General features: G+C 66.9%; 789 protein-coding genes, 12 tRNA genes, 1 other RNA gene, 6 pseudogenes and 3 riboswitches (1 of these 811 cut by a window edge). Of the genes and pseudogenes, 345 read left to right on the forward strand and 463 right to left on the reverse strand.

The window, feature by feature from the left end; all coding sequences use genetic code 11:
* Window positions 1-260 precede the first annotated feature (260 nt).
* A complete protein-coding gene (locus C0R07_RS00005) occupies window positions 261-1,652 on the forward strand; it encodes a site-specific integrase (protein ID WP_102787924.1) in 1,392 nt (463 codons plus the stop codon).
* Window positions 1,653-2,263: 611 nt separating this feature from the next.
* On the opposite strand, the gene C0R07_RS00010 is transcribed toward C0R07_RS00005, so the two are convergent.
* Entirely contained in the window at window positions 2,264-3,199 is a 936-nt protein-coding gene (locus tag C0R07_RS00010) for an NADP-dependent oxidoreductase (protein WP_102787925.1), read from the reverse strand.
* Window positions 3,200-3,281: 82 nt separating this feature from the next.
* Window positions 3,282-5,279 (reverse strand): SDR family NAD(P)-dependent oxidoreductase, encoded by a 1,998-nt coding sequence (locus tag C0R07_RS20090; protein WP_102787926.1) that lies wholly within the window; start codon window positions 5,277-5,279, stop codon window positions 3,282-3,284.
* A gap of 100 nt (window positions 5,280-5,379) precedes the next feature.
* Here C0R07_RS20090 and C0R07_RS00020 point away from each other — a divergent pair, with 100 nt between their 5' ends.
* Window positions 5,380-6,255, forward strand: a complete 876-nt coding sequence (locus C0R07_RS00020) for a LysR family transcriptional regulator (RefSeq protein WP_102787927.1) — start codon at window positions 5,380-5,382, stop codon at window positions 6,253-6,255.
* 242 nt (window positions 6,256-6,497) lie between these two features.
* Here the strand turns inward: C0R07_RS00020 and C0R07_RS00025 are convergent, their stop codons facing one another.
* Window positions 6,498-6,854, reverse strand: coding sequence for an MmcQ/YjbR family DNA-binding protein (locus C0R07_RS00025; RefSeq protein WP_102787928.1), 357 nt, complete (start codon window positions 6,852-6,854; stop codon window positions 6,498-6,500).
* A 238-nt stretch (window positions 6,855-7,092) separates the two neighbouring features.
* Here C0R07_RS00025 and C0R07_RS00030 point away from each other — a divergent pair, with 238 nt between their 5' ends.
* Both C0R07_RS00030 and C0R07_RS00035 read left to right on the forward strand, forming a co-directional pair.
* Window positions 7,093-7,551 carry a YybH family protein gene (locus tag C0R07_RS00030; RefSeq protein WP_102787929.1) on the forward strand — a complete coding sequence of 153 codons (459 nt, stop codon included), beginning with the start codon at window positions 7,093-7,095 and terminating at the stop codon, window positions 7,549-7,551.
* A gap of 462 nt (window positions 7,552-8,013) precedes the next feature.
* Window positions 8,014-8,727 carry a helix-turn-helix domain-containing protein gene (locus tag C0R07_RS00035; RefSeq protein WP_167390301.1) on the forward strand — a complete coding sequence of 238 codons (714 nt, stop codon included), beginning with the start codon at window positions 8,014-8,016 and terminating at the stop codon, window positions 8,725-8,727.
* 127 nt (window positions 8,728-8,854) lie between these two features.
* Here C0R07_RS00035 and C0R07_RS00040 read toward each other — a convergent pair whose 3' ends face one another.
* On the reverse strand, window positions 8,855-9,259 hold the full coding sequence (locus C0R07_RS00040; RefSeq protein ID WP_102787931.1) for a winged helix-turn-helix transcriptional regulator: 405 nt from the start codon (window positions 9,257-9,259) through the stop codon (window positions 8,855-8,857).
* Window positions 9,260-9,353: 94 nt separating this feature from the next.
* On the opposite strand from C0R07_RS00040, the gene C0R07_RS00045 reads away from it, so the two are divergent.
* From C0R07_RS00045 to C0R07_RS00060, 4 genes are all read left to right on the forward strand, one after another.
* Window positions 9,354-9,962: an FMN-dependent NADH-azoreductase gene (locus tag C0R07_RS00045; protein WP_102787932.1), complete on the forward strand. Its 609-nt coding sequence runs from the start codon at window positions 9,354-9,356 to the stop codon at window positions 9,960-9,962.
* 29 nt (window positions 9,963-9,991) lie between these two features.
* The gene (locus tag C0R07_RS00050) at window positions 9,992-10,396 is read left to right on the forward strand and encodes a DoxX family protein (protein ID WP_102787933.1); all 405 of its coding nucleotides are present in this window, start codon (window positions 9,992-9,994) and stop codon (window positions 10,394-10,396) included.
* A 194-nt stretch (window positions 10,397-10,590) separates the two neighbouring features.
* Window positions 10,591-11,406 (forward strand): pirin family protein, encoded by an 816-nt coding sequence (locus C0R07_RS00055; protein ID WP_254427750.1) that lies wholly within the window; start codon window positions 10,591-10,593, stop codon window positions 11,404-11,406.
* Window positions 11,407-11,621: 215 nt separating this feature from the next.
* On the forward strand, window positions 11,622-13,250 hold the full coding sequence (locus C0R07_RS00060) for a hypothetical protein (protein ID WP_146027568.1): 1,629 nt from the start codon (window positions 11,622-11,624) through the stop codon (window positions 13,248-13,250).
* A 118-nt stretch (window positions 13,251-13,368) separates the two neighbouring features.
* Here C0R07_RS00060 and C0R07_RS19850 read toward each other — a convergent pair whose 3' ends face one another.
* Window positions 13,369-13,530, reverse strand: coding sequence for a hypothetical protein (locus tag C0R07_RS19850; protein WP_167390302.1), 162 nt, complete (start codon window positions 13,528-13,530; stop codon window positions 13,369-13,371).
* Window positions 13,531-14,404: 874 nt separating this feature from the next.
* On the opposite strand from C0R07_RS19850, the gene C0R07_RS20205 reads away from it, so the two are divergent.
* The 6 genes from C0R07_RS20205 (at window position 14,405) to C0R07_RS00090 (ending at window position 18,315) form a co-directional block, all read left to right on the forward strand.
* On the forward strand, window positions 14,405-14,611 hold the full coding sequence (locus C0R07_RS20205; protein WP_302476387.1) for a LysR substrate-binding domain-containing protein: 207 nt from the start codon (window positions 14,405-14,407) through the stop codon (window positions 14,609-14,611).
* A gap of 149 nt (window positions 14,612-14,760) precedes the next feature.
* Complete coding sequence (locus C0R07_RS00070; protein ID WP_102787936.1) at window positions 14,761-15,186, forward strand: low affinity iron permease family protein; 426 nt, start codon at window positions 14,761-14,763, stop codon at window positions 15,184-15,186.
* A 637-nt stretch (window positions 15,187-15,823) separates the two neighbouring features.
* The gene (locus C0R07_RS00075; protein ID WP_102787937.1) at window positions 15,824-16,321 is read left to right on the forward strand and encodes a ferritin-like domain-containing protein; all 498 of its coding nucleotides are present in this window, start codon (window positions 15,824-15,826) and stop codon (window positions 16,319-16,321) included.
* Between the two features lie 49 nt (window positions 16,322-16,370).
* Window positions 16,371-17,009, forward strand: a complete 639-nt coding sequence (locus C0R07_RS00080) for a DUF6766 family protein (RefSeq protein WP_102787938.1) — start codon at window positions 16,371-16,373, stop codon at window positions 17,007-17,009.
* 1 nt (window position 17,010) lies between these two features.
* Complete coding sequence (locus C0R07_RS00085) at window positions 17,011-17,574, forward strand: isochorismatase family cysteine hydrolase (protein WP_102787939.1); 564 nt, start codon at window positions 17,011-17,013, stop codon at window positions 17,572-17,574.
* Between the two features lie 39 nt (window positions 17,575-17,613).
* Entirely contained in the window at window positions 17,614-18,315 is a 702-nt protein-coding gene (locus C0R07_RS00090; protein WP_102787940.1) for a GGDEF domain-containing protein, read from the forward strand.
* Between the two features lie 15 nt (window positions 18,316-18,330).
* On the opposite strand, the gene C0R07_RS00095 is transcribed toward C0R07_RS00090, so the two are convergent.
* The 9 genes and pseudogenes from C0R07_RS00095 to C0R07_RS00140 all read right to left on the reverse strand — a co-directional run bounded on the left by C0R07_RS00095 (window position 18,331) and on the right by C0R07_RS00140 (window position 26,779).
* Window positions 18,331-19,260, reverse strand: coding sequence for an NAD(P)/FAD-dependent oxidoreductase (locus C0R07_RS00095; protein WP_102787941.1), 930 nt, complete (start codon window positions 19,258-19,260; stop codon window positions 18,331-18,333).
* A gap of 499 nt (window positions 19,261-19,759) precedes the next feature.
* Window positions 19,760-20,662, reverse strand: coding sequence for a manganese catalase family protein (locus tag C0R07_RS00105; RefSeq protein ID WP_102787943.1), 903 nt, complete (start codon window positions 20,660-20,662; stop codon window positions 19,760-19,762).
* 295 nt (window positions 20,663-20,957) lie between these two features.
* Window positions 20,958-21,770, reverse strand: coding sequence for an OBAP family protein (locus C0R07_RS00110; RefSeq protein WP_102787944.1), 813 nt, complete (start codon window positions 21,768-21,770; stop codon window positions 20,958-20,960).
* 40 nt (window positions 21,771-21,810) lie between these two features.
* Window positions 21,811-23,898 (reverse strand): DNA ligase D, encoded by a 2,088-nt coding sequence (gene ligD / locus C0R07_RS00115; RefSeq protein ID WP_428991888.1) that lies wholly within the window; start codon window positions 23,896-23,898, stop codon window positions 21,811-21,813.
* A gap of 75 nt (window positions 23,899-23,973) precedes the next feature.
* Window positions 23,974-24,384 (reverse strand): annotated as a pseudogene (locus C0R07_RS20265) (DNA polymerase ligase N-terminal domain-containing protein); the annotation flags it as partial.
* A 12-nt stretch (window positions 24,385-24,396) separates the two neighbouring features.
* Window positions 24,397-24,573 carry a DUF3606 domain-containing protein gene (locus C0R07_RS00120; RefSeq protein ID WP_102788239.1) on the reverse strand — a complete coding sequence of 59 codons (177 nt, stop codon included), beginning with the start codon at window positions 24,571-24,573 and terminating at the stop codon, window positions 24,397-24,399.
* Between the two features lie 62 nt (window positions 24,574-24,635).
* The gene (locus C0R07_RS00125) at window positions 24,636-24,980 is read right to left on the reverse strand and encodes a hypothetical protein (RefSeq protein WP_102787946.1); all 345 of its coding nucleotides are present in this window, start codon (window positions 24,978-24,980) and stop codon (window positions 24,636-24,638) included.
* Window positions 24,981-25,814: 834 nt separating this feature from the next.
* Entirely contained in the window at window positions 25,815-26,324 is a 510-nt protein-coding gene (locus C0R07_RS00135; RefSeq protein ID WP_102787948.1) for a ferritin-like domain-containing protein, read from the reverse strand.
* A gap of 101 nt (window positions 26,325-26,425) precedes the next feature.
* Complete coding sequence (locus C0R07_RS00140) at window positions 26,426-26,779, reverse strand: response regulator (RefSeq protein WP_102788240.1); 354 nt, start codon at window positions 26,777-26,779, stop codon at window positions 26,426-26,428.
* A gap of 182 nt (window positions 26,780-26,961) precedes the next feature.
* On the opposite strand from C0R07_RS00140, the pseudogene C0R07_RS00145 reads away from it, so the two are divergent.
* A pseudogene (locus tag C0R07_RS00145) lies at window positions 26,962-28,103 on the forward strand (ATP-binding protein).
* A 1-nt stretch (window position 28,104) separates the two neighbouring features.
* Complete coding sequence (locus C0R07_RS00150; RefSeq protein WP_070425411.1) at window positions 28,105-28,461, forward strand: response regulator; 357 nt, start codon at window positions 28,105-28,107, stop codon at window positions 28,459-28,461.
* Between the two features lie 482 nt (window positions 28,462-28,943).
* Here the strand turns inward: C0R07_RS00150 and C0R07_RS00160 are convergent, their stop codons facing one another.
* A complete protein-coding gene (locus C0R07_RS00160; protein WP_102787950.1) occupies window positions 28,944-29,324 on the reverse strand; it encodes a hypothetical protein in 381 nt (126 codons plus the stop codon).
* A gap of 266 nt (window positions 29,325-29,590) precedes the next feature.
* Here C0R07_RS00160 and C0R07_RS00165 point away from each other — a divergent pair, with 266 nt between their 5' ends.
* The gene (locus tag C0R07_RS00165) at window positions 29,591-30,238 is read left to right on the forward strand and encodes a hypothetical protein (RefSeq protein ID WP_146027569.1); all 648 of its coding nucleotides are present in this window, start codon (window positions 29,591-29,593) and stop codon (window positions 30,236-30,238) included.
* Window positions 30,239-30,817: 579 nt separating this feature from the next.
* Here C0R07_RS00165 and C0R07_RS00170 read toward each other — a convergent pair.
* The 11 genes from C0R07_RS00170 to C0R07_RS00220 all read right to left on the reverse strand — a co-directional run bounded on the left by C0R07_RS00170 (window position 30,818) and on the right by C0R07_RS00220 (window position 39,808).
* Entirely contained in the window at window positions 30,818-31,393 is a 576-nt protein-coding gene (locus tag C0R07_RS00170) for a hypothetical protein (protein WP_102788241.1), read from the reverse strand.
* 345 nt (window positions 31,394-31,738) lie between these two features.
* Window positions 31,739-32,401, reverse strand: a complete 663-nt coding sequence (locus tag C0R07_RS00175) for a hypothetical protein (RefSeq protein WP_146027570.1) — start codon at window positions 32,399-32,401, stop codon at window positions 31,739-31,741.
* Between the two features lie 159 nt (window positions 32,402-32,560).
* Window positions 32,561-32,794 carry a hypothetical protein gene (locus C0R07_RS00180; RefSeq protein ID WP_102787953.1) on the reverse strand — a complete coding sequence of 78 codons (234 nt, stop codon included), beginning with the start codon at window positions 32,792-32,794 and terminating at the stop codon, window positions 32,561-32,563.
* An 88-nt stretch (window positions 32,795-32,882) separates the two neighbouring features.
* Window positions 32,883-33,551, reverse strand: a complete 669-nt coding sequence (locus tag C0R07_RS00185; protein ID WP_102787954.1) for a hypothetical protein — start codon at window positions 33,549-33,551, stop codon at window positions 32,883-32,885.
* Between the two features lie 154 nt (window positions 33,552-33,705).
* A complete protein-coding gene (locus tag C0R07_RS00190) occupies window positions 33,706-34,074 on the reverse strand; it encodes a hypothetical protein (RefSeq protein ID WP_102787955.1) in 369 nt (122 codons plus the stop codon).
* A 612-nt stretch (window positions 34,075-34,686) separates the two neighbouring features.
* Window positions 34,687-35,769, reverse strand: coding sequence for an ankyrin repeat domain-containing protein (locus C0R07_RS00195; protein WP_102787956.1), 1,083 nt, complete (start codon window positions 35,767-35,769; stop codon window positions 34,687-34,689).
* A 359-nt stretch (window positions 35,770-36,128) separates the two neighbouring features.
* Window positions 36,129-36,674: a hypothetical protein gene (locus C0R07_RS00200; protein ID WP_102787957.1), complete on the reverse strand. Its 546-nt coding sequence runs from the start codon at window positions 36,672-36,674 to the stop codon at window positions 36,129-36,131.
* Between the two features lie 29 nt (window positions 36,675-36,703).
* Window positions 36,704-36,985, reverse strand: coding sequence for a tyrosine-type recombinase/integrase (locus C0R07_RS00205; protein ID WP_167390303.1), 282 nt, complete (start codon window positions 36,983-36,985; stop codon window positions 36,704-36,706).
* A gap of 40 nt (window positions 36,986-37,025) precedes the next feature.
* A complete protein-coding gene (locus C0R07_RS00210) occupies window positions 37,026-38,486 on the reverse strand; it encodes a site-specific integrase (protein ID WP_167390304.1) in 1,461 nt (486 codons plus the stop codon).
* Between the two features lie 86 nt (window positions 38,487-38,572).
* Window positions 38,573-38,662 (reverse strand) — tRNA-Ser (locus tag C0R07_RS00215).
* A gap of 153 nt (window positions 38,663-38,815) precedes the next feature.
* Entirely contained in the window at window positions 38,816-39,808 is a 993-nt protein-coding gene (locus C0R07_RS00220) for a LysR substrate-binding domain-containing protein (protein ID WP_019184298.1), read from the reverse strand.
* Between the two features lie 126 nt (window positions 39,809-39,934).
* Between C0R07_RS00220 and C0R07_RS00225 the strand changes: the two genes are divergently transcribed.
* On the forward strand, window positions 39,935-40,516 hold the full coding sequence (locus C0R07_RS00225; RefSeq protein ID WP_102787959.1) for an FMN-dependent NADH-azoreductase: 582 nt from the start codon (window positions 39,935-39,937) through the stop codon (window positions 40,514-40,516).
* A 101-nt stretch (window positions 40,517-40,617) separates the two neighbouring features.
* Here the strand turns inward: C0R07_RS00225 and C0R07_RS00230 are convergent, their stop codons facing one another.
* Complete coding sequence (locus C0R07_RS00230) at window positions 40,618-41,220, reverse strand: OB-fold protein (RefSeq protein WP_167390305.1); 603 nt, start codon at window positions 41,218-41,220, stop codon at window positions 40,618-40,620.
* A gap of 380 nt (window positions 41,221-41,600) precedes the next feature.
* On the opposite strand from C0R07_RS00230, the gene C0R07_RS00235 reads away from it, so the two are divergent.
* Complete coding sequence (locus tag C0R07_RS00235; protein ID WP_070470452.1) at window positions 41,601-41,960, forward strand: SH3 domain-containing protein; 360 nt, start codon at window positions 41,601-41,603, stop codon at window positions 41,958-41,960.
* A gap of 125 nt (window positions 41,961-42,085) precedes the next feature.
* Here C0R07_RS00235 and serS read toward each other — a convergent pair whose 3' ends face one another.
* On the reverse strand, window positions 42,086-43,366 hold the full coding sequence (gene serS, locus C0R07_RS00240) for a serine--tRNA ligase (protein ID WP_046273366.1): 1,281 nt from the start codon (window positions 43,364-43,366) through the stop codon (window positions 42,086-42,088).
* A 112-nt stretch (window positions 43,367-43,478) separates the two neighbouring features.
* Between serS and C0R07_RS00245 the strand changes: the two genes are divergently transcribed.
* Window positions 43,479-44,114 carry an energy transducer TonB gene (locus C0R07_RS00245; protein WP_019184303.1) on the forward strand — a complete coding sequence of 212 codons (636 nt, stop codon included), beginning with the start codon at window positions 43,479-43,481 and terminating at the stop codon, window positions 44,112-44,114.
* 148 nt (window positions 44,115-44,262) lie between these two features.
* Complete coding sequence (locus C0R07_RS00250; protein ID WP_102787961.1) at window positions 44,263-44,841, forward strand: energy transducer TonB; 579 nt, start codon at window positions 44,263-44,265, stop codon at window positions 44,839-44,841.
* 162 nt (window positions 44,842-45,003) lie between these two features.
* Here C0R07_RS00250 and aroA read toward each other — a convergent pair whose 3' ends face one another.
* The 4 genes from aroA to C0R07_RS00270 form a co-directional block, all read right to left on the reverse strand.
* Window positions 45,004-46,317 carry a 3-phosphoshikimate 1-carboxyvinyltransferase gene (aroA, locus tag C0R07_RS00255; protein WP_102787962.1) on the reverse strand — a complete coding sequence of 438 codons (1,314 nt, stop codon included), beginning with the start codon at window positions 46,315-46,317 and terminating at the stop codon, window positions 45,004-45,006.
* Between the two features lie 117 nt (window positions 46,318-46,434).
* Complete coding sequence (gene pheA, locus C0R07_RS00260; RefSeq protein ID WP_102787963.1) at window positions 46,435-47,631, reverse strand: prephenate dehydratase; 1,197 nt, start codon at window positions 47,629-47,631, stop codon at window positions 46,435-46,437.
* Window positions 47,632-47,682: 51 nt separating this feature from the next.
* The gene (gene serC, locus C0R07_RS00265) at window positions 47,683-48,768 is read right to left on the reverse strand and encodes a 3-phosphoserine/phosphohydroxythreonine transaminase (RefSeq protein WP_102787964.1); all 1,086 of its coding nucleotides are present in this window, start codon (window positions 48,766-48,768) and stop codon (window positions 47,683-47,685) included.
* Window positions 48,769-48,904: 136 nt separating this feature from the next.
* A complete protein-coding gene (locus tag C0R07_RS00270) occupies window positions 48,905-49,705 on the reverse strand; it encodes an FHA domain-containing protein (protein ID WP_070425432.1) in 801 nt (266 codons plus the stop codon).
* A gap of 121 nt (window positions 49,706-49,826) precedes the next feature.
* Here C0R07_RS00270 and C0R07_RS00275 point away from each other — a divergent pair, with 121 nt between their 5' ends.
* From C0R07_RS00275 to C0R07_RS00285, 3 genes are all read left to right on the forward strand, one after another.
* Window positions 49,827-50,102 (forward strand): polyhydroxyalkanoic acid system family protein, encoded by a 276-nt coding sequence (locus C0R07_RS00275; protein WP_019184309.1) that lies wholly within the window; start codon window positions 49,827-49,829, stop codon window positions 50,100-50,102.
* A gap of 99 nt (window positions 50,103-50,201) precedes the next feature.
* Window positions 50,202-50,696, forward strand: coding sequence for a phasin family protein (locus C0R07_RS00280; RefSeq protein WP_070425433.1), 495 nt, complete (start codon window positions 50,202-50,204; stop codon window positions 50,694-50,696).
* Between the two features lie 275 nt (window positions 50,697-50,971).
* Window positions 50,972-52,012 carry a restriction endonuclease gene (locus C0R07_RS00285; protein WP_102787965.1) on the forward strand — a complete coding sequence of 347 codons (1,041 nt, stop codon included), beginning with the start codon at window positions 50,972-50,974 and terminating at the stop codon, window positions 52,010-52,012.
* A 3-nt stretch (window positions 52,013-52,015) separates the two neighbouring features.
* Here C0R07_RS00285 and hutC read toward each other — a convergent pair whose 3' ends face one another.
* Together hutC and C0R07_RS00295 are read right to left on the reverse strand one after the other, a co-directional pair.
* A complete protein-coding gene (hutC, locus tag C0R07_RS00290; RefSeq protein ID WP_019184312.1) occupies window positions 52,016-52,744 on the reverse strand; it encodes a histidine utilization repressor in 729 nt (242 codons plus the stop codon).
* A gap of 27 nt (window positions 52,745-52,771) precedes the next feature.
* Window positions 52,772-54,148: a formimidoylglutamate deiminase gene (locus tag C0R07_RS00295; RefSeq protein ID WP_102787966.1), complete on the reverse strand. Its 1,377-nt coding sequence runs from the start codon at window positions 54,146-54,148 to the stop codon at window positions 52,772-52,774.
* A gap of 63 nt (window positions 54,149-54,211) precedes the next feature.
* On the opposite strand from C0R07_RS00295, the gene hutI reads away from it, so the two are divergent.
* The 5 genes from hutI (at window position 54,212) to C0R07_RS00320 (ending at window position 61,914) form a co-directional block, all read left to right on the forward strand.
* Window positions 54,212-55,411, forward strand: a complete 1,200-nt coding sequence (gene hutI, locus C0R07_RS00300) for an imidazolonepropionase (protein ID WP_102787967.1) — start codon at window positions 54,212-54,214, stop codon at window positions 55,409-55,411.
* Window positions 55,412-55,434: 23 nt separating this feature from the next.
* Window positions 55,435-56,976 (forward strand): histidine ammonia-lyase, encoded by a 1,542-nt coding sequence (hutH, locus tag C0R07_RS00305; protein WP_102787968.1) that lies wholly within the window; start codon window positions 55,435-55,437, stop codon window positions 56,974-56,976.
* Complete coding sequence (gene hutG, locus C0R07_RS00310; protein WP_102787969.1) at window positions 56,973-57,806, forward strand: N-formylglutamate deformylase; 834 nt, start codon at window positions 56,973-56,975, stop codon at window positions 57,804-57,806. Before hutH ends, hutG begins: the two co-directional genes overlap by 4 nt.
* A complete protein-coding gene (gene hutU / locus C0R07_RS00315; protein WP_102787970.1) occupies window positions 57,803-59,470 on the forward strand; it encodes a urocanate hydratase in 1,668 nt (555 codons plus the stop codon). The genes hutG and hutU overlap by 4 nt, the downstream gene beginning before the upstream one ends.
* Before the next feature lie 311 nt (window positions 59,471-59,781).
* Window positions 59,782-61,914, forward strand: a complete 2,133-nt coding sequence (locus C0R07_RS00320) for a TonB-dependent receptor family protein (RefSeq protein WP_102787971.1) — start codon at window positions 59,782-59,784, stop codon at window positions 61,912-61,914.
* Between the two features lie 42 nt (window positions 61,915-61,956).
* On the opposite strand, the gene C0R07_RS00325 is transcribed toward C0R07_RS00320, so the two are convergent.
* Window positions 61,957-62,688: an SGNH/GDSL hydrolase family protein gene (locus tag C0R07_RS00325; protein ID WP_070470477.1), complete on the reverse strand. Its 732-nt coding sequence runs from the start codon at window positions 62,686-62,688 to the stop codon at window positions 61,957-61,959.
* Between the two features lie 85 nt (window positions 62,689-62,773).
* Window positions 62,774-63,349 carry a TetR/AcrR family transcriptional regulator gene (locus tag C0R07_RS00330; RefSeq protein ID WP_102787972.1) on the reverse strand — a complete coding sequence of 192 codons (576 nt, stop codon included), beginning with the start codon at window positions 63,347-63,349 and terminating at the stop codon, window positions 62,774-62,776.
* Window positions 63,350-63,430: 81 nt separating this feature from the next.
* On the opposite strand from C0R07_RS00330, the gene C0R07_RS00335 reads away from it, so the two are divergent.
* Window positions 63,431-63,970 (forward strand): acyl-CoA thioesterase, encoded by a 540-nt coding sequence (locus C0R07_RS00335; RefSeq protein WP_070470481.1) that lies wholly within the window; start codon window positions 63,431-63,433, stop codon window positions 63,968-63,970.
* A 32-nt stretch (window positions 63,971-64,002) separates the two neighbouring features.
* Here C0R07_RS00335 and C0R07_RS00340 read toward each other — a convergent pair whose 3' ends face one another.
* The 4 genes from C0R07_RS00340 to C0R07_RS00355 form a co-directional block, all read right to left on the reverse strand.
* Window positions 64,003-64,674, reverse strand: coding sequence for an HAD family hydrolase (locus tag C0R07_RS00340; protein ID WP_070470483.1), 672 nt, complete (start codon window positions 64,672-64,674; stop codon window positions 64,003-64,005).
* Window positions 64,675-64,688: 14 nt separating this feature from the next.
* Window positions 64,689-65,012 (reverse strand): hypothetical protein, encoded by a 324-nt coding sequence (locus C0R07_RS00345; protein WP_139146277.1) that lies wholly within the window; start codon window positions 65,010-65,012, stop codon window positions 64,689-64,691.
* A 99-nt stretch (window positions 65,013-65,111) separates the two neighbouring features.
* Window positions 65,112-65,558, reverse strand: coding sequence for a hypothetical protein (locus tag C0R07_RS00350; protein ID WP_070470487.1), 447 nt, complete (start codon window positions 65,556-65,558; stop codon window positions 65,112-65,114).
* 117 nt (window positions 65,559-65,675) lie between these two features.
* Entirely contained in the window at window positions 65,676-68,147 is a 2,472-nt protein-coding gene (locus tag C0R07_RS00355) for a S9 family peptidase (protein WP_102787973.1), read from the reverse strand.
* A gap of 185 nt (window positions 68,148-68,332) precedes the next feature.
* Between C0R07_RS00355 and C0R07_RS00360 the strand changes: the two genes are divergently transcribed.
* Together C0R07_RS00360 and C0R07_RS00365 are read left to right on the forward strand one after the other, a co-directional pair.
* Window positions 68,333-69,109, forward strand: a complete 777-nt coding sequence (locus C0R07_RS00360; protein ID WP_070470490.1) for a HipA family kinase — start codon at window positions 68,333-68,335, stop codon at window positions 69,107-69,109.
* Entirely contained in the window at window positions 69,087-69,479 is a 393-nt protein-coding gene (locus C0R07_RS00365; protein ID WP_019184334.1) for a DUF3037 domain-containing protein, read from the forward strand. The genes C0R07_RS00360 and C0R07_RS00365 overlap by 23 nt, the downstream gene beginning before the upstream one ends.
* Window positions 69,480-69,508: 29 nt before the next feature.
* On the opposite strand, the gene C0R07_RS00370 is transcribed toward C0R07_RS00365, so the two are convergent.
* From C0R07_RS00370 to ligA, 8 genes are all read right to left on the reverse strand, one after another.
* On the reverse strand, window positions 69,509-69,823 hold the full coding sequence (locus tag C0R07_RS00370; RefSeq protein WP_139146278.1) for a hypothetical protein: 315 nt from the start codon (window positions 69,821-69,823) through the stop codon (window positions 69,509-69,511).
* Between the two features lie 121 nt (window positions 69,824-69,944).
* On the reverse strand, window positions 69,945-72,437 hold the full coding sequence (locus C0R07_RS00375) for a membrane-bound PQQ-dependent dehydrogenase, glucose/quinate/shikimate family (protein ID WP_102787974.1): 2,493 nt from the start codon (window positions 72,435-72,437) through the stop codon (window positions 69,945-69,947).
* A 200-nt stretch (window positions 72,438-72,637) separates the two neighbouring features.
* On the reverse strand, window positions 72,638-75,337 hold the full coding sequence (gene gyrA / locus C0R07_RS00380) for a DNA gyrase subunit A (RefSeq protein ID WP_019184337.1): 2,700 nt from the start codon (window positions 75,335-75,337) through the stop codon (window positions 72,638-72,640).
* 217 nt (window positions 75,338-75,554) lie between these two features.
* Entirely contained in the window at window positions 75,555-76,616 is a 1,062-nt protein-coding gene (mtnA, locus tag C0R07_RS00385) for an S-methyl-5-thioribose-1-phosphate isomerase (protein WP_070470499.1), read from the reverse strand.
* A 43-nt stretch (window positions 76,617-76,659) separates the two neighbouring features.
* Entirely contained in the window at window positions 76,660-77,382 is a 723-nt protein-coding gene (locus tag C0R07_RS00390; RefSeq protein WP_019184339.1) for a DUF3011 domain-containing protein, read from the reverse strand.
* A gap of 110 nt (window positions 77,383-77,492) precedes the next feature.
* A complete protein-coding gene (gene epmA / locus C0R07_RS00395) occupies window positions 77,493-78,437 on the reverse strand; it encodes an EF-P lysine aminoacylase EpmA (protein WP_102787975.1) in 945 nt (314 codons plus the stop codon).
* Entirely contained in the window at window positions 78,434-78,919 is a 486-nt protein-coding gene (locus C0R07_RS00400; protein WP_070425456.1) for a GNAT family N-acetyltransferase, read from the reverse strand. Before C0R07_RS00400 ends, epmA begins: the two co-directional genes overlap by 4 nt.
* 14 nt (window positions 78,920-78,933) lie before the next feature.
* Window positions 78,934-81,396: an NAD-dependent DNA ligase LigA gene (ligA, locus tag C0R07_RS00405; RefSeq protein WP_102787976.1), complete on the reverse strand. Its 2,463-nt coding sequence runs from the start codon at window positions 81,394-81,396 to the stop codon at window positions 78,934-78,936.
* Between the two features lie 126 nt (window positions 81,397-81,522).
* Between ligA and C0R07_RS00410 the strand changes: the two genes are divergently transcribed.
* Window positions 81,523-82,644 carry a pyridoxal phosphate-dependent aminotransferase gene (locus C0R07_RS00410; RefSeq protein ID WP_102787977.1) on the forward strand — a complete coding sequence of 374 codons (1,122 nt, stop codon included), beginning with the start codon at window positions 81,523-81,525 and terminating at the stop codon, window positions 82,642-82,644.
* Between the two features lie 28 nt (window positions 82,645-82,672).
* Here C0R07_RS00410 and zipA read toward each other — a convergent pair whose 3' ends face one another.
* The 6 genes from zipA to C0R07_RS00440 form a co-directional block, all read right to left on the reverse strand.
* Window positions 82,673-83,410 (reverse strand): cell division protein ZipA, encoded by a 738-nt coding sequence (gene zipA / locus C0R07_RS00415; protein ID WP_070470508.1) that lies wholly within the window; start codon window positions 83,408-83,410, stop codon window positions 82,673-82,675.
* A gap of 47 nt (window positions 83,411-83,457) precedes the next feature.
* Window positions 83,458-86,961 (reverse strand): chromosome segregation protein SMC, encoded by a 3,504-nt coding sequence (gene smc / locus C0R07_RS00420; RefSeq protein WP_102787978.1) that lies wholly within the window; start codon window positions 86,959-86,961, stop codon window positions 83,458-83,460.
* Between the two features lie 359 nt (window positions 86,962-87,320).
* Window positions 87,321-87,773, reverse strand: coding sequence for a 50S ribosomal protein L9 (gene rplI, locus C0R07_RS00425; protein ID WP_019184347.1), 453 nt, complete (start codon window positions 87,771-87,773; stop codon window positions 87,321-87,323).
* Between the two features lie 155 nt (window positions 87,774-87,928).
* Entirely contained in the window at window positions 87,929-88,159 is a 231-nt protein-coding gene (gene rpsR / locus C0R07_RS00430; RefSeq protein ID WP_002804494.1) for a 30S ribosomal protein S18, read from the reverse strand.
* A gap of 11 nt (window positions 88,160-88,170) precedes the next feature.
* Window positions 88,171-88,611: a 30S ribosomal protein S6 gene (gene rpsF / locus C0R07_RS00435; RefSeq protein WP_070470512.1), complete on the reverse strand. Its 441-nt coding sequence runs from the start codon at window positions 88,609-88,611 to the stop codon at window positions 88,171-88,173.
* A gap of 168 nt (window positions 88,612-88,779) precedes the next feature.
* Window positions 88,780-89,118 carry a HesB/IscA family protein gene (locus C0R07_RS00440; RefSeq protein WP_019184349.1) on the reverse strand — a complete coding sequence of 113 codons (339 nt, stop codon included), beginning with the start codon at window positions 89,116-89,118 and terminating at the stop codon, window positions 88,780-88,782.
* 129 nt (window positions 89,119-89,247) lie between these two features.
* On the opposite strand from C0R07_RS00440, the gene asnS reads away from it, so the two are divergent.
* The 11 genes from asnS (at window position 89,248) to C0R07_RS00495 (ending at window position 98,974) form a co-directional block, all read left to right on the forward strand.
* Complete coding sequence (gene asnS / locus C0R07_RS00445; RefSeq protein WP_102787979.1) at window positions 89,248-90,642, forward strand: asparagine--tRNA ligase; 1,395 nt, start codon at window positions 89,248-89,250, stop codon at window positions 90,640-90,642.
* Window positions 90,643-90,665: 23 nt separating this feature from the next.
* Window positions 90,666-90,971 (forward strand): hypothetical protein, encoded by a 306-nt coding sequence (locus tag C0R07_RS00450; RefSeq protein WP_102787980.1) that lies wholly within the window; start codon window positions 90,666-90,668, stop codon window positions 90,969-90,971.
* Window positions 90,968-91,282 (forward strand): hypothetical protein, encoded by a 315-nt coding sequence (locus C0R07_RS00455; RefSeq protein ID WP_046273331.1) that lies wholly within the window; start codon window positions 90,968-90,970, stop codon window positions 91,280-91,282. The genes C0R07_RS00450 and C0R07_RS00455 overlap by 4 nt, the downstream gene beginning before the upstream one ends.
* 6 nt (window positions 91,283-91,288) lie before the next feature.
* Window positions 91,289-91,927 (forward strand): FMN-binding negative transcriptional regulator, encoded by a 639-nt coding sequence (locus tag C0R07_RS00460; RefSeq protein WP_102787981.1) that lies wholly within the window; start codon window positions 91,289-91,291, stop codon window positions 91,925-91,927.
* 74 nt (window positions 91,928-92,001) lie between these two features.
* A complete protein-coding gene (gene can / locus C0R07_RS00465) occupies window positions 92,002-92,664 on the forward strand; it encodes a carbonate dehydratase (RefSeq protein ID WP_070470518.1) in 663 nt (220 codons plus the stop codon).
* A gap of 24 nt (window positions 92,665-92,688) precedes the next feature.
* Window positions 92,689-93,216, forward strand: a complete 528-nt coding sequence (locus C0R07_RS00470) for a 3-hydroxyanthranilate 3,4-dioxygenase (RefSeq protein ID WP_046273329.1) — start codon at window positions 92,689-92,691, stop codon at window positions 93,214-93,216.
* A 317-nt stretch (window positions 93,217-93,533) separates the two neighbouring features.
* Window positions 93,534-94,811 (forward strand): kynureninase, encoded by a 1,278-nt coding sequence (kynU, locus tag C0R07_RS00475; RefSeq protein WP_102787982.1) that lies wholly within the window; start codon window positions 93,534-93,536, stop codon window positions 94,809-94,811.
* A gap of 30 nt (window positions 94,812-94,841) precedes the next feature.
* Window positions 94,842-96,209 (forward strand): FAD-dependent oxidoreductase, encoded by a 1,368-nt coding sequence (locus C0R07_RS00480; protein WP_070470522.1) that lies wholly within the window; start codon window positions 94,842-94,844, stop codon window positions 96,207-96,209.
* Window positions 96,209-97,648 (forward strand): exodeoxyribonuclease I, encoded by a 1,440-nt coding sequence (gene sbcB / locus C0R07_RS00485; RefSeq protein ID WP_070470525.1) that lies wholly within the window; start codon window positions 96,209-96,211, stop codon window positions 97,646-97,648. Before C0R07_RS00480 ends, sbcB begins: the two co-directional genes overlap by 1 nt.
* Entirely contained in the window at window positions 97,645-98,331 is a 687-nt protein-coding gene (locus tag C0R07_RS00490; RefSeq protein ID WP_019184359.1) for a DUF2461 domain-containing protein, read from the forward strand. Before sbcB ends, C0R07_RS00490 begins: the two co-directional genes overlap by 4 nt.
* A 61-nt stretch (window positions 98,332-98,392) precedes the next feature.
* Entirely contained in the window at window positions 98,393-98,974 is a 582-nt protein-coding gene (locus C0R07_RS00495) for a DUF2939 domain-containing protein (protein ID WP_019184360.1), read from the forward strand.
* A gap of 98 nt (window positions 98,975-99,072) precedes the next feature.
* On the opposite strand, the gene C0R07_RS00500 is transcribed toward C0R07_RS00495, so the two are convergent.
* The 3 genes and pseudogenes from C0R07_RS00500 to C0R07_RS00510 form a co-directional block, all read right to left on the reverse strand.
* Window positions 99,073-100,020 (reverse strand): 5'-nucleotidase, encoded by a 948-nt coding sequence (locus C0R07_RS00500; RefSeq protein ID WP_026069966.1) that lies wholly within the window; start codon window positions 100,018-100,020, stop codon window positions 99,073-99,075.
* 79 nt (window positions 100,021-100,099) lie between these two features.
* Entirely contained in the window at window positions 100,100-100,870 is a 771-nt protein-coding gene (locus C0R07_RS00505; protein WP_102787984.1) for an NAD kinase, read from the reverse strand.
* Window positions 100,871-101,145: 275 nt separating this feature from the next.
* Window positions 101,146-106,041 (reverse strand): annotated as a pseudogene (locus C0R07_RS00510) (NAD-glutamate dehydrogenase); the annotation flags it as partial.
* 374 nt (window positions 106,042-106,415) lie between these two features.
* On the opposite strand from C0R07_RS00510, the gene C0R07_RS00515 reads away from it, so the two are divergent.
* The 3 genes from C0R07_RS00515 to C0R07_RS00525 are packed head-to-tail and all read left to right on the forward strand — an operon-like array spanning window position 106,416 to window position 111,511.
* Window positions 106,416-107,045: a TetR/AcrR family transcriptional regulator gene (locus tag C0R07_RS00515; RefSeq protein ID WP_102787986.1), complete on the forward strand. Its 630-nt coding sequence runs from the start codon at window positions 106,416-106,418 to the stop codon at window positions 107,043-107,045.
* Window positions 107,045-108,322, forward strand: coding sequence for an efflux RND transporter periplasmic adaptor subunit (locus tag C0R07_RS00520; RefSeq protein WP_019184365.1), 1,278 nt, complete (start codon window positions 107,045-107,047; stop codon window positions 108,320-108,322). Before C0R07_RS00515 ends, C0R07_RS00520 begins: the two co-directional genes overlap by 1 nt.
* Before the next feature lie 15 nt (window positions 108,323-108,337).
* The gene (locus C0R07_RS00525) at window positions 108,338-111,511 is read left to right on the forward strand and encodes a multidrug efflux RND transporter permease subunit (RefSeq protein WP_046274306.1); all 3,174 of its coding nucleotides are present in this window, start codon (window positions 108,338-108,340) and stop codon (window positions 111,509-111,511) included.
* Between the two features lie 244 nt (window positions 111,512-111,755).
* Here C0R07_RS00525 and C0R07_RS00530 read toward each other — a convergent pair whose 3' ends face one another.
* Complete coding sequence (locus C0R07_RS00530; protein ID WP_102787987.1) at window positions 111,756-112,055, reverse strand: hypothetical protein; 300 nt, start codon at window positions 112,053-112,055, stop codon at window positions 111,756-111,758.
* 134 nt (window positions 112,056-112,189) lie between these two features.
* A complete protein-coding gene (locus C0R07_RS00535) occupies window positions 112,190-113,374 on the reverse strand; it encodes an acyl-CoA dehydrogenase family protein (protein ID WP_390330509.1) in 1,185 nt (394 codons plus the stop codon).
* Between the two features lie 112 nt (window positions 113,375-113,486).
* On the opposite strand from C0R07_RS00535, the gene C0R07_RS00540 reads away from it, so the two are divergent.
* The 5 genes from C0R07_RS00540 to C0R07_RS00560 all read left to right on the forward strand — a co-directional run bounded on the left by C0R07_RS00540 (window position 113,487) and on the right by C0R07_RS00560 (window position 121,019).
* A complete protein-coding gene (locus C0R07_RS00540) occupies window positions 113,487-114,416 on the forward strand; it encodes an ArsR/SmtB family transcription factor (protein ID WP_102787988.1) in 930 nt (309 codons plus the stop codon).
* Between the two features lie 9 nt (window positions 114,417-114,425).
* Entirely contained in the window at window positions 114,426-115,532 is a 1,107-nt protein-coding gene (locus tag C0R07_RS00545) for a homocysteine S-methyltransferase family protein (protein ID WP_102787989.1), read from the forward strand.
* A gap of 6 nt (window positions 115,533-115,538) precedes the next feature.
* Window positions 115,539-118,280 carry a methionine synthase gene (gene metH, locus C0R07_RS00550; protein ID WP_302476388.1) on the forward strand — a complete coding sequence of 914 codons (2,742 nt, stop codon included), beginning with the start codon at window positions 115,539-115,541 and terminating at the stop codon, window positions 118,278-118,280.
* 90 nt (window positions 118,281-118,370) lie between these two features.
* Complete coding sequence (locus C0R07_RS00555) at window positions 118,371-119,576, forward strand: MFS transporter (RefSeq protein ID WP_019185952.1); 1,206 nt, start codon at window positions 118,371-118,373, stop codon at window positions 119,574-119,576.
* 72 nt (window positions 119,577-119,648) lie between these two features.
* Window positions 119,649-121,019 carry an amidohydrolase family protein gene (locus C0R07_RS00560; protein WP_070470541.1) on the forward strand — a complete coding sequence of 457 codons (1,371 nt, stop codon included), beginning with the start codon at window positions 119,649-119,651 and terminating at the stop codon, window positions 121,017-121,019.
* A gap of 16 nt (window positions 121,020-121,035) precedes the next feature.
* On the opposite strand, the gene C0R07_RS00565 is transcribed toward C0R07_RS00560, so the two are convergent.
* From C0R07_RS00565 to C0R07_RS00590, 6 genes are all read right to left on the reverse strand, one after another.
* Window positions 121,036-123,120, reverse strand: coding sequence for an acyltransferase family protein (locus C0R07_RS00565; protein WP_070470543.1), 2,085 nt, complete (start codon window positions 123,118-123,120; stop codon window positions 121,036-121,038).
* A 67-nt stretch (window positions 123,121-123,187) separates the two neighbouring features.
* A complete protein-coding gene (locus C0R07_RS00570; RefSeq protein ID WP_019185949.1) occupies window positions 123,188-123,880 on the reverse strand; it encodes a DUF2058 domain-containing protein in 693 nt (230 codons plus the stop codon).
* 9 nt (window positions 123,881-123,889) lie between these two features.
* Window positions 123,890-124,129 carry a SlyX family protein gene (locus C0R07_RS00575; protein ID WP_019185948.1) on the reverse strand — a complete coding sequence of 80 codons (240 nt, stop codon included), beginning with the start codon at window positions 124,127-124,129 and terminating at the stop codon, window positions 123,890-123,892.
* Window positions 124,122-125,471: a UDP-glucose dehydrogenase family protein gene (locus C0R07_RS00580; protein WP_070425477.1), complete on the reverse strand. Its 1,350-nt coding sequence runs from the start codon at window positions 125,469-125,471 to the stop codon at window positions 124,122-124,124. The genes C0R07_RS00575 and C0R07_RS00580 overlap by 8 nt, the downstream gene beginning before the upstream one ends.
* Window positions 125,472-125,493: 22 nt before the next feature.
* Window positions 125,494-126,474 (reverse strand): FKBP-type peptidyl-prolyl cis-trans isomerase, encoded by a 981-nt coding sequence (locus tag C0R07_RS00585; protein ID WP_019185946.1) that lies wholly within the window; start codon window positions 126,472-126,474, stop codon window positions 125,494-125,496.
* 84 nt (window positions 126,475-126,558) lie between these two features.
* The gene (locus C0R07_RS00590; RefSeq protein WP_070425478.1) at window positions 126,559-127,167 is read right to left on the reverse strand and encodes a glutathione peroxidase; all 609 of its coding nucleotides are present in this window, start codon (window positions 127,165-127,167) and stop codon (window positions 126,559-126,561) included.
* A gap of 14 nt (window positions 127,168-127,181) precedes the next feature.
* Between C0R07_RS00590 and C0R07_RS19675 the strand changes: the two genes are divergently transcribed.
* The 8 genes from C0R07_RS19675 (at window position 127,182) to C0R07_RS00625 (ending at window position 132,217) form a co-directional block, all read left to right on the forward strand.
* The gene (locus C0R07_RS19675; protein WP_139146279.1) at window positions 127,182-127,442 is read left to right on the forward strand and encodes a hypothetical protein; all 261 of its coding nucleotides are present in this window, start codon (window positions 127,182-127,184) and stop codon (window positions 127,440-127,442) included.
* 190 nt (window positions 127,443-127,632) lie between these two features.
* Complete coding sequence (locus tag C0R07_RS00595; protein WP_102787991.1) at window positions 127,633-127,887, forward strand: hypothetical protein; 255 nt, start codon at window positions 127,633-127,635, stop codon at window positions 127,885-127,887.
* A gap of 2 nt (window positions 127,888-127,889) precedes the next feature.
* Window positions 127,890-128,252, forward strand: a complete 363-nt coding sequence (locus tag C0R07_RS00600; RefSeq protein WP_019185943.1) for a GntR family transcriptional regulator — start codon at window positions 127,890-127,892, stop codon at window positions 128,250-128,252.
* Window positions 128,249-129,124 (forward strand): ABC transporter ATP-binding protein, encoded by an 876-nt coding sequence (locus tag C0R07_RS00605; RefSeq protein WP_070425479.1) that lies wholly within the window; start codon window positions 128,249-128,251, stop codon window positions 129,122-129,124. Before C0R07_RS00600 ends, C0R07_RS00605 begins: the two co-directional genes overlap by 4 nt.
* Window positions 129,121-130,149 (forward strand): hypothetical protein, encoded by a 1,029-nt coding sequence (locus tag C0R07_RS00610; RefSeq protein ID WP_019185941.1) that lies wholly within the window; start codon window positions 129,121-129,123, stop codon window positions 130,147-130,149. The genes C0R07_RS00605 and C0R07_RS00610 overlap by 4 nt, the downstream gene beginning before the upstream one ends.
* Window positions 130,150-130,177: 28 nt before the next feature.
* A complete protein-coding gene (locus C0R07_RS00615) occupies window positions 130,178-131,059 on the forward strand; it encodes a DUF4097 family beta strand repeat-containing protein (protein WP_102787992.1) in 882 nt (293 codons plus the stop codon).
* A 28-nt stretch (window positions 131,060-131,087) separates the two neighbouring features.
* Window positions 131,088-131,696: a DUF2884 family protein gene (locus C0R07_RS00620; RefSeq protein WP_070470546.1), complete on the forward strand. Its 609-nt coding sequence runs from the start codon at window positions 131,088-131,090 to the stop codon at window positions 131,694-131,696.
* 95 nt (window positions 131,697-131,791) lie between these two features.
* On the forward strand, window positions 131,792-132,217 hold the full coding sequence (locus tag C0R07_RS00625) for a hypothetical protein (protein WP_046273903.1): 426 nt from the start codon (window positions 131,792-131,794) through the stop codon (window positions 132,215-132,217).
* Between the two features lie 167 nt (window positions 132,218-132,384).
* Here the strand turns inward: C0R07_RS00625 and C0R07_RS00630 are convergent, their stop codons facing one another.
* On the reverse strand, window positions 132,385-133,797 hold the full coding sequence (locus tag C0R07_RS00630; protein WP_046273902.1) for a class II fumarate hydratase: 1,413 nt from the start codon (window positions 133,795-133,797) through the stop codon (window positions 132,385-132,387).
* A gap of 295 nt (window positions 133,798-134,092) precedes the next feature.
* Here C0R07_RS00630 and C0R07_RS00635 point away from each other — a divergent pair, with 295 nt between their 5' ends.
* The 7 genes from C0R07_RS00635 (at window position 134,093) to lpdA (ending at window position 145,047) form a co-directional block, all read left to right on the forward strand.
* Window positions 134,093-135,415, forward strand: coding sequence for a hemolysin family protein (locus tag C0R07_RS00635; protein WP_070470548.1), 1,323 nt, complete (start codon window positions 134,093-134,095; stop codon window positions 135,413-135,415).
* A gap of 37 nt (window positions 135,416-135,452) precedes the next feature.
* Window positions 135,453-136,820 (forward strand): adenylosuccinate lyase, encoded by a 1,368-nt coding sequence (purB, locus tag C0R07_RS00640; protein ID WP_102788243.1) that lies wholly within the window; start codon window positions 135,453-135,455, stop codon window positions 136,818-136,820.
* Between the two features lie 63 nt (window positions 136,821-136,883).
* The gene (locus tag C0R07_RS00645; protein ID WP_102787993.1) at window positions 136,884-138,287 is read left to right on the forward strand and encodes a cupin domain-containing protein; all 1,404 of its coding nucleotides are present in this window, start codon (window positions 136,884-136,886) and stop codon (window positions 138,285-138,287) included.
* 11 nt (window positions 138,288-138,298) lie between these two features.
* On the forward strand, window positions 138,299-139,207 hold the full coding sequence (locus tag C0R07_RS00650; RefSeq protein WP_102787994.1) for a GNAT family N-acetyltransferase: 909 nt from the start codon (window positions 138,299-138,301) through the stop codon (window positions 139,205-139,207).
* Window positions 139,208-139,391: 184 nt separating this feature from the next.
* Window positions 139,392-142,223 carry a 2-oxoglutarate dehydrogenase E1 component gene (locus C0R07_RS00655; protein ID WP_102787995.1) on the forward strand — a complete coding sequence of 944 codons (2,832 nt, stop codon included), beginning with the start codon at window positions 139,392-139,394 and terminating at the stop codon, window positions 142,221-142,223.
* A 43-nt stretch (window positions 142,224-142,266) separates the two neighbouring features.
* Window positions 142,267-143,475, forward strand: a complete 1,209-nt coding sequence (gene sucB / locus C0R07_RS00660; RefSeq protein ID WP_102787996.1) for a dihydrolipoyllysine-residue succinyltransferase — start codon at window positions 142,267-142,269, stop codon at window positions 143,473-143,475.
* Between the two features lie 135 nt (window positions 143,476-143,610).
* Complete coding sequence (gene lpdA, locus C0R07_RS00665; RefSeq protein WP_019185930.1) at window positions 143,611-145,047, forward strand: dihydrolipoyl dehydrogenase; 1,437 nt, start codon at window positions 143,611-143,613, stop codon at window positions 145,045-145,047.
* Between the two features lie 179 nt (window positions 145,048-145,226).
* Here the strand turns inward: lpdA and C0R07_RS00670 are convergent, their stop codons facing one another.
* From C0R07_RS00670 to C0R07_RS00705, 8 genes are all read right to left on the reverse strand, one after another.
* Window positions 145,227-145,442 carry a hypothetical protein gene (locus tag C0R07_RS00670; RefSeq protein WP_102787997.1) on the reverse strand — a complete coding sequence of 72 codons (216 nt, stop codon included), beginning with the start codon at window positions 145,440-145,442 and terminating at the stop codon, window positions 145,227-145,229.
* 162 nt (window positions 145,443-145,604) lie between these two features.
* Window positions 145,605-151,253 carry a fibronectin type III domain-containing protein gene (locus C0R07_RS00675; RefSeq protein ID WP_146027573.1) on the reverse strand — a complete coding sequence of 1,883 codons (5,649 nt, stop codon included), beginning with the start codon at window positions 151,251-151,253 and terminating at the stop codon, window positions 145,605-145,607.
* A gap of 231 nt (window positions 151,254-151,484) precedes the next feature.
* Window positions 151,485-152,909: a replicative DNA helicase gene (locus tag C0R07_RS00680; RefSeq protein WP_019185928.1), complete on the reverse strand. Its 1,425-nt coding sequence runs from the start codon at window positions 152,907-152,909 to the stop codon at window positions 151,485-151,487.
* Between the two features lie 214 nt (window positions 152,910-153,123).
* Complete coding sequence (locus C0R07_RS00685; RefSeq protein WP_102787999.1) at window positions 153,124-153,684, reverse strand: NADPH-dependent FMN reductase; 561 nt, start codon at window positions 153,682-153,684, stop codon at window positions 153,124-153,126.
* A 166-nt stretch (window positions 153,685-153,850) separates the two neighbouring features.
* Window positions 153,851-155,794, reverse strand: a complete 1,944-nt coding sequence (gene asnB / locus C0R07_RS00690) for an asparagine synthase (glutamine-hydrolyzing) (RefSeq protein ID WP_070470303.1) — start codon at window positions 155,792-155,794, stop codon at window positions 153,851-153,853.
* Window positions 155,795-155,797: 3 nt separating this feature from the next.
* Window positions 155,798-158,077: a thiamine pyrophosphate-dependent enzyme gene (locus tag C0R07_RS00695; RefSeq protein WP_102788000.1), complete on the reverse strand. Its 2,280-nt coding sequence runs from the start codon at window positions 158,075-158,077 to the stop codon at window positions 155,798-155,800.
* 109 nt (window positions 158,078-158,186) lie between these two features.
* Window positions 158,187-158,738 carry a GNAT family N-acetyltransferase gene (locus C0R07_RS00700; protein ID WP_046274182.1) on the reverse strand — a complete coding sequence of 184 codons (552 nt, stop codon included), beginning with the start codon at window positions 158,736-158,738 and terminating at the stop codon, window positions 158,187-158,189.
* Between the two features lie 131 nt (window positions 158,739-158,869).
* Window positions 158,870-159,700, reverse strand: coding sequence for a glycine zipper 2TM domain-containing protein (locus C0R07_RS00705; RefSeq protein ID WP_019185923.1), 831 nt, complete (start codon window positions 159,698-159,700; stop codon window positions 158,870-158,872).
* Between the two features lie 159 nt (window positions 159,701-159,859).
* Between C0R07_RS00705 and C0R07_RS00710 the strand changes: the two genes are divergently transcribed.
* Together C0R07_RS00710 and C0R07_RS00715 are read left to right on the forward strand one after the other, a co-directional pair.
* Window positions 159,860-160,084, forward strand: a complete 225-nt coding sequence (locus tag C0R07_RS00710; protein WP_070470309.1) for a DUF6116 family protein — start codon at window positions 159,860-159,862, stop codon at window positions 160,082-160,084.
* Window positions 160,081-160,842 (forward strand): TatD family hydrolase, encoded by a 762-nt coding sequence (locus tag C0R07_RS00715; RefSeq protein WP_102788001.1) that lies wholly within the window; start codon window positions 160,081-160,083, stop codon window positions 160,840-160,842. Before C0R07_RS00710 ends, C0R07_RS00715 begins: the two co-directional genes overlap by 4 nt.
* A gap of 19 nt (window positions 160,843-160,861) precedes the next feature.
* On the opposite strand, the gene C0R07_RS00720 is transcribed toward C0R07_RS00715, so the two are convergent.
* A complete protein-coding gene (locus C0R07_RS00720) occupies window positions 160,862-161,674 on the reverse strand; it encodes a tRNA threonylcarbamoyladenosine dehydratase (protein WP_070425492.1) in 813 nt (270 codons plus the stop codon).
* A 96-nt stretch (window positions 161,675-161,770) separates the two neighbouring features.
* On the opposite strand from C0R07_RS00720, the gene C0R07_RS00725 reads away from it, so the two are divergent.
* Both C0R07_RS00725 and C0R07_RS00730 read left to right on the forward strand, forming a co-directional pair.
* Window positions 161,771-162,211, forward strand: coding sequence for a cytochrome c (locus C0R07_RS00725; protein WP_070470315.1), 441 nt, complete (start codon window positions 161,771-161,773; stop codon window positions 162,209-162,211).
* A 118-nt stretch (window positions 162,212-162,329) separates the two neighbouring features.
* Window positions 162,330-162,815: a glycine zipper 2TM domain-containing protein gene (locus C0R07_RS00730; RefSeq protein ID WP_019185918.1), complete on the forward strand. Its 486-nt coding sequence runs from the start codon at window positions 162,330-162,332 to the stop codon at window positions 162,813-162,815.
* Window positions 162,816-162,900: 85 nt separating this feature from the next.
* On the opposite strand, the gene C0R07_RS00735 is transcribed toward C0R07_RS00730, so the two are convergent.
* Window positions 162,901-163,104, reverse strand: a complete 204-nt coding sequence (locus C0R07_RS00735) for a cold-shock protein (protein WP_019185917.1) — start codon at window positions 163,102-163,104, stop codon at window positions 162,901-162,903.
* A gap of 232 nt (window positions 163,105-163,336) precedes the next feature.
* Between C0R07_RS00735 and C0R07_RS00740 the strand changes: the two genes are divergently transcribed.
* The 3 genes from C0R07_RS00740 to arsC all read left to right on the forward strand — a co-directional run bounded on the left by C0R07_RS00740 (window position 163,337) and on the right by arsC (window position 165,495).
* Complete coding sequence (locus C0R07_RS00740; RefSeq protein WP_102788002.1) at window positions 163,337-163,822, forward strand: DUF456 domain-containing protein; 486 nt, start codon at window positions 163,337-163,339, stop codon at window positions 163,820-163,822.
* A 153-nt stretch (window positions 163,823-163,975) separates the two neighbouring features.
* Window positions 163,976-165,142, forward strand: a complete 1,167-nt coding sequence (locus C0R07_RS00745) for a phospholipase A (protein WP_070470322.1) — start codon at window positions 163,976-163,978, stop codon at window positions 165,140-165,142.
* Entirely contained in the window at window positions 165,142-165,495 is a 354-nt protein-coding gene (gene arsC / locus C0R07_RS00750; protein WP_102788003.1) for an arsenate reductase (glutaredoxin), read from the forward strand. The genes C0R07_RS00745 and arsC overlap by 1 nt, the downstream gene beginning before the upstream one ends.
* 116 nt (window positions 165,496-165,611) lie before the next feature.
* Here the strand turns inward: arsC and C0R07_RS00755 are convergent, their stop codons facing one another.
* Window positions 165,612-166,001 carry a hypothetical protein gene (locus tag C0R07_RS00755; protein WP_146027574.1) on the reverse strand — a complete coding sequence of 130 codons (390 nt, stop codon included), beginning with the start codon at window positions 165,999-166,001 and terminating at the stop codon, window positions 165,612-165,614.
* Window positions 166,002-166,057: 56 nt separating this feature from the next.
* Window positions 166,058-166,693, reverse strand: coding sequence for a glutathione S-transferase family protein (locus tag C0R07_RS00760; protein ID WP_102788005.1), 636 nt, complete (start codon window positions 166,691-166,693; stop codon window positions 166,058-166,060).
* A gap of 160 nt (window positions 166,694-166,853) precedes the next feature.
* On the opposite strand from C0R07_RS00760, the gene C0R07_RS00765 reads away from it, so the two are divergent.
* Window positions 166,854-167,489, forward strand: a complete 636-nt coding sequence (locus tag C0R07_RS00765; RefSeq protein WP_102788006.1) for a LysE family translocator — start codon at window positions 166,854-166,856, stop codon at window positions 167,487-167,489.
* Window positions 167,490-167,591: 102 nt separating this feature from the next.
* Here C0R07_RS00765 and C0R07_RS00770 read toward each other — a convergent pair whose 3' ends face one another.
* Complete coding sequence (locus tag C0R07_RS00770; RefSeq protein ID WP_019185911.1) at window positions 167,592-169,109, reverse strand: fumarate hydratase; 1,518 nt, start codon at window positions 169,107-169,109, stop codon at window positions 167,592-167,594.
* Window positions 169,110-169,263: 154 nt separating this feature from the next.
* On the opposite strand from C0R07_RS00770, the gene C0R07_RS00775 reads away from it, so the two are divergent.
* The 5 genes from C0R07_RS00775 (at window position 169,264) to C0R07_RS00795 (ending at window position 174,369) form a co-directional block, all read left to right on the forward strand.
* Complete coding sequence (locus C0R07_RS00775; RefSeq protein ID WP_102788007.1) at window positions 169,264-170,163, forward strand: RNA polymerase sigma-70 factor; 900 nt, start codon at window positions 169,264-169,266, stop codon at window positions 170,161-170,163.
* A 32-nt stretch (window positions 170,164-170,195) separates the two neighbouring features.
* Window positions 170,196-170,639: a carboxymuconolactone decarboxylase family protein gene (locus tag C0R07_RS00780; protein ID WP_026070203.1), complete on the forward strand. Its 444-nt coding sequence runs from the start codon at window positions 170,196-170,198 to the stop codon at window positions 170,637-170,639.
* 234 nt (window positions 170,640-170,873) lie between these two features.
* Window positions 170,874-172,745, forward strand: a complete 1,872-nt coding sequence (locus tag C0R07_RS00785) for an ABC transporter ATP-binding protein (protein ID WP_070470337.1) — start codon at window positions 170,874-170,876, stop codon at window positions 172,743-172,745.
* 95 nt (window positions 172,746-172,840) lie between these two features.
* Window positions 172,841-173,620 carry a ferredoxin--NADP reductase gene (locus C0R07_RS00790; RefSeq protein ID WP_019185907.1) on the forward strand — a complete coding sequence of 260 codons (780 nt, stop codon included), beginning with the start codon at window positions 172,841-172,843 and terminating at the stop codon, window positions 173,618-173,620.
* A 203-nt stretch (window positions 173,621-173,823) separates the two neighbouring features.
* Window positions 173,824-174,369 (forward strand): TlpA disulfide reductase family protein, encoded by a 546-nt coding sequence (locus tag C0R07_RS00795; RefSeq protein ID WP_102788008.1) that lies wholly within the window; start codon window positions 173,824-173,826, stop codon window positions 174,367-174,369.
* A gap of 120 nt (window positions 174,370-174,489) precedes the next feature.
* Here C0R07_RS00795 and C0R07_RS00800 read toward each other — a convergent pair whose 3' ends face one another.
* Window positions 174,490-174,972: a glutathione peroxidase gene (locus C0R07_RS00800; RefSeq protein ID WP_102788009.1), complete on the reverse strand. Its 483-nt coding sequence runs from the start codon at window positions 174,970-174,972 to the stop codon at window positions 174,490-174,492.
* A 258-nt stretch (window positions 174,973-175,230) separates the two neighbouring features.
* Here C0R07_RS00800 and C0R07_RS00805 point away from each other — a divergent pair, with 258 nt between their 5' ends.
* Window positions 175,231-177,402, forward strand: coding sequence for a M3 family metallopeptidase (locus tag C0R07_RS00805; RefSeq protein ID WP_102788010.1), 2,172 nt, complete (start codon window positions 175,231-175,233; stop codon window positions 177,400-177,402).
* Between the two features lie 75 nt (window positions 177,403-177,477).
* Here C0R07_RS00805 and cfa read toward each other — a convergent pair whose 3' ends face one another.
* Genes cfa through C0R07_RS00820 form a run of 3 tightly spaced genes read right to left on the reverse strand, consistent with a single transcriptional unit; the run spans window position 177,478 to window position 179,833 of the window.
* On the reverse strand, window positions 177,478-178,596 hold the full coding sequence (gene cfa, locus C0R07_RS00810; protein ID WP_102788011.1) for a cyclopropane fatty acyl phospholipid synthase: 1,119 nt from the start codon (window positions 178,594-178,596) through the stop codon (window positions 177,478-177,480).
* A 14-nt stretch (window positions 178,597-178,610) separates the two neighbouring features.
* The gene (locus C0R07_RS00815; RefSeq protein ID WP_428991882.1) at window positions 178,611-179,507 is read right to left on the reverse strand and encodes a DUF3298 domain-containing protein; all 897 of its coding nucleotides are present in this window, start codon (window positions 179,505-179,507) and stop codon (window positions 178,611-178,613) included.
* A 23-nt stretch (window positions 179,508-179,530) separates the two neighbouring features.
* Window positions 179,531-179,833, reverse strand: coding sequence for a GNAT family N-acetyltransferase (locus tag C0R07_RS00820; protein ID WP_019182900.1), 303 nt, complete (start codon window positions 179,831-179,833; stop codon window positions 179,531-179,533).
* 213 nt (window positions 179,834-180,046) lie between these two features.
* On the opposite strand from C0R07_RS00820, the gene C0R07_RS00825 reads away from it, so the two are divergent.
* Window positions 180,047-180,226: a hypothetical protein gene (locus C0R07_RS00825; protein WP_019182899.1), complete on the forward strand. Its 180-nt coding sequence runs from the start codon at window positions 180,047-180,049 to the stop codon at window positions 180,224-180,226.
* Window positions 180,227-180,418: 192 nt separating this feature from the next.
* Here C0R07_RS00825 and C0R07_RS00830 read toward each other — a convergent pair whose 3' ends face one another.
* Complete coding sequence (locus tag C0R07_RS00830) at window positions 180,419-181,042, reverse strand: rhomboid family intramembrane serine protease (RefSeq protein WP_019182898.1); 624 nt, start codon at window positions 181,040-181,042, stop codon at window positions 180,419-180,421.
* Between the two features lie 7 nt (window positions 181,043-181,049).
* Window positions 181,050-182,612 carry an oligopeptide:H+ symporter gene (locus tag C0R07_RS00835; RefSeq protein WP_070470348.1) on the reverse strand — a complete coding sequence of 521 codons (1,563 nt, stop codon included), beginning with the start codon at window positions 182,610-182,612 and terminating at the stop codon, window positions 181,050-181,052.
* A 177-nt stretch (window positions 182,613-182,789) separates the two neighbouring features.
* Between C0R07_RS00835 and C0R07_RS00840 the strand changes: the two genes are divergently transcribed.
* Window positions 182,790-183,638 (forward strand): endonuclease/exonuclease/phosphatase family protein, encoded by an 849-nt coding sequence (locus tag C0R07_RS00840; RefSeq protein ID WP_019182896.1) that lies wholly within the window; start codon window positions 182,790-182,792, stop codon window positions 183,636-183,638.
* An 80-nt stretch (window positions 183,639-183,718) separates the two neighbouring features.
* Here C0R07_RS00840 and C0R07_RS00845 read toward each other — a convergent pair whose 3' ends face one another.
* The gene (locus C0R07_RS00845; RefSeq protein ID WP_019182895.1) at window positions 183,719-184,330 is read right to left on the reverse strand and encodes a superoxide dismutase; all 612 of its coding nucleotides are present in this window, start codon (window positions 184,328-184,330) and stop codon (window positions 183,719-183,721) included.
* Between the two features lie 266 nt (window positions 184,331-184,596).
* Here C0R07_RS00845 and C0R07_RS00850 point away from each other — a divergent pair, with 266 nt between their 5' ends.
* Both C0R07_RS00850 and C0R07_RS00855 read left to right on the forward strand, forming a co-directional pair.
* Complete coding sequence (locus C0R07_RS00850; protein WP_070470349.1) at window positions 184,597-185,061, forward strand: ribonuclease domain-containing protein; 465 nt, start codon at window positions 184,597-184,599, stop codon at window positions 185,059-185,061.
* Window positions 185,058-185,504, forward strand: coding sequence for a barstar family protein (locus tag C0R07_RS00855; RefSeq protein ID WP_102788013.1), 447 nt, complete (start codon window positions 185,058-185,060; stop codon window positions 185,502-185,504). The genes C0R07_RS00850 and C0R07_RS00855 overlap by 4 nt, the downstream gene beginning before the upstream one ends.
* Window positions 185,505-185,612: 108 nt before the next feature.
* On the opposite strand, the gene C0R07_RS00860 is transcribed toward C0R07_RS00855, so the two are convergent.
* Together C0R07_RS00860 and C0R07_RS00865 are read right to left on the reverse strand one after the other, a co-directional pair.
* Window positions 185,613-187,355: a hypothetical protein gene (locus tag C0R07_RS00860; protein ID WP_102788014.1), complete on the reverse strand. Its 1,743-nt coding sequence runs from the start codon at window positions 187,353-187,355 to the stop codon at window positions 185,613-185,615.
* A gap of 9 nt (window positions 187,356-187,364) precedes the next feature.
* Complete coding sequence (locus tag C0R07_RS00865) at window positions 187,365-187,964, reverse strand: NfuA family Fe-S biogenesis protein (protein WP_019182890.1); 600 nt, start codon at window positions 187,962-187,964, stop codon at window positions 187,365-187,367.
* 90 nt (window positions 187,965-188,054) lie between these two features.
* On the opposite strand from C0R07_RS00865, the gene C0R07_RS00870 reads away from it, so the two are divergent.
* The 3 genes from C0R07_RS00870 to zupT all read left to right on the forward strand — a co-directional run bounded on the left by C0R07_RS00870 (window position 188,055) and on the right by zupT (window position 189,815).
* Window positions 188,055-188,396: a 4a-hydroxytetrahydrobiopterin dehydratase gene (locus C0R07_RS00870; RefSeq protein ID WP_019182889.1), complete on the forward strand. Its 342-nt coding sequence runs from the start codon at window positions 188,055-188,057 to the stop codon at window positions 188,394-188,396.
* Between the two features lie 4 nt (window positions 188,397-188,400).
* Complete coding sequence (locus tag C0R07_RS00875; RefSeq protein WP_019182888.1) at window positions 188,401-188,820, forward strand: energy transducer TonB; 420 nt, start codon at window positions 188,401-188,403, stop codon at window positions 188,818-188,820.
* Window positions 188,821-189,005: 185 nt separating this feature from the next.
* Window positions 189,006-189,815, forward strand: a complete 810-nt coding sequence (gene zupT / locus C0R07_RS00880) for a zinc transporter ZupT (protein WP_019182887.1) — start codon at window positions 189,006-189,008, stop codon at window positions 189,813-189,815.
* Window positions 189,816-189,971: 156 nt separating this feature from the next.
* Here the strand turns inward: zupT and C0R07_RS00885 are convergent, their stop codons facing one another.
* On the reverse strand, window positions 189,972-190,949 hold the full coding sequence (locus tag C0R07_RS00885) for an RluA family pseudouridine synthase (RefSeq protein ID WP_428991883.1): 978 nt from the start codon (window positions 190,947-190,949) through the stop codon (window positions 189,972-189,974).
* Between the two features lie 403 nt (window positions 190,950-191,352).
* On the opposite strand from C0R07_RS00885, the gene C0R07_RS00890 reads away from it, so the two are divergent.
* Window positions 191,353-194,754 carry an Rne/Rng family ribonuclease gene (locus C0R07_RS00890; protein ID WP_102788016.1) on the forward strand — a complete coding sequence of 1,134 codons (3,402 nt, stop codon included), beginning with the start codon at window positions 191,353-191,355 and terminating at the stop codon, window positions 194,752-194,754.
* 276 nt (window positions 194,755-195,030) lie between these two features.
* On the opposite strand, the gene C0R07_RS00895 is transcribed toward C0R07_RS00890, so the two are convergent.
* From C0R07_RS00895 to C0R07_RS00940, 10 genes are all read right to left on the reverse strand, one after another.
* Window positions 195,031-195,900 carry an endonuclease/exonuclease/phosphatase family protein gene (locus C0R07_RS00895; RefSeq protein ID WP_390330457.1) on the reverse strand — a complete coding sequence of 290 codons (870 nt, stop codon included), beginning with the start codon at window positions 195,898-195,900 and terminating at the stop codon, window positions 195,031-195,033.
* 8 nt (window positions 195,901-195,908) lie between these two features.
* Window positions 195,909-199,091 carry a discoidin domain-containing protein gene (locus C0R07_RS00900; protein WP_102788017.1) on the reverse strand — a complete coding sequence of 1,061 codons (3,183 nt, stop codon included), beginning with the start codon at window positions 199,089-199,091 and terminating at the stop codon, window positions 195,909-195,911.
* Window positions 199,088-199,924: a carbohydrate ABC transporter permease gene (locus C0R07_RS00905; RefSeq protein ID WP_102788018.1), complete on the reverse strand. Its 837-nt coding sequence runs from the start codon at window positions 199,922-199,924 to the stop codon at window positions 199,088-199,090. The genes C0R07_RS00900 and C0R07_RS00905 overlap by 4 nt, the downstream gene beginning before the upstream one ends.
* The gene (locus tag C0R07_RS00910) at window positions 199,921-200,802 is read right to left on the reverse strand and encodes a carbohydrate ABC transporter permease (protein WP_019182881.1); all 882 of its coding nucleotides are present in this window, start codon (window positions 200,800-200,802) and stop codon (window positions 199,921-199,923) included. Before C0R07_RS00910 ends, C0R07_RS00905 begins: the two co-directional genes overlap by 4 nt.
* Entirely contained in the window at window positions 200,799-202,115 is a 1,317-nt protein-coding gene (locus C0R07_RS00915; protein WP_254427751.1) for a sugar ABC transporter substrate-binding protein, read from the reverse strand. Before C0R07_RS00915 ends, C0R07_RS00910 begins: the two co-directional genes overlap by 4 nt.
* Window positions 202,116-202,148: 33 nt before the next feature.
* On the reverse strand, window positions 202,149-203,762 hold the full coding sequence (locus C0R07_RS00920; RefSeq protein WP_019182879.1) for a glucoamylase family protein: 1,614 nt from the start codon (window positions 203,760-203,762) through the stop codon (window positions 202,149-202,151).
* A 226-nt stretch (window positions 203,763-203,988) separates the two neighbouring features.
* Entirely contained in the window at window positions 203,989-207,048 is a 3,060-nt protein-coding gene (locus tag C0R07_RS00925) for a TonB-dependent receptor (RefSeq protein WP_019182878.1), read from the reverse strand.
* Between the two features lie 90 nt (window positions 207,049-207,138).
* The gene (locus C0R07_RS00930) at window positions 207,139-208,176 is read right to left on the reverse strand and encodes a LacI family DNA-binding transcriptional regulator (protein ID WP_019182877.1); all 1,038 of its coding nucleotides are present in this window, start codon (window positions 208,174-208,176) and stop codon (window positions 207,139-207,141) included.
* A gap of 148 nt (window positions 208,177-208,324) precedes the next feature.
* Complete coding sequence (locus C0R07_RS00935) at window positions 208,325-208,594, reverse strand: BolA family protein (RefSeq protein ID WP_070470362.1); 270 nt, start codon at window positions 208,592-208,594, stop codon at window positions 208,325-208,327.
* Window positions 208,591-208,890: a YciI family protein gene (locus C0R07_RS00940; protein WP_070425514.1), complete on the reverse strand. Its 300-nt coding sequence runs from the start codon at window positions 208,888-208,890 to the stop codon at window positions 208,591-208,593. Before C0R07_RS00940 ends, C0R07_RS00935 begins: the two co-directional genes overlap by 4 nt.
* A 346-nt stretch (window positions 208,891-209,236) precedes the next feature.
* Between C0R07_RS00940 and C0R07_RS00945 the strand changes: the two genes are divergently transcribed.
* From C0R07_RS00945 to C0R07_RS00955, 3 genes are read left to right on the forward strand one after another with little or no spacing between them, the layout of a single operon-like run.
* A complete protein-coding gene (locus C0R07_RS00945) occupies window positions 209,237-210,142 on the forward strand; it encodes a segregation and condensation protein A (protein ID WP_070470364.1) in 906 nt (301 codons plus the stop codon).
* 15 nt (window positions 210,143-210,157) lie between these two features.
* Complete coding sequence (scpB, locus tag C0R07_RS00950) at window positions 210,158-211,195, forward strand: SMC-Scp complex subunit ScpB (protein WP_102788019.1); 1,038 nt, start codon at window positions 210,158-210,160, stop codon at window positions 211,193-211,195.
* Window positions 211,188-212,957: a pseudouridine synthase gene (locus C0R07_RS00955; protein WP_102788020.1), complete on the forward strand. Its 1,770-nt coding sequence runs from the start codon at window positions 211,188-211,190 to the stop codon at window positions 212,955-212,957. The genes scpB and C0R07_RS00955 overlap by 8 nt, the downstream gene beginning before the upstream one ends.
* A 151-nt stretch (window positions 212,958-213,108) precedes the next feature.
* On the opposite strand, the gene C0R07_RS00960 is transcribed toward C0R07_RS00955, so the two are convergent.
* From C0R07_RS00960 to C0R07_RS00970, 3 genes are all read right to left on the reverse strand, one after another.
* On the reverse strand, window positions 213,109-213,543 hold the full coding sequence (locus C0R07_RS00960; protein WP_019182871.1) for a hypothetical protein: 435 nt from the start codon (window positions 213,541-213,543) through the stop codon (window positions 213,109-213,111).
* 183 nt (window positions 213,544-213,726) lie between these two features.
* The gene (locus tag C0R07_RS00965; protein ID WP_102788245.1) at window positions 213,727-214,533 is read right to left on the reverse strand and encodes an amidohydrolase; all 807 of its coding nucleotides are present in this window, start codon (window positions 214,531-214,533) and stop codon (window positions 213,727-213,729) included.
* Window positions 214,534-214,550: 17 nt separating this feature from the next.
* Window positions 214,551-215,699, reverse strand: a complete 1,149-nt coding sequence (locus tag C0R07_RS00970) for a pyridoxal phosphate-dependent aminotransferase (protein ID WP_070425517.1) — start codon at window positions 215,697-215,699, stop codon at window positions 214,551-214,553.
* A gap of 102 nt (window positions 215,700-215,801) precedes the next feature.
* Here C0R07_RS00970 and ccmA point away from each other — a divergent pair, with 102 nt between their 5' ends.
* The 11 genes from ccmA to C0R07_RS01025 all read left to right on the forward strand — a co-directional run bounded on the left by ccmA (window position 215,802) and on the right by C0R07_RS01025 (window position 224,180).
* Window positions 215,802-216,431 (forward strand): heme ABC exporter ATP-binding protein CcmA, encoded by a 630-nt coding sequence (gene ccmA, locus C0R07_RS00975; RefSeq protein WP_070425518.1) that lies wholly within the window; start codon window positions 215,802-215,804, stop codon window positions 216,429-216,431.
* Window positions 216,428-217,123 (forward strand): heme exporter protein CcmB, encoded by a 696-nt coding sequence (gene ccmB / locus C0R07_RS00980; protein ID WP_019182867.1) that lies wholly within the window; start codon window positions 216,428-216,430, stop codon window positions 217,121-217,123. Before ccmA ends, ccmB begins: the two co-directional genes overlap by 4 nt.
* Window positions 217,124-217,246: 123 nt before the next feature.
* Entirely contained in the window at window positions 217,247-218,011 is a 765-nt protein-coding gene (gene ccmC / locus C0R07_RS00985; RefSeq protein WP_102788021.1) for a heme ABC transporter permease CcmC, read from the forward strand.
* On the forward strand, window positions 218,008-218,193 hold the full coding sequence (ccmD, locus tag C0R07_RS00990; RefSeq protein WP_019182865.1) for a heme exporter protein CcmD: 186 nt from the start codon (window positions 218,008-218,010) through the stop codon (window positions 218,191-218,193). The genes ccmC and ccmD overlap by 4 nt, the downstream gene beginning before the upstream one ends.
* Window positions 218,190-218,651: a cytochrome c maturation protein CcmE gene (ccmE, locus tag C0R07_RS00995; RefSeq protein ID WP_019182864.1), complete on the forward strand. Its 462-nt coding sequence runs from the start codon at window positions 218,190-218,192 to the stop codon at window positions 218,649-218,651. The genes ccmD and ccmE overlap by 4 nt, the downstream gene beginning before the upstream one ends.
* Window positions 218,652-220,565 (forward strand): heme lyase CcmF/NrfE family subunit, encoded by a 1,914-nt coding sequence (locus C0R07_RS01000; RefSeq protein WP_102788022.1) that lies wholly within the window; start codon window positions 218,652-218,654, stop codon window positions 220,563-220,565.
* Window positions 220,566-220,574: 9 nt separating this feature from the next.
* Window positions 220,575-221,186, forward strand: coding sequence for a DsbE family thiol:disulfide interchange protein (locus C0R07_RS01005; protein WP_070425522.1), 612 nt, complete (start codon window positions 220,575-220,577; stop codon window positions 221,184-221,186).
* Entirely contained in the window at window positions 221,155-221,637 is a 483-nt protein-coding gene (locus C0R07_RS01010; RefSeq protein ID WP_428991889.1) for a cytochrome c-type biogenesis protein, read from the forward strand. The genes C0R07_RS01005 and C0R07_RS01010 overlap by 32 nt, the downstream gene beginning before the upstream one ends.
* An 8-nt stretch (window positions 221,638-221,645) precedes the next feature.
* Complete coding sequence (locus C0R07_RS01015; RefSeq protein ID WP_428991890.1) at window positions 221,646-222,659, forward strand: tetratricopeptide repeat protein; 1,014 nt, start codon at window positions 221,646-221,648, stop codon at window positions 222,657-222,659.
* Between the two features lie 73 nt (window positions 222,660-222,732).
* Entirely contained in the window at window positions 222,733-223,845 is a 1,113-nt protein-coding gene (metX, locus tag C0R07_RS01020) for a homoserine O-acetyltransferase MetX (protein WP_102788024.1), read from the forward strand.
* A 50-nt stretch (window positions 223,846-223,895) separates the two neighbouring features.
* Complete coding sequence (locus tag C0R07_RS01025) at window positions 223,896-224,180, forward strand: DUF1294 domain-containing protein (RefSeq protein ID WP_046273308.1); 285 nt, start codon at window positions 223,896-223,898, stop codon at window positions 224,178-224,180.
* Between the two features lie 31 nt (window positions 224,181-224,211).
* Here C0R07_RS01025 and C0R07_RS01030 read toward each other — a convergent pair whose 3' ends face one another.
* From C0R07_RS01030 to cydD, 3 genes are all read right to left on the reverse strand, one after another.
* Window positions 224,212-225,546, reverse strand: a complete 1,335-nt coding sequence (locus tag C0R07_RS01030) for a S41 family peptidase (RefSeq protein ID WP_102788025.1) — start codon at window positions 225,544-225,546, stop codon at window positions 224,212-224,214.
* Window positions 225,547-225,653: 107 nt separating this feature from the next.
* On the reverse strand, window positions 225,654-227,324 hold the full coding sequence (gene cydC / locus C0R07_RS01035; protein ID WP_070470127.1) for a thiol reductant ABC exporter subunit CydC: 1,671 nt from the start codon (window positions 227,322-227,324) through the stop codon (window positions 225,654-225,656).
* On the reverse strand, window positions 227,321-229,051 hold the full coding sequence (gene cydD / locus C0R07_RS01040) for a thiol reductant ABC exporter subunit CydD (protein WP_102788026.1): 1,731 nt from the start codon (window positions 229,049-229,051) through the stop codon (window positions 227,321-227,323). The genes cydC and cydD overlap by 4 nt, the downstream gene beginning before the upstream one ends.
* Before the next feature lie 227 nt (window positions 229,052-229,278).
* On the opposite strand from cydD, the gene C0R07_RS01045 reads away from it, so the two are divergent.
* The 5 genes from C0R07_RS01045 (at window position 229,279) to C0R07_RS01065 (ending at window position 232,523) form a co-directional block, all read left to right on the forward strand.
* A complete protein-coding gene (locus C0R07_RS01045) occupies window positions 229,279-230,868 on the forward strand; it encodes a cytochrome ubiquinol oxidase subunit I (protein WP_102788027.1) in 1,590 nt (529 codons plus the stop codon).
* Window positions 230,869-230,883: 15 nt separating this feature from the next.
* Entirely contained in the window at window positions 230,884-232,038 is a 1,155-nt protein-coding gene (gene cydB, locus C0R07_RS01050; protein WP_019182853.1) for a cytochrome d ubiquinol oxidase subunit II, read from the forward strand.
* Between the two features lie 30 nt (window positions 232,039-232,068).
* On the forward strand, window positions 232,069-232,182 hold the full coding sequence (gene cydX / locus C0R07_RS01055; protein ID WP_019182852.1) for a cytochrome bd-I oxidase subunit CydX: 114 nt from the start codon (window positions 232,069-232,071) through the stop codon (window positions 232,180-232,182).
* 48 nt (window positions 232,183-232,230) lie between these two features.
* A tRNA-Pro gene (locus tag C0R07_RS01060) sits at window positions 232,231-232,307 on the forward strand.
* Window positions 232,308-232,446: 139 nt separating this feature from the next.
* Window positions 232,447-232,523, forward strand: a tRNA-Pro gene (locus C0R07_RS01065).
* A 30-nt stretch (window positions 232,524-232,553) separates the two neighbouring features.
* Here the strand turns inward: C0R07_RS01065 and C0R07_RS01070 are convergent.
* Genes C0R07_RS01070 through C0R07_RS01095 form a run of 7 tightly spaced genes read right to left on the reverse strand, consistent with a single transcriptional unit; the run spans window position 232,554 to window position 245,451 of the window.
* On the reverse strand, window positions 232,554-232,949 hold the full coding sequence (locus tag C0R07_RS01070; RefSeq protein ID WP_070470133.1) for a hypothetical protein: 396 nt from the start codon (window positions 232,947-232,949) through the stop codon (window positions 232,554-232,556).
* A complete protein-coding gene (locus C0R07_RS01075) occupies window positions 232,942-233,460 on the reverse strand; it encodes a hypothetical protein (RefSeq protein WP_139146267.1) in 519 nt (172 codons plus the stop codon). The genes C0R07_RS01070 and C0R07_RS01075 overlap by 8 nt, the downstream gene beginning before the upstream one ends.
* 60 nt (window positions 233,461-233,520) lie before the next feature.
* Window positions 233,521-233,952, reverse strand: a complete 432-nt coding sequence (locus C0R07_RS19680; protein WP_139146268.1) for a hypothetical protein — start codon at window positions 233,950-233,952, stop codon at window positions 233,521-233,523.
* Window positions 233,945-234,373 carry a hypothetical protein gene (locus C0R07_RS01080; RefSeq protein ID WP_102788029.1) on the reverse strand — a complete coding sequence of 143 codons (429 nt, stop codon included), beginning with the start codon at window positions 234,371-234,373 and terminating at the stop codon, window positions 233,945-233,947. Before C0R07_RS01080 ends, C0R07_RS19680 begins: the two co-directional genes overlap by 8 nt.
* A 14-nt stretch (window positions 234,374-234,387) precedes the next feature.
* The gene (locus tag C0R07_RS01085; RefSeq protein ID WP_019182850.1) at window positions 234,388-234,795 is read right to left on the reverse strand and encodes a hypothetical protein; all 408 of its coding nucleotides are present in this window, start codon (window positions 234,793-234,795) and stop codon (window positions 234,388-234,390) included.
* Window positions 234,792-243,647 carry a hemagglutinin repeat-containing protein gene (locus C0R07_RS01090; protein WP_102788030.1) on the reverse strand — a complete coding sequence of 2,952 codons (8,856 nt, stop codon included), beginning with the start codon at window positions 243,645-243,647 and terminating at the stop codon, window positions 234,792-234,794. The genes C0R07_RS01085 and C0R07_RS01090 overlap by 4 nt, the downstream gene beginning before the upstream one ends.
* Window positions 243,648-243,702: 55 nt before the next feature.
* Window positions 243,703-245,451, reverse strand: a complete 1,749-nt coding sequence (locus tag C0R07_RS01095) for a ShlB/FhaC/HecB family hemolysin secretion/activation protein (RefSeq protein ID WP_254427752.1) — start codon at window positions 245,449-245,451, stop codon at window positions 243,703-243,705.
* A 468-nt stretch (window positions 245,452-245,919) separates the two neighbouring features.
* Between C0R07_RS01095 and C0R07_RS01100 the strand changes: the two genes are divergently transcribed.
* From C0R07_RS01100 to pgaD, 5 genes are all read left to right on the forward strand, one after another.
* Window positions 245,920-247,137 carry a CynX/NimT family MFS transporter gene (locus C0R07_RS01100; protein ID WP_390330486.1) on the forward strand — a complete coding sequence of 406 codons (1,218 nt, stop codon included), beginning with the start codon at window positions 245,920-245,922 and terminating at the stop codon, window positions 247,135-247,137.
* A gap of 345 nt (window positions 247,138-247,482) precedes the next feature.
* On the forward strand, window positions 247,483-249,516 hold the full coding sequence (gene pgaA / locus C0R07_RS01105) for a poly-beta-1,6 N-acetyl-D-glucosamine export porin PgaA (RefSeq protein WP_102788031.1): 2,034 nt from the start codon (window positions 247,483-247,485) through the stop codon (window positions 249,514-249,516).
* 10 nt (window positions 249,517-249,526) lie between these two features.
* Window positions 249,527-251,422, forward strand: coding sequence for a poly-beta-1,6-N-acetyl-D-glucosamine N-deacetylase PgaB (gene pgaB / locus C0R07_RS01110; protein WP_070470145.1), 1,896 nt, complete (start codon window positions 249,527-249,529; stop codon window positions 251,420-251,422).
* A gap of 7 nt (window positions 251,423-251,429) precedes the next feature.
* Window positions 251,430-252,677 carry a poly-beta-1,6-N-acetyl-D-glucosamine synthase gene (gene pgaC / locus C0R07_RS01115; RefSeq protein ID WP_046273191.1) on the forward strand — a complete coding sequence of 416 codons (1,248 nt, stop codon included), beginning with the start codon at window positions 251,430-251,432 and terminating at the stop codon, window positions 252,675-252,677.
* The gene (gene pgaD / locus C0R07_RS01120; RefSeq protein WP_019182843.1) at window positions 252,674-253,159 is read left to right on the forward strand and encodes a poly-beta-1,6-N-acetyl-D-glucosamine biosynthesis protein PgaD; all 486 of its coding nucleotides are present in this window, start codon (window positions 252,674-252,676) and stop codon (window positions 253,157-253,159) included. Before pgaC ends, pgaD begins: the two co-directional genes overlap by 4 nt.
* 96 nt (window positions 253,160-253,255) lie before the next feature.
* Here pgaD and C0R07_RS01125 read toward each other — a convergent pair whose 3' ends face one another.
* The 11 genes from C0R07_RS01125 to C0R07_RS01175 form a co-directional block, all read right to left on the reverse strand.
* Window positions 253,256-254,518: a glutamate-5-semialdehyde dehydrogenase gene (locus C0R07_RS01125; protein ID WP_102788032.1), complete on the reverse strand. Its 1,263-nt coding sequence runs from the start codon at window positions 254,516-254,518 to the stop codon at window positions 253,256-253,258.
* A 115-nt stretch (window positions 254,519-254,633) separates the two neighbouring features.
* The gene (gene proB, locus C0R07_RS01130) at window positions 254,634-255,782 is read right to left on the reverse strand and encodes a glutamate 5-kinase (protein WP_102788033.1); all 1,149 of its coding nucleotides are present in this window, start codon (window positions 255,780-255,782) and stop codon (window positions 254,634-254,636) included.
* 13 nt (window positions 255,783-255,795) lie between these two features.
* A complete protein-coding gene (locus tag C0R07_RS01135; RefSeq protein WP_019182840.1) occupies window positions 255,796-256,056 on the reverse strand; it encodes a YciI family protein in 261 nt (86 codons plus the stop codon).
* 69 nt (window positions 256,057-256,125) lie between these two features.
* Window positions 256,126-257,421, reverse strand: a complete 1,296-nt coding sequence (argH, locus tag C0R07_RS01140) for an argininosuccinate lyase (RefSeq protein WP_070470152.1) — start codon at window positions 257,419-257,421, stop codon at window positions 256,126-256,128.
* 74 nt (window positions 257,422-257,495) lie between these two features.
* Window positions 257,496-258,449 carry an N-acetyl-gamma-glutamyl-phosphate reductase gene (argC, locus tag C0R07_RS01145; RefSeq protein ID WP_019182838.1) on the reverse strand — a complete coding sequence of 318 codons (954 nt, stop codon included), beginning with the start codon at window positions 258,447-258,449 and terminating at the stop codon, window positions 257,496-257,498.
* Window positions 258,446-259,045 (reverse strand): GNAT family N-acetyltransferase, encoded by a 600-nt coding sequence (locus tag C0R07_RS01150; protein WP_019182837.1) that lies wholly within the window; start codon window positions 259,043-259,045, stop codon window positions 258,446-258,448. The genes argC and C0R07_RS01150 overlap by 4 nt, the downstream gene beginning before the upstream one ends.
* 5 nt (window positions 259,046-259,050) lie before the next feature.
* Window positions 259,051-260,376, reverse strand: a complete 1,326-nt coding sequence (locus C0R07_RS01155) for an acetylglutamate kinase (RefSeq protein WP_070470155.1) — start codon at window positions 260,374-260,376, stop codon at window positions 259,051-259,053.
* A gap of 73 nt (window positions 260,377-260,449) precedes the next feature.
* A complete protein-coding gene (locus tag C0R07_RS01160) occupies window positions 260,450-261,538 on the reverse strand; it encodes an acetylornithine deacetylase (RefSeq protein WP_102788034.1) in 1,089 nt (362 codons plus the stop codon).
* Window positions 261,539-261,692: 154 nt separating this feature from the next.
* The gene (locus C0R07_RS01165; protein ID WP_019182834.1) at window positions 261,693-262,886 is read right to left on the reverse strand and encodes an argininosuccinate synthase; all 1,194 of its coding nucleotides are present in this window, start codon (window positions 262,884-262,886) and stop codon (window positions 261,693-261,695) included.
* A 131-nt stretch (window positions 262,887-263,017) separates the two neighbouring features.
* Window positions 263,018-264,028 (reverse strand): N-acetylornithine carbamoyltransferase, encoded by a 1,011-nt coding sequence (locus C0R07_RS01170; protein ID WP_019182833.1) that lies wholly within the window; start codon window positions 264,026-264,028, stop codon window positions 263,018-263,020.
* A 360-nt stretch (window positions 264,029-264,388) separates the two neighbouring features.
* On the reverse strand, window positions 264,389-264,961 hold the full coding sequence (locus C0R07_RS01175; RefSeq protein ID WP_070425542.1) for a hypothetical protein: 573 nt from the start codon (window positions 264,959-264,961) through the stop codon (window positions 264,389-264,391).
* A gap of 255 nt (window positions 264,962-265,216) precedes the next feature.
* Here C0R07_RS01175 and cysS point away from each other — a divergent pair, with 255 nt between their 5' ends.
* From cysS to C0R07_RS01190, 3 genes are all read left to right on the forward strand, one after another.
* On the forward strand, window positions 265,217-266,584 hold the full coding sequence (cysS, locus tag C0R07_RS01180; RefSeq protein WP_070470161.1) for a cysteine--tRNA ligase: 1,368 nt from the start codon (window positions 265,217-265,219) through the stop codon (window positions 266,582-266,584).
* A gap of 149 nt (window positions 266,585-266,733) precedes the next feature.
* Window positions 266,734-267,174, forward strand: a complete 441-nt coding sequence (locus C0R07_RS01185; protein WP_070470164.1) for a SufE family protein — start codon at window positions 266,734-266,736, stop codon at window positions 267,172-267,174.
* Entirely contained in the window at window positions 267,171-268,424 is a 1,254-nt protein-coding gene (locus tag C0R07_RS01190; RefSeq protein ID WP_102788035.1) for an MFS transporter, read from the forward strand. The genes C0R07_RS01185 and C0R07_RS01190 overlap by 4 nt, the downstream gene beginning before the upstream one ends.
* Before the next feature lie 66 nt (window positions 268,425-268,490).
* On the opposite strand, the gene dksA is transcribed toward C0R07_RS01190, so the two are convergent.
* Window positions 268,491-269,528 carry an RNA polymerase-binding protein DksA gene (gene dksA, locus C0R07_RS01195; protein WP_428991891.1) on the reverse strand — a complete coding sequence of 346 codons (1,038 nt, stop codon included), beginning with the start codon at window positions 269,526-269,528 and terminating at the stop codon, window positions 268,491-268,493.
* A 506-nt stretch (window positions 269,529-270,034) separates the two neighbouring features.
* Here dksA and yidD point away from each other — a divergent pair.
* The 3 genes from yidD to C0R07_RS01210 are packed head-to-tail and all read left to right on the forward strand — an operon-like array spanning window position 270,035 to window position 272,481.
* A complete protein-coding gene (gene yidD, locus C0R07_RS01200) occupies window positions 270,035-270,292 on the forward strand; it encodes a membrane protein insertion efficiency factor YidD (protein WP_019182827.1) in 258 nt (85 codons plus the stop codon).
* Window positions 270,293-271,639 carry a dihydroorotase gene (locus C0R07_RS01205; RefSeq protein WP_046273205.1) on the forward strand — a complete coding sequence of 449 codons (1,347 nt, stop codon included), beginning with the start codon at window positions 270,293-270,295 and terminating at the stop codon, window positions 271,637-271,639.
* Complete coding sequence (locus tag C0R07_RS01210) at window positions 271,639-272,481, forward strand: M23 family metallopeptidase (RefSeq protein ID WP_167390306.1); 843 nt, start codon at window positions 271,639-271,641, stop codon at window positions 272,479-272,481. The genes C0R07_RS01205 and C0R07_RS01210 overlap by 1 nt, the downstream gene beginning before the upstream one ends.
* Window positions 272,482-272,558: 77 nt before the next feature.
* Here C0R07_RS01210 and C0R07_RS01215 read toward each other — a convergent pair whose 3' ends face one another.
* From C0R07_RS01215 to efp, 5 genes are all read right to left on the reverse strand, one after another.
* Window positions 272,559-273,266, reverse strand: coding sequence for a squalene/phytoene synthase family protein (locus C0R07_RS01215; protein ID WP_070470176.1), 708 nt, complete (start codon window positions 273,264-273,266; stop codon window positions 272,559-272,561).
* Between the two features lie 18 nt (window positions 273,267-273,284).
* Window positions 273,285-273,968 carry a phosphoglycolate phosphatase gene (locus C0R07_RS01220; protein WP_102788037.1) on the reverse strand — a complete coding sequence of 228 codons (684 nt, stop codon included), beginning with the start codon at window positions 273,966-273,968 and terminating at the stop codon, window positions 273,285-273,287.
* A complete protein-coding gene (gene ubiG, locus C0R07_RS01225; protein ID WP_070425550.1) occupies window positions 273,961-274,692 on the reverse strand; it encodes a bifunctional 2-polyprenyl-6-hydroxyphenol methylase/3-demethylubiquinol 3-O-methyltransferase UbiG in 732 nt (243 codons plus the stop codon). Before ubiG ends, C0R07_RS01220 begins: the two co-directional genes overlap by 8 nt.
* 16 nt (window positions 274,693-274,708) lie before the next feature.
* Complete coding sequence (locus C0R07_RS01230) at window positions 274,709-276,052, reverse strand: TRZ/ATZ family hydrolase (protein WP_102788038.1); 1,344 nt, start codon at window positions 276,050-276,052, stop codon at window positions 274,709-274,711.
* Between the two features lie 236 nt (window positions 276,053-276,288).
* A complete protein-coding gene (gene efp, locus C0R07_RS01235) occupies window positions 276,289-276,858 on the reverse strand; it encodes an elongation factor P (protein WP_019182820.1) in 570 nt (189 codons plus the stop codon).
* 126 nt (window positions 276,859-276,984) lie between these two features.
* Here efp and epmB point away from each other — a divergent pair, with 126 nt between their 5' ends.
* Window positions 276,985-277,989, forward strand: a complete 1,005-nt coding sequence (gene epmB / locus C0R07_RS01240) for an EF-P beta-lysylation protein EpmB (protein WP_019182819.1) — start codon at window positions 276,985-276,987, stop codon at window positions 277,987-277,989.
* Here epmB and C0R07_RS01245 read toward each other — a convergent pair whose 3' ends face one another.
* From C0R07_RS01245 to C0R07_RS01255, 3 genes are all read right to left on the reverse strand, one after another.
* Window positions 277,990-280,116 carry a putative bifunctional diguanylate cyclase/phosphodiesterase gene (locus C0R07_RS01245; RefSeq protein WP_070425552.1) on the reverse strand — a complete coding sequence of 709 codons (2,127 nt, stop codon included), beginning with the start codon at window positions 280,114-280,116 and terminating at the stop codon, window positions 277,990-277,992.
* On the reverse strand, window positions 280,113-281,036 hold the full coding sequence (locus C0R07_RS01250) for a phosphate/phosphite/phosphonate ABC transporter substrate-binding protein (RefSeq protein ID WP_026069720.1): 924 nt from the start codon (window positions 281,034-281,036) through the stop codon (window positions 280,113-280,115). The genes C0R07_RS01245 and C0R07_RS01250 overlap by 4 nt, the downstream gene beginning before the upstream one ends.
* Before the next feature lie 61 nt (window positions 281,037-281,097).
* Window positions 281,098-281,871 (reverse strand): RNA methyltransferase, encoded by a 774-nt coding sequence (locus C0R07_RS01255; RefSeq protein ID WP_070470187.1) that lies wholly within the window; start codon window positions 281,869-281,871, stop codon window positions 281,098-281,100.
* A gap of 119 nt (window positions 281,872-281,990) precedes the next feature.
* Between C0R07_RS01255 and C0R07_RS01260 the strand changes: the two genes are divergently transcribed.
* Window positions 281,991-282,818: an inositol monophosphatase family protein gene (locus C0R07_RS01260; RefSeq protein WP_019182815.1), complete on the forward strand. Its 828-nt coding sequence runs from the start codon at window positions 281,991-281,993 to the stop codon at window positions 282,816-282,818.
* A gap of 113 nt (window positions 282,819-282,931) precedes the next feature.
* On the opposite strand, the gene htpX is transcribed toward C0R07_RS01260, so the two are convergent.
* The gene (gene htpX, locus C0R07_RS01265) at window positions 282,932-283,804 is read right to left on the reverse strand and encodes a protease HtpX (protein WP_070470190.1); all 873 of its coding nucleotides are present in this window, start codon (window positions 283,802-283,804) and stop codon (window positions 282,932-282,934) included.
* 93 nt (window positions 283,805-283,897) lie between these two features.
* Here htpX and gluQRS point away from each other — a divergent pair, with 93 nt between their 5' ends.
* From gluQRS to phaR, 3 genes are all read left to right on the forward strand, one after another.
* The gene (gene gluQRS, locus C0R07_RS01270; protein ID WP_102788039.1) at window positions 283,898-284,803 is read left to right on the forward strand and encodes a tRNA glutamyl-Q(34) synthetase GluQRS; all 906 of its coding nucleotides are present in this window, start codon (window positions 283,898-283,900) and stop codon (window positions 284,801-284,803) included.
* A gap of 53 nt (window positions 284,804-284,856) precedes the next feature.
* Complete coding sequence (gene phbB, locus C0R07_RS01275) at window positions 284,857-285,597, forward strand: acetoacetyl-CoA reductase (RefSeq protein WP_070470196.1); 741 nt, start codon at window positions 284,857-284,859, stop codon at window positions 285,595-285,597.
* A gap of 121 nt (window positions 285,598-285,718) precedes the next feature.
* Window positions 285,719-286,258 carry a polyhydroxyalkanoate synthesis repressor PhaR gene (gene phaR, locus C0R07_RS01280; RefSeq protein ID WP_070470221.1) on the forward strand — a complete coding sequence of 180 codons (540 nt, stop codon included), beginning with the start codon at window positions 285,719-285,721 and terminating at the stop codon, window positions 286,256-286,258.
* A gap of 120 nt (window positions 286,259-286,378) precedes the next feature.
* On the opposite strand, the gene C0R07_RS01285 is transcribed toward phaR, so the two are convergent.
* The 6 genes from C0R07_RS01285 to C0R07_RS01310 all read right to left on the reverse strand — a co-directional run bounded on the left by C0R07_RS01285 (window position 286,379) and on the right by C0R07_RS01310 (window position 293,947).
* Window positions 286,379-287,341, reverse strand: a complete 963-nt coding sequence (locus C0R07_RS01285; protein ID WP_102788040.1) for a TraB/GumN family protein — start codon at window positions 287,339-287,341, stop codon at window positions 286,379-286,381.
* Window positions 287,342-287,343: 2 nt separating this feature from the next.
* On the reverse strand, window positions 287,344-288,285 hold the full coding sequence (locus tag C0R07_RS01290; protein ID WP_102788041.1) for a DUF1684 domain-containing protein: 942 nt from the start codon (window positions 288,283-288,285) through the stop codon (window positions 287,344-287,346).
* Between the two features lie 10 nt (window positions 288,286-288,295).
* Window positions 288,296-290,179, reverse strand: coding sequence for a DNA mismatch repair endonuclease MutL (gene mutL / locus C0R07_RS01295; protein ID WP_070470204.1), 1,884 nt, complete (start codon window positions 290,177-290,179; stop codon window positions 288,296-288,298).
* 105 nt (window positions 290,180-290,284) lie between these two features.
* Window positions 290,285-291,895 (reverse strand): N-acetylmuramoyl-L-alanine amidase, encoded by a 1,611-nt coding sequence (locus tag C0R07_RS01300; RefSeq protein ID WP_102788042.1) that lies wholly within the window; start codon window positions 291,893-291,895, stop codon window positions 290,285-290,287.
* 88 nt (window positions 291,896-291,983) lie between these two features.
* Window positions 291,984-292,466, reverse strand: coding sequence for a tRNA (adenosine(37)-N6)-threonylcarbamoyltransferase complex ATPase subunit type 1 TsaE (gene tsaE / locus C0R07_RS01305; protein WP_070470209.1), 483 nt, complete (start codon window positions 292,464-292,466; stop codon window positions 291,984-291,986).
* 2 nt (window positions 292,467-292,468) lie between these two features.
* Complete coding sequence (locus C0R07_RS01310; protein WP_102788043.1) at window positions 292,469-293,947, reverse strand: NAD(P)H-hydrate dehydratase; 1,479 nt, start codon at window positions 293,945-293,947, stop codon at window positions 292,469-292,471.
* A gap of 72 nt (window positions 293,948-294,019) precedes the next feature.
* On the opposite strand from C0R07_RS01310, the gene queG reads away from it, so the two are divergent.
* A complete protein-coding gene (queG, locus tag C0R07_RS01315) occupies window positions 294,020-295,108 on the forward strand; it encodes a tRNA epoxyqueuosine(34) reductase QueG (protein ID WP_019182804.1) in 1,089 nt (362 codons plus the stop codon).
* A 60-nt stretch (window positions 295,109-295,168) separates the two neighbouring features.
* Window positions 295,169-296,509, forward strand: coding sequence for an exodeoxyribonuclease VII large subunit (gene xseA, locus C0R07_RS01320; RefSeq protein WP_102788044.1), 1,341 nt, complete (start codon window positions 295,169-295,171; stop codon window positions 296,507-296,509).
* 30 nt (window positions 296,510-296,539) lie between these two features.
* Here the strand turns inward: xseA and C0R07_RS01325 are convergent, their stop codons facing one another.
* Window positions 296,540-297,442, reverse strand: coding sequence for a M48 family metallopeptidase (locus C0R07_RS01325; protein ID WP_070470864.1), 903 nt, complete (start codon window positions 297,440-297,442; stop codon window positions 296,540-296,542).
* 103 nt (window positions 297,443-297,545) lie between these two features.
* Window positions 297,546-299,441 carry a formylglycine-generating enzyme family protein gene (locus tag C0R07_RS01330; RefSeq protein ID WP_102788045.1) on the reverse strand — a complete coding sequence of 632 codons (1,896 nt, stop codon included), beginning with the start codon at window positions 299,439-299,441 and terminating at the stop codon, window positions 297,546-297,548.
* 228 nt (window positions 299,442-299,669) lie between these two features.
* On the opposite strand from C0R07_RS01330, the gene rnd reads away from it, so the two are divergent.
* On the forward strand, window positions 299,670-300,749 hold the full coding sequence (gene rnd, locus C0R07_RS01335) for a ribonuclease D (RefSeq protein ID WP_070471061.1): 1,080 nt from the start codon (window positions 299,670-299,672) through the stop codon (window positions 300,747-300,749).
* 86 nt (window positions 300,750-300,835) lie between these two features.
* On the opposite strand, the gene C0R07_RS01340 is transcribed toward rnd, so the two are convergent.
* Window positions 300,836-303,067 (reverse strand): TonB-dependent receptor, encoded by a 2,232-nt coding sequence (locus tag C0R07_RS01340; RefSeq protein ID WP_390331215.1) that lies wholly within the window; start codon window positions 303,065-303,067, stop codon window positions 300,836-300,838.
* Between the two features lie 392 nt (window positions 303,068-303,459).
* On the opposite strand from C0R07_RS01340, the gene C0R07_RS20210 reads away from it, so the two are divergent.
* Window positions 303,460-303,582, forward strand: coding sequence for a hypothetical protein (locus C0R07_RS20210; RefSeq protein ID WP_261798213.1), 123 nt, complete (start codon window positions 303,460-303,462; stop codon window positions 303,580-303,582).
* 103 nt (window positions 303,583-303,685) lie between these two features.
* Window positions 303,686-303,761 (forward strand) — tRNA-Ala (locus C0R07_RS01345).
* 69 nt (window positions 303,762-303,830) lie between these two features.
* Here C0R07_RS01345 and C0R07_RS19855 read toward each other — a convergent pair.
* Window positions 303,831-304,001 carry a hypothetical protein gene (locus C0R07_RS19855; RefSeq protein WP_167390307.1) on the reverse strand — a complete coding sequence of 57 codons (171 nt, stop codon included), beginning with the start codon at window positions 303,999-304,001 and terminating at the stop codon, window positions 303,831-303,833.
* A gap of 124 nt (window positions 304,002-304,125) precedes the next feature.
* On the reverse strand, window positions 304,126-305,148 hold the full coding sequence (locus C0R07_RS01350) for an NADP-dependent oxidoreductase (RefSeq protein WP_167390308.1): 1,023 nt from the start codon (window positions 305,146-305,148) through the stop codon (window positions 304,126-304,128).
* Between the two features lie 223 nt (window positions 305,149-305,371).
* Between C0R07_RS01350 and C0R07_RS01355 the strand changes: the two genes are divergently transcribed.
* Window positions 305,372-305,761: a hypothetical protein gene (locus C0R07_RS01355; protein ID WP_070470870.1), complete on the forward strand. Its 390-nt coding sequence runs from the start codon at window positions 305,372-305,374 to the stop codon at window positions 305,759-305,761.
* Here the strand turns inward: C0R07_RS01355 and C0R07_RS01360 are convergent.
* Window positions 305,751-306,551 carry an AraC family transcriptional regulator gene (locus C0R07_RS01360; protein ID WP_254427754.1) on the reverse strand — a complete coding sequence of 267 codons (801 nt, stop codon included), beginning with the start codon at window positions 306,549-306,551 and terminating at the stop codon, window positions 305,751-305,753. The two genes, C0R07_RS01355 and C0R07_RS01360, sit on opposite strands and share 11 nt — an antisense overlap.
* Before the next feature lie 100 nt (window positions 306,552-306,651).
* Between C0R07_RS01360 and C0R07_RS01365 the strand changes: the two genes are divergently transcribed.
* The 9 genes from C0R07_RS01365 (at window position 306,652) to dxs (ending at window position 315,687) form a co-directional block, all read left to right on the forward strand.
* On the forward strand, window positions 306,652-307,833 hold the full coding sequence (locus tag C0R07_RS01365; RefSeq protein WP_070470874.1) for a YbfB/YjiJ family MFS transporter: 1,182 nt from the start codon (window positions 306,652-306,654) through the stop codon (window positions 307,831-307,833).
* A 203-nt stretch (window positions 307,834-308,036) separates the two neighbouring features.
* Window positions 308,037-308,112 (forward strand) — tRNA-Phe (locus C0R07_RS01370).
* A 22-nt stretch (window positions 308,113-308,134) separates the two neighbouring features.
* A complete protein-coding gene (locus C0R07_RS01375; RefSeq protein ID WP_146027575.1) occupies window positions 308,135-308,743 on the forward strand; it encodes a long-chain fatty acid--CoA ligase in 609 nt (202 codons plus the stop codon).
* A 127-nt stretch (window positions 308,744-308,870) separates the two neighbouring features.
* Window positions 308,871-309,587: a hypothetical protein gene (locus C0R07_RS01380; protein WP_019182791.1), complete on the forward strand. Its 717-nt coding sequence runs from the start codon at window positions 308,871-308,873 to the stop codon at window positions 309,585-309,587.
* A gap of 123 nt (window positions 309,588-309,710) precedes the next feature.
* Window positions 309,711-310,250 (forward strand): lipocalin family protein, encoded by a 540-nt coding sequence (locus C0R07_RS01385; protein WP_102788046.1) that lies wholly within the window; start codon window positions 309,711-309,713, stop codon window positions 310,248-310,250.
* A 174-nt stretch (window positions 310,251-310,424) separates the two neighbouring features.
* Window positions 310,425-310,910 carry an LEA type 2 family protein gene (locus tag C0R07_RS01390; RefSeq protein WP_102788047.1) on the forward strand — a complete coding sequence of 162 codons (486 nt, stop codon included), beginning with the start codon at window positions 310,425-310,427 and terminating at the stop codon, window positions 310,908-310,910.
* A 36-nt stretch (window positions 310,911-310,946) separates the two neighbouring features.
* Window positions 310,947-312,740, forward strand: coding sequence for an acyl-CoA dehydrogenase C-terminal domain-containing protein (locus C0R07_RS01395; RefSeq protein WP_102788048.1), 1,794 nt, complete (start codon window positions 310,947-310,949; stop codon window positions 312,738-312,740).
* Window positions 312,741-313,000: 260 nt separating this feature from the next.
* The gene (locus C0R07_RS01400; protein ID WP_019182787.1) at window positions 313,001-313,660 is read left to right on the forward strand and encodes an HNH endonuclease; all 660 of its coding nucleotides are present in this window, start codon (window positions 313,001-313,003) and stop codon (window positions 313,658-313,660) included.
* A 116-nt stretch (window positions 313,661-313,776) separates the two neighbouring features.
* Window positions 313,777-315,687 (forward strand): 1-deoxy-D-xylulose-5-phosphate synthase, encoded by a 1,911-nt coding sequence (gene dxs, locus C0R07_RS01405; protein ID WP_102788049.1) that lies wholly within the window; start codon window positions 313,777-313,779, stop codon window positions 315,685-315,687.
* Window positions 315,688-315,803: 116 nt separating this feature from the next.
* Here the strand turns inward: dxs and C0R07_RS01410 are convergent, their stop codons facing one another.
* The 3 genes from C0R07_RS01410 to C0R07_RS01420 form a co-directional block, all read right to left on the reverse strand.
* Window positions 315,804-316,361 (reverse strand): DUF3011 domain-containing protein, encoded by a 558-nt coding sequence (locus tag C0R07_RS01410; RefSeq protein WP_046273229.1) that lies wholly within the window; start codon window positions 316,359-316,361, stop codon window positions 315,804-315,806.
* A gap of 167 nt (window positions 316,362-316,528) precedes the next feature.
* The gene (locus C0R07_RS01415; protein WP_019182784.1) at window positions 316,529-316,732 is read right to left on the reverse strand and encodes a hypothetical protein; all 204 of its coding nucleotides are present in this window, start codon (window positions 316,730-316,732) and stop codon (window positions 316,529-316,531) included.
* Window positions 316,733-316,850: 118 nt separating this feature from the next.
* The gene (locus C0R07_RS01420; RefSeq protein ID WP_343125359.1) at window positions 316,851-317,891 is read right to left on the reverse strand and encodes a linear amide C-N hydrolase; all 1,041 of its coding nucleotides are present in this window, start codon (window positions 317,889-317,891) and stop codon (window positions 316,851-316,853) included.
* Window positions 317,892-318,173: 282 nt separating this feature from the next.
* On the opposite strand from C0R07_RS01420, the gene C0R07_RS01425 reads away from it, so the two are divergent.
* Window positions 318,174-318,440 carry a peptidase gene (locus C0R07_RS01425; protein WP_174704337.1) on the forward strand — a complete coding sequence of 89 codons (267 nt, stop codon included), beginning with the start codon at window positions 318,174-318,176 and terminating at the stop codon, window positions 318,438-318,440.
* A gap of 12 nt (window positions 318,441-318,452) precedes the next feature.
* Here the strand turns inward: C0R07_RS01425 and C0R07_RS01430 are convergent, their stop codons facing one another.
* The 3 genes from C0R07_RS01430 to C0R07_RS01440 all read right to left on the reverse strand — a co-directional run bounded on the left by C0R07_RS01430 (window position 318,453) and on the right by C0R07_RS01440 (window position 320,806).
* Complete coding sequence (locus tag C0R07_RS01430) at window positions 318,453-318,701, reverse strand: hypothetical protein (RefSeq protein WP_102788051.1); 249 nt, start codon at window positions 318,699-318,701, stop codon at window positions 318,453-318,455.
* Between the two features lie 69 nt (window positions 318,702-318,770).
* A complete protein-coding gene (locus C0R07_RS01435) occupies window positions 318,771-320,135 on the reverse strand; it encodes a sensor histidine kinase (RefSeq protein ID WP_102788052.1) in 1,365 nt (454 codons plus the stop codon).
* Window positions 320,132-320,806, reverse strand: coding sequence for a response regulator transcription factor (locus C0R07_RS01440; RefSeq protein WP_019182779.1), 675 nt, complete (start codon window positions 320,804-320,806; stop codon window positions 320,132-320,134). The genes C0R07_RS01435 and C0R07_RS01440 overlap by 4 nt, the downstream gene beginning before the upstream one ends.
* Window positions 320,807-320,921: 115 nt before the next feature.
* On the opposite strand from C0R07_RS01440, the gene C0R07_RS01445 reads away from it, so the two are divergent.
* The 4 genes from C0R07_RS01445 (at window position 320,922) to C0R07_RS01460 (ending at window position 323,286) form a co-directional block, all read left to right on the forward strand.
* Entirely contained in the window at window positions 320,922-321,710 is a 789-nt protein-coding gene (locus tag C0R07_RS01445; protein WP_102788053.1) for a MipA/OmpV family protein, read from the forward strand.
* Window positions 321,711-321,712: 2 nt separating this feature from the next.
* Window positions 321,713-321,925 (forward strand): hypothetical protein, encoded by a 213-nt coding sequence (locus C0R07_RS01450; RefSeq protein ID WP_046273230.1) that lies wholly within the window; start codon window positions 321,713-321,715, stop codon window positions 321,923-321,925.
* A gap of 38 nt (window positions 321,926-321,963) precedes the next feature.
* A complete protein-coding gene (locus tag C0R07_RS01455) occupies window positions 321,964-322,380 on the forward strand; it encodes a hypothetical protein (RefSeq protein WP_070470891.1) in 417 nt (138 codons plus the stop codon).
* Between the two features lie 135 nt (window positions 322,381-322,515).
* Window positions 322,516-323,286: a transporter gene (locus tag C0R07_RS01460; RefSeq protein WP_102788054.1), complete on the forward strand. Its 771-nt coding sequence runs from the start codon at window positions 322,516-322,518 to the stop codon at window positions 323,284-323,286.
* Window positions 323,287-323,380: 94 nt separating this feature from the next.
* On the opposite strand, the gene C0R07_RS01465 is transcribed toward C0R07_RS01460, so the two are convergent.
* The 4 genes from C0R07_RS01465 to C0R07_RS01480 all read right to left on the reverse strand — a co-directional run bounded on the left by C0R07_RS01465 (window position 323,381) and on the right by C0R07_RS01480 (window position 325,971).
* Window positions 323,381-323,554: a DUF1328 family protein gene (locus tag C0R07_RS01465; protein ID WP_019182774.1), complete on the reverse strand. Its 174-nt coding sequence runs from the start codon at window positions 323,552-323,554 to the stop codon at window positions 323,381-323,383.
* Window positions 323,555-323,650: 96 nt separating this feature from the next.
* On the reverse strand, window positions 323,651-324,106 hold the full coding sequence (locus C0R07_RS01470) for a GNAT family N-acetyltransferase (RefSeq protein ID WP_019182773.1): 456 nt from the start codon (window positions 324,104-324,106) through the stop codon (window positions 323,651-323,653).
* Between the two features lie 371 nt (window positions 324,107-324,477).
* Window positions 324,478-325,323, reverse strand: a complete 846-nt coding sequence (gene panB / locus C0R07_RS01475; RefSeq protein ID WP_070470895.1) for a 3-methyl-2-oxobutanoate hydroxymethyltransferase — start codon at window positions 325,321-325,323, stop codon at window positions 324,478-324,480.
* Window positions 325,324-325,353: 30 nt separating this feature from the next.
* Window positions 325,354-325,971, reverse strand: coding sequence for a LysE family translocator (locus C0R07_RS01480; RefSeq protein WP_019182770.1), 618 nt, complete (start codon window positions 325,969-325,971; stop codon window positions 325,354-325,356).
* A 119-nt stretch (window positions 325,972-326,090) separates the two neighbouring features.
* Between C0R07_RS01480 and C0R07_RS01485 the strand changes: the two genes are divergently transcribed.
* On the forward strand, window positions 326,091-326,552 hold the full coding sequence (locus C0R07_RS01485; RefSeq protein WP_070470897.1) for an Lrp/AsnC family transcriptional regulator: 462 nt from the start codon (window positions 326,091-326,093) through the stop codon (window positions 326,550-326,552).
* Between the two features lie 193 nt (window positions 326,553-326,745).
* Here C0R07_RS01485 and C0R07_RS01490 read toward each other — a convergent pair.
* The 9 genes from C0R07_RS01490 to thrS all read right to left on the reverse strand — a co-directional run bounded on the left by C0R07_RS01490 (window position 326,746) and on the right by thrS (window position 334,705).
* Window positions 326,746-326,822, reverse strand: a tRNA-Pro gene (locus tag C0R07_RS01490).
* Window positions 326,823-326,889: 67 nt separating this feature from the next.
* Window positions 326,890-327,246, reverse strand: a complete 357-nt coding sequence (locus C0R07_RS01495) for a MerR family transcriptional regulator (RefSeq protein ID WP_019182707.1) — start codon at window positions 327,244-327,246, stop codon at window positions 326,890-326,892.
* On the reverse strand, window positions 327,227-327,526 hold the full coding sequence (locus tag C0R07_RS01500; RefSeq protein WP_005410432.1) for an integration host factor subunit alpha: 300 nt from the start codon (window positions 327,524-327,526) through the stop codon (window positions 327,227-327,229). Before C0R07_RS01500 ends, C0R07_RS01495 begins: the two co-directional genes overlap by 20 nt.
* Before the next feature lie 26 nt (window positions 327,527-327,552).
* Window positions 327,553-329,934 (reverse strand): phenylalanine--tRNA ligase subunit beta, encoded by a 2,382-nt coding sequence (pheT, locus tag C0R07_RS01505; protein WP_102788055.1) that lies wholly within the window; start codon window positions 329,932-329,934, stop codon window positions 327,553-327,555.
* A gap of 90 nt (window positions 329,935-330,024) precedes the next feature.
* Window positions 330,025-331,020: a phenylalanine--tRNA ligase subunit alpha gene (locus C0R07_RS01510; protein WP_019182705.1), complete on the reverse strand. Its 996-nt coding sequence runs from the start codon at window positions 331,018-331,020 to the stop codon at window positions 330,025-330,027.
* Between the two features lie 195 nt (window positions 331,021-331,215).
* A complete protein-coding gene (gene rplT, locus C0R07_RS01515) occupies window positions 331,216-331,575 on the reverse strand; it encodes a 50S ribosomal protein L20 (protein WP_017355264.1) in 360 nt (119 codons plus the stop codon).
* Between the two features lie 10 nt (window positions 331,576-331,585).
* Window positions 331,586-331,783, reverse strand: a complete 198-nt coding sequence (rpmI, locus tag C0R07_RS01520) for a 50S ribosomal protein L35 (RefSeq protein ID WP_017355265.1) — start codon at window positions 331,781-331,783, stop codon at window positions 331,586-331,588.
* A 429-nt stretch (window positions 331,784-332,212) separates the two neighbouring features.
* Entirely contained in the window at window positions 332,213-332,752 is a 540-nt protein-coding gene (gene infC, locus C0R07_RS01525) for a translation initiation factor IF-3 (RefSeq protein ID WP_172838068.1), read from the reverse strand.
* A 48-nt stretch (window positions 332,753-332,800) separates the two neighbouring features.
* On the reverse strand, window positions 332,801-334,705 hold the full coding sequence (gene thrS / locus C0R07_RS01530; protein ID WP_070425580.1) for a threonine--tRNA ligase: 1,905 nt from the start codon (window positions 334,703-334,705) through the stop codon (window positions 332,801-332,803).
* A gap of 407 nt (window positions 334,706-335,112) precedes the next feature.
* Between thrS and C0R07_RS01535 the strand changes: the two genes are divergently transcribed.
* The 4 genes from C0R07_RS01535 (at window position 335,113) to C0R07_RS01550 (ending at window position 338,436) form a co-directional block, all read left to right on the forward strand.
* Window positions 335,113-335,409: a hypothetical protein gene (locus C0R07_RS01535; RefSeq protein ID WP_019182702.1), complete on the forward strand. Its 297-nt coding sequence runs from the start codon at window positions 335,113-335,115 to the stop codon at window positions 335,407-335,409.
* On the forward strand, window positions 335,409-335,672 hold the full coding sequence (locus C0R07_RS01540) for a hypothetical protein (protein WP_070470902.1): 264 nt from the start codon (window positions 335,409-335,411) through the stop codon (window positions 335,670-335,672). The genes C0R07_RS01535 and C0R07_RS01540 overlap by 1 nt, the downstream gene beginning before the upstream one ends.
* Before the next feature lie 10 nt (window positions 335,673-335,682).
* Window positions 335,683-337,248, forward strand: a complete 1,566-nt coding sequence (locus C0R07_RS01545; protein WP_102788056.1) for a PepSY-associated TM helix domain-containing protein — start codon at window positions 335,683-335,685, stop codon at window positions 337,246-337,248.
* Between the two features lie 108 nt (window positions 337,249-337,356).
* Complete coding sequence (locus C0R07_RS01550) at window positions 337,357-338,436, forward strand: serine hydrolase domain-containing protein (RefSeq protein WP_102788057.1); 1,080 nt, start codon at window positions 337,357-337,359, stop codon at window positions 338,434-338,436.
* Here the strand turns inward: C0R07_RS01550 and C0R07_RS01555 are convergent.
* Both C0R07_RS01555 and C0R07_RS01560 read right to left on the reverse strand, forming a co-directional pair.
* On the reverse strand, window positions 338,405-340,003 hold the full coding sequence (locus C0R07_RS01555; RefSeq protein WP_254427755.1) for a winged helix-turn-helix domain-containing protein: 1,599 nt from the start codon (window positions 340,001-340,003) through the stop codon (window positions 338,405-338,407). The genes C0R07_RS01550 and C0R07_RS01555 overlap by 32 nt on opposite strands.
* Window positions 340,004-340,053: 50 nt before the next feature.
* Entirely contained in the window at window positions 340,054-341,238 is a 1,185-nt protein-coding gene (locus C0R07_RS01560; RefSeq protein WP_070470907.1) for a glycoside hydrolase family 18 protein, read from the reverse strand.
* A gap of 364 nt (window positions 341,239-341,602) precedes the next feature.
* On the opposite strand from C0R07_RS01560, the gene C0R07_RS01565 reads away from it, so the two are divergent.
* Window positions 341,603-341,986, forward strand: coding sequence for a VOC family protein (locus tag C0R07_RS01565; RefSeq protein WP_216636719.1), 384 nt, complete (start codon window positions 341,603-341,605; stop codon window positions 341,984-341,986).
* A 204-nt stretch (window positions 341,987-342,190) separates the two neighbouring features.
* On the opposite strand, the gene pnp is transcribed toward C0R07_RS01565, so the two are convergent.
* The 27 genes from pnp to C0R07_RS01700 form a co-directional block, all read right to left on the reverse strand.
* Complete coding sequence (pnp, locus tag C0R07_RS01570) at window positions 342,191-344,302, reverse strand: polyribonucleotide nucleotidyltransferase (RefSeq protein WP_019182695.1); 2,112 nt, start codon at window positions 344,300-344,302, stop codon at window positions 342,191-342,193.
* 147 nt (window positions 344,303-344,449) lie between these two features.
* Entirely contained in the window at window positions 344,450-344,710 is a 261-nt protein-coding gene (gene rpsO / locus C0R07_RS01575; protein ID WP_019182694.1) for a 30S ribosomal protein S15, read from the reverse strand.
* A gap of 173 nt (window positions 344,711-344,883) precedes the next feature.
* Entirely contained in the window at window positions 344,884-345,795 is a 912-nt protein-coding gene (truB, locus tag C0R07_RS01580) for a tRNA pseudouridine(55) synthase TruB (RefSeq protein WP_070470908.1), read from the reverse strand.
* Between the two features lie 118 nt (window positions 345,796-345,913).
* The gene (gene rbfA / locus C0R07_RS01585; protein ID WP_019182692.1) at window positions 345,914-346,336 is read right to left on the reverse strand and encodes a 30S ribosome-binding factor RbfA; all 423 of its coding nucleotides are present in this window, start codon (window positions 346,334-346,336) and stop codon (window positions 345,914-345,916) included.
* 75 nt (window positions 346,337-346,411) lie between these two features.
* Entirely contained in the window at window positions 346,412-349,054 is a 2,643-nt protein-coding gene (gene infB, locus C0R07_RS01590; protein ID WP_070470910.1) for a translation initiation factor IF-2, read from the reverse strand.
* Window positions 349,055-349,149: 95 nt separating this feature from the next.
* Window positions 349,150-350,661 (reverse strand): transcription termination factor NusA, encoded by a 1,512-nt coding sequence (nusA, locus tag C0R07_RS01595; protein ID WP_019182690.1) that lies wholly within the window; start codon window positions 350,659-350,661, stop codon window positions 349,150-349,152.
* A gap of 4 nt (window positions 350,662-350,665) precedes the next feature.
* Window positions 350,666-351,256, reverse strand: a complete 591-nt coding sequence (gene rimP / locus C0R07_RS01600; RefSeq protein ID WP_019182689.1) for a ribosome maturation factor RimP — start codon at window positions 351,254-351,256, stop codon at window positions 350,666-350,668.
* Between the two features lie 477 nt (window positions 351,257-351,733).
* A tRNA-Met gene (locus C0R07_RS01605) sits at window positions 351,734-351,810 on the reverse strand.
* Between the two features lie 216 nt (window positions 351,811-352,026).
* A tRNA-Met gene (locus C0R07_RS01610) sits at window positions 352,027-352,103 on the reverse strand.
* A 121-nt stretch (window positions 352,104-352,224) separates the two neighbouring features.
* A complete protein-coding gene (gene nuoN, locus C0R07_RS01615) occupies window positions 352,225-353,685 on the reverse strand; it encodes an NADH-quinone oxidoreductase subunit NuoN (RefSeq protein ID WP_046273236.1) in 1,461 nt (486 codons plus the stop codon).
* Window positions 353,686-353,721: 36 nt separating this feature from the next.
* Window positions 353,722-355,230: an NADH-quinone oxidoreductase subunit M gene (locus C0R07_RS01620; RefSeq protein WP_019182687.1), complete on the reverse strand. Its 1,509-nt coding sequence runs from the start codon at window positions 355,228-355,230 to the stop codon at window positions 353,722-353,724.
* Between the two features lie 23 nt (window positions 355,231-355,253).
* Window positions 355,254-357,446, reverse strand: coding sequence for an NADH-quinone oxidoreductase subunit L (gene nuoL, locus C0R07_RS01625; protein WP_070470912.1), 2,193 nt, complete (start codon window positions 357,444-357,446; stop codon window positions 355,254-355,256).
* A gap of 7 nt (window positions 357,447-357,453) precedes the next feature.
* On the reverse strand, window positions 357,454-357,759 hold the full coding sequence (gene nuoK / locus C0R07_RS01630; protein WP_019182685.1) for an NADH-quinone oxidoreductase subunit NuoK: 306 nt from the start codon (window positions 357,757-357,759) through the stop codon (window positions 357,454-357,456).
* Window positions 357,756-358,412: an NADH-quinone oxidoreductase subunit J gene (locus C0R07_RS01635; protein ID WP_102788253.1), complete on the reverse strand. Its 657-nt coding sequence runs from the start codon at window positions 358,410-358,412 to the stop codon at window positions 357,756-357,758. Before C0R07_RS01635 ends, nuoK begins: the two co-directional genes overlap by 4 nt.
* A 9-nt stretch (window positions 358,413-358,421) precedes the next feature.
* Window positions 358,422-358,910 (reverse strand): NADH-quinone oxidoreductase subunit NuoI, encoded by a 489-nt coding sequence (gene nuoI / locus C0R07_RS01640; protein WP_017355930.1) that lies wholly within the window; start codon window positions 358,908-358,910, stop codon window positions 358,422-358,424.
* 3 nt (window positions 358,911-358,913) lie between these two features.
* Complete coding sequence (gene nuoH / locus C0R07_RS01645) at window positions 358,914-360,005, reverse strand: NADH-quinone oxidoreductase subunit NuoH (RefSeq protein ID WP_102788058.1); 1,092 nt, start codon at window positions 360,003-360,005, stop codon at window positions 358,914-358,916.
* Entirely contained in the window at window positions 360,002-362,236 is a 2,235-nt protein-coding gene (gene nuoG / locus C0R07_RS01650; RefSeq protein WP_070470916.1) for an NADH-quinone oxidoreductase subunit NuoG, read from the reverse strand. The genes nuoH and nuoG overlap by 4 nt, the downstream gene beginning before the upstream one ends.
* Complete coding sequence (gene nuoF, locus C0R07_RS01655) at window positions 362,233-363,573, reverse strand: NADH-quinone oxidoreductase subunit NuoF (RefSeq protein ID WP_019182681.1); 1,341 nt, start codon at window positions 363,571-363,573, stop codon at window positions 362,233-362,235. The genes nuoG and nuoF overlap by 4 nt, the downstream gene beginning before the upstream one ends.
* Before the next feature lie 3 nt (window positions 363,574-363,576).
* Complete coding sequence (nuoE, locus tag C0R07_RS01660) at window positions 363,577-364,104, reverse strand: NADH-quinone oxidoreductase subunit NuoE (protein WP_019182680.1); 528 nt, start codon at window positions 364,102-364,104, stop codon at window positions 363,577-363,579.
* 94 nt (window positions 364,105-364,198) lie between these two features.
* Entirely contained in the window at window positions 364,199-365,506 is a 1,308-nt protein-coding gene (locus C0R07_RS01665) for an NADH-quinone oxidoreductase subunit D (protein WP_070470917.1), read from the reverse strand.
* A complete protein-coding gene (locus C0R07_RS01670; RefSeq protein WP_019182678.1) occupies window positions 365,503-366,255 on the reverse strand; it encodes an NADH-quinone oxidoreductase subunit C in 753 nt (250 codons plus the stop codon). Before C0R07_RS01670 ends, C0R07_RS01665 begins: the two co-directional genes overlap by 4 nt.
* A 32-nt stretch (window positions 366,256-366,287) precedes the next feature.
* A complete protein-coding gene (locus tag C0R07_RS01675) occupies window positions 366,288-366,842 on the reverse strand; it encodes a NuoB/complex I 20 kDa subunit family protein (RefSeq protein ID WP_019182677.1) in 555 nt (184 codons plus the stop codon).
* Window positions 366,833-367,189: an NADH-quinone oxidoreductase subunit A gene (locus C0R07_RS01680; protein ID WP_026069699.1), complete on the reverse strand. Its 357-nt coding sequence runs from the start codon at window positions 367,187-367,189 to the stop codon at window positions 366,833-366,835. The genes C0R07_RS01675 and C0R07_RS01680 overlap by 10 nt, the downstream gene beginning before the upstream one ends.
* Window positions 367,190-367,301: 112 nt before the next feature.
* Window positions 367,302-367,386, reverse strand: a tRNA-Leu gene (locus C0R07_RS01685).
* Window positions 367,387-367,435: 49 nt separating this feature from the next.
* Window positions 367,436-367,876: a preprotein translocase subunit SecG gene (secG, locus tag C0R07_RS01690; protein WP_026069698.1), complete on the reverse strand. Its 441-nt coding sequence runs from the start codon at window positions 367,874-367,876 to the stop codon at window positions 367,436-367,438.
* 55 nt (window positions 367,877-367,931) lie between these two features.
* Window positions 367,932-368,687, reverse strand: coding sequence for a triose-phosphate isomerase (gene tpiA / locus C0R07_RS01695; protein WP_046273238.1), 756 nt, complete (start codon window positions 368,685-368,687; stop codon window positions 367,932-367,934).
* Window positions 368,688-368,964: 277 nt separating this feature from the next.
* Entirely contained in the window at window positions 368,965-369,900 is a 936-nt protein-coding gene (locus tag C0R07_RS01700; RefSeq protein WP_019182673.1) for an isopenicillin N synthase family dioxygenase, read from the reverse strand.
* Between the two features lie 392 nt (window positions 369,901-370,292).
* Between C0R07_RS01700 and C0R07_RS01705 the strand changes: the two genes are divergently transcribed.
* Together C0R07_RS01705 and C0R07_RS01710 are read left to right on the forward strand one after the other, a co-directional pair.
* The gene (locus C0R07_RS01705) at window positions 370,293-371,444 is read left to right on the forward strand and encodes a glycosyltransferase family 4 protein (RefSeq protein ID WP_070425592.1); all 1,152 of its coding nucleotides are present in this window, start codon (window positions 370,293-370,295) and stop codon (window positions 371,442-371,444) included.
* On the forward strand, window positions 371,431-372,285 hold the full coding sequence (locus tag C0R07_RS01710; protein ID WP_102788059.1) for a polysaccharide deacetylase family protein: 855 nt from the start codon (window positions 371,431-371,433) through the stop codon (window positions 372,283-372,285). The genes C0R07_RS01705 and C0R07_RS01710 overlap by 14 nt, the downstream gene beginning before the upstream one ends.
* A gap of 72 nt (window positions 372,286-372,357) precedes the next feature.
* On the opposite strand, the gene glmM is transcribed toward C0R07_RS01710, so the two are convergent.
* From glmM to trpB, 5 genes are all read right to left on the reverse strand, one after another.
* Complete coding sequence (gene glmM / locus C0R07_RS01715; protein WP_102788060.1) at window positions 372,358-373,710, reverse strand: phosphoglucosamine mutase; 1,353 nt, start codon at window positions 373,708-373,710, stop codon at window positions 372,358-372,360.
* On the reverse strand, window positions 373,710-374,594 hold the full coding sequence (accD, locus tag C0R07_RS01720) for an acetyl-CoA carboxylase, carboxyltransferase subunit beta (protein WP_070470925.1): 885 nt from the start codon (window positions 374,592-374,594) through the stop codon (window positions 373,710-373,712). The genes glmM and accD overlap by 1 nt, the downstream gene beginning before the upstream one ends.
* A gap of 138 nt (window positions 374,595-374,732) precedes the next feature.
* Window positions 374,733-375,545, reverse strand: coding sequence for a tryptophan synthase subunit alpha (gene trpA / locus C0R07_RS01725; RefSeq protein WP_102788061.1), 813 nt, complete (start codon window positions 375,543-375,545; stop codon window positions 374,733-374,735).
* Window position 375,546: 1 nt separating this feature from the next.
* Window positions 375,547-376,245 (reverse strand): hypothetical protein, encoded by a 699-nt coding sequence (locus C0R07_RS01730; RefSeq protein WP_102788062.1) that lies wholly within the window; start codon window positions 376,243-376,245, stop codon window positions 375,547-375,549.
* Window positions 376,242-377,468 (reverse strand): tryptophan synthase subunit beta, encoded by a 1,227-nt coding sequence (trpB, locus tag C0R07_RS01735; RefSeq protein WP_019182666.1) that lies wholly within the window; start codon window positions 377,466-377,468, stop codon window positions 376,242-376,244. The genes C0R07_RS01730 and trpB overlap by 4 nt, the downstream gene beginning before the upstream one ends.
* Window positions 377,469-377,563: 95 nt before the next feature.
* On the opposite strand from trpB, the gene C0R07_RS01740 reads away from it, so the two are divergent.
* The gene (locus C0R07_RS01740) at window positions 377,564-378,454 is read left to right on the forward strand and encodes a LysR family transcriptional regulator (protein ID WP_019182665.1); all 891 of its coding nucleotides are present in this window, start codon (window positions 377,564-377,566) and stop codon (window positions 378,452-378,454) included.
* A gap of 140 nt (window positions 378,455-378,594) precedes the next feature.
* On the opposite strand, the gene C0R07_RS01745 is transcribed toward C0R07_RS01740, so the two are convergent.
* The 7 genes from C0R07_RS01745 to prmB form a co-directional block, all read right to left on the reverse strand.
* Window positions 378,595-379,251, reverse strand: coding sequence for a phosphoribosylanthranilate isomerase (locus C0R07_RS01745; RefSeq protein WP_019182664.1), 657 nt, complete (start codon window positions 379,249-379,251; stop codon window positions 378,595-378,597).
* Window positions 379,248-380,021: a tRNA pseudouridine(38-40) synthase TruA gene (truA, locus tag C0R07_RS01750; RefSeq protein WP_046273243.1), complete on the reverse strand. Its 774-nt coding sequence runs from the start codon at window positions 380,019-380,021 to the stop codon at window positions 379,248-379,250. Before truA ends, C0R07_RS01745 begins: the two co-directional genes overlap by 4 nt.
* 146 nt (window positions 380,022-380,167) lie before the next feature.
* Complete coding sequence (locus tag C0R07_RS01755; RefSeq protein WP_102788254.1) at window positions 380,168-382,249, reverse strand: FimV/HubP family polar landmark protein; 2,082 nt, start codon at window positions 382,247-382,249, stop codon at window positions 380,168-380,170.
* An 88-nt stretch (window positions 382,250-382,337) separates the two neighbouring features.
* Window positions 382,338-383,363, reverse strand: a complete 1,026-nt coding sequence (locus C0R07_RS01760) for an aspartate-semialdehyde dehydrogenase (RefSeq protein ID WP_102788063.1) — start codon at window positions 383,361-383,363, stop codon at window positions 382,338-382,340.
* A 161-nt stretch (window positions 383,364-383,524) separates the two neighbouring features.
* Entirely contained in the window at window positions 383,525-384,580 is a 1,056-nt protein-coding gene (locus C0R07_RS01765) for a 2-hydroxyacid dehydrogenase (protein WP_102788064.1), read from the reverse strand.
* Complete coding sequence (aroC, locus tag C0R07_RS01770; RefSeq protein WP_070425600.1) at window positions 384,573-385,676, reverse strand: chorismate synthase; 1,104 nt, start codon at window positions 385,674-385,676, stop codon at window positions 384,573-384,575. Before aroC ends, C0R07_RS01765 begins: the two co-directional genes overlap by 8 nt.
* Entirely contained in the window at window positions 385,673-386,602 is a 930-nt protein-coding gene (gene prmB, locus C0R07_RS01775; RefSeq protein WP_019182657.1) for a 50S ribosomal protein L3 N(5)-glutamine methyltransferase, read from the reverse strand. The genes aroC and prmB overlap by 4 nt, the downstream gene beginning before the upstream one ends.
* A gap of 147 nt (window positions 386,603-386,749) precedes the next feature.
* Between prmB and C0R07_RS01780 the strand changes: the two genes are divergently transcribed.
* Window positions 386,750-387,400, forward strand: coding sequence for an SCO family protein (locus C0R07_RS01780; RefSeq protein WP_070470941.1), 651 nt, complete (start codon window positions 386,750-386,752; stop codon window positions 387,398-387,400).
* Window positions 387,397-388,239 carry an archaetidylserine decarboxylase gene (gene asd, locus C0R07_RS01785; protein WP_102788065.1) on the forward strand — a complete coding sequence of 281 codons (843 nt, stop codon included), beginning with the start codon at window positions 387,397-387,399 and terminating at the stop codon, window positions 388,237-388,239. Before C0R07_RS01780 ends, asd begins: the two co-directional genes overlap by 4 nt.
* 98 nt (window positions 388,240-388,337) lie before the next feature.
* On the opposite strand, the gene C0R07_RS01790 is transcribed toward asd, so the two are convergent.
* Together C0R07_RS01790 and C0R07_RS01795 are read right to left on the reverse strand one after the other, a co-directional pair.
* The gene (locus C0R07_RS01790) at window positions 388,338-388,679 is read right to left on the reverse strand and encodes a ribonuclease E inhibitor RraB (protein ID WP_070425601.1); all 342 of its coding nucleotides are present in this window, start codon (window positions 388,677-388,679) and stop codon (window positions 388,338-388,340) included.
* A 114-nt stretch (window positions 388,680-388,793) separates the two neighbouring features.
* Window positions 388,794-390,398 carry a transglycosylase SLT domain-containing protein gene (locus C0R07_RS01795; protein ID WP_102788066.1) on the reverse strand — a complete coding sequence of 535 codons (1,605 nt, stop codon included), beginning with the start codon at window positions 390,396-390,398 and terminating at the stop codon, window positions 388,794-388,796.
* A gap of 121 nt (window positions 390,399-390,519) precedes the next feature.
* On the opposite strand from C0R07_RS01795, the gene C0R07_RS01800 reads away from it, so the two are divergent.
* Window positions 390,520-392,025: a helicase HerA-like domain-containing protein gene (locus C0R07_RS01800; RefSeq protein ID WP_102788067.1), complete on the forward strand. Its 1,506-nt coding sequence runs from the start codon at window positions 390,520-390,522 to the stop codon at window positions 392,023-392,025.
* Between the two features lie 55 nt (window positions 392,026-392,080).
* The gene (gene greB / locus C0R07_RS01805) at window positions 392,081-392,584 is read left to right on the forward strand and encodes a transcription elongation factor GreB (protein WP_019182651.1); all 504 of its coding nucleotides are present in this window, start codon (window positions 392,081-392,083) and stop codon (window positions 392,582-392,584) included.
* 139 nt (window positions 392,585-392,723) lie between these two features.
* Here greB and C0R07_RS01810 read toward each other — a convergent pair whose 3' ends face one another.
* Together C0R07_RS01810 and rimO are read right to left on the reverse strand one after the other, a co-directional pair.
* Window positions 392,724-393,557 (reverse strand): DUF3025 domain-containing protein, encoded by an 834-nt coding sequence (locus C0R07_RS01810; RefSeq protein ID WP_390330732.1) that lies wholly within the window; start codon window positions 393,555-393,557, stop codon window positions 392,724-392,726.
* Entirely contained in the window at window positions 393,554-394,918 is a 1,365-nt protein-coding gene (gene rimO / locus C0R07_RS01815; protein ID WP_070470951.1) for a 30S ribosomal protein S12 methylthiotransferase RimO, read from the reverse strand. The genes C0R07_RS01810 and rimO overlap by 4 nt, the downstream gene beginning before the upstream one ends.
* A 203-nt stretch (window positions 394,919-395,121) precedes the next feature.
* Between rimO and C0R07_RS01820 the strand changes: the two genes are divergently transcribed.
* Genes C0R07_RS01820 through C0R07_RS19860 form a run of 3 tightly spaced genes read left to right on the forward strand, consistent with a single transcriptional unit; the run spans window position 395,122 to window position 396,398 of the window.
* The gene (locus C0R07_RS01820; protein ID WP_102788068.1) at window positions 395,122-395,799 is read left to right on the forward strand and encodes a dienelactone hydrolase family protein; all 678 of its coding nucleotides are present in this window, start codon (window positions 395,122-395,124) and stop codon (window positions 395,797-395,799) included.
* Window positions 395,796-396,218 (forward strand): HIT domain-containing protein, encoded by a 423-nt coding sequence (locus C0R07_RS01825; RefSeq protein ID WP_019182648.1) that lies wholly within the window; start codon window positions 395,796-395,798, stop codon window positions 396,216-396,218. The genes C0R07_RS01820 and C0R07_RS01825 overlap by 4 nt, the downstream gene beginning before the upstream one ends.
* Window positions 396,219-396,233: 15 nt before the next feature.
* Window positions 396,234-396,398: a LiaI-LiaF-like domain-containing protein gene (locus C0R07_RS19860; protein ID WP_167390309.1), complete on the forward strand. Its 165-nt coding sequence runs from the start codon at window positions 396,234-396,236 to the stop codon at window positions 396,396-396,398.
* A gap of 257 nt (window positions 396,399-396,655) precedes the next feature.
* Here C0R07_RS19860 and dcd read toward each other — a convergent pair whose 3' ends face one another.
* The gene (gene dcd / locus C0R07_RS01830; RefSeq protein ID WP_019182646.1) at window positions 396,656-397,228 is read right to left on the reverse strand and encodes a dCTP deaminase; all 573 of its coding nucleotides are present in this window, start codon (window positions 397,226-397,228) and stop codon (window positions 396,656-396,658) included.
* Window positions 397,229-397,500: 272 nt separating this feature from the next.
* Here dcd and C0R07_RS01835 point away from each other — a divergent pair, with 272 nt between their 5' ends.
* On the forward strand, window positions 397,501-400,542 hold the full coding sequence (locus C0R07_RS01835) for a TonB-dependent receptor (protein WP_102788069.1): 3,042 nt from the start codon (window positions 397,501-397,503) through the stop codon (window positions 400,540-400,542).
* Window positions 400,543-400,617: 75 nt separating this feature from the next.
* Here C0R07_RS01835 and apbC read toward each other — a convergent pair whose 3' ends face one another.
* A complete protein-coding gene (gene apbC, locus C0R07_RS01840; RefSeq protein WP_070425608.1) occupies window positions 400,618-401,475 on the reverse strand; it encodes an iron-sulfur cluster carrier protein ApbC in 858 nt (285 codons plus the stop codon).
* Window positions 401,476-401,679: 204 nt separating this feature from the next.
* Between apbC and C0R07_RS01845 the strand changes: the two genes are divergently transcribed.
* The 5 genes from C0R07_RS01845 (at window position 401,680) to C0R07_RS01865 (ending at window position 415,416) form a co-directional block, all read left to right on the forward strand.
* Window positions 401,680-404,481, forward strand: coding sequence for a TonB-dependent receptor domain-containing protein (locus C0R07_RS01845; protein ID WP_046273250.1), 2,802 nt, complete (start codon window positions 401,680-401,682; stop codon window positions 404,479-404,481).
* A 421-nt stretch (window positions 404,482-404,902) separates the two neighbouring features.
* On the forward strand, window positions 404,903-407,710 hold the full coding sequence (locus tag C0R07_RS01850; protein WP_026069695.1) for a TonB-dependent receptor domain-containing protein: 2,808 nt from the start codon (window positions 404,903-404,905) through the stop codon (window positions 407,708-407,710).
* A gap of 408 nt (window positions 407,711-408,118) precedes the next feature.
* Entirely contained in the window at window positions 408,119-410,932 is a 2,814-nt protein-coding gene (locus C0R07_RS01855; RefSeq protein ID WP_102788257.1) for a TonB-dependent receptor plug domain-containing protein, read from the forward strand.
* Window positions 410,933-411,152: 220 nt separating this feature from the next.
* On the forward strand, window positions 411,153-413,261 hold the full coding sequence (locus tag C0R07_RS01860) for a M13 family metallopeptidase (RefSeq protein WP_174704342.1): 2,109 nt from the start codon (window positions 411,153-411,155) through the stop codon (window positions 413,259-413,261).
* Window positions 413,262-413,403: 142 nt separating this feature from the next.
* The gene (locus tag C0R07_RS01865) at window positions 413,404-415,416 is read left to right on the forward strand and encodes a M13 family metallopeptidase (protein ID WP_102788070.1); all 2,013 of its coding nucleotides are present in this window, start codon (window positions 413,404-413,406) and stop codon (window positions 415,414-415,416) included.
* A 99-nt stretch (window positions 415,417-415,515) separates the two neighbouring features.
* Here C0R07_RS01865 and C0R07_RS01870 read toward each other — a convergent pair whose 3' ends face one another.
* From C0R07_RS01870 to C0R07_RS01895, 7 genes and pseudogenes are all read right to left on the reverse strand, one after another.
* Window positions 415,516-416,190, reverse strand: a complete 675-nt coding sequence (locus C0R07_RS01870) for a rhomboid family intramembrane serine protease (protein WP_070470961.1) — start codon at window positions 416,188-416,190, stop codon at window positions 415,516-415,518.
* 89 nt (window positions 416,191-416,279) lie between these two features.
* Window positions 416,280-416,627, reverse strand: a complete 348-nt coding sequence (locus C0R07_RS01875; RefSeq protein ID WP_083298717.1) for an MGMT family protein — start codon at window positions 416,625-416,627, stop codon at window positions 416,280-416,282.
* 11 nt (window positions 416,628-416,638) lie between these two features.
* Window positions 416,639-417,559, reverse strand: a complete 921-nt coding sequence (locus C0R07_RS01880; protein ID WP_026069690.1) for a DMT family transporter — start codon at window positions 417,557-417,559, stop codon at window positions 416,639-416,641.
* Window positions 417,560-417,821: 262 nt separating this feature from the next.
* Entirely contained in the window at window positions 417,822-419,177 is a 1,356-nt protein-coding gene (gorA, locus tag C0R07_RS01885; protein ID WP_070470963.1) for a glutathione-disulfide reductase, read from the reverse strand.
* Window positions 419,174-419,314 (reverse strand): annotated as a pseudogene (locus tag C0R07_RS20270) (amino acid dehydrogenase); the annotation flags it as partial. The gene gorA and the pseudogene C0R07_RS20270, both read right to left, overlap by 4 nt.
* A 17-nt stretch (window positions 419,315-419,331) precedes the next feature.
* Window positions 419,332-420,579 (reverse strand): DUF418 domain-containing protein, encoded by a 1,248-nt coding sequence (locus C0R07_RS01890; RefSeq protein ID WP_102788071.1) that lies wholly within the window; start codon window positions 420,577-420,579, stop codon window positions 419,332-419,334.
* 83 nt (window positions 420,580-420,662) lie between these two features.
* A complete protein-coding gene (locus tag C0R07_RS01895; RefSeq protein ID WP_019182632.1) occupies window positions 420,663-421,142 on the reverse strand; it encodes an FKBP-type peptidyl-prolyl cis-trans isomerase in 480 nt (159 codons plus the stop codon).
* 111 nt (window positions 421,143-421,253) lie between these two features.
* Between C0R07_RS01895 and C0R07_RS01900 the strand changes: the two genes are divergently transcribed.
* From C0R07_RS01900 to C0R07_RS01910, 3 genes are all read left to right on the forward strand, one after another.
* Window positions 421,254-421,793 (forward strand): C40 family peptidase, encoded by a 540-nt coding sequence (locus C0R07_RS01900; protein WP_019182631.1) that lies wholly within the window; start codon window positions 421,254-421,256, stop codon window positions 421,791-421,793.
* A 131-nt stretch (window positions 421,794-421,924) separates the two neighbouring features.
* Complete coding sequence (locus C0R07_RS01905) at window positions 421,925-422,701, forward strand: C40 family peptidase (protein ID WP_019182630.1); 777 nt, start codon at window positions 421,925-421,927, stop codon at window positions 422,699-422,701.
* Between the two features lie 246 nt (window positions 422,702-422,947).
* Window positions 422,948-424,285 carry a sigma-54 interaction domain-containing protein gene (locus C0R07_RS01910; RefSeq protein WP_070470967.1) on the forward strand — a complete coding sequence of 446 codons (1,338 nt, stop codon included), beginning with the start codon at window positions 422,948-422,950 and terminating at the stop codon, window positions 424,283-424,285.
* 31 nt (window positions 424,286-424,316) lie between these two features.
* Here C0R07_RS01910 and C0R07_RS01915 read toward each other — a convergent pair whose 3' ends face one another.
* From C0R07_RS01915 to C0R07_RS01945, 7 genes are all read right to left on the reverse strand, one after another.
* Window positions 424,317-425,633: a hypothetical protein gene (locus tag C0R07_RS01915; RefSeq protein ID WP_102788072.1), complete on the reverse strand. Its 1,317-nt coding sequence runs from the start codon at window positions 425,631-425,633 to the stop codon at window positions 424,317-424,319.
* 48 nt (window positions 425,634-425,681) lie between these two features.
* A complete protein-coding gene (locus C0R07_RS01920) occupies window positions 425,682-426,446 on the reverse strand; it encodes a hypothetical protein (RefSeq protein ID WP_019182627.1) in 765 nt (254 codons plus the stop codon).
* Window positions 426,447-426,455: 9 nt separating this feature from the next.
* A complete protein-coding gene (locus C0R07_RS01925; protein WP_070471074.1) occupies window positions 426,456-427,142 on the reverse strand; it encodes a C39 family peptidase in 687 nt (228 codons plus the stop codon).
* Between the two features lie 159 nt (window positions 427,143-427,301).
* On the reverse strand, window positions 427,302-428,780 hold the full coding sequence (locus tag C0R07_RS01930) for an adhesin (RefSeq protein ID WP_102788073.1): 1,479 nt from the start codon (window positions 428,778-428,780) through the stop codon (window positions 427,302-427,304).
* Window positions 428,781-428,824: 44 nt separating this feature from the next.
* Complete coding sequence (locus C0R07_RS01935) at window positions 428,825-429,463, reverse strand: hypothetical protein (protein ID WP_046273258.1); 639 nt, start codon at window positions 429,461-429,463, stop codon at window positions 428,825-428,827.
* Window positions 429,460-429,990 carry a hypothetical protein gene (locus C0R07_RS01940; RefSeq protein ID WP_070425617.1) on the reverse strand — a complete coding sequence of 177 codons (531 nt, stop codon included), beginning with the start codon at window positions 429,988-429,990 and terminating at the stop codon, window positions 429,460-429,462. Before C0R07_RS01940 ends, C0R07_RS01935 begins: the two co-directional genes overlap by 4 nt.
* Window positions 429,991-430,421: 431 nt before the next feature.
* Window positions 430,422-431,750 (reverse strand): dicarboxylate/amino acid:cation symporter, encoded by a 1,329-nt coding sequence (locus C0R07_RS01945; protein ID WP_070470968.1) that lies wholly within the window; start codon window positions 431,748-431,750, stop codon window positions 430,422-430,424.
* 149 nt (window positions 431,751-431,899) lie between these two features.
* Here C0R07_RS01945 and C0R07_RS01950 point away from each other — a divergent pair, with 149 nt between their 5' ends.
* From C0R07_RS01950 to C0R07_RS01970, 5 genes are all read left to right on the forward strand, one after another.
* Window positions 431,900-433,612: an alkaline phosphatase gene (locus C0R07_RS01950; protein ID WP_102788074.1), complete on the forward strand. Its 1,713-nt coding sequence runs from the start codon at window positions 431,900-431,902 to the stop codon at window positions 433,610-433,612.
* Complete coding sequence (locus C0R07_RS01955; protein ID WP_070470972.1) at window positions 433,612-434,184, forward strand: hypothetical protein; 573 nt, start codon at window positions 433,612-433,614, stop codon at window positions 434,182-434,184. The genes C0R07_RS01950 and C0R07_RS01955 overlap by 1 nt, the downstream gene beginning before the upstream one ends.
* Window positions 434,185-434,248: 64 nt before the next feature.
* The gene (gene tilS / locus C0R07_RS01960) at window positions 434,249-435,538 is read left to right on the forward strand and encodes a tRNA lysidine(34) synthetase TilS (protein ID WP_046273262.1); all 1,290 of its coding nucleotides are present in this window, start codon (window positions 434,249-434,251) and stop codon (window positions 435,536-435,538) included.
* A 36-nt stretch (window positions 435,539-435,574) separates the two neighbouring features.
* The gene (locus C0R07_RS01965; protein ID WP_019182618.1) at window positions 435,575-435,835 is read left to right on the forward strand and encodes an exodeoxyribonuclease VII small subunit; all 261 of its coding nucleotides are present in this window, start codon (window positions 435,575-435,577) and stop codon (window positions 435,833-435,835) included.
* Entirely contained in the window at window positions 435,825-436,703 is an 879-nt protein-coding gene (locus C0R07_RS01970; protein WP_070470974.1) for a polyprenyl synthetase family protein, read from the forward strand. The genes C0R07_RS01965 and C0R07_RS01970 overlap by 11 nt, the downstream gene beginning before the upstream one ends.
* Window positions 436,704-436,805: 102 nt before the next feature.
* On the opposite strand, the gene C0R07_RS01975 is transcribed toward C0R07_RS01970, so the two are convergent.
* On the reverse strand, window positions 436,806-437,183 hold the full coding sequence (locus C0R07_RS01975) for a DUF4870 domain-containing protein (protein ID WP_019182616.1): 378 nt from the start codon (window positions 437,181-437,183) through the stop codon (window positions 436,806-436,808).
* Window positions 437,184-437,261: 78 nt separating this feature from the next.
* Window positions 437,262-438,629: a metalloprotease PmbA gene (gene pmbA / locus C0R07_RS01980; RefSeq protein ID WP_046273264.1), complete on the reverse strand. Its 1,368-nt coding sequence runs from the start codon at window positions 438,627-438,629 to the stop codon at window positions 437,262-437,264.
* Window positions 438,630-438,697: 68 nt separating this feature from the next.
* On the opposite strand from pmbA, the gene yjgA reads away from it, so the two are divergent.
* Entirely contained in the window at window positions 438,698-439,312 is a 615-nt protein-coding gene (gene yjgA / locus C0R07_RS01985) for a ribosome biogenesis factor YjgA (RefSeq protein WP_019182614.1), read from the forward strand.
* 78 nt (window positions 439,313-439,390) lie between these two features.
* On the opposite strand, the gene tldD is transcribed toward yjgA, so the two are convergent.
* Genes tldD through C0R07_RS02005 form a run of 4 tightly spaced genes read right to left on the reverse strand, consistent with a single transcriptional unit; the run spans window position 439,391 to window position 446,843 of the window.
* Window positions 439,391-440,836: a metalloprotease TldD gene (gene tldD, locus C0R07_RS01990; RefSeq protein WP_102788075.1), complete on the reverse strand. Its 1,446-nt coding sequence runs from the start codon at window positions 440,834-440,836 to the stop codon at window positions 439,391-439,393.
* A 54-nt stretch (window positions 440,837-440,890) separates the two neighbouring features.
* Complete coding sequence (locus C0R07_RS01995; protein ID WP_102788076.1) at window positions 440,891-444,751, reverse strand: YhdP family protein; 3,861 nt, start codon at window positions 444,749-444,751, stop codon at window positions 440,891-440,893.
* A 30-nt stretch (window positions 444,752-444,781) separates the two neighbouring features.
* A complete protein-coding gene (gene rng / locus C0R07_RS02000) occupies window positions 444,782-446,269 on the reverse strand; it encodes a ribonuclease G (RefSeq protein ID WP_019182611.1) in 1,488 nt (495 codons plus the stop codon).
* Window positions 446,262-446,843, reverse strand: coding sequence for a Maf-like protein (locus C0R07_RS02005; protein ID WP_019182610.1), 582 nt, complete (start codon window positions 446,841-446,843; stop codon window positions 446,262-446,264). The genes rng and C0R07_RS02005 overlap by 8 nt, the downstream gene beginning before the upstream one ends.
* Before the next feature lie 130 nt (window positions 446,844-446,973).
* On the opposite strand from C0R07_RS02005, the gene C0R07_RS02010 reads away from it, so the two are divergent.
* Entirely contained in the window at window positions 446,974-447,708 is a 735-nt protein-coding gene (locus C0R07_RS02010) for an SIMPL domain-containing protein (RefSeq protein WP_070427441.1), read from the forward strand.
* A gap of 357 nt (window positions 447,709-448,065) precedes the next feature.
* Window positions 448,066-450,900 (forward strand): TonB-dependent receptor, encoded by a 2,835-nt coding sequence (locus tag C0R07_RS02015; RefSeq protein ID WP_102788077.1) that lies wholly within the window; start codon window positions 448,066-448,068, stop codon window positions 450,898-450,900.
* A 125-nt stretch (window positions 450,901-451,025) separates the two neighbouring features.
* On the opposite strand, the gene C0R07_RS02020 is transcribed toward C0R07_RS02015, so the two are convergent.
* From C0R07_RS02020 to C0R07_RS02055, 8 genes are all read right to left on the reverse strand, one after another.
* A tRNA-Asn gene (locus C0R07_RS02020) sits at window positions 451,026-451,102 on the reverse strand.
* 57 nt (window positions 451,103-451,159) lie between these two features.
* On the reverse strand, window positions 451,160-451,630 hold the full coding sequence (rlmH, locus tag C0R07_RS02025; protein ID WP_019183383.1) for a 23S rRNA (pseudouridine(1915)-N(3))-methyltransferase RlmH: 471 nt from the start codon (window positions 451,628-451,630) through the stop codon (window positions 451,160-451,162).
* Window positions 451,631-451,714: 84 nt separating this feature from the next.
* Complete coding sequence (rsfS, locus tag C0R07_RS02030; RefSeq protein WP_087947504.1) at window positions 451,715-452,083, reverse strand: ribosome silencing factor; 369 nt, start codon at window positions 452,081-452,083, stop codon at window positions 451,715-451,717.
* A 121-nt stretch (window positions 452,084-452,204) separates the two neighbouring features.
* Window positions 452,205-452,870, reverse strand: a complete 666-nt coding sequence (gene nadD / locus C0R07_RS02035) for a nicotinate-nucleotide adenylyltransferase (protein ID WP_102788078.1) — start codon at window positions 452,868-452,870, stop codon at window positions 452,205-452,207.
* A gap of 4 nt (window positions 452,871-452,874) precedes the next feature.
* On the reverse strand, window positions 452,875-453,912 hold the full coding sequence (holA, locus tag C0R07_RS02040; protein ID WP_070425626.1) for a DNA polymerase III subunit delta: 1,038 nt from the start codon (window positions 453,910-453,912) through the stop codon (window positions 452,875-452,877).
* A 31-nt stretch (window positions 453,913-453,943) separates the two neighbouring features.
* Window positions 453,944-454,534: an LPS assembly lipoprotein LptE gene (lptE, locus tag C0R07_RS02045; RefSeq protein ID WP_070470987.1), complete on the reverse strand. Its 591-nt coding sequence runs from the start codon at window positions 454,532-454,534 to the stop codon at window positions 453,944-453,946.
* A 162-nt stretch (window positions 454,535-454,696) separates the two neighbouring features.
* The gene (gene leuS / locus C0R07_RS02050) at window positions 454,697-457,345 is read right to left on the reverse strand and encodes a leucine--tRNA ligase (RefSeq protein WP_070470989.1); all 2,649 of its coding nucleotides are present in this window, start codon (window positions 457,343-457,345) and stop codon (window positions 454,697-454,699) included.
* A 186-nt stretch (window positions 457,346-457,531) separates the two neighbouring features.
* Window positions 457,532-458,143 (reverse strand): DUF998 domain-containing protein, encoded by a 612-nt coding sequence (locus C0R07_RS02055; RefSeq protein ID WP_046273321.1) that lies wholly within the window; start codon window positions 458,141-458,143, stop codon window positions 457,532-457,534.
* Window positions 458,144-458,272: 129 nt separating this feature from the next.
* On the opposite strand from C0R07_RS02055, the gene trxA reads away from it, so the two are divergent.
* The 5 genes from trxA to C0R07_RS02080 all read left to right on the forward strand — a co-directional run bounded on the left by trxA (window position 458,273) and on the right by C0R07_RS02080 (window position 463,952).
* Window positions 458,273-459,136, forward strand: a complete 864-nt coding sequence (trxA, locus tag C0R07_RS02060) for a thioredoxin (protein WP_070470992.1) — start codon at window positions 458,273-458,275, stop codon at window positions 459,134-459,136.
* 215 nt (window positions 459,137-459,351) lie between these two features.
* Window positions 459,352-461,010: a FecR domain-containing protein gene (locus C0R07_RS02065; protein WP_102788079.1), complete on the forward strand. Its 1,659-nt coding sequence runs from the start codon at window positions 459,352-459,354 to the stop codon at window positions 461,008-461,010.
* Complete coding sequence (locus C0R07_RS02070) at window positions 461,007-462,638, forward strand: CHASE2 domain-containing protein (RefSeq protein WP_102788080.1); 1,632 nt, start codon at window positions 461,007-461,009, stop codon at window positions 462,636-462,638. The genes C0R07_RS02065 and C0R07_RS02070 overlap by 4 nt, the downstream gene beginning before the upstream one ends.
* A 70-nt stretch (window positions 462,639-462,708) precedes the next feature.
* The gene (locus tag C0R07_RS02075) at window positions 462,709-463,173 is read left to right on the forward strand and encodes a DUF4442 domain-containing protein (RefSeq protein ID WP_019183393.1); all 465 of its coding nucleotides are present in this window, start codon (window positions 462,709-462,711) and stop codon (window positions 463,171-463,173) included.
* 50 nt (window positions 463,174-463,223) lie between these two features.
* A complete protein-coding gene (locus C0R07_RS02080; protein ID WP_102788081.1) occupies window positions 463,224-463,952 on the forward strand; it encodes a hypothetical protein in 729 nt (242 codons plus the stop codon).
* Between the two features lie 23 nt (window positions 463,953-463,975).
* Here C0R07_RS02080 and C0R07_RS02085 read toward each other — a convergent pair whose 3' ends face one another.
* Window positions 463,976-465,271, reverse strand: a complete 1,296-nt coding sequence (locus C0R07_RS02085) for a hypothetical protein (RefSeq protein WP_167390310.1) — start codon at window positions 465,269-465,271, stop codon at window positions 463,976-463,978.
* A gap of 75 nt (window positions 465,272-465,346) precedes the next feature.
* Between C0R07_RS02085 and C0R07_RS02090 the strand changes: the two genes are divergently transcribed.
* The 8 genes from C0R07_RS02090 to rnfB all read left to right on the forward strand — a co-directional run bounded on the left by C0R07_RS02090 (window position 465,347) and on the right by rnfB (window position 473,460).
* Entirely contained in the window at window positions 465,347-466,024 is a 678-nt protein-coding gene (locus tag C0R07_RS02090; RefSeq protein ID WP_070425632.1) for a DUF502 domain-containing protein, read from the forward strand.
* Between the two features lie 131 nt (window positions 466,025-466,155).
* Complete coding sequence (locus C0R07_RS02095; protein WP_102788083.1) at window positions 466,156-468,072, forward strand: DUF885 domain-containing protein; 1,917 nt, start codon at window positions 466,156-466,158, stop codon at window positions 468,070-468,072.
* A gap of 57 nt (window positions 468,073-468,129) precedes the next feature.
* Entirely contained in the window at window positions 468,130-469,170 is a 1,041-nt protein-coding gene (locus tag C0R07_RS02100) for a serine hydrolase domain-containing protein (RefSeq protein WP_428991892.1), read from the forward strand.
* Window positions 469,167-469,586, forward strand: a complete 420-nt coding sequence (gene gloA2, locus C0R07_RS02105; protein ID WP_070471004.1) for an SMU1112c/YaeR family gloxylase I-like metalloprotein — start codon at window positions 469,167-469,169, stop codon at window positions 469,584-469,586. The genes C0R07_RS02100 and gloA2 overlap by 4 nt, the downstream gene beginning before the upstream one ends.
* 101 nt (window positions 469,587-469,687) lie before the next feature.
* Window positions 469,688-470,131 (forward strand): DUF2147 domain-containing protein, encoded by a 444-nt coding sequence (locus C0R07_RS02110; protein WP_070425636.1) that lies wholly within the window; start codon window positions 469,688-469,690, stop codon window positions 470,129-470,131.
* A 97-nt stretch (window positions 470,132-470,228) separates the two neighbouring features.
* The gene (gene metG / locus C0R07_RS02115; RefSeq protein WP_102788085.1) at window positions 470,229-472,307 is read left to right on the forward strand and encodes a methionine--tRNA ligase; all 2,079 of its coding nucleotides are present in this window, start codon (window positions 470,229-470,231) and stop codon (window positions 472,305-472,307) included.
* 60 nt (window positions 472,308-472,367) lie between these two features.
* Window positions 472,368-473,009, forward strand: coding sequence for an HAD-IB family phosphatase (locus C0R07_RS02120; protein WP_070471008.1), 642 nt, complete (start codon window positions 472,368-472,370; stop codon window positions 473,007-473,009).
* 28 nt (window positions 473,010-473,037) lie between these two features.
* Window positions 473,038-473,460, forward strand: coding sequence for an Rnf electron transport complex subunit RnfB (gene rnfB, locus C0R07_RS02125; RefSeq protein WP_070471010.1), 423 nt, complete (start codon window positions 473,038-473,040; stop codon window positions 473,458-473,460).
* A gap of 89 nt (window positions 473,461-473,549) precedes the next feature.
* On the opposite strand, the gene C0R07_RS02130 is transcribed toward rnfB, so the two are convergent.
* Window positions 473,550-473,897, reverse strand: coding sequence for a RidA family protein (locus tag C0R07_RS02130; protein WP_019183404.1), 348 nt, complete (start codon window positions 473,895-473,897; stop codon window positions 473,550-473,552).
* 195 nt (window positions 473,898-474,092) lie between these two features.
* Here C0R07_RS02130 and mprF point away from each other — a divergent pair, with 195 nt between their 5' ends.
* Complete coding sequence (gene mprF, locus C0R07_RS02135) at window positions 474,093-476,657, forward strand: bifunctional lysylphosphatidylglycerol flippase/synthetase MprF (RefSeq protein ID WP_070471012.1); 2,565 nt, start codon at window positions 474,093-474,095, stop codon at window positions 476,655-476,657.
* A 23-nt stretch (window positions 476,658-476,680) separates the two neighbouring features.
* On the opposite strand, the gene C0R07_RS02140 is transcribed toward mprF, so the two are convergent.
* From C0R07_RS02140 to C0R07_RS02155, 4 genes are all read right to left on the reverse strand, one after another.
* On the reverse strand, window positions 476,681-478,027 hold the full coding sequence (locus C0R07_RS02140; RefSeq protein WP_102788086.1) for a virulence factor family protein: 1,347 nt from the start codon (window positions 478,025-478,027) through the stop codon (window positions 476,681-476,683).
* Window positions 478,028-478,105: 78 nt separating this feature from the next.
* Window positions 478,106-478,693 carry a DUF998 domain-containing protein gene (locus C0R07_RS02145; protein ID WP_102788259.1) on the reverse strand — a complete coding sequence of 196 codons (588 nt, stop codon included), beginning with the start codon at window positions 478,691-478,693 and terminating at the stop codon, window positions 478,106-478,108.
* A 74-nt stretch (window positions 478,694-478,767) separates the two neighbouring features.
* Window positions 478,768-478,947: an oxidoreductase-like domain-containing protein gene (locus C0R07_RS02150; protein ID WP_037553198.1), complete on the reverse strand. Its 180-nt coding sequence runs from the start codon at window positions 478,945-478,947 to the stop codon at window positions 478,768-478,770.
* Window positions 478,948-479,007: 60 nt separating this feature from the next.
* Window positions 479,008-479,613, reverse strand: coding sequence for an HD domain-containing protein (locus C0R07_RS02155; RefSeq protein WP_070471019.1), 606 nt, complete (start codon window positions 479,611-479,613; stop codon window positions 479,008-479,010).
* A 229-nt stretch (window positions 479,614-479,842) separates the two neighbouring features.
* Between C0R07_RS02155 and C0R07_RS02160 the strand changes: the two genes are divergently transcribed.
* On the forward strand, window positions 479,843-480,982 hold the full coding sequence (locus C0R07_RS02160; protein WP_102788087.1) for a tetratricopeptide repeat protein: 1,140 nt from the start codon (window positions 479,843-479,845) through the stop codon (window positions 480,980-480,982).
* Between the two features lie 6 nt (window positions 480,983-480,988).
* On the opposite strand, the gene C0R07_RS02165 is transcribed toward C0R07_RS02160, so the two are convergent.
* Entirely contained in the window at window positions 480,989-481,324 is a 336-nt protein-coding gene (locus tag C0R07_RS02165) for a zinc ribbon domain-containing protein YjdM (protein ID WP_019183411.1), read from the reverse strand.
* A gap of 119 nt (window positions 481,325-481,443) precedes the next feature.
* On the opposite strand from C0R07_RS02165, the gene C0R07_RS02170 reads away from it, so the two are divergent.
* The 3 genes from C0R07_RS02170 (at window position 481,444) to C0R07_RS02180 (ending at window position 483,608) form a co-directional block, all read left to right on the forward strand.
* The gene (locus tag C0R07_RS02170) at window positions 481,444-482,799 is read left to right on the forward strand and encodes an Hsp70 family protein (protein WP_070471023.1); all 1,356 of its coding nucleotides are present in this window, start codon (window positions 481,444-481,446) and stop codon (window positions 482,797-482,799) included.
* Window positions 482,800-483,117: 318 nt separating this feature from the next.
* Window positions 483,118-483,417, forward strand: a complete 300-nt coding sequence (locus C0R07_RS02175; protein WP_080114834.1) for a YkgJ family cysteine cluster protein — start codon at window positions 483,118-483,120, stop codon at window positions 483,415-483,417.
* A gap of 11 nt (window positions 483,418-483,428) precedes the next feature.
* Complete coding sequence (locus C0R07_RS02180) at window positions 483,429-483,608, forward strand: hypothetical protein (protein ID WP_019183415.1); 180 nt, start codon at window positions 483,429-483,431, stop codon at window positions 483,606-483,608.
* A gap of 45 nt (window positions 483,609-483,653) precedes the next feature.
* Here C0R07_RS02180 and C0R07_RS02185 read toward each other — a convergent pair whose 3' ends face one another.
* The 3 genes from C0R07_RS02185 to C0R07_RS02195 are packed head-to-tail and all read right to left on the reverse strand — an operon-like array spanning window position 483,654 to window position 485,646.
* Entirely contained in the window at window positions 483,654-484,535 is an 882-nt protein-coding gene (locus C0R07_RS02185) for a DUF4097 family beta strand repeat-containing protein (RefSeq protein ID WP_102788088.1), read from the reverse strand.
* A gap of 11 nt (window positions 484,536-484,546) precedes the next feature.
* Window positions 484,547-485,065, reverse strand: coding sequence for a hypothetical protein (locus C0R07_RS02190; protein WP_070425647.1), 519 nt, complete (start codon window positions 485,063-485,065; stop codon window positions 484,547-484,549).
* Window positions 485,062-485,646, reverse strand: a complete 585-nt coding sequence (locus tag C0R07_RS02195) for an RNA polymerase sigma factor (protein WP_070471028.1) — start codon at window positions 485,644-485,646, stop codon at window positions 485,062-485,064. The genes C0R07_RS02190 and C0R07_RS02195 overlap by 4 nt, the downstream gene beginning before the upstream one ends.
* A 135-nt stretch (window positions 485,647-485,781) precedes the next feature.
* On the opposite strand from C0R07_RS02195, the gene C0R07_RS02200 reads away from it, so the two are divergent.
* A complete protein-coding gene (locus C0R07_RS02200) occupies window positions 485,782-485,973 on the forward strand; it encodes a hypothetical protein (protein WP_019183419.1) in 192 nt (63 codons plus the stop codon).
* Between the two features lie 80 nt (window positions 485,974-486,053).
* A complete protein-coding gene (locus C0R07_RS02205) occupies window positions 486,054-486,635 on the forward strand; it encodes a mechanosensitive ion channel family protein (RefSeq protein WP_019183420.1) in 582 nt (193 codons plus the stop codon).
* A gap of 76 nt (window positions 486,636-486,711) precedes the next feature.
* On the opposite strand, the gene C0R07_RS02210 is transcribed toward C0R07_RS02205, so the two are convergent.
* A complete protein-coding gene (locus tag C0R07_RS02210; protein WP_019183421.1) occupies window positions 486,712-486,978 on the reverse strand; it encodes a DksA/TraR family C4-type zinc finger protein in 267 nt (88 codons plus the stop codon).
* A gap of 109 nt (window positions 486,979-487,087) precedes the next feature.
* Window positions 487,088-487,642, reverse strand: coding sequence for a DUF2058 domain-containing protein (locus C0R07_RS02215; protein WP_102788089.1), 555 nt, complete (start codon window positions 487,640-487,642; stop codon window positions 487,088-487,090).
* Window positions 487,643-487,715: 73 nt separating this feature from the next.
* On the opposite strand from C0R07_RS02215, the gene C0R07_RS02220 reads away from it, so the two are divergent.
* From C0R07_RS02220 to C0R07_RS02230, 3 genes are all read left to right on the forward strand, one after another.
* Window positions 487,716-488,213 (forward strand): M48 family metallopeptidase, encoded by a 498-nt coding sequence (locus C0R07_RS02220; protein ID WP_019183423.1) that lies wholly within the window; start codon window positions 487,716-487,718, stop codon window positions 488,211-488,213.
* Between the two features lie 81 nt (window positions 488,214-488,294).
* Window positions 488,295-489,005 (forward strand): rRNA pseudouridine synthase, encoded by a 711-nt coding sequence (locus tag C0R07_RS02225; RefSeq protein WP_102788090.1) that lies wholly within the window; start codon window positions 488,295-488,297, stop codon window positions 489,003-489,005.
* Window positions 489,006-489,053: 48 nt separating this feature from the next.
* Window positions 489,054-490,631: a phospholipase D family protein gene (locus C0R07_RS02230; RefSeq protein WP_102788091.1), complete on the forward strand. Its 1,578-nt coding sequence runs from the start codon at window positions 489,054-489,056 to the stop codon at window positions 490,629-490,631.
* A gap of 1 nt (window position 490,632) precedes the next feature.
* Here C0R07_RS02230 and C0R07_RS02235 read toward each other — a convergent pair whose 3' ends face one another.
* Window positions 490,633-491,739 carry an HDOD domain-containing protein gene (locus C0R07_RS02235; protein WP_070471080.1) on the reverse strand — a complete coding sequence of 369 codons (1,107 nt, stop codon included), beginning with the start codon at window positions 491,737-491,739 and terminating at the stop codon, window positions 490,633-490,635.
* A gap of 294 nt (window positions 491,740-492,033) precedes the next feature.
* On the opposite strand from C0R07_RS02235, the gene C0R07_RS02240 reads away from it, so the two are divergent.
* Complete coding sequence (locus tag C0R07_RS02240; protein WP_026069816.1) at window positions 492,034-493,131, forward strand: Glu/Leu/Phe/Val dehydrogenase dimerization domain-containing protein; 1,098 nt, start codon at window positions 492,034-492,036, stop codon at window positions 493,129-493,131.
* A gap of 77 nt (window positions 493,132-493,208) precedes the next feature.
* Here the strand turns inward: C0R07_RS02240 and C0R07_RS02245 are convergent, their stop codons facing one another.
* Window positions 493,209-496,151, reverse strand: coding sequence for an autotransporter serine protease (locus C0R07_RS02245; RefSeq protein WP_102788093.1), 2,943 nt, complete (start codon window positions 496,149-496,151; stop codon window positions 493,209-493,211).
* 176 nt (window positions 496,152-496,327) lie between these two features.
* Here C0R07_RS02245 and C0R07_RS02250 point away from each other — a divergent pair, with 176 nt between their 5' ends.
* The 3 genes from C0R07_RS02250 to C0R07_RS02260 all read left to right on the forward strand — a co-directional run bounded on the left by C0R07_RS02250 (window position 496,328) and on the right by C0R07_RS02260 (window position 498,526).
* A complete protein-coding gene (locus C0R07_RS02250; RefSeq protein ID WP_019183429.1) occupies window positions 496,328-497,503 on the forward strand; it encodes a thiolase family protein in 1,176 nt (391 codons plus the stop codon).
* Between the two features lie 124 nt (window positions 497,504-497,627).
* Complete coding sequence (locus tag C0R07_RS02255) at window positions 497,628-497,969, forward strand: hypothetical protein (RefSeq protein ID WP_019183430.1); 342 nt, start codon at window positions 497,628-497,630, stop codon at window positions 497,967-497,969.
* A 152-nt stretch (window positions 497,970-498,121) separates the two neighbouring features.
* Window positions 498,122-498,526, forward strand: a complete 405-nt coding sequence (locus C0R07_RS02260; protein ID WP_070425654.1) for a hypothetical protein — start codon at window positions 498,122-498,124, stop codon at window positions 498,524-498,526.
* 74 nt (window positions 498,527-498,600) lie between these two features.
* On the opposite strand, the gene C0R07_RS02265 is transcribed toward C0R07_RS02260, so the two are convergent.
* Window positions 498,601-500,232: an isovaleryl-CoA dehydrogenase gene (locus C0R07_RS02265; RefSeq protein ID WP_070471034.1), complete on the reverse strand. Its 1,632-nt coding sequence runs from the start codon at window positions 500,230-500,232 to the stop codon at window positions 498,601-498,603.
* 109 nt (window positions 500,233-500,341) lie between these two features.
* Between C0R07_RS02265 and C0R07_RS02270 the strand changes: the two genes are divergently transcribed.
* The 4 genes from C0R07_RS02270 to pdeM are packed head-to-tail and all read left to right on the forward strand — an operon-like array spanning window position 500,342 to window position 506,046.
* Complete coding sequence (locus C0R07_RS02270) at window positions 500,342-501,349, forward strand: ligase-associated DNA damage response exonuclease (protein WP_046273294.1); 1,008 nt, start codon at window positions 500,342-500,344, stop codon at window positions 501,347-501,349.
* On the forward strand, window positions 501,346-502,950 hold the full coding sequence (locus C0R07_RS02275; RefSeq protein ID WP_102788094.1) for an ATP-dependent DNA ligase: 1,605 nt from the start codon (window positions 501,346-501,348) through the stop codon (window positions 502,948-502,950). The genes C0R07_RS02270 and C0R07_RS02275 overlap by 4 nt, the downstream gene beginning before the upstream one ends.
* Window positions 502,951-502,964: 14 nt before the next feature.
* Window positions 502,965-505,412, forward strand: coding sequence for a ligase-associated DNA damage response DEXH box helicase (locus tag C0R07_RS02280; protein WP_102788095.1), 2,448 nt, complete (start codon window positions 502,965-502,967; stop codon window positions 505,410-505,412).
* Window positions 505,402-506,046 (forward strand): ligase-associated DNA damage response endonuclease PdeM, encoded by a 645-nt coding sequence (gene pdeM, locus C0R07_RS02285; protein WP_070471042.1) that lies wholly within the window; start codon window positions 505,402-505,404, stop codon window positions 506,044-506,046. Before C0R07_RS02280 ends, pdeM begins: the two co-directional genes overlap by 11 nt.
* Window positions 506,047-506,090: 44 nt before the next feature.
* Here pdeM and C0R07_RS02290 read toward each other — a convergent pair whose 3' ends face one another.
* From C0R07_RS02290 to C0R07_RS02325, 8 genes are all read right to left on the reverse strand, one after another.
* Window positions 506,091-506,360, reverse strand: coding sequence for a hypothetical protein (locus C0R07_RS02290; RefSeq protein ID WP_019183437.1), 270 nt, complete (start codon window positions 506,358-506,360; stop codon window positions 506,091-506,093).
* A gap of 256 nt (window positions 506,361-506,616) precedes the next feature.
* Window positions 506,617-507,873: an FAD-dependent oxidoreductase gene (locus C0R07_RS02295; RefSeq protein WP_102788096.1), complete on the reverse strand. Its 1,257-nt coding sequence runs from the start codon at window positions 507,871-507,873 to the stop codon at window positions 506,617-506,619.
* 63 nt (window positions 507,874-507,936) lie between these two features.
* A complete protein-coding gene (gene cspE / locus C0R07_RS02300) occupies window positions 507,937-508,143 on the reverse strand; it encodes a transcription antiterminator/RNA stability regulator CspE (RefSeq protein WP_019183439.1) in 207 nt (68 codons plus the stop codon).
* Between the two features lie 88 nt (window positions 508,144-508,231).
* Window positions 508,232-508,978, reverse strand: a complete 747-nt coding sequence (locus C0R07_RS02305) for an S-methyl-5'-thioinosine phosphorylase (RefSeq protein ID WP_070425660.1) — start codon at window positions 508,976-508,978, stop codon at window positions 508,232-508,234.
* Window positions 508,978-509,532: a hypoxanthine-guanine phosphoribosyltransferase gene (locus tag C0R07_RS02310; protein ID WP_019183441.1), complete on the reverse strand. Its 555-nt coding sequence runs from the start codon at window positions 509,530-509,532 to the stop codon at window positions 508,978-508,980. Before C0R07_RS02310 ends, C0R07_RS02305 begins: the two co-directional genes overlap by 1 nt.
* Window positions 509,532-510,539 carry a beta-N-acetylhexosaminidase gene (nagZ, locus tag C0R07_RS02315; RefSeq protein WP_019183442.1) on the reverse strand — a complete coding sequence of 336 codons (1,008 nt, stop codon included), beginning with the start codon at window positions 510,537-510,539 and terminating at the stop codon, window positions 509,532-509,534. The genes C0R07_RS02310 and nagZ overlap by 1 nt, the downstream gene beginning before the upstream one ends.
* A gap of 67 nt (window positions 510,540-510,606) precedes the next feature.
* On the reverse strand, window positions 510,607-511,299 hold the full coding sequence (locus tag C0R07_RS02320; protein WP_102788097.1) for a DsbA family oxidoreductase: 693 nt from the start codon (window positions 511,297-511,299) through the stop codon (window positions 510,607-510,609).
* Between the two features lie 45 nt (window positions 511,300-511,344).
* Complete coding sequence (locus C0R07_RS02325; protein WP_026069817.1) at window positions 511,345-511,848, reverse strand: CYTH domain-containing protein; 504 nt, start codon at window positions 511,846-511,848, stop codon at window positions 511,345-511,347.
* A 79-nt stretch (window positions 511,849-511,927) separates the two neighbouring features.
* On the opposite strand from C0R07_RS02325, the gene C0R07_RS02330 reads away from it, so the two are divergent.
* A complete protein-coding gene (locus C0R07_RS02330) occupies window positions 511,928-512,539 on the forward strand; it encodes a hypothetical protein (RefSeq protein ID WP_102788098.1) in 612 nt (203 codons plus the stop codon).
* Here C0R07_RS02330 and rlmD read toward each other — a convergent pair whose 3' ends face one another.
* Window positions 512,540-513,874 carry a 23S rRNA (uracil(1939)-C(5))-methyltransferase RlmD gene (rlmD, locus tag C0R07_RS02335; protein ID WP_070425663.1) on the reverse strand — a complete coding sequence of 445 codons (1,335 nt, stop codon included), beginning with the start codon at window positions 513,872-513,874 and terminating at the stop codon, window positions 512,540-512,542.
* Window positions 513,875-514,011: 137 nt separating this feature from the next.
* Between rlmD and C0R07_RS02340 the strand changes: the two genes are divergently transcribed.
* Complete coding sequence (locus C0R07_RS02340; RefSeq protein WP_102788099.1) at window positions 514,012-514,746, forward strand: Hpt domain-containing response regulator; 735 nt, start codon at window positions 514,012-514,014, stop codon at window positions 514,744-514,746.
* Window positions 514,747-514,816: 70 nt separating this feature from the next.
* Here C0R07_RS02340 and recO read toward each other — a convergent pair whose 3' ends face one another.
* The 9 genes from recO to rpoE form a co-directional block, all read right to left on the reverse strand.
* The gene (recO, locus tag C0R07_RS02345; RefSeq protein WP_070471053.1) at window positions 514,817-515,542 is read right to left on the reverse strand and encodes a DNA repair protein RecO; all 726 of its coding nucleotides are present in this window, start codon (window positions 515,540-515,542) and stop codon (window positions 514,817-514,819) included.
* A 31-nt stretch (window positions 515,543-515,573) separates the two neighbouring features.
* Window positions 515,574-516,470, reverse strand: coding sequence for a GTPase Era (era, locus tag C0R07_RS02350; RefSeq protein WP_019183449.1), 897 nt, complete (start codon window positions 516,468-516,470; stop codon window positions 515,574-515,576).
* Window positions 516,467-517,147, reverse strand: a complete 681-nt coding sequence (rnc, locus tag C0R07_RS02355) for a ribonuclease III (protein ID WP_070471054.1) — start codon at window positions 517,145-517,147, stop codon at window positions 516,467-516,469. Before rnc ends, era begins: the two co-directional genes overlap by 4 nt.
* Complete coding sequence (locus tag C0R07_RS02360) at window positions 517,137-517,520, reverse strand: DUF4845 domain-containing protein (protein WP_046273302.1); 384 nt, start codon at window positions 517,518-517,520, stop codon at window positions 517,137-517,139. Before C0R07_RS02360 ends, rnc begins: the two co-directional genes overlap by 11 nt.
* Before the next feature lie 32 nt (window positions 517,521-517,552).
* Window positions 517,553-518,347: a signal peptidase I gene (gene lepB / locus C0R07_RS02365; RefSeq protein WP_019183452.1), complete on the reverse strand. Its 795-nt coding sequence runs from the start codon at window positions 518,345-518,347 to the stop codon at window positions 517,553-517,555.
* A 100-nt stretch (window positions 518,348-518,447) separates the two neighbouring features.
* Window positions 518,448-520,238, reverse strand: coding sequence for a translation elongation factor 4 (gene lepA, locus C0R07_RS02370; RefSeq protein WP_019183453.1), 1,791 nt, complete (start codon window positions 520,236-520,238; stop codon window positions 518,448-518,450).
* A gap of 167 nt (window positions 520,239-520,405) precedes the next feature.
* Window positions 520,406-521,920: a DegQ family serine endoprotease gene (locus C0R07_RS02375; protein ID WP_102788100.1), complete on the reverse strand. Its 1,515-nt coding sequence runs from the start codon at window positions 521,918-521,920 to the stop codon at window positions 520,406-520,408.
* 87 nt (window positions 521,921-522,007) lie between these two features.
* A complete protein-coding gene (locus C0R07_RS02380) occupies window positions 522,008-522,925 on the reverse strand; it encodes a sigma-E factor negative regulatory protein (RefSeq protein ID WP_102788101.1) in 918 nt (305 codons plus the stop codon).
* The gene (gene rpoE, locus C0R07_RS02385) at window positions 522,922-523,542 is read right to left on the reverse strand and encodes an RNA polymerase sigma factor RpoE (protein ID WP_102788102.1); all 621 of its coding nucleotides are present in this window, start codon (window positions 523,540-523,542) and stop codon (window positions 522,922-522,924) included. Before rpoE ends, C0R07_RS02380 begins: the two co-directional genes overlap by 4 nt.
* Before the next feature lie 237 nt (window positions 523,543-523,779).
* On the opposite strand from rpoE, the gene C0R07_RS02390 reads away from it, so the two are divergent.
* The 4 genes from C0R07_RS02390 to C0R07_RS02405 all read left to right on the forward strand — a co-directional run bounded on the left by C0R07_RS02390 (window position 523,780) and on the right by C0R07_RS02405 (window position 528,394).
* On the forward strand, window positions 523,780-525,843 hold the full coding sequence (locus C0R07_RS02390; RefSeq protein ID WP_046273645.1) for a 3-hydroxyacyl-CoA dehydrogenase NAD-binding domain-containing protein: 2,064 nt from the start codon (window positions 523,780-523,782) through the stop codon (window positions 525,841-525,843).
* Window positions 525,844-526,002: 159 nt separating this feature from the next.
* Window positions 526,003-526,866, forward strand: coding sequence for a pirin family protein (locus C0R07_RS02395; protein ID WP_019183458.1), 864 nt, complete (start codon window positions 526,003-526,005; stop codon window positions 526,864-526,866).
* A gap of 113 nt (window positions 526,867-526,979) precedes the next feature.
* Entirely contained in the window at window positions 526,980-527,702 is a 723-nt protein-coding gene (aqpZ, locus tag C0R07_RS02400) for an aquaporin Z (protein ID WP_083298677.1), read from the forward strand.
* A gap of 230 nt (window positions 527,703-527,932) precedes the next feature.
* A complete protein-coding gene (locus C0R07_RS02405) occupies window positions 527,933-528,394 on the forward strand; it encodes a hypothetical protein (RefSeq protein ID WP_070470395.1) in 462 nt (153 codons plus the stop codon).
* Between the two features lie 124 nt (window positions 528,395-528,518).
* Here the strand turns inward: C0R07_RS02405 and C0R07_RS02410 are convergent, their stop codons facing one another.
* Complete coding sequence (locus tag C0R07_RS02410) at window positions 528,519-529,370, reverse strand: pirin family protein (protein ID WP_102788103.1); 852 nt, start codon at window positions 529,368-529,370, stop codon at window positions 528,519-528,521.
* Between the two features lie 227 nt (window positions 529,371-529,597).
* Here C0R07_RS02410 and C0R07_RS02415 point away from each other — a divergent pair, with 227 nt between their 5' ends.
* Both C0R07_RS02415 and C0R07_RS02420 read left to right on the forward strand, forming a co-directional pair.
* On the forward strand, window positions 529,598-531,679 hold the full coding sequence (locus C0R07_RS02415; protein ID WP_070425673.1) for a carbon starvation CstA family protein: 2,082 nt from the start codon (window positions 529,598-529,600) through the stop codon (window positions 531,677-531,679).
* A complete protein-coding gene (locus C0R07_RS02420; RefSeq protein WP_019183464.1) occupies window positions 531,679-531,903 on the forward strand; it encodes a YbdD/YjiX family protein in 225 nt (74 codons plus the stop codon). Before C0R07_RS02415 ends, C0R07_RS02420 begins: the two co-directional genes overlap by 1 nt.
* Before the next feature lie 140 nt (window positions 531,904-532,043).
* Here C0R07_RS02420 and C0R07_RS02425 read toward each other — a convergent pair whose 3' ends face one another.
* The 4 genes from C0R07_RS02425 to C0R07_RS02440 form a co-directional block, all read right to left on the reverse strand.
* A complete protein-coding gene (locus C0R07_RS02425; protein WP_167390311.1) occupies window positions 532,044-533,246 on the reverse strand; it encodes a DUF3103 family protein in 1,203 nt (400 codons plus the stop codon).
* Window positions 533,247-533,445: 199 nt separating this feature from the next.
* Window positions 533,446-534,696 (reverse strand): DUF819 domain-containing protein, encoded by a 1,251-nt coding sequence (locus tag C0R07_RS02430; protein WP_070470401.1) that lies wholly within the window; start codon window positions 534,694-534,696, stop codon window positions 533,446-533,448.
* A gap of 113 nt (window positions 534,697-534,809) precedes the next feature.
* Window positions 534,810-536,105 carry a sensor histidine kinase gene (locus C0R07_RS02435; protein WP_254427759.1) on the reverse strand — a complete coding sequence of 432 codons (1,296 nt, stop codon included), beginning with the start codon at window positions 536,103-536,105 and terminating at the stop codon, window positions 534,810-534,812.
* Window positions 536,106-536,139: 34 nt separating this feature from the next.
* Window positions 536,140-536,841, reverse strand: coding sequence for a response regulator transcription factor (locus C0R07_RS02440; RefSeq protein WP_070470405.1), 702 nt, complete (start codon window positions 536,839-536,841; stop codon window positions 536,140-536,142).
* Window positions 536,842-536,953: 112 nt separating this feature from the next.
* Between C0R07_RS02440 and C0R07_RS02445 the strand changes: the two genes are divergently transcribed.
* The 5 genes from C0R07_RS02445 (at window position 536,954) to C0R07_RS02465 (ending at window position 545,173) form a co-directional block, all read left to right on the forward strand.
* Window positions 536,954-538,681 carry a glycosyltransferase family 39 protein gene (locus tag C0R07_RS02445; RefSeq protein WP_428991893.1) on the forward strand — a complete coding sequence of 576 codons (1,728 nt, stop codon included), beginning with the start codon at window positions 536,954-536,956 and terminating at the stop codon, window positions 538,679-538,681.
* A gap of 101 nt (window positions 538,682-538,782) precedes the next feature.
* Window positions 538,783-539,553 carry a phosphatase PAP2 family protein gene (locus C0R07_RS02450; RefSeq protein ID WP_102788106.1) on the forward strand — a complete coding sequence of 257 codons (771 nt, stop codon included), beginning with the start codon at window positions 538,783-538,785 and terminating at the stop codon, window positions 539,551-539,553.
* Window positions 539,550-541,202 (forward strand): phosphoethanolamine transferase, encoded by a 1,653-nt coding sequence (locus C0R07_RS02455; protein WP_102788107.1) that lies wholly within the window; start codon window positions 539,550-539,552, stop codon window positions 541,200-541,202. The genes C0R07_RS02450 and C0R07_RS02455 overlap by 4 nt, the downstream gene beginning before the upstream one ends.
* 175 nt (window positions 541,203-541,377) lie before the next feature.
* On the forward strand, window positions 541,378-543,372 hold the full coding sequence (locus tag C0R07_RS02460) for a M2 family metallopeptidase (protein WP_102788108.1): 1,995 nt from the start codon (window positions 541,378-541,380) through the stop codon (window positions 543,370-543,372).
* A gap of 271 nt (window positions 543,373-543,643) precedes the next feature.
* Window positions 543,644-545,173, forward strand: coding sequence for a glycoside hydrolase family 19 protein (locus C0R07_RS02465; protein ID WP_217350007.1), 1,530 nt, complete (start codon window positions 543,644-543,646; stop codon window positions 545,171-545,173).
* Window positions 545,174-545,213: 40 nt separating this feature from the next.
* On the opposite strand, the gene C0R07_RS02470 is transcribed toward C0R07_RS02465, so the two are convergent.
* The 3 genes from C0R07_RS02470 to C0R07_RS02480 form a co-directional block, all read right to left on the reverse strand.
* The gene (locus tag C0R07_RS02470; RefSeq protein ID WP_070470412.1) at window positions 545,214-545,600 is read right to left on the reverse strand and encodes a hypothetical protein; all 387 of its coding nucleotides are present in this window, start codon (window positions 545,598-545,600) and stop codon (window positions 545,214-545,216) included.
* A gap of 80 nt (window positions 545,601-545,680) precedes the next feature.
* The gene (locus C0R07_RS02475) at window positions 545,681-546,574 is read right to left on the reverse strand and encodes a siderophore-interacting protein (RefSeq protein ID WP_102788109.1); all 894 of its coding nucleotides are present in this window, start codon (window positions 546,572-546,574) and stop codon (window positions 545,681-545,683) included.
* A 157-nt stretch (window positions 546,575-546,731) separates the two neighbouring features.
* On the reverse strand, window positions 546,732-547,955 hold the full coding sequence (locus tag C0R07_RS02480; protein ID WP_070470415.1) for a multidrug effflux MFS transporter: 1,224 nt from the start codon (window positions 547,953-547,955) through the stop codon (window positions 546,732-546,734).
* 293 nt (window positions 547,956-548,248) lie between these two features.
* A riboswitch (glycine riboswitch) is annotated at window positions 548,249-548,350 on the forward strand.
* A gap of 97 nt (window positions 548,351-548,447) precedes the next feature.
* Here C0R07_RS02480 and gcvP point away from each other — a divergent pair.
* Window positions 548,448-551,318, forward strand: coding sequence for an aminomethyl-transferring glycine dehydrogenase (gene gcvP / locus C0R07_RS02485; RefSeq protein ID WP_070470417.1), 2,871 nt, complete (start codon window positions 548,448-548,450; stop codon window positions 551,316-551,318).
* A 173-nt stretch (window positions 551,319-551,491) separates the two neighbouring features.
* On the opposite strand, the gene C0R07_RS02490 is transcribed toward gcvP, so the two are convergent.
* Together C0R07_RS02490 and C0R07_RS02495 are read right to left on the reverse strand one after the other, a co-directional pair.
* On the reverse strand, window positions 551,492-552,886 hold the full coding sequence (locus C0R07_RS02490) for an amino acid permease (RefSeq protein ID WP_046273974.1): 1,395 nt from the start codon (window positions 552,884-552,886) through the stop codon (window positions 551,492-551,494).
* A gap of 81 nt (window positions 552,887-552,967) precedes the next feature.
* Complete coding sequence (locus C0R07_RS02495) at window positions 552,968-553,678, reverse strand: AraC family transcriptional regulator (RefSeq protein WP_019183477.1); 711 nt, start codon at window positions 553,676-553,678, stop codon at window positions 552,968-552,970.
* A gap of 182 nt (window positions 553,679-553,860) precedes the next feature.
* Between C0R07_RS02495 and C0R07_RS02500 the strand changes: the two genes are divergently transcribed.
* The gene (locus tag C0R07_RS02500) at window positions 553,861-555,951 is read left to right on the forward strand and encodes a catalase (RefSeq protein WP_019183478.1); all 2,091 of its coding nucleotides are present in this window, start codon (window positions 553,861-553,863) and stop codon (window positions 555,949-555,951) included.
* A gap of 36 nt (window positions 555,952-555,987) precedes the next feature.
* Window positions 555,988-556,473: a HupB gene (locus C0R07_RS02505; RefSeq protein WP_102788110.1), complete on the forward strand. Its 486-nt coding sequence runs from the start codon at window positions 555,988-555,990 to the stop codon at window positions 556,471-556,473.
* Window positions 556,474-556,548: 75 nt separating this feature from the next.
* Here the strand turns inward: C0R07_RS02505 and C0R07_RS02510 are convergent, their stop codons facing one another.
* The 4 genes from C0R07_RS02510 to C0R07_RS02525 form a co-directional block, all read right to left on the reverse strand.
* Entirely contained in the window at window positions 556,549-557,337 is a 789-nt protein-coding gene (locus C0R07_RS02510) for a hypothetical protein (RefSeq protein WP_102788111.1), read from the reverse strand.
* Between the two features lie 62 nt (window positions 557,338-557,399).
* Window positions 557,400-558,665 carry a sensor histidine kinase gene (locus tag C0R07_RS02515; protein WP_102788112.1) on the reverse strand — a complete coding sequence of 422 codons (1,266 nt, stop codon included), beginning with the start codon at window positions 558,663-558,665 and terminating at the stop codon, window positions 557,400-557,402.
* Window positions 558,662-559,348, reverse strand: coding sequence for a response regulator transcription factor (locus tag C0R07_RS02520; RefSeq protein WP_070470430.1), 687 nt, complete (start codon window positions 559,346-559,348; stop codon window positions 558,662-558,664). Before C0R07_RS02520 ends, C0R07_RS02515 begins: the two co-directional genes overlap by 4 nt.
* A 3-nt stretch (window positions 559,349-559,351) precedes the next feature.
* Window positions 559,352-560,479 carry a DJ-1/PfpI family protein gene (locus tag C0R07_RS02525; RefSeq protein WP_102788113.1) on the reverse strand — a complete coding sequence of 376 codons (1,128 nt, stop codon included), beginning with the start codon at window positions 560,477-560,479 and terminating at the stop codon, window positions 559,352-559,354.
* 190 nt (window positions 560,480-560,669) lie between these two features.
* Here C0R07_RS02525 and C0R07_RS02530 point away from each other — a divergent pair, with 190 nt between their 5' ends.
* A complete protein-coding gene (locus C0R07_RS02530) occupies window positions 560,670-561,530 on the forward strand; it encodes a PA4780 family RIO1-like protein kinase (protein ID WP_046273976.1) in 861 nt (286 codons plus the stop codon).
* Window positions 561,531-561,625: 95 nt separating this feature from the next.
* Here the strand turns inward: C0R07_RS02530 and C0R07_RS02535 are convergent, their stop codons facing one another.
* The gene (locus tag C0R07_RS02535; protein WP_102788114.1) at window positions 561,626-563,758 is read right to left on the reverse strand and encodes a methyl-accepting chemotaxis protein; all 2,133 of its coding nucleotides are present in this window, start codon (window positions 563,756-563,758) and stop codon (window positions 561,626-561,628) included.
* A 206-nt stretch (window positions 563,759-563,964) separates the two neighbouring features.
* On the opposite strand from C0R07_RS02535, the gene C0R07_RS02540 reads away from it, so the two are divergent.
* Entirely contained in the window at window positions 563,965-564,945 is a 981-nt protein-coding gene (locus C0R07_RS02540) for a L,D-transpeptidase family protein (RefSeq protein WP_070470434.1), read from the forward strand.
* Window positions 564,946-564,949: 4 nt separating this feature from the next.
* On the forward strand, window positions 564,950-565,648 hold the full coding sequence (locus C0R07_RS02545) for a M23 family metallopeptidase (RefSeq protein ID WP_102788115.1): 699 nt from the start codon (window positions 564,950-564,952) through the stop codon (window positions 565,646-565,648).
* On the opposite strand, the gene C0R07_RS02550 is transcribed toward C0R07_RS02545, so the two are convergent.
* Window positions 565,649-565,975: a DUF6966 domain-containing protein gene (locus tag C0R07_RS02550; protein ID WP_102788116.1), complete on the reverse strand. Its 327-nt coding sequence runs from the start codon at window positions 565,973-565,975 to the stop codon at window positions 565,649-565,651.
* Window positions 565,976-566,206: 231 nt separating this feature from the next.
* On the opposite strand from C0R07_RS02550, the gene C0R07_RS02555 reads away from it, so the two are divergent.
* On the forward strand, window positions 566,207-566,617 hold the full coding sequence (locus C0R07_RS02555) for an EF-hand domain-containing protein (RefSeq protein ID WP_102788117.1): 411 nt from the start codon (window positions 566,207-566,209) through the stop codon (window positions 566,615-566,617).
* Between the two features lie 90 nt (window positions 566,618-566,707).
* Here C0R07_RS02555 and C0R07_RS02560 read toward each other — a convergent pair whose 3' ends face one another.
* From C0R07_RS02560 to hflK, 4 genes are all read right to left on the reverse strand, one after another.
* A complete protein-coding gene (locus C0R07_RS02560) occupies window positions 566,708-568,000 on the reverse strand; it encodes an adenylosuccinate synthase (RefSeq protein WP_019183490.1) in 1,293 nt (430 codons plus the stop codon).
* Between the two features lie 373 nt (window positions 568,001-568,373).
* Window positions 568,374-568,562, reverse strand: coding sequence for a DUF2065 domain-containing protein (locus C0R07_RS02565; RefSeq protein ID WP_070471394.1), 189 nt, complete (start codon window positions 568,560-568,562; stop codon window positions 568,374-568,376).
* A 69-nt stretch (window positions 568,563-568,631) separates the two neighbouring features.
* The gene (gene hflC / locus C0R07_RS02570) at window positions 568,632-569,495 is read right to left on the reverse strand and encodes a protease modulator HflC (RefSeq protein ID WP_019186091.1); all 864 of its coding nucleotides are present in this window, start codon (window positions 569,493-569,495) and stop codon (window positions 568,632-568,634) included.
* Window positions 569,492-570,613, reverse strand: a complete 1,122-nt coding sequence (gene hflK, locus C0R07_RS02575; RefSeq protein ID WP_070471393.1) for an FtsH protease activity modulator HflK — start codon at window positions 570,611-570,613, stop codon at window positions 569,492-569,494. Before hflK ends, hflC begins: the two co-directional genes overlap by 4 nt.
* Before the next feature lie 176 nt (window positions 570,614-570,789).
* On the opposite strand from hflK, the gene C0R07_RS02580 reads away from it, so the two are divergent.
* Together C0R07_RS02580 and pilH are read left to right on the forward strand one after the other, a co-directional pair.
* A complete protein-coding gene (locus tag C0R07_RS02580; RefSeq protein ID WP_070471391.1) occupies window positions 570,790-571,785 on the forward strand; it encodes a YhdH/YhfP family quinone oxidoreductase in 996 nt (331 codons plus the stop codon).
* A gap of 89 nt (window positions 571,786-571,874) precedes the next feature.
* Entirely contained in the window at window positions 571,875-572,258 is a 384-nt protein-coding gene (gene pilH / locus C0R07_RS02585; RefSeq protein ID WP_019186088.1) for a twitching motility response regulator PilH, read from the forward strand.
* Window positions 572,259-572,268: 10 nt separating this feature from the next.
* On the opposite strand, the gene C0R07_RS02590 is transcribed toward pilH, so the two are convergent.
* Window positions 572,269-573,165, reverse strand: coding sequence for a DnaJ C-terminal domain-containing protein (locus C0R07_RS02590; RefSeq protein WP_102788118.1), 897 nt, complete (start codon window positions 573,163-573,165; stop codon window positions 572,269-572,271).
* Window positions 573,166-573,415: 250 nt separating this feature from the next.
* Between C0R07_RS02590 and C0R07_RS02595 the strand changes: the two genes are divergently transcribed.
* Window positions 573,416-573,898, forward strand: a complete 483-nt coding sequence (locus C0R07_RS02595; RefSeq protein WP_102788119.1) for a peroxiredoxin — start codon at window positions 573,416-573,418, stop codon at window positions 573,896-573,898.
* Between the two features lie 29 nt (window positions 573,899-573,927).
* Window positions 573,928-574,500, forward strand: a complete 573-nt coding sequence (locus tag C0R07_RS02600; protein ID WP_102788120.1) for a ferritin-like domain-containing protein — start codon at window positions 573,928-573,930, stop codon at window positions 574,498-574,500.
* 226 nt (window positions 574,501-574,726) lie between these two features.
* On the opposite strand, the gene pbpC is transcribed toward C0R07_RS02600, so the two are convergent.
* The 10 genes from pbpC to prpB all read right to left on the reverse strand — a co-directional run bounded on the left by pbpC (window position 574,727) and on the right by prpB (window position 591,229).
* The gene (pbpC, locus tag C0R07_RS02605) at window positions 574,727-577,102 is read right to left on the reverse strand and encodes a penicillin-binding protein 1C (RefSeq protein WP_102788121.1); all 2,376 of its coding nucleotides are present in this window, start codon (window positions 577,100-577,102) and stop codon (window positions 574,727-574,729) included.
* Window positions 577,103-577,152: 50 nt separating this feature from the next.
* Window positions 577,153-582,072, reverse strand: a complete 4,920-nt coding sequence (locus tag C0R07_RS02610) for an alpha-2-macroglobulin family protein (RefSeq protein WP_102788122.1) — start codon at window positions 582,070-582,072, stop codon at window positions 577,153-577,155.
* Between the two features lie 156 nt (window positions 582,073-582,228).
* Complete coding sequence (locus C0R07_RS02615) at window positions 582,229-583,686, reverse strand: bifunctional 2-methylcitrate dehydratase/aconitate hydratase (protein ID WP_102788123.1); 1,458 nt, start codon at window positions 583,684-583,686, stop codon at window positions 582,229-582,231.
* Between the two features lie 20 nt (window positions 583,687-583,706).
* Window positions 583,707-584,891, reverse strand: a complete 1,185-nt coding sequence (gene prpF, locus C0R07_RS02620; RefSeq protein ID WP_102788124.1) for a 2-methylaconitate cis-trans isomerase PrpF — start codon at window positions 584,889-584,891, stop codon at window positions 583,707-583,709.
* An 80-nt stretch (window positions 584,892-584,971) separates the two neighbouring features.
* On the reverse strand, window positions 584,972-585,322 hold the full coding sequence (locus C0R07_RS02625; RefSeq protein WP_254427760.1) for a type II toxin-antitoxin system RelE/ParE family toxin: 351 nt from the start codon (window positions 585,320-585,322) through the stop codon (window positions 584,972-584,974).
* Window positions 585,285-585,542 (reverse strand): type II toxin-antitoxin system ParD family antitoxin, encoded by a 258-nt coding sequence (locus tag C0R07_RS02630; RefSeq protein ID WP_019186079.1) that lies wholly within the window; start codon window positions 585,540-585,542, stop codon window positions 585,285-585,287. The genes C0R07_RS02625 and C0R07_RS02630 overlap by 38 nt, the downstream gene beginning before the upstream one ends.
* Window positions 585,543-585,583: 41 nt before the next feature.
* Entirely contained in the window at window positions 585,584-586,300 is a 717-nt protein-coding gene (locus tag C0R07_RS02635) for a hypothetical protein (protein ID WP_070471374.1), read from the reverse strand.
* A gap of 97 nt (window positions 586,301-586,397) precedes the next feature.
* Window positions 586,398-589,013, reverse strand: coding sequence for a Fe/S-dependent 2-methylisocitrate dehydratase AcnD (gene acnD / locus C0R07_RS02640; RefSeq protein ID WP_070471372.1), 2,616 nt, complete (start codon window positions 589,011-589,013; stop codon window positions 586,398-586,400).
* Window positions 589,014-589,152: 139 nt separating this feature from the next.
* Entirely contained in the window at window positions 589,153-590,310 is a 1,158-nt protein-coding gene (gene prpC, locus C0R07_RS02645; protein ID WP_102788125.1) for a bifunctional 2-methylcitrate synthase/citrate synthase, read from the reverse strand.
* A 28-nt stretch (window positions 590,311-590,338) separates the two neighbouring features.
* Window positions 590,339-591,229, reverse strand: a complete 891-nt coding sequence (gene prpB, locus C0R07_RS02650; protein WP_070425708.1) for a methylisocitrate lyase — start codon at window positions 591,227-591,229, stop codon at window positions 590,339-590,341.
* 157 nt (window positions 591,230-591,386) lie between these two features.
* Here prpB and prpR point away from each other — a divergent pair, with 157 nt between their 5' ends.
* Complete coding sequence (prpR, locus tag C0R07_RS02655) at window positions 591,387-593,009, forward strand: propionate catabolism operon regulatory protein PrpR (RefSeq protein ID WP_102788126.1); 1,623 nt, start codon at window positions 591,387-591,389, stop codon at window positions 593,007-593,009.
* On the opposite strand, the gene pdxH is transcribed toward prpR, so the two are convergent.
* A complete protein-coding gene (gene pdxH / locus C0R07_RS02660; protein WP_070471366.1) occupies window positions 593,010-593,609 on the reverse strand; it encodes a pyridoxamine 5'-phosphate oxidase in 600 nt (199 codons plus the stop codon).
* Between the two features lie 41 nt (window positions 593,610-593,650).
* Here pdxH and C0R07_RS02665 point away from each other — a divergent pair, with 41 nt between their 5' ends.
* Window positions 593,651-594,478 (forward strand): kinase, encoded by an 828-nt coding sequence (locus C0R07_RS02665; protein ID WP_070471364.1) that lies wholly within the window; start codon window positions 593,651-593,653, stop codon window positions 594,476-594,478.
* 27 nt (window positions 594,479-594,505) lie between these two features.
* On the opposite strand, the gene C0R07_RS02670 is transcribed toward C0R07_RS02665, so the two are convergent.
* A complete protein-coding gene (locus tag C0R07_RS02670; protein ID WP_019186071.1) occupies window positions 594,506-594,709 on the reverse strand; it encodes a dodecin family protein in 204 nt (67 codons plus the stop codon).
* 95 nt (window positions 594,710-594,804) lie between these two features.
* Here C0R07_RS02670 and C0R07_RS02675 point away from each other — a divergent pair, with 95 nt between their 5' ends.
* The 5 genes from C0R07_RS02675 (at window position 594,805) to mdtD (ending at window position 599,499) form a co-directional block, all read left to right on the forward strand.
* Complete coding sequence (locus tag C0R07_RS02675; RefSeq protein ID WP_070425711.1) at window positions 594,805-595,347, forward strand: shikimate kinase; 543 nt, start codon at window positions 594,805-594,807, stop codon at window positions 595,345-595,347.
* Window positions 595,344-596,453: a 3-dehydroquinate synthase gene (aroB, locus tag C0R07_RS02680; RefSeq protein ID WP_046272697.1), complete on the forward strand. Its 1,110-nt coding sequence runs from the start codon at window positions 595,344-595,346 to the stop codon at window positions 596,451-596,453. The genes C0R07_RS02675 and aroB overlap by 4 nt, the downstream gene beginning before the upstream one ends.
* Window positions 596,454-596,524: 71 nt before the next feature.
* Window positions 596,525-596,776: a WGR domain-containing protein gene (locus C0R07_RS02685; RefSeq protein ID WP_070471362.1), complete on the forward strand. Its 252-nt coding sequence runs from the start codon at window positions 596,525-596,527 to the stop codon at window positions 596,774-596,776.
* 61 nt (window positions 596,777-596,837) lie between these two features.
* Entirely contained in the window at window positions 596,838-597,911 is a 1,074-nt protein-coding gene (hemE, locus tag C0R07_RS02690) for a uroporphyrinogen decarboxylase (protein ID WP_102788127.1), read from the forward strand.
* A 184-nt stretch (window positions 597,912-598,095) separates the two neighbouring features.
* On the forward strand, window positions 598,096-599,499 hold the full coding sequence (gene mdtD, locus C0R07_RS02695; protein WP_070425714.1) for a multidrug transporter subunit MdtD: 1,404 nt from the start codon (window positions 598,096-598,098) through the stop codon (window positions 599,497-599,499).
* Window positions 599,500-599,557: 58 nt separating this feature from the next.
* Here the strand turns inward: mdtD and C0R07_RS02700 are convergent, their stop codons facing one another.
* From C0R07_RS02700 to C0R07_RS02715, 4 genes and pseudogenes are all read right to left on the reverse strand, one after another.
* Complete coding sequence (locus C0R07_RS02700; RefSeq protein ID WP_102788128.1) at window positions 599,558-603,109, reverse strand: sensor histidine kinase; 3,552 nt, start codon at window positions 603,107-603,109, stop codon at window positions 599,558-599,560.
* 53 nt (window positions 603,110-603,162) lie between these two features.
* Complete coding sequence (locus tag C0R07_RS02705; protein ID WP_102788129.1) at window positions 603,163-606,687, reverse strand: response regulator; 3,525 nt, start codon at window positions 606,685-606,687, stop codon at window positions 603,163-603,165.
* Entirely contained in the window at window positions 606,669-610,175 is a 3,507-nt protein-coding gene (locus C0R07_RS02710) for a sensor histidine kinase (protein ID WP_102788130.1), read from the reverse strand. The genes C0R07_RS02705 and C0R07_RS02710 overlap by 19 nt, the downstream gene beginning before the upstream one ends.
* A 194-nt stretch (window positions 610,176-610,369) precedes the next feature.
* A pseudogene (locus C0R07_RS02715) lies at window positions 610,370-613,917 on the reverse strand (ATP-binding protein).
* Window positions 613,918-614,112: 195 nt separating this feature from the next.
* Here C0R07_RS02715 and C0R07_RS02720 point away from each other — a divergent pair.
* Genes C0R07_RS02720 through C0R07_RS02730 form a run of 3 tightly spaced genes read left to right on the forward strand, consistent with a single transcriptional unit; the run spans window position 614,113 to window position 615,964 of the window.
* On the forward strand, window positions 614,113-614,826 hold the full coding sequence (locus C0R07_RS02720) for a YceI family protein (protein WP_254427761.1): 714 nt from the start codon (window positions 614,113-614,115) through the stop codon (window positions 614,824-614,826).
* Window positions 614,823-615,395, forward strand: coding sequence for a cytochrome b (locus C0R07_RS02725; protein ID WP_019186060.1), 573 nt, complete (start codon window positions 614,823-614,825; stop codon window positions 615,393-615,395). Before C0R07_RS02720 ends, C0R07_RS02725 begins: the two co-directional genes overlap by 4 nt.
* Window positions 615,396-615,397: 2 nt before the next feature.
* Entirely contained in the window at window positions 615,398-615,964 is a 567-nt protein-coding gene (locus C0R07_RS02730) for a YceI family protein (protein WP_019186059.1), read from the forward strand.
* Between the two features lie 81 nt (window positions 615,965-616,045).
* Here the strand turns inward: C0R07_RS02730 and C0R07_RS02735 are convergent, their stop codons facing one another.
* Window positions 616,046-616,264: a glutaredoxin family protein gene (locus C0R07_RS02735; protein WP_070471416.1), complete on the reverse strand. Its 219-nt coding sequence runs from the start codon at window positions 616,262-616,264 to the stop codon at window positions 616,046-616,048.
* A gap of 97 nt (window positions 616,265-616,361) precedes the next feature.
* Here C0R07_RS02735 and C0R07_RS02740 point away from each other — a divergent pair, with 97 nt between their 5' ends.
* Window positions 616,362-617,744 carry an L-serine ammonia-lyase gene (locus C0R07_RS02740; RefSeq protein ID WP_070471345.1) on the forward strand — a complete coding sequence of 461 codons (1,383 nt, stop codon included), beginning with the start codon at window positions 616,362-616,364 and terminating at the stop codon, window positions 617,742-617,744.
* Window positions 617,745-617,950: 206 nt separating this feature from the next.
* Window positions 617,951-618,952 carry an alpha/beta fold hydrolase gene (locus tag C0R07_RS02745; RefSeq protein ID WP_070471414.1) on the forward strand — a complete coding sequence of 334 codons (1,002 nt, stop codon included), beginning with the start codon at window positions 617,951-617,953 and terminating at the stop codon, window positions 618,950-618,952.
* A gap of 118 nt (window positions 618,953-619,070) precedes the next feature.
* On the opposite strand, the gene C0R07_RS02750 is transcribed toward C0R07_RS02745, so the two are convergent.
* Genes C0R07_RS02750 through metX (C0R07_RS02760) form a run of 3 tightly spaced genes read right to left on the reverse strand, consistent with a single transcriptional unit; the run spans window position 619,071 to window position 622,407 of the window.
* Entirely contained in the window at window positions 619,071-620,138 is a 1,068-nt protein-coding gene (locus tag C0R07_RS02750; RefSeq protein WP_070471343.1) for a homoserine dehydrogenase, read from the reverse strand.
* A complete protein-coding gene (locus C0R07_RS02755) occupies window positions 620,135-621,379 on the reverse strand; it encodes an O-succinylhomoserine (thiol)-lyase (protein ID WP_070425724.1) in 1,245 nt (414 codons plus the stop codon). Before C0R07_RS02755 ends, C0R07_RS02750 begins: the two co-directional genes overlap by 4 nt.
* On the reverse strand, window positions 621,376-622,407 hold the full coding sequence (metX, locus tag C0R07_RS02760) for a homoserine O-succinyltransferase MetX (protein WP_102788132.1): 1,032 nt from the start codon (window positions 622,405-622,407) through the stop codon (window positions 621,376-621,378). Before metX (C0R07_RS02760) ends, C0R07_RS02755 begins: the two co-directional genes overlap by 4 nt.
* A 78-nt stretch (window positions 622,408-622,485) precedes the next feature.
* A riboswitch (SAM riboswitch) is annotated at window positions 622,486-622,607 on the reverse strand.
* Window positions 622,608-622,724: 117 nt separating this feature from the next.
* On the opposite strand from metX (C0R07_RS02760), the gene C0R07_RS02765 reads away from it, so the two are divergent.
* The 4 genes from C0R07_RS02765 (at window position 622,725) to C0R07_RS02780 (ending at window position 628,454) form a co-directional block, all read left to right on the forward strand.
* A complete protein-coding gene (locus C0R07_RS02765) occupies window positions 622,725-623,627 on the forward strand; it encodes a M23 family metallopeptidase (protein WP_083298725.1) in 903 nt (300 codons plus the stop codon).
* Between the two features lie 75 nt (window positions 623,628-623,702).
* Complete coding sequence (locus C0R07_RS02770) at window positions 623,703-625,307, forward strand: peptide chain release factor 3 (protein ID WP_070471339.1); 1,605 nt, start codon at window positions 623,703-623,705, stop codon at window positions 625,305-625,307.
* Window positions 625,308-625,413: 106 nt separating this feature from the next.
* On the forward strand, window positions 625,414-626,046 hold the full coding sequence (trhA, locus tag C0R07_RS02775; protein ID WP_051010536.1) for a PAQR family membrane homeostasis protein TrhA: 633 nt from the start codon (window positions 625,414-625,416) through the stop codon (window positions 626,044-626,046).
* A 425-nt stretch (window positions 626,047-626,471) separates the two neighbouring features.
* Window positions 626,472-628,454, forward strand: coding sequence for an AsmA family protein (locus C0R07_RS02780; protein WP_102788133.1), 1,983 nt, complete (start codon window positions 626,472-626,474; stop codon window positions 628,452-628,454).
* A 63-nt stretch (window positions 628,455-628,517) separates the two neighbouring features.
* On the opposite strand, the gene C0R07_RS02785 is transcribed toward C0R07_RS02780, so the two are convergent.
* Genes C0R07_RS02785 through mtgA form a run of 3 tightly spaced genes read right to left on the reverse strand, consistent with a single transcriptional unit; the run spans window position 628,518 to window position 630,717 of the window.
* A complete protein-coding gene (locus tag C0R07_RS02785) occupies window positions 628,518-628,949 on the reverse strand; it encodes a CBS domain-containing protein (RefSeq protein WP_019185106.1) in 432 nt (143 codons plus the stop codon).
* A complete protein-coding gene (locus tag C0R07_RS02790) occupies window positions 628,909-629,928 on the reverse strand; it encodes a glycosyltransferase family 2 protein (protein ID WP_102788134.1) in 1,020 nt (339 codons plus the stop codon). The genes C0R07_RS02785 and C0R07_RS02790 overlap by 41 nt, the downstream gene beginning before the upstream one ends.
* Window positions 629,929-629,967: 39 nt before the next feature.
* A complete protein-coding gene (gene mtgA, locus C0R07_RS02795) occupies window positions 629,968-630,717 on the reverse strand; it encodes a monofunctional biosynthetic peptidoglycan transglycosylase (RefSeq protein ID WP_102788135.1) in 750 nt (249 codons plus the stop codon).
* A 79-nt stretch (window positions 630,718-630,796) separates the two neighbouring features.
* On the opposite strand from mtgA, the gene C0R07_RS02800 reads away from it, so the two are divergent.
* The 3 genes from C0R07_RS02800 to C0R07_RS02810 all read left to right on the forward strand — a co-directional run bounded on the left by C0R07_RS02800 (window position 630,797) and on the right by C0R07_RS02810 (window position 635,846).
* Window positions 630,797-631,693, forward strand: coding sequence for an Hsp33 family molecular chaperone HslO (locus C0R07_RS02800; RefSeq protein WP_102788136.1), 897 nt, complete (start codon window positions 630,797-630,799; stop codon window positions 631,691-631,693).
* A 151-nt stretch (window positions 631,694-631,844) separates the two neighbouring features.
* Window positions 631,845-632,669, forward strand: coding sequence for a hypothetical protein (locus tag C0R07_RS02805; protein WP_174704343.1), 825 nt, complete (start codon window positions 631,845-631,847; stop codon window positions 632,667-632,669).
* A 351-nt stretch (window positions 632,670-633,020) separates the two neighbouring features.
* The gene (locus tag C0R07_RS02810) at window positions 633,021-635,846 is read left to right on the forward strand and encodes a TonB-dependent receptor (RefSeq protein ID WP_102788138.1); all 2,826 of its coding nucleotides are present in this window, start codon (window positions 633,021-633,023) and stop codon (window positions 635,844-635,846) included.
* 140 nt (window positions 635,847-635,986) lie between these two features.
* On the opposite strand, the gene C0R07_RS02815 is transcribed toward C0R07_RS02810, so the two are convergent.
* Window positions 635,987-636,589 carry a TetR/AcrR family transcriptional regulator gene (locus C0R07_RS02815; RefSeq protein ID WP_019185113.1) on the reverse strand — a complete coding sequence of 201 codons (603 nt, stop codon included), beginning with the start codon at window positions 636,587-636,589 and terminating at the stop codon, window positions 635,987-635,989.
* A gap of 139 nt (window positions 636,590-636,728) precedes the next feature.
* Here C0R07_RS02815 and C0R07_RS02820 point away from each other — a divergent pair, with 139 nt between their 5' ends.
* The 3 genes from C0R07_RS02820 (at window position 636,729) to C0R07_RS02830 (ending at window position 640,660) form a co-directional block, all read left to right on the forward strand.
* The gene (locus C0R07_RS02820) at window positions 636,729-637,652 is read left to right on the forward strand and encodes an alpha/beta fold hydrolase (protein ID WP_102788139.1); all 924 of its coding nucleotides are present in this window, start codon (window positions 636,729-636,731) and stop codon (window positions 637,650-637,652) included.
* Window positions 637,649-640,126, forward strand: coding sequence for an acyl-CoA dehydrogenase (locus tag C0R07_RS02825; RefSeq protein WP_019185115.1), 2,478 nt, complete (start codon window positions 637,649-637,651; stop codon window positions 640,124-640,126). The genes C0R07_RS02820 and C0R07_RS02825 overlap by 4 nt, the downstream gene beginning before the upstream one ends.
* A gap of 63 nt (window positions 640,127-640,189) precedes the next feature.
* Window positions 640,190-640,660, forward strand: coding sequence for a hotdog fold domain-containing protein (locus C0R07_RS02830; RefSeq protein ID WP_102788140.1), 471 nt, complete (start codon window positions 640,190-640,192; stop codon window positions 640,658-640,660).
* A gap of 85 nt (window positions 640,661-640,745) precedes the next feature.
* On the opposite strand, the gene C0R07_RS02835 is transcribed toward C0R07_RS02830, so the two are convergent.
* Both C0R07_RS02835 and C0R07_RS02840 read right to left on the reverse strand, forming a co-directional pair.
* The gene (locus C0R07_RS02835; protein ID WP_102788141.1) at window positions 640,746-641,102 is read right to left on the reverse strand and encodes a DUF1304 domain-containing protein; all 357 of its coding nucleotides are present in this window, start codon (window positions 641,100-641,102) and stop codon (window positions 640,746-640,748) included.
* Between the two features lie 31 nt (window positions 641,103-641,133).
* Window positions 641,134-642,468, reverse strand: a complete 1,335-nt coding sequence (locus tag C0R07_RS02840; protein WP_070471327.1) for an NTP/NDP exchange transporter — start codon at window positions 642,466-642,468, stop codon at window positions 641,134-641,136.
* Between the two features lie 200 nt (window positions 642,469-642,668).
* On the opposite strand from C0R07_RS02840, the gene C0R07_RS02845 reads away from it, so the two are divergent.
* Complete coding sequence (locus C0R07_RS02845) at window positions 642,669-644,258, forward strand: GMC family oxidoreductase (RefSeq protein WP_102788142.1); 1,590 nt, start codon at window positions 642,669-642,671, stop codon at window positions 644,256-644,258.
* 165 nt (window positions 644,259-644,423) lie between these two features.
* Window positions 644,424-645,818, forward strand: a complete 1,395-nt coding sequence (locus C0R07_RS02850; RefSeq protein WP_070471323.1) for a serine hydrolase domain-containing protein — start codon at window positions 644,424-644,426, stop codon at window positions 645,816-645,818.
* A gap of 139 nt (window positions 645,819-645,957) precedes the next feature.
* Here the strand turns inward: C0R07_RS02850 and C0R07_RS20275 are convergent, their stop codons facing one another.
* Window positions 645,958-646,536: a histone gene (locus tag C0R07_RS20275; RefSeq protein ID WP_102788143.1), complete on the reverse strand. Its 579-nt coding sequence runs from the start codon at window positions 646,534-646,536 to the stop codon at window positions 645,958-645,960.
* 90 nt (window positions 646,537-646,626) lie between these two features.
* Between C0R07_RS20275 and C0R07_RS02860 the strand changes: the two genes are divergently transcribed.
* Window positions 646,627-646,818 carry a hypothetical protein gene (locus C0R07_RS02860; RefSeq protein WP_020424295.1) on the forward strand — a complete coding sequence of 64 codons (192 nt, stop codon included), beginning with the start codon at window positions 646,627-646,629 and terminating at the stop codon, window positions 646,816-646,818.
* Between the two features lie 655 nt (window positions 646,819-647,473).
* Here the strand turns inward: C0R07_RS02860 and gcvH are convergent.
* From gcvH to nudE, 8 genes are all read right to left on the reverse strand, one after another.
* Window positions 647,474-647,869 (reverse strand): glycine cleavage system protein GcvH, encoded by a 396-nt coding sequence (gcvH, locus tag C0R07_RS02865; RefSeq protein WP_070471319.1) that lies wholly within the window; start codon window positions 647,867-647,869, stop codon window positions 647,474-647,476.
* A gap of 97 nt (window positions 647,870-647,966) precedes the next feature.
* On the reverse strand, window positions 647,967-649,079 hold the full coding sequence (gene gcvT, locus C0R07_RS02870; RefSeq protein WP_019185124.1) for a glycine cleavage system aminomethyltransferase GcvT: 1,113 nt from the start codon (window positions 649,077-649,079) through the stop codon (window positions 647,967-647,969).
* Window positions 649,080-649,165: 86 nt separating this feature from the next.
* A complete protein-coding gene (locus C0R07_RS02875; protein ID WP_070471316.1) occupies window positions 649,166-649,597 on the reverse strand; it encodes an NfeD family protein in 432 nt (143 codons plus the stop codon).
* Window position 649,598: 1 nt separating this feature from the next.
* Window positions 649,599-650,561, reverse strand: coding sequence for an SPFH domain-containing protein (locus C0R07_RS02880; protein ID WP_046272684.1), 963 nt, complete (start codon window positions 650,559-650,561; stop codon window positions 649,599-649,601).
* Between the two features lie 93 nt (window positions 650,562-650,654).
* A complete protein-coding gene (locus C0R07_RS02885; protein ID WP_102788144.1) occupies window positions 650,655-650,978 on the reverse strand; it encodes a YnfA family protein in 324 nt (107 codons plus the stop codon).
* Entirely contained in the window at window positions 650,975-651,787 is an 813-nt protein-coding gene (gene mazG / locus C0R07_RS02890) for a nucleoside triphosphate pyrophosphohydrolase (RefSeq protein WP_102788262.1), read from the reverse strand. The genes C0R07_RS02885 and mazG overlap by 4 nt, the downstream gene beginning before the upstream one ends.
* 16 nt (window positions 651,788-651,803) lie before the next feature.
* Complete coding sequence (cysQ, locus tag C0R07_RS02895; protein WP_102788145.1) at window positions 651,804-652,607, reverse strand: 3'(2'),5'-bisphosphate nucleotidase CysQ; 804 nt, start codon at window positions 652,605-652,607, stop codon at window positions 651,804-651,806.
* On the reverse strand, window positions 652,604-653,152 hold the full coding sequence (nudE, locus tag C0R07_RS02900) for an ADP compounds hydrolase NudE (RefSeq protein WP_070425745.1): 549 nt from the start codon (window positions 653,150-653,152) through the stop codon (window positions 652,604-652,606). The genes cysQ and nudE overlap by 4 nt, the downstream gene beginning before the upstream one ends.
* Before the next feature lie 50 nt (window positions 653,153-653,202).
* Here nudE and bioA point away from each other — a divergent pair, with 50 nt between their 5' ends.
* Both bioA and C0R07_RS02910 read left to right on the forward strand, forming a co-directional pair.
* On the forward strand, window positions 653,203-654,594 hold the full coding sequence (gene bioA / locus C0R07_RS02905) for an adenosylmethionine--8-amino-7-oxononanoate transaminase (RefSeq protein WP_046272683.1): 1,392 nt from the start codon (window positions 653,203-653,205) through the stop codon (window positions 654,592-654,594).
* Window positions 654,585-655,319: a 16S rRNA (uracil(1498)-N(3))-methyltransferase gene (locus C0R07_RS02910; protein WP_102788146.1), complete on the forward strand. Its 735-nt coding sequence runs from the start codon at window positions 654,585-654,587 to the stop codon at window positions 655,317-655,319. Before bioA ends, C0R07_RS02910 begins: the two co-directional genes overlap by 10 nt.
* Before the next feature lie 94 nt (window positions 655,320-655,413).
* On the opposite strand, the gene C0R07_RS02915 is transcribed toward C0R07_RS02910, so the two are convergent.
* The 7 genes from C0R07_RS02915 to pilG all read right to left on the reverse strand — a co-directional run bounded on the left by C0R07_RS02915 (window position 655,414) and on the right by pilG (window position 667,436).
* Window positions 655,414-655,887: a chemotaxis protein CheW gene (locus tag C0R07_RS02915; RefSeq protein ID WP_019185133.1), complete on the reverse strand. Its 474-nt coding sequence runs from the start codon at window positions 655,885-655,887 to the stop codon at window positions 655,414-655,416.
* A 30-nt stretch (window positions 655,888-655,917) separates the two neighbouring features.
* Window positions 655,918-657,204 carry a chemotaxis protein CheB gene (locus tag C0R07_RS02920; RefSeq protein ID WP_428991884.1) on the reverse strand — a complete coding sequence of 429 codons (1,287 nt, stop codon included), beginning with the start codon at window positions 657,202-657,204 and terminating at the stop codon, window positions 655,918-655,920.
* Window positions 657,191-663,949, reverse strand: coding sequence for an Hpt domain-containing protein (locus C0R07_RS02925; RefSeq protein ID WP_102788148.1), 6,759 nt, complete (start codon window positions 663,947-663,949; stop codon window positions 657,191-657,193). The genes C0R07_RS02920 and C0R07_RS02925 overlap by 14 nt, the downstream gene beginning before the upstream one ends.
* A gap of 94 nt (window positions 663,950-664,043) precedes the next feature.
* The gene (locus C0R07_RS02930) at window positions 664,044-666,080 is read right to left on the reverse strand and encodes a methyl-accepting chemotaxis protein (RefSeq protein ID WP_019185136.1); all 2,037 of its coding nucleotides are present in this window, start codon (window positions 666,078-666,080) and stop codon (window positions 664,044-664,046) included.
* A 43-nt stretch (window positions 666,081-666,123) separates the two neighbouring features.
* Complete coding sequence (locus tag C0R07_RS02935) at window positions 666,124-666,654, reverse strand: chemotaxis protein CheW (RefSeq protein ID WP_070471308.1); 531 nt, start codon at window positions 666,652-666,654, stop codon at window positions 666,124-666,126.
* Entirely contained in the window at window positions 666,654-667,016 is a 363-nt protein-coding gene (locus C0R07_RS02940) for a response regulator (RefSeq protein WP_019185138.1), read from the reverse strand. The genes C0R07_RS02935 and C0R07_RS02940 overlap by 1 nt, the downstream gene beginning before the upstream one ends.
* 18 nt (window positions 667,017-667,034) lie before the next feature.
* Window positions 667,035-667,436 carry a twitching motility response regulator PilG gene (gene pilG / locus C0R07_RS02945; protein WP_019185139.1) on the reverse strand — a complete coding sequence of 134 codons (402 nt, stop codon included), beginning with the start codon at window positions 667,434-667,436 and terminating at the stop codon, window positions 667,035-667,037.
* Between the two features lie 259 nt (window positions 667,437-667,695).
* Between pilG and gshB the strand changes: the two genes are divergently transcribed.
* Window positions 667,696-668,646, forward strand: a complete 951-nt coding sequence (gene gshB, locus C0R07_RS02950; protein ID WP_019185140.1) for a glutathione synthase — start codon at window positions 667,696-667,698, stop codon at window positions 668,644-668,646.
* Window positions 668,643-669,530, forward strand: a complete 888-nt coding sequence (locus C0R07_RS02955) for an energy transducer TonB family protein (RefSeq protein ID WP_046272680.1) — start codon at window positions 668,643-668,645, stop codon at window positions 669,528-669,530. The genes gshB and C0R07_RS02955 overlap by 4 nt, the downstream gene beginning before the upstream one ends.
* Window positions 669,531-669,558: 28 nt before the next feature.
* Here the strand turns inward: C0R07_RS02955 and tsaB are convergent, their stop codons facing one another.
* The 4 genes from tsaB to mrcB all read right to left on the reverse strand — a co-directional run bounded on the left by tsaB (window position 669,559) and on the right by mrcB (window position 675,383).
* On the reverse strand, window positions 669,559-670,266 hold the full coding sequence (gene tsaB / locus C0R07_RS02960; RefSeq protein ID WP_070471304.1) for a tRNA (adenosine(37)-N6)-threonylcarbamoyltransferase complex dimerization subunit type 1 TsaB: 708 nt from the start codon (window positions 670,264-670,266) through the stop codon (window positions 669,559-669,561).
* A gap of 5 nt (window positions 670,267-670,271) precedes the next feature.
* Window positions 670,272-672,329, reverse strand: a complete 2,058-nt coding sequence (locus C0R07_RS02965) for an ATP-dependent DNA helicase (protein ID WP_070471303.1) — start codon at window positions 672,327-672,329, stop codon at window positions 670,272-670,274.
* 69 nt (window positions 672,330-672,398) lie between these two features.
* Window positions 672,399-672,926, reverse strand: a complete 528-nt coding sequence (locus C0R07_RS02970) for a hypothetical protein (RefSeq protein WP_070471301.1) — start codon at window positions 672,924-672,926, stop codon at window positions 672,399-672,401.
* Between the two features lie 15 nt (window positions 672,927-672,941).
* A complete protein-coding gene (mrcB, locus tag C0R07_RS02975) occupies window positions 672,942-675,383 on the reverse strand; it encodes a penicillin-binding protein 1B (RefSeq protein ID WP_102788149.1) in 2,442 nt (813 codons plus the stop codon).
* 96 nt (window positions 675,384-675,479) lie between these two features.
* Here mrcB and C0R07_RS02980 point away from each other — a divergent pair, with 96 nt between their 5' ends.
* Window positions 675,480-677,579: a glycosyltransferase gene (locus tag C0R07_RS02980; protein ID WP_070471298.1), complete on the forward strand. Its 2,100-nt coding sequence runs from the start codon at window positions 675,480-675,482 to the stop codon at window positions 677,577-677,579.
* Here the strand turns inward: C0R07_RS02980 and C0R07_RS02985 are convergent.
* Both C0R07_RS02985 and C0R07_RS02990 read right to left on the reverse strand, forming a co-directional pair.
* On the reverse strand, window positions 677,576-679,138 hold the full coding sequence (locus C0R07_RS02985) for a hypothetical protein (protein WP_102788150.1): 1,563 nt from the start codon (window positions 679,136-679,138) through the stop codon (window positions 677,576-677,578). The two genes, C0R07_RS02980 and C0R07_RS02985, sit on opposite strands and share 4 nt — an antisense overlap.
* Before the next feature lie 29 nt (window positions 679,139-679,167).
* On the reverse strand, window positions 679,168-681,321 hold the full coding sequence (locus tag C0R07_RS02990) for a bifunctional (p)ppGpp synthetase/guanosine-3',5'-bis(diphosphate) 3'-pyrophosphohydrolase (protein WP_070471294.1): 2,154 nt from the start codon (window positions 681,319-681,321) through the stop codon (window positions 679,168-679,170).
* A 132-nt stretch (window positions 681,322-681,453) separates the two neighbouring features.
* Here C0R07_RS02990 and C0R07_RS02995 point away from each other — a divergent pair, with 132 nt between their 5' ends.
* Window positions 681,454-681,966, forward strand: a complete 513-nt coding sequence (locus tag C0R07_RS02995) for a hypothetical protein (RefSeq protein ID WP_102788151.1) — start codon at window positions 681,454-681,456, stop codon at window positions 681,964-681,966.
* A gap of 45 nt (window positions 681,967-682,011) precedes the next feature.
* On the opposite strand, the gene hrpA is transcribed toward C0R07_RS02995, so the two are convergent.
* Window positions 682,012-686,115, reverse strand: coding sequence for an ATP-dependent RNA helicase HrpA (gene hrpA, locus C0R07_RS03000; RefSeq protein ID WP_102788152.1), 4,104 nt, complete (start codon window positions 686,113-686,115; stop codon window positions 682,012-682,014).
* A gap of 96 nt (window positions 686,116-686,211) precedes the next feature.
* Here hrpA and C0R07_RS03005 point away from each other — a divergent pair, with 96 nt between their 5' ends.
* From C0R07_RS03005 to C0R07_RS03030, 6 genes are all read left to right on the forward strand, one after another.
* A complete protein-coding gene (locus C0R07_RS03005; RefSeq protein WP_019185151.1) occupies window positions 686,212-686,763 on the forward strand; it encodes a Dps family protein in 552 nt (183 codons plus the stop codon).
* Window positions 686,764-686,923: 160 nt separating this feature from the next.
* A complete protein-coding gene (gene recQ, locus C0R07_RS03010) occupies window positions 686,924-688,729 on the forward strand; it encodes a DNA helicase RecQ (RefSeq protein WP_070471288.1) in 1,806 nt (601 codons plus the stop codon).
* 94 nt (window positions 688,730-688,823) lie between these two features.
* On the forward strand, window positions 688,824-689,222 hold the full coding sequence (locus tag C0R07_RS03015; RefSeq protein ID WP_102788153.1) for a CopL family metal-binding regulatory protein: 399 nt from the start codon (window positions 688,824-688,826) through the stop codon (window positions 689,220-689,222).
* Between the two features lie 104 nt (window positions 689,223-689,326).
* A complete protein-coding gene (locus tag C0R07_RS03020) occupies window positions 689,327-691,120 on the forward strand; it encodes a copper resistance system multicopper oxidase (protein WP_102788154.1) in 1,794 nt (597 codons plus the stop codon).
* On the forward strand, window positions 691,117-692,175 hold the full coding sequence (locus C0R07_RS03025) for a copper resistance protein B (protein WP_102788155.1): 1,059 nt from the start codon (window positions 691,117-691,119) through the stop codon (window positions 692,173-692,175). Before C0R07_RS03020 ends, C0R07_RS03025 begins: the two co-directional genes overlap by 4 nt.
* Window positions 692,176-692,274: 99 nt before the next feature.
* Window positions 692,275-692,787, forward strand: coding sequence for a GNAT family N-acetyltransferase (locus C0R07_RS03030; protein WP_070471282.1), 513 nt, complete (start codon window positions 692,275-692,277; stop codon window positions 692,785-692,787).
* Window positions 692,788-692,805: 18 nt separating this feature from the next.
* Here C0R07_RS03030 and C0R07_RS03035 read toward each other — a convergent pair whose 3' ends face one another.
* Window positions 692,806-693,102, reverse strand: a complete 297-nt coding sequence (locus C0R07_RS03035) for a zf-TFIIB domain-containing protein (protein ID WP_070471280.1) — start codon at window positions 693,100-693,102, stop codon at window positions 692,806-692,808.
* A 152-nt stretch (window positions 693,103-693,254) separates the two neighbouring features.
* Here C0R07_RS03035 and C0R07_RS03040 point away from each other — a divergent pair, with 152 nt between their 5' ends.
* From C0R07_RS03040 to C0R07_RS03050, 3 genes are all read left to right on the forward strand, one after another.
* Window positions 693,255-694,019 carry a CPBP family intramembrane glutamic endopeptidase gene (locus C0R07_RS03040; protein WP_083298724.1) on the forward strand — a complete coding sequence of 255 codons (765 nt, stop codon included), beginning with the start codon at window positions 693,255-693,257 and terminating at the stop codon, window positions 694,017-694,019.
* Between the two features lie 123 nt (window positions 694,020-694,142).
* Window positions 694,143-694,541: a response regulator gene (locus C0R07_RS03045; RefSeq protein WP_019185159.1), complete on the forward strand. Its 399-nt coding sequence runs from the start codon at window positions 694,143-694,145 to the stop codon at window positions 694,539-694,541.
* Window positions 694,542-694,650: 109 nt separating this feature from the next.
* Window positions 694,651-695,316, forward strand: coding sequence for a DUF3011 domain-containing protein (locus C0R07_RS03050; RefSeq protein WP_070471276.1), 666 nt, complete (start codon window positions 694,651-694,653; stop codon window positions 695,314-695,316).
* A 21-nt stretch (window positions 695,317-695,337) separates the two neighbouring features.
* On the opposite strand, the gene C0R07_RS03055 is transcribed toward C0R07_RS03050, so the two are convergent.
* Window positions 695,338-696,006 (reverse strand): lysozyme inhibitor LprI family protein, encoded by a 669-nt coding sequence (locus C0R07_RS03055; protein WP_019185161.1) that lies wholly within the window; start codon window positions 696,004-696,006, stop codon window positions 695,338-695,340.
* A 276-nt stretch (window positions 696,007-696,282) separates the two neighbouring features.
* Here C0R07_RS03055 and C0R07_RS03060 point away from each other — a divergent pair, with 276 nt between their 5' ends.
* The gene (locus tag C0R07_RS03060; RefSeq protein WP_102788156.1) at window positions 696,283-697,758 is read left to right on the forward strand and encodes a S41 family peptidase; all 1,476 of its coding nucleotides are present in this window, start codon (window positions 696,283-696,285) and stop codon (window positions 697,756-697,758) included.
* A 27-nt stretch (window positions 697,759-697,785) separates the two neighbouring features.
* Here the strand turns inward: C0R07_RS03060 and C0R07_RS03065 are convergent, their stop codons facing one another.
* The 19 genes from C0R07_RS03065 to aspS form a co-directional block, all read right to left on the reverse strand.
* On the reverse strand, window positions 697,786-698,388 hold the full coding sequence (locus C0R07_RS03065) for a DUF922 domain-containing Zn-dependent protease (protein ID WP_167390312.1): 603 nt from the start codon (window positions 698,386-698,388) through the stop codon (window positions 697,786-697,788).
* Between the two features lie 97 nt (window positions 698,389-698,485).
* A tRNA-Lys gene (locus tag C0R07_RS03070) sits at window positions 698,486-698,561 on the reverse strand.
* A gap of 72 nt (window positions 698,562-698,633) precedes the next feature.
* Complete coding sequence (gene queC / locus C0R07_RS03075) at window positions 698,634-699,299, reverse strand: 7-cyano-7-deazaguanine synthase QueC (protein ID WP_019185214.1); 666 nt, start codon at window positions 699,297-699,299, stop codon at window positions 698,634-698,636.
* A 75-nt stretch (window positions 699,300-699,374) separates the two neighbouring features.
* Window positions 699,375-700,073: a 7-carboxy-7-deazaguanine synthase QueE gene (gene queE / locus C0R07_RS03080; protein ID WP_046272627.1), complete on the reverse strand. Its 699-nt coding sequence runs from the start codon at window positions 700,071-700,073 to the stop codon at window positions 699,375-699,377.
* A 132-nt stretch (window positions 700,074-700,205) separates the two neighbouring features.
* Window positions 700,206-701,012 (reverse strand): tol-pal system protein YbgF, encoded by an 807-nt coding sequence (ybgF, locus tag C0R07_RS03085; RefSeq protein ID WP_046272626.1) that lies wholly within the window; start codon window positions 701,010-701,012, stop codon window positions 700,206-700,208.
* Window positions 701,013-701,015: 3 nt separating this feature from the next.
* The gene (gene pal / locus C0R07_RS03090; RefSeq protein WP_019185217.1) at window positions 701,016-701,531 is read right to left on the reverse strand and encodes a peptidoglycan-associated lipoprotein Pal; all 516 of its coding nucleotides are present in this window, start codon (window positions 701,529-701,531) and stop codon (window positions 701,016-701,018) included.
* A 64-nt stretch (window positions 701,532-701,595) separates the two neighbouring features.
* Complete coding sequence (gene tolB, locus C0R07_RS03095) at window positions 701,596-702,915, reverse strand: Tol-Pal system beta propeller repeat protein TolB (protein ID WP_046272625.1); 1,320 nt, start codon at window positions 702,913-702,915, stop codon at window positions 701,596-701,598.
* 216 nt (window positions 702,916-703,131) lie between these two features.
* A complete protein-coding gene (tolA, locus tag C0R07_RS03100; protein WP_102788158.1) occupies window positions 703,132-704,193 on the reverse strand; it encodes a cell envelope integrity protein TolA in 1,062 nt (353 codons plus the stop codon).
* Complete coding sequence (tolR, locus tag C0R07_RS03105; protein ID WP_019185220.1) at window positions 704,183-704,611, reverse strand: protein TolR; 429 nt, start codon at window positions 704,609-704,611, stop codon at window positions 704,183-704,185. The genes tolA and tolR overlap by 11 nt, the downstream gene beginning before the upstream one ends.
* Window positions 704,612-704,634: 23 nt before the next feature.
* A complete protein-coding gene (tolQ, locus tag C0R07_RS03110; RefSeq protein ID WP_019185221.1) occupies window positions 704,635-705,414 on the reverse strand; it encodes a protein TolQ in 780 nt (259 codons plus the stop codon).
* Window positions 705,415-705,424: 10 nt separating this feature from the next.
* The gene (gene ybgC / locus C0R07_RS03115) at window positions 705,425-705,868 is read right to left on the reverse strand and encodes a tol-pal system-associated acyl-CoA thioesterase (RefSeq protein ID WP_019185222.1); all 444 of its coding nucleotides are present in this window, start codon (window positions 705,866-705,868) and stop codon (window positions 705,425-705,427) included.
* Entirely contained in the window at window positions 705,858-706,898 is a 1,041-nt protein-coding gene (gene ruvB, locus C0R07_RS03120) for a Holliday junction branch migration DNA helicase RuvB (RefSeq protein ID WP_046272623.1), read from the reverse strand. The genes ybgC and ruvB overlap by 11 nt, the downstream gene beginning before the upstream one ends.
* 264 nt (window positions 706,899-707,162) lie before the next feature.
* On the reverse strand, window positions 707,163-709,013 hold the full coding sequence (locus tag C0R07_RS03125; RefSeq protein ID WP_167390318.1) for a potassium transporter Kup: 1,851 nt from the start codon (window positions 709,011-709,013) through the stop codon (window positions 707,163-707,165).
* Between the two features lie 123 nt (window positions 709,014-709,136).
* Window positions 709,137-709,727: a Holliday junction branch migration protein RuvA gene (gene ruvA / locus C0R07_RS03130; protein ID WP_046274332.1), complete on the reverse strand. Its 591-nt coding sequence runs from the start codon at window positions 709,725-709,727 to the stop codon at window positions 709,137-709,139.
* Window positions 709,728-709,737: 10 nt separating this feature from the next.
* Window positions 709,738-710,259, reverse strand: a complete 522-nt coding sequence (ruvC, locus tag C0R07_RS03135; protein ID WP_019186142.1) for a crossover junction endodeoxyribonuclease RuvC — start codon at window positions 710,257-710,259, stop codon at window positions 709,738-709,740.
* 129 nt (window positions 710,260-710,388) lie between these two features.
* Window positions 710,389-711,120 carry a YebC/PmpR family DNA-binding transcriptional regulator gene (locus C0R07_RS03140; RefSeq protein WP_019186141.1) on the reverse strand — a complete coding sequence of 244 codons (732 nt, stop codon included), beginning with the start codon at window positions 711,118-711,120 and terminating at the stop codon, window positions 710,389-710,391.
* Between the two features lie 83 nt (window positions 711,121-711,203).
* A complete protein-coding gene (locus C0R07_RS03145; protein WP_026070240.1) occupies window positions 711,204-711,836 on the reverse strand; it encodes an esterase/lipase family protein in 633 nt (210 codons plus the stop codon).
* A 110-nt stretch (window positions 711,837-711,946) separates the two neighbouring features.
* Window positions 711,947-712,480, reverse strand: coding sequence for a GNAT family N-acetyltransferase (locus tag C0R07_RS03150; protein ID WP_167390313.1), 534 nt, complete (start codon window positions 712,478-712,480; stop codon window positions 711,947-711,949).
* A 171-nt stretch (window positions 712,481-712,651) separates the two neighbouring features.
* Window positions 712,652-714,409, reverse strand: coding sequence for an aspartate--tRNA ligase (aspS, locus tag C0R07_RS03155; protein ID WP_102788159.1), 1,758 nt, complete (start codon window positions 714,407-714,409; stop codon window positions 712,652-712,654).
* Between the two features lie 171 nt (window positions 714,410-714,580).
* Between aspS and C0R07_RS03160 the strand changes: the two genes are divergently transcribed.
* The gene (locus C0R07_RS03160) at window positions 714,581-715,531 is read left to right on the forward strand and encodes a DUF3011 domain-containing protein (RefSeq protein WP_102788160.1); all 951 of its coding nucleotides are present in this window, start codon (window positions 714,581-714,583) and stop codon (window positions 715,529-715,531) included.
* A gap of 83 nt (window positions 715,532-715,614) precedes the next feature.
* Here the strand turns inward: C0R07_RS03160 and C0R07_RS03165 are convergent, their stop codons facing one another.
* Complete coding sequence (locus tag C0R07_RS03165; protein WP_070471257.1) at window positions 715,615-716,250, reverse strand: hypothetical protein; 636 nt, start codon at window positions 716,248-716,250, stop codon at window positions 715,615-715,617.
* A gap of 162 nt (window positions 716,251-716,412) precedes the next feature.
* Here C0R07_RS03165 and C0R07_RS03170 point away from each other — a divergent pair, with 162 nt between their 5' ends.
* Both C0R07_RS03170 and ggpS read left to right on the forward strand, forming a co-directional pair.
* Window positions 716,413-717,681, forward strand: coding sequence for an MFS transporter (locus C0R07_RS03170; RefSeq protein WP_019186136.1), 1,269 nt, complete (start codon window positions 716,413-716,415; stop codon window positions 717,679-717,681).
* Window positions 717,682-717,743: 62 nt separating this feature from the next.
* The gene (gene ggpS, locus C0R07_RS03175; RefSeq protein WP_102788264.1) at window positions 717,744-719,990 is read left to right on the forward strand and encodes a glucosylglycerol-phosphate synthase; all 2,247 of its coding nucleotides are present in this window, start codon (window positions 717,744-717,746) and stop codon (window positions 719,988-719,990) included.
* 233 nt (window positions 719,991-720,223) lie between these two features.
* On the opposite strand, the gene blaL2 is transcribed toward ggpS, so the two are convergent.
* Window positions 720,224-721,126, reverse strand: coding sequence for a L2 family extended-spectrum class A beta-lactamase (gene blaL2, locus C0R07_RS03180; protein ID WP_102788161.1), 903 nt, complete (start codon window positions 721,124-721,126; stop codon window positions 720,224-720,226).
* 69 nt (window positions 721,127-721,195) lie between these two features.
* Entirely contained in the window at window positions 721,196-722,068 is an 873-nt protein-coding gene (locus tag C0R07_RS03185) for a hypothetical protein (protein WP_102788162.1), read from the reverse strand.
* Between the two features lie 91 nt (window positions 722,069-722,159).
* On the opposite strand from C0R07_RS03185, the gene C0R07_RS03190 reads away from it, so the two are divergent.
* On the forward strand, window positions 722,160-723,020 hold the full coding sequence (locus C0R07_RS03190) for a LysR family transcriptional regulator (protein WP_070471254.1): 861 nt from the start codon (window positions 722,160-722,162) through the stop codon (window positions 723,018-723,020).
* Between the two features lie 107 nt (window positions 723,021-723,127).
* On the opposite strand, the gene C0R07_RS03195 is transcribed toward C0R07_RS03190, so the two are convergent.
* Window positions 723,128-724,984, reverse strand: coding sequence for an ABC-F family ATP-binding cassette domain-containing protein (locus C0R07_RS03195; RefSeq protein WP_070425778.1), 1,857 nt, complete (start codon window positions 724,982-724,984; stop codon window positions 723,128-723,130).
* A gap of 344 nt (window positions 724,985-725,328) precedes the next feature.
* Between C0R07_RS03195 and C0R07_RS03200 the strand changes: the two genes are divergently transcribed.
* Window positions 725,329-727,722 carry a TonB-dependent receptor plug domain-containing protein gene (locus C0R07_RS03200; RefSeq protein ID WP_026070238.1) on the forward strand — a complete coding sequence of 798 codons (2,394 nt, stop codon included), beginning with the start codon at window positions 725,329-725,331 and terminating at the stop codon, window positions 727,720-727,722.
* A 259-nt stretch (window positions 727,723-727,981) separates the two neighbouring features.
* A complete protein-coding gene (gene ybaL / locus C0R07_RS03205) occupies window positions 727,982-729,685 on the forward strand; it encodes a YbaL family putative K(+) efflux transporter (RefSeq protein ID WP_019186130.1) in 1,704 nt (567 codons plus the stop codon).
* 6 nt (window positions 729,686-729,691) lie between these two features.
* On the opposite strand, the gene C0R07_RS03210 is transcribed toward ybaL, so the two are convergent.
* From C0R07_RS03210 to C0R07_RS03225, 4 genes are all read right to left on the reverse strand, one after another.
* Entirely contained in the window at window positions 729,692-730,573 is an 882-nt protein-coding gene (locus C0R07_RS03210) for an AraC family transcriptional regulator (protein ID WP_070471252.1), read from the reverse strand.
* A gap of 247 nt (window positions 730,574-730,820) precedes the next feature.
* Window positions 730,821-732,122 (reverse strand): O-acetylhomoserine aminocarboxypropyltransferase/cysteine synthase family protein, encoded by a 1,302-nt coding sequence (locus C0R07_RS03215; protein WP_102788163.1) that lies wholly within the window; start codon window positions 732,120-732,122, stop codon window positions 730,821-730,823.
* 124 nt (window positions 732,123-732,246) lie between these two features.
* Window positions 732,247-734,832 (reverse strand): ATP-dependent chaperone ClpB, encoded by a 2,586-nt coding sequence (gene clpB, locus C0R07_RS03220; RefSeq protein ID WP_046273851.1) that lies wholly within the window; start codon window positions 734,830-734,832, stop codon window positions 732,247-732,249.
* A 105-nt stretch (window positions 734,833-734,937) separates the two neighbouring features.
* Window positions 734,938-736,254, reverse strand: a complete 1,317-nt coding sequence (locus tag C0R07_RS03225; protein ID WP_102788164.1) for a retropepsin-like aspartic protease — start codon at window positions 736,252-736,254, stop codon at window positions 734,938-734,940.
* Between the two features lie 114 nt (window positions 736,255-736,368).
* On the opposite strand from C0R07_RS03225, the gene C0R07_RS03230 reads away from it, so the two are divergent.
* The gene (locus C0R07_RS03230) at window positions 736,369-737,079 is read left to right on the forward strand and encodes a glutathione S-transferase family protein (protein ID WP_102788165.1); all 711 of its coding nucleotides are present in this window, start codon (window positions 736,369-736,371) and stop codon (window positions 737,077-737,079) included.
* A 158-nt stretch (window positions 737,080-737,237) separates the two neighbouring features.
* On the opposite strand, the gene C0R07_RS03235 is transcribed toward C0R07_RS03230, so the two are convergent.
* The 4 genes from C0R07_RS03235 to C0R07_RS03250 form a co-directional block, all read right to left on the reverse strand.
* Entirely contained in the window at window positions 737,238-738,836 is a 1,599-nt protein-coding gene (locus C0R07_RS03235) for a hypothetical protein (RefSeq protein WP_102788166.1), read from the reverse strand.
* A gap of 203 nt (window positions 738,837-739,039) precedes the next feature.
* A complete protein-coding gene (locus C0R07_RS03240; protein WP_019186278.1) occupies window positions 739,040-740,761 on the reverse strand; it encodes a ubiquinone-dependent pyruvate dehydrogenase in 1,722 nt (573 codons plus the stop codon).
* An 84-nt stretch (window positions 740,762-740,845) separates the two neighbouring features.
* A complete protein-coding gene (locus C0R07_RS03245; protein ID WP_070471242.1) occupies window positions 740,846-741,706 on the reverse strand; it encodes an XAC2610-related protein in 861 nt (286 codons plus the stop codon).
* A 35-nt stretch (window positions 741,707-741,741) separates the two neighbouring features.
* Complete coding sequence (locus C0R07_RS03250) at window positions 741,742-742,224, reverse strand: DUF3574 domain-containing protein (RefSeq protein WP_070471240.1); 483 nt, start codon at window positions 742,222-742,224, stop codon at window positions 741,742-741,744.
* Window positions 742,225-742,470: 246 nt separating this feature from the next.
* On the opposite strand from C0R07_RS03250, the gene C0R07_RS03255 reads away from it, so the two are divergent.
* The 4 genes from C0R07_RS03255 (at window position 742,471) to otsA (ending at window position 749,149) form a co-directional block, all read left to right on the forward strand.
* Window positions 742,471-744,921: a TonB-dependent receptor plug domain-containing protein gene (locus C0R07_RS03255; protein WP_102788167.1), complete on the forward strand. Its 2,451-nt coding sequence runs from the start codon at window positions 742,471-742,473 to the stop codon at window positions 744,919-744,921.
* Window positions 744,922-745,161: 240 nt separating this feature from the next.
* The gene (gene otsB / locus C0R07_RS03260; RefSeq protein ID WP_070427450.1) at window positions 745,162-745,920 is read left to right on the forward strand and encodes a trehalose-phosphatase; all 759 of its coding nucleotides are present in this window, start codon (window positions 745,162-745,164) and stop codon (window positions 745,918-745,920) included.
* An 86-nt stretch (window positions 745,921-746,006) separates the two neighbouring features.
* The gene (locus C0R07_RS03265; protein WP_070471236.1) at window positions 746,007-747,788 is read left to right on the forward strand and encodes a glycoside hydrolase family 15 protein; all 1,782 of its coding nucleotides are present in this window, start codon (window positions 746,007-746,009) and stop codon (window positions 747,786-747,788) included.
* Window positions 747,785-749,149, forward strand: coding sequence for an alpha,alpha-trehalose-phosphate synthase (UDP-forming) (otsA, locus tag C0R07_RS03270; protein ID WP_019183949.1), 1,365 nt, complete (start codon window positions 747,785-747,787; stop codon window positions 749,147-749,149). The genes C0R07_RS03265 and otsA overlap by 4 nt, the downstream gene beginning before the upstream one ends.
* A gap of 71 nt (window positions 749,150-749,220) precedes the next feature.
* On the opposite strand, the gene pgeF is transcribed toward otsA, so the two are convergent.
* Window positions 749,221-750,000 carry a peptidoglycan editing factor PgeF gene (pgeF, locus tag C0R07_RS03275; protein ID WP_102788168.1) on the reverse strand — a complete coding sequence of 260 codons (780 nt, stop codon included), beginning with the start codon at window positions 749,998-750,000 and terminating at the stop codon, window positions 749,221-749,223.
* Complete coding sequence (gene rluD, locus C0R07_RS03280) at window positions 750,000-750,995, reverse strand: 23S rRNA pseudouridine(1911/1915/1917) synthase RluD (protein ID WP_019183947.1); 996 nt, start codon at window positions 750,993-750,995, stop codon at window positions 750,000-750,002. The genes pgeF and rluD overlap by 1 nt, the downstream gene beginning before the upstream one ends.
* A 116-nt stretch (window positions 750,996-751,111) precedes the next feature.
* Here rluD and C0R07_RS03285 point away from each other — a divergent pair, with 116 nt between their 5' ends.
* Together C0R07_RS03285 and C0R07_RS03290 are read left to right on the forward strand one after the other, a co-directional pair.
* Window positions 751,112-751,996 carry an outer membrane protein assembly factor BamD gene (locus tag C0R07_RS03285; protein ID WP_026069896.1) on the forward strand — a complete coding sequence of 295 codons (885 nt, stop codon included), beginning with the start codon at window positions 751,112-751,114 and terminating at the stop codon, window positions 751,994-751,996.
* 141 nt (window positions 751,997-752,137) lie between these two features.
* A complete protein-coding gene (locus tag C0R07_RS03290) occupies window positions 752,138-753,358 on the forward strand; it encodes a lipase family protein (RefSeq protein WP_102788169.1) in 1,221 nt (406 codons plus the stop codon).
* 26 nt (window positions 753,359-753,384) lie between these two features.
* On the opposite strand, the gene C0R07_RS03295 is transcribed toward C0R07_RS03290, so the two are convergent.
* The 3 genes from C0R07_RS03295 to sucC form a co-directional block, all read right to left on the reverse strand.
* Entirely contained in the window at window positions 753,385-755,019 is a 1,635-nt protein-coding gene (locus tag C0R07_RS03295; RefSeq protein WP_102788170.1) for an NAD+ synthase, read from the reverse strand.
* A gap of 337 nt (window positions 755,020-755,356) precedes the next feature.
* Entirely contained in the window at window positions 755,357-756,232 is an 876-nt protein-coding gene (gene sucD, locus C0R07_RS03300; RefSeq protein WP_019183943.1) for a succinate--CoA ligase subunit alpha, read from the reverse strand.
* Window positions 756,233-756,253: 21 nt separating this feature from the next.
* Window positions 756,254-757,423 (reverse strand): ADP-forming succinate--CoA ligase subunit beta, encoded by a 1,170-nt coding sequence (gene sucC, locus C0R07_RS03305; protein WP_019183942.1) that lies wholly within the window; start codon window positions 757,421-757,423, stop codon window positions 756,254-756,256.
* Window positions 757,424-757,756: 333 nt separating this feature from the next.
* Between sucC and C0R07_RS03310 the strand changes: the two genes are divergently transcribed.
* Both C0R07_RS03310 and C0R07_RS03315 read left to right on the forward strand, forming a co-directional pair.
* Window positions 757,757-759,370, forward strand: coding sequence for a sensor histidine kinase (locus C0R07_RS03310; RefSeq protein ID WP_070425791.1), 1,614 nt, complete (start codon window positions 757,757-757,759; stop codon window positions 759,368-759,370).
* Window positions 759,371-759,440: 70 nt separating this feature from the next.
* Window positions 759,441-760,826, forward strand: a complete 1,386-nt coding sequence (locus tag C0R07_RS03315; RefSeq protein WP_019183940.1) for a sigma-54-dependent transcriptional regulator — start codon at window positions 759,441-759,443, stop codon at window positions 760,824-760,826.
* 92 nt (window positions 760,827-760,918) lie between these two features.
* On the opposite strand, the gene pilB is transcribed toward C0R07_RS03315, so the two are convergent.
* A complete protein-coding gene (gene pilB / locus C0R07_RS03320; RefSeq protein WP_102788171.1) occupies window positions 760,919-762,655 on the reverse strand; it encodes a type IV-A pilus assembly ATPase PilB in 1,737 nt (578 codons plus the stop codon).
* Between the two features lie 144 nt (window positions 762,656-762,799).
* Window positions 762,800-763,183, reverse strand: coding sequence for a pilin (locus tag C0R07_RS03325; protein ID WP_102788172.1), 384 nt, complete (start codon window positions 763,181-763,183; stop codon window positions 762,800-762,802).
* A 359-nt stretch (window positions 763,184-763,542) separates the two neighbouring features.
* Here C0R07_RS03325 and C0R07_RS03330 point away from each other — a divergent pair, with 359 nt between their 5' ends.
* Genes C0R07_RS03330 through coaE form a run of 3 tightly spaced genes read left to right on the forward strand, consistent with a single transcriptional unit; the run spans window position 763,543 to window position 766,295 of the window.
* Entirely contained in the window at window positions 763,543-764,802 is a 1,260-nt protein-coding gene (locus tag C0R07_RS03330) for a type II secretion system F family protein (protein WP_102788266.1), read from the forward strand.
* Window positions 764,803-764,809: 7 nt separating this feature from the next.
* Entirely contained in the window at window positions 764,810-765,673 is an 864-nt protein-coding gene (locus tag C0R07_RS03335) for a prepilin peptidase (RefSeq protein WP_102788173.1), read from the forward strand.
* Between the two features lie 10 nt (window positions 765,674-765,683).
* Window positions 765,684-766,295: a dephospho-CoA kinase gene (gene coaE / locus C0R07_RS03340; RefSeq protein WP_070425793.1), complete on the forward strand. Its 612-nt coding sequence runs from the start codon at window positions 765,684-765,686 to the stop codon at window positions 766,293-766,295.
* Window positions 766,296-766,376: 81 nt separating this feature from the next.
* Here coaE and C0R07_RS03345 read toward each other — a convergent pair whose 3' ends face one another.
* The 7 genes from C0R07_RS03345 to C0R07_RS03375 form a co-directional block, all read right to left on the reverse strand.
* Window positions 766,377-767,741 carry a sensor histidine kinase gene (locus C0R07_RS03345; RefSeq protein WP_102788174.1) on the reverse strand — a complete coding sequence of 455 codons (1,365 nt, stop codon included), beginning with the start codon at window positions 767,739-767,741 and terminating at the stop codon, window positions 766,377-766,379.
* Complete coding sequence (locus C0R07_RS03350; RefSeq protein ID WP_019183933.1) at window positions 767,704-768,381, reverse strand: response regulator transcription factor; 678 nt, start codon at window positions 768,379-768,381, stop codon at window positions 767,704-767,706. Before C0R07_RS03350 ends, C0R07_RS03345 begins: the two co-directional genes overlap by 38 nt.
* A gap of 153 nt (window positions 768,382-768,534) precedes the next feature.
* On the reverse strand, window positions 768,535-769,023 hold the full coding sequence (locus C0R07_RS03355; protein ID WP_254427764.1) for a hypothetical protein: 489 nt from the start codon (window positions 769,021-769,023) through the stop codon (window positions 768,535-768,537).
* 250 nt (window positions 769,024-769,273) lie between these two features.
* The gene (rimK, locus tag C0R07_RS03360; protein WP_019183931.1) at window positions 769,274-770,167 is read right to left on the reverse strand and encodes a 30S ribosomal protein S6--L-glutamate ligase; all 894 of its coding nucleotides are present in this window, start codon (window positions 770,165-770,167) and stop codon (window positions 769,274-769,276) included.
* 146 nt (window positions 770,168-770,313) lie between these two features.
* Window positions 770,314-770,709: a YybH family protein gene (locus C0R07_RS03365; protein ID WP_070471221.1), complete on the reverse strand. Its 396-nt coding sequence runs from the start codon at window positions 770,707-770,709 to the stop codon at window positions 770,314-770,316.
* Window positions 770,710-771,000: 291 nt separating this feature from the next.
* Window positions 771,001-771,074: transfer RNA gene (locus tag C0R07_RS03370), tRNA-Gly, on the reverse strand.
* Window positions 771,075-771,198: 124 nt separating this feature from the next.
* On the reverse strand, window positions 771,199-773,028 hold the full coding sequence (locus tag C0R07_RS03375) for an autotransporter outer membrane beta-barrel domain-containing protein (RefSeq protein WP_102788175.1): 1,830 nt from the start codon (window positions 773,026-773,028) through the stop codon (window positions 771,199-771,201).
* Between the two features lie 206 nt (window positions 773,029-773,234).
* On the opposite strand from C0R07_RS03375, the gene thiS reads away from it, so the two are divergent.
* Genes thiS through C0R07_RS03395 form a run of 4 tightly spaced genes read left to right on the forward strand, consistent with a single transcriptional unit; the run spans window position 773,235 to window position 776,874 of the window.
* Window positions 773,235-773,435 carry a sulfur carrier protein ThiS gene (gene thiS, locus C0R07_RS03380; RefSeq protein ID WP_102788176.1) on the forward strand — a complete coding sequence of 67 codons (201 nt, stop codon included), beginning with the start codon at window positions 773,235-773,237 and terminating at the stop codon, window positions 773,433-773,435.
* 38 nt (window positions 773,436-773,473) lie between these two features.
* On the forward strand, window positions 773,474-774,268 hold the full coding sequence (locus C0R07_RS03385) for a thiazole synthase (RefSeq protein WP_019183927.1): 795 nt from the start codon (window positions 773,474-773,476) through the stop codon (window positions 774,266-774,268).
* Window positions 774,268-775,002, forward strand: coding sequence for a tRNA (guanosine(46)-N7)-methyltransferase TrmB (trmB, locus tag C0R07_RS03390; RefSeq protein WP_070471213.1), 735 nt, complete (start codon window positions 774,268-774,270; stop codon window positions 775,000-775,002). Before C0R07_RS03385 ends, trmB begins: the two co-directional genes overlap by 1 nt.
* A 24-nt stretch (window positions 775,003-775,026) precedes the next feature.
* The gene (locus tag C0R07_RS03395) at window positions 775,027-776,874 is read left to right on the forward strand and encodes an SLC13 family permease (protein ID WP_102788177.1); all 1,848 of its coding nucleotides are present in this window, start codon (window positions 775,027-775,029) and stop codon (window positions 776,872-776,874) included.
* Window positions 776,875-777,070: 196 nt separating this feature from the next.
* Here C0R07_RS03395 and C0R07_RS03400 read toward each other — a convergent pair whose 3' ends face one another.
* On the reverse strand, window positions 777,071-777,418 hold the full coding sequence (locus C0R07_RS03400; protein ID WP_102788267.1) for a Rieske (2Fe-2S) protein: 348 nt from the start codon (window positions 777,416-777,418) through the stop codon (window positions 777,071-777,073).
* A gap of 180 nt (window positions 777,419-777,598) precedes the next feature.
* Between C0R07_RS03400 and C0R07_RS03405 the strand changes: the two genes are divergently transcribed.
* The 4 genes from C0R07_RS03405 (at window position 777,599) to C0R07_RS03420 (ending at window position 780,739) form a co-directional block, all read left to right on the forward strand.
* On the forward strand, window positions 777,599-777,874 hold the full coding sequence (locus tag C0R07_RS03405; RefSeq protein ID WP_019183923.1) for a hypothetical protein: 276 nt from the start codon (window positions 777,599-777,601) through the stop codon (window positions 777,872-777,874).
* Window positions 777,875-777,982: 108 nt separating this feature from the next.
* A complete protein-coding gene (locus tag C0R07_RS03410) occupies window positions 777,983-778,690 on the forward strand; it encodes a fumarylacetoacetate hydrolase family protein (protein WP_019183922.1) in 708 nt (235 codons plus the stop codon).
* 58 nt (window positions 778,691-778,748) lie between these two features.
* A complete protein-coding gene (mscL, locus tag C0R07_RS03415; RefSeq protein WP_019183921.1) occupies window positions 778,749-779,162 on the forward strand; it encodes a large-conductance mechanosensitive channel protein MscL in 414 nt (137 codons plus the stop codon).
* Window positions 779,163-779,317: 155 nt separating this feature from the next.
* On the forward strand, window positions 779,318-780,739 hold the full coding sequence (locus tag C0R07_RS03420; protein WP_102788178.1) for a M28 family peptidase: 1,422 nt from the start codon (window positions 779,318-779,320) through the stop codon (window positions 780,737-780,739).
* Window positions 780,740-781,062: 323 nt separating this feature from the next.
* Here C0R07_RS03420 and C0R07_RS03425 read toward each other — a convergent pair whose 3' ends face one another.
* The 7 genes from C0R07_RS03425 to C0R07_RS03455 all read right to left on the reverse strand — a co-directional run bounded on the left by C0R07_RS03425 (window position 781,063) and on the right by C0R07_RS03455 (window position 791,806).
* Window positions 781,063-781,902, reverse strand: coding sequence for a TrmH family RNA methyltransferase (locus C0R07_RS03425; RefSeq protein ID WP_070471206.1), 840 nt, complete (start codon window positions 781,900-781,902; stop codon window positions 781,063-781,065).
* Window positions 781,895-783,412 (reverse strand): alanine/glycine:cation symporter family protein, encoded by a 1,518-nt coding sequence (locus C0R07_RS03430; protein WP_102788179.1) that lies wholly within the window; start codon window positions 783,410-783,412, stop codon window positions 781,895-781,897. The genes C0R07_RS03425 and C0R07_RS03430 overlap by 8 nt, the downstream gene beginning before the upstream one ends.
* 129 nt (window positions 783,413-783,541) lie before the next feature.
* On the reverse strand, window positions 783,542-786,667 hold the full coding sequence (locus tag C0R07_RS03435; protein WP_019183917.1) for an efflux RND transporter permease subunit: 3,126 nt from the start codon (window positions 786,665-786,667) through the stop codon (window positions 783,542-783,544).
* On the reverse strand, window positions 786,664-787,752 hold the full coding sequence (locus tag C0R07_RS03440; RefSeq protein ID WP_070471401.1) for an efflux RND transporter periplasmic adaptor subunit: 1,089 nt from the start codon (window positions 787,750-787,752) through the stop codon (window positions 786,664-786,666). Before C0R07_RS03440 ends, C0R07_RS03435 begins: the two co-directional genes overlap by 4 nt.
* Before the next feature lie 248 nt (window positions 787,753-788,000).
* Window positions 788,001-790,058 carry a TonB-dependent copper receptor gene (locus C0R07_RS03445; RefSeq protein WP_102788268.1) on the reverse strand — a complete coding sequence of 686 codons (2,058 nt, stop codon included), beginning with the start codon at window positions 790,056-790,058 and terminating at the stop codon, window positions 788,001-788,003.
* 70 nt (window positions 790,059-790,128) lie between these two features.
* A complete protein-coding gene (locus C0R07_RS03450) occupies window positions 790,129-790,575 on the reverse strand; it encodes a hypothetical protein (protein ID WP_254427775.1) in 447 nt (148 codons plus the stop codon).
* Window positions 790,576-790,822: 247 nt separating this feature from the next.
* Window positions 790,823-791,806 carry a LysR family transcriptional regulator gene (locus tag C0R07_RS03455; RefSeq protein WP_019183912.1) on the reverse strand — a complete coding sequence of 328 codons (984 nt, stop codon included), beginning with the start codon at window positions 791,804-791,806 and terminating at the stop codon, window positions 790,823-790,825.
* A 238-nt stretch (window positions 791,807-792,044) separates the two neighbouring features.
* Between C0R07_RS03455 and cysK the strand changes: the two genes are divergently transcribed.
* Window positions 792,045-793,004 (forward strand): cysteine synthase A, encoded by a 960-nt coding sequence (cysK, locus tag C0R07_RS03460; protein WP_070471202.1) that lies wholly within the window; start codon window positions 792,045-792,047, stop codon window positions 793,002-793,004.
* A gap of 238 nt (window positions 793,005-793,242) precedes the next feature.
* On the forward strand, window positions 793,243-793,842 hold the full coding sequence (locus C0R07_RS03465; RefSeq protein WP_019183910.1) for an O-acetyl-ADP-ribose deacetylase: 600 nt from the start codon (window positions 793,243-793,245) through the stop codon (window positions 793,840-793,842).
* Here C0R07_RS03465 and C0R07_RS03470 read toward each other — a convergent pair.
* From C0R07_RS03470 to gap, 8 genes are all read right to left on the reverse strand, one after another.
* Window positions 793,733-795,163, reverse strand: coding sequence for a M1 family metallopeptidase (locus C0R07_RS03470; protein ID WP_254427765.1), 1,431 nt, complete (start codon window positions 795,161-795,163; stop codon window positions 793,733-793,735). The genes C0R07_RS03465 and C0R07_RS03470 overlap by 110 nt on opposite strands.
* Window positions 795,164-795,290: 127 nt before the next feature.
* Entirely contained in the window at window positions 795,291-796,295 is a 1,005-nt protein-coding gene (locus C0R07_RS03475; RefSeq protein WP_019183908.1) for a class I fructose-bisphosphate aldolase, read from the reverse strand.
* Window positions 796,296-796,446: 151 nt separating this feature from the next.
* On the reverse strand, window positions 796,447-797,913 hold the full coding sequence (pyk, locus tag C0R07_RS03480; protein WP_019183907.1) for a pyruvate kinase: 1,467 nt from the start codon (window positions 797,911-797,913) through the stop codon (window positions 796,447-796,449).
* Window positions 797,914-798,126: 213 nt separating this feature from the next.
* On the reverse strand, window positions 798,127-798,768 hold the full coding sequence (locus C0R07_RS03485; protein WP_070471195.1) for an HAD-IA family hydrolase: 642 nt from the start codon (window positions 798,766-798,768) through the stop codon (window positions 798,127-798,129).
* Complete coding sequence (locus tag C0R07_RS03490; RefSeq protein WP_019183905.1) at window positions 798,765-799,940, reverse strand: phosphoglycerate kinase; 1,176 nt, start codon at window positions 799,938-799,940, stop codon at window positions 798,765-798,767. The genes C0R07_RS03485 and C0R07_RS03490 overlap by 4 nt, the downstream gene beginning before the upstream one ends.
* A 155-nt stretch (window positions 799,941-800,095) precedes the next feature.
* A complete protein-coding gene (locus tag C0R07_RS03495; protein ID WP_102788181.1) occupies window positions 800,096-801,451 on the reverse strand; it encodes a DUF3999 domain-containing protein in 1,356 nt (451 codons plus the stop codon).
* Window positions 801,448-804,117 (reverse strand): DUF2339 domain-containing protein, encoded by a 2,670-nt coding sequence (locus C0R07_RS03500; RefSeq protein ID WP_102788182.1) that lies wholly within the window; start codon window positions 804,115-804,117, stop codon window positions 801,448-801,450. The genes C0R07_RS03495 and C0R07_RS03500 overlap by 4 nt, the downstream gene beginning before the upstream one ends.
* A 179-nt stretch (window positions 804,118-804,296) precedes the next feature.
* Window positions 804,297-805,298 (reverse strand): type I glyceraldehyde-3-phosphate dehydrogenase, encoded by a 1,002-nt coding sequence (gap, locus tag C0R07_RS03505; RefSeq protein ID WP_046273181.1) that lies wholly within the window; start codon window positions 805,296-805,298, stop codon window positions 804,297-804,299.
* Between the two features lie 200 nt (window positions 805,299-805,498).
* On the opposite strand from gap, the gene C0R07_RS03510 reads away from it, so the two are divergent.
* Complete coding sequence (locus tag C0R07_RS03510; protein ID WP_070471189.1) at window positions 805,499-806,128, forward strand: OmpW/AlkL family protein; 630 nt, start codon at window positions 805,499-805,501, stop codon at window positions 806,126-806,128.
* 123 nt (window positions 806,129-806,251) lie between these two features.
* On the opposite strand, the gene C0R07_RS03515 is transcribed toward C0R07_RS03510, so the two are convergent.
* Window positions 806,252-806,953 (reverse strand): aspartate/glutamate racemase family protein, encoded by a 702-nt coding sequence (locus tag C0R07_RS03515; RefSeq protein ID WP_070471187.1) that lies wholly within the window; start codon window positions 806,951-806,953, stop codon window positions 806,252-806,254.
* A gap of 121 nt (window positions 806,954-807,074) precedes the next feature.
* Here C0R07_RS03515 and C0R07_RS03520 point away from each other — a divergent pair, with 121 nt between their 5' ends.
* Together C0R07_RS03520 and C0R07_RS03525 are read left to right on the forward strand one after the other, a co-directional pair.
* Complete coding sequence (locus C0R07_RS03520; RefSeq protein ID WP_102788183.1) at window positions 807,075-807,890, forward strand: S1/P1 nuclease; 816 nt, start codon at window positions 807,075-807,077, stop codon at window positions 807,888-807,890.
* A 10-nt stretch (window positions 807,891-807,900) separates the two neighbouring features.
* Window positions 807,901-808,707 carry an MBL fold metallo-hydrolase gene (locus C0R07_RS03525; protein WP_070471183.1) on the forward strand — a complete coding sequence of 269 codons (807 nt, stop codon included), beginning with the start codon at window positions 807,901-807,903 and terminating at the stop codon, window positions 808,705-808,707.
* A gap of 47 nt (window positions 808,708-808,754) precedes the next feature.
* Here the strand turns inward: C0R07_RS03525 and C0R07_RS03530 are convergent, their stop codons facing one another.
* The 3 genes from C0R07_RS03530 to C0R07_RS03540 are packed head-to-tail and all read right to left on the reverse strand — an operon-like array spanning window position 808,755 to window position 810,884.
* Window positions 808,755-809,291: a hypothetical protein gene (locus tag C0R07_RS03530; RefSeq protein WP_390329426.1), complete on the reverse strand. Its 537-nt coding sequence runs from the start codon at window positions 809,289-809,291 to the stop codon at window positions 808,755-808,757.
* A gap of 29 nt (window positions 809,292-809,320) precedes the next feature.
* A complete protein-coding gene (locus C0R07_RS03535; RefSeq protein WP_070471179.1) occupies window positions 809,321-810,526 on the reverse strand; it encodes a TonB family protein in 1,206 nt (401 codons plus the stop codon).
* Complete coding sequence (locus C0R07_RS03540) at window positions 810,519-810,884, reverse strand: BlaI/MecI/CopY family transcriptional regulator (protein WP_070471398.1); 366 nt, start codon at window positions 810,882-810,884, stop codon at window positions 810,519-810,521. Before C0R07_RS03540 ends, C0R07_RS03535 begins: the two co-directional genes overlap by 8 nt.
* A 117-nt stretch (window positions 810,885-811,001) precedes the next feature.
* Between C0R07_RS03540 and C0R07_RS03545 the strand changes: the two genes are divergently transcribed.
* Window positions 811,002-811,559, forward strand: coding sequence for a flavin reductase family protein (locus C0R07_RS03545; protein ID WP_102788184.1), 558 nt, complete (start codon window positions 811,002-811,004; stop codon window positions 811,557-811,559).
* 31 nt (window positions 811,560-811,590) lie between these two features.
* The gene (locus C0R07_RS03550) at window positions 811,591-813,543 is read left to right on the forward strand and encodes an acetyl-CoA hydrolase/transferase C-terminal domain-containing protein (protein ID WP_070471177.1); all 1,953 of its coding nucleotides are present in this window, start codon (window positions 811,591-811,593) and stop codon (window positions 813,541-813,543) included.
* A 198-nt stretch (window positions 813,544-813,741) separates the two neighbouring features.
* Here C0R07_RS03550 and tkt read toward each other — a convergent pair whose 3' ends face one another.
* From tkt to C0R07_RS03615, 13 genes are all read right to left on the reverse strand, one after another.
* Window positions 813,742-815,751, reverse strand: a complete 2,010-nt coding sequence (tkt, locus tag C0R07_RS03555; protein ID WP_070471175.1) for a transketolase — start codon at window positions 815,749-815,751, stop codon at window positions 813,742-813,744.
* 151 nt (window positions 815,752-815,902) lie between these two features.
* Complete coding sequence (locus C0R07_RS03560) at window positions 815,903-817,246, reverse strand: dicarboxylate/amino acid:cation symporter (protein ID WP_019183891.1); 1,344 nt, start codon at window positions 817,244-817,246, stop codon at window positions 815,903-815,905.
* A gap of 67 nt (window positions 817,247-817,313) precedes the next feature.
* Window positions 817,314-819,017, reverse strand: coding sequence for a BatD family protein (locus tag C0R07_RS03565; RefSeq protein WP_102788185.1), 1,704 nt, complete (start codon window positions 819,015-819,017; stop codon window positions 817,314-817,316).
* Window positions 819,014-820,765 carry a tetratricopeptide repeat protein gene (locus C0R07_RS03570; RefSeq protein ID WP_070471169.1) on the reverse strand — a complete coding sequence of 584 codons (1,752 nt, stop codon included), beginning with the start codon at window positions 820,763-820,765 and terminating at the stop codon, window positions 819,014-819,016. The genes C0R07_RS03565 and C0R07_RS03570 overlap by 4 nt, the downstream gene beginning before the upstream one ends.
* Complete coding sequence (locus C0R07_RS03575; protein ID WP_070471165.1) at window positions 820,762-821,769, reverse strand: vWA domain-containing protein; 1,008 nt, start codon at window positions 821,767-821,769, stop codon at window positions 820,762-820,764. Before C0R07_RS03575 ends, C0R07_RS03570 begins: the two co-directional genes overlap by 4 nt.
* Complete coding sequence (locus C0R07_RS03580) at window positions 821,766-822,227, reverse strand: DUF4381 domain-containing protein (RefSeq protein WP_019183887.1); 462 nt, start codon at window positions 822,225-822,227, stop codon at window positions 821,766-821,768. Before C0R07_RS03580 ends, C0R07_RS03575 begins: the two co-directional genes overlap by 4 nt.
* On the reverse strand, window positions 822,224-823,147 hold the full coding sequence (locus C0R07_RS03585) for a DUF58 domain-containing protein (protein WP_070471163.1): 924 nt from the start codon (window positions 823,145-823,147) through the stop codon (window positions 822,224-822,226). The genes C0R07_RS03580 and C0R07_RS03585 overlap by 4 nt, the downstream gene beginning before the upstream one ends.
* Window positions 823,148-823,152: 5 nt before the next feature.
* Window positions 823,153-824,175 (reverse strand): AAA family ATPase, encoded by a 1,023-nt coding sequence (locus tag C0R07_RS03590; RefSeq protein ID WP_070471396.1) that lies wholly within the window; start codon window positions 824,173-824,175, stop codon window positions 823,153-823,155.
* Window positions 824,176-824,313: 138 nt separating this feature from the next.
* Window positions 824,314-826,302: a type IV pilus secretin PilQ gene (locus tag C0R07_RS03595; protein WP_102788186.1), complete on the reverse strand. Its 1,989-nt coding sequence runs from the start codon at window positions 826,300-826,302 to the stop codon at window positions 824,314-824,316.
* A 20-nt stretch (window positions 826,303-826,322) separates the two neighbouring features.
* Window positions 826,323-826,859: a pilus assembly protein PilP gene (locus C0R07_RS03600; RefSeq protein ID WP_019183883.1), complete on the reverse strand. Its 537-nt coding sequence runs from the start codon at window positions 826,857-826,859 to the stop codon at window positions 826,323-826,325.
* Window positions 826,856-827,530, reverse strand: coding sequence for a type 4a pilus biogenesis protein PilO (locus C0R07_RS03605; protein ID WP_102788187.1), 675 nt, complete (start codon window positions 827,528-827,530; stop codon window positions 826,856-826,858). The genes C0R07_RS03600 and C0R07_RS03605 overlap by 4 nt, the downstream gene beginning before the upstream one ends.
* Window positions 827,527-828,357 (reverse strand): PilN domain-containing protein, encoded by an 831-nt coding sequence (locus C0R07_RS03610; protein ID WP_070471158.1) that lies wholly within the window; start codon window positions 828,355-828,357, stop codon window positions 827,527-827,529. The genes C0R07_RS03605 and C0R07_RS03610 overlap by 4 nt, the downstream gene beginning before the upstream one ends.
* Window positions 828,357-829,415, reverse strand: a complete 1,059-nt coding sequence (locus C0R07_RS03615; RefSeq protein ID WP_019183880.1) for a pilus assembly protein PilM — start codon at window positions 829,413-829,415, stop codon at window positions 828,357-828,359. Before C0R07_RS03615 ends, C0R07_RS03610 begins: the two co-directional genes overlap by 1 nt.
* A 223-nt stretch (window positions 829,416-829,638) precedes the next feature.
* Between C0R07_RS03615 and C0R07_RS03620 the strand changes: the two genes are divergently transcribed.
* Together C0R07_RS03620 and C0R07_RS03625 are read left to right on the forward strand one after the other, a co-directional pair.
* Entirely contained in the window at window positions 829,639-832,068 is a 2,430-nt protein-coding gene (locus C0R07_RS03620; RefSeq protein ID WP_070471156.1) for a penicillin-binding protein 1A, read from the forward strand.
* Between the two features lie 186 nt (window positions 832,069-832,254).
* Window positions 832,255-832,902 carry a hypothetical protein gene (locus C0R07_RS03625; protein WP_102788188.1) on the forward strand — a complete coding sequence of 216 codons (648 nt, stop codon included), beginning with the start codon at window positions 832,255-832,257 and terminating at the stop codon, window positions 832,900-832,902.
* Between the two features lie 18 nt (window positions 832,903-832,920).
* Here the strand turns inward: C0R07_RS03625 and C0R07_RS03630 are convergent, their stop codons facing one another.
* The gene (locus C0R07_RS03630) at window positions 832,921-833,688 is read right to left on the reverse strand and encodes an alpha/beta fold hydrolase (RefSeq protein WP_102788189.1); all 768 of its coding nucleotides are present in this window, start codon (window positions 833,686-833,688) and stop codon (window positions 832,921-832,923) included.
* A 96-nt stretch (window positions 833,689-833,784) separates the two neighbouring features.
* On the opposite strand from C0R07_RS03630, the gene C0R07_RS03635 reads away from it, so the two are divergent.
* On the forward strand, window positions 833,785-834,561 hold the full coding sequence (locus C0R07_RS03635; protein ID WP_070471149.1) for an AraC family transcriptional regulator: 777 nt from the start codon (window positions 833,785-833,787) through the stop codon (window positions 834,559-834,561).
* A 62-nt stretch (window positions 834,562-834,623) separates the two neighbouring features.
* On the opposite strand, the gene C0R07_RS03640 is transcribed toward C0R07_RS03635, so the two are convergent.
* The 10 genes from C0R07_RS03640 to C0R07_RS03685 form a co-directional block, all read right to left on the reverse strand.
* Window positions 834,624-834,989, reverse strand: a complete 366-nt coding sequence (locus tag C0R07_RS03640; RefSeq protein WP_070471146.1) for a NirD/YgiW/YdeI family stress tolerance protein — start codon at window positions 834,987-834,989, stop codon at window positions 834,624-834,626.
* A gap of 149 nt (window positions 834,990-835,138) precedes the next feature.
* Window positions 835,139-836,506, reverse strand: a complete 1,368-nt coding sequence (locus C0R07_RS03645) for a citrate synthase (RefSeq protein WP_390329452.1) — start codon at window positions 836,504-836,506, stop codon at window positions 835,139-835,141.
* 226 nt (window positions 836,507-836,732) lie between these two features.
* Window positions 836,733-836,993: a type B 50S ribosomal protein L31 gene (locus tag C0R07_RS03650; RefSeq protein ID WP_019183873.1), complete on the reverse strand. Its 261-nt coding sequence runs from the start codon at window positions 836,991-836,993 to the stop codon at window positions 836,733-836,735.
* Window positions 836,994-837,105: 112 nt separating this feature from the next.
* Window positions 837,106-838,041, reverse strand: a complete 936-nt coding sequence (locus tag C0R07_RS03655) for a nucleoside hydrolase (RefSeq protein WP_102788190.1) — start codon at window positions 838,039-838,041, stop codon at window positions 837,106-837,108.
* A gap of 87 nt (window positions 838,042-838,128) precedes the next feature.
* Entirely contained in the window at window positions 838,129-840,240 is a 2,112-nt protein-coding gene (gene recG, locus C0R07_RS03660; protein WP_102788191.1) for an ATP-dependent DNA helicase RecG, read from the reverse strand.
* A 1-nt stretch (window position 840,241) separates the two neighbouring features.
* Complete coding sequence (locus C0R07_RS03665) at window positions 840,242-840,634, reverse strand: RidA family protein (protein WP_102788192.1); 393 nt, start codon at window positions 840,632-840,634, stop codon at window positions 840,242-840,244.
* A 477-nt stretch (window positions 840,635-841,111) separates the two neighbouring features.
* Entirely contained in the window at window positions 841,112-843,271 is a 2,160-nt protein-coding gene (locus tag C0R07_RS03670) for a RelA/SpoT family protein (RefSeq protein ID WP_019183869.1), read from the reverse strand.
* Window positions 843,272-843,428: 157 nt separating this feature from the next.
* The gene (gene rpoZ / locus C0R07_RS03675; RefSeq protein WP_005410877.1) at window positions 843,429-843,728 is read right to left on the reverse strand and encodes a DNA-directed RNA polymerase subunit omega; all 300 of its coding nucleotides are present in this window, start codon (window positions 843,726-843,728) and stop codon (window positions 843,429-843,431) included.
* A 112-nt stretch (window positions 843,729-843,840) separates the two neighbouring features.
* Window positions 843,841-844,506 (reverse strand): guanylate kinase, encoded by a 666-nt coding sequence (gmk, locus tag C0R07_RS03680; protein WP_046274013.1) that lies wholly within the window; start codon window positions 844,504-844,506, stop codon window positions 843,841-843,843.
* On the reverse strand, window positions 844,503-845,363 hold the full coding sequence (locus tag C0R07_RS03685) for a YicC/YloC family endoribonuclease (RefSeq protein ID WP_019183867.1): 861 nt from the start codon (window positions 845,361-845,363) through the stop codon (window positions 844,503-844,505). The genes gmk and C0R07_RS03685 overlap by 4 nt, the downstream gene beginning before the upstream one ends.
* A gap of 120 nt (window positions 845,364-845,483) precedes the next feature.
* On the opposite strand from C0R07_RS03685, the gene rph reads away from it, so the two are divergent.
* From rph to pepQ, 7 genes are all read left to right on the forward strand, one after another.
* Window positions 845,484-846,212: a ribonuclease PH gene (rph, locus tag C0R07_RS03690; protein ID WP_046274014.1), complete on the forward strand. Its 729-nt coding sequence runs from the start codon at window positions 845,484-845,486 to the stop codon at window positions 846,210-846,212.
* Window positions 846,209-846,598, forward strand: a complete 390-nt coding sequence (locus C0R07_RS03695; RefSeq protein WP_019183865.1) for a VOC family protein — start codon at window positions 846,209-846,211, stop codon at window positions 846,596-846,598. The genes rph and C0R07_RS03695 overlap by 4 nt, the downstream gene beginning before the upstream one ends.
* The gene (gene rdgB / locus C0R07_RS03700; protein ID WP_167390315.1) at window positions 846,595-847,188 is read left to right on the forward strand and encodes an RdgB/HAM1 family non-canonical purine NTP pyrophosphatase; all 594 of its coding nucleotides are present in this window, start codon (window positions 846,595-846,597) and stop codon (window positions 847,186-847,188) included. Before C0R07_RS03695 ends, rdgB begins: the two co-directional genes overlap by 4 nt.
* Window positions 847,188-848,405, forward strand: coding sequence for a radical SAM family heme chaperone HemW (gene hemW / locus C0R07_RS03705; protein ID WP_254427766.1), 1,218 nt, complete (start codon window positions 847,188-847,190; stop codon window positions 848,403-848,405). The genes rdgB and hemW overlap by 1 nt, the downstream gene beginning before the upstream one ends.
* Window positions 848,406-848,529: 124 nt before the next feature.
* Window positions 848,530-851,001, forward strand: a complete 2,472-nt coding sequence (locus C0R07_RS03710; RefSeq protein WP_102788194.1) for a DUF1631 domain-containing protein — start codon at window positions 848,530-848,532, stop codon at window positions 850,999-851,001.
* On the forward strand, window positions 850,998-851,348 hold the full coding sequence (locus C0R07_RS03715) for a PilZ domain-containing protein (RefSeq protein WP_019183861.1): 351 nt from the start codon (window positions 850,998-851,000) through the stop codon (window positions 851,346-851,348). Before C0R07_RS03710 ends, C0R07_RS03715 begins: the two co-directional genes overlap by 4 nt.
* 82 nt (window positions 851,349-851,430) lie before the next feature.
* Window positions 851,431-852,759, forward strand: coding sequence for a Xaa-Pro dipeptidase (gene pepQ, locus C0R07_RS03720; protein ID WP_070472637.1), 1,329 nt, complete (start codon window positions 851,431-851,433; stop codon window positions 852,757-852,759).
* A 172-nt stretch (window positions 852,760-852,931) separates the two neighbouring features.
* On the opposite strand, the gene C0R07_RS03725 is transcribed toward pepQ, so the two are convergent.
* Window positions 852,932-854,257 (reverse strand): aminopeptidase P N-terminal domain-containing protein, encoded by a 1,326-nt coding sequence (locus C0R07_RS03725; protein WP_070473681.1) that lies wholly within the window; start codon window positions 854,255-854,257, stop codon window positions 852,932-852,934.
* Window positions 854,258-854,264: 7 nt separating this feature from the next.
* A complete protein-coding gene (locus tag C0R07_RS03730) occupies window positions 854,265-854,813 on the reverse strand; it encodes a UPF0149 family protein (protein ID WP_102788195.1) in 549 nt (182 codons plus the stop codon).
* Between the two features lie 165 nt (window positions 854,814-854,978).
* On the opposite strand from C0R07_RS03730, the gene C0R07_RS03735 reads away from it, so the two are divergent.
* The 8 genes from C0R07_RS03735 (at window position 854,979) to C0R07_RS03770 (ending at window position 859,063) form a co-directional block, all read left to right on the forward strand.
* Window positions 854,979-855,200 carry a TIGR02449 family protein gene (locus C0R07_RS03735; protein ID WP_019183857.1) on the forward strand — a complete coding sequence of 74 codons (222 nt, stop codon included), beginning with the start codon at window positions 854,979-854,981 and terminating at the stop codon, window positions 855,198-855,200.
* The gene (locus C0R07_RS03740; RefSeq protein ID WP_019183856.1) at window positions 855,197-855,496 is read left to right on the forward strand and encodes a cell division protein ZapA; all 300 of its coding nucleotides are present in this window, start codon (window positions 855,197-855,199) and stop codon (window positions 855,494-855,496) included. The genes C0R07_RS03735 and C0R07_RS03740 overlap by 4 nt, the downstream gene beginning before the upstream one ends.
* Window positions 855,497-855,626: 130 nt before the next feature.
* Window positions 855,627-855,811, forward strand: a non-coding RNA gene (gene ssrS, locus C0R07_RS03745) — 6S RNA.
* A gap of 79 nt (window positions 855,812-855,890) precedes the next feature.
* Window positions 855,891-856,490 (forward strand): 5-formyltetrahydrofolate cyclo-ligase, encoded by a 600-nt coding sequence (locus C0R07_RS03750; protein ID WP_070473548.1) that lies wholly within the window; start codon window positions 855,891-855,893, stop codon window positions 856,488-856,490.
* Between the two features lie 13 nt (window positions 856,491-856,503).
* A complete protein-coding gene (locus tag C0R07_RS03755) occupies window positions 856,504-856,980 on the forward strand; it encodes an EVE domain-containing protein (protein WP_070425837.1) in 477 nt (158 codons plus the stop codon).
* A gap of 27 nt (window positions 856,981-857,007) precedes the next feature.
* Complete coding sequence (rpiA, locus tag C0R07_RS03760; protein ID WP_070425838.1) at window positions 857,008-857,655, forward strand: ribose-5-phosphate isomerase RpiA; 648 nt, start codon at window positions 857,008-857,010, stop codon at window positions 857,653-857,655.
* Between the two features lie 47 nt (window positions 857,656-857,702).
* Window positions 857,703-858,155 carry a DUF192 domain-containing protein gene (locus C0R07_RS03765; protein ID WP_019183852.1) on the forward strand — a complete coding sequence of 151 codons (453 nt, stop codon included), beginning with the start codon at window positions 857,703-857,705 and terminating at the stop codon, window positions 858,153-858,155.
* Window positions 858,156-858,217: 62 nt separating this feature from the next.
* Entirely contained in the window at window positions 858,218-859,063 is an 846-nt protein-coding gene (locus C0R07_RS03770) for a SirB1 family protein (protein ID WP_019183851.1), read from the forward strand.
* Between the two features lie 30 nt (window positions 859,064-859,093).
* Here the strand turns inward: C0R07_RS03770 and C0R07_RS03775 are convergent, their stop codons facing one another.
* A complete protein-coding gene (locus tag C0R07_RS03775) occupies window positions 859,094-859,285 on the reverse strand; it encodes a rubredoxin (RefSeq protein ID WP_037553342.1) in 192 nt (63 codons plus the stop codon).
* Between the two features lie 72 nt (window positions 859,286-859,357).
* Between C0R07_RS03775 and thiE the strand changes: the two genes are divergently transcribed.
* Both thiE and hemL read left to right on the forward strand, forming a co-directional pair.
* Entirely contained in the window at window positions 859,358-859,990 is a 633-nt protein-coding gene (thiE, locus tag C0R07_RS03780; protein ID WP_070473550.1) for a thiamine phosphate synthase, read from the forward strand.
* 15 nt (window positions 859,991-860,005) lie between these two features.
* Window positions 860,006-861,295 (forward strand): glutamate-1-semialdehyde 2,1-aminomutase, encoded by a 1,290-nt coding sequence (gene hemL, locus C0R07_RS03785; RefSeq protein WP_070473552.1) that lies wholly within the window; start codon window positions 860,006-860,008, stop codon window positions 861,293-861,295.
* Between the two features lie 107 nt (window positions 861,296-861,402).
* Here the strand turns inward: hemL and azu are convergent, their stop codons facing one another.
* On the reverse strand, window positions 861,403-861,861 hold the full coding sequence (gene azu, locus C0R07_RS03790; RefSeq protein WP_102788196.1) for an azurin: 459 nt from the start codon (window positions 861,859-861,861) through the stop codon (window positions 861,403-861,405).
* A 113-nt stretch (window positions 861,862-861,974) separates the two neighbouring features.
* Here azu and C0R07_RS03795 point away from each other — a divergent pair, with 113 nt between their 5' ends.
* The gene (locus C0R07_RS03795) at window positions 861,975-862,586 is read left to right on the forward strand and encodes an HAD-IA family hydrolase (protein WP_070425843.1); all 612 of its coding nucleotides are present in this window, start codon (window positions 861,975-861,977) and stop codon (window positions 862,584-862,586) included.
* A gap of 32 nt (window positions 862,587-862,618) precedes the next feature.
* Here C0R07_RS03795 and C0R07_RS03800 read toward each other — a convergent pair whose 3' ends face one another.
* Window positions 862,619-863,848, reverse strand: coding sequence for an acetylornithine transaminase (locus C0R07_RS03800; RefSeq protein WP_070473555.1), 1,230 nt, complete (start codon window positions 863,846-863,848; stop codon window positions 862,619-862,621).
* A 65-nt stretch (window positions 863,849-863,913) separates the two neighbouring features.
* Between C0R07_RS03800 and C0R07_RS03805 the strand changes: the two genes are divergently transcribed.
* Window positions 863,914-864,786 (forward strand): ion transporter, encoded by an 873-nt coding sequence (locus tag C0R07_RS03805; RefSeq protein WP_019183844.1) that lies wholly within the window; start codon window positions 863,914-863,916, stop codon window positions 864,784-864,786.
* A gap of 40 nt (window positions 864,787-864,826) precedes the next feature.
* Here C0R07_RS03805 and C0R07_RS03810 read toward each other — a convergent pair whose 3' ends face one another.
* Both C0R07_RS03810 and C0R07_RS03815 read right to left on the reverse strand, forming a co-directional pair.
* On the reverse strand, window positions 864,827-865,792 hold the full coding sequence (locus tag C0R07_RS03810; RefSeq protein ID WP_102788197.1) for a YiiG family protein: 966 nt from the start codon (window positions 865,790-865,792) through the stop codon (window positions 864,827-864,829).
* A 90-nt stretch (window positions 865,793-865,882) separates the two neighbouring features.
* The gene (locus C0R07_RS03815; RefSeq protein WP_070425847.1) at window positions 865,883-866,701 is read right to left on the reverse strand and encodes an SDR family oxidoreductase; all 819 of its coding nucleotides are present in this window, start codon (window positions 866,699-866,701) and stop codon (window positions 865,883-865,885) included.
* A 116-nt stretch (window positions 866,702-866,817) separates the two neighbouring features.
* On the opposite strand from C0R07_RS03815, the gene C0R07_RS03820 reads away from it, so the two are divergent.
* Window positions 866,818-867,489, forward strand: coding sequence for a hypothetical protein (locus C0R07_RS03820; protein ID WP_070473558.1), 672 nt, complete (start codon window positions 866,818-866,820; stop codon window positions 867,487-867,489).
* Between the two features lie 20 nt (window positions 867,490-867,509).
* Here C0R07_RS03820 and C0R07_RS03825 read toward each other — a convergent pair whose 3' ends face one another.
* Window positions 867,510-868,172, reverse strand: coding sequence for a phosphotransferase (locus C0R07_RS03825; protein WP_019183840.1), 663 nt, complete (start codon window positions 868,170-868,172; stop codon window positions 867,510-867,512).
* Window positions 868,173-868,274: 102 nt separating this feature from the next.
* Here C0R07_RS03825 and C0R07_RS03830 point away from each other — a divergent pair, with 102 nt between their 5' ends.
* Complete coding sequence (locus tag C0R07_RS03830) at window positions 868,275-870,278, forward strand: bifunctional DedA family/phosphatase PAP2 family protein (RefSeq protein ID WP_070473560.1); 2,004 nt, start codon at window positions 868,275-868,277, stop codon at window positions 870,276-870,278.
* Between the two features lie 55 nt (window positions 870,279-870,333).
* Here the strand turns inward: C0R07_RS03830 and C0R07_RS03835 are convergent, their stop codons facing one another.
* The 3 genes from C0R07_RS03835 to C0R07_RS03845 all read right to left on the reverse strand — a co-directional run bounded on the left by C0R07_RS03835 (window position 870,334) and on the right by C0R07_RS03845 (window position 873,186).
* Window positions 870,334-870,912 (reverse strand): LON peptidase substrate-binding domain-containing protein, encoded by a 579-nt coding sequence (locus tag C0R07_RS03835; protein WP_070473562.1) that lies wholly within the window; start codon window positions 870,910-870,912, stop codon window positions 870,334-870,336.
* Between the two features lie 12 nt (window positions 870,913-870,924).
* Window positions 870,925-872,289 carry a UDP-N-acetylmuramate:L-alanyl-gamma-D-glutamyl-meso-diaminopimelate ligase gene (gene mpl, locus C0R07_RS03840; RefSeq protein WP_070473564.1) on the reverse strand — a complete coding sequence of 455 codons (1,365 nt, stop codon included), beginning with the start codon at window positions 872,287-872,289 and terminating at the stop codon, window positions 870,925-870,927.
* 333 nt (window positions 872,290-872,622) lie between these two features.
* Entirely contained in the window at window positions 872,623-873,186 is a 564-nt protein-coding gene (locus tag C0R07_RS03845) for an adenylate kinase (protein WP_019183836.1), read from the reverse strand.
* Window positions 873,187-873,327: 141 nt separating this feature from the next.
* Between C0R07_RS03845 and C0R07_RS03850 the strand changes: the two genes are divergently transcribed.
* Window positions 873,328-874,584 carry a 6-phosphofructokinase gene (locus C0R07_RS03850; protein WP_102788198.1) on the forward strand — a complete coding sequence of 419 codons (1,257 nt, stop codon included), beginning with the start codon at window positions 873,328-873,330 and terminating at the stop codon, window positions 874,582-874,584.
* A gap of 141 nt (window positions 874,585-874,725) precedes the next feature.
* Here the strand turns inward: C0R07_RS03850 and C0R07_RS03855 are convergent, their stop codons facing one another.
* Window positions 874,726-875,229 carry a hypothetical protein gene (locus C0R07_RS03855; RefSeq protein WP_102788199.1) on the reverse strand — a complete coding sequence of 168 codons (504 nt, stop codon included), beginning with the start codon at window positions 875,227-875,229 and terminating at the stop codon, window positions 874,726-874,728.
* Between the two features lie 363 nt (window positions 875,230-875,592).
* On the opposite strand from C0R07_RS03855, the gene C0R07_RS03860 reads away from it, so the two are divergent.
* Entirely contained in the window at window positions 875,593-877,620 is a 2,028-nt protein-coding gene (locus C0R07_RS03860; protein WP_019183833.1) for a sodium-translocating pyrophosphatase, read from the forward strand.
* Between the two features lie 62 nt (window positions 877,621-877,682).
* On the opposite strand, the gene C0R07_RS03865 is transcribed toward C0R07_RS03860, so the two are convergent.
* From C0R07_RS03865 to C0R07_RS03885, 5 genes are all read right to left on the reverse strand, one after another.
* On the reverse strand, window positions 877,683-878,411 hold the full coding sequence (locus tag C0R07_RS03865) for an energy transducer TonB (protein WP_102788200.1): 729 nt from the start codon (window positions 878,409-878,411) through the stop codon (window positions 877,683-877,685).
* Window positions 878,408-878,833, reverse strand: a complete 426-nt coding sequence (gene exbD / locus C0R07_RS03870) for a TonB system transport protein ExbD (RefSeq protein WP_070473572.1) — start codon at window positions 878,831-878,833, stop codon at window positions 878,408-878,410. The genes C0R07_RS03865 and exbD overlap by 4 nt, the downstream gene beginning before the upstream one ends.
* A 9-nt stretch (window positions 878,834-878,842) precedes the next feature.
* Window positions 878,843-879,574: a tonB-system energizer ExbB gene (gene exbB, locus C0R07_RS03875; RefSeq protein ID WP_083298821.1), complete on the reverse strand. Its 732-nt coding sequence runs from the start codon at window positions 879,572-879,574 to the stop codon at window positions 878,843-878,845.
* A gap of 114 nt (window positions 879,575-879,688) precedes the next feature.
* Entirely contained in the window at window positions 879,689-880,081 is a 393-nt protein-coding gene (locus tag C0R07_RS03880; RefSeq protein WP_102788201.1) for a YbaN family protein, read from the reverse strand.
* Window positions 880,082-880,130: 49 nt separating this feature from the next.
* Window positions 880,131-880,718 (reverse strand): biliverdin-producing heme oxygenase, encoded by a 588-nt coding sequence (locus C0R07_RS03885; protein WP_102788202.1) that lies wholly within the window; start codon window positions 880,716-880,718, stop codon window positions 880,131-880,133.
* Between the two features lie 165 nt (window positions 880,719-880,883).
* Between C0R07_RS03885 and C0R07_RS03890 the strand changes: the two genes are divergently transcribed.
* Window positions 880,884-881,141, forward strand: a complete 258-nt coding sequence (locus tag C0R07_RS03890; protein WP_019183827.1) for a DUF2789 domain-containing protein — start codon at window positions 880,884-880,886, stop codon at window positions 881,139-881,141.
* A 93-nt stretch (window positions 881,142-881,234) separates the two neighbouring features.
* On the opposite strand, the gene C0R07_RS03895 is transcribed toward C0R07_RS03890, so the two are convergent.
* The 5 genes and pseudogenes from C0R07_RS03895 to C0R07_RS03915 form a co-directional block, all read right to left on the reverse strand.
* A complete protein-coding gene (locus C0R07_RS03895) occupies window positions 881,235-884,150 on the reverse strand; it encodes a TonB-dependent receptor (protein ID WP_102788203.1) in 2,916 nt (971 codons plus the stop codon).
* 192 nt (window positions 884,151-884,342) lie between these two features.
* Window positions 884,343-885,287: a FecR family protein gene (locus tag C0R07_RS03900; RefSeq protein ID WP_070473578.1), complete on the reverse strand. Its 945-nt coding sequence runs from the start codon at window positions 885,285-885,287 to the stop codon at window positions 884,343-884,345.
* Between the two features lie 134 nt (window positions 885,288-885,421).
* Window positions 885,422-885,921, reverse strand: a pseudogene (locus tag C0R07_RS03905) (RNA polymerase sigma factor).
* A 104-nt stretch (window positions 885,922-886,025) separates the two neighbouring features.
* Window positions 886,026-886,502: a hypothetical protein gene (locus C0R07_RS03910; RefSeq protein WP_102788204.1), complete on the reverse strand. Its 477-nt coding sequence runs from the start codon at window positions 886,500-886,502 to the stop codon at window positions 886,026-886,028.
* Window positions 886,499-887,032, reverse strand: a complete 534-nt coding sequence (locus C0R07_RS03915) for a hypothetical protein (RefSeq protein ID WP_254427769.1) — start codon at window positions 887,030-887,032, stop codon at window positions 886,499-886,501. The genes C0R07_RS03910 and C0R07_RS03915 overlap by 4 nt, the downstream gene beginning before the upstream one ends.
* 226 nt (window positions 887,033-887,258) lie before the next feature.
* Here C0R07_RS03915 and ppa point away from each other — a divergent pair, with 226 nt between their 5' ends.
* Together ppa and C0R07_RS03925 are read left to right on the forward strand one after the other, a co-directional pair.
* Window positions 887,259-887,795 carry an inorganic diphosphatase gene (gene ppa / locus C0R07_RS03920; protein ID WP_019183821.1) on the forward strand — a complete coding sequence of 179 codons (537 nt, stop codon included), beginning with the start codon at window positions 887,259-887,261 and terminating at the stop codon, window positions 887,793-887,795.
* A 153-nt stretch (window positions 887,796-887,948) separates the two neighbouring features.
* Entirely contained in the window at window positions 887,949-889,067 is a 1,119-nt protein-coding gene (locus C0R07_RS03925; protein WP_019183820.1) for an HDOD domain-containing protein, read from the forward strand.
* 56 nt (window positions 889,068-889,123) lie between these two features.
* On the opposite strand, the gene C0R07_RS03930 is transcribed toward C0R07_RS03925, so the two are convergent.
* The 6 genes from C0R07_RS03930 to thiC all read right to left on the reverse strand — a co-directional run bounded on the left by C0R07_RS03930 (window position 889,124) and on the right by thiC (window position 898,669).
* Window positions 889,124-889,324: a hypothetical protein gene (locus tag C0R07_RS03930; RefSeq protein ID WP_254427770.1), complete on the reverse strand. Its 201-nt coding sequence runs from the start codon at window positions 889,322-889,324 to the stop codon at window positions 889,124-889,126.
* Window positions 889,325-889,502: 178 nt separating this feature from the next.
* Window positions 889,503-892,361 (reverse strand): TonB-dependent receptor plug domain-containing protein, encoded by a 2,859-nt coding sequence (locus tag C0R07_RS03935; protein WP_026069877.1) that lies wholly within the window; start codon window positions 892,359-892,361, stop codon window positions 889,503-889,505.
* A gap of 69 nt (window positions 892,362-892,430) precedes the next feature.
* Window positions 892,431-893,312: a helix-turn-helix transcriptional regulator gene (locus C0R07_RS03940; protein ID WP_102788205.1), complete on the reverse strand. Its 882-nt coding sequence runs from the start codon at window positions 893,310-893,312 to the stop codon at window positions 892,431-892,433.
* Window positions 893,313-893,425: 113 nt separating this feature from the next.
* Window positions 893,426-895,765, reverse strand: a complete 2,340-nt coding sequence (locus C0R07_RS03945; protein WP_102788271.1) for a winged helix-turn-helix domain-containing protein — start codon at window positions 895,763-895,765, stop codon at window positions 893,426-893,428.
* A 251-nt stretch (window positions 895,766-896,016) separates the two neighbouring features.
* Window positions 896,017-896,694, reverse strand: coding sequence for an ion channel (locus C0R07_RS03950; protein WP_019183815.1), 678 nt, complete (start codon window positions 896,692-896,694; stop codon window positions 896,017-896,019).
* A 97-nt stretch (window positions 896,695-896,791) separates the two neighbouring features.
* Window positions 896,792-898,669 carry a phosphomethylpyrimidine synthase ThiC gene (gene thiC / locus C0R07_RS03955; protein ID WP_102788206.1) on the reverse strand — a complete coding sequence of 626 codons (1,878 nt, stop codon included), beginning with the start codon at window positions 898,667-898,669 and terminating at the stop codon, window positions 896,792-896,794.
* Window positions 898,670-898,782: 113 nt separating this feature from the next.
* Window positions 898,783-898,884, reverse strand: a riboswitch (TPP riboswitch).
* Between the two features lie 287 nt (window positions 898,885-899,171).
* Here thiC and C0R07_RS03960 point away from each other — a divergent pair.
* Entirely contained in the window at window positions 899,172-900,740 is a 1,569-nt protein-coding gene (locus tag C0R07_RS03960) for a BCCT family transporter (RefSeq protein ID WP_102788207.1), read from the forward strand.
* 253 nt (window positions 900,741-900,993) lie between these two features.
* Here the strand turns inward: C0R07_RS03960 and ggt are convergent, their stop codons facing one another.
* On the reverse strand, window positions 900,994-902,742 hold the full coding sequence (ggt, locus tag C0R07_RS03965; RefSeq protein WP_428991885.1) for a gamma-glutamyltransferase: 1,749 nt from the start codon (window positions 902,740-902,742) through the stop codon (window positions 900,994-900,996).
* Window positions 902,743-903,370: 628 nt separating this feature from the next.
* Here ggt and ilvC point away from each other — a divergent pair.
* The 9 genes from ilvC to gdhA all read left to right on the forward strand — a co-directional run bounded on the left by ilvC (window position 903,371) and on the right by gdhA (window position 913,726).
* Window positions 903,371-904,345 (forward strand): ketol-acid reductoisomerase, encoded by a 975-nt coding sequence (gene ilvC / locus C0R07_RS03970; RefSeq protein WP_019183812.1) that lies wholly within the window; start codon window positions 903,371-903,373, stop codon window positions 904,343-904,345.
* A gap of 39 nt (window positions 904,346-904,384) precedes the next feature.
* Complete coding sequence (gene ilvG / locus C0R07_RS03975; protein ID WP_046273524.1) at window positions 904,385-906,118, forward strand: acetolactate synthase 2 catalytic subunit; 1,734 nt, start codon at window positions 904,385-904,387, stop codon at window positions 906,116-906,118.
* Complete coding sequence (locus tag C0R07_RS03980) at window positions 906,102-906,356, forward strand: ACT domain-containing protein (protein WP_019183810.1); 255 nt, start codon at window positions 906,102-906,104, stop codon at window positions 906,354-906,356. The genes ilvG and C0R07_RS03980 overlap by 17 nt, the downstream gene beginning before the upstream one ends.
* Window positions 906,357-906,533: 177 nt before the next feature.
* The gene (locus C0R07_RS03985) at window positions 906,534-907,631 is read left to right on the forward strand and encodes a threonine dehydratase (protein ID WP_070427460.1); all 1,098 of its coding nucleotides are present in this window, start codon (window positions 906,534-906,536) and stop codon (window positions 907,629-907,631) included.
* Window positions 907,632-907,633: 2 nt separating this feature from the next.
* Entirely contained in the window at window positions 907,634-909,181 is a 1,548-nt protein-coding gene (locus C0R07_RS03990) for a 2-isopropylmalate synthase (RefSeq protein ID WP_037553334.1), read from the forward strand.
* A 40-nt stretch (window positions 909,182-909,221) separates the two neighbouring features.
* A complete protein-coding gene (leuC, locus tag C0R07_RS03995; RefSeq protein WP_102788272.1) occupies window positions 909,222-910,643 on the forward strand; it encodes a 3-isopropylmalate dehydratase large subunit in 1,422 nt (473 codons plus the stop codon).
* Complete coding sequence (gene leuD, locus C0R07_RS04000) at window positions 910,643-911,221, forward strand: 3-isopropylmalate dehydratase small subunit (RefSeq protein ID WP_019183806.1); 579 nt, start codon at window positions 910,643-910,645, stop codon at window positions 911,219-911,221. Before leuC ends, leuD begins: the two co-directional genes overlap by 1 nt.
* Window positions 911,211-912,272 carry a 3-isopropylmalate dehydrogenase gene (gene leuB / locus C0R07_RS04005; RefSeq protein ID WP_019183805.1) on the forward strand — a complete coding sequence of 354 codons (1,062 nt, stop codon included), beginning with the start codon at window positions 911,211-911,213 and terminating at the stop codon, window positions 912,270-912,272. The genes leuD and leuB overlap by 11 nt, the downstream gene beginning before the upstream one ends.
* Before the next feature lie 110 nt (window positions 912,273-912,382).
* Complete coding sequence (gene gdhA / locus C0R07_RS04010; protein ID WP_102788209.1) at window positions 912,383-913,726, forward strand: NADP-specific glutamate dehydrogenase; 1,344 nt, start codon at window positions 912,383-912,385, stop codon at window positions 913,724-913,726.
* A 67-nt stretch (window positions 913,727-913,793) separates the two neighbouring features.
* On the opposite strand, the gene C0R07_RS04015 is transcribed toward gdhA, so the two are convergent.
* Window positions 913,794-914,536, reverse strand: partial view of an efflux RND transporter permease subunit gene (locus C0R07_RS04015; protein ID WP_070473601.1) — the 3' end only. Its footprint extends 2,431 nt past the window's final position; only the last 743 of its 3,174 coding nucleotides appear in the window; its start codon lies beyond the right edge, outside the window; it ends in the stop codon at window positions 913,794-913,796.

Below are 914,536 nucleotides of genomic sequence, written 5' to 3' on the forward strand. Positions count from 1 at the left end.
CGAGAAGCAGTACGCACTAAACGGCTGACGACTGTCTACAAAATCCTGGGCGATTCAGAAATCGAACACCGAGAGCACTGAAACGTATAGCGCCTGGTTCAAAATATCCATATAAACAAAGCCGAGAACGGCGCACATTCTGATCCATTGAACTTGCTTACCTTAGGCAATCAGATGATCATTATCTCTGTCTTGTTTGTGCATTGACAGATAACCATTACACCTTATCAACAATCTACCTTCTCCTTTTCGGACTGTAGATGCAATTTCAGCAACCCAAACTTCACCACTACTTGCAGCACCCTAAAGGCCAGCTCGCCATTAAGAGCATTCGCATTGGCAAAGTCGAATTTCACGACATCTTCGTCCAGGACAGAGCTGGCGCGCTTCATCTCCAAGATCTGGTTCAGGCAACCTACGATCACAGCGAAAAGCTCCGAAGACTTCGGCGGAACGGTACGCGCTATCCAGAGCCCCTTCCACTGGCGACCCCTGCCCGTCTTCTCTCTGAAGAGGTCGATGACTTCCTAAAAGACAAAGAGCGGCAGAACCTTCGCACTACAACGATTGATGCCTATCGCCGGACCCTCGCAATCTTGCAACGCGTCTCAGGCAACACCTCTGTTTCGCGCATTGATCACACTTCGATCTACGCGATGTGGGACTTGCTGCGATGGGCACCTGAAGACTTCATGACAAACCCTAAACTCCAAGGCCTCACCGTCCAAGCACTCATCACTCTGGGGCAGCGCCAAGGACGCCCACAGCCGGCCAACGCAACGCTCGAACTGCATCGGCGCTTCCTGGCCTCTTTCTTCAATACCTTAGTCAAAGCGCGTGCCGTGCCGCACTCCCCGATGGACGCGTTCAAGCCTGCTCGCGACGATCTTCTGACTGACCAGGATGCGCCTGAGCGGCTGCTTTCAGAAGAGGAGGTACAGAAGATCTTCAACCCTGACACTTTCGTCCCGTGGGCTAAGAAGTACCCCCACCGGTGGTGGTGCCCGCTCATTGCGCTTTACACCGGGGCACGCATCAACGAGATCGCGCAGCTCAAGGTGTGCGACATCGTCCAAGATCAGGGTGTGTGGTGCTTCTCAGTCCAGAAGACCGTTGACGAAGATTTAGCGCAGAGCACTGGCAAGCGCACGCGGCAAAGCCTCAAGGGCAAGAGCGCCATTCGCAAAGTCCCCATCCACGAGAGCCTTATCCAAGCCGGCTTCCTCGACTTCCTAGCTGACATGAAGGCTTGTGGCCACCCTCGCCTCTTCCCACATCTATCTGCAGGCGTCTCGACCAAGACCGGTGAAGTCAACGGACGCTACAGCCAAGCCTTCGTCAACCAATTCGCGGCCTATTTGAAAGGACTGGGCTTTGGCAAAGGGATCGGCTCCCACGCATTCCGCCATACCCTTGCAACCGAACTTGACGCCAAGGGCGTGAGAGTTGAGCACATTGCGCTGATCACCGGCCACGCCCTCAACAAGAAGGCGCCCGTGCTCCAAGACAATTACGTGCACAAGTCCGCCAGCAATGTCAGGAAGCTCCAGGGAGAGGCACTGGCGCAATATCAACCCTCAGTGGTGCTGCCAACTTACGTGCGCGGACAATTTAAGGAACGACTTAAAAAAGGGGCAAAGATGTATCCGTGAGTAGCCGATGCCCGCGCGTGAGAACTCTTGCCGCAATCGGCGCCTATTGAAAAGTTTGGAAATTTGCGAGCGATTACTCAGGGCTAGCTAGAGCGCTTGCATCACTCGCCTGGCACTGGCGGCGAAGGCTACGCGTGCGGTATTTTTCCAGAGTCGATTGCGAATCGCCGACGAGCAACATTGATCGATGTAGATCGCCGAGAAATCAGTGATAACCGGACGGAACACCCCCGCTACGGCCCAGCGGAGAAGCAAGAGCGAGGACGCCGGAGGCGAGCCATCTCTTGCTGATCAATCGACGGCTCCGTCTCCTACGGCTAGTGCTGGCTCCGACCCTTCGTCTGGCGCGTGCTGGCTTAGCCGCCTCCGAAATGACGGAGCTGACCTTGCCGCGATGTGCGTCTATGCAGGCGGGCCTCAGGAAATCGCCACGATCATCAATACAAACGACGCGACCCAGTCGGCAATAGACTTCTCTGGACCGGGTGGCCTCATGCTGAGCAGATGGCGCCGAGCCCCCCCTCCTCTATTCGCGGGAGAAGAAACGCAAAGAAGGGGGGCCGCGTAGCAGCCCACACTGTTGTTCTATCAGGGCCTCCGAAGTGGATCGTTTAGCGTGTAAAGTCCGCCACCACCTTTCCGATTCGGGGGCCAGTACGGCTGCGCTCGATGGCCGACGGGATGTCGTTGAAACGCACTACGTTACCGATCGTCGAGACGAGCGATCCCTGTGCGATTTCTGCCGCGAGACGCGCCAGAAGAGTCGCGTCGCCCTTGTTCACGAACCACAGGCCGCGACGACCGTCAGGTGTACGCGCAACGATGTCAGGCGTCGCCGCACTGACGATCGCGCCGCCCTCGGCTAGCACGGCCCAGGAACGGTCCACCACATCGCCCCCGACGTAGTCCAGCACCAAATCGATCCGCTCTGCGACCGACTCAAATCGCTGGCTTCGATAGTCAATGACATGATCGGCCCCCAAGCTACGGACGTAATCCAGGCTCGCAGCTGACGCCGTTGCGAAGACTTCCGCACCCGCTTGCTTCGCGTACTGGACCGCATAACCGCCAAGCCCGCCCGCTGCACCATGGATCAGAATGCGCTGCCCCGCAACGATGGCGCCGGCCTGATGCAAGCTCAGCCAGCCAGCCACCGCCGCCACCGGAATTGCGGCGGCCTGCACATCGTTCAAGGGTGCTGGCGTATGCACCAAATTTGCTTCGGCCACAGGGACAAACTCGGCATAAGCACCCAGACGACCCAGCGGACCCATCACGCGGTCGCCCACTTGAAAACGCGACGTGCCTGGGCCGATTGCCTCAACGACACCTGCCAGCTCGATGCCCAGAACGGCCGGCAGTTGCACCTGAAATACCTTCTGGACGAGACCTTCCCTGAACTTCCAGTCGATGCCGTTCACGCCCGCCGCGAGCACACGGACCAGCACTTGGCCCTCTCCTGCCACCGGCTTGGCGATCTCGCCGATCTCGGCGGCGGAAGCACCGCCGTAGGCGCGGACCAACACTGCGCGTTGCATTTCTGTCATGTTGAGGCTCCTCACATTTTGATTGCGATACCTGGGACGTATCGACGAGCCCAAAGCCGCGGCAATACGTCCCGGTGGTCTGTCAGGCCGTCGTGGCGGGATTCAGGCTCGGGTAGTCGGTATAACCCGTGGCGTCCCCGCCGTAGTACGTCGCCTGGTCTGGAGCATTCATCGGCGCGTCGGTCTTCAGGCGTTCGACGAAGTCTGGGTTAGCCAGCACCAGTTGGCCGTAGGACTCGAGTTCGGCCAAGCCCGACACCACATCGCTACCGACCTGTTCGCGAGGGCGCCCCGGACGGTTCAGGATGAGCGTGCCGCTCCAAAGTTTGCGAATTTCTGCGACCAGGGCTTCATTGCCGACGTGCATCACATGCACATAGGCCAGACCCAACTTGGACAGTTCAGTGGTCAGATGGGCGTATAGGGCAAGCGCTTCGGAACCTTCGTCGATACCCCACAGCTTGGCGCCAGGTGAGAGGCGGATCGCCGTCCGGTCCGGACCGATCTCTTCAGCGATTGCCTTGGCAACCTCGATCGCAAAGCGAGCCCGGTTTTCGACGGAACCACCATACTCATCGGTGCGGGCGTTGGCGCTTGGAGCAAAGAACTGCTGGACGAGATAGGCATTGGCACCGTGGATTTCGACGCCGTCGGCACCTGCTTCGATGGCCCGGCGGGCGGCAAAGCGGAAGTCCGCCACCGTCTGGCGAATCTCGTCGGTAGTCAGCGCGCGGGGCTCAGGGATGGGCTGCATGCCCGTCATGGTGAACATCGGCGTATCAGGCGCGATGGCCGACGGGGCCACGGGTTGGCGATGGTGCGGCGTGTTGTCGGGATGGGACATGCGACCCGCATGCATCAGCTGGATGAAGAGTCGCGAACCCTTGTCGTGCACGGCCTGTGTGATGGCCTTCCAGCCTTCGACCTGCGCGTCGGTAAAGATGCCGGGAGTGCACAGGTAGCCCTGCCCGTCTTCGGATGGCTGCGTCCCTTCGGAGACGATCAGGCCAACACTTGCGCGCTCCTTGTAATAGGTGATGGCAAGTGCCTTAGGCGTCCCATCGAATTCGGCGCGGGAGCGCGTCATCGGCGCCATCACGATGCGGTTGGACAGGGTATAGCGGCCCACTTTGACGGGGTCGAAGATCTGGGTCATGGAATGCTCCTTCAGAATGCGGTTGGGGGACTGGGCGGGATTGGAACTACGGGCACGTGCCACAAGGGCTCCGGACTCGGAAAGAAACGCTTCAATGTGTGCGGGGGTCAGCCCTGGCGAGGGAAGGATCGCCTGCGCCTTCCGGTTGAACATCAGACCGGTTTTGCCGTCGAGTTCGGGAGTTATCAGAAGCGGCACGATGTGCTCGGCATACGCTTCTGCAGTTGGATTGAGCAACCCGATCAGCCACTCGATCGTGGCTGACAGCAACTTCTTTCCGCCCAGGAAGTTGCTGCGGATGTCTGTTTTGATCAGGCCCGGATTCAGTCCGAAGACCCCGACGTGCGGCAGCCGCTTCGCAGCGTCCAACACCAGCATCTCGTTGCCGGCCACCGTGTTCATGTGCACGCCCATGGCGCTGTATGACTGCTCTGCGTTGAGGTCGCCGACTTTCCCAGGCTGGCCACTACCGGGATAGCCCATGATGAAGACGCGCGGCCGAGCGCGGCCCGCAGACCGTTTCTGGCCCAACCGCTTCTCGATCTCTTGCAGGATCACCAGTCGACTCAGATAGCTGACCGCCATATCGCGCTCTAGCCCTTCCGCCGTCACTTCGCGTTGGGGGGCCGCAATGATGCCGGTCGTGAACACGACCAGGTCCAAAGACTCCGCGGGGAGCATCGCCGCGACGCGGACGGCTTCGCTCATGAGGTTTAGATCCGCCTCAATGAAGCTGATCCCCGGCTGGTCTGGGTCGCGGAAACTTCTTCCTACGACCGTCACCCGTGCGCCCCGGGCGGCGAGGACCTTGGCCAAGGCACGACCGAGGCCACCGGTGCCACCAACTATCGCGATCTCTTTGCCGGCCACATGCGCAGCCGAGAGACTGAGCTCGGGCAAGCGGAGGGATGGATCAATTTTCATAGCGCACTCTTCCTAAATCGATTCGCTATTGTCCATTGACCCATCTACGCGATAAAGTGGCTCCCATGAGAATGATTGCTTCATACATGGCGCAATAGACATGGAATACCTGAACGACATGGCCCTATTCGTAGAGGTCGTCAAAGCGAAGAGCTTTCGGGGAGCTGGGGACGCGACAGGTGTTCCGAACTCGACCATCTCTCGTCGAATCGGCGCTCTGGAACGATCGTTAGGGCTGCGGCTGCTTCACCGCACTACGCGCAGGATCGAATTGACCGAGGCGGGACAGATCTACTACGAGCGATGCCGCCGCATCGTTGAAGAAGCCCGCATGGCGCATGACCAGTTGGGCGAGATGCTGGCGCAGCCCAGCGGCACCCTGCGGGCATCGCTTCCCGTAGACTTTGCAACCATTTACATGGCGCCTCTGATCGTCGAGTTCGCTCAAAGATACCCAGGCATCAACTTTGAGTTCGATCTCACGCCACGACGGGTGGACCTGGTGGCTGAACCATTCGACGTGGCCATTCGCATGGGAGAGCAAGCGAGTTCGGCGTTGATCGCTCGACAGTTGGCAGAGCTGACACCGCACCTCTACGCTTCACCTGGCTACATCGAGAGAGCAGGAAATCCAGTCGGGCCGGCCGATTTGCAGAAGCATGAATGCCTCGGCTATGCCAAGTCCGGACCTTGGAGGCTCAAGCGCGGAGAGCAACATGTCAATGTCGATGTGGGCCGACGCTTCATCGTCAACAGTGTCGGCATGTACCGTAGCCTGGCTGTCCTAGGGCAAGGCATCGCGCTACTCGCGGAAGGCGTCGTTGCCGAGGACGTCGCCGAAGGCCGTCTGAGGCGAGTGCTACCGGGCTGGCATGGACACCCAATTCCGGTCTATGCCCTGACGGAGACGCGGCTGTTACCGGCCAAGACGCTGCGCTTCATCGAGTTTTTGAAAGAGAAACTGGCCAGTCACTAAGACGGAAATATATGGGCCGCCTCGTAGAGCCGGCCTAACTACGATGTGCGCGCAGCCTTGCAGGATTCAATTCAATGCAATGGCAACCGGCAACGAGTGCGATCAAAGGGCGCGCCGGCCTCATCATGATATGTGCTTTCCGGCCGCTCCGGGCAAAGTCATCGTCGTATTGAACGATGACAGCAGAACAAAGCCGCGATGATTGCGCACACGATTGCGAGGTGAACGCCAGCCCGGTGCGACTACTTCGTCAGCTCGTAGCTCTCGTCCAACAGAGCGTAGATCTCGGAGGCCGACACTGCGCCATTAAGGGCGATGGTCAGCCAGTGCTCTTTGTTCATGTGATACGCCGGGAGAAAGCCGTCGCGTGTACGCAGGTTGCCGACCTTTTCTGCTGCCACTTTGAGGTCAATAATTTCCAGATCTCCATCGCCCTCAAGCCCTAACTTGGTACGGGGCACTACCATCAAAAGCGCGAACCACTTTTCGCTGTCCACATGGCGCAGCACCGCGTAATCGGGGAACCTCTCGAAGGGGTGATCTGGATCTACACCGTATTTCTTCTTTGCGTAAGCAAACACATTATTGTGATTGATCATTACAGGCCTCTCTATTCGCTCAGATATTCATGATTGGCGCTCCATCGCCTAGGTAAACGCCAAATATTACGCTCATCGTTGATCTCTCAAGATGACATTTTTGCGCAAATCGGAAAGCTAATAAAGGCACAAATAGCCCACTCCTGACACTTTTCGGACATCACCACTGAGACTTTTTCTGGCGAATTGGCGACGACATGGTAGGGTTGTCTGGCCTTAACAGTGAGTGGAGATACTGATGACCCCTGATGAAATCACGTCGCTTGTCGAGTTCGAGAAGTCTATCCAGTGGCAGTGGAGCTCGGGTGACCCTACGGGCTACATGGATGCCCTGGCTGAGGACGTCACTTATGTCGATCCGCTCGCCGAACGATTCATCGTCGGGCGCGATGCGGTTCGCGCGCACCTCAAACGCATCCATGCAGATGCGGGCATCATTCGGCAAGAATATCTCAATGAGATCGCTCGCCCGATCAGTGACAGCGAGGCCCTGCTGGTCTTCACGTTCAACACCTATCAGCAAGGTGAGAGCGGAGAGGAAAAGCTGTTTTTGTCGTGGAACATGTCCCTCATCTTCCGCAAAGAAGGCAACGGGTGGCTGATGACGCATGGACACTTGTCGCTGCGTAATGCGTGGGATTCTGAGAGCATTCCGACGCTACGCGATTCATGGCAGCGCACCAGCACCAAGGAATAGCGTCCACGGCAACACCGATAATCGGCAGAACTCTGACCTGCTACCACCCCGTAGCAGGTCGGATAACCGGTCAGCCAACGGCAGACTCTGCCGATGCATCCGCTCTTCCCCGCGAAGTCCGACCACCTTCAAAGGCGGCGGCAGTATCCGAGGCTTTGGATTTTCCACCACGCGGTGGTTTGAATTCGCGAGTTCACGGGCGGCGGACTTCCCGATCCATAGGGGGAAAGTGATGAGATGACCAAAGCGCCAAGAATCCACGTAAAGGAAATCAGTTACCGGCCGGAAGGGTCCTACCCTTACGGGTTGGAGATATTTCGTGTCTCAGACCTGAGGCGAAGAACCAGCCGGGAGGGCATGCGACGTACGTACGGCTACACCTTCCACATGCTCATACTCGTGACCGAGGGCCGGAGCGATCAAGTGCTCGATTTCGAGCCGTGCGCAGACGGAGTAGGCAGCTTGGTCATCGTTCGCCCGGGGCAGGCGCACAGCTTCGGAGAGAATGAGGATTGGGATGGGTGGATACTGCTTGTGCGTCCAGACTTTCTTTGGGCCGCATCATCGCCTGAGGGCATGCGTCTGGGATTCGATATGAAGCGCTTGCCGAGTTGCATTTGCCTCGACGCCGGCGATTTGGAACGCGCAGCAACCGCTATGCAATGGATGAGGCTAGACGCCGCCCGTGCCGAGGGCGCCAGCCTCGAGCCTTTCAGCGATGAACCGGGTGCACCTCCAGAGTATTTTGAAGACTTGCAATGTCACCTGCGATACGCCTTCTACTCTCTGGTTTCCTGGCTTGCGATGAGCAGCGGCGACAAAGGTCCCCGGGATTCGCACGGGCAACCAATTTTGCGTCGGTTCAACCACTTTAAAGGCTTGGTTGAAAAGCATTTGGTTGAATGGAGGAGCATCAGTGCCTACTCGACAGCGATGGGATGCACAGAGAGAAGCCTCACGCGTGCAGCTCTGGAAGCCGAAGGCATAAGTGCGAAGGAGTACCTTACGAGACGGCTTTGCTTGGAAGCTAAGCGCCTCTTAGTTCACACCAACTCGCCCGTTGGCGTCATCGCCGACAAACTTGGCTTCAAAGAGGCCACACATTTCAGCAAGTTCTTCCGCCGCGTCGCTGGATGCACGCCGCAGCAATTTCGCGCCGCGAATGGGCATGGATGATTGCGGCGGATGACTCCGGCAAGGACTGGCGCGTTCCCCCAGGGTCGACATAGCGCTTAACTAGGCCGATAACACAGCGAGGCGCCTCGCTCTGACAGCACCTTGCCGTCATAGCGCGGCTTACTGATCAACGGTCGGCCAGCTCGTCTTCGTGCACTGCCGCTCGTTCATCAAAGGCCGCCCTAGCCGCATCGATATCGGTGATATGACGGCTTGCCCAGAGGCCCAAGGCCGTCACTGGCTCCGTAAGCGAGCGTCCCAATGGTGTCAGCTCGTATTCCACATGTGGCGGCATCACGGCGCGAACTGTTCTCTTAACCAAGCCATCCCGCTCAAGCCCCCGCAAGCAAAGCGTTAGCATGCGCTGCGATATCCCATTGATCGCGCGCTTGAGCTCGGTAAAGCGCCGAGGGCCACCGTCTAAAAACATGATGATCAGAATGCTCCATTTCTCCCCGACACGGGCCAGCACCTGACTGATCTTTTGGCAATCGGAATTTTGTAAATCATGCGGGGGCACGGTTACGTCCATGATACTGGGTTCTCTTTTTGTGCCGTATTGTGCGTCCACAAAGGCGTGGTTACATTGATAGCTCTAGTCACAATTCTATACCGGAGCTCATGAAATGACACTACTTCACATCGACGCCAGCATCCTGAACGATCAGTCGGTCAGTCGGCAGCTCTCAGCCGCAGTGGTCAAGCAGCTAACCGACGCGCAACCCAATGTCCAGGTCGTTCGTACCGACCTTGCCGCACGGCCGATTGGGCACTTGTCTGCTCCGGAGTTCCTGGCGTTTCAGGGTGTTGAGGCTCAGAACGAAACCGACAAACAGCAGATTGCGCGTAACGATCAGATCCTAGGCGACTTCCTTGCTGCCGACGTCGTTGTCGTCGGTGCGCCCATGTACAACTTCTCACTGCCCACCCAGCTCAAAGCATGGCTCGACCGCATTGCGGTCGTAGGAAAAACATTCCGGTATACAGCCACAGGTGTAGAGGGTCTCGCCGGGGGCAAGCGCGTCATCGTAGCGTCCACGCGCGGCGGACTTTATGGCGAAGGCACGCCCGCTGCCTTCCTCGACCATCAGGAAACCTACCTGCGCGGATTTTTTGGTTTCCTCGGCATTATCGACATTACCTTCATTCGTGCGGAAGGTCTGGCAATGGGAGACGACAGCCGTAAAGCGGCCGTCGATTTGGCTGTTGTAGAAATCGAGAAGCTTTCGGCTTAGCACTCCAATACCACAAGAGAATCCATAACATGAGCACGACGTCTTCAGTTTCACCGGCCCCACGAGGCCGAGGCAGCAACGTTCTTTCCTGGACACTGCGAGTTCTGGCTGCCGCCGCATTCTTGGCCGCTGGCGGAGCCAAGCTCGCGGGCGTACCGATGATGGTAGAAATTTTTCAACAGATCGGTGTCGGCCAATGGTTCAGGGTGGTCACCGGCGCGGTCGAAGTAATCGGTGCGGTGGCCATTCTGGTGCCCGCCTCCGCCGCCTTCGGGGGACTGCTTCTCGCCGTTACGATGTTCTTCGCCGCACTCACCCACCTTTTCGTCATTGGTGGAAGCCCCCTTCCCGCAATAATCTTGCTCCTCATCACCGCGACGGTCTCGTGGCTGCATCGCAGCAGCTTGTCCGCCGCCTTCAGGCGCGCCGGTTGAGTTCGCCTGCGCCAAGACCAGCGCGGGCGCAGAGACGGACTGCCGCGCAGGCCCGCGCGTCCTCTTAAGACCACGCTAACAAACACAAGAGATCTGTACAGATGAATGCCCTACCCTCACCGGTCCCCGTCCCTTGCTCACGGCATATCACCCATCGCACCCGAGGTCACGGCCACGGTCCGATCACGCGCTTGATGAGTCCATCTGACCTCGGCCAGGCGATCAAGCCATTCGTTTTCTTAGACATATTCGACGCTGATAGACACACGGTGCAGACGATGGCGGGCATGCCTCTACATCCGCACTCTGGCATTGCCACCGTGACGGTGCCTGTCGAAGGCGCCTTCCGCTACGAAGATCCGGATAGCGGCACGTCCGGCACGCTCGGCTATGGCGCCGTGGAGTGGGCGCAGGCCGGTGGCGGGATGTGGCACGGCCAAGAGCTTTCGGCTGCGGATGTGCCGCGTATTCAGGGATTTCAGCTTTGGCTGGCCCTGCCTGCCGAGCTCGAGAACGGCGAATCCGAAAGCCGCTACATCGAGGCACAGCACATGCGCCAAGCGGGACCCGCCCATGTCATCGTCGGCAGCCACGAAGGCGTAAAAAGTCCGGTGCCTGCGCCAGAGGGCATCACCTATTTGCTCGTCACGCTCAAATCCGGTGAGCGCTGGACCTATCAGCCGCCGACCGGTTACACCGTCGGCTGGCTGGCGCTCGCCAAAGGCAAGCTCAACGCCGGTGCCGACACACTCGTGAGCGGAGGTGAAATGGTGGTATTCGAACAGGGCGAGATCCCGATAACCCTTGAAGCCGCCAGCGATGCAGACGCCGTGTTCGTGCTGGGGTCGGCAGTGCCGCATCCGCACCCGCTACATCTCGGCTATTACTCGGTGCATACCTCCGCCCAGGCCTTGGAAGCGGGAGAACGTCGCATCGCCGAGCTGGGCAAGAAGCTCAAAGAACTCGGAAACCGACGCACCGCTTCTGGGACAATTCCCGTGCTTCGGTGATGTCCTCAACTGGAGTGAGCAATGCCCCGTATTTGGGCGTATCACCCTCTGCTTTACAGCCCATACTTGCCTCCGCGCTTCGCTGCTCAATCGGGCGGAGCTGTGGACAGTTGACCCCGGATGCAGCGCACTTATAGTGGGACCAACGGACATCTGGCGTCATGGCCTTTAAAGCTTGGCACAGCGCAGCCCAACGTCAGAGGAGAGCATCATTCATGGATAGCCAAGACGACGTTGGAGAGCCAATCAGTGCGGAGCCTCGCTCGGAGGCTGGCGCTGACGCATCGTTACGACTGGCGGAAGGCAACCCTGAGGCCAGATGGAAGTGGGCCTCGAAACTAGTGCTAAAGCTGCGCTGGCAGGCCTACTGGTTCGCTCCGAATCTTCTGGCTGGCCTCGACGGAGACGACAAAGCCAGCAAAGCTGCGCGGGACGAGGAGCGAAACAGAGAATCCCGCGTGCCTCAAGACCAAGCCCTGGAAAGCCGAATGGCTTGGGGTGTCGAACTTTACGGGCCAGGAGAGATCGACACCCTCTACGAATCCCTTGACTCTCTGGGATGGTCTGGGATCGGCGGGAGTAGCGCCGAAGGCGATGCGGCATCAAGCGTTCGAAGAATGCGGTCGAAAGGCGGCGGGGCGTGGTTGAACCTGGGCTATGTGTTTCGGCGAGGCTCACGCAAGCGATCCTTCCTTTCAAAGAACTTCACACATCTGCCCGATGACGTAGAGTCGTTAAAGGTCAACGTTTTTCAGATTACCGACTCCATGACGGCGGTGCTGATCGGGTTCTCCCTCAGTGGAAGCCTCGTCGAAGCTTACGCGCGCGAACTCAACAGGGACCGCTCGACCTATTACCAGCGCAAGACGAAGCCAAAGTCTATTGAATGGGTGGGCCCCCTGAATCAGAAGGAAGCAGCGATCGCCCGTAGACGGACGCACCTTCGATCAATGGTGGGTCAGTGGTTCGCAGATCATCTTCCCGGCTTCTTCTCTGGCCTTCAGCAGCCCTCCTCGTTCCCCACTATGGAGTTGGTTGCCGCTAACAGCTCGGCCTTCGTGGCGCTGGGGCAGTCGATGCCTCACTTTGAGAATTGGCGGCGACTTCTCATCAATGTCAGAAGGGATGAGGTTTTGACCGAAGAAGAGCGGCCGGCACTTAAACTCGCCTTTTTTGACAGCCGCGAGATGGATCAAGGCTTGCATATCTTCGCTTCGGTCGACACCACTCTCTACGACAATGCTCCTCTAGACGGTGCAGAGGCTCCTTCTCGGAGGAAGCCTACAATGCATTGCCACGATGTCGCTGGTGGCGTTTTGGTTCACAGCGCGACCCTTCAATACTTGAAGGAGCACATGAAGGACATCCATCGCACACGAGAGCGAATGAAGGAAGCTCGCAGTGGTAGGCGGAGCACCTCGCGAACGATCAGTGAGATCACACAGTTCTTTGATCGGAATATTGGCCTACCCGCGGTTACCCGTGACCTTGCAAGGCACTCAAAGCACGTGCATTGGTATCGCCATGACTGCGGGCGCTTTTCAGCGAAATCTTGGCAGGGCGATAAGACCTATTTCTTCTTTGAGTCCATCCAAAAAAGGTTGCAGTCGCTCTCCGCGCAATTGACAGACGAAGAGGCCGCCATCCGGAGTCATTTCGAGCAGCTCACCAGCATCCTCAGCGTCCGAGAGAGCATCAAGGCACAGCGGAGAATGGAAGTTCTCACTGTATCGGCGCTTGTTGTTGCGGTTGGGTCGCTGGTCGTAGCACTTCCAAAATGGGACAGTATTGCTAAGACGTTGCAGGATGCTTGGCAGGCATTGATGGCGCTCGCTTCTCACTAGCGGCACACCCCGCAAGGGCGCCGACACCAGACGCCATTATGGTTAGCAAAAACGTTAGCCGGCCTTGTCTCGCTGCCACAGAACGTCAATGCCCGGCCTCGTAACGGGGTAGCGCCTTTCACTTCTGGCAGTCACGGTTTGGCGCGAACTTGCTTGCGAACTCAAAGTCGGAATTGACGATTTCGGCATGACCAATGGTTGCCGCTGCGAGCGTTGCTTTCTGGCCAAAGTCGCGTAGCGCATGGCCCATTTTGACAATCGCCCAGAGCAGGCTGCCCACGAGACTGTCATGCCACCCCGCTCCTACTGAATCGGCAACTCACGCGCAGAGTGGATACGAGGCATTAACGGGTTCACGTGTGCATTGAAGCCACCAAAGGGGCTCTCGGATGAAGCGGCACCCCTGAGTGGCTCGCCGAACCCCGCCCCGACCCAACTCTATGACAAATCAGTTACTGACGAGCGGCACCCTGGACGTCAGACATCTGCCTTCGGTGACCTCGCCCACCGCTGTGGCACAGCATGATTTGCAGTAACGGCAAATGTTGCGATTTGACAGAGGCTCTTCTCCCGCTATGTTGGGCCCATGACAAAATCAAGCCCCCTCCCACCCCACTTTATCCCCTGCGACCTGCCTTTGACACCGAGTGAATCCCATGCCCGTCGATGCATTGTCCAGTCGGTGGTCGGTCAGGTAACGCGCGACGGAGGAAAAGTGCCGCAACCCCTACTTGTCCTATTAGAACGGTATGTCAAAGGGGAGCTCGAATTTGTTTCGTCCCGAGACACAAGTAGAGCGCCACAGAAGGTAGCAGCCCGCCCGAACTGCAACGCTCTCTCCGGAGCCAAAGCTCCTTCCAGACAAAGCTAAATGCCTCGCTTGAACCTCAACGGCATACGTTGATCGGTCGGCGCTACGTCGGCTCAAGCGAGTCCCTTCGCGCTTGTCAGCAGTGGATTCGACGCCGCCGTGCATTTAGGGCAGCCGGCTTGGGCGGGTATGCGGACCTAACCGCTTGCGGGAAGTTCCGGTGCCCGTGTGCTACCCCGCCCTGATCAAGGATGCACATCTCACCATATCGCTGGAGACGCTGCCGCGCCATCACCGGCGACAGAGCCCGGAGGCCTGACAGCGCTATGCCAAAGAGACGGGCATATTCCTCTCCCATCCAGCGGTAGGTGCACGCTACGACCTTCATGCGATGTTGATTGAAGCAGCGCTCGCAGGCCTCGGGGTCGCCTTGGTGCCACGCCTCTATGTGGAGACAGAGCTGGCGCAAGGTCGACTCGTTGCACCATGGTCGCAAGGCAAGGCAGTGTCGAAGACGTTCTGCCTGGTGCTGGCCGAACTATCGGTTTGACTGCTCAAAAGCTTGGACGTGATGCGTCCCCCCACCACAAACGCACCGTTCACGCTTCTCATTCACATCCTTGCCAATAGGATAGGGAACAAGGCCACTTGGGGGATATTTCTCAAAATGAGGCACAAACTGTTTTTGCAGAGGAACAAATGAGTAAGAAGACCTTTGGACATTTCGCAGCCGTTACCGCACGCGCCTCCGGCAGCCTGGGGGCGTTTGTTGTAGCCTTGGGCGTGGTGGTGGTCTGGGCGGGAAGCGGGCCGTTGTTCAAGTTCAACGACACTTGGCAACTGGTCATCAACACCGGCACTACGATCGTAACTTTCCTGATGGTGTTCTTGATCCAGCACACCCAAAACGGGGACACGGCGGCGCTCCACATCAAGCTCGATGAGCTGATTCGTGTGACCAAGGATGCGAACCAAGAGCTGCTCAACCTGGAATCTATGGATCCGGCCCAACTTGAGGAGATCCGGCAGCGATACGAGTCGTTGGCGAAGACGGCTGCCGGCATCAAGTCGAAGAAGGAACGCTGCATGCCGTGCCAACCAGACGCCCTCACCGACCCTGAATGATTTAGCGAAGGTCTTGATTGGTCCGGCCTGCCAGGGGATGCGTGAAGGGCCTCCAGAGGAAGATCACCCGTGCCCTCAGACCAACACGTTCCGCCCTACTGCGACCCATGTCCGGCCGTCCATGGTTGCCTTCTGGTTCTCGAAGACGACGATGTGCTTGGGCCCCTGGTTAAAGACGTTCTCACCATGGCCGGCTACGACGTCTTCCTCGCCGGCACCCGCTGGGAAGCCTTGAACCACCTAACCGCCTCGCCGATAGCCGCCACCGTCTTGGACTGGTCCACGCCGGCGGTGGCTCGGTGCCGGTGGCCGATTACCTGCTCGCCCACCGGATGCCCTACGCGATTGCATCGGTGGCGGCCGCGCACCACCTACTCCCCGGCCGCGACCAGTGGGCGCCCTTCCGGCCCAAGCCCTATACGATCACCGACCCTATCAATGCGGTAGAGGCGAGCCGAGCTTCCGAAGTTCCCGCCGAGCGCCCCCTCCTCCCCCTAGAACACCGCGTTTGCCCGGCGATCCCAGGGACCTGGGGCAACCTTAGTTAAGGAAGCCTCAAGGTCAGAGGGCCTGCCTTCACGTGTCTTGGGCGAGGCTGGCGGCAAGGTATTGGCTCACCACAGCAGAGGACCGATAGATGGCAATCAAAACCCTCGAAGAGCTGTTTGTTCACGAGCTTTCTGACATTTACAGCGCTGAAAAGCAGCTCACCAAAGCGCTGCCCCGCTTGGCCCGGGCAGCTGCGAACCCGGATCTCGCAGCTGCTTTCGAGACCCATCTGGAAGAGACACAGGGTCAAATCGAACGCATCGATCAGGTCGTCGAAGTGCTGGGCATCCGCCTTAAGCGCATCAAGTGTGCGGCCATGGAGGGGTTGGTCGAGGAAGGCAAAGAAGTGATTGAGTCGGTTGAGAAGGGACCTGTGCGCGACGCCGCTCTGATCGGCGGCGCCCAAAAGGTGGAGCACTACGAGATCGCCTCTTATGGCACGATCGCGGCGCTCGCCAAGCAGCTCGGTTACAAGGACGCGTTGCCCTACCTCTTGGAAACGCTAGAGGAAGAAAAATCGACCGACGAAAAGCTCACCCTTCTCGCCGAACAGGGTGGCAATCAAAAGGCCGCAGCGGGCAAGTGACCGAACTACAGGCGGGCCCCCGGGCCCGCCTCTGACTTGGATAGGAAGCATGTGGCGTCGAAACGGGTTATCCATCGTCCTGGTAGTGCTGACCGTGCTGTTCTTGAGCGCGCAGGCCGTGACCGGCTGGAACGTCCACAATGAGGAGCTGGCGCAGCATGGGCAAGCCGCCCTGGGCTTTGGGACCTACCTGACCACCGGGCATTTCAGCAGTGCGACCTTTGAGAACTGGGAGAGCGAGTTCCTTCAAATGGGGATGTATGTGCTGCTCACTGTCCGACTGCGTCAACGCGGCTCGGCGGAGTCCCGCCCCCTCGACCCCAGCGAGGAAAAACCCAAACTCGACGCCGGCCCTGCCCCGTGGCCCGTCCGCCGAGGGGGGATGTGGAAGAAAATTTATGGTCATTCTCTCGCCATCGCCTTTCTAAGCCTGTTTGCGATCTCCTTTGCACTCCATGCCCTTGGCAGCTGGCGTGCGCGGTGCGACGAAGCGCGGCTGGAGAATCTGCCTGTCCCTGACTTCCTGGAGCATCTATTCAGCAGTGATTTTTGGTTCGAGTCGATGCAGAACTGGCAGAGTGAGTTCCTCGCCGTATTTGCCTTGGTGGTGCTGACCATTTTCCTGCGTCAGAAGGATTCGCCCCAGTCCAAGGCAGTCGAGGCTCCACACGCCCAGACGGGGGACTGACATGCCGCGCCCGGCCCTGCTCATCGTTGATCTTTTTTCGCGTTTCGACTTCCCAGACGGTCCACAACTCGCCTCACTCGCATTTAAGGCCGCAAAGAAAGCTCGGCGTATTCGGGATGCTTTTGATGAAAAACAATGGCCGGTGATCTATGCCAACGATAATTTCGGCGACTGGAAGTGCGGCTTCCAACAGCTTGCTGAGGTTTGTCGCCACGAACCAGGTCCGCCTGGTGAAATCGCAAAGCTGCTTTTTCCCGGGCCGGACCACTACACGGTGCTCAAGCCGAAACATTCGGCCTTCCTTGCCACGCCATTGGCCGTGCTTCTTGCAAAGCTGGACGTCAGCACGTTGGTGCTCACAGGGATGGCCTTGGACTCTTGCATCATCGCCACTGCAATCGATGCCAACTCCCGAGAGTTCTCCACGGTGGTGGTGTCTGATGCTACGGCCTGCTTGCCGCAACGCAGGCCTTCGGCTCTGACGCTGCTGCGCTCCACTGGCGGAGTCGAAGTGCGCACGGCCCAAGCGCTTCTACGTTCGCTCGAGAGCGGACATGAACGGTGACAGGTAGGTCGGACGTTCCATTTGCCATGCAGTTGCGCGATGGAGGAACGCCTGAGTTCGATGCCGTTCACAGACAACTGGCCCAGACGACTCTACGCTTCCAAGCCGGTCAGGCGGATGCAACTCCAAGCCTATCTGGCCACGATCAAAGAGGAACAGAGCGATTCAGGAGTGATGGAACTTGTCGCCTCGGATGGGTCTCGGCGCTTCTGGGCCTACCACAACGTTCTGGATAGGCAAGCGCAGCCACCCTACGTGTTGGGACATGCCCAGGACATCACCACGCAACACCTGCAAGAGCAACAACTCCAAGAGCTGGCCATCCGGGATCCGTTGACCCGATGCTTCAACCGACGCTATCTCACCGAGCTCGCTCATCGTCAGCTGGACGCTTGGGGCTGCTTTGTCTTCGACCTGGATCACTTCGAGGAGATCAACGACACCCAAGGCCACGCAGAGGGGGACGCTGTATTGGTCGAATTTGCGGCGGTTCTTGAGTCCAAGCTTCTAGACGACGAGGTCGTGATCCGTCTCGGAGGCGATGAATTCCTGGTCTTCGTTCCCGGCGCGACGGGCGAGCGCATGAACCAGTTGGAAGCCTGCTACCGAGATCGCGCGGATGAAGCGCCGATCCGATTTTCCGGGGGTTGCGCCATCAGCCGACCTCATGAGTCGGTAGGCGACACCATCAATCGGGCCGACATAAAGCTCTACGATCGACGGAAGCAAGAGCGTTCGTGAGCCTTTGAGCATCCGTCAGGGGAGCAAACCCAGCAAAGATCGGTGAGCAGCCACGCCTGCTAGAGCCCCTTCCCCCACCGCCAAGGCGATGTTCCCCGCAAACCGGGCCGCATCCCCGCACGCAAACACCCCAGCGACGGTGGTCTGCTTGGCCGAATCGGTGGTGATGCATCCTGCATCCTCTGTCTCGCAGCCCAAGCGCGTAGCCAAGTCCGACGCCAAACAGGTTTCAGGGTGAACGAACAAGGCTTCCACGTCCCGCACGCTCCCGTCCGCCAGGTTCAAGATCGCGTTGCCGGTCACACCGGCCAATGCACTTTCCTCCAACGTCACTCCAATGCCCTCCAGCTCCCCCGAAAGCCTTCGCACGTCATCCTTCGAGAGCGTCCCGGCATGGAACGCGGTGACGGCGCCCCACTGGGAAAGCGCCTTGACTTGGGCTAAAGCCTCCGCTTTTGATGCGATAAGCACCCCGATTTGCGTTCCACAGATCTCATAGCCGTGGCAATAAGGGCAATGCAGGACCGTCTCGCCCCATCGCTCCGCGAGGCCTGGAATGCTTGGCAGCTGATCCACCACCCCGTGGGCTAGGATCAACCGTCGTGCTTGGTAGCGCCAGTCGGAAGCGCAATGGATCGCGAAACCCCTCTCGACCGATCCGGTAGCCTCGATCACCTCGTCGGTTAACCATTGCACTCGATCATAGGCGAGTAGCTGTTGGCGTCCCACCTCAAGGATCTGCGCAGGAGCAACGCCGTCCCAGCCCAAGCATCCATGCGCTTTTGCAGCGCGTCTATTACGTGGCTGTCCTTGATCAATCACCAACACCGAACGGCATGCTCTGGCCAGTTGCAGGGCGGCTGACATGCCTGCGTAGCTCCCGCCGATCACCACGGCGTCGAAAATAGGAAGCTCCTCAGAGGATCTGGCGCTAGGATTGCTCATCTTGGATCGTCGCTCTTTTGGTCGGTGAAGTGATGTGCGGTGGGCCTGTCACGGTTCCACCCAATGCTGCCAGTCGGCGTCTCGACGGGTTGATCACAGTATCGACCACATCCTAGGGCACCCCCACCTCCCGTGGCACCCATGCCAAGTCGCACCCCTATCCATATTTCCAGTTTCGAGGCGGTCTTCAACGCGGCCGGCGGCATCGAGCGAGTAACGGCGTTGACCTTGGACTGTGGCAGCTGTGGCGCCAGGTCCTCGTCCGACGAGCACACATTGGTGCAGTTGCCCGGTGGTGCCCTGTTCAAGTGCCGGCACTGCGGGACCCACCAGGCGGTGAGCAATGCACGGATTGCCGAGTCCGACGGTGCCACATCGCCGCGCCTGCCACACTGACGAAGGGAGTGACGAGGCGGGCTCAGGGCTCTGACCGATAACCCAGCTTGCACTGCCTCTTACACAAGGAAGCCCGCCTGGGGGCGGGCTCTGTTGAAACTGGTTACGGCTCTCGCGGATTGATGTCGACAGCCCCAGCGCCGGGGCCTGCGCCCAGTTCTGCGCCAGTCGCCGGGCGCGCGTCCGGGTCAGAGAGGGTTCTCGCAGCCATGGCTTCCAAGGCGCCTTGCTCCCTTTCGCTGAGGTCCACGTCGCAAGTCCCATCCCCACCGTCCAAGGCCGCTTGAGAGTCCCGATCAGTGACACGCTCCCACAGCTCGCCGCTATTCCAGCTGCCTTCGACATCGCCCTCGCCCTGGGACATGTCCATGTAAAGGTCGGTGAACGCAGGATCCCCGGGCAGCTTGCCCGGTGGGAAATTAGGCTGGATGCTGTAAAGCGCCTTTTCAAACGACTTCTGATGCGCGATCTCACGGGTCATGAGGAACCGGAGAGCATCTTTAATACCGGGGTCATCGGTCACGTTGATGAGACGTTCGTAGACGATCTTCGCGCGTGCTTCTGCCGCAATGTTCGACCGCAAATCCGCCGTGGGCTCGCCAATGCTGTCGATGTATGCAGCTGTCCAAGGCACCCCGCTTGAGTTGACCAGCGCCGGGCCACCGCCATACAGAATCTGCTCGGTGTGGCTGGTGCTGTTCTGGCCCATCAAACGCATATCTTCGGCTTCCATCATGCCTTCAGACTGAATGGCCTTGGGACCACGGTTGAGCATCGCGATGATCGTGCCAATGATCTCAAGGTGGCTGATTTCTTCGGTCGCTATGTCCATCAGGAGATCCTTGCGGCCCGGATCAGCCTCCCCGAGACCCTGCGTGAAATACCGCATCGCTGCGGCCAGTTCGCCTTGCGGACCTCCGAACTGCTCGAGCATCAACGCCGCCAAGGCGGGGTTGGATTCTTTGACCCGAACCGTATACATCAACTTCTTGTGGTGAAGAAACATTTGCGCGTCTCCTTGGGGCTGGCTTTGGCTTGCCTTGGTGAAAACGGGAAGAGTCGAATTCTCTTTCCTCGGCAAACGCATCGTGCGTGCTTCGCCATTGTCTTTCCGTAGAGAGCCGTGACGAAAAGCCCGCTCTATCGCATACGCTCTCCTGATGCGCGCCTAACGTTCGGCGCCACGTCTACCTTTTTTGCGGCGGCGGGAGCCAAGCTCATGTGAGCGACATCCCCTTCTGCTGCACTTGGCGGCTGGACGTTTTGCCAACGGCCGTATAACTGGGCAACCAAGCATGACCTCATCCACCTTCGTCCGACCCCTTGGACGTCGCGTTCTGGTCGCGATTGGAAGGCTCCTTGACCGCATTGCTGCCGCCGTGAGCGTGCACCCCGGTGGAGTCTGGGATTTGGACCGCCCTCCCCTTCTGCCAAGCGTCTGCTCCCGGGTTTATGGCAGGCTGGGGGATGTCTGCGCGACGTTTCCGTTTGTCCTCGCTGCTGACGCCCAGCCGCGCATCTCGAGCCGCAACCATCGCCGGGCTGGCTTGGCCATCGGCCGTAAAACCCATCATCAGCTGCGGCATCCCACGCGGCAGGTCTTTATCCAAATCGGTGTGCCAGGTGTGCCACGTTTTTCCATACGTGTGGATGAGTTTTTCCATGAGCTCATGCTCGGCCACCTCAGGGATCCCTGGTGCGATCAGCTGCCCCGATTTCACTTCGTGGACGTGGCTATGCCAAAGCGCTTTCTCCTGCTCAGGGAGGCCAGCGAACAGCTTCGCACTGATGATGTATTCCACGCCCATCAGTTTGGCGTCTCTCACATTGCCGTCGTAGATCGTGCACTGAATGACATCCTCGTTGAGGAGGGAGCAATAGTGGTGTGCTTCCATCTGAGCGTCCACCCGGCCGTTATAGAAATGGAAACCGTCCAAGTAGGCGTTGATCGCGGCAATCGGCGGGCGATCTTGAAGCAGGGCCGCGCCGGCCTCCAACACCTTGGTCTTGGCGGTCTCCTCGGCCCCCGGGGCTTGCACGCTGGATTCGGTGTTCCCGCCTCCGCAGGCGGTCAAGGCAAGCGCGGCTGTGGCAGATAGAATGGATCGACGCATCGTGCTTACTCCTAAATCGGTTTCGATGCAGGGGCCAAGATCAGTCGTCGTGCGCCCACCGGGCCAGATTTTGCTGGATCGTATTGATGCCCGCCCAAGGATCTTTGCGGCGCCGCTTCAGCTTCTCAGGCACGTCCTTCATGGTGAACGCATCCGCGCGGGTCAGCTTGGAGAGCTGGCTCCAAGCGATGGGCATGGCCACGGGCGCGCCGGGCCTACCACGCAGTGAATAGGACGCCACAGCCGTTGCGCCGCGACCGTTTCGCAGGTAGTCGACAAAGATGCGCTTGTTGCGAAGGCTCTTGGTCGAGGTGGCTAGGAATCGGGTCGGCTCCGTTTGAGACAACGCCTCGGCGAACCCTTTGGCAAACCGCTTGGTCAGGTCCCAATCGCACCCGGGGTTCAAGGGCACCACCACGTGCAAGCCCTTCCCTCCCGACACCCGCAAGAACGACTCCAGCTCTAACTGTTCGAGCAACCTGCGAATGTCCACGGCGGCCTTTTTGACCTCGGAGAACGGAACATCAGGGCCCGGGTCCAAGTCGAAAACCACGCGATCAGCCCGATCAGGCGATTCCGCGTGGCTGCCCCATGGGTGAAACTCCAAAGCGTTGAACTGCACCAGCTCCAGCAGGCTGGCCGCGTCGCGGACCACCAGATAGTGCGCATTGATGCCGCTGTCTTCTTTCAGGCGGACCGAGTCCACCAGCTCCAAGCCAGCGGTGTGGTGCTTCTGGAAGAAACAGGGCTTTCCCGTCCCGCTGGGACACCGAATGACCGATAAGGGGCGATCAATCACCTCCGGCAGCAACTGGTCCATTACAGCCGTGTAGTAATCCCATACGTCCTGCTTGGTGGCCTTGATGTCAGGAAAGATCACCTTGGTAGGGCTGGACAGCTTGGGCGGCGTGCGCGCTTCACCTGCTGACTTGGCCGCCCCGCCCGCTGAAGTTTTTTTGGCTGCCTTCCGGGACGGCTTGAGCTGGGAAGCGTCCGTAGGCTTTTCCGCTGAAGGCGCGCTGTCTGAGTCGGCCAGGTCAGCCACGCCCTTGTCACGCCGGACGGCCTTGAGCGAGGGCTGGCGCAGCAGTTGCTGCCCGCCGATGCCTCGGTAGAACACCTCCACGACGAAGCGGGGCTTAAACCACGTCGCCGACCGTAGATCGGTGTCCTTGGTGGGCACTTGGGCCGTTGGAGTCTTTCCACCGGCCCTGCCGATAAGCTGACTCAGCTCTTTGATGAGTTCATCTGAGAAACCCGAGCCCACCCGGCCGACGTAGAGCCAGCCGTGCTTTTCATCAGGCTTGGCGAGAAGAAGCGATCCAAACCCGGCACGGTTGCCCTTTGGGGAAGTGTAGCCAACCACCGCAAACTCATCGCTGGCCAACTGTTTCGTCTTCTTCCAGTCCTCGCTCCGCCCTCCGTGATAGGGCCGGTCAGCCCGCTTGGAAATAATCCCCTCGAAGTGGCGTTCCCCTGCCAATTGGTAGGCCGATTCCCCGTCGCCCTCGATGTGTGAGCTGTAGGCCAAGTGGTCAGGGTTTTCTTTCAAGAGTTCCTGCAAGAGGTGCTTGCGCTCTGACAGGGGGGCGTCGGCAATGTCAATTCCATCGATGTGGAGGAGATCGAACAAGGCGTAGGCCAATGTCCCTTGGCGCTCTCCGGACAAGGTGGCTTGAAGGAGATTGAAGTCTTCTTTCGTGCCGCTGCCAGCAATGAGCTCACCGTCCAATGCCCCCGACGTGAGTCCTAATGCGGCCACAGCGTCGCGAATTTCAGGGATCTTTGTTGTCCATTCCAACGCATTGCGGGACCAAAGCCGCACCTCGCCCTCGGTGACCGTCGCCAGGATGCGGTAACCGTCCCACTTGATTTCGTGGACCCACTGGTCGCCCTTGGGTGGGGCATCGCCAAGCTTGGCCAGCTGCGGCTCGAACGGGCCCTCGGGCAGTTTGGCCTTCTTTGCCTTGGTCAGCGCCGAGGCCTTCTTTGCCCAGTCAATGCGCCGCCGTTTCTTCGGCAATGCTACTGCGGTGAGCTTTTTCTTGTCGGCCTTACCGGCGCCTGCGCGCTTCAGGTCTTCCGCCGGAGGCGCAGTGACATCGCCGAGCAAATCGTCCGCTTCCACGTCACTGGCGAAGTCGTCGTCATCTTTGAACAGCAACCACTGCGGCTGCTTGGCTGACTTTCCTGACCGGACTAAGTGCCAGCCGCCTTTGAGCTTCGCGCCGAACAACTCAAAGCGCAGATGCCCCTTGGCCAGCTGCGCTTCCGGGTCCCCCGATGTAGCCCATACGCCGTGGTCAAATTGTGCGACGTGACCACCTCCATATTGCCCCTTCGGGATTTCGCCTTCGAACGTCGCGTAATCGACAGGGTGGTCCTCAACCTCCACTGCCATTCGCTTAACCTTAGGATCGTAGCTCGGCCCCTTAGGGACGGCCCAGCTCTTAAGCGCATCACCAATTTGCAGCCGGAAGTCGTAGTGGCGCCGACTGGCATGATGAAGCTGGACCACAAAGATGGCCCGCCGCCCTCCGGGCAACTGCTTCCCTGGCTCAGGCTCTTTTGTCTTGTCGAAGCTTCGTTTACGTCGGTATTCGGTCAGGGACATCCCCACTCCGATTTATTTGCCCAAGTGCTCGCGCACGGCTGTCGCAGTAGGACCCACGGCCTTGACTGCATCCCTCAGCTCTTGGGCGCTGGCACCCAATGCCTTGGTCCAATACTGCAATTCGTAATCTTCATTGACATTGATGCGGTCGCGGTCAGGACTGCCCGTGTTCTTCTTATCATCCGACATCGTTATCTCCTGTTTGTTCTCGCACATAATTTCGCAGAATTGAAAATCACCGACCCACAACGTCATCGGCTGACAAAGGCGCCAGGGTTGTCGAATGAAGAGCTCGGAACTAGAGGGGGGGCGTAGGCCATTTCACCTGCCGCCGCGATCAGTTCCAAGAGGTAAGGCGCCACGGGCCGGACGCCCTTACCCAGACCGGTGAAATGGACCCACAACCCTTCAATCTCGAGGCGAGCTCCGGAAAGCTCTGGGCATTGGCTGACCAACGCTCGAAGGTTCTGAATCCACGTCTCGCACGGAATAGCATCCAATTGGACTGCCGTCGTGTCGTCTCCAACGTAAAGGTTGGCCATCTCCACCCGGGTCACCCGAGGCGTGGCTGCACGGAACTGGGGATAAGCGCTCACTGGGTTCTCCTGACAAGGTTTAGAAATAAATATCCGCCGAGAACCGGGCACAACGCGTCAGCGTCGCGTCAAAGGCTTGTCAAACGAGCAGGCGGCCGCTTACTCGTTCATAAGAGACAAGGACCAAGCCCTGGACGTGACGAAAAACACATCGCGTTGAAGACCACCTTTTTACAGTGTTCATCTTTCCGAGTTGCGGCACACAACGGGAGCTACCATGAGGCGTGAGACGAGCGAAAGCTTTGCCACCGACGCGGCAAACGGAGACTGGAAGTGACCGTGTGGCATAGCCTCTATCTCCTCTGGCTGACTGCCGGGGCGATGGACTTTTGGCTACATAGAACCAGCAGTATCGAGTCCACTTCGGGTCTAGCGGAGTCGAGGTTGCACTTAGCACAAATCGCTTTGCTCGGATTGGCAACAGTCCTTTGGCTCGGCTTTCGCGCATCGCATGGGATGTTCGCGCTCCTTCTAGCCCTGGTATGCCTCCACGCGATCACGGGATACTGCGACACGCGGGTAGCCTATCCAAAGCGAAAAATCAGGCCCGTGGAGCAGCACGTTCACAGCGTTCTTGACATCGCGCCCTGGGTCGCAATCGGTGCGATTTATTGGTCTCTGCCAATCAAGGACGCCGGACCATTTTTGACGCTTGAGCCGGCCCCGGTGCACTTGTGGGCCTTTGCCATTGTGCCTGCGATGCTCTTGGTGGTCTTGCCGGCGCTGCGTGAGTTCCGTCGATGCCTGAGCTATCGGGGAAGGAGATAAGCCGGCATCCTTGCCCCGTCGGAGAGGGGAGACGCTCCGACGGGGCGCCAAGGAATGATTGGGTCTTTACTTCTTGGCCTCAACACCGGGGGCGGCATCGCGGACCAAAAACTCCTCCGTCACTTCCGGCAAATGCGTTGCCAGCCAGTCCGCCATCGCTTCTTCTTGGACCAAGATTTCCTCGCACACGCGCGCCGTTTCCGGGTCGCCTGCGGTCTTGGCTGCCGCGATCAGCGCGGTATAGGAGGCAATTTCAAAGTGCTCGAACACGTAGCCGGCCATCGCCCCTTTCACGATTTCGTCCGATGCCGTCATCCCACCCAGTGCCTGGCCGAACGCGGCCATCTTCCCCATCATATCTTTGATGGTGGAAGGAGAACCGCCGAGGCGCTTGATACAGCCCTCAAGCAACTCTCGCTGTCCGATCGTTTCCTGGATGTGCTCCTCGATCCGAGCTTTCAGCACCGGATAGTGCTCAATGCGGGAAGCCTGCCCCTTCAACATGGTCTCTGCCTGCTGCTCCATTGCATGAGCGTCGCGAAGCCAGTCCAGCAGGTTCTCTTTGGGTTCCGCCATTGAAAATCTCCTCGTTGGGTAGGTGGAAGCTAACCCTATCCAGGAGGCCATCGAAGCGAGGCGATGTCGGGGTGAAGGCGAGGCGAAGCCAGAAGCCGGGGTCAGGCGGAGAGCTTCTCTTGAAGCTCAGTGATCGCGCGATGGATGTCTTTGAGACGGAACGGCTTCTCCATCACCGGAGCGCGCTTGAACCGCTCAGGCAGGGCGGTCTTCCCAAACCCCGTCGTAAAGATAAACGGAATTCCACGCTCCATGAGAACGTCTGCAACAGGAAACGACTCTTGACCATGCAAATTGACGTCGAGCATGGCGACATCAAACGCGACGCTTTTCGCACGCTCTAGTGCCTCCGGTAGATACTCTGCCTTCTCTCCGACGGCGTAGCCCAAGCTCTTGATCGATTCCTCGAGCACATACATCAAGCTCGGCTCATCCTCGACCAAGAACACACTCACTCCTCCAAATCCGTCTGCCATAAGGCTACCCTCCCGCGCTTTGCGTTTTCCATGCAAGCCTAGTGTGAAGGCGGAGCCGTTTAGTTGTGTAAAGAGGGCATCAAAGTGCGCATGACGTACGGTTTTTTACGATTCCTTTACAAACTCTCCCTTAGGGTGAAGCGATCTCGGGGAGGATAGACGTGACTGAGTTGCAGCACCCCAAAGATGTGTTCAATGACGAGTCCCGGCAGTTCGCCCTTCTGATCAACTCCGTCACCGACTATGCAATCTATATGCTGGACACGCATGGCGTAATCCGGACCTGGAACCCTGGCGGGCAGCGAATCAAGGGCTACACCGCCGTGGACGTCATTGGGACGAACTTCTCTCGCTTCTACTTGCCCGACGATGCCGCAGCCGGCGTGCCCGAGCGCAATCTCCGGACGGCAGCTACTGAGGGGCGATGCATCGAAGATGGGTGGCGGGTTCGCCAAGATGGTTCCCGCTTCTTGGCGAGCGTTGTGATCGACCCTATCTGGGTCGACGGCGTCTTGGTCGGATACGCCAAGGTGACTCGCGACATCACCGAGCGACATGACGCTCAAGAGCGGTTGCAGCAGGTCCAACATAGCCTTCTTCAAGCGCAGAAGATGGAAGCGATTGGGAAGCTGACTCTTGGGTTGGCCCATGATTTCAATAATCTATTGACCATCATCGTCAACTGCCTTGATCTCATTAGCGTGCGTGTCAAAGACGGGCCCGCTGCCAAGCTGATTGAGACCGCTCTGCGCGCGGCCGAGCGTGGCGCGCTTCTCTCTAGGCAGTTGCTAACGTTCGGCCGAGGCCAAAAGCTATCTCCTGAGCGCTTGGATTTGACTGCCTCCCTTCGTCAATCCCAAGAATCTTAGAGCGCTCTGCGGGAGAGGCGGTCAAGTTGGTCTTCGACCTCCATGAGGATCTTCCCTGCGTATTCGTCGACAAGGCACAGCTAGAGGCGGCGGTGCTGAACTTGGTATGCAACAGCCGCGACGCGATGCCCAACGGCGGCACAATTACGATTTCGACAGGCGCAAGGGAAGCGCGCGATCCTGCCTCAGCCAATGGCGCCCTCGAGCAGCTCGTCTGCTTGACCGTTGAGGATGATGGCGAGGGCATCCCAATCTCTCATCAGGCTCGCGTTTTCGAGCCGTTCTTCACAACTAAGCCGGTAGGACGGGGCAGCGGTCTAGGGCTCAGCCAAGTCTTTGGTTTCACGAAACAATCGGGGGGCTTTCCCCAACTGAGCAGCGTTCCGGGAGAAGGCACCCGCATCGTGCTCTGCTTTCCTATCCACGAGCCTTGATATGACCATTAATTTGCTGTTCGTTGAAGACGAAGACGATTTGCGCACGGTGGTGGCCCAAGCGTTGTCCGAACAAGGATTCGCGGTCACCCCTGCATCCGATGGAATGGAAGCGATCGCTCAGTTGAGGGGTGGAACGCAATACGCCGTAGTCGTCACAGACGTGAGCATGCCCGGTGGCATTTCAGGCCTGGATGTGGCTGCGCAGGTTGCCGAGACACAGCCCGGCGCCCGGGTTCTGGTGGTATCGGGCCTTCAACGATCCCAGCTCCCCCCCATCCCGGCGTCCGTGCGTTTTTTGCCCAAACCCTATCGCTTTAAACAGCTGGTCACGGCGATCCACGAGCAGCTGGAGTAAGCCGTAAGGCCATGCGCCGACGCCGCGACCACCCTGGTTAAGCTGCCCAACACCAGAGCGCTCGCTGACGGCATACCCTGCTAGTCGGTCAAGACGCATTGTCGGAGGTGCTCCACCTTGCTGTGTCTGGTCACGAGCATGGACGCGAAGAAGCCCCTGCTGCCGTCGGATGGCTCAAAGGCCACAACAACTTCTATCCAAAAGCCCGACGTTATGCCGCTCGCCACATCGAACTGCGCCGCAGGTACCCTCTGGCTCCGCACCAGTCCGTGCTTCGCTAGAAAGCGCTCTAGGTGCGCCCGAGAACGCAAGCCATCCAGTTCCCCACATACCGACATCAGATGTTCTTTGCCCGCGTCCACTTCGTGCATGGGTGACGGCGTCTCCGGCCCAGGGCAGTTGTTAGAAGCCTATCTGGACTCGCTGAATTTTCCAACGGGGTCCATGAGCAAATTAGGCCGGAGCCAGCTTTCCCCATTCGCTCAGGCACCGCTGCCCATGGAGACGGCAACGCGTGCGGTGGACGCGGGCGGAATACGAGTTGTAGCCCCCTCTGCCCCTGGCGAGCCACCACTGCCGGGCTCAAGCCTTTCTTGAACTGCTGCAAGCAAGCGGCTGACTCGCCGGGCAGCGCCCCCGAGGCTCGGTTCCAGTCCCACAACGTAGACAAAGCAACCGTCGAACTTTGCGGAGGCAGACTCAAGCCCTTCCGTGTCGGACATTTCGCGCTTGAGAGCCTTGAGCCAGCCCTTGGGCGGCTCAGACTCCAACTCCACCACGACCGCTGCTTCGCCGAAGTCCAGCGGCATCACCTCGAGCCTCAAGACCTTCGGAATCGACGAAATCTTTGATGAACTGCCCATTGCCGTCCTCCTCTAGAGCAATGGAGGAAAAGTATGCGCAGCCACTGCAAAGGTCGCGTCAAAATTGGGCTCGCGCCCTGCGAGGCGGCAACGGGGATCTCTACGCACGGCCTTAGAAGGTGTGGCTGAGCCACACATTCACCTGTTCATAGATTGTTGGGAGCCAGGCCCGCTGGAGGGAAGCGCTTCACGGGGTGCAAGCGGCTCAAGGGCTAATTTGGCCAGCAGCCTGCTTACATGCGTCAATCCCTGGGAACAACCTCTACGTGCTTCAGAATCTGCTTCATTTCGCGCCCCTGATAACCGCAGCCATGACCTGCGTGACAGCCTTGATCTGGGTCGTCTATCTGAGCTTCTTCCTACGCAGCTATCGCCGGCAGCAGCGACCCTCCATCCTGATCACGTCGGGCGCGGGTAAGGACTTGGATGCGCACTGCTTCGTGACCAACCTGGGGCTAGAACCGGTATACCTGCTCGATGTTGTCATCGATCTGATTGACCCTACTGGCAAGGTCGTGCGCGCGGTCATTCCCGAACGCACAGAGCGCTGGAGCCAAGCTGTTCCCGGAGACGATGATGATGTCCGTCGTGCGACCAACGTCGGGGCGCTCAGCAGTGGCGGCGAAAGAGACCTTGGACGATTCCGGACGCTGATCGAGCGCGCCAGCACGGAGAATCCGGACATCGCCGCCGAGACCGCCTTCACCAGTCTGGAAGTGACCGTGGTGACGGTCACCGCCAGCCAAGCAGAGCTCTGTGGGGCTTCGCGCTGCTATTGCATTGAGCACCGCGAGGCTGGCCAAGCTCGATTGAGAGCAAGAACCATTAAAGCCCGACAGTTGCAGGGGTTCTTTGCGCGTCGAAGCCTGACTCGCTTGTTGACCGCCCAGCTGAAATCCTTGGACACAGCATAACCAGCATCGCAGCCACTGGCGCGACTTTGCCATTTCGGAGGATGTCGAAAAGGCACTGTGCGCTTTGGTCTGCACCGGCTCATTGCTATCGCGGCCTGGTTGCACCTTGGGCGCCCCCTTACGCCATTCGCGCAGGCGAGCAAGACGGCCGCCTGAGACCTGCGCCGAAGTGTTTGCACCGCCTTTTCTGTGCCGACGGGCGATGATGGTGCCCGTGTGGTTGAAGACCGCCACATCGTTGAGGAAAGCGCCGGTGCCCATTGAGCCGCCTGCTGAGACGGGCAACGACGAACTCGCGGCGCCAGCGGACTTGCGTTCATCCACTTGGATAGCCGACGCCGCATCTTGTCCGACGCCTACCGCGGCGAGCTCCCGGACTAAGGGTCGAAGGTGGCAGCGGCTGGGCAGATCAAGCCGAGATCACTGCCCGTGATGCCCGGAGTGACGGCCAAACACAACGACTCCGGAGTCGTTCTGAATGCCAACAGAGCCCGCGCCGGTCGCATGGATTGCACTGACCGGATGGGAGGCGCATTCCGGTCAGAGCGCAGCCACGTCCGTGATCGACGCTGTCCCCTTCTACAAGACAGCGACCAGCAAGCGCCCGCCGGCAACGGACCGACCAACGCTCTCGTTGAGATAGGCCGCTTGCAGCCGGCCGGCCTCCAAAACTGCCCTGAGTTCGAAGCTGTCCGGACGTCCACGCAATGGCTCCCCAGGTGACGCAACGCCGCCGTCCAATGGCTGCACCCGTGCCGGACCACCGTCCGCATCCTTGGCATACACCGTGGCCACCATCCGGCCGTTCTTAGGTGACCACCCGCCCAGAACAAGCTCACTATGCAAGATGTCCCCAGCAATGCCCGCTTCCGCTGCCGCCCGAATATAGTCCGGCCAAAGATGGTCCATGACCAGCCCCAGCTCGGCCATGAGCTGCTCCATGGTGAAGTCGGCACGGAAGCTGGCTCGAAGGCAGAGCTCGTAGATCTTCAAGAAAAACTGGGCGGAGCCGCGACTGGCCAGCACCAGGTTGTGCTGCGGGATGAGCAGCAGCTTGGCGCCCACCGATGGCTTCTGAGTCAGGGCGTCCTCGGCCCATGTATCGACCGCAACAAGTAGTTGGTCGGGGCGCAGCAACACATTGAGAATGCTCATCGGATCGCCCCTGATCAAAAGACGGAGACTATCGCCCACCTAACTTAGCTGTCCACCCGGATCCGCCGACGTCCTCCTATTAGGTGGTATCAGCGCGGCTAGCGACCAACTGAAACCCGTGGAAGAGCACGTTGAGAAAGCACTCATCTGGGGCCAGAGTGAGAAGGCCAAAGGCGGACATAGGCCTTAGGCAAGCTCCTTCTCACGGGAGCGTGCGGCCTCATTTCAGCGCGCCTGGAAAGCACTGCCAGCGATCGGGGAGTCAGGCAGATGTAGGAAGCGTTAGCCTCTCAGCCTCGCAGCAAGAGCACTGGCAGCCCCTCTCACGCGTCTTTTGGGATCCGTTCAAATTCTCCGCTGTGGCAGCTTGTGCCCTATTACTAGAGGCTTGGTGCAATGATCCAACTCTTCCCGGACAGCATCGGACTGCCGAAGTGCTCGGTACGCATCCATGCAACTCCGATCGGTCTCCGTTATCCACCGATCAAATAGCCTCGTATCGCCCCCATCGAAGATATGCACGGCAGCCGGCCACCTCTTCTCGAGCAGCGCGACACGAAACGCGGAGACAAGCGACTTGTTGGGCGGACGATACGCCAACATGATCTCATCGATGAAATCCACAGCCCCGACACTTCCAGCGGCATAAAGTGATTTCACCAACGCAGGTCGCTCAGCGAACCGTGATGCCTCGAAAAGCAATTGGTGGCCGGTCGCGATCTGACTGTCCTTGATCGCTGCCGCCAACGCCCCGTCAAGGGCATCGGCGGCATCGGGAAGAGCACTTTGAATGATCATCGAGGCAATATTGGCATGGCCCAGACCTGCGGCCACTCTCAACGCATGCTGCGCGCTCCTCCCATCCGACAGAGATGCCAGCGCCAGCCTCACAGCAGAACAGTCGCCCCTCACCACTGCAATCAACAGACGGCGGCGTTGTTCCTCGTCTTGGCCTGGCTCAAGATCAGACGGAGTCGCCGATCTTTCGGAATTCGAAGCTTGATCCATTCATCCACGTTAACTTAACGTCCTTAACTGTCAACGTGTGCTGCAGCGCCCTCCTGAAAGCTGCGACCTGCCGGAAAAAGAGAGCCGCAACGCGAGGACATGCACGGCAAGGGCCTTCAATTCAACCCTTGGGACCGATGCGGGCAAGAGCCCTCTCTGTCATTCGTAGTCTTCCACGTTCGCGATGTCCAACTCGTAGTTGCTTGCGATGAGCATGCCATCTTCGCTCAAGCTCTCGATCGTGGGCTTATTCACCCATTCCTCGATGGCAAATGACGCATCCGACAGGACCGCCTCCTTGGCCATCCTCAAGGCGTCTTCCGGACTTTCAGCTTCGACTTCCAAATAGTGCGCGCACTGCGCCAGACCATTGAACTCGACTTCGTACTTCATGGGACTTCTCCTTACCGAGCACCCTGCTCGGCTTCGGAAACAAAGTTACAGTGAGTTGCTTGGACCATCGAGTACGGGCCCGTACCGACTAGCTGACCGTCGATTCAGGCGATATGACCGTTGCTTCATCGAGCTCCTGCCTATCCAAGATCGCTACCATTTCTGCATGAGCTCGGTCGATATGGATTCGATAGGCTTGTCGCCATAGCCGTTTCTCGCGAAGGTTAGTCCAAGGCAAAGTCAATGCTTGATCAACGCCAAGCGCCGCGATCCTGGCGCCGCAGGCAAAGGCCTCTTCTATCGCGTCCAGATCAAGGGTTGTGATGCCGGCATGGGAGACGATGCGGTTGATCTTCTTCTTGGCGTCGCGCATCACGATAAAGGGCGTTCCGCTTAACGTTCTGCCAAGACGGCCTTCCAACTCACCTGAAATGGCGTGCACAGACTTATTCACGCGACCGAACCAGGTCAAAAGCTCGCCCTTGCTGATCATTTTCGGCCGACCCACACTCTCGGCGAACGGGTTGGAATGTGCGCGCTTTAGAGCTTCAAATTGCCGCCGCGGGATGGCCAAGTAGAATTCAGCCATTGACTGCGTGAAGCGCGTGGTGCTTGGCGCCTGATCCAAGAACTGACGGACCGTTTGATGGTCCGACCGCGCAACAACGGCCGACCTTTTTCCAGAGTTGGCAATGATCTCTAAGGCGGAGCGAATGAACCCTTCTTCCAGGCTGTCTTGGTTGCTAACTAAGCTCATCCGATACTCTCTACCGACATTCACAACTGCACGGCCCTACGCTGGCGCAGCACCCGTCAATGGCCAACAGCCTCGGCCTCACCCCAGTGCGAGTTACAACTAGAGAAGACCGCATCTGTAAATTTCTTAACGCTGCGCCAGCACAGTGCCGGCTTCACATCGAGAAAAGCTTCTTCACCTTGTCGTTCTTCAGTTCCACTTCCTTAACAAGCTCAATCAATTGCGACTTCTCGATCACTGAGTCAGTCAGCGTAACTAAGAGCTCATTTCCATCAACCACCAGAAGTTCCGGCATGTATCGTTCATAGGCGTAATCGTGATCAGGATCGTCAGCTTTTTTCTCGACAATTATAACCTCGTAGTTTTGCCCATCACGCTCGTAGTTTCCAGAATACTGGCGAAAAGCTCGCGAGGCATTAAAGATCAAATCGGAATGGGCGTCCTTCCTCACCTGCTTCCAGGTAATCGCCCCCTGATCTGTCTTTAACACGATATCGTCAAACAACATTTCATACTTGTTCATAGGTCTTCCTCGCAGTGAGACTTGTAATCGTGAAGCCCTTCGATGACAAGCGAGATATCGCCGTCCTTGATGGCTCGCCGGAGACTCCGGACAGTCTTGCTTTTTGCCGTCCAAAATGCCCACAGTCCCCGAGGAAGATTGTTCTCCAAAGACTTGAACTTGCTTCTTGATGCACTTGATAACGGTACGGCATCAGGCTGGATAGTCAATATCTCATCAAACAAAAACCTAAGCCGCGCCCGCCTGCGAGTAGCTACAACCGCGGCACGCACCGATTTAATCAGGAAAAAAGATACCAGCGATATGCCAAGTGACAAAATCGACGCCCACGATGCCACGTCAGTTAAATCCATTTTACACCCCCCCTGCACAATCATTGCGCGTCATGCTGATCATAACGCCACTAGCCTTAAACTGTGCGTCTTCACAGAGACAATGTACGTCTTCAGCTTGAGAGTCAACATGAGCAGGGTGCCGAGCGCATACGCTAACCATTTCTTAACACTTGCGTCGGCGTGGCTCTGCCTAGCGCTGAACCCTGCCTAGCCCACTAATTGAAGAAGGTCCTCGATGTCGGTCATGCAGCCCTTGAGCGCTACTCCTAGGGCCTCATCACAGCCGTCGCGCAGGATGCGGCTTCTTAGGAAGACCTCCCGCCGCCGCCTCACACTCTCTTTCCCGACTCTTCTCGTTGAATCGCAGTTCTTTGTTCTGCGCTGCGGCGCCAGCCCTCGCGTTTGATCGATCCAGCCTCACCTCGACATCCTCGTCTGAGATCAGTTCACGCACGTGGTCCAGATTGACCCGGCGAACCAACAGATCAGCCACCTCATCGTGTGCACTGAGCAATGCAGCGCATAGGGCCGCTTCGGGATAGGCAGTCTTATGCGCAAACTCCAACACCGACTTCACCACCTCGGCATGACCGTTCTTGGCTGCAACGAATAAGGCCTCCTGCCCGAAGTCGCGCGGGGCAAAGCCGGTGCGGACAATAGCCCAAAGCAGAGTTCGGACCAACGGGGCGTGCCCCCTAGCAGCTGCAATGGTCAACCCTAGGCTGTACGTATCCTCTGGATCGGGAAGCCCGGCCCCGATCAGGAACTTGATAACGGCCTCATGGTTATGCTCTGCCGCAGCGTCGAATCCCCGCTGCGCGCATTGGATCTTGGACGAGAACGGCAGAAGGTGCCTGACCACCTCCAGATGACCTGCCCTACAAGCAGCGATCAGTGCTCGACTGCCCCTAGCCTTAGCGTCCGAGAACAAAACCAGTTGGAAAACGACGTCGGCGTGGCCATGAAGCGAGGCCTCATATAGTGCTTGTGAGTCGCCCTCCAAAGGGCTGCAAGAGCGCATAAGCAGCTTGACCGTATCAACATACCCATGCCTGGCTGCGAGGACAAGCGCATCTCCGCTTTCGACGTTGCAGAACGGGCTTAGTCTTTCCGCCCACTCCGTCTTGCCTGCTTTAGCCGCCTCGTTCAATGGCTCGCTCTGCCAGGAGCCCGTCAGCAGTGGTAGGAGCTGCTCAATGACATTGTCACGATCCAGTCTGATCGCCAAGACGATGGCACTTCGAGCTGCCTCGTCTACATCTTTTTGCTTCTCGCAGAGAGATACGACGGTGGCTAAATCGCCCTCGTGGATGGCTCTCTTTAGTCCGCGATAGAACTTTTCTCTGGTCTTATTACTCATCCTTTCAACGTATCGCCATAATTGACTTCGTCAAGACTCAAAGAGGATTAACCCTGCCAAGCATTCATACTTGACAGCTGCGCGCTTTACCTTAAACACGGAGAACTTCAACTTCCCAACTAATTATGAACATCGAAGAATTCTGGAACAGTGCATACATCGCCGCACTCACTCGCTTGCCGGCAAGAGACGCCCGCCGAGAGGCAGATCTTGCGACCGAACTCTGCATCGAGCATTGGCGCTCGCATCGGCGGCATTGGGAACCGGCCTACGTGACGATGTGGAAAGACCAAGATGTCACCGAAGCCGTGCCAAACCGTCATCCTGGCAAAGCTCCTCCGGACAATTTGTAGCACGCGTTACAGCTTGAATTGAGAACCCTTGTGGGCGAGCTTGACTTGCTGCTCTCGGTCCAGTCTCTTGGCCACTCCAACAGCATCTCCGAGGCCGGGATAGGCGCCAAGAATGGAGGTCCCGAAGCTGGGTATAACAACAAACTTGCAGCTTGGCAAATGCCACGTCGTACCGATCAATAGACTGATCCGCCTGACCAAAAAACCCGAAGTTTCCGACACGAATTCTGTTTCAGCGACCTCAACTGGATGGGGATCAAACTTTTCGGAGAAAGCGTCCCAGCTACTGACTAAAGTGGAATTACTACCCTCTGGCGAGGACTTTGCTTGATCGAGGCCTTGGAGGGTATCGCCAACCTTTTCTCGTGAATCCGCGTCAATACGATTTCCGTTGACATCAAGGAAAGCGAAGCCAACACCATCTCGCCCCGAAACCGTGGTCGTGGCCGTGGCCGTTAAGCGCATTACTGAGTATTTTGGCGGGAGAGAGGTGCTCGCCTCCCCCTGCGCGCCCAGCCTATCCAACTTTACGATCACAAGCTCGCTGCTCATTACATCCTCCTTGATACGCTCGTTTGGTTCTAGGTCAACACTGCCACAAGCAGTGGGTCTGCACCCAACATCACCCTCTCAATACGCGCCATCTCTTCCAGCAACCGCGCATCGTCCACCTTTGTATAACGGCCGGTGACGTCCCGACTGTTGCGATGATTGAGAAGCCGCTTCACCACCGCATACGAAGCCACTTCCTCGGCCACTGTAGCAAAGGTTCGGCGTAGGTCGTGGGTCCGAAGCGCTTCGATCTCGCCAGCCTTTTTCAGGCCCTGCAAGATTGCCTTGCTATCGAGGAACAGTCCCTGCACAGCTAGGCTGCTTCGAACGTGAATCACCTCTAGCTCGGCACTACGACCTGTTTTGCTTTCGCAAGCGCAACTCATAGGTCAACGCGGCCAAGCCTGGTGAGTGTTTCCCCATGCCGTTGAGCTTCTCTTTTGCGGTGAATGCGCGGCTGTAAGTGGCGTGGTGCTCATCGTCCAACTCATGACCCACGATCTGAGCGCGCAGCTCGGATGCCACACCGAGTGTTTGAAGTTCTTGGATGAAGGTCTTTCGCAACGAGTGGAAGCCGCGTTTTGCCTTTGGCCAGTCCTTGCCAACCACCGACAGATGCCTGCTAAAGGCCTTCGTGATCCAGTTGCCTTGACCATTGAGCGCATCGCCCTTCGCCTGGGGAAACAAGCGCTTGTGCCCTGCCGCTTTGCGCGTTGCAACCCAGTCCATGAAGCCCAGCGCCAGGAAATCCGGATGCAGAGGAACGGTCCGAAGACTGACCTCCGTTTTGACTTTTTGGTTCTCGCCCTCGTCAGAAATTCGAATGCAAGGGAGCTTTCCTTCCAACACGATGTCTGCAATCAAGAGCTGCCCCACTTCCGACGCTCGTGCGCCTGTGTAGAGGCCAAGGAGCGACGCCCATCGAGCATTCTCAGAGAGCTTCTCGAAGTTGCTCGGCGAGAAGATCGTTTGGATCTGATCACGGTCGTACGCCTTGAAGCCAAGCTTGCGTCTGGCACGCTTCTCACGCAGCGAATAGCTCACATGGCCTGTCGCGGGATTGTCACCCGTCGGGTAGTAACCGGACGCGATGGCCCAGTCGAAGAAGCCCGCTTTCCCACCGACATAACTCTGCTTGTTCGTCAGTGTTGGCGTCGAGGCGCCATTGTCACGAAGATGTTGATACCAGCGCGCCAAATCGGGCCTCGTGACCGTGTGGAGCTTTGACTTAGGCCCGAGGAACGCAACGAGCGACTCGACTGCGGCTTTCTTGATCGTATAAGTCTTAGACAAGGTTCGCGGCTTGATGCTCGCCAGCCACGCGTCGCGCGCCTTCTCCAACGAAATTGTCTCGCTGACCTGAGGACGCGGCTCGCGAACAGGCCTAGGCTCGGGATCGAGCATGCCGATCGCCGCCACTTCTGCGGCTGTGGCGAAGGTCTGCGCCTGGCGGAATAGACGGACATCGTCTTCGCTGTCGATCTGCCAGCGTTCCGTGATTGTGCCATCCGCCGCTTGCGTCCGATGCAGCGTCAGATCGCGCCGATCTCCGCCGCCGCTTAGGCGGTCAACGAGGGCGTCCAAGTCTTTTTTACTAAGGCGGTCCACTCGCTGGTCCCTCAGCAGGTCGTAGGCGTGAGCATAGCCTGATGCCAAGACAATCGCGCGAAGCCTGGCAGATGCCATATTTGAGGTTCGAAGCGTTTGCTTGATGAGCTTACGGCCGATGACGACTTGCAAATCGCTGGGCACGCGCTGACGAAAGGCATAGGTGCCTGAGGCGGTGCGGATCAGGTGATGGGGGATGCGCATTCGGGAGATGTGTCCCGATCTGTGTCCCGCTGGCAGACCTGTATATTCGAAATAAGTTAAATAAAATCAATAACTTATATGGAAATTGGCGGAGAGAGTGGGATTCGAACCCACGGAAGGAATGACCCTTCGCCGGTTTTCAAGACCGGTGCCTTAAACCGCTCGGCCATCTCTCCGTATCGGCAGCGCTTCCGCGCCCCGCGTGCCCCGGTCATTGCAACCCGGGCAACCGGCCAGGGATCACCCCGTCCGGCATGGCTCCCCGGCATGGGCCGGGGGTCGCATTCTCGCATTTCAGGTGGGATTTGCCCACCCGCCGGCTGTCGGGCTCAGCCCGCGTCCACCGCCAGGGCACCCAGCGCACTCGCCTTGATCTTCTCCTTGGCCCGCTCGCACGCGCCACCGCAATCCAGGCGCGAAGCCTCCAGCTGCGGCGGCAGGTGCTCGGCCAGGAAGTCGATGAACACGCGCACCGCCGGCAGCAGGCCGCGGCGGGAGGCAAAGACGGCGTGGCAGATACCCTGCGGCAGCGACCAGTCCGGCAGCACCACTTCCAGTTCGCCGTTGCGCACGGCGTCGGCGCAGACGGTTTCCGGCAGCATGGTGATGCCGAACCCGTCCTTGACCATGCTCTGCAGCAGCGGGAAATCGAAACCCGCCACGCGCGGCTGCAGGTCCACGCGGCGTACCGCGCCTTCCGGGCCGTGCAGCTCCCAGCGCTGACGGGCTTCGTCTTCGCTGATGCTCAGGGTGACGTGGTTGGTCAGCTCGTCCGGGTCTTTCGGGCGGCCGGCGCGATCCAGGTACTTGGGGCTGGCCACCAGCAGTTCCTGCACCTGGCCAAAGCTGCGCATCACCAGGCTGCCATCGTCATCCAGGCGCGAGCGCACGCGCAGGGCGACGTCGTAGCCTTCGTTGATGATGTCCACGCGGCGGTTGCTGATATTCAGCTGCAGCCGCACCTTGGGGTACTGCGCCAGGAAGATCGGCAGCAGCTTGGGCAGCTGCATTTGCGCGAGCGAGACCGGCACGCTGGCGCGCACCAGACCGCGCGGCTCGGCGCTGAGGCGATCCACCACCTCTCGCGCGGCTTGAGCCTCGGCGAGCATGGTCTGCGCGTGGCGATGCACGCTGGTGCCGACGTCGGTCACCGCGAAGCGGCGCGTGGAGCGCTGCAGCAGGCGGACGCCCAAGTCGGTTTCCAGCTGGCTGATACGGCGGCTCAGGCGGGATTTGGGGATGCCCAGCGCGCGTTCTGCTGCGGCGAAGCCACCATGATCCACCACCATGGCGAAGTAGTAGAGGTCGTTGAGGTCTTGCATACCGAAGTTCCAGATATAGAACAATACGTGGTATTCAACCACCTTTATTCCAAACAGGCAACAACCTAACCTGATCTCCGTCGGCGGCGCCTTGCCCCGCCCCTCCCCAGATAACAGGTGATTGCCATGAAGCTTCTTCACATCGACGCCAGCGTGCTTGGCGACAACTCGGTTTCCCGCCAGCTCTCCGCCGCCGTGGTCCAGCAGTGGCGCGATCAGGTGCCGGGTCTGGAAGTGAGCTACCGCGACCTCGATGCCCAGCCGGTCCCGCACCTGCGCAGCTCGTCCCTGGCCCGGTCCGATCCGGCCGAAGTGGCTGACGCCGAGCAGGTGCTGGAGCAGTTCCTGGCCGCCGACGTGGTGGTCATCGGCTCCCCAATGTACAACTTCAGCGTCGCCTCCACCCTCAAGGCGTGGATCGACCGCCTGGCCGTGGCTGGGCGCACCTTCAAGTACACCGAGAATGGCCCGGTGGGCCTGGCCGGCGGCAAGCGCGTGATCGTGGCCAGCAGCCGCGGCGGCCTGCACACCGGCGCCCCGACCGACTTCCAGGACCCCTACCTGCGCCAGGTCTTCGCCTTCTTCGGCATCGACAACGTCGAGTTCGTGCGGGCCGAGGGCATCGCCTATTCGCCTCAGCACCGCACCGATGCGATTGCCCAGGCCCTGGCCGCGCTGCCGCAGCCGGAAGAACTCGCCGCAGCCTGAGCCGCGCAGGACCCACACCGTTCCCTCCCCCTCGTCGTGACGGTGTGGGTGTGGCAGAGATGGCCCCTCCAGGGGCCATCTTTTTTGGACGCGGCTCGGCCTTACTGCAGTTCGCAGTCGCGCGTCATCGGTGATCCCAGGATCATGCCGTTGCCCGTGCAGGCCGCGAGCACAGTGTCGCCTTTGCCGAGCGCGCCGGCCTCTTCCCTGGAGAGGCCGGAGATCATCACCTGGTCGACGCTTCCGGCCTTCAGCTGCACCTGCGGCTTATCCATCAGATCCGTCTGGATGCTGGCAACTTCGCCGGTGATCAGCAGCCGCTTGCCTTTGTAGAGGACGTCGGCGGCGACCTCATTGGCCTCGTAGTCCCGATGGAGCTGGCGCGCGCTGATTTCGACAGGCACGACAGGCACGACAGGCGCGATGGTGATGTCCTGCTGGCGGCCCTTGCCCGCATTGGCCTGGGCATCGAGGGCCGGCTGACCGATCGCGCTGACGGTACCGGCGAACACCACGACGCCCACGAGGTAGACCAGCGGGGAGGCGACGAGGGACAGCAGGAGCTGGGCGATGCCTTTGCCGGCGCCGCCCTTGGCCATCGCCACGACAGCCAGGATGAAGGCCACCAGATTGAGCGGCCAGCCGAGGATGAGCCCGAGCCCCGGAAACGGGATCAGGAAGCACAGCCAGGCGATGCCCAGCATCAGCCATGCGGCGATGCCGGCGGGATTGGTGGATGGGAGGGGTGCAGCCGCTGTAGTCACCGTGCGTCCTGTGGAAGTAGATGTCAGTGCCCAGCCTGTCCGCTGTGTGCCGCAGGAAATGGGCATCGATCACACCACCACGTGCGGGCCGTATGGGTCGCCTACCGGATGCTCATCCGCGAAGCCCCGTGCCTGCCGTCTCTGCGGCCTTCCACGCCGAGTGCCGCCCACTCGGCTATCAACCTCTCCCACATTTCATCACGGCGTTTTCTGAGCTGCCTCTCTTCCTCATTGGAAGCCGCATCGCTGACGCAATCAACGCTGCCCCGTCGCGGCGATGGCCGCTAAGCTGGGGGCTCTTTACACATGGCTGATTCCGCATGGATTACCGCGTCATCCAGACCCACCGCAGCGAGTTCCCCCACCCGATCACCCTGCAGCCCGGCGATCCGCTGCAGGTCGGCGAGCGCTACCAGGGGCCCGAAGGCTGGGACAACTGGTATCTGTGCCAGACGCCGGGCCAGGCCGCCGGCTGGGTACCGGCGCAGGTGATCGGCCGCAACGCGCAGGGCGATGCGATGGCGGCCGAGGCTTACTGCGCGCGCGAACTGGACGTGGATGTGGGTCAACACGTGCGCGGTGAGCGCGAGCTCAACAGCTGGGTCTGGTGCGAGCTGGTTGGCGGCACCACGTCCGGCTGGGTGCCGCTTGGCGTGTTGGCGCCGATGACGGACGGGTAGAGCCACCCCATGGGTGGCAGCAGGTGATGCATGACCGGTACGGAAGCCACCCATGGGGTGGCTACCGAAGCACCAACAAAAAACCCGCCTTCCGGCGGGTTTTTTACACGCGTCACAGCACCGGATCAGCCGATGACATCCAGCCCGCCCATGTAGGGCTTGAGCACGTCCGGCACGGTGATGCTGCCGTCGGCGTTCTGGTAGTTCTCCATCACCGCGATCATCGCGCGGCCGACCGCCACGCCCGAACCGTTGAGCGTGTGCAGCAGTTCGGGCTTGCTGGTTTCCGGGTTGCGCCAGCGGGCCTGCATGCGGCGCGCCTGGAAATCACCACAGTTGGAGCACGAAGAGATTTCGCGGTAGGTGTCCTGCGAGGGCAGCCACACTTCCAGGTCGTAGGTCTTGATGGCGGCAAAGCCCATGTCGCCGGTGCACAGCAGCACCTTGCGGTAAGGCAGGCCCAGCTTTTCCAGCACGACTTCGGCACAGCGGGTCATGCGCTGGTGCTCTTCATCGCTCTGCGCCGGGGTACAGGCGGCGACCAGTTCCACCTTCTCGAACTGGTGCTGGCGGATCATGCCGCGCACGTCGCGGCCGCCGCTGCCGGCTTCGGCGCGGAAGCACAGCGAATGGGCGGTCATGCGCAGCGGCAGCTGCTCGGCGTCGATGATTTCATCGCGCACGATGTTGGTCAGCGGCACTTCCGAGGTCGGGATCAGATAGCGGGTGGACTCGCCCACGGCAGTCTTGAACAGGTCGTCCTCGAACTTCGGCAGCTGGCTGGTCCCACGCAGCGACTCGGCATTGACCAGGGTCGGGACGTTGGTCTCTTCATAGCCGTGCTCACCGGTATGCAGGTCGAGCATGAACTGCGCCAGGGCGCGGTGCAGGCGCGCGATCGGGCCACGCAGCACGGTGAAGCGCGAGCCGGACAACTTGGCCGCGGTCTCGCCATCCAGCCAGCGGTTGCGGGCGCCCAGCTCGACATGATCAAGCACCGGGAAATCGAACGCGCGCGGGGTACCCCAGCGCTTCTGCTCGACATTCTCCGATTCATCCTTGCCCGCCGGCACATCCTCGGCCGGCAGGTTCGGGATGCCCAGCGCGATCGCTTCGATCTTCTCGCGCAGCACATCCAGGGCCAGTTCCGAGGCTTTCAGTTCATCGGCGAACGCGGCCACCTCGGCCATGATCGCCGAGACGTCTTCGCCCTTGGCCTTGGCCTGGCCGATGGCCTTGGAACGGCTGTTGCGCAGGCTCTGCAGCTCCTGGGTACGCACCTGGATCCGCTTGCGATCGGCTTCCAGCGACTCCAGCCCGGAGACATCCAGCTCGAAACCGCGCGAGGAGCGCAGGCGTTCGGCAAGGTCGGCGGGCTGTTGGCGGAGCAGGGCTGGATCGAGCATGGCGGCAGAGGGGTCTACGGATTCGGAGGGGGATTATCGCCTGTTATGCGTTTTTCTGCCGCCGGTTCATCCCGGGCGTGGCAGAATCGCGGTGATCCATACGGTATGCCCCATGTCTGCTTCCCGCTCGACTTCTGGCAAGAACATCACTTTCCAGCTGCCCCGCCGCAGCCTCAAGATCGCCGCGATCGCCTTCGGTGCGGGCGTGCTGCTGTTCCTGGTGGTGTGGCTGAGCAGCCGCAAGGACGGCTTCTACAAGGCCGACCCCGCCGCGCAGACCCCTGCCCAGGTGGCCGAGGTCGAGCCCCTGCCCGAGCCGCTGGCCGCTGCGGCCGGCTCCAGCGACATGCCCGACGCCAAGGCGCCGCCGGCCAATGAAGAAAAGCCGCAGCTGGTGGAGACCGCCCCGCCGCCGCCGCCGGCTGCGCCCGCTGCACCGGCCGCGCCTGCTGCGCCTGTGGCGATGGCACCGAGCGACCGCCCGCAGCCGATTGCCGACCAGTCGCCGCCGCCCAGCTACCCGCCAGCCGCACTGCGCCGGGGGGATCGCGGCACGGTCGTGGTCCGCGTGGATGTGGATGCCACCGGCTATCCCTCGGCCGTGACCTTGATTCAGCGCAGCGGTTCACGCGACCTTGATCGTGCCGCGTCCGATGCAGTGCGCCGCTGGCGCTTCCAGCCGGCGCAGAGCAATGGTGTGCCGGTGCCTGGCAGCCTGGAAGTACCGTTCGACTTCACTCCGCAGTGACTCATCACCGCATCACGCGGTGATTTTGCAACGGCTCAGCAAACTGAACCTTGATGGCAATGCAGTCGCCGCGTTGACGGTGCGCTGACACATCCGCAACCGGGTACGCGCAAGACTGCGGGTGTCACATCGACACCAGGAGTCAGCCATGAGTGTTACCCATGCCCCGGACATGCCCCGCTCGCCGCAGCATCAGCGCGACGTGATCGATGAGCCCCACAATCGCCGTACGTCACCCTGGTTGTGGGTGGCGTTGATCGTGGCGATGTTCGCCGCTGCGCTGGTGTGGCTGCGTTATGCCACCCCGGGCGATACCAACGACGCGCCGGTCGGCCAGCGCATGTTGCCCGCCACCGAGACCGCGCCGGTAGCGACGACGCCGGCCCCGGCGGCGCGCCAAGCGTCTCCGGCTACCGAGCAGCGCAAGGCGACCCCGGCCGTGCGCAATCGTGAGGCGCGCCCGCTGGCGAGCAATGCCAAGCCGGCCTACCCGCGTACGGCGCTGCGCAGCGGCGTGCAGGGCAGCGTGGTCGCGAGCCTCAACGTGGATACCCGCGGCCAGGTGACCGATGCCAACATCGTGCAGCGCAGCGGTACGCGTGATCGCGATCTGGACCGTGCGGTGCTGACCACCGTGCGCGACTGGAAGTTCGAGCCGGCCATGCATAACGGCCGCGCCGTCGCCAGCGTGGTTCGCGTGCCGGTGGATTTCCGTACTGAGCGTTAAGCAGCTGCGCTGAGGCGGGAACGAAAAGGGAGGCCAGTGGCCTCCCTTTTTTTTGTTCCGTGAAGTACCGCGACGACGCCAGGTCAAGGCAGTGCCGGGCGCTGCTCGGCAACCACGCATACCGGGCATCTGGACGCAGCAGCGGCAGAACCCGGCATTATCTCAGCCGGCGCGAAGCCCGAAACCTGCGCCGGTCGCCAGACCATCGAAATCCGGGAACGAGGTCGCTACGTTGGCGATGTCATTGACCCGCACCTCGCCCGTGCTGAGCTGGCCGGCAATGGCGAAGGCCATCGCGATGCGGTGATCGCCATGGCTTTCGATGGTGCCGCTGCCCAGCGCCGCGCCGCCATGGATCGTCGCGCCGTCCTCGGTCTCGTCCACCTGCACGCCCAGCGTGCGCAGGCCGGTCGCCATCGCGGCCAGGCGGTCCGATTCCTTGACCCGCAGCTCGGCCGCGCCACGCACCACGGTGTTGCTCTGCGCGGCGGCCGCGGCGACGAACAACGCCGGGAACTCATCGATCATGTCCGGCACCAGCGCTTCGGGAATCTCGGCGCCGTGCAGGGGCGCGTAACGCACCACCAGATCGGCCACCGCTTCCCCACCCTGCTCGGCATGGTTCTCTTCGGTGATGTCCGCGCCCATCAGGCGCAGCGCGGCCAGCAGACCGGTGCGGCGCGGGTTGAGGCCGACCGCGCGCAGGCGCAGTTCGGACCCCGGGATGACGCTGGCGGCCACGAGGAAGAACGCCGCCGAGGAGAAATCGGCCGGCACCACGATATCGGTCGGGCGCAGGCGCTGGCCACCGCGCAGGCGGGCCTTGCCGGGCGAGAACTCGATATCCACGCCGAACGCGCGCAGCATGCGCTCGCTGTAGTCGCGGGTCGGGTGCGGCTCGATGACCGAGGTTTCGCCCTCGGCATACAGCCCGGCCAGCAGCACGGCGGATTTGACCTGCGCACTGGCGACCGGCGAGGCGAACGCGATGCCGCGCAGCGTCTGCCCGCCCTGTACGCGCAGTGGCGGCGTGCCATCGGCCTCGGTCTCGATCTTCGCGCCCATCTCGCCCAGCGGGCCGGTCACGCGGCGCATCGGGCGGCGCGACAGCGATTCATCGCCGACCATCACCGAATCGAACGGCTGCGCGGCCAGCAGCCCGGCCAGCAGGCGCATGCCGGTGCCGGCGTTGCCGCAGTCCAACGGGGCGCTCGGCGCCTTCAGGCCATCCACGCCCACGCCATGCACGATGCGCTGCGACGGCGACGGGGTGTCGATGCGCACGCCCATCTGCGAAAAGATCGCGGCGGTGGCGCGGGTGTCTTCGCCTTCCAGGAAGCCATCGATGCGCGACACGCCATCGGCCAGCGCGGCAAACATCACCGAACGGTGCGAGACGGACTTGTCGCCGGGAATGGTCAGGCTGCCCTGCAGGGGCTGGCCCTTGTGGGCGATCCAGTACGGAGATGCAGTCATCGGAAATCCTATGGGGCGGGGCCGCCGCAGCGGCGATGCAACGGTGTGCGGAAGGGCCGCAGTGCCCATGCGGGCACCGGGCCGGGCGTAGCGCGCAGCGCGGCCACGCCGTTCGGATCAGGGCACGGCGACCGGATAGGAGCCGAGGATCTTGATCTGCGCCGAGTGGGCTTTCAGTTCGGCCAGGGCCGCCTGCATCGCCTCGTCGTCGACATGGCCGGCCAGATCGATGAAGAAGCCGTACTCCCACTTGGCGTTGTGCGAGGGGCGCGACTCGATCCGGTTCATGCTGATGCCATGCCGCGCGAACGGGCTGAGCACGTCGAACAGTGCACCGGGCTTGTCGTGGATAAACACCAGCACCGAGGTGCGGTCGTGGCCGGAGGTGGGGAAGATGTTGCGGCCGATGACCAGGAAGCGCGTGGTGTTGTCCGCATCGTTCTGGATCGGCTTGGTCACCACCTTCTTCAGGCCGTACACATGCCCGGCACTCTCGCCGCCGATCGCCGCGGCGTCATCGGCATTGCGGGCGCGGCGCGCGCCTTCGGCGTTGCTGGAGACCGGAATCTTCTCGGCCTTGGGCAGGTTGGCGCGCAGCCACGAGGAGGTCTGCATGAACGACTGCGGGTGGCCATACACGCGCTCGACATCCTCCAGCCGACCACTGCGCGACATCAGGTACTGCTGCACGCGCAGCTCCACTTCGCCACAGATCTTCAGGTTGGAGGTCAGGAACATGTCCAGGGTGATCTGGATGGTGCCCTGCCCCGAGTTCTCCACCGGCACCACGCCGAAATCGGCGTTGCCCGCTTCCACTTCCTGGAAGACTTCCTCGATGCTGGCCAGCGGCAGGCCCAGCGCCGAGCGCCCGAAGTGCTTGAGCACGGCTTGCTGGCTGAAGGTGCCTTCCGGACCGAGGTAGCCGATCTTCAGCGGCTCCTGCTGGGCCAGGCAGGCCGACATGATTTCGCGGTAAACGTGGACCAGCACTTCATCGCTGAGCGGGCCCTCATTGCGGTCCACCACCATGCGCAGCACCTGCGCTTCGCGCTCGGGGCGGTAGTAATCCACGGCGGCAGCGAGCTTGCCCTTGGCCTTGCCGACCTGGTGGGCGAAGTTGGCGCGCTCGGCGATCAGCGCCTGGATGCTGCGGTCGATATGGTCGATCTTGGCGCGCACGTCCGAGAGCACGGGCGCGGCAACGGCCGGCGCGGCATCGCGCTTGGCGGCCTTGGCCTTCTTCGCGGGGGCAGCCGCCTTGGGCGGGGTCGGCGCTGGCTTGGCAGCCTTGGGCTTGGCGGGTTTGGTGGCCATCTGGGTTCCAATTGCGGTGGGGCGGCGAGCGCCCCGGGAAAAACGAATGCGTCAGCCGTTGCGCTGCTGGAAATCGCGCATGAAGGCGGCCAGCGCCTGCGCGCCCTCCACCGGCATGGCGTTGTACAGCGAGGCGCGGATGCCGCCGACCGCCTTGTGGCCCTTCAGCGCCAGCAGGCCGGCCGCTTTGGATTCACTGACGAAACGCGCGTTGAGCGTGTCATCCGGCAGGAAGAACGGGATGTTCATGCGCGAGCGTGCGGCCGGGACGACTTCATTGCGGTAGAAGCCGCCGGACTGGTCGATCGCCCCGTAGATCAGGCCCGACTTGACCGCGTTGCGGCGGGCGAATTCTTCCACGCCGCCTTCGGCCAGCATCCACTGGAACACCAGCCCGGCCAGGTACCAGTTCCAGGTCGGCGGGGTGTTGAGCATGGAATCGCGCGCGACGTGCGAGCGGTAATCGAAGATGTCCGCGCGCGGCTGGCCGCTGCGCTCGAGCAGGTCGCGGCGCACGATCACCACCGAGACGCCGACCGGGCCGAGGTTCTTCTGCGCGCCGGCATAGATCAGGCCGTACTTGCTGACATCCAGCGGCTCGCTGGCGATCGAGGAGCTGAAATCGGCGAACAGCGGCACGTCACCCACGTCCGGGGTGTCACGGAACTCGACGCCGTGGATGGTTTCGTTGGCGGTGATGTGCACGTAGGCCGCGTCATCGGAGAGCTGCCAGCTGGCGCGCGCCGGGATGTCGTGGAAGCCATTGGCTTCGCTGCTCGCGGCGACGTTGACCGTGACGTAAGGGCTGACCTGCTTGATCGCGGTCTTGCCCCAGTGCCCGGTGAGCACGTAATCCACGGTCTGGCCGGGCTGGGCGAAGTTGAGTGCGAGCAGGGCCTGCTGGGTGGTCGCGCCACCGGCTAGGAACAGCACCGCGTAGTCGTCCGGGATGCCGATAAGGCGACGCAGATCGGCCTCGGCCTGGGCGGCGACGGCCATGAACTCCGGGCCGCGGTGGCTCATTTCGACAATGGAGGCGCCCGCGCCGTTCCACTCCAACATCTCTTCCTGCGCCTGGCGCAGGACCGATTCCGGCAACGTTGCAGGGCCGGCACTGAAATTGAACGCGCGCGTCATGTCACACCTATGGGGCAAGACCCCTAGTATGCCGCAGCGCACCAGCCTTTAGGCCTTGCAGGACAAGGCGAATTTGGTTGCAAACGAATCTAATGGCCCACGCCAGGTATGCCTGGTTGCCGGCCAGCGGCCGGCACTACCTCGCCCCGAACCAGAGCAGGCCGCTGATCGCTGCCGCGAGCAGCAGCGCACTGACCAGCAGCCACGGCCAGCGGCTCACCCGCTTGGGCACGGCCACCGGTTCCGGGCGCTGGCGCGCTTCGAAGCCGTCGTCTTCTTCCTCGACCACGATGCGCTTGCGGCCGTCATGCGGCACCTCGAGCACGAAGCGGTGCTGGGCATCGAAGACCAGCTGGTCACCGGGCTGCAGCCAGCAGTGGCGAACGGTGACGCCATTGACCCGGGTCGACTCACCGGCGCCCAGGTCGCGCAGCAACAGGCGCTCGCCGTGCTGCTCAAGGCGGGCGTGCTGCTCGGCGAAGGCCGGGTCGTCGATGACGATGTCCGCCTCCGGCCCGCGCCCGATCACGCGCGGGCGATCCAGGGTGAAGCTGCGCCCGTGGTGCTGGCCGCCGACGCCACGCAACAGACGCTGGTCATCGCCACCGTCATCGCTGCGCGGCGGTGCGTGCGCAACGGCCTCGCAGTCGCCCTGCACCACCATCTCCACGCCATCGGCGTAGACGGCGTCGCCCGCGCGCAGCAGCGCCATCCGCCGCACCGGGCGGCCGTTGACGTGGATGCCGCGGATGCCGCTGGCGACCTGCAGCCACAAGCCGCGGTCGTCCAGGCAGAACTGGGCCAGCAACAAGGTGCCGGGTGTGTCATCGCCAAGCCGGACAGTGCCCGAAGCATGACGCACGATGCGCTGCACCCCGGGCCGCAGCGGCTGGTCAGGGTGTTGGCGTTGAGTAAAGTGGACTAGCAGGTTCTGCACGCGGCGCAGCCTAGCAGGTTGAATGTCAGGGAAGAAGAAGTGTGACGCAGACCTTGGAGTTGTGCCTGAGGATGCGCACAATGCACGCCCGAATCCGCGCCGTTGTCCGCCAGGAGACTGTATGTCCACCATCGATATCCGTCACGCCCACTCCCTGCCCGCCGAAAACGCGCGCAAGGCCATCGAAGAAGTCGCCGCCAAACTGTCCGAGCGTTTCGGCCTGCAGTCCAGCTGGGTGGGCGACGTGCTGAACTTCAGCGGCTCCGGCGTGGATGGCGCGATCGCGCTGCAGCCCGGCCAGGTGCAGGTCACCGCCAAGCTCGGCTTCCTGCTCTCGGCCATGAAAAGCATGGTGGAAAGCGAGATCCAGCGCGTGCTGCAGGAAAAGCTCGGCTGAACCGACACCCGGCCCGGCGCTGCACAGGCGCCGGCCATCACATCGCTTGAAGCCGGCGATGCATACGATCCAAGGGTGTCCACCCACAGGGATCGCCCCATGAATTCACCCAACGACTTCGACGATCGCATCCCCGGCGAGAAGCCCTCGCTGCAGGATCAGGCCGAGCGCTTCTCGCGCAAGCTGACCGATTCGGCCCAGCAGATCTGGCTGGCGGGGCTTGGCGCCTTCGGGCGCGCACAGGCCGAAGGCAGCCGGGTCTTCGACAACCTGGTCAAGGAAGGCGAGAACATCGAGGCCCGCAACCGTGAGCAGGCCGGCGATACGCCGCGCTGGCGCGACAATGTCGAGGAACACCTCGGCGAGGCCCGTGAAAAGGCCAGCGGCACCTGGGACAAGGTCGAGAAGGCCTTCGATGACCGGGTCCAGGGCGTGCTCAAGCGCCTGCACATCCCGACCGCCGAGGACGTGGCCGCCCTCAATGCCCGGATCGACGCCCTCACTACCCGGGTCAACCGCGCCGAGGCCCGCAATGCCTCCCCGTCGGCCGATCCGTCGCCGGGGACGCACCAGTCGCCGACCTCCGACGCCTGACTGAACTGATCCGACCTCGTTTGTTGCAAAGCAGCACGACTTTGTTGACAATCGAAATCGACCCGCCAATCGCTTCCACCGCCGTTTGTTCCCTCCCCTCACGGCTTTGGATTGGCGGGTTTTTTGTGGGCGCTCGATCGGCCGCACCACCACAAAGTGAGACGGCCGTCACCGACGTGATCGCCGGATGCCCATGCGTGCGACAACGACGCGCCGCTGACGTGCAAAGGCGCATATAAACTGTCTATCGCACTTCCCTGTTCATATCCCCCTGCATGCTCTCCTGGATTCTGGCCCTGCTGTTGGCCCTCATCGCCTGGTTCCTGGCCACGGCCTACTTCTGGCTGATCAAACGGAAGCGCAAGGAGACCCAGCTTGGCCTCAATGCCCTGGCCGGCATGCACTGGCGGGAATTTTCGCTGATCGTCCGGCGTGCGATGCACGAGCAGCGTGGCCTGCAGGACGTGCCCGATGAGGCCGTGGACAGCCGCCAACCCCGCAGCGATTTCCTCATGCACGACGGTCCGCAGCGCTGGCTGCTCTCCTGCAAGCACGGGCGCGCTTACCGGATCGGCACGGCGGCGGTGAATGAGCTGGGCGCCGCCGCGCGCCTGGCCGGTGCCCGCGGCGGGATCCTGATCACCGAAGGCAAGGTCGAGCGCGATGGCCGCATCGCCGCTGAAAAGCAGAATGTCGAGGTTCTGGACGGCCCGCTGCTGTGGCCGCTGCTGCAGCCGTATCTGCCCGGCGACATGGAGTCCCGCGTACAGGCCGGTGCGCGTCGCGAGGCGATCCGCCGGATTTCGATCGCGGCGCTGGGCGCGGCGACACTGGGCTTGATGGTCGGGCTGGGCTCGCTGACCGCGGGACTGGAAAGACAATGGGCCGACGACGAATCCGCAACGACCGCGCCTGCCGCCATGACGCCCGCCACAGCGGTCCCGGCGCCGGCCGATACCGCCCCCACCGCCCCCACCGCCGCACCGGCACCACCCGCGGCAGCGCACGAGGGTCGTCCAGGACCGGCGACCGATGCTCCCGCGGCTGCGATGGACGCCAACCCCGACAACGCCACGCTGGACCGCTATCAGCACGAACTGTCACGCAACGTGGCCACCCGCCCCGGCGTGGCCAGCGGCATCTGGCTGACGCGGCAGACGCTGGCGATCAACCGCACCGGCGAGATTGATGCAATCTGGCCGCTGATCTGCGAGGAAGTGACCCGCTACCCGGCGCTGCGCACCGTGCGCATCCAGCTCAACCCGCGCCCCGGCGTGGATGAGCCGGTCCGCTGGCGGCAATGCACCACGCTGTAACGGTCAGCGCGCGCCCGGCGAAAACCGGGCGACCAGGTCGTAGGCATCGCCCAGGAACATCTGCCGCACGCAGGTGATCGGCTGCTCGCCGCGCCAGGTGAGGCGGTCGATGACCAGGCATGCCGTGCCGGGTTTGACCTGCAGCAGCGTGGCGGCCGCGTCATCGGCGCCCCACGCGCTGATCCGGTGCTGGGCGCGCGTCCACGACACGTTCTGCAGCAGCCAGCTGCCTGGCGCCGTCGTCTCGAAATCCACCTCCAGCACCTCCGGCACGCCGACCGGACTGATCAGGCGATGCTCCAGTGCCAGCGGCCGGCCATCGGCCAGGTGCAGGCAGCGGATCGCCAGCAGTTTTTCGCCGCCGGCCAGGGCGGTTTCCTCCGCGACCTGCTCGCGCGGGCGGCGGTAGGCGCGCTCCAGCAGCTGGTAGCCATACACATGCCCGCGCGCTTCCACCGCCATCGCGATATCGGGGATCTCCAGCGCCACCTGTTCCAGGTGCGGCGGCTGCCGGGCGACGAACGAGCCCGCACGGCGGCGGCGCTCGATCATGCCGCTCTCGGCCAGCGCGGTCAGCACCTTGTTCACGGTCATCCGCGAGCAGCCGTACTGCTCCATCAGCTCGTGTTCGTAGGGGATGCGGAAGCCAGGCTCCCACTGTCCACTGAGGATGCGGCTTTCCAGATCGGCGCGGATGCGCTGATTGAGGGTTGCTGCTTTCTTGCCCGTCACTCTGGATTCCTGCATGGGAGGGTCGGATCAGACCCTCAACAACGGTCGAAGTGCCGCGGCGAACCGTGCGGCCACCGCCTCGCGTTGCGGGTGGCGACCGTCACGAACCAACTGGCGCCCTTGGCGCCATACCGATCGCACGGCGCCATTACGTGCGGCGAACACCCAGCTGTCAAGCAAGGCATCGCCGTCGCGGGCGATCAGCGCCGGGTGATCGGGATCGAGCTCGACCAGGTCGGCAGGTGCGCCGACCTGCAGCCCGCTGGCCACGCCCAGCGCCTGCGCAGCACCGTTCAACGACTGTTCGTACAGCCAGCGGCCGGTGGACTGGCCATCGCCCGGGGCCAGCACGTTGCGCCCACGCAGGTGCAGGCGCTGGCCGTACTCGAGCAGGCGCAGTTCTTCGGCGGCGTCGATCAGGACGTTGGAGTCGGAACCGACACCGAACCGGCCACCGGCGCGCGCGAACGCCTGCATCGGGAACAGGCCGTCGCCCAGGTTCGCCTCGGTGATCGGGCACAGCCCGGCCACCGCGTGGCTGGCCACGATCTGCTGCAGCTCCGCCCCGGTGATGTGGGTGGCGTGCACCAGGCACCAGCGTGCGTCCACCGGCGCGTGTTCGTACAGCCATTGCACGGGGCGCATCCCGCTCCAGGCCACGCAGGCATCGACCTCGCGGGTCTGTTCGGCGATGTGGATGTGGACCGGGCCGGTGTTGAGGGGCAGCAACGCCGACAATTCCTCGCCGGTCACCGCGCGCAGGCTGTGCGGGGCGAAACCGAGCACCGCATCGTCCTGGCCCTGCAGCGCGCGCGTGCAGCCCTTCAGCAGCTCGGCAAAACCATCCACATCGTGGATCAGCCGGCGCTGGGCCGGGTTCGGCGCGGCGCCACCGAAATCGGCATGTGCGTAGAACACCGGCAGCAGGGTCAGGCCGATCCCGCTGGACCGGGCGGCAGCGGCGATGCGCTCGGCCATTTCGGCACGGTTGGCGTAAGGCGCACCGTCCGGCCCGTGATGCAGATAGTGGAACTCGCCAACCCGGGTGAACCCGGATTCCAGCATCTCCACATAGGCCTGCTCGGCGATCGCCTGCATGGCCTCGGGCTGCAGATGCGCCAGGAAACGGTACATCAGCTCGCGCCAGCTCCAGAAGCTGTCCCCGCTGTTGCCACCGATCTCGGTCAGCCCGGCCATGCCGCGCTGGAAGGCGTGGCTGTGCAGGTTGCCCAGGCCCGGCAGGGCGATGGCCAACGCGGTATCACCCGCCTCGGCCGGCACCCCCGGGGTCACCTCGACCAGCATGCCGCCCTGGCTGGCGATGCGCACATCGCGCGCCCAGCCCTGTGGCAGCAGCGCGTGGGTGGCGTGGAAACGGAGGATCGGTGCGGGGTTGGCTGGCATCACTGGACATCCCGGAAGAGGCGCCTATATTGTATAGACATATACACCGATGTGGTTGCTGCCATGCACTGTGACACCCTCTGGTACCACGCCAACCTGATCACCGTCGATGGCCCGGGGCTGGGCGTGATCGAGGATGGCGTCATCGCCGCGACCGATGGGCGCATCGTGCATGTCGGCGCGGCCGGCTCGGCCGATCATCTGCAGCCGGCCCAGCGCATCGACGGTGGCGGGCGCTGGATCAGCCCCGGCCTGATCGACTGCCACACCCACCTGGTCTATGCCGGCAACCGCGCCGGTGAGTTCGAGCAGCGCCTGCAGGGCGTGAGCTATGCCGACATCGCCCGTGCCGGCGGCGGCATCGTCTCCACCGTGCGCGCCACCCGCGCCGCCAGCGAAGCCGACCTGCTCGCCGCCAGCCTGCCCCGCCTGGACGCCATGCTGGCCGAAGGCATCACCACGCTGGAGATCAAATCCGGGTACGGGCTGACCCTGGCCGACGAGACCAAACAGCTGCAGGTCGCGCGCGAACTGGGCCGCCAGCGCGCGGTCGAGATCGTGCCGACCTTCCTCGGCGCGCATGCGATCCCGCCGGGCCGCGAGGCACAGGAGTACATCGACGAGGTCTGCAACGTCATGATTCCGGCCGTTGCCGCCGCTGGGCTGGCCGAAGCGGTGGACGTGTTCTGCGAGAACATCGCCTTCAGCGCTGCGCAGGCCGAACAGGTGTTCGTCGCCGCGCGGCAGCACGGGCTGGCGATCAAGATCCACGCCGAGCAGCTGAGCAACCAGCATGGTGCCGCCCTGGCGGCGCGTCACGGTGCGCTGTCGGCCGACCATATCGAACACCTTGATGCCGACGGGATCGCCGCGATGCGCCACGCCGGCACCGTGGCGGTACTGCTGCCGTGCGCGTTCTACTTCACCCGCGATACCACCCTGCCCCCGATCGCCGAACTGCGCGCGGCGGGCGTGCCGCTGGCACTGGCCACCGATTCCAACCCCGGCACCTCGCCGCTGACCAGCCCGCTGCTGGCGATGAACATGGCCGCCACCCTGTTCCGCATGACCGTGGCGGAGTGCATCGCCGGCTTCACCCGTGAAGCGGCGCGCGCCCTTGGCCGGCAGGACCGGATCGGCCGGCTCGCCGTCGGCCTGGACTGCAATCTGGCCGTGTGGGACATCGAGGCGCCTGCCGACCTCGTCTACCGCATGGGCTTCAACCCCCTGCACGCCCGCGTGATGCGCGGCCAACCCGTCTGAACCTAGTGATGTCTGGAGATTTCATGAGCACTACCCTGACCCTGCACCCCGGCGCCGTCACGCTGGCGCAATGGCGCGCGATCCATGACGGCGCGCGGGTGCGGCTGGACCCGGCTTCGGCCGCCGCCGTGCTGCGCAGTGCGCAGACCGTGGCCGACATCGTCGCCAAGGGCGCGCCGGTGTATGGCATCAACACCGGCTTCGGCAAGCTGGCCAGCGTGCGCATCGAGCGCGAGGATCTGGAAACCCTGCAGCGCAATATCGTGCTCTCGCACGCGGCCGGCGTGGGTGAGCCAATGCCGGCGCCGGTCGTGCGGCTGATGATGGCGCTGAAGCTGGCCAGCCTCGCCCAGGGCGCCTCGGGCATCCGCCCGCAGACGCTGGCCCTGCTGGAAGCGTTCCTGCAGCACGATTTCATTCCGGTGATTCCGTGCCAGGGCTCGGTTGGCGCGTCGGGCGACCTGGCCCCGCTTTCGCACCTGGCCAGCGTGATGATCGGTGTCGGCGAGGCCTTCGTCGATGGTCAGCGCCTGCCCGCTGCCGAGGCACTGGCCAACGTCGGCCTGGCCCCGCTGGTGCTGGGTGCGAAGGAAGGCCTGGCCCTGCTCAACGGCACCCAGTACTCCACGGCCTACGCACTGGCCGGCCTGTTCGCGATCGATACCGTGTTCCGTGCGGCGCTGGTCACTGGCGCGCTCTCGGTGGAAGCGGCCAAGGGCTCGGACACCCCGTTCGACCCGCGCATCCACAGCATCCGCGGCCAGCGCGGGCAGATCGCCACCGCCGCCGCGCTGCGCACCCTGATGCAGGGCTCGGCGATCCGCGAATCGCACCGCGACAACGACGTGCGCGTGCAGGACCCGTACTGCCTGCGCTGCCAGCCACAGGTGATGGGCGCGGCCTTCGACGTGATGCGCCAGGCCGCGACCACGCTGGCGATCGAAGCCAACGGCGTGTCCGACAATCCGCTGGTGTTCACCGATACCAACGAGGCGCTGAGCGGCGGCAACTTCCATGCCGAGCCGGTCGCCTTCGCGGCCGACATGCTGGCCATGGCGGTGTGCGAGATCGGCTCGATCAGCGAGCGCCGCACCGCGATGCTGGTCGACCCGGCGCTGTCCGGCCTGCCGGCCTTCCTCACCCCGAAGCCGGGCTTGAACTCCGGCTTCATGATTCCGCAGGTCACCGCCGCTGCGCTGGTCTCGGAAAACAAGCAGCGCGCCTATCCGGCCAGCGTCGACTCGATCCCGACCTCGGCCAACCAGGAAGACCACGTCTCGATGGCCGCCCACGGTGCGCGCCGCCTGATGGCGATGGCCGAGAACGCGGCCAACGTGATCGGCATCGAGCTGCTCGCCGCCGCGCAGGGCTGCGATTTCCACGCCCCGCTGCGCTCCAGTGATGCGCTGGAAGCGGTGCGCCAGCGCCTGCGCGCACAGGTGCCCACGCTGGAAGACGACCGCTATTTCCATCCGGACATGGTGGCCGCGACCGATCTGGTCCGCAGCGGCGTGCTGGCCGAAGGCCTGGGCGACATCCTCCCGCCGCTGGAGCCGCTGTCATGACCGCGCACCCGGACTGGCTGCAGATTCACCGTGGCGATGCACCGTTGATCGTCAGCTTCCCGCATACCGGCACCGAGCTGCCCGATGCACTGGCCGCGCAGTTCATCTCGCCGTGGCTGGCCCGCCGCGATGCCGACTGGTGGGTGCACGATCTGTATGCCTTCGCGCAGCAGATGGGCGCCACCACGCTCCGCTCGGCGGTGTCGCGCTCGGTCATCGATCTCAATCGCGACCCCAGCGGCACCTCGCTGTACCCAGGCCAGAACACCACCGGCCTGTGCCCGCTGACCACCTTCGACAACCAGCCGCTGTACCGCGATGGCGACGGACCGGACGAAGCCGAGATCGCACGGCGCCGCGCTACCTGGTTCATGCCCTACCACGACGCCCTCGCTGCGGAGATCGCGCGCCTGCGTGCGCAGCACGGCACCGTGGTGGTGTACGACGCGCACTCGATCCGCTCGCACATCCCGCACCTGTTCGATGGCCAGCTGCCGCAGTTCAACCTCGGCACCAATGGGGACACCACCTGCGACAACGCGCTCACCGATGTCGTCGACAACCTGTGTGCGATGAGCGGCATGAGCCATGTGCGCAACGGCCGCTTCAAGGGCGGCTACATCACCCGTCACTACAGCGACATCCCTGGCGGCGTGCACACGCTGCAGATGGAGCTGGCCTGCCGCGGCTACATGCACGAGCCCGAGGCCGTGGATGAGCACAGCTGGCCCACGCCGCTGGATCCCGATCACGCCGCCCCGCTGCGCGCCACGCTGCAGCAGGTGCTCGATGCCTGTCTCGACTTCGCTACGTCCCGGAGTGCTGCATGACCCGTCTCGATTCCACCCGCACCATCCTCGCCCCGACCGGTACCACGCTCACCTGCAAGAGCTGGCTGACCGAAGCCCCGCTGCGCATGCTGATGAACAACCTGCACCCCGACGTGGCCGAGCGCCCGCAGGAGCTGGTGGTCTATGGCGGCATCGGCCGCGCCGCGCGCGACTGGGAAAGCTACGACAAGATCGTCGAGACGCTGCGGCGGCTGGAGGATGACCAGACCCTGCTGGTGCAGTCCGGCAAGCCGGTCGGTGTGTTCCGTACCCACGTGGACGCCCCGCGGGTGCTGATCGCCAACTCCAACCTGGTGCCGCGCTGGGCCAATTGGGACCACTTCAACGAGCTCGATAAGAAGGGCCTGGCCATGTACGGCCAGATGACCGCCGGCAGCTGGATCTACATCGGCGCGCAGGGCATCGTGCAGGGTACCTACGAAACTTTCGTCGAGATGGGTCGCCAGCACTACAACGGCAACCTGGCCGGCAAGTGGCTGTTCACCGGTGGGCTGGGGGGCATGGGCGGCGCGCAGCCGCTGGCTGCGGTGATGGCCGGCGCCTCGTGCCTGGCAGTGGAGTGCCGCAGGAGCAGCATCGAAATGCGCCTGCGTACCGGCTATCTGGACACCTGGACAGACAACCTCGACGAAGCGCTGCGCCTGATCGAAGAATCCTGCACGACGAAGAAGCCGCTCTCGGTCGGCCTGCTCGGCAACGTCGCCGACGTGCTGGACGAGCTGCTGGTGCGCGGCGTCAAGCCGGACCTGCTGACCGACCAGACCTCCGCGCACGACCCGGTCAACGGCTACCTGCCGCAGGACTGGACCGTGGAAGAATGGGATGAAAAACGCGTCTCCGCGCCGAAGGACGTCGAAGCCGCCGCGCGCGCCTCCATGGCCAACCACATCCGCGCCATGCTCGCCTTCCACGCACTCGGCGTGCCGACCGTGGATTACGGCAACAACCTGCGCCAGATGGCACTGGAAGAAGGCGTGGAGGATGCGTTCGACTTCCCAGGCTTCGTACCCGCCTACATCCGCCCACTGTTCTGCCGCGGCATCGGCCCGTTCCGCTGGGCCGCGCTGAGCGGCGATCCGGAGGACATCGCCAAGACCGACGCGAAGGTCAAGGAACTGATCCCGGACAACCCGCACCTGCACCGCTGGCTGGACATGGCCGCCGAGAAGATCAAGTTCCAGGGCCTGCCGGCGCGCATCTGCTGGGTCGGCCTGGGCGACCGTGACCGACTCGGCCTGGCGTTCAACGAGATGGTCGCCAATGGCGAGCTGAAGGCACCGGTGGTGATCGGCCGCGATCACCTGGATTCGGGCAGCGTCGCCTCGCCGAACCGCGAAACCGAAGCGATGGCCGACGGCTCCGATGCCGTCTCCGACTGGCCGCTGCTTAACGCCCTGCTCAACACCGCCAGTGGCGCGACCTGGGTGTCGCTGCACCACGGTGGCGGCGTCGGCATGGGCTTCTCGCAGCATGCGGGCATGGTCATCGTCTGCGATGGCACCGACGCGGCGGCCAAGCGCATCGCGCGCGTGCTGTGGAACGACCCGGCCACCGGCGTGATGCGGCATGCCGATGCAGGCTATGAGATCGCGGTGGAGTGCGCGAAGGAGAAGGGGCTGGATCTGCCTGGGATTCTGGGCTGATGCGGGTGGGCCCCGGCCGACGGTCGGGGCCGCAGCTCAAGGTAGTGCCGGCCGCTGGCCGGCAACCCACCTAAGGGCCTAGTGCCGGCCGCTGGCCGGCAACCCGATCAGGGCGCCATGCGGCGCGGTTGCATGGAGCCTGAGGAGCCGGCCAGCGGCCGGCACTACCGAGTCCGGTCGTCGGCAACACGTCCCCCATACGCCCGACAAGGGTGACGAACACGCCACATCCTGTTAACTTGCGCGCCCCACATGAAGTTGACAGGGTGCCGCGGCGACGCGGGCCGTGTCCGCACTGATATCGCGCACGAATGACTGCCCTCTCGAATCGCTCCACCGCCACTGCCCTGTCGCTGCTCGCCGCCGCCCTGCTGGCCAGCCTTGCCACCAACGGCACCGCCCACGCCGCGCCTGCTGGCCAGGCCGTCACGCTGGACGCGGTCAACGTTACCGCCGCCGATGCCACCGAGGCTGCGCGCCGCGCGCTCGACCGGGTGCCCGGGGCAGGCAACGTCGTCGATATGACGCAGATCGGCCAGGGCCGCGTCGCCGGCACTGCCGATGTACTGGCCTACCAGCCCGGCATCAGCGCGCAGAGCGCCGGCAATGAAGGCGTCAAGGTCTCCATCCGCGGTTCGGGCCTCAACCGGGCGCCCGGTGCGCATGCCTCCGGCCTGTCGGTCTCGCTGGATGGCCTGCCGCTCACCGGTCCGGGCGGCACGCCGTACGAGCTGCTGGAGCCGCTGTGGCTGAGCCGCGTGGAGGTGCTGCGCGGTGCCAACGGGTTCGAGCGCGGCGCGCTGGCGCTGGGCGGTGCGGTCAACTACATCACCCGCAGCGGCCGCGACACGCCCGGGCTGGAGCTGCACTACGAAGCGGGCGCACGCGGTTACCAGAAGCGCGGGATCAGCCTGGGCGGCGTGCGGGACGCGGTTGATTACTTCTTGGCCTACACCGATACCGAGTACGACGGCTATCAGCAGCACGCCGCCGGCAAGGGCAAGGGCGCCGTGGCCAACATCGGCTGGCAGCTCACGCCGGATCTGGAGACGCGCTTCTTCCTGCGCTATCGCGAGACCGATCACGAAACCCCGGGGCGCCTGACCCGCGCGCAGATCCGCAACGACCCACGTGCCGCCAACCCGGCCAACCTGGCCATCGATGCGCGCCGCCCGCAGCCGGGCAGCACCTGGATCGGCAACACCACCACCTACACCATCGATGCAGATTCGTCGCTGCAGGCCGGCCTCGTGTACCACAAGTACTCGATGGACTTGAACGAAAGCCTGTACCGCCAGCAGCTGGACTACGCCAACCTCAACGGCACGCTGGACTACCGCCGCGGGCACGCGCTGTTCGGGCATGACAGCGTGACCACGATCGGCCTGCGCGTGACCCATGATCTGGACGCGAACGTGCGCGAGACGCTGCGCTTTGCCAGCAACGGTTACGCCGCCGGCACGCACACCCGCGACTTCCAGCATTACGGAACCGACAGCGTGCTGCACCTCGGCAACGATCTGGCGCTGAGCGAGACGCTGCGCCTGCAGACCGGCCTGGCCTTCATCCACACCCGCCGCGATGTGCAGGTCACCTGGCCGGCCACGCCGGAACGGCTCTCCGAACGGCAATGGGATTACGCGCCGCGGCTCGGCTTCACCTGGCAGCAGACGCCGCAGACACAGTGGTTCGGCAACCTGAGCCGCTCGGTAGAACCTGCGCACCCGTGGTCGATGATCTGGGGCTCGAACCAGTATTTCGCCGCCGGCAATGGCGCCTCCACCGGCCGCCAGCGCGCGCCAGTGGAACTGGACAACCAGACCGCGACCACGCTGGAACTGGGTGCACGTGGCGACAGCGCGCTCGGCCGCTGGGAGCTGACCGGCTACTACGCCCGCCTCAACCACGAGCTGCTCACTGTGGAAGTGCAGCCGGTGCCGAACCTGTTCATCGCCGAATCCAACGCCAGCCCGACCGTACACCGTGGCATCGAAGCCGGCCTGGACAGTGCGCTGTGGCAGGGCGTCGGCGGGCGGCTGTCATTGCGCCAGGCCTACACCTTCAGCGACTTCCGCTACCGCGATGATGCACGCTTCGGTAGCAACCGCCTGCCCGGCCTGCCGCGCCACTACTACCAGGCCGAACTGCGTTACGACCACCCGGCCGGCTTCTATGCCGGGCTGAACACCGAGTATGCGTCGAAGATGTTCGTCGACTACGCCAACAGCATGGCCGCCGACAGCCACGTGATCTTCGGCACCCGCATCGGCTACGACGCCCCCGGTGGGCGCTGGCAGGCCTGGGCGGAGCTGCGCAACCTGGCCGATCGCCACTACGCGGCCACGGTCACGCCGGGCTACGACGATGCCGGCAAGGATGTCGCCCGTTCCACGCCCGGTGAGGGGCGCGGTGTGTATGCCGGGGTGCGCTGGCGATTCGATTGACGTTATGGCGCCACCTTTCGGCCAGCTGGCTGCCACCGGGTATCAGCGCGCCAGTGCCTTGGTGACGGCCGCATCAGCCAACGGCACCATCCGCGCATAGCCGGCCGGCGTGGGATGCACGCCATCGGTGGCCAGGTCCGGGTCCAGGCCGCCATCCTTGTTGGTCATGGCCGTGTGGTAATCCAGATAGACCAGCCCCTGCTGCTCCGCATAGGCGCGCAATGCCCGGTTGAGCGCGGTGACCTTGCCGGCGGGCTGCACGCCGGGTTGCCACGGGTAGTCGCTGACCGGCAGTACCGAGGCCAGCACCACGCGGATGTTGTGCGCCTGCGCCAGTTCCACCATCGCATGCAGGTTGTCTTCGATCATCGCCTGCGTCGCCGGCCCGGTGTTGCCGGCGATATCGTTGGTGCCGGCCAGGATCACCACCGCGGCCGGCTTCAGCGCGATGACATCCTGCTGGAAGCGCACCAGCATCTGCGCGGTGGTCTGCCCGGAGATGCCGCGGTTGACGTACGGCTTGCCCGGGAAGAAGCGCTCGCTGCCGGTTGGGCCCCAGCCTTCGGTGATCGAGTCGCCGTAGAACACCACGCGCTTGGCACCCGGGGCGACCGGCGGCAACGCCGCGTTCTCGTCGCGATAGCGCTGCAGTTGCGGCCAATCCAGCAGGCGCTGCTGCATCTCCGTGATCTGCGCGGGCGTCGCCTGGTCTGCAGGCACGAGGTACAGCGGATTGATCGCCGGGCGATCCTGCGCCTGTGCCAACGGTTGCATGGCACACAACGCGAGCGTCGCGACGAGGGTGGAACGGATCAAGGCTGGCACGGCATGGCGCTCCGCTGAGGGCAAGCGGACAGTCTCATCGATCGGCGACCAGGGATTCAAGCTGCGCTGCGACGCGATCGAAGGGTCCGATGTCACGCGTGGCCCGACTCATCGCCACGGCGCCCTCGATGCTGGCGATGATCATGGTGGCAATGCCCTTGGCCTGGTCGGGTGGACGGCCGCCGCGGTGCAACGCCTCGGTCAGCCGCGCCTCCCAGCGCGCGAACACCTCGGCGGCCGCCCGCTGCGCGTCATCGGGCGCATCATCGATCGGCTCTTCCACTGCCGCGGCGAGTACCGGGCATCCGACGTGGAAATCCGAGCGGATCAGGCGCTCGCGCCACGCCGCCAGGAACAAGGCCAGCCCGTCTGGCGCTGCTCCCTGCAGGCAGGTATCGAGCAGCGCATCGACCTTCGCGCCCGCCAGCGTGGTGGCCTGCGCCAACACCTGCTGCTTGCCCCCCGGAAAGTGATGGTAGGTGGAACCGAACGGCGCCTGCGCGCGTTTGGCTACTTCGCGCACGCTGGAGGCATTGAGGCCATAGGTGGCCAGCATCTCCGCTGCCGCAGCGACCACGCGTTGCGGGGCATCGGAAGGGCGTGCACTCATGGCCGGACTCCTTGCTAAGACGGGTGTCATAGATTAGCGTATTTGAATTATGACAACTGTTATAGATGAGCGCCCCCGCCCATGAATCTCTGGTTTCGCCTGCTGATCCTGCTGCTGTCCTCGCCGTTCCGTTCCAGGCTGACCGCCCCGCTGGCGGTGTCGCGACTGAACTTCCGGGTGCTGCCCAACGACATCGACAGCAACCTGCACATGACCAACGGTCGCTACTGGACGATCTTCGATCTGGGCCGGCTGGACCTGGTGTTCCGGATGGGCCTGGGCCGGGTCGCGTGGCGCTCGAAGTGGGCCCCCATCGTCAGTGGAGGCAGCATCCAGTTCCGGCGCGAACTCAAGCCGTTCCAGCGCTTCGTGCTTGAGACCCGCTTGGCCGGCTGGGTCGGTACGCGCATCATCATGGAGCAGCGGGTGCTGGTTGGCGACGAGGAAAAAGTCGCCACCCGTGCCCTGCTGATCACCGGCATCTACGACCGTCGCCACCGCCGCTTCGTGTCGACCGACGAGATGATGGAGGCCATCGGTGCCCCCAGCGTGCCGTCGCCGGAACTGAGCAAGGCGGCCCAGGCGCTGCTCGCAGCCGAAGTGGCGATGAAAGAGGATTGAGCCCCGCCCCCATCACGCGATGACGGCAGCGCTCAGGCGTTGCGCCAGGAAACGATCTGCGCCTTGGTCATCATCGTCTGTTCGATCCGCCGCAGGCACGTCTCACCCGGGCTCACCAGGCACCATTGCTCGCTGTTGCGCAGCAGCGGCAGATCGGCGCGATGATCGGTATAGGCCATGCGCCACGGGGGCGGATAACCGCGTTCGGTCAGCATCGGAATCTTGTTCTCGCCAAGACAATGGTACTCGCTGATCCACCCGCCCAGGAACGGCCGCAATGTCGAGGCGACCAGCGGCACGTCCTGCAGACCTTCGCGCTCAAGCAGCGCACGTGCGAGCGGCTCCCAGCAGCCGGTGGCGATGACGACCTCGTCGCCCTGCGCCAGATGCTGACGCAGTCGTTCCACGCCCTGCGCCAGGAACACCGGCTCCGGTCCTGCGAACACCTCGTCGGCATGCGCGACCGCCAGCGCCACCAGCGCCTCACGGCTGCGTCCGAAGGTGGCCATCCAGACCGCAAAGCGCACCGGCCGCCGGCGCGTGCGCGGCAGTGCCCAGAGCGGAACCAGCACCGGCAGTGCCAGCAGCACCCCGGCGATCCGCCATGGCTGGCGCCGCAGCAGCGTTTTGAAGAAACGGCTGGCGGTTTCCCAGCGGGTCAGCGTCAGATCGAAATCGAAGACCACTACGGTACGTTCGGACATCCGTGTCACTCCGTTCAGAAGACGCCCTGCACGCGCAGGTTGCCATCATCGGTGGGCGTCAGTACCAGCCCATAAGCCTCGTTCCTGCGGCTGAATCCTGCCGAGCAGATCGCGTCCCAGCCCTGCCCGCAATCCACCTCCGGATGCGCGGCGAAGACGGGATCGCCGTCGTTGTCGGGCGCTTCGGCGACCCACCCTGCCTTGAGCAACAGCGCTTTGGCCTGCGCGTATGGCATGCCGACGGTGACGCCGATCGCGGTCCACGATGGTGGCAATTCGGACGTTTCCGCCGCGTGGACGTGGCCAGCAGACAACAGCAGCAACAACGCCAGGAACACGGATTTCATCGGCATTACATCGAAGGCGGGGCTGCACAGCATAGAACGCGCGAGCGCCCCCGTGCTGGCAGTGGGATGGCCGGTCTCATAAGTCACGCCTCATCGCCCACCAGGAACAAACCCCACCATCGCCACACCGAGGCAGACCAGGCCGCCTGCCAGCGGCAGATACGTTGCCCATACCGGCGCGCCCTGGCCGAGCGCGAACGCGACGAGCGACTCCCGCACGCTTCGGCCGGTCAGAAACGGCATGATGACCAGCGCAGAGAGGGGCAACAACGAGGCGAGCCCGAACGCCAGGAATGCCGGGCGGTGATCGTTGCTGGCGAATCCACCCAGCGGGTACAAGGCCAGACCCCCCAGCAGTCCCACGAAGAGCAGGATGTTGGCGGTCCAGATCGTGGTCCGGTGACGGCGCCGCAGCGCGGCCCGGGACCAGCCACGGTAGTGCGTCTGCAACCCCCTCGCCCAGTACGCCACCAGCCACGTTGCGATCAGGCCGCCAGCGACACCGCTGACCGTCGATCCCCAAGCGTGGATGTCCATGCTCACGTCCTTGTGCGTTTTTCGGCAGTGTAAGGCTGCGGCCGGCCTTGTATGTAAAAACGGCCGCCCATCACGGGCGGCCGTTACTCTGATGCCAGGCGTTACCGATGCCTCGGCTCAGCGTTTGGCCGGCGGCGCATTCTTCACATAGGTATCGAACCAGTTCAGCATTTCCGATACCAGCTGCTCGTTGGATTCGAGCGCGGTATACCAGTGCGGTTCGTGCGGCAGCATCACCAGGCGCGTGGTGCCGCCATTGCCGCGGATCGCCTGGAACAGCTTGCGCGACTGGAACGGCTCGGTGCCCGGGTTCGCATCGTCCTCGCCGTGGACCAGCAGCAGCGGCAGCTTGATCTTGTCGGCGTAGAAGAACGGTGAGGCCTTCAGGTACACGTCCTGCGCCTGCCACACCGAGCGGCGTTCGTTCTGGAAGCCGAACGGGGTGAAGGTCTTGTTGTACGAACCACTGGTGGCGACGCCTGCCTTGAACAGATCGGTATGCGCGATCAGGTTGGCGGTCATCAGGCCGCCATGGCTGTGGCCGGTGACGCCGATCCGGTTGCGGTCGACCACGCCCAGGTCCACCGCCTTGTCCACCGCGGCTTTGGCATCGGCCTCCAGCTGTTCCAGATACGTGTTGTAGGCGGTTTTGGGGTCGCCGACGATGGGGAACGAGGCGTTGTCGATGATCGCGTAGCCGGCCAGCAGCATCAGCCGGTACGGCGCCAGGCGGGTGAAAGTCTGCTGCGAACCGGACACCTGCCCCGCCTGTGCCGCGTTAGCGAAATCGGCCGGGTAGGCATACAGGATCGCCGGCACGCGCTGGCCCTCCTTGTACCCCGGCGGGGTGTACAGGGTGAACGACAGATCCACGCCGTCGGCACGCTTGTAGGTGACCAGGCGCTTCTTGATCTGGCGCACTTCCGGCGTCGGATCCACCAGGTGGGTCAACGCGGCCGGCTTGGACACGACCTGCGCTTCGCCCGGCTTGGCGTCGGCGACGTCCTCGCCAAGCAGGCGCACGAACGCATTCGGCGCATCGGTCACCGACTGGTGCCACGTGAGCAGGTGGCCCGGGATGGCGCTGAAGCCGATGAACTGCTCGTAGGCATCGGCATCGCTGCGGAAAAGACGCTCCGTCTTCAGGCTGCGGAGGCTGAGCGCATCCAGGAAGGGCCGATCCCCCTGCGGCGAAGCGCCCTGCCCGCGCAGGAAGACCGTGTTGCCTTCCTGACGCACCACGTAGGCGCCGTTGGGCAGGCGCTGGTACACGAAATTGCCCGGGTCCTCGTACAGCTCATCGCTGGAGAGATCCCACAACAGCCGGCCTTCCTGCTTGGGGTTGTCGACGTTGACGATGCGGGTCTGGCGCCAGTGGCGGTTCTCGTCGTTCTCGTCGAGGAAGGCAACGTCCGGCTGCGCGGTCCAGGCCAGGCCTTCGAAACGCTGCGCGGTGCGGGCGATCTCGGTGGGCTTGGCGGTGAACGGGGCTTTGAGCATCAGCACGCGATCACGATGCGGAACCGTGACTTTCCAGTCGCCCTTGTCCAGGGCTTCGGCATAGACCAGCGTGGCCGGATCGGTGGCGCGCCAATCGAAATCGCGCGGGCCTTCCGGCACGCCGTGCACCGGCACGCGGTCGGCCAGCGGCAGGCTGGCGATCGGCGTGCTGCGGCCGCTGGCGATATCCAGCACGGCCACGTCATTGGCGAAACGCTGGTAGGTCACCGCATGCGAGAACGGTGCCTTGAGTGTTCTCGTCAGCACATGCACGCCATCCGGGGCGGCCCCGATGCTGTCCAGCAGCGCCGGGGCACCGACGGTGCGCACGGTGTTGGAGGCGGTATCCACCACTGCCAGCTGCGACTGGCCGTAATAGGCGAACAGCGCTTCATCGTAGGCACTGGTCAGCGTATCGCGGGCTTCGTAGGTGCTGCTTTCGCCAGCCGTTCCCAGCGACTCCTGGGTGTCCGGGCCGATCGCACCTTCGGCGCTCGGCGCCGGTCCCTGCTTGGCCGGCACCAGCTTGACCAGCAGCTGCTGGCTGCCGCCGAGCCACTGCACGGTGCTGCCGAAGATCGGGTTCAGCGCGACGTTGGGCACCTGGCGGACCTGGCCGGTCGCTGCATCACCGATCCACAGCTGCACGCTGTCATCGACCACGTTCTGGAACGCGAAGCGTTGGCCGTCGGCCGACCACTGCGCCATGCCGGCGCACCCGCCGGGCAAGGCGACCTTGGTGGAGCGGCCACTGGCGGTATCGACCACGGTGAAGTCGCCCACGCACGGTGGAATGCCATAACCACCCGGGGTGTCGTGGCGGCTGCGGTTCTTCGGCTCCAGGCGCACGCCGGCCAGCTTCAGATACGGCTGGGCGACGCGGGTGATCGACGGATAGGTCTGCGTGGTGGTCAGCAGCAGGCGCTGGCCGGTCGGGTCGACGCTGGGCGTCGGCGGCGGCGGTGCCTTGAGCACCTTGAGCAGGCTCTCCGGCGGCGTGGCGTAACCGGCAAAGGCCGGTGCAGCGAGCAGCAGCCCGAAGGTGGCAACGGCAACGGCCGCAGCCAGCGAAGTACGACGGATCAGCATCCTTATCCCCTTGCAGTGTCAACGAGTGCCCGCAACAGGGGCATGACCCGAATCTAGCACCGCCGGGACCGGTGTGAATGGGCCGGAAGGGCCAACCGCCCGACACTGCAAAGCGAGGCGTTCCACCGTGCCGGGTAGCGCCCCCTTACGCGTCACGCCCGGCCTCGGCCCGGCTAGAATGCCCCATGCGAACCGTGCACGCCCTCCGATATGTCACCCCGCTGCGCGAAGGCGGCTCCCTGCCCGCCGTGGTCGAGACCGACGACGACGGCATGGTGGTGCTTAAATTCCGTGGCGCCGGCCAAGGACCGAAGGCGCTGATCGCCGAACTGATCGCTGGCGAGATCGCCCGCACGCTCGGCCTGCCGATCCCGGAGATCGTGTTCGTGGAGCTCGACCGCGAGTTCGCCCGGACCGAACCGGACCCGGAAATCCAGGATCTGATCCGTGCCAGCGAGGGCCTGAACCTGGGCAGTGATTACCTGCCCGGGGCGATCAACTACGACCCGGCGGCCATGCAGCCCGATGCCGAGCTGGCCTCGAAGATCGTGTGGTTCGATGCCTTCACCAGCAACGTGGACCGCACCGCGCGCAATCCCAACCTGATGGTCTGGCATCGCAGGCTGTACCTGATCGACCATGGTGCGGCAATGTACTTCCATCACGACTGGGCCGGTGCCGGGGAGGCCTGCAGTAAGCCGTTCGTGCTGATCCGCGATCATGTACTGCTGCCCTTCGCCACGCAGATTGCCGAAGTGGATTCTGCGCTCGCGGTGATGCTGCCCGATGCCGAAATCGAGCGGATCGTCGGCCTGGTGCCGGACAGCTGGCTGGTGGACGAACCCGCCTTCGACAGCCCGGCGGCTTACCGCCAGGCGTATATCGATTATCTGCAACACCGCCTTCGCGTACGCGCGGCTTTTGTACAGGAGGCCGTCCGTGCCCACACTGCACACCTATGACTATGCGGTGATCCGCGTAGTGCCCCGCGTGGAGCGCGAGGAATTCATCAACGTCGGGGTGATCGTGTCCTGCCCGGGCGCAAAGCACCTGGAAGCGGCGATCGAGCTGGATGTGGAGCGGCTGCGTGCCTTCGCGCCGACGCTGGATATCGAGGGCCTGCAGCCGTGGCTGGATGCGATCGTGGCGATCTGCCGCGGTGACGCGAACGCCGGGCCGATCGCGCAGCTGCCTGCGCGTGCACGTTTCCATTTCCTCACCGCCAAGCGCAGCTCGGTGGTGCAGATGTCGAGCACGCACGTGGGCCGTACCGCAGAGCCGACAGGCGTGGTCGAGCATCTGATGCGGAAGATGGTGCGGGTCCCGGCGTAGCACCGTCGGCGCGGCGGCCCCGTCACCATTCAGACCGGCCAGCGGCACCACGAAAACGGATAGCCATGCAGACCGCTGGCCAGCCCCGCCCGCATCGGGAGGGACAGCCAATGCACGCGGTCGGGCATGATGGCCCAGGCGAAAGATTCCGTGCGTCTTTCCGCATCGGAAGCACGCAGCCAGCGCGCGACATCCTGCGCATTGCCGTGATGATGGAACAACGGGAACTGATGGGTGGTGACAGTGGTGACGACGTAGCAGGCATTTGACAGCGGACATCGCGCAGATCGAACGGAAGAACTCGGCATCCGGCCAGCATGACAGCGCGTGCCGTCCAGGCTCACCAGGAGAGAACGCGGCCAGTTGTCAGACTTCCGCGCGAAGCGCTGTAGTCTCGCAACGAGCGGCCGGGCGCTGCCCGCCCTTGCGTCAATGGAACGCCGGCCACATCCGACGCGGCGTCCCTCACCCCTTCGGCAACGCGTAGGCGATCACGTAATCGCCGGCCGGGGTTTCCATGAAGTGATGACCACCGGCCATGATGACCACGTACTGGCGCCCACCGAACTCGTAGATCATCGGGTTGGCCTGGCCGCCGGCCGGCAGCTTGGCATGCCAGAGTTCCTTGCCGGTTTTCAGGTCGATCGCGCGCAGCAGATCATCGGTCGCCGCGGCAATGAAGATCAGGCCGCTGGCCGTGACCACCGAACCACCGTTGTTGGGCGTACCGATTTCGATCGGCAGGCCGGAGCGGATGCCGAACGGCCCATTGCCGCGGGCACTGCCGAACGGGCGGTCCCACAGGGTCTTGCCGGTACGCAGGTCGACCGCGCGGATGCCACCGTACGGCGGCTGCTTGCACAGCAGCTTGGTGAACGGCAGGCGCCAGCCGGCGTTGACGTCGATGGCATACGGCGTGCCCACCTGCGGATCGCCCGCGCCTTCGGCGCCGCCCTTGTCGGCGGTCACATCCTCGCGCGGCAGCCACCCCAGTTTGTCCGCCTTCTCGCGCGGCACCAGGCGGTTGTAATTGGGCATGTCGTTGTAGTTGGCAACGATCACGCCACGGCGCGGATCCACGGCCACGCTGCCCCAGTCCGAGCCCCCGTTGTAGCCGGGATACTCGATGGAATGACGGTCCGCGGTCGGCGGGGTGTAAAAGCCTTCGTAACTGGCCTCGCGGAACTGGATGCGGCAGACCAGCTGGTCGATCGGGGTCATGCCCCACATGTCGCGCTCGGTGAGGTCCGGTTTGCGCAGCGTGTGATACAGCGAGAACAGCTGGGTGGGCGAGCGCTGTTCCGGCTCGACGCCGCCCGTGGGCACCTTGCGCTCTTCGGCTGGGGTCAGCAGCTTGCCGGTGCGACGGTCGAGGATGTACATGTCGCCCTGCTTGGTCGGCAGCAGCAGGGCCGGGACTTTGCCGGCGGCGGTCGGATAATCGATCAGGGTCGCCTGCGAGCCCATGTCGTAATCCCAGACGTCCTTGCGCACCGCCTGGAAGTGCCAGGCCGGCTTGCCGGTGTTGACGTCGATCGCCACCAGCGAGGTGGCGTAACGGTTTTCGTTTTCGGTGCGCGAGCCACTCCAGTAATCGCCGGCCGAGTTGCCCATCGGCAGGTAGACCAGCCCAAGTTCGTCGTCGCCGGTCGCAGTGGTCCACATGTTGGGGGTGCCGCGGGTATAGGTCTCACCCGGCGGCGGTGCGCCGTTGCGCTCCGGGCGGACCATGTCCCACGCCCAGCGCAGTTTGCCGGTGACGGCATCGTAGGCCTGGATCACGCCGGATGGCGCGTCGCGGCGCTGACCGTCCAGCACCTGGTGGCCGGTCACGATCACGCCCTGCACGATCGCCGGCGGCGAGGTGATGGAGACATAGCCGGCCGGGCTGTCGCCCATGCCCACGGTGATGTCGACCTGGCCGTTGTTGCCGAAACCGGCGCACGGCTTGCCGGTGGCGGCATCGACCGCGATCAGGCGGCCATCCAGGGTGCCTTCGATGATGCGCGCCGCACAGGCGCCACGCGGCACCTGGGTCAGCACGGGCACGCCGCTGGGAACGGCCAGGTCCGCGGCCACATCGTTCAACGCGGTGTCCTGCGCGGTGGCGGGCACTTCGTAGTAGGAGACCCCGCGGCAGGCGGCGGTGTACGGGATCGACTTGTCCTTGATCTTCGGGTCGTAGCGCCAGCGCTCGGTGCCATCGGCGGCGTTGAGCGCGACCAGCTGATTGCGCGCGGTGCACAGGTAGAGGCTGTCGCCGATTTTCAGCGGCGTGGTTTCCGCACCCCAGCGCTTCTCCGGCAGGTCGCCAGTGCGGAACAGCCAGGCCTGCTCAAGCTTGGCCACGTTGTCCGGGGTGATCTGCTGCAGCGGCGAGAAACGCGTTGCCGCGTTGTTGCGACCATAGGCGGCCCAGTCGCCGTCCACCGGGCGGTCGGCCGGTTGCAGGGGCGCGTCGGCCGTGGGTGCCAGGCCGGTGCTGGTCATCGGCTCGGGGAAGGCGCCCTGTGCCTCGGTAACACCATGTGGCACGAAGGCCAGGGTGAAGGCCGCCACGAACACCAGCGCCAGCACGCCGGCGATGCCGCGCGAGACCTTGCGCGACACCGGGCGATCCAACGTCGGCAGCAGCAGCGACAGCACGAAGCCGATCGCCACGATCAGGCCCAGGCGCGGCACCCAGCGCCAATAGTTGCTGCCCGACTCCCACCACGTCCACAGCAGCGTGCCGACGAACACCAGCGCGAACCACAGCGCGCCGCTGTAGCGGCCCCGCCACAGCTGCACGCCGGAGATCAGCAGGCCGACGCCGGCCAGGACGTAGTACCAGGAACCACCGAGGCTGGCGAGCCAGGCGCCGCCCGCGGTGAATACAACGCCCAGCAACAGAATGACAATTGCCAGCACAGCCACCAGCCAATGGCGGGGGCGGCGGGTCTGCGTCGTGGTGGACATCGGTTTCTCCTGAAGCGCGAAGATCGCCGACGTTGCCGCCGGCCCCGCGGCTCTTATCCCACCGGGGTCGTGAACGTTGCGCGTTCTTTGCTGCAGCCGCCAGCGTCGGCACAGCCGACGATGAAAGCGTGCAATCTCCCTGCCCCACAACGAAAAACGCCGGCATGTGCCGGCGTTTTCCGTGTCACTGCCGCAGGGGCTTACGCCTCCGGCGGTGCCACCACCGGGCTGGCCTCGACGGCCGCCGGTGCATCTTCTTCCACACCCTCATCCAGCGAGGCATCCATGCGTTCAACCGCCTGGAGCTTCTCTTCCTTGGACAGACGGATCAGGGTCACGCCCTGGGTGTTGCGGCCGACGCGCGAGATTTCCGAACCGCGGGTACGCACCAGGGTGCCACCATCGGAGATCAGCAGCACTTCGTCGCGCGGGCCCATCAGCACCGCACGCACCAGCTTGCCGTTGCGCTCGGTGGTCTGGATGCCGATCACACCCTGCGTGCCACGGCCCTTGCGCGGGTAATCCGGCAGCGGGGTGCGCTTGCCGTAGCCGTTCTCGGTCGCGGTCAGGATGTAGAGCGCGTTGTCATCGTCGGCGCCGTTCTCGATCACGGCATCGCCGCTGTCGATCACGGTCTCGTCGACCTGGCTCTCATCCTCGTTCTCGTCTTCGCTGCCGCCGGCACTCTCGGCCACGATCAGGCTGACCACTTCCTCACCCTTGGGCATCTTGATGCCGCGCACGCCGGTGGCGGTACGGCCCATCGAGCGGACCTTGTCCTCACCGAAGCGCACGGTCTTGCCGTTGGAGGCGAACAGCAGGATGTCGCGCTCGCCATCGGTCAGGCCGACGCCGACCAGCGCATCGCCCTCATCGAGGTTGATCGCGATCTTGCCGCGCGCCAGGCGGAAGGCGAACTCGCTGAGCGGGGTCTTCTTGACCGTGCCGTTGCGGGTGGCGAAGAACACGAACTGGCCTTCGGCGTACTCGCGCACCGGCAGCACGGCCTGGACCCGCTCACCGGCTTCCAGCGGAATCCAGTTGATGATCGGGCGGCCACGGGCGTTGGAGCCGGCCTCCGGCAACTGGTGGACCGGCAGCCAGAACACCTTGCCCGCACTGGTGAAGGTCAGCAGCGTGTCATGCGTGTTGACCAGCCACAGCTGTTCGATGAAATCCTCTTCCTTGGTCGAGGCGGCACTGCGGCCACGGCCACCGCGGCGCTGGGCCCGGTAGGCACTGACCGGCTGGCGCTTGGCATAGCCGGCGTGCGACAGGGTGACCACCACGTCTTCCGGGGCGATCAGGTCGAGGATGTCCAGGTCTTCTTCGCTGTGGCGGATCTCGGTGCGGCGCTCGTCGCCGAACTCCGTACGCACGTTGATCAGCTCTTCGCGGATGACCTGCAGCAGACGGTCCGGATCTTCCAGGATATGGATCAGCCCGGCGATCGTTTCCAGCAGCAGCTTGTACTCGTCGGTCAGGCGGTCCTGCTCCAGCCCGGTCAGGCGATGCAGGCGCATTTCCAGGATCTGGGTCGCCTGGATCTCGGTCAGCTGGTAGCCGCCCGCGAGCAGGCCCACACCCTTGGGCAGATCATCCGGACGCGAGGCTTCGGCACCGGCGGCGCCCAGCATCGAGCCGACCAGGCCCGGCTCCCACAGGCGGGCGAGCATGCGTTCGCGCGCCTCGGTGGGGTTCGGCGAGGTCTTGATCAGTTCGATCATCTCGTCGATGTTGGCCAGCGCGACGGTCAGGCCTTCCAGCACGTGCGCACGCGCACGCGCCTTGCGCAGTTCGAACACGGTGCGGCGGGTGACCACTTCGCGGCGGTGGCGCACGAAGGCCTCGAGCATCTGCTTGAGGTTCATCAACTGCGGGCGGCCATCGACCAGCGCCACCATGTTGATGCCGAACACCGACTCCATCTGGGTCTGCTGGTAGAGGTTGTTCAACACAACTTCCGCCGACTCGCCGCGCTTGATCTCGATGAAGATGCGCATGCCGTCCTTGTCGGACTCATCGCGCAGTTCGCTGATGCCTTCGAGCTTCTTTTCCTTGACCAGCTCGGCGATCTTCTCGATCAACCGGGCCTTGTTCACCTGGTACGGGATCTCGGTGACGATGATCGATTCGCGGCCGTTGTCAGCCACTTCGACCTCGGCCTTGGCGCGGATGCGCACACGGCCACGACCGGTCCGGTACCCGGCGACGATGCCGGCGGTGCCGTTGATGATGCCCGCGGTCGGGAAGTCCGGGCCCGGGATGAACTCCATCAGGCCGTCGACGTCGATCTCGGGGTTGTCGATCAGCGCGATGCAGGCGTTGATCGATTCGGTCAGGTTGTGCGGCGGGATGTTGGTCGCCATGCCCACCGCGATACCGGCCGAACCGTTGACCAGCAGGTTCGGGAACCGGGTCGGCATGACCGTCGGCTCCAGTTCCTTTTCGTCGTAGTTGGGCTGGAAATCGACCGTTTCCTTGTCGATGTCGGCCATCAGCTCATGGGTGAGCCTGGACATGCGGGCTTCGGTGTATCGCATCGCCGCGGCGGAGTCGCCGTCGACCGAACCGAAGTTACCCTGGCCATCGACCAGCATGTAGCGCAGCGAGAACGGCTGTGCCAGACGCACCAGCGTGTCGTACACCGACTGATCGCCATGCGGGTGGTACTTACCGATGACGTCACCGACGATACGCGCCGACTTGAAGTAAGGCTTGTTGGCGTGCGCGTTGAGTTCACTCATCGCGAACAGCACGCGGCGATGCACCGGCTTGAGGCCATCGCGCGCATCCGGGAGTGCGCGCCCCACGATCACGCTCATCGCGTAATCGAGGTAACTCTTGCGCATCTCGTCTTCCAGGTTGACCTGGATGATTTCCTTGGCGGTTTCTGCCATTCGGGTTCCGTTGTCTGGTAGCGGTCCAGTCCGTCACGACCGCCCTTTCGGGGCGGTTGCGCCGGAATCTCGATTAACCGTTGGATTCTACCACAGCGGGCCATTTTCCGCCCGCTTTTACGGGGGTTTTACCGGCAAGAATCAGGAACTTACGGGGGCGTTGGCGGGCGCTTGCGCAGGCCACGACCGTCGGTCGTGGCACGCGCCGCAGCCGGCCTCAGCCGAACGCGGACTGCATGTTGGCCACCGTCGGGTTCAGGATCACCCCACGCTCGGTCACGATGGCGTCGATCAAGCTGCCCGGGGTGACGTCGAAGACCGGGTTCCAGGCGGCGATGCCCTCGGCCACGGTACGGGTGCCGCCCACGCCGTAGAGCTCGCCAGGATCGCGCTGTTCGATCTCGATCTGCTCGCCGTCGGCAGTGTCCATGTCCACCGTGGAGGACGGCGCCACCACCATGAACTTCACGCCGTGGTGGCGGGCGGCGATGGCCAGCTGGTAGGTGCCGATCTTGTTGGCGGTGTCACCGTTGGCGCAGATGCGATCCGCGCCCACGACCACCCACTGGACCGCACCGGTCTTCATCAGGTGCGAGGCGGCCGAATCGGCAATCAGGGTGGCATCGATGCCATCCTGCTGCAGCTCCCACACGGTCAGGCGCGCGCCCTGCAGCCACGGCCGGGTCTCGCCGGCGAACACGCGGGCGATGCGGTGCTGGGCCATGCCGGCGCGGATCACGCCCAGCGCGGTGCCGAAGCCGGCGGTGGCCAGCGAGCCGGTATTGCAGTGGGTGAGCACGCCGCTGCCGGCCTCGATCAGCCCGGCGCCCAGCGCGCCCATGTGGCGGTTGGCGGCCAGATCCTCCTCGGCGATTGCCTGGGCTTCGGCGGCCAGCACCTGCTGCCAGTCGGCACCGGCCGGGGCCAGCGCGCGGCGCATGCGGGCCAGCGCCCAGGCCAGGTTCACGGCGGTCGGGCGCGAGGCGTTGAGGCGTTGCAGGGCCGGCTCCAGCTTCAACAGCGCTTGGGCGCCATCGTCGGCCTGGACCTCATTGGCCGCCAGTACCACGCCCCAGGCGGCGGCAATGCCGATCGCCGGTGCGCCGCGCACGGTCAGCGCATGGATGGCCTCGGCAACCGCGTCGCTGTCGCGGCACTCCACGTGCTCGACGATGAACGGCAGTTTGCGCTGGTCGAGCAGTTGCAGGCTCTCGCCGGTCCACAGGATCGGGCGGATATGGTCGTAACGGGCGTAGTCGATGTCGGTGGATGCGTTCATCGGGCCATTGTAGCGGCGTGCCGATGCAGGCGGAATCGCGCGCTCAGTTGACCGCGAACTCGGCGCGGCAGCCCTTGTCGACCCAGACCCCACGGCTGTCCCAGCCCCAGCTGCTGCCCTGCTCGCAGGGGGTGCCGGAGAGCTGCTTGTTGAGCGTGACACCGTGGGTGATCCCGGCACCACAGAAGCGGCGCTGGCGCGACTTGGATTCGCAGACCAGGATGCGTGGCACGTTGAGGAACCCGCTGCCATCGGCGGCACCGACCTCGAACTCGCCCTGGCAACCGCGGGTCACCCAGATCTCATTGCGGCGATAGCCCCAGCTGTGGCCTTCGCGGCACGGCAGCGAGGTGAGCTGGCGCAGCAGACGCACCGGCGCGCCCTGCAGCACGACCGGGCAGCTCTGCGGGCGCCCGTTGGATTCGCAGCGCACCACCCGGCGCGTGCGGCGTTCACCGTCGGCACGCGGCGCGGCAGCCGCGGTACGCGCGCGGAACTCGGCGCGACAGCCCAAGGTCACCCAGACGCCGGAACGGTCGGTGCCCCATTCCGAGCCTCGCACGCAGCTGTTATCGGAGAGCTGGCGGATCAGATCGACACCGCCTTCGGTGGGGACATCGCAATGCACCCACCCCATGTCGCGCGATTCGCAACGCACCACCTGGCCGGCATAGCCGCCGGCCTGCGCGAGCGCCGTTTCAGGCATCAGCGCAGTCCACAGCAACACCGGCCACAAGGGCATGCCCGCGCCTACCAACAGCTTCATCAACACGATCCCCGCCACGCCTGAACAATCACATGACCCACCTTCGGACATCCGGTGTGATCAGAGCATCATCATGCAGCCCGTGCAAGACGCGGATGCGTCAAAACGCCTCAGGCGTGGGCGAAATCGAAGGCCAGCACATCGGCGATGCGGTCGGTGCGGTTCATCGCCATCAGCAGCCGGTCCACGCCCACCGCCACCCCCGCGCAATCGGGCAGCGCCGGCAAGGCCGCCAAGAGGTGTTCATCCAGCGGGGGCAGCACGTCGCCGCGCGCGGTACGGATGGCATGGTCGCGCTCGAAACGCGCGCGCTGTTCAGCCGCGTCGTTCAGCTCGTGATAGCCGTTGGCCAGCTCCACGCTGCCCAGGTACAGCTCGAACCGTTCGGCCAGCGGGGGCGTGCCCGGCCGAATTTTCGCCAATGCCGCCTGGGTGGCAGGCCAGTCAGGCACCACCGTCATGGTGTCGTCACGGAAGTACGGTTGGATGCAGTGGGTCATCAGCAGATCGAGCCAGTCATCCCGGGTCAATCCGTCCGCATCGATGCGGACCTCGGCCAGCGGTGCCTGCAGGTCTTCCAGGCTGGCCTGGAACGGGTCCAGCCCGACGTGCTGCTGGTAAAGACCGCGGTAATCGATGACCTCCAGCGTCGCCTCGCGCTGAACCAGCTGCAGCGCATCGCGCACGAGGGCGGCGGTCTCGTCGATCAGGCGACGGTGGTCCCAGCCGATCCGGTACCACTCCAGCATGGTGAACTCGGGATTGTGGCGGCCGCCGGCTTCGCCGTTGCGGAACACACGACCCAGTTCGTAGCAGTCCCCCACCCCTGCCGCGAGCAATCGCTTCAACGGGAACTCCGGCGAGGTGCGCAGCCAGCGTTGCGCGGTGCCCGCATCCACGTGCCCGCTGAAGCGGGTATGGAAGCTGTCGATGTTCGGCTCGGTATTGCCTGCTGCGGACAGGATCGGCGTTTCGACCTCGAGCACGTCGCGTGCGGCGAAGAAGCGGCGGATCAGCGCATTGAGCGCGGCACGCTGGCGCAGCGCGGCGATCACGCGCGCGCGTCCTTCAGCCGCTGGGCCAGCGGCAGGGTCAGCAGATCGCGGGTGTCATCGACGTAGCCGGTGGCCAGGTACAGGCGTCGCGCCAGTTCGTTGTGATGGTTCACTTCCAGGCGCATGCGCTCCACGCCACGTGCGTTGGCGCGCTGTTCGAGGATGGCCAGCGCCTGCTTGCCGCGGCCCCGCCCACGCGCGGCATGGCTCAGGTACAGCTCATCGAGCAACGCAAAGTGGCCGCCCTGCTCCAGGCTGAAGCCCATCGCCAGTGCTCCATAGCCCACCACCGCGCCGGCCTCGTCCAGCCACAGCAGCACTTCACCGTTGCGCGGATCTTCCAGCAACGCGGCCAGCGCGTTCCGCACACGGGTGTCTTCGAAGTCGAGTTTGTCTTCGGCGTAGAAATCACGCATCAGCCCGATCAGCAACTCGGTGTCGGCGACGGTGGCCAGGCGGAAATCGAGGGGAACGGTCTGCATGCGGTTTCTCTTGTTCAGTGCTGCGCGAGGAAGGCGATCAGCTGGTCTTCGTCCCAGACCGGCACGCCCAGCTCCTGCGCCTTGGTCAGCTTGGAACCGGCCTCGGCACCGGCGACCACGAAGGAGGTTTTTTTCGACACACTGCCAGCCACCTTGGCGCCGAGCGCTTCCAGCCGGGCTTTGGCCTCGTCGCGGTTCATCTGCGTCAGCGTTCCGGTCAGCACGGTGGTCTGGCCGTCCAACGGGCCGGCGACCTGGTCGGCCTGCTCCGGCGCCAGTGTCAGCAGCTTCTGGCGGTATTCCTCGGCCTTGAGCAGCATCGGGCCGTGGCCTTCGCTGTCGAGCCAGTCGGCCAGCCCGAGGGCTACCTCGTTCGGCAGGCCGGCGGCCACGAACCGCACCGGCTCGGCGTCCAGCACCGAGGCCGCATCCGGCAACATGGCCACCAGCTTCTCCGCGCGCAGCCGGGTGATGCCCGGAATCTCCGCTTCGACCAACAGCTGCGCGAAATCCAGACCGTCCCGCAGCTTGGCGATCGGCGGGTGCACATCGCTGATGCGCACTTGGCCGACCTGCAGCAGCGCATCGATCGCCTCCTGGTTGCCAGCCTGTTCGAAGAAGTGGCCGAGCGAACGCGCCACTTCGCCGCCGATGTCGGGCACGCGCTTGAACAGCGGCCAAGGCAGATGACGGATCAGTTCGAGATCGCCGAACCAGGTCGCCAGGGCCTTGGCGGTGCTCTCGCCGACATGCTCGATGCCCAGCGCGAACAACAGCCGCTCCAGCGTGGTGGTGCGGCTGGCGTCGATCGCGGCGATCAGGTTGTCGGCCCACTTGGTCGCGATCTTCTTCGTGTTCCAGGCGAACGTGGCCGGCATCGCCAGCGCCTGCGCGCGCCATGCCTCGTCGCTGCCATCGAGCTTGAGGATGGCCCTCAGGTACTCGCCGCTGCCTTCCGGCGGCAGGTGCAGGCCGATCTGGCTGGCCAGCGCCTCGGGCGATTCGGCATCCAGCACCAGCTTGAGCTGCAGCAGTTGATCACGCTGCAGGCGGTACAGATCGGCCACGCCGCGCACGATACCGGCGTCGACCAGGGTCTCGATGTACTTGCCGCCCAGGCCGTCGATATCCATGGCGCGGCGCGACGCGAAGTGCGCGATGGCTTCCTTGCGCTGCGCCGGGCAGCTCAGCTCACCCGAGCAGCGCCACGCGGCCTCGCCCTCTTCGCGGACGATCTCCGAGCCGCACACCGGGCACTGCGAAGGCATCTGCCACGGCGTGGTGCCGGCGGGGCGGCGGTCGGCGATCACGCTGACCACTTCCGGGATCACATCACCGGCGCGGCGCACGATCACCGTATCGCCCACGCGCACATCCAGGCGCGCGATCTGGTCGGCATTGTGCAGCGTCGCGTTGGACACGATCACGCCGGCCACGGCGACCGGCGCCAGACGCGCGACCGGGGTCGCGGCACCCGTGCGGCCGATCTGGATCTCGATCGCCTCCACCGTGGTGGTCTGTTCCTGCGCCGGGAATTTGTGCGCGATCGCCCAGCGCGGTGCGCGCGCGACGAAGCCCATCTGTTCCTGGCCGGCGCGATCGTCGAGCTTGTACACCACACCGTCGATATCGAAAGCCAGACCGTCGCGGCGTTCGCCGATGTCGCGGTAATAGGCGAGCAGCCCGTCGGCGCCCTCCACCACCTGGCACAGGTCACTCACCGGCAGCCCCCACGCGCGCAGCTGCGCCAGCGTGGCCGAATGCGTGGGCGGCAGCTCGCCGCCTTCAACCTGGCCGGTGCCGTAAGCGTAGAAGCTCAGCTTGCGCCTGGCGCTCATCTTCGGATCGAGCTGGCGCAGCGAACCAGCGGCGGCGTTGCGCGGATTGGCCAGCACTTTGCCGTCATGCAGGCGCGCATCGGCGTTGTAGGCCTCGAAGTCGGCACGGGCCATGTAGACCTCGCCGCGCACTTCCAGCACCGCTGGCCAGCCCTCACCCTTGAGCACCTGCGGGATCACACTGATCTGGCGGAGGTTCGCGCTGACATCCTCGCCGGTGGCGCCATCGCCACGGGTCGCCCCCTGCACGAAACGGCCCTCCTCGTAGCGCAGGCTGATCGCCAGGCCGTCAAGCTTCGGTTCGGCGGAAAAATACAGCGTGCTGCGACGCAGGCGCTCGCTGATGCGGCGCACGAAATCCTGGACTTCCTCATCACTGAAGGCATTGCCCAGCGACAGCATCGGCACCGCGTGGCGGACCTCGGCGAAACGGGAGGACGCCTTGCCACCGACCTGCCGGGTCGGCGAATCGGCCGCGGCCAGCTCCGGGTGTGCCTGCTCGATCGCCTCCAGCTCGCGCACCAGCAGGTCGTACTCGACGTCGGGGATCATCTGCTCGTCGCGCTCGTGGTATGCCTTGCCGGCCTCCTCGATCTGGCGGCGCAGGACGTCGGCACGTGCGGCGGGGCTGGGGGTCATGCGGGAGGCGATCCTGGTGGGGCATTCAATTTTACCCCTCCCCCCGCTCCTGCGCGCAGTGAAGAACGCTTGCCGCCGATCCGCCGTGGCGCTAGCGTGCGCCGAACCCCTTGTTTTCGGTGCCCCGTGACCCCTGCCCTCGTCGCTTCCCGTCGCTCGTTCCTGCAGCTGGCCGGCGCCGGCCTGGCATTGTCCGGCCTGGGCGTGCTGCCTGCATCGGCCGCGCCGTCGCGTGCACTCCCCGCCAGCACAGGACCGGTGCTGCTGAACTTCAACGAATGCCCGTATGGGCCATCACCGGCTGCGCAGGCGGCGGCACGCGACATCATCGCCAGCAGCGGGCGGTATCTGTTTGCTCTGGCCGGCGAGCTGCGCGATCTGTTCGCCCAGCAGGAAGGCATCGACAAGGATCACGTGCGGCTGTATCCGGGCTCGAGCGAGCCACTGAACCGGGCGGCCGTGCTCTGGACCTCGCCTGGTGCGGGGCTGGTGGTCGCCGATCCCACCTTCGAGGCGCTGGGCGATCTTGCCGCGGCGCGTGGGGCCACGGTGGCCAAGGTGCCGCTGCGCGCCGACGGGGCACACGACGTGCGTGCGATGGCGGCGGCTGCCGCGACGGTCAATGCCGGCCTGCTGTATCTGTGCAACCCCAACAATCCCACCGGTTCGATCACCCCGACGGCCGACATTGCCTGGCTGCTGGCCAACAAGCCGGCCCAGACCCGCGTGCTGGTGGACGAGGCCTACCTGCAGTACAGCGAGCAGCGCTCGGTGATCGGCCAGGTGATGCAGCGCGACGATGTGATCGTGCTGCGCACCTTCTCCAAGCTCTACGGCATGGCCGGCCTGCGCCTGGGGGTGGCGGCCGCGCATCCGGACCGCCTGAAGGAACTGGCCAGCCTGGGCGACAACCCGCTGCCGGTCACCGCGATGGCGGCGGGACTGGCCAGCCTGCGTGATCCGGGATTGATCGCACAGCGCAAGGCGGAGAATGCCCAGGTACGGCAGGAGACCATCGGCTGGCTCGGTAAGCGCGGCTTTAGCTGCGTGCCGTCGGAAGCAAACTGTTTCGTGGTCGATGTGCAGCGCGACGGCGCGGCGTTCTCTGCGGCGATGGCCGAACAGGGCGTGGTCATCGGGCGCAGCTGGCTGATCTGGCCGCAGCGGGTGCGCGTGACGGTGGGCACCGCGGCCGAAATGGCGCGGTTCCGTGCGGCCTTCGACACGGTGGTCAGCCAGAACAGGTAGAGCCGACCGTTGGTCGGCTCTACGGCAATCACCAGCGCGGGGCCTTGGTCAGCGGCGGGGCCTGGTGCTGGCGGTCGTAGGCGCGCAGCTCATCACGGATGTGCGCGATGCGCTGGCGACCCAGGGCATTGCGGCTGTCATCGAGCACGACGCCATCGAGCAGCTCGCCCATGCGCTGCACGGTCGGCAGCATCTTTTCCCAGGCGTCCAGCGCGGTCAGCGGCGCCGGCAGGGTCAGGAAGAAGGCGATCGCCGGGGTTTCCATCTCGCGGATGTTGGCCATATCAAAACTGCCCGGCTTCATGATGCTGGCCATCGAGAAGATCGGGCCGCGCTCGGGGTGGCCTTCGACCAGGCGGTGGAAGACATTCATGTGGCCGAACACCAGGCCGGTCTTTTCCGCAGCAACGACGATGTCCTCGCCACGCAGCTGCTCGCCCGCGCGCGCAGCGACGAACAGCGAGACGATCTTGTCGAAATCCTGCGTCGCACGCTTGCCCAGGTCACTGGCCGGCGCGGCGTCCACGTCCGGCAGGCCCAGCTCGGGCTGGGTGACGCCGTCTTCGCCGACAACGGGGGCAGCGCCCTCGGCCGGGCTCTCGCCCTCGCCCAGCACGGGCTCACGGCGCTGGCCGCTGGTGCTCTCCGCGCCTTCGACGCGACGGCCCTGCGCTTTCTTTTTCGGACGGCCAAACAGGAAGATCGCAGCGATCAACAGCAGGCCGGCGGCCAGGATGCCGATGCGGAGCAGTGCCATGTCGGACATTCGGGGGGGTCTCCGGCTAAATCATTCAGGTACTTAAGGATGGCACGTCAAGCCGCGCCCGCCAATCGTGCGGCTTCCTCCAGGTCGACACTGACCAGTCGGCTGACGCCCGGTTCGCGCATGGTCACGCCGGAGAGCTGGTGTGCAGCTTCCATCGTGGCCTTGTTGTGGCTCACAAACAGGAACTGAACCTTCTCGCTCATTTCCTTGACCATGTTGGCCAGGCGACCGACGTTGGCTTCGTCCAACGGCGCGTCCACCTCGTCCAGCAGGCAGAACGGTGCCGGGTTGAGCTGGAAGATCGCGAACACCAGCGCCACCGCGGTCATCGCCTTCTCGCCACCGGACAGCAGCGAGATGCTCGACACCCGCTTGCCCGGCGGCCGCGCCATGATCGCAACACCGGTGTCGAGCAGGTCTTCACCTGTCAGCTCGAGGTAGGCGTGGCCACCACCGAACAGGCGCGGATACAGCTGCTGCACACCGGCGTTGACGCGGTCGAAGGTGTCCTTGAAGCGGCCGCGGGTCTCGCGGTCGATCTTGCGGATCGCATCCTCCAGGGTTTCCAGCGCGGTGGTGAGGTCGGTGTTCTGCGCATCCAGGTACTCCGAACGCTGCGACGCCTCGCCGTATTCCTGGATGGCGGCCAGGTTGACCGGCTCCAGCCGGCGCATGCGGCCATCGATCTGGTGCACGGCCTGCTCCCAGTCGGTGACCCGCGCATCCTCGGGCAGGCTGTTGATCACAACCTGCAGCACGAAGCCGGCCTTCTCCACCGAGGCCGACAGCTGGTCAGCACTGAGCACCAGTGCCTGCTGGTCGAGCTTGCGCTGGGAAATGCGCTCGCGCTGCGCCAGCGCCTGTTCGTCGCGCTGGTGGCGGGTCTGCTCGAACGTGCGCAGTTCGGCATCGATGCCATCGAGCAACGTACGGGCTTCGCCCAGCACGCGGTCGGCACGCACGCGCTCGCCCAAGGCGTTCTGATGTTCGGCTTCGAGCGCCTTGACCGGCGAATCACCTTCGTCCAGCTGCGAATGCAGTTCACCCAATCGCGTATCCAGCTGCCCACGCTGGGTACTCATGCGCTCCAGCGCCTGGCTCAGCGAGGCGATCTGCGCGCGCTGCGATTCCAGCGTCAAGGCGAGCGAATGCGCCGCCTCGCGCACGTTGCGGGCCTGGTCGCGGGCCTGGTCGCGGGCATCGGTAAGCTGGCGACGCTCGCCTTCCAGCGCGGCGCGGACCGATTCCAGGTCGCCCATGCTGGTGACCGCATCGTCCAGCCGCGAACGTGCTTCGCGCACCTGCTCGCGACCGGCATCCAGCGTCTCCAGCAATTGCACCAGCTCGCCTTCGATGCGGTCGATGCGGGTGCGTGCGGCCTCCACCTTGCCCTGCTGGCTCTGCAGCTGGCCACCGAGCTCGGAAACGCTGCGATGGGCCAGATACAGCTGCCGCTGAGCATCTTCGCGTTGCTGCTCACCGGCCAGCAACTGGTCACGGAAGCCGGCCAGCCGCTCTTCCAGGGCCGCTTCGCGGTCCTGCAGTGTTTCAATCTGCTCGCGCAGGGTGACGATCTCGCGTTCGCGCAGCAGCGCGCCCTGCTTGGCCGCGCCGGAGCGCGACACGCGCACCCAGCCCTCGCCCAGCCGCTCGCCACCGCGGGTGATGACTGAGTCGCCCTCGCCCAGCGTCGCCTGCAGCGCACGGGCGGACGCGAGATCCTCGGCGGCATGCAGGCGTGCCAGCAGCCTACGGATCGCAGTGGGGCCCTGCACTTTCGCGGCCAGCGAGGTCGGCGCGACATCCAGCGCGTCCTGCTCGGCCGAGACCAGCGCGATACGGCCTTCGCCGAGTTCGCCCAGCGCGTCCACGAGCGATGCCGGGGAATCGACCAGCACGCCCTCGATCAGCTGGCCGAGCGCGCTTTCCACGGCGTTTTCCCAGCCGCTCTCCACGGTCAGGCGCTCGCCGACGCGCGCGCCCGAATCCAGCCCGCGTGCCTTCAGCCAGGCCACCGCGGCGCCCTGCTCCTGGCCCAGTGCGGCCTGCTGCAGGGTTTCCAGTGACGACAACCGGCCGCGGGCGGCCTGGGCCTGCTTGCGGATCTCGGCCAGCTCGGTCTGCCCGGCGCGCTGGCGGTCCTGCAGCCCGGCCACGGCATGCTTGCGTTCTTCCACCTGCTCGTTGAGCGTGTCCAGCGAGGCCTTCTGGGTCTCGTGCTGGAGGTGCAGTTCTTCGAATACCTCGGCCAGGGCGTCCAGATCCAGCCCGGCGCGCTCGGCCTGCAGCGACTCGCGGCGGCGATCGGCTTCCAGCACCTGGCGGTCCAGATAATCCACGCGGGTGCGCTCGACTTCGCCCGCGCGTGAGGCTTCGGACGTGCTGCGGGTATGGCTCTCCCAGCGCTGCTGCCAATCGGCCAGCCGGGCCTCGGCATCACGCAGGGCTTCCTGCTTGATCTCATTCTCTTCCTGCAACTGCTCCAGGCGCGGCTCGGCATCGTCCACCGCCTCGCGCAGCACCATCAGCTTGGCCTCATCGCCACTGATGTGCTGGCCCAGATCGGCCAGTGCCTGCTGCGCTTCATCGCGCGCCTTGTTCAGTCGCTGCGACATCTCGCGCTGATGCTGGATCTGCTGCTCCAGGCGGGCCAGCGTGCTGCCGACCTGGTAGACCTCGGCCTGCGCGGTGTTGAGCGCATCGGAGGCCTCTTCGCGGCGCAGGCGGCTGGTTTCGATGCGGGCTTCGGCATCGCGCTGCTCGGCGATCAGCTGTTGCAGGCGGGTCTCCTCGCGCGAAAGTGCTTCGCGCAGGCCGCCCAGGCGGCTATCCAGCCCACGGTATTCCAGCGCCTTCCACTCGGCGTCCTTGACCTTGCGCTCTTCCTGCAGCGCCTGGTACTGCTCGGCCTGGCGCGCCTGGCGCTTGAGGTGCTCGAGCTGTTTGCCGATCTCCTCGCGCAGGTCGTTGAGGCGGTCAAGGTTCTCGCGGGTATGCCGGATGCGGGTCTCGGTTTCCTTGCGGCGCTCCTTGTACTTGGAGATGCCGGCAGCTTCTTCCAGGTAGACCCGCAGATCTTCAGGCCGCGCCTCGATGATCTTGCTGATCATGCCCTGCTCGATGATCGAGTAGCTGCGCGGCCCCAGGCCGGTGCCGAGGAACAGGTCGGTGATGTCGCGGCGGCGGCACTTGGTGCCGTTTAGGTAGTAGTTGCTGCTGCCGTCACGGCTGACGGTGCGCTTGACCGAGATCTCGTTGAACGAGGCGTACTCACCGGTGATGGTGTGGTCGGTGTTGTCGAAGATCAGCTCGACGGCGGCCTGCGAGACGGGCTTGCGGCCGGAGGAGCCGGAGAAGATGACGTCGGTCAGCGAGTCGCCACGCAGGCGGCTGGCGGAGCTTTCGCCCATGACCCAGCGCACGGCGTCGATGATGTTCGATTTGCCACAGCCATTGGGGCCCACCACGCCGGTCATGTTGGTCGGCAGGTGCAGCGTGGTCGGATCGACGAAGGATTTGAATCCGGACAGCTTGATCGTGGACAGACGCATGGCGTGATGGTTTTCCGGGCGAAGGCCTGAAGCGACCCCACCATGGTGGATTACGGAGCGGATTTACCCCTCAAGCCATTGATATTGCAGGACTTCAATGACCCCGGGGGCGACGCGATAGCCTGAGTATAACGGGGCCGGTGTTCAGCGCGCTGCGGGGGCGGCTCCAGCCCGCATTTCCAGCGTGGGGCAAGGCGGGACGGCACGGGCGGGGGTTCAGGGCGCGTCCCGGTCCGGGCTGCCCGGCGCCCTCCCGCCTGTATCGTCACGGCCAAGCCGTTGCGGTTGCCGTTGCCACAAACAAAAAACGGGCACCCTCGCGGGTACCCGTTTCAGTGACGCCCGCCTTTCGGCAGGAATCAGGCCTTTTCGGCTTCCACAACCACCTTGACGGTGGTTTCCACGTCGGCGTGCAGGTGGACAGTCACCTCGTACTCGCCCACGTTGCGGAAGGCGCCTTCGCCCAGGATCACTTCGCTCTTTTCCAGCGGCAGGCCGGCAGCGGTGAAGGCTTCGGCGATATCGCGCGGGCCGACCGAACCGTACAGCTTGCCTTCCGTCGAAGCGTTGGCAGCGATGGTCACGCTCTTGCCTTCCAGCTGCGCCTTGCGGGCTTCGGCATCAGCGTGGATCGACTGGGCCTTGGCTTCGTAATCAGCGCGCTTGGCTTCGAACTCGGCCACGTTGGTCGCGGTGGCCGGAACGGCCTTGCCGGTCGGGACGAGGAAGTTGCGGCCGTAGCCCGGCTTCACGTCGACCAGATCGCCCAGACCGCCGAGGTTGGTGACCTTCTGAAGAAGAATCAGCTTCATGGTGTAGCTCCAAATATGTATTCGTTAGCGAGGCCCAGGCCCCGCAGCGATGGCTGTCCGAATATCCGAACGGCAGATCCTTCACACCGCCCGACGCTTCACAGCGCGGGCGGCGGGATCCGCGAAAGCGGCGACCAACAGGCCGCCCGCCTTCATCAGACGTCGTGGTTGTCGGTGTACGGAATCAGGGCCAGGAAACGGGCGCGCTTGACGGCCGTTGCCAGCTGGCGCTGGTACTTCGACTTGGTACCGGTCACGCGGCTCGGCACGATCTTGCCGTTCTCGGTGAGGTACTGGCGCAGGGTGTTGAGATCCTTGTAATCGATCTCCTTCACACCTTCGGCCGTGAACTTGCAGAACTTGCGACGACGGAAGAACTTGGACATGTCAGTGCTCCTTAAGCGGCCGAAGCGGCGTCTTCGCCGGCATCGGTGTCAGCGGCGGCGGGGGTGGCTTCACCTTCTTCGTCATCACGACGACGACGCTCGCCACGCTCGGGCTTGTCACCCTTCTCGTCCTTGCTCTTCATGATCAGCGACTGCTCGGTGTCAGCTTCGTCACGCTTGATGACGAGGTTGCGCAGCACGGCGTCGTTGAAGCGGAAGCTTTCCACCAGCTCGCTCAGCACGGCCTGGTCGCACTCGATGTTGAGCATGACGTAGTGGGCCTTCACCAGGTTCTGGATCGGGTAAGCCAGCTGACGACGGCCCCAATCTTCCAGACGGTGGATGGTGCCGTTGCCGTTCTCGACCAGCGCCTTGTAGCGCTCGATCATGGCCGGGACCTGTTCGCTCTGGTCCGGATGGACCAGGAACACGACTTCGTAATGACGACTCATGTGTTTTTACCTTTCGGATGTGGCCCTTTGAGGGCCGGACAGCCCCCCGCAGGTGAACGCGGTGGGGCAAGGGTCCTGCCCGGAATCAGGCAGGAAGCCGCGCATTGTGGCAGCAGAAGGGGTCACAAGGCAAGCCGGGCGGGCTGAACAGGCCCGGCACGCGGGCGATCAGGCCTTGTCGGCCTCGGTCGTGAAGCTCTCGCCGCAGCCGCATTCAGCGGTGGCGTTCGGGTTCCTGAACGTGAAGGTCTCGCTCAGCCCGTGCTTGCCGAAGTCGATTTCGGTGCCGTCCACCAGCTCGAGGCTGGTGGCATCCACATAGATGCGGACCCCATCCTGCTCGAAGACGGTGTCGCCCTCGCGCTCATCGCGGGCCAGATCGGTGATGTGGCCCCAGCCGGAACAACCGGTGCGGGTCACGCCGAAACGCAGGCCCAGCGCGCCGGGCGTCTGCTCGACGAACTTCTGCACACGGGCAAAGGCAACAGGGGTAAGGCTTACGGCCATGACAGGCAACTCCAGCGGATCGTGATCATTATAGGCGCCCCGGACCGCAAGAAATGCCTCGCAAGCCGAACACCGCACCCGTTAAACTCCGTGTTCAGAGATCGAGTCGATCAACAGAGGATTCAAGTCATGACGGTGGTCAGCGTTGAACATGCGCTTGCCGGGAAGATCCCGGAAGGCGGTGAGGCAACAGTACGCGGATGGGTCCGCACGGTGCGCGGCTCTGCGGCGCTTGCCTTCGTCAATGTCACCGATGGCTCCTGCTTCGCCCCCATCCAGGTGGTGGCCAATGACACCCTGGCCAATTTCGATGACATCAAGAGCCTGACCCCGGGCTGCTCGGTGATCGCCCGCGGCACCCTGGTCAAATCCCAGGGCAAGGGCCAGTCCTTCGAGATCCAGGCCAGCCACATCGAGATCGTCGGCCTGGTCGAAGACCCGCTGACCTACCCGATCCAGCCCAAGCCGATGAGCCCGGAGTTCCTGCGCGAAGTGGCGCACCTGCGCCCACGCACGAACCTGTTCGGTGCGGTTACCCGCATCCGCAACTGTCTGGCCCAGGCCGTGCACCGGTTCTTCCACCAGAACGGCTTCAACTGGATCAGCACCCCGATCGTGACCACGTCCGATGCCGAGGGCGCCGGCCAGATGTTCCGGGTCTCGACGCTGGACATGGCCAACCTGCCGCGCAACGAAAAGGGCGAGGTGGATTTCAGCCGCGATTTCTTCGGCAAGGAAACCTTCCTGACCGTGTCCGGCCAGCTGAACGTCGAGGCGTACTGCGTGGCGCTGAGCAAGGTCTACACGTTCGGCCCGACCTTCCGCGCCGAGAACTCCAACACCACCCGCCATCTGGCGGAGTTCTGGATGATCGAGCCGGAAATCGCCTTCGCCGATCTGGCCGAAGATGCGCGCCTGGCCGAGCAGTTCCTGAAGTACCTGTTCCGCGCGGTGCTCGATGAGCGTGGCGACGACCTGGCCTTCCTGGCCGAGCGCGTGGACAAGAACGCGATCACCAAGCTGGAAGGTTTCATCAACGCACCGTTCGAGCAGATCGACTACACCGAAGCGGTGAAGCTGCTGCAGAACTCCGGCCGGAAGTTCGACTTCCCGGTCGAATGGGGCCTGGACCTGCAGACCGAGCACGAGCGCTGGCTGACCGAAGAGCACATCGGCCGCCCGGTGGTGGTGACCAACTACCCCGAGCACATCAAGGCGTTCTACATGCGCCTGAACGATGACGGCAAGACCGTCGCGGCGATGGACGTGCTGGCCCCGGGCATCGGCGAGATCATCGGCGGCAGCCAGCGCGAAGAGCGCCTGGATGTGCTGGACGCGCGCATGGCGCAGTTCGGCCTGGATCCGGCGCATTACGGCTGGTACCGCGATTTCCGCCGCTACGGTTCGGTGCCGCACGCCGGCTTCGGCCTGGGCTTCGAGCGCCTGGTGGTCTACGTCTGCGGGCTGAGCAACATCCGCGACGCGATCCCCTACCCGCGCGCACCGGGCAGCGCCGAATTCTGATCGACCTACGGAGGCACTGAACCATGACCCTGTTCTTCGCGCTGTGTTTCGTCGGCGTGGCGATCGCCGGGTTCAGTGCCTTCGTGATCTTCTGGCCGCTGACCCTGGTCCACATCCGCGACCGCCACCCGGCGCTGGCGGATCGTTTCGGCACGGGCGCGTTCCTGCGCCCGGATGCGCTGCGCTGGCTGCTCGGCCGCGACTATCGCCAGAGCACCGACCGCTCGCTGACCGGCCTGGCCGCGCCGGCCTGGCTCTCCCTGCTTACGCTTCTTGCTGGACTGGGCATGGCTGCCCTGCTCTGGCTGCTTTCGATGGTAATCACATGAACGACGACACTTCCCACCACGACGAGTGGTTCCTGGCCAGCCTCGGCAACACCCTGATCTGGGCCCGCCTGCGCGTGCGCCCGGCCGGCACCGCCGAGGTGCTGGACAGCGACGGCAACACGCTGAGCTATGACAGCGAAGACACGGCACGCTCGCAGCTGTTCGACGCCGAGTTCGTCGCCTACGATGGTCTGGATGAAGAAGACGCCCTGGTGCGCGGCTTCTCGCTGCATGAAGTGCAGCCGCCACAGGCCGACAGCGATGACGCCCTGCACGGCCGCATGATCCAGAGCCTGGGCGCCCGCGCGTAACCGACGATGTTCATCCCGTCCGCCTTCGTCGAGACCGACCTGATCTGGCTGGACCGGCTGCTGGCGCGCGATGCCTTCGTCACGCTGGTCACCACCGGGGCCGACGGCCCGCCGCAGGCCACGCGGATGCCGGTGCTGTACCGGCGCGATGCCGACGGCATCCTGATCGAAGGCCACTGGGCCAAGCCCAATCCGCAAGCCGGCCATGCCGGCCCGGCGTTGATGCTGGTGCAGGGCCCGCACGCCTACGTATCGCCTGGCTGGTATCCCGATAAGGCTGCGCAGGCGCGCGTACCGACCTGGAACTACGCCGCCGCGGAACTGCGCGGCGTGCTGGAACCGGTCACCGATGACGAGGCACTGATCGCCATGCTGGACGGCCTGAGCGCGCACTATGAAGCACAGGTCGGTGGCGACTGGGAGCTGCTGCCGATCGAGCCGCGCCAACAGCGCATGCTCGGCGGCATCGTCGGTTTCCGCTTCCGCCCGGCGCAGGTGCAGATCAAACTCAAGCTCAGCCAGAACCACCCCGAGGCCAACCAGTCCAGCGTGATCGACGCGCTGTCGGCACTGGACGCCCCGGCATCTCGCGAGCTGGCGCAGTGGATGCGCTGGCGCCGCGAGGGCGGCGCTGCCGCCGATTGACCTTCCCCGCTCCTGCGACGACGCGGCCACCCTGGCCGCGCCTTGCCCCCACCCGACGTCAGGGACCCCGCACGATGAAAGACATCCACAAGCTGCTGCAGAACAACCGCGAATGGGCGGACCGGATCGAGAAAGAAGACCCGGAGTTCTTCCACCAGCTGGCCAAGCAGCAGCACCCGGAATACCTGTGGATCGGCTGTTCCGATTCGCGCGTGCCGGCCAACCAGATCATCGGCATGGCACCGGGCGAAGTCTTCGTGCATCGCAACGTGGCCAACGTGGTGGTGCATACCGATCTGAACTGCCTGAGCGTGATCCAGTACGCCGTGGATCAGCTGAAGGTGAAGCACATCCTGATCGTGGGCCATTACGGCTGCGGCGGCGTGCACGCCAGCTTGAACAACACACGCGTGGGCCTGGCCGACAACTGGCTGCGGCACGTGGGCGATGTGGCGCAGAAGCATGCGGCGATCATGGATGCGATCGAAGAGCCCGAACTGAAGCATGCGCGCCTGTGCGAGTTGAACGTGATCGAGCAGGTGGTCAACGCCTGCCGCTCGACGATCGTGCAGGACGCCTGGGCGCGTGGCCAGAAGCTGATGGTGCACGGCTGGGTGTACAGCCTGAAGGACGGCCGGGTGCGCGAGATGGGCATCGACGTGGGCGCACCGGAAGAGCTGCAGGGCGCATACGAAAAGGCCCTGTCCTACGTTCCGCGCCACGGTCGGCGCGACTGATTCTTCCTCTTTCGGACAGCGCCCATGCTTGCCTCCCCCATCAATCTGCTTGCCTGGATCGAAGAGCACCGGCATCTGCTGAAGCCGCCGGTCGGCAACAAGATGATCGAGAACGGCGACTTCATCGTGATGGTGGTCGGCGGCCCGAACAGCCGCACGGATTTCCATTACGACGAAGGCCCGGAGTGGTTCTATCAGCTCGAGGGCGAGATGACGCTGAAGGTGCAGGAGGATGGCGCGGTACGCGACATTCCGATCCGCGCGGGCGAGATCTTCCTGTTGCCGGGCGGCGTGCCGCATTCGCCGCGCCGCCCGCCGGGTGGTGTGGGTCTGGTGGTGGAGCGCAAGCGGTTGGCGCATGAGCGCGATGGATTGATGTGGTTCTGCGAGCAGTGCAATCACAAGTTGTACGAGGAGTTTTTCGCGCTGGAGAACATCGAGACGGATCTGCCGAAGGTGTTTGATCGCTATCACTCCTCGCTGGAGTTGCGCACGTGCGATGCGTGCGGGCATGTGGATCCGTTGCCTGAGAAGGTGGCTGTTGAGGGGTGATGGTTCGCTCGCTTTACGGCGTCAGCACTTGAGGGCTTGAGAGGCTGAGGGCTTTAGGGCTTTAGAGCCGGCGGTTGAGGTGCCTGCGAGTGGGCCGGCGGGGGTGGGTTTCCTGGACCCACCCACAGCGGCCCGCACACCGAAACGTCACTCCGGACGCTTTGGCTTTGGCTCCGCTTTGGCGTGTAGTCCGCCTTCCACCTTGAGCGCCAGCTGCCAGCCACCAGCGCACGCCAGATCAGCACAGCAAGCCTGATTCAGCCCACACCCCCACCACCCGGATAAACTGTCGGCTCACTGACACCGCCGGTTGCACCATGTCCGAGATCCTCAGCCGCACCCATGCCGTTGCCCTGGACGCCGCCGATCCGCTGCGCAGCCTGCGCAACGAATTCGTCTTTCCCCAGCACAACCACCGCGACCAGACCTACTTCGTCGGCAACTCGCTGGGCCTGCAGCCGCGCGGGGCACGTGCCGCCGTCCAGGAAGTCATGGACAAATGGGCCTCGCTGGCCGTCGAAGGCCACTTCACCGGCGACACCCAGTGGCTGCACTACCACCGCCTGGTCAGCGAACAGCTTGCCCGCGTCGTGGGCGCCCTGCCCAGCGAAGTCGTGGCGATGAACACCCTCAGCGTCAACCTGCACCTGATGATGGTCAGCTTCTACCGGCCCACCGCCGAGCGCCCCGTCATCCTCATGGAGGCCGGCGCCTTCCCGACCGACCGGCATGCGGTGGAATCGCAGCTCCGCTTCCATGGCTTCAACCCGGAAACCGATCTGGTGGAAGTGCAGCCCGACGAGCCGAACGGCACCATTTCGCTGCAGGCGATCGAGCGCGCCATCACCGAACACGGCCCACGCCTGGCGCTGGTGCTGTGGCCCGGCGTGCAGTACCGCAGCGGCCAGGTCTTCGATCTGGAGGCCATTACCCGCATGGCGCGCCTGCAGGGCGCTCGGGTCGGCTTCGATCTGGCCCACTCGGTCGGCAACGTGCCGTTGCAGCTGCACGACATCGCACCGGATTTCGCCGTGTGGTGCCATTACAAGTACCTCAACGCGGGCCCGGGCGCCGTCGCCGGCTGCTTCGTGCACGAGCGCCACCACCGCGACGCCACCCTGCCGCGTTTCGCGGGCTGGTGGGGCCATGAAGAGGCCACGCGCTTCAAGATGGCCCCGCAGTTCGTGCCCGCCGTGGGCGCTGAAGGCTGGCAGCTCAGCAACCCGCCCGTGCTGGGCCTGGCCCCGCTGCGCGCTGCGCTGGAGGTGGTCGACAAGGCCGGCGGCATCGACGCGCTGCGGGTCAAATCGTTGCGCCTGACCGGCATGCTGGATGCGCTCGTTCGCGCGCGCCTGTCCGGGGTGCTCGAGGTGCTGACCCCGTCCGAACCGGAACGCCGCGGCTGCCAGCTCTCGCTGCGCGTGGCCGGTGGCCGCGAGCGCGGCCGCAGCCTGTTCGAGTACCTGCAGACCGTGGGCGTGCTCGGCGACTGGCGCGAGCCCGATGTGATCCGCATTTCGCCGACCCCGCTCTACAACCGCTACCTCGACCTGCACCACTTCGTCGAGGAAGTGGAAGCCTGGGCTGGCCTCTAAGCCGCCCTCCCCGCCCCCACGGACATTGACTTGATCGCTACCCCCTCCCGCTCGCTGAGCATCATCGGCGCAGGTCTGGCCGGTTCGCTGCTTGCCATCCTGCTGTCCCGCCAGGGCTGGCAGATCACCTTGTATGAGCGCCGCGGCGATCCGCGCGTGAGCGATTACGAGTCCGGTCGCTCGATCAACCTGGCGCTCGCCGAGCGTGGCCGCCATGCGCTGCGCCAGGCCGGTGTCGAAGACGCGGTCATGGCCAAGGCAGTGATGATGCGCGGGCGCATGATCCACCCGCGCGAGGGCGAACCGCAGCTGCAGCGCTACGGCCGCGATGACAGCGAAGTGATCTGGTCGATCCACCGCAAGGACCTCAACACCACGCTGCTGCAGCTGGCCGAGGATGCGGGCGCCACCGTGCATTTCCACCGCCGCCTGCACACCGTGGATTTCGATGCCGGCTACGCGCGCTTCATCGATGACCGCGACGACCAGCCGCACGATATCCGCTTCGATACCCTGATCGGTGCCGACGGTGCCGGTTCGGCTTTGCGCGCGGCGATGAACCGCAAGCAGCCGCTGGACGAGCGCATCGACTTCCTGGATCACTCCTACAAGGAACTGGAGATCCCGCCGACCGCTGACGGTGGTTTCCGGATCGAGGCCAATGCGCTGCACATCTGGCCGCGCGGGCACTACATGTGCATTGCGCTGCCCAACGACGAAGGCACGTTCACCGTCACGCTGTTCCTGCCCAACGAGGGCGACCCGAGCTTTGCCACCACCAACAGCGGGGCCGAGGCCGAGGCGCTGTTCGCGCGCGACTTCCCCGATGCACTGGCGCTGATCCCGAACCTGCGCCGCGATTGGGAGCAGCACCCGCCGGGCCTGCTCGGCACGCTGCACCTCAAGCATTGGCACATGAAGGGCCGCGCGGTGCTGATCGGCGATGCCGCGCACGCGATGGTCCCGTTCCACGGCCAGGGCATGAACTGCGCCTTCGAAGACTGCATCGCACTGGCCGCGCACCTGCTGGAGCAGGATTCGCTGGCCGAGGCCTTCGCCGCCTTCGAAACCGACCGCAAGCCGAACGCCGAGGCGATCCAGCAGATGGCGCTGGAAAACTACCTGGAGATGCGCGACCGCGTGGCCGATCCGCAGTTCCTGTTGCAGCGCGAACTGGAACAGGCGCTGCAGGCGCGGTGGCCGACCCGCTTCGTGCCGCATTACACGATGGTCACCTTCCTGCGCACCCCGTATGCCGTAGCGCTGGCCCGCACCGAGCTGCAGCGGCGCATGCTGGAGGACGCCACCGCCGGGCACGACAGCCTGGCACATATCGACTGGGCCGCCCTGGAGCGCCTGGTCCACGAACAACTGCCAGTCCTGGAGGGCGCGCACTGATGTCCGACAGCTTCCTGTTCTATGACCTGGAAACCTTCGGCCAGGACCCGCGCCGCACGCGCATCGCGCAGTTCGCCGGCATCCGCACCGATGCCGATCTGAACATCATCGACGAGCCGGTCAGCTTCTACGTCAAACCGGCCGACGACCTGTTGCCCTCGCCGGTCGCCACGCTGATCACCGGCATCACCCCGCAGCATGCCCTCAGCGCCGGCGTCACCGAGGCCGAGGCGTTCGCGCGCATCAACGACCTGATGTCGCGGCCTGGGACCTGCACGCTGGGCTACAACACCCTGCGCTTCGACGATGAGTTCGTCCGCCACGGTCTGTTCCGCAACTTCTACGACCCCTACGAGCGCGAATGGCGCAACGGCAACTCGCGCTGGGACCTGCTGGACATGATGCGGCTGCTGCACGCGCTGCGCCCGGACGGCATTGTCTGGCCGCAACGCGAGGGTGGCGCGACCTCCTTCAAGCTGGAACATCTGGCCGTGGCCAACAACGTCCGCCAGGGCGATGCGCACGAAGCATTGTCCGATGTGTACGCGACGATCGGGCTGGCGAAGCTGTTCAAGCAGGCGCAGCCGCGGCTGTGGGACTACGCGCTGAAGCTGCGTGACAAGCGTTTCGTCGGCGGCCTGCTGGATGTGGACGCGATGCAGCCGGTGCTGCACATCTCGATGCGCTATCCGGCCCAGCGCATGTGCGCCGCGCCGGTGCTGCCACTGGCGCGCCATCCCTTCATCAACAACCGCATCATCGCGCTCGATCTGGAGGGTGATATCGAACCGTTGCTCGAGCTGCCGCCGGAAACCATCGCCGCGCGCCTGTACACCCGCGCGGCCGACATGGCGGAGGGCGAGCAGCGCGTGCCGCTCAAGGAAGTGCACCTCAACAAGGTGCCGGCGCTGGTCGCATGGAACCATCTGCGCCCGGCCGACCATGCACGCCTGGGGATCGACCCGGCCGCGATCGAGGCCAAGGCCGAGCGCCTGCGCCAGATCGGACCGGCGCTGGCCGAGAAGGTCCGCCAGGTGTATTCGGGCGAGCGTAGCCTGGCGCCCAGCGATGTCGATGCCTCGCTGTACGACGGCTTCCTGGCCGACGGCGACAAATCCCTGATGTCGCGGATCCGTACCAGCCCGCCGGCCGAGCTGGCCAGCTTCGCCGAGCGCCTGCGTGACCCGCGCATGCCCGAACTGCTGTTCCGGTACCGCGCCCGCAACCATCTGGACACCCTGGACACCACCGAGCGCTCACGCTGGAACGATTATCGTCGCCAGCGCCTGCTCGGCGACGCGTCGCTGGGCGAACAGACCCTGCCGCAGTTCACCGCGCAGCTGGATGCACTGGCCGCAGAGCATGCCGACGATGCCGGCAAGCTCGCCCTGCTGCAGCAGCTGCGCGACTGGGGCACCCACCTGCAGAGCAGCCTATGAGCACGTATTTCAGCCCGGCCACGTTCACGTTCCTGCGTGGCCTGGCCCGCAACAACGACAAGACCTGGTTCAACGAACACAAGCCCAAGTACGAAGAACATGTCCGCCAGCCGTTCCTGCGCCTGATCACCGATCTGCAGCCGGACCTGGCCGCGGTCAGCGAGCACTTCCGCGCCGACCCGCGCACCGTGGGTGGGTCGTTGTTCCGCATCTACCGCGATGCGCGCTTCTCCAACGATAAATCGCCCTACAAGAGCTGGCAGGGCGCGCGCCTGTTCCATGAGCGGCGCAAGCAGGTGCCGGCCCCGTCGTTCTACATCCACCTGCAGCCAGGCGAGAGCTTCGTCGGCGCGGGGCTGTGGCATCCCGAGCCGGCCACCCAGCGCAAGGTGCGCCACTTCATCGTCGACAATCCCGGCAGCTGGAAGGCGGCCGCGCATTCCCCGGTGCTGCGCAAAAAGTTCGATTTCGAGGAAAGCGAGAAGCTGGTCCGTGCCCCGCGGGGTTTCGAGCCGGATTTCGAGTTCATCGACGATCTCAAGCACCGCAACTGGGTGTTCTGGCGTTCGCTGGACGATGCCACGATGACCGGCCCGCGGCTGCGCCAGACCATCGCGGCCGACCTGGTCACGCTGGCGCCATTCGTGGACTACCTGTGCGCGGCGCTGGACCTGGAATTCTGAGCTTCACGTGCGCTGACGTCCGCTGCGGCAAGCTGGGCACCATGACGACAAGGCAGACCCGATGAAGAAACTGCTCTGGTTGCTGGTCACCGTGCTGCTGGTGCTGGCCGGCATTGTGTTCAGCGGGCCCTACGTGACCGTGCACGGCCTCAGCCGCGCGATCGAACAGCGTGATACCGCCAGGCTCGACCGTTACGTGGATTTCCCGATGCTGCGCGCCAACCTGCGCGCCCAGCTCAGCGACTACGTGGTCCGTCGCGCCGGTCCGGACATGCAGTCCAGCCTGTTCGGCGCGTTGCTGCTCTCGGCCGGCGACCGGCTCAGCGCGACCGCCGTGGATGCGCTGGTGACGCCGACCGGCATCGGCGCGCTGCTGGAGGGCCATACCCTGTGGAAGCGGGCCAGCAATGACCTGGACAGCCCGAGCAACGATGCCTACGCGGCGCCACGGCCGGCGCGCCCGCTGAAGGGGGCGACCCACCATTTCGACTCGCTGTCGCGCTTTACCGCCACCACCTACACGCCGCAGGGCGCACCGGTGGTGTTCATCCTGCAGCGTTCGGGTCTGCGCTGGCGGCTGGTGGACATCCGCCTGCCACTCAATCCCGACACCACCGCGCCGTCGGTCCTGCCGATCCGGTAGGTACCCACCGTTGGTGGGTACATTGGCGCCACCGTTGGTGGGTACATCGGCACCACCGTTGGCGGATACCTGGGCCCCACGTGCATCCGGGCCGTGCATCAACCGCCGTTGGCGACCCCGTGCGGCACATGCCCGGCCGCCACGCTCTGGTGCTGCAGCGCGCTGTCGATGTTGTGCTGGGAATCATCGAAGAAGATGTCCGCGCCGAACGCTTCCAGGAACGGCCCCTTGTGGCGGCCGCCAAGGAACAGCGCTTCGTCCAGACGCACGCCCCACTCGCGCAGGGTGCGGATCACGCGCTCGTGCGCCGGCGCCGAGCGCGCCGTCACCAGGGCGGTGCGGATCGGGGCATCCTCGCCCGAGGGGAACACGGCCTGCAGCGTATGCAGGGCCGAGAGGAAATTGCGGAACGGGCCACCACTGAGCGGCTCGCGGGCGTTTTCCCGCTCGTGGCGACCGAACGCTTCCACGCCCTGCTCGCGCGAAATGCGCTCGCTTTCATCGCCGAAGATCACCGCATCGCCATCGAAGGCGATGCGCAGCTGGCCCAGCGGACGGCCCAGATCGACCTGCTCGGCCGCGGCAATCGTCTCGCCCGGCGGCTTGGGCAGGATGGTGGCCGCGGCGATCCCGTGCAGCAATGCGCGGCGCACCGATTCCGGGTTGGCCGACAGGAACAGATCGGTGCCGAACGGCTTCACGTACGGCCAGGTCGGCTCACCTGCGGTGAAGGTCGCGCGGATGATGCCCAGGTCGTAGTGCTGGATCGAATTGAAAATGCGCAGGCCGGTGTCGGCCGAGTTGCGCGAGAGCAGGATCACTTCCACCCGCGGCTGTTCCGGTGACTGGCCCTGGTTGAGCGCCAGCAGCTTGCGCACCACCGGGAAGGCCACGCCGGGGCGCAGCACATCGTCTTCGTGCTTGCGCTGGTACTCGGCATAGGCATCGACGCCTTCGGCCTCGAACAGCGCATGGCCCTCTTCCAGATCGAACAGGGCCCGCGAGGTCACGGCAACGGTCAGCAAACGGGGGGTGTTGTCGCCCATGGCAATCAGCAATCCAATGCGGCCGCAGCGGCCGGCCATCCATTCTCCCACAGAGCATGGCCGCCACGGCCAAGCGCCCTCAGAACATGAACTGCTCGCTCAGGATCCGGTCTTCCAGATTGTGTTCCGGGTCGAACAGCATGGTGACGCGGCGCTCGCGCGATTCGCGGATGGTGACTTCCACCACATCGCGGGTTTCGTGCGAATCGGCGGTGACGCTGACCGGGCGCTTGTACGGGTCGAGCACGCGGAACCGCACTTCCGTGTCGGCCTTGAGGATCGCACCGCGCCAGCGGCGTGGGCGGTACGGGGCCAGCGGGGTCAGTGCGATGGTGTGCGAGCCCAGCGGCAGGATCGGGCCGTGCGCGGAATAGTTGTAGGCGGTGCTGCCGGCCGGGGTGGCCACCAGCACGCCGTCGCCGATCAGCTCGGCCACGCGTTCCTGGCCATTGAGGTCGATGCCGATGTGCGCGGCCTGGCGGGTCTGGCGCAGCAGCGAGACGTCGTTGTAGGCCAGCGAGCCGGTGGTGGTGCCGGACTCGGTCAACGCCAGCATCTCCAGCGGCCGCAGGTTGGCCGGCTCCGCGGCCGCCAGGCGCGCGGGCAGATCATCATCACGGAACTGGTTCATCAGGAAGCCCACCGTGCCCAGCTTCATGCCGAACACCGGCTTTTCCAGCGCACCATAGCGATGCAGCGTCTGCAGCAGGAAGCCATCCCCCCCCAACGGGCACAGCACCTCGGCCTGCTCGGGCGCGTAGTCGCCATAGCGGGCCCGCATCTGTGCCAGGGCGAGCTGCGCCGCTTCGGTGGAGCTGGCCATGAAGGCGATACGGGGGGTGTCGCTCATCGGTGAATCCGGGTGGGGTATGCCGGCAAGAGCATAACCGTTCGTGCCGGTCGCGGGCCGGCACGGACGGAAACGAAAACGGCCCCGCCGAAGCGGAGCCGTGTGTTTCTCATGCAATGCCGTTACCGGCCCCCGCCCATCCCTCTGGAGCAGAGCCCCCCTGAGTCAGGGGGGCGCGCCGAAGGCGCGGGGGTCTGGAAGCATCGTTTGCATGGGGCCCACGGTTTGCAAGGCAAACCGTGGGGCGTCAGCGCGAATGCGCCAACGCACCATGCTTACGCACCATGCGAAGCCAGCTGGCCCAGGCGCTGCACCGCGACCGAAACGGTCGGGTAATCCAGGGTCTTCTGCTCGGCCAGTTCGGCCAGCATCGCCAGGGTGAAGCGCAGGCTGCTGTCATCGCGGCCCATCCAGGCGGCGACCTTGGCTTCGGCGCTGCTGCCCTTCATCGACAGGACCTGGGCAGCCAGGTTGCGATGGTGGGCGGCCAGCTCGTCGCGCAGTACGCCACGGGCCACGGCGTGCCAGCGGCCATTGACCTCCAGCGCGTCGATCTGCTCGAACAGCCACGGCAGCTGCAGGGCATCGCCCAGGCGGAAGTGGACCTTGGAGACGTCCACCGGCTTGAGCTTGCGGGTGCGGGCCAGCTCGATGATGTCGAACGCCGGCTCCAGGAACTGCAGTTCCGAGAGCTGCTGCGACAACGCCGGCGGCAGACCCTTGTCCTTCCACTCCTGCACGCTCGCCTCGTAGGCCGGGCGCTGCGAATCCGGCAGCACGCCCGAGGCGTCGCGGATGTCGTTGAACGCGGCCTGGTAGCGGTTGACGGCTTCGGTGATGCCCGGCATGGCGCCCGGACGCGACAGCAGCCAACGCACGAACGAGCGCTGCAGCTTCCAGATCACTTCCAGTGCGTCGATCTGCACCGACTCCGGCAGCGTGCCGTCGAGGGCGTCGATCTGTGCCCACAGGGCGCGCGCGTCCAGCGTTTCACGGCTGATCGTGTAGGCCTTGGCGACCTCGGCCACGGTGCGGCCGGTGTCTTCCTGCATGCGCATCAGGAAGGTGGCGCCCATGCGGTTGATGGTCTGGTTGGTCACGGCCGTGGCGATGATTTCGCGCTTCAGGCGGTGACGCTCCATCGCGTCGGCGTACTTCTTCTGCAGGGGCGTGGGGAAGTAACGCTGCAGTTCCTTGGACAGGTACGGGTCTTCCGGGATGTCCGACTCGAGCAGCTGCTGGAAGGCCACCAGCTTGGAGTAGGACAACAGCACCGACAGCTCCGGACGGGTCAGGCCCTGGCCACGCGCCTTGCGCGCGGACAGCTCCGCATCCGAGGGCAGGTACTCGATCTGGCGATCCAGCAGGCCCTGCTGTTCCAGCGTGCGGATGAAGTGCTGCTTGGAGCCCAGGCGCTTGACCGCCATGCGTTCCATCAGGCTCAGCGCCTGGTTCTGACGGTAGTTGTCCATCAGCACCAGCGCGGCCACTTCGTCGGTCATCGAGGCCAGCAGCTTGTTACGCTGCTCGACGGTCAACTTCTTGGCCCGCACCACATCATTGAGCAGGATCTTGATGTTGACTTCGTGGTCGGAGGTGTCCACACCGGCCGAGTTGTCGATGAAGTCGGTGTTGAGCAGCACGCCGGCCTGGGCAGCTTCGATGCGGCCCAGCTGGGTCATGCCCAGGTTGCCACCCTCGCCCACCACCTTGCAGCGCAGCTCGCCGCCATTGACGCGCAGCGCGTTGTTGGCGCGGTCGCCGACATCGCTGTGCTGCTCGCTGGCCGCCTTGACGTAGGTACCGATGCCGCCGTTCCACAGCAGATCGACCGGTGCCTTCAGGATCGCGCTCATCAGATCGTTCGGGGCCATCGACTTGATGCCCTCGTCCAGGCCCAGCACGTCACGGACCTGCGGGGTGATCTCGATCGACTTCAGCGTACGCGGATACACGCCGCCGCCCTTGCTGATCAGCTTGGCATCGTAATCGGCCCAGCTGGAACGCGGCACGGTGAACAGACGCTCGCGCTCGACGAAGGTCGTGGCCGCATCCGGGTTCGGGTCCAGGAAGATGTGGCGGTGATCGAAGGCCGCGACCAGGCGGATGTGGCGCGACAGCAGCATGCCGTTGCCGAACACGTCGCCGGACATGTCGCCCACGCCGACCGCAGTGAAGTCCTGGCTCTGGCTGTCACGGCCCAGCGCACGGAAGTGGCGCTTGACCGACTCCCACGCACCGCGCGCGGTGATGCCCATGCCCTTGTGGTCGTAACCGACCGAGCCACCGGAGGCGAAGGCATCGCCCATCCAGAAGCCATGCGCCACGGCCAGGCCGTTGGCGATGTCGGAGAAGGTCGCAGTGCCCTTGTCGGCGGCCACCACCAGGTACGGGTCGTCCATGTCATGGCGCACGACATCCACCGGCGGCACGATCTTGTTGTTGACGATGTTGTCGGTGATGTCCAGCAGGCCCTGGATGAACAGCTTGTAGCAGGCCACGCCGTTGGCGAAGATCGCATCGCGGTCGCCGTTCACCGGCGGGGTCTTGGCGAAGAAGCCACCCTTCGCACCGACCGGCACGATCACGGTGTTCTTGACCATCTGCGCCTTGACCAGGCCCAGCACCTCGGTACGGAAGTCTTCGCGACGGTCCGACCAGCGCAGGCCACCACGGGCCACCGCACCGAAACGCAGGTGCGTACCTTCCACGCGCGGGCCATACACGAAGATTTCGCGGTAGGGGCGCGGCTTGGGCAGGTCCGGCACCAGCGCCGAATCGAACTTGAAGCTGATGACGTGGCCCGGGCGGCCCTCGGCATCGGTCTGGTAGTAGCTGGTACGCAGGGTCGCATCGATCACGCCCATGAAGCTGCGCAGGATGCGGTCTTCATCCAGGCTGGAGACGCGGTCCATCAGTTTGAGCAGCGCGTCGCGCGCGGCATCCATCTGCACGGTGCGGTCGCCCTTGCGTGCATCGACCACGGTCTTGAGCACTTTCAGGGTGGCTTCGTCACCGCCGGCGAGCACGGTCAGGTGCGCGCGCAGCTGGGTCTGGCCCTCGGCGATCGCATCCTTGCTTTCGTGGCCGGTGGCCGGGTCGAAGCGGGCTTCGAACAGCTCCACCAGCAGGCGGGCCAGCAGCGGGTAACGGGTGAAGGTGCCTTCCACGTAGGCCTGCGAGAACGGCACGCCGGTCTGCAGCAGGTACTTGCAGTAGCCACGCAGCATCGCGACCTGGCGCCAGTGCAGGCCGGCAGCCAGCACGAGGCGGTTGAAACCGTCGTTCTCGGCATCGCCGTGCCACACGCGGGCAAAGGTCTCACCAAAGGCGGCATCGACGCTCGGCGCGTCGATCGCACCGGCCACCGATTCCACTTCGAAGTCCTGCACGTACACCGGGGCGTTGTCGACCGTCAGACGGTACGGACGCTCGGAGATCACGCGCAGGCCCATGTTTTCCATCATCGGCAGCGCGTCGGACAGCGGGATGTCGTCCAGCTGGCGATACAGCTTCAGGCGCAGGCCGTCGCCGCTTTCGCGCTGCACCGCCTGCAGGCTCAGGCGCAGATCGTCCGGGCCGGTCAGCGCATCGAGCTGGCTGACGTCGTTGGCGGCGATCTCGGTGCTGGAATCTTCGATGTAACCGGCCGGCAACGCCTTGCCGATACGCGCGGCGATGCGCAGGCCTTCGCCTTCACCGTGGCGGGCGACCAGGGCTTCGCGCAGATCGTCCTGCCAGTTGCGCAGCACCTGGGCGAGCTTCTGCTCCAGTTCGCTGGTGTCCACTTCCAGGGTCTGGCCTGCCTTCGGGCGCACGATCAGATGCACCTGGGCCAGCGGCGACTCGCCGAGCACCACGGAGCTGTCCACGTACTCACCCTGCAGGGCGTCCTTGAGCATGGCTTCGATGCGCAGGCGCACATCGGTGTTGAAGCGTTCGCGCGGCAGGTACACCAGCGCGGAGATGAAACGGCTGTACTTGTCACGGCGCAGGAACAGGCGGCTGCGCACGCGCTCCTGCAGGCCCAGCACGCCCATGGCGGTGCGGAACAGTTCGTCCTCGCTGGACTGGAACAGTTCTTCGCGCGGCAGGGTTTCCAGGATGTGGCGCAGGGCCTTGCCGCTGTGGCTGCTCGGCGCCAGGCCGGACTTGCTCATCACATATTCGTGGCGCTGGCGCACCAGCGGGATTTCCCACGGGCGGCGGTTGTAAGCGCTGGAGGTGAACAGGCCCAGGAAGCGCTGCTCGCCGATGATCTTGCCCTTGGCGTCGAACTCCAGCACGCCGATGTAATCCATGTAACCGGAGCGATGCACGCGCGAACGGGCATTGGTCTTGGTCAGGATCAGTGCGTCCTTCAAACCGGAGGTGGCATTGAGGCCCTGCGCGGCCAGGGTCTTGACCGGGCGCGCGGCGGACTTGTCCTGCCCGCGCATCAGGCCCAGGCCGGTGTCGTTCAATGGCGCCAGCACATCTTCCTTGCCCTGCTTCTCGACGCGGTACTCGCGGTAACCGAAGAAGGTAAAGTGATTATCGGCGGCCCAGCGTAGGAATTCCTGTGCTTCGGCGCGCGAGGCGGCATCGACCGGCAGCTGGCGGCTGCCGAGATCGTCGGCCAGGCTCTGCGCCTTGGCACGCATCGCGTCCCAATCGCGGACGATGGCACGCACCTCGTCCAGCGCCTTGATGATCGCCTTCTCGACGTCGGCCATGGCCTCGGCCGGCTGACGGTCGATTTCCAGCAGCATCACCGATTCGGCGGTGCCGTCGCTGACCGTGGTCAGCTTGCCGGCCTTGTCACGCGCGAAGCGGATGACCGGGTGACCCAGCACGTGCACGCCAACGCCGTGTTCGGCCAGCGACATCGTGACGGTGTCGACCAGGAACGGCATGTCGTCATTGACGATCTGCAGCACCGTATGCGGCGACTCCCACCCGTTGCCCTTCAGCGTCGGGTTGAACACGCGGACGTTGGCCTTGCCGGGCTTGCGCACACGCGCGAATTCCAGCGTGTCCGCTGCCAGTGCGGCCCACTCCTCGGCGCTGTGGTGCGGGAACTCGTCCGCCTCCATGCGCTTGTAGAAGTCGGCGGCAAAAGCCACTGCCTCGGCCTGCCCGGCCGACGGGTAGCGCTTGCGCAAGGCCGTGTACACCGGCTCCAGCGAGAAGCCCACTGGCGAAACAGTCTGCGTATCGGCTGGTTTGGATTTGTTTTTCACGGTCTTGGCTGCTGGTTTTTGCGGTTTCATGACGGAGCGGTGCGTGTTGCTCAGTTGGGAAAATGAAATTGTAGGCCTACCGCACAGAAATACCTTGCTGCAGGACGGAATAAGGTGATTCGGGTTGGGTCCCGTTTACATCGGCGATGTCAATTCGGCGACGTACGGATCAGCGCATCGGCGCTTCCTCCGTCGCAGCATCGGCCGCTTCGGTTGCAACTTGACGTTGGTCATCAAAACGCACCGAAAGACAAGGCTTCTACAATTCTGAACTGGACGGTATAGTCCACCGCGTGACTCCCCCACACCCCGCCGCCAGCACGATGGACGCGCGCGATCATCGCGTGTTCGATGCTGTGCGCGAGTTGCTGGCCAGCCAGGGGATGCAGCTGAGCATGGACGCGGTGGCCCAGCACGCCGGCTGCTCCAAGCAGACCCTCTACAGCCGCTATGGAAGCAAGCAGGAACTCCTGCGCCGGGTGATGCAGCGGCATGTCTGCCGCGCGACCGCCGGGCTGCGCTCACTGGACGGTGATGACCTGCGTGGCAGCCTGCTGCAGTTCGCCAACGATTACCTGGATCACTTCAATCAGCCCCACGTGGTCCAGGCCCGGAGGCTGATCGCGACAGAATCCAGCCAGTTCCCCCAGGAAGCCCGCACCCTTTACCAGGACGGCGCCGGGGCACTGGCGCTTCATGTTTCTGAATGGATGGCAACCCGGTCCGAGCAAGGCCAATTGAGGCATGACGACCCGCACTTCATGGCTGAACTGCTATTGAGCATGATCGCCGGCTTGGATTTCGAAAAACAGCGCTTCCACATCCCCCATCGCGCTGACGCCACCGTGCGGCGCCGCTGGGCAGAATTCTCCGTCGACAGCTTCCTGCGCGCGTTCGCTGCGCCCGAAGCCGCCACGGCTTCGCATTCAAACCAACACCGGAGCTTCTCCTGATGATCGCCCCACTCCGCACCCTTGCCCTGACGTGCGCAGTCGCCCTTGCGTTGACCGCCTGCAAGAAGGAAGAGCAGCAGGCCCCGCCGCCGCCGGAAGTGGGCGTGATCGAGGCCAAGCCCCAGACCCTGCCCCTGCAGCGTGAGCTGGTCGGCCGTCTGTCGCCGTACCGCAGTGCCGATGTCCGGGCCCGTGTGCCGGGCGTGCTGCTCAAGCGCGTCTACCAGGAAGGCTCGGATGTGAAGGAAGGCCAGGTGCTGTTCCTGATCGATCCGGCACCGCTGCGCGCCGCGCTCAACGCCGCGCAGGCCGAGCTGACCTCGGCCCAGGCCACCGCCGCGAACGCCAAGGCCGCGGCCAACCGCGCCCGCTCGCTGGCCCCGCAGGCCTATGTCTCCAAATCCGATCTGGACGCGGCCGAAGCGACCGAGCGTACCGCCGCCGCGGCGGTGCAGCAGGCCCAGGCCTCGCTGGCCAGCGCGAAGATCAACCTCGGCTATGCCGAAGTGCGTTCGCCGATCAGCGGCCGCGCCGGCAAGCAGCAGGTCACCGAAGGCGCACTGGTCGGTCAGGGCGATGTCACCCTGCTGACCACCGTGGACCAGCTCGACCCGCTGTACGTGAACTTCTCCATGAGCGTGGATGAGCTGACCCAGATGCGCGCGGCCCAGGCCAAGGGCGCACTGGCCCTGAGCGGGGACGGCAAGTCCACCGTGCAGGTGAAGCTGGCCGACGGCACCGTCTACGACCAGCCGGGCACGCTGGACTTCTCCTCGACCACGGTCGACCCGGCCACCGGCGCGGTCTCGCTGCGCGCGGTGCTGCCCAACCCGCAGCAGATCCTGCTGCCGGGCGCCTTCGTCAGCTTCCAGGCGACCCTGGGTGAGCGCAACAACGCCTACCTGGTGCCGCTGCAGGCGCTGCAGCGCGACACCACCGGCGGCTACGTGCTGGTGGTCGGCAAGGATGGCAAGGTCATCCGCAAGAACGTGAAGAGCGAAGGCCAGCAGGGCAGCAACTGGTTGGTCAGCGGTGGCCTGGATGCCGGCGACCAGGTGATCGTGGCCGGCGTGCAGAAGGTCAAGGAAGGCGCCCCGGCCAAGGCCGCCCCGTGGAACCCGGCCGCCGGCAACGGCAATGGCCAGGCGCCGGCGGGTGCTGCTCCGGCGGGTGCCGCTCCGGCCGATGCCGCCCAGCCTGACGCCGCTGCCGCCCCGGCCGATGCCGCCGCCACGAAGTCCGACGCCGCTCCGGCTGCCGAACCGAACAAGCAATAACGGGAATCCTCCGTCATGCCTAAATTTTTCATTGAACACCCGGTATTCGCCTGGGTGGTCGCGATCCTGATCTCGCTTGCGGGCGTGATCTCGATCCTGGGTCTGGGCGTGGAGTCCTACCCGAGCATCGCACCGCCCCAGGTGACGGTGAGCGCCACCTACCCCGGCGCCAGCGCCGACACCGCCGAAAAGTCGGTCACCCAGGTGATCGAGCAGCAGCTGACCGGCATCGATCACCTGCTGTACTTCAGCTCCTCCTCGGCCTCCAACGGCCGCGTCACCATCACCTTGACCTTCGAAACCGGCACCGATGCCGACATCGCCCAGGTCCAGGTGCAGAACAAGGTGTCGCTGGCGACCCCTCGCCTGCCGACCGAGGTGACCCAGCAGGGCGTGGTGGTGGCCAAGGCCAACGCCGGCTTCCTGATGGTGGTGGCCCTGCAGTCCGACAGCGCCTCGATCGACCGCGATGCCTTGAACGACATCGTCGGTTCGCGCGTGCTCGACCAGATCTCGCGTATCCCGGGCGTGGGCAGCACCCAGCAGTTCGGCTCCGAGTACGCCATGAACATCTGGCTCAACCCGGAAAAGATGCAGGGTTACGGCCTGTCGGCCACCCAGGTGCTGGCCGCGATCAAGGACCAGAACGTACAGTTCGCAGCCGGTTCGCTGGGCTCGGATCCCTCGCCTGAAGGCCACTACTTCACCGCGACGGTCTCGGCCGAAGGCCGCTTCAGCTCGCCGGAAGAGTTCGAGAACATCATCCTGCGCGCCAACACCGATGGTTCGCGCGTGCTGCTCAAGGACATCGCCCGGATCGCCTTCGGTGCGAACAACTACGGCTTTGATACCCAGTACAACGGCAAGCCGACCGGTGCCTTCGCGATCCAGCTGCTGCCGGGCGCCAACGCACTGAACGTGGCCAACGCGGTCACCGCCAAGATGGACGAACTGGCCCCGAGCTTCCCGGCCGGTGTCAGCTGGTTCTCGCCGTACGACAGCACCACCTTCGTGAAGATCTCGATCGAGGAAGTGGTCAAGACCCTGATCGAAGCGGTCGCGCTGGTCTTCCTGGTGATGCTGATCTTCCTGCAGAACTTCCGCGCCACGCTGATCCCGACCCTGGTCATCCCGGTCGCGCTGCTGGGCACGTTCCTGGGCATGAGCATCATCGGCTTCACCATCAACCAGCTGACGCTGTTTGCGATGGTGCTGGCGATCGGCATCGTGGTCGATGACGCGATCGTGGTGATCGAGAACGTCGAACGCATCATGACCGAGGAGAAGCTGCCGCCCAAGGCCGCCACCCAGAAGGCCATGACCCAGATCACCGGTGCGGTGGTCGCCATTACCGTGGTGCTGGCGGCGGTGTTCATTCCGTCGGCCCTGCAGGGCGGCGCCGCCGGCGAGATCTACAAGCAGTTCGCGCTGACGATCGCCATCGCGATGGCCTTCTCGGCGTTCCTGGCGCTGGGCTTCACCCCGGCGCTGTGCGCGACGTTCCTCAAGCCGACGCACAACGACAACCCGAACATCGTCTACCGCACGTTCAACAAGTACTACGACAAGGTCAGCAACACCTACGTGGGCCACATCACCTCGGCGGTGAAGCATGCCCCGCGCTGGATGATCCTGTTCGTGGTGCTGACCGTGCTGTGCGGCTTCCTGTTCACGCGCATGCCGGGCAGCTTCCTGCCCGAAGAAGACCAGGGCTATGCGCTGGCGATCGTGCAGCTGCCGCCGGGCTCGACCAAGTCGCAGACCAACCACGCCTTCGCCCAGATGCGCGGCATCCTGGAAAAGCAGGATGGCTTCGAAGGCATGCTGCAGGTGGCCGGTTTCAGCTTCGTCGGTTCCGGTGAGAACGTGGGCATGGGCTTCATCCGCCTCAAGCCCTGGGCGGACCGCGACATCACCGTGCCCGAGTTCATCAACAACATGAACGGCGCGTTCTTCGGCATCAAGGAAGCGCAGATCTTCGTGGTCAACCTGCCGACCGTGCAGGGCCTGGGCCAGTTCGGCGGCTTCGACATGTGGCTGCAGGACCGTGGCGGCGTGGGCTATGAGCAGTTGACGCAGGCCCGCAACATCCTGCTCGGCAAGGCGGCGCAGGAAAGCGACCTGCTGACCGGCGTGCGCCCGAACGGCCTGGAAAACGCCCCGCAGCTGCAGTTGCACGTGGACCGCGTGCAGGCGCAGACCATGGGGCTGTCGGTGTCGGACGTGTACAGCACCATCCAGCTGATGCTGGCCCCGGTGTACGTCAACGACTTCTTCTATGAAGGCCGCATCAAGCGCGTGACCCTGCAGGCCGATGGTCCGTACCGCACCGGTGCGGAGTCGTTGAACAGCTTCTACACGCCCAGCACGCTGCAGACCAACGCCGACGGTACGCAGGCGATGATTCCGCTGAGCACCGTGGTGAAGTCCGAATGGGTGTCCGCCCCGCCGTCGCTGAGCCGCTACAACGGTTACTCGGCGGTCAACATCGTCGGTTCGCAGGCGGAAGGCCGCAGCTCGGGCGAGGCGATGCAGGCGATGGAACGGATCGTCAACGACGACCTGCCGGCCGGCTTCGGTTACGACTGGTCGGGCATGTCCTACCAGGAAATCCTGGCCGGCAACGCCGCGACCCTGCTGCTGGTGCTGTCCATCGTGGTGGTGTTCCTCTGCCTGGCCGCGCTGTATGAAAGCTGGTCGATTCCGGTGGCGGTGCTGCTGGTGGTGCCGCTGGGTGTCCTGGGCGCGCTGGCCTTCTCGCTCGCACGTGGCCTGCCGAACGATCTGTACTTCAAGATCGGCCTGATCACCGTGATCGGCCTGGCCGCGAAGAACGCGATCCTGATCGTGGAGTTCGCGGTGGAACAGCGGGCCGCAGGCAAGAACCTGCGCGAGGCGACCATCGAAGCCTCCCGCCTGCGTTTCCGCCCGATCCTGATGACCTCCTTCGCCTTCATCATGGGCGTGGTGCCGATGGCCATCTCCACCGGTGCCGGCGCCAACGCACGTCACGCGATCGGTACCGGCGTGATCGGCGGCATGGTGTTCGCCACCTTCCTGGGTCTGCTGATGATCCCGGTGTTCTTCGTGGTGGTCCGCCGCATGCTGGGCGACAAGCTGGACGAACCGTCCAAGGAGTTCCTGGAACGCCAGGGCGAAGCCAACACGGCGCACCGTCCGGATCGTTAAGGGGCAGGGGCAGCCACGGTTGCCCCACCGCAGGTGACCACCGTGGGTGGTCACGCTGAAACGAAAAAGCCCCGGCGCGAGCCGGGGCTTTTTCGTGTGTGATGCATGACGGGTCACACCATGTGTGGCGGACCGGAAGCGATCCCGGTAGTGCCGGCCGCTGGCCGGCTCCTCCGGTTGCCCGGGAAGGGCCGCCTGGTTGCCGGCCAGCGGCCGGCACTACCTGGCGAGCAGCTGCCGGCGATCAATTCACGCGGATGGCGCCCCATACCGCGCAGACGACCACGATCGCCAGCGACGGCCACTGCATCGGCATGTAGAAGAAATGGTGACGGGCAGGCTCGCCGGGCGCACGCGCACCGTGATTGAGAAATGTCCCCAGCAGCACATTGATGAACGCCCCGATGGCGAAACCGAACAACAGCTGCCGCAGCGACGTATTGCCGTGGTCGACGCTCGGATCCGGCCACAGCCACATCAACAGCAGCAGGGCCGCGATGGGCGTGAGCAGCGTCAGGAACCCTGCGCCTCGATAGATCACCATGGAATCTCCCGCAGAACGGAACCGCACATTCTGCACTACCGCGTGCCAACCCACGGCGGCACCTGCCCGGCTGGCGGCCGCGAGGCGACGGCCGCCGCCAGCAGGCCACGACCGTGGGTCGAGGCCGTCGAACCTCAGCGCAATCCCGTCTCGTTGCGCGCAATCACCAACCGCTGGATCTCCGAGGTGCCCTCATAGATCTCGGTGATCTTGGCATCACGGAAGTAACGCTCCAGCGGCATTTCCTTGGAGTAGCCCATGCCGCCGTGGATCTGCACCGCCTGGTGGGTGATCCACATGGCCGCTTCGGAGGCGGTCAGCTTGGCGATCGCCGCTTCATTGCTGAAACGCTTGCCCTGGCCCTTCACCCATGCCGCACGCAGCGTCAGCAGCAGGGCTGCGTCCAGCTTGCATTTCATGTCGGCAATCTTGGCCTGGGTCATCTGGAAGGTGCCGATCGCCGCGCCGAAGGCCTTGCGGTCCTTCACGTATTCGATCGTCGCTTCATACGCGGCACGCGCGATGCCGATCGCCTGCGAGGCGATGCCGATACGGCCGGCGTCGAGCACGCCCATGGCGATCTTGAAGCCCTCGCCTTCCTTGCCGACGACATCCTCGGCGGCCGCCACGTAATCCTGGAACTCGATTTCGCAGGTGGCCGAGGCACGGATGCCCAGCTTCGGCTCGGTCTTGCCGCGGTGGAAGCCGGCCTTGTCGGTGTCGATCATGAACGCGGTGATGCCACGCGCGCCCTGGTCCGGATCGGTCATCGCAAACAGCACGATGTACTTGGCGACCGGGCCGGAGGTGATCCAGCTTTTCTTGCCGTTGATCACGTAAGTGCCGTCGGCCTGCTTGACCGCCCGGCAGCGCATCGCCGTCGCATCCGACCCGGACTGCGGCTCGGTCAGCGCGAACGCGCCGATGGCCTCGCCCTCGGCGATGGCGCGCACGTACTTCTGCTTCTGCGCTTCACTGCCATGGGTCAGGATGCCGTTGCAGAACAGCGAATTGTTGACCGACATGATCGTCGAATGCGCAGCGTCTCCGGCGGCGACCTCCACCATCGCCAGGACGTAGGCGATCGGGTCCATGCCCGCACCGCCGTATTCTTCAGGCACTTCGATGCCCATCAGACCGTTCTCGCCCAGCAGGCGGATGTTCTCCAGCGGGAACTCGCCGGTACGATCGTGGTGTTCGGCGCTGGGCGCGATTTTTTCCTGCGCGATACGGCGCGCAACGTCCTGCAGCATCAACTGCTCTTCGGTAAAGCTGAAATCCACAACACCCTCCCGGGTACAGAGTGAAAGGGGCCGCAGTGCGCGCGGCCCGGTCGGTCGATTGTACCGGGGGGCGGGGAGAGGACGCCTGACTTGACCGCACCGCCGCCAAAGGACGAAAATATCTCTATATCGCGATAGGTAGATATTTATGGATCTCGAGGACTGGTCCGTCCGGCTGAAAGTGTTCGCCGACGCCACCCGGGTGCGCCTGCTGGCGCTGCTGGAACAGGAAGAACTCACCGTGGCCGAGCTGTCGGCCATCACCACGCTGGCCCAGCCGCGGGTGTCCACCCATCTGGCCCGGCTCAAGGAAGCCGGCCTGGTCCGCGACCGTCGCTCGGGCGTCTCGGCGTATTACCGCTTCGATGACGCCGCGCTGGATCCGGCGCAGCGCGCATTGTGGCATGCCCTGAGCACCGGCAGCGACGATCCGCTGCTGCGCCAGGATGCTGAACGCGTCGCCGCGGTGATGGCCAGCCGCGCCGCCGACCAGAACTGGGCCGACAGCGTCGCCGGCGACATGGAACGCCATTACTCCCCCGGCCGCACGTGGGAGGCGCTGGCGCGCACCGCGCTGCCGCTGCTGGAAACCGGTGACGTGCTTGATATCGCCTCCGGTGACGGCGTATTGGCCGAACTGGTCGCCCCGCATGCCAAGCGCTATGTCTGCATCGATACCAGCGCGCGCGTGGTCGCCGCCGCCAGCGAGCGCCTGCGCCGGCTGGCCAACGTGGAAGTGCGCGAAGGCGACATGCACGCCCTGCCCTTCCCCGACCAGAGCTTCGATCTGGTGGTGCTGATGCACGCACTGACCTACGCGGCGAAGCCGGCCCAGGCCGTCGCCGAGGGCGCGCGCGTGCTGCGCCCGGGCGGTCGCCTGCTGCTGTGCAGCCTGGCCCGTCACGAACACCGTGCGGCCGTGGACGCGTATGGCCACGTCAACCTTGGTTTCAGCGACAAGGAACTGCGCAGGTTCGTGGAGAAGGCCGGCCTGGTCGTCTCCAGCCTGGAAACCGTGACCCGCGAGAAGCGCCCGCCGCATTTCGAAGTCATTTCGCTGATTGCCAGCAAGTCCTGAGGTCTGCCCATGCCATCCCTGCCCTGGCTCCATCCCGACCGCGTGCATGCGCTGGAAGCGGCGCTGGCCCAGCGCATCCTGATCATCGATGGCGCCATGGGCACGATGATCCAGCGGCATGGCCTGGAAGAGGACGATTACCGCGGCGAGCGTTTCGCCGGCGGTTACGACCACCAGCACGGGCCCGGCTGCGACCATGCCGCGCCCGGCGACGCGCCGCAGGGGCATGACCTCAAGGGCAACAACGACCTGCTGCTGTTGACCCGCCCGGAGGTGATCGGCGGCATCCATACCGCGTACCTGGAAGCCGGCGCCGATCTGGTCGAGACCAATACGTTCAACGCGACCTCGGTCAGCCAGGCCGACTATCACCTTGAACACCTGGTCTACGAGCTCAACAAAGCCGGTGCCGCAGTAGCGCGCGCCTGCTGCGATGCGGTCGCGGCGACCACGCCGGGCAAGCCGCGCTTCGTGATCGGGGTGCTCGGCCCCACCAGCCGCACCGCGTCGATCAGCCCGGACGTGAACGATCCGGGTTTCCGCAATACCAGCTTCGATGCGCTGCGCGAGACTTACCGCGAGGCCATCGATGGGCTGATCGACGGCGGTGCCGACACCCTGATGGTGGAAACCATCTTCGATACGCTCAACGCCAAGGCCGCGCTGTTCGCCATCGAAGAAGTGTTCGACGCCCGCGGTGGTCGGCTGCCGGTGATGATCTCCGGCACCATCACCGATGCGTCCGGGCGCACGTTGTCCGGGCAGACGGCAGAGGCGTTCTACGCCTCGGTCGCGCACGGCCGGCCGCTGTCGATCGGGCTGAACTGCGCGCTCGGTGCCAGCGACATGCGGCCCCACGTGGAAACCCTGTCCACCGTGGCCGAGTGCCTGGTCAGTGCACACCCGAATGCGGGCCTGCCCAATGCCTTCGGCGAGTACGACGAAACCCCGGAAGAAATGGCGACCACGCTGCGCGAATTCGCCAGCGCCGGCCTGCTCAACCTGGTGGGCGGCTGCTGCGGCACTACCCCGGCGCACATCCGTGCCATCGCCGAGGCGGTAGCCGATCTGCCGCCGCGCCGCCTGCCCGCACCACCGCTGGAAGACGCGGCATGACCGCACCTGCTCCCCGTTCCCGTTGTCGTTGACCTTCCTCCGCCAGCCCGTGCCAGCCTGCCCATGACGTCTTCCCGCCACACCCGCCTGTCCGGTCTCGAGCCGCTGGTCATCACCCCGGACCTGCTGTTCGTCAACATCGGCGAGCGCACCAACGTCACCGGCAGTGCGCAGTTCCGCAAGCTGGTGAAGGAAGAGCGTTACGAGGAGGCGGTGGAAGTGGCGCGCCAGCAGGTCGCCAATGGCGCGCAGATCCTCGATGTGAACATGGACGAGGGCCTGATCGATTCCGAAAAGGCGATGACGCGCTATCTGAATCTGATCATGTCCGAGCCGGACATCGCGCGCATTCCGGTGATGGTCGATTCGTCCAAGTGGAGCGTGATCGAGGCCGGGCTGAAGTGCCTGCAGGGCAAGAGCGTGGTCAACTCGATCTCGCTCAAGGAAGGCGAAGCGCAGTTCATCGAGCAGGCGCGCAAGGTACTGCGCTACGGCGCGGCCGCGGTGGTGATGGCCTTCGATGAGGACGGCCAGGCCGATACCTGCGCGCGCAAGGTCGAGATCTGCACCCGCGCCTACCGGATCCTGACCGAACAGGTCGGCTTCCCGCCGCAGGACATCATCTTCGACCCGAACATCTTCGCCGTTGCCACCGGTATCGAGGAACACGACAACTACGCGGTCGACTTCATCGAAGCCACCCGCATCATCAAGCGCACCCTGCCGCACTGCCATGTCTCCGGCGGTGTCTCCAATGTGTCCTTCTCCTTCCGCGGCAATGAAACCGTACGCCAGGCGATCCACTCCGTGTTCCTGTTCCATGCCATTGGCGCGGGCATGGACATGGGCATCGTCAATGCCGGCGCGATGCCGATCTACGATGACCTGGACCCGGAACTGCGCGAGCGCGTGGAGGATGTGATCCTCAACCGCCGTCGCGACGGCACCGAGCGCTTGCTGGAGATCGCCGAGCGCTACAAGGGCAAGAAAGGCGAAGTGCGCGGCGAAGATCTGGCCTGGCGCGAGAAGCCGGTCAACGACCGCCTTGCGCATGCGCTCGTACACGGCATGGACGCCTGGGTCGAGCAGGACACCGAAGAAGCGCGTGCGCGCTCGACGCGGCCGCTGGATGTGATCGAGGGGCCGCTGATGGACGGCATGAACATCGTCGGTGACCTGTTCGGCGCCGGCAAGATGTTCCTGCCGCAGGTGGTCAAGTCCGCACGCGTGATGAAAAAGGCGGTGGCCTACCTGCTGCCCTACATCGAGGCCGAGAAGGCGCGCAGTGGCGACACCGCCAAGAGCAACGGCAAGATCATCATGGCCACGGTCAAGGGCGACGTGCACGACATCGGCAAGAACATCGTTGGCGTGGTCCTGGCCTGCAACAACTTCGATGTGGTCGATCTGGGCGTGATGGTGCCGGCGCAGAAGATCCTCGACGCCGCGCGTGCTGAAAACGCGGACATCATCGGCCTGTCCGGGCTGATCACCCCCTCGCTGGAAGAGATGAGCCACGTCGCCCGCGAGATGGAGCGGCAGGGCTTCACGATGCCGCTGATGATCGGCGGCGCCACCACCTCGCGTGCGCACACGGCGCTGAAGATCGACCCGCATTACAAGGCGCCCACGGTGTGGGTGAAGGATGCCTCGCGCGCGGTGGGCGTCGCGCAGTCGCTGATCTCGCGCGAGCTGCGCGATGCCTTCGTGGCCGCCAATGAGGCCGACTACGCCGACATCCGCCAGCGCCACCGCAACCGTGGCGATGCCAAGCGCCTGGTGCCCCTGGCCAAGGCACGCGCCCAGCGCTTCGTGGGCGACTGGGCGAACTACACGCCGCCGACGCCGCGCAGGCCGGGCCTGCATGTGCTCGACGATTACCCACTGGCCGACCTGGTCGAGGTGATCGACTGGACCCCGTTCTTCCAGGCCTGGGAACTGGCCGGCAAGTTCCCGGCGATCCTGACCGATGAGATCGTCGGCCCGCAGGCCACCGATCTGTACCAGGACGCCCGCGCGATGCTCACCCGCATCGTCGAGGAAAAGTGGCTGACCGCCAAGGCCGTGTTTGGCCTGTGGCCAGCCAACAGCGTCGGCGATGACGTGCACCTGCGCACGGACAACGGCCCGGCGGTGCTGCACTTCCTGCGCCAGCAGGTGGACAAGCCGGTCGAACGCCCGGATTTCTGCCTGGCCGATTTCATCGCCCCGGCCGACAGCGGCAAGCAGGATTGGATCGGCGCGTTCGCGGTCACCGCCGGCATCGGCATCGACCCGCACGTGGCCCGCTTCGAGGCCGATCACGACGATTACAACGCGATCCTGCTCAAGGCGCTGGCCGACCGCCTGGCCGAAGCGTTGGCCGAGCGCCTGCACCAGCACGTACGCATGGATTACTGGGGCTACCAGCCCGATGAGCAGCTGGACAATGAGTCGCTGATCGCCGAGAAGTACACCGGCATCCGCCCTGCCCCGGGCTATCCGGCCTGCCCGGAGCACAGCGAGAAGGCCACGCTGTTCCACTTGCTCGATGCCGAGCGCACTGCGGACATGCAGCTGACCGAGAGCTTTGCGATGCTGCCCACCGCGGCGGTATCGGGCTACTACTTCAGCCACCCGCAGAGCCAGTATTTCGTGGTCGGCCGGGTCTCGCGCGAGCAGGTGGTGGACTATGCCAAGCGCAAGGGCGTGGACCGCGTGCAGGCCGAACGCTGGCTGGCCTCCAACCTGGATTACGATCCGGAATGACCGCGTCACCCGACCCACGGTCGGGTGCTACCGGCATAATGCACGGGTAGGCACCCACTGTTGGCGGGTGCGCGCCCTCCGAGACCCTGCATGACCGCCCTCCCCCGCGACGCCGTCCCGGCCGTCCGCCTCTCGTCGTTCTACCTGTTCTACTACGCCGCCCTCGGCGCGTTCACGCCCTACTGGTCGCTGTTCCTGACCTCGCGCGGCATGAGCGTCACCGCGATCAGCGTGATGATGGGGCTGTGGTATGCCACCCGTATCGTCGCGCCGACCACGTGGACCTCCATTGCCGCCGCCTCGCCGCGCCCGATCTTCTGGCTGCGGCTGGGCTGTGTGCTCACGCTGCTGACGTTCTGCGCCTTCCTGCTGCCGTTGCCGCAGCCCTGGCTGTACCCGGCGATGATCGCGTTCTGCTTCTTCTACAACGCAGTGATGCCGCAGTTCGAATCGATCACGCTGACCCACCTGGGCAGCGACAGCCACCGCTACGGACTGATCCGGGTGTGGGGCTCGCTGGGTTTCATCGTGGTGGTGATGCTGTTTGGCTGGATCATCGAAGGTGACGGCGGCGCCGGCAATGCACACCTGCTGCCGTGGCTGATGCTGCCGCTGTTCGGCCTGCTTACGGCCTCGGGCTTCGCCAACCGCTATGCGCGCAACCTGCAGCGCAGCGACGGCGATGCCACTGGTTTCTGGCAGATCGTGCGCAAGCCGCAGGTACTGGCGTTCTTCCTGGCCGCCTTCATGGAGCAGCTGTCGTTCGGCCCGTACTACACGTTCTTCTCGGTCTACATGGACCACCACGGCTACGCGACGTCCACGCTGGGCGTGTTGTGGACGGTCGGGGTGGTGTTTGAAGTCGGCGTGTTCTTCACCATCGGCCGCTTCTTCCGCCGCTATGACGCCAGCTGGATGCTGCTGATCGCCCTGCTCAGCTCCACCGTGCGCTGGGCGATCACCGCACTGTTCCCGCAGAACCTGCCGGTGATGCTGGTCGCCCAGACCGCGCATGCACTGGGCTTTGCGGCCTTCTTCGCCGCTGCGATGCAGATGCTGGCCACCTACTTCCCCGGCCGCCTCAATGGGCACGGCCAGGGCGTGTTGTACGGCTTCTCCTCGGGTGTGGGCGGTGTGCTCGGTGCGTTGATCGCGGGCCAGCTGTGGCCGATCGATCAGGGCCGCACCGCATTTCTGGCGGCCAGCGGATTCGCGCTGGCCGGCGCCCTGCTGTGCTTCTTCGCGATCAGCCTGCCGCTGTTGCGGGCCGCCCGCCGGAAGCCCGGGGCCGTGTAGCGCCACGCCGTGCGTGGCCCTGCCGTCACGTTGGTGCCGGTACGCTCGGGATTCCCCAACCCCGGAGTCCCCATGCGACGTTCCCTTCGCCTGCCGACCCTGTTCACCGCCCTCGTGGCGGCCTGTGCCACCGCGAACGCAGCCCCCCCGATCATTCTCGACAACGCCCGCGTGTTCGATGGCGAACGCGACCTGGGCATCACCACGCTGACCCTGCGCGATGAGCGCATCGCGCACATCGGCCCACCACCGCCCGCACTGGCCAAGGGTGCCAAGCGCATCGACTACCAGGGCAAGGTGATCCTGCCCGGCCTGGTCAGCAACCACATCCACGTCGGCAATACCGACGGCCTGGAGCATGGCGACCGCTTCTACACCCGCGATCACGTGCTCCGCGACCTGCAGCAGTTCCAGCGCTACGGCATCACCACGGTGACCGCGCTGGGCATGAACGGCGCTGCGTTCACCACGATCCGCGCCGAAGTCCGTGACCAACCCACGCTCGGTGCGCAGCTATACGGCGCCGGTGGCGGCATCGGCGCGGCCGCAGGCGCCCCGCCGGCCAAAACGATGGGGCTCGAGCACGACCCCGTGGCACGCCCGACCACGCCCGACCAGGCCCGCGCCGCGGTCCGCGCGCAGCAGCAGGCCGGGGTGGACGTGATCAAGCTGTGGGTGGACGACCTCGGTGGCCGCTTCCCGATGATGGCGCCGCCGATCTACCGCGCGGCGATCGATGAGGCGCACCAGCACCAGCTCAAGGTGGCCGCCCACATCCACGACCAGGCGCCGGCAGCGGATCTGGTCGAGGCCGGCGTGGACATCATCGCGCACGGCATCCGCGATACGCCGGTCGCCCCGGCGCTGGTCAGCGCGATGCGCGACAAGGGCGTGTGGTACATCCCGACGGTCAACATCGACGAGGCGAATTATCTGTACGCAGAGAACCCGCAGTGGCTGCAGCAGCCGTTCGTGGCCAACGCCCTGCCGGCAGCCGTGCGTGAGCGCTGGCAGCAACCACAGTGGCAGAAGGCGCAGCTGGCGGGCGATGGCATCCCCAAGGCACGCGCAGCGGTGGCCATGAACCTGCGTAACCTGAGAACGCTGCACGAGGCCGGCGTGAACATCGGCTTCGGTACCGATGCCGGCGCGATGCCGCAGCGCGTGATCGGCGTCGCCGAGCATCGCGAGCTGGAGCTGATGACGCAGGCCGGTTTCACCCCGGCGCAGGCGTTGCAGGTAGCCACCGCCGACGCCGCACGCCTGCTTGGCCTGGACGATCGCGGTCGGATCGCGGTCGGTCGCCGTGCGGATCTGCTGGTTCTGGGGGCCAACCCGCTTCAGGACATCCGCAACAGCCGCCGGATCGATGCGGTCTGGCAGGCGGGCCAGCAGGTCGCCGGCCCGATCGAGGCCGAAGCAGGCACGGCTGCCCGCGACTGATCGCGGGCGATGGGATTCAGGGGGCGGCGGCCGGCGCCGTCGCCTCCAGGCGCTTCAGCTGGGCCTGGAAATCAGGCAGCAGCAGACGATTGCCATAGCCGCTGAGATGATCGCCATCGAAGAACAGCGGCTTGCCCTCGCGGGTCGGCAGGCACTGCTCGCCGGGGCACAGCAGCGGCATCGGATCCCAGATCGACGCCCCCGGCAGCGCATCCGCCACCTGCTGCAGGCCGGCCAGCACCGGCGCACGCAGCTGCTCGATCTCGCTGCGCGGCAAAGTCATGCCATTGACGCAGATCGGGTTGTGCCGGTTGAACACATCCGAGCAGCGGTACGGCGGCGCGGGCAGTACCGGCTTGGGCGCTTCCAGCACGATGTACACGCCGCGCTCGGCCAGCGGGGTGAGCTGAGCAATCCAGGACGCGACCTCGGCCCGGCGACCGGCATCGGCCGCCTCGCTCAGATGTTCGGCACGCACCTGCGCGATATCGAACACGGTGTACTGCTCGGACAGACGCGGCAGCCTCAGCCCGGCCAGCAACACCGCATCGCCCGGCTGCGCACGGGCCTGGATATCCTCCAGCACGTTGCGCACATACGCATCACACGCCGGATTGGGGCCCTGCCAGGCACGCAACCCGACCAGCGCGCAGCCACCGCTGCCGTACAGCCGGATCGTTGCGCCATCCAGCACGGCCAGGCGCTGCAACATCTCGTGGTAGGCCAGCGCATGCGAATCACCGGCCACGAACAGCTGGCGCGTGGAGGCGGCGCGTCCCGGGCACTGGCCGCGCTCGTAGAGGCGTGCCTGCCCGCCCTGCACCGGCACGTTGCTGACCCGCACGCGGCAGTCCGGGATTTCCTTCTTGAGCCCCTTGGCATAGGGATACCAGTCCAGCGGAGCGCGGCTGACCACGCTGAGCGAGGTGTACTGCTGGGTCTTGACCAGTGCCGTCTGCAGCCCGGCGCCAAGCACCAGCACGGCCACCCCGACCGCGACCCAGCGTGCATTGCTGATGCGCCAGCGTCCGCCATGCCGCAGGGGCTGTTCCACCCAGCGCCAGGACAGCCAGGACAGCAGCGCCACGCACAGCAGCGCGGCCGTGCCGGTGGCCACGGTCTCAAGGCCCACCGTCCAGCGGAACAGCACGAAGACCGGCCAGTGCCACAGGTACAGCGAATAGGACAGGCGGCCGATCGTCACCATCGGCGTGGTCGCCAGCGCGCGGCCGATCCAGCCCCCTGGCGCGCGCTGCAGCAGACCAAGCAGGCCCAGCGTGCCCAGCACCGGCCAAAGCCCGTCGATCCAGGGCGAATGGCCCGGACGCGCGGACCACAGCCCATACCCCAGTGCGCCAACGCTGAGCAGCAACAGCGGCGAGCGCCAGCTGATGCCGCGCGGCGATGCCGTCAGCGGCGTGAACCGGCCGCTGAGCGACAACACCTGGAACAGCAGCACGCCAGCGCCCAGCTGCCAGAACCGCGTGGTGGTCAGATAGAACGCATCGATCTCATGGCCGCCCTGGCGCGCACGGAACACCGCATACCCCAGCGATGCCGCGACCGCCACGCCGAACAGCCCCAGCGATACCCAGCGCCCGCGTGGGCCTTTGGCCCAGGCCAGGAACAACAGCGGGAACAGCAGGTAGAACTGCTCTTCCACGCCCAACGACCAGGTGTGCGTGTACGGGTTGAATTCGGTGCGCGGTGAGAAGTAATCGTTGCCGGTACTGGCCAGCACCCAGTTGCTCAGCCCGACGAAGGCCATGCGCCCGGTCTTGTCGCTGGTTTCGCTGAGCCACGATTCGGGAATCAGCAGCGCACTGAGCATCGCGGTGAACAGCAGGCAGACCACCAGCGCCGGGGCGATGCGGCGCATGCGGCGCGCATAGAAACGGGCCAGCCCGGCCCAGCCGCCCACCGCCGGCAGGCGATCCACCGAGGCACTGACCACGAAGCCGGAGATGACGAAAAACACGTCCACGCCGGTGAAGCCGCCGGGCAACCAGCTGGCCTTGAGGTGGTAGAGGATGACCGCCAGCACTGCGATCGCACGCAGGCCATCGATGTGCGGGAAATACCCGGGACTGCGTTCCTGCATGGCCCTGCTCCTGACATGCAACGGGCGCCTGCCGGCGCCCAGTGCATTCAACAATGGTGGCGTCGGCTTACCAGACCAGGTCGTCCGGCACCTGGTACTGCGGATCGGCGTACGGATCTTCGCCAGCCGGTGCATCCGGATCGACCTTCAGCGCCACCGACGGTGCGAACACCGCTTCGGCCTCGGCCAGCACGGCGGCAGTGACCAGCACGTACCGGCCGTTCTGCTGCAGCACACCGAGCTCACCGGCATTGAGCGCCTTGAGCTGATCGGCGGTGACGTAGATACGCTTGATCTTGCCCCCGTACGGGAAGTGGCGCGCGATGTCGGCTGCTTCGGCGTTGAGGGACTTGCCTTCCAGCAGGACCTCCAGCTTGGCCTTGGCCTCGCGGCGGATACGCGCCTCTTCCTGCTTCAGGCGCTCGGCCTCGATGCGGTCGTCCTTTTCCTTCTGCGCACGGATCGCATACGCCTTGGCGAGATCGATATCCTCGCGCGAGCGCGGCTTGCCAGGCGCGCCCTGCGGCGGGCGGGCGCCGGCAGGACGGCCCTTGCCCGGTGGACGGCGATCACCGTCACGCGCGGGCCGCTGGCCCTCGCCGGGCTTGCCGGCCGGGCGTGCGCCCTGCGGCTTGCCGGCCGGTCGGCCATCGCGGCGCGCATCGGGCCGACGGTCCGGCTTGCGGTCGTTGGTTCGTTCGGGTTTGGGCGCGGCTTTGAAGCCAAGGCCCAGCAGCTGGTCGCGGAGAGTATCGCTCATGACGTCAGATCAGTAATGCGGAGGCGGCGGCTCTTCGGCCGAATCGGAATACAGCGCGGTGCGGACCTTGCCGAGGTCTTCAAGCAGGATGCGGGTCAGGTCGGCATTGCGATTGCCTTCCATGCGCGCATCGGCCAGGGCCTCGCTCAGTTCGGCCAGCGCCTGCTCCTGGAAGGAGACGCGCATTTCCAGCTCGATCAGGCGTGCTTCCAGTGCCTGTTCGCGCTCGGAGGGTGTGGACTCATGCATTCAACGAACGTCCCCGGCCAATGCCGTAGTAAGCCAGGCCCGCGGCTTCGATTTCCTGCGGGTCGTACAGATTGCGGCCGTCGAACACGACCGCATCGCTGAGCATCTCACGCAGGCGGATGAAATCCGGGCTGCGGAACTGCTTCCATTCGGTGACCACGACCAGCGCATCGGCGCCGTCGAGGGCGTCATAGGCATCATCGCAGAACACCAGGTCATCGCGCTCACCGAAGATGCGGCGCGCTTCGTCGGTCGCTTCCGGATCGTAAGCGCGCACCCGTGCACCGGCTTCCCACAGCTGCGCCAGCAGGCGGCGGCTGGAGGCTTCGCGCATGTCATCGGTGTTCGGCTTGAAGGCCAGGCCCCACACCGCGAAGGTCTTGCCGCGCACGCCTTCATCCTCGCCACGGTCGTAGTGGCGCTGGATCAGCGCGTACAGATGGCCCTTCTGATGTTCGTTGACGGCTTCCACCGCGTTCAACAGCTTGGGCTCATGGCCGTACTGCTGGGCGGTCCGGGCCAGGGCCTGCACATCCTTGGGGAAGCACGAGCCGCCGTAACCGGCGCCGGGATAGATGAAGTGCCAGCCGATGCGCGGATCCGAGCCGATGCCCTGTCGGACCTGCTCGATGTCGGCACCGACCTTCTCGGCGATGTTGGCGATTTCGTTCATGAACGAAATCTTGGTCGCCAGCATCGCATTGGCCGCGTACTTGGTGAGCTCGGCCGAGCGCACGTCCATCTCCACCACGCGGTCGTGGTTGCGGTTGAACGGCGCATACAGGCGGCGCATCAGCGCGACCGAGTCGGGATTGGACGCGCCCACCACGATGCGGTCCGGCCGCATGCAGTCGGCGACCGCGTCACCTTCCTTGAGGAATTCGGGATTGGAGACCACGTCGAACGCGATCTCCACGCCGCGCTCGGCCAGCGCCTGGGCGATGGCCTCACGGACGTTGTCGGCCGTGCCTACCGGCACGGTCGATTTGTTCACCACCACCACCGGCGCGGTAATGTGCCGGCCGATGGTGCGGGCCACGGCCAGCACGTACTGCAGGTCGGCACTGCCGTCCTCGTCCGGTGGCGTGCCCACGGCAATGAAGATCACCTGGCCATGCGCGATCGCGGTGGCGGCGTCGGAGGTGAAGACCAACCGCGACGCAGCGTGGTTGGCCTTGACCATCGGCTCCAGGCCGGGCTCATAGATCGGGATGATCCCGTTGTTGAGCCCGTCGACCTTGGCCTGGTCGATGTCGACACAGATCACCTGATGGCCAACCTCGGCCAGGCAGGTACCCGTGACAAGACCGACATAGCCGGTACCGAATATCGCAACGCGCATGGGCGGTGGGGCTCCAGATCCGTTACGGCAGAACGTTCAGCAGCTCGACGTCGAACGTCAGCGTCGCGTTCGGACCGATCGGACCACCCGGGGTGCCCTGCTCGCCATAGGCCAGCTCGCCCGGAATCCAGAAGCGGTACTTGGAGCCGGTCGGCATCAGCGACACGCCTTCGGACCAGCCCTTGATCACCTGGTCGAGGCCGAACTCGATCGGCTGGCCGCGCTGGTAGCTGCTGTCGAACACGGTGCCGTCGAGCAGCTTGCCTTCGTAGTTCACGCGCACCTTGCTGGTCGGCATCGGACGCTCGCCCGAACCCGGACGCAGCACCTGGTACTGCAGGCCCGAGGCGGTGGTCACCACGCCCGGCACGGTCTTGTTCTTGGCCAGGAAGTTGTTGCCTTCCACGCGGTTGGTACCGGCCTGGGCGGCGGACTTGGCGTCCATCTCGGCCTGCTTGCCCTTCATGAAGCCTTCCAGCGTGGCCTTGGCCTGCTCGGCGGTCATCTTCGGGGTGCCGTTGTTGAAGGTGGTGCTGACCGCATCGAACAGCGCGTCCAGGTCCAGATCGTCCTTCAGCGGCGCCAGCGACGGGCCCACGGCGAAGCTGCCCAGCATCAGGCCGACCTTCTCGCGGTCCACCTTCGGCGGCGCGGTGCCCGGGGCAACGCCCGGAACCGGCTGGCCGCTCTTGGCCATCACGGCCTGGCGCAGGGCGGCGTCGGTCTTCTGCGCCTCTTCCTGGCTGATCAGCGGCTGCTTGCCTTCAAAGGCATTCGTCACGCCGCGGCGCAGGGCGGCCAGGTCGATCTCGCTGGAGATCGGACCGAACGAATTGGCGACATCGATACCGATGGCGTAGCCAAGCTTTTCGCGTTGGGTATTCAAAGTGGAAGTCTCCTTGACAGCCGCGCGGGCGGCTGGTTGTTGCGACATCGCGGTACCGGTGGCACCCATCGCCAGAATCAGAACCGACGCCGCGGCGCCGCGCATTCCCATCTTCATTCGCTGCATTCCTGGAAGTGACTGGACGCCGACGTCGGCGCGAAAGCAACCATTGTCGCACGCGCGTCCGAGATGTCGATATCGTCAGTGCTTGTTGGCCGTGACAGACAGTTCACGTTCGATCGCCGCGACCAGTTTCGGGTCGTCCGGCGTCACCTTGCTCGGGAACTGCGCCACCACCCGGCCATCCCGGCTGATCAGATACTTGTGGAAGTTCCAGCCGGGCGACACGCCCGTGGCCGTGGCCAGGCTGCGATACAACGGCGTCGCCTCCGGCCCGGTGACGACCACCTTCTGGAACATCGGGAACTTGACGCCATAGGTCAGCGTGCAGAACTCCTGGATCTGGGCTTCGTCACCCGGCTCCTGGCCCTTGAAGTCATTGGACGGGAAGCCCAGCACCGAGAAACCACGCGCGGCGTACTTTCGCTGCAGCGCTTCCAGGCCTTCGTACTGCGGGGTGAATCCGCACTTGCTGGCGGTGTTGACCACCAGCAGCACCTTGCCGCCGTACTGCTTGGCCAGATTGACCTCGCCCTTGCCGGCCAGCGGGCGATAGCTCACATCCAGCAGATCGGCCGCCTGGGCCGAGGCGCCCACCAGCAGGCCGGCCGCCAGCAACAACACGGACCACCGCGCCCGGCGCGGAATGCGGCCGCAGCGGATGGGCGACAACAAAGACACGTGATGCATCGCGACACTCCAGAGTGGGGAAGAACGAAGGCCTGAATGCGCCCGGCGAGGGCGGCAAGGACGGCGGCGGGCACTATATCACCGGTGTTTTTGCCGCCGGACGCCGTTGGTCCGCCGGCAGGACGTCTCGCCGCAATGCGCCGTGGCCGGTCATGGCCCTGTCGATGCTGCCCGCCGCATTCAGCGCCGTTTTGCCGCGTCTGGCGGTGTGGACCGACAGGCCAAGCTCACCGATTCGATCACCTGAATACGGCACCCACTTGCCATACCATTGACATCAATGAATGTGCGCTGGCCCGCATCGGCAGCCCACGTGCAGACATACGTCTTTATATTCAATAACTTGGGAAACCATGGAGGCTGTCACACGCCCCCTGCCATCAGTTGGGTTGCTCGCCCTGTTGATCTTCGGCGTGCCGGTGTTATAGTTGCATACAACACCAGTCACCTAGACAGGGGAAGCCCATGAACCGCATGCGCCACCACCACGTCGCCAAAGCCGTCACCGCCGCCTCGGCGTTGCTGCTGCTGGGCTGGTTCGGCATCCCCTCCGGTGACGCTGGCAGCCCTGCCAGCGCCAATGTGTTTGAAGGCCCGCAGGACGCAGGCGTCATCGAGGCAGGGACCGCCGACGGCGCCCCCACGCCCCCCCGCCGGCTGCACAGCTCCCTGTCCATGCCTTACTTCTCATTCGCGCAGTCGCTGAACCCACGGAGCTGACCATGAGCGATATTCAATGGAGCGATGGTGCTCCGATCTACCGCCAGCTGAAAGAGCGCGTGATCGCCATGATGCTTGACGGCATCATCAAGCCGGGCGACGCCCTGCCTTCGGTCCGGCAGGTTGCCGCCGAGTACCAGCTCAATCCCATCACCGTTTCGCGCGCCTACCAGGAACTGGCTGATGAAGGCCTGGTCGAGAAGCGCCGCGGCCTGGGCATGTTCATGACCGAAGAAGCGGCCACGCAGCTGCGCAGCAGCGAGCGCGACCGGTTCCTCAATGAAGAATGGCCGCTGGTCCTGGAACGCATCCAGCGCCTGGGCCTGAACCTCGACGAATTGCTGCCCCAGGGGAAATCCTCATGAATGCCGTTGCAAGTGATGTCGTCATTTCCGCTCGAGGCCTGCGCAAGGCCTATAAACAGACCGTGGCACTGGACAACACCAGTTTCACGATCGCGCCCGGCCGCATCACCGGCCTGATCGGCCCCAACGGCGCCGGCAAGACCACCCTGCTCAAGGCGCTGCTGGGCCTGACTGCGGTGGAAGGCGAGCTGCGCGTGCTCGGGCTGGACCCGACCGTACAGCGCAACGCCCTGATGAACGATGTGTGCTTCATCGCCGACGTGGCGGTGCTGCCGCGCTGGATGAAGGTGCGCGAGGCCATCGATTTCGTCGCCGGCACCCACCCGCGTTTCGACCGGGCGCGCTGCGAACGCTTCCTGGCCTCCACCAAACTGCATCCCAAGCAGCGCGTGCGCGAACTGTCCAAGGGCATGATCGTGCAGCTGCACCTGGCGCTGGTGATGGCCATCGATGCCAAGGTCCTGGTGCTGGACGAACCGACCCTGGGCCTGGACATCCTGTACCGCAAGGAGTTCTACCAGCGCCTGCTGGAGGACTACTTCGACGAGCAGAAGACCATCATCGTCACCACCCACCAGGTGGAAGAGATCGAGCACATCCTCACCGATGTGATGTTCATCCGCGATGGCCGCATCGTGTTGACCACCGACATGGAAGACATCGGCGAACGCTATACCGAAGTACTGGTGTCCGCCGATGCCGTGGAGGCCGCACGCGCGCTCAAGCCGATCGACGAACGTGCCCTGCCCTTCGGCAAGACCGTGCTGCTGTTCGACGGGGTGCCACGCGCCCAGCTCACGCCCCTGGGCGAAATCCGCAGCCCGGGGCTGGCGGATCTGTTCGTGGCCATCATGAAGGGAACCTACGCATGAACACCGTCAACCATCCCATCAGCAAGGCCAGTGCGTTCAAGTGGCTGCTCAAGCGTGAGTACTGGGAAAACCGCGGCGGCTTCCTGTATGCGCCGGTGATCGCCGGCGGCATCTCACTGGTGATGAGCCTGCTCGGCATCGTGTTCGGCCTGGTCGCCATGCACCGTGCGGTCAAGAGCGGCGGCATCCACATCGACAACGAAAGCGTCAACATCAACGGCCTGGACCTGAGCCTGCTGACCAGCAAGCTCGATGCCAAGGACCTGCACGACCTGGCCAATGGCCTGGACCTGACCCTGATCCTGAGCTCGGGCTGGCCGCTGATCGTGCTCGCCTTCGTGGTGTTCTTCTACTGCCTGGGCGCCCTGTACGACGACCGCCGCGACCGCAGCATCCTGTTCTGGAAATCGCTGCCGCTGTCGGATACCGCCACGGTGCTGTCCAAGGCCGTGAGTGCGCTGCTGATCGCTCCGATCATCGCGGTGATCGCCTCGGCCCTGACCATGCTCGGCTTCCTGGTGATGATCTCGATCGTGGTGATCGCCCACGGCGGTGATCCGATGATGCTGATCTGGGGCCCTGCCAGCCCGCTGACCATCATCGCCGGCCACCTGTCCTGGATTCCGGTCTACCTGCTCTGGGCGCTGCCGACCGTTGGCTGGCTGCTGCTGTGCTCGGCCTGGGCCAAGACCAAGCCGTTCCTGTGGGCGGTGATGCTTCCGCTGTTCGCCGGCATCATCGTCAGCACCACCAAGGTGATGACCCTGTTCGACCTGACCGGCGGCTGGTTCTGGAAGCATATCGTCGGCCGCCTGCTGCTCAGCGCGGTCCCGGCCAGCGACCAGTTCTACCGCGGTGAGTCCATGTTCAGTGGCAACGGCAACATGGACAACCTGGTCAACGAACTGGGCCCAAGCCACCAGCTGGCCGCCCTGGCCATGCCGGAACTGTGGATCGGGGCTGCGGCCGGCGTGGTGTTCCTGTTCCTGGCCATCCGCCTGCGCCGCCGCGCTGGCGAAATCTGATCCCCCGCCCTTCTTCGAGGAGCCACCCATGATCCGCAAGCTCGCTGTTGCTTCCCTGTTGCTGCTGCCGCTGACCGCGCTCGCCAATGAACCGCAGTGCAAGTTCAACGAACCGCGCGACCTCAAGCTCGACCTGGCCGGTGCCAAGGCCGTGGTGTTCGAAGTGAACCAGCATGACCTGGTGCTGCAGGCCGGCCCCGGTGCGGCCCAGCTCGGCGGGCGCGCCTGCGCCTCCAACGCGGACTGGCTGCGCCAACTCACGGTCACCCAGCAGAAGGTCGGCGACAAGCTCGTCGTCCGCCTGCAGCGCGAAGGGCGCAGCCTCACCATGAGCGGCAGCAGCTATGCCTACCTGGACCTGCGCGGCACGGTGCCGGACACGCTCCTGGTCCAGATGAAGGTCGGCTCCGGCGATGCCAGCGTCAGCGGTGCGCATTCGCTCAGCGCCGATGTCGGCTCCGGGGATATCAAGCTGGAGAACATCAAAGGGCTGGTGACCGCGGCAGTCGGCTCGGGCGATGTCATCCTCGATGGGGCCGGTGCACTGAACCTGCTCTCGGTCGGCTCGGGTGATTTCAAGGCCCGCAACGTACGCGGCGACGCCAAGGTCGGTACCATCGGCTCGGGCGACTTCGAGCTGGATACCGTCGGCGGCAATGTCGAGATCGGCGTGGTCGGCTCCGGCGACACCGACGTGCGCCAGGCCAAGGGCAACGTGCGGATCGGCACCGTCGGCTCCGGCGATACCGGGCTGCGCGACATCGGCGGCAGCGTCACCGTGGAACGCCATGGCTCCGGCGATGTGACGGCCCGTGATGTCGGTGGCGACCTGCGCGTGGCCAACAGTGGCAGCGGCGATATCCGCCACAGCAATGTACGCGGCCGGGTTGAACTGCCGCGCGGCAAGTAAGCCTCTTTACCCTCAACGGATACGGACCATGACAACTCGACTGCTGCTGCCTGCCCTGCTGTTGTGCCTGCCCATCGCCGCCTGTACCGCCCCGGACAGCGGAAAAGGCAAAGCCCCCGCCGACCAGAGCGCCGCCGCCCCGGCCACCAGCGCGCTGGATACCGACAGCATCGGCAAGACCGTGCAGGAGGCCACCGACAAGGCCCGCCGGGAAATTGCCCAGGGCAACATCTCCATCTCCAATGGCAAATCTCCCAAGGCCGAGATCAGCCCCCAGGGCGACCTGCTGATCGATGGCAAGGCGGTGCCGGTGGATGCCCACCAGCGTGCGCTGCTGCAGGACTACCGCAAGCAGGTCGAGTCGCTGGCCAGTGCGGGCATGGAGATCGGCGTGGCCGGCGCCAATCTCGGCGTGAAGGCGGCCGGTGAGGCGATCAAGGGCATGTTCTCCGGTGACACCCAGGGCATCGAAGCGCGGGTGAACGAGGAGGCCAGGAAGATCGAAGGGCAGGCCCAGAAGCTGTGCGGCCTGCTGCCCGGGATGATGGCCAGGCAGCAGGCGCTGGCGGCCGCGCTGCCGGCCTTCCAGCCCTACGCGACCATGGACCAGAAAGACATCGACGACTGCGGCAGGTAAGCGGCCCCTGCCTGCGACGATGCGTCGCAGGCAGGCCCTTCCCGGCGCCGGGGGACTACAATCTGCGTTCCCGCCGCACGCGTTGTTGCCTGCTCATGAAGAAGCTGAGTCTGTTGCTGTTCGCCCTGTTCTGCCTCGTCGCCACCGGTTGCGACCAGGAGTACCGCAATCACCGCGCCGAGCGCAGCAAGCCGAAGATCACCGTCAGCGACGGCATGGTCACCGTGCGCCGCGCACCTGCGCCGAACATCATCATCCTGCCCAACGGGCACATGAAGATCGACGAGATCGAGATCCCGCTCAACGAAGAGCAGCAGGCGATGCTGCAGGGCATGTTCGGCCAGTTGCAGGTGCTGCGCCAGAACACCTTGACCGATGCTCCGCCGGACCCGGCCAAGCGCTCGGTGAAGATCCAGGTGCCCGATGGCATGCAGCCGATCCCGCCGGACCTGACCACGAAGATTCCCGAATTCAAGGATTACACCGAGACCTTCGGCAATCTGCAGGCCGACCGCCACTGACTGAGCCCCGCAGCGGCCGGCAGGCCCCTGGGCAAATGTCCCCCGTCCGCCGCCTGGCAGCGACGACCTCCTCCTTGATTTTGCCCTGGGGCCGACGGCCGCTACGGGGCTCACGCAGAAAAAAACGGGCCATTCGGCCCGTTTTTCGTTTCAGGTAGTACGCGCGCTCAACCGCCCCCGCCGCCGCCGGCGTGGATGCCGCCGGCGGTCAACGCGGCCGGATCGAGCAGCTTGCGCAGCTCGGCCTCGGACAGACCGCTGTCTTCCTTGGCCACCTCCAGCACCGGGCGCTGTTCCTTGTAGGCACGCTTGGCGATCGCGGCGGCTTTCTCATAGCCGATGATCGGGTTCAGCGCGGTCACCAGGATCGGATTGCGATCCAGTGCCTCGCGGACGCGATCCTCGCGCACCTTCAACCCGGCGATCGCGGTATCGGCCAGCAGGCGGGTGATGTTGGCCAGCAGATTGATGCCATCCAACAGGTTCGCGGCAATCAACGGCAGCGTCACGTTCAACTGGAAGTTGCCGGTCTGGCCGGCCACGGTGATCGCGGTGTGGTGGCCGATCACCTGGGCGCACACCATCACGGTGGCTTCGGGAATCACCGGGTTGACCTTGCCCGGCATGATCGAGCTACCCGGCTGCAGCGCCGGCAGTTCGATCTCGCCCAGACCGGCCAGCGGACCGGCATTCATCCAGCGCAGGTCGTTGGCGATCTTGATCAGTGCCACCGCCAACGCGTTGAGCTGACCGGACAGTTCAACCGCATCGTCCTGCGCGGCCAAGCCTTCGAACTTGTTCTCGGCGCTGTCGAACTTGATGCCGGTCTGCTGCTTGAGCTGCCTGGCCACCTGCGCGCCGAAACGCGGGTCGGCATTGATGCCGGTGCCGATGGCCGTGCCACCCAGTGGCAGCCGGCGCAGGCGCTTGAGGCTGTCTTCGATACGCTCCTGGGCAGAGGACAACTGCGCCGACCACGCACCGAATTCCTGTTCGAAGGTCAGCGGCATCGCATCCATCAGATGGGTGCGGCCGGTCTTGACCACCTTGCGCAGCGCGCGGCCACGCTTGTCGATGGTCTTGCGCAGGTGCACCAGCGAAGGCAGCAGCTGCTCATGCACGCCCAGCAGCGCCGAAACGCGCAGCGCGGTCGGGATCACGTCGTTGGAGCTCTGCCCCTGGTTGACGTGATCGTTGGGATGCACCGCGGTCTTGCCCGCCTTGCCGGCACGATTGGCCAGCGTAGCGATGACCTCGTTGGCATTCATGTTCGAGGAGGTGCCCGAACCGGTCTGGTACACGTCGATCGGGAAGTGCGCGTCATGGCGCCCGTCGGCGACTTCGGCAGCGGCCGCTTCGATGGCCTTGCCGATGTTGCGCGGCAGATGGCCCAGCTCGACGTTGACGTTGGCCGCAGCCCCCTTGACCAGGCCGAGCGCGCGGATGAAACCGCGCGGCATGCGCTGGCCCGACACCGGGAAATTATCGACGGCGCGCTGGGTCTGCGCGCCCCACAACGCATCGGCGGGCACCTGCAGCTCGCCCATGCTGTCGTGTTCAATCCTGAAACCCTTGCTCATTGCTTCAACTCCGCACATCTTTCGTGGATGAAAGGGAACCTGCGGCTGGCAACGGGCCTGATTCCCTGGCTGGCGGCTCTGATCACGATACTCCCAAGCACCGTTGAAACCCAACCACGCGGTGGATCGGCTAGACTCGGGATTCGTTTTCATTCAGACAGACTGCCGCCCCCATGGGTGACGATCCCGACAGTAGTACCGGGCGTGCGAGCGCGCACGCACCGATGACCGCCCTCGCCGCCCTGGCGACCGCGGGTGCCGTTCCGCTCCAGGCAGCAGCGCTGCGGGGCCCCGGATGATCGGCAACCTCCTGCTTCTGCTGCTGGCCCTGCTGCTGGTGGTGCTCAACGGCTTCTTCGTGGCCGCCGAGTTCGCCTTGGTGAAGCTGCGCCACACCCAGGCCGTCGGCCTGGCCGAGAACCATGGCTGGCGGGGACGGCTGCTGCTCAACGTGCACTCGCACCTGGATGCGTACCTGTCGGCCTGCCAGCTGGGCATCACGCTGTCCTCGCTGGGCCTGGGCTGGGTCGGTGAGCCGGCCTTCGCACACCTGCTGCAGCCGTTGTTCGACACCTTGGGGCTGACCCCGGAAGCCTCGCGCCTGACGTCCTTCATCATTGCCTTCAGCCTGATCTCGTTCCTGCACATCGTGTTGGGCGAACTGGCGCCGAAATCGATGGCGATCCGTCGCCCCGAGGCGATGTCGCTGTGGACGGCCGCGCCGCTGTACCTGTTCTATTGGGCCATGTACCCGGCCATCTGGCTGCTCAACAACAGCGCCAATGCGCTGCTGCGCCTGGCCGGCTGGGGCGATGTGGAGCACACCTCGCACCGCTATTCGCGCGAGGAGCTCAAGCTGATCGTGGGTCGCCAGCAACCGCTCGGCAGTGCGCCGGACCAGGACCTCACCTTGATGAGCCACGCGCTGGAGCTGCCCGAGCTGGTGGCCGGCGACCTGATGCGCTCCCGCGACCACATGCGCTCGTTCCGCGAAGGCATGCGCCTGGCCGACGTCATGGCCGAGTTCGCCGAAAGCCGCTACAGCCGCTACCCGTGGTTCGACCGCGATGGCGAGGAAGTGCTGGGCATCCTGCACATGAAGGACCTGCTGGTCGAGATCGCTCGAGGCAATCCCACCGACGACCTGCGCCCGCTGCTGCGCCCGGCCAACCTGATCGCGCTGGAAACCCCGGTACCGCTGGTGCTGGAGCGCTTCCGCACCGGCACCACCCACCTGGCGCTGTGCGTGGAAGAGCACGGCCGCATCCTGGGCTACTTCACCCTGGAAGACCTGCTGGAAGTGGTGGTCGGGGATATCGAGGACGAACACCCGCATATCGTCAAGGATGCCCCCACCCGTGGCGCCGACGGCACCCTGCTGGTGGCCGGCTCGACCTCGATCTTCCGGCTGGAGCGGCTGCTGGGACACGACCTGAGCGCGCCGGACCACCTCAATTCGGTCGGCGGGCTGATCGTGCACCAGCTCCAGCGGCTGCCCGAGGAAGGCGAGCAGCTGGAGATCGACGGGCACCAGTTCACGATCAAGCGCATGGCTGGGCACCGGATCCAGGCCGTGACGGTGCGCATGGCACAGGCCGAGGACGCCGGGGCAGCGTAGAATGGCGGCCCCCGCTGCCACCGATCTGCGCCCTGCCATGTCCGAATTCGCCCTGCTCGCCCTGTCCCCGCTCGATGGCCGCTACGCCGGCAAGGTCGACGCCCTGCGCCCGATCTTCTCCGAATACGGCCTGATCAAGGCCCGCGTGAAGGTGGAAGTGGAATGGCTGCTGGCACTGGCCAATGAGCCGGGCATCGTCGAACTGGCGCCGTTCTCGGCTGCCGCCACTGCACGCCTGCGCGCCCTGGCCGACGATTTCGCCCCGTCCCATGCCGCGCGGGTGAAGGAGATCGAGCGCACCACCAACCACGACGTCAAGGCCGTGGAGTACTTCATCAAGGAGCAGCTCACCGCCGATGCGGAGCTGGGCCCCGCGCTGGAGTTCGTGCATTTCGCCTGCACCAGTGAAGACATCAACAACCTCAGCTACGGGCTGATGCTCGAGCAGGCCCGCCGCGAGGTGCTGCTGCCCTCGCTGGACAACATCGCCGGCGTGCTGCGTGCCCTCGCCCATGCCCAGGCCGCCCAGCCGATGCTCTCGCGCACCCATGGCCAGACCGCCTCGCCGACCACCCTGGGCAAGGAAGTGGCCAACGTCGTGGCCCGCCTGGAGCGCCAGCGCCGCCAGATCGCCGCCGTCGAACTGACCGGCAAGATCAATGGCGCGGTGGGCAACTACAACGCGCACGTCATCGCCTACCCGGACGTGGACTGGCCGGCCTTCGCCCAGCGCTTCGTGGAGAGCCTCGGCCTGGTGTTCAACCCGTACACCACCCAGATCGAGCCGCACGACAACGTCGCCGAGATCGGCGATGCCGCGCGCCGCGCCAACATCATCCTGATCGACCTGGCCCGCGACGTCTGGGGCTACATTTCGCTGGGCTACTTCAAGCAGAAGCTCAAGGAAGGCGAAGTCGGCTCCTCGACCATGCCGCACAAGGTCAACCCGATCGACTTCGAAAACGCCGAAGGCAACTTCGGCATCGCCAACGCCCTGTTCGAGCATTTCAGCGCCAAGCTGCCGATCAGCCGCTGGCAGCGCGACCTGACCGACTCCACCGTGCTGCGCGCGGTCGGCACCGCCTTCGGCCATACCCAGGTCGCCCTGGACTCGCTGGCCAAGGGCCTGGGCAAGCTGACCGTCAATCCGGAACGCCTGGATGCCGACCTGGACGCCGCATGGGAAGTGCTGGCCGAAGCGGTGCAGACCGTCATGCGCCGCCATGGCCTGCCCAACCCCTACGAACAGCTCAAGGCGCTCACCCGCGGCCAGGGCATCACCACCGAATCGATGCAGGCCTTCGTTGAATCGCTGGACCTGCCCGGCGACGCCAAGCAGAGCCTGCGCGCCCTGACCCCGGGCGGCTACATCGGCCTGGCAGCGGATCTGGCCAAGGCGATCTGAAGGCATGGGCGCCGCCCTGCTGCGCCCCCGAACTACCGTCTACACGCTCCAAGGATCTCCCCCATGGCCGCACGCAAGATCAAAACCCCCGTCATCGACATCCAGGCCCGCCCCGGCCTGCCGCTGGGCATGCCCGCCGCTACCTTCCTGCGCGATTACTGGCAGAAGCGCCCGCTGCTCATCCGCGGCGCCTTCCCCGATTTCGAGACCCCGGTGCAGCCCGAAGACCTCGCCGGTCTGGCCTGTGAAGAAGGCGCGCTGTCGCGGCTGATCACCCACGACCGCGCCACCGATGGCTGGACCGTGCGTACCGGCCCGTTCCAGGAAGAAGAATTCCCCGGCATGCCGGACCACGACTGGACCCTGCTGGTCCAGGACGTGGACAAGTGGGACGCCGACGTGCGCGCCCTGATCAGCCACTTCGATTTCCTGCCGCGCTGGCGCATGGACGATGTGATGATCAGCTTCGCCGCCACCGGCGGCTCGGTCGGCGCCCATGTGGACCAGTACGACGTCTTCCTGCTGCAGGCTTATGGCCACCGCCGCTGGCAGATCGACGCCAGCGAATCCATCAAGGGCAAGCGCCCGCCGCTGGACTTCCGCGACGACGTCGAACTCAAGCTGCTGCGCCGCTTCAAGCCGACCCACGACTGGGTGCTGGCCCCGGGCGACATGCTCTACCTGCCGCCGAACGTGCCGCACAACGGCGTTGCCGAAGACCCCTGCCTGACGTTCTCCTTCGGCATGCGCGCCCCGGCCTCGGCCGAACTGATCAGCGACTACCTCGATACCCTGATCGAGGGCGCCGACGAGTCCATCCGTTACCAGGATCCGGACCTGAAGGTGCCGGAGGATCCGAACGAGATCGACGTGGTCTCGATGAACCGCGTGGTCGAAGCGCTCAATGCGATCCGCATGAACGACCCGGACAAGCTCGGCGACTGGTTCGGCCGCTTCATCACCACCTACCGCGCCGCCGGGGAGGTGATGGCGCACGGCGAACCGCTGCCGCGCGAGGAGATCGAAGCCGCGCTGGGCGCGGGCGTGGAATTGCAGCGCCACCCGTGGGCGCGCCTGGCCTGGCGCCGTGCCAAGCGTGGCGCCAGCCTGTACTGCAGCGGCCTGGACTTCGCCCTGCCGGTCAAGGATGCCCAGGTACTGGCCGGCACCGAACAGATCGGCGCGGCGCTGTACCAGAAGCTCTCGGCCAAGGGCCGTGATGCCGTGCAGGCGCTGGTCGCCGGCGGCTTCTACCAGCTGGTGGACGATGCCGGCCTGGAGGATGAAGACGACTACGTCGCCGAGTACGACATCGTCGACGGCACCGACGCGGTCGAGGTCATCGATGACGAGGCCATCCAGGCCGACGTGCACGAGGTCACCATCCATGACGACGGCATCGAAGTGATCGTCGATTTCGATGACAGCGACGAGACTGACGGCAAGGACGAGCCCCAGCGCGGCTGATCGCGCCCGCCATGAACGGCCCAGGCTTCCACGTTGATGTGGTCGACTACCCGGCGCAGCACGCCGCGCTGCACCGGGTCCGGTTCACCGTGTTCGTCGACGAGCAGCAGGTCCCCGCCGAACTGGAGATCGACGCGCTCGACCCCCTGAGCGTGCATGTCCTGGCCTGCGACACCGCCGGCACCCCGATCGGGGCCGGACGGCTCACCCCGGACGGCCGGATCGGCCGCATGGCGGTACTGGCGGCCTGGCGTGGCAAAGGCGTCGGCGAAGCCCTGCTGCTGGTCCTGGTCGACCAGGCCCGGGCCCGGGGCTGGCGCGAGGTCGGGCTGCATGCGCAGCTGCCGGCCCGCGTGTTCTATACCCGGCAGGGCTTTCTGCCGGAAGGCGAGATCTTCGAAGAGGCCGGCATCGCCCACCAGCACATGCGCCTGGCCCTGTCCGGTGCAGTCGTGATCGAGCGCGCCGAAGAGGCCGTGGCGATCACCACCGCGTTGATCCACCGCGCCCGTCGCCAGCTGTGGATCCACAGCCGCCAGCTCGACCCCGGCCTGCTCGATGCACCGCCGGTGCTGGAAGCGTTGCGCCGCTACGCCACCGCCCGCCACGACAAACAGGCCTGGCTGATCGTCCACGACAGCGCCGCCATCCGTCGGGCCGGATCACCCGTGCTGAGCCTACTCCAGCGGCTGCCGAGCGTCTTCCGGGTGCGCGAGGTGAGCGATCCGATCGACCGCGCGACGCCATCTGCCTGCCTGCTCAACGATACGGGCGACTACTACTTTCGTCTGAGCGGCCACCGCTTCGATGGCGAGGCCGGGCTGGCCCAACCGGCACGTTCACGACCGTTGCAGGAAGGTTTGCAGCGCGTATGGGAACGTTCGCGTGATTGCAGCGAACTGCGGGCACTCGGCCTGTAGCCCACCGCGCGGCCCCGAACCTGTCTGGGAATGACACCGCGGTTCCCGCACTGGACCGTACGGTGCCCCTTCCTGTCGCGTTGGGGGTACAATTTGGGGCGTTAGATACCGCCCGCGCAGGCTATTCACTTTTCCCTGCCGGATCATCGAAGCCTTACCCCACAAGCGAATCCGACTCTCCATCGTGGACAATCAACTGAAGCAGTTTGCGCAATCTTCGCAGCTCGCCGGCGGCAACGCCTCCTATATCGAGGATCTGTACGAGCAGTACCTCGTTTCTCCGGACAGTGTCGATCCCAAATGGAAGACCTACTTCGACGGCTTCCAGGGCCGCGAAGCCGGTGATATTCCGCATTCGGCCGTCATCGCCCACATTGCCGACGCCGCCAAAAACGCCATCAAGAGCGGCACCGCCGATGGTGCCGGCGACGAGCGCGAGCGCAATGTCGGCCGCCTGATCACCGCTTACCGGTCGCGTGGCCACCTCGGTGCCCGCCTGGATCCGCTGAGCCTGACCGCGCCGACCAATCCGCCGGACCTGGGCCTGCCGTTCCACAGCCTGTCGGAAAGCGACCTGGGCAGTGAGTTCAGCACCGGCGGCGTCGCCGGCCAGCCGCGCATGAAACTGCGTGACCTGCTGGAGCGCCTGAAGAAGACCTACACCGGCTCGATCGGTGCGGAATTCATGCACATCTCCGAGGTCGAGCAGCGCCAGTGGCTGTACCAGCGCCTGGAAATGGCCGGTGGCAACTACAACCTGGACGCAGACACCCAGCGCCGTACCCTGGAGCGCCTGACGGCTGCCGAGGGTCTGGAGCGCTACCTGCACACCAAGTACGTGGGCCAGAAGCGCTTCTCGCTGGAAGGCGGCGATTCGCTGATCCCGATGATGGACACCATCATCCGTGACGCCGGCAAGGATGGCGTCAAGGACGTGGTGATCGGCATGGCCCACCGCGGCCGCCTGAACGTGCTGATCAACACCCTCGGCAAGAGCCCGCGCAAGCTGTTCGACGAGTTCGAAGGCAAGTTCGAGCACGACGACCACGCCTCCGCCGGCGATGTGAAGTACCACATGGGCTTCTCGGCCGACGTCGCCACCGCCGGCGGCGCGGTCCACCTGGCGCTGGCGTTCAACCCGTCGCACCTGGAAATCGCCGATCCGGTCGTGGCCGGCAGCGTCCGTTCGCGCCAGGAACGCCGTGGCGATACCGCCCGCAAGCAGGTGATGCCGATCCTGATCCACGGTGATGCGGCCTTCGCCGGTCAGGGCGTGGTGATGGAGCTGTTCCAGATGTCCCAGGCCCGCGGCTTCGCCGTTGGTGGCACGGTGCACATCGTGGTCAACAACCAGGTCGGCTTCACCACCTCCAATCCGGAAGATTCGCGCTCCACGCTGTACTGCACGGACGTGGCCAAGATGATCGCCGCGCCCGTGCTGCACGTGAACGGCGACGATCCCGAAGCGGTCGTGTTCGCCGCCAAGCTGGCCTTCGAGTTCCGCCAGAAGTTCAGCAAGGACGTGGTCATCGACCTGATGTGCTACCGCCGCTGGGGCCACAACGAAGCCGATGAACCGGCGATCACCCAGCCGCTGATGTACCAGGTCATCCGCAAGCACCAGACCACCCGCGAGCTGTACGCCGCGACGCTGGAAGCCGCCGGCGTGATCGAAGCCGGTGGCGGCAAGGCCCTGGTCGATGCGTACCGCAACAAGCTCGATGCCGGCGAAGTCACCACCGAGCTGGCCCAGGTCGAGAAGACGCCGGCCACCAGCAAGATGTACGTGGACTGGCCCAAGCTGCTCAACGGCAAGCTGTCCGACGCCGTCTCCACCGCCGTGGGCATGGAGAAGGTCAAGCAGCTGGCGCAGATGATCAACACCGTGCCCGAAGGCGTGGAACTGCACTCGCGCGTGGCCAAGGTCTATGACGACCGCCGCAAGATGGCCGCAGGCGAGATCCCGGGCGACTGGGGCTTCGCCGAGAACCTGGCCTACGCCACCATCCTCGACGAAGGCAACAACCTGCGCCTGGTCGGCCAGGACGTCGGCCGCGGTACGTTCACGCACCGCCACGCGATCCTGCACGACCAGAAGACCGACAACTACTACCTGCCGCTGCGCCAACTGGTCGAGTCGCCGGAACAGGCCACCATCATCGATTCGCTGCTCAGCGAAGAAGCCGTGATGGCCTATGAGTACGGCTTCTCCACCACCGATCCGAACACCCTGTGCATCTGGGAAGGCCAGTTCGGCGACTTCGCCAACGGCGCCCAGGTCGTGATCGATCAGTTCATCGCCGCCGGGGAAGCCAAGTGGGGCCGCATCACCGGCCTGACCCTGCTGCTGCCGCACGGTTATGAAGGCCAGGGCCCGGAGCACAGCTCCGCACGCCTGGAGCGTTTCCTGCAGCTGTGCGCGCTGGAGAACATGCTGGTGTGCGTGCCGTCGACCCCGGCGCAGGCGTACCACATGCTGCGTCGCCAGATGCGCATGACCACCCGCAAGCCGCTGATCGTGATGTCGCCCAAGTCGCTGCTGCGCCACAAGCTGGCCGTGTCGACCCTGGACGAACTGGCCAACGGCGAGTTCCAGCACCTGATCGGCGATGCCAACGCAGACGCCAGGAAGGTCAAGCGCGTGGTGCTGTGCTCGGGCAAGGTCTACTACGACCTGCTGGAAGACCAGACCAAGCGTGGCCAGGACGATGTCGCCATCATCCGCGTGGAGCAGCTGTATCCGTTCCCGCGCGTGGCACTGGCAGCAGAGCTGAAGAAGTACGGCAAGGCGGCCGATGTGGTGTGGTGTCAGGAAGAACCGCAGAACCAGGGTGCCTGGTACCAGATCCGTCACCACCTGCAGGCGTGCCTGGCCGATGGCCAGAGCATCCATTACGCAGGTCGCGCCCGTTCGGCATCGCCGGCCGCTGGACACATGGCTGACCACATCATCGAGCAGCAGAAGCTGATCGCCGATGCCCTGGTCAACCCGTTCAACGACTCGGTCGCTGAATAACTCTCCCCCTCATTCTAGAAAAGACAAACCAGGAAGCTCCCGCATGGCCACCGAAGTCAAAGCCCCGGTACTGCCCGAATCCGTCGCCGACGGCACCATCGCCACCTGGCACAAGAAGGTCGGCGATGCCGTCAAGCGCGATGAAAACCTGCTTGATCTGGAAACCGACAAGGTCGTCCTGGAAGTGCCGTCGCCGGTCGATGGCGTGCTGAAGGAGATCAAGTTCGAGGTGGGCGCCACCGTGACCTCCAGCCAGGTCGTGGCCATCATCGAAGAAGGTGCGACCGCTGCTGCTGCGCCGGCCGAAGAGAAGAAGGCCGACGCCCCGGCCGCTGCTCCGGCACCGGCCGCTGCCGCTCCGGCCGCTGCCGCAGCGCCGGCCCCGGCCACCAAGTCCGCTGCCGATTCGCTGCCCCCGGGTGCCCGCTTCACCGCCATCACCGAAGGCGTGAACCCGGCCGACGTGGACGGCACCGGCCGCCGCGGCGCGGTGACCAAGGAAGACATCGTCAACTTCGCCCGCAACGGCGGCGCCGGCAAGTCCGGTGGCGCACGTCCGGAAGAACGCGTGCCGATGACCCGCATCCGCAAGCGCATCGCCGAGCGCCTGATGCAGTCCAAGAACGGCACCGCGATGCTGACCACCTTCAACGAGGTCGACCTGTCCAAGGTCTCGGCCGCGCGCAAGGATCTGCAGGACGAGTTCGTCAAGGCGCACGGCATCAAGCTGGGCTTCATGAGCTTCTTCGTGAAGGCCGCCGCCAACGCACTGCAGCGCTTCCCGCTGGTCAATGCCTCGATCGATGGTGACGACATCATCTATCACGGCTACTCGGACATCTCGATCGCCGTGTCGACCGAGAAGGGTCTGGTGACCCCGGTGCTGCGCAACGTCGAGCGCATGTCCTTCGCCGATATGGAAAAGACCATCGCCGACTACGCCAAGAAGGCCCGTGACGGCAAGCTGAGCCTGGAAGAACTGCAGGGCGGCACCTTCACCGTGACCAACGGCGGCACCTTCGGTTCGCTGCTGTCGACCCCGATCATCAACCCGCCGCAGAGCGCCATCCTGGGCATGCACGCCATCAAGGAGCGTCCGATCGCGCAGAACGGCCAGGTCGTGATCGCGCCGATGATGTACCTGGCGCTGTCCTACGATCACCGCATCATCGACGGCAAGGACTCGGTCCAGTTCCTGGTGGACATCAAGAACCAGCTGGAAAACCCGGGCCGCATGCTGTTCGGCCTGTAAGACCTCCCACCCCTCCGCGCCCGCGCGGAGGGGTTCTGGTTTTACGGCACTGCACCGCACTGCCCTGCTCTCTCCCCCGGCGCCTGCGCGCCACCGGCTTCAAGCGAAGCTCGGGAATGCAACAAGGAACTATCAATGGCTGAACAATTCGACGTCGTCGTCATCGGTGCCGGTCCGGCCGGCTACCATGCCGCCATCCGCGCCGCGCAGCTGGGTCTGAAGACCGCCTGCATCGACGCTGCGCTGGGCAAGGACGGCAAGCCGGCCCTGGGTGGCACCTGCCTGCGCGTGGGCTGCATCCCGTCCAAGGCGCTGCTCGATTCCTCGCGCCAGTTCTGGAACATGGGCCACATCTTTGGCGACCACGGCATCAGCTTCAAGGATGCCAAGATGGACGTCGAGGCGATGGTTGGCCGCAAGGACAAGATCGTCAAGCAGTTCACCGGCGGCATCGCCATGCTGTTCAAGGCGAACAAGGTCACCGCGTACTACGGTTTCGGTGAGCTGCAGCCGGGCAACATCGTCAAGGTCAAGCAGCACGACGGTTCGGAAGTCGAGCTGAAGGGCACCAACGTCATCATCGCCGCCGGTTCGGACTCGATCGAACTGCCGTTCGCCAAGTTCGATGGCGAAACCATCGTCGACAACGTCGGCGGCCTGGATTTCACCGAAGTGCCGGCTCGCCTGGCCGTGATCGGTGCCGGCGTGATCGGCCTGGAACTGGGCAGCGTCTGGAAGCGCCTGGGTTCGGAAGTGACCATCCTGGAAGCGCTGCCGGACTTCCTGGCCGCTGCCGATGCCGAAGTGGCCAAGACCGCCTTGAAGGAATTCAAGAAGCAGGGCCTGGACATCCGCCTGGGCGCCAAGGTCTCCAAGGCCGAGGTGACCGGCAAGGGCAAGAAGAAGGAAGTCGCCCTGACCTACGCCGATGCTGAAGGCGAAAAGAGCCTGGTCGTGGACAAGCTGCTGGTGGCCGTCGGCCGTCGCGCCGCCACCAAGGGCCTGCTGGCCGAAGGCACCGGCGTCAAGATCAACGAGCGTGGCCAGATCGAAGTGGACGCACACTGCCACACCGGCGTCGATGGCGTCTGGGCGGTCGGTGACTGCGTGCGCGGCCCGATGCTGGCGCACAAGGGCTTCGAGGAAGGCATCGCCGTGGCCGAGCTGATCGCGGGCCTGCCGGGCCACGTCAACTTCGACACCATCCCGTGGGTGATCTACACCGAGCCGGAGCTGGCCTGGGTCGGCAAGACCGAGCAGCAGCTCAAGGACGAAGGCATCCCGTACAAGGCCGGCAGCTTCCCGTTCGCCGCCAACGGCCGTGCCGTGGCGATGATCGAGCCGTCGGGCTTCGTGAAGGTCCTGGCACACGCCGAGACCGACCGCATCCTGGGCATGCACCTGGTCGGCGCGAACGTCTCCGAGCTGGTGCACGAAGGCGTGCTGACCATGGAGTTCAGCGGTTCGGCCGACGACCTGGCGCGCATCTGCCACGCCCACCCGTCGCTGTCGGAAGTGGTGCATGACGCCGCCATGGCCGTGAGCAAGCGCGCGATCCACAAGGCCAACTGAGCCAGCGTTGGTGGCGTAACGAAAAACCCCGCTTCGGCGGGGTTTTTTGTGGGCGAGAGGTAGTGCCGGCCGCTGGCCGGCTCCTCGCCATGGGTAGTGCCGGCCGCTGGCCCGCTCCTCGTCAACCCGACAGCAAGAGCCGCCGGCCAGCGGCCGGCACTGCCCGATCCCTTTCCTGTTCAGGCCGTTGCGACGCGCCCGCCACCCAGCAGCCGCGCCGGAAGCATCAACAGCGCACGCAGGAAGGCAAACAGCGCCGAGAACGTGATGCCGACCAGGCGGAACGGCAGGCTGACCAGCCACACCAACGGCCACGCCACCAGGGCCAGGAGCGCCAGCGGCCAGCACAGCACGAACAGCAGGCACCACACGCCCAGCGCGAACAGGGTCTTCATCGTCGGTCTCCTTCGACTCGGGGCAACGTCGCCCACCGGGCCACGTTGCCCCGCGCCGGGGAACGCGACAAGCGCGCTGCGACGAACCACTCCCCAGCGCGGATGAAGCTGCCGCTGCGGCGATGAAACCGGCGTGCCGACCGTGGCCGGCGCGCCGCCCACTCACGGTACCGGCGGTGACTCCACCGCGCCGCCCTGCCCGCCCGAGGTCAGGCGCAGGCCGATGCTGCTGGCACGATCCGCGCCGCGCGCCTGTTCATGGCCAAGCAGCAACGACAGGCTCCAGCCACGCTGGATCGCCAGATCCACGCCGGCCTGCAGCGACAACACATCATCGTTGTAGCTGCGGAGTGCTACCTGGTAGTCCTGCGGCCGTGACCACGTCGCGTAGTTCAGCGAAGCCATCCCGCGGTCCTGCAGCGCGCGCCGGTACTCGATGCTCCAGAACGGACGCAACCGGCTCTCGGCCGATACCTTCGCACTGCCCTCCACCCCGATGGCCAGCGCGCGGTTTTCCACGGTCTGGCGGCCATAGGCGAGATCCAGCACGCCCAGGCCGTGCTCGCGGTAGGCATCCAGAGTGGTACGGCTGGCATTCCAGCGGGCGTACCCGGTCAGCCGGGTTGCCGCCAGCATCTGCTCGTAGCCCAGGCCGAGCGAACCGAACCACTGCGTGCCATCGCGCCGCGCCTGCGCCTGCGCATCGGCATCGGTGCTCCAGCGCTGCAGATCGAACTGCAGGTTGCCGGTGGCGATCATCGCGTCCACGTACAGGTGCGCGTTGCCACGCCACAGTCCGTACAGCGCCAGCGAGCGCTGGTCGGCGCGCAGGCGGGTGCGATCGTCGTCCTGGTCGCTGTCGCTGCGGCCCACGCTGCCGGCCACGCCGAGCAGCGTGCGTTCGCCGAGACGGCGGTCCACACCGACGCTCAGCCCGTCGCTGCGCAGGTCATAGCGGCCACCTGCGGTGGCCCCGCCGCGGCCGTAGCTCGCGGTACCCGCGGCCCAGGTTCCCCAGCCGGCCGGCAACCACGCCGCGCCGGTACCGAGTGCGCTGCCCAGCGGCAGCGATGCGGCGTTGGGGCCGCCACCGCCACTGGACACCGACAACGTGTTGCTGGCGGGGTTGCCGCCGTCGCGTACCTGGCGCAGGCGATCGCGGATGTTGCCCTGTTGCGCGGCGGCGAAACGGACGCTCGCATCCACCTGCGCCTGCAGCAGTCCGGTGACGCCCGGGTCACGGGTCGGGTCAGGGCGCACATTGACCACCAACCGCAGTTCCACGCGGGCGGCGGCGTAACCACCACTGGCGGCCTGCTGTGCGGTGATCACGGCGCTGCCTTCAGCGTGTACCTGGACTGTGCGGCCCTCGATGCTGGCCACCGCCGGCGCACTGCTGTGGAAGGTGAACGCACCGGGGCTGACACTGCTCGGCAGCGGCAGCTCGAAGCTGCCCTGCTCCAGCAGACGCGACATGTCTGCCGCCCAGGCCAGCACCGGCACCGCGGCGGCGATGTCCACGTCCAGGCGCTGCTGTGCGGCGGCCTGGTGGTTGGCGTCGCCGGCCTGGTCGGCGGTCAGGCTGCACCGCCCGGACGCCAGCATGACCACGCGCGGGCCGTCCACGCTGCACACCGCCGGGGTGGTGCTGGCGAAGATGATCGGCTGCCCCGAGGCGCCGCCCTGGGCGCTCAACAGGAAGCTGCCTCCCGCGCTGAACACCGGGGCGCCGGGATCGGCGACGAAGGCGCTGATGGCCTGCGCGGCCTGCGCGACCACGAAGCGGTAGCCGAGCGCGGCGGTAAAGCCATGCGCATCGCGGGCCTCGACCTGCACCTCGAACGTGCCGGCCTGGATGGCGGTGCCCTCAAGCAGCCCATCAGCGGTCAACCGCACGCCCGGCGGCAGCGCGCCGGACAGCAGCCGGAACGCATACGGGGCGACGCCGCCACGCACTGGCAGGCGCGTGCTCACTGCCTGCCCCAGGGCGATCTCCGGCGGTGCAGTGTCGCCGGGGATGATCTGCGGCGCGTCCACCACCAGCACCATGCTGCGGCGGGCCTGGAACGGGCCGTCGCCGGTGCTGCTGTCGGTAACCTCCACATCGACCGCAAAGCGGCCGGCAACCACCGGCGTGCCGATCAGTTGCCCGCCCGGCGTCAGCGCCGTCCCGGCCGGCAATGCGCCCCCCACCAGCGCATAGCGGTAGGGCGCACTGCCTCCGCGGCTGAGCAGCTGCAGCGTGTAGGGGCTGCCGGCGGTGGCCGCGTCGGGCACGATGTCATCGATCGCCACACTCGGCGCGGCCACGGTGATCGTCACGGTCGCCGGTGCGGAGGTGCTGAAGGCATCGCTGGCGGTGTAGTCCACGCTGTCGGCGCCGGCATAACCGGCGTGCGGGGTGTAGCGCAGCGTGGTGCCCTGCACCTCCAGCGTGCCATGCTGCGGCGCGCGGACAACGTCGATGCGGGTGACGGCACCCTGCAGCGTCAACGGCAGAGAGGTAGCCGCTGCGCCGTAGGCGATGCCGATGCGGCTGTCCGCCGCGCCCAGGACCGGCAACGGAGTGACCGCCGCCGAAGGCGCCGAGGCCGCGCCTTGGCCGTGTTCGCTGCGTGCGACCACGATGAAACGATACGCGGTGCCGTTGGCCAGCCCGGTCACGGCAATCGGCGAGCCGCTGCCGGTGGCGCTGATGCCGCCCGGTTGCGCGCTCACGGTGTAGTCGAGGATCGCGCCGCTGCCGGCGCGGGCCGGCGCAACGAAATGCACCAGCACCTGGCCATCGGCGGCCACGCCACGCACATCGGCCGGCGCGCCCGGCAGCTCGACGCCGACCAGCACCGCCACCGTGCTGCCGACACCGTGCAATGCCGTCGCCGCGTCGGTGCCTTGTGCATTGCGCAGGCTGCCTGCAGCGGCCTGCAGCGCCTCCACGGCGATCCCATCCTCATCGAGGTCATCGGCCTGCACGGTGTAGCCAAAGCGCAGCACGGTGCCCTGCGCATCGGCCGCCTGCGCGAGCAGCACGGCCTCGCGCTGCTGTGCGCCGATACGCAACTGAAGTACCGGTGGCACGCCGACCTGCAGCGGCTGGTCGAAGCCGACCTGGAACGCCAGCGTCTGCCCCGCCAGATAGCGGCCCGCTGCAGGCGGAGTCACCCGCAGCACGCGCGGCGCATCGAGCACGGTGAGCGCGTCCGATGGCGCCGAGGCCGCGCCGCTTCCCACGCGGTTGATGGCGGTAACGGTAAAGCGCTGCGCGACGCCGGCAGGCAGGCCACCGATGCGCAGCGGGCTGCCCGCGCCGCGCACGCTCTGCCCGCCTGGCAGCGCCTGCACGAGGTAGCCGGTGATCGGGCTGCCACCGTCGAACGCGGGGGCCACGAAACGGATCTCGGCAGTCTGGCTGGACGCCAGCACGACCTGCACGATCGCTGGCGCACCCGGTGCAACCGCCCGCACTTCGAAGCGATGCGAGACGCGTACGGCGGCACGGGTGGCGGCATCGCCGGGCTGGTCGGCATCGATGCCGCAGGTGCCGGCCGCCAGCAGGGTCAGCGTGCCGTCGGGGCCCACGCTGCACACCGCCGGTGTGGTGGCCGTCCACTGCACCGGCAACTGGCTGCTGGCGGTGGCGGCCAGCCGCGGCGACGTGCCGAGGTCCTGCGGGCCCGGATCGGCGAACTGGATCTGCTGGTCGGCCATCGGCACCACCGGTGCCGACGGCACCGAGGCCGCGCCCGTGCCGGTCGCGTTGCGCGCGGCGACCGTGAAGCGGTACGCCGTACCGTTGCGCAGGTTGGTCAGCACCGCCGGCGATTGTGCCACCGGTACCTGCAGGCCACCGGGCTGCACGGTGACGACGTAATCCAACACCGTGCCGCCGCCGTTCTGCAGCGGCGGATCGAAGGTCACCGTCGCCGTACCGTCGTCCGCACGGACGGCGGTGATGGTCGGCGCATCAGGCGCCACGGCGCCCACGGTGATGCCGGCAGTGGAACCGACACCGGCCAGGACCAGCCCCGCATCGACGCCGTCGGCGTTGCGCAGGGTGCCCCCGTTCAATCCGAGCGATTCGATCGCGATCCCGTCCAGATCCCGCTGGCCGGGCAGTACGGTGTAACGGAAATCAAGCGTGGTGCCGCCCGAGCCGGCGTCGTACTGCGCCGCCACGCGCTCGCTGCCGATCACCAGCACCAGCTGCGGCGTACCCGTCACCTGCACCGGCTGGTCGAAGACAAGCTGGAAGTCGAGCGACTGGCCGGCAACATAGCGACCCGCGGCCGGTACCTGCACCGCGCTGATCCGCGGCACGGTCGGCAGGGTGACCGGGTTGGAGGCCACCGACATCGTCCCCGGACCGCTGGCCGTGCGTGCGCGAACATGGAACGTGTAACGTCCCCCTGCCTGCAGGCGCTCCACCCGTACCGGGCTGGCGGCACCGGAAACCACCGATGCACCTGGCAGGGTGATCACCTCGTAGGCCGTGATCGCGCTGCCGCCATCACTGCCAGGCGGGTCGAAGAATACGTCCACGCTGGTGGCGCCCGCGCGTTCGGCGCGCAACATGGTGGGGGCCGACGCGGTGCCGGGCACCACCATGAAACTGCGCGCCACCGGCGTGGCTGCGGTGATGCCGGCCGTGCCGGGCTGCTCGGCGAGCACGGTACAGGTGCCGGTGCTGAGCAGGCGCACGCTGGCAGGCGCTTCGGCCTGGCACACCAACGGCGTCTGGCTGCTGTACTGCACCGGCAGCCCGCTGCTGGCCGTGGCGGTGAGCGACAACAGGGTGCCGACCGGCTGTGGGGCCGGCAACGGGAAGGTGATGGCCTGGCTGGCCTGGGGGGTGACCGTGTTGCTCGGGTCCGAGTCGACACTCACCTCGGTGCCGTTGTCGGCACGCACGCGGAACTGTACCGGCACGCCATTGGCCAGCCCGGTGACGGGGATCGGCGAGGCGCTGCCGGTGGCCTGCGCGCCGCCGCTGGAGATCACGACGTAGTGCGCGATCGGCGCCCCGCCGTTGCGGGCCGGCGCCTGGAAGCTGATGCTGGCTTCGCCGTCTGCGGCGGAGGCGACCACCCGGGTCGGCGCGTCCGGTACACCCGCCGCGACGCTGCCAGCGTAGCCCGAACTGGCGCTGGCCCTGGTCGCATCGGCCACGGTGATGGTGGCACTGAAGCCACCGGCCTGTTCGGGCACGCCATGCACGCGGCCATCGGGCTCCAGCACCAGGCCGGCAGGCAGTTGCCCTGCCGTGATCGTGAAGGCGTAGGGCGCGGTGCCGCCGCGAACCCCCAGGGTCTGGTCGACGTTACGGCCCACGGTCATCACTGGCGGCGTGGTGGCGTCCAGCGTGAGCGGCGCGGCCGAGGCGTTCTCACAGCGTACGACCGCGTTCATGAGGTAGCCGCCGCGGGTACTCACGGAAAGGTACAGGCCGTTGGCCACCAGGTATCCGGCCGGCGTACTGCCCGTATGAGGGCCTGGCGTCCCGGTGAAACTGCGGTAGTCGTATGCCACCGAGGAAAAGTTCGCCGCACGCAGGATGACGCTGTCCGACTGGGCCAGGTTGATACGGGGGTCCAGCCCGCTGTCGAGGAAGGTGACGGAGACGATGTCACCCGGGAGGAATTTCGTGGGCTGCTGACTGGTCGTCATCGTGACGCCACCGCTCAACGCGTTGACCGCCGCACACCCCGGGGATTCGGCCATGGCCATGCCGCTGCCCAGCACCAGCTGCAGCACACCGGCGCCCATCCAGATGGCGGCCCGCGCCAGCCTGCCCTTCCCTGCCCCTGACAGCATCCGCACTTCCCCTTGCCCGTCCGTTCAGCGCGCGCCGCCGTGGTCCGGTCGGCAACGCCGTCGCTGTGGTGATCGTCGAGATGGGGAAACGCACACGGCCGCACACCGCGTGGCGGTGGCGACATGGCTGGATTCCCCTGGTACCGGGTGCGGTAACGGCCCGGCGCAGGGGATCTTTAGCGGTTTGTGGGCGCCATCACGGTGCAGGCCAATGCGCGATGCCCCGGCCGCTTACTCGAACGAACCCACCGAATCGTGCGACAGATTGTCGAAGCGGGTGTATTCACCGAAGAACTTGAGCTTGCACGAGCCGGTCGGGCCGCCTCGGTGCTTGCCGATGATGATCTCGGCCAGGCCCTTGTCCGGGGAGTTTTCCTTGTTGTAGTAATCGTCGCGGTAGATGAAGACGATCATGTCCGCATCCTGCTCGATAGCGCCGGATTCGCGAAGATCGGCCATCACCGGGCGCTTGTCGGTACGCGTTTCCAGCGAGCGGTTGAGCTGGGACAGGGCGATCACCGGCACGTTGAGCTCCTTGGCCAGGCCCTTCAACGAACGCGAGATTTCCGAGATTTCGGTCGCGCGGTTTTCGCTGTTGCCCGGCACGCTCATCAGCTGCAGGTAGTCGATCACGATCAGGCCCAGGTCGTGCTCGCGCTTGAGGCGGCGGCACTTGGAGCGCAGGATTTCCGGCGACACGCCCGGCGTATCGTCGATGAAGATCTTGGTTTCCTTCAGCATCCGGATCGCGCCGGTGACGCGGCTCCAGTCCTCGTCTTCCAGCTGGCCGGTACGCAGGCGCTGGGCGTTGATGCGGCCATTGGAGGAAATCAGGCGCATCGCCAGCTGCGAGGCCGACATTTCCATCGAGAACACCGCCACGCCCTTCTTGGATTTGATCGCGGCGTACTCGGCGATGTTCAGCGCGAAGGTGGTCTTGCCCATGGCCGGACGCGCGGCCAGGATGATCAGGTCGGTCGGCTGCAGGCCGGCGGTCATCGCGTCGAAGTCGGCATACCCGGTTGGCAGGCCGGTGATGTTGCCGCCGTTCTCGAAGCGGATGCGGAGCTCTTCGAAGGCATCCTTCAGCGCGCCGGGCATCGCCACGAAATCGGTGCGGCCGCGCGCGCCCTGCTCGGCGATCGCGAACACGGACTTTTCCGCGGCCGAAAGCAGCTCGCTGCTCTCGCGCCCTTCAGGCTGGAAGCCGTCGTTGACGATGTCGGTGCCGACCTGGATCAGCTGGCGCAGCACCGCCTTGTCGCGCACGATCTCCGCATAGGCGGCGATGTTGGCGGCCGACGGCGTGGTGCTGGCCAGTTCGATCAAGTAGGCGCCATCGCCGACCAGCTCCATCTTGCCCTGCGATTCGAACCACTCGCCCAGGGTCACCGCATCGAACGGGCGGTCGCGCTCGGACAGCTCGCGGATCGCGCGGTAGATCATCTGGTGATCGCGGCGGTAGAAGTCGGTTTCGGTCAGCTGGTCGTTGACCCGGTCATAGCTTTCCGGGGCCAGCATCAGCCCGCCCAACACCGCCTGCTCGGCCTCGATCGAATGCGGCGGCACGCGCAGGGCGTCGATGCGCATTTCATCGCGATCAAAGCGGTCACCGCGGTCTTTGCGGTCGGAACGGAAACCAGAACGGGCGGACATGGGGGGCGTACTTCCTGCAGTGTGAGGCGTGGGACATGGTAGGCACGCGGGGAGCCCCGCAGCCATGCACAAACCTGTGGATAAGCAGTGGATGAGCTGGGGATACCGGCGCCTGCCGGAACGATCGGCCGGGGCCGTCGCAGTGCGTGCGACGGACGCCATTGCGACGCCCGTCCACGCCATTATCGCAGAAGCGCTACCCTCCCGCAGTGGATCAGTGCGTGCCGCCGTGGGTGCCGACCCAGGCGATGAACCTGTCCACGAAGCCCTGCAGGAAGTCCTTGGTGCCCTCGTTGCTGATCGTGCCCTGCTCGTCGATCAGCCCTTCCTTGAAGTGCAGGAAGGCCTCGGGCTGGCCCAGCACCGGCATGTCCAGGTAGGCCAGGATGTTGCGCAGGTGCTGCTGGGCCAGGGCGGTGCCGATCACGCCGATCGAGGCACCGATCACCGCCGCCGGCTTGCCGGCGAAGGCACTGTCGCCATACGGGCGAGAGGCGAGGTCGATGGCGTTCTTGAGCACGCCCGGCACCGAGCGGTTGTATTCGGGGGTGACGAACAGCACCGCATCGGCGTCACGGATCTGCTGTTTAAGGCGGACGCCCTGGCTGGGGTAGTCCTTGTCGAAATCCTGGTTGTACAGCGGCAGGTCGCCGATCTCCACGTAGGAGAACGCCGCCTTGCCGGCGGCCAGCTTCTCCAGCGCGCGCGCCAACGCCTGATTGTGCGAGCCCTTGCGCAGACTACCGACGAGTACGGCGATCTTGTATTCGGCCATCACGTTTGCTCCGTTGGGGGGGAAAGGTCCAGCCTAGGCGGACCTACCTTCGGCAACGGTGAAGGCGACGTCAGCCACGCATGGCGCGGCGCTACGGCCGACACCACATACGGTAGAGCCACCCCATGGGTGGCTGCCTTCCGTGTCCGGACCCGCACGCGTAGCGCTATGCGCGCGTCACGTCCGCGCGTGCGTTGCGCCAATGCGCCTGCCAGGCCTGGAACATCAGCACGTTCCACAGGTGCGTGTGCCATTTGCGCTCGCCCTGCTTGAACTGCTGCCACAGCGGGGCGACCGCCTCGACATTGAACACGCCCTCCTCGGCCAGCCGCGCCGGATCCAGCAGTTCATCGGCCCAGCCGCGCAGGTCGCCCTTGAGCCACGCGCTGACCGGGGCACCAAAGCCACGTTTGGGGCGGTGCACCATGTCCTGCGGCACGTAGCGGCCCAGCACGCGCTTGAGCAGGTACTTGCTCACGCCATCGCGCTGCTTCATCGCCATCGGCAGCGACCAGGCAAACTCGGCCACGCGCCAGTCCAGCAGCGGTGCACGGGCTTCCAGGCTGACCGCCATGCTGGTGCGGTCCACTTTGCACAGCAGGTCATCGGGCAGGTAGGTGCTGAAATCAGCCAGCATCATCGCGTCGGCCGGCGAGCCAGCACCGTGCAGCGGATCGGCCAGGTCGTAGAAGCTGCCGGCCGCCTGCGCGCCACGTACCGCAGCGACCGGGTCGCGCCAGCGGGAAATCCGGTTGCGGTAGACATCGCCGATGCCGCGCGCGCCCGACTCGGCCAGCAGCGCGGCCAGCCCACCGGTGCGCGAGGCCTCGCCCTGCGTGTGTGAATGGCTGGCCATCCAGCGCCGCAGCGGCGCCGGCACCTTGCCCAGCAGCCGCCAGTTGCGCATCGCCCGCTGGTAGCGGGTGTAACCGAAGAACAGTTCATCGCCGCCGTCACCGGACAGCGCCACCGTCACGCCCTGCCGCGCCAGCCTGGCGACCAGCGCCGTGGGCACCTGCGAGGCATCGGCGAAGGGTTCATCGAACATCGCCGGCAGGCTGGGCACCACGGCCAACGCATCGGCGCCGCTGACATACAGCTCGGTGTGATCGCAGCCCAGGTGCTGGGCCAGCGATTTGGCCAGCGGCGCCTCGTCATGGTCCGAACCGGTAAAGCCGATGCTGAAACTGTGCACCGGCTGGCTCGATTGCGCCTGCATCAACGCCGCCACCACCGACGAATCGGTACCGCCGGAGAGGAACACGCCGACCGGCACATCGGCCACCATGCGCAGCGCCACCGCGTCGCGCAGCACCGCATCCAGGCGTTCTTCGGCCTCGGCATCGTTGCCCGTGAACGGGGCGGCCAGCGCCTGCTGCATGCGCTCGCGCGCATTCCAGAACGGCTGCTGCAGCTGATCCGGACGGTGCGCGGCAGCGCCGGCGGCGACCGCCTCGGCATCCAGCCGCAGCACGCGGCCGGGCATCAGCTTGAAGCAGCGCTCGTGGATGCAGTGCGGCGCGGGAATGTAATCCAGCCGCAGCAGCAGCGTCAGCGCATCGCGGTCGACCTCGTTGTCGAAGGCCGGGTGCTGCCACAGGGCCTTGAGCTCGGAGCCGAACACCAGCGTCTCACCGGCCCAGCCGTAGTACAGCGGCTTCTTGCCGACCCGGTCGCGGGCCAGCCACAGACAGCGCTCGGCGCGGTCCCACAGCGCGATGGCGAACATGCCGTTGCTGCGCTGCAGGGTTTCCTCGAAGCCCCACTGGGTGATCGCGGCGAGCAGCACTTCGGTATCCGAATGGCCGCGGAAGGCATGCCCCAGCGCTTCCAGCTCGGCGCGCAGCTCGGCGAAGTTGTAGACCTCGCCGTTGTAGGCCAGCACGTAGCGGCCATCGACCGAGGTCATCGGCTGATGGCCCAGCGGCGACAGGTCCAGGATGCTCAGCCGGCGGTGCGCCAGCGCGATGCCGGCCGAGGCATCGGCCCATACCCCGCTGTCATCCGGGCCACGGTGCACCAATGCGTCGCCCATGCGCCGCGCCTGTTCTTCCAGTGCTGCCTGCTCCCTTGCCGGAGCGGGCAGCAGCATGCCTGCCAATCCACACATGTATCAATGGTCCTGCGCCAGCGCGAGGGCGGCGTTCAATACCGCATTGTCGCTTGGAAGCACGCACAATGCTGCCCCCGCCAGTGGCGTGTAGGTATCGGCCCCGCACACCCGCTGGATCGGCAGGTGCCCCAGCCCGGCCTCGACCAGGGCGGTGATCACGCCCTCCCCCACCCCGGCGCTGTGCCGGCCCTCATCGACCACCAGCACGCGCTGGGCATCGGCGGCCTGGCCGCTGATGAACCCGGCGTTGAGCGGCACCAGCCAGCGCAGGTCGACCACCCGCACCTGCCAGCCCAGCTGCTGCTCGATCGCCCGCGCCGCACGCAGGCTCATCGGCACGCCGTTGCCATAGGTGAAGATGACCAGGTCACTGGCCTCCGGCGCGTAGACCCGGCCCTCGCCGAGCACCAGTGCCTGGTCCGGTGCCGGATACGGGAACAGCCATTGGCCATCGCCCGGCGCGTGCAGGTCCTTGCTCATGTACAGCGCGATCGGCTCGAGGAACACCGCGACCCGGCCATCGACCGTCGCCAGCGCGGCCAAGGTGCGCAGCATCATCGCCGCATCGTCGCCGCGCGAGGGACAGCCGACCACCAGGCCGGGGATGTCGCGCAGCGCGGCGATCGAGTTGTCGTTGTGGAAATGCCCGCCGAAGCCCTTCTGGTAGCCCAGCCCCGCGATCCGCACCAGCATCGGGTTGCGGTACTGGTCATTGGAGAAGAACTGCAGCGAGCACGCCTCGCCCCGCAGCTGGTCGGCCGCGTTGTGGAGATAGGCCAGGTACTGGATCTCGGGAATCGGCAGCATGCCCAGGTTGGCCAGGCCCTGCGCCATGCCCAGGATCATGGTTTCGTCCAGCAGGGTGTTGAACACCCGGCGCGGGCCGAACGCCTTGAGCAGGCCCTTGCTGACCGTATACACCCCGCCCTTCTGCGCGACGTCCTCACCGAACAGCAGCGTGGCCGGGTACTTGGCCATCAGATCGTGCAGGGCCTGGTTGATCTGGATCGCCAGGTGGCGCGGCGGTTGTGTTTCGGGCAGCTGCGCCGCACCGCCAAACGCAGCGACGCGCGCCTCATCAGCGGCCGTGCGCGTGGCTTCTGCCTGGACGGCCGCCGGCGAGTACGGCGCCAGCGGCGCCACGACCTCGGCCAGATCGGTCAGCTTCGGCCGTCGATCCGCTTCGGCGGCCGCGGCGAAACAGCGCGCGCGCACGCGTTCGTAGAGATCGAGCACCTGCGCGGCGGTCATCCAGCCGGACTGCATCGCGATCGCCGCCGAGCGCAGCAGGGGATCGCTCGCTTCTGCCGCGCACAGCTCCGGCAACGGCCGCCATTCGATTTCGAAATCCGTACCGGCGTGGCCCATCAAACGCGTGGTGCGCAGGTGCAGGAAGGTCGGCCGCCGGGTCTGCCGGCAATGGGCCAGCGCGCGCTCCACCTGTGCATGCCCCTCCACCAGATCCAGGCCGTCAGCGTAGAAATAATCCAGGCCCGGGCGGTGCGCGAAACTCTGCGCGATCCAGCCATCCGGGGTCTTCACCGAGATGCCGATGCCGTTGTCCTCGCAGACGAACAGGATCGGTGCCGGCAGCCGCTGGTACGCCGCCCACGCGGCGGTGTTGAACGCAGTCTGCGCGGTGGCGTGGTTGGCCGAGGCATCGCCGAAGGAGCAGATCACCACGCTGTCGCCGGGAATCGGCAGCGTGTGGCCGATGCGTCGCCCACTTTCGATGGCCAGCGCCGTGCCCAGGGCCTTGGGCAGGTGCGAGGCGATGGTGGAGGTCTGCGGCAGCACCCACAGTGGTCTGCTGCCCCACACCTTGTGGCGCCCACCGCTGGCCGGATCGTCCCGGCTGGCCGCGAACGAGAGCGCCGCGTCCATCACCGGGTCCATGCCCGGCAGCTTGCGGAAGCGCTCGGCCATGAAACCGCCGGAGCGGTAATGCAGGAACGCCGGATCGGTATGCCGCGCCAACCGTGCCACCAGCGCATTGCCCTCATGGCCGGACGAACCGATCGTATAGAAGACCTTGTTCTGCACGCGCAGTACACGCGCCATGAGGTCCAGGTGGCGGCTGATCAGCTGTGATTCGAACAGTTCGGCAAAGCCCTGCGCATCCAGGGTGCTGCCGGGCAGGATCGGCGCGTCGGGTGCCGGCGTCGGCGCGGGATCGCCGCGCCACTGCTGCACGAAATCAATGAAGTTGGCGTCGCAGATTTCGGCCCGGTTGAGGCCCTTCATGCGCGCGGGAATCGGATCGGGAACCACGGCAAACATGCATCAGCCTCCGTGACGTGTTGCGTAGGCGGACAACCGGATGGGGCGGCCTGCCCACGATGCCGAGTCTGGCCTCACCCCATCGCATTTGCCAAGCGCGGGTGCAGCATCACCGCTGCGTGGCCCGACGCTGCTGCCACTGCTGCCGTGACTGGCCCCAGATCTCGATCGGCTTGCCGGCGTGCGGCGGCGGCAGCTCGCCCATACGCAGCAGCGAGCTGCCGAGCTTGCGCGCGACCACCTTGGAGTTTTCGTTGGCCGCATCGATGGTGTGGATGATCTCTTCCCAGCCGAGCGTGTCGAACGCCCAGTCCATGCTGGCCACCGCCGCTTCGGGCGCATAGCCCTTGCCCCAGCTCTCGCGGCGGATGCTCCAGCCGACCTCGGTGCCCGGCCAGTCCAGCGGTTGCCACGGGCCCATGCGGCCAACCCACTCACCGCTGCTTTTTTCGATCACCGAGAACATCGAAAACCCATACAGGTGCCAGCTGCCCACCAGGCAGCTGAAACTGCGCCATGCCTGGGAGGGGGCCTGCACGCCACCCAGGTGCTGCATCACCTCCGGGTCCGAGCAGAAGCGCAGGAAATCATCGAAATCCTCGGCGCGTGGCGGGCGCAGGATCAGGCGCTCGGTCTCCAGCTGGAGGTCGAAAATGCTCATGGCGTCCTCGTCTGTTGCGTGTGTACCGCCATGATCGCAGACGCAGCCACCGGCATGCCGTGCACCGTTCCCCACAACGCAACACGCCGGCAGTTGCCGGCGTGTTGGTGGTGCGTTCGAACGGCTGCGCTTTACTGGTTGTTCGCGCCCAGCGCGGCGGTCTGGGTGACCAGCTGACCGTCGATCACCGGCAGGCGATCGCTGCTCGGCTTGTTGTCCATCTTCACGGTCTTTTCGGCGCCGTCGTAACGGTAGGTCACGTTGTAGCCGGTGACCGCATTGGTGGTGCCCATCGGGATGCGGTTGCCCGGCTTGCTGGCCATGCGCATCGTGCCGGTGGTGCCATCCTCATTGCGGTAGGTGACGTTGTAGCCGGTCACCCGGGTCGACTCGGAGGTCGCGGTCTCGGTGTGGCACTGGCGCTCGGTACGGTTGACCACGCGGCCACCCACATGGCGCTTGTCCACCTGGTTGCCGATCATGCCGCCGGCAACGGCACCGGCGGCCGTGGCTGCCTTGCGGCCATTGCCACCGCCGACCTGGTTGCCCAGCAGGCCGCCGATCACGGCACCGGCGACGGTACCGCCAACATTGCCGTCGCGTTCGGGCAGGCGTTCCTGGACCACCACGTCCTGGCAGACTTCATGCGGCGTCTGCGTGCTGGACGTCTCGCGCACCGGCTCGGTGCCGATCACGGTGGCGTAGGCCTTTTCCTTCCTGGTCAGCGGATCGACCTTGACGATGTCGGCGTACTCGAGCTTGCCGGCCTTGTCTTCGATGGCCAGTTGGTCGGTGCGCGCGCCGTCATCGGCCAGCGGCGTGGTGTCCAGGGTGGGCCGGGTCTGAGCAGCGGTCACCGCGTCGGGCGAGGCACTGCCGCCCTTCATGAAGGCAGCAGTGGCGATCCCGCCGACCAGCAGCGCACCTGCAGCGACCAAAGCAGTAGTAGTTGTACTTTTCATAACCGGCTCCTTGCGGACGATCCGCAACGTTCTTGAGTGAATTCCAGCACGGCCAGCCTGAACGGAATCTCGACGGATCGTGAACATCCTCCCGCCCATTCAGGTTCGGTGAGCCCCAGGCTCGTGATAGCGTTTACAGCATCTGCCCAGGAGTGCCCCATGTCCAATCCCATACTGTTGCCGGTGCTGGAATGGGCGCGTCGGCTGCGCTACCCCACCCTGTTCAAGATCACGGCCGCGCTGTTCGCGGTGACCCTGGTGATCCCCGACCCGCTGCCGTTCGTGGATGAAATCCTGTTCGGCCTGGGCACGCTGCTGCTGGCCAACTGGAAACGACGCGGCGACCCGACGCCACCGCCATTGCCGAGCAAGCGCCGCGCGTGAGGTTGATCGACAGTCATTGCCACCTGGATGCGGGGGAGTTCGATGCCGATCGCGCCGAGGTGATCGCACGCGCCCGCACGGCGGGTGTTTTCGCGCAAGTGGTGCCGGCCGTCACCGCCGCCAGCTGGCCCGGGCTGCGGGAGGCCTGCAGGCTGGCCGACGGATTGCACCCGGCATACGGACTGCACCCGATGTTCCTGGATCAGCACCGCCCCGAGCACCTGGACGAACTACGCGCGTGGCTCGAGCGCGAGCGCCCCTGCGCGGTTGGCGAGTGCGGGCTGGATTTCTTCGTCGAAGGGCTGGACCCGGACACCCAGCAGCATTACTTCCTCGGCCAATTGAGGCTGGCGCGCGAATTCGACCTGCCGGTGATCGTGCATGCGCGCCGCGCGGTGGATGCGGTGATCGCGGCGATCAAGCAGATCGGCGGGCTGCGCGGCGTGGTCCACAGTTTCTCCGGCAGCCCCGAGCAGGCGCGGCAACTGCACCAGCTCGGCTTCCTGATCGGGCTGGGCGGCCCGCTGACCTATGACCGCGCCCAGCGCCTGCACCGCCTGGTGGCCAACATGCCCCTGGAGCAGCTGCTGTTGGAGACCGACGCACCGGACCAGCCGGATGCAGGCATCCGCGGCGAGCGCAATGAGCCGGCGCGGTTGCCGGTGATCCTGGAGGCGGTGGCGCGGCTGCGCGGGGAGCCGGCCGCGGTGATTGCCGCGCAGACCACGGCCAATGCCGAGGCATTGTTCGGCCTGTGAGTGGACCGGTCCGCCCGGATCAAGCCTCGGCGGCCGCTGCACCCTTCTTCGGCTTCATCAACATCTCCAGCGCCTTGCCCACCGCCGCAAACGCGAACGCACCGGTGATGTGGGTGGCCGCGCCCAGGCCCGCGCCGCAGTCCAGCTTCAGCGCCGCGTCCGCGCCGAGGTTCGGGCGGATGCCGCAGACACTGCCATCGGCCTGCGGATACTTCACGTTTTCCAGCGAGTACACCGCCGGCACGCCGAAGTAGCGCGAGGCGTTCTTGGGGAAGTTGAAGTCGCTGCGCAGTTTCTTGCGGATCAGCGCCATCATCGCGTCGTGCTCGGTGCGCGACACGTCCCGGATCCGCACCAGGGTGGGATCGGTACGGCCGCCGGCAGCGCCCACGGTCAGGATCGGCAGCTTGCGGCGGCGGCACCAGGCAATGGTCTCGACCTTGACCCGGAAGCTGTCGCACGCATCGATCACCAGATCGAAATCGCGGTCCAGCAGCTCAACCATGTTGGACACGGTCAGGAACGAGGCGATCGCATCGACGCTGATGTCCGGGTTGATCGCGCGACAGCGCTCGGCCATCGCCTCGGCCTTGTTGCGGCCGTACTGGCCGGCCAGCGCGGGCAGCTGGCGGTTGGTGTTGGAGACACAGATGTCGTCGGCATCGATCAGGGTCAGATGCCCGACCGCCGTGCGCGCCAGCGCTTCCACCACCCACGAGCCAACCCCGCCCATGCCCACCACCGCCACCCGGCGGGTGGCGAGCAGATCCACGGTGCCTACCCCATACAACCGGTCGATGCCGGCAAATCGTTCGCGCAGTACGTCGTTCATGCGGACATTTTAATGCGCGCAGGCCAGCGCCGGTACGCGCCGTGGACAGGACGCGTCGTACCATCGCCGCAGCCACCTCTCAAGGAAGCCTTCACCATGAACGACCCCGTGACGCCGTCCCGCCGCCCCTCCGCCGCCTATCGCTACCTGTTCGTCGGCCTGCTCGGGCTGGTGATCGGCCTGATCGCCACGGTGATGATCTCGCGCGCCATCCAGGCCCGCCAGGATCCCTTCCCGGATGCGCTGATGCACGTGATGAACCGCCAGGTGGAGCTGCTGCAGGCGGCGCAGGCGCAGAACCGCTGCAGCCTGGCCGATACCGTGCCGCGGCTGCAGACCCTGCGCTCGCTGTCCAATGATCTGGACCTGGCCTTTCCCGGCCTGAAGGACAGCCAGGGCTTCCAGCAGCACGCCAGCGCCCTGCGCGCCACGCTCAACGAGGCATTGGCCGCGCCGCCGACCGACTGCCCGGGCATGGCCACGCTGGTGGAAAAGATCCAGACCGACTGCAAGGCCTGCCACCAGGATTTCCGCTGATTCATCTTCCAGCCACGCTGGCAGCCCGGGATTGGCACGCTGTTCACGCAGCACAGGACACGATCTGCCCCATGCGCACCAGACGCATTCGACCACCCCTCTGGCCAGGAGATACACCATGAAGATTCAACTGATCGCCGCCGCTGCTGTTGCCACCGTCGCCCTGGCTGGCTGTGCCACCACCTCGCCGGGCTACGGCAGCAGTGGCTACAACAACGGTTACGGCAATTCCGGCGGCAACTACAACACCAATCGCTGCGCTGACTGCGGCATCGTGACCCGCATCAACCAGGTCGCTTCGGGCCGCAGCGCGCCGAGCGCGACCGGCGCGGTCCTGGGTGGCATCGTCGGCGCGGTCGCCGGCCATGAAATCTCCGACCACACCGGCGGCAGCCGAGGCAACAAGAACATCGCCGCCGCCGCAGGCGCGGTGGGTGGTGCACTGGCCGGCAACCAGATCCAGAAGAACGTGACCAGCGATACCTTCGACATCACGGTACGCATGGATGACGGTCGCACGGTCGTGGTCAACCAGCGCGATCTGGGCGGGATCCGCGAGAACACCTATGTCCGCGTGGTCAACGGCAAGGTGATCCTGCGCTGATCTGCCCCGCACACGGCGTGCAATGAAAAGGGCCCGCTTGCGCGGGCCCTTTTCATGTCTCAACCAGGCAGGACCCGGCGTGCGCTCAGAGCGGCTTGACCTTGTCGGCCTGCAGGCCCTTCTGGCCAGTCACCACTTCGAACTCGACCGCTTGACCTTCCTTCAGGCTCTTGAAGCCCTGGGATTCGATCGCGCGGAAGTGCACGAATACATCTTCGCCGCTCTCACGGCTGATGAACCCGAAACCCTTCGCGTCGTTGAACCACTTGACGGTGCCCTTCTCAGCCATCTCAGCTACTCCCTAACTGTCTTGTTGTTGGATACACCCGTACAGGCGGCTGACAGCAAGGGGGAAGCGAGGTGCAACGATGCAGCGGATCCGGAAGATCTACCATCATCAGGCCACGATCCACGGTGACCTTGCCAAGCTCAGCGCCTGCAACTTAACCCGAGCAAAACGAAAAAGCAACTAGCCAAAAGCTTGCGATGTCAACCCCATTTCAGGAACCATACTGGACAGCATGGACCCTTCATTCATCTTGTATCTGCTAGCCGTCCTGCTGGTGCTGGTCGGCATCGCCGGCATCATCCTCCCTGCCCTGCCTGGCATTCCCCTGGTGTTCGCCGGCCTGCTGCTGGCCGCATGGGCAGATGGCTTCGTGCATGTGGGCTGGCTGCCGCTGACGCTGCTCGGCCTGTTGACGCTGGTTTCCTTCGCCGTGGACATCCTGGCCACCGTGGTCGGCGCGCAACGCGTAGGTGCCAGCCGCAAGGCCCTGTGGGGTACGTTCCTGGGCAGCATCGCCGGCGTGTTCTTCATGCCGATCGGTCTGTTCGTCGGGCCGTTGGCCGGCGCCCTGCTGGGCGAGTACTGGCACACACGCGAGCTCGGGCGGTCCACGAAGGTGGGCCTGGCGACGTGGCTGGGCATCCTGCTCGGATTCGCCCTGAAGCTGGCGCTGGTGATCGCGATGCTGGGCCTGTTCGCCTTTGCCTGGATCTTCTGATTCCCCACGCCCCGCAGACTTTCACACCCCGAGCACACCACTGACCGGCATAAACCCGGTCAGATCGATGGCATCGCGTGCTGGCAGGAATGCCGGGCAGCGGCGACACTGTGCGATCAGACCCATTCATTTTTGTCACGCGGCCCTGCTCCCATGACCCTGCCCTATTCCCGCTCCGCCCTGTTCACTGCCCTGGCCCTGGCCGGCACCGCCCTGCCCGCTGCAGCACAGGAGGCGGCACCGAAGCCGGCGTCACCGGAGGCCTGCGCACTGGTGGACACCGACGCGGCGCGTCTGGCGTGCTACGACACGCTGTTTGGTCGTACGCCGGACGTGACCCTGGCCGCCGATGCGGCGGCCACCGCCGCAAAGCAGGAACGCCGCGAAGAGCGCCAGGCCGCACGCGGGGCCGATGCCGATGCGCCTGCGGCACAGCGGGTGAAGCAGCGTCTTGGCGAGGTGTTCAAGAACGACGGCCATCAGGACGCCTTGGCCAACGCTGGCAAGGGCTCGCTGCTGGACAGCCGCTGGGAACTGGCCCAGGACTCCAAGCTGGGCGCCTTCCAGCTGCGCGCCTACAAGCCGGTCTACCTGCTGCCCGCCTTCTGGACCAGCGACAAGAACCAGATGCCGCAGTCGCCCAATCCGGTCAATACGGTCACCACCTCGCAGCAGCTGGACAGCGCGGAACTGAAGTTCCAGCTCAGCTTCAAGACCAAGGTCGTGGAAAACCTGTTCGGCGACAACGGCGACATCTGGGCCGGCTACACGCAGAGCTCGCGCTGGCAGGCCTACAACGCCGACAACTCGCGTCCGTTCCGTGAGACCAATTACGAGCCGGAAGTGATGCTGATGTTCCGCAACGGCTACTCGATCGGCGGCTGGCGCGGGCGCATGAGCGGGATCAGTGTCAACCACATGTCCAACGGCCGCGCCGATCCCCTGTCGCGCAGCTGGAACCGGGTGATCGCCACCGTCGGCCTGGACCGCGAGAACTGGGCGCTGGTCCTGCGCCCGTGGTATCGCATCCCGGAAGACCGCAAGGACGACAACAACCCGGACATCTCCGATTACATGGGCCGCGGCGACGCCACCCTGACCTGGAACAAGAACGGTCACGAGGTCTCGCTGATGGCGCGGCACTCGCTGCGTGGCGGTGATCGCTCGCACGGTGCGCTGCAGCTTGATTACGGCTTCCCGATCAGCAACCTGCTGCGCGGTCACGTGCAGATCTTCGATGGCTACGGCGAGAGCATGATCGACTACAACCACAAGGCCACGTATGTGGGCCTGGGTGTGTCGCTGCTGGAGTGGTATTGATGGCGGTGACGATCTGGCACAACCCGCGCTGCAGCAATTCACGCGGGGCGCTGGAACTGCTGCGTGAGCACGGCATCGAGCCGGTGGTGATCGAATACCTGAAGACACCGCCGGACCGTACTACGTTGACCGCCCTGATCACGCGCATGGGCATCGCCCCGCGGGCGTTGCTGCGCAGCAAGGAGCCGGCCTATGGTTCGCTCGGGCTGGACGACGCCGCGTTTTCCGATGCCGCGCTGATCGACGCGATGGTCGCCCACCCGGAGCTGATCAACCGCCCGATCGTGGAGACTCCGCGCGGGACACGCCTGTGCCGGCCGCCGGAGACGGTGCTGGAGATCCTGCCGGCGTAAGGCTGCGCCTCAGCTGCTCCGCAGCGGCTGGTACACCGGTTGTTATCCTCGCCGCAGGTCAGTGCGGGCAGCCGGTTGCGGTAACAGCACTGCCGGCCAGCTTTGCAGACAGGCGGTCAGCGCTCCACCATCGTCCCGCCACAGTCAAGTGCACAGAGCTCCCAGCGCTCCCTGCATGGCGAGGTGTTGGCCGTGGGAGTGATGCAGCTCGTGCCGCCATTGGCGGTTTCGCAGCGGTGCCGGTCGCTCTCGCTGGTATACGCCGAACAGCGGCTCGCCAGCCGCTGCTGGCTGAAGGCACACGAATCGCCCTCCGAACGCGCCACCGCCTCTGCCTGCCAGGTGCACTGATCCCGCCGCGCATCGCAGGTCTGCATGCACTGCTGTCCCGTAGCGCTGATCGGGGGCTGGATCTCGTAGCCCGCGCACCCGGCCAGCCCCGCCATCACCAGTAACGGCAACAGCAACAGCAACAGCACGCTCCCTTTTACGCCCATCGCGATCATCCTTGAACGGCACACGCCCGACTTTAGCAGCACTTCTTTCCGACCTGCCATCGACCTCAGCGCCAGTCGGTGATGCCCTCGCGCCGGTAGACCTCGGCGAACGCCGGCCGGGCTTTCAGACGATCGGCGTAGGCCTTCAACGCCGGCCAGGTGTCACTCGGCGTGGGCATGTTGCGCGACCAGCGCATCAGCATCACCAGCATGAAATCGACGACGCTCAACGCGTCGCCCAGCACATACGGCCCGCGCGTGGACAGATGCTCGGCCAGGTGCTGCCACGCGCCTTCCAGCCGCTCGCGCGCCCGCTGGCGGGTCGCGTCCACGTGCTCGGGGCCCGCCATTTCCTGCGGGTAGAACCACGCCCGGTACGCCGGTTGCACGGTATTGGCGCACCAGAACATCCAGCGGTACGCCTCGGCACGGTCGGCAGTCCCCGGGGCTGGCAGCAGGGCCGCTTCCGGATGGCGGTCTGCCAGATGCAGCGCGATCGCTGCCGCTTCGGTCAATACCTGCCCGTCCAGCACCAGCGTCGGCACCAGGCCCGCCGGATTCAAGGCGAGATACGCGGCATCCTTCTGCTCGCGCTTGTCGAAATCCAACAGCACCAGATCGTGCTCGATCTGCAGTTCCAGCAACAGCCAATGGACGACCAGGGCGGCGGTACTCGGCGATCCATACAACGTGGTGCGCATGCTCAGGGCCTCTTGAGGGAGGCGCACAGTATGCGCCCGCGCTCCGTGCCATCACATGGGTACAGAGCACGGGCGATGGGGACGCGTTCTGTCTCTGCCACTGCGCCGCGGACGCTCGCAGAATGCGTCTTCTGCCCCGCCGCCAGCCCAGGATCCTCCCATGCCCGATTCGTCCGCTCTGCTCGCCTTCGGTCTGATTTCGCTGGGCATGGTGCTGACGCCCGGGCCGAACATGATCTATCTGATCTCGCGCTCGATCTGCCAGGGACGCACCGCCGGGCTGATCTCGCTGGGCGGTGTCGCGCTGGGTTTTCTGGTGTACCTGGTGTGCGCGGCACTGGGCATCACCGCGCTGCTGATGGCAGTGCCGCATGCCTACGATGTGTTGCGTTTCGCCGGCGCGGCGTATCTGCTGTACCTGGCCTGGCAGGCGCTGCGCCCTGGCGGACGTTCGCCGTTCCAGCTGCGCACGCTGGACCATGACAGCCCGCGCAGATTGTTCGGCATGGGGCTGTTCACCGCGCTGCTCAATCCGAAGATCGCCGTGATGTATCTCTCGCTGCTGCCGCAGTTCATCCAGCCCCATGGGCATGGCAGCGTGATGGTGCAATCGGTGGTGCTCGGGCTGGTGCAGATCGCGACCAGCGTCAGTGTCAACGCACCGATCGTACTGGCCGCCGGCAGTATTGCCACCTTCCTGGCCGGACGCCCGCGCTGGCAGACGGTGCAGCGCGGCCTGATGGGTACGGTGCTCGGCGCGCTGGCGGTGCGCATGCTGGTGGACGCGCGCCGCTGAGGAGAAGCACTGGCCAACGGTCGGTGCCTGCCCGCCTCAGCCACGAAAAACGGCGCCCTTGGGGCGCCGTTTTCGTGTGCAGCGTTATCGCGACGGGAAGCCTCAGGCGACGACGACCGGAATCTTGCCGATGCGGGCCTGCCACTCGCGCGGGCCGGTCTGGTGCACGGACTCGCCGGTGGAATCCACCGCCACGGTCACCGGCATGTCCTGCACGGTGAACTCGTAGATCGCTTCCATGCCCAGATCCGCGAAGCCGACCACCTTGGCCGCCTTGATCGCCTTGGAGACCAGGTAGGCCGAGCCGCCGACCGCCATCAGGTAGGCCGACTTGTTGTCGCGGATCGCCTCGATCGCCGCCGGGCCGCGCTCGGCCTTGCCGACCATGCCCAGCAGGCCGGTCTGTTCCAGCACCTGGCGGGTGAACTTGTCCATGCGGGTCGCGGTGGTCGGGCCAGCCGGGCCCACCACTTCGTCGCGCACCGGATCGACCGGGCCGACGTAGTAGATGAAGCGGCCCTTGAGGTCGACCGGCAGCGGCTCGCCCTTGTCCAGCATCTCCACCATGCGCTTGTGCGCGGCGTCGCGGCCGGTCAGCAGCTTGCCGTTGAGCAGCAGGGTCTGGCCGGGCTTCCAGCTGGCGACGTCTTCCGGAGTGATCGTGTCCAGATCGACCCGGGTGCCCTTGGAGGCGTCATAGGTGATCTGCGGCCAGTCTTCCAATGACGGCGGATCGAGCATCACCGGGCCGCTGCCATCCAGCGTGAAATGCGCATGGCGGGTGGCCGCGCAGTTCGGGATCATCGCCACCGGCAGGTTGGCCGCGTGGGTCGGGAAGTCCTTGACCTTGATGTCCAGCACGGTGGTCAGGCCGCCCAGGCCCTGCGCGCCGATGCCCAGCGCGTTGACCTTGTCGAACAGTTCCAGGCGCAGTTCTTCGGCACGGTTGGAGGCGCCACGGGCCTTGAGCTCGTTGATGTCGATCGGCTCCATCAGCGACTCCTTGGCTAGCAGCATCGCCTTCTCGGCGGTGCCGCCGATGCCGATGCCGAGCATGCCCGGCGGACACCAGCCGGCGCCCATGGTCGGCACGGTCTTGAGCACCCAGTCCACGATCGAGTCGGACGGGTTGAGCATGGCGAACTTGGACTTGGCTTCCGAACCGCCGCCCTTTGCCGCGACGATCACCTCGACGGTGTCACCCGGCACCACCTTGACGTTGACCACGCCCGGGGTGTTGTCCTTGGTGTTGATGCGCTTGCCAGCCGGATCGGCCAGCACCGAGGCGCGCAGCTTGTTGTCCGGATAGTTGTAGGCGCGGCGCACGCCTTCGTTGGCCATGTCCTCCACGCCCATCGTGGCGTCGTCCCAGCGCACGTTCATGCCGATTTCCAGGAACACGGTGACGATGCCGGTGTCCTGGCAGATCGGCCGGTGGCCTTCGGCGCACATGCGCGAATTGATCAGGATCTGGGCCATCGCCTCCTTCGCGGCCGGCGACTCTTCGCGCTCATAGGCAGCGTTGAGGCTCTTGATGTAATCGACCGGGTGGTAGTACGAGATGTACTGCAGCGCGTCGGCGATGGACTGGATGAGGTCTTCCTGCTTGATCGATGTCACGACTTGCTCGCTTGCTGGAGGCTGGCGGGGGTTGAACCGCCGATTTTAACAACTACCGCCCGGCGGCGTTGAGAATCGCTCGCGGTGGCGGGGTTTGGTGCAAAGTGGGCGCCCCGCCTTGTCACAGCGGCCTGCCCGGCCGCGTCCTCCTGGCATGACCCCGACCGATACCTTCCAGACCCACCGCCCCCGCCTGTTCGCCTTGGCCTACCGCCTGCTGGGCAGCCGCAGCGACGCCGAGGACATCGTCCAGGACGCCTGGCTGCGCTGGCAGGGCGCCGACACCGGCGGGATCCGAGACCCGGAGGGCTGGCTGGTGACGGCCACCACCCGGCTCGGCCTGGACCGGCTGCGCGCCCTGCGCAGCGCGCGCGTGGAGTACGTCGGGCCGTGGCTGCCCGAGCCGCTGGAGATCGCCCTGGACCCGGACCCGCTGCAGGACCCGGCCCAGCGCCATGCCCTCGCCGATGAGGTCTCGGTGGCTTTCCTGGCACTGCTGGAGCAGCTCAAGCCGGATGAGCGCGCCGCCTTCCTGCTCAAGGATGTGTTCGACTACGACTACCCGGACATCGCGCCCCTGCTGGAGCACTCCCCCGCCAACTGCCGGCAACTGGTGCACCGGGCGCGGCAGCGACTGCAGACGGGCGCCCCACGCTTCACGGTCTCGCCCGCCCAGCAGCGCGACCTGCTGGCGCGCTTCATGGCCGCCTCGCAGCAGGGTGATCTGGAAGCGATCCGCGCCCTGCTCGATGCCAATGCCGAGATGATCTCCGACGGCGGTGGCCGCGTGACCGCAGCGATCCGCCCCCTGCTCGGCGCCGAGCGCATCGCGCAGCTGTACTGGGCGATCGCGCGCCGCAACGGCCAGCATCCGGCGCAGCTCGGCCAGGTCAATGGCGAGCCGGCGATCCTGCGTTTCGCGGGCGACCAGCTGCACTCGGTGACGATGATCACGGTCGATGCCGGACGGATCGTGCGCGTGCTCAGCGTGCTCAATCCGGAAAAACTCACCGCCCTTGTCACAGCGCGCGATGCTGGCGCGTCCTCCAGATGAAGACGGCCATTGCGGCCGTCATGGAGTCCCCGATGTCCACCTCACCGCGCGTTCCATACACCCGCCTCGCCGCCGAGGCCTTCAAGGGCCTGCTGGCCACCAGCAAGGCCGTGCACGACAGCTCGATCGATCCGGTACTGATGGAGCTGGTGTTCCTGCGTGTCTCGCAGATCAATGGCTGCGGTTACTGCATGGACATGCATGCCACCACCCTGCGCAAGGGCGGCATCGAACCGCGCAAGCTCGATACGCTGCCAGCCTGGCACGAGAGCCGCTTCTTCGATGCACGCGAGCGCGCCGCACTGGGCTGGGCTGAAGCACTGACCCGGCTGAGCAGCGCGGCGCCGTCCGATGCCGCGTACGACGCCCTGGCACCGCATTTCGATGAGAAGGGCATCAGCGACCTGAGCATGGGCATCGCGGTGATCAACGCCTGGAACCGCCTCGGCGCCGGCCTGCTGCCGCCGCTGCCATAAGGCACGGGTAGTGCCGGCCGCTGGCTGGCTCCGCACGATCGTCGTGCTGCACGGGTAGTGCCGGCCGCTGGCCGGCTCCGCACGATGCTGGATGCCACCTGGAGCCGGCCAGCGGCCGGCACTACCGGGTAGCGGTGTACCAGCTGCACCGTTCTGCGGGGCGTACGCGTCGGCAATCTGCGCAGGCACTGACTTCATGCATCAACCACGGTCACGGCGCGCACAATACCGCCCATGCCCGCCTCCCCCGCTGCCGGTGCACCCGGCCAGAAGAATCCCAGCCTGCGTGAGCGCGTCAATGCGATGCGCAACCTGCCCCCGTTCCTGCGCCAGGTCTGGCAGACCAGCCCCGGGCTGACCCTGGCCAGTCTCGGCCTGCGTGTGATCCGTGCCTTGCTGCCGGTGGCGATGCTCTATGTCGGCAAGTTGATCATCGATGCCGCCGTGCAGCTCAGCCAGCATGATGCCGGCTTCCCGCCGTTCGGCGAGGCGCTGTCCAGTGGCCTGCTCAATCCCCTGCTGGGCCTGCTCGCGCTCGAGTTCGGCCTGGCGATGGCCTCGGACCTGCTCGGCCGCATGGTCAGCTACGCCGATACCCTGCTGTCGGAGCTGTTCACCAACGTCACCAGCGTGCGCTTGATGGAACACGCCGCCGAGCTGGACCTGGAGGATTTCGAAGACCCCGACCTGCAGGACAAACTGGACCGGGCACGGCGCCAGACCATGGGCCGGATGAACCTGATGAGCCAGCTGTTCGGCCAGGTGCAGGACAGCATCACGGTGGCCAGCCTCGCGGTCGGCCTGATCGTGTACGCGCCGTGGTTGATCCTGCTGCTGGCGGTAGCACTGATCCCGGCCTTCATCGGCGAATCGCACTTCAACGCAGCCGGCTACAGCCTCAACTTCCAGTGGACGCCCGAGCGCCGCCAGCTGGAGTACCTGCGCCAGATCGGGGCCAGCGTGGAGACCGCCAAGGAGGTGAAGATCTTCAACCTCCATCGCTTCCTGATCGATCGCTACAAACTACTCGCCGAGAAGTTCTATCTGGCCAACCGTGCGCTGGCCCGCAAGCGTGCGATCTGGGGCACGCTGCTGGCAGCACTCGGTACGCTGGGCTATTACGCCGCCTACGCCTACATCGCCTGGCGCACCGTGCGCGGCGATTTCTCGATCGGCGACCTCACCTTCCTGGCCGGCAGCTTCCTGCGCCTGCGCCAGCTGCTGGAAGGCCTGCTGATCGGCTTTTCACAGGTTGCCGGCCAGGCGCTGTACCTGGACGATCTGTTCTCGTTCTTCCAGATCGAACCGGAAATCCACTCGCGCCCGGATGCCATCGCCATCCCGCAGCCGATCACCCAGGGCTTCGTGTTCGAGAACGTCGGTTTCCGCTATCCCGACGCCGAAAGCTGGGCGGTGCGGCATCTGGATTTCGACCTGCGTGCCGGTGAAGTACTGGCGCTGGTGGGTGAGAACGGTGCCGGCAAAACCACCCTGGTCAAGCTGCTGGCCCGCCTGTACGACCCCGACGAAGGCCGCATCCTGCTCGATGGCCGCGACCTGCGCGATTACGACCTGGATGACCTGCGCGCCAACATGGGCGTGATCTTCCAGGACTTCGTGCGCTACAACCTCAGCGCCGGCGAGAACATCGGCGTCGGCCTGGTCGAGGCGATGGGCGACGACGCCCGCATCCGCGATGCCGCCCGGCGCGGCATGGCCGATGAGGTGATCGCCGGCCTCCCCGGTGGCTACGACCAGCTGATCGGCCGCCGTTTCAAGATGGGCGTGGACCTGTCCGGTGGCCAGTGGCAGAAGATTGCGATCGCGCGGGCCTACATGCGCGATGCGCAGGTCATGATCCTGGATGAACCGACCGCGGCGCTGGATGCGCGCAGCGAGTTCGAGGTGTTCCAGCGCTTCAAGGAACTGTCCGACAACCGCACTGCGGTGCTGATCTCGCACCGCTTTTCCTCGGTGCGCATGGCCGACCGTATCCTGGTGCTGGCCGGCGGCCGGATCGAGGCCAGCGGCACCCATGCCGAGCTGATGACCCAGGGCGGCCGGTATGCCGAACTGTTCGAACTGCAGGCGGCCGGTTACCGCTGAAACCCAGGCACGACAGGCCTGTCCGGCCAGTCAATGAGAATTTATCTCATTTGAGATAAACTAGACCCGACGAAACCGACCAGAACCCCACCCCCATGTCTTCCGCTTTTGGCGCCGAAACGGTGCTTGAGGTCCGTCACTGGACCGACGCCTACTTCAGCTTCACCACGACCCGCGACAGCGGCTTCCGCTTCGAGAACGGCCAGTTCGTGATGATCGGCCTGGAAACCGAAGCGCGCCCATTGCTGCGCGCGTACTCCATCGCCAGTGCCAACTGGGAAGAAAACCTGGAGTTCTTCAGCATCAAGGTGCAGGACGGCCCGCTGACCTCGCGCCTGCAGCACATCAAGCCGGGCGACAAGGTGCTGGTCGGCAAGAAGCCTACCGGCACCCTGCTGATCAGCGACCTGCACCCGGGCAAGCACCTGTACCTGCTCGGCACCGGCACCGGCCTGGCGCCGTGGCTGTCGGTGATCAAGGACCCGGAAACCTATGAGCGCTTCGACAAGGTGATCCTCACCCACGGCGTGCGCTACGAAAAGGACCTGGCCTACCGCGACCTGTTCGAGAAGGAACTGCGCGAGCACGAGTTCCTCGGCGAGATGATCGGCGACAAGCTGCTTTACTACCCGGCCGTGACCCGCGAAGCCTTCCCCAACCAGGGCCGGCTGACCTCGTTGATGGAAAGCGGCGAGATGCAGAAGACCCTCGGCCTGCCGCCGCTGGATCCGGAAAACGACCGCGCCATGATCTGCGGCAGCCCGCAGATGCTGGCCGACCTGCGCACCGTGCTGGACAGCCGCGGCTTCCAGACCTCCCCGCGCATCGGCACCCCGGGCCACTACGTCTTCGAACGCGCCTTCGTCGAAAAGTAATCGCGGCGCTCGGCTCCGCCCGGCTGATCGACCAACCTGCGCGCCAGCCGGACAGAGCCCGGCTCTACGGGGCTGATTCGCCGACCGCGGCCCTGCCGCGTAGAGCCGACCCTTGGTCGGCTCTCGCGGCAACGATCGCATTCACGTTGGGCTATATTCCGCGTCAGCCCGGCAACGGCCGGGCCTGACCTGGAGCCGTACCGATGATCAGGAAGATCCGCCCCGCCCTCGCCTGCCTGCTGCTCGCCATGAGCCTGGCTGCCAGCGCCGCCGCGCCCGCAACGCCCTCACCGAAAGCCGGCGATATCCCGCCGCAGATCCTGGGCAAGGACCGCCAGGGCAATGTGGTGGACCTGGCCAGCCAGCGCGGCAAGGTCGTCATCGTCACGTTCTGGGCCTCGTGGTGCGGACCGTGCCGCAAGGAACTGCCGATCCTGGGCCAGCTGCAGGAGGTCATCGGGCATGACGCGCTGCAGGTCTACGCGGTGAACCTGAAGGAACCGCGCGCCGATTTCGCCGCCATCGCCCGCAGCCGCAAAGCCCCGCCACTGGACTACATCCACGACGCCAAGGGCGAGGTCAGCGACCAGTACGGCATCCAGACCATCCCGCACATGTTCATCATCGGCCACGACGGCAGCATCGCCGGCGTGCATCGCGGCTACTCCGAGCAGAGTCTGCCGAAAATCGTCGACGACATTCTCTCCCTCCTGCCCGAAGACGTGCGCAACCGGAAAGCAGGCGGCTGATTCCACCGCTGCGGTGTAGAGCCACGCCATGCGTGGCTGGAACGTTGGGCGAACCGGTGATGCGAGGAGCCGGCCAGCAGCCGGCACTACCGGGATCACGGAGCCGGGCAGAGCCCGGCGCTACGCCAGCGCCGCCTCAATGTCGCCGCGCAGCGACTCGGGCTTGCCGGTCGGTGCATAGCGCTGCAACACCCGCCCGTCGCGACCGACGAGGAACTTGCTGAAGTTCCACTTGATCCCGCGCGTGCCCAGCACCCCGGCCTTCTCGGCCTTGAGCCACTGCCACAGCGGATCAGCGCCCGCGCCGTTGACCTCCACCTTGTCCGACATCAGGAAACTGACCCCATAGGTCAGCGAACAGAACTCCCCGATCTGCGCCGCATCGCCCGGCTCCTGGTGCCCGAACTGATCGCAGGGAAACCCGATCACCACCAGCCCGCGCGGCCCGAATTCCCGCCACAACGCCTCCAGCCCCTCGTACTGCGGCGTGAAGCCACACTTGCTGGCCACATTGACCAGCAGCAACACCTTGCCCCGATACTGCGCCAACGCCTGTGGCTGGCCCGACAGATCCACGAACGGGAAATCGAAGGCAGTGGTCATGGCAGAGGCTCCGGTGGAAAGGCCTCTCATCTTAGCTCGCCCAGCGTATTCGGCCGGGTGGGCTGAGGAGCCGGCCGGTGGCCCGAGGAGCCGGCCAGCGGCCGGCACTACGCCTCGGGACGGCAACGACCGGGCTGGCTCTTGCAGTGGCCGCACCCTTCGCAATGCCCTGGCCTGGCCAAAACATGCCTTTCGACACAAGCCGCTCCCCAACGGCCCGGGTTACCCTCAAAGACTTGTCTGACCGGAGAATTCCCCTTGACCACCCGTCTTGCCCTCGCCGTCGCCGTGACCCTCGGCCTGGCCCTGCCCGCCTATTCCGCCACCGCCGCCACCCCGGCCGCGACCACCGCCCAGCAGGCCAACCCGTTCTTCGCCGACAGCCCGCTGCCGCTGCACTTCCCGCAGTTCGACAAGATCAAGGACAGCGACTTCGCGCCCGCCTTCGACGCCGGCATGGCCCAGCAGCTGAAGGAAGTCGAGGCGATCGCCAACAACAAGGCCAAGCCGACCTTCGACAACACCCTCATCGCCCTGGAGAAGAGCGGTGAGACCCTGGACCGCGCCACCACCGTCTTCTTCAGCCTGGTCGGTGCCGACACCAACGACGCACGCAAGAAGCTGCAGGCCGACTACTCCGCCCGCTTCGCCGCGCACAGCGACGCGATCGCGCTGAACGGCAAGCTGTTTGCCCGCATCCAGAGCCTGTATGACACCCGCACCCAGCTCGGCCTCGACGCCGAAGGCGTGCGCCTGGTCGAGAAGTACTACGAGAGCTACGTCCGCGCCGGCGCCAAGCTGTCCGAAGCGGACAAGACCAAGCTCAAGGAAATGAACGCCGAGCTGGCCAACCTGGGCACCAAGTTCAGCCAGAACGTGCTGGCCGAAGTGAATGCCTCGGCGATCACCGTCGATGACGTCAAGGACCTGGACGGGCTCTCGCAGGAGCAGATCTCCGCCGCTGCCGAAGCCGCCAAGGCCCGTGGCCAGGACGGCAAGTACGTCATCACCCTGCTCAACACCACCGGCCAGCCGCCGCTGACCAACCTGGCCAACCGCGCCCTGCGCCAGAAGATCTACGAAGCCTCCATCACCCGCGGCAGCCGCGGCGGTGAGTACGACAACACCGCCCTGGTCTCGCGCATCATGCAGCTGCGTGCCGACAAGGCCAAGCTGATGGGCTTTGCGAACTTCGCCGCCTACAACCTGACCAACCAGACCGCCAAGACCCCCGAAGCGGTCAACGCCATGCTCGGCCAGCTCGCCCCGGCCGCCGTCGCCAACGCCAAGCGCGAAGCCGCCGACCTGCAGGCGATGATCGACAAGGAGCAGAAGGCCGCCGGCAAGCCCACCTTCAAGCTGGAAGCCTGGGACTGGGCGTTCTACAGCGAGAAGGTCCGCCAGGCCAAGTACAACTTCGACGAATCCCAGCTCAAGCCGTACTTCGAAATGAAGAACGTGCTCGAAAACGGCGTCTTCCACGCCGCCCAGCTGGAGTTCGGCCTGACCTTCAAGCAGCGTACCGACCTGCCGGTCTACCACGACGACGTCACCGTCTATGACGTGTTCGATGCCGACGGCAGCCAGCTGGCGATCTTCATCTTCGACCCGTACGCACGCGCCTCCAAGCGCGGCGGTGCGTGGATGAACTCGTACGTCTCGCAGTCCGAGCTGACCGGCTTCAAGCCGGTGGTCGCCAACCACCTCAACATCCCCAAGCCGCCGGCCGGCAAGCCGACCCTGCTGACCTGGGATGAAGTGACCACCACCTTCCACGAATTCGGCCACGCCCTGCACGGCATGTTCTCGAACGTGAAGTACCCCTACTTCTCGGGCACCTCGGTGCCGCGCGACTTCGTCGAGTTCCCCTCGCAGGTCAACGAGATGTGGGCCGATGACCCGGTCATCCTGAAGAACTACGCCAAGCACTACCAGAACGGCACGGCCATGCCGCAGGCCCTGCTCGACAAGGTCGTCGCCGCCGCCAAGTTCAACCAGGGCTTTGCCACCACCGAATACCTCGGTGCGGCCATGCTCGACCAGCGCTGGCACCAGATCGGTCCGGACCAGGTCCCGGCCGCCAAGGACGTGATGAAGTTCGAAGCCGAGGCCCTGGCCAAGGACGGCATCTTCTACGCGCCGGTCCCGCCGCGCTACAAGACCCCGTACTTCAGCCACATCATGGGCGGCTATTCGGCCGGCTACTACGCCTACATCTGGTCTGAAGTGCTCGACGCCAACACCCAGAAGTGGTTCCGCGAAAACGGCGGCCTGAGCCGCAAGAACGGCGATCACTTCCGCCAGACCCTGCTTTCCAAGGGCGGCAGCGTGGATGCAATGGAACTGTTCCAGAACTTCGCCGGCCATGCCCCGCAGATCGAGCCGCTGCTCGAAAAGCGCGGCCTGACCTCGGGTGACGGCAAGAAGTAAGCGTCCGCCTCAACGACGTGCGCAACGAAAAACGCCCGGCACCGCCGGGCGTTTTTTTCGTGCCGCCAGCTCATCTCACCGTGGCGCTACGTAGCCTCCAGGCACGCCATTGGGCGACAACACCAGCTGCCACAACTGTGCGTGCCGGCAGCGGAAACTCGCCATCGAACCGGCCAGATAGAACCGCCACATCCGGCGGAACCGTTCGTCATACCACTGCGCATCCAGGCGCGGCCACGCCGCCTCGATGTTGGCCCGCCACGCCTGCAGGGTCCGGTCGTAATCGGTGCCGAAGTTGTGCCAGTCCTCCAGCACGAACACCCCTTCGAACGCGTCGGTCACCTGCGCCGCCGAGGGCAGCATCGAGTTCGGGAAGATGTACTTTGCGATCCACGGATCGGTGCGATGCCGCGACAGATTGCTGCCGATCGAATGCAGCAGGAACAATCCTTCCGGCCGCAGGCAGCGCCGCGCCATCTCGAAGTACCCGCGATAGTTCTTGTCGCCCACGTGCTCGAACATCCCCACCGACAGGATCGCGTCGAAGGACTCCTCCACGTCGTGGTAGTCCTGCAACCGTATCTCGACCGGCAACCCCGCGCACAACTGCCGCGCATAGTCCGCCTGCTCCTGCGAGATCGTCACGCCGACGCCGGAGACGCCATAGCGCTCGGCCGCGAACTTCAGCGCCTCGCCCCACCCGCAGCCGATATCCAGAATGCGCTGGCCGGGGCGCAGGCCCAGCTTGCGGCAGATCAGATCGAGCTTGGCCTCCTGCGCCGTGTCCAGGTCCGCAGCTTCGCGCCAGTAACCGCAGCTGTAGACCAGCCGCTGGCCGAGCATCGCCTCGTACAGATCATTGCCCAGGTCGTAATGGCGACGGCCGACCTCGAAACTGCCGGCGCCGGCCTGCAGATTGAACACCCGCGCCTTGATCGCATCGGCCAGATCGCGCCAGCCGTGCACGCGTTCGTCCAGATGCGCCTGCATCAGATGAAAGAGGAAGTCGTCCAGCGCGCGGGCATCCCACTGCCCGTCCATGTAACTCTCGCCCAGGCCCAGCGAGCCCTGGGCCATGACCCGTGCATAGAAGCGCGGGTCGTGCACCGTGATGTCCTGCGGCTGGTCACCGCCAACGGTGACCCCCGCTTCGTGCAGCAACCCCGTGACCCGTCGTTGCAGCCCAGCGTCCACATCGCCTCCGTCGATCAGCCCCGGGCGAACAACCCCGCGACATCCTGACCCACGTGCGGCACCAGCACGGCGGCCGGGACGTCCACGGTCTGCGTGCCGTCCGAGTACGGCCCTACCTGGTAGGGCGGGAACACGAAGCGTATCGCAGAGATGCGTCCGTCGGAACCGGTCAGCGGCTGGAACTGGCTGAAGTTGTCCGCGCTGGGCCCGGTGCCATCGGCGATCATCCGGCTGGCGTTGCGCAGGGACTCCTGCATCTGCGCCGGCTCCATCTCATCGCCGCTCAGGCGCGTGGCCACGCGTTCGCGCAGCTGGTCGGCCACGTAGTCGCTGATCGCCTTCCAGCCCCTGGCATCGGCCACCAGCTTGTCGGCGGTCAGCATCTGCTGCTGCTCCGGCAGCCATACGAAGCGCGCCACCAGCGGCTCACCGTGGGCGCCACCGGTGTAACGGCTGCCATCGGCGGTCACCACCACCAGCTGCGGCGTCTCCAGCACCTTCTCGAAGGTCAGCGAGAGCTCGTAGGGCATGGTCGGCTTGTCGTTGCCCAGCCCGTCCAGCGCCTGCTGCAGCTCGGCCCGGGCGCTGTCGGCATAGCTGCCCAGCGTCTTGGCCAGGCCCGGATACCGCGCGATGTCCGGCGGATAGGTAATCCCGACCACCGCCTGCGGCGAGGTCTCGATCACGTCGCGCAGCTCGACCGGCGCATCCGGCGTCGCCGCCGGTGCAGCCGGTTCGACGGCGGTATCGGCCGCTGCCACCGGCGCCTGTGCGTCACCGTCGCGCTTGCAGCCTGCCACCACCACCAAGCCCATAGCCAAGGCCAACGCGCTGGTGCGCAGCGCGCAACGGTTTCCTGCGATGTTCATCCTGAAATCCCCTTGTTGTAACCCACCATCATGATCGGCCATCCCTGAAGCATGACCCGCTGCCCTCATCGGACCAGCAGGTCGTCGTACTCCTCGTGCCGCTGCAGGAACGCTTCGGCGTACGCGCAGGCAGGCACTACCTTGAATCTGTGTTCGCGCGCGTAGCGCAGCGCCACCTTGGTCAACTCACCGGCCACGCCGCGTCCGGCGATCGGCTCGGGCACCTCGGTGTGGGTGATGATCATCCGCTTGCGCTTGATCTGGTAATCCAGCAGCGCCAGATGCCCTTTGACCCGGGCCTGGAACCGGTGATGGGCCAGATCGTGCTCCACCTCGTAAGCCAGTCCGGGCGGCGTGACCGAAGCCATGAGCGGTGTCTCCTGCGGCGACTGCAGCGATAGTGCGCAGCCGGCCGCCATGATCGCGTGAAGCCTGAACAGGGGCAAGCAGCGACGTGGCGCGTCACATCCGGCCCTAAAGGCTGGAGCCGCCACGCCGATATCGGATCCGGACAGGGCGTAAGAGCTGGCATGGCTTTTGCGAAGACCTGCCTGCACGCACCCGCTCTTCCGGAGGTCCGCATGGACAACACCGCACCTGCCCCCGCCGCCCACGGCGATGCCGACAGCTCCCTGCTCGAGGGCCTGTTCCAGCTGGCCGTGAACGGCCAGACCCAGGGCTGGGAATTCGACCAGATCAACCATGAGGTCTACGCCCGGCTGCTCAGCACCTATGGCGTGGACGGCAAGAAGGCCGCCTGACGGGTGCCGGGCTCACGACCAACGGTCGTGAGCTACCCCGGCCAGATCCGTCGTCGTAGGTACCGACCGTTGGTCGGTACGCCCCACCCCACGCCAGATACCACGTCGCAGGTACCGACCGTTGGTCGGTACGCCCCACCCCGCGCGAGATACCACGTCGTAGGTACCGACCGTTGGTCGGTACGCGCCGAATCAACCGCCGAGGCGGAAGGTCGGGTTGCTCAGCTCACGCAGGAAGTGGCTGAAGATGCTCGGCTGCATGGCCAGCATGAAGAGCACGCCGAAGGCCGCACCGGCCAGGTGCGCGCTGTGGTTGATCCGGTCGCCGCCACGGCGGTCCATCCAGATGCTGTAGCCCACGTAGAACACCGCATAGATGATCGCCGGGGCCGGGATGAACAGCACCAGGATGATCGACCACGGCTTGATCAGGATGAAGGCGAACAGCACTGCCGAGACCGCGCCCGATGCCCCCAGGCTGAGGTAGTTCGGATTCTTCTGGTTCTTCAGGTAGCTGGGCAGGATCGAGACCAGCAACGCGCCCAGGTAGAACGCCGGATAGGTCAGGTAGCTGCCGCTCAACTGCAGCATCACCTGTTCGATGAAGCCGCCGAAGAAGAACAGCGTGATCATGTTGAACGCCAGGTGCGACAGGTCGGCGTGGATGAACCCGTAGGTGATCAGGCGATCGTACTGACGGTTGCGGTCCACTGCCGGCGGCCACAGGATCAGGCGGTCGGCGAGCGCACGGTTCTTGAACGCCATCCACGACACGATGACGGTGATGGCGATCAGCAGCAGGTTGACTGGGGTCATGTCAGGCTCAGGCGGTGCGGTAGTTGTCGACCATACGATAGCGCTTGGCATACCAACCGAAGGCCAACGCCGCCAGGAACGCAAAGCCGGCGAAGAAGAACATCAGGAACGCCGCCTCGCTCAAGCCGGTACTGGCGATCTGGTGGGTCACCGTGTCGTTGCGCACCGCCGCGTTGGACAGCAGCACCCACAGGTTGCCGATGGTGGTGGTCAGGTTCCAGAAGCTCATCACCACGCCCTTCATGGCCTGCGGCGCCTGGCTGTAGGCGAACTCCAGGCCGGTGGCCGAGACCAGCACTTCACCGAAGGTCAGCAGCGCGTAGGGCAGCATCTGCCAGAAGATGGACATGACGTTGCCGCCATCCATCATCACCTGGATACCGCCGACCACGATCCAGGCCAGGCCGCTGAAGGCGATGCCGGCGGTCATCCGGCGCAGCGCGGTCGGCTCGAAGCCGAAGCGGCGCAGCATCGGGTACAGCACCAGGTTGTTGAACGGGATCAGGATCATCACCAGCAGCGGGTTCAGCGCCTGCATCTGCGAGGCGGTGAACCAGCTTGGCATTGCCATCTGCTGGCCCTGCAGGACCCAGGTCGAGGCCTTCTGGTCGAACAGCGAGAAGAACGGCGTGGTCAGGGCGAAGATCACCAGCACGCGCAGCACCGAGCGCACGCCCTCCACCGCCTCGGCCGGGTGCACGGCGCGGGCGCGGTCCAGCTGGATCCAGGTGCCGCCACCGATGCCGGCCAACAGCAGGACCAGCGCGATGCACAGGCAGATCACGATGCCCAGGCTGCCGACCAGCCCCATCGAGGCCACCGCCAGCACCGCACCGAGGATGGCCAGGGTACGACCCGGACGGCCCTTGCCCGGCACCTGCGCCGACAGCGCGGTACGCACCACGTTGCCGAACGAATGCGGGTCCTTGGGCGGCAGCGGGACCAGCACGTAGCGCTTGCGGCCCATCCAGAACACGAAGGTGGCCACGAACATCAGGATGCCCGGGATGCCGAAGGCCCACGACGGACCCAGGTTCTTCAGCGCCAGCGGAATCAGCAGCGAGGCGAACAGCGAGCCGAAGTTGATGATCCAGTAGAAGGCGTCGAACACGACCTTGGCCAGATGTTTGTTGCTCTGGTCGAACTGGTCGCCCATGAACGAGGCCACCAGCGGCTTGATGCCGCCGGCACCCAGCGCGATCAGGCCCAGGCCGACGAAGAAGCCCTGGCGGCTGTCCTCGAAGATGGCCAGGCAGGCGTGGCCGGCGCAGTAGATCAGGCTGAACCACAGGATGGTGTGGTACTTGCCGAAGAATTTGTCGGCCAGCCAGCCACCGAGCAGCGGGAAGAAATACACGCCGATCATGAAGCTGTGCATGATGTCCTTGGCCTCGCCGGCCCGGCCATCGGCGGTGATCTCCTGCAACAGCAGCGAGGTGATCAGGAACTGCACCAGGATGTTGCGCATCCCATAGAAGCTGAAGCGTTCGCAGGCCTCATTGCCGATGATGTAGGGAATCTGGCGCGGCATCTTTCCTTTGCCGGCGCTGGCGGCTGCGATATTGCTCATCCTGTGGGGCTGTCCTGCGAACACGAAAGGACCAAGATTACCGGAAGCCCCTACCCCAGCGCACGCTGCACAGCTGCATGACAGGGGCCACCGGACATGGCAGGCGGGCCGGAATCCCATCTGCGCGATGGCACCCGTGTCACGGATCGTCGACGGCGAAAGCGTAAACTTATCGTTATGCGCACGCACATCACCGGTGGGACCCGAGGTTGGACAGGCTGGATCCTGCTGCTGTTGCTGGCCGCGCCCGCCGCCGGCGCGCACGCGCGCCAGGCCGAGGACGCCCTGCCCTCGCTGAAGATCGCCACGCTGGAACTGCCGACCCAGGACGATGCCCAATGGCAACAGCGGCGTGACCAGGTGCTGCAGCTGCTGGAGTCCATGCAGCCGGACGTGATCGCGGTGCAGCGGGTGCTGCAGACCCAGGGCCGCAACCCCGCCTGCTGGCTGGCCAGCCGGCTGCGCTACAGCTGCGATTTCGTCACTGCCGATCCGCCCAGCCAGCCGCTGCGCCACGGCAGCGCCATGCTGACCCGGCTGCCGGTGACCGATGACGCCGTCACCCTGCTGCACCCGCCGGGGCAGTTCAGCGCGGCCGGGATGCTGCGGGTCAAGCTGCGCGAGGAACTGATCAACATCTACGTGGCCCGGCTGCGCCCGGAACCGGACGACGCGCAGATCCGCCGGCACCAGACCACCGATCTGATGACCTGGATCGGCGCGACCGCCGACGGCCTGCCTTCGCTGATCGCCGGCGACTTCTCGGCCGAGATCACCGAGCTGGTGGGAAGTACCCCGGGCTTCCAGCCGGCCCGCAAGAACCCCGGCGAACGCGTGGATCCGCCGTCGCTGGCCGGCGCGGCACGGGGCCACGGCCTGGACGTGCTGTTCCAGGTGAAGCACTTCGGCGGCATCCGCCAGGACAGTATCAAGCTGCCGGCCAGCGAGGGCGACGCTGCGGCGATGCGGCTGGGCACCATGGCCACCCTGCGCCTGCAGACGCCGGAAAGCACCAGCGCGCCCTGACCGGCACCGTTCGCGGGGGCGCAACGAAAAACGGCCAGGCATCGCTGCCTGGCCGTTCGTCTGTCAGGTGACCGTGCCGATCAGGCAATGGCTTCCTGGTAACGACGCTCGACTTCATTCCAGTCGACGACGTTGAAGAACGCGCCGATGTATTCCGGGCGACGGTTCTGATACTTCAGGTAGTACGCGTGTTCCCACACGTCCAGGGCCAGGATCGGCGTGTTGCCGTCCATCAGCGGGCTGTCCTGGTTGGCGCTGCTTTCCACCACGACCTTCTTGTCCGGGGTGACGCTCAGCCAGGCCCAGCCGCTGCCGAAGCGGGTCAGCGCGGCCTTGGTGAAGGCCTCTTTGAACTTCTCGACACCGCCCAGCTGCGAATCGATCGCCTTGGCGACGTCACCGACCGGAGCGCCGCCGCCGTTGGGCGACATCACGGTCCAGAACAGGGTGTGGTTGGCATGGCCGCCGCCGTTGTTGCGCACGACGCCCTGCAGGTTTTCCGGCAGCGACTTGGTCTTCTTGACCAGCTCTTCCACCGGCAGGTCGGCGTATTCGGTGCCTTCCAACGCAGCGTTGACGTTGTTGATGTACGTCTGGTGATGCTTGGTGTGGTGGATTTCCATCGTCGCTGCGTCGATATGCGGCTCGAGCGCGTCGTAGGCGTAGGACAGCTTGGGGAGGGTATAGGCCATGTGGTTCTCCTGGTAGCTCACTCACCCGGCAAAGACCGGGCGTTGCGGAGTCGATGATGGGGATGGCCGACAAGCTTACCAAGGGCGATGTAAAGGAAACTTCGTCCTGCGTGGTCGATGGCGTGTCGGGCGCGTTACGCGACAGTGACGGTGTACACCGCTGTGGCGCAGGCCCCGCGGTGCAGCATGCCTGTTCGGCTGGGCCTCACCGTGCCGGGCGGTGATCGCAGTAGAGTAGTGGCCTCGCCCCTTTTCGCTGGCCCCTCATGCGCAAGCCGCTGTTGTTGTTGATCGCCATCGTGCTGCTGGTGGGAGGCCTGGCCGCCATCAAGCTGGCCCAGCGCCCGCCCGCGCCGCAGTTTGCGCCATCGCTGACCCAGCCCGACAGCGCGCCGGCCGCCCCTGCACCGACGGCATCGAGCCGGACGACGCGCGATCCCCTGCCCCCGTTCCTGCCGGCCGAAGCGCGCGACACCATCGCGCTGATCCAGCGTGGCGGCCCGTTCCCGCACCGCCAGGACGGCAGCATCTTCAGCAACCGCGAACAGCGGCTGCCGCAGCGGCCGCGCGGCTATTACCACGAATACACGGTAGACACGCCCGGCGCAGGCAATCGCGGCGCACGGCGCATTGTCACCGGCGGCACCCCCCCTACTGGCTGGTTCTATACCGATGATCACTATGAAACGTTCCGCAGTTTCGACGTTCCACCTGCCGGGAGCTGGCAATGACGCATGACGGATTCGAGTTGGGCCTGCACGACATCAACAACGCCGGTATCTATGCGATCGGCAACGATGATGTCGCCCCGTTGTCGGCGGCGATGCGCGATGCCGGCCTGCGTGTGATCCAGATCGACCTGGCCGGCTGCCAGGACAAGCGCACCTTGCTGATGCGGCTGGCCGCCCGCCTGGACTTCCCGACCGGCTTCGGCGGCAACTGGGATGCACTGACCGACAACCTGCGTGACCTGGCGTGGCTGCCGGCCAACGGCTATGCGCTGTTCTTCAACGACGCCGATGCGCTGCGCAGCGAGGCGTGCGCGGAGTTCGACACGCTGCTGGATGTGCTGGACGAAGCCAGCCGCTACTGGGGCGAGAGCAACGTGCCGTTCTGGGCGTTCGTCGCGCTGCAGGACGCGGACGTGGAACCGGACGCGGACCCCGCACCGTAACGCCCAGCATCCGGTAGAGCCACGCCATGCGTGGCTGCGAGGCGCCGTGACACCCGGCCGAAACCCAGCCACGCATGGCGTGACTCTACCCGCCGCCGAGGCCGCGCCTCATCGGCTGCCGTTGTCTTCCTGCAGTTCCTTCTTGAACGGGATGTCCGGCGGCGGACGCGCGATGGCTGGCTGGTCCTGCATGTTCGGATCGCTCAAGCCACAGCCCCCGCCGAACTGCAGCACGGAGATCACGCAGGAAATCGACGAGCTCGTGCCAGGGATCGGAATCTCCACCGCCTTGATGCCCTTGCGGACCCATTCGGCCAGCAACGATTCGTTGGGCGCCCAGTACTTGTCGAACGAGGTCGGGGTGTAGTCGTACGGCGGGCGCTTGAGCCAGGTGCCGGACTGCGCGATGCGCTCTTTGCTCCAGCCATCTTTCTCGCCGCCCGGTGCGCCGCGCTCGCTGTTGCCGTGACCCTCCTGGCCGGGCACGCGCACACTGCCATCGGCCTTGAACAGACTGCTGCCATTGCCCTGGGTCGCACTGACGGCACGGCCGTTGAGATCGGCGTCCTGCGGATGATTGGCCGCGCCCCAGTCATCGGACCGGTTGGGCGTGGCCCAGCTGCCGGGCGGTGCCTTGGATGGGCTCGCCGGGGCGCGGGTCGCGGTCGGCGACGTGGACGTGCTGGCGGCCGTGCTGGCATTGGCGGCCGCCGGCGCCGTCGTCGTACTGCTCGCCGCGGCCGGTGATGGCGGTGCCGGACGCGGTGCGGCGTTGGGCACCGCGCGTTCGCGCACGGCGACCTCAGGCGATCGGCCCGGTACGGCCACCTCGCGCGTGGGCAGCGTGGCCACGTTCACCGCCGGCGCGGTCACCGGCCGGATCTCGCGTTCGCGCACCTGCACCTCACGTTGCGGCATGGTCGCCTCCACCCGGGGCCCGGCAATGGCCACGGTGGGGGTCGGGGCTTCGACCACCGTGACCTGCCGCTCCTGCACGGTCAGCTCGGGCGTGCGCAATTGCGGTTCGGCCGTGCGCGGGGCCGGCACGGTGGTACGCGGCGTCGGCGCTTCCACCGTGACCACGGTGCGCTCACGCACCGCGATGTCCTGCGGCTCGCGCGTCATCACCCGCACTTCGGTGCGCGGCACGCTGGTCGGCGGCACCACGAAATCGGTCGTGGCCTGGGCCACCTCGGTCGCCTGGACGGGCTGCTCCACCGCCGGCGTCGCGGGCGCCGGTGGCGCCGGTTGTGGCTCGCTTGGCGGCGCCGGCGCCGCGGTCGGCTGCGGGGCCGATGCTGTGCGCGCATCCGCCTCGGCCTGCGCCATCGCCTGCGCATTGGCCATTGCCGCAGCGATCGCCGCGTCCGCCGTGGCCGGCTCGGCAGCGGCCGGTGACGCCCCTTGCTCCTGCTGCGGGGTGCCGCGGCCGACGAACTCCACCTGCACGCGCCCGCTCTCGCCGCCCTGTTCGGGCTCGCTTGGCGGGCGGATCAAGGCCACCCACAGCAACAACAGCGCGAACATCAGATGCAGCAGCGCGCTGATCAGCGCAGAGGTCCAGCGCATCCAGCGCTGATCGCGCGGGGCCGGGTCCCAGCCCTGCCAGAGCAGCCGGCGCATCGCCTGGATGAAACTCAGTTCGGGCAGGCGCCCACCAGCGGGCATCGGCTCACGCTGGGCCAGCTCGGCAAGTACTTCGCTGGCCCGGAACGGCCGCGGCAATGGCGACAACGCGCGCAGCCACAGGCCCCACCCATAAGGGAGGCCCGTGGTTTTTTCGAGAATGCGCTTGTCCGGCTGGCGAGCCAGCAGCCAATCGAGGATGTCGTCAGCCCGGCGCAGTGGCACGCAGCGCGATCAGGCAGCCGTGCCGCGGGGAATGTACGGCGCGTCGCCACTCTCGTGGTCGGTCGCGTCGCGCACCGCAGTGATGCCGGGCACACGTCCCATCAAGGTCTTTTCGATCCCCTGCTTGAGCGTGACGTCGGCCATGCCGCAGCCCTGGCAGCCACCGCCGAAGCGCAGCAGCACCACGCCCTCGGCCGAGACTTCCTGCACTGCGACCTTGCCGCCATGCGAGGCCAGCTGCGGATTGACTTCGTTCTCCACCACCCAGCGCACCCGCTCGACCAGGGAAGAACCTTCCGTCGGCGCCTCGCCCTTGATCTTCGGCGCCTTGATGGTCAGCTGCTGGCTGCCGGTGGCGTTGGTGACGAAATCGATCTCGGCGCCATCAAGCCAGGCCACGCTGGTAGCGGCCACGTAGAGGGTGAAGCCATCGCAGTCCACCGCCCACTCATCACCGAGCAGCTCGCCGGGATCGGCGAACTCCAGGCGGGCATCGGCGCGCGGGGTACCCGCATCGACGGCGGTAAGGCGCACACCCATGCCGGGCACGGCCTCACGCTCGATCAGCTTGCGGAAATAGGATTGGGCAGTGTCGGATATCTGGATCATCGGGCTATTCTAGCCAATCCCTTGTTATGCGCTCATTCGGTTTATACACCGGACCGCGCATTGTTCAGTCATCCAGATGTGGAGGAACCCATGGCCGACCTGATTCCGCTGGCGCAGGCCCATTGCGTGCCGCGCAAAGGCAGCGACCACAAGCTCGGCACCGCCCGGGTCACCGAGCTGCTGGCCCAGATTCCCGGATGGGAGCTGGCCGAGGCCGGCCAGGCGCTGACCCGCACCTTCCGCTTCGACAACTACCACGGCACCATGGCCTTCGTGAACGCCCTGGCCTGGGTTGCCCATCGCGAAGACCACCACCCGGACCTGGGCGTGCATTACGACCGCGCCGTGGTGCGATTCTCCACCCATGATGTGGGTGGCCTGAGCGAAAACGACTTCATCTGCGCGGCGAAAGCCTCGGCCCTGACGGAGTAAGCCCATGAAACTGCAGTACATCGTGCTGTCCAGCCTTGCCGTGGCGGCCTTGGCCGGCTGCAACAAGACGCCCGAACAACCGGCCGCCCCGGTCGCTGCGCCCACCGAGGTCGCCGCGGTCAAGACGCCACCGCCGGAGTACCCCATCGAACTGGCCTGCCAGGGGATCGGCGGCACCAGTACGTTCAAGGTCACCATCGCCGCCGACGGCCAGCCCAGCCAGGTCCAGCTCGCCAGTGGCAGCGGCAACGCCCAGCTCGACGAGCAGGCGCAGAAGGCGGTCCAGGCCTGGCAGTTCAAGGCGGGCACCCGTGCCGGGCAGACGGTCTCGACCACGATCCAGGTCCCGGTCAGCTTCAATCCGCCGCAGCCCAAGCCGGACGAGTGCTTCGCGATCGAAGAACGGCTGCGTCGCGGCGGCTGATCGCCGCAGGGTGTTGAGGTCAGCCGCCGCAAACCGCGCATCATGGATCGTCAAGGCGCCCGTCGGATCGACACGTCGCCACGCGCCCGGTGAACACCGCCCCCACGGAGCTCCGCATTTCAGCGGCCCAGTGGGGAGGTGGGTACCGCACGGCGCACTTTTCTCGTACAAGGACGCGTTGGCGGATGCCTGATATTTCCAGTGAAAACGTATGGATCGCCCTGGCGGTCACCCTGGCCGCCGGCCTGGCCACCGCGCTGGGCAGCCTGATGGTGCTGTTCTCGCGGCGCCCCAACCCGCGCCTGCTGGCGTTCGGGTTGGCGTTTGCCGGTGGCGCGATGGTCTTCGTCTCGCTGACGGAGATCCTCAACAAGGCCATCGATTCATTCACCCAGGCCTATGACGCCCGACTGGGCTTCGCCTACGGCACCGCGGCCTTCCTGGTCGGCGTGCTGCTGATCGTGGTGATCGACCACCTGATCCCGAACCCGCACGAGAGCCTGGACAAGCAGGACCCGCTGTTCCGCGACAACAACAAGGCCTACATCAAGCGGGTCGGCCTGTTGACCGCCGTGGCGATCACCGCGCACAACTTCCCCGAGGGGCTGGCGACGTTCTTCGCCACCCTGGAGAGCCCCTCGGTCGGCATGCCGCTGGCCTTCGCCATCGCCATCCACAACATCCCCGAGGGCATCGCGATCGCGGTGCCGGTGTATTTCGCCACCCAGAACAAGTTCTATGCGTTCGGCGCCAGCCTGCTCTCCGGGCTCGCCGAGCCGATCGGTGCGGCGATCGGCTATGTCGCCCTGTCCGGGGTGCTCAACCATGCCACCTTCGGCTGGGTGTTCGGGATCATCTCGGGCGTGATGGTGTTCCTGGCCCTGGACGAACTGCTGCCGGCGGCCAAGCGCTACGCCAAGGGCCACGAGACCGTGTACGGCCTGGTGGCCGGCATGGGCAGCCTGGCGATCAGCCTGGTGCTGTTCAAGTGGTGATGCCGGGGGCTCTATCCCGGCAACTCCGGGCCCTTTCAACCGGGTAACGTCGGCGCAGGGTCCCGCCGCCCGGTAGTGCCGGCCGCTGGCCGGCGTTTCCCGACGTCGGATGTCGATCGACACCGTAGCGGCCGGCACTACCCTTGTCGGTCGGCCTTATTTGAGCCGGTTCAACACCTCGACCAGCTCCTCGGCCAGCGGCGCATTGATCAGATAAGGGGTCTTGCCCGCATCCAGCGCGAACTCCAGCGAGGCCGCGTGCAGGAACAGGCGTTTCAGACCGATCTGCTCACGAAGCCGCTTGTTGACGTCCGGATCGCCGTATTTGTCGTCACCGGCCACCGGATGACCCAGATGCTGGGCATGCACGCGGATCTGGTGGGTCCGGCCGGTTTCGATCCGCACTTCGCAGTACGAATGGCCGCCCTTGCGCTCCAGCACCTTGAAGTGGCTGATCGACTTCTTGCCGATCGGATTGACCTGCACGTGGCGCTCGCCACCCTGGCGCAGGCCCACGTGCAGCGGGGCGTCCACGGTCATGGTGCCATCGGGCATGCGGCCGGCCAGCAGCGTCAGGTAGCGCTTGCGGATGCCGGCGCCGTGGTCTTCACGCAGCAGCGCCTGCAGCTCGCTCAGGGCCGAGCGCTTCTTGGCCACGATCAGCAGGCCGGAGGTATCCCGGTCCAAGCGATGGACCAGCTCCAGGGTCTTGCCCGGCCGCAGTGCGCGCAGGGTCTCGATGGCGCCGAAACTGATGCCGCTGCCGCCGTGACTGGCCACGCCCGACGGCTTGTTCAGCGCCAGCAGCCGATCGTCTTCGAACACGATGGCATCTTCCAGCCGCTTCATGAACGCGGCCGGCGGGCCAGCCTTGTCGCCCTCTTCGTTGAGACGGACGGGCGGCACCCGGACTTCGTCGCCGCCCTCCAGCTTGCGCTCGGCCTTGGCGCGGCCGCCATTGACGCGGACCTGGCCACTTCGCACGAGCTTGTAGATCAGGCTGCGCGGTGCACCCTTGAGCTGGCCGAGCAGGAAGTTGTCCAGGCGTTGCCCGGCACGGTCGGCCGGAACAGTGATGATACGTACGCTGGTCATGGCTTCAGCGGCTTTGGGGGTGGGCTCGGTAACGGTCATTGGCCTTTTATTCTGTTACACTCGGCGGGCGAGATAAGGGATTGATTTCGTTGGAAGTTGCTCTGGGCCAGAAGCCCGACTTCCCGCGATTCCGGCACAGTGCGCAGCCACCGCCCCCGGGGCGGCCATGTTAGCGGCTCACCGGCGGTCCCGGCCATCGCCGGATGTCTGACACACATTCGCGCTGAACATGTCCCTGTGGCGCTCCAGCCTGGCTGAAAGCTGCCTCCGGCCCAGTTACACCCAAACCAAAACAAATGAAGCGCTCCCGCGGCCTGCCGTGGTGTCGTAGCGCTGGAAACCCAAACCGCCCTCCCCGCGCATGCGCGATGGGCGGTGAAGCGTGACCAGAAGCGAAACCCCATGGCGTTCCGCGCGGTAGCAGCGCGCGAGGAACGCAAGAATGAAGCGAATGCTGATCAATGCCACGCAGGCTGAAGAGCTGCGGGTAGCCATCGTGGATGGCCAGACGCTGTACGACATCGACATCGAACAGCCGTCCAAGGAACAGAAGAAGTCGAACATCTACAAAGGCCGCATCACGCGCCTTGAGCCTTCACTGGAAGCGGCCTTCGTCGAGTACGGCGGTGAGCGCCATGGCTTCCTGCCGCTGAAGGAAATCTCCCGCGATTACTTCCAGGCTGGCGTCGACCACAACAAGGCCGGCATCCGCGAGCTGCTGCGTGAAGGCCAGGAAGTCGTGGTCCAGGTGGACAAGGAAGAGCGCGGCAACAAGGGCGCTGCCCTGACCACGTTCATCTCGCTGGCTGGCCGCTACATGGTCCTGATGCCGAACTCGCCGAGCGCCGGTGGCGTCTCGCGTCGCATCGAGGGCGAAGACCGTGCCGCGCTGAAAGACGCGCTGGACAAGCTGAACATCCCCGACGACATGGGCGTGATCATCCGCACCGCCGGCGTCGGCCGCGATGCCGAAGAGCTGCAGTGGGATCTGGATTACCTGCTGCAGGTCTGGAAGTCGATCGCCGAAGCGGCGCTGACCAAGCCGGCCTCGTTCCTGATCTACCAGGAATCGCGCCTGATCGTGCGCGCCCTGCGTGACTACCTGCGCGCCGATGTCGGCGAGATCCTGGTGGACACCGAGGAGCTGTACGAGACCGCCCAGGAGTTCATGCAGCAGGTGATGCCGCAGACCCTGCGCAAGCTCAAGCATTACAAGGACGACATCCCGCTGTTCAACCGCTTCCAGATCGAATCGCAGATCGAAGGCGCGTATGAACGCAACGTCCGCCTGCCGTCCGGCGGCTCGATCGTGGTCGACCAGACCGAAGCGCTGACCGCCATCGACGTGAACTCCTCGCGCGCCACCAAGGGCAGCGACATCGAGGACACCGCCTTCCAGACCAACCTGGAAGCGGCTGAAGAAGTGGCCCGCCAGCTGCGCCTGCGCGACCTGGGCGGCCTGGTGGTCATCGATTTCATCGACATGGCCTCCAACAAGCACCAGCGCGAAGTCGAGAACCGCCTGCAGAACGCGCTCAAGTACGACCGTGCGCGCGTGCAGCTGGGCCGCATTTCGCGCTTCGGCCTGATGGAAATGAGCCGCCAGCGCCTGCGCCCGAGCCTGGGCGAATCCAGCCAGATCGTCTGCCCGCGTTGCGATGGCCATGGCCGCATGCGCAGCGTCGAGTCGCTGTCGCTGTCCATCATCCGCGTGGCGGAAGAGCATGCGATGAAGGAGAACACCGGGCAGGTGCTGGTCCAGGCCCCGGTCGAGATCGCCAATTACCTGCTCAACGAAAAGCGCAGCGCGCTGCGTGAGATCGAACAGCGCCATGACGCGCCGATCGTGATCGTGGCCGATGAGCAGCTGCACACCCCGCACTACGAAGTGACCCGCCTGCGCGAGAACGAGCTGGGCGAAGAGAGCGGCAAGCCGAGCTACCAGCGCGGCACCCCGCGCAAGCTGCCGGTGCATGCCCTGACCAAGGCCCAGCTGAACATCCCGGTCGCCCCGGTGGTGACCCAGGTCAAGCACAGCCAGCCGGCCCCGGTGCGTGAAGCCCCGGAACCGGTGGCCGCACCGGCCCCGGTCGCCGCCCCCGTGGCCGCCCCGGCCGCCACCGGTGTGGTGGGTTGGCTCAAGCGCATCTTCGGTGGCGAACCGGCCCCGGCCGCCGCACCGCAGCCGAGCAGCCGCCCGGGCCAGGACGGCAGCCGCAACGGTCGCAACAAGGACCGCAACGGCAAGGACCGTAACGGCCGCCGCGATGAGCGTGGCGAACGTGGCGGTAACGGCAATGCGCAGGCGCAGGGCCGTGGCAAGGACCGTGGTGAGCGTGGCGAGCGCGGCCCGAAGGGCGAGCGTCGTGACGAGCGCCGCCAGGACACCGCCGCACCGGCCAATGGCAACGCAGCACAGGTGCAGGCGCCCAGCCAGGGCAAGCCGCGCAACGAGCAGCAGCCGGCCAAGCCGCGCAATGAAGCGCGCAATGACCAGCAGCAGCCGAAGCTGAAGCAGAAGCAGGGCCAGAACGGCCAGGCCAAGCCCCAGCAGAATGACGGCGACAAGCCGGCCGTTAGCGAAAAGCCCGCGCGCCAGCCGCAGGCTGATGCACCCAAGCCGACCACCGCTGCCCCGGTCGCCGCCGATGCCGCGGTGATCGCCGCCGCTGCCGTGGTCGCCACCGATGCTGCTGCATCGGCTGCCCACGCGCAGGAGGCGACCAAGGCCGTTGTGGCCGAGGACGCGCAGGCTGCAGTGAGCGAGGCCACCGAACAGGGTGACGTCCCGGCCAACGCCGAAGACGGTACCGGCGAAGGCGCTTCGCGTCGTCGTCGTGGTCGTCGCGGTGGCCGTCGTCGTCGTCGTGGCAACGGTGAGCAGGCTGCCGGCAGCGATGGCCTCAATGGTGACGAGAACGGTCTGGATGACGAGGGCGACGATCAGGATGGCGATCAGGACGGCGACACCGCCGCCCCGGCCGAGCGCCAGGTCGCCAACCATGGTCAGCCGCAGCCGGAGTTCGAGTTCGACGACGAATCCGGCAACGCGCCGGCCGCCGCCCCTGCCCCGGTCCAGGCCCCGCGCCCGGCGCCGGCTGCCGCTGTCGCTGCTGCCGCTCCGGTGGCGGTGGTCAGCAGCCCGGTCGTGACGGCGGGCCACACCGAGCCGACTCCGGCGCCGGTGGCAGCACCGGTCGCCGAAAAGGCACCGACCCCGGTCGTTGAAAAGGCCGCTGCCCCGGCAGCCGAACCGGTCGCCGAGAAGGCCCCGGCCTCCTACAACGACCCGGTGCCGTTCGTGGAAAGCCCGAAGCCGACCCCGGCCGCTGCGCAGCCGGCTGCACCGGTGGAAGTACCGCGTGTGGTTGAACCGGTGGCTGCTCCGGCGGCTCCGGCTCCGGTGGCTGCTCCGGCGGCTCCGGCTCCGGTGGCTGCTCCGGCAGCTCCGGCCCCGGTCGCTGCTCCGGCGGCTCCGGCCCCGGTGGCTGCTCCGGCAGCTCCGCCTCCGGTCGCTGCTCCGTCGGCCCCGGTCGTCGAGACCGCCCCGGAAGAAGTGAAGGAGCCGACCGCCGCGCCGGTGCAGACCAGCATGCTGGATGCCGTCGATGCGACCCAGGCCCCGGCACAGCCGGCAGCGCCGCAGCCCCGCACCGAATCGGCCCCGGCCGGCCCGGTCGTGCATAACGGCCAGCTGTTCGGTGCGACCGCCAGCGAAGCCCCGGCCACCACCAATGCCGCCGAACAGGCCGCCCAGGCCGAGGCCCGCGAGGACATCCCCACCGATGCCCCGCAGGCCGACGAAGGCGACAAGGCTGACCAGGAAAAGAAAGACACGCTCTGATCCTGGGTGAGTGACGCAACAAGCAGACAGCGGCCTTCGGGCCGCTGTCTGCGTTTGGGCGGTTGGATGGCGGAGCCAGCGGCGCGGGTCAGGCAATCATGATGGCGGCGTTGAGCGTACCCACGCATGGCGTGGATCTACACAGGCCATGGGATGCAGCAAGGGTAGATCCACGCCATGCGTGGATCCCGGATCGGTCGCATCAAGGGCAGATCCACGTCATCCGTGGAGGCAGCGGTAGCGCGCTACACCATCACCGACGACGCGGCGCGCGCCTCAGGGCGTCGTCGCGCCGGCGTTGCCGGTACCCGGCGCGAACTGCAGCCGGGTCCACACGCCGTAGTGATCCGAGGCCCAGCGGCCATCGGCGTACGGCTGATCGAACAGGAGCTTCGCTTCGCGGGCAAGCAGGCGATCCTGCTGGAAGAAGATATGGTCGATGCGCGATGGCGCATCGTAGTAATGGCGGTTGAGCGTGCTGACCTGGGCCAGCTCGTTGTTGACGTGCACGCTGCCGTAGCTGTCGCCGTAGTGATTGCGCAGCTCGCTCAGGTCACCTGCATCCACCAGCGCGTTGAAGTCCCCGGCCACGACCACCGGCGCATCCCCTGCGGTCTGCGCGATGAACGTCAGCAGATCGGCCACCTGCTCGCCGCGGATGCGGCTGCCCACCTCGTCCGAGCGCTCGTTCAAGTGCGTGGCATAGACATTGACCGGCCGACCGTCCACATCGATGCGCAGATGCGCCACGGTGCGGTAGTCGTTGATCGGTGCCAGCAGGTGGTCGTTGCGCGTCAGTACCGGGCGCCGGGTCAGCAGTGCATTGCCATAGCGCTTGAAACGCCCCGGCGGATCGGTGGAAACGAACTGGTACTCATAGCCCAGCTTGCGCGCCAGCCACGCGGCCTGGTTGCGCACATGGGGCTTCTGGATCACCTCCTGCAACGCGATCGCATCGGGCTGCAGGGTCTGCAGCTCACGCAGGATCACCTGGCGGCGGGCCGGCCAGTTTTCGCGGTCGTGGTGCAGGTTGAAGGTGACCATGGTCATCTCCTGCGTGGCCCCTGCCCCGTTGGCCTGCGCCATCGCGACCACCGGCGCGAACGCCAGCACGGCGGCCAGCAGGCCGCGCCTCAACTTCGTCATCTGCCGCATTACAGTGCCTTGCGTTCCGCCCGGCGTACCGATGCCGGAATTTCGATCTCGACTTTGGCCGGCACCTGCATCACCCGCAGCTCGCCGCCCACCCATTGCGCTGGCTCACCGTTGATGGTGGTGGCGCCCGGCTCGCCGCTGTACGGCCATGGCAACACCACCCCACCGGCGGGCGGAATCAGGCCGGCCGACACGGTCAGGGTGAGCTGCTTGTCATTGCGGACCAGTGCGTAGTTGAGCTGACCGTTCGGCGTGCGCAGGCCCTGCACGCCGACGCCCTTGCCTTCCAGCCAACGCGACGGCACCCCGGCGGCCAGCACCAGGCTGTCGTCGATGTCGCGGCTGTAGGCGAACATGTCCAGCGCGGAGCGCACGAAGTCCGAGGCCACCCAGGCGTGTGGCAGGTCGCCCAGGAAGAACGGCTTGCGCGGCGTGCGCGAGACCACTTCGGCCCACTGGTTCCAGGGCTGCGGCGCGCGGTCCTTGAAGAAAAACTCGGTCGCCTGCCAGGCGCGGTCGCGCCAGCCCAGGCGCACGAACGCAGCCACGTTGCGCCACTCGTACGGGGTGTAGTCCTTCCACTCGCGCTTGCCATCACGACGCGCTTCGAACTCGCTCCAGTAGCGCTCGAAGGTGTTGTTCAAGTACGGCTGCGGCAGGCGCCCCTGCTCACCGGCCGGGGCCAGTGCGATGGTGGTCGAGGTCGCGTCGAAATCGCCCAGCTCGGCCGAACCGGGCAGGTAGTCGATGCTGTGCTGCGCGGTCGCTGCCAGCAACGAGGCCTGCAGGTCGTCACGGAACTGATCGCGCGACTCGCTGATCTGCATTGCCTCGGCCTTGCCCAGGGTGCTGGCGATGATCGCGGCATCCTTGTAGCCACGCAGCGCCCAGAAGTTGTCCCAGTAGGAATGCATCGGCTTGGCCGAATAGCCTTCGTGGCTGATCGATACCGGCATCATTCCGTAGAAGGCCGGGTTGCGGGCGCGGTTCTCCTCGGTGCGCTCGCTCAGGCGCAGCTGCTCCATGTACTGGTAGGCGCCCTGCACGTGCGGCCACATCACTTCCAGGAAGGTGGTGTCGCCGGTGTAGCGCCAGTATTCGGCGATGTTGAAGATCAGCTCGCCGTGGCTGTCGTTCTCCGGCACCGGATCGCTGCCGCGCGAGTCCACGCAGCACGGCACCTTGCCGTTGTCGAACTGGTACGGCGCGTACCAGTTCACGTACTGGCGCACCGCATCACTACGGCCCATGCGCAGCAGGCCCTCGGAAATCATCGCGCCGTCGCGGATCCAGCTGCGCGAGTACGAGCGCGTGCCCGGCTGGATGCTCGGCCCGATCCGCGAGATCAGCATGTGCGCCAGCGCGGTGCGCAGGGTATCGGCCAGCGGCTTGCCGGCGGCCGGTACCTGCAGCGTCACCTGGTCCAGCTTGGTCCGCCACATCGAGGCGACCTGCTGTTGCGCCTTGGCGGCATCAAAGGCCTTGGGCATCGTCCAGTTGCCGGTCTGCGGCAGCACGATGGCGACCTCCCGGCTCTGGCCGGGCTCCAGTTTCCAGCGGTACAACAGCGCGCCGGAGGCCAGGCCGGTGCCGTCCTTCACTTCGGTGGTGCCCGGCAGCTTGCCGCTGGCCAGGTGGACCACGTCCAGCTTGCTGTCGAAGGCGGTGGCGAAGGCCGCATCCGGCGCCTGCGCCGGATACAGGCGCGGCTTGCCGTTGACGTCCACATGGGTCGGGTCGACCGACAGGTTGTCGATCCGGCTCACACCGCCAACGGTGTTGAGGAACTGGGTCGGCGGATTGACCTGCCACGGGCGCACCGCCAGGGCCAGGGTGTACTCGTGGGCGACCTTGTCCGGGTTGCGCAGGGTGTAACGCCCGACCAGCTGCGCATTGTCCGGCGTGCCCTGCACGAAGCCGGTGACCTGCAGGCCGGCCTTGTCGTGGGTCCAGCCGACATTGGCGATCGGCAGGTAATCATCCTGCAGCGACTGGCTCGTCTTGACGTCGGCCCAGCTCAGCAGCTTGTTGTCCACCAGCACGAACGGCTCTACGCTGAAGCTGGACTTGGCCACTTCCAGCGCACCGTCTTCGCCGATCAGGGCCTGTTCGCGACCGCCATCCAGGCCCAGCAGCGTCCAGTACGGCTGTTCACCGGTGAAGCCACGCGGCACCGAACCGCGCGGCAGGTCGGCGCCCACCGAGCGGACGAAATCATTCGGGGTATCGGCGAACTCGAGCGGCTTGAGCGTGATGTCACGGATGCCGTAGCGCCAGCTCGGGCCGCCCTTGAGGTCGAAGCGCAGATAGCGCGCCTCGGTATCCGGCAGCGCCAGCCAGTCGCGGCCACCGCCGCCGGCGGTCACCTCGCGGCGCGTGTCCCAGCTGCGCCCGTCGGCCGAGGAGCGCACTTCATACCGCGTGGCCTCCAGTCCGGGCAGCCACTCGATCACCGCCCCGCCGAACTCACGCACCTTGTGCAGGTCCAGGGTGATGGTCTGCTCGGCCACGCCGCCGCTGATCCAGACCGTGTCCGGCTTGCCATCGACGATGCGGTTCTGCAGCGCGGTGGCGGTATCGGCGATCACCGACGGGCTCAGTGAAGAGGTATCGGCCGCCGGCAGTCCCTGCAGCGTGAGCCGGTCGAAACAGACCGTGCCCTTGCCGCCGACCTTGCTGTAGATGGTGAACTCGATCGCGGCGCTGCGCTTGAGCGTCGGGTCCGTTTCCGGCCCCCAGGCCTTGTCGATCTGGCGCTTGCGGTACTGCACCGGCGTCCAGGCCTTGGGGAAGGCATAGCCGGGCCGGTTGACCCACCAGACGTTGTCGCCGCTGGTGTCGATCAGCTTGAACTGCAGATCGTTGGCCGGGGAGTCACCGCGCAGCTGGAAGCCGAACTGGTAGTTCTCCGGGTACTGGATGCCCAGCTCGCGGCGGATGCCGACGTAGCCGGACACGTTGTGGAAGTCGTAGTCCAGGCAGAGCGCGCGCCCGCCGCCGTTGCCGGCGACGCTGCGCAGCGAGCCGCTGACCTGGTCGGAGACGACCAGCTTCCAAGGCGTCATGTCGTCGAAGCTGTCCAGCACCTTGGGTGCGGGCAGCACCGGCGTCGCCGGCGGTGCGGCCGAGGCCGCCAGTGACCAGACCAGACCCAGACCCACCGCGACGACGGCATGCTTCACCCTTTGACACTCCCCAGCAACAGACCTTGGATGTAATAACGCTGCAATGCCAGGAACAGCAGCAGCACCGGAACCACCGTGACCACCGCGCCGGCCATCATCATCTCAACATCCATGATGTGCTCGCGCGAGAGCGTGGCCAGGGCCACCGGGAGAGTGTAGTGCTCCTGGTCGGTCAACACGATCAAGGGCCACATGAAATCGTTCCACGCGGCCATGAAGGTGAAGATCGACAGCGTCACCAGCACCGGCTTGAGCATCGGCAGCACGATCTGGAAGAAGATCCGCAGCTCCCCTGCCCCGTCTATCCGGGCCGCTTCAAGCAGCTCATCCGGGATCGAACGGGCGTACTGGCGGACCAGGAAGATGCCGAACACGGTCGCCAGCGCCGGCACGATCACGCCGCCGAAGTTGTTGACCAGGCCCAGCTGCTTCATCAGCAGGAACAGCGGCAGCATCGCCACCTGCGCCGGGATCACCAGCGCGGCCAGCAGCAGCTGGAAGATGCGCTCACGGCCGGCGAAGCGCAGCTTGGCGAAGGCATAGCCGGCCATGGTGTTGAGCAGCAGCGAGCCGAAGGTGATCGCCAGCGACACCAGCAGGCTGTTGACGAAGTTGTTGGCCATGCCGGTACGGGCGAACAACTCATGGTAGTTCGCGGTCGTCAGCGACGAGGGCAGCAGCGGCGGCGGGAAATGCGCCGCCTCGCCGGTCGGCATGAACGACACCGACAGCATCCACAACAGCGGCGCCAGGCTCAGCGCGGCCAGCACCAGCAGGCCACCATTGACCCACCAGGCGTGCCAGCGCGATTGACCGATTTCACGACTCATACCAACTGCCTCTTGCGGCCGAAACGCAGCATGATGCTGGTCACGCCCAGGATGATCAGGAACAGCAGGAACGCCACCGCGGAGGCGCGGCCCAGGTTCCACCACTTGAAGCCTTCTTCAAACATGAAGTACAGCACGCTGACGGTGCTCTGCAGTGGGTCGCCACGGGTCATCACGTAGGGCTCGGCGAACAGCTGGAAATAGCCGGACACGGTGATCACGCCGACCACCAGCAGCACCGGGCCGAGCATCGGCAGGGTGATGTGCAGGAACTGCTTCCAGCGCGAGGCGCCGTCGATCCGGGCCGCCTCGTACAGGTCATGCGGGATCGCCTGCAGGCCGGCCAGGAAGATCACCATGTTGTAGCCGAAGTTCTTCCACACCGCGAACAGCATGATGGTCGGCATCGCCCAGTTCGGGTCGCCCAGCCAGTCGATCGGGCTGATGCCCAGGTGGCCCAGGCCGTAGTTCACCAGGCCGTAGCTGGTGTGGAACAGGTAGCGCCAGATCACCGCCACCGCCACCAGGGTGGTCACCACCGGGGCGAACAGTGCGGTGCGGAACAGCGCCTTGAAGCGCGCGGCCGGGGCGTTGAGCAGGATCGCCGCGCCCAGCGACACCGCGATCGACATCGGTACACCGACGATCACGAAGTAGGTGGTGTTCCACAGCGACTTCCAGAACATCGGGGTCTGCAGCAGGTCGATGTAGTTGCCCAGCCCGACGAAGCGCAGGTTCTCGCCGTCGGCCAGTGCGTACAGATCGAAATCGGTGATGCTCAGGGCCAGTGCCGAGAACACCGGCAGGCCGAAGAACACCGCGATGACCAGGATGGCCGGGCCGGCGAACATCCAGCCGGCAAGCGAACGCTGCTTCATGGCGCCGCCTCCGTGGCGACCGCGCTGGAGTGCTGCTTGTCGCTCACCCCGGAGGCGTCGCGCCGGTGCTGCTCATGCATCCAACGGCGTTTGGCGAGGACCTTGTCCACGCGTTTGTCCAGTTCTTTCACTGCCACGTCCTGATCCATGCCACCACGCACCACCTGTTCGGTGATGATCCGCATTTCCTGCACGATGCGCTCCCACTCCAGCACCTTCGGCGTGGGCTTGACCCGCTCGAGCTGGTCGCGGAAGGGCCGCGCCAACGGGTCGTTGGCCAGCGAGGGGTAATCCCAGGTGCTGCGCCGGGGCGGGAGGTCACCAATGATCGAATGGAAGCGTTCCTGGATCGCCGGGCGCGACAGGAACTCGATCAGCTTCCACGACGCTTCCTTCTGCTGCGAGGAGCGGAAGATCACCAGGCTGGTTCCACCGGCGATGCCGGCGCCGGGGCCGTCCGGGCCCGGCAGCGCAGCGGTGCCCCACTGCCCTTCCAGCGCCTTGGGCTGCAGCTTCTTGAACTCGCGGATGTTCCAGGGGCCGGACACGTAGAACACGTTGAAGCCACGGAAGAATTCATCCCAGACGTTGGAGATCTGCGTCTCGGACATGCGCGGGGCCCAGCCCTGCGCGAACATGTTCTCGTAGAAGCCCAGCGTCCTGCGGAAGCCGGGGCTGCTGAAGTTGCCGCGGGTATCGTCATCCCGCAGCAGCGGGTCCGGCTGCTGCAGGGCGAAGGACAGCTGCTGCTCGAACTCGTTGATCGGCATCAACACTGCATAGCGGTTCGCGCCCTGCATCTTCTTGATCGCCGCCATCATCGCGTTCCACTCGTCCCAGGTGCGCGGCGGATGGTCATAACCGGCCTTGGCGAGCATGTCCTTGCGGTAATACAGCAGGCGGGTATCGACGTACCACGGCACGCCGACCAGCTCGTCATGGATGACGTTGGTATCCCAGATGCCCTGGAAGTAATCGGCCGGGTCCACGACCTTGGACTGCGCCACGTAGGGCTGCAGCGGGGTCAGGGTATTGAGCTCGGCGAATTCGGGAATCCAGGTATTGCCCAGCTGGCACACATCCGGCAGGCCGTCGGCCGCGAACGCGGTCAACAGCTTTTCATGCGCGGCCGTCCACGGGATGTTCTGCACATCCACATGGATACCCGGGTTTTCCGCCTCGAACTCACGGATCAGGCCGGTGACGACTTCGGCCTCGCGGCCCATCGCCCAGAAACGCACGGTCACGCCTTCCGGTTCTTTTCGGCAGGCACTCAACAACAGGCTGCCGACCAGCAGCAGCAACAGACTCAACCCCAGCTTCGGGCGCGACGACGATGGCACTGCTTACTTCCCCTGCTGCTGGTTGCGGTTCGAATTGGAATTGTTCTTCTGTTCCTGGGCGGCTGCCGCACGCGATTCGGCGATGCCGACCGAGCGGGCCGAGGCCGCCTTTTCATCTTTCTGCAGTTCCATCGGCTGGTCCTCGCCTTCCGGCGTCAGCCAGCCACCGCTGAAGCCGGCGCGCTCCAGACCCTTGCGGATATGCGCGTTCTTCTTCATCACGTTCCAGACGAAATCGTTCCGGTAGTTGGCGATCATCGTCAGGATCGGGCCCTGGTCGATGCCGATGTAATCGCTGGCCACCCAGCCGCGATCCGGGACCAGGCGACCGGTCTTGATCGGGATGTCGTAGTTGAAGCTCGGGTTGAACGAATCCAGGAACCCGTAGCTGGAGTAGATGTAATCGCCATAGCGCTTGTGCATCTCCACCGCGGCCGGGATCACTTCTTCCGGGGCGAACACGATCGAGGAGATCGCGGCGGTCGGTGCGATGGTGCCGTCATCGAAATTCTCGCGCAGGCCCGCGCCGCGCGAGGAGTAATGGCGGAACTGGCGCTGCTCGCCGCGGTATTCCTGGGTGGTGTTCTGCGGGCCGTCGCTGGCGGTCAGGCCCCACACGTTCTGGCCGTAATCCTTCCAGTTCATCGGGTTGGCGATCGCGTATTCGCGCTGCGCCAAGGCGGCCGAGCGGCTGTTGAGGAAGTAGGTGCTGCCCCGCTCGCGCATGTAGGCATCCTGGATGTCGCGGAAGTCCACCCAAACATGCGTGTACTGGTGGCCGAACAGCGGGCCGAAGGACAGGTATTCCTGGCCCTGGTAGACGCCCCAGTCGTTGTCGTAGGTGCGCGTCCAGACCGTCCAGGCGTCCGGGCTGACCGGGTGGGTCGGCGAGCCGAGCGCGAGGATGTAGACCATCATCGCCTCGTTGTAGCCCATCCAGTCGTGATCGATGAAGCCGCTCTCCGGGAACCAGCCCATCGAGATCAGCGGTGCGCGCTGCTGCAGCCAGGGCCAGTCCACGCGCTTGTAGAGCGTGTCGGCGATCTCGCGGATCTCTTTCTCGCGCGCGTCGTCACCGTCGTAATAGGACTGTGCGAACAGCACGCCCATCATCAGCAGCGCGGTATCCACGCTGGAGAGCTCCACCCAGCTGTCGTAGCGGCGGCCTTCCTGCATGTCCAGGAAGTGGTAGTAGAAGCCCTTGTAACCGGCCTTGCCGGTGCGCTGTGGGCCCATCGGCAGGTCGCGAAAATACTTCAGCGTCAGCAGGGTGCGGTCGATCGCCTGGGTGCGGCTGACCCAGCCGTTCTCGATGCCGATCGGATACGCGGTCAGCGCATAGCCCACCGAGGCGATGCTCGCGAACGGGCGCGACGGGTAACGGTCCGGGCTGAGCCCGTTGACCTCATTGGTGGTATCCCAGAAGAACTGGAAGGTGCGGCGCTCGATATCGTCGAACAGCGGCGGCAGTTCCGGCTTCATCGGCCGCGGCGGCACATCCGCCTCGACCAGGATCACGGGCGGCTTGGGCTTGGCCGGCTCCTGCTGGGCCTGCGGCTGACAGGCAACGGCGGCGACGCTGATCGCCGCAGCGGTCAACAGGTGGCGTGCCTGCATGGGCCAACTCCTTCTACGGTGTTCGTGACTGGGAAGCATAACGTCCAATGACCTGAAATCGTTTACAGAACGCCGCTTAAAAAAACCACGCGTGCGTGGTCCGAACAAGCGGGTCATTGCCCAGGCCGCTGCCACCCTCCGTGGCAGCGGCCTGGACAATGGACTGGCCCGAAGGCCAGCCATTGCCATGAAACCGGCCCCGTCCAAAGACGGGGCCGTTGTTGCATCAGAAGCGGAAGCCGACTTCTGCCTTGACCTGACGCGGCGTACCGATGATGTCGCCGGTCTCGTTGTAGCTGGCCTGCAGCTTGCCGTTGGTCTTGACGTAGTTGTAGGTCGAGAAGTTGTCGAAGTTGAACACGTTGATGATGTCGATACGAGCGTACAGCTCGGTCTCGCCCGGCATCTTGAACGTCTTCGTCGCCTGCAGATCGACCGAACGGTAGCCGAAGATCTTGCCACCCAGCAGGAACTTGCCATTGGCATTGGGCACGGCTGCCTGCGGGGTCGGCAGGTTGTAGCCACTGGCCTGCGGCACCGGGTACCAGTCGTTGACGGCGGTCGGGGTAGCCAGGGTGACCTTGCCACCGAAGGTGATGCCCCAGAAGCCCGCGTACGAACCGGTGACCACCAGGCGGTGGCGCGGCGCGCCGTTGGAACGGATGGTCGGATAATCTTCGATCAGGCCGCGGTCGAACGCGTACTTCTCGTTGATGTCACGGTTGTGGCGCGCGGTGGTCCAGGTGTAGGCCACCGAGGTGCCCCAGCCGCTTTCCTGGGTGAACGGCTTCTGCGCCGACAGCAGGACCTGGGTCGCACGGGTCTTGATGCCCTGCTGGCCGATGATCAGGCTGCCGAAGCCCGGCACGTTGCAGCTCCAGGCCTGGCTCAGGCCCGGGTCGGTGCCGCCGCACAGGCGCGGGTCATCGAAGAACTGGCCGGTCGGGTAACGGTTGCCCAGGGTGAAGGCGAAGCCGTCGTAGCTCAGGGTGCGGGAAATGGTGGCATCGGTCAGCCACTCACCGACCTGGTTGCTCATGCCGAAGCTGAACTGGTCCGAGTACGGCACCTTGAGGTTGTTGTTCAGCAGATCGACTTCCAGGCCGGCGTTGCTGGTCGAACCGACCAGGGCCTGCAGGTTGCCGATGCCGTTGAGTAGGTTCGGGTTCCAGTCATAGCAGGCGGCCTGGCCGTCGATGCAGGTGCCGGTGGCCGGGTTGCGGAAGTAGATGGTCGGCTGCGGCAGGGCCAGCTTGGTGGTTTCCAGCTGCAGGTTGTCGAACAGATCGCGGTCATACGAACGACCGGCACCACCGTGGAACACGTGCTGCTCGTCGGCGTTGACGTCATACGAGAAGCCCAGGCGCGGCTGCCAGGCGTCCTTGAACGCCTTGCGGTTGTGGCCGTTGCTGATGTAGTCGCCGATGTTCAGGCCGCCCAGCGCCAGCGAATCGGCGTAGGTCTGGCCCGCGGCCGCGCGCGGATCCTGCGAGTAGATCGCGTCGACCACCTGCTGCGGGGTCACGAAGTCCAGGTAGGACGGGGTCTTCTCGTAGTCCCAACGCAGGCCGAGGTTCAGCTGCAGATGGTCGTTGACCTGCCAGTCGTCCTGGATGAACAGGCCGATCTGCTTGGACTTCGAGCGCACTTCGCCCGACACGCCCGACACGCCGGTCACCGGCTTGACGAACTGCGCCTTGTACGGAATGGAAGACGGGAAGTCCGGATCACCCAGGCTGTAGGTGAAGGTCGGATTGATCTGCGCGGCATCGGATGCGTACAGATCGATCTGCTTGTACTTGGCGCCCATCTTGATGGTGTGGTCACCCTGCCACTCGATGCCGTCCAGGGTCAGGTTGTCTTCGATCGACCAGCCCTTCTGGCCCTTCACCTGCGAATCCAGCGCCGATGCGCCACCGATCTTCACCACGGTGCGGTCTTCGGTGCCGTCCGGTGCGGTGTAGGTGATGCCGTTGGCCAGGGTCAGCGGGGTCGGGTTGTTGAACGAATCTTCGTGGGTGACCATCAGTTCGTTGTAGTAACGCTCGCCGCTGTGGTTCCAGCGCAGGGCGTAACGACGGTCGGTGTTGACCACTTCACGGCCGGCTTCCGGCGAGGTCTGGCCGCTGAACTGCGACTGGGTTTCATCGCGGTCCTGGAAGGTCAGCTCGATGCGATCGTTGTCGGTCGGCTCGAAGTCGATCTTGCCGAAGATCAGATCCTGCTGGAACGGCTGGCTGGCCGGGCCGAGGCCGGCGGCGCCTTCCGGCGGCAGCAGCGCGGCAGCGCGGCCGACCGCGCCGTCCGGCGCGATGGTGACCGGCAGGTCGAAGCGCTTGGCTTCGTAGGTCACGAAGAAGTGCGCCTTGTCCTGGATGATCGGGCCACCCAATGCAAAACCGTATTCCTTCTCGGCCGATGCCTCTTTGCTCTGGCCAGCCTGGCGCTCGGCCGGGGTCTTGGCGCGCATGTCTTCGTTGGTGTAACGGTAGAAGGTTTCACCCTTGAACTCGTTGGTACCGGACTTGGTGGCCGCGGTCACGGCCGCGCTCGACACCTGGCCGTATTCGGCCTTGTAGTTGCCGCTGATGACCTTGTATTCACCGATCGCCAGCTGCGGGAACGGGTTGCCGGCGCTGCCGGACTGGCCGGCCACGCCGCCGCCCTTGACGTAGCTCTTCTGGCCCACGCCGTCGATGTAGACGTTGGTGCCGTCGGAGTTGGTGGCACCGCCACGCAGCGAGGTGTTGCCCTTGGCATCACGGGTGAAGATCAGGCCCGGGACCGCGTCGGCGAATTCCAGGAAGTTGCGCGACACCTGCGGGGTGGTCTGGATCTGCTGCAGGCTGACGGTCTTGCCCACTTCGGAGGTACGCACTTCCTGCAGCAGGGTCGGTGCAATGACGTTGACCGTGTCCAGGTTGGTGGCGTTGGCGGTGCCGCCGTTGGCCGGCGCGCCGCTGAAGTTCAGGGTCGCGGTGGAGGCCACGGTGACCGTCACCTTCTGCGTCTGGCCATTGGCCACGACGTTGTAGGTGCCCGGGTCCAGGCCCATCAGCGAGTAGCTGCCATCGGCACGGGTGGTGGCGCGGCGCACGGTGCCGCTGGCCACGTTGGTGGCGGTGACTTCGGTGCCGGCGGCAGCCTCGGCGACCTGGCCGCGCAGCGACGAGGTGGCCGACTGCGCCATCACGCTCGGGGCGGCGCCCAGCATCAGGCAGGTGACCAGCGCGCTGGACAACAGACTGCGTGCGGGCGCGCGGTTGCGGTGATTGGAATACGTCATGTAACTCTCCGGGTGGTGGTGGCCGTCTTTGCGGCCCCTGTCGTTTTATGTGGTGCGTTTTTTTAGGGCGTCACGACCAACGGTCGTGACCTACTGCTCGGTTCTGGCTCTGCTCGAATCACGCACGATCAGGGTCGGTACAAGCGTCTGCTTGTCGCCGGCCCCTTCTGTGTTGTTGCCATCCATCAACTGCAGCAGGCGCGTCGCGGCCTTATCGCCGAGGTCGGCGATACTCACCTGCATCGTTGTCAACGATGGGTGAACGAAACGTGCCAGCGGAATGTCATCGAAACCCGCCAATGCGACATCGAACGGGACACGGACGCCTGCCTGCGCGAACGCATACAGACACCCCAGCGCCATCATGTCGTTGGCGGCGAACACCGCGTCGGGCAGCGTGCCGGCTGCCAGCAACTCCTGTCCGGCGCGATGGCCGGAAGCTTCGTCAAAGTCACCGGGCAACTCGATCCCTTCGGCAGCATCGCCGAAGGCCGCCAGCGCATCGCGGAAACCGCGCAGGCGCTCACGGGCGTCGTAGTTGAGGTCCGGACCGGAAATGAAGGCGATGCGCCGATGCCCGACGTCCAGCAGGTGGCGGGTCATGGCCATCGCGCCGGCATGGTCATCGATGCTCAGCACCGGATGATCCTGCTCGGGCAGATACGTGTTGATCAGCACCGTGGGCAACGACTGCGGCAGGTTGTCGGTCAGGAAGCCCGGGCTCTCGGCATACGGCGAGAGCACCAGCAACCCATCGACACGGCCGCGCATGGCCCGCAGGGCCGCGCCCTGCTGCTCCTGGTCACCGTGGTAACTGGACACGAGCAGATGCTGGCGACGCTCGCGGGCCACCCCATCGATGCCGCGCATCAGTTCGGAGAAGAATTCGCCATAGAGATCGGGCAACACCACGCCAATGGTATTGGTCCGCCGGCTGCTCAGGCTCCGGGCCGCTGCATGCGGGGTGTAGCGCAGTCGCGCCGCCACCTCCAGCACCAGCTTGCGCACGGGCTCGGCAACATTTTCATGGCCATTGAGTGCGCGCGAGACCGTGGCAACAGAGACACGGGCTTCACGGGCGACATCTTTGATAGTGATCGCTGCCTTGTTCACTTCGCCGCCCTCCACGGCTTAGAGATCTGGGCTTGGCGCGGAATGTAAGCGTTTTCAAACCCGGATGTAAACACTACGTTAGCCTCATGTCGTACGGCGGTAACCAAAAGCTGTCCATGGCGGCCCTTTCCGGGACCGACCAGGACAAGGCGGGACAAGGGTTTCAGCGGTTTTTGACCGGTGTCTCGGCGCGAATGGACAACGCGTGGATATCGGTCTCCATCATCGTCCCCAAGGCCGCATAGACGGCCCGATGGCGCGCCAGCGGGAGCTTTCCTTCGAAGGCGGCGCTGACCACGTGCACCTTGAAGTGCCCCCGACCATCACGCGCGCCCTCGTGGCCGGCATGGCGATGACTGTCGTCCTTGACCTCCAGCAGCTCCGGATCCAGCGCCTGCTGCAGCGCCTCGCGGATACGCTCGACCCGGTTCATGGCAGGACCTTGCGGAACGGACGCACCTGGACGCGCACGTAGACGCCCGACTCCACATAGGGATCGGCGGCGGCCCAGTCCTGGGCGTGGGTCAGCGAATCGAACGCGGCGATCACCACGCTGCCGCTGAAGCCGGCCGGACCGGGATCTTCGCTGTCGATGGCCGGGCACGGGCCGGCCAGCAGCAGCCGGCCTTCATCCTGCAGGGCCTGCAGCCGGGCCAGATGGGCCGGGCGCGACGCCAGACGGGCGGCCAGCACATCGGTGCCGTCATAGCCTTCAATCACATACCACACGGGCAACTCCGAGGTCTTGTTGAATCGATCCCGCGCATTCTAGCGGGGCTGGCTGGACACTGGCGCCCCAACCCCGTAGTCTTAGCTCCATTGCACGTGGCTGGACGCAGCGCCCCGTCGGCCCCCGGCTCCACCGCCAGCCGACGACCGATCCACTGCCCCACACCAGCACACGTAGACGACCTCCCCGTAGTTCTGTCGCTGCCCATCGCGGCGCGCCTTGCTGTTTGAAGTGTGGAACCGCGCCGACCCAGGCGTGTCATGGCTTGCCATCCTGCCGCCCGGGACCGTTCCGGACGCTGGCATGGTGCGGCGACCGGTCCGTTGCAATACTGACGTCTATTTGATGACTGCCGAACTCGCGCCCGACGCGAACCCGCCAACCCGAGTGCCCGCCCCACAGCAGCAGGAAATGCCGCTGGCCGTGGTGCATGGACAGCCGGTCCTGCAGATCCCGCAGGACCTGTACATCCCACCGGACGCGCTGGAAGTCATCCTGGATGCCTTCGAAGGTCCACTGGACCTGCTGCTGTACCTGATCCGCCGGCAGAACCTGGACATCCTGGACATCCCGGTGGCCGAGATCACCCGCCAGTACGTCGAGTACATCAACGTCATGCAGGAGCTGCGCTTCGAACTGGCGGCCGAATACCTGGTGATGGCGGCGATCCTGGCCGAAGTGAAGTCGCGGATGCTGCTGCCGCGGCCGCCCAGCATCGAGGGCGAGGAAGCCGATCCACGCGCCGAGCTGGTGCGCCGGCTGCAGGAGTACGAACGTTTCAAGCAGGCCGCCGAAGACATCGACAGCCTGCCCCGCCAGGACCGCGACACCACCGTGGCCCACGCCTTCGTCCCCGACCGCGCGGCCGTCAAGCTGCCGCCGCCGGTGGATCTGAAGGAAATGCTGATGGCGCTGCACGACGTGCTCAAGCGCGCCGAGCTGTTCACCGGCCACGCGATCAAACGCGAGGCACTGAGCGTGCGCCAGCGGATGGGCGACGTGCTGGGTCGTCTGGAAGACGGCAGGTTCTACCGGTTTGAAACGCTGTTCACCGCCGAAGAAGGCAAGCTGGGGGTGCTGGTCACCTTCCTGGCCCTGCTCGAACTGGCCAAGGAACAGCTGCTGGACATCGTCCAGGAAGCTCCGCTGGCGCCGATCTACGTCAAGTCCCTGGCCGCCGGCAACACCAACGAACCGCTGCAGTTCAACAGTGAGTTCGACGACAACGACGCCGCCAACGCATCCGACTGAGCACCCGACCCACGTATGGATCAACCGCTGATCAACCGTATTGTCGAAGGCGCCCTGCTGGCAGCCAGCGAGCCGTTGACGCTGGCGCAGCTGCAGGGTCTGTTCCCGGAAGAGGAACCGGCACCGCCGGGCAGCATCGAACGCGCGCTGGAACTGCTGCGCGAGGGCTGCCAGGACCGCGGCGTGGAACTGGTCGAGGTGGCCTCCGGCTTCCGCTTCCAGGTCACCAGCGAGGTGCACGGTTACATCACCCGGCTGTGGACCGAACGCAAGACCCGCTACACCCGCGCGACCCTGGAAACGCTGGCCCTGATCGCCTACCGCCAGCCGATCACCCGCGGCGAGATCGAACAGGTCCGCGGCGTGGCGGTCAGCAGCAACATCATCCAGGCCCTGGAAGAGCGTGAATGGATCCGCGTGATCGGCCACCGCGACGTGCCCGGCAAGCCGGCGCTGTTCGGCACCACCAAGGGCTTCCTGGATTATTTCGGCCTCAAGCGCCTGGACGAACTGCCGCCGCTGTCCGAGCTGCGCGACCTGGGTGAGCTGGAACCGCAGCTGCCGCTGGACAGCGAAGGCCAGCCGGCCGGCCGCCTGCCCGCAGGCGCGGCGACACCGGATGCGGCGCTGGACAGCGACGCGGCCAACGACGACGACGCCCCGGCGCCGACGGACCCTGCGGAGCCGGTGGATCCTGCAGCGCCGCTGGATCCTGTAGACCCGGTAGACCCGGCCGCCGCCCGCCTGGCCGCCCGCGTGGCGCTGGCCACGGCCCGGCTGGCGGAGCAGCCGGCAGATCCGGACAATAGCGAAGCTTCCGCCGATGCGGACGCTTCGGACACCCCATCCCATGCGCCGTTGTCGCCTGCCGACGACGACGCGGATACGACCGCCAGCGATGGCGAACCCGATACCGCGCCGGGAGAGCGCGCGGCGCCCCAGAACGAAACCGAAAACAACGCCGTCGCGAAGACGACCGTGGCTGTTGACGAAGCCGATCCCGAACCAGAGGCCGACGCATCCGTTGCCGGCCGGAGCCAAGTAAATGAGTGACACCCCCCGCAAGCCGTCGTTGAACAAGCTTTCGCTCAAGCGCGAAACCGCCTCCGAACAGCCCAAGCTCGAAGAGCGCCTGCACAAAGTGCTGGCGCAGGCAGGCCTGGGTTCGCGCCGCGCGCTGGAACAGCGCATCGCCGATGGCCTGGTCAAGGTCAATGGCGAGGTCGCGCAGACCGGCCAGTCGATCAAGAGCGGCGACAAAGTCGAACTGGACGGCCGTGGCTTCGTGGCCACCGCGCTGACCGAGACGTCGCGCGTGCTGGCCTACAACAAGCCGGAAGGCGAAGTGACCACGCGCGAAGATCCCGAAGGTCGCCCGACCGTGTTCGAAGCGCTGCCTGCCCTGAAGGGCGCGCGCTGGATCGCGATCGGCCGCCTGGACATCAACACCACCGGCCTGCTGCTGGCGACCACCGATGGTGAGCTGGCCAACGCGATGATGCATCCCTCCTACGAGGTCGAGCGCGAATACGTGGTGCGCGTGCGTGCCCCGGAAGGCGAAGAGAAGGTGCCGGACAGCATCGTCGACCGCCTCGCCCGTGGCGTCGCGCTGGAAGACGGCCCGGCCAAGTTCGACGAGATCGAACGCATCGGCGGCACCGACTCGCACGACTGGTTCCGCGTGGTCGTCAAGGAAGGCCGCAACCGCGAAGTGCGCCGCCTGTGGGAATCGCAGGGCTGCCAGGTCAGCCGCCTGAAGCGCACCCGCTACGGCAAGGTGAGCCTGCCGCGCGAACTGCTGCGTGGCCAGTCGGTCGAACTGCCGGCCAAGCAGGTCGAAGCGCTGCGCGCCGAACTGAAGCTGGAAGAAGGCGCGCCGTCGGCGCTGACCCTGCAGCCGGTGATCGGCCAGCGCCGCGCCGCCAAGACCACTGTGCGCGTCTCGCGCGAGGGTGGCCGTGGCAACGCCTACGTCAACGGCCACAACTCGGCCGATGAAGGCCGCGAACTGCGTCGTTTCGACAACGTGCGCGAAGAGCGCGGCCGTGGTCGCGGCGGCAAGGGCGGCGGCTTCAAGGGTGGCCTGACGGTCAGCGGCGAAGCAGCAGCCAAGCAGTCGCAGCGCCCGTTCAAGGCGCGCCCGGACAAGGGCAACCGTGCGCTGCCGGAAGGCAACCCGGCCGCGTTCCGCAGCTGGTACGTGCCCGACGGTGTCAGCACCGGCCCGAGCGGCCACCGCAATGCCGGCCCGGGCGCTGCCCGTGGCCCAGGTTCGCGCGGTCCGGGTGCCGGCGCAGGCGCCGGCGGCCAGGGCCGTCCGTACGGCAAGCCGAAGGGTCCGGGTGGCGCAGGCGGCCCGGGTCGCGGCAGCTACGGCGGCGGCGCTGAAGGCCGCGGCGGTTATGCCGGCGGTGGCGAAAGCCGTGGCGGCTACGGCGGCCAGGGCCGTCCGGCCGGTCCGGGCGGCGGTGGCAACCGCGGCGCCCAGGGGGGCCAGGGTCCGTCCCGCCATCCGTATGGCCATCCGGGCAATGCACCGAGCTTCCCGTCCGACCACGCCAATCCGGGCGCCAGCCCGTACGGCAGCGCGCGCCCGGCGGGCAACCGCGGTCCGGGTGGTCCGGGTGGCAACCGTGGCCCGGGCGGCGCCAATGCGCGCGGTCCTGGCGGCAATCGCGGCCCCGGTGGTCCGGGCGGCAACCGGGGCCCGGGTGGCCCGGGTGGTCGCGGTCCGGGCGGCCCGGGCGGTCGTCCCGGCGGCAACCGTGGCCCGGGCGGCGGCGGTCACCGTGGTGGCGGCCCGCGCGGCGGCTGATCAGTGACACAAAAAAACCCCGGCTTCGGCCGGGGTTTTTTGTTGGGTCCGCGCGGGCGGCGATCAACCCGGTCGTGTAGAGCCACCCCATGGGTGGCTGCGCGTCATGCCCGAGACGGTGGTGCAGCCACGCGTGGCGTGGCTCTACCCCTCAACGTCGCTCGATGGTGAAGCGGCCTACCCCCACGCCCAGGTCCCAGCCCTTGCCGGTGCCCGCCAGGGCCAGTGAGATATCGCCCTTGGTCATGACCTGGGCATTGCTGGATTTGTCAGCGCCTGCGTGCGCTTCAACGGCGGCATAGGAGCCGATCAGGTCGTTGACCGAGTAGGCGCCGGAGAACTTGCCCTTGCCATCGACGATCTTGGACTTGCCCACGGTGAGGCCGCCGCCCTTGGCGGTGATCTTGACCGGAATGCGCGCGCCGTTGTCGCACTGGATGGTGCCCGTGCCGGAAGCGGTCTTGTACAGCACCGACCACCCGGCCAGGTTGTAGTGCAGCTCGCAATCGATGTTGCCGGCGGCCTGCGCAGCCGGGACGGCCGAGATACCGGCCAATGCGATCAATGCCAGGGAGAACTTCTTCATGCGGGTCCGCTCGTACTGAAGGGGTAACGCGCCGAATCTAGCAGCGTGCGCGTGTGGCGCGGATGATGCACATCGCGCGCATCGGGCGTCTGTTCAGCCGTGCGGCCCGGGTAATGCCGGCCGCTGGCCGGCTCCAGGCAATCCTGCAACGTACAGAGCCGGCCAGCGGCCGGCACTACCGTTTCAGCTGCGTTCCTGCAGGCTGAAGCTGTCCGCATCAAGCATCGCCGGGAAGCGCGCGCGGTGCGCGGCCAGGGCCGCTGCCGAGATGGCGGTGGTGACCACCTGCTCGCGTTCGCGCACTTCCACCTGTGGCTGGCCCAGGAAATCGATCACGGCACTGTCGCCGGCGTAATGCAGATCGTTGCCGTCCACGCCGATCCGGTTGACCGCCGCCACGTAGCAGAGGTTCTCGATCGCGCGCGCGCGCAGCAGCGTCTTCCAGGCGTAGGCGCGTGCCGAGGGCCAGTTGGCCACGAAAATCTGCAGATCGAAATCCAGCTGGTCGGCGCGCTCTACGTTGTAACGGTTGCGGCAGAACACCGGGAAACGCAGGTCATAGCAGACCTGCGGATTGATCCGCCAGCCCTTCCACTCCACGCTCAGGCGCTGGCTGCCGGCGGCATAGCGCTCATGCTCGCCGCCGTAACGGAACAGGTGGCGCTTGTCGTAGTACTGCAGCTCGCCATCCGGCGTGGCCCACAGCAGACGGTTGTAGACGCCCTCGCCTACCCGCAGCTGCACGCTGCCGGTCACCGCCGCGCCCAGCCGCACGGCCTGCTCGCGGATCCACGCCACGGTCGGGCCGTCCATGCCTTCGGCCTTGTCGATGGCGTCGTTGGAGAAGCCACTGGTGAAGGTTTCCGGAAGGATCACCAGATCGGTCTGCCCGGCCAGCGGCGCCAGCAGCGCGCCGTAATGGGCGCGGTTGCCGGCCGGGTCGTGCCAGCGAGTGTCGCCCTGGACCAGGGAAATGCGCAGGTCCTGCAGCTCGGTCACTGTGCTCATCACAGGGCCCGCAGGCGTTCGATCGCCGCGTCCATCGTGGCGTCGTTCTTGGCAAAGCACAGGCGAACCAGGCGCTGGCCGGCGGGCGCGGTCTCATAGAACGGCGACAGCGGGATCGCCGCCACGCCCTTCTCGATCGTCAGCCACTTCACGAATTCGTGGTCGGGCAGATCGCTGATCGCCGAGTAATCCACCAGCTGGAAATAACCGCCCGGCACCGGCAGCGCCTTGAGCCGGGTACCGGCCAGCTGCTCGCGGAAGCGGTCGCGCTTGGCCTGGTAGAACGCGCCCAGTTCCAGATGATGCTGCGGCTCGTCGCGGATCATCGCGGCGAAGCCGTACTGGGCCGGCCCGAAACTGGTGAAGGTGTTGTACTGGTGCACCTTGCGGAATTCGGCGGTCATCGCCGGCGGCGCGATCGCATACCCGATCTTCCAGCCGGTGCAGTGGTAGGTCTTGCCGAAACTGGAAATCACGAACGCGCGCTCGCGCAGTTCCGGATGACGCAGCGAGGATTCGTGGCGGCGACCGTCGTAGATGATGTGCTCGTACACCTCATCGGAGATCAGGTAGATGTCGGTGCCGCGCAGCACATCGGCCAGGGCCTGCATGTCATCGGCCGTGAGCATCGCGCCGGACGGGTTGTGCGGGGTGTTGACCATCAGCAGCCGGGTGCGCGGGCTGATCGCCGCACGCACGCGGTCCCAGTCCACCGCGAAGGTCTGCGGGTCCAGCGGTACGTGCACGGCGCGCGCACCGGCCAGGTCGATCGCCGGTTCGTAGCAGTCGTAGGCCGGGTCGAGCACGATCACTTCCTCGCCCGGGCGGACCACGGCGTGGATGGCATTGAAGATCGCCTCGGTGGCGCCGCTGGTGACGGTGATCTCGGTGTCCGGATCAACCTGCGCGCCGTACAGATCCAGCGACTTCTGCGCGATGGCCTGGCGCAGCGGCGCCACGCCGGTCATCGGCGGGTACTGGTTGAGCCCGCCCTGCATCGCGGCGATGGTTTCATCGATCAGCCGCTGCGGTGCGGAGAAATCCGGAAAGCCCTGACCAAGGTTGACCGCGCCGTGTTCGGCGGCGAGCTGGGACATCACGGTGAAGATGGTGGTGCCCACCTTGGGCAGCTTGGTTTGCGGTTGCATCGGCAGCAGGGAAAGAACCGGGGGAACTCCCAGTGTACGCAAATCATCCGACCCGTTCCCCCGATACAATGGCGGCCCATTCCGGTGCAAAGATCCCGCCCCTTGAACGCCCCTCCGTTGCTGGCCGCGCATGGCCTTGGCTTCAGTCGCAACGACGAACCCGTCTTCGGCCCGCTGGACCTGCACGTGGATGCCGGGGAAGCCCTGCTGGTGCAGGGCGACAATGGTGCCGGCAAGACCACCCTGCTGCGGGTGCTGGCCGGGCTGCTGCGCGCCGGCAGCGGCCAGGTCGAGATCGATGGCAAGCGCGCCGGGCACAAGGAGCGCGCCCACTATGTGGCCTATCTCAGCCACCTGCCCGCACTCAAGCCGGACCTGGACACGCTGGAGAACCTGCATTTCCTGTGCGGACTGCACGGCCGCCGCGCCCGCCAGATGCCCGGCAACGCGCTGGCGATCGTCGGCCTGGCCGGCTATGAAGACACTCTGGTGCGACAGCTCTCGGCCGGCCAGAAGCGCCGCCTGGCGCTGGCCCGCATCTGGCTCTCGCCCGCGCCGCTGTGGCTGCTCGATGAGCCCTACGCCAATCTCGACCTGGACGGCATCAACCTGGTGAACCGCATGATTTCCGCGCACCTGCGCAGCGGCGGCGCCGCCCTGGTCACCACCCACGGCGCCTACGCGGCCCCCCCGGTGCGCACGCGCCTGCTGACCCTGGGAGCGGCGGCATGATCGCGCCAGGCACCGAACCGGGTCTGTGGCAGACCGCGCGGGCCCTGATTGCCCGCGACATGCGCCTGCTCTGGCGGCGCCGCGGCGATGCGCTGCAGCCCTTGCTGTTCGCACTGCTGGTGGTGGTGCTGTTCGCACTGGCGCTGGGCCGCGACCCGGAGGCGATGGCGCGCGTGGCCGCGGCGGTGATGTGGTTGGCGGTGCTGCTGGCCGGCCAGCTGGCGCTGGACTCGCTGTTCCGCAGCGATGCCGAAGATGGCTCGCTGGAGCAATGGCTGCTGGCCCCGGTTCCGCTGGCCTGGCTGGTCCTGGTGCGGGTGCTGGTGCACTGGGTCACCACCGCCCTGCCGTTGATCGTGATGTCGCCGCTGCTGGCGGAAATGCTGCATCTGCCGCATGACCAGCTGCCGATGTTGCTGGCATCGTTGCTGCTGGGAACGCCGTTGTTGAGCCTGATCGGCGGGGTGGTCGCCGCGCTGACGGTCGGCATCCGGCGCTCTGGTATTCTCGTGGCGCTGCTGGCCCTGCCGCTGTATGTGCCGGTGCTGGTGTTCGGCGCGGGCAGCGTGGCCGCGGTCGCCCGCGGCCAGGACCCGATCGGCGCCCTGCTGATGCTGGGCGCCGGGCTGGTGGTGGCGCTGGTGCTGGCCCCGCTGGCGACAGCCGCGGCGATCCGCATCTCGCTGAGTTGAGCGGTATGGCGTACTGTCGGTGGCGTGTGCTGTGTTGTGAGCGTCACCTGCCTCCGCGTCATCCGTTGCCGAGCCACTCCACGTCCGTTTCATCGCCGCCTTTCGTTGGATAGCCACTGCCGCATGCACCCGATCGTCCGCTGGTTCCATCAACTCGGTTCCCCACCCACCTTCGACCGCTTCGCCGCGCGCTGGTCGCGGGTGTTCTACCTGGCGGCGGTACCGGTGCTGCTGGTCGGTATCTGGCAGGCGCTGGCCGTCGTGCCGGCTGATTCCAAGCAGCTGGACAGTTTCCGCATTCTTTACATCCACGTCCCCAGCGCGTGGATGAGCCTGTTCGTGTTCGCGCTGATGGCGCTGTACGCGGCGATCGCGCTGATCTGGCGGATCAAGACCTGCGAGGTACTGGCGATGGCCTGCGCCCCGCTCGGCGCCGGCTTCACCCTGATCACCCTGCTGACCGGCAGCATCTGGGGCAAGCCGACCTGGGGCACCTGGTGGGACTGGGACCCGCGCATGACCACCGAGCTGATCCTGCTGTTCCTGTACCTGGGCGTGATCGGCCTTTACCACGCCATCGAGGACCGTCGCAGCGCCGCGCGCGCGGCGGGCCTGCTGTCCATCGTCGGGGTGAGCCTGCTGCCGGTGATCCGCTATTCCGTGGAATGGTGGGGCAGCCTGCACCAGGGCCAGACCATCCGCCTGTTCGGCGAGTCCACGCTGGATGCCAGCATGGCGCTGCCACTGTGGGTGATGGTGATCGGCACCAAGCTGTGGTTCGCCGGCTCGCTGCTGGCCAAGGCCCGCGCCGACAACCTGCTACGCGAGGCCGGCAAGGCCTGGGTCACCGCCGGCACCCGTGCACCGCTGGAGGACACCCGCCCATGACCCACCTGCCCTATGTGATCGCCGCCTATGCGGTGTTCGTGCTGGTGTTGGGCAGCGATGCCATCGGTTCCTGGCTGCGCCTGCGCTGGGCGCGCCGCCTGGCCGCGCGCCGCCAGCAGCGCCAGCAGGCCCGCACGGCCGCCGGCAGCGCACCGCCGCTCGCGCCGGAGCTGACCCGATGAATCCGGTCCGGCGTCGCCGCCTGCTCTGGGTGATGCTGCTGGTGCTGGCCTCCGGTCTGGCGACCGCGCTGGTGGCGATGGCCCTGCAACGCAATATCGCCTACCTGTACACGCCCTCCGAAGTGCTGCGCGGTGATGCCGGCGACCATGCCCGGTTCCGCCTGGGCGGCATGGTGGTCAAAGGCTCGCTGCAGCGCGCGCCCGGCTCGCTGGATGCGCACTTCGTGGTGACCGATGGCGATGCCACCCTGCCGGTGGTCACCTCGCGGATCCTGCCGGACCTGTTCGCCGAAGGCACCGCCGTGGTCGCCACCGGGCGCCTGCAGGACGGCCGCTTCGTCGCGGAAGAGGTACTGGCCAAGCACGACGAAACCTACATGCCCAAGGAAGTGGCCGACAAAATGGGCCAGGCGCACACCAAACACGATGTGCCCGTGCCGGCACCGGAGACGTACTGAGTGCTGCCGGAACTGGGGCAGATCCTGCTGGTCACCGCGCTGTTGATGGCCGTGCTGCAGACCGTGCTGCCGTTGTGGGGCGCCCATCGTGGCCGCGCCACGTGGATGGCGGTGGCGCGACCGGCGGCGTACGCCCAGCTGGCGCTGCTGCTGGGCGCGTTCGGCGTGCTGACAGCAGCCTTCGTCACCCAGGATTTCTCGGTGCGCTATGTGGCCGAGAATTCCAACTCGCTGCTGCCGCTGGCCTACCGTTACTCGGCGGTCTGGGGCGCGCATGAAGGCTCGCTGCTGCTGTGGGCGCTGGTGCTGGCGCTGTGGTGCGGCGCGGTTGCGCTGTGGTCCAAGCGGCTGCCGGCCGAGGTCTGCGCGCGCGTGCTCGGGGTGCTCGGCATCATCAGCATCGGCTTCCTCGCGTTCCTGATCTTCACCTCCAATCCCTTCGCGCGGCTCATTCCGGCGCCGCTGGAAGGACGTGACCTCAACCCGCTGCTGCAGGATCCCGGGCTGATCATCCACCCGCCGATGCTGTACATCGGCTACGTGGGTTTCTCTGTGCCCTTCGCATTCGCGATCGCCGCGCTGCTGGAAGGCCGCGTGGACGCGCGCTGGCTGCGCTGGACGCGGCCGTGGACCAACGTGGCCTGGGGCTTCCTGACCATCGGCATCGCACTGGGCAGCTGGTGGGCGTATTACGAACTGGGCTGGGGCGGCTGGTGGTTCTGGGATCCGGTCGAGAACGCCAGCTTCATGCCCTGGCTGGCCGGTGCGGCGCTGATCCACTCGCAGGCCGTCACTGAAAAGCGCGGCAGTTTCGCCAGCTGGACGCTGCTGCTGGCGATCGCTGCCTTCGCACTGTCGCTGCTCGGCACCTTCCTGGTGCGCTCGGGCGTGCTGACCAGCGTGCACTCGTTCGCCGCCGATCCCTCGCGCGGCACCTTCATCCTGATCTTCCTTGCGCTGGTGATCGGCGGCGCGCTGCTGCTGTACGCGCTGCGCGCCGGTGCGCTGACCAGTGACGACCCGCGCCGCGGCTTCCTGCCGACCTCGCGCGAGACCCTGCTGCTGGCCAACAACCTGCTGCTCGCCGCGGCCTGCGGCATGGTCCTGCTCGGCACGCTGTACCCGTTGCTGGCCGATGCCCTGGGTCTGGGCAAGGTGTCGGTGGGGCCGCCCTACTTCGGCACGCTGTTCGTGGTGTTGATGGCGCCGCTGGTGGCGCTGCTGCCGTTCGGGCCGCTGGTGAACTGGCAGCGCGACCAGGCCTCGCGCCGGTTGGCGATGCTGGCCCCGTGGGCCGGGCTGGCCGTGCTGCTCGGCGTGGTCGCCTACTTCATGGCGCCGCAGGGCGCATTGAAGACCGCCGCCGGCGTGACCGGCGCGGCCTGGGTGGCGCTGGGTACCGGGCGCTTCGTCTGGACCCGCCTGCGCGGCAACGGGAAGTTCACCGCCGAAATGGTCGGCATGCTGCTTGCCCACGGTGGCGTGGCCGTGTTCCTGGCCGGCGCGCTGCTGGTGGAAGCCTTGAACGTGCAGCGCGAAGTCGCGCTGGCCCCGGGCCAGTCGCTCGTGGTGGGCACGTACGAGGTGCGTTTTGAAGGCGTGGGCCACCAGCAGGGACCGAACTACGTGGCCGATCGCGGCCACCTGCGCGTGTTCCAGCATGACCGCCAGCTGGCCCTGCTGCATCCGGAAAAACGCCTGTACGCCAGTGGCGGGCAGGTGATGACCGAGGCCGGCATCCACGCCCGTCTCAACGGCGATGTTTACGTGGCACTCGGCGAGTCGCTGGGCAACAATGCATGGGCCGTGCGCGTGCACATCAAACCGTTCGTCCGCTGGATCTGGCTGGGCGCGCTGCTGATGGCGCTGGGTGGTTTCGTCACCGCTGCCGATCGTCGTTTCCGTCGTCCCTAGGAGTTTCCCGTGTCCGATCCCCGCCCCGCCTCCCGTCCGCTGCCGCCCGTGGCCATCGTCATCGGGGTGCTGTTCTTCTTCGGGCTGCTGGGGCTGATGATCTACGGGGTGATGAAATCCGGCGCACCGGACCGCGACGTGCTGCCCTCGGCGCTGATCGGCAAGCCCGCCCCGGCCTTCGAACTGCCGGTGCTGCACGATCCACAGATCAAGGTCAGCAGCACCGAGCTGCGCGGCGCCCCGTATGTGCTCAATGTCTGGGGCAGCTGGTGCGCGGCCTGCCGTGACGAACATCCGATCCTGACCCGATTCGCCGAAACCAAGCGCGTGCGCGTGATCGGCTACAACTGGAAGGACGAGCCGGCCGATGCGCTGCGCTGGCTGGAACAGCTGGGCAATCCGTTCGTGCTGGTGCTGAGCGACATCGAAGGCCGCACTGCGATCGACTGGGGCGTCACCGCCGCGCCCGAGACCTTCCTGGTCGACGCCAGCGGCGTGGTGCGCTGGAAGTACAGCGGCGCGCTCAGCCAGCGCGTGATCGATACCCAGCTGATCCCGGAACTGGAAAAGGTGGAGCGTGCCCATGCCGATGCCCAGCCGCAGCTCCCCGCTTCGCCGTAACCGCCTTGTCCGGCTGGCCAGCGTCGTGCTGATCGCGCTGACGCTGGCCGTGGCGTTGCCGGTGATGGCGCAGGCCGTCTCCGACCCGACCCCGTTGCAGTACCGCGACGCCGCCGAGGAAGCCCGTTTCCATGCGCTGGCTGCCGAGCTGCGCTGCGTGCAGTGCCAGAATCAGTCATTGGCCGATTCCAATGCGCAGATCGCGCACGACCTGCGCCGGGAAGTGCTGGTGCTGATGCAGCAGGGCAACAGCGATGCACAGATCAAGCAGTTCCTGGTCGACCGCTATGGCGAGTTCGTGCTGTACCGGCCGCCGATGGACGCCCGCAATGCGCTGCTCTGGTTCGGCCCGCCGGTGGCATTGCTGATTGGCGCCGGCGTGTTGATCTGGGTGGTGCGCCGTCGCAGCCGTGGGATCGAACCGATGGACAAGAGCGAGGAGCGCTGGTGAGTCTCTGGATGGCCCTGAGCGCTGCGGTCGTTGCCGCTGTCGTCGCTGCACTCGTGTTGCGGCCGCTGCGTGCAGGCGGCCAACGCGGCCCCTTCGTGATCGCGATGCTGGCCCTTGGGTTGGCCGGTGGCGCGCTGTACCTGCTGGTCGGCACGCCGGATGCCGCCGAGCGGACCGCGGCCAACGACGAGCCCGCCACGCTGGAAGATGGCGTCCAGGCGTTGGAGCAGGCGCTGGCGAAAGATCCGCAACGCGCCGATGGCTGGGCACTGCTCGGCCGCTCGCAGCTGGCGCTGGGCAAGCTGGACGAGGCCACGGCGGCGTTCGACCGGGCCGTGCGGCTCGCGCCGGACGACCCTGGCGTGCTGGTCGAAGCGGCCCAGGCACGGGCCCAGGCAGCGCCGGGCAAACAATTCGATGACCAGGCCCTGCAGTGGCTGCGCCACGCCAACGCGCTCGCGCCGGAGAGCGAACGTGCTGGCTGGCTGATCGGCATCGCGCTGCGTCAGCGCGGGCAGGACGCCGAGGCTGCGGCCGCCTGGGAAGCCCTGCTGCCACGGCTGGAGCCGGGCGCGGCGCGCGCGCTGCGCGAGCAGATCGCCATCGCGCGCGGCAATGCCGGCCTCCCGCCCCTGCCGGAGACGCCGGCCCCTGCGGCGGCCCCTGCGGCGGCCGGGAACCACGCGCTCGCGGTACAGGTGCGGTTCGCGTCGGAAACCGCTCCGGATCCGGCGCTGGCCAACGCCACAGTGTTCGTGATCGCGCGCGCGCCGGACGGCCCGCCGATGCCTATCGCCGTGCAGAAACACCCGGCCAGCCGGTTGCCGCTGCTGGTTACGCTCGGCGATGGCGACAGCCCGATGCCGACCAGCACGCTGTCGCAGGTGCAGGAGGTGGAGGTCTTGGCGCGGCTGTCCCGTTCGGGCCAGGCCAACCGCCAGCCGGACGATGTGGAAACCGCCCCGGTACGGGTGCGCCTGCCGCATGCCGGGCCGGTGCCACTGGTGTTTGATCGCCCTTGATCGGTGCGCGGCCGCGACGCAGCGTGCCGCCCACCACCACGGCGCCATCGCGGCGCCCGGCTAAAATGCGCGCATGACTGAATTCATTCCCCCCGGCACCCGCTACCACGCCCTGCCCTCGCCGTTCGCGTTCAAGCGCGGCGGTGAGCTGCGCGATGCCCACGTGGCTTACGAAACCTGGGGCACGCTCGACGCGGACGCCGGCAATGTGGTGTTGATCGTCACCGGGCTCTCCCCCGATGCGCATGCGGCGGCCAACGCCGACAACCCGGCCGCCGGCTGGTGGGAGGCGATGGTCGGCCCTGGCAAGCCGATCGATACGGATCGCTGGTTCGTGATCTGCGTGAACTCGCTGGGCAGCTGCAAGGGATCGACCGGCCCTGCCAGCATCGATCCGGCCACCGGCGAGCTGTATGGCCTGCGCTTTCCTGAGCTGTCGATCGAAGATGGCGCGCGTGCGGCGGTGGAGGTGGTGCGCGCATTGGGCGTCACCGAACTGGCCTGCGTGATCGGCAACTCGATGGGCGGGATGACCGCGCTGGCGCTGCTGTTGCTGCATCCGGGCATCGCACGCAGCCATATCAACATTTCCGGCAGTGCCCAGGCGCTGCCGTTCTCGATCGCGATCCGCTCGCTGCAGCGCGAAGCGATCCGGCTCGATCCGCAGTGGAATGGCGGTCGTTATACGGATCAGGCCTATCCGGAATCGGGCATGCGCATGGCGCGCAAGCTCGGCGTGATCACGTACCGGTCCGCCCTGGAATGGGACGGCCGCTTCGGCCGCGTGCGCCTGGATTCGGATCAGGCCGATGACGATCCGTTCGGCCTGGAGTTCCAGGTCGAAAGCTATCTGGAGGGACACGCACGCCGTTTCGTGCGCTTCTTCGATCCCAACTGCTATCTGTACCTGAGCCGCTCGATGGACTGGTTCGACCTGGCCGAATACGCCGACGGCGACGTCATGGCCGGGCTGGCGAAGATCCAGGTGGACAAGGCGCTGTCGATCGGCGCCAACACCGACATCCTGTTCCCGGTACAGCAGCAACAGCAGATCGCCGATGGCCTGCGCGCCGGTGGTGCCGACGCACAGTTCATCGGGCTGGATTCGCCGCAGGGCCACGATGCGTTCCTGGTCGACTTCGCCCGGTTCGGGCCGGCGGTCAGCGGTTTCCTGCACGGGCTGTGACGCGCGCGCGCCGCTATCTGGCGCTGGCGGTGATCGGCGCGGTGATCGCGATGGCGGTGACCGGGCTGTTACCGCAGTGGCTGGCCGCATGGTACGCACTCACCAGTGCTGTCGCCTTTGCGCTCTACGGGCATGACAAACGTGCCGCACGCCTGGGCAACTGGCGCACACCCGAACGCACCCTGCAACTGCTGGCCTTCGCGGGCGGTTGGCCTGGCGCGTTGCTGGGCCAGTCGGTGTTCCGCCACAAGCATCGCAAGAGCGCCTTCCAATGGGTGTTCGCCCTGTGCGTGCTGGCCAACGTCTCGGCGCTTGCGGTGCTGCTGCGGGCATGACCCTGGAACATTGCGTGCACGCAGCGCTGCTTCATGGCGACGAGCGAAGCCACGCAGCCGCCATGTCGATGGCGTCCTGATCACTTGAAACGCGCTCCTCGGGTTTTATCCCGTCCAGATAGGCTTCACCCGAGCGATCAAGCATCACGGCCCTCGTCAACCGCAGCGCGCCACCATCAGGCAGCGGATAGGAACGGTTGGCCGTTGCGAGACCGGCCGTCGGCTGCCCGAAGAATCGGGTGCCAGGGCGGGCCCGGAAGGCGACGGCCACCGCTTCTCCAGAGCTTGCCGTCTTCGGGCCGACGAGAACGGCCACGCGGCTGCTGGAAAGGTCGACTGAGCAGGCACGGCCGGCGCGTGGGCGCCACGCGGTGGCAACGCCCTCCCGGTCCCGGAATGCGCCGATGCTTCCGTTGCCCAGCAACGCGTGCAGCCCGCTCAGCATCGGCCACATGTTGCCGCCCGTGTTCTGGCGAAGATCGACGATCCAGCCCTTGGGTGACGTCGGCGCCAATCGTTCGATGTGCTCACAGAGCCCGGTGGTAAACGCTTCAGCGGCAGTGGCTTCGGTCCCGCGCAGGCCCGGCACCAGGACGTAGCCGATGTCCTGCATCTGTCTGGCCTCGATGTCTCTCGATGCAACAGCGGACTGGCGGTAGGCGGCGGCTTCCCTGGGGTGTTGCAGGAAGCTATGGCGATCTGCCAGCAGATCCAGAACCGCTCTGATGCTGCCATAGGCCTCTTGTGCGGGGAGGCGTTTCAGTGCCGGCGTCAGACGCGTCTGCTGCTCGGCTTCCCAATCGACGTTCGCGGCGTTCAACGCATTGTCGCGAATGGCAGCGAGGGCGTACTCCACCATGTCATAGGCGGAAACTCCGCCCGACGTGGCCGCCTCCGCCGTCAGCGTCATCTTCTCGACAACGACATGCCCGGCACTGTCCAGTGTTGCACCGAGCTTGAGGCTGGTCGTTCCGGACGGAATGTACAGCCGGAGTTCTCTCGCCTGTGGCCCCTCACCGGCGCGCACGGGCGTGCCAGCCGAGCTTGCAAACGCCAATCGGCCGTTTGCCCCGTCCGCACGCATCCACAGCGCGGCACGGCCTGCGCCATCCTTGACCGACATGGTGCCGGCCAGAACCACCTCCCGGCCCCGGTAAGGAGCTGCATCCATCGCGGTGATGGCGCCGACGAAGTTTTCCGTGCCGGTCGATTCGGCGGACACGCTGAGCGCCCCACCCTGGGTTTCCAGAATGTCGCCCGTGCCCGATGTGATCGAATTCACGCTGGTGCCTTTCCAGACGGTGTCCGCCGAAGCGCCACCGCTGAAGAGACCCAGCAAAAAGACGAATGCGACCCTGCGATTCATGCTCAACATCCTTGTTCACGTTGAACCACGATCCTAGGTCAAGCGCATTGCATTGGCCAGACAGTTCGCAGGCACTGTGCTTCCTGCGGTCCCTGCAGGAAGAAGGCTTATGTCAGCTTTCCATCCCGCAAACGATAACTGCGATGCACGATGCCGCCCGGCAGTTCGTCGTGGGTGATCATCAGCAGACTGCGATTGCCCAGCGCCGCCACCATGTCCTGCAGCAGCGCATGCGCGGTATCCACGTCCAGGCCTTCGGTCGGTTCGTCCAGCAGCAGGATCGGCGCATCGCGCAGCAGCGCACGTGCCAGCGCCAGGCGCCGCGCCTGCCCGGCGGACATGGTTGCGCCGTTCTCGCCCACCCATGCCGAGAGCCCGCCGATCTGTTCGGCCCACGCCTGCAGTCGTACCTCTGCCAACACCTGCCACAGGCGCGCGTCGCTGGCCGCTACATCGCCCAGCCGCAGGTTGTCCGCCACCGTGCCGGCGAACACCGGCGCATTCTGCGGCAGCCAGGCAATCTGGCGATGCCAGTCGGCCTGCGCGAATCCGCGGATATCGGCATCGCCGTAACGCACGCTGCCCGCCTCGGGATCCCATAGCCGCAGCAACAACGAGGACAGCGTGGTCTTGCCACTGCCGCTGTCACCGCGGATCGCGATCCGTTCGCCCGGCGCGAGCTCCAGCTGCACATGGTCCAGCAGCACGCGCGCCTGGCCGGGCCAGCGGAACACCACCTGTTCGAACCGCAGCGTTGCGGGTACGGATGGCACGGCCACCGGCGCATCGGCTTCCACCACGCCCGGCGCCTGATCCACGATGGCCTCCAGCCGCACCGCGGCGACGCGACCGGACAACCACGATTGCCAGGCCAACCCGATGCCGGCCCACAGCTCCAGCAGTGCCACGGTCAGGAACACCAGTGCGGCCGCCAGCGCGGCATCCACGCTGCCACGCTCGAAGGCGTGCAGGGCCAGCCACAGCATCGCCACCAGCCCCCCCGCGCCACACAGGCCATGCAGCGCATTGCCACTGATCAACCGCCAGCGGCGACGCTTGTCGCGCGACTTCAGCTGTTTGGCGGCCACCAGCACGCGCTGGTTCCAATGCTGGCGCGCCTGCAGCGCGGCGAGGTCGGCCGCGCCTTCCAGGCCTTCGAACGACTGCGTGCGCAGCTGCGCGCGGTGCAGCGCGCGGTCACGCTCCTGGTCCGCGGCGCCCCGCACGGTCAACCACGGCACGCCGACGCCGATCAGCACTGCGAGCAGCGCCAGCAGGCCGGCCGCCGGCGGATAGATGATGCCGGCCGCCACCACCGCGACCAGCGAGATGCCACCGAGCGCCAGCAGCGGGCCGATCGCGCGCACCAGCAGGCCGTCGACCTCGCCGATATCGGACATCAGGCGCGCCAGCAGTTCACCGGTGCGCACCCCCGCCAGACGGGCCGGCGCCAGCGGCAGCGCGCGACGGAAGAACCACACGCGCAGGTCGCGGGCGATGCGCAGGGTGACATCGTGGCCCACCAGCTTTTCGAAGTAGCGCGACACGATCCGCGCCATGGTCAGCCCGCGGATGCCCGCCGAGGGCGAGAAGAAGTTGAAGCCATTGCCGAGCCCGGCCGCCCCGGCCAAGGCGGCGGCGGTCAGGAACCCACCGGACAGCCCGAGCAACGCGGTACCGGCCAGCATCGTGGTCCACAGCAGCAGCACGGTCAGCAGCAACCGGCCGCGATGCCGGGCGAACACCCCCTTCAGCGAATCGGTCCGGGCAGCCTTCATGGCGACACCTCCGAGGCCAGGCGTGCACCGCCGGCGGTCAATGTCAGGCGGGTGTCGGCCCACCGCATGGCGGTTTCGCTGTGCGTGGCGATCACCACGCTGCGCCCACGCGCGAAGGCAGCCAGGGTGCGCAGCAGATCGGCTTCGGTCTCCGGATCGAGGAAGGCGGTCGGCTCGTCAAGCAGCAGCAGGTGTGGATCGCGCAGCAACAGCCGCGCCAGGCCGATCCGGCGCGCCTCGCCGCCGGACAAGCCGAAGCCGCGCTCGCCGATCACCGTGTCCAGCCCCAGCGGCAACGCGGCGGCGAAGCGCATCACCTGCGCCGCCTCGGCCACCGCGTGCAGATGCGCGTCGGTCGCCCCCGGCGCGGCCAGGCGCAGGTTGTCGGCGATGGTGCCGTGGAACAGATACGGGCGCTGACCGGCATAGCCCACGTCCAGCCCGGGGCGCAGCACGATGCTGCCCTCGCGCGGTGGCAGCCACCCGGCCAGCGCTTCCAGCAGCGTGCTCTTGCCGCTGCCACTGGGCCCGACCAGCGCCACGCGTTGCCCCGGTTCGATCTGGAACGAAAGGTGCTGCACCACATCGTGGTGCGCACCGAGCGGGCGCAGGCTCACGTCGCGTACGACCACCGGGGGCGCGTGCTGTTCCAACAGCTCCGGCGCGCGCGCGGTGGCGGGCGGTGCGTCATCGACAACGGCTGCGGCAGGCAGCTCGCCGAGCAGGCGCTCCACTTCCGCCGCGGCGGCGAGCGCATTGGCGCGGTCGTGATAGTGCGCGGCCAATCGCCGCAGCGGCGCGTAGAACTCCGGTGCCAGCAGCAGGCAGAACATGCCCACGCCCAGGGTCGGCACCTGCGCATGCAGCGACATCAGGCCCAGGTAGCTCAGGCCCAGGTACAGCGCGACCATCGCGACGCTCACCGAGGCGAAGAACTCCAGCACCGTCGAAGAGAGGAAAGCGATCCGCAGTACTTTCAGGGTGCGCTCGCGCACCCCTTCGGCCGCGCTGGCCACACCGTCCAGCTCGGCCTCGCCGCGCCCGTACAGGCGCAGCAGACCGAGGCCCTTGATGCGATCGGCGAAGTGGCCGCTCATCCGCGCCAGTTCGCCCAACTGCGCGCGCCCGGCCGCTTCAGCGCCCCAGCCGACCAGCATCATGAAGAACGGCACCAGCGGCGCGGTGAACAGCAGGATCAGCGCGATCACCCAATCGGTCCAGGCCACGGCGATCGCGATCAGCAGCGGCACTACCACCACTTCGATGCGGACCGGCTGGTACCCGGCGTAATAATTCTCGATCGCATCGGCGTGAGCCAGCATCAGTTCGCCCAGCTCACCGGTGCGCTGCTGGCGCAGCCACAGCGGACCGCGGCCAAGCAGCCGTTGATACACCCGTTCACGCAGGGCCAGCCGCGCGGCATCGGCAACATCGCCAGCGGCAGCCTGGGTCGCGCTGCCCAACAGGGTGCGGATGCCGAGCACCGCCAGCAGCCCCAGCAGGACCGGCGTTGCCTCGGCCAGCGGGCGGTGATCGACCAGCACGGCCTGGATCAGCCACGCAATGGTGGCCGCCTGGCCGATCAGCAGCGCGCCGGACAGGCAGATGCAGATCGCCGCCAGGCGTTGCTTGCCGCGCGCGGCGGCGGCCAGCCCGCCCAGCCAGTGCAGGCGCTGCCGGCGCAGGGCGGTTGTCTCAACAATCGACGCGTCGGGGGGTATGCTCAAAACAAGTCACTGGCGGCCACAGGGAGGTTCCGTCGATTGTAGTAGGTGCTGGCCCCGCCCCCGTGCGGCCAGCGGTCGCAGGGGCGGGATGGCATACGATCCCCGTGCGAGTGCGTTTGTACATTGATCTGAATCAAGGCTGTTTGAAGTTGCTGGTCACAGAATTCACCCCGTAGACCCCCCTTCCCGCCACCTGAAACGGCAAAACCCAACGAGGTAGCCAGGCCATGATTGATCAGACAGTCGTAGAACTGTCGCGGCTGCAATTCGCTCTGACCGCGATGTACCACTTCCTTTTCGTTCCCCTCACGCTTGGCCTGTCGTTCATGGTGGCCATCATGGAGAGCGTCTACGTCATGACCCGCAAACAGGTCTGGCGCCAGATGACGCTGTTCTGGGGCACGCTGTTCGGCATCAACTTCGCCATCGGCGTCGCCACCGGCATCGTGATGGAGTTCCAGTTCGGCATGAACTGGTCGTACTACAGCCATTACGTCGGCGATATCTTCGGCGCCCCGCTGGCGATCGAAGGCCTGATGGCGTTCTTCCTGGAAGCGACCTTCATCGGTCTGTTCTTCTTCGGCTGGAAGCGCCTGAGCCCGGTCAAGCACCTCACCGTGACCTGGCTGATGGCCCTGGGCACCAACCTCTCGGCGGTGTGGATCCTGATCGCCAACGGCTGGATGCAGAACCCGACCGGCGCGATCTTCAATCCGGAAACGATGCGCATGGAGGTGGTGGATTTCGCCGCCGTGCTGTTCAACCCTGTGGCGCAGGCCAAGTTCGTGCATACGGTCAGCGCCGGCTACGTGACCGGCGCGGTGTTCGTGATGTCGATCAGCGCCCTGTTCCTGCTGCGCAACAAGCACAAGGACATGGCCCGTCGCTCCTTCGCGGTGGCGGCCGCCTTCGGCCTGCTCTCCTCGCTGTCGGTGGTGGTGCTGGGTGATGAAAGCGGCTATGCCGCCAGCGAACACCAGAAGATGAAGCTGGCCGCGATCGAAGCGATGTGGGAAACCGAGCGTGCCCCGGCCGACTTCACCGCCTTCGGCATTCCGAACCAGACCACCCAGCAGAACGATTACGCGATCAAGATCCCCTACCTGATGGGCCTGATCGCCACCCGTTCGCTGAACCAGCCGATCCCGGGCATCCTGGAGCTGGTGGAACGTGCCGAGCACCGCGTGCGGGGTGGCCAGCTGGCCTACGGCGCGCTGGAACGCGTGCGCAAGGACAAGAACGACGCCGAAGCGCGTGAGATGTTCGACCGTCATTGGCAGGATCTGGGCCACGGCCTGCTGCTCAAGCGCTACCGCGAGGACATCCTCAACGCCACCCCGGAAGAAGTCTCCAAGGCCGCGATGGACACCGTGCCGCGGGTCGCCCCGCTGTTCTGGACCTTCCGCATCATGGCCGGGCTGGGCTTCTACCTGATCGCCTTCTTCGCGCTGGCCTTCTACTACTCGTGCCGCCACAACTTCCAGGACAAGCGCTGGTTCCTCAAGCTCGCCCTGTGGTCGCTGCCGGCACCGTGGATCGCGATCGAATGCGGTTGGTTCGTGGCCGAGTACGGCCGCCAGCCGTGGGCGGTGGACGGCGTGCTGCCGACCTTCTACGCCGCCTCGGGCCTGGCCCTGCATGAAATCCTGACCACGCTGGCGGTGTTCACCGGGCTGTACACGGTGCTGCTGGTCATCGAAGTCAAGCTGATGCTCAAGGCGATCCGCAAGGGCCCGGACGACATCCTGCCGTCGCTGCAGGCTGCAGCCACGTCCCTTTCCCCCAATGCCGCTGCGCCGACCCACGGTCGGGCGTAAGGCAGGAGAACCCAGATGGAATTCATTGGACTCGATTACACCACGCTCCGCGTGATCTGGTGGCTGCTGCTCGGCATCCTGCTGATCGCCTGGGCGGTGATGGACGGTTTCGACCTCGGCGTGGGCACATTGCTGCCGTTCGTGGCCCGGACCGATGACGAACGCCGGCTGGTTATCAACACCGTCGGCCCGGTGTGGGAAGGCAACCAGGTGTGGCTGGTACTGGGTGGCGGTGCGATCTTCGCCGCTTGGCCGCCGCTGTACGCGGTCAGTTTCTCCGGCTTCTACCTGGCGGTATTCCTGATGCTGTTCGGGCTGATCCTCCGCCCGGTCGCCTTCAAGTACCGCAGCAAGATGCCCAGCAAGCGCTGGCGTGAGAACTGGGACCGTGCGCTGTTCGTCGGCGGGCTGCTGCCGGCACTGATCGCCGGCGTGGCGGTGGGCAACGTGCTGGTCGGCGTGCCGTTCCACTTCGATGACAGCATGCGCATCTTCTACACCGGCACCCTGATCGGCCTGCTCAACCCGTTCGCCCTGGTGGCCGGCCTGGTGAGCGTGGCCATGGTGGTCTCGCATGGTGCGGCGATGCTGGTGCTCAAGACCGACGGCCCGGTGGCCGAGCGCTCGGCCCGCTATGGCAGCGTCGCGGCGGTGCTGACCTTCGTGCTGTTCGCCCTGGCCGGCGTCTGGGTGGCCTTCGGCCTGCCGGGCTACCAGATCACCTCGCAGGTGGTCACCGATGGCCCGACCAACCCGCTGCTCAAGACCGCTGCCGTCGGTGCGGTGGCCGGTGGCTGGCTGCGCAACTACCAGAGCATGCCGCTGACCCTGCTGGCCCCGATCCTCGGGCTGGTGGGTGCGCTGGCCAGCGCGGTACTGCTGCGGGCCCGCCGTGGCGGCCTGGCCTTCGTGGCCTCGGGGGCCTCGATCACCGGCATCATCCTGACCGTCGGCTTTGCAATCTTCCCGTTCCTGCTGCCCTCCTCCAGCCAGCCGGGCTCCAGCCTGACCGTCTGGGACAGCTCCTCCAGCCACCTGACCCTGGGGATCATGCTCATCGCCACGGCCATCTTCCTGCCGATCATCATCGCCTACACCTCCTGGGTCTACCGCGTGATGAAGGGCAAGACCACGGCCGAAGACATGAGCGACAACCCCAACGCTTACTGATGCGCCCCACGGCGCCATAGGAGACTTACCATGTGGTACTTCGCTTGGATTCTGGGTGCAGGGCTGGCCTCGGTAGTGGCCATTCTCAACGGCATGTGGTTCGAAGCCCGCGAGCAGAGCCGTACGGATCACGAAGAAGGCTAAAAAAAGGTTGCCGATCGGGTCTTCACACCGTATCCTTGTCGGCTCCTTCGGGGTGTAGCTCAGTCTGGTAGAGCGCTACGTTCGGGACGTAGAGGTCGCAGGTTCGAATCCTGTCTCCCCGACCACTTCGGTGGTCGTATTGAAGCCTGGGAACACGTTTCCAGGCTTCTTTATCAAGGGCCGTGGCAACACGGCACCGAAGGTGAAAAACGCGATCCCCCCTTGCCGCCGACCGGCGGGATCGATACAATAGGCGGCTCCTTACGGGGTGTAGCTCAGTCTGGTAGAGCGCTACGTTCGGGACGTAGAGGTCGCAGGTTCGAATCCTGTCTCCCCGACCATCTGATGGTCACAATCAAGCCTGGAAGACATCACTGTCCTCCGGGTTTTTTTGTGCCTGGCGATTGGCAGGCCGGGTAGCGGCTGCGGATTTCCCCTTCGCAGCTGCCGGTGTAGCGGTACCCGCTGCGCATCATGCAGTGCTGCAGATCATCGAACGTGCGGCCCAGGGCCTGCTGGATCACCGCCGCGCTGGACTTCTCCGGCGTGGAGACGTGGTAACCACCATTGGCGGCCCCACCACATTCGCGCCAGTCGGCATCGCGGGCCGCGCCGTCATTGCCCATCTTCTGCCAGGTGTCGCGTGGCGGCACGAGGGTACGGCTGGCCGATGGATCGCCATTCATCCACATGCCGCCGATGCCGCAGGCGCTGAGGCTGAGGGCCAGGCACAGGGCGGTGACGGCGCGTGGGTGCAGCTCAATCACACACGCTCCGAAGATACGCATCCGCCCGTGCCTCGGGTGATGCGGCCGAGCGTTCAGGGGTCGCCGCGCGGAAAGTGATGCCAAGCTGCTCGGCGCTGCGTTGCAGCCCTTGCATCTTCGGCGACTGGCCTGCGACCGTGAGGGTCAGATAGGAAAGGCGCTGCTGCTTGAAGCTGCCGAGCGCCGACTGGACTGCTTTTCGTGTGACATCTTCGCTCTCACCGGCGACGACCAGGCGGGTCATCGGTGGCTCGGCACCACGGGCCATGAGCGCCTTCAACTGATCCATCCATGCAGCCTTGCTCACCACCGAGCCCAGCATGAGGTTGGCCACGGGATTGCCTGCCGAGGGAACATCAATGTAGAAGGCCGCGCATCGCACCGCTTGTGCCGACTGCGGCGATTCGAGCAGCTCAGGATCAGCGCACGCTGCGCCGGCGATGCCCAGGAGAGTCAAACCAAGCGCGAGGCGGGCAGACGATCCAGATAGTGGACGAAAGAATGACTGCATGTTGTGGCTCCCAAGGATAGTGATACGCACTGGATGGAGGACCGCATACGCCTCGGCGCATCAGCGCTGCGACACGGACCCCTCCGCACGCTGGCATGCAGGGAAACGACTGGGAATCTCACCCTGGCAGGTACCGGTGTACTGATACTGTTTACCCATCATGCAACGTTGAATCTGATCGAATGTCGCACCGGAGCGCGCGGCCGTCTCAGCACCTGTAGTGCCTGGCAACACCGCATAGTTCCCCTTCTCCGTACCCCCGCAGGACACCCAGTCGAGCTGACGCGCTTCAGGTGTATTGGACGGGTGCTGCCAGCTTTCCATCAATGAAGGTGGGTTGGCCAGCCGCTCATACGCCGCTTTATCGCAGTAGATCATCGGTGTCTGCGGCCCACAGATGCGGCCATTGCCAATCACGCAACCGGACAGCAACGCGACTGCCAATGCAGCTCCAGCCGCTCTGATCTGTCGTTGCGCAGACGGCTCAATCATGCAGCAATCTCCCCGAACCGGACTGGCAGGCGGGATAGCGGCCCGGAATATCGCCTTCGCAGGAACCGATGTAGTGATACTCCTTTCCCAACATGCAACGTTGCGCAGCGTAGAGTTTCTCGCGCGAAAGCTCGGCATCCTCTTGAGGAGTAGCCCCTCGCCGGTCTGCCGAAATGTTCCCACTTCGTTGGCCACCGCACGCCTGCCAATCCAGGTCGCGTACCAGGACGCTCGCATCCGGCCGGGTCCACTCGTGGCCCGGCGGGCTGAGGTGCCGGGTCGCAGCGGGATTGCCGTTCATCCACAACCCGCCTGCGCCGCAAGCGGTCACGCCCGACAGCACGGCCAGCACGGTCATTGTGCGACAAATGCGCAACGCGAAATGATCGCGGGAGATGAACAGCCTGGGGTAAAGCAGCATCCTGGTCACCGCACTCAGTCCACCGGGAACCCACCAGGCACGAACTCGAATCCTTTCCCGGTCATGCACGCATCACTCAGCTGACTCAGCCGCGTACCAATTTCCTTGCGCCGCTTTTTCTGCGCAGCGGTACGATCAGCGTGCCAGATCTTGGTAATCACCGAGCTCTCCTTCAGCAGCCCGGCGTACTCTTCATTGTTCCGCAATTCCTGACTGCATTGCTGCCGAGCCTGGTCCGCGTCGGCTTTGCTGGCACCTGCCTTACGCCAATGCTGTTTGGTGGGCATGACGCGAACGGAACCGGCCGGAACGGGTCCAATGTCCGTTGTGGCCACCCGGCCCGGCGCCGCAGGTGCCGTGGCACATCCGGCAACAGTGATAAGCGCGGCCGCCGCCAGCATCGAGGTGTACTTCCTGATCATCGTTTTTCAGCCTCACGTTTGGGGACCTGCCTGACAGGTTGATTGATCTTACCGATGCCCCACACCTTGTCCGTGATGGACCGCAGCTCCGTACCGTCCGCGGGCAGGTAACCCACGTAGGCACTGTGCGACCCCGGGAAGCTGCCCTGATTCTTCTCGGAGGTCGCCGGGTTTCCGCCAAGAATGACGCGCCAGCTGCCTACGATGTCCGTCGGATGAGTGTTCTGCCATACCTCTCCCCTGGCGTCACCAATCAACCCGACCAACCCCAGCGCTTGCTGTGCATTGGCTGCAGCCCCGTTGTAGAGGATGTAGCCGATGGGGAACATCTTCTGGTCGTCGCCTCGAAGCTGCAACATCGCATTGGTGAAGGTCATGCTGCCGCGGCTGTGATTGACGGCATTGAACTCCCATCCCTCCTCCCTGGCACGCTCCAACAGCGCAATGTTGGCCTGCGATGCGGCCGTCACAGGCAGCATGACGCCCGTAAGGCTGCCCAGGATGCCATTGGCTTTGTCGTACATCGCATACAGCCCTTCGGCCACCTTGTTGCCGGTGTAAGGGTTCAGGATGTAATACACCCCGGACGCGTTGGCTTCATTGGTGTTCTGCTTCGCGCCTGTGGCAAGCGCGTAGGGCTCAGCGTTGAAAATGCCGTTGTTGAAGATGTACAGCTTGCCGTCAATGGCCTGGACATCCTCCAACGCCAGTTCGGTCTGACGGCAGTTGGTCCCGCCCGCTTCACAGGTCTGCAGGACAATGCGACTTTGCTCCGTCGCTGCTTTATGCACCAGATCCGTCGTCCAGGCAGTGCCTTGGCGGAAGGCTTCGCCGGTGATCGCGTGCTCCGCAGCGGCACGCTCTTCGAGACGCTCAAGATCCATCAGCGCGGCAGATTGATGGGCGTTCAGCGTGTCGCGATTCAGCCCGGCCACCTGTTCTTCTGCCCCCTTGCCAGTCAGCGCGCGCTGGAGCTCATCATCCGTGATCAACACAGCGCCATCGCTGATCGCCGCACGGGTTGTCCCCTGCGAGCCGTCACTGGCGTCGCCATGGATCAGCTTGTTGCCGATGATCGTCTTGGTGGCGCCGTACAAGCCGGAGAAGGTTTCATCGGTGACACCGATTCCGCCGCTACTGGCCTTCGCGCTCGAAGCGTTCTCTATGTCGCTGACAACCAGTGCAGCTGTCTGAAGTCGATTCCTGCCGGCATCAATTGCTGCATCGCTGGAGCTGATTGCACCACCGACAAGCTGTGTCGTCCCATCCACATTGATCTGGAAGCCGCCGTCCCCCGCACGAATGGCCGACTGCTCGGTGACACTGGCAAATTCACTGTCGCTCTTCTGGTTGAGCATGTAGGCACTGCCACTGAAACCCGCACCGAAAGTGACGCTGCCCCCGACGGTTCTGTCCTTGCTGTGGAAGCTGTGGGTATCCTGCAGACTCTCCACCGCCAGGTTGCCACCGACGTTCATTGCCACCTGCTCACCTGAAACTACCGCGCCACGCAGCGTGGTGTCGCCGCCCGATTCGATGACCAACGACTCTCCTGCAGTCAGGTGCGTCGTGTTCCAGTAGACGTCCTCGCCCTTGCCGCTGCCCCGCGAAGCACTGGCATTGGCCGTGATGCCGGCACTGGCACCGCCCGAGCCCACAGCGATGGCCACGCCTACGCCGCCACTGGCGCTGCTGCTCTTGCGCTCCATCTCGATCACGTCACGGGACGCAAGAAGCGCGACGTCTCCGTCCGCCTTGAGGCGGATGTTGCCGTCTGCCGTTACGTCACTGCCCTGAATCGTGATATCCGACGCGTTGCCAGCGCCCGTGGCACTGATCCGGACGTCGCCGCCGGCCCGGATCGATGACGCTGCCGCCGTGTCGCTCTGCGTTGTCGTCCGGCTGTCGCTCTTGCTGGCCCCCACGGTGATGGAAATGTTCAACCCGCCAGCCGCGCCTGGATCCGCGCCGACCGCATCGACGCCTTCCTTCACCGCACCCGCTGCTGTCGCAGCACCCATCGCCTGCTTACGCCAGTCAGAGGTCTTGCTGGTCGCACTTGCCATGTTGCCGGCGGTCTGCAGTGCAGTGATCACCGGCGCAGTGACCGCAACAGTGAGACCGGCCTGCCTGAACTTGCTCTCCTGCGCCGTCGTCTGCGTTTCGCGGGCCTCCAGAATCGCGACCTCACGCGCGTGGATGTCCACATCGCCCTCCGGCGCGAGGACGTCACTGCCAATCTGGCGATACGCCCCGCCCGCCAGCAGCACGACATCGCCTGCGAGCGAGCCGACGGTCGACCCCGCCGCGGTGTTGCGCGTGGCCTTGTTGTCGTCGCTCTGCATCTGCGTGCCGGCCGTGATCGCAGCGCCACCGTTGTAGATCAGGCCACTCTGCTCCTTCTTCTTGAAGTGGCTTTCCGTCGCCGATTCGCGAGCGGCCTGGATCACCAGATCCTGGTCGGCGGCAATCGTGGTGCCGACATCGGAGATCACATCGCTGCCGGTGATGGTGACGTTGCGTCCTTGGATGGCCACTGTGTTCCCGCCAACCGTGCTGCCCTGGGCAACGGTTTCATCGAGGCTGTCGCGGGTGGTGCGGGTCGTGGTGTTGAGCAGGCCGCTATGCCGGTGCTTTCGACCCTCGCTCCAGTTGTAACTGTCTTCGGACACCCCGATGTTGAGGTTGCCGCTCGCCACCGCGACCAGGGCACCCTCGGCGCTGTTGACCGTCGCTGCCTGCAACTCCATGTCCCGACCTGCCTGCAGCTGGACATCGCCGACAGTCCGGACATTGGTACCAACGCCACGGCTGTACCCGCTGCGCAGATAATTGTCGGCATTGCGCACGTTGTTCTCCTGCCGCGCCTCCCGTACGGTGCCCAGTGACAGGTCGCGACCGGCGGCGATCACCGTTTGCCCACCGGAGCCCGCGTTGACGATCTCGGCTCCGTCAAGACGAACATCACGCACCGCGCTCGCCAGCAGCGTGCCACCAGCCTCACTCACGAACAACCCGGCCACGCGGTCGATGTTGGTCCTGCTGAAGTCGCTCAACCCCGCGGTGTTCTGACCGCTGCGGGTGGTGGTGACCAGGTTCAGATCACGGCCGGCGCTGGCGACCAGCACGCTGCGCGCATCGATCAGGCCGCCTAGGTTGTCCAGATCGGTACGCGCGTTGGCACTGACCGTGTCACCGCTGATGCGGCCGTCCAGGTTGCGCAGGTTCTGCGCGTCGATCTTCACCGCGGTGCGGCCAGCGATGGTGCCACTGTTGACCAGATCGCCGCGCAGGTTCAGCTCCACCGAGCGGCCGGCCAGCAGCGTGCCGGTGCCGTCGATATCGCCGGGTCGCACGCGAACATACACCTGCGGGACCAGCGCGGTGGTGGTGCTGCCATCGGCCAGGGTGACGCGCTGCTCGACCAGCCAGACGATGTCGCTGGTGAGCTGGGCCATCTGTGCCGGGGTCAGCGCCACGCCGGGGCGCAGGCCCCATGCGTCGGCGATGGTGGCCGCATTGTCGAGCAGCGCGCGGTATTGCGCTTCATCGTCGGCATAGCCATCCAGGAAGCGGCGGCCGGTGAGCTGGGCGACCTGATCGCGGACCAGCTTCTGTTCGTAGAACCCATCGCCCAACCGCTTCTGCACGTTGGCCGGGTCCACGCCCATCTTCTGCAGCAGGTACTCCGAACCGAGCCAGTTGCGGTAATCGGCAAAACGCGGATCGGTTTCGACCAGGTATTGGCCGGCATTCGGCCCGCTCTGGAACAGGCTGCTCTGCGGCAGTTCGGCCTCCACGCCGATGGTGCGGATCACGGTCGGCTGGTTGCCCGCCGCGCCCTGCGCACCGGTGCCCGCCGTGCTGCCGGGACCGGCCAGCGAGGCCACGCTGGCGCTGACTTCGGTCACCTGGCGCTGCCCACCCACGGCACCGGCACCGGCCGCACCCCCGACCTGCCCACCGACGGAACCGGTGCTGACCCCGCCCACCTGGTAGCCGCTGCCACCGTCGCGGGTGTGCTCGGCCGTCCGGGTCACGCCCAGATTGATGGTGCGCACTTCATCGGCCGGGCGATAGGCGATCTTCCGGTCCCACTTGCGCTCGTGATAGCGCTTGAAACCACCGCGCCAGCGACTGTAGGTGTATTGGCTGGTGCCTTCCTCGTGCACCCGGTACTCGCCGAATGCGTCGATGTTGCGGAGGTTGCCAAGATCGCCCAGCAACGCGCCGCCGGCCAGGATCTGGCTCTTGTCGTTGATCAGCTCATCGCCACGCAGCGTCATGTTGCCGCCGGAAATGATGCGACCCGGCGCGCTGGAGGTGACCTGGGTTTCGTACTCGGTGTGGGTGACGTCGTACTGGGTCCAGTCCTTGACGTCGCCGTTGCCGTTCTTCCACCAGTACTTGCCGGCACGGCTCCAGCTGGACCAGGTGAACTCGCTGGCATCATGCATGCCGGGCGTGCCCTTGGGCTGGATGTACAGCTTCTTGGTCGGGCCCACCACCATCACTTCAGTGGTGGCGAAATGCTCGTTGCTGTTGAGCAGGCGCGTGGCATCGATACTCAAGCCACCCAGCGACTCGATGGTCGCGCTGGCGTTGTGCACCGAGCCGGCGCGACCGACTGCATGGCCCTGCGCATCCAGCGCACCGCCGATGTTGAGTGCATTGTCGCCACCGCCGGCACTGAAGATCAGCGCCTGCTCGCGGTTGACCACGGTGCCGGCGCCGATGTCCAGGCGCTCACGCGCAGCAATGGTGGCTGCGCGGGTGACGCCCTCCAGCGTTTCATCACTGTTGACCAGGGTCGTGGCACCGATCGACAGGCGGTCGCCATAGATGCGGCCGGTGCCAACGTTGAGGATCACATCGGCATCGATGCGGGTATCCACACCGTCGATGAGCCCGCGGTTGCCGAGCACGCCATCGGCGCGCACCTGGGTGCGGATGCCGCTGATCTCGCCGCTGGCGAGGTTGTCGATCTGGCGTGCGTGCAGCGCCAGATCACCGGCCTGCACCTTGCCCGCGTTGGTCCACAGCCCCTGCGTGGAGACCGTGGCCTTGCCATTGGCGGTGATCTGGCCATCGTTGCGGTAATCCTGCTGCAGGGCCAGCACCAGATCGCCCTGCGACAACACCCGGCCGGTGCCATTGAGTGCGTTGGCATGCAGCGCCTGGTTGCCCGCCGACAGCAGCGTGCCATCGGCGTTGCCGACCTGGCCGGCGCGCACGTCCAGACTGCCCGCCGAGGACACCAGCCCCTGCTGGTTGAACAGTGCATCGCCGGCCTGCAGTGCGATGCGCTGGTCGGCGGCGATCATGCCGGTGCTGTTGTCGATCTGCGCGGCGGCGAGATCCACGCTGCCGCCCTGCAGGCCGAGTGCAGTGCTGCCGCCAGCGGTGGCGCGGTTGTCGATGCGCGCGGCATGGGCGACCAGATCGCCACCGGCCACGGCCAGGCCGGCCTGGTTGACCAGCTCACCGCTCAAATCCAGCGTCAGATTCTCGCTCGCCTGCAGGCGGCCGCCGCTGTTATCCACGCGCTGCGCCTGCAGCAGCAGTGAGGCCCCGCTGCCGACCTGCCCGCCGCTGCGGTTGTCCAGCGTGGCCAGCCGCGCGTCCAGCGCCGTCTGCGCCTGGACAAGGCCGGCACGATTGTCCAGCTCACCGGCACGCAGGGTCAGCCCGGCACCGCTGACGATGCCACCGCGCGCGCCCGCGTCGGTATTGCCCAGCTGCTGGCCGTGGGTATCGATGCGCATCGCCGCACTGGACTGCAGCAGGCCAGCGCGGTTCTCCAGCGCACCACTGCGGGCATCCAGCGTGCCGGCGGTGGCGGCGATGATGCCCTCACTGTTGTCCACGCTGCCAAGGCCGGTGTCCAGTGCAAGGGATGCACCGGCCAGGGTGCCGCGCACGTTGGCCAGTCCCTGGCTGGCGACCGAAAGCGCACGTTCGGCCTGGATCACACCGGCGGTGTTGTCGATATCGCTCGCGCTGTCGAGCGTGACATCGCCCTCGATGGACGCCAGCGTGCCGGCGTCACGGTTGACGATGCGGCCGGCCTGCACCTGCAGCGTTTCCTTGGCGGCGAGGATGCCGGCGCTGTTGTCGAGGGTGTGGGCGACCGCCACGTCCAGCGTATCGCCCGCGTTGACGGTGCCGCCGCGGTTGTCGAGGCTGCCGGCGCGCAGCTGCTGCGCACCGCCGGAGGCGACCAGGCCGCCCTGGCGATTGTCGAGCAGGCCGTCCACGCCCAGCTGCAATGCACGGTCGCCGGCCGCCTGGACCGTGCCGGCCTGGTTGTCCAGCTGGCCAGCCCGAAGGCTCAGATCACCGGCGCTGGCCAGCGTCCCGCGCTGGTTGTCGATCGCGCCGCTCACCTGCAGCGTGGAGGCCGCCTCACCTGCCGCCAGCAGTTTGCCGTCGCGGTTGGCCAGGCTCCCGGCCTGTACGGCGAGCGCACCGTTACCGATGATCTGGCCGTTGTCGTTGAGCAGCGCGTTGGTCACCCGCAGGGCCAGCGCGTCGGTGCCGGTGGCGATCAGTTCGCCACGACGGTTGTCCAGCTGCCCGGCATCGATCGCCATGCGCACCGCCGAGGTGATGCCATCGGAGACATCAATCCCCAGCCCCTGCAGTTGCAGCGCGCCATTGCTCAGCAGTTTGCCGCCCGCTCCGGCCAGCGTTGTGGCGTTGATATCCAAACGGCCGCCGCCGGCCTGCTGCACCTGGCCGCCCGCGTTGCGCAGCAAGGCGGTATCGATGGCCAGATCGCCGTTGCTGGCGAGCGTGCCGCCGTCGTTGTCCAGTGCACTCGTCGCCCCGATACGGTTGCCCTCGCTGCCCGTTGCCAGCAGCTGGCCGCCACGGTTGTCGAGCGTATCGACCTGGACGTCGAGCGTGCCGGCCTGCAGTTCCGCCTGGCGGTGATCGACCGTCCCTGCGCGCAGGGTGAGCGTGCCGGCCGTGGCGATCTCGCCGCGCTGGCCGTCCAGCATACCGGTGGTGAGCTGCAGGCCGTCGCTGCCGGCGTGCATCAGCTTGCCATCGGTGTTCACCAGCACCGCGCTGGTCAGTGCCAGCGAGGCAGCGTTGCTGGCGAGACTGCCGCCGGTGTTGTCGAACGTGCCCGCCACCTGCAGCTGCGCAGGTGCGCTGCCGCTGTGAGCGATCGTGCCGCTGCGGTTGGACAGCTGCGCGGTGCGCGCATCCAGCGCGCCGCCGACGTTCATGACGCCGGCGTCGTTGTTCAGCGCCTGGCCCTGCACAAGCAGGTCGCGCCCCGTGGTCAGCTCGCCCTGCCGGTTGGACAGGCCGCCCCCCTCCACGGCCAGATCGCGCACCCCGAGGCGACCGCCGTCGTTGTCCACGTGGCCCGCGCGCAGATCGATATCACCCCCGGCAAGGACCGCGCCGGCATCGTTGTCGAGCACGCCGGCAATCATCACGCGGCCCTGTGCGAGCGGCGCGGTGGCCGGCGGTGTCGAGCCCGGGGTGCTGCCATCGGTGCCACCGTTTCCGTTGCCGGTTCCCGTGCCCGGGCTGCCCGTGCCGTCGCCATCGCCCGGTGAGGTCGGCGTCGTACCGTCCTGCCGGGCCAGTGCGCCGATGCTGCCCTTGTCACGGTTCTGCAGGCGCCCGCTCTGCACCGCCAGGGCCTGCACGCCAGCCTGTTCGATGCTGCCGCCGCGGTTGACCAGCGACGCCGCCTCCAGGTCCAGACGGGTACCATTGAGCTGGCCACCCGTGTTGTCCAGATCCTGACCGGTGCGCAGGTTCAGTTCACGCCCGGCACTGACCAGCCCTTCGTTGCGCACACCGCCGCTGGCAGCGATACGCGTATCGTCGCGCGCCTGCAGTTTGCCGGTGTTTTCCAGCCGGCCATCGACAGTCACGACCAGTTCGCCGGTCTGCGCCCCGAGGTTGCCCGCGTTGCGCACGCCCACGCCGTGCTCGGTGCCCATCAGCAGGATCTTGTTGGCGTACATGCCGCCCAGCTGGGCCACATCGAGCGCGTACTGCGGCGCATTGCCTTCGGCGGCCTGCGCCTGCACGCGGCCCAGATCGGCGCTCACCGTGTTCGCGCCGGTGGTGACCTGCAGCTGCTGCGCCCACAGGCCCGCATTGAGCTGCACCGAGCGTGCGATCAGATCGGTGTAGTCGACCCGGCTGGCATCCATGCCGGCACCGAAGATGTGGATCGCTCCGCCCTGCACGCGGTATCCCTCCAGCGCGCCGCCATTGAACATCGGGGTGCCGGTGGTGAGGGTGATGCGGTTGGCGTTGATGAAGCCGCAGCCATCGCAATCGATGCCGGCCGGGTTGGCGATCACCACCTGCGCGCGGTCGCCGGCCACTTCCACATAGCCGCGCAGCTGGCTCGGGTTGGCGCCATTGACCTCGTTGAGGATCACCCGTGCGGTGCCGCCGGCCAACCACGGATTGCCCTGCACCCAGCCACCGAGCTGCGACTGGGTATTGCCGCGTGAGTTGTTGAGGATGGCGCCCTGCTGGTCGACATCGAAGCGCTGGTAGGTGTTGCGCGAAACACCGGCAGCACTCGGCGTCTGGATATTGATCTGCGGCGTGCCGTTGGCGGTTTCCAGCACGGTCGGTCGCTGGTTCCCGGGGGCATTCGGGTCCGCGACCACCTGCGCCGCCGCCAGGCCGGTTACGCCTACCCAGCCCAGCATCACCCACAGCGCGAACGCCATCGGGCGCAGTGCCGCCGTGCGATCGCCATCCTGCCCGGTACCGGCGCCGCCGGGGCGCGGGGTGATCTCCGCAGCGACCTGCCAGAGCATGAGGGCGTGGTTGAACACGAGGCGGTACAGATGCTTGTTCATGACAATTCCTTTGTATGCGTGCGGTCGGTGCGGCGCGAACGCGCCCGCACTGAAATCAGAACGACCAGCTCAGGGTGAATCCGGTGACGGTGTAGGCGTTCTGGAAACCAGAGGGCTTCTTCAGCGGGGCGCCGACGAAGCCGTCCCAGTACAGGCCGCGATACGACCCACGCAGGCCGATCACGCTGCCCGCCAGGTCATTGCCTACCTGCCATTGCGTGGCGCTGCCGCCGACATGGCCGTAATCGGCGCCGACGTAGAATTCCTGCCCGCCGCCCAGGGCCAGGCCGATGTCGTTGCGGATCAACCAGCCGCGCTCGCCCATCAGCGACATCTCGCCATCGAAGCCGCGCACGGTGTAGCGGCCGCCGATCGCGAAGCGGTCCTGCGGCACCAGCCCGCCACGGTTCCATTGCGCTCGCCAGCTGCCGGTGTAGCGCAGGCGCTGCTGGCCGAGCTGGAACGGGAGGCTGAGCTGTGCGTCGGCGAAGTAGATCTTCGGGTGCGAGGTGGCTTCACCGAACAGCTCCTCGGGCGCTGCGATCGAGCCGAAGGCCCCGGTGCCACGGCGGAAGCCGACAGTGCCATCGAGCGTGGCCTGGCCGATGAAGTGACGGTGGTTCAGGCCGAGCTCCCAGCCGCCCATGCGCCGGCGCTGGACCAGGATTTCGGTGTCGTCGATGAAGTTGCGCGAGTCGCGCTCCCAGGCACGCAGGTACATGCTGGTCTTGCTGCTCGCGTTGCGGAACAGCAGGCGCGTAGCCCGCACTTCGGCGTTGTAGCTCTCGCCGCTGTAGAGATACGACTGCTGGTTGCCGGCCACGGTCTGCTCGTACTCGTAGCCGCTGCGCGTGGCGCCGAACAGCCAGTAGCCGACCGGCACGGAGTAGTGGAAGGTGAAGCCCTTGGTGCCGCGCTTGCCGCCGCTGAACACGTCATGGTTCAGGTTGACGTAGAACAGGTCGTTCTGGCGCAGCGCGTGGTCCAGCGACATCGTCGCACCGGCCTGGGTCTTGCCGGTGGCCTTGCTGCCGGAATCGTCCAGGCTGAGGTTGAAGCGGACCAGCCGTTGCTGCGACCACTGCACCACCAGGTCGCTCTGGCCAGGTGCGGCGTCGGCGCCTTCGGCCGGGCTGATCTGGATGTCGGCCTCGGCGGTCGGCACGCGCTTGAAATTCTCCAGCCCCTGTTCGATATCGCGCAGGTTGAGCAGGTCGCCACTGCGTGCCGGGATCGCGTTCCACAGGGTGGCGTCGCGATGGGTGCCCTCTGCGAAACGGATCTGGCGGAGCGTGCCGGGCACCGCGGTCAGTGCCAGCGTGCCGGTGGTGAGGTCCTGCGGCTGGGCCAACACGCGCGTGGTGACGTAGCCGCGCTCGACGATCGCGTTCTGTACCCGCGACATCACCACGTTGATGCCGGCGGTGCCCAGGCAGCGGCCGAGCGCCGGATCGCCTTTGACGTTGGCTGCGGGCAACGCCCACTGGAAACGGTCGGCCTGCTCGCCTTCCAGGGTGATCCGGTTGATCACGAAGCAGGGTGCTTCGTCCTGGGGCAGCCGCTCCGGTGCGGCCACCGGTGCGTCCTGAAGACGTGCATCGGGCCGGGTTTCAAGCTGCTCGCGCAGGGCGCGTTCGCGCTCCTGCTGGCGAAGCAGCTCCTGATCGGGGGCGGGCAGCTGCTGGGCACTGGCCGGCAGATAGACCAGGGCCAGCGCGGCCGCCAGCGGGGCCAGAAGGAGGGTGCGCCGGGAAGCGCCATGGGAACCGGCGCGAGCCGGGGTGGGTAGTACGGTGTTTGGCATGCAGGATCTCGAACGTGGGCTGGCACGAACCATCGTTCGCTATAGACCGCCCCTATGGAGGCCCGCCAATTTAAGAGCTATTCGCGACATGAGAACCGTCAAAAACCCCACCCACCCCGTAAGAGAACTACCCGCTCGCTTGTAGGGATTTTCCTAAATAGTCATTTTTTTGACGCAGCGCACATGGAAGGGGACCGCGTGGCCCTTGTTGTGAAGGCGTTTTCACACGTAGCGCCCCGCACTGCGCGCGGCGCGGCATCGTGCCCGCGGCCGGGCCTGTCGCGTCGGCACGGCATCACCTCGCCCCACCCTGCGCGACCTGTCGGGATCGAACCCGTACAATGCCCAGTCCTGGCCCTGCTTACGGCAGCGGCCCAGTCCCCTACCCCGCAGCTGCCGGCCACTGGCCGGTCTCTGCCGTTGCACCCGCGCGCCGGCATGGCCGCGGTGCGCCACCTGTCAGGAAACATGCTGATGACTCACCCCACCCCACCGTCCCAGTCCCTGCTGCACGGGCGCCTTCTTGCATTCGCCGCGATCCTGCTGGCCGCGTTGAACCTGCGCACCGCGGTCACCTCACTGACCCCGCTGCTGGATGTGCTCGGCCAGACCTTCGGCTTCGGCACCACCATGACCGGCGTGCTTGGCATGCTGCCGACCGCAGCGTTCGCCCTGTTCGGCGTGACCACCCCGGCAGTGGCGCGTCGCCTGGGCCTGGAACGGACCGCCCTGCTGGCCATGAGCCTGGCCACCGTAGGGCTGCTGCTGCGGTCGATGGCCGGCGGCGTGGGCAGCCTGCTGTTCGGCTCGGTGGTGGCGCTGGCCGGCATGGGCATCGGCAACGTGGTGGTACCGCCGCTGGTGAAGCGCTACTTCGCCAACCGCGTGGGCACCATGAGCACGCTCTACATCACCGTGTTGCAGATCGGCACGATGATGCCGGCCCTGCTGGCGGTCCCGGTCGCGCAGCAGGCGGGCTGGCGTGTGTCGCTGGGCATCTGGGCGCTGATGTCGCTGGCCGCGGCGCTGCCGTGGCTGATGCTCTCGCGTGCACGGCCGCACCCGGACACGATCAGCGCGGCCAACGATCCGTCCAGCGCGCCGCACGGCAAGGTCTGGAAAACCCCGCTGGCCTGGGGCATGACGCTGATGTTCGGCATGACCTCGCTGATGACGTACTCGATGTTCACCTGGCTGCCGCGGATCGTGGTCGAAGCCGGTGCGACGCCGGCCTTCGGCGGCATCATGGTGGCCATCTTCGCGGCCTGCGGCCTGCTGCCGTCGCTGACCATGCCGGCCCTGGCCGTGCGCCTGCGCAACCCGTTCGGGCTGGTGCTGATCGGCTTCAGCGCGTTCCTGATCGCCTTCGCCGGCCTGTTGTTCGCGCCGATGAAGGCCCCGTGGCTGTGGGCGGTGCTGCTCGGCATCGGGCCGTCCACCTTCCCGCTGGCGCTGACCCTGATCAACCTGCGTACCCGCACGCCCGCCGGCTCTGCCGCGTTGTCCGGCTTCATGCAGGGCGTGGGCTATGCCTTCAGCTGCCTGGGCCCGTTCCTGTTCGGCTGGCTGCACGCGGTCAGCGGCGGCTGGCACCTGCCGTTCGGCTTCCTGGTCCTGTGCGCGGTGGTGCTGTTGTGCGCCTCGTGGGTCGCCTGCAAACCGCAGAAGCTCGAAGACCAGTGGTAGGCGCCCCGGCGCGTCCATCTACACGCGTTGTGCGCAACTGCTGACGTAGCGTGTCGCTAACTGACCCGGTGGGCTGCACCGGGCAGCGTTCGGAGTCTCTGGCGTCGCCAGCCGGCTGAACAGCTTCATCGCGATGGAGTGCGCCGTCCTTGGTTGCGACATGGCCTGAATCTGCAGCGATTCAATGACTTGCCCCTCCCCTCCGGGTTCCACCCGGGGGCTGATGGGTCGTACCCGCGTCTTAACGATTTGGCAACAACTGCGCAGTCAGGCACGATTGGCATGTGATGTGCGTCACACTTTTGACGCAACACACCTTTGAAAGGATGCTCCAAGGGGGGTTCCATGTACGACCATCGGCCGCTGGCGCTCTGCGTCGGCCTGGCATGCGCGACACTCGCTTTTTCCGCTCCGGCGGCTGCAGCCACTGCGCGGGACAACGCATTGGCCGAGATCGGCCAGTTCCGGGACCATGCCCAATGGCTGGATGCACTGGCGGCGATCGAGCGGGCACTGGTGCAGTCGCCCGACGACGCATTGCTGTATCGCCTGCAGGTGCTGACCTTGGCGGACATCGGCAACGCGCACCGCGCCTGGCAGCTGTACCTGGCGCGACCGGACCTGTTCGATGCCGCCCAGAAAGAACGGCTGGAAGGCAATTACCTGGCCAAACTCGTGGGCTGGAGCCTGGCCTACGGCCCCAGCGAGGACACCCGCCTGGATGAAGCCGATGCGGCCCTGGTGCAGATGCAGCAGTACCTCGAGCGCGACGGCACCACCGTGCAGCAGGCCCCGCTGAGAATCCGCTACGACCGCCTGATCCTGCTCAACCGGCTGGGCCGCCATGCACAGGTACGCGATGAGTACCGCAGCCTGCTCGCCGAGGGGCACCCCGTTCCCAATTACCTGCTGGCCGCCGTTGGCGATTCGCTGATGGCCACCCAGCATCCCGCCGAGGCGATCCCGGTACTGGAAGCGGCGCTCAAGGCCGATCCGTCGCTGCCGCAGGCGCGGTCGGAACTGGCCTACGCCTATCTGGAAGACGAGCAGGCTGATACCGCCATCGCCCTGCTGAAGAAGTGGCAGGCCGATGAGCCTGCCTGGCGCTGGGCAAACGGTGCCAAAGCGCCGTATGCGAACTGGCCGCGCTACGAGGCCGATCTCAACCTGGCCATGGTGCGCGCTTACAGCGGCGATCTGCCCACCGCCCAACATGACCTGGAGAAGATGGTCGAGATCGGGCCGGGCAACACCGGCACGCAGTCCTCGCTGGGCAACATCTACCTGATGCGCGGCTGGCCACGCCGGGCGCTGGAGCGCTACAGCATGGCCAACACGCTGGACCCGCGTGACGTCCCGGCGCGGCTGGGCCAGTACGACGCCTACGTGCAGATCCAGCGCGATGACCTGGCGCGCCCCCTCCACGACACCCTGCTTGCCGCCTACCCCAACCAGCCTTCCGTGCAGCGCATGGACCGCAGCTGGCGTGCGCATCGCGGCTGGCAATGGCATGCCTACGCCGAAGGCGGCCGCAGCTCCGGCGGTGGCGGAGCCTCACCGCTGGGCAACGACGACGGCCGTTACGGCGTGGAAGTGCAGTCGCCGGTCCTGGACGACCGCTGGCGACTGGTCGCCTTCGCCGACCGGCGCAGCGTGGATTTCCAGGACCAGACCATCGACCCGCTGCGGGTCGGCGTGGGCACGCGCTATCGCTACGGGCGCGCCGATGCCGAAGCCTTCGTCAACCGCGCCAATGACCACATCGGCGATACCGGCCTCAGCGCCGGGTTCGGCTGGCAGTTCAGCGATCAATGGCATGCCGGCATCACGGCCGCACGCAACGATCCGGATGCCTCGATGCAGGCACGTGTCTCGGGCATCACCGCCGACAGCATCGCCCTGGCGGCGGACTATCGTCGCGATGAACGTACCCACTGGAGCCTGGGCGCCAGCCAGTTCCGTTACGACGACGGCAACCGCCGCGATACCGTCAGCACCGCCATCGAACAACGCCTGATGACCCGGCCGACCGTGTTCGTGGATGGCCTGGGCAGCCTGTACGCCAGCCGCGGCAGCCGCGACGACGTGCCCTACTTCAACCCATCCGAGGACCACTCGGTGGAGATCGGGCTGCGCGTGGACCAACAACTGTGGCGTCACTACGAACGCCACTTCCGCCATCGCCTGACGGTCTCGGTGGGGCAGTACTGGCAGCAGGGCTATGGCAGCGCGATCGTGCCTTCGGCCGAGTACCGCCACGAGTGGCAGCTCGGCGAAGGCCGCATTTTCGAGTACGGCATCCGCTGGTCGCGACCGGTCTATGACGGACAGCGTGAACGACATATCGGCCTGGATGCCGGCCTGCGGTGGGGAGAATGACATGCGGCACATGGACTTGAAGCGTTGGACCCACTGGCTGTTGCTGGCCCTGCTCACCGTGGTGCTGCCGGCACAGGCACAGCAGCCGCCGGCCGCACTCGATGCCGCCGACAACGGCCTGCTGGTGCTCAGCTACCACGACATCCGTGACGAGGTGGCCGAGCGCGGCGACCCGGATGCGTATGCCGTCAGCACGCAGAACTTTGCTGCGCACCTGGACTGGTTGTCCGCGCATGGCTACCACCCGGTGTCGCTGTCGCAGTTGATCACTGCCTCGCAGGGTGGCACCCCGCTGCCGCCCAAGCCGGTGCTGCTGACCTTCGATGACGGGCTGCGCAGCGTGTACAGCAAGGTCTTCCCGTTGCTGCGCGCCTACAACTATCCGGCGCTGGTCGCCGTGATCACCGATTACGTGGACATGCCGGCCGGGCGCCAGATCGATTACGGCTACCGCCCGTTCACCCGCGATGATTTCCTGACCTGGGCGCAGCTGCGCGAGATGCAGAAGAGCGGGCTGATCGAACTGGCCAGCCACACCGACAATCTGCACCATGGCGTGCAGTCCAACCCGCAGGGCAACTCCACGCCGGCGGTGATCACGCGCATCTACGACCCGACCCGCAAAGCCTATGAAACCGCGGCCGAGTACGAAGCCCGCCTGCGCGCCGACCTGGGCCGCAGCGTGGAGCGCATCGAGCGCAATGTCGGGGTCACCCCGAAGGCGATCGTATGGCCGTACGCCGCCTACAACGCGTTGAGCAACGATATCGCCGAGCAGTTGGGCATGCCGGTGTCGTTCGACCTGGAAGGGCGCAGTACGCCGGTCAAAGCCGATCTGCATGGCCTGGCGCGCCTGCTGGTGACCAACAACCCGACCGTGGTGCAGTTGGCCTACGAACTGCGCCGGGATGTGGAACGCGATGGCATGCGTGCGCTGCAGATCGACCTGGATGCCGTCTACGATGCCGACCCGGTGCAACAGGGCAAGAACCTGGATGCGCTGATCGACCGGGTCAAGAAGATCGGCCCGACCCACGTGTTCCTGCAGGCCTTCGCCGATCCGGACGGCAATGGCTCGGCTGATGCGCTGTACTTCCCCAACCGGCATCTGCCGGTGCGTGCGGACCTGTTCAACCGCGTGGCGTGGCAGCTCAAGACCCGCGCCGGGGTGAAGGTGTTCGCGTGGCTGCCGGTGCTGGGTTACGAGCTCAAGGACCCGGCCATCCGCAAAGCCCTGGCCATCGAGAGCCCGGAAAGCGACGGCATCTTCCGGCTGGACTTCACCCGGCCGCAGGTCCGCAGGATCATCGATGACATCTACGAAGACCTGGCGATCAACTCGTACTTCGAGGGCCTGCTCTTCCACGATGACGCCTACCTGCGCGACACCGAGCTGACCCAGTTGCCGCCCGAAGGCGAGGATGGCGCACGTACACAGGCGCTGATCGACTTCACCCTGGAGCTGCGCAACGCCGCGCAACGCTGGCGGCCGAAACTGGGGACCGTGCGCAACCTGTATGCCCAGCCCGTTCTGGAACCGCAGAGCGCCAGCTGGTTCGCCCAGCGCCTGGACCTGTTCAACAAGGCCTACGACCACACCGCCCTGATGGCGATGCCGTGGATGGAAGGCAGCCGCAGCCCGGAACGCTGGCTGGACCGGCTGGTGGTGGCGGTGAAGCAGCACGATCCGCAGTTGTCGCAGACGATGTTCGAGCTGCAGACGCTGGACTGGCGCACCAGCAAGCCGATCCCCGGCGACCGCCTGCGCGCGCAGATCCGTCGTCTACAGGCGCAGGGCGTGCGTCATTTCGCCTGGTATCCGGATGATTTCATCGCCGGACGTCCCTCCACGTATGACGCCCGCGCGGCCATGTCGGCCCGCAGCTTCCCGTACGAGGAAAAGTGAGGTCGCCATGCATCCTCTTCTCTACGCGCTGTTCCAGTTCGCCTTCTTCTACCCGATGGTGATGGCGTTCTTCTGGATGTCCGGCGGCCTGTATTACTTCTTCCGGCGCGAGCGAAAGGCCCGTGACCGTGATGACCCGCCGCCGATGGATGTCTATCCGTTCGCCTCGATCCTGATCCCCTGCCACAACGAAGCGGAGAATCTGGACGACACGCTGGGCTCGGCGCTCAAGCAGAATTACCCGGATTTCGAAGTCATCGCCATCAACGATGGCAGCAGCGACGATACCGGCGCGCGGCTGGATGCCCTGGCCGCCCTGCACCCGCGGCTGCGGGTGGTGCACCTGGACCGCAACCTGGGCAAGGCCAATGCGCTGCGCATGGGCGCGCTGGCGGCACGTTCGGAGTTCCTGGTATGCATCGATGGCGATGCGATGCTGGAGGAGTACGCCACGCACTGGATGGTGTGGCACCTGACCTCGGGCCCGCGCGTGGGCGCGGTCACCGGCAACCCGCGCATCCGCAACCGCTCCACCCTGCTTGGCCGGCTGCAGGTGGCCGAGTTCTCCTCGATCATCGGCATGATCAAGCGGGCGCAGCGGGTGTACGGGCGCATCTTCACCATCTCCGGGGTGATCGCCGCGTTCCGTCGCACGGCCCTTCACCGGATCGGTTACTGGTCCGATGACATGGTGACCGAGGACATCGACATCAGCTGGCGCCTGCAGCTGGACCATTGGGACATCCGTTACGAGCCCAATGCGCTGTGTTTCATCCTGATGCCGGAAACGCTGAAAGGGCTGTGGCGGCAGCGCCTGCGCTGGGCCCAGGGCGGCGTGGAAGTGCTGCTGCGCCATGGCGGCTCGCTGTTCCACTGGCGCAAGCGCCGCATGTGGGGCGTGCTGCTGGAGTACATCCTCAGCGTGCTGTGGGCCTACACGATGCTGGCGATCATCGTGTTGTGGGCGGTGGGCAAGTTCATGGTGCTGCCGCCGGAGCTGTACATCGCCACGCTGCTGCCGCAGTGGCATGGCGTGATCCTGGCCCTGGTCTGCCTGATGCAGTTCGCCAGCAGCCTGATCATCGACCGCCGTTACGAAACGCATATTGGACGTAACTACTTCTGGGTGATCTGGTACCCGATGGCGTACTGGCTCATCAGTCTGTTCACGACCCTGGTGGCGTTCCCCAAGACGTTGTTCAAACGTCGTGGCAAGCGCGCGGTCTGGGTCAGTCCTGACCGGGGTATCCGATGAACACCGTCAAATCCACCCGCCGCTTCGATTCGCGGCTGATCCAGAAACCGCGCCAGCAACCGCGCCTGCAGCGCACCGCCTGGGGTTTTGTGACCATCGCCTTCTGGGCGTTCTACTTCTACCTGTGGGCACCGCTGGTAACGCTGATCTCGTGGCTGCTCGGCGGGCGGATGGCGTGGGCGCAGCTGTACGAACAGAAGCAGACGGTCGATCCGTTCGTGGTGATCGCGCTGCCGGTGATGCTGGTGTGCTGCGCGGCGCTGCTGATCGCCTGGGCCGAGTACAACCGCATGCGGTTCACCGGCAAGGAGCGCCGGCTGCCGCATGACGATGTGACCCGCGAGGAGATGGCGCACGACCTCGGCGCGAGCGTGGCCGTGGCCGCGTCGCTGGCCGATGGCAAGTCGGTGACGCTGCACATGGACGAGCACGCGCGGCCGGTACGGGTCACCGCGGGGGCATTGGCGGTCGCATACCGGTAATCGCGCGGGTGTTGGCAGACCGGTAGTGCCGGCCGCTGGCCGGCGCCACGGATTGCCAGGATGCGAAGGAGCCGGCCAGCGGCCGGCTCTACCGGGTCACGCGCGCGTCTGGCCTTCGCCGCGGACGACGAAGCGTTCGACGGTGAGCGCCTCCAGCCCCATCGGGCCATAGGCGTGCAGGCGGGTGGTGGAGATGCCGATCTCCGCACCCAGGCCCAGCTCGCCCCCGTCGGAGAAGCGCGAAGAGGCGTTGACCATCACCACCGCCGAGCGCAGCGCATGCACGAAGTGCTCGGCTGCCGCGGCGTCTTCCGTGGCAATCACTTCGGTATGGTCCGAGCTGTACTGCTGGATATGCATCAGTGCCTGTTCGAGGTCATCGACCACGCGCACGGCGATGATCAGATCCAGATACTCGGCGGCGTAATCCTCCTCGCTGGCCGGCTCGGCATCGGGCAGCCACTGCCGCGCCACCGCGTCGGCGCGCACCCGCACGCCGCGCTCGGCCAGTGCATGCGCGGCCAACGGCAGGAAGCTCGGCGCGAGGTCGGCATGGACCAGAAGCGTCTCCAGCGAGTTGCAGGCCGAGGGTCGGCTGCATTTGCCATCCACCAGCAGGCGCAGCGCAAGCGCGGGGTCGGCGGCGCGGTCCACGTACAGATGGCAGACACCCTTGTAGTGCTTGATCACCGGCACACGGGCATGCTCGGCCACGAAGCGGATCAACCCTTCCCCACCACGCGGAATCGCCAGATCGATCACATCGTTGAGCTGCAGCAGGGCAAGCATGGTCTCGCGGCGCAGATCCTCCACCAGGGTCAATGCGGCATCGGCGACGCCCGCCTCGCGCAGCGCGCGCTTGAGCGAGGCGGCAATGGCAGTGTTGGAGTAGATCGCCTCCGAGCCACCGCGCAGGATCACGCCGTTGCCGGCCTTGATGCACAGCGCGGCAGCGTCGGCGGTCACGTTCGGGCGCGCTTCGTAGATCATCGCGATGACGCCCAGCGGCACGCGCACTTTCTGCACCCGGATGCCATTGGGACGCACGTCATCGCGGGTCACCTGCCCGACCGGATCGGGCAACGCAGCGACCTCGCGCAGCGCGGCGGCGATACCGGCCAGACGCTGCGGGTTCAGTGCCAGGCGGTCCAGCATCGCGGTGCCGATGCCCTTTTCCGTCGCCGCCGCAAGATCGCGGGCGTTGGCCGCGAGAATCGCATCGGTATCGGCTTCCAGCGCGGCGGCCATCGCGTCGAGCAGATCGGCCTTGGCCGACGCAGGCAACTGCGCCAGCTGCCGGGCAGCGTCCCGGCAGGCCAGCGCCTGGCTGCGGATGTCGGTGGTGGAGCTGGCGACCATCTCAATATCCTCGGAAAAAACGGTAGGGCCACGCCATGCGTGGCCGAGGGATGTCGAACGGACCCAGGTTGCGCAGCCACGCATGGCGTGGCTCTACCGTGGATGTTCTTACGCTTTACAGCAACACCAGATCGTCGCGGTGGATGACGTTGCCACCGTAGTTGTAGCCCAGCACGCTCTCGATGTCGCGCGAGTGGCGCCCGGCGACGCGGCGGATGTCGCTGGCCGAATACTGGCTGACGCCGCGGGCCAGGCAGACCTCGCCGGACTCGCTGCGTTGCCGGATCTCGACCATGTCGCCGCGGCGGAAGTCGCCCTCGGCGCCCAGCACCCCGCCAGGCAACAGCGAGGCACCCTTGCCACGCAGGGCATCGGCTGCGCCGGCATCGACCAGGATCGCGCCCGGCTCCAGCGGCGCGTGCCGCAGCCAGTACTTGCGCGCGGCCACCCGGGTCTGCGCGGCATGGATGCGGGTGCCGAACAACCGCCCCTGGCTGAGCGCACGCACCACCTCGGCACTGCGCCCGTTGAACAGGCAGGTCTCGATGCCCACCCGCCCGGCCTTGGCCGCGGCTTCCAGCTTGGTATGCATGCCACCGGTACCGGCGCCACTGCCGGCGCCGCCGGCCATCGCCAGGACCTCCACGGTCAACTCGGGCACGTCATGGATCGGCCGTGCCTGCGGATCGCGACGCGGGTCGGCGCTGTACAGGCCGTCGATATCGGTGGCGATGAACAGCACATCGGCGTCGATCAACGCGGCTACGGTCGCAGCGAGGTTGTCGTTGTCGCCGAGCTTGAGCTCATCCACCGAGACGGTGTCGTTCTCGTTGACCACCGGCAGCGCGCCCAACCGCAACAGCTCGTTGAGCGTGGCGCGGGCGTTGAGGTAACGGCGGCGGTTGCGCAGGTCATCATGGGTCAGCAGCACCTGCGCCACCGGGCGCTCGAAAAAGCGCTGCCAGAGCCCGATCAGCTGTGCCTGGCCCAGCGCGGCGAGCGCCTGCCGCGCCGCCATCGCCGCGCCGGCTTCCAGCGCGCGCGGCACGATCGCCCTTCCGGCCGCAACCGCGCCGGAGGATACGATCACCACCTCGCGCCCAGCCAACACGTTGGCCGAGACGAACTGGGCCAGGCCCAGCGCGTGGCGTGGCGAGAGGCCGCCGCCGTCAGCGGCCAGCAGGCTGCTGCCCACTTTGAGTACGGCGCGTTTCCACTGCGGGACGGCTTGTTCGGTAAACGGCGAAGGCACGGGCTGGTTCATGTGGTCGGCGCGCTCAGCGCGTGCTCCATTCGTGGATACGGGCGGTGGCGCTGCCGTGCACCAGCAGCGGATCGCTGTCGACCAGCGCCTGCGCAGCGGTCAGGTCAGCGATGTCCTGCAGCACGTAAGCGCCGCCGCTCTTGTCGGTGAAGCCACCGGTCAGCAGCAGCTGCCCGCGGGCACGCACCTCATCGAGAAAACGCGCGTGTTCGGCACCGACCTCATCGCGGAAGTCCGGCGTACGGGTGACCATCACCAGGTAACAGGTTTTCATAGAGATCCTTTCCCGGGCAGCACCCGGCAAGACGTTACAAAAACGGCGACCTTGCGGCCGCCGTCGTGATCACACCAGTGCCGCCCAGCGGGCGCGCAGTTCATCCAGCCGCAGGTCGGCCGCCGCGCCGGGCGATACGCGCGCGGCCAGGCTGCCTTCGGGGGTTCGCCCCTGCCCTGCCGTGTCCGCCGCCGCGGCGGCAGCCTTGTAGGCCTCGCGGAACGGCACACCGGCCACGGCTGCCTCCACCGCGACATCGGTGGCGTACATGCCCGAGTCGATCGCCGCGCACAGTTTGTCGTCGCGCCATTCCAGGTTGGCCAGCAGCGCCGGCAGCAGTTCCAGCGCGGCCAGGCCGCGGCCGAAGCCGTGGAAGATCGCGCCCTTGCTGCTCTGCAGATCGCGGTGGTAGCCCGAGGGCAGCGACAGCAGCTGCTCGATCTCGGTGCGGGCCGCGGCCACGCTGGCATGGGTGGCGCGCATCAGTTCGATCACGTCCGGGTTGCGCTTGTTCGGCATGATCGAGCTGCCGGTGGTGTACTGCGCCGGCAACGCCACGAAGCCGAACTCGCCGCTGGTGAACAGCGACAGGTCCCATGCGATGCGGCGCAGGTCCAGGGTGGCGCCGCCGAGTGCTTCCAGCGCCGCCAGTTCGAACTTGCCGCGAGAAAGCTGCGCGTAGATCGGCGAGATCTGCATGCGCGCAAAGCCAAGCGCTTCAGTGGTATGCGCGCGGTCCAGCGGCAGATTCACGCCGTAGCCGGCGGCCGTGCCGAGCGGATTGGCATCGACCAGGTTGAACGTGTCGTGCGCGCGGATCGCGTTGTCGATGAAGGCCTCGGCCCAGCCGGCCCACCACATGCCCGCCGAGGACACCACGGCGCGCTGGATGTGGGTGTAGCCGGGCACGGGCAGGTCTTTCTCGGCCTCGGCGCGATCCAGCGAGACCTTGGCGATCTCGCGGCTCAGTTCGGCCACGCGCAGCAGCTTGTCCTTCAGCCACAGCCGGGTGGCGACCAGGATCTGGTCGTTGCGGCTGCGGCCGGTGTGGATCTTGCGGCCGGCATCGCCGAGGCGCTCGGTCAGGCGCGCTTCGATCGCCGAGTGGCAATCCTCGAAGCGCTCATCCAGCACGAACGCGCCACTGCGGAAATCCTCGGCCAGCACGTCCAGCTCGCGCTGCAGGCCGATGCGCTCGTCATTGCCGAGGATGCCGATGTTCTCCAGGCCCTGCGCGTGCGCCTTGCTGGCCGCCACGTCGTAGAGGAAGAACTCGCGGTCCAGGATCACATCATCGCCGGCCAGGAAGGTCTGGATCTTGGCGTCTACCGCCACGCCGGGCTTCTGCCACAGAAGGTCTGCCATGTCTTGCTCCATAGGCGGAGTCGCTCCGCCGGGTTGTCAGGGCGCGCGCAGGGGGCCGCGCAGCGCCGTGGGAATCAGTGCGGGATCGAGGCCAGTTCGTCCAGACCCAGCGCCAGGTTGAGGTTCTGCATGGCCTGGGTGGCCGCGCCCTTGAGCAGGTTGTCCAGGGTCGCCACCACCACCACGCGCTTGCCGCCCGGGGCCACGTCGAAGCCGCCGATCTGCACGCCATGCCGGCCGGCGATCTGGCTGACCCACGGCGCTTCGTCGAGCACCTCGATCAGCGCCTCATCGGCGTAATACTTCTGGTAGAGCGCGATCACATCCTCGCGCTTGACTACCGTGTTGAGCCACAGGTTCACCGTCATGGTGATGCCACGGAAATGCGGCGCCACGTGCGGCATGAACTCGACCGGCACGCGCAGGTGCGCAGTGACTTCGCGCTCGTGCACATGGTTGGTCAGCGCATACGGCATGAGGTTGTCACGCAGCAGTTCCGGATTGTTCTTGTCCGAGGGCGTGGTGCCCGCGCCGGAGTAGCCGGACACACCAAAACACTGCGGCGGGCCGGCCAGCTGCTGCAGCAGCGGGCTGATCGCCAGCTGCATCGCGGTGGCGTAGCAGCCCGGATTGCTGATGTGCTTCTGGCCCAGGTAGTCGCCCCGGGTCAGCTCCGGCAGGCCGTAATACCAGCTCGGCTCGAAGCGGTGATCGGCCGACAGATCGACGATCACCGTGTCCGGCCTGGCCGCATCCAGCGCGGCGACGAACGGTGCGGCCAGGCCATTGGGCAGCGCCAGGATCACCGCGTCCATGCCCTTTGCAGCGACGGCATCTGCATCCAGGTTTTCGAACTGCAGCTCACCCTGCCAGTCGCCGTGGTGATCGCTCACGCGCTGGCCGGCCAGCTCGCGCGAGGAGACGAAGCCCAGCTGCAGGCTCGGGTGGGCGGCGATCAGCTTGATCAGCTCGGCGCCGGTGTGGCCACGTGCGCCGACGATGCCGACGGTGAAGATCTTGGTACTCATGCGTGTGCGTCCAGGCGGTGCTGCAGGTGGCGTTTCACCCCCTGCCATTCCGCATCGATGATGGAGAAGATGACGGTGTCGCGCGGGGTGCCGTCCGGGTGGCGCTTGTGGTTGCGCAGCACGCCGTCCTGCTTGGCGCCCAGCCGCGCGATCGCGGTGCGCGAGGTGACGTTGAACCAGCTGGTCTCGAACACCACGCTCAGGCATTCCAGCCGCTCGAAGGCATGGGTGAGCAGCATCAGTTTGGTTTCGGTGTTGATGCCGGTGCGCTGGGCGGCTTCGCCATACCAGGTGTAGCCGATGCTCAGGCGCGGCACCTCGGCGTCCAGATCGTAGTAGCGGGTGGTGCCGACCACTTCATCGGCATCGTTGAGGACCACGAACGGCAACACCTTGCCCTCGGCCTGCGCCTGCAGCGCGGCCTGGACATAGGCGGTCATGGTCTTCGCACTCGGCACCTGGGTGTACCAGAGCTTGGACAAGGTGCCATCCCCCAGTGCGCCGCGCAGGCCATCGATATGCGCCATCTGCAGCGGCTCCAGCCGGGCATGGGTGCCGGCCAGCGTGGGGACCTTGGTCCAATCGGCAAGATTCATCGGGTTCAGCCCTCCAGGCTGGGGGTGCGTGCGGCGCAATGCTCGACGTACGCTTTGATGCGGTCGAAGCCATCGGCGCCGAACCAGAACACCTTCCAGTGGCCCTGCTTGTAGCAGCCATCGGATTCGGCGTAATAGAAGTGATTGATCGGGTTGCCGTTGCGCGAGCGCCAGAACAGCTGCGGGGTTTCGTCCAGCATGACATTCCAGACCGCGCGGCCAAGGCCTTCGCCCTGCGCGTCATCCAGCACGGCGAACTTGTCCAGGTAGACCCCTTCCGCTTCATCGGTGAGGATCACCGCGGTGCGGTAGTTCTCGCTGACGTAGGCACGCAGCAGCTTGGTCTTCTGGAAATAATCCGCCACCAGGGTGCGGCCGAAGCTGGATTCGATCAGCTGCTTGAGGCGCGGCAGATCGAGTTCGTCCCAGCGGGTGGCGCGCAGCACTTTCTCGCCCTTGCGCACCAGCGTGCCCGAGCCCTTGTGGGTGAACAGTTCCTTGGCCAGGTCCGCCGGGCGGGTGATGGAGACCGAGGATTCCAGCGGCAGCCGATCCAGCAGGTCCTTGATCTGTTCGATCTTGACCCGCATGCCGCCATGGATCCACGGCTGCTGCATCAGCTGGTCGTACTCGGTGGAGAGGTTGATCGAGTCGATCACCTTGCCCTCTTCATCCAGCAGGCCGCCGGTGCCGGTGAGGAAGATGATCTTGTACGGCTGCAGTTCCTGCACCAGCTCGTTGGCGGCGAAATCAGCGTTGACGTTGAGGATCTGCCCGCAGCGGGTCTCGCCCAGGCTGGTGATCACCGGGATCGAGCCGGCGCGCAGGCTGGCCTCGATCGGGGCCAGGTTGACCTTCTTGACCTCACCGACCAGGCCGTAGGTGTCCTGGTCCAGGTACTCGGCTTCGAACACGCCCCCGGTGATCGAAGTCGCGCGCGCGCCATTCTGCTGCAGCGCTTCAACCAGCTGCAGGTTGGAGGCCTGGAACACCCGGCGCACGATCGCCAGGCCTTCGGCCGAGGTCACGCGCAGGCCGTTCACGGTCTGCTTCTCGATGCCGGCCGCCGAGAGCTCGGCGTCCAGCTGCGGGCCGGCACCATGCAGCACGATCGGGGTCAGGCCGACTTCCTGCAGGAACGACAGCGAGGAGGTCAGCGCGTCCAGGTCATCGCGCAGCACCGCGCCGCCGACCTTGACCACGGCGAAGCGTTTGGCGTCCAGCTGCGAGAAACGCTTGAGGTACTGGCTGATCTCCTTCGCGCTGGCCATGCTCGAGAGCAGGCGCACGATGGTCTGACGGGTCTGGCGGTGGGGCTGGGAAGAAGGCATTTCGATATCGTCGCAGGCGGCCGCAGCCGCGATGGGAGTTCCGTCAGTGGGGGACCACGACGGCGTCATTCGATCAGGCGCCGTGCGCGATGATGCGGTGCACGGACTCGGTGTAACGCTGCAGCTGCTCCAGCGTCACGAACTCATCGGCGGTGTGGGCCTGGGCGATGTCGCCCGGGCCGTACACCAGCGTGGTGTAACCGCCGGCCGAAAACAGCGAGGCCTCGGTCCAGAAATCCACCGCGTTGCCGATCGGGATATCCAAGGCATCGGCCACGTCACGCGCGGCCAGACGGCGGTTTTCTGCTTCGGCAATATCGCCGGCCGGGAAGCTGGGCCCGCGGAAGGTCTCGGTGAACACCGCGGCCTCCGGTTCGGCAAAACCGGCAAAGGTGGCCAGCAGCGCATCGATATCCATCGACGGCAGCGGGCGGAAGCCGAAACGCACTTCGGCCGCGGGTGCGATCATGTTGGCCTTGATGCCGCCTTCCACGCGCCCGATGTTGAAGCGCAGGCCGGTCAGCCCGCCAAAGCGCGCGTGCGACAGCGACTCGACATGGTCCAGCGCGCGGTTGCCCCAGCGCATCGCCTGGTGCAATGCGCTGGCGGCCGCATCCTGCTTGCCCGAGGCATGCCCGGCCCGGCCGGTGAACTGCATCAGCACCGAACTGATGCCACGGTGCGCGAGCACCGCTTCGCTCATCGTGGGCTCGGCGACCAGCACCGCTTCGTACGGAATGCCCCGGGCGAGGAAGGCGGCGATGCAACGCGGGTCGTTGGCCTCCTCGTCGCTGGAGAACAGGAACGCGGCATCGCCATCGCTGGCGTTGGCCGCGGCCACCAGGGCCGCCGCAGCGCCCTTGATGTCGCACACGCCCAGCCCGATCACGCGATCGTCCGCTCGCCGCATCACGTGCGGGTCGGCCGTCCAATGCGGCGAGTCCGGCACGGTATCCAGGTGCACATTGAACAGATATTTCGGCGTGCCACGCACCGCATACAGGCTGACCGCACCGTCGCCATGGTCGAGCACCTCCACGTGGAACCCGGGCAGGTTCGCGCGCAGGTAATCGAAGATGCCGCCAGTGGTGATCGCACGCGGCGGGTTGCGCGTGTCGAAGGACACGAGCTGCTGCAGGTGATCGAGTGTCTGTTCAAGCATGTGTCTGAGTATCCGTAGGGTTCAACATCGGTAGTGCCAGCCGCTGGCCGGCTCTGCAATGATCCAGCCGTGCCACGCGCCGGCCAGCGGCCCGCACTACCATCCATCGCCGTTGCGAGGCGCCGGCCAGGGGCCGGCACCCCGGTGCATCGCCTTAGCGGTTCACCTGCGCGTACAGGGTGGAGCTCATGCCGAACAGCTTGATGAAGCCTTCCGCCTCTTCCACGCCCCAGTCGGCCGACTGTGCATACGTGGCGCCCTTGGTGTTGAGCAGGTGCGGCGACTTCACCGCAACGGCGTCCACACGGCCACCACGGGTTTCCAGCACCACTTCGCCGTTGACCTTGGCCTGGGAGGACTTCAGGAAGGCCTCGATATCGGTCTTGAGCGGGTCGTGGTAGAAGCCTTCGTACACCAGCTCCACCCACTTGCGCGCCACGTCCGGCTTGAAGCGGTTCTGCTGCTTGGTCAGCACCGCATCTTCCAGCGCGCGGTGCGCGGCCAGCAGCGAAACCAGGCCCGGCGCTTCGAACACGATGCGGCCCTTCAGGCCGATCACGGTGTCGCCGGTGTACACGCCACGGCCCACGCCGTACGGGGCGAACAGCTTGTTGAGCTTGGCCAGGATCTGCTCACCCGGCAGCGCCTTGCCGTCCAGCTCGACCGCTTCGCCTTCGACGAACTTCAGGGTGACCGTCAGGGCCTGTTCCGGCCATTCGCTGCGCGGTGCGCACCAGCCGCGGGCACCCTCGCCCGGGGCTTCCCAACGGTCGATCTCGCCGCCGGACATGGTCAGGCCGAGCAGGTTCTCGTTGATGGTGTAGGCCTGCTGCTTGGCCCGCACGCCGAAACCGCGCTCTTCCAGGTACTTCTGCTCGTAGGCGCGGGTCTGGGTGTGTTCTTTCTGGATCTCGCGGATCGGCGCGACGATCTGGTAGTCGCCCAGTGCCTTCACGGCCAGGTCGAAGCGGACCTGGTCGTTGCCCATGCCGGTGCAGCCGTGGGCGATGATGTTGGTGCCCAGTTCGGCGGCGCGCTTGAGCGCGGCGTCCACGATCAGGTAACGATCCGAGACCAGCAGCGGGTACTGGCCCTGGTAGCCCTCACCGGCCCACACGAACGGCTTGACGAAACCGCTCCAGATGGCCGGACCACCGTCGACGGTGACGTGGCTGGTGACGCCCAGTTCGGCGGCACGCTTTTCGATGAAATCGCGCTCTTCGTCATCCACGCCGCCGGTATCGGCGAACACGGTGTGCACGTTGTAGCCGCGCTCCTGCAGGTAGGGCACGCAGAAGCTGGTGTCGAGTCCGCCGGAGAAGGCCAGGACGATGTCTTTCTTGCTCATGGGGGTCAGGTCCAAGTGGGAATGCAATGTGGAATGCGTTTTTCGAGGCGGTAGAGCCACGCCATGCGTGGCTGCTATTCGTTGGGCGCCGCGAAGCCACGCATGGCGTGGCTCTACGGCCGCCGTGCTGCTTATCGTCCTGCCAGCGCCGACATGATCGCCTTCTGCACATGCAGGCGGTTCTCGGCTTCGTTGATCGCGATGCACTGCGCCGAATCCATCACGCCGTCGGTCGCCTTCACGTTGCGACGCAGCGGCAGGCAGTGGCTGAAGACGCCGTTGTTGGTCAGCGCCATCTTGGCTTCGTCCACGATGAAGTGCTTGTACTGGTCGCGGATCGGCTTCTCCGGCTCCCAGTTGCCGAAGAACGGCAGCGCGCCCCAGCTCTTGGCGTAGACGACATCGGCGCCGGCGTAGGCGCTGGCGATGTCATGGCTCACCTGCAGCGAACCACCGCTCTCGGCCACGTTCTGCTCGGCCCAGCCCATGTAGCGCTCATCCAGGATGTAATCCGGGGTCGGGCACAGCAGGGTCACGTCCATGCCCATGCGGGTGGCGATGGTCAGCGCCGAGTTGGCCACGGCGGTGTTCAGCGGCTTGGGGTGGTAGGTCCAGGTCAGCACGTACTTCTTGCCGCGCAGGTCCTGGGTGCCGAAGTGTTCCTGCAGCGCCATCACATGGGCCAGTTCCTGGCACGGGTGGGTGATGGTTTCCATGTTGATCACCGGCACCGGCGAGTACTTGGCGAAGCTCTTGAGCACTTCGTCTTCGCGGTCCTTGGTCCAGTCGATGAACTTCGGGAACGCGCGCACGCCGATCAGGTCGACGTAGCGGCCCAGCACCCTGGCCACTTCGGCGATGTGCTCTTCGGTATCCCCGTCCATCACCGTGCCCAGGTTGAACTCGATCGGCCAGGCATCCTTGCCCGGCTGCAGCACGATCGCGTGGCCGCCCAGCTGGAACGCGCCCAGCTCGAAGCTGGTGCGGGTCCGCATGGAGGGGTTGAAGAACACCAGGGCAATCGACTTGCCCTTGAGCTCGTCGCCCAGCTTGTTGCGCTTGAACAGCGCGGCCTGGGTCAGCAGGGCATCCAGGTCGGTGCGGCTCCAGTCCTGGGTGTTCAGGAAGTGCTTCAGGGACATCGATCGATCCTTTGCGGCTGGTTTTCCACCGTTTCCGGCGGAGGTTGGGGGCGCCGGGGCGCGGTCAGGGCTCAACAAAACACATACAGATGAAACTTTTCAGATCGCAGAAACGAAAAAACCCAGCGCGGGGGCTGGGTTTTCCGAACAGACAGCACGAAGCTCCGGTTACCCAGCGAAAATGTGGGGTTCCGGTCGGCGGGCACGCGACGTCATGCCCGTAGCCATACGGGCGGCGCTGGTGTCGTGCTGGAAGTCGGTGAGTTTCATGGCCGCCCATCTTTGCATGCACCCGGGGTGGGTGCAAGGCCTGAATGGAAATTCAGTTTGAAGGTGTCGCCGATGGGGCGACGGAAGGGGTCACGGATTGGCGCCGCCGGCCTGTTCATTGCCGACCCAGGGGGTGATCGAGACCCGGATCTTGAGCCGGTTGCCCGGGTCTTCGGGCAGGCGCGAGCGGTACTTGGTGCCCTTGTAGACGTAGTCCACGTCGTAGGCGATCGGGCGGCGGAACTCACGGCCCACCGGAATGATCTTGCAGTCCCGGGTCAGCAGTGGACCGGTATTGGCCGGCGCGGCCTCCACCACGACGGTTTCCGAATAGCCACTCTCATCGGTGCTGCCATCTTCGCGGCGGAAGATCGAGCGCACCGAATCCATGAAACGTCCGAAACGACCCTTGTCTTCCTGCGGCTCTTCGCCGGTGACGTTGACCGGAGCCAGCGTGCGGGTGGAGACCGGCTCGCAGTGCTCCTCGGTACGCGTGGCGCGCAGGGTCTGGAAGACCGGCTCCACGTTGAGCACCTGGGCGTAGTCGAACTTGACGTTCTCCACGATCACCACCCGGTTGCGCACCTCACCGTCCTGGGCGCACGCCCCGAAGGCGGCACTTCCGAGCAGGCAGACCAGCGTCAACAACGAAGCGGATTTCATTGGCAACAAGGAAAAGGACAAGGGGGATAGTTTAGGCAGTGCCAGGCACAAGGGGCTGAACATTACCCTTCCGTGACGCGTATGCCCATAGGTCGGGCCCCAGCCGCGGCCCCGGGGCCGCCTCCACGGGGCCGATCGGCTGAAGCCTTCAGCCGGCGGCCGTGGTGACGCGAACGCCTGCATGCCCTGCCCCGCATCCCCCCAAAGGCCCCGACACGTTCTAAAATCGACCGCTTACCCCCGCTCCCGACCCTCATGACCCTGCGCCTGCACAACAACCTGACACGCCAGCTCGAACCGTTCACCCCGCTCGATCCGACCTGTCCGACCCTGTATGTGTGCGGCCCCACCGTCTACAACTACGTCCACATCGGCAACGCCCGTGGCCCGGTGGTGTTCGGGGTGCTGGCCGACGTGCTCCGGCGCCGTTTCGGCGGCCTGCGCTATGCCCGCAACATCACCGACGTGGATGACAAGATCAACACGGCCGCGCGCGAGCAGCAGGTCCCGATCAGCACCATCACCGACCGCTTCGCCGCCGCCTACCGCGAGGACATGGCCGCGCTGGGCGTGGTCCCGCCGGACATCGAGCCGGAAGCCACCGCGCATATCCCGCACATCATCACGATGATCGAGCAGTTGATCGGCAACGGGCATGCGTATGCCGCCGAGGGGCACGTGCTGTTCTCGGTGAGCTCCTACGCCGATTACGGCAAGCTCTCGCGCCGCGACCCGGACGAGATGCTGGCCGGCGCGCGCGTCGACGTGGCGCCGTACAAGCGCGACCCGGGCGACTTCGTGCTGTGGAAGCCGTCCAGCGACGACCTGCCGGGCTGGGCATCGCCGTGGGGCCGTGGCCGCCCGGGCTGGCACATCGAGTGCTCGGCGATGGCTGCCGCGCATCTGGGGCCGACCATCGACATCCATGCCGGCGGCGTGGACCTGCAGTTCCCGCACCATGAAAACGAGATCGCGCAGAGCGAGTGCGCGCACGGCGGGCAGACGTTCGCCCGGTTCTGGCTGCACAACGGCATGCTCAACTTCGGCGGCGCCAAGATGAGCAAGTCGATCGGCAACATCGAGCGCGTGCACGACCTGGTCCGCCAGCATGCCCCCGAGGCGCTGCGCTATGCGCTGCTGTCGGCCCACTACCGCCAGCCGCTGGACTGGTCCGACGCGCTGATCGAGCAGTCGGTGCGTACGCTGGACCGCCTGTACGGCACCCTGCGCGACCTGGTCGACGTGGAGGCTGCTGCGGTGATTCCGGCCGAGATCGAGGCCGCGCTGGATGACGACCTCAACACGCCGCAGGCACTGGCCGAGCTGGCCCGCATCGCCGGCGAGGCACGCAGGGCCGGCGACGCCGACAAGGCGCACTGGAAATCCGCCCTGCTCGGCGCCGGTCTGGCACTGGGCCTGCTGCAGCAGGATCCCGCCGCATGGTTCGGTACTGCAGGCGGTACCGATGACGATGCGGCCATCCAGGCCCTGATCGACGAACGCGCCGCCGCCAAGCAGGCGCGTGACTTCGCCCGCGCCGATGCGATCCGTGACCAGCTGGCCGCCGAAGGCATCGTGCTGGAAGACACCGCCCAGGGCGTGCGCTGGTCGCGCAAACGCTGAACGGCCGCCCGGCTGACCGTCGGGCGCTGCCAGACACTGCCCGGTCCGCCGGGCGTCGCCACGACACAGGCCCGGCCACGGACGGCCAGGCTGCTTCCCCCGCAAACGCACGGTCACCCACGGACGGCGAACACCGACCCGGAGCCCCCATGACCCCCACCTCCCCGTTCCCGCTCGAACCCACCGCCGCCGAAGCCCAGGCTGCCATCGCCGAGGAATTCGCGTTCTTCGGTGACTGGTCCGAGCGCTACCAGTACCTGATCGACCTGGGCCGCAAGCTGCCCACCTTCCCGGAAGAATGGAAAACCGAAGCGCACCGCCTGCTCGGTTGCCAGTCCATGGTCTGGATCGTGCCGGAGGGCAACGCCGAGGCCCTGCGCTTCCACGCGATCAGTGATTCGGCGATCGTCTCCGGGCTGATCTACCTGGCCCTGCGCGTGTACTCGGGCCGTTCCGCTGCCGAGATCCTGGCCACCGAGCCAAGCTACATCCAGGACATCGGGCTGTCGCGTCACCTCTCGCCGACCCGCAGCAACGGCGTGGCGGCGATGCTGGCCTTCATCCGCGACACCGCGCAAGCGCAGTCGTGACGCCCTCCGCCGATCCGCAGGAGCCCGACAGCGCCCTGCAACTGCTGGCCCGCCCGGGCTTTTCGCTGGTGCTGGCGTATCGCATCTTCGCGATGCTCTCCTACCAGATCGTCGCGGTGACGGTCGGTTGGCATATCTACGAAGTCACCCGCAATCCGTTTTCGCTGGGCCTGATCGGCCTGGCCGAGGTACTGCCATTCTTCTGCGTGGCGCCATTTGCCGGCTACCTGGTCGACCACCTGCCCCGCCGCCGGCTGGGCATGGTCGCCTGCAGCGGGCTGGTGATGACCGCGCTGGTGCTAACCGCGGTGGCCCAGGGTTGGCTGCCGTTCCACGGGGTGTGGCCGATCTACGCGGCGATCGCACTGACCGGCATGGTCCGCGCGTTCCTCTCGCCGATCTACAACGCGCTGTTCGCCCGTGTGCTGGAGCGCACCCAGTACGCGCGCGGCGCGGGCCTGGGCGCGGTGGTGTTCCAGGCGGGCATGGTGGCCGGCCCCGCGCTGGGCGGCGTGCTGGTGGCCTGGGGCGGCAAGGGGGTGGCCTACGGCGTGGCGGTCGGCGTGTCGCTGATCGCGCTGGGCTGCCTGGCGGCGCTGCGTGTCTCCGAGCCGGTGCATACGGGCCCGGCGGCGCCGATCTTCAAGAGCATCGCCGAGGGCGGCCGCTTCGTGCTGGGCAACCGGATCATGGTCGGGGCGATGGCGCTGGACATGTTCTCGGTGCTGCTCGGCGGGGTGGTGGCGATGCTGCCGGCGTTCCTGCACGAGATCCTCCACCACGGCCCGGAAGGCCTGGGCGTGCTGCGTGCGGCGCCGGCGCTGGGTTCGGTATGCGTGGGCCTGTGGCTGGCGCGTCGCCCGTTGCAGCGCAATGCGGGGCGCGTGCTGTTGTTCGCGGTGGCCGGTTTCGGGCTGTGCGTGATCGGGTTCGGGTTGTCGTCGAATTTCTGGTTGTCGGCGGCGATCCTGCTGTTCTACGGTGCCTTCGATGGTGTCTCGGTGGTGGTACGTTCGACGATTCTGCAGTTGGCGACGCCGGAGGAGATGCGCGGGCGGGTGTCGTCGATCAATGGCATTTTCATCAGTTCGTCCAATGAGTTGGGCGCGTTCTATGCGGGCATGATGGCGAAGCTGCTGGGGCTGGTCCCGGCGGTGGTGCTGGGGGGCTTTGCGGTGTTGAGCGTGGCCGGGATCACGGCCTGGAAGAATCCGACGCTGCGGCGGTTGAATCTGCGCGATCTGCATTGAGGATACGGCCAAAAAAAACCCGGCCGAAGCCGGGTTTTTCGTAGAACAGCACAACCAACAGCGCGATCAGTCGCCCTGCTGCTTCTGCAGGTGCTCCCAACGCTCCTGCGCATCGATCGTGCGCTCAGCGGTCAAACGGGCTTCCAGACGATCCAGACCGATCTCTTCGCCGGTATCCACGCAGAAACCGTAGTCACCGTCTTCCAGACGCTTCAGCGTGCTGTTGATCTTGCCGATCAGCTTGCGGTAACGATCACGGGTACGCAGTTCCAGCGAGTTCTCGGTCTCGCGGGTGGCGCGCTCGGCCTCATCGCCGATGTCACGCACTTCTTCCTGCAGATTCGCGATGGTCTGCTTGGATTCCTCGACCAGATCATTGCGCCAGTGCTGCAGGCGCTGGCGGAAGTACTCCAGCTGCAGCGGGCTCATGTATTCCTCTTCCGCGCTCGGCTTGTAACCGTCGGGCAGGATCGGACGACCGGTGGCTTCGTCAGTCTTGTATTCCACCACCTTCACCTTGGTGCGCGGGGCCGGGGCGGCCGAACGCGCTGCCACGGCAACGGCGACCTTGCCGACCGGGCGGGACACGGGCTTGGGGGCGGACTCGGACTTGGCGGGGGTTTTTGCAGGCGATTTCGAAACGGGCACGGGATTCTTGTTTTGCGGGGCCTTGGAGGCGGGGGCGGCTGCGACCGGCACCGGCGCGGAGGCCGGAGGGGTGACAGGTTTGGCCGCGCTCTTGGCCGGGACAGACTTGGCCGGGGCCGGCGATGCCGGCTTCGGTGCGGACTTCACTACGGGTGCTGCAACCGGCTTGGCGGCCGGCTTGGATGCCACGGGCTTGCTGGCGGTCTTGCTGGCCTTCACCGGCGTGGCCGGTGCCTGCTTGACCGCGGTCTTCTTCGCCGGTGCCGGCTTGGATGCCGGTTTGGCGGCAGCAGGCGTCACGGTCTTCTTGGCCGCCGTCTTGCTGGCAGCGGTTTTCTTGACGGGCGCCTTGCTCATCGGCTTGCCCGCCGCGCGCTTGGCGGGCGTGGCAACCGGCTTGGCGACCGTCGACTTCTTGGCAACGACTTTCTTGGCGACGGTCTTCCTGGCCACCACCGTCTTGGCAGCAGGCTTCTTGGCGACCGCCTTCTTGACGGCTTTGGCGGGCGACTTGCTGGCCGCCTTCTTGACGGGTGCCGTCCTGGCAGCCGGTTGTTTGGATGCAGGCTTGCCCACCGGCTTGGCGGCCGGCTTCTTGGCAACGGACTTGGCCGCCAACTTCTTTACAACAGGCTTGGCGGTTTTCTTGGCGGCCTTGACGGCCTTCTTTGCAGTTTTTTTAGCAGCCACGAAACGCTCTTCCTTGGATTCCCCGGGGCCCGGGAAAGCGGGCCTTTATAGCCTACCCGACCAGCAGCAGCAACCACACCGCCTACTCCGTTCAGCCCCGGAGTCGCAAGGCGTGCGACCGGTCCACCTGGCTGGCGGGCCGACGTGCGCAGTTCGGTACCTGACCCGGCGATACCGCCGGGGCGGCCCGTCGCGCGCGTGGGTGCGGACGGGTCCAACGCCCCATCCTGCGACAAATGCGGCCTTCATGCCAACTGGAATAAGATTGGGGGGTGATCTCACGCCTGCTCATCGCCCTGCTGCGCTTCTACAAGCGCTTCATCAGCCCGCTGCTGGGGCCGCGTTGCCGCTTCATGCCCAGCTGTTCTGAATACGCCATGCAAGCCATCGCCACCCATGGCCCCGCGCGCGGCAGCTGGCTGGCCGCGCGCCGGCTGGGCCGCTGCCATCCCTTCCATCCCGGCGGTATCGACGAGGTGCCGCCGCGCGCCGCGCACGACGCCGCCTGCCGCTGCACAGGAAAACACTGAATGTCCTCCACGCTCATCGTCAACGCCCGCCTGGTCAACGAAGGCACCATCACCCAGGGCGACCTGCGCATCGAAGATGGCCGCATCGCGCAGATCGGCCCCGGCCTGGACGCCCGTCCGGGCGAAACCGTGGTCGATGCCGCCGGCCGCTGGCTGCTGCCCGGCATGATCGACGACCAGGTCCATTTCCGTGAGCCCGGCCTGACCCACAAGGGCGACATCGCGACCGAATCGGCCGCGGCCGTCGCCGGGGGCCTGACCAGCTTCATGGACATGCCCAACACCAACCCGCCCACGCTCAATGCCGAGATCCTGCAGGCCAAGTACGATGCCGCCGCCGGCCGTGCACGCGCGAACTACGGGTTCTACATGGGCGCCAGCAACGACAACCTGGCCCACATCCAGTCGCTGGACCCCAAGACGGCGCCGGGCATCAAGGTCTTCATGGGTGCCTCCACCGGCAACATGCTGGTCGACAACCCGGAAACGCTCGATGCGATCTTCCGCGATGCGCCCACGCCGATCATCACGCACTGCGAAGACACGCCGATGATCGACGCCAAGGCCAAGGAGTACGCCGAGAAGTACGGTGATGCCCTCAGTGCCGAGCAGCACCCGGACATCCGCTCGCGCGAGGCCTGCCTGAAGTCCTCCGAGCTGGCCGTGTCGCTGGCGAAGAAGCATGGCACCCGCCTGCACGTGCTGCACATCTCCACCGCCGATGAGCTGGCCCTGTTCGAACGTGGCCCGCTGATCCGCGCCGATGGCAGCCGCAAGCAGATCACCGCCGAAACCTGCATCCATTTCCTGCGCTTTGACCGCAGCGATTACGCGCGGCTGGGCAACCTGATCAAGTGCAACCCGGCGATCAAGGAAGCCAGCGACCGCGAGGCGCTGACCCGCGCCGTGGCCGATGACGTGATCGACGTGCTCGCCACCGATCATGCGCCGCACACCTGGGAAGAGAAGCAGAAGCCCTATGCACAGGCGCCGTCCGGCCTGCCGCTGGTGCAGTACGCGCTCGTGGCCGCGCTGGAGCTGGTGCACGAAGGCAAGCTGGAGATCACCCAGGTCGTGCAGAAGTTCGCGCATGCCCCGGCGCAGCTGTTCGACGTCAGCCAGCGCGGTTACCTGCGCGAGGGCTACTTCGCCGATCTGGTGCTGGTCGAGGACGTGCCCTTCACCGTCAAGCGTGAAGACGTGCTCTCCAAGTGCGGCTGGTCGCCCTTCGAGGGCACCACCTTCCGCTCGCGCATCGCCTCGACCTGGGTCAACGGGCAGTTGGCATGGGATGGCGAGAAGCTGGTGGGCTCGCCGAATGGCCAGCGCATGAGCTTCGACCGCTGATGCGGGCACGGTTGCTGAGTGCGGCCCTGGCGGCCGCCGGCGTCGCTGCGATGGGCAGTCTGCTGCCCTCGCCCGTCATGGCCCAGGCCGAGGCGCGCGTGGTGTTCCCGGCCAGTGCCTCGCAGGGCGCGATGGTGATCGGCAAGGTGCCGGCCGGCAGCGTCGTGCAGTACGGCGGCCGCACCCTGCGCGTGAGCGGGTACGGCAGCGTGGTGTTCGGCATCGGCCGCGATGAGAAGGGCCCGCTGCAGGTGCAGGTGACGCGCCCGGACGGCGGCAGCGAAACGGTCAGCATTGCGGTCACCCCGCGCGACTGGCCGACCGAGCGGGTCAACGGCGTGCCGCCGAAAACGGTCAATCCGCCCCCGGCGATCGCCGAGCGGATCAAGCGTGAGCAGGCCCAGGTCACCGCCGCGCGTGCCCGCGATGACAACCGCGCCGACTTCGCACAGGCCTTCAGCTGGCCGGTCCAGGGCCGGATCAGCGGCCGCTTCGGCAATGCGCGCGTCTACAACGGGCAGCCCGGCTCAGGCCATTCGGGCATGGACATCGCGGTGCCGACCGGCACCCCGGTGAAGGCACCGGCGGCGGGCGTGGTCACCTTCGCCGGCCCCGACCTGTATCTGACCGGTGGCACGCTGCTGCTCGATCACGGTTTCGGGATCAGCTCGAACTTCCTGCACCTGTCGCGTATCGACGTGAAGGTTGGCGACCGGGTTGAGCAGGGTCAGGTGATTGCCGCCGTGGGCGCGACCGGCCGCGCGACCGGGCCGCACCTGCATTGGGGCATGAACTGGTTCGATACCCGCATCGATCCGCTGCTGGTGCTGGAACGGAAGTAACGCTGTGGTAGGTGCCGATCCTGGTCGGCACGATCGCACAGAGCGTGCGGACCAAGGTCCGCACCCACCAGAAACAGTCAGCCGCGCGCCGCCCACCAGGCCAGCCACAGCGTACGCATCGGCGTGGCCTGGTACTGGCGGTCCTGCGCCCAGGTCTTCTGCCGGGCGCGCGCCAGGGCGGCGTACAGACGGCGCGGGCGCGGGCCTGCGACCCGGGCCGGCCACTTCGCCAGCAGCTGCTGCGCCCACCGGCGTGGCGCGGCGCTGTCATCCTCGGCCAGCAGCGAACGCGGAATGGCCGCGACGCCACTCTCGTGCAGGCGCTGGGCCAGGGTCTGCACCAGCACCGGGGTGGCGACATCGCCCCGCGCCGGCGTCTGGAACATCACCGCTTCCACCGCGGCCACCGCGGCCGCATAGGCCTGCAGCGAACGCAGCGCCTGCGCCGGATCGACCGGCACAGCTCGCGCCTCGATCAGATCCGGCAGGGTCTCGGCCAGTTGTGCCCACGGCGCACGGACCGGCTCGAGCACCCGGCCCAGCGGATGGCGCGAGCGCTGCACGGACCAGCTGCGCAGCTCCTCACCCCACCACGCCAGCTTGGCATCGGACGGCATCGGGTCGCCGGCGGTATTGAGGATGTCGTCGAACTCCTGCAGCAGCGAGAACCACGCCACCACCAGGGTGCGCTGGCGCTCGGGAACGAAGCGTTCGGCCACCTGCCACTCGGGCCAGCGGGTCCGCCACTTGTCCAGGAAACTGTCCAGGGCGCTGGAAGTACTCACGATGTATTCCTTGAAAGGCTAGAGCGTGCGCGGAAGCGGCCACGCCTTGGCATGTTGCAGGTGTTCGGGCAGTGCGACGAGGGTGTCGGCACCCCACGCCAGCGGATCGTCGGCGTCCAGCCGGTAGCCCCACAACGCGGCGACCGAGGCCATGCCGGCGGCGTTGGCGGCGACGATGTCGCGCTCGTCATCGCCCACATAGACACAGGTGCCCGGGGCGATGCCCATGCGTTCGGCGGCGATCAGCAGCGGCAGCGGATGCGGCTTGCGCTGGGCCAGGGTATCGCCGCCGATCAGCACCTTGCAGCGCTGTTCCCAGCCCAGCTGCGGCACGATCAGCCGGGCCAGGTATTCGGGCTTGTTGGTGACGATGCCCCACGCACAGCCGGCCGCATCAAGCGCCTCGAGCATGCCGGCGATGCCGTCGAACAACACGGCGTGCTGGCCGATCAGGCCTTCGTAGCGCTCCAGGAACTCCGGCACCAGCGCATCGCGCTCGACCTGCCCCAGCGTGGGGAACGCCACCGAGACCATCGCACGCGAGCCTTTGGAGACCACCGGGCGCAGCGCGTCCAGGGTGATCGGCGCGCGCCCGCGGGCGGCCAGCATCGCATTGGCGGTGGCCAGCATGTCCGGCGCGCTGTCCAGCAGGGTGCCGTCCAGATCGAACAGCACCGACGGCGGGAAACCGGTCTCAGACACGTGCGACGTCGTCCGGCTTGACCGCGTGGGCCAGGTAATTGATGTCGGTGCGCGTGCTCAGGCGGGCACGGTTGCGCCACGGCTCATAGGCCATGCCGCTGACATCGCGCAGGTTGAAATCGGCCTCGCGCAGCCACTTGCCCAGCTCGGCCGGCTTGATGAAATCCTGGTAGTGGTGCGTGCCCTTGGGCAGCAACCGCGCCACGTACTCGGCGCCGACAATCGCCACGGCGAACGCGGCCGGGGTGCGGTTGACGGTGGAGAGGAACAGCTGGCCGCCGGGCTTGAGCAGGCGGTGGCAGGCGGCGATGATCGCGCCCGGGTCCGGCACGTGCTCGAGCATTTCCATACAGGTGACCACGTCGAAGCTGCCCGGCTGTTCGGCGGCCAGGTCTTCAGCGGCCTGCACGCGGTAGTCGACGGTGACGCCGGTCTCCAACCCGTGCAGGCGTGCGACCTTGACCAGCTCCGGGGCCAGGTCGATCGCGGTCACGTCCGCGCCTTCCTTGGCCAGCGCTTCGCTGAGCAGGCCGCCACCGCAGCCGATATCGAGCACGCGGGCGCCGCGCAGGGTCACGCGCCGGGCGACGTACTGCAGCCGCACCGGGTTCAGGGCATGCAGCGGCTTCTGCGGGCCATCGACGTCCCACCAGCGGTTGGCGAGGGCGGCGAACTTGTCCAGTTCGGCCTGATCGAAATTGGTGGACGCGTGGGGGGTGTTCATGGGGATCCTTGGTGCATCAAGCACGGATGTGTCGGATACGCTCGCGCCACTGGCGCGCGTTGGCGACGATCGCCGCGGTGTCCATGCCGACCAGTTCGCGCTGGACCAGCTTGGGCTGGCCGGCGATCCAGACATCGCTGACCTGATGGCGGCCGGCGGCATACACAAGCTGCGAGAGCACATGGTGCAGCGGTTGGGTTTCCAGTGCGGACAGGTCCACGCAGACCAGATCGGCCTGCTTGCCGACCTCGATCGAGCCGATGCGGTCACCGAAGCCCAGCGCGCGGGCGCCGCCGAGCGTGGCCGCACGCAGCGTGGTGGCCCCGTCCAGCGCGGTCGCGTCATTGGCGACGGCCTTGGCCAGGATCGCCGCAGTGCGGTTCTCGCTGAACATGTCCAGGTCGTTGTTGCTGGCGCAGCCGTCGGTGCCGATCGCCAGGTTCACGCCAGCACGTTGCAGCGCGCAGGCCGGGCAGAAGCCGGAGGCCAGCTTGAGGTTGGATTCCGGGCAGTGCACCACGCTCACGCCGCGCTCGGCGCACAGGTGGATTTCGGCCTCGGTCAGCTGGGTCATGTGCACGGCGATCAGGCGGTCGTTGACCAGGCCCAGCCGGTCCAGGCGCGCCAGCGGGCGTTGACCGTGCAGCTTGAGCGAGTCGCTGATTTCCTGCGCGGTTTCATGCGTGTGCAGGTGAACCTGCATGTCCAGTTGGTCGGACAGCATGCGCACGCGCTCGAAATTGGCGTCGTTGACGGTATACGGCGCGTGCGGCGCGAACGAGGTGCCGATCAGCGGATCGTTGCGCCACTGGTCGTGCAGTTCGCCGGCCTTGGCGAAGTACTCGTCGTCGGTCTTGGCCCAGGCAGTCGGGAAATCAATGATCACCGCGCCGACCAGCGCACGGAACCCGTGCTGCTTGTAGACGGCGGCCTGGACGTCGGAGAAGAAGTAGTTTTCGTTGGCGCAGGTGGTGCCGCCGCGCAGCATCTCGGCGATGGCCAGGGTGGTGCCGTCGGCCACGAACTCCGGTCCGATCACCGCCGCTTCCACCGGCCAGATGTGCTGCTGCAGCCAGACCATCAGCGGCAGGTCGTCGGCGACGCCCCGCAGCAGGGTCATGGGATTGTGGGTGTGTGCGTTGACCAGACCCGGCATCAGCGCCGCCTCCGGGCGCGAGACGGTCTGCTTCGGCGCAAAGCGCTCGCGTGCTTCGGCACGCGGCAGGATCGCGATGATCTCGCTGCCACGCACGGCCACGGCATGGTCTTCCAGCACCACCGCATGCGGTTCGATCGGGACCACGTAACCGGCTTCGATCAACAGGTCACAGGCTTCGGGAATGCGGGCGGTGTCGGTCATGCGTGCTCACTGTGCTGGGCGGACGACCCGAAGGCGTGGGCGACCGGGACGCTTGGGGGGTAGAGCCGACCGTTGGTCGGCTTTACCGGGTGCGGTGGCCGGTGGGTACCGCAGCCGACCAACGGTCGGCTCTACACGGTGCGGTGGCCGGTCGGTACTGCAGCCGACCAACGGTCGGCTCTACCGGTCCCGCAGCCGACCAACGGTCGGCTCTACCGTAATCCGGCTTTGCCGGATTACTTGCCTGCGCGTGCGGAGTATTCGCCCGAACGGGTGTCGACCTTGATGATTTCATCCTGGTTGACGAACAGCGGCACGCGGACCACCGCGCCGGTTTCCAGGGTGGCCGGCTTGCCGCCGCCGCCCGAGGTGTCGCCACGGACGCCCGGATCGGTCTCGGTGATCTTCAGCTCGACGAAGTTCGGCGGCTGGACGAAGATCGGCTCGCCGTTCCACAGGGTGACGATGCAGGACTCTTCGCCCTTCAGCCACTTCTCCGCGCCGCCCATGCCGGCCTTGGTGGCCTGGACCTGCTCGAAGGATTCCGGGTCCATGAAGTGCCAGAACTCGCCGTCGCTGTACATGAAGTCCATGTTGGTATCCACGACGTCGGCCTTCTCCACGTCATCGGTCGCCTTCATGGTCATTTCGACCACGCGGCCGGACTTGATGAAGCGGTACTTCATGCGGGTGAAGGCCTGGCCCTTGCCCGGCTTGACGTATTCGGTCTCGGTGATGACCGCTGGTTCATTGTTGACCAGGATCTTCATCCCGTTCTTGACGTCGTTCATGCCAACAGTGGCCATGTTGAAACTCCTGAATGGGCAAACGCCGCGCAGGCGCGGCGAGCCGGATAGAATGGGAAATCCCACCGACACCGGTGGGGTGACTCGATATTTCTGACCCACATGATAACCGCAGGCCCCCATTCCATGCAGCTTTCCGCCACGCCCCTGGCCGCCCCCGTCCGCTGGCAGCAACGGTGGCGCGAGGCGATCCGCGACCCGCGCGAGCTGCTGCGGCAGCTGGGGCTGGATCCGGTGGCGCTGGGGGTCTCGGATGAGGCGGCCGGCCAGTTCGCGGTGCGCGTACCGCAGGGCTTCGCGGCCCGGATGCGCCACGGCGACCGCCATGACCCCCTGCTGCGCCAGGTCCTGCCGATCACCGACGAGCTGAAGGTCGTGCCCGGCTTCAGCCTGGATGCGGTCGGCGACGGTGCGGCCAAGAAGGCCACCGGGGTCATCCAGAAGTACCGCGGCCGTGCCCTGCTGGTCACCACCGGCAGCTGCGCGATCAACTGCCGCTACTGCTTCCGCCGCCATTTCGACTACGGCACCGAAAACGCCGCCCGCGAGGGCTGGCGCGATGCGGTGGACGCGATCGCCCAGGACCCGGACATCGATGAGGTCATCCTGTCCGGGGGCGATCCGCTGTCGCTGGCCACGCACAAACTGGTCGAGCTGACCGCGGCGCTGAAGCAGATTCCGCACCTGCGCCGGCTGCGCATCCACAGCCGCCTGCCGGTGGTCCTGCCCGAACGCGTGGATGACGAACTGGTGCAGTGGATCGCCTCGCTGCCGTGGCCGGTGGCGTTCGTGATCCATGCCAACCATGCCAACGAGTTCGATGCGTCGGTGGATGCCGCGATGGCGCGGCTGCGCGCGGCCGGTGCCACCCTGCTCAACCAGGCGGTGCTGTTGCGCGGGGTGAACGATTCGATCCAGGCGCTGCAGGCACTGAGCGAGCGCAGCTTCGCCGCCGGCGTGCTGCCCTATTACCTCTACCAGGTGGACCGGGTCGAGGGCGTGGCCCATTTCGAAGTGGCCGACGACACCGCCAAGGACCTGCATGCGCAGCTCACCGCGCGCCTGTCCGGCTACCTGGTGCCCAAGCTGGTCCGCGAGATCTCCGGCGACAGCAGCAAGCGCCCGGTCTGATCAGCTGCCCGATTCGAGCAGCTGCACCACATCGGTCGCGCTGACCGGATGGCTGAGCCAGTAACCCTGGGCCAGGTCGCAGCCGCGCTGGGCCAGCAGGTCGAACTGCACTTCCTGCTCGATGCCCTCGGCCACCACGGTGATCCCCAGGGCGTGGGCCATGGCGATGATGGCCGTGGTCAGGGCCAGGTCGTCCGCATCGCGCTGCATGTCGGCCACGAAACTCTTGTCGATCTTGACCCCGTCCACCGGCACCTGGCGCAGATGGCTCAGGCCGGAGAAACCGGTCCCGAAATCGTCCAGCCACACCTTCACACCGGTCCGGTGCAGCTTGTCCAGCAGGGCGGCGGCCAGCATTTCATCGCCGATCACCGCCGTTTCGGTCAGCTCCAGGTGCAGCCGCGAGGCCGGCAGGCCGGTGTCGCGCAGGCAGTCGGCGACCAGCGTGGGCAGTTCGCCGCCGCGCAACTGCCGCGGGGAGACGTTGACCGAAACGAACAGCCCTTCCCCGTCGCCGCCGACCGGCCACTGCACCGCCTCGGTGCAGGCCGCGCGCAGCACCTTGGGGCCGATCACTTCGATCAGCCCGCTCTGCTCGGCCACTTCGATGAAGACCGACGGCGGGATCGTGCCCAGGGTCGGGTGCTGCCAGCGCAGCAGCACTTCCACGCCGACCATGCGGCGGTCGCGGGTGCGGAAGATCGGCTGGTAGGCCAGCCGCAGCTCGCCCCGTTCCCAGGCACCGCGCAGCTCCTGCTCCATGTGCACGCGGCGCTCGACCGCATGGTCCATCGCCCGGCTGTAGTAGCGGTAGCAGTTCTTGCCGGCCATCTTGGCCTGGTACATCGCGATGTCGCCGTTCTTGAGCAGCGTGGTGGCGTCGGCAGCGTCATCGGGGAACAGGGTCACGCCGATCGAAGAGCCCAGGAACAGCTCCCGGCCCTGCACCACCAGCGGCTTGCCCAGTTCGCGCACCAGGATCTCGGCCAGTTCGCGGGCGCCGGCAGCGACATCGCCCTCCCCGATCAGGATCACGAATTCATCGCCGCCAAAGCGCGCCAACAGCGCCTCGTCCCCACCGGCCTGGGCCACCGCCGCGCTGATGCGCTGGGCGAACTGCAGCAGCGCCTCGTCGCCGGCCTCGTGGCCCAGCGTGTCGTTGACGCGCTTGAAGTCGTCCATGTCCGCGAACAGCAGGCCCAGCCGGTGGCCGGAGGCCCGCGCGGCCATCAGCCGGTGGTCCAGCGCCTCGCGGAATGCCAGCCGGTTGGTCAGCCCGGTCAGGGCATCGGTATAGGCCATGTGCCGCACTTCGCGGTCGTGCCGGGCGATCGCCTGGCTCATCCGACCGAATGCACGCATCAGCTCACCGACTTCATCCTGGCGCCGGATCTCCGGCATCTGCAGGGTGTAGTCACCGGCCTCGATCTGGCGCGCCGCCCCGGCCAGCCAGCGGATCGGCGTCACCAGGGTGCGCTGCACGTAGATGATCACCACCGCACCAATCCCGACCAGCAGCCCGAGCATCAGCAGCAGCCAGCCCAAGTGGCGCTTGCCGACCTGCTGCAGGCGGTCGCCCAAGGTCTGGTTGGCCTGCTGCTCCATGGCCTGCACATCGTCCAGCGCCATGCCCACGCGCACCCCGCCAATCCGCTGGTTGCCGATCATGATCGGCATCGCGTTGTCGAGCACCTTGGGCGACTGCTGGACCACCAGCTCGCGCGCGCCGGCGGCACCGGCGGCGAGCGGGTCGGTCATCGGCTGGCCGAACTCCAGCACGTCCACCGTGCCGTCGTGGATCAGCCTGCCGTTCTCGTCGAACACCAGCACATAGCGCACCACCTGCTGCCGCGAGGTATTGCGCACCAGCGCCCCGACCTGCTCCAGGTCGTTGTAGTACAGCGGGTTGGCCAGCGCATCGGACAACTCGCGGGCCAGTGCTTCACCGCGGCTGCGCACACTGCGGTCGAACAGGTCATGGATGACCGTGCCGCTGAGATGCTGCACCTCGTCCTGCATCGTCGCCTGGCGCCCCAGCACCACGGCCACGATCGCCACCACGACCAGCATCGCGCCGCCCATCGCCAGCACGAAGCGGGCCTGCATTCCCGAACCCAAGCGACTCATTCCACTTCCATCCGCACGCGCGTCAAGCCTTGTTTCAATTCATCCAGCCGGTGCTGCATCTGCGCATCCACCCGGTGGAACCCGGAAGTACCAAAAAATGTCTTCAATGCCGGCTGCGCCTGGGGATCGGATGCGGCATCCAGCAGCACCTGCTGCAGCCGGTCGCGCACCTTCGGATCCAGCCCTTCGCGCACCATTTCCACCGCACGCGGATACGGTTCGGTGCGATGGATGACCCGGAAATCACGCAGGAAGTTGGCCGGAATGCGCTTGCCATCAGACCAGTCCACGCTGCTCACCGCACCGGCATCCACCAGGCCCTTGTGCACGAAGGTGGCGATGTTCGCCTCCGAGCGCGCGAAGACGTAACCGACGGTGTCCGGGGCGGCGACATCGCCCAGCGAGGAGAGAATCTCCGGTGTCTCGCCGTGCTGCAACAGGGTCATCACCGGCACCAGGTAGGCGCTGGTGGAGGCCGTGTTCTGCAGGGCCAGGGTGTGCCCGCGCAATGCTTCCAGCGTCTGGATGGGGCTGTCGCGGCGCACGAAGAACACGGTGTGGTACTCGCGCACGCCGCTGCGTTCGGTCAGCAGCAAGGGCCTGGCACCGCTGCGCAGCCCCAATGCGACGGCGGTGCCGGAGGTCTCGGTCACCCAGTCCACGCGGCCGCGGCGCAGGTAGCTGCCCATCTGCTGGGTATCGCGCGCCATCAGGATCCGGCCTTCGGTGATGCCGACGTCGTGCAGGCGCGGAATCACGTAATCAAGCAGGGGCTGCAGCTGCGCATAGTGTGACCTGGGGTCGTCGCTGATCCGTCCCAGCACCAGGACATGGGCGGGTCCGGCAAACGCCGGACCGGTCATCGCGGCGATGGCCAGACACAGCAGTACGCTCTGCAGCAGCCTTCGCAGTCCCGACAAGCCCATCACTCCCCCCAAGGAATCGAGACAGACTACCCGAAAAAATGAGAACTGCGTCAGCTTACAGAGGCTTGTTGGTCGCCAATCGCGCCATGCGCTGTGCGTCGGACAGGATGCCGCGCAGCAGGCGCACTTCCTGTTCACTCAGTTCGGTGCGCAGGAACAGGCGGCGCAGCTTGCGCATCGCCGATTCAGGCGCACGGCCCTTGTGGAAGTCGATCTCATCCAGGGTGTCGCCAAGCTGGCCGAACAGGCCTTCGACCTGCGCATGGCTGGCCGGGGCTTCGCCGAAGCCGGGCTCGACCGGCGCGGCGACCGGCGCATCGGCCGCGCCCAGGATCGCCATGCGCACTTCGTAGGCCAGGACCTGGACGGCGGCCGCCAGGTTCAAGGAGCTGAACTCAGGGTTGGACGGGATATGGACGGCGGCATGGCACAGCTGCAGCTCTTCGTTGGTCAGGCCGGTGCGCTCGCGGCCGAACACGAAGGCCACCTCGGCCGGTTCGGCGGCCTTGGCCAGCACGCGCTGGGCGGCCACGGCCGGCAGCAGTTCTTCCAGCTGGACCCGGCGCGAGCGGGCGGTGCAGCCCAGCACGAAGCGGCAGTCGGCCACGGCTTCGGCCAGGGTCGCCACCACCGGGGCATCGCCCAGGACATCTTCGGCGCCGGCCGAGCGGCGGAAGGCCTCCTCATCCAGCGGTTTCTCGGGCGCGACCAGGACCAGGCGGCCCAGCCCCATGGTTTTCATGGCCCGTGCGGCCGCCCCCATGTTTCCGGGGTGCTGGGTGCCGACCAGGACGAAGCGGATGCGGGCGGGAGCGGTTTCTACGGACATGAACGGGCCAAATGCGAGCAGGACAGCGACAAATGGTAAACTGTGCGACCGGCCTCTGCGCCGGGACCGCTCTTTTCCCCCGCCAAACCCCTACTCTGCCTTTACGGGAGCTTTTCGCCATGCAGAAACCCGCCGTCACCGTCATGGTCAAGGCCGCCCGCCTCGCCGGCAACGTCCTGTTGCGCAACATCAACAAGCTCGAGGCGTTGAACGTCGTGCAGAAGGGCCGCATGGACTATGCCAGTGAAGTCGATGCAGATGCGGAAAAGGTCATCGTCAAGGAACTCAAGCGCGCCTATCCCGAGTACGGGATCATGGGTGAGGAAGGTGGCGTGCAGTCGGTCAACCGTTACATGTGGGTCATCGATCCGCTGGACGGCACCAGCAACTACCTGCGCGGCTTCCCCCATTACTGCGTGTCCATCGCCCTGGTCGAGAACGGTGAGCCGATCGACGCGGTGATCTTCGATCCGCTCCGCAATGAGCTGTTCACCGCCAGCCGGGGTGCCGGCGCGGTGTTCAATGACCGCCGTATCCGTATTGCCGAGCGCAAGGATCTGGGCGGCGCGATGATCCATACCGGTTTTGCGCCGCGTGAGCGCCAGCGCACGAGTGCACAGCTGAAGGCGGTGGACGCGCTGCTGGTGCAGGCCGAAGACGTGCGGCGCACGGGCTCGGCCGCGCTGGATCTGGCCTACGTGGCCTGTGGCCGTGCCGATGCGTATTTCGAGGCCGGCGTGAAGGCCTGGGATATCGCCGCCGGTGTGCTGCTGGTCCGCGAAGCCGGTGGCCGCGTATGCGACTTCAAGGGCGCCACGCCGGCCCGCATGGACAGCCGTGGTCCGGAAACCCAGCAGATCGTTGCCGGCAATGTGAAGATCAGCGATGCGCTGCAGAAGGTGCTGGTCAATACCGGCTACGCGGCCGAGTTCGACGCGAAGTTCTGATCGGGCTGGATGTGATCTGCATGACGACGGCGCCTTCGGGCGCCGTTGTTGTGTGTGGGAACAAAAACGCCCGGCGAAAGCCGGGCGTTCTGGTCAGCGCATCGCGGTGCGGATCACACCACGGTGTTGTTGGCAGCGCGCAGGGCGGCGATGCGCTCGTCCAGCGGGGGGTGGCTCATGAACAGCTTCCTGGCGGCGCCGCCAGCGATGCCGAAGGCGGCGATCTGGGTCGGCAGGGTGCTCTGGCCGTGGTTGACCTTGAGGCGCTCCAGGGCGGCGATCATCTTCTGGCGGCCGGCCAGGTGCGCGCCACCGGCGTCGGCGCGGAACTCGCGGTGACGGGAGAACCACATGGAGATCATGGTGGCGAACAGGCCGAACACCATTTCCAGGACGAACACGATGATGTAGTAGGCAAAGCCGCGGCCGCCGCCTTCGCGGTTGCCGGACAGGGCGCTGTCGATGAAGCCACCGACGATGCGGGCCAGGACGATCACGAAGGTATTGAGCACGCCCTGCAGCAAGGCCATGGTGACCATGTCGCCGTTGGCGACGTGGGCGATTTCATGGCCGAGCACCGCTTCGGCTTCGTCTTCGCTCATGTTGTGCAGCAGGCCGGTGGAAACCGCGACCAGCGCCTTGTTTCGGTTGGCGCCGGTGGCGAAGGCATTGATTTCCGGCCCTTCGTACACGGCCACTTCGGGCATGCCGATGCCGGCTTCACGGGCCTGCCGCTCGACGGTGGCCAGCAGCCAGCGTTCGGTCTGGTTGCGCGGCTCGGTGATCACCACCGCGCCGGTGGAGCGCTTGGCCATGAACTTGGAGAGCAGCAGGGAAATGAACGAGCCGCCGAAGCCGAAGATGGCGGCAAAGACCAGCAGACCGCTCATCTGGTTGGGATTGACACCCAGCACCGACATCACGATGCCGGCCAGGATAAGCACCGCAAAGTTGGTCAGCAGGAAGAGAGCAATGCGACTGAACATGGGAAAAGGACGCTCGTTGGAGGTTGATGACTGCAAATCTGCGGGGACTTCAGCTTGAATTCAAGTCGCAAACTGACCGACGATTCATAGTCCATGTCCGATTCCTCCTATTGCGGGCGCTTCGCGCCCTCGCCCACCGGCCCGCTGCACCCCGGCTCATTGCTGGCGGCGCTGGGCAGCTGGCTGCTCGCGCGCCATGCCGGCGGCCGCTGGCTGGTGCGGGTGGAGGATGTCGATCCTCCTCGAACGGTGCCCGGTGCGGTGAACGGCCAACTGGCCGCGCTGGCCGCCTTCGGGCTGTGCAGTGACGGGCCGATCGTCCATCAGAGCCAGCGCGGCGCGCTGTACCAGGCGGCGCTGGACCGGCTGCTGCGCGAGGGCAATGCGTTCGCCTGCCATTGCAGCCGCAGCGAGCTGGCCACGCAGGGCGGCATCCATCACCACTGCGTGGCCCGCGCCGCGCGTGCGCAGCCGGCGGTGAGGCTGCGGGTACCGCCGGGCAGCGTGGTGGGGTTCGAGGACGGCCTGCAGGGCCGGATCGTGCAGGACGTACACGCCGAGGTCGGCGACTTCGTGCTGCGCCGGGCCGACGGTTACTGGGCGTATCAGCTGGCGGTGGTGGTCGACGATGGCGCGCAGCACGTGACCGACGTGGTCCGGGGCGCGGACCTGCTCGATTCCACTCCACGCCAGATCCTGTTGCAGCAGGCGCTGGGATTGCCGACCGCGCGCTACCTGCATCTGCCGCTGCTGCTGGGTCCCGATGGGCGCAAGCTCTCCAAGTCCGAGGCCGCTCTGCCGATCGACCCTGCCGACCCGCTGCCGGCCCTGCGCCGGGCCTGGGCGCAGCTCGGCCAGGACCCGGCGATCGGCGCGGGTGTCGAGGACGTTTCAGGTTGGCTGCACCAGGCGGCGGCCTGCTTCGATCCGGTGCGATTGCCACCGGGCGACATCCCCATGCGGCAACCGGCTGACGGGGCTGCCCCTTTTGCCCGCTGATGTTGCAGAATCCTGTTCCCCCTTGTTGGCCCTGCCTTTCGGAGTAGCTGCTCATGACATCTCGCGTCGCACTGGTCACCGGTGGTACCGGCGGTATCGGTACTGCTATCTGCCAACGCCTGGCCGACCAGGGCCATCGGGTCGCCACCAACTACCGTGACGAAGCCAAGGCCAAGGCCTGGCGCGAGAAGATGCTGGCCCGCGGCTGCGATGTGGCGATCTTTCCGGGCGATGTATCCAAGCCGGACACGGCCGAAAGCATGGTGCAGGCCGTCGAAGCGGCGCTGGGCCCGGTCGAGATCCTGATCAACAACGCCGGCATCACCCGCGACACCACGTTCCATCGCATGCGTGCGGACCAGTGGCACGATGTCATCAACACCAACCTCAACTCGGTGTTCAACGTCACCCGCCCGGTAATCGAGGGGATGCGCCGCCGCGGCTGGGGCCGGGTCATCCAGATCAGCTCGATCAACGGCCTGAAGGGCCAGTACGGCCAGGCCAACTACGCGGCGGCCAAGGCCGGCATGCACGGTTTCACCATTTCCCTGGCCCGTGAGAACGCGGGTTTCGGGATCACCGTGAACACCATCTCTCCGGGCTACGTGGCAACGGACATGGTGATGGCCGTGCCGGACGAAGTGCGCGCCAAGATCATCGCCGACATTCCTACCGGCCGCCTCGGCAAGCCGGAAGAGATCGCCTACGCAGTGGCCTTCCTGGTCAACGAGGAAGCGTCCTGGATCACCGGCTCCAACCTGGACATCAACGGCGGCCACCACATGGGGTGGTAAGCGCCGAAAATGCTGCACTCCATGTTGCGCAACATAAATGCGGCCCCTTGCTACCTATGGCGGTTGCATAGGCTGCTGCACTGCGCCATGCTGCGCGCCTACTGTGATGAGTGACTGCTTCATGGCTGCGACCCGCATTATCAAGAAGTACCCGAACCGCCGGCTCTACGACACGGAAATCTCCAGCTACATCACCATAGAGGATGTGCGCCAGCTGATCCTGGACGGTGAGGACTTCGAGGTGCGTGACGCCAAGAGCGGCGATGACCTGACCCGCTCGGTGCTGCTGCAGATCATCGCCGACCAGGAGCAGGACGGCGAACCGATGCTGTCCACCCAGCTGCTCAGCCAGCTGATCCGCTTCTATGGCGACTCGCTGCAGGGCTTCATGGGCAACTATCTGGAGCGCAGCATGCAGGTCTTCCTGGACCAGCAGCAGCAGTTCCGCCAGCAGATGGGCAATCTGCTCGGCCAGACCCCCTGGGCGATGATGAACCAGCTGACCGAGCGCAACATGGAGATGTGGCAGGACTTCCAGCGCAACATGGGCGCCGGCTTCGGCGGCCGCCCGGGTGGCACCGGGACGGGTACCGGCACGGGCACGGGTACCGGCAAGAAGCCGGAAACGCCGCCACCGGGCGCAGGCAAGACCCGCCGCTGAGCCCACGCTCGGCGCAATAAAGAAAAAGGCGCTGCCCTCGGGCCGCGCCTTTTCTCGTTCCAAGGTCCGGCGACGTCATCGACCCGTGCGGTCGGCCCTATCGCCGTCCAGCCGCGCGCATCAGCGCTTGGGCTTGGCGCAGCCGGTGCAGACGCGCTCCACCTTGTAGCCCTTGGCGCGCAGCTTTTCGACCACACCGTCGTTGCCGAGCAGGTGCAACGTGCCCACCACCACCATCGTGCCGCCCTGCCCGGCCTGCAGATGCTGCTGCAGCTTGGGCACCCAGGCATCGTTGCGGTCGGTGTTGATGCGCTTGTAAAGCTGCGGGTACTGGCCGCGCATTTCGGTGGCCATCGAGGTCCACAGCAGCTTGTCGTCGCCGCGGCGCCAGGCGTCATGCAGCTTGCGCCCCATCTCGTCGCCCTTGCCGGCCTGCTCCAGCGCTTCGGCCACCATCTGCTGCTGTTCCTTGGCCGACATGCCCGACAGCACCGCGATCTGCGTGTCGATATCCTCCAGCCCGGCAGTCGCCTTGCCCGCGCTGGCAGCCCGCGTCATGAAATGCCGGTCCAGCCCCAGCGCCGGGTCCAGGCCCATCTTGGTGAACTGGCTCAGGGTGATGGTCAGCCCGACGAACCACGGTTTCATGCCCTGCAACTGGGCCAGCGGCAGCTTGTTTTCCTGCGCATAGGCCTGCAGCCGGGTCCAGGTGGCCGCATCGAGGTCGCGCTTGAGTTCCGAGCCATCGGTGCGCATCGCCGCCTGCACCATCTTCTGCGCCAGTTCGGGCGACTCCATGTCCTGCGGCGAGAGTTCGAACACCACCCGCTGCGAGGCGGCGAAGGCCTGGTCGACATCCGCCGACAGCGGGTAGTCCGTGGGCTGCAGCAGATGGAACGAGCCCAGCAGGTACACGCGGCTGTCGCCTGGGCCGGTGACCTTCCACAGCAGTGGAACCGGCGGGCTGGCCTTGGCGGCTGCGGGTGCACGCGGCGCGACCGGGCGCGCGTCGGCGCTGACCGTGCCGGCCAACAGGCCCGCAGCGATCAGCAACGGGGACAACAGACGCGACAACATCGACATGGTCAAGCCTCTCCTTCGGGGGCGTGGTACGCCTGCTCACCGGCGTCCACGCGCAGGTCCAGGCGGTTTTCAGGGGGCGTCAGCGGACAGGTGGCAAAGGGCGTGAACGCGCACGGCGGGTTGTAGGCCTGGTTGAAATCGATCACCACGCGGCCCTGGTCATCCGGCGCAGGCAGATCCAGATAACGGCCGGCCGGATAACTGCCGTGACCACTGGTACGGTCACCAAAGATCACGAACAGCGCGCGGCCCGGCTCGCCGATGGCTTCCAGCCGCCAGGTGCGGCCGTCGCGCTCGAACTCCAGGGCGCCCGCATTGGGCATGTTCGTGGTCAGGCCGGTGATGTCCACGATCGGCAGCGTCTGGCCGGCCGGGTGCGGCACGAAGCGCGCCGTGACGCGCCACGACGCGCCGCCCGGCCAGTACGTCAAGCCGGTGAAGTTCGTCCGCGAAGGCGCGTCGGCCTGCTTGACCCGCAGCGCGAACCGCTCGCCGCGATGGATCAGGCTGAGTCGGCCCTTGCCGTCGTCGAAGGCGATGACGGTCGGGGTCGGATCGCGATCGCTGAAGAAGCGGATGCGGCCGGTGACCGGCTTGCCATCCACCTGCATCGCCACCCCACGCTCGGGCGTGAACCAGACGGCGTCACCTTCGCGCGCGACCATGCCCAGCTTGTCCGGGCCGACCGCCAGGCGGATGCCGCTGCCCGGGCCGCGACCGATGTAATGCGCTTTGTATTCCAGCCAATGCAGGCCGACCAGGCTGGTCCAGCCGTCGGCGGCATGCAGTTCCTCGTAGCGCTGTTGGCGCCACTGCTGCTGTTCGGCCTCGAAGGCTGGATCGATCGCCACCTTCGCAGGGGCATCCACCGCTTTCTCGCCACACCCCGCCACGCTCACTGCCAGCAGCAATACCGCCGCCCACACTCCCCAGTGCTTGTTCATGACCGTCCTCTCAACGTCCGCGCAGGAACCAGCGGTCGATTTCCGCCAGCGAAAAACGGGCCCAGGTCGGCCGGCCGTGATTGCACTGACCCGAGCGTTCGGTGATTTCCATGTCGCGCAGCAGGCCGTTCATTTCCGGCACGGTCAGGCGCCGGTTCGCGCGCACCGCGCCATGGCAGGCCATGGTCGACAGCAGTTCGTCGCGGGCGCTGGCGATGCGACGGCTCTGGCCATGCTCGCGCAGGTCGGTCAGCACATCGCGCAGCAGCGCCTCCGGCTCGGCATTGGCCAGCAGGGCGGGAATGCTGCGCACGTGCAGCGAGCCGGGGCCGGCGCGGGTGATTTCAAAGCCCAGCGAGGTCAAGGTCTCCGCTTCGCGTTCGGCGGTGTCGGCGTCGCGCTCGCCGACCGCCAGGGTGATCGGCACCAGCAGCGGCTGCGCATGCAGGCCCATGCCGTCGTGTGCGGTTTTCAGGCGCTCATAGCCGATGCGTTCGTGCGCGGCATGCATGTCCACCACGATCAGGCCTTCGGCATTCTCGGCGAGAATGTAGATGCCATGCAGCTGCGCGATCGCATAGCCCAGCGGGGGTACGCCACTGTCGGCCGCCGTGACCGGCAAACCACTTTCGGTTGGCATCGGCGGCAGGCTGCCGCCGGCGGCGGTGCCACCGGGCGCGCCATACAGCGCCGCATAGGCGGAAGGGGCATCGGCCACGCGCAGGCCCAGTGGCGATTGCTGCGGGCGCCAGTCGCCGCCCATGCCACCCCCACCGCCACCACCGGCTGCACTGCCGGCGAGTGCATAGCCCCCATTGCCTGACGAAGGCAGACCGTAGGCCGGCGCCGCGGTCGCGGCACTCTCCGTGGCGTGCACCTGCGTGCCGGCAGCGGTCATGCCGGCGCGCGTTTCCGCCAGCGCTTCCTTGAGCGTGCGGTACACAAAATCGTGGATCAGGCGCGAATCGCGGAAGCGCACTTCATGCTTGGCCGGATGCACGTTGACGTCGACACGGGTCGGGTCCAGCTCCAGGAACAGCACATACGCCGGCTGGCGACCATGGAACAGCACGTCGCCGTAGGCCATCTTCACCGCGTGGGCGACGCTGCGGTCACGCACCGAGCGGCCGTTGACGTACAGGTACTGCTGATCGGTGCTGGCCCGCGAGTAATGGGGCTGCGCGATCCAGCCGTGCAGGCGCAGGCCAGCACCGCTGTGGTCCACGCGCAGCGCCTGGTTGGCGAAGTCTTCGCCGAGTGTTTCGCCCAGGCGCGCGTCCGAGTACAGATCGCCGGGCTTGTAGCGGCGCGAAGGTTTGCCGTTGTGCGACACGCGCAGCTCGACATCCGGCCGCGCCAGCGCGAGCGAGCGCAGCCACTCTTCGATATGGCCCAGCTCGGTGCGCTCGGCGCGCAGGAACTTGCGGCGGGCCGGCACGTTGTAGAACAGCTCGCGCACTTCCACGGTAGTGCCCGGCGCATGCGCGCGCGGGGTCACCTCGCCAAGCCGGCCGCCTTCGATCTGCAACGCCGAGCCGTGTTCGTCGATGGCACGGCGCGAGCTCAGGGTGAAGCGGCTGACCGAGGCGATCGACGGCAACGCTTCGCCGCGGAAGCCGAGCGTGGCCACCGACTCCAGATCATCCAGGCTGGCGATCTTGCTGGTCGCATGGCGCGACACGGCCAGCGGCAGCTCTTCCGGTGCAATGCCACCGCCGTCATCGCGGATGCGGATCAGCCGCACGCCGCCCTCTTCCAGGTCGATATCAACCCGCGTGGCGCCGGCGTCCAGCGCGTTCTCGACCAGTTCCTTGACCACGGACGCGGGCCGCTCGACCACTTCGCCAGCGGCGATCTGGTTGATCAGGATCTCGGGAAGCTGGCGGATGCTCATGCGCACCTCCAGCTGACGGAGGTGAGAGGCGCAGCGGCGAGGGGGATTCGGGAAACAGACGTCATCCCGTGATGATAGCGTGCGCCGGGCGGTACCGTGGCGGGCTTACTTGCTGCCGCCCGCCACGGTACCGGCGGCGTCGATCTCGGCCTGGGCGCGCGCAGCGTACAGGGTGCCCGGCGGCGGCTGGCGGCTGAAGAAGGTATGCACGCCATCGAGCACGGCCCCGGCGATCTGGCGCTGGTAGGCCGGATCGATCAGGCGGCGCTCTTCATCCGGGTTGGAGATGAACGCGGTTTCGACCAGCATCGCCGGCATGTCCGAGGTGCGCAGCACCGCGAAGTTAGCCCGTTCGATGTTGGGCTTGTGGTTCTTGCCGATCCGCTTCAGGCCGCCCAGCACATGCCCGGCGGCGTCTTCGGAGGCCTTCATGTAACCGCTCTGGGCCAGATCCAGCAGCACGTTGGCCAGGGTGCCTTCGGTCTGCTGCAGGCGCACGCCACCGACCAGATCGGCGGCGTTTTCCTTGTCGGCCAGCCAGCGCGCACGCTGCGAGGACGCGCCCTTGGTCGAGAGCACGTAGACCGACGAACCGGTGGCCGCGCGGTTCTCGGCGGCATCGGCGTGGATCGAGATGAACATGTCGGCCTTGGCGGCGCGCGCCTTCTGCGCGCGCATCGGCAGCGGGATGAACACGTCGCTGTCGCGGGTCAGATAAGCCTTCAGGCCGGGCGTTGCGTTGACCTGGCGGGCCAGTTCACGCGCCACTGCCAGGGTGATGTCTTTTTCGCGCTTGCCGGTCGGGCCGACCGCGCCGGGATCCTGGCCGCCGTGGCCCGGGTCGATCGCGATCACCAGCGGGCGCATGCCGGCACGCATCTTCACCCGCGAGGCGTCGCTGGGCATCGCTGGACGCGGGTTCTCCTGCGGCGTCACCGGGGTGGGCGTCGGCGCCGGGGTGGGCACCGGCGCACTGGCGACCACGGCCGTGGTCGACTGACCGGCGAGGATGGCGGCCGGTGAAGCGCTGTTGCTGGCGGCATTGGCGGTGCCGGCAGCGGCCACGTTGACGGTGGTGGCGGTGGTCGCCGCCGGGCCCGGCGCCGGTGCCGAGGTGGCGACGGTGGCGCTGGCCTGCTGGCGCACCGAGGCGGTCAGCAAGGCGGTGGCGCGCGCGGCATCGCTGCGCGCCTGTGCGGATTGGGCAGCGGCCTGCGCGGGCGTCGGAGTGGCTGCGGCCGGCGTGGAAGCCGGTGGCGCAGGCGTCGGCGAAGACGCAGCAGCAGGTGTCGGTGTCGGCGCGCTGGCCACGCGGGTGGACGTTGGCGCATCGCCCGGCCACTCGATCACCAGCCGCGATTGATCCCCCTGCTTGATCATCTGCGGGCGGAACGGCGCGACCGATTCGGCCAGGTCGAACACCACGCGGAACGTGCCCGGCACCGGCTGCCCGGTTCGGACCGCCGTGACCACACCCTTGGGCGCCGGCAGTTTGAGGTTGCGGATCGCGCTCGAGTCCGGGAAATCGACCACCAGGCGGTTCGGACCGGCCAGGGACAGGGTCTTGTAACCCCCGCTGCCGGCCAGCGAAATCTCCGCACGGGTACCGGTCGCACCGGTCTCCACGGCCACCTGGCGGACTTCGCCCGCCCACGACAGCGCGCTCGCCAGACAGAGTCCGACGGCAGTGCAGATGGCGGTGAGTGATTTCCCCATTGGCATGGGTCTGGATTCAATCACCGCGCTGAATGAAATGCAACTCCTTTTCCCTTAATAATCCGTAACCTGCCGGTGGTTCCTAGTGTCAGCCGACAGAAAGGGCCTGCAAGTCACCCCCTTGGGGGAGCCGTTCGAGCCATTCGCGACCGGCAGGACTGGTCGCCGTGAGCCGGGCGCGCCGCCCCTGGCCATGGATCTCCAGTGCGACGTCCAGATCGGTCGGCGGCAGCGCACCGGCGCCGCGCTCGGGCCATTCGACCAGCCACAGCGAGGCGCTGCCCTCGTCCAGCCCCAGGAAATCCAGCTCCTGCGCATTGCCGATCCGGTACAGGTCCAGATGCCAGGCTTCGTGCCCGTCGGCCAGCGGGTAGCGTTCCACCAGGGTGTAGGTCGGGCTGCGGATCGCGCCCTGCACGCCCAGCGCGCGCAGCAGGGCGCGGGCCAGGGTCGACTTGCCAGCCCCCAGGTCGCCCTGCAGCTGCATCACCGCCTGCGGCGGACGGGTCGCGGCCAGCCATTGCCCGAGCAGGTCGGTGTCCTGGGTCTGCGCGAGGAAAAACTCGATCATGTTCAAACGTCCGGATTGACCAGCCGGCGCAGCGGAGCCAGCAGATCGGTGGGAAGCAGGCCCCGCTGGCCGTCACTGGCGGCGGCATCGCCGGCCAGGCTGTGCAGCAATGCGCCGGTACTGGCCGCATCGAACGCGCCCAGGCCCTGCACGCGCAGGGCGGCAATGATGCCGGTGAGCAGGTCGCCCATGCCACCCACGGCCATGCCGGGGTTGCCGGCGGCGATCACCCGCGGCACCGAGTCGGGCGCGGCGACCACGCTGCCGGCGCCCTTGAGCACCACCACCGCGTGGAACCGGTCGGCCAGCGCTTTGGCGGCAGTGAAGCGGTCCGCCTGCACCTGCGCCGCGCTCAACCCGAGCAGGCGCGCGGCCTCGCCCGGGTGCGGGGTCAGGATCGCATCACCGGGCGGCTGCGGTGCCTTGGCCAACAGGTTCAGGGCATCGGCATCGATCACCAGCGGCTTCCCGCTGGCCAGCACCTGCCGCCACAGTTCGCGTGCCCAGTCGTCCTGGCCCAGGCCCGGCCCGATCGCGATCACCCCGGCGCGTGGCAGCAGGGCCTGCAGCTCCTGCGCGTCCTGCACGCCATGCACCATCGCTTCGGGCAGGCGGGCCAGCAGTGGTGCGACATGCGCTGCCTGGGTCGCTACGCTCACCAGCCCTGCGCCCGCGCGCAATGCCGATTCACTGGCCAGCATCACCGCGCCGCCGCTGCCGAGATTGCCGCCCACGCACAGCACGTGGCCGGATTCGCCCTTGTGGGTGTTGGCGCGGCGGGCCGGCAATTGTGCGCGCAGGCGTGGTTGCTGCCAGCACTCGGCGCTGTGCTGCACGCCCTGGTCGCCGTCGGCAGGCAGTTCCAGCGCGGCCAGCCGACGCCCGCCGACATGCTCCAGCGCCGCGCCGGTATACAGCCCCTGGTGGCGCACGATGAACTGCAGCGTGACCGTGGCGCGGATGGCGACGCCCGGCACGTTACCGGTCTGCGCATCCACGCCACTGGGCACGTCCAGCGACAGTACCGGCAGGCCCGAGGCAGTGATCGCGTTGATCAGATCGGCCGCCCCACCGGCTGGCGCGCGGTTAAGGCCGATGCCGAACAGCGCGTCCACGAGCAGGTCCACCGGCGGCAGGCCGCCATCGAAATGCGCTACCGCACCGCCGGCGGCGATGAACGCCTGCTCGGCCTGCTGCGACAACGTCGTGGCCGGGGCATCGGTCGCCAGCCGCAGCACCGTCACCTGGCGGCCGGCTGCACGGGCCAGACCGGCCAGCACATAGCCATCGCCGCCGTTGTTGCCGGCCCCCACCACCACGCCGATGCGCTGCGCCTGTGGCCAGCGCTCCAGCAGGCAGTGCCAGGCGGCCAAGCCGGCCTGTTGCATCAGCGAGGCTCCCCCATCGCCCAGCAGGGCGCTGGCCTGCGCATCCAGGTGGCGCGCGGCGGCGATATCGAACAGTTCAGCAAGCTCGGGCATGCCGGGATTCTATACTTGTCGCCCAGGCGCAGCCTTGCCGCGCCCTTCCCAGGCTCCGTTTCCGCCCAGGCCATGTCCGCCGTCCCCCTCCCCGCCCCCGTCCACCTGGCCCGCGCCGCCGACCGCATCCGTGCGATCGCGCGCGTGCATGGCTTCCAGCGCTGCGGCGTGTCCGGGATCGATCTGCGCGAGGACGAAGCCCACCTGGCCGACTGGCTGGGCAAGGGCCTGTACGGCACGATGGAGTGGATGGCGCGGCACGGCACCCTTCGCGCGCGGCCGGATGAACTGCTGCCGGGCACGGTGCGGGTGATCTCGGTCGGTATGGATTACGGCCACAAGGATGACGCCGAAGCCTGGAACACCCTGCATGATGGCGACCGCGCCTACGTGGCGCGCTACGCCTTGGGCCGCGATTACCACAAGCTGATGCGCAACCGGCTGCAGAAGTTCGCCGACAGCATCGCCGCGGAAATCGGTCCCTTCGGTTACCGCGTGTTCGTCGATTCGGCCCCGGTGCTGGAGCGCGCCCTCGCGCGCAATGCCGGGCTGGGCTGGATCGGCAAGCACACCTGCCTGATCGACAAGCAGGGCGGTTCGTGGTTCTTCATCGGTGAGATCTACATCGACCTGCCGCTGCCGGTGGATACACCCGCGAGCGCGCACTGCGGCACCTGCACGCGCTGCATCGATGTCTGCCCGACCCAGGCGATCATCGCCCCGCACCGCCTGGATGCACGTCGCTGCATTTCCTATCTCACCATCGAACATGACGGCGCGATTCCCGAGGAGATGCGCACCGCAATGGGCAACCGCATCTACGGCTGCGACGACTGCCAGCTGGTCTGCCCCTGGAACAAGTTCGCCAAGCGCACCGACGAGCCGGATTTCCGCGCGCGCAATGACCTGGACACCGCCTCGCTCGCCCAGCTGTTCGCCTGGGAAGAAGACGAGTTCCTGCGCCGCACCGAAGGCAGCCCGATCCGCCGCAGCGGGCATGAACGCTGGCTGCGCAACATCGCCGTGGCGCTGGGCAATGCGCCGACCCATGCCGAGACCCTGGCCGCGCTGCAGGCACGGCGCGAGCACCCTTCGGCGATCGTGCGCGAGCATGTGGCCTGGGCCCTGCAACAGCACGCCACGCGCGCCACCGCGGGATGAAGCATCGCCGCCGACGTGCGACCATGGCCCCCCGTTCGTACCGTTTGGCCTGATGCCCCCATGGACCGCAGCGCGCAGATTCTCACGCCCAGCCAGCTCAACATCCTGGCCCGCGACCTGCTGGAAGGCGCGTTCCCGCTGATCTGGGTGGAAGCCGAACTGGGCAGCGTTACCCGCCCGGCCTCAGGCCATATGTATTTCACGCTGAAGGACGCGCGCTCGCAGATCCGCGCGGCGTTGTTCAAGCCCAAGAGCCAGTGGCTGAAGTTCGTGCCGCGCGAAGGCATGCGCGTGCTCGCGCGGGGCCGGTTGACCCTGTACGAAGCCCGCGGCGAGTACCAGATGGTGCTCGACCACATGGAAGAAGCCGGCGAAGGCGCCCTGCGCCGCGCCTTCGAGCAGCTCAAGGCGCGGCTGGAGGCCGAGGGCCTGTTCGCGCCCGAGCGCAAGCGGCCGATGCCGGCCCATCTGCGCCGCCTGGCGGTGATCACCTCGCCCACCGGCGCGGCGGTGCGCGACGTGCTGAGCGTGCTGGAACGGCGCTTCCCGATGCTGGAAGTGGATCTATTGCCCAGCCTGGTGCAGGGCGACAGCGCCGCCGCGCAGTTGACCTCGTTGCTGCGTTCAGCCGATGCCAGCGGCCGTTACGATGTGATCCTGCTGACCCGCGGCGGCGGCTCGATGGAGGATCTGTGGGCCTTCAACGACGAGCAGCTGACCCGCGCGATTGCCGCCAGCCAGACACCGGTGGTCTCTGCGGTGGGTCACGAAACCGACTTCAGCCTCGCCGATTTCGCCGCCGACCTGCGCGCGCCCACGCCCTCGGTCGCGGCCGAACTGCTGGTACCCGACCAGCGCGACCTGCTGCTGCGCGTGCGCCGCCTGGATGCGCGCCTGGCACAGCTGCAGCGGCACAGCCTCGGGCAAGCGATGCAGCGGGCCGATCGCGCCCTGCTGCGCCTCAACGCACAGAGCCCGCAATCGCGCCTGCAGCTGTTGCAGCGCCGCCAGCAGGATGTCGCGCGTCGCCTGCACGCAGCGTGGACGACACAGCATCAGGGCCGCCTGGCCCATCTGCGCCACGCCGCGACTGTACTGCGCAGCGGTCACCCGCAGCGCCGGCTGGATGCCCTGCGTGAGCGCCTGCAACGGCTGCTGCCACGTGCAGACAGTGCAATCGGCCGCCAGCTGCAGCGCGACAATCTGCGCCTGCGCGCGCTCGCCCGTTCGATGGAAGCAGTCAGCCCGCTGGCCACCGTCGCGCGCGGTTACGCCATCCTGACCCGCGAGGACGATGGCAGCCTGGTGCGTTCGCCGCTACAGGTGCGCCCCGGCGATACGCTCCAGGCACGCGTGCAGGACGGCGTGATCGACGTAACGGTCAACGAACCGGCGCGCTGACCCAGCGCGCCCACGCCACGCCGTTCGCCTTCAACGCCCCGCGCTTTCGCAGAACTTCTGCCGGTATTCCATCGCCTTGGGCATCAACGCCTGCAGGTTCTGGATGCGCGTGCCCGGGTTGGGATGCGTGGACGCGAATTCCGAGGTCGACTGCCCCCCACTGGCCTGCCCCATCCGCTCCCACAGCGGAATCGCTTCCTGCGGGTCGAAGCACGCTGCGGCGGCCAGCATCAGGCCCACCTCATCGGCCTGGGTTTCATGGCTGCGCGCATAGGGCAACAGGTAGCCGTAGCCCATCGCCGACATCATCATCTGCTGCTGTTGCGGGTCCATGCCGCTGGCGGCGCCGGCCATCTGCCCGATCTGGGTCATCTTCTGCTGGGCCATGCGCTGGGCCCCATGACGCAGCAAGGCATGCGCGATCTCATGCCCCATCACCACCGCCATCGCATCCACCGTACGCGCGACCGGAATCAGCCCGGTATAGACCGCCATCTTGCCGCCCGGCAGGCAGAACGCATTGGCCTGGTCGGACGGGATCACGTTGACCTCCCATTCGAAGTCACGCGCGAAGTGCGCAGGCTTCAACCCATGTTCCTCGGCGAGCGCGGTTTCCACCACGTCCACCTTGGCGATCAGGCGCTGGGCGATCGCCTGGATCTCGCGCGACTGTGGCGCATTCGGATCCAACGGCCGCTCCTGGGCCAGGATTTCCTGGTAGGCCTGCAGGCCGAGCGCCTTCTCTTGGCTCGCATCGAGCGAGCTGTCGATCAACACGCTTTCGCCGGTGTACGGATCCACCGCACGGTTGGAGAACCAGTAGAACGCGGCATAGCCGGCGAAGGCCAGCAGTACCCACCAGCGGATGTTGCCGAACAGGCCCGGCCGCCGGGCGCGGCCCTGCTGCTGACCGCCGAATGGATCGTTGCGCATGCGCTTGCTTCCTGAGATGGCCGCGGCACCCTGCCCGACACTGCGCCAATCCTAGAACGCGCGGTGGGTGGCCGGGTGAAAATCCGACCCGGCGCGCCGTTGGTCAGATACCGCGGACCAGGCGGAAGCCGATCCGGGCGCTGGTGGTGTCCGAGTCCTGCGACTGCCGCCACGCCGCGCGGGTCTGTGCCGGAGCGTTGGCCCAGTTGCCGCCACGGATCACCCGCTGCCGGCAGCCGGGGTTGAACCAGGCCACGCCATCGGCAGGTGCCCGCCGGTAACTGGCATGCCAGCAGTCGGCCACCCACTCGCTCAGGTTCCCGGCGATGTCGTGCAGGCCCCAGGGGTTGGGATCGAAGCTGCCCACCGGCGCCGGCCCCCAGTATCCATCGCCGTAGCCGACGAAGGCGTTGTACCAGTGCCGGCCGGAGGGTGAGACATCCTCGGCGCCGGTGAAATTGCCGGCGCGCGCGGGCGGCGTGCCCGCATCGCCCCACGGGTAGCGGCCACTGCTGCCCGCGCGCAGCGCGTATTCGAATTCGGCCTCGCTGGGCAGGCGGTACGAGCGTCCGGTCTGTTCGGACAGCCAGGTCGCGTAATTCTCGGCATCGCGCACGCTGACGTGCATCACCGGCAGGTTGGCGATCGCCTCGGCGCCGTTGTAATCGGACTGCCAGTCCACGCCGCTGCGGCGGACGAAGTTGCCGCTGCGCTCGTCGTACACGATCGAATGCCCGCGCCGCGTGGCACGTGGGCGGGCCTTGGTGGATTGCACGTAGCGGCGGAAATCGGCGACCGTCACTTCGGTGATCGACATCGCAAAGCCGCGCTCGAACCGCACGTAATGCGAGGGTTTCTCGGCATCGGTCGCGCCCAGTTCGTTCTCGGCGGCGCCCATCTGGAATCCGCCATGCGGCACCACGATCATCTGGGGCCCGCGGCCACCATCGCGCAGGGCATCGCTGAACACCTGCCGCGGCCGGAAGCTGCCGTAATGGGTGACCAGTTCGATGCGCTCGCGCAGCTGGCCCACGACGGGATCACCGGGCAATGCGATGCGCAGGGCATCTTCCAGTTTCTGCCGCGCCGGCTTGAGACCCTGCGGCGTGGCCAGATCACGCAGGCCCTCGTTGCGCAGCCGCGCCAGGGTGTCAGAGCGGATGTTCTCGATGCGCTCGAAGGCATCGGCGATGGTGATCGAAGAGTCACGCACCTTGGCCGCTTCGGCCAGCCACGTCCCCGCGGTCGCAAAGTCAGTGGCCCGCGCGGCCGTTTCCGCACGCCGGATCAGGGCGCTCTCTGCGGCGGCCAGCCCCTGCCGGGCACGAGGATTGTCCGCGTCCAGCGCCAGCGCCTCGCGGAAATTGGGGATGGCGCCATCGCCGTCTTCGCCGATGCGATCGGCACGCAGATCCTCTTCACCGGCGCGGTTGTAGGCCACCACGCGCTGGGCGATCTCCACCCGCGACTGCAGCTCACGTACCTTGGCATCGTCGGGCGCCAGGGTCAGCAGGACCAGGGCCATCTCGCTGGCCTGGGCCAGCGCCTCACGCTGCTTGAGCGGGCGGTCCAACAAGGCGGACGCTTCCTCCAGCAGACGCTGACGGGCGCGCTTCAGGCCGGCCTGGGCCACCCTGTCCTTGGGATCGCGCTCCAGCAGCGCCAGCCAGATCGGAATCGCATCCTCGGCGCTGCGGTACAGCCGGTCTTCTTCGAAGGCGCGCGCGGCGTCACGGCGTGCCTGCGCGGCTTCGCCGTCGACGAGGGTGACCGCAGGTGGCTGCCAGCGCTCCACCGTCTCGGCCGCATCCTCGCCACCGATGGTGACCTGCGCCACCGGTGCGCTGGGCGTGGGCCGCGGCGCAGCGGGCGTGGCCGCTGGGGTTGCCGGGGCGGGCGCAGGCGCGGGCGAACAGGCGGCCAGCACCCCCAGCAGTGCGGTGAACAGCAGCGGCAATGTGCCTGACGGTCGCAAATGGGGGTCCTTGGGGCATGGCATCGTCTTGCAGCGCCTGCGCCCTGCCGCACGCCGTGTGCCCCGGGTGCAGTCGCGTTCCAGGCGGCATGCCGCAGGTGCGGACAGGCGATCATCATAATCGCCACCGTCGCGGGCGGCGACCGCTGGCGGCCCGGGCGTTCATCGCACTGCGCAGGCATGCCGGCCGTGGCACGGGGTTAGGCTATCCTCCCCGACCTGAGCACCCCTTTGCAGTACATGGAATCCCACGTGGCTTACTGGATCAAAACCCCGGCGGAACTGGACGAGCGCTTCCGCCAGCGCCCCACCCGCATCGGCCTGGACACGGAGTTCATCCGCGAGCGCACCTACTGGCCGCAACTGGCCCTGGTACAGATGGCGGTCGGCGATGAAATCCTGCTGATCGACCCGCTGATCCCCGGCATGAACGAGGCCCTGGCCCCGTGGCTGACGGATACCTCGATCCTCAAGATCATGCACAGCGCCAGCGAAGACCTGGTCACCTTCAAGGTCGCCTGCGGCGTGCTGCCACGCCCGCTCTTCGACACCCAGATCGGCGCTGCGCTGGCCGGCATCGGCGGCGGCATGGGTTACCAGAAGCTGGTCACTGCGGTCACCGGCGTCACCCTGGCCAAGGGCGAGACCCGTTCGGACTGGATGCGCCGCCCGCTCTCGGAGGCACAGCTGGAGTACGCCGCCGACGACGTGGAGTACCTGTTCCAGATCCACGACACCATCGACGCACGCCTGGAAGAACTCGGCCGCCGCCAGTGGCTGCAGGACGATGCCGAGCGCCTGCTCGCCAGTGTGGAACACGATGAAGAGCGCTGGCCGCATGTGGCGATGCGCTCGGCGCAGTTCATGGATACCCCGGCACAGCTGCGCCTGCTGCGGTTGCTGCGCTGGCGCGACGTGCAGGCCCGCGCCAGCGACAAGCCGCGCAGCTGGGTGCTCGACAACGAACTGGCCGCCGTGCTGGCACGCACGCCGCCGGCCGATGTGGATGCGCTGTCCAAACTGATGGAAGGCTTCCCCAAGGCCCCGCGCAAACTCGCCGCGCAGGTCTGGCAGGCGCTGATCACCCCGCTTGCCGATGAAGCCGAAGCCCCTTTGGCGCTGCCGGCCAACGATGCCAACAAGCAGGCCCTCAAGCGGCTGCAGGATGCGGTCAGCGCGCGCAGTGCCGAACTTGGCCTGCCCGACGGCGTACTGGCCTCGCGCAAGCACCTGGAAAGCTACATCGAACGCCGCCAGTGGCCCACGGCGCTGGCCGGCTGGCGCCAGGCGCAGCTCGAGCCGATCCTGGCCCCTCTGCTGCCACCTGCCTGAAACGACAACGCCACGCATCTGCGGGGCGTTGTCTCTTGGATCCGACACACCGGTGCCGCAGCAGCGCAGCACCGGCGACGTGGGTCTTACCAGTTCATGTTGAGCGACACACCCACGGTGCGCGGTTCGTTGTAGACCGCGGCCATGTAGTTCTCGATCACACCCTTGAGGTTCTTCTCATTGGTGATGTTGCGCGCGAACAGCGCCACTTCCCAGGCACCGTAGTTGGCCGAGTAGCCCAGCTTCAGGCCGCCTTCGAAGCTGCCCTTGGAGTTGAATTCGGCCGAGTCGTACAGCACGAAGCTGGTGTAGCCCTGCTTGTTCCAGTCGGTGGAGACGAAGAACACATCGGCGTCATTGACCGGCATGTCGTAACGCGCGGCCAGGTTGATGTTGTACTTCGGTGCATTCGGCAGCGGGTTGCCGTTGATCTGCGCGAAGGTGTTGGCACCGACCTTGATGGTCGGGTCGTTCACGGTGCACACCACGGCGCCGTTCAGGGCGCAGACCTGCGCGTACACGCGGTCGTCCTGGATCTTGCTGTGCAGCAGGCTGACGCCGGCGCTCAGGGCCAGGTTCGGGATCGGGCGCAGCTCCATGTCCGCTTCCAGACCGTAGGCCTTGGCCTTGTCGGCGTTGAAGAGCACGCCGTTGCCGTCCGAATCGTTGCCGTTGAGCTGGATGTCGTTGACCACATAGGTGAACGCAGCCGCGTTCACGCGCAGGCGGTTGTCCCACAGGCTGCTCTTGATGCCCGCTTCCCAGGACAGGATGGTTTCCGAGTTCGCCGTGGTGAAGTCGGCATTGAACACGGCCGAACGGCCCTGGATGGTCGGGCCGCGGAAGCCGCGGGCCACGCGCGCGTACACGCTCAGCTGCGGGTTGAACGCATACATCGCGCTCAAATCCCAGCTCGGCGTGGTGTCGGACATCTCCACGTAGGTGCGGCCCTTGTAGGTCACGGCACCGGCGGCGGTATCGGCGGTCTTGAGCAGGCGGGTCTTCTTCTCGTCCTTGGTCTGGCGCAGGCCGGCGGTCAGGGTGAACTTGTCGGTCACGTCATAGCTGACCTGGCCGAAGCCGGCCCAGGAGGTGTTGACGTTGCGCAGGCGAACCCAGTTGTTCGGGTTGCGCGCGTTGCCCTGCAGGAACCAGGCGCGCTGGTAGAAATCGGTGGTGTCGCGACCGTCGAAGTAGAACGCGCCGACCTGCCACTTCAGGCGGTTGTCGTCGGCGTTGGCCAGGCGGAACTCCTGGGTCCACTGGTCCAGATCGCGGATCTGGCCCATCGACTGGCCGTAACCGTTCGGCACGCCGTTGACCGGGTAGTTCACGGCCGCGCCGCCGTCGGTGTCACCGCGGCTGTAGCCGGAGGTGGTTTCGTAGGCGGTGATCGAGGTCAGCGAGACGTTGCCGAAATCGTAGATGGCCTTCACCGAGCCGCCGTAGGTCTTGTAGGCCTGCGGGTTGTTGTCGGCTTCGTCGTAGGCGACCTGGTCGCGCGGCACGTCGGTCTTGTTGGAGCCCTTGGTCAGCGCGCTGCGCAGGAACAGGGTCGAGGTGCCGTCGTAGTCGCGTGCATGGGCCGAGGCCAGCAGCGAGAAGTTCTCGGTCGGCTGCAGCAGCAGCTGCGCGCGCACGTTGCGGTCGTCGAAGCCGCCCATGGCGTTCTTCTTCGGCGAGACCGTGCCATCGGCGCTGGGGCCGCGGTAGGTGTTGTCGACGTAATCATCGCGGTGCTGGTACAGCGCCGACACGCGGAACGAGGCGATATCGTTGATCGGGCCACCGAAGCCGCCGTCGATCGCCACGCTGCCGTAGGTACCGTAGCTGGCCTGCACGCGGCCGCTGTAGTCCTGGCTCGGCTTGATGGTGTCGAACTTGACGATGCCGGCGGTGGTGTTGCGGCCGAACAGCGTGCCCTGCGGGCCGCGCAGCACTTCGATCTGGTCCACGTCATAGACCGGGTTGGACTTCAGCACCACGTGCTCGAGCACCACGTCGTCCTGGATGATCGAGACCGGCTGCGAAGCACCCAGGTAGAAGTCGATGTTGCCCAGGCCGCGGATGTAGAAGCGCGGGAAGATGCGGCCGGTGGTGGTTTCAGCGTAGAAGCTGGGCACCTTGCCCGACAGTGCCAGCAGGGTGTCGTCGCCGCCGGCGGTGTAGTCGCGGATCTTCTCGCCCTGCACCACACCGACCGAGACCGGCACTTCCTGCAGGTTGCGCTCGCGGTGGTCGGCGGTAACGGTGATGGTGTCCAGCGAGGTCGCGCTGGCCGACTGCGCGTCCTGCGCCGAGGCGGCAGCGGACAGCATCAGCGCAGCCGAAGCGCAGGCCAGCGCCAGGGCGTGGCGGCGCGGCAGCAGGGCGGCCGGCAGGGAACGGGAAAGAAGACGCGTCGACACAGGGGCGTGGCGTAGAGCGGGCATGCAGAGGTCTCTGGTAGTACAGATCGGGGCAGCCGGCGAGATGGCCGGGCACCATAGGAAATCGACACCGCTGTGGAGACAGCGATGCGGCACGGTATTGGCTGGATGTTGCAGATTGGTGTCAGGGCGTTCTGGGCGACGGCTGTCCGGCCCCCCTGGTCCACTGGCTATGCGGCCGCGTTTTCTGGCGCGGATTATGCCCGGCCCACGCGCGCGCCGGAAGGGCAGCGTTCGGGTTTGGACGCCTACCGGGCCATCGGTCACATGTCGCCCGGCGCTTGTCGCCCTTCGTGGTGGCCAACCTGGCCGGGCGCAGCGTCGGCGTGGCGGCCAAGCTGGACAAAGCCCTGCTGCGGCAGGTCGAATGGGCACCTGGCAGGACACCCGGCGCCGGCCCGTGACCCGGACCAGGCACCCCTTGGCAGGCAATGCCGGTCGGCGCTAGACTAGGCCCATCGCGAGGTACGGCCGAGGTCGGGTACGCCACGCAGTTGCACCACCCGTGGGGCCATAGCTCAGCTGGGAGAGCGCGTCGTTCGCATCGACGAGGTCAGGAGTTCGATCCTCCTTGGCTCCACCACTATTCAAGACAACGCCTCGGAAACCAGGTTTCCGGGGCGTTGTTGTTTCTGCAGGTTGCGCGGGTTGCTTACGCGCCCTCGGGATTGTCCTTGCGCTCCGGCCGGCGTGTGCCTGCATCGTGGATCGCCTGATCGGTCTGTCCCGGCCGCTGCTTGGCGGTATCGTCCTGCTTGCGGTCCTGCTGGCTCTCTTCGATGCCTTCCTGCTTGCCTTGTTCGCTGGGCTTGGTGTCTGCCATGGTTCTACTCACTGATGCGGGCACCGGGACGGCGCCTTCAAGGGCAGACTAACCAGCCGATCGTGATGCACGAATCACGATCGACACGGCCTCGCACACGTCGCGCTCACGCGCGATACGCCGGTCAATCCAGCTTGACCACCAGCTTGCCGAAGTTGCGCCCCTTGAGCAGCCCGAAGAATGCCTCGGGCGCGTTCTCCAGGCCCTCCACGATGTCTTCGCGATACTGCACGCGGCCGTCCTTCAACCACTGCCCCATCTCGCGCAGGAACGCCGGGAACAAGGCGTGCAGGTCCGACTGGATGAAGCCGCGCACGGTCAGGCGCTGGCGCAGCACCTGGCTCATGAAACCCGGCAGCCGGTCCGGCCCGGGCAGCACCGCGCCGCGCGCGTTGTAGGTGGCGATGGTGCCGCACACGGGAATGCGCGCGAAATCGTTGAGCAGCGGCGCGACCGCATCGAACACATGTCCGCCGACGTTCTCGAAGTAGACATCGATGCCATCGGGCACCGCCGCGCGCAACTGCGCGGCAAAATCGTCGGCGCGGTGATCCAGCGCCACATCGAAGCCCAGTGTTTCCAGGTACGCGCGCTTCTGCTCGCCACCGGCAATGCCGACCGTGCGCGCCCCCTGCAGCTTGGCGATCTGCCCCACCGTTGCGCCCACCGGGCCACTGGCAGCCGCCACCACGAGCGTTTCGCCCGGCTGCGGCTTGCCGATTTCCTGCAGGCCCACGTACGCCGTGAATCCGGGCATGCCGTACACACCCAGTGCAGTGCTGATCGGCAGGTCGTTGTCCTCGAGCTTGCGGCTGAGCTGATCACCATGGATGACCGCGTGCGTCTGCCAGTTGCCCGGTGCCAGCACATGCTCGCCGATGGCGAAACCGGGATGGTTGGAGGCGAGCACTTCAGCAACGGTGCGCCCTTCCATCACCGCATCCAGCGCAACCGGTGCGGCGTAGGACGGCCCCTCCTCCATGCGACCACGCATGTAGGGATCCAGCGACAGATAGCGATTGCGCAGCAGCACCTCGCCCGGGCCAGGCGCGGGCACCGGCACGTGCTCGATACGGAAGTTGGATGAGACGGGAGCACCGTTCGGGCGAGAAGCGAGCACGATGCGGGTGTTGGTGAGTGCGTTCATCAGCGGATCGCTCCGGGGAGACGGAAAAGGAATCCCGACAGTACGCCGTCCGGGCACGTGCGGGCGGGGGGTAAAACAGCGTTCCATCGGTGCAGGACGATGCGGCTGTGCAATCGCCTTGTGCGACAGGGACCGATTGTCCCGATGGCGTCACAGCATTCCATCCGTACGCTGCACCGCGCATGCGTTGCCCGCGCCGCCGGCCAGGGCGCATGATCGCGTCATGAACGTTCCCGCTTCCCGCCGACGCCGCTACCTGCTGCCCGGGTTGATGTCCGCCACCACCGTGTTCGGCCTGGCATGCTGGGCGATCCTGGCGACCGAGCCCGGTTGCCTGGCCGCGCAAGGCCATTGGTCGTCCGGTGCAGGCAAGTGCCACACGCGCCTGTGCCTGCTGCAGGGCGACTGCGGCGAGATGGCTTCACCCATCGTGGCATGCAACAAGGTGCAGGTCGGCGACAGCCGTGGCCGCGTGTACTTCCACCTGGGCAATCCCCTGCCCGGTGCAGGGGCCGACGCGGAGTGGCCCGCAGGCAAAGCCGACAAGGGCATGATCCGCGCACGCTTCGAGGATGACCGCCTGGTCAGCCTGGCCTGCCCGGTCACGCCGTAGGGCGTGCGCGCCTCCATTGCAGCGGGCTCATGCCCATCTCGATCCGGAACATGTAGTTGAACGCCGACGCCGAGGCATAGCCCAGCTCGTGCGCGATTACCGTGGGCGAACGCCCCTGCGCCAGCCACTCAATGGCGCGCAGCAGGCGCAGCCGCAACCGCCACTCACGCAGGCGCATGCCGGTCTCGCGCTCAAAGTGGCGCGCCAGGGTACGCGGCGATGCACCCAGCAAGGGTGCCCAGTCATTCACGCTGCGGGTGTCGGCGGGTTGCTCGTACAGCGCCTGGCACCAGCGCTGCAGGCGCGCATCCTGCGGCCACGGCAGGTGCCGGGTGTGCTGCCGCTGGCGCGGCAACTGCGCAGTGATCAAGGTACACAAGGTGGCGTAGTAGGTGCGGTCGTGATCGGGCACGGTGCGATCGAGTTCAATGATCAGTTCGCGCAGCAGCGGTGACACATCGAGCACCACGCAATGCGTGGGCATACCCAGTTCCGGGCCATCGGCCACGTAAAGATTGCGGAACGCCGAGGTGTTCAACGCGCCCGTGTGATGGAGCGTGCCGGTCGGCACCCACAGCGCCTGCTGCGGGGTGATCACGTGACGTGCCTGCCCGGCGCTGGCCTGCAGCACACCCGTGCTGGCGTGGACCAGCTGGTTCCAGCCGTGCACGTGCGGCGGGAAGCGCTCGCCGGCCTCCAGTCGCTGGCTGCGCGCCACCACCGGCCAGGGTAGACGCCGCAGCGGCGGCACCGGAACTTCGCGCCAACCCGGCGCAGTAGGTTCAGCCATGGCCATGTGACGTCTCATCGACAGGATGGGTCATTCTATCGAAAGACGCGGTCACCTCCCCCCACCGACGATGGGCCCCTCCCCGCTCCCCTCCACACCCATGTCCCTCACGGTCCCGCATCCCCGCCACGCCTGGCAGGTCATCACGGCCGGCATCTGCGCGCTGGTACTCACGGTTGGCCTGGCGCGCTTTGCCTACACCCCGCTGCTGCCGGTGATGCGGCTCGACGCCGGGCTCACGGCCGCCGCCGGCGGCTGGCTGGCAACGTTCAACTATCTGGGCTACCTGGCCGGCACCGTGCTGGTCGCCCGGGTCGGCGACATGCAGCTGAAATTCCGCTTCTACCGCATCGGACTGGTCCTGGCAGTGGTATCCACCGGCCTGATGGGCACCACCACGGACATGGCCTTCTGGGGCGTGCTGCGCTTCGTGGCCGGCCTGTCCAGCACCGCCGGCCTGCTGCTCGCCTCCGGGCTGGTGCTCAACTGGCTGCTAGCCCATCAGCGCCGCCCACAGCTCGGCCTGCACTTCGCCGGCCTCGGGGTGGGGATCGCGGTCTCGGGCCTGGCGGCTGCGGCGATGGCCGATCAACTGGCGTCCTCCCGGCAGTGGATCGCCCTGGGCACCCTCGCGGTGGTGTTCCTGATCCCGGCCTGGGCATGGATGCCGCCGCCGGCAGCGATCTCCAGCACGACGGGTGCCAACGCTCCCCCGCCACCCGGGCGGCGCTGGCGCTGGCTGCTGATCGCCTCGTACTTCTGCGCGGGGGTCGGCTTCGTGGTCAGCGCGACCTTCATCGTCGCCATCCTGGTGCAGACCCCTGCCTTCGCCGGCCACGGCAGTTGGGTGTGGATGCTGGTCGGCCTCACCGCCATCCCCTCGACGTTTGCCTGGGACCGGCTGTCTAACCGGCTCGGCCTGATCCGTGCATTGATGCTCGCGTATGCGTTGCAGGCCACGTCCTTCGTATTGCCCTTGCTGGATGGCGGGCTGTGGGCCGGCGCGGCCAGCGCGGTGCTGTTCGGCCTGACCTTCGCCGGCATCGTCAGTCTGACCCTGACCGTGGTGGGTCGCCACTACCCGCACAATCCTGCCAAGGCGATGGCGACGTTGACGCTGAGTTACGGCGTCGCCCAGATCATCGCCCCCGCGATCGCCGGCACGCTGGCGCGCGACAGCGGCAGCTACCAGGGCGCATTGGTGCTGGCGGCGATCATGATGGTGATCGGCATCGTGCTGTTGTGGTGCATGCCCAACGACGCACGATCCACCCCGGGCTGATCAACTGCACCGGCGCAACGCATCCGCCTGAACCGACGTTCATGCGCTTCGGTGATGTGCTCGAGCCCGGTGGATCAAGCACTTGGATGTGGGCGGACAAGGGTTTGGAAACAAATGTGAAATTTTTTTCGCGAAACGCTTGCCGAACCCCTCATACCTCCGTATTATTCGCGTCCTCGCCAGCGGCAACGCAGCGATGAAGTGGCCGGGTAGCTCAGTTGGTAGAGCAGGGGATTGAAAATCCCCGTGTCGGCGGTTCGATTCCGTCCCCGGCCACCACAATTTCAGATGACCTGCAGAAATGCAGGTCATTTTTTTTGTCTGGCGTTCGACCAGGCCACATCGCGCATCGTTCAAGGAAGGGGGTCTGCACATGGTTCGTGCTCTGTTCGCCGCGCTGTTCGGCAAACGCCATGCTGTCTTCCACAGCACGCACCCGCTCGAGGCGACCGTGCTGCAGCTCAGGCAGTCGATCCAGCACGGCCCTCGCCTTTCTGCCGCGGGGATGCGCGGGAAGGTCTCCGCTCAACGGATCCGCCTGTGCTGGAAACGCCCCTTCGTCTCCAATTCGTTCAAGCCGTATTTCATCGGCCGGTGCATTGCCACCGAGCGCGGCGCGCGGCTGGAAGGTGCGTTCCAGATGCACCCCTTCATCCGCACCTTGGTGATCGGCATGTTCGTCAGCCTGCTCATCTTTCCGCTGGTGGCGGTGGTGAAGCACTGGCAGCTCACACACGAGCTCGCCCCCGCACTGTTCGCCAGTCTGGCGGTCGTGCCTGCCGCCTACCTCATCGCCGCCGCGGTGCTGGTGATCGTCAGGATCAGCCGCTGGGCCGCACGCGACGACGAAGCGATGATCGAGGCGGAGATCCATCGCGCATTGCAGAGCGGGCAAACCGACCAGGGATGATGTCCTGCGTGACGCAATGGCATGCCTTGCCGTTCATCGCCACGCGCTGGCATGCTCACCTGGCGGACAGTGTCGTCTGCGGCCACGCTTGTTCGCACCTCATGGCCGCGCACACAGGGAGAAGTGAATGTCGAACGGCATCGACGTGCTGCAGGCGCAGATCGCGCAGCTGAAACGCAGTCAACGAAGACTCACGCTGGGCTACGCGGGGTTCGGCGTCCTGGCCGTGGCGGCGTTGATGATGGGGGCGACGTCGCAGCGCAGCGCCAGCTTCGACGTCATCGATGCCCAGCGCATCAACATCAAGGAACCTGATGGGACGTTGCGACTGGCGATCTCCAATCGCACGCTCTTTCCCGGGGTGCTCATCCACAACAAAGAGCAACCGCATCCGCGCCCGATGGCAGGCATGCTGTTCTTCAACGATGAAGGCACGGAAAACGGCGGGCTGATCTACAACGGCTCGCTCGACAAGAACGGCAAACCCTCCAGCGGCATGAGCCTGACCTTTGATCGCTATCAGCAGGACCAGCAGATGCAGTTGCTGGGCGTGGACGAAGCAGGGACACACTCGGCAGGGCTGACCTTCAATGACGTTGCCGATGGCCTGGACCGTCCGTTCTTCTCCAAGCGGGACGAAGCACTTCATCGGAATGGCGTTCCTGCGATCACCGAGCGCGTGTTCCTTGGCAAATCTGATGCGCGCGATGCCATGCTGACCCTGCGCGATGGTCAAGGAAAGCCGCGGCTCGAGCTGGTGGTCACGCCCTCGGGAGACGCCAAGGTGCGCTTCCTGGACGAGAACGGCAACGCCACGCGGGAACTCTCCGCTGACAGTCGGTAGCGCGGGTGCCGCACGCTGCCACGCGCACCCCAGCGACGTGAGACGGCCACTGCATGACGGAATATTCACAATTTCCGTCCTGCCTGTGCCTAAGCTCGCTGCGTCTTGTGTGGAGTGTCGACAATGCGCAGCCGCTATCTGATCAGTGCCCTGCTCGCCCTCGCCGCCACCGGGTCGGCCTGGGCGGCCGCGCCGGTGACCTCGGTGGAGGCGCTGGACATGGACCGCTACGCCGGCCAGTGGCATGAGATCGCGCACCTGCCGGTATCGTTCCAGAAGAAGTGCGTCGGCGACATCACCGCCACCTACAGCCTGCGCGCCGATGGCCGGATCAGCGTGCACAACGCATGCCGCCAGGCCGATGGTGATCGCGTCGCCGCCGATGGCGTGGCACGGCCCGTCGAGGGTCACCCTGGCAGGCTGCAGGTGCGCTTCGTGCCGGACTGGCTCTCCTGGGTCCCGTTGGTCTGGGCCGACTACTGGGTGATCGCCCTGGATCCGGCCTACCAGTGGGCGGTGGTCGGCGAGCCGGACCGCAGATACCTGTGGATCCTCTCGCGTTCGCCGAGCATGGACACCGCCCTGTTCGAGCAGCTCAAGGCGCGTGCCGAGGCGATGGGCTATGACCTGGCCCCGTTGCGGGTGATGGCGCCGCTGGACTGACCTGGCACGCCGGCCACGCGCCGCGCCGCCACTCGGCCGTGTTCCCCCAGACTAAAAGCACGTGGCCCGGTCACCCCGGTGCCCTACCCTTGCCCCCTGCTGCCCCAGAGCAGCACGGACACCATACGCCGTAGTATGCTCATACCCATGCAGTATCCGCCCGAGGATTGCGCCATGTGCCACCGCTTCCGTTCCGCCCTGCCCATCGGCCTGATCGCCGTCGCCTGCCTGGCCCTTGCCGCCTGCAACAAGACGGTCAAACGCGTCTCCGAGCCGGCCGCCAGCGTGCAGGAATTGACGGTGCGTGCCGATGGCAGCTGGACGGTCGCGCTGCGCCTGCAGAACTTCAGCTCCATGCCCATGACCTTCGACAACGTGTCCCTGCAGCTCAAGGTGAGCGATCAGGACGCCGGTGCGCTGCAGCTGCAGCCGGCGCTGTCGATTGGTGGCGTGTCGGCCGATGTGGTCAACGTCGACCTCAAGCCGAGCTCGGGCGCGCGCCTGGTGATGGCCGACGCGCTGGCCGGCAACCGTACCCTGGCCTATTCGCTGAAGGGTTCGGTGAGCGCGACCCCACAGGAAAAGAAGCAACGCACCTTCGAGATTGACAGCCGCAGCACGCTCAACCAGGCCCCTGGCCTGCCCGGCGTCCTGCGCTGACCGGCCACCCTTCGCCACTGATCGAGACCGTCCCCGATGAGCAGCTACACCGCCCCGCTTTCCGATATCCGTTTCGCCCTGCATGACGTGCTCAAGGTCGAGCCGCTGTTCGCGCGCCTCGGCCTGACCGATGCCACCGCCGATGTGGTGGATGCCGTACTGGAAGAAGCCGGCCGTTTCAGTGCCAGCGTGCTGGCGCCGTTGAACAGCGTGGGCGATGAGATCGGCTGTGTACTGGACCAGAGCACCGGCGAGGTCACCACCCCGCCTGGCTTCAAGCAGGCGTACACGCAGTTTGTCGAGGGCGGCTGGACCGGCCTGACCGCTGCGCCGGAGCTGGGTGGCCAGGGTCTGCCGCACACGCTGGGCGTGCCGCTCAACGAAATGATCAATGCCGCCAACCTGGCATGGGGCAACTTCCCGCTGCTCTCCCATGGCGCCATCGAGGCGCTCAAGCAGCACGGTGAGGCGTGGCAGCAGGAGGCCTTCCTCAAGCCGCTGATCGAAGGCCGCTGGACCGGCACCATGTGCCTGACCGAACCGCATTGCGGCACCGACCTGGGCCTGCTCAAGACCAAGGCCGAACCCAACGCGGACGGCAGCTACGCGATCACCGGCACCAAGATCTTCATCACCGCCGGCGAGCACGACCTGACCGACAACATCGTCCACCTGGTGCTGGCCAAGCTGCCGGATGCACCGGCCGGCGCCAAGGGCATCTCGCTGTTCGTCACCCCGAAGTTCAAGGTGGACCGCGAGGGCAAGATCGGCGAGCGCAATGCGCTGCGCTGCGGCTCGATCGAGCACAAGATGGGCATCAAGGGTTCGGTCACCTGCGTGATGAATTTCGACGGCGCCGAAGGGTATCTGGTGGGCCAGCCGCACAAGGGCCTGCAGGCGATGTTCACCATGATGAACACCGCCCGCCTGGGCGTTGGCCTGCAGGGCATCGGCCTGTCCGAACGCGCCTACCAGAACGCCCTTAAGTACGCCCGCGAGCGCCTGCAGTCGCGTTCGCTGAGCGGCCCGAAAAACCCGGAAAAGCCGGCCGACCCGATCCTGGTCCACCCGGATGTGCGGCGCATGCTGCTGACCATCAAATCGCTGGTGGAAGGCAGCCGACTGTTGGCCCTGCACGCGGCCACCCTGATCGACGTCGCCCACCATGCGCAGGATGCCGGCGAACGCGAACGCGCCGACACCCTGGTGAGCTTCCTCACCCCGATCTCCAAGGCCTGCCAGACCGAATGGGGCATCGAGAACACCTACAACGCGCTGCAGTGCTTCGGTGGCCACGGCTATATCCGCGAGCACGGCATGGAGCAGCTGGCACGCGATGCCCGCATCACCACGCTGTATGAAGGCACCACCGGCATCCAGGCACTGGACCTGATCGGTCGCAAGACCGCCTCCAGCCAGGGCGCCGGCCTGAAACTGATGCTGGCCGAGATCGAGGCCTTCGCCAAGGCCAATGAAGGCAACCCGGCGCTGGCCGAGTTCATCACCCCGCTGCGCGCCAAGGCGGACGAATGGGGCAAGCTGACCCTGGCGACCCTGCAGCGCGCGGCCACCAACCCGGACGAACTGGGCGCGGCCAGCTTCGATTACCTGTTCTATTCGGGCTATGTGGTGCTGGCCTACTGGTGGGCACGCAGCGTCGCCGCCGCCGATGCCTCCGCGCAGAGCGCTGCGTTCAAGCAGGCCAAGCGCGAGACCGCCCGCTTCTACTTCGCCCGCGTGCTCCCGCGCACGCTCAGCCACGCCGCCGCGATCCAGGCCGGCGCCGAACCGCTGATGGCGATGACCGACGCGCATTTCGGCGAAGGTTGATCGGTCGCCAGACCACCGACGCCTGATCGTCGATAGGTGCCGACCGCCAGTCGGAGCACCGATACCTGATCGTCGGTAGGTGCCGACCGTTGGTCGGCGCCCCGATACACGTTCTGGAGAAAAGCCCCCTTGATGTTCAAGGGGGCGCGCCAACGGCGCGGGGATAAGGTGGAATGCCCGGGGCCGAATCGTTACCAAATGGGTAGGCACTTGCCGCCTATACCCAATTGGTAACGATTCGGGTATAAGCTGTTTTCCCGATGGAGACAGACACTACACGCTTGGGTCTGATCGATACCGGAGCCTCGTCCGCCCCGGTCGCCGAGGTATCGCCGATCGTTACGCTGCATCGGCCCGGCTCGGTACGGTTATTGGCCCTGGACGCCCACGGGCGCGTGCTCGACTGGATCAATTGGCAGGACGCGTCCTGCCTCTACGCACGCGGTGCGGTCGCCTGGACCCTCGGTGACCCCTGCCTGCACATCCGCGGCGGCATCTGCCGCACCACTGGCCTGCAGAGCGGGCTGGACCTGCACCCGATCATCGCCGCCCGCGGGCATGCCCGTTCCCGTGCGATCGACCCCACCCCGAATCTCTCCAATCCGGCCCTGTTCGCGCGCGATGCGCATCTGTGCCTGTACTGCGGGCAACAGTTCAACCGCCCGCAACTGACCCGCGACCACGTCATGCCGATCTCCAAGGGCGGCCTGGACGTGTGGGAGAACGTGGTCAGTGCGTGCTTCCACTGCAACTCGCGCAAGAGCAACCGGACCCCGCAGCAGGCCGGCATGCCGCTGCTGGCCGTGCCTTACCGGCCCAGCTGGATCGAACACATGATCCTCTCCAACCGCAACATCCTGGCCGACCAGATGGCGTTCCTGAAGGCGCAGCTGCCCAAGCGGTCCAAGCTCTGCGCGTGAGTGCGCTGCGACGTTCTGTCGCAGCTGCCGTCACCGTTTACTCACTGAAAAGGCGGTTTGCTTGCCCCACCCCCATTTGGGGGGGAAAATAGGCGCTCAGAAGAAGCGCGATAAACATGATCGACTCCGCCCGCTATCCCCGCCTTGCGCGCATCCAGTCACCGGATGACCTGCGCAGGTTCGATGAATCCGAACTGCCCGCGATCGCGGATGAACTGCGTGCCTACCTGATTGAGTCGGTGGGCAAGAGCGGCGGCCATTTCGGCGCCGGCCTGGGCGTGATCGAACTGACCGTCGCCCTGCACTACCTGTATCAGACGCCCGTCGATCAGCTGGTGTGGGATGTGGGTCATCAGACCTACCCGCACAAGATCCTGACCGGCCGCCGCGACGAAATCCACACCGTCAAGCAGAAGGACGGCGTCGCGCCGTTCCCCAAGCGCGAGGAAAGCGAGTACGACACCTTCGGCGTCGGCCATTCCTCGACCTCGATCTCCGCGGCGCTGGGCATGGCGATCGCACGCCAGGCCGAAGGCGATGACCGCAAGGTCGTGGCCGTGATCGGCGATGGCGCGATGACCGCCGGCATGGCTTACGAGGCGCTCAACCACGCCGGCGGCATGGAGCAGGAACCGAACCTGCTGGTGATCCTCAACGACAACAACATGTCGATCTCCGAGGCCGTCGGCGGGCTGACCAAGATGCTCGGCCGGGCCACCGGCAGCCGCACGCTCAATGCGCTGCGCGAAGGCGGCAAGAAGATCCTCGGCGACAAGAAGCACAACCCGACCGCGCGCTTCGTCAAACGCTGGGAAGAACACTGGAAGGGCATGTTCGTGCCGTCCACGTTCTTCGAGGAAATGGGCTTCCATTACACCGGGCCGATCGACGGCCACGACGTGCCGGCGCTGGTCGCCACGCTGAAAACGCTCAAGAGCCTGAAAGGCCTGAAGCTGCTGCACGTGATGACCACCAAGGGCAAGGGTTACGAGCGCGCCGAAGGTGACCAGATCGGTTACCACGCGGTTGGCCCGTTCGATCCGGACAAGGGCCTGGTCGCCAAGGGCGGGGCCAAGAAGCCGACCTATACCGACGTCTTCAGCGACTGGCTGTGCGATGCCGCCGCGGCCGAACCGAAGCTGATGGGCATCACCCCGGCGATGCGCGAGGGCTCTGGCCTGGTGCGCTTCAGCAAGGAATACCCGGACCGCTACTTCGATGTGGCCATCGCCGAACAGCACGCCGTGACCCTGGCGGCGGGCATGGCCACCCAGGGCGCCAAGCCGGTGGTGGCGATCTACTCGACCTTCCTGCAGCGCGCCTACGACCAGCTGGTCCACGACGTGGCCGTGCAGGAGCTGGATGTGCTGTTCGCGATCGACCGCGCCGGTGTGGTCGGCCCGGATGGCGCGACCCATGCCGGCAACCTGGACCTGAGCTTCCTGCGCTGCGTTCCGCACATGGTGGTCATGGCCCCCTCCGATGAGGCTGAGTGCCGCCAGATGCTGACCACCGGCCTGCGTCATGCCGGCCCGGCAGCGGTGCGCTACCCGCGCGGCAGCGGCACCGGTGTTGCGGCCGGCACCGACCTGTCCAAGCTGGAAATCGGCAAGGCCGAGCTGCGCCTGCCGGGCAGCCGCATCGCCCTGCTCGCCTTCGGCAGCACCGTGACCGCCGCCGAACAGGTGGGCCGCGAGCTGGGCCTGACCGTGGTCAACATGCGCTTCATCAAACCGCTGGACCGTGCCCTGCTGCTGGACCTTGCGCAGCGCCACGAAGGCTTCGTCACCATCGAAGACAACGTGGTCGCCGGCGGTGCCGGCTCCGGCGTGGCCGAGCTGCTCAATGCCGAGAACGTGCTCAAGCCGTTCCTGCACCTGGGCCTGCCGGACAGCTTCCAGCACCATGCCAGCCGCGAAGACCTGCTGGCCGAAGCCGGCATCGATGCCGCCGGCATCCGCCAGGCCGTGCTCAAGCGCTGGCCAATGCTGGTCAACAGCGGCCAGGCGCTCAGCGCAGCGGGCTGACCCACTGTAGGCCACCGTCGGGTGGGCTCGCCGCAGAAACACCGAGGCCGCGTCTGATCGACGCGGCCTCGTTCGTTTCAGCCTGCATCACGCACCCGGGCGCTGTGCAGCGGCCCTCAGTAAATCTGGAACTGTGCCCGGCAGCCGCCGTCCACCCAGACCCCGGTACGGTCCCAGCCCCAGGTGCGGCCTTCGATGCAGGCGTTGCGCGAGGTCTGGCGGATCAGCCGCGCCTCGCGGCGCACATTGGCCACGCAGCGCTGACGGCGATGGTCATTGGAATCGCAGGTCAGGATCTGGCCCCGGCCACTGTTGCCGCCGCCGTTGTGCCCCCAGCCACCGCCGCCATTCCAGCGGCCGCCGCGGCCACCTTCGGCGATGAACTCGGCCCGGCAACCCTGCGTCACCCATACGCCGTTGCGGGCCTGGCCCCAGGTCTGCCCTTCCACGCAGGGCGAGCCGGAGATCTGCCGCACCAGACGGGCACGGCCCGGCAAGGCGCATTGCTGCGTGCGGTTCTTGATCGACTCGCAACGCACCGGGCCGCCGCTGTAACCATCGTCGTAGTAGCGGTCGTAGTTCTGCGCCTGGGCGGCACCGGCCAGCGCCATCAGGGCCGGCACCACGGCCCAGCGCAATCGTCTGGCTGCCTGGGAAGGGCGGTTGTTGGACATGGGGGACCTCGATGCTGTGTGGGGAGGCGCACAGGATCGGTGATCGTCCGGCCGGGCGACATAGGCCAGAAGTCGCTGATTTCATGCCCTATTTAGGTACCCGACGCGAGGCTGACTGAGCCGACCGAAGCTGGTCACATCCGTTCTGGTGGCTGCTTCGCGGCCGCTCAGCCGTAGCGCACGGCGTCCACGTAGGTTTCCAGCACCTGCACCCGGACGGCGCTGCTGTTGCCGGTTTCGGCAAAATGCTCGCGCGCCAGGGCATCGGCGAAGTCAAAGGCGGTGGCACCGTTGCGGAATGCGATCGGTGCGGATTTGGCCGGATGCACGACGTGCCAGCGGCGTTCGATATGTTGCAGTTTGATCACCATGCGGATCGTTCCTTTGCGGCATGCCTGGGCGAGAAGCTCACGACGGGAGGGATCCATCCCTCAGCAGGAACGATAGAGCAGGCCGCAGCCTACGGGTATCGGATTAGTCTGATTTTGCTCAACTATCGGTACCAAGGAACCGGAAAGGTTCGGCCGGCTGGAATCGGGGCAGCGCGTCGCCGGCGAACACATTGCGCTGGTCCGGCCCCAGGTCGAGTTTCAGCACCGGCGCACCGCGCGAGAAATCGGCCTTGTTGAGATCCACCCAGAAGGTATTGGGTGTCATCGCCGATTCGAAGAAATACAGCTTGCGCTTGTGATCGGCGACAGTTCGCCAGCGGGTGGAAGAAATGTTCGGCTCCCCCGGCGTGGTGATTCCATAGGGCACGGACACATTGCGGATCACACTGAACACGCTCGCCAGCGCCACCACCGGATCTTCGCTTTTGGGAATGGCGTTGATGTAGAACTTCGCGCGTGCGAACCGATCGGCCGAGCGGTTGGTGCCGGGCAGCATCACGGTGCCACCAATCTCCTGCCAGTACGCGTTCAGCGCCAACTGCTGGTCGAACACGGGCGAGTTGGTCATCACCTGGTAAGCGCGATCGTGATGGATCACCTGCCTGCCGTTGATGTACTCGACGATGGCGCTGTCGCCGCTGGCGTCGGACAAGGACAGGTGCAGCGTGGCCAGTCGCGATTCGCCCGGCACCTTGTCGGTCACGATGGAAAACGGCTCGCGTTCCAGCGCGGCGACGGCCTCGGCAACGGTGGCGAAATTGTCGAGCGCGTACTGCGCCCACAACGAAATCGCCAACCCGGGTTTGCTGCCACGCTGCTGTGGGTACTCCGATTCGGCCAACCACAGCAGATTGGCTGACAGTCCCGCTTCGTTGAGGCCGTCGGTGGTGGAGATGTCGTAGCCGGTGGCGACGACGCTGCCGTAGCGCGACGTCCAGCGGATCGAGCGCGGACCGGCCTGGCCATCGCGGCTGATGCCTTTGGGCAACACCCATAGATTGGTGGCGACATCGCTTTTCCAATCCATCGAGCGGGCGGTGATCACGTCCTGGTTGTCGCCCAGGTACACCACGCGCGTGCAGGCATCGGCCTGGGCGCAGACACAGGTGAGTGCCGCAGCAAGCGTAATGTGACGCATCGAAAACAGCAGTTTCATGGCGTGCCTCCTGGCCGTGGCGCTGACAAGCTGGCGTCGAACCTGATACAGGCGATACCCACGCAGACTCGTCGCAAGCATCCTGCTTCAACGCATCATCGCTTCCACGGCGCTGGTCATGCACTACAACGCAGCATCGGCGGAACCGTTCCGCGTCATATCAGCCCACGCCAAGTGATGGAGGAGTGAACCCGGCATCCTGCACGTGGCATCGACGGACCCAGCGCGAGACTGCCCGCGACCTCAAGCGCCCATGGAGGGTCCATGTCCATTCGAGCCGCCCTGCTTCCCCTGCTCGCCGCCCTCACCGCCTGCGCCCATCCTGCACCGCCCCCCTCACCCACTGCGGGCGTACCGGGCGCAGACCGCGATGCGCACGGGTGCATCGGCTCGGCAGGCTACCGCTGGTGCGAACGCACACAGCAGTGCGAACGTCCTTGGGAGCTGGCGAAGGCCAAGGGGCTGGAGAATACCGCCGAGGTCATCACCGCCTACTGCGCTGAGCCGCCGGCCGGGCCGGCGAAACGCTGATCCCACACGGGATCAGCCGTCCTTGTTCTTGCCGCCGAAATCGAGCGGCTTGCTGTCGCCGCCGCCTCCGTCATTGAACCGGATGTTCAACTCATTGCAGCGGCTTTCCCGGCGGGCGACCTGCGCCGGCAGGTCCTTCACCTGCGGCGAATCCTCGCACTGCGGGCGCGAGGCGACATCGTCATAGGTGGCGCACCCGGACAGGCCAGACAGGGCCAGGCCGGACGTCACCATCACACCGAACAGCGAATGTACGCGCATCGAACCGGCACCTGAAAGGGGGACCTGTCCGTTGTCCCACGACGCCTCTGCCCGATCACCTGCCATTGGTCATGCCGGGGCCGCTGCCAGCACCGGCCGCGGATCCACCGGCAGCACCACCAGGAACCGCGCGCCACCACCGGGGGCGCTGTCCACGGCGATGGTGCCGGCATGCCGCAGCACGATCTCACGCGCGAGATGCAGGCCCAGCCCACTGCCGCTGCCGCTGGGCCGCAACCGATGGAACGGCTCGAACACGGACAGCCGCTCGGCCTCGGGCACACCAGGGCCTTCATCGCTGACCGACAGGCTGCCGTCATCGTGCAGCGCCACCGCGATCATGCCGCGGCCACCGCCGTGGGCGATGGCGTTCTGCAGGAGGCTGGCGATGACACGGTGCAGTGCATGTGGATCGCCGCGGACCCAGATCGGCTGGTCGGGGGCGTCCACCGAGAAGCCGTAACCGGCATCCACGACCAGCGGCGCCACGTCGGCGGCAACCTCACGGGTCAGTGCGGAGAGGTCGATGCGCTGCGACTGGCTGCCGTGGCGGTCCAGCCGCTGCAGATCCAGCAGCTGCTCGGCGATGTTGCTCAGGCGGCTCAGGTCCAGCTGCAGGCGCGAGCGTGCCTCGCCGGGCGGGAGATCGGCCAGCCGCGTGGCCAGAATCGCGATCGGCATGCGCAGCTCATGCGCTGCGCCGGCGAGGAAGCGGTCCTGGGCGTCGTAGCTTTCACCGATGCGGCGCACGGCCGCGTTGAACGCATCCACCAGCGGGTAGATCTCCAGCGGTACCGCGCGCGTATCCAGGCCGCTGCCACGCTCGTTGACCTGGATCGCGGCCGCCTGCGCTGCCACGCGGTTGACCCCGCGCAGCGCGCGGTGGATCACCCACGGCGCCACCACCAGCGTGATCACCAGCACCGGTAATGCGATCCAGCCCCCCAGATAGCGGAAGATCAACAGCAGCTGCCGCACGATGCTGCGTTCGGGAATGCCGCCCACCGCCACGTGCAATCGCCCTTCGGGCCGATCCACGACCACCACGCGCACGGCAAGCGCATCGGCATTGATGCGGGTGCGGATATCGGTCTGCTCGATGTGATCCAGCCGCGCGACCAACGGGCGGTACTGCACGGGCACCTCGCCATGCACCAGCCGCCGGCCGCGTTCGTCGGCGGCGGCGAACCAGAACGTGGCCGGCGGGCGCGGCACGGCCAGGGCGACCTTCGGTGGATCCGCCTCCAGCCCCTGGGCGCCAACGGAGATCGCCGATGCGATCTGGTCACTGGTCTTCCAGTCGATGTAGGCCGAGCGACGGTCGCCGTAGGTCAGCACCATCGCACTCAACGCCAGCGCGATGGTCGCCGCCTGGATCAGGCACACCTTCCAGACCAGGTTGAAGGCCAGGGAATCGGGTTTGAGCAGTCTCACGGCGTGTCCTTGAGCAGGTATCCGATGCCGCGCATGACATGGATCTCCACGCCGGCATCGGCTTCCAGCAGCGCCTTGCGCAGCTTGGAGACATGCGCATCCAGCGCGTTGGACTGGATGGCATCGTCAAAACCGTACACGGCCTCCAGCAACGAAGCGCGGCCCACCGTGCGCCCCTGACGCAGCGCCAGCGCTTCGAGCACCAGCAGCTGCCGCCGCGGCAATGCCAGCAGCACATCGCAAACGCGTGCCTCGCGCGCCACGAAATCGAACTGCAGCCGGCCCAGTGACAACACCGGCAGGGTGATCTGCGAGGGGCGCCGGGAGATCGCGCGGATCCGTGCGAGCAGTTCTTCCACGGCGAAGGGCTTGGTCAGGTAATCATCGGCACCGACATCCAGCCCGGTGACCCGGTCGGCCACCGAAGCGCGCGCGGTCAGCATGATCACCGGCAGGTTCGGCACCCGCTCACGGGCGACCTGGACGAAACTGGCGCCATCGCCATCGGGGAGCTGGCGGTCCAGCAGGAGGATCTGGTGTACGCCGGCCTTGAGCGCTTCATCGGCCTGGGCCATCGAGCCGACCACGTCGACCACCATGCCATGGCGCGCCAGGCTGACCTGGATCGCGCTGGCCATTTCCGGATCATCTTCCAGGAGAAGAAGGCGCATGGGAGCGGTGCCTGCGGGGTACGAAGGAGGCGATGGTACCGCGCACGCCGACGTAACGTTCCGACAATGTAGGGCGCCCACCATGAGGCTCCGGTTGTTCCCCTTCGGCAGGTCCATGCACGTCCGTTTCCGCTTTTCGCGTCCTTCTTCCGCTCTGCTTGGCCTGGCCCTGGGCACTGCGTTGACCGCCACCGGCGCCCAGGCCGCCGATGCCCCCGAAGCGGGCAGGAAAGGAAGCGTCGGCATCGCCGTTGTCGCCCTCAAGGCCCCGTACGCCGGCTATGACACCGATCGTCTGGCCGCCCCGATCGTCAGCTGGGAAGGCCGCTCGTTCTTCTTCCGCGGTGGCAGCGTGGGCTATCGCCTCCACCAGACCGCGCAGTCCGAACTGGCACTCACCGCCTCGCCGTACGTGATGCGCTTCAAACGCCGCGACAGTCATGACCCGCAGCTGCGCCAGCTGGACAACCGCAGCCTGTCCGGGATGCTGGGCGTGTCCTGGCGCCACCAGGCCGACTGGGGCGTGCTGCAGGCCAACGCGCAGGCCGAAGTGACCGGGCACGGGGGTGGCTTCTCGGCCGATGCCCGATACGCCTACCCGGTTCCCGCTGGCCGCGTGACCTTCATGCCTGCGGTGGGGGTGACCTACACCAGCGCCGATCTCAACGACTACTACTTCGGCGTGAGCCAACGCGAAGCGGTCCGTAGTGGCCTGGCGCATTACTCGGCCGGCAGCGGCGTGTCGCCATACATGGACATCGCCGCGGTGATGCCGCTGGGCCCGCGCTGGACCGCGACCGCATCGATCCGTCGCACGTCGCTGGCCGATGCCGTGCGCGACAGCCCGATGACCCGTGGCGATCACATGGACACCGCCGCCCTCTCCCTCAGTTACGGATTCTGATCATGCGTCAGGGAATCGTACGTCGTGTCGCGGATCTGGCCTTGCAGATCGAACCGGACCGCGCCGCCGTTCTTGAATGGATTCTGCATTCCCCCCTGCCCGCGCTCGACGGGCAGACCACGTTCGAGCTGGCCTGCCAAGGCCAGGGCGAACGCGTCGTCGCGCTGCTGGACACGCTGCTGCGGCAGGGCGGTCCGGCGCTGCCACGCGGCTGAACCCACGTTTTTCCCCCACCGGTGTCCTGGAGGCGCGAATGCACAACGCAACCGATACCCTGCTGCTGCGAGCAGCCAATGACGACCTGGCCGCGCATGCGATCGTGGCCAATCTCCACCGCGCGATCCAGCAGCGCATGGACCGTGACAGTCAGGCCCATGGCCGGTTCTCGCGTGCCTACATCGCCGAGCTGTTCGATATCGGGCGCACCATCAGTGCGCAGTGCCGGCCGCACCACGTCGACAGCGACTGGATCACCGCACGGCGTGCGTGGCTCGATGCGGTCCTGCGCGAACATCCGCTGGACCGTGGTGATGCGCAACTGACCGCCGCGCGGCATGCCGCCGATGGCTTCCTGCTCCGCGCCTGTGTGCTCGGCTGTGACGCCACGCCGGACGCGGCGACCGACCGCGTGCGTGATGCCCTCATCGCCATGACCCGGCCAGCACGCTGAGCGACATCGCACACCGCCCTGCGGGCGGGTGCCGCCGACACCTGCACATGACCGCCGAAATCACCGTGGTACATTCCGGCCAAGGGGCAGGCTGACTGCGCCTGATGCCGGTATCGGCCGGCCTGGAGCGTGCGCATGCGGTGTTCGGCCCTGCTGGTTTCTCTGCTGTTCTCCGGTGCGGTGCACGCGCAGCAGGACGCGCCGCCGGACCTGGCCTTCGATCGCCCCGGCATCGGCTTTGCCGCCTCGACCCTGCCCCTCGGTGGCGTCGCGCTCGAGGCGGGGCTGCCCGCTTTCAGCCGAGACCGCGACGACGGGGGGGTGCTGAGCACGCAGTACAGTGCCGACATCAACCTCCGTATCGGGTTGGCCAGCCATGTGGAACTGCAGGCCTTCACCTCGCCCTGGAACCATCTGCGCGTGGCACCGCGCAATGCCCCCGCCGAGCGCAGCAGCGGTGCCGGTGATGTGGGCGTCGGCCTGAAGTTCGCCCTGCCCCTGCCCTCGGACACGCACGCCGTGGCGCTGTTGGCCAGTACCACCTTCGCCACCGGCTCGCGCGACTTCAGCGAAGGCGCCACGCAGTACGCGCTGGGTGCGAGCTACGAGTACGCGTTCAACGATCACTGGACCGGCGCGCTGTACGCCAATGTCACCCGCGGTGGCAGCGAGGACAGCGTGACCTGGGCACCCAGCCTGAGCTTTGCCGCCACCGATACCATCAGCACCTATCTGGAGGCGGGCTTCACCGATAGCGACGGTGAGCCTTCGACCGGAATAGCGGGGGCTGGCATCACCTGGATGGTGACCCCGACAGTCCAGCTGGATGCCTCGTTCGACGTGGGCCTGGATGAGGACAGCCCGGACACGCAGGCCGGGCTGGGGGTATCGGTGTATTTCCAGTGAGCTGCGTGCGCTGGAACGAGAGCCACCAATGAAAAGGCCTGCGCGAAATCGCGCAGGCCTTCGTTCCTGACCGTTGGCGCAGGCGCGCGCCCGGTCAGGTCACCTTCTTGGCGATGGTCATGCCCAGTACGAACAGCACGACGGCGATGATGATGCCCGCCCAGAACAGGAACTTGGCAATGCCGATGGCGGCGCCACCGATGCCCGCAAAACCGAGGGCGCCGGCGATCAGGCCGATGACAGCAAAAATGATGGCCCACTTGATCATGATGATCCTTTCCCCGAATCGGGTTGAATGACAGGACTCCACCGTAGCCACTGGGCTGTCTCACCTTCGTGAACGCGTCGGCTGAACGGTGTGAAGTCAGGGGCGGGCCATGAGCTGCATGTTCATCGGCTGATACCTCAGGCCGGAGGATTCGGCCGCCTCGCCTGCGCACGCAAAGCCATAGCGCTCATACGCCGGCACCGACGACAGCGAAGCGCTGACACTCAGCACATCCACGCGTGCGTGATCGATCATGGCGGCCATCAGCGCCTTGCCTATGCCCTGCTGCTGAGCGGCAGGGTCCACGAACAACATCGCCACGTGGCGGCCCTCCTTGAGCTCCGCCACACCGACGATACGGTCCTGCTGTTCGAACACCAGCATGAGGTTGTCGTGCGACATCCGCGTACGGAATCCTTCCACCGAAGCGATGCGGGAAAACGTCTCGATACCAACTGGGGTCAGTGAATCGGCCACCGATCCCATGAAGGCCGCCATACAGATGCGGCTGGCCTGTTCCAGATCCGCCGCTACCAAGGTGCGCACCGCCATCTTTTTCTCTTTCCTCGTCCAGGGGTTGAGCAGTCACTCTACCCCGATGGCCCCTACCCGCCCATTCTTCGTCGCATGCGGGGGCAGGCCAGGGATCCTCACCCGGCACATCGGGCAGTGGCGAGCGCTCGGCAGTACTGCTGCCCCGGGCACGGACGAACCCGCCGCGTGCGGGCACCGGCAGCACCCAGGACACCGAGCGCCACGCGCCCTGCCCGGTCCAATCGCCAGCCCCGAACACCCGCGTGTGCATGCTCAGCCCCTGCGCATCGCCCTGCGCGCCCACGATCAGCTCCAGATGATCCAGCACCGGATGCTGACCGGCGGCATTGGGCGGGGTGGGCACGCGCCTCAGGCGATACGCCTGTCGATCAGAACGTGTGTTCCGGGCCGGGGAACGTGCCTGCCCCCACCTCAGCCGCGAACTCACGTGCCGCCTTCTGCAGCAGCCCGTGCATGTCCGCGTACTGCTTCACGAAGCGCGGCAGCTTGCCGGTGCGCAGCCCGGCCATGTCCTGCCAGACCAGCACCTGTGCATCGCAGTCGCTGCCCGCCCCGATGCCGACGGTGGGGATCTTCAGCGCCGCGGTGATCTGGGCGGCAACCGCGCCGGGCACCATCTCCATCAGCACGGCGAACGCACCTGCCGCCTCCAGCGCACGCGCTTCCTCGATCAGGCGCGCGCCATCGTCGCCCCGCCCCTGCACGCGGAAGCCACCCAGCTGATGCTCCGACTGCGGCGTGAAGCCAATGTGCGCCATCACCGGAATGCCACAGCTGACCAGTTTGCGTACCTGCGGCACCATCTCGATGCCGCCCTCCAGCTTGACCGCATGCGCCCCGCCTTCCTTCATGAAACGCACGGCGGTATGGAAGCACTGCTCCGGCGAGGCCTGGTAGGAACCGAATGGCAGATCGGCGATCACCAGCGGCCGGCGCGTGCAGCGGCTCACCGCGCGCAACAGCGGCATCAGCTCATCGACCGTGACCGGCAGCAGCGAGTCGTTGCCGAACACGTTGTTGGACGCCGAATCGCCGATCAGCAACACCGGAATGCCGGCGTCTTCGAAGATCGCCGCGGTATACATGTCGTAGGCGGTGAGCATCGCCCACTTCTCGCCGCGCTCCTTCATCTGCTGCAGATGCGGGATACGCACGCGCGGGGCCGGGACCGGGGCACTGCCCGGCGTCGCGTAGGGATGGAGCTGTTCGGTCATGCCAAGGATCCTCGTGGGGACAACGTGGGGTCAGAGTGTGCCGGTTCCGCTCAGCAAGAGCACCGCGATCAGGATCATCGCGGCGCCCGAGATGCGGCCGACCACGCGTGATGCACGGGGGCGGGTGCGCAGCACGGCACCGGCGCCATACCCGACGGCCAGATAGACCGCCGCGCAGCTGACCAGATGCACCATGCCCAGCGCGAGGATCTGCACAGGCATCGCCCATGCCGCGCTGGCGGAAATGAACTGGGGCAGCAGCGCCAGGAACAGCAACAGCACCTTGGGATTGAGCCCGCTCACGCAGGCGCCCTTGACCGCCCAGTGGCGCCAGCCCGCCACGGCCTGCCCCGCTTCGGCGGCGGCGACCGGCGGATGGCGCAGCAGTCCGATGCCCAGCCACAGCAGATACAGCGCGCCAAGGACGGTCAGTACGTGCAGCGCGACCGGTGCCTGGGCGAACAGCGCGCCGACGCCCGCAGCGACCAGCCCGATCGCCAGCAGGTGACCGGACAACAACCCGGCCACCGCCGGCACTACCGCGCGCCCGCGCAGGCCGGCAGCGATCGCGTGCGCCCAATCCGCGCCGGGGGTGAGCACGAAGAGGATCGAGACCGCCCAGAAGGCGGCAATGACGCTGGGTTGCATGGGGTCCAAAGGGCGGTCTTGCCGCGATCCGTGTGCCAGACAGAAGAATATTCCCGCTCCTTTGGAATGTGCTTCCAAATACTTGCCCGGCACGGCCACTCAGGAGGAAACTCTTGCGCATGGACATCACCGACCAGCGGATTCTTGCCGAGCTGCAGAAAGACGGCCGCCTCACCGTGACCGAACTGGCCGAGCGCATCGGCCTGAGCGTCTCGCCCTGCCACCGTCGCGTGCGGGCGCTGGAACAGTCCGGCGCGATCCGGGGCTACCGCGCCGAGCTCGATCCCGCCGCGCTGGGCCTGAAGTTCTCGGCGCTGGTGTTCATCACCCTGCGCGACGGCGACCGCCACGCCGTGGACGCTTTCGAGCAGGCTGTCGCCGAGGTGCCCCAGGTCCTGCAGGCGCAGCGCCTGTTCGGCGATCCGGACTATCTGCTGCACGTCATCACCCGCGACCTGGCCGCGTTCCGGCAGCTTTACGACGAACACCTTTCCGCCCTGCCCGGCGTGCAGCGGCTGACCTCGACCCTGGTGATGAAGGATGTGGTGATCGACCGGCCGTTGCCGTTGCACGGGCGTTGAGGCAACGGCGTCATGCCTTCCGACCGCGGCCTGCATCCAACGATGAATGATATGACGACGTGGCGGCGGTGGATGAGGTGATCTTGCGGTCCGGGTACATTCGCTGAGCCGTGAGCACCGCCGCGGGTAAGCAGCCCACAAAGAAAAAAGGCCTGCGCATCGCTGCACAAGCCTTTGATCGAATCACCAACATTGGTCGGGACGGCCGGATTTGAACCGACGACCCTCTGCCCCCCAGGCAGATGCGCTACCAGGCTGCGCTACGCCCCGATGATGCTGGCAATGTCCCCGCCTCTCAGCGGGCCGACGAGTATAACGGGTTTGCGTGAAAAATGGTTCAGCGGCGCAGCAATTGAAGCACTTCTTCCAGTTCCATCCGCGTCTGCTTGATGATCTGGTTGCTCAGCGCCGATTCCTCGCGCGCATCGGCGCCTTCCAGGCGCAGGCGCGCGCCGCCAATCGTGTAGCCCTGCTCGTAGAGCAGGCCGCGGATCTGGCGGACCATCAGCACGTCGTGGCGCTGGTAGTAGCGGCGGTTGCCGCGGCGCTTGGCCGGCTCGAGGCTGGGGAACTCGGTTTCCCAGTAACGCAGCACGTGCGGCTTGACGTCGCACAGCTCACTGACTTCACCGATGGTGAAGTAGCGCTTGGCCGGTATCGGCGGAAGTTCTCGGTTACTGCCCGGATCCAGCATATGCCTCTACCCTTTCCTTGAGCTTCTGGCCCGGACGGAAGGTGACCACCGTACGGGCGGAAATCGGAATTTCCTCACCGGTCTTGGGGTTGCGACCCGGGCGCTGGTTCTTGCGCCGCAGGTCGAAATTCCCGAAGCCGGACAGCTTCACCTGACGTCCCTGTTCCAATGCTTCACGCAGCACATCGAAGAACGCGTCGACAAATTCCTTGGCTTCGCGCTTGTTCAGACCGACTTCGTCGAACAGCTTCTCGGCCATCTCCGCCTTGGTCAATGCCATTGCCTGCTATCCCCCATGCTTCCCGCTCAACCGCGGATCCGGGCGTGATGTTCACGCTCCATGGCAGAGACCGCCTCGGCCACCACCGCATCCACGTCGCGGTCCGTCAGAGTGCGCGACTTGTCCTGCAAAATCAAGCCCATAGCGAGACTCTTGAACCCCGGCTCGACCCCCTGGCCGACGTACCGGTCGAACAGGGTGACCTCCCGCAGCAGCGGGCCGACGGCGCGGCGCAGGGTCGCTTCCAGGTCGGCCCAGGCCGCGGCCTCGGGCACCAGGAAGGCCAGATCGCGGCGCATCGACGGGAACCGCGACTGCTCGCTCGCCCGCGGCAGCGCGCGGGTGGCCAGCGGGGCCAGGTCCAGCTCGAAAGCGAATACGTCCACGTCGATATCCATGGCCTTGGCCAGGCGCGGGTGGATCTGGCCGATCCAGCCCAGGCTGACGCCGTCACGGTAGACCTCGGCCGAACGTGCCGGGTGGCCATACGGACGCTGCGACGGCTTGAACTCCAGTTCGGCGCCACTGGCGACCGCCAGCGATTCCAGGTCGCCCTTGAGATCGTGGAAGTCGACCTTGCGGGTCGGCAGGCCCCATTGCTGGGTGTCGGCATCGCCACAGATCGCAGCGGCCACGCGCTGGGTCTCCAGCGGGGCGGGCTGGCCCTCGCCGGCCTGCTGATGGAATACGCGGCCCAGTTCGAACAGGCGCACGCGGCCCAGCTGGCGCGCGGCGTTGCGGCCGAGGGTCGCGACCAGGCCCGGCAGCAGCGACGGGCGCATCACCGCCAGTTCGGCGGAAAGCGGGTTGGCCAGCGCGACCAGACCCTCGCTCTGCTGCCACTGCGCGAGCAGCGCGGCATCGACGAAGGCGTAATTGATGGTTTCCTGCAGGTCACGGGCCACCAGCTGGCGGCGCACGCTAAGGTCGTCCAGGCGGGTCTCGGTCGGCATGGCGATGCGCGAGGCACCGCCCGGCAGCGTGGTCGGGATCTGCTCATAGCCGTGGATACGGGCCAGCTCTTCGATCAGATCTTCTTCGATGGCGATATCGAAACGGCGGCTCGGCGCGGTGACCTGCCAGCCATCGGCGGTCGCGGTCACGTCCATGCCCAGCGCGCGCAGGATGCGCTCCACATCGGCATCGGCGATCTGGATACCCAACACGCGCGCGATACGGGCGCGGCGCAGGCCGATGGTGGCGGTCGCCGGCAGGTCGGCGTCGCGCACGGCCTCGGTGACCGGCGCAGGCGTGCCGCCGGCCAGGTCCAGGATCAGGCGGGTGGCGTACTCGATCGCCGCGCGCGGCAGCACCGGGTCGACACCGCGCTCGAAGCGGTGGCCGGCATCGGTGTGCAGGCCCAGCTTGCGGCCACGGCCCATGATCGCGGCGGGCGCGAAGTGCGCGGCCTCCAGGAACACGTTGGTGGTGTCGTCGGTGACGCGCGTATCGAAGCCGCCCATCAGGCCGGCCAGCGCGATCGGGCGGTCGGCATCGGTGACCAGCAGGAAGCTGTCGTCCAGCGCGGCGTCGCGACCATCGAGCAGCTTCAGGGTCTCACCCGCACGCGAACGACGCACGCCGATGCTGCCCTGCAGGGTGCCCAGATCGAAGGCATGCATCGGCTGGCCGAGCTCGAGCATCACGTACTGGGTGACGTCCACCAGCAGCGAGACCGGGCGCACGCCACTGCGGCGCAGGCGCTCGGCCATCCACAACGGGGTGGCGGCGCGGGCGTTGACGCCCTCGATCACGCGGCCCACGTAACGCGGAGCCTCGGCGCCGGCGTCCAGCTGGATCGTCAGCTCACGCGTGCCCACGGCGGCCACCGGCGCAGCGTCGAACGGCACCACTTCACTGGCGCATGCGGCGGCCACGTCGAAGGCGATGCCGCGAATGCTGAAGCAGTCGGCGCGGTTCGGGGTCAGCTTGATCTCGATGCTGGCGTCCGGCAGGCCGAGGTACTCGACCAGGGTCTGGCCGACGGGCGCATCGTCGGGCAGTTCGAACAGGCCGGACGCATCGGTGTCCAGGCCCAGCTCCTTGGCCGAGCACAGCATGCCGTTGGATTCCACGCCGCGCAGCTTGGCCGGCTTGATCTTCAGATCGCCGATCTGCGCGCCCACCATTGCCAGCGGTGCGACCAGGCCCGGGCGCGCGTTCGGCGCACCGCATACGATCTGCAGGTGCTCGCCCTGCCCCGCATCGACCTGGCAGATCTGCAGGCGGTCGGCTTCGGGATGGCGTTCGGCGGAAATGATCTTCGCCACGACCACATGCTGCAGGCCATCGCCCAGCGCATCGACCTCTTCCACTTCCAGACCGATCGCGGTCAGCACCGCGCTGAGTTCATCGCGCGAGACGGTGGTCGGGACGTGGCTGCGCAGCCAGTTTTCAGAGAATTTCATGGTGTCACCCTGGTGGACCCGGCGCAGGCGCCTGGGCCGTGATGAATGGTGGTGCGACGTAGCGCCGGGGGCTGCCCGGCGGTTCCGCTGTTACGCGAACTGCTTCAGGAACCGCACGTCGTTTTCGAAGAACGCGCGCAGGTCGTTGACGCCGTAACGCAGCATCGCAAAGCGCTCCACGCCCAGGCCGAAGGCGAAGCCGGTGTAGCGCTCCGGATCGATGCCGACGCTGCGCAGCACGTTCGGGTGGACCATGCCGCAGCCGAGCACTTCCAGCCAGCGGGTGCTGCCGTCAGGCTGCTGCCAGGCGATGTCCACTTCCGCGCCGGGTTCCACGAAGGGGAAGTAGCTGGGACGGAAACGCATCTCGAAATCGCGCTCGAAGAACGCGCGCACGAACTCGGACAGCGTGCCCTTCAGATCGGCGAACGTGGAGTGCTCGTCGACCAGCAGGCCTTCGACCTGGTGGAACATCGGCGAATGGGTCTGGTCGCTGTCGCTGCGGTACACCTTGCCGGCCGCGATCATGCGCAGCGGCGGAGCGTGCTCGCCCATGTAGCGCACCTGCACACCGGAGGTATGCGTGCGCAGCAGGCGGCCATCGCCGAAATAGAAAGTGTCGTGCATCGCGCGCGCCGGGTGGTGCGGCGGGAAGTTCAGCGCTTCGAAGTTGTGCCAGTCATCTTCGATTTCCGGGCCTTCGGAGAGCTCGTAACCCAGGCGGCCGAAGATCTCGGTGATGCGCTCCAGGGTACGGGTCACCGGGTGCAGGCCACCGCGCTCTTCGCGACGGCCCGGCAGGGTGATGTCGATCGCTTCGGCGGCCAGGCGCGCGTCCAGCGCAGCGTCTTCCAGCACGGTCTTGCGATCACCCAGCGCGCTGGTCAGCGCGTCACGGGCACGGTTGATGGCTTCGCCGGCGGCTTTGCGCTCATCGGCCGGCAGGCCACCGAGCTGCTTGAGCTGGGCGGTGATGCTGCCATTCTTGCCCAGCAGGGCCACACGCAGGGCTTCCAGCGCGTCGGGGCTCTGGGCAGCGGCCACGTCGGCCAGTGCCTGCGTGGTCAGGGATTGGATGTCACTCATGGATAGCCGGAGCCTCGCGTCGGTATGCCATCGCGATGCGCGTCGGGCCGACCCCCGTCGCCAGCGCTGTCGATCGATGGCACCGGGAGGGCCACCGCCAACACAAAAAAGAATGGGGAAGGACTTGCGCCCTTCCCCATGCATTTGCCTTACCCACAGCCGTTGCGCGTGAACGGCAACGGCAGGGGAATGGACTTATGCCGCCAGTGCGCCCTTGGCCTTTTCGGCCAGTGCAGCAAAACCAGCTGCGTCGTGCACGGCGATGTCAGCCAGAACCTTACGGTCCAGGGTGATGCCGGACTTGAGCAGGCCGTTCATGAAACGGCTGTAGCTCAGGCCGTTGATGCGGGCAGCCGCGTTGATGCGGGTGATCCACAGCGAACGGAAATTGCGCTTCTTCTGCTTACGGCCGATGTAGGCGTACTGCTGTGCCTTGATCACGGCCTGCTTGGCAACGCGGAAGACCTTGCGGCGAGCGTTGTAGTAACCCTTCGCCAGGGTCAGAATTTTCTTGTGGCGGCGACGCGCCTGTACGCCACGCTTTACTCGTGCCATGGGTCAGTCCTCAGAGGTAGGGAAGCATACGGTTCAAACGGCCTGCGTCTTCTGCACGAACATGGTTCGTCTGACGCAGATTGCGCTTCCGCTTGGTCGACTTCTTCGTGAGGATGTGGCTGCGGTTGGCGTGGCCAGCCTTGAACTTGCCGGAGGCGGTCTTGCGGAAACGCTTGGCCGCCGCCCGGTTGGTCTTGATCTTGGGCATTGCTATGTCCTTGATGATGTTTTGTCACTGACCAGGGCGGTGGCATTGCCACACTTTCCGTCCGTGCCCTTGCCTGCTTGTAAGCCCGGGATCCCCGATGGGAACCAGGCCGGTCCTGTTTGCCGTTGGAACAGCGTGCCTTTGTGGGGCGGGAAACCGTTCAAAACAGCACCCCCGCAAAACGGGGCCGCCCATTATGCCCGTGTATACGGACAGTTGCAAACGCTTGATTGGGCGGGTGTTTACCGCGGCGCGGCCGAACCTGAACGGAACGGGCGCGAGCCCGGGCGTGACGCCAGGCCGCGCGCGGGAAACGACAGAAGGCGCCGATGGGCGCCCGCTGTGTGCGCGAAGAGGTGCGGCCGGGGCTGGGTAGCCGACCAACGGTCGGCTCTACCTCCGCCGGTTCGGGCCAGGCCCGATGGCCGGTTACTTCTTCTTCGGCGCGATCATCATCACCATCTGCCGGCCTTCAAGGCGCGGACGGGACTCGATCACGATGTCTTCGCCCAGATCACCTTCGATCCGGCTGGCCATCTCGCGACCCAGTTCCTGATGGCTCATTTCACGGCCACGGAAGCGGATGTTGACCTTGATCTTGTCGCCCTCTTCCAGGAACCCGCGCATCTTGCGCAGCTTGATCTGGTAATCACCTTCATCGGTGACCGGGCGGAACTTCACTTCCTTGATCTCGACCTGCTTGGTCTTCTTCTTGGCCTCGTTGGCCTTCTTCTGCGCTTCGAACTTGAACTTGCCGAAGTCCATGATCTTGCACACCGGCGGATCAGCCTGCGGCTGAATCTCGACCAGGTCCAGACCTTCGTCTTCGGCCATCGACAGCGCTTCGTCACGCGTCAACACACCAATCATTTCTCCGTCGCTGCCGATCACGCGGACGCGCGGCACCCGGATTTCCTGATTCTTGCGGTTCTGTTTGTTGTCAGGGGTACTGATATTGCAATCTCCCAGAGGAATCAAACCGGCCCATCGCGGAGCATCCGCAGGGCCGGGACTTTCTTACACGGACTGTTCTGCCTGCAACCGCTCGATGAAGGCCTGGACGGACATGCTGCCCAGATCTTCGCCAGAGCGCGTACGCACGGCCACGGCGCCATTTTCCTTCTCACGGTCGCCAACCACCAGCAGGTACGGGACCCGCTGCAGCGTATGCTCGCGAATCTTATATCCGATCTTCTCGTTGCGCAAATCGGCGTTCACGCGGAACCCTTGATCTGCAAGGGTTTTCCTGACTTCACTGACGTATTCAGCCTGAGCGTCGGTGATATTGGCCACCACCACCTGGGTCGGGGCCAGCCAGGCCGGGAACTGGCCGGCATGGTGCTCGATCAGGATGCCCAGGAAACGCTCCATGGAACCGACGATCGCACGGTGCAGCATGACCGGATGCTTTTTCTGGCTGTTTTCGTCCACATACTCGGCGCCAAGGCGGCCGGGCATCATGAAGTCCACCTGCATCGTGCCCAGCTGCCAGGTGCGGCCGATGGCATCCTTGAGGTGGTACTCGATCTTCGGGCCGTAGAAGGCGCCCTCGCCCGGCAGCTCCTGCCATTCCACCCCGCAGCTAGACAGGGCCGAGCGCAATGCGCCCTCCGCCTTGTCCCACGTGCTGTCATCGCCCAGGCGCGATTCGGGCCGCAGCGCGATCTTGACCTGGATCTCCTCGAAGCCGAAGTGCTGGTACACCGCCAGCGCCTGCTGGTGGAACGCGGTCACTTCCGCCTCGACCTGGTCTTCGGTGCAGAACACGTGGCCGTCGTCCTGGGTAAAGCCACGCACGCGCAGGATGCCGTGCAGCGCGCCGGAGGGCTCGTTGCGGTGGCAGGCACCAAACTCACCGTAGCGGATCGGCAGGTCGCGGTAGCTGTGCAGCCCCTGGTTGAACACCTGCACGTGGCCCGGGCAGTTCATCGGCTTGAGCGCGTAGGTACGCTTCTCCGACTCGGTGAAGAACATCGCGTCCTGGTAGTTGTCCCAATGGCCGGACTTCTGCCACAGCGACACGTCCAGGATCTGCGGGCAGCGCACTTCGCCGTAGCCGGTATTGCGGTACACCTTGCGCATGTACTGCTCGACCACCTGCCACAGCGCCCAGCCCTTCGGGTGCCAGAACACAAGGCCCGGGGCCTCTTCCTGCAGGTGGAACAGGTCCTGCTGCTTGCCGATGCGACGGTGGTCGCGCATCTCCGCCTCTTCGATACGCTTGATGTACGCATCGAGCTGCTTCTTGTCGGCCCAGGCGGTGCCGTAGACGCGCTGCAGCTGCTCGTTCTGCGCGTCGCCGCGCCAATAGGCGCCGGAAATGCGGGTCAGCTTGAAGGCCTTCAGGAAGCGCGTGTTGGGCACGTGCGGGCCGCGGCACATGTCCACGTATTCCTGGTGGTAGTACATGCCCATGGCCTGGATGTCCGGCGACATGTCTTCGATCAGGCGCAGTTTGTAGTCCTCGCCACGCGCCTTGAAGATCTCGATGACCTCCGCACGCGGGGTGACCTTCTTGATCACGTCGTAGTCCTGCGCGATCAGCTCGCCCATGCGCTTTTCGATGGCGGCCATGTCTTCGGGCGTGAACGGACGCTCGGAGTAGATGTCGTAGTAGAAGCCTTCGGCGATGACCGGGCCGATCACCATCTTGACGTCCGGGTACAGCTGCTTGACCGCATGGCCGACCAGATGGGCGGCGGAGTGGCGGATGATCTCAACGCCCTCCTCGTCCTTGGCGGTGATGATGCGCAGGCTGGCATCGTGGTCGATGACGTCACTGGCATCGACCAGCACGCCATCCACCGAACCGGCGATGGTGGCCTTGGCCAGGCCGGCGCCGATCGACTGGGCGACGTCCATGACACTGACGGGATGTTCGAATTCACGGCGGCTGCCGTCGGGGAGCGTGATCGCGATCATGAGAGTGCTTTGGTCTGGTGGCCCGCAGGGGGCCTGGAGAATCCGGGGGCGAGGCAATAAAAAAGCGCCACGAAGGCGCCTGCGTCAGGGGCCGTCGGGGGCGTTCAGCGGTGGGCGGTGGTAGTGCTCATGTCACACGCTAGACCGGCGCAGGGCGCGGGCCACCTTGTTGCCTCGATAGAGATGCCCTGATCTTAAACCAATCTGCCGATGAATGCGCCGCCGCGCGCCGGCATGCCCCCGCCCAGGCGCCTGAATGTGTACGTGTGGCGCCCATAAACGGCAATGATTACCATGCGCGGGTTACTGTCCTGACCAGGACAGGGTTGCCGATTGGATTCCCCCATGCCCTGCCCCGCTTCCTTCCCGGCCTGCCGCGCCCTGCCGCGTGCGCTGGCGGCCACCCGATGATCACGGTCGCCCTGACCTCGCTTGGCTTCTGCAGCCTGGCGCTGGCCGGCTCGGCGTTCTCGGCGCTGGCGCTGTATGCCGCCTCGCCGCACTGCCGCTGGCCGCGCCTGCGCCGGGCCGGCCGCCTGGGTCGGCAGATCAGCCTGGTCGCCGCGGTGGCGGCGCTCTGGCTGTGGATCGCCAATCTGGGCATCGCCACCGGCGTGGTGGTGATGCTGTGCAGCTGGATGCTGGTGGCGATCGCGCTGCCCCTGCTCGCCGCCTGGCACCGCCCGGCGCAGGTGACACGCTGATGTGGGCACGGGCCGGCGCCGGCGTCCTGGCGGGGTTCTTCGTGGCCGCCGCGGCGACCGGGCTGATCGCCTGGCTGCCACCGGGACCGTGGCAGAACGCGCTGGTACCCAGCCTGATCGCGTTCATCCCGCTGTGGATGCTGGCCGCGATCTGGGCCTTCAGCTTCCGCACCGGGCTGCGGGCGTGGGCCGTGATGAGTGCCACCGCCGGGGCCGGGTTCGGCCTGCTGTGGCTGCTGCGCCTGACCGGCGCGGTGCAATGAGAGCGATGCGATGAAGTTCAGTTCCCAGACCCTGCGTACCTTCACCACCGTGCACACGTGGGTCAGCCTGGTCGCCGGCTTCGCGCTGTTCGTCGCGTTCTACGCCGGCGCGCTGACCCTGTTCCACCACGATCTGCCGCTGTGGCAGACCCCGCATGCGGTGGACACGCCGGCCGCGAGCCTGGACGACGCGCAACGCCTGCTCGATGGCGTGCTCGAACGCCACCCGGCCGCGCGTGCCCACGTCGGCATGACCTTCCCCGGTGGCGATCACCCGCAGCCGATCGCGTATTGGCAGGACGCCAAGGGCACCTGGCTGTACGCGTGGCTGGACCATTACGACGGCAGTGTCACGCCCCCGCAGACCGGGCTGGCGGAGCTGGTCAACGAGCTGCATTACAGCCTCGGCCTGCCGGTCGCGGGCACCTACCTGATGGGCATCGTCAGCCTGCTGTATGGCGTGGCCCTGCTCAGCGGGCTGGTCATCCACCTGCCCAGACTGCTGGGCGATCTGTTCGCGCTGCGCCCGGGCCGCAACCTCAAGCAGATGTGGCAGGACGCGCACAACGTGATCGGCGTACTCAGCCTGCCCTTCCACCTCATGTTCGCGGTGACCGGCGCACTGCTCTGCCTGATCTTCCTGCAGATGGCGGCGCTCAATCCGCTGATCTTCGACGGCAAGTTGCTGCAGGCGGTGCCGGCAGCGATGGACACCGCGCCGATACGCGAGCCCAGCGGCCAGCCAGGCGATGAAACCAACCTGCGCATGCTGCATGCCCGCGCCATCGAGGTGGCCCGGGCGCAGGGCGTGGCTGATTTCGAGCCGGCCTTCCTCAAGCTCGCCCATGCCGGCGATGCCAACGCCACGATCGAGATCACCGGCGAATCCGGCGGCACCCTGGGGCCGCTCGGCGCGGTCGGCCTGGATGCGGCCAGCGGCCGCCTGCTGAGCAGCCAGTTGCCTGGCCAGCGCGATGCCAACCACGCCACCCTGAGTGCCGCCTATGCGCTGCATTTCGGTGAATTCGGCAATGGCGTGGTGGTGTGGCTGTACTTCCTGCTCGGCCTGGGCGGCGCCTTCCTGTTCTACTCCGGCAACCTGCTGTGGATCGAATCGCGGCGCAAGCGACGCCAGGTCGAACAAGGCCGCGCGCAGATCAACATGGCCCGCGCGACAGTGGGGGTATGCATCGGGTTGTGCGTGGCGATCTCGGCCAGCTTCGTCGGCGCACAGATCCTGGAGCAGGTCGCGCCGCAGGCGGTGGACCACGGCATCCGCTGGATCTGTTTCGTCACCTGGGGCGTCTGCGCCCTGTGGGCGGCGCTGCGTCGCCCCGACCAGGCGGCCCGTGAGCTGCTGTGGGCGGCCGCGATCAGCACCGCGCTGGTAGCGGTAATGCATGGCGCCCTGACCGGCTTCTGGCCATGGGCGAGCGCGGCACGGGGCTACTGGCCGCTGTTCTGGGTGGACGCGGTGGCGCTGGCACTGGCCTTTGGTTTTGCCACCCTGGCGCGTGCGAGCCTGCGCCGGGCACGGCATGGTGATCCGAACAGCGTCTGGAGTGCACCGCGCTGATCGCCTCGAAGGCTTGCTGCGGCGGGCCTTCAGAATTCTTCAGCCGGGTTTCCAGCACTTCAGACCGCCCCGTGGCGTAGTCGGCCCTCATCTCGAGGAGCCTTGCCCATGCACCCCTGTCGCCCCCGTTTTTCCGCCGCGCTGATCTTCGCCCTGGCGGTTGTCCTGCCACCGACCGCACTGGCCGGGCCCGCCCAGTTGGACGCAGCCCGGATCACCGCACTGGAGTCGGCGATCGCCAGCCAGGACATCAAGCAGCTCACCAGCATCGTGCTGCTGGTGGACGGCCAGGTGGCGTACGAGGGCTACTTCAACGGCGGCACGGCGGATACCCTCAACGACGTGCGCTCGGCCAGCAAGAGTGTCACCGCGATGCTGGTCGGCGCCGCCATCGGCGACGGTTCCCTGCCCGGCGTACAGGCCCGTGTGTACGACTACTTCCCCGCGTTCACCGCTGGCCATCCCGTCGATCCCCGGCTGCGCGCGATGACGGTGGAAGACCTGCTCACCATGAGCACGCTGTGGGAGTGCGATGACGAGAATGCGTTCTCGGCCGGCAATGAAGAGCGCATGTACGTGACCGAGCACTGGGTGGACTTCGCGCTGTCGCTGCCGGTCAAGGGTTTCGCACCGTGGATGACGCGACCGGAAGACAGCCCGCACGGCCGCGCGCATGCCTACTGCACGGCCAATTCCTTCGTGCTCGGCGCAGTACTGGAACAGGCCACGAAGCGGCCCTTGGCCGACTACGCCGCGCAGGTGCTGGAGCGCCCGCTGGGCATCACCACGAGCACGTGGAACCGCTCACCGGAAGGCATAGGCATGGGCGGCGGTGGGACGCGTTACCGCAGCCGGGACCTGGCACGGTTGGGCGAACTGGTGCTGGCCGAGGGACGCTGGCAAGGCAAACAATTGATCCCGACCCGCTATGTGCGGGCGATGCTCAGCGCGCAGGCCACCGCCGGTGATGGCAGCGACTACGGCTATCAATGGTGGGGGCTGAAGCTTCCGGTCGACGGGCACGACAGCACCGTGTGGACGATGTCCGGCAACGGCGGCAACTACGTGTTCGTGATACCCGGCAAGAAGCTGGTCGCGGTGATCACCAGCCAGGCCTACAACCGCAGCTACGCCCACCCGCAGTCGCGCCGCATCCTTACCGAGTTCCTGCTGCCCGCGCTGCGCTGAGGCCGTCGAGGTCTGTTGGCCGCCATGGAGCGGCCAACACCCGGGCGCGCTGGGCGGATACGTCTTTCTCGATCGTGTCGAGCAGTTCCTGCCAGCCGGCCACACCGTGCAGCGGCGCAAACAAGGGGGTGGCGCGCAACCACGCCGAGTCGCGGAAGCCGGCGTTCACCGCGTGATGCAGGGCCACCAGCGCAGCGGCCTCATCGCCCTGGGCCTGCAGCACCATCGCACGCTCGAGTGCGGTGTCGGACCAGCCATCATCGCCTTGCCCTTCCAGCATCTGCAGGCGCTCGGCGATCCAGGTCGGGGCAGGCGCCGGATCGCCATAGAGGCCGGCCAGGGTCTGCCCCATCGACTGCTGCGGGCGCAATGCCCGGCTCTGCTCGAAGGCTCCGGCGGCGCCCTTCCGATTCCCGCTCAACAACAGCATCTCGCCCTGCAGGCGCAGCAACTGCGGATGTGGCGTCCCGCGAGCCAGTGCCTGATCCAGCGCCTGCTGTGCTTTTGCCGACTCCCCCATTGCCAACAGGCTGTGCGGCCAGGCGATGTTGGCGAACACATTGTCCGGATAGAGCTGGAAGTTGTGCGCGTGCCGGCGAGCGGCCGCATCGGTGAACCCCAACAGCTCCAGTTCGCGTGCGACCTGTACGTCGCGGAAGCGAACCCGCTCGGGCGCGCGCAGTGACAGGTTGTCCTGCAAGGCCTGCGCGAGGTCGCCTTTTTCCTGCTGCAGATAGGCCAGCGATGCGCGCGTGCGCTCGTCACCCGGGTCGCGCCGCAGTGCCTGCCGGTAGTCCGCCATGGCGTGCGACATCGCGCCGAGGCAGTCGTGGGCATAGCCGCGTGCGGCCCAGCCGGCGGCATCTTCCGGCGCCTTGAGCACCAGCTGGCTGCTCAACACCAGCGCCTCCTGCGCACGCTCGCGCGCGCCGTTGAACAAGCAGGCATCGGCCGCCAGCGCTCGGGCGAGTCCACGCCGTGCGATAAGCGATTCAGGGTCGATCTGCAGCGCCTGGCGGTACAACGCGATCGCCCGTTCGTTGTTGCTGGCCTGGCCGATACCCGCGTAATAAGCGGCGCGCTGCAGGACCGCCTCCGCTGGCGACGCCGGTGCGCTGGCGGGACGTACCAAGGTGAACACGACGGCAGCAGCGGCGACCGTTACCCCAGCCAGCCAGACCCACCGTGCGGGTGCGCGCGCGCCGGGTGTGACGGGAGTACCGTCCGTGCTGGTGCTGGCGACGGCATCACGGATCATCGGCTGTGGCGAGGCGCACAACTGGTAGCCACGGCCACGAACCGAGCGGATGTAGCGCGGCCGGCGGCCGTCATCGCCCAGCGCCTGCCGGAGCAGCTTCACCCGCTGGCTGATCGCATCCTCGCCGACCACCGCCGGTGCCCAGACCTGATCGGCCAGCGTGTCGAAATCGACGACGGCGTTGCCGTGGGCCAGCAGGCAGTCCAGCAGCCGCCAACTCAACCCGCCGACCGGCAATACCTGATCCCCTCGCCGCACCTGCTGGGCAGGGCGGTCGATGTGCAGATCCAGCAAGCGGACGTTCTCCATGGCGGCAAGCATAGGGCACGCCGCGTGCGTGGCGGCGCCCTTCGGTGCGCTTACTTCGCAGGTACCCGGAACGGCGCCACCATGGCCTTGAGCAGGCTGCCCTGCGCGTCGTCACCGGTCAGCTCCCACATGAAGACGCCGCGCAGACCGCTGTCCTTGGCGAAGGTGGCGCGCAGACCGATCGAGGTGGGATCCTCATAGCTGACGAAGACCTTCCCGGTGGCGTTGTACAACCACGGCGTCTGCGCGACCGGGTGCCAGTGCCGCTCCCAGCCGGGCTGGCCGAGCATGCTGGCCTGGATCTGCCGCCAGTCGCCGGCCGGATGCGGCGCGCTGTAGTGCTGGTAGAGGCCCTGGTTGGCATCGCTCTCCAGCTGGAAGCCACGGCCGTAGAACGGCACGCCGAGCACCAGCTTGTCTTTCGGCACACCGTGCTGCTCGTAGTAGGCCACCGCCCCGGCCACGCTGTTCCAACGTTTCAATTCCGGCGCCAGCGGATCTTCCGGCACTGCGTGCAGCGGCGCGTTGAAGGTGGACACCGCCGAGAAGCCGGTGCCCATGTCGTAGCTCATCAGGTTGATGAAATCGAGCGCGCGGCCGAGCTCCTTGAGTTCATAGCTTCGGGCCGGATCATACGGGCCATCGGTCTGCACGCGGCCGGCGGGCAGCGCGGCGGTGACCAGCCGGTGCTGGCCGTCTCTCTTGTCCAGCGCATCGAGCTGGCGGCGGAACTCGCGCACCAGCAGGGTCATGTTGCGGCGATCTTCCGGGCGGTCGGTGATCGGGGTCGGGCCGCCATATACCGGGAACTCCCAATCGATGTCCACGCCATCGAAGCTGCCGCGATGGCGCTCGAAGAACATCGCCACGCAGGAGGCCACGAAGCGTTCGCGGCTTTCCGGGGTCAGCGCCGCATCGGAGAACCCGCCCGCGTTCCAGCCGCCGATCGAGATCAGGGTGTGCAGCGTCGGATGCGCACGCTTGAGCGCGGCCAGTGCCCTGAAATGCGCATCGGCCTGCGGCGCGACCACGCATTGACCTTGGTCGATGGTGGCGAACGCATAGAACAGATGGGTGAGCGTATCGGCCGGAATGGTCTCCACCGGGTAGCGGTCCGCCGAACCCCCCGGGTAGTACGCACCGATCACCTTGGGCAACGACTCCGTGGCGGAGGCGGCCTGCGGCATCACGCTGGCGATCAGAACGGCCAGGACAGCGACGGTTTGACGGAACATGGGATCTCCCGGGGCGAAGGCAAAGCCACGTTAGCAGCGTGCTGTGGTGCGCGGGCGCTTTGCGCGGTGATGTCCTGCGAATCCGTCCAGCGGACACTGACGGCTGACCCACGCAGGCCTGACGGCTGTCCACAGGCCGTGCGGCAACACCCGGTACGCGCCACGGACGCGTCACTCGAAGTCGTCGCCCGCAGCGGACGACCGCGCGGTCTGTCCCGCTCTGCCGCGCCGCCCGCCCGCGCCGCCCGCATGTATGCCTGCATGCGTGCATGCCTGACGGCGACAGGTGTTCACCCCCGCCTTGCGTCATCGGTTTTACAGTTCAGCGATAGTGACTGCCTGCTGCGTGACACCGATGACCGACCTGCATATCGACCGATTGGACCACCTGGTCCTGACCGTGGCGGATGTCGCCGCGACCTGTGAGTTCTACCACCGCGTGCTGGGCATGGAGGTGGATACCTTCGGCGAGGGGCGCAAGGCGCTGCGCTTCGGCCTGCAGAAGATCAACCTGCATGCGCACGGCAACGAATTCGACCCCAAGGCCGAACGGCCGACACCGGGCTCGGCGGACCTGTGCCTGATCACCTACGCGACCATGGACGAGATCCTGGCGCACCTGCAGGCGCAGGGCGTGACCGTCGAAGAAGGACCGGTCCAGCGGACGGGTGCGACCGGACCGATCCTCTCGGTGTATTTCCGCGATCCGGACCGGAATCTGATCGAGGTATCGCGCTATCTGGCGTAATGCGCCCCACCCAACGGCAGCCATGCATCGCATGGCACTCCACCGCGAACCGGCGCTGTTGGCTGGACATGCGGGCACAAAAAAAGCGGGCCGAAGCCCGCTTTTTTTTGTCTGCGAAAGCGTGAGGACCAACGGTCCTCACCTACCATCCGGGACGCGTGAGGACCAATGGTCCTCACCTACCGACCGATCGGCGTGGGCCGATCACTCGGCGGCAGCGGCGCCTTCGCCTTCTTCGACGGCCTTCATCGACAGGCGGATACGGCCCTGCTTGTCGACTTCCAGGACCTTGACCTTGACCACATCGCCTTCCTTCAGCACGTCGCCGACCTTCTCGACGCGGTCGCTGGAGATCTGCGACACGTGGACCAGACCGTCCTTGCCCGGCAGGATCGTGACGAACGCACCGAAGTCCATGATCTTGGCGACCTTGCCTTCGTAGATGCGGCCCGGCTCGACGTCCGAGGTGATCTGCTCGATGCGGGCCTTGGCAGCCTGCGCAGCGATCGCGTTGACGGAGGCGATGACGATGGTGCCGTCATCCTGGATGTCGATCTGGGTGCCGGTTTCCTTGGTGATGGCCTGGATGGTGGAACCACCCTTGCCGATCACTTCGCGGATCTTGTCCGGGTGGATCTTGATGGTCAGCAGGCGCGGCGCGTAGTCCGACAGCTCTTCGCGCGGGGCGGTCAGGCCGTGGGCCATTTCACCCAGGATGTGCAGACGGCCAGCCTTGGCCTGCTGCAGTGCCTGCTTCATGATCTCTTCGGTGATGCCTTCGATCTTGATGTCCATCTGCAGGGCGGAGATGCCCTCGGCAGTACCGGCCACCTTGAAGTCCATGTCGCCCAGGTGATCTTCGTCACCCAGGATGTCGGACAGGACGACGAAGCGATCGCCTTCCTTGACCAGGCCCATGGCGATACCGGCCACCGGCGACTTGACCGGCACGCCGGCGTCCATCAGGGCCAGCGAGGAACCGCAGACCGAGGCCATCGACGAGGAGCCGTTGGATTCGGTGATTTCCGACACCACGCGGATGGTGTACGGGAAGGCTTCCAGCGACGGCATCACTGCCAGCACGCCGCGCTTGGCGAGGCGGCCGTGGCCGATTTCGCGACGCTTCGGGCCCATCATGCGGCCGGTCTCACCCACCGAGTAGGGGGGGAAGTTGTAATGGAAGAGGAAGTTTTCCTTGTACTCACCGGCAACGGCATCGATGACCTGGCCATCACGGGCGGTGCCCAGGGTGATGGTCACGATGGCCTGCGTTTCACCGCGGGTGAACAGCGAGGAACCGTGGGTACGCGGCAGGATGCCGGTCTTCACCGAGATCGGGCGGACGGTGTCCAGCGCACGGCCGTCGATGCGGACCTTGGTGTCCAGCACCGAGTTGCGCATGGTGCTGTATTCCAGCTCGCCGAATTCCTTCGACAGCTCGGCCGGGTTCCAGCCATCAGCGGCCACACGGCCTGCCAGCGACTCGGTCACGTCCTTCTTGATCGCCGAGATGGCGTCACGGCGCTGCAGCTTGTCGCGCACCTGGAAGGCTTCGCCCAAGCGCGGGCCGATGGCTTCCTGCAGGGCGCTGATCAGCGCGGTGTTCTTGGCCGGGGCTTCCCAGGTCGACGGCTTGGTGCCGGCTTCCACGGTCAGCTCGTTGATGGCGTTGATGACCTTCTGCATTTCGCGGTGACCGAAGGTCACGGCGCCCAGCATCACGTCTTCGGACAGCAGCGCGGCCTCGGATTCCACCATCAGCACGGCGTTGGCGGTACCGGCGACAACCAGTTCCAGCTCCGAATCCTTCAGTTCGGTCACGGTCGGGTTGAGGATGTACTCACCGTTCTTGTAACCCACCTTGGCGGCGGCGATCGGACCCTTGAACGGGGTGCCGGCCAGCGACAGCGCGGCCGAGGCGCCGATCAGGGCAGCGATGTCACCATCGATGTCCGGGTTCAGCGACATCACCGTGGCGATGATCTGAACTTCGTTCTTGTAGTCTTCCGGGAACAGCGGACGGATCGGGCGATCGATCAGGCGCGAAATCAGCGTCTCTTTTTCGGTCGCGCGGCCTTCGCGCTTGAAGAAACCGCCCGGGATACGGCCACCGGCGTAGAACTTCTCCTGATAGTCGCAGGTCAGGGGGAAGAAGTCCTGGCCCTCACGCGCGCTCTTGGCGGCAACGGCGGAGACCAGCAGCACGGTGTCGTCGAACTTGACGATGACGGCACCGCCGGCCTGACGGGCGATTTCGCCGGTTTCAAGCGTGACGGTGTGCTTGCCGTACTGGAAGGTTTTGGTGATTTTTGCCACGGGGGTTTCCTTGGATGATGCTTTCTTCAATGGACCGCGGGCGACCCTTGCCGCCGACGGGTGACCGGTTGTCCGGCCCAGGCGTTTATTGCGGTACTACCAAAACAAAACCGCGGCGCATTCCTGCGCCGCGGTGGGGGTTCGTGCTTAGCGACGCAGGCCGAGCTTTTCGATCAGGGCCTTGTAACGCGGAGCGTCTTTCTTCTTCAGGTAGTCGAGCAGGCTGCGGCGACGGTTGACCATCTGCAGCAGACCACGACGGCTGTGGTGATCCTTCTTGTGGGTCTTGAAGTGGCCGGTCAGCAGTTCGATGCGGGCGGTCAGCAGGGCGACCTGGACTTCCGGGGAGCCGGTGTCAGCCGCGCTGCGCTTGTTTTCTTCAATGACCTTCTGGGTGTCGATCGACATATCAGTTTTCTCTTGGATGCGTGGCCCGCAGAAACGTCCGGTTGACGTACCGCGCGACTCGCCGTTAACGAAAGGATGAACCCGCAGAACGCGGGAAGCCTGAAAAGGCCGCGAAATTGTAACGTCAGCGGCCGTCCGGGACAAGGACCGGGGTGGTGCCCGGCCGGGGCCGGTCAGAGGTTGAACAGGCGCTGCGGGGCCAGCAGACCGGTCTCGTCGACCTGCCCCAGGCCCTGGATCGCCTCGCCCGGCCCGAACACGACCACCCCACCCTGCGGCCAGCCAGCATCGCGGATGCGCTGGCCCACGCGGAAGCGAGGGGCCTGCTCCTCGTTCAGCGTAACCCGGGGGTAATGCGCCAGACCCGCGTCCAGCGGCAGCAGCAGGGCCTCCATGCCGGCCTCATCGCCCTGCTCGGCCAGGCCGCGGAGGGTGTCCAGGGTCACCATCGGCGCCTCACGGAAGGGATCCACCCACAGCCGGCGCAGGCCGGCGATATGGGCGCCGCAGCCCAGGGTCTCGCCCAGATCGCGGGCCAGGCTGCGGATGTAAGTGCCTGAACCGCAGGTCACCCGCAGCGACAGACGGGTCGGCTGCTGGTCCAGCACCTCCAGGGCGTGGACCTCCACGTCGCGTTCGGGGGCCTCGATCGCCTCACCGCGGCGGGCTTTCAGGTACAGCGGCTCGCCGCCCTGCTTGAGCGCGGAATAGATCGGGGCGCGCTGGCGGATGCGGCCGCGCAGCGGTGCCAGCGCCGCCTCCAGTTCGGCCGCGCTGATGGCCGGCACCGGCCGCTCGCGCAGTACCGCGCCATCGGAATCATCGGTATCGGTGGTCTGGCCCAGCACCACCTCGGCGTCATAGGCCTTGGCCGAGCCGAGCAGCAGGCCGGCGATCTTGGTGGCTTCACCAAAGCACAGTGGCAGCAGGCCAGTCGCCAGCGGATCCAGGCTGCCGGTGTGGCCGCCCTTCTCGGCGCGGTACAGACGGCGTGCCACCTGCAAGGCTGCGTTGGAGCTCATGCCGGTCGGCTTGTCGAGCAGCAGGATGCCATCCAGGCGACGGAACGAAATTCGGGGTGCCATGCATTCAATTCAAATCGGCGCCGTGTGGCGCTGCCGGTCAATCCGGCCTCCGGCGGAGCGGTCGCACTGCGACAGGCCCCGCCCCATAAGACAACAGCCCTTGCGGGCTGTTGGTCCATCAGGCGTTCTTTTCGCCTTCGTCGGCAGCATCGTCGCCGCCGTCGTCATCGCCCTGCCGGCTCTTCTCTGCCGCCAGCGTATCGGGCAGGTCGCGCAGGATGTTGTCGATGCGCTCGCCGCGATCCACCGAATCATCGTAGTGGAAGTGCAGTTCGGGCACGTGGCGCAGCTTCATCGCACGCGCCAGCTCCATGCGCAGGCCCCAGGCCAGTTCCTTCAGGCCCTTCATCGCTTCCACCGAACGTTCGGGCATCAGCGCCGTGACGAAGATCTTGGCATGCGCCATGTCACGGGTGATTTCCACGTCGGAGACGCTCACCGAAGGCAGGCCGTGTTCACGCACTGCGTTGTGCACGAGTGTTCCCAGTTCACGGCGGATCTGGGCGGAAACACGGTCGGTTCGATGGAAGGTCTTTGGCACGGTAGGCGGACTCGTCTTGAAGGGTGATGCGAAAGCGAAAAAGCCGGACCGCGAGATGCGGTCCGGCCTGAAACATTACAGGGTGCGCGGCACTTCGATACGCTCGAAGCACTCGATCTGGTCACCCGGCTTGACGTCGTTGTAAGCCTTCACGCCGATACCGCATTCGGTACCGTTGCGGACTTCCTCGACGTTCTCCTTGAAGCGACGCAGCGATTCCAGCTCGCCTTCGAAGACCACGACGCTGTCGCGCAGGACGCGGATCGGCTTGCTGCGCTTCACCGTACCTTCGATGATCATGCAGCCTGCGACCGCACCGAACTTCGAGCTGCGGAACACATCGCGGACCTGGGCGATACCGATGATCTCTTCGCGGATTTCCACGCCGAGCAGACCGGAGGCCACCTGCTTCACCTGATCGATCACGTCATAGATGATCGAGAAGTAACGCAGGTCCACACCGTTGGACTCGATGATGCGACGCGCGGAGGCGTCGGCACGCACGTTGAAGCCGATCACGGTGGCCTTGGAGGCAACCGCCGAGTTGGCGTCCGACTCGGTGATGCCGCCCACGCCGGAGTGGATCACGTTGATGCGGATGTCATCGTTGGACAGCGCGACCAGTGCCTGGCTCAGCGCCTGCACCGAGCCCTGCACGTCGGCCTTGATCACCAGGTTCAGCACCTGCTGGCCGTCGCCCTTGCCCAGGGTCGCCATGATGTCTTCCATGCGGCTGCCAGCGGATTGCACCAGGCGCGATTCACGGCGCTTGGTTTCGCGCTGCTGCGCGACGTCCTTGGCCAGACGCTCGTCTTCGACCACGACGAAGTCATCGCCGGCATCCGGCACGCCGGACAGACCCAGCACCTGCACCGGAATCGACGGGCCAGCCTGGTCGGGCTGTGCGCCGGTTTCGTCGAACAGGGCACGCACGCGGCCGTACTGGATACCGCAGACCAGGTAATCGCCCTTCTTCAGCGAACCCTGCTGCACCAGCACGGTGGCGATCGGGCCACGGCCCTTGTCCAGCGAGGACTCGATGACCACGCCGCTGGCGCGGCCGTCGGCCACGGCCTTCAGCTCCAGCAGTTCGGCCTGGATCGAGATCGCGTCCAGCAGGTCGTCGATGCCCAGGCCAGCCTTGGCCGAGATCTCGACCATCTGGGTATCGCCACCGAAGTCTTCGGACACGACCTGCTCGGTGAGCAGCTCGTTCTTGACGCGCATCGGATCGGCGCCGGACTTGTCGATCTTGTTGATCGCCACGATCAGCGGCACACCCGCCGAACGGGCGTGCTGGATGGCTTCCTTGGTCTGCGGCATGACGCCGTCATCGGCCGCCACCACCAGCACCACGATGTCGGTCAGCTTGGCACCGCGGGCACGCATGGACGTAAACGCCGCGTGGCCCGGGGTATCCAGGAAGCTGATCACGCCCTTCGGCGTTTCAACGTGGTACGCACCGATGTGCTGGGTGATGCCACCGGCTTCGCCCGTGGCGACCTTGGTGCGGCGGATGTAATCCAGCAGCGAGGTCTTGCCGTGATCGACGTGGCCCATGATGGTGACCACCGGCGGACGTGCCACCGGCTCGCCCTGGTTGCCACCGGCCAGCGCCAGCAGCGCGTCTTCGGCGTCGTTGGTGTTGGCACGGATCACGTTGTGGCCGAGTTCTTCGGTCACCAGCGCAGCGGTGTCGTGGTCGATGGTCTGGGTGATGGTCGCCATGACGCCCATCTTGAACAGCGCCTTGACCACATCGCCGCCCTTGACGGCCAGCTTCTGGGCCAGATCGGCGACGGTGATGGTGTCGCCGATGGTGACGTCACGCACGATCGGAGCGACCGGACGTTCGAAGCCATGGGCACCACCGCCGCTGCGCGACTGGTTGCTGTCACGGCGGCTGCCGTGCTGCGCGCGCCCGGTCGGACGACCGCGCGAGTTGCTGTTGTTGCCGCGGCGGGCACGATCGGCGGCCGACAGATGCAGCTGACCGGCAAAGCGGTTGCCACCATCGTCGTCGCGCTTGGCGCCCGGACGGTTGTTGTTGTTGTTCGAGTTGCGATCGTCCGAACGCGGCGCCGGACGGGCAGCCGACGGTGCCGCCGGGCGCGCATTGCGCGCCGGTGCATCGGCAGCAGCGGGCTTGGCGGCAACCGGGGCCGGGGCCGGCGGTGCGTTCTTGGCCGCTTCGGCAGCAGCTTCAGCCGCCTTGCGCTCGGCTTCGGCACGTTCCTTGGCGTCGATTTCTTCCTGACGCTTGCGGGCGATCTCTTCATCGCGCGCACGGTCCTTCTCGGCCAGTGCGCGCTGCTCGTCCAGATTGCGCTGGCGGGATTCCTCCAGCTTGCGCAGGATGTCGGCGCGCTCCTCATCCGCGGTCATCGGCTTGCCGCTGGCGTCCTTCATGTAGGTACGCTTCTGGCGCACTTCCACGTTGACGGTGGTCTTGCTGCGGCCGGCACTGACGGTCACTTCCTGCAACTTGCGACGGTTCAGGGTGATCTTCTTGGCGGCTTCGTCGGTGCTCTCGACGGGCTGCTCGGTCTTGCCGTGCGAGCGACGAAGGAAGCCCAGGAGCTTCACCTTCTCGGTACTGGTCACGACCTGGTCGGGACCGCTGAACTTCATGCCGGCTTCGGCAAGTTGTACGAGCAGTTTATCGACCGGGGTATTGACCAGTTCGGCAAGCTTGCGGATGGTGGTTTGCTGCGACATTCGGATCCTATGATCTGGTTGGCGCTCCCTCGAAACGTGCGAAGGCAGCGCGGAGTCTAAGCCCTGAGCGGGTCAGGGCACTGTTCATCGCTGGCTCATTCGCCGCGCTCCAGGCGGGCGATCTCCTCGGCTCGGGCGGCAAGGATCAGGGCGGCGGCGCGCTCCTGGTCCATGTCCTCGATGCCGAACTCGAGGATCTCGTCGGCGGCCAGGTCCGACAGGTCCTCACTGGTACGCACGCCGTGACCGGCCAGAGCGTAGGCGGTTGCCTCGTCCATGCCTTCCAGGGCGAGCAGGTCTTCCGACGGCGAGCCGTCTTCCAGACCTTCTTCCACCGCCAGCGCTTCGTTGAGCAGCGCATCGCGGGCACGGGCACGCAGCTCTTCGACGATGTCTTCGTCGAAGCCTTCCACGGCCAGCAGTTCGCCGACCGGGACGTAGGCGATTTCTTCCACGGTGTTGAAGCCTTCGGTCACCAGGATGGCGGCGATTTCTTCATCCACTTCCAGCTTGTCCATGAACAGCTGGCGGGCAACGCCCTGCTCTGCCTCGGACTTGGCGGTCACCTGGTCCTGGGTCATCACATTGAGCTGCCAACCGGTCAGGCGGCTGGCAAGACGGACGTTCTGGCCGCCCTTGCCGATCGCCTGGGCCAGGCGCTCTTCCGCCACGGCCAGGTCCATCGAGTGCTTTTCTTCATCGACGATGATCGACTGCACTTCCGCCGGCGCCATCGCATTGATGACGAAGTTGGCGGGGTTCTCGTTCCACAGCACGATGTCCACGCGCTCGCCGTTGAGCTCGTTGGACACGGCCTGCACGCGCGAACCGCGCATGCCGATGCAGGCACCGATCGGATCGGTACGCGAATCATGGGCCAGCACGGCGATCTTGGCGCGGTCGCCCGGATCACGCGCGCAGGCCTTGATCTCGACCAGGCCCTGGCCGACTTCCGGCACTTCGAGCTTGAACAGTTCGATCATGAATTCCGGGGCGGCACGGCTGATGAACAGCTGCGGGCCACGCGGTTCCGAACGGACTTCGGCCAGGTAACCGCGCACGCGGTCGCCAGCGCGCAGCACGTCGCGCGGAATGCCCTTGTCCTTCGGAATGAAGGCCTCGGCGTTGCCGCCCAGGTCCACATAGATGTTGCCGCGCTCGGCGCGCTTGACCACACCGGTGACCAGTTCGCCAACGCGATCCTTCCACGCATCGACCACCTGCTGACGCTCGGCCTCGCGCACGCGCTGGACGATCACCTGCTTGGCGGCCTGTGCGGCGATACGGCCAAAGTCCGGGTTTTCGATCTGCTCTTCGATGAAATCGCCGACTTCCACGCCGTCGGCTTCATCGATGGCGTCCATCAGACGGATCTGGCGGTCCGGGGACTCCATGACCACGTCATCGGCCACCACTTCCCAGCGGCGGAAGGTTTCGTAGTTGCCGTCCTTGTGGTCGATCGACACACGGGCCAGCACTTCTTCTTCCGGGTAACGCTTTTTGGCAGCCGAAGCCAACGCTGCCTCAATGGCATCGAAGATGACTTCGCGCGGGACGCCTTTTTCGTTGGCGACCGCATCCACTACCAGCAAAAGTTCCTTGCTCATTGGCTCACTCCGCGCGCGGCTTTTTGGCCGCCGGCTCGTTGGATGGTTTCTTGTTCGCCTTGCCACCCTGTTTGGGTGCCGGGCCAGTCGGTTTGGTCGGAGCCAGGCCGAGGGCGGCCCAGTCCGGCATGATGCGTGCCTTGTCGATGTTTTCGATGTCGGCGGTGAACGGAGCATTGTCGACCTTGAAGGTCACCGTGCCCTGTTCGATATCCACGGCGAGAATCTCGCCCTGCAGACGGCGGCGGCCGTCCTGCGGCAGGCTGAGCGTCACCTTGGCCGATTCGCCGATGGCGCGCTGGAACTGCTCACCGGTGAACAGCGGGCGGTCCACGCCCGGCGAAGACACTTCCAACGTGTAGTTCGCCGTGATCGGGTCTTCGACGTCCAGCTGGGCGGACACTTCGCGGCTGACGCGCTCGCAATCGTCGATGTTGACGATGCGCTCGGGCTGTTCGGCCAGCGGCACGTCGATGTACAGGCGCAGCGTGGCACCACCCGGGGCGGTCAGATATTCCACGCCCAGCAGCTCGAGACCCAGCGACTGAACGGTGGGGGCGAGCAGATTCGCGATTTCGGTTGCCTTGTCGCTCACAGTCGGCCTTGATTCGTTGAAAAGAAATACGGTCTGGTCCATGGCTTGGACCACCTTCCGGAAACAACAAAGGGCCCGTTGGGCCCCTGTCCGGTACAACTCCGGTCATGCTGGATTCCGGTGCAGATGCGCACGTGGTGCGAGTCTGCGAGCCCAGCGTTCCGGGGGGTCACGGCGGCCTGGGTACAGGTTGCCGTTCCTGGAAGCCGGTCGCGGGGCCTGTTCATATCCCTTGAGGGGATAGGAATAGACAGTCCGCTAAGCCACTGATGATAGCCGTTGCACCGCGCTGGTGCAATGGTTGGGGTGGCCTCTGGCGTCCCTGTTCGAAAAGCTGAACAGCCAAGCGGCTGTGTAACCCTCATCGTGGGCAGCGGCGCGGGCAGGTCCGAAGAAGGCGCCGTGACCCAACGAAAAAAGCGACCTCGTTGCCGAGATCGCCTTTTCGTCTACTGCATCTGCACTGCAGATTTTCTGTGGTAGCGGGGGCAGGATTTGAACCTGCGACCTTCGGGTTATGAGCCCGACGAGCTGCCAGACTGCTCCACCCCGCAGCAGAAGCGGAATTGTAAGGGAGTTTTCATTCCCGTGCAACCCCGTGTTGAAACGAATACCCGCATCGGGGAACGGCAGCCGGGGGACGGTTTCCTCCCCTGCCCAGGAGAGCTGCCGACCAACGGTCGGCTCTACCGGGCCTGGAACGAAAAAAGCGACACCGTCTCCGGTATCGCTTGATTCGTCCACTGCCTCCGGTTTGCACCGGAGCTATATGGTAGCGGGGGCAGGATTTGAACCTGCGACCTTCGGGTTATGAGCCCGACGAGCTGCCAGACTGCTCCACCCCGCAGCAGAAGCGGATGAGTGCGGAAGGCCCGGGGGACTTCCTAGCAACGATCTTCTGGCGAAACCGCTGCATCAACAACTCAGGAGATGAATATTACACGAGTTGCGCACGTTTGTATCGTTTTTTACGAAATTTGTGCAAATGCCTGCTGGCACCACACCATGATCGGGTTCCACGCCACGCCCAGGGCCAGCAGCGCCAGCGCGTTCACGCCCAGCACCACGCCCAGCACGCGGTCGTTGTTGGCCGGCAGCGGCTCGCCCACCGGCTCATCGAAGTACATGACCTTGATGACGCGCAGGTAGTAGAAGCAGCCGATCACGGCGCAGATCACGCCGACCATGGCCAGCCACAGCATGTCGCCCTGGATCGCCGCGCCGAGGACGGCCAGCTTGGTCCAGAAGCCGAGGAACGGTGGGATGCCTGCCAGCGACGCCATGATGCACAGCACCAGGCCGGCCATCCACGGGTTGCGGGCGTTGAGGCCCTTGAAGTCTTCGATCTTCTCGGCTTCAAAGCCATTGCGCGACAAGGCGATGATCGCACCGAAGGCGGCCGTGGACATGATCGCGTAGCTCAGGGCGTAGAACAGCGCCGCCGAGTAGCCACGCTCGCCACCGCCGGCCATGCCCATCAGCAGGAAGCCGATGTGCGAAACGGTCGAGAAGGCCAGCATGCGCTTCAGGTTGGTCTGCGCGATCGCCATCAGGTTGCCGATCACCAGCGACAGTGCGGCCAGCCCACCGATCAGGTACTTCCACTCGTCGGCCAGCGGGCCCACGCCCATCTCCAGCAGGCGGTAGGCCATGCCGAACGCGGCCAGCTTCGGGGCCGAGCTGATGAACAGCGCGACCGGTGCAGGGGCACCCTGGTACACGTCGGGCAGCCACATGTGGAACGGGGCGGCACCCAGCTTGAAGGCCACGCCGGCGATCATGAACACCGCGCCGGTCAGCAGCAGCATCTTCTCTTCGGTGTGCGGAATGGCAGCGTTGATCGCATCCAGATGCAGCGAGCCGGTGGCGCCGTAGATCAGCGACATGCCGTACAGCAGCAGGCCCGAGGCCAGCGAACCGAGCACGATGTACTTCATCGCCGCTTCCGAGGCCAGGCCGTTTTCACGGTTGCTGGCGACCAGTGCGTAGGAGCACAGCGCCAGCAGTTCCAGGCCGAGGTAGACCATCAGCAGGCTGCCGGCCGAGACCAGGATCATCATGCCTGCGGTGGCGAACAGGATCAGCACCGGGATCTCGCCCTGGTACAGCTTGCGCTCGCGCAGGTAGCTCCAGCCGTAGATCAGGGTCAGGCCGCTGCACAGCACGATCACGGTCTTCATCACGTCCGCCGCGTTGTCGCGGACGAACATGCCGTGGAAGACCTCGCCCTGCCCGCCCACTCCGGTGGCGAGCATGAAGAACACGACCGCCAGCGCAGCGATCGAGAACAGGTGGGTCCAGATCTTGTTCTTCTCACTGATGAAAAGATCAAGCATCAACAGGGCGAACGCACTGCCGACCAGCACCAGCTCGGGAGCGAGCGGCGGGAGATCAGCGGCGGTCAGTGGCAACAGCGGCGAGGTGGTCATCATCAAATCCTGGAATCAATACTCTCGACGGCCCGATTACAGCAGCTTGCTGGATGCGATCTGCATCGCCAGCTTCGCGATCGAGGGCTCCATCAGGTCGGTCAGCGGCTTGGGGTACAGGCCCAGGGCAAGGGTGCCCACGGCGAATACACCCAACACCAGCCACTCGCGACCGTTGATGTCCTTCAGCTCGGCGACATGGGCGTTGGCCACTTCACCGAAGAACACGCGCTTGTACAGCCACAGCGTATACGCCGCGGTGATCACCAGGGTGCTCGCCGCGCCGAGTGCCAGCCACGGATTGCGCTGGAAGCTGGCCATGATGATCATGAACTCACCCACGAAGCCGCTGGTACCCGGCAGGCCGGCATTGGCCATGAAGAACAGCATGGCGAAGGTGGCGAACCAGGGCATCACGTTGACCACGCCGCCGTAATCGGCGATGCGGCGGCTGTGCATGCGGTCGTACAGCACGCCGACGCAGGAGAACATCGCGCCGGACACGAAGCCGTGCGAAACCATCTGCACCATCGCGCCCTGCAGGCCCAGACGGGCAGCATCCGGGTTGCCGGCGTCGCGCACCAGCCACATGGCGATGAAGGTACCCAGGGTCACAAAGCCCATGTGCGCGATCGACGAATAGGCGATCAGCTTCTTCATGTCGTCCTGCACCAGGGCGACCAGGCCAACGTAGATCACCGCCACCAGCGACAGCGCGATCACCAGCCAGGCCCACTCATGCGAGGCGTCCGGCACGATCGGCAGGTTGAAGCGCAGGAAGCCGTAGCCACCGATCTTCAGGGCGATGGCGGCCAGGATCACCGAACCGGCGGTCGGCGCTTCCACGTGAGCGTCCGGCAGCCAGGTGTGGACCGGGAACATCGGCACCTTGACCGCGAAGGCGATCAGGAAGGCGAAGAAGATCCACGTCTGTTCCTTGCCCGACAGCTGCAGCTGGTACAGGTCGGCCAGCTGGAAGCTGCCGCCCTTCAGGTACAGGTAGATCAGGGCCACCAGCATCAGCACCGAGCCGAGGAAGGTGTACAGGAAGAACTTCAGCGCAGCGTAGATGCGGCGCGGGCCGCCCCAGACACCGATGATCAGGAACATCGGGATCAGCATCGCTTCGAAGAACACGTAGAACAGCATCGCGTCCGTCGCCGAGAAGATACCGACGGTGACACCTTCCAGGATCAGGAAGGCAGCCACGTACTGGTTCACGCGCTTGTCGATCGCGCTCCAGGCACCGATCAGGGCCAGCACCGAGACCAGCGTGGTCAGCAGGATCAGCGCGATCGCAATGCCGTCGACGCCGAGGTTGTAGCCGATGTCGTAGGCGGGGATCCAGGCGCGGGTCTCGACGAACTGCAGCGCGTCGATTCCCGTGTCATAGCCGCTGAGCAGCGACAGGCTGGCCACGAAGGTCAGCACCGCGACGCCCAGGGACGCCCACCGGGCGGTTTGGGCATCCCGGATGGCAAGGATCAATGCACCGCCGATGATCGGCAGCCAGATGAGAACACTAAGTAGGGGCCAGTTCGACACGTCTTCTTATTCCGTACAGGTCATCAACGCAGGTAATGCATCAGGACGCCCAGAAGGGCAATCAGGCCGATGATCATCGCGAAGGCGTAGTGATAGAGGAAACCGGATTGGGTGCGACGCAGCAGGTTGGCCGCCAGATCGATCAGGCGCGCCGAACCGTTGACCACCACACCATCGACCACATTCGTGTCGATCGCGCGCGAAACCTTGCCGAGCTTGATACCGCCGCCGGCGAAACCGCCGATCCAGAGCTTGTCGAAGCCGTACTTGTTCTCCAGCACCGACACGATCGGCGCGAAGGTCTTGCGGGCCTTGCCGGCCAGTTCCGGCTTCCACAGGTAGAACAGCGCCGCCAGCAGGAAGCCGACCACCGTCAGGATGAAGGCCGGGGCCATCATGCCGTGGATCGCGAAGGCGACCGGGCCGTGGAATTCTTCGGCCAGCGCACCAATGGTGTTGCGCGCCGGGTCGTAGAAATCAACGATGCCGGTGAAGAACGAGTGCACCTGGCCCGGGATGGCGGTGTCGGCGTGGTGGCCGGCCCAGTCGGTGCCATACAGCATCGGACCGATGCTGAAGAAACCGATGACCATCGAGGGAATCGCCAGCAGGATCAGCGGCAGCGTCACCACCCACGGGGTTTCGTGCGGCTCATGCGCGCCATGGCCGTGGCCATGATCGTCAGGATGCGCGTCGCCATGGTGGGCGTCGGCTGCATGCGCGTCTGCGGCGTGATGATCGTCATGGCCATGGCCGTGATCGTCATGCGCATCGCGGAAGCGTTCCTTGCCATGGAAGGTCAGGAACAGCAGGCGGAAGCTGTAGAAGCTGGTGACGACCACGCCACCCAGCACCGCCCAGTACCCGTAGGTCGCCACCCAGCTCGAGGAGACATGCGCGTGGTGCTGCGCGGCCTCGATGATGGTGTCCTTGGAGTAGAAGCCGGAGAAGAACGGGGTGCCGACCAGGGCCAGCGTACCGATCCACATGGTGATGAAGGTGATCGGCATGTACTTGCGCAGGCCGCCCATCTTGCGCATGTCCTGCTCGTGGTGCATGGCGATGATCACCGAGCCCGCGCCGAGGAACAGCAGCGCCTTGAAGAAGGCATGGGTCATCAGGTGGAACACGGCCGCCGAGTAGGCCGACACACCCAGGGCGACGGTCATGTAGCCCAGCTGGGACAGCGTGGAGTACGCGACGACGCGCTTGATGTCGTTCTGCACGATGCCGATCAGGCCGGTGAAGAACGCGGTGGTGGCACCGATGAACAGCACGAAGTTCAGCGCGGTCTGCGACAGCTCGAACAGCGGCGACATGCGGGTGACCATGAAGATGCCCGCGGTGACCATGGTCGCGGCGTGGATCAGGGCCGAGATCGGGGTCGGGCCTTCCATCGAGTCCGGCAGCCAGACGTGCAGCGGCACCTGGGCCGACTTGCCCATCGCACCGATGAACAGGCAGATGCAGATCACGGTGGCGACCGACCAGATCACCGGCTCGCTCATCACCGGAATGGAGGTGCCGAACAGGTTGATCGTGCCCGACCAGATCTGGATCAGCGCATCCGGGTGGCCCAGCACCTGCGCATTGGCGAACACGGTGGCGTAATCGAGGGTGCCGAACACCCACAACACGCCGGCGATGCCGAGGATGAAGCCGAAGTCACCGACACGGTTGACCAGGAAGGCCTTCATGTTGGCGAAGATGGCGGTCGGGCGCTTGAACCAGAAGCCGATCAGCAGGTACGAGACCAGGCCCACCGCTTCCCAGCCGAAGAACAGCTGCAGGAAGTTGTTGCTCATCACCAGGGTGAGCATCGAGAAGGTGAACAGTGAGATGTAGCTGAAGAACCGCTGGTAGCCCGGGTCGTCCTGCATGTAGCCGATGGTGTACACGTGCACCAGGAAGGACACGAAGGTCACCACGACCATCATCATCGCGGTGAGCTTGTCGACCATGAAGCCGACGTGCGCCGAGTACTGGCCCACTTCGAAGAACGTATAGATGTTCTGGTTGAACGGCTGGGCGCCGCCCCACAGCAGCATGTACAGCACATAGCTGGACAGCACGCAGCTGACCGCCACGCCGAGGATGGTGACCGCCTGCGCGCCAGCGCGGCCGACCTGACGACCGAACAGGCCGGCGATGATGCTGCCGAACAGCGGTGCGAGCACCACTGCGATCAACAGACTCTTGGAGAGAGTGATTTCCATCTACGGATCAGCCCTTCAGCGAATCGACTTCGCCGACATTGATGGTGCGGCGAGTACGGAACAGGGTTACCAGGATCGCGAGGCCGATGGCGGCCTCGGCCGCGGCCACGGTCAGGATGAAGAAGACGAACAGCTGTCCGGCCGTATCACCCATCTCACGCGAGAACCCGACGAAATTGATGTTGACCGACAGCAGCATCAACTCGATGGACATCAGCAGCACGATGATGTTCTTGCGGTTGAGGAAGATGCCGGCAAGGCTGATGCAGAACAGCACCGCGCCGAGCGCCAGAATGTGGCCAAGCGTGATCATGGCTGCCCCTCCTCGTTGCTGGACGGCTTGATGTTGGTGTGCACGACCGGCTTCTCCGCGTCCATCTTGACCACGCGCAGGCGGTCGCTGCCCTTGACCATGGTCTGCTCGGACGGGTTCTGGGTCTTCAGGCCGGTGCGGCGACGCAGGGTCAGCATCACGGCGGCAACCACGGCCACGGTCAGGATGACGGCGGCGAACTCGAACGGCAGCAGGTATTCGGTGAACAGGCTGCGGGCCAGCCAGGTGATGTTGGAGGTGTCGGCAGCCAGCGCGGCAGCGTTGTCGGCCGGGAACGGATTGACCGCCCTGCCCTTCACGCCGATCAGCACCAGCATCTGCACCAGCATCGTCACCGCCACCACCAGGCCGAGCGGCAGGTAACGCACCCAGCCCTCACGCAGGTTGGAGGGATCGATGTCCAGCATCATCACCACGAACAGGAACAGCACCATGACCGCGCCGACGTAGACCAGCACCAGGGCCACGCCCAGGAACTCGGCGCCGACCAGGATCCAGATGCAGGCCACGGAGAAGAAGGTCAGGATCAGGCACAACACGGCATAGACCGGATTGCGCACGCTGATCACCGCCGCAGCGGAAATGCCCGCCACGATGGAGAAGACCCAGAAACTGATATTTACCCAATCCATCATTCGACCTCAGCGGAAAGCGGCATCGGCGGCGCGACGCTCGGCGATCTCGGCTTCAAGCCGATCACCGATGGCCAGCAGCTGCGGCTTGGTAACGATGTTCTCGCCACGGTTCTCGAAGTGGTACTCGAGAATGTGGGTCTCGACGATCGAGTCCACCGGGCAGCTTTCTTCGCAGAAGCCGCAGAAGATGCACTTGAACAGATCGATGTCGTAACGGGTGGTACGGCGGGTGCCGTCCTCGCGCTTTGCCGAATCGATGGTGATCGCCAGCGCCGGGCACACCGCTTCGCACAATTTGCATGCGATGCAGCGTTCCTCGCCGTTGGGGTAGCGGCGAAGCGCGTGCAGGCCGCGGAAACGCGGCGACTGCGGGAACTTCTCCATCGGATACATCAGCGTGTACTTGGGCTTGAAGGCGTACTTCAGGGTCAGCCACAGACCACCGAGCAGCTCAAGGAGCAGCAGGCTTTTGAAGTAATGGGTAATTCGGTTCATCGCTTAGACGCCCTTCTGGATCACGCCGTAAAACACCATCAACGCCGTCACTGCAATCCAGAAGATGGTGAGCGGGATGAAGACCTTCCAGCCCAGACGCATGATCTGGTCGTAACGGAAGCGCGGGAAGCTGGCACGGAACCAGATGTAGGAGCTGGCGAAGAAGAAGACCTTCAGCAGCAGCCACGGCCAGCCGCCCTTCCAGATCCAGTCGATCCACGGCGAGATGTCTGCCGTGATCCAACCCTGGAGCGGGCTCAGCCAACCACCGAGGAAGAAGATCGAGATCAGGAAGCTGATCAGGATCATGTTGGCGTATTCGGCCAGGAAGAACAGCGCGAACGCACCACCGGAGTATTCGACCATGTGGCCGGCCACGATTTCCGATTCACCTTCCACGACGTCGAACGGCGCGCGGTTGGTTTCGGCAACGCCGGACACCCAGTACACGATGAACAGCGGGAACAGCGGCAGCAGGAACCAGTCGAACAGACCGGAGTTGCCCGCCTGCGCCATCACGATGTTGCTCAGGTTGAGGCTGCCCGAGGCGATCATCACGCCGACCAGGGCAAAGCCCATCGCGATTTCGTAGCTGATCATCTGCGCCGAGGCGCGCATCGCACCGAGGAACGCGTACTTCGAGTTGGAGGCCCAACCGGCCAGGATGATGCCGTACACGCCCAGCGAGGTCATCGCCAGCAGGTACAGCAGGCCGGCGTTGGCATTGGAGAGCACGATCTGGGCGTCGAAGGGAATCACCGACCAGGCCGCGAAGGCCGGGCCCAGCGTGATCAGCGGCGCCAGGATGAACATCGCCTTGTGCGAGCTGCTCGGCTGGATGATTTCCTTGAACAGCAGTTTGAAGACGTCGGCGAAGGCCTGGAAGATGCCCATGCCGACATACATCGGGCCATGACGCACGTGCATCCAGCCGATCAGCTTGCGCTCCCAGACCACGTAGAAGGCCACCGAGATGATCACCGGCATGGCGATCACCAGGATCTTCAGGATGATCCAGAGCAGCGCGCCGATGTCGCCCAGTGACAGCAGCCACTGGTGCAGCGGGTCGACCGCGTTCAACAGCAATTCGTTCATGCAGCCACCACCGTTACGCGTGCGGCACCCAGCGGTGCGGTTGCACCGTGGCCCGATTCAATCCAGACCGACCCAGCGGCAACGCGGGCGTCGACCACCACCGGCAAGGTGGCACGGCCAGCATCGGTGCCGACCTTGGCCATCTGGCCTTCCACCAACTGCAGGCGGGCAGCGTCGTCGGCGTTGAGCACGATGCGCGGGGCGTTGTTGAGCGGATGCGACTGCAGCGCCTGGGCACGACGGACCACCGCATCGGTGCGGTAGATCGCGGCGGTCGAGGTCACTTCCAGGCCCTCGCCCGCCACCGGCGTGGCCGCCGAAGACGACACGTTGACGCTGACCGGGGCCAGGCTGGCGCGCAGGCCGGCCAGATCGGTGAACTCGAAACCAGCCAGCGACAGTTCGCCGCCCAGTGCACGCAGCACGCGCCAGCCTTCACGCGCCTCGCCCGGCAGCTTGCCGCCGGCACGTGCCGACTGCTCGCGACCATCGAGGTTGGTCAAGGTGGCATCCACTTCCGGCAGCGCGCCGATCGGCAGGATCACGTCGGCCACATCGCGGGTCGAGGCACAGGCGAACTGGCTGAAGGCCACCACCTGGGCACCGGCCAGTGCCTTGCGGGCAGCGGCGGCGTCGGCGAAGTCCAGGCCCGGCTCGATGCCGTAGATTGCGTAGGCCTTGCGCGGCTGCGCCAGCATGGCGTTGACGTCCTTGCCGGCCGGCAGCACGCCGGCGCGGGTCAGGCCCACGGCATTGGCGCCCTGCGGGATGCGGCACAGCTTGGCACCGGTCGCGGCAGCGAAATCACGCGCGGCGGCGCGGATCGCGGCAGCCTGCGGGTGGTTTTCGGCGATGCCACCGACGATCAGCACGGCATTGCTGGCGCCCTTGACCGCGTCGCGCAGGTCGGCATTGCCGAGCGCGTCGATGAAGGCCGACGGGGTAACGATCTGCTTGCTGGCCAGCTTGAACGCGAAATCGAAGTCGACCGGATTGACGGCATGGATCTTCGCGTTGCGCGTGGTCTGTGCCTTGCGCAGGCGGGCATGCAGCAGCGGCAGCTCGTGACGGATGTTGCTGCCGAGCACGACGATGCTGTCCGCGCCTTCGATCTCGGCCAGCGGCAGGCCGAAGACTTCGGCGGTGGCGGCGTCGGAGAAGTCGCGGTTGTTGATGCGGTGATCGATGTTGGTGGTGCCCAGGCCGCTGGCGAGGCGGGCCAGCAGCGCGCCCTCCTCGTTCGAGGCCGACGGGTGCACCAGCACGCCGAGGTCGTCGCCCTGGTTCGCGGCGAAGATTTCCTTGGCGGCGGCCAGGCCTTCAGCCCAGCTCACTTCCTTCCACTCGCCGTTGACCTTGCGCAGCGGCTTGACCGCACGGTCATCGCTGTACAGGCCCTGGTGCGAATAGCGGTCGCGATCGGACAGCCAGCATTCGTTGACGGCTTCGTTGTCGCGCGGCACTGCGCGCAGCACTTCGCCGCGACGCACGTGCAGGAACAGGTTCGAGCCCATCGCGTCGTGGTAACCCAGCGACTCACGCGCGGTCAGTTCCCACGGACGGGCGCGGAACTGGAACACCTTGTTGGTCAGCGCGCCGACCGGGCAGACATCGACGACGTTGCCGGACAGCTCGGTCGTCAACGGCTTGCCGTCGTAGGTGCCGATCTGCAGGTTTTCACCGCGGTACATGCCACCCAGCTCATAGGTACCGGCAACGTCGGCGGTGAAGCGGACGCAGCGGGTGCACTGAATGCAGCGGGTCATTTCAGTGGCCACCAGCGGACCGATGTCCTCGTCGGGCACCACGCGCTTGCGCTCGTTGAAGCGGCTGACCGAACGGCCATAGCCCAGCGAAACGTCCTGCAGCTCGCACTCGCCGCCCTGATCGCAGATCGGGCAGTCCAGCGGATGGTTGATCAGCAGGAATTCCATCACCGAGCGCTGGAACTTCAGCGCCTTTTCACTGCGGGTGGCGACCTTCATGCCATCCATGACCGGTGTGGCGCAGGCCGGTGCCGGCTTGGGCGACTTTTCCACGTCGACCAGGCACATGCGGCAGTTGGCGGCGATCGGCAGCTTCTCGTGGTAGCAGAAGCGCGGGATCGGAATGCCGGCCTTGTCGGCGGCCTGGATGATCATCGAGCCCTTGGGCACGACCAGGGACTGGCCGTCGATTTCGACGGTCACATGATCCGGTGGCACGCTCGGGTTTACGGGTTGCGCGCTCATGCGGCGGCTGCCTCCACCTTCTTGCCGTCAACCATCGAATGACCGTTGACGATGTAGTACTCGAATTCGTCCCAGAACTGGCGCAGGAAGCCCTGGATGGGCCATGCCGCCGCTTCACCGAACGCACAGATGGTGTGGCCTTCGATCTGGCCGGCCACCGTCTTCAACTGATGCAGGTCTTCCATCGTGGCCTTGCCGGCGACGATGCGCTCCAGCACGCGGTGCATCCAGCCGGTGCCTTCACGGCACGGGGTGCACTGCCCACAGGATTCCTTGTGGAAGAACTGGCTGATGCGGCAGGCGAACTTGACGCAGCAGACGCTGTCGTCCAGCACCACGATCGCGCCCGACCCCAGACCGGTGCCCAGGGCACGCAGGGTGTCGTAGTCCATCTGCAGGCCCTTGAGCTCTTCAGCCTTCAGCACCGGCATCGAGACGCCGCCCGGGACCGCGCCCTTGAGCGTGCGGCCCGGCTTCAGACCACCGGCCATTTCCAGCAGGTCGTCGAAGGTGGTGCCCAGCGGCACTTCGAAGTTGCCGCCCTTCTGCACGCAGCCGGAGACCGAGAAGATCTTCGGGCCGCCGTTCTTGGTCAGGCTCAGGCCCTGGAACCACTCCGGACCGTTGCGGATGATCGCCGGCACCGAGGCATAGGTCTCGGTGTTGTTAATCGTCGACGGCTTGCCGTACAGGCCGAAGTTGGCCGGGAACGGCGGCTTGTAGCGCGGCTGGCCCTTCTTGCCTTCCAGCGATTCCATCAGCGCGGTTTCTTCGCCGCAGATGTACGCGCCGGCGCCCAGCGCACCGTAGATGTCGATGTCCACGCCGCTGCCAAGGATGTCCTTGCCCAGCCAGCCGTTCGCGTACGCGTCGGCCAGGGCCTGCTCGAAGTTCTCGAACGGCTCGTGGTGGAACTCGCCACGCAGGTAGTTGTAGCCCACGGTCGAGCCAGTGGCGTAGCAGGCGATCGCCATGCCTTCCACCACCGAATGCGGGTTGTAACGCAGGATGTCGCGGTCCTTGCAGGTACCCGGCTCGGATTCATCCGAGTTGCACAGGATGTACTTCTGCATCGTGCCCTTGGGCATGAAGGACCACTTCAGGCCGGTCGGGAAGCCCGCGCCGCCACGGCCGCGCAGGTTGGACTGCTTGACCATCTCGATGACCTGCTCCGGCGAGATCTTCTCTTCGAGGATCTTGCGCAGGGCGGCGTAACCGCCGGTCTTGAGGTAGTTTTCATACGACCACGGAGTGTCGTAATGCAGGGTGGTGTAGACCACCTGGTGCGGCAACGGTGCGGGACCGACCGGACCACTGGGTGCGTGATGATGTGCCATGTCTTACTCCAACCCGTCCAGCAGCTCGTCGACTTTCTCGACGGTCAGGCGCTCGTGGTAATGGCCGTTGATGACCATCATCGGCGCACCGGCGCAACCGGCCAGGCATTCTTCTTCGCGCTTGAGGTAGATGCGGCCATCGGCGGTGGACTGACCGGTCTTGCAGCCGAGCTTCTTCTCGGCATGCGCGACCAGGTCTTCGGCGCCGTTCAACCAGCAGCTGATGTTGGTGCAGAAGGCGACGTTGTGGCGGCCGACCTTCTCCAGTTCGAACATCGAATAGAAGCTGGCGACCTCGTAGGCCCACACCGGCGGCAGGTCCAGGTACTTGGCGACGCCGGCGATCAGTTCGTCGGTCAGCCAGCCCGCATTCTGTTCCTGTGCGGCGTGCAGGCCCTGCAGGACAGCCGAGCGCTTGCGATCCGGCGGGAACTTGGCCAGCCAGTGATCGATGTGCGCACGGGTCTTGTCACTCAAGACCACCATCGGGTCGACGTCGCGCGCCGCCTCGAAATTACCTGTCGCCTTCATCGGCCGACCTCAGCGAATACGAAATCGTTAAAAACCAGAACCTGCAGCGCCGGCAGCAGCCGGCGGGTGTCAGGCGTCGTGCAAGCGGATGCGATCACCGGTCCACCTCACCGAACACCAGATCGTAGGTGCCGATCATGGCCACCACGTCGGCGAGCATGTGCCCGCGCACGACCGAGTCGATCGAGGACAGATGGGCAAAACCCGGCGCGCGCAGGTGCACGCGGAACGGCTTGTTGGCGCCATCGGACATCAGGTAGCAGCCGAACTCGCCCTTGGGCGCTTCGACGGCGGCGTAGGTTTCGCCGACCGGGACGCAGTAGCCTTCACTGAACAGCTTGAAGTGATGGATCAGCGCTTCCATGTCGTCCTTCATGTCTTCGCGGCTGGGCGGCGCGACCTTGAAGTTCTTGACCATGACCGGGCCCGGGTTGGCCTTCAGCCAGGTGACGCACTGCTTGATGATGCGGTTGGATTCGCGCATCTCGGCCACGCGGCACAGGTAACGGTCGTAGCAGTCACCTTCCTTGCCGAGCGGGATGTCGAACTCGACCGCGTCGTACTTGGCATACGGCTGCTTCTTGCGCAGATCCCAGGCGATGCCCGAGCCACGCAGCATCACGCCGGTCATGCCCCAGGCATGGGCCAGTTCCGGGGTGACCACGCCGATGCCGACCGTACGCTGCTTCCAGATACGGTTGTCGGTCAGCAGGGTCTCGTATTCGTCCACGCGCTTGGGGAACTCGACGGTGAAGTTCTCCAGGAAGTCCAGCAGCGAACCCTCGCGCGAGGCGTTGAGGTTCTTCAGGGCCTTGCCCTTGTGCCAGCGCGATTCCTTGTACTTGGGCATGTGGTCCGGCAGGTCACGGTAGACGCCGCCCGGACGGTAGTACGCTGCGTGCATGCGCGCGCCGGAGACCGCTTCGTAGCAGTCCATCAGCTCTTCGCGCTCACGGAAGGCATACAGCATGACCGCCATCGCGCCCAGATCGAGCGCGTTGGATCCCAGCCACATCAGGTGATTCAGGATGCGGGTGATTTCGTCGAACATGGTGCGGATGTACTGCGCACGCTCCGGCGCCTCGATCCCCATCAGGGTCTCGATCGCACGCACGTAGGCGTGCTCGTTGCACATCATCGACACGTAATCCAGGCGATCCATGTAGCCGATCGACTGGTTGAACGGCTTGGACTCGGCCAGCTTTTCGGTACCACGGTGCAGCAGGCCCACGTGGGGGTCGGCACGCATGATGGTTTCGCCGTCCATTTCCAGGATCAGGCGCAGCACACCGTGCGCGGCCGGATGCTGCGGACCGAAGTTCATCGTGTAGTTGCGGATCTCCTGGCGCAGTTCGGCCGGGTTGCTCGCAAAGGCCTGGCTGGCCTGGGTGAATTCACTCACTTGCTTGCCTCCGACTGCGCGGATTCACCGGCAGCGGTCTGGAAACGGGCGTCGTCACGGATCACGCGCGGCACGCCGACACGCGGTTCGACCGAGGTCACCGGTTCATAGATGACGCGCTGTTTTTCTTCGTCGTAGCGCACTTCGACGTTGCCGATCAGCGGGAAATCCTTGCGGAACGGATGGCCGACGAAGCCATAGTCGGTCAGGATGCGGCGCAGGTCCGGGTGACCTTCGAAGATCACGCCGAACAGATCGAACGCTTCGCGCTCGAACCAGTTCAGGCCCGGCCAGATGTTGGTCAGCGAAGCGACCACCGGCAGTTCCTCGTTCGGCGCAAAGCAGCGGATGCGCATGGTGAGGTTGTGCTGGTAGGAACGCAGCTGGGCGACCACGGCAAACCGCTGCAGCGGGATCGGCTGCGGCTGGGCGCCATCGCTGGTTTCGCGGGTGGGGAATTCACCCCAGGCGAAACGGCCGACGGACTTGCCCTCGACGCCACGGCTGAAACCCTGGGACGACACATCGGCCGTATCCCATTCGTCGCTGCCATAACCGAGATAATCCAGGCCGCACAGGTCAACGGCCTGCTCGAAACCGAATTCGTCGCGCAGCGCCAGAGCGGTGGCATGCCAGTCAGCGGCGGGCACTTCCAGCGTCACTTCGCCGCGGGGTTCGACCACGAAGACCTGCGCACCTGCGAAACGTGCGGAAAGTCGGTCGATGAAGGAATGTGCTTGCTCTGCCATGGGGGCTTGGCGTGCTCTTGTCAGGAGGGATGTCAGCGGGCGATGGTCTGCGTACGCCAGATCTTCTTCTGCAACTGCAGGATCCCGTACACCAGCGCTTCGGCGGTAGGTGGGCAGCCGGGGACATAGATGTCCACCGGCACCACGCGGTCACAGCCACGCACTACTGCATAGGAGTAGTGGTAGTAGCCGCCACCGTTGGCGCAGCTGCCCATCGAGATGACCCACTTCGGGTCCGGCATCTGGTCATAGACCTTGCGCAGGGCCGGAGCCATCTTGTTGACCAGGGTGCCGGCCACGATCATCACGTCGGACTGACGTGGCGACGGGCGGAACACCACGCCGTAACGGTCAAGATCCAGGCGCGCCGCACCGGCGTGCATCATTTCCACTGCGCAGCAGGCCAGACCAAAGGTCATCGGCCACATCGAACCGGTACGCGCCCAATTCAACAGCGCATCGACGCTGGTGGTCACGTAGCCCTTTTCGAGCAGGGGGTTGTCGCCTTCGGGGCGCAGGATGTCATCGACCCGCCCTTCCGGGACCGGGTTGTTCATCAGGCCGTCGAGCGTCTGAATTACTCCCATTCCAGCGCTCCCTTCTTCCAGACGTAAATGAAACCGAGGAAAAGCATGCCTACGAAGAGGCCCATCGTGACCAGCGAACGTGCGCCCAGTTCCATGAAGACCTGGGTCCACGGCACGATGAAGATGATTTCCAGATCAAATACGATGAACTGAATCGCGATCAGGTAGTAGCGCACATCGAACTTCATGCGCGCGTCCTCGAAAGCCTCGAAGCCGCATTCGTACGGCGAGAGCTTTTTAAGATCAGGACGTCGGGGACCGAGGAATCGGCCAACCAGCATCAGCGCAACGCCGATACCGGTGGCAACGATCAGAAACAGCAGAGACGGCAAATATTCGGCCAGCACAGCGATTCTCTCTTGCCTCTGCCGCTGCGCCTGCAGGCGCTTTGGCATGGGGGAGTGGACGGATACCGCTACCTGGCGCTTTGCGCGCCAGACGAACCCGCTTACAAACAAATGGTGCCCAAGAGGGGACTCGAACCCCTACGACTCTCGTCGCTACCACCTCAAGGTAGTGCGTCTACCAATTCCGCCACCTGGGCTTACGATCGCACCGGTTGTTCTCCAGTGCGCCGCATATTGTAACCGTCTTCAGCGAGTCTGGGTGCCTTCCGAAGGCTTTTCTTCACCAGATTTCGGAGTTTCCGCCTGAGCCGGCACAGTGGCCGACGGAACAGGCTGCTGCGCCGGGGTTTCCGGGGCCTTGGGCACGGCCGGAAGCTCGCCTGCCGGTGCGGCCGGCGCAGTGGCGGCCGGCGCCGACATCAGGCCGAGGTCCTGCTGCGCCGCCGGGCGCGAGCCATGGCTGGCGTACCAGGCCATGAAGAGGCTGATGCCGAAGAACACCACGGCCAGCCACTTGGTCGACTTGGACAGGAAGTTGGACGCACCACGTGCGCCGAACACGGTGCCCGAGGCGCCGGCACCGAAACCCGACCCTGCGGCCGCGCCGGAACCACGCTGCATCAGGATGAGCGCGATCATGGCCACTGCGACCAGCACGTAGACCACATTGAGGATCAACATCAGCATTTCGAATCCGTCCTCGGACATGTCGTGCCGGCGGTTGGGCCGACAACGTAACTAATTAGCGCCCCGCCGCCGCGGCGGCGATGGCAAGGAAGTCCGCGGCCACCAGCGAGGCGCCGCCCACCAGCCCACCATCGACATCGGGCTGTGCGAACAGTTCCGCGGCGTTGTCGGGCTTCACGCTGCCGCCATAGAGGATCGACAGTGAATCCGCAATTCTAGCATCGAGCTTGGCCACTTCGCCACGGATGAACGCGTGGACCTGCTGGGCCTGCTCCTTGGAGGCGGTCCGGCCGGTGCCGATGGCCCAGACCGGCTCATAGGCGACCACGGCCTGCGCGAACCCTGCCGCCCCGACCAGATCCAGCACCGGGGCCAGCTGGGCGGCGATGACCGCCTCGGTCTGGTTGGCTTCGCGCTGCTCGAGCGTCTCACCGACGCACAGGATCGGGGTCAGGCCGGCGTGCAGGGCGGCGGCGAACTTGCGGGCGACCAGTTCGCTGCTTTCAGCGTGGTACTGCCGGCGCTCGGAGTGACCAACCAGGCCGTAGCGGGCCCCGACTTCGGCCAGCATGGTGGCCGAGACTTCACCGGTGTAGGCGCCCTTTTCATTGCTGCTGACATCCTGGGAGCCGAACGCGACGGCGCGGCCTTCGAAGGCTTCGACCAGCTCGCCCAGATACGGCAGCGGCGGCAGGACCACGACGTCGACGCCCTGCAGCGGGAGGTCGGCAACCAGGTCACTGACCAGGTCGGTGGCGAATTGGCGGCTGCCGTGCAGCTTCCAGTTACCGGCGACGATCTTGCGGCGCATGGCGGGGGCTCCTTTGGGTATCAGCCGGCCATGATAACGGATGCAACGAAATGGCGTTGGTGGGAAAACGCTTACATTTCAATTGGATATTTATTTTCCGCTGCCGACGAAAGGCAAGTGCAAGGGCGACAGCGGCGGCAGGGGCGCCCGGGCTGGGCGGGCGCAGGTGGGTTGGCGCGCATCGGAGTGCGTTGGAGCAAGCCGGCCAGCGGCCGGCACGACCCGGAATGAAGAAGGCCGCCTTTCGGCGGCCCTCGTCCTTGCCCCGGCAGATCGCTTACTTCAGCTTGATCTCGCGCAGGCGCTCTTCCAGGAAGCCGTGGGCGGTGATCGGCTCCGGGTAGCGGCTCGGGTTCTCCGGGGTGATGCAGGTCGGCAGCACGTCGATCAGGAAATCCGGGTTCGGGTGCAGGAAGAACGGCACCGAGTAGCGCGGCTGGCGCGCCTGCTCGCCCGGGGGATTGACCACGCGGTGGATCGTGGAGGGGTACACATGGTTGGTCAGGCGCTGCAGCATGTCGCCGATGTTGACCACGATGGTGTCCGCGTCGGAGGTGAACGGCACCCACTTGCCCTCGTGCGACTGCACTTCCAGGCCGGCCGCACTGGCGCCGACCAGCAGCGTGATGAAGTTGATGTCGCCATGGGCCCCGGCGCGCACGTTCGGGATGTTCTCCGCCGTGATCGGGGGGTAATGGATCGGGCGCAGGATCGAATTGCCGTTGTTGGTCTTGTCGGCGAAGAAGTCCTCCGGCAGGCCAATGTGCAGCGCCAGCGCCGACAGGACGCGCGAGCCCAGCTTGTCCAGCGCCTGGTAGATCCCGTAACCCCGCTCGCGGAAGCCCGGCACCTCGCTCGGCCACAGGTTCGGGGCCATCACCTCGCGGTACGGGGAGTCGTCCGGGATCTCCCGGCCGATGTGCCAGAACTCTTTCAGATCAAAGTGCTGCGAGCCCTTGGCGGTCTCCACGCCGAAGGCCGTGTAGCCGCGCGCGCCGCCACTGCCCGGCACGTGGTACTGGCGCTTGGTCTCTTCGGGCAGCGCGAAGAAGGCCTTGAAGACCTCGTAGGCGGCGTCGATGTCGGCCTGCGGGATGCCGTGGTTGCGGATGCCAGCAAAGCCCCATTCGCGATAGGCCGCACCCAGCTCAGCCACGAACGCATCGCGGTCGGTGTCGAAACGGGTGATGTCGAGGGTGGGGATCTGGCTCACAGCGATTCCTGCTTGTTCATGGTGGTCGGTGGGCCAGCTGTGGCCCGGCTGAACATTGTGCCAGATCGGGCCAACCCCGCCACTGATACATTGATACAAACCGATACAATGCGCGCGCCCAGACGGCCAGAACGGGCCAACGGTGACGCTGATGCGCCGCCCCCTTTACTCCTTGCCCCGCCCGCCTGATGGATGCCCTGCCCTCCCCCTCATCGCCGATGGCGTTGCGCCGGCTCACGCCGGCAGGGCCGATCCCGTGGCCGATGAGCACGCACGACCTCCCACCCACGGCACCGCACAGCGCATGGGATGCGCTGGCGCGATTCCGCAGGCAATGACGACGACCGCCCACGCCTGCCGCGGGCGCGTTTCCACACATGGACTGTCCACCGATGAACGCTCCACTGAAAATTCTCCATACCGAGGCTGCCAAGGGATTTGGCGGGCAGGAGATCTACATCTACCGCCACATGCTGGCCATGCGCGATCGCGGCCATGACGTCTCGCTGCTGTGCCAGCCCGGCGCGCGGCTGGGCGAGATGGCACGCGAAGCCGGCTTCACCGTGCACGCGCTCAGGATGGGCGGCCTGCTGCGCATGCTGCGCGGCATCTGGTCGGTCTCGCGCCTGGTACGTCGCCATGGCTATGACGTGGTCAACACCACCAGCCGCCGGGACAGCCTGATTGCCGCCGCCGGCGCCCGCCTGGGCGGCACGCCGCTGGTGGTGCGTTCGCGCCACCTGATGAGCCCGATCAACTCGCTGCTGACCTACACCGGCCTGCCCCACCGGGTGATGACCGTGAGCAGCTTCGTCAAAAAACTGATGGTCAGCCGCGGCATCGACGATGCGCGCGTGGGAATCGTCCCGCCGATCGCGGTGCCGCCGCAGTGGTCGCAGATCGCCAAGCGCGACCCGTGGCAGTGCCTGCAGGACACCCGCGCCGACGTGCGCGCCGAACTGGGCTTCAGCGACGAGCAGATCGTGGTCGGTTGTGTCGCAGTGCTGCGCGAACCCAAGGGCCACCTGGAGCTGCTCAAGGCGATGGCGCCACTTTGCCAGGCCAACCCGCGCGTGCAGCTGGTGATCGTCGGTGATGGCCAGCCGGTGATGGATCGCCTGATCGCCCTGCGCGAGCAGTTCGGCATCGCCGCGCAGGTGCACCTGCTGGGTTACCGCCAGGGCGCTTGCCGGTTGATGGCCGGCTTCGATATCTTCGCGCTGGCCACCCACAAGGAAGCGGCCGGCACGGTGTTCCTCGAGGCGGCCTACGTCGGCGTGCCGATCGTGGCCACGCGCGTGGGCGGCGTGCCGGAGATGGTGGTGGAAGGCAGCAATGCCCTGCTCGCGCCGCTGGGCGACCAGGCCGCGCTGACCAACGCACTGCGTACCCTGATCGAACAGCCCGACCGCCGCCAGCAGATGGGCCTGGCGGGCTGGGAATGGATGCGCAGCGCGCACCGATTCACCCCGACCGGTCACACTGAAGCGACCGAACACTATTACCACCAGTGGTTGAAGGAACTGGGCCATGGCCAACGCTAGATCCGTCCCGGTGCTGATGCACCACCATGTCTCCCCGTCCCCGGGGATGATCACGGTCTCGCCGGAAAACTTCGAAAGCCAGATCGCCTGGCTGGCGGCCAATGGCTGGACCTCGCTGACGCTGGACCAGTACGCGGATTTCCTCGCGGGCAAGCCGACGCCGGCCAGGTCGATCGTGATCACCTTCGATGACGGTTACCTGGACAACTGGGTGTACGCGCATCCGATCCTGGCCAAGTACGGCATGCACGCGGTCGTGTTCGTGGTGACCGGCTGGATGGGCGAAGGCGATGTCCGCCCGCATGCGGGCCAGCCCGGCGCCACCCTGCCCGCGACACCGGACCATCGCGGCTGCGAGGAGGCGATCCTGCGCGACAACCGCCCGGACGAGGTGATGATGCGCTGGAGCGAGGCGCGCGCGATGATCGCCGCCGGCACCTTCGAAGTACATTGCCACACGCACACGCACACCCGCTGGCTCAGGCAGGCGATCTCCCGCGAGCACAAGCGCCAGGGCATCGCCGGCGACCTGTCGGTGGCGCGCGACGTCCTGCAGCAGCAGCTGGGCGAGGTCTCGGACACCCTGTGCTGGCCGTACGGCGACTTCGACGAGGACTATGTGCAGATCGCGCGGGCGCACGGCTTCAAGTACCTGCATACCACCCATCCGTTCGGCCGCAACGTGGTCGGTGGCGATCCAGAACACATCTACCGCTTCGCGATCCGCAACCGCCCGGCGAGCTGGCTGCGCAAGCGCATCGCCTACAGTTACCACCCGCTGATCGCGCCGCTGTTCAACCGCTTCAAGGCGAAGAAAAAGAAGATGGTGCCGGGGCCGTAACGCGCTACCCCGCCGCAACGAAAACGCCCCGGTTTCCCGGGGCGTTTCCAGTTTCCGGCCTCGCTGCCCGGCTCAGGCCGCGGCCGCCGCCTTCACCGCCGCCGAGAGGCTGTCCAGCGTGGACTGCATCAACTCGGCGCTGTCGGCCTCGACGGTGACACGCACCACCGGCTCGGTGCCCGAGGGCCGCAGGAACGCGCGGCCGCGCCCCTTCACTGCCTGCTGTGCAGCCAGCAGCGCAGCCTGCACGCTCTCGGCCTGTACGGTGGCCTTGGCCGCACCCTGCAGGCGGACGTTGACGGTCTTCTGCGGCACCTTGTTGAGTACCGACAGCACCTGGCGCAGCGAGGTGCTGTCACGGCGCAGCACTTCCAGGACCTGCAGCGCACTGACGATCGCATCACCGGTGGTGGCGCGGTCCAGGCACAGCAGATGGCCGGACGCTTCGCCGCCGAGCACACCGTTGTTTTCGACCAGCGCCTGATGCACGTACCGGTCACCGACATTGCTGCGCTGGAACGGGATGTTCAGCCGTTCCAGCGCCTGCTCCAGGCCGAAGTTGGTCATCAACGTACCGACCACCGGGCCATGCAGGCGACCGCTGCGCTGCCAGGCCTGGGCCAGCACGAACAGCAGGTCATCGCCATCGACCGGATTGCCCTGGTCATCGGCCATCAGCACGCGATCGCCATCACCGTCGAAGGCGATGCCGAAATCAGCGCCGACTTCGCGCACTTTCGCGGCCAGATTGTCGATGTGCATCGAGCCGACGCCATCGTTGATGTTCAGCCCGTTGGGTGCATCCCCGATGCTGACCACCTGCGCGCCCATCTCGCGGAACAGCAGCGGGGCGACGTGGTAGGTGGCACCGTGCGCGCAGTCGAGCACGATTTTCAGCCCACGCAGATCGAACCCGCGCGGCACGCTGGCCTTGCAGAATTCGATGTAGCGGCCGACCGCATCCCGCGCGCGCATGGCCTTGCCCAGCCGCTCGGACTCGACCGTGGTGAACGGCGCATCGAGCGCGGCTTCCAGCGCCAGCTCGGTGGCGTCATCGAGCTTCTCGCCATCGGCGGAGAAGAACTTGATGCCGTTGTCGTAGTGCGGATTGTGCGAGGCGCTGATGACGATGCCCGCATCCGCACCGAGGGTGCGGGTGAGGAAGGCCACCGCCGGCGTCGGCATCGGGCCGAGCAGCTGCACATCGGCGCCGGCGGCGACCAGCCCGGCTTCCAGTGCGGCTTCGAACATGTAGCCGGAGATACGGGTGTCCTTGCCGATCACCACCACCGGGCGGTGCCCGTTGCGCTCGGTCAGCGCACGCCCGAGCGCATTGCCCAGGCGCAGTACGAAATCGGCGGAGATGACGCCCTCACCGACCTTGCCGCGGATGCCATCGGTGCCGAAATACTTGCGCGACGCCATCAGGCCGCCGCATCCGGTGCCGGTGCGGGCTGACGCGCCAGCATGGCCAGGAGCTCCGACAGGCGGTCGCGCATCTCGCGGCGGTCGCAGATCTGATCGATCGCACCGTGCTCGAGCAGGAACTCCGAGCGCTGGAACCCTTCCGGCAGCTTTTCGCGCACGGTCTGCTCGATCACGCGCGGGCCGGCGAAGCCGATCAGTGCCTGCGGCTCGGCGATGTTGATATCGCCCAGCATCGCGAACGAAGCCGACACGCCACCGGTGGTCGGATGGGTCAGCACCGAGATGTACGGCAGGCCGGCATCGCGCAGGCGACCCAGCGCGGCCGAGGTCTTGGCCATCTGCATCAGCGAGAACAGGCCTTCCTGCATGCGCGCGCCGCCACTGGCGGAGAAGCACACGTAGGGCGCACCGATCTCCAGCGCCTTTTCCGCGGCCAGCGAGAAACGCTCACCGACCACCGAGCCCATCGAGCCGCCCATGAAGGCGAAATCGAACGCCGAGGCGACCAGCGGGCGGCCCTTCATCAGGCCCTGCATGGCGATCAGGGCGTCGTACTCACCGGTGTTCTTCTGCGAGGCCTTGATGCGCTCGCTGTACTTCTTCTGGTCCTTGAACTTGAGCAGGTCCGTCGGCCCCAGGCGCGCACCGATCTCGGTGGTGCTGTCCGCATCGAACAACGCGGCCAGGCGCGCACGCGCGCGGATGGCCATGTGGTGGCCACACTTGGGGCAGACTTCCAGGTTCTCTTCCAGCTCAGGACGGTAGAGCGCGCTGCCGCAGCTGCTGCACTTCTCCCACAGGCCCTCGGGGACGCTGCGCTTCTTGCTGGGGACGTTGTCGGTGCGGATGCCAGACGGCATCAACTTGCTGAGCCAACTCATGCGGGATGCTACTTCCGTTCAGGGCGGCCCGGGGGCCGCAAAGGCGGACAGTCTAGCTCACCGTTTCCATGCTCGGGCACCCCCCGGCGGTTGCCGGGGGGCTGACGTAAACCATTCTGGTACGTACGTTTGCGTGCTTCAGGCGGCGTCGAGAGCGCGTCGCAGCGGCGTGAGGAATGCCTGCGCGGTCCGTGCTGCGCCCGCGGCATCGGGCGCCTCGCCCAATGCGGCCACCAGCGCACTGCCCACCACCACGCCATCGGCCTCCACGGCCATGGCCGCCGCACTGGCCGCATCCTTGATCCCGAAGCCGGCCACCACCGGCACGCTGGAGCGGCTGCGCAGGTCGCGCAGGCGGGCACTGGCGGCGCTGCTGTCCAGGCGTTCGGATGCGCCGGTCACACCGGCAAAGCTGACGTAGTAGAGGTAGCCTTCGGCCATCGCGGACAAGGTATCCAGACGAGCGTCGGCCGTGGTCGGCGAGGCCAGCAGGATCAGCGCCAGACCGGCCGCGGTGAAGATCTCACGGGTTTCGGCGGCTTCTTCCGGCGGCAGGTCGACCAGCAGGATGCCGTCCACGCCCGCGGCGATCGCCGACTGCGCGAAGCGGGCCGTGCCATGGATCTCGATCGGGTTGAGATAGCCCATCAGCACCACCGGGGTGGTGGCATCGTCCCGCCGGAAGGCTGCGACCGTTTCCAGCACGTAGCGCAGCCCTGCCCCGCGGCCCAGCGCGCGCTCGGAGCTGCGCTGGATGGTGGGGCCGTCGGCCATCGGGTCGGAGAACGGCACCCCCAGTTCGATCACGTCCGCACCGGCAGCCGCCAGGGCGTGCATCACCGGCACGGTGGCGTCCAGGCCAGGGTCACCAGCGGTGATGAAGGGAATCAGCGCCTTGCGAACTTCATCGCGCAGGCGGGCAAAACAGGCATCGATACGGTCCACGGACATCTCAGGCACATCCTTCAATCAGTTCAACGGCGCCACTGGCGCCCCAGTACAGCTTCGATATCACCCCGTCGAAGATCTCCAGCCGGATCGCCAGATCCGAGCCGGGGTCCTGCCAGGTCAGGTATTCGCCCGTTTCCGGGTCATAGGCATGCGGTGCGCGCGTACTTCCCGGCGGCAAGCGCTTGAGCGCTTCATCCAGCGTCATGCCCAGGCGCAGCCCGAACGGCCCCGGCTGGGTGATGGCCTCGTAGGAATCCTCGATCGGGGCCAGTTCAAAGCGCTGCACGTGATCGTCCTCGACCATCATCGACACGCCCTCGGGCAGGTTGCCCCGCTCGTAGTACTCGCAGGCACCGCTCGGCTCGCCCTCGCTCAGCCCGGCCGAATGCCAGGGGCCATCGGCGGCGAGCTCGGTGAAGCGCTGCCCGATCAGCACATCGCCTGCATGATCCAGCGCGACCGAGACCACCGAAGGGGCGGCCTCGTCAGCCACGGTGGCCTCCGCCGTGGCAGGCGGCGCCGGCTCGTCCTCGATCGGGCGATTGGCGATGTCATCGTCATTGCTGGCCCGTTGCCGCGCCGGTGCGACCGCACCGACCGCTGCGGCAGGTGCCGGCAGCACCGGCGGATCCGGCGGCGTGCATCCGGTCAGGCCGACCACCATCAGCAGCGCACTTCCCTGGCGCAGCAGCGGATTCACAGCACCAGACCCTCGCGCGCAGCGATGGTGTGTACATCCTTGTCGCCGCGGCCGGACAGGTTGCACAGCACCAGCTTGTCGCGCGGCAGCTCGCGGGCGATCTTGATCGCCTGCGCCACCGCATGGCTGGATTCCAGCGCTGCCAGGATGCCTTCGCTGTGCGCCAGCTGGTGGAACGCGGCCAGCGCTTCGTCATCGGTGATGCCCACGTACTCGGCGCGCCCGGCATCGGCCAGGAAGGCGTGCTCCGGGCCGACGCCCGGGTAGTCGAGGCCAGCCGAGACCGAATGGGTTTCGGTGATCTGGCCGTCGTCATCGCAGATCACATAGGTGCGGTTGCCATGCAGCACGCCCGGGCGGCCGGCCGCGATGGAGGCGGCATGACGGCCGGTCTCGATGCCATCGCCGGCCGCTTCGGCGCCGACGATGCGCACGTCGCGATCGTTGAGGAACGCGTGGAACAGGCCGATCGCATTGCTGCCGCCACCGACGCAGGCGGTGATCGCGTCGGGCAGGCGGCCGTAATCGGTGAGCATCTGCGCGCGCGCTTCGCGGCCGACGATCGCGTTGAAATCGCGCACCATGCGGGGATACGGATCCGGGCCGGCCACTGTGCCGATGATGTAGAAGGTGTCGCGCACGTTGGTGACCCAGTCGCGCATGGCTTCGTTGAGAGCATCCTTGAGGGTGGCCGAGCCGGAGGTGACCGGTACGACGGTCGCGCCGAGCAGCTTCATGCGGTAAACGTTGATCTTCTGCCGCTCGATGTCGGTGGCGCCCATGTAGACCACGCATTCCAGGCCCAGGCGTGCGGCTACGGTGGCACTGGCCACGCCATGCTGGCCTGCGCCGGTCTCGGCGATGATGCGTTTCTTGCCCATCCGCGCGGCGAGCAGCGCCTGGCCGATGGTGTTGTTGATCTTGTGCGCGCCGGTGTGGTTGAGGTCCTCGCGCTTGAGCAGGATCTGCGCACCGCCGACCTGCTGGCTCAGGCGCTCGGCATGGTAGATCGGGCTGGGACGGCCCACGTAGTGGGTCAGGTCCTTGTCATAGGCGGCGATGAAGGCCGGATCGCGACGTGCCTGGTCATAGGCGGCGGCCAGCTCCTGCAACGGCCCGATCAGGGTCTCGGCGACGAAACTTCCGCCATAGCGGCCGAAATGGCCGTTGGCATCGGGGTAGGCGTGGAAATCGACGATGGGGGAAGTGGGGGAAGCGGACATAGCGCGACAGCCGGTGGAGACAGGCTGCCAATCTAACGCACCTGTCATGACAGGAATATCGATAATATCTGTCGCGACCTGTCAGGAAAACTCACATGACCGACGGACCGTTGCCCCCGCTCAATGCGCTGCGCAGCTTCGAGGCGGCCGCCCGCCTGGGCGGGGTCGGCCGGGCGGCCGACGCCTTGCATGTCACCCATGGCGCGATCAGCCGCCAGTTGCGTCTGCTCGAAGAGTACCTGGGCGTTGCGTTGTTCCAGCGGGAAGGCCGTGGGCTGCGCCTGACCCGCGCCGGCAAGGACCTGCAGGCCGCCTGCGAAGGCGCCTTCGAACAGATCCGCGAGGCGGTCGTGGCGCTCAAGCGCCAACAGCGGCCCGAAGCGCTGGTGCTCGGCTGCAGTGGCAGCATCCTGGCGCGCTGGATGATTCCGCGCCTGCAGGCGCTGCAGAGCGCCCTGCCCCAGCTGCCGTTGCACTGGTCTGCCCAGGACGGCAGCTTCACCAGCGAACAGCAGGGCCTGGATGCGGTCCTGCTGCTGGCCCAGCCACCGTGGCCGCGTGGATGGCAGGTGCGGGAACTGGCCCCCGAGCGCGTGGGCGTGGTGATCAGCCCCCACCACCCAGCGGCGGCACGGTTGCGCCATCAGCCGCCGGCAGCGTTGCTGGCCGAGCCCCTGCTGCATACCACCTCGCGCCCGCAGGCATGGCCGGCATGGGCGCTGTCGCATGGGCTGGACCCGGCGCAGCTGCAGCTGGGCAGCGGCTTCGAGCATCTGTACTACCTGCTGGAAGCGGCGGTCGCGGGCCTTGGCGTGGCGATCGCGCCGGAGCCGCTGGTCGCCGATGACCTGGCCGCAGGTCGGTTGCTGGCACCGTGGGGATTCGGCGCGACCGGCGGGTTCTGGGTTCTGGCGACCCCGGAGGGCGCGGCGGACCCCCGGGTGGATGCGCTGGCGGACTGGCTCACGGCGCAGCTGGCGGGATGAGCGCGCCAGGATCAACGGTCGTGGCCAGCCGGACGGCGGCAGATTCATCAGGTTGCCGGCCAGCGGCCGGCACTACCGCGCAGCGGGCGGAATGACGCCGCCACGACCAACGGTCGTGGCCTACGCGTGGGGCCTGCGGATCAATCCGCTTCGTGGCAATCGGCGCGACGCACTTCTTCCACGAACTTGCGCATCTTGTAGCCGTCCTTGATGCCCGGCTCGGACTCGATGCCGCTGGAGACATCCACGCCCCATGGCAGGGTCGCCACGATCGCATCGAAGACGTTGTCCGGGGTGATTCCCCCGGCCAGCAGGAACGGCCGGTGCAGACCGGTCGGCAGGCGGGTCCAGTCGAAGGCCACGCCGGTTCCGCCGCCGCCGCCGGGAGCGTGGCTGTCGAACAGGAACCCGGCCGCGCTGGGGTATCGCAGCTGCAGCTGACGGGCGTTGACCTCATCCTTGCCGCCCATCGCCACGGCCTTCAGGTAGGGCATGTTGAAGCTGCGGCAGAACGACTCGTCTTCGTCCCCGTGGAACTGCAGCAGAGTCGGCCGGACGGTACGCAGTACCTCGCGCACCTCTTCCTTGCTGTTGTCGCGGAACAAGGCCACCACATCCACCATCGGCGCGATCGCCTGGCGCATCGCGCGCGCTTCGGCCGGGGCGACCCGGCGCTTGCTCTCGCGGGCGAAGATGAAGCCGACCGCGTCCACGCCGAGCTCGCCGGCCAGGCGCACATCACCGGCACGGGTCATGCCGCAGAACTTGATACGGGTGCGGTAGAAGGAGCGGCTCATAAGGTGACCTCGGCAGGCAGCTGCCAGTTGTCGGGGTACAGGGGACCAACGAAGACCAATCCCTGCGGCGGAGCGGTCGGGCCGGCGACGGTACGGTCGCGCCCGGCCAGCAACTGCTCCATCCACGAGACCGGTTGCTCACCACAACCGACCAGAATCAGTGAACCGACGATATTGCGCACCATGTGATGAAGGAATGCATTGGCCTGAACGGCGACCTCCACCACCTCGCCCTGGCGGGTCACCGAGAGCGACTGCATGTTCCGGCGCGCGTGCAGGGCCTCGCACTGCACGCTGCGGAAGGCACTGAAGTCGTTCTCGCCCAGCAGGGCCTGCCCTGCCGCATGCATCAGCCCGGCATCCAGCGGCCGGCGCTCCCAGCTCAAGGTCTGCCGATACAGCGCCGGGCGGACCTGGCGATTGAGCAGGCGATAGCGGTAGCGGCGCGCGCGCGCGGCGAAGCGCGCATGGAACTCATCGGCCACCGGAACGCACCAGCGCACGGCGATCGAACGCGGCAGGCGGGTGGTGGTGCCCAGCATCCAGCTGCGCGGATCGCGCACGACATCGGTATCGAAATGCACGACCTGGCATTCGCCGTGGACGCCGGCATCGGTACGCCCGGCACACACGACCTGGATCGGCGCATTGGCCACCGAGGACAGCGCTTCCTGCAGGCTGGCCTGCACGCTCGGGCAGCCGCTCTCACCGAGCTGCTGCCAGCCTTTGAATTCGCTGCCGTCGTATTCCACGCCCAGTGCGTAGCGCATGGTGAACCTCTGTGTTTTGGGGGACCGGCGCAGGCGCCGGGTGGTGCATCAGGCAGCGTCGCGCTCGGACCACACAGCCGGTTCGCTGGAAGCGAACGCGACGTGCTCCAGCGGGCGTGCGCGGGTTGCCATCGGGCGGACGTGGCTCATCCCAGCCGCGCCAGCAGTTCGCGCGCCTCGGCCTGGCTGTGCGGGTCGGCACCGACGGCCACTTCGTGCAGCAGGGTGCGCGCGGTCTCGGCGTCGCCGAGGTCCAGATAGGCAATGGCCAGTTCCAGGCGGTCGCGGCCAGGGCTGCCGACCGGGGCGATGGGGGCCTCGTCGGCCGGCGGAGCAGCGGCGTCGGCATCGGCATCGGCATCGGCAATGTCATCCGCGCGGGCCGTGTGGTCCGCACTGGCGATGGCCGGCGCAGCGTCGAGACCCTCAGGATGATCGCTCGCCTCTGAACCGTGCGCTTCACCCGCCGCGGATTCGTCCGGGAATTCGAAGACGCCGCGGAACGAGGGGTGCGCTTGGGCTTCCAACGCGTGCGCCGGCGGCTCGATCAGCGGTGCCGGGTCACGGAACAGCGCATCGTCCACGGTCACATGCTGCGCGTCGGCCTCGATGCCGTAGGCGGATGCAGCGGTGGCCTCGACCTCCGGCAACACCGGCGCTTCGTCCGTCGCGGGGGCGCTCCAGCGAGGATCATCGAGAGGAACCTGCGGCTCGGCGTCGTGCATGGAAGGCGTGGGCGAGAAGACCGGCTCACGGCGCAGCCCGGCATAGACGTCGGCGTCGGCAACGGCTTGCTCGTCGGGCAAGCGGTGCGCGTCATCGCGCTGTGCGGCCAGTTCGTCCCCCTGATCGGCCGCCGGCACGGCCGCGGCCAGCGAGGCGCCGTCGAGCCCATCACGCGCCAGTGGCGGCAGCGGCGACGGCTTGCGGCGACGCACCAGGGCCCAGCCCCCGACCACCAGCAGCAGCGCGACCAGGCCCAGCCAGTACCAGCCACCGCCGGCGCTGTCGCGCGTACCGGGCGCCTGCTCCAGACGCTGTTGCGCGGCAGCCAGGTCGGTGTCCCTCATCTCGATCAGCGAGGCCTGCTGCGCCTTGAGCTTTTCCAGCTCGGCCACGCGCTCACGCAGTTCCTGGATCTCGGCATCGCGCGTGGCCACGTCTTCCTTGGCCTGTCGCAGTTGTTCGTTAGCCAGCATGTCGCCCTCGGTGCCGGCAGCGGTGCCGGTGGTTGTGCCTGCGGTGGTGCCTGCGGCGGCAACGGCCGGCGCGATTTCAAGGCGAGCGCCCTGGGTGGCGGCCGGGGCCGCGGTGGCGGGTGCCGGCGCTGCGGCGACGCCACTGTCGGCCGGTTGCGGGATCGCCGCACGCGACTGCCGCCACTGCGCGGTGTGCTCGCGCACGATCGCCGCAGCCTGCTTTGCATCGATCTGCGCCACCCCGTCGGCGCCCGGCGTGCGCAGCACCGCGCCCTGTTTGAGCAGGTTCACGTTGCCACGGATGAAGGCATCGGGATTGGCCCGCAGCAGCGCGATCATCGCCTGGTCGCGGTTGATGCCCTGCTCGCGGGCCAGCGAGCCGGCGATCTGCGAGAGGGTCTGCCCACGCTGCACCGTGACGCTGCCATCAGCGGCGACCGGCGCAGTGGGTGCAGCACGTGGCGCGGCCGGGCGCGGCGTGGTGGCCGGTTGCGCACCACGCGACGGCGTGGCGGCAACAGGTGCGGCCTCCGGTGCGGGCTCACGGATGATGGCGTTGGACATCGCGCCGGCAGGGGCGACGATCTCCGGCTCGGCCACGGTGGCGGCGCTGTTGGGCGCGTCCACCAGGGCGGAATACTCACGGACCAGGCGGCCCTGCCCCCAGTCGGCTTCGATCAGGAAATTCAACGAGGGCGTGGCGACCGGTGCCTGGCTGCTCACGCGCACCACGGCGCGGCCCTGCGCATTGCGGGTCAACTCGAACTGCAGCTCGCTGACCAGCCCGGACGGCGGCTCCAGCCCGACCCGGGCAAACGTCGCCGGCGAGGCCAGCGCGACGCGGAGGTTTTCCAGCTCGGACGGATCGGCGGAAATGACGGGGATTTCGGCCAGCAACGGCTGGCCCGGCTTGGACAGCACCCGGATATCGCCCAGGCCGAGGGCCATGGCCGAACTGCTGGCCAGGGCCAGCAGCAGCGTGGACACATACTTGAGCGGACGCACTGCGCCCGGAACCCGGTTCTTCATGGCGGCCAATATAACGGCTCCCCCCGTGATCGGCGATGTTTCGATGCGGGTGGTCGGCGGCATCCCCATGCCGCCAACCACCACGCGATCAGCCTTCGGCAGCGACCAGCTCGGCCAACTGCACGGCATTGAGGGCGGCGCCCTTGCGGATGTTGTCCGAGACGATCCACAGGTTCAGGCCGCGCGGGTGCGACAGATCCTCGCGGATGCGGCCGACATACACCGCATCGGTGCCCGAGGCATGCGTGACCGGGGTCGGATAGCCACCGGCTTCATGCTTGTCGACCACTTCCACGCCCGGCGAACGCGACAACAGCTCACGCGCGGCATCCGGGGTGACCTTGTCGCGGGTTTCGATGGTGACCGCTTCGGAGTGACCGTAGAACACAGGCACGCGCACGGCAGTCGGGTTCACCAGGATGCTGTCGTCGCCGAGGATCTTGCGGGTTTCCCAGACCAGCTTCATCTCTTCCTTGGTGAAGCCGTTGTCCTGGAAATCATCGATGTGCGGGATCAGGTTGAACGCGATCTGCACCGGGAAGCGCTGCGGGTCGATTTCCTGGAAGCTGAGCAGCTGGCCGGTCTGCTTGCCGAGTTCTTCCAGCGCCGAGCGACCGCCGCCGGACACCGACTGGTAGGTGGCCACGTTGATGCGCTCGATGCCGTACTGGCGGTGCAGCGGTGCGAGTGCGACCAGCATCTGCATGGTCGAGCAGTTCGGGTTGGCGATGATGCCGCGCGGGCGGTTCTTCAGCGCCTCCGGGTTCACTTCGGAGACGACCAGCGGGACGTCATCGTCGTAACGGAAGGCCGAGGAGTTGTCGATCACCACGGCACCGGCCGCCGCGAACTTGGGACCGAACTCCTTGGAGACGCTGCCACCGGCCGAGAACAGCGCGATGTCCACGCCGTTCGGATCGAAGGTGCTCAGGTCCTGGACCTTGATCTTCTCGCCCTGGTACTCGATCTCGCCACCGGCCGAACGCGAGGACGCGAGCAGGCTCAGCGTGGCGATCGGAAAATTGCGCTCGGCCAGGATGGCCAGCATGGTTTCGCCGACAGCACCGGTGGCACCGACGACGGCGACGTGGAAACGACGATCTGGATTGCTCATGAGAACCTCTGTTTTGTGTACCGACCCGGGGCCGATACGTAACGTGCGTTGGGGATGTGTACCGACCAACGATCGGTACCTGCCGTGCCTTGGAGATATGTGCCGACCCTCGGTCGGTACCTACCGGTTCGGGAACCTCGCCTGTTGGCCAGCGCGGTTCCCTATCGTTTTGCGTCGTCGATTTTTTTGCCGCCCACGGTCGCGCCGCCGGTTTTCACGGCAGCGACAGCGTCGGCGTTGATCGCGCTCGGCGGGCGACCGGCATCCGGGCCCTGCCCCAGTGCGGCGGTGAGGTTGTCCACGGCCAGCTGCACCATCGCCCGGCGCGTGGCCTGGCTGGCACTGCCGATGTGCGGGGTCAGCACGACGTTGTGCAGGGCCAGCAACTCCGGGCGCACCGTCGGCTCACCTTCGAACACGTCCAGTCCGGCGGCGGCCAGACGGCCGTTGGCCAGTGCATCGGCGAGCGCCAGCTCATCCACGATGCCACCGCGGGCGATGTTGATCAGCGTGGCGGTCGGCTTCATTTTCGCTAGTGCATCGGCGTCGATGATGTGGTGCGAGGCGGCGTTGTACGGCAGCACGAGCACGAGGTGATCGGCCTGCGCCAGCAGGGTCTCCAGGTCCACATACTGCGCGCCGACCTCGGCCTCGGTGGCCTCGGGCAGCCGCGAACGGTTGTGGTACAGCACGCGCATGCCGAAGCCGTGCGCGCCGCGGCGGGCGATGCCCTGGCCGATGCGGCCCATGCCGAGGATGCCCAGCGTGCTGCCGTGGATATCCGCACCGAGCATGGTCTGGAACGACCATTGCCCCCACTGGCCGTCACGCAGCCAACGCTCGGACTCTGTGATGCGGCGGGCGGCAGCCATCAACAGCGCGAAGCCGAGATCGGCCGTGGTTTCGGTCAGCACATCCGGCGTATTGCTGGCCAGGATGCCGGCGGCGCTGAGCGCGTCGATATCCAGGTTGTTGTAGCCCACACCGACGTTGGCGATCGCGCGCAGCTGCGGCGCGTTGGCGATCTCGGCCGCACCGATGCGTTCGTTGAGGGTGATCAGCGCGCCGTCGACGTGGGCCAGCTGTTCGGCCAGCTTCTGCGGCGTATAGCGGGTGACGTCACCGGTCATGGTCAGGTCGAAATGCTGCCCGAGCTGTTCGACGACGTCGTCGAACAGGGGCTGGCTGACCCAGACCTTGGGGCGTCGATCAGCCATCGATCGTGCCCGGGATGCGCGGGGTAATCTCGCCCACATCGCCGCACTGGGCGCGATGCCGCAGCGCCTGGTCCATCAGCACCAGGGCCATCATCGCCTCGGCGATCGGGGTGGCGCGGATACCCACGCACGGATCGTGACGGCCGGTGGTGATCACCTCGACCGAAGCGCCGCTCGCATCCACCGTGGCACCGGGCAGGCGCAGGCTGGAGGTCGGCTTGAGCACGATCGAGGCGGTGACCTGCTGGCCGGTGGAGATGCCACCGAGGATGCCGCCGGCATGGTTGCTGGCAAAGCCCTGCGGGGTGAGCAGGTCACGGTGCTCGGTGCCCTTCTGCGCGGCGCTGGCAAAGCCGTCGCCGATCTCCACGCCCTTGACCGCGTTGATGCTCATCAGCGCGGCCGCCAGATCGCCATCGAGCTTGCCGTAGATCGGCTCGCCCCAGCCCGGCGGCACGCCGTCAGCCACCACGTTGACGCGCGCGCCGACCGAATCACCGGACTTGCGCAGCGCATCCATGTAGCTTTCCAGCGCCGGCACCTGATCGGCGACCGGCCAGAAGAACGGGTTGTCTTCCACCGCCGACCAGTCGAAGCCGGTCGGGGTGATCTCGCCCAGCTGCGAGAGATAGCCACGCACCGTGACGCCATGGCGCTGCAGCAGCCACTTCTTGGCGATGACGCCGGCAGCGACGCGCATGGTGGTTTCGCGCGCGGACGAACGACCGCCACCGCGCGGATCGCGGATGCCGTACTTCTGCCAGTAGCTGTAGTCGGCATGGCCCGGACGGAACTGCTGGGCGATGTTGGTGTAATCCTTGCTGCGCTGGTCGGTATTGCGGATCAGCAGGCCGATCGGGGTGCCGGTGGTACGGCCTTCGTACACCCCGGACAGGATCTCGATCTCATCGGCTTCGCGCCGCGCGGAGGTGTGCCGGCTCTTGCCGGTGGCCCGCCGCTGCAGGTCGTGGGCGAATTCGTCGGCGCTGATCTCCAGCCCCGGCGGACAGCCGTCCACCACGCAGCCGATCGCCGGACCGTGCGATTCGCCGAAGGTGGTGACGGTCAGCAGTTTGCCGAAGCTGTTGGAACTCACGGCCGCTGCGCTGCCAGTTCGGTGATGCGGGCACTGTGCGCGATCAGTTCGCGGCACTCCACGGCGAAGATGCCCATCTGGCCGACCTTGAACTCGACCCAGCGGAAATCCACTTCCGGCAGCAGCTTGTACAGGTGCTGCTCGGACTCGCCCACTTCACAGATCAGCAGGCCATCCTCGCTCAGGTGCAGCGGGGCATCGCGCAGGATCTTCAGCACCAGGTCCAGGCCATCGTCGCCGGCACGCAGGCCCATTTCCGGCTCGTAGGAGTATTCCTGCGGCAGGGCATCGGTCTCGTCGTTGGTGACGTACGGGGGATTGGTGACGATCAGGTCGTAATGACGGCCGGTCAGGCCGTTGAACAGGTCGGACTTGAGCAGGGTGACGTTCGGCGTCTGCAGCCGTTCCTTGTTCTCTTCGGCCAGCGACAGGGCCTCGTCGCTGAGGTCCACACCGTCCACTTCCCAGTTCGGGTAGTAGTGGCCCATGGCGATGGCGATGCAGCCCGAGCCGGTGCACAGGTCGAGGGCGCGATGGACATCGCGGCCGGCCAGCCACGGCTCGAAGCCGCACTCGATCAGTTCGGCGATCGGCGAGCGCGGCACCAGGGCGCGCGCGTCGCTCTTGAAGCTCAGGCCGGCGAACCAGGCCTCACCGGTCAGGTAGGCGGCCGGGATGCGCTCGTCGATACGGCGCTGGAACAGCTCCAGCACGCGGACCTTTTCGTCCTGCAGCAGGCGCGCCTGGCCATAGGCCGGGCCAAGGTCGTGCGGCAGGTGCAGGCTGTGCAGGACCAGCTGGGTGGCTTCGTCCAGGGCGTTGTCGTAGCTGTGCCCGAAGGTCAGCCCGGCGGCGTTGAAACGGCTGGTGCCGTAGCGGATCAGGTCGATGATCGTGTGGAGTTCGGCGGCCGTTTCGGCAGTCATGGCGGGGCAACAGACAGAGTGGCCCTAGATTATAGGCGCTGGGGCGGGCCGGGGCATCCGTTGCAGTCGAAACGGGTGCGGCTGCCGCATGGGACGCCACCGCCCGCATCCCTCTATCATGGTGGCCACTTCCGGGACGGGGCCCTTATGTTCAATCGCAATGTCGGCATCATCCTGCTGATCGCCCTGGCCGCCGGGCTGGGCCTGGTCGTGGCCCAGATGGTCTTCGCGCCCAAGCCGGGCGGTGACCGCCCCGCCACGGAATCGATCACGTTCTACCCGCAGCCGCGCCCGCTGCCCGATTTCAACCTCGGCCAGTCCGACGGCACCCGCCTGATCCCCGGCGAGCTGAAGGGCCATTGGACCCTGGTGTTCCTCGGCTTCACCTTCTGCCCGGACGTCTGCCCGACCACGCTGGCCGATCTGGCCCAGGCCCAGAAGCAGTGGGAAGCCCTGCCTGAAACACTGCGCCCGCGGCTGGTCTTCATTTCGGTCGATCCCGAGCGCGACACCCCGGCGCGGCTGGGCGAGTACGTCCACGCCTTCCACAAGGACACGCTGGCGGCCACGGCGGATGTGCCCTCGCTGGAGCGCTTCGCCACCTCGCTGGGCTTCGTGTTCCAGAAGGTGCCGGGCAAGCATTTCGATGAAAACCCCGAGGACTACACCCTCGAGCACTCGGCCAGCCTGGCCGTGCTGGACCCGGAAGGCCGCCTGGCCGGCCTGATCCGCCCTCCTTTCCAAGCGCAGGCGATCGCCCGCGACCTGCAACTGCTGACCGAGAAATCCGCCCCATGAGTTTGATGACCACGCTGAGCTACGCCCTGCCCCACCGCCTGCTGTCGTCCATGGCGCGCAGACTGGCGTACTCGAGCAACCCGCGGATCTCGCGCTGGCTGATCGATACCGTGACCGCCAAGTTCGGCGTGAACCTGGCCGAAGCCGCCAACCCGGACCCGCGCAGCTACCGCACCTTCAATCAGTTCTTCACCCGTGCGTTGAAGCCGGGCGCGCGCGTGGCCGATGCCGATCCGCGCACGCTGGTCATGCCGGCCGACGGCCGGATCAGCCAGCTGGGCACGATCGAGGACGGGCGCATCTTCCAGGCCAAGGGGCAGTCCTTCACCGCCGCCGAACTGCTGGGCGATGCCAAGGATGCGGAAGTCTTCCACCACGGCCTGTTCGCCACGGTGTATCTCTCGCCGAAGGATTACCACCGCGTGCACATGCCGTGGACCGGCACGCTGCGCGAGACGGTGCATGTGCCGGGTCGGTTGTTCAGTGTCGGGCCGGCGGCGGTGAACAAGGTGCCCGGGCTGTTCGCCCGCAACGAGCGCCTGGTCTGCCACTTCGATACCGATTTCGGCCCGATGGTCTCGGTGATGGTCGGCGCACTGCTGGTCTCCGGCGTGGAGACGGTGTGGGGCGGCGAGGAGATCCCGGCCTACGGCGATACCATCACCCGCAAGGATTACCGCAGCAAGGGCATCACCCTGGAGCGCTTCGCGGAGATGGCGCGCTTCAACTACGGCTCCACCGTGATCGTGCTGCTGCCGCCGGGCGTGGCCGAGTTCGCGCCGCATCTGGACGCCGAGCATGCGGTGCAGTTGGGGCAGGCGCTGGCCACCCTGAAGTGACGGTAGTGCCGGCACATGGCCGGCACTACCCGGGCTCACGCCCATAAAAAACGCCCTGGGAAACCGGGGCGTTTTTTTGTGTGCGATGTTCCGCTCGATCAGACCTCGACCGGGCCGACGTCCATACCGTCGTAGTCTTCCACGCCGTTCGCTTCGGCCAGCGCCTGCAGCTCGTGGTTGCGGGCATCCAGCGAGGCTTCGGTGTGGACCTCGGCGCGCTCCACGTGCAGCACGTGGTACGGGGCCTCGCCCTCTTCCAGGTCCGGCTCGAACACTTCCACCAGGGTGTACCCCATCTCGACCAGCTTCTCGCCCAGGCCGTGCAGTGGCTCCGGGGTGGTGTTGACGAAGAAGTAGCCCCACAGCATCGGGCCGTTGAGGTCCCAATCGGTGTTTTCACGGATGTTGGCGAACATCTCGTTGATCGCGGTGATATCCATCTTGCTGTCCTGTCTGCGTGTTGCGGTGAGCACCGACCCGTGGCCGACGCTGCGATGGATGTGCTGGGCCGGGCGGCCGCAGGCGTGATGCCGGCGAGCCTACCCGGTTATGGCTTACTTGTCGCAGCCCTGCAGCTTGATGCTCTGGCCCTGCTTGAGCGAATAGGCCGGCGCCTTGAGGCCGTTGGCCCGGGCCAGGGTCGGTACGTCGCACTGGAACCTGGCCGCGATCTTGCCAAGGGTCTCGCCTTTGCCGACCTTGTAACTGCGGGCCGGCTTGGCCTTCGGCTTGGCGACCGGCACGGCGACGGGCGCAGCCGGGGTCACCGCGGGCATGGCCTGGGCCTGGGCGACCGGGACCACGCTGCCCACCGCCACGTTGCCGGTGTAGCTGACGGCCGTGGGACGCACGATCGCCGCATTGAGGTCGGCGGTGATCAGGGTGCGGGCCAGATCGGCACGCGGGCCGCTGACACAGAAGCGGTTGTACAGCCCGGCGATGCGGGTGGTCGCGTTGATCGTGGTGCCGGCCGGAATCCAGCCATCGGCCTCATAGCGCGGGTTGAGGTTGCGCAGCGCGCGCATGTAGCCGTCGCGGGTGCCGGTGCTGCCCAGGCAGATGGTCAGTTCATAGATCGTGGTCGACTTGGCCAGGCGGATGGTGGCCGGCTGTGCGCTGATCTTCGGGAACTCCACGCCGTACTGCTGCGGGTGCAGATAGATCCAGGCCGCGGCGATCACCATCGGCACGTAGTCCTTGGTCTCGCCCGGGAACTGGTTGTAGACGCTGTCGGTCCAGAAGCTCTGGCCCGGATACTGGCGGAACACCCGGATGGCACGGCCCTCACCGCCGTTGTAACCGGCCAGCGACAGCTCCACGCTGTTGTTGAGCTCGCGCATGCGCTCGTTGAGGTAGGTGGCGCTGGCCTCGGCCGCGCTGCGCGCATCGAAGCGGGTGTCGAAGCCGGTGCCATCCGGGCCCAGGCCGAAACGACGGCCGGTGGCCGGCATGAACTGCATCAACCCCGCCGCGCCCGCACGCGAGGACGCATGCACCCGCCCGTTGGATTCCTTGGCCATGATGCCGAACAGCAACGCTTCGGGCAGGCCACGCTTTTCCCACTCCGGCCACATCACCGCCCGCAGGTTCTGGTAGTTCTCGTAGCTGGTGAGCAGCGCCGGGCGCATGTCGGTCAGCCAGCGGCGGATGCCCGCCTGCACGGCCGGGTTGTACTCGACCATGGTGTCGAAGGCGTGGCGCTTGTCATTGAGCAGCGCTGCGGCGCGGGCAGCTTCGGGCACGTCGGCAGCCAGCGGGCCGACATGGTCCGGGTCGGCCTCCAGCAGGGTGCCGTCGGCGATGACGGTGCCGTCCTCGCTGTCCTGCTGGCTGTCGGCGTTGCTCTTGAGCAGGCGCTTGTAGGTCGGCAGCAGGTTGCTGACCTGGCAGCCCTTCTGGGCCACGCAGGCGCTGATCACATCCTCCATGTCCTCCAGCGCGGCATCGGCCTCGTTGGTGCCTTTCGGGTCGGCATTGTTCACCAGCACCAGCGCCGCGTTGTAGCGCTTCTCGGCGGCAGTCATGCGCTGATCGAGCGCCTCCACCTTGGCCTTGTCGCGGGCGGAGACGCGCTGGGCATGGGCCTCGGGGACGAACGACAGCATCGCGGCGACCGCCAGCAACGGCCAACCACGGACAAGCAAGACAGGAACGGGCATTTTTGGCACTGTGTGCGAACGATGGGGCAGAGTAGCCGTGCCGCTTGCATCGGGGCAACCCGTCTGCCGGCCGGTCAGTGCCGACGTTTAGAATCCCGCCTATTCACACTGCGAGTTGACCATGGATCCGATTCTGCTCGGCAAAGGCATCACCGACGATATCCCCGTCACCCTGTTGCCGCGGCTGGGCAACCGGCACGGCCTGGTGGCCGGCGCGACCGGTACCGGCAAGACCGTCACCCTGATGACGCTGGCCGAAGGCTTCTCGCGGATCGGCGTACCGGTGTTCCTGGCGGATGTGAAGGGTGACGTGTCCGGCCTGGCCGTGGCCGGCGCCGGGACCGAGGCGCTGCTGCAGCGCGCGAAGGACCTGGGCGTGGCCGACTACGCGCCCGCCGCCAGCCCGACCATTTTCTGGGACCTGTACGGCAAGCTCGGCCACCCGGTGCGCACCACGGTGAGCGAGATGGGCCCGACCCTGCTCGCCCGCATCCTGGAGCTCAACGACACCCAGGCCGGCGTGCTGGACATCGTGTTCAAGCTTGCCGACGACCGCGGCCTGCTGCTGCTTGATCTGGATGACCTGCGCGCCCTGCTCGGCCTAGTCGCCGAAGAGCGCAAGGACATCTCCACCGAATACGGGCTGGTCAGCGCGCAGACGGTGGCGGCCATCCAGCGTTCGCTGCTGCGCCTGTCGCAGGACGGCGGCGAGGCCTTCTTCGGCGAGCCTGCGCTGGAGCTGGCCGACATCATGCGCGTCAACCACGACGGCCGCGGCGTGATCGGCATCCTCGCCGCCGACCAGCTGGTACTGAAACCCCGGCTGTACTCGACCTTCCTGCTGTGGCTGCTCTCCGAGCTGTTCGAAACACTGCCGGAAGTGGGCGATCTGGAGAAGCCCAAGCTGGTCTTCATCTTCGATGAAGCGCATCTGCTCTTCGATGACGCACCGCCGGCGCTGGCGCAACGCATCGAACAGGTCGTCCGGCTGATCCGCTCCAAGGGCGTGGGCGTGTATTTCTGCTCGCAGTTCCCCGATGACGTGCCGGCCAACATTCTTGGCCAGCTCGGCAACCGCGTGCAGCACGCGCTGCGTGCGTTCACCCCGCGCGACCAGAAGGCGGTGAAGGTGGCCGCCGAAACCTTCGTGCCCAATCCGAAACTGGATGTGGCTGCCACGCTGGCCAAGCTGGGTACCGGCGAGGCGCTGGTCTCCACCCTGCAGGACAAGGGCATCCCCTCGCCCGTGCAGCAGACCCAGATCGCGCCGCCGCGCTGCCGGATGGGTGCGATCGGCGAGGCCGAACGTGCGCAGGTGCGTGCCGGCAGTCCGGTCGGCACGCGCTATGACACCGCGATCAACCGCGAATCGGCTGCGGAACGGCTGGCGCAGCGCGCGCAGAAGACGGTCGAGCAGTCGGATGCGCCTAAGGCCCGCACCCGTCAGCAGGATGAGGCGCAGGAAGGCGGCTTCGGCCAGAGTATCAAGGATGCGATCTTCGGCACCAAGCGCCGCCAGGGCATGATCGAGACCATGGCCAAGCAGACCACGCGCACCGTCGGCACCAAGCTGGGCAACCAGATCGTGCGCGGCCTGCTGGGCGGTATTTTCGGCGGAAAGCGCTGATACTCCGTGTCGCGCCGCATGGCGCGGCACCTTTTGACGAGCACAAGCAGACCTGATGTCGCGTTGGCGTCCCCCCGCGGAAAAAAGCACGGCCCTGATCACCGCACAGGGCCACCAGCGGCTGAAGACCGAACTGGATGAACTGTGGCGGCACAAGCGCCCGGAGGTAGTGAAGGCCCTGGCCGCAGCCGCCGCGGAAGGCGACCGCTCCGAGAATGCCGAGTACACCTACCGCAAGAAGCAGCTGGGCGAGATCGACCGGCGCGTGCGTTACCTGACCAAGCGACTGGAGGCGCTGCGCATCGTCGATACGGCGCCGACCGATCCGAACGCCGTGTTCTTCGGCGCGACGGTCGAGCTGGAGAACGTCGATTCGGGCGACATCCATGTGTATCGCATCGTCGGCCCGGACGAGACCGACGCCGGTGCCGGCTGGATCAGCATCGATTCGCCCCTGGCCCGCGCATTGCTGAAGAAGCGCGTGGACGATGAGTTCGAAGTGGAACTGCCCAGTGGCCGCCATGGGTTTGCGATCCTGTCGGTGGCGTATCCCGGCTGACGGCAAGTGCATCGACGCGTGGCGTGGATCTACCGGGGATGTTGGAAACCAGCGGCAGTAGCGCCACGCCATGCGCGAATTGCGCACGGCATTGCCACCGGCGTGCTACCAGATGCATGTCATCACTGCAGCCGCCGAATCACCCCAGCGCAGCGGGATACACGCGCCCCGGGCGCAACGGGCGGAAGTAGTCGGCCCGCGCATAGAAGGTCGCCGCCTGCCGCGCGTGCCACCCGGGAATCCCCGCCAACGGCAACGGACGCAGCTCCAACGGATCACCAAGCCGCTCTCCGTCCGCGATGGCCTGCGCCACCGCCGCGACCGCACTGGCATCGTCATCGCCCTGTACCAGCACGCACTTGCCGACCAGCAGGCGGTCCGGCAGCAGGGCCTGCTCCAGCAGCGCATGCCCGATCACCGCCGCGACGGCGATATCACCGTTGCGCCAGTGCCCTGCTCCGTCCACGAACAGCGCCGGCCAGTCGTGCCGGTCCCATGCGCCCAGCAGCGCAGGGTCGCGCACCCGCACGATCACGCCTGTCTCGTCGAACTGGGTCAGTGCCGCCTGCGCACGGTTGCGTTGCCCCGGCGCCATCGCCGCGATGTGCCGGCATTGCTGCTGGTTGAGCGCGCGCTTGATGGCAGGGTAACGCGCCCAGATCAGGGCGTTGAACAAGTCATGCCAGTTGTCCGCACGCGTGGCGATCCGGCCGCGCCCGGCGATGCGCGCTTCATAATGCAGGCCGTCGGCCAGCAACGCCTCGTCCTGCTCGGCCAGATGCTTGTCCGGCAACGCGAGGCGCGCGTCGAGCGCAGCGATGGTGGGCCAGTCGGGCGCGCCCATCAGATCCTGGAAGTCGCGCAGCCCGGCATAGATCGGCTGTGCGAAGCAGGCCGCATCCACCGCGTTGCGCGGTGGTGCGATGAAGCGGCGTCGACCGCCAGTATCGGCAGCCGACGCCGATACGATCACAGCACGTGCAGATCGAACGGCTTGCGCGCTTCGGCGGCGAGGATCGCGTCACCGAACAGATCGTGGTCGTCGCTCTCGGTGATCTCAACATCGACGAACTGACCCACGCGCAGCTTGGCTTCTTCCGCGTTCTGGATATGCACCAGACCGTCGATCTCCGGTGCATCGGCCTTGGAACGGGCCACCGCGATGCCGTCTTCGATGGCATCGACCAGGCACTGCTGCAGGGTGCCGATCTTGGCTTCCAGGCGCGCGGCGGAAATCTCCGCCTGGCGCTCCATGAAGCGGGCCAGGCGCTCCTGCTTCACTTCTTCGGGCACCGCACCGGGCAGATCGTTGGCGGTCGCGCCGGTGACCGGCGAGTAAGCGAACGCACCGACGCGGTCCAGCTGCGCCTCGTCCAGGAAGCTCAGCAGCTCCTCGAACTCGGCATCGGTCTCGCCGGGGAAGCCGACGATGAAGGTCGAGCGCACCGTGATGTCCGGGCACAGCTGGCGCCAGCGCTGCACGCGCTCGAGCGTCTTGTCGACCGCGCCCGGGCGCTTCATCAGCTTGAGGATGCGCGGGCTGGCATGCTGGAACGGGATATCCAGGTACGGCAGGATCCGGTTCTCGGCCATCAGCGGCACGATCTCGTCCACGTGCGGGTACGGGTAGACGTAATGCATGCGGGTCCACGCATCCAGCTCGGAGAGGCCTTCGCACAGCGCCTTCAGGCGGGTCTGGTAGGCCTTGTCGCGCCACATGCGCTCGGCGTACTTCACGTCCACGCCATAGGCCGAGGTGTCCTGGGACACCACCAGCAGTTCCTTGACGCCACCACGCACCAGCCGCTCAGCTTCGCGCAGCACCTCATCCACCGGGCGCGAGACCAGCTTGCCGCGCATCGAGGGGATGATGCAGAAGCTGCACTTGTGGTTGCAGCCTTCGGAAATCTTCAGGTACGCGTAATGGCGCGGGGTCAGCTTGATGCCGTAATCGGGCACCAGATCCACAAAGGGATCGTGCTTGGGCGGCAGCGCGGCGTGCACGGCCTCCATCACGCTCATGTAGTCCTGCGGACCGGACACCGCCAGCACGTTCGGGTAGGCCTCGCGGATCTGCTCCGGGCGTTTGCCCAGGCAACCGGTGACGATCACCTTGCCGTTGGCGTTCATCGCCTCGCCGATCGCATCCAGCGACTCGGTCACGGCCGAATCGATGAAGCCGCAGGTGTTGACCACCACCACGTCGGCCGAGTCATAAGAGGGAACGATGTCGTAGCCCTCGGACCGCAGCTGGGTCAGGATGCGCTCGGAATCGACAAGGGCCTTCGGGCAGCCAAGGCTGACGAAGCCGACTTTGGGGTTCAGCTGGGACATGGATCGCAAGGACTCTGGGGGCCTGGGCCCATGCCGGAATGGCGTGGGGACCTGGGGCCGGAAACGGCGGCAAGTATACCGGCGTTCAGCCCGCGCCCCTGAACCGGATCGGGTCGATCCCGCCAGATACCGCATGCCCGCTGACATCACGCTAACCCGCGCGGGGCCGATAATGAATGCCTGAACCAACGGAGTCTCGCACCATGGGTGAGTGGATCACGCTCGATACGCATTACGGACCGGTCCGCGCCTGGCAGGCAACGCCGGCAGGCAAACCGCGCGGGGGCCTGGTGGTGATCCAGGAGATTTTCGGCGCCAACCCGCACATCCGCGCGGTGGCCGACGACTATGCCGCCAAGGGCTATGCGGTGCTGGCCCCCTCGTTCTTCGACCTGGCCGATTCGGCCCCGGACGGGACCGAACCGCCGGAACTGCCTTATGACAGTGAAGGCGTGGCCGCCGGCCTGCAGATGGTGGACGAACTCGGGGTGGAAAAAGCGCTGGAGATCGTCCGGGCCGCCGCGTCGCGGCTGGCACCGGCTGGCAAGGTCGGCACGGTGGGCTACTGCTGGGGCGGCAGCATCGCCCTGCTCTCCGCGCTGCGCCTGGGCCTACCCTCGGTCAGCTATTACGGCGCCCGCAATGTGAAGTACCTGGACGAAGCGCCCAAGGCGCCGGTCATGTTCCACTTCGGCGCCCAGGACAAGAGCATCCCGCCTGAAGCGATCAAGGCCCACCGCGAGAAGCTGCCGCAGATGGCCACGTTCGTCTACCCGGCCGATCATGCCTTCAACCGCAGCGTCGGACATGCGTATGATCCAGACAGCGCCCACCTGGCGCTGGAACGCACCCTGGACTTCTTTGCGGAGCATCTTGGATGAGCGAGTTCGAACTGGATTCACGCCTGGCCACCGACAGCGTACTGGTAGCAGAAGGGCCGTTATCGCAAGTGCGATTGATGAACGATGAAAGGTATCCCTGGCTGATCCTGGTCCCACGCCTGAGTGGCGTGACCGAATGGATCGACCTGGATGGCGAGCAGCAGGACAAGCTGCGGACCGAGTTGAACCGGGCGTGCAAGGCGCTCAAGGGCACCGATGGGGTCGAGAAGATCAACATCGGCTCGCTGGGCAACATCGTGCGCCAGCTGCATTTCCATGTGATCGGGCGCCATGTCGGCGATCCGGCATGGCCGGGTCCGGTCTGGGGCCAGGGGCAGGCACACCGTTTTGACCCGGAGGTGCTGGCCGAGCGTGTCGCACTCTGGAAGGAACGGCTAGGATATTCGCCCCAGCCCTAGCGGACCCTGCCCCTGATGCGTTCCAACCTTGTCGCCGCCATCGTCCTGATCCTTGTCGGCCTGTTCCTGCTGGCCAGCAATCTGGGCTGGACCAACATGAACATGGGAAAGCTGATCCTCACCTGGTGGCCGGTCGTGCTGGTGGCGGTTGGCATCGGCCTGCTGTTCGGCCGCAAGTAGAGCGGACCGTTGGTCCGCTGCTTTTCGGTCCGCTGCTTTTCGGCCCGCTGCTTTTGGGTCCGCTGCTTTTGGTCACCACGCCGCACGTCGGACCAAGCCACAAAAAAAGCGCGGAGTACTCCGCGCTTTTTTTGTGGTCGCCCCTTGATGGGTAACGGTAACCGCAGAAGCAGCCGACCAACGGTCGGCTCCACCAGGCGCGGACGCGGCAGCACGCCCGGGGATCGATCAGGTGCGCCGCGCCACCGGCGTGATCATCAGGTCCGCGGCAGGGTCACGCCGGTCTGGCCCTGGTACTTGCCACCGCGGTCCTTGTAGGACGTCTCGCAGATATCGTCCTTGTCGGCCTGGAAGAACAGCATCTGGGCCACGCCTTCGTTGGCATAGATGCGCGCCGGCAGCGGCGTGGTGTTGCTGAATTCCAGGGTCACATGCCCTTCCCACTCCGGCTCCAGCGGGGTCACGTTGACGATGATGCCGCAGCGCGCGTAGGTGCTTTTGCCCAGGCACACCACGAGCGTATCGCGCGGGATGCGGAAGTACTCCACGGTGCGCGCCAGCGCGAAGCTGTTGGGCGGGATGATGCACTCATCACCCACGATGTCCACGAAGCTGCCCGGATCGAAGTGCTTCGGGTCCACGATGGTGGAGTTGATGTTGGTGAACACCTTGAACTCGCGCGAGCAACGGACGTCGTAGCCGTAGCTGGAGGTGCCGTAGCTGACGATGCGCTGGCCGTTGGCCTGCTTGACCTGGCCAGCTTCGAACGGCTCGATCATGCCGTGCTGCTCGGCCATCTGACGGATCCAGCGGTCACTCTTGATGCTCATGTTCGATCCTGGCTGGGAACAATTGGACAGACGCCCGGGCCAGCGATTCTACAGCGACCTGTGATGCTCGCCTACGCGCTTCAGCGTGACCGGGAAAGGCTCGAATCAGCCTAACCACTCTCACTCTAAAGTGAGACATACAACCTTTAATTATCTCATTTTTACAGAATGGTTGCGCCGCGAAGAACTGTTCATTATGGTTCCATTAAGCCTGAACACTCGATTCAGGTAGGAATATTCAGCCACCGTAAAGCATCACGCAAAGGAATCTGATGAAACACACCATCCATGGACGCAAGTTCGCCCGTACCGCACTCGCCTTGATGTTGAGCGCATGCATCGGCACCTCTTTCGCACAAAGCACCTCCGGCAACATCAACGGCAGCGCTACGGCGGAGAAGGTTCAGGTCAAGAGCCTGGCCTCCGGTGCCACCCGCGAAGTCACCGTCGGAACCGACGGCCGCTTCAGCTTCTCGCAGTTGCCCATCGGCACTTATGAGGTCACCACCTTCAGTGGCGGCAGTGCGGTGAACACCACGCGCGTCAATGTCGTCGCCGGCCAGTCGACCACTGCCAGCTTCGCCTCGGCATCCAGCGGCGCCACCTCCCTCGACACGGTCAATGTGCGCGCGCTCGGCGCGGCCAATTCCATCGATCTCGGCAGCGTGGAATCGCGCACCACCTTTACCGCCGACCAGCTCAATTCCCTCCCCGTGGGACGCGATATCACGAGCGTTTCGCTGCTCACCCCCGGGACCGTTGCATCAAGTGGATATTTCGGCCCGGCATCGTTCGGCGGCGCCTCGGCCGCAGAGAACAGCTACTACGTCAACGGCTTCAACGTCACCAATCTGTACGACAGCCTGTCGTTCTCCGAGATCCCCTACCAGGCCATCGACCAGCTGGACGTGCAGACCGGCGGTTACGGCGCGCAGTACGGCTTCTCCACCGGCGGCGTGACCAGCGTCAACATCAAGCGCGGCACCAACGAATGGAAGGGTGGCTTCAGCTGGACCGGCGCCCCGGATTCGCTTCGCGAGAGCGCGCCCGATACGTACTACGACGATGGCTCGCTCTTCCGTTCCTATGATCGCAACAGCAGCAGCTCCAACGTCTACAGCGTCTGGGCCGGCGGCCCGCTGATCGAAGACAAGCTGTTCGTGTTTGCGATGGGCCAGTTCAGCAACTCCAAGACCGGCAATTACGGCAACCGCGGCTCGCAGTACACCACCAATGGCCGTCCGCCCTCCGCTACCGCATTGTCCACGTCGGCCTACGACTATGAGTCCAAGACCCCGTACTGGCTGTTGAAGCTGGACTGGTACCTCAACGACAGCAACCACCTCGAGTACACCGGTTTCGACAACAGCCGCCGCTACAATTACGACTACTACAACGCTGCCTATGATGATCCCAGCAGTGGTGGCGAACCGGCCAAGACCAGCGCCCTCGGCGCGCTGATCGGCAAGTCCGGCGGCCAGACCGACGTCTTCAAGTGGACCAGCTACCTGACCGACAACCTGACTGCATCGCTGCAGTACGGCCAGATGCGCAACCGCAGCTCGGAGCACACGATCAGCCCCGACGGTGTGATGAGCACCTACGACGGCGACATCAACAGCCCGCAGGGCAGCTGCCCCTACGTTCTGGACTACCGGTCCGAGACCGGCGGGACCGGCCGCCAGATCGGCTGCGCCGTGGCCAGCACCGTCGGCATCTTCGGCGGCCGCAACGAGCGCAAAGGCACCCGCCTGGATCTCGACTGGCAGCTGGGCGACCACAAGATCGGCTTCGGCTACAGCGACGAGAAATGGACCTCGGTGCAGGGCACGTCCTACTCCGGCGGGGCCTTGTGGTATCTGGAAGATGACTATGCCGAGCGGGTGAACTTCCGCAACGGTGGCTCCATCGAGATCAAGCAGCAGTCGTGGTACCTGCAGGACAACTGGCAGATCACACCGAACTTGATGCTGTATGCGGGCATCCGCAATGACTCGTTCGACAACAAGAACTCGGACGGCATCTCCTTCGTCAAGCAGGATGACATCTGGCAGCCGCGTACAGGCTTCTCCTGGGATATCCTGGGCGACGGTCGCAGCAAGCTGTTCGCCTCGGTTGGCCGGTACTCGCTGCCGATCGCAGCCAACGTCGCGCTGCGCGCGGCCAGTGCCTCGTACTATCTGGACGAGTATTTCACCTACAGCGGCATCAATCCGAACGGCTCGCCGATCGTCACCGGCAGTTTCGAGGACGGCGCGTATGACGCAGTGATCAACGGCGAAAGCGGTGCTACGCCTGATCCGCGCGCGGTCGCGTCGCGGGGCCTGAAGCCGTACACCCAGGACGAAGTCATCCTGGGCTACCAGCAGCAGATCAATTCGTCGGTCGACTTCTTCAACGACTGGACCGTGGGCATCAAGGCCACCTACCGTCGCATCAACAATGCGATCGATGACACCTGCGATTCGCGTTCGCTCTACAACGCAGCGGTTGCCGCCGGCTATGACCTGTCCAACTGGTCCGACCCGTGGACCGTGCCGGAAGGCCTGCCGGGCTGCTGGATCTACAACCCGGGTAGCGACTTGAACGTCACCCTGGATGTCGACGGCGATGGCACGGTGGAAGAGATCAATGTGCCGGGCGATACGCTGGGCCCGAAGGCCAAGCGCACCTACAAGGCCGTCACCCTGAGCGCGGACAAGCAGACCGAGCGCTGGTACGCCAGCCTCTCCTACACCTGGTCCAAGCTGGAGGGCAACTACGAAGGTCTGGTCAAGAGCACCAACGGCCAGGATGACACCGGCACGACCTCGGACTTCGACTTTGCCGAGATCATGTACGGCGCCGACGGCTACCTGTTCAACGACCACCGCCACAGCTTCAAACTCTTCGGCGGCTTCAAGTTCACCGACGAGTGGTCGGTCGGCGTCAACGTGCTGGCCCAGTCCGGCGCACCGAAAAGCTGCCTCGGTGGCGGCTGGGGCAGCTTCGACACCGAGTACGGTTATACCGGCGTGTTCCACACCTGCGAACAGGGTACCGACGAGATCTCCAAGGTGGGCAGCGCTGGCCGCACGCCGTGGCAGTTCACCGTCAGCCCGAACATCACCTACACGCCCAACTGGCTGGAAGGGCTGAGCATGCAGGTCTCGGTGATCAACGCCTTCAACAACATCAAGCCGGTCCAGGTGTACGAAACCCAGTACGGCCGCCCGAGCTCGGCACCGACCATCCGGACCTACTACAACTACAACACGCCGAAGTACTTCAACGATCCGCGCTATGTCCGGTTCCAGGTGCAGTACGACTGGTAAGTCGAAAACCCGCGTTGCTTTCTCTCTTGACCGCCGGCCTCGTGCCGGCGGTTTTTTCTGCAGGGAACAAAAGCCTTACAGCAACGAGGACAGGATCGGGATGGCTGCCCGCGGCCGCTTGGCCACTTCCTCGATCAACCGCTCGGCCGCGCGCAGGTAGGCCTGGGCCGCAGAAGACGCCGGCGCGGCAGCAGTGATCGGCGTACCGGCATCGCCCTGCTCGCGGATGCCGATCTCCAGCGGCAGCGACCCCAGCAGCGGCACCCCGTACTGGGCGGCCATGCGCTCGCCACCGCCCTCGCCGAACAGGTGCTCGACCTGACCGCAGTTGCTGCAGGTATGCACGGCCATGTTCTCGACGATGCCCAGCACCGGCACCTCCACCTTCTCGAACATCTTCAGCGCCTTTTTCGCGTCCAGCGTGGCGATGTCCTGCGGCGTGGTGACGATCACCGCGCCGGCCAGCGGAATCTTCTGGGTCAGGGTGAGCTGGATGTCGCCGGTGCCCGGCGGCAGATCGATCAGCAGGTAATCCAGGTCGTCCCACAGCGTGTCATTGAAGAACTGCGTCATCGCCGAGGTGGCCATCGGCCCGCGCCAGATCATCGGCGTCTCGTCCTCGATCAGGTAACCGATCGACATGGTCTCCACCCCGAACGCGCGCATCGGCTCGATCGACTTGTTGTCCGGGCTTTCCGGACGGCCACTCAGACCGAGCATGGCGGGCACGCTGGGGCCGTAGATATCGGCATCCAGCAGGCCCACGCGCGCGCCGAGCGCGGCAAGTGCGACAGCCAGGTTGACCGCGGTGGTGGACTTGCCGACCCCGCCCTTGCCCGACCCGACTGCGATCACGTTGCGCACGCGCGGATGCGGCGACAACCCCTTCTGCACTTGGCTGGCGTGGGGACGACGCACTTGGCTGGCACTCACTGCGGGCACTCCGGGAACACAACAATTGGACGCAACACTATACAACCTTGACTGCACCTGACTGAAAATCCCGATTGCTACGAAACCATGCAATTTTCGTTAAGTTCATGTTACGGTCGAAACGCACTACGTTGAGCGTTTTCCGCGCGTTCCGGGAGGGAATCATTGGCGTCAGTGCTTTCTGTTTTGTTCTATGGACTATCAATGAATTACAGCACCACCGCACGTCGCAACACGCTCGCCGCTGCACTGTTCTCCGCCCTGATCGCCACCGCAGCCGCTCCGGCCATGGCACAGGATAAAGCCACGACGCTGGACAAAGTCACCGTCACCGGCTCGCTGATTCCGCAGACCGATATCGAAACCCAGACGCCGGTGATGTCCATCACCGCGCAGGACATCCAGACCCGCGGCTTCACCAGCGTGGCCGAAGTCCTCCAGCAGTCCTCGCTGACCACCGGCGGCCTCCAGGGCGGCCAGACCTCGGCGTCCTTCACCCAGGGCGCGGAAGCCTCGGGCATGTTCGGCCTGAACCCGGGTTACACCAAGTACCTGATCAACGGCCGTCCGATGATGTCGTATCCGGCGCTGTACAACGGCGGCGATACGTTCAACAACATCAGCGGCATTCCGATCGACATCGTCGAGCGCATTGAAGTCCTGCCGGGCGGCCAGTCGTCGCTGTACGGTTCGGACGCCATCGCCGGCGTGGTCAACATCATCCTCAAGGAACGCATGGACGGTGGCAGCATCTCCGTGCGCGGCGGCACCTACACCGAAGGTGGCGGCAACAGCGTTCGCTTCAGCGGCGCGCACGGTTTCAGCGCGTTCGATGACCGCTTCAACGCACTGGTCAACGTGCAGATCGAGTCGAGCAACCCGATCTGGGGCTACCAGCGCGACCTGACCCGCACCACCAATGCCAACGGCTACACCGCGCAGCTGCCGAGCAACGATTTCGCCGTCATCGACGCCGATACCAACCGCCTGTACATGATGGACCCGAACAACTGCGCCAACGTGGCCAGCCAGTTCGGTGGCACCACCGTGCTGGGCACCCGCCCGACCGGCCAGTCGTGCGGCACCTACTTCGGCGCCGGCTACAAGACGCTCAAGAACGGCAAGGACAGCGGCCAGTTCTATTCGGCGATGACCTTCGACGTCAACGACAACCTGCAGCTGTTCGCCGACGTGCTGTACAGCAAGGAAAAGACCGAGTACACCTCCGGCTCGAGCTACCTGTGGTGGGGCACCAAGAGCGGCATGGGCGGCTTCTACGACCAGTCCTCGGGCAAGGTGGTGAACCTGCAGCGCGCGTTCGCCCCGGAAGACATCGGTGGCCAGGGCTACAACGACGTCCTCAACAGTGACGAGAGCCGCTCCTACCAGGTGACCCTGGGCGCGAAGGGCATGGCCGGCAACTGGGACTACAGCGCCAGCTTCACCCGCGGTGAGTACAAGCTCACCGAAAACAAGTTCATGCGTTGGAAGGACCCGATCAACAACTACTTCGCCGAACACGTGCTGGGCCCGCAGCTGGGCACCACGGCCGACGGCTGGGGCATCTACAACCCGAACTACGACGCGTTCTACTCGCCGATCTCGCCGGAAGATTTCGCCAGCTTCACCGGCTACGCGACCAACCGCAGCCGTACCTGGCAGAACCTGGGCCGCGTGCAGATCACCAACGGCTCGCTGTTCTCGCTGCCGGGCGGCGATGCCGGCTTCGCCGTGGTGGTTGAAGGTGGCAGCGAAGGCTGGGACTACTCCCCCGACCAGCGCCTGCTGGACGGCCAGGTGTGGGGCTCCTCGGCCGTGGCTGGCAATGGCCACCGCAGCAATTATGCGGTGACCTCCGAACTGCGCATGCCGGTGCTGGAGCAGGTCACGGTGACCGCTTCGGGTCGCTATGACGCGTTCAAGATCGCCGACAACACCGTCGACAAGGCTACCTACAGCCTGGGCCTGGAATACCGCCCGATCGACAGCCTGCTGTTCCGCGGCAAGTACGGCACTGCGTTCCGCGCACCGACCCTGTCCGATGCCTTCCAGGGCAAGAGCGGGTACTACGCGGCCAACTCGACCGACTACTACCGTTGCGGCACCCTGGGCTATGCACCGGGCAACACCGCCGACTGCCGTTACCACGACAACGTCTCGGTGTACTCCGAGCGCGCCGGCAACCCGGACCTGGAGCCGATCACGGCCGATGTCTGGAATGCAGGCGTGGTCTGGGCACCGATGGCGAACCTCTCCATCTCGGCCGACTACTACAACTGGAAGATCGAGAACGAAGTCGATACGGCCAGCACCGACCAGCTTCTGCTGGCCGAGTACTACTGCCGCAACGGCCTGCCCAACGGCTCTTCGGCCAGCTGCCAGAACGTGGCCGACTGGGTCGTGCGCGACGCCGCCGGCAACCTGAGCAGCCTGTACACCCCGAAGATGAACGTGGCTCGCCAGAACCTGCAGGCCGTGACGGTCGGCTTCAAGTATCTGCAGGACATCGGCCGCTTCGGCTCGCTGCAGTTCTCGGCCAACTACACCAACATGCTCAAGCGTGAAGTGCAGTCGCAGCCGGGTGAGGAGTTCCAGGATCTGCTGGGCAACCCGATCGCGATGTGGAACTACGACAACTTCGCCAAGGTCCGCAGCGATGCCTCCGTGGGCTGGTCGGTCGACAAGTTCACCACCACGCTGTACGCGAACTACATCGGCAAGACCCCGAACTATCTGGCCGGCATCAACGGCTATGACTATGTCCACCCGGCATCGGGCAAGGCGGCAGGCAAGTGGGGCTCGTACACCACGTACAACCTGAGCGTGAACTATCGCGCCCAGGATGACCTGACGCTGTCGGTGATGGTCAACAACGTGTTCAACAAGATGCCCGACGGCCAGGCTTACAGCTACCTGGGCACCTCGGGTGCGCCGTACAACACCGGCCTGTACAACGCGTACGGCCGTGCCGTGTACGTCCAGGCCAAGTACGACTTCGGCAAGTAACCGCCGCAGGCCACACCGGCGACCGTGCAGGGCCCTGCCCTGCCGGTTCGCCATCCGGAACGCCCCGAAAGGGGCGTTTCGCGTTTGTGGGGCTGCCACGTCACCCGCGCCGCCACCGGCGCGAAAGAGGAAGCGAAACCGAGACGACGACCGCCGAAACAGTAATCGCCTTCAACCGCCACCATTCAGCACTGCGTCATCCACTCCGTTGTTACAAATTGTTACATTTTCATACATGGCTGATTTTCAAGTACTTTTTATCGAACCTCCGGCCTTATGGCTGATGGCTATGTGACTGAGCTGTGTAAGCCTCGTTAAGCCCGTGTTACGTTCGATGACGAAGCACGGAAAGCTTCACACGCAGATGTAATCGCTTCCATGGACGGCCCTACCCACGTCGACACCGCACTCGGGGATGCCCATGTCTCGCCACAGCTCCACTCTGTCTCGCCACCCGCTGACCGCCGCCGTACTGACCGGCATGCTGCTGACCAGCGCCGTCACCGCCTTTGCCCAAGACACCGGTACCACCAACCTGGACAAGGTCACCGTCACCGGTTCGCTGATCCCGCAGACCGAGATTGAAACCCATACCCCGGTGGTGACCATCACCGCCGAAGACATCCAGACCCGCGGCTTCACCAGCGTGGCCGATGTGCTGCAGCAGTCCTCGCTGACCACCGGCGGCCTGCAGGGCGGCCAGACCTCCGCCTCGTTCACCCAGGGCGCTGAAGCGGCCGGCATGTTCGGCCTGAGCCCGAGCTACACCAAGTACCTGATCAACGGCCGGCCCATGCTGTCCTACCCCGCCCTGTACAACGGCGGCGATACGTTCAACAACATCAGCGGCATCCCGATCGACATCGTCGAGCGCATCGAGATCCTGCCCGGTGGCCAGTCCTCCCTGTACGGCTCGGATGCGATCGCCGGCGTGGTCAACATCATCCTGAAAGAGCGGATGGACGGCAGCGTGCTCAACGTGCGCGGCGGCACCTACACCGAAGGCGGCGGCAGCACCTTCCGCGTCAGCGGCGCGACCGGCTTCAACAGCGCCGACGATCGCCTCAACGTGCTGGTCAATGCCCAGTTCGAGTCGAGCAATCCGATCTGGGGCTACCAGCGCGACGTCACCAAGACGACCAATGGCAAAGGCTACACCGCCCAGGTGCCGACCAATGACTTCCTGGTCGTCAATCCGGCGGCCGGCAACGCCTACCTGATGATGGATCCGAACCTGTGCGCCAACGTCGCCGGCCAGTTCGGTGGTACCACCGTGCTCGGCACGCGTGCGGCCGGCCAGTCCTGCGGCTCGATCTACAGCCCGGGCTACAAGACCGTCAAGAACGGCAAGGACAGCGCGCAGGTCTACAGCTCGTTCACCTTCGATGCCAGTGACAGCCTGCAGCTGTTCGGCGACGTGCTGTACAGCTATGAGGACGTGAAGTACGCCACCGGCTCCAACTACACCTGGTGGGGCACGGCCTCCGGTTACGGTCGCTTCTGGGACCAGACCAGCGGCCAGTGGATGAACCTGCAGCGCGCGTTCGCCCCGGAAGACATCAGCGCCAACGGCTACAAGGACATCCTCAACACCGACCGCAACAAGGCTTACCAGGTGACCCTGGGGGGCCGCGGCACGCTGGGCAACTGGGATTACAGCGCCAGCTTCACCCGCGGCGAGTACAAGCTGACCGAGCGCAATTTCGTGCGCTGGGCCGATCCGATCAACAACTACTTCGAAGAGCACGTACTGGGCCCGCAGTTGGGCACCCGCAGCGGCTACGCAGTGTTCGCGCCGAACTGGGACGCCTTCTATGCGCCGATCCCGGCCGGCGACTTCGCCACCTTCACCGGTTACACGGAGAGCCAGAGCCGCACGTGGCAGAACCTGGGCCGTTTCCAGCTCACCAACGGCACGCTGTTCTCGCTGCCCGGCGGTGATGCCGGTTTCGCCGTCGTTGCCGAAGCCGGCAGCGAAGGCTGGGATTACACCCCGGACGAGCGCCTGATGGACGGCAGCGTATGGGGCACCACCGCGGTCGCCGGTGCAGGCCATCGCAGCAACTACTCGCTGACCTCCGAGCTGCGCCTGCCGCTGCTCGACTCGCTGACCGTCACCGGTTCGGGCCGCTATGACGCCTTCAAGATCGGTGACAGCACCGTCGACAAGGCAACCTACAGTGTCGGCGTCGAGTTCCGTCCGATCGAGAGCCTGCTGTTCCGCGGCAAGTACGGCACCGCGTTCCGCGCGCCCAGCCTGTCCGATGCGTTCCAGGGCCTGAGCGGCTACTACGCCAACGGCTCCACCGACTACTACCGCTGCGGCCAGCTCGGCTATGCGCCGACCGATACCACCGGCTGCGCCTATGACAGCGTCTCGGTGTTCGGCCAGCGTGCCGGCAACCCGGACCTGGAACCGATCACCGCCGATGTGTGGAATGCCGGCGTGGTCTGGGCACCGTTGAGCAACCTGTCCTTCTCGGTCGATTACTACAACTGGAAGATCAAGAACGAAGTCGACACGCTGAGCTCGGACCAGCTGCTGCTGGCCGAGTACTACTGCCGCAACGGCCTGGTCAACAACACCTCGGCCAGCTGCGACAATGTCAACGAGTGGATCACCCGTGATGCGTCCGGCGTTCTGGACGAGATCTACACCCCGAAGATGAACGTGGCCAGCCAGAACCTGCAAGCCATCACCGCCAGTGCCAAGTACGTGCAGGAACTGGGTCGTTTCGGTGCACTGCAGTTCTCCACCAACTACACCAACATGATCAAGCGCGAGCTGCAGCCGCAGCCGGGCGATGAATACCTGGACCTGCTGCGCGATCCGTACAACATGTGGATCTACGACTCCTACGCCAAGGTGCGCGCCGATGGCTCGCTGGCCTGGGCCTTGGACAAGTGGACCACCACGCTGTACTTCAACTATGTCGGCAAGACCCCGAACTACCTGGCTTACGCCGGCAACGGCTATGACTACGTGCACCCCTCGGGCGCCAAGGCTGGCAAGTGGGGTTCGTACACCACCTACAACCTGAGCGTGAACTACCGGGCAGCGGAGAACATGACCTTCTCGGTCATGGTCAACAATGTGTTCAACAAGATGCCCGACAACCAGGCGAGCAACTACCCGGGCACCTCCGGTACGCCTTACAACAATTACTTCTACAACATCTACGGCCGGGCCGTGTATGTGCAGGCCAAGTATGAATTTGGCGGGAAGTAACACGATAGCCACTCAGCACTGACACCAGAAAGCCCCGCCGAAAGGCGGGGCTTTTTTCATGCGGCATCGCACATTCGGAATGGGATTACCGGTTTCATCCCACTTGTTAATCACGGCCCTGTTCAGCAGTCAGCCCGCGGCGCAATATGAATAAAGTTTAATGTTCATCCAGCGCATTGTTTTTGAAGATATTTCCATAACGCCTCGCCTTCGCCGCAGACAGCCCGCGGCCATTCAGCGTATTTCACGTTAAGCGCGTGTTACGTTCGCGGCACGCCGGTACCGACTGAACGCAGAATGAAACACCCAAGGACGGCCATGCAGGCCTGATACCGGATCGTTGTTGCACGCAATCAAGAGGTCCCATGGAAGGGAAAGCCACGACATCACCACTACATGGGGTTGCACATGTCTCGCCAAGGTAATTCGATCTCGCGTCATCCGCTTGCCGCCGCCGTCCTCACCGGCCTGCTGCTCACCAGCGCCACCGTCTTCGCACAGGACAACGCCGCCACCAATCTCGACCGCGTCACCGTCACCGGGTCCTTGATCCCGCAGACCGAGATCGAGAACCACACACCGGTGCTGACCGTCACCGCCGAGGACATCCAGACCCGCGGCTTCACCAGTATCTCCGAGGTGCTGCAGCAATCTTCGCTGACCACCGGCGGCCTGCAGGGCGGCCAGACCGCCGCCTCCTTCACCCAGGGTGCCGAAGCGGCCGGCATGTTCGGCCTGGACCCGGGCTACACCAAATACCTGATCAACGGCCGGCCGATGCTGCAGTACCCGGCGCTGTACAACGGCAGCGACGCGTTCAACAACCTCAGCGGCATTCCGATCGACATCGTCGAGCGCATCGAGATCCTGCCCGGCGGCCAGTCCTCGCTGTACGGCTCTGACGCCATCGCCGGCGTGGTCAACATCATCCTCAAGGAGCGCATGGATGGCGGCGTGCTCAATGTCCGCGGCGGCGCCACCACCGAAGGCGGCGGCAACAACATCCGCGTCAGCGGCGCCAGGGGCTTCAACAGCGCCGATGACCGCTTCAATGCACTGGTCAACGTGCAGTACGAAAAGAGCAACCCGATCTGGGGCTACCAGCGCGACCTGACCCGCACCAACAACCGCGTCGGCTACAGCGCGCAGGTGCCCGCCAACGATTTCCTGGTCTATCTGCCCGCCGACAACAACGCGTTCGTGATGATGGACCCGACCCGTTGCGCCAGCGTCGCCGGTCAGTTCGGCGGCACCACCGTGCTGGGCACGCGCGCGGCCGGCGAGTCCTGCGGCTCGGCCTACGGCGCCGGCTACCGCACGCTGAAGAACGACAAGGAGAGCAGCCAGTTCTACAGCTCGATGACGTTCGATGTGAACGACAACTTCACCCTGTTCGCCGATGCGCTGTACAGCCTGGAAGAGGTCAAGTACACGCCGGGTTCGGGGTATACGTTCTGGGGCAGCGACCTGAGCTTCGGCGCGTTCTATGACCAGGACACCGATCAGTACATGAACCTGCAGCGCGCGTTCGCGCCTGAGGACATCGGGCCGAACGGCTACAAGGACATCCTCAACACCGACCGCAACAAGGCCTACCAGGTCACCCTGGGCGGGCGTGGCACGTTCGGCAACTGGGATTACAGCGCCAGCTTCAGCCGCGGCGAATACAAGCTGACCGAGCGCGGCTTCGTACGCTGGGCCGATGACATCGACAGCTACTTCGAGAACCGCGTGCTCGGCCCGGTGCTGGGCACCACCGATGACGGCTACCACATCTACAGCCCGAACTGGGGCGCGTTCTATTCGCAGCTGCCAGCCGGCGATTTCCAGACCTTCACCGGCTACACCTACAACCAGAGCAAGACCTGGCAGAACCTGGGCCGCTTCCAGCTCACCAACGGCTCGCTGTTCACCCTGCCCGGTGGCGATGCAGGCTTTGCCGTGGTCGCCGAAGCCGGCAGCGAAGGCTGGGACTACCGTCCGGATGAGCGCTTGATGGACGGCAGCGTGTGGGGCACCACCTCGGTGGCCGGTAATGGCCATCGCAGCAACTACGCGGTGACCTCCGAACTGCGCCTGCCGCTGATCGACTCGCTCACCGTGACCGGCTCGGGTCGCTACGACGCCTACAAGATCGCCGACAACACCGTCGACAAGGCCACCTACAGCGTCGGCGTGGAGTTCCGTCCGATCGAAAGCCTGCTGTTCCGTGGCAAGTACGGCACCGCGTTCCGTGCGCCGACCCTGCCCGACGCCTTCCAGGGCGAGAGCGGGTATTACGCCAACGGCGCGGTCGACTACTACCGTTGCGGCCAGCTCGGCTACGCCCCGGCCGACACCCTCGCCTGCCCGTACGGCAATGAGTCGGTGTTCGGCGTGCAGGCGGGCAACACGGAGCTGGAACCGATCACCGCCGATGTCTGGAACGCCGGCGTGGTCTGGGCGCCGATGAACAACCTCTCGGTCTCGGTCGACTACTACAACTGGAAGATCGACAACGAAGTCGACACCCTGAGCTCGGACCAGCTGCTGCGCGCGGAGTACTACTGCCGCAATGGCCAGGGCAACCCGACCTCGGCAAGCTGCGAGAACGTCGCCGACTGGATCACCCGCGATGCGGCCGGCAACATCGAGCAGATCTTCACGCCCAAGCTCAACGTCGCGCGCCAGAACCTGCAGGCCCTGACGGCCAGCTTCAAGTACGTGCAGGACATCGGCCGCTTCGGCTCGCTGCAGTTCGCCAGCAACTACACCAACATCCTCAAGCGCGAGCTGCAGCCGCAGCCGGGCGACGACTATCTGGATCTGCTGCGCGACCCGTATGCGATGTGGTACTACGACGCCTATGCCAAGGTCCGTACCGATGGTTCGGTGGGCTGGGCCAAGGACCGCTGGACCACCACGCTGTACTTCAACTACATCGGCAAGACGCCGAACTACATGTCCTACCTGGGCGAGAGCTTCGACTACGTCCACCCGTCCGGTTACAAAGCCGGCAAGTGGGGCTCGTACACCACCTACAACCTCAGTGTGAACTACCGGGCGCTGGACAACCTGACCCTGTCGCTGATGGTCAACAACGTCTTCAACAAGATGCCCGACGGCCAGGCCCACAGCTACGCAGGCAACATCGCCTCGCCGTACAACAGCAGCATCTACAACCCGTACGGTCGGGCGGTGTATGTGCAGGCCAAGTACGATTTCGGCACCAAGACCAACTGAGCCGAACCCGGGATGACACCCCCAGGCCCCGCCGCAAGGCGGGGCTTTTCCTTGCCCGCTGCCGGCCGGGGCCACGTCCGCAGTTGACCGGATCAGGCCTCTTGCCATCGGCCATGACCTTCGACACCCTTGCAGGCCGGGCCGGCGGCGTATCGTCTGGCCCACAGGCTCTTCGGGGCCATTCCTGCACGACTTTTCCGGCCTGGAGGCCAATCACGTGATCGCACGTACACCCAAACTGGTACTGCTGACCCTGGCCGTTTCGGCCGCGCTGGTCGGCTGCGGCAAGAACGAAACCCCGGCCACGGACAGCGCAGCCTCCACTGCCGCGCCGGCGGCCCCGGCCGCTACCGAGTACAAGCTCGACGAGAGCAAGCTGCCGGCCTACAACGCCTTCCACCCGTCCGACCTGGACACCAGCATGGACGCCTGTGGCGCGTTCGGTGACTACGTCAACAGCAAGTGGCTGGCCGCCAATGAGATCCCGGCCGACCGCACCAGCTGGGGCGCCTTCACCATCCTGGACGAGCGCTCGGTCGCCGTGCAGCACCAGCTCGCCGAGCAGGTCGCGGCGGTCAAGAATCCGGCCGGCATCGAGAAGATCGTCGGCGATTTCTGGGCCACCGGCATGGACGAAGCCAAGATCAACGCCCAGGGCATCGAGCCGATCAAGGCCGACCTGGCCGCCATTGACGGCCTGCAGGACAAGGACGCGATCGCCAACTACCTGCGCACCAGCGCCGCCAAGGGCGAGAACGTGCTGTTCGGCTTCGGTCCGGAAGCGGACTTCAAGAATTCCAGCATGAACCTGGCCTACGCCAGCCAGGGCGGCCTGGGCCTGCCGGACACCACCTATTACACCGACGCCAAGAACGCCGACAAGCTCAAGGCTTACCAGGCCCACGTGGCCAAGGTGCTGGAACTGGCCGGCGTGGCCACGGCCGACGCTGAGAAGCAGGCCGCCGATGTGGTCAAGTTCGAAACGCGCCTGGCCAAGGCGTCCAAGTCCAGCGTCGAGCTCTCGCGCGATGTCTCGCTGTTCTACAACCCGGTCACCGTGGCCGACGCGGACAAGCTGACCCCGAACTTCAGCTGGACCGAATTCTTCAAGGCCCAGGGCATCGCCGCCCCGGAGAAGTTCTCGCTGGCCATGCCCAGCTTCCACCAGGAAGTGAGCAAGGCACTGGGTGACACCGATCCGTCGGTGTGGCGTGCCTACCTGCGCTTCCATACCGTGGACAGCGCCTCGCCGTACCTGGCCGATGCCTTCGTCAATGAGAACTACAATTTCTACGGCAAGACCCTGAACGGTCAGAAGGAGCAGAAGCCGCGCTGGAAGCGCGTGCTGGGCACCATCGAAAACGATGCCGGTGATGCGTTCGGCCAGCTGTACGTGAAGGTCGCCTTCTCCCCCGAAGCCAAGGCCAAGATGGAAGAGCTGGTGAAGAACTTGGCCGCCGCCCTCAAGGAGCGCATCCAGGGGCTGACCTGGATGAGCGATGAGACCAAGGCCAAGGCCATCGCCAAGTGGGAAACCTTCACCCCGAAGATCGGCTACCCGGACAAGTGGCGTGACTGGAGCGGCCTGACCACCGGCCGCGACAGCTACCTGGGCAACGTCCGCGCCGCCAATGCGTTCAACTACAAGTTCGCGCTGTCCAAGATCGGCCAGCCGGTGGACAAGACCGAGTGGGGCATGACCCCGCAGACGGTCAATGCCTACTACAACCCGCTGCAGAACGAGATCGTCTTCCCGGCCGCCATCCTGCAGCCGCCGTTCTTCGACCCAAAGGCCGATGACGCGCTGAACTACGGCGGCATCGGTGCGGTGATCGGCCACGAAATGACCCACGGTTACGACGACCAGGGCAGCCGCTTCGGGCCGACCGGCAACTTCGAGAACTGGTGGACCGAGGCGGACACCAAGAACTTCAGCGGCCTGACCGGCAAGCTGATCAAGCAGTTCGACGGTTACAAGGTGGACGGCCAGCCGGTCAACGGCAAGCTGACCCTGGGCGAGAACATCGCCGACCTGGGTGGCCTGGCCACCGCCTACGACGCCCTGCAGAAGGCCTCGGCCGGCAAGGAAGATCCGAAGGTCGACGGCTTCACCCGTGACCAGCGCTTCTTCTTCAACTGGGCCACCGTGTGGCGCACCAAGTACACCCCGGAGAACATGAAGGTCCGTCTGGCGACCGACCCGCATGCCCCGGCGCAGTTCCGCGCGATGGGTGCCCCGTCGAACCTGCCCACCTTCGCCGCGGCCTTCCAGTGCAAGGCCGGCTCGCCGATGGTGCGCGCTGGCGACCAGCAGGTCGTGATCTGGTAACAAGCGCCCTTTGTTGAGCGTTGCGCACGCAAAGGCCCGGGGAAACCCGGGCCTTTGCTTTTGGTGCGGGGGGCACCCATCACGCTCTTTTCGCTTTGCTTGGTACACTCGCGCGATCCCAATCCTGCTGGATTCGCTTTACATGTCCAACCTCCGTCCGCTCGCCATTGCCCTGGGCCTGAGCCTGGCCTCCCTGGTCATCGCACACGATGCGCACGCCGCGCAGAAGAAGAAGGCCGCCGCCCGTGCGCCGGCCGTCAGCGCCCAGTGCAGCGACTTCTACGAGGCCACCAATGCGACCTGGCTGAAAGCCAATCCGGTGCCGCAGACCGGTGCCACCACCGCACTGGGCCAGCTGGCCGACCGCGCACGCCAGCAGCAGCGTGAACTGCTGGATGGCGCGATGACCGCGCCGCAGGGCAACGTGCAGAAGCTGCTCGGCGACTTCTGGGCCAGCGGCCTGGACGAGGCCGCGGTGGAAGCCGACGGCTCCAACCCGATCGCCCCGCTGCTGACCCGCATCAACGCGATCAAGAAGGCCAAGGACGTGCCGGCCTCGATCGCCGCGCTGCACCAGGTGGGCATCCCGGTGGCCTTCAACTTCGCCCCGGACGTGGACCTGAAGGCACTGGACCGCCACATCGGCTACTTCATGCAGGGCGGCATGGGCTTGCCGGACCCGGCGTTCTACACCCGTACCGATGCCGACACCGTCGCGCTGATGGCGCGCTACCGCACCTACGTCAAGCAGGTGCTGGCGCTGACCGGCACCCCGGCGGACAAGCTCGATGCCGAATCGCAGTCGGTGATCGCACTGGAAACCGAACTGGCGCGCAATGCGCAGTCGCTGGCTGGCATCAACAACCCGTTCAACAACTACGCGCCGATCTCCACCAAGGAGCTCAACAGCCGTTACCGCAACCTGCAGCTGGAGGCCTTCCTGAAGGCACAGGGCGTCAATGACGACCTGGTCTCGCTGTCCGATCCGGCGCTGTTCAAGCAGCTCGACGGCATGGTCACCCGGCTCAAGCCGGAGCAGTGGAAGGTCTACCTGCGCTGGCGAGTGGGTGATGCGATGGCCCCGTACCTGTCCAAGGCCTACCGCGATGCCGAGTTCGAGTTCCGCGGCCGCGTGATGCGTGGCCAGACCCTGCCGCCGGCACGCTGGGAGCAGGTGCTGGATGCGATCAACGTCGCCGCCGGCCCGATGGTCGGCCGCGAGTACGCCGCCAAGCACCTCTCGGCCGACGACCGTCGCAAGGCGGCGCTGGTGGTGGACAAGATCCGCGAAGTGCAGATCGATGCGGTCAAGCGCAGCACCTGGATGAGCGATGAGGCCAAGACCGAAGCGCAGGCCAAGCTGGCCGCGCTGAAGATCGAGATCGGCACCCCGCTGCGCGATCTGGACTACACCGTGCAGCCGATGGGCCGTGGCAGCTTTGGCGGCAACATGCTGATCGCCTCGACCTGGCGCCACCGCGAAGAGATGAAGCGCATCGGCAAGGGCAACGCCGACCGTCGCTGGGACGTGCTGCCGCAGCAGCCGGCCCTGGCCTACGACATCGCGCAGAACCGCCTGATCGTCACCGCCGCCGTGCTGCAGGGCCCGGTGTTCAATGCCAAGGGCGATACCGCCGACCTGTTCGGCAGCTACGGCGCGCTGGTCGCGCACGAGCTGACCCGCGCGATCGACGCCAAGGGCGCGCTGGTGGATGCCAAGGGCGAACTGCGCAGCTGGTGGACCCCGGCCGACAAGACCGCCTGGACCCTGTTCGGCAACCGCGTGGCCGCGCAGTACAGCGGCTATGACTACCCGGGCGTGAAGGGCGCCAAGGTCAACGGTGAACTCACCCGTGAAGAGAACCTGGCCGACCTGGCCGGCCTCGAACTGGCGTGGGAGGCCTACAAGGCCGTTGAGCCGGCCGCCAAGCCGGCCGCACAGCAGGGCTTCTTCCGTGCCTGGGCGAGCCTGTGGCCGCAGCAGCTCTCGCCGAACGTCGCCGCCCAGCGCCTGAGCTCGGACATCCTGGCCCCGGGCCGCTGGCGCACCAACGGCCCGCTGTCCAACCTGCCGGCCTTCGGTGCCACGTTCACCTGCAAGCCGGGCCAGCCGATGCAGCGCGTGGACAACGACCAGATCAAGGTCTGGCGCTGAGCCCAGCAAGGCAGCAACGAAAAGGGCGCCCATTGGGCGCCCTTTTCATTTAACGGGGACGGAGGTGGTTATTAACTACCTCCGTCCCTGTTATTTGCGTTACTTGATGCTTCGCAGATGGTTGGGCCGCTTCGGCGGGCCCGGCGGTCGCCGGTTGTTGAACGGCGGTTGGCCGCGCCAATAGCGGATCAGCAGCCAGCCGAACAGCATGCCGCCCAGGTGGGCGAAATGGGCCACGCCCGGCTGCCAGCCGGTGGCGCCCAGCATCAGCTCCATTGCACCGAACACGATCACGAACGTGCGCGCCTTCATCGGGATGGGCGGGAACAGCAGCATCACCCGCTGGTTGGGGAACAGCATGCCGTAGGCCAGCAGCAGGCCGAACACACCACCGGACGCACCCAGCACCGTGGCCGGATCGGCCAGCATCATGCCGACCAGCAGCTGGCACAGCCCGGCACCGGCGACGCACACCAGGTAATAGATCAGGAAGCGCTTCTCACCCCAGGTCTGTTCCAGCGGCGCGCCGAACATGAAGAGCGCGAGCATGTTGAAGAACAGATGGCCGAAGCTGCCATGCAGGAAGCCATAGGTCAGCAGCTGCCAGGGCTGGAAGTTGCCGCCCGGCGAGAACGGATCGAAGCCGCCGCCCAGGGGCTGCAGCATGAAAGGCTCGAAGGTGCCGTTGCCGAGCAGGAACGGCTGCTGCAGCAGGAACAGCACGGCGTTGGCGATCAACAACGCTTTGGTGACAGTAGGCAGTCGCGGAAACATGGGGGCATCCTTTGGAACTGCCTCCATCATAGCCGCAGCACCCCGCTGCGATCTGCGCGCCAGCGCCCGCGTTCAACCCGCAGGCAGCGTCAGCCCGGCCCCCACAGGGCGGCATCCAGATCGTTGCCACCGGCCACCGGCATTCCCTTGACCCGGCCGCGCTCCACCACCACGCCCTCGGCACGCAACCGCTGGCTCTGCTCCTTCCAGCCGGCCGAGCCTTCCGGCATCGCAATGCGCCCGTCCGAGCGCAGCACGCGGTGCCACGGCAGGTCGGGGTCGTCATTCATGCCGAGCACGCGTGCGGTCAGCCGCGCCCTGCCCGGCAGCCCGGCCTTGGCGGCGACCTGGCCGTAGCCCATCACCTGCCCGCGCGGAATCGCATGGATCACCGCCAGGATCCGCGCCCGTGCCTGCGCGGCCGCGTCATCGCCCATGGCAGCGGCGTTCACGCGCGGACCCGGCTGACCAGCAGCACGCCGAGCAGGACCAGGGCCGTGCCGAGGATCTGCCACGTTCCCATGGGTTCGTCGAGCAGCCATAGACTCATCACGATGGTGGAGACCGGACCGAGCATACCGACCTGCGCGGCCAGCGACGAGCCGATCCGCTTCACCGCCAGCATGATCGCCATCACGGGCAGCACCGTGCAGACCGTCGCATTGATCAGCGACAGCCAGTACACCGGCGGGGGTGCCTGGCCCAGGGCGGACATCGGGTGCAGCACCGCGAAGTGCAGCACGCACAGCACGCAGGCTACGCAGCTGGCGTAGGCGGTCAGGCGGATCGCGCCGATCCGCGCCACCACCTGGCCGCTGCCGAACAGATACAGCGCATAGCTCAGCGCACTGGCGAACACCAGTGCACTGCCCAGCACGATGCGCCCGCCTTCCAGCTGCAGGTCATGGCCAAAGGCCAGCAGCACGCCGAGATAGCTGAGCACCAGTGCCGCCACCTGCCAGCGACCAGGGCGCTTCTTCAGCAGGACCAGGCTGATCAGCAGCACCAGCGTGGGGTTCAAATACAGGATCAGCCGCTCCAGGGTGACACTGATGTACTGCAGGCCCTGGAAGTCCAGCAGGCTGGACAGGTAGTAGCCGGTGAAGCCCAGCCACACCACGCGCCCGCGGTCGCCCCAGGACAATGCCGGCGCGCGCCGCGCCGACCATACCGCCAGCACCGCGAACAACGGAAAGGCCATCAGCATCCGCAGTGCCAGCAGCGTGGTGGCATCCACCCCGTGCCGGTACGCAAGTTTGACGATGACCGCCTTGCCCGAGGCGGCAATGGCCCCGATCGCGGCCAAGGCGATGCCGCCGGCGGCGATGCGACTGGAGGACGTGGGGAGCGAGGAAGCGGGTGACGACATCAGGACGGCGAACAGCCGCACGGAGGCGGCTGGGCAGCAGGTGGGGCGGCCATTGTCGCATGCGTGGCGGCGGGTGTTCTGCGCCGGCAGACGCTGCGGGAACGGCGCTCCGATCCTGTTTCAACGGCGAAAAGGGCTCGGCCGACCGAAAGACCCGGCGCCTGCGGAAGGCTGTGCCGCTTCGTGCGCGGTTGCCACGCATGGCGTGGCACTACCTGGATCCCGGGCGCGGCTTCGGCGGCGACACGCCGCGGGCGCGCTTTCAGCGCATCAGTACGACTTCTTCTGCCGAGGTCGGATGGATCGCCACGGTGTCGTCGAACTGGGCCTTGGTCACGCCCATCTTCACCGCCAGGGCAAACCCCTGCAGGATTTCATCGGCAGACTCGCCCAGCAGGTGCACACCGACCACGCGCTCCTCCTCGCCCACGCAGACCAGCTTGAACACGCTGCGCTGGGTGCCGTCGGCCAGCGCCTGCAGCATCGGGCGGAAGTTGCTGCGGTACACGCGCACGTCGCCGTACTTCGCACACGCCTCCTCTTCACTCAGCCCCACGGCGCCGAGCGCCGGATGCGAGAACACCACGCTGGCCACGTTCTCATAGTCCATCTTCGCCTGGGGCTGGCCACCGAACAGGCGGTCCATCAGCTTGCGCGCCGCGGCGATTGCCACCGGGGTCAGGCCGACCTTGCCGGCGATGTCACCCACCGCGTGCACGCTGGGTACCGCGGTGGTCTGCCACGCATCGACCTCGACCTCGCCCTTGTCGCCCACCACCACGCCGACCGCCTCCAGCCCGAGATCGGCACTGTTGCCGCGCCGGCCGGTGGCAAAGAACACGGCATCGAATTGGCCATCTGCGGGTCCATCGTGCCCGAACGCCACAATGGCATCGCCGTCACGGCGCAGCTCGCGCAGGCGGTAGCCGAAGTGGACCTGCACGCCTTGATGGCGCAGATTCTCGGCAAGTTGTCCGGTAAGCTCCGCATCGAAGCGCTCCAGCAGGCGCTCGCCACGGACCAGCAGGGTCACGCGGCTGCCAAGGGCCTGCAGCAGCCCGGCCAGCTCGACCGCGATGTAGCCGCCGCCGACGATCGCGACGCGTTCGGGCGCGCTGCACAGGTTGAAGAAATCATCGGAAACCAGGCCAAGCTCGGCGCCGGGAATGTCCGGGCGCTGCGGATGCGCGCCGGTGGCGATCAGGATGTGCGCGGCGCTGATGCGTACACCATCGCTGCATTCCACGGTGTGCGCGTCGACCAGCCGACCACGGCGAGGCACGCGCACCACCTTGTTCTCATCCAGGCGCTTGAGATAGCTGGCATGGATGTTGGCGATGTAGGCCTGGCGGTGTACCACCAGTTCTTTCCAATCCAGCGAGGGGCGTACCGGGACATCGAATCCCATCGCCGCGGCAAGGCCGATGCGTGCAGACAGATCGGCGGCCAGCCACATCGCCTTCTTGGGGACACAGCCGACGTTGACACAGGTGCCACCGAGTTCGCCCGGCTCCAGCATCGCCACCCGCTGCCCATGCTGCGCAGCGCGGAAAGCCGCGGCCAGGCCGCCGGAACCACCGCCCAGCACGATCAGGTCATAGTCGTATTGCGTCGTCATTGGCATCGCTCAACTCGGTAAGGGGCAGGATCGATCGCCGGCGCGCGGGCAGTTGATCAGCTCTGCCATCAACCGCCGGTGCCGACGCTCATGCGCATTCCCAGCATGCCATGACCGGCCGCGATCCAGACGTGAGGGGCTCGGCGCGACGGGGTCAGGTCCGGCGCAGCGGCGGCCACTGCAGATAGGTCATCGCGCGCCAGATCCACTCCAGCGGCCCGAAGCGGAAGCAGCGCAGCCACAAATGGCTGATGCCGACCTGCAGCGCGAACAGCGCCAGCGCAAAGGGGATCTGCCACAGCCGGGGCATCGCCTCGAACGCGCCCAGTCCGTATCCATAGAACACCCAGGTGCAGACCAGCGACTGCCCGATGTAGTGGGTCAACGCCATCCGCCCCATCGGCGCCAGCAACTGCAGCCGCGCGCGCCAGTGCACGATCCAGGCCAGGTACCCCAGGCACATCAGCAGCCCGGCCAATGCACTCACGGCGTAGGCCACGCCACCGGCAAGATCCAGCGTGCCAGGGGCCTGGTACGGATGCCAGATTGCACTGCCCAGCATCAACACCAGGCCGACCGGCAGGGCGATCCAGCGCAGCCGCGCATACAGCCGCGCGAACCGTTCCGGCTCGGCCAGCGCGCCGCTACGGGCGAACCAACTGCCGATCAGGAACATGCCCAGCACTTCCGGACCGATCACGAAGATGCCCGAGAGCATCGCGCCGAGGTCGCGCAGGCGTTGGCCGACGGCCTCGCCCCACGTGCCGTGCGCGTACGCCTGCCGTTGCAGTTCGATCGTGCGCTGGGCCTGGGCGATGGCCTCGCGCAGCGGGTCCTGCGCGTGCTCCATGCTGGCCATCCAACTCATCAGTGCACCCAGCACCAGCACCAGCCCGGCCGCGCCCAGGTAGCTGATCGCGCCCATCGCCGGCAGCCAACTGCGCGGCGCTTCGCGGCAGGCGAGCAACAGCAGCGAGATCAACGCGTAGATCACCAGGATGTCGCCGGACCACACCAGCAGCGCATGGCACAGGCCGATCAGCAGCAGGGCGGCGCTGCGGCGCAGATAGAACGGTGCGAACGCGCGGCCAGCCGTTTCGGCGCGCTGCGCCATGACGGAAAAGCCGGCGCCGAACAGCAGCGAGAACAGGGTGAAGAACTTGCCCTGGACCAGAACGTAGATCGCCGCGTCGGCCCAGTAGTCCGCGCCCTGCCAGTGCGGATCGATGCCGGTGAAGGACAGGTCCAGCGGACCGCTGAACGCCTCCATGTTCATCAGCAGGATGCCCAGCAACGCGAACCCGCGCAGGATATCGATGACGGCGATGCGCTCATGCGCGCCCACCGGCTGCAAAGGAGAAGAAGCTGCGTTCACAGGCAATCCGCTGACCAGGTCCGTCATTATGCCGTGCGCACGGCGGCCTGCCGCGGAAACGAAAACGGCCCGCCGAAGCGGGCCGTTGGATCAACGAGGGGGCGCAGCACTCAGTGCTGGTGGCCGCCGTCGCCGTGCACGTGGCCGTGCTCGATTTCTTCCTTGCTGGCTTCGCGCACGTCGACGATCTCGACGTTGAAGTGCAGGTCCTTGCCGGCCATCGGGTGGTTCAGGTCGACGTCGACCACGCTCATGCCGACCTTCTCCACGGTCACCGCGCGCGGGCCGAAGTTGGTCTGCAGCACGACCTGCTGGCCCGGGACCAGCTTGCTGGTACCGAAGTGCTTCTTGGGCACGCGCTGGGTCAGGCCTTCGCGGCGCTCGCCGTAGGCGTCGGTCGCCTTGACGTCCACCTCGAAGGTGGCGCCGGCTTCCTTGTCCATCATGGCGTTTTCCAGGCCGGGGATGATGTTGCCGTGGCCGATCAGGATCGCCAGCGGATCACGGTCCCTGGAGCTCTCGATCGGCTCCTGGCCCTGCTCGGCGACGGTGTAATGGAAACGGACGACGCGGTCTTTTTCGATCTTCATGCGCAACTCTGGTCTGGAGACTGCCGAGGGCAGACGGGTGAGGCGGGTTGTGGCCTGCCGGATACGCCGCCATCATGACGGCCTTCTAAGGTCGCGCATTATCCGGACAACATGCACATGACGCCAGTTTCGCGCCTGACCCGCCTGCCCGGCCACGTGGCCCTGCTGGCGATCATCGCCCTGCTGAGCGCCTGCGGCGGCGGCAAGACCACCCGCCCGGCCCCGCCGCCCGCCTCGGCCCAGGTCTGGCCCAACGTCACCCCCAACGATCCGCAGGCCGCCAACTCGGTGCTGATGCGCGCGATCGGACTGGTCGGCACGCCCTACCGCTATGGCGGCAACACCCCCGAATCCGGTTTCGACTGCAGCGGCCTGGTCGCGTATGTGTACCGGGAAATGCTCGACCTGCGCCTGCCGCGGACCTCGCGCGATCTGGCCGCGGTGCAGGGGCCGAAGATCGACCCCAAACGACTGGCACCGGGCGACCTGGTGTTTTTCGGCGACAGGGGCAACGTCTTCCATGTCGGGATCTATGTGGGTGAAGGGCGCTTCGTGCATGCCCCGAGCACCGGGGGCACGGTCCGGCTGGATTCGCTCGGTGGCCCCTATTGGAAGGACCACTACACCGGCGCGAAACGCGTCCTTAACTAAGCTGAACAGGGGTAAGGTACAAATTTGTGACGCGAATCACATAGTTGTAAACGAAAAATTAACGGAATTTGTACCTAATCACTGCGCCTACACGGCATCATCACCCATCGTTTTTATTCAGTGACCGCCGCGTGACGACAGACGACCTGACTTGCAAAGGCCAGACCGCCGCAACCCGGCGACGTGCCCGACCCGCTTTCCTCGCTGCAGCGCTCTGCCTGGCCAGCCTTCCGGCCTGGGCGCAGTCCGCACCGACGATCGCCCCCGAAGCTTCTGCAACCCCTGTCACTGTTGCCCCCGATTCCTCCGCGCCGGCCAAGCCCAAGGCTGATGCGCCGGCCCGCAGCAAGGCCGATGCCGCTGCCAGCGCCACCCTCGCCGCCCTGCTTCCGCACCTGGCGGCCAACGACACCATCCCCCTCATGGACCGTTCGGCGATGTTCGCCGGCGATCTGAGCCGCCTGCTCGCCAATTACGATGCCAGCACCGGCGCGATTACCGTGGCCGGCGACGCCGCCGAAAACGGCAAGGTCCAGTCCCTGCTGCGCCGTGCGATGACCCTGCTGGGCACCCCGTACCGTTGGGGCGGCACCTCGCCGGACAGCGGTTTCGACTGCAGTGGCCTGGTCGGCTATGTGTTCCGTACCGCGCTGGGTGTCGAGCTGCCGCGTGTCTCGCGCGAAATGGCCCATGACGGCGCTGCCCAGCTGATCAACGATCGCAACGCCCTGGCCGCTGGCGACCTGGTGTTCTTCGGCCGCAAGGGCCGTGTGGACCATGTCGGCATCTATGTGGGTGAAGGCCGCTTCCTGCACGCCCCGAGCACTGGCAAGGACGTCCGTGTGGACAGCCTGGTCAGCGGCTACTGGGGTGGCAAGTTCATGCAGGCCCGCCGCGTCGACCTCTGACCCGCCCTGCGGGACCACCGGATCGAAGGCCGCTGCCCTGCAGCGGCCTTTTTCGTTGGGCCGCGGCAGTGGCCGCTGATCGCCCCAACCCGCGTTCCCTTCTCTGTCACGGTCTTTTTCCCGACCGGCGACGCGCCCGGCGCACACGTGCTGCGGCGGGGGACGGACCCGGACGTGGGGCGGCACGTCCGTGGCAACCGATCAGGCAGCAGACACCGCCCGCGATTCCTGTCGACAAGGTGACGCATGGCGGCTGTCCCCGATTTTCCTGCCCGGTGTGTGATCTGGTTTGGGCAACCCCTCGCGCTTGAACGGGCGACGCTGGCTGCGGCCGGCTGGCAGGTCCGCAGCGTGGCCCCCGAACAATGCGCCGGGATCGGCATGCGCGGCAGCGACCAGGTGGTCGGCCTGCTTGACCTGCGCACGGTGGTGCCGGCCAACCTGGCCCACCTGCAGCAATTGCTGGTCGATCACCGCCACATGAGCCTGCTGGCGCTGTTGCCTGCTGCGCCGCTGCGCTCCTCGCCGGTGCTCGATGCGCTGCTGGCGGCGTGCGTGGATACCTATGTCGCCCCGATCGACCTGCCGCGCGTCGTGCAGCGGCTGCAGCAGCTGGCCGGCGCCGAATCCCTGCCCGCCGCCCATGGCCCTCAGTCCCTGATCGGCGACAGCGCGGTGCTGCAGGTCACCCGTGCGGCCATCCGCAAGTACGCGCCGGTGGACCTGCCGGTGCTCATCACCGGCGAGACCGGGACCGGCAAGGAACTTGCCGCCCAAGCGCTGCATGCGCTGTCGGCACGGCATGCGCGCCCGTTCCTGGCAGTGAACTGCGGGGCCATTCCGGCTGCGCTGGTCCAGTCCGAACTGTTCGGCCATGAACGCGGCGCCTTCACCGGCGCGGCGACGCGGCGCCTGGGCCTGTTCGAATCGGCCAGTGGCGGCACCGTGTTCCTGGACGAGATCGGCGACCTGCCGCTGGATGCGCAGACCAACCTGCTGCGGGTGCTGCAGGAAGGCACGGTCGAACGCGTCGGCAGCAACCGGCCGCTGGAGGTCGATGTACGCGTGCTCGCGGCCACGCACGTGGATCTGGAGAAGGCGGTCGAACAAGGCCATTTCCGTCGCGACCTGTTCTATCGGCTCAATGTGCTGCGCCTGCCGTTGCCGCCGCTTCGTGAGCGCGGCAGTGATATCGCACTGCTCGCCCACCATTTCCTCAGCAGCTTCCGGCATCGCCATGTCACCCGCGCGCGCGGCTTCACGGCCGAGGCGGTGCAGGCGCTCGAACGCTTCGGCTGGCCGGGCAACGTGCGCGAGCTGCTCAATCGGGTCCAGCGTGCGGCGATCGTCAGCGATGCCGAGCTGATCACGGCGGCGGACCTGGAGTTGAGTCAGCCGCTTCTGGCCAGCACCGAACGCGGCCTGCACGGCGCAAAGCAGATCGCCGAACGCGAAACGCTGCTGCATGCACTGCGCCAGCACGATTTCAACGTCACCGCCTGCGCCCGTCACATGCAGGTCTCGCGGGTGACGGTCTACCGGTTGTGCCGCAAGCACCAGCTCGCGCTGCCCGAACTGCGCTGAGCCGCAGGGCGCAGCGTGTGAGCGGGCGCGCTCACAGGCTGTACGGCACTTTGAAGGCCAGGGTGAAGTCCGGTGCATCCGGGGTCAGGCCGATACCCAGCAGGCTGACCAGGGTGGTTTTCTGGTTGAGCGCATAGGTGATGCCCAGGTTGAGCGTGCCTGCATTGGCGTCGCTGCCGATCACCTTCAACCACTGCCCGTTCTTGTAGCGCGTGGAGGCACGCGCGCTCAGCTTGTCACTGAAGGAGATGCTCAGGCTGGTGCGCTCATTGAACGCGAACGCCACGCCGGCGCCGAAGTAATAGGAGCCTCCAAGCTTTACGTCGCCCGGGTTGGTGGTGTCCGGGTTGGCATCAATGTCATCGAAGCTGCGCGGGAAGGAATGGATGTAACCGATATTGGCGAACAGGATCGCCGGGTCGGCGGTCTTCACGGCCGACAGGCCGACGTTGGCCTGCCACACGCCGTTGCCGGTCGGTTGCTGCTCGGGCACGGCAAAGCGGATGAAGTCATCGTCATCGCGCTCGAGCACCTTCCAGTCCAGCCCGTACGGCGCCCGCCCGGTCGGCGCGGTCGCGCCCACGGTGAGCACGGTTTCGGGCAGCCGCCCGCGTTCGGCGAACAGCCGGTAGTTGGCGCTCAGGCCAACGTCGCCGATGCCGTTGCCCGTCGTCTTTTCCTGCGCGATGGCCGCGGCCGAGCCACCGGCACCGCCCTTCTGGAACACCGTCTTGCGCGCCAGGTACGGCACGTCCAGGTTCAAGGTCAGGCGCGGGCTGATGCCCCAGCGCGCGGCCAGGTTGTAGGTCAGCGTGTCCGACTCCACGTTCTCGATGGCGATGTTGCCGAGGAAGATCGCATCCAGCGCCAGGAAGCCGTTGAGGCTGAGCTGCTTGCGGTCGTAGCGGGCGTAGGAAAGGCTGTTTTCAATCGTGAAGCGGCGGCTGAAGAGTGCGGCCTGCTGCTGTTTGACATCATCCACGCTGCGCCGCGACTCCTGCTTGGCCTGCTGCGCTTCGGCCGCCGAGCTGGCATAGCCATCGGCACTGGCCGGTGCGGCCGGGGTGCCCGCCGGCAGGGCCTGCTGCGGGGGAGGCGCGCTGGAGGCCACCGGCGCGGTCTTGCCGGTCAGCCGTGCCTGCATGGCCTGCACCTGCATGTCCAGTTCGCGCAGGCGACGTACTTCCTGCGCGTAGTTGGCCTTGAGGCTTTCCAGCTGCGCCATCAGTGCCTTGACGTCGGCCTCGTCAACCGGCGCAGGCTGTTGCGCCTGTGCCTGGGCGGACGCAGCCGCCATCAGTGCCAGCGCCGCCAGCGCCAGCGGTGTTGCGCGGATCATCGTGTGCATTGCCTTGGCCCACTGTTGTGTTGACGCTCCCCCTGCCGTGCCGATAAATCACTGGCCCGGCCCCATGCCTACCCCGCGTACCAGCGTCATCGCCTGCGCCACGTTCTGGTTGAGCGGCACGTTGTTGGCCATCGACTGCCTGACGAGATCGATCTGCAGCCGGTTGGTGACCGATTGCCCATCACTGCCCAGCGCGATGCTCTGCCCGACGCTGCCGTTGCGGATCCATTGCTGGACCGCGCCGACACCCTCGATCTGCAACTGCACCTTGGCCGTGTTGCCTTCCAGTTGAGCCAGCGCACTGACCCCGCCCTGGTGCACGCTGGCCAGGTTCACGCCTTCGCCGGTGGGCGTTGGCGCGGTGCCATCGCGCACGGTCAGCTGGGTGGCGTTGCTGGCCAGGTTGCCGTCACCGGCGACCTGGATGCTCTGGCTCAGGCCGGCCACGTTCTGCAGGCCGCTGGCGTCCACGCTGCGCCCGGGTGTCACGGGCAGTGGCGCATCCGCGGCGGTGACACTCACGCTGGGCGCGAAGCTGATCTTCGGCGCGTTGCCGCCGTGGCTGAAGTCCATGCCCAGCTTCAGCGCGCTCTGTGCCGACTGCCCACCGGCGGTCTGCCATTGCGAGACCATGGTGACCCCGAACCACGCCACGGTGTTGCCACCAACGGTGTAGCGGCCACGCATGAGGTTCAACTCCGGATCGGGGATTTCGCTCAATCCCTTGCCGGGCCGGCTGTCATCGGCATGTGCCGGTGCGATGCCCAGCAGGGCAAGCAGCACGATGCCGGGCGTCCAGGTTGCGATGTTCATGTTGCCTCCTTAAAACAGATCGGCATGGGTGAATCCGAAATCGACCAGTTCCGCGTCGGTGATCGGTCCCTGCCTGGCGTACAGCGAACGGGCACTCGGCCGTTCACCGGGCTGCAGCAGCACCGTGTTGCGATCGAAGTCACTGCCGATCACGACAAACACGGCGCGCGACGGCCACGCCTGGAGAAATTCGCTGACGGGAATGCTGCGGTTGCCCAGAATCGGGTCGGCCACATCCACCAGATCGCCACGGACCTGTTTGAGGACCACGAAGTGGCGGAAGCCCCGCACATCCATCAGCACCAGCCCGGGCACGCGCAGTGAGCGCAGGCGCTCTTCATTGACGCGGTAGCCGCGCCCACGCATGCCCATCGATTCGACGTAACGCTTGATGTCCAGCAGCGAGAAACCGCGCTGGTGGACCAGTTGTGGATCCGAGACCCCCATCATCCCTTCGATCACCGTGCCCTCATCCGCCTCCAGGTGGTAGGCGTAGCGCAGGATCGTGGCAAGGGCTGCCGCGCCACAGCTGTAATCGGTGTGTTGCCTTACCACGTTGCGGAAGCGCCGTTCCTGCATGCTCTCCACGCGCTGGGTGAGCACCGCCCCGTTGGGCAGCACCCCGCTGAAGCCGATGTCGCCGGCCCGCACCAGCCCGATGGGCATCATCAGCATCGACAGTGCCCAGGCCAGCATCCAGGTGCGCATACGTGTGGACATCGTCTACTCCGGCTCAGGAAGGAGCCCCTGCCCCAAGGGGGAGAAGGGACAGGGGCTCCCGGGGAGCCCGGTCATTGGCGGATGACCGGGTTTGTTGCGCTCAACGCGTACTGCCTGCGAAAACGGACAACCTTCTTACTGTTCCGGACCGCCGCCGCCACCGCCGCCGGTGGAGGGCTGCGCAACCGCCAGAGCCAGGCTGTTGGCCTGCAGGTTGCCGGTACCGGAGGCCACGTTCACCCCGATGTTGCCGGAGGCGCCGGAGAACGCACTGCCGGACAACGCCGCGGTGTTGGTCGCATCCACGTTCACCCAGCGGGTGGTGGAGACGGTGCCGCTCAGGCTCGCGTAGAGATCGGCCACGCCCAGTTCGACGAACTGGCTGGTGCCGCGCTCATCGGTATCGAAGGCAATGCCGCCCACGCCCGGACGATTCGGGTTGGCGGTGGCATTCTGGATATCGCTATCCAGATCGATGTGGCCGTTCGCGCTGCCGCTCGGGTGATCCAGCGCGCCGCTCCAGCTGTCCAGGTAGTAGTTGTCTTTCTGGTAGGCACTACCCGTGCCGCTGTAACGACCCGCACCCACTGCCAACGTGGCGCCGGCGACGCGACCGCTCAGGTTCACGTCCACGGTGTCGGTCATCGACTGCAGGTAGCCGGCGTTGCTGACGGTGTTGCCGGAGGACACCTGGTTGGAGCTGATGCTCGAGGTCGCATAGGCGCTGGTGGCGACCGATGCGGCGAGCGCGTTCTTCTGCTCGTTGTTGTTGCCGGAAGCGACGTTGGCGCCGATGTTGCCCGACGCACCGCTGAAGGCATTGCCACCCAGGCCCGCAGCGTTGGTCACGCCGGAGTTGATCGTGGTGTTGCCACCGCCGAACTGGTTGACGAAGACTTCCGCATCGGCCATGCCGAAGCTGAAGGAGGCATCGGCGGCGGACAGCGACGCCGCATTGTCCTGGGCGTTGTTGTCACCGGCGGCGACGTTGAAGCCCAGGTTGCCCGAGGCATCGGCACCGACGTCGTCGGCGATCGAGGCGCTGTTGGTCACCAGGGTGTTGCCGGCCAGATTGTTGGTGACCGACTGGCGGTTGTCGATGACGGCGATGGCGGCCGAATCGATGTCGATCGAACCGGTGATTTCCGGATCACCCGAGAAGCTGATGTCCGAGCTCAGGCGCAGGTCCTTTTCGATGTTGACGTCGACGCCGTGATTGTTCTTTTCCTGGCGTTCGTCGGCCTGGATGTTGCTGGTCTTGTTGACGTTCTCGGTGACGTTGCGGTTGCTGGTCACGTCGCGGTTGCTGGTGACGTTGGTGTTGCTCGTCACGTTGTCGTTGATGGTGGTGTTGGTGGTGCTGTTGTTGTTGCGGGTGTTGTTCCAGGTCCGGTTCCAGGTGCGCGAATCGGTATCGGTGTTGGTGGTGGTATTGGTTTCGGTGTTGGTATCGGTATTGGTATTGGTGCGCGTTTCAGCCACGTTGTGCAGGTGGTTGATGTTGGCGCTCTGGTTCTGGTTGTCGCGGTCATTGCCCCAGCCATTGGCGCCGGCGGAGGCGGATGCAGCGGCGACGGCGATGGCCAGTACGGTCCGTTTCATGTTGGTGTTCATGGTGCCCTCTCTCTCATCACAGACAATCGGGTGGATGTGACTACTCACGGGGTGGACTGCACCGAAATGCTCAGTTGGTTTGCGGTGGCGTTGCCGGATCCCGCGATCTGATTGAGTTGCAGGACGCCGTCGAATCCCTGCAGTGCGGAGGCTTCGACCGCCACCCTGCGAGTTCCGGCCGACCGACCGCTGTTGACGGCCCCCTGCCCCCCTGCTGACGCGAGCGCGCCCGACGCGGCCAAGGCCTCGTCGTTCGTTTCGCGTATGCCCTGTTGCGCCAGCGTGGCGGTGACGACGTTGAGCGTCGCGTTGCCATTACCGCTGGCCTGGTTGATCGATGCGACGCCGCTGGCGCCGTTCAGTGCCTGGCCGCCGATCGTGGCGCTGGCGTCCATGGCGGTGTCGCTGATGCTGAGGTTGTTGGACTGCTGCTGGCGCGCATCGACGTTGATGTGGGCGTTGCGGCCGTTGGCGATGCCCATCAGGTTGGCCTGCTGATTGAGATCACCGGCGGCCATGTTGACGGTCATGGCGCCATCGGCGCCGGCCAGGGTGCGGCCGTCGATGCGGCTCTGGTTGAGATAGGACAGCATCGCGGCGTAGTCGTTGCCCTGCTGGGCATGCGCGGCCAACGGCGCGAGCATCAGGCCCGTGAGCAGTGCGGTGCGCAGGACGGTGTTCATTTGCCGGGCCCGCCCGCAGGCTGGCCGAGCGGGAACTGGGCGAGCGCGCCGCGCACCTGGTCGCCTATGCCGCGGGTCGCGTTGCCGACCGCGCCCATGGGGCCGCCGATGGTGTTGCTGAACTGGCCGCTGGACAGCATGCCGCTGTCGGTGACCTTGCCGAGCGTGCCGTTGACGGTATGCCCGGTGACGCGCTCGATGGTGGTGGCGTTGCGCGGAATGCCGGCACCGGTGTTGGAGCCGAGCGAGGCGTAATCGTCGTCGCTGAGTTCATCCATGCCGGTGGAGGTGCCGAGGGCGTGGCCGATTTCGCGGCGCGGCGAGGGGTCTGCGATGAGGGCCATGCCCGGAGGTGCGGGGCGATAGGCCGGTCGTGCGGAGACGTCACGCAGGAGGACGATTTCGCCGGGCTGGGCCTTGACGCCCTGGCGTGCGCCGGAGGCGTTGGCGGCGGCCGGCACGGCGAGTGCGGCGGCGAGCAGCCACAGGGTGATGTGTCGTGTGCGGTGTGCGGCAACGCTGTCCATGGCGACCTCCGATGACATGCGGAGGGGTGGAGCAGCATTCGTGCCAAGTTCCCAATGGCCGTGTTTCCGGGGTTTTCCTGCGGCGCGGGTTAATCGCACGCAACATTGCTGTTACAGCGGCGTTAGCGTTTGTGCGTATGAATAGGTTTGGCGATGGACGGCGTTGCGCTGAGAGTCAAGCGCGGTGCGGGTGTATCACGGGTGTTACACCGGGTGATACAGGGGGTTACGGTGCGGATTCAGGCTCGCCCCGGGTTTGCTTGTAAAGCCTCAGCCAGTCGCTTTGTCGTGAGGGCCGGCGATGCCAAGCCTCGCCAGCCCGCCAGACATCTGCCTGTTTGGCAGGAAGAAGCGACGATGCGAAAGCAGTTGCACACAAGCAAAAAAAGACCGGCTCTCGCCGGTCTTTGGGTGCTGCGTCCGTGCCTGCATCAGGACGTTCGTTCTTCGCCTTCATCCACGCCGAGGTTGGTGGATGGGTTGTCGTAGATCTCGCGGTCGAGCAGGCCGGTTTCCTTGGCGACGATGACCGGGACCAGCATCTGGCCGGTGACGTTGGTCATGGTGCGCATCATGTCGAGGATGCGGTCGATGGCGTAGAGGTAGCCGATGGTTTCCAGCGGGAGATTGGCGGCGCTGAGGACGACGGTGGCCATCACGACGGCGGTGCCGGGGACGCCGGCGGTGCCGAAGCTGCCCAGGACCGAGGCGATCAGGACCACGATGTACTGCTCGGGGGTGAGCGGCACGCCGGTGTACTGGGCGATGAAGACGGCGCACAGGGCCGGATAGATCGCCCCGCAGCCGTCCATCTTGATGCTGGCGCCGAGGGGGACGGCGAAGGAGGCGTAGTCCTTGTTGACGCCGAGGTTGTGGGTGATCGAGCGCATCGCGGCCGGCATGGCGGCGAAGCTGGAAGAGCTGACGAAGGCGACCTGCATGCCGGGGGCGGCGCCGCGGAAGAACTTGAGCGGGTTCAGGCCGTGCATGAGCAGCAGGCTGCCGTAGACCACGACGATGTGCAGGGCGCAGGCGATGTACAGGGCGAGCACGAAGTTGCCGAGCGGCAGCAGTTTCTCAAAGCCGTAGCTGCCGACCAGGCCGGCGATCAGGCCGAAGGTGCCCAGCGGGGTGATCTCCAGCACGAAGCGGGTCACCTGGATCATGATCTCGCTCATCTGCCCGGTCAGCTTGCGTGCCTCGCTGACCTTGTCGCCGAGCTTGACCATGGCAAAGCCGAGCAGGCCGGCGAAGAAGATCACCGGGAGGATCGAGCCGCGGCCCGCGGCCAGCACGGTTTCACCGGCGCCATTGATGCGGGTGCCGATGCCGGTCAACGCGTAGAAGACGTTGGAGGGCACGACATCCATCAGCACCTTGATCACGCTGGGTACTTCGCGCGGGGTGTAGCCGTGGTCCATGCTCAGGCTGAGCGCGCCGCTGCCCGGCTGCATGAGGGTGCCAACGCCCAGGCCCACGCACACGGCCAGGGCAGCGGTGATGATGAACCACAGGAAGGTGCGCCCGCCCAAGGCTGCCACGGACTTCTGCCCGTGCAGCGAGGAAATGGCGTTGATCACGGCGAAGAACACCAGCGGCACCGCGATCATCTTGATCAGGGTGACGTAGAGATCGCCGAGCGGGCCGAACCAGGTTTCGGCCGCCGGGCCGAGCAGCCAGCCGGCCAGTGCGCCCAGCACGAAGCCGCCGAGGACCCGTTGCCAGAAGGGGATCCGCAGCCAGGCAGAGACCAGCTTCATGTGCGTTCCAGAGATGATTTGACAGCTAGGCACCTTAGCCCAAGCCGGGCCGCGGAACGAGGCGTGGACGGAAAATCAGCGTGTCATCGGCGTGCCTTGCGGCGTTCTGCATAATGAACGCCCGTTTCACATGTGAGATTCATTCATCCATGTCCCGTTTCACGCCCTTGGTGGCTGCCGTCACCACCCTGCTGCTCGGCGCCTGCGCCAGTACCGCTCCCTCCTCCAGCGCCTCTGCCGGCGCGGTCCAGGTCGATGTGCCGGCCATTGCCCACCCCGCCGGGGAGACGCCGCAGTGGTGGTACCGCAGCGGCGCGGCACGGGCGGCCAGCACCGGTGCGATGGACGGCAAGGCCAAGAACGTCATCCTGTTCCTGGGCGACGGCATGAGCCTGACCACGGTGGCGGCGGCCCGCATCTTCGAGGGGCAGCGCAACGGGCACCCGGGCGAGGAGAACCTGCTGTCCTGGGAGCGCTTCCCGGCGACGGCGTTCAGCAAGACCTACAACACCGATTCGCAGACGCCGGATTCGGCGGGCACCATGACCGCGATCACCACCGGCGTGAAGACCCACATGGGCGCGATCGGCGTCAGCGCGGGCACCCGCAATGACTGCGCCGACAGCCTCGACAAGGGCCTGCTGACCTGGCTGCAGCTGGCCGACAGTGCCGGCATGGCGACCGGCGTGGTCTCCACCGCCCGCCTGACCCATGCCACCCCGGCAGCGACCTACGCGCACTCGCCGGAGCGCAACTGGGAGAACGACACCGATGTGCCGGAAGAGGCCAAGGCCGCCGGCTGCCGTGACATCGCCCAGCAGCTGCTGTCGACCTCGCGCTTCGGGCGCGGCCCGCTGGTCGCCCTCGGCGGCGGACGCGGTGAGTTCACCACGGTGGAAGAGCGCGATCCCGAGTACGACGACAAGGTCGGCCAGCGCCTGGACGGGCGCAGCCTGGTGACCGAATGGCAGCAGGCGCACCCGCAGGGCGCGTACGTATGGAACGCCAGGCAGCTGCAGGCGGCGGCCAATGCGCCGGCCATCCTGGGCCTGTTCGAGCCGGACCACATGCGCTACGAAGCCGAGCGCAAGGACGACCCGGCCGGTGAGCCGAGCCTGGCCGAGCTGACCAAGGCGGCGATCGCCAATCTGTCGCGCCATCAGGAAGGCTATGTGCTGATGATCGAGGGCGCGCGCATCGATCACGCCAACCACAGCGGCAACGCTTACCGGGCGCTGACCGATACGGTGGCGCTGTCCGATGCGGTGCGCGCCGCGGTCGAGGCCACCTCCGACCAGGACACGTTGATCATCGTCACCGCCGATCACTCCCACACGCTGAACTTCGTTGGTTACCCGGCCCGTGGCAACCCGATCCTGGGCAAAGTCAAGGACAAGGGGGGCGAAGACGGTGCCGGCAAGCTGGACCTGGCCCGCGATGGCCTCGGCCTGCCCTACACCACGCTGACCTACGCCAACGGCCCGGGCTACACCGGTGCCACCAACCAGCAGCCGGTCGGCCCGAAGCGCTACCCGCACAACCCGAGCAGCTTCGATCCGACCACGGGTCGGCCGGACCTGACCGCGGTGGATACCGAGCATCCCGATTACATGCAGGAAGCGCTGGTCCCGGCCAAGAGCGAATCGCATGGCGGCGAAGACGTCGGCATCTGGGCACGTGGCCCGGGCAGCAAGGCGGTCCGCGGCACGATGGAGCAGAACGCGATCTACCACATGATCGTGCAGGCCACCCCGCGCCTGCGCCAGCGCCTGTGCGAAGCCGGCACCTGCGATGCCAAGGGCGTGCCGGTCGAGTTGCCCAAGCCGACCGCGTTCGAGCGCCAGGCGGGCGACAGCAAGTAATGCATCGACTGCTTCGCAATGCAGCGAACAGGGGCCGTCTCGCGCGGCCCCTGCTGCTGGTGGCCGGTCTGTTCGCATCGCCGCTGGCCTTGGCCGCCGGCACCGACACCGGCACCGGCTGCACCGCCCTGACCCAGGAAGATGGGCTGCAGCCGCTGCCCGGTTGCCAGTGGCTCGATGGGCATCTGGAACTCGACGCGGCGTCCCTGGCGTCGCTGTCCTACGATCAGGACGGGCTGGCAGCGGTCTACGCCGGCGGTGGATTCCACTACGTCCGTGCCGATGGTCGTCAGTTGCCGGTGATCACCTTCGACAACGGCCCGGACTACGTTGTGGAGGGGTTGGTCCGTGGGCGTGTCGGGCAGCGCATCGGTTACTTCGATACCCAGCTGCGCCAAGCCTTTCCGGGCACGTTCGATTTTGGCTGGGCCTTCGATGACGGGGTGGCCCGCGTCTGCGAAGGCTGCCGTCCGGGCACGCCGGACGACCACGGCCACATCGCGATGGTTGGCGGCACCTGGTATCGCATCGATCGGCAGGGGCGCCCGGCGATGGATGCCGGCACACCGTGATTCCCGCGTGGCAACGTCGCCACGCAGCACCGATACTGCCGGTCTGCCTGAGATCGCACTTCCCATGACCTCCCTGCTGCCGCCACCGCCCTCTGTCGTCCACCCTGTGCTGGTCGGCTTCAGCGGTGGGCTCGATTCCACCGTCCTGCTGCACTGGCTGGCCACCTCGCCGGCACAGCGGACGGCCGGCCTGCGCGCCGTGCATATCCATCACGGCCTGCAGGAACAGGCTGACGCCTGGACCGTGCACTGCACGCAGCTCTGTGCGCGCTGGAACATCCCGCTGCGGGTGATCCGCGTGCAGGTGCCGCGTCACCAGGGACAAGGCCTGGAAGCCGCCGCGCGGCATGCGCGCCGTGAGGCGTTCGCTTCGCAGCTGCTGCCTGGTGAACACCTGGCCCTGGCCCATCACCGCGATGACCAGGCCGAGACCTTCCTGATGCGTGCGCTGCGCGGCTCCGGCGTGGATGGGTTGGCCTCCATGCAGGTCACCAGCGCGTTTGGCGCCGGCACCGTGTGGCGGCCCTTGCTGGAGGTTCCGCGCAGTGCGTTGCGCGCACATGCGCAGGCCGAGGGGCTGGAGTGGATCGAAGATCCCAGCAATGCCAGCGATGACGCCGATCGCAACTTCCTGCGGCTGCACGTGCTGCCGCAACTGCGCCAGCGCTGGCCGCAGGCCGATGCGGCATTCGCCCGGAGTGCCGCCTTGTGCGCGCAGTCCCAGCACCTGCTCGACAGTGCCGACCGCGACGCATTGGAACGCTGCAGCGTCGGCCCCGGTGTGATCGACTGCGCGCGGCTGCTGCGCCAGCCGCTCGAGCGCCGCGCCCGGTTGCTGCGGCACTGGGTGCGCGGCAGTGGCCTGCCGCCGCTGCCGGCAGCGGGCGTGGAGGCGGTCGAACGCGAGCTGCTCCCGGCTGCCCACCACGCCGATGCGCAGTTCGCCTGGCAGGGGGCACGCATCCGCCGCTGGCGCGGGCAACTGCACCTGCTCTCGGCCAGCCTGGCCTTGCCGGCCGACTGGAGCGTGCACTGGGATGGCCGCGCGCCGCTGGCATTGCCAGACGGTGGCGAGCTGCGCCTGCTTGGCACGGACGCCGGTTTCGATAGCCCGGTGCAGATCCGCGCACGCCGCGGCGGCGAGCGCATCCAGCTGCCCGGGCGCACGCATTCCCATGCGCTCAAAGACCTGCTGCAGCAGCAGGGCCTGCCGCCGTGGCAGCGCCGCCAGTTGCCGCTGCTGTTCGACGAGGACACATTGCTGGCCGCCGGTGACCGGGTCATCGGTGCCGCCCTGCAACCATGGCTGCTGGCCCATCACGCGCAGTTGCAGTGGACACCCGGCGCGGCCTGAATTGACCCCGCCCGGCCAGCAGCCCACACTTGGCACATGGCAAAGAAGTCCCCCAATGAAACCTCCCCGGTCGCCCACTTCGAGCAGTCGCTGGAAGAGCTGGAGCAGCTGGTGGAGAAGATGGAAACCGGCGAAATGAGCCTGGAGCAATCGCTCAGCGCCTACGAACGTGGCGTCGGCCTGTACCGCCAGTGCCAGCAGGCGCTGGAACAGGCCGAACTGCGCGTGCGCCTGCTCAGCGATCCGGCCCAGCCCGACACCGCGGTGCCATTCGACCCGCCCAGCCATGACGGTTGAGGCCACGTTCGCGCGTTGGCGCGACCGGATCGAAAGCCAGCTCGACGCCAGCCTGCCCTCCCCGTCCGATGCCCCGCGTGGACTGCACCAGGCGATGCGCTATGCGGTGCTCGGGGGCGGCAAGCGCATGCGCCCGCTGCTGGTGTATGCCGGCGGCCGGATTTTCGGCGCCGACGAGAACGCGCTGGACGCGCCGGCGATGGCGGTCGAGCTGATCCACGCGTATTCGCTGGTGCATGACGATCTGCCGGCGATGGACGATGACGCCCTGCGTCGCGGCCGCCCGACCACGCACATCGCCTTTGATGAAGCCACCGCGATCCTCGCCGGTGATGCCCTGCAGACGCGCGCGTTCGGCCTGATCGCCGATGCGCCGCTGCCCGCGTCACTGCGCGTGGCCTGCCTGCAGACGCTGGCCCACGCCTCCGGTGCCGCCGGCATGTGCGGCGGCCAGGCGCTGGATATCGACGCCACCGGTCATCAACAGCCGCTGCAGGCTCTTGAGCGCATGCACGCGCTCAAGACCGGCGCACTGATCCGCGCGGCGGTGCGCATGGGCGCGCTGTGTGGCCAGGCACCCGCCGCCGATCTGGCAACGCTGGATACAGTCGCCTCGGCGCTCGGCCTGGCGTTCCAGGTGCGCGATGACATCCTCGATGTCGAAGCCAGTTCCGAACAGCTCGGCAAGACCGCCGGCAAGGACGAGGCACAGGCCAAGTCGACCTTCCCGGCACTGCTCGGCATGGACGGGGCGAAGGCGCATCTGCGCACGCTGAGCGAGCAGATGTTCGATGGCCTGGCCGGGTATGGCGAGCCGGCAGATGCACTGCGTGCGCTGGCGAAACTGGCGGTCGAGCGGGATCATTGAGCGACCGTGCCGGCAGCCACGCATGGCGTGGTTGCACAACGCCAGGACACAGAAAAACGCCCGGGAATCCCGGGCGTTTTTCGTTCCAGCGCTGCGGATCGATTACTTGATCAGGCGCAGGGCGAACGGATAACGGTAGGCTTCGCCGTTGTTGGCCTTGACCGCTGCGATGATGCAGAAGATCACGTTGAGCAGGCCGACGATCGGCGCCAGCAGGCCACCGATGATGACGATGGTCAGCACGATGCAGATCAGCATCGCGATGGTGATGGTGATCTGGAAGTTCAGCGCTTCCTTGGCCTGGTCGGTGACGAAGCGCTTGCTGCTGTCGTCCTTGTTGATCAGCCAGATGATCAGCGGGCCGAGGAACCAGGTGAAGATGCCCAGCAGGTGGGCCACCAGCGCCATGGTGCGCTGATCGGCCGGTGCCGGGGCGCTCACCGGCGGCGGCGGGGTGGTGACGTTGTCGAAATCGCTCACGTGAAACTCCTTGTTCGAGGTAATGGGCATTGCACGCGGCAGGCTCCCCGCCTGCCAGGGCAGCCCCAATAGAATACGTCAATCGTTACCGGCAACGGTCATTCGTCCTACAAGGATCGAACCGGTGTGCACGTGCGAGCGGGTGTCGATGTCGGCACCCACCGCTTCGATGCTGGCGAACATCTCTTTGAGGTTGCCGGCGATGGTGATGCCGTCCACCGGGTAGCTGATCTCGCCGTTCTCCACGCGGAACCCGCCGGCGCCGCGCGAGTAATCACCGGTCACGCTGTTGACGCCCTGCCCCATCAGTTCGGTGACCAGCAGGCCATTGCCCATCTGCCGGGCGATCGAGACCAGATCGTCCGCGTTGGCGGTGACTTTGAGGTTGTGCACGCCACCGGCGTTGGCGGTGGTCGGCAGGCCCAGCTTGCGCGCCGAATAGCTGCCCAGGATGTAACGCTCCAGCACGCCATCGCGGATCAGCGCCGAATTGCGCGTGGCCACGCCATCGCCGTCGAAGGCGGCCGAACGCAGCCCGCGGCGCAGCAGCGGCAGTTCTTCAATGCCGAACCACGCCGGGAACAGCCGGGTGCCAACGCTGTCGAGCAGGAAGCTGGCGCGGCGGTACAGCGCCCCGCCGGAGACGGCGCCGAGCAGATGCCCGATGAGCGAGCGGGCCACCTCCGGCGAATACAGCACCGGCATCTGCGCGGTGGTCATCGAGCGCGGCTCCAGGCGGGCGACGGTGCGTTCGGCGGCGCGGCGGCCGATCGAGGCGGCATCCTCCAGGTCTTCCCGGGCCAGGGCGCTGCTGTACCAGCCATCGCGCTGCATGCCATCGCCCTGGCCCGCGATCAGCGCGCAGCCGATCGAGTGGTGGCTGCTGCGCTCGCGGCCGATGAAGCCATGCGAGTTGGCATACACCGACAGGCTCTGCGCGGTCGCGGCGGAGGCACCGTCGGAATTGCTGATGCGGGTGTCGGCCTCACGGCCGGCCGCTTCGCAGGCCAGCGCCAGGTCCAGCGCCGCATCGGCGCTGAGCTCCCAGGGGTGCCAGCCGTCCAGATCCGGGAACTGGCGGGCCATCAGCGCCGCCTCGGCCAGCCCGGCGGCTTCGTCGTCCTCGGTGTGACGGGCGATCGCGCAGGCCTGGGCCACGGTCGACTCCAGGCTGCTCTCGCGCAGGTCGGCGGTGCTGGCACTGCCCTTGCGCTGGCCGAAGTAGACGGTCACGGCGATGCCGCGGTCACGGGTGGACTCGACCGTTTCGACCTCGCCCAGGCGCACGTTCACATCCAGCCCGCGCTCATCGCTGCAGCTGACCTCGGCCTGGGTGGCGCCCAGGGCCTTGGCCCGCTCCAGCAGGCGCTGGGAGATGTCGGCCAGCTGCTCCAGGCGCTGCAGGCTGTCGTCGGCCGGGGAGACTTCAGGGGAGATCACGTTCAATGCTTTATCCTGTACAGGTGAGTGCCCGGCGCGACGCCGGCACAGTTTACGGATGTGGAAATAAGACGATGCGCGGACGCGACGAAGAAACCGGTGAATTCCTTGATATCAGCCGCAGCCAGAACCGCCGGGCTGCGCTGGACGTGCTGGCCCTGGGCGAGAAGCTGGTCTCGCTGACCCCGGCCCAGCTGGCGCGCCTGCCGGTGCCCGAAGACCTGCTGCCGCACATCGCCGAGGCCAAGCGCATCACCGCTCATATCGCCCACAAGCGCCAGCTGGCGTTCCTGGCCAAGCACATGCGCCGCGAAGACGACGCCGTGCTGGATGCGATCCGCAACGCGCTGGATGCCAACAGCGAGACCTCGCGCCGTGAAGTGGCCACCATGCACCGCGTTGAAGACTGGCGCGAGCGCCTGCTCAAGGACGGCGACAAGGCGCTGGGTGCGCTGCTGGACGAGTACCCGCATGCCGACCGCCAGGAGCTGCGCACGCTGGTGCGCAACGCCCAGGCCGAAAAGGCCAAGAACAAGCCGCCGCGCGCCTACCGGGAGATCTTCCAGGTGCTGCGTACGCTGCTGCTGCCGGCCGCGCTCGGCCTGGAGGGCGTGAACGCCTCGTCCGACGATGACCTGGACGACGCGGTCGATACCGATACCGACGGCGACGAGAACGCCGAGGACTGAGCCTCGGCGCTCACGCGGCACCGCCAGCACCAGGCTGGCGGCCGCGTCGTCGGGCAGCACGAGGGCACGCATCCCGGCTCAGGCCTGGGTGCCGCCCACGGTGATGCCATCGATCAGCAGGGACGGCTGGCCCACGCCGACCGGCACGCTCTGGCCATCCTTGCCGCAGATGCCCACGCCTTCGTCCAGGGCCAGATCGTTGCCGATCATGCGCACTTTCTGCATGGTTTCCGGGCCATTGCCGATCAGGGTCGCGCCCTTCACCGGCGCGGTGATTTTTCCGTCTTCGATCAGGTAGGCCTCGGTAGCCGAGAACACGTACTTGCCGCTGGTGATGTCGACCTGGCCGCCACCGAAGTTGACCGCGTACAGGCCACGCTTGACCGAGCGGATCATCTCTTCCGGATCGTGCTGGCCGGCGCGCATGTAGGTGTTGGTCATGCGCGGCATGGTCATGTGCGCGAACGACTCACGGCGGCCGTTGCCGGTCGGCGCCACGCCCATCAGGCGCGCGTTGAGCGAGTCCTGCATGTAGCCGACCAGGATGCCGTCTTCGATCAGCGTGGTGCACTGGGTCGGGTGGCCCTCGTCATCGATGTTCAGCGAGCCGCGGCGTCCATCCAGGGTGCCGTCGTCAACGATGGTCACGCCCGGCGCGGCCACGCGCTCGCCGATCCGGCCGGCGTAGACGCTGGTGCCCTTGCGGTTGAAGTCGCCTTCCAGGCCATGGCCGACCGCTTCATGCAGCAGCACGCCGGGCCAGCCCGGGCCGAGCACCACGGTCATCACCCCGGCCGGGGCCGGGATCGCCTCCAGGTTCACCAGCGCCTGGCGCAGGGCCTCGCGGGCGAAGCCCTCCGGGCGCCCCTCGGCGAACAGTTCTTCATAGCTGTAGCGGCCGCCGCCGCCGGAGTAACCGGATTCGCGACGGCCGTGCTGCTCGACGATCACCTGCACGTTCAACCGCACCAGCGGGCGGATGTCGGCGGCAAGCACGCCATCGCTGCGCGCGACCAGCACCGTGTCCACGCCCCCGGAGAGGCTGACCATCACCTGCTGCACGCGCGGGTCGGCGGCGCGCAGGTAGCGGTCCAGGCGCTTGAGCATCTCGACCTTGGCCTCGTTGCCCATGCCATCGATGGGGTCCAGCGCCGGGTACAGCGCGCGGCCGCTGCCACGCACCAGCGAGCGGGCCGACTGCGCCCCGCCCTCGCGGGAAATCGCGCGGGCCGACTGGGCGGCGGCCAGCAGCGCATCGCTGTGGATGTCGTCGGAATAGGCGAAACCGGTCTTTTCACCGGCGATGGCGCGCACGCCCACGCCCTGTTCGATCGAATGCGCACCGTCCTTGACGATGCCATCCTCCACGCTCCAGCTCTCGCGGCGCGCGTGCTGGAAATAGAGATCCCCGAAATCGATGCCCGGCCCCAACAGGGTACCGAACGTGCGTTCCAGACCGCCCGCATCCAGCCCGGCGGGCAGCAGCAGACGGTCGGTGGCCAGCGAAAGTGCGTTGTTGTTCATGCTCTTTGATCTATGGGCGCCGGGCGCAATCGCAACCCGGGCGCGGGAAAGGGGTCAGCGCGCCGGGGGTGCGGCCGGCGCCGGCCTGGGCGCGGTGTCGCGGTCGATCACCTCGACCTTGGGTTCGGCCCAGGGGCCGGTCACGCGGTAGGTCTTGGCGCCGATCTCGCCCAGCGGCTTGGACAGCACCGCGTTGGCCGCCGCGCCCACCGCGGCGCCCACCGGGCCGCCGGCCACGGCGCCAACGACGGTCAGCAGGTTGCCCGCGCGCGGATTGACGTCGATGGTCTGGTCAAAGCGCTGCTGGCGCAGATCGGTCTGGCCGCGGATGGTGATGTTCGCCGCCGGGCCTTCGATCAGCACCTTGTCGGTGGTGGCCATGCCGTTGCCGAAGGCCACGCTGCCTTCGACCTGGTTGAAGGCGAAGCCCTTGGAGAAGAAATCGCGGAAATCGAACATCAACCGGCGCGGCAGCTGGGCCACGCTCAGCAGCCCGAGCACCCGGCCGGCGCCCGGCTCGAGCTCCAGCAGCTGGCCGTTGCGGGCATGCACGTGGAGCTGCCCCTGCAGCGCGCCCAGCTGGAAATCCGACGGCCCCCCCTGCCACCCGGCAGTCATGCTCAGCTGGCCCTGCCCGCCACGCAGCTGGCCGCCGTAATCCAGGTTCTGCATCAGCCCGCCCAGGTCCTCACTCCTGACCTGCACGTTGAACTGGCTGCGCGCGGCCGCGCCCATGCCCATCCAGCGGCCATTGACGTCGATCTCCTGCTTGGGCGCGCGGAACTGCACCTGGTCCACGCTCAGGCCGTTGGCCATCGGGCGGGTGCGCAGCACCGCCTGGCCGAGCCTGGCCTTGCCGAACTGCAGGTCCTCGATATCCAGCGACAGCGGCGGCACCTTGGCCGGGTTGGTGTCATTGGCACTGGCCTGGACCCGTGCAGGCAACGCCACGTCCGGCGGCAGCAGGATCGGGGCGCCATCACTGGGCGCCTTGACCGGCGTGGGCAGCGATTGCCAGTGGACGCGGCTGAGCTTGCCGACGATGGTGCCGCCATCGGCATTGGGCACGCTCAGGCTGCCCGCCAGCGAGGGGCCATCCAGGCGCACATCCACGCTGTTGCCGGTCGGACGCAGCTGCAGCCGGGTCTGCTCGAACACCCCACCGGCCAGCAACAGCTGGCCGACCTGCACATCCACATGGCGCAGCGGCATCGGGTCCTTGTCATCGCCCCCCTCGGGCGAACGGGCCAGGCCGATCCATTCCAGCGCATCCAATGAGCCGCTGCGGCCGTTGACCACCAGCCCGCTGGCGGGGGGATCCCGATCCACATGGTCACTGCCGAGCGTGACCTGTACGCCGGTCTGGTTGTCATGGGTACGGGCAGCCAGCGCCAGGCGCTGGCCGAACGCCACGTCCACGCGGCCACTGCCCATCGGAAGCTGCGCGGTCACGGCCGTGGCCAGCGGCGTGGCGGCCGGTTTGTCCAGCGGCGCGGGCAGCTCCAGCGTGGTCCCGACCAGGTCCGAATGCAGCTTGAGCACGGTCGGCGGCTCGACCTTGCTGCCGGCGGCGACCTTGGGCAGGGTCACCCCGATGGTCCAGCGCGAAGTACCCTGGATATAGGGTTTGAGCCAGTTCAATTCCGGCGCGCGGTCCAGCAGCGCACCCGCGGCCAGCGAAGCGGTCAACTCGGATTCAAAGGCCTGCTGCGGGTCGTGCACGAACTCGCCGGCGCGCAGGCTGAGCAGCCCGTCCTGGCCTTGATGCCGCACGGCAAGCTGTTCCGCATCGAAGCCGCCATGGCCGTAACGGGCCTGGCCGCGCATGTTCTCGAAGACCAGGTCGAAACGCTTCTCGGTGAGCGTCGCACCGTTGAGATCGACCGTGCCCTGCAGATGGCCGCCCCCTTCGTCGTGGTGCAGCGGCTGCAGCAGATCGAAGGTGACCGCAGCCGGTCCCTTCGCGGTCAGGTTGTCCAGGGTCTCGCCGTAGGTGGCCTGCAGCGGGCTCTGCTTGAGCATGGCCAGCAGTGCACCGGCATCGCTGCGGCTGGTCGCCTTGACGTACAGATCGGTCACGCCGAAATCCGGGATGCCGGCATCGAAGTGGTCCACCGCCACGCCCGCCAGGTCGCCCTTGCCATGCAGTTCGAAGCCCGGACCAATGAAGGCGATGTCGGCATCGACCTTGTTCATCGCCGGCCAGTCGTGCTGGAAACGGATGCTGCCAGCGTCGATATGTCCGGTCGCTTCGAAGCGGCCATTGTTCTTGTCGAAGGGCCAGTCTTCCAGATCACCGGTCACCAGGCCCACGCCGCCGCGCACCTGCCCGGAGACCAGCGCGGCGTCCAGCCAATCGGTGGCGGCCTTGCTCATCTTGGAATGGATCCAGAAGCGTTTGGCGGCGGTCATCGGTACATCGTCGATCTTGGCCGCCAGCTCCAGCCACGGGCGCGTGCCGTTGTTCTGGAACCAGATCCCGCCGCGTACATCGGCCGCGTAATCGGTGCCCTGCACGCGCAGGGCCGGGGTGCCGATGCGCCAGCCACCGGCTTCATCACGCCAGCCGACCAGCTGCCCCGCCAGGCGCACATCGTGGCGCTCGCCGAATCCGCTCGGCCAATCGAAGTGCATGACCCGCTGCGGCTGCAGCTCCAGGGTGAATCCATCGGCATCGCCGGTGAATCGGCCACCCACGCCGCTGAGCCCCGGCGAATGCCCGACCGCGGCAAAACGGATGTCTTCCAGGTCGCCTTCGACCGACAGCGGGCCGCCCTGTTCGCCCGCCACCCGCACGCGGGTCATCCGGACCTGCGGCGCGGCGTCATGCAGCCACTCGCGCAGGCCGGGGTCGATCCTGTCGGTCAGCGCCAGGCCGCGCAGCAGCGCGGTGGCATCGATGTTGTCGCCGGCCAGCGCGAAATGCTGCCCGCCAGCCAGCAGCAGCCCATCCAGTTGCTGGGTGCTGCCTTCCATGCCGATCCGCAGGCGCGGCGCATCGGCGCGCCAGCCGCCATGCACCCAGCGCCAGCGCGCGCGCAGCTCCAGCGTGTCCAGCGCCAGCTGCGGGTGGGTGCCGTCTGCAAGCTTCACGCCGCGGACCTGCACGTTCTGCAGGTCCGCATCCGTGGTGACCATCACCACCCGGTGATCGCGCAGATCCACCCATGCATTGAATTCACCGGTGCCCTGCTGCAGACCGATGCCGCCGAACTGCAGCAGCGAGGACCACGCACGGAAATCGGCCGGATCGGCCGACAGCCACGCCTGCCCATCGCCGCGCTTGCGCTCGAACTCCAGCACCGCTGTAAGCGGCTGGGCGGCGGGATCGGCCCAGGCGCGGGCGCCCACGCGAAGGCGCTGGCCGTTGACGCGCAGGCGAAGGTCGATCCGCGGCAGCGAGGCGTTCACGCCCAGCGAGGGCGCATCGACCCGCAGCCGCCCGCCGATCACCTGCAGCTCGCCCAAGCGGCGCAGCGTTTCCAGCGGATCACCCGCAGCCGACTGCGGCAGCCCCTGCACCGACCAGCGGCCGTCATCGGCGCGCTGCAGCACCAGCGCCAAGCCACGCAGGCGCAGCTCGGTCAGCGAGTGACCCGGCAGCAGCCCGGCATACATTGACACCAGCACCTCGGCCTCGCCGATGCGCAGGCCCTGCCCTTCACCGATCCGCAGCCCTTTGAGCTGCAGCAGCGGCCCACGCCGGGTCCAGGCGGTATCCAGCGCATCGAAACGCACCGGCTGGCCGGCACGCGCGCTCAGCCATGCCGCCACCCTGTCCGGATGGCGCTCGGCCAGCGGCAGCAGCTGGCTGGCGGTGCCGACCAGCAGGGCCACGCCCACGAGCAGGACCGCCACCGCATACACGGCATGGCGGCGGATCCGGCGCAGGCGCAGGCGCAGCGGTGTGCTCATCGGAACCTGGGAACGCCGGACCGGCCGCGGTCAGAGCAGCACGACATCGAACTGCTCCTGCAGGTACTGCTCGTCCGCCTGGAAGCGGATGCTCTTGCCCAGGAACTCCTCCAGTTCGGCTACCGCCGAGGACTCCTCGTCGGTGATGCGCGCGACCACCTTCGAGGAGGCAATCACCAGCAGGCGGGCCGCATCGAACTGGCGCACCGCCCGGGTGATCTCGCGGAAGATCTCATAGGTCACCGTCTCGGCGGTCTTGATCGAACCCCGCCCGCTGCACTCCGGGCACGGCTCGGACAGCTGGCGCTCCAGGCTTTCCACGGTGCGCTTGCGCGTCATCTCGACCAGGCCCAGCGGCGAGAAATCGTAGACGGTGGTCTTGGCATGGTCGCGGGCCAGCGCCTTCTCCAGCGTGCGCAGCACCTGACGGCGATGCTCGGCGTCATCCATGTCGATGAAGTCGATGATGATGATGCCGCCCAGGTTGCGCAGCCGCAGTTGGCGCGCCACGGCCTGCGCCGCTTCAAGATTGGTGCGGAACACCGTCTCTTCGAGATTGCGCTGGCCCAGGAACGAACCGGTGTTGACGTCGATCGTGGTCATCGCCTCGGTCTGGTCGATCACCAGATAGCCACCGGACTTGAGCGGTACCTGCTTGTCCAGCGCCCGGCCGATCTCGTCCTCGACCCCGAACATGTCGAAGATCGGGCGATCGCCGCTGTACAGCTCCAACTTCTCGGCCAGCACCGGCATGTACTTGGCCACGAATGCCTGCAACTGGTTGAAGGTCTCCTTGGAGTCGACCTTGACCTTGTCCACGTCCTTGCGGATCAGGTCGCGCACCGAGCGCAGCGGCAGGCTCAGGTCTTCATAGATCACGCTGCACGGGGCGGCATCGCGGCCACGGCGCTCGACCACGTTCCAGACCCGCGACAGGTAGGCCACGTCCTCGGCGATCGCTTCGGCCGGCTGGCCTTCGGCGTTGGTGCGCACGATATAGCCGTAACCGCCGTGCTGGGCCGACAGTTCAGTCACCAGGGTCTTCAGGCGCGCGCGCTCGGCCTCGTCTTCGATCCGGGCCGACACGCCCACCACCTTGGACTGCGGCAGCAGCACCATGTAGCGCGAGGGAATGCTGATCTGCGTGGTCAGCCGGGCCCCCTTGGTCCCGATCGGATCCTTGACCACCTGCACCACGATGTCCTGGCCGTCGCGCAGCAACTCCACGATCGGCACCGAGGACGGCGGCGGCAGGGTGGTGCCTTCGGTATCGGCGCTGGCCACCGGGGCCGGGCGGATCACGTCGTTGGCGTGCAGGAACGCGGCGCGCTCCAGCCCGACCTCCACGAACGCCGCCTGCATGCCGGGCATCACCCGCTGGACCTTGCCTTTATAAATGTTGCCGACCACGCCACGGCGCCAGCCGCGTTCGATATGCAGCTCCTGCAGCATGCCGTTTTCGATGACGGCGACGCGGGTTTCCCGCGGGGTGACATTGACCAGGATTTCTTCAGACATGGGCGACTCCCTTCAGTTCAAACGCCTGCAGCAACTGCTCGGTCTGTTGCAGGGGCAAACCCATCACACCCGAATAGCTTCCCGCCAGGTGGCGGATATATCGTTCGGCGCCGCCCTGGATCGCATAGGCGCCGGCTTTGTCCATCGGCTCGCCCGTGGCCACGTAGGCGGCGATCCGGTCCTCGTCGATCGCCGCGAACGTCACCTCCGAGACCACCAGTACGCCCTGCTCCCGGCCGGCGGCGACCAGCGCCACGGCGGTCATCACCTGGTGGGTGCGCCCGGCCAGCGCGCGCAGCATCGCGCGCGCATCGTCGGCATCGACCGGCTTGCCGAACACGCGCCCATCCAGCACCACCTCGGTGTCCGAGCCGAGCACCACCGCGTCCGGGTCATGGGCGACCAGCGCCAGCCCGGCACGCGCCTTGTCGGCGGCGACCCGCTGCACGTAATCGGCGGCCGACTCGGCGGGCGCACGGACTTCGGGCACGTGAAGATCGAGCGCCTGGAACGGTCGGTCCAGGCGCGCAAGCAGTTCGTTTCGTCGGGGGGATCGAGAGGCGAGATAAAGCATCGAGGAAGCATAACCTGAGGCTACTGTCTGAATCGCAAGCAACACCCTCCAATCGTCATCAACCCCATCAAACCTCACGACGCGTTCATCGCCCCGACACCAACCTCAACGTCTTCACAAGGAGATGTACATGCGCCGCCCGTCCCTGTCCCCGTTGCTGCTCGCCCTGTCCCTTGCCCTGGGAGCTTCGATGACCGCCCACGCCCAGTCCCAGCCCGCCATCGCCGTGCCGGCCGACGGCACCCTGCTCAACATTTCGGCCAATGCCGAGGCCAGGCGCGTGCCGGACGTGGCCACGCTGTCGGCCGGTGTCGTCACCCAGGCCGTGGACGGCAACACCGCCATGCGCCAGAACGCCGAGCAGATGACCAAGGTGCTTGCCGCGATCAAGGCCGCCGGCATTGCCGAGCGCGATGTGCAGACCAGCGGCGTCAACCTGAGCCCGCAGTACCGTTACGCCGACAACGAGGCGCCAAAGATCACCGGCTACCAGGCCAGCAATACGGTCAGCCTGAAGGTGCGCGACATCGCCAAGCTCGGCAAAGTGCTTGATGCACTGGCCGCGCAGGGCGCCAACCAGATCAACGGCCCGCAGTTCGAGATCGACCAGCCCGAGCCGGTCTACGACGAAGCCCGCCTGGCCGCACTGAAGAAGGCCCAGGCCCGCGCCGAAACATATGCCAAGTCGCTGGGCCTGCGCGTGCGCCGGATCGTGAGCATCTCCGAAAGCGGTGGCGGCAACTTCCGCCCGGTGATGATGCGTGCGGCGGCCGCGCCGATGGCGGCCGATGTCTCCACGCCGGTGTCGCCGGGCGAATCGACCGTGTCGGTCAACCTGGACGTGGTGTTCGATCTGGGCCGGTAACACGTCGCAGCAGAGCGGACCCACGTCCGCTCCTGCCTGGCATGACGGCGCCTTAGGGCGCCGTCATGCTGTCCGCGGTCATAGCCCGACTGCAGTCTGCGGCGCACCGCCATCGTCGATGGTCAGGTCGTCGAGGCCGATGGCCGGGTGTCGGTGGAATTCTCGTTGCCGCGTTGAGGCGTCCGGAGAGCACCGCGACGGGGCTCTCCCCATTCATACAACCCCCTCACGCCATCGTTCCCGAATTAAGCAATTTTTCACACTTGCGTCACCTGCCGGAAACCTAGATTGGCGCCGTTGCCACCGTTCTGGTGTCGACTTATTGACATCTAGGTTTTCCCAGTCAGGAGAGAAGCTGTGAAACACCCGACCCAACGCCGCGACGACAGCCGCCGCAATACCCTGGCCCATTCCATTTCCACGATCCTGACCAGCGGCGCGCTGCTGCTGGTAGGGGCCATGGCGTCGTCCTCCGCGTTCGCGCAGGAGCAGGCGACCAACCTTGACCGGATCACCGTCACCGGGTCGAACATCCCCCGCACGAATACCGAAACTCCCTCCCCCGTCCAGGTGGTCACCCGCCAGGAGATCGACCGTACCGGCAAGACCACGGTCGCCGAGTATCTGCAGACCCTGACCGCGGACGGGTCAGGCTCCATTCCCAAGACCTTCGGCAACGGGTTTGCCGGCGGTGGCGCCGGCATCTCGCTGCGCGGCCTGGGCGCCGGCTCCACGCTGGTGCTGTTGAACGGCCGCCGCATGGCGACCTACGGCCTGGCCGATGACGGCCAGAAAGTCTTCACCGACCTGAGCACCATTCCGCTGGATGCGGTCGAGCGCATTGAAGTCCTGAAGGACGGCGCTTCTGCGATCTACGGTTCGGACGCCATCGCCGGCGTGGTCAACATCATCCTGCGCAGCGACTTCAACGGCGCCATCCTGCGCGCCTCCTACGGCCTGTCCGGCGACAGCGACGGCGATGCCAGGAAGGCCACCCTGACCGCCGGCACCGGCGACCTGGCCACCGATGGCTGGAACGCGTTCTTCAGTCTGGACGTGGGCAAGACCGACGCGATCAAGATCAGCGACCGCAAGAACCGCAAGTGGATCGGCACCGGTGATATCCGCCCGTGGGGCTATGGCAACAACGCCCAGTTCCTGGGTGGCGCCGCGCTCTCCGGCGGTACCCGTGGCGGTGTGGGTCCGAACGGTTCGGTGTTCGACGACCGTGCGGTGACGGATGACGACCCGGCCTTCCTCGTCGCGCTGCCGGGCTGCGCCGGTTTGACCACCATCCCCGGCCAGAACGATGTCACCGCCCAGCAGCAGGGCTGCCTGTGGGATCCGGCCCAGCTGTACCGTGACCTGACCCCGGAAGAGAAGTACGTCAACGTATTTGGTCGCGCCAGCTTCGCCTTCGGCGAGGGCGGTGAGATCTACACCGAAATCGGCTACTCCAAGAAGGAAACCACCTTCAGCAACACGCCCTCCGGCGTTTCCGGTGGCTGGGGCTATCCCGGTGGCCCGGTCAACGCCAACAGCGGCGATGGCGCCACCGTGCTCAGCCCGACCCACCCGGACAACCCGATCCCCGGCCAGGCCTCGCGCCTGCGCTACTCGGCCTGGGATGTCGGCCCGCGTGTGACCGAGAACACCAACGAGTTCAACCGCTTCCTGGTCGGCGTCAAGGGCAACTGGGGCGAGTGGAGCTACGACACGGCCTACCTGCATTCGGGCACCGACCTGGTCAACAAGCGTACCGGCTTCCTGAACTACGACGCCGTGCGTTGCGTGCTCGGCAATCCGGCCTGCCCGGCAGGCGTGTGGCGCATCGGCGACAACGCGGGGCTGAACTCGCAGGCCCTGTATGACTACATCTCGCCGGACATCAGCGCCCGCGCCAAGTCCAGCCTGGACATGTTCGACTTCACCGTGTCGCGCAGCCTGGCCGACCTCAAGGGTGGCGCGCTGGGTCTGGCGCTGGGTACCGAATGGCGCAAGACCAGCAACAGCCTGACCCCGCAGACCTTCACCGACCAGGGCCAGATCATCGGCCTGGGCTACTCGGCCTACGACGGTACGCAGAACGTGTACGCCGGCTATGTCGAGCTGTCCGCCCCGGTGCTGGAGCAGTTGGAACTGTCTGGCGCGGTCCGCTACGACAAGTATGAGAGCGGCGAAGGCAAGGCGACGCCGAAGGTCGGGATCAAGTGGACCCCGGCCGACTGGATCGCCGTCCGCGGCAGCTATGCCGAAGGCTTCCGTGCCCCCAACCCGGCCGAGAACGGCGACGGTGGCCTGGCCGCGTTCTCCAACGCTTCCGATCCCGTGCGCTGCCCCGGCGGCAACCCGGCCCCGGGCGCGAACGATGACGATTGCGGCGCACTGCCGGTCGCCATCATCACCCGCCCCAACGCCGACCTGAAGCCGGAAGAGTCCAAGAGCTACTCGGTGGGCCTGGTGCTGCAGCCGACCTCCAGCACCTCGATGACGGTCGACGCGTGGCAGATCAAGCGCACCAACGAAATCGCCCAGGGCAGTACGGCCGAAGCGATTGCCGCGGGCAATGTGCTGCGTGACAACAACCTGCTCAATGGCGTTCCGGGCACCGGCAGCATCCTGGCGGTCAATACGCAGTACATCAATGCGGCATCCACCCGCGTGCGCGGCATCGATACCGACATCCGCCAGACCTTCGACATCGGTCCGGGCCAGCTGGAAATGGACCTGCAGTGGAGCCACGTGCTCAAGTTCGAGCGCACCGATGCCGACGTGACCGTCGACTATGCCGGTACCCACGGCAACTGCGACGTCACCAACTGCATCGGCACCCCGAAGGACCGCATCAACTTCGGTACCACCTGGAAGCAGGGCCCGTGGAGCGTCAGCGGCGTGGCCAACTACATCTCCAAGATGGAGAACACCGACTTCCGCGGTCCGGACGGCTCGTATCAGTTCGCCTATGCCGACGGCACGGACGTCACCAAGATTTCCTCGTTCACCACCTTCGACCTCTCCGGTCGCTGGAACATCACCGAGGCCTTCGAACTGAATGCATCGGTGCAGAACCTGTTCGACCGCATCGCTCCGCTGGATCCGACCACCTACGGTGGCGTGAACTACAACCCGCTGCACTTCAGCGGTGCGATCGGCCGTTACTTCACCGTCGGTGCCAAGTACACCTTCGAATGAGGTAGCCGCACTTGGGGAACAAGGAGCCCGGGCAGTGCCCGGGCTTTTTGTTGCTCGGCCACGCGAGTTGCGCACATCGCAGGCAAAAAAAAGCCCCGCATCGCTGCGAGGCTTTTTTCAAATCTTGGCGCCCGAAGTTGGACTCGAACCAACGACCCCCTGATTAACAGTCAAGTGCTCTAACCGGCTGAGCTATTCGGGCGGGGTGCGCATTGTAGCCCGTTTTTCGCGAGATGTAACCCGTCTGGCGACAACTATTTCACGCACGGTGATACGGATGATTGGCCAGCATGGCCGCAGCGCGGTACAGCTGTTCGGCCACGACCAGGCGCACCAGCATGTGCGGCAGCGTCAGCGGCCCGATCGACCATTTCTCGTCGGCCATCGCCGACACCTCGGCCGAGTGGCCTTCCGGCCCGCCGATCAGGAACGCCAGGTCCCTGCCCTGCCCTCGCCAATGCTCCAGGCGCTGGGCCAGCTGCTCGGAACTGAGTTGGCGGCCCGGCACATCGAGCGCGACCACATAGGCATTCTTCGGCAGCGCGGCGATCACCCGCTTGCCTTCGTCATCGGTCGCGCGGCGCGCATCGCGACCCTTGCCGCGCAGGCCGGGCTCGATCTCGACCAGCTCGAACGGCAGCCAGTGCGAGAGCCGCTTCTGGTACTCGGCAAACCCCTGCGCGACCCAGGATGGCGCGCGCTCGCCGGTGGCGATCAACCTGGCTTTCATCGGTGTCCTCCGCAGCTACCGCAGGCGGCGCCGCAAAAGACAACGGCGCCATCGGCGCCGTTGTCGTGACCGGGCACGCTGCGATCAGCGCGCGTCGTAGTCGTCGTCCGCATCGTCGAGCAGCTCGATCGGCGGCTGGTCGCCCACGGTCCACAGGCGCTCGAGCGCGTAGAACTCACGCACGCGCGGCAGCATCACGTGGACGATCACGTCGCCCAGGTCGACCAGCACCCATTCGGCTTCGCGCTCGCCTTCCACGCCCAGCGGCATCACACCCAGCTTCTTGGCGAACTTCACCACTTCATCGGCAATCGACTTGACGTGACGGCTGGAGGTGCCCGAGGCGATCACCATGTAATCGGCGACGCTGGAGCGGCCGATGACGTCGATCTCAACGAGATCCTTGGCCTTCAGTTCTTCGGTGGCCCCGCGCACGCACTCGAGCAGCTGCATGACGGAGGGCGCCGGATTGGGCAGTTGGACCTTGATGGTCTGGGGCTGGGCTTGGTTGCTCAAAGCGGGTCAACTCGATAAATGTGGGGCCGATTATACGGGGCGGCGGGGCCGCGCGTATTCACGACGGTGTTGCGCCGTACAGGCGGTGACCGAGGATGTAGTCGGCCACCGGCGCCGGCAGCAGCGCCTGCCAGGAACCGTCGGCCTGGATCTGCGCGCGTACGGCGGTGGCCGATTCCTCGCGCAACGGGGCCTGCAGACGCAGCAGGCGCCCGGCCGGGGCGGTGAACAGCGCGCGCTCGTGGCTGGCCCAGCGCCCTTCCAGGGCCTTGGCCAGGACCGGGTCGAGCGTGCCCGCCAGCGGGCTGCCCGGGCGGTCGGCCACGATGAAATGCGCCAGCTCGAACAGCGCGCCCCACTCGTGCCAGCTGGGCAGGGCCAACAGGCTGTCGGCCCCCACCAGCCAGGCGATGGGCTGGCGCGGGCCCAGTTCGGCGCGCAGCTCGCGCAGGGTATCCACGGTGTAGGACGGTACGCCGGGCTGGCGCTCGGCGCGGTCCAGCTCGTGCCGGTCCAGCAGCAGGCCCGGTTCGTCGCCGACGGCCAGGGCCAGCATGGCCAAGCGCTGCGCGGCATCGGCGCCAGGGGCAGCGCGGTGCGGCGGATCGGCGGCCGGCAGCAGGCGCACGGCCACCTGCAGCTGGTCGCGCGCGGCGCGGGCAATGGCCAGGTGGCCCAGATGAACGGGATCGAAGGTCCCGCCGTAATAGATGCGCAGCCCCATGGGCTCAGGCCCGGGCGAGCAGGCGCACGGCACGGGCTTCGGACACGGCGATCAACAGCCGCTCCAACGCCAGCCAGGCATCGCCATCGGCGCGCCCCTTGGCGATGCGGTCCACCAGCCCGGCCTCGGCCACGAAGCGCTCCCAGCGCTTGACCTCGGGATGGCGCTGCAGGGCGCGCTTGAACGGCGCCTGCCGCGACTCCCAGATGCCGCGGCTCTTCATTTCCGCGGCCAGGTTGCCACCGCGCGCCTGCACCCGCGCTAGGCCGGCGGTGGAGAGCAGCTCGCGGATCACGATCGGGGTCAGGGCCGCCACGGCTTCGCCTTCGGCACGCAGCCCGGCGATCATGCGCAGCACCGCGGCAGGCTGGCCGGAGAAGGTGGCTTCCACCAGCCGGAACACGTCATAGCGGGCGGCATCGGCCACCAGCGACTCCATCGTGTCCACGTCCAGCGTCTGGCCGTCGGCCAACAAGGCCAGCTTGTCGATTTCCTGGGCGGCGGCCAGCAGATTGCCCTCCACCCGCTCGGCCAGGCGCTGCACGGCCTGCGGATCCGCGCGCAGGCCCTTGCCACGCAGGCGGCGCTCGATCCACTCGGTGAGTTCATGCGGCTTGATCGCCCACGCCACCGAGATCACCCCGGCACGGCCCACCGCATCGGCCCACTTGGTCTGGTGGGCCTTGCTCCATTCGTTGCAGGTGATCAGCAGGATCACGTCCGGCGCCGGGTTGGCACAGAACTGGCTGATCACTTCAGCGCCTTCCTTGCCCGGCTTGCCGCTGGGCAGCCGCAGTTCCATCAGGCGCCGGGCACTGAACAGGCTGGGCGCGTTGAAGCTGGCGTCGAGCTGGTTCCAGTCGAAGTCACGGCCATCGGCATCGAACACTTCGCGTTCGTTGACACCATCGGCGCGTGCCCGCGCACGCACGGCGTCGGCCGCTTCCAGCACGCGCAGTGTTTCCGGCCCGGCGATCAGATACACCGGTGCCAGCGGCTGGCTGGCCGGTTGGCTGGCAAGCTGTTCGGGACGAAGTTCCATCCGGGCAGGCCGATCCGCGGGCGGACCGGGCTCAGTGCCCCTGCGGCACGTCGGCCGGCACCGCCGGCGTGGCCGGGGGGGTGGCCGGCGTCGTGCCGGGCTTGGCCGGGGCACGGCCGTGCTCCAGCTCGGCACGGACCACGCTGTCGATGCGGCGCATGATCGAGGCCGACATTTCACGACGCAGTTCGTCGGCGAGGATCTCGCGCTCGGTGGTGGTACCGGTGGCGTCGGTCGGCGGCGACACGTAATCGCGCGAGAGCTCGATCACCTGCTGCGGCACCAGCTCGCTGCCGTCTTCGCGGCGGAAGATGAAGATCACCGCGTAGCGCAGGCTGTATTCCTGGGCACGGCCCTGGGCATCGATCGCGATCGGCAGATCGCCCCAACGCTCGGACAGCACCTGGAGCTGTGCGGCCGGTTCGGTGCTGTCGCTGTCGGCAATCTGGGCGCCCGAGGCCTGCAGGCCACGACGCAGCAGCTTGACCAGTTCACTGTAGGGCGCGGTGGACACCACCTGCACCGCCGCCGTATCGGCTGGCAGCATCAGCTTGTTGCGCAGATGGAAACCGCAGCCGGCGAGGGTTGCGGTCAGGACAAGGGCAAGCAGGAATCGGGTCATGGACACAGTCTGTAGGAGCCGGGCGGTCGCGGCAACAAGCAGTGATCGTGCCGGATGCCACGTGAACAGGACTTGATACCGGGCGGCCTGCATGGCGCGTCCGGACCCTGCCCCTGGAGATCCGTGCCACCGGGCGCGTAGGCACCCGGCGGCACGACAGCATCAGCCCTGCGCAGCGGCCACGATGTTCACGATCTTGCCCGGCACGATGATGATCTTGCGCACGGTCAGACCTTCCAGGAACTTGGCCGCGTTCGGCTCGGCCAGGCCCAGCGCTTCGATCTGATCACGCGGGGCATCGGCAGCGACCTCGATGGTGCCGCGCAGCTTACCGTTGACCTGCACGGCCAGCGTCACCGCATCGCGCACCAGCGCGGCCGGATCGGCCTGCGGAAACGCCTGGTCTTCCAGCAGTTCCTCGGCGTGGCCCAGCACCTGCCACAGCGCATGGCTGGCGTGCGGGGTGATCGGGTTGAGCAGCAGCACGGTGGCGCGCAGCGCTTCCTGGCGGACCGCACGGCCCTGCTCGCTGACGTCATCGAACTTGGCCAGCGCGTTCATCAGCTCCATCACCGCGGCGATGGCGGTGTTGAAGCTGTGGCGGCGGCCGTAGTCGTCGCCGACCTTGCCGATGGTTTCGTGGGTCTTGCGGCGCAGCGCCTTCTGCTCGGCGTTGAGCGCGGCCACGTCCAGGGCCGGGGCGGCACCGTCGGCGGCGTGCTTCTGCACCTGCGCCCACAAACGGCGCAGGAAGCGGGCCATGCCGTCCACGCCGGCTTCGTTCCACTCCAGCGACTGTTCCGGCGGCGCGGCGAACATCGAGAACAGGCGCACGGTGTCGGCACCGTACTTGCTCACCATCACCTGCGGGTCCACGCCGTTGTTCTTGGACTTGGACATCTTCTCGGTGCCACCGATCACCACCGGCTGGCCGTCGGCGATCAGGGTCGCGCCGACGATGCGGCCGCGCTCGTCGCGCTGCACATCCACGTCGGCCGGGTTGATCCAGTCCTTGGAGCCGTCCGGGTTCTGGCGGTAGTAGGTCTCGGCGATCACCATGCCCTGGCACAGCAGGTTCTGCGCCGGTTCGTTGCTGTCCACCATGCGCGCATCACGCAGCAGTTTGTGGAAGAAACGGAAGTACATCAGGTGCAGGATCGCGTGCTCGATGCCGCCGATGTACTGGTCCACCGGCAGCCAGTAGTTGCCGCGCTTGTCCACTGCGTCGCGGGCACCCGGGGAGGTGTAGCGCGCGTAGTACCAGCTCGACTCCATGAAGGTGTCGAAGGTGTCGGTCTCGCGCTCGGCCGCGCCGCCGCAGTCCGGGCAGGTGGTCTTGCGCCATTCCGGATCGGCCTTGATCGGCGAACCGGTGCCGACGAAATTGACGTTCTCCGGCAGGACCACGGGCAGCTGCTCTTCCGGCACCGGCAAGGCGCCGCACTTCGGGCAGTAGATCACCGGGATCGGGCAGCCCCAGTAGCGCTGGCGGCTGACGCCCCAGTCGCGCAGGCGGTAGTTCACGCGGCGCTGGCCCTGGGCCTTGCGCTCGAAGCGCTCGGCCAGTGCTTCGAAGGCGCCCTGGAAATCCAGCCCGTCGAACTCTTCGGAGTTGACCAGTTCGGTGTCGCGGGTCTTGTCGCCATACCAGTCCTGCCAGCGCGTGGCGTCGTAAGCGCTTTCTTCCTTGCGCAGCGACTTCAACGCGATGACCTGGCGGATCGGCAGGCCGTACTTGTTGGCGAATTCGTTATCGCGCTGGTCATGGCCCGGAACGGCCATCACCGCGCCGGTGCCGTAGCCCATCAGCACGAAGTTGGCGACCCACACCGGCACCTGGGCGCCGGTGACCGGATGGATGGCGCGCAGGCCGGTATCCATCCCGCGCTTTTCCTGGGTTTCCAGTTCGGCTTCGGAGACGCCGCCCTGCTTCATCTCGGCCAGCAGCGCCGCGAGCGCCGGGTTGGACTTGGCCGCGTGCTGGGCCAGCGGATGCTCACCGGCGATGGACACGAAGGTCACGCCCATCACGGTGTCCGGACGGGTGGTGAACACGCGCAGCGGGTCCAGCGTGCTGCCGTCGGCATCGCGCACGTCGAACTGTATCTCCAGCCCTTCCGAGCGGCCGATCCAGTTGCGCTGCATGGTCTTGACCGAGTCGGGCCAACCCGGCAGTTCATCCAGGCCGTCCAGCAGTTCCTGGGCGTAATCGGTGATGCGCAGGAACCACTGCGGGATCTCGCGCTTTTCCACCAGCGCGCCGGAACGCCAGCCGCGGCCATCGATGACCTGCTCGTTGGCCAGCACGGTCTGATCGATCGGGTCCCAGTTCACCACCGCGTTGCGGCGGTAGGCCAGGCCCTTGCGCATCAGGCGGGTGAACATGCGCTGCTCGTGCACGTAGTACTCGGGCGTGCAGGTGGCGAACTCGCGCGACCAGTCGATCGCATAGCCCATGGCCTTGAACTGGCCACGCATGTGCTCGATGTTGGCGTAGGTCCACTTGGCCGGCGCGGTCTTGTTCTTGATCGCCGCATTTTCGGCCGGCAGACCGAACGCATCCCAGCCCATCGGCTGCAGCACGTTGTGGCCGGTCATCCGCTTGTAGCGGCTGATCACGTCACCGATCGTGTAATTGCGCACGTGGCCCATGTGCAGCGCACCGGACGGATACGGCAGCATCGAGAGGCAGTAGAACTTCGGCTTGTCCGAGGTCTCGGTGACCTCGAAGGCACGGGTGGCATCCCAGTACTGCTGGGCGGCGGATTCAACCTGCTGCGGATCGTAAACGTTGGGTTCGACGCTGGTCATAAAAACGCTAGTGCGGCGGCAAAGCGGCACAGGGTACCGCAGTGCGGCATAGGGCTCCAATCGAGGTGGCCCACCGCAGCGCCCAAACCCGTCATCTCATTGAATTGACTGGGGATTGGCCGAATACGTCATCGCCCTGCCCTGGCCCCGGCGCGGTGCCGGGGCGCAGCGGCAGGTGAACCGCGCTCAGGCACGGCGCGCGCCCGGGGCCAGCGGCAGCACCGCCACCAGCCAGACCAGCCACGCACCGAAGGCCACGCGCTGGGCCAGCGGTGCCGGCAGCAGGGCCTGCAGGGCGAACGCCGCCAGCAGCACGCCCAGCCCGCAGGCCAGGTGCAGCGCACCCACCGCGCGCCACGCCGGCAGCCGCAGCGCGCCGATCCCGGACATCACCGCCCCGGGCACGAAGGCCAGCACCCAGACCATCCACGCGCTGGCGTGGTATTGGCTGGCCGGGTTGTCCAGGTCGCTGGTATCCAGCGGCAGCACGCCCATCGCGGTGAAGCCGACCCCGGCCAGCATCAGCAGCTGGGCGCCAACGCGCATCGACCACGGCGCCGTGCGCGGCACCCGGAGCAGCAGGCGCAGCGCCACCAGGCTGGCCAGCAGGCCGGGCAACGCGAACCCGACGATATTGAAGGCCAGCGCATGCGGCACCCCCATCGCGCCCAGCAGCGCCACCGGGTGGCCGATCGGATCGAACAGCGGCAGCGCCGCGCCGAAACCCAGCACCGCGCCCACGAACAACACGGCGGCAGCAATGCCGAGCGCCCCTTCCCAACGTTGGATTCCCTGCATGTTGCTCACCCGGCTGCATTACAAGGCCCGTATTGTCGCCGCTTCCAGGCCGATCCGTCGGCCGGGGTTGCGTCCGGTCGCGGCCGGCACCATACACTTGCTCTCCAGTTTCCCGGTTGATTTGAAACCATGAGCGATCTGCCCCACGTCTTTGACGCCACCACCGAGACCTTCGAGACCGAGGTCCTGCAGAAGTCCCTGCAGACCCCCGTGCTGGTCGATTTCTGGGCCACCTGGTGCGGCCCCTGCAAGACCCTGGGCCCGATGCTGGAAAAGCTGGCGGGCGAATACCACGGTGCCTTCGAGCTGGCCAAGGTCGATGTCGACAAGGAACAGCAGATCGCGGCCGCGTTCCAGATCCGTTCGGTGCCCACCGTGTTCCTGGTCAAGGGCGGGCAGATCGTGGACGGCTTCCCCGGTGCGGTGCCGGAGGGTCAACTGCGCGAGTTCCTGACCCAGCATGGCGTGGTCCCGCTGGAGGCGGCCCCGGACGAGGAAGAAGCCGTCGAGGCGCCTCCGCTGGATCCGCAGGCCCAGGTCGACGTGCTGCGCGCGGCGATCGCCGCCGAGCCGGACAAGGAAGAACTCAAGCTCGACCTCGCCCTGGCCCTGCTGCAGACCGGCGCCACCGCCGAGGCCACCGCGCTGATCGATGCGCTCCCGGCCAATCTATCCACCGATGACCGCGCCGTGCGCGCCCGTGCCCGCCTGGAGTTCGCCAGTGCGCTGCAGGAGGCTCCGGCCGCGGAGGTGCTGGACGCGCGCATTGCGGCCAACAGCGACGACCTGCAGGCCCGCCACCTGCGCGGCGTGCAGCTGCTGCTGTCCGGCCAGGACGCCGCTGCGCTGGAGCAGTTCCTGGACATGCTGCGCCGGGATCGCACCTATGACGACGGGCGTCCGCGCAAACTGCTGATCGATGCCTTCAAGGTGATCGAGGATGAAGATCTGGTCGGCCAGTACCGCCGCCGCATGGCGTCGCTGCTGTTCTGATCGCCGGCGGCCAGCGCCTCTCGGGGCGCTGGCCAGTCGAACCTGCCTATCCCAACTGGCAGCTTTGATGTGTGACGTGAATCACGTTCAGAAACCCTGCACGGCTCCCGGGCAATAATGCCGCCGCGGCCCACTGGAGGCTGCGATCCATCGGGGAGGATGAGGTCTGGGCCATGGCGGCCTACTTGGCTGCGCCCCGCCTTGCAGGGCCGTGAATGACCGTGAGATTGACCCGATTGCTTCGTTTCCCTTTGGCTGCCCGCCTTGTGGTGCTGGTGGCGTTGCTGCTGTCCGCCGCGCCGCTGCTGGCACAGGACTGGACCTACCGGGTGCGTCCCGGCGACACGATCTGGGACCTGAGTGCCCGCTACCTCAAGCCGTCCATTGCCTGGGAACAGCTGCAGTCGCATAACGGCATCGCCGATCCCTACCGCCTGCCCCCCGGCAGCCAGCTGCGCTTCCCGGTGGCCTGGCTGCAGGTGCAGCCCGCGCCGGCACGCGTGCTCGCCGTGCGCGGCCCGGTGCAGAGCCAGGCCGACGGCCAGCCGCGTCGCGATGTGATCGAAGGCGATCTGCTGCGGATCGGCCAGGAGCTGGTCACCGGCGAGGACGCCAGCGTCACCGTGGTGTTCGCCGATGATTCGCGTCTTCAGCTGCGCGAGCGCTCGCGCCTGCGCTTCGATCAGCTCTCGCGCTACGGGCACACCGGCATGGTCGATACCCGCCTGCGGCTGGAACAGGGCCGCGCCAGCAACCGGGTGACCCCTGCCAACGGACCGGCCTCGCGTTACATCATCGATGCACCGACCGCGACCAGCAGCGTGCGCGGCACCGTGTTCCGGGTCAGCGCCGGCCAGGACGGCCGTGGCGCGGCGACCGAAGTGCTGGAAGGCCGCGTGCAGGTCGGCAACCGCCGTGGCCAGCGCCTGGTCACCCGCGGCCAGGCCACCCGCAGCCCCTCGCTGGACACGCGCCCGGCCGGCCTGGAGGCGTTGCTGCCCGCGCCCGTGATGGCGACCGAGCCGCAGCGGCTCGTCACCCTGCCGGCGGCCGTGGCCTGGCAGCCGGTCAGCGATGCTGCCGGATACCGGGTCGAGGTGGTCCGCGCCGATCAACCCGAGGTGCTGCTGTTCGGGCGTGATACCGCTGCCACAACGCTCAGCCTGCCCGACCTGCCGCCAGGCGAGCTGCGCCTGCTGGTAAGGGCGGTCAGCGCGGTGCAGGTCGAAGGCCTGGACGCCAGGCAGGACTTCCTGGTGCGCGATCAGCCGGTCCCGCCGCTGACCGTGCGCCCGCTGCATGGGCAGACCCTCAACAGCGCGCGCCCCCGCTTCGAGTGGACCCGGGTGGCCGAGGCCGAGCGCACGGTGCTGCAGATCGCCCGCGATCCGCAGTTCCTCACTCTCCTGCTTGAACAGGACACCCGCGCCACCCACCTGCGTCCCATCCTGGATCTGGCCCCGGGGGACTATGTCTGGCGCGTGGCGTCGGTGGATCGCAACGGCGACCGCGGCCGCTTCGGCCAGCCGCTGCCGCTGACCATCACCGACGAGCCGGTCGACCCGGCGCTGCAACCGCCGGAAGCCGCCCAGGGCCAGCTGACCCTGCGCTGGCAGGCGGGCGAACCGGGCCAGCGCTATCGCATGCAGCTGGACCGCCGCGGCGATTTCAGTGCGCCGCTGCTGGATCGCGAACTGGACCAGCCGGAGGTGTCGATCAAGCGCCCCTGGCGCGGCACCCTGCATGTGCGCGTGCAGTACATCGACGACGACGGTTACGCGGGGCCGTTCTCGCCGGCACAGCAGATCGCCCTGCCGTGCCGCACCTGCTACGCCACCGGGGGCAGTGCGCTGCTGTTGTGGCTGCTGCTGTGACGCCGCTGCATCTGCCCTGGCCCCACCGCCTCCTGCTGGCCGCGCTGGTCGGTGCGCTGGCGGTCGCGGCCAGTCACTGGCAATGGTTCTGGAAGCAGGACGAGGCGGTCTACGACGCCTACGTCGGCGGGTGGGAGTACACCCCCGACGCCCGCCTGCTGATCGTGGCGATCGACGACAACAGCCTGCAGCAGCTGGGCCAGTGGCCGTGGCCGCGCGGCACCCACGCGCGCCTGCTGGACCGGCTCACCGACGCCCGCGCCGAGCGCGTGGTGCTGGACCTGATGCTGTCCGAGCCGGACCGGCAGGACAGCGCCCAGGATGCCGAGCTGGCCGCGGCGATCCGCCGCAACGGGCACGTGGTACTGCCGGTACTGGCGGCCCCGGCCAGTGGCCCGCGCATGGCCGAGGAACTGCTGCCGATCCCGCTGATCGCCGCCAACGCGGCCAGCCTGGGGCACAGCGATATCGAAGTCGACGGCGACGGCGTCGCCCGTGGCCTGTACCTCACCGCCGGGATCGGCTCACCGCACTGGCCGGCACTGGGGCTGGCGCTGGCCGACACGCGCGGCCCGCTGCCGGGCCTGCATGACCCCCAGCCCGATCTGGCCTCGCCCTATCAATGGCGGCGCGACCACTATGTGCGCGTGCGCTACGCCGGCCCGCCCGAGCGCTTCCCGCAGGTTTCCTATGCCGACGTGCTCAACGGCGAGGTTGATACGGCCCTGCTGCGCGGGCGCCGGGTGCTGGTCGGAACGACCGCCAGCGGGATCGCGCCGCGCCTGCTGACGCCCACCACCCGCGAGCGCTGGATGAGTGGCAGCGAGTACCAGGCCAACGTCGCTTCGATGCTGCTGGCCGACAAGGTCATCAACCCGCTGCCGTCGGCATGGCAGAGCGCCCTCACCGGGGTGCTGGTCGCGCTGTGCTGCCTGTTGTTGACGCTGCCGCGGGCATGGCTCACCGGCGTGCTCGCCCTCCCGCTGACGCTGCTGCTCAGCTTCGTGCTGCTGCGTGCGGGCAACCTGTGGTTCGCACCGGCTGCGGCCCTGACCGGCATGCTGGCCGTGCTGCTGGCCTGGACGCTGTGGCGGGTCAGCGCCTGGCGTCGCCAGGCCAACAGCGATGCGCTCACCGGGCTGGGCAACCGGCTGCGCTTCGAGCAGACCCTGCAGGCCGAGCACGATGCCGGCTGCCGCAGCGGACGGCCGCTGAGCCTGGTGTTGATCGACGTGGATCACTTCAAGCGCCACAACGACGATTTTGGTCACCAGGCCGGTGACACCGTGCTGCGCCGGATCGCGCAGGAGATCCGGGCGCACGCGCGCCGGCCGCGCGACATGGCCGCGCGCTTTGGCGGCGACGAGTTCGCGCTGATCCTGCCCGACACCACGCCGGAAGGCGCAGTGCAGGTGGTGCAGGACCTGGTCGCACGGGCGCAGGCGCTGGAAATTCCCGCCGGCCGCGGTGCCACCACGCATATCACCCTGAGCGCCGGCGTGTTCACCCGGGTGCCGACACCGGGCACCGAACCGCGTCACTTCTTCGAAGGAGCCGATGCGGCGCTGTACCAGGCCAAGGCGGCCGGGCGGAACGGCTATGCGGCCGATGACGGCGGCCCGGGCTGAGCCCACCGCCAAGCACCATACGCAAGCGAATGGTAGACTCCGGCCACCTCCCCAGCGTGACGTGACCCGAATGAAGGCCGCTGTCTTCCGCCACGGCATCAACCTGTGGCCGCCGTTCCTGTTCACCGGCATCCACGTGACCGATGTCAGCCCGGACTACCGCCATGTGCGCGTCGAGCTGCGCATGCGCCCGTGGAACCGCAACTACGTCGGCACCCACTTCGGTGGCAGCCTGTTCGCGATGACCGATCCGTTCTGGATGCTCACCGTGATGCAGAACCTGGGGCGCGATTACTACGTCTGGGACCGCGCCGGCGAGATCGAATTCCTCAAGCCGGGCCGCGGCACGGTGGCGGCCGAGTTCCGTCTGGACGAGCCACTGCTGGACCAGTTGCGCGCAGCCACCGCCGACGGCGGGAAATACCTGCACTGGTTCAGCAATGACATCGTCGATGCCCAGGGCGAGGTCATCGCGCGCGTGCGCAAGCAGGTCTACCTGCGCCTCAAGCCCGGGGCGCGCCAGCGCGCGGGGTGAACGACAGCGCGCTGCTATGCTCGCGCGCCGGCTCCACCCCACGGACGACCATGCGCCTGCCGCTTCTGATCACCCTGCTGCTCACCGCCCTGCCCGCCGTTGGCCAGGAACTGCGGATCCCGCCGGTCGACTACCCGGTGCTGCCGGCCAGTGCCACCTCCGCGGCCGGCTTCGTGCCCGCCGGCTGGCGTATCGAGCAGCAGTTGAGCGGCGACCTCAACGGTGACAAGCGCGATGACCTGGTACTGGTGCTGCGCCAGCAGGACCCGCGCAACATCGTCGTACACGATGGCTTCGGGATCAGCCCGCTGGACAGCAATCCGCGCCTGCTTGCCATCGCCTTGGCCACGCAGGACGGCTACGCGCTCGCCGCGCAGAACCACACGCTGATCACCCGCCATGAGGCGCCGAACCTCTCCGACGTATTCGAGGACGGCGCGGGCGTCTCGATCGTGCGCGGCACCCTGCGCACCACCCTGTTCTTCTTTTCCAATGCCGGCAGCTGGTCCACCGGCTCGGCCAGCTTCACCTTCCGCTGGCAGGATGGCGCCTTCGCGCTGATCGGCTACGACCGCAGTTCGTTGATGCGCAATTCCGGGCAGACCGAAGACCTGAGCATCAATTACTCGACCCGCCGGGTGCGCCACGCCGAGGGCAGCACCGACGCCGACCGCGAAACGGTGCGTTGGGAAACGCTGACCTCACCGCGCCGCTGGACCCTGGAGACGGTGGGCGACGGCAGCAGCTTCGAACCGCTGGCGGACGCCGAGGGGGGCTGAACCGCCGCCGCACCGCGCGCGGTTCAACGTGCCGGTGCCTGCATCGGCACCTGCAGGGTCGGCCCGCCCTCGTCCCTCACCACGCGCCGGTCCACCTGCAGCCACAGGCCATCGTCGCTGAGCACCGGGGTCCGGGTGGGCGAACGGAGCGCCTCCGGCAACCTCTCAAGCGCCACGGATGCCTCGCCAGGCTGCTGGCGCAGCCAGCGCTGTGCCGCCACCAGGCGCAGCATCGCGGCGGCGTCCTGCGGGCGGCCCGCGTACTGCTGCATGTCCGGCCCGGGAAGATTGGCCAGGCTGCAGCCCAGCGGATTGGCGATGCACGCAAAGCGATCCTGCGCCGGCCCGGGAATCGGGGTAGGCGCATCGCGCGCGGCCACCAGCTCGGCACTGGCAGCGCACGCCCACGCGTAGCGCGGCGCCATGCGCGCCTGGGTACGCGGCACATCCAGCAGCAGGCGATTACCCTTCGGGTCTCCGCTGGCCAGGCGCAACCCCGCCCCGGCCAGCGCGAACTCACCGCGCATCGCCATGCACAGGCTCTGCTCGCCAGACGTCATGGGCGTCAGTGCGGCCTCACAGGCCGCAGGCAGCGTCGCATCGGCGGGCAGTTCGACCAGGATGTCGGCCAGCAGCCGCGCGTTGGTCTCCACCACCGCCGCGCCGATCATGCTGGTGATCAGCGTATCGCCCTGCCCCGTCATCCGGCGCCCACTGAGGATGTCCGCACAGGCACCAGCGAGTGCGGCACCACTGTCACCACGCACGTGGGCAAGCGCATGCGCCGATACCGGGTCGAGCATCGGGTGGAAGACCGGCAGCGGCACCATCGGGTCGGTATCGAACGGCATGAACGGGGAGACGAAGTGCCCATGGCCGGCAATCGCGGCCACGCGCTGGTGAAGCGCATCATGACCGGCATGCGCGGCGGCGAAACGCTCCGGGTCGGCGCGCACCGCCGCAAGACAGCCCATGCCCCGTCGGCCACACCGCGCCAGCGCGGGCAGCGGCGTAGCGGGGTAGCGTCCTTCCGCGCTGGAGTCCACCGGCCGCTGGCCGGGCGTGCCGGTGCGCCAACGCTCCACATCCTGCGCCAGCACCGCTTCGCGTGCGTTGGCATCCAGTCCGTCGTAGCGCAGGGTCCACAACGCGGAGAAGCCGTTGCCGCCGTTCGTGGGCACGGGCGCCTGCAGCAGCCGCATCGCCTCGCGCTGCTCAACCAGCAGCGGCCAGAACCGCGAGGCCGCCCAGACCACCGCGACCGCCACCATCAGGCTCAGGATCGAGATGCCCACCCATTTCAGTCCATTCTTCAACACAGCATTCTCCCCAGCGCCCGCGTCCTGCGGGGACGGGCAGCGTAAACCGGGCATCGCCCCCGCTACAATGCGCGGATGTCGCCCGAAGCCCCCCAACTCGTTCCGCGTCCCTCCCTGCAGCGCCTGTTCCTGACCGGTCTGCTGACCCTGCTGCCGATCTGGCTGACCTGGGTGGTGGTCAAATTCGTGTTCGTGCTGCTTTCGGGCATTTCCAGCCCGCTGGTGGTGCCGTTATCCGAGCAGATCGCTGCCTCCTTCCCGCATTACCTGGGCTGGATCAAGGTCGAGTGGATGCAGGACATCATCGCCCTGGCCGCCACGTTGCTGGTGATCCTCTCGGTGGGTGTGCTCAGCCGCCGCGTGATCGGCCAGCGCCTGCTGCGCTGGTTCGGCGCGGTGATCAAACGCATCCCGTTGGCCAGCATCATCTATGACAGCGCCAAGAAACTGCTGGACATGCTGCAGACCGAACCGGGCAGCACCCAGCGCGTGGTGCTGATCGATTTCCCGCACCGGGACATGAAGTCGGTCGGGCTGGTCACGCGGGTGATGAAGGAAGAAGGCAGTGGGCGCGAGCTGGCGGCAGTGTACGTGCCGACCACCCCCAATCCGACCTCGGGCTATCTGGAAATCGTGCCGGTCGAGCTGCTGACCCCGACCGACTGGACCGTGGACCAGGCGATGAGCTTCATCATTTCCGGCGGTGCGGTCGCGCCGGAAACCATGCCGTTCACCCGCGCCGGCGATCGTTGAGCGTGGCGGCAGCCTCGCGCTGCCGCAGCTGACCGCGCGCCGTACATGACAAAGCTGACCGGGGGCCGATGCTGGTCGTACGCAGGCGAATCGGGCAAGCTCCCTCGTCTGTGCGTTTACGGAAACAGCCGATGCCCCACCCCGCCCGCGCCCTGGCGCTTGCCATCGCCGTACTGATGGCCTTCAGTGCCGCCGCTCCGGCCGAAGCCGCCAAGAAAAAGGCCACCCGGCCCGCCGCGGCCCAGTCCCGGCCCGCCGCCAAGCCCAAGGCCAAGCCGCGTGCACGCCCGGCCGCCGCCCCTGCCCGCCAGCCGCTGGTACGCCAGCAGAGCAAGGCCGCGCAGCTGGACCGGATCTACGATGAGTACTGGGATGCCTCGATGCGGCTCAACCCGCTGCAGGCCACCTTCCAGGGCGACAGCCGCCACAACGATCAACTCCCCAACATCCTCTCGGCCGCGTACCGCCAGCAGTCGCATGATTTCACCGTGGAATGGCTGGGCAAGGTCGAGAAGATCGGCCCGGATGGCCTGACCGGCCAGGACCTGCTGAGCTATGAAATCTTCGTGCGCGATGCGCGCATGTCGCTGGCGGCCGAACAGTTCCCGGGCTGGATGCTGCCGGTGAGCCAGTACTACAACCTCGGCAGCATCATGGCCATTCTCGGCTCCGGCTCCGGCGCCCAGCCGTTCAACACGGTGCAGGATTACGACGGCTGGTCGCGCCGTTCGCTGGGCATCCCAGCACTGTTCGAACAGGCCATCGCCAACATGCGCCAAGGCATGGCTGCCGGCGTGGTGCAGCCGCGCGACCTGATGGAAAAAGTGCTGCCGCAGCTGGATGCGGTGATCAAGCCCACCGCCGAGGAAAGCATCTTCTGGGCGCCGGTGCGCAATCTGCCCGAGGATTTCCCCGAGGCTGACAAAGTGCGCATCACGGCCGAGTACAAGCGCATGATCGAGTTGCGCATCATGCCGTCCTACCGCGCCCTGCGCGGCTTCATCGCCACCGAGTACCTGCCCGCCGCGCGCAGCACCGATGGTTTGGCCGGCCTGCCCGGCGGCAAGGCCTGGTATGCGCAGACCATCGTGCAGAGCACGGCCTCCACGCTGACGCCCGAGCAGATCCACGCACTGGCCGAACAGCGCGTGGCCTCGCTGCAGGCACAGATCGCCACGATCATGAAAGACAACCGGATCCGCGGCTCGCAGCAGAAGCTGCTGCGCACGATGCGCACCGACCGCGATTTCCAGTACGCCAACGCCGATGCACTGATCAACCGCTACAAGCAGCTGCAGAGCCAGGTCAATGCGCGCCTGCCGACCCTGCTCGGCACGCTGCCCAAGGCGCCGATGGAGATCCGCGCGGTGGAGCCCGAGCGTGCCGCCACCGCCGGCGCGGTGAGCTACCAGCAGCCGCTGCCGGACGGCATGCGCCCAGGCGTGCTGTACATCAACACCGGCGACCTGCCGAGCCGCCGCCGCTGGGCCGCACCGATGCAGTTCCTGCACGAAGGCATTCCCGGCCACCACGTGCAGTTGGGCCTGCAGCAGGAGCTGGACAAGCTGCCGCGCTTCCGTCGCCTGGGCGGCGATATCGCCTTCGTGGAAGGCTGGGGCCTGTACGCCGAGTCGCTGGGTGAGCAGTTGGGCGTCTATCAGGATCCGTACGAACGCATCGGCTATCTCCAGGCCGCATTGACCCGCGCCGCACGCATGGCCGCCGACACCGGCGTGCACGCGCAGGGCTGGAGCAAGCGCCAGGCCGTGGACTACCTGGTCAAGACCGCGGACATGAGTGCCAGCGATGCCAATGCCGAAGTCGAGCGCTTCATGGCCCTGCCCGGGCAGACCCTCGCCAACGGCCTGGGCGAGCTGAAGATGATGGAGCTGCGCGACAAGGCCAAGGCGGCACTGGGGCCGCGTTTCGATGCACGTCGCTTCCATGAGGAAGTGCTGCGCGATGGTTCGATGCCGCTGGATATCCTGGATGCCAAGATCGCCCGCTGGATCGCCAGCCAGAACGGTGCGGCAACGCCCGCGCCCTGACCGCAGAAGGAACCGGACATGCACATCGTGCGGCATCTACGTGGGTGGATCGGCGCGATGTGCATCGCCGGCAGCGGGTCAGTGATGGCCGCGCCGGCGCTGACACCGCCGGATCCGGGCATCGATGCCCTGATGCAGCGCTACGACGGCCAGGTGCCGGGCGCGGCGGTGCTGGTCCTGCATGATGGCAAACCGGTGTTCCGGCGCGGCTACGGGCTGGCGGTTCTGGAAGATCGCACCGCCGTGACCGCACAGACCAACTTCCGGCTGGCCTCGGTCAGCAAGCAGTTCACCGCCGCGGCGATCCTGCTGCTGGCCGAGGACGGCGCGCTGACCCTGGATGATCCGCTGAAGCGCTGGTTGCCCTCGTTGCCGGCCGCCGCCGATGCGATCACCCTGCGCCAGCTGCTCAGCCACACCAGCGGCCTGCTCGACTACGAAGACCTGATGGCCGCCGACGCGACCGCGCAGGTGCATGACCAGGATGTGCTGCATCTGCTGGAGGCTCAGGACCGGACGTACTTCACACCCGGCACGGCCTACCGCTACAGCAACAGCGGCTACGCGCTGCTGGCGCTGGTGGTCGGCAAGGCCTCCGGCAGCGATTTCGCGACCTTCCTGCGCCAGCGGATTTTCCTGCCGCTGGGCATGCGCGACAGCGTGGCCCATCAGGACGGGGTGGACGGAATCGCCCGTCGCGCCTATGGCTACAGCGAGGTCGACGGGCGCTGGCAGCGCACCGACCAGAGCGTGACGAGCGCGGTGCTCGGGGATGGCGGCATCTATTCCTCGGTGGACGATCTGGCCCGGTGGGATGCCGCGCTGTATGACCAGCGGCTGCTGAAAGCGACATCGCTGACGCAGATGTTCTCCCCTGCCACGCCCACCGCCGAACGGGACGTGCCGTTCTACAGCTTCGGTTGGCGCCTCAACGGCGGCGCACACTGGCACAGCGGCGAGAGCATCGGTTTCCGCAACGTGATCCTGCGCTACCCGGCGCAGCGCCTCACCGTGATCGTGCTCAGCAACCGCAACGCACCCGAACCCTATCCGCTGGCGCTGCAGATCGCCCGGCGCTGGCTGGACACCCTGCAATGAACGCTTCGGACACCTCGCCGCTGACCGGCATCCACCACGTGGCCCTGATCGCCTCGGATTACGCCCGCTCGAAGGATTTCTATACCCGCGTGCTCGGTTTGCGGGTGATCGCCGAGAACTACCGAGCGGCGCGCGATTCCTGGAAGCTCGACCTGGCCCTGCCCGACGGCAGCCAGCTGGAGCTGTTCTCGTTCCCGGGGGCGCCGCCGCGCCCCAGCCGCCCCGAGGCCCAGGGCCTGCGCCACCTGGCCTTCCGCGTGCACCTGCTGGAGCCCATGATCGAACGCCTGGCCGCGGCCGGGGTGGCCTGCGAGCCGATCCGGGTGGACGCGTACACCGGGCGCCGGTTCACCTTCTTCGCCGATCCCGACGACCTGCCGCTGGAGCTGTACGAGATCCCGGCCGACGCCGGCTGAACCGTGCGCCGGGCACGTTCCGTACCGGAGCGAATGGGTATACAGTCGGCCCTGTACCGGCCGCCTGCGCCGGCGTTCACGGACATCCCTGGGAGGGGAACATGCGCAAGACCTTCAAGACCCTGTTGCTGGCGCTGCCGCTGATGATGGCTGCGATGTCGGCCAGCGCCGCCGACGGCGCCGTCGGCCGCTGGAAGACCATCGATGACAAGACCGGCAAGGTGAAGTCGATCGTGGAGATCACCCAGGCTACCAACGGCACCCTGACCGGCAAGGTCGTGGACATCCTGCACTCGGACAAGGGCCCCAACCCGGTCTGCGATGGCTGCGAGGGCGCCAACAAGAACAAGCCGGTCAAGGGCATGACCATCCTGTGGAACCTCAAGGCCGATGGCGCCAACGCCTGGTCCGGCGGCACCATCCTGGACCCGGGCAACGGCAAGACCTACAAGTCCAAGATGAAGCTGCAGACCGGTGGCGCCAAGCTGGACGTGTCCGGCTGCGTGGCCTTCATCTGCCGCGCCCAGACCTGGGTGCGCGAGTAAGCCCCGCGCAGGTTCCAGCCCCGGTGACCCGGCTTCGGCCGGGTTACTGCGTTTTGGCATGCGATAATCCCCGGTTCCCCTGGCAACAGCGCTCACCATGACCCGCACCGCTCTCGTCACCACCGCCCTGCCCTACGCCAACGGCCCGCTGCACCTGGGCCACCTGGTCGGCTACATCCAGGCTGACATCTGGGTGCGCGCGCGTCGAATGAGCGGCGGCAAGACCTGGTTCGTCTGCGCCGATGACACCCATGGCACCCCGATCATGCTCGCGGCCGAAAAGGCCGGCGTGACCCCTGAAGCCTTCATCGCCAGCATCCAGGCCAGCCATGAGCGCGATTTCGCCGCGTTCGGCGTCGCGTTCGATCATTACGACTCGACCAACTCGGCGGCCAACAAGGCGCTGACCGAAGCCTTCTACCTCAAGCTCGAGGCCGAAGGCCACATCGCGCGCCGCTCCGTGGCCCAGTTCTACGACCCGGCCAAGGGCATGTTCCTGCCGGACCGCTACATCAAGGGCATCTGCCCGAACTGTGGCACCCCGGACCAGTACGGCGACAACTGCGAAGTCTGCGGCGCCACCTACAGCCCGACCGACCTGAAAGACCCGAAATCGGTGATCTCCGGCGCGACGCCGGAAATCCGCGATTCGGAGCATTTCTTCTTCGAGGTCGGCCGCTTCGAAAGCTTCCTGCGCGAGTGGCTGGCCGGCGACGTCGCCCTGCCGGGCGTGAAGGCCAAGCTGGGTGAGTGGCTCAATGCCGACGGTGGCCTGCGCGCGTGGGACATCTCGCGCGATGCGCCGTACTTCGGCTTCCAGATTCCCGGCCATCCGGGCAAGTACTTCTATGTCTGGCTGGATGCGCCGATCGGCTATCTGTCCAGCTTCCAGACGCTGTGCGCGAAGACCGGCGAAGACTTCGAGGCGCACCTGCGCGCGGGCACCAGCACCGAGCTGCACCACTTCATCGGCAAGGACATCGTGAATTTCCACGGCCTGTTCTGGCCGGCGGTGCTGCACGGCACCGGCCACCGCGCCCCGACCCGCCTGCACGTCAACGGCTACCTGACCGTGGATGGCGCGAAGATGTCCAAGTCGCGCGGGACCTTCGTGATGGCGCGCACCTTCCTGGATGCCGGGCTGGAACCGGAAGCGCTGCGCTATTACTTCGCGGCCAAGTCCTCCGGCGGCGTGGACGATCTCGACCTGAACCTGGGCGACTTCATCGCGCGCGTCAACGCGGACCTGGTCGGCAAGTTCGTCAACCTGGCCAGCCGCTGCGCGGGCTTCATCAGCAAGCGCTTCGAGGGCCGCCTGGCCGCTGCGCTGCCCGATGCCGCCCAGTACGACCGCTTCGTCGCCGCGCTGGCGCCGATCCGCGAGGCGTACGAGCGCAACGATCCGGCCAGTGCACTGCGCCAGACCATGGCGTTGGCCGATGAAGCCAACCGCTACATCGACGATGAAAAGCCGTGGGTGATCGCCAAGCAGGACGGCGCCGATGCGCAGCTGCAGTCGGTCTGCACCCAGGGCCTGAACCTGTTCCGCGTGCTGGTTACCGCGCTCAAGCCGGTGCTGCCGGCCACCGCCGCGCAGGCCGAGGCCTTCCTGGCCGCGCCGGTGCAGGCCTGGACCGACATCGCCACCCCGCTGACCGCGCACACCATCGCGGTGTACGAGCCCCTGTTCACCCGTATCGACCCGAAAAAAATCGACGCCATGACCGACGCTTCCAAGGACACCCTGCAGGCCGCCACCCCGGCCCCCGCCGCCCCGGCCAAGCCGGCCAAGCCCGCTGCCGCACCGGCACCGGCGGTGACCACCGATGGCGAGGCCGCGCCGGCCTACATCGGCATCGACGACTTCGCCAAGCTGGATCTGCGTATCGGCAAGGTGCTGGTCTGCGAGTTCGTGGAAGGCTCGGACAAGCTGCTGCGCTTCGAACTCGACGCCGGTGACCTGGGCAAGCGCCAGATCTTCTCCGGCATCCGCGCCAGCTACGGCGAGCCGGAGCAGCTGGTCGGCCGCAGCGTGGTGTTCATCGCCAACCTGGCCCCGCGCAAGATGCGCTTCGGCCTGAGCGAAGGCATGATCCTGTCGGCCGGTTTCGACGGCGGCGCACTCGCCCTGCTGGACGCCGACAGCGCCGCGCTGCCGGGCATGCCGGTCCGCTGACCGCGACGGCAGGGCGGCCACCCGGTCGCCCTGCCACGCTTTTCTGCCTGGAGGTGTGGGTTGGAACTGGCGCTGTTCGATTTCGACCACACGGTCACCACCTGCGATACCTACGGGCGTTTCCTGCGCCGTGTGGCCACCCCCGAACAGCTCGCGCAGGCCTGGTGGAAAGTGGGCCCTTGGCTGCTGGCCTATCGCCTGAAGCTGATCTCGGCCGAACGGCTCCGCCGCCGCGTCACCCGCCTGACCTTCACCGATCGCCATCTGGAGGACATCACCGCGCAGGCCGCCGGCTACGCGCGTGACGTGCTGCCAGGCGTGATGCGCCCTGAGATGCTCGAGCAGATCCAGTGGCACCTCAAGCAGCAGCACACGGTGGTGATCGTGTCCGGCTCGCTGGACCTGTACCTGCGCCCGTGGTGCGAGGCGATGGGGCTGGAGCTGATCTGCAACCGGCTGGAGAGCCGCGACGGGCGCCTCACCGGGCGCTATGCCCAGGGCGACTGTGCTCCGCACAAGGTGGCGCAGATCCGCCGTCGCTTCGACCTTCCGCGCTATCTGCGCATCCATGCCTACGGCGACAGCAGCGAGGACCGCCCGATGCTCGCCCTCGCCCACGAACGCTGGTACCGCGGCAAACCCATGAAGCCGCGCCGGACGGCGCCGGCCAGTGCCCCACCCGCCCGGGACAGCCGGGCCTGATGCCCCACCGCGCAGCCACCGCCACGCCATGAGTCTTCCCATCGACACCCTCACCGAACGCCTTGACCGGCTGTTGCCACAGACCCAATGCGGGCAATGCGGCTACGACGGCTGCCGCCCGTATGCCGAGGCGATGGCACGCGGCGAGGCGGGCGTCGATCATTGCCCGCCAGGCGGCGATGCCGGCGCACGCGCGTTGGCGGATGTGCTGGGGGTGATCGCGCTGCCGTTCGACCGCTCGCGCGGCGAACACAAGGCACCGCAGGTCGCGGTGGTGATCGAAGCGGACTGCATCGGCTGCACCAAGTGCATCCAGGCGTGTCCGGTCGATGCGATCGTCGGCGGTGCCAAGTACATGCACACCGTCATCGCCGATCTGTGCACCGGCTGCGAACTGTGCATCCCGCCGTGCCCAGTGGACTGCATCGCACTGGTCAGCGTAACGCGGTAGGGCCGGCCGCGGCCCTGCTCGCGACAGCGGCGACAGCGGGGCGCATGGCAATGCGTCGATCTCCATGGCGCCCCTGCTTCACGGCGCGGTTACGGCAAGGCCGCCGTCACCACGATCTCCACTTTCCAGCTCGGGTCGGCCAGCTTGGCTTCCACGGTCGCACGCGCCGGGGTCATGCCTGCCACCACCCACTCATCCCACGCGGCATTCATGCCGGCGAAATCGCCGATGTCGGCCAGGAAGATCTCCGCGCGCAGGATGTGCTGCTTGTCACTGGCCACCAGTGCCAGCAGCTTGTCGATCTCTTCCAGCACCTGACGGGTCTGCCCGGTGATGTCCTGGCTGGTGTCTTCGGGGATCTGCCCGGACAGATACGCGACCTTGTTGTGCACCGTCATTTCGGACATGCGCGGACCTACGTCGAAACGTTCCAACATGGCGTTTGCTCCTCTGGATGAAACCGCATTGTCACCGATGCAGCGTGCGCCTGCCGGGGCCGGTGCGCAAAGCAGCCACAGCACGCACAGCGCCGCCGCTTGGCAAGCGTCGGCATCAGGCGCACGATTTGCCGGACCCGGCAGGCACGCCCGCCGTTGACTCTTTCATCGCCCATCCCGGAGCACGCTGTACCGATGACCGACACCGCCCCTGCTCCCACGCCGGCCCGCGCCCCCTGGCGTCGCGCCGCAACCGTCGTCATCCCGCTGGTGATCCTGGCCCTGGCCCTGCGCGGGCTGGCCAACGAATTCGACGAACACGGTTACCGCGCGATCCGCGAGGCGTTCCGTCATCTCGGCGCCGGCCAGATCGCATTGACCGTGCTGCTCGGCCTGGCCAGCTACGCCTGCCTGATCGGCTTCGATGCGATCGGCCTGCGCCGCAGCGGCAAACGCCTTCATCCAGCGCGGGTCGGCATCACCGCCTTCCTCGCCCATACGCTGGGGCAGACGCTGGGCTTTGCCGCGCTCACCGGCGGTGCGGTGCGCCTGCGTGGCTATGGTCGCGCGGGGCTGACGCTCGGCGAGATCGGCCAGGTGGTGTTGATGAGCACGCTGGGCTTCATGTTCGGCGCCTGGCTGCTGCTGGCGCTGGCCTTCGTGCTTGAGCCCGGCGCGGCCGCGCTGGCGTTGCCGATCCCGGTGCAGGCGGTGCGTGTGATCGGCGTCCTTGGCCTGCTGGCCTATGCCGGCACGGTGCTGCTGGTGGGGCGCGAGGGCCGCAGTTTCCGGATCCGCGGGCATGCGTTGTGGCTGCCGGATCGCCGCACGATGCTCGGCGTCACGGCACTGAGCGTGGTCGAACTGGTGCTGGCCAGCGCGGCCTTCTATGTGCTGCTGCCGATGGATACGCCGACCGGGCTGCCCGGTTTCGTCGGTCTGTACCTGGTCGCGGTGCTGGCCGGCCTGATCTCCAGCGTGCCGGCCGGCCTGGGCGTATTCGAGTGGAGCCTGTTGAAGCTGTTGCCACAGGTAGCCCCCGCTGCGGTGCTGGCGGCGGCATTGATCTACCGCGTGACCTATTACGTGCTGCCGCTGCTGCTGGCCACGGTGCTGGCGGTGGCGCCCGCGCTGCGTCGCCCGCTGCGCGCCGGTGCCGGTGCGACCCGGGTCGGCTGGACCGCCCTGCGCCCGTGGCTGCCGCAGATCATCGCGCTGGCGGTGTTCAGCGTCGGCGCCGCGCTGGTGATCGACGGCACCCTGCCGACCCCTCGTCGGCACCTGATCACCGCGTCGCTGCCCATCCTGGAAACCTCGCATCTGCTGGGCAGTCTGGCCGGTGTCGCGCTGCTGCTGATCGGTCAGGGCCTGCAGCGGCGCAGCCATGCCGCGTGGATGCTGGCACTCGGCATCTGCGTGCTGTCCCCGCTGCCGATCTGGCTGCGCGGCGGGCAGGTATTGATCGCGCTGTCGGCGCTGCTCGTGGCTGCCGCGCTGTGGGCCTCGCGCCGCGAGTTCTACCGCCAGGGCGCGCTGCTGGATGAGGCCTGGTCGTGGCCGTGGATCCGCAACCTCGGGCTGGTGCTGGTGGCGGTGATCTGGCTGCTGTTCTTCGTCTACAGCCACGTCGAATACCAGAACGAGCTGTGGTGGCAGTTCGCGCTGCAGGGCAACGCGCCGCGTGCATTGCGGGCGCTGTTGCTGGTGGCGATCGCGCTGACCATCTTCGGCCTGGCCCGGTTGCTGCACAGCACGCGCAGCCCGCTGCCGGCCGCCGATGCCGCCACGCTGGGCGCACTCGCCCCGATCCTCGCCGCCGCCGAGGACACCCAGGCCTGCCTGGTACTCACCGCGGACAAGGCCGTGCTGCGCGACGAGGCGCAGCGCGGCTTCGTGATGATGCAGCGCTACGGCGGCTCGCTGATCGCGATGGGCGATCCGGTCGGCCCGCCGGAGGTGGTGCGTGCGCTGATCTGGCGCTTCCGCGAGGAAGCCGACCGGCTCGGCCTGCGCCCGGTGTTCTACCAGGTGGGCGAAGCGCATTGGCAGACCTACCTCGATCTCGGCCTGACCCTGGTCAAACTCGGCGAAGAGGCGATGGTCCCGCTGCAGGACTTCACCCTGGAAGGCCGCGATCGCGCCGATCTGCGCCAGGCCTGGAACCGCGGAAAGCGCGGCGGGTTGAGCTTCCGCGTCGCGCCCCCCGAGGAAGTACCGGCCCTGCTGCCGGCCCTGTCGGTGGTCTCCCAGCAATGGCTGGACGACAAGGCCGGTGATGAAAAGGGCTTCTCCCTGGGCAGCTTCGACCCGGCCTACCTGTCCCGCTTCCCGGTGGCGCTGGTCGAGGCCGAGGGCCGCATCGTGGCCTTCGCCAATCTATGGCAGGCGCCGGCCGGCAATGAACTGTCGGTCGACCTGATGCGGCACGTCGACGATGCGCCCAAAGGCACCATGGATTTCCTGTTCATCGAACTGTTCCTGTGGGGCCGCGCGCAGGGCTTCCACCGCTTCTCGCTGGGCATGGCGCCGCTGTCCGGGCTCGCCCAGCATCGCCTGGCCGGGCGCTGGAACCGTTTCGCCAACGTGGTCGCGCGGCACGGTGAACGCTTCTACGGCTTCAGCGGCCTGCGCCGCTTCAAATCGAAGTTCGCCCCGGTCTGGCGCGCCCGCTACCTGGCCGCGCCCGGCGGCGTGCACCTGCCCGCCGCCCTGCTCGATGCGACCCGGCTGATCTCTCTGGATCCACGTCGGCACGATTGAGGCCGCACCGGGACTGCCGGCGCTCAGCGCGCCGGCAGGTGCTGCACGATGGTATCGGCGAGGCGATCGTAGTCACCTTTGAAATGATGATCGCCGGGCAGCTTGATGATCTGCGCGTTGCCCGCTGCAGGCAGCGACGGACACAGTGCATCGCGATCCTCTTCGCCATACACGCACAGTGTTTTGCCGGCGGGCAGCCGGGCCACTTCCGGCGCGATCGGCAGGCCGTCGCCACCGCCGCCGAGCCAGTTGCTGACATGGAACTCATAATCGGCGTTCTTGCCGACCGACAGCAGCGCGATCATCGAGACCGCCTCCCGCGTTGCCGGTGACAGCTGGTTGATCGCCGCAGGCAACACGTCGGCGCCCTGCGAGAAACCGACCAACACCACGTTGCGGCGCTGCCACTGCCGGCTGTAGTGAGTGGCGATGCGCTCCAGGTCGCGGGCGAACCCTTCCGGCGTGCGCGCGGTCCAGAAGTAACGCAGTGAATCCACGCCGACCACCGGCACGCCGGCCTCGCTCAGCGACGCGGCCACTTCCTTGTCCAGCCCCGCCCAGCCACCATCGCCCGAGACAAAAATGGCGAAGGTGTCACCGGCTTTGGTGGTCGGCACATCGACCACCGGCAGGCCGTTGAGGTCATCCGGTGGCGGCGCCAGGCTGACGCCCTTCTGGGCGCCGATCACCTTGGCCGCCGCCAACAGCCCGGGCAATGCGTCGCCCTGCGCGGTGCGCTCGAACTGGCGCCCCATGCCGACCTTGCGCACGAACGCGGCTGACTCTCCCGCCGGGCAATGCACATCGCCGGCCGCGTTCAACCACGGGAAATTCAGCTCGGTCGGCTGCAGGCGGCCATGGCTGCTGCCGGCCCCGCAGACCTTGCGCTCGCGCACGCCGGACGGGCAGAACCCCGTGGTGATCAGCCCGGCGAACACCTGGGTGTCGGCCTGGGCGGCCACCGCGTAGGCCAGCGCCGCCCCCTCACCATCGCCGCCGATCAGCGGCAGGTGGTAGCCGGGCACGTGCAGATAAGCCTGGAACCAGCGCGAGAAATTCTCGACGTCGCCCGCACCGAACGCGCAGTCACCGCTCTTCTCGCGGGCCAGCACCTGGCGCAGGTGCGCGACATCGACCTGCGCGACCAGCGCGCCCTCGGAACGCAGTGCGTCGATCCGCTGCTGGCTGTCGGCGCGGCCGGCCGCGCCGTCGAACCACACCACCACCCGTTGCGGGTGGCCGTCGGGCAGATGGACCGGCACGTTCTCGAAACGACCATGGCTGAGCTGCTGCGGTGGCGCGGCCAGCGCCGCCCCCGTCATCCCTGCCATCACCAGTCCCAGCATCACCCCCAAACCGGCTCGCCGCATCGTCGCGCATCCCATGGATAGAGTGCCAACGATACGCCCCTGCCCGGCCAAGGGCATGTACAGACCGTGGCCGGACGCTCAGCGCGGCTCACGGCGCGCCTGGCGCCACAGCTGCCAGGCCACCGACACCAGCCACACCACCACCACTGCAATCACCAGCTTCTGCCCAGCGCCGCGCGGTGGGCCGCGCCACAGCACGTGCAGCCACAGCAGCACGAAGCACAGCCAGGCCCACCACCAGGCCGGCCCGGCCCACGTGCGCCAGCGCGGATCGGCGCGCAGGTACCAGCTCTGCAGCAGCATCGCCACGCTCACGCACAGGAACGCGGTATTGGCCGACAGCCCGTGCACCAGCGGCGCCAGCAGCGGCGCGCGCTCGGGCAGCCAGCTGTCGCCGATCGCCACCCCCATCAGGCCCAGCGCGGCGACCCAGAACAGCAGCGGCGCCGCCGCACTGCGGCGCGGCGAACGACTGTTGGCATGCAGCGAGACCGCCAGCAGCATGATCGCCAGCGCCAGCACGCAATAGGCGGTGCGCAGGGCCAGCCCCCAGGGGCCATGCAGGTACAGGCTCAGGGTGGCCTGCACCCAGTCCAGATCATCGCGTGCCCATTGCGTCCACAGCGCGGTGGCGACGAACAGCGCCAGCGCCACCAGGGTCGCCATGGCGACGCGTCCATGATGCTGGGCGGGCCAGCGGGAGGGGCGTGGCAGCGGCAGCGACATCGCGGCTCCTGGGGTCAGTCGGTGGCCTCGGGGTGGCGCTGTTTCCATGCAGCCAGGGCAGCGCGGTAGCGCTGCAGCTCATCGCTGTACAGATCCAGCACGCACAGCGGACAGCCGCTGCCGCAGCACTCGTTGGGGCCGGGTTCTTCCGGCGGTTGCGGACGCGGATCGGAGGCTGGAACGGACACAGGCATGGCCACACAGGGAGGAAAAACAGCGCGCACAGTGTAACGGGCATGCTTCGCGCCGGGGCTTCAGCGCCCGACCCGCCGGCGCAGGTTGTCGCGCGCGGCCGCATCCAGTCGCTGGTGGAAGAAGTCGCTCAGGAAGATCCGCGGCTGCCCCAGCACCTGCTTGAGAAAGCGCCGCCGGTTGAGCCGGAACACAAAGCCCGGCACGTGTCCGGCGTATTCCTCGGCGATACCGCGGTCGTAGGCGTCGAACACTGCCGCCGGCGCCCCGAGAATGGCCATGTCGCAATCCAGGAACAGCGCCGCTTCGGGGTCGACATCGCCGGGCGCGAGCTTGCTGTGGCGGGCGGTCAGTTCGATCAGCTCGACCACCCGGCCCGCATCGATCCCGGCCGCCGGCAACCAGCGCGCGATCGCCTCGCGCGCCAGCGCCGCCGAACGGGCTTCGTTGTCGCCCCGTCCCGCCTCGTAGATGGCGTCGTGGTACAGCGCGGCCAACTGCACCTCGCGCGGCCGGGTCCAGCCCGGGCCGGCCTCGGCGACGGTGCTGCAGTGCTGCAGGACGGCCTGCACGTGCGACCAGTTGTGGTACGCCCGCGGCGGCAGGGCGTAGGCGGTTTCCAGCTCGGCACGCTGCCCGGCAGGCAGGGGAATCGGTTCGAAGCGCATGCACCATGATTGGCCGTCGCCGCGACGCTGGCAAGCCGGGCGGTGGTTTTTTGACCACCTTCCCAGAACCGTTGCCGTGCAGGCGGTGCGCGCGGTTATCCACACGTTTGTCGACCGCTGGTCCACATCCTCTGTGGATGGCGCGGACAGCCGATGAACGGCATGCCGGGGCCCATCAACGCGCCTAGACTGGACCCGACGGACCCCAGCGCCCTGCGAGGTGACGGCGATGACCGCGTGCAGATTCCTGCTGATGATGTGCATGGCCCTGGCCGCCGCACCGGCCTGGGCAGCCGCCCCCGCGCCCGTTGTGACCACCGCCGGGCCAAGCGCGGCCGCCCCACCCACGCCCGCGCAGATCCTGGAGGTGCCCGCGCCGCTGCTGGCGCTGCTGCACGAACGGGTCATCGATCCCGGCTACTCGCGCGAGCGCCGCCTGCAGCGGCTGGTGGAGATGATCTTCGACGCACAGGGGCTGCACCTGGCCTACGACCCGGAGGCGACCTACACGATCACCGAAACCTGGCAGACGCGGCGTGCCAACTGCCTGTCCTTTACGCTGCTGTTTGTCACCCTGGCCAACCTGGCCGGCATCGACGCGCATGTCCAGGAAGTGGCGCAGGTGGTGAGCTGGTACCAGGCTTCCGGGGTGATCTACAGCGTGGGCCACGTCAACGCGGGCATCGTGCTGGACGGGCGCAACGGCACCGTCGATCTGGACCACAACGTGCTCTACGACCACCTCGGCCCGCAGCGCATCAACCGGCAGCGCACGCTGGCCCATTTCTACAACAACCGCGGCGCGGACCACATGACCGCCGGCGATATCGATACGGCCCGCGCCTACTTCAGCGCAGCCCTCGGCATGGCACCGGACTTCGTGGCGGCCTGGAACAACCTCGGCGTCCTCGATGCACGCATCGGCCACCTGGACCAGGCCCGCAGGGACTATGAAACCGCGCTACGCCTGCAGCCGCGGCATGGCGCCAGCCTGAGCAACGCCAGCGCCCTGTACCGCCGCATGGGCGACACCCGCCAGGCGGGGCTGCTGGCGAGCCGGCTGGCGCGTGTGCAGCGCAGCGATCCGTTCGCCCAGTACATGTTCGGCGCCCAGGCCGAGCAGCGCCGGGACTATGCAGCAGCCGTGCGTTTCTACCGCCGGGCGGTCCATCTGTACGAGACGGCGCATCCGTTCCACTTCGCGCTGGCCCGGAGCTATTTCCTGGCCGGCGATGCACGCCGGGCCTCGATCGAAATGCAGCGCGCGCGGGACCTGGCCGGGGAGAGCGGCGATGCGCTCAGGTTCCGCTACCAGGCCAAGCTGGACAGCCTGCAGCGTTGGCGCCAGCGCGGCACCAACGCCAACTGAGCCGGCTCAGGCCTTCTTGAGGAAGCAGGTCTTCAGGACCAGGCCCTTGATCTTTTCCGAGTTGCCCTCGATGTGCTCGGCGTCGTCCTCGACCAGGCGGATGTTGCGGATCACCGTGCCCTGCTTGAGCGGGATCGAGGAGCCCTTGACCTTCAGGTCCTTGATCACGGTGACCGTGTCACCGGCGGCCAGCACGTTGCCGTTGCTGTCGCGCACTACCAGGGCCTCGCCGCCGCCGTCACCGGCGGCCCACTCGTGGCCGCAGTCCGCGCAGATGAACAGCGCGCCATCGGCATAGGTGTTTTCCAGGGTGCACTGCGGGCAGGCGGGAATGGCGGACATCGACAGCTCTTCGGTAACGAAACGGCCACTAGTGTAACCGCCCGTTACCGCCTGCCCTTGCGTCGGCGGTCCCGTTGCCGCAAAGTGCGCGCCCCCTGACCACCGGCCCGGCCCACCGCATGAAACTCGGCATCGACTTTGGCACCAGCAACTCCGCCGCCGCCGTGGTGATCGACGGCAAGGTGGTGCCGATCCAGTTCGGCCAGGCCGAACAGTTCCGCACCACGGTGTATTTCCCCGAGGTGATGCGCGACCCGAACGACTTCGAACTGACCCCGGCGCTGGAGCACGATCTGGCCCGGCTGGTCGACGCGGCCGCGCGCGATGCCCGCGCCGCCGGCCAGGAACGCGCGCCTGATGCACTGCGCCGGGAGGCCCTGCGCGTGGTGCGCCGGCAGTGGATGGAAGAGCAGATGCGGGCCCCGCTCAGCTCCACCACCCTGCTGCAGAACGCCGTCTACGGCGATGACGCGCTGGAGGCCTACTTCGAAGAGAACGAAGGCAACCTGGTGCAGAGCCCGAAATCGATGCTCGGCTACAACCTGCACCCGCGCGCGCGCCAGACCATCGCCGGCATCGCCACGCACATCCTCGAGCACATCCGCCTGACCGCCTCGCGCCAGCTGGACACCCCGATCCGCACCGCCACGCTGGGCCGTCCGGTCCAGTTCCGCAGTTCCATCGGCGAAGCCGGCAACGCCCAGGCGCTGGAGATCCTGCACGGCGCGGCGATCGCCGCCGGCTTTGACAGCATCGATTTCCTCGAAGAGCCCGCGGCCGCGGCCATGCATTACCACGCCGAAAGCCCGCAGGAACACGACGCGGTGGTGGTGGACATCGGCGGTGGTACCACCGATATCGCCCATGCCCGGGTGGGCGGTGGCCAGGCCCCGACCATCCACCGTGCCTGGGGTATCGCCCGCGGCGGTACCGATATCGACCTGGCGCTGAGCCTGGGCGGCTACATGCCGCTGTTCGGCCGCGGTATCACCCGCGTGCCCGCGCATCACTACGTGGAAGCGGCGATGGTGCAGGACATGACCCGCCAGCGCGATTTCCGCCAGCACACCTACCGCGATGTGGACGCGCCGTTCGGCCCGCGCCTGACTGCCCTGCAGGACACCGGCAACACGGCGCGCCTGTACCGCGAGGTCGAACGCTGCAAGATCGCCCTGAGCAGTGTGTCCAGTCACGACAGCGCGCTTGGGTTCATCGAACGCGGCCTGCAGGTGCAGATCGATGCCTCGCGCCTGGAAACCGCCGCCGGCGGCTATCTGGGCGAACTGACCGCCCTGCTCGAGCAGGTCCGCAGCGATATCGGCCACGACCCGGCAGCGGTGTTCCTGACCGGGGGCATGTCGCGCGCCGGCTACCTGCAGCAGGCCGTCGCCAATGCCTTCCCGGGCTCGACCCTGGTCCGCGGCAATCCGTCCTTCGGTGTGGTCCACGGGCTGGCGCTGGCCGCCGCCAACTGACCCTGTTTTTTGCACCAGGCCTTGTCGCACAAGGCCTGAAGAGGCGTGAACGGCCTTATTAACAAAACGTTACGCCGGAAGCGCTATCATCTTTCGGCTTCAAAGCGCAATGCGCTTGACGCAACAAGCACCATCTTCCGGGCCTCCCAGGCCACCGTCCTCTTCGATGCTGCCACCGTCCGGATTCGTCCGCGGTGCCGGGATCGCTCATCGCTGTGATCCGGCTCGTTCACAGCCTGCTGCACCCCGAGCCGCCAAGAGATCTTCAGATTGGGCGAACGCCTGGCTGCACTCCTTACATCGTCCGAGCCCGACCCCATCGACTGCCGTCGTTGCGATGCGGTGTGTTGTCGGCTCACCGTCACCGTCATGCCTGACGACAACGTGCCCGGCTACCTGCTGGACACCGATGCGCGTGGCGGCACGGTGATGGCACGCAACGAAGAAGGCTGGTGCGCCGCGATCGACCCGTATCACCTGCGCTGCACGATCTACTCGCAGCGACCCGCGATCTGCCGCCAGTTCGACATGGGCGGCGATGATTGCCGCCTCGTGCGGCAGGACTACCGTCGACAACAGCAGGATCTGTCGACGTTTTCTTCCACGCTTCATCCATAGCAGGAGCATCCATGGCTCGTACGCCAAAGACCTCCCCCAAGGCAAGCAACACCGTTCGCGTCGACCGCAAGCAAGGGTCCAACTCCGCCGTCAGCAGCCAGAGCATCGCTGCGGATCTGGCTGCCTTCCGTAAAGGTGGCGGCAAGATCGAAGTGCTGGGCAATACCCTGGCGCTGAAAAAAGCCGGCTGACGTTGCTGCCGACCGCACCGGCATCGGCCGGTGCGGTGGCCGCACTCAGCGGCCCAGGCTGACCCGCACGCTCCCGGAATGGGAGTTGATCGAAATATCCCCATCGCCCGAGCCCAGACGCGCATCCAGGCTGCTGCCCGGACCATAGCGCGGCTTCTCCACCTGCCCGGCATCGGACTGGATACCCCCGCTGAACGTCTTGACGTTCAGCTGCGCCGAGACATTCACCGGCAGCTTCAGCGCGACCGATCCGCTGACCGTCTGCATCGTCACCTTGCCGCCCGGCGCCATGCCGGTCGCGCTCACGTCCAGGCTGCCCGAGACGGTTTCCACCGCCAGCCGCTGGATACGCCCGGCAGTGACGTTGACCCGGCCGGAGACCGATTCGGCCGCCACCTCGCCCGAGGCACCGCCGCCCGCCAGCAACTGGCCACTGACCGTGCGCGCGTCCAGCCGCGGGGTCTGCACCTGCGAGCGGATGCCGCCACTGACCGTGTTCAAGGTGGTTTCTCCGCTGCGCCCGGCCGCGGTGATGCTGCCGCTGACACTGTTGGCCTGCAGGCGACGCACGTCGATGTCGGCCACGTCGATGTCGGCGCTGACGGTGCCCAGCTGCACTTCCACCGCGCGCGGAACGCGCAGCTCCAGCGTGGCCCCACCGTTGCTGCGGCCGCGCGGATACTCCACTTCCCAGCGCACGCGGTTGCTGCTCCTGTCCTGTTTGAGGGTGAGCCCGTCGGCCATCGAACCGGTCAGTGCCACGTCGTTGCGATCCCAGCCACGCACGGTGACCTTGCCGGCGATGTTGCTGATTTCCACGCGCCCGCCGGCGCCCAGTGGATGGCGCTCATTGACGCTGGTGGCGGCCTGGGCGACCAGCGGCAGGCACAGCGCCAGGGCCGCGATCATGGACAGAGGACTACGCATGGGGATCTCCTTCAGGTGGGCAGGCCGGCGGAGAACACCGCCTGCTGGGTGAGTTGCAGGCGCAGCGCGTAGGTGCGCTGCAGTTGCCCGAGCAGATAGCCCGAGCGGGGGTTTTCAGCGATGGCGGCGCGGATGTTGACCGCACTGGCATCGAGTTCGTGCAGGGCCGGGCGCCACTCCTCGGTGACACCGTCACTGGGCAAGGCGGCGATGGCCTGCTGGTATTCACCGGCCATGGCGTCGGCCTGGCGCTGCAGCAACGAGGGCGCCGGCGTATGCGGGACCGGCGTCGGCACCACCATCAGCAGCGCCAGCGCGGCGGCCAGGCCGAGCCCGATGCGCAGCGGCCAGCGCTCCCGCCGGCGGCGTGTCGACAGCGTTGCCACGGCGGCCGCCGGGGTCGGGGCCAAGGTCTGCGCCGGCAACTGTGCGGCAATGCCCTGCCACACCCGTGCCGGCGGGAGACGCTCGGCCGGCAGGGCGCGCAGCCGTGCGCTCAGTGCGTTGTCATCGGAATCATGGGGGCTCATGCGGTTTCTCCTAGGCGCGCGCGCAGCAGGCCACGCGCACGGTGCAACTGTGCTTTGGAACTGCCGACCGCCATCTGCAGCTGGTCGGCGATTTCCTGGTGTTTCCAGCCTTCTATGTCGTGCAGGACCAGCACTGCCCGGGCACGGGGCGGCAGTGTTTCCAGCGCGCGCTCCAGGTCCATGGAGGTACCGGCGCAGCGGTCCTGGGCCGGCAGCGTCGCCAGCGACTCCCAGCCCTCCTCGCCGGCATCGCGCGCATCGCCGGTGGCGTTGGCGCGCAGTTCCATCAGTGCCGCGTTCACGCCCAGGCGGTGCAGCCAGGTGCCCAGGCTGCTTTCGAAGCGGAACCCCGGCAGGGCGCGCCATGCCTGCAGGAAGGCCTCCTGCAGCGCATCCTCGGCACGGGCCGCGTGGCCGCCGCACAGCCGCCACAGTACGGCGTACACGCGCGGCGAATGCCGCCGGTAGATGCGCTCGTACGCGGTGACGTCACCGGCCGCCGCGGCACGCACCAGGGCGTGGTCATCGGCGGCGTCGGCCTCGGTCTGGGCGCTGGAAGGGGACATGGTCGTGTCGAGCATATCCGTTGGATGCGGGGGGCACGGAAAAGGTTTAAGCCGCCGCTGGATTTCTTTTTCTGCGCGGCCTTTAAACCTTTCCGGTGGCAGCGGCATCCAATCCCATGTCACTACCGGCGCTCGCCAAGGAGTATCCCCATGTCTTCCAGTTGCCTGGCCGTGCTGCTCTCGCTGGCCACCAGCTGCACGCTGCCGTGGAGCCCGCTGCAGATACAGCTGTCGTTGGCGCCCGCAGCACCCGATGTGTGTGTGCAATACGCCCAGAACGCGCCGCTGTGCGCCTCGGCGATGATTGCTGCATTGGATGTGTACGGCAGGCCGCTGCAGTAAGCCGATACCACGATGCGGTGACGCGCATCGGCATTACCATGGTGGGATCGGCACTATCGCTGCAAAGGAATTCCGCCCCCATGAAAGACCATCTGCCCGCCTGGACCCACGAATGGTTGCACTACGGGGTCCCTGCCCTGCAGATCCTGGTGACGCTGCTGGTGGCCTGGCTGCTGCGGCTGGTCGCCCGGCGCCTGATCCGCCGGGTCGGCGACCACTACACACTGCCGCCGGAAATGATCATGGGCGCGCGCCGGGTGTTCACCTTCGTGGTGTATTTCACCGTACTGCTGATCGTGCTCAACATCGTGGGCGTTTCGGCGACGGTACTGTGGACGGCGTTCACCGGCTTCGCTGCGGTGGGCGCGGTGGCGTTCTTCGCCGCCTGGAGCGTGTTGTCCAACATTTTCTGCACGCTGCTGATCTTCACCACGCGCCCGTTCCGCCTGCACGATTACATCGAGCTGCTGGAAAACGGCGAGAAGCCCGGGCTCAAGGGCCGGGTGATCGACATCAACCTGATCTACACCACGCTGCAGGAAACCGGCAGCGGCCACGAAGGCACGGTGCTGCAGATGCCCAACAACATGTTCTTCCAGCGCACCGTGCGCCGCTGGCGGGATCCGTCGCAGGCACCGGGCGGGATCCAGGGGGACGGTTGAGGGCGCGTGCCACGCCGGTTGTAGATACCGACCGCTGGTCGGTATGGGTTATTGCGTGCCGACCAACGGTCGGCACCTACCGAAGCTGGCTGTCCTTGCTGCCGCGGCGGTTGTAGCCGCTGCCTTCGTGCTGGGCGGCATCTTCTTCTTCCTGGCAGCGCACGCACAGGCGCACACCGGGCACGGCCTTGCGCCGCGCCTCGGGAATGGGTGCCTCGCAGTGTTCGCAGTGGGTCAGCCCGGGGCCGTCGCGCAGCTGTGCGCGGGCCCGCTGGATGGCGTCATCGACGGTGGCGTCGATCTGATCCTGGACGGCGCCGTCGCCTGCCCAACCTGTCGCCATGATGTGTCTCCCATGCCGGTGTCAGGGCACCAGCATAGACCCGGCCCGACGCGGCCAGCCGACGTGGGGCTGAACGCGCACGGCGCCGGGTGAACGCTTCAGGCAGCGCTTACCAGACCAGGTCGTCGGGCACCTGGAACTGGGCGTAGTACGCATCATCCTCGGCGTTGCCGGTGCTCGGCTCGCTGCCGGCGGGCTGGCTGTTGTCGAGCACGATCACGCTCGCATCGCGCTCGCGGACCCTCTCGGCCGCGGCGCGGGGCAGCAGCTCGAAGCCCTCGCCGTGGCGGGCGATCACCAGGCTGCCCGAGGCCAGTTGCCGGCGCAGCACGTTGTTGACCAGCAGGGTGCGGATCACGGTGCCGTCGTTGAAGCGGTATTCGCTCTCGCCCTCACGCTTGACCTTGTGCGCCTCGATGATCTGGCGGACCTGGGCCTGCAGCTCCTGCGCGTGCGCCCTGGCCTTGCGCTCGGCTTCCAGCGCGCGATCACGCTCGGCTTTTTCCGCACGCAGGCGCTCGGCCTCGCGCTGGCTTTCGCTGGGCGCGACCGGGGCCTTGCCGTGGCGGGCTTTCACCTGTTCACGGGCGGCCTGGGAGACCTGGGATTTCTTGACCAGCCCAGCCTTGAGCAGCTGCTCCTGGAGGGGATTTGCCTTCGCCATACGCCTAGCATCTGTTGTTGCGGGATTCCGGGGGCCATCATACTGGTCTGCCCGCCCCGCCCCAACCGCCCGCATGACCGCCCTGAAGTACCTCGCCGGCTATCCCGACGCCCTGCAGCAGCAGGTGCGCGAGCTGATCGCGGGCGACCGGCTGGGGCCGTGGCTGGAGCGCCGCTATGCGCAGCTGCACACCGTGCGCAACGACCGCCAGCTCTACGACTACACCCAGGGCCTGAAAGAGCGCTATCTGCGCCAGTCCGCGCCGTTGTCCAAGGTGATCTACGACAGCAGGCTGCAGGTGCTCAAGCATGCCCTGGGCACCCACACCACCGTCTCACGGGTACAGGGCAGCAAGCTCAAGGCCAGCCGGGAGATCCGCATCGCCACGGTGTTCCGCGAGGCGCCGGCGCCGTTCCTGAAGATGATCGTGGTGCACGAGCTGGCCCACCTGAAGGAATCGGACCACAACAAGGCGTTCTACCAGCTGTGTACCCACATGGAAGCGGATTACCACCAGCTGGAGTTCGATCTGCGCCTGTACCTGACCCACCTGGAACGCACCGCGGCCTGAGCCACGGCCGCCGTCATCGCGCAGCGCCGGGCCCCAGCCAGTACACTCCCCGCCCGCTTCCCGTTTTATGTTGCCTGCCCCATGACCGACCCGATCCGACTCGACAAACGCCTGACCAGCCTGATCGGCTGCTCCCGTGGCGACGCCCAGCGCTATATCGAGGGCGGCTGGGTGACCGTCAACGGCCAGGTGGTCGAGCAGCCGCAGACCCTGGTCACCGACGAAGTGATCGTGCTGCGCGAGAACGCCGAGGCAACCCGCACCGAGACCGTGAGCATGCTGCTGCACAAGCCGGCCGGCATGCGTTCGGACGAACTGTGTGCGCTGGTGACACCGGACAGCCGCAGTGAGCTCGACGCCACCGGGGTGACCCTGCTGCAGCGGCATTTCCACGCCCTGCAACTGGTGATGCCGCTGTCCGATGACGAAAGCGGCCTGGTCGTGGTCAGCCAGGACGGGCGCGTGATCTCGCACCTGAAGGACCGCGGCGCGACGCTGGAGCAGGAGTACCTGGTGGAAGTGAGTGGCGAGCTGGCGCCTTACGGCATGAAGCGGCTCGCGCATGGCTTGAGCTTCCGCAACTGGCCGCTGCCACCGTGCAAGGTGAGCTGGCAGAACGAAACGCGCCTGCGCTTTGCAATCAAGCCGGTGCATCCCGGCCAGCTGCGCGACATGTGCCGCCAGGTCGGGCTGGAGGTCGTCAGCATCCGCCGCCTGCGCATCGGCCGCGTGGCGATGGGCAAGCTGGTCCCGGGCCAGTGGCGTTACCTGGCGCCGGACGAGCGCTTCTAGACCGCCCCGGCACTCGCCCTGCACGCCCCTGCCGCTTACGATCGGGGCATGACCGAGAAAAGACCGTTCTGGCGCCGGCTGCTGCGCTGGCTGGGGATCATCGTGGCCTTGCTGGTGCTGCTGGTGCTCAGTGGCCTGCTGCTGGCCGATCACCTTACCCCGCAGGCTCTCGGCGAGCGCTCCACGGTGCTGCCCACGCAGGCCGACCAGACCGCGATCGATCGCGAGCTGGTCCGCCTGCAGGCCGAGCATCCCGGCCAGACCGGCGTGGCCTTCCTCTCCGATGGGCTCGATGCCTACGCCGCGCGCGCGGTGATCACCCAGCACGCCGGGCGCAGCCTGGACCTGCAGTACTACATCTGGCAGGACGACCTGATCGGCCACCTGATGGCCAACGAGCTGTACCGCGCCGCCGAGCGCGGCGTGCGGGTGCGCATCCTGCTCGATGACATGAATGCCCAGGACAAGGACGCGCTGATGATGGCGCTCGATGCGCACCCCAACATCGAGATCCGCCTGTACAACCCGTTCCGCAACCGCAGCGGGCTGTGGCGGCTGGTCGAGATGGTCCAGCGCGTTTTCAGCGTCAACCACCGCATGCACAACAAGTCGTGGATCGCCGACGGGCGCGTGGCGATCGTCGGTGGCCGCAACATCGGCGAGGAATATTTCAGCGCGCGCCCGGACGTGAACTTCCGCGACCTGGACCTGCTGGTCGCCGGCGAAGCGGTACAGCAGGCCAACACCATTTTCGACGATTACTGGAACAGTGATACCGCCGTGCCGATCCGCGCGCTGGCGTTCTACACCGAGCCGCAGCTGCGCCTGCTGATCCGCGAAAGCGAGCACGAAGCGCGCCTGGGCAGTGCCAGGCCCTACCTGGAGAGGGTCGCGCGCTCGCAGGCGCAGCGCTCGTACTACCGCGATGCACTGGACCTGCACTGGAGCGGCAAGGTGGAGATCGCCTCGGACCCGCCGATGAAGCACCGCCGCGACGACCAGGCCGGCTGGCTGGTGACGCGGCTGGTGGAGGAACTGGAAAGCACGCGGCACAAGGCGCTGTTGATCTCGCCCTATTTCGTCCCGGGCGAGGACGGCACCGAAGGGCTGGGCGCGATGGTCGCGCGCGGTGCCCAGGTCGGGGTGATCACCAACTCGCTGGCGGCCAACGACGTGGCCGCCGTGCACAGCGGCTACATGCACTACCGTGCGCCGCTGCTGCGCAGTGGCGTGCAGCTGTACGAGCTCAAATCACGCGGCAACGTGGATGGCAGTGGCCTGTTCGGCAGCAGCGGGGCCAGCCTGCACACCAAGGCGTTCATGATCGATGACCAGCGTGGCTTCGTCGGCTCGTTCAACCTGGATCCGCGCTCGGCGTACCTCAACACCGAGATGGGCGTGTTGTTCAACGATCCGGTGCTTGCCGCGCAACTGCGCCAGGAGTATCTGCGCCTGGCCAGCCCGAGCCAGAGTTACTGGGTGGCCCTGGGCCCGGAGGGCGACGTGCGCTGGCTGGAACGCGATGCACAGCCGCCGCACTGGCTGTACCGCGAACCGGACGCCGGTTTCTGGCTGCGTGCCAGCGCGCGTGCGATCAGCTGGCTGCCACTGGAATCGCAGCTCTAGCTCAGCCCGCCCGGGCCACGTCGTACTCGGCCTCGTCACAGTCCACGGTCTCCACCGCCCGGCCGTGGACCCGCCGCCAGATCCACTGCAGCGCGTGCGGCGGCGTGTCGTCCAGCTGTTCCAGCAGGGCCAGCGCCTGGGCCTGGCCGATCTGGCCGTGGCGGCACAGCAGGCTGGCCGCGGCCGCCGCGCGCGCCAGGCGCAGGCTGGCCGCCAGCCCACCGCCGCTCTGGCGGATCAAGGCATCGTGCACGGCCTTGGGCAGCTCCCATGCGGCGGCGATCCGGCTGGCCACCGGCAGGGTCCAGCTGTCCAGCAGTTCGGCCGCCAGCGCGCGTGGCGGCACCGCCACGCCGTGCTCGGCGCAGGCATCGAGCAGGTGCCGCATCACCAGCGCCGCCCCCAGGCCCTGGGTCAGACCAAGCCACTGCGCGGCGAAGCCATCTTCATGGGTCACCGTGCGCGCGTGATCGGCGGCGGCGCGCGATGCCAGCAGCGCGTGCTCCCAGATCACCGCGCTGAACTGCGGAAAGGCATCGCACTGCAGCTGCATCACCGGCTGCACCAGCACCGCGCTGATGATCTGGCGGATGCCATCGGTCCCTACCAGGGTGACGGCCCGCTGCAGCGTTTCCACCGGGCGTGTCTGTACCCGGTAGACCGGGCTGTTGGCGATGCGCAGCAGGTTGCCGGTCAGCACCGGGTCCTGGCTGATGATCCCGGCCATCGCGCGCGCCGAGGCGTCGCTGTCGTTGACGGTCTGGATCAGCTGCGGCAGCAGTTGTGGGCGGCGAGGCAGGTGGCGGGCCGACCAGTCCCGCGCCAGCAGCGAGGCGGTGACCGCATCGCGCAGCTCAAGCGCGTGCGGGGCCGCTGCATCGGCAGCATCGCCACTGCGGGGCACCAGCGCCAGCGTGTGCAGCCCGGCCTGCAGCACCGCCACGGGGTCGGTGCCTGGCGGAACGCTGCCCGCGGGCAACGCTCCGCACGCCTGCGTGGCGGCTGCGCGCCCCGTCGCGGGTACCGGCGCGACACGCCGCTGGCGGAGCAGCGCGACCCCACCCAGCAGCACCAGCACCGCAACCCCCACCCAGATCGCGACGCTCATGCCCATCGCCCCGGATGCACCGGGTCCCGCACCTGCCCTGTTGCGACTGCGCCCACGTGATCCTTCCTGCGATGACCGGCCATCCACACCGTTGCCACGGCATCGGCCTGCGCTTCAGCAACTTTAATGACAGCGCGACGGGAGATCCCCTGACAGCACCCTCCATCGGAATGGACTAGAATGGCGCCGCGCGACCCGTCCGAGACCCGACGACGTCGCTTTTTTTGTTTTACAACCCACCTTTTGCTGGCGCGTTCGCCGCTGTTAGCCACCGTTCGCACCATCGGAGCCACCATGTTATTTGAAACCCTCGAAACCACCGGTCACGAACAAGTGGTGTTCTGCCACAGCCGCGATGCCGGTCTGAGGGCGATCATCGCCATCCACAACACCACCCTGGGCCCGGCCCTGGGCGGTGTGCGCATGCGTCCCTACGCCAGCACCGACGAGGCCCTGGCCGATGCGCTGCGCCTGAGCCGCACCATGACCTACAAGAACGCCCTGGCCGGGCTCAACGTGGGCGGCGGCAAGGCGGTGATCATCGGCGATCCGAAGCGGGACAAGAGCGAAGTGCTGTTCCGCGCGTTCGGCCGCTATGTCGATTCGCTGGGCGGCCGCTACATCACCGCCGAGGACGTGGGCACCGATGTCAACGACATGGAGAACATCTACCTGGAAAGCGAGTACGTCACCGGCGTGCACCAGGTACATGGCGGCTCCGGCGACCCGGCCCCGTTCACCGCCTATGGCGCGCTGCAGGCGCTGATGGCGGCGATGCAGCACAAGCTGGGCCATGAGGAAGTGGGCAAGGCCAGCATCGCGGTGCAGGGCCTGGGGCACATCGGCATGGAACTGGTGAAGCTGCTGCGCGACCGTGGTGCCAAGTTGTACGTCAGCGACCTGGACAGCGCGCGCGTGGATCGCGCCGTCACCGAGTACGGTGCCGAAGCGGTCAAGCCGGAGGACATCTACGACGTCAACGCCGACATCTTCGCGCCGTGCGCGCTGGAAGGCGCGATCAATCCGGACACGTTGCCGCGCCTGAAGTGCAGGATCGTCTGCGGCACGGCCAACAACCAGCTCTCCAGCCTGGAAGTGGGTGATGAACTGCATGCCCGCGGCATCCTCTATGCGCCGGATTACGCGGTCAACGCCGGTGGCGTGATGAACGTTTCGCTGGAGATCGACGGCTACAACCGTGAGCGCGCGATGCGCCTGATCCGCAGCATCTACCACAACCTCGGCCGCATCTTCGCGCTGTCGCAGAGCGAGGGCATCGCCCCGCAACGCGCCGCCGACCAGATCGCCGAGTCGCGCATCCTCTCCATCGGCAAGCTGAAAATGCCGCTGGGGCGCAGCACGCCGCGGCGGGGCACGCTGCGCGGCAACTGAGCCGGCGTGACAAACGAAGAGGGCGCGATCATCGATCGCGCCCTCTTTTTTCATACACGTCGCAGTGAGACCGGCCGTCAGAACCCGGCCGAGTAGCGCAGCTGCACCTGGCGCAGATCGCCGCGCGGGCCGAAGCGCTGGTCATAGCCGAACGCCAGGCGACTGCTGCGGCTCAGCCACGACTCCACCGAAAGCCCGAACAAGCCGCCCGAGCGGGCCGGCTGCAGGCCTGCCAACGGTGCCCAGGCCTCCACGCCGACGAAGCTCGCCTGCGGATCCAGCCCGGTGCTGGACAGCAGTTGCTGCCACTCGGCGTAACCGCGCAGCGACCAGCTGCCCCAGCGCGTCTCCGCCCGCAGGCCGGCCAGCGCCTGGCTGCGGCTGGCAACGTTGCCTTCGGCGCGCAGGCCGAAGCCAAAGCCGCCGTCCTCGCTGAAGCTGTCGCTGTCCACGCGGGCGTATTCCGCGCCCAGGTAGGGCGTCAGCCCCGCCACCGCCGAGCCGAAGCGGTAGCCGGACTCCATGCTGGCGGTGCTGAAGTGGCCGCCGTAACGCGCGTTGACGCCGTACTGCCCAGCGCCCAGCAGCAGTTGCCGGTCGATGTTGCGGGTGAACTGACCGACCCCGACCTGGCCGATGGCATAGCCGTTGCCGACATTCCAGCCGGCATATACCTGCGCCTGCGACTGACGATCGCGGCCACGGTCACCGCCCCAGTCACGACTGCTGTTGCTGCGCGTCTCGCCGAAGGCGACGCCCATCATGCCGCTGCTGCCCAAGGCCAGATCCTGACCCATCATCCAGCCTTGGGTCTGCGCCCCCGTGCCGGCGAAGCTGCCCTGCCCCGCCTCGCCCAGCGCGCTGTGCCATGCGCCGCGCAGACCGGGCGTGGCCATCGCTGCATCCAGACGCGCCGACAGACCGCGACGGTTCATGTCGATCGCATCGAACGTCATCGCAGCGGCCAGCCCATGCGCCTTGCCGGACAAGCTGTCCAGCGTCTGGCTCAACGCCTGGTCGGTGGGCGTCTGTTGGATGGCCCCCGCCGCTGCGGTCAGGTCGGGATCCAGCACGATCGCGGTCGAGGGTGCCGACGGCTGCAGGCGCGCATCGAGCGCCTGGAACGCCGCTTCCACACGTGCGGCCGAGGCCAGTGTGCCGACATCGGACGTGCGGGCCGCTGCAGCAGTGGTGACCGACGTGGGCTCCACGTCCAGATACACGCGGTTGGGGTCGTAGTGCACGGTCGCCTGCAGCAGTGGCAACGTGGCCGCATTGAAGCCCAGCGAGGAAAACTGCCCGTTGACGCCCCCGTCGGCCACCAGTACCTCATGCTCCCGCCGTGCGACGTAGCCCTCCGCCAACCCATAGACGAACAGTCCGCCATCCAGCGTCGCCCGGCCGCCGATGTGGAGCGGATCGGTGCCCAGCAACATCCAGAACTCACCCGTCGCGCTCTGGATGAAGTTGCCGTTGAGGGTGCTGTTGGCGTGGTCGCGGTTGAACAGGATGCCGTTGTTGTACAGATCGCCGTTGTACTGCGTGGCGATCCGCGGGTTCGCGTTGGAGTTGATCTGCATGACGCCGTTGTTGGTGATCGTCCCGTTGGTGATCACATCCCAGGCGTAAAGATAGGAGTCGGCGTCCACCACGATGTCGGATTGATACAGGTCATTGATGGCTACGGTCGCGCCGCCGGTGATGCGCAGTTGCCCGGCATTGCGGTTTTCTCCGCCGAGCGTCATGCCCGGATCATCGATCCCGTCGACCACGTTGCCACCGCCGTCAACGACCACCCCGCCCGCGCCCGACAAGCCTCCCCACCAGACGGTGTAGGCGGTGCCGAGCGCCGCATGGAAGTCGCCCCAGTCCAGCCGACCCGGCCCGCGCACGGCGCGACCCACGTTGAGCAGGCCATGCCCGAAGACCGCATCGGTACCGACCGCGCCCAGATCGGTCGCGGTGCCCAGCAATACCTGCCGGACCTGGTCCGTGGTCAACGTCGGGAAGGCTTCCCATACCAGCGCGGCGGCCCCGGAGACCAGCGGCGCCGCGTAAGAGGTGCCAGACCCGTACAGCAACGGACCGCCAGGGTTCTTGGGATCGAGGAAGACGGCCGTGCCCGGCGCGGCCAGGCAGTAATTGGCTGCCACACCACAGGCATTGGCGTAGGACGCGAGGGTATCGGGCTTGTTGGTGTCCACGGCGGTCACCGCAAGCCACCCGCGCTCCAGATCCGCCGCCGGCCGGGTGTTGCCCGGGCCCGGCTGGCTGGGCAGTGCGGCCATGCTGGACGGATTGGCGCGGCTCTCGTTGCCGGTCGCGAACACCACCAGGCCGTTGTGGCCGACGATGAACGGGCGATACTCCGCGGCGATCGGTGCGGTGGCGGCCGTGTTGGTCCAATACAGCCCGCCCCACGAATTGTTCATGATCCGCACACCGTCGGTGATCAGATCCTGGTGGACGCCGGCCAGACCGAGCGCGCCGGTCACCTCGTTGCCATTGCCCGTGCCATCGTCGGCAGGCCGCTTGTCGGCGATGATCCGTGCCGAGACGATCAGCGCTTCCGGCGCGACGCCGCCCGGCCAGGCGCCGAACGCGCGTCCCGCCGCCAGCGAGGCCACCGTCGTGCCATGGCCGACCACGTCATCGATGTTGAGATTGTTGACCAGCGGATCGATGTAGGCACGGCTGGACACCACCCGCCCGGACACCGCCGGATTGGTGCGGCTCACGCCGGAATCGACAACGCCGATGCGGGTGCCCTTGCCGGTGAACTGCACATCGCGCGCATTGATCACCGTCAGGTGTGCATCGACGGCCGGAGGCGGAGGCGTTACCGGTGGCGTTACCGGCGGCGTTGTGGGGGGCGTCGTTGGCGGCGGCGACGGGGGCGTGGTCGGGGGCGGCGACGGCTCCAGATCCCCCCGGACATTGCTGCCCCCACCTCCGCAGGCACTCAGTGCCAATGCCAATGCCGCGGCCAAGGCCGACCTGCCGATCACAACCTGCTTCATCCCTGTTCCCCTAGTGAATGGACCTTCCCCACCTGCCTGCCCCCCGGGCAGACACCGGCAGTCAATGCCGACCCTCTATACTGGGCCGACCCCCACGCAGTCTGCCGGGAAATGCGTCGGCTTCCAACGCCCGCGTTCCTATTCCGCTCTTAGCTCACGCACCAAAGAGATTGCACATGTCCAACATCGTCATCGCCGCCGCCAAGCGCACCGCCATCGGCTCCTTCCTGGGCCAGTTCAACGGCGTGCCCTCCCCGACCCTGGGCTCCACCGTGATCGCTGCGGCCCTGGAGCAGTCCGGAGTACCGGCCGCGGATGTTTCCGAAGTGATCATGGGCTGCGTGCTGCCGGCCAACCTCGGCCAGGCGCCGGCCCGCCAGGCCGCGATCGCCGCCGGGATTCCGGTGTCCACCGGCGCCACCACCCTGAACAAGGTGTGCGGTTCGGGCATGAAGGCCATCATGCTGGGGCATGACCTGATCAAGGCCGGCTCGGCCAGCATCGTGGTCGCCGGCGGCATGGAATCGATGTCCAACGCCCCGCACATGATCCCCAACTCGCGCACCGGCAACCGCTTCGGCAACTTCCAGGCCGTGGATCACATGGCCCACGACGGCCTGGTCAATGCGTACGACGGCAAGGCCATGGGCGAGTTCGCCGAATGCACCGTGGAGAAGTACCAGGTCAGCCGCGAGGACCAGGATGCCTTCGCGATCGAATCGGTCCGCCGCGCGCAGGCCGCGCAGGCCAACGGCGCCTTCGATGGCGAAATCGTCGCGGTCAAGGTCAGCACCCGCAAGGGCGAGGTCGAGTACGCGCAGGACGAGCAGCCCGGCCGCTCGGACATCGCCAAGATTCCGACCCTGCGCCCGGCCTTCAAGAAAGACGGCACGGTGACCGCCGCCAGCTCCTCGAGCATCTCCGACGGCGCCGCTGCCGTGGTGCTGCTCTCCGAGGACGATGCCGCCGCCCGCGGCCTGCAGCCGCTGGCGCGCATCGTCGGCCACGCCACCCACTCGCAGGCGCCGGAGTGGTTCACCACCGCGCCGATCGGTGCGATCCAGAAGCTGATGGACAAGACCGGCTGGACGCTGGACCAGGTGGACCTGTTCGAGATCAACGAAGCCTTCGCCGTGGTTGCGATGGCGCCGATCCGCGAGCTGGGCATCCCGCACGACAAGGTCAATGTCAATGGCGGGGCCTGCGCATTGGGCCATCCCATCGGTGCCTCGGGCGCACGCTTGGTGGTCACGCTGGTGAACGCATTGCGCACGCGTGGGGCCAAGCGCGGAATTGCTACCCTGTGCATCGGCGGCGGCGAAGCGACCGCCATCGCTATCGAATTGATTTGATTTGGTTTAACGCGCATTTCTCAAAACTGAATGCGCGATCGCTTGACAGCCAATCGTGGCTTGTCATCATGTTGCCGGGCGCGCAATAGCGCGTTGCCTAATCTAACGACGAGGATTCACAACAATGAGCATCAACAAGCTGCTGATCGCAATGGCCCTGGGCCTGGCTCTGACCGCCTGCTCGAAGCAGGAGCAGGCTGCTGACGCCGCCGCTTCGGCCAACGAAGCCGCCGCTGACGCCCAGGCCGCTGCTGACCAGGCCGCTGCTGCTGGCGCCCCGGCTGCTGACGCTGCCCAGGCTGCTGCTGACACCGCCACCACCGCTGCTGACGCTTCGGCTGATGCCGCTGCCCAGGCTGCTGGCGCTGCCACCGACGCTGCTGCTGAGCAGGCCAAGGACGCTGCCAAGACTGCGGAAAACACCGCTGAGCAGGCCAAGGACGCTGCTGAAGAAGCCAAGAAGTAATCACTTCTTTCTTCAAGCAAGTCTGAAGAAGCCGCTGGTTCGCCAGCGGCTTTTTCTTTGGGCGCGTTTTGGTGGCCGTGCCGCCACCCACCGGTTCTTCACAGGCGCATGAATAGGCTGGCCTCCCATCCATCGCCGTTCTGGAGCGCCACATGAAGATCCGTCCGCTGACCACCTCCCTGCTGGCCGCTTCCCTGCTGCTCGGCCTGGCCGCCTGCAAGGGCCCGGAAGCCGAACAGGCGCGCCGTGATGCCGCCCAGGCCGCCGACAGCACCAACGCTGCCGCCCGCGAAGCAGTCGACAAGGCCGCTGCGGCGACCCGCAGTGCCGCCGACGATGCCGCCGCCGCCTCCGAGCGCGCTGCCGCCGATACCCAGCAGGCACTCGACCGTGCTGCCGCCGCCACCTCCGAAGCCGCCGGCGAAGCCAAGGTCGCGGCCAAGGATGCCGCGGCCCACGCGAGCGATTCCACCGCCGATGCCGCGCAGAAGGTCGCCGACAAGGCGCGCGACGTGGCCGATGATGCCAAGAAGAACGCCAACGAAGCCAAGCGCTGAGTCGGCGTTACGCACCGCCACAGCGTGGTGACCAACGCCCCCTCTCCGGAGGGGGCGTTTTCATTGGCGGCCGCTTACGGCAGAGCGCGGCCCAGCACGGCCGCGAAGTCCACGTCGGCCGGCAGCGTGCCGAAGGCCATCCCATGCTCGGCCCCCAGCCGTGAGCGGATAAAGGCGGACGCGTTCGGGCTCTGCGCACGCAGCAGCACCGCGGCCTGCAACAACAGCGCCAGGCGCTCGGTGACCCGGCGTGCCTGCGCCTGCTCCGGCGGTGTCGCCAACTGCGCCCGCAGTGCCCGCAACGCGGCGTCATAGAGGGCATCTGTCCCGGCCACCGCGTCCAGCTCAACCTGCAGCGCCTGCAGTACCTGCGGCTCGCGCGACAGCGCACGCAGCACGTCCAGGCACTGGATGTTGCCGCTGCCTTCCCAGATCGAATTCAACGGCGCCTGCCGGTACAACCGCGGCAGCATCGACTCCTCCACATAGCCCGCGCCGCCCAGGCATTCCTGCGCTTCGTTGACGAACACGGCAGCCCGCTTGCACACCCAGTACTTGCCCACCGCCGTGGCGATGCGCGCGAAGGCCGCCTGCTGCGGATCGCCTCCGGCCTGGTCGACCGCACGCGCCACGCGCATGGCGAACACGGTGGCCGCTTCGGATTCGATCGCCAGGTCGGCCAGCACATTGGCCATCAGCGGATGCTCGCTCAACCGCGCGCCGAAACTGCTGCGGTGCCGGGTGTGGTGCAGTGCCTGCGCCAGTGCCATGCGCATCTCCGCCGCGGCACCAAGCATGCAGTCCAGCCGCGTCATCATCACCATGCCGATGATGGTGGCCACCCCACGCCCTTCCTCGCCCACGCGCTGCGCCCAGGCCCCACACAGTTCCACCTCGCTGGAGGCGTTGGACCAGTCGCCAAGCTTGTCCTTCAGGCGCATCAGACGGAACGCGTTGCGGTTGCCGTCGGCCAGGCGCCGCGGCATGAGGAAACAGCTCAGCCCACCCGGCGCCTGCGCGAGCACCAGGAAGCCATCGGACATCGGCGCGGAGAAGAACCACTTGTGGCCGATCAGCGCATGGCTGCCATCGGCCTGCGGCTCGGCGCGCGTGGTGTTGCTGCGCACATCAGAACCGCCCTGCTTCTCGGTCATGCCCATGCCCAGGGTGATCCCGGCCTTGTCGGCAATCGGGACGTCACGCGGGTCGTAGTGCGGGGCCGCCGCCTTGTCCGCCCATTCGGCGAGCGCCGGCGCCTGGCGCAGCACCGCGACCGCCGCATGGGTCATCGTCAACGGACAGCTGGTGCCCGCCTCGGCCTGGTGATGCAGGTAGCTCAAGGCAGCGCGCGCGACATGCGCGCCGGGGCGGCCGTCATGCCAGGACAGCCCCGCCACGCCATGCGTCTTGGCCGTGCTCATCAACTCGTGGTACGCCGGATGGAACTCGACGGTATCGATGCGATGGCCCTGCGCGTCGTGCGTGCGCAGGCGCGGGCGGTCGCGGTTGGCATCGAAGCCGAGCCGGTACAGCGCATCGCCGGCGAGGCCGCCGTAGCGCGCCAGCGGGCTCACGAAAACGCCACCTCCCTCGCGCTGGACGGCATCGGCCAGTGCACTGTCGTCGGCCCAGAGGTTCCGGCCTCCGAAGGGCGGCGGCTGGTTGCTCACCTCGTGCGTCTCGAACGCGGGCCAGGCAGACGTCATCTCGGCGACCTCCTTGCAGACAGATGCACCGATTCTGCCGCATCCCCGTGCAGGCCGCCGTTCATGCGGATTCTCACCTCCTGCACGAGCGCGGCGGCACAGTGCAGGCATGAACGCCGATGCCGACAACGACGACCTGGTGGTGCTGCGCCCGGAGGGACTGTACTGCCCGGCCGGTGACTTCCATATCGACCCATGGCGGCCGGTGCCGCGCGCGGTGATCACGCATGGCCACGGCGACCATGCGCGCAACGGCATGGGTCACTATCACTGCACCACGCAGACCCTGCCGATCCTGCGTTGGCGGCTGGGCGATGTGGACTGCACCGCGCACGCCTATGGTGAACGCTTCACCCTTGGCGACACCGAGGTCTCCCTGCACTCGGCCGGGCATGTGCTCGGCTCGGCGCAGGTGCGGATCGCGCATGCGGGCCGGGTGTGGGTGGCCTCGGGCGACTACAAGCGCCAGCACGATCCGAGCTGCGCGCCGTTCGAGGTGGTGCCGTGCGATACCTTCATCACCGAAGCAACCTTCGGCCTGCCGGTGTATCGCTGGCCGGACACCGCACAGGTCGCCGCGGACATCGTGGCCTGGCGGCGCGAGTGCGAAGCGCGTGGCGAGGCAGCCGTGCTGCTGTGCTACGCACTCGGCAAGGCGCAGCGGATCCTCGCCGAACTGCTGCCGCTGGAAACCCAACCAGCATTGCTGCATGGGGCGATCGCCACGGGCGTGGCGGTCTATCGCGAGGCGGGAATCCCGATGCTGGCCACCGAACCGGTCAGCGAGCAGGAACGCGGGGCGGCGTTCGCCGGCAAGCTGATCCTGGCGCCGCCCTCGGCGGCGGGCAGCGCGTGGATGCGCCGTTTCAAGCGCGCGCAGCTGGGCTTTGCCTCCGGATGGATGCGCGTGCGTGGCAACCGCCGCCGGCGCAACTACGATCGCGGTTTCGTCGTCTCCGATCACGCCGACTGGCCTGACCTGCTGCGCACCATCGCCGAGACCGGTGCGCGCCGCGTCATCGCCACCCACGGCAACACCGACGCGCTGATCCGCTTCCTGCGCGAGCGTGGCGTCGCCGCCGAGGCCTTCGCCACCGGCTACGGGGACGAAGAATGAAACGCTTTGCCGCGCTCTACAGCGAGCTGGACCGCAGCACCGCGACCGGCGACAAACGCGCCGCGCTGGTGCGCTACTTCCAGCAGGCCCCCGCGCACGACGCCGCATGGGCCCTGTTCCTGCTGGCCGGCGGCAAGGTCACCAGCGCGCGCCAGAAGATCGCCGGCAACGCCGAGCTGCGCGCGTGGGTGGCCGAGTTGTCCGATACGCCCGCCTGGCTAGTCGACGACAGCTATGACCAGGTTGGCGATCTGGCCGAGACGCTGACCCTGCTCATGAATGATCCGGCGCAGGCCGGCGCGGATATCGGGCTGGCCGACTGGATCGAGCAGAAGCTGCTGCCGGTGGCCAATCAGCCCGAGCCGGTGCGTCACGCCGCCGTCACCGGGGCGTGGCAACAGCTCGCCTTCGATGAGCGGCTGGTGTTCAACAAGCTGCTGACTGGCGCGCTGCGGGTGGGCGTGTCACAGCGGCTGGTGCAGCAGGCGCTGGCCGAATGGTCGGGCATCGACATCGCGCGCATTGCCCAGCGCATGCTCGGCAGCTGGGTACCCACGCCGGGCCTGCTGGCCGCCTTGTTGTCCCCCGAAGAGCGCCCCGAGGATCGCCAGCAGCCCTACCCGTTCTTCCTGGCATCGCCGTTGGAGGCCGAGGTCGACACGCTGGGCCCGATCGATGACTGGCTGCTGGAATGGAAGTGGGATGGCGTCCGTCTGCAGGTGCTGCGCCGCCAGGGTGAGGTCGCGCTGTGGTCGCGTGGCGAGGAGCGACTGGACGGTCGCTTCCCCGAGATCGAGGCGGCCGCGATGGCGTTGCCCGATGGCTGCGTGATCGATGGCGAGCTGCTGGCCTGGGCGGACGGCGACGATCTGCCGCTGCCCTTCACCGCCCTGCAGACCCGCATCCAGCGACTCAAGCCCGGCCCGAAGACACTGCGCGATACGCCGGTGCGCGTGCTTGCCTACGATCTGCTCGAGCTGGGCGGTGAAGACCTGCGCGCCCTGCCCCTCTCGCAACGGCGGGCGCGCCTGGCCGAGGTACTGGCCACGCTGGACGACCCGCGCCTGCGGCTGTCACCGGCGCTCAGCGTGGCGGACTGGCACACGGCGGCACTGCAGCGCGACCTGGCCCGCGAGCGTGGCGTGGAAGGGCTGATGCTCAAGCGCGCCGAGTCGGTTTACCAGGCCGGACGCCGGCGCGGCGACTGGTGGAAGTGGAAGATCGCGCCGCTGACCATCGATGCGGTGATGATCTATGCCCAGTCCGGCCATGGCCGCCGCAGTACGCTGTACACCGATTACACCTTCGGCGTGTGGGATGGCCAGACGCTGGTGCCGGTGGCCAAGGCGTACTCGGGCCTGGATGACAAGGAAATCCTCGCGCTGGACCGCTGGATCCGCGCGAACACGATCGAGCGCTTCGGGCCGGTCCGCAGCGTTCGTGGCGAGCAGGTGTTCGAGCTCGGCTTCGAGGCGGTGAACCGCAGCAAGCGCCACAAGTCCGGCATCGCCGTGCGCTTTCCGCGGATCCTGCGCTGGCGGCATGACAAACCGGCCAGCGAAGCGGACACGCTGGCCCAGCTGCAGGCACTGGCGCGGTGACGCGACGGGAGGCCATGGCCCGCCTGACAGCGTGGTTCGCCAGCCGGGGCTGGGCGCCGCTGCCGTTCCAGAAAGCGATGTGGAAGCATTACCTGGCGGGCGACTCGGGCCTGCTGCACACACCCACCGGTAGCGGCAAGACGCTGGCGATGTTCGGCGGGCCGCTGCTGCAGGCGCTGCACGATCCGCCACCACGCACCACGCGTGGCCGTGCCAAGACACCGGTGCCGGTCCTGCAGGTGCTGTGGATCACCCCGCTGCGCGCGCTGGCCGCCGATACCGCGCGCGCGCTGCGAGAGCCTTTGGACGCCCTCGGGCTGGACTGGCAGGTCGGCCTGCGCACCGGCGATGCCAGCGCGCGCGACAAGCGACTGGCGCGCGAGGGTCGGCTGGATGTGCTGGTGACCACGCCCGAATCACTGGCCCTGCTGCTCAGCTACCCCGACACGATGGCCCGCCTGCAGCACCTGCGCTGCGTGGTCGTGGATGAGTGGCATGAACTGCTGGGCAACAAGCGCGGCGTACTGCTGCAGTTGAATCTGCGCCGCCTGCGCGACGCCCTGCCCGCCCTGCAGGTATGGGGGCTGTCGGCCACGCTGGGCAATCTGGAGGAGGCGCGCGAGGTGCTCTTGCCCGACGTGCCCGACGCGCCGCTGGTGGCCGGCGCACGCCCCCGTCCGGTCAGCGTGGAGACACTGCTGCCCGCGCAGGGCGAGCGTTTTCCCTGGGCCGGCCACCTGGGCTTGTCGCAGCTGCAGCGCGTGCTGGAGAAGCTGCTCACGGTGCGCACCAGCCTGTTGTTCACCAACACCCGCGCCCATGCCGAACTCTGGCACCAGGCACTGGCGGCAGTGTGGCCGGAAGACCCGGATACCCTCGCACTGCATCATGGCTCACTGGACCCGGCGTTGCGCCGCGCCGCCGAGCAGGGCCTGCGCGAAGGCCGCCTGCGCTGCGTGGTCGCCACCTCCAGCCTGGATCTCGGCGTCGATTTCCCCAGTGTCGACCAGGTGCTGCAGATCGGCAGCCCCAAGGGCATCGCGCGGCTGCTGCAGCGTGCCGGGCGCGCCAGGCATCGCCCCGGCGAATCCGGGCACATCGTGTGCGTGCCCTCGCACGCGCTGGAGCTGGTGGAGTATGCCGCCGCGCGTCGCGCGCTGGCCCAGGGGCACATCGAAGCCCGCCGGCCGCTGCGATTGTCGCTGGATGTGTTGGCGCAGCACGCGGTGAGCTGCGCGTTGGGCGGCGGCTTTGATCGGGACGCGCTGCTGGAGCAGGTGCGGCGCACGCACGCGTTCGCCGGGCTGGACAGCACGCACTGGGAGGGCGTGCTCGAGTTCATCGTGCAGGGCGGCCGCGCGCTGTCGCAGTACCCGGACTTCCACAAGGTGGTGCGCGATGACGATGGCATCTACCGCGTGCACGACCGTCGCGTCGCGCTGCGGCACCGGCTGTCGATCGGCACCATCACCAGCGATGGCAGTGTCATGGTGCAGTTCCTGCGCGGCGGCCGGCTGGGTGCGGTGGAGGAGCAGTTCCTCAGCCGGCTGCGCCCCGGTGATCGCTTCCAGTTCGCCGGTCGCCTGCTGGAACTGGTGCGGCTGGAGAACCTGACCGCGTATGTGCGCCTGGCCCGGGGCGGCGATGGCGTAGTGCCGCGCTGGCAGGGCGGCCGGCTGCCACTGTCCGACGCGCTGGGCCATGAAATGGAAACGGTGCTGGCCCGCCCTGCCGACAGCCCGGAGATGCGCTGGCTGGCGCCGCTGCTCGCGCTGCAGACGCGCCTGTCCGTCCTCCCAGGTCCGGAGCTGCTGCTGGTGGAACACGTGCGGCGTCGCGATGGCCAGTTCGTGTTCGTGTATCCCTTCGCCGGTCGCCAGGTGAATGAAGGGCTGGCCGCGCTGATGGCATTGCGCTGGACGCGACAGCACAGCAATACCTTCGGCTACGCGGCCAACGACTATGGCTTCGTGCTCGCACCGGCGCGCCCGGTCGAACTCGATGCAGCGCGCGTACGCACCCTGCTGGCGCCGGAGGGACTGCTCACCGATCTGCGCGAGAGCCTCAACCTGGGCGAACTGGCGCGGCGCCAGTTCCGCGATATCGCGCGGGTGTCAGGCATGCTCGTACCGGCACTGCCCGGCCGCACGCCGCGCAGCCTGCGCCAGCTGCAGGCCTCCAGCGGGCTGCTGTACGACGTGCTGCGCCAGCACGATCCGGATCACATCCTGCTGACGTTGGCCGAACACGAAGTGCTGCACGATCAACTCGATCTGGGAAGCCTGGCCCGCGCTCTGTCGAGCTGCCAGGCCCGAACGCTGAGCGTGCAGCATCCGACCAGCCTGGGACCGTTGTCTTTCCCGCTCTGGGCGGAACGGTTGCGCGGCCAGCTCAGCAACGAAGACTGGAAGACCCGCGTCCTGCGCGCCGCACAGCAACTGGAGAAGCGCCATGGCGCCTGAACTGCCGATCACCCTCGCCGGCGAAAGCGTCCATCTGCTCGGTGCGCGTGCGCTGTACTGGCCGGCGCGCGATGCACTGTTGATCGCCGATCTTCACCTGGGCAAAGCCGATCTGTTCCGGCGTTCGGGCATCGGCCTGCCCAGTGGCGGCACCTCCGATGACCTGCAGCGTCTGGGCACCGTGGTGCAGCAGCGCGCCATCCGCCATCTGTGGATACTCGGCGACGTGCTGCATGGCGCTGCGCACCGCGCTGCGTGGTACCGCCAGTGGCAGGGATGGCGCGAGCAGCATCCACAGCTGTGGATCGGTGCAATGGAAGGCAATCATGACCGTGTGCTGCCCAAGGCCGACCTGGGCATCGAACTGCTGGGCGAGCGTATCCAGGAAGGACCGTTCCTGCTGCGTCATGCACCGCAGCCGCAGCCAGGGCTGCATGTGCTGTGTGGTCACCTGCATCCGCTGGCCCGCTTGCCGGGCATGCAGCGGCGTTGGCCAGCGTTCTGGATGCGCGAGGGAATGACGATACTGCCGGCGTTCTCGGGCTTCACTGCCGGCATCGCACCGGTACTGGCCTCGGGCGAAAGGCTGGTGGCCTGCGTCGAGGACCAGGCCATCGCGTTGCCGGCGCGCTGATCCGGACAGCGCGCGACGTCGGTGACGCAGTTACCTTGCCTGCATCAGGCAGCGGAGGCCAACAGGCTGGGCATCAACCGGATATCCGGTGCATTCGGATTGGGCCGCACCGGTTGCCGCTGGATCGCGGTCAACATCTCATGGGCAGCGCTGCGGATGCGCGGGTGGTGTTCCGGCGCAGCGTGCGTGATGAGGCTGGTGACATGGAACTCAAACACGTCTTCCATCACGTCCGGCTGATCCTCATGCAGCATCTGCAGCAGTCCGCGCAGTTTGCGGATTTCACTTTCCAGAGTTTCGGCCGAGAACAGCATTTCAATCTCCTTGGGTTGCGATCGGTCCACCGGACCGTAGGTCGCAAACGCAGCCCCACCCTACCACCCCGCAGTCGCGGGGCTCCAAGCGATCAGGCATCGGACAGCGCGTCCGTGGAAGCAGCAGGTCGCGCATGGATGAACCACATGCACGCTGCGTTTGCCTGAGTGTTGTCCCACGTGGGCGGTGAGTCCACCGTCAATGGATGTTATTCACGCCTTCACATCCGCTGCGATGCACTGCTACGCGGGGCTATCAGCAGATGCTGTCGCGCTCGCGCGTGTCCTGCAGCCCGTGCATCGCCTGCATGAACGCGGGCGACAACGGCAGTCTGCCGAGCCAGCCGCGCTGCGTTCCACTGAGGACGCGGAGCATGTGTCCACGCCCGCCCGGGATGCGGCCCATCGGCTGGAACAGCACATCGCGGGCGCGCGCCAGGCCATCCCGTTCGGACTGGAACAACGGCGTCAGCCAGCGGCTCCAGTACTGGTAGATCGCTACATGCGCGCGGCGCTGTGCCTGGTAGGCCTGCAGCGCATTGTCGCGATCAGCGTGCGCGCGCAGTGCATCGCGCAACGCCAGTGCGTCCATCAGCGCCATGTTCACGCCCTGCCCCAGCTGGGGGCTCATCGCGTGGGCGGCGTCCCCCACCAGCACCAGCCGCTCGCGGTGCCAGCGCGCGAGCACCGCGTCGCGATACCCGGCGCGAGCCAACTGTGTGGGTTCACACACGCCCGCCAACCGCGCGTGCGCCTGCGGCCACAATGTGGCGATCTCATCCAGCCAGCGCGCCATGCCGTCACGCTCCCACTGGGCGAACCGGTCGCGTGGCAGGCTCCAGAAGAAGCTCAACTGCGGCTCATCGTTGCCGGGTCGCGTGCCCACCGGCAGCAGCCCGATCATCTTGCGCGCCGCCACATAGCGTTGGCGCAGCTCATCGATGTGCGGCCAATCGCAGCGCGGCAGCAGGCACCACAGCGCGCCCCACGGGTATTCGCGGTCAAGCGATGTGCCCTGCACCTGCGCACGCAGCGACGAGGCCGCGCCATCGGCGGCGATCACCAGATCATAGGGGCCATGCCAGCGCCCCTGTGCGTCACGCACGCGCCCCTGCGCGGTGTTCACCTCGACGATGGACGTAGCGGGCTGCAGATTGCCCGGCTGCTCCCACGCAGCGGCCAGCAGCGAGAACAGCGCACCGCGCTGCATGCCCACGCCGTGCAGCGCTGGATTCAAGTCGGCATAGCGCATGTCCATCACCGTGCGCCCGCACGGGGTTTGGCCGTGCAAGCGGCGCACGGGGGCACCGTGCTGCATCACCGCGGGCAGCAGCCCCATCTGCCAGAGCACCTCCAGCCCGGTCGGCTGGAGCAGGAAGCCGGCCCCGACCGGACCGGGCCGCGCCGCGCGCTCGAACACGTGCACCTGGTGATGGTCACGTGAAAGCAGGATCGACAGGGCCTGGCCAGCGGTGCCGTAACCGACGATGGCGATGGTGCGACGAGGGGTCATGGGGGACTCACTGATGAAAAAAAACCCCGCCGAAGCGGGGTTTTCAATGCGCAGCCGAGAAAATCACTCAGCCGGCACGATGTTCGAGGCTTGGGCGCCCTTCGGGCCCTGGGTCACGTCATAGGTGACCTTCTGGCCTTCCTGCAGACTGCGGAAGCCCTTGGAGTTGATCGCGGAGAAGTGCGCGAAGACGTCGGCGCTGCCGTCCTCCGGCGAGATAAAGCCAAATCCCTTGGCGTCGTTGAACCACTTGACGGTACCGTTCGGCATGGTAATGCGAGACCTTCTTCTATGAATGGGTGGTGTACGCTCAACCAGCGCACTGGCGGAGTATGCAAACCTTGTACGGTAATGACAATCACCCCCGTGCCAATTCACCGATCAATTCGGGCAGGCCGGAGGAGGCGGCGTCCACATTGGCCAGCACTTCGGCCATCGTGATTTCATCGCCATCGCCACAGCCGGCGGCCCAGTTGGCCACGATCGCCAGGCAGGCGTAGTCCAGGCCGAGCTCGCGGGCCAGGCTGGCTTCGGGCATGCCGGTCATGCCGACCAGATCGCAGCCATCGCGGCGCATGCGCGCGATTTCCGCATTGGTTTCCAGCCGCGGGCCCTGGGTCGCGCCGTAGCAGCCACCGTCCTGCAGGCGCACGCCGGTCACTTTCGCCGCGGCCAGCACCTTGCTGCGCAGCATCGGCGTGTACGGGTGGCCGAAGTCCACGTGCAGCACGTCGGTGCCCGGCTCTTCGCACAGGGTGGAGATGCGGCCCCAGGTGTAATCGATCAGCTGGTCCGGGCAGGCCAGCACGCGCGGGCCGAACAGTTCGGTGATGCCGCCGACCGTGTTGAGCGCGAGCACACGCTGCGCGCCAATCTGCTGCAGCGCGGCCAGGTTGGCGCGGTAATTGATCTTGTGCGGCGGCAGCGAGTGGCCTTCACCATGGCGGGCCAGGAAGGCCACGCGCTGACCCAGCAGCGTGCCGACGCGGATCGGGCCGGACGGCGTGCCGTAGCGCGTCTGGACCTGGTGGCTGCTCACATCGTCGAGCTGGGCCAGCTTGTAGACGCCGGTGCCGCCGATGACGGCAAGGGAAATGTGTTCCATCATTCCTTCATCGCGTAGATGGCCGGCACGCAGCGCAGCGTTTCGTTGACGTCCATGCCGAAACCGAACACATAGCGGTCCGGCAGGTCGATGCCGGCGTAGTCGGCCTTGACGTCCGGCAGCGCGCGGTCGTGCAGCTTGACCGTCAGCGCGGCGATGCGCACGTCGGTGGCGCCCTGCTCCAGGCACCAGGTGCGCACGCCCTGCAGCGTGTAGCCCTCGTCGAGGATGTCATCGACCAGCAGCACGCGGCGGCCGAACAGCGCGGTGGCCGGCTTGTGCTTCCAGACCAGGTCGCCGCCGGTGGTTTCACCGCGGTAGCGGGTGGCGTGCAGGTAATCGAACTGCACGTCCTGGCCGCGTGCGCCCAGTTCCAGTGCGAGCTGGCCGGCGAACGGCAGCGCGCCGTGCATGATCGACAGGAACAGCGGGACCTCGCCCTTGTAGTCGCGCGCGATGGCGTCGGCGATGCCAGCGATGGCCTTGTCGATGGTGGGACGGTCGACCAGCAGGTCGGCCTGGGCCAGGGCCTGGGAAATGGTGAGGTTGGGCATCAGACGGTTCTTCCAAGGGTGTCAAGCAAACGGGATTGGGTGGTGCCGTGGCGGGAATCGGCCAGCAGGCCGTCCCAGCCCAGCGCGCCGCGGCCGATCAGGCCGAGCAGCGCAGCGGTATTGAGGGTGCGACCTTCGACGGCGCGCAGCGATTCTTCCACCAGTTCGGGGTGGCAGACCAGCACCACGTCGCAACCGGCGTCCAGGTGTGCATCCACGCGCGCCTTCACGCCACCGGCGGCGAATGAAGCGGCCATGCCGATGTCGTCGGAGAAGACCACGCCGCGGAAGCCCATCTGTTCGCGCAGGATCTGCTGGATCCAGCGTGGCGAGTAGCCGGCCGGCTCCGGCGCGACCTGCGGGTAGACCACGTGGGCCATCATCACCGCATCGGCGCCGGCGGCGATGCCGGCCGCGAACGGGATCAGGTCCAGCGCGCGCAGTTCATCGAGCGAGCGCGGGTCGCTGGCGTCGTGGAAATGGGTGTCTTCCAGCACGGTGCCGTGCCCGGGGAAATGCTTGAGCGTGGCGGCCATGCCAACGCTGTGCATGCCGCGCACATAGGCGGCAGTGAACGCTGCGACCACCTGCGGGTCCGCGCTGAAGGCGCGATTGCCGATCGCCAGGTTGCCACGGCCCAGATCGACGACGGGGGCGAAGCTGAGGTCCACGCCACTGGCGCGCACTTCACTGGCCATCAGCCAAGCGTGCTGCTCGGCCAGGGCCAGCGCGGCCTCGCGATCGGAGGCATACAGCGCATCGAAGCCCTGCAGCGGCGGCAGCGCGCTGTACCCCTCGCGGAAGCGTTGCACGCGGCCGCCTTCCTGGTCCACGCAGATCAGCTGCGGGCGCGGCGCGGCGGCGCGGATGGCCGCCGAGAGCTCGGCGATCTGCTCGCGCGAGGCGAAGTTGCGCTTGAACAGGATGACGCCGGCCACGGCGTCGTGCTGCAGCCACTCGCGTTCCTGGGCGGTGAGTTCGGTCCCGGCAACGCCGATCACGAGCATGGGGTGTCTCCAATACGGGGCGCCACCATGGCGCACTGCCGCATTGTCGCAGAACCCGCGCGCAGCGTCAGACCTCGCAACCGTCCGGGCCGCAGCCATCGCCGTGCCCCGCAGGGCCTGCAGGCGTGCGTTCGGCCGCGATCTGGCGCAGGGCCTGGGCGAACGCCTCCGGTGGCTGGGCCCCCTGGATGGCGTATTTATCGTCGATCACGAAGGTGGGCACGGACTGAATGCCGAAGCGCTGCGCCTGCGCCAGCTGCGCCTGGATCTCCTCCAGCCCCTCCTCTCCTTCCAGCAGCGCGGTGATGCGCTCGGCCTGGAGCCGGCCGGCGGCGCCGGCGGCGATCAGGGTCTGGGGGTCGGCCAGGTTGCGGCCCTCCACGAAATGCGCGCGGAACAGTGCCTCGCCGACCTCGGCCTGGACGCCTTCACGCCCGGCCAGCCACATCAGCCGGTGCGCCGGCAGCGTGGTCACCCGGACCTGGCCCTGGTTGAAATCCATCGGCAGGCCCTCGGCGCACGCCGCGGCCTGGGTCTGGGTCAGGATCTGTTCGGTGCGCTCGGCACTGCCGAACTTGGCCGCGTACGCCTGGCGCAGCGGTACCGGGGCCGTGCCGGCGTCGGGATCGAGCAGGAACGGGTGCCAATGCACCTCCACCTCGGGCGCGTCAGCGCCGAGCAACGCCAGTCCCTGCTGGAACCGGTGCTTGCCGATCCAGCACCAGGGGCACACCACATTCGACCAGATATCGATTTTCATCTGGCCAGATTGTGGGCGGAAAGGCCGCTTCACAAGGGCCGCGGATCAGCCGCGTTCAGCGCTGGACCAGCGTGAAAAGGGGTGCGCTGCCAAGGCCAGGTTGTAATAGCGCACCTGGTCGGTGACTTCCTCGCCTGCCCACTCGGGCAGCGTGACCGTCTGCTCGGCGTGCTCGAGCTCCACTTCGGCCACCACCAGCCCGGCGTTCTCGCCGAGGAATTCGTCCACCTCCCAGAGCAGCCCGTCGTGCTCGACCAGGTGCCGGCGCTTGTCGATCAGCCCGCCGACGCACAGCGCCAGCAACGCGCGCGCATCCTCCACCGGGATCGGATAATCGAACTCCTGCCGGGTGTGCCCGATCTCGCGCGACTTCATGTTGAGGAAGGCCTGCGCGCCCTGGATGCGCACGCGCACCGATGCCTTCTGCGCGCCGCTCTCCAGCGAGGCGGCGTCGTTGAGATAGCCCTGTGCCATCGGGATCACCGCGTGCGCAGCGGTGCGCCAGCCCTCACCGGTGACGAGGTATTTGCGTTCGATTTCAATGCCCATGCGCACAGTATGCGGCGATCGCGGCACCGCGGCCACGGCGTGCTTCTATACTGCCCGGCTGCCTTGCAAGGACGCCCCGATGAAACCGCTCTTCCCCGCCCTGCTGCTGACCGTGCTGCCGTTGGGCGCGCTCGCCGCCTCGCCGCCCACGCCTGCACAGATCGAGGCGGCGGTGATGGCCATGGTCGAGGCGGAAAAGACGCCGGCCGCCTCTACCCAGGATCTGCTGCTGCAGTCGATGTTCACCCCTCGCCGGTTCGAACATGGCCCGTGCTGGACAAGCACCACGCTCGCCGGTGCATACGACTGCCTGGTCGGCATGGAGATCGGCCTCAAGAACCGCTACCGCATGCTGCGCTTCGTTCCGCAGGGCATGGGCTGGGCGATGCAGCGCGCCGATGTCGACGCGCCGGTGCCCCCGCGCGAACGTGTCCGCGAGCTGCTCAATGCGCAGCTTGATCGCCGTGCTGCGTCCATCGACGATGCCGCCACCCGCGAGGAACTGCGCGCGTTCCAGCAACGCCTGCAGATCTTCGCGATCGACGACTGCGAACTGCGCAGCACCGAGGCGCCGGAGATCCGCTGCACTGTCACCGCCGGGGATGCGACCGAGCGCGGCACCGAACCGCAGACCTATGTGTTCGACGCACACGGCCAGTGGCAGAACGCCGCGCCCGGGGACGGGCGCTGATCAGCGCTTTTCGAACACCGCGATGCTTTCCACGTGCGCGGTGTGCGGGAACATGTCCATCGCGCCGGCCGAGACCAGGGTGAAGCCCTGCTCGTTGACCAGGTAGCCGGCATCGCGCGCCAGCGAGCCCGGATGGCAGCTCACGTAGACGATGCGCTTGAACTGCTTCAGCGGCAGCTGCTGCAGCACTTCGATGGCGCCCGAGCGCGGCGGATCCAGCAGCAGCTTGTCAAAGCCCTGGCGCATCCACGAGGCCTGGCGCTGGTCCTGGGTCAGATCGGCGGCATGGAACTCGGCATTCTCCAGCCCGTTGCGCACCGCGTTCTCACGCGCACGCGCCACCAGGCCGGCATCACCCTCCACGCCGACCACGTTGCGCACGGTGCGCGCCAGCGGCAGGGTAAAATTGCCCAGCCCGCAGAACAGATCGAGCACGCGCTCGTCCGGACCGGCATCGAGCAGGGCCAGCGCGTGCGCGATCATCTGCACGTTGAGCTTGGCATTGACCTGGATGAAATCCAGCGGGCGGAACGCCAGCTCGACATCCCACGGCGCCAGCTTGAACGACAACGGCACCTCGGCCGGCCACAGCGGCTGCACCGACTCCACGCCACCGGGCTGCAGCGAGATCGCAAAACCGTGTGCCTGCCCGAAGGCGATCCACGCGGCACGGTCGGCATCGCTGAGCGGCTGCATGTGGCGGATGGTCAGCATGATCGCGTCATCGCCGGCGATGAATTCGATCTGGGGAATGTCGCGTTTGCCGTCCAGGGTCTCGATGAACTCGGAGAGCACGCCGACCTTCATCCCGATTTCCGGAATGACGGTCAGGCACTGGCTCAGGTCCGCGACGAAACGCGGGTCCAGCTCGCGGAAGCCGACCAGGGTCTTGTCCTTCTTCTCGACGCGACGCACCGAGAAGCGGCCTTTGCGGCGGTAGCCCCAGCTGTCGCCCACCAGCGGCGGCAGCACCGTGCCCGGGGTGACGTGGCCGATCCGGGTCAGGTTGTCGATCAGCACCCGCTGCTTGGCCACGATCTGCTGCGACTCTTCCAGGTGCTGCAGCACGCAGCCGGCACAGACGCCGAAATGCGGGCAGCGCGGGGTCACCCGCTGCGGCGAGGCCTGTACGACCTCGATGGTCCGGGCTTCATCGAAATGACGATTGCGCGCGGTCGGCTCGGCGGTCACCACCTCACCGGGCAGCGCGCCGGTGATGAAGGTGACCTTGCCACCCTCGCCGTCGCGGCGGGCAACGCCACGGCCGTCATGGCTGAGGTCGAGGATGTCGGTCTGGAAGGGAGTACGGTCGAGGCGGGAGCGGGTTCGGGCCACGTGGCAACAGGCTGCGGGCAAAAAGGGTGCGTATTGTCGCAGATACCAACTGCCAACTGACTTGCCGCCCGCTGAAACCGCTTGCAGGCGGGGACTTCGCGTTTAATATGGGCGCAGCTGACATGGAGGCAGCCCCAATGCAGATGACCCCGAGGGATCCCATGCCCCGATTCCTGCTCGTCGAGGACGACACCATCAGCCGCGGCTTCTTCAAGGCCGCGCTGGAAACCCTGCCGGCGCAGGTGGATACCGCCGATTCCCTGGCCACGGCCATGGACCGCGCCCGTGGCAACCAACATGATCTGTGGCTGATCGACGTCAACCTGCCCGACGGTAACGGCACGCAACTGCTGCAGGAGCTGCGCCGCTCGCGGCCGGACACGCCGGCATTGGCACATACCGCCGATGGCGACACCTCGATCCATTCGCGGCTGCGCGATGCCGGCTTTAGTGAAACCCTGGTCAAACCGCTGAGCCGTGAGCACCTGCTCAAGGCCGTCCGCCGCGCGTTGGTGCATACCGCTGGCAGCCTGTCCACCCCGGTGCTTGCCGACGCCGAGGACGCGGAGGGCGAGCGCCAGGACTGGGACGAAACCACGGCCCTGGCCGCGCTGAACGGGCAGCGCCACCACCTCATCGCGTTGCGCGAGCTGTTCCTGGCCGAGTTGCCCGGGGTTCGCGACGCGGTGGCCCAGGCCCTGCGCGAGGACGATGTGCGGGCCCTGCGCGGCCAGCTGCATCGGCTGCAGGCCAGCTGCGGATTTGTCGGCGCCGCGCGCCTGGCCCGGGCGGTCCGCCAGCTGCACCAGGCCCCGGACTCCACCGGGGCGCAGAGCCGCTTTCGCGTGGCGGTCGACGCCCTGCTGCAGTGAGCACGGGCGGCAGCGCGTGCAGCGTTGCCGCGTGAGTCCCCCCCGCAACGGCGCCGCGGGCCGCCTGCGCTCAGGTGCCCCGTCGCGCCAGGTCCTCCAGCATTTCCCAGGATTTCAGCCCTCGCCCGCCCAGATGGTGCATCAGCACTGCGCGCATCGGCCGGCGCAGGCTGCCCAGATCCTCGGGCCCGGGCAGTTCATCGGCGGCCAGCGCCAGCAACGCACTGCCGGTCGCGGTGCCACGGCGCTGATCCACACCGCGGTCGCTGAGCAGCCGGCGCGGCCCCTCCTGCGGGTCCAGCTCATACCGTGCGGCCGGGTCGACCGGCTCCTCATCGCTGCCGTGCAGCAGATCGAAGCCGAAGCCCAGGGCCTCCAGCAGGTCGCGCTCGAAACGGCGCAGGGTCCAGGCCAGCGGCTCGCCATCGCGCAGCCGTGCGCGGACCTGCGCGTAATGGTCGTAAAGCTCGGGCAGCGGGTCCTGGCGGGGCGCCAGCCGCATCAGCAGTTCGTTGATGTAGAACCCGGCCAGCATCGCCTGGCCGGTCAGGCGTGGCGCAGCGTCCAGGGCCTCGGCCCCGCGCAGCTGGGCCAGCTCGCCCCGCTGCACGGCGGTCAGGCGGATCCACTGCAATGGCTGCAGGGCCGCGCGCAGCGCCTGGCTGCGCGGGCTGGATACGCCTCGGGCAAGCACCCCGATCCGGCCGTACTGCTCGGTCAGCACCTCCACGAGCAGACTGGTTTCCCGCCACGGGCGGGCGTGGAGCACGAACGCCGGCTCATCCTCGATGCGCATGGTTCAACCGCCCGGGGTTGGAGGGGCCGGCTTATTCGTAGCCGAACGCCTTGAGCGCGGCTTCATCGTCGGACCAGCCTTCGCGCACCCGGACCCAGGTTTCCAGGAAGACCTTGGCGCCGAACAGACGTTCCATCTGCAGGCGGGATTTGGCGCCGATCTCCTTCAGGCGGGTGCCGGCCTTGCCGATCACGATCGCCTTCTGGCCTTCGCGCTCGACCCAGATCACCGCACCGATGCGCAGCAGGTTGCCATCTTCGACGAAGCGCTCGATCTCGACCGTGGTCGCATACGGCAGTTCTTCGCCGAGCTGGCGCATCAGCTGCTCGCGCACCAGCTCACCGGCGAGGAAGCGCTGGCTGCGGTCGGTGATCTCGTCCTCGCCGAACATCGGCGGGGCTTCCGGCAACAGCTTCATCAGGTCGCGGACCAGCGATTCCAGGCCATTGCGCTTCTGCGCCGAGATCGGGTGCACCGCGGCGAACGTGCGGCCCTCGGTGACCTGCTGCAGGAACGGCAGCAGGGCGCCCTTGTCCTTGAGCCGGTCGATCTTGTTGACCACCAGCACCACCGGGATCCCCGAGTCGCTGAGCACGTTGAAGGCCAGCGTGTCTTCCTCGTCCCAGCGGCCGGCTTCGATCACCAGCATGCCGGCGTCCACGCCCTCGAGCGAGCCGCGCGCGGCGCGGTTCATCACCCGGTTCATGGCGCGCTTCTGCGCACGGTGCAGGCCGGGGGTGTCGACCAGCACGATCTGCCCTTCCGGGTAGCTGGCAATGCCGAGCAGCCGGTGCCGCGTGGTCTGCGGCCGGTTTGAGACGATACTGACCTTGGCGCCCACCAGGGCGTTGGTCAGGGTGGATTTGCCGACGTTGGGGCGACCGATGACGGCCACGCTGCCGGAACGATGGGGGGTTGCTTCGTTCACTTGGAATCCAGTTGCTCGAGGGCGGCGGCAGCCGCCTGTTGTTCGGCCAGCCGTCGCGAGGCACCTTCGCCTTCGGTGCTGACAGCGGGGTCGGTTACGCCGCAGCGTACCCGGAAGGTCTTGGCGTGATCGTCACCCGATTCTGACACCAGCTCGTACAGGGGCAATGCCTTCTGCCGCGCCTGCAGCCATTCCTGCAGTCGGGTCTTGGGGTCTTTCTCCGGCTTGCCGGTGGCCGGCAGGGCCTGCATCGAGGCGGTGAACCAGGGCAGCACCACGGTCCGGCAGGCGGCGAAGCCGGCATCGAGGTAGATCGCGGCGACGACCGCTTCCAGCGCATCGGCCAGGATGGAGTCGCGGCGATGGCCGCCGGTCTTCATCTCGCCCGGGCCCAGGATCAGGCGCTCGCCCAGGTGCAGCTCGCGCGCGATCACCGCCAGCGCGCCCTCGCGCACCAGTTCGGCACGGGCGCGGGTCAGCGCGCCCTCGTCGGCCTTGGGCCAGCGTTCGTAGAGCGCCTGGGCCACCATCATGTTGACGATGCTGTCGCCGAGGAATTCCAGCCGCTCATTGTTGGGCGTGCCGGCACTGCGATGCGTCAGCGCCTGCTGGAGCAGGCCCGGATCGTTGAAGGGGTGACCGATCAGGTCACCGCGTTGGAAGGTCTTAGTCGGCACCGCGGAGAGTCAGATCCTGGTTGGTGTCAAATTTGCCCACCACGTCGAGATTGCCGATCAGCTCACGGCGCACTTCGTAGTTGACCTTCAAGTTCCAGCCGCCGTCGATGCGGTCGAACTTGATATCGGAGGGCTTGAGATTCTCGGAATAGCTCATGTGGATGCGCTTGAAGAACAGCTCCTGGACCCTGGCCGGCTCCATGTTGGCCACCCCCGGCTCTTTGGCCAGGCTCTTCAGCGCCGTGCGCACGGCGTAATACTCCTGGTACATCGGGAACAGCTTCATCCCGATGTACAGGAAGAAGGCGACCACGATCAGGACCACCAGGAACGAGGTCAAGGTGATGCCGCGCTGCGATGTCATGTTCTTCATTGCGTTCTCCCCAGATACGCGTGTGCCATCAATCAATGGATACCCGTGCCGATCCGCGACGGCTCGAAACCGTCCTTGCAGAACCAGCCCGAGCAGTTCAGCCAGATCAGGAAGGCCTTGCCGCGCAGGTTTTCCTCCGGCAGCAGGCCCCAGAAGCGGCCGTCGTCGCTGTTGTCGCGATTGTCGCCCATCACCAGGTACTTGCCGGCCGGAACGGTCCACTGGCCTTCGCCGCGGGCGTAGTCGGTCTCCAGCACGGTATGGGTGCGGCCCGGCAGGTGCTCGACCAGCAGCGAGCTGCCCTCGCCCTGGCCGTTATGGCCGGCGTACAGGCCTTTGTTGTCGTATTTGACCGGCTCACCGTTGAGGATCAGGCCATTGCCCTGGAACTCGATCTGGTCGCCCGGCACGCCGATCACGCGCTTGATGAAGTTCTCACCCTTGGCCGGATCGTTGTCCGAGTGGCCCGGGAAGTGAAACACCACCACGTCGCCCCGCTTGGGCTCGCCGAACGGGATCACCTTGGCGTTGTTCAACGGCAGGCGCAGGCCGTAGGAGAACTTGTTGACCAGGATGAAATCGCCGATCAGCAGGTTGGGCATCATCGAGCTGGACGGGATCTTGTACGGCTCGGCGATGAAGCTGCGCACCACCAGTACGATCGCCAGCACCGGGAAGAACGCCCGGGCGTAATCGACCACCACCGGCTCGGTGTCCAGCAGGCCGGCGCGCTGGGCGCGGCGCTTGGCGAAGTACAGCTTTTCAGCCAGCAGGATCAGGCCCGAGGCCAACGTCAGTACGACCAGGAGGAACTCAAACAATTTCATGCAGTGTCCTTGGGAACGATTGCAGCGGTGTGGTGTGCCCCTGCGCGTCCGGCGACACCGATCCGGTGCCGCCCGCCGCTGCCGGGAAAGCCATCCGGCCTTACTTGTCCATCTGCAGCACGGCCAGGAAGGCTTCCTGCGGGATTTCCACGCGGCCGACCTGCTTCATGCGCTTCTTGCCTTCCTTCTGTTTCTCGAGCAGCTTCTTCTTGCGCGAAACGTCGCCACCATAGCACTTGGCCAGCACGTTCTTGCGCATCGCCTTGACCGTGGTGCGCGAGATGATCTGCGAGCCGACGGCGGCCTGGATGGCCACGTCGAACATCTGCCGCGGGATCAGTTCCTTCATCTTCTCGCACAGCTCGCGGCCGCGGCGATCGGCATGGCTGCGGTGCACGATCAGCGACAGCGCATCGACCTTGTCGCCGTTGATCAGCACGTCCACGCGGACGAACGGACCGGCATCGAAGCGCACGAAGTGGTAGTCCAGCGAGGCATAGCCACGGCTGACCGACTTGAGCTTGTCGAAGAAGTCCAGCACCACCTCGGCCATCGGCAGTTCGTAGCTGATCTGCACCTGGCTGCCCAGGTAGTTGATGCCAAGCTGGCTGCCGCGCTTTTCTTCGCACAGCTTGATGATGTTGCCGATGTACTCCTCGGGGGTGAGCACGTTGGCGCGGATGATCGGCTCGCGGATCTCATCGACCTGGTTCACCGGCGGCAGCTTGGCCGGGTTGTCCATGTTGATGATGGTGCCGTCGGTCTTGAGCACTTCATAGACCACGGTCGGTGCGGTACTGATCAGGTCCAGGTTGTATTCGCGTTCCAGGCGCTCCTGCACGATTTCCATGTGCAGCATGCCCAGGAAGCCGCAGCGGAAGCCGAAGCCCATCGCCTCGGAGCTTTCCGGCTCGAAGCGCAGCGCGGCATCGTTCAGGCGCAGCTTGTCCAGCGCTTCGCGCAGGTCCGGATAATCCTCGGCATCGACCGGGAACAGGCCGGCGAACACGCGCGGCTGCATTTCCTGGAAGCCCGGCAGCGGCTTGGCGGCCGGGTCGGCGGCCATGGTCAGGGTGTCGCCGACCGGCGCGCCGTGCACGTCCTTGATGCTGGCCGTGACCCAGCCCACTTCACCGGCGCGCAGGGCCGGCAGCACCTTGCGCTTGGGAGTGAACACGCCGACGTTGTCGACCTGGTGGTTGCGGCCGGTGGACATCACCTGCAGCTTGTCGCCCGCCTTGATCTGGCCCTGCATCACGCGCACCAGCGAGACCACGCCCAGGTAGTTGTCGAACCACGAGTCGATGATCAGCGCCTGCAGCTTGTCGGTATCACGCGGCACCGGCGGCGGAATGCGATGCACGATCGCCTCCAGCACGTCCTGCACGTTCAGGCCGGTCTTGGCACTGACCGGCACGGCATCGGTCGCGTCGATGCCGATCACGGCCTCGATCTCGGCCTTGGCGCGCTCGATATCGGCGGTGGGCAGGTCGATCTTGTTGATCACCGGCACCACTTCCAGCCCCTGCTCAACGGCCGTGTAGCAGTTGGCGACGGACTGCGCTTCCACGCCCTGGGCCGCATCGACCACCAGCAGCGCGCCTTCGCAGGCGGCCAGCGAGCGGCTGACTTCATAGGAGAAGTCGACATGCCCGGGGGTGTCGATGAAGTTCAGGTGGTAGGTCTGGCCGTCTTTGGCGACATACGGCAACGAGACCGACTGGGCCTTGATGGTGATGCCACGCTCGCGCTCGATCGGGTTCGAGTCGAGCACCTGCGCCTCCATCTCACGGGCCTGGAGGCCACCGCAAAGCTGGATGATGCGATCGGCCAGCGTGGACTTGCCGTGGTCGACGTGGGCGATGATGGAGAAGTTGCGGATGAACCGCATCGAATCAGAAGACATAGGTGGCGGCGGCGCGTCGCGTCGTCAGGATGACTGCGGATTATCGCATGGCCGGCCCGGTCCCGCGTGGGCCCGGCGGCGATTGTCGCCAACGGCCCCCTGGAAACGACCGGGCCCGCCGAAGCGGGCCCGGAAACACAGGCGGGGCGGGCTTACTGCCCGGCCTTGACCGCCACGAAGGCACTGTTGCCGTTGGCGCGGACCAGCAACATGACCACGTCACCCTTGCTGTAACCGCCCAGCGCCTTGTTCAGCGCGGCCACGGTGCCGACCGGGGTGCGGCCGACCTGCAGCACCACCAGCCCCGGCGACAGGCCTGCATCACGCGCCGACTGGCCGTTGACCCGGGTGATCCGCACGCCCTCGCCGGCCGCCAGGCCCAGCTGCTGGCGCTGCGCGGCGGTCAGATCGGCCACGTCCAGCCCCAGCAGGGCATTGGCGCCGGTCTCCGGCTTGGCCGCTTCCGCGGCCGGACGGGTGGCGCCGCGCTCGGCGTCTTCGGCCAGTTCGGTCAGGGTGGCGGTGATTTCCCGCTCCTTGCCGTCGCGCAGCACGCTCAGGCGGACCTTGCTCCCCGGCGGCAGCGCGCCGATGGCCGGCGGCAGATCACTGAAGGTATTGATCGGGCTGCCATTGACCGAGCGGATCACGTCACCCGGTTCGATACCGGCCTTGAGCGCCGCGCTGCCCGCGACCACTTCGTTGACCAGCGCGCCGCGGCTGTCCGGCAGGCCCAGCCCTTGCGCCTTGAGGCTGTCGATCGGCCCGACGGCCGCGCCCAGCTGGCCCCGGCTGACCCGGCCGGTCTTCTTGATCTGTTCGACCGCGCCCATGGCCAGGTCGATCGGGATCGCGAAGCTGATGCCCATGTAGCCACCGGACGCGGAGAAGATCTGCGAGTTGATACCGACCACTTCGCCGCGGGTATTGAGCAACGGGCCACCGGAGTTGCCCTGGTTGATGGCCACGTCGGTCTGGATGAAGGGCACATAGCGCTGGTCCGGACCGCCGGTGCTGCGCCCCACCGCGCTGACCACGCCGGCGGTCACTGAGTTGTCCAGCCCGAACGGCGAACCGATCGCGACCACCCACTGGCCCGGCTTGAGCGTATTGGAATCGCCCACGCGCACCGTCGGCAGGTTCTTGGCGTCGATCTTGAGCAGGGCGACGTCGTACTGCTGGTCGCTGCCCACCACCTTGGCGGTGAACTCGCGGCGATCGCCGAGCTTGACCTTCACTTCACTGGCATCGGCAACGACGTGGTGATTGGTCAGCACGTAGCCATCGGCGGAGATGATGAAGCCCGAGCCCATGCCGCGGCCGCGGATGCTCGGCGTGCCGTCATCGGGGCCGTCGGCGCCCTGCCCCGGCATCTGGAAGTCCGGACCGAAGAAGCGGCGGAAGAATTCGGGCATGTCCTGGTCCGCCGGACCGGCCATGCGCGCCTGGCGATTGCTGCGCACGATGGTGGTCTCGACATTGACCACGCCCGGACCGACCTGTTCGACCAGGTTGGTGAAGTCAGGCAGACCGCTGACCAGCTGCGGCGCCGGCGCCCGCGGAGCGGCGGCCGCCGCGGTGGCCGGCGACGGCGACTGGGCGCAGGCCACCAGTGGGAGCGTCATGGCGATCAGCGCCAGGGCGTGGGTACGGATACGGGCGGTCATCAGACACGAGCCTCCGGGTCAGGAAAAAAAGGGGGGGGGGGAACGCTCCGGCGCACGGGCCGGAGCGGAGCGTCGCCGCGACGATGCTCAGTCGCGGTGCCGGCGTGCGGGTTCGGCCGTTTCGGCTGACTCCTGCAGACGCGGCTCGAAGGGATAGAACGCAGCCTGCGGCGCCTGCGTGGAGAAGCTCGCATTGAGCGCCCCGCCCGCAGCCGGGGCCAGGCTGGACCGCGGCCAGGGCTTGGCCTGCAGGTTGCCGACCTCACCGAACGGGAACTGCCGCACGGTCGCCGCCGGCATGGCCGGGGTCAACGGCGCCTGGCTGGCAACCGCCCGCTGCGGTTCGGCACTGCGTTCGGCGGCGCTGCCACGCGCGGCCTGCTGGGTGCGCGTGGCGCTGGCGCTGGCGCGGCGTGCGGTGGCCACGTCCTGGCGGCGGCTGGCCGCCGCCACCGCAGCCGCCGGCACCGCAGCCGCCGGCACCGCAGCCACGGCGAGTGCCTGTTCGGCGGCAGAGGCTTCGGTAACCGGTGCGGCCGGCAGTTCGGCCTGGCTGGCGATGATGGTGGTCGGCGCCTCCAGCGGGGCCTGGGCGGGCAGCTGTTCGCGCGTCATGAACATCGCCACCGCGGCCACGGAGGCGGCCAACGCCGCGCCACCGCCCCAGCGTCGCCAGCTGCCGCGCCGTTGCGCCTGCTCCGGGCCACGCTCCACCCTGGCCTGCATCGCCGGGGCGGGCTCTACGGCCACGGACGCGCGCACACGCTCGGCGAAATCGACCGGGGCCGGTGCGCAGGCCTGCCCGCGCAGCACATCGCCCAGCACCTGCCAGCGTTCGTTGCAGCTGGACAAGGCCTCATCGTGTTCCAGCCGACGCAGCATGAAGCGCGCTTCATCGGCCGACAGTTCACCATCGATCAGCGAGGACAGCTGCTGACGGTAATGGGCGTCGAATTTATCGGGGGACGCGCCCCGGGAAGCATCATTGGACATATCGTGGCTCATGCGCGGCTCTTCTCGCGGTTCGCGCTGCCCACATCGAGCAGCGGCCGAAGTTCAGTGTCGATCGCCTCGCGGGCACGGAAAATCCGCGACCGCACGGTGCCGATCGGGCACCCCATCTTCTGCGCGATTTCGTCGTAGCTCAGGCCCTCCACCTCGCGCATGGTGATGGCTGACCGCAGTTCTTCAGGCAGCGCGGACACTGCCTTCATCACCGTCTGTTCCAGTTCCTGCCGCATCAACTCGCGTTCGGGCGTGTCGGTGTCGCGCAGGCGGGTGCCGCTGTCGTACTGCTCGGCGTCCCCGATTTCGATGTCATCGGTGGGCGGGCGGCGGTTGTGCGCGGCGAGATGGTTCTTGGCAGTGTTCACGGCAATCCTGTGCAGCCAGGTATAGAACTGGGCGTCGCCGCGGAAACTGCCGATCGCGCGGTACGCGCGGACGAACGTGTCCTGGGCGACGTCCTGACATTCACTCCAGTCCGCGATGTAGCGCCCGATCAGCGCGATGACCCGATGCTGGTACTTGCGCACCAGGACATCGAACGCCGCGCTCTCGCCACGCTGCACACGTCGGACCAGCTCCAGGTCCAGCTCCTGTGGTGTTTCAACCTCGGCCATGGGGGGCCGCACTCCTGTCAGCCCAACCGACGTCGGGCAATGAGACTGCCAATCCCGGGAAAAGTTCAGCGCTCGATCACACAGCGCCGCACCAGCTTTTAACCACCGTTCCGTTAAGGTTTCCGATCCAGGCAATGAATCGACGGTATCTCTCCCCAGCTATAGGGATTTGACGGGGAGGAAACAACCTCTGGATCATAGCCCCCTTCTCCATACACAACCGGATGGAACGTTCCCATGCTCTCAGGCTTCGATGGGCTCCGCTTCTCGCATTGGCACCCGCAGATCCGTGACGATGGCGTCGTGGTGCTCAGCCTCGACCGCCAGGACAGCAGCGTCAACGCCATGTCGCAGGACGTGCTGCTCGAACTGGGCGACCTGATCGAGCGGATCGCGATGGACCCGCCCAAGGCGGTGGTGATCCAGTCGATCAAGGCGGCCGGCTTCATTGCCGGGGCGGACCTGAAGGAATTCCAGGCGTTCGACCGCCGCGGCACCGTCAATGACGCGATCCGCCGTGGCCAGAGCACCTACCAGAAGCTGGCCGAACTGCCCTGCCCGACCGTGGCGGCGATCCATGGGCATTGCCTGGGCGGCGGCACCGAGCTGGCGCTGGCCTGCCGTTACCGCGTGGCCTCCAATGATCCGTCCACCCGGATCGGCCTGCCGGAAACCCAGCTGGGCATCTTCCCGGGCTGGGGCGGCAGCTCGCGCCTGCCGCAGCTGGTCGGCGCGCCGGCGGCGATGGACATGATGCTGACCGGCCGCAATCTGTCGGCCTCGGCCGCGCGCAACATCGGCCTGGTCGACAAGGTCGTCGCGCCCGCCGTGCTGCTCGATACCGCGGTCTCGCTCGCACTGAAGGGCACCACCCGCCCGTTCAAGCAGCGCGCGACGGCGTGGATCACCAACACCTGGCTGGCGCGCAGGCTGCTCGCCCCGCAGATGGCCAAGCAGGTCGCCCGCAAGGCGCGCAAGGAGCACTACCCGGCGCCGTACGCGCTGATCAACACCTGGGCGCGCACCGGTGGCAGCCCGATCCAGACCCGCCTGGATGCCGAGCGCCGCGCGGTGGTCAAGCTGGCCGGCACGCCGACCGCACGCAACCTGATCCGCATCTTCTTCCTGACCGAACGCCTGAAGGCCCTGGGTGGCAAGGACCATGGCATCCAGCACGTGCACGTGGTCGGTGCCGGCGTGATGGGCGGTGACATCGCCGCGTGGTCGGCCTACAAGGGCTTCAACGTGACCCTGCAGGATCGCGAGCAGCGCTTCATCGATCCGGCCATGGAACGCGCGCAGGCGTTGTTCGCCAAGCGGGTGAAGGACGAGAGCAAGCGCCCGGCCGTGGCCGCGCGGTTGAAGGCCGATCTCGCGGGCGAGGGCGTGGCGCTGGCCGATCTGGTGATCGAAGCGATCATCGAAAATCCGGAAGCGAAGCGTGATCTGTACCAGTCGCTGGAGCCGAAGATGAAGGCCGATGCGCTGCTGACCACCAACACCTCCTCGATCCCGCTGGACGAACTGCGCGACCACATCCAGCGCCCGGCGCAGTTTGCCGGCCTGCATTACTTCAACCCGGTCGCGCAGATGCCGCTGGTGGAAATCATCCATCACGACGGCATGGCCCCGGAAACCGAGCGTCGCCTGGCCTCGTTCTGCAAGGCACTGGGCAAATTCCCGGTGCCGGTCGCCGGTACCCCTGGCTTCCTGGTCAACCGCGTGCTGTTCCCGTACATGCTCGAAGCCGCCACCGCCTATGCCGAAGGCGTGCCCGGGCCGGTGCTGGACAAGGCCGCGGTCAAGTTCGGCATGCCGATGGGCCCGATCGAACTGCTCGATACCGTCGGTCTGGACGTGGCCGCAGGCGTGGGCAAGGAACTGGCGCCCTTTCTGGGGCTGCAGGTGCCGGCTGCCCTGGCGACGGTGGAACAGGGCAAGCGCGGCAAGAAGGACGGGCAGGGCCTGTACAAGTGGGAGAACGGCCGGGCGCAGAAGCCGGACGTCCCCGCCAACTACGAGATCCCGGCCGATCTGGAAGACCGCCTGATCCTGCCGCTGCTCAACGAAGCGGTGGCCTGCCTGCACGACGGCGTGGTCGCCGATGCGGACCTGCTCGATGCCGGCGTGATCTTCGGCACCGGCTTCGCCCCGTTCCGCGGCGGCCCGATCCAGTACATCCGCGCCACCGGTGCCGATGTGCTGGTCGAACGCCTCAAGGTGCTGCAGCAGCGCTACGGCGATCGCTTCGCCCCGCGCCCGGGATGGGACTCGCCGGTACTGCGTGAGCCCGTGATCTGAGGCGCGATGATGTGATGTGACGACGCCACCGTGAGGTGGCGTTGTCGTTTGTGCTGCCATCCCTGTGCGACCAGAACAACCTGTTACCGATACAGGCCTCCCGCCCCCACACCCCGCATGCGATCCTCCCGCTCTGTCCCCGCCAGCGAGACCGCCCGCATGACGACCATCATCGCCCCCCGCATCCATGACATCGGTGGCCTGCAGGTACGCCGCGCCGTGCCGACCCTGCAGGCGCGCAGCGTGGGTCCGTTCGTCTTCGTCGACCAGATGGGCCCGGCCGTGCTCTCCCCCGGCACCGGCATCGACGTGCGCCCGCATCCGCATATCGGCCTGGCCACCGTCACCTTCCTGTGGTCCGGCGCCATCGGCCACCGCGACACGCTCGGCTCGGACCAGGTGATCCGCCCCGGCGACGTCAACTGGATGACCGCCGGCCGCGGCATCGCCCATTCCGAACGCACGCCCGCCGTCGAACGCGAGCACGACCATCCGCTGCACGGCATGCAGACCTGGCTCGCGCTGCCGAAGCAGTTTGAAGAGACCGATCCCGCGTTCTACCACCATGCCGCCGCCACCCTGCCCCAGCAGCGCCGCAAGGGGGCCTGGCTGCGTGTCATCGCCGGCCGCGCGTACGGCGAAGAATCGCCGGTCAAGGTCTTCGCCGATACCCTCAACGTTGCCATCGATCTGGATGCCGATGCGGAAATCGATCTCGATACCGGCCACGCCGAGCGCTCGCTCTACATCCTGGAAGGCCAGGCCCAGCTCGATGGCGTGGATGTTCCCGCCCAGCACCTGATCATTCCCGAGCCCGGTGCCCGCGGCCGCCTGCGCGCCAAGACCCCGATCAAGGCGATGCTGATGGGCGGCGAACCGCTGGATGGCCCGCGCCACCTGTGGTGGAACTTCGTGTCCAGCTCCACCGAGCGTATCGAGCAGGCCAAGCACGACTGGGAATCCGGGCGTTTCGGCACCATCCCCGGCGACGACAAAGAGTTCATTCCGCTGCCCACGTACTGACCCGCGCACCGCCATCGACCGTTCGTCGGGTATTGACGCCATCGTCACCCCGATGAACCCCGATTCAGCTACGTTGCGCCTGCCCACCCCGGGCATACACGTGGAGCACGTCGATGAGCATGGGCAAACGTCTGGCCGCCGAGTTCCTGGGCACGTTCTGGTTGGTATTGGGTGGGTGTGGCAGCGCCGTGCTGGCCGCCACGTTCGGCGGCGATGGCAATCCGCTGGGGATCGGCTTTCTGGGCGTCGCGCTGGCCTTCGGCCTGACCGTGCTGACCGGCGCCTATGCGTTCGGTCACGTGTCCGGCGCGCACTTCAATCCGGCGGTCAGTGTCGGCCTGTGGGCTGGCGGCCGCTTCCCCGCGCGCGAGCTGCTTCCCTACATCGTGGCGCAGGTGCTGGGCGGCGCATTGGCCGGCTTCATCCTGCTGCAGATCGCCTCCGGCGCGCCCGGTTTCCAGATCGATGGCAGCCAGGCCGGCGCATTCGCCAGCAACGGCTATGGCGCACTTTCGCCGGGGGGCTACAGCGTCGCCGCCGCCGCCCTCTGCGAAGTGGTGCTCACCGCGTTCTTCCTGATCGTGATCATGGGCTCCACCCACGGCAACGCACCGGCCGGCTTCGCCCCGATCGCCATCGGCCTGGCCTTGACCCTGATTCACCTGATCAGCATTCCGGTGACCAACACCTCGGTCAATCCGGCGCGCTCCACTGCCGTGGCCCTGTTCGCCGGCAGCGGCGCGCTCAGCCAGCTCTGGTTGTTCTGGCTGGCTCCGCTGCTGGGCGGGCTGATCGGCGGCACTCTCTACAAGTGGATGGGCACCGCGCCGCGCTGATGCTCAGGGCCGGGCGGGCAACCCCTGCCCGGCCGCTGACAAAGGAATCAACTGAAACCGTTATTTGTACACTGAGTCACATTCCGTTAAGGTCCCGAGCACTCGTCCGACACTGACGGCAGCGAGTCATCCGGTACGCGCGCGGGGAATGCGCCACCACGGCCAGGGGTGTCGACGGCCACCGGAACGCCTGTCAGCGACGGACGCGATCATCGACCTTGGGGGAATGCATGAACGTCCTGCGCGCTGTTGTGTGTGTGTGTCTGCTGGTGTCTGCCGGCGCCGTCGCGGCGCAAGCGACCAGCGAATGTCCGTCCCTGCCCGCCAGCAGCGGCCTGAACTGGCAGCAACTGGCCCAGCGGGACCTGATCCTGTGCAGGGCCAGCACCGCCGATGGGCGTGAAGTGCTCAGCCTGACCTTGAGCGCACGCAATCCGGAGCTGCCGTTGAACCGTGCGCTGCGCCAGGAAAAAGGCAGCTTCGCCGGTGAAACCCTGTACTGGTACCAGCCCGACCTGGGCGGCCAGAAGCCGCCGGGGTATGAAACCCGCCGCATCACCGTGGTCAAGTTCGACAGGAACCGCTTTGCCCAGATCGCGCTGTATGCCGGTGACGCCAGCGAACTCGGCTCGCTGCAATTGTTGGCGCAGGGCATGAGCCTGACGCCCTCGGCCGTCGCCGCCGGGCGCTGAGCACGAGGCCGGGACGGTGCACCGCACTCATCCCGCCATTCACGGTAACGCCGGCCGCTGGCCGGCGCCTCCCACACCGTCAGGTGTCCTGCGTTTGTCGGCCAGCGAGCGGTGCCAACGCCCCTCAGAAGCGGCCTTCCTGGAAATCCACGAAGGCCTGCATCAGCTCCTGCTTGGTGTTCATCACGAACGGCCCATGCCGCATGACCGGCTCGCGCAGCGGCCGGCCCGCCACCAGGATCAGGCGCGCCCCGGTTTCACCGGCACGCAGGACCAGCTGCTCGCCGCCGCCCAGCACCGCCATTTCCTGGCGGGCTACCGGACGCGCATCGTCGCCTTCGCCGATCTCCAGCCCGCCTTCGAACACATAGGCGAACGCGTTATGGCCATCGGGCAGCGCGTAGCTCCAGCCCGCGCCGGCATCCAGCGTGATGTCCAGGTACACCGGATCGGTGGCCGGCTGCACGATCGGCCCGACCGTGTCGCCCACCTGGCCGGCGATGACCTTCACCTGCACGCCCCCGGCCGGTGCCGTCACCGGAATATGGTCCGGCGCGAACTCCTGGTACTTGGGCTCGGTCATCTTCTCGCGCGCGGGCAGGTTCACCCACAGCTGGAAGCCGCGCATCTGCCCCGATTCCTGCTCGGGCATCTCCGAGTGGATCAGGCCGCGGCCGGCGGTCATCCACTGCACGCTGCCCGGCGTGAGCAGGCCCTCGTTGCCATGGTTGTCCTTGTGCCGCATGCGGCCATCGAGCATGTAGGTGACGGTCTCGAACCCACGATGCGGATGGCTGGGGAAGCCGGCGATGTAGTCCTCGGCGCGGTCCGTGCCGAATTCATCCAGCAGCAGGAACGGGTCCAGGTCGGGCAGCGAGGGGCCGCCGATCACGCGCGTCAGGCGCACGCCGGCGCCATCGGAGGTGGCCATGCCACGGATGGTGCGCAGCACGCGCAGCGGGGTTGGGCTGCTCATGATGACTCCAGGATCGGTGAACTGCCTACAAGATGGGCGCGCCGGCCCTGCCGGCCAACCGCCACGCCCGCAACCGATTGTTCCAAGCGTGGTGTTCCGATGGCGTGCACGGGCACGCACCGCGCCCACCCTACGACCAAAGTACTAGCGGCAAGCCCCCGCCATTGCATTGACCCCGTCAGTGCCAAGGCGGACTCTTACGACGATCTCCAGGGAGACGCAATCTCATGAAAGGTTTTTCGAAACTGGGTTGGGCAGTCATCGCACTGCTCGGCGCCTTCTGTCTAGGCACCGTCGCACTGCGCCGCGGTGAACCCATCAATGCGCTGTGGATCGTCGTCGCTGCGGTCTCCATCTATCTCATCGCCTATCGCTTCTACAGCCTGTTCATCGCCGACAAGGTGATGCAGCTCGATCCGACCCGGGCCACGCCCGCGGTGATCAACAACGACGGTCTGGATTACGTTCCGACCAACAAGCACGTACTGTTCGGCCACCACTTCGCCGCCATCGCCGGTGCAGGCCCGCTGGTCGGCCCGGTGCTGGCCGCGCAGATGGGCTACCTGCCCGGCCTGCTCTGGCTGGTGGTGGGCGTGGTCGTGGCCGGCGCGGTGCAGGATTTCATGATCCTGTTCCTCTCCAGCCGCCGCAACGGCCGCTCGCTCGGTGACCTGGTGCGTGAGGAAATGGGGCCGGTGCCCGGCACCATCGCCCTGTTCGGTGCCTTCCTGATCATGATCATCATCCTGGCGGTGCTGGCGATGGTGGTGGTCAAGGCGCTGGCCGAAAGCCCCTGGGGCATGTTCACGGTCATCGCGACGATGCCGATCGCGATCCTGATGGGCGTGTACATGCGCTACATCCGCCCGGGCAAGATCGGTGAGATCTCCGTGGTCGGTCTGATCCTGCTGCTCGCCGCGATCTGGTTCGGTGGCAAGGTCGCCGCCGACCCGGTCTGGGGCCCGGCCTTCACCTTCACCGGTATCCAGATCACCTGGATGCTGATCGGCTACGGCTTCGTCGCCTCGGTGCTGCCGGTCTGGCTGCTGCTGGCCCCGCGCGATTACCTCTCCACCTTCCTCAAGATCGGCACCATCGTGGCGCTGGCGATCGGCATCCTGATCGTCATGCCCGAGCTGAAGATGCCGGCGCTGACCCAGTTCGCCGCCAGCGGCGACGGCCCGGTCTGGAAGGGCGGGATGTTCCCGTTCCTGTTCATCACCATCGCCTGTGGCGCGGTCTCCGGTTTCCACGCTCTGATCGCTTCGGGCACGACGCCGAAGCTGCTCGCCAATGAGCGCCACATGCGCTACATCGGCTACGGCGGCATGCTGATGGAATCGTTCGTCGCGGTGATGGCGCTGGTAGCCGCCTCGATCATCGACCCGGGCATCTACTTCGCCATGAACGCGCCGGCCGCCGTGATCGGCCCGGATGCGGTCTCCGCTGCGGCCTATATCAGCAACACGTGGGGCTTCATCATCACCCCCGAGCAGCTGGAGGCCACGGCCGCGGCGATCGGCGAGCCGACCATCCTGCACCGCGCCGGTGGCGCACCGACGTTGGCGGTGGGCATCGCGCAGATCCTGCACGAGGCGATCCCGAGCGGCAGCAACGCGATGATGGCGTTCTGGTATCACTTCGCGATCCTGTTCGAAGCCTTGTTCATCCTCACCGCGGTCGACGCCGGTACCCGTGCCGGTCGCTTCATGCTGCAGGACCTGCTGGGCAACTTCATCCCGGCCCTGAAGAAGACCGAATCGTGGACGGCCAACATCATCGCCACCGCCGGTTGCGTGGCGCTGTGGGGCTACCTGCTTTATACGGGCGTGGTCGATCCCTTCGGCGGCATCCAGACCCTGTGGCCGCTGTTCGGCATCTCCAACCAGATGCTGGCCGGTATCGCGCTGATGCTGGGTACCGTGGTCCTGTTCAAGATGAAGCGTGACCGCTTCGCCTGGGTCACTGGTGTGCCGGCGGTGTGGCTGCTGATCTGCACCACCTATGCAGGGCTGATCAAGATCTTCGACAAGAACCCGGCGCAGGGCTTCCTGGCCCAGGCGCACAAGTACCAGGACGCGATCGCCACCGGCACCCTGACCGCCCCGGCCAAGACCGTCGGCCAGATGCACCAGATCGTGGTCAACGCCTACGTCAACACCGGCCTGACCGTGCTGTTCCTGTTCGTGGTGTTCTCGATCCTGTTCTACGCGATCAAGACCATCTTCATGGCCCGCCGCACGCCGCAGCGGACCGACAAGGAAACCCCGTACGTGGCGCTGCAGCCGCACCAGATGGCGGACCTGTGATGAGCACCGAACTCGTCCCCGCCGGTCAGTACCAGGCCCACCGCCGCATCTGGCGGCGCCTGGTGCAGACCGCGCGGCTGTGCTGCGGTATTCCCGACTACGACAACTACGTTCGCCACGTGCTGGAGAAGCATCCGGACCGCGTGCCGATGGACTACAAGACGTTCTTCCGCGAGCGCCAGGAGGCGCGATACAGCGGCAAGAACGGGGGGCGCTGCTGCTGACGCCGCAGGGTGCGCATGGTCCCGGCCGCGGGTTGGGACACAGATGAACAAACGGCGGCGCGAAAGCGCCGCCTTTTTTTTCAGACTGCGATCGACACTGCCTGCGGCCGTCCTCAAGCGGAACCGGCCAGCGGCCGGCACTACTGGAGCGTGAGGGGACTCAACGTCACCTGTGCATTGTTCGCCGCGCCCATCCTTCCGGTATAGCGCTGATCGCGCTGGAGCAGGTAGAAGCTGTCCAGGTAGTCGGTATCGTTGGTGAACCAGCCGCTAGGAATTGCCTTGAGAATCGCGCCGCCGATATCAGCAATCACCGCATACTCCGGGGCGAAGGCACCCAGCGCCAGTTTCACGCCTGAAGTGAGGGCGATCAGCAGGTCTTTGTAATTGGTGTCGCCATCGTCTTCGAACAGTTGCACGTTGGCGGTGTCGAACCGGTAATTGCCCCAGATCACCAACGGCTGGCCCGGGGTGTAATCGGTCTTGTCATGGTCCAGATACGGCAGTGACACCGTGGCCATCTCCGGCTCTGCCGTGTCGATCTGCAGCCCGGACACGACCGCGAACACTTCGGCGCCGCCCAATGCCCACGGCTCGCCGTCATTGACCAGGCGGATGCGGTCGAGCCGGGTGACATCCAGAGAGCTCGCTCCATTGGCGGTCACCGTGAGGCGATCTGCCGACTGCAGCCCCCTCGCCTGCAACCCTGCATTGATCAGCGCCATGCCTTCCTGCACCGCCTGACCTGTGTCGATGTCCACGATCAGCACCGGGAAGGTCGGGGCTATCTGCGCGTCCAGCAGATGCTGACGTCCGTGCCGGTCGTAGGCGACCATCGACGTCCAGGTGCGGTCGTCTCCCGTTGGCAGCACCGCTACCCAGAGATCGGCAGGCGCCACCGCGCTCAGCACCTGCCCAGCAGGCACGAAGCTGCGGACCTGCAGCAAACTGCGCGCACCGGCCGGCAAGCCCTTGTACTGGCGGACCAGGCCATCGCGTCCAGCCAGCGTGCGCGCCGCCAGGCTGCTGCCATCCGGATCGGCCCGGGCCATGACCGAGGTCAATGGCAGCCCGCGATCGGGGTGCGCCGCCAGCGCATCGACCACGGCGTCGGCCAATGCCGGCTGACCGAGCCACGCCGCCACATCGCGCGCACTCGCCTCCGTCACCGCATGCACGTTGCCACCGTCGCCCGGTGCGGCCTGTACGGGCAGTACAGAAGCAATCATCAGTACGCCGGTGGTGACCAGCGACATCCAGGTTCCCTTCGTCTTCATCGCATTCCCTGATGGGCGCCGACTGCCATCGACAGATGGGTTCCATGCCGTGCGCGCCCGGCGCAAGGCACAGTGCATGGCGCCGGACCTTACGCGGCGGTATCAGGACGATCCGGCACCTCTTTCACACTTCATGACAAATGAAGCCATTTCTGAAAGCTGGACGTGACGGTGATCCCAGACCTTTCGCACCTCAGCGGCACGTCGCCCAAAAAAGAGGCGGCCATCAAGGCCGCCCCGGGAGTCAACAACTAGGAGCGCCTGCTTACGCGCCCGCCATCCACTTCAGGATCAGCCCGGTCACATAGGCCAGGCCGGTGCCGGTGGCATAGCCCACGGTGCCCAGCAGCACGCCAACCGGCGCCAGCGACGGATGGAACGCCGCGGCGACCACCGGTGCCGACGCCGCCGCACCGATGTTGCCCTGCGAGCCGATCGCGAAGAAGAACAGCGGCGCGCGCATCAGCTTGGCGGCGATCCACAGCACCAGGATGTGGGTCAGCATCCAGATCGCGCCCAACGCGAACAGCCACGGGCGGTCCAGCAGCGAAAGCAGGTCCATCTGCATGCCGATGCAGGCGATCAGGAAGTACAGGAACAGCGTGCCCAGGCGCGAGGCACCGGCCGACTCCAGGCGGCGCGCGCGGGTGAAGCTCAGGCCCAGGCCGAGCGCGGTGGACAACAGCACCACCCAGACGAACGCGCTGTCCAGGCTGAACTGGCTGGCCCAGCTCACATTCGTCTTGAACCAGCCGCTCAGCGGTGCGGCGATGGCATGCGCCAGACCGACGCCACCCAGTGCCACGCCGACGATCACCATCAGGTCGGTGAGGCTGGGAATGCGGGCGTTCTGCGCCTCGTAGGCGGAGATCCGGGCCTTCATCTCATCGATGGCACGGGTATCGGCGCCATTGCGCGTATCGATCTGCTGGGCGCGGTTGGCCAGGAACAGCAGCACCGCCATCCACAGGCTCGCGCAGGCCACGTCGACCACCGCGAACTGGCCGAAGGTGGTGGCATCGGTGCCGAACACTTCGCGCATCGCCACCATGTTGGCGCCGCCGCCGATCCAGCTGCCGGCCAGGGCGGCCATGCCCTTCCAGGTATCACCGGCCACGGTGGCCGGGTGGATCCAGGACATCGTCTGGAACGACACGATCGCGCCGAGGATGATGCCCAGCGTGCCGGCGCAGAACACCACCAGCAGCTTCGGGCCCAGCTTCATGATGCCCTTCAGGTCGATCGAGAGCGTCAGCAGCACCAGCGCTGCGGGCAACAGCACGTCACGGGCGATCGGGTTGTACAGCGAGGTGTTGTGGCCGTCGATCAAGCCGGCGGTGTTGTAGATGGCCGGGATGAAGTAGCACAGCAGCAGCGCCGGCACCCACGCGAAAATCTTCTTGAGCAGTGGGGTCGGGCCACTGGCGGCCCAGAAGATCACGGCCAGGGTGGCGGCGATCAGGCCGAGGCCGACGATGTCATTGGTGATCAGGGCAGTACTGGGTTCGGTCGGCATCAAGCCATCCTCTGTCGATCGAAGGGAAAAAAAAAGCGCCGCATAGAGCGGCGCCTCCGGAGCTTAACATTGTCTTCACGACGCCACACTTTGCAGCGCAGCGCGCGGGCCGATCACGACGCGGGCAGCGATGCGCGTTCAGAGCGGCCCGGCAGCGAAGCGCCCAGATCGAGGATCACACAGGTACCGCGCGGCACACACGGCTGGATCTGCAGCGCCCAGCCCAGGTGCTCGCACAGCCGGGCGATCAGCTCTAGGCCGATGCCGCTCTGCTCGTTGCGGTCGCCGCGCGCCATGCGTGCATGTACGGCGGCGATCTCTTCCGGGCTCATGCCCAGCCCGGGGTCCTGCAGCGTCACCACGGCCTGCCCGGAGACCTGGATGTGGATGGTGCCGCGACCGCTGTTCTCGATCGCGTTGCGCAGCAGATTGCCGATCGCGGCCTGGACCACGCCGAGCGGGGCGATGATATCCACGCGCGCAAGACCGTCGATCTCGATGTGCAGGTCCTTGTCGCCCATCAGATGGCGATGGTCTTCGATGATGTCCGGCACCAGCAGATCGAGCGGAATGCGTTCGCCCAGTGCGGCCAGCCGTGCCGGGTCGCGTGCCAGCACCAGCAGCAGCTGGATCAGCTGCTCCACCCCCTGGGCCGTGCGGTGCACGCGCTGCATCTGCTGGCGGGCGCGCTCGGGGATGTCCTGCTGGCCCAACGCCAGCTCGGAGGCACCGGTGATCACCGCGATCGGCGTGCGCAGCTCATGGCTGGCCGTGCTGATGAAGACCCGCTCGCGCTCGACGAACTGTTCGTTGCGCGCCAGGTAATCGTTGAGCGCGTTGGCGATGACATACAACTCCGAACTGGCACGCGGATCCACCTCCACCCGCTGCCCGGGAACGCCGGGCCGCAGTTCGTCGATGCGCCGCGCCAGCGAGCTCAGCGGCCGTACCAGCCGGCCGACACCGAAGGAGGCCATCAGGACGGTGACGATGATCATCAGCACGCCGGCCAGCAGTACCCAACGCGTGGCGAACTGCTCCAGCTCGTGAAAGTCGTTGATGTCCAGCACCAGCGCCAACCGCCCCAGCTGCGTGGTTTCGCGCACCATCACCGCGCTGGCGCGACCGTTGACCTCCACACCATCGTGCAACCCCGGGTGCAGCGTGCGCAGGCTTTCCGGCACCCCCGGGCTGCCGTCGATATAGAACAGCCGCAACGTGTCCGAATCCTGCCAGCGGTAGTGCGGCTCGTGTTCGATGTGGTTGACGATACTGTCCAGCTCGGAGTTGAGCAGCGCGCGCCATGCCGAATGCTCGGCATGTTCATGCACGTAATTGCCCACGCTGAACACCGCCAGCGAGATCAGCGCCAGATAGCCCAGCAGCCACCACACCATGCGCCGGTGCATGGGCGATGGCGTGGGCGATGGCGTGGGCGTGCGCTTACGCCACATTGTCGTCAGCGCCGGCCGCGGACACGCCGAGGCGGTACCCGACCCGCGGCAAGGTGTGGATCAGCTTCTGCTGGAACGGGCCATCCACGCTGCGGCGCAGTTCGTAAACATGCGAGCGCAGCAGGTCGCCATCGGGCAGCTCATCGCCCCACAGCGCGAACTCCAGTTGCTGGCGGGTCACTGCGCCGGGGCTGGCGCGCATCAACACTTCCAGCAGCTTGCGGCAGGCCGGATACAGGTGCAGTGGCTTGCCATCGCGCTGCGCTTCCAGCGTGGCCAGATCCAGCTTGAGGTCGGCCACTTCCAGCAGCTTGCGCGGATTGCGCCCTTTGGCGCGCACCATCAGCGCTTCAAGACGTACTTCCAGCTCGGGCAGTGCGAAGGGCTTGGTCAGGTAGTCATCGGCGCCCGCGCGGAAGCCGGCGATCTTGTCCGGCAGTTCGTCGCGCGCGGTGAGCATGATCACCGGCACTTCCGAGCCGTGGTCGGCACGCAGCCGGCGCAGCACTTCAGGCCCCTCCATGCGCGGCAGCATCCAGTCCAGGATCAGCGCGTCATAGGGCTGCGACACCGCCAGGTGCAGGCCGGTCACGCCATCGGGCGCGACGTCCAGCACGTGGCCCCGCGATTCGAAATAATCGAATAGATTGGCAACCAGCTGACGGTTGTCTTCAATGACCAGCAACCGCATGGGACACTCTCTTGACCGGTTGGGCGCATGGTAGCCGGAACCGTGTCGGAATCCGGTCGCAATGGGGTGGTTACGACGCTTTTCCTACGCTGTCGAGGAGACAGTGGCTGTTTTGCCGGTGAGCTTGGGCGTGACCGAATCCCTCTTCCTGCGGCGCTGGCCGCGTGTGCTGGTGTGCCTTGCCCTGCTGCTGGCGCTGGCGGCGGGCATCGGCTTGCGCCAGCCCTCACCGCCCGATGAACCCCGTTTCGTGCTGGCCGCGCAGGCCATGGTCGAGTCCGGGCAATGGCTGCTGCCGCACAGGGGCAGCGAGCTGTACGCCGAAAAGCCGCCGGTGTTCATGTGGATGCAGGCCGCCAGCCACCAGTTGTTCGGCGGCTGGAGCATCGCGTTCCTGGTGCCATCGCTGCTCGCGGCGCTGCTGACCCTGTGGCTGACCTGGGACCTGGGGCGGCGCCTGTGGAACCGCCGCGTCGGGTGGTGGGCCCTGCTCGCCTTGTTCAGCTGCCTGCAGTTCGGCCTGATGGCCAAGCGGGCGCAGATCGACATGGTGCTGGTGGCCATGACCACGCTGTCGCTGTGGGGGCTGCTGCGCCACCTGCTGGAAGGCCGCAACCGGCCCGCGCTGTCGCTGGCCGGCTTCGCCGCCGGGCTGGGCACGGTGACCAAGGGCGTGGGCTTCCTGCCGCTGCTGGTGCTGCTGCCGTTCGCCGCCTGGCGCTGGCGCGCGCGCGGCGCGGCGTTGCCGGCCGGCACCGCCCGCGATCTGTGGTGGCTGCTGCCCGCCTTCCTGCTCGGCACGGCGGTCTGGCTGGCACCGCTGGGCGTTGCCCTGCTGCATTCGTCTGACCCCGCCCTGCACGCCTACGCACGCGAACTGCTGTTCAAGCAGACCGGCACCCGCTACGCCAACGCATGGCACCACGTGAAGCCGGCTTGGTACTACCTGCAGGTGATGGCGACCTTGTGGCTGCCGGGCAGCCTGTTGCTGCCCGCCCTGGTGCCGGCATGGTGGCGCCGCCTCAAACGCCTGGATGGACGCTGGTGGCTACTGCTGGGGTGGTCGCTGCTGGTGCTGGTGTTCTTCAGTGCCAGCCCGGGTAAACGCGAGGTCTACATCTTCCCGATGCTGCCCGCGTTGTGCCTGGCCGCCGCCCCGCTGCTGCCCGGGCTGCTGCGCCGGGCCGGCCTGCGCTGGCTGCTGTGGGCGTATGTCGCCGTTCTCGGTGTGGCGGCGTTGTATGTCGGCACCCAGTTGTGGTCGGCCAGCACATGGGCGCACGTGCAGCTGGCGCGGCGCGCGATGCCCGACACGCTGCTGCCCGTGCTTGGCGGCTGGCTGATCGCCTTCGGCGCGGTGTTGCTGGCGCTGGCCCTGTGGTGGCGCCAGCACCGGGCAGGCGCCCTGGTGGTCGCGGCGGCCTTCCTGCTCTGGAATCTGTACGGCTGGGTCCTGATGCCAACCCTGAACCCGTACAGTTCCGCCTCGGCCGTGATGCAGCGCGTCGGCAAGCGGATCGGGCCGGAGGCCGAGCTCGGCGTGGTCGCCTGGCGCGAACAGAACCTGCTGCAGGCCGACCGCCCGGTGACCGATTTTGGTTTCAAGACCCCGTGGGACCAGCAGTGGCAGGCCGCCGGCCCGTGGCTGTCACACGCGCCCCGGCAACGCTGGCTGCTGGTGCTCGATGAAGCGATCAGCCCGTGTGTGGACCCGTCGGCGGTGATCGAGATCGGCAGCGCCAACCGCAACCGGTGGCTGCTGTTCCCGGGCACCGCCTGGCAGGCCGACTGCCACGCCGCCGTGACCGCCACCGACACCGCGCAGGACGAGGAAGACTGAACGGCAGGCCGCGCTTAACCGGCGGCCAACATCGCTCCGACCACTCTCCGACACTCCGCTGACGACCATGGCGCCGGAATCTCCCGCCGGCCTCTTCGTCCATGTTTCCAGCGTCCACCGTTGCGCTTTCTTCCCTTCCCGCCGCCACAACCACGCCGCGCTTCCTCCGTGCCCATCTCTGGCTCCCGCTGGCCGTGACACTGTTGGCCAGCGCGGTGCTGATGGGCGCCGGTGGCGACCAGTGGCTGGCCGATCAGCTCTATCGACTCGAAGGGCAGCAGTGGGCGCTGCAGAATGCCTGGGTCACCACCCACCTGATCCACCAGGCCGGCAAATGGGCCAGCAGTGCAGCGGCGCTGGTGGCGATCATGCTGTGCTTCCACGCCTGGCGCAGCGAACGGGCCGCCGCGTGGCGCTGGCCGCTGCTGTACCTCGTGCTCGCGGTCGCACTGGGCACCGGCGTGGTCTCGCTGCTCAAGTCACTGACCAACATGGATTGCCCGTGGGATCTGGCCCGCTATGGCGGCACCCGGCAGTTCATCGGCCTGTTCGCAACAAGGCCACCCGGGATGCCGCGTGGAGTGTGCTTTCCAGGCGGGCATTCCAGCGCGGGGTTTGCGTGGGTCAGCCTGTACTTCTTCGCGCTGATGGTGCACCCGGCCTGGCGCTGGCGCGGCCTGGCCGTTGGCCTGCTGGCTGGCGCCGTGTTCGGCGTCTCGCAGCAGCTGCGCGGTGCGCATTTCCTGTCGCATGACCTGTGGACGCTGGCCATCTGCTGGACGGTTTCGCTTGGCCTGTATCTGCTGATCGAACCGGTGCGGCTGCGCGGACGCGGCACGTCACCAGGCATCGCGCAGGGAGAAGTGGCATGAGCACCACGCTTCCGCGCGCCACGCGCTTGTCGGCGCTGGCCACCCTGCGCGCCTGGCGCCCGCAGTGCACCACCGAAACCCTGATCCTGCTCACCAGCATCTTCTTCGCGGTGGCCTGCAATGGCCTGTTCTGGCACAGCGCGATGGCCACGCATCCGGGCAGCATCGGCTTCGCCGTCTCGCTATTGCTGTTCCTGGTCGGCGCGCACTGTCTGCTGATGGGGCTGCTGGTGTGGCGCTGGAACGCCAAGGTGGTGCTCAGCGTGCTGCTGATCGGTACGGCGCTGGCCGCGCACTACATGAGCAGTTACCACATCTATCTGGATGCGGACATGCTGCGCAACGTGCTGGCCACCGACCACAAGGAAAGCCGCGAACTGATCACCCCCACCTTGATCGCCCCACTGCTGCTGTTGGCCCTGGCGCCGATGCTGCTGCTGTGGCGCGTGCAGCTGCGCCGGCGCACGCTGGGCAGGGCGCTGCTGTGGCGCATTGGCTTCCTGCTGCTGTCGGCCCTGATCGCCTTCGGCGGGGCGATGCTGTCTTTCCAGGAGATGTCCTCGCTGATGCGCAACCAGCGCGAAGTGCGCTACCTGGCGACCCCCGGCAACGTCCTGCTCGGCCTGCCCAAGGCGCTGCGCGGCGACAACCCGATCCAGCGCGCCCCGAAACTGCCAATCGGGTCCGATGCCAAGGCCACCCCGCGCGCGGTCGGCAGCCGCCCGCGCCTGTTGGTGATCGTGATGGGCGAAACCGCACGCGCACAGAACTGGGGCCTCAACGGCTATGCCAGACAGACCACGCCGGAACTGGCCCAGGCCGGGGTGATCAACTTCCCGGACATGCATTCGTGCGGCACCAGCACCGAAGTCTCCCTGCCCTGCCTGTTCTCGCCCTACGGGCGCCACGACTACGACGAAAAGAAGATCCGTGCGCACCAGTCGCTGCTGCACGTGCTGGATCACGCCGGCATCGCCACGCTGTGGCGCGACAACCAGTCCGGTTGCAAGGGCGTGTGCGAGGGCCTGCAAATGCAGCCGCTGGATGATGCCAAGCACCCGACCCTGTGCGCCAACGGGCGCTGCATGGACGAGATCCTGATCGACGACCTGGCCGACCAGGTCCGCGCCAGGCCCGGCGACCGCGTGGTGGTGCTGCATCAACTGGGCAACCATGGCCCGAGCTACTTCGAACGCTACCCGGCGCGCTTCCGCCGCTTCACCCCGACCTGCGATACGCCGGACCTGGGCAAGTGCAGCCGCGAGCAGATCACCAACAGTTACGACAATGCGCTGCTGTACACCGATCACCTGCTCTCGCGCACGATCGGCACACTGAAGGGCATGGACGACTACGACACGGCGATGATCTATCTCTCCGATCACGGCGAGTCGCTTGGCGAGAAAGGCCTTTACCTGCATGGCGTGCCCTACGCGATCGCCCCGCAGGAACAGACCCGGGTACCGATGACGATGTGGTTCTCGCCCTCGTTCGCGGCCAACCGCGGGCTCAACCTGGCCTGCGTGCGGGCGCGCGCGGGCAAGTACACCGACCACGACAATCTGTTCCCGTCGGTGCTGGGGCTGATGCAGGTCAAGACCTCGGTGTATGAGCGTGACCGGGATCTGTTTGCTGGGTGCGAGGTTTGAGGACGTCCGCGCTTTGGTGATGGTCCAGCGTCCGGGGCGGAAAATCGCCCGCTTTTCGCCTTCCAGTTGAGGCGAGGCAGGCCATACCGTGGCGGGACCGTGCTGCCCTGCCCCTTGCGGTGTGCCCGGCGCTTCACTAGCCTTCGCCGGTCTGACACCACCCAAGGATGTGCCCGTGAACCACCGCCCGCTCCTGCTGGCCCTGGCAGTCAGTGCTGCCGCACTGACGCTGGCGGCCTGCCAGAAGGAACCGTCCCCCGCCGATGCACCGGCCACGGGCACCACCCAGTCAAAGGAAACCGCGGACCAGTTCATCGCCCGCGTCAACGCCGAGTACAAGGCCATGTACCCGGAAATGACCTCGGCCCAGTGGCTGTCTTCGACCTACATCAATGATGATTCCGAGCGCGTCGCGGCCAAGGCCAACGAACGCTGGCTGACCGTGCTCAATGGCTGGATCGCCCAGGCCGGCCAGTACGACGGCCAGCCGATGAGCGAAGACACCAAGCGCCAGATCCACCTGCTCAAGCTGATGACCTCCATGCCCGCCCCGCGCGACCCGGCCAAGCTCTCCGAGCTGACCCGCATCGCCAGCCGCATGGAAGGCGCCTATGGCTCGGGCAAGTACTGCACCGACGAAGCCAACCCGCAGAGCTGCCGCCAGCTCGGCGACCTGGAGCAGGTGCTGGCCCGCAGCCGCGACTACGACAAGCAGCTCGACGCCTGGCAGGGCTGGCATGGCACCACCAAGCCGATGCGCGCCGACTACGAGCGCTTCGTCAGCCTGGTCAACGAAGGCGCCAAGGAAATGGGCTTCGCCGATGCCGGCCAGATGTGGCGCAGCGGCTATGACATGCCCGCCGACCAGATCGGCCCGGAAACCGACCGGCTGTGGGACCAGGTCAAGCCGATGTACGAGCAGCTGCACTGCTACGCACGCACCAAGCTCGATGCGACCTATGGCAAGGACAAGGCCGAGGTCAATGGCGGCCTGATCGCCGCGCACCTCACCGGCAACATGTGGCAGCAGGACTGGTCCAACCTGTGGGACCAGTTGGAACCGTATCCCGGTGCCGGCAACCTGGACATCACCGCCGCGCTGGAAAAGCAGTACCAGACCAACCTGAGTGGCGCCCTGGCCAAGGCCGGCAGCGGTGCCAACGTCGAAGCGCTGTACAAGGCGCAGCGTGAGGCCGAACTGCGCACCGCCAAGCAGATGACCGAGCGCGCGCAGGATTTCTACGTCTCGCTGGGCATGCCGGCGCTGCCGAAGTCGTACTGGGACAAGACCCAGTTCATCAAGCCGCTGGACCGTGACGTGGTCTGCCACGCCAGCGCGTGGGACATGAACATGGACGGCGACGTGCGCACCAAGATGTGCATCAAGCCGAACGAAGAGAACTTCACCACGATCTACCACGAGCTGGGCCACATCTATTACGACCTGGCCTACAACCCGCTGCCGCCGTTGTTCCAGGGCGGTGCCAACGATGGCTTCCACGAAGCGATCGGCGACACCATCGTGCTGGCGATGACCCCGCAGTACCTGAACTCGATCGGCCTGGTCGACACGCCGCAGGAAAGCCGTGAGGCGACCATCAACGCGCAGATGCGCATGGCCCTGAGCGGCGTGTCGTTCCTGCCGTTCGGCCTGATGATCGATCGCTGGCGCTGGGGCGTGTTCGACGGCTCGATCACCCCGGACCACTACAACCAGGCGTGGTGGGACCTGAAGGCCAAGTACCAGGGCGTGGCCCCGGCCAGCGCGCGCGGTGAGGAATTCTTCGACGCGGGCGCCAAGTACCACGTGCCGGGCAACACCCCGTACACCCGCTACTTCCTGGCGCGCATCCTGCAGTTCCAGTTCTACAAGGGCCTGTGCGATGCCTCCGGTTACAAGGGGCCGCTGCACCAGTGCAGCTTCTACGGCAACAAGGAAGCCGGCCAGAAGTTCTGGGCGATGCTGAGCAAGGGCGCCAGCCAGCCGTGGCAGGCGACGCTGAAGGAAATCACCGGCGGCGACAAACTCGATGCCGGCCCGATGATCGAGTACTTCACCCCGGTCAACGAGTGGCTCAAGCAGCAGAACCAGGGCCAGATGTGTGGCTGGCAGCTGCCGGCCAGCACGACGGCTGCGGCCACGGCGGCGCCGGCAACGACCAAGCAGTAATCCAACGCGCAACCCTGGCAATCAGGAAAAGGCCGACAGCGATGTCGGCCTTTTTCTTTGCTTCCGCCCCGTCCGCTCTTCCGCGCAGCGCGTGAGCCGGTTCACAGTCCGTGCGCGCGGGCCTCTCGACAAGCATTGCGTGAAAAAGTGATCCAATGCGATAGACAGGTCCGATGCAGTTCAAGCTTCCACAACGTCATGCAGAACGCGACACGTGGTGCCGGTGTGTGAGCGTTACGGTCAGTGCTCGTTCCCTTGCGCTGGATTGCCCATGACCCGTCACACCCTTCTGGCCGCTGCGGTGCTGGCCGTACTTGGCTGCGCCACGGCCCACGGCAGCAACGCCGCCTTCGCCGTCACCCGGTCCGCCTCGGCGGATGCCGACTCCCGTCCACCGCTGCGCACCGCCGCCATGCCCGCCGCCAGCGATACCTACGACCCGACCCAGACCTACGTCGCCGGCTGCGTGGTGATCTTCCAGTCGCGCTATTTCAAGGCGAAATGGTGGGCCAACGTCGGCGAATCGCCCGCGGCCATCGACCCGGCCCAACCATGGCTCTCGCCTTGGGAAGAGATTGCCGAAACCGCACCCGGCTGTGACGATGACACCGGCGGTCCGGGCCCCGGCGGCCCCGATCCGCTTGATCCGGTCGAGATCCCGCTGAGCCAGCTGCTGGCCGACGAGGCCCGCCTCACCGACTTCCCGTTGATGCAGCAGACGCTGGCATCGATTCGTACCTTGCCCAACACCCAGGTCCAGGCCGTCGAGCCACTGCGCGCGGCCAACCCCGAGAACGTGCGCCGGGTCGAAGCGCTGCTGGATGCCGCGCAGTTCGACGACCTCTTCCCGATGCGGGCCCCGGAGTACACCTACCGGGGCTTCCTGCAGGCGTTCGCCAAGTTCCCGGCGATCTGCGCCTCCTACACCGATGGCCGCGATGCCGACGCCATCTGCCGCAGGACGTTGGCAACAATGGTGGCGCACTTCGCGCAGGAGACGGGCGGCCACGATGCGCACAGCCCGATTCCCGAGTGGCGCCAGGCGCTGGTGCACGTCCGCGAGATGGGGTGGAGCGAAGAAACGCCCGATGGCTACGCAGGCGAATGCAACCCGGCCACCTGGCAGGGCCAGACCTGGCCGTGTGGTGTGTTCGAGAGCGGCCCTCACGCCGGTCGCTTCAAGAGCTACTTCGGGCGGGGCGCCAAGCAGCTGTCCTACAACTACAACTACGGACCGTTCTCCGATGCGATGTTCGGCACCGTGCGCACCCTGCTCGACCAGCCCGAGCTGGTCGCCGATACCTGGTTGAACCTGGCCAGCGCCGCGTTCTTCTACATGTATCCGCAGCCGCCCAAGCCCTCGATGATGCATGTGATCGACGGCACCTGGCAGCCCAACGCACGCGACCTCGCCAATGGTCTGGTGCCCGGCTTCGGGGTGACCACGCAGATCATCAACGGTGGTGTGGAATGCGGTGGCAGCACTGAGCACCTGCAGTCGCAGAACCGGATCACGTACTACCGGGCCGCGGCGGCTCACTTCAACGTCCCGGTGCCGGGCAATGAAGTGCTGGGCTGCAAAGGCATGAAGCAGTTCGATGAGGGCGGCGCTGGCGCTCTGCCGATCTACTGGGAAGAAAACTACGATTGGCACGAAGGCAACGTCGGCGGCAAGAGCTACCAGTGCAAGCTGGTGACCTACCAGACGCCGTACTCGGCGCTCAAGCCCGCCGATTACGTGAAATGCGTCATCGACAAGTTCGATAACGTGGACGTGATCGACGACCTGCGCGGTCGCTGAGGGACGACGGGGCGGCGCGGGTGCGCCGCCCCGTGTTGTTTCAGGACGCCGGCTTCAGCTGGGCGGCCAGTTCCACTTTGAACTGCTCGAAGTCCATGCCGTCGGCCTTGGCTTCGGCGTGCGCCGCGTCTTTGAGCGCGTCCGAATACACCAGACGCACCGGGGTGCCCTGGCGTTCGTGCAGTTCAGCGGCCTGCATGATCAGGGCCAGCACCCGCGCTGCACTGGGGGTCTGGCCGGCGATACGGCCGTCCATGCCCAGCACCCACTCACCATCCCGGCGGACAATGCCGGCCAGCAGCGTGCGCTGCTGGTCGCGCAGCTCGGCATGCGGCTCAACCGGCGTGGCGTTGGCCTGCTCACGGTTGGCGGCCTGGGTTTCACGGCGCCGGCGGATGTCGCGGCGCAGCTTGGAGGTGGTCGACATGGGGAAATCCGGACTGCGGCAAAGCGCCAAGGATACCGCACGGGCCCCGGCGGGCCCGTTCTGAAGCGGCTGCGGCCGGCTCAATCCAGGACCTTGCCGTGCCGCCAATAGCCCATGAAGGTGATGGCCTGGCGGTCGATCCCACAGGTCTTCACCAGGTGCCGGCGGATCGCCATCACCGCGCCGGCCTCGCCGGCGACCCAGGCATACAGCCCGCCACCCGTTGCACTGGCCTGCTCCCACAGGATGTCCTGATCGATGTCGATCTCGGCCAGTTCCTGCTCACCATGGCGCGGACCGTAGGGACCGATCCGGGCCCGTACCGCGTCCTGCAGCCGCTGACCATGCGCGGCGCCCTCGCGGGCCAGCCAGAACAGCTGCGCACCGGGCGGTGCCTGCAGCGGCAGCACATCCGCTTCGTGCTCCACCTCCAGGAAGGCCTGCACCTCCGGCGGCTGCGGCCACTGCGCCAGGCCTTCCAGAATGCCGGCCACGGCTGGCAGCGCAGTGTCATCGGCCACCAACAGCACGCGCTTCACCTGCGCCGGCGGCTTCCACTCGTAGCCCTCGCTGCTGGCTTCAACCCGCGCATCCGGCGCCAGCAGGCCGACCCGATCGCCGACACGTGCCTGCATGGCCCAGCGCGAGGCGGGGCCGGTCTCGCCGTGCAGCACGAAATCGATATCAACTTCGCCCACGTCAGGGCGCAGCGCACGGAGGGTGTAGGTGCGCATCGGCGCACGCTCTGTGTCGGGCAGCGCGCGATAACGCGCGTACCAGTCCTCGCCCTGCGGCACCTCGGGGGCTGCCTGGCCGGCGAGCGGGAAGAACACCTTGATGCGCTGATCCGGCCCGTCGGTCTTCATGTTGGCCACATCGGGCGCAGCGAAGACCATGCGGGTCAGCGACGGAGAGAGAACAGTGCGCTGCTTGAGCGCGACATCGAACAGGCGGTAGGTCTGCTGGGCAGCCATGCAATCACCCTGAATTGCGGCGGACGCGGCGTCCGCAGGGGAGCGTATTGGCTGTCGTGGAGCACGAACTGGCTGGCGAAGGCACAGGATACGCCGCAGTCGCACAATGGCAATGCCGCCACGCCTGCATTCTGTGCAGGCGGGGCGTGCGTGTGGCTCACTCGATCGGCGTGAGCAGGTCGCGGCGGCGTTCGCAGTGCCGCTCCCAGTACCAGAAGCTGCCGCCGATGGCGAAGAAGCCTGCGTAGCCCAGGGCCAGATGCAGCGGGTTGCTGCTGAGCATCGGCGAGACCACGCCGGCCACCACGGTGTTGATCATCAGCTGGATGAACATCTGCATGGACGAGGCCAGGCCGCGCTGATGCGGATACATGTCCAGCACGGCCAGCGCCAGGATCGGGAAGATCAGCGCCATGCCGACACCGCCAAGGAAGATCGGCATCACTGCCCAAGGCAGCGCGATCTGCGGCACCGACACCACGTAACCGACGTTCAACAGCGCCGAGACCGCACACAGCCCGAAACCGATCGCGATCTGCCGCTGCGGCACGATCCGCCCGGCCATGCGGCCGGACAGGAACGAACCGACCGTCATGCCGCCGATGGTGGGAATGAACAACCACGCAAAGCCGCCCTCGCCCAGCTGCAGGTGCTGCATCACGAACACCGGCGCGGAGGCGATGTACAGGAAGATGCCGGAGAAGTTGAAGGCGCCGGCCGCGGCCAGACGGAGCAGGCGCGGGTTGGAGCCCATGCGGGCATAGCTGCGCAGCAGCGCGCGCATCGACAGCGGTGTGCGGGCCTCGACCGGATGGGTTTCGGGCAGCCACTTGCCGGTGGCCAGCAGCAGCACCACGCCGAACAGCACCAGGAACCAGAAAATCAGCGGCCAGTCGCCGCCACCGAGCAGGATCCAACCGCCGATGATCGGCGCGATCGCCGGCGCGACGCCGAAGATCATCGAGACCTGGCTCATCAGTCGCTGCGCGTCGGCACCGTGGTACAGATCGCGGATCACCGCACGGCCGACGATCACGCCCACGCCGGCGGTCACGCCCTGCAGGGCACGGAAGACCAGCAGCGTGGTCATGTCCCGTGAGAGCGCGCACCCGATCGAGGCGCCGATGAACAACACCAGCCCGCCGATGATCACCCGGCGCCGGCCGAACGCATCCGACAGCGGGCCGTGCGCCAGGCTCATCAGCCCGTAGAACAGCAGGTACACGCTGATGGTCTGCTGCACCGCGACCTGGTCCACCTGCATGCGGTCGCCCAGCAGCAGGAACGCCGGGAAAATGGTGTCGATCGAGAACGGACCGAACATCGCCAGGCCTGCGAGCAGCAGGGCCAGGCGGCGGGTCGAGGGCGAGGCGGGCGTCATGCGGGCTTCCGTCAGCGGCCATGCGCAATGCACGGCGGGCGCCAGCCCGGAACGGGCGGCGCCAGATGAATACGAGGATCCGGTGATCATAGGCCTTTGCCGCCCCCGGCACCATGGCCAAGCGCGGTTTCCGGGGTCCGTGCGTCCCCGTATTCAGGTGCTGGAAAGGCCCAGCGAGTGGAAGCGCTGGGCTATAATCGCCGGGCTACATGGTGGGAGAAGCGGCGCTTTGTTTTGAAGCACCCGCTGCCGAAGGCGCAACGCCCGTAATCGCTCAGGCCCGATACCACCCGTACCAAAACTCTGGAGAGACCGGCGAGTGCCGGCGCCGAAGGGGCACGAAGCACGCCGATGCGCGCTTTTAAACTCTCAGGCAAAAGGACAGAGGGGCACCCAGGAAGACCGCAAGGTCCGGTGGATCGCTGTCGCCCGCGACGCGCCCTGGCCCGGCCGCCTTCCGAACGTGCGTGCCCACTCTCCGAGATGCCAGCCATGTCCCAGAACACTCCCTCCCTGCGCGAGCTTGAACACAGCCACGCGTTCGTCGAACGCCACATCGGCCCCAACGACGCCGAAATCGCGCAGATGCTCGACGTGGTCGGCCACGCCTCGCTGGACGCGCTGACCGATGCGATCGTCCCGGCCGGGATCAAGTCGCCGGCGCCGCTGGACCTGCCCGAGTCGCTGACCGAAGTGCAGGCACTGGCCAAGATCCGCGCCATCGCCGACAAGAACCAGGTGTTCCGCACCTTCATCGGCCAGGGCTACTACGGCACGCTCACCCCGAACGTCATCCTGCGCAACGTGCTGGAAAACCCGGCGTGGTACACCGCCTACACCCCGTACCAGGCCGAGATCTCGCAGGGCCGCATGGAAGCGCTGATCAACTTCCAGACCCTGTGCGCCGACCTGACCGGCATGGAGATCGCCAACGCCTCGCTGCTCGATGAAGCCACCGCCGCCGCCGAAGCGATGACGCTGGCCAAGCGCTCGGCCAAGAGCAAGTCCGATACCTTCTTCGTGCACGACGCGGTGCACCCGCAGACGCTGGAACTGCTGCGCACCCGCGCCGAGCCGATGGGCATCGTGCTGCGCGTGGGCACCCCGGCCGAGGCGATGGAAGCCGAAGCCTACGGCGTGCTGCTGCAGTACCCGGACACCTTCGGCCATATCGGCGACTACAAGGCGCTGGCCGATGCCGTGCATGCGCGCGGCGGCCTGGTCGCGGTGGCCACCGACCTGCTCGCACTGACCCTGATCGCCGCCCCCGGCGAATGGGGCGCGGACATCGTGGTCGGCAACTCGCAGCGCTTCGGCGTGCCGTTCGGCTTCGGCGGCCCGCATGCCGCCTTCATGGCCTGCCGCGATGCGTACAAGCGCTCGATGCCGGGCCGCCTGATCGGCGTCTCGGTCGATGCGCAGGGCAATGCCGCTTACCGCCTGACCCTGCAGACCCGCGAGCAGCACATCCGCCGCGAGAAGGCGACCTCCAACATCTGTACCGCCCAGGTGCTGCTGGCGGTGATGGCGTCGATGTATGCGGTGTACCACGGTCCGGAAGGGCTGACCCGCATCGCCCGCCGCACCCATCGCCTGGCCGCGATCCTGGCCAGTGCGCTGCGCGCTGCCGGCGTCAACGTCGGCGAGCACTTCTTCGACACCCTCCACGTCAAGGATGTCGATGCCAAGGCGATCCACGCCAAGGCCGCCGCGGCGCGCATCAACCTGCGCGCGATCGACAGCGACGCGGTCGGCATCAGCCTGGATGAAACCACCACCCGCGCCGACATCGTCGCGCTCGGCCAGCTGTTCGGTGCCACGGTGGATGTCGATGCCCTCGACGCCGCCACCGCCGACGCGCTGCCGGCCGGCCTGGTGCGTACCAGCGAATTCCTGACCCACCCGGTGTTCAACACCCACCACAGCGAGCACGAACTGCTGCGTTACCTGCGTTCGCTGGCGGACAAGGACCTGGCGATGGATCGCACCATGATCCCGCTGGGCAGCTGCACCATGAAGCTCAACGCCACCGCCGAGATGATTCCGGTGACCTGGCCGGAGTTCGCCAACATCCATCCGCTGGCCCCGGCCGACCAGGCCACCGGCTACAAGGAACTGATCGACGGCCTGGAAGCGATGCTGGTGGAATGCACCGGCTATGACGCGGTCAGCCTGCAGCCGAACTCCGGTGCGCAGGGCGAGTACGCCGGCCTGCTGGCGATCCGCGCCTACCACCGCTCGCGCGGCGAAGGCCATCGCGACGTCTGCCTGATCCCGGATTCGGCGCACGGCACCAACCCGGCCTCGGCACAGATGTGCGGCATGAAGGTCGTGGTGACCAAGACCGATGCCAACGGCAACGTCGACCTGGACGACATCCGCGTCAATGCGGAGAAGTACAGCGACCGCCTGGCCGCGTTGATGATCACCTATCCCTCCACGCATGGCGTGTTCGAGGAAGAAGTGGTGGAAATCTGCGAGATCGTGCACAAGCACGGCGGCCAGGTGTACACCGACGGCGCCAACATGAACGCCCTGGTCGGCGTGGCCAAGCCCGGCAAGTGGGGCTCGGACGTGTCGCACCTGAACCTGCACAAGACCTTCTGCATTCCGCACGGCGGCGGCGGCCCGGGCGTGGGCCCGTGCGCGGTCAAGTCGCACCTCGCCCCGTTCCTGCCGAAGGTGCTTGGCGGCGAAGGCGATGTGGGCATGGTCAGCGCGGCCAGCTTCGGCAGCGCCTCGATCCTGCCGATCAGCTGGATGTACATCACGCTGATGGGCACCGCCGGCCTGCGCAAGGCGACCCAAGTCGCGCTGCTCAACGCCAACTACATCGCCAAGCGCCTGGCCCCGCACTTCAAGACCCTGTACACCGGCCGCAACGGCCTGGTGGCGCACGAGTGCATCCTGGACGTGCGTCCGCTGGAGAAGACCTCCGGCATCGGCGCCGAGGACGTGGCCAAGCGCCTGATCGACTTCGGCTTCCACGCCCCGACCCTGAGCTTCCCGGTCGCCGGCACGCTGATGGTGGAGCCGACCGAAAGCGAATCGCTGCACGAACTGGATCGCTTCATCAACGCGATGATCCAGATCCGCGAAGAGATCGCCGCGATCGAAGACGGCCGCCTGGACCGCGAGGACAACCCGCTCAAGCACGCCCCGCATACCGCTGCGGTGGTGTCGGCCAGCGAGTGGGCCCACGCCTACCCGCGCGAGCTGGCGGCCTTCCCGCTGGCCAGCCTGCGCCAGCAGAAGTACTGGCCGCCGGTGGCGCGCGTGGACAACGTGTACGGCGACAAGAACGTGATGTGCGCCTGCATCCCGGTCGATGCGTACAAGGAAGACGAGGGCGTGGAGATGTAGGTGTCGACCGATGGTCGGCACGATGCCTGACAGGCGTACCGACCAACGGTCGGTACCTACCTTGATCGGCATGCATCTGGAATGAAAACGGCCCGCATCGCGCGGGCCGTTTTTTGTTGCGTGCCCTTGCGGGGTGTGCCGACCAACGGTCGGCACCCACCACCCGCCCGGGGTCAGTCGGCCCGGCGGCTGGCGCGCACGCGGCGGGCGACTTCGCTGCTGATGGCGATCACCGCCGTCAGCGCGGCCATCGACAGGAACTGCAGGCGCGTGTGCGACTCGGACAGCAGCAGGCCGAAGATCAGCGCCAGCACCCCCAGGCCGATCACCGTGAGGTACGGATAGCCGGCCATGCGGAACGGCAGGCGGGTGCCGTCGCGGTTGGCACGGTGGCGCAGGATCAGCTGCGACAGCAGCGAGATGGTCCACACCAGCAGGCAGGTCGAGCCGACGATATTGAGCAGTACCGGCAGTACCTTGTCCGGGAACAGCAGCTCCATCACCGTCGCCGCAAAACCGAAGAGCACGCTGGCCAGCACCGCGATGATCGGCACCTGGCGCGGATCGGTCCAGCCCAGCACGGCCGGCGCCTCGCGACGCTGGGCCAGCGAGTACATCATCCGCGACGCGCCGTACAGATTGGCATTGAGCGCCGACAACAGCGCGATCACCGCGATCAACGTGATCGCCGTGGCCGCGCCAGGAATCTTGGCCGCTTCGAGCACAGCGGCAAACGGCGAGCGGAGGGCCTCGCTGGTCCACGGCACCACCGCGATGATCACGCTCAGCGAGCCGATGTAGAACACCAGGATGCGCCAGGCCACGGTGCGGATCGCGCGGGCGATGCTGCGCTCGGGATCTTCGGTTTCCGCCGCGGCCACCGCCACGATCTCGGTGCCGCCGAAGGCGAACACCACCACCAGCAGCGCCGCGCCGATGCCGGCCAGGCCCTTGGGCATGAACCCGCCGTGCTCGGTGAAGTTGCGCAGGCCCGGTGAGGCCACGTCCGGCAGCCAGCCCATCAGCAGCGCCACGCCGATCAGGATGAAGCCGACGATCGCGGCCACTTTCAGGATCGCGAACCAGAATTCAAACTCGCCGAAGTTCTTCACCCCGAGCAGGTTGATCGCGGTGAAGAACAGCATGAAGGCCAGCGCAGCCATCGGCACCGGGATCGCCGGCCACACCGTGGCGAGCAGGCCAGCCGCACCGACCGCTTCAGCGGCGATCACGATCACCAGCTGCACCCACCACAGCCAGCCCACCGTGGCACCGGCAGTGGCCCCCATGGCATCAGCGGCGTACACCGAGAACGCGCCGCTGGTCGGCTTGGCTGCGGCCATTTCGCCCAGCGCGTTCATCACGATGATCACCAGTGCGCCGGCCACCAGATACGACAGCAGGACCGCCGGGCCGGCGGCCTGGACGCCCACGCCGGAGCCGAGGAACAGGCCGGCACCGATCGCGCTGCCCAGGCCCATCATGATCAGCTGGCGAGGCTTGAGCGCGTGCCCGAGGCGGGTATCGGCGGGCGGAGTGGCAGGAGCCGGAGTCTGGGATGCGGGCATCGGAATCGATTGGCGGGCAACAAGTGCGACACCATACCCTGTCGGCCGCGCGGCGGCATAGGCCGGAAGCCCCACCCCGCCTCAGGCGGCGGCGCGCTCCCCGATCTGGGCGCGATAGGCCCGGGGCGACAGCCCGACCTCGGCCTTGAACTTCCGGGTGAACGCACTCTGGTCGGTGAAGCCGCACGCCTGCCCGATGCTGGCAATGCTGTCCGGGCCGTGCAGCAGGTGCACCGCCATCTGGATGCGCAGCCGGGTCAGCACCTGCTGCGGGGTCATCTGGAACACCTTGCGGAAGGTGCGCTCCAGCTTGGACAGCGAGAAGCCGGTGATGTCGAGCAGGGTCTGCATGCGCACGTTCTCGGCGTAATGCGCATTCAGATGGGCCAGGGCCAGGCGCAGCTGTTCGTACTGGGTGCCCAGGCTGTCCTTCTGGCCGAGGTCGCGCGAGATGCCGATCAACCCGCGGATCTGCCCGTCCACCAGCAGCGGCCGCTTGCAGGTCAGGCACCAGCCCGGCTCGCGGTTGGCGAACAGATGCAGTTCCATCAGGTTCTCGATGACCTTGCCGGCCAGCACCTGCTCGTCCTGGGTGGCGTAATCGGCCCCCAGGCCGGTGGGATAGATCTCCGCCGCGGTCCGCCCGATCACCTCCTTGCGCGACTTCAGGCCCAGCCGGCGCAGCATGGTCTGGTTGATATGCGTATACCGCCCGTCGCAGTCCTTCATGAAGAACAGGACGTCGGGGATCGCATCAAACAGGGCTTCGATGTCGGCGGGTTCAACGCGCATGCGGCTGGGAAAGACAGGAGAAGACGCGCCCAAGGATACCTGCCCGCGCGCGCCTCACCCAGCGCCCGGGCGCCGCATGTGAAGCGCGGGTGCAAGCAGCGTCGTGTTTTCGCACCTTCGATTAACGCCCGGCCCGCCAGTGTGAGGTGATCCCCCTTCCCGCCAGCTCCCGGAGTCGCCTCATGGCCGCCAGCAAGAAAAGCACGAAGAACGCCCCCGCACCCGCCACCGATGTCCGCGGCGAAGGGGATGAACTGCACCAGCGCGCGGGCAACGGCCACCCCGGGCTGACCACCAACCAGGGCATTCCGGTCGGTGACAACCAGAACTCGCTGCGCGCCACCCCGCGCGGGCCGACCCTGCTGGAAGACTTCATCCTTCGCGAGAAGATCACCCACTTCGATCACGAGCGCATCCCCGAGCGCATCGTGCATGCCCGCGGCAGCGCGGCGCACGGCTATTTCGAGCTGACCCGCTCGCTTGGCGAGTACACCCGGGCGCGGATCCTCAATGAAGTGGGCGTACGCACCCCGGTGTTCACCCGTTTCTCCACCGTGGCCGGTGGCGCCGGGTCGGTCGACACCCCGCGTGACGTGCGCGGTTTCGCGGTCAAGTTCTATACCAAGGAGGGCAACTGGGACCTGGTCGGCAACAACATCCCGGTGTTCTTCATCCAGGACGCGATCAAGTTCCCCGACCTGATCCACGCGGTGAAGATGGAACCGGACCGGGCATTCCCGCAGGCAGCCAGCGCGCACGACACCTTCTGGGACTTCGTCTCGCTGATGCCCGAATCGATGCACATGATCATGTGGGCGATGAGCGACCGCACGATCCCGCGCTCGCTGCGCACCATCGAGGGCTTCGGCATCCACAGCTTCCGCCTGATCAACGATGCCGGCGAGTCGACCTTCGTCAAATTCCACTGGCGGCCGAAGCTGGGCATCCAGTCCACCGTGTGGGACGAGGCGGTGAAGCTGCAGAGCGCGGACAACGACTTCCACCGCCGTGATCTGTTCGAGGCGATCACCACCGGCAACTTCCCCGAGTGGGAACTGGCGGTACAGCTGTTCACCGAGGAACAGGCCGAGGCTTTCCCGTTCGACCATCTGGATTCGACCAAGATCATTCCCGAGTCGCTGGTGCCGCTGACCGTGATAGGGCGCATGGTGCTGGACCGCTGGCCGGACAACTTCTTCGCCGAAACCGAGCAGGTCGCCTACTGCCCGGCCAACGTGCCGCCGGGCATCGACTTCAGCAACGATCCGCTGCTGCAGGGCCGCCTGTTCTCCTACCTGGATACCCAGCTCAGCCGCCTGGGCGGCCCGAACTTCCATCAGATTCCGGTCAATGCGCCCAAGTGCCCGTTCGCCAATCATCAGCGCGACGGACACATGCAGATGAACATCCCCAAGGGACGGGTCGCCTACGATCCCAGTTCGCTGCAGGGCGACAGCCCGCGCGAGACCGCCGATGGCTTCCCGAGCCACGCCACCGCGCCGGATGACGGCCGCAAGGGGCGCGTGCGGGCCGACAGCTTCGCCGATCACTACAGCCAGGCCCGGATGTTCTTCCGCAGCCTGGAGGCACCGGAACAGGCTCATCTGGCCTCGGCGCTGGTGTTCGAGCTGTCCAAGGTGGAGACGGTCAAGGTGCGCGAGCGCACCGTGAGCCATCTGCGCAACATCGATGAGGCCCTGGCCAAGCGGGTTGCCGATGGTCTGGCGATGCCGGCCCTGCCCGAGCCGGCCGCCACGCAGACCCCGGCGCAGGATTTCCCGAAGGCGCCGGAAGTGCGCATCATCGGCCGCACCAAGGACCTGCTGACCGGTCGCTGCATCGGCATCCTGTTCGACGAGGGCTCCGATGCGGCGCTGATCGCCAACCTGCGCAAGGCGGCCGACAAGGCCGGCGCCAGCGTCAAGCTGGTTGCGCCCAAGATCGGTGGCGCCAGGCTCAGTGACGGCAAGACGCTGGCGGCGGATGGCCAGCTGGCCGGTACGCCGTCGGTGGTCTTCGATGCGGTGGCCGTCGTACTCAGCCCCGAGGCGGCAAAGAAGCTGGGCAAGGAATCGGCCGCAATCGATTTCGTCAGCGATGCCTGGGTCCACCTGAAGGCGATCGCCGCCGATGATGGCGCGCAGGCGCTGTTGAAGATCGCGCGTGTCGGCAACGATGCCGGGGTGGTGGAAGCCGAGGATGCCAAGGCCTTCCTTGCCGCCGCCGCTACGCGGCAGTGGGCCCGCGAACCGAAGGTGCGCACGCTCTCCTGAGCGGCGCCACCTTCGTCACCAGACAGGAGCATGACCATGCCGCGCGGTGATAAATCCAGCTATACCGACAAGCAGAAGCGCAACGCCGAGCATATCGAGGAAAGCGAGAAAGACCAGGGCCGCAGCGAAGCGGCTGCGGAGCGCATCGCCTGGGCCACGGTCAACAAGCAGGATGGTGGCGGGAAGAGGAGCGGTAGTGCGAACAAGACCGCCGCCAAGACCACGACGACCTCGAAGACCGCGGCGACGAAGAAGGCAGCGGTAAAGAAAACCGCTGCGAAGAAGGCCGCTGCGAAAGCAGCGCCCGGGAAGGCCACCAAGAAGACTGCAAAAAAGACGGCGACGCAGGCCGCTGAAAAAGCGACGACAAAAACCGCGATCAAGAAAACGGTAAAGAAGGCGGCGAAGAAGACCGTCGCCAAGCAGGCCACCGGCAAACCGGCCTCGAAAACCGCCTCCGGGGCGCATGCGAAAAAGACGGCAGCGACCGGGGGCCGCAAGCGAGCGGCCGGCAAGTCCTGACATACGCGCAGGGCCGACCGTGCATCTACCGCGTGCTGCCTGAAGCAGCACGCGGCAGATCACTTACCGTTGCCCTTACCGCTGCGCTGGCGCGGTGGACGGCCTGGATGGGGTGACCGTTCGAGGCGCTACCGGTTTCACTGGCAAGGGCAACGACTGCAGCCGACGGATCGCGCTGATCGGCACGGCTTCGGCGCGCCGTTGCTCCGGCCACCACAGGAACACGAACGCACTGCTGGATCCCAGCAGTTTCGCGGTGCCCGGCAGCGCTGCAGCGTCACCTCCGAGCACGACCTGCACTGGTGTACCGCCCCTGCCATCGCGGATCTTCTCGGCCGAGCTCAGCGCATACAGCGCCGCGCCGAATGCCATGAAGCAGACCACCGCAATACACATGCCGGTCAGCGGACGCAGCCCGGAGAATTCCCAGTTCATCCACGGCGACTCCGAGAACAGCATCCGCCATCCCCAATGCCGCGCACGCAGGCGTGCCACCTTGGCTGGATTGCGCCGCCGCAGTGTTTCCGGCCAGCCCAGCAGCACTGCCAGCAACGCGCCCACCAGCAGCATCAGCACGTAGGCCGGATCACGCAGCCCGGCCACCAGGAAGTCGCTGACCTGCAGGTAATCCAGGATCGACAACCGGAACTTGAAATAGAAGAAGTAGCTCGACCACAACCCCAGCACGGACAGGAATACGTAGCCCGCACTCACCATCAACGCCGGCTCCTGCCGCAGCAGGCGCCAGATCACAGCCACCATCGAGTCTTCATTGCCGTGCGTGACCGGCAGCAACGACCAATCGGTCGGCGTCTGCTCCGCCGGGACATCCCCGTGAATGCTGCCCTCGTCCCTGTTGCCCATGCGCCCCTCCCCCGTTCGGCAGAGCATCGCGTACTTTGGCGATGGACGGAAGCGGGCCGGCCTTACTGCACGCTGAAACTGGCGACCGTGGCGTGCTCGGTTCCCTCGATGCGCAGGTCGATGGCGAAGCGGTCGCACAGCCGGTGCACGATCGCCAGGCCGAGCCCGAAGCCGGCGCTGCCCTCGCCTTTCGCGAATGGCTGCATGATCGTGTCAGGGTCACCTGCCGGCGCCGTGTTGCGGATGCGCAGTCGTCCAGCCGCCACATCGATGTACACCTCACCCGCCCGGGTATGCGCAAACGCATTGCCGACCAGATTGGCCAGCAGCATGTGCAGCACCGGCCCCGGTACCGGCAGGCTCACGTCGGCTGGCACGTCCACCCGCACCGCCACCGGCTTGCCCTCCAGCAGCACGGCCTGCTCGACCACCACCTGTTCCAGCACCGGCAGCACCGCCAGTGGCGTCGCGTCCTGTTCCACGTTCTCTTCGCGGGCCAGTGTCAGCAGGGTGATGACGGTCTGTTCGAGTTGACGCGCCGAATGCTGGACATGCGCGAGCTGCCGCCGCCCGGCCCCGGACAGGCCAGGTTCGCTGGCCAGCTGTTCGGTGGCACTGCGGATCACCGCCAGGGGCGTGCGCAGCTCATGGCTGGCATCACGGGTAAAGACATGCTCGCGCGCAATGAAGGCACGCACGCGCCCGCTCAGATTGTCCAGGCCGCGGGCGAGCACGCCGACCTCGTCATCGGGGAAGTCCCCCGCGAACCCCACCGGCAACCTGTCCGGCGCCATGCCGTCGACCAGCGCCGCCAGCTTCGACAAGGGACGCGTAGTCCGTCGCGCCAGCCATGCGCCGGCCAGGATGGCGACCACCACCACGGCCAGCCCGGACCAGGCCAGCAGCGCCAGAATCTGGCTGCGCATCGGCCGCACCACCAGCTGCTGGCTGACCTCGGCGACCAGCCATCCCGGTGTACCGGCTCCGCCCGGCGGCAGCGCGCGCAGATGATAGTGCCGCCCTTCGGTGCCGGCGATCTCGCGGCGCCACGGCTCAGCATCGAAGGCGGCCTTGAGATCCGTGGGGAAGCTGGCAGGGGTGTCATGGACCGCCATGAACGCATTGCGCGGTGGCGACCAGGCCCCACTCGCGGCCCGCTGCTCCAGTTGCTGCTGCGCTTCCTGCTCAAGCATTGCGTCGAAGAACCGGTCTTCGACGCTGTACACGAACACCGCCACGTACAGGCCGAACAGGCCGGCCACCGCCAGCGCGAACACCGCGAAGGCCAGCATCAACCGGTTGCGCAGGCGATGCACCCGTGCCGTCATGCGTCGGCCTCCAGCCTGAAGCCGACCTCGTGTACGGTCTTGAGCATCGGCCGGTCGAAGGGCTTGTCCAGCCCCTGTCGCAACAGATACAGATGCGAGCGCAGCGGATCCGAGGGCGGTGCTTCATCGCCCCAGAGGCGCCGGATCAACTCGCTGCGGGTCACCGTACGCGGCCAGGCTTCGGCAAGCAGCACCAGCAGGCGGTAGGCCGTCTGCGGCAACTCGATCGGCTGCTCACCGCGGTGTACGGTCCCGCTGCGGCGGTCGATGCCGAGAGATCCGACGCGCAGCACATGCCCGTCGCGTCGGCCGTGCCGATGGGCCAGGGCCAGGCACCGCGCCAGCAGTTCCTCGCCTGCGAACGGTTTGACCAGGTAATCATCGGCACCGGCCTGGAAGCCGACCAGCTTGTCGGCCAGCGTGTCGCGCGCGGTCAGCATCAGGATCGGGATGTGGCGGTCGGCCTGCTCACGCAGATGGCTGCATACGCGCAGGCCATCCATGCCCGGAAGGGTGAGGTCCAGCACCAGCACATCCGGCGGCTCTGCCAATGCCATCTGCAGGCCACTGCGGCCATCGGCGGCAAAGGCCACGCGATGGCCGCGGGCCTCCAGCAGCGTGGCCATGCCGGCGCGCAACGCCGGGTTGTCCTCGATCACCAGGATGTGCAGGCCATCGTCCATGGGTCAGCCTTCGATCGTGTCCTTGAGCTGCTTAGCTTCGGCCATGTCCGGGTGGGTTTCCAGCAGTTTGCCGAGTACCGCGCGCGCCTGTGCCACCTCGCCCAGCCGCCAATGCGCCTGTGCGATGCCCAGCGGCAGCTGCGGTTCGCTCATGTACGGGGCGGCCAGCTGCATGATCGACAGCGCATCACGTACAGCCGCATCGTCCTGCGCGGCCTGCAGCTGGTAGTAGCCGAGCACGCCGATCAGCTGATCGTGATAGCCGGTACGGTTGCTGGCCAGCTCGCGCTTGACCGCCTCGCCTTCACCGGCCAGCAGCCGCTGCACCAGCGCCATGCTGGCCTCATCGCGCCACGGCGTGCGCGCGATCGGCGTGCGGCCGGTGGCCTGCACGATCGCCTCGGCCACGGCCGGTGTCGAATAGGGGTTCTGCCCGGTGATCAGGCGCCCGTCCACCACCAGCTTGGGCATCATCAGCGGCGCCTGCTCCCAGCGCGCGCCACGCTCGCGCAGCGCGGTTTCCAGCAGGAACGGAAACTCCTTCGCCCAGCGCTTGCCGAACACCCCTTCCTCTGCATTGGTGAAGCCGGTCATGCGGCGCCCGGCCACCAGCAGCGATCCGTCCGCCAGCCGCACGTCCACCAGTGCGGCCGGGCCGTGGCAGACCGCCGCGACCACCGCGCCACGGTCGTGCATCGTGCCGAGCAGCCCCCGCAGCGCGGGGTCGGCCGGCAGGTCGAACATCGCGCCCTTGCCACCGACGACGTAGACCGCCGCATAGTCGGCGGCGCTGAGGGTCGCGGTGGCGCGGGTATCGGCCAGCAGTGCGGCCGCGGCCGGATCGGCCAGGACGCGTGCGTTGAAGGGCTCCTCGGCGTTGAACTTGTCGGCCTCGACCGGTCCGCCTTGCGGGCTGGCGACCTGCACGGCCAGGCCGTTGTCGCGGAAGATCAGGTAGGCCTGCGCGAACTCGTCCATCTCGAAGCCGGGACGGGTCTTGCCCTGGTCGCGGCCTTCGCCGCTGACCACGATCAGCACGGTATCGGTGGCCGCAGGGCGGGCATGCACGGTGGAAACGGCCAGCAACATGGCCAGGGCGGCACCGGTGCGGCGCAGCAGGGACAGCATCATGGGCGACACTCCTTGGAAGGTGGCCCCAGCCTGCCGCGCCGATGTGAATCAGATTTCAAGCTGTCGCGCACGTACACGCAGCTGAACGACCTCACTGCGCCGGGCCGGGTCGATGGCTCCCCCGGCCCGAAGATGCGAAAATCCCTCCCCCTCCAGGGCAGGCCCCGCGCCAGCCGATTCCCGAGATACCGTGAAGACCCCCCAAGGCTTGCAGGCGCTGATCGACGACGGCGTGATCGATGAAGTGCTCCGCCCGCTCAAGAGCGGCAAGGAAGCAGCGGTATACGTGGTCCGCAGCGGCGACGACGTGCGCTGTGCCAAGGTCTACAAGGACATGGCCCAGCGCAGTTTCCAGCAGCGCGTGCAGTACCAGGAAGGCCGCAAGGTCCGTGGCAGCCGCGAAGCGCGCGCCGTGGGCAAGGCGAGCAATTACGGCCGCAAGCAGCAGGAAGCGGCCTGGAAGAACACCGAGGTCGAAGCGCTGTACCAGCTGCGCGATGCCGGCGTGCGCGTGCCCGAGCCGTACGGCTACTTCCACGGCGTGCTGGTGATGGAGCTGGTCACCGATGCCGAGGGCTATTCCGCCGCGCGCCTGGGCGAGGTCGAGCTCAGTCCTGAACAGGCCCGCGAGTTCCACCAGATCCTGGTCCGCCAGGTGGTGCGGATGCTGTGCTGCGGCCTGATCCACGGCGATCTGTCGCCGTACAACGTGCTGGTCGGCCCGGAAGGCCCGGTGGTGATCGATTTCCCGCAGGTGGTCAGTGCGGCGGGCAACAACGCCGCGCGCACGATGCTGCTGCGCGACGTCAACAACCTCACCGCCTATCTGGGCCGCTGGGCGCCGGAACTGCTGGAGACCTGGTACGGCGAAGAGATGTGGGCGCTGTTCGAGGCCGGCGACCTGCTGCCGGACAGCGTGCTGACCGGCGAATTCGAACAGGATGAAAGCAGCATCGACCTGGATGGCGTACGCCATGCCATCAACGATGCGCGCGAAGAAGCGCTGATCCGCCAGCAGGGTCGCGAGGCGGCGGAAGAGAACGACGACTGAGCCCGTCCGCCGGCAGCGTGCGCCGGCGGACGGGTTCGACCGGCACAACGCCCCGCCGACGCGGGGCGTTCCGGTTTACCCGGCGGGCCGCGCGATCATGCCGCCTGCAACGGCGCCGGCCGGACCCGCGCCGTGGCATCGGGTTCCAGGGTGAACACCGCCACCGACCCGGTCAGTGCGTGCGCCTGCTGCTCCAGCGCGCGGCTGGCGGCGGTGGCTTCTTCCACCAGCGCCGCATTCTGCTGGGTGACCTGGTCCATCTGCACCACCACCTGGTTGACCTGCTCGATGCCCGCGGCCTGTTCCTTGGTCGCCGCGGCGATGTCGCTCATCAGCTGGTTGGTGCGCGAACTGGCCTGGGTCAGGCGGGCGATCGCCGCTTCGGACTGCACCGTGACATTCAGCCCGGTCCTGACGTTGGCGCTGGCGTCGTCGATCAGCTCCTTGATCTCCTTGGCCGCGGTGCCGGCACGCTGGGCCAGGGTCCGGACCTCGGTGGCGACGACCGCGAAGCCGCGCCCGTTCTCGCCGGCGCGGGCCGCTTCCACCGCAGCGTTCAGCGCCAGGATATTGGTCTGGAACGCGATGCCGTCGATGACCGAGGAGATCTCGGCGATGCGCGCCGAGGACTGGTCGATCTGGCTCATCACCGCCGCCACCTGCGCGATCGCCTGCTCGGTCGCCTTGACCGCGGCACCGGCTGCATGGGCTTCAAGGTCGGCCTGGTTGGCCAGTTCGGCGTTCTGCCGGACCGTGGAGGTCAGCTCTTCCATCGACGCGGCCGCCTCCTCCAGATTGGCGGCCTGCTGCTCGGTGCGGCGCGACAGGTCATTGTGGCCGGCCGCCAGTTCCTGCGCGGCATCGTTGATGCTGCCGGCCGCGCCCTGGATCTGCCGCACGATGCCGGTCAACTGCCCGGCGGTCACCGTGGCATCGTCGCGCATCTGCGCGAACACACCCTCGTAGTGGCCCTCCATCCGCGCGGTCAGGTCGCCGGTGGAGATCGCGCGCAGCACCTGCGACAGGTCGGCGATGCTGCTCTGTGAACTGGCCATCATGCCGTTGAGCTGGGCCACCATGGCCCGGAACTGGAACTGGAAGGCCTGCTCGCTGCCGCGCACCGAGAAGTCACCGGCACGCGCGGCGGCGGCCAACGTCTCGATCTGCTGGTTGATCGCCATCAGGCTGTCCTTGACGTTGGCCATGGTGGTGGTCAACACGGCCTTCTCGCCGGGGTAGCTGTCCAGGTCGCGACTGAGGTCGCCGATCGCGTAGCGCTGCATCACCTCGACCATGTGGAACTCGACGGCGACGTGGGACCCGACCAACGCGTTCGTGGCGTGGATCATCCGCCCGAAATCGCCGGGGAAGGCCGTCTCATCCATGCGATGGCTGATGGCCCCGGCTTCATGCTGACGCGCCATGTCCAGCTGCGCGGCGATGGCGCCCTGGACGCTCTGCCGAACCGTGGCCATCGCGTTGCCGAGCTGGGTGATCTCATCGCGGCCGCCCAGATCCACGTCGTGGGCCAGATCACCCTTGGCCATCCGGTTGGCCAGACCGACGGCGCGGGCCAGCGGACCGGTCAGGCTGCGGCCGATCAGCACGGAGGCGGCGATGCCGACCACCAGCGCGATCACCCCCAGCACCAGCAACTGCAGCAGGGTCCGCTCACCTAGCCGGATCGCCTCGGCAGCGGCCTGGCGGCTTTGCTTTTCCTCGTAGACCACGCCATTGCTGAGCGCCTGGTTCCAGCCATTGGCCGCCTGCTGCACGGCGCCGAGGGTGAGCGCCGTGGCACCGGCAACATCGCCCTGCTGCAGCTGTTCGCTCATCTGCTTGTTGAGCGGACGCGCCACCGCGCGGGCTGCCGCGATGGCCTCGCCGATGGCCTTGTCCTCGGGCTGCGTGGGCAGCGCCTGGTAGGCGGCCCAGCTGGCTTCATAGCGCGCGACCAGTGCGGCGATGCGCGCTTCGTCATCGGCCAGACCGTCGCCCTGCCGGATCAGCATCTCCCGGCGCACGACCATCATCTGGTTGTTGGCATCGAGCATGTCCGAGAGCAGCCTCACCTTGGTCACGTTGACCTCGACCACCTGCTGCATCGCGCGCTTCTGCACGGCGCTGCCGGTCGCGCCGGTGGCCACGACGGCCGCCACCAGCAGCAACAACAGGCCAAAACCCATACCTAGACGCCAGACGACACTGACGTTGCGCAGATAATTCATGAGACATCCAAAAACGTGGGGGGTGGGCTGGTATCGGCGCCAGGGCCAGCGGCTTGACCGGCTAGCGTGATCACGCTGTGAATGGATTCACCTTAGGCGCGCCGCGTGCGCGTTCCCGTACGCCACTCAGCCGCGCGTCAGGGTTTTCACGGCGAGTGCGCACACCGGGCAGGCATGGTGGAAACACGTTCCCGCTGGAGTTGCCGATGTCCCTTCGCCTGCACCGAATCGCCCGCCTCACCGCGCTCGCCCTCGCCTTGGGAGCGTCCTCCGGCTGGGCGGTCGCACAGACGGCACCCGCGGCCACTCCCGCTGACACGGCCACCGCCAAGACACCCGTGGCGACCGGCGTCCGCTCTGATCTGCACGCGCAGGTGCTGCTGGATCGCGCCCATTTCTCGCCGGGGCAGATCGATGGCGAAGTCGGCTCGAACCAGAAACGCGCGGTCTCCGGCTTCCAGGCCGCGCGAGGATTGAAGGTCACCGGCGAACTGGACGATGCGACGTGGAAGGCCCTGCAGCCGGACAGCGCTCCGCCCTTGGTGCGCTATACGCTGACCGCCGAGGACGTTGCCGGCCCGTTCAACCCCGTGCCGAAGGGCCCGGCCGAACAGGCCAAGTTGAAAGCGCTCGGCTTCGGCTCGGTGGAAGAGGCGCTGGGCGAACGCTTCCATGCCTCGCCGGAACTGCTCAAAACCCTTAACCCGGGCGTGGACCTGGGCAAGGCCGGCAGTGTGATCCAGGTACCGAACATCTCCGTCACACCGTTGGCCAAGGCCAGCAAGCTGGTGATCGACAAATCCGACTCGACGCTGCGCCTGTTCGATGCCGACGGCAAGGTCTATGCGCAGTTCCCGGTTTCCTCGGGCAGCAGGCATGACCCGCTGCCGATCGGGAAGTGGAAGATCCTGGGCATTTCGCGCGATCCGACCTTCCACTACAACCCCAAGCTGTTCTGGGACGCCAAGGCCGGTGACAGCAAAGCGGTGCTGCCGCCCGGCCCGAACAACCCGGTCGGCGTGGTCTGGATCGATATCTCCAAGCCGCACTACGGCCTGCACGGCACCCCGGAGCCCGGCCACGTCGGCAAGACCGAATCGCACGGCTGCGTGCGCATGACCAACTGGGATGCGCTGCAGGTGGCCGACGCAGTGGATGCCTCCGTGCCGGTCGTGATGCAGGAGTAAGCAGATGAAGATCCTGCGACTGCTGGCGGTGGGCCTGGTCATCGGCGTGGTCGGGTACTGGCTGCTGGGGCCTGGCCCCTCTGCCCGCCTGGGAGCCGCCGAGCCGGCCAAGATAGGCTCGGCCACGAGTTCCACCCGCGCCGCACTCGATGCGCCACCGCCACCTGCTGCCACCCCGGCCCCGACGCCGGTACCGATCCAGACCACGCCCACACCGCCCGCGCCTGACGCGGGCGGTGCCGCACCGGCACCGGCAAACGCGGCCGGCGCCTTGCTGCTCCCGGTGCAGGGCATCGGTGCCGAGCAACTGCAGGACACCTTCACCGATGCACGCAGCGAAGGTCGCGTGCACGATGCGATCGACATCCTTGCGCCAAACGGCACGCCGGTGCTGGCGGTTGCCGATGGGACGGTCGAAAAGTTGTTCGACAGCGTGCGGGGCGGGCTGACCGTGTACCAGTTCGAGCCGAGCGGCCGCTACTGCTACTACTACGCGCACCTGGACCGCTATGCCGACGGTCTGGCCGAGAAGAAGACCATCAAGCGTGGCGAGGTGATCGGCTATGTCGGCAGCACCGGCAATGCCAGCCCCGACGCGCCGCACCTGCATTTCGAGATCCACGTACTGGGCCCGGAAAAGCAGTGGTGGAAAGGCGAATCCATCAACCCCTATCCGGTGCTGAAAGGTCAGCAGGCGCTCTGATCAACGGGGGCCGGGGGTAGCGTCCCGGATCGCCCGCGCCAGTTCCCAGGCACGGCCGCGCAGCGCATCCAGGCGGTCATTGAGTTCGCCAGCGTCTGCCTTCCACTGGAAGCGGCCGTTGCTGTAATCCTGGCCAAGCGCGAGGTCGTTGAAAGACCCCATGCCACCGTAGGCGCGCAGAAGGCTTTCCGGCGCGCCGGGATTGCCCTGCTCGAGCTGGGTGATGACGCGCCGCATCCAGTCCGCCCAGTGGCGTTCGCCGTCGCCGCGCAACAGCGCTTCAAGCTCGGATACCACCGCATGCAAGGCGCGGTTCGCGCTGCTCATGCCGATGCCCGCCTGATCTCCCGTTTCCATGCCGCCCCGGTGTCTCGTTGAGTGGCTGCACAGCATGCCATGGTGTCGATGGCGCGGGCGCGAACGTTGCGGTCAGCTGCCCGGGCGCACTCAGTAAAACTACTGGCGCGAATGCGGGAAATTGCCGTTGTCGCGGCCATCCACGCGGCGGACACTGGGCCCTGACGGCACGCCCTGCCCGTTCTGGAGAAGACCGTGACGATGTCCGCCCCCCGTATCGCCCTGCTCGTGTTGTCTGGCGTACTCGCAGCAGGTGCTGCCGCGGCGCAGGACCTGCCTGCCACCGCATCGGACCGCTTCGCGATGCTGGATCGCAATGGCGATGGCAAGGTCAGCCGTGATGAGTATGACGGTGACGCGTTCTTCCGTCTGGTCGATGCGGATCACAACTACCGCGTGAGCGTCGATGAAGTACAGGGGGTACTGGGACCGCAACGCGACGGTGAGTTCTCCGCTACCGAGTGGCTACGCATCGCCGACCAGAATGGTGACGGTGAACTGAGTGCCGAAGAGATGCGCCGCTCCTCGGAGATGCGTTTCCAACGGCTGGATGCGAACCAGGACGGCAACCTGGAGTTGTCCGAAGTACGGATGGGCATCGGCCAGCGCTGAGGCGCCCCGGCCACGAAAAAGCCCCGCTTTCGCGGGGCTTTTCCTGCACCTTCAGGCACTACCGGGCATGCCCGGCACGCCCGCGCCTGATCAGGCGAACGGGTCCTGCAGGACCATGGTGTGGTCGCGGTCCGGGCCGGTCGAGACGATGCTGACCGGGCAACCGGCCAGCTCTTCCAGCGCGCGCAGGTAAGCGCGGGCGGCCGGCGGCAGGTCATCCCAGTTGGTGATGCCGTGGGTGTTCTCGGTCCAGCCCGGGAACTCCAGGTACACCGGGGTGCATTCTTCCCAGCCCTGCGCGTCCAGCGGCGCGTACTCGGTACGCTTGCCACGGTATTCGTAGGCGATGCAGACCTTCAGCTTCTCCATGCCGTCGAGCACGTCCAGCTTGGTGATGCACAGGCCGCTGATGCCGTTGATGGCCACGGCGCGCTTGAGCGCGACGATGTCCATCCAGCCGCAGCGACGCGGGCGGCCGGTCGAAGCGCCGTACTCGGCACCGCGGTCGCGGATGCCCTGGCCGACTTCATCGTCCAGCTCGGTCGGGAACGGGCCACCGCCGACGCGGGTCGCGTAGGCCTTGGCGATGCCCAGCACGTAGTCGATCGCATCGGCGCCGACGCCGGCACCGGCCAGTGCACCACCCACGGTGGTGTTGGAGCTGGTGACGTACGGGTAGGTGCCGTGGTCGATGTCCAGCAGTGCGCCCTGGGCGCCTTCGAACAGCACGCGCTTACCCTGCTTGCGCAGGTCATGCAGGATGCCGGCGACGTCGGACTTCATCGGCTCGACGTATTCGCCGAAGGCCAGTGCTTCGTCGTAGGTCTTCTGGAAGTCGACCGCGTCGGTATTGAGGTACTTGGTCAGCACGAAGTTGTGGTAATCCAGCGCGGTGCGCAGGAGTTCTTCCAGCTGGGCCGGGTAATGCAGGTCGGCGATGCGGATGCCGCGACGCGCCACCTTGTCTTCATACGCCGGGCCGATGCCACGGCCGGTGGTGCCGATCGCCTTGCCGCCGGCAGCGCGTTCGCGCGCCTGGTCCAGAGCGATGTGGTACGGCATGATCAGCGGCGCGGCCGGGGAGATCTTCAGGCGCGAACGCACTTCCACGCCGGAGGTTTCCAGCTCGGCGATTTCCTTCTGCAGCGCGGCCGGCGAGATCACCACGCCGTTGCCGATCAGGCACAGCGCGTCTTCGCGCAGGATGCCCGACGGGATCAGGTGCAGCACGGTCTTCTTGCCATTGATGACAAGGGTGTGGCCGGCGTTGTGGCCGCCTTGGAAACGCACTACGGCACCGATTTCCTCGGTGAGCAGATCGACGATCTTGCCCTTGCCTTCATCGCCCCACTGGGCACCAAGCACTACGACAGACTGACCCATGACGGGCTCCTCATATGTTGCGGCCATCGGGGCCGCGGACGGGTAAACCGTGGCAGGGCTGGCCAGCGCGGTGATGGCGGCTCCAAACGGGGAGCGGCCGGCGATGGAAGGCCCAGACACGGAAAAAGCCGAACGGGGAGGCCCGTCCGGCTTTTTTGCATTATCCGGGTTTCCCTGGGCAGGTGCCACCCCGCTGGCGGCCCGTGTTGGCAACCGGTCAGGACGGGCCCACCGGGTAGTGCCGGCCGCTGGCCGGCTCCCGACCATGGCTGGGGAGCCGGCCAGCGGCCGGCACTACCCGGTCAGAGGCGGGGCAGAGCGGAGCCGGCCAGTGGCCGGCATTACCGGGTCAGGGGCCGGGCAACGCCCTACGCTATGCGTGACGGATCCACCAGAGCGTGGTCAGGCCGGCCAGCAGGATCACCCCGCCCCACGCACGCAGGGCGCTGCTGCGCAGCATCAACAGCTGCTCGGCCATGCGCTTCCAGGCCAACGGGGCGGCGAACAGGAACAGGCCTTCCAGCACGGCGACCAGGCACAGCGCCGAGAACAACTCTTTCATGACATCTCCACAAACAAAACGGGGACCCGGTCTGCACCGGGTCCCCGTGGATGACTACCGCCTGCGGCCTCAGCGATCGCTCTTGAGGTACTGCAGGAACGGGTCGTTCTTGTCGAGCACGATCACGCCGTTGCCGTCGGTCATGGAGCCACGGTAGGCCTCCAGGCTGCGGTAGAAGGCGTAGAACGACGGGTCGGCCGAGCCGGCCTTGCCGTAGATGCGGGCGGCATCGGCATCGCCGGCACCGCGCAGCTGCTGGGCGTCGCGCTCGGCTTCGGCCACGATCACGGTGCTCTCGCGGTCGGCCTGGGCACGGATGGTCAGCGACTGCTCTTCACCCTCGGCGCGCAGCTTGGCTGCTTCCTGCTTGCGCTGGGCGCGCATGCGCTCGTACACATCGTTGATCACCTGGCTGTCGGTCGGCAGGTCGATCTGCTTGATGCGCAGGTCGATGATCTGCATGCCGAGCGCCTTGACCGACTCGTTGATGCCGGTCAGCTGGTTGGCGATCAGTTCGCTGCGATCCCCGGAGACCAGCTGCTGCAACGAACGCGAGTTGATCTGGTTGCGCAGCGAGTCGGTGATGATCGGGGCCAGACGGGCGTTGGCCACGCGGGCATCGCCGCCGGTCGCACGGAAGTACGCGCGCACGTCGGAGATGTAACCGATGGCGAAGAAGTCGACGCTGACGTCCTTCTGCTCGGCGGTGAAGTAACGCGCCGGGGCGGTATCGAGCACCTGGAAGCGGCGATCGAACACGCGCACCGTCTCCACCAGCGGCACCTTGAAGTGCAGGCCCGGCTTGATGTCCGCACGGACCACCTTGCCCAGGTTCAGCACCATCGCGGTCTGGTCCTCACGGACCACGTAGACCGAACCCAGCAGGCCGAGCAGGACCGCTACGGCCAGACCAATCCACAGTGAACTTCTCATCGGCTGCCCTCCTCACGACCGGTCGGGCGCGTCGTCGGACGCTCCGCATTGCGAACGCCATCCACGGCCGTGCTGGCAGGCAGCGACGGCAGCATGACTTCCGGGGTCACCGCCGGAGCGGCGTTGGTGCTGGTGCGGGTGTCGCCCGGCATCGGCACGTAGATCAGCTGGCGGCCATCGCCGCCGATGATCTTGCGGTTCTCCGAGAGCACCGTCTGCACCGTTTCCAGCCACAGGCGCTTGCGGGTGACTTCCGGGGCGTCCTTGTACTGGGCCTGCAGCAGGCTGAAGCGCTCGGCATCACCCTCGGCCTTGGCAACCACGGCCTGCTTGTAGCCTTCAGCGGTGGTCCGGGCCCGCGAGGCCTGGCCGCGCGCTTCCGGGACCACCTTGGCCGCATAAGCCTGGGCTTCGTTGATCAGCCGCTCCTTGACCTGCTGGGCACCGTTGACCTCGTCAAAGGCCGGCTTGACCTCCTCGGGCGGGCGGGCATCGGGCAGGGTCAGGCCGGTCACCGACAGACCGGTGCGGTAGATGCCGAGCGAGGCCTGCAGGCGCTCTTCGGCGGCCACGGCCAGCGGGCCACGGTTGTTGAGCACGTTGTTGAGGTCGGCACGACCCACCTGCTCACGCACCGCGCTCTGCGCGGTCTGCTCCAGCACCTGGTCGGCATCGACCGAGCCGAACAGGTACAGGCGCGGATCATCGATGCGGTACTGGACGTTGAGCGAGACGTTGACGATGTTCTCGTCGCGGGTCAGGACCGGCACCTGGCTGCTGAACGTCTTGATCTCGGTGGCATTGACCTTGGTGACCGATTCCAGCGGCCAGGGCAGCTTGAAGTTGGGGCCAGGCTGCAGGATGCGATGGAACTGGCCGAAGCGCAGGACCACACCGCGTTGCTGTTCGCCGATCAGCTGGAAGCTGGAGAACAGCAGCAGCAACACCGCAGCCACCGCGACCCAGCGCAGGATGCCGCCATCGAACAGGTCTTTCAACGGACCGGGCAAACCGCCCCAACCGCCGCCATTGCCGCCACCGCGAGGACCGAACGGCCCACGTCGATTCTCGTCGGGGCCTTGTCCGCCCTTGTTGCCGCCGGGTGTATTCCAGGCCATGCACGCTCCATCAAGGTAAGGTTGCCTGCGGGCCACTCCCGCACCGTCAACCGTTAAAACGTTGTCGATTCTACTAGATGGGGCAGATCGACAGGATTGGAAGGGGTCACGCATCTCCGGGAACGATTCATAACCGCAGCGGGTAAGGTAGTGGTTTCCCCCCGTCAGGCATCTTCATGGCAATTCCCGACCGGTTCAACGCCTTCCGCATCCACCAGGACGATACCGGCTACCACGCCGGGCTGGAACCGATCGGGCTGGCGCAGCTCAACCCGGGCGAGGTGGTGATCCGCGCGCACTGGTCCTCCGTCAACTATAAAGATGCGTTGGCTGGCACCGGCAAGGGCAGGATCCTGCGGCGTTTCCCGCTGGTCGGCGGCATCGACGTGGCAGGCACGGTGGTCGCCTCGACCGATCCGGCCTGCCGCGAGGGTGATGCGGTGCTCGCCACCGGCTGCGGGCTGAGCGAGACCCGCGATGGCGGCTACAGCCCGTATGTGCGCCTGGCCGCCAGCGCGGTGATCCGGCAACCGACGGGACTGACCCCGCGCGAGGCGATGATCCTGGGCACGGCCGGCTTCACCGCCGCACTGGCCCTGGTGCGGATGCTGGACAACCGGCAGACCCCTGCCCACGGGCCGCTGGCCGTGACCGGGGCCACCGGCGGGGTCGGCTCGCTGGCGGTGGACATCTTTACCCGGGCGGGCTTCGAGGTGCATGCGATCAGTGGCAAGCCCGACCAGGCCGACTACCTGCGTGGCCTGGGTGCGCGCGAGGTCCTGCCGCGTGAGGTGCTGGCAACCACCCGCCCGATGGAGTCGGCGCGCTTCGGCGGTGGGCTGGACAACGCGGGTGGCGCGATGCTGACCAGCCTGCTGGCCCAGACCGTGCCTTACGGGTCCGTGGTCAGTGCCGGCCTGGCCGCCAGCGCGGAGCTGGAGATGACGGTGATGCCTTTCATCATCCGCGGCGTGTCGCTGATCGGGGTGTCTTCCTCCAGTGCACCGCGCGAGCTGCGCGAAGCGGTCTGGGAGAAGCTGGGTGGTGCGTGGAAGCCGGCGCATCTGGACGCGATCTGTACGGGCGAAATCGGGCTGGATGGCCTGCCGGCGGCGTTCGATACCCTGCTTGCGGGCGGCAACCACGGCCGCACGGTGGTACGAATCGACTGAGCGTGGCAGCCGGGCGACGGACGGCACGCCCGGCGCTTCACGACGGCGCGATGCCCGCACTACACTGCGGGCATCACACGGGGAACACCATGGCACGCATTCTGATCGTCGACGATTCACCGTCGCAGCTGTTGGGGATACAGCGGATCGTCGAGAAACTCGGGCACCAGATCCTGACCGCCACCGACGGCGCGGCCGGGGTGGAAGCGGCCAAGGCCGAGCTGCCCGATCTGGTGCTGATGGACGTGGTGATGCCCAACCTCAACGGTTTCCAGGCGACCCGGACGCTGGCCCGCGACGCCTCGACCAGGCACATTCCGGTGATCCTGGTGACCACCAAGGACCAGGACACCGACCGCATGTGGGGCATGCGGCAGGGGGCGAAGGCCTACATCACCAAGCCGTTCTCCGAAGACGAGCTGTCGGAGGTGCTGGAGCGCGTTTTCAGCCACCAGGAACCGCCGACGGCGTGATGCCGATGCCTCACACCTTCTCGCCGAAGGCCTTGGCCAGCGCCTTGTAGGCCTTCTTCTGCGCCTCATCGGTGGGCGCCGGTGCGATGATTTCCAGCTCCACGATCTGATCGCCATCCGGGTTGCCCGGCAGGCCACGGCCACGCAGGCGCAGCTTGCGCCCGGCATCGGACTCTGCCGGCACCTTCAGGTCCACCGCACCGCCCAGGGTCGGCACGCTGATGCTGGTCCCCAGCGCGGCCTGCCACGGGGTCACCTGCAGGGTGTACAGAATGTTGCGGCCATCCACCTCGAACTGCGGGTGCTCGGCGTATTCCACTTCCAGCAGCAGGTTGCCGCCACCGGTGCCCTGCCCGGTCAGGCGGATCACCTGGCCCGGGCGGATGCCCTTGGGCACGCGCACATCCAGCTGCTTGCCGCCCACGTTGATGCGCAGGCTGTCGCCCTGATAGGCCGCTTCCAACGGCACCGACAGCTTGGCGCGGGTATCGCGGGTCGGCTGCGGCCCCTGGCTGGCGCCGCCGAAGCCACTGGCGCGACCACCGCCACCGCCGCGCTGGCGCGCGAACAGGCTCTCGAAGAAATCGCTGAAGCCGCCGCCACCGGCGCCGCCCCCGAACACCTCTTCGAAGTCATAGCCCTGGCCACCGCCATAGTTCGGCGGGGTATGGAACTCCTCGCCGGGCCGGTAGCCCTGCGCCTTGAGCTGGTCATAGGCCGCGCGCTTCTGCGGATCGCGCAGCGCCTCGTAAGCCTCGTTGACCGCCTTGAATTTGTCCTCGGCCCCGGCTTCCTTGCTCACATCCGGGTGGTACTTGCGCGCCAGCCGGCGGTAAGCAGTCTTGATCTCAGCATCGCCCGCGGTGGGTTCCACCCCGAGCGTGGCGTAGTAATCCTTGAATTCCATCCAAACACCTCGACTAAGTTCGGCCACCCGCGTGGGCGGGCGCCGTCCGCGCAATTCTAGCCGCTGCGGACCGGCCCACCGTGACGCCGGGCGCGAATGATCCTGCGCAATGCGGCGGACATCCCAGCCGGCTACGCTGCCCCGGTAGCGCGCCTCTCCCGCTCCAGATGGGTCTGCACGTCCGGTTTTCAACGTGTTGACATGGCCATCCCATGCCCCTCACTACCCTGCCTGTGTCCAAGGAGTCCGCATGACCATCCACGTTGGCGACCGCATTCCCGAAGTCACCCTCAAGCGCATCCGCGAGGGCATGGAGACCATCGACACCCATGCCCTGTTCGATTCGCGCAAGGCGGTGCTGTTCGGCGTGCCCGGCGCATTCACCCCGACCTGTTCGGCCCGGCACCTGCCCGGCTTCATCGAGCAGTTCCCCGAGTTCCGCCACCGCGGGATCGAAGTGTTCTGCATGGCGGTCAACGATCCGTTCGTGATGAAGGCCTGGGGCGAGAGCCAGCAGGTGCCCGACGGCCTGCAGCTGTTGTCCGACGGCAATGGCGAGTTCACCCGGGCCCTCGGCCTCGAGATGGATGCCAGCAGCTCCGGGATGGGCATCCGCTCGCGCCGCTTCGCGCTGTACGTCGAAGACGGTGTCGTGCGCGAAACCTTCATCGAGGAACCCGGAAAATTCGAGGTGTCTTCGGCCCAGTACGTGCTGGAGCATCTCCCCCGCTAGACCCACGCAACAGAGGAACCCGGCCAGCCATGTCAACGCCAGCCAAGAACACCCCCAACAACGCCCGCCCGCCGGGCATCAGCGACACCGCCACCCTGCGTGCCAAGGCCCGCAAGGACATCGAAGATGGCGCGATCACCGACAGCTACAGCGCCGACCGCAAGGCGGTGATCAAGCTGCTCAACGATGCGCTCGCCACCGAGTACGTCTGCGTGCTGCGCTACTACCGCCATTACTTCATGGCCAAGGGCATGCTCGCCGATTCGATCAAGGCCGAGTTCCTGGAACACGCACAGCAGGAACAGGCGCATGCCGGCAAGCTGGCCGAACGCATCGTGCAGCTGGGCGGCGAGCCGGATCTGAACCCGGATACGCTCACCGCGCGCTCGCATGCCGAGTACAAGGAAGGCAGCGACCTGCGCGACATGGTCCGCGAGAACCTGATTGCCGAGCGCATCGCGATCGACAGCTACCGCGAGATGATCAACTTCGTCGGCGACAAGGACACCACGACCAAGCGCATCCTCGAAGAGATCCTCGCGCAGGAAGAAGAGCACGCCGACGAATTCGCCGATCTGCTGGACGGCTGGATCGGCGAGTAACGCCAGCCGCATGCCGACTCTTGGCCCTGTAGTGCCGGCCGCTGGCCGGCTCCTGACGCTGTAGTGCCGGCCGCTGGCCGGCTCCTGCAGCATCCGAACGGCGTGCAGTGCCGGCCAGCGGCCGGCACTACCGTTCATGGTGTGATGCCGGCCAGCGGCCGGCACTACCGTTGATGGGATGATGCCGGCCAGCGGCCGGCACTACCCGATCGCGGGCAGCAACCCGTCAGCGCAGGATCCGGAACCGCACCTGCGTCCACGCACCATCGGCGGCCAGCGCGGTCAGCGTGTGCTCACCCACCTCGTCGAAATCGCGCTGGAACAGCCGCGCGCCTTCAGTGCGGGCGATCCAGCGGTCATCCAGCAGCCAATCCACGGTCGTTTCATTGCCCAGTGCACGCAGTTGCAGGCGAACGCCGCGCTCGGCATTCGGCGCGCGTGCGAGGGTGGCGCGGTCGTTGAGCCCCTCGATATGCAGCGTCCCACCACTCTCTCGACCATCGTCGCTGCAGTCCGGGGACAACGCAGGCAACTGCGAGGCCTGACGCTGCGCGTGCGGCAACCACGGCGACAACAGCGCCGGCCAGCGCGCGATCTCACGCGACTCCGCCGCATGCGGTCGGCTGCACTCCGGCGACAGCCGCAGCCCCGTGCGCGCATCCACCTGGAACCGCTGCAGACCCGGCTGCCACAGCCGCGCCTCGCGCTCGGCGAAGGTCGGCGGCACCGCCCCATCGAGCACGAACGCCGGCATCCGCCGCTGGCACAGCGCGGGCGCCATCTGCTCGGCCAGACCACCGGTCGGCCAGCAGATATCGGCCTGCGCCACGCTCGCCGGCATCGGCGCCGCACGGGCATCGCCGGCCTGGCGCGGCAGACTGTCGACCACCTCGAACATCAGCGGCAACGCGGTCACCGCGCCGTACTGCCCGGGCAGCGGCGTGCCATCCGGGCGCCCCACCCACACACCTACCGTGTAATGGCGCGTCGTGCCGATCGCCCAGGCATCGCGGTAGCCGTAGCTGGTGCCGGTCTTCCAGGCCACACGTGGGCGGCCGGTGACATCGAAGGTGCCGGTGCCGTAGCCCGGGCGGGGATTGGACTCGAGCACCTCGCGGGTGATCCACGCCGCGCCGGGGGACATCAGGCGGCGCTCGATCACCGCATCCCCGGCGGTATAACGCACCCGCCCGGCGATACCGTTGCGGTTGAACGCGGCGAAGGTGCCGACCAGATCCTCCAGCCGCGCGCCGGTGCCGCCGAGAATCAGCGAGAGATTGGGCGCACTGCCGTGCGGAAAGCGCAGATTGATGCCCGCATGCGACAGGCGTGCCGCGAAGCGCGCCGAGCCGACGCGATCCAGCAGGTCCACCGCCGGCACATTGAGTGACAGCCGCAGCGCCGTGGCGGCACTGACCGGCCCGTTGAAGGCCGCATCGAAGTTGCCCGGCCGATACCCGCCGAAGCTCTGCGGCGCATCCACCATCAGGCTTTCCGAATGGATCAGGCCATCATCCAGCGCCATGCCGTACAGGAACGGTTTCAGCGTTGAGCCCGGTGAGCGCCACGCCTGCACCATGTCCACATGGCCGAGCCGCTGTTTGTCGCCGAACGCCACCGAACCGACGTAGGCACGTGCCTCCAGTGTGCGGTTGTCCACCACCAGCAACGCCGCCGAGGTGCGCTCGGGCAGCTGTGAAAAGTAGGACGACACACGCTCTTCCAGCGTGCGCTGCAGGCCGATATCCAGCGTGCTCTCGATCCGCGCCACCCGCGGCTGCGCCGAGCGCAGGCGCTGGGCCAACAATGCCGCATGCAGCGGAGGCTGCAGCGCGCGCGTGACCACCGGCTCGATGCGCGCATCGTCGACCTCCTCGCGTGACCACACGCCGAGCGACACCATCCGCTCCAGCACCTTGTCGCGCGCACGCTGCGCCGCCTCCGGATGGCGGTCCGGACGCAACCGGCTGGGCGACTGTGGCAACACCGCCAGCAGCGCCGCCTCGGCATGCGACAGCTGCGAGGCTGGCTTGCCCAGGTAGGCCCAGCTCGCCGCCTCCACGCCTTCGATGGTGCCACCGTAGGGCGCGCGCTCCAGGTACAGCGCCAGGATCTGCGCCTTGCTCAGATGCAGCTCCAGCTGCACCGCGCGCAGCAGCTGCTTGGCTTTGCCCCACGGCGTGCGGCTATGCGGATCGAGAATGCGGGCGACCTGCATGGTCAGGGTCGAGCCGCCGGAGACGATCCGCTGCTCGAACAGCCACTGCTTGCCGGCCCGCAACAGCCCCCACGGATTGATGCCCGGATGCCGCCAGAACCAGCGGTCTTCGTAGTTCAGCAGGGCCTGCAGATACAGCGGCGAGACGCTGTCGGCGGAGGCCGGGTAGCGCCACACCCCGTCCGCGTCGGCGAAGGCGCGCAGCGGCGTGCCATCACGCGCGACCACCAGGGTGCTGGTGTCGCGCTGCCTGGGCAGCGGGGGTGGAAACGCGAGATCCAGCACCAGCAGCAGCGTGAGCACGGCGGCCGTGCCCCATCGCAGGCAGGGCAGTACGTTGCGTCGCACGGAGGTCCACGACCGCTTGGAAAAGAGAGACGTCATCGGCTCAGCAGCAAGGCAGGCGGGCCGTCAGATGACGGCCCGCCCTGCGATCAGGGCTGCACCACGGTCAGCGATGCCGGCAGGCTGCGCCCCACCCCGCGCAGGTCGGGACGGTACATGTCCTCCACCAGCGGCGGCGGCACGCGATACGTGCCCGGCGTGACCGCGCGCACCAGATAGAACACCTTGGCAGTGCTGCCACGCGAGAGCTTCAGCGCGGCCACGTAACGGTCGTCGCGGAACTCCTCGTGCTTGATGTTGGCTGCATCGCCCCGATCGTTGACGCTCAGCCCGTCGACCACCACATCGGCCCACTGCTTCGCATCGCCCAGGTTGAAGTTCTCGATCTCCAGCCCGGCCGGGAGCAGATCGGTCAGCAGCGCATCGGGCATGTCCACGTTCGGGGTGACACTGACCCGCACGATCAGGGCCTCGCCTTCCTTCAGCGGACGCGGCGTCCACGGCTTGCCATCGGTGGTGTACCAGCTGCGCTCCACGCCGAGCGTGCGGCTGTCCGGCTCCGGTGGATTGCGCGGAATGCCGGCCACTTCCAGGCTGGCGAACATCGGCGGCTCCCCCTGCGGGGTGAAGCGCACGCCCTTGGCCAGCGCGGCGTAGTCGAAGCTGCGGCCGAACATGCGCCGCGCCGAGACGCTCTCGCTCTCGCCACCCACTACCAGTTCGCCGGAAACCAGCTTCTTCTGGTTGGCCGACAACGCCTTGCCCATGCGGGCCAGCGCCACCTGCTCCTGGGTGCTCAGCCACATCCAGCCACTGTTGCGGCGGGCATCCAGCGCGCGACCGAGATCGACCGCACGGGCATCGTAGGCCGGCTTGGACAGCTTGCGCTCGTGCAGCAGCGCGATCATCAACGCGTCATCGCGCACCGCGCTGCCGTAATCGCCGAAGTAGGCCGGACGGTCAGCCGCGCTCTTGGCGAAGCCGGCGGCAATGGCCGCATCGCCGCGCTTGTGATCGCCCTGCAGGGACAGTGCGATGCCCAGGTGCACCAGCGACAGGCCGGTCAGCGACTTGCTGCGTTCGTTGTCGTACAGCGCGCGCAGGGTACCCAGCGGTGCACGGTTGACCCGGGCCAGCACGTAGCCCGAATACGCCTGGTTGGCGAACTTCAGGTTCTCGCGGCGGTCCTCGCCATAGAACTGGTTGCCACCGGACAGCAGGTCTTCGCTCAGGCGGTTCAGTGCTTTCTGCAGCACGTTGTCCGGCACCGCGAAGCCAGCGTCCTTGGCGTCGAGCAGGAACTCCGCGATGTACGGCGTCAGCCACGGATTGATGTAGCCGTCGTCGCCCCACATCGAGAAGTTGCCGTTGGCGACCTGCATCGAGGCCAGGCGGCCGAAGGCACCCTCCATGCGCTCACGGCGGGTCTTGGCATCCAGCCCGTCCGCGCCCAGCATGGCCGAGGTCGCCTCATCCAGCATCAGCGCCGCGTAGCCCTTGCTGGTGGTCTGCTCGGCGCAGCCATACGGATAGTTGAGCGCGCCGTTCAAGGCACTGGCGAATGGAATCGGCGGCAGCGCACTGACCAGCATGCGTGCGGTCACCGAGTCGTTCATCAGGCCATCGGCCAACCCGGCCTCCATCGTGACGGCGGCCAGCGGATCCAGTGTGCGGGTCTGTGCGCGCAGCACCTGCGGCCACGCCGCGCGCACCGGAAGGTCATAGCGGCGATCAACCTTGAAGCCGTTGCCGTCCACGCGCACGCGCACCTTGGCCACGGTGTAGCCCTCGCGCGCGGTCAGCGGGAAGCTCAGCGTGCTCTTGGCGTCCGCGTTGAGCTTGAGCGTGCGGCTGGACTCGCCCAGCGTCAACGGCCCGATACCATCCACCTGCACCTTGAACTCGCCCGGCGTGCCGGTGAAGTTCTGCACGTCCAGGGTCACGGTGCTGGTATCCCCGGGCGCCATCACGCGCGGCATGCTGGCTTCGGCCAGGATCGGCGCGCGCACCACGGTTTCCACATCGCGCTTGCCGTACTGGTCATCGGCATACACCAGCGCCGAGACGCGCAGGGTGCCGTTGAAATCCGGCACTTTCAACGCGATCCGCGCAATGCCCTTGGCATCGAGCTTCACCGGGCCGGAGAACAGATCGACCGTCTGCACGCGCGCGGTCGGGCGCTTGGCCTGCGGCATCGCCGCCAGTGCCATGTCGCCACCGAACTTCAGCTTGCCGCTGCTGCCGTCGAAGCTCTCGATCACGCGGCTGTAAATGTCATACGCATCCACGGCGAGGCGACGCTGCGCGAAGAAGTGGCCAGCGGCATCGGGCACCGGGAAGCGGGTGATGTTGAGGATGCCCACATCCACCGCCGAGACGGTCACATGCGCGACCTTGCCCGCCAGCTGCGGGGCGCTCACGGTGACCGGCAGCGTCTGCTCCGGGCGCATCTGCTTGGGGGCCACCAGGCCAACGGCGATCTGCCGCGCCTTGCGGTCCATCGGCACATGCACCACGCCGACCGCACGGGCCGGGGTGATCTTGCTCGGCGCACTGCCGCCACGGAACACCAGCGCGGTGATGTAGACGTCGTGACGTTCCCACTCGGCGGTGACCGGAATGTCGTAGGTGCTGCCAGGCTTGGCGTCGATATCCTGGACGTAGAGCATCTTGTCGCTCTCGACCATCAGCACGCCCTTGCCGGCATGCGGCGGGGTCACGGTGACGCGCACGGTATCGCCAGCCTTGTAGCCGGTCTTGTCCAACGCCAGCTTGATCTTGTCCGGGCGTGCATCCAGGCCGCGGTTGTCGTCGTTCCAGCTCCAGCCGGCGTTGAAGGGATAGCGACTGGTCAGCCCGGTGGCCGGGTCGAACACGTCCAGCCGGTACTCGCCCCACTCCACCGGGAAATCAACGCCGACCGCCGCACTGCCGGCATCAACGGTGCGGGTGTCCTTGTTCTCGAAGCGGCGGGTGAAGTCGTAATCCCAGCGGTTGTCGTTGAAGGTCCAGTGGTAATCGCGCAGCTCGCGCACCAGCGTGACCTTCAGGCCCTTGGCCGGCTGCGGCTTGCCTGCCGCGTCCACGCGCATCAGTTCGAAACGCGCATTGCTGTTGGCATCGGCGCCGTCCTTGGGATCGAACAGCGGGCGTACACCCACCAACGCCGTGGCCGGCCACATCACCCGCTTCAGGGTGCGGGTCACGGTGCGGCCACCGGTTTCATACACGCTGCCGGAGAGCACCACGGCGATCGGTGCGGTCGGCTTGACCTCGGCCGGCAGCTCCACGTCCTGGCGCAGTTTGCCGTCGGCCGGGAATTCGGTATCGATGACGTCGCGCGCCTCGCGCGGCAGCGCGGTGGTCGGGTCGCCGAAGAAGTAGCCCGGCAGCGACTCGACCGGCGACTGCTCGGCCGCTACGGCCAATCGCGCGGTGAAGCGGTTGCCATCGGCCGGCGCACCGTACAGATACGCCGCATCGGCCTGCAGCTTGAGCGGCTCGCCCGGCTTGAGCGTCTTCTGCGCGCTGTCCAGGTCCAGCTTCATGCGCTCGGGCAGGAACTCCTCGATCCGCAGGGTCATACCCTGGATCGCTTCCTTGCTGGCCGGGTTGGTGCGGAACTCCACCTGCCAGCGCCCGGTCGGGGCCTCGGCGGGGATCAGCTGCTCGAAGCTGAAGTAACCCTGCTCGCCCGGGGTCAGGCGGGTCTCGCGGAAGGTCTTGCTGTCCGGCTGCTTCAGGCGCAGGAAGACGGGCTGCGGCTTCACCGGCTTGCCGTCGTTGTCGCGCAGCAGTGCGGAAATGCGCACGGTCTCGCCGGGACGGTACAGGTCGCGGCCCGACCAGGTGAACACGTCGAACCAGGCGTTGTCGCGCCCGGCCACGGCGAACTCGCTCAGGTCCAGCGCGGGCTGGTTGAACGGCAGCATCGAGGTATCGCCGCCACTGCTGGCGATCAGCACATGGCTGGCATCCAACGTGTAATTGAGCAGCGCATTGCCGTTGCCGTCGGTTGCGCCCTTGAGCACCACCTCACCCTTGCCATCGAGGATGCGCAGCTCGATCTTCTTCAGCGACGCCCCGCTCTGCAGCGAGGCGGTGTGCACGAACAGCTTGTCCTTGTAGGCACGCGTATGCAGGCCGATGTCGCTGACGGTGAAGAAGGCGGTGTCGTACTCGCCTTCGAACGAACCGCTGCGCTTCATCACCGCGAAATACAGGCCGGGCTGCTGCAGCTCCTTGATGTCCTGGGTCGGCAGGTAGGTGAGCACGCGCTCGTTCTGCTTGCCGCCGATCACGAAGCGGTTGACGTACACCGGCTCGGCCAACTGCGACATCGGCGTCTTGTCGCCGTAGTCGCTGTCCAGCTCCCAGCTGCCGCGGCGCCCGCCGCGCTGGTACTGGCTGAAGAAGTTCGGCAGTTCCTTCTCGCGCACGCGCAGGAACTCCACGTCCACTTCCGGCACGTTGACCGAGACCACCGGCAGGCCGCGGCTGTCCTTGGCGGGCAGCACGCTGCCCTGCGAGGCGAACCCGGCCACCGGCTTGAGCTCGCCGGTGAAGACCTTCTGGCGCAGCTCCTTGCCGATCCGGCTGCCATCGGCGGCGAGCAGATCGGGCGAAACGATCAGCGAATATTCCTTGGCCGCCTCCACGAACGGATAGCGCAGGGTCTTGCCGTCATCGGACAGCGACCAGCTGCTGTCCTCGGTGCCGACCTTCTCGGCGAAGCGGACCAGTGCATCGAAATCCTGGGTGCCGACCAGCGGGCGCGAGAACTCCAGCGCCAGCGACAGGCCGTCGCTCTTCTGATCGGGGTAGGCCCGGACCAGGGTGAACTCGGTGACCGCCTCGGCCTTGGCCGTGATCGGCGCGCCGGACGGGGCTGGTAGCTGGCCGCTGTCGTTGCGCTTGCAGCCCCCGACGCCGATGGCCAGGCCGGCGACCAGCGCCAGGCCCGCGATTCCCTTCCAGCTCCACTGCCCGAACCGACTGCGGCTAGCCATGACGTCACTCCTTGAACAAGGCGGCCAGTATACGGGCCGTCCCCGTCCGTTCACGGGCGACCCCGGGCGATCCGGGCGTCATGGGTGACCGGCAGGGCCACCGCCAAGGGCAGCCGCCAAGAGCCATCGCTAAGGGCAGCCGACCAACGGTCGGCTCTACCCGGCGACGTAGAGGTCGACGTACTCGTGCACCGGCATCGCTTCCAGCGCGACCGGGTCCAGCGACGCCTCGATGATCCGGCGCTGCTGCACGGTCGGGAACACCCCGGCCAGGTGTCGGCGGAACTTGTCCTCCAGCAGCGGGATGCCCTCGGCCCGGCGCCGCGCGTGGCCCAGCGGATACTCGACCACGGCCTCCATCGTGCTGCCATCGGCGAACGTCACGTGCAGCGCGTTGGCGATGCTGCGCTTGTCCGGGTCCAGGTAGTCGGCCGTGAACTGCGGCTCTTCCACGCAGGTGATCGTCGCCCGCAGCGGATCGATGCGCGGATCGGCCGCCACGTCGTCCTCGTAGTCCTCGGCAACCAGCCGGCCGAAGATCAGGCCGATCGCCACCATGTACTGCACGCAGTGATCGCGGTCGGCCGGGTTATGCAGCGGGCCGGGTTTGTCGATGATGCGCAGGCAGGCCTGCTGGGTGCGCAGGGTGATCTGCGCGATGTCCTCGCTGCGTTTTCCGGTGGCGCGCATCTGCGCATGCACGTCCATTGCCGCTTCGACCGCGGTCTGGCCATGGAACTCGGCCGGATAGCTGATCTTGAACAGCACGTTCTCCATCACGTAGCTGCCGTACGGCCGCTGGAAGCGGAACGGCTGCCCGCCGAAGGAGACATCGTAGAAGCCCCAGGTCGGCGCGGTCAGCGCGCTGGGATAGCCCATCTCACCGGCCGCGGCCATCAGCGACAGGCGCACCGCACGGCTGGTGGCATCACCGGCCGCCCAGCTCTTGCGCGAGCCGGTGTTGGGCGCGTGCCGGTAGGTGCGCAGCGACTGCCCATCCACCCAGGCCAGCGACAGCGCATTGAGCATGCGCTCACGATCCAGACCAAGCAGGTGTGACACCACCGCGGTGGAGGCGACCTTGACCAGCACCACATGATCCAGCCCGACCCGGTTGAACGCATTCTCCAACGCCAGGCAACCCTGGATTTCATGCGCCTTGATCATCGCCTCCAGCACATCGCGCATGGTCAGTGGCGCCCGGCGCAGCGCCTCGGCATTGCGGCTGAGCCAGTCGGCGGTAGCCAGGATGCCGCCGAGGTTGTCGGAGGGATGCCCCCACTCCGCGGCCAGCCAGGTGTCGTTGAAATCCAGCCAGCGGATCATCGCGCCGATGTTGAAGGCGCCCTGCACCGGATCCAGCTCGAAGCGCGTCCCTGGCACCCGGGCGCCGTTGATCACCTGCATGCCGGGCACCAGCGGCCCGAGCAGCTTGCTGCAGGCCGGGAACGATAGCGCCGCCAACCCGCAGCCCAGCGTATCGATCAGGCAGTGCCGCGCGGTGGTGTACGCCAGCGGCGAGCTGACCGGGTAGTCGCGGACGTAATCGACGATGTCGGTCAGGACCGTGTCCCATGGCGGGCGCTGGTTGCTGTGGCTGTCATGACCGGACATCGCGATTCTCCTGTTGGGACTTACAAGGTGGCGGCAGGCACCCTTACCGCACCGTCCATCAAGACGCGGGCACTGCGGCTCATGATGGCCTTGGTGACCGTCCACTGACCGTCAACGAGCGCCGCCTGCGCGCCCACGCGCAACGTGCCGGAGGGATGACCGAAGCTCACCGATTCACGCTCACCGCCACCGGCGGCCAGGTTCACCAGCGTGCCCGGGATCGCGGCGGCAGTGCCGATGGCGACTGCGGCGGTGCCCATCATCGCGTGGTGCAGCTTGCCCATGGACAGCGCGCGCGCGTGCAGGTCGATCTCGCCCGCGGCGATCTGCTTGCCACTGGAGGACACGTAGTCCTGCGCCGGGGCGACGAAGGCGACCTTCGGTGTGTGCTGGCGGGTCGCGGCCTGCTCGATGGTCTCGATCAGCCCCATGCGCACCGCGCCGTGCGCGCGGATCGCTTCGAAACGCGCCAGGGCGGCCTTGTCCTCGTTGATCGCCGGCTGCAGTTCGGTGCCGGTGTAGCCCAGATCAGCCGCGTTGAGGAAGATGGTGGGAATGCCGGCGGTGATCATCGTGGCCTGGAAGCTGCCCACGCCGGGCACGTCGAGCGTGTCGACCAGATTACCGGTGGGGAACATCGCCCCGCCCTCGCCATCATCGGAGGGATCCAGGAACTCCAGCTGGATCTCCGCGGCCGGGAAGGTCACGCCATCGAGGTCGAAATCGCCGTCCTCCTGCACCTGGCCCTCCACGATCGGCACGTGCGCCAGGATGGTCTTGCCGATGTTGGCCTGCCAGATCCGCACGGTGCACAGGCCGTTGTGCGGAATCCGCGCCGGATCGATCATTCCGTTGCTGATCGCGAACGGGCCCACCGCCGTGCTGAGGTTGCCGCAGTTGCCACTCCAGTCGACAAATGCCGTCTCGATCGCCACCTGGCCGTACAGATAATCCACGTCGTGCTCCGGCACCGACGGCGCGGAGATGATCACGCACTTGCTGGTGCTGGAGGTCGCGCCGCCCATGCCATCGGTGTGCTTGGCATACGGGTCGGGCGAGCCGATCACGCGCATCAGCAGCGCATCGCGGGCCGGGCCCGGCACCTGCGCGGCGGCAGGCAGGTCGCTCAGCTTGAAGAACACACCCTTGCTGGTGCCACCGCGCAGGTAGGTGGCGGGAATGCGGAGCTGGGGGAGATGGGTCATGAAATCATGTCCGTGCAGGATGGATGGGGACGAGCGGATGCGTCATCCGCTTGAATGGCGCTGCGTGCACCGGAGGACGGTCATGGCGTCTGATCCATCAATGCATCGAGCCCGCGCGAGGTATCCCAGACGCGAAGGATGTCAACGCGGTCCGGAAGGTCAAGGTAATAGATCAAATAGCGATCAAAGATGGGCAAGATCACGAATCGCAGTGGGACCGGCAGGTCATCGCTGACCCAAGCGTGCCGAGCGGACCCTGCCCCAGGAAATGCCGCGATCCGCAGCAGTGTGGCATCCACCGTCGCGATGAACCGTTCGCCCAGCGCCAACCCTCCCTGACGCGCGAACCAGAGCGCAGCGTCGGCCACGTCCTGTTCCGCGCGTGGCCGCCACTCAATCCGCTTCACGGTCCAACCGCTCTGCCAGGTCACGGCGCATCCGCTCGAAAGTTGCCGAGGTGACCGGCGCACTTGGGCCAGACGCCAAGCCCTCCGCAATCAACCTGCGCAGCAGCTCTTCGGCCTTTTGCCGCTGGCGCTGGCGGATCAGGTCGCGCACGTAGTCGGACGTACTGGAGTACCCCCCCTGGCTGACTTCCTCATCGACAAACTGCTTGAGCGGATCGGTGAGCGAGATGTTCATCGTGGCCATGATCAGACCTCTTTGGCAATTTTTGCCATAAAAGTGTGCACCTACATCTCATTGATCGCAACTCCGCCCCGTTCATCCCGCCGCTCCGCTGTTTCGGCTCCCGCGCTACGACGCTCCCAGCGGAACAGCCACAGGATCATCAGCTTGGTGCTCCCGCTGACCACGGCCAGCAGCAGCAACGGCCAGCCCAGACGCAGGCCCATTGCGAAGGCGAACAAGATGGTGGAGATGTCCAACAGCAGGATCAGCTGGCTCATCCGCAGCGACACCGCGCCCGTGCGGCCGGAGCGCCAGATCAGCAGGATCTGGTGCGCATAGCCCTGGGCCAGCAGCGCGGTAACGGCCACGATCATCGCCGAGGCGAGCACGCGGCCCTCATCCACGTGACGCTGCCCCCACACCAGGCCCAGCAGTGCGCACAACAGCGCCACGCACGCCACGACAAGGCTGGCGGTCGCAGCGCGGCTGCGCCGGTCCGTCCAGATCTCTCTCAGGATCAGCAGCACAAGCACCGAGGCAAGCAGGCGCGGCCACACGATGAAGTGGTTGAACGGCTGGATGCTGTAGCCGTAGACGAAGAACGACAGGTAGGCGAGGAAACCGACCGTGAACTGGTTGAGCGACAGGATATCGGTGGCGACTGCGCCCGCCGTCGCGCTCGCGCGGCGCTGCCACACCTTGCGCAGCTGGGCCCACACACCCACCAGGCTCAGCAGGATGAAGGCGGTATTGATCGCGCCCGCCACGGTGTAAAACATGTCGCCGCCTGTCCCGGTTATTGTGGAACCTACGCGCCGATGGCCCCATGCCAGCGACGCGCCAGGCCCGCACCTCGCGGGCGGGCCTGGCATACCGTCACATCACCTGCGCCGATTCCAGGAAGTCCTGGGCGAACCGCTGCAGCACGCCGCCGGCCTCGTAGATCGAGACTTCTTCAGCGGTATCCAGGCGGCAGGTGACCGGCACCCGCAGCTGTTCACCGTTGCGGCGGTGGATGACCAGGGTCAGCTCGGCACGCGGCACACGCTCGCCGAGCACGTCAAAGGTTTCGGTGCCATCGATGCCCAGCGTCTTGCGGTTCACGCCTTCCTTGAACTCCAGCGGCAGCACGCCCATGCCGATCAGGTTGGTGCGGTGGATGCGCTCGAAGCCTTCGGCCGCGATCGCTTCCACACCGGCCAGGCGCACGCCCTTGGCGGCCCAGTCACGCGAGCTGCCCTGGCCGTAGTCGGCACCGGCGATGATGATCAGCGGCTGCTTGCGGTCCATGTAGGTTTCGATCGCTTCCCACATGCGGGTGACCTCGCCTTCCGGCTCCACGCGCGCCAGCGACCCCTGCTTGACCTGGCCATCAACCACGGCCATTTCGTTGATCAGCTTCGGGTTGGCGAACGTCGCACGCTGCGCGGTGAGATGGTCGCCGCGGTGGGTCGCGTAGGAATTGAAGTCTTCCTCAGGCAGGCCCATCTTGGCCAGGTATTCACCGGCCGCGCTGCTGGCCATGATCGCATTGGACGGCGACAGATGGTCTGTCGTGATGTTGTCGCCCAGCACCGCCAGCGGGCGCATGCCGGTGAGGCTGCGGGCACCGGCCAGCGCGCCTTCCCAATACGGCGGGCGGCGGATGTAGGTGCTCTGGGGGCGCCAGTCGTACAGCGGGCTGATCGGTGCACCGTGTTCCACCTTGAAGGTGAACATCGGGTCGTAGACCTTGCGGAACTGCTCCGGCTTGACGCAGGCCTTGACCACCGCGTCGATCTCGGCATCGCTCGGCCACAGGTCCTTCAGCGTGATCGGGTTGCCATCGGCATCGTGGCCGAGCGCATCCTTTTCGATATCGAAGCGCACCGTGCCGGCGATCGCGTACGCCACCACCAGCGGCGGCGAGGCCAGGAACGCCTGCTTGGCGTACGGGTGGATGCGGCCGTCGAAGTTGCGGTTGCCCGAAAGCACGGCGGTGGCATACAGGTCGCGGTCGATCACTTCCTGCTGGATCTTCGGGTCCAGCGCGCCGCTCATGCCGTTGCAGGTGGTGCAGGCGAAGCCCACGATGCCAAAGCCCATCTGCTCCAGTTCGGTCAGCAGGCCGGCTTCTTCCAGATACAGCTGCACGGCCTTGGAGCCGGGCGCCAGCGAGCTTTTCACCCACGGCTTGCGGGTCAGCCCGGCGCGGTTGGCATGGCGGGCCAGCAAGGCGGCGGAGATGACGTTGCGCGGGTTGCTGGTGTTGGTGCAACTGGTGATCGCGGCGATGATCACGGCGCCATCGGGCATCAGGCCATCGGCCTGTTCCTGCTTGCCCGAGGCGAGCTTGCCTTCGTCGGCGATGCCGCGGGCGGCCAGGTCGGTGGTTGCCACACGCTTGTGCGGGTTCGACGGGCCGGCCATGTTGCGCACCACGCTGGACAGGTCGAACTGCAGCACGCGCTCGTACTGCGCGGTGACCAGATCATCGGCCCACAGGCCGGTGGCCTTGGCATAGGTTTCCACGAGTGCGACCTGGTCGTCCTCGCGGCCGGTCAGGCGCAGGTAATCCAGGGTCTGCTGGTCGATGTAGAACATCGCCGCGGTGGCGCCGAACTCCGGCGTCATGTTGGAAATGGTGGCGCGGTCGCCGATGGTCAGCGCGTTGGCGCCCTCGCCGTAGAACTCGATCCACGCACCGACCACGCGCTCCTTGCGCAGGAACTCGGTCAGCGCCAGCACCACGTCGGTGCAGGTGATGCCCGGCTGCGGGCAACCGGTGAGTTCCACGCCGATGATGTCGGGCAGGCGCATCCACGAGGCACGGCCGAGCATCACGCTCTCCGCTTCCAGGCCGCCCACGCCGATCGCGATCACGCCCAGCGCGTCCACGTGCGGGGTGTGGCTGTCGGTGCCCACGCAGGTATCGGGGAAGGCCACCCCGTCGCGCACCTGCACGACCGGCGACATTTTCTCCAGATTGATCTGATGCATGATCCCGTTGCCCGGCGGAATCACGTCGACGTTCTTGAACGCCTTCTTGGTCCAGTTGATGAAGTGGAATCGGTCTTCATTGCGGCGGTCTTCGACGGCGCGGTTCTTCTCGAACGCGGCCTTGTCGAAGCCCGGGAATTCCACCGCCAGCGAGTGATCCACGATCAGCTGGGTCGGCACCACCGGGTTGATCTGCGCCGGGTCACCGCCGGCATCGGCGATGGCATCGCGCAGGCCGGCCAGATCGACCAGGGCGGTCTGGCCGAGAATGTCATGGCACACCACGCGCGCAGGGAACCACGGGAAATCCAGGTCCTGGCGGCGCTCGATCAGCTGGCGCAGCGAGGCCTCCAGCGTGGCCGGGTCGCAGCGGCGCACCAGGTTTTCGGCCAGCACGCGCGAGGTATACGGCAGCGTGGCATAGGCACCGGGCTGGATCGCATCGACCGCGGCACGGGTATCGAAATAGTCCAGCGCGGTGCCGGGGAGGTTCTTGCGGTACTGAGTATTCATGGCTGGCGATAGCTGCTTGTTGGCGGGCCGGGGCGTCGTGACACCGGCGAAGAAGGAGTAGCGACGCCGCAACGGAGCAGACCGGCATCGCGCCGGCCTGTTCCGCAAAGCACCCGCGAACGGGTGCGGTACGTCGGTCTTACTTGCGCTGGTCGATCGGCACGAAGGCCTGGTCTTCCGGGCCGGTGTAGTTCGCACTCGGGCGGATGATCTTGCCGTCGATGCGCTGTTCGATGATGTGCGCGCTCCAACCGGAGGTACGCGCGATTACGAACAGCGGGGTGAACATCGCCGTCGGCACGCCCATCATGTGGTAGCTGACCGCGCTGAACCAATCCACGTTCGGGAACATCTTCTTGATTTCCCACATCACCGATTCCAGACGCTCGGCGATGTCGTACATCTTGACGTTCTGCTGCTCGGCGGACAGGTCGCGCGCGACCTCCTTGATGATGTTGTTGCGCGGGTCGCTGACGGTATAGACCGGGTGGCCGAAACCGATCACGACTTCCTTGCGCTCCACGCGGGCCTTGATGTCGGCCTCGGCATCATCCGGGCTGTCGTAGCGCTTCTGCACTTCGAAGGCCACTTCATTGGCGCCGCCGTGCTTGGGACCGCGCAGGGCACCGATACCGCCGGTGATCGCACTGTACATGTCGCTGCCGGTGCCGGCGATGACACGGCAGGCGAAGGTGGAGGCGTTGAACTCGTGCTCGGCGTACAGGATCAGCGAGGTGTGCATCGCCTTGACCCACGAATCCTGCGGCTTCTCACCGTGCAGCAGGTGCAGGAAGTGACCACCGATGGAGTCATCGTCGGTTTCCACGTCGATCGCACGACCGTTGTGGCTCCAGTGGTACCAGTACAGCAGCATCGAGCCCAGGCAGGCCATCAGCTTGTCGGCGATGTCGCGCGCGCCCGGATGGTTGTGGTCATCCTTCTCCGGCGACACGCAGCCCAGCACGGAGACGCCGGTGCGCATCACGTCCATCGGGTGCGCCGACGGCGGCAGTTCTTCCAGCGCGGCCTTGACCGCGGCCGGGATGCCCCGCAGCGACTTCAGCTTGGTCTTGTAGGCCACCAGCTCGGCGCGGGTCGGCAGTTTGCCGTGAACCAGCAGATGCGCGATTTCCTCAAACTCGCTGGTGTTGGCCAGATCGGCGATGTCATACCCGCGGTAGTGCAGGTCGTTGCCGCTGCGGCCGACGGTGCACAGCGCGGTGTTGCCGGCGGCGGTGCCCGACAGGGCGACGGATTTCTTCGGCTTGAAGCCGGGGGCGGTAGTGGTGTCGCTCATGATCCCTCCAGAAAACTAGTGTGCGGTCTTACTTCTTGGCGGCGAACAACGCATCGAGCTGCTGCTCGAAGGCGTGGTAACCGATACGGTCGTAAAGTTCCTCGCGGGTCTGCATCGCCTCCACCACATTACGCTGGTGGCCCTCGCGGCGGATGGTCTCATACACGTTCTCGGCCGCCTTGTTGGCAGCACGGAACGCGGACAGCGGGAACAGCTGGATGGCGACGCCGGCCGAAGCCAGTTCATCGCGGCTGAACAGCGGCGTGGCACCGAACTCGGTGATGTTGGCCAGCACCGGCACCTTCACCGCATCGACGAAACGGCGATAGGTGTCCAGATCGTAGGCTGCCTCGGCGAAGATGCCGTCGGCACCGGCCTCGACGCAGGCGATGGCGCGCTCGATCGCGGCATCCACACCGTCCACCTGGATGGCATCGGTGCGCGCGATCAGGAAGAAGTCCGGATCGGTCTTGGCATCGGCGGCGGCCTTGACCCGGTCCACCATCTCCCCCTGCGACACGATCTCCTTGCCCGGCCGGTGACCGCAGCGCTTGGCGCCGACCTGGTCTTCGATATGGCAGGCAGCCGCGCCGGCCTTGATCAGCGACTTGACGGTGCGCGCGATGTTGAAAGCGCTCGGGCCGAACCCGGTGTCGATGTCCACCATCAGCGGCAGGTCGCACACATCGGTGATGCGGCGCACGTCGATCAGCACGTCTTCCAGCGTGTTGATGCCCAGGTCCGGCAGGCCCAGCGAGCCGGCCGCGACGCCGCCGCCGGACAGGTAGATGGCCCGGTAACCGGCACGCTTGGCCAGCAGCGCGTGGTTGGCGTTGATTGCACCGATCACCTGCAACGGGGATTCGGCGGCCAGTGCGGCGCGGAAACGGGCGCCAGCGGAGGAAACAGGGGTGCTCATGCGGCATTCCATCGTGGTTGACCGGTGGATAAGCACAAGGGCCGTGCCAGCTCGCAAGTAACTGATTTCATTGATTCAACACCGGGACGAGGATGTTTCACCTTGAAACATTGAAACACCTGTAACATGGCTGGAACTGAAACACTGAAACACGCCCATGTCGATCAGCCTGCCCCGCCACCGCTCCCGCCTGTCTGATCCGGAGGCCGGCCAGCTGCCGGTGATCTGGACGGTCAGCGTGTCGCGCTTGACCGGCCTGCTCGGCGATGTGATCCCGGAGTTCGACCGCCGCGCCCGCATCGTGCCCATCAACCTCGGCTTCGAGGAGGCGGTGGATGTGATCGGCCAGCGCCTGCGCCGCGAACACTGCGACGTGGTGATCGCCGGCGGCTCGAATGCGGCCTACCTGCGCAGCCGGCTGGAGGTGCCGCTGGTCCCGATCCAGGCCAACGGCTTCGACCTGATGGAAGCGCTGGCGCGCGCACGCCGGATCGCCCCCAGGATCGGCCTGGTCACCCATGCCACCGATGTGCCGACCTTCGGCAGTTTCCAGCACAGCTTCGGGCTGGACATCGAGCATCGCCGCTTCGTCACCCGCGAGGACGCGCGCGACTGCATCGCGGACATGCGCGCCAATGGCATCGAGGTCATCGTCGGCACCGGCATGGCGATCGACCATGCCGAGCAGGTCGGGCTGCCCGGCGTGCTGCTGTACTCGGCCGACTCGGTACGACAGGCCTTCGAACATGCGCTGGAGCTGACCCAGACCCTGGCCCGCTCCGGTGCGTCCTCGTTGCGGCGGCGGGCACCGCCCAAGCGACGCGATGCCGACCATGCCCTGCTCGGCGACAGTGCCGCGATGCAGCAGGTGCGCGAGCACATCGCACTGTATGCGCCCTACGACAGCACGGTGCTGATCACCGGCGCCACCGGCACCGGCAAGGAACTGGTGGCCCGGCAACTGCACAGCGCCAGCGGCCGGCGTGGCCGCTTCGTCGCGCTGAACTGCGGGGCGATCAGCGAATCCCTGCTTGAAGCCGAGCTGTTCGGTTACAACGAAGGGGCGTTCACCGGCGCCCGCCGCGGCGGTCGCGTGGGCCTGGTGGAAGCGGCCGACGGCGGCACCCTGTTCCTGGATGAAATCGGCGAACTGCCGTTGCCGCTGCAGACCCGGTTGCTGCGCGTTCTGGAAGAGCGCGAAGTGTTGCGCGTGGGCGCCACCGAGCCGACGCCGGTGGACGTACGCGTGGTCGCCGCCACCCTGCAGACGCTGGAATCGCTGGTGGACACACAACGTTTCCGCCGCGATCTCTACTACCGCCTGGCCGCACTGCGCATCGCGCTGCCGATGCTGCACGAACGGCGAGAGGATGTCCCCTTGCTGGTGAGCCACTTCTTCCGGCAGCTCGCCGGTACGGACGCGCCGCTGTCCGCCGAGGCACTGGCGCGGCTGCGCGACTACCCGTGGCCCGGCAATGTACGTGAACTTCGCAACATGGTGGACCGGCTGCGCATCCACTGGCAGCAGCAGCCGGGTGAGCTGTCGTTGCCGCAGATGCTGCACTGGCTGCCGGAGCTGCATGCAGTGCACACCGTGCCCGCGAGCCGAGCCACCACCCCACCCGGGGCACTCACCGCTGCAACGGCGGCGCGGCCGGATGCGGACGCACTACAGCAACTGCTGGCCGACTGCGGCGGCAACCGCGAGCAGGCCTGCGCACAGCTGGGGGTTTCGCGGACCACGCTGTGGCGATGGCTGCGCGAGGCGACGCCAGGGTGATTACGGGAACAGCATCCGCTTGCTCCACTGGCCATCGGCGCCGACCTCATAGCACCAGCGCTCGTGCAGGCGGAACTGCGCGCCGTACCAGAACTCGATCCGCTGCGGCACCACGCGCAGGCCGCTCCAGCCGTCCGGGCGCGGCACATCGCGGCCGTCGAAGCTGGCCTCGGTGGTCGCCACGCGTGCATCGAACTCCTCGCGTGAGGCCAGCGTCTTCGATTGCAGCGATGCCCACGCGCCAATCTGGCTCATGCGCGGGCGCGAGGCGAAGTACGCATCAGCCTCGGCATCGCTGACCTGCTCCACCCGCCCTTCGATGCGCACCTGGATGCCGGCCTCGCGCAGGCTGCGCCACAGGAACAGCAGCGCGGCCTGCGGATTGGCCTGCAGCTCACGGCCCTTGTGGCTGTCCAGGTGGGTGTAGAACACGAAACCGCGTTCGTCGAACGCCTTGAGCAGCACCGTGCGCGCCGAAGGCTGGCGGTTCTGGTCGGCCGTGGCCACCGTCATCGCATTGGGTTCGACTTCCCGGCTCGCCCTGGCTTCTTCAAACAGCCCGGCAAAGGTGGACAACGCTTCGGCATACAGATCGGTCATGGCGGTTTTCTTGTCACGCGGTTTGGGTTTATTGTCGCTGCATGCCTGCACCTGCGTACATGCCCCCGACAAAAGGTTTTCCGGATGCGCTGGTCGCGCAGGCGCTGGATGACGCATTGAGCTTCGGTGCGGCCATCCCAGTATTGGCGATCAGCGGCCTGCAGGGGAGTGGCAAATCGACGCTGGCCGCCCAGGTCGTGGCGCTGGCGGAAACGCGCGGCCTGCGCGCGGCCATGCTTTCCATCGATGATGTCTACCTGACCCGTGCCCAGCGCCAACGCCTGGCGCGGCAGGTCCACCCGCTGCTGCTGACCCGCGGCCCGCCAGGCACCCACGATCTGGCCTTGGCCCATGCCACGCTGGACGCGGTCGCCGCTGGTGGGCCGGTCGCCTTGCCCCGGTTCGACAAGCTCGCTGACGAGCGCCTGCCCGAGAAAGACTGGACACGCATCGACGGTCCCCTCGACCTGCTGGTGTTCGAAGGCTGGTTCCTTGGCACGCCCGCGCAGGGTGAGGCCGAATTGGAGCCACCGCTCAATGCACTCGAGCGCGAGGCCGATGTGGATGGCCGCTGGCGGCGCTGGTGCAATCAGGCACTGGCCGAGCAGTACCCCGCGCTGTGGCAGCGGTGCGACCGGCTGTGGTTCCTGCAGCCGCCGGATTTCTCGGTGATCCCGCGCTGGCGCTGGCAGCAGGAGCAGAACCTGCAGGCCGCCCAACCCGACCGCAGCAGCATGAGCCGCGCCCAGCTGGAGCGGTTCGTGCAGTACTACGAACGGGTCAGCCGCCAGGCCCTGCGCACCCTGCCGGAACGGGCGGACAAGGTGATCGCGCTGGACGAGCAGCGCCGGATCGTCGCCACGCGCTGACCGGCGCCGGAGCCGAGCCCGCGGCGATCAGCTGACCAGGAAGGTCACGCGCAGGTTCACCCGCCACTCGGTGATGTTGCCTTCGCCATCGGTCACCACCTTGGTTTCATTGATCCAGGCGCCCTGGATGCCTTTGACCGTCTCGGAGACCTTCTTCAGGCCGCTGCGCACGGCGTCTTCGACGCTGGTCTTGGACGAGGCGTTGATCTCGATGATCTTGGCGACAGACATGGTTCGCTCCGGTGTCGCGCGGGACAGTCCGCACCCGCCCACCATGGGGGCCGCCGCGTAAAGGCGATGGCACGGAGATGTTAGGATCGAGGGTAATGAATCCCGCTCCGAACCTGATCCTGATTGGCCCGATGGGCGCCGGCAAAACCTGCATCGGGCGCCGGCTGGCCGAGCGCTTCACGCTGGACTTCGTGGATGCCGACCAGGCCATCGTGGACAGCACCGGGGCCAGCATTCCGGCGATCTTCGAACTCGCTGGGGAAGCCGGGTTCCGCCAGCACGAACGCCAGGTCCTGCACGCTCTGCTGGACGGCCATGGCCAGTTGATCTCCACCGGGGGGGGCGCCGTGCTGGACCCGGACAACCGCGCGGCCATCGCCCGGCGCGGCTTCGTGGTCTACCTGCGGGTCAGCGTGCCGGCCCAGCTGGAGCGGCTGGCCCGCGACCGCGGCCGCCCGCTGCTGCAGCGCCCGGACCGCGAGCAGGTGCTGCACGAAATGGCCGCCGCCCGCGATCCGCTCTACCAGGGCCTGGCCGACCTCACGCTGGATACCGATCTCTACACGCCCGCCGAGGCCACTGCGCAGCTGGTGCTGCGCCTGGCCGCGCAGTGGCAGCGACAGGAAACTCCCGAATGACCCCCGCCCCGCGTACCGTTGCCGTCAGCGGCGACACCCCCTACACCATCCACATCGGCCCCGGCCTGCTTGGCCAGGGAGAACTGCTGGCCCGCCATGTGCGTGGCCGCCACGTGCTGCTGCTCAGCGACTCCTCGGTCGCCCCGCTTTACCTGGCAGGGGTGAAGGCGGCGCTGCTGGCCACGCGCCCGGACCTGCTGATCGGCGAGCTGGTGCTGCCGGCCGGCGAAGCCTCCAAGACCCTGGCCCACTTCGGCGATGCGATCACCGCCCTGGCCGCCCTCGGCGCCACCCGCGATGCCTGCGTAATGGCCCTCGGCGGTGGCGTGGCCGGTGATCTGGCCGGCTTCGCCGCGGCCTGCTGGATGCGCGGCGTGGACTGCGTGCAGCTGCCGACCTCGCTGCTGGCAATGGTCGATTCCTCGGTCGGCGGCAAAACCGCGGTGGACATCCCCGAAGGCAAGAACCTGGTCGGGGCGTTCCACCCGCCGCGCGCCGTCATCGCCGATACCGCCGCCCTGCGCACCCTGCCGCCCCGCGAACTGCGCGCCGGCCTGGCCGAAGTGATCAAGTACGGCGCGATCCGCGATCCGCTGTTCTTCCAGTGGCTGCAGGCCGAGCATGCCGCGCTGCTGGCCGGCGATGACACCGCGCTGGCCCAGGCCATCGCGCGCAGCTGCGAGCACAAGGCCGAGATCGTCGCGCGCGATCCGCTGGAAAAGGGCGAACGCGCCCTGCTCAACCTCGGCCATACCTTCGGCCACGCGATCGAGACCGAACAGGGCTACGGCGCGCCGGGCAACGACAACCTCAACCACGGCGAAGCGGTCGCGGTCGGCATGGTGCTGGCCGCGCGCCTGTCGGCCCAGCTGGGCATGAGCGAGGAGGCAGACACCGAGCAGCTGCGCGAGCTGCTGCTGCGCTACGAACTGCCGGTGGCCATTCCGGCCGGCCTGGCGCCGGAGGCGCTGCTGGCCCGGATGCGGCTGGACAAGAAGAATGTCGCCGGCCGGTTGCGACTGGTGCTGTGGCGTGGCATCGGCCGCGCCGAAGTCGTCGCCGACGTCGACGAGGCCGACGTGCTGCGCGTGCTGGCCGCCGGCTGAGCGTGCGACGTTCCGCCGCACCTGCCCCGTTGCTGACGGCCGCCTCCGGCGTTCACGGCTACAATCGGGGCATGCGCGTCTTCCTGCACCAACATCCCCGCGGTGCCGATCCGGCCCGCTATCTCCAGCTCACCCTGCAACCGGACCTGTTCGGCGGCTGGGAGCTGCTGCTGGAGTCCGGCCCGATCGGCGGGCGCGGGCAACTGCGCCGCGAGCTGTACCTGCAGGAAGACGTGGCGCTGGCCGCGTTCGAAAAGGCACGCGATGCGCACCTGCACCGCGGCTACGAAGTGACCTACACCAGCAGCGACGCGCCGCACTGAGCGGCCACCGCCGCACTGACCCCATTCGGCCCCGCGCCACCAGATCCCAAGGAAGCGTTCCGTGACCAGCCCCTCCCGCCATGATCGCCTGCTGCGCGCCCTGCGCCGCGAACCGGTGGACTGCACCCCCGTCTGGCTGATGCGCCAGGCCGGTCGTTACCTGCCCGAGTACCGCGCCACCCGCGCCAAGGCCGGCAGCTTCCTGGCGATGGCCAAGAACCCGGACATCGCCTGCGAAGTCACCCTGCAGCCGCTGCGCCGCTTCGACCTCGACGCGGCGATCCTGTTCTCGGACATCCTGACCATCCCCGATGCGATGGGCCTGGAGCTGTATTTCGTCGAAGGCGAAGGCCCGAAGTTCCGCCACCCCGTCCGCGACGCGGCCGCCATCGCCAGACTGGCCGTGCCGGACATGGAAACCGAACTGCGCTACGTGATGGACGCCGTGCGCGTGATCCGCCGCGAACTGGACGGCAGCGTGCCCCTGATCGGCTTCTCCGGCAGCCCGTGGACGCTGGCCTGCTACATGGTTGAAGGCGGCGGCAGCAAGGACTTCGCCCGTATCAAGGCGATGGCCCTGAACGAACCGGCCGCCCTGCACCAGCTGCTCTCGGTCGTCACCGATGCGGTGATCGCCTACCTCGCCGCCCAGCGCGCGGCTGGCGCCCAGGTCCTGCAGGTCTTCGACACCTGGGGCGGGGTACTCAGCCCGACCATGTACCGCGAATTCTCCCTGCGTTACCTGACCCGCATCGCCCAGGAACTCGAACGCGGTGAAGGCAGCGACCGCACCCCGCTGATCCTGTTCGGCAAAGGCACCGGCCTGCACCTCGGCGCCCTGGCCGACACCGGCGCCGACGCGCTCGGCGTGGACTGGACCCTGGACCTCGCCGACGCCGTCGCCCGCACGGGCGGCCGCGTCGCCCTCCAGGGCAACCTCGACCCGACCACGCTCTACGGCAATCCGGCCGCCATCGAACGCGCCGCCGGGCAAGTGCTCGACAGCTACGCCCAAGGCAACGGCGGCTCCCGCGAAGGCCAGGTCTTCAACCTCGGCCACGGCATGTCCCCGGACATGAATCCCGAGCACGTGCAGGTGCTTGTGGAAGCCGTACATCGTTTGAGCCGACGCTGATCGCCATCGGCAGGTAGCCGGCCAGCGGCCGGCACTACACGGGCACGGCCGACGAAGCACGCGTTCTGCACCCAGGACGCGTGCTTTCGTTGTTGCACGCCCCAATGCTTCGGCTTCGGCTCTTGACCACACCCTGATCCCACATCGGCGATCATATCGCCCTCGTTGACGAAGGCCCCGCACCATGACGACCAGCAGCTACGCCTCGATCCGGCCCCTGTTGTGGCTCGTATCGCTGGCCATCTTCATGCAGATGCTGGACTCCACCATCGTCAACACCGCATTGCCCGCCATGGCCCGCAGCCTCGGCGAAAGCCCGCTGCAGATGCAGTCCGTCGTCTTCAGCTACGCCCTGGCCGTCGCCACCTTCATCCCCGCCTCCGGCTGGATCGCCGACCGCTTCGGCACACGACGCACTTTCCTCGTCGCGATCATCCTGTTCACTCTCGGCTCGCTCGCCTGCGCTCTCGCCCAGACCCTGCACCAGCTCGTCGGTGCGCGCGTCCTGCAGGGCATCGGCGGCGCCATGCTGCTGCCGGTCGGGCGCCTGGCCGTCATGCGCTCCGTCTCGCGCGAAGAATTCCTTCGCGCGATGAGTTTCATCGCCATCCCCGCCCTGATCGGCCCCCTGATCGGCCCGACCCTCGGTGGCTGGCTGGTCGAAGTCGCCTCCTGGCACTGGGTGTTCCTGATCAACCTCCCGATCGGCATCATCGGCTACGTCGCGGCGATGAAGATCATGCCGGACCACTACGCCGAACACCGCACCCGCTTCGACATCGCCGGCTACCTCATGCTTGCCTTCGGCATGGTCGTACTGTCCCTCGCGCTGGACGGCATCTCCGGCATGGCCACCCCGCATGCACTGGTCATGCTCATGACCGTCGCCGGCCTGGCCGCCCTCGTCGGTTACTGGCTGCACGCCGCCAACTCCACGGCACCGCTGTTCTCGCTGGCACTGTTCCACGTGCCCAGCTACCGCATCGGCATCCTCGGCAATCTGTTCTCACGCATCGGCAGCAGCGCCATGCCGCTGCTGATTCCACTGCTGCTGCAGGTCGGCATGGGCATGAGCCCGATGAAGGCCGGCCTGTTGATGATCCCGGTCGCTGCGGCGGGCATGGTCTCCAAGCGCTACGCGGTCAAGCTCGTCGAGCGCTTCGGCTACCGCCGCGTGCTGATGGTCAACACCGTGCTGGTCGGCCTGGCGATGGCCAGTTTCATCTTCATGACGCCCGGCCAGCCGCTGTGGATCCGCATCATCCAGCTGGCCCTGTTCGGTGCGGTCAATTCACTACAGTTCACCGTGATGAACACCGTGACCCTGCGCGATCTGGACCGCGACTTCGCCAGTGCCGGCAACAGTCTTCTTTCGATGGTGATGATGCTCGCGACCGGTTTCGGTGCGGCCGCGGCCGGCAGCCTGCTGGCCGCGTTCAATCATCTCGATGCGTCGCACGGCGCGACGGCCGCGCTGCACGCCACCTTCGTCTGCGTCGGCGCCATTACCCTGACCTCCACGCTGATCTTCTGGCAGCTGCCGGACACGCGGCCCTCGCCGCGCGATGTCGAGGAAGTCGCCGAGTAACCGCGGGCAGACGTCCTGCGGTCTGCGGTCTGCGGTCTGCGGTCAGCTATAGGGACCGTCAGCGGACCAACGGTCCGCTGCTACCGGGAGCGTGCAGCACCCGCGCGATCGCCTCCACCAGCAGATCGCCGGTGACCGGCTTGCGCAGGAAGGCATCGAAGCCTGCGTCGCGGGCCTGCTGCTCGATCGATGGATCGGTGCGCGCCGTGACCGCGATCAGCGGCATCTCGAACCCTTGGCTGCGCAGATGCTCAGCCAATGCGATGCCGCCCAGCCCGGGCAGATCCAGATCCATCAGCACCACTTCGAACGGCGCCTCGCTGACCTCGCGCAGCGCCGACAACGCGTGCTCGGCATGCACCACCTGGTGGCCACGCGCCGACAGCAGGCCGCTGACCACCTCGGCCACGGTCAGATCGTCCTCCACCAGCAGGATGCGCAGTGGCGGCAACACCCACTGCTCGCCCTCGGCCGCACCCGGCACGCCGGTGGTTCCCTGCTCCAGGGGCAACGGCAGGGTCACCGTGAAACGCGTTCCCACGCCGAGCTGGCTCTGCACGCCGATCTGCCCCTGCATCGCCAGTGCCAGTTCGCGGCAGATCGCCAGGCCCAGCCCGCTGCCCCCGTACTGCGCGGCGGTGCGGGCGCCATCGGCCTGCTCGAAGCGGCGGAACAATCGCTCCTGCTGATCGGTGCTGATGCCCGGCCCGGTATCGGATACCTCGATGTGCAACCCGCGGCCGGCCGTGATCGCGCGCAACGTCAACCGTACTTCGCCGTGGCTGGTGAACTTGACGGCGTTGCCCAGCAGGTTCAGCAGGATCTGGCGCACGCGCAGCTCGTCACCGACCGTGCGGGTGCCGGCCGGCAAGGTGTTGTCGACCACGAACCGCAGCCCCTTCTGCCCGGCCAGCGCGGCCATCAACGCACAGACATCGTCGATCGGTCGCTGCAGCTGGAACGGCTGCGCCTGCAGTTCCAGGCGCCCCGACTCGATCCGGGCCAGGTCCAGCGCGTCGTTGACCAGATGCAGCAGGTGCTCGCCGGCGTGGCGGATCGACTCGGTATAGCCACGCTGCTTGGGGTTCAATGGCGAGGACAAGAGCAGCTCGCTCATGCCCAGCACCCCGGTCATCGGCGTGCGCACCTCATGGCCCAGGTTCGCGAGGAAACGGGTCTTGGCCGCCGAAGCCTGCTCGGCCAGTTCCTGCTTCTGCAGGGCCAGCTGGTACGCATGCCGGCGCTGCAGCCGGCGCCGGTACAACCAGGCGAACAGACTGAGCAGCAGCAACACGGCCGAGGTCAGCAGCAGCAGGCCCGACAGGCTCCGCCACCACGGCGGCAGCACCCGGAACTCCAGCACCTGCACCCGCGACCAGATGTGGTCGGCCGAGCGGGCCTGCACTTCCAGCCGGTAGCGGCCCGGCGGCAGGCGCGAGAACAGACGTTCGCCGCCGGGTCCCACTTCCACCCAATCCGGGTCGTAGCCGGCCAGCCGGTAACGGTAGTTGTTCGAGGTGGAATCGGCGAAGGACAGCAGCCGCGCGACGATCCGCAGGTCGCGGTCGCCGTCGGCGATGTCCAGCGGCACCGCATGGGTCAGGTCCAGGACACGCTCGCCACGGCGCACCTCGACCCGCTCGATCACCAGGGGCGCGCGTCGCGTCGCCGGCTTGACCTGTGCCGGATCGAACACCACCACGCCGGCCGGCGTGCCACCCACGATGCGACCACTCGGGGTCAGCGTCAGCGTGCGGCGGCGGAATTCCTGGCTGGGCAGGCCATCATGGACGCCGTACTGGCGCACGCTGCCGGCGTCCGGATCGACACGCACCAGGCCGCGTGCATTCGCTGCCCAGACCACCCCCTGCCGGTCCACCACCAGACCGGTGGCGGTGATCGCGGGGTAGCCGGCACTGCTGCCGATCACTTCCTGCAGGGTCAGCCGATCGCCCTGCCAGCCGTAGTGCGAGAGCTTGCCTTCCTCGGAAAGCCAGACACTGTCATCGCCGGCCAGCGCCATCGCATGCACGCTCGCCGCGGGGCCACCGGGCAGCGGCTCGAAACGCGCGCGCGCCGCGACCCACTGCAGCAGTCCCTGCCCGGTGGCCACCCACAGGCGGTCCTGGGGACCGCACCGGATATCGAGCGCGTTCTGGCCCGCGCTCAATCCAGCGTGGCCCAGCGCGATGCGATGCAGGACGCGCCCATCGAGATCGCGCTGCTGCAGCCCGGTGGCCGACGCTGTCCACAGGCGCTGCCCGTCGCACAGCGCCAATGATTCGATCGCGCCCTCCATCGTGGCGTCCACCGCCGCGTCGCTTCCCCAGCGCCGCATCCGCTTCTGCCGGGGGTCATAGCGCAGCAGCGCGTCCCAGGAGCCGATCCAGACCTGCCCTCGCGGATCCTCCAGCACCGACTGCAGCCATTGCGTGCCGTCCACCCAGGTCCGGTGCTGTTCGATTTTCCCGCTGACCGGGTCGAACTTGTCCAGGGCGCCGTGCGTGCCCACCGTCCACACACCGCCGTCGGCGGCCGCGCCCATGCCCAGCACATACGCATTGCGCAGCGAGGCCGGGTCATCTTCCAGGCGCGACAGCACCGAGAACTGCCACCATCGCGGCAGCAGATGCCACAGGCCGCCGTTGGTGCTGGCCAGCCAGATGCCGCCCTCGCGATCTTCGTAAGCGCCGGTCCAGTTCGGCCGCACCTGCCCGCGCGCGATCGCGCTGTACAGTGGCACCTGCTGGAACTGGCCGTCCATCGCACGGCCCAGGCCCGAGCGGGTGTCCAGCCAATACCCGCCCTGCTCGTCGCGCAACATCATGCCCAGGATCTGATCGCCATCGGCAACGACCCAGGGCGCCGGTTCGAAGCGGCCATCCGGGCGGCGCACCGCCACCCCGACATTGCTGCTGATCCACAGGCTGCCATCGGCCTCGGCGGTGAGGCCGTTGATGACGCGCGCCGACAACTGGGCACTGGGCACCGGTTCGAAATCGTGTCCGGTCCAGCGCGCCAGGCCGGCTTTGGATCCGATCCACAAGGTGCCATCCAGGGTGGTGGCCAGATTGCCGACCGATGCCGCCGGCAGGCTGCGCGGGTTGCCCGGCTCGGGCATGAAGCGGGTCAGCGTGCCATCACGCTCCAGCCGGTGCAGGCCGCCCTGGTAAGTGCCGAACCAGATCGCACCGTCCGGGGTGGACGCCACGCTCCAGATCGTGTTGCTGCCGATTTCCGGATGGCTGTCGCGATCGTAGAAGCGGATCTCGCGGCGATCGGCCGACATCATCGCCAGGCCGGCGTTCTCTGTACCGATCCACAGCTGATTACGCGCATCCACGTGGACGCTCCAGACGTGGTTGTCGCGCAGGCCGTCCTCGGCACGCCAGATGCGGTAGTTGCGGCCGTCGTAACGGGCCAGGCCATCATTGGTGGCAATCCACAGATAGCCGTAGCGATCCTCGGCCATGCGATTGACGGTGTTGGATGGCAGGCCATCGAACACGGTGAGCTGCCGCGGCGTCGGCGGTACCGGCTGGGCCGACGCAAGCGCCGGCCAGAGCACACACAGGCCGATCAGCAACGGCCACAGCACACGCAACACCAATGGCTCTCCCGGGTCTGTCCCTCGATTCACTGCCGTCGCCCGGAACGGGCCTGTCACCCCTGACCACCCCGGTCGTCGGGCAACGCCCCGCATAGTAAACCGTTCCCTGCGCCGGCACGATCCACGCGCGGCAAGGCGAGCCGTTGTATCGCCGCGTGCAGCACATCGCCCTGCAGCGGCTTGTGCACCACACCGTCCGCCCCTGCGGCGATGACCTGCATCTCCAGGTCCGGCTCCCGTCTCGCCGTGAGCACCAGTACCGGCAGGCGTTGGCCCTGCTGACGCAGCAGGCGCAGCAGTGACAGCCCGTCCATGCCCGGCAGGTCCAGGTCCAACAGCATCAGCTGGGTGCCGGGGCGGGCCAGCGCGGTCAGTGCCGCCAGCGCGTGCGCGGCATGCACGACGGTGTGACCGCGCAGCCGCAGCAGTGCGCCGACCACCTCGGCCACCAGCGGATCATCTTCCACCAGCATGACCTGAAGGGCATCGAGCGCATCGCCCTGCGGTGCGGTCGCGTGGGGCCCGATCGCCTGGCAGCCTTCCAGCGGGACACTCAGCATCCCCTGCCAACGATGGTCAGGCAACCGCGACACGCGCAGGTGCCCGTGCATCGCGCCGATCAGCACGTCGACATCGGCCAAGGCCTCGCGTACCTGCAACGGCGCTGGGGACGGACAGGCCCCCGGTTCGGCGAGCACATCCAGCAGCAGGCCACTGCGGCCCGGCCGCCAAGCGATGCGCAGGGTCAACCGGACAGCCCCGGTCTGCTCTGCCAACCCGCACGCGAGCAGTTCCACGGCTTGTCGCAACCGGTCCGGGTCGCCCACGGCGCTGGCACCGGGTTGCAATGGCGGGGCCAACACGAGGCGGCAGCCACCCGCCTCCAGACCCCCGGCCACGGCGGCATGTACCTCGTCCCACCACGGACCGATGGCAAAGCCCCGTGGATGCAGCATCACCTTGCCGGCCTGCAGCCTGGCCATCTCCAACGCCTCGTCCACCACCTGCAGCAATGCACGCCCGCCCTGCTGGATATGCAGCACCTGCTCGCGCGCGCCTGCGGGTAACGGCGTGGCCAACAGCAGTTCGCTCATGCCAAGCACGCCGGTGAGCGGTGTCCGGACTTCATGCCCCAGCGTGGCCATGTAGCGCGCCTTGGCCTGCGCGGCCTGCTCGGCACGTGCCTGGCGGCGCGTGGCCGCCCGCCAGGCGAGCGCGCGCTGCCGCCGCTGCCTCAGCGTCCACACCAGCAACGTGCCTGCACTGGCGGCGAGCAGCCACAGCAACGCCCACGCCCCGGGATGCGCCCAACCGTTGTAGGCCACGTGCAGGTGCACCTGCTGCAGGGCCGACCATTGCCCATCCACGTCACGTGCCTGGAATTCCAGTACATGCTCGCCGGCCGGCAGGCGGGGGAAGCCGCGCGCGCCGCGTCGCCCGGCGCGGACCCATTCGGGGTCTTCGCCCCGCAGCCGGAATCGATACCCGCTCACACCGTCGGGCCGGCCGCTCAGCAGGCGCGCCGACAACTGGATGTCGCGATCATCGGCGTTGAGCTGCAGTGGATCGGTGGAAGGCAGCTCGACCCAGCGCCGTTGTCGACGCACCTTCACCCGGTCGATCACCAGCGATGCCGGCGTCGTGGCGTCGACCATGCCCGCCGGATGCAATGCGAGCACATCGCCGTTGGCTTCCAGGGCGAGCAGATGCGCTCCGGCAGCAACCAGGCCAGTATCGAACACCATCAGCGGCAGGCCATCATCGGCGGTGTACAGCCGCGCACTGCCGCGCTCCGGGGCCAGGCGCACCACCCCGCGCGCCGTGGTGGCCCATAAGGCACCATCCGGGGCGTCGCTCAATCCGCGTGGCAACGCGGCCGGTACTCCCTGCGCCGCGTCAACCCGTTGGCTGTGAGGCGGGCGGCCGGGCGCATGCTGGTAGGCCGACCAGCCCTCCGCATCGGCTGCCCACAGCCACCCATCGGAGGCCAGATGCAGCGCGCCGATCTCCCGCCGGCCGCTGCCCGGCACCGGGAGAAAACGGCTGGCCGCCACGTGCCACTGTTTGAGACCCTCGCCGTCCCCCAACCATACCTCTCCGCCGGGGCTGCACTGGAGGGCGAACTCCGCCACGCCCGGGCGCAGGCCCGCCGCCGCGTAGGCAGCACTGGCCAGGACGCGGCCATCGCCCGCACGCTGCTCCACGCGGCCATTGCCGGCCAGCCACACGTGATCGCCACAGGCCAGCAACGCGGCCTGCGGCGACGTGCCCGGCGACACACTGGCCGCCCCCACCTGCCAGCGCTGCCGACGCCGGCGCAGCGGATCGATCCGGGTCAGCCACGGCGCCGCGAAGACCCACACCACGCCCTGCGGATCTTCAACCACCACGTGGCGATCTGCACGTGCTGGATCCTGTGCATAGGACCACCGCGCGGGGGAGAAGCCCTGCTCCGGCGAGAGACGGGCGAGCGTGCCGCCGCGTGCCCACCATGCGTGTGCGTCTGCCGCCGGGGCCAGGCTGCCTGCCGCACCGGCGATGGGTCCGGCCGGTGCGGCGAAACGCTCGAAGTGCCGCCACTGGGCGCCGAGTCGCCATACGCCCTGGCGGCTTCCCGACAACCAGACCCGCCCCTGCCGGTCCTCGAACGCCTGCCCGATGCGCGACACCTCGCGCCCGTGCGGCCGGGGCAGTTGGAGTGCGTGGTGGTTCCGGCCGTGCTGATCCTGCCACCACACCTGGTCGCCATCGCCGAACCAGTCCCCGCCACGCCGCGCCGCGCCGAGCCAACGGGCCGGTGTGCGATGCCCGGAAACGGGTTGCAAGGACGGCAGCTGCCGCACCCGCGAACCCTCGGCCGTGCTGGAATGCAACCGCCCCTGCGAATCCAGGCCGAGCGCGGTCACCGGCCGAGCGGAAGCGCCGAGCATCGCAGGCGTCTGGAACCGGTCGTGCTGCCACCTCGCCAGCCCGGCGGCACTGCCGATCCACAGGCCGCCGTGCGGATCGGACACGAGCCGCTCCACCCTTGCCGACGGCAAACCACCACCGCCAGCGGCCGGCAGGTGCTGACGCAGGAAGTGATCGCGGTCGAGCCGGAACAGACCGGCATCGCGGGTACCAAACCAGACGCTGCCATCGTCCATGGGTTGGATCGCCAGGATCGGGCTGGCCGCCACCGTGGGTACCGCCGGCCCCGCCCACCGGGCGAACTGCTGGCGGTCAGCGGAAAGACGCTGCAGATAACCGTTGCCGGTGCCGATCCATAGCTGGTCACGAGCATCGAGGGCCAGGCTGCGCACCACGTTGTCGGCCAGGCCGTGTTCCATGCGCCAGATCCGGAAACCGCTGCCGTCATAGCGCGCCAGGCCGTCGCCCGTCGCGAACCAGAGATAGCCCTTACGGTCCTCCACGATCTGATGCACCACGTTGGACGGCAATCCGTCGACGGTCGTCATCCGTACGCCATGGCTGGGCAGCGCCAGCACCGGAAACGCCTGCAGCAGCCAGACCAGCAGCCCCCACCGCCCCCATCGGCACCCGCGGTGCGGCGTGCCGCTCATGCGCTGCGCCGGCATCTGGCCAGTCCATCGCCCAACGCCGCCCGGCTCACGGGCAGGCGCAGGAACAGCTCGAAGCCGGCCGCGATCGCCTCGCGCTGCGCAGCGGCATCCGCACGCGCAGTCAGTGCTACCCGTGGCACCCCCGGCCACCGCCGCGACAGCCGTGCCCCCACGCGTTCGCCATCCACCCTAAGGGCGGGATCGACCACGATGACGTCCCAACCCGCACCGTCCGCGGCGGTGGGCGGCAGTGCATCCGCGCCGGGAAAGTGGGTGGGCAGATGGCCCAGGGAGGCCAGCATGGCCAGCAGCACCTCGGCAACGACCGCTGAGGGATACACCACCAGCACCCGCAGTGCGCCGGCCGCAGCCGGCCCCGGCAGCGCACACGCTGCAACGATGCCGGTGGGGAGCTCACCGCGCGGCAAGGGCAGCGCCACCTGGAAACAGGTGCCCTGGCCGGGAACGCTGGTCACGGTGATATCACCGCCCATGGCCACTGCCAGATCGCGTGAGATCGACAATCCCAGCCCACTGCCGCCGTAACGGGCCGCGGTCTGCGCGCCATCGGCCTGTTCAAAGCGCTGGAACAGGCGCTGGCACTGCGCCGGCGTCATGCCCGGCCCGGTATCGCACACCCGCAGCACGATCCCTTGGCCATCGTGTCCGCCGTGCGCTTCCAGCCGCACCGTTCCCTGCGCGGTGAACTTCAGCGCGTTGCCGAGCAGGTTGAGCAGGATCTGGCGCAGGCGACGCGCATCGCCGATGACGCACGCCGAGGCCGGCAGCGTGCTGTGCCACTCCAACGCAAGCGCCTTGCCCTGCGCCACCGGCAGCAGCAGCGCGTGCAGTGCTTCGATCATCCGCTGCAGCACGAATGGTGCCGGCTGCAACTGCAGTTCCCCTGATTCGATGCTGGCCAGATCCAGTGCGTCATCCATCAGCCGCAGCAGGTGCTCACCGGCATGGTGCAGGCTGTTGACCCGGCTGCGCTGGGAGGGCGGAAGCGGTGAGCGCAGCAGCAGTTCGCTCCATCCCAGCACCGCGGTCATCGGTACCCGGATGCGGGTCCCCAGCGTGGTCAGGAAACGGGTGCGCTGCACGGATGCGCGCTCGGCATGCCCCTGCCGGGCACGCAGCCAGCGCCAGCGGCGCTGCCGACCGCGGCGTACGTGGAAGCGCCATCCCCAGAGCCACACCGCACCCAGCCCCGCGGCCGCGGCGGCCCACCGGGCCGGCGGCGCCTGCCACCATGCCGGGACCACCTGCAATGTCACCCGGCGCACCGGCGACCACCGGCCGTTTCCCTGCCGGGCCTGCACCTCAAGCGTCTGCAGCCCCACCGGAAGTCGCTCGAACACGCGCAGGCCGGTGGCATCACTTTCCTCCCACTGGGCCTCGTGATCCTGCAGCCGGAAGCGATACTGCACGTGCGACGGCGCACCGCTGCTGAGCAGCCGCGCGGCAACGCGCACATGCCGATCAGCACCCGAGAGCGGCACCGGGCCGGCGCCGACCGGCAGCGTGATCTGCGCCTTGCCACGGCGAGCAGTGATCGCATGGATGACCAGGCCCGGGGCGCGCTCAGGGCCCGCGACACCGGCCGGATCAATCAGCAACAGCCCGCCTTCGCTGACCGCAGCGGCGAGCCGACCGTCGGCGGTGCGCACCAGCCCGTGCGGCAGCACGCCCTGCGCCGGCAGCCCCTCATCGCCGCCGAAGTGGCGCACGCCGCCGCCGTGCGGGTCGACCCGGACCAGGCCACGTGCATCGCCTGCCCACGCAACGCCCGCTGCGTCGACCACCAGTGCGCGTGCCAGCAGACGCGGATACCCGTGCGCAGGGCCGAAGCTGTGCGTCTTGCGCAGCTGCTGGCCATCCCAGCGGTAGCGCCGCAGTACCCCGAGGCTGCCGATCCAGTAGTGGCCATCCTCGCCGCGGGCGATCGCCCCCACTTCGCCGCGCGGCGCTCCCTCCACGACCGCGAAGCGTTCCTGCGCCGGCAGCCAGCGTTTGACGCCGCTGCGGTCGGTTGCCCACAGCCGGCCATCGTCATTGCACAGCAACTGGGGGCCATGGCTCGGCGGCACCAGCCCGAGGGTGTGCGGCGCGGCGGACAACTGCAGCACACCGTCGGCATCGCGTCGCTGGATGCGGTCGGCACGCCCGAGCCACAACGATCCATCGCTGCAGGCCTGCAGATCGACCCTCCCCGCGTCGCCGCCCACGCCCAGCAACCAGTGACGGCGGCCACCGCTGCCCGGCAGGTAGCGCGACAACGTATTGCCACTGGCCACCCATACCTGGCCGCGACGGTCTTCGGCGATGGCCACGGTGCCCGCACGCAGGTGATCGGGGCGGTAGTCGACGCCCAGGTCGCTGCGCCCGCTCACCGTGTCAACGCGCTGCAGGCGCCCGCGATCGCCGGCGATCCACACCCGCCTGCCATGGGAGGGCGCCAGGGCCAGCACGTGGTCGCCATCGAGTCCGGGCCAACCATCACGGGCGGCCGCCAGCAGCGTGAACTGGCGCCACCGCGCGGGCAGGTGCCACAGGCCCTCGCCGCGGCCGACCCACCACAGGCCGCCGACCCGGTCCTCCAGGACATGGCTGACCGCAGCCGTGCTCATCACGGCGCCGGCGTATCCACGCAGCGGCACCGGCTGCGGCGCCTGCCCGCGCGCGTGAAGTCGCAGTCCGCTTGCGCCGGCGCTCCAGAGGTCGCCCGCGGTACTGCGCAGCACCGGCATCGCCGTGCCCTCCGGCATCCGATGCAGCTCGCCATCGCGCCACCGGTGCACGCCCTGCGGTGTGTGCACCCACACCCCGCCGTCCGGATCGGGCCAGAGCACGTGCACGTCAACGTGCTGGTCATCGTGCAGCGGTACCTGGATGAAACGATGTTCCTCACGCCGCAGTGCCCCCGCCGGCGTCCCGATCCAGAGCCGTCCCTGGTGGTCGGTGACCAGGGCAGTTACGCGGCGCACGGGGGCGCCGTGCAGCTGCAACGGCACGCGTTGCCAGCGGCCGTCCGGCTGACGTGCGAACAGGCCGTCGTCGAGGGTGCCCACCCACACCACACCGTCGGGGGTGCTGGTGATCTGCATGACGCCGATGCGCGGCAGGACCACCGCGCCATTGCCCGGCACGCTCTGGATCTCGCGGCGATCAGCAGACAGCGTCAACAGGCCCTGCGAGGCGGTCGCCAGCCAGAGCTGGTCCTGCGCATCCAGATGCAGCGCGCGCACGTCCACATCCGGCAGCCCCTGCTCCCTTCGCCACGCGCTGAAACGATGACCATCAAAGCGCAGCAGTCCATCGTCGCTGGCGAACCACAGATAGCCGTCGCGGTCTTCCACGACCGCACGCAGCGCCGCAGTCGGCAACGCGTCTGCAGGGCCCAGCGGCCGGGGCCAGGGCGCCGTGACGGGATCGCCGGCCAGAACAGGGACCGGCAGCCAGAGCACGAGACCCAGCATCACCGCAGCCCAGCGATGGCCCATCGGTGCGGATCGGCCTCCCCCCACGCGTACCCCGACCGTCCTCTCCTGCATGAACAGCAAGGTATGCCAAAGCCACGCGAAGCGGGCTGGCAGGGTCTGGACCCGGTCACAGTCCGATCAATCAAATTTCAGATCAAAAAAGAAACTACGAGGCATGGCATTGATCGCACCGGTGCGCGCTGTGCTTCGGCTGATCAGTGTCGGGGCGACTTCCCGGCGCGCGCCTGCACGATCGCATCGATCAGCATGTCACCGGTCACCGGCTTGCGCAGGAAACCGTTGAATCCGGCCGCCAGCACCTGCTGCTCGGCGTAGGCATCCGAGCGTGCGGTCACCGCGATCAGGGGCAGCTCATAGCCCATCGCACGCAGTTGTCCCGCGATGGCGATGCCGTCCAGCGCCGGCAGGTCCAGGTCCAGCAGACCCACGTCGAAGCGGTCGGCCGCCACCTCGGACAACGCCGCCAGGCCGTGCAGCACGTGCACCACCTCGTGCCCGCGCGAGCGCAGCAGCCCGGCGATGACATCGGCCACGGTGGCATCGTCCTCGACCAGCAGGATGCGCAGCGGCGGCAGTTGCGTGCGCGTGTCATGGCCCGCCTCACGCGGCGTGCCGAGCGGCTGTACGGTCCAGGGCAACGGCAGCGATACGGTGAATCGGGCGCCATCGCCCAGCCGGCTGTCGATCTCGATCCGGCCACCCATCGCCACCGCCAGTTCCTGGCAGATCGCCAGGCCCAGGCCACTGCCACCGTAGCGCGATGCGGTCCGTGGGCCATCGGCCTGTTCAAAGCGATGGAACAACCGTCCTGCTGGTCCTGGTTGATGCCCGGCCCCGTATCGGAGACCTCGAAAATGATCGCGCGACCCTCCTCGCCCAGTTCGACCCCCAGGCCGACATGGCCATGCTCGGTGAACTTGATCGCATTGCCGAGCAGGTTCATCAGGATCTGCCGCACACGCATCTCATCGCCGCTGACCTGCACCGGACCGGGCAGGTTGAAGCTGCGTTCGAACGCCAGCCCACGGTGGTGGGCCATGGGTTCCATCAAGGCTTCCACCTGCTCCAGCAACGACATCAGATCGAACGGACGCAGATCCAGCTCCAGCCGCCCTGCCTCGATGCGGGCCAGATCCAGCGCGTCGTTGACCAGCCGCAGCAGATGTTTGCCGGCATGCTGGATCGAGCCGGCATACCCCCGCTGCACCTCATCCAGTGGGGTCGACAGCAGCAGTTCGCTCATGCCCAGCACGCCGGTCATCGGTGTGCGCACTTCGTGCCCCAGCGTGGCCAGGAAGCGGCTCTTGGCCTGTGACGCCTGCTCGGCCAACTGTTGTTTGTGCACCGTCAGCTGCCATTGCTGGCGACGGCGCAGGCGCGCACGTGCGACGTACGCCAGCGCGGCGATCCCGATCAGGCCCAGCAGCACATAGCCCACGATCGCCCAGCCACTGCGCCACCATGGCGGGCGCACCTCCAGGTCCAGCGTGCTGGGCGGCGTCCACGCGCCCTGCGGCGTCGCGGCCTGCACCTCGATGCGATAGTGCCCGGCGGGCAGGCGCGACAACAGGCGCTCGCCATCGGCCGCCTGCATCACCCAGTTCTGGTCATAGCCGGACACCCGGTAGCGGTAGCGGTTGCCATGCGGGTTGGCGAACGACAGCAGGCGCGCGGACACGATCAGGTCGCGGTCCTGCGGGCCCAGCACGATCGGTGCCTGCGGAGGCAGCATCTGCTGGCCCTCGGCATCGTCACGACGCACCTGCACGCTGTCGATCACCAGCTGCGATGGCGGCAGCACCATGTCCGCCGCGTCCGGATCGAAACCAACCAGCCCGGTCGCGGTCACTGCCAGCACCCGGCCGTCGCGTGTCTGCACGGGCGGGCGATTGCTGAACTCCACATCCGGCAGCCCATCGCGTTCGCCATACAAGCGCAGCCGACGCTCGGCGCCCTGCCAGCAGATCAACCCACGCGGGGTGGTTGCCCAGACCTGCCCGTGCCTGCCCAGCGCCAGCCCGCCCATCGACACAGCAGGCAGGCCCTGGGCAGCGCCGACACGTTCGCGCAGGCTCATGCTGAGCCCGTCCCAGCGGTACCGTTCCAGCGCGCCTTGGCGCGCCAGCCAGAGTTCATCCGGGCCGGTCCAGGCGGCATCGTAGATGCTGCCGCGGGAAATCCCGGGCACCTGTTCGAAACGGTCGTTGCGCCACCGCATCAGCCCCATCTGGTCGCCCATCACCCAGAGCTGCCCGCGCGGATCGAACACCATCTGCTCGACCGGATTTTCGGTCAGCCCGCGGTTCTGGTCGTTGCGGATCGTATCGAGCACGTTGCCGCGGGCGTCGCGGCGCTGGATGCCGAAGTTCATGATCGACAGCCACAGCTCGCCATCCGGTGCCTGCCGGATCAGATCGATGCGCTGGCGTACATCGGCGCCACCGCCGATCTTCCATTCGCGCAGTGTGCCGGTGGCCGGCTGGTACAGATTCAGACGGCCCGCGCGACCGATCCACACGGCGCCGTCCTCGCGGGGCAACAGCGACCACGCCGCGCCCACCCCGATCTGTTTGTCGTCGGCGATCTGGCGCAGCTGCCCCTGCACATCGAGACGGTAGAGCCCGTGCGCGCCGGAAATGTAGAAGTCGTCCCCCGCCGCTGCCGCGCCCAGCAGGTACACACTGTCCAACGGCTTGCCGTCAAGCTGGTACCAGCTGGAGAAACGCTTCCAGTCCGGTGGGAGGTAGGCCAGTCCCTGGGTCAGCATCGCCACCCACAGGCCGCCTTCATGATCCTGCAGCATGTCCAGCACGCCACTGCGCGCGGTCAGGAAGCCACTGCCGGCATCACCGGCGAGCAGCCGCGCGGTGCTGGCATCGCCGCGGTACAGACCATCGGCCGTGCCCAGCCAATAGCCGCCGTTGCGGTCGTGGATCACCGTGGCTGCACGTACATCGGCGCTGAGCTTCCAGGGCGCCGGACGGGCCTGGTCATCGGCACCGATCTCGAACAGCCCGCCTTCGGTGCCCGCCCAGACCGTGCCATCGGGCTCGCGGGTCAGGCGGAACACACTCTTTCCGCCCAGCAGGTCCGGCGCGATCCGGGTGAAACCGTCGCCATCCCAGCGGGCGACACCGTTGGAGGTCCCCACCCAGACCCGCCCCTGCGGATCGGCCAACAGGGTGTAGATGGTGTTGTCGGGCAGACTGCGCGGATCGCTCGGGTCGGCCTGGTACCTGACCAGCGCCCCGTCTTCGCTGCGCCGGCATATGCCGTGCTGGTTGGTGCCGATCCACAGCGACTGCGCGGCATAGGCCAGCGACCAGAACTGGCCCTCGCACGCCTCGCTCAGGGCGGTAAAGCGGGTGAACGCCGTCCTGTCCGGACCCAGCATGCCCAGGCCAGCGCCATTGCTGCCCACCCAGACGCGGTCCAGCGGATCGATCAGCAGCGTTTCCACCTCGTTGCCGGGAAGCGAGCCGGGGTCGGCCGGATCATTGCGCCAGACCCGCAGGCCGACGCCGTCCACGCGGGCCAGGCCGTCATCGGTCCCGGCCCAGATGTAGCCCTGGCGATCCTGGGCCAGGGCCAGCACCATGCGCGACGGCATGCCCTCGGCCGCGCCCAAGCGGCGCAAGCGTGGCGTTTCCGCCGATATCCCTGCGGCTTCCAACACTGACGGCACTGCGCACAACCACAGCCCCAACAGCACGATGCCTGCACCCCAGCGGCGCGTGCTCATCGATCCGGTCTCCCTGTTGGTGCGGATTGTCACACAGCGATCAGGACGGTGTCCGCATTCCGGGCCGACGGCCGTGGATGGAACGGGCTGTTTCCGTCCTGCACAGGGAACACGGCACGGGCGCCCCGTGCTGTTGTCGGCCGCACCACGATCTGTTGCAGCCATGACGCTGCATCCCATGACACGGCTGTGCGTATGATCGCCCCAGACCCTCATGGAGCCAGCGCCTTGCTCAAGCGCCTGACCCTTTCGCTGCTGTTGTCGGCCCTGCCGCTGCTCGCCATCGCCGCCCCCGACAGCTACCGCCTCGACCCGGTGCATACCCGCGTGCTGTTCGCGGTGGAGCATGCCGGCTTCTCCCACGCACTGGGCACCGTGTCCGGCAGCGAAGGCGTGCTGGTGTTCGACCCGGACGACTGGCGCACGGCACGCCTGGAGGTCAGCGTGCCGATCCAGCGCCTGGACCTGGGCGATGACAAATGGAACAAGGCCACGCTGGCGCGCAACCTGCTCGACGGTGAGCGTTTCCCGCAAGCGCGGTTCGTCTCGACCCGGGTCGAACCGATCGATCCCACCCACGCCAACGTGATCGGCCAGCTCACCGTGCGCGGGGTGACCCGCGAGGTCACGCTGGCGGTCACCCTCAACGCGCTCAAGCGTCATCCGCTGCCGCCGTTCCGCCGCACCGCCGGCTTCTCGGCCACCGCCACACTCAGCCGCAGTGCCTTCGGCGTGGATGGCTGGGCCTCGATGATCGGCGATGAGGTGCAGCTGCGGATCGAAGCGGAGGCCGTGCGCGATCGCAGCGCGAGCGACCCGGGCGATCCTGCCCCTGCCGATGTGCCGGGAACTCCGGCCCGGCCGATCGACTCAGATACCCCACAGCCGGTCCAGGAGACCACGCCATGACCGCCAAGAACACCCCGACCCGCTGGGGCGGCGTCAGCCAGACCCTGCACTGGCTCATCGCCGTACTGATCCTCGCCCTGGGCATCGTCGGGCTGACCATGGGCGAGCTGCCCAAAACCCCGAAGTACTTCTGGGTCTACACCATGCACAAATCGATCGGCATCACCGTGCTGGCGCTGGTGGTGACCCGGCTGCTGTGGCGGCTGTACGCCGGCGCCCCGCAACCGGTGCCGGGCACGCCAACCTGGCAGGAACGCATCGCCTCGGCCACGCACTGGCTGCTGTACGTGCTGATGTTCGCCATTCCGCTGTCAGGCTGGCTGTACGACTCCGCCAGCGGCCTGCGCCCGTTCCGTTGGTTCGGCCTGGTCGATGTGCCCAAACTCAGCCCGCCCGATGAACGTGTCACCCAGATCTCCCACGCCATTCACGAGTGGGGCTTCTGGCTGCTGATCGCGGTGGTCGTGGCCCATGCCAGTGCTGCGCTTTACCACCATTTTTACCAACGCGATGCCACGCTTGCGCGCATGCTCCCGCAGCGCTGGCTTGCCTCCCCCCAGAAGGATTGACCATGAACATCAAGCTCACCTCTCCCGCCGCGGTCGCCGCCGCCCTGGCTGGCCTGCTGGCCACCGCCCCGGTGCTGGCCGCCGATTACGTGCAGGCGCCCGGCTCGGTGCTGGCCTTTGCCACCAAGTACGACGGTGAAGTGTTTACCGGCACCTTCCCCGGCTTCGACACCAGGATCAGCTTCGATCCGGCCAAGCTGGACGATGCCAAGCTGGAAGTGACCATTCCGCTGGCCAGCGCCAAGAGTGGCAACAGCGACCGCGACTCGACCCTGCAGGGCGCGGACTTCTTCAACGTGGGCAAGTTCGCCCAGGCCAAGTACAGCGCCACCAAGTTCCGTTCGCTGGGCAACAACCAGTACGCCGCAGACGGCACCCTGGAGCTGCGCGGCGTGAGCAAGCCGGTCACGCTCACCTTCACCTGGACCCCGGGCGCGCAGCCGGTGCTGGCCGGCAAGGCGACGGTCAAGCGCCTGGACTTCGGTGTGGGCGGCGGCGACTGGGCCGACACCAAGACCATCCCGAACGAGACTGCGATCAGCACCAAGGTCGTACTGAAAGCAAAATAAGCCGCGCCGGCTACAGGTAGAGCCGACCGTTGGTCGGCTGCCGCAACGATGATCCCCCGGGCGGCCGACCAACGGTCGGCTCTACCGGATCCAGGCGTCTACCGCCGCCACATCGAACGGCCAGTCCAGCTCGCGGCCCCGCGCATCGCGCAACACCGGCACCCTCAGCCCGTAGCGGGCCTCCAGCGCGGGGGCGTCATCGATGAACACACTGTCCAGATCGGCCACCCGGGCCTGCGCCAGCACCGCCAGGGCCTGGTCGCACAAATGGCAGTCATCACGCTGGAACAAGGTAAACACCGGGCCACCCACCTTGGGAAATGTTGCGCCGCACTCAAGGCTGGCGCCTGCGACAGCATAGAATAGCGCTCCATCCGATACCCGCAGTTTGGCAATCATGGCTGTCAGCACGTTCGACGTTTTCAAGATCGGCATTGGCCCGAGTTCTTCGCACACCGTAGGACCGATGAAGGCTGCCGAACGTTTCGTGCACCGCTGGCTGCTCGATCCGGGCCATCTGCAGGACGTGGTGCGCATCCGCGCCGACGTCTATGGCTCGCTGGCCCTGACCGGCCGTGGCCATGGCACCGACAAGGCCGTGCTGCTCGGGCTGGAAGGCCAGCGCCCGAACCTGATCGATCCGGACATCATCCCCGAAACGCTGGACCGTATCCGCAGCAGCAAGCGCATCCGCCTGATGGGCCAGCACGAGATCGCCTTCGACGAGAAGCGCGACCTGGGCCTGAACAAGCGCCAGAAGCTGCCGTACCACACCAACGGCATGCGCTTCACGGCCTACGGTGCGGACGAGCAGGTGATCGCCACGCGCGATTACTACTCCGTCGGCGGTGGTTTCGTGGTCAACCAGGATGACGCGGCCGATGACCGCATCGTGCCCGATGAAACCCCGCTCCCCTACCCGTTCAAGAGCGGCGATGAGCTGCTCGCGCAGACCGCCCGCAGTGGCCTGAGCATCGCCCAGATGATGTTCGAGAACGAGAAGTGCTGGCGTTCCGAAGACGAGATCCGCGAGAGCCTGCGTGAAATCTGGGGGGCCATGCAGGCCTGCGTGGCACGCGGCATCCGCCAGGAAGGCACCCTGCCCGGCGGCCTGCATGTCTCCCGCCGCGCACCGGCGCTGTACCGCGAGCTGTCCTCCAAGCCCGAAGCGGCGATGCGCGACCCGTTGACCACCCTGGACTGGGTCAACCTGTACGCGCTGGCAGTGAACGAAGAAAACGCCGCCGGTGGCCGCGTGGTCACCGCCCCGACCAACGGCGCCGCCGGCGTGCTGCCGGCCGTGCTGCATTACTTCGACCGCTTCTGCCCCGGTGCCAACGAACAACGCGTGTTCGATTTCCTGCTGACCTCGGCGGCGATCGGCATCCTGTACAAGGAAAACGCCTCGATCTCCGGTGCCGAAGTAGGCTGCCAGGGTGAAGTGGGCGTGGCCTGCTCGATGGCCGCCGGCGGCCTGGTCGCCGCGCTCGGCGGCAACCCGAGCCAGATCGAGAATGCCGCCGAGATCGGCATGGAACACAACCTCGGCCTGACCTGCGATCCAATCGGTGGCCTGGTGCAGATCCCCTGCATCGAACGCAACGCGATGGGCGCGGTCAAGGCGATCAACGCCTCGCGCATGGCGATGCGCGGCGATGGCAAGCACAAGGTCTCGCTGGACAAGGTCATCAAGACCATGCGCGACACCGGCCGCGACATGCAGGACAAGTACAAGGAAACCAGCCGCGGCGGGCTGGCGGTCAACGTCATCGAGTGCTGATCCACCGCCCCCGGCAGTAGAGCCGACCGTTGGTCGGCTGCTCCCGGTGGCCTCATCGGCACGCCCGCATACCGCCCGGATGTTCGGCACCCCTGCACATCGCTCGGATGTAGAGCCGACCGTTGGTCGGCTGCTCCCGGTGGCATCGTCGGCACCCCTGCACGGCCACTCCCGTACAGTCAGGACTTCCCCCGATGGAGACCGCCATGCGCATCCTGGCCGCCGCCCTGCTCGCCTGCCTGCCGCTGACCACCCTCGCCGCCGATACCTACGGCCCGCGGCTGGAAGGCTTCGACTACCCCTATCCGGTCAAGATCTTCCGGTTCGAGTCCCAGCGCCAGCCGCTGGAGATGGCGTACATCGACGTGCCCGCCGGCGGCAAAGGGTTCGCCGGTACGGTCGTGCTGCTGCATGGGAAGAACTTCTGCGCGGCCACCTGGAAGGACACCATCGCCGCACTGAGCGCGGCCGGCTACCGGGTGATCGCCCCGGACCAGATCGGCTTCTGCAAATCGAGTAAGCCCGAACGCTACCAGTACTCGTTCGGCCAGCTGGCCGCCAATACCGAAGCGCTGCTGGAGCATCTGGGCTACGGCGAGGGCAAGCTGCACATCGTCGGCCATTCAATGGGCGGCATGTTGGCGGCACGCTTCGCGTTGATGTATCCCCAGCGCGCGCTCAGCCTGTCACTGGTCAACCCGATCGGACTGGAAGACTGGAAGGCCAAGGGCGTGCCGTGGCGCAGTATCGATGCCTGGTACGCAGGCGAGCTGAAGACCAGCTTCGACAGCATCAGGAAGTACCAGCTCGACGTTTATTACAACGGGCAGTGGAAGCCCGAGTACGAGCAGTGGGTGCGCATGCAGTCGCGCATGTACGACGGCCCCGGCAAACAGGCAGTGGCGTGGAGCCAGGCGCTTACCTCGGACATGGTGTTCAACCAGCCCGTCGTCTATGAACTGCCGAAACTCACGGTCCCGACCACCTTGTTCATCGGCCAGACCGACCGCACCGCGATCGGCCGTGACCTGGCGCCGCCCGCCCTGAAAGCGACGCTGGGCAACTACCCTGCGCTGGGCAAGGCGGCGGCCGCGGCGATTCCCGGCGCCACCCTGGTGAGCTTCGAGGACCTGGGCCACTCGCCGCAGGTGCAGGACCCTGCGCGATTCAATGCGGCACTGCTGAAGGCAATCTCACCACACGACTGACCTGCCCACCACCCCGGTACTGCCACGCCATGCGTGGCAGCAGCCGTCCTCACCATTATCCGCCGACGCAGCCAACCACCCTGGCGCTACCGCGTGCCTTGGGGGGATCGCGCGGCAATCAGCGCCGCACGATCGCCAGCACGTCGTCCAGCAATGCGGCGGCGGTGACTTCCGCGCCGGCGCCCGGCCCCTGGATCAACAGCGGCTGGGCGTGATACCGATCGCTATGAATCGCCACCCGGTTGTCGGTCTGCGCGCCGCCCGCCAGCGGATGGTCGCGCGGCAGTACACGCAGCCCGACCGACGCACCGTCGTGATCGAAGCCACCGACGAAGCGCAGGCATCCACCCTGCTCGTTGGCCTGCTGCCAGTAGTGCTGCAGCGGCGCATCCAACAGCGACAGGCGGGTCACCGCATCCGCCGCCGGGAGCGCGGCGAGCGCATCCGGTACCAGCGAGGCGACCTGTACCTGCTCGGCGCGCAGTGCGATGCCGCTGGCGCGCGCCAGGATCAGCAGCTTGCGACGGACATCTTCACCGGAGAGATCCACGCGCGGGTCCGGCTCGGTGTAACCGGCGTCGGCGGCCTCACGCACATACGCGGAGAACGGACGTTGGCCATCGTAGTGATGGAACAGCCACGCCAGCGAACCGGACAGCACGCCTTCCACGCGGTGGATGCGGTCGCCACCGGCAACCAGTGCGCGCAGGCTGCTCAGCAACGGCAGGCCAGCACCGACCGTCGCACTGTCGCCGTAGCGCGCGTCGCCCTGCTGGCCGCTGTCGGCGATGGCCTGGGCACGGGCCAGCTGGGCCCCCTGGCCAAGCTTGTTGGCGGTCACCACATGCACGCCACGCGCCAGCCACTGCTCGTGCCAGTTGGCGACCTCGTCACTGGCCGTCGCATCGACCACCACGTCACCGCGCTGCAGGCCCTCGGCTTCCGCCCAGGGCTGCAGTGTCACCGCACCGCGTGTGGCCAGGTTGGCCTGGGCAAGTTCGTGCGCGGGGGCCTGTTCGCAGGTGCGCGCCGTGCGTGAATTGGCCAGCCAGGAAAACGACGGCAGCGTGACGCCACGGTGCTGCAACGAGGCATACCGTTCCACGAAAGCGGTGCCGACCGTGCCGGTGCCGAGCAGCGCCAGTTTCCGGTTGGCAACCAGCGGCAGATTCAGCACCGCGCTCATGCATCCACCTGTTTACGGCGCTGCACGTCGCGGTGCTGATCGATCACGACCTGGGCGCGTTCCAGCCCGGCCTGCAGATCGGCCACCAGGTCTTCCGGCGATTCAATGCCGACCGACAGGCGCAGCAGCCCTTCGCTGATGCCGGCATGCGCGCGCGCTTCCGGGGTCATCGCTGCATGGGTCATGGTCGCCGGGTGCGCGACCAGGCTCTCGACGCCGCCCAGCGATTCGGCCAGGGTGAAACAGCGCAGGCCATCGACGAAGGCGCGCACCGCCGCGTGCGGATCATCGCCCGGGCACGAGGCCAGTTCGAAGGACAGCATCGCACCGAAGCCGCTCTGCTGGCGCGCCGCGATGGCATGGCCGGGATGATCGGCCAGGCCGGGGTAGTACACGCTGGCCACCGCATCGCTGGCGGTGAGCAGATCGACCACGGCCACCGTGTTTTCCTGGTGCGCGCGCAGCCGTGCACCGAGCGTGCGCAGGCCACGCAGGGTCAGGAACGCATCGAACGGCGAGCCGGTCAGGCCCAGTGCGTTGGCCCACCACACCAGCTGCTCGTGCACCGCCGGATCGCGCGCGACCACCGCGCCGCCGACCACATCGCTGTGCCCGTTGATGTACTTGGTGGTGGAGTGCAGCACCAGGTCGGCACCGAAGCTGATCGGCTGCTGCAGCGCCGGCGACAGGAAGGTGTTGTCGACGACGACCTTGGCACCGGCCTTGTGCGCGGCGTCGATGACGAAGCGCAGATCGGTGATGCGCAGCAGCGGGTTGGACGGGGTTTCGATCAGCACCAGCGTCGGCGACTGCGCCAGCGCATCGGCCAGCGAACGCGGATCGGTCAGGTCGGCGGTGATCAGGCCGAAATGGCCCTTCTTCGCCAGCGCGTTGAACAGGCGCCAGCTGCCGCCGTACGCATCATGCGGCACCACCAGGGTATCGCCGGGCTGCAGCAGCGCATTGAGCACCAGGTTGATCGCGCCCATGCCGGTGGACGTGATCACGCCACCGGCGCCCCCCTCCAGCTCGGCCAGCGCTTCACCCAGCAGATCACGGGTGGGGTTGCCGCTGCGCGTGTAGTCGTACTGGCGCTTGTTGCCGAAGCCATCGAAGCTGAAGTTCGAGGACAGCACGATCGGCGGGGTCACCGCGCCATGGGCGGTGTCACGGTCGATGCCGGCACGCACGGCGGCGGTGACACGGCTACAGGACGGCTCGGTACCAGCGGAACGGCTCATGCGGTTTCTCCGGGGGATCGAAAAGCGGTGGCGAGGATCGCGTCGATGCGATCGGTTTCTTTCAGGAAGGCGTCGTGGCCATACGGCGAGCGCAGCACGCGCAGGCTGCCGCGCGGGCCCAGCCCTTCCACCAGACCGACGCAGTCGGCCAGCGGGACCAGGCGATCGCCTTCCACGGCAACCACGACGGTCGGCACCTGGATGGCGGCCGGGTCGATGCGGTGCAGGTCGATCGATTCGGACAGGCGCAGGTAGGCATCGACCGGGGTACGGGCGACGTACTGCGCACCGGCGGCATCCAGATAGTCTTCAGCGGCGACGCGCACGCGGCCATTGACCACTTCCGGCGCGGCGTCGAAGCGTTCGCCGAATTCTTCCGGCGTGCGGTAGCTGAGCATGGCGAACTGGCGCGCCAGCGACAGCCCGTGGCTTTCGGCGCACTGCAGCTGGCCCAGCGCGACCGCGCGACGCTGCAGCGCGCGCCAGGCGGCGGCATACGGATGCGGGCGGTGCGCGCCGCTCACCGCGATCAGCTTCTGCAGGCGCTGGCGGTGACGGAGCGCGAACTGCTGGCCAACCAGCGCCCCGTAGGAGTAACCGACGAAGCACTGCAGGCGAACGATGCCGAGATGATCGAGCAGCAGGGCCAGCGCGTCGGCCTGGTCGGCGGTATCGATCGGCAGGTCCAGCGCGCCGTCGGCACCAATGAAATCGAACGCCAGGATGCGCAGCGAGGCAGGATCCAGCGCGCGGCCCGGGGCCACCAAGCCTTCGGCCCAGCCCTTTTCCGGGAATTCGGCATTGGCCGCCACGTGGCGGTGGGCGGAGATGCCACCGGCCAGCACCACCACCGGCACCTCGGCGCGGCCCACGATTTCGTAGCGCAGTCGCACCGGCCGCGGTCCACCGTGACGCATCGACAGCACCGCCGCGATATCGCCGCGCACGGCGTTCAGCCCGGCGTCGACGGGGACGCTGAGCGGGGCGAAAGTTTCGGTGGCAGCAGGGGCGGCGGTGGCGAAGCTCATGGCGGTATCCAAAGGAGGAAAACGGCCATCGAGCTTTCGCGGAGCTCGCGTTCGAAGCGCACGCACGGTGCACGGTTCGAACCATCTTTCGGAAGACACCAACGGTCTCCGCAGGATTTGGCACCTACGCAGGGTCGCTTTCGCGTCTGCGGGCTGCCCCGGCTTCAAAGGGCCTGTCCCTCTGCCGGTCTCGATGGTGCAGCCACGATGCCAGCGCTTTTGGCTGATGTCAATCCCTTCATCGGCATGAAGAGATATATATTCCAGATCATCATCAGTCACGCATACTCCAACTCCCCTGCTTACCGGCGAATGCCTTGCGCTGCCTGCGTCTGCCCGTACTGACCGTGTTGATCCTGCCGGCGCTGAACGCCTGGGCCGGGCCGGGCGCGAACTGGCGGGACGGCTGGCGGATCGACCGTCCAACGGCGGCCACCTCCGTCCAACCGGCCGGTGAGGCAGGTGCGCCGGCCTTGGCGGTGCTGACCCTGGAGGGGGAAGGCGACCGTTGGCAGGCACGCGTCGACAACCGCCTGGCGGGGCCGGTCCAGGTGGCACTGGCGTCCTCACCCGGTGCCCCCGCCCTGCCCGGGCTCCCCCTGCAGACCGTGGTGGCCGGTTCGGCTAGCGTCGTGGTGGTCCACGTGCAGCCGCCGGCCGGCACGACGACGATCCGGCTGGCGCTGACCGCCGTTCCCGGCGATCCCACCGCCCGCCCGCAGGACGTGGCCTACCAACTGCCGTTTGACGCCGCCCGCATCAAAGTCAGCCAGGCGCCGCAGGGCCGTTTCAGCCACGGCGACGCGGAAAACCGCGACGCCATCGACTTCGCGCTGCCCGAGGGCACGGCCGTGCTTGCGGCGCGGGCGGGAACCGTCATGCAGGTCCAGGCCGGTTTCCAGGGCAATGGGCAGGACCGCGACCACGATCTGGGCCGGGCCAACCTGGTGCGGGTGCTGCACGAGGACGGCAGCATGGCCGTGTACGCCCACCTGCAGCACAACGGCGCGCTGGTCCGCCAGGGCCAGCAGGTCCAGGCCGGGCAGCGCATCGGCCTCTCGGGCAACACCGGCTTCAGCGCCGCGCCGCACCTGCACTTCGCGGTCCAGGTCAATGCGGGGATGCGGCTGCGCTCGATTCCCGCCCGGATTGTCAGCCCGCAGGGCGAGCTGCACTTCGCCCGCACCGCCGATGAGACCGGGGCGTCCGCCCTGCCCTGACCCCGGCCACGCCCGCCCCCGCTATACTGGGCGGCTCATCTCCATGAAAAGCGCCCCGGGCGGGCGCGTCACGCCATGTCCGAAGTCGCTACCGAAGCTGCGCGCCGCCGCACCTTCGCCATCATTTCCCACCCTGACGCCGGCAAGACCACGCTGACCGAAAAGCTGCTGCTGTTCGGCGGTGCGATCCAGATGGCCGGTTCGGTCAAGGGACGCAAGGCCGCGCGCCATGCGACCTCCGACTGGATGGCGCTGGAAAAAGAGCGCGGCATCTCGGTGACCTCCTCGGTGATGCAGTTCCCGTACGAAGGCAAGATCGTCAACCTGCTCGACACCCCCGGCCACGCCGACTTCGGCGAGGACACCTACCGCGTGCTCACCGCGGTGGACTCGGCGCTGATGGTGATCGACGTGGCCAAGGGCGTGGAAGAGCGCACCATCAAGCTGATGGAAGTCTGCCGGCTGCGCGACACGCCGATCATGACCTTCATCAACAAGCTCGACCGCGAGGGCAAGGAGCCGATCGATCTGCTGGATGAAGTGGAAAGCGTGCTGGGCATCCAGTGCGCGCCCGTGACCTGGCCGATCGGCATGGGCCAGCGCCTGAAGGGCGTGGTCCACCTGATCAGCGGCGAAGTGCACCTGTATGAGCAGGGCCGCAACTTCACCCGCCAGGATTCGACGATCTTCCCCTCGATCGATTCGCCCGGGTTGGCCGAGAAGATCGGTGAGCGCATGCTGGCCGATCTGCGCGACGAGCTGGAGCTGGTGCAGGGCGCCAGCCATCCCTTCGACGTGGAGGCCTACCTGGCCGGCAAGCAGACGCCGGTGTTCTTCGGTTCGGGCGTGAACAACTTCGGCGTGCAGCCGCTGCTGGACTTCTTCGTCGAGCACGCGCCCTCGCCGCAGCCACGCGCCACCACCGGCCGGGTGATCGCGCCGGAGGAAAACAAGCTGACTGGTTTCGTGTTCAAGATCCAGGCGAACATGGACCCGCAGCACCGCGACCGCGTCGCGTTCATGCGGGTGTGCTCGGGCCGTTTCGTGGCCGGCATGAAGACCTTCCATGTGCGCACCGGCAAGGAAATGAAGCTGGCCAACGCGCTGACCTTCATGGCCAGCGACCGCGAGATCGCCGCCGAGGCGTGGCCGGGCGATGTGATCGGCATCCACAACCACGGCACGATCTCCATCGGTGACACCTTCACCGAAGGCGAAGCGGTCAGCTTCACGGGCATCCCGAACTTCGCGCCGGAACTGTTCCGCCGCGCACGCCTGCGCGATCCGCTCAAGCTCAAGCAGCTGCAGAAGGGCCTGGCGCAGCTGTCCGAAGAGGGCGCCACCCAGTTCTTCCGCCCGCTGATGAGCAACGACCTGATCCTGGGCGCGGTGGGTGTGCTGCAGTTCGATGTGGCGGCATACCGCCTGAAGGATGAGTACGGGGTGGAAGCGACCTTCGAGCCGGTCAGCGTGACCACGGCGCGCTGGGTCACCTGCAGCAACGAAAAGAAGCTGGAAGAGTTCCGCGAGAAGAACGCGGGCAACCTCAGCATCGACGCCGCCGGGCAGCTGGTGTACCTGGCACCGACCCGGGTCAATCTGCAGCTGGCCCAGGAACGCGCGCCGGACGTGCGCTTCGCGGCGACGCGCGAAGCGGCGCACAGCGTCTCGGTCGGCTGATCGCGCGACCGCGCTGCCGGCTGAACAGGCGCGCGTGCATGCGCGCGCCATCGCGGCGATGATAGGGGGGAGCGGGCTCCCCCTCCCCGCATCTCCCATCATCGCCATGACCTCTGTCGTTTCCGTTCGAGAAGAAATCGCCAGCGCCCTGACCCACGGGCTTGGCGCCGTCGCTGCACTGGCCGGTAGTGCGGTGCTGATCACCCTGGCCGCCATCTATGGCGACGGCTGGCAGTTGGCCAGTGCGATCGTGTTCGGGGTGGCATTGCTGCTGTTGTACACAGCCTCGACGCTCTACCACGCGATCCAGCATCCGATCGCGAAGGGCCGGCTGAAGGTGTTCGATCACTGTGCGATCTACCTGCTGATCGCCGGCACGTATACGCCGTTCACGCTGATTGGCCTGCGCGGCCCCTGGGGCTGGGGAATGTTCACCGCGATCTGGGCGCTGGCGCTGTTCGGGGTGGTCTTCAAGTTGTTCTATACGGGCCGGTTCAAGCTGCTGTCGACGATCATCTATATCGCGATGGGCTGGATGGTGATGGTGGCGATCAAGCCGATGTGGAACTCGTTGGATGCGTGGACGCTGGGATGGCTGTTGGCCGGCGGCGTGTTCTATACGTTGGGGACGGTGTTCTATCACCGGGAGTCGGTGCCGTATTCGCATGCGATCTGGCATCTGTTCGTGATCGGCGGGAGTGTGTGCCACTTCGTTGCGGTGACGGCGCAGATTCTCTGAGTGCTGTTTTCTGCCAGGCAAGTGCGACGGCACCCGGACCAGCGAGAGCGCTAGCACTAGGACTAGCAACGGCAACAGCAACGGCAAGAGCAAGACCAAGAGCGACTCGGGCGTCAGGAATGCGCCAGGCGGGGTCGGCACGGGTGGGTCGGCGGGACACGCCGTGAATCCGTCCCTGGAGGCTCATGTCGCGCCATCCATGGCGCTCATGGTCCCGCCAACCCACCCGCACCGCCCCGCTCACCCTTGGCCGGTGGCCTGAGAAGGTCAGAATCCTGGTTGGACCGGATGCCAAGCATGGCCGACGCACCGCGCTTGGAGCAGTCATCGACAACGGCGGCGCCGACGGTCGACACGCCTCACCCTGACAGTACCCTTACCAATGCTTCGCGTTGCCTGCACGATGCAAGGGCAACCATGGGGATGTGAATACAGTCCCCTCCCCTGCTCCGTCCGATGCCGCTTCTCGTTCCCGCTGGCGCTGGCGCCTTCCCGGTAAGCGTGGGCAGCGGTGGTTGGCGATTCTGGTGTTTCTGTTCGCGGCACTGTTGATCCTGATCGCGTTATGGGACTGGAACTGGTTCAAGGGGCCGGTGGAACGGGCGGTGCAGGCCAAGACCGGCCGGGAGTTCCATATCAATGGGGATCTGGATGTCGATCTGGGCCGGGTGACGACGGTGCGAGGCGATGGGCTGACGTTCGCGAATGCGGCCTGGGCCAAGCAGCCGCAGATGGCGACGGCGGATCGGGCGGAGATCGATCTGCGGGTATGGCCCTTGCTGAGCGGGCAGGTGCGGATTCCGGAGATCCGCTTGACGCGACCGGATCTGCTGCTGGAAACCGCGCCGGAGAAGAATCAGCCGGGCAACTGGGATTTCCTGGGCCCGAGCGACGGTGACCCGCCGGTGCTGCAACGGTTGCTGATCGAGGATGGGCGCCTGCAGTTCCAGGACACGGCCGGCAGGACGGATGTGCTGGTCTCGCTCAACAGCGGCAAGCCGCGGGACAAGGACAGTGGTCCGCCATTGCTGGTCAAGGGCAAGGGACGCTGGCAGGGCAATCCGTTCTCGCTGAATGGCAATACCGAGTCGCCGCTGGAGCTGACCAATACGGGGCATCCGTTCCGCATCCATCTGGATGGGCGCGCGGGGAACACGCATGCGATCGCCAGCGGCACGCTCACCAATCCCTTCCAGCTGCGGGTATTCGATCTGGAGCTGATGCTGAGCGGGCAGGACATGGAGGATCTGTTCCCGCTGATCGGCGTGGCAATGCCGTCCACGCCGCCGTACAAGCTCAAGGGCCGCTTGAAGCGCAACAACGCGGTCTGGCGCTATGAGTCGTTCACCGGCACCGCCGGCGACAGCGACCTGGGCGGGACCGCGCAGATCGATGTCAGTGGCGAGCGCCCATTCCTGACCGCGGATCTGGTCTCCAAGCGGCTGGACTTCGACGATCTGGCCGGCTTCATCGGGGCACCGCCGAAGACCGGTGCCGGCGAGTCGGCCAATGCCGACCAGAAGGCCAAGGCGGCCGCGCTGGCGGCCAGTGCCAAGGTGTTGCCGGACACGCCGTACAACCTGTCCAAGCTGCGTGCGATGGACGCCGACGTGCGCTGGAAGGCGCAGCGCATCAATTCGCCGACGCTGCCGCTGGATGACATGGATGCCCACCTCAAGCTCAATGACGGGCTGCTGCGGCTGGAGCCGTTGAACTTCGGCGTGGCCGGCGGCGACATCCGCAGTACGATCCGCATGGATGCGCGCAAGCAGGCGATCTCCACGCAGTTGCAGGCCACCATCCGCAAGGTGCAGCTGGGCAAGCTGTTCCCTGATGCGAAGCTGGCCGAACAAGCCTCCGGCGGCATCAGTGGCGACGTCAAACTGACCGGCCAGGGCAACTCCGTCGCGGCGATGCTGGGCAGCTCCGATGGCACCGTGGCGGTCGGGATCGGCCGCGGCCATGTCGGCAATCTGATCATGGAACTGGCCGGCCTGGATGTCGCCGAATCACTGAAGTTCCTGTTCACCGGCGACAAGCAGATTCCGCTGCGCTGCGCGTGGGGCGACTTCGGTGTCGACAACGGCGTGATGCAGTCGCGCTCGCTGGCCTTCGATACCACCGATACGTTGATCCTCGGCGAAGGCAAGGTCGATCTGAAACAGGAGCAGCTGGACCTGCTGCTGCGCCCGCGCCCGAAGGACATGAGCATCCTGGCGCTGCGCTCGCCGCTGCGCATCGGCGGCACCTTCAAGGATCCCTCGTTCCGCCCGGACTTCAAGGCGCTGGGCATCCGCGGGGCGATCGCGCTGGCGCTGGGCAGCATCGCCCCGCCCGCCGCGCTGCTGGCCACCATCGAGACCGGCCCGGGCGAGGACAGCAACTGCGGCGGCCGTTACGCCAAGTAAGCGCGGGGCCATCCGGGCAGGGACCGACGCTGCGTCGGCCTGCCCCGCCGCGCGCGGCCACGCTCAACCGGCAACGATGTACTGCTGCAGTTGATCCAGTTTCTGCGCCTGCTCGTCGATGACCGCCTTGACCAGATCACCGATCGAGATCACCCCGAGCACACCCGTGCCATCGACCACCGGAAGGTGGCGGATGCGGTAATCGGTCACCAGCTGCAGGCAGTGCTCGACCTGCTCGCCAGGGGCGACGGTCACCACCTTGGGGGTCATGATCTCGCGGACTTCGGTCGTCCGGGACGAGCGTTCGTGCAGCACGATCTTGCGTGCGTAGTCGCGCTCGGAAAGGATGCCGACCAGTTGCCGGCCCTCCATCACCAGCACCGCGCCGATGCCCTTCTGGGCCATCAACCGGATGGCGTCGATCACCGCCGAGCTCGGGGTGACGGCGAATACCTCAGGGGACTTGCCTTCCAACAGCTGCCGTACCGTGGTCATCTCGCTGCTCTCCACCGATGGGATGCACGGCCGAGTCTGCCACGAACGGGGCCTGCCAGGTGTCAATCAGGTACAGCGGGCGCTGCTTGGATTCCTCGTACAGCCGGCCCAGGTATTCACCAATCAGGCCCAGGGCGATCAGCTGTATGCCGCCCAGGAACAGGATCACCGCCATCATGGTCGGCCAGCCCGCAACGCGGTCGCCGTACAGCGCTGCCTTGGACACCACCACCAGCGCGAACACGAACGCGAACGTCGCTGCGGCCAGGCCCAGATAGGTGGTCACCCGCAGCGGCGCGGTGGAGAATCCGGTGATCCCTTCCAGGGCGAAATTCCATAGCCGCCAGAACCCGAATTTGCTCTCGCCCACCAGCCGCGCATGCCGATGGTAGGGCAAGGCCTTGCGGCGGAAACCCACCCAGCCGAACAGCCCTTTCATGAACCGGTGGCGCTCACGCAGCTGGCCCAGTGCCTGCACAGCGCGCGGCGACAGCAGCCGGAAATCACCGGTGTCGGCCGGGATCGGCGTTTTGGACAACCGCCCGATCACCCGATAGAACGCCTTGGCAGTGGAGCGCTTGAGCCAGCTCTCGCCATCGCGCGCCAGGCGCGTGCCATAGACGTTGTCATAGCCCTGCTGCCACAGCGCGACGAACTCGGGAATCAGTTCCGGCGGATCCTGGCCATCGGCGTCGAGGATCATCACCGCGCCGTCGTCGACGAAATCCAGCCCCGCCGTCAGCGCGGCCTCTTTGCCGAAGTTGCGCGACAACCGCAGTACGCCGACGCACGAATCCGCGGCGGCCAATGCCTGCATGACGGCCCAGGTGGTGTCCGTGCTGCCGTCATCCACATACAGCACGCGGCCGTCGATGCCCTCCAGCCCAGCCAGCACTGCGCGCAGGCGCGGGTGCAGCATCGGCAAGGCGAGCGCTTCGTTGTGGGCGGCGACGACGACGGTCAGGCGAGGGCTGGTCATGCGGCGATTGTAGCGTCAGCCAATTACATGCATGAACGCTCACTCCTCGCCGAGGTACGCCCCTCCCCCGAGCTGCCGGGCCTGCCGCTGGATCCAGGCGGCGCGGCGCTGCACGTACGGGCCGGGCTTGGCCGCGCTGTAACGGCGGGGCGACGGCAGCACCGCCGCGAGCCGCGCACTTTCGGCGGGGCTCAGCCGGGACGCGTCCTTGTTCCAATACTGCTGCGACGCGGCCTGCGCGCCATAGATGCCATCGCCGAACTCGGCGATGTTGGCGTACATCTCCAGGATCCGCGACTTCGGCCACAGCGCTTCGATCAGCACCGTGTACCAGACCTCCAGCCCCTTGCGGATCCAGCTGCGGCCCTGCCACAGGAACAGATTCTTGGCGACCTGCTGGCTGATCGTGCTGGCCCCGCGCAGCCGCCCGCCGCGCGCGTTGTGGTCACGCGCCTTTTCGATGGCCTGCAGGTCGAAACCATTGTGCCCCGGGAAACGCTGATCCTCGGCAGCCACCAGCGAAATCGGCAGGCTTGGCGCCATCTGGTCCAGATCGCGCCAGTGGTAATGCAACCGATAGCTCCAGTCACCCTCCCCCAGCGCCTCGCCGTAGCGCCACAGCATCACGCTGGAAACGGGCGGGTCGATGAAACGCAGGACCAGCACCTGCAGCACACTGAACCCGACGAACAGCACCGGCAGCCACAGCAGGCGGCGCCAGCGCCAGCGGCGCCGCGGTGACGGTTCCAGATCCGGTTCGACCTTGAGGTTGCTGCGCTCTGCCCCCATTACTGGTGCATCCTTTACTTGCACGGTTGTCGGCGCATTATCCGGCAACCGGCACTCCTTTCGCGCAGCCACCGAACCGATGACCGCCCAATCCGACTCCCTTGTTCGTTTCCTGCTCCCCGATGCCGGCGTCCGCGGCGTGCATGTGCACCTCGATGACACCTGGCGGGAGATCCTCTCGCATGCGGTCTACCCGCCGGGCGCCGCCGAGCTGCTCGGCGAGGCCAGCGTGGCCTCGGCGCTGTTCACCGGCCACACCAAGGTCGATGGCCGCCTGTCGATCCAGCTGCGCAGCAACACTGCGATGCGCACCCTGTTCACCGAGTGCACCGCCGCCGGCACCCTGCGCGGCATCGTCCAGCTGGCCGAGGGCGGTGGCGACGCCCCGCGTGATCTGACCGCGCTGGGCGAGGATGCGCTGCTGGCGATCACCATCGAAAACCCCGGCCTGGATCCGCGCGAACCGCAGCGCTACCAGAGCCTGGTCGGCTTGACCGCGGCCGGCCTGGACGAAGCCTTCGAAGACTATTTCCGCCAGTCCGAGCAGTTGCCGACCCGTCTGCTGCTGGCCGCCGATGGCACCCGCGCCGCCGGCCTGCTGCTGCAGAAGCTGCCCGGCGATGAAGGCGACCAGGACGGCTGGTCGCGGGCCAGCGCACTGTTCGAGACCCTGGGCAAGCAGGAACTGCTCGAGGTGCCCGGCCACGATCTGCTGCACCGCCTCTTCCATGAAGAGACGCCGGAACTGCTGGGCGACAAGGCCCTGCGCTTTGCGTGCTCCTGCTCGCGTGAGCGGGTGGCAGGCATGCTGCAGTCCATTGGCGAAGAGGAGGCCCGCGCCGCCGCCGAGCCCACTGGCGCGGTGGAAGTACGTTGCGAATTCTGTGGGCAGGAGTATCACTTCCCGTTGACGGAATTCGACATACTGTTCCGCGAGATGGATGTATCCTCGCCGGCACCTGAACGGCTTCAGTAAACTTGGCAAGCGTTTTGTTCTGGGGAGAACCAAGACTTGTTAAGAAATCATAAACGCCCTAGGATCATGTCCCGCTTCGGCGGGAACTTGTGTTCACTGCGCTTGTCTGAGAGTTCCCATGCATCCCCTTCTGCGTCTACCGCTGGCCCTGATGATCGCCCTAGGCGCGATCCCGGGCGTGCATGCGCAGGCCAAGGGCAAGCAGGACGGCACGGTGCTGCCGGTCTGGAACAAAGGCAGTGGCAAGGTCGAAGCGTTGCTCTACCTGGAACCGACCGGCGAACAGGCCGCAGGGGCCCGCTGGCATTTCGGCCGCAGTTCGCTGGACGCGGCCTTCGGCCTGTCCTCGGGTGACTCGCTGGGTCTGCTGTGCAACAGCAGTCGCGGGACGAGCATCAGCGGATTGGCCAGCCATTGCATGCTGGCGACACTGGGCGATGAGGAAGACAACACGCTCAGCCGCCGCGTCAGTGGCACCGCCGCGTTCAACCGGCCTGGCGGCCGCGTGGGCATCACCGCCGGCAGCGGCCGTGACACCCTGCCAGCCTGGCTGGCCGGCCCGAACAAATCGCCGTCGCTGCGTGCCGAGCAGAACGACCTGACCGTCTTCGGGCAGAAGAACATCGGCCGCGAGGGCTTCGTCTCGATCGGCGGCACCTATGCCAAGGCGCGTCTGGTCCCCATCGCGGACGCCTCGCCGGCGATCGTGGACCGCTGGGACAGCAAGAGCCTCACCATCGGTGCCGGCTATGGCAACTTCAGCGGCAACATCATCGGCCGCGTGGTCGATGTTCCGGGCCAGCCCGGCAAGTGGGAAGGCCTGGGGGTCGGCCTGACCTGGCGCACGCCGTGGAGCGGGCAGCTCACCGTGGGCGCCGAGAACGTGGTCACCCGCGGCAAGAACCCGTTCGCCCCCCGCAACGAGAGCACTGACGAGGGCACCGTGCCCTACGTCCGGTACGAGCAGGATCTCTGACCTGTCTTTGCGACGACCCGTCAATACACGTCACCCGAAGGGCGCCTCCATGAGGCGCCCTTTTTCGTTTGGGCTGGGTGTCAAGGGCGCGCACAGCCCATTCAGGGTGAATTTTTTTTAACAAAGATCTTAACAAATGAGACGTTTTAGACTGCAGGTATCGCTTAAAGCCTTGTATCGCAAAGGCTTTGCCGAATTTCACCTAAATCACATGGAACATTAACGGCTCTTTAATTTTTAGTTGCACGTGGTTACTATCGAGTCAGCTTCACGGATTGGGAACGCCTTTCGTCCCCGCGCTGAAGCCCATCCCAACACGTTGCACCCAAGTCAACTTGGAGAGAGAGCCCAATGAACCGCAACAGCAACAAACTGCGCGACGCCGTCGTCCTCGCGCTGATCGCCAGCGCTGCCGGCACCGGCAGCGCCGTCGCTCAGGAAGCCACTGGCACCACCAATCTGGACCGCATCTCGGTCACCGGTTCGCGCATCCGCCAGGTTGACGTGGAAACCGCCCAGCCGGTGCTGACCATCTCGCGTGCGGATATCCAGAACCAGGGCTTCAGCTCGGTCGGCGATATCCTGCAGAACATCTCCGCCGCCGGTAGCCCGAACTTCAGCCGCGCCTCGCCGCTGACCTCCAACCAGGAAGCCGGTGGTCAGTACATCGACCTGCGCAACCTCGGCGCACAGCGCACGCTGGTGCTGGTCAATGGCAAGCGCCTGGGCATCAGCCCGGATGGTTACCAGGACATCTCGATCATCCCGACCTCGATGGTCGAGCGCATCGACGTGCTGAAGGACGGCGCCTCGTCGATCTACGGCTCGGACGCAATGGCCGGCGTGATCAACATCATCACCCGCAAGAACTTCGATGGTCTGGAAGCCAACGTCTACAAGGGCCAGTACAGCCAGGGCGACGGCGAGAAGGAAACCTACGACTTCGTCATGGGCTTCTCCGGTGACCGCGGCTCGCTGACCGTCGGCGCCGAGTACCACAAGGAAGAAGGCGTGTGGGCCAAGGATCGTCCGTTCACGGCCGACACCTACCCGGATTGGGATCCGGCAGCATCGCTGACGACCGTTGGCCAGTGGGGCAACTGGCGCGTCGGCAACGCAGGCAACTGGCAGGCTCCCAACCGTGGCGGCACCGCCCTGGGCCCGGGTCAGTTCCACAGCCAGACGTCGGCCGATACCAGCCGCTCGTCCGACCAGATGCACCTGCTGACCCCGCTGGAACGTCGTTCGCTGTTCGTCAGCGGCAACTACGACATCACCGACAACGTCCGCTTCACCACGGACCTGTCCTACACCAAGCGTGAGTCGCAGCGCCAGATCGCCGGTTACCCGCTGCAGTCCACTGCATTCGGCGTGCCGATGTCGGCTGACAGCTACTTCAACCCGACCGGCGGCGTCGCCGACGTCAACTGGCGTCGTCGTGGCTGGGAAGTGCCGCGCACCACCGACAGCACCCTGACCACCTGGCGTTTCGCAGCGGCCCTGGAAGGTTCCTTCGAAATCGGCGACCGGTTCTTCAGCTGGGACGTCGGCTCGCTGTACAACGAAAATGACAGCCTGCTGATCAACAACGGCAACTTCTACATCCCGGCCGTGGCCGATGCCGTGGGTCCGTCGTTCCAGAATGCTGCCGGCCAGATCGTCTGCGGCACTCCGGGCAATGAAATCGCCGGCTGCGTGCCGTGGAACCCGTTCGCAGGTTTCGGTACCGGCGCGGTTGCCAACTCGCTCGATGACCCGAACGTGCGCAACTACCTGTTCCGCGAAGAGCACGCCACCGGCAAGACCAGCACCCACAACTACTTCGCCAACCTGTCGGGCACCATCGTGCCGCTGCCGGCCGGCGACCTGGGCTTCGCGATCGGTTACGAATACCGCAAGGAAAGCGGCGCCTTCAACCCGGATGCGATCGCCCAGTCGGGTGACTCGACCAACCTGGCGTCCGGCCCGACCAAGGGTTCCTACGCCCTGGATGAGTTCTACCTGGAGTTGAACATCCCGATCCTGGCGGATCTGGCGTTCGCCAAGGAACTGACCCTGGACCTGGCCACCCGTTACTCGGACTTCACCAGCTTCGGTGACACCACCAACAACAAGTTCGGCCTGAAGTGGCGTCCGATCGACGACCTGCTGGTGCGTGCCACCTATGCCGAGGGCTTCCGCGCCCCGACCATCGGTGACCTGTACGGCGGCACCTCGCAGACCTTCCCGACCAACTTCGTCGATCCGTGCGACAGCGTCTACGGCGACGTCCGCGGCAGCGCACGCTGCGTCCAGGATGTCGGCCAGGGCTACCGTCAGCTGCAGCAGGGCTTCGTCCCGACCACCGGCCGTGCCGCGCAGAGCCCGGTGCCGTTCAACTCCGGCTCGAACCCGAACCTGACCCCGGAAACCTCCGAGTCCAAGACGGTCGGCTTCGTCTACAGCCCGAGCTACGTCACCGGCCTGAGCGTGGGTGTGGATTGGTGGAGCATCCGCATCGACAACACGATCGTCACCGACAGCCCGAACCTGATCATGGAAGACTGCTATGTCCGCCTGATCGAATCGCGCTGCTCGATGTTCACCCGTGACCCGGCCAACGGCAACATCGTGGGCACGCTGAACTACGGCAACCGCAACGCCGGCTACACCGAAACCGAAGGCTTCGACTTCGACATCAGCTACAGCCGTGACACCGATTTCGGCCGCTTCTCGGCCAAGTCGTCGACCACGTACGTGGGCAAGTACGAAGAGAAGTCCACGGACGATGCCGACGCCGTGCCGTCCCAGAACAATGGCTTCGGCGCGTACTTCCGCGTGCGCTCGAACCTGGGCCTGGGCTGGAGCATGAACGACCTGTCGGTGAACTGGAACCTGCGTTACTACTCCGGCACCAAGGAAAGCTGCCGCTTCGCCACCCGTTGCACGCTGCCCAACTACAGCGCACCGGATACCCTGGGCGTGATCTCGCCGCAGACCGAGCTGGGTGCAGTGACCTTCCACGACGTGCAGGTGTCCTATGCCACCCCGTGGAACGCCACCGTCGCCGTGGGTGCCAACAACGTGTTCAACAAGGTCGGCCCGATGATGACCTCGCAGCCGAGCTCGAACTTCTCGTACTACGGCGGCTACGACATCGGTCGCTTCCTGTACATGAAGTACTCGCAGAAGTTCTGATCGATCCACTGATCAACAACGTCTGATCCAACGGCCCCGAAAGGGGCCGTTGTTTTTTGTGGTGGTGCCCGCGTCCGGCAAACGGCGCGCACAGAAAAGGCCGCGTTTCCGCGGCCTTCTGCATGCCTGTCACGGGCCGGTCAACCGAGCGGAATCAACGTCTCGATCACGTGTTCCACATAGGCTTCGAAATCCTCGCGGGCCTGCTTGGGCTGCTGCAGCTGCAGCGACAACTGCAGGAAACCCACATAGGCGGCGTAGGCCAACCGCGCACGGTGCTGCGCATCGGTACGGCTCAGGCCCGCCTGGCGGAACGAGGCGACCAGATACTCCAGGCGCCGGTGCGAAACACGGTCGATGACCGGGCGCACCATCGGGTGATCGAGCGCCTTGAGCAGTTCGCTGTAGATGATGTGCGGCTGCACTTCATGTGCGACCACCTGGAACAGCTGGCGCAGGCGCACGCGCGGATCGGTGACATCGGCCAGGCTGCCGAAGACCTGCTCCTGCTCGAACAGCTCCCAACGCTCCAGCGCCGCCTGCAGCAACGCGTCGCGCGAGGGGAAGTGCCAGTAGAAGCTGCCCTTGGTGACGCCGAGACGCCGCGCCAGCGGCTCCACCGCGACCGCGCCCACGCCTTGTTCGGCAATCAGATCCAGTGCGGCCTGGGCCCAGTCTTCGGCACTGAGGCGGCTGTTGCGGCCGGCACGTGGCTCGCCGGCGGAAGCTTCGGGTTCATTCATAGGTGGATTTAACCATACGCCGGGGTTGGTTGCAGTATGTGAATCGGTGAAACGCCGCTTCACGCCTGCTGGCACAAGGGATACACACACCATACTCCTAAGTATTGACATCGCACAGGGCAGGTCCATACTAGCGAGTATGGTCACTCTTTCTTCCTCTACCCTGCCGCGTTTTGACGATGAGCGACTGACCGGTGCACATGACGCCGTGCTCGCCGCGACCCGCTCACCCCCGGGACGCCGCGGCACCGTGATGTTCGCCCATGGCTTCGGGCAGACCCGGCACGCCTGGAACGCCACCGCGAGCGCTCTGGTCGAGGCCGGTTACCAGACCCTGGCGTACGACGCACGCGGCCACGGCGATTCGGACTGGAACCCGGCCGACCTTGCCTACCACGGCGAACAGTTCGCCGATGATCTGATCGTGCTGGCCGGCGAACAGCCACAGCCGCCGATCCTGATCGCCGCGTCGATGGGCGGCCTGTTCGGCCTGCTCGCCGAGTCGCGCTGGCCCGGCCTGTTCTCGGCGATGGTGCTGGTCGATATCACCCCGCGCTGGGATACCGCCGGGGTCGAAAAGATCCTGATGTTCATGACCGCGCACCCGGACGGCTTCGCCTCGCTGTCGCAGGCGGCCGATGTGATTTCCGCCTACGTGCCGCACCGTCCGCGCAAGTCCGAAGATTCCCTGCGCGCATTGCTGCGCGAGGACGGCCACGGCCGTTGGCGCTGGCACTGGGATCCGCGTCTGGTCGCCGAGCTGGCGCGTGACAGCGAACAACACCAGGACGCGCTTGCCGATGCGGCGCGCCAGGTGAAATGCCCCCTGCTGCTGGTCAGCGGTGGCCGCAGCACCCTGGTCACCCCGCAGACGGTGGCCGAGTTCCTGGCGTTGGTGCCACATGCACGCCACGTGCAGCTGCCGGAGGCCACGCATATGGTCGCCGGTGATGACAACAACGCCTTTACCGCTACTGTGTTGGACTATCTGGACGTGTTGCCCTCGGCCTCCGCCGTCGCATCGTCCGCCATTACCGAGCACGTCACCGGAGCACGCTCATGAGCATTGTCGTTCCCTTCCTCGTCGTCCTGTTGGCAGGTGCGTTCGTCGCCTACCACCGGATGCGCCTGATCACCTGGACGATCATCAGTGTGGTGCTGCTGGCCGCCTGCTGGTTCATCCCGTACGTCAACCAGACCGCCACGATCGTGGCTGCGGCCATCGTCGCGGTGATCGCCGTGCCGCTGCTGCTGCCCTTCATCCGCAAGCCGCTGCTGACCGCACCGATGATGAAGGTGTTCCGCAAGGTCCTGCCGCCGCTGTCGCAGACCGAGCGCATCGCGCTGGAAACCGGCTCGGTCGGTTTCGAAGGCGAGCTGTTCACCGGTGACCCGGACTGGAACATCCTGCTCAACTATCCCAAGCCGCAGCTCACCGCCGAGGAACAGGCCTTCCTGGATGGCCCGGTCGAAGAGCTGTGCAGGATGGTCAACGACTGGGAAATCACCCACGTTTACGCCGACCTGCCGCCGGAACTGTGGAGCTTCATCAAGAAGAACAAGTTCTTCGGCATGATCATTCCGAAGGAATACGGCGGCCTGGGCTTCAGCGCGCTGGCCCACCACAAGGTGATCCAGAAGCTGGCCTCGGTGTCGAGCGTGGTCAGCTCCACCGTCGGCGTGCCCAACTCGCTGGGCCCGGGCGAACTGCTCAACCATTATGGTACCCAGGAGCAGAAGGACCAGTACCTGCCGCGCCTGGCCGATGGCCGTGAAGTGCCGTGCTTCGGCCTGACCGGTCCGTTCGCCGGTTCGGATGCGACCTCGATTCCCGATTACGGCATCGTCTGCAAGGGCGAGTGGAACGGCGAGCAGGTGCTCGGCGTCAAGCTCACCTTCGACAAGCGCTACATCACCCTGGCCCCGGTGGCCACGCTGATCGGCCTGGCCTTCCGCATGTACGATCCGGACGGCCTGATCGGCAGCACCCGCGACATCGGCATCACCCTGGCGCTGCTGCCGCGTGACACCGCCGGTGTGGAAATCGGCCGTCGCCATTTCCCGCTCAACTCGACCTTCCAGAACGGCCCGATCCGCGGCAAGGATGTCTTCATCCCGCTGACCCAGCTGATCGGTGGCGCCGAGAAGGCCGGCAAGGGCTGGAACATGCTCAACGAGTGCCTGGCCGTGGGCCGCTCGATCACCCTGCCCTCCACCGCCAGCGGTGGTGCCAAGGCCGGTGCGGTGGTGACCGGTGCCTATGCGCGCATCCGCAAGCAGTTTGGCCTGTCGGTCGGCCGCTTCGAGGGCGTGGAAGAAGCGCTGGCCCGCATCGGTGGCAAGGCGTACGCGATCAGCGCGCTGTGCCAGGCCACGGCCGCTGCGGTGGACCGCGGCGACGTGCCGTCGGTGCCGTCGGCGATCGCCAAGTACCACTGCACGACCATGAGCCGTGAAGTGATCTCGGACGTGATGGACGTGATCGGCGGCAAGGGCATCATCCTGGGGCCGCGCAACTTCGCCGGCCGCAGCTGGCAGGCCGCGCCGATCGCGATCACGGTCGAAGGCGCCAACATCATGACCCGCAGCCTGCTGATCTTCGGCCAGGGTGCGATCCTGTGCCACCCGTGGGTGCTGAAGGAAATGAAGGCCGCGCAGGATCCGGACACCCGTGCCGGCCTGCAGGAATTCGACCGCAGCCTGTTCGGCCACATCCGCTACGGCATCTCCAACGCCGTGCGTTCGTTCTGGTTCGGCCTCACCGGCGCCCGCTTCGGTGCCGCCCCGGGCGATGCCTACACCCGCCGTTACTTCCGCAAGCTGGACCGCTACTCGGCCAACCTGGCGCTGATGGCCGACATCTCGATGATGACCCTCGGCGGCAAGCTGAAGTTCAAGGAATCGCTGTCCGGCCGCCTGGGCGATGTGCTGAGCCACATCTACATGACCAGCGCCATGCTCAAGCGTTACCACGACGAGGGCGCGCCGGCGGCCGACCAGCCGCTGCTGGCCTGGGCTTTCCATGACAGCGTGCACAAGATCGAAGAATCGCTGTCGGCGGCGCTGCGCAACTTCCCGATCCGTCCGATCGGTTGGCTGATGTGGGCGCTGATCTTCCCGTTCGGCCGCCGTGCCGAGGCGCCGGGCGATCGCCTGGGCCACCGCGTGGCCGCGCTGCTGATGGCGCCAAACGAAGCCCGTGACCGCCTGGCCAGTGGCGTGTTCCTGACGCCGTGCGAGAACAACCCGGGTGGCCGCATCAACAGCTACCTGTCCAAGGCGATCATGGCCGAGCCGGTCGAGCGCAAGTTCATCAAGGCGCTCAAGACCAAGGGCATCGAAGCGCTGGACTTCGCCACCCAGCTGGACGAGGCCGTGGCCGAAGGCGTGATCACCCAGGATGAGCGCACCCTGCTCGAAGAGCTGCGCACGCTCACCCTGGAAACCATCACGGTGGACGACTTCGATCCGGAAGAACTGCGCTCGGCGGGCTACTACAAGCGCCAGCAGACGGACGCACAGTCCCAGGCCGCGTGATCCCGGCCACCAGGTAAACGACAACGGCGGACTTCGGTCCGCCGTTTTTTTAGGAGACTCCCGATGTCCGCTCCCCTGCTCACGCTTTACCGCCGCATGCAGCGCTGGCCCGCCGGCGGCTGGCTGTTCTCGCGCGCGGTGTGCTTCAAGGCGCCCTACTTCGCCAGCATCGCCCCGCGCATCACCGCGCTCGAGCCGGGCCGCTGCGAAGGGCGCATCGCGCACCGGCGCAAGGTCACCAACCACCTCGGCACGGTGCATGCGATCGCGCTGTGCAACCTGGCCGAACTCACTGCGGGGCTGATGGTGGACGCTTCGCTGCCCAAGGGCATGCGCTGGATCCCGAAGGGCATGGAGGTGCAGTACCTCGCCAAGGCGACCGGCACCCAGCACGCCATCGCCACCCCGGAGCAGCCGATCGTGGCGGCCGAGGCGGGTTACGCGCTCCCGGTGAGGGTGCAGGTTCGCGATGACGCCGGCACGGTGGTGTTCCAGGCGCGGATCGCGATGTGGGTGTCGCCGGTCAGGCGATGAGCATTGGCGCAGCCACCCACGGGGTGGCTCTACGTTCGATCCGTCTGTCGCAGGGTAGCGCCACGCCGTGCGTGGCTGCCGCAGATCAGGCGGGAACACTCCACCACGCGGCCACGGCCAGGATCGCCGGCACGGCCTGGATGAAGAAGATCCGCTTGTTGACGCTGTAGGCGCCGTAGCAGCCGGCCACGATCACGCAGCCGAGCATGAAGTTCACCAGCATCGGCAGGTGGTCGAACAGCCCCCACAACAGGCCGGCAGCGAGGAAGCCGTTGTACAGGCCCTGGTTGGCCGCCAGCACGCGCGTGGTCTCGGCCTTCTCCGGCGTGTTGCGGAAGGTCTTCAGGCCCAGCGGCCGGGTCCACAGGAACATTTCCAGGACCAGGAAGTACACGTGCAGCAGGGCGACCAGCAAGGTCAATGACAGCGCGATCCAATACATGGGCCAAGGTTCCTGGAAGACTCCGGAGAGCTTACTCCGGTCGCTCGCCGGGCAGCTTCTTTTCTTCGCGCAGCAGGCCCAGCGCGGCAATCGTCATCGCCCCGGCCACCACCAGCCCACCGACGAAGACAATGTGCGAACCGAACAGGGACAGCCCCTTGTGCACCCAGGCGAACGTCAGGTCGCCGCCACGGTAGACCACGGTGTCGATCGCCGCGCCGGCCTTGTAGCGCCACTGGCGGTCCACACGGGTGTAGATGGTCTCGCGCGCGGGCTTGGCCAGCGAGAATTCGCTGGCGCGGGTCATCACCTGCACCATCGCCACCATCAGCGGCAGCGGCGATGCGGCCAGTATCGAAAACCCGATGATGATGGCGACACCCGGGATCAGCAGCGCCGGGGCGATGCCGTACCGCGACAGCAACCAGCGGGTGAAGCCGAGCTGCACGATCAGGGTCAGCGTGTTCACCGCCAGGTCCACCCGCGAGAAGAAGGCCGTGCTGGCCGCGGCGTCGGGATACAGGCGGCGCACGATCGAGGCCTGCTCGTTGTAGAGCATCGTGCCCACGCCCACGCCGAACAGCACCAGCACAGCCAGCCAGCGCAACAGCGGCTCACGCACGATCAGCTTCAGGCCGTCGAGCACGCTGCCGCCCATCGGGGTTTCACCCGACACCAACTTCTGCTCCTGCTCCCGTGCCACCGCCCACAACCGCAGCCGCCAGATGCAGACCAGGCAGGCACTCAGAAAGCCGGCCGAGACCAGCATCAGGTTGGCAATACCCACCCGCTCCACCAGCGCCGCCGTGATGATCGGTCCCAGGAACGCACCGAGCGTGCCTGCCGCGCCGATGTAGCCGTATACCTCGCGTGCCTGGGCGTTGGAGAACACGTCCGCCATGAAGCTCCAGAACACCGCCACCGCAAAGAGGTTGAACACGGCGGCCCAGAAGAAGAACGCCATGCCGCGCCCAGGCACGCCACTGTCGAACAGCAGGTAGAAACCCAGCAGGGAGATGATGAAGAAGACATACACCGCGGGCAGGAATACCCGCCGCGCATAGCGGCTGACCAGCGCGCCGTACAGCGGCTGCAACACCAGCATGATGAAGAACACCCCGGTGAACAGAAACTGCAGCACGAAGTCCTGCACCGCAATGCCATGCGCGCTGAACCAGTCGATCAGCACGGGCGGGAACACCGCCTTGGCGTCGGCCGAGGCAGCCATTGCCTCGCGCACCGGGCGCAGTACGTAGTAGCCGCTCAGCAGGCAGAAGAAGTACAGGCACGCCCAGATCAGGGGCGGCGACTGGCGCAGCGCCCCGCGCAGGCCCGATTGCACCGGTGCTGTTGCGACAGCACTCATCGCACCCACTCCCGGCTTGGGCGGCGTGACAACGGCGGCATCGTGGAAACTCCGGGCAGGGAAGCGCGCAAGGTAAACGATGCACCGCAACATCGCCAGCGTTGGGCGCGGCCACCTGCGCAACGCTGCGTGGCCGATGCTGCAGCCCCTGCGCGGGGCAACCTGCCTTATGCTCGGCGGGCACCCCGTCCAGGAGCGGCATGTACGACTACATCGTCATTGGTGCCGGCTCGGCCGGCTGCGTGCTGGCCAACCGGCTCAGCGTAGACCCTGCCTGCCGGGTGCTGCTGCTGGAAGCCGGCCCGCGCGACACCAACCCGTTCATCCACATGCCGGCCGGGTTGGCGCGGCTGGTCAACAACCGCCGCATCAACTGGAACCTGGACACCGAGCCCGAGCCCGCGCTCGGCGGCCGTCGCCTGTGGTGGCCACGCGGCAAGGTGCTGGGCGGCTCCAGCTCGATCAATGCGATGTGCTACGTGCGTGGCGTACCAGCCGACTACGATGGCTGGGAGGCCGCCGGTGCCACCGGCTGGGGCTGGGAGCAGGTGCTGCCCTGGTTCGTGCAGGGCGAGCGCAACAGCCGCGGTGCCAGCGCGCTGCACGGCGATGCCGGTCCGCTGTCGGTGTCCGACCTGCGCCACCACAACCCTCTCTCGGCTGCCTTCATCGCAGCCGCGCAGCAGGCCGGCCACGCCCATAACCCCGACTTCAATGGCCACCAGCAGCTCGGTGTGGGGCTGTACCAGGTCACCCAGCGCGAAGGCGCGCGCTGCTCGAGCGCGGACGCCTACCTGCGCCCGGCGCGCCACCGGCGCAACCTGACGGTGCTGACCGGTGCCCACGCCGTCGCGCTGAGCTTCGACGGCACCACCGCCACCGGCGTGCACTATCGGCGTGGCGGGCAGCACCTGCATGCACGCGCCGGTACCGAGGTGATCCTCAGCGCCGGCGCCATCCATTCCCCGCACCTGCTGATGCTGTCCGGCATCGGCGAGGCGGACACGTTGCGCTGCCACGGCATCACGCCGCGCGTGGACCTGCCCGGGGTCGGCCGCAACCTGCAGGACCACCTGGACATCTGCACCGTCGTGCACACCGGCCCAGGCGTCAGCTACGACCGCAGCAGCGAACTGCGCATCGCCATCGACTACTTCCTGCGTGGCCATCGCGGCGCCGGCACCAGCAACCTGGCCGAGGCCGGTGGTTTCGTGCGCTCATCGCTGGCCACCGATGCCCGCGCCGACGTGCAGTTCCATTTCGTCCCGGCAATGCTCGACAACCACGGCCGCCACCGCCTTCCCGGCGACGGCTACACCCTGCATGCATGCCCGCTGCACCCCCGCAGCCGCGGCCGCTTGCGGCTGCGCGACGCCGACGCACGCTCAGCGCCCCGCATCCATGCCAACTACCTGGGCGATACGGGTGGCCATGACCTGAAGATGATGCTCGAATGCGCGCGCCTGGCGCGCACGATCCTGGCCCAGCCCGCCTTCGACCGTTGGCGCGGCACGCCCGTGTTTCCGTCGCACAGCAATCTAGATGACACCGCGCTCGAGGCGTTCATCCGGGCCAAGGCCGAGACCCTCTATCACCCGGTCGGCAGCTGCGCGATGGGGCAGCATGCCCAGGCCGTGGTCGACCCGACCCTGCGCGTGCACGGCACCCGGCGGCTGCGGGTAGTGGACGCTTCGGTGATGCCCACCCTGATCAGCGGCAATACCAACGCGCCGACGATGATGATCGCCGAGCGGGCCGCCCACTGGATCCGGACCGCCGCGGCAGGCTGAACAGGGGTGCGCTGGCCGCCCTCCCGTGCCCGCGACCGACCGGGACCGGGATCGGTAAAACCCGCACGTTTTCAATGCGATACGCATTCATCTTCGATTCGTTTGTGCAATCACGAAAAGCGACGCTAGAATCGGTCACAGCAGTCGCGCACGGGCACCCATACGATGAACCAGAACAACAGGCGCCGACCGATCCGTTCGGCGGCAACCGGGTTGTTGGGCATGTTGATGCCCATCGCCATGTCTTCCACCGCGCAGACCCCTGTCGCCTCGCCCGCCGCGTTGCCGGTCAACATCGAGGAGTCGGCGCCGACCGCGGCACCGCACACCCAGCCTGCAGCGTACCGCACGACCCCGGCCGGCCTGAAGGTGCAGCCGCCCGCGCCGGGCTTCAACGTCGCTTCGATCGAATCGATGGCGCAGCAGCTCACCTACGGCGAGCGCGTGCCCGGGATGGCCGTGGCCATCGTCCAGGGCGGCCGCGTGCTGAGCGCGCGCGGCTACGGCGTCACCGACGTCAACAACCCGCAGCAGGTCGATGCCCACACCGTGTTCCGCCTTGCCTCGCTGTCCAAGGCCTTCGCCGGCACGATGGCCGGACTGCTGGTCAACGACGGCACGCTGCGCTGGGACAGCAAGGTCACCGACTACGTGCCCGGCTTCCAGCTCAGCACGCCCGAGGCGACCGAGCGCCTGACCGTGGCCGATCTGCTCAGCCATCGCGTCGGCCTGCCCTACAACGCCTACGACCGCGACGTTGAAGCCAACGCCGAGTACTACACCCTCACCCACAAGCTGGCCGCCACCTCGCTCAAGTGCCTGCCCGGCGACTGCTATGCGTACCAGAACGTGGCCTTCAGCCTGATCGGCGATGTCGTCTACGCCGCCTCCGGCAGCTTCTACGAACAGTCCGTCGAGCGCCGCCTGTTCAAGCCGCTCGGCATGGACGATGCCAGCCTCGGCCTGGCCGGCATCCAGGCCAGCTCGCGCTGGGCCCGCCCGCACGTGCGCAGCCGCAACGGCTGGGTCGCGCTCACGCCCAAGCCGACGTATTACCGCCTTGCTCCGGCCGCCGGCGTCAACGCCAGTGCCAGCGACATGGCGCAGTGGTTGCTGGCCCACACCGGCCACCGCCCTGACGTGCTGCCGGCCCCCTTGCTGGCCACGCTGCACGCCAGCCTGATCAGCACCCCCGGCGAAATGCGCTCGGGCTGGCGCCGCGAGCGCCTCAACTCGGCTGGCTACGCCCTCGGCTGGCGCACCTTCGATTACGCCGGCCACGAAGTGATCTTCCATGCCGGTGCCGTCCAGGGCTATCGCGGCCTGGTCGCCCTCGTGCCGGAACGTGACCTCGGCATCGCCATCATGTGGAACGGCGAGAGCAGCCTGCCCAGCGGCCTGCTGCCGACCGTGCTCGACCAGGCGATGGGCCTGCCGACCCAGCGCTGGCTGGACGTGGACACCGATTTCGGCAGCGACAACCTCATGGCCGAAGACGCCGCCACGCAGGGCAAGCGCAAGGGCGTCTCGTCAAACCGCGCCGTCGCCTCCCCGCGCTGATCCGCGCGCACAGTGGCATCGAAAAAGGCGGCCGGATGGCCGCCTTTTTCATGGTTTCTGTTTGCCTTGCCCATAAAAAAAACTCCTTCCCCGCTGGGCTGCCAGGGAAGGAGTCTCAGGTACGGCTATCGGGAAAAACTCAGATCAGCGGTGCCGGGGTTGCCGGCAGAGCGACCGGTGCGGCCTTCTTCTTGCGAACGGCCGGCTTGCGCTTTGCAACCCTCTTCACCGCCTTCTTCGCCGATGCCTTCTTGGCCGGAGCCTTGCGGGCAGTTGCCTTCTTGGCGGTGGCCTTCTTGGCTACCTTGCGGGTGGCCTTCTTGGCGGTCTTCTTGGCAGCCTTCTTCGGAGCGGCTTTCTTGGCTACCTTGCGGGTCGCCTTCTTGGCCGTCTTCTTTACCGCCTTTTTCGCGGTCTTCTTGGTGGCTGCCTTCTTTGCAGTCTTCTTGGCGGCCTTCTTCGCCGTCTTCTTCACTGCCTTCTTCGCGGTCTTCTTGGTCGCAGCCTTCTTTGCCGTCTTCTTCACGGCCTTCTTCGCCGTCTTCTTCACGGCTGCCTTGCGGGCGGTCGCCTTCTTGGCCGCCTTCTTCACCGTCTTCTTGGCAGCAGCTTTCTTGGCTACCTTCTTGACGGCCTTCTTGGCAGTGGCCTTCTTAGCGACCTTCTTGGCTGCCTTTTTGGCGGCCGGCTTTTTCTTCGCAGCTTTCTTGGTTGCCATGGGATGGCTCCTCGTCAGTGATCTATGGAGTGGAAACGCCCAGGTAAAGCAAACCCGCCGTTGCTGCGTTGCGGGGACCGCCGTCGCGTCATGCGCGTCGTGACGGATACGGTGACACCCGCCGCATGTGGCCAGGCAGGTATCGAAGAGGAAAGGAACTTGCGGTTCGCCGGGGGAAGCGAAGCCATCTCCACCGTCATGGGACGCGAGGTGGATGTCCAGGTTGTGCTTCGCGACTTGATGTCGATTCTGCTCACTCTGTTCGCAGGCAAGGTCTGCTGAGGCGAAACCTAATCACGCTTTTTTTGACTGTCAACAACCCCGGCGAAAAATTTTCACACCGGCGCCTTGCCTCGCCCCCCCTCGCTGCGCCCGCCTGCGACCTGCCGAACGCACGCTGCCGCCGCCGGCGCGAACGCCCTGCGCCCGCACACGCTGACAGCACTGAAAAGAAAATCACTTAAAAGAAGCACTTTCGTGTCGCGACATCGCAACATCGCGGTGCATGCCATTGCGTGCCCGCGCGTGCAGCCTGCTCGACCACGCACCTCGCCACCCTCCCCGTGCGCCCCTTAAACAGACCGGAAAACTTTTCACATCTGCGCGCACTTTTTTCGACCCGATTCGCGCAACTGCGCAAACTTTTGACCGCCCTGGCACCGGCGCGTCCGTCCGCGATGATCGACTTCGAGCGTCCGTGCGCGTCCATATCGATGCCATATCGATGCCATATCGGTGCGCGATCGGGTGCGCGGCGCGGACCAGATCACCGGCATGCATCGGCACCGAACCGATCGTCATGAGCCCGTGGTCGCGATCGCGTGCCGCCGCGCGCGCACTGCAATCCTCACGTACTGCTAACGCCGTTCGCGCGCGCCCGGCGAACGGGCAAAAAAAACGGCCGCACCAGGCGGCCGTTCTTCAGCGGCGGCGACGATCAGTGATCGTCGTTTTCCAGCAGCTCGGCGTAGTCGTCCGGACCCAGCAGGTCGTTGACTTCTTCCAGGCCGGCCACTTCGACGACATAGATCCAGCCCTCGCCGTAGGCGTCTTCGTTGATGGTTTCCGGCTTGTCGCTCAGGGCCGAATTGACCTCGACCACCGTGCCGGTGATCGGGCTGTACACGTCCGAGGCGGCCTTGACCGACTCGACCACGGCAGCCTGCTCGCCGGCCTTGACCTCCTGGCCAACCTCCGGCAGTTCAACGTAGACCAGGTCGCCGAGCAGGCCCTGGGCGTGGTCGGAAATACCGACGGTGACGCGGCCATTGCCTTCAACGCGCGCCCACTCGTGGGACTTGAGGAATTTGAGGTCGCCGGGGATCTCGCTCATGGGACTGCTCCGAGGAATATCAGGGGGGTCAAGAAACGGGGGTAGTGTAACCAACCGGCGCGGATGCGGAGGCATCCGCACCGGGTAAAGCACGGCATCAGCCGTCGATCAGCACACCGGGCTGGGGCTGGCCTTCGCGCACGAACGGGAACTTCACCACGCGCACCGGAACCTGCTTGCCGCGGATATCCACGCGGACCTCGCCCAGTTCGCCGCCCGGCACGCGGGCGAACGCGATGCCCTTGCCCAGGGTCGGCGAGAAGGTGCCGGACAGGATCTCGCCCTCGCCGCCGGCGGTGAGTACCACCTGGCCGTGGCGCAGTACACCCTTCTCGTCCATCACCAGGCCGATCAGCTGGCGGGCGTTGCCGGCCGCCTTCTGCGCTTCGAGCACGTCGCGACCGATGAAGTCGCGACCTTCGTCCAGCGCCACGGTCCAGGCCAGGCCGGCTTCGTACGGGGTGATCTCTTCGTCCATGTCCTGGCCGTAGAGGTTCATGCCGGCTTCCAGGCGCAGCGTGTCGCGCGCACCCAGGCCAGCCGGACGCACGCCGGCGGCGCTCAGGGCATTCCAGAAGGCGACCACGGCGCTCTGCGGCAACAGGATCTCGAAACCATCCTCACCGGTGTACCCGGTGCGGGCCACGAACAGCGCGGTGCCATCGGCGGTGGTGGTTTCCAGCGCGGCGAAACGGCCCAGCTTCTCCAGCGCGGCGCGGTCGCCCTCGCCGAGCAGGCTGATCACGCGCTCGCGCGCGGTCGGCCCCTGCACCGCGATGATGGCCAGGTCTTCGCGCTCGATGACCTCCACGTTGAATGCCGCGGCCTGCTGGCGGATCCAGGCCAGGTCCTTTTCGCGGGTGGAGGCGTTGACCACCATGCGGAAGAAATCGTCGGCCATGTAGTAGACGATCAGGTCGTCGATCACGCCGCCGCGGGCATTGAGCATGCACGAGTACAGTGCCTTGCCGGTGGCCTTGAGCTTGTCCACCGAGTTGGCCAGCAGCGTGCGCAGGAACGGCTTGACCTGGTCACCGCGCAGGTCGACCACGGTCATGTGGCTGACGTCGAACATGCCGGCGTCGCTGCGCACCAGATGGTGCTCGTCCAGCTGCGAACCGTAATGAATGGGCATGTCCCAGCCACCGAAATCGACCATCTTGGCGCCGAGTGCGCGGTGGGTATCGTTGAGAAGCGTCTTCTGGGTCATGACCGGTTCCGGGGGAATGAAGGCAAGACATCCATTATCCCAGAACCGTCTTCACAACGCCTGCGGCGGTGCGGGAAAACCGCGGATCAGGCCTGCTGCACCTTCAGCGTCATCCCTTCCACCGCCACCACCCGTACCGGGCTGCCGGCGGGCAGGTCGGGACCTGCGACAACCCAGAAGGCATCGTCCACCTTGGCCCGGCCCTTGCCGGCGATGATGGCCTGGTCGAGCACGACCACCCGCCCGATCAGCTGTTCGGCGCGGCGGTTCAACAGCGGCTGGTCGCTCCGGCGATCGTGCGACCGGCCCCAGCGGCGGTAGCACTGGATCGAGACCACGCTGAGCACCACGAACGCGACCACCTGCCACAGCAGCGGGATCTCGGCGAACACCGCCACCAGCACGAACACCGCAGCCGCACCGATCCCGATCCACAACATGAAGGCACCGGGCGCGAGCGCCTCGGCGGCGAACAGCACCAGTGCCAGCGCGCCCCAGGCCACCACTTCCCAGCGCATGTCAGCCTCCGATCCGCGGCGGGACGCCGCGCGTGGCTTTCTTCTCTTCCTGCTTGGCGAACGCTTCGCGTGCCAGCTCGGCGACGCCGGCGATCGAGCCGATCACCCCGCTTGCCTCCATCGGCATCAGCACCAGCTTCTGGTTCGGCGAGGTCGCCAGTTCCTTGAAGGCTTCCACGTACTTCTGCGCGATGAAGTAGTTGATCGCCTGCACGTCGCCCTGGGCGATCGCCTCGGACACCATCGTGGTGGCCTTGGCTTCGGCCTCGGCCAGGCGTTCGCGCGCTTCGGCATCGCGGAAGGCGGCCTCCTTGCGTCCCTCGGCCTCGAGCACCGTGGCCTGCTTTTCGCCCTCGGCGCGCAGGATCTCGGACTGGCGCGAACCCTCGGCTTCCAGGATCTGCGCGCGCTTCTCGCGTTCGGCCTTCATCTGCCGCGCCATCGCATCAAGCAGGTCGCGCGGCGGCTGGATGTCGCGGATTTCGATGCGGTTGACCTTCACGCCCCACGGGTTGGTGGCATGGTCGACCACGCTCAGCAGCTGGGCGTTGATCACTTCGCGCTGGCTGAGCGATTCATCCAGGTCCATCGAGCCGATCACGGTACGGATGTTGGTCTGCACCAGGGCGATCATCGCCACCTCCAGGTTGGCGACCTCGTAGGCGGCCTTGGCGGCATCGAGCACCTGGAAAAACACCACGCCATCCACGCGCACGGCAGCGTTGTCCTTGGTGATCACTTCCTGGCTGGGCACATCCAGCACCTGCTCCATCATGTTCACCTTGCGCCCCACGCCGTAGACGATCGGGATCAGGAAATGCAGGCCCGGCGACATGGTGTGGGTGTAGCGGCCGAAGCGCTCCACGGTCCATTCGTAGCCCTGCGGCACCATGCGCACGGCCTTGAACAGGATGACAACGGCCACGAAGGCCAGCACCAGCGAGAACAGCATGGTCGGAAACATCAGGTCACTCCCTTTCCCCGGATTCGTAGCACCGAGTATAGCCACGCTGCCTTCACGCCGGCATCGGGGTGCCTGACGCGCCGCAGGTCAGGATCAGGCGCTGCGCGGGGCGAACATGATCACCATCATCCCGGCCAGGCACAGGCCGACGCCCAGCAGGTCCCAGCGGCTGGGGCGGATGCCGTCCACCAGCCACAACCACATCAGCGCGGTGCCGATGTAGACCCCGCCATAGGCCGCATAGACACGGCCGCTGGCGGCCGGGTGCAGGGTCAGCAGCCAGGCGAACACTGCCAGGCTGGCAGCGGCCGGCGGCAGTAGCCACGCGCTGCCCTCCCTGCGCAGCCACAGCCAGGGCAGGTAACACCCGACAATCTCGGCCACGGCGGTCAGCACGAACAGCAGCAGCGTTTTCACGGCTTGGGCTCGTCCGCCTTGGCCTGCTGCCAGAGGGCTTCCTGCGCGTCCAGATCGAGCGCGGCCATGGTCTGCCCGGCCGCGTGGGCCTGGGCTTCCATCGCGCGGAAGCGGCGCTCGAACTTCTGGTTGGCCTGGCGCAGTGCGGCGCCGACATCGACCTTGGCGTGGCGGGCCAGATTGGCGCAGACGAACAGCAGGTCGCCGAGTTCTTCCTGCAGGCGCGCGTGGTTTTCCTCGACCGGGCCGCGCGCGAATTCAGCGGCGACCTCGTCCAGTTCCTCGCGTACTTTATCCATCACCGGCGCCGGGCCCGGCCAGTCGAAACCGACCCGCGCCGCACGCGCCTGCAGCTTCACCGCCCGCTGCCATTCCGGCAGGCCGCGCGAGATCCCGGCCAGCGCCGAGGTATCGGTGTGGCCCTTGGCGGCGCGCTCGGCGCGTTTGATCGCCTCCCAGTTGCTGTTGACGTCCTCCGCGCCGTTCACCTGGACCTGGGCGAACACATGCGGATGGCGACGCTCCATCTTGTCGCTGATCGCGCGGGCGACGTCGGCAAACCCGAATGCGCCCTGCTCCTGCGCCATCTGCGCATGGAAGACCACCTGGAGCAGCAGGTCGCCGAGTTCATCCTTCAGGTCATCCAGGTCACCCCGGTCGATCGCATCGGCGACCTCGTAGGCTTCCTCGATGGTGTACGGGGCGATGCTGGCGAAATCCTGCTGCAGGTCCCAGGGGCAGCCCTGCTGCGGGTCGCGCAGGTGCGCCATGATGCCCAGCAGGCGGTCCAGTTCGGGGGTGGCAGGCATCATTGCTCCAATCAGGTCAGGCGGACAGCCACTCGCGCCACGGCAGGCGGGTATCGCCCAGCGCGATGAAGTCACCGTTCAAGAGGGTCTCGCGGCGGTTGTAGCGGAACGGCTTGCCGGTCTCGGCCGAGAGCACCGCGCCACCGGCGGCATGCAGTACGCACTGACCGGCGGCGGTGTCCCATTCGGACGTCGGGCCCAGACGCGGGTAGACGTCCAGCGTGCCCTCGGCCAGCCGGCAGAATTTGAGCGAGGAGCCCTGTGCGAGCACCTCGATATCGCCCATGCGGTCCAGCAGCGCCTGGGTCTGCTCGCTGCGATGCGAGCGGCTGGCGGCGACCCGCAGCGGCGCCGAGGCCGGCGTGCGGGTGCGCAGTACCGAATCGCGCATGCCGTCGCGGCGATAGGCCAGCTCGCCGCGCATGGCGTGCCAGACCTGGCCGGTGGCCGGGGCCAGCACCACGCCGAAGGCGGGTGCGCCCTGGTAGATCAGCGCGATGTTGACGCTGAACTCGTCGTTGCGCTTGACGAATTCGCGGGTGCCGTCGAGCGGATCGACCAGCCAGTACGCCCCCCAGTGCTGGCGGACCTCCCACGGTACCTGCGCCGATTCTTCAGACAGGATCGGCAGGTCCGGGGTCAGCTGCGCCAGCCCGCGCTCGATCACCTGGTTGGCGCCGAGATCGGCGGCGGTGACCGGACTGTGGTCGGACTTGATCTCCACATCGAACGGGGTGGCGTAGACGGCCATGATGGCGGCGGCCGCGTCCTGGGCGATGGCGATGACGGTTTCGCGCAGATCCGTCGTGAGTTTGATCATTCCTTCCGTCCCAGCCACTCGCGCGCGATGAACAGCGCCGCCAGCGATCGGCCCTCGGAGAAGTCCTCGCGCAGCATCAACTGGTCCAGGTCGGCCAGCTTCCACGGCACGACGTCCAGTTCCTCCGGCTCGTCGCCGGCCAGGCGCTCGGGGTACAGATCGCGCGCCACCACCAGCCACGACTGGTGGCTCATGTAGGTCGGCGCCAGCGTCATTGCGCGCAGCACATCGACCCGACGGGCACCGTAACCGGCCTCTTCCTTCAATTCGCGGTCGGCCGCCTGTTCGGGCGTCTCGCCGGCATCGATGCGCCCTTTCACCAGGCCCAGCTCGTAGCGATGCATGCCGGCGGCGTATTCACGCACCAGCAGCACGGTCTCGTCGTCGAGCATCGGCACCACCACCACGGCGCCATGGCCGCGGGTCACCAGCCGTTCGAAGCGGCGGCGTTCGCCATTGGAGAATTCCAGATCCAGATGCTGGCGCTGGAACGGCCCGCTTTCCTCGTCCGTGATCTGGTGGATGATGGGCAGGCGACGGCTCATGCGAGCATCTCTAGAATGGGTACTGGTGAAAACGTGTTCATGAGCCCGAAATGCTAGCAGACCCAGCCCCCCTCACGCTGGCCGATCAGTGGCGGCAACGCGATCTGGCCGTGCTGTGGCACCCGTGCACGCAGATGCGCGAGCACCCCGACACCCTGCCCCTGCTGCCGATCGCCCGTGGCGAAGGCCCGTGGTTGATCGACCACGACGGCCATCGTTATCTGGATGCGGTGAGCAGTTGGTGGACCAATCTGTTCGGCCATGCGCAGCCGCGCATCGGCGCGGCCATCGCCCAGCAGGCCACGCAGCTGGAACAGGTGATGCTGGCCGGCTTCAGCCATGCGCCGGCGGTGCGGCTGGCCGAGCGCCTGCTGGCGATCGCGCCACGCCAGGCCGGGCGTGATCCGCTGGCCAAGGTGTTCTATGCCGACAACGGTTCGGCCGGGGTGGAAGTGGCGCTGAAGATGGCCTTCCACTATTTCCGCAACCGCGGGGAGAACCACCGCACCCGCTTCGTGGCATTGGAGAACGGCTACCACGGCGAAACCCTGGGTGCGCTGTCGGTCGGCGACATCCCGCTGTACCGGCGGGTATACGCGCCGCTGCTGACCGAGGCACTGTTCGCGCCCTCGCCCGACGCCTACCTGGCCGAACCCGGCCAGAGTGCGGCGCAGCGTGCGCACCAGGCGGCCGATGCGCTGGCCACGCTGTTCGACCAGCACCCGGGCGAGATCTGCGCGGTGATCTTGGAGCCGCGCCTGCAGTGCGCCGGCGGCATGCGCATGCATGACCCGGTCTATCTGCAGCGTGCGCGTGCGTTGTGCGATGCCAACGGTGCGTTCCTGATCGCCGATGAAATCGCCACCGGTTTCGGCCGCACCGGCACGATGTTCGCCTGCGAACAGGCCGGGGTGATGCCCGACCTGCTGTGCCTGTCCAAGGGCCTGACCGGCGGCTTCCTGCCGCTCTCGGCGGTGCTGGCCACGCAGGCGCTGTACGACGCCTTCCTCGACGATTCGCGCGAGCGCGCGTTCCTGCATTCGCACAGTTACACCGGCAATCCACTGGCCTGCGCCGCTGCGCTGGCGACGCTGGACATCTTCGCCGGCGAGGACGTGATCGCCCGCAACCGCAGCACCGCTGAAGTGATGCGCACCCTGGCCGCACCGTTCGCCGACCACGCGCATGTCGCCGATGTGCGCCAGGCCGGGATGGTGGTGGCATTCGAACTGACCCGCAACGGCGACAAGCGTACGCCGTTCCCGGCCGAGGCCAGAATCGGGCTGCACGCCTACAAGGCCGCGCTCAAGCGCGGCGTGGTGCTGCGCCCACTGGGCAATGTGCTGTATTGGATGCCGCCGTACTGCGTGGAGGACGACCATCTGGATCTGCTTGCACTGACCACCCTGGCTGCCATCGACGAGGCCGTCGCATGCGCGTGACCCGGAGCTACATCGATCATCCGCTGACTGTCGGCCAGACCCTGTCGCTGCCCGAGGATGCGGCCAACCATCTGGTCCGCGTGATGCGCCTGCGCGAAGGCGATGGCTGCGTGCTGTTCAACGGTGATGGCCAGGACTACAGCGCGACCCTGGTGGTGGTGGGCAAGCGCGATGCGCAGGTGCGCATCGAGGCCGCCACCGCGCTGGACAACGAATCGCCGTTGCACATCACCCTGCTGCAGGGCATCGCCCGTGGCGAGAAGATGGACCTGATCCTGCAGAAGGCCACCGAACTGGGCGTGCAGGCCTTCGTGCCGGTCAATGCCGAGCGCACGGAAGTGAAGCTTGACGCGGCCCGCGCCGAGAAGCGCCTGGCGCACTGGCACAGCGTGGTGGTCTCGGCCTGTGGCCAATCCGGCCGCGCGCGCGTGCCAAGCGTGGTCGCGCCGCGATCGCTGCAGGACGCCGCCAACGCGATGCCGGCCGAGGCGTTGAAGCTGACCCTGGATCCACAGGGCGAGCATCGTCTGTCGACACTCTCGGCCGCACCGGACGGCGTGGTGATCGCGATCGGCCCGGAAGGCGGCTGGTCGCCGCGCGACCGCCAGGCGCTGGCCGCGGCGGGCTTCCAGGGATTGCAGTTGGGCCCGCGCGTGCTGCGTACCGAGACCGCAGGGCTGGCGGCGATTGCGGCGGTGCAGGCACGCCTGGGCGATCTGGGCTGACGATCGCGCTTGCCTGACGCCTCAGCCCCCTTGATTCATCGGGAGCGATTGCGCCCTTGAGTCCAGGGGGCACGCCGACAGGCGCGGGGACACTTCACCCCGCGACCGGGAAAGATTCGTCCAGCGCCGCTTCCAGGGCGTCCAGGTCCGGCAGCAGCGCACTCTGCTCACCCAGCAGCACGCGCATGTGTACGCCCTGCGGCAGGGTTTCTTCGGACGCGTCGGCGAGCAGGCCGTCGCGCGGCACCGCGATCAGCTGCGGGAACGTCTGGGTCAGCAGGGCGAAGTACGGGCGGCGCGGATTGCCGCCCAGTGCCTTGAGCACGACCACCTTGTTGTTGGTCACCACCGGCTCGTCGCCCTGCCCGGACAACCGGGCAAAGGACAGCAGCGGCACGTCCCAGCCGTGCCAGGCGATCTGCCCGACCAGCCAGGCCGGTGCGTCGGGCACGGTTTCGACCGGCACCTTGGACATCATTTCGGCGACGGTGGCATTGGGCAGCAGCACGCGTTCGTGCCCGGCCTGGATCAGGACACCGCGGATTTCGTCGTTGCTGGCGTAGCTCATGGAGATTCCTTCAAGGGTGCGTCGGCGCGCTTACGCGTCCACGCCCCAGCGTTCGGCGATGGTGGCGGCCAGCTGCGGCGGTTCACCGGCCTGCTGGCCGGCAGCGACCACGGCACTGGCCGCCGTCGGGTCGTAGCAGCCCTCCCCGATCTGACCGCCCACCCAGGCCCCGGCGGCCGCCAGGGCGAGCACGGCGTCCACCTGGGCGGCATCGGCGCCGCTGAGCAGGACCACGCCGCTGTGCAAGGCCGGCAGTGCCGCGATCTGGATGCCGGTGGGCTCGGCGATGAAATGCAGCGTGCCCTGGCGCACGACGATGCCGATGTCATCAGGCAGGATGTAGGCCTGCCCGGCTTCCACCGGCTGGGCGTCTTCGGCCAGCAGCACCGGCAGGGCGGACACCCGTGCCATCTGCTTGACCAGATTGCCGTAGCGGCCTCCGTCCAGGCGCATATGCACCAGCACCGCGGTGCTCAGCGATTCGGGCAGCGCGGCCAGCAGGCGGCGCAACGCATCCGGCCCGCCGATCCCGGCCAGGACCAGCACCGCACCCGTGCAGCCACCGGCGGCTCCCGGCTCGGGCTCAAGCTCGACCAGCGACAGACGTTCGATGTCGAAGCGCTCCGGCGCCGAGCCCGTGTGGGTGCTCGATGGTGAGCCAGTGACCACGGCGTCATCTTCGACCAGCGACCAGCGGCTGTGGTCCCCGATCGCGGCGATCGGGTCCACCGGCGCACTGCTCGCCGCATCGTCCACCTCCAGCGCGGCCAGTGCCTCTTCCAGCGACACCGGCTCGCTCAGCTCCGCCGGCACCTGGTACAGGCCATCGGCAGGCACGTCGGACGCCGCATCCTCCGCTTCGCGCAGGTGGAACTCCAGCGGCGCATCGGCATGCAACTGCGCCGGGGTAACCGGCAGGCCCGGTTCGGGCTGCAGTTGCTGGTCCTGTTCCGAGCCCGGCGGCAGCACGTCCTGGTGACCGTGCAGCTTGGCCACCAGATGCCGCGCCCAGCGCTGCGCTTCCCAGCCATCGCGGCGCGCGGCCAGCTCGGCCTCGTCGAAGATCAGGGTCAGTGACGGCGAGCCCAGCACCGGCTCCAGCCGTTCCAGTGCGTCTTCGATCGCCGGCTCCAGCGCGATCAGCACCGCGCCGGGGTCGGCATCACGCAGGGCCTGCAGCTCGAGCGTGTTGGGGTCGTCCTCCAGCACCACGCGGGCGCCGGCATGGTCGAGCGCCTCGCGCAGCCGCTCACGCGCCGGCCCGGACCGGGCCAGCAGCGCCACCGACAACAGGGCGTGGACATCACTCGCGTGCACGGGCGATCCCCAGCAGGTCATACACGTTGCGCATCAGATCCAGCTCCTGGTACGGCTTGCCCAGGTAGCGCTGGACACCGAGTTCAAAGGCGCGCTGACGGTGCTTGTCGCCGCTGCGCGAGGTGATCATCACGATCGGCACGCGCTGGTAGCGTGGGTCGGCGCGCATGACACTGGCCAGCTCGTAGCCGTCCATGCGCGGCATCTCGATATCCAGCAGCATCAGGTCGGGCACGCGCTCGTCCAGCCGCTCCAGTGCTTCGATGCCGTCACGGGCAACCGTGACCTCGAAGTTGTGGCGCTCCAGGATGCGGCCGGTGACCTTGCGCATGGTCAGTGAATCGTCGACCACCATCACCAGCGGCACATCGCGGTCGCTGACCTTGGCGGTGGCGGTGATCGGCTTGTGCGGATTGGCCAGGTAACGACGCACCAGTGGCGCGACGTCCAGGATGACGACCACGCGGCCATCGCCGGTGATCGTCGCACCGTAGATGCCCGGTACCGAGGCGATCTGCAGGCCGACCGGCTTGACCACGATTTCGCGGTTGCCCAGCACCTGGTCGATCGCCACGGCCACGCGCAGGTCACCGGCGCGGACCAGCAGCAGCGGCACCTGGGCCTGGCCTTCGGCACGGGCCTGGGCCTGGCCGATCAGGGTGCCCAGATCGTGCAGCGCGAATTCCTCGCCACCGTAGTGGTAGCCGCCGTTGGCGGTTTCGAAACGCTCGCGCGAGATCCGGCCGATACCGCTGACCGAGGCCACCGGCACCGCGAAGGTGGTCTCGCCGATCTGTACGAACACCGCCTGGGTGACCGCCAGCGTCTGCGGCAGGCGCAGGGTGAAGGTCACGCCCTGGCCGCTGACCGAGTGGATGTCTACCGAGCCGCCGAGCTGGCGCACTTCGTTGTGGACCACGTCCATGCCCACGCCACGGCCGGCCAGCTGGCTGACCTGGTCGGCGGTGCTGAAGCCGGGCGAGAAGATCATCGCGTCCAGTTCGGCATCGCCCAGTACCGCATCGGCGGCGATCAGGCCACGCTGTTCGGCACGGCGACGGATCGCCCCGCGATCCAGGCCGACGCCGTCGTCGACCACTTCCAGCACGATTTCCGAGCCTTCACGGCGCAGGCGGATGGCGATCTCGCCCTCTTCCGGCTTGCCGGCGGCACGGCGCTGTTCCGGGGTTTCCAGACCGTGCGCCACCGAGTTGCGCAGCATGTGTTCCAGCGGCGCGACCATGCGGTCGAGCACGTTGCGGTCCAGTTCGCCGTGGGTCCCTTCCAGGGTGACGTGAACCTGCTTGCCGGTGTCCTGTCCGGCCTGGCGAACCACCCGGCGCAGACGCGGCACGAGCCCATCGAAGGGCACCATGCGCGCGCGCATCAAGCCGTCCTGCAGTTCCGAGCTGACCCGGGACTGCTGCTGGAGCAGCACGTCGTACTGGCGCGACAGATCGTCCAGCACGCCCTGCAGGCCGCCCAGATCGGCGGCCGATTCGTTCAGCGCGCGGCTGAGCTGCTGCAGCGTGGAGAAGCGGTCCAGTTCCAGCGGATCGAACGTGTGGTGGGCCTGGTCCTGTTCGCGCTGGTAACGGGCCACGATCTGCGCTTCGGTTTCCAGGTCCAGCCGGCGCAGCTGGTCGCGCAGACGGGCATTGGTGCGGTCCAGTTCGCCCATGGCGCCGCGGAAGGCCCCGAGCTGCTGTTCCAGCCGCGAACGGTAGATCGCCACTTCACCGGCGTGGTTGACCAGGCGGTCGAGCAGATCGGCGCGCACGCGCACCTGTTCCTGCTGCGGCCGCGGCAGGCCATCCTCTTCGCTGACGGTTTCCAGCGGGACGGGTGCCGAGAGCGGCGCTGCGACAAGCGCGGCGATCGCCGCCTCGACCCTGGCATCGCCGGAGGGCAGCGCATCGTTGGCGGTGTCGGCCGGCGCCGGCGCGATGCGGCCCTGGGTGCGCTGCTCGAAGGCGGCGATCAGGTCGTCGGGCATGGCCACGGTGCGGTGCTGCCCGGTACGGGTCAGCAGCTGGTGCAGGCGATCGAACCCACGCTCCAGCAGGTGCACGTCGCTGCGGTCGATATCGGTGCGGTTGGCCGCCACGGCTTCCAGCAGCGACTCGATGCCGTGGCCCAGGTCGCCGATGGGATTGATCCCGGCCATGCGCGCGCCACCCTTCAGGGTGTGCAGATCGCGCTGCAGGCCAGCGATCACGTCGCGGTCCTGGGGCGCAGCGCGCAGCTCGCTGATCAGACCATCGCAGTGGTCAAGCAGGTCCTTGCCCTCCTCCACGAAGATATCGACCAGCTCCTGGTCGAGCTGGGTGAAGTCGAGTGCATCGCCCGGCCCGAGGTCGTCGCTGTCGGCCGACGCCGCCGCGAGGACGTCGGCGGGTTCCGGATCGTTGGTGAGGCTGGCCGCAGGCGCGTCTTCGAGTTCGAAGAAGCGGGCCGGGGTGGCCGCGTCGGCCGAAGTATCCGGCGCCGTGGTCTCGCTCACGTCGGCGAACGCGTCGGCTTCACCCGTGTTCTCGTCGGTGGCGTCCAGACCCAGCACCCGGGTGTCCAGCGCATCCGGCGCATCGACAACGGTCAGGCCGTCGTCCATCGCCTGCTGCGCGTCCACCACCTCGCCAAAGGCCGGCGGCGGTGGCAGGACGTCGGCCAGTGCCTGCGCGTCCTCGTCGCTGTCTTCGTCGCTGTCTTCGTCGCTGCTCTGCTCGCCGACCTGCTCGCCGTGCTGCTCGCTGTCCTGCTCGCCATCGCTCCAGTTGTCGTTGGCCGCGTCATCCACGGAGGCCGCGTAGACGCTGCCCGGCGCAGGAGCATCGGCAGAGGTGTCGGCAGCCGGACCGTCGGGGCCGACCGGGCGCGCCGCTGCCGGATCGGCCTGAGTGTCGGCCTGGGTGTCGGCCTGAGTGTCGGCCTGAGTGTCGGCCTGGGCGTCAGCGTCGGCCCTGGTTTCAGCCTCGGCGTCGTCCTGGCTTGCCGGGGCGGTCGGCTCGGCGAGCTGATCGAAGTAGCGCGAGAGATCCTCGGCCGAGGTCAATTCGGCCGATTCCAGGCCCGCATGCATAGCGGCCGGATCGGTGTCCTCGGCCACCGCATCGGATGCTGCCTGCGCATCGGCGGCATGCGCGCTGTCGGGCAGCTCCGCGTCGAAGTAGGCGGACAGGTCGTCCGTGCCGGTCAGCTCCATGGCGATGAGCGCATCATCGTCGTTGGCCGGCGCGACCGCGTGACTGGACTCGATCACGCTCAGGCCATCGGCGTCGATCTCGGCCTCCAGCTCGTCGATGCCGGTGGTGTCATCGGCGCGCGCCAACACCGGTGCGGCGTCGTCCTCAACCTCATCGCCAATCACTTCGACCGCATCCGTCCGCGCATCGGCGACCGGGGCGAACTGCCCAGGCTCGGCGGCATACGCTTCAGCTGTTTCGCCGGCGTCGGTCGCTTCGTCCAATGCGTCCGTGCCGGCGGCGTCAGTCGCCTGGACGGGCAGTTCGTCGTGCACCAGGTCCAGATCGTCCTCCGCCAGCGCCGGCCAGCGCGCTTCGGGCAACGTATCGGCCAGGGCGACCAGACGGGCCGCCAAGGCGGTCTGCACGGGCACCCGCGGGGCCTCGTCCTGCAGGGCCGCCATGGTGGTGGTGATGGCGGCGCAGGTCTCGGCGAGCGCGTCCATGCCTGCCGCAGCCGGCAGCGCATCGGCCGCAAGCGAACGCTTGAGGTAACTCTCCGCCGCGCCGGTGACGGCCGTGATCTCCGGCACATCGGTCATGGCGAAAGCACCGTTCATCGTGTGCACGGCGCGCAGCAGGCCGTCGGTCACCGGCTGCGGGGCATCGGCAGCGGAATCCAGCCACGCCTGCAGCGTCGCCTGGTGCACCTCGACCTCGGCTTCCAGGATCTCGCGCAGCACGCTGTCGATGTTGGCCGGCGTACTCTCGATCACCGGCACAGCCTCGGCCGCAACGGTCTCCATGACCGTCGACACCGCGGTGCTCACCGCACGCTGCAGCGGCACGTGGAAGGTCTCTTCGCCCGCGGCCACGCGATCGGCGATGGCCTGCATGGCCTGCAGATCGGCGGTGACACGGCTGCCATCGCGCAGTGCCGCATTGAGCTGCGGCAGCGCGTCGTAGGCCTGGCCGACCAGCGCAACCACGGCCGGCGAGGCCGGGCGGCTGCCATCGAGCACGCGGTTGAGCATGCCCTCGATCTTCCAGCTGAACTCGCCCAGGGTGCGCGCACCCACCAGCCGGCCACTGCCCTTGAGGGTATGGAACACGCGACGGATCGGGCGCAGCCTGTCCAGGTTGTCCGGCGCGGCGCGCCAAGCCGGGAGAAGGTTGCCCAGGTTTACCAGCTCTTCGTCGAACTCTTCGATGAACACCTCGCGGATGTCCTGGTCGATGTTCTCGCCATCGTCTTCGAAGCCCGCCTCGATGCTGATGTCATCGGCGGACGCGACCACCGTCGGGCTCCCCGCTGCGGCGGCCGTCGGCACGGTCTCGGCGTCGGCGCCTTCCGGGCGGAACTGCGCCGCGGCGGCATCCAGCTCGGCCAGGAAGCGGGTAGCGGCATCGTCCAGCTCGATACGGCCGATCACCGCATCGCGCACCGTGGCGTTCGGCTGCGCTGCATCGGCTGCGGCCTCGGCGGCCGTGTCGACATCGTCGGCGAACGGGTCGAGCGGCGGCGCGGCGCTGTCCTGCGCCGATGCGACGGGAATCTCCTGCAGGAACGTCGGCAGCGCTTCCACATCCACCTCGCCCGGCGTGACGCTGGACGAAGCCGCGGCCCCTGCATCAATGCTGTCGCTGTCGCTGTCGCTGTCGCTGTCGATATCAGTATCGGTATCGGTATCGATGTCAGTGCCAGTGCCAGTGCCAGTGCCAGTGTCAGTATCGATGTCAGCGTCATCGACCTGCAGCGAGAGCACGTCATCGGCGTTGCGCAGGCCGTCATCGAAGGTGAATTCGATCGGCTCGTCGCTCAGCGCCAGCAGCTCATGCTCGGCAGCCACCGGATCGAACCCGGCGCCGGTGGCAACGAAGGCCGGCATCTCCAGCGGGGCGTCGGCGACGTCGTCGCCCATGCGATCGGCCTGCAGCGCGGGCGGCAGCGAGGCCACCCCCCACGCAGCGCCGGGCGGCAGGTCGGCAATGACCGGGTCGAGATGGGCAAACGTCAGCCCTTCATCGGCGTCGTCCTGCTGGCCCAGCGTCCACTGCGGCGCATCGGCACTGACCGGCGCGGTGGAGGCATCGAACACCAGCGCCACCGGCGGCGGTGTCACGGGCGCGGCTGCCGCCGGCGGCGGATCGAAGGTGAAGTCCGGCAGCGGCGGCGGCAGGTTGGCCGGGCGCGGTACCTCGGCGGTCACCGCGAGCTCGATCGGCTCGGGGGCCGGCGCGTCCCACGGTGTCAGTTCGATGGGTTCGGGCGCGACCGGCAGCGATTCCGGGCCGGTGTCGGCGGTTGGCTGGTTCGTATCCGGCAGCGGCCAGTAACGCAGCGTTTCCAGGCTGCTGCGGGTGATGTCCAGGATGTCGTCGCGGCCCGGCCGGCGTTCGCGCAGGGCTTCCAGGTAGTACTCCAGGCTGGCCATGGCATCGGCCAGGGTATCCAGCTGGCGCCCACTGGGCACGCGCTGCTTGCCGAGCAGTTCCACCGCGATGTACTGGCGCACGCCCTGCAGGTAGTCGGCCGGGGCCGACAGATCGAGCATGCGCAGCGCGCCGGCCACCTCGCCGAGCAGGCGCGGCACTTCCTGCAGCTGCTGGTGATTCCAGTTGGTTTCGATGAAGGCGACGAAATGCTCACGCGCGGCAGCAAAATTGGCAATGGCTTCATGGGCCAGCACTTCCACCGTGCGGCGGTTCTCCACCGCGCTGGGATCGTCCTCGCCACTGCCGCCGGCGCCCAGATGGGCGACCTGGTCGTCCAGCGAGGCATCCACGTACAGCAGCGCGCCGGCGATATCCAGCAACAGCGTTTCATCGATCTGCTGCACGCCCTCGACCACCTCGCGCAGCGCATCGCGCTGCTGCACGACCACGCCACGGGCCACGCCCAGGCCCATCATGCCCAGCGTATCGGCGACCGCGCCCAGCTCGTTGACCTGGGTCTGCAATTGCACCGGCTCGCCGCCGGTACGCAGGTGCAGGTCCAGCGCGTCCTTGATCCGCAGCAGCTCTTCCTTGACCGCGTTGCCGACCGTATCGAGCAGCTCGCGGTTGCGGCCGCTCAGGCTGCCACGCGCGTGGTCCAGCTCGGCCTCGGTGGCGCTCGCGCTGTCCGGTGCGAAGGCGAACAGCACGCTTTCATTGATGCCCGGTGCCGCGCGAGCGGAGCGGATGTCGTTGAGCAGCGGCAGCAGCACGATCGGGATGTCGCGGTGACCGTTCTGCAGGCGCTCCAGGTAATCGGGCAGCAGCACGCTGCCACGCATCAGCGTGGCGCAGGCTTCATCGCGGTCGGGTACGTCGTCGGCGCCGATCGCGTTGGCCAGCTGTTCCAGCTCCTCGGCCACCATCGCCGGGGCGTACAGCTCGACCATGCGCAGGGTGCCCTGCACCTGGTGCAGGTAGCCGGCGCAGAAGCGCATCCGGCTGCCGTCGGCAGGGTCTTCCACGTAGTACTCGACCTCGTTGCGCACCTGGCGCAGGGTCTCGTCCAGCTCCGGCTTGACCCAGCCCAGCGCAGCATGGCTCATGGCATCGCGCAGCGTGCTCATGCCAGGTCTCCCGGCAGCTCGGCGCACATGGCGTGCGGTGATTTCTCGCGATGCATCATCTGCTTGTTCCTTCCCTCTCCGCCCTGCCCGTGGCTCACGCCGGCAGCTTGAAGTCGGCAACCGAGCGGCGCAGGTCGGCCGCCAGCTGTGCCAGGTGGCCGATCGACTCGGCGGTCTGTCCCGCGCCCTGCGAGGTCTGGCCGGTAATCTGACGGATCACGCCCATGGTGCGGGTGATGTCCGATGCCGCGGCCGACTGCTGCTGGGCAGCGATCGAGATGTTCTTGATGAGGTTGTTCAGTGCGTTGGAGACGCGCTCGATTTCGGTCAGCGCGGTACCGGCGTCTTCGGCCAGGCGCGCGCCGGAGACCACTTCGGCGGTGGTCTGCTCCATCGAACTGACCGCTTCGTTGGTATCGGCCTGAATGGCCTGGACCAGATTCTCGATCCGTCGGGTCGCACCGGACGTTCGCTCTGCCAGGCGCTGCACTTCGTCGGCCACCACGGCGAAACCGCGACCGGCCTCACCGGCCGAAGCGGCCTGCACGGCCGCGTTCAACGCCAGGATGTTGGTCTGCTCGGAAATGTCGTTGATCAGTTCCACGATCGAGCCGATTTCCTGCGAGGACTCACCCAGTCGCTTGATGCGCTTGGAGGTTTCCTGGATCTGGTCGCGGATCTGGTCCATGCCCTGGATCGTCTCGCGCACCACACCGGCACCTTCGGCGGCGATGATCACCGAGCGCTGCGCCACGTCGGCAGACTCGGCCGAGTTGCGCGACACCTGCTCGATGCTCGATGCGATTTCGCCGATCCGGTCCGAGGCGGAGGTGATCTGGTTGGCCTGGTGGCCGGCTGCTTCGGCCAGCTGCATCGCAGTGGCCTGGGTTTCCTGGGTCGACACGGCGACCTTGGCCGAAGTGTCGTTGATCGTGGTCACCAGATGGCGCAGCTCATCCACGGCGTAGTTGATGGCGTCGGCGATGGCGCCGGTCATGTCCTCGGTCACCGAGGCCTTCACCGTCAGGTCGCCTTCACCCAGCGAGCTGATTTCATCCAGCAGCCGCATGATGGCCTGCTGGTTGCGGCTGTTGTATTCCACCTGGGTCTGGTAACGCAGTTCCTGCTCGCGCGAGCGGCTGCGCACGGTGCTGCCGACGAACCCGACGATGGCGATCAGCGAGAACGCGCCGGAGGCCACGCCCAGCCAGAAGTTCGGGAACAGGCGGGTATCGCGCAGCGAGCCGAACGAGGAGAACGCTTCGAACAGCTTCTTGCTGTCGCGCAGCATGTCCGCCGAACCGCCGGTCAGGGCAGCGGCCGACGACTGCGCGGCGAACAGCTGGCGGGAGCTGGCCAGGATCGCGTCGGCGTCCTGCTTCATGGTGTCCCACTGCTTCTGCGACTGCTCCAGCGCGGCCAGTGCCGGGCCGTTGCGGACCGCGGCGATGCCCAGTTCCTCGTTGCCATTGCGCAGTGCGTCGAGCACCTGGGTGAACACGACCGAGTCGCGGGCGAGCGCATCGCCGGCGGCTGCGGCATTGGCGCCGCCGGCGCGCATTTCCGTCACCCGGCGGGCCATCGAGCCGACCACCACCACCTGCTGCAGCGCGTTGTAGACCTGCGAGGACGGCGCACCGCTGGCCGACATCGCGCGGACCACTTCGTTCAGCTGCGCCTGCAGTGCGGGCACGCCGTTGACGAAGTTGTTGGCATTGCCAGCCAGGGCCAGCACGGCCGGTTCGCTGGCGACCAGCTGGCCGGCGCTCTTGCCGAGCGGCTCCCAGGTCTGGATCAGCGTGTTCAGCGGCCCGGCGACATTGGTTTCGGTCCCGTAGCGACCCTTCAGGCCACTGACGGTGCTTTCGATGTCGCTCTTGGTCAGCTTGAACGCGGTGAACGCCTGGGCGTTGCCCGACACCGCTTCACGGCCCTGGTTGGCCAGCTGCTGCGAGAGCACCTGCAGGTTGGCGGCATCGGTACTGGCACTGGCCAGGCGACTGCCCTGCCAGGTCGCCACGCCGGTGTTGACGCCGAACACGATCATCGACACGGCCAGCAGGCCGAGCCAGAAATTGGTGCCCACCGAACCGAACTTGCCGGCCTTGGCGGATTCCGAAGCAGTACTCATCGTTCAACCTCGATCTTCAATACGGAGAGACAGGCGCCTGCGGTCAGGCCGCGGCCTGCCTGAATTCGGGGGTACGCGACAGCAGCGACAGCGAGAACACGCCCCAGTCATGGCCATCGCCATGGAAGGCGCGATCGATGAAATGTGCGTAGCGGCCGGTGGCCAGATCGCCGGCGACGATGTTCTGGTCCAGCTCGAAGCTGCGCTGGCCGAACAGTTCATCGATGGTCAGCGCCACGTCACCGCCGGCCTGGCGCATGATCAGCACGCGCTGGCCTTCCTGCTGCACGGTGCGCTCGCCTTCCAGGAAGAACTTCAGGTCGACCACCGGGAACAGGTTGCCGCGCAGGTTGCCCACGCCCAGCAGCCACGGCTGCGCGCCGGGCACCGGAGTGACCGGCGGCATCGGCACGATTTCCACCACTTCGCGGAAATCCGACACCAGCCGGCGCTTGCCGACCCGGTAACCGACGCCACGCCACAGGTCCTGCGAGAACTGCCGCTCGGGCAGCTGCACCGCATGGGCCAGGCTGCGCCGCTCATAGCCCTGGAGGATGTCGAAAGGAGAACGCATCAGACCACCAACTGGTTGATCCGCGCGATCAGTTCCTCCTCGCGCGGCGGCTTGACGATGTAGTCGGCCGCCCCCTGGCGCAGCCCCCACGCCTTGTCGGTTTCCATCGCCTTGGTGCTGACGATGACCACCGGGATATGTTTGGTGGCCGCGTCGCGCGCCATCGCACGGGTGGCCTGGAAGCCACTCATGCCCGGCAGGACCACGTCCATCAGCACCAGCTGCGGGGACTGCTCGCGCACGAGTTTGAGCCCGTCCTCGGCGTTGTCCGCTTCCAGGACTTCATGACCGGCCTTGGTCAACCATTGCGTGAACACCGCACGGTCGGTCGGTGAATCCTCGATCAGTACGATTCGAGCCATTGTGCCTTTCCCCCCTGGTCAGGCGTTGACGTATGTGCGGATGGCACCCAGCAGTTCTTCACGCGTGAATGGCTTGGTCAGGTACTGCTCCGAGCCGACGATGCGGCCGCGCGCCTTGTCGAACAGGCCGTCCTTGGAGGACAGCATGATCACCGGCGTGGCTTTGAACAGCTGGTTGCCCTTGATCAGCGCACAGGTCTGATACCCGTCCAGCCGCGGCATCATGATGTCCACGAAGATGATCTGCGGCTGTTGGTCGGCGATCTTGGCCAACGCCTCGAAACCATCGGTCGCGGTCACCACCTCGCAGCCTTCCCGCTTCAACAGGGTTTCCGCGGTCCTGCGGATGGTCTTCGAATCATCGATGACCATCACGCGCAGCCCTGCGAGTTCCCCACCCGCAGCCATGTATTCAGTCATTACCTTTCCCCAAGCTCGCGACGCTTGCGCTGATCCCCGGCGCCGCTGCGAAAGCGTATCTATATCCCAATACCGGCGCGCGCTTCAAGCACACCCACCGCGGCCCCGCCGCGAGCGGCCCCGCCGGTGCGCGGCACGCCCCTTTTGCGCAAACCCGGCCCGTTCCCCGGCCGGGCCGGACACTGCGTTCCGGCCCCCGGGGCAGGCATTGCCGGGCCATTGTCGCTACCATCATCGGCCTGCCCGCCAGGTTGCGACCATGCCGTTGAATGTCATCGTGGTGATGGACCCCATCGCCCATATCAAGATTGCCAAGGACACCACCTTCGCGATGCTGCTGGAAGCCCAGCGCCGCGGCCATGCCCTGCACTACGTCAGCCCCGGTGGGCTGGCCCTGCGCGACGGCCAGGCCATCGCCCGCACCGCCCCGCTGCAGGTGCGCGAGGACAAGAACGACTGGTTCACCCTGGGCGACTTCAGCCAGACCGTGTTCGGCCCCGGCCAGGTCGTGCTGATGCGCAAGGACCCGCCGGTCGATGCCGAATTCATCTACGACACCCACGTGCTCAGCGTCGCCCAGCAGGCCGGTGCGATGGTGGTCAACGACCCGCAGGGACTGCGCGACTACAACGAGAAACTGGCCGCCCTGCTGTTCCCGCAGTGCTGTCCGCCGACCCTGGTCAGCCGTCGCAACGCCGACCTGAAGGCCTTCGTGCTCGAACACGGCCAGGCCGTGCTCAAGCCGCTGGACGGCATGGGCGGCCGCTCGATCTTCCGCAGCGGCACCGGCGACCCCAACCTCAACGTGATCCTGGAAACCCTGACCGACGGCGAGCGCACGCTGGCCCTGGCGCAGAAGTTCATCCCGGACATCACCGCCGGCGACAAGCGCATCCTGCTGGTGGATGGCGAGCCGGTGGATTACTGCCTGGCGCGGATTCCGCAGGGCGACGAATTCCGCGGCAACCTGGCCGCCGGCGGCCGCGGCGAAGGCCGCCCGCTGAGCGAGCGCGACCGCTGGATCGCCGCCCAGGTCGGGCCGGAAATGAAGCGCCGCGGCATGCGCTTCGTCGGCCTGGACGTGATCGGCGACTACCTGACCGAAGTCAACGTCACCAGCCCGACCTGCGTGCGCGAGCTCGACGCCCAGTTCGGGCTGAACATCGCCGGCACCCTGTTCGACGCGATCGAGGCCGGCCTGCCGCGATGAGCGCCAGCGTCGCCCCGGTGCCGACGTGGCAGGCGCGCGAATCCCAGCGGCTGGGCGCGACCCTGACGCTGTCGGTGCTCGTGCACGCCCTGCTGATCCTCGGGGTCGGCTTCGCGGTGAGTGACAGCGCCCCGCTGGTACCGACCCTGGATGTGATCTTCAGCCAGACCCAGACACCGCTGACGCCCAAGCAGGCCGACTTCCTGGCCCAGGCCAACCAGCAGGGTGGCGGCGACCACGACAAGGTGCAGCGCCCGCGCGACAACCAGGCCGGGATCGTGCCGCAGGCGCAGGCCGGGCTGTCGCCGGTTCCGCAGCAGCGCCAGGAGGCGGCCAGCGTGCCGCCGCCGCAGACCCGCGTGGTCAACAGCCGCAATGGCACCGACACGGTTGCGGCAGCCCAGCCACAGCCGCTGCCCGAGCAGCCCCGCCCGGATGCGCCGATGACCGCGCGCGAGCAGCGTGACGTGGAGATGGCACGGCTGGCCGCCGAAGTGCACCTGCGCTCGGCGCAGTACGCCAAGCGCCCGAACCGCAAGTTCGTTTCGGCCAGTACCCGCGAATACGCCTATGCCAACTATCTGCGTGCCTGGGTCGACCGCGCCGAGCGTGTCGGCAATCTGAATTACCCCGACGAGGCGCGCGCGCGCCGGCTCGGCGGGCAGGTAGTGATCACCGTCGGGGTGCGCCGCGACGGCACGGTGGAAAGTGCCCGCATCCTGCAGTCCAGCGGCACCCCGCTGCTCGATGAAACCGCGCTGCGCGTGATCACGCTCGCCCAGCCGTTCCCGCCACTGCCCAAGACCGAGGATGCGATCGACATCCTGCAGGTCACCCGCACCTGGGTGTTCCTGCCCGGCGGGGAGCTGCGCGACGACCGCTGAGGGGGCGATAGCCGACCAACGGTCGGCTCTACCGGGCGGCCTTGGCCGCCCGCGCGGCCTGCTGTTCCACCAGGGTCAGCGCCACGTTGTTGCGCAGATACGCCGGCTCCACCAACTCCGGTGCCACGCCTTCGCCGCGCTGGAACGCCGGCACCGCCAGCGCAAGTACGTCCGACGCACGCGGCAATGCCTGCGCGTCCACGCCGGTCAGCTGATCGGCCAGCCGCGTGGCCAGCACGCCCTCGGCCGCACCAAAGCCAGTCCCCACGCCGAACCAGCGCGAGCCCCCGGGCAACACCACCTGCTCGGGCGCGCAGACGATTTCCTCGCCCTGCAACTGCCACTGCCCGTCGATCCGGACATGGCGCGCGGCATAGACCTCGCCCATGCGCGCATCAATGCTGGCCAGCACTTGATCGGCGTCCGCCGGCGCACGCAGCGCCAGCGCCTGCAGGGTGGAGACCGCGATCAGCGGGCGGTCCAGCGCCAGGGCGATGCCCTGGGCGATGGCGATCGCCAGCCGCACCCCCGTGAACGCGCCCGGGCCGCGGCCCAGTGCGATCGCATCCAGCTGCGAACGGGCCACACCCGCCTCGGCCAGCAGCGCCTCGGCCCAGGGCAGGCTGAGTTCGGCGTGGCGGCGCGGCGCGATCTCGAAGCGCTCAGTGACCTGCCCATCCACATACAGGGCGACGGAGCAGGCTTCGGTGGCGGTTTCAAAGGCGAGCAGTTTCATGGCGGTCAGAACAGGGAAGTAGGAAAGTCATCGGTCGGCGGTACAGCCCGCACGGGCGGCGCAGCGACGGGCGCTGGTGCAGGCGGAGCGCCGAGGACGGGCCATTGTGGCGCAAAGAAGGCCTGCACATCGGCCAGCGAGCGGGTGCGACGGAACGGCGGCAGGGAATCCAGGAAGATCCGGCCATAGCCGCGGCTGAGCAGGCGCGGGTCGCACAGCACCAGCACCCCGCGATCGGTCTCGCTGCGGATCAGGCGACCCACCCCCTGCTTGAGCGCGATCACCGCCTGCGGCAACTGCTCGTCGCGGAAGGGATTGCCGCCATCGCGGCGGATCGCGTCCAGCCGCGCCTCGAACACCGGGTCATCCGGCGCGGCGAACGGCAGTTTGTCGATCACCACCACGCTCAGCGCATCGCCCACCACGTCCACGCCCTCGCGGAAACTGGCCGAGCCCAGCAGTACCCCATTGCCCGACTCGCGGAACCGCTGCAGCAAGGTCGCACGCGGTGCCTCGCCCTGCACGAACAGCGGCCACGGTGCATCGCGCAGCGCCTCGGCGGCTTCGCGCAGCGCGCGGTGCGAGGCGAACAGCAGGAACGCGCGCCCGTGCGAGGCCTCCAGCACCGGGGTCAATGCGCGGATCAAGGCGGTGCCGAAGCCACGCGCGGCTGGATCGGGCAGATCGGTCGGCAGGTAACACAGCGCCTGATGGGCCCAATCAAACGGGCTGGGCTGCAGCAGGCTGACCGGATCATCCAGGCCCAGCCGTTGGGAAATATGCTCGAAACCGCCGTCCACGGTCAGCGTGGCCGAGGTGAACACCCAGGCTGCCATCGAGCGTTGCCGATGCTCGCGCAGCGGGCCGGACACATCCATCGGCGTGCGCTGGCAACGGAAGCCACGCGGGGTCAGCTCGTACCAGAGCACCTCGGCCGGTGGCGGCGCCTGCTCAGGGTCGGTGTCGAAATCCAGCATCGGTGCGTCCTCACCGAGCCAGCGCGACAAGCGGGCGACGGCGTCCATCGCACGCGCATGGCAGGCATCCAGGCCGGGCGATGCTTCACGCACGCCCGCCAGCGCATCGCGCAGCTGCACCAGCGTGCTCATCGCCATGTCGAAGCCATCGCGCACCTGCGGCACGGTCAGCGCACGCCACTGGGTGCCGCGCGGCGGCAGCCCATCCATCGCCACGCGCAGGTCGCGCAGGGTCTGCTCGAGTGCGGCAGCCGGCACCTGCAACGCCGCCTGGGCACCGGCCACGCTGCGGCTCTCGGCCAGGCAGTCGCGCGCCAGTTCCTGCCACGGGCGCATGCCGAAGCCTTCACCGAAGAAGTTGGCGGCCAGTTCCGGCAGCTGGTGCGCCTCGTCGATCACGAACGCCTGCGCACCGGGGAGGATTTCGCCGAAGCCTTCCTGCTTGAGCGCCAGATCGGCCAGCAGCAGATGGTGGTTGACCACCACCACATCGGCGGCCTGCGCCCGCTGCCGTGCCTGCACGACGAAGCAGTCGTCCCAGAACGGGCATTCGGTGCCCAGACAGTTGTCGACGGTGGAGGTCACCATCGGGTACAGCGGCGAGTCTTCCGGCAGCGCGTCCAGCTCGGCCATGTCGCCGAATTTCGTGCGTCCGGACCATGCGAGGATCCGCTGGAACTGTGCGACCTGCTCGGGGGAGCTGAAGCGGGGTTCGCCGCGGGCCTGCTGCAATCGATAGCGGCACAGGTAGTTGGCACGTCCTTTCAGCAGCGCACTGCTGTGCCCCACGCCGAGCGCGGCACGCACCCGCGGCAGATCGCGGTGGTACAGCTGGTCCTGCAGCGCGCGGGTCCCGGTGGAGATGATGGTCTTCAGCCCGGACAGCAGCGCAGGCACCAGATACGCATAGGTCTTGCCGGTGCCGGTGCCTGCCTCGGCCAGCAGCACGTCGCGCTGGTCGAACGCTTCGGCGATCGCCGCGGTCAGGCGCAGCTGGGCCGGGCGCGGCACAAAGGCATCGAGCTGGCTGGCGAGCGCACCGCCCTCACTGAGGGCATCGCGGCTGGCGTGTGCGAGTTGGGACATGACGACAATGATAGAGGCTGCCGGGTTGCGCCCGGCGCTACGCCGTCACGCATCCGCTTTCGCGCTGCATCAGTAACGCATGATGCCCGGCACCGTGCAGCCTTCCAGCTGGGCATGCGCCGAGGCGGCATTCTCTTTTTCACCCCGGGCCAAGCGCGACTGTTCGATCGTCGCCCAATGGCGGCGGCACAGCGGGCCGGTCTTGGAGCCCAGCTCGACCGACTTGCGGGCGAAGGTTTCGGCAGCCGCCCACTCACCCTGCAGCAGCGCGATTTCGGCGCGGTCCTGCAGCACCGATGGATCCGAGGCCATGATCGCCAGCGCCTGGTCGAGCGCGGCCGCGGCGCCGGCCAGATCATTGGCCTGGCGGCGGGCCAGCGCGGCCTGGCGCAGATCTTCCACTTCGCTGTCGCGCAGTGGCTGCACGGCCAGTTCCTTGTCGTCGTTGCCGGCGGCGGCATCCACGGCCGCCAGGCGCTGGGCCGGCGTGGTGGTATCGACGGGCGCCTTCACCACCGGCGGCGGGGTGACGCAGGCGGCCAGGGCCAGGCAGAGCGTGGCCAGCGAAGCGGAACGGATCAGGAATCGGGTGGTCATGCAGGCTGGCCTTGATCAGGGTTGACGGGCGGGGGGGGTGGCCGGTGCATTCTGCGCCGGTTCGGGGGCGGGCTCGGGCTTCTTCTCCAGGCCGAACCAGCTGCGCCAGCCACCGCCTTCGCTCTGCTCGCCGCCCTCGCCTTCGGGCAACGCGCTCGGCGCGGCGCACGGGACGTAGGATGGGGTATACCCCACCACGAACGGGAAACGACGCGCGCCCGGGCAGCCTTCATCGGTGGTGGCGGTACCGCTGGCCTCCACGTACTGCCAGTCCAGGCCCTTGTTGCTCACCTTCAGGGGCGCGCTCGGCAGGCGCTGGAAGATGCCCGACCAGACCCGCATCGAGCCGGTCGCGCCATACAGCCCGGCCTGCTGGTTCTGGTCATTGCCCATCCAGATCACCGCCAGGTGGTCGCCGGTGTAGCCGGCGTACCAGCTGTCGCGACCATCATTGGTGGTGCCGGTCTTGCCCGCCGGCTGCAGGCGGCCCAGCCCATCGGCGTTGAGGCGCTGCGCGGTACCGCTGGCCACGACCTGCTGCAGGCCGATGCTGATCAGGTTCGCGGCGATCGAGTCGCCCTCCTGCGCCGGCGCCGGGGTCTTGTCGTAGCGCTTCATCAGCTTGCCCTGCGGATCGAGCACGCCACGCACCGCATGCAGCGGCTGGATTTCACCGCCGGAGGCCAGGAACTGGTACAGCTGGGCCATCGCATACGGGCTCTGATCGGTGGAGCCCAGGATCACCGCTGGATTGGGGTCGGCCTTGATCCCGGCCAGGACGTGGATCAACTGCGTGACCCGCTCCGGGCCGACCTGCATACCCACCCGCACCGTGGCCTGGTTGTAGGAATGGGCGAGTGCGTCGATCAGGCGGACCGTGCCGTGACTGCGGTTGTCCGCGTTGCCCGGTGACCATTGCTTGCCGCGGCTGAGCTGTACCGTCACCGGGGAATCGTCGACCCAGCTGGACAGCGAGTAGCGGTCCGGCTGCGCCAGCGCCAGCAGGTACACGAATGGCTTGAGCAGCGAACCCACCGGACGCTGCGCCTCGATGGCGCGGTTGAAGCCCGGCTCGGACACTTCGCGGCTGCCGACCACGGCAAGCACATCGCCGTTGTGGACGTCGGTCAGGACCAGGCCGGCCTGCAGCTCGGGGCGACGCTTGCTCTCCAGCGATTTGATCGTCTTGGTGACCGCGCCTTCGGCATACGCCTGGGCAGACGGTGCCATGCCGGTCATCACGCTCAGCCCGGCGCCCTGCAACACGGACTCCGGATAGTCGTGGCCGAGCTGGCGCCGGACCAGATCCACATAGGCCGGGAAGCGGTTGGCCGCGATAAGCCCCGGGGTCTTGGGGACACCCAGCGGCGCCTCGACGGCACGCTTGTACTCGGCATCGTCGATCAGATTGGCCTCGCGCAGCTTGCCCAGCACGAAGTTGCGGCGGTCCAGCGCGCGTTCGGGATTGCGGCGCGGGTCGTAATAGGACGGGCCCTTGACCAGGCCGATCAGCAGCGCGACGTGCTCGGTGTTGAGCGAAGCCAGATCACGGCCGAACCAGAATTCCGCACCCGAGGACATGCCATGGATGGCCTGGCTGCCGCGCTGGCCCAGGTAGACCTGGTTGAGGTAGGCCTCCAGGATGGTGCGCTTGTCGTAGCGCGCCTCCATGATCAGCGCGTACAGCACCTCGTTGAATTTGCGGGTGACGGTCTGCTCTTTGCCGATCCCGAGCAGGCCGCTGCGGGCCAGCTGCTGGGTCAGCGTCGAGGCACCCTGGCGGCTCTGGCCGCCGGAGCGCACGGTCACCCACACCGCGCGGGCGATACCGCTCAGATCGATACCGTGGTGGCGGCTGAAATCCTTGTCCTCCACCGCCTGCAGGCCGGTGACCAGCAGCTCGGGGGTTTCCTCGATGCGAACCAGCCGGCGCTCTTCCTGCTTCTGGCCGTACAGCGTGGCGATACGGGCCGGATCCAGGCGCGCGGCCTTGAGGGCCTTGCGGCTGTCGGGATCGCGCAGCGAGGCGATCGACCCGCCGGACAGGCTCAGCTCGACGCGGCGCGGGGCGACCCGGCCATCCACATCGTTGTAGCCACGGCTGGAAATGACGAAGCGCCCGCCTTCCTGCGTGTACGTGGCCGGCGACTTGCCGATCCCGTCATCGCGGTAGGCCGACGCCGCCAGCTCGGTCTTGAGCGTGGCCGCATCCATGGCCACACCCGGCGCCAACGCCAGTGGGCGCGCATAGACACGGGTGGGAATCTGCCAGCGCAGCTCGCCGAAGCGCTGGGTGACCTGTTGGTTCAGGTACACGGTATAGGGGATCAGGAAGCCCAGCCCCAGCGCGACAGCCGCCATGCCCCAGGTGATCAACCGGCGCCGCCACAGCGGGCCGCGGCTTTCGGTGTCGTCGTCGAACTCGTCGATGTCGTCGGAATCGTAGCGTCGGGGCACGGGGATGCGAGAATATGAAGTCCGGCGAGTCTAACGCAGCCACCGCGAGCGGCGCGTTCTCCCGGGTTCCCCCGCTTAAGCTGGAGTTGCAACGGGATGTCGATGTCCTTGGCCGATGCTCGCTATTTCCTGAACCGCATGCTCGGCCTGTTCCGTCGCAGTCTGGCCAGCCTGCGCACCCGGGGCTGGCGCGCCACCTGGCAGCGCATCCGGGTCCATACCCAGGCCGTGCCCGCCCCGCGCGGCGCACCGCTGTTCCTGCCGGAGGCCACACCGTTCGCGCCGTTCACGGTCCCGGCCAGCGAGCGCCCGGTGGTCAGCATCATCATTCCGGTCTACAACCATGCCGGCCACACGCTGGCCTGCCTGCGGGCGCTGGCGGCCCACCCGCCGCAGGTCGACTGCGAGATCCTGGTGGTGGACGACGGCAGCAGCGACGAAACCACCGCCTGGATGCCGCAGGTCCGCGGGCTGCGCTATGAGGTGCGGCCAACCAACGGCGGATTCATCGAGGCCTGCAACGATGGCGTGGCCCGCTCGCGTGGCCAGTACGTGGTGCTGCTCAACAACGACACCGTGCCCCAGCCGGGCTGGCTGGATGCCCTGCTCGCCACCTTTGCTCGGGTGCCGCGTGCCGGCCTGGTCGGTGCGCAGCTGCTCTACCCCGATGGCCGCCTGCAGGAATCCGGTGGCGTGATCTTCCAGGACGGCAGCGGCTGGAGCTATGGCCGCTTCGAGTCACCCGAGGATCCGCGCTACAGCGCGCTGCGCGATGCCGACTACTGCTCCGGCGCGGCGTTGATGATCCCCCGCGCCTTGTGGGACCAGCTTGGCGGCTTCGATCTGCGTTACAAGCCCGCCTACTACGAAGATACCGACCTGGCCTTCGCCGTCCGCGAAAGTGGCCACCGCGTGCTGGTGCAGCCGGCCAGCCGCGTGGTGCATGACGAGGGCACCAGCAACGGCACCGATACCGGCAGCGGGGTCAAGGCCTACCAGGTCCGCAACCGTGGGGTGTTCGCGGCGAAGTGGGCCAAGGCGCTGCAAGCGCAGCCGAGCGTGGGCAGCGTGCCCTCGCCGGCCCTGCTGCATCGCGCCCAGCGCCAGGTCCTGATCCTGGATGAAGAAGTGCCGCAGCCGGATCGCGACTCGGCCTCGCTGCGCCAGTACAACCTGATCCGGATGCTGCTCGACGAGGGCGTCCATGTGGTGTTCGTGCCGACCCGGCGCGAGCATGCCGGCGCCGCCACCGAGGCGCTGCAGGCACTGGGCGTGGAGGTCTGGTACGCGCCCTACCTCGACGGCGTGGCACCGTGGCTGCGCGCCAACGGCGCCCGCTTCGGGGTGGTGATGATGGTGCGCTACCACGTTGCCCACGAGTGCCTGCCGCTGCTGCGCAGCTTCGCGCCGCAGGCGCGCACCGTGTTCGACACCGTCGACCTGCATTACCTGCGCGAGCGCCGTGGTGCGGAGATCGCCGGCGATGCAGGCCTGCTGCGCAATGCCGAGCGCACCCGCGCACGCGAGCTGGCGGTGATGGATCAGGTCGATGTGACCGTGCTGGTCAGCGCGGCCGAGCGCGAGCAGCTGCGCATCGATGCGCCGGGCGCGACGGTGGAACTGATCTCCAACCTGCATGAAGTTGCAGGCGCGGGCCCCGACTGGGCCGAGCGTCGGGACCTGGTGTTCGTTGGCGGCTTCCGTCATCCGCCGAACCTGGATGCCATGCAGTGGTTCATCGGTGAGGTCTTCGCGCGCATCCGCGCGCAGCTGCCCGATATCCGGTTCCACTGCATCGGCGCAGCCGTGCCCGATGCGCTGCGCGAGCTGGCCGCGACCCAGCCCGGTGTGGACATCCATGGCTTCGTGCCGGACGTGGTGCCGTACATGGACGGCGTGCGCATCGCCGTGGCGCCGCTGCGCTTCGGCGCGGGGGTCAAGGGCAAGGTGAATCTCAGCATGGCGCACGGCCAGCCCGTGGTCGCCACCACCTGCGGCGTGGAAGGCATGCACCTGCGCGATGGCGAGGATGTACTGGTGGCCGATGATGCCGAGGCGTTCGCCCAGGCCGTGGTCCGGCTGTACCAGGATGAGGCCCTGTGGCGCCGGCTCTCCACCGCCGGGCTGCAGAACATCGTGGACCACTTCTCGCTGGATGCCGCCCGCGCCACCGTACAGCGGGTGTTCCTGGCCTAGGCTCCCGCGCCGCCACCGGCACTGCGCAGGCGTTCGGCAAATGCCGGCAGCTCGGGCAGGTCCGGCTGCCAGCGGCGCGCCTGCACCAGCGCCTGTTGCGCGAAGGTGATATCGCCCGAGCCAAGCCGCTCGCTGCCGATCGCCAACCAACGCTGCGCCAGCCGGCGCCTTGCCGCAGCCTGGCCTGCGTCGCTGGAGGACAGGGTCTGCCAGGCCTCCAGACAGGCTCCGGCCCCTAGTACCCGGTTCTCGCGCAGGCGATCCTCGAAACACTGCCGGCTCGCTGGCAACAACCGCTGCGCCGCCGCGCGAACACGCGGGTCCTGCGGCGCAACCCCCTGGGCCTCACGCAGCGCGTCGTAGGCACTGCGGCCGGGGGGATCCAGGAAATTGCCACGGCCCTCGGCCTCTTCCAGGCGCGTGAGCAGGCCCTGCAGCGTGCGTTCGCGCTGCGCCCGCGGCACCGCCGGGGTCTTCAACGCGGCCTGCGAACGACGCGCCTGCTCGATGGCATGCCGCGCCGTCTCCAGCGCGCGCGTGGAAGCGCCCAGCGTTTCAGCCTGCTGCACCGCCTGGGCCGCTTCGTCGAAACGGAAATTGCCGGCCAGCCGCGTCGCACGCGAGAGCTGCGCATCGGCCACCTGCTGCTGGCCGCGGTGTGCGGCAGGATCGTCGGGCAAGGCGGCAAGCACCGCGGCGAAGGCCTCCGCCGCAGCCTCCAGTTTCTGCCGGCGCAGCGCGGCTTCGCCTTCGCGCTGGCGCCGCTCCAGTACGTTGTTCAGTGCCTCCTGGGTGGCCGGCAGATCGACATGTCCGGCGTCGAAGCCCCGGGCACTGCGCACGCGTTCGGCCGCGCGTGCGACATCGCCGCGCCCGGCCGCCGTGCGCGCCTGCTGGAGGAGGTCGGACAGCGCATCCTCACGCCCTTCCAGCGCACGCACCTGGTTGGGCGAGAGCGTGAGCACCTGCTGGAACAGCGGCAGCGCGCTGTCCGGGCTGCCATCGAGCCGTTGCGCCTGCAGGGCCGCTTCGGCGCGGCCGAGCAAGGCGCCGATCCCCGCGCGTGCCTGGTCGTGCGCGCGCAGCTGCTGCGCCACCGCGTCGGCTTCGCGCTGCGGCACCTGCAGCTCGCGCGCCAGGGCCAGCGCTGTCGTCGCGGCCGCCGGGTCGCCGCGTTCCAGTGCAGCACGCGCCTGCTGCAGTGCCGCCTGGCCGGTACGGGCCAGGCCGGTGCGTGCCTGCAGCCGGTCGTTGTCCAGCGCCAGCGCTGCTTGATAGGACTCACGTGCGCCGCTGCCGTCGGGCAGGGTCAGGCGGCCTGCGGCCAGCGCGCGATCGCCCTGGTCGAGCAGCTGCTCGATCTGCGGTTCATTCCAGAACCAGTTCGCCAGCGGCCGGCGCAACAGCGCCAGGGCCACGAACAGCAGCACGGCGATCAGCAACGCCCAGCGCCAGATGCGCTTGGCGTGGCGCGCCTGCACCCACCACCAGCGCCCCTCGCGGCGCACCCGCCGCAGCGCCTCGTGCGCGGCATCATGCCTGTCATCGTCCCGGCTCATGCCGCGAGCCTAGCGTGGGGCACGTGAGCTCAGCCTAGACGCCGGGCTTCGCTGACGCCGGGCAGTGCGTCCAGCTTGCCCAGCAGGGTGGAAAGCTGCCCGTAGTCGCTGACCTTCAGCCGCAGCCGCAGGTGCGCCCGGCCGCTGTTGCGGACGTTGTCGCTGTGGATGTCCAGGACGTAGGCATCCTCCTGCGCGATCAGGTTCGTGATGTCCTTGAGCAGCCAGCGCCGGTCGACCGCATCGACCACCACGTCCACTTCATAGCCACCGCCGGCCTGGCCCCACTCCACGGGAAGAATGCGCTGCGGGCTGGCTGCGGCCAGCCGGGCCAGCGCCGCACAGTCGGTGCGGTGCACGGTGACGCCACGCGCCCGCGTGAGGTAGCCGACGATCGGTTCGCCGGCCACCGGCTGGCAGCAGCGGGCCAGCTGCACCAGCAGGTTGCCCACGCCCTGCACGGTGAAGTTGGCACTGCGCACGCTGTCGCGCCGCGCCGTGGGCCGCGGCATCGCCGGCACCGCCGGCTGGCTGGCGGCCCGTTCGGCTTCCAGCAGCGCACGGCTGACCTGGTTCGGCCCGGTGTCGCCCAGCGCGACCTGGATATAGAGATCGTCGACGCTGTCGGCGTGGAACTTCTTCAACGCGATGGCAAGGTCGGCATGCTGCAGGCCGAGCCGCTTCAGCTCGCGCTCGAGCAGTTCGCGTCCGGCCTGCACATTGCGTGCGCGGTCCAGCTTGTGGAACCAGCCGCGCACCTTTTCACGCGAGCGGTTGCTGGCCAGGAAGCCACTGGAGGCCAGCAGCCAGTCCCGCCGGGGGTCGGCCTCCTTGCCGGTCAGGATCTCGACGCGGTCGCCGCTGCGCAGCCGGTAGGTCAACGGCACGATGCGGCCATTCACCTTCGCGCCGCGGCAACGGTGCCCGACCATGGTGTGCACGTGGTAGGCAAAATCCAGCGGCGTGGCGCCCTGCGGCAGGTCCATCACCTCGTCCTTGGGGCTGAGCGCGTAGACCCGGTCCTCGGTCAGCTCGGCATCCAGCGCGCCGGCCAGCTCACCGCCGTGCCCCTCCTGGGATTGCTCCAGCAACTGGCGCATCCAGGTGATCTTGCGGTCGAAGGCCTTCTCCGCACCCTTGCTGCCTTCCTTGTAGCGCCAGTGCGCGGCCACGCCGAGCTCGGCCTGGGCGTGCATGTCGTGGGTCCGGATCTGCACTTCGATGGTGCGACCTTCCGGGCCGACCACGGCGGTATGCAGCGAGCGGTAATCATTGGCCTTCGGGCGCGCGATGTAATCGTCGAACTCGCTCGGCACCGGCGCCCACAGCGCGTGCACCACGCCCAATGCGGCGTAGCAGGCGGCCACGTCCTCCACCATCACGCGTACCGCACGGATGTCGTAGAGCTGCTCGAACGCCAGCCGCTTCTTCTGCATCTTCCGCCAGATGCTGTAGATGTGCTTCGGGCGGCCACTGACCTCGGCACGGATGCCCTGCGCCAGCAACTCGCGCGACAGCGCCTTTTTGACGGCCTCGACATAGCGCTCGCGCGCCAACCGGGTTTCGTCGACCTCGCGGGCGATGCGGCGGTAGGTCTCCGGTTCGAGGTGGCGGAACGCCAGGTCTTCCAGCTCCCACTTCAACTGCCAGATGCCGAGCCGGTTCGCCAGCGGCGCGTGGATGTCGCGGGTGAGCTGGGCCAACGCGCGCCGTTCCTCCTCGGGCAGGCGATCGGCACCGCGCATGCGGGCCAGCTGGCGGGCGAGCAGGATCGGCACCACGCGCAGATCGCGGATGATCGACAGCAGCAGGCGACGCAGCCCCTCGCTGTTGCGACCGGCCTCACGCCCGGCATGCAGCGCCCAGACCTGGTCGGCCGCGTCCAGCCCGTCCAGCAGGCCGACCACCACCGGCTTGAGCGCACCGACCGGCAACGCGTCCAGCCCGGCGCGCAGCCACGGCAGATCGAACAGCAGGGTGGCCAGCAGCGCCGACTCGTCGGCCGACAGCAGCGACAGCGCATCAAGCGTGTCGGCCAGCACCGGCCAGCCCGCGCGCATGTCCAGATCGGCCTCGGGCTGCTGCCAGCGCTGCAGCAACGCCTCGCGCAGTTCGGTCGGCAGCGAAGCCACCGAGGGTCGGTTCAACAAGGCATCCAGGCCGGGGGCAGAAGCGCGGTTCACAGCATCGTACAGACAAGACAGAGGCCATCTACACTAGCGCCGCAGCGCCCCCCCGACAATCGCCGTCGCCTGCATGTGCACATGCCCGGGCGCTGGCACTACACTGCGGCCATCCCTAGGAGAGACCCTGCCATGCGCTTTTCCCGTCTGCGGTTGTTGGCCTGCGCGGCCATTGTGATGAGTGTGTCGCTGCCGGCGCTGGCCCAGCGCGTGGTGGAAGGCGATCTGCAGCAGCAGATGTCGCCGGCCGAGTTCAAGGCGGCCGGGCTGGAGAAACTCACACCGCAGGAACTGGCCGAGCTCAACAACTGGCTGCAGGGCAAAGTGGCTGCCCTGGCCGCCGATGCTCGCGAGCAGGCCCGCGAAGAGGGGCGCCAGGAAGTCATCGTGAAGAACCACGGTTTCTTCGATTTCGGCACCAAGGAGCCGATCAAAAGCACCTTGACCGGTGAGTTCCGCGGCTTCGGCAAGGGCCAGCGTTACGTGCTCGCCAACGCGCAGGAGTGGGAGCAGATCGACGACGCCCAGGTCGGTGGCGTCCGCCGCCAATCGCCCGAGGTCAGCATCGCTCCCGGCCTGGGCGGCGTGTGGTACCTGCAGGTGCAGGGCGTCAACACCCGCGCCAAGGTCCGCCGCGTCAAGTAATCCGCACCCGGTTCCCCGTGCCGCACCGGCACGGGGGTTGCCGGATCAGGCCTTCTGCAGCGCGGCTACGCGCTGGGCCAGTTTCTTGGCCGAAATGCCGGTACGCGCCCCAAGCTCCTGGGCGAACAGCGAAACCCGCAGCTCCTCCAGGTCCCAGCGCAGGTCCTGCCACTGCGGCCGCTGGCGCAGGCCACGCGCGTCGGCCTGCGCCAGCGCCTCCACGAACGGACGCAGCTCCAGCATGCGCGCCTGATCGCGCGGTGGATCACGCTTGGCACGTTCGGTGCGCAGGATCATCGCGCGCAGATAGCGCGGGTACTGCGCCAACGCGTCGGCCGGCGTGTCACGCAGGAACCCGGGATGGACCAGGGCGGCAAGCTGCTGCTCCATGTCATCGAGGTTGCCACGCGCCCACCCCATCAGCGGCGCTTCCAGCTGTGGTTTGAGCTCGGCCACGTGGGCGAGGATGTTCTCGGCCAGCTTCAGGCGCGCCATCGCCTCACCGAACAACGCCTTGCCCGCCTCGGCACTGCGTTTGGCGAACGCGGCAGGGTCGCGGATATCACCCAGCCCGTCGGCCAGCACGGCATTCATCGCCGCATCGACCAGATCGCCCCGCAGCCGCTCCTGCGATTCGATCGCGGCGTACAGCAGCCCGGTCTTGGGCGGCACCGGCAATTGCTTGCGCGCCTGCTTGGCCTTGTCGGCCAGCGCGATCTCCATCAATCGACGAACCCCGAGCGGATGCTGTTCCAGCGCTTCGTTGCGGTCGGCGAAGATCTTCAGCGCTGCGGTCTCACCCTGATCGACCAGTGCCGGGTACGCCGGCACGCCGGCTTCGCCGGGCACCTGCAGCGGGATCGGGGTAGCCGGGAAATCGCGTAGCCCTTCCGCGGCAAGCGCACGCCCTGCGCGTGCGGCGAAGGCCTCACCGGCCTTGTCGCCGAAGCGGGCACGCAGCGCCTCCAGATCGCGCGAGGTCGCCAGCACCTTGCCGTCGGCATCGCGCAGGCGCAGGTTCATGCGCAGGTGCGGCTCCAGCGAGGCTTCGTCGAAATCGGTTGCGGCCAGCTTGGCACCCGTCGCGCGCGCGAGGAACCGCGCCAGTTCGCCCCGGATGTCATCGGCGGTCGGTTCGGCGAAGGCCTCGGCAAACGCGCGGCCAAAGTCCGGTGCCGGCACATAGTTGCGGCGCATCGCCTTGGGCAGGCTGCGGATCAATGCGGCGGCCTTGTCAGCGACGAAGCCCGGCGCCAGCCACGACAGCCGCGCCGGATCCAACGCGTTGAGCAGGTGCAGCGGCACCTCCAGCGTCACACCATCGTCCTCGGCACCGGGTTCGAAGGTGTAATGCAGCGCCAGCCGCGCATCGCCCAGCGGCAGGTACCTGGGATAGCGCTCGGCATCGCTGCCTTCGCCCGGCAGCAGATCGGCCAGCGTCCACGACAGCGCCCGGCGCTTCTCCGGCGCCAGTGCTTTCCACCAGGTATCCAGGCCCATCGCCGAATGGATCTCGGCCGGTATCCGGTCCAGGTACCAGCGCGCCTGCCAGCCTTCATCGGCGACGATACCGGCGCGGCGCAGCTTGGCTTCTTCTTCGCGCGCCTGCTCCAGCACCTTGAGGTTGTCGGCCACGAAGCCGGCCCGGGTGTTGATCTCGCCGGTCACCAGGCCCTGGCGCACGAAGATGTCATGCGCCTCGGCCGGCGCGATGCGGCCGTAATGCACCGGTTTTTTCGGGGCCAGCACCAGTCCGAACAGGCTGATCTGCTCCGAGGCCAGCACCTGGCCCTGCGCACGCGACCAGTGCGGATCGAAGTGCTTGCGCAGCAGCAGGTGCGGCAGTTCGTTGATGACCCAGTCCGGCTCGATCGCCGCGTTGGTCAGACCCCAGATCTTCTGGGTGTCCAGCAGTGTTGCAGTGAGCAGCCACGGCGGCGGCCGCTTGGCCAGGGCCGAGCCCGGGAACGGCAGGAAGCGACGCTGGCGCGGCGCCAGGAAATCGCCCTTGTCGCTGCGATGGCCGATCTGCGTGGGCAGGCCGGCGATCAGCGCGCGGTGCAGGGTCTGGTACGCCGCGGCGCGCACCTTGTCGCTGAACGCGCTGCGTGCCTCGGGATCGGCACCGTTGCCGGGCGCGGCCTTGTCCTCGGCAGGCGCCGGTTCGGATTTCCCTTCGCGGGCCAGGCGCGCGGCACGGTGCTGCTGGCCACGCGTCGCCTTGATCCTGGCCTCGTCATCGCGCGCCGGCGCCGGTGCAGAGGAACCGGCCAGCAGCGGCGCCAACGAGGTCTCTGCCGGCTCTTCATTCCAGCCCAGTTCTTCGCACAGCACGCGCAGTTGGCGATGCAGTTCCCGCCATTCGCGCATGCGCAGGAAACCAAGGAAATGCCGCCCACACCAGTCGCGCAGCTTGGACTGGGTGAGATCTTCGTGGGCCTGGCGGTAGCCGTCCCACAGGCGCAGCACGCCGACGAATTCCGAGCGCCCATCGGCGAACAGCGCATGTGCGTTGTCCGCGGCGGCGCGCGCTTCCGGTGGCCGCTCACGCGGGTCCTGGATGCCCAGGAACGAGGCGATCACCAGCATCGGCCGCAGGCAGCCCTGTGCCTGCGCGGCGACCAGCATGCGAGCCAGTTTGACGTCCACCGGCAGGCGCGCCATCTGGCGCCCGATCGGGGTCAGGCGGCGCTCGGCATCGACCGCACCCAGCTCACCCAGCTGCTGCCAGCCATCGGCGATGGCGCGTTCATCCGGTGCTTCCAGGAACGGGAAATCCTCGATCCTGCCCAGGCCCAGCTGCAGCATCCGCAGGATCACCCCGGACAGGCTGGAGCGACGGATTTCCGGATCGGTGAACTCAGGGCGCGACTGGAAATCCGCTTCGGAATACAGCCGGTAGCAAATGCCTTCGGAGACACGACCGCACCGGCCCTTGCGCTGGTTGGCGCTGGCCTGCGAGACCGCTTCGATATGCAGCCGGTCCAGTTTCTGGCGCGGGCTGTAACGCTTGATGCGGGCGAAACCGGGGTCGATCACATAGCGGATGCGCGGCACCGTCAGGGAGGTTTCCGCGACGTTGGTGGCCAGCACGATGCGCCGGTTGCTGCCCGGGTTGAACACCAGGTCCTGATCCTTCACCGACAGCCGCGCATACAGCGGCAGCACGTCGGTGCCGCGGTACTTGCGCCGCTCCAGTGCCTGGTGCGCATCGCGGATTTCGCGCTCGCCCGGGAAGAACAGCAGGATGTCGCCGCGCGGATCGATGCGGGTGATTTCATCCACCGCCGCGACCACTGCATCATTCACGGTGCGCTCGCCATCGCGGCCACCGTCGGCATCGCCGCCGCCCTCGCCTTCCAGCGGGCGGTAGCGCACGTCCACCGGGAAGGTGCGGCCTTCCACGCTGATCACCGGCGCATCATCAAAGTGCTGGGCGAAGCGCGAGGTATCGATGGTCGCCGAGGTGACGATCAGTTTGAGATCCGGCCGCTTCTTCAGCAGCTGCTTCAGATAGCCCAGCAGGAAATCGATGTTGAGGCTGCGTTCGTGCGCCTCGTCGACGATGATCGTGTCGTAGTTGGACAGCCAGCGGTCACTGCTGATCTCGGCCAGCAGGATGCCGTCTGTCATGAACTTGATGCGGGTATCGTCACCGACACGGTCGGTGAAGCGCACCTGGTAACCCACGGTGGTGCCCAGTTCGGACTGCAGCTCCTGCGCGACACGCGTGGCCACCGCTCGTGCGGCAATCCGCCGCGGCTGCGTGCAGCCGATCATGCCGGCGGTGCCACGGCCGGCGGCCAGGCACAGCTTGGGCAGCTGCGTGGTCTTGCCCGAGCCGGTCTCACCGGCGATCACCACGACCTGATGGTCGCGGATCAGCGCGGTGATGGCCTCGGCTTCACGCGCAATCGGCAGCTGCTCGTCCAGAGTGATGGCCGGCTGATTCAGCGCACGCGCTTCACGGCGCTGCACGGACGCCTGCAAGGCCTGCTCGAACGCCGCCGCCAGCCCCGCATCCGCCGGTTTGGCCCGCCAACGCGAGAGCATCCCCAGCAAACGACCGCGGTCGCGGCTCATGGCCCCGTTGATCGCGGCCTGCTGCTGGGCCAGGCGTGCTGCATGTGGTTTTTCGATAGCGCTCATCAATCGATTCGTTTAGAACTTTTGTTTACTACTGAAAGGGTAGTCTGATCTATTGTGAAGGCCATCCGATTCATCCCATCCATAAGGAGTTCTCCCATGGCGAAGACGACCAAGACCCCGGCAAAGCCCAAGACGGCCAAGCAGAAACTCGGCGCGGCGGCCCCGTCGGCCCCGAACATTGATATCGGGATCAAGGAGGGCGATCGCAAGAAGATCGCCGATGGACTATCGGCCTTCCAGGCAGATGCGTTCACGCTCTACCTGAAGACCCACAACTTCCATTGGAACGTGACCGGGTCGATGTTCAACTCGCTGCACACCATGTTCGAGACCCAGTACACCGAACAGTGGGCCGCCCTGGACGACGTCGCTGAACGCATCCGTGCACTGGGCTTCAACGCCCCGGGCTCCTACCGCGAGTTCGCGGCCCTGACCTCGATCGCCGAGGAGCCGGGCCTGACCGACAGCGCGGACTGGCGTGAAATGGTACGCCAGTTGGTCACCGCCAACGAGGCCGTGTGCCGCACTGCCCGGAAAGTGCTGGATGTGGCCGACGATGCCGATGACGCACCGACCGAAGATCTGATGACCCAGCGCCTGCAGACCCACGAAAAGTACGCCTGGATGCTGCGTTCGCTGCTGCAGTAATCCCTCCGGGGGCCTTGCCCCTGCGGGATTTCCAAGGTTGCGCTGCGGCGCGCCCCCCTTGACTCCAAGGGGGGCTGCCTGGTCGAAGGGTGTCCCGCTTACGTTCACATCCGGAATGGGATGACCCGCCTCGGGGCGCCCAGCCCTGTAAACTACGGCGATGTCTTCCCGCCCCGCGCACGACCTGCTCAGCCGCATCTTTGGTTACGACGAATTCCGCGGTCCGCAGCAGGCGATCGTCGAGCATGTCGCCGCCGGCAATGACGCGCTCGTCCTCATGCCCACCGGCGGCGGCAAATCGCTCTGCTACCAGGTCCCCTCCCTGCTCCGCGATGGCACCGGCATCGTCATCTCGCCGCTGATCGCGCTCATGCAGGACCAGGTCGAAGCCCTGCGCCAGCTCGGCGTCCGCGCCGAATACCTCAACTCCACCCTCGACGGCGAAACCAGTGCCCGCGTCGAACGCGAACTGCTCGCCGGCGAACTGGACATGCTCTACGTCGCGCCCGAGCGGCTGCTCACCGGTCGCTTCCTGTCGCTGCTCTCGCGCAGCCGGATCGCCCTGTTCGCCATCGACGAAGCCCACTGCGTCTCCCAGTGGGGCCACGACTTCCGCCCCGAATACCGCCAGCTCACCGTCCTGCACGAACGCTGGCCCGACGTGCCGCGCATCGCGCTGACCGCCACCGCCGATCCGCCCACCCAGCGCGAGATCGCCGAACGCCTGGACCTCACCAACGCCCAGCACTTCGTCAGCTCCTTCGACCGGCCCAACATTCGCTACACGGTCGTCCAGAAGGACAACGCCAAAAGGCAGCTGCTGGACTTCCTCAAGGTCCACCGCGGGGCCGCCGGCATCGTCTACTGCATGTCGCGGCGCAAGGTCGAGGAAACCGCCGAGTTCCTGTGCAAGGAGGGCATGAACGCCCTGCCCTACCACGCCGGCCTGCCGCCCGAGGTCCGCGCCGCCAACCAGCGTCGCTTCCTGCGCGAGGATGGCATCGTCATGTGCGCCACCATCGCCTTCGGCATGGGCATCGACAAACCGGACGTGCGCTTCGTCGCGCATACCGACCTGCCCAAATCGATGGAAGGCTATTACCAGGAAACCGGCCGCGCCGGTCGCGATGGCGAGCCCGCCGAGGCCTGGCTCTGCTACGGCCTGGGCGACGTGGTGCTGCTCAAACAGATGATCGAGCAGTCCGAGGCGGGCGAAGAGCGCAAAGCGCTGGAACGCTCCAAGCTGGACCACCTGCTCGGCTACTGCGAATCCATGCAGTGCCGCCGCCAGGTCCTGCTGGCCGGGTTCGGCGAGACCTACCCGCAGCCCTGCGGCAACTGCGACAACTGCCTGCTGCCGCCCGATGCCTGGGATGCCAGCGTCGCCGCCCAGAAGGCATTGAGCTGCGTCTACCGCAGTGGCCAGCGCTTCGGCGTGGGCCATCTGATCGACATCCTGCGCGGCGGCGACAACGAGAAGGTGCGCCAGTTCGGGCATACCGAACTGAGCACCTACGGCATCGGCAAGGATCTGGACGCGCGTACCTGGCGCAGCGTGTTCCGCCAGCTGGTCGCCTCCAGCCTGCTCGAGGTGGACAGCAGCGCCTACGGCGGGCTGCGCCTGACCGATGGCAGCCGCGAGGTGCTCAAGGGCCAGCGCAAGGTCATGATGCGCCGCGAGACGCCCAAGGCGGCCCGCGAGCGCGATCGCAGCGGCCAGCGCACCGGCCTGTCGGTGCTGCCGCAGGACCTGGCGCTGTTCAATGCGCTGCGGGGCCTGCGCGCCGAACTCGCGCGCGAGCAGAACGTGCCGGCCTTCGTGATCTTCCACGACAGCACCCTGCGCAACATTGCCGAACAGCGCCCCACCAGCGTCGATGCGCTGGGCCGGGTCGGGGGCATCGGTGGCACCAAGCTGGCCCGTTACGGCGACCGCCTGGTCGAGATCGTGCGCGAGGAAGGCTGATGCGCCGGGGCGGCCAGACAGACCTTGCTCCAGAGTTGAACCGCGTGTTCAGCCATGGGTGCGACCGTGCGGATTTGGCAGTAAGGTGAGCCCCATGTCCGCCAGTGGCCTGCTCCTGCGAGTCGTCCTGATGCTCAGCCTGTTGCTCAACGGGCTGAACGTGGCCATGGCCGGCCCGATGGCGCTCGCCCTGGCCGAGCCGGCCACCGCAAGCGGTGCCGCACCGACCTGCCATGGTGAAGCACCGGCGGCCGCCCTCCCGCATGACCATCACGCCATGCCCGATGCTGCCAGCGGAGTGCAGGCGCCTCACGATGGCGACCACTGCAAGATCAAGGACTGCCTGCGCAGCTGCGCGCAGCAACCCAGCCTGACCGCCCAGGTCGCCTGGCTGGCCACGCCCCCGCCGCTGTCGCTGGCCCCGCTGCCGGCCGCGCATCCGTCGCAACCGACACCGCCGCTGGACCGCATCACCCGCCCTCCGATCGCCTGATCCGCAGCGCTCTGCGAGCGCCTGCCTGATGCCCTGCCCGCATGGCCCCGCCTGCGGGCGTTGCCGGCACCCCGCGTGCCATTCGAATCGGATCCGGAGTTGCAATGTCTTTCCTTAAAACACCCGGCACGGGCACCCCGCCCATGCCGTCACGCCGCCTGTTCGTGCAGGGCGTGGCTGCCGGCGGCGTGGTCGCCGGTCTGGCCGCCACCGGCCTGAGCCCACGCGCCTTCGCGGCCGCCGGTCCCGGCCTGGCCGGTGCCCCGCAGGTGCTCAGCAGCCATGACGTGCAGCTGAGCATCGGCGAATCGCTGGCCAACTTCACCGGGCGCACCCGCCCGGCGATCACCGTCAACGGCAGCCTGCCGGCGCCGATCCTGCGCTGGCGCGAAGGCCAGACGGTCAACATCCGGGTGGCCAACACGCTGCAGGGGCACCCCACCTCCATCCACTGGCACGGCCTGCTGCTGCCGGCCAACATGGACGGCGTGCCCGGCCTGAGCTTCAACGGCATCGCCTCCGGCGAGGCCTACCAGTACCGGTTCACCCTCAAGCAGTCGGGCACGTACTGGTACCACAGCCATTCGATGTTCCAGGAACAGGCCGGCCTGTACGGCGCGCTGATCATCGACCCGCTCGAGCCGGCGCCGTACCGCTTCGACCGTGAGCACGTGATCGTGCTCTCGGACTGGACCGACATGGACCCCGGCGCGCTGTTCCGGCGCATGAAGAAGCTGGCCGAGTACGACAACTACTACAAGCGCACCCTGCCCGACTTCCTCCGTGATGTGCGCCGGGATGGCTGGGCCGCAGCCACCGCCGACCGCGGCATGTGGGGCCGGATGCGGATGACGCCGACCGACATCTCCGACATCAACGCCCACACCTATACCTACCTGCTCAACGGCACCGCACCGGCGGGCAACTGGACCGGGCTGTTCCGCAGTGGCGAGAAGGTGCTGCTGCGCTTCATCAACGGTGGCTCGATGACCTACTTCGATGTGCGCATCCCCGGCCTGAAAATGACCGTGGTCGCCGCCGATGGCCAGTACATCCACCCGGTCAGCATCGATGAGTTCCGCATCGCACCGGCCGAGACCTTCGATGTGATCGTCGAACCCAGTGGACAGGATGCCTACACGATCTTCTGCCAGGACATGGGCCGCACCGGCCATGCCGCCGGCACGCTGGCGGTCCGCCACGGCCTGCAGGCGCCGGTTCCCGAGCGCGACCCGCGCCCATTGCTGACCATGAGCGACATGGGCCATGACATGGGCCATGCCGGAAACGGTATGGCGGGTCACGACATGAAGGGCATGGAAGGTGGCTGCGGCGCGAGCATGGGCCACGGCGCGCACGGCGCTGATTCCAAGGCGCCGCGCCACCCGGCCAGCGAAAAAGGCAATCCGCTGGTCGACATGCAGAGCATGGCCACCGACCCAAAGCTCGATGATCCCGGCATCGGCCTGCGCGACAACGGTCGTCACGTGCTGACCTACGGTGCGATGCGCAGCCTGTTCGACGATCCCGATGGCCGCGATCCCGGCCGCGAGGTCGAGCTGCACCTGACCGGCCACATGGAGAAATTCAGCTGGTCCTTCGACGGCATTCCGTTCGCCAGCGCCGAACCGCTGCGCCTGAACTACGGTGAACGCATGCGCATCGTGCTGGTCAACGACACGATGATGCAGCACCCGATCCATCTGCATGGCGTGTGGAGCGACCTGGAAAACGCCGATGGCCAGTTCCACCTGCGCAAGCACACCATCGACATGCCCCCCGGCACCCGCCGCACCTATCGCGTGCGCGCCGACGCGCTCGGCCGCTGGGCCTACCACTGCCATCTGCTGTACCACATGGAAGCGGGCATGATGCGCGAAGTGAGGATCGAAGAATGAGCCGCGCTCCGCTTACCGCGATGCCCACCCTCAGCGCTGCGCTGCTGCTGGCCTTGTCCGCCCCGACGTGGGCGCAGTCGCATGCCGGCCATGCCACGGCACCGATCACGGCCGATGCGCCACCGGCAGATGGCGGCAGCGCCGATCACAGCCAGATGGATCACTCGACGATGGACCACGGCAGCGCCGATCACAGCCAGATGGACCACTCGACGATGGACCACGGCAGCACCGATCACAGCCAGATGGACCATTCGACGATGGACCATGGCAGCGCAGATCACAGCCAGATGGACCATTCGACGATGGACCACGGCATGCCGAAGCCACCCGCGCTCACTGAGCCACGCGAACCGATTCCGGTCGTCACGCCCGCCGACCGCCTCGCCGCGTTCCCTCCGATCGACGGTGCGATGGAGCATGCACCGGAGATCCACAGCATGCTGCTGGTCAACCGCCTGGAACACTGGGACGGCCAGCACGGTACCGGCCAGGCGTGGGAGGCCAGCGGCTGGGTCGGTGGCAACATCAACCGGCTATGGCTGCGCAGCGAAGGCGAGCGCGGTGACGGCCGCACCGAGTCGGCCAATCTCGAGGTGATGTACGGCCGCAGCGTCTCGCCGTGGTGGGACGTGCTGGTTGGCGTGAAGCAGGATTTTCGCCCGGCGGATTCGCGCACGTGGGCGGCGTTCGGCATCCAGGGCCTGGCGCCGTACAAGTTCGAGACCTCGGCCACGGCCTACATCGGCGAAGGCGGACAGTTTGCTGCGACAGTGGAAGTGGAGTACGAGCTGCTGCTGACCAACCGCCTGATCCTGCAGCCGCTGGTGGAAGCCACGTTCTCGGCCAAGGACGAGCCGGCGTACGGCAACGGTTCGGGACTCAACAAGGTCGAGGCCGGGCTGCGCCTGCGCTACGAGTTCAGCCGCCGCTTCGCGCCTTACATCGGCATCAGCCACGAGCGGCTGTTCGGCGATACCGCTGATTACCACGAGGTGGCCGGTGAGCGCGCGCGCGATACCCGCTGGGTGGCGGGCGTGCGCGTCTGGTTCTGATCCAGCGGCCGTGACAGGTTCCGGGTACCAAGGTGCCCGGAACCCCTGCCGCCTGCGCCGATGCCGTAAGCTGCCGACCCGCTCTGCCTGCCCTGCGCCATGACGTTGACCCTCCGCCGCGCCACCCTTGCCGATGCCGATGCGCTCTCGGCGATCGCCATCGCCACCTACACCGAGACCTTTGGCGATTCGTACCCGCCGCAGGATCTGCGTGATTTTCTGGACAGCCACTACGCGGTCGAGCCACAACGCCGCGAGCTCGCCGACCCACGCAATGCGGCGTGGCTGCTGGAAGACGGCGCACGTGTGGTGGGCTATCTCGCCGCAGGGCCGAACTGCCTGCCGCATGCCGATGCCGCCGAGGGCGATATCGAACTCAAACGTCTCTACCTGCTCGCCAGCCACCAGGGCGGTGGTCACGGCGCGCGCCTGATGGACGCGTTCCTGGCGTGGCTCGATCAACCGCAGCGGCGCACGCTGTGGGTCGGCGTATGGTCGGAAAATCTAGGTGCGCAGCGCTTCTATGCGCGCTATGGCTGCAGCAAGGTCGGCGAATACGATTTTCCGGTCGGCGACAGTGTCGACCGGGAATTCATCCTGCGCCGCGCCTGAGCACGGCACAGGCGCCTGTCAGAAGTCGAACAGGTCCGACAGGAAGCTTTCTTTTTTCTTCTTGCGGTAGCCGTGCTGGTCGCCGTACGGCTGCTGGCCCAGATGGCGGGTGTCACGGTGCTGCACGGCGGCCGGCGGCGGCGGAGCAGCCGCGCGTACCGGGGCCGGTGCTGCGGCACCGGCCGAGCGCTCGATGATCTTGTCCAGCTCGCCACGGTCCAGCCACACGCCACGGCACTGCGGGCAGTAATCGATCTCGATGCCCTGGCGCTCGGACATCTGCAGCGCTTGGGTCTTGCATACGGGGCATTGCATGGGCAGTTATCCAAGGGGCAAAGCCGCACTCTAGCCGGTCCCACCTGACCGTGGTGCAACGCGGCCATGACCGATGGCCCCCCGACCAATGCCCCATGCTGCCCGGCCTGTCCTCGCCAACAATCCACGCATCCCTGGATATGGAGCGTCCCATGCCGTCCTTCCGCCTGCCCACCTGGCTGGCCGCCTGCGTGGTCGTGCTGACCCTGGCCATCTCGATCAACCTGCGCGACCTTGCCGCGTGGCTGGGCGCACCGATCCCGAAACTGCCGATTCCCTATGGCGGCGCCATCCTCGACAACGGCCTGGGCGTGCTGCTGGTGCTGCTCGTGGCCGCGCTGCTGGTGCGGCCGGGGCAGCGCCTGAGTGCGCTGCTCGGGTTGCGCTGGAATGGCTGGCAGGGGCCGGCCCTGGCGCTGCTGGCGACGCTGCCGTGCTGGCTGGGTCTGTGGTGGCTGGGGGGATTCAATCCGACCCAGGATGTGCTCGCCCTGCTGATGCTCGGCGTGCTGTTTCCACTCGCCGAAGAGATCATCTTCCGCGGTTTCGGTTTCATCTTCGCGCACCGCCAGCAGCGTTGGCCGTGGCTGGCTGCTGCGCTGGTCCAGGCTGTCATCTTCGGCGCCATCCACTGGTGGTCGTTCGGCGGTGGCGGCAGCATGGCCCTGCAGGTGTTCGCCATCACCGGCATCGGTGGGCTGGTGTTCGCCTGGCTCAATACTCTGGACGATTACACCCTGTGGAGCGGGCTGGCCCTGCATGTCTCGCTCAACCTGGCCTGGAACGTGTTCGTGATCACCGAGGCCACGGCCGTCGGTTGGCCGGCTACCGTGCTGCGCCTGTCAGCAGCAGGACTGGCGGTGGCGCTGGTCTGGGCCTGGCACCGCCGCAGGCCCCGGTCCCTCACATCGGCATGAGCCACCCGAAGGCAGGTCACGCGGGGGGGTTTACCTGGCATTTCGGTGCCGTCCACGGCCTCCTCACCGGCGGCCCGCGATACTTGCGCGCCCCTGTCCGGGGGTAAGCAGGAACCACGCTCCATGTTGTTGTCCAAGCACCATCCCGAACCCCGCGTGCTGTTGATCGAAGACACCGAAGACACCCGCGAACTGAGCCGCATGGCACTGGAAAGCCAGGCCTGCGAAGTCGTTGCGGTCAGTTCGGCGGAAGCCGCGCTGGGGCTGCTCCAGGCCGGCGAGCGCTTCGATCTGGTGTTCACCGATGTCTGCCTGGGCGCGGTCAGCGGCATCGAGGCCGCCCATCGGGTCAAGCAGGAACGGCCTGGGCTGCCGGTGCTGGTCACCTCGGGCCTGGAGCCTTCCGTCGTGGTGCCGCAGCTCGGCCCTGGCATGCATTTCCTGCCCAAGCCGTACAGCATGAGCGAACTGCTCGACGCGATCCGGGCCTGTTTCCAGCAACCGCTGGCGGCCTGCGCCTGAGGCGGCTGATCGGTTTGAACGGCGGGTGATCTTCATCCGGATTTCATGCCCGCGTGCCCATCGTCGGCGTCAGTGAAACGCGCTTCTTTTCCCTGCCGGAATCGACGTCATGCTTTTTCGTACGCTGCTGGCCACGCCCCTGCTGTTGCTGCTTCCGTTCGAGAACGCGCGTGCGGATGATTTCGTCACCTGCGAGAGCCGCGACAACCGCTATCAATCCTGCACCCTGCCCCGCGCCGGCTACGTCACCCTGGACCGCAAGCTGTCCGGTGCGGACTGCCGGCAAGGCCGCACCTGGGACTACGACCGCCGCGAGGTCTGGGTGGATGATGGCTGCCGGGCCTCGTTCCGGGTCCACGGCGGCAGCGACCGTGATGATCGCCACGATGATGACAACCACGACGCCAAGGTCGCCGCCGGCGTGCTGATCGGCGCGGCCATCCTCGGCGCGCTGGCGCACAACGCCAACAAGGATGACGCGCGCTACGACGACGACACCTACCAGGGCGCCCGGCATACCTCCTACGTACCCGGCTGGATGATCGGAGAATTCGAGGGCTACAACCCGACCTTCAATGCCGACATCCGCATGCGCATCGACAGCGATGGCCGGATGAGCGCGCAGACCGGCGGCCAGACGTTGAATGGCTGGGTCAACGGCGGCCAGCTCAACGTCGGCAGCAGCGTGTTCGATATCAGCCAGAGCCGCGACGGGTTCGTCACCACCGAGGTCGGCGACCGGCAGAACGAGGTGCGCTACCGCCGCGTGCGCTGAGCGACGCGGCGGTGGCCGGCATCACCGGGCGATCTGGCACTGCAGCGTGGTGCCGTAGAAGTCCAGGGTGGTCTGGTCGTCGTGGATACGCAGGTCGACGCCCTCCCGGCCCCAGCGGCCGCCATTGTTCTCGTCCTTGCTCACGGGCATCGGGAAGACGATCGCCTGATCGTTGCCCCAGCTGACCACGGCCGCGGTCGGGTCGATGTCGTTGTAGAACACCGCCGTCACCGGCTTGCTGTTGTCGTCGCAGCGGTACTCGACCTTCGCCGGCACCTGGATGCCGCCGCCGTTGATGGTCAGCTCGACCAGGCGCGTCTGATAGGACTCCACCAGGCAGCGCTTGGGATCCACCGCGCGCGAACAGGCATCGCGCCCTTTGATCCAGCCACGCTGCTCGGCCGCGATGTCCAGCTCGTCCGGGCTGGTCTGCACGCGCTTGTAGAGCGCGGCCAGCTGACGGTCCAGCGCGGCCAGCCGTGGGTCGACGCACACCAGTTTCTCGGCCTCGGACTGTGCCTTGGCGCAATCGAACGACGGGGACTGGGTCGCGGCAGCGGCAGGGTCGGCAGGCTTGGCCGCGGTGGGGGCCTCGGCGGTGGCCGACGGGCCCGCCTGATCGGCGGATTCAGGCTTGGAGCACGCCGCGAGCGCAAGCGCCCCCAGGCTCAGCAGGACGACACGTTTCATGGCACCTCCAACAGCAATCAGCTCAAAGACGGCCTATTGTGCGCGATCGCGTGCGTAGCGGGTGTATGCGGCGCCTCCTCCAGCCGACACGGTCCGCCAGGCGCAAGGATCGGCCCGGGCGTCCTTCCCTGCGATGCTCATGGCGCTTCTCCGCCTCGACGTGCAGGTGTGCGCAGGGCACCGCTGCCACTACCTGCGAGGCGTCCCCTTGACTAAGATCGAGGGTGGACAGTCACGTGGAAGCCGGATGTGCCGGCCCGACTCAGGGAGGATGTGATGGCAACCATGCGATGGATGGCGGGCCTGTTGGCGGCGGTGGGCACGCTCTCGGCCAGTGGCGTGAGCGCGGCCGCGGCAGTGGATCGGGATGCCTGGCGGGCAGATTACGCGGTGCTCAAAGCAGCATTGCAGAGCGACTACGCGCACCTGGCCTGGATGGCCTCGCCCGAGAGCGGCGTCGATCTGCCGACCCTTGATGCCCGGGCACAGCGCGACCTCGCCGAGGCACGCAATGACGCCCAGGCCACCCAGGCGCTGCGCAGTTTTCTGGCCGGCTTCCATGATGGCCACCTAGCGCTGCTCGACCGGCTGGATGCAGGCGGCACGTCCCAGCCACCACGGGCTGTCGATCCGCGCACGCTGGGCCCGAGTGCCGGTTGCGCTGCGCTCGGGGTCGCCGATGAAGGCCGGCAGGACTTCAGCCTTCCGCTGGAAACACTGCCCGGCTACACCCCCTTGGACGGCCAGGCCGACCCTGCGCTGCGCGCCGGCATCCTCGCGTTGCCCGAGGGACGCAAGGTGGGCGTGCTTCGGCTGCACGAGTTCGATGCGCTGCGCTATCCCGGTCTATGCCACGCGCTGTGGCCACAGCTGCGCCATGCCGATTCCATCGGCGACATGCGCAGCGTGCTGGTGAACGGCTGGGTGGCCATGATCGCCGGCAGCCTGCGCCGGTTCCAGCACGATGGCGTCGATGCCGTGCTGGTCGATGTCGGCGACAACCCGGGCGGGGATGACAGTGGCGACACGCTTGCGCGGTTGTTCACCCCGCGGCCGGTCACGTCGGCCACGCTGCTGGTCAGTCAGTCCGCCGCAGGCAGGCCCTATCTCGACGAACAGTACGAGCGACTCGACGATGCCCTGCGCCGCCATCATCCGGCCGCCACCGCCCGCCGCCTGCTGACGGCTGAGCGCGCCAGCTTCGATGCTTCGCGGCGTGCACTGAGCCTTCCAGCCTGTGACCTGTCCTGGGTGTGGCAGACCCAGCAGCCATGGAACGGCGGCCAGTGCCGTCGCCTGGTCGCGGCAGGCACCTCCGGTGGCCCGCTGCCAAGCCAGGCGGTGGATACGCTGGACGATTTCCTGATCGCCCACCGTCTCGACTGGGCACAGGACCTGCGCGCCCACTGGGGTGCGTGGGACGGGCCGGTCTACGTCATCACCAATGGCAAGACCGTGTCCTCGGCGGAGATGTTTGCCGCGCGCATGCAGGACAACCGCATCGCGCGCATCGTCGGCACCGGTAGTGGTGGCTACGGCTGCGGTTTCATGAGCGGCGCCCCATCGCGCGAGCTGCCCCACTCACACCTGCGCATGCGTATTCCGGACTGTGTCCGGTTGCGCGCCGACGGCACCGATGAAGTGGCGGGCATCGCGCCCGATCTACCGATCACGCCCCGCGCTGGCGAAGGGGCACGCGCACGCGCGCAACGACTGCTGGAGACCGTTGCCGAGGACATCACGCGGCACTGAGCCGCTCACTGCAGTGCCTCCTGCGCGCTAGAGACGCGCGCCCTGCGTGGCACCATGCTCGGTGATTTCGTCGTACTGTTTGTCGCGCGCGGCGTATTCATCGAGAACCGCTTTCCCGATGCGGTTGAGTTCCTCACCGAGCTGCGGGCAGCGCATCCCGCCGCCAACGGCGGCGAATCGTCGCTGGATGTCCTCGGCAGCCTGATCGGCATGCGCTGCATGGCCGTCTTCATGCACCCGCAGCGCCTGGCTGTAGCGCGCCCATTCCTGTTGCAGCGAGGCGGGCGCCGTGTCCGCGCCGGTCCAGCGCGGCAGCACCATGGTGGCCCTCACCTCCATGCGCACCTTGCCGAGTCTGCAACCTGCACCTCGTGGGGCATAGTCGAAGTTCCACCCCACGTACCAGTCCACGTGGCCGTGATGGCGCACGCCGTCCTTGCCGACGGGCCCGTGCGCGTTCAGTGACGTGCGCAGTTCCTGCAGGGTGTCACCCTGCACGTCGTAGTAGGTGATCGTCAGATCCTGCGCGGCGCCCGCATCCAGGGCAATCAGCGCAAGGACCAGTGCAGTGCCACGCAGCAGCGCGTGGGGACGGAAGGTAGACCGGGGATGTGGGAGCTGGTTGTTCACGACGCGTTCCATGCAGAAGGACGGGGCTTGATGCGATCCGGGCCGAACGGGAGGCATGAAAAAGGCGACCTCGCGGTCGCCTTGATCATGGATGCAATGGTGGGCCGTGATGGATTCGAACCATCGACCAAAAGATTAAAAGTCTTCTGCTCTACCAACTGAGCTAACGGCCCATTGCATCCCCGACATGACGCCGGGGGTGCGCATTCTAACGCATCTTCGCGCTCATGCGTACCCGTCCGGCATCACACGTAGTGGGTGGGATCCGGTACGCCGGCATCCGTGAAACCCTGCGCACGCAGGCGGCAGGCGTCGCAGTGCCCGCAGGCGCGGCCCTGGTCGTCGGCGTTGTAGCAGGACACGGTCAGGCCGAAGTCCACACCGAGGCGAACGCCTTCACGCACGATGTCGGCCTTGCTCAGGAACTGCAGCGGCGCGTGGACCTGGATGCCCGCCCCTTCCACACCCGCCTTGGTCGCCAGGTTGGCCAGCGCCTGGAAGGCCTGGATGAACTCAGGGCGGCAATCGGGGTAGCCGGAGTAATCCACGGCGTTGACGCCACAGAAGATGTCGTTGGCGCCCAGCACTTCGGCCCAGCCCAGCGCGACGGACAGCATGATGGTGTTGCGGGCCGGCACGTAGGTGACCGGGATGCCCTCACCGCCCGCTTCGGGGACGTCGATATCATCGGTCAGGGCCGAGCCGCCGATGCTGCGCAGGTCGACGTTGACGGTTTTGTGGGCCACCGCGCCCAGCGCGCTGGCGACCGCCGCGGCGGCATCGAGTTCGGAGGTGTGGCGCTGCCCGTAGCGCACGCTCAGGGCGTGGACGGCGAAACCCTGCTCGCGGGCGATGGCGACGACGGCGGCGGAGTCCATGCCGCCGGACAGGAGGACGACTGCTTTCTTCATGGGGCTGTTTCCGGTGGTTTGCGGGGAACCAGCACGCTGTCCCGCGCCGGGTACATCAGGGAATGCCAAGGCGGCTTATCGGCCCGGCTCGTCATTCCACAGAAGCTTGTGCAGCTGCATCTGGAAGCGCACCGGCAGGCGGTCGGCGACGATCCAGTCGGCCAGCTCGCGCGGGCTGACCTCGCTCTTGCTCGGCGAGAACAACACCATGCTGCGCTCGTTGAGGCGATGCTCACGGACCATGCCACGGGCCCATTCGTAATCTTCGCGGCTGCACAGGACGAACTTGATCTGGTCGCGCTTGGTCAGCAGCGGCAGGTTCTCCAGGCGGTTGCGGGCCATTTCGCCGGAGCCGGGGGTTTTCAGATCGACCACCCGCGATACGCGCGGATCGACGGCGCTGACATCCAGCGCACCGGAGGTTTCCAGCGAGACGTCCAGGCCGGCATCGCAGAGCTTCTCCAGCAGCACCAGGCAGCGCTTCTGCGCCAGCGGCTCGCCACCGGTCACGCAGACGTGGTGCACGCCCTGGGCCAGCACCTCTTCCACGATCGCGTCGATGTCCCACCAGGTGCCGCCATGGAAGGCGTAGGCGGTATCGCAGTACGTGCAGCGCAGCGGGCAGCCGGTCAGGCGCACGAACACGGTCGGCCAGCCGGCGGTATCGGCTTCGCCCTGCAGGGACAGGAAGATCTCGGTGATCTTCAGTCGCGGCAGCGGGGACTGCACGATCTCACTGGGGAGTGCGGCGGCAGCGGACAGGGTCGTGGTCATGGCGGTGATTCTTGGGGGACGGCTTCGGAAACGACAACAGCCGGGCATGGCCCGGCACGGAAGACCGGGCAACGCCCGGTTGGCGATCAATCATTATACCGGGCCCGGCCGCCTCAGCGGCCCGGGGCGGATTCAGCGGATCTGCTGACCCAGCCGGATCGACTGCAGACGGTCCTGCGCGGTGCGCGCGGCGTCGGAGCCGGGGTACGTGGACACGACCTGCTCCAGGGTCGCCTGGGCCTGGTCGACCTTGCCTTCGCCATACTGCGACAGGCCGATCTTGAGCAGGCCACCGGACGCCTTGTCATGGGTCGGGTAGCGCGAGATGAGGTCGCGGAACTGCGCCTCAGCCAGCGGGAAATTGCGGGTGGCGTAATAGCTTTCGCCCAACCAGTACAGCGCGTTGGGGGTATAGACACCGTTGGGGTACAGCTCGAGGAAGCTCATGAACAGCTGCGCCGAGTCGTCGTACTTGCCGGCCTTGAGCGAGTCGAAGGCGACATTGTAGGCCGTGCGCTCGTCGCCACTGGCAGCCAGACTGCCGGCATCGCCGTGCACGGAGGGCGGCCGCTCGGAAGCGGCCGTTGCCGGTTTCGGGGGTGCAGCGGGGGCAGTCGCGGCTGCGGCCGGGGCGGCGGGAAGCACGGGGGCTCCACCTTCCAGGCGGTTCAGGCGGCTGTCCAGGTCCAGGTACTGGTCCTTGCCGGTCTGCTTGAGCTGCTCATTGTCGTGCTGCAGCTGCTCGACCTGCGACTGCAGGGCCTGCAACTGGGTACGCAGCTGGTTCAGCTGGTTGAGCATGTCCATGTTGGACTGGTTGTTGTTCGCCTGCTGCTCAAGCGCGCCGACGCGGTCGGCCAGACTCTGGCGCTGCGCATTGGCCGGTGCGGCAGCCACGAGGGCTGCCGCAACGATCATCGATAGAAATCGAAAGCGCATCTATTACTGAGCCGTGTACACGATCTCGACGCGACGGTTCTGCGACCAGCAGGACTCGCCCGACTCGGTGCAGACCGGACGCTCTTCACCGTAGGACACGACGGTCAGCTGCGAAGCCGAACCACCGTTGGCCTGCAGTGCCGAGGACACGCCGTTGCCACGACGCTCGCCCAGGGCCTGGTTGTACGCGCGCGAACCTCGCTCGTCGGTGTGGCCCTGCAGGGTCATGCGCGAGGACGGACGGTCACGCAGGTACTTGGCGTGGCAAGCCATGATGGCCTGGAATTCCGGCTTCACGTCTTCCTTGTCCAGGTCGAAGTACACCACGCGCTGGCGCAGGCAGGAGTCGGTATCCAGATCGCCCGGGCCGTACAGGCCGGAGGTGGACGGGCCGGTCGGAGCGGTGGTGCTGCCGGTATCAACCGGGGCAACAGGCGCTTCCTTGACCTTCTTGGAACAACCGGCCAGGGCGGCCACGGACAACAGGGAGACAAGCAGAACGCGGGTGGTCTTGTTCATGGCGATACCTTTGAGGCTCCTAAAGCCGGATGAGGGATGAATACGGCGAAATCTTAACACTCTGTTAGCGCTTTGTACGGTATGGCGACCAAGAAGGCTCACGAACATCACCGTCGGCCAGAACCAGCCGCTGGCGCACGCGCGCATCGGCCGAAACGGCATACAACACGCCACGACCACCCTCACGGGCGGCGTACAACACCATGCTCGCGTTGGGCGCAAAGCTCGGCGATTCATCCAGCGACCCTGGCGACAGCGTGTTCCAGCGGGCCGAGCCCGTGCTGCTGTCCATCATCGCGATCTTGTAGGTGTTGCCACTGCCCTGGGCGACCACCAGCTTCTTGCCGTCGTAGGACAGGCTCGGGGTGGCGTTGTAGTTGCCCTGGAAGGTCACGCGCGAAGCGCTGCCGCCGCTGGAGGCCACCTGGTAGATCTGCGGGCGGCCACCACGGTCGGAGGTGAAGTAGACGCTGCTGCCGTCCGGGCTCCAGGTCGGCTCGGTATCGATGGCGAAGTGGTTGGTCAGCTGGGTCAGCTGCTTGCTGCCCAGGTCCATCACGTAGATCTCCGGGTTGCCGCTGCGCGACAGCGACAGGGCCAGGCGACGGCCGTCCGGGGAGAACGACGGGGCGCTGTTGATGCCGCGGAAGCTGGTGACCAGCTCACGGGCGCCACTGGAGATGTTCTGGATGTAGATCGCCGAGTTGCCGCGTTCGAAGCTGACGTAGGCCAGCTTGTTGCCGTCCGGGCTCCAGCTGGGCGAGAGCAGCGGCTCGGCCGAGCGCACGATGGTCTGCGGGTTGAAGCCGTCCGAATCGGCCACCATCAGCGCATAGCGCATGGCATCGCCCTTGCCGCTGGCGGTGACATAGGCGATGCGGGTCCAGAAGGCGCCGCGGACACCGGTGATCTTTTCGTAGATGGCATCGGCCATCTGGTGGGCGACATCGCGCATGGCGTTGCCACGGGCGGTCATCGCCAGCCCGAGCAGGCGCTCACCCTTGGGCACGTCGTAGAGCTCGTACTCCACGCGGTAGGCACCGGCGCCGGCGTCCATGACCCGGCCGACGACGATGTAGTTCTGCTTCAGCGCGCGCCAGGTAGCGAACTGGATCTCGCTGCCACGGGTCGGTTTTTCGACGATCTGGGCTTCCGGCAGGTTGCGGAACTGGCCGGAACGGTCCAGATCGGCGCGTACCACGGCGGCCACGTCGGTCTGCGGGGCACCGGCCGAACCCTGGTAGGGCATCGGGACGACGGTGATCGGCGTGGCGGAGGCATTGCCGCCAATGATGTCGATATCCAGCCCCTTCTGCTGCGCCATGGCAGCAAAGGGCAACAACAGGGCCGCAACAACGGCAAGCCAGCGAGGCATTTTTTTCATGGAGCGCTCAATAGGGGAGAAACCAGAACGAGGGATAACAGGACCGCGGTGAACAGTTTCGCAATCATGAACCAAGGCAGTGTGAATTCCGAGTCACCGAGCGCACAAATCTCACGGCCCGTTAACCAACCGGCCGGATTCGGCGCGCTCCGCCCCCCGACTTGGCCATGAGCCCCTGTACAGCGTGCCGGCGGAACTTCACCGGACCGCCCGGGATCAATCCTGGGCGGTGAAGGTGAAGTTGATCGTGCGCGCGAACACCGATTCGAAACCGCGGTACGGCAACGGCTGGGCATTCAATACGGCGGCCTCGATCGAGCGGCGGCCGGCTTCGTCGAACGGGCAGCTGCCGCTGACCTTGGCCTGGATGACCTGCCCGCCCGGAATCTGGGTGATCGAGACCTGGCAGCGCTGGCCCAATGGCACCGAATCCGGACGCGTCCACTGCGCGGAGACCTTCTGCTGGATCGCGGCGGCGTACTTGGCGCTCAGATCGTCGCTGGTCCCGCCCGCACCGGCCGCCGGCTTGGCGGCACCGGTGGCACCGGCGGTGGAGGCCGAGGCATTGGCGGCACGCGCGGCGGTGACCTGGCGCAGCTTCTGCTCGGCCAGCTTGGCTTCGTTCTCGGCCTGGGCGCGCTTGCGGCGGATCTCGGCCAGCTTCTTGTCGCGCTCGGCCTCGGCCTTGGCGTCGTTGGCCTTCTGTTCCTGCTCGGCCAGCTTCTTCTTCAGCTCGGCCTCTTCCTGCTGCTTGGCCAGGCGCAGCTTCTGCTCGGCCTGTTCCTGGCGCTTGCGCTCGGTCAGGTCGATCTGTTCCTGGCGGCGCTTGGCTTCCTGCTCCTGTTTGGCCTTTTCAGCCGAGATCGCCAGCGCGTTGACCGCTTCCTGGTCGACCGTGTCCGGCTGGGCGATGCGCTCCTGCGCCTGCGACTTCTGCGGCGTCGGCGCGTCCTGCGGGCGCGGCTCGGGCAACGGCTGCGGCGGCGGCACGGTGTCTTCGGGAATGGGCTCGGGCTCGGCGACCGGTTCGGGCAGGTCCGGCAGCGTCTCGGAGGCGCGCAGGGCCTGGCGCGCGGCCGAGGCTTCGGAGGCGGACAGCTGCAGGCTGGCCTCGATGACCGGATCGCCGGCGGCCGCTTCGGTGGTGCGTTGCGGCGACCACAACCAGGCGGCAATGAAGATCAGGGCCAGCAGCAGGTGCACGCCGAGCGCCAGCGCGATCGGCAGACCCCACTTCTCTTCAGGCTGACGCTGCGGTGGCAGGGCTTCAGCGTGCATCGGTCGCCAGGCCCACCTTTTCCACGTTGGCGCGCTTGATCACGTCCATGGCCGCGACCACCTTCTCATAGGCCACGGCCTTGTCGGCGGCAACGATCACGCGCAGGTTTTTGTCCTGCGAGGAAAGCGCGGACAGCTGGGCCTGCAGGCGGGCGGCATCCATCGGTTCCGGATCCTTGGCCTCGGGCAGCTTCAGGCTGAGCTGGCCATCCAGGCGGACGGAGACGATCACCGGATCCTGCTTGCTCTCCAGCGCCTTGGCCTGGGAGGTCGGCAGATCCACTTCAAAGCTCAGCGTGAGCAGCGGCGCGGTCACCATGAAGATGATGAGCAGCACCAGCATGACGTCGATGTAGGGCACGACGTTGATTTCGGATTTGAGCTTTCGGCGCTTGCGGCGGCCAATGGCTGCGGTCATGGCAGGACTCCTGTGCTGGGCGCTTACTCGTCGCCCGCGGTCTGACGCTGCAGGATCGAGCTGAACTCTTCTGCGAAGGTTTCAAAGCGCACCGACATGCGCTCCACGCGGGTGGTGAAGCGGTTGTAGGCCCACACCGCCGGGATCGCCACGAACAGGCCGATGGCGGTGGCGAACAGGGCTTCGGAGATACCCGGGGCGACCGAGGCGATACCGGCCTGCTCGCCGCTGTTGATCATGTCGTGCATGGTCACCATGATGCCGAACACGGTGCCGACCAGACCCACGTACGGGGCGGTCGAGCCGATGTTGGCCAGCAGCTCCAGGCTGCGCTCCATCTGGTCCACTTCGCGGGTATAGGTGGTGCGCATGGCGCGCTGGGCACCTTCCAGCTGGGCGCGGCCATCCAGGCGGCGCTTGTCGCGCAGGCGGGTGAACTCGCGGAAGCCCGATTCGAAGATCGCTTCCAGGCCACCGACCTGGCGGTTGCGGTCGGTCGCCGAGCTGTACAGCTTGCCCAGGTCCGCACCGGACCAGAAGCGGCTTTCGAACTCGTCGGCAGCGCGGTTGGCGGCGTTGAACACGCGCGCCTTGCGGAAGATGATCACCCAGCTGATGAACGAGCCGGCCAGCAGCAGCAGCACGATGATCTTCACCGGGATGCTGGCCTTGACCATCAGGTCCAGGTAGTTGATGCCACCGCCATGCGCGGCTTGGGCGACAGTCTGCGCCGCGGCGCTGGTGACTTCCTGCGGCAGCGCTTCGGTCACCGTGGCCTGCAGGGCCAGGAGCATTGCGATCATCCGTTGTTCCTCAGTATGCGGATTCTGGAAATTCGAGGTGTTTCAGCGCGGCATGCAGTGCATCGTCCATGCCACGCGGTTTGAAGGTGGCTGCATCGAGCGCGGCGATCTTCACCTGCGCGGTCAGCAGTGTTTCCTCGCCCCGGCACACGGCCTGGGCGAACACCATGCTGGCACGCTTGCACTGCACCAGCGTGGCGGTGACCGCCAGCGCATCGTCCAGCCGCGCCGGCTTGAGGAAATCCATGGTCATGCTGCGCACCGCGAACACCAGGCCATGGTCGCAGCGCATGCGCTCCTGACCATACCCCAATGCGCGCATCCATTCGGTCCGCGCCCGTTCCATGAAGGCCACGTAGCGGGCGTGGTACACGACCCCGCCAGCGTCGGTATCTTCCCAGTAAATGCGTGTCGGCCAACTGAATCGGGGCTCAACCCGGGGATCAACCGACATCCGGGACCTCCGCGAACAGGTCGGCCGGCGGATTCTTCGGCTTCAGGCCCATGTGCCGGTAAGCCTTGTGCGTGCACATGCGGCCCCGGGCGGTGCGGATCAGGAAGCCCTGCTGGATCAGATAGGGTTCGACCACGTCTTCCAGCGTGCCACGCTCTTCGGAGAGCGCGGCGGCCAGCGATTCGATCCCGACCGGACCGCCGTCGAAGTAATCGACCATGGTCCGCAGCAGGCGCCGATCGAGCTCGTCGAAGCCCTCCGGGTCGACCTTGAGCATCTGCATGGCGGCCTGGGCCACGTCCTGGTCGATGTGGCCGGCCGCCTTCACCTGCGCGAAGTCGCGTACCCGGCGCAGCAGCCGGTTGGCGATACGCGGCGTGCCACGCGAGCGCCGGGCGATCTCGGCCGCCCCTTCGGCGGTGCAGTCGATGTTGAGGATGCTGGCCGAGCGCCGGACGATCTTCGTCAGCTCTTCGGGCGTATAGAACTCCAGCCGATGCACGATGCCGAAGCGGTCGCGCAGCGGCGCGGTCAGCAGGCCGGCACGGGTGGTCGCACCGATCAGCGTGAACGGCGGCAGATCGATCTTGATCGAGCGGGCCGCAGGGCCCTCGCCGATCATGATGTCGATCTGGAAATCTTCCATCGCCGGGTACAGCACTTCTTCGACGACCGGCGAGAGGCGGTGGATTTCATCGATGAACAGCACATCGTGCGGCTGCAGGTTGGTCAGCAGCGCGGCCAGGTCACCGGCCTTCTCGATCACCGGCCCGGAGGTGACGCGCAGCGCGACCCCCAGCTCGTTGGCGATCACGTGGCTCAAGGTGGTCTTGCCCAGGCCTGGCGGCCCGAAGATCAGCACGTGGTCGAGCGCGTCGCCACGCGCCTTGGTCGCTTCGATGTAGATCGACAGCTGCTCGCGCACCGGCGCCTGGCCCAGGTAATCGGCCATGCGCTTGGGGCGGATGCTGGCGTCGGTGCCCTCGTCTTCGCGGGTGGCACCGGCACCGATGATGCGGTCGTCTGTCATGCGGCAATTATGCGGCAAAAGGAGCGCGATCCGCGTTCCAGGTAATGCCGGCCGCTGGCCGGCTCCGCACGATGCACGCTCCAGGTAGTGCCGGCCGCTGGCCGGCTCCACGCGATGCAGGGGTCACCGGGAGCCGGCCAGCGGCCGGCACTACCGGTTACGCATCGGAGGGGCACACCGAAGGTGCGGGGTTTTAAGTGGAAGGCGCCCGGGTCCCAAGGTCTGCGCAGCAAACCTTGGGCCGCAAGGGGCGATCCGACGCAGTCAGATCTCCACCTGTGCGCCCAGTTCCACCAGCCGATTCCCCGGAATCCGGAAGAACCCGGTCGCCGGCGCCGCGTTGCGGTGCATCAGCGCGAACAGCTTGTCGCGCCAGATCGGCATGCCGCGGTTGGCCGTGGCCACGATGGTCTCGCGGCTGGCGAAGAACGTGGTGTCCATCGGGTCGAAGTAGATCCCGCCGTGGTCGCACGAGCGCATCAGCGCCAGCGGTACGTCCGGGGTCTCCATGAAGCCGAAGCGCACGTAGATCCGATAGAACTCATCGCCCACCGACTCGATCTTCAGGCGCTGGCCCGAAGGCGCGTACGGCACCGGCAGGGTCACCACGTGCAGGAACACGTTGCGCTCGTGCAGCACCTTGTTGTGCTTGAGGTTGTGCATCAACGCGTGCGGGGCCACCGAGGGGTCGGCGGTCAGGAACACCGCGGTACCCGGCACCCGCACCGGCGGGGCCAGCATCAGGCCCGGCAGGAAGGTGTCGATCCGGATGCCGTCCTTGCGGATCTCATCGCGCAGCAGCTCGCGGCCCCGGCGCCAGGTGCGCATCATGGTGAACAGCACGATGCCCAGCACCACCGGGAACCACGCGCCCTGCAGCAACTTGGCGCCGTTGGCGATCACGAAGCCCAGGTCGATCACGAAGAAGATCACGCACAGCGGCAGGATCCAGTTGCGCGCCTTCGGCCACAGCGCGCGGGCGACCAGTGCGAGCAGCAGGGTATCGATCAGCATGGTGGCCGACACCGAAATGCCGTAGGCCACGGCCAGGTTGGAGGAGCTGCGGAAGGCCAGCACCAGCCCGATCACCATCACCGCGATGCCCCAGTTGATGCCCGGGATGTAGATCTGGCCGATGGTGTCGTGCGAGGTGTGGGTGATGCGCATGCGCGGGATGTAGCCCAGCTGCATGGCCTGGCGCGAAACCGAGAACGCCCCGGTGATCACCGACTGCGAAGCGATCACCGCCGCCATCGTGGCCAGCACGATCATCGGGTACAGGCCCCACTCCGGCACCGCCTCGAAGAACGGATTCTTCACCGCTTCGGGGTGCTTGAGCACCAACGCGCCCTGCCCCAGGTAGTTCAGCACCAGGCACGGCAGCACGAAGTAATACCAGGCGTGGCGGATCGGCCTGGCGCCGAAGTGGCCCATGTCGGCATACAGCGCCTCGCCACCGGTCACCGCCAACACCACCGCGCCGAGGATGAAGATGCCGTGCCAGCCGTGCTCCATGAAGAAGCGCAGCGCCCACATCGGGTTGAAGGCCTTGAGCACTTCCGGCGCATCGACGATGTTCCAGATGCCGATCGCCGCCAGGGAGATGAACCAGATCGAGGTGATCGGGCCGAACAGCTTGCCGATCTTGGCCGTGCCGAAGCGCTGTACGGCAAACACCGCCAGCAGCACCACCACGGTGATCGGCACGATGAAGTTGTGCAGCCCCGGGGCCGCGACCTCCAGGCCTTCGACCGCACCCAGCACGGAGATGGCCGGGGTGATCACGCCGTCGCCGAAGAACAGCGAGGCGCCGAAGATGCCCAGTATGCCCACCACGTACGCCGAGCGCGAGCCGTTCCGCAGCGTGCGCTGGGTCAGCGCCATCAGCGCCATGATGCCGCCCTCGCCGTCGTTGTCGGCGCGCATGATGATGGTGACGTACTTGAGCGTCACCACGATGTTCAGTGCCCAGAACGCCAGGGACAGCACGCCCAGCACGGTGTCATGGTCGCTGTTGAGGCCGTAATGCGGGGAGAACGCTTCTTTGAGCGTGTACAGCGGGCTGGTGCCGATGTCGCCGAACACCACGCCGATGGCGCCGATCATCAGCGCCATGCCGCCGGCCGCCGGCGCGTGGCCGTGCGGGGCCTGGCCGTCGCTGTGCTGGGGGGAAGTGGTGGACATGAGGCTCCGGGCGGACGCGGTCGGTATCGGATCAGGAACAGGCGGGCGCGCGGCTCAGCGCAGCGCAGCCTGCAGGGCTTTGCGGATGACCGTGGCGACATCGTCGCCTTCGGCGTTGGCGTCGCGCGCCATGCGTGCAGCCTCGACCGGCTTGTAACCCAGCTGCTGCAGGGCCACGGTCGCCTCGGAGACCGGATCGGTGGCCGGTGCCGCGCCGGCGATGGGTGCCCCGCCGCCGCCGAAGTTGGCCGCGCGGTCGCGCAGCTCCAGCACCATGCGCTCGGCGGTCTTCTTGCCGATGCCCGGGATGCGGGTCAGCGCGGTGATGTCGCCGGCCTGCAGCATGCGCGCGAACTCGTCCACGCTGACGCCGGAGAGCACCGCCAGCGCGATCTTGGCGCCGATCCCGCTGACCTTCTGCACATCGCGGAACAGGCGGCGCTCACCCTCGCGCAGGAAACCGTACAGCGAGACGCTGTCTTCCTTCTGCGCGTAATGGGTGAACAGCGTGACCTCGCGGCCCAGCTCGGGCAGGTCGTAGAAGGTGCTCATCGGCGCCTCCAGTTCGTAACCGACGCCATTGACGTCGACCATGAGCCACGGCGGCGCCTTGTAGGCCACGATCCCGCGCAGACGACCAATCATGCAGTTTTCCTCATTTCCGGCTCCAGGCCTGGCGCGCATTGACGCCCAGGCGCAGCGCCGTGGCCCGGACATGGGCGTGGGTGATCGCCACGGCCAACGCGTCGGCGGCGTCGGCCTGCAGCTTGGTTTTCAGGTTGAGCATGAGCCCGACCATGTGTTGGACCTGTTGTTTTTCCGCGCCACCGCGGCCGACCACGGCCAGCTTGATCTCGGTGGCCGCGTATTCGCTGACCGGCAGGTCGCGCATCACCACGGCCGAGATGGCCGCGCCGCGGGCCTGGCCCAGCTTCAGTGCCGAATCCGGGTTGCGTGCCATGAACACCTTTTCGATGGCCACTTCGTCGGGGCGGTACTCCTCGACCAGGGCGGTCAGGCCCACCACCAGCAGCTTCATCCGCTGCGGGAAGTCGTCCGCGCCCAGCAGCACCAGCGGCAGGTGGTGGACATGCACCACCCTGCCGGCGGCGTCCACATCAATGATGCCCACCCCGGTGCGCTGCGAACCGGGGTCGATGCCGAGGATGCGTGTCATGCGGCACGCACACGGCCGCCCGCGGCCCGGAAGGGACACATGCGGCGGGGATAACAGGGAACGGCTGGAGTCATCATGGTCCGCATTGTCCGCTCACCGGTCGCGCAAAGCGACCGGTGAAGGGCCCGCTCAGGCGTAGGCGTCCGCGCCGAGATCGGCGTTGGAGAACACGTCCTGCACGTCGTCCAGGTCTTCGAGCATGTCCAGCAGCTTCTTGACCTGCAGAGCGGTGTCGCCCTCGACCTTGATGTCGTTGTCGGCACGGAAGGTGATTTCGGCATGGTCCGGCTTGAAACCGGCTGCTTCCATCGCGTCCTTGACGGCGTGATAGCTGTCGGCCGCGGTGAGCACATCGATCGCCCCATCTTCCGGGTAGACCACGATGTCGTCCGCACCGGCCTCGATCGCCGCTTCGGTGACGGCTTCTTCGTCCGCACCGGCGGCGAAGTGCAGCACGCCCAGGCGCTTGAACATGAAGGCCACCGAGCCTTCGGTGCCCATGTTGCCGCCGCACTTGCTGAACGCATGGCGGACATCGGCCACGGTGCGCACGCGGTTGTCGGTCAGGCAGTCCACGATCACGGCCACGCCACCGGGGGCATAGCCCTCGTAGCGGATCTCTTCGTACTCCACGCCTTCCAGCTCACCGGTCGCCTTCTTGATGGCGCGCTCGATCACGTCCTTGGACATGTTCGAGGACAGGCCCTTGTCCATGGCAACGCGCAGGCGCGGGTTGTTGTTGGGGTCGCCTCCACCGCCGCGCGCGGCAACGCCGATCTCGCGGATGATCTTGGTGAAAATCTTGCCGCGCTTCGCGTCAGACGCGTTTTTGCGGTTCTCGATGGAGGGGCCTCTACCCATGGGGTGACTCTCGTGCTTCTGTCAGGAACAGGGCGCGAATTCTACCTGATCCGCCGCCCCGCCCGTGTCACCACCCCGCCCGCTCAGGCGGCGTGGGCCGCATCATCGCGCCGGAACCGGCCATCGCGCAGGAAGGCGGCGGTCTGCCGCGCGGCATCGGGCGAGAACACCAGCCCGCTGTGGCTGGCCGGGATCACACAGTGGTCGGCCAGGCCCGGCAGCTGGGTCTCATCCAGCGCCACGGTGCCATCGGAGGCCTCGCCACAGGCGCCCAGCAGGCTGCCCAACCCATGCGGGACCGAGCCGGCGATCAGGCCGACCTGGGCCCTGCCCTCCCAGGCCGGCAGCCCATCGAGCAGCAGTTCCGAGCTGCGCCCCAGCGCCAGCGACCAGCCGTGATCGCTCAGGGAGCGGGCGGTCACGCTGCCGCGCAGTGGCGAGCCCAGGCAGACCACGCGCGACACCGGCAGCTCCGGGGCGCGCCGCAGGGCCTCAAGGGCGACCAGCCCGCCCAGGCTGTGGCCGACCAGCGAGACCGGGCCACTGTCCTTGAGCCGCTCCAGCAGCTGCGGCACTGCCACCTCGGGACCACCGAACACGCTCGAATACCCGAAGGTATCCACGGTGAAGCCACGGGCGCGCAGGCGCCAGGCCAACGGGCCGACCCAGGCGCGTGCGTTCCAGATGCCATGCAGCAGTAAAACGGGGGGATTCATGATGTCAGCCTCGCCCATTGGGCGGGGCGCCTGCAGAAGGAAACAGCGTCATTAGACAAATGGGCCAGCCAACGGCAGGTGAAGCCGCTGCGGCCATGACGATGTCGTGCTCAGCCCGCCGTGGGCGGGCGGCGCAGGATGAACTCCAGGTCGCGCACGCTGCCGACCGGGAACTCGTAGGTGCCGACCTTGCTGAAGCCATAGCGGGCATAGAACCGCTGCGCGCCGAAGTTCTCCGACCAGACGCCCAGCCACAGCGTGCGCGGGCCTTCCCGTTCCAGCCAGGCCAGCGCGGTTTCGAACAGGCGGCTGCCCCAGCCGCAGCTCTGCTGGTCCTTGATCAGGTACAGCCGCTTGAGTTCGCCATCGCCGGGCTGCACCTCGGCATGCGGCAGGCCACAGGGGCCGGCGGCGGCATGGCCCACGGCGACGCCATCGAGCTCCAGCAGCCAGACCGCGTAATCGGGGTGTTCGAGGATGATGCGCTGGCGCTGCGCCGGGTAGGCCTCGTCGAGGAAGGCCTGCAGGTCCTCCGGCGGGTACAGATGGCCGAAGGTTTCCACGAAGGTACGCGCGGCCAGCACCGACAGGGTCTGGGCATCGTCCGGGGTGGCGCGGCGGATGGTGTAACGGCCTGGGGTCACGGCGGGAGCATCGGCATCGGCGGGAGCCGTCAATTTACCTGAACGCTGCGGCGATGGCGCCGCGTGACGATCAACGTTTTCGATCATCACGGGCGCCACCCACGGCCCGGCACCGACCTCCGGCCGGTACCTGCCGCACCCCACGCCGGCCCATGGCCGGCGCTTGCCCGCTTATTCCTTGACCGCGCGCGGACGGACCTGGACGTGCACTTCCGCCAGCTGCTCGTCCGGGATCGGCGACGGGGCACCGGTCATCAGGCACTGCGCGCCGGTGGTCTTCGGGAACGGGATCACGTCGCGGATCGACTCGGTACCGGCCATCAGCGCGGCGATACGGTCGATACCGAAGGCGATGCCACCGTGCGGCGGCGCGCCGAAACGCAGCGCGTCGAGCAGGAAGCCGAACTTGCCCTCGGCCTCTTCGGCCCCGATGCCCAGCAGGTCGAATACCGCGCTCTGCATGTCCGAGCGGTGGATACGGATCGAACCACCGCCGATCTCGTTGCCGTTGAGCACCATGTCATAGCCGCGCGATACGGCGGTCTTGGCGTTGGCGCGCAGATCGGCGATGTCATCCACTGCCGGCGCGGTGAAGGGGTGATGCAGGGCGACGTAGCGCTGGGCTTCGTCGTCGTACTCGAACATCGGGAAATCGGTGACCCACAGCGGTGCCCAGCCGGCGGCGACCAGGTTGAAGTCCTTGCCGGCCTTCAGGCGCAGGGCGCCCATGAAGTCGGAGACCTTGTTGTAGCCACCGGCGCCGAAGAACACGATGTCGCCATTGCCGGCGCCCACCTGGGCGACCAGCGCGGCGAAAGCCTCGTCGCTGAAGAACTTGGCGATCGGCGAGCTGACTTCGCCGCTCTCGCTGATCTTGATGTAGGCCAGGCCCTTGGCGCCGTACTTGGCGGCATGCGCGGCGTACTCGTCGATCTGCTTGCGCGACAGGCTGGCACCGCCCGGGATGCGCAGCGCAGCCACGCGGCCGTCGGCATCGTTGGCGGCCGCGGTGAACACCGGGAACTCGCTGGTCCTGACCAGTTCGGCCACGTCCACCAGCTCCAGCGCGATGCGCAGGTCCGGCTTGTCCGAGCCATAGCGACGCATCGCCTCGGCCCAGGTCATGCGCGGGAAGCTGGCGGCCAGCTCCACGTCCACCACCTCCTTGAAGATGGCGCGGATCATGGTTTCCACGAAGTCCTGCACGTCGCGCTCGCGCACGAAGGCGAACTCCATGTCCAGCTGGGTGAATTCCAGCTGGCGATCGGCACGCAGGGCTTCATCGCGGAAGCAGCGCGCGATCTGGTAGTAGCGGTCGAAGCCGGCCACCATCAGGATCTGCTTGAACAGCTGCGGGCTCTGCGGCAGGGCGTAGAACTCGCCCGGGTGCATGCGCGCCGGCACCAGGAAGTCGCGGGCGCCTTCCGGGGTGGCCTTGGTCAGGATCGGGGTTTCAATGTCCTGGAAACCGGTGGCGTCCAGGTGACGGCGCAGGGCCTGCACCAGCTTGATGCGGGTGCGCTGCATGCGCTGCATTTCCGGGCGGCGCAGGTCCAGGTAACGGTACTTCAGGCGGGTTTCCTCGCCCGGGTTCTCGTGCGCGTGGAACGGCAGCGGCTCGGCCTTGTTGAGGATGGTGATCGACGTGGCGATCACTTCCACGCTGCCGGTGCGGAGTTTGTCGTTGGCCGCATGCCGCGCACGCACCACGCCTTCGACCTGCAGCACGTCCTCGTAGCCCAGGCTGGCGGCCACGGCGAACACGGCTGCGTTGTCGACTTCCACCGTCACCTGCACGATGCCTTCATGATCGCGCAGATCGATGAAGACCACGCCGCCCTGGTTGCGGGCAACGTCGGTCCAGCCGGCGAGGGTAACGGTTTGGCCAATCAGGGTCTCGTCGACCAGGCCACAGAAGTGGGTACGCATGGGGGTAAAGCTCCGCAGGAGAGTGCCGGCGCCAAGCTGCGCCGGAAAGCCCGTTATTCTGCGGCCGCCAGCCCGGCGGGGCAAATCCGGGCGCCGCGGCCCGGCATCACGCGCTCTGAACCGGGGGCGTTCCTATAGTCCGCGCACCAACGACCGCACGGGGATGTCGCCATGCAACGCCGTCTGAGCACCGTTTGCCTCACCCTTGCCCTGGCCTGTATGGCCCCGGCCCTGCACGCCCAGATCAGCACCCGGGCCTATGCCCCGGAGAATCTGTCGCAGTTGTCCTCCTCCGACCGCAGCCGGGTCATCACCCAGGAATACGCCGACCAGTCCAATGGCCGCCGGATCCCGGATGACCAGCTGCGCTTCTACCTGGCCCAGGTCAACTCGGGCTGGAGCTTCTCACGCATCAAGCAGGACATCGCCACCTCGCTGCGCGGCAACGGCAACGGCGGCGGCTGGAATGGCGGCGGCAACGGATCCGGCAACAACGGCACGGTCCGCTGCGAAAGCCAGGACAACCGCGAGCGGGTCTGCAACACCGGCTGGCGCAGCGCCCGGCTGTCCCGGCAGATTTCAGGGACGACCTGTACCGAGGGCCGCAACTGGGGCTCGCGCAACGGCACCGTCTGGGTCAGCGGTGGCTGCCGGGCCGAATTCGTCGAGGGTCGCGGCAATGGCGGCAACTGGGGCGGCGGTAGCGGCACCGGGGCGACCATCCGCTGCGAGAGCCAGGACAACCGCGAGCGGACCTGCAACACCGGTTGGCGCAACGCGACCCTGGTCCGCCAGATCTCCGGCACGGCCTGTGTCGAAGGCCAGACCTGGGGCGTGCGCAATGGCGCGGTGTGGGTCAACCGCGGCTGCCGCGGCGAGTTCGCCGAGGCGCGTGGCAACAGCGGCGGCAACTGGGGCGGCGGTGGCAACAGCAACTACAGCGTGACCTGCAGCAGCAACGACAAACGCCAGCAGACCTGCGCGTGGGATGACCGCCAGGGGCGCCCGGCACTGGTCCAGCAGCTGTCCGGCACGGCCTGCGTGGAGGGCCGCAGCTGGGGCTACAGCAATGGCAGCCTGTGGGTCAGCGGCGGCTGCCGCGCCCGCTTCGGAGCGCGCTGAGCGGCCCGGCCCTGCACCCGGTGCCGACCGTGGGTCGGCACCTTGCGGCGCCGGCCACCTGCGGCCGGCGTCGGGAGACCGGGTTACGGTGCCGGCGTCTCACTGCCCCACGGCGCCGGCGGCAAAGCCACCGGCTTGGTCAGGTCGAACACCACCTGGAAGTGGCGCCCGCCCGGCCGGGTGAGCTCGTAGACGAAGCGCTGGTCGGGGTCTACTTCCATCGCCCAGGTGTTCTGCACGGAGGCCAGCATGTCGGCCTTGCGGAACATCGCCACCGAATCCGAATCCACCGGGAACGACTGGCGCTGCGCGGTCCCCGGCGGCTTGCTGTCACCACCGTACATCGTGACCGCATCCGGGCTGCCATCCTCGTGGCGGTGATCATGCTTCAGGCGCAGGCCGTTCTCGGTGCGGCTCAGCACCCAGGTGCGCGAGTGGTCGTCGCCGACATGGAACGGGATCCGCAGCTCGTGTGCCGGATCCTCGCAGCCACGTACATGCATCACCAGGCGCTTGCCCTCGAAAGGATCGGGCGCATCGGTGCGCGGTTCGTTGACCGCGATGCGGCCTTCGAACGCCTTGCCGCAGTGCGCGGCTACGGCGGACATGAAGGCATCGGACGGTGCCATCGACACCTCGTGCCCGACGGTGTCATTGGTGCCGCTGCAGGCGGTGATCGCCAGCGCAGTGACCAAAGGAAGAAGTTTGACTGCGTTCATGCCCCCACCCTAACGGGCGCGAGCGGGCAGCGCAAACCCCGCGCTTGATGCGACAGACAGGGTTGCCAACGCATCCGCGCCGCTGCAACCAGCGCTTCATTGCCCCTGTGTTATGGTCGGTCACGTGATTCGTTCGCCTTCTTCCCCACGAAGGACGCACGCGTGTTGCGGCTGACCGCCCTGCTCACCGGTGTGGCGCTGTTGCTGACCGGCAGCGGCCTGCTCGGGACATTGCTGGCGGTGCGCGGTGGTGAAGCCGGCTTCGGTGCCGGCACGTTGGGGTTGGTGATGTCCGGCTATTTCGCCGGGTTTTTCATCGGCACCTTCTTCGCCCCCTCGCTGATCGGCCGCATCGGCCATATCCGTGCGTTTGCCTTCTTTGCCGCCCTCGCCGCCATCGCGGTGCTGCTGCACCCGCTGTGGATCAATCCGGTGGGCTGGGGCGTACTGCGCATCCTCACCGGCATCGCCCTGGTCGGCCTGTACACGGTGATCGAGAGCTGGCTCAACGCCGAGCCCGACCCCCGGCTGCGCAGCCGCGCCTTCTCGCTCTACATGGTGGTCAATCTCTCGGCACTGGCCCTGGGCCAGGTGCTGCTGATGCTCGGCGATGCCGGCGCGACCTCGATGTTCATGCTCACCGCCATCCTGGTCTGCGCGGCGGTGTTGCCGGTCACCGCCACGCGGCTGCGCCCGCCGGAGATTCCCTCGGTGCCGCGCCTGAAACTGGCGCGCCTGTACGCGATGGCGCCGGTGGCGACCGTTGCCGCCGGCCTGTCCGGGCTGGCGATGGGCGCGTTCTGGGGCCTGCTGCCGGTGTACGCCGGCGAGGTCGGCCTGGATGGCAATGGCGTGGCCCTGTTCATGCTGACCGCCATCGCCGGTGGCGCGTTGCTGCAGTGGCCGCTGGGCCATATCAGCGACGGGCATGACCGCCGCACCGGGCTGGTCGCCCTCAGCCTGGCTGCGGCCGGCATCGCCGTCGTGGCGTCGCTGCCGATGATCCAGCTGCAGACCCATCTGCTGTTCGGCCTGTTCTTCTTCTACGGCGGGCTGGCCTTCGCCCTGTATCCCTTCGCCGTGGCGCACATGCTCGATTACCTGCCACGCGAAGACCTGCTGTCCGGGTGCTCCAGCCTGCTGCTGGTGCATGGCGTGGGCGCTGCGCTCGGCCCGGCACTGGCCGGTGCGGCCATGCAACGCTTTGGCGCGCCTGCGCTGCCGTTGTACTTCGCGGTGGTGCTGATGCTGCTGGCGTTGTTCACCACCGCGCGCCTGCTCAGTTTCCAGCGCCTGCGCACGCATCCGGTCGGGTTCCGGCTGATGCTGCGCACCACGCCCTCGGCCCTTGAGCTCATGCCCGAGACCGACACCGCACCGCCGGATCCCGATACCCCCCTCCCCTCTGACTCCGATAAGGAAGTGCATTGACTGTTTCGACACCGACCTCCCTCACCCCAACCCGTACACCGCCGGCGCCGCCGGCACCGCAACTGATCCTTGCCACCGATCTGGATGGCACCTTCCTCGCCGGCGATGCCGCCGCGCGCCATCGGCTCTACCGGCTGGTCGACCAGCACCCCGGCATCCGTCTGATCTTCATCACCGGCCGCGGCCTGGAAGCGGTGATGCCCCTGCTCTCCGATCCGGCCATTCCGCGCCCGGACTACGTGGTCTGCGATGTCGGCGCCACCGTCGTCGATGGCCACACCCTGCAGCCGCTGCAGCCCCTGCAATCGATGATCGACGCGCACTGGCCGGGTGAGCAGGTGGTCGCCGCGGCGATGCGTCCGTTCACCGCGCTGCAGCGCCAGGACGTGCCGCAGGAACGCCGCTGCTCTTACTTCTGTGATCCGGACACGCTGGCGCCACTGCGCGCGCAGATCCAGGCGGCCGCACAGGCGCTGGGCTGCGATGTGCTGTATTCGGCCGACCGCTATCTGGACATCCTGCCGCCGGATACCGACAAGGGCCGCACCCTGGCCGCGCTTGCGCGCCTGCTGGAACTGCCGCGCGACCGCATCCTGGTGGCCGGTGACACCCTCAACGACCTGTCGATGTACACCTCAGGTTTCCGCGGGGTGTGCGTCGGCGATTCCGAGCCGGCACTGACCGCCGCCACCGCCGACCTGGACCACACCTTCCACGCGCAGGCACCGGGGTGTGGCGGCATTCTCGAAGCGATCGAACATTTCCACCTGCTTGCCGATGACGATCCCTTCCTGCGCCCGCCGGCGCAGGCACGCGCAGACGGGGCGGACCTGGTGATGGTCTACCACCGCCTGCCCTTCGATGAAGTCATGGAAGACGGCGTGCTGGTGCAGCGTCCGCCGCGCTCGCCGAACGGCATCATTCCCTCGCTGCTGAGCTTCTTCGAAGGCGGCCAGAAAGGCTCCTGGGTGGCCTGGGGCATCGATGAGCCCAAGCGCGGCCCGTTCCAGACCCACCTGCCGGTGGATGCCGAGCGCTACCCGACCCTGACCGCCGCGCGCGTGCCGCTGAGCAAGCAGGAAGTGGACATCTTCTACAAGCGCTTTTCCAAGGAAGCGTTTTGGCCGATGCTGCATGTGTTCTGGGAGCGCGCCAAGTTCCGCGAGGAAGATTGGCAGGTGTTCCTGAAGGTCAACCGCAAGTTCGCCGAGGCCACTGCCGCCGAAGCCGCGCATGGCGCGACGGTGTGGATCCACGACTACAACCTGTGGATGGTGCCGGCCACGCTGCGCGAGCTGCGCCCGGACCTGAAGATCGCTTTCTTCCACCACACCTACTTCCCCTCGGCCGATGTGTTCAACGTGGTGCCGTGGCGCCGCGAGATCATCGGCAGCCTGCTCAGCTGCGATTACATCGGCTTCCACATTCCGCGCCAGGTGGAAAACTTCGTGGACGTGGTCCGCGGTGCGATGCCGGCCGAGCGCCTGGCGTGGGAAAGCTGCGCCCCGCGCTTCCTCACCTACGGGTGCGCGGTTGGCCTGGACACGATGACCACGCGCCTGCGTGTGGGCGATCGCGAAGTCGCTCTGGGTGCACATCCGGTGGGCACCGACCTGCGCCGCATCCACAACGTGCTCGCACGCAGTGACGTGCGCAACGACATCTTCAAGCTGCGCCGCGAGATCGGCGCGCGCAAGCTGGTGCTCTCGGTGGAGCGCCTGGATTACACCAAGGGGACGCTGGCCAAGCTGGAGGCGTTCGAGCGCCTGCTGGAACAGCATCCGGATCGCCAGGGCAAGGTCACCCTGCTGATGATCTGCGTGCCGGCCGCGCGCGAGATGACCATCTACCGCACGCTGCAGAATCAGATCGAACAGGCCGTCGGGCGGATCAACGGCCGCTTCTCGCGGCTGGACTGGACGCCGGTGCGCTTCTTCGCCCAGGCGCTGCCGTTCGAAGAAGTGGTGGCCCATTACGCCGCCGCGCAGGTGATGTGGATCACCCCGCTGCGTGATGGCTTGAACCTGGTGTCCAAGGAGTTCGTGGCCACGCAGGGGATCGAGGGCAGCAACGGCGTGCTGGTGCTCAGCGAATTCGCCGGGGCGGCGGCCGAGCTGAAGGGCGCGGTGCTGACCAATCCGCATGACCCGGCCGACCTCACCGCCGGCCTGCTGCAGGCGTTGTCGATGCCCGACGAGGAAGCCACCGGACGCATGCGCCAGCTGTTCGGCAGCGTGGAGTACTACGACGTGGATCGCTGGGGCCGGGAGTTCCTGGAGGCCGTGCGCACCAGCCAATCCGAAGGCTGACGCGGGAACGGTAGTGCCGGCCGCTGGCCGGCGGCTCAAGGTAGTGCCGGCCGCTGGCCGGCGGCTCAAGGTAGTGCCGGCCGCTGGCCGGCTCCAAGCGGTGCCGGCTGCGGGCGATGCCGGTTTCATGGGTTGCCGGCCAGCGGCCGGCACTACGGCGTGCGCACCGACCAACGGTCGGTGCCTACCCTGTTCGCGCCGACCAACGGTTGGTGCCTCCCGGGCGGTATCGCCTACCCGGCCTGCTGCATGATGCCTTCGGCGATCACGGCCACCTGCCGCAGCACATCGTTGCGGCCGGCATCGTCCACCGTCGCGCCCTGCAGGTAGCTGGTCAGCACCCACGGCGCACCGCCGGCGAGCGGCCACAGGATGGCGATGTCGTTGGTGGTGTCCTCCCCGTTGCTGCCGGTCTTGTCGCCGACCCGCCACGCCTTGGACAAACCGGCACGCAGCCGCGCATCGCCGGTTTCGTTGTCGATCAACCAATCCGCCAGCTGCTGCCGCGAGGCAGGCTTCAGCACATCCCCGAGCACGAAGCGCTGCAGGCTGGCCGCCATCGCGGCCGGGCTGGTGGTATCGCGCGGGTCGCCGGGAGTGAAGCGGTTCATCTCCGGCTCGAGCCGATCATTGCGGGTCACCGCATCGCCATTGGCACGCAGGAACGCGGTCACCCCGGCCGGTCCACCGACCACCCCCAGCAGCAGGTTCGCGGCAGGGTTGTCGCTGGTGATCATCGTTGCCCGGCACAGGTCGCGCACGGTGACATCCTTGCCGATGTGTCGCGTCGTCACCGGCGCATGCGAGAGCATGTCCTGCTGGCGCACGGGGATGCGCTGGTCCAGCGGGAGCCTGCCCTGGTCGGCCAGATGCAGCACCGCAGCGGACAACACGAACTTGAACGTGCTGCACATCGGGAAGCGCTCGTCCTGCCGGTTGCCAGTGCGCCAGCCAGTGCCGGTGTTGAGCAGGGTCACGCCCAGGCGACCGCCGCTGGCCGCTTCCAGCGCCGCGAAATCCTTCGCCGCGACGGCAGGTTGCGGCGAGGGCAGCGGCGTCTTGGCGAAGGCGGTGGCGGCCAATGCAGAGGCGGCAGCCGCGCCGGTCCATTGCAGGAACTGTCGTCGAGCGATCATGCAGGTTCTCCTATTGAAGCCGCCATGGTCGACAAACCGCGTCCAGCGGACAAACGACCATTTCAATGGTCACCCATTAGTTTCTCTTATTGCTTCTTCGCCACCCTCGGTTGAGCCCGCCTTGTAAAAGGTGTCGGGACAGAAGCGGGGAGTGGGGTCAGGTGCACCGTATCGATGCCTGTCGGACGTGGCACCAGGAAGAATGCGCGCCACGTGCTCTGCTCGAATCACCTCAACGGACTTATTGTTTATCAGCGCGCAGTAGTCGGCGCTGCACTCGATTAGCACCCCCCATTGGCCCAAGGGCGATTCTTCGGGCAAGCGGTAAGAGACGAGTGCGAGTTTCGATGGATCAGAATCACAGAACTCAAGAGCCTTTCGCGTCCCTACGGACTCAAATGGAAACCCAGAGAAAATGACGAAAAGTAGCACCGAGGCTGCCCCAACCACCAGGATGGAGGGAAGCAACGTAATGGATGCGAACCAGAGAACGACTGCCATGATGATTCGCTGCTGCCATGGCCACTGAGACATGTCGCCGCCCCGTTTCCATTGATTGATCCACTTCGGCCGCCACCACGATTTAACGTGTGTCTTGGAACCGAGCCTTCTTATCCATCCGATGATGAGCGGAAACGCGAGCATCGTCAGCACGACGGTGACAAGTACCCACCCTGATTCGCGCGCCAGACGAAGGCAGGCAGCTCCCATCTCTTCAAGCACGACCATTGAAGCCTCGAGCCAGCCAAACGCAACGAGAAGCGTCAAACGGCCTCCCTCGACAGGGAACTGACCCGCATCCACGCCAAAAGCGGACAGATAGGCACTTCGATAGAGCATTCCTTGCAAACCAACAACAAACGAGGACACGCCAAGCACAACACCGGACGTAAGTACAAACCGGAAGATGCTCTTCCGCTTTTTGGGGGTCGTTTCGGTCAAGGCTGAACTCCTTTCGGCAGATCGTTGATGTTTCTTAATTGCACGAAGTGCCATCATTCATCAACTCCGCTCACGGCTCACGGCTCCCCCCATGCTCCGCCCCCAGCTGCCGCTCAATGCCCTGCGCGCCTTCGAGGCCGCTGCGCGGCACCAGAACTTCACCCGCGCCGCGCTGGAGCTGTGCGTCAGCCAGGCTGCGCTGAGCCATCAGATCCGGGCACTGGAGGACCGGCTCGGGGTGTCGCTTTTCACCCGCCTGCCGCGTGGCGTCGCACTGACCGACGAAGGCGCGCGCCTGTATCCGGTGCTCAACGAGGCCTTCGACCGTATCGCGGTGAGCCTGGACCGGTTCGTCGGCGGGCATTTCCGCGAGGTGCTGAGCGTGGGGGTGGTCGGCACCTTCGCCACCGGCTGGCTGCTGCCGCGCCTGGGGGATTTCAATGCGCGCCATCCGGATATCGAGCTGCGCCTGCAGACCCACAACAACCGCATCGACCTGGCCGGTGAAGGGCTGGACCTGGCGATCCGGTTCGGTGATGGCGATTGGCAGGGGCAGGTCAGCGAACCCGTACTGGATGCACCGTTCGCGCCACTGTGCGCGCCGGCGCTGGCACGTACGTTGCGGCAGCCGCGCGATCTGGCCAGCGTGCCGCTGTTGCGCTCCTACCGCAGCGATGAGTGGCCACGCTGGTTGCAGGCGGCAGGCGTACCGGAACTGGACGCCCGCGGCCCGGTGTTTGATTCGTCACTGACGCTGGCCAGTGCCGCCGCCGCAGGCGCCGGCGTGGCGCTGTTGCCGTTGAAGATGTTCGAGCAGGATCTGGCCCACGGCCGCCTGATCCAGCCCTTCGCGCAGACGCTGGAGCTGGGGCGGTACTGGCTGACGCGGCTTCGCTCGCGGGCCGAGAGTGATGCGGCGCGGCGGTTCCGGGAATGGCTGGCAGCCCGGTAGATCCACGCCATGCGCGGATGGCCGAACGTCGGAACGCACCTCATCCACGCATGGCGTGGATCTACACGGGATGCGGCACGACCAGCGTGCCGCATCGCCCGCCCCGATCAGGCGTCCAGCAACTCCATCCACGTCTGCTCGGCCTTGCTGAGCAGGGTGGCAGTGGCTTCGCGATCACGCCCAAGCACGGCCATGCGGGTCGCATCGGCGTAGTTCGACGGATCGGCCAGCTGGCGGTCCAGGTCGGCCAACAGCGCCTCCAGCTCGCCCACCTTGGCTTCCGCGGCGGCCAGCTTGTGCGGGTTGGCGGGCTTGCGCGCGGGCAGCGGCGGGGTCGGCGGTGCCGGCTCCGGAGCCGCCGCGGCCATCTTCTGCTTGGTGCCCTGCGCGGCGGGACGCGACCGCAGCCAGGCCGCGTACGCATCCAGGTCGCCATCGAACGGCTCGACCACGCCATCGGCCACGCGCCAGAAGGTATCGCAGACCAGGCCGATCAGATGGCGGTCATGGGAGACCATCACGATCGCGCCTTCGAAGTCGGCCAGCGCTTCAGCCAGCGCTTCGCGCATTTCCAGGTCCAGATGGTTGGTCGGTTCGTCGAGCAGCAGCACGTTGGGCTGCTGGTAGGCGATCAATGCCAACGCCAGGCGCGCGCGTTCGCCACCGGAGAATCCATCCACCGGTTCGAAGGCGCGGTCACCGGCAAAGTTCCACTTGCCGAGGAAATCGCGGAAGGACTGGTTCGGCGCGTCCGGGGCGAGGTCGCGGAAGTGCTCCATCGGCGACTGCCCTTCGTGCAGCGATTCCACCGTGTGCTGGGCGAAGTAACCGATGCGCAGGTCCGGATGCGCGGCACGCTCGCCACTGATCGGGTCCAGCTCACCCACCAGGGTCTTCACCAGCGTGGTCTTGCCGGCGCCGTTCGGGCCGAGCAGACCGATGCGCTGGCCCGCCTCCAGGCCGAAGCCCACGTTGTGCAGGATCACCGAATCGGCGCCGTAACCGGCCTCGACATGGTTCAGGCGGATCAGCGAGAACGGCAGCTTGGCCGGCGGGGCGAATTCGATGCGGAATTCGCGCTCGGCGCGCACGGCCTCGGTGCCGGCCAGCTTGGCCAGGCGCTTCATGCGGCTCTGCGCCTGGGCGGCCTTGCTGGCCTGCGCCTTGAAGCGGTCGATGAAGCTCTGCAGATGCGCGCGCTCGGCCTGTTCCTTCTCGTGGGCGAGCTGCTGCTGGCGCAGCTGTTCGGCGCGCTGGCGCTCGAAATCGGTGTAACCGCCAACGTACAGCTTGGCGCCGCCACCGTGCAGGTGCAGGGTGTGGGTGGCCACGTTGTCCAGGAACTCGCGGTCATGCGAGATCAGCAGCAGGGTGCCCGGGTACTTGAGCAGCCATTGCTCCAGCCAGAACACCGCGTCCAGATCCAGATGGTTGGTCGGTTCGTCCAGCAGCAGCAGGTCGCTGGGCATCATCAGCGCGCGTGCCAGGTTCAGGCGCACGCGCCAGCCGCCGGAGAACGAGGAGACCGCACGCGAGTGCGTCTCGGCCGGGAAGCCCAGGCCATGCAGCAGCTTGCCGGCGCGCGCTTCGGCGTCATAGGCGCCGATCTCGGCCATGCGCTGGTGGGCGGTGGCAACGGCTTCCCAGTCTTCACGTGCCGCGGCCGCAGCCTCTTCACGCATGACGGCGGCCACCTCGGTGTCGCCTTCCAGCACGAACTGCAGCGCCGGGTCGGGCAGCGACGGGGTTTCCTGGGCCACGCTGGCGATGCGGATCTTGCCGGGCAGATCGACGTCGCCCTTGTCCGCCTCCAGCTCACCCTTCACGGCGGCGAACAGGCTGGACTTGCCGGCCCCGTTGCGGCCGACCACGCCCACGCGGTACCCCGCGTGCAGGGTCAGGTCGACATTGGACAACAGCAGCCGCTCGCCACGGCGCAAGGCGAAGTTACGAAGGGAAATCATCTTGGGGGTCCATATAACGGAATGGAATGTGCTCGTGAGCACCTTTCCTGCGACGTAATTCTAGCGTTAACGAATACTTGACGGGCCCCGGGATGCGCGGCAGGCCTCGTTTCTCTCTCCCACGACCCTGCCCGCGCTTCCCCGGGACCCTCCTGTCGAATCCCCCGCCTCACGTAAATGGTTGCTGCTGCAACGTTTTTTGCGAAAACGGCAAACATTTGACAAGTGATGAATATCCCGTTAATCCGTCTATTGCGCACCGCAACAACCGCCTTCGCAGACCCGATCCTCGATGTCGTGATGTCGCTTTGGTGCAGCACCGCCACTACCGGAGCCACATCCTGATGAACCGCAAGACCAGTACGCTCGCCGCCGCCGTAGCTGTCGCGCTCGGTATGTCCAGCTTCGCCGCTACCGCCCAGGATGCGCCCGCCCGCACGGCGGCCAACACCCTGGACACCATCATCGTCACCGGCACCCGCGTGGCCGACCGCACCGTGGCCGAGTCGCAGTCGCCGATCGACATCATCACCCCCGAGGCGCTGCAGTCCACCGGCACCACCGAACTGGCCACGGCCCTGGCCCGCGCCCTGCCCTCGCTGAACTTCCCGCGCCCGGCCCTGACCGACGGCACCAGCGGCATCCGCCCGGCGCAGCTGCGCGGCCTCTCCCCGGACCAGGTGCTGGTGCTGGTCAACGGCAAGCGCCGCCACACCTCGGCCCAGATCAACGTCAACGGCAGCATCGGCCGCGGCTCCTCGGCGGTGGACATCAACGCGATTCCGATCGCCTCGATCGAGCGCGTGGAAGTGCTGCGCGACGGCGCCTCGGCGCAGTACGGCTCGGACGCCATCGCCGGCGTGATCAACATCGTGCTCAAGGGCTCGTCCTCCGGCGGCAGCCTGGCGCTGGACGCCGGCCAGTACTCGGCCGGTGACGGCAACAAGTACCAGCTCTCCGGCGATACCGGCATCGGCTTCGCCGACGGCCGTGGCAGCGTGCACGTGGCCGGCCAGATCATCCAGCAGGACGAAAGCAACCGTGCCGGTCCCTACCAGGGCACCACGCCGAACACGAGCAACTTCCCCAGCATCGGCCAGACCACCTTCGTGGTCGGCGATCCGCAGGTGGATGCGACCGCCGCCTCGGCCAACGCCAGCTTCCAGTTCAGCGACCACGTCTCGGCCTACGCCACGGCGATGGCCAGCAACCGTGACATCACCTCGTTCGCGTTCTACCGCTCGCGCAACCACCTCAGCCAGGGCGCGCTGCTGGCGCAGACCTACCCGGACGGCTTCGTGCCGGAAATCAACCAGTACTCCAAGGACCGCTCGCTGGTCGCCGGCGTCAAGGGCGATACGGACAGCGGCTGGAACTGGGATGTCAGCTACAACTACGGCGCCAACAAGATCGATTTCCACACCCGCAACAGCATCAACTACGCGCTCGGTGTAAACAGCCCGCGCTCGTTCTACGACGGCGCGCTGGAGTACACCCAGAACATCGTCAATGCCGATGTGACCAAGACACTGGACTGGGGCCTGGCCTACCCGGTCACGCTGTCCTTCGGCGGTGAGTACCGCAAGGAGAAGTGGGAGCAATCGGCCGGTGAACTGAATTCCTACACCGGCAGCGGTGCGCAGGGCTTCGGCGGCTTCACCCCGCTCAACGCCGTGGACGCCGACCGCGACAACTACGCCGTCTACGCCGGCCTGGAAGCCGACCTCAGCGACAAGTTCTCCGCCGGTGTCACCGGCCGCTACGAGGACTACTCGGACTTCGGCGACAAGTTCTCCGGCAAGCTCTCCGCACGCTATGCCTTCACCGACAAGGTTGCCCTGCGCGCCACGGCGTCCAGCGGCTTCCGCGCGCCGTCGCTGGCCCAGCAGAGCTACCAGGCAGTGACCAGCACGATCGTCAACGGCGTGTTCGTCGAACGCGGCACCTTCCCGACCACCAGCCCAGCCGCGCAGGCGCTGGGCGCCAGCCCGCTGAAGGCCGAGAGCTCGACCTCCTACAGCCTGGGCCTGGTGCTGCAGCCGGTAGACCGGCTGTACCTGACCGTGGATGCGTACCAGATCGACATCGATGACCGCATCGTGCTGTCCACCAACATCACCACCAATGACGCCGCCAATGCGCTGCTGTCCAACCTGGGGCTGCCGGGCGTCACGGCGTTCTCCTACTTCACCAACGGCGTGGACACCCGCACCCGCGGCGTGGATGCGGTCTCCAGCTACACCATCCCCTTCGCCGCCAGTTCGCTGGAACTGACCGCGGCCTACAGCTACAACGAGACCGAGGTGAAGAAGTTCATCGCCTCGCCGGCGGTGTTCGGCGCGCTGGGCATCACCCAGTCGCTGATCGGCCGCGATGAGATCGGCCGCATCGAAGACAGCTACCCGCGCGACAAGACCATCCTCAGTGGCACGTGGCGTTCGGACCGCTGGGACCTCAACCTGGCCGCCACGCGCTACGGCTCGTTCACCGTGCGCAACTCGGCCACCGCCCTGCGTGACCAGACCTACGACGCCTCGTGGGTGCTCGATGCTTCGGCCAGCTACAAGCCCAGCGAGAACTGGACCCTGACCCTGGGTGCGGACAACATCCTGGACGAGTACCCCGACCGCACCGTGGACCTGCAGAACTCCACCTGGGGCATGCTGCCTTACAGCAACTACTCGCCGTACGGGTTCAATGGTGCCTACGTGTACGGGCGCGTGACCTACAAGTGGTAACAGGGTAGTGCCGGCCGCTGGCCGGCACCACCGAACATCGCGGTCACCGCCTGAAAAACGCACATGCCCCGGTCCCCCGGGGCATGTGCGTTTGGGCCGCCGAAATGCCGGGATCTGCGCATTCATCGCAGCGCGCCTTCGCTGTCCCGGACAGCACATGACCTGACCACGGGGACATAGCAGCATTGCGGGCAAGGATGTTTGCCCGGACCGGCCGCATCGGTGAAAATCGGGGCACCCCCCATCTTTGCGAGCCCCGATGCACCATGACACCGACCTGATCAACATCGTTGCCGTTGGCCTTGGGCTCGCCTTCATCTTCGGCGCGCTGGCCAACAAGCTGCGTTTGTCTCCCCTGGTCGGTTATCTGATTGCAGGCATCTGCGTAGGCCCGTTCACCCCCGGCTTCGTTGCCGACCAGGCCCTGGCCAACCAGCTGGCCGAGATCGGTGTGATGCTGCTGATGTTCGGGGTCGGCCTGCATTTCTCGCTGAAGGACCTGATGGAGGTCAAAGCGATCGCCATCCCGGGTGCGATCGGCCAGATCCTGGTCGCCACGCTGCTCGGCTGGGGCCTGGCCGCGTTGATGGGCTGGCCGGTGATCTACGGCGTGGTGTTCGGTTTCTCGCTGGCCACCGCCAGTACCGTGGTGCTGCTGCGCGCGATGGAAGAACGGCGCCTGCTGGAAACCACGCGCGGCAAGATCGCGATCGGCTGGCTGATCGTGGAAGACCTGGCCTGCGTCCTGGCCCTGGTGATGATGCCGGTGCTGGCCGGCGTGTTCGGCCCCGATGCGGCCAATGAAACCCATACCGTCGGCAGCGTGCTGGCCAGCATCGGCTGGACCTTCGTGCAGCTGGGCCTGTTCGTGGCGGTGATGCTGGTGGTCGGGCGCCGGGTGATCCCATGGATCCTGGAGCGCATCGCCGGCACCGGTTCGCGCGAGCTGTTCACCCTGGCCGTGCTGGCGATCGCGCTGGGCGTGGCGTTCGGCTCGGCGATGCTGTTCGGCGTCTCCTTCGCGCTGGGCGCGTTCTTCGCCGGCATGCTGCTCAACGAATCGGAGCTGAGCCACAAGGCCGCCAACGATTCCCTGCCGCTGCGCGATGCGTTCGCGGTGCTGTTCTTCGTTTCGGTCGGCATGCTGTTCAACCCGGCCATCCTGATCGAGCACCCGTGGCAGGTGCTGGCCACCGCTGCGATCATCATGTTCGGCAAGTCCGCGGCCGCGTTCGTGATCGTGCGGGCCTTCGGTCATCCCACGGGTACCGCGCTGACCATCTCGGCCAGCCTGGCGCAGATCGGCGAGTTCGCCTTCATCATCGCCGGCCTCGGCGTGACCCTGAAGATCCTGCCGCCGACCGGCCAGGCCCTGGTACTGGCCGGCGCGCTGATCTCGATCATGCTCAACCCGCTGGTGTTCGGCCTGCTCGACCGCTGGCTGCTGAAGAACCAGGAAACCACCCCCACTGCGGTGGAGACCGAGCTGCCGCCCGGCCCCTCGCTGGACCTGCACGACCATGCCATCGTGATCGGCTACGGCCGCGTCGGCAGCGCGCTGGCGCAGGTCCTGCGCGACCGTGGCGTGCCGGTGATGATCATCGACGACAACAAGGAGCACGTCGCTGAGGCGCATGCGGCCGGCCTGCCGGGCATCCGTGGCAGCGCGGCCTCTGATCGCGTGCTGGCCGAAGCACACCCTGAGCGCGCCAAGATCGCCGTGCTGGCGATTCCGCAGCCGCTGGAAGCCGGTGAGACCCTGGCCAAGCTGCGCGCGCTCAATCCGGGCCTGACCCTGCTGGCGCGCGCACACAGCGATGCCGAGGTGAAGCACCTGCTCGCCCACGGCGCCGATGGCACGGTCATGGCCGAGCGCGAGCTGGCCTACTCGCTGGCCGAGATGGTGATGTCCACCCCGCCGTACCGCACGATGGGGCAGCAGCACAGCATTCCGGTGGTCTGACCGCCGCTACCCCACCGGCACGCAGATATCGGCGCGCAGGATGGCGTCGGGCACCTGTTCGGGGTCATCCAGGTAGTGGTAGTACAGCTCTGCATCGCGCAGCGTGTGACCACTGTCGGGCAGCCAGTCGCGTAGCAGGGCATCAGTGGCCGCTTCCAGGCCCGCGTAACTGCCCACATGGCGCAGCACGGCATACGAGCCGCCGCCCAGCGTCAACGCACGCAGCGGGGTCGGTAGCGCCTGCGGCGTGCACCCGAAGCCCATTGCGCAATCGAATACGCATTCCTGCGCCGGCGCATCGCGGTGGTCCGTCCGGGCGATGCCGATCAGCTGCTGCAGCTGTTCGACCCAGCCCTGCTCGGCGGCCCAGGTGAAGATCTCGCCGAACGCCTGATCCAGATCATCGAAGGCCCCTTGCGTGCGCAGCGCCACCACATCGAAGGGATCCAGCGTGGTCACCGTGACCTGCAACGGCACCGTCCCGTCTGCGTGATCGCCCGCCGGCAGCGCCAGCCGCTGCTGCCAGTGGCTGCGCAGCCCGGCATTCTCGCGAAGGCTGCTCGGCGTGGTATCCAGCGCCTGGCGACAGGCGCGGGCCAGCGCCTGTGGGCTTTCATAACCGACGTTCAAGGCCACCTCGGTCACCCGGCTGTCCGCCTGGCCGAGCAGCTGCAGCGCCTGCAGCAAACGCAGGCGCGCCACGGTGCGCCCGGGCGTTTCGCCGGTCAGCGCGCGGTACAGGCGATGGAAATGGAACGGTGACTGGTGCGCGATCGCAGCCAGTGCCTCCAGATCCGGCAAGGGATCGCCAGCACGCAGGCAGGCCTGCAGATGGGCGATGACGCGATCGATACCGTGGCGCTGGCGGACCTGGGCAATGCGGCGCATGGCGGGCTCCCTCTCTAGGTGACGCTCAGCGTGCGTCGTTCCACAGGCGGCCGCGTGGCCGATCTTGCGCAGTTGGGCGATCGTCGGCCGATCCTAACCCTGCCGGGAGAGCCACGCCATGCGTGGCTGCGGCGCCGGAAGAAGTAGCAGCCACGCATGGCGTGGCTCTACCCCATGGCAGAGAATCCCATGGCCAACGAAAAACCCCACGGCGGCCGGCCCGCACCGGCCGCCATGGGTCCTGCCACTACGCCTTGGCCAACGCCTGCTCCAGATCGGCGAGCAGGTCGTCGATGTGTTCGATGCCCACCGACAACCGCACGGTGTCTTCGCTGACGCCCGCCTTCTCCAGCTCGGCCGCATCCAGCTGCCGGTGGGTGGTCGAGGCCGGATGCGTGGCCAGTGACTTGGCATCGCCCAGGTTCACCAGGCGGGTGAACAGCTGCAGCGCGTCCAGGAAGCGCGCGCCGGCCGCGCGGCCACCGGGCAGGCCGAAGGTCAGCACGCCGGAACCGTGGCCGCGCAGGTACTTCTGCACCAACGCGTGCTCGGGATGATCGGGCAGCGCGGCGTAGTTGACCCACGCCACCTTGGGATGGCGCTGAAGGTGTTCGGCCACCGCCAGCGTGTTGGCGTTGATCCGGTCCAGGCGCAGCGCCAGGGTCTCGATGCCCTGCAGGATCAGGAAGGAATTGAACGGTGAGATGGCCGCGCCGGTATTGCGCAGCGGGACCACCCGCGCGCGGCCGATGTAGGCGGCCGGCCCGAGGGCGTCGGTGTAGACCACGCCGTGGTAGCTCACGTCCGGCTCGTTCAAGCGGCGGAAGCGCTGCTTGTGCTCCGCCCACGGGAAGCGCCCGGAATCCACGATCGCCCCGCCCAGGCTGGTGCCATGGCCACCGAGGTACTTGGTCAACGAATGCACCACGATGTCCGCGCCGAAATCGAACGAGCGCTGCAGGTAGGGCGTGGCGACCGTGTTGTCCACGATCAGCGGCACGCCATGCGCATGCGCGATCTTTGCCACCGCCTCGATGTCGGTGATGTTGCCGCGCGGGTTGCCGATCGATTCGACGAACACCGCCTTGGTGCGCTCATCGATCAGCGCGCCGAACGCCTGCGGATCGCGGTAGTCGGCAAAGCGCGTTTCGATCCCGAACTGCGGCAGCGTGTGCGCGAACAGGTTGTAGGTGCCGCCGTACAGGGCACTGGCCGAGACGATGTTGTCGCCCGCCTCGGCGATGGTCTGGATCGCGTAGGTGATCGCGGCCTGGCCCGAGGCCAGTGCCAGTGCACCGATCCCGCCCTCCAGCGCGGCGATGCGCTGCTCGAGCACGTCCGTGGTCGGGTTCATGATGCGGGTGTAGATGTTGCCCGGCACCTTCAGGTCGAACAGGTCCGCGCCGTGCTGGGTGTCATCGAAGGCGTAGGCCACGGTCTGGTAGATCGGCACTGCCACCGCGCGCGTGGTGGGGTCGGGCCGGTAACCGCCATGCAAGGCGATGGTCTCCGCGCGCCACTGTGATTCGGGACTGCCGTGTTCGGACATAGCGCATCGCCTCCAGGTGAATGCCGACGATACCGAACAAAAAACCCCCGCCGAGGCGGGGGTTCATGCCGAACACGCATGGTGTGAGGCTCAACGGTTATCAGGCCGCCGGTGCGCGCGGGGCTCAGCCCTTCACGAACACCAGCTTGCCCTCGGCCGCATCGACCCGGATCACATCGCCGTTGAGGAACTCGCCGGAGAGGATCTTCTGCGCCAGCGGGTTCTCCAGCTGCGACTGGATCGCACGCTTGAGCGGACGCGCACCATAGACCGGATCGAAGCCGACGTTGCCCAGCAGCTGGAAGGCCTCGTCGCTGACCTCGATGCGCAGGCCGCGTTCGGCCAGGCGCTTTTCCAGGCCCTGCATCTGGATGCGGGCGATCTGCTTGATCTGCACCTTGTCCAGCGGGTGGAACACCACGATGTCGTCCAGGCGGTTGATGAATTCCGGGCGGAAGTGCGCCTGCACCACGCCCATCACCGCGGCTTTCATCTGCGTGTAGGCCTCCGGGCTGTCATCGCTGCTCATGTCCTGGATCTGGTGCGAGCCCAGGTTGGAGGTCATCACGATGACGGTATTGCGGAAGTCCACCGTGCGGCCCTGGCCATCGGTCAGGCGGCCATCGTCCAGCACCTGCAGCAGGATGTTGAACACGTCCGGATGCGCCTTCTCCACCTCATCGAGCAGGATCAGCGAATACGGGCGGCGACGCACCGCTTCGGTCAGGTAGCCACCTTCTTCGTAGCCCACGTAGCCCGGGGGTGCACCGATCAGCCGCGCGACGCTGTGCTTCTCCATGAACTCGCTCATGTCGATGCGGATCATCGCGTCGGCGCTGTCGAACAGGAACTCGGCCAACGACTTGCACAGCTCGGTCTTGCCCACGCCGGTCGGCCCCAGGAACAGGAACGAGCCGCTGGGACGGTCCGGATCGGACAGGCCCGCACGCGAACGCCGCACCGCATCGGAGACCACCTTGATCGCCTCTTCCTGGCCGACCACGCGGTTGTGCAGCACCTCTTCCATGCGCAGCAGCTTGTCGCGCTCGCCTTCGAGCATGCGGTTGACCGGGATGCCGGTCCAGCGCGAGACCACTTCGGCGATCTCCTCGGCGGTCACCCGGTCCTGGACCAGCTTGAACTCACTGGTTTCCACTTCCTGCGCGGCGGCAAGCTGCTTTTCCAGCTGCGGCAGCTGCCCGTACTGGATCTCGCTCATGCGGCCGAAATCCTGGCGGCGCTGCGCCGATTCCAGCTCCAGCTTGGCCTGTTCGATCTGCTCCTTGATCCGGGTAGCACCCTGCAGCGTCGCCTTCTCCGACTTCCAGATTTCATTGAGGTCGGAGAATTCGCGCTCCAGTGCATCGATATCGGTTTCCAGATCGGCCAGGCGCTGGCGCGAGGCGTCGTCCTTCTCCTTCTTGAGCATTTCGCGCTGGATCTTGAGCTGGATCACGCGGCGTTCCAGGCGATCCAGTTCCTCCGGCTTGGAGTCGATCTCCATGCGGATGCGCGAGGCGGCCTCGTCCATCAGGTCGATGGCCTTGTCCGGCAGCTGGCGGTCGGCGATGTAGCGGTGCGACAGCGTGGCCGCCGCGACGATCGCCGGGTCGGTGATTTCCACGCCATGGTGCACGGCGTACTTTTCCTTCAGCCCGCGCAGGATCGCGATGGTGTCTTCCACGCTCGGCTCGCCCACCAGCACCTTCTGGAAGCGGCGCTCCAGCGCGGCATCCTTCTCGATGTACTTGCGGTATTCATCCAGCGTGGTCGCACCGACGCAGTGCAGCTCACCGCGCGCCAGCGCGGGCTTGAGCATGTTGCCCGCGTCCATCGCGCCGTCGGCCTTGCCGGCGCCGACCATGGTGTGCAGTTCGTCGATGAACAGGATCACCTGCCCTTCGCTCTTGGCCAGGTCGTTGAGCACGCCCTTCAGGCGCTCTTCGAACTCGCCGCGGAACTTGGCACCGGCGATCAGCGCGCCCATGTCCAGCGACAGCACGCGCTTGCCGCGCAGGCCCTCGGGCACTTCGTCGTTGATGATGCGCTGGGCCAGGCCCTCCACGATGGCGGTCTTGCCCACGCCGGGTTCACCGATCAGCACCGGGTTGTTCTTGGTGCGGCGCTGCAGGACTTGGATGGTGCGACGGATCTCCTCATCGCGGCCGATCACCGGATCCAGCTTGCCGCTCTCTGCGCGCGCGGTCAGGTCGATGGTGTATTTCTCCAGCGCCTGGCGCTGGTCTTCCGCATTTTCCGACTGCACGGTCTCGCCGCCGCGCACCTTGTCGATGGCGGTTTCGATCTTCTTCCTGTCGGCACCGGCGGCGCGCAGCGCCATGCCCAGGGTGCCGCCATCGTCGACCGCGGCCAGCACGAACCACTCACTGGCGATGAAGGCATCGCCGTGCTGCTGGGCCAGCTTGTCGGTGTTGTTGAGCAGCCGGTTCAGATCGTTGCCGATCGACAGGTTGCCTTCCTGCCCGGAGACCTTGGGCAGGGCCTCCAGGGTTTCATTCAAACGTTCGCGCAGTACCGGCACGTTGACGCCGGCCTGGGCCAGCAGCGGGCGGGTGCTGCCACCCTGCTGGTCCAGCAGCGCGCTGAACACATGTACCGGTTCGATGATGTTGTGGTCGCGGCCCACGGCCAACGACTGCGCGTCGGCCAGCGCCTGCTGGAAACGCGAGGTGAGCTTGTCCATCCGCATGATCTTGTCCTCGATGTAAACGGGGCTGGCCGTGCCAGCACTGTCCCTGAGATGCGGTTACGGGGGCGTGTTTCAAGGGTGGATGAGATGCCGATTCAGGCTTCGTCAGGCCCCTGGCGGGCGGCCCAGCAGGGGCGGTTCGGGCGGCAATGGCACCAGGCAGCCGATTCCGGCCGGCAGGTCCAGGGCCACGTCGTAGCCGCCGGTGACGCCGTAGCCGACCCGCCACGACGAGGGAAACAGATCCGGCGACTGGAAGGCGATATCCACCGGAATGTTCGCCAAGGTATCGGCCACCTGCAATGGCGTGCTGGCCGGCGCGTACTCGATGTCCTCCGCCCCGCGCGTGGTGATGACATTCTTGCGCTGGATTGCGGCGGCCGGCACCGACGAACGCGGCGCACCACGCATCTGGAATGCCCCATTGAAGCCGGTGTCGACCAGCATGAGCGTGTTTTCGCGACCGCGGATCGGGTAGCGGGCCTGCTGGAACGGCCCCCACAACGAGGAGGTGAACACCATCCGCCGTGTGCAGGCGGCTGGAGTCTGCGTCCCGAGCAGGGTCAGCGTGTCACGGGAAAGGCGGACCCGTCCCAGCGCGCGCAGCACATCCAGGCCGATCAGGTTGAGCTCGCGCGTGGCTTCGCTGTTGAACGAGACATCGCGCACCCGCTGCCCGCCCAGCTCGATATCGATCGGTGCAGCCAGCCCCGCCTGCTGGATGTCGCCGTCGATGATGCGTGAGACCACGAAGCTTTCGGTCACTGTCAGGCCCAGCGTTTCGGCCAGCGCGCGCGTGATGTGCGAACGCGGGGCGCCGGTATCGACGATGAAGGCCGCCTCCTGGCTGACGGGATGGCCGTCGCGCGTGCCGTGCAGGGTAAGCGTGACCGAGGGCAGCTCGTTGCTGAACTGGATCGGCACCGCCACCTCCTGCTCGCGCTCGGCAACGGGCGGCGCACTGCGCGGCCAGGCGGTGAACGCCGCGAATGCCGGGCGGGTGACATCGGGCACTTCGTCGCCGGGCTTGAGCATCGGCACAATGGTGCGCTGGTAGTCCTCGCGCACGCGCAGCATCAGGCTCGCCCATCCAGCGATATCGCCCTCGATCAGCGCATTGCCGGCCAAGGTGGATTCACACAGGAAGGCCAGCCCCTGCAGCGCAGGCGGCGCATCACGGGTTTCGTCCAGGCACTGGCGTGCAGCCCGATTGGAGGCGGCCAGCTCACCACGGACGCGGTGATAGCCTGCCGCACCCAGGTGCCGGCGTGCACCGGATACCCCGCTCATCTCGCGCAGCGTCGTCAGTTCCGCACGCAGCACTGCATCGCTGTAGCCGAAGCCATCGTGCAGGGCCACCGGGTCGGCCGCTACGGCAGCCGGCAACATCGCCACGCACACGCCCATCGCCCACATCCGCATCGCCTGCTCCCATCGACATCCCCGCCCGACCCTAGCACGGGAACCACGCTGCGCTCACGCCTGCTTTCGGCTGCGCGGGCCATGCTGGCCACCGGTTCCGCACGGAGTGGCTGCATGCATTACGAACTGTATTACTGGACCGGCATCCAGGGCCGCGGCGAGTTCGTGCGGCTGGCGCTGGAGGATGCGGGCGCGGGCTACACGGATATGGCGCGGGTCCACGGCGATGCCGTGATGCAGCCGTATCTGGACGGCAAGGTCGAGGGCCTGCAGCCGTTTGCCCCACCATTCCTGCGCACCGGCCGGCAGGTGATCGCCCAGGTCGACGCGATCCTGGATCATCTGGGACCGGAACTCGGCCTGGTGCCCGATGCCAGTTCACGGCGGCAGCAGGCCCTGCAGTTGCAGCTGACCATCGCCGATCTGGTGGCCGAGGTGCATGACACCCACCACCCGATCGCGGCCTCGAAGTACTACGACGACCAGAAACACGAAGCCAAGGCGCGCGCGGCGTCGATGCGCGCCGAGCGCATGCCCAAGTTCCTCGGTTACTTCGAGAACGTGCTCAAGCACAACGGTGGGCGTCATCCGCTGCGCGAGCACTCCTATGTCGATCTGTCGCTGTTCCAGCTGCTGAGCGGGCTGGAGTACATGTTCCCGCGCCGCATGCAGGCCCTTTGGCCGACGCTGCCGCAGCTGCGCGCCCTGAAGGACCGGGTGGAAACCCGGCCCAGCATCGCCGCCTATCTCGCCTCGGAACGGCGCCTGGCGTTCAACACCAACGGCATTTTCCGGCATTACCCGGAGCTGGATGGCGAGCAATGATGCCGCGGGGCATGCAGCGGTAGCTCACGACCGCTGGGCGTGAGCAGGTAGTGCCGGCCGCTGGCCGGCTCCGCAGCAGACCTACCCCATTCGGTAGCTCACGACCGTTGGTCGTGAGCACAATGAAACGCAGCCGGCCAGCGGCCGGCACTACAGCGCTACGCGCGTTCCGAAGGCTGCTTCTGCAGCGACAACAGCGCCAGCAACCCGGCCAGCGCCACGTACGCGCCGGTGAACTGCCAGCTGATGATCTTCGGCAGGCCCTCCAGCTGCCACGGCAGATAGATGCCACCGCGCGGATCCACCGAGTGGATCAGGCCGAACAGGGTCAGCACCGCCGCCACCAGCAGGAACCCGGAGGCGCGCAGCAGCTTCCCATCGATCATCGCCACCACCGCCGCGATCCACAGCATCGAGGTGATGATGAAGCCGTTGCCCAGGGTGAAGATCACCGCCAGCTCCGGCAGGCCATGCCCGTCCAGCGTAGTGGTCATCGCCGCGAGCTGTTCCGGGGCGATCCAGCCCGGGGCCTTGATCGCCAGAAGGTAGGCCACCGAAGGCAGGAAGCCGAGCACCATCGCGCCGGCGTGCTCGCGCGGCGTGGCCTGGAAGGCCTGGGTGGTGATGTCGATCGCCACGTACACGATGATCGGCGCCAGCACGGCCAGCGGCAGCCACTGCACCAGCCCGGAAATCACCCCAAGCATGCCGCCGATGCCCACGAACAGACCGGTCAGCAGCGTGTAACCGCTGCGCGCGCCCATGTGCTTGTAGGCCGGCTGGCCGATGTACGGCGTGGTCTGCGCGACGCCGCCGCAGAACCCGGCCACCAGCGTGGCGACGGCCTCCACCAGCAGGATGTCGCGGGTGCGGTAATCATCACCGGCCGCACGCGCGCTTTCGGAAACGTTGATGCCACCGACCACCATCAGCAGGCCGAACGGCAGCAGCAGCGGCAGGTAGGTGATCGCGGTCGGCAGGCCGTCGATGAACCCCAGTGTCGGCCAGGGCAGCACCACCTGCGGCGGTACCCACTCAGGCACCTTGAAGCCCGGCACACCCAGGCCGGCCAGGCCGAGTCCGTAGTACAGGATCGTGCCGAAGACGAAGGCGACCAGCACGCCGGGCGCGCGGATCGGCAGTTTGCGCTTGGCGATCAGCACGTACAGCAGCAGGCCGAGGGTGACGAAGCCGACGACCGGCGAGCGCAGCGTTTCCAGCAGTGGCAGGAAGCCCATCAGCACGATCGCGATGCCGGCGATCGAGCCGAGCAGCGAGGCGCGCGGCAGCGCGCGGGTCACCGCCTCGCCGAAGAACGACAGGATCACCTTGAGCACGCCCATGATCACCAGCGAGGCCATGCCCAGCTGCCAGGTGGCGATGGCCGCATCGTGCGGGGCCAGGCCCTGGCCCTTGAAGGCGAGGAAGGCCGGGCCGAGCACCAGCAGCGCCATGCCGATGCTGGTCGGCGCGTCCAGGCCGAGCGGCATCGCGGTGACATCATCGCGACCGGTGCGCGCGGCCAGGCGGCGCGCCATCCAGGTGTAGAGCACGTTGCCGACCAGCACGCCGAAGGCGGTGCCCGGGAACATGCGGCCGAACACCACGTCCGCGGGGAACTGGAAGATGCCGACCAGGGCCATCGCGATGAAGCCGAGGATGGACAGGTTGTCGACCACCAGGCCGAAGAAACCGTTGAGATCGCCGGCGACGAACCAGCGGGGGCGTCCGGTGGGGACGGGAGCGGAGGCGGACATGCGCGGGGGCGGCCATGGGGAGGGGGTAGCCGATGGTAGGGCCTCGCCGCCCCCAGTAACAGGCACACCGATGGAACGCCGGGATGTATGGGTCATCGCATACGCGATTGCGCCCGCGTAGTGCCGGCCGCTGGCCGGCTCCCGATACCGTCGGATGAATCCTGGGGAGCCGGCCAGCGGCCGGCACTACCGGAGCGTGGGGATCAGGGCTTGTTGAGGAAGTTGTTCGCCAGCAGGTCCCGTACATCCCCGACCCGCCCGCTCAGCAGCGCCTTGGCCGCGTACAGGGCAGTACCGGCCACCTGCTTGGCTTCCACCTGCGGCGGCATCACCAGCTCGGTCGGGCTGGTGTGCACGTCCAGCAGCGCCGGGCCGGGATGGGCCAGGATGTCCTGCACGGCCTGCTCCAGGTCTTCCGAGCGGGTCACGGTGCGGCCGTAGAACCCGATCACCTCGGCTAGGCGGCCGAAGTCAGGGTTCTTCAGGTCGGTGTAGTTGTCCAGCAGGCCTTCGACCTTCTGCTCCAGCTCGACGAAATTCAGCGAGCTGTTGTTGTAGACCACCACCTTGATCGGCAGGTTCTCCTGCACGGCGGTGAGCAGGTCGCCCAGCAGCATCGCCAGGCCACCATCACCGGACAGCGAAATCACCTGGCGGCCCGGGTAGGCCTTCTGCAGGCCCAGCGCCTGCGGCATCGCGTTGGCCATCGTGCCGTGCAGCAGGCTGGTCAGCGTGCGGCGGCGCCCATTGACGCGGATATGGCGCAGGATCCAGACCATCGGCGAGCCGCCATCTGCGGTAAAGAGCGCGTCGTCGGCAGCGTGGCGGTCGATCAACGCGGTGAGATGCTGCGGGTGGATCAGCTCGCCCTCGCCCGGCTGCTCTTCCTTGGCCCGCGTGGCCAGCGCCTTCTCGCGGTGCTCCATGCATTCATCCAGGAAGCTGCGGTCCTCGCGTTCGGGCAGCAGTGGCAGCAATGCCTCCAGGGTCGGGCCGATATCCCCCACCACGCCCAGATTCACCGGATGCCGGCGGCCCAGATGGCTGCCATCGCGGTCCACCTGGATCAGCGTGGCCTTGTCCGGGTAGTACTGGCCCCACGCGAAGTCCGCGCCGAGCAGCAGCAGCGTGTCGCAGGCCATCAGCGTGTGATACCCGGACTCGATGCCGAAGATGCCGGTCATGCCCATGTTGTACGGGTTGTCGTACTCCACGAAGTCCTTCGCGCGCGAGGTATGCGCGATCGGTGCCTTGAGCCGGGCACCCAGCGCGACCAGGGCATCATGCGCATGTTCGCAGCCCGCACCTGCGTAGATGCCGATGCGCTTGCCCTCGCCGATCAGCGCGGCGATGCGCTGTAGTTCATCGTCCGACGGGCGCAGCACCGGCTGGGTGTAATGCACCGAGAACGGCACATCGTGCTTGACCTCCGCTTCGCTGATGTCGGCCGGCAGGATCACCACCGCCACACCGCGGCGGCTGATCGCCGCCTGGCACGCCAACGTCACCACGCGGCGCGCCTGCTCGGCGCTCTGCACCTGCTCGCAGAACACGCTGCAGCTGCCGTACACCGCCTTGAAATCGACTTCCTGCGGGAACTCCATGCCCAGCTCGGCGGTGACCACCTGGCTGGCGATCAGCACCATCGGCGCGCGGTTGCGGTTGGTCTCGAACACGCCATTGATGAAATGCAGCCCGCCCGGGCCGCACGAGCCGGCGCAGGCGGTGAGCTGCCCGCTGATCAGCGACTCGGCACCGGCGGCAAACGCGGCCACTTCCTCATGCCGCATGTGTACCCACTCGATCTCGCTGTGATGGATGGCATCGGTGACGTAGTTGAGGGTATCGCCGACGATGCCGTAACAGTGACGGACACCGGCGGCCTGGAGGGTCTCAACCACGATCTCGGCAACGCGCTTGCTCATGACATGCTTCCACGACGAGGGGGAAGCGTCAGCCTAGTCCCGGGCAAGTGACACTCGTGTGGGCTTACGCGTGCCGGCGCTGGGTCACGGCTGCGTGTTCACCCAGCCCAGCACCGCGCCGCGCGTGGGGTGGTCATAACTTACCTGCACCCAGCCATCGCGCTCATCGAGCAGCTCCACGCGGTCATCGCGCACCAGATACCGCGGGGTCGTGGCATCACCGGGCTGGCGGTACAACGGCAGCCGCGCCACCATCACATGCCCGGAAATGCGCAGCAGCGGCGAGCCGGCGCGCGGTGCCTCCAGACCATCGCCGATCGCGGTCTCCAGCACGTTGCCTTCAGGATCGAAGGTGCTCCAGACCGCCAGGGGACCGCTGTCGGCGGTCTGCTTCACGAACACGTACGGCTCGAGCAGATCGTCGAGCATCAACATGCGCTCGGCGCGGTACAGGTACAGGCGACCGCCGTCGTAGCGGTACTGATCCACGTACCACATCGGCCCGCTGCGGCAGCTGCTGCTCAGGGTGCGGTTGTCTGCCTCCACCGTCAGCCCCATCAGGTCACCGCACTGCGCGCGGTCGTTCGCGATGGGCGCCAGCGCCACCAGTTCCTGTCGCGCCGGAGCGTAGCGGTACACCGCGACCGCTTCGTTGACCATGCCGACCGCGGCGCGCGCGACCAGCTCCGGGTGACCATCGAAATCGACATCCTCGGCGGACAGGCGTGCGTTGCCGTCCGCGTCGGTCACCCCCGGCAGCACCTGACGCTTGCCCGACGGGGCCAGTACGACGGCAATACCGCCGTCGTCCTGCAGCGTCGCCTGCACCTGCACGCCGCCAGCCACCTCGAGCAGAAGCCGGGCCCGGGCGCCGTCCTGCGCGTGCGCGGACGCTGCCGCCGCGCCCATCAACACCGCGGCCAGCATCGCATTGCCGTGTTTCATCATCGCTCCGTGCAGCGCCGCTACGGCGCCCTGGGTCAGAACGATACTTCAACCGCCTGCTGCGCCCACAGCACCGACTGGTGGCCGGTGGCCTGCTTCCATGCCAGCCGGATCGCTTCGATGTCGGCGCGGCGCTGCGGGGTGTTCTCGTGCAACACCACCAGCACCTTGGTGCGCAGGCGGTTCGGTTCGGCGGCGCCACGGAACAGCCACTGGCCGTAGGCATCGAACACGGTCAGGCCGTCCGGGAAGCGCGGGGTGACTTCCTTGTCGAGGAAGGCGCGCCACTGCGCGTCACTGATGCCCTCGGTCTGCGGGCGGTCGGCCACGCCGGTTTCTTCGCCCACGCCGAAATACAGCTCGCTGCGGACCCAGCCGGCCGCAGCGTCCGGGCGCGCGGCGTCGCCCTGCAGGGTCGCCGTGGCGGCGGCTGGCGGAGTGGGTTTGGCGGCCGGGGCAGCGGTGGCACAGCCGCTGGTGGCCAGGACCAGGGCAATCAGGATGGCGCGGAACGACATGGACAACTCTCCGGAAACTCGGGGACAGGCAGGGGGAAGGAGCGTGCCGGACATCCCGGTCCGGCGCAGATCGCCAATCGCTATCTGCTGATAACCACCCCGATGGGACTTGCGTCACACAGGGACATCACGCGAAGATAATATATCGCTTCATCCGGATGGATTGGTAGTGCCGACCTTGGATCGGCAACGCCGGCTCCTCCCCCCTCCCCCCGCCCCTCCCCTCGTCGTCCCGCTGGAGTCCGCATGTCCCGTCCGTCCGCGTCGCGCCTTGGCCTTGCCATCGCGCTCGTCCTTACCTCCCCCCTGCTCGCCCAGGACGTACTTGCGCAGGACGCGCCGAACACCGCCAAAACGCTGGACACCGTGATCGTCACCGGCACCCGTGCCGTTGACCGGACCGTGCTGGAATCCACCTCGCCAGTGGATGTGCTCACCGCCGAGGACATCCGCAAGGCCGGCGTGGTCAATGGCGAGCTGGGCAGCGCCCTGCAGGCGCTGCTGCCCTCGTTCAATTTCCCGCGCCAGTCCAACTCCGGCGGTGCCGACCACATCCGGGCCGCCCAGCTGCGCGGCCTCTCGCCCGATCAGGTGCTGGTGCTGGTCAACGGCAAGCGCCGCCACAGCAGCGCCCTGGTCAACACCGACAGCAAGATCGGCAAGGGCACCACCCCGGTCGATTTCAACGCGATCCCGGTCAGCGCGATCAAGCGCATCGAAGTGCTGCGCGATGGCGCCGGTGCGCTGTACGGCTCCGATGCGGTGGCCGGCGTGATCAACGTGATCCTGGATGACGCGCCGGAAGGCGGTGCATTCGAAGCGAGCTTCGGCGCCAACCACACCGACCTCAAGCCGATCGACCGCACCCTCACCGACGGCCAGACCAGCTACGCCAGTGCCAAGGTCGGCACCCGCCTGGGCGATGAGGGCGGCTTCCTGCGCGTGGGCCTGGAGCTGAAAAATCATGAAGGCACCAATCGCGCCGGCTTCGACCAGATCCCGCCGTGGGACCAGACCCCGACCAACCTGGCCCTGCAGGGCAAGCGCAACTACGTGCTCGGCGATGGCAAGACCAAGGACCTGAACGCCTGGTACAACGCGCAGCTGCCGTTCGGTGAAACCTCCACGTTCTACAGCTTCGCCACCTTCAACCAGCGCGACAGCGAAGGCGCGAACTACTTCCGCTATCCGGACAGCGACGCCAACTGGGCGCAGGTCTACCCGAACGGCTACCGCCCGATCTCCGAGGGCGAAAACCGCGACGTACAGGCCGTGGCCGGCGCGAAGGGCCAGTGGGGCGAGTGGAACTACGATGCGAGCCTGGATTACGGCATCAACACGTTCACCTACCGCCTGCGCAACTCGCTCAACGCCTCGCTGGGCCCGACCAGCCCGACCCGGTTCAAGACCGGTGATTACCGCAATGAGCTGACGGTCGCGAACGTCGACCTCGGCCGTGTCTTCTCGCAGGGCGAGAGCATCACCCACAGCCTTGGCCTGGGCCTGGAAGCGCGCCGCGACCACTACCAGACCCGCCCGGGTGATCCGACCAGTTATGCCGCGGGTCCGTTCACCGATCGCCCGACCGGCTCGCAGGCCGGTGGTGGCCTGACCCCGCAGGATGCGACCTCGCTCTCGCGCGATGTCGCCAGCGCCTACGCCAGCCTGTCCAGCCAGTTCGGTGAGCATTTCTCAAGCGATCTGGCCGCACGCTACGAGCACAGCGATGATTTCGGTGGCGAGCTCACCGGCAAGCTGGGCCTGCGCTACGAATTCACGCCGGCCTTCGCGCTGCGCGGTGCGATCTCCAACAACTTCCGTGCCCCGTCGCTGGCACAGATCGGCTACGAATCCACGTCCACCGGCTACAACGCGGCCGGCCAGCTGGTGCAGGGCCGCGTGCTGTCGGTGAACAATCCGATCGCGCGTGGCCTGGGCGCCACCGACCTGAAGCCGGAGAAGTCGCTCAACACCAACCTGGGTTTCACCAGCCGTATCGGCGAGCACTTCGATGTCTCGCTGGACTTCTTCCAGATCGACATCGATGACCGCATCGCACTGTCGGAAAGCATCACCGGTGATGCCCTGACCGACTACGTGCAGCAGCAGTTCGGCGTGGCCGGCCTGCAGAGCGCCAGCTTCTTCGTCAACGCCGCCGATACCCGCACCCGCGGCGCGGAACTGGTGAGCAACTGGCGGCAGTCGCTGGGCGATGGCGAGCTGGTGCTGACCGGCACCTACGCCTACACCAAGACCACGCTGAAGAACGTGCTCGCCACCCCGCCGGGACTGCTCGCGCTGGACCCGGACTACGTGCTGTTCGGCGTGGAAGAGACCAATACGCTGACCGATGCCACCCCGCGCACCCGCGCCGCGCTGGCCGCCAGCTGGGCCGATGATCGCTGGTCGCTGAGCAGCCGCCTGAGCCGCTATGGCAGCGTCACCCGCGTGTTCAACTTCGGTGATGGCTATATTCCGCGCCAGACCTACGGGGCCGAGTGGCAGCTGGATGCCGAGGTGGAATACAAGATCACCCCGCAGTGGAGCGTGGCGCTGGGCGGGCAGAACCTGACCGACAACTACTCGGATCTGTCCAACGACGATATCTGCTACTTCGGCAACCTGCCGTATGACGTGCTGTCACCGATCGGTAGCAATGGTGCGTATTACTACGGGCGCGTGCGGTATACGTTCTGACGGGGTGCAGCCGACCAACGGTCGGCTCTACCGGGTTGGCGCAGCCGACCGACGGTCGGCTCTAACGGGTTTGTGCAGCCGACCAACGGTCGGCTCTACCGGGTTGGTGCAGCCGACCGACGGTCGGCTCTACCGGGTTGGTGCAGCCGGCTGACCGTCGGCTCTACCGGTGGTGAACGGGAGGATGCGTGGGTGATGCCATGACCTGGCGATCACATCCACGCTGGCATGTTGGTCACCATGGCCAACGACTTCCCCCAACGTCCGCCGCCGCCGCTGCTGGACGATGCCTGTGCGCTGTTCCTGGACGTGGATGGCACCCTTATCGAATTCGCGGACGACCCCGAGTCGGTCGCGCTGCTGCCGGATGTGCGTGAGGCGATCGGGCGCATCAGCGACCGCCTGGATGGCGCGGTTGCGCTGATCAGCGGCCGACCGCTGGCGCAGCTGGACAAGCTGTTTGCGCCCCTGAGCCTGCCCGCCGCCGGCCTGCATGGCCACGAGCTGCGCAACCACGAGCAGCGCGCGCAGAGCAGTGATCCCTCCGCCGATACCAGTGAGTGGCTGCACGCCCTGCACCAGCAGGCGATGCGGTTCGCGCACGGCTACCCCGGCGTGCTCGTTGAAGACAAGGGCCGCAGCCTGGCCCTGCATTGGCGTGGTGCTCCGCATGCCGCCAATGACGTGCGTGCGTTTGCCGAACGGCATATCCGCGGGCATGGCGGCTACCGGCTGCAGCCGGGCGACCATGTAATCGAATTCCTGCCTGAAGGCAGCGACAAGGGGCGTGCGATGCGGCAGCTGATGCTGCAGCCGCCGTTCCGTGATCGCATGCCGGTGTTCGTCGGCGATGACCTCACCGATGAATTCGGCTTCGGCGCGGCCAATGACCTGCATGGCTGGAGCGTGCTGGTCGGTGCGCGCGAGCCGAGCGATGCGGTGTTTTCGCTGCCGACGATACGCAGCGTCCACGCCTGGCTTCGCGAGAATGCCTACTGATGCCTTGACCCCAAGGCCCCCTGACGCCGCGCGCAGGTCTCCCCCACCGGTGTGCCGCCGCGGCATGACACGAGACTTCCTGCATCATGAGCGAACCCGATCTGAATCTGGGCGTGGTCGGCAATGGCAGCTTCGGCGCGCTGATCGACAAGCACGCGCGCGTCGTCTGGAGCTGCCTGCCGACCTTCGACGGCGACCCCACCTTCTGCGCCCTGCTTGGCCCCAATCAACAAGAGGGCGGTGACTTCGGCATCGAGCTGGAGGACATGGTCGAGAGCGAACAGAGCTACCTGACCAACACCGCCATCCTGCGCACCGTGCTGCGCGACAAGCATGGCGGCGCGCTGGAAATCATCGATTTCGCGCCGCGCTGGCGCCAGAACGACCGCTTCTACCGGCCGGTCAGCCTGATCCGCCAGGTCCGCCCGCTGTCCGGCAACCCGCGCATCATCGTGCGCGCCCGGCCACTGGCCGACTGGGGCGCGCGCGTTCCCGATTCCACCTGGGGCAGCAACCACATCCGCTGGGTGCTGCCCGACCACGTGCTGCGCCTGACCACGGATGTGCCGCTGCGCTTCGTGCGCGACGGCCTGCCGTTCGTGCTCAACCACCCGGTGCACCTGGTACTGGGCGTGGACGAATCGCTCAACCGTTCGCTCAGCGGCTACGTGCAGGAATCCTTCCAGCGCACGCGCGACTACTGGCGCGAATGGGTGCGCTATCTGTCCATCCCGCTGGAATGGCAGGACGCGGTGATCCGCAGCGCGATCACGCTGAAACTGTGCCAGTACGAAGACAGCGGCGCGATCATCGCCGCGATGACGACCTCCATTCCCGAAGCGCCCGGCAGCATCCGCAACTGGGATTACCGCTATTGCTGGCTGCGCGATGCCGCCTTCGTGGTGCGTACGCTCAACCGCCTCGGCGCCACGCGCACTATGGAGCAGTTCCTGGGCTACATCTTCAACCTGGCCACCGCCGATGGCAGCCTGCAGCCGCTGTACGGCATCAGCTTCGAGGCCAAGCTGGAAGAAAGCGAAGTCCCCTCGCTGTCCGGCTACCGCGGCATGGGGCCGGTGCGCCGCGGCAACCTGGCCTGGGTGCAGCGCCAGCACGATGTCTACGGCAGCGTGGTGCTCGCCTCCACGCAGCTGTTCTTCGATCGCCGCCTGCAGGACCCGGGCGATGCACACACCTTCGCGCGGCTGGAGCCGCTCGGCGAGCAGGCCTTCACCCTGCATGACGTGCCCGATGCCGGGCTGTGGGAGTTCCGCGGCCGCACCGAAGTGCATACCTACACCAGCGCGATGTGCTGGGCCGCCTGCGACCGCCTGTGCAAGATCGCGGTGCGACTGAAGCTGGATGATCGCGCCACCTACTGGCGCGAGCGAGCCGACATCATCCATGCGCGGATCATGCGCGACTCGTGGAGCGAAGCGCTCGGGCACTTCACCGATACCTTCGGTGGCCACCGCCTGGATGCCTCGTTGCTGCTGCTGGCCGACATCGGGTTCATCGACGCCACCGACGCACGCTTTGTCGCCACCGTCGAGGCGATCGGCCGCGATCTCAAACATGGCAACGCGTTGTACCGTTACGTGGCGCCGGATGACTTCGGCGAACCGGAAACCAGCTTCACCATCTGCACCTTCTGGTACATCGATGCGCTTGCCGCGATCGGTCGCCTGGACGAAGCGCGCGAGATGTTCGAGATGCTGCTGGAGCGCCGCAATCACCTGGGCCTGCTCTCCGAAGACCTGGCCTTTGACAATGGCGAGGCCTGGGGCAACTTCCCGCAGACCTATTCGCACGTGGGCCTGATCACCGCCGCCATGCGCCTGTCGCGCAGCTGGCAGGAGGCATCATGAGCCGCCTGGTCGTCGTGTCCAACCGGGTCGCCGTTCCCGGTGAATCCCGCGCCGGCGGTCTGGCGGTCGGCCTGCTCGCCGCGCTCAAGGAACGTGGCGGCCTGTGGTTCGGCTGGAGCGGCAAGTCGGTACGCGACAACAGCGGCACGCTGCACGAGCAGGTGGACGGTGACATCCGCTACGTCACCATGGACCTCAACAAGCGCGATGTGGACGGCTACTACAACGGCTTCGCCAATCGCACGCTGTGGCCATTGCTGCACTTCCGGCTGGACCTGGTCGACTACGACCGCGGGACGCGCGAAACGTACCGCCGGGTCAACGCGCTGTTCGCCGAGAAGCTCGCCCCGCTGCTGCGCGAAGACGACATCGTCTGGATCCACGATTACCACCTGATCCCACTCGCCTCGCTGCTGCGCGAGCGTGGCATCGGCTGCCGGATCGGCTTCTTCCTGCATGTGCCGATGCCCTCGGCGGACCTGCTGCAGGCCATGCCCGACCACCTGCGGTTGTTCTCCAGCCTGTACGCCTATGACCTGGTCGGCTTCCAGACCCAGCGCGATGCGGACCGTTTCCAGTCCTACGTGCGCCTGTTCGGTGGCGGCCGGGTGCTGCCCGATGGCGAGCTGGAAGCGCCCGGTGGCCGACGCTTCCGCGCCGCGGCCTTCCCGATCGGCATCGATACCGAGTTCATTGCGCGGCAGGCCAAGGCCGGGGCGAACAAGCCAGCGGTCAAGGACCTGCGCGGCAGCCTGCGCAATCGCCAGCTGGCGATCGGCGTGGACCGGCTGGACTACTCCAAGGGCCTGCCCGAACGCTTCCAGGGTTTCGAGCGGTATCTGGAACGCCACCCGGACCAGCATGGCTCGCTCACGTATCTGCAGATCGCCCCGGTATCCCGTGGCGATGTCACCGAGTACCGGCAGCTGCGCGGCCAGCTGGAACAGATCGCCGGCCACATCAACGGCGGGCATGCCGCGCCGGACTGGACCCCGCTGCGCTACGTCAACCAGAACTTCACCCATGCCACCCTGACCGGCTTCTACCGGGCGGCGGCGGTGGGCCTGGTGACCCCGTTGCGCGACGGCATGAACCTGGTCGCCAAGGAATACGTCGCCTCGCAGGATCCGGAGAATCCGGGCGTACTGGTGCTGTCACTGCTGGCCGGCGCTGCCGATGAACTCAAGCAGGCACTGCTGGTCAATCCACATGACCTCGATGGCGTGGCCGATGCGATCGCCACGGCCGCGACGATGCCGCTGAAGAAGCGCGTGGAGCGCTGGCAGGCGATGATGGACCACCTGCGCACCTACGACATCAATCATTGGCGGCAGACGTATCTTCAGGCCCTGGAAGGGTGATGCCGCCGGGCTACCGGACGCGCGTACGGTAGTGCCGGCCGCTGGCCGGCTCGTCACGATCGTTCAGACGGTCACGCCGCGATCCACGCCAGGGTCGCCATGCGCCCGGTGCGGCGGTCGCGCCGGTGCGAGTAGAACCGCTGCGGATCGGCCAGCGTGCAGTACTGCCCGCCACTGATGCTGGCCGGGTCCAGCCCGGCGGCCTGCAGGCGCCGGCGGGCCAACGCGTACAGGTCGACCTTCCAGTGCCCCGGCCGTGTTGCCACGAATGCCGCCGCAGCGCCCTCGTCGCGCTCCACGAAGGCCTCGAACACGTCCTCGCCGATCTCGTACAGCGCCGGCCCGGCGGCCGGCCCCAGCCACGCCTGCAGCTGCACGGGCGGGGTCTGCAGGGCGGCCACGGTGGCCTCCAGCATCCCATCGGCCAGCCCGCGCCACCCGGCATGGGCGGCGCCGATCTCACCGCCATCGCGCGCGGCGAACACCACCGGCAGGCAGTCGGCGGTGAGAATCGCCAGCACCACGCCCGGCACCGAGGTCACGGCGGCATCGGCGGTCGGTTCAGCCTCCACACCCGCGGCGGTCGGCGGCGCGGTGAAGCGGCGCACGCCGGTGCCATGCACCTGGCGCAGCCAATGCGGCGCCGAGGGCAGGCCCAGCCCGGGCACCAGCAGGTCACGGTTGCGCTGCACCTGCGCCGGGTCGTCACCATCGGCCGAGTACCGGTTGCCCATGTTGAACTGGTCGAACGGCGCCACCGAACCGCCCGCGCCGAAACGCAGGGTGGTCAGCGCATGGACCCCGCTCGGGGCCTGCCAGTCGGCGCGCAGCACGGGCACGGTGGCGTCCATCAGCGGCGGTTGCGTTCCTGCTCGGCGAAGCGCTTGCTGTCTTCGCGCAGGGCGTGCAGCAGGGCCTGCATGTCGGCCGGCGGCGGCGCGCTGTTGGTGATCTTCTCACCGGTGATCGGGTGCACGAATTCCAGCGTTTCAGCGTGCAGCGCCTGGCGCTTGAAGCCGCGCAGCTCGGCGACCAGTTCATCGCTGGCGCCCTTGGGCAGCTTCAGCGCACCGCCATACAGCTGATCGCCGATGATCGGGTGACGCAGGTGCGCCATGTGCACGCGGATCTGGTGGGTACGGCCGGTTTCCAGGCGGCATTCCAGCGCGGTGTGTGCACGGAAACGCTCGCGCAGGCGGTAGTGCGTGATCGCTTCCTTGCCGTCTTCGCGCACGGCCATGCGGATGCGGTCGCGCGGGTGGCGGTCGATGCCGGCGGTCGCGGTGCCGCCGGAGACCAGCGCACCCACCACCACGGCCAGGTACTGGCGGTGCACTTCACGGGCGGAGAGCTGCTCCACCAGTGCGGTCTGCGCCTGGATCGTGCGGGCGATCACCATCACGCCGCTGGTGTCCTTGTCCAGGCGGTGCACGATGCCCGCGCGCGGCAGCACCGACAGCGAGGGGTCGCGGAACAGCAGCGCATTGACCAGAGTACCGGTCGGGTTGCCCGCGCCGGGATGGACCACCAGGCCGACCGGCTTGTTGATCACGAACACGTGCTCGTCCTCGTACAGGACCTCCAGCGGGATGTCCTCCGGCTCGGCATGGGTCTGGGTGTCGAGCACGACATGCAGGCTGGCCACCTCGCCGCCGCGCACCGGGTCGCGTCCGCGCACGGTGTCGCCGTCCAGCAGGACGTCCCCGGACTTGATCCACTCGGTCAGCTTGGACCGGGAGAATTCGGGGAACAGCTCGGCCAGGACCGCGTCGAAACGCCGGCCGGCGGCGGTATCGGGCACGATGGCCTGGCGGGGGGAATCGGAATCAGCAGGGGTATCGGACATGGGGGAACACCGCAATAGGGACAATTTTGGGGTCCGGCCGACCAGTTTCAGTCGCGGGACAGGCCACTAGGCTATCATCGACCCTTCGTATTCCAGCCGCGTCCCGCCCTGACCCCATGATCCGACGCTCCGTTATGCTGTCCGCGCCCGTCCGCCTCGCCGCCCTGATGCTGGTGCTGCTCTTCGTCGCCACCGGCTGTCACCGCGGCACCAAGGGCAAGAATCCGGATGAAGGCCTGCCGGTCGAAACGCTCTATGAGAAGAGCCACAAGCTCATGGAAGGGGGGAACTGGAGCGGTGCCGAAGCCAGCTTCCGCCGCCTGGTAGCCCAGTACCCGTATGGCCCGTACACCGAGCAGGCCATGATCGAGAGCGCCTACGCGCAGTACAAGGCCGGCAAGCACGATGACGCGGTGTCCAGCGTGGACCGCTTCATCCGTACCTACCCGACCCACCGCAACATCGCCTACATGTACTACCTGCGCGGCCTGGCCAATGGCAACCGCGACACGGTCTTCCTGCGCCGCGTCTGGTCGCTGGACCCGAGCCGCCGCGACCTGTCGAGCCCGCGCCAGGCCTATGCCGATTTCACCATCGTCACCGAGCGCTACCCCAACAGCCGCTACGCCGCCGATGCGCGCCAGCGGATGATCGCCCTGCGCGACGTGTTCGCCCAGTACGAGCTGGACAACGCCCTGTACTACCTGCGCCGCGAGGCCTACGTCTCGGCCGCCGGCCGCGCCAACTTCCTGCTGGAAAACTACCCGCAGAGCGCGTTCCAGTACGACGCCGTGGCCGCGCTGGGCGAGGCCTACACCCGCCTGGGCAACAAGACCCTGGCCGACGATGCCCGCCGCGTGCTCGAGCTGAACCAGCCCGACCACCCCTGGCTGCAGGGCAACTGGCCGAAGTATCCGTGGATGGTCCGCAAGCTGAACCCGTTTGCCGGCGAGAAGTCCGCCAGTACCGGCGAACGCAACGCCACGATGAATCGCAAGTAAGAAAAAAAAGGCCCCGAAAGGGGCCTTTTCCGTCAAGGGACGTTTCCCAAGCCGCTCCTTCTGGGACTGGCATCTCAGCGCCAACGATCCGCGCTATTCAGACTGACACCTCACGGCCACACCCGCCCGCAAGGAGTCTGCATGATGCTCAAGATCGTCCATCTGCGCGCCGTATCCCTCGTGTTCGTCTCCGCCACCCTCGGCCTCGCCGCCGGTGCCGCCGGTGCAGCCGGTTCCACTGCGCCGTCGCAGGCAGGCGATCTCATCTCGGCCGAGTCCTATCAGGCCAGTTGGGTGCCTTCCCGGGCCGCCCACGCCTACAAGCTGAGCTATCGCACCCCCGACCACCACGGCCACCTGGCCCAAGGCACGGGGCTTCTGTACCTGCCAGCGGGCACTGCACCCCCCGGTGGCTGGCCGGTCGTCTCCTGGGCGCATGGCACCCAGGGCGTTGCCGATCACTGTGCGCCATCGGTTTCCGGTCCCTTCCAGCCCGAGCGCGATGGCCGCTTCCTCGACCAGTTCCTGGCCCGGGGCTACGCCGTGGCAGCTGCGGACTACCAGGGGCTGGGCAGCCCCGGCGAGCATGCCTATCTCCACGTCGGGACCGCTGCGCGCAACACCATCGACATGATCAAGGCCAGCCGTCAGTACCTCGGCCCGGCGACCCTCGCCCCGCGCTGGGTCTCGGTGGGCCACTCCCAGGGAGGGGCGGCCGCGCTCGCCGCCGGCCATATCGGGCCTGGCTACGGCGGCCCGTCGCTGGAGTACCGGGGCAGTTTCACCACCGGCACCCCCACTGCCGTGGAACTGACCGCACTGGTGATGAAACCCGACAACCTCACAGCCAATCCCGGCGCGCTCAATGCGTACCACGCCTACCTGCTGGACGGTCTGCTGCAGCTTGCGCCACACATCGACCAGGTACTGTCCGAACACGGGCGCGCGCGCGTCGCGCTGGCCCGCCAGCACTGCCTGGGTGCCCTGAGCACGCTGCTGGAAGGCGCCAACACCGGCGAGATGTTCAGCGCGCCGCTGTACACCGTGCCTGGCATCTGGACGCTGCTGCACGACTATCTGGGCGTGCCACGGCGCGGCTTCAGCCAGCCATTGATGCTCGGCCACGGGCGCCAGGACCGCGATGTGCCCTATGTCACCACGCTTCTGTACGCCGCTGGCCTGGCGCTGCGCGGGGAACCGGTCGCGTTCCGCGCCTACCCGGTCGATCACCGCGGCACGCTGGACGCAGCGGCAGCCGATGGCCTCGCCTTCGTGCGCGCGCGCCTGGACGCCGGCGCGCCGGCCTACAACGCGTTGGACGAAGTCACCGCACTGGAAGCGTTGCTGGATACGTCACCGTAGCCGGCAATCGCTCCTCGCCAGGCAGCTCAGCCCTTGTACCCGTTACTGATCGGGTACCGACGCTCACGCCCGAACGCCCGGCGCGAGACCTTCGGCCCCGGGGCTGCCTGGTGGCGTTTCCACTCGCTGGTGCGCACCAGGCGCAGCACACGGTCCACCACCTCGGCGGCGTAGCCGGCGGCCACGATCTCCTCGCGTGACTGCTCCTGGTCCACGTAGCGGTACAGGATGCCGTCCAGCACGTCATAGGCCGGCAGCGAATCCTGGTCGGTCTGGTTGGCGCGCAGCTCGGCCGAGGGCGGGCGGGAAATCACCGCCGGTGGGATCACAGGCGCACCGCCTACGGTGTTGCGCCACTTGGACAGGCCGAACACCTCGGTCTTGTACAGGTCCTTGAGCGGCGCATAGCCACCGCACATGTCGCCGTAGATGGTGGCGTAGCCGACCGCATACTCGCTCTTGTTGCCGGTGGTCAGCAGCAGCCCGCCGAACTTGTTGGACAGCGCCATCAGGATCACGCCGCGGCTGCGCGACTGCAGGTTCTCTTCGGTCACATCCGCCGCCTGCCCCTCGAACATCGGGCCCAGCGCGGCCATCAGGCCTTCGAACACCGGCTCGATCGAGACCGCTTCCAGCGTCACGCCCAGCGCGCGGCACTGTTCGGCCGCCAGGTCGTTGGACATGTCCGCCGTGTAGCGCGACGGCAGCCGCACCGCGGTGACGTTGGCCGCGCCCAGCGCGTCCACCGCCATCGCCAGCACCAGCGCCGAATCGATGCCGCCGGACAGGCCGAGCCAGACCTTCTTGAAACCGTTCTTGCGGCAGTAATCCTGGATACCGCGGGTCACCGCACGCCAGGCCAGCGCATCCATGCTCTCGTCGCCGTCGTCGATCCACTCGCGCGGCAGGAAGCGGCGCGCACCCGCGTCGTAATCCACGACCAGCCACTGGTCGGTGAAGGCCGCGGCGGCCGGGTGCACCGTGCCATCCCCATCGGCGACCACCGAGGCGCCATCGAACACCAGCGCGTCCTGGCCGCCCACCACGTTGAGGTAGGCGATCGCGGCCCCGCTCTCACGGGTACGCTCGGCCAGCAGCGCGTCGCGCTGGGCGTGCTTGCCGCGCTCATACGGGGAGGCATTGGGCACGACCACCAGCTGCGCGCCGGCGCGGACGGTATCGGCCAGCGGTTCGGCGAACCACAGGTCCTCGCAGACCAGTACACCGACCGGCACGCCCTTCAGTTCGAACACGCAGCTGCCGCCGTCCGGGTCGACATCGAAATAACGGCGCTCATCGAACACCGCATAGTTGGGCAGCTCGCGCTTGCGGTAGGTGTGCTCGACCTTGCCGTCGCGCAGCACGCTGGCCGCGTTGTAGACCACCGCGCCTGCAGCCTGGGGCCAACCGACCACGGCCGCGATCCCCGTGGTGGCCGCCGCGATGCGCTCCAGCGCCTGCTGGCAGTCGTACAGGAAGCCCGGGCGCAGCAGCAGATCCTCCGGCGGGTAGCCGCTGATCGCCAGCTCGGGGAACACCACCAGCTCGGCACCGTACTCATCGCGCGCCTCGGCGATCATCGCGACGATGTTGTCGGTGTTCTGCGCCACCGCGCCAACCGGGAAATCGAACTGCGCCAGGGCAATGCGGAGCGACGTCATGGGGTTCCAGCCTGTAGGTGTACTGCGCTCATTGTAGTGCCGGCCGCTGGCCGGCAACCACGCATTCGGCGGCAGCACGATGCGGCGCCGGCCAGCGGCCGGGACTACGTGGTGTGCGTACCGAACAACCGTGGGGACCTACCGGTCCCGGTGTTGCCTTGAACGCAGAAAGGCCGCCCGGAGGCGGCCTTTCTGTTTGATGCAGCCGACCAACGGTCGGCTCTACCGGCGGCTGACCAACGGTCAGCTCTACGGGCAGCTGACCAACGGTCAGCTCTACCGGCGGCTGACCAACGGTCAGCTCTACCCACGCGTCGGCCGCGGTGCGGCCGGCGTTTTATTTCACCAGCTTGGCGATGGCAGCGCCCAGGTCGCCCGGCGAACGGACGGTCACGACGCCAGCAGCTTCCATGGCGGCGAACTTGCCTTCGGCGGTGCCCTTGCCGCCCGATGCGATCGCACCGGCGTGGCCCATGCGCTTGCCGGCCGGAGCCGAGGCGCCCGCGATGAAACCGACGACCGGCTTCTTCACGTGGTTCTTGATGTACTCGGCACCGGCTTCTTCAGCGTCACCGCCGATTTCGCCGACCATGATGATGCCTTCGGTCTGCGGATCTTCGTTGAACAGCTTCAGGCAGTCGACGAAGTTCAGGCCGTTGATCGGGTCACCACCGATGCCGATGCAGGTGGACTGGCCCAGACCGACTTCCGTGGTCTGCTTGACCGCTTCATAGGTCAGGGTGCCCGAACGCGACACGATGCCGATCTTGCCCGGCTGGTGGATATGGCCCGGCATGATGCCGATCTTGCACTCACCCGGGGTGATGACGCCCGGGCAGTTCGGCCCGATCAGCACGGTGTCCGGATGCGAACGGGTCAGCACGTTCTTGACGCGCAGCATGTCCAGCACCGGGATGCCTTCGGTGATGCACACGATGACCTGGATGCCGGCAGCCGCCGCTTCCAGGATCGCATCAGCCGCGTACGGCGGCGGCACGTAGATGACCGAAGCGTTGGCGCCGGTGCTCTGCACGGCGTCGGCAACGGTGTTGAAGACCGGCAGGTCGATGTGGGTGGTGCCGCCCTTGCCGGGGGTCACGCCGCCAACAACCTGGGTGCCGTACTCGATCATCTGAGTGGCGTGGAAGGTGCCCTGCTGGCCGGTGAAGCCCTGCACGATCACCTTGGTGTTCTTGTTAATCAAAACAGACATGGGAATTCCTTGGTGTCGGGATCAGGCGGCGTTCTTGACAGCTTCAACGATCTTCTTGGCGCCATCGTTGATGTTGTCAGCCGGGATGATGGCCATGCCGCTGTCGCGCAGCAGCTGCTTGCCTTCTTCCACGTTGGTGCCTTCCAGGCGCACCACGACCGGAACCTTGACGCCCACTTCCTTCACGGCGGCGATGATGCCTTCGGCAATCATGTCGCAGCGGACGATGCCGCCGAAGATGTTGACGAAGATGCCTTCGACCTTGTCCGAGGACAGGATCAGCTTGAAGGCTTCAATGACACGCTGCTTGTTCGCACCGCCGCCCACGTCCAGGAAGTTCGCCGGCTCGCCGCCGTTGAGCTTGATGACGTCCATGGTGGCCATGGCCAGGCCGGCGCCGTTGACCATGCAGCCGATGTTGCCGTCCATGGTGACGTAGTTGATGTCCAGCTCCGAAGCGATCACTTCGGTCGGATCTTCCTGGGTCTTGTCGCGCATGGCGACCAGGGCCTTCTGGCGGAACGCGGCGTTGTCGTCGCTGTCGAACTTGCCGTCCAGCGCGTACAGGTTGCCGTCGTCCAGGATGGCCAGCGGGTTGATTTCAACCAGGGCCAGGTCCTTTTCGTTGAAGAGGCGGTACAGGTTCACCATGATGTTGGCGAACTGGCCGGCCTGCTTCGCGGTCAGGCCCAGCTTGAAGCCGAAATCACGGCCGTGGTAACCCTGCACGCCTTCAACGAAATCAACGTTGAGCGAGTGGATCAGCTCGGGGGTTTCAGCGGCGACCTGCTCGATCTCCACACCGCCTTCCGAAGAGGCGATGTAGGTGATGGTCTTGGTGCCACGGTCAACCAGCACCGACAGGTACAGTTCCTTGACGATCTCGCCAGCGGTGGTCACCAGCACCAGGTTGACCGGCAGTTCAACGCCGGCGGTCTGGTAGGTGGCCATCTTGGTGCCGAGCATCTTGGCCGCAGCGGCCTTCACGTCGTCGGTGGTCTTGCAGAACTTGACGCCGCCAGCCTTGCCGCGGCCGCCAGCGTGGATCTGCGCCTTGACCATCCAGGGGCCCTGGCCCAGGGCGTTGGCAGCGTCAACCGCTTCGTCCGGGGTAGCCGCGACCTTGCCGGCCGGAACGGGAATGCCGTACTCGGCAAGCAGCTGTTTTGACTGGTATTCGTGGAAATTCATGCGTCACCGTGGGAATAGGAACGACCGCACGCATCTCCAAGGCTCCCTCACGGGGGCGCCGGTAAGGACCGCGGCGGGCCCACTATTGTGGACGACCCGGCGCGCAGGCGCAAAGAAGTCAGTGGCAAGACACCGGCCAGGCACCGTTTCCGGCGCAATTTCAGACAGTTGCGGCAGGTGCCGGAAACAGCCACCCGGGTCGCCCGCGGCACGCCCGCGCAGCCTGCAGGCACCCGCACGCGGTCCGGCCTTCACACACCCCGCCCCGGCCACCGGCCCCCAAACCCGGCCGGACCCCCTACACTGCCCCCATGCCAGAAGGGGAGTTCCGGCGTGTCACCCAGTGCTTCATTGATCGACCGCATCGAATCGATACCGCGGCGCGAGCTGTATTTCTTCGCGCTGTACCGCCTGCTGATGGCCACCGTCATCGGCGCGCTGCTGTTCAGCCCGCTGAGCGGCCTGGTGGGAACCGCCGACCACCCCCGGCTGGCCACGTTCGTGGCCAGCGGCTATCTGGCGGTGGCGGTGCTGGTGCTGCTGTTCGGCCGCAACGAGCGCTGGCTGCGCACCATCGTGGTGTGGAGCGTGGCCGCCGACATCATCGCCGCCACCCTGCTCGCCCATGCCCTGCCCGGGGCCAGCGCGGGCATCTCGATGTCGTTGCTGTTCAATATCGCCGCCGCCGCGACGCTGCTCCCATTGAGCATGGGGCTGGGCTTGGCCGCGGCCGCCAGTGCCGCCACCGCCGGCGAGTATCTCTGGAAACAGATCGAAGGCGGCGACCCGACCCGCACGCTGGCCGAACTGGCCATGTTCGTCACCAGCTACCTGGCCATCGCCTTCATCAGTTACCAGGTCGGCAACCGCGCCCGCATGAACCAGCAACTGGCCAACCAGCGCGGCGATGAAGTGGCCAACCTGTTCCAGATCAACGAACTGATCATCCGCCGCATGCGCACCGGCGTGATCGTGGTGGACGGGGCCAACCGCATCACGCTGGCCAACGAAGCGGCCTCCACCCTGCTTGGCGATGCCGACGGCAACAGTGGCAGCGGCCGGCTGGAACTGGGCAGTGCCGCGCCCGAGCTGAGCCGCCGGCTGCTGCGCTGGCGCAATGGCTGGACCAATGAAGAGATGCCCCTGCAGCTCTCGCCGGACCAACCCGAAGTGCAGCCACGCTTCGCCCGCCTGCTGGCCGGCAGCGACCTCACCTTGGTGTTCCTGGATGACTCGACCGTGGTCTCGCGGCGTGCCGAGTCCTTGACCCTCTCGGCGATGGGACGCTTCTCGGCCAGCCTGGCCCATGAGATCCGCAACCCGCTGGCGGCGATCAACTACGCCGCGCAGCTGCTGGAGGAATCCACCGATATCGGCGACACCGACCGCCGCCTGCTGCAGATCATCAACCAGCAATGCCAGCGCACCAACGGCATCGTCGAAAGTGTGCTCGGGCTGGCGCGGCGCGAACGCGCCAACCCGGAGAACGTGGACCTGGCCGCGTTCGTGCGCCGCTTCGTACTGGAGTACAAGCAGGGCCTGTCGCTGGAAACCGACAGCGTGGAACCGATCATCAGCGAGACCTCGGTGCACGCGCTGGTCGACCCGCGCCACCTGCACCAGATCCTCACCGTGCTGGTCCACAACGCGCTCAAATACGGCCGCGTGGCCGATGAGCCGGCCCGCGTGCGGCTGCGCGTGGCGCGCCAGGAGCGCACCGCCATCATCGATGTGATGGACCGTGGCCCGGGCATTCCCGAGACGGTCGCCAGCCAGTTGTTCCGTCCCTTCTTCACCACCTCCGAGCACGGCACCGGGCTGGGCCTGTATATCGCCCGCGAGCTGTGCCGCGCCAACCAGGCACGGCTGGAGTACGTCTCGGTGCCTGCCGGTGGCGCCTGTTTCCGGCTCGTGCTGGCCGGCCCGCACACGATGATGGCCGGATGAGCGGCGCATACCCGGTCGCCTCCGTCAAACATTTGTCGCCAATGACCGCCCTCGGCTATCTTCCTTCCTTATGAATGACACCCGCAGCGCCCTCGTCGTCGATGACGAGCGTGACATCCGCGAACTGCTGGTACTGACCCTGGGCCGCATGGGCCTGCGCATCAGCACCGCGGCCAACCTCGCCGAAGCCCGTGAACTGCTGGCCAGCAACCCGTACGACCTGTGCATCACCGACATGCGCCTGCCCGACGGCAACGGCATCGAGCTGGTCACCGAGATCGCGCAGCACTACCCGCGCACGCCGGTGGCGATGATCACCGCCTTCGGCAGCATGGACCTGGCGGTGGAAGCCCTGAAGGCCGGCGCCTTCGATTTCGTCAGCAAGCCGGTCGACATCTCGGTGCTGCGCGGCCTGGTCAAGCACGCGCTGGAACTCAACAACACCGAGCGCCCCGCCCCCGCACCGCTCGCGCCGGAACAGGCCGCACGCCTGCTCGGCGACTCACCTTCGATGGATGTGCTGCGCGCCACCATCGGCAAGGTCGCGCGCAGCCAGGCGCCGGTCTACATCCTTGGCGAATCCGGCGTCGGCAAGGAACTGGTCGCACGCACGATCCACGCGCAGAGCGCCCGCGCGCCCGGCGCCTTCGTGCCAGTCAACTGCGGCGCCATTCCGTCGGAACTGATGGAGAGCGAATTCTTCGGCCACAAGAAAGGCAGCTTCAGCGGCGCGCATGCCGACAAACCCGGCCTGTTCCAGGCGGCGCATGGCGGCACCCTGTTCCTGGATGAAGTGGCCGAACTGCCGCTGCAGATGCAGGTCAAGCTGCTGCGCGCGATCCAGGAGAAATCGATCCGTCCGGTCGGCGCCGCCACCGAGGTGCCGGTGGACGTGCGCATCCTCTCGGCCACGCACAAGGATCTGGGCGAGCTGGTCGAAGATGGGCGCTTCCGCCACGACCTGTACTACCGCATCAACGTGATCGAACTGCGCGTGCCGCCACTGCGCGAACGCCGCAGCGACCTGCCCGCACTCGCCGCCTCGATCCTGGCCCGGCTGGCCCGCACCCACGGCCGCCCGACCCCGCTGCTGGCGCCCTCGGCGCTGGACGCCCTGGCCCAGTACCACTTCCCCGGCAACGTGCGCGAGCTGGAGAACATCCTCGAGCGTGCCCTGGCGCTTGCCGAGGAAGACCGCATCGGTGCCAGCGACCTGCGCCTGCCCCAGCACGCGCCGCGCTTCGGGGCCGGCAACGCGCCCGCCACCCAGGAAGAAGCCGTGGTCGACCTGCCGGCCGGCAACGGCGCCCTGCCCTCCTATATCGAACAGATGGAGCGCACCGCGATCCAGAAGGCGCTGGAAGAAAACCGCTGGAACAAGACCCGTACCGCAGCCCAGCTGGGCATCACCTTCCGCGCGCTGCGCTACAAGCTGAAAAAGCTCGGCATGGAGTAGCGCCACCCCATGGGTGGCGACCCAGCATCCACCAGCCCAGAACCAGAAAGGCCCGCTTGCGCGGGCCTTTCCGTATCAGCCAACCGCGCTGATCAATCCTTGGTGACCCGGTTGATCTCCGCCAGACCCGTCACCCCGGCGGCGGCCTTGGCCAACGCGGACTGGCGCAGATCGTTCACCCCGGCCTGCTGCGCGGCCTCGGCGATCTGCAGCGCATTGCCACCGGCCAGCACGATCGTGGAGATCTCGTCGGTCATCGGCATCACCTGGTAGATACCGGTACGGCCCTTGTAGCCTTCGGTGCACTCATCGCAGCCGACCGGCTCGAACAGCTTGATGCCCGCGTCCAGCTGGGCCTGGGTGAAGCCTTCGGCCAGCAGCGCGTTGGCCGGCAGCTCCACCGGGCGCTTGCAGTGGTTGCACAGCCGGCGCGCCAGGCGCTGGGCGATCACCAGGGTCACCGAGCTGGTGATGTTGTACGGCGCGATGCCCATGTTCATCAGGCGCGCGATGGTCTGCGGGGCATCGTTGGTATGCAGCGTGGAGAGCACCATGTGGCCCGTCTGCGCAGCCTTGATCGCAATCTCGGCCGTTTCCAGGTCGCGGATTTCGCCGACCATGATGATGTCCGGATCCTGGCGCAGGAACGAGCGCAGCGCCGCGGCGAACGTCATGCCGCGCTTGACGTTCTGCTGCACCTGGTTGACGCCGGGCAGGCGGATTTCCACCGGATCTTCGGCGGTGGAAATGTTGCGGGTCTCATCGTTGAGGATGCCCAGCGCGGTATACAGCGAAACGGTCTTGCCCGAGCCGGTCGGGCCGGTGACCAGCACCATGCCGTAGGGCTTGTGGATCGCATCCAGGAACAGCTTCTGCTGCGCCGGCTCATACCCGAGCTTGTCGATGCCCAGTTTGGCAGCGCTGCCATCGAGGATACGCAGCACCACCTTCTCGCCGAACAGGGTCGGCAACGTACTGACGCGAAAGTCGATCTGGCGGGTCTTGGAGAGGTTGAGCTTGATGCGCCCATCCTGCGGCACGCGCTTCTCGGCGATATCCAGCTGCGCCATCACCTTCAGGCGCGCGGCGATGCGCTGGTTGAGCTTGACCGGGGCCTTGGCCACGTTCTTGAGCAGACCATCGATGCGCAGGCGCACGCGATAGTCGTCTTCGTAGGGTTCGAAATGGATATCCGAGGCGCCCTTGCGGATGGCGTCGATCAGGACCTTGTTGATGAATTTGACGACCGGGGTGTCATCGCCCTTGGCGTCGATCCCCGCATCGGTGGTACCGCCTTCTTCGTCGCCGGCCGAGACATCCAGGTCGCCCATGTCATCGTCGCCGCCGCCCAGCGCCGAGCCCAGGGTGTCCTGGGTGGTCTGCCACTGCTCCAGCGTGCGGCGGATCTGTTCCTCGTCCACCAGGATCGGCTCGACCACCAGGTTGGTGTGGAACTTGATCTCATCCAGCGAATGGGTCGGGTTGCTGGTGCCCACGAACAACCTGCCACCGCGCTTGAACAGCGGCAGCACGTGGTGCTTGCGCAGCAACTCCTCGCTCACCAGCTTCATGGCGTTGTGGCTGCTGTCGAACGCGGTCACGTCCAGCAGGGGCATGCCGAACTCCAGCGCATTGGCGGCAGCCAGCTGCGCGGCGGTGACGAGCTTCTTCTCCGCGAACCACTGCGGCAGCGGCTGCCGGGCGGCGGTGGCGTCGGCCATGGCGGTGCGGGCGGCGGCCTCGTCCAGCGCGCCGTCCTGGACCAGGCGGCGGGCAATGCCGGTGATGCCGACGAGGTTGGCGGTGGCGGCGGCTGCGACAGTGTTCATGGCAAGGCCTATCAAATTGGCGGTGCTAGGTTAGCAACCGGCTAGACGGCTGTGTACAGCTCCGGAAAAGAAGATGCCCGCGACTAATCGCGGGCATCAACTATCCGTTCTAAGAACCCCGCCGCATTGAGCGGCGCATAGGCCTTAGTTCAGCTTGTCACATGCCTTGGTCTTATAAGCTTCGACGCTAGATGCGGTCACCGTACAAGCCCAAGTAATTTCGTCAACACCGTTGGTCGGGATCGTTGGGACCAAGGTGACGGTTGCAGTGCCATCTTTGGACTTGCCAGTCAGGCCGCCCGTTTCAGTACAAAGTGCACTCGTCGCCACGTCAGCGCACAGACCGCGCTCAGAGCTATGGTTCTCTGCAACCTTGATCTTTTCCCCAGCAACCGACCCGATAGCCTGGGTAATCTTGGCGCGCGCGGTGTAGTTACGGTACTGCGGCAGCGCGATGGCAGCCAGGATCGCGATGATCGCCACGACGATCATCAGTTCGATCAGCGTAAAGCCCTTCTGGTTCTTCATGTGTACATCCCCTAGAGATAGATAAGGTGTAGGCACTGGGCCGTCGCCGTGCCGGCAAGCCGGTTGAGCGGGGCGGGCGCCCTGTGCGGGTGGATCGAAGCAGGTTGCATGCCAACTGGGCCGGCAATGCTCCCCAGCATTCCCCGGCGCAATGATGGCAGCAATCTTCGGGATTGGAACCCCCCGCGCAACAAATTGCGACGGACCCGACAATGTGACGGGGCGCGTCACCTTCTGACCCAGCCGGTCCGGCCAGCCCATCGCTTCGGGCACCCCGAAGGGCTGCCCAGCGCCAACGGAACCGGCTACCATGCCGCGAGATAGCCCGCCTGGGGATGGCGTGGCTGGGGAGCCAGAAAATGTCTGTCAGCCGTAGTGCGATCAAGAAAGAGCCCGTGGTCCGCAACACCATGGAGCTGCAACCGTTTGTCTGGGTGGGGACCGACAAACGCGGCGTCAAGATGAAAGGTGAGACGCCGGCCAAGAATGCCAACCTGCTGCGCGCCGAGCTGCGCCGCCAGGGCATCACGCCCAACGTGGTCAAGCCCAAGCCCAAGCCCCTGTTCGGGGCGGCCGGCAGTGCGATCAGCACCAAGGACATCGCCTTCTTCAGCCGCCAGATGGCGATCATGATGAAGTCCGGCGTGCCGATCGTCAGCTCGCTGGAGATCATCGGCACCGGGCACAAGAACCCGCGCATGCGCAAGATGGTGGAGAGCATCCGCACCGATATCGAAGGCGGCTCCTCGCTGTACGAGGCGATCAGCAAGCACCCGGTACAGTTCGACGAGCTCTACCGCAACCTGGTCCGGGCCGGCGAAGGCGCCGGTGTGCTGGAAACCGTGCTCGACACGGTGGCCAACTACAAAGAGAACATCGAGGCCCTGAAGGGCAAGATCAAGAAGGCCCTGTTCTACCCGACCATGGTCATCGCAGTAGCGCTGATCGTCAGCGCGGTCCTGCTGATCTTCGTGGTGCCGCAGTTCGAAGACGTGTTCAAGAGCTTCGGCGCGGACCTGCCCGCTTTCACCCAGCTGATCGTGGCGGCGTCGCGCTTCATGGTGGCTTGGTGGTGGTTGATTCTCTTCATCGTCATCAGCGCGGTGCTTGGCTTCATCTTCGCCTACAGGCGATCGCCCTCCATGCAGCACGGCATGGACCGCTTCATCCTGAAGGTGCCGGTGATCGGCCAGATCATGCACAACAGCTCGATCGCCCGGTTCGCCCGGACCACGGCGGTGACCTTCAAGGCCGGCGTGCCGCTGGTGGAGGCGCTGGGCATCGTGGCCGGCGCCACCGGCAACAAGATCTACGAGGAGGCCGTGCTGCGCATGCGTGACGATGTCTCGGTCGGCTACCCGGTCAACATGGCCATGAAGCAGGTCAACATCTTCCCGCACATGGTGGTGCAGATGACCGCCATCGGCGAAGAGGCCGGCGCGCTGGACACGATGCTGTTCAAGGTGGCCGAGTACTTCGAGCAGGAGGTCAACAATGCGGTCGATGCCTTGAGCAGCCTGCTCGAACCGATGATCATGGTCTTCATCGGTGTGGTCGTCGGCGGTATGGTGGTCGGCATGTACCTGCCCATCTTCAAACTCGCCTCCGTGGTTGGATAATCAATAAATGGCATTTCTCGACCAGCATCCCGGCCTCGGCTACCCCGCCGCGGTCGGGCTGGGGCTGCTCCTTGGCAGCTTCCTCAACGTCGTCATCCTGCGCCTGCCCAAGCGGCTGGAGTGGGAGTGGAAGCGCGATGCGCGCGAAGTGCTGGAAGAGCCGGACATCTACGAGCCGCCACCACCGGGCATCGTGGTGGAGCCCTCGCACTGCCCGCACTGCAAGCACAAGCTGTCCTGGTACGAGAACATCCCGCTGTTCAGCTGGCTGGCCCTGCGCGGCAAGTGCCGGCATTGCCATGCCCCGATCTCGATCCAGTACCCGCTGGTGGAGCTGCTGACCGCCGTGCTGGTCGCCGCCAGCGTCTGGCAGTTCGGGTTCGGCTGGCAGGGCTTCGGCGCGATCGTGCTGAGCTGCTTCCTGGTGGCGCTGTCGGGTATCGACCTGCGCACCCAGCTGTTACCGGATCAATTGACCCTGCCCCTGATGTGGCTGGGCCTGATCGCGGCCAGCGACAATCTCTATATGCCGGCCAAACCTGCCCTGCTGGGTGCGCTGGCGGGCTATCTGTCGCTGTGGTCGGTGTGGTGGCTGTTCAAGCAGATCACCGGCAAGGAAGGCATGGGCCACGGCGATTTCAAGCTGCTGGCCGCGCTGGGCGCCTGGTGTGGGCTCAAGGGCATCCTGCCGATCATCCTGCTGTCGTCCATCGTGGGCGCCATCGTCGGCTCGATCTGGCTGTACTCGCGCGGCCGCGACCGGGCCACGCCGATCCCCTTCGGGCCCTACCTGGCCATTGCCGGCTGGATCGTCTTCATGTGGGGCGAGCCGTTGATCAACGGCTACCTGAGCTACGCCGGCCTGCGTTGAGGGCCGCGCGATGAGCCGCTTCGTGATCGGGCTGACCGGCGGCATTGCCGCCGGCAAGAGCGAGGTCAGCCGCCGCTTCGAGGCGCTGGGCATCACCGTGGCCGACGCCGACCTGGCCGCACGCGCGGTGGTGGCGCCGGGCAGCGAGGGGTTGGCGCGGATCGCCGCCCACTTCGGAGACACCATCCTGCAGGCCGACGGCCAGCTGGACCGTGCCGCGCTGCGGGCCCGCATCTTCGATTCCGCGCAGGCGCGCCAGGCGCTGGAGGCGATCACCCACCCGGCGATCCGCCAGCTGCTGCGCGAGACCTGCGAGCAGGCCGAGGGACCGTACGCGATTGCCGCCATTCCCCTGCTCACCGAGGCCGGCGGCCGCCAGCAGTACCCCTGGCTGGACCGCATCCTGGTGGTGGACGTGCCGGTAGCCGTGCAGCACGCGCGGCTGATGCAGCGCGATGGCATCGATGCCGCGCTGGCCGATCGGATGATTGCCGCCCAGGCCAGCCGCGAGGCGCGCTTGGCGTTGGCCGACGACGTGGTGGTCAATGATGGGCACCCGGACCACCTGCAGGCGCATGTGGAGCGGCTGGATCGGGCCTATCGGGAGTTGGCGGCGCGGTAGAACTGGGGGAGCCTACCAACTCGGTGAGAGGAGCCGACCAACGTCGGTGGCAGGAGCCGACCAACGGTCGGCTCTACCGTTTCAGGCGGGGGAGAAGGTCAGCGTGGCGATGACGCCGCGCCCGGCGCCTGGTCGCACGTTGACCTGCCAGCCGTAGAGATCGCACAGGCGGCTGACGATGGACAGGCCGATACCCCCACCCTGCGAATGACCCGCATGCGTGCCGCGGTAGCCACGCTGGAACAGTTTGGCGGCATCTTCTTCGCTCAGGCCGGGGCCGCTGTCGATCACCTCGACCGCGTTGTTGCCCACCCGCACGCGCACCGCGCCTTCCTTGGAGTACTTCACGGCATTGCCGATCAGGTTGCCCAACGCGACCGAGAGCGCCGATTCCGGTGCATCGATCACCAGGTCGTGGTTGCCTTCCAGGATCAGTTCGAGCGGCTTGCCGCCGAGCTGGGCACGGTGCGAATCCAGCAGCTGCTCGGAGACCCGGGCGACATTGCTGCTGCCCTGCCCGCGCTCGTTGCGCGAGAGCAGCAGCAGCGCGCCAATCAGATCGGTACATTGCTGCTCGGCGCGCTGGATGCGCTGCAGGCGCTGCAACACCTTGGGATCGAGATCCGGGCGGGTCAGCAGCAGCTCCGTAGCACCGCGGATCACGGCCAACGGCGTGCGCAGCTCATGGCTGACGTCGGCGTTGAACTCGCGGTCGCGCTGCACTACTTCGGTCAGCCGCGAGGAGTAGTCATCCAGCGCTTGGGCCAGCTGGCCCACCTCATCGTCCGGGAAGCGCGGTGCCAGCGGTTCGGGCTCACTGGTGCCACCGCGATACGCACGCAGGCGGGCGGCCAGATCGGAGACCGGCTTCATCACCTTGGAGGCGGACCACCAGCCCAGCACCAGGGACAGGGCGCTGAACACCAGCACGGAGAAGAACAGCGCGCGCTTGAGCTGCTCCTCGCCGCGGATGCTCTCGGTCATGTCATAGGCGAGGAAGAACCATGCATCCGGCGCTTTGCGGACGGCCAGCTTGTAGGAGAACGGTTCGTTGTGCTCGTCCACGCCGCTGAGCTTGTAGTTGCCTGTGGCAAACGCCGCCCACTCCGGACGCTCTTCGCGTACGCGGTCGAACTTGTCGCTGGGATAGGCGAAAGCACGGATCTGCTGCACGGGGACGGCGGGATTGCGCCCCGGGCTCTCGTAGAACCGGCGCGCGAACTCATCGATGTTGCGGTTCATCACGTCTTCGACGAGCTGGTTCTCCACCCGGGCCCGCGCCCAGTTGGTGGCAAACGCAAACAGCGTGGTCAGGCAGAAGCCCAACAGCACGAACGAGACGATGATGCGGCTGCGCAGCCGCCGCCGGTATGGCGCGCGGCGACGCTCCCCCTTCCCCGTCACCGGATCAGGCTTCCGGCGCGGCGATGCGGTATCCGATGCCATGGCGGGTCTGGATCATCGGGACTTCGAAGGGCTTGTCGACCACGGCGCGCAGGCCGTGGATGTGCACGCGCAGGGAATCCGAATCCGGCAGCTCTTCGCCCCAGACGCGGGTTTCCAGTTCCTGGCGGGTGACGACGGCCGGGGAGGCCTCCATCAGCGCCTGCAGGATCTTCAGCGCGGTCGGGTTGAGCTGCAGCAGCTTGCCCTGGCGGCGCACTTCCAGCGTGTCCAGGTTGTATTCCAGATCGCCGGTTTCCAGCACGCGGGTCTGCACGCCCTTGCCGCGACGCGACAGGGCGTTAAGACGCACCTCGACTTCCTGCAGCGCGAACGGCTTGATCAGGTAGTCGTCGGCGCCGGAGTCGAAGCCGGCCAGCTTGTTGTCCAGCGAATCGCGGGCTGTCAGCATCAGCACCGGGGTCTGCTTGCGCGCCTCGTTGCGGAGCTTGCGACAGACCTCGATCCCATCCATGCCGGGCAGGTTGAGGTCCAGCACGATCGCGTCGAACTCATGGACGACCGCCAGGTGCAGGCCGGTGACGCCATCGGCGGCGAAGTCGACGGTGTGACCGCGGTCTTCGAGGTAATCGCCGAGGTTGGCGGCAATGTCGCTGTTGTCTTCGATGACGAGAATTCGCACTGGGACCTCTGATTCGTGGGGGTTCAACGGAAAGAACGGAGCCGCAGGGCAGCAATGGGAACGGGACTGCGCGACCTCACGCTGACGATACAGCGTCGATTCTTAACATTAGACACCGTCGAATGCTGGCGCAGCGTCAAAACACAGCGGTGATCACCTGTCATCTTTGGGTTCGGAAATCCGAAGCTCACGCTTCATCTGCCGGGCGTCTTCCGTCGCCTGGCGGCGCTGGGCCACCGTCATGCAGGTGCGCTGGGGGCGGTTGCTGCCGATCGGACGCTCGCTGCGGCAGACCATGCGACTGTCTTCCTTGGCGTTGGTCATCAAGGTATTGACCACTTCCTGGTCGTTGAAGACCTCTACTTTCTGCGGCGGGGTGAGCTGATCGAATCGCTCACGGCCCGCCATCCTGGTGCGGATACGGTCCAGAGCGGCCTGGACGCGGCTCTTGTCGGCCACGCTCAGCTCACTGTAATCCTCGCTGTGCAGCGCGCGCTCGACCTTGGCCAGCTGCTCGGCAACCGGCGCATCGTCGGCAAGCGCCATCGCGGCCTCATCGGGGTTCGCCGGCGGCTTGGCATGGGCACCCAGCGAAAGACAGCCGAGCAGCGCGACAGCGATGATTCGATGCATCTGTGACATCTGCGACTTCCTTATCCACATGAATGAACACCAACTCTACGAGGATGCACTTGGCCCGACAAGTTACTCATGGCAGGGGCCGCAGGCCCTGCGCGGGCAGAAAAAGGCCCGGACAGACGAAGCTGGCCGGGCCTGAAGGTGTTTCCCGATTACCGATCCTGCTGAGGAGGGCAGAGCTGCGGTCCGACAGAGCCTACGCCGGGGTCGATTAAACCGATGTTAAGACCTCAAGCGGCATTGAAATACCCGATCAACCCTTTGTATTTGAAGGTTTTTTCAACGAAGCAACGTGGTCGATGATGCGCCCGGCCAGGTCGGCCTGGCAGATCGCCTCGATCCCCTCCAGGCCGGGGGTGGAGTTGACCTCCAGCACCAGCGGGCCGCGGCTGGAGCGGATCAGATCCACGCCAGCCACGCCCAGCCCGAGCGCCTTGGCCGAGCGCACCGCCACCAGCTGCTCGGCCCGGCTGGCCTTGGCGGCGCGGGCGCTGCCGCCGGCATGCAGGTTGGAGCGGAAGTCTCCCTCCGGCGCCTGCCGTTGCATCGCCCCGACCACCTGATCACCCACCACCAGGCAGCGCAGGTCGGCGCCCTGCGCCTCGCCGATGAACTCCTGCATCAGGAAGTTGGCGTAGAGCCCGCGCAGCGCCTCCACGATTCCGCGCGAGGCGCTGGCCTTCTCGGTCAGGATCACGCCGCGGCCCTGGGTGCCCTCGTTGAGCTTCACCACGTGCGGCGGCGGGCCGAGCATCGAGAGCAGATCGACGGTGTCGTCCGGGTTGTCGCCGAACACCGTGACCGGCATGTCAATGCCCTTGGAGGCCAGGATCTGGTGTGCGCGCAGCTTGTCGCGGGCACGCAGGATCGCATCGGAGGGGTTGGGCGTGCGGGCGCCCATCATCTCGAACTGGCGCAGCACGGCCGTCCCGTAGCGGGTGACCGAGGCTCCGATGCGCGGGATCACCGCGTCCACCCCGGTGATCGGCCGGCCCTTGTAATGCATGGTGAAGCCATCCGCGGCGATGCGCATGTAACAGCGCAACGGATCGAGGATGCGCACGGTATGGCCCCGCGCACGGGCGGCCTCCACCAGGCGACGCGTGGAGTACAGCTTGCTGTTGCGGGACAGGATGGCGAGTTTCATCGCGGCGCAGGGGGTGGAAAGCGCGAAGCATAGCGCGTGGCGTGTAGGCCGCGATGACGGACCGCGCTCGCGATCCAGCTGCCCGCATCCGGCACTTTCCCGCTGTTAATGGGCTGGGTGCACGCCGCGAGACCGGGGCGCCGTCTTCAACTATCAAGCAGAGCAGTGCCGTACGAGTTGTCTACAGCGCAAAGCCAGTTGCCGTCCGGTTCCCGACGAAACACGTAGGTGGCCCGGCGAACCGTCGAGATCGGAGCGCCCTCTTCATCGGTGGTATCCAGCCAGGTTTCCATGACAACCAGCGCCGTTTCTCCGCCCTCAATCACTTCCATCTTGCCTTGGCGGACCTTCAGTGTGCCGTCGAAGTAAGAAGAGATTGCCTCGAATGCGCTTTTGATCTGGTCCTTGCCCCTGGCGTACATGCCCGGCTTCACCACCAGGGTGGCGTCATCTGTGTAGAACCGCATCAGGCCATCGAAGTCCTTCGCCGATATGGATCGGTCTGCGGCTTCGATAAGGGTCTTCAGGGGATGATCGGACATTCTTGACTCCAAAAATGGCCGCGGCGGAAAAACAAAACCCGCCTCGCGGCGGGTTGCGTTGTCTGAAACAAGACGCGCTCTACCCACCCTTATGGAGGGTGGCAATAATCAACGTGCGGGCGCGTACAAGTGGCATGCAGTGACCGTATCACTGGCGTCGAAAACTGGCAAACCCGCCAGCAAGCTCCAGCTGAAGGCCGGATCGAGACACAGGCCTGACCTGAGCACGAAAATTGCGGAGGGGATCGGAGGGTGCGGAGCGGCCTGAAACCCCATAAGCACTGGAGGATATGGAGCGGGTGAAGGGAATCGAACCCTCGTCAGTAGCTTGGGAAGCTACAGCTCTACCATTGAGCTACACCCGCAAGGCGCGGCGTAAGTCTATTCGGGCGGGGCCCTCAAACGCAACGGGCGGCACTGGGCCGCCCGTTGTTTCACGTTTTCCGGCGCCGTGCGCGGCGCCCGCGAACGGGCACTGCGCACGTTGGATCAGAAGCTGCCGCCGAAGCTGGCGAACAGCGACACATCACGTGCACGCTTCTGCATCGTGGTGGTGCTCATGCCGATGTTGCTGCTCAGGCCCCACAGGTTCAGGCGCGCGCCCAGCACGGCGGTGGCGTAGTTCTTGTCGAACTCCAGGCCCGGCACCTTGTACATGCCCACGTCCGGCATGGACTGCAGCCAGGCGCTGGCCTGCTTGGTGTCTTCGAACTCATGGTCGTAGGTGACCTGCACATACGGCTTGACGTTGCCGCCGTCGAAGCGGGCCTGCCAGCCGACGCGGCCGACGGTGGAATCCGTGTCCTGGTCGCCATAGCCCAGCGCCGAGGCGCTCGGGTTGGACTCGGTGTAGCCGTCCAGCTTGACCTTCTGCCAGATCACCGCGGCGACCGGACCGTGGCGGAAGCCGCCCTCGGTGCCGAACTCGTAGCCGGCGTTCAACGCGGCGGTCAGGTTGCTGCCTTCCGGCGAGCCCTTGTGGATACGCGTGGCCGGGCCGAGCTGCAGCTTGCGGGTCACGTCGTAATCCAGCCAGCTGTAGCTGAGCTGGCCGTTGACCCAGGCGCGGTCGCCGTACCAGCCGGCGAACAGGCCCAGCGTGGTGTCGGACTGGGTGAAGTCACCCTTGTTGTTGCCGAAATCGGCGTCCATGCGGCCATAGCCGGCGAAGCCGCCGACAACCATGCCGTCACGCGCCCAATCCACACCGAACAGGCCGGCCGGGGCCATGCCGTCGTACAGATCGGCGTGGGCGTAGCGCTGCATGTCACCGCGCAGGTTGCCCCACCAGCTCAGGCCGTCGGCCGGACGGCCATCCACGTGCCAGCTGACCTGGTCAGCGCGCGAGCGGCCGATGGTCTGCGCCGAGTGGGTCAGGATCTGCTGGTTGCGCGGGGCTTCCAGGATCGACAGGGTGTACTGGCCCAGCATCTCGTGGGTGGCGGTGGTCGGGTGCACACCATCGGCAAACACGTAGCTGTTGGCGGCGTCCGGGGTGACGTAGCTGGTCGGGTTGCAGGTCAGCGAGGAGGCCGTGGTGCAGGCCGGGCTGGTCACGTTGACGAAGCCGTACTGGCCCGGGTTGGCGACGATTTCCTGCAGGATGTGGAAGGTATCCACCGGAATCACCTGCAGGCCGGCGGCTTTCAGGCCACCGAACAGGGCGTCGTTGTACGCCTTGGCCAGCGCGGTGCCGGCAGCCATGCCGGCCGGGCCACCGGCACGGGCGCCCGGGGTCAGGCCGACGTCCGGAATGGTCGGCACCACGATGTATTCGGCGCCAGCGCCCTTCAGGGTGCCGACGATGCCGACCTGGTCGCGCACCGCATTGGTCAGCGTGGAGACCAGCGGCGCGCCGGCCTGGATCGCGAACAGATCATTCGCGCCGCCCCACACGGTGTACAGCGCGTTCGGATCGGCCTTGCCGCCGTTGGCCGCCAGGTACTGCGCGGTCTGGGTCTTGAGCGAGTACACCGGGATGGCCGGGGTACCGGCAGCCAGCACCTGGCTGGTGTCCACGCCGACGCGGGCGCCGCCGATGGCGTAGTTGTCACCGTTCTGGCCGTTGCCGTGGGCCGCACCGTTGGTGCCGTAGTAGTTGGCCACGTGCTGGGCCCAGGTCCAGCCCGGGTTGGTGGTGAACTGGCCGGTCACCGGCTGCACCGAGGCGGGCAGCAGCGGACGGAAGTAGCCGGCATCGGTCAGGCTGTCGCCGATGAAGACGGTCTTGGTATACGGCGACTGCGCCATGGCCGGCGCTGCCGCCAGGGCAATGGCCACGGCCATGAGGGAACGGATCGGGCGTTTGCTGAGCAACATGGAAACTCCTTGCAGGTGGGGAAGACGGCGGGACGTACGCCGGCGCACGGTGCCATGTTTCCACTGCACCCGGCCCGCATCACGCTGCGCTGCCGCATGAACGCCCCAGCCCCGCCGCCCGGCCATCGTTGGCCTGGCGCTCGCGGCACTGTTGACGCGCGGCGCACAGGGTACGCACTGACGGGTGATTGAAGGACAATAGCGTCATGAACATCCAGCTCAACGGCGAGAACCGCCAGCTTCCGCACACTGCCACTGTCCACGACCTGCTGCGCAGCGAGGACCTGCTGGAGCGCCGCGTCGCGGTCGAAGTCAATGGCGAGATCGTCACCCGCAGCCAGCACGCCAGCCACTCCCTGCGCGATGGCGACGTGGTGGAGATCGTGCATGCGCTGGGCGGTGGTTGAGGCAGCATCGTGACGCGCGATAGGCGATAATTCGGGGCATGAACGCACCTGTCCCCACTGATTCGCTGGTGATCGCCGGCAAGACCTATGCTTCCCGCCTGCTCACCGGCACCGGCAAGTTCAAGGATCTGGAAGAAACCCGCCTGGCCACCGAGGCCGCTGGCGCCCGGATCGTCACCGTGGCGATCCGCCGCACCAACATCGGGCAGAACCCGGGCGAGCCGAACCTGCTCGACGTGCTGCCGCCGGACCGTTACACCATCCTGCCCAACACCGCCGGCTGCTACACCGCCGAGGACGCCGTGCGCACCTGCCGGCTGGCCCGCGAGCTGCTGGACGGCCACAACCTGACCAAGCTGGAAGTGCTGGGCGACCAGAAGAGCCTGTACCCGGATGTGGTGCAGACCCTCAAGGCGGCCGAGCAGCTGGTCAAGGATGGCTTCGAGGTGATGGTCTATACCTCCGATGATCCGATCCTGGCCAAGCGCCTGGAAGAGATCGGCTGCGCCGCGGTGATGCCGCTGGCCGCGCCGATCGGCTCGGGCCTGGGCATCCAGAACAAGTACAACCTGCTGCAGATCATCGAAGACGCCAAGGTGCCGATCATCGTCGATGCCGGCGTGGGCACGGCCTCCGATGCGGCGATCGCAATGGAGCTGGGCTGCGATGGCGTGCTGATGAACACCGCCATCGCCGGTGCACGCAACCCGGTGCTGATGGCCAGCGCGATGCGCAAGGCCGTGGAAGCCGGCCGCGAGGCTTTCCTGGCCGGCCGCATTCCGCGCAAGCGCTACGCCAGTGCGTCCTCGCCGATCGACGGGTTGATCGGCTGATGACCAATCCTTTCGACAGCGCCGGTGCCAAGGCACCGCCCAAGCCCTTCACCATCACCGAAGGCCGCCGCGAGGTCCGCAGTTTCGTGCTGCGCCAGGGCCGCTTCACCCCCGCCCAGCAGCGTGCGTTCGACGACCGCTGGCCGCGTTTCGGGCTGGACTTCACCGGTGAGCCGCGCGATCTGGATGCCACCTTCGGGCGCGATGCGCACAAGGTACTGGAGATCGGTTTCGGCAACGGCGCGGCGCTGCGTTTCGCCGCCCAGCAGGACCCGAGTCGCGATTACATCGGCCTGGAGGTCCACGCGCCCGGCGTCGGCCGCCTGCTCAACGCGCTGGCCGACGACAACGCCGACCACGTGCGCCTGTACCACCACGATGCCGTGGAAGTACTGGAAAAGGAAATCGCCGATGGCGCGCTGGATGAAGTGCGCATCTATTTCCCGGACCCGTGGCACAAGAAGCGCCACAACAAGCGCCGCCTGATCCAGCCCGGCTTTGCCGCGCTGCTGGTACGCAAGCTGCGCATCGGTGGCCGCCTGCACTGCGCCACGGATTGGGAAGACTATGCCGAGCAGATGTGGGAGGTGCTCGACGCCACCGCCGGGCTGACCAACCGGGCCGGCCCGCGTGGGCAGGTGGAGCGGCCGGAATGGCGCCCGCAGACCCATTTCGAAACCCGTGGCCAGAAGCTCGGCCATGGTGTGTGGGACCTGTTGTACGACCGCACCTGATCCGACTAGGAACCGCGCCACCCCATGGATACCGCGCTGACGCTGACTACCGACATGAAGCTCGTCCTGGGGCTGGTCGGCTTCACGATGGCGATGTTCCTGTTCGAGCGCATCCGCGCCGATGTGGTGGCGCTGGTGGTGCTGGTGGTGCTCGGCGTCACCGGCCTGATCGCCCCGGAAGAAATCTTCGGGGGCTTCTCCGGTAACGCGGTGATGAGCATCATCGCCACCACCATCCTCGGCGCGGGCCTGGACCGCACCGGGGCGTTGAACCGGTTGGCGGCGTGGCTGCTGCGGCGCGGGCATGGCGTGGAGACGCGCCTGCTGATGATGACCACCGCGATCGCCGGCTTGAACTCCTCGTTCATGCAGAACCCCTCGGTGATGGCGCTGTACCTGCCGGTCGCCTCGCGCCTGGCCGCGCGCACCGGGCTGACCCTGCAGCGCCTGCTGCTGCCGATCGCCGCGGCCATCGTGATGGGCGGCGCACTGACCATGGTCGGCAACTCGCCGCTGATCCTGCTCAACGACCTGCTGGCCTCGGCCAACAACAACCTGCCCTCCGGCCTGGCCACCATCGAACCGCTGCGCATGTTCGCGCCGCGGCCGATCGGCGTGGCGCTGCTGATCGCCTCGCTGCTGTACTTCCGCTACTTCGGCGACCGCAAGCTGGTCGAGGAAGAGACGCTGGCCAACGATGGCGTCACCCCGTCGCGCACGGAAAGCTACTTCGCCAAGACCTACGGCATCGAAGGCGATGTGTTCGAGCTGGTGGTCACTGCCGAAAGCCCGCTGGTCGGCATGACCCTGGGCGAAGCGGAGAACGTGCACGACGCGCCGCTGCTGCTGGCACTCAAGACCGGCAACGACACCCGCCTGGCGCCGCCGGCGGAGATGCGCATCTGGGTGGGCAGCGTGCTCGGCGTGATGGGCGCGCGCCAGCAGGTCAGCGATTTCGCGCAGAACCAGTTCCTGCGGATGTCCTCGCGGCTCAAGCACCTGGGCGATCTGTTCAACCCGAGCCGCGCCGGCATTTCCGAAGCGGTGGTGCCGCCGACCTCCGATGTGATCGGCAAGAGCGCCTCGGACCTGCGCCTGCGCAAGCAGCGCGGCATCAGTCTGCTGGCGATCAACCGCGACAAGCAGGTGATCCGCGAGGACGTGCGCAACGTGGCGCTGCGCGCCGGTGACATGCTGGTCTTCCACAGCATCTGGACCGACCTGGCGCAGGCGGCCAAGAGCCGCGACTTCGTGGTGGTCACCGACTACCCCAAGGGCGAGCAGCGCCCGCACAAGTTCAAGATCGCGATGAGCATTTTCGCCATCACCATCCTGATCGCGCTGACCTCCAAGCTGCCGGTGGCGCTGACCCTGATGACCGGCGTGGCCGGCATGCTGCTGACCGGCGTGCTGCGCATGGATGAGGCCTATGCCTCGATCAACTGGAAGACGGTGTTCATGATGGCCGGGCTGATTCCGCTCGGCTGGGCGATGGACAGCAGTGGCGCGGCGGCGTGGATCGCCGGCCACACCATCGACCGCCTGCCGACCGGCATCCCGGTCTGGGTGCTGGAGATCGCGCTGGCGTTGTTGACCACGATGTTCTCGCTGGTGATCAGCCATGTGGGCGCGACGATCGTGATGGTGCCCATCGCGGTGAACCTGGCGCTGGCGGCCGGGGGCAGCCCGACCGCGTTCGCGCTGATCGTGGCGTTGTCGGCCTCCAACAATCTGATGACGGCCTCCAACCCGGTGATTTCGATGATCACCGGCCCGGCCAATTACACCCCGCGCGAGCTGTGGCGCGTCGGCGCCCCGCTGTCGTTGATCTATACGGTGGTGGTGGTGCTGATGATCAACCTGATGTTCTAGGGAGTGCCGGCCGCTGGCCGGCTCTCGCAATGCACCGGGTAGTGCCGGCCGCTGGCCGGCTCCCGCAATGCACCGGGTAGTGCCGGCCGCTGGCCGGCTCCACGTAGCTTGGCCATCAAGCGCAGCCGGCCAGCGGCCGGCACTACCAGATGGTGGGTGGCCGGCCGTCAGATAATGAGTGGCCGGCCGTTCATCGTCATCCCAACCAGACCTGCCCATCGCGCACCTGCACGGGCACCGCGCGCAGGCGATCACCGCGGCACGGTCCGGCCACGCAGTCGCCGTTGTCCAGGGAGAACGAGGCCCCGTGTGCCGCGCAAACGAGGTGGCCTTCCCTGCTTTTCAGGAACTGACCCGGGGCCCAGTCCAGCCGGCGGCCGGCGTGCGGGCAGATGTTCAGCCACGCGCGCACCTGGTCGCCCTGGCGGTACAGCACCACCGATTCGCTGTCGCCCTCGATGCTGGCGTCGACCTCGGCAAAACCCCCGTCGGCAATGGCCTGCAGGGTGATCAGGGCGGTGGCGGTGGTCTCGGGCGGGGACATGGCATCCAGCAGCAGGCAACGGAAACCGTAGTGTCTCACGCGCTCATGTCACTGGCTCCCGGATGAATACAAGTCATTGATTTGCAATGTGTGCGGGGTACGTTTAACGCTTTTTTCACTCAGTCACAAAGGCCAGCACGGATACTCATCCACTGCTGACCTCAGCCAAAAAAGAGTGCCATGTACAGCCGCATCTTCCAGTTCAACCAGTTCCGCACCCTGTTCGCGCCGCGCAAGCCGCGCCACCCGCTGGTGCGCGTCGCGGTCGGTCTGTTGGGCCTGGCGATCCTGGCCGCGCTGGTGTTCGTTGGTGTATTCGTGGGCGCGGCGATGATCATCGCCGGCCTGGCATGGAAGCTGCTCGCCCAGCGCAAGAATGCGCGCACCGCTCCGTCGCAGGTCGTGGACGGTGAATACCGCGTGGTCCGCAAGCAGGCCTTGCCGATGTCGCGTTGATCGACGCGCTTCCCTCCTGATGACGGCCGCGCCCTGCGCGGCCGTTTCTGTTTGTGGGAGCAGGAAAACGCTCTAGACTGCGGCGAAACCTCTCCACAGGACGCGCGCATGACCGATGTAATCCCCACGCCCGAGCAGCCCCGCATTCCGGTCGCCGGCGGCGGTACTTTCCCGGTGCGCCGGATCTACTGTGTGGGCCGCAACTTCGCCGATCACGCGCGCGAAATGGGCGCGGCCGTGCCCGCCGCCGATGATCGCGGCCGCCCGATGTTCTTCAGCAAGCCGGCCGATGCGATCGTGGTCGGGCATGACGATGTGATCCCCTACCCGCTCGCCACCCAGGACCTGCACCACGAAGTGGAGCTGGTGGTGGCGATCGGCAAGGACGCGCCTGCCGGTGAACTGCCGGTCGACCAGGCCGAAGCGCTGGTGTTCGGTTACGGCGTCGGCCTGGACCTGACCCGCCGCGATCTGCAGGCGCAGGCCAAAGCCAAGGGCCACCCGTGGGACCCGGCCAAGGGCTTCGATCAGTCCGCCCCGGTGAGCGAGCTGGTGCCGGCCGGCGAAGTCGGCGATCTGGCCGCGCTCAACCTCTCGCTGGAGATCAATGGCGAAGTGCGCCAGCAGTCGCTGCTGGACCAGATGATCTGGAACGTGCCGGAAATCCTGCACGAGCTCTCCAAGCTGTGGGCGCTGCGCGCGGGCGATCTGGTCTTCATGGGGACGCCTTCGGGCGTGGCCGCGTTGAAGCCCGGCGACCGTTTCAGCGCACGTCTGGAAAACGTGGCCGAGCGCCACGGCATCATCGCCGGATGACAATGGCTGCGTTACGCTGCGGCGTCATTTGATTCCCCCACTACGACAGGAGAGCCCGATGGGTGTACTGACTGAGTTCAAAGAATTCGCCATGCGTGGCAACGTCATCGACCTGGCGGTCGGTGTGGTCATCGGTGCGGCGTTCGGCAAGATCGTCACCGCGCTGGTGGACAAGATCATCATGCCGCCGCTGGGCTGGGTGATCGGCCGCGTGGACTTCTCCGAACTGGCGTGGACCCTGGCCCCGGCGCGCATTGCGCCCGATGGCAAGGAGATCCCGGCGGTGGTGATCGGCTACGGCGACTTCCTCAATACCGTGGTGCAGTTCGTGATCGTGGCCTTTGCGATCTTCATGGTCGTGAAGTTCATCAACCGCCTGGCCCGCAAGAAGCAGGCCGAGCCGGCCGCCCCGGCGGCACCGAGCGAAGAAGTGCTGCTGCTGCGCGAGATCCGCGACAACCTCAAGCAGTAAGACCCCCCCCGGTAGTGCCGGCCTGAAAACCCCGCTCCGGCGGGGTTTTCGCGTTTGGAAAACAGCATTCGCCGGAGCATGACCTCCCGCCCATGTACGCGCCGGACAGACTGGTAAGCTCGGACGCTTCCGCCCCGTTTCCCGGAGTTCGTCCCATGCGTCGCCGCGTCCTTGCCATCGCATCTTCCCTCGCCCTGCTGGCCGCGCCCGCGTTCGCGGCGACCGGTATCACCACGCTGCCGCCGACGTCGCTGGCCACCGCCGCCGAGCTGCGCGAGCAGGCCCTCAAGGACGACACCGGCTGGAAGGTGGTCGAATCGCTCACCACCGAGATCGGCCCGCGCATCGCCGGCAGTGAAGCCGACGCACGCGCCGTGGCCTGGGCGGTGGCCAAGTTCAAGTCGCTGGGCTTCGACAAGGTCTGGACCGAGCCGGTCACCTTCCCCAAGTGGGAGCGCCGCAGTGAGCACGCCGAAGTGATCGGCAAGCATGCCCAGCCGCTGACGGTCACCGCCCTGGGCGGCAGCCCGGGCGGCACGGTGGAGGCCGACGTCGTGCGCTTCGCCGATCTGGCCGCGCTGCAGGCCGCGCCGGAGGGTTCGCTGAAGGGCAAGATCGCCTTCGTCGATTACCAGATGACCGCCTACCGCGATGGCCGCGACTACGGCAACGGTGGCGCCGTGCGCAGCAAGGGCCCGTCCGAGGCGATCCGCAAGGGTGCGATCGGCTTCGTGATGCGCTCGGCAGGCACCGATTCGCACCGCGTGCCGCACACCGGCATCACCCGCTTCGATGACGGCCTGACCCCGGTGCCGGCCGCCGCGCTGTCGGTGCCCGATGCCAACCAGCTGGCGCGCCTGGTCGCGCTCGGCAGCACCACGCTGAAGCTGAGCCTGGATTGCGGTTGGGATGGTACGGCCACGTCGCACAACGTGATCGGCGAGATCACCGGGCGCAGCCTGCCCAAGGAAGTGGTGGTGATCGGCGGTCACCTCGACTCCTGGGACCTGGGCACCGGCGCGGTGGATGATGGGGCCGGCGTGGGCATCACCATGGCCGCTGGCCATCTGATCGGCCAGCTCAAGCAGGCGCCCAAGCGCACCATCCGCGTGGTCGCGTTCGCCAACGAGGAGCAGGGCCTGTACGGCGGCAAGGCCTACGCCGAGGCACATGCCAAGGACGTGGTGCGGCACCAGCTGGCCGCCGAAAGCGATTTCGGTGCCGGCCGCATCTATGCCTTCAACACCGGCTCGCCGAACCCGGCCAATTCGCGCGAGGCCACCCGCCAGATCGCCGAGGTGCTCAAGCCGCTGGGCATCGAGTACGCCGCCGACAAGGGCGGCCCGGGCCCGGACGTAGGTCCGCTGGCGGCCAAGGGCGGCGCGTGGGCATGGCTGGCGCAGGACGGCAGCGACTACTTCCACCTGCACCACACCGCCGACGACACGCTGGACAAGATCGACCCGGCGGCGCTGGCGCAGAACGTCGCCGCCTACACGGTGTTCGCGTATCTGGCCGCCGAGGCCGACGGCAGTTTCGGCAGCGAAGCCAAGCCGACCACGCCGCCGAACGAGTAATCCCGACACGCAGGCGGCAGGTACCGACCGTGGGTCGGTACAAAAAAAAACCCGGTCGCAATGCGACCGGGCTACCGGGATTCGTCACACCCCACGCGGTGAGCGCCGTACTACTTTCACGGTCCGGAGAAACGGACCGTCGCACTGCGTGGATGTCTCTCCTCATCTACGCAGCACAACGTCCACCCCGCACTGTGCTCAGTTCTCACGTCGAGCGCTATGCGGAAAATCCGAATCGGATGTAGTCACGACGCGTTCGGTGAAACCGATCACACCGCGGGTCCGGCGCAACGCGCCGTTCCCGACAAACGCACACCTTCCGATCAGCGCGAGCGGCTGCCGTACCAGTGCGCCAACAACACCGCCGTCGCCGAAGCGACGTTGAGGCTTTCCACGGCACCGGACCCGGGAATGGACACCTGCAGATCGCAGTCGTCGGCCAGATCGCGGTCCATGCCCTCGCCCTCGGCACCCATCACATAGACCAGGCGTTGCGGCAGTTCCGTGGCGAACAGGTCCTTGCCTCCCTCCACCAGCGTTGCCGCCAGGCCGATGCCGGCCGCGCGCAGCTGCGCCATCGCCTCGGGCAGTTCCGGCAGACGCACCAGCGGCACCGACTCGGCGCCGCCTTCGGCCACGCGCGCGGCCGCGCCGGACAATGCCAGAGTGGACCCCGGCGGCAGCAGCAGCCCGGCCACACCGAAATGCGCCGCCGAGCGCAGGATCGCGCCGAAGTTGTGCGGGTTGCCTACGCCATCCAGCCACAGCGCCAGCACCGGCGCGCCGGCCGGCAACGTGGCCAGCCATTCGTCCAGCTCCAGCATCGGCGCACGCAGCACGTCAGCCACCAGGCCCTCGTGGTGGGTGGTCGCGGCGAGCTTGTTCAGATCGCCGTCTTCCACCACACGGTAACCGACGCGGTTGGCCACGCACCATTTCAGCACCGGCTGCATGCGCGGGATCAGCGACTCGGTCAGGTACAGCTTGCGCAGCGCCTGCGGGCGATGCTCGAACAGTGCCTGCACGGCATTCCAGCCGTACAGGCGCAGCTCGTCGTTGCCGCGGCCGGGCGGCGGCGGCGTGCCACCTTCGCGCGGCGGCAACGGCGTGGCGCGCGGCGGCCGCGAGGACGGACGGCGCGCATTCTTCCAGGGATCATTCACTACGGGACAGCTCCAGCTTGCGTTGACGCCAGAAATCGGCGTTCTTGATGCCAAGTGCATCGGGGTCGAAGGTCGGATCCAGGCCGAGCTTCTTTTGACGTTCGTAGTCGCGCAGGGCCAGCATCGCCGGCTTCTGCACGATCAGGATCGCGATGATGTTCAACCACGCCATCAGGCCGACGCCGATGTCGCCCAGCGCCCAGGCCATGCCGGCATTGTGGAAGGCACCGAAGATCACCATGCCGATGATGCCCAGGCGCAGCAGCAGGACGGTCAGCGGGCGCTTGGCGTTGTTGTTGACGTAGGTCAGGTTGGTCTCGGCCATGTAGTAATAGGCCATGATCGTGGTGAAGGCGAAGAAGAAGATCGCGATCGCCACAAAGGCCGCGCCGAAGCCCGGGATGACGGTTTCCACCGCCGCCTGGGCGTAACCCGCGCCTTCAGCGACACCGGCCAGGCCGGCGAACACGGGCGCGCCGCCCGGGACCGGGGAATACACGTTGTAGGTGCCCGCGGCCAGGATCAGGAACGCGGTGGCGGTGCACACCATCATGGTGTCGAAGTAGATCGCGAAGGCCTGCACGTAACCCTGCTTGGCCGGGTGCGAAACCTCCGAGGCGGCCGCCGCATGCGGGCCGGTACCCTGGCCGGCCTCGTTGGCGTAGATACCGCGCTTGACGCCCCACTCCACCGCCAGGCCCATCATCGCGCCGAACGCGGCATGCGCACCGAAGGCGCTGCTGAACACCGTGTGGAACATGTCCGGCACGCGGTCGTAGTTGATGATCATGATGACGATGGCCATCAGGATGAAGGCGGCGGCCATGAACGGAACGACCACCTCGGCGAAGTTGGCGATGCGCTTGACGCCGCCGAAGATCACCACGGCCAGCAGCAACGAGACCACGATGCCGATGCCCAGCTTGAGCGCCTGCACCGATTCCAGGCCCATGAACTGACCATCCAGTGGCCCGCACAGCGCACCGCCGCGGCAGGCATTGATGATGCTGTCGGCGATGGCATTGGCCTGCACGCCCGGCATCAGGAAGCCGGCGGCGATGATGGTGGCCACGGCGAAGGCCAAGGCGTACCACTTCAGGCCCATGGCCTTTTCAATGTAGTACGCCGGGCCACCGCGGTAGCGGCCTTCGGCATCCTTGGTCTTGTAGATCTGCGCCAGGGTGCATTCCACATACGAGGTGGACGCACCGAGGAAGCCCATCACCCACATCCAGAAGATCGCACCGGGGCCACCGAAGGCGATCGCGGTGGCCACACCGGCGATGTTGCCGATGCCCATGCGCCCGGCCATGGACATGGCCAGCGCCTGGAACGAGGACACGCCCGCCTCGGATTTCTCACCCTGCACGGTGAGCCGGCACATCTCCACGAACCCGCGGATCTGCATGAAACGGGTACGGGCACTGAAGTACAGGCCTGCGGCAAGACACAGGAAGATCAGGGCTTTGCTCCAGATGATCCCGTTGATGAAACTGACTACTTCTTCCACGCGCTCTCTCCAGTCGGCGGAAACAAAAGGAACGTCCCCGTCGGCTGGGACCCGGTCGATTCTCCACGATCCGCGCCGGGCTGCGTAGTGGCAATTTCGATGAATGGGCGGCAATGCCGCCCATTCCGGTCAGGCATGGCCGCCCACGGAGGGTGTTTCCGCTTCCTGGCGGGCCAGTTCGCGCGCCACGGCTTCCGGCGAACGCGTGTACGGGGCCAGCAGCGAATAGAACGCCGGCACCACGAACAGCGACAGGAACGTGGACACGGTCACGCCGAAGATCACCACCACGCCGATCGTGCCGCGGCTGGCCGAGCCCGGGCCACCGGCCACCACCAGCGGGATCGCACCGACCACGGTGGCGATGGAGGTCATCAGGATCGGACGCAGGCGGACCATGGCCGATTCGACGATGGCCTGGTGGACGTTGCGGCCTTCATCGCGCAGCTGGTTGGCGAACTCCACGATCAGGATGCCGTTCTTGGCCGCCAGGCCGACCAGCATCACGATGCCGATCTGGCTGAACAGGTTGATCGTGCCGCCGCTGACATACAGCCCCAGCAGCGCGCCGAGCACGCCCAGCGGCACGGTCAGCATGATCACCAGCGGATGGATGAAGCTCTCGAACTGCGCGGCCAGCACCAGGAACACCACCAGCAGGGCCATCGCAAAGGTCAGCAGGACGGCGCTGCCGGCGTTCTGGTACTCGCGCGATTCACCCTTCCAGCTGATCTGCGCGTGCTGCGGCAGCTCTTCACTGGCCACCTGCTGGGCCCAGGCAATGGCTTCACCCAGCGGATAACCCGGGGCCAGGCCGGCATTGATGGTGATCGAGCGCAGCCGGTTGAAGCGGTTGAGGCTGCCGGCCTCGGCCACTTCGCTGAGCGTGACCAGGTTGGACAGTGGCACCAGTTCGCCGCCACTGGCGCGCACGCGGATCGCAGCCAGATCCGACGGCGAGGCCCGGCCTTCGCGACCGGCCTGGACCAGCACGTCGTACTCCTCGCCGTTGTCGACGAAGGTGGTGACGCGGCGCGAGCCCATCATGGTTTCCAGCGCGCTGCCGATCGCGGTGACCGACACACCCAGATCGGCCGCACGCTGGCGGTCGATGTTCACGCGCATCTGCGGGCGCGTTTCCTTGTAGTCCGAATCCGTGCCGACCAGGCCGGGGTTGTCGGCCATGCGCAGCAGCATGCGGTCACGCCACTGCGCGATTTCTGCGTATTCCGGGCCACCGAGCACGATCTGGAACGGCTGCCCCTGGCTGCGGACCAGGCCGCCACCGACCTGGGTGCGCACGCGCACGCCCCGCAGATCATTGAGGTGGGTCTGCAGTTCGGCGGCCACGTCCGGGGTGGAGACATCGCGCTGGCGCCACGGCTGCAGGAACACGCTGATGCGGCCGGTATGCATTTCTTCGCTGGAGCCCCAGCCACCGGGCACGCGCGGGTTGGCACGCACGATCGGCTCGTCCTCGCCGACGAAACCGGAGACGATCTTCTCGACCTGCTGGACCTGGCCGACGGTGTAGTCGAAGCCGGCGCCTTCCGGGCCGTCGATCATGATCTGGAACGAGCCGCGGTCTTCGGCCGGGGCCAGTTCGGAGGGCAGCACCTTGAGCAGCAGCGCGCTGGCCAGCAACGAGAGGATCATCACCACGATGTAGACCCAGGTGCGGGTCACGTGCGCTTCCAGGAAGCGGCCGTACGCGCCCGACAGGCGATCCAGGTTGCGGTTGATGACACCGTGCAGGCCCTTCGGCGCCTGGCCGGTGTGCGGCTTGAGCAGCTTGGAGGCCATCATCGGGGTGAGCGTCAGCGAGACGAACGCGGACAACGCCACCGCCGCGGCCAGCGCGACGGCCAGCTCGCGGAACAGGCGGCCGGTGTTGCCTTCCAGGAAGCCGACCGGCAGGAACACCGCGACCAGCACGGCGGTGGTGGCGATCACCGCGAACGCCACCTGGGTGGTACCGCGTTTGGAGGCGACCAGCGGCGGCTCGCCCAGATCGATGCGGCGCTGGACGTTTTCCACGACCACGATGGCGTCATCCACCACGAGGCCGATACACAGCACCAGCGCGAGCAGGGTCAGCAGATTGATCGAGAAACCGAAGGCATACAGGGCGATGAAGGCGGCGATCAGACAGACCGGCACCGTGACCGCGGGAATCAAGGCGGCACGGAAACTGCCCAGGAACAGCCAGATCACCGCCAGCACCAGCAGCATCGCTTCGACCAGCGTGGCGTAGACGCGATCGACAGCCGCCTCGATGAAGGTGGTGTTGTCGAAGGCGACGAAGATGCGCGTACCTTCCGGCAGCGTGCTGCTGATCCGGTCGGCTTCGGCGCGCGCTTCGCGGGCGACATCCAGCGCGTTGGCGGTGGAGGTCTTGACGATGCCCAGGCCGATATTCGGCTCGCCGTTGCTTCGGTAGTAGGCGCGGCGCTCGGAGGAGGCCAGTTCGATCTTGGCCACATCGCCCATGCGCACCACGTAGCCGTCGGCGCCCTTGCCGAGCGGGATGCCGGCGAAGTCTTCGGGTTTGACGTAGTTGCGCTCCACGCGCAGGGTGAAATCGCGGTCGGTGGATTCGATGCGGCCGGCGGGCAGCTCGACGTTCTCGTTGCGCAGCGCGGTTTCCACATCGCCCACGGTCAAGCCACGCGCGGCGAGCTGGTCGCGGTCCAGCCAGATCCGCATCGCATAGCGCTGGCGGCCACCGATGCGCACCTGGGCCACGCCATCCAGGCTGGAGAAGCGATCGACGATGTAGCGGTCGGCGTAATCGCTCAGCTCCAGCGTATCCATCGAGGTCGAGCTCATGTTGAGCCAGATGATGGGATCGGCGTCGCTCTCGACCTTGGCGATTTCCGGCGGCCGGGCCTCTTCGGGCATGCGGTCGGCGACACGGCTGACCGCATCGCGCACGTCGTTGGCGGCCGCTTCGATATCGCGGTTGGAGGTGAATTCGATGCTGACCTGCGAGCGCCCGTTGGAGCTGCGCGCGTTGATGGTATCGATGCCTTCGATGCCGGCCAAGGCATCTTCCAGCACCTGGGTGATGCGGCTTTCGATGACCGCCGCCGAGGCACCCGTGTAATCGACCGAGACCGAGACGATCGGCGGATCGATCGCCGGCAGTTCGCGCAGGGTCAGGCGGGTGAACGACATGAAGCCCAGCACCACCAGCAGCAGGCTCATCACCACGGCGAAGACCGGCCGCTGGATGGAAATATCGGAAAGCTTCATCCGGCGGTGTCCGGTTCAGCCGTGGCAGCGGCGGCCGGCGTGGCCGGTGCAGCCTCTTCGGCCTGGATCTTCAGGCCCGGGCGCAGCTTGCCGGTGCCGTCCACGACGATGCGGTCACCGGCGGCGAGGCCATCGCGGATTTCGACCACGCCGCTGCGGCGCGCGCCGGCGGTGATGTCCACGCGCTCCACCACCTGGTCCGGTTTGACCCGGAACACATACGAATCGCGCCCGACCTGCACCACGGCGATTTCAGGAATCACCAGCGCCTGGCGCTCGGGGCGGAACATGCGCACATCCAGCAGCATGCCCGGGCGCAGGGCGTGGTCGGCGTTGATGAAATCGGCGCGCACGGTCACCGCACGCGTGCCCGGATCCACGCGGGTATCGATGGTGGCGACCTGGCCTTCAAAGTTGCGGCCCGGGTAGGCCACGCTGGTCGCGTTGACCTTGTCGCCGGTGCTCAGCGAGGCCAGCTCGGCTTCGGGCACCTGGAAGTCCACGTGCATGCGCTCGATGTCGTCCAGCGTGGTGATCGCGGTGCTGGGCGTGACCAGCGAACCGGCGCTGACCTGGCGGATGCCAAGCACGCCGGCGAAGGGCGCTCGCACGCGGCGATCACCGATATCCGACTGCATCTCACGCACGCGTGCATCGGCGGCATCGCGGATGGCGCGCTGCGTATCCAGGGTGGAGCTGGCCACCAGCTGCTGGGCGGCGAGTTCGCGCTGGCGCTTGTACAGCTGGTCCGCTTCCAGGAAGGTGGCCTGGGCCTGCAGCAGCGCGGCTTCCTGGGCCTGCCCGCGCAGGGTCACCAGCGGCGTACCGGCACTGACCTGCTGCCCGCTTTCGAAGTGCACCGTCTCGATGATTTCGCTGACCTTGGCGGTGACCGTGACCGATTCGCGCGCCTTGGCCGTGCCCAGTGCCTGCAGGGTGTCGCTCCATGCCGAGGTCTGCACCACCTGGGTGGTGACCGGTACGGCGTCTGCCTGCCGGCGAGCGGCCTCGTCTTTGCTGCCACACCCAGCCAACGCGACCAGAGTGATGCCAGCGGCGAAGCGCGCTGCGATGCGTCCCAACATGTAATCCATTCCCGGTTGTTTCTCGACCGCCGAGTGTATAGAGGGGTCGAGCCGGGGCATATGTGCCAAGCGTTTACCGGCCTCTTCACATCCGCTGGTGACGGGCGAAAGCCTTTCCGTGCTGGGGCCTGCACCGGATGTATCGCCATGTATCGACGCATGTCGAAATGCGGGGGCGGCGCCGGGTGGTCGCGCCCGGCACCGGCAGAGGCCGGGCGGGAGGCTTGGCCCCCGCCCGGCCGTGAGGCTCAGTAACGATAGTTCACTTTCAGCCAGGCGGTGCGGCCGGGCTCGTTGATGCGCACCGGGTCGGCCGGGAAGCCGAAATCGGCGCTGCCGGCCAGGTTCAGGTGCTCGCTGTAGGTGCGGTCGAACAGGTTGTCCACGCCGGCACTGACCAGCAGCGCCGCGTTGACCCGGTAGCTGGCGTTCAAGGCCAGGGTGGCGAAGCCGGCGCTGGGGCCCAGATCGCGGGCGACCACGTTGCCCTGCCCGGCTGCCACACGCCCCTGGCGGGACACGGCACGCGCCAGCGCCCCCACGCTCCAGCGCTCGCCTTCCCAGGCCGTGCTGAACCGGGCTTCCAGCGGCGGCATCTGCGGCAGCGCGCCGCCGTCGCTGCGGTTCTCGCCCCAGGCGTAGGCCAGTGTGCCGCCGAGCTTCCACTGCCGGGCCAGCTGCCATTCCGCACCCGCCTCGGCACCGGCGATGCGCGCGTCGACGTTGGTGGCCTGGCTGGTGCTGCCCATCATGCCGCCGTCGCGGTAGGTGAACAGGATGTAGTCCTGGAGGCGCCCGGCATACGCCGAGACCCAGGCGTTGAGGCGATCGGTGCGGTACTGCAGGCCCAGATCGAGCTGGTTGGTCTTCTCCGGCTGCACACCGGTGAAGGCATTGATCGCGCCCACCGGGCCGAGATCCGGCGAGAACAGTTCCCAGTAGTCGGGCATGCGCTCGCTATGGCCGATCCCGGCGTACCAGGTCAACGCGGGCGCGATGTCGCGCTCGAACCGGACGAAGCCGCTGCCCAGGTTCTCGCGACGGGTCTGCCCGGCGGTCGCATTGGGCATCGCCATCATGCCGGCGGTGGCGCGCTCGTCCTTCACTTCGGCGCGGTCGATGCGCAGGCCACCAACCCAGCGTTGCGCGGTGCCCTCGCCCAGGGTGATCTCGGTGAACGCCCCGAGGTTCTCCAAGCGTGCGTCGGTACGCCACGGCTGCTGGCGGTACACGTTGCGACCCATCGCGTTACGGCTGCGATGACGGCTGTCCTGCGCATCCACGCCGACCACGATGGCGATGTCCTGCCAGCGCCATTCCGAAGCGATACGGCCACCGGTGGTGCGGCGATCAACGTTGGAGGCCATCGGCATCGGCATGCTGCTGGCCGGGTTCGGCGTGCGCAGCGTGTAGTTGTCCATCACGTGGTCGGCGTCGTTGTAGTACAGGTTGGCCTGCAGCTTGTCCCACGCACCGGGCAGGTTGTCCTTCTCGAAGCGGGCGGCGTAGCTGGTGCGCTTGAACGCGGCGCCGTCCATGCCGCGGCCGGCGTAGCGCGCGATCGCATCGCCGGTGCCGGCCGACAGCTCCAGCACGGTATCGGCGTCGGGCGTCCAGCCGACCGCGACATCGCTGTTCCACTTGCGCCACCTGGAGGGCACCACATCGCCGTTGCCGTCCTTGTAGTCATCCGATTCGGAGCGGTTGCCGTTGACGCGCACATAGCCCGGCGATGCGCCGGCGGTGAGATCGAGCACCTGGTCGTTGCGGTTGCGCGAGCCGACCAGCGCACTGGCGTTGATGTCCATGCCCGGTTGATCGAAACGTGGCGTGTCGCGTTCGAAGCGCACTGTCCCGGCCGAGGCACCGGCGCCCCAGCGCACGCTCTGCGGCCCCTTGATGATGGTCAGCCGGTCGAAGGTTTCCGGGGCGATGTAGGACAGCGGGTTGTCCATCCGCGAGGGACACGCGCCGATCAGGTTGCCCTCGTTACTGACGATGTTCAGGCGCGAGCCGAACATGCCGCGCAGCACCGGATCGCCGTTGGTGCCGCCGTTGCGGACCGCGGCGAAGCCGGGAACCGTCTTCAGGTAATCGGCGCCATCGCTGGCCGGCACCGGCTGCCGCGGCAGGCGCGGATCGGTGACCCAGTGCAGCGGTGAGGACGGTGCGGTGGCGGTGACCACCAGCGTATCGAGGGTGCGAGCATCGTCATTGGCCGCATGCAGCGGCAGCGCGACCAGGGCCAGCGACAGGGAAACAGACAGGCGCGTCAGTGCGCCCGCGCTGCGGGAAGAAACCGTCATGGTGGAACTCCAGAAAAACACGCAGGCACGCGCCGCCATCACGGCGACACGGGCAGGAAGGGCGGTGGTTTCAGGAGAGTGCGGGCGGGCCGCGCGCGGCGTGGGCCGGCCAGCGCAGGCTGCGAGGCGTGGGGACCGCGCGCAGCACGCGCGGTGCGATCACCGGCATCGCCGGCAACAGCAGGATCAGCACCGCCAGCCACGGCATCAGCCGCGAGGCCATCATGCAGTACTCGCAGGCGTCGCCGTGCCCGGCATGCTCGCTCATCGGTGGCGACGATGCGGGGGTGTCGTGGGCGCTTGGCAGGGCGTGCGTCGGCATGGGCTGCATCGCCATGTCGTGCTGCTGCATGTCGTGGTGGTGCACGTCGCGCTGCGCGATGTCGTGCTGCATGCCGTGCCCCGCGTGCGCATCCGGCGGCGCAGGCAGCGCGTGGGTCATGCCGGTCGGCATCAGCATCACCGGCGCCTCAGCGTGCGCCTGCTGCCAGCGGCTGAGCAGCGGCGCCAGCGCCATCAGCAGCGTCGCCACGAAGGCAAGCTGCAGAAAAACGGCATACGGGCGACGGCGGACGTTCACCCCGTCATGGTAGCGCCCGACCGTGCGCCGGGCAGCCCGAAACCCTGCGACCAACCGTCGCAGTGGCCTTCTCGAAGCACCCCACCGAACCCCTCAACCTCTGGAGAAAAGCCCCCTTCTGTTGAAGGGGGCGCGCCAACGGCGCGGGGTAGAGGGGGAATGCGCGGGCAGACCATCACCGTCGTCAGACGGTGATGGTCTGCGTCAGCGATTCCCAGGTGGGCGGCAGCGGCCAGTTGGCCTCCTGGTTGCCGTCGATCACCCGGCGCAGGTCGCGGGTGTCAATCTGCGGGGCCAGCACGTGCACCAGTTCCAGCGCGTAGTCGCGCAGTACGCGGTCGCGCGGCAGCACTGCCCAGGCGATGCACTCGTCGATCGGGGCCGGGGCCGGCCAGGCGCGCAGGTCTTCATCGCTGGCGTTGACCGCCATTTCCGCGAGCAGGCCCACGCCCAGCCCGGTACGCACATAGGTCTTGATCAGGTCCGCATCGAGCGCAGTCAGCGCGATATCCGGGGTCAGCCCGGCGCTGGCGAAGGCGCGCTGGAGCGAGGAGCTCCCGCGGGTGGAGGATTCGTAGCTGATCAGTGGATGGCTGGCGAGCGCCTGCAGATCCGGCGCGGCACCTGGGCGGTCCAGCGCGTGCCCACGTGGCACCAGCACCAGCCGGCGCCAGCGGTACAGCGGAATGGCCAGACCGGCAGTGGGCTCACCACCGGCGGTGCTGATGATGGCGATGTCCGCATCGCCCTGGCTGAGCAGGTCCAGCGCATCGCTTTCGGCGGCCTGCTGCAGGTGCACGCTGACCTGCGGGTAGGCCTGCTTGATCCGCGCCACCGCCGGCGGCAGCACGAAGCGCGCCTGGGTATGGGTGGTGGTGAGCACCAGCTGGCCCTGGCTCTCGCGGCGCTGGTTGGCCGCATAGGTCCGGATATTGTTCGCTTCGCCGAGGACGGCGCGGGCGCGGCCGATCACTTCCACCCCGGCCGGGGTCACCGCTTCCAGGCTGCGGCCCTTGCGTACGAACAGCAGAAAGCCCAGTTCATCCTCCAGCTGCTTGAGCTGCTTGGACAGGCCGGGCTGGGTGGCGTGCACGCGGGACGCCGCCAGCGTGATGTTCAGCTCGGCGTCGGCGATGGCGACCAGATAGCGAAGTTGGGTCAGCGTCATGGGCGGGCGATACGGCGCATGGAGAGGGGGCCATCCGACTGTAGGGCAAATGCCGTCACCAGCTTATAACCAAACGTTGTTTAAGAAGGTAATCAGGTCATTTCGCGCGGTCATATGCCGGCGGTACGGTCTGACCGACCCCGGCCCGGCCGCAAGCGGGCGCCCTGCGCCACCACCGGCCCGAGCCTCCCCTGCCGCTCGGCCTCCCGGGCGGCAACGACTTTTCCGGAGCATCCCCATGGCCCTGTACGACTCCATACTGGACACCATCGGCAACACCCCGGTGGTGCGCCTGCACCGTCTCGCCCCCGAGCACGTCACCCTGTATGCCAAGGTCGAGTCGTTCAACCCCGGCGGCTCGGTCAAGGACCGGCTGGCGCTGGCGATCATTCTCGACGCCGAGGCCAAGGGCCTGCTCAAGCCGGGCGACACCATCGTGGAGGCGACCTCGGGCAACACCGGCGTGGCCCTGGCCATGGTGGCCGCCGCGCGTGGCTACAAGTTCGTGGCCACCATGGTGGAGACCTTCTCCATCGAGCGCCGCAAGCTGATGCGCGCCTATGGCGCCAAGGTGATCCTGACCCCGGCCGCCGAGCGCGGCTCGGGCATGGTGCGCCGGGCGAAGGAACTGGCCGAGGAACATGGCTGGTTCCTGGCCAGCCAGTTCGCCAACCCGGCCAACCCGGCCTATCACCGCAACACGACCGCCCCGGAAATCCTGCGCGATTTCGCCGGCAAGCGGCTGGACTACTTCGTGACCGGCTGGGGCACCGGTGGCACCCTGACCGGGGTCGGCGAGGTGCTCAAGGTCGCCCGCCCGGAAACCCGCATCGTCGCCACAGAGCCCGAAGGCGCCGCCCTGCTCAAGGGCGATGAGTGGAAGCCGCACAAGATCCAGGGCTGGACCCCGGACTTCGTGCCGGAGGTGCTCAACCGTGGCGTCTACGACGAACTGCTGACCATCAACGATGCACGGGCGATCGAGACCTCGCGCCGGCTGGCGGCCGAGGAAGGCATTTTCGTGGGCATTTCGGCCGGCGCCACCGTTGCCAGCGCGCTGGACATCGCGGCCAAGGCCGCGCCGGGGTCGGTGATCCTGGCGATGCTGCCCGACACCGGCGAGCGCTACTTCTCCACCCCGCTGTTTGCCGATATCAATGAAGGCTCCGACGACGACTGGCTGGCCGGTCTGCCCTGATCCCGCCGTTGGTCCGGAAGAACGCAACGCCCGCCCTGACCGGCGGGCGTTTTGCATGCGGCGCTTCATCTGCGGTGAAGCGATCCGGCGGCATCGTGTGAAGGTCAGCCAGCGCTCGGGCGGGTCGCACTGCCTGAGACGATGATGACGCAGCCTAGATGTCCTGCCGGGTACCGTGCAGGTCAGGCACGTCATTCCGTTGTATGGACCCGGTAACAGTGAGTAAGGAGCGGTACGCATGAAGATCGAAGTGTGGCAGGGCGACATCACGACCCTGGCGGTGGATGCGATCGTCAATGCGGCCAACGAATCCCTGCTGGGCGGCGGCGGCGTGGACGGCGCGATCCATCGCGCGGCCGGCCCGCAGTTGCTCGACGCCTGCCGTGCCCTGCCGGAGATCCGCCCGGGCATGCGCTGCCCGACCGGCGAGGTCCGCCAGACACCGGCCTTCAATCTGCCGGCAAAGCATGTGTTCCACACCGTCGGCCCGGTCTGGCAGGACGGCCTGCGCGATGAGCCGGCACTGCTGGCCAACTGTTATTGGAAGTCGCTGCAGCTGGCCGAGAAGCTGGACGTGGAATCGATCGCGTTCCCGGCCATCAGCTGCGGGGTGTTCGGCTATCCGCTGCACCAGGCTGCGCACATCGCCGCCACCGAGACCCTGACCTGGCAGCGCTCGCACCGCCAGCCGCGCCGGATCATCCTGGTGGCCTACAACGCGGCGACGTTCAAGGCGTACCAGTCGGCGCTGGCCGCACTGGGGCAGCCGGTGGAACCCTCGACCTCGGCGATCTTCGCGCCGCTGGCGTTGGGGCTGCCGCCGGCGGCGGCGCACTGACACCTTCGCCCACGCCATAGACCCACTGGGCGAAGAACGGCTGCAATGAGCGGCCGGCCGCTGCTTCCATCGCCCGCTGGAAATCGACGGTCACCACCGAGCGTCCATCGTTGGCCTGCGTGTAGTCACGGATGCCGCGCCAGAACGCGGCCTCGCCCATTTCCACGCGCAGCAGGTGCAGGACGTAGGCGCCCTTCTGGTACACGACCGCGCGGTCATCGCCGCTCGGCGCGCTCCAGTCGGCATACACCAGCGCGTGATCCGCCCCCTTGGCACGCAGCGCCTCCAGCCGCGTGCGCCAGATCGTCACCTGCGCCTGGTAGGCCGCCTCTCCCTGCGCGTGCTGGAGGTAGGCGGCGGTCATGAAGTTGGCCATGCCCTCGTTGAGCCAGAAATGCTCCCAGCCGGCGCAGGTCACCCGGTTGCCCCACCACTGATGCGCGGCTTCGTGCGCCATCAAGGCGGTCTGGGTGGGATCCTCCAGCAGTTGCTGGCCATAGCGCTCGGACATCAGCGACAACCCGGCCATCTCCTGTCCGATCGTGCGGGCCACCAGCGCCTGCTGGTAGTCACCGCGATACGGCAGGCCGGCGCGGTCGGCGAAGAAGTCGAGCATCTCGCCCGTAGCGGTGAACACGCGCTGCAGCTGCTCGGGCGACCGCTGCATGGACAGGAACCGCAAGCCGGTCGCGCCATGGCGCTGCGTCGCTTCCTGATAGCGGCCGGCCGTGAAGCCATAGACATACCCCGGCATCGGCGTCTTGAGCTGCCAGCGATGTTCGATGCGCCCATCGGGAAGGGAGCGCAGCGGCAGCGTGCGGCCGGTGCCGGCAGCCAGCAGGCCCGCCGGCAGGGTCACGGACAGGTCCAGCGTTGCGCGCTCGTCGGGGGCATCCACCGAGGGCATCCACTGGCTGGTCGAGAAAATCGTGTAGACCTCATCGCGCTCGGGCGCGAATTCCAGGCCATACGGCGGTTCGCCGTGATAGCGGATCGTCACGCTGGCGGTGGCTCCCCGCGCGAGTGGTTCGGCCAGCGTGATCTGCACCTTCGCCGCGTGCTGCTCGAAGGCCAGCGCGCGATCCCCCTGCATCACGGCCGTCACTTTGAGCGAACCGCTGTCCAGGGTCACTGCGCGCAGTTCCTGCTCGGCTCTGAACCGCAGCGTCTGCTGCCCGGTGACGCGCTTGTTGGCGATGTCGGGCACCAGCGCGACGTCGTAATGCAGTACATCAAAGCCGCGCGGCGCCACTGCGTACGCTGGTGCGCTCCCCAGCAGCCATGGCACTACGCACAGCGAGACACAGAGACGTACGACCATGGGATCCATCCACGCGAAGATGGATCCCATCGTGCCAGAGCACGCGTGCATGTGCGCACCACTGTCCCGCCCAAACAAAAACGCCGGCACAAGGCCGGCGTTTTCGTTGACGGTGGTCAGGCGTGCATCAGCCGTTCCACTTGCCCAGGGCGGCCTGGCCGTTTTCCTTGGCGCGATCGTAGATCGTCTGCTGCGCCTTGGCGACGTTGGCCTTGGTGTCCTTGGCCCACAGCTTCAGCGCGGCCTGCTGCATCGCGCGGCCGTAGGAGAAGCTCAGTGGCCACGGCAGGTTGCCCATCTGGTTCATGGCGTTCAGATGCGCGGTGGACTGCTCATCGCTCTGGCCACCAGACAGGAACACCACGCCCGGCAGGATCGCCGGCACGGTGCTCTTGAGGCACATCACGGTCGACTCGGCCACTTCCTCGACGTCGGCCTGCTCTTCGCAGCCCTTGCCGGAGATGACCATCGAGGCCTTCAGGATGGTGCCTTCCAGCAGCACGTTCTGCTGGTACAGCGCGTCGAACAGCGAACGCAGGGTGGCTTCGGTGACTTCGTAGCAGGTCTCGATGTCGTGGTCGCCGTCCATGATCACTTCCGGCTCGACCATCGGCACCAGGCCACATTCCTGGCACAGCGCGGCGTAACGGGCCAGCGCGTGGGCGTTGGACTCGATGCAGGTGCCCGACGGGATGCTTTCGCCGATGTTGATGACCGCACGCCACTTGGCGAAGCGCGCACCCAGCTTGTAGTACTCCTGCAGGCGCTCACGCAGGCCGTCCAGGCCTTCGGTGACCAGCTCGCCCGGGCAGCCGGCCAGGGCATGGGCGCCCTTGTCGACCTTGATGCCCGGAATGATGCCCTGGGCCGCCATGTACTTGGCGAACGGGACGCCGTCCTTGGTGGACTGACGGATGGTCTCGTCGTACAGGATCGCGCCGGAGATGTGCTCGTTCAGCTTGGGCGTGGTGAGCAGCAGTTCGCGGTAGGCGCGACGGTTCTCCTCGGTGTTCTCCAGGCCGACGCTGGCGAAGCGCTTGCCGATGGTGCCGGTGGATTCGTCGATCGCGATGATGCCCTTGCCCGGGGCGACCATGGCCTGTGCGGTTTCAGCCAGCTGTTCGATGCTCATGTACTTCCTGTGGCGGGTGCGGGAAAACGCCAATTATAGACCCCGCCTCCCGTGAACTGACCGTCCACGGAATCTGGAAACGATTCCATCTGAAACGACGAACCCGCGCGGCCGTAAAGCCACGCGGGTCCGGGGGTTGCGCGGGGGGCGGTTAAAGCTCGCCCAGCCCGCTGGCACGGCCGTCTTCGCCCACTTCCAGCAGGCGCAGCGTGTTGGTGGCGCCATGGGTTTCCATGTGTTCGCCACTGGTGAAGACCACGCGGTCGCCGCCCTGCAGCTGGTTCGCTTCGAACAGCAGGCGGATGCTGCCACGTGCGGCTTCGCGCGGGGTCAGGCCGCGGCTGTCGAAGTTGATCGGGAACACATCGCGCATCAGCGCCATCTGGCGGCGCGCGCCGTCATGGCGGGTCACCGCGAACACCGGGGCCGAGGCACGGAAGCGCGACAGGTAACGCGCGGTGCCACCGGATTCGGTCATCGCCACGATCGCGCGCACGCCCACGTGCTGGGACAGGAACATGGTGGCCATGGCGATCGCCTGGTCGGCGCGTTCCAGGTTGCGCGGCGAGGCGCCGAAGTCCGTCTCGGTCTGGAACTGGCGTTCGGCACCCAGGCAGATGCGGGCCATCGCTTCGACCGCCTTGACCGGGTACATGCCGGCGGCGGTTTCGGCCGACAGCATCACCGCATCGGTACCGTCGATGACCGAGTTGGCCACGTCCAGCACTTCGGCGCGGGTCGGGATCGGGCTTTCCACCATCGACTGCAGCATCTGGGTGGCGGTGATCACCACCTTGTTCTGCGCCAGCGAGGCCTTGATGATCTTCTTCTGCAGGCCCGGGAGTTCGGCATCGCCGATTTCCACGCCCAGATCACCACGCGCCACCATCACCACGTCACTGGCGTCGACGATCTCTTCCAGGTTGTCGATCGCTTCGGTGCGCTCGATCTTGGAGACCAGCGCGGCGTAGCAGCCGTGCGACTCGGCGATCTCGCGCGCATCGTTCATGTCCTGCGCATTGCGGCAGAACGAGACGGCGATGAAGTCCACGCCGATCTTGGCCACGATGCCGATCAGTTCTTTGTCACGCTCGGTCAGCGCGCCCAGCGACAGGCCACCGCCCTGCTTGTTCAGGCCCTTGCGGTCGGACAGCACGCCATCGTTGAGCACGGTGTTGATGATGCGCTCGCCCTGCACTTCGGTGACCTGCAGCTGCATCAGGCCATCGTCGAGCAGCAGGATGTCACCGGCGGTCACGTCCTGCGGCAGGCCCAGGTAGCTCACGCCGACCTGGGTGGTGTCGCCGGCCGGCGCATTCGGCGAGGCGACCAGGTCGAAGCGGTCACCGGCCTTGAGCTTGATCTTGCCTTCGGCGAAACGCTCGATGCGGATCTTCGGGCCCGGCAGGTCGGCCAGGATGCCCACTTCCACGCCCACGCGGGCGGCCGCGGCACGCACATCGGCGGCGCGCTTGGCCTGGCCGGACGGGTCACCGTGGCTGAAGTTGAGGCGAACCACGTTCACGCCGGCGCGGAAGAGATCCTCCAGCACGCCCGGCGGGTCGGTGGCCGGTCCGAGGGTGGCGAGGATCTTGGTGCGACGCTGACGCTCAATCATGGTTAATGGGCTCCCGTTAAAGGAGCGAAATTAGCACACCCTTCACGTCCCATGAATACGTTTACAGCATTGGCGCAGTTGGGTTTCGCTGTTGTCCTGCAGACAGCGCGAGACGACCGGGCGGACAGCGCATTGGCTGCCCGCCGGCCAGCGCCAGCCCCGGCGGGGCTTTGCGCAGGACATGCGGCGGCGTACGGGACGCCGCCGGGTGCCTCAATCGATCAGCGTGAGCAGCTCATCGGGGGCCTGCGCCAGGTGCTCCGCACCGGCCGCCGTGAGTTCTTCGGCACCGCCAAAGCCCCACAACACGCCGATATTGCGCAAGCCGTGATGACGCGCGCCTTCGATATCCATGCGCCGGTCGCCGATCATCCAGCACTGGGCCGGGGTCAACGACAGCCGGTGCAGGGCCTCGGCGACCAGCTGCGGCTTCTCGCTGCGGCTGCCGTCCGGGGTGGCCCCGATCACGTCCTCGAAGCAGTCGCCGAACGGCAGGTGCTCGACGATGCGCCGCGCGTGCGGCTCGTTCTTGGCGGTGACGATCGCCAGCCGGTGGCCGCGATCCTTCAACGCCTGCACGACCTGGCCGATCCGCGGGTAGACCTCATGCTCGCGCCAGCCGACCACGTCGAAGCGCTCGCGGTAGTACGTCACCGCCTGCTCGACCTGGGCCGGGTCAGTGAACAACGGCGCGAAGCTGGTCCGCAGCGACGGCCCGATCCAGCGCCGCAGCTCGGCCTGCGGCGGGACCGGCTGGCCCATCTGCGTGAGCGCATGCGCCACACACTGGGTGATCCCGACGGCCGAATCGATCAGCGTGCCGTCGAGGTCGAAGAACAGCACATCGCGGCTCACGAGCCGCGGGCCTCCAGCGCGGCGACGGCCGGCAGGGTCTTGCCTTCCAGGAACTCCAGGAAGGCGCCGCCACCAGTGGAGATGTAGCTCACCTCGCCCGCGATGTCGTACTTGTCCACTGCGGCCAGGGTGTCGCCACCGCCCGCGATCGAGAACGCCGGCGAGGCGGCGATGGCACGGGCCAGCGCTTCGGTGCCATGGCTGAAGGCCTCGAACTCGAACACGCCGACCGGGCCGTTCCAGACCACGGTGCCGGCCTTGGCGATCAGGCCCGCATAGTGCTGGGCGGTATCCGGGCCGATATCCAGGATCAGGTCATCCTCGGCCACGTCGGCGACGGCCTTCACCGTGGCTTCGGCGTCGGGCAGGAACTGCTTGGCCACGACCACGTCGGTCGGCAGCGGGATGTCAGCGCCACGCGCCTTGGCATCGGCCACGATCTTCTTCGCGGTGTCCAGCAGGTCCGGCTCATACAGCGACTTGCCGACGGAATGACCGGCGGCCGCGATGAAGGTGTTGGCGATGCCGCCGCCGACGATCAGCTGGTCGACCTTGCCGACCAGGCTGGAGAGCAGCTCCAGCTTGGTGCTGACCTTGCTGCCGGCCACGATCGCCAGCAGCGGCTGGGCCGGGGCAAGCAGCGCCTTGGCCAGCGCGTCCAGTTCGGCCATCAGCAGCGGGCCGCCGGCAGCGACCGGAGCGAAGCGGATCACGCCATGGGTGGAGGCCTGTGCACGGTGCGCGGTGCCGAAGGCATCCATCACGAACACATCGCAGAGCGCGGCGTACTTCTTCGCCAGCGCTTCATCGTCCTTGCCTTCGCCCACATTCATCCGGCAGTTTTCCAGCAGCACGATCGAGCCCGGCGCGACCTGCACGCCGTCCACCCAATCGCGCACCAGCGGCACCTCGACACCCAGCAGCTGCGACAGGCGCAGCGCCACCGGCGCCAGGGATTCGGCCTCGCTCCACACGCCTTCCTTGGGACGCCCCAGGTGCGAGGTCACCATCACGGCAGCGCCCTTCTCCAGGGCCAGCTTCAGCGTCGGCAGCGAGGCGGTGATGCGCTGCTCGGAGGTGATCTGGCCGTTGTCGATCGGCACGTTCAGATCCTGGCGGATCAGCACGCGCTTGCCGGAGAGATCGAGGTCGGTCATGCGAACAATGGACATAAGCAACTCTTTGGCTCTGAAGAAGGAAAGGCGCCGCGCGGCGCAGACCGTCATTGTCCCGGCTGGCGCGGTGCATCGCAAATCCAGTGAGAAAGGCGCAGTGGCGAGTGTTGGTCGTCGCGCGCGGACAGGCCGTACCGACCAACGATCGGTACCTACCCGTTCCGGTGTGGCTGGCGCAGCAGGCTGAGCGCGAACCCGCCGACGATCAGCACGCCGATCACCAGCAGGGCCCACAGCAGCCACTGCTTCCAGTCGCGCTGCGCTGCCAGCGCAGCATCGCCGGCGAGCACTTCCGGTGCGCCGTGCACGGTGGCCTGTGCCGGCTGCCACTGCGCGCCATGCTGTTGGCGCAGTTGGGCGATCACGGTGGCGACCGGCGCGTCCTGGCGCTCGGCGCGCACGCTGCCGGCGGCCACCGCATACGGCGGCTCGCCCTGGCTGAGGAACACCAGCGTTTCAGGCTGGTAACCGAGCTTGAGCGTTGGCGCCGGCATCGACTGCGGCTGGCCCGCGATCAGTTTCCAGTAACGATCGCGCGTGCTGCGCGTCAGCGGCTGGGTCTGGGATTGGCGGCGGTCGGCGGCGTCCTGCAGCTGATAAGCCACCCACGGGCCTGCGCGCACCTGCCATGGCTGGTCGGCGTCATCGCGGCTCAACAGCGTCCACTGCACCACGCTGTTGTCGGCGGTGGCGATGTCGGCCTGCGCGATCGGGAAGCGCCCATCGAGTTGATATTCAAACTCGCCCGGCTTGCCGGCGGTGCCGCTCAACGATTGCCAGCGCCAGGCGATCGCCTGCGCGGTCGGCACCAGCTCGGCCTGCACGGTGGACAGCGCCGGCAACGCATCCGCGCCGATCGGCAGGATCCGGAAATACCTGGCCTGGCGCGCGATCTCGATGCGGCGCTGCTGCAGGCGGCGGCCTTCGTGCTGCAGGTCGACCAGCGGCACATCGTCGGCGATGCGCAGCCAGTCGCGCAGGTCGTTGCTCATTTCCACCCGCACGCGCGCCTGCAGGGGCACCTGGGTCTGCCAATCCAGGCGCAGTGCCTGCACCCCGGTCTTGAGCGCACTGGCATCGATCAGCCAGCCCGCCGGTTGCCCGGCCGCCCCACCCCGCCCCAGGCGCGCTTCCACCCGGCGCACGCTGCCATCGGTGTTGCGCTCGGTGAGCAACTGCAGGTCATCGCCGGAGGTGCCCGCCATGGGGGGCAGCGGGAACCAGGACAGCGTCTGCCATTGCGGTGCCTGGGCCAGCGGCTGGTCGGCCGCGAGCAACGCCGAGGGCAGTGCCTGACCTTGTGCATTGAACACCTGCACATCGGCCAGGCGTGGCGACACCGCGGTGCGGTACACCCCGTCATCCAGGGTCAACCGATATGCACCAGCCTGGGGTTGCGCGAGCTGCAGCGGCCATTGCTGGCGGTACGCCTGGCGGTCATCGGCGGTCTGCGCCAGCGCCGGCAGTGCGAATGCGGCAAGGAGGATCAGCGGGCGGAAGGTCTTCAAGGGTGCGGCTCCACGGCAGGGTCCGGCGCGCGGGGCGGCGCCGGTGCCAGATAACCCACGACCGTGCACAGCAGGCCGTAGGCGATGAAGGAAGAAATGCCGAGCAGGTTGCCCAGGTGCTGCCGGTCGATCAGCACCAGCTTGGCCAGCACGACGCCCATCAGCACCGCACCGACCAGCCACAGCGCGCGCTGCCCGCGGCGCGAGCCCCATACCCAGCTGATCACGCCGAGCACGCTCCACACCACGGTCAGGCTGGTCTGGGCCAGGGTGGAGGACCACAGGCGTTCGTTCCACGGCACCCCGCCCCAGTGATGCACGGCATGCAGGGTGATGCTGGTCAGCGCGACGAAGCCGGCAATGGCCAGCAGCGGAATGCGGAGGGCGCGCAGGCCGTCGGGCGCGTGCGCGGACCACAGCCAGCGCGCGGCCAGCACCAGCACCGCCAGCTGCGCCAGCTCCACCGGGTTGAGCAGCGGCAGCCACGGCAACGGCGCGGCGCCGGCCGGAACCAGCAACAGGCCGGCCCAGCTCACGCCCAGCACGGCGAACAAGGTGATCTGCAGCGGCGTACGCATCGGGTCGAAGCGCTCGCCCAGCGGCACCGTCAGCCAGCGCCAGCGCAACAACGCGACCGCCGTGACCAGCAGCCACGGCAACAGCATCAGGGCCAGGCCCCAGCCCCGCGCCAGCGCGAAGCGATCGGCCAGCCACAGGCTGGCCAGCGACACCACCGACGGCCACAGCAGCCACCACAGGAACTGCGCCGCCAGCGAGGTGCGGTCGTCGCCCCCGCGCAGGCACCAGAGGCTGCGCACGCCCAGCAGCGCGAACACCGCCCAGGCCAGCGCGCCATAGCCGGCGAACGGTTGGTCATGTACATCGGCCTGCCACAGCGCCAACGGGAAGGCGGCCAGCACCATCGCCAGCGTGGTCAGCACCAGCGCACGCGCCGGCCAGCGGCGATGCATCTCGGCGGCCAGCCAACCGGTCACGGCTGCGGCGATCAGCAGCGCATCGGGCTCGGTGCGGTGGGTGACGAAGCGCAGGATCTCGTGACTGAGGCTGCCCAGCCACCACAGCAGGCCCCACAGGTAGTACACGATGGCCGGCGCATCGCGCTGCGCGCGGCGGTAGCTGAAGGCCGCCGCAAAACCGGCCAGCGCCAGCAGCAAGCCACTCATGAAGGTCGGGTTGGCGATGGCGGTGGCATCCAGGTGCCAGTAGTCCGCGCCCACGACGAAGCCGAACGCGGCCCCCAGGGTCAGCACTGCCCCGCTGACCTGTGGCAGCCAGCGTTGCTGGCGCAGGCCCAGCCAGGCCAGCGCGGCACCTTCCAGTGCGAACACACTGGCGGTGGCGCGTGCAGACAGCGCCAGCGGCACCGCCAACGTGGCGAAGCCGACCGCGAGTACCGCATGCGACTGGCCGAGCGCAGCGTAGCGCTCACGCTTGATCAACGCCCACGCCAGGCCTGCATACAACGCAGCCAGTGCCAGCGAACACAACGCCAGCAGCAGGCGGTCGTCATGCAGCAGGCCGGCCTGTAGCGAGAAGGCGATCAGCGGCGTGCCGAACACCAGGCTGCCATCGATCAGGTCGCGCTTTTCCGCACTCTGCCGGCGCGCATAGAGGATCGGGATCAGCAGATAGAAGGCGAAGAACAGCAGCAGGAACGGCTCGGTGCTGGCGAACTTGTCGGCGCTGTACTGGAGCACGCCCCAGGCCGTCCCGATGCCGAAGGTGAAGGCGAAACCGAGCAGGTTCAGGGCGCGCCACGGGCGCCACCAGGCAATCGCCAGGATCGCTGCATTGAGCACGGCGTAATACGAGAACAGCGCGACATGGTTGCCGCTGCCGGTGGACAGCCAGATCGGCGCCATGAAGCCGGCCAGGATGCCGAGCACGGCCAGCGTGCGCGAGTTCTGCACCACCGCCAGCACGCCCATGCCGGCGATCAGCAACACGCTGAGCACGAAAGCGGGCGCGGCAGGCATCAAGTCATAGCGTTTGAACGCGGCGAAAATGGTCAGCAACAGGATGCCGATCGCCCCGCCCTGCAATGCCAGCGCGAACATGCGCCGGGTATCGCGCTGCACCCAGCCGAATACCAGCCCGGCCAGCGCCGCCACGGCGATGGCGGCCAGGCGCAGCTCGATCGGTGCATTCAACCAGCCCTGGTCGCTGGCGTACTTGAGCAGTGCGGCCACGCCGGCCAGCAGCACCAGCATGCCGATCTTGACCGGCACATTGCCTTCGGTGAACCACTGTTTGAGGGTGCCGACGAGCCGCTCGCCGATGCCGGGGCCCTGCGGTTCGGGCGGGGCGACCGGCTGCGCGGGCGGGGGCGGCAATGGCGGCGGTTGCGCCACGTCGATCACCGGTTCGATCCTCGGCTCCAGCGCCTCGGCGGCCGTCGTGGAGACAGGCGCAGAGGCGGCCCTCGCGGCGCCGACGGTGTCGACCGATGCCAGGTCGGTCCAGCGCAGCGACGTTTCCCGCTCCGCCGGCGCCGGCGCCGGCGCAGCCTCCCAGGCGGACCCGGCGGCGCGCTGCTCCAGCGCGGCGACGCGTCGGCGCAGCCCGGCGATCATCACCAGCGCCACGATCAGCAGCAGCGGGATCGCCAGCAGTACCAGCACCAGCAGGACAATCAGAGCTTCCATTCCAGGCCATCCTCAAGAGGTCGCCACGGCTGTACCCGGTAGGCACAGTGCCGGCGGCACGCGGGCCATGCTAATGGATCGGCGGCAGGCGCGGGATCAACGCCCCGCAGCGCCTGCCTGAAACGACAGACCCCGGCACGGGGCCGGGGTCTGTGGAATGACGCAGGGGACGCGCTGGCTTACGCCGCGACGACCTTGACCATTTCCAGGCACTTGTTGGAGTAGCCCCACTCGTTGTCGTACCAGGACACCAGCTTGACGAAGGTGCCGTCCAGCGCGATACCGGCATCGGCATCGAACACCGAGGTGTGGGTCTCACCGCGGAAGTCGGTCGCCACGACCTTGTCTTCGGTGTAGCCCAGGATGCCCTTCAACGCGCCTTCGCTCTGTGCCTTCACTTCAGCGCAGATCTCGGCGTAGGTGGCTTCCTTCTCCAGCTCGACGGTCAGATCGACCACCGACACGTCCGAGGTCGGCACGCGGAAGCTCATGCCGGTCAGCTTCTTGTTCAATTCCGGGATCACCACGCCGACGGCCTTGGCCGCACCGGTGGAGGACGGAATGATGTTTTCCAGGATGCCACGGCCACCGCGCCAGTCCTTGTTGGACGGGCCATCGACGGTCTTCTGGGTGGCGGTCGCGGCGTGCACGGTGGTCATCAGGCCACGCTTGATGCCCCACTTGTCGTTGATGACCTTGGCCAGCGGGGCCAGGCAGTTGGTGGTGCACGAGGCGTTGGAGACGATCGCCTGGCCGGCGTAGGTCTTGTCGTTCACGCCGAACACGAACATCGGGGTGTCGTCCTTCGACGGTGCCGACAGGATGACCTTCTTGGCACCCGCGTCGATGTGCTTCTGCGCGGTTTCCTTGGTCAGGAACAGGCCGGTGGATTCGATGACGACGTCCACGCCGACCTCGTCCCACTTCAGGTTGGCCGGATCGCGCTCCTGGGTCAGGCGGATCTTCTTGCCGTTGACCAGCAGGTCGTTGCCGGAGACTGCCACGTCAGCCTTGAAGCGGCCATGCACGGAGTCGTACTTCAGCATGTACGCCAGGTAATCCGGCTCCAGCAGATCGTTGATGGCGACGATTTCGATGTCATTGCCGAAGTTCAGCACGGCCGAACGCAGCACGTTGCGCCCGATGCGACCGAAACCGTTGATGCCAACCTTGATTGCCATGTTCACAAGCTCCTGCAGCCGCGACGGTGCGGCGCCGATGGAAAGGGGTGTTCATTCTAGCAGGGCCGGACCCGGGCAGGCCCGCGCAAGCCGAATGGGAACCGGTTACAACGGCAAATACCCGGATTGATCCGGATCAAGGCGCGCAACCGCGCGGGCGGCAAAACTGGCCCCATTCCAACCCGCCACGAGACCGTCTCATGCGCAAGACCTCCCCCCTCCTGCTCACCAGCCTGGCCGCCGCCCTGGCGCTGGCCGCCGCCCCGGCCATGGCCCAGTCCAAGGGCGACTGGACGATCGGTGCCGGCGTGCACCAGGTCGCCCCGAAGTCCAACAACGGTTCGCTGGCCGGCGGCACCCTGAAGGTCGATGTCGACAACGACATCAAGCCGACCATCACCGGTGAGTACTTCATCGCCGACAACCTCGGCATCGAGATCCTGGCCGCGCTGCCGTTCAAGCACGACATCAACATCGCCGGCCTGGGCAACGTGGGCAGCACCAAGCACCTGCCGCCGGTGGTGTCGCTGCAGTATCACTTCAACAGCGCGGGCAAGGTCTCCCCGTTCCTGGGTGCCGGCATCAACTACACGACGTTTTTCAGCGAGAAGACCGGCGGCGCGCTGGCCGGCAGCAAGCTGAAGATGGAGGACTCCTGGGGCCTGGCCGCCCATGCCGGCCTGGATTTCGCGATCAATGACAAGGGCTCGCTGCGCGTCGATGTGCGCTGGATGGACATCGACAGCAAGGTCAAGCTCGATGGCGAAAAGATCGGCACCGTCAACATCGACCCGCTCGCCTACGGCGTGTCGTACGTGTTCAAGTTCTGATCGGCGGATCAGGACACAACCAGGCAACACCCTCGCAGCAAGACAGTTTCCCCGGCTTCGGCCGGGGTTTTTTTTGGACAGGCGCGGCGGTCCGGGGGGCGCTGCGGGGCGTGACGCTCGCGGTTACGCTGCGGAAAGCAGATGCCGCGCCGCGGCCTGCGCATGCAGCGTGGTCGTATCGAACACCGGCACGGTTGCATCCTGCGCGCCGACCAGCAGCATGATCTCCGTGCAGCCCAGGATGATGCCCTGCGCGCCGCGATCCACCAGCCGCTGCATGACCGCGCGATACCTCTCGCGCGATGCCGGCAGCACCTGCCCCTGCACCAGCTCCTCATAGATGATCCGGTGCACCGCCGCGCGGTCCTCGGGCTCCGGGACCAGTACCTCCAGTCCATGCGCGTGCGTGAGCCGACCCTTGTAGAAATCGTGTTCCATCGTGAACGCGGTGCCGAGCAGGCCAATGCGCCGCAACCCGGCGCCCTTGATCGCTTCGGCCGTCGGGTCGGCGATGTGCAGCAGCGGAATCGCGATCGCCGCCTGCACCGCATCCGCCATGCGGTGCATGGTGTTGGTGCAGATCACGATGGCGGTGGCTCCGGCGCCCTGCAGGCGTTGGGCCGCATCGATCATCCGCTGCGTGGCACTGTCCCAGTCGCCGGCATGCTGCAGCGCCTCGATCTCGGCGAAATCGAACGACCACAGCAGGATCCGCCCGGAATGCAGCCCGCCCAGCGTGTCGCGCACCTGCTCGTTGATCAGGCGGTAATAGTGGGCCGAGCTTTCCCAGCTCATGCCGCCGATCAGGCCAACGATGTGGGCCATGGGGTCGCTCCTGCGTCCGCCCGATGCCGGGCACCCGCCGAGCCTAGCCGAACCCGAGCGGCACTGCAGCCGGCCAGATCGCGGCAAGCCCGCGCGCGGCCAGCCCGCTAGAATGCCGCGGATGAAAATGCCTTCCCTGCTCCCGGCCACCGCGCTCGCGCTGGCCCTCACCCTTGTTTCCACCGATGCCCTGGCCTGGGGCGCGCAAGGCCACCGCCTGGTGGCGCGGATCGCCGAGGCCCGGCTGACCCCGCAGGCCCAGGCCGAGGTGGACCGTCTGCTCGCCGCCGAGCCGGATCCGACACTGCATGGCATCGCCCCGTGGGCCGATCAGCTGCGCGCCAAGGACCCCGGCCTGGGCAAGCGCTCGGCCGGCTGGCACTACGTCAACATCGGCGAAGACGATTGCCACTACGAAGTGCAGAAGCACTGCAGGAACGGCAATTGCGTGGTCGAGGCGCTGAAAGCACAGACCGCGATCCTCGGCGACCGCAGCAAGTCCGATGCCGAACGCGCGCAGGCACTGAAGTTCGTGGTGCACTTCGCCGGTGACATCCACCAGCCGATGCATGCCGGCTACGGCCATGACAAGGGCGGCAACGATTTCCAGGTGCAGTTCAACAACCGCGGTACCAACCTGCATTCACTGTGGGACAGCGGCATGCTGAATGAGCAGACGCTGGACGACGACCAGTACCTCAAGCGCCTGCTGGCCCTGCCCAAGCCGGTGTTCGCAACGCGCTCCAACATCGATGCCGATGCCGTGCAGTGGGCCGAGGCCAGTTGCCGGATCGCGATTGCACCTGGCGTTTACCCGGACAAGCGTACGCTGGCCCCGAGCTATGCGGCGACCTATCGCCCGGTCGCCGAGCGCGAGCTGCGCCTGGCCGGTGAACGCCTGGCGGTGCTGCTCAACCACACCTTGGGCAAACGCTGAGGCCATCACCATGTCACTGCACGTCGCCAGTTTCTTCCATCCGGACAGCCACACGTTCAGCTACGTGGTGCATGACCCGGCGACGTTGCAGGCGGCGGTGATCGATCCCGTGCTGGATTACGACCCGGAGACCGATGCATTCGGTGCCGGACCGCTTCAGCCGCTGCTGGCCCACGTAAGCGGGCACCGCCTGCAGGTGCGCTGGCTGCTGGACACCCATGCCCACGCCGACCACGTCAGCGCCGGGCGCTGGCTGAAGCGCCATTGGCCGGACGCGACTCTGGCCATGGGCGCGGGCATCGTGCAGGTGCAGCGCACCTTCGCACCCCGTTACGCGCTGGAGGTACCGACCGACGGCTCGCAGTTCGATCATCTGTTCGCCGATGGCGAACGCTTCACGCTCGGTGATATCGACGCCGAGGTGATCGCGGTGCCCGGCCATACCAGTGACAGCGTGGCGTATCGGATCGGCGATGCGCTGTTCACCGGTGATTCGCTGTTCATGCCTGACGGCGGCACCGCCCGCTGCGACTTTCCGGGCGGTGACGCGGCGCAGCTGTACCGCTCGATCCAGCGGCTGCTGGCCTTGCCGGACGCGACGCGCGTGTTCATCTGCCACGACTACGGCCCCGGTGGCCGCGAGGTCGCCAACGAGACCACCATCGGCGCGCAGCGCGCGCACAACATCCACCTGCATGACGGCATCAGCGAAGCCGAGTTCGTGGCCACCCGCCAGGCCCGGGATGCCACGCTGGCCGAACCGACACTGATGCACCCCTCGGTGAAAGCCAACATCCAGGGCGGCCCGCCGAGGTAGTGCCGGCCGCTGGCCGGCTCCCCTGCAACGGGTGGCCCCCGTTTTCCTCAGCGGCCTTGCCCGCGCACCACGTGCTGCCCTTTCACGATCTCGAACGTGAAGCCGTACAGCAGGCTCACCGGTACCGGTTCGGTGCGCTCGGCGCCCTCGCAGTTGCCTCGATCCGTGGGTACGCGCTGCGGAGGGAAATGACAGACGGCCGCGGGGACAAAGCGCCATATCGCCACCGCTTCCTGGGCAGCCTGCACGAGGGGCGCGTTCTCCGGGGCATTGCCGGCGGCGCAATCGCTGCGATCGATCACGGGCAGACTGCGTTCGACCTTGCCTTCCGCATCGATCACCAGCTGCAGGCACACTGTCGTCGGTGCCAGCGCGCGGCGCGGGTCGCGATCACCGACCGCCGGGTCCGGCCCCGCATTGAGCTGCGGCATCCGGTAGCCCTCGCTCGGCCCCAGCTGATACGTCTCCACCTTCCCGCTCCCCTGAGCGCCGACGTTCGGATCCAGACGCTGGTGAGCCACGTTCTCGGCACGCGTGTCCACCGTGGTCGGCGAGGGGTGACTGGCGCAGCCGGCCACCAGCATCGCCAGGACCACGGCGAGTGACCCCCGCTTCACAGCGTCGGGTCCGACGCATCCAGTTCGAATGTCATCGGAATCTTCAACGCCGAGGCAACGGCGTGTCCATTCTGGCGCGCCGGTTCGAACGTCCATTGCTTGGCCGCAGCGATCGAGGCCTCGTCGAACACGCCGGCCGGGGTCGAACTGAGTACCCTTACATCGCCGGGCTTTCCAGCCGCATCCACCTCCACGCGCAGCACCACCTTGCCGGAAATGCCCTGATCAAACGCGGCTTTGGGATACCTGGGCGGCGTCAGGTCACGGGCCTGCGCGCCCACATCGCTCGTTGCCGCGTTGGCCTTCGCCGGCTCGTCGCCGGCGCCGCTCTGGCTGGCCCAGGCCACCGTGCAGAGCCCGACACACAGCCCGACCACCAGCACCTGCCCGGTCATCCACGGCAATGCCTTCCGCTTGTGTTCCTTCAACATGGCAATACGCTCCTTCAACATCGGTTGGCTGCGCCAGTGGCAGGCCATCGGGGCAACCGGGTGGACCAACTGCGCCTTCAGCAGCGCAGTGGCGTAGAGCCGGCGCAGGGCCGGATGCGGATCGACCGTGCGCGCGTCGCAGGCCAGTTCCTGATCGCGCAGGAAGCGGCGCGCCGCCCACGGCAGCAAGGGGTGGAACCAGAACACACAGCGCAGCACGGCAAGCGCGGCGTTTGCCCAGGGATCGCCATGGCGGCGATGGCTGTGCTCATGGCGCAGGATCAGCTCCTGCTCGGCCGGGCTGAATCGCTGCTCGAAGTCCGGGCTCACCACGATGCGCGGCTGCCACAGGCCGACCAGCGCCGGCAGGCCGGGATCGCCACTGGCCTGCCAGCTGCCATCCATGCGCGGCTGGAGCACGCCCAGTGCGTGCTCGAAGCGGCGCTGCGCGCGCCAGCTGACGCAGGCCACCGCTACCGCGCCCAGCAACCACACCGTCAACAGCAGTAGCGGCCACTGCGAGGCGTCGGTGGGCACGGCCGGCGCGCGCAGGGCCGAAGCCATGACCATGACCGGGTCCGTTTCAGTCATCGGCAGCCGTGGCAGTGGCAGGTAGGGCGCGACCAGCATCAACGGCAGCAACCACCAGCTGCGGTAGGCCAGCGCTGCGCCTCCGAGGCGCAGCAGCAGCGGCCTGGCCGCGGCCAGCACCAGCGTCGCCAGCGACAGCCACACGCTGGCCTGCAGCAGTCCATCAAGCAGCTCAGTCATGGCCCAGCTCCAGGATCAGCTGCTTCAGCTCGGCGATGTCCTGCGCGCTCAGCTCCCCGCGCTGGCTGAAGTGCGCCACCAGCGGCGCGACGCGACCGTCGAAGACCCGGTCCAGGAAGCCCTCGCTCTGCTCGGCCACCCAGGCCTGGCGCTGCAGCACCGGCGAGTACAGATAGCGACGCCCATCGCGGCTGGCGCTGATCGCGCCCTTGGTCAGCAGCCGGTTGAGCAGGGTCTTGATGGTGGGCTCGGCCCAGTCGCGGCTGGCCAGCGCGGTCACCACCTCGTCAGCGCCCAGCGGATGGCTGCGCCACAACACCTCCATCACCACCGCTTCGGCTTCACTGATCTGGCTCATCATTTACACCCGTAATCGACAGATCGATTACGCCCGTAATCAACCTGGGTGTCAACCCTTCGACAGCCGGTTCATGCAGCCGCTGCCAGCATCTGCGCACGCCCCACGGAGCCCTCGATGAGACGCTACCGAAAATTCGACTACCCGGTCGACGATGTGCGCCGCTTCTTGGAGCCGGGCCCGATCGTGCTGATCAGCTCGGCCTGGAAAGGCCAGCGCAACATCATGACCCTGGGCTGGCACATGGTGCTGGAGTTCACGCCCTCACGGCTGGCAACGATGATCTCCAGCGGCAACCACAGCTTCGAGCTGATCCGCCGCAGTGGCGAATGCGTCATCAATGTGCCCACCGCCGAGATGCTCGATACGGTGGTGGGCATCGGCAACAGCAGCGGCGCGGAGATCGACAAGTTCGACCACTTCGGCCTGGAGGCGGTGGCCGCCACGGAGGTCGCCGCCCCCTTGATCGCCCAGTGCCACGCCAGCTTCGAGTGCCGGCTGGCGGACCGCAGCCAGATCAAACGGCATGGCCTGTTCATCTGGGAGGTCGTCAAAGCGCACGTCGCGCGCTCCCCGAAAGTACCGCGCACGGTGCATTACCGCGGCGATGGCCAGTTCATGCTTTCCGGCGATGAAGTCTCGCGTCGCCGTATGTTCAAACCGGAAATGCTGTAATGACCCGCATGATTTCGCAGGATAGCGCCGCATGACCGAACACCTGACCGACCTGGACGCCGCCGTCGAGTGGCTGCTGCAGCGGGTCGATGGCCCCCTGCGCATTGGCGCCCCGCTCGCACTGGGCAAGCCGCACCGGCTGCTCAACGCGCTGTATGCCCGTGTTGAACACGATGCCTCGCGGCCGCTGCAGCTGTATACCGCGCTGTCGCTGAATCCGCCGCGTGGCGGTGCCGGGCTGGAAGCGCGCTTCATGACGCCCTTCGCCGAGCGTCATTTCGGTGCGGAGTTCCCGCGCCTGGCCTACGCCGATGCCATGGTGCGCGACCAGCTGCCGGCGCATGTGCAGGTGGAAGAGTTCTACATGCAGTCCGGGGCGCTGCTCAATTCCTCGCAGGCGCAGCGCAGCTACACCAGCCTCAACTACACCCATGCCGCCGATGCGGTGGCGCAGCGCGCGCCGCATGCGATCGTGCAGAAAGTGGCGATGCGCGCGAACGACCGGCGCCTGTCGCTGTCGTGCAACAACGACATCACCCAGGACACGCTGGATGCGATGGTCGCGCGCGGGCTGCCACGCCCGTTGATGATCGCCGAGATCGATCCGCAGCTGCCCTACCTGGCCGGTTCGGCCACGGTGGATGTGTCGTTCTTCGATCTGGTGATCACGCCACCGGGGCCCTACCCGGACCTGTTCGGCCTGCCGCGCCAACCGGTGAGCGATGCCGACTATGCGATCGGCCTGTACGCCAGCACGCTGGTGCGCGATGGCGGCACGCTGCAGATCGGCATCGGTACGCTGGCCGATGCGCTCAGCCATGCGCTGGTGCTGCGGCATACCGACAACGCCCGCTACCGGCAGATCCTGCAGGCGCTCGATCCCGGCCTGGCCAGCAACCCCACCGTCCTTGAGTGCGGTGGCCTGGAGCCGTTCGAGATCGGCCTGTACGGTTGCAGTGAGATGCTCAACGAGGGCTTCCGCCGGCTGGTCCAGACCGGGGTGATCCGGCGCAAGGTGCATGACGATCTGGCCTTGTTGCAGCGGATCGAGAACGGCACCGCGTGGACCACCGACTACGCCACGCTCGAGGCCGAGGGCGAGTATCTGCACGGCGCGTTCTACCTGGGCTCGCCGGAGTTCTACCAATGGCTGCGCGACCTGCCCGAGGAGGAGCGCAGCGCGATCGGCATGCGCCGCATCAGTGAGATCAACCAGCTCTACGGCGGCGATGAAACGCTGGAGCGGATGCAACGCCGCGATGCGCGCTTCTTCAACTCCTGCATGATGGCCACCGCGCTCGGTGCGGCCGTTTCCGATGCGCTGGAAGACGGCCGTGTGGTCTCCGGCGTCGGCGGCCAGTACAACTTCGTGGCGATGGCGCATGCCCTGCCCGGCGCCCGCAGCGCGCTGATCTTCCGTGCCACCCGCGAGGACAAGGGCACGCTGCAGTCCAACGTGCGCTGGAACTACGGGCACACCACGATTCCGCGGCATCTGCGCGACCTCTACATCAATGAGTACGGCATCGCCGACCTGCGCAACATGACCGACGAAGACTGCGTGATCGCGATGGCCACGATCACCGATGCGCAGTTCCAGGCCGCCTTGCTGGACAAAGCGAAAGCCTCGAAAAAGCTGGCCGCCGGGTTCACTGCGCCCGACGATGGGCGGCGCAACACCGCGGCCGAGGTCAGCGCGGCACTGGCGCCATTCCGCCAGTCCGGCCTGCTGCCGGACTATCCGCTGGGCAGTGATTTCACCGAAGTCGAGCAGCATCTGGTCAAGGCGCTGGGCTGGCTCAAGCAGAACACGCAGACACCGATGGCCAAGCTGCGCACGGTGCTGGCTGCGCTGACGCAACCGGCCGGCGATGGCGACCAGGCCTATCTGCAGCGGATGGGGCTGGAAGCACCGAAGACGTTCGGCGAACGCATCGAGGCGCGGTTGGTGCGCTTGGGATTGGCGCGCACGGCAGCCGGGTGATGTAGATCCACGCCATGCGTGGATGCGTGGGGATCACGCGTCAGCCGTGGTCGAGGGTTGCGCCAACAGCATCCACGCATGGCGGGGATCTACCTTCGATCAAGGATGGCGTGGTGATTGCCCTTCAACAAACGAAAAGGCCGGGGAATCTCCCCGGCCTTTCGCGTTGCAGCTACCGGGCAGCGCCCGGCACCGCCATCAGTTCGCCAGCTGCGCCTTGGCCGCGGCCACGACGTGCTCGGCGGTGATCCCGAAGTGCTTGTACAGCGCTTCGGCCGGGGCCGAGGCACCGAAGGTGTCGATACCCACCACCGCACCGTCCAGGCCCACGTACTGGCGCCAGAAACCGGTGACGCCGGCTTCCACGGCCACGCGGTTGCGCACGGCATTGGGCAGCACGGACTCGCGGTAGGCGGCGTCCTGGCGCTCGAACACGTCGGTGGACGGCATCGACACCACGCGGGTCTTGATGCCGGCGGCATCCAGTTCCGCCTTGGCGGTCACGGCCAGGCCCACTTCCGAACCGGTGCCGATCAGGATCACGTCCGGCACGCCGCCTTCGGCGTCGGCCAGCACGTAGCCACCGCGCGCGATCTGGGCGACCTGTTCGGTGCTGCGCGGCTGGTGCGGCAGATTCTGGCGGCTGAAGACCAGGCAGCTCGGACCATCCTTGCGGGTGATCGCCGACTTCCAGCTGACCGCCGACTCGACCGCATCGCACGGGCGCCACACATCGTTGTTGGGGATGTAGCGCAGCGAGGCCAGGTGCTCCACCGGCTGGTGAGTCGGGCCGTCTTCGCCGAGGCCGATCGAATCGTGCGTGTACACGTGGATCGCGTGGGCCGGGATCAGCGCGCTCATGCGCACGCCGTTGCGGGCGTAATCGCTGAACACCAGGAAGGTGGCGTCGAACGGAATGAACCCGCCATGTAGGGCCAGGCCGTTGGCGATCGCGGTCATGCCGAACTCGCGCACGCCGTAGTAGACGTAGTTGGCGTTCGGGTCATCGGTGGCGACCGACTTGCTCGCCTTCCACAGGGTCAGGTTGGAGTGCGCCAGATCGGCCGAACCGCCCACCAGCTCCGGCAGCAGCGGCGCGAACGCTTCGATCGCCAGCTGCGAGGCCTTGCGCGAGGCGATGGTCTGGCCGTCGGCCTGGACCCGGGCGATGTAGGCATCGGCCTTGGCGATGAAATCGGCCGGCAGCTCGCCGTGCGAACGACGGATCAGCTCATCGGCTTCGGCCGGGTACTGCGCGGCGTACTTGTCGAACTGCTGCTCCCACTCGGCCTGGCGCAGGGTGCCGGTACCGCCGGCACGCCAGCCGGCGTAGATCTCTTCCGGGATCTCGAACGGGCCGTACGGCCAGCCCAGCTGCTTGCGGGTCGCTTCCAGCTCGTCCTTGCCCAGCGGGGCGCCGTGGCTGGATTCCTTGCCGGCCTTGCCCGGCGAACCAAAACCAATCGTGGTGCGGCAGCAGATCAGGGTCGGCTTGTCGAACTGCGACAGCGCGCTGTCGATGGCGGACTTGATGCTCTCCGGGTCGTGGCCATCGACGCCGCGCACCACGTTCCAGCCATAGGCCTCGAAACGCTCGGGGGTGTTGTCGGTGAACCAGCCATCGGTGTTGCCGTCGATGGAGATGTGGTTGTCGTCCCAGAAGCAGAGCAGCTTGGACAGGCCCCAGGTGCCGGCCAGCGAGGCGGCTTCATGCGAGATGCCTTCCATCAGGCAGCCGTCGCCCAGGAACACCCAGGTGCGGTGGTCGACGATCTCGTGTTCCGGGCGGTTGTAGCGCTGAGCCAGCAGCTTCTCGGCCAGGGCGAAGCCCACGGCGTTGGCCAGACCCTGACCCAGCGGACCGGTGGTCGTCTCCACGCCGGGGGTTTCATGGTGCTCGGGGTGGCCGGCGGTCTTGCTGCCCAGCTGGCGGAACTGCTTGAGCTGCTCGATCGGCAGGTCGTAGCCGCTCAGGTGCAGCAGCGCGTACTGCAGCATCGAGCCGTGGCCGTTGGACAGCACGAAGCGGTCGCGGTTGAACCACTTGGGATTCTTCGGGTTGTGACGGAGATAGTCGTTCCAGAGCACTTCGGCGATGTCGGCCATGCCCATCGGCATGCCGGGATGGCCGGACTTGGCGGTTTCGACCGCATCAGCGGCAAGGAAGCGGATGGCGTTGGCCAACTGGCGGCGGGTAGGCTGCGTCATGGTTCTGTCGGAGTCGGGAGGCTCCCGCGGAGCTGCGGGCAGCCCATTGTCCCACAGGTGATCGGCGGGGTCAGGCCGAAGACAGGCCAGGCCCTTAACGACGACGCCCCGCACTGGGCGGGGCGTCAGGGCAGCTCGGGCCTGTGCAGGCTCAGTCGCGCGGGGCCGGCGCGGGGGCCGGGGCCACCGTGGCCACGACCGGGCCATCGTCCACCTCGCCCTTGGCCACCAGGGTGGTCAGGGCCAGATCGCCGGTGACGTTCAGCGCGGTACGGCACATGTCCAGGAAGTGGTTCACGCCCAGGATCAGGCCGATGCCCAGCGGGTTCACGCCGACCATGGCGCAGATCATGGCCACCACCGGCAGCGAGCCGGAGGGCACGCCGGCCGTGCCGATGCCGCCCAGGATGCAGACCGCCATCACCATGAACTGCTGGCCGATGCTCAGGTCCACGCCGAAGAACTGCGCCAGGAAGATCACCGTCACGCCCTCGAACAGCGCGGTGCCGTTCTGGTTGGCGGTGGCGCCCACGGTCAGCACGAAGCGCGAGACCTTCTGCGGCAGGCCCATCTGGTCGGCCACGCGCAGCGCGGTCGGCAGGGTGGCATTGCTGGACGCGGTCGAGAAGGCCATCACGGTGGCCTCCTGGGTGTCGCGGAAGAACGCCAGCGGCGAGCGGCCGGACAGCCATACCGCGACGCCGTAGGTCACCACCATGTGCAGGCCCAGCGCCAGCACCACCACGCCTACGTAGGCGCCCAGGCGGATGATCAGCTCGAAGCCGAACAGCGCGGCCAGGTTGAACATGAAGCAGGCCACCGCGTACGGGGCCAGGCGGATGACCAGGTTGATCAGGGTCATCGAGATTTCGAAGATGCCTTCGATGGCGCGACGCAGCGGGGCGACCTTTGCCTCGTCGGTCAGCACCATGCCGATGCCGAACATCAGCGCGAAGAACATCAGCGAGAGGATGGCGCCATTGCTGGAGGCCGCCTCGACCACGTTGCTCGGCACGATCGACAGCAGCATGTCCATGCCCTTGGGCGTGCCATGGATGCCAGCGACGATTTCCTTGCTGCGCTCGGCATTCTCGGTGAGCATCTGCGCGGCCACGACCGGGTCCACGCCCGCGCCGGGCTTGAGCACGTTGACCAGCACCAGGCCGATGCCCACGGCGATGCCGGAGAGCAGGATGGTGTAGGCCAGCGTCTTCCAGCCGATGCGGCCGAGGGCGCGGATGTCGCCCATCTCCGACACGCCCATGATCAGCGCCGAGAAGATCAGCGGCACGATCAGCATGAAGATCAGATTGAGGAACAGGCCCGAGGCCGGCGTGGTGACGTAGTCCATCACCCATTTGGCTGCGGCCTGCAGGCCGTCGATGCTGCCACCGAGCGCATGGACGGTCAGCCCGAGGACCAGGCCGATGATGAAGCCAATGCCCATTTTCCAGTGCAAAGGCAGTTTCTGCCGGGTCGTTGCGGCCTCAGTCATGGAGCGGCGTTCCTCGAAAAAATGAAATCAGCTTAGCAAAGGCGGCCGCCCTGACCGACACGCCTTTTTATGAATGCGCAGATGGGTACAGCGGTGCCAGGCCATTGTTCTGCGTGGCCGCAGGGGGCCGCCAGTGCGGTCCGTCATGGAAGGCGCGCCGCAGATCCTGTCGGGCCTGGCCGACATCGCCGCCCTGCCCGCCCCAGCGGACCTGCTGCATCTGGACCAGCGCCGCCCGCTGCTGTGCGTCGTCGAGGCGCTCGAGCACCTGCTCGAACGTCTGCACACCGCCCATTCCCGCCAGCACCGCGATGATCTCGTCCCATCCGCCGGCTTCCATCGCCCGGCGCAGGTCGGCGCGGGTGTACGGACTCCCCGACGCGGTGATGGATACGCCCCCCTTGGTGCCCCGCACGACCGCCGGGCGCCGCCGTCGGCGCCAGCCCCAGGCCAGGGTCAACAGCCACAGCACGGCCAGGCCGGCCGACAGGGCGATCCAGCCCCAGGGACGTGGCGCGGCCTGCGCAGGCGCCAACTGCAGATCGGTGGACGCCGTGGCCGGCTCACCCGGCAGGGCCGAGGTGGTGTCCACCGGCAGGGGTGCTGCGGCACTGCCGCCGACGCCGGCGGCGATATCCAGCTGCAGGTCCGGCAGGCTCGCGTTGCGCGGCTGACCGGCCGCCACGTCCCACCACGCCATGCGCAGCCCCGGCACCGTCAGCGCACCGGCCTGGCGCGGCACGATCGCGAAGCGCCGGGTCAGCGTGAGCTGCGGCGTGCTGCCGTTGAAGGTTTCATCGAACTGCGGCGGCTCGGCGAAGACCTGCGCACCTGGCCCGACATCGGGCACCGGCAGCTCCGGGAACTGCGCCTTGGTCGCGCCCTCGGCCACGGCTTCGACCACGATGGTGGCCGCTTCTCCGGCACGGCCGGTGGTGGGCGCGGCGGTGTAGCGCAGGCGCAGCCCATGCAGCGGCAGCCACGGCTGCGGGGCAGACGCGGGCTGCGCCTGGACCTGCAGCGTGCGCTCGGCCGATGCGGCGCGCAGGCGGCCATCGCCACCGAACATGTCGTTGAAAAAGCCGCCCGCGCTGCGCCCGTTGAACTGGGCCGCTGGCAGCACCAGCGCTCCGCTGCGCTCGGGGATCAGCAGGAAACGACGTTCCACCACGTTGTAGCGGCGGCCATTGACCTCGCGCACCAGGGTGCGGTCTTCGCCCACCCGCTGCAGCGATGCACCGGCCGGCGTATCGAGCACCAGTTCACCACTGAGCAGTTGCGCGGCGTAGAACAGGCGCACCACCACGCCGACACTCTGCTGCACGTACGGCGTCGGATCATCGACCTCGGTTTCCAGGAACACGGCGGCGTTGCCCGTGGCCGCGGCGGGGGCTGATGCGCTGCTGGCACCGACCTGCAGCGTCAGCGGCTGCGTACGGCTGCTGCCAACCTGCAGGGCGGGAACCTGCAGCGTGCCGCTCCGCTTCGGGCTGAGCGCCACCGCATACAACGCGCGCGAGGTCATCGCGCCATTGCTCCACTGCACCTGGCGGCTGCTGGTCTGGCTGCTGAGATCGAAGTCGGTCCGCAGCGGTGCATAGTCCGGCGCACCCCCACCAGCATCGGATTCAATGTTGAGCGTGACGGTGTCGCTGTCGGTGATCTGGTCACGATCAAGCCATGCCCGGGTCTGTGCCTGCGCGGCCAGGCTCGCGCACAGCAGCAGGACGAGTCCGGCGCGCAACCAGCGCTGTATCGTGGAGTGTGTCATCGCCCTTCCCGTTTCCTGCGTTCGTTTTCCAGCTGGAACTTGGCCCGCAGCAGGCTGCCCGGATCATCCGGTACGCGCCGCATCCAGGCCTCGACTGCCTGCTGCTGCTCACGCTGCTGCGGGGTGCCGCTGACCTGGCCCTGGGCCTTGTCGTTGCCGTCGTTGTTCCCTTGGCGCTGCATCGCCTGCTGCATGCGCTCGCGCTGGGCGGCGTCGGCCTCGGCCTGCGCCTGGCTGTCGGCGGCCTGCGGTGACTTCTCGCCCTGGGAGCGGCCATCCTTCGGATCACCGGACGAGGTCGGCGGGGACTGCCCCGGCTCGCCCTTGTCCTGCGGCGGCGAACCGTCACCCTCCTTGCCCTGTCCCTGCCCCTGATTCCTGCCGGCGTCGGGCTTTTCGGGCGGGTTCTTTCCGTCCTTCTGATCGTTGTTCTGGTCGTTGTTCTGCGGCGGCTTGCGCTTCCGGGCGGCGTCGACCGCGGCGCGGTTGGCCACCGCATCGGCCATGCCGGGATGCTTTTTCAACGCGCGGTCATAGGCCTCGATCGCCGCGTCGTACTGCCCCTGGCGCGCCAATGCGTTGCCGAGGTTGTACCAGCCGGCGTCGGTGTCGATGCCCTCGAACTGCTGCTGGGCGGCCTTGAAGTCGCCCTTGCGGTACGCATCCACGCCGCTGGACAAGCGTTGCTGATCGACCTGGTCGGCGCGTTGCCACCACGTTCCTTCGGCGGCGTGCGCCGTCGTGGGCAGCGCCATCGGCACTGCCGCCATCATCACCAGCACCGCCAGTGCGCCGCGACGCCGGAACGCAAACAGGGCCAGCACCATCAGCGGCGGCAGCAGCCAGAAACCTTCATCGCGCCAGGTGCGGCCCTGCCCTTCGCGGCTGTCATCGGCACTGACCCGCGGGATCAACACGTCCAGCGCGGCCAGATCCTTGTCGTCGGAGGCGATGCGGGCATAGCGACCGCCGCCGCGGCTGGCGACGCCGCGCAGGGTGCCCTCTTCCAGCCGCGCGGGCACGATCTGGCCTTCGCCATTGCGGTAGGCCGCGCCCTGCGGCGTACCCAGGCCGAGCACGGAGACCACGAAACCCTGCGCGCGTGCCGAGGCCGCCGCCTGTTCTGCATCGGCATCGGCGCGATCGGTCAGCAGCAGAATGTCGCCACCGCGTGCGCCGGATTGCTGCAGCAGCTTCACCGCCGTTTCCAGCGCACGGTCCGCGCGCTGGCCATCGCGTGGCATCACGTCCGGTGCCAAGGCATCCAGGTACAGGGCGACATTGGCCATGTCGTCGGTCAGCGGCGCCACCGTGTAGGCGTCATCGGCGTACACCAGCAGGGCGACTTCACCGCCCTGGCGTTCGCGCAGCAGTGTGGCCAGTTTGGCGCGTGCCTGGAGCAGGCGCGACGGTGGCAGATCGGTCGCGGTCACCCGAGAAGAGAGATCCAGCGCAACCACCAGCGGCGACGGCGTCTGCCACAACGGTTGGGCGACCTGCCGCCACGAGGGACCGGCCAGGGCCACGATCGCGATCACCGTACCGGACAGCAACAGCACCAACCCACCCCAGGCGCGACGGTCGCGGCCGACCAGCAGGTGGCGCAGCAGGTGCGCATCCACGGTCTGCCGCCACACGTTGGCCCGGCGCCGGCGCAACCACCAGATCGCCACCAGCAGCGGCAGCGCGAGCAGCGCCCACAGGGCCTCGGGGCGCATGAAATGCAGGGCGTTCCAGCTCGCGCTCATATCCAGCGCCTCGGCAGCAGCCAGGCCAGGCCGGCCAGCAGCAACGCCAATGCCAGCGGCGGCGCGTAGCGCTCGATCCGCGGCCGCACCGCCGTGCCCGTCGATTTGACCGGTTCCAGCCGCTCCAGCTCGGCATAGATGCCGGCCAGCTCATCGGTATTGCGCGCGCGGAACGAGCGGCCACCGGTGAGCTCGGCAATCCTGTTCAAGGTCGCCTCGTCCACCGGGTCGTCGCCCGGCGCGATCTGCACGCCGAACAGACTGATGCCGCCATCGCCGCCGAAGGCCACGGTGTACACGCGCACGCCTTCGGCCTGGGCGAGTTCGGCCGCGCGCAGCGGTTCGAGGACGCCGGCATTGCTGACGCCGTCGGTGAGCAGGATCAGCACGCGCTGGCCCTGGGGTTGTTCACGCAGGCGTTTGACCGCCAGCGCGATCGCATCGCCGATCGCCGTCTCGCGCCCGGCCAGGCCGACCACGCTGTCGCGCAGCTGGTCACGCACGCTGGTGAGGTCGGCGGTCAACGGCGTGAGCGTGTAGGCGCGCTCGCCGAAGATCAGCAGGCCGACACGATCGCCGACGCGGCGGTCCAGGAAGTCGGCGAGCACCGCCTTGGCCGCGGTCAGCCGCTCGACCACCTGGTTGCCGAGCATCATGTCCGCCTCGCTCATGCTGCCGGACACATCCACTGCCAGCATCATCTGCCGGCCCTGCTGTGGCGGCGTCACTGCATCGCCGAGCTGCTGCGGTCGCGCGGCGGCCACGCACAGGCAGGCCCAGGCCAGCCACAACAATGCACGCCCCAGCCGTGGCCCCGCACCGCCCGGGGCAGCACCGAGCGACTGCAGCTGGTCGGCGGCATAGGGCACCCGCAGCGCGGCGCCCGCGCCGGGGCGCGACGGCCACCAGCGCATGAGGATCGGCAACGGCATCGCCAGCAGCATCCAAGGCCAGGCCAGGCTGTCGACCCAGCTCAACCACGTCGGCAGCGTGATCGCGATCATCGGCGCCGCTCCGTAAGCAGCGACAGATAACGGCGGCGCGCGAGCACGCGCAGCCGCTGCACCGCCTCGGCATCCACGCTTGGCCGATAGCCACCGTCCAGCAGCAGTGCGCCGTCGCCGTCGGAGAAGGCGCGGCTGTTGTTCTCATCCAGGAACGCCAGCCACGCCGGCCCCTGCAGACGCTCCGCGCCTGGCTGGTACCGGCGCGCCGCACGGCGCAGCAGGGAAGCGATCGCAGCAACCTGCAGTACCGGCGAGCCGGCCTGGTCGACCTCGGCATCGAACAGCTCCAGCCACCGCTGGCGCGCGCGCCGCGCACGCCACTGCCAGACCCAGATCGCGGCCACCACCAGCACGAGCGCGGCGAACACCAGCCACCAGCCCGGTGCGGGCGGCCACCATGGCGGTGACGGCGGCAGCTGCACATCGCGCAGCGGCAGCGACGCGGCCGCGCTCATGCCACCACCGCGGTCGGCAGCGGGCTCAACCAGCTGTCGCTGGCGTCATCGGTAGAGACTACGTGCACCTGGATCCGGCGAGCGGACAAGGTGGTCTGCAATGCATCCAGGGGCGCGACGAATCGTTCGCGCCAGTGCTCGCGCACCGCCGCATTGCCCAGATCAAGCAGGACGCGACGTCCTTGGGAGAGGAAGGGCAGCGCATCGGCGGGAGGTGCCCGTTCCAGCGGATCGACCAGCAGCATCACCACCACTTCGTGGTGCATGGCCAGCGCAGCCCAGCGGGCACTGGTGATGGTGGAGGCGCGCGCCGGATCGGCCAGCACGACCACGCGTGCACCCGGACGCAGCAACCGTGCCGCCTGCTCCAGCGCGCGATCCAGCCCGGCATCTTCGGCAGGCGGTTCGGCGTACCAGCGGGTCAAGGCATCCAGCACGCGCAGCACCCCGCGGGTGCCACCGGCCGGTGCGATCGGCGGCTCCTGGGTACTGCCCCGCACGGCGGCGAGGCGATCGCCCTGGCGCTGCGCCAGCCATGCCGCGACCGCGCCGACGCGTGCGGCCTGCACGGATTTGAAGCGGACCCGGGTGCCGAAATACAGCACCGGATCGGTGTCGGCGACCAGCAAAGTCAAACGTTCGCGCTCGGCCTGGAACAGCTTGGTGTGGGCCCGCCCGGTGCGCGCGGTGACCCGCCAGTCGATATGCCGCGCATCGTCCCCCGGCACGTAGTCGCGGGACTCGGCGTACTCCATGCCCCGGCCCCGCGCCGGTGACGGCGCACTGCCGGCATGACCGAGGCGGCCACGGCGTGCCGGCGGTGCGCGATGCGCACTGCGGCGCAGCGCCACCAGCTCGGCCAGGCTCGGCCGCAGGCCATCACCCTCCAGCGGCGTGGCCGTATGCACGGGGGTCTCCATCGCGCTCAGGGCGCCGGCACGCGGGCCAGCAGCTCGGCGACCAGGCGCTCACCATCCCAGCCTTCGGCGGTGGCTTCGTAGCTGGGCAGCACGCGGTGGCGCAGTACGTCCGGCGCCACGTTGCGCACATCTTCCGGGGTGACGAAGTCACGCCCGGCCAGCCAGGCGCGCGCACGCGCACAGCGTTCCAGCGCGATAGAGCCACGCGGGCTGGCGCCCCAGGCGATGCGCCGGGCCAGTGCCGGGTCGTAGCGGGCGGCATCGCGCGAGGCCAGCACGATCTCGATCAGGTAACGCTCCAGCGCCGGTGCCACGTGCAGCGACAGCACCGCCTTGCGCGCGGCGAACACATCGCTCAGCGGCATGCGGGCCGGCGCGGCGGCCGGCGTGGACAGCGCCTCGCGGGCGCGCTCGCGGGCCAGGCGCAGGATTTCGGTCTCCGCATCCGAATCGGGATAGCCGATCCGCACATGCATCAGGAAGCGGTCCAGCTGGGCTTCGGGCAGCGGGAAGGTGCCTTCCTGCTCGATCGGGTTCTGCGTGGCCATCACCAGGAACAGCGAGGGCAGCGGATAGGTATGCCGGCCCACGGTGACCTGGCGCTCGCCCATGGCTTCGAGCAGCGCGGACTGCACCTTGGCCGGGGCGCGGTTGATTTCGTCGGCAAGCAGGATGGGATGGAAGATCGGGCCGGGCACGAACTCGAACCGCCCTTCCTGCGGGCGCCAGATTTCGGTGCCGGTCAGGTCGGCCGGCAGCAGGTCCGGGGTGAACTGCACGCGCGAGAAATCCGCATCCAGCCGGGCGGCCAGGGCACGGATCGCGGTGGTCTTGGCCAGGCCCGGAGCGCCTTCGACCAGCAGGTGGCCATCCGCCAGCAGTGCGGTCAGCAGGCGCTCGACGAGCGCGCTCTGGCCGACGATTTCGGACGACAGACCATCGCGCAGCGCGCGGAAGGCATCGTGCAGGCGGTCGTGCTCCACCGGAGCGGGCGTGGGGGTATCGGGCATGGGGGGCGGCAGATTCATGGCATCCATGTGACCTCCACGGTGGGCAGAGGTTCCATCGCCATGATGGCAGGACAGCGCCGGTTACGACATCAAGATTGGCTGAACGCAGAAAGGGCCGCGCGCGGCGGCCCTTTCCTCACTGCATGAGGGTGCGTATCAATTCACGGCCGGGGTGGTCCGGGACACGCGCAGCACCTTGGGGGTCACGAACACCAGCAGTTCGGCCTTGTCCTTGTTGCGGCTGCGCTTCTTGAACAGATTGCCCAGGAACGGCACGTCACCCAGGAACGGTACCTTGTTGACGCTGTTGCGGTCGGTGAACTCATACACGCCACCGATCACCACGGTCTGGCCATCATCGACCAGCACGGCGGTGTTCACTTCCCGGCGGTTGATGGTCGGCACGGTGCCGTAGCCATCCAGGACGATGTAGCTGTCCACTTCATCCTTCTTGACCGCCATGTTCAGGAACACGCGGTTGTCGTTGGTGATGGTCGGGGTGACCTTCAACTCGAGCACCACTTCCTTGAACTGCACGTTGGCCTGGGCCACACCGCCGGCACCGCCACCGCTGATGGTGACGTAGCCGATTTCCTTACCCTGCTTGATCACCGCTTCGCGCTGGTTGGTGGTCACCACGCGCGGGTTGGAGATCACTTCGCCGCGGGATTCTTCCTGCATGGCCGACAGTTCGACGTCCAGCAGATAACCGGCATTGAGGATCGACAGCGCCAGCGAGCCGGGGCTCTTGAGCGCGTCCACCGGCAGGTTCCAGTTCAACCCGCTGTTGATGGTGGACGGCGCACGGACCGGGATCGCGCCGGTGCGGCCTCCGGCCACCCACTCGTTGATGGCCTTCTGGTATTCGAAGTCCTTGGCCGCACGGTCGTTGATGTTCTTGCCGTTCTGCCCGAGGTCGCCGCTGAAGTACACGTTGTCGCGGCTGCCGCTGATGCCGAACTTCGCGCCGAGCTCGCGTGCGAAGGTGTCGGTGGCGATCACGATCCGGCTTTCGATCAGCACCTGATCGACCGGACGGTCGATCACGTTGATCAGCTCGCGCATCCGCGCGATCTTCTTCGGGATGTCGCTGATCATCAGCGTATTGGTGCGCTCGTCGGCCACGATCCGGCCACGCGAGGACAGGAAGCCACTTTCTTCCTGCGAATTGCTGCCACTGCCACTGCCGCCGCCGCCGCTGTTGCCGCCGCCGATACCCTTGGCCTCGGTCAGCGCTTTGAAGATCACCGCAGCGTTGTGGTAGTTGATCTGGATGTAATCGGTGACCAGGTCCTCGCGATTCTCGATCGCGATGCGCGCGTCTTCCTTGTCCTGCTCGAACTTGGCCAGCTCCGGCTGCGGTGCAACCCAGATCACGCCGCCATCGCGGCGCTTGTCCAGGCCCTTGGCGCGCAGCACGATGTCCAGCGCCTGGTCCCACGGCACGTTGATCAGGCGCAGGGTCACGTTGCCCTGCACGCTGTCGGAGGCGACCACGTTGAGGTTGGATTCCTCGGCCACCAGCTGCAGCACGGTGCGTACCGGCACGTCCTGGAAGTTGAAGGTCACCGGCTTGCCGCTGTAGCCGCGCTGGGCGACGGACGCCGCCGCCTGGCTGACCGTGGCGGCATTGACCGCACCGGTTGCCGGGGCCGCCTGGCGCGGGCTGATCTCCACCACGTACTCGTTGCCGCTCTGGTAGGCCAGCGATTCGAACGCGGTGTTGGTGTTGAGCACCAGCTGGGTGCCGCCGCCATACGGCTTGGCGTCGATGCGCTGCACCGGGGTGGCGAAGTCGGTCACGTTGATCGGCTTCTGCAGGCTTTCAGGCAGGCGCGCATTACCCACGTCGATGACGACGCTGTTGCCCTGGCTGCGCAGATCCGGGCTGGCGCCCTGACCGTCAAACTGCAGGATCAGCCGGCCGGCGCCATCGTCGCCGCGCTTGAAGTCGATCTTGGACACCGACAGCGAGGCCGGCGCAGTCGCCGGCGCGGTGGTGGCCGCCGGTTTGGGCACGGCGCCGCTGGGCGTGGCCGCCATCAGCGTGCCGTTGGCCACCATGAGCGCGACTCCCAGCGCGCACAGGTGGATCAGCTTCTGCCGCCGGACCGGACGCAGCCGCAGGGCGTTGGAAAAGGTCATCGTGCTATCCCCATAATCATTCATTGATCTTCAAGCGCGAGCGTTGCCGGCCGTTCCAGCCAGCCACCCGCGCCATCCGGCACCAGTTCAATCAGCTCAATCCGGTCCTCGAAGACCCCGGTCACCCGCCCGTCGCTCTGCCCCAGATAGACGCCCGGACGCACCCGATAGGTGACCTTGTCCGGTGCCATCACCAGCACGACGAGTCCGCCCCCACGGCCGATCGAACCCACCATGTCCAGGCTGTCCAGCGGGAAATCTTCCAGCGGCTCCTTGCGGCGGTTCGGATCCGGACGCAGCCCCGATCCCCCTTGCGGATTGGTCCAGGCGTCGGTGAACGGGTCGCGCATCCCCTGCGCGGAATACTCAAACGTCTCGAACTGCTGCATCACCGGCAACGGTTCCAGCGGCGGTGCCGGGCGTGCACGCACGTCGGCCACCCACTTTTCCAGGTTCGGTGCATCGCCGGGCGTGCTGGTCACGCCGCGGGCGCAGCCGGCCAGCAGCACCACGCCCAACAGGCCGCATACCCGTGCGGTCGGGTTCAAGCGGCTCATTTCCGGCCTCCCTTGGCGGCCTTTTCCTGCTCGGCAGCGGCTTTCTCCTGGGCTTCCATCTCCACGTCATCCAGGTAACGGTAGGTCTTGACCGTTCCGGACAACTCCAGCGCACCGCTGCGGGCGGTGATGCCGGTCTTGGGATCCTTGGGCTTCAGGTTGATGTCGTGCATGGTCAGGATGACCACGCGCGGCAGCGAGGCCACGCCACTGACGAAGGCACCGAACTGGTGGTAACTGCCCACCATGCGCAGGGCGATCGGCTTTTCTGCGTAGAACTCCTTGGGCTGCTCGGCACCGGGCTGGAACAGCTCGTTGGCCAGCCCGCTGGAGAGCGCCGTCTGCGAGATGTCGATGATCAGATCCGGCATTTCGGTCTTGCTGGGCAACTGGCGCAGCATCTGCTGCAGCACCTGCTCCATCTGGGTCAGCTGCTGCTTGAGCGGCTCCAGATTGACGGCACGGCCCTGCTCTTTCTCGAACTCGGTGCGCAGCTCGGCTTCCTTGTTGACCAGGGCCGAGAGTTCGTCGCGCTTGCCGCTGATCAGCAGGAACCAGCCCATGACCACGATGAACAGGGCGAGGACGAAGCAGAACACAACCTTGGCCTGCTGCGGCCAGTTGCCGATGTTGTTGAAATCCAGCTCTTTGAGGTTGATTTTCTGGCTCATTGCTGGCTCCCCTCCGGCGCATTGGCAGGCGCCGGCGGAGGTGCGGGCGGCGTGGTCGGAACAATGCGGCTACCGGCCGGCTTGGCCGGTGCGGCGGCGTCCGAAGCGGCCGACCCTGCCGGTGCGGCGGCCGGATCCTGCGATGGCGCGGCCGGGGCGGCGGACAGCGGGGCGACCGGGGCAACCGGCGCGGCGGCGGCGGTGGTATCGACCACAGAACCATCCGCGGACAGGGCGGCATCGCTCTGTGCGGGCAGGTTCACCTTGACCACGAACATGTACGGCAGGGACTTGATGTCCAGCAGCTGCCCCGGGGCGGTGGAGGTCTTCTCCTTGTCCGGCGCCTTGGCCTCGATGATCGACAGCTCCGGGTTGGTCATCCAGCCCGAGCTTTCCAGGTTGCGCATGTAGGCACTGACGCGCGCATTGGACTGCGTGCGCCCTTCCAGGGTCAGCACGTCGCCTTCCTGCTTGAGCGTGGTCAGCACCACCCCGTCCGGAATGGTCCGCACCAGCGCATCGAACAGATGCACCATCTGCGAGCGCTTGGCCTGCAGTTCCTCGATCACGCCCTTGCGTGCCAGCAGGCGGTCCTTCTGGCGGTCCAGGCGCTCGATTTCCTTGTTCTGCTCCTTGACCTTGTCGATCTCGGCCTGCAGGAAGGTGTTGCGATCCACCTGCCCGCTGACCTGGCGGTCGTAATAGAACCAGATCAACAGCGACAGCAGCAGACCGCCGATGGCGGCGGCACCGAGCATCGCGTAGAAGTCGCGCTGGCGTTGCTTGCGCCGCTCGGCGCGCCAGGGCAATAAATTGATGCGCGCCATCAGTCAAAGCTCCTCAGGGCCAGACCGGTGGCGATCATCAGCGCCGGGGCGTCCTGGGCCAGGGCGTGTGCCTGCACCTTCGGGCCCAGGGTCATCTGTGCCAGCGGGTTGGCCACCACAGTGGCCACGCCCAGCTGCTCTTCCACCATGTCCGGCAGGCCGGTCAGGGCCGCGCAGCCGCCGGCGAGCACGATGTGGTCGACCCGGTTGAACTCGCTGCCTGCATAGAAGAACTGCAGCAGGCGACTGATCTGCTGGACCGTGGCTTCCTTGAACGGCTCGAGCACTTCCATCTCGTAGCTTTCCGGCAGCCCGCCCTGGCGCTTGGCCAGGCCGGCCTCTTCGTAGGTCAGCCCGTAACGGCGCATCACTTCGTCGGTCAGCTGCTTGCCGCCGAACACCTGTTCGCGGCTGTACAGGCTGCGGCCGCCACGCAGGACATTCAGGGTGGTCATGGTGGCGCCGATGTCCACCAGCGCGACCACGCCATCACTGGCCACCGGCAGCTCGCTGGCGACCAGGGCAAAGGCGTTCTCGACCGCGAAGGCCTCCACGTCCATGACCCGCGCCACCAGCCCGCCCAGCTCCAGTGCCGACTGGCGCAGCTCGACGTTCTCTGAACGCGAGGCGGCCAGCAGCACCTGGACCATTTCCGGGTTATTCGGAATCGCACCCAGCACTTCGAAGTCGAGGTTCACTTCCTCGATCGGGTACGGGATGTAGTTGACCGCCTCGAGCTCGACCTGGGCTTCCATGTCGTTCTCATCCAGGTCGGCGGGCATCGGGATCAGCTTGGTGATCACGGCCGACCCGGCCACGGCTGCCGCCGCATGGCGTGCCTTGGTTCCGGAGCGGTTCACGGCACGTCGAATGGCCTCCCCGACCGCTTCGACCTCCACGATGTTCTTTTCCACGACCGCATTCGGCGGGAGTGGTTCCACGGCGTAATGTTCCACGCGGAAACGATTGCCGCTGCGGGATAACTGCAACAGCTTTACTGCAGTCGAGCTGATATCGACGCCGATAAGAGGCGACTGGCTTTTTGGGATAAGCCCCACGGTTTCTCCCCTGCCGATGGGCACTTGGACGCAGAACCTGCGACCGCGCATTAATAACGTTTTTTTTGCAAATCGCAACCGTCAAGCTGTAAAACGGGCATCACTGCTCGTTTCACGCGTCCCCAGACGGTGATCGACTGCTCTCCCCGGGAACACCCCCAGCCGTTCCCTTGCGTAATCTATACTCTGCGACCACGAAATTCGCAATCGGAATCTGTCACTGATGACACGTCTTCGCCGTTGGCTGCGCTGGATGCTGGTCGCGTTCCTGGTCCTGGCATTGATCGGCGCCGCGGTTGCCGGCGGCCTTTACTACGCCGTCTCCTCCAAGCTCCCGGACGTGCAGACCCTGCGCGACGTCGAGATGCAGGAGCCCATGTACGTCTATGCCAGCGATGGCAAGCTGATGGCGGTGTTCGGCGAGACCCGGCGCACCCCCATCACCATGAAGGACGTCCCCGAGCGCCTCAAGCAGGCCTTCCTGGCCACCGAGGACGCGCGCTTCTACGAGCACGGCGGCGTGGACTACAAGGGCATCGGCCGCGCGGTGTGGCTGCTGGCCACCACCAACGACAAGCGCGTGCCCGGTGGTTCGACCATCACCCAGCAGGTCGCCCGCCAGTTCTTCCTGAGCTCGGAGTACAGCTACACCCGCAAGCTGGCCGAGATCCTGCTGGCGCGGAAGATCGAGAGCGAGCTGAGCAAGGACGAGATCTTCGAGCTGTATCTCAACAAGAGCTTCTTCGGCAACCGCGCCTACGGCGTGGCCGCCGCGGCCGAGTTCTACTACGGCAAGAAGCTGGGCGAGCTGGACCTGGACGAAATGGCCTCGCTGGCCGGCATCCCCAAGTTCCCCTCCAGCGGCAACCCGCTCAGCAACCCCGAGCGCGCCCGCGAGCGCCGCGACTTCTATGTGCTGCAGCGCATGGCCAACCTGGGCTTCATCTCCCAGGCCGAGGCCGACGCGGCCAAGGCCGTGCCGATGCACGCCACCGCGCATGAGCCGCCGCTGCAGGTGGAGGCCCCGTACGTGGCCGAGCTGGTCCGCCAGGAAATGATCGCCCGCTTCGGCGGCGACGTGGTCAACAAGGGTTACCACGTGACCACCACGATCAACGCCGAACTGCAGACCGCAGCCAACCTCTCGGTGCGCGACGGCCTGCTGGCCTACGACCACCGCCACGGTTGGCACGGGGTGGAGCAGCACGTGGAGGTCCCGGCCGACGCCGACGCCGCCGCGCTGGCCACCAAGCTGTCCGGCATTCCGGCGCAGACCGGCCTGCTGCCGGCGATCGTCGCCACCACCGCGGCCGATGGCAGCGCCACCGTGGTGCTGGGCAACCGCAGCGAAGTGGTGCTGCCGGCCAACGCCGCGCGCTGGACCAACAAGACTCCGGCCAAACTGGTCACCCGCGGCGACATCGTGCGCGTGCGCGCCGGCGAGAAAGAAGGCGAGTGGCTGCTCGACCAGATCCCGCGCGGCCAGGCTGCGCTGGTCTCGCTGGATGCCGAAAACGGCGCACTGAAAGCGTTGGTCGGTGGCTTCAGCTTCTCGGGCAACAAGTTCAACCGCGCCACCCAGGCGCGCCGCCAGCCGGGCTCGAGCTTCAAGCCCTTCATCTACGCGGCGGCCTTCGACAAGGGCTTCAACCCGGCCTCGATCGTGCTCGACGCCCCGGTCGTGTTCCGCGACCGCCGCGGCAAGACCTGGTCGCCGCAGAACGATGGCGGCGGCTTCCGTGGCCCGATGCGCCTGCGTGAAGCGCTGGTGCAGTCGCGCAACCTGGTCTCGGTGCGCCTGCTCGACGGCATGGGCGTGGATTACGCGCGCAAGTACATCAGCGAATTCGGCTTCGCCGAGGCCGAGCTGCCGCCGAACCTGTCGATGTCGCTGGGCACCGCGTCGCTGACCCCGCTCTCGGTGGCCCGCGGTTACGCGGTGTTCGCCAACGGCGGCTCGCGGGTCGATACCTGGCTGATCGATCGGGTCACCGACCGTGATGGCGTGGAAGTGTTCAAGGAAAACCCGGCTGTTGCCTGCCGCGATTGCGCCGGCAACAGCGGCGTGCCGGTCAGCCAGGTGGTGGACGGCTTCAACTTCGGCTCCGCGCCGGCGGCAAACACCGCACCGGCCAAGCCCCAGCAGGCGACCGCCGCTGCCGAGGCACCGGGCCCGGTGCCGGTCAACCCGGATGCCAAGGTCGCGCCGCGCGCGATCGATGCGCGTACCGCGTACCAGCTGAACTCGATGATGCGCGACGTGGTCCAGCGCGGCACCGGCACCGCGGCCAAGGTGCTCGGCCGCGAGGACGTGGGCGGCAAGACCGGCTCGACCAACGATCACCGCGATGCCTGGTTCTCCGGTTTCGGTGGCCCGTACGCGACCACCGTGTGGGTCGGCCGCGACGACTTCCGCTCGCTCGGCTACCGCGAATACGGCGGCCGCGCCGCCCTGCCGATCTGGATCGAGTACATGCGCGTGGCGCTCAAGGACACGCCGATCGCACAGAACGAGCCGCCGTCGGGCATGGTCCAGGCCACGCTCAACGGCGCCACCGAGTGGGTCAAGGTCGAAGACATGGAGAAGCTGGAGGAGTACGACTTCAACAGCCACACCCCGCAGGCCGACGACGCCGCGTTCGATATCTTCTGACTGCGTGCGCCGGGTACGCCCGGCGCCCCCCTCCTGCGTATCGTCCGCCCCATCGCCCGGTAGAGCCACCCCATGGGTGGCTGCACGCAATCCCTGATCGCAGGCACAGCCACGCATGGCGTGGCTCTACCCGCCTGTCACATCGCCGGTGTACATTGCCGTGCAGGTCGCCAAGGAGTACCGGTCATGCATCGAGCCCGTCAGCATGCAGCCAAGCAGACCCGTGAGCGCCGCCACCAGTTGGCGCATGAGGCCGCCCGCCTGATGGCCGAGGGCGGCATCCGCGATTACCACCAGGCCAAGCTCAAGGCCGCGACACGGCTCGGCATCCATGACGATGCCTCCCTGCCCCGCAACACCGAGATCGAAGACGCCCTGCGTGAGTACCAGCGCCTGTTTGCCGGTGCCGACCACGGTGCGCAGCTGCGCCAGCGCCGCGAGGCCGCCCTGCGCGCGATGGAGTTCCTCAAGGCGTTCTCGCCGCGCCTGTGCGGCCCGGTGCTCGATGGCACCGCCGATGCCAACAGTCCCGTGCAGCTGCAGGTGCACAGCGACGATGCCGATGCCGTGCAGCGCTATCTCGATGAGCACGGCATTCCGGCCGAATCACGGACGCGCCGGCTGCGGCTGGACCGCGAGCGCAGCCTGGATGCGCCGGTCTGGGTGTTCAGCGCCGAAGACCTGACCTTCGACATCGCCGTGCTGCCGTATGACGGCCTGCGCCAGCCGCCGCTCTCGGCGATCGACGAGAAGCCGATGCGGCGCGCGTCGGCCACGCAGCTGCGTGAGCTGCTGGCGGACGGCGAGATCGAGGGTTATCTGGGCGGTCGCTGAAACGACGCCCGGCCTCCTTCAGGCCTCGGCGAACTTGACCAGAAAGCGCTCGATCGCCGCGACCAGGGCCAGCGGCGTTTCGTTCATCGGGTAGTGACCCGCATTCTCCAGCACCTCCAGGGTCGCCTGCCGATAGCGGTGCAGGTAGGTCCTGTCCATGAGGGCCGCGTTGAACACGGGATCATGCTCACCGATCAGCACCTTCACCGGATGTCGGCCGATGATCTCCATGCTGAAGTCCGTGTCCGCCCAGGCCGGGAAGTACGCCGCGAATGCCTCCGGCGACGCGTGCGCCATCGAGTACTGCGCCTTCCAGTCCAGCCACGCGGCGGGCAACCGCCCACCGGTGCTGCGATCGATGATGCCCCGACGGATGCTCACGCTGCCTGCGGCCGCTTCAAGCACCTGCCGCGCGGGCGAATCGTAGGCGATGCCACCGCACGGCACGGGTGCCACGGCGACCAGCGCGCGCACGCGATCCGGGGCGAGCACCGCGATCCGCTCGATGGCCATGCCACCCATCGAATGCCCGACCAGGCTGAAGGTCGCGATGCCCAGCGTGTCGGCCAAGGTCAGCGCGTCATTGGCGATCTCGTCGATCGTGTAGTCACCGGGCACCCCGTGCATGCCACCGTAGCCGCGGCAATCCATGAAGAGGTAGCTGAACGCCTCGCCGGACAGCCATGGCTCGATCGGTTCGAAGGCGTGGGCGTCACCAAACCAGCCATGCAGGACCAGGACAGGATGGGCGCCAGTGCCGACGCGATGAAAGGTAGTAGTGGGCATGGCTGCACCGTGCGGACGTGAGGTCGGGCCGCGATGTTAGGTCGACTGCGCGTGGCCCGCCGTCGATATCAGGCCGATGGCGATAGAATCCGGGCCATGCGCAATACCCTGCTCGATCCCTTTGAAGATCTACCTCGCGCCGTGGTGGTCACCGCCAACGACTACGCCGCCGGATCCGTCTTCCCCGATCACGCGCACCGGCGCGGTCAGTTCGCGTTTGCCTCGCGCGGCACCATCAGCCTCACCACACCCGAGGGACGCTGGCTGGTACCACCGCAGCGTGCCTGCTGGGTGCCCGCAGGCGTCGCCCACGCCATGGCGATGCGTGGCCCGGTCACGATGCTCAATGTGTTCGTGGCAGCGGACGAAGTGGCGGCGGTCCGGTTGCCTGCGCGCTGCGGCGTGTATGCCGTATCGGCGCTGCTGCGGCACCTGATGGACGATGCGGTCGACCTGCCGGCGATGTACGACCTGGACGGTCGCGGCGGTCGGCTGATGCAGCTGCTGGTCGCGGAGATCGCCGCGATGCCACGCCTGTCACTGCATGCACCGCTGCCCCGCGACCCGCGCCTTGTGCGCACCTGCCAGCAGCTGTTCGATGCGCCCTCGATCGCCGCCTCGCTCGATGAGGTCGCCGCCGAGGCGGGCATGAGCCGGCGCACGTTCACCCGCCAGTTCCGCGCGGACACCGGGGTGGGCTTTGCCGAATGGCGCCAGCAGGTGTGCCTGCTCGCCGCGATCGAACGCCTGGGTGCCGGGCAGCCGGTCACGCGGATCGCACTGGATCTGGGATACGCCAGCCCAAGCGCGTTTTCGTCGGCGTTCCGCCGCGTGCTGGGGGAATCGCCCAGCCGTTACGCGGAAGCACGCTGACGATCACCATGCGCTGAAGGCCAAACGCCCCGCAATGCGGGGCATCCGACGGTGCAGGAGAATCAGCGCGTGCCGATGATCCGCACATGCTCCACATCGATATCGGTGGGCTTGAAGCGATGCGTATCGACTTCTCCCTGCAGCTCCACCACGGTCGTCGCGCTGACGGGCTGCCGGTCGGGCAGATCCTTGTCATCGATCTCGACGTCGATCTCGCCGGTGGCATCCTTGAAGCGATAGCGTTCGTGGCCGATCTTGGCGATCAGCGTGCCCTGCAGTACGACGGGCTGGTCATCGCGCTGGTCGCGTGCTTCGGCGACGGTGGTGACCGCGCTGGTTGCGCCAGGGCCGGTGTACTGGGCATGTGCGCCGGCGCTGACCACGCTCAGCGGTGCGGCGATGAGGACTACGGCGATCAGACGATTCATGAGGGACTCCATGGGCGTGAGGGTGACCGCCAAGGTTGTACCTCGATCGAAGTGAGGCCCATGCAAGAAGTACGAAAAGAGGTGACCGGCGGCGCCCAAAAAAAACGCCCCGCAGTGCGGGGCGTTTTCATCACAACCTGCCGGGGCGATCAGCCCTGGTAGTCACGCACGTCGCTGCCGGTGTAGACCTGGCGCGGACGACCGATCTTCATTTCCGGATCGACCTGCTGTTCCAGCCAATGGGCGACCCAGCCGGAGGTACGGCCCAGGGCGAACATGACGGTGAACATTTCGGTCGGGATCTGCAGCGCCTTGTAGATGATGCCGCTGTAGAAATCGACGTTCGGGTACAGCTTGCGGGCGACGAAGTAGTCATCCTGCAGCGCGGCCTGCTCCAGCTTGACGGCCACGTCCAGCAGCGGATCCTGCACGCCCAGCTGTTCCAGCACCTTGCCGGTCATCACACCGATGACCTTGGCGCGCGGGTCGAAGTTCTTGTACACGCGGTGGCCAAAGCCCATCAGGCGGAAGCCGGAGGTCTTGTCCTTGGCCTTGAGCACGGCGGACTCGACGTTGTCGGCCGAACCGATCTCTTCGAGCATCTTCAGCACGGCTTCGTTGGCACCGCCGTGGGCCGGACCCCACAGCGCGGTGACGCCAGCGGCGACCGACGCGTACGGGTTGGCACCCGTCGAACCGACGAGACGCACGGTCGAGGTCGAGGCGTTCTGCTCATGATCGGCGTGCAGGATGAACAGCAGATCCAGCGCCTTGACCACGTCCTGGTTCAGCTCGTACTGGCCATCGGCCGACTCGAAGGTCTGCTTCAGGAAGCGGCTGACGTAATCCAGCGAGGTGTCCGGCTTGTTGGCCGGCAGGCCCTTGCCGTGGCGGTAGATCAGGGCCGACAGGGTCGGCACCTTGGCGATCAGGCGCACGGCGGCGTGGCGACGCTGTTCGGCGTCGGACAGATCCAGCGAGGCGTGGTAGATGCCCGACAGCTGCGCGATGGCGGCGGTCAGGATGGCCATCGGATGGGCATCCTTGGCGAAGCTGCCGATCAGCGTGTTGATCGACGGATCCACATCGGCCTCGGCGGCCAGCTCGTCGGTGAAGGCCTTCAGCTGCTCGGCGCTCGGACGCTCGCCGTTGATCAGCAGGTAGGCCACTTCGACGTAGCTCGACTTTTCCGAGAGCTGCTCGATGGGATAGCCGCGATACAGCAGCACGCCCTTGTCACCGTCGATGTAGGTGATGGCGGACTTGCAGCTGGCGGTGGCGGTGAAGCCGGAGTCGTACGTGAAGAGACCGGTTTCCTTGGTCAGCTTCGAGATATCGACGCAATCGTTGCCGAGCGTGGGTTTGATGACTGGCAGAACAACCGACTTGTCGCCGGCGTTGAGCGTGACCTGATCAAGATCGGACACTGTGTGCGCTCCTCGAGGGAAGGCGCCCGCCCAAGCGCATGGGTCAGGCACGTGAAGGAAGTCCACGATCGTTATCGTGGATCCCGCCATTATCGCACAGCAACATTTTCGACGCCCTAGGACGGAAGTCGTAGACGCAGGTTCCGGGGCGCGGCGAAGGCGCTGTTGCAGCCGCCCCAAGGCATGGCGCCCGATCACGGACACAGCGTTCCGTCGGCGGGGCGCACGGGCCTCACCTGGCGTTCAGCAATCCGGAAACAACAAAAAACAACGGCCGCCAAGGCGACCGTTGTTTTCATGCAGCTGCGTTGACAGCTCAGGCCGCGGTCGGCGCCGGCTTGCCGAAACGCTTCTGGAACTTGTCGATACGGCCGCTGGTGTCGATCACCTTGTGCTTGCCCGTGTAGAACGGATGCGAAGCCGAGGAGATTTCAACCTTGACGAGCGGATACTCGTTGCCGTCTTCCCACTTGATCGTGTCCTTGGTGGACATGGTCGAACGGGTCAGGATCTTGAAATCAGAGGTAACGTCGTGGAAAACCACGTCGCGGTAAGCAGGATGAATATCGGCCTTCATGGGCGCGCACCGTAATAAGGGCTGGTGGTCAAGAGCGGCATTATAGTCCCGGCCGCCGCAAAGGGCAAGCCGGGTCCATCAACCGTGCGAAAGGTCCGCCGCAGCGGCGTCATCAGACGCCGAGTGCCGCCCTCACCTGGGCCTCGAAGCGACCCTGGTCGTAGGCCATCAGCAGCTGAGTGTTGTCAGGCTGCCCGGTCTGGCGGTTCCAGTCGACAATGGTAGCACCTCGGCTGTGCACGCCGGCCAGTTCGACGTTCAGGGGACGCGATTCGACCCGCAGGGCGCCTTCGGGCTGCAGCGCCCAGGCCATGGCCAGGGCATCGGCGGCGAACCAGCGCTCGCCGCGGCTGTCTTCGGACCACAGGCGGGTCTGGCGCGAAATCAGCTCGTAGAAGCGGGCCTTGTCGGTGTCGGCGGCCAGCCACTTCTCGACATCGGCGTGCAGCAGGCCGTGGGCGACGGTGGCCTCCCAGTCGGCCACTTCGATGTGCGGGAAGCCGGTGAACACGACGTGCGCCGCTTCGGGGTCGAAGGCGATGTTGAACTCGGCCGCCGGGGTGATGTTGCCGTGACAGGTCACTGCCCCGCCCATCACCAGGAAGCGCTTCACGCGCTGCGGCAGGGTCGGGTCGAGCTTGAGGGCCAGGGCCAGGTTGGTCAGCGGACCCAGGGCGACCAGGAACAGCTCGCCGGCGTACTGGTGCGACAGGCGCAGGATCGCCAGCGCGGCGTGCTCGGCTTCGGCCTGGCGCTTGGCGGCCGGCAGGTTCACATCGCCAAAGCCGTCGGCGCCATGCACATGGGCGGCATCGACGGAGGGGTGCAGCAGCGGGTCGGCGGTACCGGCGTAGACCGGCACGTCGTCACGGCCAGCCACTTCGCACAGCTTCAGGGCATTGCGGACCGTGTGGTCCAGGCCTACGTTGCCGGCGGCGATGGTCAGGCCAACGATATCGTGGCGCTCATCGGCGAAGGCCATCAACAGGGCCAGGGCGTCATCGACACCCGGATCGGTGTCGATCAACAGCGGAATCTTCTTGGTCATCGTTGCCGTCTTGATAATCGGCAAGGGACTTTCGCACCCCGCCATGACAAATACAAGGCGGTGCCCTTGGCGCCCTGCGGCAAGGCGTCATGCCGACGCGTAGCGCACGGCCGTGCCGATCCAGCGCCGCACCACCTGGTCGGCCACGTCAGGCGCCTCCGCCAGCAGCCGCTCGGCCAGATCGTGCACGCCCGGGAGCAGGTCCGCATCGCGGGCCAGATCGGCCATGCGGAACCCGGCCAGGCCGGTCTGCCGCGTCCCCAGCAGTTCGCCGGGGCCACGCAGTTCCAGGTCCTTCTCCGCGATCAGGAAACCATCGTTGGTCTGCCGCATCGTCTCCAGCCGCTCGCGCGCCATGTTCGACAGCGGCGCCTGGTACAGCAGCACGCAGCGCGACACCGCCGAGCCGCGCCCTACCCGGCCGCGCAGCTGGTGCAGCTGGGCCAGCCCGAGGCGCTCGGCGTTCTCGATGATCATCAACGACGCATTGGGCACGTCCACGCCCACTTCGATCACGGTGGTGGCGACCAGCAGATCGATCTCGCCGGCCTTGAAGGCAACCATCGTGGCCAGCTTCTCGCTCGCCTTCAGCCGCCCGTGCACGAGCCCGACGCGCACGCCGGGCAACAACGCCTGCAGCGATTCGAACGTGGCCTGGGCCGGCGTGGCATCGAGTTCTTCGCTTTCTTCGATCAGCGTGCAGACCCAGTACACCTGCTGGCCTTCGCGGCACGCCACCGCGATGCGTTCGATCAGCTCCGGGCGACGGTCGTTGTTGAGCGCCACGGTCTGCACCGGCGTGCGCCCGGGGGGCAGTTCGTCGATGGCCGACACGTCCAGATCGGCGTACTCGGACATCGCCAACGTGCGCGGAATCGGCGTGGCCGTCATCACCAGCTGGTGCGGCACGCTGCGTCCGTCGGCGCCCTTGTCGCGCAGGGCCAGGCGTTGATGCACACCGAAGCGGTGCTGCTCATCGACGATCGCCAGCGCCAGGTCCTTGAACACCACGCTTTCCTGCATCAGCGCGTGCGTGCCGACCACCACCTGCGCCTCGCCCGAGGCGACCTCGGCCAGCACCTTGGCGCGCGCCTTGCCGGTGACCTTGCCGGCCAGCCATGCGGTGCGCACGCCCAGCGGTGCCAGCCAGGCGCGAAGATTGTTCATGTGCTGCTCGGCCAGCAGTTCGGTCGGCGCGGCCAGCGCGACCTGCTTGCCCCGCTCCACCGCCAGCATCGCCGCCAGGGCGGCGACCACGGTCTTGCCCGAGCCGACATCGCCCTGCACCAGCCGCAGCATCGGATGCGCCTTGGCCAAGTCCTTGCGGATCTGCTCGAACACGCGCTGCTGCGCACCGGTCAACTGGAACGGCAGGCTGTCGCGCAGCTGGGCCACCAACGCGCCCTGCCCGCGCAGCGAAGGCGCGTGATGGGCCTGCAGCGCCATGCGCTGGCGGCGCAGGCTGAGGTGGTGGGCCAGCAGTTCTTCGATGGCCAGGCGGCGCTGTGCCGGGTGGCGGCCGGCGGCCAGCGCGGCCAAGTCGGCCGTCGGCGGCGGCCGGTGCACGGTCAGCAGCGCGCTGCGCAGCGACGGCAGGCCCATGCCGGACAGCCAGCCCGGCGGCACCAGTTCCAGCGTGGATTCTTCCGGCAACCGGTCCAACGCCAGCCCGATGAACTTGCGCAGGGTGGCCGGGCCGACGCCTTCGATGGCCGGGTAGACCGGGTCGAGGCTGTCGCCAAGATCGTCATCGTCGTTGACGCCCATCACCCGGTAACTGGGGTGGACGATCTCCAGCCCGGTATGGCCGGGCTTGGCGGTGCCATAGCAGCGGATGCGCGCGCCGACGGCGAACTGCGACACCTGCTGCGAGCGGAAATGGAAAAAGCGCAGCACCAGGGTGCCGTAGGAGTCGTCTTCGATGGCGACCTTGAGCACTGGGCGGCCACGGAAGCCGCGTTCGACCGCGCTGACCCGCCCTTCCACCTGCGCGGCCACGCCGGGCTGCAGTTGGGCGATAGTGGTCAGCCGGGTGCGGTCTTCATAACGCAGGGGCAGGTGCAGCCACAGGTCCTGCAACGAGGACAGGCCACGGGCCTCCAGCTTGGTGGCCACCGCCGGGCCGATCCCGGGAAGCATCGACAGCGATGCTTCCCCGGCCGCGGCCAGGGCCGGTGCAGGAGCCCGTGACCGTGCCACGTCAGGCCTGGTCGAGCACCATCACCGCATCGACTTCAAAGTTGGCGGCCTTCGGCAGACCCGCCACTTCGATGGTCGAACGTGCCGGGAACGGCGCCTTGAAGTAATCCTGCATGACCGCATTGACCTTCGCGAACTCGCCCAGATCGGTCAGGTACAGGCCCAGGCGCACGATCTGATCCAACGAGCCGCCGGCCTCTTCGGCCACGGCCTTCAGGTTGTCGAACGCACGACGCGCCTGCGCCTCGATATCGCCTGCACCCACGATGTCACCGGTGGCCGGATCCAGCGGAATCTGGCCCGAGAAATACACGGTATTGCCGGCACGCACAGCCTGCGAATACGGACCGATGGCCGCCGGGGCCTTGGCACTGGTAATGATCTGACGGGACATGGAAGCTCCAGGGGGACAAAAATGGGCCCACCATTGTACCGCCGGACTCGCCCTCCCCGAGAAGCATCCGAAGCCGCAATCGAAGCCGCAATCTCTAGTAGAGCCGACCGTTGGTCGGCTGGCCGGAAAATGACGAAGACGATTGGTCGGCTGGCCGGAAAATGACGAAGACCGTTGGTCGGCTGGCCGACCATATCGATCATCGCCGCGCGGTGGGTGAGCAGCCGACCAACGGTCGGCTCTACCCCGGGGTGTGCCCATTGCCCGGCGATGAGGCATTGGAGCCGATCATCGCCGCGCGGTGTGCGAGCAGCCGACCAACGGTCGGCTCTACCCCCGGGGGTGTGCCCATTGCCCGGCGATGAGGCATTGGAGCCGATCATCGCCGCGCGGTGCACGGTAGCCGACCAACGGTCGGCTCTACTCCGGTGGTGCGCCAAGAGCGCCGGGGCCCATCATCGCCGCGCGGAACGCGGTTTATTGCCGGCGAACCGACTGCACCACCGACAACCGCCGCAGACGCCGCATCACTTCCGCCAGATGGTTCCGATCACGCACCTGGATATTGAACGCCAGCACCGCCGCATTGAAATCGCGATCCAGGTAATCGACCCGTTCGATGTTCGAATGGCTCTGCGCGATCGCCGCCGCCAACTGGGCCAGCACGCCGGTCCCGTTCTCCACTTCCACGATCAAGGACGTGTCGTAATCACCCGACACCGTCGTATCCCACCCGATCGGCACCCAGCGCTCGGGCGACTTGCGCAGCTCGGCCAGGTTCGGGCAATCCAGACGGTGCACCACGATGCCCTTGCCGGCGGTGTGGTAGCCCATGATGTCGTCACCCGGGATCGGCTGGCAGCAGTTGGCGAAGCTGACCACGCCGCGCTCGCTGCCATTGATCAGGATCTTCTCCTGCGAATGCTTCGAATGCGCCCCACCGCGCAGCTCGGCGTAGGCCATCAGCGCCTGCGCGGCCTGGTTGGGCATCCAGTTGCCCAGCGCCACTTCGGCCAGCAGGGCCTCCAGGCGGGGGTAGCGGTGTTCGGCCAGGAAGGCATCCAGGCGCCCCTTCGGCAGGCGCTCCAGCGAGCTGTCCATCGCCTCCAGCGCGCGGTCGAGCATGCGGTGGCCCAGCTGGACCGCGTCTTCGTGCTCCAGCTGTTTGAGCTGGTGGCGGATGGCGGTGCGCGCCTTGGAACTGACCACGAATTCCAGCCACTGCGGCTTGGGCGTGGCCGAGCGCGCGGTGATCACTTCCACCGTCTGGCCACTGACCAGCTTGGTGCGCAGCGGGACCAGCTTCTTGTCCACGCGCGAGGCCACGGCCATGTTGCCCACATCGGTGTGCACCGCGTAGGCGAAATCGAGCGCGGTGGAGTTGCGCGGCAGGGCCAGGATCTTGCCCTTCGGGGTAAACAGGTAGACCTCGTCCGGGAACAGGTCCACCTTGACGTTGTCCAGGAACTCCAGCGACGAACCGGCGGCGCGCTGGGAATCGATCAGTTCCACGATCCAGGCATGCGCACGGCTCTGCGCGCTGTTGGGCGAATCGCCACCGAACTTGTACGTCCAGTGCGCCGCCACACCGCGCTCGGCGATCAGGTCCATCTCTTCGGTGCGGATCTGCACCTCGATCGGCGAACCATATGGCCCGAACAACACCGTGTGCAATGACTGGTAGCCGTTGGCCTTGGGGATGGCGATGAAATCGCGGAAGCGACCGTCCAGCGGCTTGAAGGTGGCATGCACCGAGCCCAGCGCGTGATAACAGTTGGGCACGTTGCGCACCACCAACCGGAACCCGAACACATCCATCACCTGATCGAAGGATTTGTTCTCGTCGCGCATCTTGTTGTAGATGCTCCACGGCGTCTTGATGCGGCTGACCAGGCGGTGCTCCAGCCCTTCCTTGGCCAGGCGCTGGCTCAACTGCACCTCCACCTGCGCCATCGCCTCGCGGCGGACCACCGGCTGGCTGCGGATGTGCTTTTCCAGAATGGCGTGGCGCCACGGATACAGCGCCTTGAAGCCCAGGTTCTGCAGCTCGCTCTTGACCAGGCTCATGCCCAGCCGCTGCGCGATGGGCGCGTAGATTTCCAGCGTCTCGCGCGCGATCCGGCCACGCGCCTCGCGGCTCTGCGCGCCGAGGGTACGCATGTTGTGCAGGCGGTCGGCGAGTTTGATCATGATCACGCGCAGGTCGCGCGACATCGCCAGCAGCATCTTGCGGAAGCTCTCGGCGGCCGCTTCCTGGCGGTCGCGGAACTTCAGCTTGTCCAGCTTGGTGACACCGTCGACCAGCTCGGCCACTGCCTCGCCGAACTCGGCGGCCAGCTCTTCGCGGGTCAGCGGGGTGTCTTCGATGGTGTCGTGCAGGATCGCCGCGATCAGCGCCTCCACGTCCAGGCCGAGCTCGGCCAGGACCTGGGCCACGGCGACCGGATGGGTGATGTAGGGCTCGCCCGACTTGCGGGTCTGGCCGGCATGCGCGGCGGCGCCTACTTCCCAGGCGCGGCGCAGCAGCGGCAGTTGGTCGGGCGGCAGATAGTGCGCTGCGCGCTCAAGCTGGAGGACATAATCGGGTACGGCCGCGCCGGCGGGCGTGGCGACCTTGGCAGTGGGGCCTGGGTTCATGCTCAAAGACTATGCCAGCGGCGTGATATCGGCAAACCCCTGAACAGGGAGTTTCACCTGCAACAACACGCCTGCACCGGATCCACCGGCGGCCCAAACGAAACAGCCCGCCAAACGGCGGGCTGTTCGCAGCAACAACAACGGACGCGCGAGGCGATCAGTCGTCGTTCTTGGACATGTCTTCGTCGGCGACGACTTCGGCAGCGGCCCATTCCAGTGCTTCACGCTCGGCACGCTCGCGCTCGGCCTTCTCGACTTCGTCGATCAGGGCGTTGTCGATCTTGCGGGCGGCAATTTCGCGCAGCGCCAGCACGGTCGGCTTGTCTTCGGTTTCGCTGTTGTCCAGGGTGGCCTGGACGCCATTGGCCAGCTGACGGGCGCGCTTGGACGCCATCATGACCAGTTCGAAACGGTTGTTCACGACTTCCAGACAATCTTCTACGGTGATGCGGGCCATGCGGGCTCCCGGCAGCCGGTGAGGGCTGCTCAATCGAATGAGGGAAAGGGGACGGATTGTACCGGCCAGGGCTGGACAAAATCAAGCCAACCGGCTAGCACCCCGTTGAGAATCAGTCAGTTGTGGCCGGGTCCTGGGTCAGCAGGGCCTGGATGAGGCCCGCGTGGCGGACCTTCTGGGCCTCCCGGCGCAGGCGGCTGGCCGTGAAGATCGCGCACAGCTCGTCCACCGCGGTCTCGAAGACCTCGTTGACGATCACGTAATCGAAGTCGTTGAAGTGCAGCATCTCTTCACGTGCGGCGGCTAGGCGCTGGGCGATCACCGCCTCGCTGTCCTGCCCGCGCTTGCGCATCCGGTCCTGCAGCGCCTGCCTGGAGGGCGGCAGGATGAACACGGTGACCGTGCCCGGCACCAGCTGGCGGACCTGCTGGGCGCCCTGCCAGTCGATCTCCAGCAGCACGTCCTGGCCAGCCGCCAGCTGCGGCTCGACCGACTGCCGCGCGGTGCCCTTCCAGTCGCCATGCACCCAGGCATGCTCGAAGAAGTCACCGGCGGCGATCATCTTTTCGAACTCGGCGGCGCTGACGAAGTGGTAGTGCTCGCCGTTGATCTCACCCGGGCGGGTAGCGCGCGAGGTGAACGAGATCGACAGCGCGATCTGCGGGTCACGGGCCAGGGTGGCGTTGACGATGCTGCTCTTGCCGGCCCCGGAGGGCGCGGCCACGATGTACAGGGTGCCGCGCGCGGGCTCGGCGGCCGGAGGGGTCTGGCTGCTCATTCGATGTTCTGCACCTGTTCGCGGATCTGGTCGATGAGCACCTTCAGCTCGACGGCGGCATTGGAGGTACGGCTGTCCACCGATTTGGAGCCCAGCGTGTTGGCCTCGCGGTTGAATTCCTGCAGCAGGAAATCCAGGCGGCGGCCGACCGGCTCGCGCTGCTTGAAGACCCGGCGGATCTCGGCGATGTGGCTGCCCAGGCGGTCCAGTTCCTCATCCACGTCCAGCTTCTGCAGCCACATCACCAGCTCCTGCTCGGCACGGCCGGGATCGACCGGGTGCGGCAGATCGGCCAGGCGGGCCGACAGCTTGGTGCGCTGGCCTTCACGGATCAGCGGAATCAGGGTGGTGACCTCCGCGGCGATGCGCTCGATGCTGTCCACGCGCTCCTGGATCGCGGTGGCCAGCTTGTCGCCTTCACGCTCGCGCGCGGCCACGAAGCCATCCAGCGCGGTATCCAGCAGGGCCAGGGCCTCGGCATGCAGAGCGGCGGCATCCACTGCCTCGCCCTGCATCACGCCCGGCATCTGCAGCAGTTCGGTGAAGCTCACCTGCAGGCTGGGGAAGCCGGAGGACAACCGGGTGGCCAGCTCACCGAGCTGGCCCAGCAGCGCATCGTTGACCACCAGGGCACCGGTGACGTCCGGCGCACGCAGGCGCATGACCAGATCGATCTTGCCGCGGCTGCAGCGCGAAGCGACGCGCTCGCGCAGTTGCGGCTCCAACGCACGCAGTTCTTCAGGCAGGCGCACGCCGACCTCCAGGAACCGGTGGTTGACCGAGCGCAGCTCACAGGCCAGCGTCCCCCAGCGGGTGGCGCGCTCGCCGTTGGCATAGGCGGTCATGCTTCGAATCATGCGGGTTTCCGGTGCTCTCAAAGTGCAAATGGTACCCTAGCGGTCTCCTTAGAGCCTCCTCGCCCGCCGGTCTCCGGCCCGGGCGTGGCCCCGCATCCCCCGTCTTACCGGAACTTGAGCATGACTGATTCCCGTCCCAGCGGCCGCCAGGCCGACCAGCTGCGCGAAGTGCGCATCGAGCGCGCCTTCACCCGTCACGCCGAGGGCTCGGTCCTGGTGAGCTTCGGGCAGACCCGCGTACTGTGCACGGCCAGCGTTGAAAACCGCGTGCCGGGCTTCCTGCGTGGCAAGGGCGAAGGCTGGGTGACCGCCGAGTACGGCATGCTGCCGCGTTCGACCCACACCCGTAACGACCGCGAAGCCGCCCGCGGCAAGCAGGGTGGCCGCACGCTGGAGATCCAGCGCCTGATCGGCCGTACCCTGCGTGCCTGCATCGACCGCGGCGCGCTCGGCGAGCGCACCATCACGCTCGATTGCGACGTGCTGCAGGCCGATGGCGGCACCCGCACCGCGGCCATCACCGGTGCCTACGTGGCCCTGGTGGATGCGGTGAACTTCCTGATCAAGCGCGGCGACATCAAGCGCAACCCGATCTTCGGCGCGGTGGCGGCGGTGTCGGTGGGCGTGTACCGCGGCACCCCGGTGCTGGACCTGGACTACGCCGAAGACAGCGATTGCGATACCGACATGAACGTGGTGATGAACGACGGCGGCGGCTTCATCGAACTGCAGGGCACCGCCGAAGGCCATGCCTTCCGCCGCGATGAACTGGATGCGCTGCTGGCACTGGCCGAAAAGGGCATCAAGGATCTGTTCGCCGCCCAGCAGGCGGCCCTGGCCCAGGCATGAACCGTCGCATCGCCCTGACCACCCTGGTGGTGGCCGACTACGACGAGGCGATCGCCTGGTACACCGGCGCGCTGGGCTTCAGCCTGCTCCAGGACATCGACCAGGGCGACAAGCGCTGGGTGGTGGTCGGTCCGGCCGACGGCAACGCGGCAGCCCTGCTGCTGGCACGCGCCAGCAACGACGAACAGCGCGCGCGGATCGGCAACCAGACCGGTGGCCGGGTCGGTTTCTTCCTGAACACCGATGATTTCTGGCGCGACCACGCGGCAATGACCGCGCGTGGCGTGGTCTTCCTCGAAACCCCACGCGAAGAGGTCTACGCGACGGTCGCGGTGTTCCGCGATCTGTACGGCAACACGTGGGACCTGCTGGAGCCCAAGCAATGAAACTGGTACTGGCCAGCGGCAACGCCGGCAAACTGAAGGAACTGCAGGCCATGCTCGGCGGCCTGCCGCTGGAGATCGTGGCACAGGGCGCGCTGGGCGTCAGCGACGTGCCGGAAACCGGCCTGACGTTTGTCGAGAACGCGCTGATCAAGGCACGCCACGCCTGCCAGAGCACCGGCCTGCCGGCGCTGGCCGATGACTCCGGCCTGATCGTGGACGCACTCGACGGCGCGCCCGGCCTGTACAGCGCGCGCTATGCCGGCAGCCCGACCAACGATGCGGCCAACAACGCCAAACTGCTCGAGGCGATGCGCGAGGTGCCGGCCGAACGCCGCACGGCCCGCTTCTACGCGGTGATCGTGCTGCTGCGCCATGCCGATGATCCGCAGCCGCTGATCTGCGAAGGCAGCTGGGAAGGCGTGATCCTCGACGAACTGCGTGGCAGCCACGGCTTCGGCTACAACCCGCTGTTCCTGGACCCGGTGCTGGCCCAGACCGCGGCCGAAATGGCGCCGGACCTGAAGAACGCGATGAGTCACCGCGCCAAGGCACTGCAGCTGCTCAAGCAGAAACTGCCCGCCCTGCTCTGATGTCACACGACCACTGCTCCCACCTGCCCGGCGAAGCCTGCGCCGGCGATCACGACCCCGCCCCGCGGCTGGTGACGCCGCCGCTGGCGCTGTACGTGCATCTGCCGTGGTGCGTGCGCAAATGCCCGTACTGCGATTTCAACTCGCACGCGGCCAAGGGCGAACTGCCGTTCGATGCCTACATCGACGCACTGATCCGCGACCTGGACCAGGATCTGCCGCTGGTCTGGGGACGCGTGGTGAGCAGCGTGTTCTTCGGTGGCGGGACGCCGAGCCTGTTCCCGCCCGAAGCGATCGACCGCTTCCTGCAGGCAGCCTCGGCCCGGCTGCGCTTCGCGCCGAACCTGGAAGTGACCCTGGAGACCAACCCGGGCACCGCCGAGCATGGCCGTTTCGATCGTTACCGCGCCGCCGGGGTGAACCGGATCAGCTTCGGGATCCAGACGTTCAACGACGAGGCGCTCAAGCGCCTGGGCCGCATCCACGACAGTGGCGAGGCCGAGCGCGCAGTGAAACTGGCGCAGGACGCCGGCTACGACAACTTCAACATCGACCTGATGTACGCGCTGCCGCAGCAGACGCTGGCCCAGGCCGAGCATGATCTGAAACGGGCCTTCGCGCTGCAGCCCACGCACCTGTCGCACTACCAGCTCACGCTGGAACCGAACACCGTGTTCTTCGCGCGGCCGCCGCAGGGCATCCCCGACGAGGATTCGGCGTGGGACATCCAGGAGCACTGCCAGCGCCTGCTGGCCGAGGCCGGCTACGCACAGTACGAAGTCAGCGCCTACGCCAAGCCGGGCCGGCAGAGCCAGCACAATCTCAATTACTGGCGCTTCGGCGATTACCTGGGCATCGGCGCCGGTGCGCACGGCAAGATCAGCAGCGGTGCCGAACAGCACGTGCTGCGCCGATGGAAGCACAAGCATCCGCAGACCTTCATGGACACTGCCGGCACCCTGGCCTCGATCGGTGGGGACGATGTGATCAGCGCCGAACGCCTGCCGTTCGAGTACATGCTCAACCTGCTGCGCCTGCACGAGGGTTTCGGGCTCAAGGATTTCGAATCGCGCACCGGCCTGGGCCGCGCGCAGATCGCCGCGCCGCTGGGCGTGGCCGTGGCCAACGGCTGGATGACCGTCAGCGGCGATCGCGCCACCCCGACCGAACTGGGCCGGCGCTTCACCAACGATGTCGTCGAGTTGTTCCTGCCTTGAAGGCACGACGCCCCCCTGTAGTGCCGGCCGCTGGCCGGCGCCAGACCTCCCGACGGGCCGTTATGGCAGGCATCCAGCGAAACCGTTAGATTCCGTGTTCTCAGGGGAGCTGGAAGCACATCGGATGTCTGCGCCCGCACTTTCGTCGTCCCAGCCCGACATGACGCGCTTTGCGGACGTGGCCGCACCACCGCGCGTGCGCCGCCTGCTGGCCGCGTTGCACGGGCTGGCGGTACAGACCCTCACCACACCGCTCAGACTGACCATCGTGGAACTGGAGCGCGAGCTGTTCCGCGACGCCGAGCGCGCGCGCAACAGCCAGATCCAGGCCGACATCTTCGCCCAGGCCCGCCAGCTGCACGAGGTCAACGCGCAGTTCGGCCCGCGCTTCCTGGACGCCCTCGGTGACCGCCTGGCCACCCTGCGCGGCCCGCGCCATACCCAGCGCATCGTGCCAACCGAGGTGTCCGTGTCGGCGACCGCGCTGACCCTGGTCAACGACACCGACGTGGACCGCGACATCGTGCTGGTGGACATCATCCGCCGCGAGGCCCAGCGCTCGGCCACCGCCCTGCAGCTGCTGGGCCAGCGCTTCGGCGTGCTTGCCGCCGGCCCGGCCTTCGATGTCGATGACCTGCCGTTCGGCCCCCAGGCCTTGTGCCGGATCGTGCGCGAGCTGGGCGAGCAGTTCGCGCTCGGGCTGGAAACACAGCTGGCGCTGTACCGCGTGTTCGACCGCCAACTGCTGGAGCGGCTGGGCGAACTGCTGGAGCGCGCCAACATCCTGCTCGCGCACGAAGGCGTGCTGCCCGGGCTGGTCTACACCCCGTACCTGGCGCGCTCGGCCACCACCCGCCGGATCATCACCGGGCCCGAGCGCGGCCTGCCCGGCGCGCGCGGCGGCGCCGCCGCGCGGCCCTTGACCGCCTGGAACGGCAGCGCCCCCAGCGCGGGCTGGGCCGCGATGACCCAGGCGGCAATGGTGCCGCCGGCCGCTGGGCCGGCCCATGGCATGTCCAACGGCGACGCAGCAGCGCCAGGTCCAGCAGCCGCCACGTCTGCATCGGCGCCAGCCACCAGCGCCCCGCCTGCGGCAACCGATCTCGGTGCACCGGCGATGTCGGCCCTGCACCAGATGCTCGGTGCCGCCCGCCAGGCGCACGCCGCCGGCACCGTGCCGGGCGGCGATGCCATGGCCGCACAGGCTGTCGCCGCGACGACCGGCGCGCCCACGCCCGCCGCCGACAACGCGTTTCTCGCCCCGGACGCCCCACCGGCATTGGCGGTTCCCGCCGAAGCGGTGCATGCCACGCTGGCGCGCCTGCAGAGCCAGGCCATTCCCCCCGGCGGCGCCCGCCGCAGCATGGCCGACCTCCACAACGCACTGCTCGCCCAGGTCCGCGCCGACCATGGCGCGCACGCGGCCCTGACCGTCAAGGACAGCGACACCTTCGACCTGCTCGACATGCTGTACGGGCAGATCCAGCGCGAGGTGCGGCCCGAGGCCGTGGCCGCCGACCTGCTGACCCGCCTGCAGGTACCGGTGGCCCGCGCGGCCCTGACCGATCCGGCCTTCTTCGTGCGCGACCAGCACCCGGCGCGGGAACTGCTCAACGCCGTCGCCGAGGCCGGTGCCAACTGGCTGGGCGAGGAGGACGTGGACCCGCTGCTGGTGCAGAAGCTCGGCCACGCGGTCGACCAGGTAGTGAACGACTACGACGGCGATGTGGCGGTGTTCGACACCGCCAATGAAGAGATCCAGCAGCACTTTCGCGCGCTGGCCCACAAGGCCGAGCTGGCCGAGCGTCGTCATGTCGAAGCCGCCCGCGGCAAGGAACGGTTGGAGGCGGCCAAACAGCAGGCCAGTGCCAGCATCGAGCAGCTGTGCACGCAGGCCGCGCCCCCGCGCTTCGTGCAGGCGCTGCTCAAGCAGGCGTGGTCGGATGTGCTGACCTTGACCCTGCTGCGCAACGGCGAAACCTCGCCGCAGTGGCAGCAGCGCCAGCAGGAAACCACCCGGATCGCCGAGGTCACCTGCCTGGCCCCGGGCGCAGGCGCGCGCGATGACGCGCTGGGCAACCAGGTCGAGGCCGCCCTGCTGCAGGTCGGCTATCACCAGGATGAAGCGGCCGCGATCGCGCGTCGCCTGTCCACGCCGGGCGGCGAGGACGACAGCAGCTCGCGCACCGAACTCACCGCGCGCCTGCGCGCGCGCACCCGGCTGGGCGAACAGGCCGACGCCAGCGACCCGCGCAAGGTCGCCCCGCTCGCGCGCAGCACCGCGGAAGATGACTGTTACCGCCAGTTGCGCACACTGCCGTTCGGTACCTGGTTCGAGTTCACCACCAACCAGCAGGGCGACGTCCGCCGCCAGCGGCTCTCGTGGTACAGCCTGATCACCGACAACGCCCTGTTCGTCAATCAGCGCGGGCAGAAGGTTGGCGAGCATTCGCTGGACGCACTGGCCCGGCTGATGGCGCACGGCCAGGTGCGGATCGTCACCGAAGACAAGGGCCGGCTGATCGACCGCGCCTGGCAGGCCACCCTGCGCACATTGCGCTCGCTCGCCGGCAGCCCCGTGGAGAACGCTGGATGACCACGCCCGATACCCGCCGTGCACCGCGCCGCCAGGTGACCGAGCTGGTGCCCGTCACCGACCTGATGGCCGAGACCGTGATCGGCCGGCTCGGCAATGTCTCCGAAACCGGGATGTTGATGCTGGCCTCGGTACCGATGCACGAAGACGCGCTGTACCAGCTGCACTTCGCCATTCCCGGCCCGCAGGGAGAGCCACTGCGGATCGACGTGGGCGTGCACCTGCTCTGGAGCGAGCAGACCCATGCGCCGGGCCAGGCCTGGGTGGGTTTCCGCTTCCTGACCTTGGCACGCGACGCACGCGAACAGCTGCGCCACTGGATCGCCGAGGAAACTTCGGCAGTCTGAGCGCCGGTTCCGGCACAGCGCCCGCGGGCGGATTGCGGCAGAATCCAAGGCTGCATTCCGCACTGCCAGCGAGCTTCATGCCATGAACCAGCCAGACCTCGGCGCCCTGTATTCCCACCACGCCAGCGTCATGCGCCAGCGCGCCGACGAAGCGCTCGCGCGTGGCGGCTTCGATCATCTGGTGATTCCCAGCGGCACCCAGCATTACCAGGCCTTCGATGATCGCGACTACCCGTACGCGGTGAATCCGAACTTCAAGGCGTGGCTGCCGCTGACCAAGCTGCCCAACAGCTGGCTGGTGTACACCCCGGGCCAACGACCGAAAGTGATCTTCTACCAGCCGTTCGACTACTGGCACGTAGTGCCGGATGCGCCGAACGGCTGGTGGGTCGAGCATGTCGATATCGAGATCATCCGCAAACCCGACGATGCGCTGGCACTGCTGCCCAAGGACGCGGCCCGCTGCGCGATTCTCGGCGAGCCGCAGAGCGCGCTGGGCGCGTTCGTGCCGAACAACCCGGCGCCGGTCATCGATTACCTGGACTGGCAGCGCGGCTACAAGACCCCCTATGAAATCGCCTTGATGCGCCAAGCGCAGCGACTGGGCGTGCGCGGTCACCGTGCCGCCGAGGCGGCCTTCCGCGCCGGCGCCAGCGAATTCGAGATCCACATGGCCTACTGCCGGGCGGTCGGCCAGGACGCCAATGAGCTGCCGTACGGCAACATCATCGGTCTCAACGAGCATGCCGCAGTGCTGCACTACACCGACCTGGGCCGCAGCGCGCCGACCCCGCTGCGCAGCTTCCTGATCGACGCCGGCGCCAGTGCCTACGGGTACGCCAGTGACATCACCCGCACCTATGCGGCCGGCGGCCACGACGAATTCCAGGCCCTCATCGACGCGGTGGACGCGGCCCAGCAGACGATGGGCGCGGGCGTACGCGCCGGGGTGGATTACAAGCAGCTGCACATCGATGCGCACCTGTCGCTGATGGGCATCCTCAAGGACTTCGGTGTACTCAACGTCTCGCCGGAAGCAGCGTTGGCCACCGGCGTGAGCGCGGCCTTCTTCCCGCACGGCCTGGGCCATCTGATCGGCCTGCAGGTGCACGACGTGGCGGGTTTCGCGGCCAGCGACCGCGGTGGCCGCATCGAGCGCCCGCAGGGTCACCCGTACCTGCGCATGACCCGCGTGCTGGAGCCGGGCATGGTGGTCACCATCGAACCGGGCGTGTACTTCATCGACATGCTGCTGGACGAAGTGAAGCAGGCCGGCCACGGGGCCAGCATCAACTGGGACCGCGTGGACTTCTTCCGCCCGTATGGCGGCGTGCGCATCGAGGATGAAGTGCTGTGCACCGAAGGCGATGCCGACAACCTGACCCGCCCGGTGTTCGCGTCCGCCAGCTGAGCGGACATGCAGGTGCCGACCCACGGTCGGCACCTGCGCGACATCGCGGTAGTGCCGGCCGCTGGCCGGCTCCCCAGGATGCCGGGATTTCATGAGGAGCCGGCCAGCGGCCGGCACTACCGGGTGGCTGCACCGCGCAGCCACCCATGCGGTGGCTGCACCCTGAAGCGGATCAGCGCTTGGCCATCTCGTCTTCAATCTCATCGGCACTGCGCGCCAACGCAGCGGTGAGCACCTGATGGCCGTCCTCGGTGATCAGCACATCATCTTCGGTACGAATGCCGATACCGCGCCAGCGCGCTTCCACGCTGCGGTCGTCCGGTGAGACATACAGCCCCGGCTCGATGGTGAACACCATGCCCGGCTCCAACATCCGCGAATCGCCCGCCAACCGGTAATCGCCGACGTCGTGCACATCCAGGCCGAGCCAGTGCCCGGTCTTGTGCCGATAGAAACGCTGGTAATGCGCTTCGGCGATGTTTTCTTCCAGCGTGCCCTTGAGCAGGCCCAGCCGCAGCAGCCCCTCGGTCAGGGTTTCCACCGCAGCCAGATGACCGGCCTCATAGGCATTGCCCGGGCGCGCCTGCGCCAGTGCCGCGGCCTGCGCGGCGCCGACCAGGTCATGCAGCGCGCGCTGCTCGGCACTGAAGCGGCCGTTGACCGGGAAGGTACGGGTGATGTCGCTGGCGTACCCGCGGTACTCGGCACCGGCATCGATCAGGACCAGCTCGCCGTCCTGCGAGCGCGCGTTGTTGTCGCGGTAATGCAGGATGCAGCCGTTGGCACCGGTCCCGACGATGCTGCTGTACGCCGCACACGCGTCATTGGCACGGAACACCCGCTCCAGGTCGGCCTGCAGCTCGTACTCGTGGATGCCCGGCCGCGCCGCGTGCATCGCGGCGCGATGCGCCTGCACGCTGATATCGGCAGCGCGCTGCATCACGGCGATTTCCGCCGTGGATTTGAACAGCCGCTGTTCGTGCAGCAGGTGGCCCAGTTCCAGGAATTCATGCGGCGGCTGCGCGCCATGCCGCACCTGCGAACGCACGCGGTTGACCCAGCCGATCAGCTTGAGATCGAACTCGGCATCGCGGCCGAAGTGGTAGTACACCCGCGAGCGCCCTTCCAGCAGGCCGGGCAGGATGTCGTCCAGATCGTCGATCGGGTACGCATCGTCCATGCCGTACTGCGAGACCGCCCCTTCCTGGCCGGCGCGCGCGCCATCCCAGGCTTCACGGTCGGCGTCGCGCTCGCGGCAGAACAGGATCACCTCGCCATGGCGACGGCCCGGGATCAGCACCAGCACGGCCTCCGGCTCCGGGAAGCCGCTCAGGTACCAGAAATCGGAGTCCTGCCGGAACGGGTAATGCGTATCCAGGCTGCGCACCCGCTCGGCGGCGGCCGGCAGCACCAGGATCGCGTCGTCGCCGGCCATCTCCATCAACTGCTGGCGGCGACGCGTGTATTCGGCGGCGGAGATGCCGGTCAGCTGCCGGATATCCATCTCAGTTCAGGCGCTGCCGATGGCGCGCCGCCATGACGCAGTCGCCGTGCAGGAGCAGCACCGCCACGCGGATGAACTCCTCGATCTCGGCCAGCGCGTCTTCGTCATCGTCGTTGCCGCTTTCGAAGTCTTCACTGGAGGCCTGCGCCAGTTTGGCCAGATCGGTCAGCGCCTCGTCACCCTCTTCGGACAAGGCCGGGCGGTTCTGCCCCGAGCCCAGCCCGAAACCGCCCAGGAACGCACGCGCCCAGGTGAACAGGGCATCGGCCTGGGTGGCGGTGTCGCTGGCATCGCTGAGCAGCAGTTCGAACGCGAAATCGCGGTCTTCCAGCTGCGCCACGCTGGCATCGAGCAGGCGTGCCAACGCATCGCCCTCGGCCGGGGTCGGCAGGTTGTCATCGGCCAGCACGCGGGCAGGCCATTCACGCACCGGCGCACCGCCGGCAGACAGCCAGCCGCACAGGCCACCGTGCAGTTCAGCGGCGCTGGCGCCCAGGCCCAGGGCCCGGCTGGCCTGGTTTACGTCGTCGACACTCGGGAGTTCGGTCATCTTGGGGCTACGGTTTGTGAGCGCCACAGTGTACCAATCCACCCGTGTCCGCCGGGTTGCGATGGCCGTCCCCGCGGCCGGCCCCGGCACCCCGGGGGCGACCGCCCCCAGGCCCCGTCATTATTCGCTTGACCGCCCCGTCCGCCCTTGCCTATCGTGCCGGTCATGGAACCCGCCGACGCCATCGCCCAGTTGCAGGCCTTCGCTGCCCGCGTGGAGGCGTTGCTTGAGCGCAACCAGCGCCTGGCCGACGAGAACCGCAGCCTGCGCCATCAGCAGGAACAACTGGTGGCCGAGCGCTCCCAGCTGCTGGCCAAGAACGAGCAGGCCCGCTCCCGGGTCGAAGCGATGATCACCCGCCTCAAATCCCTGGAGCAGCACACATGAGCCAGACCGAACCGGTCAGTGTCCGCATCCTGGACCGTGAATACACGGTCGGCGTGGGCGCGGAGGAACGGGAGAGCCTGACCGCCGCCGCCCGGCTGCTGGACGCCAAGATGCGCGAGATCCGGGGCAGCAACCGGATGGCCGCGGTGGACCGCGTCGCGGTGCTGGCCGCGCTGAACCTGGCCCATGAGCTGCAGCAGCTGCGCGATGAGCACGCCCGCCAGGCGATCGCGCTGCAGCAGACGCTGAGCGATCTCAACCGCCGCCTGGACCGGGCGTTCGACAGCGCCGGGTGATCCACGGGCGTGGTTCCACGCCATTCGATTGCACACGTACATCGCGTGGCCTTCATCGATCTGAATTGATGTGCAATTCGACCGACGAACGGACTGGTCGAATTGCCCAAGAAGGCTATAATCCTCGTCGCGTTCTCTGCTGTGAACGACGGCGTGTGCAAACATTCGCCTTGTCCCTTAATTACGACCACGGGTGCGCGACGGCGCCGGGAGTGCAAGTCCGCCTTGTAGCGGGAAGCCCGATGGAACCCCAGCGTACCCACTTGAACCCCGGGTTCAAGGTCGTTTCGCATGCATCGTCACGGCGGAGAATGCAATATTCCAGCAAGAGCGGCGTTCCCCTGGGACGTCGCTCTTGTTTTATCCGCTTCCTCCGCACGCTCCGGACCCAGGCATGACCGACCCGCGCTCCGCACTGCGCCTGCAGCTGCGCCAACGCCGCCGCGATCTCCCCGCCGCCGTGCGCCTGGCCGCCGCCGAACAATTGGCCGATGCCCTGCTCGCCCTGCCGTTTGCGCCTGCCCAGGGGCATGTTGCCGGGTACTGGGCGATGGATGGCGAGATCGCACTGCACCGCTGGCAGATGCAGTTGCCCGCCGGCCTGACCTACTGCCTGCCGGTGCTGCACGAGCAGACGCTGCGCTTCGCGCCATGGCGCCCGGGGCAGGCGCTGACCGCCAACCGCTTCGGCATTCCCGAACCCGACCTGTCGCTGGACGACACGCTCGCGCCGGAACAGATGGCGCTGGTCGTCGCGCCGCTGGTCGGTTTCGACGCGCAGGGCCGCCGGCTGGGGATGGGAGGCGGCTGGTATGATCGCAGCTTCGCATTCCGCCACCAGCGCCCGGCGCCACCGTGGCTGGTCGGGGTCGGCTTCTCGGTCCAGCAGGTCGATGACCTGCCGGTGCAACCGTGGGACGTCGCGGTGGATGCGATCTGCACCGACGTCTCCACCCTTGTCTGCGTACCGACCAACGGTCGGCACCTACCGTAATCAAAGACTCCGCATGACCGCACGCAAGCGCTACTGGCTGATGAAGTCCGAACCGGACGCCTTTTCCATCGATGATCTGCAGCGCGTGGGCCGCGAGCCCTGGAACGGCGTCCGCAACTACCAGGCGCGCAATTTCATGCGCGATGGCATGAAGGTCGGCGACGGGGTGATGTTCTACCACTCCAACACCAAGGTGCCGGGCATTGTCGGGCTGGCCACGGTAGCCAGCGAGGCCTACCCGGACGACACCCAGTTCGACCCCAGGTCCGATTACTACGACCCCAAGGCGACCCGCGAAGAACCGCGCTGGATGCTGGTGGACGTGGCGTTCGAGCGCAAGCTGCGCGACACCATTTCGCTGGACGAGATCAAGCTGCACGCCGATGCGCTGGGCGAAGGTTTCCCGCTGACCGCGCGCGGCAACCGCCTCTCCATCCTCCCGGTGACCGCCGCGCAGTGGAAGCTGCTGCTGTCGCTGGAAAAGCACTGATTCCCTTTCCTCCAAGAGTTGCCCGCCATGTCCGAAGCCAAACGCCTCGCCGCTGAAAAAGCCATCGAATACGTCGAAGACGGCATGATCGTCGGCGTCGGCACCGGCTCCACCGTTGCCTACTTCATCGACGCCCTGGCCAGGATCCAGCACCGCATCAAGGGCGCTGTCTCCAGCTCGGACCAGAGCACCGCGCGCCTGAAGCAGCACGGCATCGAGGTGCTCGAGCTCAACCACACCGGCAACCTCTCGCTGTATGTGGATGGTGCCGACGAATGCGATGGCAACAAGAACCTGATCAAGGGCGGCGGCGCCGCGCTGACGCGTGAGAAGATCATCGCCGAGGCCAGCGAGCGCTTCGTGTGCATCATCGACCCGAGCAAGCAGGTCAAGGTGCTGGGCAGGTTCCCGCTGCCGGTGGAAGTGATCCCGATGGCACGCAGCCTGGTCGCCCGCCGCATCATGGACATGACCGGCGGCCAGCCGGCCTGGCGTGAGGGCGTGGTCACCGACAACGGCAACGTGATCCTGGACATCCACCACCTGGAGATCACCGATCCGGTCAAGCTGGAGCGCGAGCTCAACCAGCTGCCCGGCGTGGTCAGCGTCGGCCTGTTCGCGCGCCGCCCGGCCGATGTGGTGATCATCGGCGGCGAGCCGCCGGTCGTGATCTGACCCCCGTGGCCGGCGCCCGCGCCGGCTGCCCCCAACGAGGCAATCCCATGTCCCTGTCGCGCCTGCTGCCCCTGCTTCTGCTGCTCACCCTGGCCGGCTGTGCCAGCACCAACGCCCGTCACTGGGTGGAGCTGGACGGCAACCGCTACCACGTTGAACTGGCCACCAATGACGACACCCGCGCCCGCGGGCTGATGTTCCGCGACCAGATGCCGGAGGACCACGGCATGCTGTTCATCCATGAACGCGAAGAGCTGCAGGCGTACTGGATGAAGAACACCAAGATCGCCCTGGACATCCTGTACTTCGATGCACAGCGCCGCCTGGTCAGCCAGCAGCGTGACGTGCCGCCGTGCTCGGCCGGTGACCGTTGCCCGCCCTACCCCAGCAGCGAGCCGGCCCGTTACGTGCTGGAACTCAATGCCGGTCAGGCCGAAAAGATGGCGCTCAAGGACGGTACCGAACTGAAGTTCGGCCCCGGCATCGCCGACGGTAAATAAAAGGGACCCGATAAACGCGCCGCGCCCTTGAATCGCGGCGCGTTTGTCGCCAGTCTTGTCCCATGCAGGGGCAGATCACATTGCCGACGTGGGAATCGCTGGCCGAGCTGGATGACGAGGCGCTGCCTTTGTTGCCGACCGCGCTGCTGATCGCCCGGGACGAATACCCGGACCTGGACCCTGCCGTCTACGACGCGGTCCTGCAGAGCCACGCCGACCACCTGCGCACCGAGATCGCCACGATCGACATGTGGCCGCTGAAGATCGCCGCGGTCAACCGCCATCTGTTCGACGAACTGGGCTACAGCGGCGACCATGGCGAATACTACGACCCGCGCAACAGCTATCTGAACCAGGTCTTCGAGCGCCGCCTGGGCAACCCGATTTCACTGGCGCTGGTGCAGATGGAAGTCTCGCGCCGGCTCGGCATCCCGCTGGACGGGGTGTCCTTCCCCGGCCATTTCCTGGTGCGCCTGCCGCTCAACGACGGCGTACTGGTGATGGACCCGTTCAACGGCGGCCGCCCGCTCGGCGTGGAAGAACTGCGCGAACGCGCCCGCTCGCACCTGGGCGGTGAAGTGCCCGACGACGATGTGCTGGCACAGATTCTGGACCCGGCCCCGGCGCGCGCGATCCTGATGCGGATGCTGCGCAACCTGCATGGGGTCTATGTGGAACGGGGTGAATGGGACCGTGCCGCACGCAGTGCCGATCGCCTGCTGAAACTGGCGCCCGAACAGGACGATGCGCTGCGCGACCGCGGCATGGCCTACCTGCAGCTGGACTACGAGGCGGGCGCGCGCAACGACCTGGGGCTGTACCTCAAGCGCAATGCCAAGGCCAGCGACGCCCAGTACGTGCGCGAGAAGCTGGTCAGCCTGGGTGGCGCGGTGCCGCGCCTGCATTGAAAGGCGCCATGACGCGGCGCCGGCCCGGCCTCAGTCGACTTCGACCATCTCGAAATCGTCCTTGGTCACGCCACAGTCCGGGCACGTCCAGGTATCGGGAATGTCTTCCCAGCGCGTGCCCGGGGCGATGCCCTCTTCCGGCAACCCGTCTTCTTCCCGGTACAGGAAGCCGCAGACAACGCACATCCAGGTGCGGAAGGTGGTGGCGGTAGCGTCGGTCATCGGATAATCACGGCAGGACAAGAGCTGACAGCGCTCATTGTCCCACTCCCGTTGCGCTACCGGTAGCCATTGATGAATCACGCTTCAGCCCCCACGCCGCCCCGCGGCGTCTACCTCATCACCCCCGACGAACCCGATACCGCACGATTGCTGGCGCGCACCGCGCCGCTGTTGGCGGCCGGCGCCACCTGGCTGCAGTACCGCAACAAGACCGCCGATGCCGCCCTGCGCCTGGAGCAGGCGACCGCGCTGCAGGCGCTGTGCGCGCCGCACGGCGCGCCACTGATCATCAATGACGACCCGGCACTGGCCCATGCCGTGGGCGCCGCTGGCGTACACCTGGGCGGCACCGACGGCGACATCGGCGCGGCGCGCGCCCTGCTGGGCCCCGACGCCATCATCGGCGCGTCCTGCTACGACCAGCTGGCCAATGCCGCGCGTGCCGTGGCCGAAGGGGCCAGTTATGTGGCCTTCGGCGCGTTCTTCCCCACCACCACCAAGGTCACCGCCAGCCGTGCCACGCCGGACCTGCTGCGGCAAAGCGCCGCACTGGGCGTGCCGCGGGTGGCGATCGGCGGGCTCAGCCCGGACAATGTAGGTCCCATCATCGCGGCCGGCGCCGACTTGGTGGCCGTGGTCAGCGGCATTTTCGCCGCCCCCGATCCGGTTGCCACCCAGCGCGCCTTCCTCGCCCAGTTTCCGTAAGACCCAGGACACCCCATGAACCACGACCAGTCCCACGCCCTGTTCACCCGCGCCCAGAAACTGCTGCCGGGCGGCGTCAACTCGCCCGTGCGCGCGTTCAAGTCGGTCGGCGGCGAGCCGTTCTTCGTGCAGCGTGCCGATGGCGCGTACCTGTACGACGTGGATGGCAACCGCTACATCGATTACGTCGGCTCCTGGGGCCCGATGATCGTCGGCCACAACCACACCGCGGTGCGCCAGGCGGTCAAGCAGGCGATCGGCAACGGCCTGTCCTTCGGTGCGCCGTGCGAAGCGGAAGTGACCATGGCCGAAACGCTGACCCGGCTGGTGCCGTCCTGCGAGATGGTGCGCATGGTCAACTCCGGTACCGAGGCCACACTGTCGGCGATCCGGCTGGCGCGCGGCGCCACCGGCCGCAGCCGCATCGTCAAGTTCGAAGGCTGCTATCACGGCCACGGCGATTCGTTCCTGGTCAAGGCCGGCAGCGGCATGCTGACCCTGGGCGTGCCGACCTCACCGGGCGTCCCGGCCGGCCTGAGCGAACTCACCCTGACCCTGCCCTACAACGATTTCGAGGCCGCCACCACGCTGTTCGCCGAACAGGGCGAGCACATCGCCGGCCTGATCATCGAGCCGGTGGTCGGCAACGCCAACTGCATCCCGCCGCGCGAGGGCTACCTGCAGCACCTGCGCGCGCTGTGCACGCAGTACGGCACGGTGCTGATCTTCGATGAAGTGATGACCGGCTTCCGCGTGGCCCTCGGCGGCGCGCAGGCGCACTACGGCGTCACCCCGGACCTGACCACCTTCGGCAAGATCATCGGCGGCGGCATGCCGGTGGGTGCCTATGGCGGCCGCCGCGAGCTGATGTCGCAGATTTCCCCGGCTGGCCCGATCTACCAGGCCGGCACGCTCAGCGGCAATCCGGTGGCGATGGCCGCGGGCCTGGCGATGCTGGAACTGGTGCAGGAACCGGGCTTCCATGATCGCCTGAGTGCCGCCGCTGCGCGCCTCTGCGCCGGGCTGGAAGCCGCGGCGGCCGAGGCCGGCGTGGCGGTGACGACCACCCAGGTCGGCGCCATGTTCGGCCTGTTCTTCACCGACCAGAAGGTGGAAACCTACGCCCAGGCGACGGCGTGCGACATCACCGCGTTCAACACCTTCTTCCACGCGATGCTGGAGCGCGGTGTGTTCCTGGCCCCTTCGGCATACGAGGCCGGCTTCCTGTCCAGCGCCCACGACGACAGCATCATCGATGCGACCATCGAGGCCGCGCGCGAAGCCTTCAAGGTCGTCAAAGGCTGATCGGAGGCGGTAGGTGACGACCGTTGGTCGTCACAGCGTGCGTGCCGATCACCCCGGGTAGGTGACGACCGTTGGTCGTCACGCCGTCCACCGGCCGGCTTCGGCGCTCAGACGAACAGAAATCGGCCTTTCATCATCGCGAAGTGCCCCGGGAACGAGCAGAAGAACGTGTAGTCGCCGCCCTTGGCCAGCTTCGCGGTCGAGAAGGTGACGCTGGTGGTCTGCCCGCCCCCGATCACCGGGGTATGCGCCAGCACACGCGCATCGCCCTTGGGCAGGTAGCTGTCGGACAAGGTCGTGCGCATGCCGGCCATCGCCACCGGCTGGTAATCCGCGGTGCGGGTCAGCACCCAGTTGTGGCCCATCGCGGTCGCGGCAAGCTTGCCGGTGTGGCGCAGGGTCAGCTTCACCTGGGTGCAGTCCGCCGCAACCTTGATCTCCTTCTGGCTGAAGCTCATCTGGTCGGTGCTGTCGATGGCGATCGCGCAGACGCGCGCATGGGCGGCCGGGGCCAGCATCAGGCCGGCAAGCAACACGGGGGCAAGCAGTTTCACGGCGATCTCCATCGAACAGTCCACGCGATTCTAGAGTCCGTGCCCACGCCCGGCCTGCGACGCGATGTCGCAGCAAGCGCCCCGACTGCGGTACGGTCAGCGTTGGACCCGGACAAGAGTGCGCGATGACCGATGCCGTGGAGGGGCTGCTGCTGGATTTCGATGGCGTGCTGGTGCGCCATGCGCGGCATTTGCGCGTGCGTCACCTGGCCGCCAGCACCGGCTGCAGCGTCGCACAGGTGCACGCCGCCCTGTTCGACAGCGGCCTGGAGCAGCAGCATGACGCCGGCCTGGACAGCACGCTGTACCTGCAACAGTTGGGCGCGGCGTTGGGCAGCACGGTGAGCATCACGCAGTGGCAGGACGCCCGCATCGCCGCGTCCATGCCACAGGCCGGGGTCATCGAACGCATCGAACAGGTTGCACGCCGCATGCCGATCGCGATCCTGACCAACAATGGCGCGCTGATGGTGGACACCATCCCGCGCATCCTGCCCACCCTGGCCGCAGCGCTGCGCGGGCGCATCCTGTGCAGCGGCGCGCTGGGCGCTCGCAAGCCGGACCCGGCCGTGTTCGTGCAGGCGATGGCGCTGTTGGGCGCACGCGCCGGGCGCACGTTGTTCGTCGATGACCTGTTCACCAACGTGCGCGGTGCGCGTCAGGCAGGATTGCGGGCGGAAACCGCCACCGACAGTCGCAGCATCGGCAAGGTGTTGAAGCGGTACGCCCTGGCGTAGAGCCGACCAACGGTCGGCTCTACCGCTGTTGGTTATCGCGAGGCGATGAAGGATTGCACCGCCGCGCGCAGGCGCTTGAGGCCTTCGGCGATTTCTTCATCGGTGATGTTCAGCGACGGCACGAAACGCAGCACGTCCGGGCCGGCCTGCAGGGTCAGCAGGCCGTGCTCGGCGGCGTGGTCGAGGATGGGACCGGCCTGGCCGGCAAAATCCTTGTCCAGCACCGCGCCCAGCATCAGGCCGCGACCGCGGACCTGGCTGAACACCTTGAACTCGTCGTTGATCCTGCCCAGCCCATCGCGCAGCGCCTGCGACTGACGGCTGACGTTGTGTGCGATCTCCGGCGAGGACAGCTTGCGCAGCGCCACGCGGGCGACAGCCGCGGCCAGCGGGTTGCCGCCGAAGGTGGTGCCGTGGGCACCGAACTGCATCACCTCGGCCACCTTCGGGCCGGCCAGCATCGCGCCGATCGGGAAGCCGCCGCCCAGCGCTTTGGCCAGGGTGACGATGTCCGGCTTGATGTTGTCCTGCCAATGCGCGAACAACGTGCCGGTACGGCCCATGCCCGCCTGGATCTCATCGAGCACCACCAGCGCGTTGTGCTGGTCGCACAGCTCGCGCACGCGCTGCAGGAAGCCCGGCTTGGCCGGCATCACGCCGCCCTCGCCCTGGATCGGCTCCAGCATCACCGCGGCCACATCACCGGCGGCCATCGCGGTTTCCAGCTGGACCTCGTCGTTGAAGTCGACATAGCGGAAGCCACCGGGCAGCGGCTCGTAGCCTTCCTGGTACTTCGGCTGGGCGGTGGCGGTGACCGCGGCCAGCGTGCGGCCGTGGAAGCTGCCGCGGAAGGTCACGATCACGCGCTGGTGCGCCGGGCGGCCCAGCGAAGAGGCCCACTTGCGGACCAGCTTGATCGCCACCTCATTGGCTTCGGCGCCGGAGTTGCACAGGAACACGCGCTCGGCGAAGCGCGAGGCGGTGACCAGCTCCTCGGCCAGGCGCAGCGGCGGCTCGCTGTAGAACACATTGCTGGTGTGCCATAGCTTGCCGGCCTGCTCGATCAGCGCCGCCTTCAGGTCCGGATCGTTGTGGCCCAGGCCGCACACGGCAATGCCGGCGGCCAGATCGATGAACTCGCGGCCCTGGTTGTCCCAGACGCGCGCGCCCTGGCCGCGCTCGAGCACCACCTGGCGCGGTTTGTAGACCGGCAGGTAGTAATGCGACAGGGACAACAGCGGATCGGTGGCAGCGGCGGTCATGGCAGTCAGGGCCTCAGGAAAGATCCCATTCTCGCGCTTTGGGCCGGTGGGGCACAATGCGGCCCATGCGACCGTTCACCGCCCCCCAGCTCAACCCCGCCACCGAGACCGGCTGGCGCCGCCAGTGGTTCGACATCATCTACCGCCACGACACCCGGCCCTCGCGCAATTTCGACCTGCTGCTGGTCTACGCGATCATCGCCAGCGTGGTGGTGGTCATGTTCGACAGCGTGCAGCGCTTCCATGCAGCCTACGCCGACTGGCTGTACGTGCTGGAATGGGGCTTCACGATCGTATTCACCGCCGAGTACCTGCTGCGGCTGGTGGTGGTCAAACGCCCACTGCGCTACGCATTCAGCATCTGGGGCATCATCGATCTGGCCTCGATCCTGCCCACCTACCTGTCGCTGTTCATCCCCGGCGCGCAGAGCCTGCTGGTGGTGCGCGCGCTGCGCATCCTGCGGGTGTTCCGGATCCTCAAGCTGACCCGCTACATCGAAGAAAGCGGCGTGCTGATGGAATCGCTGTGGCGCAGCCGCCGCAAGGTGCTGCTGTTCCTGTTCACGGTGATCACCATCACCATCATCGCCGGGACGATGATGTACGTGATCGAAGGCCCCAACCACGGCTTCACCAGCATCCCCAGCAGCATGTACTGGGCGGTGGTGACCATGGCCACGGTGGGCTTCGGCGACATCGTGCCGCAGACCGTGCTCGGCCGCTTCGTCACCTCGGTGCTGATCCTGATCGGCTACAGCATCATCGCCGTGCCGACCGGCATCTACACCGCCGAACTGGCCAACACCATGCGCGATGCCGAGCATGCCGCGCGCCGTGATGCGCGCGGCTGCCCGCATTGCGGGCTGGAAGGCCACGAACCGGACGCCGTGCATTGCCGCCATTGCGGCGAAAAACTGCCACCGGTCTTCAACGTCTGATGCTTGCGGCGGGCCGCCAGGCAGCCCGCCGCGCGATCACTCAACGCGCGCCGCTGGTCCGCGCCAGGCGGTTGCTCATGTCGACCAGGTCGTTGTAGCTGGCCAGCAACGCTTCGGCCGAGCCCTGCGGGTTGCTGATCCGCCCACCGCTCTCCATCAGCATCTGCTCGCTGCGGGTATACGGCTTCTTCGACTCGACGCGCGCGATACGGCGGCCGGCATCGCGGGCCAGCGCATCGGCGGCGCGCTCCACGTGGCCCCACATCGCATCGCCCTTGCCGATCTTGTCATCCTGCGCCTGCTGCAGCAGCGCCTGGAACGCCGCGAGCTGGGTGCGTGCCACCGCCAGATCGGGCGTCTCGCTGTTGAGCAGCTGCGTGAGCTGCTTGCCATCACCGAGAATCTTGATCTGGTAGTACGCCATCGAGCGGCCTTCGGAAGCTTCAATCTCCTTGAGCTGTTCCGCACGGCGTTCGTCTTCGCGCTTTTCCAGCGCGGCGTCCAGCGCGGTGCCTGCGTCGAAGAACGCCGTGTAGGCCTTCATCAGCGGGGCATGCTGGCTGCGCATCCCGGCATGGTCATCGCGCAGGTAGTCCTCGCGGCTGTAGTAACGGTCGGCCTGCTCGATAAGGGCGTACAGGTCGACGAACGTCTTCTGGTAAGCGCTCGCCGCCGGATCCAGCTCGGGCTCGGCCGGCGTCATCGCCAGCGCGGCGACCATCGGGGCGTTGCACGCCTCCACGCGATGCGACAACACCGTGCCCGGCCCACGCACCTGCTTCTCATTGCCGGTCGGGCCAGCCTCCGGATCCTGCATCCAGCCAATGTACTGCTGGAAGCCTTCGTGGATCGGCTGTTCAACGGCGTTGAAGCAGGCGATGTAGGCGTTCACCTTTTCCACGCCCTGGGTATCGGCAACGCTGCCCGGGCCCTTGCTGCAGGCGCCGAGCAGGCTGATCAAGGCGATGGCGGCGGCGAGCGGTGCGGTCCGTGTGCGGAATGACATGCATGTGTCCATACGATTTGGGGCCCGCACCATAGCAGCCCGGCCTGTGCAGCGTTTGTCATCGCGCACGCGGCGCGCACCGCGCGCGCGTCAATCCAGGAACAGATCGGGCATCAACGGACGCGACGGATCGACGGCATAGCCACTCAGATCAGTGATGCCGGCCTGCGCCAGCACCTCGTCATCCAGCAGGAACTGCCCACTGAAGCCGGCCGCCTCGCGGGTCAGCACCGCGTGTGCGGCATCGGCAAGAATGGCCGGCGTGCGGCAGCCGCCGATGTCCACGCCGGGAATCATGTTGATTGCGTCAGTGGCGATCACGGTACGCGGCCACAACGCATTGACCGCCACGCCCTGTGGCCCGAACTCCGCGGCCAGGCCAAGCGTGACGAAGCTCATGCCCATCTTTGCCAGCGTGTAGCCGGTATGCGGCGCCCACCACTTCGGGTCCAGGCTTGGCGGCGGCGCGAGGGTGAGAATGTGTGGATTGGGTGCCTGCAGCAGGTGCGGCAGGCAGGCCTGCGCGCACAGGAAGCTGCCGCGCGCGTTGACCTGCTGCATCAGGTCGAAACGTTTCATCGGCGTGTCCAGCGTGCCGCGCAGCCAGATCGCGCTCGCGTTGTTGACCAGGATGTCGATGCCACCGAAGGTATCCACGGTGGCGGCGACGGCCGCACGCACCTGGTCTTCTTCGCGGATGTCGCACTTCAGCGCCAGCCCCTGGCCGCCGGCGGCGGTGACCGCCTCCGCTGCGCTGTGGATGGTGCCGGGCAGCTTGGGATTGGGCACCGAGGACTTGGCCGCGATGGCGATATTGGCCCCGTCCCGTGCAGCACGCAGTGCGATGGCCAGGCCGATGCCGCGCGAGGCGCCGGTGATGAACAGGGTCTTGCCTTGCAGACTGGCCATGCGCGGATTCCTTCGATGCGATTGCAGTGAACCGGCATTATGCCGCCCCGGCGCACACACCGGATTCATGCGCCGCGTCGATACTGGGCATTCACGTTCTGCATGGAATGAGCGACATGACGGCGATCCGCCTTCCCCTGACCGCGCTGGCGCTGGTACTGGCGATGGCTGCCTGCCAGCCCGCCGGCGACCCGTCCACCGCCCCTGTGCAGGCGGCCGCCACCGTTCCCGGTACGGCCGGCGGCGCCTCCCCCTTCAGCGAAGCGGCGATCTGGGACGGCGAGGTGGACGCCTGCCGCGGCCAGGCGCCGGTTGCCGATGATTGCCTGTCCAAGGCGATGCAGGCGGCCAAGGCCAGCCCGCAGGCGATCGCCGCGGCCCATCAGCTGGGCGCGCAGGGGAATCCCGGCTACGTCAGCGCATGGCGTGACCAGGACGGCGTGGGCATTGCCACCATCGAGTACCCGTTCCGTGCCAATACCAATGAAGGCACGCTGCTGGTCGACAGTGCCGGGCATACCGTGGATGTGGATGCGGATGTCCTGCCGGAGATGTCGCGCGCCGATGCAACGGTCAAACCCTTCCTTGATGCGCACCCGGACGCCTCACCGTTCGCCCCCGCCGAGGCCAGCGGCAGTGAAGCGCTGCCCAACGGCGGGCTGCGCCTGATCTACAGCACGCCGCTGCGCACCTGCCATGCCTGCGCGGACGAGGGCATGCTGCGGGTCGCCTACGAGTTCGACGCGCAACGCCGCTTCACCGGCAAGCAGATCCTCGACCTGCGCTGAGCGCCAGGCATCGGCCCCTGCTACGGCTTGGGGCCCTGCCCTTCGTTGTCTTCCCAGTGCAGGATCCTGCGGGTGACGAAGCGGTAGACCGGCTTGCCGGTGCGGAACCAGAGGTCACGCACCCACGAGGTGCGCTTGAGCAGCCGCTTCTCCACCGGCGTCAGCGACGGCCGGCAGTACATGCGCTTGTGCTTGAGCAGGTGGCGCAGGTCCTCGCGGGCCAGCAGGCGCATCCAGCGTGAGCGCGGATTGCCGATCACCGCCAGCTGGAAATCGATCAGGGCCGGCGAGCCGTCTTCGCGCACCAGCCAGTTGGCTTCCTTGGCCAGGTCGTTGTGCGCGATGCCGTGGCGATGGACCTGCTGCAGCAGACGGCGCGCCGCACGGAAATAGGCAAGGTCGCCATGCGGCGGACGCTGGTACATCGCATCGCCGGCCATGAAGCTGCGGTCCAGCCAGCGCCCGTTCCAGCCCAGCAACCGCGGCGTGGCGGGCATCCCATCCAGATGCGCCAGCGCGCGCGCCTCGCGCCGGGCCAGCCACCATGCCGGCAGGCGCAGCCACCACGGGGTGGCCTCCAGATCACGGCGCACGAAGCGCTGGCCGTCCTGCTCCATCAGCAGGATGCGGCCGAAGCTGTCGGCTTTGAGGGCGGTCGGGGCGGGATCGGCAGGGCGTGTCATGGCGCCATTCTAGGCGGCTGATCGCGCTCATTCACTGCAGATGCCGCACATTGCCCGCCGCTGGCCGGCAGTCAGTCACTTTGCCCCCCCTATAATCCTCCGATGGACTCGTCATGGATCGATGCCACGCTTGCGTGGATCTCAGCTCACCCCGTGCTTGCCGGTGCGGTCATTTTCCTCATTGCCTTCTGCGATGCGGTCATCGTGCTGGGCGCGATCGTGCCCGCGTTGCCGCTGCTGTTCGCCGTGGGTGTGTTCATCGGCCTGGGCCAGATCTCCGGGCCGTACGCGGTGGCCTGCGCAGCGCTGGGCGCGTTTGCCGGCGACGGCATCAGCTACTGGGTAGGCCGGCGCTGGGGGGATCGCCTGCGCGGCTTCTGGCCCTTCAGCAAGTATCCGCAGCTGCTCGACCGCGGCGAGACGATGTTCCGCCGCAACGCGTTCAAGAGCATCCTGGTGGCGCGCTATGTCGGCGCGATCCGCCCGTTCGTGCCGGCCATCGCCGGCATGATGAAGATGCCGCTCTCGCGCTACTTCCAGGCCAGTGGCATCGCCAGCCTGTCTTGGGCGGTGCTGTTCCTGGCCCCCGGCTGGGTGCTCGGCGAGGCGTATGACGCGGTCGCCGCCGTTGCCGGCCGGCTGGTGATGGTGCTGGGCCTGCTCGGCGTGATCATGGGCCTGGTCTGGGCGATCGTGCTGTACGGCTACCGCTGGTCGGCCTCGCGCATGGACAGCTGGCTGGCCATGCTGTTGAACTGGTCGCAGCGCCATCCAACGCTGGGCCGTTACTCGGTGGCGGTGTTCGATCCCCAGCGGCGTGAATCGGTGCCCCTGGCGATGCTGGCGGTGATGCTGCTGCTGCTTGGCTGGGGCTGGTTCGCCCTGTTGATGGCGGTGGTCGCCCATGGCGAACCGCTGCGGGTCGATCTGGCCGTGCACCACGCCATGCTGGCCCTGCGCAATCCGCTGGCCGATTACCCGATGGCCGCGCTGGCCTCGCTGGGCGCCTGGCAGGTCCTGTTGCCGGCCACGGCCGCCGGCATGGGCTACCTGGTCTGGCGCCGGCGCTGGATGGCGGCCGGTCACTGGCTGGCCGCGCTGGCCTTCGGCCTGGCCCTGTGCAAGCTGCTCGGCGCAACCGTGGACGTGGTCCGGCCGCCGGATGCGAGCAGCGGCTTCGGCTTCCCGTCGGTCTCCGTAACGATGGCCACGATCACCTTCGGCTTCTTCGCCGTGCTGATCGCGCGCGAACTGCCCGGCCGCACCCGCGTGTGGCCCTACCTGCTGTCGGGCATCATCGTCAGCCTGATCGGCTTCGCCCGCATCTACCTCGGCGCCCATTGGCTGAGCGATGTGATCGGCGGCATGCTGTTCGGCCTGTTCTGGCTACTGGTGCTCGGCATCGCGTACCGCCGCCGCTTCAACCGCTCGTTCTGGGTCAAGCCGGTGGCGTGGCTGTTCTACGGTACCTTCGCCGTGGCCGCGCTCTGGTACGCCCCGCGCAACATCCCGGTGAAACTGGCGCGCTTCGAACCGGCGCAGCCGAGCCCGGCGCCGCTGGATGCACAGGCCTGGTGGACAACCGAGTGGCAGCACCTGCCCTCGCGCCGCAATGAATTCGATGACGACCAGCGCTGGCCGCTGGATGTGCAGGTGGCCGGCCCGCTGGCACCGCTGCAGCGCCGCCTGGAAAGCCAGGGCTGGCGCGTACAGCCACAGGCCGGCTGGGAGCAGGCGCTGTTGATGCTCGACAAGTCCTCGGACAAGGACAAGGTGCCGGTCCTGCCAGCCACCCTGGACACGCAGGTCGAATCGCTGCTGATGCTGCGCGCCGGCAATGCCCCCAACGAGATGTTCGCGTTGCGCCTGTGGCCGGCACCGGCGCGTCTGTCAGCGCCGGTGGATGAGCCGTTGTGGCTCGGCAGTGCGCAGACCCTGCACTACCAGCAGCACTTCAATCTGATCGGGATGTGGCGCCCGATGCGTGGCATCGACCCCTCGCTCAATGCAGTACGCCAGGCACTGGATGGCCTGCCACAGCAGGTCGACACCCATCCGGATACGCAGATGCCGGTGCTGCGCGTGCGCATGCCCGCGGCCGAATGAGGCAGCGCCGGGATCATCCCGGCCGTTCGTGCAGCGGGGCCTCGCTCGCCCCGCGTTACGGCATCCAGTCCAGCAACGCCTGCAGGCGCTGGTGCGGGTCATCGTGCTGCAGCAGCTGCAGGCGCTGCGCATCCTCCAGGGGCAGCAGCTCAGCCAGGCGCCAGCCGACCCAGCTGGCCTGCTCCATCTGCGCCGGGCTGACCGGAGCAAACGCGGCACCGGCCTGTTCGATGATGTGCTCAAGCACGGTCGCCATCAGCGCATGTTCGGGCTGCAGCTCATCGTCGCTGTCGGCCGCACACCAGGTCACCTCGGCAATGATCAGCCCGTTGTCGCGCACGCGCGTGCGATCGACATGGAAGCGACGCTGGCCACGCAGGCGCAGCACCAGCACGCCATCGGCGCCCACGTCGAAATCCTCGATCCGCGCCTCCACGCCGTAGGCGGCCGGCACCGCGGGGGCGCCGGTTTCCTCACCGTGCAGGATCATGCAGACACCGAACGCGGTACCGGCGCGGCTGCATTCGCGCAGCATGTCCAGGTAGCGCCGCTCGAACACGCGCAGGCCCAGCGCGGCGCCGGGCAGCAGCACGGTGTGCAGCGGGAACAGGGGCAGTGACGCGGTGTCGGTCATGGCCAGGCCCGCTCAGGACGGCTGCAGCTGTGCCAGGAAGCGCCGCGGCGCGCCGTCGAAGCCACCATTGGACATGAACACCACGTGGTCGCCGGGCATGGCGATCGCGTCCAGGCGGGCCAGCAGCGCATCGGTATCCGGCACGGCATACGCGTCGCCTCGCACGGCCGCGATCACGCCGGCCGCATCCCAGGCCAGCTCGGGGCGGTGCAGGAACACCACGGCATCGGCACCGTCCAGCGACGGGGCCAGCGCCTGCGCATGCGCGCCCAGCCGCATGGAATTGCTGCGCGGTTCCATCGCCACCACGATGCGGGCTTCACCAACCCTCGCACGCAGGCCCTCAAGGGTGGTGCGGATCGCGGTGGGGTGATGCGCGAAGTCATCGTAGACGGTGACATCGCGTGCCTGGCCGATCACTTCCAGGCGGCGCTTGACGCTGCGGAACGCGGCCAGCGCCGGCATCACCGTGGCCAGTTCGACACCTACCGCATGCGCGGCGGCCAGCGCAGCGAGCCCGTTGAGCACGTTGTGCCGGCCGAGCAGCGACCAGCGCACTTCACCGACGCGCGCGCCGCGATGGTGCACCACGAACACGCTGCCGTCGGCCTCCACCAGCTCGGCGTGCCATTCCAGCGCAGGATCGAAACCGAAGCGCTCCACCGGCGTCCAGCACCCCATCGCCAGCACCTCGGCGAGATAGGCATCTTCGCCGTTGACGATCAGGCGCCCGCGCGCGGGCACGGTGCGGATCAGGTGATGGAACTGGCGCTGGATCGCGGCCACGTCCGGGAAGATGTCGGCGTGGTCGTATTCGAGGTTGTTGAGGATCGCCACCAGCGGCCGGTAGTGCACGAACTTGCTGCGCTTGTCGAAGAACGCAGTGTCGTACTCGTCGGCCTCGACCACGAACTCGCGGCCGCTGCCGATGCGCGCGGAGACGCCGAAATCCTCCGCCACGCCGCCGATCAGAAAGCCCGGCTCACGCCCGGCGCTGTGCAGCAGCCAGGTCAGGATGGTGGTGGTGGTGGTCTTGCCGTGCGTGCCGGCCACAGCCAGGGTGTCGCGGCCCGGCAGCACCTGCTCGGACAGCCACTGGGCCCCGGAGATATAGCGCTGGCCTGCATCCAGCACCGCTTCCACGGCAGGGTTGCCGCGCGAGAGCGCATTGCCGATCACCACCTCGTCGCAGTCCGGTGCCACGCTGTCGGCGCGGTAGCCCGGATCCAGGGCGATGCCCAGGCGTTCGAGCTGGGTGGACATCGGCGGGTAGATCGCCTGGTCGCTGCCGCGGACCGTATGGCCCTTCTCGCGTGCCAGCGCGGCCACGCCGCCCATGAAAGTGCCTGCAATACCAAGAATGTGGATCGTGCTCATGCCTGCGATTGTCGCCGATCATCACCGTCGATGGACATCGCCGTCAGATAACTCCTAGTCGAGTATCAGAGAAGTCCATCACGGTGTCAGGGAAATCCCGATAGCGCCGTACTGTGAAGACGGACACAATTCCATGGGCCAGCCGCAGCACCCCATTGGTCCTACTCCCCAAGAGGCCATCCCCAGGGGGGCTCATGCTGCGGGGCTCTGAGCAAGCCCGCTCGCTGGCACCTTCAAACCACACGCCTGGTCCCTTCGGGGGCCGGGCGTGTGTGTTTCAGGCACTGGGCAGCGCACTGCCCGTGCGGTGCCGCCGTAGCGGCACCGACCGGATCAGGCCTGGATCGCGGCGCGGATGCGCGCTTCCACGTCGTTCAGTTCACCCACGCCATCAACGCGTGCGAGCGTGCCACGGCCGGCATAGAAATCCACCACGGGCGCGGTCTGGTCGTTGTAGACCTGCAGGCGCTGACGCACCGATTCGGGGTTGTCATCGGCACGGCCCTGCTCGGCGGCGCGGCCGGCGATGCGCTCGACCAGCAGTTCGGTCGGCACGTCCAGCTGCACGACCGCATCCAGCGGCTGGCCGATCTTGGCCAGCAGGCTGTCCAGCGCATTGGCCTGGGCCACGTTGCGCGGGTAACCATCCAGGATGAAGCCCTTGGCCACATCGTCCTGGCCCAGGCGCGACTCGAGCATGCCCAGCAGGATGTCATCGGACACCAGGTTGCCGGCATCCATCACGGCCTTGGCCTGCTTGCCCAGCTCGGTCCCCGCAGCCACTTCGGCACGCAGCAGGTCGCCGGTGGAAATGTGCGCAATCGAAAGATGTTCCTTCAGGCGCGTCGCCTGCGTCCCCTTGCCCGAACCGGGCGGTCCCAACAGAACCAATCGCATCAACCTGACTCCAACGTGGTAAGAAAATGGAAGGGCGCGCGCCCCGGGATTGTCCACAATCACGCTGCACCGCAATACGCGCACTTTACCCCATACCGGTAATGTCTCTGCAATGTCCTTCCCCCAGACCAAGGTCGCACCATGCCCAACGGTACCCTGCTCTACGCCCAGTCAGGCGGCGTCACCGCCGTCATCAATGCCACGGCCTCGGCGGTCATCAGCACGGCAAGGGCCAAAGGAATCAAGGTCTTGGCCGCACGCAACGGTATTCTCGGCGCGCTCCGCGAGGACCTGATCGACACCTCGAAGGAAACCGCTGCCGCGATCGCCGCCCTCGCCCATACCCCCGGCGGCGCGTTCGGCTCGTGCCGCTACAAGCTCAAATCACTGGAGGCCGACCGCGGCAGGTACGAGCGGCTGCTCCAGGTGCTGCGCGCGCACGATGTGCGCTGGTTCCTCTACAACGGCGGCAACGATTCGGCCGATACCGCCTGGAAGGTCTCCCAGCTGGCCAAGGCCTTCGACTACGACCTGACCTGCATCGGCGTGCCCAAGACCATCGACAACGATCTGGCCGTGACCGATACCTGCCCGGGCTTCGGCTCGGCCGCCAAGTACACGGCCGTCTCGGTGCGCGAAGCGGCGCTGGACGTGGCCGCGATGGCCGAGACCTCGACCAAGGTGTTCGTGTACGAAGCGATGGGCCGCCATGCCGGCTGGCTCGCGGCGGCCGCGGGGCTGGCCGGCCAGGGCGCCGATGACGCCCCGCACATCATCCTGCTGCCCGAGCGCGCCTACGACGAGGCCGCGTTTCTGGCCAAAGTGAAACAGGTGGTCGAGCGCGTGGGCTACTGCGTGGTGGTGGCCTCCGAGGGCATCCAGACGGCCGATGGCCGTTTCGTCGCCGATGCGGGCGGTGGCACCGATTCGTTCGGGCATACCCAGCTCGGCGGCGTGGCCTCGCAGCTGGCGGCCCGGGTCAAGGATGGACTGGGCTACAAGGTCCACTGGACCCTGCCCGACTACCTGCAGCGCTCGGCGCGCCATCTGGCCTCCAAAACCGACTGGGAACAGGCGCAGGCGGTGGGCAAGGCGGCGGTGCATTTCGCGTTGAAGGGCCAGAACGCGGTGATGCCGGTGATCGTGCGCACCAGCGATAAGCCCTATCGCTGGAAAATCGAGGCCGCCCCGCTGCACAAGGTGGCCAACCACGAGAAGAAGATGCCGGCCGGCTTCATCCGCCGCGATGGCTTCGGCATCACCGACAAGGCCCGCGCCTATCTCGCCCCGCTGATCAAGGGGGAAGCCCCGTTGCCCTACGGGCCTGATGGGCTGCCGAAGTACGTGACGCTGAAGAACGTGGCAGTGAAGAAGAAGCTGCCTGCCTTTGAAGCATGAGCAACCCGTCGGTGCCGGCCGCTCGCCGGCAGCGCGGTGCTCCCAGGCCCTGAGGTGGTGCCGGCCGCTGGCCGGCAGCGCCGTGTCCCCGGCAGAGTCCGGGAGCCGGCAAGCGGCCGGCACTACCGGTGCGTGGTCAGGTCAGTTGCAGGCCTTGCCCTCGACCTTCATCTGCGCGGCGAACATCGGCACCTGCGCGATCTTGCCGGCGGCGGCCTGCTTCTTGGCGTCTTCCAGGTAGATGCGCGACTGGCCCTGGCCATCGCGTTCGGGCGTGGTGGTGACCGGCATGCGCCACACGCGCACCACCGCCTGCTGGGCCGGGCAGCCCGCATTCGGCACACGGATCACATCATTGAGTTTCCAGCCCTTGGCCTCGCTGGGCTGCGCCTTGTCGTAGTCCACAAAGCGGGCGCGCGGCCGGCACTGCTCGCTGGTACGGACCACGGCAAACTTGTACGGCTGTGCCGCCTCGCCCGTGAACACGCCTTCCAGCCGTGCACAGGCTTCGGGGATCTGGCGGAGTGTATGCGCAGCGCCCACCGCCTGCGGCGTTCCTGCGGCGCGCTGCAGTTCGGGGGTTTCCGCAGCGAAGGCGGACACGGCGGGCAGCAGGGCCAGCCAGAGCAGATGACGGGGGGACATGGCAGGACTCCAACGGCGGGGGAATGGGCCGAGGCTGCCAGTGGGTGGCTGAACGGCATGGCAAAGGGGGCCCGTCGTCCGGATCTGCGTGGTTCCCGGCCAGCGGCCGGCGCTACCCATGCCACGGGCCGGCGCTACCCATGTCACTGACAGTTCGGCCTCACGCATGCGGTTTGTAATCCTTGCTAGCTTGCATCGAGGATTTGCCCGCATACTCGGGCCACCAGGGATTGCTGAACACCGCCACACGCTTGACGACCGGGCACGGTCTGAACGGGTTGGTTCATGGTTGCAGCCCGTTGTGCCCCCGCGTGGAGAAGTTCATCCGTTCACTGGATGTCATTCCATCACCCGGGAGGGGACATGCTGGAACGTTATGGGCTTTCTCTGGCGCTGTTCTGCGCCATCCTCGCGATTCTCTACGGCATCGTGTCGGCACGCTGGATCCTCCGGCAGCCGGCTGGCAATGCGCGCATGCAGGAAATCGCCGCCGCCATCCAGGAAGGCGCGCGCGCCTACCTCAACCGCCAATACCTGACCATCGCCATCGCCGGTGCCGTGCTGTTCGTGCTGGTCGGCATCTTCCTCAGCTGGTACACCGCGATCGGCTTCGCGATCGGCGCCGTGCTCTCCGGCGCGGCCGGCTACATCGGCATGAACGTCTCGGTCCGCGCCAACGTGCGCACCGCCGAGGCGGCCCGCAACGGCCTGAGCGCGGCCATGGACGTGGCCTTCCGCGGCGGTGCGATCACCGGCATGCTGGTGGTCGGGCTGGGCCTGCTGGGCGTGGCCGGGTACTACGCGCTGCTGTTGAAGCTCGGGCTGGATGTCGCGCAGACGCTGCACGCGCTGGTCGGGCTGGCGTTCGGTTCGTCGCTGATCTCGATCTTCGCGCGGCTGGGCGGCGGCATCTTCACCAAGGGCGCCGACGTCGGCGCGGACCTGGTCGGCAAGGTCGAAGCAGGCATTCCCGAGGACGACCCGCGCAACCCGGCGGTGATCGCCGACAACGTGGGTGACAACGTCGGCGACTGCGCCGGCATGGCGGCGGACCTGTTCGAAACCTACGCCGTCACCGTGATCGCCACGATGCTGCTCGGCAACCTGATGATCGCCGAGGCCGGTGCCAATGCGGTGCTGTATCCGCTGGTGCTGGGCGGTGTCTCGATCATCGCCTCGATCGTGGGCGCGCTGTTCGTCAAAGTAAAACCGGGCGGCTCGATCATGGGCGCGCTGTACAAGGGCGTGATCGTATCCGGGGTGCTGGCGGCGATCGCGTTCTACCCGATCACCACGCAGTTGATGCCGGACAACGCGCATGGCGCGCTGAACCTGTATTTCTGCGCGTTGATCGGGCTGGTGCTGACCGGGTTGATCGTGTGGATCACCGAGTACTACACCGGCACCCAGTACAAACCGGTGCAGCACGTGGCGCAGGCCTCCACCACCGGGCATGGCACCAACATCATCGCCGGCCTCGGTGTCTCGATGAAGTCCACCGCCCTGCCGGTGATCGCGGTGTGCGTGGCGATCTGGCTGGCACACTATTTCGGCGGCCTGTACGGCATCGCCATCGCCGCCACGGCGATGCTCTCGATGGCCGGGATGATCGTCGCACTCGATGCCTACGGCCCGATCACCGACAACGCCGGCGGTATTGCCGAGATGGCCGAACTGCCGCCGGAAATCCGCGACATCACCGACCCGCTGGATGCGGTCGGCAACACCACCAAGGCGGTGACCAAGGGCTACGCCATCGGCTCAGCGGCCCTGGCCGCGCTGGTGCTGTTCGCCGATTACACCCACAACCTGCAGGCCGCCAATCCCGGCGAGACCTTCGCCTTCGATCTGTCCAACCATGAAGTGATCATCGGCCTGCTGATCGGCGGCCTGATCCCCTACCTGTTCGGTGCGATGGCGATGGAAGCGGTGGGTCGCGCGGCGGGTGCGGTGGTGGAGGAAGTGCGCCGCCAGTTCCGCGAGATTCCCGGGATCATGGAAGGCACCGGCAAACCGCAGTACGACCGCGCGGTGGACATGCTGACCCGCTCGGCGATCCGCGAAATGATCATCCCCTCGCTGTTGCCCGTCGCCGTGCCGGTGGTGGTCGGCCTGCTGCTCGGGCCGCGTGCGCTCGGTGGCCTGCTGATCGGCACCATCGTCACCGGTCTGTTCGTGGCGATCTCGATGACCACCGGCGGCGGCGCCTGGGACAACGCCAAGAAGTACATCGAAGATGGCCACTTCGGCGGCAAGGGCAGCGAGGCGCACAAGGCCGCGGTGACCGGCGATACCGTCGGTGATCCGTACAAGGACACGGCCGGCCCGGCGATCAACCCGCTGATCAAGATCATCAACATCGTGGCGTTGCTGCTGGTGCCGCTGCTCTGAGGCAGGACGGGCGCGCGGGCCTCGTTGGCCAGCGCGCCCAAGGGGTGTTCTCCTGCCGCGCCTCAACGCCGCCGGATGAAGAACGTCACCGGTACCATCACCTCCACCGGATCACCGGCCACCTCGGCGGGCGGCGGTGGCAGCGGGCTGCCGCGGCGCACCGTGGCCAGGGTTTCCTCATCCAGCAGCGGATGACCGCTGCTCTGGCCCAGCCGGATGTTGGAGGCGTTGCCCTGGCGGTCCACTGAGAAGCGCACATAGGCCACGCCCTGCTGGCGAAGGCGCTCGGCCTGGCGCGGATAGCGGCGGTACTGTTCCAGATGGCCGAGCAGCAGCCCCCGCCAGGTGACCGCCGCGTTGCCCTGGCGGCCGGCCACGGTCTGCGTGGCAGCGTAGCGTTCGGACGGGCGTGCGGAGACATCCGGCGGTGCCAGCGTCTGATCGACGTTGTGCGGGTCGGTCGGCTCCTCTTCTCGCGGCGTCTGGCGACGCAGCACGTCCTGCGCGTCCGGGGTGTCGGCCGGCGGCAGATCGATCTTCGGCACCGGCGTGGGCTCGGGCCGATGCTGTTCGTGCTGCAGCGGCCCGGGCGGCATCTCCTTCGGTGGCGCGGATGGCGCCTCAGGCACCGGCGCCAGTTCCACCATCACCGCTTCCACGGGCGTGTCGCTGGCCAGCACCGGCGCACGCTGCTGCCACCACAGCGCGCCGCCGATCAGCGCGCCATGCACGGCCAACACGAGGGCCAGGCTGCCCACCCAGCGCAGCGTCGCGGCGGGGTCGCGGCTCATTCGCGGCGCTGCTCCAGCCCGACCAGCGCGATTCTGCGATACCCCGCCGTGCGCAGGGCATTCATGGTCTGCATCAGATCGCCATAGGGCACCGCCTGGTCGGCGCGCAGGTAGATGCGCTGCTCGTGGTCACCGGCGGTCAGCCGCTCCAGCGTGGCTTTCAGGCCATCACGGCCCACCGGCACGTCGTTGATGCTCAGTGACAGATCGGCCTGCACCGAGAGGAACACCGGTTCGCCATCACGTGGCTGCGGCTGCGCAGTGCTGGCCGGCAGGTCCACCGGCGTGTCCACGGTGGCCAGCGGCGCGGCGACCATGAAGATGATCAGCAGCACCAGCATGACGTCGATGAAGGGCGTGACATTGATCTCGTGGCTTTCTTCCAGCGCGTCGTCGTCGTGGCGGGCGGTCTTGATGGGCATGGCCGGTCCTCAGCGCGCGTCGTGCACGGCCGGCGCCTTGCCAGGCCGGTCCAGATCGCGCGAGACCAGTTGCTGCACGCCCGCGGACAGATCCCCCAGCAGGCCGCGGATACCGGCCAGCACGCGGGTGAAGTGGTTGTAGATCACCACGGCGGGAATCGCCGCGACCAGGCCCAGTGCGGTGGCAAGCAGCGCCTCGGCGATACCCGGCGCGACGACGGCAAGATTGGTGGTGTTGGCATGGGCGATGCCGATGAAACTGTTCATGATTCCCCAGACCGTGCCGAACAGGCCGACGAACGGCGCGATCGCGCCGATGCTGGCGAGCAGGCCTACGCCGGTGCGCAGCTGGCGCGCATGCGCCAGTTCGATGCGTTCCAGGCGCGACGCGACGCGGTCCTTGATCCCGACCGGATCATGCGCGTCGTGCGAGAGGCGCAGCTCGGTACGGGCGGCATCGATCAACGCATGCGCGACGCCCTCGTCCAGCAACGGCTGCGTCTGCGGCGCCGGCAGGTGCGCGGCCTGCAGCAGCAGCGCACGGGCCGCGCGCAACGTCGTGCGCTGCCGCGCCAGCTCCCAGGTCTTGGCGACCAGCACGGTCCAGGTGGCGATCGAGGCGAGCGCCAGCCCGATCATCACGGCCTGCACCACGCCATCGGCGGCCTGGTACATGCCCCAGGGAGTCAGGTCATGCGGCAGCGCCGCCACGGTGGCAGGAAGAGCGATGGGCAGGGTCATGGGCGGAGTCGTCGGTCAGGGCATCGCGGCGCGTGACAGGGCCGGAGGCAGGCAAAGGGCGGAGGAGTATCGGGGGGCGAAGCGGTCGGAATCAGTGCGGGGCGGACAGCACCTTCAGCGCTCCGACGAGCGATCCGGCGTGGCCGATGGCCGCGGCGCGGGCCGTGACAGCACATAGGCCGCGCTGGCGGCGAAGAACAGGCCGACGCCGAGCAGCAGCGGCCAGGACGGATGCGCGCCCCAGCAGAACATGACGAAGCCGAACGCCATGCCGGCGCCGGCAAAGGCCTTGCCCTTGCGGCTGATCGCGCCCTGCTCGCGCCACAGGCGCAGCGGTGGGCCGTAACGAGGATGCTCGAGCAGCCGACGCTCGAACTTCGGCGAGCTGCGCGCGAAGCAGCCGACGGCCAGGATCAGGAAGATGGTGGTCGGCATCACCGGCAGCAGGGCGCCGATGACGCCCAGCGCCACCATGATCCAGCCCAGGCCGAACCAGAGCCAGCGCATCACGGGTGGCCGTGGCGGTCCGGCACGGCGGAGCTGTGCCGAGCGGTGCTCATGCGAATTCTTCCTCGACATGACCGTGCACGCTGCGGAAAGCGGCATCGGCGGCATCGATCACCTGTTGTTCCTGCGCCCGGGTGAGCGCGACGCCGTCGAGCGCGGCGGTGAACGCGCGCCAATGGCGGGCCGCGCCATCGGGATGTGCGGCCAGGTGGCGCGCGCCGAAGTCACTGTCCAGGCCGAGCCTGGCGGCCATCTTGTACAACACCGTGCCCCCCAGGTTGGAGCCTTCGGCCACATACAGCCAGCCGAGCGCGGCCGGCAGCGGCAGGTCGCCATCCAGGCCGGCGGATGCCGGCAGTGGCAGGGTCTGTTCCAGATCGGCCAGGTCGCGGGCGATCAGCGGCAGCCGGCGGCGCTCGTCCAGGTCGGGCAGCAGCGCGTCCAGCGCGGGGTTGCCATACAGCGCGTCGATGTCGCGGTGAAAGCGGAACTGCACGCGCACGAATTTCGCGAACAGGTCGCGGCTGGCGAAGATGTCGCCGGCCATGATGCGCTTGTCCAGCGCGCCGTGGCTGTCACGGGTGGCGGCCTTGAGGCGTTGGCTGCGGGTGGCTTGGGGAGTATCGATGACGATCATGGCACTGCTTGGATGGGGAAGTGGGGCGCGGTTCTCTGTTGAAGACGTCTGTCACGGCTGCAACCCCAAGCCCATTGTCGCGTGGGGAGCGTTGCGTCCGTCACATGCCACCGTCACGGCCTTGCCCCGATAATACGGGCCACGCCCTGCCACTGGAATGACACGATGATCACCACCGAACCGCGCATGACCAATCTGTTCCTGCAGCTCGGGCTGGAAGCCAGCGAGGAGGCGATCGCCGCCTTCATCCGCGACCACCAGCTCTCCAACGATATCCGCCTGATCGAAGCGCCGTACTGGAACGATGGGCAGCGCCAGTTCCTGACCGAGCAGCTGCGCTCGGATGCGGAGTGGGCGATCGTGGTCGATGAGCTCAGCGAAGCCCTGCACGCCGATGCGACCGCGCAGGCCAACGCCGGCTGAGCGATCACGGGCATCTGATGCCGGCCGGCCAAGGATGGGCAGGCTGGATGCACGACAGGGGCCGGCCATGCCGGCCCCTGTCGTGTCCGGGCATCAGTAGCGGTAGGTCAGCGCCAGCCGCACCGTCCGGCCCGGTGCGGGCATCACGCCCAGCGCCAGCGGATCGAGATAGTAGCGGTCGGTCAGGTTGTCCACGTTGAGGTCGACCGCGAACTGCTCGCTGGCCTGCCAGCTGGCGAACAGATCCACGATGGTCGCCGGGCGGTACAGCTGCTGGATCGCCGACAGGCCCACGTTCCATTCCTTGTCCAGCGTGCTGATCGGGCCGGCGTTGTGGATCACCCGGGTGCCGAAGCTCAGGCGCTGGTCGAACAGGCGCGAGCCCAGGGTCAGGTTGACGTTGTAGCGCGGCGGGTTCTGGGTGTTGCTGTAGGACCCTTCAAAGCCACCATCCACGCAGTCCGGCGTGTTCTTCAGTTCCTCGATCTTCCGCTGGATGCCGTAGGCACGACGCTCGGCGGCGATGTCCGGCGCGCAGGTCTTGGCCTGAATGTAGTAGTGCGCGGACAGATCGGCGAACACCATGCCGCTGTCATAGCTGGACTGGAACTCCACGCCGGAGACCTTGAAGCGGTCCACGTTGCGGATCAGCCCGGCCGACAGGGTGCGGTAGTCGCGGGTGATCAGATCATCGATGCGCGTGTTGAAGTAGGCCAGCTTGAAGCCGGCCTGGTCGCCCTCGGTGAACAGGCTGTGGCGCACCGTGCTCGCGCCGATCTCCCAGGTCCCTGCCCGCTCCGGCTTGAGCTCACCGGTCGGCTTGGCCGCGGTGAACAGGCCCAGCGTGGTCTCGAACAGGCTCGGCAGCTTCACGCCCTCGGCGTACTTCACGTACACCATCGTGTCTTCGTCGAAACGGTAGGCGACGCTGGCGCTGGGCATGAAGGCGCTGTCGCGCCGACGGATCGGCTGCGACCAGGTCCAGCTGACCGGCACGCTCAGATCTTCGGCATCATCAGCGTCGTAGAAGTTCCAGCCGGTGATGTCAGCCACCGTGCCCTTCTCATACGGTGATGCCAGCAGCGAGGCCTCGGTGAACTGGCCGTTGGCATCCGGATACCAGTTGAGCATGGCGATGCGCTTGGCGCGCCATGCCGGTAGATTGGGGTTGCCATCGAGCAGCTGGGTGTAGCGGTACTGACCGATCACCCCGTACGTTTCCGGCGTGGCCAGGCGATTGCGGTCGTGCACGTTGACGCGGTTGTAGCGGCCACCGACCACCACTTCCCAATGCTCGTCCGGCTGCCATTTGACCGAGGCCACCGCGCTGTATTCCTTGCGCTCGGCGTTGCGCAGGAAGCGGTTGTTGACCAGGTCGTCGTGCATGACCGGCGAGTGCGGGCCCGGGCCGACGTCCTCGTCGCTGAAGGACAGGCCGTAGTCCAGCGTGAACAATCCGGCGCGACCGTCCAGATGCGTGGTGTTGCCCACATCGAAACCAAGCCGGGTCTGGGTCAGCTCATTGCGGTAGGCATCCTTGTAGCCCGGGTCGGTGTTGAACGAGGGGCCGTCGTACCACTCGGTACGGCGATCGAAGTACCACGGGGTGATGCCGGTCAGACCGTTGTACATCAGGCTGTCGGCATCGGTGTACCAGAGGTTGGCCTTCAGATCGATCCGCTCGTTGTCCGGGTTGAAGCGGTAGCGCAGGTTGTAGGCATCCATGTCGACATGGCCCGGGTCCCACTGCGGCACGCGGTCGCGGTCCACGCGGATGATCTGCGAGGCCATGATCTCGCCGGCGGTGCCTTCATAACGGCGGTAGCCCGCTTCCAGCGTCTGGTCATCGTCGATGCGCCAAGTGCCCTTGAGCAGGAAGGACTCCGAGCGCGAGGAGGTGTTGAACACCTCGGTATCCGGCGGATTCAACGGCGCCAGCGTGCGCCGGGTCTGTGGAAAGTCGTCGTAGCCGTGCTTGCCGGAGAAATAGTTGCCGTTCTCGCGCCATGCGTAGGCGGCGACCAGGTCGAAACGATCCCAATGCTTGGCGGTGGCGATGTTGAAGAACTGGCTGCCCAGGGCGCTGCGGTCGGTGCGCGGTGCGGCGTCGTAGGCGGGCACGTTGTTGGCGCTGGCATTGGCCATGCCGGTGCGCACGCGCAGCCCGGCGTCGCGGCCCTCACGCAGCACGTCCTCGATCTTCAGGGTTTCCATCTCGACCACGCCCCCGATGCCGCCGGAGGCGTTGACGCCCAGGCTCGGCCCCTTGGTGATGGTGATGTTGGAGATCAGGTCCGGATCCAGATAGGTGCGCTGCGACTGGCCTGCGTAACCCCGATAGGTATCCATGGTCGACTGCCCGCCGTCGATGATCACCGGAATGCGGCTCTGGCCCTGGATGCCGCGGATGTTCACGTCCAGCGCGTTGGCGGTGCGCGGATCGCCGGCGGTCACACCGGCCACGCCCTTGACGATGTCCGAGGTGGAGGTGCCGCGAAAGCGCTTGATGGTGGTGCGGTCGATGTAGGCGCTGGAACCGGCGGTGCGGTACACGTCCAGCGCGCGCTCGGCGTCGCTGCCGCCCTCGATGCGATCACCTGCCACGCTGAGCGCATCGGTGACAATCAGGCCGTCGTCGTTGCCGGCCACCCGTGCGCGCTCCAGCGTTACCGCTTCCGGCCCGACCTGGCGCATGTTCAACCCACTGCCCTGCAGCAGGCGCAGCAAGGCCGACGGTGCATCCATCTGCCCGGCCACCGCCGTGGAGGTCAGCCCGTCGGCCAGTGTTGCCGGATAGGCGACCTGGACACCGGATTGCCGCATGTAGGTGCGCAGCGCGTCGGCCAGCGGCTGGGCGGGAATGTCGAAACGCAGCGTGGCCGCAGCGGAGGCCGGGCTGGACTGGGCCAGGGCCGGCAGTGCCAGCGCGGCGGCCAGGCCGGCGCTGAGCAGGGCGATGCAGAGACGTGACGGGCGCAGGCGATGCCCCGCGCGGGTGGAAGTACGCATGAAAAAACCTGTCGAAAGATCAGTGCCGCGGAGGCGGGTCATCCGCACGCAGGTGCGGATGCAGCGGACGTACGTGGCGGCGGCGGGTACGTTATGCCGGGTAAGACGAACGAACAGGTCGCTGCCCCAAGACCAATGCGCCGCCCCCCGACTGGACGCACGCCACGCCGCCTCCGCAGCAGGCCCGCCGCGCTACGGGTGGGTGGCCGGTGCCACGATCGCCACGCCCATCGGCAGGCGGGTCACGCTCAACCCGGCGCTGACCGCCAGGGCGTCCAGGGCCTGCTCCGGCCGGTCGATGCGGAAGGCCGCATTGATCGCGGGCAGACTGGCCAGATCCCCGCGCACGAAGGTGGGCCCGGACCGATAGCGCGCGATGCGCCGCACCGCCTCTTCCACCCCGGTTGCGTCGAGCAGCAGTTCGCCCTCACGCCAGGCCGCGATCCTGTCCAGCGCGACGTCTTCCTGCCGTGTGACCCGCCCACCCGCTGCGAAGCGCGCACGCTGGCCCGCGTCCAGATAGGTCCAGCCACCCCGATCGGCCGCTGCGACCCGGACCCGGCCCTGCGCCACGACGGTGTCCACGTGGTCGCCTTCGCGTGCGACCGCGAACGCCGTGGAAATGTCCTCGATCACCCCGCCCTGCGCATCCACCTGGAATGGGCGCGCCGCGTCGGGTGTCACCTGGAACCACGCTTGGCCGCGCAGCAGCGCGATGCGCCGCACCTGCCCGTCGTAGCGGATGGCGATGGCGCTGTCGGCATCAAGCACGGCGCGGCTGCCATCGGGAAGCACCACGGAGTGGATGGCCGTGCCGCTGCGGTGATCGGCCTGCAGCCGCAACCAGGCTTCCGGCGCCACCCAGGCCAACGCCACCAAGGCGGCCGTGGCCGCGCCAACGGCGGGCCAGCGCAGGCGGCGCGGCGGCCGGCGGGCCACCACCGCCGGGGCCGGTTGCGGCCCGAGACTGCGCCACAGCTGGCGTTCGTATTCGAAGGTGCGCCGGTTGTCCGGCTCGGCCAGCCACTGCTCGAAGGCCTGCATCTGCCCGGGCTCGACCGCACCGGAGGCGAGCCAGGCAATCCAGGCGCGGGCCTGGACGGCAGCAGGGTCGGACGGTGGCAAGGGTCGGGACATCGGAGGCTGTTCGTGCGGGCTCATGGCTGGCAGTGGGTGCGCAGGCGCGCGCGGACGAAGAAGAGGCCGGAAGGGTCGGCATTATGATCAAGACGGATGGGAAACGGGCTTCCCCAAGCCCGGATGCGTGCCGCTCAGCGCCCGCTGCGCGCCCAGGCCAGGCGCTGCAAGGCGCTGCGCACGTGGTTTTCGACGGTCGTCACCGACACGCCCTGGCGCTTGGCGACCTCGACCTGGGTCATGCCCTGCAGGCGGTTGAGGCGGAGATCGTGCGGGTCGGCTCGGGAAGATGTTCGGCCGCCGCCAGCACGCGCTGCAGGTCGTCCTGCGCCATCGCCTGCTCTTCGGTGGAGAGCACCTCGTCCGGCCCCCACAGGTAATGCTCGGCCAACAGGCGCGTGCGTCGCGTGCGCTCACGGCCGTGGTCGGTGGCCAGATTCGCCGCCAGCCGATACAGGTACGCCCGGGGGTTGCTGATCGGCTGGCCGCCGTCGACACCCCGGGCCTTGAACCAGATTGACTGGATCACATCCTCCGCGCCGCCATCACTGCCCAGAATGCGCTGCACCAGGCGCAGCAACGCCGGGCGTTCGCGTATCAACAGCTCGGTGAGAGTGGTGGCGTTGGAGGACATGGGCCAGTGCACAAAGCGGGACCGCAGGGAGACGGCAACCCGTAAGGCGCGGCATGTTACTCCGCAAATGAGAATGAGTCACGTTTGGCCAAGCCTCATGCCGGTCACAGGCATCCGGTCAACCCTTCGTAGAGATTGGTCGTGGTGCCGGGCAGCCGCACGTGCAGTGGATCGTCCTGTTCCAAGGCCTGAAGCAGTATCGGCAGGGGCGTCCTGGCGGCCAGCGGGACGGGGCAGGCCCAGCTGCGCGCATCGACGATGATCCTCCCGGTCGATCCATCTACCCGCGCGGTGCTGCCGGTAAACGTCCATACGCACTCCTCCACGCCGCCATCGGCGGCGTTGACCGAACAGCGGAAACGCAGTGACTGCAGGTTGTGATACTCCCCTTCGCAGAAGGTATCGCCGCAGACCTCATCGAAGCCGCGGACCAGTCGCGTTTCCAGCGCGAGGAAGCGCTCCCGGCCGGCGGCCGGGGTCGGATAGCTGCGCGCATCGATGAAGGTCTGCGCAGTGGTGCCCCCTGCCGGGAAGCTGGCGGCTGCAAGTACAAGCGCGACGCTCGCGAGGAAGCGGTTCATGGGTGTCTCCTGTGGGACGCGGCAAGCGAACCGCCTTCGCCGAGGCAGCCGAGAAGCGCGTCATGGACCGACCGTCCGGTACCCGGCAGCGGCAGGATCAACGCGTCACGACGTCCCAAGGCGGCATGCAGGGCCTCCACAGGCGTATGCGGGGCCAGTGGCACGGCGCACGCCCAGGTACGGTTGTCTGGCATGACCTTGCCGGTGGCGGCGTCCACCTCCAGGTTGCCGGCCGCAATGACCAGCGCGCATTCCGTCACGGTGCCCGTGGCCGCGTGCACCGAACAGCGGAACTGCAGCAGGGCATGGTTGGCATAGACACCCTGGCAATAGGTGACGCCGCACAGGTCATGAAACTCCCGCATCAAGTGGCCCTCGAGGGCGTAGAAACGGTCCCAGTTCGCCTCCTTGTAGGGAAAGTCGACCAGGTCCACGTACGGTCTGGACGAGGCATGGGCCGCGGCGGCCGGGGCCACCAGGCAGAGTGCCGCCGCCATCGAAAGGCCGGCCATCGGGGTCATCTTGGGCATCGCCAGGCTCGGAGTGGGTTCCACGCCATGATCGCCAGCGGCGCCGGGCCCGGCCATCAGGCCTCAACCCAGCGCCGCGTCGGGATGGAAGGCGCCGCTGTGTGGCGATTCTTCCCTGCCTGGCGGACCGATTCGGCGCCCCGGCGGCCAGGCCGCTGCACGTTGGCCGGCAAAGGCATAAAATGGCGGACTTTGCGCCCTACCCCCTCTCAGCTGGAGCACACCCATGGGTCTGGAACTCGTTTCGCCGGGCAAGAACCCGCCGGAAGAAATCAACGTCATCATCGAGATCCCGAAGGATTCCGAGCCGGTGAAGTACGAAGTGGACAAGGAAACCGGCGCGATCTTCGTCGACCGCATCCTCTCCACCCCGATGCGCTACCCGTGCAACTACGGCTACGTGCCGAGCACCCTGTGTGGCGACGGCGATCCGGCCGACGTGCTGGTGGTGCTGCCGCTGCCGCTGGTCCCGGGCTCGGTGGTGCGTTGCCGTCCGGTCGGCGTGCTCAAGATGAGCGATGAGGCCGGCAGCGACGAAAAGATCCTGGCCGTGCCGATCTCCAAGGTCTTCAGTGGCTATGCCCACGTGGAAGACATCGAGCAGGTGTCCAGCCACTGGCTGGAGCGCATCGGCCACTTCTTCGAGCATTACAAGGACCTGGAAAAGGGCAAGTGGGTCAAGCTCGATGGCTGGGGCGGCGCCGCCGAAGCCAAGAAGATCCTGGTCGAAGCGCACCAGCGCTACCTCGGCAACATCGCCTGAGATTGACCGGCATCGCTCCGGCACCGCCTGCCGGAGCGATGTGCATCACGTTTTTCCAATGCGGCACATCACTATTCGTGCCGGATTGGGTACATTGCGTCTCTTCACACCGTCCACGGTGCGTTTCACCGTGGTCAGCCAGGGGACCGTGTCGTGCGCATTCTGCTTGTTGGGGACGAAGCCAGCCTGTCGGCTGAGCTGTTGGAATTCATTGCCGATCTTGGGGAAGAGTGGCAACCGCTGACCGCTGCCGATGGCCAGAGCGCCATGGGCATCGTTGCCGGCTCGCCGGTGGATGCGGTGATCGTGTGCCCGCAGTTGCCCGATCTCAACGCCACCACGCTGCTCGGCCAGATCCGCACGCTGCGCCCTGAGACCATCCGAATCGCACTGGTGGATGCCGAGCACGGCAACCGCCCGCCGCCGGCGCGCCTGATCGGTGTCGCCCACCGCTTCCTGCCGATGCCGCTGGCCCCGGAAGTGCTGCTCGAAGCGCTGACCAGCCTGGAAGAGCTGCGCGAACTGCTCGACAGCGCACGCCTGCGCAGTGCCATCGGCCGGATCGAGAAGCTGCCCTCGCCACCGCACCTGTATCTGTCCCTCACCCAGGCGCTGGAACACGACGACGACACCAATACCGCCGACGTGGCCAAGCTGGTCGCGGCCGACCCGGCCATCGCGGCGAAGGTGCTGCAGTTGTCCAACTCGGCGTTCTTCAACAGCGGCCGGATCATTTCCGACCTGCGCACCGCCGTGACCCGACTGGGACTGTCGACCCTGCGCGACCTGGTGCTGGCCAGCGAAGTGTTCTCGGCCCAACCGCTGTCCGGTGCCGAGCGCAACTCGCTGCAGCAGCGCGCACTGCTGGCCTCGCGCCTGGCCGCCAAACTGCTGCCTGATTCCAGCGCCGAACTGGGCGCCACCGCGGCCCTGCTGGCCGACATCGGCCTGCTGCTGCCGGGCGTGCGCAACGAGCGCACGCCCGAAGACGCGGCCGACAATCGCCCCGGCCATGCCGAGGCGGGCGCCTACCTGCTGGGGCTGTGGGGCCTGCCGATGCCGATCATCGAAGCCGTGGCGTTCCACCTGCAGCCGCATCGCTCCACCACCCGCAGCTTCTGGGTGACCGGTGCGGTCCACGTGGCCCTGGCGCTGATCAACGGTGACCCGGTCGACGAGGAGTATCTGCAGCGGGCCGGCGTGCTCAACAAGCTCCCGCAGTGGCGCGATCACGCCAACGCACTGATGGGGCTGGTGGCCAGCGACGCCTGAGTGTGGGGCGGAGCATGCTTGAAGGATGGCGCGCCCCGTGGCGCGCCATCGTCGTTTCAGCGCTGCGGACAGGCGTCCAGCACGCACAAGCGCCACAGGCGCTCGCACATGGCGGCCGAGCCACCGTCGGCGAGGCATTCGATGCGGACGTCTTCGCAGTAGCGCCCTCCCCCGCAGATGATCAGGCCGGGCGACGCACTGGCCGCGGTCGCCAGGGAGGCAAGCAGTACAGCGGAAATCTTCTGAGCGAGCGTCATTTTCATATCGATCTCTCAATCGTCCACGATTGGACCGATTGACGGTATCAACTGCATTTCCGCTCGAATTGTGAGGCGGATCACCGTTCGCTGAAACTCAGACTTTCCCTACCCCACAACGCAAAGAGGGCGGACCTTGCGGCCCGCCCTCCTTTTTTTACGCCATTGCTTCGATGGATCAGAAGCGCTGGGTGTACTTCAGGTAGTAGAACCGACCGATGTCGAAGCCGCCGTAGTAGGAGAAGCTCGAGTTCGGCTGGCTGTACATCACCGGGCCTTCGTGGTTGAACACGTTGTTCGCGCCAGCCGAGATGGTGGCATCCCACGGGGTGTTGTAACGCACCTGCAGGTCATGGAACGTGTTCGAGCCGGTGTTGCGCACCGGGATCGCCAGCGTGTAGGCCGAGGAGTAGCTCGGGTTGTTGCACTCCGGACCGCCTTCGCGATCGTAGGCGCACTCTTCCTTCAGACCGGAGTAGTAACGCATGCCCCAGTTGACGCCGAAGTTGCCCAGGCTCCAATCGATGTTCAGGTTGGAACGGACGCGGAAGTTGCCGCCCCAGTCGCCCGTGCCCCAGCCGGTGTGCTGCTCGACGGCGGTTTCAGCTTCGTTGTCGCGCTTGTACTCGAGGTAGTCCACATAGGTGGTCTTCCAGTCGATGACGATGTTGCCGAAGGACAGTTCCGGCAGACGGTAACGGATACCCAGGTCGTAACCTGCGGTTTCCTGGTAGCCGCCGTTGATCAGCGTACGGGTCACGTCGACGACCTGGCCCGAATCGGTGTCACGGGTGACACGGTCACAGGCGTTGGCGTTGTTCAGCACGTAGCACTGGTTGAGGATCGAGGTGACCGACTCCGCCGCGATGACGTTGTCGATGCGGATCTTCCACCAGTCCAGGCTGACGTCCAGGCCCTGCACGAAGTTCGGGCTGTACACCAGGCCGACGGTCCAGGTCTTGGAGGTTTCCGGCAGCAGGCCGTCATTGGAACCGGACAGGTACGGGTAGTTCGACTGTGCGCCCGGGCCGGTGGCATCGATGCCACCCGACGCTTCCTGACGGAAGTTGGCCGGCACGGCGCCGCCGCAACGGGCAGCGACGTCGGGGTTGCGCACGGCAGCACCGAAGAAGGTGTCGCACGGGTCGGTGTACTTGTCGAAGCTCTGCGAGGTGCCACCGTACAGGTTGGCCACGGTCGGCGCACGGAAGCCGGTGGCATAGGTGCCACGGACCAGCAGGTCGTCGATCGGCTTCCACTTCAGGCCGAACTTGGAGTTCACCGTGTCGCCGAAGGTGTTGTAGTCCGAGTAACGGCCGGCCATGTCGACCGACAGTTCCTTGGCGAACGGCAGATCGGCGAGGATCGGCACGTTCAGTTCCAGGTAGAACTCGTCCAGCTTGTAGCCACCGGCGGTCGGCGCACCGGCCAGGTCGGTGCTCAGGCCCGACTGCAGCAGTGCATCCGGGTTGTACTCGGCGTCTTCTTCGCGGTGCTCGTAACCGGTCGCGAAGGACAGGTCACCGGCCGGCAGGGTCACGATGGCGCCGCTCAGGTTGGCGCTGTAGACCTTGCTGGTGGTCAGCGAGGTATCGTGGGTCGGCAGGAACAGGTACTTCTGCAGGTCCGGGTTGGACAGCGAACCGTCGGCGGTGGAGCCGTACGGCAGCAGCGGGTTCCACGGGGTGCAGCCGGCGATCGGAGCAGCGGCGGTACCGCACTGGGCGATACCGTTGGCATCCAGGTACGACGGGCCCACGGCATTCTTCACGTTCGGAATGAACAGGTTGCCGGTGCCGGTCTTGACGCCCTTGTTGCGGTTGTAGACGTAGCCCACATCCCAGTCGAAGTACTTGTCGGCGAACTCGAACGAGCCTTCCAGACCACCGCTGAAGCGGAAGGTGTTGAGCTCGGACTTGGTCTGACGCGGCACTTCCCACGTACGACGCATGAAATCAACGTCGGTATCGAGCGGGTTGAAGACGCTGTCGCCGGACATCTGGGTGTCGTAGGCAGCCGAACGGTACGGGTAGCCGGCGATCTGCTGCAGCGCTTCGCGTTCGGTGTACAGGACGCTGGCGGTACCGCGGATGTTGTCGGTGAAGTCGAACTGACCGTTGGAGAAGACCGAACGACGCTTGATGCCGGTCGACAGGTACATCTGCTGCGACGGGTTGGACAGATCGGCGTTGCCCAGCTCGTGGTAGTCGCCGAAGTTGTTCGAGGCGCCGCCCGGGTTCAGGACGTAGTTGCCATCATCCGTAACCAGCACGCCCTTTTCGGTGATCGCGCTCCAGCCGTTGGTGTCGTCGTCGGTCGGAACCGGATGACGATAGCCGTTGGCAGAGGCGCTGTAGCGACGGTTCTTGGCCAGAACCGGCTCTTCTTCGCTGTACTCGGCGCCAAGGGTGATCGAACCGCGATCGCCGGTCTGGCCGTAGACGAAGTTGTAGGTGGTCTTGTCGCCGTCGCCCTGGCCGTACTGGCCCTTGTAGACGCTGGCTTCCAGGCCGTCGAAATTCTTGCGGGTGATGATGTTCACCACGCCGGCGATCGCGTCGGAACCGTAGATCGCCGAGGCGCCGTCGGTCAGCACTTCGATGCGCTCCACGACCGAGGTCGGGATCGAGGCCAGGTCGGTGTAGCCGCCGGAGCTGACGCCCATGCGCTTGCCGTCGAGCAGCACCAGGGTGCGCTCCGGACCGAGGTTGCGCAGGTCGACGTACTGGCCGCCGACTTCTTCGCCCGAGGACAGCGCATCGGCGCGGCTGATCGCCGGCGAGCCGGTGGCCGACAGGTTCTGCACGATGTCGGCGACGCTGGTGAAGCCCTGCTTCTCGATGTCGGCGCGCTGCAGCGCGATCACCGGCTGCGCGGTTTCAGTGCTGGCCTGACGGATACGCGAACCGGTGACCTGGATGCGGTCCAGGTCGGTCGTGCCGCTTGCTTCCTGAGCCGAAGCAAAGGCCGGCGTCAGGGCAAGCGCAATGCCGGCGGGCAGAAGGCCCAGCCGCACTGCGGGAGTACGAAAATTCATTTATCTCTCCGAGGTACGTTAGTAGCGTGTTAAAAACGCCTCGGAAAGTTACGATTGCGTTGCAGTGAATTATTTGCGGGAGACAACCGAAGACTTTGCCGAATCTGGCGAGAGATTCGCACCGGCCTCACGATAGCGTGACGCAGACAACCCGAAGCGGGCCCGAAACGCCCGTGCGAAGCTGCAGCAGTTGTCAAATCCGCTGGCGGCCGCCACTTCGCCCACCATCATGTCCGTATCGCGCAGCAGATCGGCGGCGCGCTCCAGGCGCAGGCGCGCGGACAGCGATTGCGGACTCTCCGCATACAGGCTCTGGAACGTCTTGGACAGGTACCAGCTGGAGAAGTTGGTCAGCTCGGCCAGCTCACCGATACGCACCACCCGGTGGCTGTTGCCCTCCAGGTACAGGCGCGCGCGCTGCATGCGTCCAAACACCTGGCGCTTGCGGCTGCGGGAGCGGCCCGGGCAACGCTGCACGCCGGACGCCATGCCCTGCTGCAGGGCCGCCAGGTGCAACAGCACCGGGCGCAGCGCCTGGGTCGGGTGGCCGCTGGCCAGCACATCACGCCACAGGCGCAGGGCGACACGGGCATCGCTGCGGCTCATGCTGCCGCGGCCGGCGTAGAGGCTGCAGTCGGTAAGCTCACCCAGCGCGCGCAGTGCGTCCGGGGCCAGGCTCAGGCCGATGCACAGGCCATCGCGACCGGCCTGGACCATCGGGCGGGATTCCTTCTCGAAGGCGATCCACTCACGCTGGCGCAGCCGGAAGCGCCCCTCTTTGGATTCCACCCATGCGCTGCCGCGCAGCTGGATCCACACCGTGAAGGTCGTGCCAGGGCTCTGCAGGCTGCCCAGGCGGGCCACGCCCAGGCAGGTTGGCAGGGGACCGTCGTCGACGACCTTGTCCAGAGAGAGCGCTTGACCGCGATCGGCCAGGGAGAGCTGACGCATGACGACACCGTGAGTTTGCCTTTGCTGGCCTGCAGTGTTGCCAAATCAGGCCACTGCCTCAGGAAGTCCTGGCGAGATTGATCCGAATTCGAGGCGAGAACCTTACGAAGAACTTACGAAGGGTCTTTCGTCTTGAAAATCATGGACTTGACGAAGCCGGGGAACAGCGACGGGACGCGCTCGGGAAGCGACATCACGCCAATGTCCGTGCCATCGGCCACGGCCAGGGCCAGGTACAGCGCTTCGCCGCCCGGGCCCGCGCTGAATCCATTGCTGGCACTCAGCCGCTCTGCGTCCAGGCAGTGCTCCTGGTCGGCGACCGGCTCTGCGATGCGCGTGAACACGGTCGCGCAATCGGCACGGTTGGACAGATAGTCGATGCTGCCCTGCGCCGATACGGTCCAGGTGCGATAGCGCCAGCGCGTGGGCCGGTCTTCACTGATCTGGCGGATGCTGCCCGGCGTCAGGGCGGCATCGGCCTGCCACAGGCCTCCGGCCGAGAGGCGGGTGAACAGCACACGTTCGCCGGCGATGTCATAGCGTGCCTGCGAGACCCCCTCGATGCTGCCGAGCAGGCGCCATGGCGTCACGCTGCGATCGAACAGGGACAAGCGCATGCGTTCGTCACGGTCGCGCTCCACCACCAGCAGCTGCTGCCCATCCCTGCCGTACAGCGCCTGCAGCGGCTGCCGTACCGGCACGGGCAGGCGCACGGTCTGCTCATCGCGCGGAGACACCTCATAGATGCCGGGGTTGGCATGTTCATCGCGGCCCAGCACCAGCACGCGTTTACCATCGTGCGACCAGTCGGAGGACTGGCGCGCCTCAGGCCGCAGCCCTTCGATCGGACGCAGCGACTCCGGCCGCTGCATGTCGGCCCACCACAGCGCGTAGCTGCCCGAACGGTCCGACGAAAACACGATCTGCTGGCCATCCGGCGACACCATCGGCTGCGCATCGCGTCCACTGGAGGGGAACAAGCGCTCCGGTGCGCCCAGCCCCCCGGCCGCCACCGGAACCCGGAACAGGCCGAACTGCGGGCGGCGGTGCACGAAGGCGAGCATGTCACCGGTGCGCGAAACAGTCGGCGACTGCGCATCGTCCAGGCCGACATCACGCAGCACGCGGGTGTCGGTATCCAGTTCATACAGGCGCGATTCGCTGTCGACGCGGCGGCCGAACACGAGGTGGCGGCTGTCGCTGCGCCAGGCCCAGCCACGGATCTCCGCCGAATCGTCGGTCAGCTGCTCCGGGGTGCCCCCTTCAGCAGGCATCCGCCACAGATCGCCGATCTGGGGATTGCGGACGAAGACGATCCAGCGACCGTCCGGCGAATAGCGTGGCGCGTACTCGAAGTTGTCACGGCCGAGATCGTAATCGAGCGACTGCCATCGTCCGCTGGCGATATCCAGAGTGCGGATACCGCGCTGCGCATACCGGCCAGACAGCGAGCCGAACACCAGACCCCGCCCATCGGGCGTCCAATCGAAGCTGAGCAGTTCGGTACCGTCGCACCGGGTGACATGGCGCACTGCGCCGCCGGTCGCACTGGCGATCAGCACTTCGCAACTCTCGGCAGGGCCGAACCGGGCGAACGCAATCTCACGACCGTCGGGCGACCAGCTCGGGAACCGGTCGGACATTCCGTTGGGAGGCTCGACCAACAGGCGGGCAGGCGTATTGCCGGAGGTCTGCACTTTGATGACGCTGCCCGGGCGGCTGGGCACATCGGCCTCATAGGCGATCTGCGATCCATCCGGGGACAATGTGGGATACGTCTCGAACCCTGCCGTTGCGGTGATCAGCCGGTAAGGCCGCTGCGGGCTGCCGATCACCCGCGTGCCATCTTCCACCGCCGCGTCCACCGCCGAGGCGGGCGGATCGCGCTGCATCAGCATTCCCGCCATCACCAGCAGCGCCACCAGCATCGCCATGCCGACCGCCACCACCGCATAGCGACGCAGGCGACGCCGACGGCGTTTGATCGGGTCCAGCTCGGTCAGCACCGGCGGCAATGCCGCAGGCACTTCAGCCACGGTGAGCACGCTTGCGGCCGGCTGCTGGAGGTCAGGCTCGATCAGCAGTGCAGGCGCAGCATCCTCGACCACGCTGACGGCCACCAGAAGCCGGTAACCGGTCTTGGCGATGGTTTCGATATAGGGCGCGGCCGCGTCATCATCGCTGGCGAACGCCTTGCGCAGCTGGGTCACCGCCTGGGTCAGCACGTCGTTGGTCGGCAGGGTATCCGGCCAGACCTCCGCGAACAGTTCATCCCGGGTCACGACCGCGCCCGGCGATCGCAGCAGCATCCTGAGCACGCCCAGCGCCTTGGGTGTGAGCCGACGTGGGCGACGCATGCCTTCGCTCATCACTTCCCGCGAGGAGAAAGTGACGATGAAGTCGCCGATTCGAATCACATCGGCGGAGGGGCGCTCACTGTCGTTGCTGATCATCCAGAACACGTGGAAATGCAAAAAAACCACTGGAACTCACGCGATCGTCACAATCGATACAACCGGACGAACCGCCAGATTCCGCACACGCCATCGGCGCAAACCGCAAAAACACCAAGGCGCGCGAATACTAGCCTATGCCGGTTAACCACGCCTATGCGCGCGGGTGACGACAGGCTCTCTCTCGCCGATGAATTCACATAAATCGCATCACCATTCGCGCCTTCTGGCGCGAATTTTTTATCCTGGATTCAGTTTCGTGCACGCGCCAGCATGGTCAGCCCGACGAGCCGCGAGACCACCAGGGCGACGTACATCACGCCTGAAAACTGCTCCAGCATTACCAATGCGCGCGCTTGGGAATGGATCGGCACGACGTCGCTCAACCCCACCCCGGACAACAAGCTGAAGCTGAGATAAAGCAGCTCCATCCAGGTCCTCAATTCGCTCTCGCTGGTTGCCACGAAACTGCCCGGGTACCACTGCTGGCAGACCGCGAACGCGAAGGCGAAGGCCCAGGCCAAAAGCGTGAACGTGGCGCCCGCAGCGAACAGTTCGTCACGGGTCACCTTGTGGTCCTGCAGCATGTAGGCAATCAGGCTGCCGGCCGTATAGAAATACAGCAGGCATTCGAGCAGCTGTGCGGTGGTGACCAGTGCCGGGCGCTCCAGCAGGGCGCCTGCAATGGAGAACACCACCGAGGGAATCGCCAGCACCAGCGCTACCCACATTCCAAGCGGACTGCGCCGCACCACCCACAGCGCCAGGCCGAGCACGGCGATGCCGAACGCGCCGAACAGCGCGCGGCTGGCGCCGGCCTCGTCCATCGCGGGGTAAAGCAGCACGCCCAGCAGCTGCACGGCCAACAACCAGGCCGAGGGATGCCGGCGCGCGATGGCCAGCCATTTGGTGCTGCGTGCTATCGCCATTGTGCTCCCCCACCCCTGCCTGGTCGCGCCGAGCTTAGCCGGAATCGTGCGCGCGCCGGATGATGGCCGGGACGGCGTGCCCGCCCCGGCCGATGCGTCACTCCTGCCGATACACCTCTGCGCCCAGATCGCGGAACTGTGCGGACTTTTCGGCCATGCCGGCCTCCAGCGCCGTGCGCTCATCCAGGCCCTGCCCCGCTGCATAGTCACGCACGTCCTGGGTGATTTTCATCGAGCAGAAGTGCGGGCCGCACATCGAGCAGAAGTGGGCCAGCTTGTGCGCGTCCTTGGGCAGCGTTTCGTCGTGGAACTCCTTGGCCTTCTCCGGATCCAGCCCGAGATGGAACTGGTCTTCCCAGCGGAATTCGAAGCGTGCCTTGCTCAGCGCGTTGTCACGCACCTGCGCGCCGGGATGGCCCTTGGCCAGGTCCGAGGCGTGCGCGGCGATGCGGTAGGCCATGATGCCGTCGCGCACGTCCTGGCGGTTGGGCAGACCCAGGTGCTCTTTGGGCGTGACGTAACAGAGCATCGCCGTGCCGTACCAGCCGATCATGGCCGCGCCGATCGCACTGGTGATGTGGTCGTAGCCCGGGGCGATATCGGTGGTCAGCGGGCCGAGTGTGTAGAACGGCGCCTCACCGCACTCACGCAGCTGCTTGTCCATGTTTTCCTTGATCAGCTGCATCGGCACGTGGCCGGGGCCTTCGATCATGGTCTGCACGTCGTGCTTCCAGGCGATCTTGGTCAACTCACCCAGCGTTTCCAGCTCACCGAACTGCGCCGCGTCGTTGGCGTCGGCGATGCACCCCGGGCGCAGGCCGTCGCCAAGCGAGAAGGTCACGTCGTAGGCCTTCATGATCTCGCAGATGTCTTCGAAGTGGGTGTACAGGAAGTTTTCCTTGTGGTGTGCCAGGCACCACTTGGCCATGATCGAGCCGCCCCGCGAGACGATCCCGGTCACGCGCCCGGCGGTCAACGGCACATAGCGCAGCAGCACACCGGCATGGATGGTGAAGTAGTCCACGCCCTGCTCGGCCTGCTCGATCAGCGTGTCGCGGAAGATGTCCCAGGTGAGTTCCTCCGCGCGGCCATCGACCTTTTCCAGTGCCTGGTAGATCGGCACGGTGCCAATGGCCACCGGCGAGTTGCGCAGGATCCATTCGCGGGTCTCGTGGATGTGCTTGCCGGTGGACAGGTCCATCACGGTGTCACCGCCCCAGCGGATCGCCCAGACCAGCTTTTCCACTTCCTCGGCGATGCCCGAGGAAACCGCGCTGTTGCCGATGTTGGCGTTGATCTTGGTGAGGAAGTTGCGGCCGATGATCATCGGTTCGCTTTCCGGGTGGTTGATATTGTTGGGCAGCACCGCACGGCCGCGGGCGATTTCATCGCGGACAAATTCCGGTGTGATGCGCGCCGGGATGGACGCGCCGAAGGCTTCGCCGGGATGCTGCCTGAGCAGCGCGGCATCGACGATGGCCTCGAGACGCTGGTTTTCGCGGATGGCGACGAATTCCATCTCCGGGGTGATGATGCCGCGGCGTGCGTAGTGCATCTGCGTGACGTTGGCACCGGCCCGCGCGCGCCGTGGCTGCAGCCGCGACGGGAAGCGCACCGCATCCAGGCGCGCATCGGTTTCGCGGGAGCGGCCAAACGCCGAGCTCAGGCCGTCGAGCACATCGGTATCGCCCCGCTCGGCCACCCAGCCGGCACGCAACGGCGGCAGCCCCACGGAGAGGTCGATCCGTGCATTCGGATCGGTATACGGGCCGGACGTGTCATACACGGTGACCGGCGCGTTCTCTTCCCCACCAAACAGGGTCGGCGTGCGGGTCAGCAAGATCTCGCGCATGGGCACCTGCAGGTCGCTGCGTGAGCCGGGCACATGGATCTTGCGTGAGCCGGGAATCGGGCGGGTGACCGATTCGGACAATTGCTGGGCCTGCTGCTGCAGGGAGGAAAGCGCTGCGTTCATGACGTCGTCCTGGATCGGGTCCCGCCCGGGAATGGGCGGAACGGACGAAGCGGCGGCGCACGGCAGACGCAACACGGGCGGTCTTCGGGCGGGGCAGCCCTACGGCGCAGTGCATCAGCAATTGCGAAGCTTCCCTACGCCGGTATCAACCGGATCAGGTTCGAAGGGACTGTCTCAACCTTGGCCACTGGGCCGCGGTACCCCCGCTTCGGGGCGAATTAGAGCACAAAGCGATGACCCTCGGCGCGCTGGGGCAGACCAACCAAGCTGCTTGGCCCTGGGTGTGAACAGCGTGCCGACATCCGATGCACTACCATGCTGCAGCGCGGTATGCGGTGCGATCGGCGGTAGCGTCCCGATCACGCGCGCATTGCGCATTGTTCGACGCCATTGACGTCCGTACTGACCGGCCTCGACCGGCTTGATCCGCCCCAGTCGTTGCCGCCGTGCCGCTGGAGATTGCAAGCCTCGGCTCGCCCCTACTGATCGGAGACACGCCTGCATGGTGTTCCGCATTTCCATCGCACTGGTCGCACTGCTGGTGCTGATCGCCGGCCTCGCGCCGGGCCCCTTCAACGAGGTCGTCCAGAGCGGCCTGTCTACCATCATCCGCAGTACCGGCTGGCTGTACCTGCTGGTGGTGTTCATCACCCTGTCGTTCCTGATGTACCTGGCCTTCGGCCGCTTCGGTTCACTGCGCATCGGCGGCGAAGATGCCGAACCCGACTTCTCCAATGCGAGCTGGATGTCGATGCTGTTCGCGGCCGGCATGGGTATCGGCTTGGTGTTCTGGGGCGCGGCCGAGCCGATCTCGCATTTCGTGAAGCCACCGGAAGGGTTGGCCCCGCAAAGCATGGAGGCGGCGCGCGCATCGATGCGCTATGCGTTCTTCCATTGGGGCCTGCACCCCTGGGCGATCTACGCCCTGATCGGCCTGGCGATGGCGTGGTTCCAGTTCAACCGCAACGGCCGCGGGCTGATCAGTGATCTGCTGCAGCCGATCATCGGTGCGCATCACCGGGGCTGGATGGGCACTGTCGTCAACGTCGCTGCAGTGGTCGCCACCGCGATCGGTGTGGCAACGACGCTGGGCTTCGGCACGATCCAGATCGCGGCCGGCCTTGAGCGCGTGTTCGGTATCCAGGCCTCGGTACCCGTGCAGTTGACCATCATCGCGGTGGCGTTCGTGCTGTACATGGCCTCCACCACCAGTGGCGTGCACCGCGGCATCAAATGGCTCTCGAACTTCAACCTCGGCCTGGCGGCATTGCTGCTGGCGCTGATCCTGGTGCTGGGGCCGACCGGCTTCATCTTCGATACGTTCACCACCACGATCGGCTCCTACCTCAATTCGCTGGTCACCATGAGCCTGCGCATGTCACCGTTCTCGGGCAGCACCTGGGTGGCGGACTGGACGATCTTCTACTGGGCCTGGTGGATTGCATGGGCACCGTTCGTGGGTTCGTTCATCGCGCGCGTCTCGCGTGGGCGCAGCATCCGCGAGTTCGTGCTGGGCGTGGTGATCGCACCGAGCGTGCTGGGCTTCCTGTGGTTCTCGGTATTCGGTGGCACGGCGCTGTGGTCGCAGATCTTCGGCCACGTGGATCTGGCCCAGGCGCTGGGCAATGGCTACGAGACGGTGCTGTTCACGATGTTCGACAGCCTGCCGATGCCGACGGTGTTGTCGGTGATCGCGCTGGTATTGCTGATGATCTTCTTCGTGACCTCGGCCGATTCGGCGGTGCTGGTGCTGGCGACGATGTCGACGGAGGAGGCCGGCGATCCGCCGCTGGCGCGCCGGATGGTGTGGGGCGTGGCGATTGCGTTGATCGCGGGCGTGCTGCTGTTGGCCGGCGGCCTCAATGCGCTGCAGGGGATGATCACGATCGCGGCACTGCCGTTTGCGTTGTTGATGCTGGCGGTGATGTGGTCGTTGTACCGGGTACTGGATATGGAGCATGCGCTGCAGCGGCGCCGTGCGCAGCGCGCGCGGCGGTTGATGGACGAGTGGATCGAGCGGGAGATCGCGGCGCAGGAAGAAACGCGCGATGAGGCGGCTCGGGCGCCTTGAGCTGAACGCTTGGAGCGTCCCGCCTTCCGGGCTATCGGTGGGCGGGACGGGTGGGTTGCAGCGATGACCTGATGCATCGGGTCATCGCTGAGTGAGAGGAGCCACGCATGGCGTGGCTCTACCCCTTCGGCCGTGTTCGCTTTTGCCATGCGCACCGCCCCCCCCCCGCAGCGCCAAAGCGTCCTGCTCTACGCTCTGCTCTGCTCTGCGCTAGTGCCGACCAACGGTCGGCACTACGGAGAGTGCGAGAAAATCAGTAGCCCGCCGCCTGCCCATCCTTGCGGCTTTCCGACGCCCCGTAATACACCCCGGTCTCCGGATCACGCAGGATCGCCTGATACCCGCCATACGGGCCATCCGCAAAAACAACACGGTGGCCCTTGCGCATCAGCGCCCGCACCGTCGCGTATGGGAAGCCCGTTTCCAGATTCACTTCGCCGCCATCACTCATCGCCGTCGCCTGGCCGGTCGGCTCGGTCGAGCCCTCGTGCTGGATGCGCGGCGCATCGCCGGCCTCCTGCAGATTCATCCCGAAGTCGACCATGTTCATCACGATCTGCGCATGGCCCTGCGGCTGCATCGCACCGCCCATCACCCCGAAGCTCATCCACGGCTTGCCATCCTTGGTCACGAACCCCGGAATGATCGTCTGGAACGGACGCTTGCCCGGTGCATACCCGTTCGGGTGATCCTTCTGCAGCACGAACATCTCGCCACGGTCCTGCAGAATGAAGCCCAGGCCCGGAGGCGCCATGCCACTGCCCATGCCGCGGTAGTTGGACTGGATCAGCGAGACCATCATGCCGTCGGCATCGGCCACGGTCATGTAGATCGTGTCGCCTTCCTGCAGCTGCTTGGGCGTGCCCGGCTGCACTTCGCTCAGCGCCTTGTCCATCGAGATCAGCTTGCGGCGCTCGGCGGCGTAACCCTTGGAAATCAGCCGGTCGACCGGGGCCGGATGGAACGCCGGGTCGGTGTAGAAGCGCGCGCGGTCGGCGAAGGCCAGCTTCTTGGCCTCCACGAACAGGTGCACGTGTTCGGGTGAGCCAAAGGGAATGCTGGAGAAGTCGTAGCCTTCGAGCACATTGAGGATCTGCAGCGCCGCGATGCCCTGGCTGTTCGGGGGCAGCTCCCACACGTCATAGCCGCGGTAGTTGCTGCTGACCGGCTCCACCCACTCGCCGTGGTGGCTCGCCATGTCGTCATAGCTCAGGTAGCCGCCGTTGGCCTTGAAGTAGGTGCCGATGGTGCGGGCGATGTCGCCCTTGTAGAAGGCATCGCGCCCGCCCTGGGCGATCTGCTCAAGGGTGTGGGCCAGGTTCGGGTTCTTCCACATCTCGCCCTTGCGCGGGGCATGGCCGTTGATCGTGAACTGCTCGGTGAAGCCAGGATACTTGGACAGTCGCGGCACCGAGCGGTCCCAGTAGTAGGCGATGACCTCGGCGACCGGGTGGCCTTCGCGGGCGTAGTGGATCGCCGGGGCCAGGTTGTCGGCCATCGGCTTGCGGCCGAAACGGTCATGCAGGGCGAACCAGCCGTCCACCGCGCCGGGCACCGAGACCGGCAGCGGGCCGGTGGCGGGGATTTCCTTCAGGCCGCGCCGCTGGAACTCGGCCAGGGTCAGCGACTTGGGCGAGCGCCCCGAGCCGTTGTAGCCATACAGCTTCTCAGTTTTGGGGTCCCAGACGATCGCGAACAGGTCGCCACCGACGCCATTGCCGGTCGGCTCCATCAGGCCGAGGGCAGCGTTGGCGGCGATCGCGGCATCCACGGCCGAGCCACCGGACTTCATCACGTCCAGGGCGATCTGCGTGGCCAGGGGCTGGGAGGTGGCGGCCATCGCGTGCGGGGCGATCACCTCCGAGCGGGTGGCAAAGGTATGGCCGGTGATCCGGTCTGCGGCGATCGCCGCGGCGGGCAGCGTGGACAGCAGGGCGGCGGCGAGCAGGCCGCAGGCGAGGCGTGGGGACACGGGGGAATTCCTGAAGGGTGGTAGCGACATCGATGGTGGCGGCAGATGGCCTGTGATGACATCCCACAATGGTCATGTACCGGGGTGGAAATCGGCCCCGGATCCGCGCAATCGGCAGCGCCAAAATACTGAATTCCGGTTCACCGGAACGCTTTCAGCCGCAACCATCCTTGTCTGGCGGGGCATTGCGGTGGATGCAGACGAAACCGATGGAAATTGTCCTGCCAGGGTTGACACCGCCAAAACCCGTGTGGTTTTCTCGATCTCATGTTGCAGCGCACAGCCACCCGCGAATCCATCCAGCACGCCGACCCCGGCGCGGCCGCGATCCATTCGCTTCTCGTCCTCGTACTTATTACCCAACCAACAGGTGCGGGACGGACCGGCGTGTAAGCAAGACTGCCAGGTATCCATCAAAACCCGCACCCGACCAGGTGCGGGTTTTTTCGTTTCAGAACCCTTTGTTTTCCATCCTCCCCTCCGAGTTGCCTTCCACCATGACCCGCCAGCCCGCCCCGAGCCAGCCGACGCCCACCGCCCCCACGGCGGGTGCGTTCGCGTGTGGTCGCGGCCAGGCCGGTGCCACCCCTTCCCCTGATGGGCCGACGCGTCGCTGACCGTCGGCCCTCTTTTTTCTTGCCTCCAAAGGACCTCCCCCATGAGCACCAACGACCTGCCCCAGATCAAGATCGCTGTTGTCGGCTACGGCAGCCAGGGCCGCGCGCACGCGCTGAATCTGCGTGAATCCGGTTTCGATGTCGTCGTCGGGCTGCGCCCGGGCGGTCCGACCGAGGTCAAGGCACAGGCCGACGGCTTCACCGTCAAAGCCCCGTCCGAAGCGGTGAAGGATGCCGATCTGGTCGCGGTGCTGACCCCGGACATGGTGCAGAAGAAGCTCTACGAAGACGTGCTCGCACCGAACATGAAACAGGGCGCGGTGCTGCTGTTCGCGCATGGCCTGAACGTCCACTTCGACATGATCACCCCGCGCGAGGATCTGGACGTGGTGCTGGTCGCACCGAAGGGCCCGGGTGCGCTGGTCCGTCGCGAGTATGAAATCGGCCGCGGCGTGCCGTGCATCTGGGCGGTCTACCAGGACAAGAGTGGCAAGGCCGCCGAGTTCGCGCTGGCTTACGCCGGTGGTCTGGGCGGCGCGCGCGCCAACCTGATCCAGACCACCTTCAAGGAAGAGACCGAGACCGATCTGTTCGGCGAACAGGCCGTGCTGTGCGGCGGTGCTTCGGCACTGGTCCAGGCCGGGTTCGAAACCCTGGTCGAAGCCGGCTATCAGCCGGAAATCGCCTATTACGAAGTACTTCACGAATTGAAGCTGATCGTGGATCTGTTCTACGAAGGCGGCATCACCCGCATGCTGGAATTCATCTCCGAGACCGCGCAGTACGGCGACTACGTCAGCGGCCCGCGCGTCATCGATGCCGGTACCAAGGCGCGCATGAAGGACGTACTGACCGACATCCAGAACGGCACCTTCACCAAGAACTGGGTGGCCGAGTACGAAGCGGGCCTGCCGAACTACAACAAGTTCAAGCAGGCCGACCTGGAGCACCCGATCGAGAAGGTAGGCAAGGAACTGCGCGCCAAGATGGTCTGGTTGCAAAGTCAAGCCGCGTAAACGCGCGGCTCCCCCACCCGCTTTCGTAAAGGTCACCGCATGAACACCTCCGCACACAGCACCGCGCCCCGCAACGGCGCACGCTGGTTGACGCAGGCCCTGGAAGCCGAGGGCGTGCATACGCTGTTCGGCTATCCGGGCGGCACCATCATGCCGTTCTACGACGCCCTGGTGGATTCCGGGCTGAAGCACATCCTGGTCCGCCACGAGCAGGGCGCCGCCCTGGCTGCCAACGGCTTCGCCCGCGCCAGTGGCCGGGTCGGCGTCTGCGTCGCCACCTCCGGCCCGGGCGCCTCCAACCTGGTCACCGGCATCGCCGATGCGATGCTGGATTCGGTGCCGATGGTCTGCATCACCGGCCAGGTCGCCACCCCGCTGCTGGGCACCGACGCGTTCCAGGAACTGGACGTGTTCGGGCTGACCCTGCCGATCGTCAAGCACAGCTGGCTGGTGCGCTCGGTCGATGACCTGCCGCAGGTGGTCGCCGATGCGTTCCGGATCGCCCGCGAGGGTCGCCCGGGTCCGGTGCTGATCGATCTGCCCAAGGACGTGCAGGTCGCCGATGCGTCGCATCTGCCCGACCACGTCCCCTCCACCGTGGTGGCACCGCCTGCGCCGCAGGACGAGGCCATCGCGCACGCCATCGCCGCCATCGCCGAGGCCGAGAAGCCGGTGATCTATGCCGGTGGTGGCGTGGCGCTGGGCGATGCGGTGGAGGACTTCCGTGCCTTCGTCGAGGCCACGGCGATCCCGACCGTGCTGACCCTGCGCGGGCTGGGTGCGCTGCCGCCGCAGCATCCGCACTACCTGGGCATGCTGGGCATGCACGGTACCCGCGCGGCCAACATGGCGGTGCAGGAAAGCGATCTGCTGGTGGTGGTCGGCGCCCGTTTCGATGACCGCGCCACCGGCAAGTTGAACGAGTTCGCTCCGTTTGCGCGCGTCGTGCATATCGATGCCGACGCGTACGAGATCTCCAAGCTGCGCACCGCCGACATCGCGGTGCCGGGCAACGTGGGTACGGCGCTGCGCGCCCTGACCGCCGCGGCCACCGCCCCGGCCACGCAGGAGGCCTGGGCGAAGCGCTGCCAGGGCCATCGTGAACGCTTCGCGCCGCGCTACGACGCACCGGGCAAGCACATCTATGCACCGGCGCTGCTGAAGCGCCTGAGCGAACTGGCCCCGAGCGACGCGATCATCGCCTGCGATGTCGGCCAGCATCAGATGTGGGTCGCCCAGCACTGCCGCTTCAACCACCCACGCAACCACCTGACCAGCGGCGCGCTGGGCACCATGGGCTTCGGCCTGCCGGCAGCGATGGGCGCGCAGTTCGCCTGCCCCGACCGCACCGTGGTGCTGGTCTCCGGCGATGGCAGTTTCATGATGAACGTGCAGGAGCTGGTCACCATCGCCCGCTGCCGCCTGCCGGTGAAGATCGTGCTGCTGGACAACAGCTCGCTGGGCATGGTCCGCCAGTGGCAGGAGCTGTTCTTCGCCGAGCGCTACAGCGAGATCGATCTGTCCGACAACCCGGACTTCGCTGCGCTGGCGCAGGTATTCGGCATTCCGGCCACGCGTATCGAAGCACGTGACGATGTCGAAGGTGGCCTGGCCGCGATGCTGGCCCAGCCCGGCCCGGCGCTGCTGCATGTGGCCATCGATGCCCGTGCCAACGTGTGGCCGCTGGTGCCGCCCAACAACGCCAACAGCACGATGCTGGAAAGCAACCCCGCCCATCAGTCCCAGGAGTTCCCCAATGCAATACCGGCTTGACCTGGTGCTGACCCCGGCCGAAGGCGCGCTGCTGCGCGTGATCGGCATGGCCGAACGCCGCGGCTTCGCGCCGCGCGCGATCGCCGGCGCGCCCAATGCCGCCGACGATGGCCGCTGGCACCTGCAGCTGGTGGTGGACAGCACCCGTCCACCGGAAACGCTGCGCCGCCAGATCGAGAAGATCTACGACTGTGTTTCGGTGCGCATCAGCGCACTGGAACCCGGAGTATCCGCATGAACGCCCGCACCGCTGCATCGGTGCCGGTACGGAGGTGCCTTCTTGCAGCACATGGATGTGCAAATGGTGCGCGTGCAGGATGCACAACGTCGCACCGCGCTGCAGGAGGCACGACGCCGCACCGTGCGCCGTCGCAGCGCGTACCGCATGGCGACGATCACCGTGGCCGGGTGCACGATGCCGGCTAGCCGCGCCCCGCAGGAACCGGATGTAGGCGACGTAAGCGTCGCCGACGTGCTGGCCGCGCAGGCGCGGCTGCGCCGCTTCCTGCCGCCCACGCCGCTGCATTACGCCGAACGTTTCGGCGTGTGGCTGAAGCTGGAGAACCTGCAGCGCACCGGGTCGTACAAGGTGCGCGGCGCCCTGAACGCACTGCTGGCCGGGCGTGAGCGCGGCGATGACCGCCCGGTCATCTGCGCCTCCGCCGGCAACCACGCCCAGGGCGTGGCCTGGGCCGCCTACCGTCTGAACATCCCCGCGATCACCGTGATGCCCCACGGTGCGCCCGCCACCAAGATTGCCGGTGTCGCCCACTGGGGCGCCACGGTCCGCCAGCACGGCGAGAGCTACGACGAGGCCTACGCCTTCGCCCGCGCCCTGGCCGACCAGCACGGCTACCGTTTCCTGTCCGCCTTCGACGATCCCGATGTGATCGCCGGCCAGGGCACCTTGGGCATCGAACTGGCCCCGCATGCGCCCGACGTGGTGATCGTGCCGATCGGCGGCGGTGGCTTGGCTTCGGGCGTCGCGCTGGCGCTGAAATCACAGGGTGTACGCATCGTCGGCGCGCAGGTCGAGGGCGTCGATTCGATGGCCCGTGCGATCCGCGGCGACGTGCGTGAGATCGCCCCGGTCGCCACCCTGGCCGACGGCGTCAAGGTGAAGATCCCCGGTTTCCTGACCCGCAGGTTGTGCAGCGCGTTGCTGGACGATGTCGTCATCGTCCGCGAAGCCGAGCTGCGCGAAACCCTGGTGCGGTTGGCGCTGGAAGAACACGTCATCGCCGAAGGCGCCGGCGCGCTGGCGCTGGCCGCCGGCCGCCGCGTGGCCGGCAAGCGCAAGTGCGCGGTGGTCTCCGGCGGCAACATCGATGCGCTGGTCCTGGCCCAGCTGCTGGCCGACATCCGCCCCCGCCCCCCGCGCAAACCGCGCCGCCGCGCCAGCGAGCGAACACGCCCGCCCCTACCAACCGTGCTCGCGACACCCCCGATTTCCGTTTCGATTCCTACCTCTGCCATCCCATCCGACATTGCCGTCGAGGAGACCTCCTGGTGACCATGCCCAACTCCCCCCGAATCAGAATTTTCGACACCACCCTGCGCGACGGCGAACAATCGCCCGGCTGCAGCATGAGCCCGCAGCAGAAGCTGGTGATGGCCCGCGCGCTGGACGAGCTGGGCGTGGATGTCATGGAAACCGGCTTCCCGGCCAGTTCCCAGTCCGACCGCGAAGCGATGGCGATGATCGCCCGCGAGGTCCGTCGCCCGACCCTGGCCGTGCTGTCGCGCTGCCTGGCCGCCGATATCGAAACCTCGGCCAAGGCGCTGGAAGCCGCCGCGAACCCGCGCCTGCATGTATTCCTGTCGACCAGCCCCCTGCATCGCGAGCACAAGCTGCGCATGAGCCGCGAGCAGGTGCTGGAGTCGGTGCACAAGCACGTCAGCCTGGCCCGCAGCTACGTGGGCGATGTGGAGTTCTCCGCTGAAGATGCCACGCGCACCGAGGAAGATTTCCTGATCGAGGTTGCCCGCGTGGCCGTGGCCGCCGGCGCCACCACCATCAACCTGCCCGACACCGTGGGGTTCACCACGCCCGAAGAGATCCGCGGCATGTTCCAGCGGGTGATCGCCGGCGTGCCCGACAGCGACCGCATCATCTTCAGCGCGCACTGCCACAACGATCTGGGCCTGGCCGTGGCCAATTCACTGGCCGCCATCGAAGGTGGTGCACGCCAGGTCGAGTGCACCATCAACGGCATCGGTGAGCGCGCGGGCAACTGCTCGCTGGAAGAGATCGCGATGGTGCTGAAGGTACGCAACGCCTTCTACGACGAAGACACGCGCATCAACACCCAGCGCATCGTAGCTACCTCGCAGCTGCTGCAGCGCCTGGTCGGCATGCCGGTCCAGCGCAACAAGGCGATCGTCGGCGCCAACGCCTTCGCGCACGAGTCGGGCATCCACCAGCACGGCATGCTGCGCCACCGCGGCACCTACGAAATCATGCGTCCGGAAGACGTGGGCTGGGAGTCCTCGCAGATGGTGCTGGGCCGCCACAGTGGCCGCGCCGCGGTCGACCAGCGCCTGCGTGCGTTGGGCTTCTGGCTGGAAGAAGAAGAGCTGAAGCTGGTCTTCGAACAGTTCAAGGCGCTGTGCGAGCAGCAGCGCGTGGTCACCGATGCCGACCTGCAGACCCTGATGCAGGGCAGTGCCACCCAGAACGGCTACCGCCTGGCGTCGATGACGATCAGCGACGTCGGCAGCCGCGCCAATGCGCTGGTCGAGCTGTCCGATCCTGAAGGCAACCGGGTTGCCGAGACCGCCCAGGGCGATGGCCCGGTGGATGCGTTGTTCGGCGCGCTGTCGGCCGCGACCGGCGTGCAGTTGATGCTGGACAGCTACCACGTGCACAGTGTGGGCATCGGCGCCGATGCGCGCGGCGAAGCCAACCTGAGCGTGCGCCACGAAGGCGTGGAGTACGAAGGCACCGGCACCAGCCGCGACATCATCGAAGCCTCCGCATTGGCGTGGCTGGAGGTGGCCAACCGTCTGCTGCGCCAGCGCAGCGCGACGACCGAGCAGCCCACGGCCACCGCCGCGGCCTGAGCACCCCATGACGTACCCCGAACCGCAGCAAGGCCAGTCCATGACCCCAGCTCCCCGCACCCTGTACGACAAACTGTGGGACGCCCACGTCGTCGTGCCCGAAACCGACAGCGCCCCCGCCGTGCTGTACATCGACCTGCACCTGATCCACGAAGTGACCTCGCCGCAGGCCTTCACCGAACTGCGCGAGCGCGGCCTCTCCCCGCGCCGGCCGGACCGGACCAAGGCGACGATGGACCACTCCACCCCCACCCTGCCGGCCGCTGCCGACGGCAAGCTGCCGTATGCCAGCGCCGCCGCCGAAGCCCAGGTGGCGATGCTGGCCGACAACTGCGCCACGCACGGCATCGAGCTGTTCGACCTGCAATCGGCCAGCCGCGGCATCGTGCACGTGATCGCCCCCGAGCAGGGCTTTACCCAGCCGGGGATGACCATCGTCTGCGGTGACAGCCACACCTCCACCCACGGCGCGTTCGGCGCGTTGGCCTTCGGCATCGGCACCAGCGAGGTCGGCCACGTGCTGGCCACCCAGTGCCTGCTGCAGCGCAAGGCCAAAACAATGGCGATCACCGTGGATGGCACGCTGGCGCAGGGCGTCGGCGCCAAGGACGTGGTGCTGCATATCATCGGCGTGATCGGCGTCAACGGCGGCACCGGCCATGTGCTGGAGTTCCGCGGCAGCGCGATCGAAGCGATGGACATGGAGCAGCGCATGACCTTGTGCAACATGTCCATCGAAGCCGGCGCTCGAGCCGGCATGGTCGCCCCCGACCAGACCACCTTCGACTGGGTCGCCAATACCCCGCGCGGACCCAAGGGCGCCGACTTCGACGCCGCCGTGGCCGCCTGGTCGCAGCTGCGCAGCGATGCCGGTGCGCGCTTCGACGTGGAGGTCCACATCGAGGCCGCCGACATCCGCCCCACCCTGACCTGGGGCACCCACCCCGGCACGGCGATCGCGGTGGACCAGCCGATCCCGGCGGCCAACGATGCCGCCGACCAGAAAGGCCTGGACTACATGCACTTCCACGCCGGGCAGACCCTGGCCGGCACCCCGGTGGATGTGGTCTTCGTCGGTTCGTGCACCAACGGCCGGCTGAGCGACATGCGCGAAGTGGCGCAGGTGCTGCAGGGCCGCCGCGTCGCCGACGGCGTGCGCATGCTGGTGGTGCCCGGTTCGGAAATCGTCAAGCGCCAGGCCGAAGCCGAAGGCATCGATGTGGTGGTGCGCGCTGCCGGTGCCGAATGGCGCGAGCCCGGCTGTTCGATGTGCATCGCCATGAACGGCGACCTGGTCGCCCCGGGGCAGCTGGCCGTCAGCACCAGCAACCGCAATTTTGAAGGCCGCCAGGGCCCCGGCTCGCGCACCCTGCTGGCCTCGCCGATGACGGCCGCCTGGGCCGCAGTGAACGGCCGCGTCGCCGACCCACGTGAACTGTATGCCACGCTGGAGGTGGCCTGATGAGCGGCTTCCGTACCCTGACCTCGACCAGCGTGGTGCTGCGCGAGACCAACATCGATACCGACCAGATCATCCCCGCGCGCTTCCTGTCCACCACCGAGCGCGTCGGGCTGGGCAAGCATGCGTTCAATGATTGGCGCTGGCAGAGCGAAGGCGTGCCGAACCCGGCGTTCGCCTTCAACCAGCCGCACAACGCCGGCCGCAGCATCCTGCTGGCCGGCCGCAACTTCGGCTGCGGCTCTTCGCGCGAGCATGCGCCGTGGGCGCTGACCGACCTGGGCCTGCGCGCCATCGTCAGCAGCGAGATCGCCGATATCTTCCGCGGCAATTCGCTGAAGAACGGCCTGCTGCCGATCGTGCTGGACGAAGCCGACGTGCAGACGCTGATGCAGCGCCCGGATGACGCACTGACCATCGACGTGGCCGCACGCGAACTGCGCACGCCCGACGGGCGTGTGTATACCTTCCCGCTGGACGGCTTCTCGCAGACCTGCCTGCTGGAAGGCGTGGACCAATTGGGGTATCTGTTGGGCCGTACCCCTGATATCGAACGTTACGAGAGTGAACATGCACGCTGAGATTGTCGTATTGCCGGGTGACGGCATCGGTCCGGAAGTCGCCGCCGCCGCCGTGGCGGTGCTGGAGGCCGTCGCCACCCGTTTCGGGCACACCTTCGGGTTCCAGGAGCACGACATCGGTGGCATCGCCATCGATCGCCACGGCGAACCACTGCCGGCCACCACGCTGGAGGCCTGCCGGAAGGCGGACGCCATCCTGCTCGGTGCGGTGGGCGGGCCGAAGTGGTCCGATCCCAACGCCAAGGTGCGCCCGGAACAGGGCCTGCTGGCGATCCGCAAGGCGTTGGGGCTGTATGCCAACCTGCGCCCGGTGCGCACGCATGCCGCCGCGCTCGGCGCTTCGCCGATCAAGGCCGAACTGCTGGAGGGCGTGGACTTCGTGGTCGTGCGCGAACTGACCGGCGGCATCTACTTCGGTGAGAAGACCCGCACCGCCGACACCGCCAGCGACCTGTGCAGTTACAGCGTGGGCGAGATCGAGCGCGTCATGCGCACCGCGTTCCGGCTCGCGCAGACCCGCCGCGGCAAGGTCACCTCGGTGGACAAGGCCAACGTCCTGGAGACCTCGCGCCTGTGGCGCGACGTCGCCGCACGGATCGGCCGCGAGGAATTCCCGGAGATTGCCCTGGAGCACCAGCTGGTCGATTCGATGGCCATGCACCTGCTGGCCAAGCCGCGCGAGTACGACGTGATCGTGACCGAGAACATGTTCGGCGACATCCTCACCGACGAAGCCTCGATGCTGGCCGGCTCGCTCGGCCTGCTGCCCTCGGCCTCGCTGGGCGAGCCCGGCGCGGTCGGCATCTACGAGCCGATCCACGGCTCGGCGCCGGACATCGCCGGCAAGGGCATCGCCAATCCCTACGCCACGATCTTCAGCGCTGCGATGCTGCTGCGGCATTCACTGGGGCTGGACGAAGAGGCTGCTACGGTCGAGGCAGCGGTGTACGCCGTACTGGATGACGGCGTGTTCACCGCCGACCTCGCCGCCAAGGGTTTCGCGGTGAGTACCGCCGCCGCAACCGACGCGGTCCTTGCCAAGCTGCAATGATCGCAACGAGCGCGGCCTGAGGGCCGCGTTCGTGTTTCTACATCCCGCACGGCCTCCCTGTCCCGTCGGCCACGTCGCAGTCAGCGGCCGGCCCCCAACAAGGAAAGCCCTTGAACCATCGTTCCTCTGACGACTTTCTCAACCACGTGGCCCAGCGTGATCCGCACCAGCCGGAATTCCTGCAGGCCGTCAAAGAAGTGATCCAGAGCCTGTGGCCGTTCCTGCAGCGCCACCCCCGCTACCTGGAACAGGGCCTGCTGGAGCGGCTGGTGGAGCCGGAGCGGGTGATCCAGTTCCGCGTTGCCTGGGCCGATGATGCCGGCAAGACCCATGTCAACCGTGGCTGGCGCGTGCAGCACAGCTCGGCGATCGGTCCGTTCAAGGGCGGCATGCGCTTTCATCCCTCGGTGAACCAGTCGATCCTGAAGTTCCTGGCGTTCGAGCAGACCCTGAAGAACGCGCTGACCACCCTGCCGATGGGCGGTGGCAAGGGCGGTTCGGATTTCAATCCCAAGGGCCGCAGCGACACCGAGGTGATGCGCTTCTGCCAGGCGCTGATGCTGGAACTGCATCGCCACCTGGGGGCAGACACCGATGTACCGGCTGGCGATATCGGCGTGGGCGCGCGCGAGGTCGGCTACATGGCCGGCATGATGAAGAAGCTCACCAACAATGCCGCCTGCGTGTTCACCGGCAAAGGCCTCTCCTATGGTGGCAGCCTGATGCGCCCGGAAGCGACGGGCTTCGGCACGGTCTACTTTGTCGAGCAGATGCTGCACCATGCGCGGCGCAATACCGATGGCGCGAAAGTGCTGATTTCCGGCGCTGGCAACGTGGCCCAGCATGCGGCGATCAAAGCCATCGAACTCGGCGCGAAAGTCCTCACGCTTTCCGATTCCGGCGGCACGCTGTACGCCCGGGAGGGCTTCGACGAAGCGGGCCTGCAGGAGGTGATGGAACTGCGCAACGAACGTCGCGGCTGCCTGTCCGAACTGGCCGACGACACACGCTTCGAGTACCTGGACGGCGAGCGCCCCTGGCACATCCCGGCTGAGATCGCCCTGCCCTGCGCCACCCAGAACGAACTGGACGAGAACGACGCCCGCGCCCTGGTGGACAACGATGTGCTGTGCGTGGCCGAAGGCGCCAACATGCCGTCGACACTGGAGGCCATGGAGGTCTTCCTCAAGGCAGGCACCCTGTATGCGCCGGGCAAGGCCAGCAACGCCGGCGGCGTGGCCACCTCGGGGCTGGAAATGAGCCAGAACGCGCAGCGCCTGTCGTGGCACCACGCCGATGTCGATGAGCGCCTGCACGGCATCATGAAGGATATCCACGCCAACTGCGTGCGCCATGGCAAGCGGGCCGATGGCAGCGTGAACTACGTGGATGGCGCCAATATCGCCGGCTTCGTCAAAGTGGCCGATGCGATGCTGGCGCAGGGCGTTTACTGACACGGATCAGTAAAAAGGCGCAGCGGAAGGCATCCGCTGCGCCTTTGGGCGTCATCTGACGCGTCAGTCAGTGCGGCGTGCCAGCGCCCGCCTCATCCGGCTTCACTCGGAACCACGCCGCATACAGTGCGGGCAGGAACACCAGGGTCAGCACGGTACCGACGATCAGGCCGCCCATGATCGAGATCGCCATCGAGCCGTAGAACGCACTGCGCGACAGCGGGATCATCGCCAGCACCGCGGCCAGCGCGGTCAGCACGATCGGTCGGAAGCGGCGCACGGTGGCATCGATGATCGCGTGCCAGCGGTCGTGGCCGGCGTCGATGTCCTGCTGGATCTGGTCGATCAGGATCACCGAATTGCGCATGATCATGCCAGCCAGCGCGATCGTGCCCAGCAGGGCCACGAAGCCGAACGGTGCACGGAACAGCAACAGGAACAGGGTCGCGCCGATGATGCCCAGCGGCGCGGTGACCAGCACCATCGCCGCACGCGAGAAGCTGCGCAGCTGCAGCATCAGCAGGGTCGCCACCACGATCAGGAACAGCGGCATGCCGGCCTTGATCGAATCCTGGCCGCGCGTGGAATCCTCCACGGTGCCGCCGGTTTCAAGCAGGTAGCCGGACGGCAGCCCGGCACGGATTTCCTCCAGTGTCGGCAGGATCTGCTGCACCACGTCCAGCGGCTGCTTCGCATCGGCGATGTCGGCGCGCACCGTCACCGTCGGCAGGCGGTTGCGGTGCCAGATGATGCCGTCCTCGAACACGTACTCCAGGCGCGCCACCTGCGACAGCGTCACCGAGGTGCCGC

The sequence above is a fragment of the Stenotrophomonas bentonitica genome, from assembly GCF_002887735.1.
GTDB lineage: Bacteria > Pseudomonadota > Gammaproteobacteria > Xanthomonadales > Xanthomonadaceae > Stenotrophomonas > Stenotrophomonas bentonitica_A.

What these genes read in the sequence shown, in the direction of transcription:
- C0R07_RS00005 (WP_102787924.1), top strand. Translation starts at nt 261, where the DNA reads ATGCAATTTCAGCAACCCAAACTTCACCACTACTTGCAGCACCCTAAA.
- C0R07_RS00010 (WP_102787925.1), bottom strand. Translation starts at nt 3,199, where the DNA reads ATGACAGAAATGCAACGCGCAGTGTTGGTCCGCGCCTACGGCGGTGCT.
- C0R07_RS20090 (WP_102787926.1), bottom strand. Translation starts at nt 5,279, where the DNA reads ATGAAAATTGATCCATCCCTCCGCTTGCCCGAGCTCAGTCTCTCGGCT.
- C0R07_RS00020 (WP_102787927.1), top strand. Translation starts at nt 5,380, where the DNA reads ATGGAATACCTGAACGACATGGCCCTATTCGTAGAGGTCGTCAAAGCG.
- C0R07_RS00025 (WP_102787928.1), bottom strand. Translation starts at nt 6,854, where the DNA reads ATGATCAATCACAATAATGTGTTTGCTTACGCAAAGAAGAAATACGGT.
- C0R07_RS00030 (WP_102787929.1), top strand. Translation starts at nt 7,093, where the DNA reads ATGACCCCTGATGAAATCACGTCGCTTGTCGAGTTCGAGAAGTCTATC.
- C0R07_RS00040 (WP_102787931.1), bottom strand. Translation starts at nt 9,259, where the DNA reads ATGGACGTAACCGTGCCCCCGCATGATTTACAAAATTCCGATTGCCAA.
- C0R07_RS00045 (WP_102787932.1), top strand. Translation starts at nt 9,354, where the DNA reads ATGACACTACTTCACATCGACGCCAGCATCCTGAACGATCAGTCGGTC.
- C0R07_RS00050 (WP_102787933.1), top strand. Translation starts at nt 9,992, where the DNA reads ATGAGCACGACGTCTTCAGTTTCACCGGCCCCACGAGGCCGAGGCAGC.
- C0R07_RS00055 (WP_254427750.1), top strand. Translation starts at nt 10,591, where the DNA reads ATGAGTCCATCTGACCTCGGCCAGGCGATCAAGCCATTCGTTTTCTTA.
- C0R07_RS00060 (WP_146027568.1), top strand. Translation starts at nt 11,622, where the DNA reads ATGGATAGCCAAGACGACGTTGGAGAGCCAATCAGTGCGGAGCCTCGC.
- C0R07_RS00070 (WP_102787936.1), top strand. Translation starts at nt 14,761, where the DNA reads ATGAGTAAGAAGACCTTTGGACATTTCGCAGCCGTTACCGCACGCGCC.
- C0R07_RS00075 (WP_102787937.1), top strand. Translation starts at nt 15,824, where the DNA reads ATGGCAATCAAAACCCTCGAAGAGCTGTTTGTTCACGAGCTTTCTGAC.
- C0R07_RS00080 (WP_102787938.1), top strand. Translation starts at nt 16,371, where the DNA reads ATGTGGCGTCGAAACGGGTTATCCATCGTCCTGGTAGTGCTGACCGTG.
- C0R07_RS00085 (WP_102787939.1), top strand. Translation starts at nt 17,011, where the DNA reads ATGCCGCGCCCGGCCCTGCTCATCGTTGATCTTTTTTCGCGTTTCGAC.
- C0R07_RS00090 (WP_102787940.1), top strand. Translation starts at nt 17,614, where the DNA reads ATGGAGGAACGCCTGAGTTCGATGCCGTTCACAGACAACTGGCCCAGA.
- C0R07_RS00095 (WP_102787941.1), bottom strand. Translation starts at nt 19,260, where the DNA reads ATGAGCAATCCTAGCGCCAGATCCTCTGAGGAGCTTCCTATTTTCGAC.
- C0R07_RS00105 (WP_102787943.1), bottom strand. Translation starts at nt 20,662, where the DNA reads ATGTTTCTTCACCACAAGAAGTTGATGTATACGGTTCGGGTCAAAGAA.
- C0R07_RS00110 (WP_102787944.1), bottom strand. Translation starts at nt 21,770, where the DNA reads ATGCGTCGATCCATTCTATCTGCCACAGCCGCGCTTGCCTTGACCGCC.
- C0R07_RS00120 (WP_102788239.1), bottom strand. Translation starts at nt 24,573, where the DNA reads ATGTCGGATGATAAGAAGAACACGGGCAGTCCTGACCGCGACCGCATC.
- C0R07_RS00135 (WP_102787948.1), bottom strand. Translation starts at nt 26,324, where the DNA reads ATGGCGGAACCCAAAGAGAACCTGCTGGACTGGCTTCGCGACGCTCAT.
- C0R07_RS00150 (WP_070425411.1), top strand. Translation starts at nt 28,105, where the DNA reads ATGACCATTAATTTGCTGTTCGTTGAAGACGAAGACGATTTGCGCACG.
- C0R07_RS00160 (WP_102787950.1), bottom strand. Translation starts at nt 29,324, where the DNA reads ATGGGCAGTTCATCAAAGATTTCGTCGATTCCGAAGGTCTTGAGGCTC.
- C0R07_RS00170 (WP_102788241.1), bottom strand. Translation starts at nt 31,393, where the DNA reads ATGAGCATTCTCAATGTGTTGCTGCGCCCCGACCAACTACTTGTTGCG.
- C0R07_RS00175 (WP_146027570.1), bottom strand. Translation starts at nt 32,401, where the DNA reads ATGGATCAAGCTTCGAATTCCGAAAGATCGGCGACTCCGTCTGATCTT.
- C0R07_RS00180 (WP_102787953.1), bottom strand. Translation starts at nt 32,794, where the DNA reads ATGAAGTACGAAGTCGAGTTCAATGGTCTGGCGCAGTGCGCGCACTAT.
- C0R07_RS00185 (WP_102787954.1), bottom strand. Translation starts at nt 33,551, where the DNA reads ATGAGCTTAGTTAGCAACCAAGACAGCCTGGAAGAAGGGTTCATTCGC.
- C0R07_RS00190 (WP_102787955.1), bottom strand. Translation starts at nt 34,074, where the DNA reads ATGAACAAGTATGAAATGTTGTTTGACGATATCGTGTTAAAGACAGAT.
- C0R07_RS00195 (WP_102787956.1), bottom strand. Translation starts at nt 35,769, where the DNA reads ATGAGTAATAAGACCAGAGAAAAGTTCTATCGCGGACTAAAGAGAGCC.
- C0R07_RS00200 (WP_102787957.1), bottom strand. Translation starts at nt 36,674, where the DNA reads ATGAGCAGCGAGCTTGTGATCGTAAAGTTGGATAGGCTGGGCGCGCAG.
- C0R07_RS00210 (WP_167390304.1), bottom strand. Translation starts at nt 38,486, where the DNA reads ATGCGCATCCCCCATCACCTGATCCGCACCGCCTCAGGCACCTATGCC.
- C0R07_RS00220 (WP_019184298.1), bottom strand. Translation starts at nt 39,808, where the DNA reads ATGCAAGACCTCAACGACCTCTACTACTTCGCCATGGTGGTGGATCAT.
- C0R07_RS00225 (WP_102787959.1), top strand. Translation starts at nt 39,935, where the DNA reads ATGAAGCTTCTTCACATCGACGCCAGCGTGCTTGGCGACAACTCGGTT.
- C0R07_RS00230 (WP_167390305.1), bottom strand. Translation starts at nt 41,220, where the DNA reads ATGCTGGGCATCGCCTGGCTGTGCTTCCTGATCCCGTTTCCGGGGCTC.
- C0R07_RS00235 (WP_070470452.1), top strand. Translation starts at nt 41,601, where the DNA reads ATGGATTACCGCGTCATCCAGACCCACCGCAGCGAGTTCCCCCACCCG.
- serS (WP_046273366.1), bottom strand. Translation starts at nt 43,366, where the DNA reads ATGCTCGATCCAGCCCTGCTCCGCCAACAGCCCGCCGACCTTGCCGAA.
- C0R07_RS00245 (WP_019184303.1), top strand. Translation starts at nt 43,479, where the DNA reads ATGTCTGCTTCCCGCTCGACTTCTGGCAAGAACATCACTTTCCAGCTG.
- C0R07_RS00250 (WP_102787961.1), top strand. Translation starts at nt 44,263, where the DNA reads ATGAGTGTTACCCATGCCCCGGACATGCCCCGCTCGCCGCAGCATCAG.
- aroA (WP_102787962.1), bottom strand. Translation starts at nt 46,317, where the DNA reads ATGACTGCATCTCCGTACTGGATCGCCCACAAGGGCCAGCCCCTGCAG.
- pheA (WP_102787963.1), bottom strand. Translation starts at nt 47,631, where the DNA reads ATGGCCACCAAACCCGCCAAGCCCAAGGCTGCCAAGCCAGCGCCGACC.
- serC (WP_102787964.1), bottom strand. Translation starts at nt 48,768, where the DNA reads ATGACGCGCGCGTTCAATTTCAGTGCCGGCCCTGCAACGTTGCCGGAA.
- C0R07_RS00275 (WP_019184309.1), top strand. Translation starts at nt 49,827, where the DNA reads ATGTCCACCATCGATATCCGTCACGCCCACTCCCTGCCCGCCGAAAAC.
- C0R07_RS00280 (WP_070425433.1), top strand. Translation starts at nt 50,202, where the DNA reads ATGAATTCACCCAACGACTTCGACGATCGCATCCCCGGCGAGAAGCCC.
- C0R07_RS00285 (WP_102787965.1), top strand. Translation starts at nt 50,972, where the DNA reads ATGCTCTCCTGGATTCTGGCCCTGCTGTTGGCCCTCATCGCCTGGTTC.
- C0R07_RS00295 (WP_102787966.1), bottom strand. Translation starts at nt 54,148, where the DNA reads ATGCCAGCCAACCCCGCACCGATCCTCCGTTTCCACGCCACCCACGCG.
- hutI (WP_102787967.1), top strand. Translation starts at nt 54,212, where the DNA reads ATGCACTGTGACACCCTCTGGTACCACGCCAACCTGATCACCGTCGAT.
- hutH (WP_102787968.1), top strand. Translation starts at nt 55,435, where the DNA reads ATGAGCACTACCCTGACCCTGCACCCCGGCGCCGTCACGCTGGCGCAA.
- hutG (WP_102787969.1), top strand. Translation starts at nt 56,973, where the DNA reads ATGACCGCGCACCCGGACTGGCTGCAGATTCACCGTGGCGATGCACCG.
- hutU (WP_102787970.1), top strand. Translation starts at nt 57,803, where the DNA reads ATGACCCGTCTCGATTCCACCCGCACCATCCTCGCCCCGACCGGTACC.
- C0R07_RS00320 (WP_102787971.1), top strand. Translation starts at nt 59,782, where the DNA reads ATGACTGCCCTCTCGAATCGCTCCACCGCCACTGCCCTGTCGCTGCTC.
- C0R07_RS00325 (WP_070470477.1), bottom strand. Translation starts at nt 62,688, where the DNA reads ATGCAACCGTTGGCACAGGCGCAGGATCGCCCGGCGATCAATCCGCTG.
- C0R07_RS00330 (WP_102787972.1), bottom strand. Translation starts at nt 63,349, where the DNA reads ATGAGTGCACGCCCTTCCGATGCCCCGCAACGCGTGGTCGCTGCGGCA.
- C0R07_RS00335 (WP_070470481.1), top strand. Translation starts at nt 63,431, where the DNA reads ATGAATCTCTGGTTTCGCCTGCTGATCCTGCTGCTGTCCTCGCCGTTC.
- C0R07_RS00340 (WP_070470483.1), bottom strand. Translation starts at nt 64,674, where the DNA reads ATGTCCGAACGTACCGTAGTGGTCTTCGATTTCGATCTGACGCTGACC.
- C0R07_RS00350 (WP_070470487.1), bottom strand. Translation starts at nt 65,558, where the DNA reads ATGGACATCCACGCTTGGGGATCGACGGTCAGCGGTGTCGCTGGCGGC.
- C0R07_RS00355 (WP_102787973.1), bottom strand. Translation starts at nt 68,147, where the DNA reads ATGCTGATCCGTCGTACTTCGCTGGCTGCGGCCGTTGCCGTTGCCACC.
- C0R07_RS00360 (WP_070470490.1), top strand. Translation starts at nt 68,333, where the DNA reads ATGCGAACCGTGCACGCCCTCCGATATGTCACCCCGCTGCGCGAAGGC.
- C0R07_RS00375 (WP_102787974.1), bottom strand. Translation starts at nt 72,437, where the DNA reads ATGTCCACCACGACGCAGACCCGCCGCCCCCGCCATTGGCTGGTGGCT.
- gyrA (WP_019184337.1), bottom strand. Translation starts at nt 75,337, where the DNA reads ATGGCAGAAACCGCCAAGGAAATCATCCAGGTCAACCTGGAAGACGAG.
- mtnA (WP_070470499.1), bottom strand. Translation starts at nt 76,616, where the DNA reads ATGAACGCATCCACCGACATCGACTACGCCCGTTACGACCATATCCGC.
- C0R07_RS00390 (WP_019184339.1), bottom strand. Translation starts at nt 77,382, where the DNA reads ATGAAGCTGTTGGTAGGCGCGGGCATGCCCTTGTGGCCGGTGTTGCTG.
- C0R07_RS00400 (WP_070425456.1), bottom strand. Translation starts at nt 78,919, where the DNA reads ATGCAGACCGTTCCCCTCGATTTCCGCCTGGCCACCGTCGCCGACACC.
- ligA (WP_102787976.1), bottom strand. Translation starts at nt 81,396, where the DNA reads ATGACCCCCAGCCCCGCCGCACGTGCCGACGTCCTGCGCCGCCAGATC.
- zipA (WP_070470508.1), bottom strand. Translation starts at nt 83,410, where the DNA reads ATGTCCGACATGGCACTGCTCCGCATCGGCATCCTGGCCGCCGGCCTG.
- smc (WP_102787978.1), bottom strand. Translation starts at nt 86,961, where the DNA reads ATGCGTCTGTCCACGATCAAGCTGTCCGGATTCAAATCCTTCGTCGAT.
- rplI (WP_019184347.1), bottom strand. Translation starts at nt 87,773, where the DNA reads ATGAAGCTGATTCTTCTTCAGAAGGTCACCAACCTCGGCGGTCTGGGC.
- rpsR (WP_002804494.1), bottom strand. Translation starts at nt 88,159, where the DNA reads ATGTCCAAGTTCTTCCGTCGTCGCAAGTTCTGCAAGTTCACGGCCGAA.
- rpsF (WP_070470512.1), bottom strand. Translation starts at nt 88,611, where the DNA reads ATGAGTCGTCATTACGAAGTCGTGTTCCTGGTCCATCCGGACCAGAGC.
- C0R07_RS00440 (WP_019184349.1), bottom strand. Translation starts at nt 89,118, where the DNA reads ATGGCCGTAAGCCTTACCCCTGTTGCCTTTGCCCGTGTGCAGAAGTTC.
- asnS (WP_102787979.1), top strand. Translation starts at nt 89,248, where the DNA reads ATGACGGTGGTCAGCGTTGAACATGCGCTTGCCGGGAAGATCCCGGAA.
- C0R07_RS00450 (WP_102787980.1), top strand. Translation starts at nt 90,666, where the DNA reads ATGACCCTGTTCTTCGCGCTGTGTTTCGTCGGCGTGGCGATCGCCGGG.
- C0R07_RS00455 (WP_046273331.1), top strand. Translation starts at nt 90,968, where the DNA reads ATGAACGACGACACTTCCCACCACGACGAGTGGTTCCTGGCCAGCCTC.
- C0R07_RS00460 (WP_102787981.1), top strand. Translation starts at nt 91,289, where the DNA reads ATGTTCATCCCGTCCGCCTTCGTCGAGACCGACCTGATCTGGCTGGAC.
- can (WP_070470518.1), top strand. Translation starts at nt 92,002, where the DNA reads ATGAAAGACATCCACAAGCTGCTGCAGAACAACCGCGAATGGGCGGAC.
- C0R07_RS00470 (WP_046273329.1), top strand. Translation starts at nt 92,689, where the DNA reads ATGCTTGCCTCCCCCATCAATCTGCTTGCCTGGATCGAAGAGCACCGG.
- kynU (WP_102787982.1), top strand. Translation starts at nt 93,534, where the DNA reads ATGTCCGAGATCCTCAGCCGCACCCATGCCGTTGCCCTGGACGCCGCC.
- sbcB (WP_070470525.1), top strand. Translation starts at nt 96,209, where the DNA reads ATGTCCGACAGCTTCCTGTTCTATGACCTGGAAACCTTCGGCCAGGAC.
- C0R07_RS00490 (WP_019184359.1), top strand. Translation starts at nt 97,645, where the DNA reads ATGAGCACGTATTTCAGCCCGGCCACGTTCACGTTCCTGCGTGGCCTG.
- C0R07_RS00495 (WP_019184360.1), top strand. Translation starts at nt 98,393, where the DNA reads ATGAAGAAACTGCTCTGGTTGCTGGTCACCGTGCTGCTGGTGCTGGCC.
- C0R07_RS00500 (WP_026069966.1), bottom strand. Translation starts at nt 100,020, where the DNA reads ATGGGCGACAACACCCCCCGTTTGCTGACCGTTGCCGTGACCTCGCGG.
- C0R07_RS00505 (WP_102787984.1), bottom strand. Translation starts at nt 100,870, where the DNA reads ATGAGCGACACCCCCCGTATCGCCTTCATGGCCAGCTCCACCGAAGCG.
- C0R07_RS00515 (WP_102787986.1), top strand. Translation starts at nt 106,416, where the DNA reads ATGGACGCGCGCGATCATCGCGTGTTCGATGCTGTGCGCGAGTTGCTG.
- C0R07_RS00520 (WP_019184365.1), top strand. Translation starts at nt 107,045, where the DNA reads ATGATCGCCCCACTCCGCACCCTTGCCCTGACGTGCGCAGTCGCCCTT.
- C0R07_RS00525 (WP_046274306.1), top strand. Translation starts at nt 108,338, where the DNA reads ATGCCTAAATTTTTCATTGAACACCCGGTATTCGCCTGGGTGGTCGCG.
- C0R07_RS00530 (WP_102787987.1), bottom strand. Translation starts at nt 112,055, where the DNA reads ATGGTGATCTATCGAGGCGCAGGGTTCCTGACGCTGCTCACGCCCATC.
- C0R07_RS00540 (WP_102787988.1), top strand. Translation starts at nt 113,487, where the DNA reads ATGGATCTCGAGGACTGGTCCGTCCGGCTGAAAGTGTTCGCCGACGCC.
- C0R07_RS00545 (WP_102787989.1), top strand. Translation starts at nt 114,426, where the DNA reads ATGCCATCCCTGCCCTGGCTCCATCCCGACCGCGTGCATGCGCTGGAA.
- C0R07_RS00555 (WP_019185952.1), top strand. Translation starts at nt 118,371, where the DNA reads ATGACCGCCCTCCCCCGCGACGCCGTCCCGGCCGTCCGCCTCTCGTCG.
- C0R07_RS00560 (WP_070470541.1), top strand. Translation starts at nt 119,649, where the DNA reads ATGCGACGTTCCCTTCGCCTGCCGACCCTGTTCACCGCCCTCGTGGCG.
- C0R07_RS00565 (WP_070470543.1), bottom strand. Translation starts at nt 123,120, where the DNA reads ATGCAGGAACGCAGTCCCGGGTATTTCCCGCACATCGATGGCCTGCGT.
- C0R07_RS00570 (WP_019185949.1), bottom strand. Translation starts at nt 123,880, where the DNA reads ATGAGCGATACTCTCCGCGACCAGCTGCTGGGCCTTGGCTTCAAAGCC.
- C0R07_RS00575 (WP_019185948.1), bottom strand. Translation starts at nt 124,129, where the DNA reads ATGCATGAGTCCACACCCTCCGAGCGCGAACAGGCACTGGAAGCACGC.
- C0R07_RS00580 (WP_070425477.1), bottom strand. Translation starts at nt 125,471, where the DNA reads ATGCGCGTTGCGATATTCGGTACCGGCTATGTCGGTCTTGTCACGGGT.
- C0R07_RS00585 (WP_019185946.1), bottom strand. Translation starts at nt 126,474, where the DNA reads ATGAAGATGGGAATGCGCGGCGCCGCGGCGTCGGTTCTGATTCTGGCG.
- C0R07_RS00590 (WP_070425478.1), bottom strand. Translation starts at nt 127,167, where the DNA reads ATGCATCACGTGTCTTTGTTGTCGCCCATCCGCTGCGGCCGCATTCCG.
- C0R07_RS00595 (WP_102787991.1), top strand. Translation starts at nt 127,633, where the DNA reads ATGAACCGCATGCGCCACCACCACGTCGCCAAAGCCGTCACCGCCGCC.
- C0R07_RS00600 (WP_019185943.1), top strand. Translation starts at nt 127,890, where the DNA reads ATGAGCGATATTCAATGGAGCGATGGTGCTCCGATCTACCGCCAGCTG.
- C0R07_RS00605 (WP_070425479.1), top strand. Translation starts at nt 128,249, where the DNA reads ATGAATGCCGTTGCAAGTGATGTCGTCATTTCCGCTCGAGGCCTGCGC.
- C0R07_RS00610 (WP_019185941.1), top strand. Translation starts at nt 129,121, where the DNA reads ATGAACACCGTCAACCATCCCATCAGCAAGGCCAGTGCGTTCAAGTGG.
- C0R07_RS00615 (WP_102787992.1), top strand. Translation starts at nt 130,178, where the DNA reads ATGATCCGCAAGCTCGCTGTTGCTTCCCTGTTGCTGCTGCCGCTGACC.
- C0R07_RS00620 (WP_070470546.1), top strand. Translation starts at nt 131,088, where the DNA reads ATGACAACTCGACTGCTGCTGCCTGCCCTGCTGTTGTGCCTGCCCATC.
- C0R07_RS00625 (WP_046273903.1), top strand. Translation starts at nt 131,792, where the DNA reads ATGAAGAAGCTGAGTCTGTTGCTGTTCGCCCTGTTCTGCCTCGTCGCC.
- C0R07_RS00630 (WP_046273902.1), bottom strand. Translation starts at nt 133,797, where the DNA reads ATGAGCAAGGGTTTCAGGATTGAACACGACAGCATGGGCGAGCTGCAG.
- C0R07_RS00635 (WP_070470548.1), top strand. Translation starts at nt 134,093, where the DNA reads ATGATCGGCAACCTCCTGCTTCTGCTGCTGGCCCTGCTGCTGGTGGTG.
- purB (WP_102788243.1), top strand. Translation starts at nt 135,453, where the DNA reads ATGTCCGAATTCGCCCTGCTCGCCCTGTCCCCGCTCGATGGCCGCTAC.
- C0R07_RS00645 (WP_102787993.1), top strand. Translation starts at nt 136,884, where the DNA reads ATGGCCGCACGCAAGATCAAAACCCCCGTCATCGACATCCAGGCCCGC.
- C0R07_RS00650 (WP_102787994.1), top strand. Translation starts at nt 138,299, where the DNA reads ATGAACGGCCCAGGCTTCCACGTTGATGTGGTCGACTACCCGGCGCAG.
- sucB (WP_102787996.1), top strand. Translation starts at nt 142,267, where the DNA reads ATGGCCACCGAAGTCAAAGCCCCGGTACTGCCCGAATCCGTCGCCGAC.
- lpdA (WP_019185930.1), top strand. Translation starts at nt 143,611, where the DNA reads ATGGCTGAACAATTCGACGTCGTCGTCATCGGTGCCGGTCCGGCCGGC.
- C0R07_RS00670 (WP_102787997.1), bottom strand. Translation starts at nt 145,442, where the DNA reads ATGAAGACCCTGTTCGCGCTGGGCGTGTGGTGCCTGCTGTTCGTGCTG.
- C0R07_RS00675 (WP_146027573.1), bottom strand. Translation starts at nt 151,253, where the DNA reads ATGCTGTCAGGGGCAGGGAAGGGCAGGCTGGCGCGGGCCGCCATCTGG.
- C0R07_RS00680 (WP_019185928.1), bottom strand. Translation starts at nt 152,909, where the DNA reads ATGTCCGCCCGTTCTGGTTTCCGTTCCGACCGCAAAGACCGCGGTGAC.
- C0R07_RS00685 (WP_102787999.1), bottom strand. Translation starts at nt 153,684, where the DNA reads ATGGCCGAATACAAGATCGCCGTACTCGTCGGTAGTCTGCGCAAGGGC.
- asnB (WP_070470303.1), bottom strand. Translation starts at nt 155,794, where the DNA reads ATGTGTGGATTGGCAGGCATGCTGCTGCCCGCTCCGGCAAGGGAGCAG.
- C0R07_RS00695 (WP_102788000.1), bottom strand. Translation starts at nt 158,077, where the DNA reads ATGTTTGCCGTGGTTCCCGATCCGATTCCCGCGCGCATGAAGGGCCTC.
- C0R07_RS00700 (WP_046274182.1), bottom strand. Translation starts at nt 158,738, where the DNA reads ATGAGCATTTTCGACCTCCAGCTGGAGACCGAGCGCCTGATCCTGCGC.
- C0R07_RS00705 (WP_019185923.1), bottom strand. Translation starts at nt 159,700, where the DNA reads ATGAAAAGTACAACTACTACTGCTTTGGTCGCTGCAGGTGCGCTGCTG.
- C0R07_RS00710 (WP_070470309.1), top strand. Translation starts at nt 159,860, where the DNA reads ATGTCCAATCCCATACTGTTGCCGGTGCTGGAATGGGCGCGTCGGCTG.
- C0R07_RS00720 (WP_070425492.1), bottom strand. Translation starts at nt 161,674, where the DNA reads ATGAACGACGTACTGCGCGAACGATTTGCCGGCATCGACCGGTTGTAT.
- C0R07_RS00725 (WP_070470315.1), top strand. Translation starts at nt 161,771, where the DNA reads ATGAACGACCCCGTGACGCCGTCCCGCCGCCCCTCCGCCGCCTATCGC.
- C0R07_RS00730 (WP_019185918.1), top strand. Translation starts at nt 162,330, where the DNA reads ATGAAGATTCAACTGATCGCCGCCGCTGCTGTTGCCACCGTCGCCCTG.
- C0R07_RS00735 (WP_019185917.1), bottom strand. Translation starts at nt 163,104, where the DNA reads ATGGCTGAGAAGGGCACCGTCAAGTGGTTCAACGACGCGAAGGGTTTC.
- C0R07_RS00740 (WP_102788002.1), top strand. Translation starts at nt 163,337, where the DNA reads ATGGACCCTTCATTCATCTTGTATCTGCTAGCCGTCCTGCTGGTGCTG.
- C0R07_RS00745 (WP_070470322.1), top strand. Translation starts at nt 163,976, where the DNA reads ATGACCCTGCCCTATTCCCGCTCCGCCCTGTTCACTGCCCTGGCCCTG.
- arsC (WP_102788003.1), top strand. Translation starts at nt 165,142, where the DNA reads ATGGCGGTGACGATCTGGCACAACCCGCGCTGCAGCAATTCACGCGGG.
- C0R07_RS00755 (WP_146027574.1), bottom strand. Translation starts at nt 166,001, where the DNA reads ATGATCGCGATGGGCGTAAAAGGGAGCGTGCTGTTGCTGTTGCTGTTG.
- C0R07_RS00760 (WP_102788005.1), bottom strand. Translation starts at nt 166,693, where the DNA reads ATGCGCACCACGTTGTATGGATCGCCGAGTACCGCCGCCCTGGTCGTC.
- C0R07_RS00765 (WP_102788006.1), top strand. Translation starts at nt 166,854, where the DNA reads ATGCCCGATTCGTCCGCTCTGCTCGCCTTCGGTCTGATTTCGCTGGGC.
- C0R07_RS00775 (WP_102788007.1), top strand. Translation starts at nt 169,264, where the DNA reads ATGACCCCGACCGATACCTTCCAGACCCACCGCCCCCGCCTGTTCGCC.
- C0R07_RS00780 (WP_026070203.1), top strand. Translation starts at nt 170,196, where the DNA reads ATGTCCACCTCACCGCGCGTTCCATACACCCGCCTCGCCGCCGAGGCC.
- C0R07_RS00785 (WP_070470337.1), top strand. Translation starts at nt 170,874, where the DNA reads ATGCCCGCCTCCCCCGCTGCCGGTGCACCCGGCCAGAAGAATCCCAGC.
- C0R07_RS00790 (WP_019185907.1), top strand. Translation starts at nt 172,841, where the DNA reads ATGTCTTCCGCTTTTGGCGCCGAAACGGTGCTTGAGGTCCGTCACTGG.
- C0R07_RS00795 (WP_102788008.1), top strand. Translation starts at nt 173,824, where the DNA reads ATGATCAGGAAGATCCGCCCCGCCCTCGCCTGCCTGCTGCTCGCCATG.
- C0R07_RS00800 (WP_102788009.1), bottom strand. Translation starts at nt 174,972, where the DNA reads ATGACCACTGCCTTCGATTTCCCGTTCGTGGATCTGTCGGGCCAGCCA.
- C0R07_RS00815 (WP_428991882.1), bottom strand. Translation starts at nt 179,507, where the DNA reads ATGGCCGATCATGATGGTGGGTTACAACAAGGGGATTTCAGGATGAAC.
- C0R07_RS00820 (WP_019182900.1), bottom strand. Translation starts at nt 179,833, where the DNA reads ATGGCTTCGGTCACGCCGCCCGGACTGGCTTACGAGGTGGAGCACGAT.
- C0R07_RS00825 (WP_019182899.1), top strand. Translation starts at nt 180,047, where the DNA reads ATGGACAACACCGCACCTGCCCCCGCCGCCCACGGCGATGCCGACAGC.
- C0R07_RS00830 (WP_019182898.1), bottom strand. Translation starts at nt 181,042, where the DNA reads ATGACCCCAGTCAACCTGCTGCTGATCGCCATCACCGTCATCGTGTCG.
- C0R07_RS00835 (WP_070470348.1), bottom strand. Translation starts at nt 182,612, where the DNA reads ATGAGCAATATCGCAGCCGCCAGCGCCGGCAAAGGAAAGATGCCGCGC.
- C0R07_RS00840 (WP_019182896.1), top strand. Translation starts at nt 182,790, where the DNA reads ATGCGCACGCACATCACCGGTGGGACCCGAGGTTGGACAGGCTGGATC.
- C0R07_RS00845 (WP_019182895.1), bottom strand. Translation starts at nt 184,330, where the DNA reads ATGGCCTATACCCTCCCCAAGCTGTCCTACGCCTACGACGCGCTCGAG.
- C0R07_RS00850 (WP_070470349.1), top strand. Translation starts at nt 184,597, where the DNA reads ATGCGCAAGCCGCTGTTGTTGTTGATCGCCATCGTGCTGCTGGTGGGA.
- C0R07_RS00855 (WP_102788013.1), top strand. Translation starts at nt 185,058, where the DNA reads ATGACGCATGACGGATTCGAGTTGGGCCTGCACGACATCAACAACGCC.
- C0R07_RS00865 (WP_019182890.1), bottom strand. Translation starts at nt 187,964, where the DNA reads ATGATCCAGATATCCGACACTGCCCAATCCTATTTCCGCAAGCTGATC.
- C0R07_RS00870 (WP_019182889.1), top strand. Translation starts at nt 188,055, where the DNA reads ATGGCCGACCTGATTCCGCTGGCGCAGGCCCATTGCGTGCCGCGCAAA.
- C0R07_RS00875 (WP_019182888.1), top strand. Translation starts at nt 188,401, where the DNA reads ATGAAACTGCAGTACATCGTGCTGTCCAGCCTTGCCGTGGCGGCCTTG.
- zupT (WP_019182887.1), top strand. Translation starts at nt 189,006, where the DNA reads ATGCCTGATATTTCCAGTGAAAACGTATGGATCGCCCTGGCGGTCACC.
- C0R07_RS00885 (WP_428991883.1), bottom strand. Translation starts at nt 190,949, where the DNA reads ATGACCGTTACCGAGCCCACCCCCAAAGCCGCTGAAGCCATGACCAGC.
- C0R07_RS00890 (WP_102788016.1), top strand. Translation starts at nt 191,353, where the DNA reads ATGAAGCGAATGCTGATCAATGCCACGCAGGCTGAAGAGCTGCGGGTA.
- C0R07_RS00895 (WP_390330457.1), bottom strand. Translation starts at nt 195,900, where the DNA reads ATGACGAAGTTGAGGCGCGGCCTGCTGGCCGCCGTGCTGGCGTTCGCG.
- C0R07_RS00905 (WP_102788018.1), bottom strand. Translation starts at nt 199,924, where the DNA reads ATGAGTCGTGAAATCGGTCAATCGCGCTGGCACGCCTGGTGGGTCAAT.
- C0R07_RS00910 (WP_019182881.1), bottom strand. Translation starts at nt 200,802, where the DNA reads ATGAAGCAGCGTTCGCTTGCCGGCTGGATGTTCGCCGGCCCGGCCATC.
- C0R07_RS00920 (WP_019182879.1), bottom strand. Translation starts at nt 203,762, where the DNA reads ATGCAGGCACGCCACCTGTTGACCGCTGCGGCGATCAGCGTCGCCGCC.
- C0R07_RS00925 (WP_019182878.1), bottom strand. Translation starts at nt 207,048, where the DNA reads ATGACGTATTCCAATCACCGCAACCGCGCGCCCGCACGCAGTCTGTTG.
- C0R07_RS00935 (WP_070470362.1), bottom strand. Translation starts at nt 208,594, where the DNA reads ATGAACCGGGTCGAGCGTATCCGCGAGGCGCTGCAGCAGGCGCTGGAT.
- C0R07_RS00945 (WP_070470364.1), top strand. Translation starts at nt 209,237, where the DNA reads ATGACTGCCGAACTCGCGCCCGACGCGAACCCGCCAACCCGAGTGCCC.
- scpB (WP_102788019.1), top strand. Translation starts at nt 210,158, where the DNA reads ATGGATCAACCGCTGATCAACCGTATTGTCGAAGGCGCCCTGCTGGCA.
- C0R07_RS00955 (WP_102788020.1), top strand. Translation starts at nt 211,188, where the DNA reads ATGAGTGACACCCCCCGCAAGCCGTCGTTGAACAAGCTTTCGCTCAAG.
- C0R07_RS00960 (WP_019182871.1), bottom strand. Translation starts at nt 213,543, where the DNA reads ATGAAGAAGTTCTCCCTGGCATTGATCGCATTGGCCGGTATCTCGGCC.
- C0R07_RS00970 (WP_070425517.1), bottom strand. Translation starts at nt 215,699, where the DNA reads ATGCAACCGCAAACCAAGCTGCCCAAGGTGGGCACCACCATCTTCACC.
- ccmB (WP_019182867.1), top strand. Translation starts at nt 216,428, where the DNA reads ATGATCGCGCCAGGCACCGAACCGGGTCTGTGGCAGACCGCGCGGGCC.
- ccmC (WP_102788021.1), top strand. Translation starts at nt 217,247, where the DNA reads ATGCACCCGATCGTCCGCTGGTTCCATCAACTCGGTTCCCCACCCACC.
- ccmD (WP_019182865.1), top strand. Translation starts at nt 218,008, where the DNA reads ATGACCCACCTGCCCTATGTGATCGCCGCCTATGCGGTGTTCGTGCTG.
- ccmE (WP_019182864.1), top strand. Translation starts at nt 218,190, where the DNA reads ATGAATCCGGTCCGGCGTCGCCGCCTGCTCTGGGTGATGCTGCTGGTG.
- C0R07_RS01010 (WP_428991889.1), top strand. Translation starts at nt 221,155, where the DNA reads ATGCCCAGCCGCAGCTCCCCGCTTCGCCGTAACCGCCTTGTCCGGCTG.
- C0R07_RS01015 (WP_428991890.1), top strand. Translation starts at nt 221,646, where the DNA reads ATGGCCCTGAGCGCTGCGGTCGTTGCCGCTGTCGTCGCTGCACTCGTG.
- metX (WP_102788024.1), top strand. Translation starts at nt 222,733, where the DNA reads ATGACTGAATTCATTCCCCCCGGCACCCGCTACCACGCCCTGCCCTCG.
- C0R07_RS01025 (WP_046273308.1), top strand. Translation starts at nt 223,896, where the DNA reads ATGGCGGTGACCGGGCTGTTACCGCAGTGGCTGGCCGCATGGTACGCA.
- C0R07_RS01030 (WP_102788025.1), bottom strand. Translation starts at nt 225,546, where the DNA reads ATGAATCGCAGGGTCGCATTCGTCTTTTTGCTGGGTCTCTTCAGCGGT.
- cydC (WP_070470127.1), bottom strand. Translation starts at nt 227,324, where the DNA reads ATGAAGGCTGCCCGGACCGATTCGCTGAAGGGGGTGTTCGCCCGGCAT.
- C0R07_RS01045 (WP_102788027.1), top strand. Translation starts at nt 229,279, where the DNA reads ATGATTGATCAGACAGTCGTAGAACTGTCGCGGCTGCAATTCGCTCTG.
- cydB (WP_019182853.1), top strand. Translation starts at nt 230,884, where the DNA reads ATGGAATTCATTGGACTCGATTACACCACGCTCCGCGTGATCTGGTGG.
- cydX (WP_019182852.1), top strand. Translation starts at nt 232,069, where the DNA reads ATGTGGTACTTCGCTTGGATTCTGGGTGCAGGGCTGGCCTCGGTAGTG.
- C0R07_RS01075 (WP_139146267.1), bottom strand. Translation starts at nt 233,460, where the DNA reads ATGCAGTCATTCTTTCGTCCACTATCTGGATCGTCTGCCCGCCTCGCG.
- C0R07_RS19680 (WP_139146268.1), bottom strand. Translation starts at nt 233,952, where the DNA reads ATGATTGAGCCGTCTGCGCAACGACAGATCAGAGCGGCTGGAGCTGCA.
- C0R07_RS01080 (WP_102788029.1), bottom strand. Translation starts at nt 234,373, where the DNA reads ATGCTGCTTTACCCCAGGCTGTTCATCTCCCGCGATCATTTCGCGTTG.
- C0R07_RS01085 (WP_019182850.1), bottom strand. Translation starts at nt 234,795, where the DNA reads ATGATCAGGAAGTACACCTCGATGCTGGCGGCGGCCGCGCTTATCACT.
- C0R07_RS01090 (WP_102788030.1), bottom strand. Translation starts at nt 243,647, where the DNA reads ATGAACAAGCATCTGTACCGCCTCGTGTTCAACCACGCCCTCATGCTC.
- C0R07_RS01095 (WP_254427752.1), bottom strand. Translation starts at nt 245,451, where the DNA reads ATGCCAAACACCGTACTACCCACCCCGGCTCGCGCCGGTTCCCATGGC.
- C0R07_RS01100 (WP_390330486.1), top strand. Translation starts at nt 245,920, where the DNA reads ATGCTGATGACTCACCCCACCCCACCGTCCCAGTCCCTGCTGCACGGG.
- pgaA (WP_102788031.1), top strand. Translation starts at nt 247,483, where the DNA reads ATGTACGACCATCGGCCGCTGGCGCTCTGCGTCGGCCTGGCATGCGCG.
- pgaB (WP_070470145.1), top strand. Translation starts at nt 249,527, where the DNA reads ATGGACTTGAAGCGTTGGACCCACTGGCTGTTGCTGGCCCTGCTCACC.
- pgaC (WP_046273191.1), top strand. Translation starts at nt 251,430, where the DNA reads ATGCATCCTCTTCTCTACGCGCTGTTCCAGTTCGCCTTCTTCTACCCG.
- pgaD (WP_019182843.1), top strand. Translation starts at nt 252,674, where the DNA reads ATGAACACCGTCAAATCCACCCGCCGCTTCGATTCGCGGCTGATCCAG.
- C0R07_RS01125 (WP_102788032.1), bottom strand. Translation starts at nt 254,518, where the DNA reads ATGGTCGCCAGCTCCACCACCGACATCCGCAGCCAGGCGCTGGCCTGC.
- proB (WP_102788033.1), bottom strand. Translation starts at nt 255,782, where the DNA reads ATGAACCAGCCCGTGCCTTCGCCGTTTACCGAACAAGCCGTCCCGCAG.
- C0R07_RS01135 (WP_019182840.1), bottom strand. Translation starts at nt 256,056, where the DNA reads ATGAAAACCTGTTACCTGGTGATGGTCACCCGTACGCCGGACTTCCGC.
- argH (WP_070470152.1), bottom strand. Translation starts at nt 257,421, where the DNA reads ATGGCAGACCTTCTGTGGCAGAAGCCCGGCGTGGCGGTAGACGCCAAG.
- argC (WP_019182838.1), bottom strand. Translation starts at nt 258,449, where the DNA reads ATGAGTACCAAGATCTTCACCGTCGGCATCGTCGGCGCACGTGGCCAC.
- C0R07_RS01150 (WP_019182837.1), bottom strand. Translation starts at nt 259,045, where the DNA reads ATGAATCTTGCCGATTGGACCAAGGTCCCCACGCTGGCCGGCACCCAT.
- C0R07_RS01155 (WP_070470155.1), bottom strand. Translation starts at nt 260,376, where the DNA reads ATGCCTTCTTCCCAGCCCCACCGCCAGACCCGTCAGACCATCGTGCGC.
- C0R07_RS01160 (WP_102788034.1), bottom strand. Translation starts at nt 261,538, where the DNA reads ATGCTTGAACAGACACTCGATCACCTGCAGCAGCTCGTGTCCTTCGAC.
- C0R07_RS01165 (WP_019182834.1), bottom strand. Translation starts at nt 262,886, where the DNA reads ATGAGCAAGAAAGACATCGTCCTGGCCTTCTCCGGCGGACTCGACACC.
- C0R07_RS01170 (WP_019182833.1), bottom strand. Translation starts at nt 264,028, where the DNA reads ATGTCCCTGAAGCACTTCCTGAACACCCAGGACTGGAGCCGCACCGAC.
- C0R07_RS01175 (WP_070425542.1), bottom strand. Translation starts at nt 264,961, where the DNA reads ATGAAATCCGCTTCGTTGTTGACGCTGGTCTGCCTGCTCGGAAGTGCC.
- cysS (WP_070470161.1), top strand. Translation starts at nt 265,217, where the DNA reads ATGACCCTGCGCCTGCACAACAACCTGACACGCCAGCTCGAACCGTTC.
- C0R07_RS01185 (WP_070470164.1), top strand. Translation starts at nt 266,734, where the DNA reads ATGACCCCCACCTCCCCGTTCCCGCTCGAACCCACCGCCGCCGAAGCC.
- C0R07_RS01205 (WP_046273205.1), top strand. Translation starts at nt 270,293, where the DNA reads ATGTCCTCCACGCTCATCGTCAACGCCCGCCTGGTCAACGAAGGCACC.
- C0R07_RS01210 (WP_167390306.1), top strand. Translation starts at nt 271,639, where the DNA reads ATGCGGGCACGGTTGCTGAGTGCGGCCCTGGCGGCCGCCGGCGTCGCT.
- ubiG (WP_070425550.1), bottom strand. Translation starts at nt 274,692, where the DNA reads ATGAACACCCCCCACGCGTCCACCAATTTCGATCAGGCCGAACTGGAC.
- C0R07_RS01230 (WP_102788038.1), bottom strand. Translation starts at nt 276,052, where the DNA reads ATGACCGACACCGCCCGCATTCCCGAAGCCTGTGACCTGTTGATCGAA.
- efp (WP_019182820.1), bottom strand. Translation starts at nt 276,858, where the DNA reads ATGGCCACTGTTGGCATGAACGACGTCAAGAACGGGATGAAGATCCTG.
- epmB (WP_019182819.1), top strand. Translation starts at nt 276,985, where the DNA reads ATGCAGCTTTCCGCCACGCCCCTGGCCGCCCCCGTCCGCTGGCAGCAA.
- C0R07_RS01245 (WP_070425552.1), bottom strand. Translation starts at nt 280,116, where the DNA reads ATGAGTCGCTTGGGTTCGGGAATGCAGGCCCGCTTCGTGCTGGCGATG.
- C0R07_RS01255 (WP_070470187.1), bottom strand. Translation starts at nt 281,871, where the DNA reads ATGTCCGTAGAAACCGCTCCCGCCCGCATCCGCTTCGTCCTGGTCGGC.
- C0R07_RS01260 (WP_019182815.1), top strand. Translation starts at nt 281,991, where the DNA reads ATGCAGAAACCCGCCGTCACCGTCATGGTCAAGGCCGCCCGCCTCGCC.
- htpX (WP_070470190.1), bottom strand. Translation starts at nt 283,804, where the DNA reads ATGTTCAGTCGCATTGCTCTCTTCCTGCTGACCAACTTTGCGGTGCTT.
- gluQRS (WP_102788039.1), top strand. Translation starts at nt 283,898, where the DNA reads ATGTCCGATTCCTCCTATTGCGGGCGCTTCGCGCCCTCGCCCACCGGC.
- phbB (WP_070470196.1), top strand. Translation starts at nt 284,857, where the DNA reads ATGACATCTCGCGTCGCACTGGTCACCGGTGGTACCGGCGGTATCGGT.
- phaR (WP_070470221.1), top strand. Translation starts at nt 285,719, where the DNA reads ATGGCTGCGACCCGCATTATCAAGAAGTACCCGAACCGCCGGCTCTAC.
- C0R07_RS01285 (WP_102788040.1), bottom strand. Translation starts at nt 287,341, where the DNA reads ATGTCGATGTTGTCGCGTCTGTTGTCCCCGTTGCTGATCGCTGCGGGC.
- C0R07_RS01290 (WP_102788041.1), bottom strand. Translation starts at nt 288,285, where the DNA reads ATGAACAAGCACTGGGGAGTGTGGGCGGCGGTATTGCTGCTGGCAGTG.
- mutL (WP_070470204.1), bottom strand. Translation starts at nt 290,179, where the DNA reads ATGAGCATCCGCCAGCTTCCCGAGATCCTGATCAACCAGATCGCCGCT.
- C0R07_RS01300 (WP_102788042.1), bottom strand. Translation starts at nt 291,895, where the DNA reads ATGGGGAAATCACTCACCGCCATCTGCACTGCCGTCGGACTCTGTCTG.
- tsaE (WP_070470209.1), bottom strand. Translation starts at nt 292,466, where the DNA reads ATGATCGAGTTTTTCCTCGCGCAGACCCAGGACACCGACCTGCTCGGG.
- C0R07_RS01310 (WP_102788043.1), bottom strand. Translation starts at nt 293,947, where the DNA reads ATGCCCGAGCTTGCTGAACTGTTCGATATCGCCGCCGCGCGCCACCTG.
- queG (WP_019182804.1), top strand. Translation starts at nt 294,020, where the DNA reads ATGTCCGCCGTCCCCCTCCCCGCCCCCGTCCACCTGGCCCGCGCCGCC.
- xseA (WP_102788044.1), top strand. Translation starts at nt 295,169, where the DNA reads ATGGACCGCAGCGCGCAGATTCTCACGCCCAGCCAGCTCAACATCCTG.
- C0R07_RS01325 (WP_070470864.1), bottom strand. Translation starts at nt 297,442, where the DNA reads ATGCGCAACGATCCATTCGGCGGTCAGCAGCAGGGCCGCGCCCGGCGG.
- C0R07_RS01330 (WP_102788045.1), bottom strand. Translation starts at nt 299,441, where the DNA reads ATGCCATGCCCCAAGGACCCCCATTTGCGACCGTCAGGCACATTGCCG.
- C0R07_RS01340 (WP_390331215.1), bottom strand. Translation starts at nt 303,067, where the DNA reads ATGCTGTCCGCTGCCGCCTCGGCGCAGGACGCGCAGTCGGCCAGCGCG.
- C0R07_RS19855 (WP_167390307.1), bottom strand. Translation starts at nt 304,001, where the DNA reads ATGGCAGACACCAAGCCCAGCGAACAAGGCAAGCAGGAAGGCATCGAA.
- C0R07_RS01350 (WP_167390308.1), bottom strand. Translation starts at nt 305,148, where the DNA reads ATGAACGCACTCACCAACACCCGCATCGTGCTCGCTTCTCGCCCGAAC.
- C0R07_RS01355 (WP_070470870.1), top strand. Translation starts at nt 305,372, where the DNA reads ATGAACGTTCCCGCTTCCCGCCGACGCCGCTACCTGCTGCCCGGGTTG.
- C0R07_RS01360 (WP_254427754.1), bottom strand. Translation starts at nt 306,551, where the DNA reads ATGGCTGAACCTACTGCGCCGGGTTGGCGCGAAGTTCCGGTGCCGCCG.
- C0R07_RS01365 (WP_070470874.1), top strand. Translation starts at nt 306,652, where the DNA reads ATGTCCCTCACGGTCCCGCATCCCCGCCACGCCTGGCAGGTCATCACG.
- C0R07_RS01375 (WP_146027575.1), top strand. Translation starts at nt 308,135, where the DNA reads ATGCAGGTCATTTTTTTTGTCTGGCGTTCGACCAGGCCACATCGCGCA.
- C0R07_RS01380 (WP_019182791.1), top strand. Translation starts at nt 308,871, where the DNA reads ATGTCGAACGGCATCGACGTGCTGCAGGCGCAGATCGCGCAGCTGAAA.
- C0R07_RS01385 (WP_102788046.1), top strand. Translation starts at nt 309,711, where the DNA reads ATGCGCAGCCGCTATCTGATCAGTGCCCTGCTCGCCCTCGCCGCCACC.
- C0R07_RS01390 (WP_102788047.1), top strand. Translation starts at nt 310,425, where the DNA reads ATGTGCCACCGCTTCCGTTCCGCCCTGCCCATCGGCCTGATCGCCGTC.
- C0R07_RS01395 (WP_102788048.1), top strand. Translation starts at nt 310,947, where the DNA reads ATGAGCAGCTACACCGCCCCGCTTTCCGATATCCGTTTCGCCCTGCAT.
- C0R07_RS01400 (WP_019182787.1), top strand. Translation starts at nt 313,001, where the DNA reads ATGGAGACAGACACTACACGCTTGGGTCTGATCGATACCGGAGCCTCG.
- dxs (WP_102788049.1), top strand. Translation starts at nt 313,777, where the DNA reads ATGATCGACTCCGCCCGCTATCCCCGCCTTGCGCGCATCCAGTCACCG.
- C0R07_RS01410 (WP_046273229.1), bottom strand. Translation starts at nt 316,361, where the DNA reads ATGTCCAACAACCGCCCTTCCCAGGCAGCCAGACGATTGCGCTGGGCC.
- C0R07_RS01415 (WP_019182784.1), bottom strand. Translation starts at nt 316,732, where the DNA reads ATGGTGATCAAACTGCAACATATCGAACGCCGCTGGCACGTCGTGCAT.
- C0R07_RS01420 (WP_343125359.1), bottom strand. Translation starts at nt 317,891, where the DNA reads ATGCGTCACATTACGCTTGCTGCGGCACTCACCTGTGTCTGCGCCCAG.
- C0R07_RS01425 (WP_174704337.1), top strand. Translation starts at nt 318,174, where the DNA reads ATGTCCATTCGAGCCGCCCTGCTTCCCCTGCTCGCCGCCCTCACCGCC.
- C0R07_RS01430 (WP_102788051.1), bottom strand. Translation starts at nt 318,701, where the DNA reads ATGCGCGTACATTCGCTGTTCGGTGTGATGGTGACGTCCGGCCTGGCC.
- C0R07_RS01440 (WP_019182779.1), bottom strand. Translation starts at nt 320,806, where the DNA reads ATGCGCCTTCTTCTCCTGGAAGATGATCCGGAAATGGCCAGCGCGATC.
- C0R07_RS01445 (WP_102788053.1), top strand. Translation starts at nt 320,922, where the DNA reads ATGCACGTCCGTTTCCGCTTTTCGCGTCCTTCTTCCGCTCTGCTTGGC.
- C0R07_RS01450 (WP_046273230.1), top strand. Translation starts at nt 321,713, where the DNA reads ATGCGTCAGGGAATCGTACGTCGTGTCGCGGATCTGGCCTTGCAGATC.
- C0R07_RS01455 (WP_070470891.1), top strand. Translation starts at nt 321,964, where the DNA reads ATGCACAACGCAACCGATACCCTGCTGCTGCGAGCAGCCAATGACGAC.
- C0R07_RS01460 (WP_102788054.1), top strand. Translation starts at nt 322,516, where the DNA reads ATGCGGTGTTCGGCCCTGCTGGTTTCTCTGCTGTTCTCCGGTGCGGTG.
- C0R07_RS01465 (WP_019182774.1), bottom strand. Translation starts at nt 323,554, where the DNA reads ATGATCAAGTGGGCCATCATTTTTGCTGTCATCGGCCTGATCGCCGGC.
- C0R07_RS01470 (WP_019182773.1), bottom strand. Translation starts at nt 324,106, where the DNA reads ATGGCGGTGCGCACCTTGGTAGCGGCGGATCTGGAACAGGCCAGCCGC.
- panB (WP_070470895.1), bottom strand. Translation starts at nt 325,323, where the DNA reads ATGACCGAACAGCTCCATCCCTACGCGACGCCGGGCAGTGCCCCGGTC.
- C0R07_RS01480 (WP_019182770.1), bottom strand. Translation starts at nt 325,971, where the DNA reads ATGCAACCCAGCGTCATTGCCGCCTTCTGGGCGGTCTCGATCCTCTTC.
- C0R07_RS01485 (WP_070470897.1), top strand. Translation starts at nt 326,091, where the DNA reads ATGGACATCACCGACCAGCGGATTCTTGCCGAGCTGCAGAAAGACGGC.
- C0R07_RS01495 (WP_019182707.1), bottom strand. Translation starts at nt 327,246, where the DNA reads ATGCTGGATCCGGGCAGTAACCGAGAACTTCCGCCGATACCGGCCAAG.
- C0R07_RS01500 (WP_005410432.1), bottom strand. Translation starts at nt 327,526, where the DNA reads ATGGCATTGACCAAGGCGGAGATGGCCGAGAAGCTGTTCGACGAAGTC.
- pheT (WP_102788055.1), bottom strand. Translation starts at nt 329,934, where the DNA reads ATGAAATTCTCTGAAAACTGGCTGCGCAGCCACGTCCCGACCACCGTC.
- C0R07_RS01510 (WP_019182705.1), bottom strand. Translation starts at nt 331,020, where the DNA reads ATGAGTGACATCCAATCCCTGACCACGCAGGCACTGGCCGACGTGGCC.
- rplT (WP_017355264.1), bottom strand. Translation starts at nt 331,575, where the DNA reads ATGGCACGAGTAAAGCGTGGCGTACAGGCGCGTCGCCGCCACAAGAAA.
- rpmI (WP_017355265.1), bottom strand. Translation starts at nt 331,783, where the DNA reads ATGCCCAAGATCAAGACCAACCGGGCGGCGGCCAAGCGTTTCCGCAAG.
- thrS (WP_070425580.1), bottom strand. Translation starts at nt 334,705, where the DNA reads ATGATCGCGATCACGCTCCCCGACGGCAGCCGCCGTGAATTCGAACAT.
- C0R07_RS01535 (WP_019182702.1), top strand. Translation starts at nt 335,113, where the DNA reads ATGATCACGGTCGCCCTGACCTCGCTTGGCTTCTGCAGCCTGGCGCTG.
- C0R07_RS01540 (WP_070470902.1), top strand. Translation starts at nt 335,409, where the DNA reads ATGTGGGCACGGGCCGGCGCCGGCGTCCTGGCGGGGTTCTTCGTGGCC.
- C0R07_RS01545 (WP_102788056.1), top strand. Translation starts at nt 335,683, where the DNA reads ATGAAGTTCAGTTCCCAGACCCTGCGTACCTTCACCACCGTGCACACG.
- C0R07_RS01550 (WP_102788057.1), top strand. Translation starts at nt 337,357, where the DNA reads ATGCACCCCTGTCGCCCCCGTTTTTCCGCCGCGCTGATCTTCGCCCTG.
- C0R07_RS01555 (WP_254427755.1), bottom strand. Translation starts at nt 340,003, where the DNA reads ATGGAGAACGTCCGCTTGCTGGATCTGCACATCGACCGCCCTGCCCAG.
- C0R07_RS01560 (WP_070470907.1), bottom strand. Translation starts at nt 341,238, where the DNA reads ATGTTCCGTCAAACCGTCGCTGTCCTGGCCGTTCTGATCGCCAGCGTG.
- rpsO (WP_019182694.1), bottom strand. Translation starts at nt 344,710, where the DNA reads ATGTCGATCGACACCCAGAAGGTCATTGAAGAAAACAAGCGCAGCGCG.
- truB (WP_070470908.1), bottom strand. Translation starts at nt 345,795, where the DNA reads ATGGCACCCCGAATTTCGTTCCGTCGCCTGGATGGCATCCTGCTGCTC.
- infB (WP_070470910.1), bottom strand. Translation starts at nt 349,054, where the DNA reads ATGTCGCAGCAAACCACCATCCGCAAGCTTGCCGAACTGGTCAATACC.
- nusA (WP_019182690.1), bottom strand. Translation starts at nt 350,661, where the DNA reads ATGAGCAAGGAACTTTTGCTGGTAGTGGATGCGGTCGCCAACGAAAAA.
- nuoN (WP_046273236.1), bottom strand. Translation starts at nt 353,685, where the DNA reads ATGACCACCTCGCCGCTGTTGCCACTGACCGCCGCTGATCTCCCGCCG.
- nuoL (WP_070470912.1), bottom strand. Translation starts at nt 357,446, where the DNA reads ATGGAAATCACTCTCTCCAAGAGTCTGTTGATCGCAGTGGTGCTCGCA.
- nuoK (WP_019182685.1), bottom strand. Translation starts at nt 357,759, where the DNA reads ATGATCACGCTTGGCCACATTCTGGCGCTCGGCGCGGTGCTGTTCTGC.
- C0R07_RS01635 (WP_102788253.1), bottom strand. Translation starts at nt 358,412, where the DNA reads ATGGATTGGGTAAATATCAGTTTCTGGGTCTTCTCCATCGTGGCGGGC.
- nuoI (WP_017355930.1), bottom strand. Translation starts at nt 358,910, where the DNA reads ATGAACCGAATTACCCATTACTTCAAAAGCCTGCTGCTCCTTGAGCTG.
- nuoH (WP_102788058.1), bottom strand. Translation starts at nt 360,005, where the DNA reads ATGAACGAATTGCTGTTGAACGCGGTCGACCCGCTGCACCAGTGGCTG.
- nuoG (WP_070470916.1), bottom strand. Translation starts at nt 362,236, where the DNA reads ATGAGCGCGCAACCCGTAAACCCGAGCGTGCCACCGGATCATGTGACC.
- nuoF (WP_019182681.1), bottom strand. Translation starts at nt 363,573, where the DNA reads ATGGCACATCATCACGCACCCAGTGGTCCGGTCGGTCCCGCACCGTTG.
- nuoE (WP_019182680.1), bottom strand. Translation starts at nt 364,104, where the DNA reads ATGAAGGCGACAGGTAATTTCGAGGCGGCGCGCGACGTCGACCCGATG.
- C0R07_RS01670 (WP_019182678.1), bottom strand. Translation starts at nt 366,255, where the DNA reads ATGGCAGAGCAAGCACATTCCTTCATCGACCGACTTTCCGCACGTTTC.
- C0R07_RS01675 (WP_019182677.1), bottom strand. Translation starts at nt 366,842, where the DNA reads ATGGGAGTAATTCAGACGCTCGACGGCCTGATGAACAACCCGGTCCCG.
- secG (WP_026069698.1), bottom strand. Translation starts at nt 367,876, where the DNA reads ATGCTGATGTTGATCCTCAATGTGGTCTACGTGCTGGTCGCAGTGGCC.
- tpiA (WP_046273238.1), bottom strand. Translation starts at nt 368,687, where the DNA reads ATGCGCCGCAAGATCGTCGCCGGTAACTGGAAGCTGCACGGCAGCCGC.
- C0R07_RS01705 (WP_070425592.1), top strand. Translation starts at nt 370,293, where the DNA reads ATGAACGCTCCACTGAAAATTCTCCATACCGAGGCTGCCAAGGGATTT.
- C0R07_RS01710 (WP_102788059.1), top strand. Translation starts at nt 371,431, where the DNA reads ATGGCCAACGCTAGATCCGTCCCGGTGCTGATGCACCACCATGTCTCC.
- glmM (WP_102788060.1), bottom strand. Translation starts at nt 373,710, where the DNA reads ATGGCGTCGCGCAAGTATTTCGGCACCGATGGCATCCGCGGCAAGGTC.
- accD (WP_070470925.1), bottom strand. Translation starts at nt 374,594, where the DNA reads ATGAGTTGGCTCAGCAAGTTGATGCCGTCTGGCATCCGCACCGACAAC.
- trpA (WP_102788061.1), bottom strand. Translation starts at nt 375,545, where the DNA reads ATGTCCGTGGACCGTATCGATGCCTGTTTTGCCCGCCTGCGCGATGAA.
- trpB (WP_019182666.1), bottom strand. Translation starts at nt 377,468, where the DNA reads ATGTCCGCTTCCCCCACTTCCCCCATCGTCGATTTCCACGCCTACCCC.
- C0R07_RS01740 (WP_019182665.1), top strand. Translation starts at nt 377,564, where the DNA reads ATGACCGACGGACCGTTGCCCCCGCTCAATGCGCTGCGCAGCTTCGAG.
- C0R07_RS01745 (WP_019182664.1), bottom strand. Translation starts at nt 379,251, where the DNA reads ATGAGCCGCTCCTTCTACCGCACCCGTATCAAGTTCTGCGGCATGACC.
- truA (WP_046273243.1), bottom strand. Translation starts at nt 380,021, where the DNA reads ATGCGCTACGCACTGGGCGTGGAATACGACGGCAGCGAATTCAAAGGC.
- C0R07_RS01755 (WP_102788254.1), bottom strand. Translation starts at nt 382,249, where the DNA reads ATGAAGAACCGGGTTCCGGGCGCAGTGCGTCCGCTCAAGTATGTGTCC.
- C0R07_RS01760 (WP_102788063.1), bottom strand. Translation starts at nt 383,363, where the DNA reads ATGAGCAATCCAGATCGTCGTTTCCACGTCGCCGTCGTCGGTGCCACC.
- C0R07_RS01765 (WP_102788064.1), bottom strand. Translation starts at nt 384,580, where the DNA reads ATGGCTGATCGACGCCCCAAGGTCTGGGTCAGCCAGCCCCTGTTCGAC.
- prmB (WP_019182657.1), bottom strand. Translation starts at nt 386,602, where the DNA reads ATGACTGCCGAAACGGCCGCCGAACTCCACACGATCATCGACCTGATC.
- C0R07_RS01780 (WP_070470941.1), top strand. Translation starts at nt 386,750, where the DNA reads ATGTTCAATCGCAATGTCGGCATCATCCTGCTGATCGCCCTGGCCGCC.
- asd (WP_102788065.1), top strand. Translation starts at nt 387,397, where the DNA reads ATGAGTTTGATGACCACGCTGAGCTACGCCCTGCCCCACCGCCTGCTG.
- C0R07_RS01790 (WP_070425601.1), bottom strand. Translation starts at nt 388,679, where the DNA reads ATGGATATCACCGCGATCAACGAGATGTTCGCCAACATCCGTGAAAAC.
- C0R07_RS01795 (WP_102788066.1), bottom strand. Translation starts at nt 390,398, where the DNA reads ATGCCCGTTCCTGTCTTGCTTGTCCGTGGTTGGCCGTTGCTGGCGGTC.
- C0R07_RS01800 (WP_102788067.1), top strand. Translation starts at nt 390,520, where the DNA reads ATGGATCCGATTCTGCTCGGCAAAGGCATCACCGACGATATCCCCGTC.
- greB (WP_019182651.1), top strand. Translation starts at nt 392,081, where the DNA reads ATGTCGCGTTGGCGTCCCCCCGCGGAAAAAAGCACGGCCCTGATCACC.
- rimO (WP_070470951.1), bottom strand. Translation starts at nt 394,918, where the DNA reads ATGTCCCAGCTGAACCCCAAAGTCGGCTTCGTCAGCCTTGGCTGCCCG.
- C0R07_RS01820 (WP_102788068.1), top strand. Translation starts at nt 395,122, where the DNA reads ATGGGTGAGTGGATCACGCTCGATACGCATTACGGACCGGTCCGCGCC.
- C0R07_RS01825 (WP_019182648.1), top strand. Translation starts at nt 395,796, where the DNA reads ATGAGCGAGTTCGAACTGGATTCACGCCTGGCCACCGACAGCGTACTG.
- C0R07_RS19860 (WP_167390309.1), top strand. Translation starts at nt 396,234, where the DNA reads ATGCGTTCCAACCTTGTCGCCGCCATCGTCCTGATCCTTGTCGGCCTG.
- dcd (WP_019182646.1), bottom strand. Translation starts at nt 397,228, where the DNA reads ATGAGCATCAAGAGTGACCGCTGGATCCGTCAGATGGCCGAGCAGCAC.
- C0R07_RS01835 (WP_102788069.1), top strand. Translation starts at nt 397,501, where the DNA reads ATGAAACACACCATCCATGGACGCAAGTTCGCCCGTACCGCACTCGCC.
- C0R07_RS01845 (WP_046273250.1), top strand. Translation starts at nt 401,680, where the DNA reads ATGAATTACAGCACCACCGCACGTCGCAACACGCTCGCCGCTGCACTG.
- C0R07_RS01850 (WP_026069695.1), top strand. Translation starts at nt 404,903, where the DNA reads ATGTCTCGCCACAGCTCCACTCTGTCTCGCCACCCGCTGACCGCCGCC.
- C0R07_RS01855 (WP_102788257.1), top strand. Translation starts at nt 408,119, where the DNA reads ATGTCTCGCCAAGGTAATTCGATCTCGCGTCATCCGCTTGCCGCCGCC.
- C0R07_RS01865 (WP_102788070.1), top strand. Translation starts at nt 413,404, where the DNA reads ATGTCCAACCTCCGTCCGCTCGCCATTGCCCTGGGCCTGAGCCTGGCC.
- C0R07_RS01870 (WP_070470961.1), bottom strand. Translation starts at nt 416,190, where the DNA reads ATGTTTCCGCGACTGCCTACTGTCACCAAAGCGTTGTTGATCGCCAAC.
- C0R07_RS01875 (WP_083298717.1), bottom strand. Translation starts at nt 416,627, where the DNA reads ATGGGCGATGACGCGGCCGCGCAGGCACGGGCGCGGATCCTGGCGGTG.
- C0R07_RS01880 (WP_026069690.1), bottom strand. Translation starts at nt 417,559, where the DNA reads ATGTCGTCACCCGCTTCCTCGCTCCCCACGTCCTCCAGTCGCATCGCC.
- gorA (WP_070470963.1), bottom strand. Translation starts at nt 419,177, where the DNA reads ATGACGACGCAATACGACTATGACCTGATCGTGCTGGGCGGTGGTTCC.
- C0R07_RS01890 (WP_102788071.1), bottom strand. Translation starts at nt 420,579, where the DNA reads ATGACGGACCTGGTCAGCGGATTGCCTGTGAACGCAGCTTCTTCTCCT.
- C0R07_RS01895 (WP_019182632.1), bottom strand. Translation starts at nt 421,142, where the DNA reads ATGAAGATCGAAAAAGACCGCGTCGTCCGTTTCCATTACACCGTCGCC.
- C0R07_RS01900 (WP_019182631.1), top strand. Translation starts at nt 421,254, where the DNA reads ATGCACATGACGCCAGTTTCGCGCCTGACCCGCCTGCCCGGCCACGTG.
- C0R07_RS01910 (WP_070470967.1), top strand. Translation starts at nt 422,948, where the DNA reads ATGGCGGCTGTCCCCGATTTTCCTGCCCGGTGTGTGATCTGGTTTGGG.
- C0R07_RS01915 (WP_102788072.1), bottom strand. Translation starts at nt 425,633, where the DNA reads ATGCACACGATGATCCGCGCAACACCGCTGGCGCTGGCGGCGCTGGCA.
- C0R07_RS01920 (WP_019182627.1), bottom strand. Translation starts at nt 426,446, where the DNA reads ATGAACATCGCAACCTGGACGCCCGGCATCGTGCTGCTTGCCCTGCTG.
- C0R07_RS01925 (WP_070471074.1), bottom strand. Translation starts at nt 427,142, where the DNA reads ATGCTGGCCTGGGCACTGTCGATGCTGATGATGCCCATCGGGCTGGTG.
- C0R07_RS01930 (WP_102788073.1), bottom strand. Translation starts at nt 428,780, where the DNA reads ATGAACACCAACATGAAACGGACCGTACTGGCCATCGCCGTCGCCGCT.
- C0R07_RS01935 (WP_046273258.1), bottom strand. Translation starts at nt 429,463, where the DNA reads ATGAACACCGTCCTGCGCACCGCACTGCTCACGGGCCTGATGCTCGCG.
- C0R07_RS01940 (WP_070425617.1), bottom strand. Translation starts at nt 429,990, where the DNA reads ATGGACAGCGTTGCCGCACACCGCACACGACACATCACCCTGTGGCTG.
- C0R07_RS01945 (WP_070470968.1), bottom strand. Translation starts at nt 431,750, where the DNA reads ATGAAGCTGGTCTCTGCCTGGCTGCGGATCCCCTTCTGGCAACGGGTC.
- C0R07_RS01950 (WP_102788074.1), top strand. Translation starts at nt 431,900, where the DNA reads ATGTCCCGTTTCACGCCCTTGGTGGCTGCCGTCACCACCCTGCTGCTC.
- C0R07_RS01955 (WP_070470972.1), top strand. Translation starts at nt 433,612, where the DNA reads ATGCATCGACTGCTTCGCAATGCAGCGAACAGGGGCCGTCTCGCGCGG.
- tilS (WP_046273262.1), top strand. Translation starts at nt 434,249, where the DNA reads ATGACCTCCCTGCTGCCGCCACCGCCCTCTGTCGTCCACCCTGTGCTG.
- C0R07_RS01965 (WP_019182618.1), top strand. Translation starts at nt 435,575, where the DNA reads ATGGCAAAGAAGTCCCCCAATGAAACCTCCCCGGTCGCCCACTTCGAG.
- C0R07_RS01970 (WP_070470974.1), top strand. Translation starts at nt 435,825, where the DNA reads ATGACGGTTGAGGCCACGTTCGCGCGTTGGCGCGACCGGATCGAAAGC.
- yjgA (WP_019182614.1), top strand. Translation starts at nt 438,698, where the DNA reads ATGCGCGGACGCGACGAAGAAACCGGTGAATTCCTTGATATCAGCCGC.
- tldD (WP_102788075.1), bottom strand. Translation starts at nt 440,836, where the DNA reads ATGAACAACAACGCACTTTCGCTGGCCACCGACCGTCTGCTGCTGCCC.
- C0R07_RS01995 (WP_102788076.1), bottom strand. Translation starts at nt 444,751, where the DNA reads ATGAGCACACCGCTGCGCCTGCGCCTGCGCCGGATCCGCCGCCATGCC.
- rng (WP_019182611.1), bottom strand. Translation starts at nt 446,269, where the DNA reads ATGTCTGAAGAAATCCTGGTCAATGTCACCCCGCGGGAAACCCGCGTC.
- C0R07_RS02005 (WP_019182610.1), bottom strand. Translation starts at nt 446,843, where the DNA reads ATGCTTTATCTCGCCTCTCGATCCCCCCGACGAAACGAACTGCTTGCG.
- C0R07_RS02010 (WP_070427441.1), top strand. Translation starts at nt 446,974, where the DNA reads ATGCGCCGCCCGTCCCTGTCCCCGTTGCTGCTCGCCCTGTCCCTTGCC.
- rlmH (WP_019183383.1), bottom strand. Translation starts at nt 451,630, where the DNA reads ATGAAAGCCAGGTTGATCGCCACCGGCGAGCGCGCGCCATCCTGGGTC.
- rsfS (WP_087947504.1), bottom strand. Translation starts at nt 452,083, where the DNA reads ATGCAGCTGCTCGAGTGCGTGCGCGGGGCCACCGAAGAACTGAAGGCC.
- nadD (WP_102788078.1), bottom strand. Translation starts at nt 452,870, where the DNA reads ATGGGGCTGCGCATCTATTACGGCGGGACCTTCGATCCCGTTCATCTG.
- holA (WP_070425626.1), bottom strand. Translation starts at nt 453,912, where the DNA reads ATGGAACTTCGTCCCGAACAGCTTGCCAGCCAACCGGCCAGCCAGCCG.
- lptE (WP_070470987.1), bottom strand. Translation starts at nt 454,534, where the DNA reads ATGACCCGATTCCTGCTTGCCCTTGTCCTGACCGCAACCCTCGCCGGC.
- leuS (WP_070470989.1), bottom strand. Translation starts at nt 457,345, where the DNA reads ATGACCAGCGTCGAACCCAACGTTTACGATCCGCAGCAGGTTGAATCC.
- C0R07_RS02055 (WP_046273321.1), bottom strand. Translation starts at nt 458,143, where the DNA reads ATGCAGGGAATCCAACGTTGGGAAGGGGCGCTCGGCATTGCTGCCGCC.
- trxA (WP_070470992.1), top strand. Translation starts at nt 458,273, where the DNA reads ATGAGCGATCTGCCCCACGTCTTTGACGCCACCACCGAGACCTTCGAG.
- C0R07_RS02065 (WP_102788079.1), top strand. Translation starts at nt 459,352, where the DNA reads ATGACCGTGAGATTGACCCGATTGCTTCGTTTCCCTTTGGCTGCCCGC.
- C0R07_RS02075 (WP_019183393.1), top strand. Translation starts at nt 462,709, where the DNA reads ATGAAGGCCGCTGTCTTCCGCCACGGCATCAACCTGTGGCCGCCGTTC.
- C0R07_RS02080 (WP_102788081.1), top strand. Translation starts at nt 463,224, where the DNA reads ATGCGCCTGCCGCTTCTGATCACCCTGCTGCTCACCGCCCTGCCCGCC.
- C0R07_RS02090 (WP_070425632.1), top strand. Translation starts at nt 465,347, where the DNA reads ATGTCGCCCGAAGCCCCCCAACTCGTTCCGCGTCCCTCCCTGCAGCGC.
- C0R07_RS02095 (WP_102788083.1), top strand. Translation starts at nt 466,156, where the DNA reads ATGCCCCACCCCGCCCGCGCCCTGGCGCTTGCCATCGCCGTACTGATG.
- C0R07_RS02100 (WP_428991892.1), top strand. Translation starts at nt 468,130, where the DNA reads ATGTGCATCGCCGGCAGCGGGTCAGTGATGGCCGCGCCGGCGCTGACA.
- gloA2 (WP_070471004.1), top strand. Translation starts at nt 469,167, where the DNA reads ATGAACGCTTCGGACACCTCGCCGCTGACCGGCATCCACCACGTGGCC.
- C0R07_RS02110 (WP_070425636.1), top strand. Translation starts at nt 469,688, where the DNA reads ATGCGCAAGACCTTCAAGACCCTGTTGCTGGCGCTGCCGCTGATGATG.
- metG (WP_102788085.1), top strand. Translation starts at nt 470,229, where the DNA reads ATGACCCGCACCGCTCTCGTCACCACCGCCCTGCCCTACGCCAACGGC.
- rnfB (WP_070471010.1), top strand. Translation starts at nt 473,038, where the DNA reads ATGAGTCTTCCCATCGACACCCTCACCGAACGCCTTGACCGGCTGTTG.
- C0R07_RS02130 (WP_019183404.1), bottom strand. Translation starts at nt 473,897, where the DNA reads ATGTTGGAACGTTTCGACGTAGGTCCGCGCATGTCCGAAATGACGGTG.
- mprF (WP_070471012.1), top strand. Translation starts at nt 474,093, where the DNA reads ATGACCGACACCGCCCCTGCTCCCACGCCGGCCCGCGCCCCCTGGCGT.
- C0R07_RS02140 (WP_102788086.1), bottom strand. Translation starts at nt 478,027, where the DNA reads ATGCGGCGAGCCGGTTTGGGGGTGATGCTGGGACTGGTGATGGCAGGG.
- C0R07_RS02145 (WP_102788259.1), bottom strand. Translation starts at nt 478,693, where the DNA reads ATGGCGACCCTGGTGGCGCTGGCGCTGTTCGTCGCCACCGCGCTGTGG.
- C0R07_RS02150 (WP_037553198.1), bottom strand. Translation starts at nt 478,947, where the DNA reads ATGCCTGTGTCCGTTCCAGCCTCCGATCCGCGTCCGCAACCGCCGGAA.
- C0R07_RS02155 (WP_070471019.1), bottom strand. Translation starts at nt 479,613, where the DNA reads ATGCGCTTCGAACCGATTCCCCTGCCTGCCGGGCAGCGTGCCGAGCTG.
- C0R07_RS02160 (WP_102788087.1), top strand. Translation starts at nt 479,843, where the DNA reads ATGACCGCGTGCAGATTCCTGCTGATGATGTGCATGGCCCTGGCCGCC.
- C0R07_RS02165 (WP_019183411.1), bottom strand. Translation starts at nt 481,324, where the DNA reads ATGTCCGCCATTCCCGCCTGCCCGCAGTGCACCCTGGAAAACACCTAT.
- C0R07_RS02170 (WP_070471023.1), top strand. Translation starts at nt 481,444, where the DNA reads ATGAAACTCGGCATCGACTTTGGCACCAGCAACTCCGCCGCCGCCGTG.
- C0R07_RS02180 (WP_019183415.1), top strand. Translation starts at nt 483,429, where the DNA reads ATGGCTCGTACGCCAAAGACCTCCCCCAAGGCAAGCAACACCGTTCGC.
- C0R07_RS02185 (WP_102788088.1), bottom strand. Translation starts at nt 484,535, where the DNA reads ATGCGTAGTCCTCTGTCCATGATCGCGGCCCTGGCGCTGTGCCTGCCG.
- C0R07_RS02190 (WP_070425647.1), bottom strand. Translation starts at nt 485,065, where the DNA reads ATGAGCCCCCATGATTCCGATGACAACGCACTGAGCGCACGGCTGCGC.
- C0R07_RS02195 (WP_070471028.1), bottom strand. Translation starts at nt 485,646, where the DNA reads ATGCTCGACACGACCATGTCCCCTTCCAGCGCCCAGACCGAGGCCGAC.
- C0R07_RS02200 (WP_019183419.1), top strand. Translation starts at nt 485,782, where the DNA reads ATGTCTTCCAGTTGCCTGGCCGTGCTGCTCTCGCTGGCCACCAGCTGC.
- C0R07_RS02205 (WP_019183420.1), top strand. Translation starts at nt 486,054, where the DNA reads ATGAAAGACCATCTGCCCGCCTGGACCCACGAATGGTTGCACTACGGG.
- C0R07_RS02210 (WP_019183421.1), bottom strand. Translation starts at nt 486,978, where the DNA reads ATGGCGACAGGTTGGGCAGGCGACGGCGCCGTCCAGGATCAGATCGAC.
- C0R07_RS02215 (WP_102788089.1), bottom strand. Translation starts at nt 487,642, where the DNA reads ATGGCGAAGGCAAATCCCCTCCAGGAGCAGCTGCTCAAGGCTGGGCTG.
- C0R07_RS02220 (WP_019183423.1), top strand. Translation starts at nt 487,716, where the DNA reads ATGACCGCCCTGAAGTACCTCGCCGGCTATCCCGACGCCCTGCAGCAG.
- C0R07_RS02225 (WP_102788090.1), top strand. Translation starts at nt 488,295, where the DNA reads ATGACCGACCCGATCCGACTCGACAAACGCCTGACCAGCCTGATCGGC.
- C0R07_RS02230 (WP_102788091.1), top strand. Translation starts at nt 489,054, where the DNA reads ATGACCGAGAAAAGACCGTTCTGGCGCCGGCTGCTGCGCTGGCTGGGG.
- C0R07_RS02235 (WP_070471080.1), bottom strand. Translation starts at nt 491,739, where the DNA reads ATGAGCGTCGCGATCTGGGTGGGGGTTGCGGTGCTGGTGCTGCTGGGT.
- C0R07_RS02240 (WP_026069816.1), top strand. Translation starts at nt 492,034, where the DNA reads ATGTTATTTGAAACCCTCGAAACCACCGGTCACGAACAAGTGGTGTTC.
- C0R07_RS02245 (WP_102788093.1), bottom strand. Translation starts at nt 496,151, where the DNA reads ATGAAGCAGGTTGTGATCGGCAGGTCGGCCTTGGCCGCGGCATTGGCA.
- C0R07_RS02250 (WP_019183429.1), top strand. Translation starts at nt 496,328, where the DNA reads ATGTCCAACATCGTCATCGCCGCCGCCAAGCGCACCGCCATCGGCTCC.
- C0R07_RS02255 (WP_019183430.1), top strand. Translation starts at nt 497,628, where the DNA reads ATGAGCATCAACAAGCTGCTGATCGCAATGGCCCTGGGCCTGGCTCTG.
- C0R07_RS02260 (WP_070425654.1), top strand. Translation starts at nt 498,122, where the DNA reads ATGAAGATCCGTCCGCTGACCACCTCCCTGCTGGCCGCTTCCCTGCTG.
- C0R07_RS02265 (WP_070471034.1), bottom strand. Translation starts at nt 500,232, where the DNA reads ATGACGTCTGCCTGGCCCGCGTTCGAGACGCACGAGGTGAGCAACCAG.
- C0R07_RS02270 (WP_046273294.1), top strand. Translation starts at nt 500,342, where the DNA reads ATGAACGCCGATGCCGACAACGACGACCTGGTGGTGCTGCGCCCGGAG.
- C0R07_RS02275 (WP_102788094.1), top strand. Translation starts at nt 501,346, where the DNA reads ATGAAACGCTTTGCCGCGCTCTACAGCGAGCTGGACCGCAGCACCGCG.
- C0R07_RS02280 (WP_102788095.1), top strand. Translation starts at nt 502,965, where the DNA reads ATGGCCCGCCTGACAGCGTGGTTCGCCAGCCGGGGCTGGGCGCCGCTG.
- pdeM (WP_070471042.1), top strand. Translation starts at nt 505,402, where the DNA reads ATGGCGCCTGAACTGCCGATCACCCTCGCCGGCGAAAGCGTCCATCTG.
- C0R07_RS02290 (WP_019183437.1), bottom strand. Translation starts at nt 506,360, where the DNA reads ATGCTGTTCTCGGCCGAAACTCTGGAAAGTGAAATCCGCAAACTGCGC.
- C0R07_RS02295 (WP_102788096.1), bottom strand. Translation starts at nt 507,873, where the DNA reads ATGACCCCTCGTCGCACCATCGCCATCGTCGGTTACGGCACCGCTGGC.
- cspE (WP_019183439.1), bottom strand. Translation starts at nt 508,143, where the DNA reads ATGCCGAACGGTACCGTCAAGTGGTTCAACGACGCCAAGGGATTTGGC.
- C0R07_RS02305 (WP_070425660.1), bottom strand. Translation starts at nt 508,978, where the DNA reads ATGGAACACATTTCCCTTGCCGTCATCGGCGGCACCGGCGTCTACAAG.
- C0R07_RS02310 (WP_019183441.1), bottom strand. Translation starts at nt 509,532, where the DNA reads ATGCCCAACCTCACCATTTCCCAGGCCCTGGCCCAGGCCGACCTGCTG.
- nagZ (WP_019183442.1), bottom strand. Translation starts at nt 510,539, where the DNA reads ATGCTCGTGATCGGCGTTGCCGGGACCGAACTCACCGCCCAGGAACGC.
- C0R07_RS02320 (WP_102788097.1), bottom strand. Translation starts at nt 511,299, where the DNA reads ATGAAAATCGATATCTGGTCGAATGTGGTGTGCCCCTGGTGCTGGATC.
- C0R07_RS02325 (WP_026069817.1), bottom strand. Translation starts at nt 511,848, where the DNA reads ATGGGCATTGAAATCGAACGCAAATACCTCGTCACCGGTGAGGGCTGG.
- C0R07_RS02330 (WP_102788098.1), top strand. Translation starts at nt 511,928, where the DNA reads ATGAAACCGCTCTTCCCCGCCCTGCTGCTGACCGTGCTGCCGTTGGGC.
- C0R07_RS02340 (WP_102788099.1), top strand. Translation starts at nt 514,012, where the DNA reads ATGCAGATGACCCCGAGGGATCCCATGCCCCGATTCCTGCTCGTCGAG.
- recO (WP_070471053.1), bottom strand. Translation starts at nt 515,542, where the DNA reads ATGCGCATCGAGGATGAGCCGGCGTTCGTGCTCCACGCCCGCCCGTGG.
- C0R07_RS02360 (WP_046273302.1), bottom strand. Translation starts at nt 517,520, where the DNA reads ATGAAGAACATGACATCGCAGCGCGGCATCACCTTGACCTCGTTCCTG.
- lepB (WP_019183452.1), bottom strand. Translation starts at nt 518,347, where the DNA reads ATGAAATTGTTTGAGTTCCTCCTGGTCGTACTGACGTTGGCCTCGGGC.
- lepA (WP_019183453.1), bottom strand. Translation starts at nt 520,238, where the DNA reads ATGCGGTTCATCCGCAACTTCTCCATCATCGCCCACGTCGACCACGGC.
- C0R07_RS02375 (WP_102788100.1), bottom strand. Translation starts at nt 521,920, where the DNA reads ATGACCGCCCGTATCCGTACCCACGCCCTGGCGCTGATCGCCATGACG.
- C0R07_RS02380 (WP_102788101.1), bottom strand. Translation starts at nt 522,925, where the DNA reads ATGAGCCACGATATGTCCAATGATGCTTCCCGGGGCGCGTCCCCCGAT.
- rpoE (WP_102788102.1), bottom strand. Translation starts at nt 523,542, where the DNA reads ATGGCCGAGGTTGAAACACCACAGGAGCTGGACCTGGAGCTGGTCCGA.
- C0R07_RS02390 (WP_046273645.1), top strand. Translation starts at nt 523,780, where the DNA reads ATGCTCTCAGGCTTCGATGGGCTCCGCTTCTCGCATTGGCACCCGCAG.
- C0R07_RS02395 (WP_019183458.1), top strand. Translation starts at nt 526,003, where the DNA reads ATGACGACCATCATCGCCCCCCGCATCCATGACATCGGTGGCCTGCAG.
- aqpZ (WP_083298677.1), top strand. Translation starts at nt 526,980, where the DNA reads ATGAGCATGGGCAAACGTCTGGCCGCCGAGTTCCTGGGCACGTTCTGG.
- C0R07_RS02405 (WP_070470395.1), top strand. Translation starts at nt 527,933, where the DNA reads ATGAACGTCCTGCGCGCTGTTGTGTGTGTGTGTCTGCTGGTGTCTGCC.
- C0R07_RS02410 (WP_102788103.1), bottom strand. Translation starts at nt 529,370, where the DNA reads ATGAGCAGCCCAACCCCGCTGCGCGTGCTGCGCACCATCCGTGGCATG.
- C0R07_RS02415 (WP_070425673.1), top strand. Translation starts at nt 529,598, where the DNA reads ATGAAAGGTTTTTCGAAACTGGGTTGGGCAGTCATCGCACTGCTCGGC.
- C0R07_RS02420 (WP_019183464.1), top strand. Translation starts at nt 531,679, where the DNA reads ATGAGCACCGAACTCGTCCCCGCCGGTCAGTACCAGGCCCACCGCCGC.
- C0R07_RS02430 (WP_070470401.1), bottom strand. Translation starts at nt 534,696, where the DNA reads ATGCCGACCGAACCCAGTACTGCCCTGATCACCAATGACATCGTCGGC.
- C0R07_RS02435 (WP_254427759.1), bottom strand. Translation starts at nt 536,105, where the DNA reads ATGCACCGGCGCATGGTGTGGTGGCTGCTGGGCTATCTGGCGCTGATC.
- C0R07_RS02440 (WP_070470405.1), bottom strand. Translation starts at nt 536,841, where the DNA reads ATGCGGTTGCTGGTCATTGAAGACAACCGTCAGCTGGTTGCCAATCTA.
- C0R07_RS02450 (WP_102788106.1), top strand. Translation starts at nt 538,783, where the DNA reads ATGTTTCCAGCGTCCACCGTTGCGCTTTCTTCCCTTCCCGCCGCCACA.
- C0R07_RS02455 (WP_102788107.1), top strand. Translation starts at nt 539,550, where the DNA reads ATGAGCACCACGCTTCCGCGCGCCACGCGCTTGTCGGCGCTGGCCACC.
- C0R07_RS02465 (WP_217350007.1), top strand. Translation starts at nt 543,644, where the DNA reads ATGACCCGTCACACCCTTCTGGCCGCTGCGGTGCTGGCCGTACTTGGC.
- C0R07_RS02470 (WP_070470412.1), bottom strand. Translation starts at nt 545,600, where the DNA reads ATGTCGACCACCTCCAAGCTGCGCCGCGACATCCGCCGGCGCCGTGAA.
- C0R07_RS02475 (WP_102788109.1), bottom strand. Translation starts at nt 546,574, where the DNA reads ATGGCTGCCCAGCAGACCTACCGCCTGTTCGATGTCGCGCTCAAGCAG.
- C0R07_RS02480 (WP_070470415.1), bottom strand. Translation starts at nt 547,955, where the DNA reads ATGACGCCCGCCTCGCCCTCGACCCGCCGCCTGGCCCTGCTGCTCGCA.
- gcvP (WP_070470417.1), top strand. Translation starts at nt 548,448, where the DNA reads ATGTCCCAGAACACTCCCTCCCTGCGCGAGCTTGAACACAGCCACGCG.
- C0R07_RS02490 (WP_046273974.1), bottom strand. Translation starts at nt 552,886, where the DNA reads ATGCCCGCATCCCAGACTCCGGCTCCTGCCACTCCGCCCGCCGATACC.
- C0R07_RS02495 (WP_019183477.1), bottom strand. Translation starts at nt 553,678, where the DNA reads ATGCGCGTTGAACCCGCCGACATCGAAGCCCTGTTTGATGCGATCCCC.
- C0R07_RS02500 (WP_019183478.1), top strand. Translation starts at nt 553,861, where the DNA reads ATGGCCGCCAGCAAGAAAAGCACGAAGAACGCCCCCGCACCCGCCACC.
- C0R07_RS02505 (WP_102788110.1), top strand. Translation starts at nt 555,988, where the DNA reads ATGCCGCGCGGTGATAAATCCAGCTATACCGACAAGCAGAAGCGCAAC.
- C0R07_RS02510 (WP_102788111.1), bottom strand. Translation starts at nt 557,337, where the DNA reads ATGGGCAACAGGGACGAGGGCAGCATTCACGGGGATGTCCCGGCGGAG.
- C0R07_RS02515 (WP_102788112.1), bottom strand. Translation starts at nt 558,665, where the DNA reads ATGACGGCACGGGTGCATCGCCTGCGCAACCGGTTGATGCTGGCCTTC.
- C0R07_RS02520 (WP_070470430.1), bottom strand. Translation starts at nt 559,348, where the DNA reads ATGGACGATGGCCTGCACATCCTGGTGATCGAGGACAACCCGGCGTTG.
- C0R07_RS02525 (WP_102788113.1), bottom strand. Translation starts at nt 560,479, where the DNA reads ATGATGCTGTCCCTGCTGCGCCGCACCGGTGCCGCCCTGGCCATGTTG.
- C0R07_RS02535 (WP_102788114.1), bottom strand. Translation starts at nt 563,758, where the DNA reads ATGAATTATCTGCGCAACGTCAGTGTCGTCTGGCGTCTAGGTATGGGT.
- C0R07_RS02540 (WP_070470434.1), top strand. Translation starts at nt 563,965, where the DNA reads ATGTCCCTTCGCCTGCACCGAATCGCCCGCCTCACCGCGCTCGCCCTC.
- C0R07_RS02545 (WP_102788115.1), top strand. Translation starts at nt 564,950, where the DNA reads ATGAAGATCCTGCGACTGCTGGCGGTGGGCCTGGTCATCGGCGTGGTC.
- C0R07_RS02550 (WP_102788116.1), bottom strand. Translation starts at nt 565,975, where the DNA reads ATGAGCAGCGCGAACCGCGCCTTGCATGCGGTGGTATCCGAGCTTGAA.
- C0R07_RS02555 (WP_102788117.1), top strand. Translation starts at nt 566,207, where the DNA reads ATGTCCGCCCCCCGTATCGCCCTGCTCGTGTTGTCTGGCGTACTCGCA.
- C0R07_RS02560 (WP_019183490.1), bottom strand. Translation starts at nt 568,000, where the DNA reads ATGGGTCAGTCTGTCGTAGTGCTTGGTGCCCAGTGGGGCGATGAAGGC.
- C0R07_RS02565 (WP_070471394.1), bottom strand. Translation starts at nt 568,562, where the DNA reads ATGAAAGAGTTGTTCTCGGCGCTGTGCCTGGTCGCCGTGCTGGAAGGC.
- hflC (WP_019186091.1), bottom strand. Translation starts at nt 569,495, where the DNA reads ATGAGAAGTTCACTGTGGATTGGTCTGGCCGTAGCGGTCCTGCTCGGC.
- hflK (WP_070471393.1), bottom strand. Translation starts at nt 570,613, where the DNA reads ATGGCCTGGAATACACCCGGCGGCAACAAGGGCGGACAAGGCCCCGAC.
- C0R07_RS02580 (WP_070471391.1), top strand. Translation starts at nt 570,790, where the DNA reads ATGGCAATTCCCGACCGGTTCAACGCCTTCCGCATCCACCAGGACGAT.
- pilH (WP_019186088.1), top strand. Translation starts at nt 571,875, where the DNA reads ATGGCACGCATTCTGATCGTCGACGATTCACCGTCGCAGCTGTTGGGG.
- C0R07_RS02590 (WP_102788118.1), bottom strand. Translation starts at nt 573,165, where the DNA reads ATGGAATTCAAGGATTACTACGCCACGCTCGGGGTGGAACCCACCGCG.
- C0R07_RS02595 (WP_102788119.1), top strand. Translation starts at nt 573,416, where the DNA reads ATGACCATCCACGTTGGCGACCGCATTCCCGAAGTCACCCTCAAGCGC.
- C0R07_RS02600 (WP_102788120.1), top strand. Translation starts at nt 573,928, where the DNA reads ATGTCAACGCCAGCCAAGAACACCCCCAACAACGCCCGCCCGCCGGGC.
- pbpC (WP_102788121.1), bottom strand. Translation starts at nt 577,102, where the DNA reads ATGACGTCTCTCTTTTCCAAGCGGTCGTGGACCTCCGTGCGACGCAAC.
- C0R07_RS02610 (WP_102788122.1), bottom strand. Translation starts at nt 582,072, where the DNA reads ATGGCTAGCCGCAGTCGGTTCGGGCAGTGGAGCTGGAAGGGAATCGCG.
- C0R07_RS02615 (WP_102788123.1), bottom strand. Translation starts at nt 583,686, where the DNA reads ATGTCCGGTCATGACAGCCACAGCAACCAGCGCCCGCCATGGGACACG.
- prpF (WP_102788124.1), bottom strand. Translation starts at nt 584,891, where the DNA reads ATGACCCATCTCCCCCAGCTCCGCATTCCCGCCACCTACCTGCGCGGT.
- C0R07_RS02630 (WP_019186079.1), bottom strand. Translation starts at nt 585,542, where the DNA reads ATGGCCACGATGAACATCTCGCTCACCGATCCGCTCAAGCAGTTTGTC.
- C0R07_RS02635 (WP_070471374.1), bottom strand. Translation starts at nt 586,300, where the DNA reads ATGTTTTACACCGTGGCGGGCGCGATCAATACCGCCTTCATCCTGCTG.
- acnD (WP_070471372.1), bottom strand. Translation starts at nt 589,013, where the DNA reads ATGAATACTCAGTACCGCAAGAACCTCCCCGGCACCGCGCTGGACTAT.
- prpC (WP_102788125.1), bottom strand. Translation starts at nt 590,310, where the DNA reads ATGAGCGACACCACTACCGCCCCCGGCTTCAAGCCGAAGAAATCCGTC.
- prpB (WP_070425708.1), bottom strand. Translation starts at nt 591,229, where the DNA reads ATGAGCACCCCTGTTTCCTCCGCTGGCGCCCGTTTCCGCGCCGCACTG.
- prpR (WP_102788126.1), top strand. Translation starts at nt 591,387, where the DNA reads ATGTCGATCAGCCTGCCCCGCCACCGCTCCCGCCTGTCTGATCCGGAG.
- pdxH (WP_070471366.1), bottom strand. Translation starts at nt 593,609, where the DNA reads ATGACCGATCTGTATGCCGAAGCGTTGTCCACCTTTGCCGGGCTGTTT.
- C0R07_RS02665 (WP_070471364.1), top strand. Translation starts at nt 593,651, where the DNA reads ATGCCTGCACCTGCGTACATGCCCCCGACAAAAGGTTTTCCGGATGCG.
- C0R07_RS02670 (WP_019186071.1), bottom strand. Translation starts at nt 594,709, where the DNA reads ATGTCTGTCGCCAAGATCATCGAGATCAACGCCTCGTCCAAGACCAGC.
- C0R07_RS02675 (WP_070425711.1), top strand. Translation starts at nt 594,805, where the DNA reads ATGAATCCCGCTCCGAACCTGATCCTGATTGGCCCGATGGGCGCCGGC.
- aroB (WP_046272697.1), top strand. Translation starts at nt 595,344, where the DNA reads ATGACCCCCGCCCCGCGTACCGTTGCCGTCAGCGGCGACACCCCCTAC.
- C0R07_RS02685 (WP_070471362.1), top strand. Translation starts at nt 596,525, where the DNA reads ATGCGCGTCTTCCTGCACCAACATCCCCGCGGTGCCGATCCGGCCCGC.
- mdtD (WP_070425714.1), top strand. Translation starts at nt 598,096, where the DNA reads ATGACGACCAGCAGCTACGCCTCGATCCGGCCCCTGTTGTGGCTCGTA.
- C0R07_RS02705 (WP_102788129.1), bottom strand. Translation starts at nt 606,687, where the DNA reads ATGCCGGCGCAGCGCATGAGCGGCACGCCGCACCGCGGGTGCCGATGG.
- C0R07_RS02710 (WP_102788130.1), bottom strand. Translation starts at nt 610,175, where the DNA reads ATGGGCCATCGCTGGGCTGCGGTGATGCTGGGTCTCGTGCTCTGGCTG.
- C0R07_RS02720 (WP_254427761.1), top strand. Translation starts at nt 614,113, where the DNA reads ATGATCGCCCCAGACCCTCATGGAGCCAGCGCCTTGCTCAAGCGCCTG.
- C0R07_RS02725 (WP_019186060.1), top strand. Translation starts at nt 614,823, where the DNA reads ATGACCGCCAAGAACACCCCGACCCGCTGGGGCGGCGTCAGCCAGACC.
- C0R07_RS02730 (WP_019186059.1), top strand. Translation starts at nt 615,398, where the DNA reads ATGAACATCAAGCTCACCTCTCCCGCCGCGGTCGCCGCCGCCCTGGCT.
- C0R07_RS02740 (WP_070471345.1), top strand. Translation starts at nt 616,362, where the DNA reads ATGGCTGTCAGCACGTTCGACGTTTTCAAGATCGGCATTGGCCCGAGT.
- C0R07_RS02745 (WP_070471414.1), top strand. Translation starts at nt 617,951, where the DNA reads ATGCGCATCCTGGCCGCCGCCCTGCTCGCCTGCCTGCCGCTGACCACC.
- C0R07_RS02750 (WP_070471343.1), bottom strand. Translation starts at nt 620,138, where the DNA reads ATGAGCGCGGTGCTGAATCTGCCGCTGGTTGCCAACCGGAAACTGGCG.
- C0R07_RS02755 (WP_070425724.1), bottom strand. Translation starts at nt 621,379, where the DNA reads ATGAGCCGTTCCGCTGGTACCGAGCCGTCCTGTAGCCGTGTCACCGCC.
- metX (WP_102788132.1), bottom strand. Translation starts at nt 622,407, where the DNA reads ATGAGCTTCGCCACCGCCGCCCCTGCTGCCACCGAAACTTTCGCCCCG.
- C0R07_RS02770 (WP_070471339.1), top strand. Translation starts at nt 623,703, where the DNA reads ATGTCCGAAGTCGCTACCGAAGCTGCGCGCCGCCGCACCTTCGCCATC.
- trhA (WP_051010536.1), top strand. Translation starts at nt 625,414, where the DNA reads ATGACCTCTGTCGTTTCCGTTCGAGAAGAAATCGCCAGCGCCCTGACC.
- C0R07_RS02785 (WP_019185106.1), bottom strand. Translation starts at nt 628,949, where the DNA reads ATGACCACGGTACGGCAGCTGTTGGAAGGCAAGTCCCCTGAGGTATTC.
- C0R07_RS02790 (WP_102788134.1), bottom strand. Translation starts at nt 629,928, where the DNA reads ATGACCAGCCCTCGCCTGACCGTCGTCGTCGCCGCCCACAACGAAGCG.
- mtgA (WP_102788135.1), bottom strand. Translation starts at nt 630,717, where the DNA reads ATGGGGGCAGAGCGCAGCAACCTCAAGGTCGAACCGGATCTGGAACCG.
- C0R07_RS02800 (WP_102788136.1), top strand. Translation starts at nt 630,797, where the DNA reads ATGACCGCCCAATCCGACTCCCTTGTTCGTTTCCTGCTCCCCGATGCC.
- C0R07_RS02805 (WP_174704343.1), top strand. Translation starts at nt 631,845, where the DNA reads ATGATCGCCCTAGGCGCGATCCCGGGCGTGCATGCGCAGGCCAAGGGC.
- C0R07_RS02810 (WP_102788138.1), top strand. Translation starts at nt 633,021, where the DNA reads ATGAACCGCAACAGCAACAAACTGCGCGACGCCGTCGTCCTCGCGCTG.
- C0R07_RS02815 (WP_019185113.1), bottom strand. Translation starts at nt 636,589, where the DNA reads ATGAATGAACCCGAAGCTTCCGCCGGCGAGCCACGTGCCGGCCGCAAC.
- C0R07_RS02820 (WP_102788139.1), top strand. Translation starts at nt 636,729, where the DNA reads ATGGTCACTCTTTCTTCCTCTACCCTGCCGCGTTTTGACGATGAGCGA.
- C0R07_RS02825 (WP_019185115.1), top strand. Translation starts at nt 637,649, where the DNA reads ATGAGCATTGTCGTTCCCTTCCTCGTCGTCCTGTTGGCAGGTGCGTTC.
- C0R07_RS02830 (WP_102788140.1), top strand. Translation starts at nt 640,190, where the DNA reads ATGTCCGCTCCCCTGCTCACGCTTTACCGCCGCATGCAGCGCTGGCCC.
- C0R07_RS02835 (WP_102788141.1), bottom strand. Translation starts at nt 641,102, where the DNA reads ATGTATTGGATCGCGCTGTCATTGACCTTGCTGGTCGCCCTGCTGCAC.
- C0R07_RS02840 (WP_070471327.1), bottom strand. Translation starts at nt 642,468, where the DNA reads ATGAGTGCTGTCGCAACAGCACCGGTGCAATCGGGCCTGCGCGGGGCG.
- C0R07_RS02845 (WP_102788142.1), top strand. Translation starts at nt 642,669, where the DNA reads ATGTACGACTACATCGTCATTGGTGCCGGCTCGGCCGGCTGCGTGCTG.
- C0R07_RS02850 (WP_070471323.1), top strand. Translation starts at nt 644,424, where the DNA reads ATGAACCAGAACAACAGGCGCCGACCGATCCGTTCGGCGGCAACCGGG.
- C0R07_RS20275 (WP_102788143.1), bottom strand. Translation starts at nt 646,536, where the DNA reads ATGGCAACCAAGAAAGCTGCGAAGAAAAAGCCGGCCGCCAAAAAGGCA.
- C0R07_RS02860 (WP_020424295.1), top strand. Translation starts at nt 646,627, where the DNA reads ATGCGCGTCGTGACGGATACGGTGACACCCGCCGCATGTGGCCAGGCA.
- gcvH (WP_070471319.1), bottom strand. Translation starts at nt 647,869, where the DNA reads ATGAGCGAGATCCCCGGCGACCTCAAATTCCTCAAGTCCCACGAGTGG.
- gcvT (WP_019185124.1), bottom strand. Translation starts at nt 649,079, where the DNA reads ATGACCCAGAAGACGCTTCTCAACGATACCCACCGCGCACTCGGCGCC.
- C0R07_RS02875 (WP_070471316.1), bottom strand. Translation starts at nt 649,597, where the DNA reads ATGCGCTGGGAAGTGGTGGCCTGGGGCGCGCTGGCACTGGTGCTGTTC.
- C0R07_RS02880 (WP_046272684.1), bottom strand. Translation starts at nt 650,561, where the DNA reads ATGTTTCCGACCATGCTGTTCTCGCTGGTGCTGGCCTTCGTGGCCGTT.
- mazG (WP_102788262.1), bottom strand. Translation starts at nt 651,787, where the DNA reads ATGCCTGCCACCCCCGAACTGGACCGCCTGCTGGGCATCATGGCGCAC.
- cysQ (WP_102788145.1), bottom strand. Translation starts at nt 652,607, where the DNA reads ATGATCAAACTCACGACGGATCTGCGCGAAACCGTCATCGCCATCGCC.
- nudE (WP_070425745.1), bottom strand. Translation starts at nt 653,152, where the DNA reads ATGAGCCGTCGCCTGCCCATCATCCACCAGATCACGGACGAGGAAAGC.
- bioA (WP_046272683.1), top strand. Translation starts at nt 653,203, where the DNA reads ATGCTAGCAGACCCAGCCCCCCTCACGCTGGCCGATCAGTGGCGGCAA.
- C0R07_RS02910 (WP_102788146.1), top strand. Translation starts at nt 654,585, where the DNA reads ATGCGCGTGACCCGGAGCTACATCGATCATCCGCTGACTGTCGGCCAG.
- C0R07_RS02915 (WP_019185133.1), bottom strand. Translation starts at nt 655,887, where the DNA reads ATGAGCTACGCCAGCAACGACGAAATCCGCGGTGTCCTGATCCAGGCC.
- C0R07_RS02925 (WP_102788148.1), bottom strand. Translation starts at nt 663,949, where the DNA reads ATGAGCACGCTGCGCGATGCCATGAGCCATGCTGCGCTGGGCTGGGTC.
- C0R07_RS02930 (WP_019185136.1), bottom strand. Translation starts at nt 666,080, where the DNA reads ATGAGTACTGCTTCGGAATCCGCCAAGGCCGGCAAGTTCGGTTCGGTG.
- C0R07_RS02935 (WP_070471308.1), bottom strand. Translation starts at nt 666,654, where the DNA reads ATGCGTTCTCCTTTCGACATCCTCCAGGGCTATGAGCGGCGCAGCCTG.
- C0R07_RS02940 (WP_019185138.1), bottom strand. Translation starts at nt 667,016, where the DNA reads ATGGCTCGAATCGTACTGATCGAGGATTCACCGACCGACCGTGCGGTG.
- pilG (WP_019185139.1), bottom strand. Translation starts at nt 667,436, where the DNA reads ATGACTGAATACATGGCTGCGGGTGGGGAACTCGCAGGGCTGCGCGTG.
- gshB (WP_019185140.1), top strand. Translation starts at nt 667,696, where the DNA reads ATGCCGTTGAATGTCATCGTGGTGATGGACCCCATCGCCCATATCAAG.
- C0R07_RS02955 (WP_046272680.1), top strand. Translation starts at nt 668,643, where the DNA reads ATGAGCGCCAGCGTCGCCCCGGTGCCGACGTGGCAGGCGCGCGAATCC.
- tsaB (WP_070471304.1), bottom strand. Translation starts at nt 670,266, where the DNA reads ATGAAACTGCTCGCCTTTGAAACCGCCACCGAAGCCTGCTCCGTCGCC.
- C0R07_RS02965 (WP_070471303.1), bottom strand. Translation starts at nt 672,329, where the DNA reads ATGTCCCAACTCGCACACGCCAGCCGCGATGCCCTCAGTGAGGGCGGT.
- C0R07_RS02970 (WP_070471301.1), bottom strand. Translation starts at nt 672,926, where the DNA reads ATGACCACCCGATTCCTGATCCGTTCCGCTTCGCTGGCCACGCTCTGC.
- C0R07_RS02980 (WP_070471298.1), top strand. Translation starts at nt 675,480, where the DNA reads ATGTCGATGTCCTTGGCCGATGCTCGCTATTTCCTGAACCGCATGCTC.
- C0R07_RS02985 (WP_102788150.1), bottom strand. Translation starts at nt 679,138, where the DNA reads ATGAGCCGGGACGATGACAGGCATGATGCCGCGCACGAGGCGCTGCGG.
- C0R07_RS02995 (WP_102788151.1), top strand. Translation starts at nt 681,454, where the DNA reads ATGCGCTTTTCCCGTCTGCGGTTGTTGGCCTGCGCGGCCATTGTGATG.
- hrpA (WP_102788152.1), bottom strand. Translation starts at nt 686,115, where the DNA reads ATGAGCGCTATCGAAAAACCACATGCAGCACGCCTGGCCCAGCAGCAG.
- C0R07_RS03005 (WP_019185151.1), top strand. Translation starts at nt 686,212, where the DNA reads ATGGCGAAGACGACCAAGACCCCGGCAAAGCCCAAGACGGCCAAGCAG.
- recQ (WP_070471288.1), top strand. Translation starts at nt 686,924, where the DNA reads ATGTCTTCCCGCCCCGCGCACGACCTGCTCAGCCGCATCTTTGGTTAC.
- C0R07_RS03015 (WP_102788153.1), top strand. Translation starts at nt 688,824, where the DNA reads ATGTCCGCCAGTGGCCTGCTCCTGCGAGTCGTCCTGATGCTCAGCCTG.
- C0R07_RS03020 (WP_102788154.1), top strand. Translation starts at nt 689,327, where the DNA reads ATGTCTTTCCTTAAAACACCCGGCACGGGCACCCCGCCCATGCCGTCA.
- C0R07_RS03025 (WP_102788155.1), top strand. Translation starts at nt 691,117, where the DNA reads ATGAGCCGCGCTCCGCTTACCGCGATGCCCACCCTCAGCGCTGCGCTG.
- C0R07_RS03030 (WP_070471282.1), top strand. Translation starts at nt 692,275, where the DNA reads ATGACGTTGACCCTCCGCCGCGCCACCCTTGCCGATGCCGATGCGCTC.
- C0R07_RS03035 (WP_070471280.1), bottom strand. Translation starts at nt 693,102, where the DNA reads ATGCAATGCCCCGTATGCAAGACCCAAGCGCTGCAGATGTCCGAGCGC.
- C0R07_RS03040 (WP_083298724.1), top strand. Translation starts at nt 693,255, where the DNA reads ATGCCGTCCTTCCGCCTGCCCACCTGGCTGGCCGCCTGCGTGGTCGTG.
- C0R07_RS03045 (WP_019185159.1), top strand. Translation starts at nt 694,143, where the DNA reads ATGTTGTTGTCCAAGCACCATCCCGAACCCCGCGTGCTGTTGATCGAA.
- C0R07_RS03050 (WP_070471276.1), top strand. Translation starts at nt 694,651, where the DNA reads ATGCTTTTTCGTACGCTGCTGGCCACGCCCCTGCTGTTGCTGCTTCCG.
- C0R07_RS03055 (WP_019185161.1), bottom strand. Translation starts at nt 696,006, where the DNA reads ATGAAACGTGTCGTCCTGCTGAGCCTGGGGGCGCTTGCGCTCGCGGCG.
- C0R07_RS03060 (WP_102788156.1), top strand. Translation starts at nt 696,283, where the DNA reads ATGGCAACCATGCGATGGATGGCGGGCCTGTTGGCGGCGGTGGGCACG.
- queC (WP_019185214.1), bottom strand. Translation starts at nt 699,299, where the DNA reads ATGAAGAAAGCAGTCGTCCTCCTGTCCGGCGGCATGGACTCCGCCGCC.
- queE (WP_046272627.1), bottom strand. Translation starts at nt 700,073, where the DNA reads ATGACCACGACCCTGTCCGCTGCCGCCGCACTCCCCAGTGAGATCGTG.
- ybgF (WP_046272626.1), bottom strand. Translation starts at nt 701,012, where the DNA reads ATGCGCTTTCGATTTCTATCGATGATCGTTGCGGCAGCCCTCGTGGCT.
- pal (WP_019185217.1), bottom strand. Translation starts at nt 701,531, where the DNA reads ATGAACAAGACCACCCGCGTTCTGCTTGTCTCCCTGTTGTCCGTGGCC.
- tolB (WP_046272625.1), bottom strand. Translation starts at nt 702,915, where the DNA reads ATGAAAAAAATGCCTCGCTGGCTTGCCGTTGTTGCGGCCCTGTTGTTG.
- tolA (WP_102788158.1), bottom strand. Translation starts at nt 704,193, where the DNA reads ATGCACGCTGAAGCCCTGCCACCGCAGCGTCAGCCTGAAGAGAAGTGG.
- tolR (WP_019185220.1), bottom strand. Translation starts at nt 704,611, where the DNA reads ATGACCGCAGCCATTGGCCGCCGCAAGCGCCGAAAGCTCAAATCCGAA.
- tolQ (WP_019185221.1), bottom strand. Translation starts at nt 705,414, where the DNA reads ATGATCGCAATGCTCCTGGCCCTGCAGGCCACGGTGACCGAAGCGCTG.
- ybgC (WP_019185222.1), bottom strand. Translation starts at nt 705,868, where the DNA reads ATGTCGGTTGATCCCCGGGTTGAGCCCCGATTCAGTTGGCCGACACGC.
- ruvB (WP_046272623.1), bottom strand. Translation starts at nt 706,898, where the DNA reads ATGACAGACGACCGCATCATCGGTGCCGGTGCCACCCGCGAAGACGAG.
- C0R07_RS03125 (WP_167390318.1), bottom strand. Translation starts at nt 709,013, where the DNA reads ATGGCGCTGATGATCGGCGCCATCGGCGTGGTGTTCGGCGACATCGGC.
- ruvA (WP_046274332.1), bottom strand. Translation starts at nt 709,727, where the DNA reads ATGATTGGTCGTCTGCGCGGGATCGTGGCCTACAAGGCGCCGCCGTGG.
- ruvC (WP_019186142.1), bottom strand. Translation starts at nt 710,259, where the DNA reads ATGACACGCATCCTCGGCATCGACCCCGGTTCGCAGCGCACCGGGGTG.
- C0R07_RS03140 (WP_019186141.1), bottom strand. Translation starts at nt 711,120, where the DNA reads ATGGGTAGAGGCCCCTCCATCGAGAACCGCAAAAACGCGTCTGACGCG.
- C0R07_RS03145 (WP_026070240.1), bottom strand. Translation starts at nt 711,836, where the DNA reads ATGAATCCCCCCGTTTTACTGCTGCATGGCATCTGGAACGCACGCGCC.
- aspS (WP_102788159.1), bottom strand. Translation starts at nt 714,409, where the DNA reads ATGCGTACCCACTTCTGTGGCCTGGTCGACGAGACCCTGATTGGCCAA.
- C0R07_RS03160 (WP_102788160.1), top strand. Translation starts at nt 714,581, where the DNA reads ATGCAACGCCGTCTGAGCACCGTTTGCCTCACCCTTGCCCTGGCCTGT.
- C0R07_RS03165 (WP_070471257.1), bottom strand. Translation starts at nt 716,250, where the DNA reads ATGAACGCAGTCAAACTTCTTCCTTTGGTCACTGCGCTGGCGATCACC.
- blaL2 (WP_102788161.1), bottom strand. Translation starts at nt 721,126, where the DNA reads ATGATCGCTCGACGACAGTTCCTGCAATGGACCGGCGCGGCTGCCGCC.
- C0R07_RS03190 (WP_070471254.1), top strand. Translation starts at nt 722,160, where the DNA reads ATGCTCCGCCCCCAGCTGCCGCTCAATGCCCTGCGCGCCTTCGAGGCC.
- C0R07_RS03195 (WP_070425778.1), bottom strand. Translation starts at nt 724,984, where the DNA reads ATGATTTCCCTTCGTAACTTCGCCTTGCGCCGTGGCGAGCGGCTGCTG.
- C0R07_RS03200 (WP_026070238.1), top strand. Translation starts at nt 725,329, where the DNA reads ATGAACCGCAAGACCAGTACGCTCGCCGCCGCCGTAGCTGTCGCGCTC.
- ybaL (WP_019186130.1), top strand. Translation starts at nt 727,982, where the DNA reads ATGCACCATGACACCGACCTGATCAACATCGTTGCCGTTGGCCTTGGG.
- C0R07_RS03210 (WP_070471252.1), bottom strand. Translation starts at nt 730,573, where the DNA reads ATGCGCCGCATTGCCCAGGTCCGCCAGCGCCACGGTATCGATCGCGTC.
- C0R07_RS03215 (WP_102788163.1), bottom strand. Translation starts at nt 732,122, where the DNA reads ATGTCCGAACACGGCAGTCCCGAATCACAGTGGCGCGCGGAGACCATC.
- clpB (WP_046273851.1), bottom strand. Translation starts at nt 734,832, where the DNA reads ATGCGGATGGACAAGCTCACCTCGCGTTTCCAGCAGGCGCTGGCCGAC.
- C0R07_RS03225 (WP_102788164.1), bottom strand. Translation starts at nt 736,254, where the DNA reads ATGCGGATGTGGGCGATGGGCGTGTGCGTGGCGATGTTGCCGGCTGCC.
- C0R07_RS03230 (WP_102788165.1), top strand. Translation starts at nt 736,369, where the DNA reads ATGCATTACGAACTGTATTACTGGACCGGCATCCAGGGCCGCGGCGAG.
- C0R07_RS03235 (WP_102788166.1), bottom strand. Translation starts at nt 738,836, where the DNA reads ATGTCCGCCTCCGCTCCCGTCCCCACCGGACGCCCCCGCTGGTTCGTC.
- C0R07_RS03240 (WP_019186278.1), bottom strand. Translation starts at nt 740,761, where the DNA reads ATGAGCAAGCGCGTTGCCGAGATCGTGGTTGAGACCCTCCAGGCCGCC.
- C0R07_RS03245 (WP_070471242.1), bottom strand. Translation starts at nt 741,706, where the DNA reads ATGAAACACGGCAATGCGATGCTGGCCGCGGTGTTGATGGGCGCGGCG.
- C0R07_RS03250 (WP_070471240.1), bottom strand. Translation starts at nt 742,224, where the DNA reads ATGTCGTTCCGCGCCATCCTGATTGCCCTGGTCCTGGCCACCAGCGGC.
- C0R07_RS03255 (WP_102788167.1), top strand. Translation starts at nt 742,471, where the DNA reads ATGTCCCGTCCGTCCGCGTCGCGCCTTGGCCTTGCCATCGCGCTCGTC.
- otsB (WP_070427450.1), top strand. Translation starts at nt 745,162, where the DNA reads ATGGCCAACGACTTCCCCCAACGTCCGCCGCCGCCGCTGCTGGACGAT.
- C0R07_RS03265 (WP_070471236.1), top strand. Translation starts at nt 746,007, where the DNA reads ATGAGCGAACCCGATCTGAATCTGGGCGTGGTCGGCAATGGCAGCTTC.
- otsA (WP_019183949.1), top strand. Translation starts at nt 747,785, where the DNA reads ATGAGCCGCCTGGTCGTCGTGTCCAACCGGGTCGCCGTTCCCGGTGAA.
- pgeF (WP_102788168.1), bottom strand. Translation starts at nt 750,000, where the DNA reads ATGGACGCCACCGTGCCCGTGCTGCGCGCCGACTGGCAGGCCCCGAGC.
- rluD (WP_019183947.1), bottom strand. Translation starts at nt 750,995, where the DNA reads ATGTCCGATACCCCTGCTGATTCCGATTCCCCCCGCCAGGCCATCGTG.
- C0R07_RS03285 (WP_026069896.1), top strand. Translation starts at nt 751,112, where the DNA reads ATGATCCGACGCTCCGTTATGCTGTCCGCGCCCGTCCGCCTCGCCGCC.
- C0R07_RS03290 (WP_102788169.1), top strand. Translation starts at nt 752,138, where the DNA reads ATGATGCTCAAGATCGTCCATCTGCGCGCCGTATCCCTCGTGTTCGTC.
- C0R07_RS03295 (WP_102788170.1), bottom strand. Translation starts at nt 755,019, where the DNA reads ATGACGTCGCTCCGCATTGCCCTGGCGCAGTTCGATTTCCCGGTTGGC.
- sucD (WP_019183943.1), bottom strand. Translation starts at nt 756,232, where the DNA reads ATGTCTGTTTTGATTAACAAGAACACCAAGGTGATCGTGCAGGGCTTC.
- sucC (WP_019183942.1), bottom strand. Translation starts at nt 757,423, where the DNA reads ATGAATTTCCACGAATACCAGTCAAAACAGCTGCTTGCCGAGTACGGC.
- C0R07_RS03315 (WP_019183940.1), top strand. Translation starts at nt 759,441, where the DNA reads ATGAATGACACCCGCAGCGCCCTCGTCGTCGATGACGAGCGTGACATC.
- pilB (WP_102788171.1), bottom strand. Translation starts at nt 762,655, where the DNA reads ATGAACACTGTCGCAGCCGCCGCCACCGCCAACCTCGTCGGCATCACC.
- C0R07_RS03325 (WP_102788172.1), bottom strand. Translation starts at nt 763,183, where the DNA reads ATGAAGAACCAGAAGGGCTTTACGCTGATCGAACTGATGATCGTCGTG.
- C0R07_RS03330 (WP_102788266.1), top strand. Translation starts at nt 763,543, where the DNA reads ATGTCTGTCAGCCGTAGTGCGATCAAGAAAGAGCCCGTGGTCCGCAAC.
- C0R07_RS03335 (WP_102788173.1), top strand. Translation starts at nt 764,810, where the DNA reads ATGGCATTTCTCGACCAGCATCCCGGCCTCGGCTACCCCGCCGCGGTC.
- coaE (WP_070425793.1), top strand. Translation starts at nt 765,684, where the DNA reads ATGAGCCGCTTCGTGATCGGGCTGACCGGCGGCATTGCCGCCGGCAAG.
- C0R07_RS03345 (WP_102788174.1), bottom strand. Translation starts at nt 767,741, where the DNA reads ATGGCATCGGATACCGCATCGCCGCGCCGGAAGCCTGATCCGGTGACG.
- C0R07_RS03355 (WP_254427764.1), bottom strand. Translation starts at nt 769,023, where the DNA reads ATGTCACAGATGCATCGAATCATCGCTGTCGCGCTGCTCGGCTGTCTT.
- rimK (WP_019183931.1), bottom strand. Translation starts at nt 770,167, where the DNA reads ATGAAACTCGCCATCCTGTCCCGCAACAGCAAGCTGTACTCCACGCGT.
- C0R07_RS03365 (WP_070471221.1), bottom strand. Translation starts at nt 770,709, where the DNA reads ATGTCCGATCATCCCCTGAAGACCCTTATCGAAGCCGCAGACCGATCC.
- C0R07_RS03375 (WP_102788175.1), bottom strand. Translation starts at nt 773,028, where the DNA reads ATGTTGCTCAGCAAACGCCCGATCCGTTCCCTCATGGCCGTGGCCATT.
- thiS (WP_102788176.1), top strand. Translation starts at nt 773,235, where the DNA reads ATGAACATCCAGCTCAACGGCGAGAACCGCCAGCTTCCGCACACTGCC.
- C0R07_RS03385 (WP_019183927.1), top strand. Translation starts at nt 773,474, where the DNA reads ATGAACGCACCTGTCCCCACTGATTCGCTGGTGATCGCCGGCAAGACC.
- trmB (WP_070471213.1), top strand. Translation starts at nt 774,268, where the DNA reads ATGACCAATCCTTTCGACAGCGCCGGTGCCAAGGCACCGCCCAAGCCC.
- C0R07_RS03395 (WP_102788177.1), top strand. Translation starts at nt 775,027, where the DNA reads ATGGATACCGCGCTGACGCTGACTACCGACATGAAGCTCGTCCTGGGG.
- C0R07_RS03400 (WP_102788267.1), bottom strand. Translation starts at nt 777,418, where the DNA reads ATGTCCCCGCCCGAGACCACCGCCACCGCCCTGATCACCCTGCAGGCC.
- C0R07_RS03405 (WP_019183923.1), top strand. Translation starts at nt 777,599, where the DNA reads ATGTACAGCCGCATCTTCCAGTTCAACCAGTTCCGCACCCTGTTCGCG.
- C0R07_RS03410 (WP_019183922.1), top strand. Translation starts at nt 777,983, where the DNA reads ATGACCGATGTAATCCCCACGCCCGAGCAGCCCCGCATTCCGGTCGCC.
- mscL (WP_019183921.1), top strand. Translation starts at nt 778,749, where the DNA reads ATGGGTGTACTGACTGAGTTCAAAGAATTCGCCATGCGTGGCAACGTC.
- C0R07_RS03420 (WP_102788178.1), top strand. Translation starts at nt 779,318, where the DNA reads ATGCGTCGCCGCGTCCTTGCCATCGCATCTTCCCTCGCCCTGCTGGCC.
- C0R07_RS03435 (WP_019183917.1), bottom strand. Translation starts at nt 786,667, where the DNA reads ATGAAGCTTTCCGATATTTCCATCCAGCGGCCGGTCTTCGCCGTGGTG.
- C0R07_RS03440 (WP_070471401.1), bottom strand. Translation starts at nt 787,752, where the DNA reads ATGTTGGGACGCATCGCAGCGCGCTTCGCCGCTGGCATCACTCTGGTC.
- C0R07_RS03445 (WP_102788268.1), bottom strand. Translation starts at nt 790,058, where the DNA reads ATGACGGTTTCTTCCCGCAGCGCGGGCGCACTGACGCGCCTGTCTGTT.
- C0R07_RS03450 (WP_254427775.1), bottom strand. Translation starts at nt 790,575, where the DNA reads ATGGCGCTGGCGCCGCTGCTCAGCCGCTGGCAGCAGGCGCACGCTGAG.
- C0R07_RS03455 (WP_019183912.1), bottom strand. Translation starts at nt 791,806, where the DNA reads ATGACGCTGACCCAACTTCGCTATCTGGTCGCCATCGCCGACGCCGAG.
- cysK (WP_070471202.1), top strand. Translation starts at nt 792,045, where the DNA reads ATGGCCCTGTACGACTCCATACTGGACACCATCGGCAACACCCCGGTG.
- C0R07_RS03465 (WP_019183910.1), top strand. Translation starts at nt 793,243, where the DNA reads ATGAAGATCGAAGTGTGGCAGGGCGACATCACGACCCTGGCGGTGGAT.
- C0R07_RS03470 (WP_254427765.1), bottom strand. Translation starts at nt 795,163, where the DNA reads ATGGTCGTACGTCTCTGTGTCTCGCTGTGCGTAGTGCCATGGCTGCTG.
- C0R07_RS03475 (WP_019183908.1), bottom strand. Translation starts at nt 796,295, where the DNA reads ATGAGCATCGAACAGCTGGCTGAAACCGCACAGGCCATGGTCGCCCCG.
- pyk (WP_019183907.1), bottom strand. Translation starts at nt 797,913, where the DNA reads ATGATTGAGCGTCAGCGTCGCACCAAGATCCTCGCCACCCTCGGACCG.
- C0R07_RS03490 (WP_019183905.1), bottom strand. Translation starts at nt 799,940, where the DNA reads ATGTCCATTGTTCGCATGACCGACCTCGATCTCTCCGGCAAGCGCGTG.
- C0R07_RS03500 (WP_102788182.1), bottom strand. Translation starts at nt 804,117, where the DNA reads ATGGAAGCTCTGATTGTCCTGCTGGTGCTGGTACTGCTGGCGATCCCG.
- gap (WP_046273181.1), bottom strand. Translation starts at nt 805,298, where the DNA reads ATGGCAATCAAGGTTGGCATCAACGGTTTCGGTCGCATCGGGCGCAAC.
- C0R07_RS03510 (WP_070471189.1), top strand. Translation starts at nt 805,499, where the DNA reads ATGCGCAAGACCTCCCCCCTCCTGCTCACCAGCCTGGCCGCCGCCCTG.
- C0R07_RS03515 (WP_070471187.1), bottom strand. Translation starts at nt 806,953, where the DNA reads ATGGCCCACATCGTTGGCCTGATCGGCGGCATGAGCTGGGAAAGCTCG.
- C0R07_RS03520 (WP_102788183.1), top strand. Translation starts at nt 807,075, where the DNA reads ATGAAAATGCCTTCCCTGCTCCCGGCCACCGCGCTCGCGCTGGCCCTC.
- C0R07_RS03525 (WP_070471183.1), top strand. Translation starts at nt 807,901, where the DNA reads ATGTCACTGCACGTCGCCAGTTTCTTCCATCCGGACAGCCACACGTTC.
- C0R07_RS03530 (WP_390329426.1), bottom strand. Translation starts at nt 809,291, where the DNA reads ATGCTGGTGGCCGGCTGCGCCAGTCACCCCTCGCCGACCACGGTGGAC.
- C0R07_RS03535 (WP_070471179.1), bottom strand. Translation starts at nt 810,526, where the DNA reads ATGACTGAGCTGCTTGATGGACTGCTGCAGGCCAGCGTGTGGCTGTCG.
- C0R07_RS03540 (WP_070471398.1), bottom strand. Translation starts at nt 810,884, where the DNA reads ATGAGCCAGATCAGTGAAGCCGAAGCGGTGGTGATGGAGGTGTTGTGG.
- C0R07_RS03545 (WP_102788184.1), top strand. Translation starts at nt 811,002, where the DNA reads ATGAGACGCTACCGAAAATTCGACTACCCGGTCGACGATGTGCGCCGC.
- C0R07_RS03550 (WP_070471177.1), top strand. Translation starts at nt 811,591, where the DNA reads ATGACCGAACACCTGACCGACCTGGACGCCGCCGTCGAGTGGCTGCTG.
- tkt (WP_070471175.1), bottom strand. Translation starts at nt 815,751, where the DNA reads ATGACGCAGCCTACCCGCCGCCAGTTGGCCAACGCCATCCGCTTCCTT.
- C0R07_RS03560 (WP_019183891.1), bottom strand. Translation starts at nt 817,246, where the DNA reads ATGACTGAGGCCGCAACGACCCGGCAGAAACTGCCTTTGCACTGGAAA.
- C0R07_RS03565 (WP_102788185.1), bottom strand. Translation starts at nt 819,017, where the DNA reads ATGACACACTCCACGATACAGCGCTGGTTGCGCGCCGGACTCGTCCTG.
- C0R07_RS03570 (WP_070471169.1), bottom strand. Translation starts at nt 820,765, where the DNA reads ATGAGCGCGAGCTGGAACGCCCTGCATTTCATGCGCCCCGAGGCCCTG.
- C0R07_RS03575 (WP_070471165.1), bottom strand. Translation starts at nt 821,769, where the DNA reads ATGATCGCGATCACGCTGCCGACGTGGTTGAGCTGGGTCGACAGCCTG.
- C0R07_RS03580 (WP_019183887.1), bottom strand. Translation starts at nt 822,227, where the DNA reads ATGAGCGCGGCCGCGTCGCTGCCGCTGCGCGATGTGCAGCTGCCGCCG.
- C0R07_RS03585 (WP_070471163.1), bottom strand. Translation starts at nt 823,147, where the DNA reads ATGGAGACCCCCGTGCATACGGCCACGCCGCTGGAGGGTGATGGCCTG.
- C0R07_RS03590 (WP_070471396.1), bottom strand. Translation starts at nt 824,175, where the DNA reads ATGAATCTGCCGCCCCCCATGCCCGATACCCCCACGCCCGCTCCGGTG.
- C0R07_RS03595 (WP_102788186.1), bottom strand. Translation starts at nt 826,302, where the DNA reads ATGACCTTTTCCAACGCCCTGCGGCTGCGTCCGGTCCGGCGGCAGAAG.
- C0R07_RS03600 (WP_019183883.1), bottom strand. Translation starts at nt 826,859, where the DNA reads ATGAGCCGCTTGAACCCGACCGCACGGGTATGCGGCCTGTTGGGCGTG.
- C0R07_RS03605 (WP_102788187.1), bottom strand. Translation starts at nt 827,530, where the DNA reads ATGAGCCAGAAAATCAACCTCAAAGAGCTGGATTTCAACAACATCGGC.
- C0R07_RS03610 (WP_070471158.1), bottom strand. Translation starts at nt 828,357, where the DNA reads ATGGCGCGCATCAATTTATTGCCCTGGCGCGCCGAGCGGCGCAAGCAA.
- C0R07_RS03620 (WP_070471156.1), top strand. Translation starts at nt 829,639, where the DNA reads ATGACACGTCTTCGCCGTTGGCTGCGCTGGATGCTGGTCGCGTTCCTG.
- C0R07_RS03625 (WP_102788188.1), top strand. Translation starts at nt 832,255, where the DNA reads ATGCATCGAGCCCGTCAGCATGCAGCCAAGCAGACCCGTGAGCGCCGC.
- C0R07_RS03630 (WP_102788189.1), bottom strand. Translation starts at nt 833,688, where the DNA reads ATGCCCACTACTACCTTTCATCGCGTCGGCACTGGCGCCCATCCTGTC.
- C0R07_RS03635 (WP_070471149.1), top strand. Translation starts at nt 833,785, where the DNA reads ATGCGCAATACCCTGCTCGATCCCTTTGAAGATCTACCTCGCGCCGTG.
- C0R07_RS03640 (WP_070471146.1), bottom strand. Translation starts at nt 834,989, where the DNA reads ATGAATCGTCTGATCGCCGTAGTCCTCATCGCCGCACCGCTGAGCGTG.
- C0R07_RS03645 (WP_390329452.1), bottom strand. Translation starts at nt 836,506, where the DNA reads ATGGCGGGATCCACGATAACGATCGTGGACTTCCTTCACGTGCCTGAC.
- C0R07_RS03650 (WP_019183873.1), bottom strand. Translation starts at nt 836,993, where the DNA reads ATGAAGGCCGATATTCATCCTGCTTACCGCGACGTGGTTTTCCACGAC.
- C0R07_RS03655 (WP_102788190.1), bottom strand. Translation starts at nt 838,041, where the DNA reads ATGACCAAGAAGATTCCGCTGTTGATCGACACCGATCCGGGTGTCGAT.
- C0R07_RS03665 (WP_102788192.1), bottom strand. Translation starts at nt 840,634, where the DNA reads ATGTCCCGTCAGATCATTACCAGTGCCAAGGCCCCGGCGGCCATCGGT.
- C0R07_RS03670 (WP_019183869.1), bottom strand. Translation starts at nt 843,271, where the DNA reads ATGAACCCAGGCCCCACTGCCAAGGTCGCCACGCCCGCCGGCGCGGCC.
- rpoZ (WP_005410877.1), bottom strand. Translation starts at nt 843,728, where the DNA reads ATGGCCCGCATCACCGTAGAAGATTGTCTGGAAGTCGTGAACAACCGT.
- gmk (WP_046274013.1), bottom strand. Translation starts at nt 844,506, where the DNA reads ATGAGCAGCCAGACCCCTCCGGCCGCCGAGCCCGCGCGCGGCACCCTG.
- C0R07_RS03685 (WP_019183867.1), bottom strand. Translation starts at nt 845,363, where the DNA reads ATGATTCGAAGCATGACCGCCTATGCCAACGGCGAGCGCGCCACCCGC.
- rph (WP_046274014.1), top strand. Translation starts at nt 845,484, where the DNA reads ATGACTGATTCCCGTCCCAGCGGCCGCCAGGCCGACCAGCTGCGCGAA.
- C0R07_RS03695 (WP_019183865.1), top strand. Translation starts at nt 846,209, where the DNA reads ATGAACCGTCGCATCGCCCTGACCACCCTGGTGGTGGCCGACTACGAC.
- rdgB (WP_167390315.1), top strand. Translation starts at nt 846,595, where the DNA reads ATGAAACTGGTACTGGCCAGCGGCAACGCCGGCAAACTGAAGGAACTG.
- hemW (WP_254427766.1), top strand. Translation starts at nt 847,188, where the DNA reads ATGTCACACGACCACTGCTCCCACCTGCCCGGCGAAGCCTGCGCCGGC.
- C0R07_RS03710 (WP_102788194.1), top strand. Translation starts at nt 848,530, where the DNA reads ATGTCTGCGCCCGCACTTTCGTCGTCCCAGCCCGACATGACGCGCTTT.
- C0R07_RS03715 (WP_019183861.1), top strand. Translation starts at nt 850,998, where the DNA reads ATGACCACGCCCGATACCCGCCGTGCACCGCGCCGCCAGGTGACCGAG.
- pepQ (WP_070472637.1), top strand. Translation starts at nt 851,431, where the DNA reads ATGAACCAGCCAGACCTCGGCGCCCTGTATTCCCACCACGCCAGCGTC.
- C0R07_RS03730 (WP_102788195.1), bottom strand. Translation starts at nt 854,813, where the DNA reads ATGACCGAACTCCCGAGTGTCGACGACGTAAACCAGGCCAGCCGGGCC.
- C0R07_RS03735 (WP_019183857.1), top strand. Translation starts at nt 854,979, where the DNA reads ATGGAACCCGCCGACGCCATCGCCCAGTTGCAGGCCTTCGCTGCCCGC.
- C0R07_RS03740 (WP_019183856.1), top strand. Translation starts at nt 855,197, where the DNA reads ATGAGCCAGACCGAACCGGTCAGTGTCCGCATCCTGGACCGTGAATAC.
- C0R07_RS03750 (WP_070473548.1), top strand. Translation starts at nt 855,891, where the DNA reads ATGACCGACCCGCGCTCCGCACTGCGCCTGCAGCTGCGCCAACGCCGC.
- C0R07_RS03755 (WP_070425837.1), top strand. Translation starts at nt 856,504, where the DNA reads ATGACCGCACGCAAGCGCTACTGGCTGATGAAGTCCGAACCGGACGCC.
- rpiA (WP_070425838.1), top strand. Translation starts at nt 857,008, where the DNA reads ATGTCCGAAGCCAAACGCCTCGCCGCTGAAAAAGCCATCGAATACGTC.
- C0R07_RS03765 (WP_019183852.1), top strand. Translation starts at nt 857,703, where the DNA reads ATGTCCCTGTCGCGCCTGCTGCCCCTGCTTCTGCTGCTCACCCTGGCC.
- C0R07_RS03770 (WP_019183851.1), top strand. Translation starts at nt 858,218, where the DNA reads ATGCAGGGGCAGATCACATTGCCGACGTGGGAATCGCTGGCCGAGCTG.
- C0R07_RS03775 (WP_037553342.1), bottom strand. Translation starts at nt 859,285, where the DNA reads ATGACCGACGCTACCGCCACCACCTTCCGCACCTGGATGTGCGTTGTC.
- thiE (WP_070473550.1), top strand. Translation starts at nt 859,358, where the DNA reads ATGAATCACGCTTCAGCCCCCACGCCGCCCCGCGGCGTCTACCTCATC.
- hemL (WP_070473552.1), top strand. Translation starts at nt 860,006, where the DNA reads ATGAACCACGACCAGTCCCACGCCCTGTTCACCCGCGCCCAGAAACTG.
- azu (WP_102788196.1), bottom strand. Translation starts at nt 861,861, where the DNA reads ATGGAGATCGCCGTGAAACTGCTTGCCCCCGTGTTGCTTGCCGGCCTG.
- C0R07_RS03795 (WP_070425843.1), top strand. Translation starts at nt 861,975, where the DNA reads ATGACCGATGCCGTGGAGGGGCTGCTGCTGGATTTCGATGGCGTGCTG.
- C0R07_RS03800 (WP_070473555.1), bottom strand. Translation starts at nt 863,848, where the DNA reads ATGACCGCCGCTGCCACCGATCCGCTGTTGTCCCTGTCGCATTACTAC.
- C0R07_RS03805 (WP_019183844.1), top strand. Translation starts at nt 863,914, where the DNA reads ATGCGACCGTTCACCGCCCCCCAGCTCAACCCCGCCACCGAGACCGGC.
- C0R07_RS03810 (WP_102788197.1), bottom strand. Translation starts at nt 865,792, where the DNA reads ATGTCATTCCGCACACGGACCGCACCGCTCGCCGCCGCCATCGCCTTG.
- C0R07_RS03815 (WP_070425847.1), bottom strand. Translation starts at nt 866,701, where the DNA reads ATGGCCAGTCTGCAAGGCAAGACCCTGTTCATCACCGGCGCCTCGCGC.
- C0R07_RS03820 (WP_070473558.1), top strand. Translation starts at nt 866,818, where the DNA reads ATGACGGCGATCCGCCTTCCCCTGACCGCGCTGGCGCTGGTACTGGCG.
- C0R07_RS03825 (WP_019183840.1), bottom strand. Translation starts at nt 868,172, where the DNA reads ATGACACGCCCTGCCGATCCCGCCCCGACCGCCCTCAAAGCCGACAGC.
- C0R07_RS03830 (WP_070473560.1), top strand. Translation starts at nt 868,275, where the DNA reads ATGGACTCGTCATGGATCGATGCCACGCTTGCGTGGATCTCAGCTCAC.
- C0R07_RS03835 (WP_070473562.1), bottom strand. Translation starts at nt 870,912, where the DNA reads ATGACCGACACCGCGTCACTGCCCCTGTTCCCGCTGCACACCGTGCTG.
- mpl (WP_070473564.1), bottom strand. Translation starts at nt 872,289, where the DNA reads ATGAGCACGATCCACATTCTTGGTATTGCAGGCACTTTCATGGGCGGC.
- C0R07_RS03845 (WP_019183836.1), bottom strand. Translation starts at nt 873,186, where the DNA reads ATGCGATTGGTTCTGTTGGGACCGCCCGGTTCGGGCAAGGGGACGCAG.
- C0R07_RS03850 (WP_102788198.1), top strand. Translation starts at nt 873,328, where the DNA reads ATGCCCAACGGTACCCTGCTCTACGCCCAGTCAGGCGGCGTCACCGCC.
- C0R07_RS03855 (WP_102788199.1), bottom strand. Translation starts at nt 875,229, where the DNA reads ATGTCCCCCCGTCATCTGCTCTGGCTGGCCCTGCTGCCCGCCGTGTCC.
- C0R07_RS03860 (WP_019183833.1), top strand. Translation starts at nt 875,593, where the DNA reads ATGCTGGAACGTTATGGGCTTTCTCTGGCGCTGTTCTGCGCCATCCTC.
- C0R07_RS03865 (WP_102788200.1), bottom strand. Translation starts at nt 878,411, where the DNA reads ATGAGCCGCGACCCCGCCGCGACGCTGCGCTGGGTGGGCAGCCTGGCC.
- exbD (WP_070473572.1), bottom strand. Translation starts at nt 878,833, where the DNA reads ATGCCCATCAAGACCGCCCGCCACGACGACGACGCGCTGGAAGAAAGC.
- exbB (WP_083298821.1), bottom strand. Translation starts at nt 879,574, where the DNA reads ATGACCCTGCCCATCGCTCTTCCTGCCACCGTGGCGGCGCTGCCGCAT.
- C0R07_RS03880 (WP_102788201.1), bottom strand. Translation starts at nt 880,081, where the DNA reads ATGCGCTGGCTCTGGTTCGGCCTGGGCTGGATCATGGTGGCGCTGGGC.
- C0R07_RS03885 (WP_102788202.1), bottom strand. Translation starts at nt 880,718, where the DNA reads ATGATCGTCATCGATACTCCCCAAGCCACCCGCAGCCAACGCCTCAAG.
- C0R07_RS03890 (WP_019183827.1), top strand. Translation starts at nt 880,884, where the DNA reads ATGATCACCACCGAACCGCGCATGACCAATCTGTTCCTGCAGCTCGGG.
- C0R07_RS03895 (WP_102788203.1), bottom strand. Translation starts at nt 884,150, where the DNA reads ATGCGTACTTCCACCCGCGCGGGGCATCGCCTGCGCCCGTCACGTCTC.
- C0R07_RS03900 (WP_070473578.1), bottom strand. Translation starts at nt 885,287, where the DNA reads ATGTCCCGACCCTTGCCACCGTCCGACCCTGCTGCCGTCCAGGCCCGC.
- C0R07_RS03910 (WP_102788204.1), bottom strand. Translation starts at nt 886,502, where the DNA reads ATGAACCGCTTCCTCGCGAGCGTCGCGCTTGTACTTGCAGCCGCCAGC.
- C0R07_RS03915 (WP_254427769.1), bottom strand. Translation starts at nt 887,032, where the DNA reads ATGCCCAAGATGACCCCGATGGCCGGCCTTTCGATGGCGGCGGCACTC.
- ppa (WP_019183821.1), top strand. Translation starts at nt 887,259, where the DNA reads ATGGGTCTGGAACTCGTTTCGCCGGGCAAGAACCCGCCGGAAGAAATC.
- C0R07_RS03930 (WP_254427770.1), bottom strand. Translation starts at nt 889,324, where the DNA reads ATGACGCTCGCTCAGAAGATTTCCGCTGTACTGCTTGCCTCCCTGGCG.
- C0R07_RS03935 (WP_026069877.1), bottom strand. Translation starts at nt 892,361, where the DNA reads ATGAATTTTCGTACTCCCGCAGTGCGGCTGGGCCTTCTGCCCGCCGGC.
- C0R07_RS03940 (WP_102788205.1), bottom strand. Translation starts at nt 893,312, where the DNA reads ATGCGTCAGCTCTCCCTGGCCGATCGCGGTCAAGCGCTCTCTCTGGAC.
- C0R07_RS03945 (WP_102788271.1), bottom strand. Translation starts at nt 895,765, where the DNA reads ATGATCAGCAACGACAGTGAGCGCCCCTCCGCCGATGTGATTCGAATC.
- C0R07_RS03950 (WP_019183815.1), bottom strand. Translation starts at nt 896,694, where the DNA reads ATGGCGATAGCACGCAGCACCAAATGGCTGGCCATCGCGCGCCGGCAT.
- thiC (WP_102788206.1), bottom strand. Translation starts at nt 898,669, where the DNA reads ATGAACGCAGCGCTTTCCTCCCTGCAGCAGCAGGCCCAGCAATTGTCC.
- C0R07_RS03960 (WP_102788207.1), top strand. Translation starts at nt 899,172, where the DNA reads ATGGTGTTCCGCATTTCCATCGCACTGGTCGCACTGCTGGTGCTGATC.
- ggt (WP_428991885.1), bottom strand. Translation starts at nt 902,742, where the DNA reads ATGTCGCTACCACCCTTCAGGAATTCCCCCGTGTCCCCACGCCTCGCC.
- ilvC (WP_019183812.1), top strand. Translation starts at nt 903,371, where the DNA reads ATGAGCACCAACGACCTGCCCCAGATCAAGATCGCTGTTGTCGGCTAC.
- ilvG (WP_046273524.1), top strand. Translation starts at nt 904,385, where the DNA reads ATGAACACCTCCGCACACAGCACCGCGCCCCGCAACGGCGCACGCTGG.
- C0R07_RS03980 (WP_019183810.1), top strand. Translation starts at nt 906,102, where the DNA reads ATGCAATACCGGCTTGACCTGGTGCTGACCCCGGCCGAAGGCGCGCTG.
- C0R07_RS03985 (WP_070427460.1), top strand. Translation starts at nt 906,534, where the DNA reads ATGCCGGCTAGCCGCGCCCCGCAGGAACCGGATGTAGGCGACGTAAGC.
- C0R07_RS03990 (WP_037553334.1), top strand. Translation starts at nt 907,634, where the DNA reads ATGCCCAACTCCCCCCGAATCAGAATTTTCGACACCACCCTGCGCGAC.
- leuC (WP_102788272.1), top strand. Translation starts at nt 909,222, where the DNA reads ATGACCCCAGCTCCCCGCACCCTGTACGACAAACTGTGGGACGCCCAC.
- leuD (WP_019183806.1), top strand. Translation starts at nt 910,643, where the DNA reads ATGAGCGGCTTCCGTACCCTGACCTCGACCAGCGTGGTGCTGCGCGAG.
- leuB (WP_019183805.1), top strand. Translation starts at nt 911,211, where the DNA reads ATGCACGCTGAGATTGTCGTATTGCCGGGTGACGGCATCGGTCCGGAA.